The sequence below is a fragment of the Pseudomonas sp. GNP014 genome (assembly GCF_054344005.1).
The window spans coordinates 3,511,819-4,434,564 of the sequence record NZ_JBTGUS010000001.1 but is presented as its reverse complement, the minus strand read 5'-3'; the positions used below and the strand labels follow the sequence as shown (position 1 = coordinate 4,434,564).

Sequence of the window (922,746 nt, the reverse complement as noted above, 5' to 3'; positions counted from 1 at the left end):
CGAGCAGGGCTTTGGCCCCGGACTGTTCGCGCACGTACGCAATCTTCTGCATGTTGGTCAGCAGTTTCTGTTTGTCGATGAGGTAGTACGGCGTTTTGATCATTTCGAGGCCTCCGGCAAGGCCAGCCAAAAAAGGATGCGCATTGTGCCCGGACTGACCACATATCGAAAGAGCAGAGCGCATGGTGCACTGATTTAATCAGCCCGATTTTGCTCGGCACGCGCCGGGAAGTGAAATGCCACGGGTCGCTTTGGTCGTCTGGTCGTGGTATCTCGTCGGGCGTGCATGGGCGCAATGTTCAACATGAATCACGGGTGAAGCAGGGAGTGTCATGGACAAGTTGCTCGCATTGAAGATGTTCGTCCAGGCGGTGGATTCAAAGGGCTTTTCGTCTGCCGCTCGACAACTGGGGCTGGCGACATCGTCGGTGACGCGGATGATCGATGCACTCGAGGCGGAACTGGGTGCGGTCCTGCTGAATCGGTCCACGCGGCAAATCTCGTTGTCCGATGCCGGCGCCGCCTACTACTTGAAAGCGCGGGAGGTGCTCAACGCTGTCGCCGAGGCGGATGCGTCGGTCACTGATCGCGGGGAGCTGCCGGCAGGGCATCTGCGTATTTCCGTGCCCGTCGCGCTGGGCCGCCGTCTGATTGCACCTCATATCGCTTCGCTGTTGAAGCGTTACCCGCAACTCGTGCTGGACATGACGCTCTCCGATGACATCGTTGAATTGCTGGGGGAGCGCGTCGATCTGGCGATCCGGTTGGGATCGGCAGCCGCCATGGACGGTGTTGTCAGTCGTCCCGTCGGTCATTTTCGACGCCGGGTGGTGGCCAGCGCCGAGTACCTGAATACGCGGGGTTTTCCGAAGCATCCCATGGACCTCGTGCAGCACGAGTGCCTGCGCTTCAGTTATGGCCCAAAGCAACAGGTCTGGACGTTCTTGAAGGACGGTGAGGCGATGCGGGTACTGATTGACGGCCACTTTAAAAGCAACAATGCCGAGGTGTTGCGCGAGGTGGCGCTGGCAGGCGGCGGAGTGGCGTTGTTACCTGACTGGCTGGTCGACGACGATATCGGTCGTGGTGATCTGACGTCATTGTTCGAGTCATTTGTGATCAATCCGAACGATGCCAGTTCAGCGATTTCCGCCCTGTACCTTCCCAATCACCGTGGTTCCAAACGCGTTAATGCATTTATTGATTTCGTCAGCGAGTTGCTCGGGCCTGAAGGCCTGGTCGTGCGCTGATCGTCTCGTGGTCGCCGGGCGGTGCAAGTGATCCTTCACCGCCCGTTTTCCATTCGGATGGCCCATCGGTCATGATCCCAGCGCATCCTGCCAGCCACGCCGCGCCAGTGGCAGGTCCAGCAAGCGTTTGCCGGTTGCATCGCTGATGGCGTTGCCCAGTGCCGCAGCCATGGGACCCTGGACGATTTCCGCCGCCCCGAGAAAGGGTTGCCCCGGCTGATCAAGCATGTGCACCTCGACCTGTTGCGGCAAATCCGGAAAGCGCATGATCGGGTAGCCGCTCCAGTCGAAGCTGTGCAGGCCGCTGGCGTCATAGAGGATTCGTTCATAGAGCGTCCAGCTGGCGGATTGCACGATGCCGCCCTGGATCTGGTTGAGCAGTCCGTCCGGGCTGACAATTTGCCCCACGTCGACGGCGGCGACTACGCGATCAATCGTCACCTGCCCGGTCTGGCGCTGTATGTGCAACTGCACAGCGATCGCGCAATAGCCCATGATGTTTTTGTAACGGGCAAAGGCGAAGCCGATGCCGCTGCCCGGTCCTGTGGCTTTTTGCGGCCAGCGGAACTCAGCGGCCACACGCTCCACCACCGCCCGCGCGCGCGGATCGCTCAAGTGGTTCAGGCGAAACTGCACCGGGTCGACGCTGGCCCGCGCCGCCAGTTCGTCGACAGTGCTTTCGATCGCGAACACGTTGATATGGGCACCGAGCGAACGCATGGCCGAGGTCCTGAATGGCATGCTCAGCACAAAGTTCAGATCGACCTTGAGGTTGGGGATCTCATACAACGGAACGGCATTACGGTCGCCGTCCCCCTCGGGCTGGGCGATCGGCACGGAAGGTGCCGGCGTGAAGGGCTTGGCCAACAGCCACGCCGGCAGCAGGCGCCCGGCATTGACGATACGTTCGTTGTGCGGGGTACTCCAGAGTTCGTATTTCCAGTCACGCAGCTGCTTGCCCTCATCCAGTTCCGCCTGCACCTCGACCAGCATGGCGGAGCTGTAGGGTTCCCAGAGGTTTTCCTGCTCGCGCATCCATTGCAGCCGAATCGGTTTGCCCGGCAGCGCCATGGCGATCAGTGCCGCGTCGGCGGCGGCGTCATCGGCGCCATTGTGGCCATAGCAACCGGAACCTTCGGCGTGGATACAGCGGACTTGTGTCACCGGCAGTCCCAGCATTTCGGCGATACCCGCACGCAACGGGTAGACACCTTGAGAGTGGGTCCACACGGTCAGTGTGCCGTCCCTGAACCAGGCCACTGCGCAGGATGGCCCGATGGAACCGTGCATCAGGTATTGCTTGGTGACCCGCGCTTTGTAGGCGTGCGGCCCCGGTTGCGCGAGGCTGCCCTTGGCACTCACCGGGTAGCGACGGGCAGGCAATTGGGTGAGCAGTTGATGAATGTGCGCCGAGTCGGGCAGGGGATTACCCTCAGTCCAGCGGGCGGCGGCATAGCCTTCGCGCATCGCTTTGATCGCCAGCCACTCATCGCTGGCGACCACGGCGAGGTAGCTGCCGTTGCGGATCAGTTTCACCACGCCGGGAAGCTTCGTGAGGGCAGCTTCGTCAATGTCCAGCAACTGACTGCCGCGCCGGGGCGGTCGTATCACCCGCGCGTGCAACATGTCGGGCAGGCGCATGTCCTGCACATAGGCCGCACCGCCGCTGACCTTGGCTGGAATGTCCAGGCGCGGCAACGACTGGCCGATCAGAGTGAAGCGGTCGGCGGGCTTGAGCGGGGAACTGGCTGAAGCGAAACGATGCAGTTGTACCCCGGCCACTGCCTGCGCGTAAGTCATGCTGCGACCTTGCGCACCGTTGATCACCGCATCCCGCGTGGTCAGGCTGTCGACGCTGATCTGCCATTGCCGTGCTGCGGATTCGAGTAACAACTGCCGAACCTGAGCCGCGGCGTTGAACAGCGCAGTGCCGCTGTCGACGATCGTATGGCTGCCGGCGGTGTAGCCTTCGTTGGGCGTCAACGCGGTGTCGGCCGTGAGAAAACGGATGAGTGCCGGCGCCACTTCCAGGCGTTCGGCGGCGATCTGCAGGAGCGCCGTTTTAACACCGGTGCCCAGCTCCACTTTGCCGGTGTAGACGGTGATGCCATTTTTTTCGTCGATGCGGATCCAGGCGTCCAGATAGGGCGTGGCGCGCAGGCTGCCGGGCAGATCCGGCGCCAGGATTGCCGTGCCCAAAGTGTCCACTTCGGTGTCAGCGAAGGCGCGGGGAATACCCGGAAGTATCGCGAAGCCCAGCACCAGTGTGCCGTTTATCACGAAAGCGCGGCGGCTCAGATTGACGTTGTCTGCGCGCTGTTTCATACCTTGCCTCCCTGCGCGACGACCGCCTTGATCGCGGCGAAGATCCGCACATGCGTGCCGCAGCGGCACAAGTTGGGCGCCATGTGGCGGCGGATCGTGTCATCGTCTGGATGAGGGTTGCTTTCCAATAGCGCCTGCGCCCGAACGATCATTCCGGCGATGCAATAACCACACTGGGCGGCTTGTTCATTGATAAAGGCTTTCTGCAGTGGCCCCGGCTGGTCGATGCTGCCCAGGCTCTCGACGGTGCGTACCGATTTGCCCGCCAGCGCACCGCAAGGCGTCAGGCAGGAAAAGACCGGTTTGTCGTCGACCAGCACGGTGCAGGCGCCGCACTGACCCAGGCCACAGCCGTATTTCGCACCGTTGAGCCCTACCTGGTTGCGCAAGGCATAGAGGAGGGGCATGTCGTCTGCGATATCCAGTTGGTGCGTCTTGCCGTTGATGTCGAGTGTGATCACGGTTGCTGCTCCTGAGCCCGAATGCTTTTGATGGTCTTGTCGAGATCCGTCCAGGGGCGGTTGGCACAACTTTCGTTGCGCAAGTACTCGGCAAGTGCAGCCACATGGCTGTCGTCCAGGCTATGGGCGAAGGCAGGCATGTAGTGGCTGGAAGCGGCGCTGGACATCGGGATGCCCTGCAGGATGGTCTGAATCAAATTGCGTGGTGAATCAGCCAGCACCGCCGAGGTGGTCGCCAGTGCCGGCCGCGATTCGATGACGCGCATCGACGCGGCGCGGCCGTGGCAACCGGCGCAGGCGCCGTCGAACAACGCTGCGCCCGCAAGCGCCTTGGCGTTCGGTTTGACAGCAGAAGTGCAGGCCGCTGACGGGGCATCCGCCGAGGTCTTCTTCAGATCAAGAATGTACTGCGCGATGGCATGGGCGTCTTCCGCCGGCAAACGGGCGATGCTCAGGCTGACCGGCAACATCGGACCCGCTGCGGCGCCGTGCCCCTCAGCGACTTCCCCCGTGAGATAGGCGACCAGTTGTGCTTCATTCCAGGGGTGGTGCGCCTCGCTCATGCCGCGCAAGGCCGGGGCTGTCCAGCCGTCGACGACACCGCCGTTGAACAATTCGCTGCCTTTCTCCCCGCCAATCAGATTCAGGGGCGAATGGCAGGATGAACAGTGCCCCGGCCCCTCGACCAGATAGCGTCCGCGGTTCCATTGTGCTGAACGGTCGGGAACCGGCACCAGCGGTTGGCCATGCAGGAACAGCAAGTTCCAGAAAGACACCAGCGGCCGGAAGTTCATGGGGAACACCATGTGATTGTCCGGTGCGGTGTATTTGATCGGGTCCACGCTCATCAGATAGGCGTAGGCGCCGGCGATATCGGCATCGCTCATTTTCCGGTAATGCACGTAGGGGAAGGCCGGATAGAGAAAGTGGCCGTCACGCGCGATGCCTTCGCGCATGGCCCGCTCGAAGGCGTCGAGTGACCATTGGCCGATACCGGATTGCGGGTCCGGGGTAATGTTGGTGGTGAAGAGGGTTCCGAAGGGCGTGACCAGCGGCAAACCGCCAGCCATGTAGGCGCCACCAGGCCGTGTGTGACAGACCGCACAGTCGCCCGCTTCGACGACTCGGCGGCCTCTGTCGAGCGTCTCGCGATCGGCCTTCAGGGTTTGGCTGACAGGGGCAATTTCCGGCCTCCACATCATCCACAAGGCAAATCCCGCCCCCGCAACGGCGATTGCCAGAACGGCTCCGATGATCGTCTTGCGCTTCATCGCCTTACCTCTCGAGCTGAATAAACGACAGTGGTTTCAATCCGCGACGTGCCCTTGGTGTACAGCGGTTTTCATCGACTGAGCTTAGAGAGGACGGTTGTGACGGAGTACCCCAGCCAGGCGCAACGCTACATTGCGCCAGACACAACGGGCGCAATGTCAGCATCAGGGGTGATCGGCTCAGCGTTGCGTTTGGCGAAAAACAACGTTGTGCAACAGGTGGATTCTCTGACGGCGCCCGGACACCTACCTTGGGGGGGTGCAACATTCAACCACGGAGCCCCTCATGAGCATGCACTCATCCACGATTCAGGTGACTTACGACTTCATCTGCCCATGGTGCTGGATCGGTGAGGAAAATCTCGAACGCGCACTCGCCGCCACGGGGTTTTCAACCAGCCACTCCATTCGTTTCCTGCCTTATCAGTTGAACCCGGACATGCCTGTTCAAGGCATGGATCGCAAAGCCTATCGCTCTGGCAAGTTCGGCAGCTGGGCACGTAGCCAGGCGCTGGACGCTCAGGTCACCCACGCCGGTAAGGCTGTCGGCCTTGAGTTCGATTATGAACGCGTCGAAAGAACGCCCAACACTCTCGCCGCGCATCGCTTGGTATGGCGCGAGCAACAGGCGGGCAGGGACGCGTCCCCGCTGGTCAGGGCCATTTTCAAGGCGTATTTCGGCGCAGGGCGGGACATCGGCGACCTTTCGGTGCTGGCTGACATCTGTGCCGAAACCGGGCAGGACCGAGGCGCCATTGTCGATTTCCTCAAGGCCGATGAAGGCACGGCGCAAGTCTTGGCACTCGAAGCCCGATCCAAGGCGTCCGGTCTGCGCTCGGTGCCGACTGTGCAGATCGCCGATGACGTCATCAACGGCGCCCAACCCATCGAAATAATGATCCAGATACTGGAACGCAACCAGGCCGCCTGAGGCGTCTGTTCAGCCCCTCCCCATACAGGAAAAATCATCATGACTCAGCACTTGTTCAGCCCGATCAAGCTCGGCCAACTCAGCTTGAAGCACCGCGTCGCCATGGCACCACTGACTCGCTCGCGGGCGGGTCAACCGGGCAACGTCCCCACATCAATGAACGTCGAGTATTACCGTCAGCGTGCCAGTGCCGCCTTGATCATTACCGAGGCGACCCAGATTTCGCAGCAGGGCCAGGGTTACGCCTGGACGCCGGGCATCCATAGCGACGAGCAGATTGAAGGCTGGAAGGCTGTCAGCGAGGCCGTACACGCAGAAGGCGGGCGCATTTTCCTGCAACTGTGGCATGTGGGCCGAGTGTCGCACCCGGTGTTCCAGCCCAACGGCGGCTTGCCGGTGGCGCCGACCGCGCAGCCGGTGCCCGGCAAGACTTTCATCTTGAACGAACAGGGCAAGGGCGTCTGGGGCGATGTGCCTGTCCCTCAAGCGCTGGACATTCCAGGCATCGAAGCAATCATCGCCGACTTCCGCGCCGCCGCCCGTAACGCGATGCTCGCCGGTATGGATGGCGTGGAAATTCACGCGGGTAATGGCTACCTGCTCGACCAGTTCATTAACAGTGCCAGCAATCAGCGCAGTGACCGCTACGGTGGAAGCATCGAAAACCGTGCACGCTTGCTGCTTGAAGTCGTCGATGCCGTGACTGCGCAAATCGGTGCCGAGCGGGTTGCCGTTCGCCTGACACCGATGGGACGTTTCATGGGAATGGGCGATGACACCCCGGAGCAAACCTTTGGCTACATTGCATCCCGGCTCAATCACTGGAATCTGGCTTACCTGCACCTGGTTGAGCCGATGATGGTCGGCACCGTGCTCGATGAAAGTAACGATCCACGCTGGGATGCGATCATCAAGCAACTGCGCGCGCAGTTTCACGGCGTTCTGATGTTGGCCGGAGGCTACAGCGGCGAAACGGCCGAGCAGGCCATTGCGCAGGGCCGTGCGGACATCATCGCGTTTGGTCGTCCGTTTATTGCCAACCCTGACTTGCCCACGCGCTTGCGCGGTCGCAAGCCACTCAACGTTGCCGACGGCAACAGCTTTTTTGGCGGCGACGCCAAGGGCTACATCGACTATCCGGTGTTGGCATGAGCCATCGCTCAACGGAGTCTGGGGAATCACCCGGCAACGAGGAGAAAGCTATGAAGAGTTCAGGCGTTTCGAAGGCCTTGGTCATTGGTGGTTCTCTGGGAGGGCTGTTCGCCGCCACGGCATTGCGCGCGATCGGTTGGCAGGTCGATATTTACGAGCGATCTCCCGCCGCGCTGGATAGCCGCGGCGGAGGCATCGTTCTGCAAGCGGATGTCCTGCACCATTTTCGTTATGCGGGCATTCATCCTGCCGGGGCGCTCGGGGTCCGCTCCCATGATCGGCTTTATCTGGATCGGGCAGGCAGCGTCGTGCATAAAGAGCCGATGCCGCAAACCCAGACGTCCTGGAACGCCCTGTACAGCTCATTATTGTCTGCATTTCCTGCCGAGCATTATCACCGTGGCAAGACGTTGGTCGATCTGACGCAGAATGAGCACCGCGTCACGGCGATGTTTGCCGATGGCAGCGCTGCCGAGGGCGACTTGCTGATTGGCGCTGATGGCGCGGGGTCGAGCGTGCGCAGCGTGGTGTTGCCCGGCGCGGCGCCTGCCTACTCGGGGTATGTGGTGTGGCGTGGGCTGGTGGATGAACAGCAGCTGCCAGACTTCGCCAAGACACAACTTTACGAGGACTTTGTTTTTCAGCAAGACCCTGAATCGCTGATGCTCGAATACATGGTGCCGGGTGTGAGTGGTTCCGTTAAGCCTGGCGAGCGTCGGTTCAACTGGCTGTGGTATTTGAAAGCGGCACCAGGGCCGGAACTGGATGCCGTGCTCACTGACAACAACGGCCATCGGCGCAGCCACTCGATTCCACCCGGGACCTTGGCCGCTGGACAGGAGGCTTACATCCGGGAAATGGCTGAGAAGCTGGTGAACCCGGCTTTCCGCGAACTGATTCGCCAGACCCGGGACATTTTTGTGCAAGCGATCCTTGATTTCCAAATCCCGCAAATGGTGTTCGGTCGCGTGCTGTTGACGGGCGACGCCGCGTTTGTGCCGCGTCCTCATACCGCCGGCAGCACAGCCAAGGCTGCCCGCAATGCACTGTCCCTGGCGCAAACCATCGACGACTCCGGCGACCTCGATCATGCCCTGTTGGCCTGGCAGCAACAGCAACTTGCAGAAGGCCGGCGCATGGGGGATTGGGGCGTGAGCATGGGCAATCGGATCATGGGGATTGCCCAGGCCTGACAGCGCGGGCTGTGGGCGGTGATCCAACAGAGCACAGCCATGCAAGACTCGCGCTGCCGGGTCGTGCACAGTCGCTGTGTTTACCTTTCGATTCCGGAATCAGGACATGGATAAGTTGCTGGCGCTGAAGATGTTTGTCGAAACGGTGCGCTGTGGCGGTTACTCATCTGCAGCGCGCAAGCTTGGCATCTCGACTTCATCGGTGACGCGACAAGTCGCGGGGCTGGAGAGTGAGCTGGGCGCCAGCCTGCTCAACCGCACGACACGCAACACCAGCGTCACGGTGGCGGGGCAGCACTATTTCGATAAAGCTGTGGCGATTCTCGCGGCCATCGACGCCGCCGATGCCACCGTTGCCGACCGTGGCAGCGAAGCTCAAGGACGTTTACGGGTCAGCGTGCCGGTGGAGTTTGGCCGGCGAATCATCGCTCCGCACTTGGGGCGCTTGCTTGAGCGTCATCCGGGCCTGGAAATCAGTCTGTCGCTGAGCGACGAGGTCAGTGACCTGCTGAGCGAGCAAATCGATGTGTCAGTGCGCCTCGGTTCATCGGTCGTCAGCGATGACATCGTCAGCAAGCGGCTGGGTGGTTTCCAGCGCTGGATTGTGGCCAGTCCCGACTATCTGAGGCGAACCGGCCTGCCGCGACATCCACGTGATTTGCTTGAGCATCAATGCCTGCGTTTCGATTACCGCAAGGGCGAGAACAACTGGACATTCAAGGGCGCAGGGGATGTCACCCACGTGGATGTGCAAGGACGGCTGCAAAGCAACAATGCCGACATTCTGCGCGAGGCGGCGTTGGCCGGTGGAGGGATGACGCTATTGGCCGATTGGCTGGTGCACGAGGATGTCAGTGCAGGCCGGTTGACGCGGGTGCTGGAGCACTATGAGATCAACCCCGGTAGCGCAAGCACCTGCATCAACGCGCTGTATTTGCCCAACCACCGGGGTTCGAGTCGCATCAATGTGTTCATCGCGTTTCTTCAGGAAATACTCGCGGCCTGAGCACGGCCTGCGCCAGCCGTTGGTAAAGATTGTGCGTATTGTTAATTCTCTGTTGTTTGCGTTGCTGGCGAGGTGCCACAATTTAGCCTGTCGATTCATCATGTTCAGGCGGATTAAATGGATGATCTTGAGCTAGGAAGTGATCAGGGCTCACACATAGCCGAACAGGTTCGAACAGATCGCTTGCAGCAGTTATTTCGACAATCAGGTGCTGCCGTTTTCGGCAGTTATATGGCAGCCGTCATGCTTTGTTGGCTGTGTTGGGATCGGTTCGATCACACGGTGGTTGTTGGATGGATAGCGTTATTGACGGTGTCGACGTTACTGCGTATCTGGATGTTCATTGGCTATTTTCGTAGCCCTGTCACTGAACGCACGCCCAAGCGTTGGGAGCGAAAATACTGGTGCACACTTGTGTTGTCCGCCGGTATATGGGGCGCCGGGGCACTCGCGGTCATACCGGCCCATGACCTGTTGGCCCAGGCGATGGTGATGCTTTTTACGGTCGGGATGTCTGTCAGCGCGGTATCGTGTTATTCGGCCTATCGGAACATGACGATGTTATCCATCGGCCTGGTTTTATTGCCTTGTTCAACGTGGCTGTTGTTTCAACCCTCAACCTTGCAAGAAGGCATGGCGCTCGCCGTGTTTGTGTTTGCCTCATTTGTAGCCAGCGCCACCCGCAGAATGTCAGACGCCCTTGAAACCGCGTTTCGTCTGACCCGTGAAATGGAACGGGAAAACAGGCTTTCCATCAGAGCCGCTCGAACCGATGAACTGACTGGCCTGAAGAATCGCCGCGCTTTTTTCGATGACGCCCACCAGCTCTACAGTGAATGCAAAAGCAACGGTTCGGTACTTTGCGCCGTGATGCTCGATATGGATCACTTCAAGCACATCAACGATTCTTACGGTCACCAGGTAGGGGATCAGGTTCTGCGTCAGGTGGGTGCGGTCATCAGTGCGTCGATCCGTAAAAACGATGTACATGGCAGGCTAGGGGGCGAGGAGTTCGCTATTTTGCTTCCCGATACCAGCATTGAAGTGGCGACGAGTATCGCGCAGGAGCTGATGCAGGCTATCGCCGGACTGAAGGCAGAGCCTGCTGACCGCATAACGGCCAGCCTTGGCGTGGCGTCATCGGATTTCACCGACGATAGTCTCTACAGTTTGATGAACAATGCCGACAGAGCGCTATACAGAGCCAAGTCATATGGTCGTAATCAAGTGGCTGTTGCTCAATAGCGCTTTTCGCTCAGTTGGGCATCACGGCGGCTGCTGCTGATGACTTCGGCTGGAAGGTCGTCGCCATTGTTTCGCAGTCCTGGAGCTCGCCGACTCACTGCGTCTTTAAAAACCGCTCAATCTCCTCAACGGTGCTGCGCGCTGTGCGGGTGACGCCAATCAGTGTCGCTGAAGCGGCGCCGGTCCAGTCTCCATAACCGACCAACCACAAGCGCGGCTCCTTGAGCGAATGCGTGCCTTCAACGGCCACACGTCCGTCGGCGGTGCACACACCCAGTGATTGCAGATAGCCGAGGGCAGGGCGGAAGCCGGTGCACCAGATGACAACATCGACCGGCGTCTGCAAGCCATCGGCCCATGTCACGCCGGTTTCGGTGAAGCGCAGGAATGGCCGAACCGCGTGCAGTACGCCGCGTTCCCGGGCCTCGAGGACCGGCGGCACCATCACGATGTCACCCAAGCCACCGACCGGTTGCTCCACGACTTTGCCGGCGAGCTGGGCTTTCCAGCGTTCGGTGGCGCGTTCGAACAGCACCCGGCCATCTACGTCATCGGCGAGAAATTGCGGCGGTTGCGGAGTGACCCAAGTGACGTCGGCCACCTTTGAGACTTCCGCGAGGATCTGTGCACCGGAGTTGCCACCGCCCACCACCAGGACTTTTTTCCCGGCAAACGGCTTGGCGTCGACGTAGTGGGCCGAATGCAACTGTTGGCCATTAAAGGTTTCGCTGTCGGGGTAATGCGGCAGGTAGGGATGGCGCCAGGTGCCGGTCGCGCTGACTACTGCGCGGGCTAGCCAGCTGCGGTCTTGGGCCTTTACAAGAAGGCGATTACCCCGGCGCTCGATGGCATTCACCCAATAGGGACGTTCGATCGGGAATTGGTAGCGTTGCTCATACTGACGCAGATAATCCAGCACGTTGTCGCGGCTGGGGTAGCCGTCTGTGACCGGTGGCATCATCCAGCCGGCGATGGAACTCCACGTCGCGGGTGAAAACAGTCGTAGAGAATTCCAGCCATGTCGCCAGGCACCACCCGGTGCGTCTTCAGCGTCGATGATTACGAAGGAGCGCCCGGTTCGGCGCAGGAAGTAAGCCACCGCGAGTGCAGACTGGCCACCGCCAATAATCGCAACATCCACGTCAGTGCAGTTGGCAGGCATCGGGAATCCTCTGGTCAGCGAGCGTCAGGCTACATTACCCCATCCAAACCGAGTGTTTTCTGACGTTCCTCAAGTAGCTGCGATTTAAACCACTGCCCCGAACAACGCCCCCACCAGCGCCGTGATACCCATGGCCAACACACCCCACAACGTCACGCGCCAGGCACCGGTCAGGATGCTGGCACCCCCAGCCCTGGCTGCCACGGCCCCCAGGCTACCGAGAAAAACCAGCGACATGCCGCACATCCACGGCACGACACTGTTCGCTGGCGCGATGAAAGTCACCGCCAACGGCAGCGCTGCGCCGACCACGAAGCTGGCGGCCGAGGCGAGGGCGGCCTGCAGAGGTTTGGCAGTGAGTGTTTCGCTGATGCCCAGTTCGTCCCGCGCGTGAGAGCCGAGGGCGTCATGGGCCATCAATTGGTCGGCCACTTGATGAGCCAGTTCGGGCCAGACACCGCGCTGGATGTAAATGTTCGCCAGTTCGATGTGTTCCGCCTTTGGATCGCTGGCCAGTTCGGCCCGTTCGCGCGAAAGGTCGGCCCGTTCGGTGTCCGCCTGAGAGTGCACCGATACGTATTCCCCTGCCGCCATGGACATCGCGCCCGCTACCAGTCCGGCCATCCCGGTGACTAGCAGCGTGGCGTGACTGGCGTTGGCGGCGGCGACGCCGATCAACAGGCTGGCGGTGGAAACGATTCCGTCGTTGGCCCCCAAGACGGCCGCACGTAGCCAGCCGATACGATCACTGCGGTGTAACTCGGTGTGCCTGTGCATGAATTTCATGGTTTAGCGGGGCTCACTTTCGTGGGGCGAATCAATCGCACGGCTGTCAATGTGCGCCTGCAACTGGCCGCCGACTATAGAAATCTCTTTGAACTGTTGACCATCGTGCAGCACGAACAAGGCGTCCATCCCGCGTTCCTGCGCCAGGCGCGGGCCTTCGGTTTCGCCCAACACCATCAGCGCCGTGGCCCAGGCATCGGCGAGCATGCACGAGGCCGCTACCACGCTGACCGCCGCCAGCCGGTTGCGCAGTGGCGATCCGGTGGCCGGATTCATGGTGTGGGCGTAGGTTTTTCCGTTCACCTCGACCCACTGTCGATAGTCCCCCGATGTTGCGATGGCAGCATCGCCGAGCTCCATCACGCCCATCACTTCACGCACGCCCCGCCGGGGTTTTTCAATCGCCACGACCCAGGGTTGCGCATCCGGCTTGATCCCGCGGGCGCGCATCTCACCATCAATGCCGACCAGATAGCGCGTGATGCCAAACCCTTCCAGGCAGCGGGCCAGTTCATCTACGCCGAAGCCCTTGGCGATGCCATTCAAATCAAGGTGCAGCGGCGCTCGTTTGCGCACCTGATGGCGTTGCAGGTCAACCATCAACGCAGCGCAGGCGGACGGTCGCGTGTGCGCTGAGGTTGGCACCGGTGCCTGTTCAGTCACCGTCTGTTCGCCGGGGCCGAACCCCCAGGCGCCCACCAGATCACCCACGGCAATGTCAAAAGCACCGCTCGATTGCTGACTGACCCGTAGCGCGGCGGCCAGCACCGTGGCCAACTCCTTGGGCACTGACAACCATTGCTGCTCGGGGGCGGCGTTGAGACGGTTGAGGTCGGAGTCGGCTTTCCAGGTGGACATTTGTTGGTCAACCCGGCCCACGGCCTGGGCGAGACGGTGGCCGATTTCGTCGGTGTCGATGCCCGCATCGGCATAGAACAACGCCGTGTAGCGGGTGCCCATGGTCTCGCCGTTCAGGCTGTAGCGTTGCCCATCAGTAGACATCTTCACGGTAGCGTCCTTGTGTCTTGAGGGTCAGCACACTCAGGTTGAGCGGCGCCAAGACTTCGTCCAGGGCCTGCATCACGCCTTTGGCCATTTCGCGGCTGCCACATACCAACACCTGAGCGCCTTTTTCAATCAGCCGACGCAACGCCAGGGCATCACTGATCAGCCGGTCTTGCACGTAACTGTGATCCTGAACCTGGGAGAACGCTGCGCGCAATGCGGTCAGGCGCCGGTCCGCCAGGTAACGGTTGAGCTCCGGTTCGTAGAGGAAATCCGACGCTGGGTTGCGCCCGCCCCAATACAGATGCATCGGATGCCGGGCTTTGTTGTTGCGAATAAACCCGGCCAACGGACCAATGCCAGTGCCGGCGCCGATCAGGATCACCGGGTGGGCGCCCGATGCAGGTCGAAATTGTGGATTGGGCTGGATAAAGGCCTGGATCGATGCGCCAAGGCTCAAGCCATGCAGGAACGCCGAGCACAGACCGCCTTCGTGTTTACGGACGCAGATCTCCAGCACGCCGTCGTCGGAGCCGCTCGCCAGTGAGTAGTAGCGCGGGACGGGGCTGCCCGGCGGTAGAATCCCGACCAAGTCTCCAGCCTGGAAGGCTGGTAACTCACCCAGTGCCTTGAAGCGCAGAATGTGGGTCGGCGTATTCACCTGCTCGCCGTAGACAATGCATTCGTGCAACACCAGTTGATGAGTACGCGGCTGCTGCGGGGTGTGGACCAGGGGCAGATCATGTCCCAGTGCATCGCCTAACGCATGCCCCCATCGCGCGAACTCTTGAGGGGACTGGCGATTGATTTTTTCCAGCTCCACTAATGCTGTGCCACCAGCCTGCACCAACGCATCGTGAACTTGATGGGCGTATTGACAGAATTTCGGAAACTGTCGATCCCCCAAACCCAGCACCGCAAACGGCAGGCCTGGCTTGAGACCAATCCGAGTCAGCCGCGTCAGGAATTGCGACGCCGAGGCAGGGGCATCTCCGTCGCCATGGGTAGCGGTAAGAATGAACAGCCGTTGGGCGCTGCGGTAATCGCCGCTCCATTCATTCATCTGTGCGCTGTGCACGCGATGCCCGGCCTGGTGCAAGGCATCGTGCAGGGTTTTGGCAAAACCCCACGTGCTGTTATTTTCACTGCCCACCAGAATCACGCTATCGGCGGAGTGGACGGGGCTGTTGTGACGGATGTTCGGACCCGCCTTGCGGCGGCGCCACCAGAGCAGGATGCCGGTTACGCTCATCAACGGCACACAGAGCGCACAGAGACCGAGCGGCAGGCCCAGCCACCAGAGGCCTTGACCGGTGTGCAATTGGTAGATCAGCTCGTAAGCCTGGCGCATCGAGTCGTGGGCTTGCCAAGACAGCAAAGTGCCGCTGACCGGGTCCACATAACCGTCGCCTTGGGCGGTACGCAGCGAGAACACGTCTTGCGGGTTGCCGGGGCTGGGGTAGACCAGCTCGCGCAGGTCATTGACGTCGGTGGCCTGCAAGGCTTGCAGGTTCGCCACCGGCAACGCCGTGCCGACGCTGAGGTGAGTGGGGAAGGCGGGCTCGTACTGACTGCCGTCGGTGATCAAACCGAAGGTGGTGGCGGACATGTAAAGCCCGCTCAGGGCCGACAATAGTAAGCCGAGCAAAGCCAGGCGCCCGACTTCGGCATGCCAGCGCTGACTGAAGCTGCCGCGCAGCGGACGCAGCAGGTTGCGCCAGCCGCCCAGACGCCGGGCCAGCAGCAACGAGCCGGACACTGACAGGATCAACATGAACAGCGCGCCAATGCCTGACGCCCCGTGGCCGGGTGTCCCCATGAACAGTGAACGGTGCAGATCTTTCATCCAGCGTGAGAAGGCCGAAGGCTCATAAGGCGCGAGGCCCTGGCCGGTCAGTGGGTCAACTTTTTCGGCCCCGGCCTGACCGTCCTGGTTGTAATAAACGATGACGGTTCCCGATGCAGTGCGCTGGATTTGCTCCACCCCCGGAAAGTGGCTGGCTACGCGCGCGGCCAATTGACCGACATTGAGTTGGCCGGCCGTCGTGGATGTGCTGTGCAGGCGCTCAAGCGCTGGATCGACGGACAATACGGCGCCGCTGATGGCCAATAACATGACCAGCAGAGCCGCGATCAGGCCGGGCACAGAATGGAACTGGCGAAGCATATTCAGCCTCCAGAAATGACGAGAGCTACAGGTCGTAGGTAAAGGAGTCGACGTAAGTGCTGCCCATCACCGGGGAACCCGATCCTTTGGAGGTCAGGGGGACGCTGATATCGACGCGAGCTTCGCGTTTGCTCTCCACGGCACTGTCGATACGGATCTGATACCCGGCGTCAATCAAGGTGTCGGCCAGTTCGACGCTGACTTTGAGCGTTTGACCGCTGCCGACACTGGCGCCACTGACCCCGTCAAATTCACTCCGGTTCATACCGCTGCCACGGGCCCAGTCGGTCAAGTGCCGGTAATACTTGGCCTTCTTGCCGGCCACCCACAGGGTTTTCTGGTACTGGCCATTGGCGTCGGTGACGTAGATCGCCAGGTACGCATCATTTCCGCTGTAGTTCTTGAGTTGGGTCGTCAGGGTCACTTCACGGGCCTGGGCCAGCCCCGGCAGGGCAATGGCACCGATGAGACAGCTTGCAGCGATGATCTTTTTCATGAGGGTGTCCTGTTTGAGCATTGAGGCGAAAGCCTGGACTCTTTGGCTGACAACAACCTGAACAACCTGGAATCATCGGCCACGATCATTCGCGGACAGGGCTGGCGAGGTAGTCCCGCGCATCGCCGTTGTCGCCGAAATCGATCTGTAACGTGCGCAACCGCAGGGAGGCGGGGGCATAACGGGCCTCTATAGCGTTGCCCCTGCGATCAGCGCCGTTGAGTTGGTAGCAACCGTCGTCAACCTTTATGCGCTGCACGCTCCAGCCCCATTGCTGCTCCACTTGCAGACGCAGGGTTTCGCGTGGCTGCCAGTCGCTGACGGGGTCGCTGCACTCATCATCGGCCAAGGCATAAGCGCTGAGCAGCACACACAACAGCGTGGAACTGGCAATAAATGCTGATTTCATGATCTGTCTCCTGCCGGGTTGGCGTGTGTGGCATACCCTGACGGTTATTCCTGACAACCCGCTGAATCTTCAGATTCACGTCAGCTAAGGTCGTTAAGGTGTTACCCGACAACCATCGCAGGAGGTGCCAGATGCGGGTTTTATTGGTCGAGGACGCACCCGGCTTAGGGGAGGCGGTGCGCGAGCAGATTGCCGATGACGGCCACGCCGTGGACTGGGTGCAGCGTCTGGACCATGCGCGCAACAGTGTGCGCACGACGCCTTATGACCTGATCCTGCTGGATTTGATGTTGCCGGACGGTCGCGGGCTGGACTTCTTGCGTCAGCAGCGCGCAGCGGGGGACGTGACCCCGGTCATCATCCTCACCGCCCAGGACCAGATATCCGATCGCATTGCCGGCCTCAATGCCGGCGCCGATGACTACCTGGTCAAACCGTTCGATCTGTTCGAACTCTCGGCTCGGGTAGCGGCGGTGGCCCGGCGTTACAGCGGTAATCCCAATCCGCAAATCAGGTTCGGTGATTTGCAAGTCGACATGAACGCACGCACCGTTCAGCGCGCCGGCACGACTGTCGACCTTACGGCCCGTGAATGGGCGTTGTTCGAGGCCTTTGTCCAGCGCCCCAGCGCCTTGCTGTCGAAATCGCAACTCGAAGAGCGCTTGTACGCCTTTGGCGCCGAAATCGAGAGCAACACCATCGAGGTCTACATCAGCCGCTTGCGCAAAAAACTCGGGCGCGAGCTGATTGAAACCGTACGCGGCATGGGTTACCGGTTGATGAGCGCATGAAGTCGCCGTCAAGCCTGCAAAAACGTCTGGGCCTGGGGTTGACCCTGGGCATGACCTTACTCTGGCTCGGCGCAACGGTCGGCGCAGGGCTGGTGGTGCAGCATGAGCTGAACGAAGCGTTCGACAGTGCACTGGAAGAGACCGCGCAGCGCATCCTGCCTCTGGCCGTGCTGGAAATCAGCAATCGCGAAGCCCCTCGTGAGTCGCAACATGTCGCCACCCTGAAAATGCACAAGGAATACCTGACCTCACCTGGTGCGCGATGCCTCGGGGGAGATTCTCATGCAATCCCACGACGCAAACCCGAAGATCTTCAGCAAACAGCCGAGCGAAGGGTTTTCCACCACTGAAAAGTACCGTCTGTACAGTGCCTCGGCGCTGCGAGGAACGGTGTTTATCGAAATCGCCGAACCTCTGGGGCATCGCCGAGAAGCTGCGCGTGAAGCCCTGTTTGCCTTGTTATTGCCGTTGCTGGCACTGATCCCGATCAGCTTGTTGGGCACCTGGTTATTTGTGCGCATCAGCCTGCGTAGCGTGTTGGCCTATCGTCGCGCCGTGGAAGCGCGGGGCGTGGGCGATCTGTCGCCGATCAACGTGGCGCGTCTGCCGGCGGAAATTGACCCGTTGGCCGATGCGGTCAACCATTTGCTGGAGCGTTTGCGCAAGGCGCTGGAGGCCGAGCGCAGCTTCACGGCCAACAGCGCCCATGAATTGCGTACACCGTTAGCGGCGACGTTGGCGCAGATTCAACGCCTGCGCCACGAAGCCCCCGAAGGCCCGTTGCAGGTGCGTGCGGAGAAGATCGAGCACTCGTTACGGGAATTGGCGCGGCTCTCGGAAAAACTCATGCAACTGGCCAAGGCCGAGGGGGGCGGCCTGTTGTCCGAAGCGCCCCAAGACTTGATTCCGTTGTTGGCCCATGTCGTTGATGAGTGGAACCACAGCAGCGGGCAGCGCATCAAGCTGCAACTGCCAAGCCAGGCCAGCGTTTTCTCGGCCATTGATCCCGATGCTTTCGCCATCCTGTTGCGCAACCTGATCGAAAACGCGCTGAAATACGGCGCGACAGACCAACCGGTCGAGGTCAGCCTGACCGATCAAGCGCTGCTGCGGGTGGTGAACGGCGGCCCGGCGGTGCCGCGAGCGGTATTGCATCGCCTGACCGAGCGCTTTGTGCGAGGTAACAACGAAGCCAGTGGGACAGGATTGGGCTTGGCCATTGCTAAAACCATTGTGCAGGGTGTCGGCGCCCACATGACCTTGGTGTCACCGGCGACAGGAAGGGGGGACGGGTTTGAAGTGAACGTCCAGTTTGTGTAGAGGGTAAAAGTTGGATGCTGATCCGGGACGTCATATAGGACTGTCCTTCGTCGCGCACCGATCAATGTCCTCGGCACATGGAAAGGCAGCAGGCCGATTATTCGACTTGCCCAAGGGTAGCGTGCGCTTTGGCCGGCGTCAGGTCTGTTCACTGACGCACGTTGAAGGGACAGGAATCAGGTCGGTTTATTCACGGAGGAGGGGGCTGACGTAGCACGTTGTTTTTTTCGCTCCAGCCATTCAAACAGCCCCATGCCGACCAGCATGGCGATGACAAAAACGGCGCCTTTGCCGATGCCTGAACCTAGCAGGACCAAGGCCGGGCCCGGACAGACGCCTGCAAGGCCCCAGCCGATCCCAAACAGAAGGCTGCCAACGACCAGTCGCCGGTCGATGTGTCGAGCGGTGGGCAGGTTCATGGGCAGGCCGAGCAGTGACCGGGTTCGGGTTCTGGCGAATTTGAAGCCTACCGCCGCCACCGCAATGGCACCGGCCATGACGAAGGCCAGCGACGGATCCCAGTGCCCGGCCAAATCGAGGAAGCCGATGACTTTGGCGGGATTGGTCATGCCGGAAATCAGCAATCCGATACCGAAAATCAGCCCGGCAAGCCACGCGTAGAAGAGCGCCATGGTCAAAGACCTCCCAGAAGGTGCTTAACGACAAAAACGGTAACGAAACCCGCCCCCATGAACACCAGTGTCGCTATCACAGAGCGGGTCGATAACCGCGACAGTCCACACACACCGTGGCCGCTGGTGCAGCCAGCGCCATAACGGGTGCCGATGCCGACCAGCAGGCCCGCGACAATCAATAGCGGATATCCGGCATCAATCTGTATCGCGGGTAAAGAGGCGACCAGGCGAAAAGCCAGTGGCGCCATTAGCAGGCCCAAAATGAATGCCGCGCGCCACGCTATATCCCCGGTTATCGGGCGCAGCAGACCGCCGACAATGCCGCTAATGCCTGCGATGCGCCCGTTGAACAGTATCAACAGCACTGCTCCCGTGCCGATCAGCAAGCCTCCGAGCAAGGCGCTCAACGGCGTGAAGTGGTTCATGTCGATCATGACTCTCTCCTTACTGGGGCGTGTGTAGTGAAGGTTGATCGCGATGCAACCTTGATCATCTGATGGACGTCGCATTGACCGCAAGAGCGGTCAGCTGCATCGCTCGGGCGAAACCGATGGCAGCGCCCATTTCCAGAGAAAGCGCCTGTGCAAGTGGCTCTTTTCGTTCAAGGATCAGGTCGTAAATCTTTCCAAGGAAACCCGCACGCTCTGCAACTACGCTTTCAGTCGCCGGATTGACTACGGGCAAACTCAAGCGCATCAAAGCCGATAGCTAATGCCCGGACCCGCTGAAGAAGGCGCGTGGTTGAATGCGCCAGCTGTTGGTCGTAAGCCTGAAGGGTGACCATCGAGGCGTTCAGCAAAGCGTTGACATATAACTAAACTAAACAAGCATTTAGTTTAGTTATATTTATTTGTTATTAATGGAGCAGGGTAGCTCATCAGATGAGCGAGGGGTGGTTCATCCTTGTTCGTGATCTTCCAAGCATGTCCGTTATCTTTCAGGGTAGGTAAATCAGCTACCCTCTGGTAGCACGTGTAAACGGTAACAAGCCACGTAGTTCGTGGCGTGTAGCATTTTCCCCTCAAAGTTCGGGAGCAAGGAAGCCATGAATCCTGTACGTCTACCAAGTCATCAGGTCGTATCAGAAGCGCGTGTTTTTTTAAAGGCATCACGGCTCATAGAAAAGCACGCTCACAACGGCAATACAGACTTCTTTTGGCCAGCTGCAATGCATGCTGGATTAGCCTCAGAGCTATACCTCAAGTCATTTCTGGTCGATTACGATCTTGCCCATCCAGTAGAGATTGATGACCCGGAATGGTTTTTGACTAGTGCTTCCAAAGGACACAATCTCGTTGCTCTTTATAAAGCGATTCCTCCTGAATACGCTGATGCAATACGCCAGATATCAGAACGTATTTCATCTGGTTTTGAGTTGGAGCGCCGCCTTGATGATTGCTCAAAGTTTTTTGTTGGGACTCGCTACACCTATGAACATGGTTCCATTCAAGGCTTAGATACGGACGTGTTTGAACTGGCTCCGCACTTGGAGCGGATCATCGCGGAAATGACGCAGACATCAAACGGCGGCAGTGTTGCTACTAGCAACACCTGATCACTTGGTGAAAAGCATCGAGCAGAGCCCAACGAGGAGAATCTTTTATGTCGCATAATGACTCGGACGTTATGGTAGCGAAGCCGCCCGAATGGGCAGAATCCGATGCCGGGATAATCGCGCAGCCCCGGCGAGGATTTATCCATAACGTCTATTATGCGAGGCCATCGTTTACAATGGTGCCCCAATTTTTGCCAAAGAGCTTTTCCAATGGATTTGAAAAATGCTGCTGAATTTGATCGAGTTGTAGCGCGTCTGCTGGCTGTTCTCGCAGAATCGTTCCCCAAGCCGATGGATTTTGCTTTTCAAGCTATCGGCCTAGCTGATGGTCCTGCTGAAGTGGCGAAAGACTTCACCACTGTCGCTACGGAACACACACCTCAGCATGAGTTCGCTGCTCAGTGCGCCACCTTTCTTATCTCTGAAGGTTATATTTCAGGCACTCCATATCCCACCTGGGTCAGGCATGTTCTTTTAACTGCTAAGGGGCTTGAACTGATCAACGCGACGCCGGATTCTCTCCGTCGCGGTACACATTGATCTGGTGAATTGGCTATTTTCGCGGATGCGAAAAACCTGTCGGTCGAGTGACATTACTCCCCTGTACATCTTGGGGAGTAACTCGTGCCTGGATTGCTGATAACTGTAGTTATCGGAATTTTAGAAAGCTGAACTCAGTCCCTACGTTTTCCTACAACGACCGCCCCCCTAGTCAGCGAAAAACCTACATCACCGACATAGTTACCATTGCTTTGCTTGCAATGCTCGGACGTCCCCATCGCCACAGGAATGACGTTCACCACGTCGTAACCTTGGTCATCGAAAGCGTTGTAAGCCTCTTCCAGATTTTGCGCAAAAAGGTCAAAGTTCACAGAGCGATGGTCATAGACCTTCTTGGTTTTGTTCCCGAAAATCCCCGCAGCTTGATCTTCCGAATCTACTGGGCTGTAAAACCAGTGGGTGATAAATTTCTTCGACATCAATGACTCCGTTGCTCATGAGTAAATGTTCTTCATTGAACGCCTTAGATTCTGTCACAGCTTTTTCGCGTCCGCGAAAATCTTGCTGGCTTTGTGCCTTCAATCAGGGAAGGATTCCGGCTACGCCTTTCGACTTGAGTTTCCGAATCGGAAACTCTCTCTGACACCTCGCAGTTTCGCGCCCGCGAAACTTTTCGCCCTGCCTTGACTACGACCAATCAGGGAAGGATTCCGGCTAAGCCCCTCGGCGTAAGTTTCCGAATCGGAAACTGCCCCTGTAACCCCGCAGTTTCGCGTCCGCGAAACTTTTCGTCCGGCCTCGGTGACGACCAATCAGGGAAGGATTCCGGCTAGGTCTTCGGCGAGAGTTTCCGAATCGGAAACTTCACCTGGTAACCAGCATTTTCGCGCCCGCGAAAACTTTCGCTTGGCCTCGGTTGTGATCAATCAGGGAAGGATTCCGGCTGAGCCTCGGCATAAGTTTCCGAATCGGAAACTTCCCGCCTGAGCCTGAGGATGGTTTTTACCGTGGAGGCCATCGTTTTCGCGTACGCGAAAATCACCTTCGGCCTCGTTGATTACTCCCCTAAATGTACATTTTAGGGAGTAATTCTTTTGATCTGGCAGGGACACCGGCCTATGCTTTTTCAGCGTGTAAATCAGCCATTTTCGCGTACGCGAAAAAACATCCTTCAAGCTGAGCACTGTGAATCAGACGTTCCTCGACTGCCCGAAGGGCATTAGGCGCCATGGTTTTTCACAGTGAAAAGGAGCTCTTTCCGCGCCGATACCCGGCAACGCCGGCCGGTATTCAGGCAAAGAAAAACCCCCGGCGATCGTTAAGTCACTGAGGGTTTATTCGCGGACTAGTTTTACCAGGTCACGAGGAAGGCACTTCGCGCATTGTTAAACCAAGCTTTTATGCACGTAACCTACTGCGAAGCCTCCGCGGATCCATGACGGACAGCGCCGCATTTGGACAGGTCCCGGTAGGTCCGATTTTCTAGCGACTAGCTATTAAAAGTCGTGAGCGTCATGCCAAGCTTCGATTAGCTCTTCCCGGCCGAGCTTACGTGCAGCTTCTGCATAGGCATCTAGGAATCCAGCGTCTTCCATCCAATTTTCTGGTCGCCCCACGATCTTCCTTCCGTACGTCGTGAGAATGACGATCTGATTATCGATTTCGTCGTCCAATGTTTTTGCTTTAGACATGCCCGTTTCAATGATCAGGGTGGTGAGCATTTCGACCTGGCTAATGGCCTCTGCTTCTGCCAACCGCCAGAGTATGGCGACCAATCCTTCTGCGATGTCATCTAGCATTTCATCAGACAATCCTTGAGGCGTGTTATTACGGACTGCCCGTGCCTGCTTGGCTTTCGCTTTGGCGCGCTTAGCCCGTTTGGCCTGCTTTTTATCTGATGCCATGGTTACTTCCTTAGAGGGGCTTTCAGCGGCTTGAACGGCCGCTTAGCTTGGGATTCCGCGAGGTTAACGCATTGAAACTGCGTTAAAAACCCAATTTTCGCGGACGCGAAAAAAGCTGGATAACCAGCTCAGATCGAGGCGAAGGAGGGTAGGGAGTGGGCACTCCCTGCGCAGCAGGGTCCACTATCTCTAATGGTGGACTCTTGTCTAACGGTTAGACTTTTACTGGTGGCTTCCCATCATCCTGCTCGATGTAGATTTCTCCATCGGCATTCATTTTTACCTTGTCCAAAACCCTGTCCAACAAGATGTTAATGATCTCTGACTTTTTGGTCAGTTTCTTGCGTTTCAGGGTGAATTCTACTTCCTTCTTCTCCAGCCGCTCCCAGCGTTCCTGATCGATTCTGACGGTGCTCATCGCGTTTCCTGTATGCCGGTGCCAATCACGTAAGCGCTGATTCTTGCTCAACAGTTGCGTGTATACAAGTTGCGTATTGACACGTTACTTGTCACTCGCATACGATTGCCTGAATTGTGATTTGTTGCGTGTATACAAGTGCTAGATCGAATCCACCTCTTTGTGCCTTTCAAGCTTGAGCACATCACCTTACTGGGTGTTGATGGTCGAGTTGATCCTGTGCACCTGGTCGATATCGAGTCTTTAGGCATTCCTCTTCAAGCTCAAATCACCGTCGACGAGGAGGGCAACAAACACGCCGATTACCTGCGCCATGCTTGGGAATCTTTGGGGACTGGTTTCACCCCGATGGCCATGAAAGTTTTCCACGAAAGCATGGGGAAACGCCTGATGCCGGGTGTTGAACTGAAAGCTTCTCCCGCAAAGCTGATGCAAGGGCACAACGTTTTTGGCCCGACCTGCATTGAGAAGGGCGCTCTGACAATGCTCAAGTGGCTTGCAGGCACGTACCCCAAACTTTTTGAAATGCTCGCGGTAGATAGCTGCGAGGTCTACGACATCGATTGCACTTACTCCAGTCGATTGCCCGATGAGCGCACAGCGCGCCAAGCAATTCAGGCCATTCGTGGTGTTTCCAACGGCCAAATGAAGGGCAGGGGAGACGACTACGAAACAACGGCTTATTTCGGCGCCAAAGACTCTCGCTTGAGACGGTTGAAGATTTACCTCAAACATCCCGAGTTCATGAAGCAGTTGGAGGACGCAAAGAAAGCCGGTCGCGGCGATCTGTCCGCTGCAAGGACTGTAAAAGTCCTCAGCAATCCAGACCTACAGGCGTGGTCAGAAAACCTGCTTCGCCTTGAAGTAACAGTTGCAAAGCGATGGTTCAACCGTCGCGGAATTTCAAATTTACTTAATGACCTGATTCGTCATCAGCAAGCGCTGTCAGAGCAGGGCATTTGTTTTATTCAGTGGTGTTGGGAGCAAGTGACTAAAGACCTTTTTGCGGCCTTTGAGGGAATCCAGATGCGAGTTATTAACGATGAAAAAGTGCTGGCCGCACTTCTTGAAAAACACACTAAACAAGGCAAAGGCCGTTACACCAAGGAAAAAATGGTTGCTGGAATCTTGGTTCCGCCAATCTTTGTCCCTGGTAAAACCTCTGACGCATACGCTCGTAGCCTGTTTCGTACGTACCGTAGTTTGAAAGATTACGGCTGGGAAGAAACCCAGGCGTCGATGAATCGGGCCAGTTTTTACAACCACATCAGAGACATCTGTGAATGTGGGATTTCAAAGGCCGCTTTGCAGAAACTCAAAGTGTCGGACCAGCAAAATAACGTTGTCCCGATTCTTCGGTTTGTGCAGGTCGACTTCAATGGCCAGCGCCCGGGCTGGTACGTAGAACCTACTGTCGAGGCAGCATGATGGAACGGTCAAAGTATCTAATCCTGCGTAGTACTGTTGAACTTGAAGTGATTGATCAGCTCGGCGTCACCGCCGAGTCTAACGCCTTGATCAATTCGATCATGCGCCACTTCCTTTCGTTTTCATGCGCCGAAGTCGTCCAGAGAAATAAAGGACGCCTTGCTCTGCGTAGTTTTCGTCGAGATCCAAACGCCCAAATTCCTGGCTGGGCATATCGTGAACCGGGCACTCGCCCAAAATATAATCCTGTGAGGTAAACCATGTTGACTCTAACCGGCCTGTGCCACGGTTTTCATACTGACAACCGTACTGTCGGCCAAAACACTTTCACCGAGAACCTCATTCTGCTTGAGGTTCAGGACGTCAACCAGTATGGCCTTCCAGAAGTAAAGACTCTCAAAGTGAAACTCTCCAAGAAAAACATGGAGCTGGGACTCAACAACGTCTGGAACCAATATAAAGGCAAGGCTGTATCTGTTCCTGTTTTCGTAGCTGCATGGGCATCTAAAGCCGGTAATGCGGGTTTTGATTTCTACCTCTCCGGCGACGGCAAACCGCAGAACTTTGAAATTACTCCATCCAAGGCTTCATAGCGGTAAACCAAATGTCCGATTTTGTTCGCTGCACTGGCGAGCTAAGAACTGAGGGTGGTTACCCTCAGTGTTCGGGATCTTGGGAGACTGTTCAAGTTCAGCCTCCTTTTGATCCATCCCAGCTTGACCCCATCGTCTTAGGGCAAGCATTCGGTGCCGGATTCACCTTGATTGCAACCTTCATGGTTATGGCAATGGGCATTCGCGCATTTTTAAGTTTCATCAAACAAAGTTGAGGTTTCATCATGTTCAAAAAGGCAAGCAATAAAGTTCTCGCTGTTGTAGCACTCACTTCGGTTGTCTCGGCAAATGCTTTCGCAGCCGAAGGTGCTGTAGCTTGGGATTACACCAAATTGACCTCTGGTATCGACTTCTCGCAAATCGGTGTCGGTGTTCTTGCTGTCGCCGCTTTGTTGGCTGCTGTTTATGCCGGTATCAAAGGTGCAAAAATCGTTCTGGCCTTCCTGCGCTAAGAACAAAAACCACAGACACAAAGGGCTCTTCATTGAGCCCTTTTTCATATGGGCAGCCCTCATGGATCAGTTATATACATTTTCCTTTTTTATAATAGGTGCATCCTGCGCATATGCCGTCTTCTGGGGTTGGTAACATGCGGGAAATTATTTTCAAGCTTGTTGTGTGTGCCTACTTAGTCGCTATTGTGTGTTTTTCAACTTTCAGCAAGGCTGCTGATGCGGACAAATACAGCTGTGAAAATTATGTAGCCCAAGGATGGTGCTCAAACTCAAACTACATCTATTCCAGCGCTCAAGCCGCAGCTGATGTAGTGATCAAAGCCTATATTGCCCAGCAAATGAAAGACTACTCTGATATCACATACACCTTCGGCGCTTGTGAGGTCTACGCCGGAATGGATATGTATCGGCAGTGCATCGCACAGCTTGTGTTCTACAAGCTAGATAAGGAGGGCAAGTCGTCTATTTTCCTGAAGCAGCCTTTACCGATCCTCATCAACAAGCAGCAGGTTGAAGAAGTAGTTTGCAATGACACCGCAGAACTAAAAGGAAGTCTCGGCAGCGTTATAGTCTCGGGCACAAAGAAATACGTATTATCCAGAAACCCCGGCGATAATATCTGCACCAATAACTGCAAGTACAACTCGCCAAAATCTGTGGACTGCTACTTGGTAACAAGAAAGACAAACGAAGGATTTTGCAACTTTGAGTACAAAGCTGAGCTTGATTCAAGTGGCAAAAAGCAATCTTGCGAATCAGACCCCGCACTTGAAGAGGGAGATGAAGGCGACCCCCTCGATGGTAAAGAGGAACCCCCGCAAACGCCTGATCCAGGTGGAGAGGAGGGTGGTGAAGGAGATGGTTCAGGAACTGGTAACGGCACTGGTAACGGCACTGGTGACGACTCAGGCACGGGCACTGGTGATGGCTCCGGAAGTGGCTCAGGTAGCGGCTCCGGCGATGGCTCGGGCACAGGTAGCGGCACTGGCTCTGGAAGTGGAGGAACAGGCGGCACAGGTGGAGAAACAGGATCTGGCGGTAACACAGGCGGTGGTACAAGCCCTGGAGGATCTACCGGTGGGGATGGATCGTCAGGTGGTCCTGACGGCAATGGTTCCGATGGCGGTACCGAGGAAAGCTTTAAATCACCAGGTGATTTAGACCTCAATGGTAAGAATGACCAGCGAGGCGCAGAAGTTAAGAAGCAGTTCTCTGATTTTAAAAGTGACATCGACTCCAGTAGGGCTTTTGAATCCCTCAACAAAGCCTTTAGCGGAAGTAGTCACTCTAGTGCGGCTTGTCCGACCGGCTCTGTATTTCTATTCGGCCAGAATATAGTTTTCGATTCGCACTGTGACTTGTTTGCAATGATCGCGCCCATCTTAAGGATGGTTTTTATAGCCGTGTGGATGCTGTTCGCTGCACGCATTGTATTGTCTGCTTGAGGAATGGGAATGCTCTCTAGTTTTGCTACATGGCTAAAAGGTATCTTTGAGCAGTTGGCACAATTTGCCATCGACACTGTATTTCTAGTCTTGGGTTGGATTTGGTCCGCCTTCATCGCTTTACTTGATACGCTAGGTATCGCAGAACAAGTTGAGGGGGCCGCTCATGCCTTCGACTCTATACCGGATTCTGTCTGGTACTTTATGAATATGTTTGAGATTCAATTCGGCCTAGGCCTGATTATGTCTGCCTATGGCGTGCGCTTCTTTATTCGTCGCCTTCCAGTGGTGGGTTAATGGCCATTCATGCTTATGTAGGCAAACCGGGTCATGGCAAAAGCTACGGTGTTGTTGAACGTGTCGTTATCCCATCTTTAAAGCAGGGTAGACATGTAGTCACTAATATCCCTCTTAACTCGGATGACTTGCTGGCTGATTTTGGCGGCACCATTAAACAGCTTCCAGAGGATTGGTTTGAGATAGATGATCTATCCGAGTACGTGACTAGCGGCTGCGTTCTTATTCTCGATGAGTGCTGGAGACGTTGGCCATGTGGTGAGAAAGCCAATGCCGCAAATCCTCATGATAAATCTTTGCTAGCTGAGCACCGGCACAGGGTAGACGCGAACAACAACTCAATGCGCATTGTGATGGTTACGCAAGACCTTTCACAAATTGCGAGTTGGGCTAGAACGCTGATTGAAACAACGTTTAGAGTGGTAAAAATCTCTAAAAAAGTTTACCGCGTAGATGCTTACACGGGTGTTGTTACAGGCGATAAGCCGCCGCGCAGTAAAATCATCCGGCAAATCCCGGGTGTATTCAGCAGTAAGATTCAAGGCTATTACCGTTCAGCCACACTATCTGCTACCGGAGAAGTTGGTGATGAATCTGTGGCAGATAAGAGTGGATCATTTATTAGGTCGTATGGTCTTTGGTCATTGATTGCACTTGTCGTGATATGTCTTGTTGTCGGTATTCTTGGATTGAAGACGTTCTTTAAAACCACTCAAGCACCTCCGCCGTTACCACTGCCACAAGTGGACAAGTTTGCGAAAAAGGCGATCCCAAATAAAATCCCGGTTCCTCCGCCAATACAATATTCACAAACATGGAGGCTCAGCGGATTTGTTCACATGTATGCCCCTGACCCTCAAGCTAAAACTGACCCTTCAACCGCCATCTTAGTAGACAAGGCTGGGCGCACTCGGTATGTCGCATTCTCGGAGTGTCGTTATTTTTCTGATTTCAATGAGGTTTACTGTGACATTGAAGGTGAGCGAATAACAACCTGGACATCTCAAAGTTCCAGCCTAGTCATGCCTCCAATCATAGGAGGCTTTGGCGGTGGAACTGCTCAGCGTAGCGCAAGCAGTCCATCCGGCTAAGTCTCCTTAATTTATTGACGGTATCTATATGCAATATTTTCGTACCTTTGTTATGTTTATTTCGCTGTCCTTTTCCCTGTCTGCATTTGCGCAAACGGACAACAAAATGACGTTTGATTTTGACGCAATTAATACCAGTGCAGCCCTACAGCTCATCGCTGATTTTGCTGGGTTGAATCTGGTGAGTGCCGATGATATTACCGGCACTGTTACCATGCGGATGAAAGGGGTTTCTTGGCAGGACGCATTAGAGTACGTCGCCAAAACAAAGAGCCTCAACTACCACATTGATAGTGGTGTTCTGTATGTGTCACACGGTGCCGATTATTTCCAAAGCGCTGAAGAACCTGTAGTACCTGAATATAAAAACTCTATTTTTAAAGTCAGGCACATACTTGCCTCAGAAGCCATCAAGGGCTTTCCGGTGCTCTCTGAGTCAGGAAAACAAGAATCCCTCACGTCAAATGATGCATCCTCTATTGTCGTGGCTCGTATGTCCGCTGAGAGACTTGAAGAGCTTGGTCTATATCTCAGTGCTGTTGATTTCCCTCGTGCCCAAGTGATGATCGAAGCTCGCATCGTTGAGGTGGATCGGTCTTTCTCTCAGGAGCTTGGTGTTAATTGGTCGGGAACCGCTCGCCCTGGTAATTTCACAGCAACTGGCTCAACCAATTTTGTTGATATGGGTAGCCAGATTTCTAATGCAGGCATTGGTTTTGTTTCAAGCGCGCTGATTCTGGATTTGGAGTTGGCAGCGATGGAGAAGGGTGGTTACGGCAAAGTTATCTCACGTCCTCGAGTATTTGCCTCTGACAGGCAGCAAGCTCGCATCGTTAAAGGATCTGAGGTTCCTTACCAGCAAGCCGCCGGTGATGGAGCAACCTCTGTGTCCTTTAAAGAGGCCGCGCTTTCCCTTGATGTAACACCTTCGATTGATGAAACCGGCGTCTTACTGGACGTAAAATTAGCCAAGGATGAGCCTGATTTTTCCAATGCCATCAATGGTGTTCCGCCGATCAAAACAGCGTCGCTGACTTCTAAGGTTCGCGTTCGTTTAGGTTCAACGATTGCTCTCGGTGGGGTATTTTCAAATACCGAGCACGTCCAAGAGCATCGAGTGCCGGGGCTGGCTTCGATTCCTTACCTGGGTCGAATTTTCCGTTACAGCACGAAATCGAGCGGCACATCCGAGCTGATTCTGTTCATCACACCGACGTTGATTCCTGCTATTGACGTGGCCCAGGTACAGGACTTAAGAAGTAGACAACCCCAATAGGCCGACGCCAATGACCAGCAAAAAGCCGCTTAAACCGTTCGATCCAGCTATGCACCTGGACAACGAAAACGTCATTCGTGAGTACCTGCAGCTAGCCCGCAATGATCCAGATCCGCAGGTTTATCAGCAGGCTTTGGAAAACGTCGCAAAGGCAGAAGAAGCCGCGTGGTTGAATGCGCCGGCTGTTGGACGTGAGCTTGAAGGGTGCCCATCAAAGGATTCAGGAAAGCTTTGACTTATAACTAAACTAAAGCATCATTTAGTTCAGTTATAATTTTACCCTATATAAAGGGCAGGGTAGTTTGCCCTTTTCAATCTGCTGAGGCACACAAATGACGGACGATTTACCGGCATGGATGGTAGAAGCCGCATACCGTTATTTACGGGCGGCAGAACATCTTCTTCGAGGATATGACCTGCTGGACATCGCGCAAATTAACGCGGCCATCGGTGTCGAAATCCTCCTAAAAAGCTTCATTTCCGTGCCAAATAGCAATCACGGAAAGGCCAATCAGACCTATGAAGTGGATACTCAACTTCTCAAACCTGCTCATCAGTTATTGCAGGGATTAGGCAAAATCTCAGTAAAAAAGACCTCTCCGGACAGACATGATTTGCTGACTCTTTATCACGCGATACCTGAACAGATTCGTTCTAGCATTGGACTTGACCGACAAGCTGAAAAGCTTGAACGGTGCCGTCATATTTTTACCGGCAGTCGTTACCAGTATGAAAAGAACACTCCGAAGGGATATGACTCAACCCTCATCGAGGTTCTCCGAGATCTGCTTCCTCGAGTGGTTGAGTATCATCGACAGCTTGGCTCTCAGGATCTTTTCATTCGGTGTTATGGAATGCCGCCGATGACTCTGGATCAGGCTCATCAGCAGCCGGATTGAAGATAGAAACAGGTACTCGTTTTCGTAGCCGCTAAAACGCCGTCAGGAGGCAGTGCCAGGCTTGAAATCTGATCACCAGAGCCCCTCAGACCTCTATAGGACGCTTCGCATAATGTATATTATGTTAAATGATATATTGCGCTAGGCACCACTGACCGTGGCCAAGCCCGGCAACAGATTGGCGGGTTACCCAGGGAACTTGCGTTCCAGCAACTGGGCAAATTGATCATGCTGCATGTCTGCCAATCCGGCCATCCATTGGCACAACTCGATACCGTCACTTTCGACGACCAGCACGCTCATCGCCGCCTGGCCTTCAGCGCCCACGCGAGTAAATTGCCGCGCAGCGAATACCTGCGCTCGACCCAGTTGTGGCAAGCGGAAAGCTATCTGGCGTTATTCGAAATGGTTCGTGCCGTGCTCGACTGGACCACCCTGCCCCGGCAACTGATCAAGCGTGAATTGGCCAAGGGTGAACTGGTGGAGTTTATGAAAGAAGTGCTCTCAACTGAGCGGGAATGGGTATAACTTCCTTGCTTTCTGGTGAGACGCATACGTGGGTGATATTCGCCGTAAAAGCCAATACGTCCTTACCTAAAAAACCCTCAACCAAAAAGGTAAACGAGTGCGCGCCCAACTTGGCCACACCGACTTTTATAATCATTTCATCATCCCACGTTACAGGGCTCAGCAACTCTATCGACATCGCGCGCACCGGCGGCAGAATATTAAAACCCATTAAAGTTCTAAGCCCTGGAGCGCCCAGCCACCGGTCAAGCGCTACATAAATAGCTTCTACAGCAAAATATGAGAACCGCGGAGTGTAAACCACTCCTGCCGGGTCACAATCTCCGAACAAAATGGTTCGACTTACAAAAACTGCATCCGGCATTAAATCATCCCTGTCGTTATTGGTTAGCCATGCCGCCGGCATCTTGCCTATTAACGCACTTGCATGTAGCACTGCTGGCTTGGTGCAGTGCGACCAAGCCGCACTGCACTTGTCTCTCGGCCTTTAAAACCAGGTCTCCATCTGAATGCCGTACTGCCAGACACCTCCCGCATGGAAGTCGGTCATGCCAAAGGCATCTGTGGTGCTGAATCTGTCCAGATCCGAAGACCAGTTCATGAAGCTTGCGAACACTCGCAGTTCAGGACGCGTAAGAATATCTGCAACGTCAAGTTTGAATGTCGGGGCAACCGTGAATTTCAAGAAATTACCGTCGACCGCATTACGTTGCAGATAGCCCTTGGGGTCGAGGTTCATGGTTTGCCAGCTCAGTTCGTAGGCCATTTCGAAGTTACTGTTGATTTTGTTAGCCAGTCGCACGTTCAGAGTCAGCCAGCGGTAGTCGTCACCCTTGACGTATCGGTCCTTGCTTTGCTCGGCCAGCAAGCTGGGCCCGATACGCCAGTCGGGCGCAAGCGGGGTCTCCCCGTAAAGTGCCAGACGCAGCGCGCGGGCCTCGTCGATCAACTCCCCGTCCGAGCCAACGTTCTTGACCTCTGCACCCAGGCCTTGCCCATAGAGCAGCGCCGTTTTGAAGAAGCCTTCTCTGCCGAAAAAAGTTTTCTGGTGATTGGCCAACATGCTGTGCAAGCCGGAATCCGCAGGCGTCAAACCGGCTTTATTGGTGCGGGTAGAGAAATCGTTTTTCTTCGCACCGATGGCGTTGTACATCCATTGCCACTGGCCATCCGCGAAAAACTGGTTGGAGGTCAGAATGTAGCTTTCCACATCGGCATTGATACCCCCTTGACTGAAATCCCCGTAGCTACGCCCAATCAAGGAGTAATTCGAGCGCCAGTTCTTGTTCATCTGCACATCGTAAATGCCACCGCCGGTGCCAGCCAGGTAGACGACGTCCGAGTCCAGCCAGTGGATATCGAAGTTGTCTCTGTCGAAGCGCTTGCCTGCCCACAGCGTGGCGTTCTCGAACACTGAATTGCCTTTGAACGCGGCGACATGGTCGAGCGTGGCGAATACCTGGCGTACGTTGAGTTTGCTTTCGTCGGCCGTCCAGTCGTTGGAGCTTTCCACCCCGTCGGCGATGGAAACCGTGAACTTGGAGCGGGTGCCGTTTTGCGCATGGATCTCTTTCGACAGGTCGATACGCATGTAGGTGTCGTCTTCGTTGCCGAGTCGCCCCACTGCACCGCCCACCGAGCCGGCCGGCGTTGTATAAGGACCGCCACGGCCACCACCGAGTCCCTCGTCGACCAACAATCCGGAGCGCGCATAGCCGTTGAAGCTGAACCCATCAGTGAGGTGTCCGGTACTGCCCTCTTTCTCCGGGCTTTGCTGACGGGCTTCGAGTTTTGCCAGTCGGGTATCCAGGTCAGGCGCCGAAATGGCTGTTGCGTTAGACGCGGCGGGCTGCAAGGGAGGGGACGCAAGTTTGATCTGCTGCAATTCGCGGGCAAGTATTTGGGTCTGCTGTTCGGCCGTGGCTGCGCGCGTTTCGGCTGCGCTGGCACGGGCTTCAAGTGCGGCCATGCGCTGTTCCAGTGTCGCTGCCTGAGAGGTCGCCGCGGATGTGCCGAGCACACCTGCCAGGAGCCAGCCTGTTGCTTTCTGCATGTGAAATCCCTGTTTGTTTTTATTGTTGGTTGACGCTATTGACGTTTTTTTGCCGGAGTAGCGCGTTGTCGCAATCGACGAAAAAAAGGGTGCCTCATCGCAAATACGCTGCTACATTTGGTGATGTTAACGTTAACTTTTCTAAAAACAAAAATAAAGGACGCTCGATGAAACACCTGAAATCGCTCCTGCCCGCCACATTGATCACCCTGTTTGCCGCACTTCCATCCGTCTCGAGCGCAGCCGATCTGACGATCTCGTGCGGCGCTGTGGGTGCGGAGTTGCAGCTGTGCAAGGAGGCCGTCGAGAGATGGTCGAAACAGACTGGCAACAACGTCGAGGTGGTCTCCACGCCTAACTCGGCGACCGAGAGGTTATCGTTCTATCAACAGATCCTCAGTGCGCAGTCCGCCGACATCGACATCATTCAAATCGACATGGTCTGGCCGGGGATGCTGGCCAAACACCTGATGGATCTGCGTGAGGTGCTTCCAGCCAACGCGACCCAAGGCTACTTCCAGGCACAGGTCGATAACGCCACCGTAAACGGACGTTTGGTGACGATGCCCTGGTTCACCGACTCGGGCCTTCTGTATTACCGCAAAGACTTGCTTGAGAAATACAACCGGCAGGTCCCCCAGACCTGGGAAGAAATGACTGCTACCGCGAGGGATGTTCAACAGGCCGAGCGCACCGCCGGGAACGCCAATGTCTGGGGTTACATCTTTCAGGGCCGCGCCTACGAGGGGCTGACGTGTAATGCGCTGGAGTGGATCAGCAGCCAGCCGCAAGGCGGGCTGATCAATCAACGCGGCGACATCGTGGTCAACAGTCAGGCTTCAAGAGCAGCTTTGACGTTGGCGAAAAGCTGGGTCGGCGACATCTCCCCGCGTGGCGTGCTCAATTACACCGAGGAAGAAGGCCGTGGCGTTTTCCAGTCGGGCAATGCGCTGTTCATGCGTAACTGGCCCTATGTCTGGGCCCTGGTGCAAAGCCAGGACAGTGCCGTAAAAGACAAAGTCGGGGTCGCTCCCCTGCCCCGCGGCGGCGAGGCCGGCGACCATGCCTCCACCCTCGGTGGCTGGGGCCTGGCGATATCGCGCTACAGCGCCCATCCCGAACTTGCCGCCGAGCTGGTGAGCTACCTGACCAGCGCCCAGGAGCAAAAACGTCGAGCCCTGGCAGGCGCCTATAACCCGGTGATCGAGTCGCTGTATCAAGATCCCGAGTTACTCGCGGCCATGCCTTATTACGCTCAGTTGCACAGCATTCTCAACGATGGGGTCATGCGCCCCGCGTCAATCACCGCCGATCGCTATCCGCGGGTCTCCAATGCGTTCTTCGATCGCGTGCATGGCGTGCTCGCGGGCGAGTTGCCCGTCGATCAGGCGCTGGCCGAACTGGAAAGCGAACTCACGCGCATCAAACGCCAGAACTGGTAAGCCACAAGGAAGGAAATCACCATGTCTGTCTCTACTGCCCATGCCCCCTTCGACGAGCTGCTGCTCACGAGGGAAACGCCCGTACAACGCCGTCGGGTACGCGCCGCCTGGCTGTTCCTGACACCGATGCTGTTGTGTCTGGCCCTGGTCGCAGCCTGGCCGCTGCTGCGCACATTCTGGTTCAGCCTGACCGACGCCAGCCTGGCGGACAGCGGTGGCGCAACCTTCATCGGCTTGAGCAATTATCTGGTCCGCAACGGTTCCGCCTGGTCGGGCATCCTCGTCGATCCACAATGGTGGAATGCGGTGCGCAACACGCTGTATTTCACTGTGGTGTCAGTGGGCCTGGAAGTCGTACTGGGGTTGTTGGTGGCGTTGCTGTTGAACATCAAGTTCACCGGCCGTTCTCTGGTGCGTGCGTTGATTCTGATTCCATGGGCGATTCCGACCATTGTCTCGGCAAAGATCTGGGCATGGATGCTGAACGACCAGTTCGGCATCATCAATCACTTGATGCTGAGCCTCGGCCTGATTGACGCGCCCCTGGCCTGGACGGCAGATGCAGACCTGTCGATGTGGGCGGTGATCATCGTCGACGTCTGGAAGACCGTGCCTTTTGTCACGCTGCTGATGCTGGCGGCCTTGCAGATGTTGCCAAGCGATTGCTACGAAGCGGCCCGGGTCGATGGCATCCACCCGCTGAAAGTGTTCTGGCGTGTCACCCTTCCCCTGTTGATGCCTGCACTGCTGGTGGCAGCGATCTTTCGCATTCTCGACTCGCTGCGGGTATTCGACGTGATCTATGTGCTGACCTCGAACTCGTCGAGCACCATGAGCATGTCGGTGTATGCCCGTCAACACCTGGTGGAATTCCAGGACGTCGGTTACGGCAGCGCGGCTTCGACCCTGTTGTTTCTGGTGGTGGCGGTCATCGCCATGCTTTATCTCTACCTCGGCCGCCGTCAACTGGAGGCCCGTTCATGAGCCCGCGCCTGCTGAAAAAAGCGTTGTTGCGCCTCGGCTTCTGGTGCCTGATCGGGGTGTTGCTGCTGTATGCGGTTTTCCCCTTCTACTACGCCATCCTCACGTCGCTGAAGCCGTCCAGCGCCTTGTTCGAGATCAGCTACTGGATCGCAAACCCGGACTTCTCCAATTACGCGGCGATCCTCCATCAAGCCTCATTCCTGCGGGCGATCGGTAATTCGCTGGTGGTTGCGCTGTGCGTGGTGACACTGGCGCTGTTCCTCAGCCTGACCGCCGCCTATGCCTTGGGCCGGGTGAAATTCCGCGGGCGTGGCACGGTGTTGATGATGGTGCTTGGCGTGTCGATGTTTCCCCAGGTTGCGGTGTTGTCGGGGCTGTTCGAAGTGATCCGCGCCTTGGGTCTGTACAACACGTCCTGGGCGTTGATCCTGAGCTACACGATTTTCACCCTGCCCTTCACCGTCTGGGTGCTGACCACATTCATGGGGCAATTGCCCCATGAATTGGAGGAAGCGGCAATCATGGATGGCGCCTCGCCTTGGGTCACGCTGACCCGAGTGCTGTTGCCGTTGCTATGGCCCGCGCTGGTGACCACTGGTTTATTGGCCTTCATCGCCGCGTGGAACGAGTTCCTGTTTGCCCTGACCTTCACCCTCACTGACACCCAACGCACGGTGCCGGTCGCCATCGCCTTGATTTCCGGCGGCAGCCCCCATGAGTTGCCTTGGGGCTTGTTGATGGCGGCATCGGTGCTGGTCACCGTCCCACTGGTGATTCTGGTGCTGATCTTCCAGCGCCGAATCGTTTCCGGTCTCACTGCCGGCGCGTTAAAGGGTTGATGCCCAACAAAGACAAGGAACAGCATCGTGATCAAATTAAAACTGGACAACGTGAACAAACAATTGGGCGGCGTGCGGATTCTTCGCGACATCAACCTGGAGATCGCGGCGGGTGAATTCGTGGTGTTCGTCGGCCCTTCGGGCTGCGGAAAGTCGACCCTGCTGCGGCTGATCGCCGGACTGGATTCGATCTGCGCCGGCGACCTGCTGATCGACGGGCGACGGGTCAACGACCTGGAGCCGCGCGAGCGTGGCGTCGGCATGGTGTTTCAGTCTTATGCGCTATACCCGCACATGAGCGTCTACGACAACATCAGTTTTGGTCTCAAGCTTGCGAAGACGGAAAAGAGCAGCCTGCGCGAGCGGGTGCTGAAAACTGCGCAAATCCTGCAATTGGACAAGCTGCTGCAACGCAAGCCAAAAGAGCTGTCCGGTGGGCAGCGTCAGCGTGTGGCCATGGGCAGAGCCATGGCGCGAGAACCGGACATTTTGTTGTTCGATGAGCCGCTTTCCAACCTGGACGCGTCCTTGCGGGTGCAGATGCGCAACGAAATCGCCCGGCTGCATGCCCGACTGCGCTCGACCATGATCTACGTTACCCACGATCAGGTAGAAGCGATGACCCTGGCCGACAAAATTGTCGTGCTCAATGGCGGCCATGTAGAGCAGGTCGGCGCACCGCGCGAACTCTATGAGCGCCCGGCCAGCCGCTTTGTCGCCGGTTTTCTCGGCTCGCCCAGAATGAATTTTCTGCCGGTGCGCCTGCAGACGCCAGGCGAAACCAGCCTGGTCGATACCCTTGTATGGGGAATCATGCCCCTGCCCTTCGACAGCTCGAACCTGGCGACGGGCACGCAGCTGAGCCTGGGGATTCGTCCGGAGCATGTGTCGCTGAAGGCGGCGGATAAAGCCGCTGGCGTCATCGTTACTGCGGTCGAATACCTGGGCAGCGAAACCTATGTGCACCTCGAGACAGGTCAAGACGATCCACTGATCTGTCGTTGCGAAGTCAGCGCCGGATGGCAAGCCGGCGATCGGGTTGAGCTGCATCTGGACATCGACAACCTGCACCTGTTCGACGTCGACGGCGCGGCCTTGAAGCGCTACCCGCAAGCCATTGAAACCCTTCCGGATGGCGTCTTTCTGCGCTCGGCACGAGCAAGCGCCCTATGACTGAGTATTTGAATCGTATGAACGACCCAATGTCTTGCGCCCTTGACCTTGCGCAGCATGCGCTGAGTGATGGTCTGACTCGCGTCATCCAGGATTATCGTCCCGGTTATCATCTTGCCCCGCCGGCAGGCTGGATGAACGACCCTAACGGCGTCGTGTACTTTCGTGGCGAATATCACGTTTTCTATCAGCATCACCCCTTCGATGCGCAGTGGGGACGGATCTATTGGGGCCACGCCAAGAGTGCCGATCTGGCTCATTGGCAGCACCTGCCCATTGCGCTGGCTCCCGGCGATGACGTTGACCGTGACGGTTGTTTTTCCGGTAGCGCCGTGGTGTGTGGCGATACCTTGGCCCTGATCTACACCGGGCACACTTGGCTGGGGGATGTGGGAGACGAGCGTTTCATCCGTCAAGTGCAGTGCCTGGCAACCAGTACCGATGGCATCCACTTCGTCAAACATGGCGCCGTGATCGACCGCGCGCCGCAAGACACCATCATGCACTTCCGTGACCCCAAGGTCTGGCAGGAGGATGACTGTTGGTACCTGATTGCCGGCGCGCGTCTAGGCGACAGGCCGCTGCTGCCGTTGTTCCGCTCCACGGATCTGCACACCTGGGAGTTCCTCGACTATGTGTCCGCCGGCAGCGAGGGCGATGGCTATATGTGGGAGTGCCCGGACCTGTTTCGCCTGAATGGACGCGACGTGCTGCTGTACTCGCCCCAAGGCATGCAAGCCGACGGTTACGACCGGCTCAACAAATACCAGACGGGTTACCGAGTGGGCCAACTCGATAGCGCATGGCATTTCACCGGTGGGCCTTTTATCGAGCTGGATAACGGCCACGATTTCTATGCAGCGCAAACGCTACTGGCCGCCGATGGTCGGCGCCTGGTGTGGGCGTGGCTCGACATGTGGGAAAGCCCGATGCCGAGCCAGGCCCATCACTGGTGCGGCATGCTCGGTGTGCCGCGTGAACTGGAACTGCGCGGCGATCGCCTTTGCGTTTATCCGGCACGGGAGCTCAGCGCTCTGCGCCTGGCGCCATTGCCGGATACGCCTGGCTGGGAAGATACGGGATCGCGGTGGGTGCCGGAAGTGCGCGGCGATATGCTCGAAATCCATGTGCAACTGGATCTGCTCGACTGCACCGACGGCCACTTGGGGATCGCCTTGCGTTGCAGCGACGATGGCCGTGAAGAAACCCTGCTCTACTACGATGCAGCACTGCAGCGCCTGGTGCTTGACCGCAGTCGCTCGGGTGCGCAAGTCACAGGCCAGCGCAGCGTATGGATAGACCCGACACAACAGCGACTCGAACTGCGCGTGTTCCTCGATCGTTCGTCCGTCGAGGTGTTCGACGAAAACGGGCGCTTCAGCCTCAGCAGTCGCGTCTATCCGCGGCCCGACAGCCTGGGCGTGAAGCTTCTGGCAAGCGGGACTGGCGGACGTGTGTCGATTTGCAGGGCATGGCCTCTCGGTTCTGGATGGCTATGAACGGCGTCATTCGGGTCGCGAGAAGCGCGGGCCCTGTGTCATGATCCGGCGTCAACCTGACCGATTTTGCCTCACATGACTTCAGTGAAAGACGTTGCACAGCTGGCCGGCGTGTCCCTGATGACGGTTTCTCGTGCGCTCAACAGTCCGGAAAAACTGAGCGCCGAAACCCTTCAGCGGGTGCGTCGGGCCATTGATGAATTGCAGTTCGTACCGAGCCTGTCAGCGCGCAAGATGCGCGGCGATAACCTGCAGTCGCGGACCATCGGTGTGTTCGCGCTGGACACGGCAACCACGCCGTTCGCGGTCGAGTTGCTGCTGTCCATTGAGCAGACCGCACAGCAGGCAGGCTGGAATGTCTTTATCCTCAACCTGCTCAGCAACCCGCCCACCGACCAGAACATCGACCTGATGCTGTCGCACCGTCCGGACGGCTTGATCTTCAGCGCGATGGGATTTCGCCAGGTTTGCATTCCCGAACGATTGAAGAGCAAACCGTTGGTCCTCGCCAATTGCCTGGCCGATGACCGCCGTCTCGTCAGCTATGTACCCGACGATGAAGCGGGCCAATACCGGGCCGTACACCATGCGTTGAACCTCGGCTACAAGCGCCCGTTGTGTATCAATCTGCCCAAACAGAGTCTGGCCTGGGGGCTGCGCCAAAAAGGCCTGCAACGTGCCTGTCAGGCATTCGGACTGGCGCCGGAGGCACTCCTGCAATACGACCTTTCCGACCATGATGCCTATAGCGAAACGGCCGCTATCCTCGATCGGCACATCAACGATGGTCGCCCCCAATTCGATATCCTGATCTGTGGCAACGACCGCATTGCCTTTTGTGCCTATCAGCTGCTATTGGGCCGAGGCCTGAAAATTCCCGAAGATGTCGCGGTGCTTGGCTATGACAACATGGTCGGTATTGCGGAGCTGTTCATCCCCCCGCTGACCACGGTGCAACTGCCGTACTACGAGATCGGGCGCAAGGCTGTCCGGCACCTGATCGAGACCCTCGACGTATCGGGCGCCCAGCCGGTTGATTGTCCATTGGTGGTCAGAACATCGCTATGAGCCTGGAAGGGCCCGCGCAGGGCCCTTTTCGGACTTCAAGCAAAATGGTCCGGCCATTGAGCCAAACCTTCAACGTCTGATCGAAACCTGTCCCGACAACCTCACACACTGCGATGTGAGGTTTTCGCATCTGCACAAAAAAGATTGCCGATTCATTGTCAGGTGATTTTTTTCAGCCTATCTTGAATAAAACCTATACAGAACGCTTTGTCGCGTACAACTCTTTCGCTATGGATCGGCCTTAACGTACAGCACCGCCGCGAGAACCTTGAATGAACCCACTACTAGCCAGCCATTACCGTGAAATCCTCGTCGGCGTCGGTGAAAACCCCGAACGCGAGGGATTGTTGGACACGCCCAAGCGTGCCGCCAAAGCAATGCAGTATCTGTGCAATGGCTACACGATGAGCCTGGAAGACGTCACCAACGGCGCGCTGTTCGAATCGCAGAGCGATGAAATGGTGATCGTCAGCGACATCGAGCTTTATTCCTTGTGCGAGCACCACATGCTGCCCTTTATCGGCAAGGCGCACGTGGCCTATATCCCCACCGGCAGAGTCCTCGGGCTGTCGAAGGTCGCGCGCGTGGTGGACATGTTCGCGCGTCGCCTGCAGATCCAGGAAAACCTCACCCGGCAGATTGCTGAAGCCATCCAGCAGATCACCGACGCTGCCGGTGTGGCAGTGGTCATTGAAGCCCGGCACATGTGCATGATGATGCGCGGCGTGGAGAAGCAGAATTCGGTCATGACTTCCTCCGTGATGCTCGGCGCGTTCCGTGACAGTTCAACGACGCGCCAGGAATTCCTGCAACTGATCGGACGGCGATAAACCTATACAGGGCCAAGGCACTGTACAAGCCGATCGTTCGACACTTCACCCTCTTCGCTCGAGTACTTCAGGGAGTAAGGCAATGACCCGATTTCTGCTGTTACTGACATTGGTCCTCAGCGTCGCGAGCTGCGGCAGTGTGGATGTCACCCGCTATGCGGATCAGCAACCGGCGTTGGATCTGGAGCAGTTTTTCAGTCAGCCCGTCAAAGCCTGGGGGATGTTTCAGAAGCGCAGCGGTGAGGTGGCCAAGCGGTTCGAGGTCAACATCGTCAGCCGTCGTGAGGGCAACAACCTGATTCTCGACGAGCATTTCCTGTACAGCGACGGCACCCGCCAGCGCCGCGTCTGGACCCTCACGCCCGAGGGCCAAGGGCGCTGGAGCGGGCGCGCGGATGACGTGGTGGGCGTCGCCAAGGGCCAGGTCGCTGGCAATACCTTGCACTGGCGCTATCGCCTGAACCTGCCGGTCGACGACTCGACGTACGAAATGAGCATGGACGACTGGATGTACCTGATGGACGAGGACACGCTGATCAACCGCACCGCCATGTCCAAGTTCGGGGTAGAGGTCGGCCAGGTGACGTTGTTCTTCCGTCGCCAGGGTGCCGGAGCAAGCCAATGAACCGCGCACTGACCATGGCCTCGCTCGGCGACGGTTACCGTGCGCTGGTGATCGGCGCCAGTGGAGCCCTCGGCACAGCTTTTTGCGAACAACTTGAACAGGATCCGCGCTGTGCCGGGGTTCGTGCGCTGGGGCGCCGGACCGTTCCCGCACTGGACCTGGAACGCCCCGAAACGATTGCCGGTGCTGCCACGGAGCTGGCAGCCGAAGCACCGTATCAGTTGATCATCCACGCGGCCGGCCTGCTCCATCGCGACGCGATCAAGCCGGAAAAAAGCTTCAGCGCGATCGAGCCGGAGGCGCTGCAAGCCGTGTTTCAAGTGAACACGCTGGGACCGGCATTGGTGCTGCGCCACTTTCTGCCGCTGCTCGATCCTCAGGGAGCGATGGCGATGCTTTCGGCCAAGGTCGGGAGCATTGGCGACAACCGTTTGGGCGGCTGGTACGCCTATCGTGCATCCAAGGCTGCACTGAACATGCTGATCAAGACCGCAGCCATCGAACTGGCGCGCACTCGCCCGCAGAGCCGCTTGCTCAGCCTGCATCCGGGCACTGTCGTATCGGCGCTATCGCAACCTTTTCGCGGGGCGTCCAGCGCCCGGCCGGCAGACGTCGCCGCTGACCAGCTACTGACCTTGATTGACCAGTTGACGCCGGCCGACAGCGGCCATTTCTTTGCCTACGATGGAGAACGCCTACCCTGGTAGGCAAGGAGTGAAGCATGAACCTGCAAACCCTCACCGAACGTGCGGCCAACAGCGAAATCCGCGAGCTGGAGCTGCTGTCACTCGAAGGCGGTTTTTACCTGGCACGGATCCGCCTCGATCACGGCCAGTTCACCCTGCTTGATGATGCAGCCAAGCCGATGCACCTGCGTTCGATCACTCACCTGCGGGACCTGCTGCAAACCGTGCCGGCCTTTCCCTGCGTGCTGGTGCAGCAATGCGTACATGACGAAATGTGTGGCCGGGATACAGGGCCTGTCGAAGAGCTGCGTATTCCGTTTTCGCTCACCACGCCGTTATGAGGCGGACAATCACTCGTCATCCAGATGATGCGTGTGAGCCAGCAACGAATCGGGTATCCCGTCACGGATCAAACCACCCTCGCCTATCCAGGCCTGGGTGGATTGATATGCGCGTTGCAGCAGTTGATCGGTCTGATTGAAATCGGTGACTGTTTCAGGCTTCTTACAAGTCATGGTGCGAAAACCACCAGGCCCAATACCATTGGGCGGTTGCGCATAAAATCTTCTTGCACGCATGACAACCCCGACTATGCTGGCAAAACCCTCTCTACTGGCCATTGGCCTTGGGTGGACAACCTCCGGTTCCGCTGTCCGGGCATCGCATTGCTGATTGGCGCAACGCTATACACCTGACGACGCCAGTGCGTTCGCCGCGGTGTTCCCAAGGAGGGAGTCATGCCTGCACCAGGACACTACCTGATCGCAATTGCCATCTACGATGGTGTGGACTTGCTCGACATCAGCGCCCCTTACGAACTGTTCAACTGGATGAAGCTGGTTGAACCGCAGACAAACACCAGCGCCCCTCGCCGCTCCGTCCGGCTGATTTCACTCGATGGGCCATCCATCACCACGCGTGATGGCATGACCATCGGTGGCGATCTACCGGTGTTCGATCAACATTCCGATGACATCGACCTGCTGTGGATTCCCGGCGGTGAACCCACCGATTTGCAACGTCTGATGAAAGATCCCCGGCGTATGACCTGGCTGTTTCAGCAAGGCAGTGCTGCGCAATATTGCGCCTCGGTCTGCGAAGGTGCCTTGCTCGCGGCCGCAGCAGGTTTGCTGGACGGTTATAACGCCACCACGCATTGGGCCTTCATCGCCTGTCTGAAACTGTTCAATCGGGTCAATGTGGTAGACGGCTATCCCCGTTACATCGTCGACAGGCAACGTATCACCGGCGGTGGCATTTCATCGGGGCTCGACGAAGCCTTGGCAATCATCGCCTTGATTGCCGGTGAGCTGGTCGCCCAAAAGGTGCAGTTGAACATCCAGTACAACCCCCGTCCTCCCTTCACCAGCGGCGACCCTTCCGTCGCCAAACCACCGGTCTACACCCCGGGCGCCGGGCGCACCTGCGATTCGGCTCTCGCTGAAACCATCGCCCTTGTGCTCAAGCGCACCGGTTCTTCCTAGGAGGCGCAAAGCTACCGGCGTTCACATTGCCCGGTCGAACTATCTCAACGGACACCCGGCTGTCATGGCTGTGGGACATTTGCGCAATGCGCAGGGAGCAGGAAATGAATTCGCGTTACAGGATCTTCGCAGGGCTGATCGTGTGTGCAACCACCTCCACGGCGCTCGCCGAACTCACGGCTCAACCGTTCCTTTCACCGCCAAGGCTCCTTGAAAAAAACCAGGCAGGCACGCTGAAGGCCATTGAACTGGCCCAACCATCAACAGGGTGCGATCCGGCAGGTGACATCACGCGTGACGGGCAAACGGTCGAACTCAACCTGCAAGTGCAGAAACGCGAAAACTACATCTACAACCCGGGGAGTCCCGACGGTGCCAAAGACAAGGTCATGTTGCGCTCATACGGCGGCTGTCTGACGGGGCCGCTCATTGATGTGCAGCCGGGCAACACCCTGCGGGTGCATCTGGACAATCAACTGGAGAAAAACGATCCCAGTTGTCCGGGGGGGCTTGATCCGGCGAATGGCGATCCCGGCTGTTTCAACACGATCAATCTGCACTACCACGGGATGCACGTCTCACCGTCCGGCAACAGCGATAACGTGCTGCTGAACATCGCGCCGCAAACAAAGTTTGAGTACGAGGTCAATATTCCCACCGATCACCCTTCAGGTACGTTCTGGTATCACGCACACCGACATGGCTCCACGGCGCTTCAGGTCGCCAGCGGCGCAGCGGGCGCGCTGATCGTGCGCGGCAATCGCGCCTACACCGGTGACAAGCCGGGAGACATCGACACCATCCTCAAGGACGCGGCGGGCAAGCCCCTCACCGAGCAAGTCTTTCTGTTCCAGCAAATTCCTTATGCGTGTTTCGACGACAAGGGCAACATCATCACGCAGAAGGACGGCACCTGGTCGTGCCCCGGCGATAAAACCGGTGTGGTGGAGAACTTCGACGCGCAACTCTCCTCCCCTACGGTCTGGGACAACAGCGGCCGGTTCACCAGTATCAACGGTGCGGTCCAGCCGACTTTGCGCGGCATAGCCGCAGGAGAAATTCAACGCTGGCGCTTCATTCACGGCGGCATCCATGACACCGTGAATTTGCAAATCGTGCCCATGAACACCAGTGGTGCCAAAGCCAGTCTTGCGCTGCAGGGCATACTCGGCGGCACGCCAAAGGAACAAGCAGCGCTGATCGCCGACCTGTGCCCGGTGACAGTGCCTGACTCCAGCAAACCGGTCGAACTTGTTCCGCAATTCGAGATCGCCGCCGACGGACTGACGCGCACTGCCATCCGCCCGATCGGGGTGAACAAAAAAAGTGTCAGTGGTGGCATCGGCAGTAACTTTCTGCAACCAGGCTATCGCAGTGATGTGTTGCTGATGTTCCCCCGTGATGGCACCTATTGCGTGCTGAACCAGGCGGCAACGCCGGCAGAGCGTGCGAATGCCGGACCCAATGGCGGCCCCGGCGGACAAGGTCCGAATGAAACCCAATTGCTGGCAACGGTCATCGTCTCCGGCGGTAAAGTGGTGACCGACGATCCGCAAAGCTATATCCAGCAGGCGCTCTATGACGCCAACAAAGGCTCATCGTTGCCGGTGGCAGCCCTCGAAGGACTGCGTAGCGGCAACCTGAAGCCGTGGCGCGCAATGCCCGACCTCAAGGATGCAACCGTCAACGACGACATCCAGAAAGCTGACTTTTTCATCGGATATCCGCCATTTCCGCCGGCAGCTCCGGCCACGGCGCCGAAAAAACCGGGGGATCCGTGGTCTGGCGCTTTCGGCTTTTTCATCAACTACAAATCCTATGACCCGGACCGTATCGACTTCACCCGTCAGGTCAACACCACCGATGACTGGGTGCTGACGTCGCAGGGCGAACCTCACATCTTTCACATCCACGTCAACCCGTTCCAGGTGATGGACGTGCTCTACGCCAAACCCGGCGAAAAGCCCAAAAGCATCTTCGGCCCCAATGGCGAATGCCTGGTTCCGGCCGACGAGCTGGGATTGCAAAACCAGTACTGCGGCATGTGGCACGAGTTCAAAGACACGATCTTTGTCCAGAACGACTATCAGGTATTGGTGCGCACGCACTACGACCGCTACATCGGTGAATTCGTCATTCACTGCCACATCCTCGATCACGAAGACGGCGGGATGATGACCAATATCCAGATCGTGCCAGACCTCAATGCCGTCGGCGGCGGCATTGGCATGGCAGGGATGAAGCACACGTCGCATCAACATTCGGACGTCAAAAAACAGTGATAAGGAGATGTCAGTCATGAGCAATCCCTTTGCAGGAAAATGGACGTATAGAAGTTTCCTCAATAACCCCGCATTAACTGGAGGAGCGCCGGACAAACTCGCGGCACTGTTATTCGCCGAAGGCGTGTGGACCGTGGAGGACACTGCCGACGGGACATTTGCAGGTGAACTCGGTTTCGGCTCGAACGCGGTCATGGACTTGAAGGGCGTTATCACGCGCGCCCACGACGGACTACCCGACCACGTACACATCGTGGGCAGCGGGCGGCCCGGGACCTCCACTCAAGATTACTTCTACGACTATGACGGGGTGCTGACGGAGCACTGGCCAAACGGCGTGAATCAGGTGCCGGCCATCACTGGATCAGTCATCCGTGTGAAGCCTCACGACGGCGCGTCTGCCGGACTGGTCGCTTCGTTCATCGCCGTCAAGGCCAGTTAGCTATCGCTTGCAGGTCGCTCGCGGGTCGTCTGGGTAGTTCCTCCGGCGAGCCACACTCGATCCACTGAAACTTCGATTGTTACCGACGACAAGGAGTCAGACATGACCGCAACCCCCGTCACCAACCCCACCTGGTATGCGCAGATTCGCGACATGTTCACGGCCGTGGACCGCGCGCACATGGCCAGACAAGGTCTCGACCTGGCCAGCTACGACGCGGTGATGAACCACGCCGGCGACATCTATCAACAAGTCGCAGCAGGCAACATGCCGCCGGGTAATCCCTGGCCTGCCGACTGGGTGGGTACCTTCCTCAACTGGATGAACAATGGCTACCCCAAAGGCGTGCCCGTGACTCAAGCGAGCCAGGCCGACTTCGCGGCACGCTCATTGTTCAGCACCGCGGCCCCGGCCGGCAGGATGCGCAAGGACATCACCACCTTGTCGAGCAACGAACTCGACCAGCTCAAAAAAGCTTTTTCCGCCATTAAGGCCCTCGATCCCGCTGACCCGAACAGCTATTTCGTCCAGGCGGGCTATCACTGGTTTCCGGCACCCAATACCTATTGCATGCACCACGTACCGGGCTACAACCCCTGGCACCGGGCCTATCTGGTCAGTTTCGAAAATGCCCTGAGATCGGTGCCTGGTTGCGAGAACGTGACCCTGCCTTATTGGGATATCACCACGCCCTTCCCCGACGTGCTTAAAAGCCCACCCTTCGACCAATACGTGCTACCGAAAACCATTGGCGCGGATTTCCCCGAAGGGTACGTCACCACACGTTTTGACTACGACACGATTGCCCAGAACCTGATTGATAACGGCGTGACCGATGACGTCAACCGGGCAATGAGCAAAACCGACTGGGAAGACTTTCATGGCTACTGGTCCGGTGCCAGTCACAACACCATCATTACCGCCCACGACAGTGGCCATGACTCCATTGGTCCGACGATGCAACAACAGGAAGTTGCGGCGTTCGACCCGGTGTTCTGGTTCTTCCACTGCAATTGGGACCGACTGTTCTGGGAATGGCAGAAGAAAATGCTGGCCACCGACCTGCAAGGGCTGTTGACCACTATCAACGAGGCTACCGACCCGATCAGTTTTCAGATATTCAGCGATCCAGCGCTCGAGGTTCTGAATCCATTCACCCACAGCGCACTGGAACTGAACACGCTGGCAATCATCGACTCGGCAGGTCAGCTTGATATTGATTACGAACCGCCGGCCGAAGCCTCGAACGTCGATTTTCTGCCCAAGACCCAGCGTACGCTCGCCGCGAACAAACAATTCACGGTCGAGACCGATCGAGTCAACGTACGCGTCAGCGGCATCAATCGTCTGAAAATCCCCGGCAGCTTCCGGGTGCACCTGCAAAAGGACGGAAGGACGATCGCCTCCAGAGCGTTATTCCAGCCGGTTGAGGTGCAAAGCTGTGCCAATTGCGTGAGCAACGCGATGGCGCAGTTCGATTTCGAACTGCCAATGGCGGATATAGCGGGCGGCAAACTGAGTGTCTGGGTAGAACCGGTCGACAAGACCTTTGTAGGGGATCGCTTCCCGCAGAAGCTGATGGGCAACCCGGTCATCGATGTCCATCTATTGCTGCAGACAGAGTAGCGCTGTGGCTGCTTGAAAAGTGCCGGATCTGACGTGATGAAGACCGGCACTGAAGTTGGGGGAGACATCACCTAACCGCAACGGAGCACCTATCATGACCGCTTCTCGCCAGGATGTTGCAACACTGGGTTCAGGATGGAACAAGACATTGCTGAACTACGCCAAGGCAATGCAGGCGCTGGACGCGCAACCGATACAGGACCGCACGAGCTGGAAATTCCTCGGCGCCATGCATGGATTCCATCCTCAGTTGTGGCTCAACGAAAATCTGATCAAGGCGAATACCCCGATTCCAGCAGACTTGACCAACAAGACGTACGGCAATCAGTGTCAGCACGGCAGTTGGTATTTCCTCTCCTGGCACCGGGCGTACCTGTTTTCGTTCGAAGCAATCGTCGCCGCGAAAGTGAAAGAGTTGACGGGGGACGACTGGACCCTTCCCTACTGGAACTACCTCAACAGCAGCGATCCGAAAGCCCTGTATCTGCCTGAGGCCTTTGTAGAAAAAACCTTACCCGACGGCAGCCCGAACCCGCTGTGCAAATACCCTCGGCGCCCCGGAATCAAGGCGATCAAGCCCGGGGGCGGATTCAGCCTTGAGGCGATGGAAGAGAATGATTTTATCGTCGGTAACGGAAACCTGGGATTCGGTGGCGGAATCACTGGCGATTTCGTCCAGTTCGCGGATATCACCGGAGAACTGGAGAGCAACCCGCACAACACGGTTCACGGTCTCGTCGGTGGTTATATGGGCAATGCCTATCTGGCAGGTCTTGACCCTATATTCTGGCTGCACCATTGCAACATTGATCGCCTCTGGGAAGCCTGGATGAACACGCCGGGCAAGACCATGGTCCACGACCCACTCTGGCTCAATGGTCCGGCCAACCGCAGCTTTATCATGCCGGTCCCCGGCGACAACGCACCTGGCGTAACCTTTACTAGCAAAGACACGTTGAAGGGCGGCAAATTTTATCGGCCCTATGATGATTTGAGCATCGGTACGGGTGTAAAGCCGGGAGTGAATGCAGTGGCACGGGTCAATATGGGTTCGCCCAGCAAGCAAACGGTACAGCCCATCGGCGCCAATGCCGCTGCCGTCACGATCGGCAGTGCGCCGGTAGACAGTCATATCGACCTCGAACCCACGGCGGCCTCCAGTAGCATCGCGACCATGGGCGCGACATCGCCGGGTAAGGCGGTGGCCCGACTCTACCTGGCCCTGGAATCCGTGCGTGGCTCCGCACCGTCACCGCTGCTGGATGTGTACGTCAATCTGCCTGACGGCGCCAACCCGGCGCTCGACCCTGACCGGTACGCCGGCAGCCTGACGCTTTTCGGTCTCAACGTTGCTTCGGAAAAAGACGGCGAACACAACGGGTTGGGTTATACGATTGATATTACCGACCTGGCTCAACGGCTCACGGCCGCCGGGGACTTCGATCCGAATCATCTGCGCGTGACGCTGGTACCTGTCGAGCAGATTTCCGATGAAGCACCGATAACGGTTGAGCGCATCAGCGTTCTCAAGCGCAGTGGCGTCGTGACTTGAGGGCAGACTGATGCGGCCAGGTCTGGTTCTACGCAGTTTTACTTACGCACCGTGGCCAATTCTGCTGGCCACGGCAGGCGTGGGCCTGGCCCTTTCCCTCTACAACGATGTAAGCAGTGAAGGTCCCGCATTTTGCGTAGCGGTGAACGGGCTGTCGATCGTCACTCGCTGGCCGGCGGCGTTACAGGCGGAGCTCGCGCTGAACCCGCTGCACCGCATCCTCGCCGGCTGGTTCCTGATGCTTTTGGCCATGATGCCGCCCCTGTTGGCAATGCCGCTCATGCATGTCTGGCACTCCAGCCTGGCACGTCGGCGAATGCGTGCATCCGCGCTGTTTGTGTTCGGCTATTGTGCGTTGTGGATGGCCGCCGGCCCTGTTCTATGGGTCTTGGCGTTGTTGCTCCAGTTCACGCTGGGCCAAAACGTGTTCATCGTGACATTGCTGATCGCGCTGGTCTGGAGCGCAAGCCCATGCCATCGCGCAGCACTCAATCGAGCGCATCAACCTCAGCGGATCGACTTGTTTGGCTGGCCAGCCGACAAGGACTGCCTGACCTTCGGCATGCGCCATGGCCTGTTTTGTATTGTTTCGTGCTGGGCGTGGATGCTGGTGCCGCTGGTGAGCGGAACCTGGCATATCCCGGTGATGCTATTGGCAGGTCTCATCGTGCTGGCCGAACGGCTCACGCCTCCTCGTCCACCAGGCTGGCACTGGCTTGTGTCACCCATGCACTTTTATACATTCGTCACCAAACATCTTTCGGAGCGTCCCCATGGTTAGGCGAGTGTGTCTGGCAATCGGCGTAAGCACCGTGACACCTGTTGCTAAAAAAGCCCTGGATTTCGCCTATCTGGATGGCGCCGTTTTAGCCGCGCGCTCCATGGGGGAATGGGCACTGCGCTCTGGTTTCGGCGTCGACAACGTCAAAGTCGTCGACGACGGCTGGGTCAATAACAAGCCAAACCCGGTCACACGGGTGCGCGTACAACAAGCCGTCGACGAACTGTTTCCAGCGGGGGCCGACGTCGTTGACCAATTGATCCTGTCATTTTGCGGACACGGGCTGACGGGGTCGAATTTTGGCGAGATCTTCTGGCTGTTCAGCGACTCGCTGCAGATGAAGTACCGCATTGTGGTCGACAGGTTTTACGAGGAAATGTTTCTGCTCGGCGTCAAGCGCATAACGCTGATCACCGACGCGTGCCGCGAAGCCCCCCAAAGCCTGGAGCTAATGCGCCTCGATGGTTCGCGCGGGATCCTTGTGCAAGGCACCCGGGCCGACGAAACAAATTTCGATAGCCTCGCTTGCTGCCATGACGGCCAACTGGGCTACATGGTTCGAGACCCTGCTGGCGCCGCACCGGGCAAATGCATCTTCTCGGGTGTCATCGCGGATATTCTCTGGGGACTGGAGCCCACTGCCATTGAAAATGGGCTCATAACCACGAATGCGCTGGGTAAATTCGCTCGTTCGCGCACGGCCGAACGCGCTCGCGGGTACCACCTCAAGCTCGACCCTCAATGCCAGGTCGATCCCGACGCCGTGGTGCTTTACGACACTGCGACCCCACTCAAGCCCCCTGACGACATGCAACCGTGGCCATCCGGAAGCACGGTAGCGGTGCTGGGCACTGAAAAAAAAGACGAGGCTCTGGATTCTGCTGGGTTCACCGCCGAGGAAATAACAACCCAGCGTTCAGTTCAGCAGCGCACCTTGCGCTATCGCCTTTTCAACAAACTCTCATGGTTCAGGCGATCTAAATCAAAAGATCCAGACAGTCGCGAAGTGGTCTCCGGAATCACACATCTGCGAGAGGACATGGATGAACTGCACAACATCGACATGGATACGCCTCGCCATAGGCAAATGATAAAGGAGTTGTCCGAACAGCTCAGAGCAGAGTCGATGACCTGGGTGGTTCAACGTCGATTCCTGGATATCGACCGTGCCGGTGACGCAAATCTCATTGTCTGGGGTGAACAGGCGACGCTGTTGTCCAACCGTGCGACTCACGCCCTCAGATCCGAGCCCCCCGTCAACGAGTTTTACGTTGAACCCCGCACTCAAGGGGCGCCTGTTCTGGTGCACATGGGCAAGGAGCAAGTTACGCCTGTCGTACCTTACGCAGGTCTGTATACCGCCGTCGTCCCCAGCCCCAACGGAGATGTTTTCCAGGTGTACGGAGCGCACAGTTCGCCGCAAAGGTACCTGGCGGGCATGCGGACCCTTCGTGAATTCTCTGACGGGCACTTGCGAGCTGATAGCGTTGATCGACTGGCTGCAGACCTGCGGCATGAAAAGCATGCCGACCCGATGTTGGGCGTCATCTGCGCCTACCTTTACCGGGCGCTCGCCGACTACGACAACATCCGGCGCATGGCCTACTTTTATGCGACCCGTGATCAGGCTGTGCCCTTCGACATCGCGCTGCTCGGAGGTATGGAGGTAACACGCAACACGCATGGCGCCCTGCAACTGCATGTGCCAGCAGTGAAGGCCCGGGAATCGCGACCAAACGCGCCAGCACTCCCCGACTATGCCACCCAAGCTACCCCTGCCATCTTCGCCAGCGTCGGCGGACGATGCCCATGGCTCGGACTTGGCTGGGACTATGTCGTTGAGCCTCGATTGGAGTCGGCTCTACTTGTCGAAGGTCTTGGCGAGCATGCGTCACTGATTCGGCGCAGCGGTTCGACCGTGTTGCCTGCGGCCTCAGCAAGGCAACTTGCAAAGGCCTGGGGTCTGCCGCCAGGTTAATTCGTTTTTCTGCGTTGGCCGAGGTGTTCTCAGGGAGGAAAAGATGCTTGCAGAGTCGTTCTACGAACGCATTCTCGCTGCGGGCCGACAGCGAGAGAGCGCATCATAAGACGGATCAACACACCCCAACCCCACCAGCGTCGCCTCTACAGCTTCATCCAGCGGCGTATGCGGCTCGCGACCCAAGGTCGATTGCAACTGCGCGCCGTTCAGCCTTACCGGTTGTTGCCACAGGTAACGCATCTCCTGCATTTCGCGAAACGTTTCGACAAAGGGCGACAACACGTTGATCAACCACCAGGGAAACGCTTTGATCCTTGGCGTTTTACCGCCATGTCTTGCCACAACGCGGCGTATGGCTTCGGCCATTTGCCTGCCATCCGCATCCCAATGACCGTCCATATGAAACGCGGCGAACGGTGCAAGCGTTTCTCTGCGCTCCAGCAGTTGCGTCATGGTGTTGGCGACATCCGGCAAATAGGCCCACTGATTGCCGATGCCCTTGGCACTGGGTACCAGTACACGGGTGACTGCCCGCCCCGGCTTGACCAGCCCTTGGGAAAACCAGTTGTTGCCCGGCACCGGCCCGAAGAAGTTGCCGGCACGCACGATAATTACCCGGCATCCCTGAGTGCTGGCTTCGCGCAGATGTCGTTCAAGCTCGACCCGCAGCGCGCCTTTGCGGGTCACGGGGTGTTGTGGTGAGTCTTCGTGCAGCAACGGGAATGCGTCTGGCCCGTAGTTATAAACAGTGCCCGGCAGGACGATGGTCGCCCCTTGTGCAATGGCGGCCGCAATGGTGTTGTCGATCATGGGCAAGACCCGCTTGTCCCAGTCACGATAACCGGGTGGATTGACCGCATGGACAATGACCGAGCAGCCCTGTGCCGCCGCCATGACCTGTTGGCGATTCATCGCATCCCCGTCAAACCAGGTAAAGCCTTCAGCCCCTTCGTGAGGTGGACGACCACCGCGTCGCAGCGCACACACCTGCCAGCCGGATTCGCGCAGCTTGCGCGCCACTTCACCGCCGATACCTCCCGTTGCACCCAGTACCAAAACGCGTCGACTCAAGATCATGTTGATCGTCCTCTCGATGGAATGAGAAGAGTCTGAATGCGCCGTCGACTCAATGAAATTGCTTAAAATCGGCTACCAGCTATACATTTATGCATGGACAACAACATCAGCTGGGAACTGTACCGCTCGTACCTGAGCGTGCTGCAGGAAGGATCATTGTCGGGTGCCGCTCGAGCACTGGGGGTTGCGCAACCTACGGTCGGGCGCCATATCGACACGCTCGAGCAGCAACTGGGCGTGAGTTTGTTCACTCGCTCCCAACAAGGGTTGCTGGCGACCGAAGCCGCGCAGGCCCTCAAGCCCTTCGCGCAATCCATGCAGGCCAACGCCGCCGCACTGTTGCGCGCAGCCGAGGCGCAAGGAAGCGGCGTCAGAGGCACGGTGCGCATCAGTGCAAGCGAAGTCGTGGGCGCCGAAGTGCTGCCTCCGGTTATTGCCGGCTTACAAGGACAGTACCCGGAACTGAACGTTGAGCTGGTCCTGACCAATCGCGTTCAGGACCTGTTGCACCGCGAGGCTGATATCGCCGTGCGCATGGTTGCGCCCGAGCAAGGTTCGCTGATTGCCCGGCGCATCGGCGATATCGAACTGGGCCTGCATGCTCACCGCCGCTACCTCGATGCGCGAGGCACACCGCAGACACTGGAACAGCTCACTGAACACGCGCTGATCGGCTTTGACCAGGAGACGCGCTTCCTGCGCAGCGCCAGGCACTGGTTGCCGCAATGGCGTCGTGAACACTTCACCTTGCGTACCGACAGCGATCTGGCGCAACTGGCGATGATTCGTGCCGGGGTGGGCATCGGCGTGTGCCAGGTGCGAGTGGCGCAACGTGACCCTGCGCTGGTGCGCGTACTCGCACACCCCTTCAAACCCAGACTCACTAGTTGGCTGACCATGCATGAAGATTTACGCAACAGTCCGCGCTGCAAAGTGACCTTCGAGGCGCTGCTGTCAGGACTCGAGCAATACGTGGGCTAAGCTGTTTTTATCGCCGTGCGTCGGCTGAGCACTGACGGTGGTTGAGTGCGGCATAACGGCAACACTGTCATAACCCGTATTTTTCCTGACAGAAAAACCACTTTTAAAGTCATTCACAAGCGCTCTTCAACCCTCTGAGAACGGCCGTTTCGGCTCAGGCGCGTTATTCGATAACCGACAACGCTTTATTACTGAATTTATGATTTAACTAGGTAGTTACCTAACTATATAATCCCCTTCTCATTTCAACGGGACATTCAACGTGAAGCAGAGTCAAGGCCTCTCTGGCCTTTCTAAATTCATTCTGGTCGGGCTGGGCGTGATCATCGCCCTGCTCGGCTTGGCGCTCGCTGCTGGCGGCGTGAAGTTGGTCAGCCTGGGAGGGTCGTGGTACTTCCTGATGGGCGGTCTGGTGATGGCGGTTTCCGGATGGCTGATCGCACGCTTCAAACCGGCGGGTGCGTGGTTGTTCGCAGCGTTCCTGCTCGGGACCGCGATCTGGGCCGTGAGCGATGCCGGGCTGGTGTTCTGGCCGGTGTTCTCGCGCCTGTTCATGTTCAGTGCGGTGGGTCTGGCGGTCGCACTGGTTTATCCATTGCTCAAGCGTGCCAGCGGTGGCGTTCCAGGGCGCGGTGCTTATGCGCTGGCCGCTGTACTCGCGGTCGGCCTGGCCGTCGCGGCCGGCAACATGTTTGTCGCGCACCCAACGGTAGCAGCTACCGGCACGGGCCCGGGGCTCACGCCAGTGGAGCCGGACAAGGCGCAGAAAGACTGGGCGCACTACGGCAACACCGAAGGTGGCAGCCGTTTCGCCGCGCTGGATCAGATCAACCGCACCAACGTCGACAAACTGAAAGTCGCGTGGACCTACCACACCGGTGACATCGCCGAGAGCGATGGCAACGGCGCCGAAGATCAGCTCACCCCGCTGCAGATCGGCAACAAGGTGTTCATCTGCACTCCGCACAACAACCTGATCGCGCTGGATGCCGACACCGGCAAGGAACTGTGGAAAAACGCGATCAACGCCAAGTCGAAAGTCTGGCAGCGTTGCCGTGGCATGGCCTATTTCGATGCCACCAAGGCCATCGCTCAGCCGGGCAATTCGAGCATCGTCGAAGCCAAACCTGCGCCGGCCGCCAACTGCCAGCGTCGCCTGCTGACCAACACCATCGACGCACGTCTGATCGCGGTCGATGCCGACACCGGCGAGTTCTGCCAGGGTTTCGGCAACAACGGTCAGGTTGATCTGAAGGCCGGTCTGGGTGATGTGCCGGACAGCTACTATCAGCTCTCCTCCGCGCCATTGATGGCCGGCACCACAGTCGTGGTCGGCGGGCGCGTGGCCGACAACGTGCAAACCGACATGCCGGGCGGCGTGATCCGTGGTTTCGACGTGATCACCGGCGCCATGCGTTGGGCCTTTGACCCGGGCAACCCACAGGATAAAAAGGCTCCGGCCGACGGCAGCACCTATGTGCGCAGCACGCCGAACAGCTGGGCGCCGATGTCCTACGACCCGGCGACCAACACCGTGTTCCTGCCGATGGGCAGTTCGTCCACCGACATCTACGGTGTCGAGCGCAGCAAACTCGATCACACCTACGGCGCCTCGATCCTCGCGCTGGACGCCAGCACTGGCGATGAACGCTGGGTGTTCCAGACCGTGCACAACGACCTCTGGGACTTCGACCTGCCGATGCAGCCGAGCCTGATCGACTTTGACAAGGACGGCAAAACCGTGCCGGCGCTGGTCATCGGCACCAAGGCCGGGCAGATTTATGTCCTGGATCGTGCCACCGGCAAGCCGCTGACCGATGTCAAGGAAGTCCCGGTCAAAGCCGCGAACATCCCGAACGAACCGTACTCGCCAACCCAGCCGAAATCGGTGGGCATGCCGCAGATCGGCGCGCAGCACCTGACCGAATCCGACATGTGGGGTGCCACGCCGTACGATCAGCTGTTGTGCCGGATCGACTTCAAGTCGATGCGTTATGACGGCCTGTACACCGCGCCGGGTACTGACAAATCCCTGAGCTTCCCGGGTTCGCTGGGTGGCATGAACTGGGGCAGCATCTCCACTGACCCGGTGCACGGTTTCATCTTCGTCAACGACATGCGCCTGGGTCTGTGGATTCAGATGATCCCGTCGCAGAACAAGGCGCAGGCCTCGTCCGGTGGCGAAGCGCTGAACACCGGCATGGGCGCCGTACCGCTCAAGGGCACGCCGTATGCGGTGAACAAGAACCGCTTCCTGTCGGTGGCCGGCATCCCTTGCCAGGCTCCGCCGTTCGGTACGCTGACGGCGATCGACATGAAGACGCAGAAAGTCGCCTGGCAGGTTCCAGTCGGCACCGTTGAAGACACCGGTCCCCTGGGCATCCGCATGCACCTGCCGATCAAGATCGGTCTGCCAACCCTCGGCGGCACCCTGTCGACCCAAGGTGGCTTGATCTTCATCGCCGGCACCCAGGACTTCTACCTGCGCGCCTTCAACAGCGGCAACGGTGAAGAAATCTGGAAAGCGCGTCTGCCCGTCGGCAGTCAGGGCGGCCCGATGACCTACGTTTCGCCGAAGACCGGCAAGCAGTACATCGTCGTCACCGCCGGTGGTGCACGCCAGTCGACCGATCGCGGCGACTACGTGATGGCCTACGCCTTGCCGTAAGCCGAAGTGCCCGTGTTGACCACGGGCACTTACTTTTGCGCGCGGCACCTGAGGGTGCCGCGCTGCTTCGCGCTATCGCCCTCGATTTGAGCAGGAAGATCTCCATGTTTCGTTTTTCTCATACCGGCTGGCTCAACGGCGTGCTGTTGGGCCTGACCTGCAGCGCCACCCTGCCCGCCTTTGCCGACACCGATGCCAACCTCCTCAGCCGCAATACCCTGACCGGCGACTGGGGTGGCTTGCGCCACCAGATGGACGAAGACGGCATCAAGTTCACCGGTGACTACACCGGTGAAATGGCCTACAACGCCGACGGCGGCCTGCATCGCTCGGGCCGTTACTCGCAGAACATCAAGCTCGGCGCACAGTTCGACCTAAGCAAGCTGTATGGCGTGGAGAACGCCGGCAAGGTCCAGTTGACCATCAACGACCGGCGCGGCAACAGCGCCTCGGAAGACCTGGTCGGCAACCGTCTGCCGATTCAGGAAAACTACGGCGGCCTCTACACCCGCCTGACCGAGCTCAGCTACGAGCGCAGCCTGTTCACCCCGGCGCTCAACGTGAAGCTGGGTTACATGGCCATGGGCAACGACCTTGGTGGCCTCGACAGCGGCATTCTCTGCAACTTCATGAACGCCGGCTTCTGCGGCCATCCGTTGAACATGTCCGGTGGCAGCGGCTGGACCAATTACCCCAATGCCCATCTGGGCGTGCGGGTGAAGTACGACCTGTCGTCGGCGTGGCAGCTGCGCGTCGCCGCGTTCAATGTCGATCCGCAAAGCAACGGCAATTCCAGTCGTGCCTGGCACCTGGGACCGAAACACACCACGGGCACCGTGGTGCCGATCGAACTGGTCTACAAGCGCGCGGGGCAGTTGCCCGGCGAATACAAGCTTGGCTACTACTACGACAGCTCCGACGTGAAACGCATCGGCAGCGATAAAGAGGTGTCCGGCCGCGGCGGTCATTACCTGCTGATCGACCAGGCCGTGTGGCGTTCGGCATCGTCCGAGGGCCGCAGTCTGCACGCCTTCGGTCAATACTCGGCCGCCAGCGAAGCGGCTTCGCCGTTCAGCAAGTGGTACGGCACCGGCGTGGTGCTATACAAACCGTTCGAAGGGCGCCCGCGTGACACCCTCGCGCTCGGTTATGGCCGGGCCGTGCCGAACCCGCGCAGTCGTGACGCGCAGCAAGACGCGGCGCTGGCCAACGGCGTGGCATTCCCGAACCTGGACAGTGCCGAACAGTTGATCGAACTCGGTTACGGTTACCAGGCCACCCCTTGGCTGACCTTGCGCCCCAATGTGCAATACATCATCGAGCCGGGCGCGTTTTCCGGGCAGGACATCGACAATGCACTGGTGTTTGGCTTACAGGTAAAAGCGGCGCTCTAAGGCATTCGCAGCATAAAAAAACCGGCGCAAGGCCGGTTTTTTTGTGCTCGACGATAAACCGAGGTCTGACGACGTTACCCGGATGCGCTCTCACTGCTACCCCGCACGAAACGGTTACGACCCTGCGCCTTCGCGCTGTACAACGCCTGATCTGCCATCTCGATCAACCCCTGCACATTGTCCAGTCGAGAACCGCTAGCGGTCGCCATGCCGATGCTCACACTGAGCCGGCCGAACGGACTGGTGTCGTGCGCAATATGCTCTTGCTGCAAACGGTCGAGGATCAGTTGCGCCACCACGGCGGCACCGTCACTGTCGGTGTCAGGCATGATGATGCCCATCTCTTCGCCGCCATAGCGCGCCACCAGATCCGACGGCCGCCTGACACACGCTTCGAGAATGCGGCCCACCCTCTGCAGGCAGGCGTCGCCAGCCACATGCCCGAAGGCATCGTTAAAGCGCTTGAAGTAGTCGATATCAATCATCAGCAAGGCCAGCGTCGTGCCGTCACGCTGTGCTCGTCGGGCTTCCATCGCCAGGCTCTCATCAAACCAGCGCCGGTTGGCCAGACCGGTCAGGGCGTCTTTCATCGCCAGCAACTCAAGTTGTCGGTTTGACGACAGCAACTGCTGCTGAGCCCCGCGCAATTGATCCTCGGCCGCCGTGCGCCGGCGGATATCGAGGATCAGAAACCAGCCGATCAGCCCCGTCAGGCCGAGCAATCCGGTGACCACCACCGCCGACAGCAACGCCTCCATTCGCCACGCGGCGAGGGCTTCGCGCTTGCCGAGGGCGACGGTCGTGATCAGCGGCAGCCGGTCGCTCTTGCGAAAAGCGTAGAGCCTTTCCACGCCGTCCAGGCTGGAGGTGAACGACGCAGTGCCGACGGATCGATCAACCAGGTATTTGGCGTAGATGGGCGATTTGGAAAAGTTGCGGCCCATGTCCTGTTCGCGGAAAGGATAGCGAACCAGCAACGTGCCATCGGTATAAGACAAACCGATCGCGCCCTCCTGGCCTACATCAATTTTTCCAAACAGTCGCAGGAAGTTTTCCACCCCAAGGGTCACCGCCACCACACCGGCGAACTCGCCATCGGGACCATTGAAGCGACGGCTGACGGTGATCACCCATTCCTGATTGGAGCGGCTCTGGATTGGCGGACCGATAAAGGTCTCGCGGGACGGATCGTCACGGTGATGGATGAAATAGACCCGATCACTGCTATTGGCCCCGGCTGGAATCGGCCGGTTGGAGGACATCAGCCAGCGGCCCTGAGTGTCGTAGATCGTGATGCCACTGAGCTGTGGCATCAGCGGTTCCTGGCGCTCGACCAGTGCAGTCAGTCGCTGAATCTGCGCAGGACCGCTGCCTTCGGTCTCCAGGCGCTCGACCAGCCCGAGCAAAAGCAGCGAACTCTGGCGGACAATGCCCTCGGAGTAAGTCGCCAGCGCCTGAGTCAGGTTCAAGCCATGGACATTCACCTCCTCCAGTGCCCGCTCACGGGAGGCCAATACCTTCCACACCGTCAATGACGCGAGAGAGCAGCCAATGACCAACAGCAAAAGCACCACCAGGTGGGAATCACGCTTCACGTTACTACCTTAAGGAAAGTCCGGTTTTCCATTCCAGCAACATTGGGTCAGGGCAATAGCGGCAGCCATCCATCCTTCTTCTGGCCAAGAATACAAGCAGCGCTGAAACGATGCAGTAACTGATAGGTACATTTTGCAAAGAAATCAGCTGAATTCACCCGCCGCGCTCCGCATTCACGCCGGGTCCACCGCCTCGATCACGCCCTTGTCCTCGCCCAGGAAGCCACCGCTTTGATGCGCCCACAGCCGCGCATACACGCCGTTTTTCTCGAGCAGTTCGCTGTGCGTGCCCTGTTCGATGATGCGCCCGTCGTCCATGACGATCAGCCGATCCATCGCTGCAATCGTCGACAGTCGGTGGGCAATCGCGATCACGGTCTTGCCTTGCATCATCTCATCGAGGCTTTCCTGAATCGCCACTTCGACTTCCGAGTCCAGCGCGCTGGTGGCTTCGTCAAGCAACAGGATCGGCGCGTTTTTCAGCATGACCCGGGCAATCGCAACGCGTTGCCGCTGACCGCCGGAGAGCTTGATGCCCCGCTCGCCCACCAGAGTGTCGTAACCAGTATGCCCCTGACGATCGCTCAACTGGCTGATGAACTCATCGGCCTGCGCATTGGCCGCAGCGCGGCGCACTTGCGCGTCGGTCGCATCCGGTCGGCCGTAGGCAATGTTATCGCGAATGGAACGGTGCAGCAGCGAAGTGTCCTGGGTCACCATGCCGATGGCACTGCGCAGACTGTCCTGGGTCACGTGCGCGATGTTCTGGCCGTCGATGCGAATTTCCCCGCTGTCGACATCGTAGAAACGCAGCAGCAGGTTGATCAGCGTGGATTTGCCGGCGCCGGAGCGACCGACCAGACCGATTTTTTCCCCGGGCCGGATGCTCAGGCTGAGGCCGTCGAACACCTGACGCTCGCCGTTGTAGTTGAAACGCACCTTATCGAACGTGACCGCGCCGCCAGTGGTCACCAGCACACCGGCATCCGGTGCGTCCTGGACTTTGGCGCCTTGGGTCAGCGTCGCCATGCCATCCTGAACAGTGCCGATGCTTTCGAACAGCGAAGTCATTTGCCACATGATCCAGTTCGACATGCCATTGATGCGCAACGCCATCGCGGTGATTGCCGCCACGGCACCTGCGCCGACGTCACCCTGGTGCCACAGCCACAACGCGTAACCGCCGGCGGACATGATCAACGCCACCACCAGAGCCTGGTTGACGATCTCGAACAGACTCACCAGACGCATCTGGCGAAAACCGGTCAACTTGAAATCTTCCATCGCCGCCCTGGCGAAGTGCGCCTCACGGTTGGAGTGCGAGAACAGTTTCACCGTGGTGATGTTGGTGTAGGCGTCGGAGATCCGCCCGGTCATCATCGACCGCGCATTGGCTTGCTCCTGCCCCACTTTGCCCAGACGCGGCACGAAGTACCACATGGCCAGCCCGAAAAACACGACCCACGCCAGGAACGGCAGCATCAGCTTCAGTGCAAAGCCGCCGGCCAGCGCGATGATCGCAATGAAATACACACCGATGCCGGGCAGGATCTCGATCAGGGTAAACAGCACATCACGCACCGCCAGCGCGGTCTGCATCACCTTGGTGGTAACCCGGCCGGAAAACTCATCGGAAAAAAACGAAAGGCTCTGCCGCAGCATCAGCCGATGGAAGTCCCAGCGCAGGCGCAACGGCAGGTTAATCGCCAGAATCTGGTGCTGCACCATCGTGCGCAACGCCACCAGCCCGACACTGAACACCATGACGATGCCCATGCCCCACAACACTCGACTCTCCTGCACAGCGGCTTCACCGCCGGCCTGCCAGGTCGACAACAGATCCACGACCTGTCCGAGGAAGGAAAACAGCCACGCTTCATAAATCGACACGGCCGCACTGAGCAATGCCAGCGCCAGGACATAACCGCGCGCGCCGCGCGTGCAGGCCCAGAGAAAGCGGGCCAGTCCGTTGGGGGGTGGTGGGACCTCGTCAGGAGGAAAAGGGTCGAGTCTTCGTTCGAACACACGAAGCATGGTGGTCTCCAAAACTTTCAAGTTAAGGGGATTCTGCCATCGAATGGTTGCCGGGAGGTCTTTGTGAAAAAGTGTGAGTTTGCCAAGGGCCGGTGTCGGCGCACAGATCAATAGTCGTCGGCCACGGCCTGAGCAAGCCAGGGCGCAATGCCCTGGCAGATCAAAGTGGTCACTTTTTCTTTTTCGCGGTCTTTTCGGCCTTCTTCGGTTCCTTGGCCTTATCGGGTTTGCTATCGGCTTTTTTGGCAGATTTTTTCGGTTCGACGTCTTTTTTCTTGTCTTTCTTTTCGGAAGATTTTGAAAGCGCCGCAGCCGCCGCAGATTTCTTCGCCGGCGAGGCCTTTTTGTCTTTCAAGTCCTTGCTGGCTTTCGAAGCTTCACCTTTGCTTTTTTTTTCGTCTTTAGCCACGTTGACCACCTCTCGGAGTGTGCCGGTATTGGCACGGTGCCTGCGCGATTGACCACAAGCTGATCATTAGGCGAGCACGTCCCTGAAGCGGTTCAAATTATTTTTCTACACCGCCGTCTCGTCATCCACGGGCAATGAAGCCAGCATCTCGGCGCGGCACACCTGAAGAATCTCATCCGCCAGCGCGGAATCATCCGGACAGGCGCGCGACAGGATAATCGCACCGGCAGCTCGCGACAGCAGGTCGATCATTTTCCGCCGCCCCTGACCCGGCGCGGTATCCGGGCCTGTCGGGTATTTGTCGCCGAGGGTTTGCAGGGTGCGTTCGATGCCTTCGGCAAACGTCGCTTTCACAGCGTCCGGTTGCCGCGCCGCGTCGCCACACAACGCGGCCATGGTGCAGCCGCTGCTGCGTCCATCCCGATGTGCGCGGGTCACATAAACATCAATGAAACCCGCGACATCGAGCGCTTCCGCGCCGGCCAGCGATTTGGCCAGACCGCAGGCCGAGGCTTCGGCCATCAGATCGGCCTTCGATCCGAAATTTTTGTAGAAGCCTCCGTGGGTGAAACCGGCCGCCGCCATGAGATCGGCCACACCGACACCGTCAAAACCGCGCTCGCGGAACAGTTCTGAAGCCGTTTCAACGATGTGCTCTCGATTGGCTTGCGCCTGGGCCTTGGTCACTCTCACGTGCAATACCTCGTGTCCGCTGGGAAATCCTGCGCCGATGATACATAGATGCCGGTCATAATCAAAACCGTTGACAGTTTAGATTTCGATCGTCATCCTAATTGCACGCACCACCGATCTTCATTAACGGACACGGAAGAAACACCAGATGACCGACCCGAAACTGTTCACCCCTTACACCCTCGGTGCGCTCACGCTGTCGAACCGCGTCATGCTTGCGCCGCTGACACGCAACCGCGCCGGCCACGGCTTTGTACGCAGCGAGTTCGCGGCCCTGCGCCAGCCCTTCAAAAACACCTACATCGGCAACAACGGCTACGACCTCGACCTGGCGACAGCGCGGCGGGCTACATCGACTACCCGACGCAGGCTGAATCGAGCACTACCGCGCGCTGAGCAATCCCTGATCGCGTTTTCTGTTTCTCCCATCCTGAAAGAGAGATGAACCCATGAACACTCGCCCTACTGTTTTGATCACTGGCGCCTCCACCGGCATTGGTGCCGTCTACGCCGATCGCTTCGCGCAACGCGGCCACGATCTGGTCCTGGTCGCCCGTGATTTGGCGCGCCTGGAGGCCCTTGCCACCCGGTTGCGCCGTGAGCACGACGTCGCCGTCGATATGATTGCGGCGGACCTGACCCAAGCCAGCGATCTGGCCACGATTGAGTCCCGTCTGCGTGATGACGCCCGGATCGGCATCCTCGTCAATAACGCCGGCGCCGCGCTGTCCGGTCAGTTCATTGACCAAAGCACCGACAAGGTTGCGCAATTGGTCGCCCTCAACACCACTGCGCTGGTGCGACTGGCCAGCGCCATCGCTCCACGCCTGGTAAAAGCCGGCGACGGCGCGATCATCAACATCGGTTCGGTGGTGGGTCTGGCGCCGGAGTTCGGCATGACGGTCTACGGTGCGACCAAGGCCTTTGTGCTGTTCCTTTCCCAAGGCCTGAGCCTGGAACTCTCGCCACAGGGCGTCTACGTGCAGGCCGTGCTGCCGGCCGCCACCCGCACGGAAATCTGGGATCGCTCCGGCGTCGACATCAACACCTTGACCGAAATCATGGAAGTGGGCGACCTGGTGGATGCCGCGCTGGCCGGTTTCGATCGTCGCGAACCGGTGACCATTCCGCCCCTGCACGAAGCAGAACGCTGGGATGACCTGCAGACCGCACGGCAGGCCCTGCTGGGGCAGATCCGCCAGTCTGCAGTTGCCCAGCGCTACCAGACGCCACAGTGACCCCCAAGTAGCGAACACCCGTACCGGATTCGATGCAGGCGCCCGCAGCACTGCATTGAATCCGGCTCTCTGTTCGGAGAAGACATGTCGCCCATAAACACTCATAACCCCGCCGCTGCGCAGACGTCGTTCATCAACGCGGCAAACCTGTCGATCAGCGTCAATGGCGTTCCTTTCGCCTATCGCGACGTCGGTCCCAGGACAGGTGTGCCGCTGGTGTTGTTCAACCATTGGGGCGCAGTGCTGGATAACTTCGATCCCGCGATCATTGATGGCCTGGCTCAGACACGACGCCTGATTGCCACCGACTATCGCGGCATCGGCGGCTCAGGCGGAATCGCGCCAGTCACGGTCGGCGAAATGGCTGACGATGCCCTTCAACTGATCCGTGCGCTGGGGTTCGAGACGGTTGATGTGCTCGGTTTCTCCCTCGGAGGCTTCGTCGCCCAGGACATCGCCTTAAAGGCACCGGAGCGGGTGCGCCGCTTGATCCTCACCGGCACCAGACCGGCCGGCGGCAGCGGTATCGACGAAGTTGGCCCGGTGTCGTGGCCATTGATCCTCAAAGGCTTGCTGACGCTGCGCGATCCCAAGTTCTACCTGTTCTTCACTTCGACGCCCAACGGCCGCCGAGCCGCCGCGCAGTACCTGCAACGCCTGAAATCGCGCAAAACCAATCGTGACAAAGGCCCGACACCCGGCGCTTTCCTGCGGCAATTGAAAGCCATTACCGCGTGGGGCAAACAGGCGCCGCAAGACCTCGGACGTTTGCAAACGCCGACGCTGATCGTCAACGGCGACACCGACATCATGGTGCCCAGCGTTAACTCCCATGCGCTGGCCCAGCGTATCCCCAACTCACAACTGGTGATTTATGAGGATGCCGGCCACGGCGGGATTTTCCAGCAGCACCTTGATTTTGTGACCAAGGCGTCGGCGTTCCTCGATGCCTGACAACGCGGCGCCACGACATCGCAACTACGCTCCCTGCAACCGACAAGAGCCACACCGCAATGAAAGCATTTCTGATTGATCGCTATGGCCAGAACGGCGGGCGTATTGGCGAAGCACCGGCCCCTGTGGTGGGCGCCCATGACGTCCTGATCGAGGTGCACGCCAGCAGCATTAACGTGCTGGATTCGAAGATCCGCAAAGGCGAATTCAAGCTGATCCTGCCCTACTCGTTTCCGTTGATACTGGGCAACGATCTGGCCGGCATCGTCGTTGACGTGGGTTCAGCGGTGACCCGCTTCAAGCCGGGAGACGAAGTTTACGCACGCCCACCAGAAACGCGGATCGGCACGTTCGCCGAATTAATCGCCGTGAACGAAGAAGCGATTGCACTGAAACCTGCCAATACTCACATGGCACAAGCCGCGTCCATCCCTTTGGTGGCACTGACCGCCTGGCAAGTGCTGGTTGAAACCGCCCGACTGAAAAAGGGCCAGAAAGTGCTTATCCATGCCGGATCCGGCGGCGTCGGCACCGTGGCCATCCAGCTCGCCAAACACCTTGGGGCCTTTGTCGCCACCACCACCAGCACCGCGAATGTCGAATGGGTGAAAGCGCTGGGGGCCGATCAGGTGATCGACTACACACAGCAGAACTTCGAAAGCGTCCTGCACGACTTCGACGTGGTATTGAACAGCCTTGGTGCCGATGTGTTGGAGAAATCCCTCAAGGTGCTCAAACCGGGAGGCCAGCTAATTTCCATCTCCGGGCCACCCACTGCGCAGTTCGCCCGGGAGCAAGGGTTGTCCTGGCCTTTGCAACAAGTCATGCGCCTGCTGAGTTTCAGTATCCGGCGCAAGGCACGCCAGCGGGACGTCAGCTACGCATTCGTCTTCATGCGGGCCAATGGCGCGCAACTGCAGCACATCACCGCGCTCATTGAGGCCGGCATCATCAAACCGGTGATTGACCGCACCTTCCCGTTCGAATCAACAGCTGAGGCGTTGCAATACGTCGAGCAGGGCCGCGCCCAGGGCAAGGTGGTGGTGACGATGAAATGACCAGGCCGTGTGTTGATGAGCCAAGCGCAGAGGCCGCACAACGATTGCCGCTTCGGCCTTCGTCATCCGAAGCTACTTTGCCAGCGTTGAGTAAAAAGGATGAGCAGCTACCGGAGGCGGTATCGGTTGAAGCACCAGTGATTCTCTGGCGCAGTCTGATGCTTGAACAATAGGTTCTGACCGTTCCCGAGTCGCTGTGAGACCTACACGTCGCGACGAGCAAACCTGCCGTGCCTTCGCATGAGTGGTCTGCGGGGCTGGATTCGCTCTGAGGCATCATTGACTATAGCCATCGCTGGCGCTGCCGTACCGACCGTTTAGAAGAGCTCGGTTTCACCCTGTACCAAGGCGCGTAAACGAACCAAGGGCGAACTCAATGAATCGTACCGACCATGTCTGCCTGATGGCGACTTATAACGAATGGATGAACGCAAATATTTATGAAGCGGCCAAGCGCTTGTCAGATGAAGAGCTTTCACTGAATAGAAACGCATACTTCGGTTCTATTATCGGGACGCTGAACCACTTGGTGGCGGGAGAACGTTATCTGGCTGCAGCGATTCGCCGGGCACCCAGCGAACTACTCGGTTCTGGAGCCGATTCAGCAACTTCCTGCCCCGAAAAGTCTCAACCAGCTGACGTTCTCAAACATCCGCGATTTGTCGGCTCATCGGATATGGCTCGATAGAGTAATTGTGGAGTGGTCTCGCTCCATTACAGAGGCACATTTAGATGACACCCTGATTTACACAAACATGGCAGGGACACCCGCAGACAAAAGTTTCTTTGGTTTGCTCATGCACTTCTTCAACCACCAGACTCATCATCGCGGGCAAGTCTCTACCTTGCTTTCACAAGCGGGTGTCGACATCGGTAATACAGATCTGGTTCTCCTCATTCCATCCAAACCCTGAATACAGTAGAGAGTCCAGGTGCTGGATCGGGTTTCGTCCCATTTGATTGGAACTGCCAAGCAGAGCGGCCATGCAAGATGGTGCCGAGTGCCGAGTGACGGCAATCGGCCAAAAGCGAACGTTGGCGAGTGACCGCTTTCGACCCGAAGCGGACATTACTAAAGCGTGTTGAGTCGTGCCTCAGCCGTTCCGGTTTCGAGCTATTGCGTTACTTGCGACAAAGCATGAATGACATCCGCAACCATCTTTTCGGCACTGTTCATCCCGTCAATCCGTAAGACCGGAGCGGTCTGCTCTGATAGCCACGCCTCGTGCCACGCCCGGTTGTGTCCTGAAAAGTTCGGATCGTCATACTGCGAAGCCCATTCCCGAAAGGCTACATGTATCTCATGCATGTCACCGCCCGGTGCTATCCGATCTCCAAAACGCTCCTTTTCACGGGCGGCCAGCCGTTCAAGGCGAGTGAGTGTTGGAGTTACAACGAAAACAATCAGATCGACATCGGTAATCAGCGCTTCTCCCCAGACCATACAAGAACCGGTCAGCACCCAATCGTCATCACCGAGCTTTTGCTTCATCAATGACACGCGCTCACTGGGAGTTCGTTTGGTCGTAAAAGGAGGGTCAGTGGGCATCCAGAAGTAATCATCGACATCGACCTGGCGTACACCGAGCAGAGTTGCGACGTTTTGACCCAAAGTAGTCACGCCCGCACACGAAGCACCTGTAATGTAAATCCGCAATTTTTCCTCCATGAATACAAGTCTGTTTCGAGGCAGGCAATATATCCCTTACTCGATTGGGTCTCACTCTTTTCTGGGCTGCAAATGACTGCTTCTGGCCGAAAACAGTCTGTCGTGGCAGGCAGAGATCGGCTCAGAGTGTGTAAAAACACTTTCGTATCTGGGATGCCTAAGCCCAGCGCTCTCGGGCGAGGCGGTTTCGGCTGGAATGACGCCATCAAAACCCAGCTTTGCCAGGTTGAGTTCATCGACGAAAACGTCAACCACGGGCAGCGGATCGGTGCCGCTTGAACAACTACCACAAGACACGCCAAGGCATATCTTGTGATTTCCGTTGGGTCGTGGGGTTTGGACAGGACCGTCAGCGGGCGCTGTCGATGATTTGGCCTCCGTCCGGCGTGAGACTGTATCCCGTCAAAAACTGCGCATCCTTGCTAGCGAGAAACAACACCACCGGCGCAATATCCTCTTCCGGTGATCCATAACGGCCAAGTACGTTAGTGGGTGCAGGCACATCGACCGCTGCTTCCCAAGTGTCAGCGACCGGCATGACATTGTTGACAGTGATCTTGTCAGCGCCCCACTCCCTGGCCGCCGAGCGAGTCAAGGCACGTACCGCCTCCTTTGCCATGTTGTAAGGCGCGTAGCCCTGCATGCCAACGACACCAGCCAGAGAAGCGAAATTGATAACCCTGCCCTCACCACTGGCTTTGAGATGGGGATAGCACGCCTGCATCGTTCGCAGATAAGCAATGGGCCCCATTTCGAAATTGCGCTGCAACTGCTCGGCTGACAGCTCGACCACCGATGAAAACACCACCGAGGGATCGAAAGCATTATTCACCAGTATGTCGATCCGCCCATAGGCAGTCATCACCTTGTCGACAGCGGCAGTAATTTGATCAGGGTCAGCGATATCGCAAACGATTCCGAGGGCGGCGCCGCCAGCGGCCTGGATATCGGCAACCACCTGATCGACATTTTCAGCCGTGCGCGAAACGACCGCGACTTTCGCACCCTGCATCGCGAAAAGTCTGGCGGTAGCTCGGCCGATACCACGACCGGCGCCGACGATAATCGCAACTTTTCCACTGAGTCGAGTCATGGCGATCTCCATTATTTGAGAGTTGTCTGGACGACCGCTGACGGCGGTGCGTACGGCGACGGATATTCGCGAACAGCGTTTTGTGTCACGAAGGAGGTGGCCAGGAGAATGAGTCCCAAGGCTGCCGGGATAGAACCTTTGGGCTTGTGAACACCCAGGTGCGCTGAAGCTGAAAGCAGCAGGTGATAAAACATGCCGGCATAAGCGAGATCACTGAGTGCGGCATTGAAGCGCCACAAAATCGCGGCGGGCCCCAGTATCTTGACCACGATCATCAAAGGCACAAGGTGGGAGGCTGAATAGCCCAACTCCGCTTGTGCGCTTCGCACATAGTCTCCTTTGGCGATGTACATCAAGGCCGAGGCCAGATAGAGCAGCGAAAGCAGGATCGTGCTAATCCAGTAAATATAATGTTCGATCATTTGGTTTTCCCAAGCAGGTATTGTTACGTCGACTTAGGGCAAATATCTCGTCTAACATGAAAACCCACAAGTAGGATGAAAAACCGGTACTTAGTATGGAAAACCAGACTAATGATGAAGAGCAGATCAATATGCACGAGGAAATGCGGCGTGCATTTTCGCTACTTTCAGGCAAGTGGAAGCTGGAGATAATGTGGCTGCTAAACCAGCGGATTTATCGTTTTGGGGAACTGCGAAAGGCGATTAACGGCGTCACCCAACACATGCTGACAGCACAACTTCGGGAGCTTGAGAACGATGGCCTGATCTCGCGAACAGTCTTCGCAGAAGTGCCCCCGCGTGTTGAATATGAAATGACAGCAAAAGCACGTGCACTCGGGCCGACGATGGAGGCGCTCGCTAAATGGTGGAGCGAGTACGGCAAAAGCGTGCCGGTGAAGCCTGTCTCACGCGGCCGCAAAGTAAAAAAAACCTAGGCGGGTCAGAGACGTATTTGAGTCGATCTTTGCTCAGCCTGAAAGGCTGCAATGGGTCCAGGCTGAGCATCTCTTCGGGACGCTCAAGCAATGTGAGCTGTTTTAACTGTTATTCAAAGCGTCCTGACGTGGATTCAGCCCCCTGCCCTGATCAGCGCCCGGGACACTTCAAGACTTCACCACGGGCAGCGCCGCAACGGATAATGTCGCGCACGTCCGGGTTTTTAAAGTAGTCGACGTGCGCATGCTCGGGGCTCTCCATGATCAGGAGCTTGGGTGCATTTTGCACAAATACGTCCGTTACATCGATTCGCGGCCGTCCTCCCGGTGTAGCCACGGCGTTAGCGTACCAGCGCGGAATGTGCCAGGTGAGCAGATCATTTGTGTCGTTGAATGAGACGATCTGAAGGCGGTAGGATGGTTTTGCGCTGCGCTTTTCTGCGTTTTCCTTCAAATTCGCGAGTTGCAGAAAAACGTTGCCGTAGACTTGCGGCCCTGATGTCGCTTGCGACGAATTCGATTGGCTATCGAGGTCGTCCAGGGGAAACAACTGCCAGAAAAAAGGACGTGCAACGCCATCATTGGAACGTGCTTGCGGCGGTACGTTGGCCAGACCCAGTAATGAAAGCTGATTCGCCATCATGTAAAAAGCAGGCGTGTTGGCGAGCATGTTTTCGATGAAGCCCTGTGCGATTTTGCGCTCTTCCCAAGGTATAGGGTTGGTCATGCTGTCTTTTGTCTGGTCGAGAAGATGAAGGAACATGTCATACGTCATGCGACTGCCCAGGCTGTGGGTTACGAATAAATTCTTGTGTGGGTTGTTTTCAATTGCCTGCGCAGAAGGCCATATACATTTTTCATTGTTGGCCGTAGGGGTGATGGCATGGCAAATCCCCTCTGCAAGCCCGCGCACCATTGTCTCGCCATAGGTGCCTGTATAGACAATCGCATCGGACAAGTTGCGGTCAAAAACCTGTTCTTTGATTGTTTTATCAAGCCAGAGCCTTGGGGGCGCCTGTACCGTTGAAGGAATTCTCGGATCGGGAAGTTCAATGCACGGTTCGCGATGTTTATCTTCGAAAACAGAGGGCGAGTCATATCCAAGCTGATTGCTTTTCAACCAGCGGGTCAGCGGGGACCAGGTAATTTCTATCGCCTCTACGCTCACTGTATTTGCCCTGTCGGGCAATGTCAGTGAGTAACGTCTTTTGAGGACGTTCACCCCTGAGTGCGGGTCTTCATTTCCTCCCATATAGACGTTTACATTGATGAAATCAGCCGCTGCGATTTTGTCGGATACGGGTTTCAACCCCATCGCTTCAGCATTTTTGTCATTCAACCAGCCTTCAGGACCAAGCGCGTAACCAGGACAGTGATCACCTACACCATGAACAAAAAACAGCCTCACGGGGGTGTTGTCAGGCAGCAGTTCCTGTAACGGTTTTATCTGGCCCGGAGAGTTATCGCTAGCATTGTAGATAACAGGGGCGGACGAGCATGCGCTCAAACTCAATAGGATAATTACACAGAGCACGCGGGGAATATTCATCTTCGGACTCCTTGCCTATGGATGTCGCTATCCACTCAGGGCATAGAAATCCTGCAGCTTTGAAGCTGGCAGAGCGCGCACCGATGCCCATGTTGAGGTTAGGTGTAAATGGCCTGGCTGCAACCCGCGTTCTGACAATCGACGACTTGATCAGTCCGCAGCACGGACACCATCGTGCACATGGGCGGTGACGAATTTATCGTTCTACTGCCGGACCAGTTGTGTGACGAGGACGCTGTACCGGTGGCCGAACGCTTGATGGCCAGCATTACCGGCCCCAACTGCGTCGTTCGATGGCGGTGCTCTACAAATTTCCGTTGTTTGAGTTGCATCGCCCTCGGCATGTCAATTCGTGCGCAGGGTTTACCGTCGAAGCAAAGGCAGGATATTGGTTGCGATAGGTATATTTTCTGTTTCCATACATTCTCGACAGAATATTAAAACCTTCGCTACCGGTATCTACTCTTACGGAATTCCTCAGTAAATGCCTGATCGTCGCGTCATAGGCACTCGCGTGCCACTCGGCAAGCCAGGCGGCGCGATGAGTGGCACTGCAGCCAAGATCGTCGAATAACAACTGCGCCATTTCACCTGCCGGTTGTGTTTGTTCCACACCATGTCGCGCTTCAATCAAAGAAGGCAGGCTCCAGTACCTCACTGCTGTCACCTGGTCGCTGCCCGCGACATCCCATGAGTAATAGAACGTTGAAAGTTGCGACTTCAATCTGACGATATAGTACTGGCCATCTTGCGCCGCAACCGTTGTAGCCAGGGGCTGGATGCTCAGAATGTCGATCGGTTGCATGAGTTCTTCCCGGGCCTCTCGCTCGATGACTTGTTGATCCGTCTCCCGGACATAACCCAAGGCCGTTATTCGCAGATCTCTTGCTCCGCCGACGCAGATAGGAACAGGCAGTATATAAGCGCCAGCGTTGTACTGACGCCCGACAGGAACATAGATTCCGCATCCGTTGTTGGCTTCTATCACCCCATATACCCGGGGTGAGTTGCCCCCTTCGTAGGCTGCATCGAAGACAATTTCGCCGTTGACGTCATGGGCCTTGAACAGGCCCCATTTATTTCGGGAAAAGACGTTGGTGGGAACAGCGACCAGTGGGCACAGTCGTTGTTTCAATGCGCTGACATTGCAGAAATTCATGAGCATTTCCCGTCCTCCCTGACATGGCCGGTACAAACAGGGTAGTCAGCTTTTTCTCTATTTCAACTCCAGGTCAAAGGGCGGACAGGCTGCACAGCCATGTAAAGTCTGCTCCTGAAATCCAGTCAGGCTGTGGGAATGTGCGGTCTTGAAGCTATGACCGCAGACTCCCCCTGCATCGGCGCCACAACTTACAGATACCAGCGATACTCCCGCGCACTGATCTCTTGCATAAATGCCAGATGATCCTGCCGTTTGTTCTCGCAATACACATCGACAAACTCAGCGCCCAGCCCTTCGCGCAACTGCGCCTGAGACTGCATCGCCCTCACCGCTTCAAACATTTCCGTTGGAAAGCCGATCCCGCTGTTGCGATCTTCATTCAACGGTGCAATTGGCTCCTTGCCCGACTCCAGCCCATGCTCCAGTCCCAGCAGAATCGCCGCCAACACCAGATACGGATTGGCATCTGCTCCCGCCAGTCGATACTCGATGCGCAGGTTCTTCTCGTCCGACTCGGGAATGCGCAAGCACGCATCACGGTCCTCGAACCCCCAACTCGCTTTGGTCGCCGTGTTCACCGTACCGCCCAGACGCCGCATCGCATTCTGGTTCGGCGCGAAGATCGGCATGCTGTGCGGCAACAGTTCCAGGCATCCGGCCACCGCATGGCGTAGCGGTTGTTGTTGATTGGCCGCCAACAGATTGTTGCCCTCGGCGTCGTACAGGCTGACATGCACATGCATGCCACTGCCCGGATGCTGCAAGTACGGCTTGGCCATGAAACTGGCGCGGTAGCCGTGTTTGAGCGCGACGCCACGGGTGCTGCGGCAGAACAACGCGGCCCAGTCGGCGGCACGCAAGCCGTCGTCGAGGTGGCCGAAGTTGATTTCGAACTGACCAGGGCCGAGTTCGGCGGTGATGACCGTGGCGTCGATACCTTGGGCGCGCGTCGCTTCGACCATTTCATCGAGCACCGGGGCGAAGCGTGACAGGCGTTCGATGTGCATGTTCGGCTGGTCATCGGCGTCGTCGGTCAGGTCGTCGCGGGGGAATTGCGGCAGGCCGTTGCGCAAGGTCTTGTCGAACAGGTAGAACTCCAGTTCGAACGCCACCACCGGATGAATGCCTTTACGCGCCAGGCGATTGAGCACTTGCGCGAGGACTTCGCGGGGTTCGAATTCGATTGGCTTTTCGGTGCCGTCCGAGGTGATCAGCATCTGCCCCAGCGGCTGCGCCTCCCAGGTCACCGGTTTCAGTGTGCCCGGCACCAGGCGGCGCACGGCGTCCGGGTCGCCGTCGTTGAAGCAGTAGTCGCCAATCTTGAACAGGCCGCCCTGGACGCCGAGCAAAACGCAATTTTGTGGCAGTTTGAGGGCACTGCCCGCAGCAACCTTTGCGAGCATGTCCACGGGGTAACGCTTGCCGTAAAAATGCCCGGGAATGTCCAGCGAGATCAAGTCGACATAACGGACCTCGGGGTAGCGTTGGCGAAACGCCCGAACTTCGGCGAGCAGGTCAGCGCAGACAGCGTCCATCGTGTTCATCCTTTGTGGTTATCAGGTGTAGACCCAGAGCACGCGGGTCAGGTGCTCGGTGAGGTTGCCGTAACGGCAACGGGTGTGACTGTCGAATTGAAAGCTGTCGCCGGCCTTGAGTGTGACCGGGTCTTGATCGTCGCCCAGCCACAACGTCAGTTCGCCTTCGAGGACGTAACCGCCCTGCTCCGAGCTGTCGGTCAGATGGCGGTCGCCGCTGCTGGCGCCGGCCTCAAGGTGACTTTCGAGCATGGAGAATGATGCGCGGATCTGCGGCGACACCAGAATGTCGGTGATGCCGTTGGCGAAATACAACGTGCGCCGCTCATCCGGCCGGGTGACCCACGGCAGTTCCTTGGGCTTGGGCAGACTGTAGAAATAGGTGGTCGGCACGCCGAAGGTTTCGCTGATCGCCGTCAGGTCCGCCACCGTCGGCCGTGACAGGCCGCGCTCCACTTGCGAAAGGAAACCCACGGAGCGGCCGATCTTGTCGGCCAGCTCCTTGAGGGTCCATTTCTTGTGCTTGCGCAGGTCGTGAATCAGGATCGCCAGCGCCGCGATTTCTTCTTGCTTGTCCATCACAGGGATTCCAGGTCAGAGGCTGTCGCGCAGTCGGTACCAGGCCTTGCCGATCGCTTCGAGCGGCGCCGCGAGGTATTTGCCGCCGGGAAAGCTGCCATTACTCAAGCCTTGATACAACGCCAATTCATCCGCGTTGCCGAGGATCGCGTCGGACACTGCACGAGCGGCAGCCAGTGTCGGCAGCACACCGTGGCCTGAATAGCCTTGCAGCCAGTAACGATTGCGCTCGCCGCCGACATCCGGTGTGCGTTTGATCGTCAAGTCGATATGACCGCCCCAGGCGAACTCGATATCGACACCCGTGAGTTGCGGGAACACCCGTTGCAGGAACGGTCGGGTGGCTGCCGCGATGTCTTTGGGCATGCCGCCGAGATAGGTGCAGCCACCACCGAACAGCAAACGGTTATCCGGGGTGCGGCGGAAGTAGTCGAGGACGAACTGGTTGTCGGTCACGCAGACATTGCCTGGCAGCAACGCCGTCGCTTGCTCCGGCGTGAGCGGTGCAGTGGCGACTTGATAGGTGCCCACCGGCAGGATGCAGCTCGACAGTTGTGGATCGAGTTGATCAAGGTAGGCGTTACACGCGAGGACCAGCACATCGGCGCGAACCGATCCGTGCTCGGTGTTGACCCGCCAGCCTGTGCCCTCCTCCTGATAACTCAAGGCTTTGCTTTGCTCGTAGAGGCGGCCACCGGCGCGCTCGATCGCCATCGCCAGACCCGACGCCAGTTTCAGAGGATTGCGGTGCGCGCCTTCGGGGTCATACAGCCCCGCCTGATAACGCTCGCTGGCCACCCATTCCGGCAACTGTTCACGCGGGATGAACTGCAGCGCATCGTGGCCCCACTTTTGGCTGGCCTCCTCCTGCCATTCAGTGAGCAGACTGACCCGACGCGGCATCACCGATGTCCACAAATGCCCGGGTCGATAATCGCAGTCGAAACCATGTCGCCCAGGCAACTCGCGTAATTCCCGAGCCGCCCAGCGCATGCCGTCCCACAGCCGTCTGGCCCGCTCACGCCCCAGCGCGGCTTCCAGCGGCGGCATGTCGCACGACCAGCCAAGAATCGCCTGTCCGCCGTTACGCCCCGAGGCCGCCCACGCGACGCGACTGGCTTCCAGCAGCGTCACGCGCTTGCCGGCCAGCGCCAGACGCAATGCGGTGTGCAGGCCGCTGAAACCAGCGCCGACGATCACGATGTCGGTGTTTTGATCGCCCTGCAGCATCGGCCGATCGCGCAGGAGATCGGCGCAACTGTGGGCGTAATAGCTGTCGACGTGCTGGCTGGATTGCAGAAACATGCGCGGCCTCATGAAATTTATTTCTTATAATTTCATGAAAATCTACAGAATAAATTTCACGCCAGCAACTCAAAAAGTGCAGCGGCAGATCCGGGATCGGGCCATTTTCAGGTTGCTAAGTTGCGAGAGCGGACCAAGGCGTGCGGATGGCCGAGGTGTTTTCAGGGACGCTTCTTATCGGGACAGGAGACCTGTTAACCGCCCGCAACGCGCAAATGCTTCAAGGCATTACAAAGGCAGTTCGACCCGCGCGATCAGACCGCCGCCGCTGCGGTTGCTCAACGTCAACGTCCCCCCCTGCTCCCACACGATCGCCCGCGCGGCGGACAGCCCCAGCCCGACGCCGCCGGTGTTACGGTTGCGCGAGGTTTCGAGGCGAAAAAAAGGATCGAAGACCTTTTCCAACGACTCTTCAGCAATGCCAGGCCCCGTGTCACTGACTTCGATACTGACCAGGCGCTCGTTCGCGCGAAGTTCGATGCGCGGTTGTTGCGCATATTTTTCGGCGTTTTCCAGAAGATTGACAATCACTCGCTTGATACCCAGCGGCCGCCCCTCATAAACCAGATGCGCGGGCCCCTCAAAGTCAACGCTGATGTGTTGATCGCGGTAGTCATCGACGATCGTTTGCAAGAGTTCCGACAGATCGAATGCAGTGGTCTCCTCGCGGTGCGTGTCTTCACGGAAGAACGCCAGCGCCGCGTTGATCATCGACTGCATTTCTTCGATATCGCGGATCAGCTTGCCCTGGTGATCGAGGTCTTCCATGAATTCGCTGCGCAGGCGCATACGGGTCAGCGGTGCGCGCAAGTCATGGGAAATCGACGCCAGCATGTGCGTGCGTTCGCTGATGTAGTGCTGAATCTGCGCCTGCATGGTGTTGAAGGCGATGATCACCTGGCGGATTTCGTTCGGGCCTTCGATCTTGATCGGCGGCGCGCGCAGATCACCGCCGAAACGGCGCGCGGCGCTGGCGAAACGCTGCAGCGGTTGGGCCAGTTGGCGGGTGGCAAGCCAGGCCACCAATACCGTGGCAATCAGGCCCAGGGCGATGATGATCGCGATGCGTGTGCCGATGTCCAGTCCCCAGGAGCGCTCGCGTGAAGCGAACAGCAACCAACTGGCATCCGGCAGTTGAATCAGCGCCGCGTAGCGGGCCAGCGGACTGCCGCTCGGCCAGTCCGCTGGATTGAACACCTGAATGTGTCGATTATCGCCCAACAACTGATGCAGCACCGACGCCTTGTTCGCGATGAGTGGCGTACCACCCGCCGGCAATCCGAGTTCGGCGCGTTGCGCACTCCACGTCACTTCCTGGGTCGGGCCACTTGCCGCTTGGGCCAGTTGCCGGCGTAAAGGTGCCGGTGCGGCTTCGATCACTTTGACGGTGGCGGCAATCTGCTCCAGCAACCCGGTGCGTTCAATGGGCGGTCGCGCCCAGGTCCCCGCCACCTCGACGAACAGGAAATTCAGCGCCAGCGAAGCGAGCATGGCCGCGACAATGGTCAGGGCAATCCGCCGACTCAGCGGGTCGCGCTGCAGCCACCGGCGGATCATGAGCGCGTGACCTTGGCGGTGAACATATAACCGCCGTTGCGCACCGTGCGGATCAGGTCCGGGCGTTTGCTGTCCGGCTCGATCTTGCGCCGCAAACGGCTGACCTGCACGTCGATGCTGCGATCGAACGCGTCATGGCCCTGGCCACGGGACAGGTCGATCAGTTGCTCTCGGGTGAGGATGCGCTGCGGGTGATCGAGAAACACCACCAGCAGATCGAACTCGCCACCGGACAGCGGAATCATCACGTTTTCCGGCGAGCGCAGCTCGCGGCAAGTGATGTCCAGATGCCAACCGGCGAAGGCGATAACCGGGCGTGAAGATTCCAGCGCCGTCCGCTGTTCTCCGGCCCGACGCTGCAAGGCGCGCACGCGGGCCAGCAGTTCTTGCGGGGCAAAGGGCTTGGTCAGGTAATCGTCGGCGCCGAGTTCCAGCCCGACAATGCGGTCGCTCAACTCGGCCATCGCCGTGAGCATGATGATCGGAATGCCCATCTGCGCGCGTATTTTCTGGCACAGACTCAAACCACCTTCGCCGGGCAGCATCAGGTCGAGAATGATCGTGTCAGGCCGCTGCAGCGCAATCGCCGCCCACATCGCAACGCCGTCGGCGGCGACATCGACTTCGTAGGCGTGCTGGACGAAGAACTTCTTCAGCAAGGCGAGAATTTCCACGTCATCGTCGACGATCAGCAGTCTGCTCACGTTCACAGGATCCTCAGGCCAGAAAAAGAACGCATCTAAAACTATTCCGGCGCCCGGGTCATTTATTTCAATCGGGCAACATTCCTTCGCCCCGGACATCAAGCGGACATCCTGCGGCAAAAACCCTCGGGCACCCTGCAGGCCATCGAAAACAGGGGGGCATTTCATGAAGGCTTTGCACAGCAGGTATACCGCCGAGGGACACGACGCCCGCTATCCGTTGATCCTCAGCCAGCGCACCACCGCACCCGAACCCGATCAGCCGCTGCTGTTTCAGGAGTTCTGCCTGGGCCTGGCGAATGATCAGAGCCGGATTGTCCTGCGCCGCTATTTCGAGCAGTTCGGCCCCACCAGCGCCCAATGGGTCGAGTACGTCCACTCGATTCCGGCCGCCGATCTCATCCACTGGATCATGACCCACGGAACGCTGCACATCGAGTGTTCGGACAACACCGCGCCACTCGCCTCCTCGACCACCGCCCACGACTGAACCTGCGGGCAATAGACGTAAAACAAGGAACTCCATGATCAGAAGCCATTGCTTGATGACGCTGCTGTGTACCGCGTCCCTGAGCCTGTCGGCCTGCAGCAGCAAAACCGTCGAGCCTGAAAAATACAGCGGCTTTCTCCACGATTACAGCGTACTGAGCGAGCACCAGTCGCCATCGGGCCTGCCGGTTCTGGGTTGGGTCAGCCCGGCCCTGGCCCGTGGCCGTTATACGCAGGCCTATCTGGCGCCGAGTCAGTTTTACCCGAGCGCCGAGCCGACTGAACGCATCCCGCTGAGCACGCTCGCCGGCGTAACCGATTACTACGACGCGGCCCTGCGGCTCGAACTGGGCAAGGTACTGAAACTGGTTCCGCACCCCGGCCCGGACACGCTGACGGTCAGACCGGCGATCACCCGTGTGGCCGCCAGCACCCAGGGTTTGCGGTTTTATGAGTGGCTGCCGGTCACCTTGATCGCCGCCGGTGTGAGCAGCGCCACCGGCATCCGCGATCAGGACAGCGAAATCGCCACCGAAGTGTCGTTCGAGGACGGTTCGACCGGTGAAGTGGTCGCCGAAGTCGTACGCAAGGGCACTGGCGTGGCGCTGGAAAACGACCGGCAAGTGCTGACCGCCGATGACGTCAAAGGCGTGCTCGACGGTTGGGCCAATGACCTGGGCAAATCGTACGCGGCGATTCGCAAATAGTGGCGACGGGACTTATCCCGTTCGGCTGCGCCCTCATCACGCTCTGCACTCACAGGGCAATTAATTCGGCGACACCCGGAAAAAATTCAGCGAGCGCTGAATTTTTTCGTGTCTTCTTGTATCAGAGCCAATAAGTCCATGCCATCAAACAGATAGCACCGATACAGCTCAGGTACAGGGAATACGCCACATGACATCCAGCAAACCCGCGGTCAGTCCGATCAGACTGAAAGACATCACCATTGTCGACGACGCCAAGATGCGCAAGGCCATCACCGCCGCCGCGCTCGGCAATGCGATGGAATGGTTCGACTTTGGCGTCTATGGCTTTGTCGCCTACGTGCTCGGCAAAGTGTTCTTTCCGGGCGCCGATCCGGGCATTCAAATGATCGCCGCATTGGCGACCTTCTCCGTGCCGTTTCTCATTCGGCCACTGGGTGGCCTGTTTTTCGGCGCCCTGGGCGACAAATATGGACGCCAGAAAGTCCTCGCGGCCACCATCGTGATCATGTCGCTCAGCACCTTTGCCATCGGCCTGATCCCGTCCTATGCCTCGATCGGCATCTGGGCGCCGATCCTGCTGTTACTGGCGAAAATGGCTCAGGGTTTCTCGGTCGGTGGCGAATACACCGGCGCCTCAATCTTCGTCGCCGAATATGCACCGGACCGCAAACGCGGGTTTCTCGGCAGTTGGCTGGACTTTGGCTCGATTGCCGGTTTCGTCCTCGGCGCCGGCGTGGTGGTGTTGATTTCCACCACGCTCGGCGAAGCGAAGTTCGAGGAATGGGGCTGGCGTCTGCCGTTCTTCCTCGCGTTGCCGCTGGGCATGATCGGCCTCTATCTGCGTCACGCCCTGGAAGAAACCCCGGCCTTCCAGCAGCACGTCGAAAAGCTTGAGCAAGGTGACCGCGAAGGCCTCGCCGGCGGCCCGAAAGTCTCGTTCAAGGAAGTGGCGACCAAGCACTGGCGCAGCCTGATGACCTGCATCGGCGTAGTGGCAGTGACCAACGTCACCTACTACATGTTGTTGACGTACATGCCGAGCTACCTGTCGCACAACCTGCACTACAGCGAAAACCGTGGCGTGCTGATCATCATCGCGATCATGGTCGGCATGCTGTTCGTGCAGCCGGCGATTGGCTTCATCAGCGACAAGATCGGCCGCAAGCCTTTCATCGTCGTCGGCAGCATCGGTCTGTTCATCCTGGCAATTCCGGCGTTCATGCTGATCAATAGCGGCAAGATCGGCCTGATCTTCGCCGGCCTGCTGATGCTGGCCGTGTTGCTGAACTTCTTCATCGGCGTCATGGCCTCGACCCTGCCGGCGATGTTCCCCACGCATATTCGCTATAGCGCCCTGGCCAGTGCATTCAACGTCTCGGTGCTGATCGCCGGTCTGACCCCGACCGCTGTCGCCTGGCTGGTAGAAAGCACCAATAACCTGTACATGCCGGCGTATTACCTGATGGTCATTGCCGTGATCGGCCTGATCACTGGCGTCACCATGAAGGAAACCGCCAACCAGCCGTTGCGTGGTGCTGCGCCGGCGGCTTCCGATCTTGAGGAAGCCAAAGAGCTGCTGCAGGAGCATCACGATAATATCGAGCAGAAAATTGAAGATATCGACGCGCAAATTGCGGAGCTGGAGGACAAGCGCAAGTTGCTGGTGCAGCAGCATCCGCGTATCAACGAATGAGTTGAATTAATTCCCCTTGTGGCGAGGGAGCTTGTCGAATTGTCGTCCGTCCCGCTGGGGGGGGAGCGGCCTTTCTTTCAAAAGCAAGGGTTCGCTGCGCAGTGCAGCGGACGTAAGCGCCCTCGCCACAGGGTTGAGCTATTCAGTTCACTAACATGCCGTGACACATCAAACTCAAAACGCTGCGCATATGCCGCGCATGCGCATCTCTGTCCGGCGTCGCCTCGGTCGCCAGGCGAATAAACGCCACATTCGCATACTGGTTAAACAGCGTCGCCGCGACATTTATGTCGATGGATTCGCGGATTTTACCGACGCGCTGAAAATGCATCAGCAATGCCTTGGTCTCTTCGATCACCGCGGCGTTCCATGGGTCCAGCGCGCGGGCCAGTTCGCCGGTGAACAGGAACGGCGCCAGTTCTCGCCATAGCGAAGCCGGCATCGCTTGCAGCTGGTAGTGAGTCATCAGGCCCTCGAACTCGCACAGCGCCTCCAGTGGATCACTGTCGTCATCCAGATTGGCCCGCGCCTCGCGCATGGCCTGCTCGTCCGGTTGCTTGAGCAGCGCCAGCAGAATCTCCTGCTTACCGCCGAAATAGTTGACCACGGTCGGCGCGGACACGCCGGCCTGCACGGCGATCTGGTCGAGGGTGGTGGCGGCGAAACCATTGCTTTTGAACAGTTCCAGCGCCGCCGTTGCGATGACTTCCCTGCGCTGTTCCTTTTGCCGCTCTCTCGAGTCCGCTCATGTTGCCTCTGTTGATCCTTGCCAATGGCCCTCAGCCTACGGATATCTTTTTTCACCGACAAATATTTTCTTTACAAAAATATTTTTAAGTGACAAAACTTTACCCGTACACCGCTGGAATGAACGCACCCACTCGTCCCGTTTATCTGGAGATCCGCCATGTCCGCCGAATTCGATCCTGCCCGCAGCACCCGCGATTACCAGGCCGCCGACGCCGCTCACCACATTCACGCGTTCGTCGATCAGAAAGCCCTCAACGAAGAAGGTCCGCGGGTGATGGTCAGCGGTGATCGCCTGGCGTTGTGGGACAACGACGGCAAGCGTTATCTGGACGGCATGTCCGGCCTGTGGTGCACCAACCTCGGTTACGGACGCAAGGATCTGGCCGCCGCCGCGACCGCGCAGCTGGAGCAACTGCCCTACTACAACATGTTCTTCCACACGACCCACCCGAAGGTGATCGAGCTGTCCGAGTTGCTGTTCAGCCTATTGCCGAAACACTACAGCCACGCGATCTACACCAACTCCGGCTCCGAGGCCAACGAAGTGCTGATCCGCACCGTGCGCAAGTTCTGGCAGGTGCTGGGCAAGCCCGAGAAGAAAATCATGATCGGCCGCTGGAACGGCTATCACGGCTCGACCCTGGCCGCGACGGCGCTGGGCGGCATGAAGTTCATGCACGAAATGGGCGGCACCATCCCCGATGTTGCGCACATTGATGAGCCTTACTGGTTCGCCCATGAAGGCGACCTCAGCCCGGAGGAGTTCGGCCTGCAAGCGGCGCGGCAACTGGAAGACAAGATTCTCGAACTGGGTGCCGACAAGGTTGCCGCGTTCGTCGCCGAGCCGTTCCAGGGCGCGGGCGGCATGATCATTCCGCCGGCAACGTACTGGCCGGAAATTCAGCGCATCTGCCGTAAATACGATGTTTTGTTGTGTGCTGACGAAGTGATTGGTGGTTTTGGTCGCACGGGCGAATGGTTCGCCCATCAGACATTCGGTTTTGAACCCGACACGCTGTCGATCGCCAAAGGCCTGACCTCGGGTTACATCCCCATGGGCGGTTTGATTCTGTCGCGGCGTATGGCCGAGGCGCTGGTGGAAAAAGGTGGCGTGTTCGCTCACGGCCTGACCTATTCCGGGCACCCAGTGGCGGCCGCCGTGGCGATTGCCAACCTCAAGGCATTGCGTGATGAAGGCGTGGTCGCGCAGGTCAAATCCGACACCGGGCCTTATTTGCAGAACTGCCTGCGCGAGGTGTTCGGCAACCACCCGTTGGTGGGTGAGATTCAGGGTGTGGGCCTGGTCGCGGCGTTGCAATTCGCTGAAGACAAGGCCAGTCGCAAGCGCTTTGCCAATGAAAACGACATCGCCTGGCGCTGCCGCACGATTGGCTTTGAAGAGGGGTTGATCATTCGTTCGACACTGGGACGGATGATCATGGCCCCAGCGTTGATCGCCACGCGCACGGAGCTGGATGAGTTGATCGACAAGACGCGGATTGCGCTGGATCGTACGGCGCGGGAGTACGGCGTGCTGTGATCGACTGAGGACATATCTGCCTTCTGTGGGCGCAATAAACTCGTGTGGCAAGTCAGCTCCCGCAGGGAATGATGAGCGCCTGAAAGGATTAAATCGGTGGGAGCACCATCCCGCCGATTACTCCGCGCGCCGCTTGGTGTTAAATAGGCGCCAGTCTTAACCTTGTCGCTTATAGCTGTGCCACGAGAGCCGATATGAACACCCATTCCAGGAAAAGAACCCCAATTCAAACGGCGGTGACCGCATGATCGAAGTCACTGAAGTTTCCATTGCCCAACTGCGCGCCGCGCTGGAATCCGGTCAGACCACTTCGGTGGAGCTGGTACAAGCCTATCTGGCGCGCATTGATGCCTACGACGGCGCCGACACCCCGACGGCGCTGAATGCCGTGGTGGTGCGCAACCCGGAAGCGCTCAACGAAGCGCGAGCGTCCGATGCCCGTCGCGCCAAAGGTGAAATCCTTGGCCCACTCGACGGCATTCCCTACACCGCCAAAGACAGTTACCTGGTCAAGGGCCTGACCGCTGCGTCCGGCAGCCCGGCCTTCGCCGACCTGATCGCCTACCGCGATGCGTTCACCATCGAACGCCTGCGTGCCGCCGGGGCGATCTGCCTGGGCAAGACCAATATGCCGCCGATGGCCAATGGCGGCATGCAGCGCGGTGTCTACGGTCGCGCCGAAAGTCCTTACAACGCCAATTACCTGACCGCGCCATTTGCTTCAGGCTCGTCGAACGGTGCCGGCACTGCCACTGCCGCGAGTTTCGCCGCGTTCGGTCTGGCTGAAGAAACCTGGTCGAGCGGGCGCGGCCCGGCTTCGAACAACGGTTTGTGCGCCTACACCCCGTCACGCGGGGTGATCTCGGTGCGCGGCAACTGGCCGTTGACGCCGACTATGGACGTCGTTGTGCCTTACGCGCGCACCATGGCCGACCTGCTCGAAGTCCTCGACATCGTTGTCGCTGAAGACCCGGACACCCGTGGCGACCTCTGGCGTCTGCAACCGTGGGTGCCGATCCCGAGCGTCAACGAAGTGCGCCCCGCCGCTTACGCCGAGCTCGCCGTCGATGCCAAGGCGCTGGCGGGCAAGCGTTTCGCCGTGCCGCGCATGTTCATCAATGCCGATCCTGAAGCCGGCACCAGCGAAGCCCCGGGCATCGGTGGCCCGACCGGCCAGCGCATCAACACCCGCGCCTCGGTGATCGACTTGTGGAAGCAGGCGCGTCAGGCCCTCGAAGCCGCAGGTGCCGAAGTCATCGAAACCGACTTCCCACTGGTCTCCAACTGCGAAGGTGACCGTCCCGGCGCACCGACGGTGTTCACCCGCGGGCTGGTCTCGAAAGAATTCCTCCACCATGAGCTGTGGGACCTGACCGCGTGGGCGTTCGACGATTTCCTGCAAGCCAACGGTGACCCGAAACTCAATCGACTGGTCGACGTCGACGGGCCGAAGATCTTCCCGCACGATCCGGGCACCCTGCCCAACCGTGAAGGCGATCTGGCCGCCGGCATGGATGAATACGTGCGCATGGCCGAACGCGGCATCACGCCGTGGAACGAGATCTCCACCGTGCCTGATGGCCTGCGAGGTCTGGAACAAACCCGGCGGATCGACCTGGAAGACTGGATGGACGCACTCGGCCTCGACGCCGTGCTGTTCCCGACCGTCGCCGACGTTGGGCCGGCAGACGCGGACGTCAACCCGGAATCGGCGGACATCGCCTGGAGCAACGGCATCTGGGTGGCCAACGGCAACCTCGCGATCCGCCACCTCGGCGTACCGACCGTCACCGTGCCGATGGGCGTGATGGCCGACATCGGCATGCCGGTGGGGCTGACCTTCGCTGGCCGGGCGTATGACGATTCGAACCTGCTGCGATTCGCGGCGGCCTATGAATCGACCGGCAGCAAACGCCAGATCCCGCCGCGCACGCCGCCACTGTCTTAAATGCTGGGAGTGCGGTGTGTCTGTCAGCAGAAATGTTGCCTGACACACCGCCATCGCTGGCAAGCCAGCTCCCACAGGTTTCTGCTCCAGTCACAAAACCCGTGTTGAACGCAAATCCCTGTAGGAGTGTGTGTGGTCATCATCGGTGAGCACACCCTGAATCCCTGTGGGAGCTGGCTTGCCAGCTCCCACAGGTTTCTGCTGCAGTCACAAAACCCGTGTTGAACGCAAATCCCTGTAGGAGTGTGTGTGGTCATCATCGGTGAGCGCACCCTGAATCCCTGTGGGAGCTGGCTTGCCAGCTCCCACAGGTTTCTGCTGCAGTCACAAAACCCGTGTTGAACGCAAAGCCTGTAGGAGTGTGTGTGGTCATCATCGGTGAGCACACCCTGAATCCCTGTGGAAGCTGGCTTGCCAGCTCCCACAGGGTTCTGCTGCAGTCACAAAACCCGTGTTGAACGCAAAACCTGTAGGAGTGTGTGTGGTCACCATCGGTGAGCGCACCCTGAATCCCTGTGGGAGCTGGCTTGCCAGCTCCCACAGGGTTCTGCTCCAGTCACAAAACCCGTGTTGAACGCAAAACCTGTAGGAGTGTGTGTGGTCATCATCGGTGAGCGCACCCTGAATCCCTGTGGGAGCTGGCTTGCCAGCTCCCACAGGTTTCTGCTCCAGTCACAAAACCCGTGCTGAACGCAAAACCTGTAGGAGTGTGTATGGTCATCATCGGTGAGCACACCCTGAATCCCTGTGGGAGCTGGCTTGCCAGCTCCCACAGGTTTCTGCTGCAGTCACAAAACCCGTGTTGAACGCAAAACCTGTAGGAGTGTGTGTGGTCATCATCGGTGAGCGCACCCTGAATCCCTGTGGGAGCTGGCTTGCCAGCGATGGCGTCAGCGCCTTCACCACCTCATGACCTGACAGCCACAGCAATTCAGCACACCCGCTCAATCGCCCTTCCTGCATTCCCGCGATCATCCCGGTCACCTTAATTGCCGCTGGCCACTGACCATGATCGACTGCGTCCCCTCGCGCCTCACTCTGCTCGCGCTGCTCTGCGGTCTCGCTACAACCGCCCACGCCAGCGGTTTTTTCGACGATGCCAAAACCGAAGTGCTCAGCCGCAATTTCTTCCTGAGCAACGATTACCGCTCGCCCTCAGCGTCCGGTAAAAACTACAAACAGGAATGGGCTCAAGGGTTTATCGGCACCTTCTCATCCGGTTTCACCCCCGGCACAGTCGGGTTCGGCATCGACACCCACGCCTTCGCCGGGCTGAAACTGGATGGCGGCAAGGGCCATTCCGGCACCGGCTTGCTGCCGGTCGACAGCGATGGCCGCAGCGAAAACGACTACTCCAGCGCGGGCGGTGCGCTCAAGTTGAAAGCGTCGCGCACCACCCTCGCCTTCGGTGAAATGACCGTGGAAACCCCGGTGTTCGACACCTCCGACAAACGCCTGCAACCGGAATACGCCACCGGTTTCCTGCTCAACAGCGCCGAGTTCGACCACGTCAATCTGGTGGCCGGGCATTTCACCGCGTTCAAGAATCAGGACAGCTCATCGGGCAAGGGCGATTTCTACGGCTATGGCGCCAATACCGAGGCCGTCGGGATCAGTTTTCTCGGCGCCGATCTGTTCAGCGACAGCCCGATAGGCGGCGCGTTGTATGCCTCGGACCTGAGCGACACCTGGCATCAGTACTACGGCAACCTGCACCTCAAGCAGTCCGGCGTGCTGCTCGACGCCAACCTTTATCACACCCGCGACAGCGGCCGGGCACTGGCCGGCGCCATCGACAACACCGCGTTCAGCCTTTCCGGCAAATACACCTTCGGCCCGCACGCGGTGCTGCTCGGCTGGCAAAAGATCAATGGCGACACACCGTTCGACTTCGTCGGCGGCGACTCGATCTACCTCGCCAACTCGATCAAATACGCCGATTTCAATGGCGCCAACGAGCGCTCATGGCAGGCGCGCTATGACCTCGACCTGGGCGCCTTCGGCATCCCCGGCCTGAAGTTCATGACCCGCTACGTCAGCGGTAGCCACATCGACGGCACCCACGCGCCCAAGGGCGGCGCCTACAACCCGTTCGATCCTGACAGCGGCAGTTACCAGCCGCAGCAGGGTGACGGCGGCAAACACTGGGAGCGGGATATTGATTTGAAGTACATCGTTCAGTCGGGCGCGGCGAAGGATCTGTCGGTGCAGGTCTCACATGTATCGCACCGGGCCAATGAGGCGCAGGCCGGCGATGACATTGACCGGATCTATGTGGTGATCCAGTACCCACTTGGTTTCTAACCCACCGCCCATCCCGATTTGAAACGCTATCCCCTGTAGGAGTGAGCCTGCTCGCGATAGCGTCTTTTCAGCAACATTCATGCTCACTGATACACCGTTATCGCGAGCAGGCTCACTCCCACAGGTTTGGGTTTCAGTCAAACATCCGTGTACGCAACACACCTTTCACGGCCAGCCATGTAGGTGCTGTTGATTGAAATGGCGGAAGGCAGCCGGAGTCGAACCTGCCCGGGAACGGATGCCGTCCCCAACCGGGTTTGAAGCCCGGCCGCGCCACCGGGCGCGATTGCCTTCCTTGAACTCATTGGGCGTCGGCGTCGGCCAGCGCGTTGTCGGGGCGGATCTGGCGGGATTCGCCGAGGCGTCGGGTCAGGCCGACGCGGTCGAAATATTCGAGGTACTGAATACAGCGTTTGCGTCCCAAGCCTAGCGCATCGCGGAAGGTTGTCACTTGGATCTGCGGATTTTCCCTGGCCAGTTTGAGCAACACTTCCGCCATTTGGCGCAGTTGCACGTCGCTCAAAAACAGGTCGCGCACTATTTGATGCATCAAACCCAAACGCGCCAGTTTACGCAGCAACAAGCGCACAACCGCGTCGTCCTGCCCCAGCACTGTCGCCACGTCACGCACCCACGGCGGATCGAAACCGGCCAGTTCGAACAATGGCTGCAACCCTAGCCAGAGGCTTTCGTCCTCGGCATTCAGGCGCACCTGATGATCCGGCAGGTGCAGCCACGGACCGCTCGCCTGGATCGATCCGGCCGTCAGCAATTCATCGAGCAAGCTCGCGAATGTCGAACGTTCGAGTGCCAGCCCGCTGAAGCGACGCAAGCGATCGCGATCCGGGCCCATCTGGTCAGGTTCCCGTTCATGGAACTGCGCGAGGTGCTCCAGCAGCGTGAACTTCAGCTGCGCCCAACGCTGCACATTGAACAGCACCGGGCCTTGGCGCGTGTCGATCAGGCGCACGTTGTCGGCTAACGACCAGGTTGAGCGCGGGCGATTGAATTGACGCTCCAGTTGTTGCGGGTCGAGGCCCCCAGCGCTGTGATTGAGCAGCAACGACAAGGCTCGTTCAAGGCTATCGCTGGCAGCCAGGGCTTGCAGTTGCGCCAGACGTTCGGGGCTGCGGCGTTGTCGTGCCGGTGCAAACGGGTCGAGGACCTGACCGCCACCCAAGGTCCGTTGCGCGCTCTGGTCACGCAGAATCAGCCGATCGCCCTTCAACGCCTGCACCGGCACATTGATCAGCAATTGCGCGAACATCCGCTCGCCGGGACTCAAGCGTGGCCCTTCGAGCAAGGCCACCCGGGCGATGACATCCTGCGTGCCGAGATGCACATGCACCGGGTGAAAATGTTCGAAGGTGCGTTCGCCGGGCAATAGGTGAAAGTCGATGTCGACCCGTTGTGTCGGGGCGTGCAACCACTCGTTCAGCAACCATTGGCCGCGATGGATCTGCGCCAGTTCGAGGCGTTCACCGCTCAGATTCAACGCCACCCGTTGCCCGGCGAAGGCCTGTTCGGCGGCTTGGTTCTGCGCGTGCAAGCCGCGCACCCGCACGGTTTTCCCGGATGGCCCGAGGGTCAGTTTGTCGCCGACCGTAACTGCGCCCGACAACGCCGTGCCGGTCACCACAATCCCCGCGCCCGCCACGCTGAACGCGCGGTCGATGGCCAGGCGAAATCCCCCTTCACGGCTACGCTCATGTACCTCGCTTTGCGTCTGCACCAGCAGCTCGCGCAGTGCTTCAATGCCCTGCCCGCTCAAGCTCGACACAGTCATTATCGGCGCCTCGGCAAACGGCCCCGGCGCGAGTAGATCCAGCACTTGACGCTGCACTTCTTCCACCCTGCCCGCCTCGACCCGGTCGCACTTGGTGATCGCCACCACGGCCCGCGAAATGCCGAGCAATTCAACAATCGCCAAGTGTTCGCGGGTTTGCGGCATCACACCGTCATCCGCCGCCACCACCAGCAACACCAGATCAATGCCTTGCGCACCGGCGAGCATGTTATGGGTGAATTTTTCGTGGCCGGGGACGTCGATAAACCCGGTCAGCCCCGTGCCAGGTTCAAGTTCGGCGTAGAGATAACCCAGGTCGATGGTCATGCCGCGCTCGCGTTCCTGCGGGCGGCGGTCGCCGGTTTGCCCGGTCAAGGCTTGCAGCAGCGACGTCTTGCCGTGGTCGATGTGCCCCGCCGTGCCGACAATCACGAATCGACCTGCAGGTGCGGCAATTGCGCGAGCCACGCCGGTTCATCGTCGAGCTGACGCAAATCCAGCCACAGCGCATCGTCGTCAATGCGTCCAAGCACCGGGATCGGCAAAGCGCGCAGCGCCGCTTCCAGAGTCAGCAGGCAACGCCCGCGCAAGCGCTTGGACACTTGCGGGCGCAGGCACAACGCCGCGCTCGGCAAGCGCGCCACCGGTTGGCTACCGCTGCCGATCATGCCCAAGGCGTGGACTGCGCTGACATTCCAGGTCTCGCCCAATACGTCGGCCAGCGCCGGCTGCAGCCGTGATGCCTGGGCGAAGATGTCGGCTTGCGGGCGCGTCAACAGGCGCAGGCTCGGCAGACGTTCAGCGAGGCGGTCCGGGTCGCGGTACAACCCCAGCACCGCTTCCAGCGCGGCCAAGGTCAGTTTGTCCACCCGCAGCGCGCGTTTCAGCGGGTTCTTCTTGATCTTCGCGATCAGTTCTTTGCGGCCGACAATCAACCCGGCCTGCGGCCCTCCCAGTAATTTGTCGCCACTGAAGGTGACGATATCTGCACCGTCGAGCAACGCCTGGCGCACCGTCGGTTCCGCCGGCAAGCCCCAGCGCGTCAAGTCCAACAAACTGCCGCTACCGAGATCTTCCAGCAACGGCAAGCCATGTCGGTGGGCCAACTCGGCCAGTTCCGCTGTCGGTACGCGGGCGGTAAAACCTTCGATGCTGTAGTTGCTGGCATGCACGCGCATGATCAAGCCGCTGCGCGGGCTGATCGCCGCCTCATAGTCGCGGGCATGGGTGCGATTGGTCGTGCCGACTTCGTGCAGACGCACGCCGGCGCGGGCCATGATGTCGGGGATGCGGAACGCACCGCCGATTTCGATCAGCTCGCCACGGGAAATGATGCCTTCCTTGCGTGCGCCGAGACTGTTCAGGGTCAAGAGCACGGCGGCGGCATTGTTGTTGACCACGGTAACGGCTTCGGCGCCGGTCAGTTCGCGGATCAGGCCTTCGATCAAATCATCGCGATCACCGCGCTTGCCGCTGGCCAGATCGAACTCCAGATTGAGCGGATAACGCGCGGCCATGTGCACGGCCTCAATGGCTTCGTCCGGGAGCAAGGCGCGGCCGAGGTTGGTGTGCAACACCGTGCCGGTCAGGTTGAACACCCGCCGCACGTTGCTGCGCTGTTGCCGGGCCAGGCGTTCACCGACGCGGCCAGCGAGCACTTCGGGGCTGATTTCGACGGCGGACAATTGCCCGCTCAAGACAGCGGAACGCAACTCATCGAGCAACTGGCGTAAACCCGCCAGCAGCGACTCACGTCCATGACGCTCGGCCAACGGCAGGCAGGCCGGGTGACGCAACAACCCATCAATGGAAGGTAACCGCAGGGACATCAGCCACTCCTGGAGATAGATCACTGGGCCAGAGTGTAGACCCTGCGTTCACTCATCTCCCGGAGCCAGCAAGAGATTCGGTGCCAGCCGCTGATAACCGTCCTGAGCCAGACGCATATCCAGCAGCAAACTGCCGAGATCTGCCGACAACGCCTCGGCATCGGCATCGTTCTCCAGATAAACCAGTTTCAGGTAGCTATTGCAGCCCGGACAGACCTCCGCCCTTAACGGCGCCTGATTGGCCGCATGCCGATCATCCTCAAAGCTCAGATAGTCGAGCCCTTTGCTCGACTCGCAATACACGCACTTGACCCGCACCACATGCCATTCGCAGGCACACAGCGAACACACCAGATAACGCAGACCGTTGTGTTTGCCGCGATGGCGGATCACCCCGGCCATCGCCGGTGACCCGCAGGCCGGGCATTGGCTGAGGCTGTCGCCGGGTTTCAGTTGCAGGTCGTGCACGCTGAGCAGCCAGTGGCTCCACGCCACTTGCAGTGCGGCGCCGAGGAACGGCACCAGCTGCGCCGGCACCAACGAATACTGGCCACTGACCAGAGCCACGGCCCACGCACGCAACTGACCGGAACTGGCGGCGCGCAGCGTGTCGAGCGCATCCACAACCGCAGGTTGATGCGCCGGCTCATAACGCTGCAGCAACGCGTCGAGCCAAGCCTGCCAGCCCTCTTCGCGCACCAACGTGTCGGCGGCGAACGGCGGTAAACCATGTTGCTGACAGGCAGCAATCCTTTGCTGATCGATCCGCGCCGTCTGCGGTGGGTCGTCGAACACCTGTTGCTGAACACGGCACAACCCGGCAATCAACCGCAGGTACTCAGCCAGTGGATGCCCCTCGGCCAGTTTTTCCAGTCGATCGGCGCGGAGCGCAAACAGGTCAGGCGGCGGCAGATGCAGAAACGGCGGCGAACTGGCCGCCGCCTCGATGTCCCCGGGTTCAAGAATGGTTGCCAAAGGTCAGCCCTTTTTGGTGATCGGTCGTTCCGGCACGTCCGGACGGCGTTCGTCGCGAGTGATTTCGCGATACCAGAGTTCATGGTGTTTCTTCGCCCAGGCGCGACTGACCCAGCCGTGCAGCATCGCGTCCACCGAGCCCTTGATCCACAGCCCGGCGTAGATGTGAATGATGATGCTCAGGATCAGCACAAACCCGGCCAGTGCATGCAGGAGCATCGCCCAGCGGATCACGGTGATGCCGAAATACGCACTGAACCAGGCCCGCCAGATCACCAGCCCGGTGAACAGCAACGCGAACATGCACAGGAGTAAAGTCCAGAACAGCAGCTTCTGCCCGGCGTTGTACTTGCCCACCGGCGGCACGCTTTCTTCGTCGTTGACCATCACCCGATTGATCCGCCGTAGCCACCGCCGGTCATTGGCGATGAAGAAATTGCTGCGCCAGAAGCTGAACACCAGGCCAAGGAACAACACGAACATGGCGATGCCCATGTACGGATGCAGAATCCGTGTCCACGGCCCGCCGCCGAACAGATTGGTCAGCCAGAACATCGACGGATGAAACAACGCCAGCCCCGACAGCCCGGCCATGAAAAACAGAATCGCCACCAGCCAGTGATTGGTGCGCTGGTTGGCGGTGTAACGCAGGATCGTCTTGTTGCTCATGGCCGGTCCTCCCCACGTGGATCGAAGGTGTGCACCGCCGGATCGACGGTATGCACCGAGGTGTCGGGTGGCGTTGGATGGTCATCCTCCTCGACCCGGTTCGGCCCGATGCGCACATAGTGGAAGAACCCGGCCAGCACCGCCGCGCCCATTGCCAGCAGGCCCAGGGGCTTGCTGATGCCTTTCCACAGGCCCACCAACGGACTGATGGCCGGCGCATCCGGCAACCCGGCGTAGATCTTCGGTGTGTCGGCATGGTGCAGCACGTACATCACATGGGTGCCGCCGACGCATTCCGGGTCGTACAGGCCGGCATTGTCGAAGCCACGGCTTTTCAGGTCGACGATGCGTTCGGCTGCGTGCTCCTTCATGTCGTCCTTGCTGCCGAAGACAATCGCGCCGGTCGGGCAGGTTTTCACGCAGGCCGGTTCCAGCCCCACCGCCACCCGATCCGAACACAACGTGCATTTGTAGGCCTTGTGATCCTTCTGCGAAATCCGCGGAATGTTGAACGGGCAACCGGTGATGCAATAGCCGCAGCCGATGCAGCGGTCCTGATCGAAATCGACGATGCCGTTGGCGTGCTTGATAATCGCCCCCGGACTTGGGCAGGCCGCCAGGCAACCGGGCTCGGCACAGTGCATGCAGCCGTCCTTGCGGATCAACCATTCGAGGTTGCCCGCGTCGGTTTCGTGCTCGGTGAAGCGCATCAACGTCCAGGTTTCGGCGCTCAGGTCTTGCGGATTGTCGTAGGTGCCGTGGTTGTGGCCCACCTCGTCGCGCAGCTCGTTCCATTCCGAGCACGCGACTTGGCAGGCCTTGCAGCCAATGCATTTGGTGGTGTCGATCAGCTTCGCCACCTCCTGCTGATTCCTCACCGAGGGTGGCACCGTGGTGGTGGCCGAGCGGGCAATGATGTCTTGGCTGGCCATTTAAAGATTCTCCATCAGAGCTTCTCCACGTTGACCAGGAATGACTTGGATTCCGGGGTCTGGGTGTTGCCATCGCCGAGGAACGGCACCAAGGTGTTGGTCAGGTAACCGTGACGCGTCAGGCCGGTGAATCCCCAGTGCAGCGGGATGCCGATCTGATGCACGACCTGGCCGTTGACCTGCAACGGCCGGATCCTTTTGGTCACCACCGCCACCGCTTCGATGAACCCGCGTTTACAGCTGACGCGCACGCGATCACCGGCGGCAATGCCCTTCTCTTTCGCCAGCACTTCGCCGATCTCGACGAACTGCTCGGGCTGGGAAATCGCATTCAATTTGCAATGCTTGCTCCAGAAGTGGAAATGCTCGGTGAGCCGGTAACTGGTGCCGGCGTACGGGAAGTCCTTGGCTTCGCCGAGGCTTTCCCAGACCGAATCGAAGATCCGCGCCGCCGGGTTACTGGTGGCCTTCTTGTTTTGCGGGTGCAGCGGGTTGATGCCGATCGGCGTTTCGAACGGCTCGTAGTGCTCGGGGAATGGCCCCTCGTTCATCTTGTCGACGGCAAAGAACCGCGCCACGCCTTCGGGGTTCATGATGAACGGGTTCATCCCGGCTTCCGGCGGCACATCGGCCTTGTAGTCCGGCACATCGGTACCGCCCCAGGCCTTGCCGTTCCACCACACCAGACGCTTTTTCGGGTCCCACGGTTTGCCGGCGACATCCGCCGAAGCACGGTTGTAGAGAATCCGCCGGTTGGCCGGCCACGCCCATGCCCAACCCAGATGCTGATGCATGCCATAGGGATCGGCGTTATCACGCCGGGCCATCTGATTACCGGCTTCGGTCCAGCTGCCGGCGAAAATCCAGCAGCCGGATGCGGTACTGCCGTCATCCTTGAGCAAGCCGAAACCCGCCAGTTGCGTGCCGGCCTTGACCGCGACGCCGGTGGCATCGGTGAAGTCGGCGACGGCGCTGCCGTTGATCTCCTTGGCCAGTTCTTCCGGCGAAGGCTCGTCGGGGATCTTGTACGGCCACGACAGCTTCAGCAGTGGATCGGGGAACTTGCCGCCCTCGGCCTGATAGCGCTTGCGCAGGCGCAGGAACAGCTCGCTCATGATGCGAATGTCGGTCTGCGCTTCGCCCGGGCCATCGGCACCCTTCCAGTGCCATTGCAGCCAGCGGCTGCTGTTGACCAGCGAACCGTCCTCTTCGGCAAAACAGGTGGTGGGCAGGCGAATGACTTCGGTCTGGATCTCGGCGCTTTTCACGTCGTTGTACGGCCCGACGTTGTGCCAGAACTCCGAGGTTTCTGTGGCCAGCGGGTCCATCACCACCAGCCATTTCAGTTTGGCCAGTGCGCCCATCACCCGGTTCTTGTCGGGCAGCGCAGCGATCGGGTTGAAACCCTGGCAGAAGTAGCCGTTGACCTTGCCCTGGCTCATCAGGTCGAACATCTTCAGGACGTCGTAGTTGGGGATGTCCAGTTTCGGCAGATGGTCGTAGCACCAATTGTTCTCGACGGTGGCATTGGCGCCGTACCACGCCTTCATCAGGCTGACGTGGAATTTGCTGTAGTTCTGCCAGTACGACAATTGCCCAGGACGCAGCGGCACTTGCGTGCGTTTGTGGATGAAGGCGTTGTAATCCTGCTCGGTGTCGGTGCCCAGCGTCAGGTAGCCCGGCAGCGCATTGGAAAGCAAACCAAGGTCGGTCAGGCCCTGAATGTTCGAGTGCCCGCGCAACGCGTTGACCCCGCCGCCCGGCATGCCGACGTTGCCCAGCAACAGCTGGACCATCGCCGCACTGCGAATGATCTGCGCGCCGATCGAGTGTTGCGTCCAGCCGAGCGCATAGAGAATGGTCATGGTCTTGCCGGGCGTGGCGCACGTGGCAATCTCATCCCAGATTTTCTGCATGGCATCGACCGGCATCCCGCAGATCTGGCTGGCGAGGTCGATGTTGTAGCGGCTGTAATGCTGTTTCATCAGTTGATAGACACAGCGCGGGTCCTGCAGGGTCGGGTCGACTTTGACAAAGCCGTCCTCGCCCAGCTCGTAGCCCCAGCCGGATTTGTCGGTATAGCTGCGCTTGGCCACGTCGTAGCCGCTGAAGATGCCATCTTCAAAGCCGTAACCGGCCCTGACGATAAACGACATGTCGGTGTAGTTGCGCACGTATTCGTGCTGGATCTTGTCCGTGGTCAGCAGGTAATTGATCAGGCCGCCCATGAAGGCGATGTCGGTGCCGGTACGGATCGGCGCGTAATAGTCGGCCACGGACGCGGTCCGGGTAAAACGCGGATCGACCACGATCAGCCGCGCGGCGTTGTGCGCTTTGGCCTCGGTCACCCATTTGAAGCCGCACGGATGCGCTTCTGCTGCGTTGCCACCCATCACCAGGATCAGATTCGCGTTGGCGATATCGGTCCAGGTGTTGGTCATGGCTCCACGGCCGTACGTCGGGGCAAGACTTGCCACCGTCGGGCCGTGTCAGACACGCGCCTGGTTATCGAACCCCAGCATGCCGAGACTGCGAATCACCTTCTGGGTGATGTAGCCGGCTTCGTTGGACGCCGCCGATGCCGCGAGGAACCCGGTGCTCAGCCAGCGATTCACTGTTTGCCCGTTGGCATTTTTCTCGATGAAGTTAGCGTCGCGGTCGGCTTTCATCAGGTCGACGATGCGGTCGAGCGCTTCGTCCCAACTGATTCGCGTCCATTCGCTGCTGCCCGGTTTGCGCGTTTGCGGGTAGAGCAAACGGCCGGGGCTGTGAATGAAGTCGAGAAGACCTGCGCCTTTCGGGCAGAGGGTACCGCGGTTGACCGGGTGGTCGGCGTCGCCCTCGATGTGAATGATATTTTGCGCGACGTTCTTCGCGGCATCGCCCTGGCTGTACATGATCAAGCCGCAACCGACCGAGCAATACGGGCAGGTGTTGCGGGTTTCATGGGTGTGGGCAAGCTTGAAGTGGCGCACCTGCTCGGCGAAGGCTGGCGTCGGGGCCATGCCCAACGCGCCCAGGCTAGAGCCTGCAAGGCCGATACCGGCGACCTTGAAGAACTGACGACGGCTGAGATCCATCGTGCACTCCTGATCAGGTGGAACCCGGTACTGATGCCGGGCTTTTTCTGGACAAACACGGTTACGGCAAACGTGTGCCGACGTTTTCACTGTAGACAATGACCACACGGTTTGTGTGAAAACCGACCGTCGGCCGTTTGTCGGTTCTTAACTGAAGACCACCAAACCCTGTGGGAGCGAGCTTGCTCGCGAAAGCGGTGTGTCATTCGACAACGATGCTGACTGACACGACGCCTTCGCGAGCAAGCTCGCTCCCACAGGTATTGTGTGAACCTTATAAGCAGCAAACTCGCCCCCACAGGGGATGGAGGCTTAGAATGGCCGGCAGGACCATTCCCGCCTTCACGAGACCGCGCATGACTTTCGATTTTGATCAGGTATTCGACCGCCACAACACCGGCAGCACCAAGTGGAGCCGCTACCCGGCCGACGTGTTGCCGATGTGGGTCGCTGATATGGATTTCGCCGCACCGCCGGTGGTGATCGAGGCACTGCAGCAGCGTCTGCTGCACCCGCTGTTGGGTTACAGCGTGGCGCAGGACAACCTGCGCGAGGCCATCGTTGCCGACCTCTGGAACAAGTTCGCGTGGCAGGTCAAACCTCAGGAGCTGATCTTTCTGCCGGGCGTTGAGTCCGGTTTCAACATGGCCTTGAAAGCGCTGGTGCAGCCGCAACAGAACGTCGTGGTGCAAGTGCCCAACTACCCGCCGCTGCGCCATGCGCCGGGCCACTGGGGCTTGAACAAGGTCGAGCTAAAATTCGTCGCACAGGCTGACGGCACTTACTTGACGCCCTTGGAGGGCTTGCGTGAATCACTGATCGGTGGCGGCGCGCTGCTGCTAAGCAACCCGCACAACCCGATCGGCAAGGTGTTCGGCCGTGAAGAACTGCAAGCGGTGGCGGATATCTGTGTTGCCCGGGACGCGTGGATCATCTCCGACGAAATCCACGCCGAGCTGTGCTTCGACGGTCGCGTGCACATCCCGACCGCTTCCCTGAGCCCGGAAATCGCCCGCCGCACCATCACCCTGATGTCGGCGAGCAAGGCCTACAACATCGCCGGTCTCAAGACCTCGTTCATGATCATCCAGGACGCCGCCCTGCGCGAACGCGTCAACCACGCCCGCTGCGGCATGGTCGACAGTGTCAACCCGCTGGGCATGGAAGCCACCCGCGTCGCCTACAGCGAAGCCGGGCCGTGGCTGGCCGAGTTGAAAACCTACCTGCAGGCCAACCGTGACTGGCTGGTGGACGCCGTGCGCCGCCGGTTGCCCGGCGTGACCCTCAACGTGCCGCAGGGCACGTATCTGGCGTGGCTCGATTGCTCGGCGCTGGATCTGGCCAATCCTCAGCAGTTCTTTCTGGAAGAGGCCAAAGTCGGCTTGAGCGCCGGTCTGGACTTCGGCGACCAGCACCAACAGTTCGTGCGCCTGAACTTCGGCTGCCCGCGTTCAATGCTCGAAGACGGTATTGCCCGGATGGAGCGAGCCCTGGCTGACCGCAATACCTGAAAACACTTTGATTGATGTGGGAGCTGGCTTGCCAGCTCCCCAAATCTGATCGAACTCACGGCAAACCGCCCGGGTCAACCTCTCATACCTGCCATGAGACCCGGAGATTTGCGATGACCGACTATCCAAAACCCCCCTTCCCCAAACAGGCCCAGGCGGTGCCCGGCGAGCAAGGCAAAATGCAGCCTTATCCCGACTGCGGCGAACAAAGCTATGTCGGTTCCGGCAGGCTGGCCGGCAAGATTGCGCTGATCACCGGCGCCGACAGCGGCATCGGTCGCGCCGTGGCGATTGCCTTTGCCCGTGAAGGCGCAGACGTCGTCGTGGCTTATCTCGATGAGCATGACGACGCCAAAGAGACCGCGCGCTGGGTCGAGCAGGCCGGTCGCCAGTGCCTGTTGTTGCCCGGTGACCTCGCGCAAAAGGCCCACTGCCAGGCGCTGGTCGACCAGACCATCGAACGCTTTGGCCGCATCGACGTGCTGGTCAACAACGCCGCGTTCCAGATGACCCACGAAACCTTTGAAGAAATCCCCGACGAAGAATGGGTGATGACCTTTGACGTCAACATCACCGCGATTTTCCGCTTGTGTCAGGCGGCGATCAAACACATGCGCCCCGGCGCGTCGATCATCAACACCAGCTCGATCAACTCCGATTTGCCCAACCCGACCCTGCTCGCCTACGCCACCACCAAAGGCGCGATCGCCAACTTCACCGGTGGCCTGGCCCAGATGCTCGGGCCGAAAGAGATCCGCGTGAACTGCGTGGCACCGGGGCCGATCTGGACCCCGCTGATCGTCTCGACCATGCCGGATGAAGAAGTCCAGAATTTCGGCAGCGAAACCCCGCTCGGGCGCCCCGGGCAACCAGTGGAAGTGGCGCCGATCTATGTATTGCTGGCGTCGGACGAAGCCAGCTACATCACCGGCCAGCGCTACGGCGTGACAGGTGGCAAACCGATGCTCTGATTCCGCGCTATTCACACAGCAACACGACCCTGCAGGCGCTGCCGAAGGCTGCGCCTGCTCACAACGGCAGTCACACCCAATATCCAAGGCGGCATCTTATGAGCTTTACCGTGTGGGTCGCCGTGCTGGGCGCTGTGCTGTTGACCCTGGCGCTGACCTCGTCGTACCTGCGCTGGATGCCGGTGACCACATCGGCGGTCTGCCTGCTGCTGGGGATCGGCATCGGTCCCAGCGGCCTTGATCTGTTGAAACTGTCGCTGGACGACGCCTCGTTATGGATGGAGCACCTGACGGAAGTCGCGGTGCTGTTTTCGCTGTTCGTCTGCGGCCTCAAGTTGCGCTTGCCGCTGCGCGACAAACGCTGGCGGATAGCCTTCGGCCTCGCGGGCCCGGTGATGGTGCTGACCATCGCCGGGGTATGCCTGCTGTTGCATTGGGGCTTGCAGCTACCGTGGGGCCCGTCGCTGCTGATCGGTGCGATTCTGGCGCCAACCGACCCCGTGCTCGCCGCCCTGGTGCAGGTCAATGATGCGCGGGACGTCGACAGTGTGCGGTTTGGCCTGTCCGGTGAGGCCGGGCTCAATGACGGGATCGCCTTCCCTTTTGTGATTCTCGGGCTGTTGCTGATTCACGGTGACGGCACAGCTGCCGACTGGCAGGGTTGGGTCTTGCGCAATCTGCTGTGGGCCGTGCCCGCCGGTCTGTTGACCGGTTACTGGATGGGCCGCGGCATCGGCCGTGTGACCCTGTCGCTGCGCATCCGCAATGACGACAGCACCCTGAGCCCCAACGACTATCTGGCGTTGTCGCTGATAGCCCTGGCTTACGTCGTTGCCGAAGCCATCGGCGGCTACGGCTTTCTGTCGGTCTTTGCGGCCGGCCTGGGCTTGCGTCAGGTTGAAGTGAAATCCACCGGCGCCAGCCAGCCGCCGGCCGAACACCTGGTGCAACCGGTGGTCGGCCACCAGAACGTCGAGCCGCAACACGCGATGCACGGCGATACCGAACGGCTGGAAAGCAGTCAGGTCGCGGCCGGCATCATGATGGGCGATATGCTGTCGTTCGGCAGTCTGGTGGAACGGGCCATGGAAGTGTTTCTGGTCACCCTGCTGGGCGTGGTGCTGATCGCGCACTGGGATTGGCGCGCGTTGCTGGTCGGCGGTGTGTTGTTCTGCCTGATCCGTCCGGTCTGCGTTGCACTGATGCCGTGGGGTGGCCTGTTGCTGGGGCGGCAACGGCTGTTGATTGGCTGGTTCGGCATCCGCGGTATCGGCAGCCTGTTCTACCTGTTTTATGCCTTGAATCATGGCCTGACCGACGCTGTCGCCACGCTGTGTACCGACCTCACGCTGTCTGTGGTGGCCCTGAGCATTTTGCTGCACGGGGTCAGCACCCAGCCGATTCTTGCCCGCTACGAACGACGCCAGAAAGCCCTTTTATAGGAGCAGCCTGGGGCAGCTTCTACAGGGGAATGACAAGGTTAAAAATCCTGCGAAAAAAAATGGATCTCTGCGCAACGCTTGGCGGTCACAACGTTAACCCCTCGCCGAGCACCTCGGCGGGGCCTGGCAGGTTCGGTTCCCCTGCGGCGAAACGCCTATGAAAAGGAATCCCGAAAAATAAGGTTACGGTCATGAAAGAATGCTCGACTCCTGCGCAAATCAAGGCTTGCAGAGCGCTGGCTCTGGAACGCAATCGCCAATTGTTCGAAGAGGCGCAGGCGCTGAACCTCGCGGCTCACGAACTGCTGGAAAGCCGAGAGATGGATCTGGAACAGTTTGAACACTATCGCGCGTTACGGCGTAAAGCCGACCTGAAGTTTGCCGATGCGATCGAGCATTTGTGCGTGCTCAACGAAGACTTCCCGCCGATCCCCATGTCGCCGCACAACTCGCAGGGATTGCGTCGCCAGCTTGAAATTGCCGAGTGATCCCTCGCCCCAAAAAGCAGCCCGGCAATCAGTGCCGGACTGCTTTTTGCCTGCTGATCAACCGCCCGGATTGGTCACCTGAATAAACACCGCATAACTGCCCAGCAATACCCAGAACGTGGCAAAGATCCACGGGGTGCGCACCGAGAACAGCAGCGACTTGCGGTACCCCTTGTGGCTCGACTCCATTTCGCTGAACAGCGGCGACTCGTCATATGCCAGTCCCATCAAGGGCTCGCTGTGCAACAGATGGCTCTGCTTGAAGTGCCAGTGATCAATGATGTCATACGCGGCGCGAATGCCCGGCCAGGCATTGAGCGAACTGAGCAGCCCGAGCAGCGCCAGAAACGGCGGCACCACCAGGGTGAACAACTTGCCCCATTCCGGGTTGAGGTTGGCCATGCACGAGGCAAAGGCAATCACCAGAAACGACTGCGCCGCCAGGTAGGCGTCGGTGCGGTTGGCGAGGATGCTGGTTTCGTACTGGATCTCCCGGCGATAGAAATCCAGCCGCTCCTTGGGCGAACCGAACATCTTGGCATTATGTTCGGTCAGGGTTTCTTCAGCGGTCGGCTGGGTCAATATGCGAGGCAAGAGACGCACGCTCCGGGGTGGGGAAAACGCTTAGAAGCGCGCGTTTGCAGACAAGTTCAGCCGGATTGCCCGCCGGGTCATTTCATTGCCTGGGCAATCACTTCCACCAGATTCAACTGGGTAAACGGCTTGGGCAGACGCGGCAGTTGCGCGGCGAAGCCTTCGAGCCGTTCGGCGTAACCGGTGGCGAGGATGATCGGCAGGTCGGGTTTGAGCAGGCGCACGGCGTGGGCCAGTTGTGCGCCGCTCATGGTCGGCATGGCCATGTCGGTGATCATCAGGTCGATGACTTCGCCCTCATCGAACAGCGCCAGCGCCCTGGCGGCGGACGTGGCATTGATCACCCGGTGCCCCAGGTCCTCGAGTAACAGGCTGGTGCTGGTCAAGACCAGCGAATCGTCGTCCACCACCAGTACGCTGAGCCGTGGTACTGCAATCGGTTCGACCGGCAGCCGCGAGGGTTTGGCCGTCACGCCCTCGCCGATCACCGGCAACCAGAGTTCGGCCGCTGTGCCGTGGCCTTTTTCGCTCTTGAGGACAAAGCGCCCACCGAGTTGCTCGATGAAGCCGTGCACCATCGACAAGCCCAGGCCGGTGCCCTTGCCCAGGCCCTTGGTGGTGAAAAACGGATCCCTGGCCTGGGCCAGGGTTTCTGTGTCCATGCCCTCGCCGCTGTCGATCAGGCTCAGGCACACATAATGCCCCGGTGTCAGCGCCGAATAACTCTGTTCAAGCACGACTTCCGGCTGCGCACTGATCACCACTGTGCCACCGTCGGGCATGGCGTCGCGGGCGTTGGTGGCCAGGTTGAGCACGGCCAGCTCCAGTTGGTTGCTGTCTGCCAGCACCGGCGAAAGGTCCGGCGCAAAGCGTGTCTCGATGTGAATTCCTGGCCCCAGCGAACTGCGTAACAGCCCGGTGATGCCTTGCACCAGTTGCGGAATATCGACCGGTTCGGTCTTGAGCTCCTGCCGGCGTGCGAACGCCAGCATGCGCTGGGTCAGCGACACACCGCGCAAGGCGCCCTGGGTGGCGTTCTCCAGCAAGCGGCTGATTTTCGGTTCGTCACCGATGCGTTTCTGCAGAATTTCCAGATTGCCCAGGATCACCGTCAGCAGGTTGTTGAAGTCATGGGCAATACCGCCGCTGAGCTGACCGATGGCCTGCATCTTCTGCGCCTGGAACAACGCCTCGCGGGTCTTTTCCAGGGCCAGTTGCGCCTCATGGGCTTGCGTCACGTCACGCGTGATCTTGGCAAACCCCAGCAGCGTCCCGGTTTCCCCGCGAATCGCATCGACTACCACGTGCGCGAGAAAACGCGTGCCATCCTTGCGTACGCGCCAGCTCCTGTTCTCAAAGCGGCCTTCGCGGGTGGCGATGTCCAGGGCCCGCGCCGGCTCGCCGAGTTCACGGTCTTCGGGGGTGTAGAAAACCGAAAAATGCTCACCGATGATTTCTTCCGGCGTATAGCCCTTGATGCGTTGTGCACCCTGATTCCAGTTACTGACGCGGCCTTCCGGGCTGAGCATATAAATCGCGTAGTCGGTAACGCCTTGCACCAGCAGGCGGAACTGCTGCTCACTTCGCTTGAGGGTTTCCTCGGCCATTTTGCGATCAGTCAGGTCGCGGGTGATCTTGGCGAAACCGAGCAAGCGGCCATCCGGCGCGATGATCGGGTCGATCACCACGTGGCACCAGAAATTCGTGCCGTCCTTGCGCACCCGCCAGCCTTCACCTTCATACCGTCCTTCGCGGACCGCCGTATCCAACGCCCGCTGCGGCAATCCGGCAGCGCGATCGTCCGTGGTGTAGAACCTTGAAAAGTGCTCGCCGAGAATTTCCGCCTCTTCATAGCCCTTGAAGCGTTTCGCGCCGGAGTTCCAGCTGGTGATGATGCCGTCGGGGTCGATCATGTAAATCGCGTAATCGACCACCGCATCGATCAGGAGCCGAAATCGCATCTCCTCCATCGCCCCGGTCTTGCTGTTATCGCTCATTCCACTCACCGCACACTGATATGAGCAGGAGTATGCGTGAATCCGTCGATTTGGGAAGCGGCGGGCTCGTTATCGATCGCCCACCAGCGCGGCAGCAGTTGCTGAATGCGATGCTCGGCAAAGCGATCGTCGATCAGCATCACCACGCCGCGATCCTCGCGGGTGCGGATCACGCGACCGGCGGCCTGCACCACTTTCTGTACGCCGGGAAACAGGTAGGTGTAGTCGTAGCCGGCGCCGAAAATCGCCGCCATGCGCTGCTTCATCTGTTCATTGACCGGGTTGAGCTGCGCCAGCCCCAGGGTGGCGATGAACGCACCGATCAGGCGGGCGCCGGGCAAGTCGATGCCTTCCCCGAAGGCGCCGCCCAGCACCGCAAACCCGACGCCCTGGCTGTCGGCGGTGAACTGATCGAGGAACGCCTGACGCTGCCCTTCGGCCATGCCCCGTGATTGCTGCCACAAGGTGATGTGGGGGTGCCGTTCGGCCAGCAACTGCGCGACCTGTTGCAAGTAGTCAAAGCTGCTGAAGAACGCCAGATAGTTGCCCGGCCGCTCGCTGAACTGGCGAGCGATCAGTTCGACGATGGGCGCCAGCGAAGCCTGGCGATGGTTGAAGCGCGTCGAGATGCGGCTGACGATGTGCACCTGCAACTGCTCGGCGCTGAACGGCGACTCTACGTCGATGCACACGGTATCGGCGGGTGTCCCGAGCAGGTCGGCGTAATAGCGGCGCGGGCTGAGGGTGGCGGAAAACAATACGCTGCTGCGCGCCGCTTTCAGGCGCGGGCCGATGAACGCGGCCGGCACCACATTGCGCAGGCACAGTTGCGACAGCGGTCGCTTGCGATCGAGGTCGCGCTTGCTGATGTCGAACAGATAATGCTCGTCGTACAGCTCCGCGACCCGGCCAAATTGCAGCAGGTCGAAGTAGACATTCTGCAAACCGCTGTCGAGCCCTTGCGGGTGATCGTTGAGGTAATCGCCGATGGCCGCGCAGCACAGCGAGATCGCTTGCAGCAGTTTTTCCGGCGCCTTGTCGTAGGCCTGATACGGCGCCAGTTGCGGCGCATGCAACGCGTTCCACTCGCGGTTGACCCGTTGCAGGACGTTTTTCAGCGCCTGCGGGGCGGTTTTGCGCACGCTGCCGAAGGTGCCCTGATCCAGACTGGCGCTGTACATCTGCCGGCCGCGCTCCACCAGGTTGTGCGCCTCGTCTGCCAGGACGGCGACTTTCCACTGATTGAGCTGGGCCAGCCCGAACAGCAAAGCACTGAAGTCGAAATAATAGTTGTAGTCGGCTACCACCACGTCGGCCCAGCGGGCCATTTCCTGGCTCAGGTAATACGGACAGACCGAGTGTTGCGCGGCGACGTCGCGCATGGCCGCCTGATCAAGCAGGTTGATGCGACTGGCCGCTTCGCGGGCGGCGGGCAAACGATCGTAGAAGCCTTGCGCCAGGGGACAGGATTCACCGTGACAGGCCTTGTCCGGGTGTTCGCAGGCCTTGTCCCGGGCGACCATTTCCAGGACCCGCAAGGGCAATGCCGGCGTCTGATCGAACAACACCTGACTGGCGTCCAGCGCCAGTTTGCGCCCGGGGGTCTTGGCGGTCAGGAAGAACACCTTGTCCAGTTGCTGCGGCGCCAGCGCCTTGAGCATCGGGAACAGGGTGCCGAGGGTCTTGCCGATCCCGGTCGGCGCCTGGGCCATCAGACAACGACCGGTGCTGACGGCCTTGAACACCGATTCGGCCAGGTGCCGCTGGCCGGGGCGAAAACCGGCATGGGGAAAGCTAAGGTGCTGCGCCGCTCGATTACGCGCATCGCGGTGCGCCATTTCCTGTTCGGCCCAATGCAGAAACAAGCGGCATTGGTGCTCGAAGAAGTCCTGCAGGGTCTTGGCGTCGAAGGCTTCGACCAGGCAGGTTTCCTTCTCGCTGACGATGTCGAAATACACCAGCGCCAGGTTGATCTGCTGCACATCGAGCTTGCGGCACATCAACCAGCCGTAAACCTTGGCCTGCGCCCAGTGCAATTGCCGATGATTGGCCGGTTGCTTGCTCAGGTCGCCACGGTAGGTTTTGACCTCTTCCAGGCAGTTTTGCGCCGGGTCGTAGCCATCCGCCCTGCCCTTGACCTTCAGTTGCAGGTACTCGCCTTCCAGCGCGACTTCACTTTGATACTGCTCGCTACGCCGCGAAGCCACGGTGCGATGCCCGGCAATGCCTTCCAGCGCTGTGGGGGACGGTGTGAAACGCAGGTCGAGGTCACCGCATTTCGCGGTGAACTCGCACAGTGCGCGCACGGCAATGCTGTAGCTCAAGCGCTCTGCTCCGCCCATTGCACGTAACACACGGCAACCGGCATCTGGTGTTGATGGCAGAACTCCAGCCAGCGCAGCTGGTTATCCTGCAAGCGGTCGCCGGGGCCTTTGACTTCGATCATCCGGTAAGTTTTGTGCTGCGGCCAGAACTGGATCAGGTCGGGCATGCCGGCGCGGTTGGCCTTGATGTCGAGCAGCAGCCGGTTGAACCAGTGTTTCAGGTGTTCGGCCGGCAGACAGGCCAGTGCCTGCTCCAGCAAGGCTTCATTCAAGGCGCCCCAAAACACGAATGGCGACTGGATGCCCCACTTGGCGACAAATCGTTCGCGAATGGTCTGCGCATAGCGACCATCGTCGAGCTCAGCCAGACAGGCCTGGAACAGTTCGGCGCGGCGTTGCTGAAAGTCTTCATTCAGCAAATCCACCGGCCCGCGCTGGAACGGGTGAAAGAACGCGCCCGGCAGCGGCGCAAAAATCGCCGGCCAGCACAACAGGCCGAACAGCGAATTGATCAGACTGTTTTCCACGTAATGCACCGGGCCATCGTCGTCGTGCAGATGGGCCTGCACGTAGTACTCGACCGACAACCCTGGATCGCTGCGCAGCAGCTGCAGATCCAGGCGCTCCACCGGTCTGGCCGCCACGCGTTTCAATGGCGGACCACCGAGTTTGCGCCGCAGCCGTGGCACGATGCGTTGCAGGCCTTGTTGTTCGGCAGCACTCTCCACGGCCTGCTCCGCCACAGTGGCGAGTTCCAGCGCCAAGGCGTATTCACCGCAGCGCTCCAGCACCCGGATCATGCGCAATCGCGCGCCCGGGTAGGCACAGTCGCGGTAGATGTTCAGGGCCAGGGCAAACTCGGTGGTGCGCTCGCAATACTGGGCGATCTGGAACAGCACCTTGCCACGCCGCCGTTGCAGCCACGGGTTATCGAAATGCATGGCGCTGACCTGCTCGACAATGATCTCCAACGGTTCGCCGGCCTCGAAGCGCAGCTGGCAGGTGTGCAGAAACAGGCAGGCGTCAACGTCTTCGCGGCTGCGCAGGCCCCGGGAGTCGGCGCAGAACTCGACTTTTTCGTAGGTGAAGATCCCGAGGTCGGCGAGGACGAACTCCGACCAGTCCTGGTACAGGTTGCCGAAGAACATCAGGCGCAAGCGGTCGCACAGGTCCATGATGGTCAGGCTGAACAGACGCTCGGCGAGCAACGGTGCCCAGTCGCACAGGCGGCGGGTTTCCGGGAACAGCCCGGCGAGTGCGAGCAGCCAGTCGTCCTTGCGGCCCTTGGGTTGCTCGATGAACGCGGCGAACGCTTGCAGGATTTCGGCCTTGAGCAACACCTCGAACACCTCGGCCAGCGCCAAGGGGGCGTGTTCATCCAGCCAGCCATGGGCCAGCAACGGTTGTGCAGCCTCGGCGATGTCACCGATCTCGGCATAAGCGAGTTTGCCGGCACGAAAATGCACGCCCTTGCGCATCACCATGCGCACCAGCAAACCTTGCGACGGTTTGGGCAATGCCTTGAAGTCGCGAATGAAGGCGTGCTCGGTTGCGCTCATCACATCGGCATAGCGCAGCTCAAGCCAGTCAAGCACTTGCCGGAAGTTGTTGAGGTAATAGAACGGATCGTCGAGGGGATGGGCAGTCACGGAAATTCAGGGCCATGGCGAGCGAGTACTGGTTATGCGTACAGATACCAGCTCTGCCCCGTCCGGTGCAAACAGAAAAGGATCAGTGGCATTTTTTGACCGGCGCATCGAACTTTTTCCCGTGTGATGGCACCAACCGCGTTAGAAGACCGACATTGCTCGGTATCACATGGAACGAGGATCTAGAAGTGGGTATGAAAATCAAGACGCTGGGCATTCCTCTGGCAGTTGCGGCTTTGCTGGCTTTGGGCGGTTGCTCGACCCAGACCGTGGTCACCCTGCAGAACGGCACTCAGTATTTGACCAAGGACATGCCGAAGACCAAAACCAAGGACGGTTTCTATGAATTCGAGGATATTTCCGGGGCCAAGGTGAAAGTGCGCGCCGATGAAGTCGCCACTGTTCGCGAAGAAGACTGACACCCTGCTGCCGTTCGTTCCCACGCTGTGCGTGGGAACGATCAAGATCGCCGCCTCGGCAGCTCCTGCACAGGCGTCTCGGGTTATTCGAACGCGGGCATGCCCGGGATGCTGTTGTCGCAACTGAAGTAGCTGCGGCCACGTCGTACCAATTCGCCTTGCAGGCGCTGGCAACGCTCCAGGTCCTGCTGGGCCATGCGGTCAATGCTCGGATTGCCGGTGGTTTGCGGCGGTGGTTTGCCGTCACCCAGGCGAATGGTCACGAAGGGCTGTTCGGGCTGGATCTGAAAACGGCTTTTCTCCTCGACCGGCTCGACCGCTTTGGTCTTGGCCGGGCTCGGCAGTTGCTCGATGCTGGTGCCGTAACGGCTCAGAATCGAGGTTTGAGGCAGATCGGCCCAGACATTGGCGGAACACAGCGCCAGTCCGACGAAACCGGATAGACCCCTTGAAACTTCTCACGTGTGAATCTCCTGTACTCTAATGGCGGCTAGCTATAGAACGTGTGTGCACGTGCTGGCTTTAGGCCGCTTTTCCTGTTTGCACAGGGTTTGAGTCAGAGAATGGCCATCGAGTCACTTCCAGCACCCGATTGTGGCGAGGGCGCCAGCGCCCTCGCCACAGGTTGTGGGTTGCCAATCAATATCAGGCGATCACGATACCGTCGGCACTCAAGCTATTGAGCGCAACCCCGACCAGCGTCACCGAATCATTGCCAAACGTCAGCACCGTGTCCTGCCCCACTGTCGCGGCATGGGCACGCAAGTCATCGGTCGGCAACACCCCCTGCACGCCCAGGAACACCAGTTTGTCGTTGGACGTAAACCCGACCACCCGGTCCTGGCCGAACGCCCCGTTGAACAGGAACGTGTCCGCCCCGCCACCCGACTCCATCAGGTCGTTGCCGGCGCCACCGACGAAGACGTCATTACCGGCGCCACCCACCAGATGATCGTTGCCATCGAGCCCGAACAGCCAGTCACCGCCAGCATGCGCCTTGAGTGTGTCGGCACCGCTGCTGCCTTTGACGCTCGACTCATACGCGGTGAGGTTGTTGCCGACCTTCAAGCCGCTGCTGGTGACGCTGTGGGTCACGTCGTCCTTGAACAGCCCCCAGAGGAAGCCCGGCTCCTTGGTGACGATGCTACCGATATCGCGGGTGATGCTGATCCCGCCTTTTGCATCGCGGATGTACAGGTTGCCGGCGCCGTCGTTGGCAAAGTCGAAGGTGTTCACCGATTTCTGCAAGTCGAGGGTGTTGTTGCCGGCGCCGCCGAGGATGACGTTGTAGCCGCCACTGTCGCGGAAGGTGTCGTTGCCGGCGCGCCCCTCCAGATAGTCGTTGCCACTGCCGCCCTGGATCAGGTCGTTGGCGTCGCTGCCGATGATAAAGGTGCTGCCCTTGTGGGTTTCGGCATTGCGATTGAGGTCCTGCACCCAGGTATTGGCGCGCGCCGGGTCCGACAGGTTGGCGACGATGATCGTCGAGTCCTTGCTGGTCAGGTCGTAGAACTTCGACTCGATGATCCGGTTCATGCCGTCGCCGTAAGCAGTCGGCAGGTGTGAGATCCAGGTCGGGATGTTGAGGATCGAGAACGGCAGCAGATTCCACGCGGTCGAGGCGTAGTGATCGTTGAAGCTGACGATGTTGTCGGTGGCTGATTCCTTCGGCGCGTCGTGCACGCCGATCGAGGCGCCGGTGAAGCTCGAGCCGTCGAGGGCGCGGAATACCGGATCGTTTTCGTAACCGACGTTGAGCACCTTGTCGGTGCTGCTCTGGGTCGGCGAGGCGTAGGCGATGTAGTTGGAATCGGCGAAAAACCCGCCCCATTTGCCGCCGCTCAGGTCGGCCATGCTGTTGACTGCCAGCCCGCCGAGGCTGTGGCCGCTGACCAGCACGTCCTTGCCGGTCAGGCCGTTGGCCTTGGCGAACGCCACGACATCACTGAGCAGGTTGCCGAAGGCTTCACCGACGTAGTTCCTGGCGTAGTCCTTGGGACCGAACGCCGCCAGCAGGTCGTTGATCACATCGCCGATGGAGTCGAGGATCAGGTTTTCCCGCGGGCCGCTGGTGCCGCGAAAGGCGATGCCGATTTCCGTCAGATGGCCCTGGGCGTCGTACTTGCCGAGGATTTCGACCTGAGCGGTAGCGTAACCGGCCTTCTCGCCGAAGAAGGTGCCGCGTGCGTCGGTCTTGCCTTCATACCCCAGTTGCGACGCGGTGATCGGCGTCCAGCCGGCCTTCTTCACGGCGTCGAGGGCGAGTTTTTCCGAGTCGGGGTTCCACGGAATGCCGGGGATAACCCCCTGGGAATCCGTGCCGCCCAGCAACGCCGTGACCAGCGTGGCCGGCAGGCCAAGGCCGAAGCCGTTGTGCTGATAGCCCGTGGCAAAGCCGTTATCGAGGTTGTGGTAGGAATACAGCGTGATCGCCATGGCGTCGCTGAACAGCGCCTTGGAATCGGCTGTGCCGAAGTTTTTGTAGTCAAACACACCCATTGCTATTGCCTCTCTTTTGTTGGAATTGTCAGAGATAGCTCACAGCCAGGGCGCCCCTTGGGGGACGCCCCGGAGCATTTCAGAAACTACGTTTAGCGTTTAACTGCAGGAGTGAGGCTGCTGGCGATAGCGATGTGTCTGATTAATAAATGCAAACTGACACACCGCTATCGCGAGCAGGCTCGCTCCTGCAGGAAGTACTAGGCAAAAACGAATGCCGAGTCCGACAGGTTAGCCACTCCCACCCCGATCAGGGTCACGGCATAGTCGCCAATCTTCAGCACGGTGTCGGCCCCGGACTGCGAGGCGTGCTGCTTGTAGTCGTAGCCCTGCCCCGCGCCTTCGACGCCCATGAACACCAGTTTGTCGCTGCCCTGGTAGCCATTGATGGCATCGAAGCCGAACGCGCCGCTGAACAGGAAGGTGTTGTTGCCACCCACCGCCGTCATCACGTCGTTTCCGGCGCCGCCGACGAAGGTCACGTGGCCCTTGTCGCTGACCAGTTGGTCGTCGCCACCGAGGCCGAACAGCCAGTCACCGTCGGCGGTCGCGTGCAACGCATTGCCGTACGCATCGCCGTTGAGCGAATGGGTGTACTGGGTCAGTTGGTTGCCATTGCTCAAGCCCTTGGCCGTGACGCCCCAGGTGATGTCCTTGCTGCCCCACCACGACCCCGCCTCCTTGCTCACCAGCGCACCGATGTCGCGAGTCATGCTGATGCCGCCGTAGGCGTCGCGCACGTACAGCGTGCCGTCTCCGTCGTTGGCGAAGCTGAAGTTCTGCAACGGTTTCTGCAATTCGAAGGTGTTGTGGCCCTCGCCACCGAGCAGGATGTTGAAGCCACCGTCGTCACGGAACCGGTCATCGCCGGCACGGCCTTCAAGGAAGTCGTTGCCCGCCCCGCCCTTGAGCCAGTCGTTGCTGTCGGTGCCGATGATGAAGGTGCTGCCGGTGTGCGGCTCGCCGCTGCGCCCGAGGTCCTCGACCCAGGTTTTGCCCCGGGATGCTTGCTCCAGGTTGGAGACGATGATCGTCGAGTCCTTATCGGTGAGGTTGTAGAACTTCGAGTCGATCACCCGATTCAAGCCATCGGCATACCCCAGCGAACTGTGCGCCGACCAGCTCAGCGGATTGATGATGCTGAACGGCACCAGGTTCTGTGCGGTGGACGCATAGTGGTCGTTGAAGTTGACGATGTTATCGGTGGTCGAATCATGCGGCTTGTCGTGCTTGCCCATCGAGGCGCTGCTGAACGTGGTGCCATCAAGCACGCGGAACACCGGGTCGTTCTCATAGCCGATGTTCAATACATTGTTGCCGGTGCTGCTCTGGGTCGGCGAGGCAAACGCAATGTAGTTGGCGTCCTTGAAGAACCCGCCCCAATTGTTCGCACTCAACTCGGCCACGCTGTTGACCCCGAGCCCACCGAGGCTGTGGCCGCTGATCAAGACGTCCTTGGCAGCGATGCCATTGGCGATGGCAAACGCAGCGACGGCCTTGAGCAGGTTGTCGAAGGCGTTTTTGGCGTAGTTGCTCGCATAATCCGCTGGCCCGAACGCCGCCAGCAGGTTGTTTTTCATGTCGCCGAAGGTGTCGCTGTAGTCCAGCCCGCCGGTACCACGGAAGGCCACACCGATACCGATCAGTTTGCCGGAGGCGTCGTATTTGCCGAGCACTTCGGCTTCGGCGCTGGTAAAGCCGTCCTTCTCGCCGAAGAACGTGCCCTTGTCGCCAACCTTGCCCTGATAGCCCAGCGCCGTCGCGGTCACCGGGGCCCAGGCCGTCGCGGGCAACGGTTTGCCGGTCGGTGTGTAGGCGTACAACGTCAGCGCGATGGCGTCGCTGTACAACGCTTTGCCATCAGCATTCTTGTAATCGAACAGTCCCATGCTGTGCCCTCTCTTCCTTCAAGACCGGCAGTTCTCGCAAGAACTGCCGGCATGCCTTAGAACTGCCAGTCGAGGGTCAGACCCACGCCGTGGTTCTTCTCGTTGCTACCGATCAGCCCGTTGTAATCCAGGTTCACCCGCACATCGCGATTGAGCGCCAGACCGGCGCGTACGCCCACCACCGCAGCATCACGATCCATCGACACGCTCTGCACGGTGAACGCGCTGTTGCCATTGGCGAAGGCCAGGTGGCTGTCCGCATCGACGCTGCTCAGGTTGTGCTGCCAGCCAAGGCTCGCCCCCAGTTCCAGCTGATGCTGGTCCGACACGGCAAAAGTGCGCTTGGCACGCACACCCAGGGTCGAGAGCACCACGTCGCGGTTGTCTTCGCCGCCTTTGAGCGCCGCCGCGTCACCCTTTTCGGTGAAGCTTTCGGTGTTCAGGTGCACGTACGACAGATTGGCGAACGGCTCCAGGTTCATCGGTTGCAGGCCCAGGTCGTAAGCCGCTTCAGTGAACACCTGAGTCGTGGCGGCGTCGTGCTTGGTTTTCTGTCTGCCGCTGACACCACCGAACTGCAGTTCACGCTTCACGTCCACGCGATGCCAGCTGTAGGCCGCACCGGCGGTCAGGCGCAGTGCGTCGATCTGATGTCCCAGGTACGCACCCAGGTGGTAGCTGTCGACCGACGCCGACGAATGCGTGCCACTGCCCATGTTCAACGAGCTGTCGCTGTAACCGGTAACGAAACCCAAGCGAGTATCTTCAGCAATCAAGCCGTCGACACCGGCCAGCAAGCCACTGATCGAGCTGTTGGAGTCGGCATTGTCATGCCCGCCATCGCTCTTGCCCCACGAACCCAGGACCTTGACCCAGGCGTTGCTGCGGTCATCGGTCGGTGCACCGGCGTTGAACAGGTCACGTTCGCGCAGACGCTCGCCCACTGCCTCACGCAGGTAACGGCTGTCGTTGATCAACAGCGTGCCGATAGCCGGGTGGATTTCGCCGGACAGTTGCTGGAAGGCCTGTTGCGCCGAGGCCGCGTTCGGCGACAACAGCAGGGTTTCGAACAGCGCATTGCCCGCGCCCAGCCGTTCGGCAGCAGCACCGACCGCACGCTGGTTCGGCGTCAGGCCGACGCTGGCGAAGGAGGCTTCGTTGCGCCCGACCGCCAGCTGGATACCGCCCGCCGAGTAATCGAGAATGCCACCGAGGAACGCGTAATCCGGCAATACCTGACCGAAGCGGCCTTCGATGCCGCCCGCTGCTTGCAGGATGTTGTAGCGGGTGCCGAGCAGGCTTTGCACTTCGCTGGTGGTCAGCAAGGTCGGGCTGTTTTCCAGGGACATGCTCACCGTCGCGCCTTCAATCACCGCTTTGCCAGTGGCGATGATCTGGTCGCTGCTGGTCGGCGACAGTTCAACGGCATAGGTCGAGCCCGGGGCGAAGGTCACGTCGCCGGCCACGTTCAAGGTGCCGATGGAGTTGCCGGGTGCCACGGTACCGCCGCTTTTCACCGACAGCGCGCCAATATGGCCGTTACCGCCGAGGACGCCGCCGTCATTCACGGTCACCGCCGATTGCAGCGAACCGTTGATCGCCAGTCGTCCCTGATTGACCAGGGTCGGGCCGCTGTAGGTGTTGTTGCCGGTCAACACCAGAGTGCCGAGGCCCTGCTTGGTCAAACCGCCATGACCGGAAATATCGTTGCGCCAGGTGTCGAGGCCGCAGGTGATGTCGTTGCAGACACGCTCGGTGGGCTTGCCCTTGTCGATGATCGCGCCGATACCCGGCAAATCAGCGACGAACTGACCGGAGCCGTAAGCCCCCTGAATGCGGAACTCTTCGGGGATGTCCTGCTCGTTGACGAACATCGCCGGGCCGTCGATGCCCTTGCGCAAGTTGATCATGCCCCAGCCGTACAGGGCGTCGATGCCCGGTGCGCCGAGGTCGGTGGCGGTGGTGCGCAGCACCGTGGCGACCTGGTCGCCGGACATGTACGGGAAGCGCTCCATCAGCACCGCCATCGAGCCGGCCACGTGTGGCGCGGCCATCGAGGTGCCATTGTAATTTTTGTAACCGGTGGTCAGGTTGTCGGCGTTGGTGCCTTCGATGATCGCGCTGTAGATTTTCGTGCCCGGCGCCGAGACGCAGAAACTCGCGGTGTAGCCGCAACGCGAAGAGAACGTGCTCATGATGTACGGGTTGGCGCTGGCCAGGTCCGGGTTCTTCTGCAACGCAGCGACGGTGATCCAGTTGGGCGCGATGTCCGGGACGAAATAGCCGAGGCCGGCGATGGCGTCCGGGTTGTTGAGGTTGTAGTCGTTACCGGCGGCGAAGATCGTCACGATACCGCTGCGGGCCGCCGCAATTGCACCGTCGTAGGCGCCGCCGGGTTTGGTGCCGAGCAGTGTGCGGATTTCGTTGAACTGCAATTGCGCGTCGTTGACGGTGAAGTGCGGGTACGCCGGATCGCGGCCACCGAGGTCGAAACGGTCGGTGATGCCGATGCCCCAGCTATTGTTGATGATCCGTGCGCCGCTGGCGATCAGCGCATCCCAACCGGCCTTGTACACCGCGCCGTCGTTACCGCGGACGATACCGTCTTCCGGGCCGGGATCGCCGTTGTCGGCGCTGATGATCTGTGCGCCGAATGCTGCGCCGTGCATCGGCCCGCCGTCACGACTGCCAGCGGCGATACCGCCGACGTGGGTGCCGTGGGCACCGAGCTTGCCGTCGGAGCCGACCGAGGGCGAGCCGTCGTACAGGAACGCATCACCCGCCTTCACCGGAATGTACGGGTCGGTGTATTCGCGGATCCCGCGCGTGACCAGGGTGATCACCTTGTTGCTGCCGGAGAACTCCGGATGCGCGGCGTACACCGGCTGGTCGAAAATGCCCAGCTTCACGCCTTTGCCGGTATAGCCGGCGGCATAGGCGTAATCGGCACCGATCGCACCCAGGCCCCAGTCGGCCTGGAATTCGGCGCTGCGCCAACTCGAGGGATCGCCCTTGCGACCGTTTTCCACGTAGGGCGCCGCGTGCGCGGTGCCCCAACTGGTCAGTGCGCACAACACGGCGCACGTGAGGGTTTTCAGGGCAAAGCGGCCACCCGTTTGCGCGGGGGTATTGTTGTTATTCATCCAGCGACCTTCCTTAGTGATGTTGCGAAAAATCCGTTTATCTCGAATGCATGCACTGCCTTGTGGCGAGGGGATTTAAGCGGCCCCCTGCAACCTTTCAGGCAAACCGAGTCGTATGGGGCTGCGACTGCTGCGCAGCCGAACGGGGATAAATCCCCTCGCCACAGGTCTGTGTTTGCGCAGCCTGCGGCAGCTCTCGCAGGGATTGGCGTCCCTCCCCTCGGTCAGAACCGCCAGTTCAAACTCAAGCCAACGCCATGACTCTTCTCGCGGCTGGCCAGTTGTCCGGTGTAATCGATGTTCACCCGCACGTCCTTGCTCAACGCCAGGCCGGCCTGCACGCCCACCAATGCGGCATCGCGCAGCAGTGCCGAGCTCTCCACCGAATACGGCGTGCCGCCGCTGGCAAAACGCAGGTGCTGCCCGGAGTCGATAGCGCTCAGGCTGTGCTGCCAGCCGAGGTGGCCGCTGACGTCCAGCGATTGCTGCGCCGACAGGTTGAAGGTCTTCAGCACGCGCACACCGAGGGTGCTCAGTACCGCATCACGCTGGTCGCCAGCGCTTTTCAATGCCGCCGCATTGCCCTTTTCCCTGAAGCCTTCGGTGTCCAGGTGCACATACGCGAGGTTGGCGAACGGCTCCAGTGCCAACGGTTGCAGGTGCAGTCGATACGCCGCTTCACCGAACACTTGCGTGGTGCTCGCATCGACCTTGGCCTTCTGTTTGCCGCTGACGTTGCCGTACTGCAAGTCGCGCTTCACATCCGCACGGTGCCAGCTGTACGCCGCTCCGGTGCTCAAGCGCCAGGCGCCGGTTTCATGGCCGGCGTACGCGCCGAGGTGATAGCTGTCGACCTTGGCGGATGAATGCGTGCCCGAGCCCATGCTCAATGAGCTGTCGCTGTAGCCGGTGACCAGACCGATGCGGGTCTGCTCGTCGAGGGCGCCGTCGACACCGGCCAGCAGTCCGCCAATCGAGGTGCTGTAACCCGCCATGTCATGGCTCGAATCGGTGGTGCCCCAGGCGCCGAGGGCCTTGATCCAGCCGTTGCTGTGCGCCGCTGAGGCATCGTGCAGACGTTCACCCAACGCGTCGCGCAACTGGCGGCTGTCATTGATCAGCATCGAGCCGAGCGCCGGATAGATCTCGCCGCTCAACTGCTGGAAGGCGTGTTGCGCGGCCGGCGCGTCGGCCGCCAGCAACAGGCTTTCGTACACCGAATTGCCAGCGCCGAGACCTTCCACCGCCGCCGCCACCGCACGTTGGTTCGGGGTCTGGCCGATGCTGGCGAACGCGGTTGCATTACGTTCTATGTCGAGCTGAATGCCGTTGCCGGAATAGTCGAGGCTGCCACCGATAAACAGGTAATTCGGCAGCACCGCACCGAACCGGCCCTGTATGCCGCCCGCCGCTTGCAGGATGTCGTACTGGCGCCCTAGCAGGCTTTGCGTCTCGGCGCTGCTGAGCAGTGTCGGGCTGTTTTCCAGCGACAGGCTGACCGTGGCGCCGCTAACGGTTGCCGTGCCGCCGGCAACGATCCGATCGCTGCTGGTCGGCGAGAGTTCTACCGCGTAAGTCGAACCCGGCGCGAAGGTCACGTCACCGGCCACGTTCAAGGTGCCGATGGAATTGCCCGGCGCCACGCGGCTGCCGCTGTTGGCGGTCAACGCGCCGATGCGCCCGGAACCGCCGAGCGTACCGTTGTCGTTCACGATCACGGCAGACGTCAGCGCACCGTTCACCGTCAACAAGCCGCCATTGACCGTGGTCGGGCCGCGATAGGTATTGTTGCCGGTGAGAATCAACTGCCCGGCGCCGGACTTGATCAGGCTGCCCTGATAAATCCGCTGCGCCGCCGCTGCGTCGCGGGCGCTGCCGATGGCATAGTCGGTCTGATCCTGCTGACTGCCACCGTCCGGGACACCGGTCTGCCAGCCCTTGTCCTGCAGGGTTTGCTGCCAGGCATTGTGCTCGGCGAGGTCCTCGCTCTGACGCTGGATCAGTGCCTTGTCGGAGATGTCATTGCTCCAGATATCGCGCTGCCCCGCCCCCAGACTGGCATCGAACGCGCCGAGCAACTGGCCCGGCCCGCGCATGGCCCGGTTCAGGTTGGCCACGCCCCAGCCGACCTGAGCGGTCGGTGCGTCGGTAGCCGAGCCATCGAGCTGCGTGGCGGTGGTCAGCAGTACTTCAAGCGCCTGCTGATTGTTCATGTACGGGTAACGTTCCATCACCAGCGCCAGGGCGCCAGTGGCGTGCGGCGCCGCCATCGAGGTGCCGGACTTGATCGCGTAACCGCCACCGGGGATGGTGCTGTCGATCTTCGCCCCCGGGGTGGTGATGCACCAGTACTTGGCGAGGCCGCATTGGTTGTACTTCTGCTGATTGCCCTGGTCGAGCCCAGAGACCGCCAGCCAGTGACCTTCAAGGTCCGGCTGAAAGTACGGCAGCGCCGAACGCACGCTGGCATTCGGGTAACCGCTGTTGCCGGCACTGAACACGTTGATCACACCACGGCGCGACACGTCGCCTGCGGCGTCGAGCCAGGTGCCTTGGTTGTAGTGTTGGGCGTAGGCGGCGTGCAGATCGGCCAGGGAGCGATAGCTGACATCCGGCGGCTGACTGCCCCAGCTGTTGTTGATCGCGCGCACGCCGGCATCGGCCAGGGCGTCATACACCGCTTTGAAATAACGCGGGTCGGGGTTGGGGCCGAACAGGAAGCTGTCGTTCTTGTTGGTGTTGCCGACGTAAAGCTGCGCGTTATACGCCACCCCGTGCATGCCGCTGCCGTCGCGGGACGCCCCCATGGTGCCGACCACGTGGGTGCCGTGGGAGTCGTTGTTGGAGTTGAGGGTGCCGTCGACGTTGAACAGCGAGCCGTCAACGTAGCTGCCGCTGGCCAGTACCGGGTGATAGCGGTCGCTGGCGAACTCGGGATGGGCGGCATCGAAACCGGAATCGAGCGCGCCGATTTTCACCCCTTTGCCGGTGATGCCGGCGGCATAGGCTTGGTCGGCCTGCATGCGTTCCAGGCCCCAGTCACGCAGAAACTCGGTGCTGCGCCAACTGGCGGGATCGCCGGGTTTGCCGGTTTCCAGGTACTGCGCCTGGGCCTGCGCAACAGAAACTGCAAGCAACAGGGTGCCGACCGATGCCGGCTTGAAGCGTACGTCCATGTTCACCACTCACTTTTATTGTTTTATGCAGGTTTGTCTGCGGTGCAGCCTGTTCCCCTCACCCCAGCCCTCTCCCCGAGGGAGAGGGAGCAGACCGGGCTGTCTTGCGTCATTCAACGACCTGAAGAATCGGGTCGAATGTACCTCCGAAATTTATTGTTTTATGCAGGTTTTTCTGCGCTGCTGCCTGTTCCCCTCACCCTAGCCCTCTCCCCGAGGGAGAGGGAGCAGACCGGGCTGTCCCGCGTCATTCACCGAACTGAAGAACCGGGTCGAATGCACCTCCGAAATTTATTGTTTTATGCAGGTTTTTCTGCGCTGCTGCCTGTTCCCCTCACCCCAGCCCTCTCCCCGAGGGAGAGGGAGCAGACCGGGCTGTCTTGCGTCATTCACCGACCTGAAGAACCGGGTCGAATGTGGATTCAGCACCGCTCGATCAGGTCGGTGTACCTCTGAAATATCCCCCAATCGGTCCCCTCTCCCTCCGGGTGAAGCTGCCGACCGAGCTGTCTTGCGTCATTCACCGACCTGAAGAACCGGGTCGAATGTGGATTCAGCGCCGCTCCATCAGGTCGGTGTACCTCTGAAATATCCCCCAATCGGTCCCCTCTCCCTCTGGGAGAGGGTTAGGGTGAGGGCTGTTGAGCTACCACAAAAGCTTCATCCACCCGCGCCAGATCCTGTTCGTTCAAGGTCCCGGCGTAGTAATGCAATTTGGTCCAGGCCATCAAATAGTCGTACCGCGCCTGCGCCAGATCGCGGCGGGTGGTGAACAGTTGCTGTTCGGCATTCAAGGCGTCGAGGTTGGTCCGTTCGCCGCCGAGAATGCTCTGTTTGGTTGACACTACCAGCGCTTCCGCCGAGGTCAGCGCTTTCTGGTAAGCACGCAATTTGCTCACCCCGGACAGGCACGCACTGAACTGACGCCGCAGCTCGATCAGTGTCTCGCGCGTCTTGCCATCCAGTTCGTACTCCGCCTGTTCCATGGTGCGACTGGCCTGGCGCGTCGATGCCGACACCCCGCCACCGGCATACAACGGCACGCTGACTTCAAAACCGATGGTGTTGGTCTCGTACCGCTGGTTGTAGGTATTGCCGCTTTCCGATTCGTTCTGGCGCATCGACGCGTAGGCGCTGACTTTCGGCAAGTGCCCGGCGCGGTTGCGCTCCACTTCGTAGCGTGCCACTTCCACCGCCTGGCGTTGCGACGCCAGGTTGGGGTTATTGCTGATCGCCATTTCGTGCCAGGTGTCGTAGTTGGCCGGCATCAGCGCGAAGGTCTGGAAGTTCTGATTCAGCGGCACCAGATCACCGATATCCACCGCCGGCACACCGACCAGAGCGCCCAGTTCACGCAGCGCGGCATCCTGCTCATTGCGCGCCTCGATCTCTTCGGCGGTCGCCAGTTCGTAACGCGACTCGGCTTCGAGAATGTCGGTGCGGGTGCCCTCGCCCTGTTTGAACATGTGCTCGTTTTGCTGGAACTGCTGCTCGTAGGCCTTCTTCTTCGCCTGGGCGATATCAATCTGATCCTGGGCAAACAAGGCCTTGGTGTAGTTGTCCAGCACCCGCACCAGCAGTTCCTGACTCTTGCCACGGAAGTTCTCGTCGGCGAACAGCGACTGCGCCACGCCTTTGCGATACGCGGCATAAGCCTCGTAGTCGAGCAACGGTTGTTGCAGGGTCAGGGCCGAGCCGTAACTGCTGTAGTTGCGGTCATCGGTACGATTGCGCGCACGTTCGTCGAGGGACGTCGCCTTCGACGAGTTACGGCCCTTGTTGTAGGTGTAACCGATTTTCGGCAACAGCCCGGCGCGGCCAATGGCGCGGTTCTCCAGGCCGGCATCACGCTCCTTGATCGCGCCGAGGAACACCGGGTCGTTGCGCAACGCTTGTTCGTAAATCTCGAACGGCCCCATCGCCGCCACTGCCGTGTGACTCGCCAGCAGCATCATTGCCGCCGCGAGCATGGAAAGCTTATTCATACAGCCGAACATCCTTATTCCTCGGTCAACGCGGAGCCTGCCCGGTCGAGCAGCGGTTTGAACAGATAGTTGAGGAGTGAACGTTCACCGGTACGCACGAACATCTCTGCCGGCATGCCGGGCTTGATCACCAGACCGTTGAGTTTTTCCATGGCCTGATCGCTGACACTGCTGCGCAACACGTAGTACGGCACGCCGGTTTTCTCGTCGATCATCTGGTCGGCAGAAATCAGGCTGACTTCACCCGGTACCCGCGGGGTTTTGCTCTGGTTGAACGCAGTGAACAGGATGTCCACCGGCAAATGCGTGCCGACCTTGTCGATCAGGTTGATCGGCAAGTGCCCTTCCACTTCCAGGCTGGTGCCTTGGGGTACGATCTCCAGCAGGGTTTCGCCCTGCCGGACCACGGCGCCTTCGGTGTGCACACCGAGGTTGACCGCCACGCCATCGGCGGTGGCGACAATCTCGCTGTGTTGCAGGTCGAAACCGGCGGAGGTCAGTTGCTCGGACAGCGTGACGCTTTTCAACTGGGCATCGGCCAGTTGCGTGCGAACTTCCTTCTGATATTCCTCGCCGTGCTGTTGCAGTTTCAGCCGCGATTCGAGGATGCCCTGCTCCACACGGCCGCTTTCCCCGGTGTTCTCTGCCAGTTGCTGCTGCACTTGCGACAATTGACGCTGATATTCCATCAAACGGTTGCGCGGGATGTAGCCGTTGTCTGCCAGCGGCTGCAGGTTGCTCAGTTGTTGCTGCAGCGAATCGGCCTGGGCATTGAGATCAGTGCGCGCACGGCGCATGCCGGCCAGTTGCGCGGTGGCGCCTTCGATGCTGGCGCGCAACCCGGCCTGCTCGCGGTAGAACGCTTCGCGACGGCTGCTGAACAGTTGACGCTGGCCTTCGAGCACCAGGGCCAGACGCGGGTCCGGATCACTGCTCAGTTCGGCCGGAAAGGTCACCTGCTTGAGGTTGTCACGCTCGGCCTGCCAACGCGCCAGGCTGGCCCAGGCCATGCGGTATTGCGCTTGCAGCGATTGCACGTCAGCCGCAACCTGGGTCTGGTCGAGACGAAACAGCGGTTGCCCCTGTTTCACGATCTCGCCTTCGCGCACCAGAATGCGGCTGACCACACCGCTGCTCATTGACTGCACGGCTTTGCGTTTGCCTGTCACCACCACGGTGCCCTGCACCGGAATCCCCTGATCCAGCGGCGCCAATGCCGCCCAGGTGAAGAAGCTGCCGGCGCCGACGATGGCCAGAATCCAGCCCATGCGGGCGAAGAACTTCGCGTCGCGCTCCGGGCGTTCAGTGATGTAGGCGTGTTCCATGTTCGCTTCGTTTTCAGTGTTCATGCTGGCGCTGCTCATACACCCGAATTCCTTGTCGAGGGCTGGTACTGCCGGCTCATGCTGAGCCCGCCCGGTGCTTGTGCAGCTTTCTCACGTTGTTGCTCCTGCTGGCCGGACAGCGCCTTGAGCACTTCCTGACTCTGACCGAAGGCCTGCAAACGACCCTCGTTGAGTACCAGCAACTTGTCGGCCTGGGCCAGCACCGAAGAACGGTGCGTCACCAGCACCACCGTGGTGCCCTGGGCCTTGAGCTGGGCGATGGCGCTGGCCAGGGCGGCTTCGCCGACGGTGTCGAGGTTGGAGTTCGGCTCGTCCAGCACCACCAGGCTCGGCGTGCCGTACATCGCGCGGGCCAGGGCCACGCGCTGCTTCTGGCCGCCGGACAGACCGCTGCCGTCCTCGCCCAGTTGTGTGTCGTAGCCCTGCGGCAGACGCAGGATCATCTCGTGGACGCCGGCCTGTTGTGCGGCCGCCACCACTTTCTGCGGGTCGGCCTCGCTGAACCGCGCAATGTTCTCGGCGATACTGCCGCTGAACAGTTCGATGTCCTGCGGCAGGTAGCCGATGTACGGACCGAGTTGGTCGCGGTTCCAGCGATGGATGTCGGCGCCGTCCAGACGCACGATGCCGCCGAGGGTCGGCCACACGCCGACGAGGACTCGGGCCAGCGTCGACTTGCCGGAGCCGGAAGCCCCAAGCACACCCAGCACTTCACCGGCACCCAGATGGAAATTGACCATGTGCAAGGTCGCTGCACGTTGCCCCGGTGGGCCCGCGCTGACTTGCTCGAAGGTGATCTGCCCTTTCGGCGCCGGCAACGCCATCGCTTCGTCGCTCGGTGGAAACGCTTGCAGCAAGGCGTCAAGACGACGATACGCCAGCTTCGCCCCGCTCCACTGTTTCCACACGGCGATCAACTGGTCGATCGGGCTCAGAACGCGGCCCATCAGAATGGAACCGGCGATCATCATCCCGGCGGTCATGTCGCCCTTGATCACCAGCAACGCACCCAGCCCCAGCACCAGCGATTGCAGGCACAGGCGCAGGGTTTTACTCATCGAGCTGATCACTGCCCCGGTGTCACTGGCCTGATTCTGCAGGCCGAGGAAACGCGAGTGCACCTGGAACCAGCGCTTGCGCAGCGAGCCAAGCATGCCCATCGCCTGAATGGTTTCGGCGTTATGCAAATGACTGGTCGCCAGTTGACTGGATTTCTGCGAAAAACCGGCGGCATCGCCCAACGGCTTTTTGGTCATGTATTCGTTGAGGCACGCCAGCGCGATCAGCAGCAGCGCGCCCGCCGTGGCGAGGACGCCGAGCCAGACGTTGAACAGGTAAATCACGAACAGATAGACCGGGAACCACGGCGCGTCGAAAAACGCAAACAGCGCCGGCCCGGTGACGAACTGGCGGATGTGGGTCAGGTCGCCCAGCGACTGCCCGGCATTGCCCTCGCCCTTGAACAGGTTGCGCTCGAACGCGGCCTGATAGACCCGCAGGTTGAAACGGCGCTCCAGTTGGCTACCGATGCGGATGACGATGAAGCTGCGGATTACCTCGAGCAGGCCGATGAAGGCAAAGAAACCAACGACCATCAGCGACAGCATCGCCAGGGTGGTTTCGTTCTGCGATGACAGTACCCGGTCATACACCTGAAGCATATAAATGGAGGGCACCAGCATCAGCACGTTAATCAGTGCGGTAAAGCAACCGACGCTGATCAGAATGCTTTTATAGTCACCCAATGCCTTGATGAGGGGAGCGGTGGCTGGGGCCTTCGCCATCTTCATTGATTATTCCTGAGAGATATCTCTCGCCAGTCTTTGACGAGACTTCAAATTAATTAACCGCACACAGTCGGCGCTTTCTTTGCCGGTGGCCGCTTACACTTTCATAACAACTAGCGCTATTTAATGCGGCGCAGTTGCCATGAACATCGCGGCTTATAACCTTTCATTGACGCTTTATATTAAAACCCTTTCATGCGCTGCCTGATCAAGACTATTGCGCCGAGCGCTCAAGTGTAATCACCAAGCCTGATTTCAAAGTCGTCAGATAAAGCCCATCACGTTGTCGGCTGAAAAACTGGATTCTTGAGCCTTCCTTACCGGTGACCGACAGGCCATCGGTCTCGGGAAACCAGCCGATGGGTGTTTGCTCAAGCCATGCGCCCAGGCAGTCGGCACCTTTGCCCAGGGTCTGATTGGCCTCCAGCTCGATGACGCACGTGTTCGAGGGTTTGTCCTGCAGGGTCTGCGCCTGCGGCGCATCTTCGCGCGCCGTCAGCGTCGCCTGCCATTGCCCGGCAAATACCGAGGGATCTTCGAGTCTGAGGCTGCTTGCCATACTTGTTTCTCCAGAAATCATGATGAACGCCGCGGAAAGCCACGCCACTGCCTTGTAGGTAAAAGCTTTACTGATCATGGGAATATTCGCTCCAGCGCGTAGCCTTGCCTACAGATCCAACCGATGCAAGTAAAGAAAGCGGCGCATGACGCGCCGCTTTCCCTGTTACATCACGCCACGATGTCGCTGGTCGCTGCCTGGCCCACGGTGCTGACCTGGAAGTCGGCCACGCCGTGCCCGGAGAAGTCCACCGACAGCAGGCTGTTGCCGCCCGACGAGGTCAACACGGCATCGCCTGCCGCACCGGTGAAGGCGCTGACGAAGTGCAGGCCGGCGCCGTTGGTGATGCCGGTCAGGTCGATTTTGTCCAGACCGCTGACGAAGTCGAGGATCTGATCAATCGCACCCGGCTTGGAGTCGGAGCTGGCCGCGAACACGAAGGTGTCCGAACCCGCGCCGCCCCACAGCTTGTCGGCACCGCCAGCCCCGTAGAGGATGTCGTTGCCGGCACCGCCCTTGAGCTCGTTGGCCACGCTGTTGCCGATCAGCAGGTCGTTGCCCGAACCGCCGATGGCGTTCTCGATGATCGCGCCCTTGGCGATGGACACGTTACCCACCATGCCGCCAACGTCGGAGAACGAGGCATCATTGAGGTTGATCTTCTGGTTCTGGGTGAACCCGGAGAAGTCCAGGGTGTCCTTGCCGCCCGCGTCCCATACCGAGAACACGAGTTTGTCGCTCGACGACGAAGCACTGAGGAAGTCGCGACCGGTGTTGGAGTTGAAACCGTAGGTGGTGTCACCGGTACGGGTGGTGGTGTTGGCACCGTAGAGCTTCTGAATCGCCGCGATGTCGTCCATCAGCGGGCCGGACGCGTAGGCTTCTACCCCGCCCTTGCTGAAGTTCTGATTGGTGTTGCTTTCACTCCAGTAACTCATAAGGCTGTAACCGCGGGTGTCTTGCCCGTAGGAAGCATCCTTGTAAGTCGGGTTGCCTTCGCCGGCGTTGTAGTCGCCAGGGTGAGACAGGCCCAGGGTGTGGCCGATTTCGTGCGTCAGGGTCTGACGCCCGTAATTGTTCAGGCCCGGTGTCTTGTTAACGTCGTAGCCACTGCCGGTCAGGTACCAGGACTGACCGTCATAGCCTGGCTCCGTGCCTGGCAGGAAGGCAAACGCTGCTGCACCGTCCTGGCCGCCGCTGTAGTTACCGAAGGTCATGTGACCGTCGCCACCACGGGCAGCTTCGGTGAATGTCACGTTGGCAACATCCGCCCAGGATTGCATGGCGAGCACGGCCTGGGCTTTCTGCAGGGCGCTGAACTGACTGAAACCGGTGACGCCCAGGCCGCTGAAGTTGGCGGTTTTGGCCGTCAGAAAGGTGTAGGTCAGTTCGATCTTGCCGCTGTTGTTGAGGTCGTGCCAGGAAGCACCGTCCCGCAACAGTTGGGTAGCGGCTTGATCCACCGAGAAGGAGGGTTTGCCATTGACCGTGAGATTACCGCCACGGTCGTACTGATGGCTGAAGCTATTGATCTGGTTCCAGGCGGAGCTGGTGGCAGCCAGAGACTGCACGGCGCCGACAGGCACAAATGTGTCTGCGGTGATATCAATAGCGTTAGCTTTTACTTTCGACATAAACACACTTCCTTGTTTAGCAATGGAACAGTTTTTGTCCGATAGCGACAATCTCTGGCGAGATCGTCCTATCACTCGCCCAATGAAGGCGTAAGAAACCTGACACAATTTGAAATCTGTCGTAAAGCATTTTTTTGAGATCAAATTAAGCTGTTTCGAAAAACTGCCGTAAACAAAGCGTGCGGGGTCGAAAGAATGTTTTAAGCGATGTGCTTTCGCCTAATTGTCAGACGATTTTCTATTTAAATATTAAATATCGGTAAGTTGTTTTTTGTTAGCCGCGTCTCACTTTCCTGCACTTTATTAGTGCGTGCCAGCGCATTGATATCAATCGTTCAAATACTGGAAATCCCTGTGGAAGCGGGCTTGCTCGCGAAGGCATCGGATCAGTCAACATTGCCGTCGAATGACACACCGCTTTCGCGAGCAAGCCCGCCCCCACAGGGATTTGTAGACGCAAGAATATCAGCTGCCGGTGCGGATTTTGTTCCAGACACGGGTGCGGATTCGGTCGATGTTGAGCGGCATCGCTTCGAGTGCGAACAGCTTGCCCATCATCTCCGGGCTCGGATAGACCTTGGTGTCATTTTTGATCGCCGGGTCGATCAGGCTGTCGGCCTGTTCGTTGCCGTTGGCGTAATGCACGTAATTGCTGATGCCGGCCATGACGTCCGGGCGCAGCAGGTAGTTCATGAACGCATAGCCGGCCTTCTCGTCCGGCGCGTCGGCAGGCATGGCAACCATGTCGAACCAGATTGCCGCGCCTTCCTTGGGAATCGCGTAGCCGATCTCGATGCCGTTTTTCGCTTCCCTGGCGCGGTTTTCCGCTTGCAGGATGTCGCCGGAGAAACCCACCGCGACACAAATGTCGCCGTTGGCCAGGTCGCTGGTGTACTTCGAGGAATGGAAGTAACTGACATACGGTCGCACTTTCATCAGCAGCGCTTCGGCCTTTTTGTAGTCTTCGGGGTTCTTGCTGTGTGGCGGCAACCCGAGGTAATTGAGCGCCGCCGGCAGTAGCTCCGGGCCGTTGTCGAGGATGGCTACCCCGCATTTCTGCAGTTTTTCCATGTATTCGGGCTTGAAGATCAGATCCCAGGAATCCACCGGCGCGTTGTCGCCCAGTACCGCTTTGACCTTGGCGACGTTGTAGCCGATGCCGGTGCTGCCCCACAGATACGGGAAGCCGTGCTCATTGTTCGGGTCGTTGGTCTGCAACGCTTTGAGCAGCACCGGATTGAGGTTCTTCCAGTTCGGCAACTGGCTCTTGTCGAGTTTTTTCAGCGCCCCGCCCTGAATCTGCCGCGCCATGAAGTGGTTGGAGGGAAACACCACGTCGTAACCGGATTTACCGGTCATCAGTTTGCCGTCGAGGGTTTCGTTGCTGTCGTAGACGTCATAGGTGACGCCGACACCGGTTTCCTTCTCGAAATGCTTGGTGGTGTCCGGCGCGATGTAGTCGGACCAGTTGTACACCTTGACCGTTTCGGCCGCGTGACTGATGGAGGCGACCAGCAACAGCGGCGCCAGTGCGAGGGTTTTCTGGATCATGGGTCGATTCCTGTAGGGGCTTTTTTTGTTGGCAGGCAATCAAAGGATCAAACAATCAGAAAATCAGGACATAGGTCTTGCGCACGGTCTCCTGGATATCCCAGACACCGAGCGTGTTGGCCGGCAACATCAGTGCGTCGCCACCTTGTATGTGCAGGGTTTCGCCGCCACCGTCCGGGGTGAACGTGCAACGGCCGGAAATGAAATGGCAAAACTCCTGAGCGGTGATCTGCCGGCGCCAGCGCCCGGGGGTGCACGCCCAGACGCCGGTTTCGACGCCATCGTCGCGCTCGACACTGGTGGTCGACGCAATGGCGACCGGCTCGCCCAGCGGCACGGCCACCGGGTTGGATTCGTCCAGCTGCAATGTGGCGGTGTTCTTGAACTGCGTAATGCTCATGGTCTGACCTGCTGTTGAATAGAACGGCGTTTAGTGCATGAAACCTTCCATGAAGCCAGCCACCCGACTGGCGAGTTTGCGCCGCCAGGGCGCGGTCGCCGGGTTGGCCAGGGTCTGGTCCTCATGGACAAAGCTTTTGATGATGGCGTTGTAACCGAGCCAGCGGCACGGCTCCGGTTCCCAGGCGCGCAGGGCGTGAATGCCGCCGTCCGGCAACACCCAGGGTTGCTGCGTCAATTCGGTGTCGCGCTCGAGAATCAGGTCCGCCAGCGTACGGCCACCGAGATTGCTGGCGCCGACGCCCTCGCCGCCGTAACCGCCCGACAGCGCGATCCCGTTGGCGCGGTCGCAGAGCATGTGCGGCTTGAAATGCCGGGACATGCCGAGATTGCCGCCCCAGGCGTGAGTGATCTGCACGTTCTTCAACTGCGGGAACAGTTCACCGAACAGATAGCGGCGCAGTTCGACTTCATCGCGGGTCAGATCGAAGTTGTGGCGCAACTTGCCGGCGAACTGATAGCCGCCACGGGCGCCGAAGATCAGGCGATTGTCGGCACTGCGCTGGCCGTAGGTGACCTGACGGCTGAATTCACTGAAGGCCTGGCCGCGATTGAGCCCGATCTCGTCCCAGGTGGCCGCAGACAATGGTTCGGTGGCGACGATCAGGCTTTGCACCGGTAACTGGTAGCGCCCCAAGGGCGGCAAGGTCACCGAATACCCCTCCACAGCCGGCACGATCCAGCGACTGCGCACACTGGCCTTGGCCGTGCGCAAGCTGCCCGACTGCCAATGGGTGACCGGACTGTTTTCGTAGATCTTCACGCCCATGCCCTGAACCGTCCGCGCCAGGCCACGCACCAGCTTCGCCGGGTGGATGGTCGCTACGTGCGGCGCAAAGATGCCGCCGTACGGTTTGGCCACGCGAATCTGTTGTGCCAGTTGTTCAGGGCTAAGCCAGCGGTAGTCGTCGTCTGTCAGGCCCTGGCTGTGCAGTTTGGCCAGGTAGTCGCGCAGAGTGGCTTCCTGCTCGGGGTAGCGTGCCGCGCAATACAACACGCCGCCCTTGCGATAATCGCAGTGAATACCTTCGCGTTCGAGGACGATCTCCACTTCATCGGGGATGCAGTGCAGCAGATCGAACGAGGCGCGACGCTGTTGCGGCGACAAACCGGCAAGCAAGCGATCCTCGCCCAGCATATTGCCCATCAGCCAGCCGCCATTGCGCCCGGACGCGCCGAAACCGGCGGTTTGTGCCTCGATAATGGCGATGTCCAGGCCGGGGGCGAGTTTCTTCAGGTAGTACGCCGTCCATAACCCGGTGTACCCGGCGCCAATGATCGCCACGTCGACATCCAGATCCTGCTCCAGCGCTGGCCGCGCCATGAGCGGCTCGTCGAGTTGATCCATCCACAAACTGATAGTGCGCCACGCCGGCATGCAAGACTCCGCCACTGAAAACCTTCGATGGCGTCGATCCTAGTGCGTGGGCTCAGGAGAAGTCTTGCGCGCGTGTCCGCAAAGAAATTTGTTTGGCGTACGCCTTCGGCGACTGGCCGGTGTGCTGGCGAAAACAGCTGTAGAACGCCGACAACGAGTTGAAGCCGGCGGCGAACGCCAGTTCATCAATACGCAACGGTGGCGCGGCAGTGTCCAGCGCGCGCAGCAAATGCTGCAGGCGCGCCTGATTGACGTAGCGATAGAAGCTCTGCCCCAGCACCTGATTCAACAGGTAGGAGATCTGATTGCGACTGTAGCCACACTCCTTCGCCACCCGTTGCAGGTCCAGTTCGGGATCGAGATAGGGTTGCTGGCGCTCGAAGTACTGCTGCAGATCGTCAGCCATAAAGCTCAGTTGGCGCGGCGACAGGCCGAGGCGACTGACCGCTGGACGCTGGCTCGGTGCCTTGCTGCTTTGATTCTGCGTGCGCACCAGCGAGGCGTATTCGTTGACGCGCCAGATCAAGCCGTCTTTGACCGTGAGCGCCTCACTGGAACGGAACGACACCAGCCCTTCACCACCGCGCAATGTCACTTCGTACTGGATGAAGGCGGTATTGCCGTCGACACGGATGCGATCGCAATGCTCGAGCAATTCGTCGGATTCTCGCGGCATGCTGACGCGCACGTACTCGCGCAATTCGTCGAGGCCGAGCACGCGGTTCTGGAAGAAATCGTTGTACTGAATGTCCGGGTGATACAACGCCATGACGCTGTCCAGGTCGCGATGCTTCCAGCTCAAGTGATAGCGCATGACCGTGGCGGCCGTGGCCTGGGTCTGTTCCGGGCCGTCATTATCGGCGTGCATAAGGGGCTCGGCGAAAAAGAACCGAGCTTGCCCAAGTTCGGCATCTGCATCAATGCCTAATCGCTAGTGGCCTTTTGGCGATGATTGTGTAGGCCGTGACTTACATCAAAAAATGCGAAGCAATCGCAAAATGAACTGAAAAATCTCACAGGAATTTCACATCCGGATGCTACTTTTAATGTCAGTCACCGGTTGAGCCAATGAAGGCTCTTCCCTCCTAACATGGGCAAAAGGAAGCGCTCGATGAAGAAGGCGGGCAACATATGAATAAAGGGTCAAGCAAAGTTACGTTCCCCAATGCCTGCCAACTGATGCGCTGGCATTTTCATCCCATGGGTTTCGAAGCCACGATGGATGCGCCGGGCAGCATGATTGCCCGCCTGTTTGATCGCGCCAGCGGTGAAACCATGATCGCCATCGCCGGCATCCCTTGCGCCACCGTGATGAATGCCGCCGATGTCGAGCGCATCATTGAGGCGGTGGAAGATGAGCTGGAATCCTTCGTACCTCCAGAATCCATTAAAAATTACGCCTAAGCTTTTGATAGAAAACAAAAAAGCCCGCACTGATGCGGGCTTTTTCATGGTTAGGCACTTTGTTTGTCGGGGCGATGGTCGACAAAGAACGGTTTGCCCTTGGCGACCCGGTCGGATGCTCGGGGCATGTTCACCGCCTGCGCGTCCTGCGGTTCGACGTACCAGTAGCAATGGCTGACCGCGCGGGTGATGCCGACGTAAGCCAGGCGCAGGATTTCGTCTTTTTGCGCCGTGTCGTAGGGTTCACTGTCGCCGCTTTTGCCCAATCCGGCCATGCGATACACCTGATTCTTGTAAGGCGAACTGGTCAGGTGCTGGCAATCGCCGAGCAAAAACACCGCATCGGCCTGCAAGCCTTTGGCACTGTGATACGTCAGCTGCTTCAGGCGCCGGGCTTCGTAGGGCAAGCTCGAATCCACATTAACTACCGACTGAATATGCTCTTCAATCAATGACTTATCGCTGCTTTTTCGATAAAGCATCAAGATCGAATGACCCTGGCGATAGTGTTCGGCAAGCCGTTGCGCCAATCCCTGATCATCACGTTCCAGCACATTGACCGGTTGCACCGGCTTGGGCTCGCCACTGGCCCTGGCTTTCTTGCCGGGAATCGCCGGCGCTGCGCGGACGATGTGTTCAGCCGCATCAATGATGTGTTGGTGACTGCGGTAGTTGTCGCTCAGCATCACCCGCGTGGTACTCGGTGACGGGAATTCCTTGTTGAATTCCATGAAGTAACTCGGCGAACTGCCGCGCCAGCCGTAAATCGACTGCCAGTCATCCCCGACACACAGCAACGATGAGCGTTGCGCGCCTCGCCCGACATGCATGGCCGGGCCCCGGCTGCGGATTTCCGTGAGACTGGCGCGAATCCAGGAGACGATTTGCGGCGACACGTCCTGGAATTCATCGATCATCAGGTGCGCCATCGGCCGGAGCAATTCGTCACCGAGCAGTTTCAGATTTTCCGGCGAGTGTTCACTGAACAGCGCAAACATTCGGTTGTAGGTCATCACCGGCGGTTTCTGATCGAGCAAGTGATCTTCGAAAGCGCGCCAGAACAGACTCAGCGCCTCGAAGAAGAACCGGTCCGGGTCATCCTTGGCGAAACTCATGCGGCCCACCGCGTCGGGCACGTCCAGACCCAGGTTTTCGATGAAACCGGCGGCGGCGACAAAACAGTCGAGCAACGGCGCCGATGCCAGCTCGCCCTTGACCTTGTAATCGAAGCCCGGACCGGCCGTCGCGTCGCCTGCCAACGTGGCCAGAACGCGCTTTGATGATTCGTAACTTTCCAGCCAGATCAATGGCTTACGACAGAAAGCTTGAAACAGGGTGCGCTTGACCGCCCATTCCGCACGTACCGTCAGCTTGGCGTTGGGCCGGCAGACTTGCGGGTTTTCCCTTGGATCGAAGCCGAGCACGACCCAGGCGTCCAGACTCGGAATGTAGCCATGGCAGTGGAATGTCGAGCCGTTGATGTCGAACGTCTGGCGATTGGGCTCAATGCCCTTGATCGGCCAGGCACCCGCACGAAACCACAGATCCTCGACGACATCGCACAGCTCTTCATCGCGTCGGGACGCAAGCTCGGTCACCGCCATGCGCTTTTGCACATCCGGGTGATCGCGCTCCAGCTCCTTGAGCTGCAAGCCCGCCCGGGACAGCGGCTGGATCAGTTGCCGAAAACGCTCGTCTTCGTTGAACAAGCGGTGATAGCAGGCATTGAGTTGCTGGCGCTGGGCGTCGTTGATCCGCAGGTCGAACGGATTGCTGTCCACCTCGTCTTCAGCGCCCTGAACCCGGTGACTGAGGTTCTCGAACGCCTGCAAGCGCTCGAAACCCGGCAAGCTGCGCACCATCGGCAGAATGCGCGAATGGAAGGTGCGCACCAGCTCCCGCGCCTGCTTCAGGTTCAGCGGCTGGCCCCAAAGGGCGAACAGTTCGAGCAGTTTGTTGATGAAATCCTTGCGCGATTCACGGGTGAAGGTCACCACGGTCATCGAGTCGAGCTCAAAGCCCAGATAATGCGTGAGCAACAGAATGCGCAGCACCAGCGTGGTGGATTTGCCGGCGCCGGCGCCCGCGACAACGGATGTCGACGGTGTATCGCTGAAAATCATCTTCCACTGTGCTGCGCTCGGTTGCGCGGACTCGGGCAGTAACCGCGCAACATCAGCCTTCATACGCTTCTTCAGCTCGGCGGTGAGCGGCAGGCGCCAGTCATCGAATAAATGGTTGTCGACATTCGGCGGACGATGTTCAGTGCTGCGACTGTCACGGATCAGCAGCACCTGCCGCCCTTCTTCCAACCCTTCGAGCTTGCCCTCTTTGAAGCCGTATTCGACACCGGCGGTATGACCGCTGCGGAAACCATCAGCCTGGCCGTGCAACCACGACGCTCGGTGTTGCGCGCGCAGGCGGGTCAAGCCATGACCAAAGAAACGCGCGGCCAGACGCTTGAACCAGGGCATCTCGGCCAAAGGACGAAGTTCAGGGGGAAGATCGGGTGTGTGTTGCGCCACGCTGACGGACTCCGGGGTGAGGCTGTTGCGGCTATGGTGTCTGTATTCGCCGCCGAGTTCTAGCGAAATGCTTACAGGTCATCGGCTTAGCGGATGAACTGAAGGTACGATGCGACGATTTTTCAGCTGTTCCCATCAATTTATTCGATGCTCATGCCGCACTTTTTACGCTTTTTATCGATGCTTTCCTGATAGATGATCGCCGTCATATACCACTGGGTGCAGTCCGCACGCCCGTGGCGAACCTTCAAAGGAGACGATCATGCTTGAACTAAGACCCTTCAGCTCGCTGGGCGGCGCCCATCACGGCTGGCTGGATGCCCATCATCACTTCTCGTTCGCCGAATACTATGACCCTCAGCGCATGAGCTGGGGCAACCTGCGCGTATGGAACGACGACGTGATTGCCGCGGGCACCGGTTTCCCGCAACACCCGCATCGCGACATGGAAATCATTACCTATGTGCGTGAAGGCGCGATCACCCACCAGGACAACCTCGGCAACAAGGGCCGTACCGAAGCGGGCGACGTGCAAGTCATGAGCGCCGGCACCGGCATCGCGCACAGCGAGTACAACCTGGAAGCGAAAGACACCAAGATCTTTCAGATCTGGATTCTGCCGACCGAAACCGGTGCACCACCGTCGTGGGGCGCGAAACCGTTCCCCAAAGGTCAACGCGAAGGCTTTGTAACCCTGGCCAGCGGCAAGGCTGGCGACGACCAGAGCTTGCGGATCCGCGCCGATGCGCGCCTGGTGGCCGCCAACATCAAGGCCGGGGAAACGGCGGAATATCGCCTCGATGAAGGGCGCCGGGCGTATCTGGTGCCGGCGACCGGCGTGATTGAGGTCAACGGTTTGCGCGCTCAGGCGCGGGACGGCGTGGCCGTGGCGCATGAACGGGTGCTGACCGTGACCGCGATTGAAGACAGTGAAATCGTGCTGGTGGATCTGGCGTAAATGGCAGGCAAAAAAACGGGCGACCATGACGGTCGCCCCTTTTTTCTATCTACCGCCAACACGGTTCTTATGGCGAGAGATTATCCCCACTGGGTCGCGAAACGGCCCTGCTTTTCCATTGAAGGGGACTGCTGCGCAGTCCAGCGGGGATAAATCCCCTCGCCACAGATAGCCCCCTCCAAAAGCAGATAAGCCCTCACATCGCATACGCGTGGCGTTACTTGGCGGAAATGGCGCCATCCACCAAGGTCTGCGCTTCAGCCACCAGTTGCTTGAGGTGGTCGTCGCTGATGAAGCTTTCGGCGTAGATTTTGTAGATGTCTTCGGTGCCCGAAGGACGCGCAGCGAACCAGCCGTTTTCAGTCATTACCTTCAGACCGCCAATGGCCTGGTCGTTGCCCGGTGCATGACTGAGGATGCTCTGGATCTTTTCGCCGGCCAGTTCGGTCGAGGTCACTTGCGCTGGCGACAGCTTGCTCAGCAGCGCTTTCTGCTCCGGATTGGCCTTGGCATCGACACGTACCGCGAACGGCTCGCCCAGCTCATCGGTCAATGCGCGATAGGCCTGGCTCGGGTCGCGACCGGTTCGGGCGGTCATTTCAGCGGCCAGCAGCGCTGGAATCAGACCGTCCTTGTCGGTACTCCACACGCCACCGTCCTTGCGCAGGAACGACGCACCGGCGCTCTCCTCCCCGCCAAACCCCAGAGAACCGTCGAACAGACCGTCGGCAAACCATTTGAACCCGACCGGCACTTCGTACAAACGACGACCCAGACGCTTGGCCACGCGATCAATCAAACCGCTGCTGACCACGGTTTTACCCACGGCGGCATCCGCACGCCACTGCGGACGGTTCTGGAATAGATAGTCGATCGACACCGCCAGATAGTTGTTCGGAGCGAGCAAGCCACCGGACGGCGTGACGATGCCGTGACGATCGTGATCCGGATCGCAGGCGAAGGCGACGTCGAAACGCTCCTTGAGGCCGATCAAGCCCTGCATGGCATGGCTGGACGACGGATCCATACGAATCTGGCCGTCCCAGTCGACGGTCATGAAACGGAACGTCGCATCGACTTCCTTGTTGACCACCTCGAGATCCAGTCGGTAATGCTCGGCGATGGCCGACCAGTAGCGCACTCCGGCGCCGCCCAGCGGATCAACGCCCAGACGCAGCTTGGCGTCACGAATGGCATCGAAGTCGATCACGTTGATCAGGTCGGCCACGTAGGTGTTCACGTAGTCGTGACGGTGAGTTGTGGCAGCCTTGAGCGCTTGCTCGTAGCTGATGCGCTTCACACCAACGAGTTTGTTGGCCAGCAACTCGTTGGCCTTGGCCTCGATCCACTTGGTGATATGGGTATCGGCCGGGCCACCATTGGTCGGGTTGTATTTGTAACCGCCGCTTTGTGGCGGGTTGTGCGAAGGCGTTATGACCACACCGTCAGCCAGGCCCGACGTGCGCCCGCGGTTGTAGCAGAGAATGGCGTGGGAAATGGCAGGCGTCGGCGTGTACTCATCGCCCTCGGCGATCATGACCGTCACGCCGTTGGCTGCCAGGACTTCCAGCGCGCTCGCGCCGGCCGGGGTCGACAGTGCGTGCGTGTCGATGCCGACAAACAGCGGGCCAGTGATCCCTTGCGCTTCACGGTACAGGCAGATTGCCTGGCTGATGGCCAGAACGTGCCATTCGTTGAAACTCAAATCAAAGGAGCTGCCCCGGTGTCCGGATGTACCGAACGCCACACGCTGCGTGGAAATCGAAGCGTCCGGTTGGCCGGTGTAATAAGCCGTTACCAGTCGCGGGATGTCGACCAACAATTCTGCCGGTGCCGGTTTGCCCGCAAAAGGACTGAGAGTCATGCAAAACCTCTGAAATAGAGTGGTTCAGGAATACAGCGCAGTTTACTGGCAGTTTGACCGCAGTGCGATCAGATGTATCCGGAACGCTCCCGATGTTTTTTAACGTTATTCGCCGGGCGCCAGTCGCAAGGCGTCGCTCAAAAGTCCGACGACACTGGTCAGGTCGGGGTCGCCATGGCTCAGCGGGCTCAGACGCAGATGGTGCGCATGCAAGCCCCGCAGGCTGAACAGCTCGCCCGGGGCGATGATGATCTGCTGCTTGAGCAGCCGTTGAAACACATCCCCCATGTCGACCGGCCTTAGCGAGCGGACCCACACCGTCGCCCCGCCTTGCGGCTCGACGATCTGCAACACATCGCTGCGCTCGCGCAATAACTGGATCAAGTGGGTTCGACGTTCCTTGAGCAGTCGCCGCAGTACGGTCAAATGCTGATCCAGTCGCCCTCCACTCAAGAGCCGGGCAATCGCCTTCTGGCGGATCGGCGACAGGCGGAACGCACGCAACAGGAAATAGCGCTGTAGCTCGCTACGCCAGTGTCGTGACAGGACAAACCCGTATGGCGCCTCCGCGCCGATGAACTTCTCGAACGAGGAAAACACTAGCAGGCGATCGGGATCCAGATAATCACGCAAGCGAGGGGTGTCGCCGCTGTCATCGAGTTCGCTATAGCAGTCGTTTTCCAGAACCCAGCTGCCGTGTTCGCCCAGCAAGCGGGCAATGGCCTGTCGATGAACGTCCGGCATCAGGCTGCCCCGGGGCATGCTCAACACCGACGACAAAATCACCAGGCGCACCGGTTCGCTGTTGAGCAACGACTCCAGTTGTTGCAGGTCAATCACGCCTTCGGCCAGCATCGGCAGCTCGATAACGTGAACTTCAGCAGCTTCCAGCAGGCGCAGGATCACCCAGTCGCACGGCGACTCAATCACCACGGTGGTTCGTCGCAACCCGAGCACCGCGATCAGAATTTCCAGTACGCCGCGCAAATCAGCGCCGATATAGACGTCATCCGCCTGCCAGCAATGCACCGTTGATGAGGTGTAGCGCGCAGCCAGGACGGTACGCAGCTCCAGTTCGCCACAGGGTTGAACCTGCCATTGCGGCTGGCGCGGATACTGTCGCAACAGCTCCCGCTCCAGCATCAGCAATGGGCTGTCCAGTGGCTGCAACGATGCCGGATCGTCGGCACTCAACACGCACATCCCCGGACGCCGGGCGTTGACGTAGACGGTCTCGAGCAAATCGCTGCCGCTGCCCGGTGACTCAGGTGTGATCGACGCTTGTGCGTAATACCCGGACTTGGCGATCGAATAGACTCGACCTTCCTTCTCCAGCAGCGAATAGGCGTACTGAACGGTGGAGATCGAAACATTCAGGCGGTCCGCCAGTTGCCGCAAGGAAGGCAAGCGCAACGTCGCACTCCTGCCCGCTTCGCTGATCAGCAATGTCAGGTAGCGATACACCGCCTGATAAACGAAGTGATCTTTTCCCGTCGTTTTCACGACCCCGTATCCGAGGGCAACGATTGATAACCTGAGAAATGGCTCACGTTCAGCCTTCCGCTTTCCGATCGACAATTGTCACAGCGTCGTTCACGCCCGCACCCTCTTCGCGGCTTGCCGCCTCACTGGGCGCTGGCAGACTGATCGCCCCCATGGCGTAGAGCCGGATGATCAGCCTGACCGGCAATCCGCTGACATCGGTCATCCACTTCAGCACCTGCTCCGGCGCATGCAGGCCCTGCATGGCCCGATGCAAATCCGGCAACGCCACCAGCATGCCGGGATGGCAATGGCGCAAGAACCGCTCGAGTCCGGCCCCGCTATCAATGAAAGGCGCAAACATCAGGCACGTCAGCTGGATCTGATTCAGATCGAAATTCGTCGACAGCCACGCTTGCGCCTGCATGCGCAGATGTTCGGACTCCTGCAAACTGTCGAACATCGAGAGCCATTGCTCGCAGACCGGTTCGGGGACCTGCTTGCGACGCATCTCCATCAGCCTGTTCTGCAGGTGCTCGCTGATTCCGGCTTCATAGGTTCGCGCCTCAATGAATTGCGCCTGCAGACCGCGTAAATGAGCCGCCACCACTGGCTCGGCGTATTCGTCGTCCCCGTGATACAGCGCCAGGTCATCAGCCTGGTAGCCCAGAAACTCACTGAGCAACGGCCAACGCTCTTCGAGCTTGCTGACGAACATGTCGTTGATATTGACGAAACTGGTACGTCGACAGGCTTCGAACTGACCTTCAGGACGCCAGGCCGTTCGCTCCTCTTCGGTGTAGAACTCCCGGTAATAATCGCCGCCCAACCCGTCGAGCAACGGAAACAGCGTCTCGAATCCGGCGGTATTCACCAAAGGCCCGGCGATCGCGGCCTTTTGCACCGCACGACTCAATCCATCGAGGAAGTATTGCTGTCGGCGTGGCGATTCCCCACCGATCATCGCGTCGACGCCGTTGTTCCAGCGGGCGATCTGGCCGTAGTACTCGGCAGTGGCCAGGTAGGCGTCATCCCACATTTCGAGTTCTTCACTGAAACTTCGACGATGGCCGATCAGCAGCAGGTTGAGACGGTGGGCTTCACGCCCACCGTCGCTGACCGATGCCTGATGATCGAACGGCAGGACCTCGCGGTGATCCACCATCAACAGTTCAACCCTGGGATCGTCGTAGAGGAACAGCGCGCCGTAGCTGCGGTGCATGTTTTGCAAGGCCGTGGGGCCGAAGCCATTCCAGCGCAAAGTCGCGACCCGCAACTGGAAGGTCGCGGGCGCTCAGGCCGGCGATACTCAACTGCGCCGCCCGCAGAAGCGCCAGTGTGTAGCAGCAATCACGGGAACCGGACTGGTTCACCAGCACCTTGAAATGACCGATGTTATCCATGCCGCCGGCGGCCACCACCAGGCGCTGAATCAGCAGTTGCAATGCCGTGCGCTCTGCGCGGGAGAAAAAGCTCAGCAAACGTTGCAATACTTGCTGGTAGACATAATTCATTGCCTGATCATGGATCGTGCTCATCGGTATTTACCCGGTATCAAAAAGATTCCTGTCGCAACGACTGAAACATCAGTCTCGCGACAATTCATCAATAAGTAATAGACGTTCAGATGCTAACACTTACAAATTCGTAGTTATTTGAAACACTTGAACAGCGAAATGCCCAATGCAAACTTTTGACATTCATTAACTACCTGTATTTAAAGGGTTTTTATCAGAGTCAAACATTCCTAGGAAACTTCCCACAAGGTCCCACGGAAAATGAGTACAAGAAAATACGAAGCAGTTTCCGAATAGGCCTACAGCACTTAAACAGAAATCGGCGCAAGCACAATCACTTGCTGATTGATGTTGCACAGGACAAATTGAATGCACAGACATGACTCATTCCTTGAGATGAAAGTAATCATTCAATTATCAGGGCTTATATCGGGATTAGAAGATACAGATGGCGGACAAAAACCGGTTCAGATGCCGATCCGTCCCCGATACGCTACCGGGGATATCTGTTCTTTTCAGGGAGAAGTACACGCAGAAGAGTCCGTGGGGCCACGGACTCTGAGGGTTGGCTTTACGCCGGTTCGACTTGCAGTGCGACGCGCTCGCGGCATGGGCATTCGTCCATGTAGCGGTGTGCTTCTACGAACTCATTGAACGGGAATACACGGGTCTTGAGCGGCACCAACACGCGATCAGCGGTCAATTGGTTGATGTCACGCAAGGCACGCTGCAAGGCGACGTGATCCTGGGTGATACCCAATTCCGGCTTGCCGGTGAAATTGCCGATGCAGTGCACGAAGAACTGGATGTTCTTCTGGAACGCCGCACACGCCGGAAACGGTGTCTGGTTACCGCCCTGCAGGCCGTACAACACCAGGCTGCCACGCGGTGCAAGTACATCGCCAAGCAGCGACATCTGTGGCCCGCCCAGGCCATCGAAAACCACATCGACGCCACGGTTGTCAGTGATCTTGTTGATGCGCATCAACAGATCTTCTTCCTCGGTCACGATCACCTTCTCCGCACCAAGGGACAGCAGATACTCGCGCTCTTCCGCCTCTTTGGTGGCGGCAATGACCCGCACCCCCATCGCCTTGCCCAACTGGACAAAGGACGGTCCCGCACAATGGCTGGCGTCAGTCACCAAGGCAAACTGCCCGGGTTTGACCCGTGCCAGATCGGCGTAGGCAAAATAAGCGATCAACAGCGGCGTGTAATGCACACTGGCTTCGATCGGGCTGAGCACATCGGGATAACGGGTCAGCGCGGTGCGCGGCAGCACGATCGACTCGCCGTAGACCGGATAATCGTTCGGGCTTTCGGCCGGGAAGCTGGCTACCTTGTCGCCGACGGACAGGTCTTCGACATCGACGCCGACTGCAGTCACCACGCCGGCCATTTCATGGCCAAGGCCTGAGGGCAGGCGTGCCTGGGACGAGGCCAGATTCTGACGCCAGAGTGTGTCGTACCAGCTGATGCCGATCGCCTCGACACGCACCTGCACTTCGCCAGGACCTGGCTGAGCGGCCGCATGCTCTTCGCATTTGAGCACCTCGGCCGGACCAAACTTGTGAAAACGGATCGTGCGGGACATCGCAAACCTCGTCAAATTAACCTCTAATGCCACGAACTCTATCTGGGCTTTCGACCCAAGACTATCAGTGGCTATTAATAGTCGACATGCCTGTCATTGATTCCGCAGTATGGACGGCATCGGCGAAATCCATGAAAAAACTGCTGCCATCGCCTGAGTAAAGCTGAATTTTCCGGTGCAGAGTACCAGCCTTTCCCCGTAAGATTCATGCCGGCCATTGTTCTCATATGGCTGCCCTCGTCAAGCTTGATGACTCTGCCAGGACTCCAGATGAATCGTAATGACCTGCGTCGTGTCGACCTGAACCTGTTGATCGTATTCGAAACATTGATGCACGAACGCAGTGTGACCCGTGCTGCCGAGAAATTGTTCCTCGGCCAGCCGGCGATCAGTGCGGCGCTTTCGCGCCTGCGCAGCCTGTTCGATGATCCATTGTTCGTGCGCACCGGCCGAAGCATGGAGCCGTCCGCCCGTGCGGTGGAAATCTTCGCCCTGCTCTCGCCCGCCCTCGACTCGATTTCCACTGCCGTCAGCCGCGCGGCGGAATTCGACCCGGCCACCAGTACCTCGGTGTTTCGCATCGGTTTGTCCGACGATGTCGAGTTCGCCCTGCTGCCGATGCTGCTCAAGCGCCTGCGCGCCGAAGCACCCGGCATCGTGCTGGTGGTGCGTCGGGTCAACTACATCCTGATGCCCGGCCTGCTGGCCTCCGGCGAAATCTCCATCGGCGTCAGCTACACCACCGACCTGCCGGCCAACGCCAAGCGCAAGGTCCTGCGTCGCAGCCAGCCGAAGCTGTTGCGTGCCGACACCGTGCCGGGCCCGCTAAGCCTCGACGACTACTGCGCGCGGCCCCATGCGCTGGTGTCGTTCGCCGGTGACCTCAGTGGCTTTATTGATGAAGAACTGGAGAAACTCGGCCGCAAACGCCATGTGGTACTGGCTGTGCCGCAGTTCAACGGGCTAAGTACGTTGCTGGCGGGAACCGACATCGTCGCCACCGTGCCGGACTACACCGCTGAAGCGCTGACGGCGGCGGGTGGCGTGCGAGCGGAAGATCCGCCGTTGCCGACGCGCACGTTCGAGCTGCACATGGCGTGGCGCGGGTCGCAGGATAATGATCCGGGTGAGCGTTGGCTGCGGTCGCGGATTCAGATGTTTTTTGGCGATCCGGATAGTCTTTGATGCAAGGCCCTGTACCTCGGAAACGCTTCCAGCGGGCCACTGAGTTATCCATGAGTCTTACACCCGCTCCCTCGAAGTGAGCGGGACGCGGTGAACCGTCGACCAACCGGAAGACGGCAGTTAATTTCTGCAACTGTTGTTCTCCTCTGAACTGGCATACATCAAACACATTCGTCTGAACGGTCACGGATTGCTACGCCGAATTGATCTGGGTCAATCCGCAGAGCCGCAAATCAGATCGAAATAGCCCTGTGCATTGCACCCTGTGTCGAGCCTTTTTTATCTCATGTGAGGAGCATCCCGACATGCCCGACTCATCGGTAAATCAGTGAGACGCATGCAGACCGGCGACGCGATCCATCCGCCGACCATCATTCGTGTTTTTTGCTTTGTGAAGGCTAACGACCATGGTCACCAATGACTCAATCAAATCGAGTGCCACTGGCACGAACGCAATCAGCCACAGTTGCGCACTGTTTGAAGAAGCCGATCGGCTCAACGATCAGGCCTATGCCGTACTTGAAGAGCCGTTTTCCACGCAGACCATGCACAAGTTCTCAGAAGCCAGAAAACGTGCCAACGAGGTGTACCGTCAGGCCTGGCAGGAATGGCAGTACTCCCACGGCGGGACCGCTCACTGAGCCATTCCGGGGCCGAGCTCGACTCGATCGCGATGATTTGATCCGCATCGGCGCGAATCGGTACGTCTTGCCCGTGAGTCCGCACGGGCGGCGCGCCAGCGATCACTCTTTTGGGTCTTGGGCCAGTTGATTTTTATCAACGGCGGATGCCAGAACGGTCAGACGGCGGAAGGCTTGACCATCATCAAGCTGCAAGGCGCCCGGTTGACCAGGCTTTCCGCCGTGCCGCCAATAAAGCCGTCGAGCCCGTGATGGTAAGACGTGCCCAGCACCACCAGGTCGAATGCATTTTGCCGGGCGAATAACTCGATCACCCGATACGGGACACCGGTCAGCAGATGTCGGTGACTTTCATCAAGACCATAGCGCTCGGCCAGCGCTTCGAAGGCTTCTTCCTGAGTGTCGTTGATCGCCTCGCGCAAACTGTGATCCAGACTCAGGTTCGGCACACTCATTGCGGCATCGCCCACCACCGACCAGTTACTCACGTTCAATAGGTGCAGCGAGGCACCGCAGGCCCTGGCCAATCTCGAGGCCAGACCGAGAATGCGGTCGTTCAGGCCTTGAGTCAGGTCCTCGAGATGGGACAGGTCCACCGCCGCCAGGATCTTCAACGGTTTCGGGTTTACGGCGTCGGTCACCAGGTGCAAACAGGCGGGGCAATCTCGCAGCAACAACCAGTCCAGTGGTTGATGAAACGCCCGATCAAGCGCCGGGACATGGTGGGCATCCTTGATCACCAGATCGGCGTGGAAGTCATTGACGTACTCAAGCACATGCGCCGGTGTCGACTTTGCCCAAACCACTTCGGTCGTCACTTGCACGCCGCTGCCGCGCTCAAACCGGGCTTGCTGTTCCAGCCACTGCCGATGCACCTGCAAGTAACCCTCGCGCGCCTGCGCCATGGCTTTGTGGTCGAACAAACCGGCTACCGCCAGAGCCTGGACGTAATCGAACGCAACAATGTGCAACAACGCTCCGCTGGCCTGGGCCAATGCCTGGGCTCGATCAAACGCCGGGGTGCGGGTCATCTCGGTGGGGGCAATCAACAGAATCCGCTTCAGTTTGAACATCACGTACCTCTGCTGGCAGTGCTATGCCGGCCTGGTTGCCAGCCCGACGTCCGTGTCCGGTTTGAAGCAATCGCCAACTATTTACGCGCTGCCTTTTCAGCCATCCGCTTGGCGCGCTCATTGGCGTCATCGGCTGTACGCTGTGCCTGTTCAGCCTTCAATATCGCTTCATCGGCCCGCAAACGTGCCGTTGCCGCATTGTCTTCGGCAGACTCAAGTCGTGCATCGGTTTCCTGAGCATGGCGGTTACTGCATCCGGTGGTTGTAGCCAACAGGATACTCAGCACGATGATGGACAAGCGCATGTTCATGGTTTCCCCTTGATTGGTTGCGACATTGCTAAGTCGATAGTCTGAGTATCTGGCGATGTCCGCTACCGACTCTGATTTTTGTCAACTAATGACGGCATCGGTGGATGGCCGTGCAAACGGGCGTTGTTGATCTATCTCAATGAAGCTCCGCCGCTCAGGCGTAGAAAAAGACTGACCGGCATTCGCCGAACATGAACAACCTTTCAGAAGAGAGAGCGCCGTCATGAGCGATTTGAATCTGCGCAAAAGCATTTTGGAAGAGCTCGGATTCAGCCAGACATCAACGCCGCCGACATCGGAGTCAGTGTGGAGAACGTGGTCACGCTCGAAGGCCGGGGCCACCTGTGGCGTGAGCGCCAGAACGTTGAACCAGCGGCTTGGTCAGTGCGAGGCGTGACGAGAGTCGAAGATCATTTGTGCTGGCGTGAGTTCAATTCTCCGAGCACCCCGGCTTCGATTACCACTTGATGCTGGAGAGTCACGATGCTGGTCGTCACTTTGATCAACACCTTGGTGGTGATCACTGCCGTGTTGATTCATTACGAGTGTTTGTTACGCCTGAACGACTGGCTGCCGAAACTGAAAAACTGGAGCCGTTTTCGCATCGTTGCCGGGGTGTTTGGCGGGCTGCTGGCCCATGCCATCGAGGTCTGGTGCTTCGCCGTGGTTTACTTTCTGATGTCGCGCTCCGGTGAATGGGGGCGCCTGACGGGCAGTTTCGACGGTTCTTACATGGATTGCGTGTATTTCTCCTTCACTACCTACACCACCATTGGTTTTGGTGACATCTCCCCGGTTGGCGATCTCAAGTATCTCACTGGCCTGGAGGCCTTGACGGGACTGGTGCTGATCACCTGGACCGCGTCATTCCTGTTCCTCGAAATGCAAAAATACTGGAAGAGCAAATAGCCGTTCAATACGCACAAGACCTGATCTACATCAAACCTTGCGACCAGTCCTCAAGCTCAATAGAGACGAAGTTGCCCACGCCCCCCTGAAACCGGGTGGCCCCGTTCGTCCGTAATCACGGTGGAAGGCCAAATGAAAAGCACGTGCGAAGCTAAGAGACCTATGCTTACCACACCCCCTCGTGGCGTCTTCCTCATGCACGAAACATCTCCCCCGCCGGCGTTATGTCTCAAGGCAGCGTGCTCCAACTGCAGCGTACTTGAGTTGTGTCTGCCGATCGGCCTGGACGGGGCGGAGGTCGAGCGGCTCGACACCCTGATTGTCCAGCGTTTAAAGGTCAGGAAAGGCGCCGCCCTGTACCGTGCCGGGGACCCATTGCGCTCGCTGTACGCCGTGCGCGTAGGCTCCTTCAAGACCAGCGTGTTGTCCGTCGATGGCCGCGAGCAAGTGACCGGTTTTCACATCCCTGGCGAAATGCTCGGTCTGGACGCCATCAGTGCCGATGAGCATGCATGCACTGCATACGCCCTGGAAGACAGCGAAGTCTGCCCGATCCACTTCGCGCAGCTGGAAAAACTGGCGCAGAGCCTCCCTTCCCTGCAACACAACCTCAATAAACTGCTGAGCCGGGAAATCGTCCGCGACCACAGCATGTTGATGCTGATGGGTAACATGAACTCCGATGAGCGCCTGGCGGCATTCCTGCTCAACCTCTCGCAACGCCTGAGCTCTCGTGGCTATTCCTCCAAAGAGTTCGTGCTGAAAATGCGCCGCGAAGAAATCGGCTCCTACCTTGGGCTGCGTCTGGAGACGATCTGTCGTGGCATCGCCCACTTGCGCGACCAGGGGCTGGTGGAGATCGCCGGGCGCAACGTAAAAATCCAAAACCTGGACGGCCTCAAGCAGATGGTGTCCGGCTGTAATCGCCAGACTCACTGACCCCGTCTGCAACGGAGGTTGATCATGCGCGCCATGGTGCTGCACGCCCCCGGCCAACCCTTGCAACGCGAAGAGCGACCTGTCCCGATACCCGCCTCCGATCAGATCCTGCTCAAAGTGCTGGCCTGCGGCGTCTGTCGCACCGACCTGCACTTGCTCGACGGTGAGTTACCGCAAGCCGTATTCCCACGGGTGCCGGGCCACGAAATAGTCGGTGAGGTCACGGCGGTGGGCCAGGATGTAAGGCCTGACTGGATCGGCCGACGGGTCGGCGTGCCCTGGCTGGGCTGGACATGCGGCGAGTGCGGGTTCTGTCGTTCGGGTCGGGAGAACCTGTGCGATCAGGCGCGGTTCACCGGTTGTCAGCTGGACGGCGGCTACGCGGAGTACACGGTTGCCGATCCGCGTTTTTGCTTTGCCCTTCCCGAGACGCTCTCAGACCAGCAAGCTGCGCCCCTGCTGTGTGCCGGACTGATCGGCTTTCGTGCGCTGCAAATGGCTCGTGGCGCGAAGCATCTGGGACTTTACGGGTTCGGCGCTGCGGCACACCTGGCGATTCAGGTGGCGCTCGGACGCGGCCAGAAGGTCTACGCGTTTACCCGTCCCGAGGACGACATCGGACAAGCCTATGCCCGCTCCCTGGGCGCAGAATGGGCCGGACCATCCGATCAGCCGCCACCACACCTGCTCGATGCCAGCCTGATCTTTGCGCCGGTGGGCGCACTGGTGCCGGCGGCGCTGGCGGTGACGGACAAGGGCGGCTGCGTGGTGTGTGCCGGGATTCACATGAGCGACATCCCGACGTTCCCGTATCGTTTGTTATGGGGTGAGCGCAGTGTCCGCTCGGTGGCCAACCTGACCCGCGAAGACGGTATTGCGTTTTTCCAGGAGCTTCAACACACGCCCGTGCACTGTGACGTCACCCGGTTTGCTTTGGAGGACGCCAACCAGGCCTTGGCATTTTTACGAGCGGGGCAATTCAACGGGGCGATTGTGCTCACACCGTGACCACGTGCCTGACTGCCAGAATGCTCCCCGGCACCGAATACAAGGCGCGTTCGGTGGTGCTGCCGATCAAGCGATCGACGCCCACCCGATGCACCGTCCCCATGACCACCACGTCGGCCAGATACTCTTCGACAAACTCACTGATCACCTGCACCGGATGGCCCATGACGAAGTGCCGGCGCTCTGGCGGCACGCCATACCGCTCTGCCAGCGTGACGAAGGCAAGATGCAGGGATTCGCGTAACTCGCTGGCAAAATCGCCACTCCAGCCGCCAGTGACCATCGGCGCATCGCCATTGAACGCCGCTGACAAGTCGTAGGCATACAACAGGTGCAGCGGGACGTCGCATTGCAATGCCAGCGCATTCGCGGTCTGGATGATCGTGTCGTTCAAACCGCTGATTTGTGTCGCTGGATCAAACGGATCCACCGCGGCTACCACGCGATGCGGCAATGCGTACCGGATGTGATTGACCAAGTGCAAGGGAACCGGGCACTCACGCAGCAAGTGACAATCGAGCGGCGTGATGAAGACGCGTTTGAGCGCCGGTTCCAGCGTCACATCCTTGATCACCAGTTCGGACTTCAGTGCCTTGACGGCTTTCAGGATTTCCAGCAGCGGATGGCTGGTGAAGATCACGTCCACCGTCACATTCAGTCCATGGGCGTTGAGTTGCTCGAGCTCCTCGGCTACCCAGCGACGATAGCGGTGCTGATAGCGCTGTGCATCCACCCCATCGATTTTGTCCTCCCATAAGTGCGTAAACGGTACCGGCTCGACGAAGGCCCGCACATCCAGCGCCGCTCCGTTCGCCTTGGCCAGCGCGATAGCACGCAGCATCGCCGGAGATTGATGCAGCGTCTGGTCAGCGACCAGCAACAGACGTTGATATTGACCCATTACACACCTCGGCTCGGCACCGGCGCTTTGGGCCGGTAGGTTCAAGACTGCGCCTGCCTCCCTGCCTGACGTTGATTTACATCAAACCGTTGCCAATGAAGAACACCATGGAAAAGGACGACCGCCAATTGATCCGCCCTCTCACAGAAAAGGATCAGTCAGCGCGAATACAACTTCATCAAGCGCCTGCCCCGCGAATCCAGGCACATGCGCGTTCTCGCCCTGCCCGACCAGTAGATGGCCACTGACAATAAACAGCGCACGGCATTCATCGCCGTAATACTTGGAGCGATCTCGTTTCAGGACTGTAGGGTTTGCTGCGGCTTGATGGCCAACACACTGCACGGTGCTCGATGCAGCAACTGTTCGGCGGTGGTGCCGAGCAATTTGCTCAAACCGTGGTGCTGCACCGTTCCCATGACAATCACGTCAACCTGATGCTCGAGGGCGAACCCGCAGATACTCGGCACCGGCGCACCCTCGATGAAATGCCGGCACGCGTCCGGTACGCCGTGACGTTCGGCCAAGGCCGCAAACGCCTCATGCTGCGCACTGCCCAGCGCCTCATAGATCCCGGTAGCCAACGGCAAGGCGCCGAACCCGATGTCCGTGGCGTAAACCGCCGCCCAGTCATACACATGCAACAGTTCAAGGCTGGCATCACATTGCTCAGCCAGCCGGGTGGCTGCATCAATGATCTGATCATTGAACAGGCAATCCTGTTCTTCGCTACGCAAGACATCGACGATGGCCAGTACATTGCGCGGGCGTGGATGGGTGTCACTGGTCACCAGGTGCACCGGCACGGGGCAATCGCGCAACAATTGCCAATCCAGCGGTGTATAGAACACCCGCTCCAGCGCGGATTCGTGCCGGGCATCCTTGATGATCAATATCACCGGCATCTCGTTGATGAACTGCAGGATCTCGGCAAAGGGATCCTGAACCCAGACCACTTCGGTGGTGACCGTGATGTGATGCCTTGCCAGCAACGACGCCTGTTCTATGAGCCACTGCCGATGAGTGCGCAGATAACCATCGCGGGCCAGGCGGATTTGCTCAGGAGCAAACAGTCCGGCCACCGCCAGCGCCTGCACATAATCGAAGGCCACGATGTGCAGCGGCACTTGCATGGCCTGCGCCAGCGCGGCGGCGCGCTCGAACGCCGGCGTGCGTTCCATGGCGGGCGGAGCAATCAACAGTAAACGCTGAGTTTGCGACATGGGATACCTCGGCACGTGGCCAGCCAGAAGGAAACAGACCTTCAGCGTGAACGCTACGGCCGCTGGCAAATTGATCTTTGTCAGCAACTGCACGGATCGGTGGACATCACCCGAGCAAAAGACCACTTCGATCAATTAGAGCAACAAGGTGCCTGCCCACATCGCCAGCGTCAGCAATAGCTGGCCGGGAATCACATAAGCGGCAAAGCGTTTGCCGCCGCTGACCCAGGCCACTACGCATTTGCTCACCGAGTTACTGCTGACGGCGATCAGCGCAGGCGCAGCGATCGCGTCGTAAGGCAACAGCCCGGCCTTGGCCAGGCTGGCAACCGAGGCCGTGGCGGAATGCGCGTCGGCGAAGCCGGTCAATGTCGCCGTGAGCATCACGCCCACCTGGCCAAAGTGGCTGAGCATCGCCGACGACACCAGCGTGATACCGGTCATGGTCAGTGTCACGACCAAGGCGAGCTTGAGATTAAATGCCCCTGCGGACTTGATCGGCTCGCTGCTCGCTCCCCTCCCCGGGTCGGGAAACATCAGGCAGACGCCGTACAACGCCGTGGCTAGCAACCCGCAACACAACGGCGCCCACACGCTGCGCAGTAGACTGGGATCAACGGTGGCGAGGATCAGCCCGACCTGAATCACCGTGGCAAGATTAGAGAAGATTGCGGCCGCGCCGAGGGTCCTGATGTTGGCCGGCTCAAGGCTTGCCCGTTGGCCCATGGTGGCAATCGTCACCGTACTGGAGGCGAATCCGGAGGCAATTGCGCTGACCACATAACCATAGCGAGTGCCCAAGGTGCGCACGGCGACATGGCCGATCGCCCCCACCAGCATCAGCAAAACCGTCAGGGTACAAATCGTGCGCAGATTGATCGCCGCGTAAGGGCCGATGTAACGGCCTGGTGCCAATGGCAGCACCACCAGCGCCGCGATCAGCAAAACCAGGCCGTCGCGCATCTCGACTTCGCTCAACTGGCTGTTGGCAAAGTGATGCAGCTTGTCGCGATAGGCCAGCAACCCCGCGATGACCACGCCAATGGCTATTGCCAGCGCGGGTGCGGTGCCACACAACGCGCCGAGCACCAACACCGTAAGCAAGGCTATTTCGCTGGTCACCCCCGGGTCGTCGCTCAGGCTGCGCCAATAGGCGACGGTGATCAGCAAGGTCACGCAGGTCGCCATGATCCCCAGCAGCAGAGCCGCGCCGACCTGCAGCGAGACATATCCCAGCAACGCGGTAATGGCGAACGTGCGCAATCCGGCGCTGTCACGTGTAGCGCCGCTGCCTTTGTGCCGCTCACGCTCAAGACCAATGAGCAGGCCGATCCCCAGCGCTGCCGCTGCACCAGAGAGATCGAAGAGTTCATTCATGGTCTGTAGCACCCGGCAGAGGTTTTAAGCGCAGCCCTGCGGTCACCTCAGCGCGATCATTCAACGCACTCGCCCAAGCGCTGAGTGACAACCGGCTCTGCGGGCAACGTCTGACCGAAGGCGTTGGGCCAGACGTGGGGCGCGTCGATGCGTGCCTGAAGCAGGCCTGCGAAGTCTTGCGCCGCGTCCAGATGCTTGAAGTTTACGTCCCAGTCATCCAGATGCACGACCCAGCCATGGGGTGCTTGTCTTTCTGTGATCCTGATGTTCATGGAAACCTCGATCAAACGGCAGGTCGACCGCATTCTCGGCACTGGGCAGAGCTTGCGCCGGGACTGCAGACCGGAAGTTGATAATGGTCAACAATCCGTGGATGCCTTGGCTTTTTCATTTGTGCGTCCCTTTTGCATTTCTGTGCGACAGATCCCGTTTCAGGGCTCCCGCAAGGCTCTGGCACGGTGTTAGTTTGTAAGTGTATGTGTCTCAGCGTTGAGACACTCTCCCTTTACTGCCCTGCAAAGGAATGCCCTTCGTATGAATTTCCCTTTCAAACAACTGGCTGCCACCACCTTGATGCTGGCCGGGCTTGCGGCTTTCACTGCACCGGCCCAGGCCAACATTACTCCGCAGCAAAGTGCTGAAATCCTCAAGGCCTACAGCGCCGAAACGACTACAGATTTCCGCCAGTTCCTGACCAGCCTGGCCAAGAGCGATCTGGCCAGGACTGCCGCCATTGGCCCGGCCATTGGCGCCTTTCTGGATAACAAAACGCTGACGGCTGAGCAGCAGAACGAAATCTATCGCCTGCTCGGCCTCTATGCCCGCGTGAAATACAGCGCAGCCGCCACCGAGACGCTGCGTGAGCTGGTGGAGATCCCGACCTATCGCAAGGACGGCGTTGCCCAGCACGACAACCCGGAATTCATCAAGATCGGCGAGAAGATCAAGAGCCTGGCAGAGTCCTTCCATCTGAATTTCCGCAACATCGACAACCGCGTGTATGAGATCTCGCTCAACGGCGCTGGCGATGAAGTCGTCGGCATTCACGCGCATGCCGACGTGGTGCCGGTAACGCCGGAAAACTGGGTGCTCAAGGATGGCACCCGCCTCGATCCGTTCAAGATCACGCTGATCGGCGACCGCATGTATGGTCGCGGCACCGAGGATGACAAGAACGGTATCGTGGTCACGCTCTACGCGATGAAAGTCATCAAGGACGAAAAACTGCCACTGGCCCGCAACTTCAAGTTGCTGGTGGACACCACCGAAGAAACCACCGGCGACGCGATCCCGTACTATTTCGAGCGCAACCCGACGCCCAACTACAACCTGGCGCTGGATGGCGGATACCCGGTGGTGATTGCCGAGAAAGGCTACGGCACGGTGATGGCCGAATTTGCCAAGCGCAAAGGTGAAGGCAAAGGTGCGGAAATCATCTCGATGACCGGCGGTCTGGCGACTAACCAGATCCCTTCCGCATCCGTCGCCACGATTGTCAGCGATAAACCGGCCGCACTGGCCGCCAGCCTGCAAAAGGCCGGTACCGAATTCGCCAAACGCAACGGCGGCAATTTCCAGGTGAACGCCAAGGTTGACGGCAACAATGTCTTGCTGACGGTGACCGGGGTGTCGGCCCACTCCTCCGAGCCGGAATCCGGGGTCAATCCGGTGGCGCGGATGCTGGTCTTCATCAATAGCCTTGATGGCAAAGTCGCGTTCAAGCACAACCACATCACCGATGCCGCGCGGTACGCCGCCGACAACTGGGGCCTGGATTACCTCGGCAACACACTGGGCGTCGGTTTCTCCGATTCCTTCATGGGGCCGCTGACCACTTCGCTGACTTACGTCGCAATGGACGACAACGCCTTCAAACTCGCGGTCAACCTGCGCGTTCCGAAGGGCAAATCGCCGGAGAAGCTCAAGGCTGAAATCGCCGACAAACTGGCAGCGTGGAGCAAGAAGAATCACGTTGCCGTCGCCTTCGACTATTCGATTGCCGAACCGATGTATCGCAATCCTGAGGGCGAATGGGTCAAGGCGCTGCTGGCGGTCTCGACGGAAAACCTCGGTATGAAACACGAGTTCGGCACGTCCGCTGGGGCGACGTCGGTGCATGAGTTGCCAAATGGCGTGCAATTCGGTCTGGCGCGCCCGGAGGTCAAGTACACCGGCCACACCGACGGTGAATTCAAGACCGTCGATCAATTCCAGCTCGATCTGCAGATCGTCACGGAAATGATGGGCCGGATCGGCCAGTTACCGAAGCTTTAACAGCATTTGTGGCGAGGAAGCTGACTCCCTCGCCACAGTTTTTTAATCGCCGGATAATCCTCGCCGCTCATCGTTGCGCAGCAGGCAACACAGAATGACCATCAAACCGATTGATAGCCACCTAACGAAAGGTGCATGCTAGAGGGCTCGCTCGAGCCTTATATCATTCCGAATGATAGTTACCTTTGCTTCATTCGATTCGTGCCATCACACCTCGCCGAGCATCATCCGCCCATCTTCAATACATTGGCGGATGCATCCATGGAACAGTCACTCAAACATTTGCGCTTCCCGTTGGCCCTGTTGGCCGTGCTGGTGATGAGCGCTTGCGGCAAGACTCCGGAGACTGCCGCCACCATGCCCGCAGCGAAAGTCAGCGTGGCCAAGGTGCTGGAACAACCGGTCAACGAGTGGGACGAATTCACCGGGCGCCTCGAGGCACCGGAAACCGTTGAAATCCGTCCACGGGTCTCCGGCCAGATCGACGACGTCGCCTTCACCGAAGGTGCGCTGGTCAAGAAAGGCGATTTGCTGTTCCAGATCGACCCACGTCCGTTCCAGGCCGAGGTCCGCCGCCTCGAAGCCCTGGTCGCCCAGGCCCGCGCCAACGCCACCCGCAGTGAAAACGAAGCCGGCCGCGGCGAACGCCTGCGTGCCAGCAACGCCATCTCTGCCGAACTGGCCGACTCGCGCACCAGCGCTGCGCAAGAGGCCCGCGCCGCCGTCGGCGCCCTGCAAGCGCAACTGGACCTGGCCAAACTGAACCTGAGTTTTACCCGCGTGACCGCGCCAATCAGTGGCCGCGTCAGCCGTGCCGAGATCACCGCCGGCAACCTGGTGACCGCCGACACCACAGCGCTGACCAGTGTCGTGTCCACCGACAAGGTCTACGCCTACTTCGACGCCGACGAGCGCGTGTTCCTCAAATACACCCAGTTAGCCCGTAACGGTCAACGCGGCGCCACTACCCCGGTGTACATGGGCTTGTCCAATGAAGACGGCAACCCGCACCTCGGCCAGATGAACTTCGTCGACAACCAGGTCAACCCGAAAACCGGCACCATCCGTGGTCGTGCGGTGTTCGACAACAGCGACGGCACCTACACCCCGGGCCTGTACGCACGCTTGAAACTGGTCGGCAGCGGCACCTACAACGCCATGCTGATCAATGACGAAGCGGTCGGTACTGACCTGGGCAAGAAGTTCGTGCTGGTGATGGATGCGGACAACAAGACCGCCTACCGCGCTGTTGAACTGGGTCCGAAGATCGAAGGCCTGCGCATCGTCCGTACTGGCCTGAACAAAGACGACACGATCATCGTCAAGGGTCTGCAGCGAGTACGTCCGGGTTCTCCGGTCACCCCTGAAGTAATCCCGATGGCCAGCGAGCAAACCATTGCCGCCCTGGCTCAACAACGTCAAGCGCTGGAAGCCAGCAACCTGCCCAAAGTCGCCCCTGCCAAAGGCGCGTCCGGTTCGGTTGTGAAGCTGGCTGCTACGACCCCACGCGGTTAAGGGACGACAACTCCGATGAATTTTTCCCAATTCTTCATTTCACGGCCGATCTTCGCAGCGGTGCTGTCGCTGCTGATCCTGATCGCCGGTGCGATCTCGCTGTTCCAGTTACCGATCAGCGAATACCCGGAAGTCGTGCCGCCAACCGTGGTGGTACGTGCCAACTTCCCGGGCGCCAACCCTAAAGTCATCGGTGAAACCGTGGCCGCTCCGCTGGAGCAGGCCATCACCGGCGTCGAGAACATGCTGTATATGTCCTCGCAGTCGACCGCCGACGGCAAGATCACCCTGACCATCACCTTCGCCCTGGGCACTGACCTGGACAACGCGCAGGTGCAGGTACAAAACCGGGTGACCCGGACCGAGCCGAAGCTTCCAGAAGAAGTGACGCGCATCGGTATCACCGTCGACAAGGCATCGCCCGACCTGACCATGGTTGTGCACTTGACCTCCCCGGACAAGCGCTACGACATGCTCTATCTGTCCAACTACGCGATCCTCAACATCAAGGATGAGCTCGCTCGCCTGGGTGGTGTCGGTGACGTGCAACTGTTCGGCATGGGCGACTACTCGCTGCGCGTCTGGCTCGATCCGAACAAGACTGCTTCGCGCAATCTGACTGCGACCGATGTGGTCACGGCGATCCGTGAACAGAACCGCCAGGTCGCGGCCGGTCAATTGGGTGCGCCCCCTGCCCCGAATGCCCAAAGCTTCCAGCTGTCGGTCAACACTCAGGGCCGTCTGGTCTCCGAGGAAGAGTTCGAGAACATCATCATTCGCGCAGGCGACAATGGTGAAATCACCCGCCTCAAGGACATCGCTCGCGTTGAACTGGGCTCCAGCCAATACGCCCTGCGTTCGTTGCTGAACAACCAGCCGGCGGTCGCAATCCCGATCTTCCAGCGCCCTGGCTCCAACGCCATCGACATCTCGAACGAAGTTCGCGGCAAGATGGAAGAGCTGAAAAAAGGCTTCCCGCAAGGCATGGACTACAGCATCGTCTATGACCCGACGATCTTCGTGCGCGGCTCGATCGAGGCGGTGGTTCACACCCTCTTCGAAGCACTGATCCTCGTGGTACTGGTGGTGATCCTGTTCCTGCAGACCTGGCGCGCCTCGATCATTCCACTGGTGGCGGTGCCGGTATCGTTGATCGGTACGTTTGCGGTCATGCACCTGTTCGGTTTCTCGCTCAACGCGCTGTCACTGTTCGGCCTGGTACTGGCGATCGGTATCGTGGTGGACGACGCCATCGTGGTGGTGGAAAACGTCGAGCGGAACATCGAACTCGGACTGACACCCGTCGAGGCCACCAAACGCGCCATGCGTGAAGTGACCGGCCCGATCATCGCGACGGCGCTGGTGCTGTGTGCGGTGTTTGTGCCGGCAGCATTCATCTCCGGTCTCACCGGGCAGTTCTATAAGCAGTTCGCACTGACCATTGCCATCTCGACCGTGATCTCGGCGTTCAACTCGCTGACCCTGTCGCCGGCATTGGCCGCTGTGTTGCTGAAAAGCCATGACGCACCGAAAGACCGCTTCTCCAAGGTGCTCGACAAGATCTTCGGTGGCTGGCTGTTCCGTCCGTTCAACCGTTTCTTCGACCGTGCCAGCCATGGCTACGTCGGCACCGTGCGCCGGGTTATCCGTGGCAGCGGCATCGCTCTGCTGCTGTACGCTGGCCTGATGGTGCTGACCTTCTTCGGTTTCTCCAGTACGCCGACCGGTTTCGTACCCGGCCAGGACAAGCAATACCTGGTGGCCTTCGCGCAACTGCCGGACGCCGCGAGCCTGGATCGCACCGAAGACGTGATCAAGCGCATGTCCGACCTGGCCCTGAAACAACCAGGCGTGGAAAGTGCCGTAGCGTTCCCCGGCCTGTCGATCAACGGCTTCACCAACAGCCCGAATGCCGGCATCGTGTTCGTGACCCTGAAACCGTTCGACGAACGTAAAGACCCGAGCATGTCCGCCGGTGCCATCGCCGGCGCCCTGAACGGTCAATATGCGAACATTCAAGAAGCGTACATGGCGATCTTCCCGCCTCCGCCGGTACAAGGTCTGGGCACCATTGGTGGTTTCCGCCTGCAAATCGAAGACCGGGGCAACCTGGGCTACGACGAGCTGTACAAAGAAACCATGAACATCATCACCAAGAGCCACAGCGTGCCGGAACTGGCCGGCCTGTTCACCAGTTACACCGTGAACGTGCCGCAGGTCGATGCCGCCATCGACCGCGAGAAAGCCAAGACCCACGGCGTGGCCGTCAGCGACATCTTCGACACCCTGCAGATCTACCTGGGTTCGCTGTATGCCAACGACTTCAACCGCTTCGGGCGCACCTATCAGGTCAACGTTCAGGCCGAGCAACAGTTCCGTCTCGAATCCGACCAGATCGGCCAGCTGAAAGTGCGTAACAACAAGGGCGAAATGATCCCGCTGGCGACCTTCATCAAGGTCAGCGACACCTCGGGCCCGGATCGCGTGATGCACTACAACGGCTTCATCACCGCTGAAATCAACGGTGCGGCAGCCCCCGGCTACAGCTCTGGCCAGGCCGAAAAAGCCATCGAGAAACTGCTCAAGGATGAACTTCCGAACGGCATGACCTACGAGTGGACCGACCTGACCTACCAGCAGATTCTGTCCGGCAACACCGCGCTGTTCGTGTTCCCGCTCTGCGTACTGCTGGCGTTCCTGGTGCTCGCCGCACAATACGAAAGCTGGAGCCTGCCACTGGCGGTGATCCTGATCGTACCGATGACCCTGCTGTCGGCCATCACCGGCGTGATCATCTCCGGCGGCGACAACAACATCTTCACTCAGATCGGCTTGATCGTACTGGTGGGACTTGCCTGTAAGAACGCGATTCTGATCGTCGAGTTCGCCAAGGATAAACAGCTGGAAGGTCTCGACCCGCTGGCTGCGGTACTGGAAGCCTGCCGTCTGCGTCTGCGGCCGATCCTGATGACCTCCTTCGCGTTCATCATGGGTGTGGTGCCACTGGTGTTCTCCAGCGGTGCCGGTGCCGAGATGCGTCATGCCATGGGTGTGGCGGTGTTCTCCGGGATGCTCGGGGTGACCTTCTTCGGTCTGTTGCTGACGCCAGTGTTCTACGTACTGATCCGTAACTTCGTCGAACGCGGCGAAGCCCGCAAAGCGGCCAAGGCCATGAAACTGGAGGCGCAACAATGAGTCTGAAAGTCTTCCTGCCGAGTCTGCTGGTGCTGGCCCTCAGTGCCTGCGCCGTCGGCCCCGACTACAAGACCCCAGCCACGGAGGCGGCCAACATCACGGCCGTCACCGATGGCGCCGCCGGGCAAAAGAACTTCGACCGTTCTAAATTCGAAGGCATCTGGTGGCAGCAATTCGACGATCCGACCCTCAACCAGTTGGTGACTCAATCGCTGCAAGGCAACCGTCAACTGCGCGTGGCGTTCGCTCGCTGGAAAGCCGCTCGGGCGATTCGCGACGACGTCAGCAACGATGCGATGCCGACCATCACCAGCCGCGCCAGCAGTGATCTGGCCAAGGGGCAAATCCCCGGCCAGACCACTAAACGGGTCAACAGTGAACGCTACGACCTGGGCCTGGACATGGCCTGGGAACTGGACCTGTTCGGACGCATCCAGCGCAACCTCGAGGCCAGCGACGCTGACCAGCAAGCGGCTGAAGCCGATCTGTATCAGTTGCAAGTCACCATGATTGCCGAACTGGTGGACGCTTACGGTCAACTGCGCGGTGCGCAACTGCGCGAAAAAATCGCCGTGGCCAACCTGGAAAACCAGCAAGAGTCGCGCAAGATCACTATCAGCCTGCGTGACGCCGGTGTGGGCGATCAACTCGACGTCGAACGTGCCGATGCGCGTCTGGCCTCGGTCGAAGCCAGCGTGCCGCAATTGCAGGCCGAACAGGTTCGACAGAAGAACCGTATCGCCACCCTGCTGGGTGAGCGCCCGGACAAACTGACCGTCGACCTGAGCCCGAAAGAGCTGCCAGCCATTGCCAAGGCGCTGCCGATCGGTGACCCGGGTGAGCTGCTGCAACGGCGTCCGGACATCCTCAGTGCCGAACGCAAACTGGCGTCGGCGACTGCCCGGATTGGCGTGGCAAAAGCGGACCTGTTCCCACGGGTCAGCCTCAGCGGTTTCCTCGGCTGGACGGCCGGGCGCGGTTCGCAAATCGGCTCCTCGGCGGCCAACGCCTGGGCGCTCGGCCCGAGCATCACCTGGGCGGCGTTCGACCTTGGCAGCGTGCGTGCCCGTTTGCGCGGCGCCGATGCCGATGCCGAAGGCGCACTGGCAACCTACGAGCAGCAAGTGCTGCTGGCCCTGGAAGAGTCGGAAAATGCTTTCAGCGATTACGGCAAACGTCAGCAACGCCTGATTTCGCTGATCCGCCAGAGTGAATCGAGCCGCAAGGCTGCCGGACTGGCCGAGATTCGTTACCGCGAAGGCACCACGGACTTCCTCGTCCTGCTCGATGCACAGCGTGAGCGTCTGAACGCCGAAGACAGCCAGGCCCAGGCCGAAGTCGATCTGTATCGCGGCATCGTTGCGATCTACAAGGCCCTCGGTGGCGGCTGGCAACCGGAGACGGTAGCCAGCAAGTAAACGATTGTTAAAGAGCTCCTTTGGTTGGCCGCAACCAACCAATTTTTTGCCCCGCGTATCATTCGGTCGCGGGGCTTTTTTGTGCCTGTTTTTCAGTCAGTGAAACTTTGTGGGAGCAAGCCTGTTCGCTCCCACAAGGGTCAGTGGTTTTCTTGAGGCTTTGGGTTTTCCAGGACGGTAACGGTGGCCGTAGTGCCCGCGCGAAGCCGGTTCTTGCCGGCATAGTCGCCGTCAATGTCGATCCGTACCGGTACTCGTTGCGCCAGTTTCACCCAGGTGTAACTCGGGTTGATGTTGGCCAGCAGCCGGCTGCCCGGGGCGTTCTCCCGGTCGGCAATGGCGAAGGCGATGCTTTGCACCGTGCCACCGAAGGTTTCTCCGCTCATCAACTGAATGCGCACCCGGTCACCTTCGCCGATACGCGGCAGCTTGGTTTCTTCGAAGTAACCGCTGACATAGAAGCTATCGCTGTCAACCAGGGCCAACAGCGCTCCGCCGGCCACCGCGTAGTCGCCTTGTCGGGTCAGCAGATTGGTGACATAGCCGCTGACCGGAGACTCGACGCGAGTGCGCTGCAAGTCCAGCTCCGCCTGGGTCTGTGCAGCAATCGCCAACTGCACATTGGCTTGCGCCAGCCCGAGGTTGGCCTGGTTACGCAACAGGTCGGCCTGCGCCACCGCTACATCAGTGCTGGATTTCTCCCACTCCTCACCAGAGATCGCAAACCCCTGTTTCAGCATACGCCGCCGACGTTCTTCGCTCTGGCGCTGCTTTAGCAGCGCTTCACTGGCGACGATCGTGGCCTGGGATTGCCCCAGCGTTGCCTTCGCCACTTCAACGGAGCGCCGCGCATGCTCGACTGCCAGGCGGTAACGCGCGGGGTCGATTTCCATCAGCAACTGGCCTTTGTCGACATGCTGGTTGTCCTGCACTGCCAGACTGACGATGCGCCCCGATACATCCGCCGACAAGGTCACCACATCCGCCCTCACCCGGGCGTCCCGGGTCCACGGCGCACGGGTGTAATGCTCCCAGGCAAACCAGCCGAGCACAATCGCCAGCATGACGACCGCCAAGGTCATCAATCGCGTCACTAACACTTTCAAAGCATCAGGCTCCCATCAACAGAATCAGCGTGGCACAGACGCAGGCATACAAAGCGCCTTCGAACAGCGCCTCATGCCAGACCAGTCGCAAGACCCCCAGCCGTCGCAGGCCCCAGTCCAGCACCATGAAGACCGGAATGGCCAGCAACAGGGCCTGGGCAATGGGCGGCAGGTAAACGCCGCCAATTTCGAAATCAATGGGCAAGGGCCGGCTCTCCTTCCGGGACGGTGCGCTGCAGCTGATCGCCGTGGCGCTTAAGGAATGAAACAACAATCAACAGGGCCACGCGCATGCGAAACACCGACCACAGGTGTTCATGACTGGCAATGTGCAGATCATCCAGCTCATCGCCCAGCGCATGCAATTCGGTGAGCGGCGCTTGCCGGACATCCGGGCGACCGGCAACAAAGCGCCCGGTATGGCGCAACGCCGAGGACAGGCGCTGATTGAAGGCATCGGAGAGCAACCCATTGTTCTGCGCTTGCTGGCGCAGTTGATGCATCGCCACTCCCAGCGCGATGCACGCCAGGCTGATTTCATACCGTTGCTGCATGTCACGGTCGTTCACGGCCGGCAACAGGCCCAGCATGCTGGTCAAACGGTCGACCATGCGACTTTCGAAAGCAAACTGCTCCGCATCCGTGGGGGGCACTTTCGTCAACTGGTACACCTGCTCACTCGCTTCGTTGTACAAACGGCGAAGACGCCAGGCCGGACGGAACGGAAAAATCCACGCGTAGACGAGCAGCGCAAGCATGGCCGCGCTGACATAGGCGCCCGCGAATTCGAACCATTGAATCGCCGTATTCTGCCCGGTGCCGACATTCTGCGGGCCAAGCATCAGAAAACTCGACAGCCCCAGCCCCATGCCGATGCCCGCCGTCGCCGGGCTCGAGAGGCCGACCGCGATTACATACAGCAGCGGTGCCAGCAACAACGCCAACAGCTCGAAATCACTGATCGCCGGTACCAGCATGAATTGATAGAGCGCGGAAACCAGCAGCGCCAGGCCCAGGCCACGGGCATAGCTTTGCGCCGCCATCAGCGGGCGTGGAAACGTGGCCATCAGCGAACACAGGATGCCCACCAGAATCATTCCGCCCCGCGCACCATCCCAGGCGGTTTCGATCCAGATCAGCCCGGCGACCAGCAACGCGGTAAAGGCGCGGACAGCGTTCATCGTCGCCAGGGTGAAATCCAGATGCAGCGGGCTGGCCTGACCGCGATGAAGGCAACTGGCCTCGCGCCCGTCCTGAATCGCATCGCTCAACTCAAGTATCTGCTCCAGTTGCTGCAACAGCCGCGCCTGTTCCCAGCGCAAGGCCCATGCCAGGGAACGCAGGGTCGCGCTCATGTCTTCGGTGAGTTGTTCGGCCTCGTAGGCCAGCGCTTCGAACTGTTGCTGTAGCGTCACGAAGGCATGCCGCCGTTCAGCGGGCAGCGATCGGCCCTGCTCCGCCAACTGATCGAACAGCGCCAGTTCTTCACCACGCAGGCGCTGGACCTCAAGCGGCAACTCACCCTCCCAGCGCTCGGTCAGCAGTTCTCGCTGATGGCGCAACGCGGTCAACCGGGATGTCAGCAACATCAGCTGATTGCCCAACAGCAGCACCAGATTGTTGGCACTGCGCAACCGTGGCGCGTCGAAATACAGGTGCCGACGCAAGCCCTCGAGGGCGCTGATTTCACCAAGCAACTGCATTTGTCGGCGCTGGAACTCGGCGTCGCTTTCTTCGGTACGCAACACGGCAGCGGCGTGGCTGGCAGCGAGCTTGATGACCTGATCGACTTTGGCAAAATACCCCTTGGCCACCGCCTCCGGCCGCGCGGTCAACAAACTCACCACGCACACACACGCCACAGCCAGCAGGGTTTCGGTGACGCGTGTGACGGCCAGCAAGAAGGTGCCGTCCTGATCCGGAATCGCCAGCAATGCCACCACCACAGCGGTGTAGCCACTGAGTACAAACGCCTGAGAGCTGGTGTAACGCAACAGCGTACCGCCAGCCGTGCACAGCGCCAGCCATAGTGCCAGTGTGGCAATGAACGGCAATGGCGCCTGCGGAAAAATCGCCATGATCAGCACCGCCACCGCAGCGCCCAGCGTTGTCCCGATCACTTGGCCAAAGCTGCGCGCCAGCGCCATTCCGGCCAGGGGCTGACTGACGATCACTACCGCCATGATCGACCACTTCGGTTGGTCCAGATCAAACAGAAACGCCAGGTAGAGCGTCAGCAGGCCGGCGGCGATGGTGCGCAACGCGAACAGCAAAACTGCCTGGCTGGGGTGAATGACCGCTTTGAAGTAAGTGAACAGCACTTGCATGGGCACACTCGTAAAGTAACTCCTGCTAGCGTAGACACTGCCATGAAAGCGTGACGGTTCACAGAGTCGACGCAACGTGTAGGGCGATTCGCAGGTATGGGTTTGACTCATGGCGCTCGCTGACCGAAGCTTGCCGTTCTGCCAAAAAAACGCCAGTTCACGGAAACCTGCATGTCTTCATCGCGCCGCTATCTGTTAATCAGCCTTGCCCTTGTGCTTGTTGTCGTCGTGGCGTGGCTGTCTTTGCGCAGCACGGCCCCGGTCGTTCCGGAAGCCATCCGGCGTGGCTACAGCGAAGCGCTGAGCGCTGCCCGCACCGGTCAGCCGGGGGCTGCACGTCAGCTGTACCAGCAATTGGGTCGACCGGATCTGTCGATCAAACGCCGCGTCTGGCTGCACGCCGAATTGCCTAACTATCCGAGCCCGCAGGCTTTGAAACTGGCTGACGCCGACCTGCAAAACGAAGCGCCGGAGGTGCGGCTGGCGGCGATCCACAGCGTGGTCGGTCTGGTGCCTGGCGGGCAGCGCAGCCTGTTGCTGGGGCCGATGCTCGACGATCAAGACCAGACCGTTCGCTTTGCCGCCATCAATGCCCTGCTCGGCCTGACGCCGGATGAACTGGGGTTGTATTTCGCGCCGTTGCAGCAGGCGATTGACGGTTGGGAGCAGGCGCTCAAGGTGCAACCGGAAAGCGCCGCCACCTACGCTCAACTGGCGCGTCTCTACCTGCATAACGCTGAACTCAAAGAAGCCCAGGTCGCACTGGACAATACTCTGCGTCTGGAGCCCGGCAACCTGCAGGCTCTGGTCATGCAGATCGACGTGCTCGACCGCCAGGGTCAGAGCGACGCCGCCCGGCAACTGCTCGCGCAGCAACTGAAAGCCCAGCCCGACTCCGCGTATCTGCAACATGCCCTCGGGCTGTGGCTGTTGCACCACGGCCAACGCGAATATGCCCTGCTCGGCCTGTCCAAAGCGGTCGAGCTCGAACCCGACAACAAGGATTATCGCTATGACCTCGCTACCACGCTGCACAGCGCGGAGGAGCTGGAAGCGGCGCAGAAGCAGTTGCAGGAAATCGTCCAGCGGCACCCGGCCGATCGCAAAGCGCGAGTGCTGCTGATCAGTTACTGGAAAGAAAGCGGGCAACTGCAGAATGTGCAGATTCTGCAGGCGCAGCTGGAACAGTTGAATCCGGATGATCCGGCGTTGCAACAAGGGCTCTGAACACGATCGACAGAGCGCAGCCTGCGGGGATTTCAGCACACATCCTCAAGGCTCTCGAAATAAAAATCGGAACTGCCATCCCTGACGAGGGTCAAGTATTTCAGGCGACCGCTTTCAAGAAAGCGCCTCACCTCCCCTAGTCATGAGAGGGCATTTTTTGTCTACATCTAACGCGTTGATCAGTGCAAAAGCCGCTACCGGCATCGAAGGTCTGGATGACATCCTGGCCGGTGGCCTGTCTCGCGGACATGTGTTTTTGCTCGAAGGTGAACCCGGAACCGGCAAAACCACCGTCGCTTTGCATTTTCTCCTGGCCGGCGCCAGCGCTGGCGAACGCTGTTTGTACATCACGCTGTCGGAAACCGAGCGTGAGTTGCGCCAAGGTGCGCTGTCCCACGGCTGGGAGCTCAATGAGAACATCGAAATCTTCGAGCTGACGCCACCGGAAAGCCTGCTCAATGCCGAGCATCAACAAAGCCTGCTGTACTCTTCCGACCTGGAACTGGGCGAAGCGACCAAGCAGATTTTCGAAGTGGTCGAGCGCTTCAAACCGACTCGCGTGGTGCTCGACAGTCTGTCGGAAATTCGCCTGCTGGCGCAAAGCTCCTTGCGCTACCGCCGACAGATTCTGGCGATCAAGCACTACTTCGTGCGCTACGACGCCACCGTTCTGTTGCTCGACGACCTGACCACCGAATCCCTCGACAAAACCGTGCACAGCGTGGCCCACGGTGTGATTCGCCTTGAAGAACTGACACCCAACTACGGCGCCGAACGTCGACGCATCCGGGTGATCAAGTATCGCGGGCAAAAATACCGTGGGGGCTTCCATGACTTCACCATCATGGGCGACGGCGTGCATGTCTTCCCGCGCCTGGTGGCCGCTGAACATCGAAGTGAGTACCCGCGCCTGCAATTGACCAGCGGCATCAAGGAGATGGATTCCTTGCTGGGAGGTGGTATCGAAGCCGGCTCCAGCACCTTGATCCTCGGCCCGGCCGGTACCGGTAAATCGCTGATCTCGATGATCTTCGCCGCAGCGGCCGTGGGCCGGGGCGAGAAAGCAGCCCTGTTCATTTTTGATGAAGAGCTGGGCCTGCTGTTCGAGCGCATGCGCAATATCGGCATCGACCTCAAGGCGCTGCAGGCCACCGGTAATCTGCTGATCGAGCAAGTCGATGCCGCCGAGCTGTCGCCGGGCGAGTTTTCGCACCGGGTGCGGCGTTGCGTCGATGAGCGCGACATCAAAACCGTGGTGATCGACAGTATCAACGGCTATCAGGCCGCCATGCCCGAAGAGAACGCGCTGGTGCTGCACATGCACGAGTTGTTGCTGTACCTGAACCGCAAGGGTGCTGCGACCTTCATGACCGTTGCCCAGCATGGCCTGGTGGGCGACATGCAGGCCCCGGTCGACATCACTTACCTGGCCGACACGGTGATCCTGCTGCGCTACTTCGAAGCCATCGGCAAAGTCCGCCGGGCGATTTCCATCATCAAGAAACGTACCGGCAGCCATGAGTCGACCATTCGCGAATACCGGATTTCCTCTCAGGGCATGACCATCGGCGAACCGCTTGATGCCTTCCAGGGCGTGCTGCGCGGAGTGCCCACCTATCTTGGCGCGAGCAACCCGCTGCTGCAGGAAGAAATATTGTGACGGTGTCGGTACCGCTGGCCGAACGCGCGCTAATCCTAGCGCCCATGGGTCGCGACAGCCAGGTTGCCCTGATGATCCTCAACGAAGCGGGCTTCGGCGGCCATATCACACCGGATCTGGGCGCGTTATGCGAGCAACTGGAGCCCGGCGCCGGGCTGCTGTTGATCGCCGCCGAAGCGTTGCGTGGTCCGGATCTTGAGGCGTTATTTGATTACCTTGAACAGCAACCGGCATGGTCGGACATGCCGATCGTGCTGCTGACCCATCATGGCGGCCAGGAACAGGGCCCGTCTTCGCGCCTGAGTGATCAACTGGGTAACGTGACGTTCCTTGAACGGCCGTTTCATCCGGCGACGCTGGTCAGTATGGTCTCGGCCGCCCTGCGCGGACGCCGACGACAGTACGAGGCACGTGACCGCCTGATCGACCTGAGTGAAAGTGAACGGCGCCTGCAATCGACGCTGGAGACTCTCGAACAACAAGTCGAGGAACGCACCGCGCAACTGCGGCACAACGAAGAAGCCTTGCGGCAGTCGCAGAAAATGGAAGCGGTCGGCCAGCTCACCGGCGGTATCGCCCACGACTTCAACAATATGCTCACCGGGATCATCGGCAGTCTCGAACTGCTGCGTCGGCGTCTGGCCCGTGGGCGCACGGATGACCTCGACAGCCTGATCGACCTGGGCGTCACCTCGGCCAACCGCGCGGCGGGCCTGACCCACCGTCTGTTGGCATTTTCCCGCCGGCAATCGCTCGACTCCAAAGCCGTGCAAATGAACGCACTGGTAGAGTCGATGGGCGAACTGCTGCAACGCAGCCTCAACGAAAGCATCCAGCTGGACATGCGTCTGAATGACCGGCTGTGGGTAGCCGAGGCGGATCCGAATCAACTGGAAAGCGCTCTGCTCAACCTTGTGCTCAATGCCCGCGACGCGATGCCCGAGGGCGGCAAACTGGTGGTCGAGACCAGCAATCAGGTCCTGGACCGCGAACTCACCGAGGCCTACGACAACCTGGAACCCGGCGATTACGTGATGCTCAGCGTTACCGACAATGGCAGCGGCATGCCACAGAGTGTGATCAGTCGGGCGTTCGACCCGTTTTTCACCACCAAGCCCATCGGTCAGGGCACCGGCCTGGGTCTGTCGATGATCTACGGTTTCAGCAAGCAATCGCGTGGTCACGTCTCGATCGACAGCGAAATTGATCAGGGCACCACCGTCAAACTCTATCTGCCGCGCTTTCGCGGTGAAGAACTCTCGCGCTCCGAAGACATCGCTCATCAGGCGCCCGAGGCACTGCATGGTGAAACCGTGCTGATCGTCGAAGACGACCCGGCCGTGCGCTTGCTGGTCAGCGCGGTGCTCAGTGAACTGGGTTATGCCTTCGTCGAGGCCAGCGATGCCGATGGCGCGGTACCGATCCTCAACTCAACCCAGCGCATCGACCTGCTGATCAGTGATGTCGGCCTGCCGGGCATGAATGGCCGGCAACTGGCAGAGGTCGGACGGCAGTACCGTCCGGGCCTCAAGGTCTTGTTCATTACCGGGTATGCCGAGCATGCGGCCGTGCGCGGCGGGTTCCTCGACTCCGGGATGCAGATGATCACCAAGCCTTTCACCTTCGATCTGCTCACCGCCAAGGTGCGCGAGATGATCAATACCTGAACAGCGCCTGTAGAGGGGCGCTGATGAGGTCAGGCGAGCAGTTCCTGGATTTTTTCCTGCAATACGTCCAGATCGAAGGGCTTTTCCAGAATCGGCGCCTTGCGCGTGATCGGGCTGCCGGTCTCGCGGATTTCCTGCGGGTAACCGCTGATAAAGATCACTTTGAGATCGGGTCGCAGCTTCACGGCGGGTTCGGCGATCTGCACGCCGGAAATGCCGCCTGGCAGGCGAAAATCGGTGATCAACATGTCCAGATGCGGTTTGCTCGCAAGAATTTCGAACGCCTGCTCGCCGTTTTCGGCCTGCAATACGCGATACCCCTGCCCCGACAAGTAATCCGTCAGGATCATCAAGATAACCGGTTCGTCCTCGACGACGAGTACTACATCTTGTGCATCTACGCTCATGGGAAGCCTTTGTTCGGTCAATAGCTGCTGATACGACCGTGCGGTCACTCAGAGGTTGCGTCGGATTTGCCGTTTTCCTGGATTGGCAGACAAACGCGAAACAGGGCGCCTTCGTTGATTTCACTCTCGACGACGATGGAACCGCCATGGGCGGCGACGATCTGCTCGGAAATGAACAGACCCAGCCCGAGCCCGGCCACTACCGTCTTGGCGGAGACCCGTTCGAACTGTTGGAAAATACGTTTCTGATTCTCGGCACTGATGCCGATGCCGCGGTCCTGAACCTCGACCCGCGCCTCATCGCCTTCACGGTAAACGCGCACCTGGATCGGGCTTCGGCCGCCGTAACGCAGGGCATTGGTCAGCAGGTTGGACACCACCTGCTCGATACGGAACTCGTCCCAGTGACCTTCCACCGGCGCCGGCGCGGTGAAAATCACTTCGGTTTCCGCCGCCTCCATTTGTTGGGCAAAGTTCTGCAGCAGGTTGGCCACCAACTGCGACAGATCGAAATGGTTCGGCCGGATCGACAGTTTGCCGGTACGGATGCGCGAGACATCGAGCATGTCTTCGATCAGGCGAATCAGGCTTTTGATCTGGCGCTCGTCGCGGTCGACCATCGCGTGCATCTTGTCCAGGGTGAACGCGGCGGCGTTGTCCCGCGCCAGGTGCATCTTGCGCAACTGGGTTTCCAGGATCAGGCCGTTGAGTGGCGTGCGTACTTCGTGGGCGACGATGGACATGAAGTCGTCGCGCATGCGCACCGCCTGCTCCAGTTCCAGCTGAGTGCTCTGCAGTTGTTGCAGCAGCGCTTCCTGCTCACGGCGCGCCTGCTCCAAGGCTTCGACCTGTTGCTTCATGGCCTTGCTCTGGCGGTAGAGGTCGACGAAGACGTTGACCTTGCTCTTTACCGCGTGGATATCCAGCGGTTTGTGCAAGAAGTCCACCGCCCCGCTCTCGTAGCCCTTGAACGCGTAGTTCAGTTCACGGCCGGCAGCGCTGACGAAGATGATCGGAATGTTTTTGGTTTTCTCGGTGCCGCGCATCAACTCGGCGAGTTCAAAGCCGTTCATGCCCGGCATTTGCACGTCGAGGATGGCCATGGCGAATTCGTGCTGCAACAACAGCGACAATGCCTCGTCCGCTGACAGCGCCTTGTACACGCTGCGGTCTTCGCGCTTGATCAGCGCTTCGAGCGCCAGAAGGTTTTCCGGCAGATCGTCGACGATCAGCAGTTTGGCTTGGATATTACTCAGCATGCGATTCGTTCCAGCTCGACAAGCAGACGGCCGATGCCGTGAATGGGTAGGACATGGTCCGGCTGCTGCAGTTTCAGCGCAGCCCGGGGCATGGTGGCGACTTGCGCCTCTTCGGGATCCTGGACAATGGTCAGACCGCCCCGATGTTTGACTTGCGCCAGGCCTCGCGCGCCATCGTGATTGGCGCCGGTCAGCAGAACGGCGGCCAGCGCGGGACCGTAGACGTCGGCGGCCGATTCGAAAAGGTAGTCAATCGACGGCCGCGAATGATGCACGCGATCTTCAAGGCTCAACGACAGGCTGCGATCTTCCTCCACCGACAGGTGATAGCCCGGCGTCGCGAAATAAACGGTGCCGGCGGCAATGTCCTGTTTGTCGACGGCCTCGTGCACCGGCATCTCCAACCGCCGGGAGAAAACTTCGGCCAACAGGCTGCGACGTTCTTCCGGCAAGTGCAGGACGACAATGATCGGCAGCACGTAGCCCCGGCGCAGCGGCCCGAGCAGCGACAGCAACGCTTCGACGCCACCGGCGGAAGCCCCGACCACAATCGCCTCGACGCGAGGCAAATCCACGGTCTCGTTCATGATTTGCGGTAGATCCGTTCTTGCTTCACCAGTGGCTCGAACTGATTGGCATAGCTGGAAAAATCCAGCGTCTCTTTGCTGCCCAGCACCAGGAAACCGCGATGGCAAAGCGATTCATGGAACAGCCCGAAAGCGCGGTCCTGCAGTTTCTTGTTGAAATAGATCAGCACGTTACGGCAGGAAATCAATTGGGTTTCCGAGAACACGCTGTCGGTCGCCAGACTGTGGTCGGCAAACGTCACGTTTTCGCACAGGCTTTTGTCGAAAATCGCATAGCCATAAGCAGCCGTGTAGTAGTCGGAAAACGAGCTCTGGCCGCCGGCTTGCTGGTAGTTGGCGGTGTACGCCCGGACGTTCTCCATCGAGAAAATCCCCTGCTTGGCCTTTTCCAGCGAGCGCGGATTGATGTCGGTGGCATAAATGATCGTGCGATCGAGTAAGCCTTCCTCGCGCAGCAGGATCGCCATCGAATAGACCTCCTCGCCCGTGCTGCACCCGGCGATCCAGATCTTGATCGACGGATAGGTGCGCAGCAACGGCACCACTTCCTTGCGAATGGCGAGGAAGTGCGACGGATCGCGGAACATCTCGCTGACCGGAATCGTCAGCAACTGCAACAACTGCATGAACGCGGTCGGATCGTGCAGGACCTTTTCCTGCAGCGCCGAAATGGTTGCGCATTCGAACTGGGTCAACGCGTGTTGTACCCGGCGCTTGATCGAGGCGCCGGAGTAATCGCGAAAATCGTAGCTGTACTTGAGGTAGATAGCCTCGATCAGCAAGCGCAATTCAATTTCGCTGTTTCGTTCAACGGAGCTACTGCGTTCCACTAAATGCGTTCCATTTTCGGTAACCACACGCGAATCAGCGAGAACAGGCGATCCAGGTCGATCGGCTTGGCCAGGTAATCATTGGCGCCCGCCTGCAGGCAGCGCTCCTGATCATCCTTCATGGCCTTGGCCGTTACCGCGATGATCGGCAGTTTGCGCCAGCGCGGATCCTTGCGGATTTCCGTGGTGGCTTCAAAACCATCCATTTCCGGCATCATCACGTCCATCAGCACCAGGTCGATGTCCTCGACTTCATTGAGTTTTTCAATCGCCTCACGGCCGTTACGACCGATCACCACGACTGCGCCCTTGTGTTCCAGCGCACTGGTCAGGGCGAAAATGTTGCGCACATCGTCGTCCACCAGCAGCACCTTGCGACCTTCGAAGACCTTGTCGCGGCTGCGCGCAGTCTTGAGCATCTTCTGCCTTTCATGGGACAACTGCGATTCGACTTTGTGCAGAAAGAGTGTGACCTCATCCAGCAAACGCTCAGGCGAGCGTGCGCCCTTGATGATGATCGAGCGCGAATACTTGCGCAGATCGGCTTCTTCATCGCGCGTCAGGTTGCGCCCGGTGTAGACAATCACCGGCGGGAACGAGCAGATATCTTCGGTGGACATACGCTTGAGCAACTCGTTGCCGAGCATGTCCGGCAACTTCAGGTCGATGACCATGCAGTCGTAGATCGTTGTGCGCAACAGCTCGAGAGCGTCCTGGGCCAGGCCCACGGCGGTGATTTCGATGTCTTCATCGCCTATCAGGCGCGCAATGCTTTCGCGCTGCAGGTCGTCATCCTCGACCAGCAGCACGCGCTTGACCTTCTGCGTGAGCTTGGCTTCGAGACGGGCAAACACGTCCTTGAGTTCTTCGCGAGTGGTCGGTTTGACCGCATAACCGATGGCGCCCATGTGCATCGCCGCTTCGACGCGGTCCTCGACCGAGATCACGTGCACCGGAATGTGCCGGGTGCCGGGATGCTCTTTCAGGCGCTGCAAAACGGTCAGGCCGGAATGGTCCGGCAGACGCATGTCGAGCAGGATTGCATCCGGGACGAACTCGCTCGCCAGGTTATAACCCTCGTCCGCACCGTGGGCGACCAGGCACTGATAACCCAGTTCATGCGCCAGGTCGTAGAGGATATGGGCGAAATTCGGCTCGTCCTCCACCACCAGAATGCAGCGGGTGGTGAACGGCGCCTTATCGCGATCATCGGCAAACCGTGGAATGTGCACCGGAGCCATCGGCGATGCCGCAGGTACGACCGGCGCGCTGACCACCGGGGTCGGCAACGGCGGCGGTGAATAGGCCATCGGTGTACTCGGGATTCTGGCTGACTCGCTGTACTGCTGCGGCAGCACCAGGGTGAACACACTGCCCTGCCCCGGGGCACTGCTGACACTGATCGAGCCGCCCAGCAGCGTGGCCAGATCCCGCGAGATCGACAGCCCCAGGCCGGTGCCGCCGTATTTGCGGTTGGTCGTGCCATCGGCCTGCCGGAACGCTTCGAAAATGCTTTCCTGCTGATCGGCGGCAATGCCGATACCCGAATCGCGCACGATGAATGCGACACGATTATCGGGCTGGCCAGTGATGGTCAGGCTGACCGCGCCCGCTTCGGTGAACTTCACGGCGTTGGACAGCAGATTTTTGATCACTTGCTCCAGACGCTGGCGGTCAGTGAACAGGGTCACCGGTGCGTCCGGTTGCAAGTCAACGCTGAAGGTCAGGCGCTTGTCCGCCGCCAGCGGTTCGAACACGTTGCGCAGGCTGTCTGCCAGACGCGCGACACTGGTGTTCTCCGGAATCACTTCCAGTTTCCCCGCCTCGACCTTGGAAATGTCGAGAATGTCGTTGATCAGGTTCAGCAGATCGTTACCGGCCGAGTAAATCGATTCGGCAAATTTCACCTGCTCGGCAGTGAGGTTGTCCTGCGGGTTTTCCGCCAGCAGCTTGGCCAGAATCAGCGAACTGTTCAGCGGTGTGCGCAGTTCGTGGGACATGTTGGCGAGGAACTCGGACTTGTACTTGCTCGAGCGCTGCAGTTCTTCGGCGCGCTCTTCGAGCTGCACCTGGGCCTGATTGAGTTCGGTGTTCTTCAGATCCATCGCGTCGCGCTGTTCGGACAGGGTTTGCGCCTGCTCGGCCAGCTGTTCGTTGGTCTGCTCCAGCTCGATCTGCTGGGTTTCCAGATGCGCCTGGGATTCCTTGAGAATCCGCGACTGTTCTTCGAGTTCTTCGTTGGCGGTTTTCAGTTCTTCCTGCTGCACCTGCAACTCTTCGTTGAGCTGCTGGGTTTCGGCGAGGACTTCCTGCAAGCGCTGGCGATAGCGTGCCGCTTCGATGGACGTGCCAATGTTGCCGGCGATCAGTTCCAGCAGTTCGATATCGCGATCGTTCAGCGGGCGCAGGAAGCCCAGTTCGATCACGCCGTTGACCCGGTCATCATCGCTGGTCGGCACGACCAGTACGCTGTGCGGCAGGCCTTCACCCAGACCGGAGCTGACCTTGAAGTAATCGGACGGCACCGAATCAAGGCGAATCAACCGCGCATGGCGGGCCACCTGACCAACGATGCCTTCGTCATTGTTGATCGACTGGTCCTTCTCCTCTTGCTCGCGGGAGAAACCGTAAGTCGCCACGCGCTTGAGGCCGCCGTGTTCTTCACGCACATACAGCGCGGCCACGGCCGTACCGAGGTATTGCGCGCAGAATTGCAGAATATTGCGGCCCAACAGATTGAGCGTGAGTTGGCCCAGCACTTGCTCGGCGAGTTCAGTCTGACCGTTACGCAGCCAGGCCTGTTGCTCCAGGCGTGCGGCACTGGCTTGCTGGGCAGCCAGGTTGGCGCTGTAGTTGGTCGACAGATTGACCAGATCGCGGCGGCCGATGTAGGCCAGCAAGCCACTGATACCGGCGATAAACAACAGGTACAGGCTGATGCTCCAGATCGTGGTCCGGCGCACGTCCTCATTGCGCGTGGTGCGCAGCGTCTGCTCGGTGTCAATCACGTCTTCGAATTGCTTGCGAATCTCGTCCGTCAGCCGCTTGCCCCGCCCCGCCTTGACCGCGCCGCGGTAATCGCCGCTGGAACGCTGCAGATCGATCATCGTTTGCGCGTAGTTGGCCCACTCGACCTGCAACGCCTGCAGACGGCGCAGACGATCGGTTTGCACCGGATTATCGGCGGTCAGCTCAAGCAAGGTGTTGAGCGCCACATTGATTCGCGGCTTGGCGGTCTCGTACGGATCGAGGAAATGCTCGTCGCCGCTGAGCAGGAATCCGCGCATGCCGGTTTCCAGATCCACGGTGAGTTTCACCGCTTCGTTGGCGTTATTGATCACCCGATCGGTGTGCTCGACCCACTGGATGACCGACAGCAGATAAGTGATCAGCGAGACGAAGAACACGGCACTGACCAGGCCGACGCCCAAGGGCAGGCTGATGTTGCGACTCAGGAGTTTACGAAACCGTTGTTCATCAACCGAAGACGGAGAGGACATGGGGCAGCCTTGTCGAACTGTTGAAAACCAGAGAGTTTGCCCCAAAACGGCACAGTGGTTCCATTTTTCTCATCGTTTTAGCAGTGATTTCCCGCTTTTGCCCGCGCTGACCCGGCGGTCAACGGTTATCCTTGCCGTCAGGTGTCTCGCGATTCTTTTTTGTATCCGTGCGGGAACTTGTGGCCATGCGCCACTTACTCATGCAAGAGCCCGGTACTTTTGATCGACCGGCGCCCCTGAATTTTACCTTTGAGAGCCCTGATTATGTCCGACACCCAGTCCATCATCCTTGTTGTAGAAGATGACAACATCGTGCGCATGTTGATCGTTGATGTGCTGGAGGAGTTGGGATTCAAAGTACTTGAGGCCGATGGCAGCGAGCAGGCCCTCGAGACGCTCAAGGATCCGGCCCTGCGCATTGATCTGATGATGACGGATGTCGGCCTGCCGGTGATGGATGGCCGCGAGCTGGCGACTCACGCCCGTCTCCTGCGCCCTGACCTGCCTATCCTGTTTGCCAGCGGCTACGCCGAAAGCATCGACGTGCCCGCCGACATGCACGTGATTGGCAAGCCCTTTTCGATTGACCAGTTGCGGGACAAGGTCACCAGCATTCTGAAACGATGAAACCCGCCGGCCATTGCAGTCATGCACAGTGCCCCGGAATAACCAGAGGGAACCCGCCCTCCGGTTATTTCAGCCTCTATTGATTCGCTCGATCGCGCTTCGCTTTTTGCCGCTCTCTGAACGCAGTGATGTCATCGCTGGTGACTTTGCCTGCTTCAGGTCGAGCTGGTGCGGAATCAGGCTGCACCGCCGGCACAATGGCCTCCTCAGCGCTGACCGCTTCGTTGCCAAAGTCGAGATCGGAGAACAGGTCATCTGCCCCCAGCGGCTGGCGGAGCTTGTTACCGACCTCGCGCCCGCCCCCCTTCAACGGATTGATGTCACTTGCCGCGATGGCACGATTGATCGCTTTCGGGTTGGGTATGAACCTTCCGCGTGAGTCGTAGGCTCCCAGAATCAAGGCGGGAGGCAGATCGACGCCATAATTGATCTCCAGCGGTGGCAGGGTCTTCAAGCCGGAATCGGGACGAAAGGCCAATTCGGTATTGGCATACAGATGAAAACCTTCCAGCTGCCGTGCATCAATGAAATAGGTATGGCCGCCCTTTTGCCCGCCATAGACGAAGGCGCCAGCCCCATCCTTCTTATAGAACGCGGAGGTGGAGATACCTGCGCCATCGGGACTGAGCGCGTCATGTGCACCACCGTAACCGCCCTTTAAACCGTTGATTTCATCGAGGTGCCTGATCGGCGCGCGCTGAGTGAAACCCTTCTCGAAAATGATCGCCGGGTCGCGCATGTCTCCCCGGAACACGAAGCCCTGATAGACATAGCCTTTTTCCGGGCCGGAAAGACGCACAAGTTGGGTATTCGTCGCTAGCGTCTGTGCCACGTTCGGTCCGCCGGCCAGCTCCTGCAAATACCCGGCAACCAGCAAACCTTTGCCTGCCTCGGGTATTTGCTTGCCGGTGGTGCTCGCCAGTTGCTGGCGAAGCCGGGTTGCCGATCGGCGCAACACTGAAGGTCGATTACTGTTCTTGAGCGCCTGAAGCACCCGCCGGCTGATGTCTTTTTTGGCCAGGGCTGACAGGGCTTTGCCGAGTATTTTCTCAGCGATGGGGCCGGCCAGTTCAGCCAGCACGCCAATGGCTGCGTTGATTCTCAACCGCTCGGCCTCGGACGGGTCATCCGATATCCCGGCACGCACCAGATCCGTTGCAGAGGCCCCAAGCCCCAACAGAAAGGGAATCAGCATACGAATCGGCGCGGAAGCCAGCGCGCCTGTTCCGCCGTACGGCAAAGAAGCCGCAAACGCGATGCACTGCAGAAGATACCCTGCGGCTTCCAGGGCGATATCGGTGAGACGCTCAGCCTGAGTTGAAACCAGCGTGTCGATGTCTGCCAGCGCCCTGTCGACCTGACGATCGAACAACGCCTGGCCGATATCCGGGCGGGATTGAAAGACCAGTTCCCGATAATTGGGTCGGGTGACAAAAACAGGAAGCTCCAGGCCTCGATATTTGAAATCACGTACATGGGGCTTTTGCTGATCGCGCAAGGGAATCCGTTTCAACAGGTGTTTCTGAAAGTCGCTGTTGTTTTCTACAAACTCTCCGCGGGCGTCGTGGCCGGCGGGAAATTCGTAGGCAGCACTGTCTTCGCCCAGGAAGAACACCACACCGCGCCCAAGATTGCTGTGGCCAATAAATACGGCATTGTCGACCTTCAGATCAGGATCGCTGTGCAGATTGATGACGCGTGGCGCAATCAAGCCTTTGAGGTAATGGAAAGCAATAAGTTGATCGTCAGCAGAGCGCTTGTCGCTTTTGATGAACTCCACGACCAACTTGTTCAACTCGGCTTTTTTCAGCAGGCGAGCGAAGGCCGCCACTGCAGGGTTACTCAGGTTATCGCTGACGTAGTGTTTGAAGTCAGTCTGGTAGTCCGCGTCACTGAAACTGTCAACCAGCGCTTGCGGATACTCGGCGGGCCATTGAACCTCGACCCCGTAAAAGGGTTTCAACTGACGCAAGTGATAGTCCGTGCAGATTTCTGCCAGGGTAAACGTCTTCTCTTTCCAGACAATCGGTTTTTTCTCCCCTTTGAGCGAATCACTGCGTTGGGGCGAGTCAAGATCGTAATATTTAACCGCTAACTCGGAGTCAAACTGAATTGTTTCGCGCAGCTTCTCGTCTTGCACAATCTTCAGCACTGTTTCATCAATGCAATCCCGAATAAAGCTGGCCGGATCAAAACCCACGGGATCCGTGATGATCGCGCAGCCTTTCCAGACACTTTCCGCCAATTCCCTGGTATTTACACCGTCAAAAACATCATCTTGAGGCGCCGTCAGGCGGGCTGTTCGGGGATTCAGGGATAGTGCAACTTCTTCCAGTTCCGCCAATGGGTCCAGCAGCCACGACAACGAATCTTCGAAATCCTCATGAATTCCTGGCAAATACTTACTCATCATTAATCTCATGCGCACAGTATTAAAATGCAGGATGCATTTTTTTCACTACTGTCGGCAAACACAAAACTAACAACCCTTCTTCGCTTTCATAAAGACAATAGTTATTAGCATTCTTTACTTCAGCCACAACCCATCAACTATGGACTTTTATTAATTCGCTTGGCGAATCGCTGCATCCAGCCTTCGCGCCTGTGGTTTAATTGCGCCCGTTTATATGCCCCCTACTGCTGCGAAGGAACATGTTTCATGACTCACCCCACTGCCACCAAAGTCCTGGTCATCGGTTACGTCTGGCCGGAACCGCGCTCTTCGGCGGCCAGCGGGCACGTCATGCAGATCCTCGAAACGTTCTTGCAACAAGGCTGGGAAGTCACCTTCAGCAGTCCGGCAAGCCCCGGCGAGCACATGGCGGATCTGGCAGCGCTGGGCATTCGCGAAGTGCCGATCGAGCTCAACAACAGCAGCTTCGATACCTTCATCAGCGAACTGGCGCCGGATATCGTGTTGTTCGACCAGTTCATGATGGAGGAACAGTTCGGCTGGCGTGTTGAACAACACTGCCCGAACGCCCTGCGCGTGCTGGAGACGTCCGATCTGCAAAGCCTGCGTCAGGCTCGCCATCAGCGTCTCAAGGATCGTCTGAAAAACAACAGTGATCAGGATGACTTCAGCGACCTGTTTGCACCGGCACTGCACGAAGAATTCCTGTCCATGGCCGACAGCGATCTGGCCAGACGCGAAATCGCCGCGCTGTACCGCTGCGACCTGAACCTGATGATCTCCGCCGTGGAAATCGCCTTGCTGGTCGAGCAATTCGGCTTGCCACGGCATTTGCTGCATGAGTGCCCGCTGATGGTTGATTCGCCGAGCGCCCCGCCGCGGGCATTTGCCGATCGCGCGCACTTTCTGAGCATTGGCAACTTCCGGCACGCCCCCAACTGGGACGCAGTGCTCTGGATGAAATCCACAGTCTGGCCGCTGATTCGTCAGCAATTGCCGGATGCACAGTTACACATTTACGGCGCTTACACGCCGCCCAAAGCCACAGCCCTGCATAACGCCGCGCAGGGTTTTCATGTGCTGAACCGGGCCGATGATGCGTTGCAGGTGATGGCAGCGGCGCGGGTGTGTCTGGCCCCTCTGCGTTTTGGCGCGGGTATCAAAGGCAAATTGCTCGACGCCATGATGTGCGGTACGCCCAGCGTGACCACGCCGATTGGCGCTGAAGGCATGCACGGCGATGCGCCCTGGCCCGGTGCGATCACACACAGTGCCCGCGAGTTCGCCACCCGGGCTGTTGCGCTGTATACCGACGAGGCGCTTTGGCAGGCAGCCCAACAGACAGGCAACACCTTGCTCGGTGAGCGCTACCAACGCGCCATCCATGGTCCGGCGCTGATTGAAAAACTGCGTTATTGCCAACAGAATCTGCAAACTCTGCGAGCACAGAACTTCATCGGCAGTATGCTGCGGCATCACTCGCACAAAAGCACACAATATATGTCGCAATGGATTGAAGCGAAGAACAAAAATAAATAAAGCGCAAAAAACATACTTGGCATCAAACACAATATAGCCAAGCTGCAAACTTTACTTTAGAACTTCCTGCCTGCGCCATGCACAACTTCAGCATTGGCGCAAAATCACTAAAACATGCAGGAAGCAAACAATTGAACAATCAAGTATTCAACTTTTCGCCGAATAACTGGATGGCGGCGACACCGCATATCGACTCTTTATCGCTGCTGGAACTAACACTTCCCGGCACTCACAATGCCGGGAGTGACTGGCAGGCCTCGTACCCTTTTTTCGGACCACCCCGCCACTGGCTGGCGTGTCAGCACGATTCTTTTTATGCCCAGTTGCATAACGGTGCACGTGCGCTTGATATCCGCTTGAGTTGGGATCCCAAGGGTGTGGGGATTGGGAAGTTCCGAGCCCAACACAACGGTTTTCTCAATTCAAGAACATTGGGCGACCTGCTGACCGACACCAGAAATTTCCTCGATCGCAACCCGGACGAGTTCATTCTCATCGACTTTCATCAACTGGAAGGCGAAGGGTTCAACTTAGTCTACTTTCACGACATGGTCATTCACCTACTGGGCGATCGCATTATTCCTGCGCATAACCAACACCTCAGTCTGGGGCAACTTAAACGCATCAGTACGCAGCAACGGGTACTGGTCGCTGCGCCGTTGCCCAGAGAAGTGAATCGGAGCGTGTTTCTCGAACAGGTCATGCACAAGTGGAGCGGCAATGGCATCACCCATAGCGATGAGCTGCAGCACTACATCAGCGAAGTGATGAAAAGCCCGCCCGGGACCTGGAGACCGTGGTCGCTGTCCGCCACCAGTTACAGTGCTCTGGGTGGACCGGTGGACATTCACCGTGAACTCGACCGCTGGTTTGATCCGCAAACCAGCGATTGGGCCATTAATTGCAACATCATCAATGTCGACTTCATCGAGGAAAGCCGGATTGTCGCGTACTGCCGGGCAGTGAACCTGAAAAAGGCCTTGGGCAGGCCCGCGTCCTATATGAGTCTGATGGCGGGGTAAGGCAACCGGACCAGCGCGTCTCAACGCTGGCAACCCACACGCCAAACGAGGCATGATCAAGGGGCGATAACAAAAAAAGTGCCTTGCCATGACCCGAACCGCCCGCGTGACCGACCCCTCCTACGAGTTGATGGATGACCACAACGGGTTGTCCATCATCTACCGTCAGCATGGTTTTCCTTGCCCGTTAGTGCGCTGGCACTTTCACAAGGAGTATGAACTTCACTTGATCGTCGCCAGTTCCGGCAAGGTGTTCATCGGCGACTACATCGGCAACTTTTTTCCTGAAACGCTGTTTCTCACCGGCCCCAACCTGCCGCACAACTGGATCAGCCAGGTGGAGGAAGGCGAAGTGGTCGAGAAGCGCGACATGCTGGTCAACTTCACCGATGAGCTGTTCGACAGCGGACACCACGTGTTCGCCGAGCTCAAGACACTGGCTCCGCTACTGGAGCGCGCGCAGTACGGCATCGAATTTCGCAACAAACGCACGATTCGCCAGGCCATGACGTTGATGCAGCGGATCGCCGACTCTAGGGGCATCACCCGCCTTGGGCACTTCTTCATCCTGATGGAATTGCTGGCGGCCAGTGACGACTATCAACTGCTGTCCGGCGCCACCACTCCGCAACTGGCCGACGAACACAATATCGACCGCACCAACCGCGCGGTGGATTACATCTTCGCCCACTACGCCCGGGAACTGCCGCTGGAAGAAGTGGCCGAGCACCTGGGCATGAAACCCACTTACTTCAGTCGCGTGTTCAAACAAGCCACCGGCCGCAACTTCATCGAGTTCGTCAATCGCCTGCGCATCAGCAAGTCCTGCGAATTACTGGCCGACGGCGACAAACCGGTGACCGAAGTGTGTTTCGAGTCGGGGTTTAACAACATCTCCAACTTCAACCGGCGTTTTCAGCAGCTCAAGGGCATGACGCCCTCGCATTATCGGCGCCTCGCGGTGCAGCGTCTGACTGAACAAAACCACGGCTGACAACACAATTCTCCCGCAGGTCTTGATCTGTTCAGAGTCGAAGACCTGTACTGACTGGATAACCCTTCCCTGGGTTCTCGCCCGCAATCGCGAGTGCAAAAAAGTATCGGTTCAAGTGCTACGGATGATTTGTCAGCCCGACGAATGAACGCTGTAATCAGTGCACATTCTTCCTGCATTCGGAAGACACAAAAACAATAACTGTCCTTCTGCCGTCTCCGGGCGCAGAAAAGGAGTGCACGATGCAACCCACTGCAAAAGCTCTGCTTGCCCTCACTTGCATGACCCTAAGCAGCGTCAGCCTTGGCGCCCAGACCCTGACCATCGCCACCGTCAACAACAGCGACATGATTCGCATGCAGAAGCTCTCGAAAAACTTCGAGACCGAGCATCCGGACATCAAGCTCAATTGGGTGGTGCTGGAAGAAAACGTCCTGCGCCAACGCCTGACCACCGACATCGCTACCCAGGGCGGACAGTTCGATGTATTGACCATCGGCATGTACGAAGCTGCACTGTGGGGCGCCAAAGGCTGGCTGGAACCGATGAAAGATCTGCCGGCCAGTTATGCCCTCGACGATGTGTTCCCGTCGGTGCGCGAAGGCCTCTCGGTCAAAGGCTCGCTGTACGCCCTGCCGTTCTACGCCGAAAGCTCGATCACCTATTACCGTACCGACCTGTTCAAGGAGGCCGGCCTGACCATGCCCGAGCGTCCGACCTGGGAACAGATCGCCGGTTTCGCCGAAAAACTCACCCACAAAGATAAAGAGCAGTACGGCATCTGCCTGCGCGGCAAGGCCGGCTGGGGCGAGAACATGGCGTTGATCACCACGGTGGCCAACGCCTATGGCGCGCGCTGGTTCGATGAGAAATGGCAACCCGAATTCACCGGTCCGGAATGGAAAAACGCGCTGAACTTCTACGTGAACACCATGAAAAAATCCGGCCCGCCGGGCGCTTCGAGCAACGGTTTCAACGAAAACCTGGCGCTGTTCAACAGCGGTAAATGCGCGATCTGGGTCGACGCCAGCGTCGCCGGCTCGTTCGTCACCGACAAGACCCAGAGCAAGGTCGCCGACCACGTCGGCTTCACCTTTGCGCCCCATCAAGTCACCGACAAAGGTTCGGCGTGGCTGTACTCGTGGGCGCTGGCGATTCCGACCAGCTCCAAGGCCAAGGACGCCGCGAAAGCGTTCAGCGCCTGGGCCACATCCAAAGAGTACGGTGAACTGGTGGCCAAGACCGACGGCATCGCCAACGTACCGCCGGGCACCCGGGCCTCGACGTACAGCGACGCCTACATGAGCGCGGCGCCGTTCGCCAAGGTCACGCTGGAATCGCTGAAAGCGGCGGATCCGAGCAAACCGACGCTGAAACCGGTGCCTTACATCGGAATTCAACTGGTGACCATTCCTGAATTCCAGGGCGTGGGCACTCAAGTCGGCAAGCTGTTCTCGGCGGCGCTGATCGGCCAGACCACGGTGGACCAGGCCCTGGCCGCCGCACAGCAAACCACCGAACGCGAGATGAAGCGCGCCGGTTATCCCAAGTAACCGCCACTTAACCTGTGGGAGCTGGCTTGCCAGCGATGGGGCCGGCACCTTCAACATTGATGTCGACTGTTCAATCGCCATCGCGGGCAAGCCCGCTCCCACAGGGTTCGCGTCGATGTCAGGAAGGTTGTCTTTCCTGAACATGTATCTGCACCCAAACGGTTGTGATCACCATGAATACTTCAACTGCCAAAGCCCACCTCGACCTGTCGCAACCCCAGCGTAAAAACCGTGTGGCCAACCCCGGCTGGTTTCTGGTCAGCCCGTCGGTGGCCCTGTTGCTGCTGTGGATGATCGTGCCGCTGGGCATGACCCTTTACTTCTCGGTGATTCGCTACAACCTGCTCGATCCGGGGGTGAATGAATTCATCGGGCTGGAGAACTTCAGCTACTTCCTCACCGACTCGGGCTTCCTGCCCGGCGCCACCAACACTTTGTTGCTGGTGGGCAGCGTGCTGCTGATCAGCGTGGTGTTCGGTGTATTGATCAGTGCCCTGCTGGAGGCCAGCGAATTTCTCGGCCGCGGCATCGTGCGGGTCATGCTGATCTCACCGTTCTTCATCATGCCCACCGTAGGTGCGCTGATCTGGAAGAACCTGATTTTCCATCCGGTCTCGGGAATCCTCGCGTACGTCTGGCGGCTGTTCGGCGCCGAGCCGGTGGACTGGCTGGCGCACTATCCGCTGCTGTCGATCATCATCATTGTCTCGTGGCAATGGCTGCCCTTCGCGATCCTGATCCTGATGACCGCCATGCAGTCCCTCGACCAGGAACAGAAGGAAGCCGCACGCCTCGACGGCGCCGGCCCTGTCGCGATCTTCTGGCACCTGACTCTGCCGCACCTGGCGCGGCCGATTGCCGTGGTGGTGATGATCGAAACGATCTTCCTGCTGTCGGTGTTCGCCGAGATTTTCACCACCACCAACGGCGGCCCCGGCTACGCCTCGACCAACCTCGCCTACCTGATCTACAACCAGGCGCTGGTGCAGTTCGACGTCGGCATGGCGTCGGCGGGCGGTTTGATTGCCGTGGTCATCGCCAACATCGCCGCGATCATTCTGGTGCGGATGATCGGCAAAAACCTGACTGACAAAGCCTGAGGCCCGCCATGACTCTTCAACAATCCCGCCGGCTGCAAAGCCTGCTGCTCGGCACCCTGGCCTGGGCCATCGCGATCGTGATCTTCTTCCCGATCTTCTGGATGGTAATGACCAGTTTCAAGACCGAAATCGACGCGTTCGCCACGCCGCCGCAGTTCATCTTCACGCCGACGCTGGAAAACTACCTGCACATCAATGAGCGCAGCGATTACTTCAGTTTCGCCTGGAACTCGGTGGTGATCTCCTTCAGCGCCACGGCCCTGTGCCTGCTGATCGCGGTGCCGGCGGCGTACTCGATGGCGTTCTACGAAACCCAGCGCACCAAAGGCACACTGCTGTGGATGCTCTCAACGAAAATGCTGCCGCCGGTGGGCGTGCTGATGCCGATCTATCTGCTGGCCAAGAGTTTCGGCCTGCTCGACACGCGCATCGCGCTGATCGTGATCTACACCCTGATCAACCTGCCGATCGTGGTCTGGATGGTTTACACCTACTTCAAAGACATTCCCAAGGACATCCTCGAAGCCGCGCGCCTTGACGGCGCCACGCTGTGGCAGGAGATGGTCCGCGTGCTGCTGCCGATCGCCAAGGGCGGCCTCGCGTCGACCGTGCTGCTGTCACTGATCCTGTGCTGGAACGAGGCCTTCTGGTCGCTGAACCTGACCTCGTCGAAAGCCGCGCCACTGACCGCGCTGATCGCCTCGTACTCAAGTCCTGAAGGCTTGTTCTGGGCCAAGTTGTCGGCGGTGTCGACTCTGGCGTGTGCGCCGATCCTGATCTTCGGCTGGATCAGCCAGAAACAACTGGTGCGCGGCCTGTCGTTCGGCGCCGTGAAATGAATCTCACCAACTCAACACAATCCCCTGTAGGCCCTCGCCAGCTCGCGATAGCGGAGTGTCATTCAGCGGCGCTGTCGGCTGACATGGCCCCATCGCGAGCACGCGAAGGCCTACAAAAAAGCCTGCAAGGCTCATACGAATAACAACATTGCGGAGGCCCACCATCATGGCCAACCTGAAAATCAAGAATCTGCAAAAAGGCTTCGAAGGTTTCTCCATCATCAAGGGCATCGACCTGGAAGTGAACGACAAGGAATTCGTGGTCTTCGTCGGCCCGTCCGGTTGCGGTAAATCCACCTTGCTGCGGCTGATCGCCGGCCTTGAAGAGGTCAGCGGCGGCACCATCGAACTCGATGGCCGCGACATCACCGAAGTCAGCCCGGCCAAGCGCGACCTGGCGATGGTGTTCCAGACCTACGCGCTCTACCCGCACATGACCGTGAAGAAAAACATGTCGTTCGCCCTCGATCTGGCCGGTGTGCCGAAGGCCGAAGTCGAGAAGAAAGTCGGCGAGGCAGCGCGGATTCTCGAACTCGGGCCGATGCTGGAACGCAAGCCGAAACAGCTCTCGGGCGGCCAGCGGCAACGTGTCGCGATCGGCCGCGCCATCGTGCGCAATCCGAAAATCTTCCTGTTCGACGAACCGCTGTCCAACCTCGACGCCGCCCTGCGGGTGCAGATGCGTCTGGAACTGCTGCGCCTGCACAAGGACCTGCAGGCGACCATGATCTACGTGACCCACGACCAGGTCGAAGCGATGACCATGGCCGACAAAGTCGTGGTGCTCAATGGCGGCAGGATCGAACAGGTCGGCTCGCCGCTGGATCTCTATCACAACCCGGCCAACCTGTTCGTCGCCGGTTTTCTCGGCACGCCGAAAATGGGCTTCCTCAAGGGCAAGATCGCCCGCGTCGACAGCCAGACCTGCGAGGTCTCACTGGATGCCGGTACGCGCATCACCTTGCCATTCAACGCCGCCAGCCTGAGCGTCGGCAGCGCGGTGACCCTGGGCATTCGCCCGGAACATCTGGAGCCCGCACAACCGGGCGACTGCACCTTGCAAGTCACCGCCGACGTCAGCGAACGCCTGGGCAGCGACACCTTCTGCCACGTCACCACACAGGCCGGCGAAGCGCTGACCATGCGGGTACGCGGGGATCTGGCCAGCCGCTACGGCGAACAACTGAGCCTGCACCTGGACCCGGCCCACTGCCATTTATTCGATGCCGAAGGCGTGGCGTTGACCCGTCCGCTGCGCGCTGCAGCCTGATTTCGAGACTTGTCCGATGAAACTGAATAAACACAACCTGCACCGCCTCGCGGCCGAAGTGAAGCTGCCCGCCTACCGCCTCAGCGACACTCGCCAGGGCATCGCGCACATTGGCGTCGGCGGCTTCCACCGCGCGCATCAGGCGTATTACACCGATGCACTGATGAACACTGGCGAAGCGCTGGACTGGGCCATTTGCGGAGTCGGCCTGCGCGCCGACGACCGCCGCGCCCGCGACGATCTCAAAGAGCAGGACTACCTGTTCACCCTGTTCGAACTCGGCGACAACGACGACACCGAAGTGCGAGTGATCGGCGCGATCCGCGACATGCTGCTGGCCGAAGACGGAGCCCAGGCGCTGATCGACAAACTTGCCGACCCGCAGATTCGCATCGTCTCGCTGACCATCACCGAGGGCGGCTACTGCATCGACGACAGCAACGGCGAATTCATGGCGCACCTGCCGCAGATTCAGCACGATCTGGCGCACCCGAGCGCACCGACCACCGTGTTCGGCTTCCTCTGCGCAGCGCTGGAAAAACGCCGTGGCGCAGGCACGCCGGCGTTCACGATCATGTCCTGCGATAACCTGCCGCACAACGGCGCGGTGACCCGTAAGGCGCTACTGGCTTTCGCCACCCTGCGTGACACAGGGCTGCGCGACTGGATCGAACAGAACGTCAGTTTCCCCAACGCCATGGTCGACCGCATCACGCCGATGACCAGCACCGCGCACCGCCTGCAACTGGCCGACAGACACGGGGTGGATGATGCCTGGCCGGTGGTCTGCGAGCCGTTTGTGCAGTGGGTGCTGGAGGACAAATTCGTCAACGGTCGCCCGGCGTGGGAAAAGGTCGGTGTGCAGTTCACCGACGATGTTTCGCCTTACGAAGAGATGAAAATCAAGTTGCTCAACGGCAGCCACTTGGCGCTGACGTATCTGGGCTTTTTGAAGGGTTATCGGTTTGTGCACGAGACCATGAACGACCCGCTGTTCGTGCGTTATATGCGCGCCTACATGGACCTGGACGTGACCCCGCAACTGGCGCCGGTGCCGGGCATTGATTTGACGGATTACAAGGACACGCTGGTGGCGCGGTTTTCCAATCAGGCGATTGCCGATCAGTTGGAGCGAGTGTGTTCGGACGGCTCGTCCAAGTTTCCCAAGTTCACCATTCCGACCATCAACCGGTTGATTGCCGATGGGCAGGAGACCAAGCGTGCGGCGTTGGTGGTGGCGGCGTGGGCGTTGTATTTGAAGGGTGTGGATGAGAATGGTGATACCTATTCGATCCCGGATCCGCGCGCGGCGTTTTGTCAGGCGTTGGTGGCGGACGATGCTTTAATGACTCAGCGGTTGTTGGCGGTTGAGGAAATTTTCGGCACGGCGATACCGCGTTCGGCGGAGTTTGTCGCGGCGTTTGAGTGGTGCTGCAACAGTTTGCGCGAGGACGGTGTGACGCGGACGCTGGAACGGATACTCGCCTGAAAAGCCCCTCACCCTAGCCCTCTCCCGGAGGGAGAGGGAACTGACCGAGTGGTTTGTGCAAGTTACATCGACCTGAACGTCCGGAGTCGAACTCAGGTTTTGAACAGCCACTGATTGACAGAACCGGAATCGAACTCAGGTTTTGAACAGCCCCCGATCGGCTCCCTTCCCCCTCGCCCCCTTGGGGGAGAGGGTTGGGGTGAGGGGGTAAGCTCTTGATCTTCACCACACCCGAGTGGTTCACACATGACAACACAACAACTGTTCCTGGGCATCGACTGCGGCACCCAAGGCACCAAAGCCATCATCCTCGACGCCGCCAGCGGTCAAGTCCTCGGCCAGGGCGCCGCCGCCCACACGATGATCAGCGGCGCCAACGGCCGCCGCGAGCAAGACACCCAGCAATGGCTGGAAGCCTTCACCCTCGCCACCCGCCAGGCCTTGTTGGCAGCAAATGTCGATGGCCAGTCGATCCTCGGCATCGGCGTCTCCGGCCAGCAACACGGCCTGGTCTTGCTCGACGATCAGGGCCAGGTACTGCGCCCGGCCAAGCTTTGGTGCGATACCGAAACCAGCGCCGAAAACGACCGCTTGCTCAAGCACCTGGGCGGCGAAAAGGGATCACTGGAACGCCTTGGCGTGGTCATCGCGCCGGGCTACACCGTGTCGAAACTGCTCTGGACCCAGGAACAACATCCGGCGGTTTTCTCGCGCATCGCCCACATCCTGCTGCCCCATGACTACCTCAACTTCTGGCTCACCGGCCGCGCCTGCAGCGAATACGGCGATGCCTCGGGCACTGGTTACTTCAATGTGCGCAGCCGTCAGTGGGACTTGCAATTACTGCGCGACATCGACGCCAGCGGTCGCCTGCAAGCCGCCCTTCCGGAGCTGATCGACGCCCACCAGCCGGTCGGCACGATCCTGCCGGCCATTGCCGATCAGCTCGGCCTCAACCCCGCCGCACGGGTATCCAGTGGCGGCGGCGACAACATGATGGGCGCCATTGGCACCGGCAACATTCAGCCCGGTGCAATCACCATGAGCCTTGGCTCGTCGGGCACGGTGTACGCCTATGCCGACGCGCCCACCGTCAGCCCGGATGCCTCGGTCGCGACGTTTTGTTCTTCCAGCGGCGGCTGGTTGCCGCTGATCTGCACCATGAACCTGACCAATGCCACCGGCGCGATTCGCCAGTTGTTCGACCTCGACCTGGAACAGTTCAACACGCAGGTGGCCCAGGCGCCGATCGGTGCCGAGGGCGTGACGCTACTGCCGTTTTTCAATGGCGAACGCGTCCCCGCCCTGCCCCACGCCAGCGGCAGCCTGCACGGGCTGACGCTGGACAACCTGACCCAGGCCAATCTGTGTCGCGCCGCCGTCGAAGGCACCACCTTCGGTCTGCGCTACGGGCTGGATTTACTGCGCCACAATGGTTTACAAAGCCGCAGCATTTGCCTGATCGGCGGTGGCTCGAAAAGCGCGGTGTGGCGGCAGATCGTCGCCGACATCATGAACACCCCGGTCATCTGCACCGAACAAAGCGAAGCCGCCGCCCTTGGCGCGGCGATACAAGCGGCGTGGTGCGAATCCTGGTCGAACGGCCACGAAGACACGCTCGCCGCCCTGTGCGAACGCTGCGTGAAGCTTGACCTGAACAGTGAAACCCTGCCGGTCGCCGCGAATGTCGCGGCGTTCCAGCAGGTCTATGAACGCTATCAACAGCATGTCGCAACCCTATAAGAGCGAACAATTATGTATCTGGTGTGTGGCGAAGCCCTGTTTGATTTCTTCAGCGAAGACGATGCCAGCGGGCAGGCGTCGAAAGTCAATTTCAAGGCGATTGCCGGCGGCTCGCCGTTCAACGTCGCCGTGGGTCTGCGCCGTCTTGGCGTGGACTCGGCGCTGTTTGCCGGGCTGTCTACGGACTACCTCGGCCGGCGCTTGCAACAGGTGTTGCAAGAGGAAGGCGTGCGCCCGGACTATCTGGTGGATTTCGCCGCGCCGACCACCCTGGCAATGGTCGCCGTAGGTGCCAACGGGTCGCCGCATTACAGCTTTCGCGGTGAAGGTTGCGCGGATCGGCAACTGAGCCTCGCCCATCTGCCGTCACTGGATTCGCAAGTACGCGGTTTGCACATCGGCTCGTTTTCGCTGGTGGTGCAGCCCGTCGCCGATACCCTGCTCGCTCTCGTCCAGCGCGAAAGCGGCAAACGCCTGATCACCCTCGACCCGAACGTGCGCCTCAATCCGCAGCCGGACATCGCGCTGTGGCGCGAGCGCGTGGCGACGCTGGTGCAACTGGCCGACATGATCAAAGTCAGCGACGAAGATCTGAGCCTGCTCTACCCCGAGCAGGATCCCCAGCGCGTGATCGAAAGCTGGCTCGAACATCGCTGCCAACTGGTGTTCCTCACCCGTGGCGGCGAAGGCGCGAGCGTGTTCAGTCGTGCGCACGGCTCGTGGTCGGTGCCAGCCTGCTCGGTGAAGATCGCCGATACCGTCGGCGCCGGCGACACCTTCCAGGCAGCGCTCATCACCTGGCTGACCGAGCACCGGCTGGATTCGGTTGAAGGCGCACAACAACTGAGCCGCGAACAGATCGACGCCATGCTCGGCTTTGCCGTGCGGGCGGCCGCCCTGACCTGCAGCAAGACCGGTCCGGATCTCCCCTATCGTCACCAATTGTCCTGAGCGCGTAGACTGTCGCCCTTTTTCACGCGCATGACGGGATGACGGCTTTTGAATTCAGGGCAGACGGTTGGACTTCTGGTACTCGCGACACTGTTGACCGGGTGCGGCACCTCGCCGCCCCGTTCCCCTGAAAACATCTGCGAGATCTTTCGCGAAAAGAGCGACTGGTACGACGCCGCACAAGTCACGCAACGGCGCTGGGGCGTGCCGATTCAGGTGCCTTTCGCGATCATGTATCAGGAGTCCGGTTACCGCTACGACGCCAAGACCCCGCGCAAATACCTGCTCTGGGTGATCCCGTGGGGCCGCGTATCGACCGCCTCCGGTTATGCGCAGGCCAAGGACGAAGTGTGGTCCGACTATCAGAAAAGCACCGGGCGCAATTGGGCCGACCGCGAGGACTTCGACGACGCAATCGACTTTGTCGGCTGGTACATGGACAAGACCACCTCGATCAACGGCGTGTACAAATACGACGCCTATAACCAGTACCTCAACTACCACGAAGGCTGGGGCGGATTCCGCAACAAGACCTACGCCAGCAAAGCCTGGCTGATGCCGACGGCGCGCAAGGTGCAGAGCCGTTCAGACCTGTATGCGCAGCAATATGCCGGATGCAAGGAGGATCTGAATCGCGGCTTCTGGAGCCGGTTCTGGCATTGGCTGTAACAGCCATTTCAAGGACTCCATCGCGAGCAGGCTCACGCCCACAGGGGATCTGCGCTGAACACTAATCTCGTGAACACCAAAGAAACCTGTGGGAGCGGGCTTGCCCGCGATAGCGCTCGATCAGACGCTACAGATCGAAGCCTTACAACAGCGAAAAGTTGTAACTCACAATCAACCGGGTCTCATCCACATCCCGGGCGAACTGCTCGTAGTTGGTGCGGTAAGTCGCATTACGCAGGCGCAGGCTTACATCCTTGAACGTGCCGGTCTGAATCACGTACTTCAATTCGCTGTCACGTTCCCACTCTTTGCCTTCCTGATCACTGCCCGGCACCTTGACATGGTCACCGTTCACATAACGGGTGAGGAAACTCAGGCCATTGATGCCGATTGCCTTGAAGTCATAGTCATAACGCAACTGCCAGGAACGCTCCTGCGCGGCGGCGAAATCGTTGACCTGGACGTAGTTGACCAGATACGGATTGCTGCCATCGAGGTACGGCATCGAGTTGTCGCCGTTCATGCGCTGCCAGCCGGCGCTGAAAGTGTGGCCGCTCAACGCGTAAGACAGCATGCCGCTCAACGCTCGGTTGTCGATGGACCCGGCCTTGGCATCGCCGCTGTCAGCGCTCTTCAGCAAACGCAGATCCGCCTTTAACACACCATCGCCCAGCGGCTGATTGCCCAACAGCCCGACGAAGTGCTGGCGATAGATATCTTCCAGTTCCGCGTAGTGATACTGCGCGGTCAGGCGATCATTGATCTTGTAGTCGACGCCGTACATGTCGAAATGATCGGCGGTGGTGTTGCACGCGTAGCGCTTGTTCTTGCAATGCACGCGGATGTCTTGCGAATCGCTGGAATCGCGCGCGGTGTACTTGTCCAGGCGCGCAGCCATGAAGGTCAGATCCTGCAGTTCCCTGGAAGTGAGCATTGCACCGTTGAACATCGTCGGCAGCAGGCGACCGTCGTTGTACTTGAGCAACGGCAGATCGGGCAGCAGCGCGCCGTATTTCAGCACCGTGTCCGAGACCTTGACCTTGGCGGTCAGGCCCATTTTTGCGTACTGACCTTTCGAGCCGCGCGGGTTGTCACCGCTCGATGGCAACAAGCCGCTGTTGCTGCGATCAAGGGCCTGGAATCGAGTTGCAAACCGAGCATGCCCAGCGCATCGAGACCGAAGCCGACCGTGCCGTCGGTGTACCCCGATTGCAGATTGAGAATGAAACCCTGAGCCGACTCTTCACGCTTGGAGGCGCCCTGATCGTTCGAGGTGTGCCCATCACGGAAATCGCGGTTGAAGTACACCGTGCGCGATTCGATTTTCGCCGTGGTGTCTTCAAAAAATCCGCTGGCCTGAGCCTGCGCGGCAAAACCGGCGCACAGCACAACAGCTCCGAAGCCAAACGACTGGCGCGGGGTGATCAGGGGGAATGGGGGACGCATGAAAAACTCCAACAATGCAGCGTTTGCGCAGAGGCGCAATAAGCCAGAAAAATAGCTCCCGTCCCGGGTCAGGCTGAGCCGGGAGAAAGTGAACACGCAGGGGTGAGTCGCAATGATGGCAGATGGCTTTGACGTGCCACAGGCGACTTTAGTCTGAAACTGACTGATGATTCTTCAGTGCCGGTTCGGACAGAACCGTGTTAATTGCGCACGCACGCTCGCCTGAAGCACGTGTATTCATTAGGCCAAAGGCTTTATGTAAGGGTTTTCCCTATGCCATGAACACCCCGCCCCTACGGCATTTGCGCCTTGAATGAGGCGATTTAATCCTGCACCATCTGTCCCCTGCTTATTCAACGGACGGAATTCAAGGCATGCTGGACGCCAACGCAACCCACATTACCCTCACGCTTGAAGGCGCCAACACCGACCTGCAAGTCCTCAGCTTCACCGGTCGCGAAGCCCTCAACGAACCGTTCCGTTTCGACCTCGAACTCGTCAGCGCCCGCCCCGACCTCAAACTCGAAGAACTGCTGCACAAGCCCGGCGTCCTGACCTTCGGCCCTACCGGCGAAGGCAAGATCCACGGTCTGGTCTATCGCATCGAGCAAGGCGACTCCGGCAAGACCCTGACCCGCTACAGCATCAGCCTGGTGCCGCAACTGGCCTACCTGCAGCACAACCATGATCAGCAGATTTTCCAGAACCTCACCGTTCCGAAGATCATCGGCCAGGTGCTGGAAGATCGCGGCATTCTCGCCGACGCCTACAGCTTCCAGCTCGGCGCCGAGTACCCGGAACGCGAGTACTGCGTGCAGTACGACGAATCCGACCTGCATTTCATCCAGCGTTTGTGTGAAGAGGAAGGCATTCACTTCCACTTCCAGCACAGCAGCAGCGGGCACAAGCTGGTGTTCGGCGACGATCAGACCGTGTTCCGCAAACTCAAACCAGTGAGCTACCAGCAAGACTCCGGCATGGCTGCCGACAAACCCGTGATCAAGCGCTTCAACCTGCGCCTGGAAACCCGCACCACCCGCGTCAGCCGCCGCGATTACGACTTCGAAAAACCGAAGATCCTGCCCGAAGGCGCGGTCAAGTCCGAGTTCGCCCCGGACTTGGAGGACTACGACTACCCCGGCCGCTTCACCACCCGCGAGCGCGGCAAGTTCCTTTCCACCCGCTGCACTGGAACGCCATCGCAGCGACTACAAACTCGCCGAAGGCAAAGGTGACGAACCGACCCTGACCAGCGGCCATTTCCTCACCCTCGCCGAACACCCGCGTGCCGAATGGAACGACCTGTGGCTGCTGCTGGAAGTCTTCCATGAAGGCAAAACAGCCGCAGGTGCTGGGCGAAAACGTCACCAGCGACGTCACCGACAACAAAAGCGATTTCCATCAGGGCTACCGCAACAGCTTCGTCGCCACCCCGTGGGATGCGCACTACCGCCCTGCCCTTGAACACCCCAAACCAAAAGTCCTCGGCAGCCAGACCGCCGTCGTCACCGGCCCGGCAGGCGAAGAGATTCACTGCGACCAATACGGCCGCATCAAGGTGCAATTCCACTGGGACCGCGACGGCCAGGCCAACGACAAAACCACCTGCTGGATGCGCGTCGCCAGCGGCTGGGCCGGCGCAGCCTATGGCGGCATCGCTATTCCGCGTATCGGCATGGAAGTCCTCGTCACCTTCCTCGAAGGCGACCCCGATCAACCGCTGGTGACCGGCTGCCTGTACCACAAGGAAAACGTCGTCCCCTACGACCTGCCGGCAAACAAGACCCGCAGCACCTTCAAGACCCTGAGCTCACCGGGCGGCAAGGGCTACAACGAGTTCCGCATCGAAGACAAAAAAGGCGTCGAGCAGATCTACATCCACGCCCAGCGCGATTGGGACGAGAACATCGAGCACGATCAGAAGATCCGGGTGGGCAACGAACGGCATGACACCGTTGAAGCCAACACGCTGGAGCGAGTTCAAGGTTGAAGAGCACCGGATTACCCATCTGGATCGAATCAGCGAAATGCGTGCGGATGATCACCTGACGGTTGCGGTGACTCAGCATGTGAAGGTGGGGACTGCGCAGTTTGTTGAGGCTGGGAACGGAAATCCATTACTACGCTGGCGACAAGGTTGTGGTTGAGGGTGGCATGGAACTCACGGCCAAGGCTGGTGGGAGTTTCGTTAAGGTCGACGCAGGTGGCGTGACCATCAGCGGCGCGGAAGTGAAGATCAATACCGGCGGCTCGCCTGGGGTTGGGACGCCTGCTGCGCCGTTACTGCCGGGGATACTAAAAATAGCTGATGCAGACAAACCCGGGTTACCGCTTCTGGCATTGATAAAACAAAATATCTTGTTCCGCCGCACCCGATCCGGGGTATGCGAAGTCTGTGAGGCAGCTAAAGCAGCCAAAGGAGCGAAGCAATGACCACGCTTCCGAATTCTCAAGGATTCCTTTTGATAGATGGCGCAAGGTTTGATGACGCGTTGAAATGGTTGCCTAAAAAGTATCCTGGTCATCGCTTCATGCCACTACTGCAAGCCACTCCTTACGCCCCGATAGCTGAAGCAGGCCCCATCTTGCTCGACGCTCTTAGCGACAGCGCAGCTCGGAACGACTGGTTGCAAGGCGATGCAAACTTAAATGACGCTGTATGGCTACAAACTCAGAAGCCAATGGTTGAAATTTTTAAGCTCCTTCAGCGCCGCACCCGGATCTACTCTCCTGACCGCCAAGAATATTGGTTACGGCTGGCCGACGGTCTACCACTGCGTCAGGCATGGCTATCAGGAGCAAGCTGGCCGGCCGGTTTTTGGTTCGGAGTTGAAAGCGTCTGGTTACGTCATGAAGGAAAAGTGCAGCTCGCATGGACCAACAACTTCCCTGATCTAGATAGCGCTCCAGCTGATACCGGCATTGATGCGCAGATCGTGCTCGACTGGCCTTTGTTACAAGCGCTGGCAACAGATACAGACACTCCGCAGGAGGCGGTGTAATGACTGACAAACCGACTATCAAACCCGCTGCGTGTCCGTTGATTACCGCAGTCGTACCGTTGCGTTATGCTATTGGGCCTTCTCACGCCATTGATGTCAGCGCGTTCGACTTGCCACCTGTAAATGGAACGTTTCCAGAGTTGGGAGATGACAACGATTCCACCCGCGATAAGGCACTGAACTACACAGCGCGATTACTACGTAATGGTTGGTTGTACGTTTGGCAATCATCTCCTGAAAAGCTGATTGAGTTCAGTGTTGAAGCTGCGATGCTGAAGGAGACCTCTCGCGGCGGCAAAGTACTCGACGCATCCTCCAAACCTTACTTGATGTTGCCCGCAGGGACACCCGCGATGATCTCGTGGTCTCCCGCCAAGTGGAGCGACAAACAATTCTCCGCAGCGAAAGATCAAGCTAAAGTCCGCACGAGAGTCATGCGAAACTTCACTCCCGGTGCTGCACCCGCTAGCGGCAAGGCAGCCAGCATCCATGAGCGCATCGGCGATTATATGGAGCCTATTGGCTTCAAATGGAGTTGCGTGCCGGAAACCAAAAATAAACCTAATTGGTCATCAATGTTGGATGACATGAAGCGGTGCGAGCAGCAAGCTTATGTTATTGCTGATGATCCATGGGGGGTTTGGATTGACTTGGCAGGTTTGATTCGAATTCAACACTTAGAATACGAAAAACGTCGTACAACACGCGCGCACGACTGGTCCGTGGCAGGAGTTCTCAAATCACTTTCTGATAATGACCCACAGATTAAAAGTCTTCTGCCCACGATCACGCGATACAACGATTTGAAAACAGCTTGGGCAGAACTAGACAGCGAAGAAGAAGAATACTCCAAGTCTCGCCGTCTCCTTTCGATTCTATGGAACGATTGGATGACAACATTTCAACGAAAGGGCCCCTCTACGCTGGATACGGCAGCAGGCCATTTTGATATTGAAGAGCGAATCGCTCGCGGCGATCTCGAAGCGCATTTTGCAGCCGCCTGCCTGGGGCCGTCTAGTTGCAGCCTTAGTGCTAAAGCTCTCGCAAACGCACTCGCACCCGGACAAACAGGAAGCTGGTCAGCCTTGGCTCCTTTGGGCACTGCTAGGGCTCGGAAAGCGTATGGCTCCAGCAGATATCAAATCACTGATCGACCTCTGGTGACGGCATTAAAGATAACGCCGGACCTCTTAGCAAGGAAGCTGCGAAACTAGGTCGAGCACTCACGTTGGCTGCAATAATAAATCAAACTGCAGATAAATTGACCGCATTAAGTCCAGAAAAAGCAAGGGAGGCACTCTTTTTAGCATTGTCTCCAGCTATCGCCCCACATTTACACATAAGTGCTAATGAAGGAGATAATGTCTAGCAGAGTATTTGGAGGCGCCGGCACTGGGACGCAGTGGCCCAGCGTTTGTTAGTCACGGAGGCGAGCAATCGCCCTAAAATAGGGGAATGGCTAACTGACGCAATGGATAGCGACTCTACAGCTGCCAAACAAAGTCAGTTGGCAAGCTCGCCAAGTTCCGCATTAAAAAGAGCTACCTTTCTTTTCTCTATCGCCAGCACCGGCAGTGGCAAAACCAACGGAAAAACTAGGCTCCATCTCCCACTTGGTAAGTTTGGATAGAGATCCAAAAATACTATTGAATATTAGCAAGACCGCGCTGAAAACAGCCCCGATAGAGTGTCTTGTGACTCTAACTGCCGCACTAAATTTTGGCTGGGCTGTAAAAGACTTCATCAGTACGCCTAGTGCTAAATCTGGACTAAACGCAATTGGCGGCGGGACGGGCGTAATTTCAGCGGCTAATGCTGTAACACAAAAAGTCGCCGAATTGAATTGGGAAGCCGTCTTAAAGGAGGCCGCGCCAAACTCGAACAACTCCCGCCTCCTCCTTACTGAGGCTGTCGGCCAAGCGGCAAAAACAACGCTCCTGCAAGCTATAGTTTCAGCATTTGACATCGCCGTTTATGGCATAGAAGCATTTGAAGCATTTAACTCTACTGATTATGATACTGCAGCCATAAACGCAGGACTCAGCGTCGCTTCTGCTGCCAACCTTTCCATCTATGTAAAAACATTTAGAGTGCTTAGAGCGGCCCGCGCTGCCGTCATCGCAGGAGATGCTGCAACAATTGGACGCGGGGTTAGTCAAGCACCACATTTAGCATTCAAAGCCTTAGGCGTAACAATACTAATCGTTGGCGGCATAATTGCACGTTTATACACCCAAGACACTCCATTAGAAAAATGGGTCAAAGGAACTAGCTTCGGACTCAACCCAGACAGCTGGGCCTCCACTTATAAAGATACAATGATCCAACTATATAAAATACTATTTCCAATAACCTTCGATGCTTATCGTTTGAGCGAAATGAACCCGTACAAAGGCATGATTGAAAGTACCTACCTCATCTTGAGGATGCCTGGAAAAACCGCCATCGAAGACTCAACCATTAGATTCGAAGGCGAAGAAGTTTGGGGTGGTATTTTTGGTTTTGGAAGCAAGCGCGAAAAAGTTTCTTGGACTGGCAATAGCTTTGACAAACACGCAGGCACAAGAGTCAACACTGAGACAGGAGTTGCAACATATAGACGCGTATATCACGTCGATCGTGAAGGTAGAGCGATTAACAATATATATGGACAGCTCTTTTATTCCCCACTTGAAGGCATGACATTACCGCCGATCGAAATCAAGGAATTGGCATGGTTTTAAGAACAGCAATGGAGAAAATCATGGCGAAATATGGTGATGCACCTACCGCAGTTCTTAGTGACGACGAGTCGACGGGGGAGCAACCACTTGAGCTTTTTATAACTGATGAACACACAGAACACTATCTTTCACTAAAAGTTGGCAGTGATCGAAACCGCGGCTTGCTTAGCGGACTTCTCGGGGGAGTTTCAGCTCTGATCGCACTCATCATTGGCATTTGGATGGCTTTACTGGGCAAGTGGGACGGAGTGGGCTGGATGTTACTTTTCGGGATACCGTTGTTCATTGTTCCAATCTTCATCGAAACAAGACGCGCTTTACCACTTCCCATAATTTTCAATCGACGAACACAGGAAGTCTATTTCGACAACGAAGGAGAGCTCTATCACACTCCTTGGAAGGGAATAGAGGCTGTAGCTTGCGAGTTCGACATGGTTGGCCTTTATTCTGGGAGCATCCGAAACGCCTCGCTTGAAGTATTAGTGAAGCGCCTGGGAGAACCTGAAAACGAAATTATGGTCAGCATTGGTACGCCGGCGGGAAAGTCTTTAGAAATGCAGAAAGGATTTTGGGAATACATTCGCTCTTATATGAACAACGGCCCATGGTTCGACCACACTGGAGCTCATAGCGAATCGAATGACTTTGTAAAAAGCCAGTTAGATCTAAACTTAAAACAATCTGAATACTTAGGCGCATGGAGAAAAATCATTCGTGAAAAAAAAAGAAGCTGGAGGTGGAAGCAATTACTTAACTGGCACTGATTTTTTAATGCTACTAAACAATATAGTCTTCTATCCATCAAACAAGATTCAAGACTTTGTTTATGAAAGAGCAAAGCGTCGCTCGCGCAACCGTTGGCCCACTGTCGTGACTGAACGACTGGAAGCGGATGGTCCAACGACAAGATTAATTGATTTGGAACGCGAGCGTGGTCTCACTGTTTGATTAAATGTTGGAGATCCTCAGCTTGGTAGCGGCATGTGCAGCCTCCTCACAAGCTTACTGAATCCAAGTTAAAGCAACCCTCTTGATTCTAATCCAGGAAAAATTGAAGTGTGACTCATCGGTTCGCGAGCAGTGAAGTCCTCTCCAGGCATAAAGCAGGAATGTAACCTCTTACCTTGGATTTAGTCATTTGATAGATATTGCCGCGAACACACGTCGAAAACGAACATGGCGACGAAGACGATTAGCCCTAGCTGTACTGGCATTGCTGCTTAGCTACGCCACCCCAAAAATTATTGATCTATTCGTACGCCCGGCGCCATGCTGACGTCAGAAAATTACACAGACCGTCCAATTTTCAGCTTTTGGATAAATGATCACTGGGGCGGTAACGGAGGCGTGACCTGCTATTGGAGCATCGCTGGCAACACCGCTAAAGTTGCGTGGATTCTGAGCATGTCTAAAGCTCAAGAGGATCAGGGGATGAAGATCGAAAGACACGAAGTGCAAGTACACTTGCCTTCACGCAACCGTGGCGATGTCACGTTGCATGTCTATTTTCTGCCGAGCACTCGTATCGAGTTGCTGTGGGCATCGACGGTGCTGGATCCGCGTCATCACTCAACGGAATCCTTGCCACGCTGAAACACGGGTAGTTTCTCACGCCTTCCCGTGGCTGAGTCCTATCAATTTTTCATCAAACCGGCGCCTTCCAACTCAACATCTGCTGCTGCGCCACCTGCAGTAAATCATTGCCATCCTGCGTCAGCAGGTAAAGCGCATGAGTAATGTGTGGAATGTCCTGCACGTCAGCATGCTTGAAGCACAGGCAATGCAGGGTTTCGAGCAGGTCGGCGGAAGCGCGGATGCGCTGGACGGCGGCTTCGAGGATGTCTTTCGGGTTGGCTTGGGTGTCGATGAGGATTGGCGCACTTTCGGTGACGCTGCTGTTGAGGGGGGAATAGCGATTGGGAAGCGGATTAATTATTGGCATTTTGATTACTCGATCGGGTTCGGTAACCCGCCGCCACCGTGACCAACAGTGGGGAGGCGGACTGTATGCAAGCTTGGTCAACTGAAAACCCGATCAGCTCGCTCGAAAGCGATCCTGCACACAGCCGCCACAGCAATGCACTACGAAGACATAGATGTCCGCGGTGCGAATGATGGCACACAAGTTTCGAGTTATCAGGTGACCAAACCTGAATCGCTGATTTTGCAGCGACGCCAAACCATAACCGCCCCGCTCCCACCGCCGAAAGCAGACAAGGCAACCACCGCTGTAGGAATCCGCCCTGCGTCCCGCAGAAAACCACCCCATTCCCTGACAGCCGGCGTTCAGCCCGGTTAACCATCCCTTAACGCCGAGGTCAAAAACTCTACTGAACCGCACGCCTTCAGCCGTTTTGGCTGTTGCCCGGTGCGGCAGGTTCGGGTGAGTCACGCCGAACGCTAGAACCGCCACTCGGGAGTCCTTTCATGAACATTCGTCCTTTATTGCTCACCGCCGCCCTCGCCTGCACCGCGTTTGCCGGGCTGGCCCAGGCCAATGACACCTCTGCCACTTCCAAAGCCGTGCCGTATCAGTACGGCATGCCGCTGCAGGTGGCCAAAGTGGTGTCCTTGACCGAGTCGCCAACACAAACGTGCAAGGTGATCACGGCCGATATGAAGTACATCGACAACGCCGGTAAGCCCGAGGAGATCAGCTACCGGAAATTATCCGACGCGTGCAACTTCCAGAACTGACAGAAACGTCTGATTTGCCGGTTTGCGGTAGGCGTGGGGCGTTTCGAAGGTTATGCTCGGGGCCTCCTCACTGCCGCAAGGATTGGCCATGCAGTTGTCGTTTCGCACGTTGTCGAGCATCACCTCCTCTTTCGTGTTTTCTGCTGGCGCTGGTCTGGGGCTTTTTCCCGGATAATTCTGCTGGCGACCTGGAGTATTGAATATTCCGAAGGCGCCGGGTTTGTCGCGCGGCGTGGTGCGGTGTTGTTTGCGGCGCTGGGAGTGATGTTTTATCTGGTGCGCACGGCACCGCCGTCGTTGGGGCGCAATGCGCTGAGCAACGGGTTCATCGTTGGGTGTTTGGGTTTGGCGGTGCTGGGGTTTACTGAATGGCTCAACGGCCATGCCGGCCCCGGGATTCTGCTCGCGGTGCTGGTCGAGTTCGCGCTGGGCCTTGGTTTCGTGCAGGCCCGGCGCGTGACGGTCGAACTGGGTGAAACGGTGCGTTAGATGGCTCTGGATCGAGGACTGTAGTGATGTGGTGCAATTTGCTTGCTCAGATCCGAACGCAGCCCGGCGATCAGTTCGTTGATTTCGCGACAGCCATTGAGGTGACTGGCATCAATGCCGCTCACCAACAAATCGACCTGATCGGTCTGGTGATCGCCGAACACCTTGACGGTCATCGACAAGTCCGGCGACAGCGTGCACTGGCAGCGTTTCGGCAGAAAACTGCTTTCAATGATGTTGCGTAGTTCCAAGGCAGACAGAAACATGGCGAAACCCTCTCCTTACTGTGAGATGCCAATCAAGTATTCACGCTGACCGTTGCTGACCCTGCACGGGTGTGTCCCCGCTGTTTCCCTGGGTATGGCACGCGGCGGTACTGCGAAATGCCCATTGGAGTGTAGGCGCCCAAATCCGGTGCGCCGCACTGTAAAGACGCATAAAACGTGCCTTCCATCAGATCGTTTCGACCCTTGTAGAATCAAGCACTTGGCGACGTGGCCAGTATTTTGCCAATTGCAAAATGCAAGAAATGCCTCTACGGGTACCGCAATTTGCACGTCGACGCCGGTTTGCATTCATCGCCGATGACAGTGAGAATGCCCGCTATCTACCCTACACCCGCATGGAGGCTTCTATGGGTTCTTTACGCACTTACGCGACCGCCGGCCTGATCATCGCCAGCTTTTCCACCTCCGCCCAAGCAGCGAAACTCGAAGACGTCGCGCCGTACCCCAAGGCCGAGGCCGGGTTCACCCGTCAGGTCATTTACCTGCCGAAGCAGGATCAGGAAGAAAACTTCCAGGTCGAGATCCTTGCCGGCAAAACCCTGGAAGTCGACTGCAACCGCCAGCGCCTGGGCGGGGTTCTGGATGAGAAGAATCTTGAAGGCTGGGGTTATCCCTTCTATCGTCTGGAAAAAGTCATCGGTCCGATGAGCACGATGATGGCCTGCCCGCCCGGCAACCAGAAGAAACGTGCGTTCGTGCCGGTCGTCGGCGATGGTTTCATGCTGCGCTACAACAGCAAACTGCCCGTGGTGGTTTACGCGCCGGCGGACGTCGAAGTGCGTTATCGCGTCTGGTCGGCGTCGGATAAAGTCGGCACAGCTCTTCGGGAATAACCGGAACAAGGAGCGTCCTGCGTGATTACCTGCCATGTCAGATATGTCATCGATCCTTACCAGTTGGCCGAGTTCGAAGCGTACGCAAAAGCCTGGCTCGGCATTGTCGAGCGATTGGGCGGCACGCACCACGGCTACTTCCTGCCCTCCGAGGGCGCGAGCAATATCGCCTATTGCCTGTTCAGTTTTCCGTCGCTGGCGGATTACGAAAGCTATCGGCATATCGCATTGACCGACGCGGAAAGCACCGCGCTGGTGGCCAATCTGGTCGAGAAAAAATTCATCGTCAGTTACGAGCGCAGCTTTCTGCGCCCGTTGCTACCGTAACCCCCCTTATGCCGGGACGCTGCATGCAGCAGCGCGCTCGGCGACGTGGCGCAGGCTGTCGAAATCGATATCGGCCGCCGAGTCGATCGCAACGAAGGTCTGATCACGAGCGCCGGTGCGCGCCACGTAGCGCTTGATCCCGGCAACCGCCAACGCGCCGGAAGGTTCGGTGATCGAGCGGGTATCGTCGTAGATATTCTTGATTGCGGCACACAGGTCGTCGTTGCTGACAGTGATCACCTCGTCCACGCAGAAACGGCACAGTTCATAACCGTATTCGCCAATCTGCGCCACGGCCACGCCGTCGGCGAAGGTTCCGACGCTGGGCAGCACCACACGGTGATCGGCTTCCAGCGCAGCCTTGAGGCATGCTGAGTGTTCAGATTCGACGCCGATGATGCGCACTGACGGGCGCAGGTATTTGACGTATGCCGCGATCCCGGCGATCAAACCGCCGCCGCCGACCGGCACGAAGATCGCGTCCAGCTCGCCTTGATGCTGACGAAGGATTTCCATTGCCACGGTGCCTTGTCCGGCGATCACGTCCGGATCATCGAACGGCGAAACGAAGGTACGCCCGGTCTGCTCGGCCAGTTGCAACGCGTGGGCCAGGGCAAAGGGGAAACTCTCGCCGTGCAGCAGCGCTTCGGCACCGCGACTGCGCACGCCCAGCACCTTGAGTTCAGGTGTTGTCGAGGGCATGACGATGGTGGCGGCGATACCCAGCTCACGCGCCGCCAGCGCCACGCCTTGGGCGTGATTGCCCGCCGACGCGGTGATCACCCCGCGCGCCTTCTGCTCATCACTTAACTGCACCAGTTTGTTGTAGGCGCCGCGGATCTTGAAAGAGAACGTCGGTTGCAGGTCTTCACGCTTGAGCAGGATGCGGTTGCCCAGCGCTTCGGACAAAGCCGGCGCCGCCTGCAACGGTGTGCGCACGGCAATGTCGTACACCGGTGCGGCGAGGATCTTTTTCACGTAGTGCTCTAGCAGGGCTTGCTGGTCGCTCATTATCGTCTCCTGACTCATCCGGCTTGTGCAGGAGCTACCGCCGGCAGCTCCTGCATGAGCCTTGTTGAAACCCTGGAGACAGAAAGTAAAAACCCGCCTCTAGGGCGGGTTGGGTGCTGCAGCCGTGCGCTAGCCCGCCAAATAAGGAATGGCGGTAATAATGCTTGGCTGGCAGCGCAGTACGGTCGAAGTCATGGGCTGGAAATTAGCCCGGGCGCTGCTGGCAAGTCAATGGCCATTTTTGCGCAGCGGCGATAGTCTGGCGATTGAGCTCATCACTTCAAGGAACGAATACATGCTGTCTATCGCCCTGCCCCTCACGGCATTGCTCGCATTTGCCGGTTACACCGTTTCGGTGATGCTCCAGGCTGAACAATCGCTGATCGATTTCGGCATCAGCCTGATGTCACGGCCTGACACCGCTCAGGTGGTGATTGATTTGTATCTGCTGGCGACATTGGCCGGGATCTGGATGATCAAGGATGCCCGTACTCGCGGACAGTCTGCCTGGTCGGTGCTGCCGTACTTGCTGTTGACGGCGATTTTTGTGTCGGTCGGGCCGTTGTTGTATCTGGTAGTGCGCGGGATTAGGGAGCGCAGACAATCGGTTGGGCAGGCCCGAGCAAGTTGATCTGGACTTCTCAGCGCTGATTCGATGGCCTTCGCGAGCAGGCTCGCTCTTACAGAGAGCGATGCCTTTTCTCTAGTACAGTTTCTCGTCAACCGTTTTGTACCTGTCAACTCTGACAGTTATGTACTACGTCTTGATGCAGTAGTTTGACCACTCACCGGGAATTCATTCCCACAGTGTTCATGCATCAGGAGCAATTACGATGACCAGTCAAAAATCCGAGAATAAGTTTTCTGCGGATGTGAGCGGCGGTGCGCGCCCTCTGTACAACGCGGATACCGATACCATGGACCTCGTCGAACGAGGTGACGAGTCGAGGTATTATTGGCAAGGTTTTAGTACCCAGCTCGTCAAATCAGATGTGGACCCGCAATTAAAAAGCATAAATCTGAGTGTGTTCGTCAATAAGGGCGTGGAAGCCGGAACTTATCCGATGATCGCAGATGGCAAGGTTCGAGCAGTTTATAGCCTCGTTCGTGAGGGCAACCAGGTTGAGGCTTATGTATCTGTTTCAGGCCAGATGACGCTTACAGTTGTGCCATCGACTGGCGATAAACGATTGGAAGGAACCGTATTGTTCGAGGGCAAAGGTAACGCTAAGTCAGTCAATATCACCAAGGGCGTCTTCAGTTTTAACTGACTCAGTCTTCACCGCTGTAAAGAGACTCTGTGGCGGTCCCCGCTTGAGGCCAGGAGACGATAATTGTCTCCTGGCTCGCCAAAGGCCAATCAAAGGCTTCGATTATTTGCAGTCTTGATTAAAGTGTTAATCCTGTGGATGCCCCCACCTTCCCGAGCAATTGCCACTGCAGGAGATCGGGCGCACTTATTTTTGTTTTACCGCCACGAACGCCGCGGTTTCGTAGGGCACCGTCACCACATCCTTGTTGCGCAGTTGCGGTTCCGAAGCGATCAACGCGCGGACCTGCTCATCGACTTTTGCCCGTTGGGCGTCCGGCAGCGCAGCAATGAAACTGGTCGAGCGCACGCGATTGACAATCACGTCTTCCGGCGATCCGGTATGACCATGGTGAAACTGCTGCAGTTGCAGCGCCCCGAACACCGGATGTGGAAACGCCTTGCGCCAGGCGCCGGTGTAATAGCGTGGCGTATCGCCTTCGAGGGCGTTGACGATCGCATCAAGCTTGGGCACCCAACTGACTTGCGTGTCGCGCAGGTTCCAGATCAGCCCTAACTTGCCGCCAGGTTTGAGAACCCGAGCGATTTCCGTCAGCGCCTCGGCACTGGCGAACCAGTGAAACGCCTGCGCGCAGACCACCACATCCACGCAAGCGTCTGGCAACGGCAAATCGGTCGCTGTGCCACTCACCGCCAATACCTGTGGCCAGGCTTCCGAGAGTTTTTCCAGCATCTGCGCCACCGGTTCTACCGCAATCACTTGCGCGCCCGTCGCCACCAGCCGACCGGTAAACTTGCCGGTGCCAGCGCCCAGGTCGATCACCGTTTGGTACCGGTCCAGGCCCAGCGTCTCGCTCAACCATTGACTGACTTGCGGCGGATAATCCGGCCGTCCTTTGACGTAGGTCTCGGCAGCGGTTTTATAGCCGGCAGCGGCTGAGTGATGGACCTGATCGTTCATGGCAATTCTCCTGACGGTCAAACTTCGGATCGACGGCAGACGCGGACGAGCATAGCGCTTGAATTTGTGCCTACCTTGAACAGTCACTGACAAAGCAATGAATAAAATTTCACCCTGTGGTGTTCATAGTGAAACATAACCCTCTGTGGAGCCTTGCCCATGACTATCCGTTCCGTTATGTTCGCCGCCCCGTTGCTGCTGGTCGCCGCGATGTCGAGCCAGTTGACCTTCGCCAGCGGTGATGAAGCAGCGCCGGTGAAGAAACCCGAATGCCCCAAAGGCCAGGTCCGGGACAGCAAATCGCAGAAGTGCGTGCTGCAAACCAGCAGCCTGTTGCCGGACGCCGACCGCACCGATTATGCCTACCGCCTGGCCAAGGCCGGTCGCTACGAAGAAGCGCTGGCGCTGCTCGACACGCTGAAACAGCCGAACACGGCCAAGGCGCTGAACTACCGCGGTTATGCCACGCGCAAACTGGGACGCACCGACGAAGGCATCGGTTATTACCTGCAATCGGTAAAACTCGATCCGCAGTATGCGCAAGTGCGCGAATACCTTGGCGAGGCCTATGTGATCAAAGGCCGCGTCGACCTGGCGCAAGAGCAGTTGCAGCAGATCAAGTCGATTTGCGGCACCGCCTGCGAGGAATACCAGGACCTGGCTGAGGCCATCAACGATTCATCGAAAACCTGAGTATTTATAAGGACCGCCATCATCGTCAGCGATCAGGCCTTCAGAGCAGAACTCGGACAGCACCTGGCGCGCCTGTGGCGCTACGGTTTGCTGCTGTCGCGCAATCGGCATGTGGCCGAGGATCTGGTGCAAGCGACGTGCGTGCGGGCACTGGAGCGCTCGGCTCAGTACGTGGCCGGCACGCGCATGGATCGCTGGCTGCTGAGCATTCTGCATTCGATCTGGCTCAATGAAGTGCGCGCCCGTCGCGTGCGTCAAGGCGCGGGCCAGGTCGATGCCGACGGTCAACTGGCATTCGACGGTGAGTACGCCGCGCAGACCCACGTGATGGCGGCGCAAGTGATTCGTCGTGTCGACGCGTTGCCCGAAACCCAACGCGAGACGGTGTACCTGGCCTATGTCGAAGGCCTGTCTTACCGCGAAGTTGCCGAAATTCTGCAGGTGCCGATAGGCACGGTGATGAGCCGACTGGCCACCGCCCGCCTGAAACTCGCCGAATACCCGCCCTTGCAAGCGGTGCCGAAATCCACCGAAGGAGACCGCTGATGAACACACCTTCGGATGAGCAACTGGTCGCTTACCTGGACGACGAACTCGACCGCGACCATCGCCAGCAACTCGACAACGCCATCGCCGAAGACCCATTGCTCAGTCTGCGTGTGCAGTGGCTCCAGCGCAGTAACCTGCCCTACAAAAAAGCCTATGACGAACTGGCGCAACAAGCGCCGCTGGATCGTCTGCAAGCCCGACTGGATGCCATTCCTGCGCCGGAGCGTCCGGGCTTGAGCCGGCGTTGGTTTATCGGTGGCGCCGCGGCTGCGCTGGTGGCCGGCGGCGTGCTGGCTGACCGGTTGTTTCTCGGTTGGCATGCCGCGCAATCAAACAACTGGCGTGCGTTGGTGGGCGATTACATGGCGCTGTATGTGCCGCAGACGCTCGATCATCTAGCGACGAATGACGCCACTCAACGGGCGCAATTGCGCGAGGTCGATGCGCGTCTTGGCCTGAACCTGTCACCCGCTGCGTTGAAGCTGCCGGCGGCCGAATTCAAACGGGCGCAAATGCTTGAGTATGACGGCGTGCCCATCGCGCAGATCGTTTACCTCGACGCGAAACATGGCCCGCTGGCCCTGTGCGTGACCCGTTCGAACAGCGGCAGTCAGCCGTTGGCGCATGAGCGTCGGCATGAAATGAATGTGGTGTATTGGACCGAGCGTGAGCATGCGTGGATGTTGATCGGGCGTAATCCAGCTGACGAGTTGGAACAACGCGCCATGTTGTTACGCTCGCACGCCTTGCAGGCGTAAATCCCTTGTGGGAGCGGGCTTGCCCGCGAAGGCGGCAGGTCAGGCGATAAAGATGTCGACCTTGCCGGCCGCTGCGCGGGCAATCGCGCGGCCTCAGGCGGCGGTGGGCAGCCACAGTCTGAAGCGCGCACCGCCCAGTGGCGAACCTTCAACCGTCAAGGTACCGCCCTGCGCTTCCAGCGCCCGGCGGCTGATCGCCAAGCCCAGGCCAAACCCGCCGGTAGCCCGATCACGGCTGCGATCCAGGCGATAGAATGGCTCGAAAATTCTTTCGCGCTCATCGTCGGGAATGCCGATGCCGTCGTCATCCACCCAGATTTCACACCCTTCGGCATTGACCTGCACGCCAACCTGAATGCGCTTCTCGCAGTACCGCATGGCATTGCGCAGCAGGTTCTGAATGGCCCGGGCAGTCAGGCGCGGATCCAGCGCGAAACGTTCCAGTTGCCCGTGCAACAACACGTCGATGACGATTTCCGGCGACTCCAGTTCTTCGTCGACACTGCCCAGAATGCTGTCGATGAACTCGTCCAGCGACACGTCGACCTGCTCCGGCAACTGCGCCGGGTTCTGCAAGCGGCTGTAGGAGAGCAATTCGAGCACCAGCTCATCGAGCTCGCGAATGTGCGCAACCAGGCCCTGCAAGCGCTCGCGACTGGTCGCCGGCAAGTCATCCGACAACGCCAGCGCCAGGCCGAAATCCAGACGGGTCAGCGGCGTGCGCAGTTCGTGGGACACCGCGTTGAGCAAGTCGCGCTGCTGGTTGAGCAGGTTTTCGATGTCGCCGGCCATGGTGTCGAACACATTGGCGAGGCTGCCGATGTTGGAGCTCGGAGCGATTTTCGTGCGCTCGCTCAGATGGCCCTTACCGAAGCGTTCGGCGGTGCCTTTGAGACGTTCCAGATCACGCCAGTGCGGGCGCAGCCACATCAACAGGCAAGCCAGCAAGGTCGCGCCAATCAAGACGTTGATGCTCCAGTACAACAGATTGACGTCCATCGGGTCGGGCGGCACGATCATTTGCACGGCGGTGGTGTCATCCAGCGGCGCGACGGCCAGCGTGCGCCAGCCCCAATCGCCAATGCGCACCACGTTTTCGCCGCGACGCAGGCGCTGCTGTTCGATGGCGGTAAACCCGGCGTCGTCGATCCGGGCCAGGACGATGTGCAACGGCTGGAAGTCCTTGTCCATCGACGCCGCCAGCGCCGACCACTGATCGTGTGGCACCGCGTGAAACTGTCGGGTGATCAGCGATTGCAGCCCGCGCGAATAGTCGAGGTTGTAGGTGACGAAGCGCTCGCGGAAGGCCATGACCACCAGATCCGGCACCAGATAGATCGCGGCGCTGTAGGAGACGATTGTCACCATATACAGGCGAAAGAGGATGCGAAACATCAGCTCAGCATTCCCATTCGGAACGGCTGAACAGGTAGCCCTTGCCCCACACAGTCTTGATCTTGCGCGCTTCGCCGGCGTGATCGTCGAACTTGCGCCGCAGTTTGGAAATCGCCACGTCGACCGAACGGTCAGTGCCGTTGAATTCGATCCCGCGCAGACGTTGCAGGATCTGGTCGCGACTCAGCACCTCACCGGCATGCCGCGCCAGCACCACCAGCAAATTGTATTCGCCACTCGACAGCTCGACCGGCTGATCGCGCCAGGTCACGGTGCGCTCGGACAGGTCGATGCACAGATTGCCCATCAGAATGCGGTCGTTGGCGGTCAGCGGTTCGCCAAGGCTGCTGCGGCGCAGCAGGGTGCGCACCCGCGCCAGCAACACCCGGGGTTCGCATGGCTTGGTGACGTAATCGTCGGCGCCCATTTCCAGGCCCAGCACTTGATCGTGACTGTCATCGCGGGCGGTGAGCATGAGGATCGGCAGCGTCGCCGAATCGGCACGCAACAGGCGGCAGACTTGCAGGCCGTCGAGGCCCGGCAGCATCAGGTCGAGAATCACCAGATCCGGCGGGTTGACCCGCGCCCGCTCGCGCACATGGTCGCCACGGCCGATCACGCTGACGGAGTAGCCGTTGCGCTCCAGGTAGCTGGAAATCAGTTCGGCGAGGGCGGTGTCGTCTTCGACCAGGAGGATGTTGGGCATGGGGTGTTCCAGAAAAGTGCTGTGGCGACCGGAAGGGCCACTTCACGGGCAATCCCGCTCCCACAGTGTTATCGGGGTGCTCACAAAATCTGTGTCCACAACCAATCCCTGTGGGAACGCGCTTGTCCGCGATGGCGATTCAACTGTCGCAATAAATTTCAAGGCGTAAAGGATATACGCCCTCACCCGTCCCTGAGCAAAACCCTTACACAATTTCACACAGCGCCTACAAAGCTTCACCGCTAACCTCGGCGTCTGCCCGTAGGATGCGGACTTCAATATTGGGGGTTGTACATGTCGAAAAATCTGCTGGCCGGGCTCGGCCTGATCGCAATGGCGCTGACGCTGAGCGCCTGTGATTCATCCTCGAACGCCGAAGAACAGGCGCCGCCAGCGACCGTGCGCATCGAAACCATTGCAGCGCACCCCCTGTCGATCAGCAGCGAACTCAGCGGGCGGATTGCCGCGCCACGGATTGCCGAAGTGCGCGCCCGGGTCCCCGGTGTGGTGCTGCAACGCACATTCCGCGAAGGCAGCGATGTGAAAAAGGGCGATGTGCTGTTCCGTATCGACCCGGCCCCCTTCAAGGCTGACCTCGACAGCGCCGAAGCCGTACTGCGCAAGGCCGAGGCCAATGCATTCCAGGCGAAATTGCAGGAGCAGCGTTACGCCCAGTTGATCGACGACAAGGCCATCAGCGGTCAGGACTACGACAATGCCCGCGCCAATGCTCGGCAAACTGCCGCCGATGTTGCGGCCAACAAGGCCGCAGTGGAACGCGCGAAGCTGAACCTCGGTTATGCCACCGTCACCGCGCCGATTTCCGGGCGGGTCGGTCGGGCGCTGGTTACCGAAGGCGCGCTGGTCGGGCAGAACGAAACAACGCCCCTGGCGCTGATTCAGCAACTGAACCCGATTCATGCCGACGTTACCCAGTCGACTCGCGAGCTCAATGAACTGCGCCGGGCCTTCCGCTCCGGTCAGTTGCAGCAGGTCGGTCAGGACCAAGTCAAAGCCACATTGATTCAGGACGACGGCAGCCTGTATCCGTTGCCGGGCAAACTGTTGTTCGCCGACATCACGGTCGACCCGGGCACCGGCCAGATCATCCTGCGCAGCGAGTTCCCCAATCCGGACCTTGATCTGCTGCCCGGCAGTTTCGTCCGTGTGCGCCTGGAACAGGCAACGATCCAGCAGGGCATCACCGTGCCGCAACGTGCGGTGCAGCGTGACAGCGCCGGGATCGCGCAAGTGCTGACCGTCGACGAGCAAATGCGCGTGGCCCAGCAACCGGTGCAACTGGGTGCTGTGCAGAACGATCGCTGGATCGTCACCGGCGGCCTGAAGCCCGGTGACCGCATTGTCATCGAAGGCCTGCAGCACGCCCGCCCCGGCGAAAAAGTGCAGATCGACGACACCCCTCTTCCACTTGCCCAGACCTCTGGTCAGTAAGCAGGACGCTTTTATATGCCGCAGTTCTTTATCGACCGCCCGGTATTCGCCTGGGTGGTCGCCCTGTTCATCCTGTTGGCCGGTGCGCTGGCCATTCCGCAATTGCCGGTGGCGCAATACCCCGACGTCGCGCCGCCACAGATCGAAATCTACGCCGTGTACCCTGGCGCTTCGGCGCAGACCGTCGACGAGAGCGTGGTCAGCCTGATCGAAGAGGAACTCAACGGTGCCGATCACCTGTTGTATTTCGAATCGCAGAGCAGCCTCGGCAGCGCAACGATCAAAGCCACCTTCCAGCCGGGCACCAACCCTGAACTGGCGCAGGTCGATGTGCAGAACCGCCTCAAGGTGGTGGAGTCGCGCCTGCCGCAAGCGGTGAACCAGCAGGGCTTGCAGGTGGAAAAAGTTTCCGCCGGTTTTCTCCTGCTAATCACCCTGACCTCCAGCGACGGCAAACTCGATGACGTGGCGCTCAGTGATTATCTGGCGCGCAACGTGATGAACGAGATCAAGCGTCTGGACGGCGTCGGCAAGGCCCAGTTGTATGGCGCCGAGCGGGCGATGCGTATCTGGATCGATCCGCAGAAACTCATCGGTTTCAATCTGACCCCGGCTGACGTCAACGCCGCCATCGTCGCGCAGAATGCACAGGTCTCGGCGGGCAGCATCGGCGACTTGCCCAATCCGTCCACTCAGGAAATCACCGCCACTATCCTGGTCAAGGGCCAGCTGTCGACGCCGGAAGAATTTGCCGACATCGTGCTCAAGGCCAACCCGGACGGCTCTACGGTGCGAGTCGGTGACGTCGCGCGAGTCGAGATCGGCAGTCAGGAATACCAGTTCGGTACGCGCCTCAATGGCAAGCCGTCCACGGCGGTGGGCGTGCAGCTGTCGCCGGGGGCCAACGCGCTGAACACCGCGACGCTGGTGCGGGCGAAGATGGACGAGCTGTCGCGCTACTTCCCAGCCGGTGTCGACTACAAGATTCCGTACGACACCTCACCGTTCGTCAAAGTCTCGACCACCAAAGTGGTTTACACCCTCGGCGAAGCGATGCTGCTGGTGTTTGCGGTGATGTTCCTGTTCCTGCAGAACATTCGCTACACGCTGATCCCGACGCTGGTGGTACCGGTTGCGCTGATGGGCACGTTCGCGACCATGCTGGCGCTGGGCTTCTCGATCAACGTGCTGACGATGTTCGGCATGGTCCTGGCCATCGGCATTCTCGTCGACGACGCCATCGTGGTGGTGGAGAACGTCGAACGGATCATGGCCACCGAGGGCCTGTCGCCCAAGGAAGCCACGCGCAAGGCGATGACACAAATCACCGGCGCGATCATCGGCATCACCCTCGTTCTGGTGGCGGTATTCATTCCGATGGCGTTCATGCAGGGCTCGGTCGGGGTCATTTACCAGCAGTTCTCGCTGTCGATGGCGACCTCGATCCTGTTCTCGGCGTTCCTCGCGCTGACCCTGACACCGGCACTGTGCGCGACACTGCTCAAACCGGTTGCCAAGGGCGAGCATCACGAGAAGTCCGGATTCTTCGGCTGGTTCAACCGCCGCTTCGAACGCCTGACTGACCGCTATCAAAGCTGGGTTGGTTATGCGTTGAAGCGCAGCGGGCGTTTTCTGCTGATCTATGTCGTGCTGCTGGTGGGACTGGGCCTGTGCTTCATGCGTCTACCCTCCTCGTTCCTGCCGGTGGAAGATCAGGGTTACACCATCACCGACATTCAACTGCCACCGGGTGCGAGCAAGAACCGCACGGTGCAGGTGGTCGAACAGATCGAGGCGCACAACGCCGGGGAACCGGGCGTGGGTGACAGCACGGTGATTCTCGGCTTCAGCTTCTCCGGTAGCGGGCAGAACGCCGCACTGGCGTTCACCACCCTCAAGGACTGGTCGGAGCGTGGCCACGATGATTCGGCGGCCTCGATTGCCGATCGCGCCAACATCGCGCTGAGCCAGATCAAGGACGCCGTCTCGTTCGCTGTTCTTCCGCCACCGGTGGATGGTCTGGGTACATCGAGCGGTTTCGAGTTCCGCCTGCAGGATCGCGCCGGCCTTGGCCACGCAACGTTGATGCAGGCGCGCACTGAATTGCTCGCGGCCGCCGAGAAAAGTCCGGTACTGATGAACGTGCGCGAGAGTGCGCTGGCCGAAGCGCCGCAAGTCCAGCTGGAAGTGGATCGCCGCCAGGCCAATGCGTTGGGTGTGTCGTTCGCCGACATCGGCAACGTACTGTCGACGGCGGTGGGTTCCTCCTACGTCAATGACTTCCCCAACCAGGGCAGGATGCAACGGGTTGTGGTGCAGGCTGAAGGTGACCGCCGCAGCCAGGTCGACGACTTGCTGAAAATGCACGTGCGCAACAACGACGGCAAGATGGTGCCGCTGTCGGCGTTCGTGCAGGCGAAATGGACCCAGGGGCCGGCGCAGTTGACTCGTTACAACGGCTATCCGGCGATTGCGATTTCCGGCGAACCGGCCCCGGGGCACAGCACCGGTGAAGCCATGGCGGAAATCGAACGGCTGGTGGCCCAAGGGCCGAAAGGTCTGGGGCAGGAATGGACGGGATTGTCGTTGCAGGAGCGGTTATCCGGCAGTCAGGCGCCGATCCTGTTGGGGCTGTCGTTGCTGATCGTGTTCCTGTGCCTGGCGGCGTTGTATGAGAGCTGGTCGATTCCGACTTCGGTGTTGCTGGTGGTGCCGCTGGGTGTGCTCGGCGCGGTCTTGGCGGTGACCTTGCGCGGGATGCCTAACGATGTGTTCTTCAAGGTCGGGCTGATCACCATCATCGGTCTGTCGGCGAAAAACGCGATCCTGATCATTGAGTTCGCCAAGAGCCTTTATGACGAAGGCCACGACCTGATCGATGCAACGTTGCAGGCGGCTCGCTTGCGCCTGCGGCCGATTGTGATGACTTCGCTGGCGTTCATTCTCGGTGTGGTGCCACTGGCCATCGCCACGGGTGCCAGCTCGGCGAGCCAGCAAGCGATCGGCACCGGAGTGATCGGCGGGATGATCACCGCGACGCTGGCGGTGATCTTTGTGCCGGTGTTCTTCGTCGTTGTCATGAAGCTCGTGCAACGCTTTACCAAGCCCCACTGATCTTAATTGTGGGAGCGAGCTTGCTCGCGAAAGCGTCGTTACATTCAACGTTGATGTTGGATGACCGGACGCCTTCGCGACCAAGCTCGCTCCCACAGGGATCTTCATAAACTCGAGCCGGTGGTCATATCCTCCATCGCTGGGCTAAGGTGTCTGAACCACCCTGGCCCATCGAGTCCCCATGCGCTTCCTCGCCCGCACCCACCCTCGCCTGTCTGCCGCCGCCCTGTTCGGCCTCGCCACCGGCCTGCTGGCCCCCGCCGACTCCATCGTCAGCAAAATCCTCATTGGCTGGAACGCCGGCGTCTGGACTTACCTGATCCTGATGCTGTGGCTCACCGCGCGCGCCAAGGCACCGGACGTCAAACGCATCGCCGACGTCGAAGACGAAAACGCCGGACTGGTGCTGTTGGTGGTGTGCATCGCCGCACTGGCGAGCCTTGCCACCATCACGTTCGAACTGGCGGGCAGCAAGGATCTGGAAACCAACCGCAAGCTCCTGCATTACGCCTTCACCGCCGTGACGGTGATCGGCTCATGGCTGCTGATCGGCGTGATCTTCTGCGTGCATTACGCAAGGTTGTATTACACCTGGGACGGCAAGGAGCCCGCCCTGCGTTTCGCCGAAGGGCTGACCACGCCCAACTATTGGGACTTCCTGTACTTCTCGTTCACCATTGGCGTGGCCGTGCAGACTGCGGACGTCGGGGTGGCATCGCGGGAGATGCGCAAGATCGTGCTGGCACAATCGCTGATCGGGTTTGTGTTCAACACAGCGATACTGGGATTCTCCATCAACATCGCCGCAGGACTGTTTGGCTGAACAACCTTCAAAAAAAATGCCCTGACACTGTCAGGGCATTTTCATTTCATCGAACCGATCAGAAGAAGTAGCTGACTCGCAGGCTACCACTCCAGTCCTGGCTCACGGTTGTGCCTTTGCTGCCGCCTACCTGACCGGAAACCTGCCAGGTACGCTGCGCCGGTGTCCACTTAAGACCGGCGCCATACTCCACAGAGCTGCTGGCACGATCATCATCGAAGCTGTCGTCGTTGATTTTGACGCGGTTGGCTTTGACAAACTCATGGTTAAACGCGGTCGACAGACTTGGCTCCAGCAGACTGCCGTTATCCAGCGTGATGACACGCCCGCCACGGGCACCGACTTTGCCCTGAACAGATCGCATGGTGTCGGCTTTGACTTGCAGGCCGTTGTCGAGCCTGTATTCCTCGCTTTGCGCAACGCCCGTCGAGATCTGCACCACCGGCTCGACAAAATAATCATCCTTGAGGCGAATATGTTTGCCGATTGCTGCAGAACCGCTCAGCCCCAGAGTTTTGTAGTCACCCTTGGTCCGGGTGCCGTCGCTCATCGTCACTTTGGCTTTGTTATCGAACTGATTGACTTTGGCCATGAGATTGACGAACACACCGCTGTCGACATCGAACGTGCTGCCGTAAACACCCGCGTTCACGCTGTCGACAATGGCGCTGGAGCCGTATTTCAGATCGATGTCCGTTCGACTCGTGCCGACAAACCCACCGAGCACCCATGCGCGCCCTGCAATATCGACGACCGTATCGGCGCCACCGGTGATACCGGTCTGGTTCTGGGTGTAACCGTCGCCATAAGCGTTGTCGACGTTGTACTGGTTACCGTAAGTGCGGACCCAGACGCTGTTGCTCAGTTTCACCGAGCTGTCATCCATGGCACGCAACGAGGCCTCTGGGCGGATACTGAGACTGCGGTCACCCAACTGATCACTGAGCATGGCGGCCTCGGCATTCAGGACGCTGCGAGCACTGCCCGCCAAGGCCAGAGCGGTGTTACTTGAAGTGCTCACGGTTTCCTTGTCCGGGTTCAGGTACAGACCCTGACCTTCTTTGGCCAACCGGTACACGAACGTACCCGCGTCCACGGTTTCACGTCCTCCCAGCGAAAAACTCGCATCGCCTGCGGCGATATTGCCAACCTTCACGGCCTCGGCCGTGACAGGCGTTGTGCCGGTAGCAGCGATTAGCAGTTGATGCTGCCCACTGGCATTGCCGGTGACATTCAGGAAGTCCGTGTTGCCATTGCCCAGATCCGTGCCCATCACAAACGTACCGCGACCGGAGAGATTGCCGACATTCAATTGCTGGAACTGCTCGTTCGTGCCCATTTGCACGACACCGTCGCTCATGCCCAGTTGCTGCACGGTGCTGTCGCCGGTCATCACCCACCGCGCAGCATTGTTGATGGTCAGGTTGCCCGAGTTATTGATCTGACCGGTGAGCAGCGAACCATTGTCCAGCAATACACTCCCGTTGGCAGCCGAGATGACGTCGCCAGTGAGGTTGCTGCCGTTGTTCAATACAAGGCTTGAGACGTTTTCGACGTTGCCCTTGATTGCCGAACGATTGTCCAGCTCTATACGGCCATTGGTGTCCGCCAACACATTGCCGGTCATTTGACTGCCATTGTTCAGCGACAGACCGACTATGTTTTCAACGTTGCCATTGAGAACGGCGTTATTGTTCAGGCTGACCTTTGAGGCTGTACCTGCAACGGACAGGACATCGCCATTGAGCGTGCTGCGGGAGTCCAGATTGACTTGGGTCACGTTCTGTAAATCACCTTCCAGCGCGGCGCCGTTCTGCATCAGTAGAGAAACCGAGCTGCCCGTATCGGCCACTACGTTGCCACTCAACTGGCTTGCATCAACGGTGAGATTTGCGGTGGAACGGTTGGTTGCTTGCAACAGGTTACCGTTGCCACCGATCAGCTCGCTGGTGCCAGAAACATTGATACTTGCAACTGTACCGGCGGCACCCGAAGAGCCAAGTACAATGGCTGATCCTGTTCCCCCCGACACGCGGGTGCTGTTCAACGTTACAGAGTTGGCATTGACACCGGTTAAATCCGTGTTGATTTGCAGGCCGTTCTTCTCCCCGGCCAGAACGCTGCCGTTGGCCGAAAGCGTTGCCCCACCAAGCCTCACACCATAACTGTCCGAACCGGTGCCTCGAACGGTTGAGTTCTCGACGTTCAATACGGCAAAACCCACTGCATCCGCACCATTCAGGCCGATGATCGTACTTCCGCCCTTGACCGTCGCGCTCGAAGACGCCGGGGTAGTGGTATTGCGCCCCAGGAGAAGACCGAAACTATTGGTACTGACGATGGTGCTGTTGTCGATGATGGCGCTGCTGTCGATCAGTTGTATCGCCCCCCTGCCAGCCGAGCTGTTTACAGACGCTCCAGAGAGGTTTACCACTGAAGTATTGGCATCGATTCGGGCGCTTTGACCACCATTGAAAACGACGTTGGCATTTGATGACGAGATGGTCAGTGCCTGGGCATTATCAACAGTCAGGGTGCCCCCTTGGGACACCGCCCAAGCCTCCGGTACGGATGGGTTCGTGACGACTGCGCTCTCTCCTGGATTGAGCGTTCGACTGAAGGCCTCGCTGGAGGATAGAAATGCCACAGCAACCACTAATTTCTGGAACGTCACAGAGGACGTAGACTTAAAACAAAGGAACATGGGAAACCCCTTAAACTGCGCAACTACTGACATTGCTTTTTGGCAGTACTGAAAGCTCCCACCAAAAAAATGTTCCACACCTTAATAAGAAATTCGAGACTTTTATGTAGGAAAAGTCCGTAACGAAAGAGGAATCATCCTTGTCGGCTGTAGTATCCTTACCGTGCCCTTACTGTTAATGCGGATAATCGCGAAAGAAACGTCCATGTTTCTCTCGCAACACCGATCAGCTAATACAGCAATTAAGGAGCAGGCGCAGCCGGAGCAGGTGTCAAATCGCAATAGTTAAAACTGTTACTGATATTGTCGATCCGTTTGATGACTGGTACAGACGATTGCTGTCCATTGATATCGGTCGTGTACCAATATTTGCCATAGGCTATTGCGCCCCTGACAGGTTGCGCCAATTTGAAAATCTCAGGACTGGCCACTGGCGCGACATCAGGAATACCCGCGGCTTTGATGACATAGTCTCTAGAGTCCTCAGTATCATCAATCAGAGTATTACCTAACGGGTCCGAGTAAGCCGCGAAATGGGCTGTAATCGTTTTGCCTGGGGGTAAAAGCGGGTCTTTTGGAATCTGCAAACCTAGAACCATACTACTGGTTGGACTGATCATGCCGTAACATTCAATGTAATCACGCACTGCCGGATTGCGGATCCGGATTGTAGGTAAAGGTAAAGGTATGGCCGCACCGGCAACTGCCACCGGTTGGTTACGGGAATTAATTACGTTTTTATCAACACCCGCTTTTTGAATAGTCCAGTAAGCATTTACCGACCCAATGGGCAGCCTGGATATAATATCTGCAGAAATATTAACTTCGAATTCATCCACATCTACAAATGGATTGAACTCATCTATAAGCTGACCATTAATATAACACTTCGCCACCTCGGCCGAAGTGATAGGAGGCTGACCTAGCGCAAGGGTAACTTTAAATTTACCCGGACTGTTTCTGTCACCAGGTCGCAAGTCGTTAGGCGTATTCGAAGCACCTGTGACTACAGGCAACACCATGTCTTTGTTTGTAAGGTCCGGTAGATCCGGATTTGTTGGTCCCGCATGGTCGAATGCCAACGTGATGAGTTGAACCGGAGATTCAGCGTTTGGAATACCAGTTCGAACGATCTCATACCAGATATTGGCCATTTTAGGCTCAACGGCATCGTTAAATATTGTGGAGAGATCTGTGTATGTCAGGTTAAACGTTAAATTGGTATTAGCCACCCACGGCTGGGCGGTAAGACTTACAGAGTTAGTTGCATCAGTGGCATCTTCAAGGGTAATGAAAATATTATCTCCCGGCTCTGCGTTAGTGATGAATGCGCTTTCAACGATAGCGGTTATACCGCCAGCAAAATCGTCCAGATAAAGTGCCGTGGTATAGTTCGGATCGGTTTTCGGTACCAGAGGACCTTTTGTTGAAACTGGAGGTTGTGCCAATGCCAGTGTCAGCACGTCACTTGCGGCAGACTCCCGACTGTCGTTGCCAGGTAAATCTGTCCATTGATACTGAATTTTGACGCGGCCATTTGGAAATTGGCGTAACACGGTGTTGGCGATAGTAAATGCGCCGTTGACCGGCACTGCAGCATTCCACACCTCAACCCGCTGAGTGCCAGAAATCAACCAGGCGCGCAGATTATCGTCCAGCCGACGTAGCGGATAACCTACGTTCACGGTGAAATTCAGGTTGGCGTTAGCCGGGGCCGCCAACCAGGCTTCGTTAATTGTGCGTTGTGCATCCGAGGGTGTATTAACGAATACGGGGGTTGGCGTTGGTACGGCGAGCGTGACAACGGTATTCCCATTCGAGTCTGATCTTTTTGAACCAAACGGTGCAGTCTGGTCGATAACAAACTCCAGTACATTAGAGGGCTCATTAACACCACCTGCCTCTTTGTAAAGTTGAAACATGATTTCATAAGTGGTCGGCTCTGCCGGTGTTGGGCGCTCTGGAAACAAGCTAGCTGGCAACCGAATTGGTATAGTCCCTGACTGGCCGGGAAGAAACGTCGCCCAGTAAAATTTTTTCATCCCACAATGTCAGTGCCCTGGCCCTTTACACCGTATTCCAGTTCCAGTTCATCCTTGTCGAACTCTTCTGCAGTGCGGGTAAAGTCTATCGTCACAAATCCGGTATCTAGCATGCTTTTAGCGATCAAACCATCTGCAAGTGTATCTATCGCAATATCAGCCAATGGATCAATATTCTTGATCCCTGTTGGAGTCAGGTCTTGGAGTCCTTGGTACGATTTTTATAGCCATTTTTCCATCTCCTTGTGTATTCAGGCCGAAAGGGCCGCTTTCGCCAGGTGTTACCCTGTCTATTTTCACCAAACCTTTTTGTGACTCACCGACCAGCCGCCCACCTTTGAACAACTGCCAGTAGGTAATGGCCGAATTATCATTAATAAGCGGCCGGACATTAGGCTCAAACGGAACGACATGTCGCCAATGTCCAGTCATGTGCTTTTGCTCCAACTCTATTTCCCAAACACCGTAAGTGCCCTGCACTGGTGGACCGCTTCCATTCAAACTTGAATGCCCTTGCCAATGTACTTTGGCTGTATCACCAACTTCCGCAGGGCCATTAGCTGTAGGTACCAAGACAGTCGCTCCCGAGGACAACGGCGGTACTGTCTTGTTACTCAAATAACCCCAAATCGTTGCATGGGGAAACGTCGGCTCATTCAGAACAAGAAGGGGCGTGTGATCTATCGTCAGTTTTCTTTCAGGTGATGGATCAGAAATGCCCCCGCTCGCCTTCCAAACCTGGTAGGACAAAAACGCAACGCCATCAGTTGCCAGGGCTGCGGGCGTCAAAGCGACATACAGGTAAGTTGATTGTGGTGGACTATAGAAATCCTCGTGGAGCCTTGTAACAGTGCCACCCTGATTCAGATCAACCCAAAGCTCGTCCATTGGCTGCGGGTCGGGCCAGTAAGGAATAATGATTCGAGTACCATTAAGTAAAATGTTGCGCGGCACATATCCGTCGAGATCACTATCATCAATACCCTCCACCGATAGCGGGCTCGCTAGAATCCCTATACTTCGTGCAGTAGCCTTCTTCGCCGTCATAATGTACTCGCCAGATCACTTGAGTTACGCGCAAGGTTGGTCTTGCTTATGGGGGAATTAAGCGCCGAGATACGGGACTTGCCTACTGTCAGATCTGACAGGTAAAGATACCGTTCGTCGGTTTTAAGCGGGCCATTGCCCATCGCCAAGTCAAATGGTCCTTGACGAAGACAGGCCGATTGATGTTTCCTGAAACCGGTTTCAGAAACTTACGCTGTAGCATCCAACAATAAGAAATCCACGCCATGAACGACTTCTCCACCGCCCAGCGCAGCCGCGTGACCATGCTCGACGTCGCCGAACGCGCCGGGGTCTCCAAGGCCAGCGTCTCGCGCTTCATCGGCGATGATCGCGCCCTGCTCTCCGATGCCATTGCCTTGCGCATCGAACAGGCCATCAGCGAACTCGGCTACCGCCCCAACCAAATGGCACGCGGCCTGAAACGCGGGCGCACGCGCCTGATCGGCATGCTGGTCGCCGATATCCGTAACCCTTATTCGATTGCCGTGATGCACGGGGTGGAAACCGCTTGCCGGGCGCACGGCTATAGCCTGGTGGTGTGCAACACCGACCGCGATGACGAACAGGAACGCCAGCACCTGGCGCTGTTGCGCTCGTACAACATCGAAGGGCTGATCGTGAACACGCTGGGCCATCACCGTGACGAGTTGCATGAACTGCGTCGTGAGATGCCGCTGGTGCTGGTGGATCGCAAGGTCGACGGGCTCGACAGCGACATGGTCGGGCTGAATAACCCGCAAGCCGTGGAGATGGCGATCAGGCATTTGGAGCAGCGTGGATATCGGAATCTGGTACTGGTGACTGAACCGTATGACGGCACCAGTTCGCGGATCGAGCGGGTCAGCAGTTTTCAGGCACAGATTGCCCAGCGCTCGGCGCTGACCGGGGCGGTGCTGGAAACCGGCGATGATCTGAGCGCACAACTTCAAATCTTCTTGAATACCCCCGGCAATGGCCCGAAAGCGCTGTTTTGCGCCAATGGCGTGGCGGCGTTGGCGACCACGACGGCGTTGCGGGCGATGGGGGCGCGGTTGTTCGAGGATGTCGGGCTGATCGCCCTCGATGACCTTGATTGGTATCCATTGGTGGGCAGCGGGATTACTGCGCTGGCTCAGCCGACGGCAGAGATTGGCGCGCGGGCGTTTGAGTGTCTGCTCAAGCGCTTGCGTGGGGATGATGAAATAGCGCGGGTGGTGGATTTTGCGCCGGTGCTGGTGGAGCGTGGGTCGACCCGTGAGGTTGCTGGTGTTTGATCTGACGCTATCGCTGGCAAGCCAGCTCCCACAGTGTTCGAGTCGTACACAAAGGCTTGGTACACCTCTAAACCTGTGGGAGCTGGCTTGCCAGCGATGAGGCCCAGAAGGACACCACAGAAACACCTGATATTTTTTTGAACAAAAATGAAACCGGTTTCAGAGGTCAATAACAATGAATAAACCCGCCGTTTCCATCAGTCTGTCTAGCTACGGTGCCGAGCTCGTGCGCCAGCGCGGGCAGGATTTTTTCATCGACGTGCTCGCCGCCGCCGGTGCCGATCGCATCGAATGGCGCGAAGAATTACTGACCCGCGAAGTGCCCGCGCAACTGAGCGCCGCCACTCAAGCGCAGGGCCTGCAAAGTATTTATTCCTCGCCAACCGAACTGTGGCTTGCCGGGCAGGCGCAGCCCAATCCCGAGTTGATCACCGCACTGCAACAAGCCGAAGCGTTCGGCTCGAAATGGCTGAAAGTCTCCCTCGGCTACTTCACCGACACCAACGATCTGCAAGCCCTGGCCGAACGCTTGAAGCTCAGCCCGGTGCAGTTGCTGGTGGAAAACGACCAGACCCTGCACGGCGGACGCATCGAACCGTTTCAGCGCTTCTTCGCCGCCGTCGAGCAGCACAACTTGCCGATCAAAATGACCTTCGACATCGGCAACTGGCAGTGGCAGGACCAGTCCGCCGCGAATGCTGCGCGCCTGTTGGGCCGGCACGTCGGTTACGTGCATTGCAAAGCCGTTGCCCGCCGCCCGGACGGCAAACTGGTGGCGGTGCCGCCGGCCGTCAGTGACCTGCATCTGTGGGAACAACTGCTGCGGCACATGGCCCAAGGCGTTATGCGCGCCGCCGAATACCCGTTGCAGGGAGACGACCTGGTGGCGTTGACCCGTGAACACGTCGCCGCCCTCGCCCACCTTGGCCAGTCCCGCCTGGAGCCTGCTCATGTCTGAGATCGATATTCTGTCGTTTGGCGAAACCATGGCGATGCTGGTCGCCGAGCAGACCGGTGATCTGGCGGCGGTCGAGCACTTTCACAAGCGTATCGCCGGGGCCGACAGCAATGTCGCGATCGGGCTGTCGCGCCTGGGTTTCAACGTCGCGTGGCTGAGCCGGGTCGGCAATGATTCGCTCGGGCGTTTTGTGGTCGAGACCTTGATCAAGGAGGGTCTGGACTGCAGTCACGTCGACGTCGACAAACAGCACCCGACCGGTTTCCAGTTCAAATCGCGCAATGACGATGGCAGCGACCCGCAGGTCGAGTATTTCCGGCGCGGTTCAGCGGCCAGTCATCTGTCCCCCCAGTCGATCACGGCCAGCCTGTTGAGCGCCCGCCATCTGCATGCGACTGGCATCCCGCCGGCGCTATCGGCCTCGACGCGGGAGATGTCCTTTGAACTGATGACACGCATGCGCAATGCCGGGCGCAGCGTGTCGTTCGATCCCAATCTGCGTCCGAGCCTGTGGGCCAGCGAGCGCGAGATGATCGGCGAGATCAACCGCCTCGCCGCCCTCGCCCATTGGGTGCTGCCGGGTTTGAGTGAAGGCCGTTTGCTCACTGGTTTCGAAGACCCGGCGGACATTGCTGCGTTTTATCTCGATCAAGGTGCCGAAGCGGTGGCGATCAAGCTTGGGCCACAAGGCGCTTATTACCGCACGCATCTGGCATCGGGGTTTGTCGCCGGTGTGCCGGTGGCGCATGTCGTCGACACGGTCGGTGCCGGTGATGGTTTTGCGGTGGGGATGATCAGTGCCCTGCTTGAGCACCAGAGTTTTGCCGAGGCGGTGCAGCGTGCGAACTGGATTGGCAGTCGGGCGGTGCAGAGTCGCGGGGATATGGAGGGCCTTCCAACCCGGGCTGAACTCTTCAGCGAATTTGAGGCCGTCATCGCAGGCAAGCCAGCTCCCACAAGGGTTGGTGGTGGCAATGCAATCTTTGACATACCCGAGATCCCTGTGGGAGCTGGCTTGCCAGCGATGAGGCCCTGACAGGCAACCGATTCATTGAACCTGCTGCGACAAAAACAACAAGCTCAGGAGCAAGACCATGAAAACCGCAACCCTCGCCGCCCGCCGCTGGTGGTACATCATGCCGATTGTGTTCATCACCTACAGCCTGGCGTATCTGGATCGCGCCAACTACGGCTTCGCCGCCGCATCGGGCATGGCCGAAGACCTGATGATCACACCGGGCCTGTCATCGCTGCTCGGTGCGCTGTTCTTCCTCGGCTACTTTTTCTTCCAGGTGCCCGGTGCAATCTATGCGCAAAAGCACAGCGTGAAGAAACTGATTTTCGTCAGTCTGATCCTTTGGGGCGGCCTCGCCACCCTGACCGGCGTGGTCTCCAACGCCTATTGGCTGATCGTCATCCGCTTCATGCTCGGCGTGGTCGAAGCGGCGGTGATGCCGGCGATGCTGGTGTATCTGTGCCATTGGTTTACCCGTGCCGAACGCTCACGGGCCAACACCTTCCTGATCCTCGGCAACCCGGTGACGATGCTGTGGATGTCGGTGGTTTCGGGCTATCTGGTGCAGCATTTCAGTTGGCGCTGGATGTTCATCATCGAAGGCCTGCCGGCGGTGCTCTGGGCGTTTATCTGGTGGCGCCTGGCCGATGATCGCCCGGCCCAGGCCAAGTGGCTCAACGACCAGGAAAAGCACGATCTGGAGAGTGCGCTGGCGGCTGAACAGGTCGGGATCAAAGCGGTGAAGAATTACGCCGAGGCGTTCCGCTCGCCGAAGGTGATCGTCCTTGCGCTGCAGTTTTTCTGCTGGAGCATCGGCGTTTACGGCTTTGTGCTGTGGCTGCCGTCGATCCTCAAGGCTGGCGCACAAATGGACATGATCGAGGCCGGCTGGCTGTCGGCGCTGCCGTACCTGGCGGCAGTGATCGGCATGCTCGCGGTGTCGTGGGGCTCGGACAAACTGCAAAAACGCAAACGCTTTGTCTGGCCGCCGCTGCTGATCGCGTCCATCGCTTTCTACGGCTCTTACGCCTTGGGCACCGAGCATTTCTGGTGGTCGTACACGCTGCTAGTGATTGCTGGTGCCTGCATGTACGCGCCGTACGGACCGTTTTTCGCCATCGTTCCGGAGATTCTACCGGCCAACGTGGCGGGCGGCGCGATGGCGTTGATCAACAGCATGGGCGCGCTCGGTTCGTTCGGCGGCTCGTATCTGGTCGGCTACCTCAATAGCTCCACCGGTTCGCCCGGTGCGTCGTACCTGCTGATGAGCGGCGCGCTGATGTTATCGGTGGTGCTGACGATTTTTCTCAAGCCCGGCGCAAGCGATCGCGTCGTGGCCAAAGCCGCTGCCACGCGTCCCGTGCCGGCTCATTCCTGAAGAGATGCTTGCCATGAAAAAACACGTTGTGTTGTACAAGAAACTCTCGCCAGTGCTGATGGCGCGACTGCACGAACGGCTCGACGTGACGCTGATCGACAGCCTCGACAGCGACGGCCTGATGAAACTGCGCGACGCCCTGCCCGGCGCCCACGGTTTGCTTGGCGCCAGTCTGAAGCTGGATGCGGCACTACTCGATCTGGCACCGAAGCTGGAGGCGATTGCCAGCGTCTCGGTGGGCGTCGACAACTACGACATCGACTACCTGACGCGGCGCAAGATCCTGCTCAGCAACACGCCTGATGTGCTCACCGAAACCACCGCCGACACCGGTTTCGCGCTGATCCTCGCCGCTGCCCGGCGTGTGGTGGAACTGGCGAACATGGTGCGCAGCGGCCAGTGGCATCGCAATATCGGCCCGGCGCATTTCGGCACCGATGTGCATGGCAAGACCCTGGGCATCATCGGCATGGGCCGCATCGGCGAGGCGCTGGCCCAGCGCGGATATTTTGGGTTTGGCATGCCGGTGATCTATCACAGCCAGTCGCGCAAACCGGCAGTCGAAGCGCGGTTTGATGCGCAATATCGCAGCCTTGAAGAGCTGCTCCAGCAGGCCGATTTCATTTGCCTGACCTTGCCGCTGACCGCGCAGACCGAAGGCTTGATTGGTGCTGAGGAGTTTGCGCTGATGCGTCCGCAAAGCATCTTCATCAACATTTCGCGGGGCAAAGTGGTGGATGAGGCGGCGATGATTGAAGCGCTGCGTCATCAGCGCATTCGTGCGGCGGGATTGGATGTGTTCGAGCGTGAGCCGTTGCAGCATGACTCGCCGTTGTTGCAACTGAATAATGTGGTGGCGACGCCGCACATGGGCTCGGCAACGCATGAGACGCGCGAAGCGATGGCGCGCTGTGCGGTGGAGAATCTGTTGGCGGCGCTGGCTGGGGAAAAACCTGCGAATCTGGTGAATCCATCGGCTTGGCAGGGCTGAATTAATCCGTGGCTGTCATGCCGCCTTCGCGAGCAAGCTCGCTCCCACATTTGAAACGCATTCCCCTGTGGGAGCGAGCTTGCTCGCGAAGAGGCCGGTACAGGCAACACAAAACCATCAGGCACTGCGCGCCTGTAACAGCTGCGCCGCACACAGTGTAATCCGCGAGCAGGCGTCCGCCAGTTTGACCCGATCGACCACCAGTCCAATGCGAATATGCCCCGCCGCACTCGGCCCGAACGCTTCACCGGCCAGCACCGAAACGCCGTAATTTTCCAGCAAGCGCTCGGCAAACGCTTGAGCGCCTAACCCGGTCTGGCGCACATCGACCATCACGAACATGCCGCCATCCGGGCGGATCGGTTGCAAACCCGGGCAGCCCTGCAGCCGCTCGCAGACCAGATCCCGGCGCAAGCGATACTCCTCGCGCATCTGCGCCACTTCCGGCAGGTCCGTTTCCAGCGCAACCTGCGCGGCTTTCTGCACGAATTCCGGCAAACCGAACAGCATGCTCAACGACAGATTCACCAAGTGTTCGGCCAACGCTTTTGGCCCGATCGACCAACCGATCCGCCAGCCAGTCATGGCGTGGGATTTCGACAGGCTGTTGATGGTCGCCGTGCGCTCCGCCATGCCCGGCAGACTCGCCGGGCTGATGTGCTCGCCTTCGTAGAGCAAATCGCTGTAGACCTCATCGCTGATCAGCCATAAGTCATGACGAATGCACAGCGCCGCCAGTTCCTGCCAGATCAGCAGTGACAGGCTCGCGCCGCAGGGGTTGTTGGGACTGTTGAGCAGCATCGCCCGGGTCTTGCCGGTGATGCGTGCAGCGACATCGGCGGGGTCAACGCGAAAGCCGTTTTCCGGACGCACCGGCACCGGCACCACGGTCGCCCCACAGGCGCCGAACACGCCTTCGTAGGTGACGTACATCGGCTCGGCGACAATCACCTCGTCCCCCGGATCCAGCAGGCATTGCGCCACTGAATACACCGCGCATTGCGCCCCCGGCAGCACGATCACGTGGTCGGCATCGACCGCCTGACCGCAGCGTCGCTGATGCCGCCGGGCAATCAGTTTGCGCAAAGCCAAGCGGCCGCGCACTTCCGCATAATGCGTATCGCCGGCCAGCAGACTGTCGATGGCACCGTGGACGATCGGCAGCGGTGTATCGAAATCCGGATCGCCCACACTCAGCAGCAGGACATCGACGCCCTCAGCGCGCAACTCCAGCGCTCGGTCGTGAATCTGCCAGGCCGCTGCGCCCTCCCCGGCGATTCGTTGAGTCAAGGCTGAATAGCGCATGCACGTCTCCTGTTTGCGCAATCTCCAGCCTTCACCCTATCTCAAATCACAAAACGCGCCACCATGGCGTTCAAATCCACCGCCAGTCGCGACAGCTCATGGGTGGCGGCGCTGGTCTGGTTGGCCCCGGCAGCCGATTGCGTAGCCAGATCGCGGATATTGACCAGATTCCGGTCAACTTCGCGGGACACTTGCGCCTGTTCTTCGGAGGCGCTGGCGATCACCAGGTTGCGCTCGTTGATCTGATGAATCGACTGGGTGATCTGCTCAAGGGCGACGCCGGCGGCGCGGGCCATTTCCAGGGTGGTCTGGGTGCGCTGGTTGCTCTGCTGCATCGACGAAACCGCTTCACCGGTGCCGTTCTGGATGCCGGCGACCATTTTTTCGATTTCCTGAGTCGATTGCGCGGTGCGATGGGCCAGTGCGCGCACTTCGTCTGCCACCACCGCAAAACCACGACCCGCCTCACCGGCACGCGCCGCTTCGATGGCTGCGTTGAGCGCCAGCAGGTTGGTCTGTTCGGCGATGGCGCGGATCACGTCGAGCACTTTGCCGATGTCCCGACCCTGCGCCGCCAGGCCTTCGATCATTTGCGCGGTGCTCTGCACGTCGTGGGTCATGGTCTGAATCGCGTCGACGGTTTTCACCACTTGATCGCGGCCTTCACGGGCGGCCTGGGTCGACTGGTTCGAGGCCTCGGAGGTTGAGACGGCGTTACGTGCAACCTCTTCCACGGCGGCGGTCATCTCGTTGACGGCAGTGGCGGCCTGTTCGATTTCGTTGTTCTGCTGTTGCAGGCCACGGGAGGCTTCTTCGGTGACCGCGCTGAGCTCTTCGGCTGCGGCGCCCAGTTGGGTGGCGGAGCCGGCAATCTGTTCGATGGTCTTGCGCAGGTTGGTCTGCATCGTGGCCAGGGCCTGCAGCAGTTGCGTGGCTTCGTCCTTGCCGTCGACTTCGATGGCTTTGCTCAGATTGCCATCGGCAATGGTTTGCGCCACCAGCACCGCCCGGTTCAACGGCGTGACGATGCTGCGCGTCAGCAGCAATGCCAGCAATACCGTCGCCAACGCGGCAATCACCGCGACAATGATGATGCCGGTAATGGCGCTGTCGTAATGCTCACCTGCCTGAGTGGAGGCGACTTTGGCACCCGCTGCGTTGATCGCGATCAGCTTGTTGAGCTGCTCGCCCATCTGGTCGGTGCCTTCCTTGATCTTTGTGTTAATCAGGGTACGCATTTCCTCGACCTTGCCCTGACGCGACAAGTCCATCATCTGGTTTTGTGCTTGCAGGTAATTGTCGAGCGTCGTCGCGAACGCCTGGTACAGGGCACGCTCCTCGGCTTCCGCAGGCAATGCCGCGTAGCTGGCCTGAGCACTGCGTACCTTGTCCACCAACACGCCAATCCGCGTCTGCGCCTCTTGCAAGCCGGCCGGCTCGCGGTTGACCAGAATCCGGAACGACAGAATCCGCAGGCGCAACACGTTTTCCGTCACCACGCCAAGGTAGGTGACACTGGGCAGTTGATTGGTATCCATGTCGATGGAGGCCTGGCGAATGATCGACATGCGATTGACGGCGAACACGCCAAGGACAATCACCAGCAAGGCGATAAAGGCAAAACCGAGGAAGGCACGGGGCGCGATTTTCAGATTACGCAAAGACATGGTTGGACTCTCGGATAGAGGTAGCTGCGAGCGTCCTTGCCGTCATCACCAGTCCTTGGAGCGGGACCGGTCTGGCGTCACGGTTCGAGGGAATCTGTGTGCGCCTGATCTTTGTATCGGCCAGGCTTTAGGAAGGTTTCGTGTAAAACGGAAATATTTTTCAAGGTGTTACAGCGATGAAACACCGTAAACATTTAAGCAAAATCGGTGGTGAGAGAACTTGCTCAGGCTCGTCTGTGCAGCAGTCTTGGAACCATCGAACACGGTGGATCCGAAGGATTGACACCAAGAGGGTTGGAGCTGCTTCGCAGCCCGGCGCGAGCAAGCTCCCTCGCCACAGGTTAATCAATGCTGATCAGGCTGATTCTTGGCCATCTGCCAGACACGGGCGATGTCGGCCGCACGTTCACGCAGCAATCGCGGCGCTTCGGCGCAGGCCTGCTCAAGGGGCATCGGCCCGCTGGTAACGGCGAATGCGGCATCAATGCCGTGGCCGTAGAGTTCCTGATAGCCCTCGCCAAGAGTGCCGGCAATGACGATCACCGGAACCTGCTGCTGTTTGGCAATCCGCGCCACGCCAAACGGGGTTTTGCCGCGCAGGGTCTGGGCATCGAAACGGCCTTCGCCGGTGATCACCAGATCCGCGCCTTTCACCGCTTCGGCGAGGCCCACCAGTTCGGCGACCACTTCCACGCCGGCTCGAAATTGCGCGCCCAAAAACGCCTTGGCAGCAAATCCCAGCCCCCCGGCTGCACCACTGCCCGGTTCATCACGCACGTCTTTGCCCAAGGCGTGTGCACAGTGTTCGGCAAAATGGCCCAGCGCCTGATCCAGTTGCTGCACTTGGGCGGGCGACGCACCTTTTTGCGGGCCGAAAATGGCGGAAGCACCGTGCGGACCGCAGAGTGGATTGTTGACGTCTGCGGCGATGTCGAAGCGCACGTGGGCCAGACGCGGGTCCAGGTCGCTCAGTTCCAGACGCGCCAATTGCGCCAGTGCCAGACCGCCCGGCACCAGCGACTGGCCTTGCGCATCCAGCAGTTTCACGCCCAGCGCCTGCATCGCGCCGGCGCCGCCGTCGTTGGTCGCACTGCCGCCAATCGCCAGAATCACCCGTTGCGCGCCAGCGTCCAGCGCCGCACGGATCAACTCACCAGTGCCGAAGGTGCTGCTGATGCAGGCGTCACGTTGCCCCGGCGGCACCAATTGCAAACCGCTGGCCTCGGCCATCTCGATGATCGCGGTGTGGTTGTGCGGCAACCAGCCCCACGCCGCGTCCACCGGCACGCCCAGCGGGCCACGCACGCGGCTGCGGCGCCGTTCACCTTCGCACGCGGCGAGAATCGAATCGACCGTGCCTTCACCGCCATCGGCCATCGGGCATTTGACCAGCGTGGCTTGTGGCCAGACTTGCGCCAGGCCCAAAGCAATGGCCTCGGCGACGCCCTGGGCACTCAGGCTGTCCTTGAACGAATCGGGGGCGATGACGATCTTCATGCGAATTCTCCAGTTCCAATGCTCCTCATGCTGCCAGTCAGCCCGCGCATTGACGCCTGTCCGCTGCACAAGCGCTGTGGGCGTTTATTGTTCATTTTCACAAAGGCCCTGGAATCGAGGCTGAATGTTCCGGCCCTATCGCTGGCAAGCCAGCTCCCACAGGGAACTTCAGTGACCATGAATTTTGTAACCACCGCAGAGACTGTGGGAGCTGGCTTGCCAACGATGGCGGCAGCAAGAACAACTCATGCCGCAGGATCAGTCTGGGGCAGGAGTTGCACGCCGAGATACAACGCCAGCATCCCGTCCAGCCTTAACGGATCAACCCCACTCAACTCGGCAATCCGCTCCATCCGGTAACGCAAACTGTTGCGATGAATCCCCAGCGCATCCGCACACGCCTGGCTCTGCCCGTCGTGCTCGCACCAACTGCGCAACGTCGCCAGCAACTGGCCGTTGCCGTCCTTGGCGATGACCTTGCGCAACGGCTTGAGCAATTCATCCAGCGCATCGTCATTGCGATGCCGCCACAGCATCACCGGCAGCCGATAACGATTGAGCGTCAGCAAACGCGAGTGCGGCAGCACCTCTCGGCCATACGCCAGAAGATCGCCGACCCGCCGATAGCAACGGCGCAACCCGACCAGCCCATCCGCCTGCCCGCCCACGGCGATGCGCAAAATATTCCAGCCCAGGCCGTCGAGCTTTTCCAGCAAGCGGTCAGATTCGACGTTGTGGCTCGCTGGTCGACACCACAACAGCGACGACTTTGCCGAACTCACGCACCAGCTATCGGGATAACGTGAGGTCAGCCAGGCACTCAGGGCCTCGACGGTCTGCCCCGGGCCGTGCTCCAGACCCAATTCGAACAGATACGGCACCCGGGTCAATTGCGGTTTGAGACCGAGTTGCTGCGCCTCGTCGATCAGGCGTGGCGAATCCCCCGCCTCGCTGAGCAACAGCGCCAGCAAGTCATCGCAACGCTGACGGCGCCATTGCTGTTCGGCCTGTTGATTGCGCTGGCCAACGAGCATTTCCGCGGTCATGCGCACCAGTTCGGCGTAAGTGCGCAACTGCTCCGGCTCGCCGGTGATGCCGAGCACGCCGATCAAGCGCTGATCGAGCAACAGCGGCAAATTGATGCCCGGCTGCACGCCTTTCAAATGCACGGCGGTCTGCGCGTCAATCTCTACCACCCGACCGTTGGCCAGCACCAATTGCGCACCTTCGTGACGGGTGTTGATCCGCTCCGGCTCGCCACTGCCAAGGATCAAGCCCTGGCTGTCCATGACGTTGACGTTGTAGGGCAAAATGGCCATGGCACGGTCGACGATGTCTTGGGCGAGGTCGTGATCGAGTTCGAACATAAGCGCTGGAATCCTTGAAAACAGGCCCGGACAGGTTGTTCACCCGCACAGGGTCTGACGGCAAACCCTGTGCTCAGGCACAAAGACAATCCGGCCACCGGTGGCCGAGACTCTCAGGGCGATCAACGTTACCCTTTGCATCGCCAAAAATCATAATAAAGAGAGAGCCGCTATGTCGCACAGCGCCGCAGCTACCCAGACCATCGCAGACGATAAAAACGCCGTCTACAAACGCATCACCCTGCGTTTGATCCCCTTCATCTTCATCTGCTACCTGTTCAACTACCTCGACCGGGTCAACGTTGGATTTGCCAAACTGCAGATGCTCGACGCCCTGAAATTCAGTGAAACCGTCTACGGCCTCGGTGCCGGGATTTTCTTCATCGGCTACGTGCTGTGCGGCGTGCCAAGCAACCTGGCCCTGACCCGATTCGGTCCGCGGCGCTGGATTGCCTTGATGATGATTACCTGGGGCACGTTGTCGACCTGCCTGCTGTTCGTCACCACGCCGACCGAGTTTTACACCCTGCGCCTGTTCACCGGTGCGGCCGAAGCCGGGTTCTTTCCAGGCGTCGTGCTGTACCTCTCGCAGTGGTTCCCGACCTTCCGCCGGGGGCGGATCATGGCGCTGTTCATGTCGGCAATTCCAGTGTCCGGCCTGCTCGGCAGCCCGTTCTCTGGCTGGATTCTCAATCACTTCGCGGCGGGCCAGGGTGGTCTGGCCGGCTGGCAGTGGATGTTCCTGCTGCAAGGCATCCCGACGGTGATCCTCGGCGCCCTCGCCTATTTCCTGTTGAGCGACAGCTTCGCCAACGCCAAATGGCTGAGCCCGCACGAGCGTGCAGTGCTGGAGGCCGATCAGGCCGAAGACCTCGCGAACAAACCGAAAACCACCTCCGATTCGTTGATCGCGGTGTTCAAGAACCCGGCAATCTGGGCCTTCGGCCTGATCTATTTCTGCATCCAGAGTGGCGTGTACGCGATCAACTTCTGGCTGCCGTCGATCATCAAGAACCTCGGCTTCAGCGACAACCTGGTGATCGGCTGGCTGAGCGCGATTCCGTACCTGCTGGCAGCGGTGTTCATGCTGGCGGTCGGGCGATCGGCGGATTTGCGCAAAGAGCGTCGCTGGCATTTGGTGGTGCCGATGCTGATGGGCGCGATCGGTCTGGTGATCGCGGTTAATTTCGCCGCCAACCCGGCGATTGCGATTCTCGGCCTGACCATTGCGACCATGGGCGCGCTGACCGGCCTGCCGATGTTCTGGCCAGTGCCGACGGCGATGTTGAGTGCCGGTGCTGCCGCCGGAGGCCTGGCGTTGATCAACTCCATGGGACAAATGGCCGGATTTCTCAGCCCTTATCTGGTGGGTTGGGTCAAGGACAGCACCGGCTCCACCGATGCGGCGTTGTACCTGCTGGCGGCGGTGATTGTCGGCGGCAGTCTGCTGGCGTTGCGCATGACCCGCACATTGCGCGCCTGATCACGTTGTAAAACGCAAAAGATCGCAGCCTGCGATCTTTTGCACTCAAGCCAATGCATCCAATTCGATCACCACGCCACCCGGCATCTGCACAAAAATCTGCCAGATCCCGTCCTCCGGCACCTGCGCCACCTGATACGGCAAACCGCTGTCGCGCACCCGTTGCAGCACGGCTTCTGCCGGCTCATCCGTGCGAAAGGCAATGTGGCTCAACGCCGTATCGTCGAACGTCGGCTGCTCGATCACGTGCACCACGGCGTGCGCATCCTGATACAGCCATCGCCCGGGAAACGGAAACGGTGGTCGGCGCCCCGGCGTCAGGCCGAGCAAGCTGGCGAAACTGTCCTGCAAGCTCTGGCCATCGGCGGTGTTGAAGGCCAGGTGATCGAATGTCCAGGTCATGCTCATCTCCTGCGGTTGTTGATTGATTGCAGTATCACGGCTTGCCAATCACGGAAAAATCCCGTTAAAACGCAAAGATCTTTAAAGGATTTTTAGCAATGAGCTCGATTCTCGATCTGGAGATTTTCGTCCGCGTGGCCGATTCCGGCAGTATTTCTGCCGCTGCACGGGCGCTGGAACTGACCCCGGCCGCCGCCAGCATTGCCCTGAAACGCCTGGAAACCCGTCTCGGTATCCGTTTGCTCGCACGCTCCACCCGCAGCATGCGCCTGACCGAGGAAGGCCGGCGTTATCTGGACAGTGTGCGCCTGGCCCTGGCGACACTGGCCGACGGCGAACAAGCGCTGAAACAATCAGGTGAAGGCCTGAACGGCGTGTTGCAACTGGCGGCGCCCTCGGACTTCGGCCGCAACGTGTTACTGCCGTGGCTGGACGATTTCAAGCGCGCGCACCCGAATATCCGCCTGCAATTGCTGCTCAACGACCGCCACGCCGATCTGTTTCGCGAAACCGTGGACATCGCGCTGCGCTTCGGCGTGCCGAGCGACTCGACGCTGGTGGCGTTGCCGATTTTGCCGACGCATCGCCGCGTTGCCTGCGCCAGCCCCGATTATCTGGCCCGTCATGGCACGCCACAGCACCCGACGGAACTGGGCGATCACAGTGCCCTGCTCTACCTGCGCAACGGCCGCCCCTACAACAGTTGGCGTTTCAACCGTGACGATGAAGCCGTCGAAGTCGAAGCCCACGGCGACTACCTCAGCGACGACGGTGAAGTCGCCCGGCGCTGGGCACTGGCCGGGCATGGCATCGCCTACAAGGCCTGGCTGGATGTCGCCGAAGACGTGCGCGCCGGACGCCTGCGCACGTTATTCGACGACTGGCACGGCGAAAGCGTGCCATTCAATCTGCTCTGTCCACACCGGGTTCAGGTGTCCGAGCGGGTCAAGGTCTTGCAGGCATTTTTGCGCGAGCGATGTGCGGCATTGAGTCGATAATTCACTTTGCCCTGTCGCACGCATCTGGTATTTGATGAACGCTTTCCCACCGACAGAAAGGATTTCGGCATGAGCTATCGCACACTGGGTCACTCGGGCTTGCAGGTGTCTACCCTCACCCTCGGCACGATGATGTTCGGCGAGCAGACCAGCCACGAAGAGTCGTTGCGCATCATCGACAAGGCCTGGGATCAGGGCATCAATTTCATCGACACCGCTGACGTCTACACCAATGGCCGTTCGGAAGAGATCGTCGGCGAAGCGATTGCCGGCAACCGGCATGAGTGGGTGTTGGCGACCAAAGTCGGCTTTGGTCCGGTGGACGGCGTGCCGAACCGCAGCGGCCTGAGCCGCAAACATATCTTCAATGGTCTGGATGCCAGCCTGACACGACTGGGCACCGACTACCTCGACATCTATTACCTGCACCGCGAAGACCACAACACGCCGCTGGACGTGACGATCTCGGCCATTGGCGACCTGATCCGTCAGGGCAAGATCCGTTACTGGGGGCTGTCCAACTATCGCGGCTGGCGGATTGCCGAAGTGATTCGTGTCGCCGACCAACTGGGTGTCGACCGCCCGGTCATCAGCCAGCCGCTGTACAACATCGTCAACCGCCAGGCCGAAACCGAGCAGATCACCGCCGCGCAAACCTATGGCCTCGGTGTGGTGCCTTATAGCCCGCTGGCCCGTGGCGTGCTCAGCGGCAAGTACGCACCCGATGCAGCCCCGGACATCAACAGCCGCGCCGGGCGTCAGGACAAACGCATTCTGGAAACCGAATGGCGGGTCGAGTCGCTGCGCATTGCCCAGCAGATTCAGCAATACACCGAGGGGCGTGGGGTGGGCATCGTCGAATTCGCCATTGCCTGGGTGCTCAATAACAGCGCGGTGGCCTCAGCGATTGTCGGCCCGCGCACAGAAGCCCAGTGGGACGCCTACACCAAGGCGCAAGCGGTGAAGATCACGGCGGAAGATGAGGCGTTTATCGACTCGCTGGTGACGCCGGGGCACGCCTCGACACCGGGGTTCAATGATGTGAGCCATTTCGTGTCGGGCCGTAAACCGCATTCGGCTTGAGATCCTCGCCCTCTGCTGCCCTCTCCCTCTGGGAGAGGGAACCGATTGGCGGATATTGAGACTACGCTTTGGCGTGGGACCTGCGTGGTGAATCCATGATCGACTCGGCCTTTCGCGTCGCGCACTATCGCAAGACATCCCGATTCAGTCCCCTCTCCCTCTGGGAGAGGGTCACGGTGAGGGGCTTCTGAGGTCGTGTGTGAAATATTGATCGCTCGGCCAATATTCAGCACGAAAACCACGTATCCTTCGCGCCCCGTTTGATCACCCACCCGCGAGGACAGTTTGTCTAAAGGTATCGCTCTATCGGTTTCAGCCTCGGTGCTGTTTGCCGTCATGTATTACTACACCTCGCTGCTCACCCCATTGAGCGGCGTAGAAATCTTTGGCTGGCGGATGCTGCTGACCGTGCCGTGCATGACCGTGTTCATGCTGGTCTCCGGCGAATGGCGACGAGTACTGGAACTGATCCGCCTGATGGTCGCGAAGCCGAAACTGATTGGCGGGCTGATTGTTTCGGCCGCCCTGCTGGGCGTGCAACTGTGGCTGTTCATGTGGGCGCCGCTCAATGGATACAGCCTGGATGTGTCGCTGGGCTACTTCCTGCTGCCACTGGCGATGGTGCTGACCGGGCGCATTGCCTACGGCGAAAGCCTGTCGTACCTGCAGAAAATTGCGGTGTTTTTCGCCAGCCTCGGCGTGTTGAACGAGTTGTATCAGGTCGGCGGTTTTTCCTGGGCGACTCTGGTGGTCGTGGTCGGCTATCCGCTGTATTTCGTGCTACGCAAATACCTGAAAACCGACAACCTTGGCGGACTGTGGGTCGACATGACGCTGATGCTGCCAGTGGCGTGGTGGTTTGTGCAGGGTGGCGAGCAAGGTTTGGGCGTGTTCGATCAATACCCGGGGCTGATGTGGCTGATTCCGCTGCTCGGCCTGATCAGTGCGTCAGCGCTGGTGGTGTACATCATCGCCAGTCGCTTGTTGCCGTTCAGCCTGTTCGGTTTGCTCAGTTATGTCGAGCCGGTGCTGTTGCTCGGTGTCGCGCTGTTGTTGGGTGAAAGCATCAAGGCCGGTGAATGGCTGACCTACATTCCGATCTGGCTCGCCGTTGTGGTGCTGGTGTTTGAAGGCTTCAAGCACCTGATGCGGCAGCGCCGTCCTTAATCGCACGACAAAACAAATGTGGGAGCCAGCCTGCTGGCGATTGCAATCTGTCAGTCAACATCAACGTTGAATCTGAAGACGCTATCGCCAGCAGGCGGGCTCCCACAGTTTTTAGCGGTGTTACGGATTACTCGGTAGCGAGCACACCGCGACGCACCTGATCCCGCTCGATCGACTCGAACAGCGCCTTGAAGTTGCCCTCACCGAAACCATCGTCGCCTTTACGCTGGATGAATTCGAAGAACACCGGGCCCATCAGGGTTTCCGAGAATATCTGCAGCAGCAAGCGCTTGTCGCCCTGCTCAGAAGCACCATCGAGCAGAATACCGCGCGATTGCAGTTGATCGACCGGCTCGCCGTGGTTCGGCAGACGGCCTTCGAGCATTTCGTAGTAGGTGTCCGGCGGCGCGGTCATGAAGCGCATGCCGATCTTCTTCAGCGCGTCCCAGGTCTTGATCAGGTCGTCAGTGAGGAACGCGACGTGCTGAATGCCCTCGCCGTTGAACTGCATCAGGAACTCTTCGATCTGCCCGGCCCCCTTGGACGATTCCTCGTTGAGCGGGATACGGATCATGCCGTCCGGTGCGGTCATCGCTTTCGAAGTCAGGCCGGTGTATTCGCCCTTGATGTCGAAGTAGCGGATCTCGCGGAAGTTGAACAGCTTCTCGTAGAAGTTGGCCCAGTAAGCCATGCGGCCGCGATACACGTTGTGGGTCAGGTGGTCGATGATTTTCAGGCCGGCGCCGACCGGGTTGCGGTCCACACCTTCGATGAACACGAAGTCGATGTCATAGATCGAGCTGCCCTCGCCGAAACGGTCGATCAGGTACAGCGGCGCGCCGCCAATGCCTTTGATCGCCGGCAGGTTCAGTTCCATCGGACCGGTTTCGATGTGGATCGGCTGGGCGCCGAGTTCCAGTGCGCGGCTATAGGCTTTTTGCGAATCCTTGACGCGGAACGCCATGCCGCAAACGGACGGACCGTGTTCGGCGGCGAAGTAGGAAGCGACGCTGTGCGGTTCGTTATTGAGGATCAGGTTGATCGCGCCCTGACGGTACAGGTGCACGTTCTTGGAACGGTGGGTCGCGACTTTGGTGAAACCCATGATCTCGAAGATCGGCTCCAGGGTGCCAGGGGTCGGCGATGCGAACTCGATGAACTCAAAGCCCATCAGGCCCATTGGGTTTTCGTATAAATCGGTCATGGTGACGCCTCATCATTCTTATCAATTAACCAGGGTTATTTGTCAGTAATGCTGAGACCGCCGGGAGGTGCACAGGAGATGCCTCGCACGCTGCGGGCGAGGAAGTCACCGTAGATCAGTTGAAACCCGAATATCTTCATTGTCGACCCAAGGCTCTTGCGGGCGAGGCTTCTGCTGCCAGAAGACGATTATTATTGTATGCGTAAACCGATTCTACACAGCGTAAATAGGGTTGTCTGCCCTCCCTATAAAATCCGCCTTTTTGCGCCCGGTGCAAGCGGTTTGTTGCACAGGTAAATGCCCGCCAGAATCAGCACTGCGCCCACGTACATTGGCGGCGTCAGTTGCTCGCCGAGCAGCAGCGCCCCCAGTATTACCGCCGTCAGCGGGTTCAGAGCAATGAACACGCCGGAGCGAGTCGCGCCGATCTTGCGGATGCCGTCGTAATAACCGATGTAGGCCAGCGCCGAACCAAACACCCCCAGATAGATCAGGCTGAGCCACTGTGACGTACCGAGATCGCTCAACGCCGCCCAGCTCAACTCTCCACGCACGGCGGCCAACGTCCACAACATGAACGTGCCGATCAGGATCGAATACGTCACGGTCTGCAGCGGTCCGAGGCTTTGATTGAGGCGGCGCGAGAACAGCGAATACACGCCCCAGCCCACGACACAGCCGAAAATCAGCAGATCGCCCTTCCACGCATCGGGCGTCGCCATCAGTAACGCCGGGTTACGGCTGACGATCACCACGCCGGCACCGACAATGCAGATCGAGATACCCAACACCTTTGATCGCCCCAGCCGCTCCTTGAACAAGAGCCAGGAAGCGACGCCGATGACCGCCGGATTCAACGCAACGATCAATGACGCCCGCGACGCGTTGATGTACTGCAGGCCATAAAAGAAGCACAGGTTGTAGAAGAAAATCCCGAACAACCCCAGGAGCGTCAGTTGCAACCATTGCGCAGGAGTCGGCCGCGCCAGAGGAACACGCGCCAGGCAGAGCAATCCCAGCAGTGCAGCGCTGGCCAACAGGAACCGCAGACTTGCGGCGAATATCGGGCTGAGCCCGCCCGCCAGAAAACGCCCGGCGACAAACGTGCCGCCCCAGACCATCGTGACCGCCGCCAACGTCAGGTAGACCGGTATTTCAGAAGATTGCGAATGAGTCGGCGCGAGATTGGCCATGACACTTCCAAAGCAAAACCAGGAGATGGCGTATCATTCACCTCATTCCTGATCATCGTAAAATGAGTAATCACTCATGACCCTCACACAACTGGAGATTTTCTCGCTGGTGGCCGAGCTGCGCGGTTTCACCCTCGCCGCGCATCGTCTGGGGATTTCCCAGTCTGCGGTGTCCCACGCGATCAAATCCCTGGAGCAGGAACTCGGTGTTGAGCTGCTGCGCCGGCATCAATCGCAGGTGGAACTCAGCGACATCGGCGAGCATCTGTTGCTACGGGCACGGGCGATGCTCGGGCTGGCCAATACGCTGCGTCAGGAGGCCGCCGATGCCCGCGGCATGAAGCGCGGCACATTGCGCATCGGCTCATTCGGGCCGACGTCTTCGATCAAGTTACTGCCGGAAATTCTCCGCCACTATCGACAGGCGCATCCGGGTATCGAGGTGCACATTGATGAAGGGCCCGACCGGCAAGTGATTCAATGGCTCGAAGAGCGGCGCATCGACCTCGGCTTTGTGGTGCTGCCGCAGGAGCGCTTCGATACCTTCGCCTTGATCGAAGATCAAATGGTCGCCCTGCTGCCTCGTGATCATCCGTTGGGCAAGCGCTCGGCGCTGAGCCTGAAAGCGCTGTGTGACGATCCGTTTGTGCTGACGGAGGCCGGTTCTTCGGAACTGGTTTCGCGGCTGTTCAACGCGGCGCGACTGCAGCCGAATATTCGCTACCGTTGCTCGCAGTTGCTCAGCACCCTCGACACGGTCAGCCGTGGTGACGCGATCACCGTCGTCGCCGAAAGCTCCTTGCCGGATACGCCTGAGCCTGGCTACGTGAAGATCGCGCTGACGCCCAGGGTTCAGCGCCAGGTGGGGCTCGCCGTACTTGACCAACGCCAGGCGTCACCGGCAGCGCTGGCGTTTATCGAACTGGCCACGCATCTACATCCTCGATGAGCGGCACAAGCGCCACCGGCCATCTATCATCCCTTCTGGCTGACGTGTTTTTCAGCGTCGCGCCCCTGCCCGGCCAGCGTTCGAGAGCCCTACTTTTTCGCGACAGGATGCGCCCATGCCGTTAACCGTCAGACCCCGCCGCAAACGCAGCATCCGTATTATCGTGACGCTGCTCAGCGGTCTGCTCCCCGTCGTGCTGGGCAGTGCGATTCTTTACATCCAGGCTGAACGCACCTTGCAGCAGAGCGCGCTGCAAACGGCCGAGGAAGCACTGCGCCAGTTCGAACTGATGCTCGACAACACCGCGCAAGCCGCCCGGGAATTACTGCCACTGGCCGGCAAAACCTGCGAAGAGGTCAAGCTCGCCTTGCGCGAACAGGTCACCCGCCGCCCGTTCGTACGCTCGACCAACCTGGTGTGGGACGACAATCTCTATTGCAGCTCGTTGTTCGGCGATTTCAAGGAAGCCGTCAATGCCGGTGATTACACTCAGGGCAAGCTGTGGTTGATGAACGGCAATCCGGTAACGCCCAACACCGCGTTGCTGGTGTATCGCCTCAGTGACGGACGCGGTGGTGCGCTGACGACACTGGATGGTTATCACCTGAGCAACATCCTGCGTCTGATTGGCCGAGACACACTGTTGCTCCTGCAAGTGGGCAACAACTGGCTGTCCGCCGACGGCACCGTGCATCAAGGCCGGTTGCCGACGCTCCCGGTGGCGCAAAGCAAGCTGGATTCTTCGCATTATGCGTTCAGTGTCGCTGCCGGTTTTGCCCAAGGCGAAACCTGGCGGTACATGGCCGATGAATACCCGCCATTGTTCAGTCTGTTGATGTTTTTTGGTGTGGTGTCAGCGGCGATCGGGCATGTCCTGCAAAAACGCTCGACGTCGCCGAGCCATGAAATGCTCCGCGCGCTGGAGGCTGGCGAATTCATTCCCTATTTTCAACCCGTGGTGCATGGCGACAGCAAAAGGTGGTCAGGCGCTGAGGTGCTGATGCGCTGGAACCACCCGAAAGAGGGGCTGGTCCGTCCGGACCTGTTCATTCCGTTCGCCGAGCACTCCGGCCTGATCGTGCCAATGACCCGCGCCCTGATGCAGCAAACCGCCACCCTCCTCGGGCCTCTGTCGGCGACATTCGTCACCCCCTTCCACCTCGGCATCAATATCACCGCCAGCCACTGTCAGGATCTTGCACTGGTGGACGATTGCCGCGAACTGCTGGCGGCATTCACGCCGGGCAGTATCAATCTGGTGCTGGAGTTGACCGAGCGCCAGCTGATCGAGCCGACCGACATCACCCGACAGTTGTTCGCGCAACTGCATGAGCTGGGTGTAATGATTGCCATCGACGATTTCGGCACCGGGCATTCCAGCCTCGGTTACCTGCGCAAGTTCAATGTCGATTTCCTGAAGATCGACCAGAGTTTCGTCGCCATGATCGGTGTTGACGCACTGTCCCGGCACATTCTGGACACCATTATCGAACTCTCGGCCAAGCTGGACTTGGGTATTGTTGCCGAAGGTGTCGAAACCCAGGCACAGGCCGATTATCTGACCGCCCATAACGTCAACTTCCTGCAAGGTTATCTGTTCGGCAAGCCGATGGCTGCGGCAGACTTCATCAGTGCATTAAGTCACCATTAACTAAATGAAATTTTTCAGAGCGCATCACCACGACGCACCAAATTGATACAAAAGACTGTGATTGTTACATGAGGAAAAAGTCAGGATTTACTCTTGGCTCATTAACTACTACAATTTTTCATGCCTGTTGCAAGACTGGCAGGTGAGCCAATTATCACCGAGTCGCTTCAAGGCTCTTGGCTTATAGCTTTGTTTGCGGTTGGTATCAGCCAAACACACTATTGGAGTAAAGATATTGTCCAGACTCGCTGAATTTCGTGCAGCTGAAAAGGCCCTTCAGGAACAGCTCAAGCAGCTGGAATCGCTGAAGAACGATGCCGGGCTCAAGAAAGAAATCGAATTCGAAGAAAAGCTCCAGGGGCTGATGAAAACCTATGGCAAAGGCCTGAAAGACATCATCGCCATCCTCGATCCGAATCCGGCAAAATCCGGTCTGCAAGTGTCTGCGGCCCCTAAAACCCGACGCGCTCGCGTGGTCAAGGTTTATCAGAACCCGCACACTGGCGAACTGATCGAAACCAAAGGTGGCAACCACCGTGGCCTGAAAGCCTGGAAGGAACAATACGGTGCAGCTACCGTTGATTCCTGGTTGCGCGGTTAATCGCGCTTCAACAAAAAGCCCCGCATCGTGCGGGGCTTTTTTTATTGACAATATCTAACAAATGAAATGAATTTCATCGAGCAAGTTGTGATTTTCGTGTAACACCCGTGAGCCAGTACGCTAAAAAATTTGCTGCGCAATGTTGCTACCGAGACTGGCGTACAAACTTTGTGCTTAATCCGTTCGGGTATCTAATCGAGCCCGCCACTAGAACAGACGCTTAAAGTTTCAAGCTGTTTCGCACCGCGACTATTTCGTCTGCGCTGTCCTTATAAACCTGCGCCTGCCCCGCGTAGGAAAGAACATAAGCCTTATCAGCATCGAGCGCCGCCACCAGCGTTTGCGACAACACATGCCGACCGTTTTCGGTGACCGTGCAAGTCGTTTCCAGCGCCGATAAAGAGCCAAGCATCGCGGCGTGCACCTTGTTGCAGACACTTTGGTAGCCGCTTTGGAAAAAGTCCTTTTGAATCGACTTGCGCATCTCCAGCAATACCCCCTGCAGATTCACCTGATGCCCCGCTTCCACCTGCGTCATGGTCAACTCCATCACCATCACCTGATTGCCATCGGCATCGTTTTTCACCGCCCGCTGACGAGAAACCTGAGGGGCGCTGTCCGGTAGCGCTTCGACTTCCCAGCCTGCTGGCCAGGTGACACTCGGCTCGTCCGCCAACGCGCAAACCGCCTGCAGCGAGAACACAGAAAAAACAAACAGGGTTTTGAACAGTCGGATCATTGCCGGGCGCACTCGCAGATTGAGCGGCAAAGTCTGAGCCCCGCCCGCGCGCAGGGCAAGCCTGCCCTTTCATTTGGCGATGCCGCAAGGCATGCGTATCATTGCGCCCATCACTCGCCCATAGTTATTGGAGGGCCCATGAGCCTGCACGAACTGAACACTTTCCCCGGCGTTACCGCCACGCCAGACAGCGCAACCCGCAACTTCGTGTTCAACCACACCATGCTGCGTGTGAAAGACATCACGAAGTCCCTGGATTTTTACACCCGCGTGCTGGGTTTCTCGCTGGTCGAAAAGCGTGATTTCCCGGAAGCCGAGTTCAGCCTGTACTTCCTCGCACTGGTCGACAAGGCGCAGATCCCGGCCGACGCCGCTGCGCGCACCGAGTGGATGAAGTCGATTCCGGGGATTCTGGAACTGACCCACAACCACGGCACCGAAAACGATGCTGACTTCGCCTATCACAACGGCAATACCGACCCGCGCGGCTTTGGCCACATCTGCATCTCGGTGCCGGACATCGTAGCCGCGTGCGCGCGCTTCGAAGAACTGGGCTGCGACTTCCAGAAGCGCCTGACCGATGGCCGCATGAAGAGCCTGGCGTTCATCAAGGACCCGGACGGCTACTGGGTCGAGATCATTCAGCCTGCGCCGCTGTAAAAGCTGAAAAGCCCCTCACCCTAACCCTCTCCCGGAGGGAGAGGGAACTGATTGGGGGATATTGGAGAGTTACGCCGACTTGAAAGACTGGCGTGAATCCATAATCGACTTGAAAGACTGGCGCTGAATCCATAATCGACTGGATCGTTCAGGTCGACGGACAACGCCAGATACCTCGGTCAGCTCCCTCTCCTTCGGGAGAGGGCTGGGGTGAGGGGCAAGATTTCACGCCCAATAAAAAACCCGTGATCTCTCACGGGTTTTTTCATTTATGGCCTGGCAGTTACGCCGGAGCCGAAGTGCGGATCAAGTGATCGAAAGCACTCAACGAAGCCTTCGCGCCCTCGCCCACCGCAATCACGATCTGCTTGTACGGCACAGTCGTTACGTCGCCGGCAGCGAAGATGCCCGGGATCGACGTCTCACCACGGTTGTCGACAATGATCTCGCCACGTGGCGACAGCTCGATGGTGCCTTTGAGCCAGTCAGTATTGGGCAACAGACCGATCTGGACAAAGATCCCTTCCAGCTCGACGGTACGCAGTTCATCGCTGTTGCGATCCTTGTAACGCAGACCGTTGACCTTCTCGCCATTACCGGTGACTTCAGTGGTTTGTGCGCTGGTGATCACGGTGACGTTCGGCAGACTGTGCAGCTTGCGTTGCAGCACAGCGTCGGCCCGCAGTTTTACATCAAACTCCAGCAAGGTGACGTGGGCCACGATACCGGCCAGGTCGATCGCCGCTTCGACGCCGGAGTTACCGCCACCAATCACCGCAACACGCTTGCCTTTGAACAGCGGGCCATCGCAGTGCGGGCAGTACGCCACGCCTTTGTTGCGGTATTCCTGCTCACCCGGCACGTTCATTTCGCGCCAGCGTGCACCGGTCGCCAGAATCACACTCTTGGCTTTGAGCGTCGCGCCACTGGCGAAGTGAACTTCATGCAGCTCGCCGTTCTTGCCGGGAATCAGCTTGTCGGCGCGTTGCAGGTTCATGATGTCGACGTCGTATTGCTTGACGTGTTCTTCCAGCGCAGTCGCCAGTTTCGGGCCTTCGGTTTCCTGTACGGAAATGAAGTTCTCGATGGCCATCGTGTCCAGCACCTGGCCGCCAAAGCGCTCGGCCGCGACACCGGTGCGGATGCCTTTGCGCGCAGCGTAGATCGCCGCCGAAGCACCGGCCGGGCCACCGCCGACTACCAGCACGTCAAAGGCTTCTTTGGCACTGATTTTCTCGGCCTGACGCTCGATGGCGCCGGTGTCGAGCTTGGCGAGGATTTCTTCCAGACCCATGCGGCCCTGACCGAAGTTCTCACCATTGAGGTAGATGCTCGGCACCGCCATGATCTTGCGATCATTGACTTCGTCCTGGAACAGCGCGCCGTCGATGGCGACGTGGCGAATGTTCGGGTTGAGCACGGCCATCAGGTTCAGTGCCTGGACCACGTCCGGGCAGTTCTGGCAGGACAGCGAGAAATAGGTCTCAAAGCTGAACTCGCCTTTGAGCGAGCGGATCTGCTCGATCACTTCAACGCTGGCTTTCGATGGGTGACCACCGACTTGCAGCAGAGCCAGCACCAGGGAAGTAAATTCGTGGCCCATCGGGATACCGGCGAAACGCAGACTGATGTCGGCGCCCGGACGGTTGATCGAGAACGATGGCTTGCGGGCATCATCACCGTTGTCGATCAGGGTAATCTGGCTCGACAGACTGACAACGTCTTTGAGCAGGTCATGCATTTCCCGGGATTTCGCACCGTCGTCGAGGGAAGCAACGATCTCGATCGGCTGGGTGACCCGTTCCAGGTACGATTTCAACTGGGCTTTAAGATTGGCGTCCAACATACGGGCGATCTCCTGTGTCTTTATTCGAGGCGAAAAAAAGCCCGAGCGAATCTCGCCCGGGCTTTTTTATTGGGCGGTGCAGCTTACTGAAGTAGGTGCGGAGTTCCGCCCTGTGTTGCGTGTCTCACAGACTTAGATCTTGCCGACCAGGTCCAGGGACGGAGCCAGAGTGGCCTCGCCTTCTTTCCACTTGGCTGGGCAAACTTCGCCTGGGTGAGCAGCAACGTATTGAGCAGCCTTGATCTTGCGCAGCAGCTCGGAAGCGTCACGGCCTACGCCGCCATCGTTCAGTTCAACGATTTTGATCTGGCCTTCAGGGTTGATCACGAAGGTGCCACGGTCAGCCAGGCCAGCTTCTTCGATCAGCACGTCGAAGTTGCGGGAGATGGCGTGAGTCGGGTCGCCGATCATGGTGTATTCGATTTTGCCGATGGCTGGCGAAGTGTTGTGCCAGGCAGCGTGGGCAAAGTGGGTGTCGGTGGAAACGCTGTAGATCTCTACGCCCAGTTTCTGGAAGGCAGCGTAGTTGTCAGCCAGGTCTTCCAGCTCGGTAGGGCAAACGAAGGTGAAGTCGGCTGGGGTAGAAGAATACGACCGACCACTTGCCTTTCAGGTCAGCGTCCGAGACTTGAACGAAGTCGCCGTTTTTGAACGCGGTAGCTTTGAACGGTTTTACTTGGCTGTTGATGATAGGCATTGATGACTCTCCGTCAGGGTTGTGAAGTTGATGGGGTGAATCCTACCCACTCACTCGACGGATGGCTCATTGGCAAACCTGATGCTGCTGATTTGTTTTCGCTATTAGCTGACTGTATTAATAGAAGAAAACGATATCTACGACGAAGCCGGCTTTTCCGTAATCCGAGCCATCCCCTGGAATGGGCTTGCTTCAACATAGCGCATCGCGGACTTCATATCCTTCCAGCCGACGTAACTCATCAGCGACTTCAAGTCCCAGCCGCTTTGATGGGCCCACGTGGCAAAGCCTCGACGCAGCGAATGGCTAGTGTAGTTTTCTGCCGCAATACCGGCACGCTCCAGCGCCTGACGCAGCAGCGGAATGATGCTGTTGGCGTGCAAGCCCTCCTCGCTCAGGTTGCCCCAGCGGTCAATGCTGCGGAAAACCGGGCCACGTACCAGAGCGGCTTCGGTCAGCCAGTCGATATAGGCCTGAACCGGACACAGTTTCAGCAGTGCCGGCGCTTGATACGTCTGTCCAAGGTTTTCCCGATCACCCTTGCTGCGCGGCAGATACAAGGTGATGCCAGTGCCGGCGTTGGCCTGCACATGCTCGATCTGCAAGCGGCATAGCTCATCACTACGAAAGCCGCGCCAGAAGCCGAGCAGAATCAGCGCCCGATCGCGGTAGGCCTTGAGCAGCGCTGGACGATCCTGTTGCTGCTTCGCCGTCAGCGCCTCTTGCTCCAGCCAGGCGACGACGCGTTCCAGATCGCGCAATTGCAAGGGTTCGGCTTGCTTTTCCTGCGCCGGATGCAATGCCCGAATACCCTTGAACACCTTGCGCACCACCGGCGCTTTGGTCGGATCGGCAAACCCCTGACTGTTGTGCCACTGCGCCAGCGCCGACAGACGCAGCTTGAGCGTGTTGATCGACAGCACGCCTGCATGTTCGACGAGATAACGCGCCACGCTGTCTGCCGTGGCTGGCAGGAAACCTCCCCACGTCACTTCGAAATGCTCGATGGCCGCGCGATAGCTGCGTCGGGTGTTGTCGCGGGTAGCGGCTTGCAGATAGCGATCCATATCGCTCATGGGCAGTTTTCTCGCAGGCGTACTGATTCAGGGATCAAAAAACGGATTTAATCACCTGACACTGGGTAATACTAGTATATCCCGTGTCTTTAATATCAAAGGTTTAACTTTATTTTTTGAATGGTACACTGCGTACTTTAGTGGCATGTACCACAGTACACAACCGTAGGAGTTCTCATGGCCCGTGGCGGCATTACCAAAGCGCTGGTTCAGATTGCGCGCACCGCGATTCTGGCCCGCGGCGAACACCCGAGCATTGATGCAGTACGCATCGAAATGGGTAATACCGGCTCGAAAACCACGATCCATCGATACTTGAAGGAGCTGGATGACGGCGCCCAGCCAATCGAAGCCTCGGCCGAACCGATTGATGACGAGCTGACTGCACTGGTCTCGCGCCTCGCTCAACGCCTGAAAGAACAGGCGCAAGAGCCGATCGAGCAGGCACGCGAGCAGTTCGAAGCGCAACGCGAAGCCCTGGAGTCGGAACTGAAGCAAACCCGCCAGGCCCTGGAAAAGCTCGAGCACGAGCACGACATTCAAGGCGCCGCGCTGGAGCGTGAGTCCGAAGCACTGAGCAACACCCGCTCCATGTTGCAAACCGAACAAACCCGTAATGCCGGTCTGAATCAGGCACTGGCCGATTTCGAATTGCGCCTGCAGGACAAGGACGAGCAGATCCGCTCGCTGGAAGAAAAGCACCTGCACGCCCGTGACGCACTGGAGCACTACCGCAACGCCACCAAAGAGCAGCGCGAGCAGGAACAAAGTCGCCACGAAGCGCAAGTGCAGCAGATTCAGGCCGAACTACGTCAGGCACAGCAAAGTGCGCTGGTCCGCCAGGATGAAATCACTCAACTGCATCGCGACAACGAACGCCTGCTCACGGAAAATCGTGGCACTCAACGCGAATTGAATTTGTTGCAGGATCAGCTCAAGCAGAGCAATCAGCGCCAGGATCAATTGCTTGAGCAAGCGACCCGCGTCGACAGCGAACGCACCCTCCTCCAGGAACGTTTGCGCGTAGCGACGCTGGAAAGCCAGACACTCAAACAGAGCGTCGAGGAGCAGGCACTGCTCAACCAGTCACTGGAAAAGGAATTGAGTAAAGTGCAGGCAAGCCTGGAAGAAAGCCAACGTCTGGCAGCCACCGTTGCGGCAGCGCCAGACCCGGCCAAACCGAAAAACGCTTAAGCGCCGACCGGCGTACGCATTGTGACGAACTCTTCGGCGGCCGTCGGGTGAACCCCGATCGTGTCGTCGAAGTCGCGCTTGGTGGCACCAGCCTTCAATGCAATCGCCAGTCCCTGCACGATCTCTCCGGCGTCAGGGCCGACCATATGGCAACCGAGGACTTTATCGGTTTTGCCGTCGACCACCAGCTTCATCAGCGTCTTCTCCTGACACTCGGTCAGCGTCAGCTTCATCGGACGGAAACGGCTTTCGTAAATGACCACGTCGTGACCCGCCTCGCGCGCCTCTTCTTCGGTCAAGCCGACTGTGCCGATGTTCGGCAGGCTGAACACGGCCGTCGGGATCATCTTGTAATCGACCGGACGGTATTGCTCAGGCTTGAACAGACGTCGCGCCACCGCCATGCCCTCAGCCAATGCCACCGGGGTCAACTGTACACGACCGATCACATCGCCCAGCGCCAGGATTGACGGCTCGCTGGTCTGGTATTGCTCGTCGACCTCAATGAAGCCTTTGTCGTTGAGCTGCACATCGGTGTTTTCCAGGCCCAGGTTATCCAGCATCGGACGCCGGCCAGTGGCGTAGAACACGCAGTCCGCCTCCAGCACTCGACCATCCTTGAGGGTAGCTTTCAAGCTGCCATCGGCCTGCTTGTCAATGCGCGCGATGTCGGCATTGAACTGCAGATCCATGCCGCGCTTGGTCAGCTCTTCCTGCAGATGCTTGCGCACCGAACCGTCGAAGCCGCGCAGGAACAGATCACCGCGATACAGCAAGGTGGTGTTCTCCCCAAGTCCGTGGAAGATCCCGGCAAACTCGACCGCGATGTAACCGCCACCGACCACCAGCACGCGTTTCGGAAGCTCCTTGAGGAAGAATGCCTGGTTGGAGCTGATGGCGTGCTCATGCCCCGGAATCTGTGGAATCTGCGGCCAGCCGCCGGTGGCGATCAGAATGTTTTTTGCAGTGAAACGCTTACCGTTGACCTCGACCTCATGCGGGCCGACGATCTTCGCGTGCGCTTCATGCAGGGTCACGCCACTGTTCACCAGCAGATTGCGGTAAATGCCATTGAGGCGGTTGATCTCGCGATCCTTGTTGGCAATCAGCGTCGCCCAATCGAAATTCGCTTCGCCCAGGCTCCAGCCGAACCCGGACGACTGCTCGAAGTCTTCGGCGAAATGCGCGCCGTACACCAAGAGTTTTTTCGGCACGCAGCCGACGTTGACGCAGGTGCCGCCCAGATAACGGCTCTCGGCCACCGCCACTTTTGCACCGAAACCGGCAGCAAAACGGGCAGCCCGCACACCGCCGGAACCGGCACCAATCACATAAAGGTCAAAATCGTAGGCCATTTCTATCTCCTCGGCAGGCGATCAGCATACCCGCAGCCACCCGTTGGGCAAGTCCTGGCAAGTAAATGGGGGCGGAAAATGAAAAAAGCCACTCGAAGGTGGCTTTTTTCTTACAAACGAAGCAGGCGTACTCAGTAAGCCTTGCCAGTCTTGTAGAAGTTCTCGAAGCAGAAGTTGGTCGCCTCGATGTAGCCTTCAGCGCCACCGCAGTCGAAACGCTTGCCTTTGAACTTATAGGCCATCACGCAACCGTTCTGGGCCTGCTTCATCAGGGCGTCGGTGATCTGGATTTCGCCACCCTTGCCTGGCTCGGTCTGCTCGATCAGGTCAAAGATGTCCGGCGTCAGGATGTAACGACCGATGATTGCCAGGTTCGACGGTGCGTCTTCCGGCTTTGGCTTCTCGACCATGCTGTGAACGCGGTAGATGTCGTCGCGGATCATCTCGCCGGCGATCACGCCGTACTTGCTGGTTTCCTGCGGATCGACTTCCTGAATGGCGATGATCGAGCAGCGGAACTGCTTGTACAGCTTGACCATCTGGGTCAGCACGCCGTCGCCTTCGAGGTTGACGCACAGGTCGTCCGCCAGCACCACAGCGAACGGTTCGTCACCGATCAGCGGGCGACCGGTCAGGATCGCGTGGCCCAGACCTTTCATTTCGGTCTGACGGGTGTAGGAGAACGAGCACTCATCCAGCAGCTTGCGGATGCCGACCAGGTATTTCTCTTTGTCGGTGCCTTTGATCTGGTTTTCCAACTCGTAGCTGATGTCGAAGTGGTCTTCCAGAGCGCGTTTGCCACGACCCGTAACAATGGAGATTTCCGTCAGGCCAGCGTCCAGAGCTTCTTCAACGCCGTACTGGATCAGTGGCTTGTTTACCACCGGCAGCATTTCTTTAGGCATGGCTTTAGTCGCTGGCAGGAAGCGAGTACCGTAACCGGCTGCTGGGAACAAGCATTTCTTGATCATATAAGTCCTTGAAAGGGCTGTGTGTACGAGTTTCGGCGCAGTCTAATCAGGCGGCGTGCACCTTACAATGCCCCGCACTGGCTAACCGATGCCAACATAGAGAAATATTCTCGCCGATAGTTCCATCGGCAACTTCGGACCGCGAAATCAGCGTAGCTCAAAGTCACCGATAAACCGCTCCACCATACGCTCATCGTCACCCAATGCGAGCATTTGCCGGTATCATGGCGGCTTTGAACCAGCGAACGAGACAGATAGATGGCCGCAGCAAAAATCATCAATGGGTACACGGTCGACAAGGGCAAAGATGGCCAGTGGCACATCACTGCCGCCAATGGCGAAGATGTGTCCGGGCCGTTACCTACTGAAGCCATGGCGATCGAAGTCGCGTCGGTACTCGATTACACGCCGCCCGCGCCGAAGCGACGCGGCAAGAGCGAGGACTGAGCCCTCGCAGCGAATGCCGAGCCCTGCCATTGCGCAGGGCTTTTTTCTGTTCGAACGCAAACAAGTGGCCAATCGCTATAACCTTTTCACGCCGGCGCTGTCAGAGCGTCTAGTCCCCCCTCGCTGAAGATCACACTCATGAATATGAACAAATGGCTGCCCCTCGTTGCGGTATTGGCATTAAGCGGCTGCGCCACCTCTGAAACCACGTACCTGAACAATGGCGAACAGGGCCTGAGCATCGATTGCTCCGGCGAAGCCAACTCCTGGGCCACCTGCTACGAAAAGGCTGACGCGTCCTGCGCCGGGACCGGTTACCGCATCGTCGGTACCGACGGCACGCCAGCGTCGAAGGAAAGCGACAAGACGCTCGGCGTCGATGTCGGCAACTACAAGAACCGCAGCGTGGTGGTGGTCTGCAAATAAACCCTACATGTGTATTTCAGCGAACTTGATCCCGAGTCCGCGCACGACTTCGATCAGGTCGTCGAGTCGGCTGAACGACTCGACCTCATCGTTCTCGTCCACCAGAAAGTAACTGCGCCCGGCGCTCTTCTTGAAAAACACGATCCACTCCCCCGGATTCGCCGGGTTCTGAATCACATGGGTGGCAGAGATAAGGCCCTCTACGTGGCGCTCCCGTACTTGCTCTCGCTTCATCGCGACTCCAGAAATGAAAATGCCGTCACAGCATGACTGTGACGGCATCGATGCTGATGACAGACAGTCTATCAGCCGGAAATGCACGCATTGGCAGCGTTGCGCACATCCCGAGGGCGAATGGGAACGTTGGACATACGCTCATGCAGCTTGATACTGCTGCCGCCGGAGCGGTCTTCGATATCAAACACAGCGGCCGGACCCGAGGACAATTTGCCCGGAACGATCACCCGAACCCCGTCCTTGTGCGGTTGCGTTTGCAGCGCGCCGCGGCTGTCAGCCAGTTTGTCGGACAGGCACTGCGCATATTCCTGGGGCTTCTTGCCAGAGATCACGCTCATGGTCGGCAGCGTTTCGTTTATTTCAGAAACGCTCGCACAACCACTCACCAACAGAACCAATGGCAGACACACCACACCCCACTTCATATAAAACCTCCATTAAAGACCGTCCGACAGCACAAATGCCGTTTTTATCCGAGGCCTTCTGCAATTAACCCGCATCCAATCGCGAATATCTGTTCAAAATTGTCAAAGCGACGCCCGACGGCCGGATAATAACCCGTGCGGGCTGATAAACTGCGCTCATCGACAAGCTATCGTTTTGATTTAGTAGAAAAAGCCCTTCTGGAGGCGCCCATGAAATTTATTCACCAGCGCGAGCACCTCAACGAAGACGACATCGTCGTCATCCAATGCTCGCAAATGTGCAACATCCGTCTGATGAACGACGCCAACTTCCGCAGCTTCAAGAACGGCGGCCGCCACACCTATCACGGTGGCGCTTTCGACACGTTCCCGGCCCGTATCACCGCGCCGAGCACCGGGTTCTGGAACATCACCATCGACACCGTCAACCGCCGGGCGATCAGCGTGACCCGTAAACCGACGCTGACCCATTCGATCAAGATCATTCGCCGCTCCAGCTCCAAACTCAGCTGAGACGCTCCGCCCATTCAGAAAGGTAGGCATGACCGTGGCTCAAACGACCAAATACGTCATCAAGTACAAACTCAACGGCGAACGCCGCTTCGAGTTCGCACAACTGCAGAACGGCACAGCGGAAGAGGCCAAGGCAGCCCTGGACGCTATCCACGGCCAGAGCGACGATGTGATCACTGACATCGCCGTGAGCAAAGCGCTGTAGTACGGCGCCGGGAATTCGACCGCAAGCGGCGGAGTGCTCTGCCGCCCGCACCTGACCAGACTGACGGCTTCGACCTTGGGTCAAGGAGTCAGCATGTCGATGTCACCCACCCGTTTAGCCGAACTCGACTGGGCCGGTCTTGAACAGCAACTGGACCGCGACGGATGCGCCATCATCCGCTCACTGCTGTCGGCCGCAAGCTGTGAGCACCTGAGCGCGCTCTATCCGCAGACCGGGCCGTTCCGCTCCCAGGTCATCATGGCTCGCCATGGTTTCGGTCGCGGCGAATACAAGTACTTCCGTTATCCGCTGCCCGCGCCCATACAACGCCTGCGCACGGCGCTGTATCCGTGCCTGGTGCCGGTGGCGAATCGCTGGTACGCGCGAATGAACCTGCCGGAACGTTTTCCGCCAGGCCACGACGAATTTCTTCAGCACTGCCATGCCGCCGGCCAGTTGCGCCCTACTCCGCTCTTATTGCAGTACGGTGCGCAGGACTACAACTGCCTGCACCAGGATGTGTACGGTGAATGGGTGTTTCCGTTGCAAGTGGCGATTCTGCTGTCAGAACCCGGCGAGGATTTTACCGGTGGCGAATTCGTCCTCACCGAACAACGCCCGCGCATGCAGTCGCGTCCGCTGGTGCTGGATCTGAAAAAAGGCGATGCCGTGATCTTTGCCGTCAATCAACGCCCGGTCAAAGGCGTGCGCGGCGATTACCGGGTGACCCTGCGTCATGGCGTCAGTCGCCTGCACAGTGGAAAAAGGCATACCCTAGGCATCATCTTTCACGACGCCACGTGACGACCATGTCATCCCGTACATTCGATCTGTTCGCAGGCCACGAACCCGAACAACAGCCACGAGCCGAGCAGATCGGCGAACAATCATGGGTGTTGCGCGGTTTCGCCTTGCCGGTGGTCGACCACCTGCTGCCGGCGCTGGACGCCATTCTCGTCGCCGCGCCCTTGCGTCACATGGTCACGCCGGGCGGCTTCAGCATGTCAGTCGGCACCATCAGTTGCGGTGCGTGGGGCTGGATCACCGATCGCAGCGGCTATCGTTACTCGCCCGTCGACCCGCTCAGCGGTTTACCCTGGCCGCCGATGCCGAAATCGTTCGCCATGCTGGCGCACTCGGCCGCCGAACGCGGCGGATTCTCTGACTTCAACGCCGATTCCTGCCTGATCAACCGCTATATCCCCGGTGCCAAGATGTCATTACATCAGGATAAAGACGAAAAGGACTACGCCGCACCGATCGTTTCCCTGTCCCTCGGGTTGCCGGCGATGTTTCTGTTCGGCGGTTTTTCCCGCAGCGACAAAACTCAGCGCATTCCTCTGCTGCACGGTGACATGGTGGTCTGGGGTGGCGTCGACCGCTTGCGGTATCACGGCGTATTGCCGATCAGGCACGGTCAGCATCCGCGCCTTGGCGAACAGCGGATCAACCTGACATTCCGGGTCGCCCGATAAGCAGAAAATTCGACCGCAAGGCCCGGAGTGTCGTGCGCGCCGAGGCTGATTAACCTGAGTCAAACAGGTCAACGGATTACTCATCATGAAAACGCTTTCGACCCCGCTCAACATCCAGGACGATCCACGCTGGGCCGCCGTGGTCGCTCGCGATCCACGAGCGGACGGGCAGTTTGTCTATGCGGTAAAAACCACCGGCATCTACTGCCGTCCCAGCAGCCTGGCACGGTTGCCGAAACCGCAGAACGTCGAGTTCTTCGACAATGCGCAACAGGCTGAAGCGGCAGGCTACCGGCCGAGCAAACGGGCCAGCAAGGATCACAGCGATGTCGCAGCGCAACACGCTGTGACCGTGGCGAAAGCCTGTCGACAGATCGAAACGGCAGAAAACCCGCCGCGGCTCAATGAGCTCGCGCAGACGGCAGGCTTGAGCCCGTTCCATTTTCATCGGGTGTTCAAGGCTGCCACCGGCCTGACGCCCAAAGGTTACGCCGCCGCCCACCGTTCGCGCAGGGTCCGCGAACGGCTGGCAGACGGCGACTCCGTGACGGACGCGCTCTATGACGCCGGTTTCAACTCCAACAGCCGCTTCTACGAAGCCGCCGATCATCTGTTAGGCATGAAGCCCGGCGACTACCGTGCAGCCGGCCAGAACAACGACATTCGTTTCGCGGTGGGCCAATGCTCGCTCGGCGCGATCCTGGTCGCGCAAAGCGAACGCGGGGTTTGTGCGATTCTGCTGGGCGACGACCCGCATCAACTGGTGTGCGATCTGCAGGATCAATTCAAGAAAGCCAACCTGATCGGCGCCGACCGTGGATTTGAACAACTGATCGCCAAGGTCGTGGGCTTTATCGAAGCGCCGGCCATTGGCCTGGACTTGCCGCTGGACGTGCGCGGGACCGCGTTTCAAGAGCGCGTCTGGCAAGCGTTGCGCGAGATTCCGCCCGGCAGCACGGCCAGCTACGCCGACATTGCCCAGCGCATCGGCGCGCCGACATCCATGCGCGCCGTGGCCCAGGCCTGCGGGGCCAACCGTCTGGCGGTAGCGATCCCCTGCCACCGCGTGGTGCGCAGCGATGGCAATCTGTCAGGTTATCGCTGGGGCGTGGAGCGCAAGCGCCAGTTGCTGGAGCGTGAGACGCAGTCTTAGCGAACGCCGATATGGATCGACACTGATTCGGGGCCGGTATAGGCCTCGAAGTCCGTGGCGTAGCGACGCTGGATCTGCGGATTGTCATTAAAGAACGTCCACACTTTGCCCCAGGTAGAGATCACCGCGTCGGGCATTTGACCGTGCGCCTCGAACACCAGATAGTCGCCCGCTTCGATCTCGACCGATTCGTACCCGCCCGCAGGCTTGTCGACAGCCACGCCCGCAGTCACGTCGAACGCCCCGGAGGCGTCCGATTCGTAGGCCGAATACACGCCATACACGGGCGATCCGGCTTGCTGGTCGGGAATGCTTTCAGCCAGTGCGCTGGCGAAAAACTGCCGCCACATCGGGCCGATCTTCGCCGACTCGGTGCTGTGCTCTGCTGCATTGTCCGTGCGTACACGCAAGCCCGAGACCGTGAAGGCGTCTATCTGCTGCCGTTTCAAGTCCATCGAAAACCTCACTCCCTGATTGGTTGAAGCACGGTCCGCAAGCGCCGCGATGGCGTTAACTCTGTCAGCGATTGACGTCAACGACAACCCTGCCGCGCAACTGTCCGGCGAGCAATGTCGGCGCCGCATCGACCGCTTCGCTCAGGCTGATTTCATGACTGATCAGCGACAGCAACGCGAAGTCCAGATCCTTCGCCAGACGATCCCAGGCTTCCAGGCGGCGCGCCTTGGGCTGAGTCACGCTATTGATGCCGGCCAGCGTCACGCCGCGCAGGATGAAAGGCGCTACCGACGCCGGAAAATCCATACCTTGCGCCAAGCCGCAGGCAGCGACTGTTCCTTCGGCACGGGTGCTGGCGCAGGCGTTGGCCAGGGTGTGGCTGCCAACCGAATCAATGACGCCCGCCCAACGCTCCTTGGCCAGCGGTTTGCCGGGTTCGGACAAGGTTGCGCGCTCAATGATCTCGCTAGCGCCCAGCTGTTTCAGGTACTCATGCTCGGAGACCCGACCGGTGGATGCCACCACCTGGTAGCCGAGTTTGCTGAGCAGAGCGATGGCAAAACTGCCCACGCCGCCATTGGCGCCCGTCACCAGAATCTCGCCCTGATCGGGCGTGACGCCATTGCGCTCCAGCGCGAGGATGCACAGCATCGCCGTGTAGCCAGCGGTGCCAATGGCCATCGCCTGTGCCGGGGTAAAAGCCTTGGGCAACGGAATCAGCCAGTCACCCTGCAACCGGGCTTTTTGCGCAAGACCGCCCCAATGACTTTCACCGACGCCCCAGCCGTTGAGCAGCACTGCATCGCCGACCTCGTAATCGGCGTGAGCACTGGCCTCAACCGTACCGGCCAGATCGATTCCCGGCACCATCGGAAATTTGCGCACCACCGGACTGCTGCCGGTAATCGCCAGGCCATCCTTGAAGTTGAGTGTGCTGTAGGCGACACGTACGGTGACATCGCCTTCGGGTAACTGGTCCTCGTTGATCGCTTGCACGCTGGCGCGATAACCGCGGTCGTCTTTGTCGATCAGAATGGCGTTGAACATGGCGACCTCTCGCGAACAGGGTTAAGGATTGCGTGCCTTGAAATACCACATCGCAATACATTGCCACACTCGACTTTCTGCTTGTCCGCAAATCGACCGGGTATTTGCATCGCGGGCGACTATGCTTTTTCGACGGTTGTGCTTTCGCGTTGATTCCTTTGGAAATCGCCCTGTCGATGGAGCTGACAATGCCTTATCCGCGCCCGTTTCTTGTGATGTTGATGCTGTGGCTGCTGACCTTCGGCAATGCTTTGGCAGCCCCCGCGACAACAACCGCTGACGCAGCGCCGGACGCGCCGACATGGCCGCAAGTCATCACCAGCGGCAAGGCGAAACTGACCGTGTACCAGCCGCAACTCGACAGCTGGGATGGCTATACCCTCAATGCCCGCGCGGCGGTCGAAGCCACAGGTGGCGACGGCAAGTCCACCTACGGCATCGTCCAGTTCAGCGCGCATACACTGGTCGACAAAGCGACCCGCTGGGTGGCGCTCGATCAGTACAAGCTGATCAAGGCCGACTTCCCGCCCGATGCCAGCCAGGCCGACATCTGGGTCGCGGCATTGCAAAAGGACGCCGAAAACCGCAAGAAGACCATTTCGCTGGATCAGCTCGAAGCCGCCGTAGGCGTGCTGTCGGCCGAGCAGAAAGCCGACAGCGCGCCACTGGAAAATACGCCGCCAGCCATCGTCACGTCCGACGCCCCCGCTCTGCTTGTCTATATTGATGGCGAGGCCGCCTATCGAGCGGTGGACGGCACTGCGCTGCAACGGGTGATCAACACTCGGCCGCTGCTGCTGAAAGATGCCCAGGGCAAACATTACCTGCATGTGTTCGATGGCTGGATGGTTGCCGACCAGTTGAGCGGCGAGTACATGCGCCTGGCCGCACCACCTGCCGATCTGGAAAAAGCCCGACTGGCGGCGATTAAGAGTCGGCAGGTCGATCTGTTGACGGGACAAAGTGATCCCAAAGACAAGGTGCCGAGTCTGGCCAAACCGCCGCAGCCGAAGATCTTCATCGCCACCACGCCCACCGAACTGCTGGTGACCGACGGCGCGCCACAATGGCTGCCCATCCAAGGCACAAGCCTGCTTTATGTGAGCAACACCACCGGGCATATTTTCAAGGAAATCGGTGACCAGAACAGTTACGTGCTGATCTCCGGGCGCTGGTTTCGCGCCAGCGACATGAAGGGGCCGTGGACATTTACCCCGGCCGACAAATTGCCCGCCGACTTCGCCAGCATCCCCGACGACAGCCCGAAAGAGAACGTCAAGGCCTCCGTCGCCGGCACGCCACAGGCCAAGGAAGCGGCGATTGCCGCGACCATTCCCCAGACCTCGGCGATCAAGAAAAACGCGGTGTACATGACAGCGCCGCAGTTCGATGGCGAGCCGCAACTCAAAGCCATCAACAGCACACCGTTGCAGTATGTGGTCAACAGTGCGACACCGATCATTCGCGTCGACAACGACAGCTGGTTTGCGGTGGAGAACGGGATCTGGTTCACCTCGAAGTCCTTGAACGGACCGTGGATCGTGGCCAGTTCCGTACCGGCGGTGATCTATTCGATCCCGCCGAGTTCGCCCATGCACTACCTCACCTACGTCAAGGTCTATGAGTCCAGCGGCGATACCGTGGTGGTCGGTTACACGCCGGGGTATCAGGGATCGAATCTGGACCCGGCGACCGGCGTCGTGGTTTATGGCACCGGTTATCCGTACACGCCGTGGGTCGGCAGTGTCTGGTACGGGCCGCCGGTGACTTACGGTTTCGGCGTCGCCATTCGCTACACACCCTGGACCGGCTGGACGTTCGGCTTCGGTTTCGGCTGGAGCTGGGGCGGCAGCACCGTGGCAATGGGCTGGGGCTGGGGCGCCTATCCGTGGTGGGGCAATTACGGCTGGGGTTACGCCTGGGGCCCGCACCTGTATCCAGCGCCGCTGGCCTGGGGTGGCGCCGCCTACGGTTATCGTGGCGGCGCGGTAGCCTGGGGGCCCGGCGGCTGGGCCGGAACCACGGGCAACATTTACCATCAGTGGGGCGATCGAGCGACCGTCAGCCGCTACGGTGCGGGCTACAACGCCTGGACCGGCAATCGCTGGGCGGGTCAGGTAGGTGCTTCGTATAACTCACGCACCGGCGTCGCAGCGGCGGGTCAACGGGGCGCCGTGCATAACGTCTATAACGGCAACTATGCAGCCGGACGCAGCGGCGTGGCGACCGGGCCGAACGGCGGCGCCATTGCCGGCGAACGGGTCACTGTCGGCAATGCGCGCAACGGCACGCAAGTCACCGCCAACCGTGGTGCGGTGTACAACCCCAACTCCGGCAACACCACCCAATATGGCGCGGTTCGCGGACGCAACAGTGGTGTGGCCCATGTCGGCGACAACGTTTATGCGGGGCATGACGGTAACGTCTACAAGAAAACCGATAATGGCTGGCAGTCGATGGTGGGCGGCGGTACACGGCCGGCGCCGGTAAACAACAATGCACAACTGCAGAACCTCAATCGCGAATCCGCTGCGCGCAATGTCGGCAACCAGCGCACCAACAACTTTCATAACTCCTCGCAAAACATGAATCGTTCGTTTGGCGGCGGCGGCGGATTACACCGACGCTGAAAAACTGCACGGCATATTCAGTATTTCGAACTGGCTGTGTAGACGGCTTTGCTGTTAAAAAACGACCCTGCCGTCCCTGCCCGTTTTGTCGTTCGGAGAACCGCTGTCATGAGCCAATGGCCAGATAACCGCCTGCTTGACCTACTCGGTATTGAGGTACCAATCATTCAGGGCCCGATGGCCGGTGCCACGAATTCGTCCATGGTGATCGCCGTGTGTAATGCCGGGGGGCTGGGTTCGATGCCGGCGGCGATGCTCAGCATCGAGCAGTTGCGTGACGAGCTGAAAACCATTCGTGCAAACACTGACAAACCTTTCAACGTGAACTTCTTCTGCCATCAGCCACCGGCGCCGGATGAACAACGCGCCCGCGACTGGAAGAACCTGCTGGAACCTTACTACCGCGAACTGGGCGTGGATTTCGACGCACCGACGCCGGTGTCCAATCGCGCGCCCTTCGATGCCGCAGCCTGCGAAGTACTGGAGGAGTTTCGACCGTCGGTGGTGAGCTTTCACTTCGGTCTGCCGGAAAAATCCCTGCTGGATCGGGTCAAGGCCACCGGCGCGAAAATTCTCTCCTCGGCCACCACCGTCGAGGAAGCCGTGTGGCTGGAGCAGAACGGTTGCGATGCGATCATTGCCATGGGTTACGAAGCTGGCGGCCATCGCGGAATGTTCCTGAGTGAGGACTTGAGCAGTCAGGTTGGTACATTTGCCCTGGTACCGCAGGTGGTCGATGCGGTGAACATTCCAGTGATCGCTGCGGGCGCCATTGCCGACGCTCGCGGTGTCGCGGCAGCGCTCATGCTCGGCGCGTCGGCGGCGCAGGTGGGTACTGCGTACCTGTTCACCCCGGAAGCGAAAGTCAGCGCTGCTCATCACCAGGCGCTGCGCACGGCCAAGGAAAGCGAAACCGCGATCACCAATATTTTCACCGGCCGCCCGGCCCGGGGTATTCTGAACCGTGCCATGCGCGAGCTGGGCCCGATGTCGCCGATGGCTCCCGCATTTCCGCTGGCGGGGGGTGCGTTGATGCCGTTGCGAGCGAAGCGTGAGGCTGAGTTCGCCAACCTCTGGGCGGGTCAGGCCTTTACGTTGGGCAGAGACGTCAGCAGTGCCGAACTGACGCGACAGTTGGCCGACGGTGCTTTGGCAAAACTGCAACAGCGTTGAGTCCGGACCGCGTGAGGAATCGAAGCCCTCACACTGGTTTCAAGCAACACTTTCCGTTTGCCGGCGTTTCGCTATATATTTCGCTATATAGCGATCTCACCCCTCGCATCGGCGCAGTCCACCTCCAACAATAGCTGCCCTGTGCTGACGCCAACCACGGAGCTGTTACATGACCATTTGTGCCTCCCGTTTTGCCCCTTCCTGCCTGGTTTCCCTGCTCGCGGTGTTCGCCATTGGCACTGTCCAGGCTGATGAAGTGCAAGTGGCTGTAGCTGCCAACTTCACCGCGCCGATCCAGGCGATTGCCGCCGATTTCGAAAAAGACACCGGGCACAAACTGGTCGCCGCTTACGGCGCCACTGGCCAGTTCTATACCCAGATCAAAAACGGCGCGCCGTTCGAAGTGTTCCTCTCGGCGGACGACACCACTGCGGAAAAACTCGAAAAAGAAGGCGATAGCGTCAAGGGCTCGCGATTCACCTACGCCATCGGCACCCTGGCGCTGTGGTCGGCCAAAGAAGGCTACGTCGATGCCAAAGGCGATGTGCTGAAGAAAAACGAGTATCAGCATCTGTCCCTCGCCAACCCGAAAGCCGCACCTTACGGGCTCGCCGCCACGCAGGTGCTGGAGAAGCTGAAACTGACCGAGGCCACCAAAGCCAAGATCGTTGAAGGCCAGAACATCACCCAGGCGTATCAATTCGTCTCCACCGGCAACGCCGAACTGGGCTTCGTTGCTCTCTCGCAGATCTACAAGGACGGTAAAGTCAGCAGCGGCTCGGCCTGGATCGTTCCGGCCAGCCTGCACGACCCGATCAAACAGGACGCGGTCATCCTCAACAAAGGCAAGGACAGCGCCGCCGCCAAAGCCTTGGTTGAATACCTCAAGGGCCCAAAAGCCGCTGCGGTGATCAAGTCTTACGGTTATCAACTCTAAATGGCACTGACGAGTGCCGATTTTGCGGCGATCTGGCTGACCCTGAAACTGGCGTCCCTGACCACCGTGATTCTGTTGCTGGTCGGCACACCAATCGCCCTGTGGCTGTCGCGTACCCGCTCGTGGTTGCGCGGCCCGATCGGGGCGATTGTCGCCCTGCCCCTCGTGCTGCCGCCGACCGTCATCGGTTTCTATCTGTTGCTGATGATGGGGCCGCACGGCTTTCTCGGCCAATTCACCCAATGGCTGGGACTCGGCACGCTGACCTTCAGTTTTACCGGGCTGGTGATCGGCTCGGTGATCTACTCCATGCCGTTTGTGGTGCAACCGCTACAGAACGCCTTTTCGGCGATCGGCACCCGTCCTCTGGAAGTGGCCGCGACTTTGCGCGCCAATCCTTGGGACACTTTTTTCAGCGTGATGCTGCCCCTGGCGCGCCCGGGTTTTATCACGGCAGCGATCCTCGGATTCGCCCATACCGTCGGTGAATTCGGTGTGGTGCTGATGATTGGCGGCAACATTCCCGACAAGACCCGCGTGGTGTCCGTGCAGATTTACGACCACGTCGAAGCCATGGAATACGCCCAGGCTCACTGGTTGGCCGGGGCGATGCTGGTGTTTTCCTTTCTGGTGTTGCTGGCGCTGTACACCAGCCGCAAAACCCGTGCGGGCTGGAGCTGACCGATGATTGATGCACGTTTGAAAATCGGCTATTCCGGCTTCAGCCTGGACGTTGACCTGCACTTGCCGGGCCGTGGCGTCACCGCGTTGTACGGTCATTCCGGCTCCGGCAAAACCACCTGCCTGCGCTGCATTGCCGGGCTGGAACGTGCCGAACAGGCATTTATCCGCATCAACGGTGAAGTCTGGCAGGACAGCGACCATGGCACTTTCGTCCCGCCACACAAACGCGCAGTCGGCTACGTGTTTCAAGAGGCCAGCCTGTTCGCGCACCTGTCGGTGCTGGGCAATCTGCAATTCGGCCTCAAGCGCATCGCCAAGGCCCAGCGTCGGGTGGATCTCGCGCAGGCCACTGAACTCCTGGGTATCGGTCATCTGCTCGAGCGCCATCCGCAGCACCTCTCTGGTGGCGAACGTCAACGAGTGGGCATTGCCCGAGCCCTGCTGACCAGCCCGAAGTTGTTATTGATGGACGAGCCCCTGGCCGCTCTCGACAGCCAGCGCAAACGCGAAATTCTGCCTTACCTGCAGCGTCTGCATGACGAGCTGGACATTCCACTGCTGTACGTCAGCCACGCGCAAGACGAAGTGGCGCGACTGGCCGATCACCTCGTGCTGCTCAGCGATGGCAAGGCCTTGGCCAGCGGCCCGATCGGCGAAACCCTCGCCCGTCTGGATTTGCCGATGGCAATGGGCGACGACGCCGGAGTGATCATCGAGGGTCAGGTCAGTGCCTACGACGCCGATTATCAGTTGCTCAGCCTGCAATTGCCGGCCACCCATTTGCACATTCGCGTCACCCACGCGCCGATGGCATTGGGTCAGGCCTTACGGTGCAAGGTACACGCGCGCGACATCAGTCTCACCCTGCAGAACACCGAGTTCAGCAGCATCCTCAATCGTCTGCCGGTCACCGTGGTCAGTGAACTGGCAGCGGACAACGCTGCCCATGTCCTGATTCGTCTCGATGCCGGCGGCACGCCCTTGGTGGCGCGTATCACGCGCTTCTCGCGGGATCAACTCGGCGTGCATCCGGGCCAGCAACTCTGGGCGCAGATCAAGGCGGTCGCAGTGCTGGCGTAAATCATTCGGCACGACGGCTACAGCGTGCGGTCAATCGTTTACAGACCACGACGCCCCCAAGGAAGCCGCCATGCCCGACACCGTGCTGACCGACGCACTGCCCCCAGACCTGCACTATGTCGATGACACCCAGCCCGGTATCACGCGCAAGAAACTGCGCGGCAAGTTCAGCTACTTCGAACCCTCGGGCCAGCGCATCACTGACCCGGACGAAATCAAACGCATCAACGCCCTCGCGGTGCCGCCGGCCTATATCGACGTGTGGATCTGCGTCGACCCGCGTGGCCACCTGCAAGCCACTGGGCGCGATGCCCGTGGCCGCAAACAATACCGCTATCACGCGCGCTGGCGAGAAGTGCGCGATGCCGACAAGTATTCACGCCTGCGCGAATTTGGCCTGGCGCTGCCAAAATTGCGCAAACAGCTGGAAGCGCTGCTGGCCGCGCCCGGTTTCAGTCGTGACAAAGTCATGGCCACGGTGATCACCCTGCTCGATGCCACGCTGATTCGTGTCGGCAACACGCAGTATGCGCGGGATAACCGTTCCTACGGCCTGACGACCTTGCGCAGCCGACATGTCGAGGTCAACGGCAGTGCGATCCTGTTCCAGTTTCGCGGCAAGAGCGGGATCGAACATCAAATCACCGTCAAGGATCGCCGTCTGGCGCGAATCATCAAGCGCTGCCTGGAAATCCCCGGGCAGAACCTGTTTCAGTATCTGGATGAAAATGGTGACCGCCACACAGTCAGCTCTTCCGACGTCAATGCGTATCTGCAAACCCTGACCGGCGCCGACTTTACCGCCAAGGACTACCGCACCTGGGCCGGCAGCGCCCTGGCATTGGCGGTGTTGCGTGGGCTGACTCACGAATCGGAGATCGAAGCCAAACGCCACGTCGTCGAGATGGTCAAGGGCGTAGCCAAACAGCTGGGCAATACGCCAGCGGTGTGCCGCAAGTGCTATATCCATCCCGCTGTGGTGGAAAAATTCATGCTCGGCGCACTGGCGCAACTCCCCCGTCCGCGAGTACGCAAAGGGCTGCGCGCCGAAGAAGTGGCGCTGGCAATGTTTCTCGAGCAGATGAGCGAAATGACTGACTCGCCTTGATCCCCGCCTGGCAGTGCCAGCCGACGAGTTGATCTGCCTATTTTTTGCACGATCGCCGCAGCCTTCTATAGTTGATCTGACACGAATCAGCTGCGGTGACGCCATGGAAGACATTTTCGTCGTGAAGCGCTGCAACAAGATCATCATTCACGGTCGACGCGCCGGAGAAAGCCAGCATGATCCCGCCGAAGCCATTGGCTGGTTTCGTATCTGCGACACGCGCACGGGTGGCTTCATCGGCGATGGCTACGACAGGGAGCAAGACGCCAGGTTCGAATGCGAGCGCCTTAACGCAGCGAGTTCTCCACTACCGGTCCGCCAGTCTTCCGGCTGATGCCGATCACCGGCGGGTCTATACTGAAACCAGCTGAAGGAGCAGCACCCCAACGGCAGAAGGCTCGCGACTTGCGGGCTTTTTGCTGCCGCTCAGCGGTTTCATTGAACGGAGGTGTTCCATGTCCGAAAAAGAGTCCATCACCACCCTCCTCACCCTGCTCGACGCCCGGCAGGCCCGCCTCGCGGCCGCTTGCAAGGAGATCGCCGACTGGGTCGATCATCAAGGCGGACACCCCACCGCCCTGCGTATCCGCGATCGGCTGAACGACATCGAAAAGGATGCGCCGCTGATTCGCAATACACTGTCGGCCCTGAAGCCGGTTGATCGGCCGCTGCCACGGTTCAGATAACGACAAATCAGGTCATCGCGAGGGATGGTCATTGTTGCCGGGCGGCCTTCTGCCCGGCGATTGCTTGTGTGAGCCGAAAAGTTTCTTTTCACGAAGCCATCACATCGACCCGCTTAAAGTGAAATCACTCCATTAGAGATCACCTTCAACGCCCGCCCGCATGCGGGTGTTTTTTTGTCTGCGATTTGTCTCGCCGAACGCGCATGGCTGCCAGTTGTCAAACCATTACACGTCACTCAGGAGACGGTTCATGGTCATTCATTTCAGCGTCGACGGTCATCTGGCCTGCGGTCACAAAGGTCAGCAACTCTCAGCGAGCAAAGAACTCAATCGCGTGAAGTGCCGTAGCTGCCGCAATACCGATGCGTTCAAGCAGGCAAGAAAAGACCAACGCAATGCAGCACGACGCACTGCCCGACAGGCAAAGAACACTCATGGCGCGGTTGATTGGCGCACACAATGGATTGAGCGGCTGACAGCAATGGCCGGACTTCAGCGCCTGCCGCGAGGTTTCAGTGGGCAGGCATTTGTTTAAAGCTACAAAAAAGCCCAGCTAAATAGCTGGGCTTTTGCTTAAAAAAAATGACGGCTGTCAGGCCAGTGAGCGTACGCAACGCCAATAGGCACAATGAAAATTGCGAACGATCAGAAGTATCCATTAGCGGTAATCCAGGGGCATCCGATCAAAATACCGCCCCGGAAACAAACAAGGGCTTGCATCAGCTTTCGCCCGCAAACCCTTGATTAGAGATGGTGCCCGAAGCCGGAATCGAACCGGCACGCCCTTACGAGCGGGGGATTTTAAGTCCGAGTTTTTCCATATATAAATCATATACTTAGGATCATAAATTTTCCGCACTTTTCAAATTTATCCTCCGTTTTGAGCCAACAAAATCAGCACCAAAACAAAAATTGCGGAAAAATCCGCACTGCCGGAATACCCGCTTTGGGCCTCTGGAATGCAGACGTAGGCCGGTCTGACGAATTGGCTTCTGCTAGGGCTGTTCAGCTAGCCTTCTCATCCCGCCGCGAGACGAAATCACGATTTCGCCGTCCGTGGCGCGAAAGCTTGAAAGCTTCTGGGTGCACGAGGCGCTTCAGATTGGAACTAGCTGCCAACTGGCATAGTTTGTTCGAGCACCTTTTTTAGAATGCCCATGAATGTTTTAACGCTCATCAGGCTATCGGAATCGCCGCCGGGAATCTCGTAGTCATCAGCTAAATCGCCGTTACGATCAACATTGAATCGGGATATCTCGCTATCTGTTTCGGCAAGATTGGGAATAGTGACCACGACCTCCAGTCGTCCCCTGCCTTCGATTACAAGAGGGCTTACAATCAACGAGAAAGGCTTACCCAACACCGATCCAATGAAGCCTCGCTGCTCTGGTAGATGCTCAATAGTTACCAGTTGGCCGTATTTACGTTCCGCGAGCCCCTTCCAATGGTCTAACCGATCAAGGAAGTTAACTCTTGCGTGAGTTATATCTCTGGCAGCTTGTCCAAGGTAACTGCCGAAACTGTCCGGGTCTTGCTGAAAATCCATTTGAAATCTCCCGTTTTATTGCCTCGCTCGACTTAGCAAGAAAGTAATACACCAACCCAAACCAAATTGCCACCACCGGTCATGGAGTGCGTCGTCCTAGCCAATGTCTCGGTCTACCCAGTGCTTGGCGAGCCAGCTTGGAATCAACAGCGTTCGGGATGCATTAGTTTTCTTGTCGACATCTGGCAACTGAGCAACTTCAACACCGAAGTAAACAATCCAGCTTCCATCTGCCTGCATTTCGACAGCCGTTACGTACGTCCCGACCTCTGCTTCGGTCAGACCGCTTTGCTCTGCGATCAATTTGTTGGAAGGTTTTCCGTCCATCTCAGGCTCCTTGGTCCGGCTCAATGCCGGACAAACACAAAGACCGCAACGAACGGCGCTACGCCAGCTCAGACAAAGCTCGGCGACTCAACCATCTGATGTTCCGACTCCATGTAGCTGGCCAGGTCGATCACCTCCCGAAGGAACACGGCCATCTCCAGCTTCACTGCGTCGTCCGGCAGCCCTATTCGTTTAAGCATTGTTTTAGGCGTCTTCTTCGGTAGCCGCTAGTGCATCCACCTCCTGCCGGTGTGAGATTGTAGATAAATACCCCACTTCTACAAATCACGCTAGCCGATGAGTTAGGCGCTCACCTTGGAGAAAGCCATGAGCACATTTACAGTGTCTGGTATGGCCCGCGACGTCGCCATGGTCGAGACCAAGAAGACAGTCAAAACCAGTCGGCCTGACCCAAAGCGAAACGGCGACACTATAGAGCTGACCGTTGATGAGTGGATGCATAAGATCGGTGTGCGCACAGACCAGATTATGACCGGTACGAAGGTGAAGCAACTCAGCCCGTTGCTCGATGCTCCCCAGTATGCCGTGAAGTTCATCGAGTTGGCCCCTAAGCCCGGTAAGTGTCGCGTTTGTAGACGCCGACGGAAATCCAACTATTAATCCGAAGGCCAAAGCGCCAAAGGTTGGCTTTGATAAGGGCCCACAAGGCAAGAAGCCCAAGCAGCAGCCTGAGCTTCAGACGCTCTTGTTATTTTGAGTGAAAACCTGTAATCCAACTAGCCACATCCCAGTCAACGCCCGGAATCCTAATCGTGCAAATCAAAAGGACAAACCAAACCAGCGACAAGCAAATCCCAACGTAAATTGGTATTCGACTTGCCGAAAAGCGCCTCATTATAAGCCAGTTCACAAATCGCCTCTTAACTCGCCCTCCTTGAATGCTCTCCTGTATGGCCTCTCTATTGTAATCCTCTTGAAACAGATGGATTAGAAGCTTCCTTGATTCAAGCTGAGAGTAGAGATGGCTTTCAATTTCAACATTATTGTCATCAATTTTTTGTTGCAAGCGATCATGTACCGTCCAAACCTTCATCATTACCTGTTCAGACTTTTGGGTATTAAGCTCCCAGTGGACCTGCCAATACTTTGCTCCTGCCGCCATACCAGCTTGAAGAACTGAAACAGCTAGACCCGCAAGACATATCATAAAGCTTACAATCGGGATCTGGCCTGCCGACTGGCACACTCCTGCAAGAAGAACCCCTTGAAAAATCATAAAAAAGTTATTGCGTTGTACCAACTGGGAAATTTCAAAGTTTCTCAGCTCGACACAGAGTTCATAAATCCCCTTCCAGCCTCGCAAATCGCTCACAGCGGACTTTACATGTCCTTCCGCAATCTTGGTCTGAGTAGGGCCAGGTAAGGCTCCAAAGTCAGGCCCCATTATTTCGTTTTTTTCGCCGCTCATCCCTGCACTCGCCCGAAGTAAAAGCGGCGATTATCGCTGCTTTTCTTAAATACAGGTATCCCAATGGACTTTACTTACGCCTCGATCTGCTCCAGCATCCAGGCGGCAACGCTTGCATGGAACCCACTCGGCATGCGGGCGACCTGGTTCGCCGAGTTCGAAGCCTTTGCCAGCGCAGTGCTGGTTCACCACTACCCGAACACGCCTAACCTCGACGACATGACCAAACTTGGCGCCCAGGTGCTGACGGGCAAGATCGCCGCACCGGACATCCTCGTCGGCTGCACGCCATGTCAGGCGTTCAGCGTGGCCGGTATGCGCGAAGGTCTCACTGACCCGCCCGGCCCCTCATCATCAAGTACGTGGATCTTGCAGATGCAGTTGACTGTGTTCGCGCCGGCCAGCTAAAAGCCCCGACGACCCGCACTACAAAGCGATCGTCAACAGTAAGGCCGTCACCGTCGTTCGCTGGATAGGCCGTCGAATACTGTAGCAGGTCAGTCTGGATCGTTGAGCAAATCCTGATCATCAGAATCGAGCATTGGCTCATCGGTGGGCGCTTTGCGCCGCCGAAATCTGAGCACTACACGAGTGCGTTCAATATCAAAAACCTTCTCACCGATCATGGCATCAAGAGTTGTTGAGATTCGGTAGTCACCGCAGTCGGAACACGAATACCTAAGAGCAAGGCCCATCGGGAGCCTTGGTTCTGTTTCCGCCCTACAAATAGCGCAAGTCATCACTTTCTCCTTTTGCTGATCGCACAACTGTAGCTGATCCTTCCCTCCCACCGCCGCATGCACCGGCATAGGACGCCCAATGTCCACAGACAACAAATTCGCTCCGAAGAATCAACGCCTCGAGTACGTAAAACAAGTGATCCGGATCATCGTTGATCATGGCCGCCTGCTCTTCTCGAGTCAGGCCGTGAATCGCTTAACCTGCATGGAGGTCGACAAGTGGGGAAATGTCCGGCTCATCGATAACCACAGCGGGGTGGTTACCTTCATACATGACAACGTGTTGGGCGTCGGTGGCGCGGAGTTAGCCAAATCAACATCGCTGAAAGATTTGGTAAGGGAATTCCAGGCTACATCTGCACGGTAAAAAACTCGTCCCACGATATGTCATGCCTAAGCGATCCAAAAAAAGCAACATCCGGGGCTATGACGAGACAGACATGAGGGCCGTACGTGACCGCGTCGGTACACTTGTTTTTACACAGCCCCCCCAAAAGAACCTAACATCCGACTTTAGGAAAACTTTCACCTGGCAATGGTTGCTTAATAACTTGCACACCTACACCATCCCGAGATTCATACTTAAACAAAGTAAATCGTTGCACCCCTTCTTTTCCGCTTGTTTTTTTATAATGAATTTGAATTTCAGAATCCTCATTAATATTAATCGTATCCACCACATCGAGAGTTTGCTTTGAATCTTTATTGAAGGGCAGCAAACGGAAAGTTACAACCTCCTCTCCTTTGACTAATACCATCGCGAACACGTGCTCACAGTAATTCCCTCGATTCACGATAGAAAATGAATCGATTGAAAGCGCCTCCCCCTCGTCAAAATGGGTAGTATTTCCCTCAAATGATATTTCGAGCAGCGGCTCCAGAAGTCGCTCTTGATGCAAAAGACTAGAGTTTTGAGCTTTCACCATTTCGGTCTGCTGCATCACAGATGCCCGTAACTCCTCAGCCTGCATCTTCAAAGCATCAGCGCTGAGACGTAACTCCGCCCCTTGCTGCATGAAGCCCAATATCAGCCAGAAGAAGGCTATAGGTCCAAAGGCTCCCGCAAAAAAATCCCCCACACTATTCAGTTCCATGGTTTGAAGCTGAGGTAGCCGATCAAAAATAAACCAAATAAATCCAACTAAATAAATTGCGGTAAATATCGTACCAATCCAAGCAAGCCCATTACGCATACATCCCTCACGCAATAACTAAAAATGCTTCGATCATAGTCGATGCCTTCACAACCAGCTATCACCTTCCCTTCAAAGTCAGCCGCTATAGCGACAAGGAATCCCTATGCTTGATGCAAACATCCATTACTCACTCAACACGCTCACTGCTAGTCAGACACGGCCGATTAGCGTACTGGCTGTCAACTGACTCGGACTTACATCAGTGAGGCTCTGGCTGGATGCATGAACGAGGAGCTCATTAGACTGGAGCTTAGGCACGTTGAAGCTGGAGTCAGCTCAGCCGGTGAGGCCGGGGCAGTTCGCCTGGGAATTCAGCTGTTGGACTGCCAGCTTGCCCCGACCAAGTATTGAGCGAAGCAGAGCAGCGTATGTGAGCGCTTGCCACTTCTTCGCTGAGCTTCACCAGTCGGGATCCACTTCCGGAATCGTTTCGACGACCCATTCTCCGGTGAACTGTTTACGCTCTGCCACGATGCGGGTCTTGCACCTGACGTGTGGTCGATCAGCTACCGGGCGGAAGGCCTTGGCTACGTCGATGCCGGTTTGCCGTATGACATCCGCCGGCACCGCGAGCGCATCGCGCAACACCGTCGTGAACAACAGCAGATTGCAGCAACCTTCAACACCCCTCCCGGAGACACTGGGCGGTATGCGATCCGTAATGCATACAGTGATCTTCGCGTGAAGATCGAAATCGGTATCGAGTACACGATACTCAACGAAACCGTTGTCCGGGATCGCGACGGAGTTTCAGTAGGCCGGCTTAACGGCGTGATGGCTGTGCAGGAACATGAATTCCGTGAACTGCAACGCCTGCACAACCGATGTTGTCGAAATGTGAGCGCACGCTCATATGCAGCCGGCCAACAGCATCCCGCAACGCATCCTGATGAGTTGCTTTGGGATATTGAGGCCGTGAAAACGTGTTTACGCGTATCCGAAGTCGAAGAGGCTGAGTTGGCCGTTAGCGGCCGTTCTGAGGGACGCTTGCGCACAATCAAAGCGGAATACCTCAGGTAACAACCCATTGAAATTACTGCTTTAGTCGGACTTGAAAACCGTCGACTGTAACAGGTCCATGAGTTCGAATCCCATCGCCTCCGCCATCTTAAGTACGACAAAGCCCTGATTATTCAGGGCCTTGTTGTTTCTGGCATTCCGGAATTTTCCTACTTCGTCTCTGGATCGTTTCCGCATCTCTTCGGTTATTTCCGCGACCCTACCTTCAAATCGCCCTTCTCCCTTCAATTTCAACTGACAGATTTGATGCAACGGAAATGCTTGCAGTGGAGCAATAGGCTGCTTTCGGCCCAGAGTGTGTAAAAACGCTTCGCCAAAATTGGAGTGTGCGCGTTTACGTCGAATCTGAAATTTATCGGCACGTCAGCAGGTGCGGATTTTACGTAGAAGCGCGATTCTCAGTCCGGGCTTGAGTACCTGTCGCGCTGAAAAACGTTTTTACACAGCCTCGGCCAGAAGCAGTCGCTCAACATTATTTTTTTAAACCAGGGGCGATTCAGCCAGTCAGAATGGCAGCGACTTTTCTTTCTTGACCTCCCTATTCGCCAGTGCCTAGACACCCGCACGAATTTCCTCTACCAGGTCGCCTAATACAAAATTCAAATAATCGTTGCGACAGGCTTCTAACTCTTTGGGGAAGTTCGTTTGGATGAATGGCATCACCATCCATCCCTTCTGGTTTTCGCTCGCCCTTTTGCTAAAGAACTCTTTTACCCCTACCTGTGTGATTACTTGAAAGGCTGTTTCGTATTCCTCTACCGACATGATGGTGTATGGATACAAGTCCACAATGTCGCGAGAAATTTTGGCCTTGTTTAACAGACTGAGCACGGACTCTTCGAGCCTTTCATAGGCTTTTGGCCCAAAAAGGTTCCAACTGACAAGAGTCACGACCACGGGAAACAGAGATCGGTTCCCAGGTTGCCACCCTGTGTATCCATTGGTAATGTCCTCGAGGTTCTTGTAATTTTGAACGACATATCGAGCCAAAACATCTATCTCGCGATACAAGGCTTGACTGTCCAATTGGTAGCGAGCTTTGAGGCTTAGTCGTTTGGACTTGCACTCGACGAGAATTGCTCCAGTCGTGTCATAAACGAGTAAATCAATCCCATGCTTTACGTTTTTCCCGATGTTGTACGGCTCAGGCTTGGCGATATTGACTGAAAATCCAGATTTACATCCCGCATTCAAAATGTTGCTGACGTCATATACGTAATCCTCAAAAGCATCGCCGTACGCTTGCTCGTAACCTTGGATTTTAGCGATATCAAAAAAGAGCCCCTCCGAAAACCTATACATCAAGTAAAAAGGAATGGGGCAAATTACGGTATTAGGAGAAGCTTGATCGATGACAATCAGCGGAGTGCTTATAAGGGGATTAATAGTGTAGGACCAGTTTTCATTGTACTCCTGCGTGCTGAGTGTCCGAGCCTTTAGGTCCTCAAAGTTAAGCACCACCTTTTCTAGAAAAACATCACGCTGCTCATCGCTTATTCCAAACTCTGTGTAATCCTGCTTTAGGTTGTACGCATACTTAGTGAGGAAGTGACCGGATATCGACACCCCTAGTAGATAAAACTGCTTTATAGAAAGAGTAGTGCCTTTCATAAGAACAGCCGCGAGATCCGGCGTGTTGTAAATTTTCAAATGACGAGCAAGCATCAGGTGCATATTAGTACGCCATAGCACTTGTTGCTGGTAGCCGCGCTGTAACTCTTGGTAAATTGTTCTTTGAAGATCTGCACTGTTCTGACTATCTGATATTCGCCGAATTATATTGATGGCCGCTGCCAAGTGGCCTGTATTGTAGAGGTCCTTCGAGTTACTACCGTCGGCGTGCAGAATAATCTCACGCGTTAGAATATCTAGCTCCCAAGGATGCACTATGTCCTTTAGGGAGGCCTTACCGAGCTTATTCATTCGAGCGAACTGCAAAGGTAAGGGTTTGTCATGCTCGATGTTTCCGAAAAAACTCCAGATTTTTATGAGGGACTCGATACGATTCAATTTGGCGGCAAAATTCCGCATGGGTTTGTACGCGCTATACATTTGGTCGTCCCTGAAAATTGATGCACCATCATAAGCTCAGTGCTATTGGGCTTGCTATATCAGGTCCGCGATACTCCCACGCTCTTGGGCGACTCATGTCTGACCGCCATCGGCAGCTATGGGTTGATAACAGCCGGTCATGACTGACCGCTTCTGGCCCAGAGTGTGTAAAAACGCCTTCGCGAACACTTGCTATGATTTCTGAGGATTTCATCGCAGGGATCGCCCATGAAGCGCTTTATCCAAGGTGAACATCGAGGCCAAGGCACCTTACTTCCCGAGAGCCTCGACGACTACGTCAGCGATACCAATCCGGTGCGCGTAGTCGACGTCTTCGTCGACGAACTCGACCTGGTCAAACTGGGTTTTGACGGTGCCATTCCAGCCGACACTGGCCGACCTGCTTACCATCCCTCGGTCTTGTTGAAGATCTACATCTACGGTTATCTCAACCGCATCCAGTCGAGCCGACGCCTGGAGCGAGAAGCCCAACGCAACGTCGAACTGATGTGGTTGACCGGGCGTTTGATGCCGGACTTCAAGACCATCGCCAACTTCCGAAAAGACAACAGCAAAGCCATCCGAGGCGTCTGCCGCCAGTTCGTCGTGTTGTGTCAGCAGTTGGGACTGTTCGGAGAACATCTGGTCGCCATTGATGGCAGCAAATTTAAAGCCGTCAACAATCGCGACCGCAATTTCACCAGCGCCAAACTGAAGCGGCGAATGGAAGAAATTGAATCGAGCATCAACCGTTACCTGACGGCACTCGATGCTGCTGATCGGCAAGAACCAACAGCTACCGAGCCCAGCGCCGTGCGGCTGGAAGAGAAAATCGCCAAGCTCAAAATTCAAATGAAAGAGCTTCAGGCGATCGAAATTCAGCTCAATGAATCACCGGATAAACAGGTCTCACTGACCGATCCAGACAGCCGATCAATGATGACGCGCGGCACGGGAATTGTTGGCTATAACGTGCAGACAGCGGTCGATACGCAGCACCATTTGATCGTTGCACATGAGGTTACCAACGTCGGTTCCGATCGCGATCAACTCAGCTCGATGGCCAAGCAGGCCCGCGAGGCTATGGCGTCAGAAACGCTGTCGGTAGTGGCTGATCGAGGTTACTTCAAAAGCGAAGAGATCCTGGGTTGTCACGATGCCGGGATCACCGCCTATGTGCCCAAGCCGATGACCTCTGGAGCCAAAGCGGACGGGCGTTTCAATAACGATGCTTTCATCTACGACGCGGCAAAAAACGAATACATTTGCCCGGCGGGAGAAGCACTGATCTGGCGCTATACCAACGTTGAAAAAGGCCTGACGCTGCAACGTTACTGGAGTTCGAAATGCAGGGGCTGCGCGCTGAAAGCGCAGTGCACACCGAGCACGGAACGACGAGTTCGACGCTGGGAGCATGAAGCCATACTGGAGGAAATGCAGAACAGACTGAGCAACGCGCCGGACATGATGCGAGTCCGCAAGCGTACGGTCGAGCATCCCTTCGGGACGCTCAAACAATGGATGGGTGCGACGCACTTCCTGACGCGAAAGCTGGCCGGGGTGGGCGCGGAGATGAGTTTAAATGTGCTCGCCTACAACATGAAACGGGTCATGAAAATCATCGGTGCTCACGGTTTAATGAAGGCGCTGTCGGCATAAAAAGCTGATTTTGGCCCATCCCAGAGACTGTAAAAACAGCGTTGACGTGTTCCAGGTCGCGACTGATGCAATACGCAGCATTTGCCATGCGATCGTTCAGCCACGAACGTCAATGATCCAAGACGATGAAGCCTTGAGCGTTTTTACACACTCTGGGCCGTTTCCTGCCATTCCAGAACGACTGCTTGCCGTTAGCGGTCGGTTGCGAACGTCAGCTTCTGGCCAATAGCTGTCCCTGAGGAACCCCTGCAAATGACCGAAGCTGTATAAAATTGTTTTTGAGCGCGACAGGTACTCAAAACCGAACTAAATTCTCGCTTCTACGCGAAATCCACATCTTCTGACGTACCGTTAAATATCAGATTTAACGTAGATGCCCATACTTCAGTTTTGGCAAAGCGTTTTTACACACTCTGGGTCGTAAGCAGCCTTGATTGAAGTATCGGCTAAATGCGGCCGATCAGAGACTTCGAAATCAGTGCGATTCAAAATGGATAGTTCACACCCACAAGACTCAGCCGACAACCGCCCCTATAGGACCACTAGCAATCAATGCGGCCCCACAAACGATTTTCATGCCGTGCAAGGCGATTGGCGTGCCATCGACTGTATAGGTGCTGCTGCCCTCGGCGATTGGAAAAATCCCTTTACACAGAGGGCAACTCACCTTGTGACCCACCCCAGCTATAGGTTTGCCGTTGAGGTCGGTTTGGGAGAATGCTTCAAGAACTTTGCCACCGTGAGTTGTGGAGTCGCCCAGTCGGATAACGTCTTTCATAGAGCAACTCTCCTAAACCGGTGTCTTAGTAATCAATTGCATTCAATGACCGCGATAACTTTAGTATTTCTGCGAGCCATTAGGAACCAATGTACTTGTAATAAACCCCCAGCCCCCCATTAACTCCGGAAATCTCGAGGTGAAGGATCGCTTCACCGGGTGCACCATCAGCAAAAAGAACACATTCTAACCCGAGCGTTTTTTCATTAGTTTCATATACATCAATGTAAGGCCGGCCTTGCTTGCTTGAATCAAAAGCCTTTTCTTCAGGCGCGATGGATATCTTGGTGCCTTTAGCGAAATAATCATCAATACACTCATAAATCTCATCAGCAACCGCGCTGGATATTCCAAAATCTTGCTCAAGTGTAGACGTGTCACGTCGATCGATGGCCTCTACGAGCAATTGGGTCTTGGCATAAGCTTCGTGATTGGTGGGTGTACTCATTTATCGACTCCGTCTCTTGGAAGGTGTTGCGGTGCTGGTACCCGCGTTGGCTTTAATACCGGTGAAGTAGCCACGAGCCTGGAGTGTCGCGCACTTCGCTGCCTTCGGACTCAGTCCCGCAGCACGTAGCGACTTGAAGGCTACGACAGTCTCACTTCCTAGCAGGCCGGCAGTTGATGCCTTATCTTGGGCTCGATTAGCATTATAGTGCGGAGTTCCTCGTGTGGTTCCGTCTGGGTTTCTTCCTTGAAGGCTTATCGCTGGCGCATCATTGTATTTATAACCTGAAATTCCATTCATCGACGCATCCTGATAGATGTGGTGGGAGTCTTGGAGCCCCCCTATTTTTCGAAGGTCGCCATGGCGACCTGTCACTACACCTTCAGCTTCAAGTACTTTATTACATTCACATGGGCATGTTGCACTCAAACCAAGGCTATCGACCCAGCCTGTCGGATTTGGTGCATATGCATAAAGATTTAGCCCTCCCATGTAACCGATCGGGTCTTTGCTAATGAAACGGCCAACACTTGGGTCATAGTACCTGTGTCGATTGTAATGCAGCCCTGTCTCATGATCGTGATACTGCCCTTGGAACCGTATCGGGTTCATCACGCCATGCTGACGCGCCCACTCCGAGCGCTGTTCCGTCACCTGTCCCCACGCCTTGTACTGCGCGGTCCAGGCAAGGTTGCCTTGCGAGTCCGTCAGCTCCTGCGGCGTGCCCAGGTGATCACATTGGTACCAGGCCAACGCATCAAACGGTAATGCCGTTGCCTTGTGATTCCACACTGGATCTTCATCAAGGCTGTATTCACCGCTGTAACCCGGCAAACCGATCAGCTCGATTGGCGCATGCCGTACAGCCTGCGCCACAGGGACAAAAGTGCCCGGTTCGAAGACGTAGTGCACTGTGCGCCCCGGTTCGCCATCGCTCTGCGCCGGGCTGCTTTCCCACGCAAGGTTGTCGCCATCCCAGCCGTACAAAGTGAAGCCGCAGCCGAGTTCGCGTTGTTTGCGCGCGTGTTCATTTCTGTTCCAGAGGGAACCGGCTTCCGGGCGCTGTTTGCAGTGGGCGCGGGAGTTTTTGTGCAGGCGGCGTCCCAGTGCGTCGTAAGCGAAATCCACGCTCAGGCGCGGGTCTTCGAAATGCACCAGTCGATCAAAAAGGTCCCAACGCAGATCACCGCGTTGGCCGTTGTGCCAGCGCTGGATCTGATTACCGCGTTCGTCGTAGTCGTAGTGAGTGCCGGCGTATTCGCGCAACAGATTGTCGACCAGTTTGCTACGTGGTGGCGTCAGATCCAGTGGACGACGGATTTCGGCAGTCTTGTCATCCAGCAGGTTACCGGCCGGGTCGAAGGCAAACGTTTCCACGCCTTGACGCGTCACCGCGCTGAGCAGTCGACCCACGGGATCGTAACGATAGGCGAGCGGGCCGCGACGACTGTCGTTGATGTCAGTCAGTTGGCCGGCAGCGTCATATTTGTATTCGCGCTTGAGCAGAGTGCTTTTGTCATCGCTGCGCCCCAGCAGTTGTTCCTGCAAGCGACCGGCCGGGTCCCAGCTTTGAGTTTGCAGCAGGTGATTGCCTTGATGGCGGGCGATTTCGCGGTGCAGATCGTCGCGTTCGTAGCCGATCAGTTCGTGTTCATCGAGGCGCAGGCCGAGCAGGTGGCCACTGCCGTACGTCAGCCAACTGACACGGTGGCCGTCGGGGCGCACGGTGGCGACTCGTTGGTTGAGCACGTCGTACTCGTGCTGCCAGATCGCGACGGTGGGTTTTTCCAGGCCGAGGTAGTGCTGGTGTTCGCGCAGCAGATTGCCGGCTTGGTCGTGGAACCATTGCAGGCGGCTGTCGGCATTGTCAGCCAGCACCAGGTTGCCGTTGCCATCGTAGGCAAAGGTTTCGCTTTGCGACTGATCGCCAAAGGTCGCGCGCCGTTCAGTTACACGGCCCATCGGGTCGAAGCTCAACGAGATGACGCGTTGGCCATTGATCGACTGGGCGAGGCGGCCGGTGAGTGGGTCGTACTGATAGCGCGTGCTGCGTCCGTCGAAACCGCGTTCTTCCAGCAGGCGTCCGACCGGATCGTAGTGAAAGTGCGCGCGTTGTTCGTTTTCGTTTTCCAGGGCCGTCAGCCGTCCGAGACGGTCCCAGCGGTAGCGCAGGGTTTGCTCGGCGGCGTCGACACGCTCGGTGATCAAACCGGCAGCGCTGTAGCTCCACGTGGTGCAGCGATCGAGACCGTCGGCATACGCCAATAACCGGCCTTCGGCGTCGCGTTCAAAGCGCTCTTCGGTCTTGTCCGGGTGCTTGATCAGCACCAGTTGGCCAGCCTTGTATTCGTATTCGGTGGCGTTACCGGCGGCGTCAGTGAAGCAGATCATCTGCCCCAGTTCGTTGTATTCCCAGGCGCTGGTCTTGCCCGAGCAGTCGACGTACTCGACCATCTGCCCGGCATCGTTGTAGTCCAGGGTCTTTTCGTTGCCGTTGGCGTCCTTGATCGCGGTGGGCTGGCCGGATTTGTTGTAGGCGTATTCGGTTTTGTTGCCCAGCGGATCCAGCGCTTCAACCAGATTGCCTTGGTCGTCATAGGCGCGTTGCCACTGACCGCCCTCGGCGTCGCTGATCTTGATCAGCAGGTCCTGGTCGTCGTACGCGTAGTGCATCACCGTGTGATCGGCGCGGATGTGTTCGAGCAGGTTGCTGCGTTCATCGTAGCTGTAGCGATCGGTGCTGCCGTCGGCGTTGACGCGGCGCACGATGTTCTTGGCCTCGTCGCGGAAGAACCATTCCGAACGCTCGTCCGCGTAGCGAATGCGATAGGTGTAGCCAAGGATGTCGTAGTAGTGCCAGGTCTCGTTGCCGAGCGCGTCGGTGACGTAGGTCAGACGGATGTTTTCGTCCCACTCCAGGCGCGTGTCGAAGCTGCCGTCGTCCGCCCATTCGCGGATGGCTTTGGCCTTGGCGCTTGAACCGTCCCACTGCAGGTTCATGCCGCGCCCGGTGCGGTCGGTGTAGCGGGTGATCAGATGATGCTGGAACTGATACGACCAGACTGCGCCGTTCTCGTCCTGCGCCTGAACCAGGTCGCCATAGGCGTCGTATTGGTACGCACAAAGTTGTCGCAACGGCTCGCCGTCAACGATCTGCCAGAGGCCGATAAACCGGCCGTGATCGTCGATCATCGTGCCGAGGTGCAGGTGCACCTTGCTGATGTCGTTTTCCTGGTAGGTGATCAGGTCGGAGAGCAGCGAGTGTTCGCCGTGACGATGCTCGTAATGCAGCATGACCCCGGCGCCGTTGCGCAGCGAGATATTGCTCAGCACAAAGCGCTGGCCACGGCGGACGTAGGTTTCCTTGCGTTCGAAGCCACGGCACAACAGCAACTGGTCTTCGCCACTGCGAACCAGGGTGATGTTTTCAATGGCGTCGTAGTGGAACAGACCGACCTTTGGCAGCGGGTAGCTGTGGTCGCGGCCGTCAGCGTCGCAGAACGTCAGGCCATCGTCCACGCAGTCGAAGCGCGTGGTGAATTCGCTGATCCAGCGAGCGCCGAGTTCGCTCTGATCGAAGGCGCCGAGGCGTGAGTTGTAGGTGCGTGTCCATTCGATCGGGAAGGGGCCGGGCAGGCTGAAATCGGTATGGCTGAGGCTTTCAGAGCCTATGGCAAAATTGATGCTGTATGGCGTGGCGCATTCACAGGGGCCTTTCTTTGGATTGGGCGCGCCTTTCGCCGGTGCCTGTTGGCCGTGGGCGGCCAACTGTCCCTCAGATGCCGTACGCTTCGCCTGTCCGATCTTCTCCGGGTGGACGGCGGCGTTCTGGCCATGGGCATTGCGCTTGCGCCACAACGTCACGGCGCTGGAAAGGATCAGCAGCAACCAACCGATGGAGTTCTGAACGGACTCGTCGTCCAGCTTGCTCAATTGGGTGCGTAGTTCCGGGCCCATCGCCCGCAGTTTTTTGGTTTCGGCGGAAACGTTTTTTTTGAGGTCATCAGGAACGAGATTTTGCGCCACGCTGTTGGCCAGGCCTTTGCCTGCTGACTTCAGCGCACTGTTGGCAGCCCCAAAAATATTGCTGAAAGACGCCAGCGGATCATTCTTGAATTGGTCGGCCGCAGCGCTTGCCTGGATGCTGGCTGCATTCAGATCACCTTTGGCATCCAGATTGCCAAACGCCACCGCTTCGATGCCTTTGGCAATTTCGTTAACGACTTCTTCTCCGAGCTTGCCAGCGTCCGCCAAAATACCGGGCAACTTGCCTTTGGCCTGTTCAACAAAATCATCCAGTGTGCCGATAATCGAGGCGTTCAGGTGACCAACCAGCACCTCGATCACGGAAGTGCTGAGCAACAACTTGCTGCTGGCCCTCATCTCCTGACGCACCAGAAACAGTGTCGGGCGCAGTGTCATGCGCGCCGCTGCCATTGCCGGTGGTAAAGGCAATACGCCGATCAGGTTGATGCCAAGGCTGGCCCACGCGAGCAAGTCGCGCTGCTTGGCGTTCGACAGGGTGACGATGTCACCCAGCGCATCGACCAGCGCCATGATGTTGCCCACCACGGGTAAGGCGCCGGCGACGTTCTTGATCCGGTCGAGAGTGACCACCCCACCACTGGCGGATTGAAGCCAGGCATCGAACGTTGCCGCACCGCTGGCAACGTCCTGAATGTCGATGGCATTCAGGGGAACGATAGCAACCTGAGGTTCACGTTTTACGATTTCAGTGGTCATGACAACATCTCACCCGCCAACAGGCCCGGGGTTTTCAAGGAAGGTTTTGGAAGCGTTGGCGCGGGAAGCGTCGGTAGCTGTCCGCCCTTGCTTGCTGCGCCGAGGATCCCCGACGCACTCGGCATGGCGGCACTCGCCAGTTTCGGCAATCTGGCCACCCCACCTTTCACTTGCTGCGCCGCTTGCATCGCACCTTGCGCCGTCTGCATCGCACTCATCCCTGTTTGCGCCATGTCCTTGCCCTTCTCCAACATGTCCCAACTCTTGCTAGGCAAGACCTGCGCGACCATGGCTTGCACCTGACTCGGCACATCCTCGGCCCCCGGCGGATTCAATGGCCACTCCGGCTTGCCGATGTAACTGCCATCGCTCCAGGTGTCCGCCGGGTCCTTGCCGAACAGCACCCGCGCCGGCCCCGGCGCGGCGCCGGCGACACTGGCAAAACCTTTGGCGTCGAGCTTGCCCTTGATGCTTTTGCCCAAGGCATCAATGACTTCGTAATCGCCTTCCTTGATGCCCTGACGCCCGGCGTACTGGTTGAACAGTTCCAGCGCGCCTTTGCCCGGTTTCGGTGGTTCCGGGAACACCCCGGCGAGACTTTTCGCCCCGGTGTAGGCGAAGTTCGCCGCGTGCGCGGTGTACGGGCCGCTGGTGGCGTGGGTGATGCCGCCGGCGTTGTAGGTCGTGGCGCTGCCGCCGCCCTGGATCACCAGTTCGGTTTTCGCGGTGATGGTGATGCGGTCGGCATTGGCGGTGATGTTGAGTTTGGCCAGCAGGTTGATGCTGTCCTTCAGTGCGCGGACGTCGATGTCGCCGGACGCTGCGACCAGACGCCATCCCATGCTTTGCACGAACAGGCGCATGCCGCGACTGGCACTGGCCAGCAGGCGTTTGCCGATCGACAGGCTGGTGTGCCCGGTGCTGCTCAACGCCAGGTGTTCGCCGGTGGCGATGTGGCTGGAGCGCGGCGTAGTCAGGGCGATGCCCGCTGGGCTGGCGAGCACCAGATGCGGCTCGGTGAATTCCGGGAACTCATTGGCGGTCATGTTCGCCGGACCACTGCCGAGCACGCCTTGATGCTGGGCGTGCAACGCTTTGGCGACGTCGTCCTGATCACCGGCCTCTTGGGCTTGAAGCTCTTTGGCCTGAACGGCGAAACCATCCTGCTGATCGCTGGCCGTCGCGAGACGTTCGGCGGTTTCCGGCAGATCCTTGTGGTGCTTGGATTCGTTCGGGCGCGGCTCGGTGGTGATGAGCAGACCGGCACCGGCACGCACCGCACCGTGGCGATCGGTTCTTAACTCAAAACCCTCTCCTCGTGGCTGCCCACCTGAAGGACGCGGATGGGTCAGGTAGCCGAGGTTGATCGCACTCGCACCATGATCACTGCGCAGCGCGATGCTGATCTCGCTGGTGGTGTCGTCGATGCGCAGTTCGTTGGCGCGGCTGCCCTTGTATTCCTTGCTCTTGACCGTGGCCAGGGTTTTGAAATCCGGGAGCTTGTACGGCGGCAGGTTCGCGCCGTGGTACAGGCAACCGGTGATCAGCGGCTGATCGGGATCGCCTTCGAGGAAGGTGATCAACACCTCCATGCCGACCCGTGGAATATTGATCGAACCAAAGGTTTCCGCTGCCCAGCTCGATGCAACGCGCATCCAGCAACTGGTCATGTCGTCGTGCTTGCCTTCGCGGTCCCAGAAGAACTGCACCTTCACCCGGCCATACTGGTCGCAGTAGATCTCTTCGCCTTCAGGGCCGCAGACCACGGCACTTTGGGTGCCGAGGACTTTCGGTTTCGGGTGATCGAGCGGCGGACGGTACGGCACGTCCCAAGGAATCGCGCTAAAGCGGTTGCGGTAGCCCTGGTGGAAATCGTCTTTGTTGTCGGTGGTGTCGCTGGTGACCGACTCCTCCAGCACCTGCGGTTGTTTACCTTCGTGCAGAATTTCGGTGAGCAGCCACAAGTCATTCCACGTCGGGTTGGCGTGGTCGGTCAGGGCCAGAAAATGCCCAGTGACGAGGATCGGCTGATCGCTGTTGCCCTCGGCCAGACGATAGTCGCTGCGATGGCGTTCCAGCGCGCGGTTGGCCAAGTGTTTGCCACGCTCGCGGTCAACGAAACGGCCGGGGTAATCGTAGTCTTCGAGGTCCGGTTGGGCGCTGCTTTTGGCATCACTTTCCAGCTCGATCTTCGGTTTGACGAAGTCGTAATCACGCCGCGTGGTGCGACTGGTGCGGGTGGCCAGGCGCAGGCCGAAGCGCTTGACCACCGGTTTGTCGGCGACCAGTCCGGAGTCCTGCTGATAGGCCACGGGCGCCAGTTTCGGGAACACCGTCTGGTCATCGCCGAAGGTCAGTTTGTGGCCGCTGGCGGTGTGCTGGAAGTGGTAGTGAATCCCCTCTTCTTCGCACAGGCGCTGGATGAAATCCAGGTCCGATTCGTCGTACTGCACGCAGTAAATGCGCTCGGGGTAAATCGCGCTGAGCTGGAAGTGGTAATCGCTGGCGAGGATGCCGTGTTCTTCCAGGACTTTGCTGATGATCTGCTGCACGGTCATCTGCTGGAAGATGCGCTGGTTGACCCGATGCGCAAGGTACGCCAGTTGCGGGCGCAGGGAGATCTTGTAGCGGGTCAGGCGCTTGCCCGCCTCGCCCTGGGCGATGCTGTAGACCAACCCGTGGATGCCGGTGCCGCTCGGCGACAGCTGCAGAAACGCCAGTTTGTGCAGCACGCTTTCGAGGTTGATCGAGGCCTTTTCGCTGACCAGTTCCAGCTCGAATTCGAACGGCGTGTTGAGGGCTTCACGACCGGTGAACGACAGCACCTGGAAGTCGCTGTCGATGCCATCGACGGTCAGATTGAAATGAGGCTGGTTGGCCGGTGAGAACATTCCCTTGTCCCTCGCGCAGTGCTGCGACGCGCAACAGCCCTCAAGGGGCTATTGGCAAAAAATTCTTTAGAAGTGAGTGCGCCCCGACCAGCGATGCCGGCCGGGGCGGTACAACCATCAGCCGTAATTAAACGACTGGAGCACGCCAGTCATCGGAACCCGAAGTACCGGATACTTCGTGGGTCCAGGTGATTTTGCGGTAGGTGAACTGCACTTCTTCCAGGTGGGTGAAGTGCGCGTTGCCTGGATCCTGGCAGTTGTGCATTTTGTTGTTGATGGCGACGATGATCGCGTCTTCCAGTTTGGTGGTGTAGTAGTGCTCTTGGGTGCCTTGAGCAGAAGTACGGTACCACTGGATAACGATTTCGCTCATGCGCTCGCCGGAGGTCAGAGCGGCTTGCAGCAGAGGCGAAGCCTTGTCGTAGACCTTGGTGATCACCACTGGCTTGTGCACGCGCTGACCGGTTGGCTGACCGGATTGTGGGTCACGCGGGATGATCACGTCGTGGGTGAAAGCCTGAACCATAACCTGGTCTTCGTGACCTTCCTGATAGGTGTTGCCAACGGAGTCGGCGGTGAAGGCGCCGGCAGTGATCAGGCCTTGTTTTTCGCCGGTAACCGACATGTACGCTGGTGTTGCCATGGGGTGTGCTCCTTGCTGAATCATTGGGTGCGCCCATAGGTGATATCACCCAAGAGGCGGCCAATGGCCATCAATTAGCATGCCAACTTTTTCATACCCTTATAAACCGTGGCTTGCGAGCGCTTTCCTCGCGGATTCTGGGATAACTCCGCAAAAAATAAGGAGAAAGTGCGCAAGAAGTTGCGCAGTGGTGTGCAAGAAGTTGCGCACTTGGCTGGAGACCACAATCTACTTGGGCTGTAGCGATTTATCGAGCCCAATATGCGAAACAAGTGCGCAAGAAGTTGCGCACTTTTAAAAAAGGCCGCCCCAACACATCAACGGCTGAAATTTTGATGGTGCCAGGTCATGACTGCATTTCAAGTTGGCCAAACATCAGAAGCACTCCTTTCCACAAACCATAACTAAACCTAAGCTAGGGATACCCTCAGCACTCGCTCAATAGGACGCCAAAATCGTCGCAGGACACTTGAGCCGCCTCGTTGAGCCGTTGACGTAGCGCAGCAGTCAGCTGTCGTTCCACTTCCCACGGGTCCGATAGCGCGGCGAGTTGTGGCGCCAACTGCGGCGAGAGGCTCATCAACGAGTGATTGAGCGAACGTGCTGTTTCAAAAGCGGCTTTCTGCACAAAGCTGATTTCCACCAGTTCGCCTTGTGCCTTACGGAACTCCATCTCCGCCATCCGCGCCAGGTAATGCTCGCGATGCACTCTTGCTTTCTGAAAGTCAGGAGTCTGTCCTTGCGCAGGATCAGCGGATGGCGGCGCAGCCATGTTAGTCGACTCGGATTTGGCTGCGACGCGCCTGTATACATCACGCTGAAGCCGATCCTGTTGGTGGCGAGCAGCGACGGCAGCCTTGCTCGGGTCGGCGGTTTCGCGGATCAATGCTTCGGTGACCAGCACGTCGACTTGCTTGCCATTGGGCGACAGCACCAGTCGACCGTTCTCCTTGAGCCAGGAGATATAACTCGGTGACCGGCCGATGTGCGCGGCGCAGGCGCTCTTGGACAGGTACGTGACTGCGGTCATAAGCCCTCCTTTTCAGCGGCTTTTCAATGAATCCTTTCAAGATTTCAGTGGATTGAAATTTCAGTAAGCTGGCGGGTCTCCCACTAACGCGATCCCGCGGGTTTCCGACCCCGTGCCCTTTGAAAGTCCCCAGGGTCCCCGGCGGTTTTCTGCCCGGTCCGGCTGTCGAGCCGGCATCCGAGTGCCATGCCCTGCCCCCACTCCCTTGGAAAGACGGACATCCCTGCAAAGGTTTCAGCTAGAAAGATTCCGCGAGTTCGATAACCCGTGTAGGGGGCAGGCCTCGGGGAGGACCCGTAAAAAGCGGCGCCCTACCCGGCCAGCCCGGCTCATGCCTTCGGCTCGGCTTCGCTCAGGTCCAGCCGCTTGGCGACCCAGCGTTCGTACAAGCCGATTGCGACATCCGCGCCGGCCATCGCGGTCAGGCAACCCAAGGCGCCCGCTGTCCAAATCGACAGGCCCGCGCCGAACAGCAACATCATCGCTGACACGCCGCACACGATACAGACACCGGAGCGAAGTGCGAGGCGGCGCAGTAAGGCCCACCCCCGTGCTCCATCCTTGAGCATGATGATCAGCCCTTGAGAGACGCTTTAGACCTCCTCTATCTAACAGATCAGAGGGTCGCAGACACGTTGAAGATGGTTGAGCGAGACATAAAAGAAGGAAAGCTCTCCGTTCAGCAAGGCAAGACTGGGGCTAAACGAAGGATCGAGATCATTGGTGAGCTCAAAGTCGTAATCGATCGAATCATGGCACGAAAGGCTGGACAGAAAATCAGATCAACACGTCTCGTAGTAATCGACTCTGGGCAGCCGATGACAACCAGCATGCTCAGAAAACGGTTCGATGACGCCAGGGAAGCAGCCGGGATTCCAAAAGCAGAATTTCAGATGCGCGACCTACGAGCAAAAGCGGCCACGGATAAAGAGGAGTCAACAGGGAGCATCAGAGAAGCTCGGGACCAACTTGGACACACCACCGTAGGGATGACAGAACAGTACATCCGTATGCGAAAGGGTATGAAGGTCACCCCTACGAGGTGACTAACGGTCACGAATTGCGGAAAAGATTTTTTGATTGCGGAAAAAAGAACTAAGGGCTTGCATGAGGTATGTCATGCAAGCCCTTGATATTCATGGTGCCCGAAGCCGGAATCGAACCGGCACGCCCTTACGAGCGGGGGATTTTAAGTCCCATGCGTCTACCAGTTTCGCCATTCGGGCGGTAGCGCGGTGTTGCTCTCTCCTACTTCGCAGTGGCAATCCTGACAGAGTGCACATGCAAGCAGCAGAGCGGGAAATATATACATCACTTCCCGGTGAAGCAAGTTCGCAATGGCCGTTTTCAAGACTAAATCTTGCTGCGCACTGCAAATAAAAAAGCTCCGTAAATCATGGATCTACGGAGCTTGTTTATAGTGGAGGCCGAGGTCGGAATCGAACCGGCGTAGGTGGATTTGCAATCCATCTATAAAGCTACGTATTTCAATAGGTTAGCACTATTTACGTTCCGCAAGCTACTGATTTTTAACATGCTGCATCCCTTGTTTTACAAAGGCCCGATTTTACGTTGCGGAACGGAATCCTGCTGTTCGTCGCATCACGCTCGCCCGTTCGCCACGCTTAGATTACTGTATGTACATACAGATATTGTACAGTGAATCTGTTCCCATGAACTTTGACCAAGCTAAAGTACTCCGGCTACAGCGATGGCGCGCAACTCTCGACGACCGAAATTTCCGCATGCAGAATCCCGAAGGGCACAGGGCAACGCTCTACGAGATGACGTCGGCACTACTCGACGAGGGATTGATCGATCACCTTGAGCAATTCGATATGAACGAAATGGCTGATGCTGCCTATTGGCACGCCGCCGAGGAGCTGCAAAACACGCCCGAACATTACCGCGGTGCTTCAACTTATGACGTCGTGCAAATCGGCAATGGAAAACTGCTGGGCACAATCAGCCGGTCTATTTTCAACTTCGTAGATAACGAACCTAGAGGTGCTTCCTTCGCCTATGACGGCAAGGTCTACGCAGATCAGGACGGGGCACGGTTGACGCTTGGCCTCTCCAGGGAGATCGGAAGGATCATCGGTCTGGTGCTGGAGATGAATGGGCGCCGTTACCAGTTGATTGAGACAGCGCGAATGATCGCTGGACTCACCCATCACCCTCTCTACGATTCTGACACTTACCGCGCTCTGATAGACGCAGCGCAGGTAGCGAAAGAGGAGCGGCATCTGCGCGCTTTTGGACAGTTGCGGCCCCACATCGAATTAGCCGCCTTCTGTATTTGCCCTTCCTGCCTCGATAGCTTCGGCGTGCGTGATGATTGCCAAACCTGCGCTGGAGTAGGTTTTGTGACAAAACCAACGATAGAAGCTGCGTTCACACGCGGAGCGAATTAATAAACGAGCAAAGTTTCCCGTCCCTTCCATGTGAAGCAAGCATAAAGATTTTTTAATATTACCCCTAGCTTATCCATGCTTTCATCGGATATATCAATACAACCTTGCTGCCCATTCGCCAACAGTGTCATGTATCTTGTGCCGTCAATATTTTCTATAAAGATCCCAGCAGATTCCGATATAAACAAAGATGTTTCCACTTTTATTGGCAGCACTATGGGCTTACCGCCAGTCTTTTCCCCAAGTATTCGATCTTCGATGTGGTGAGCAGTATTTCGCACATCGTAAACAGTAGGAAATTCCGCAAGCATTTCATTATAAACTTCTTTCAATCCTGCCCAATTAGGGAGCTCATTTTCGACCAGTTTTTTCAGACACTTTTCAAACTCATCCAATGCAAAAATAAAGGCCCGCGAAGATATCGCGACTTTCCGCAGGCGCAGTGAACTTGGTACCGCCCCTTTCTTCCACTGCTCGATCAAGAAGAGGCGCGCAACTTCGTTATCTTGTTTATGCCTACTATCCAAGTCTAATTCATCACCTATTGACCTTGCTTCGACTTCTTTACGTAGCTCTTGAGAACGAGCTCTTCGGTGTTGAAATTCCTCATGAGCTTTATCATTTAACATGCTCTCAGCCGAAGCCGTTTTGAACATTTCTAAGGCGACAGCAGCAGTTTCAAATGCACGAGTGATAGCAGATACCAACGCCTCAACTCTTGCTCGTCCGCTTTCAGAAAGAACCTGAAGGTCCATGCTGCTTCCTGGCTTAATGATATCGAATACTTTCACACTCACCTCTCACTGCTTTTTTGTTCCAATATAGCTTTAAATTAGAATCAGATGTCTACTCAAAAAGATCAATAGGTTTGAAAAATCGCTTTTACGTAAGCCTGACAAGCAGCCAAAGCTATCAGTCCCCGATCACCGGTGTCGGTGATGGCGATAATTCTTTGAGCATGCGCTGGGTCAAGTCGGACGCGTACGGCTGCATGATCCACGCCGCCGGCGCCGGCGGCGGTTGGCATACCGCAGTCTTTGGCAACGTCGGCTGCGTCGAGGAGGACTGACAGCCGGACATCAGCAGTGGCAAGGCGATCGCGCAGCAGAGCCTGGTCTTTTTGTGCATCGGTCATTTTCTCGAAGTGGGTTTTCTCACTGGCCGCCATCCGCTGCTCAAGGGCCAGGCGCTTGTCCTGTTCAGCCTGTTGCGCGGTTGCCGCAGCCTGGGTCAATTGATTGAGCGTTTCGGCATTCAGACGGGCCTGCTCGGCCAACTGCTGCCCGTAACGCCAATCCTGAAACTGCCAGGCACTGCCGAAGCCAGCGAGAATCAACGCCAGCAATCCCAAGGCTTTCCACGGAACGACCATCACGGCACATCTCGAAAGAAGACGTGTCCACCCAACTTTAGCGTCTGCTTCGCCTGCGCCGACCAGGCCGGCGCCTTAATGCTGGTGGCGTAGTAGTGCGTGGCGCCGCCAGTGGGATCAGTGACCTTGCCGTCGATCACCTGGTCAGCAGCAATTCGTGCCTGAGCCAGCTCGCGAAACGAAATCTCTTTCACACCGATCAGGAACTGATAGTTAGGATCGGTTTTGTTCCAGCAACTGAACTGATACGGCTTCTGGCAAACACCGGCATAGCCTTCGCCCCACCACGACTTCTCCTTGCCATCAAACACACGGTTGCGGATCGTCCACGCCACGGCGATCTGCCCGGCAGGACCTTCGCCGCGTGCCTCACCCCAGAGTGTGCGCGCCAGAATATCGCGCTCTTTTTCCGATACGGTCATCACTTTTCTCCAGACAAAAAAAACCGCCAATGAAGGCGGTACGTTTTGGACTGCTGCTGTTCACGGGGCCGGTGGCCAGGTCGGACTGGGAGCGGTCAGATCAACACGATTTACTGCGATCATGTATTTTTTCCAAGCCGTCAACCGGGCTTCTTCATCGGCGGTCGCCTCACCAAAGTCCACCGCGTACTGAAGTGGGGCGATGGACAGGGTCGCTTGCGATAGATAGGCGTCCCGCTGCCCGGTGTTATCAAGCAGGATCTCTTGTGGGGACGGCTGGTAGGGAACTGGCGCAGAGAAGTACTTTCCATTGAAAGTCCAGCCATACTCTGGCTGCGGATCAATATCAGTCAGATCCACCATGTCCCGTACCATCTCAGGCACGAAGCGCAGTTCAATCGGGATCTCTTGACCAATTCTACTTGGCTCACCGTCCTGCCATTCCGGGGCCTCCGCATCATAGGCACAGGGCCGGATAATCTCGCAGACAACGCCGCCGTTCACATATGCATACGTCTTCATCGCGAATATTCCTCTAGGATCAGCAATCCGCCTGCACCTCGACCACCAAGAATGTTTGCTGGCACGGCAGAACCGTTTGCTGCGCCCGACCCTCCTGAGCCAGGGCTTTCCGCATCATTGCCAACGGTTCCCGTCGACGGTGCTCCACCAACAATGTATGCCCCCATCCCAAATAAAGAGGCACCACCGTAACCACCCAGAATGGTTGATCCATAAAAAGCGCCAGTCCCGGCACCGCCACGCCCATTGATGTCTCCACCGATCCCAATGCCGCCGGCAACCCCGCCTAAAAAGTTTGAACTGGCAGGGCCTGACGAACCAACCCCGCCAACGCCTCCCCCAGATGCTGACAGGCTTGGCCCAAAGGACGTCGAACCACCGGGCATACTAGGTGAAACGCCACCCGCCCCCACAGTGATTGCCAGCCCATCGAATCCGCCGAGGAACATCTTTTCGCACCAGCCACCCGCCGCCCCACCGCTACCCGCACTGACGTGCCCAGTCGCCGTACTCGCCGCCATACCACCCGGACCGCCACCGCCTTGCAGAATCGCCCTGCACCGACCGTTCGGGTTTAACGCTGAGTATGTAGAACTCGCGTTAACGAATGGCCCTCCGTCAACAGACACCTGCAAAGTTCCGGCATTATTGCGGTAGATTGATCGACGCAAGAGCCGGCCAACGGCTTGCCCCAGCTGCATTGCATGAGAGCTTTTGGTTGCAGCCGCTACCGGAAGTGAGCCGCCCGCGCTGCTGAGCAACACCCATTGATCCAAGGTTGCCGAGTACGCAACAGCACACATTCCGTTGGCAACGATTTCTCCCCCTTGCAATGCAGCAAGGCCCAGCCCAACCAGAGGCTTTGCCAGCATTCCGTTCGGACTGAAGGTACTAGCGCCTGTATTCGCCGTCTTGGCCTTGAATCGGAGCACCGCCCCATCGTTCAGCGCGGTGATCACCGGCGTGTACGCCACCGTGTAAATGTTTGCAGATCCAGTATCTGTTCCACTGTTACCAGATCCCACCTGCCCAATTTTACGAATGGCCTGTAACAACTGGGTCAGGTCGGCTTCGCTTGGGCCTAACCCTGCCGCCTGAATCACACTCAGCACTTCGATCGTGATTGCGTTGCCCCAAGCCGAGGGGATGAGCGACCCGGGTGTTCCCGCTGTCGGATCTTCATCAACAAACTTGCCATCTACCAGGCCTACGCTGGGCACACTTCTTGGAAAATCCACGTTCTCATTCCTCAGTCGTAATTGATGTACACAAGGGTGTGCGCCGGCGCTGGACGGCGAATAAGACATTCGATTGCGTTACCGGGATTCGCACCGAATCGCTCCCCCCAGTAACTGACGCCAAAGCGCCTGCCCTGCTTCTGCCGCCCACCGGTATGAAGCGTCCACATAAACTGCGCTTTCCAAGTACCAAAATGCGCAGACCCAAAACGCGAACGCCCCATTCGGGGCGCTCTGTGCTCGGTGATTGAGGCGTCTGGATAACCCTGACTCACGGCAATCTCAATGAAGTAAGCCTTGCTCTGGCCACCGACCTCTACCAAACGGCGCCGCACTGCCAGTCGACGATCTTCAAACGCAGGGTTTGGCCCAAGACAGGGATCTGGAAGGTTCATCACGTACTCCCAATCAGGCACCAGTTCGCTGACACCCGACGGGTCCATCTCGTTGAGCAAGTGGACGGCGCGAGCATCGAGCCGTGAGAACTCCATGGCGACACCACTCAGCACCAATTCAATCTCGGGCACCAGTTCCGGATCCCACGCTGGGCCGGCGGGCAAAAGACCGCGCAGCTGGTGATGGTATTGCTCAGCGGTTCGCGCTATAGCCATGTAATGCCTCCGAAAGTAAGCAACTCATTAGTAGCTGCAGAGACATTTGCGTTAGGCACAGTCAACGAGTGGTCAGTTTCACCGGCGGCACCACTGATGGCCTCTCGAATGTGGCTGATCAGCAGTTTGTCGCCCAAGCCGGCCTCTCGACCGTGCAGGTCTTTCAGGCTGGCCGTAATGGCGGCGCGTACAGCGGAGGTATCAGGCACTGGGTGAATGCTGTAAAGAACCGGTTTCTCTACGGGAGCAAGCACGTACAGCTCAGCAGTGACGGGACGAAGCGGCTCAATGTAATCCTTCACTTCCTGCAATTGAGCCGCATTCGGTACCGAATCTGGATCATTGTCGCGCATCACAAAAAGCCCGACGGTGCCAGGCCCTACGTAATTACCACGACACCAAGCGCGAGTTACCCCGGGGAACTCAAGCGCCCACGTCTCGTAATCAGCCGCAGCGCCGCCGTGAGGGATGACCCGGTAAGAGCGAATCACCCGAGCGCGCAAGGACTCGATACTTTCCTTGGCGATGCCGCCGGTCAGGCCTGGGGCAACTACGGTGAATGCGTTGGTCACACCTTCAACTGGCTGAACCAATGTAAGCACAAGCCCCGCGTCTGCGTTACCCAGAGCACCGGCGTCGACTGCTTCAATGGTCGTGGTGTTGGGTCCCGCGACGGTGGTCACACCAGCGGTCACACGAAACATGCGACCGTCGCCGGATTGAAGCACGACATTGATATCCAGCACAGCGCCGGCGGCGGCAACGAAATTCACAACACCTTCGGCTGGCTGGGCAGGCTTGCGGGGCCTGTTCAGGCGTAGCGCCGCAATGCGTTCAAGTGTTTCCTCATCGGCCTTATCTGGCAGGATCTGCTCCGCGATCCAATTGAGATAACCGTACAAGCCGTAAGCGGTGCCGCCGATTGTTCTCGCAAGTACCTGTGCGTCGGAGCGACGGAGCGCGTCACTGGCCAGGTCGCCTTGGGTGCGGCTGATGAGCACCGGCAGTGAAGGTGTTTCAAACGGCATAGATCACCTGCCAGGAAGAGTTGGGTTTGATTTCAACGCGGTCGCCGCCGGAAATGGTCAGGATGACGATCAGGTTCAGGCGATTGATATCGTGCTTCTCGCTGATGATCTCGATCGCAATGACGTGACCGTCATCGAGCAACCACTGAAGCGCTTCATTGGCATAAAACTCGGCGTCACGCTGGGTGGCGTCGGTGAGCTTGACCCGGCGCAGCAGCCACAATCGCGAACCAATGCGGTCGTCGGCTATGGTTGGGTAACTGTCTCCCCACCAGCCAAACAATTCTTCGTCGTCTACCGGGTCGTCGGTCATAGCGCGACGCCAGGTGAACAGACTGATCAGCACGGCGCGGGTCAGCGTGTCTTCGCGGTTGTCAGAAATAATCATCAAGCCTCCGCTGCGGGTGGCCCGCTGTTGCCGCTGCCAGCCTGGACGGAGGTGTGGACGTGACCAATCTGGCTGACACCGCCTGCGATCTGGTCACCCGTGGAAACGACCTTGCCAGTCTGATTGATCACTGGTGTGTCGAAATTCACCGCCGTAGTGGCTTTGATGTTCAGCGTATTGGTTTCAATGTCGATGACCCGGCCGCGCTTGAAATGCACCTTGTCACCTTCATCGGTGTAGATAGCCACCTCTCCTGGCGCCAGTTCCTTGATCCGGTACCGGCGATCGGCTGCGACCACCACCACAGCGTGGGAGCGATCACCATTGAGAAACATGGTCAGCACCTCGGCGCCGGCCAGCGGGTTGCTGGTGAACCCATAGGGTTCGAAATGCTCGACCGTGTCCTTCACTTCACCGGCGGTCAACCTGACCTGCAGCGTCTGCATCATTTTTCCAGCAGCCGTCAGCAGCACGGTGCCGCGCGCCATAATGCTTTTCAGGCTCATTTTTTGGGCTCGTAGTCTGCGGGGATGAGGTATTCGAAGTTGTCGCCTTTGCCGCCCTTCTTCAGCTTGCGGTTCTTGTGCGGGTCGTAGGGCTCCGGCTCGAATCCGTCCGGCGGGCCGATTTCCATTTTCGTAATCATCCCGCTCTCAGTGAGGGTGTAGGTCACGCGTGCGATGAGCATAATCCGATCGAAGCCAATGATTGGGTCGATGACGCGCACCAGTGCGTTGTGCTTCCACAGCGCACCATTGGATTGACGCCAGCCCTGCACGGTGTAGGTCGTGGTGAGCGCTTTGCCCATTCGGCTCCCGCGTTCCCAGTTCGCCCGCGCCTGCGCCAGTTCGTTGGTCATCTGACCGGACTCTTGGATGATCATCACGCGCTTACGCGTCATGCGCAGGTCGGCGACCACGGCCGAGATCTCAGCCGCCTGTTCGCCGAATTCTTCATCGGTACCGCTTTTCTGCCCGAGGACCCGGTATTCGGAAAACACCGCCGAGAAGTCCAAAGACGCGTCACCGGCCAAAATGTTCTTCCCTACCTCCAACGTGTCGAAGGCACGGACTTCACTACCGGGCTTCGCGAGCACAGCCATGCCCTTGGCGTCGTCCGTAGAAAACACCCGGAAGATCGTCAGCAGCCGGTCGATGGATTCGAACGCCGTTTCGCCAGGCTCTATCGTGTGGTCCGACAGCTTGGCCCCTTCAGGAATCTCGCTACGCACCCTGATGCCATAGGGCGAAGCCAGCGCTTTGACGATTGCCAGCACGCTCTGGTTGTTCCACTGCCCCGGCTTGTTGATCGCCGCGCAATCCACCAAGTCAGCGGTGAGCGAGCGACCACTGATGCTGGTGGTTATTTGCTGGTGGTCATAGCTGATCGGTGTGGCGAACACCCAGCCGGTCAGCACCAGGTCATCACCAATGCGCACTTGGCACCTCGCCCCCTGCTTGAGCGGCAACGGCAAGACTTGTCCGGGCCACTTCCAGGTGATGCTGAGATTGAACGAACGCGCTTGATCTTCCAGACCGGCTGTAATTTCTACGGATTTCCAGCCGGCGTAATCCAGACCGTCAACCGTGAGGCTGACAGCATTCATGTCTTCCATCGGTTACCTCTGGGCGATTTTGATCGGACGTGCCGGCACGAATCCCGGGTGCGGCAAGCGGTTGCGCTGGACTACTTCGCTTTCGCGGGTGGCATCACCGAAACGGCGGTAAGCAAGCACCAAGGCCGACAGGGTTTCGGACGGAGTGATCTCCACTAGGCGCACGCCAGACTCCGCCACGGCTGTCAGGTGCTTGACGATGGTTTGCCTTAGGGTATTGAGCACAATGAAGTGCTCGGGATCAGCCTTCAGTGCAGCCTGAAAAATCGCCTCATTCAGGTTGTCGCGAAGCTCGATCACGTCGTCGGCCACGGGGACCTCCGGCCGCACTATGGGCTGAATGGCCTGCTGATCCACCGAAGGCGCGACGGCAGTGGATACGGGTTGTGACGCGACAGGCATTTCACTGATGATCAGGGCCACCTGTACCAACAAAGCATCCTGCACAAGATCGGCGGCGGCCTGTGAAGCCGCCGCCGCATCTACGCCACCTACTTGGCTGACGGTATTGATGTTGGCCACCGCCTCGGTTTGCTGCGTTGCGGCGGCCACCGTATTGCGGTAGCTCGAACCCGACTCATCGCCGAAGTAGTCATCCACCGAGAACTCACTGAAGTAGCTGGAGAACAGCGACGACAGGGAGTCCGGCGCATTAATCACGGACCGGACGAACTCGGTCAGGTTGGTAAAAGCCCCGACGATGGTTGAAAACTGCTGTTGGATCACTGTGTACACGCTCGACAGGCTGTTGCGCAGGCGAGCCAAGCCGAGCCGCGCCTGGTCTACCTTCGCCATCGCCGACTTGTATCGGGCCAGCGCCGAGTCCAGCAGGGTGTCTGAAGCCTTGACCACTTGTTGCTGACTGTTGACCTTGGCCGCTGGAAATTTCAGCGGGGTATCGGGATAGAACGTCACTTCAAACGCAGCCATGCCGCCGGACTTGAAGTCGTGCGTCAGTTCACCCTCACCCGCCTTGACCTGCATTCGTCCCAACCAAGGGTGTAACAACTCGCCAGCGCCTGGTGTCTGAAGCGCCTCCATGAACTTGTCGCGGCGCTCAAAACAATCATCGCCAATAATCCAGCACACCAGTCGATGCACCTGGGACTGTTTGCCCAACTGCTCGAAGTACGGCTCATCACGCTGAGGGAATTCGTGAAGCTGCCCCTTCATGCCAATCGGCACCGACGCTTGCGGGACCAAAAAGCTGATCCCCCGGAACGACGCCGGCAACATCCGATCACGCCATGTCTGATCCATTCGCTACTCCTTCACGACACCCACGGTTCGCGTACCCACCTTCGGTTTTATTTTCAGACCGGGCTGGTTGGTTTTTGGCTGATCGACGGTGGTGCCTGGTGGTGCACCGTTGAGGTTGATCGTCAGCTCACCGTTGACCTTCTGAGAGTTTGCCGCAGCTGTTTGCTGAAGCAGACTGCCTGACGGCGGCAATTGCCCGGGCGCCCGAAGTAGCTGGTTATTGTCGATCCCAAACGCTTGGTTGTTGAGCGACTGGCGCCCCTTGGCAACCTGAGTGGCGTCCGCTTGTAGTAATGCCCCGGTACCACCTCCGACACCCGCATTGCGCTTCGTCTGCTCTTCGGCGAAGTTATTGGCGACATTGGTCGCCTTCTTGACGAGCCCTTCCCCATCGGCATCCATGCCGAGCATTTTCATCATTGGCGCAAGAATTGGCCGCACTCGGTCCCAGAGCTTTTGAAAGAATCCGACGATGGGCTCCCAGTTGTTGATGATCATGCCCAAAGGCGTCCAGTCGAAAAGATCACTGAGGAATTTCATTACCGGCGTAGACACGGCGTACAGCACGTCCCAGATGGCCGAAAACAGACCGGTCAACGGCTCCCAGTTCTTGATGACCCAATCCATCGGCGTGAACTGCCAGGCGAGCTTAATCCACTCCCAAAACACCATGGCTGGACGACGCACGCGCTCCCACAGCCGTTCGAAAAACGGTGCGACTGTTTTCCAGTTGGCTATCAGCAACCCTGCCGCTAATGCGATCACCCGGACAATGATCCCGACCGGCGACATGGCCATCACGGCACTGAGAACTTTGGTCGCCATCACTGCCCCCATCACCGCAACGCGCAGGACGCCGAACGCAATACCTGCGCCCAGCACACTACGGATAACACCAGGATGCTCTGCTGCAAGCTCGGACATTCTGGAAACGAGCGGGCCAAGTGTTTCCATAATTTCGTTTAGCGGTGGCAGCAGAGCGGCACCGACTTCAATACCGAGACGGGTGACTCGGTTCTGCAGCAGTTGCATCGCGTTGGCCGTGGTTTTCGACCGGGCCTCATATTCCTTTTCCATGGAACCGGCGAACTTACCTTCCTTACCCACTGCTGCGAAGCTGGTTTTGAGAAGATCAAGATTGGTCAGCATCGGCGCAATTGCTGTCACAGATTCGGTACCAAACAACTCGGTCAACAACCCAGCCTGCTTCGCCGGATCCACCTTGGCGATGCGGTTAAGCACATCCTCAATCGTGCCCTGTGCGTCCTTTTGCATGCTCTTGGCGACCTGCTTCACATCGAGTCGCAGCGATTTGAAAGCCTGAGACTGTTGCTTCGTTGCAGCGCTTCCTTTGGTCAAAGCCAACATGAAGTTCTTCATGCCTGTGGCAGCTACCTCACTCGGGACACCAACGCCCGCAAGAGTTGCGCCCATAGCGGCCAGTTGCCCAGCGCTCAAGCCGGCTACTCCACCCAAAGCGCCGACCCTGGTAACGATGTCGGCGACCTGGGCTGCTGAGGAAGGTCCGGTGTTGCTGAGATAATTGATTTTGTCGGCCAGCGTAACAACTTCAACCTGGCTCAACTTGAAGGATGTCCGCCACTTGGCCATCATGTCGCCAGATTGGTCGGCTGTTTGATCGAACGCGATGCCCATCTTTACGGCATCTTCGGCGAACTGTTTGAGTTCCCCGCGAGCGAAGCCGGCCTGCCCTCCCGCCGCAACGATGGATGCGATGCCGCTTGCTGCCATCGGCATTTTCTCGGACATGTCCAGCACGTCCTTGCCCATCTGTTTGAACTGCTCTGGCGTATCGAAATCAACGACCTTCTTCACGTCAGCCATCGACGACTCAAAGGCCATTGCTGCCTTGGCCCCCGCAACGAATGGAGCCGCGAACGCGCCTCCCTGCACGATATCGCTGAAGCCTATTTTGCCGAGCCCCGAGCTATTCATTTGTTTGCGAAAACCGGCAACGTTCTTTGCAGCGCCCTTCAATGTCGGCGACAGCTTATCGACGCCGGTGATCAACGCCTTGAGCTGGAACTTGTCCGCCATCACTGCACCTGCTGGGTTTTGTTGATGCGCTGGGCGTGCTCCAAGGACTCAAGGAGAACGTCCAGCGGACGAGCCATTACAAGCTCCGGATCGGTTTTCCAGAACCACGCAAGGTCATAGGCGACCTCGATCAGTTGCTCGATGGTTCCGATGCCGGACTCATGAAAAAACTGGCTACCGCCCAGCTCAACGCATTGAGGTCGGACAGATCCAACTGGTTGACGGAAGACGGTGGGATGGCAGCGCACACGGCGATGTACTTGGCCGCTACGTCCATATCCAGACTGACGTCTTCGTTCTTGTCGATCTTGTAGGGAAGCGCCTTGATGGCTCGTACTTCCTGAACTGTCGGGCGTCGCAGCTTCAGTTCGGTGACTGACTCGCCATGTGCCTCGATCGCTACCTGCAACTTCACTGGCTCACTCATTGCCAACTCCCATTCACACCGTTAAATTGCAGTTCAACCGTACCGTCTTCACCCTTGGCGGCAGGTTCGTCGACGAGATAGCCGCCCGACAGCACGTAGACTTTCCCGTTGGCAAACTCGCAGGTCACGGTCTGGTCGTAGCCTTTGGTCAACTTTTTAATCGGAAAGCCTTGTGGCATGAGTGCGGTCATCTTGATATACGGCGCCAGTTTTTCTTCCTTAAAAAAGCCCGGCCAAACCGTCTCGCGTTTCACATCCATCAGCGGTGCTTCCGCGCCTCCAGTGATGGTCAGCTGCTCACCGTCTACTTTCACGTAAACAGTACCGGCTACTTTTTCGCCCATGGTCTTGGTCTCCAGAATGAAAAAGCCCGCACAGGGCGGGCTGGGTGTTCGGGGTGAACGTTACGCCGCGTCGTCGTACTGGAGGCGGAACTGATTGAGCAGCGCGAAGATGCGCAGGCCGTTGATGTAGTCAGGCGGGAACAGCACATTGACGCGGCTCGGATCGTTGCTGTCGCGCTCGACAACCAGGTGCTCGGCGAACAGCTCGGCGTTTTCGACGTGGCCTTCCATTTCGAGCTTGGCGTACTGCGCAATCAGCTCGCCGCGAATCACTGCCGGGGTGACGATCGGCTGACCGGCTCCGAACTGCGTGCCGTCGGACGCTAGCTTGTGGCGACCGTATTTGCTGGTGATCACGCTCTGCATGCGGCGGACGATGAACGCCGACTGATGCATGGTCTCGCTGTCCAGGTACGAGTTATCGGCCTGGCCGTAGGCGTTCTTCTGGTAGGTGGTGATTGAGCGCTGGATGCGCACGTAACCGCCTTCGTAGTACGCGGTGGCGATGCCATAGTTGAGCAGCGACTGACGCTCAGTCAGTGTGAAACGATCACTCGCCGGCGCCGGATCCAGTCCTGGCAGACTGCCGCTTTGGGTGGGCCGGCTGGCATCGGCAGAAATGAACACCGCCGTGCGAGCCCCCAACGCGGCCGCCTGCACCCACACCGGTTGCGGCACGCCTGGCTCAACACCTTGAATAGTCATGTGCTGGTCATTGCGTGCCTGACCGGCCGCGACCAAGGTACCGATGGTGCCGCGCTTGGCGGTGTAGACATGCCCGAACAGCTGCTTGGCCCAGCTCCAGCGACCAGTGCTGTCATCCATCGCATCTTTCCAGGCATTCAACGTAGTCGTGTCCGACCATGGCTGACACAAGAACTCGAAGGGTTCATCGCCGAGAGCGGCGATCGCGTCAACGGCATCGGGTGCACCTACGCCGGCGGACATCGCCGTGGCAACGACCGTGAGTCCAGCAGGTGTCGATTCGCCGTTGGACTTGCCCAGACGGTTCATCGCAAGGCTGATGTCGTTACCGCTTTCGCCAGTCCACTTGCAGTTAAGGGTGACAACGCCGGCAGCGGCTGCAGCAGTGACCGGGAGATCGGGTGTAGCATTGATCTTTACTGCCAACGCGGCGGCGACAACGGCTGGTGTCGCCGCCGACGCAACCACCGACTGGACGCGAACACCGCCGATGTAAAGGTTCAGAAAGCCCGCTTCGGTGGCAGTGCCCGTGATGGTCACGGTCGCCTTAGCCGATTCGCCAGTTTCGATTTGCAGGGGCAGGCACCAGATTTCCCCGATCGGATCGGCTTTGCGCCAGGTTTCGTACATCGCGGCGAGCATCGAGCCTTGCCCACCAATACTCTTGGCGATGGCGATGCTCGAAACGAGCACCAGCTTACCGAGGCTTTCGCCGATCGCGTCGTCGTTGACTTGTCCGACGATCAACCGACGCATGGCCGACGACGCCGAATTTGCGGCCGAGTTATCCATCTCTGCGTAGAACAGCGGCACGCGGATATCGGCAGGAATGTTACTGAATCCAATGGCCATTATTTGCCTTCCTCGGGTTTCGCCGCTGGGGCTTTGGTGGTTGGCGGCTTGTCGGCTTTGACCTCGATGTCACCATCGGCCATGCGACGGCGCCACCAGGCGCTGTCGGCAACCTCCCGTCCCTCAACTGGCAACAGGTCGCCAATCTCCGGGTCGGGTACAGCGCGGCCCAAGGCCGGCACCACATTGATGCGCTTGGTCATGGTGTTACGTCTCCAGTGAATTTCACTTCGATGCGCCCGTCCGGGCCTGGGCGTTTCAGATTTGGGTCTGCCGGGTCGATGCAGTCCATGTTGATGGTGGCGCCGGTGTACGGCGTCAAACCGTCCAGCTCGAGCTCGTGCCAGGTCTCGGCTGGTTCGGTGGTGTTGTTGCGACCGATCTGGAACTCAGCGGTGAAGAGGTACTGGTAAATGACTCGGGCGCGACTGACGAACACCAGTGCGCCTTTGTCGTATTCGATACGTGTGTACTCCGGACCAGGCCTCCAGCCGACCAACGAGCGCCACAGTTCCGAACGAATATCGTGCAACTGATCGTTGGCCTCCTGCCCTCGCTCGTCCCCGGCATCTAACACAACGACAACCGCAAATTGATCAGTAACCGCCTGTATCACCGTGTTCTGCGCCTTGCTTGGCTCCGCGGCATCAGCCGCCGAAATAACGTAAGCAGCAGGCATCGGAAGCTTGGCGCTCTCAGCAACAGCTTCCCAATCAATACCGGCCGCCACCCGACCCCCATAGGTCGGACATGTTGCCTTGAGGTGAGCAACAATCGGATTCAGCTTCATTGTTCAAATCTCAGGCATAAAAAAACCCCGCATAAGCGAGGTTCTTTCTGAGTTCAAGTTCAGCCTTTAGTGAACGTTTCCAGTGCCGAGCCAACATTGATATCGCTCGGCAAAGGCAGCTTCACAACAGTAACATCAGGCTCCGAGGAGAATTTCCCTTCGGCGAGTTGGCGCGCACTTCCGTTGACCGATTTGAACTTGTCAGCTTCGTACAGCCAGATATGCGGTGCGCTTTTGCCATTCAACGTCAGGTTCCAACATCCAATCATGGAACGGTTTCCAATCACTTTCGAATCACACTCAACAGAACCGTTGGGATAGATCTTGTGATTCAGATAAATAAGTGTGATTCGGTCAATGGCAGCACTTGGGGCCTCACTTACCGCATCCGCTGCATGTGTGGTCATCGCTGAAACAGACATAGCGACAGAGGCAAGCAAACTCATAACTTTCATAGGCAACTCCCTGTTATCAGAAAGACAAGCCTATCCCAATGTGTTTTGAAATGCCTCTACCCGCGCGCCATTGCTCACGAAAGCGCCGATGCGAAAGCCGTGAACAGAATCGACCGAACCTGTTCGGATGTGTCCTCAAGCGCGTCAGCCATGTAGTTATCGTGCGGTTTGATCCGCCATTCGCCGGCTGCCCGTTCGGCAATGAGCCGGAAACGAACGCCAGCTTGTCGTCGGTTTTTGCGGCCAATGCCTTTGCCGGGCGCAAGCTTTTGAGGCCTGCGCCCCTGCTTCACACCGTAGTACAGATAGGCTGGGTAGAATTCACCCATAGCAGGGGTGAGTGTCGGGGAAATCTTCACCATGAACCCCGAACGCGACACCTTGAACTTGATGGAATTTACTGTCTCACCGGTTCTATTGGCCGGATAGCCTTGCCGCCCATTGCCCAGTACCAGGTTCATCTGGGCATGCTGTGTGACCAGCAAGCCAGCCTTGCGCATCCCTGCGCGGATCTTCTTCTTATCGAAGGCGTCGCGCTCAAAATCGTCGAAACCCTCAACGTGTAGGTAACTTTCAACCGATGCAGAGTTAGCCATAGATGCCACCTCCGGGCTTCTGCGGCCCGAGTTCTTCGACTTCGAGAATGGTGTAACGGCGAGTGCCATTCATGTCGGCGACACGCCGTACCCGATAGATGGTGCCGCCGTGCACGACCTCATGAGCATCACTAACGCCCTTGAGGAAATAGAACGTCACCCGGTGAGTGATCTTCACATCAGTTTGAACACCTGCCGTGTAAACCACAGTGCCGACTGGCTTGATCTGGGCCCACCGCTTTTTCTCATCGGTGAAGATTGAATCGAGTCCCTGATCTGGCGCGGGAACATCTGTGCGCAGTCTCAACGTAATTCGCCGATCCAGCTCACCGGCACTCGGTTCGCGATAGGCCATGCTCAAAACCTCGGCGGTAAAGTGATCTCGGCCACCAGGTGATCAAGAAAATCAGAAGGCAGATCCGACAGGGACTGGCCTACCAGGAACATTTCCGGGTGCCGATGAATAGTCGCAGCTGCCATCAGCAGCCAGCTCCGCACGCCGGGGTGAAGATCCAGATCAGTCCCTGCCTTGTAGCGGATACGCAAGGTGCCAGTAGGCCGCCCCGAGGGAAACGACACGAAGCTTTCGCGCTGGCCCTGTTCGAGATCTACCGGGCCAGCGTAATCGCTCCACGTGCCATCAGCCTGCCGAAGCTTGACCGACACAACCTCGGTCGCCTGACCGATATCCAGTGCGTGGCCGGAAGGGAATGCAGCGGGCCAGTCCTCTTCGTAGATCGCGCCACGAATACCCGCCCCGGTCTTGGACTCGCACTGAGTCGTGACACCGGGAATGATGATGTCCCTGATAAGCCCCGGCTCCATGTCCTCCGGTTCCAGCCGACACTGGAAGGCCACTTGTTCCAGTGTCAGAACTGGGTCGCCGAAGTATTCGATTCGACGGGCCATGGCTTAGGGTTTCTCTTCGTCGGGTCCGTCACCGGTTTCGGTTGTACCGCCTGGCTCGGTGGTTGCTTCGGAAGTACCACCCCCAGCAGCCGGGCCGCTCTCAGGTTTTACAGCACCGGCCCTCGCGGTTTTGCCTTTGCCCCCCTTCGATTTTGCCGACGTCTCACCGCTGGGTTCATAGATTTCCGCGAATCCTTTCGCCTGCAGCCCCTCGACTACAGTTTGATCAAAGCCGGCCAACTCGTCCGCAGAGTAACCACGCCAGGCCTTCAGAAAACGTACCGCTACTTTGTCTGTCATTACCCATCCCTCAGTTATGCAAAACCCCGCCGAAGCGGGGTCGCGGAATTACATGCCAGCGCCCCACTTGACGTTGATGGCGACAACAATGCACTCGACGTGACGCGGGCCAAAGTCGTGTTTGGCAATCACTTTGACCAGCGTCTGATCACGCTGGAACGCGCTGACCATGTTGCCTTCGGCGTCCTTGTAGGAGGCTTCGTTACTGAAGGAGATCGTCAGGTCCATGTCTTCGCCGATCATCATGTCTGCGAAGTTGACGAAGTAGAATTCGGTCTCATCGCCACCGGCGCCGAGGTTGACCGGGATCTGGTTGCTCAAGCCAACCGGATAACCTTTAAACAACCCTTGTTCGATTTCCGGGTAAGCCTTGTTGCCATTGCCATCACGCAGTGATTGCAGCCAACGGAGAACACGCGGGTGCATCAACCAGCCGCAGGCCTTCATCATGACGTTCGCTGTTTCCAGACGGAGCATCATGCCACCGCAGAACAGGTCGATCTTTTCCAGGGTGAGGGTGTCAACTGCCGGTGCCGGCAAAATATTGAACGGCTGCGCCCAGTAACGCATGCCCTTTGGAAGCGAGCCGCTGCCGTCAGCTCGGATGAAGTGCAGATCTTCCGACAGGCCCATCGAGACCGCCAAGTCTTCAACGACGATATCGTCAGTGCGTGGGCTGACGCCGGCATTAGCAATCAGGTCATTGGAAATTGGCACGATCGCCGCCGCCTTTTTTGCGGACAGCTTCGTATCTGCAAACGTCATCCCAGTGATCGGGATATCGGTTTCGGTACCGATGTAAGTGACGACAGTGTTCCCGGTGATACGGGGCTGGGTCAGGTTGCCATTGTTGAGCGGCAGACTGCGTGCGCCCATTTTGCGCACAACCGACATTGGGCGAAGCGCTTCGATAATCTCGGTAGCGAAGTTCTGTGGAACTAACACCCCACCTGCACCTGGCGTCACGGTGCTAAGGGCCATGGCAACATCGGTGGAAAAGCCACCCTGCTGTGCCATTTGCGCGGCCTGATGCTGGTTGCCACCGGCGGCGGCAAGCAGCCGAACCATTTGGGCCATTCGCACACCTGGTGCTTCAGCCGGCCCACCACCGTGAATATGGCCGTGAGCCCGACTTTGCGGCGGCCCGGTGCGACCTTGAGCAGACTCGTTAACCGGTACCGCGCTGGCGGCGGCAATACGCTCGGCCTGTTCTGCTCGACTGATCTTGTCAGTCAGTGCATTGAACTCCGCCTCTAGAGTCGCGAACTGGGCCAACTGTTCAGCCGACAAGGCCTCGCCTGCCGTTTCGAGTTTGGCCAGTGCCTGAATCGAATCGTTGATCTTCGCGCGTTCGCTACGCAACTGAAGTACTTGGGACATGTTGCCTCCTGGGCATAAAAAAACCCGCACAGGGCGGGTTTCGGTGACTGCCGCGAACGCGGTCAGATCTGGGTTTGAAGATTCAGTGCGGATGCACGAACGGACAAGCGGCCGGACTGGCGGACAGTGCGACTCATGGCGACAGAGTGAGAAAGGTCATCGACCGCCTGTTGCGGGCTCTGCATCCGATCAGCCAGCCCGGCATTGATACCGGCCTGCCCACGGTACAGCCCTGCTTCGGTGGCAATTACCTGCTGCACGGAAAGACCCCGGTAGTCCGCCACGGCGTTGACGAACAGCTGGTAGCTCTCTTGAACAACATCGTTCAGGTACTTCAGCGACTGCTCACTCAAGGGTTCGTGAGGGCTGAGGTCATTCTTGTGCGCGCCTGCATAAACCGTGGTCACTTTTACGCCCATGCCCTCTTCCTGCTTGGACCGGTCCATGTGACTGGCGATGACGCCAATTGAACCAACGCCGCTGGTCTGGCTCACCACCAGCTCGCTACAGGCCGAGCCGAGCAAGTAGCCGCCGCTGTAGGCCATGAAGTTGACGATGCCGGTGATGGGCTTCTGCTGGGCCATGGCACGGATATCGGCGGCCAGTTCGAAAGCGCCGACAGCGGAACCGCCGGGGCTATCAATGTCCAGTACGATCCGCTCTACCATCGGATCGGCTACCGCGTTGCGCAGCTGCGACCGCAGTGATTCGTAGCTGGTCATCGTTTCGCACATGCTGATGTGACTACCACGACTGACTAAAACACCGCTGACCGGTATCACCTCGATCCCGGTTCGAGCGATAGCTGTGCGACGCTCTTCCTCTTGCTGGGCGATACGGTCAATGCCATCGTCATCCCAAATACCCGGACCGGTTTGGGCGCCGATGTTGACGATGTTCAGACTCATTGCCTGGTTGGCCCAGCGCACACCAAGGTCCAGCATGTCAGGGGTCACCAGCAGCGGCTGATTGAACAGCAGGCTGGAGGCTCGCAGGTAGTTTTTCATTGGGCAAGAATCCTTCCGATTTCAGCTTGCTGGAGTTCGAGCTGGGCTCGCACCTTGGGGTTGGTCAAATCACCGCCGGGTTTTCCTGCATCGACCATGTTCAGCGGTTGAAGGTAGATGTCGCCACCGGGTACTGGCGGCATGTTCTCAAGACGCCGGATGTCATTGACGCTGAGCCAACCCCACTGTCTGCCGATGGCGTATGCTTCGTAGCGGCTCTTCTGATCGCCGCGCAGCAGGCCGGACAGATTGAACTCAATGAAGTATTCGCGCCGATCCTTGGGCAGCAGGAAGTCACGCATCATTGATTGTTCGTGGCGTTTGACCCACGGCAACAACGCGAACACCACGAACTGGATCATCAGCTGTTCGAGGGTGTTGTAGTTGGACTTCTCCAGGTCGTTGACCATCGGCAGCGGGATTTTGTAGATCCGGGCAATATCGGTGCCGGTGGTCTTGAGGATGCCCAGTACCTCAGCATCAACGTTGTTCATCGACACCGGTTTGAAGGTCATGCCTTCCTGCAGCAGCGCGACCTTTTTGGCGTTGTCCATGCCGCCGAACTTCTGGCCCCACTGATCAACAATCTTGTCGATGCTGCCTTGATCCTTAATCGACGGCGCCTCACGGGGTCGCTCGATCACGCCGGACACCGTCACGCCGTTTGCGAAGCTCTTGCCAGTGTATTGCCGCACGGCCTGGGCGAGCCCGAGTGAATCCGCGTGCACTTCAATCGGGGACAGTCCCACGTAGTGATTAGTGCTGACCCAACGAACGTGATGGATCATGCGCATAGGCAGCGATTCGCTCGCACCGATGCGGTAGTACGGCAACAAGTCGGCACCTTTCAGCACCTGGACCTTATTGTTGCAAAGCGGCCACAAGCCAATGACATTGCCGTCGTCGCGACGGTCGATGAAGCTGTAGCTGTTGCCCCGCAGTCCTGCCGCGAGCTGACTGCATTCGCGGTATTCGTATGGTGTCTGAAAACCATTGGGCTGGTACCGCAGAACATCGTAGGCCGGATGATTGATCGCGGCTTCCCGCTGCCCCTTGTCTTGGCGCCGGTACATCTCGCAGGGCAACTGCCCCATGGTTTCCGCCAACAGGGTGACGCAGTTCTGCAGGATGGGAAGGCCCAGCGCTGACTCCGGCGTGACAGTGACACCCGAGCTATTCCGGCCGCTACCAATGAGTCCGCGCCAGAACCCACCGTCCGGGTTTGTGAGAGTGCCGCGCTCACCGCCGAGCACGCTTGAGAAAAACATGCTCAACCTCCTTGGGGCTTGGATTGGGATTTCAGTGCGGCCGCTGCGCGATCGGCAAGGTAGGACCAGGCCAGCAGGCCGACACCCGCGACGATGCAACCGGCGGGAACGCTGATCAGCGCCACGCCCCCGACCAGCAGCCCGAAGCCCAACAGGCCGGCCAGCCAGGCCGCGATGGCTAATTTCATATACCCGCCCCTTCGTCGTAGATGGATTTACCGCTCGGGCCACCAGACTTCATGCTGGTACCGACAGCGATGATGGATGCCACGATGCCGTCGATCCGCCCGGTTGCTTTGGCTTTATCGGCTTTTCGATTGTTCGCAGGATCGGAAACGATCACCGCGTTGCCGGCGCACCAGGTCATGACCGGGTTGCCATCGTGGCGCAACGTCTCAACCGTTTCTGACTGCACCAGTTCGTATTCCGACGGGTCCAGATCAATGACATCGCTTTCGGATTCACGCCCAAGCAGGCGGCGTTCGAACTCGTCCACCGCCGGCGCCATGTCCTTGAAGCCCTGACCGAAGGGCACCACTTCGGGCAGGGTAATGTCCTCATCGGTCATCAGTTGCAGAAGGTCTTCAGCGCGCCACCGGTCATAGCCGATTCGCTCGACGTCGAAGTACGCGCAAATTTTCACCAGGCGCATCAGCACATGTTTCTTGCTGATAGCGCGTCCCGGCGTGGTTTCGAGGTGGCCATCCTTCAGCCACATGGAATAAGGGACCTTGTCGCGGTCCTCGCGCCCTTGCAGATCGTCGTCCGGTATCCAGAAGTACGGCAGCAGCCGCCAGTGCGGGTCATGCAGGGTTGGCCAAAAGACGAGAACAAATGCCGTCAAGTCAGTGGTGCTGGACAGGTCAAGCCCGCCCACACAACGACGATTGCGCAGCACGCGCATCGGCACCCGTTCTTCGGCCTGTTTCCAAACGTCCCAAGAGATCCACGGGGCATCTGCCGAGGTCCATTCGCAGAAATTCAGACGGCGCACCACCGACTCTTGAGCCGGCAACCCGCGTGCTGACTGGACCTGTTCGCGCAAATACTTGCGTCCGGGGATACCGTCGCTTTGCCCTTCGGCGATGTGGTCCAGCGAAGGGTTGACCTTTGGCCAGCAGGCTTCGTCCTTGAAAGGATCATCGCCTTCATCCAAGGAACAGATGAAAGCGAAGAAGCTGTCGTTGTCTTCGATCTGCGCGCAGATCCGCACGCCCAGATCGTGGTACTGGCCGCACACCGTCTTCTTGTCGGAACCGCTGTTGGTGATCATCACCACCATGGCTTTGCGTCGGTTTTTGGTACCGGCGCGCATCATGTTCACAGTGGCCGCAGTCTTGTGTTCGTGCAGTTCATCCAGCAAACCAATGTGCGGACGCGGGCCGGACTTGCCTTCGTCCGCACTGATCGGGCGGAAAAAGGAGTTGGTGTTCGCGTAGAACAGGTTCCAGACCTTGTCGTCTCGACCAGACTGCACCAGGCGCGAGCGAAGTTTCGCGGACATGTCCACCATCGACACGGCGTCGCGAAACAGGATCATCGCCTGGTCACGTTTGGTGGCTGCGGCATAGATCTCGGCCCGTTGTTCACCGTCTGCGACCAGACCATAGAGGCCAATGCCGGCCACCAGCGGGCTTTTGCCGGAGCCTTTTCCGGTTTCGATGTAGCCGAGACGGAAGCGGCGGAAGCCATCAACAGTCATCCAGCCGAACAAACTGCCCACCACAAAGGCTTGCCAGGGCGCCAGCAGGAAAGGCATGCCCTCATAGTCGCCGCCATTGAGGCACAACACATCTTCGAAAAAGCCGATGGCGCGGTTTGCAGACTCCAGATCCCAGATCAAACCGCGTGACGATCCATACTCCAGATCGCGGAAGTGACGTTTGCAAGCGTTGCGTACGTTTGGGCCAGCGACGATATCGCCAGCCAGAACAGCGTGAGCGAATGCGGAAACACGATCGTCAACTGAAGTATCTGTCTGCGGCGTCTCGTTGGTCATTTGGGAATAGCTCACCTTGCGGTGCCGGCGCGGTTTTCAGGTTGCGCCGCGACATCGGCGATAGGCCGAACTGGGTGCCAGCAGCGTTGGCACGCTTCTCGGCGTCGTTGGCGAGCTGCCGTAGGACGTGCATCTGCTGGGCACCAGTCTTGAAGGTTTGGATATCGCCGCCCAATTCATCTTCGGAGGCGGCGTTGCGCTGCGCGATCAGCCGCTGGTACCGGCGCCAATCGGCTACCGCCTGGCAGTAGGTGGCCAGTGCCATCGCGTCGAGTTGTGAAACGATACCCAATGAAATGAGCGCGGGTACCAGTTCCTCCCATTCCTTCACAGCCTCGAGAGAAAGGACATCCGGCATCGGCGGAGCGCCGACCGGCACTAATGGCTTGGCGACTTCGGCCAGCAGGCTGGCGACATTCTCGCGACCACGGTTTCCCTGCAAAAGTTTGAGTGCCGCTGGCACTCCGGGGCGACCCGAATTTCCATTTCCCGCCATGAATTCAACCCCTTACTGGTGGATACCCCCCCTCCCTCATTTTTCCCGACTTTGTGTAAAGAGGGGGGCGATCGGTCTAGAAGGAAGTCCAAATGAAGTTTTTCACCCCCCCTACCCTCGGGGTTGTGCCATTTTTCGGTGCGTCAGCGATGCTCGGTCACCGGTTCCAGTGATGCCCCGGATCGACCGGACGGCCGTCGGCATGGCACCCGGGCACGCGCCCGCTCTTCTCGATCCGCTGCTTTGTCGAGTCGTGGCAGAACTTGCACAGGCTCGCCCAGTTCTCCGGGTCCCAGAACAGCTTCCACGCTGCCTTGATTCGGGCGGGATCGCCGCTGTCCTTGGCGTCCTTCAGCTTGGGCGCGACCTTGTGGTCAACGATCGTTGCCGCGACCGGACGCTGATCTGTCGAACACATCGAGCAGTACGGATGTTCGCGAAGGTGTCCATCGCGAGACTTCTGCCACCTGTATCCGTAACCCCGCGCGGAACTGCTACCTCGACGGTCATCCGATACCTTACTCATCAGCCCATCTTCCAGACGCGCGCCAGGTTGCCACTGCTCTTGCACACCGATCCCACGAATACACCCAGCACAATCACCAGCGGCCAAGAGTTCGGCGGCATGACCAACTGTCCTTTACCGATGTACACCACGGCAGATCCAGCAGCGACCATCACCACCCAGGCAAGACAACTCATGCTGCGGCGGAACCTGGCACCACGACGACGGAACGTGAACAATCGAACGAACAGCGCCACGCACAGCCAGAACGTGGCCTGAGTGAGAACTTGCGGCATCAGTTGACTATCCATCCTGCCTCCCTTGCGGTTCAGCAATGAGGCCGCGTCTCTTGATGACGGCGAGCGCGACGGTAACGACCACAACCGATGCGCCAAACGCAGCCGGCCCGGTGTACTTGAATGGCCTGGTACCGAACAACTCTACCTCGGCCATGCCAGGGGCGAACATGTAACCCATCACGAAAGACACCAGCAGGAACACAACCCGCTTCCAGACCGGCAATTCCTCAGTAGTGGTGAAGAACACCAGAGAGCCGGCCAGCGCACCGATCACCGCGAGCATATCCACGCCCGCCAGCAGACCAGTAGCTGCCAGTCCTACACCACCGGCCACGACAACAGTTGCCGGCTCGCTCATGCTGATTCTCCTTGCAGACACCCCAATGGGCCGAAAATAAAAAACCCGCCGAAGCGGGTTTAGGTGACCGGCTCTGGGGAAGCCGGGTAAAGCTGCACAGCACGTGCGAGGTCAGCGCCGAGGCGCAAATTCCATATCGTGGTGACTTTTTACCTGCCTCCGGAAAAACCGAAAAGAGGTGATTTTCGGTAGGTCAGCAAACGACACGAATGTGACCGCAATCAGACCACAACGCGACAAAGCACCCCGACAAGCGGTCAGCGCGGTCTAACCCGCGCAACTGTAGACGCCCGCACAAGATCGGTCTCCGGAGACTTCACACGTCGATTCCGCGCACGGCCTGGCGCAGTACGCACGGTCAATATGACCAACACCTGCTGATGCAGAGCATGAACCCAGTTCCGATATGTCCGATCTGCATTGTCACCCAGACCAAGGATCGGCAATTGCGACCGGACCGACAAAGCAGGTCGAGGCAAGTACCGATTACGGGCCAGCTTCGCCAGCAGCGCGCCCTTCTCGGACTGCCGCTCAAGCTGTGCCAACGCCGCGGCGACTTCCTGCGCGGCGTGATCCATGCCGCCACCAGCCGCCATCATCAGGTCGCGGGATCCCGGCGTACCGCGAGGGGCCGAGCCACCCCACTCCATGATCGTGGCCATCGGGCTACCCAAACCACCACCGTCACCCACCTGGTTGAACTGATTGCCCCAATGCTGCATGAGTTCTTCAATCTCTTCGATCATCGCCCTTCCCCCCGAAAAATCGAACCCGACACAAAAAACCAGCAACCCAACACAAACCCAACACAAATAAATCCCTTTAAATTCAGGCAAATAATCAAAACTGAGTTGAGTGTGTTGGGTTGGTTGGGTTTTTCGGCCCTCGCATAGAGCTTTTTCAGTTGGCGATTCAACCAGTCGAAAAACATCACGCAGGCGCGTGCGCGAAGCAAAACCCAACACACCCCGCACAAAGCCCGGAAAGCCGCGAAAATCAAGACTCCAGACTGTGTCGGGTAGCCAAAACCAACCCAACACGCACCCCGCACACCCAACACACTTTTATGTGCACTCATGCTGCAGCCGCCTTAATGTGGTCCCAGTTGTCGACGTTCCATCCAGCCAGCCGCGCCTTGGCCCGCCAGTCGCTGACGACAGCCCCGAGGTCGGCCGCTTTCAAGGATGGGGCGCGGGAAGGCTCAAGATCAGCGGGAAAGAAAAACGCCCCGAATCGCCGGTTATTGCCATCCGTCCACGGGATCGAACGCGACTTGTCCAACTCCGAACTGAGGAACAGCGCGAACTTCGTGTGACTCATGGCGTGCTCTTTGTTGCGCTGACACCACTCCAGGAACAACGCGAACACGTCGCTGGACAGACAGACACCCCAGAGATCTCGACCCAACTCGCCGTACTTCCACAGATGAAGGAACGTCTGCCACCCTGCCCGGCTCAACGCCACCAATCGCTCCCGCGCCTCTGTCTTGGGCGGCCGCGTTCGCTGGTCGAAGTCTCCGAGATCCAGCGATAGCAACCATGCGTGCAGCGCCGCAACACCTCCATTCTTGAGTTCGTGACCGATCGCCTTCTGCCGATCCGGCGGCAGCGTCTCGTTGGGCCACATCACCAACATCCGGCGATCGCTCTCACTGATGGGCCACGGCAAGATCTCGTTGCTCAGGAACACCGCGTTCATGTGGTTGGATTCCTCCCAGCCATTGATGAACTTGGATTCCATCCGCACGGTTTTGCCCGTGATCAAGTGCTTGATCTTGCCCACCTGGTTGTACCGCTGGTCACGACTCACGACCTCTTCAAACACCGCCCAAAGCTTGCGGCTTTGCCACGCGTTGAAGTTGCTTTCCAACTGGGTCTGACCCACCGTCGCCGCGTACTGACCGTAAAGCATGCCCAGCGCATCGGCGAACAACAGGCTTTTACCCGAGCCTTCCATGATCGAGTGCATCAACACCGCCGTGTCCATCTTCGCGCCAAGGTGCTGCAGCGGGAAAGCCAGCCAGCGGGTCAACCACCACGCCGCATCGTCATCACCATTGCAAAGGAACTTGATCAACCACCGCAGATTCGCGCACGCGTCATCGTCGCGAACCGGTTCCAGCGGCAAGCCATCAAACGTGTTGATGTACACGCTCGGGTCTTTGGTCATGGTCGGATCGAAGACAATGTGGTCAACGTCCACCACGCGCCGCTCGGCACTGTTCAACCACAACGGATAGGTATCGCCCAACGCCATCTTAACGGCACCTTCGGCGATGCGGCGCTTCTTCTCCCTGTCCCACACGTCCTTCGTGCCATCGATGTACACATAGCGCTCAGTCGGTGACATGCCGAACGCGCCACCCTTCTTGCCAGCCATTCGCCGCGCTTGCTCAATCTCACTGACGTGATCGCTCGAAATCAATTTGCGCTGATCGGTATTCTCCAGCCATTGCTTGGCCATGGGTTTACCGACACGCGCCTCAAACGCAGACTTTTTCATGACCTTGGATTGATCGAAGTCCCATACGTGAGTTGTCCCATCGACGAGCGCATAACGCCGCAACACCTGGTCGATAGTCAGCGCCGCAGGCACATCCGTGCCCCCCGCGCCCCCTTCAGGATCCGGAGCAGCCTCCCTTGGCACCGTTTCGCCGGGGCTCGGCTCGCTCGGATTAGTCGATGGGGTCGGGGGAAGATCGCGCGGGTCTGGCCGTGAAGCATGCTGCATACCCAACATCTGGGCAGCAGCCTTCACCGCCCGCGACTGGTCGCCGGAATGCTCAAGCAGGCAAAACACCTCAAAGGCGTCGTTCTGATGACCGTTGGCCAGAGGATCGGCGCCGTGGTGTGAATAAACCTTGCCTTCGCTGACCGTGACACCCGGCAAGCCCGTGCTGCTCTGCGGGTACAACCATTTGCTGCCGCGCTTGATGTAGCCGTGAGTGCGTAACAGCTCCTCGACATCATGGCACCGGTTGAACTCATCAATCACCGAGGGCGGTTTGCCCGTAGCGGGTGTCGGTCGCTTGATGACTTTCGCCGGTGGCTTTTTTGGCTTCGGCGCCCACGGGCAAGCCGCTTCGGCGTCACGCTTGAAGATGTCCCAATTTTGCCAGATGGCCAACAACTCATTGGTCAGGGTCGGCAGACCATCGGCGGCGCTCGGCGGCGTACGCCAGGTGTAGGGCTTTCCAGTACCGGGATGGATCGACGGAGGGAAAACATCCTGCACCAGGCCTGCACGCAATTCGAACACGGTAAAGCGCTTGTAGTCTTCCGCCTCGGCTTTGGCTTCGGCCTCACCGGCTACATCCCCCTGCTCTTTCGCCGCCTTGGCCTTCGCCATCAGCCCCTTCCAGATCGAGCCATCCGGGTCTTTTTCATTCGGCCACGAAAGTGAATGCCGGGCCAGCTCAACGCCGTCCGGCAAATTGAACAACACGCGAAACCGCAACGGGTTGCCAACGATGGTCGGGTAAACCACGGCCATGGCATCGAGGTCGAGCCCAAGTAGCTCATACAGGACGTGGCGGGTCCACTGGACATCATCCACGTCGAGCGAGCAAACACGACTTGGCCCGAGCACTACGCCCAGGTTGTGGTTGGGGTTACGTTGCCAGAATGCTTCGGCGGCAGTGGCGTCAGTGATGTAGCCGCCCGGCTTGTTCCAGCCCATCCCCTTCGGGGCTTTTTCACCGGGTTCAATTGAAACAAGGGCAAGACCGAATGTGTCGATGTAGCGTTTTGCCCAGTTGGAAATGGCAATTCCCTTGGCCTGCTCGGTCATCGCCGCGCCTCCCGCAACTCCTGACAGTGCACGCAGGTTTCGCAACCCTCGCTCGCCTGCTGTCGAAGTAACGGGATGGGTTCGTCGCAATCCTCGCAGAACTGCGCGCTGACGCGGCTTGATGCCACACGGCGGTTACGATGAAGTGCAACGTCGAGCAGGTATTGCGCCTGGTCGTTGGCGCGATCGATATCGTCAGCCATTGTCCTGCCCCTCCATGGCCTGCCGTGCGCCGGCCATGATGCCCAACACCGCTTGGATAACATCGACACCGTATTTGTCCAGGGTCGCGACTTCGTGCGGTTCCCAGACGTTGTCGGCAGCACCGGCGTGCATGCTCGAAACAAACTCGCCGGTTCTTTCCAACAGCTTACCGACAGACTTCAGCGCCTCGGACGTGGCCGGTACTGGCGTCGGTTTGTACCAGACCGCGCCTGCAGGACGCCCCAACGCGTCGAGCAATGCAGCGTTTTGCGTCAGCCGAATGACATCTTCCAGTTCATCCGGAGTCAGCCAACGGCGCTCTTCATTGAGTTTGAGTTTCTTCTGCAGCTCGTCGTAGTCCATGAGCATGTCATGTGCCAACGTAGTGATGCCGCCTCGGTAATCGCGCCCGGCACGGTAAAGCGCCTCACGCAAAGAAAGAACCGGGCCAGCGCCCGGAAGGAGATCTGTGCGACTCATAACCGTAAATACCCCGTTTACGGCCTAGCCTTCGGATGGGACACGCCCTATCCTAAGACCACGACCGATGTGCATGTGCTGTGTATCGTCGTAGCCGGGCTGGGGGATTCTTTGGTGAGAGGCCCCAGCCCGGCCCCCCTTTCAGGCAGCCTGCAAGTCAGCAGGCAATAAAAAAACATCAGGACGGAGCACCTCACGTGCGATCCCCGTCTTCAACTCAACGCGCAGCACCAGTTCGGCAGGCAATTCACCTTTTCTGAACCAATAGGAAACAAGCTGTTGCGATACCGGCCGATCTTCGGTCGACACCAGCACCGCGAACGCGGCCTGACCACCGGCAAGGCTAATGGCCTCTGCTAGCGCCTCTCGCTTGGAATTCGAAATGCTCATCTCAACCTCTGGATCTGAAGTACCAACCAAAAATACAACTAAATTTGTAAACGAACAACATGTTTTTATGTTGGAACAAATACAAATCTTTTTGTAGCCTTCTTTGATGACCGAATCGACGCCCAAGCCAAGCCGCATAGCTGTCCTCTTCAAGACCCGCCGCGAAGAGCTAGACCTCACCCAAGAGGAAGTAGCCAGCAGGGTCAACGCGCTTCTTTCGCCCCCGAAAAGGCTCACGCAGCAGGTCTATGCTGCGTTTGAAAAGGGGAAGTCTCAGACCACCAAACACGCAATTACCATTGCCCAGGTTCTGGACATTCCCCTAGACGCACTAGATGAAAACTTCACGACTTCCCAGCTCAAAACCGGGGCTACGGCAGGCGCAAGGATAATTGCTGGCCCTACAGAGCTATGGGATGAGGAATCTCCACTCCATGATGAAGTAGAGGTTCCCTTGCTCAAGGAAATAGAACTGAACGATGGTTCGGGACACACGACAGTTAGAGCACAAGGCACATTTAGGCTTGGGGTCACCAAGAAATCCTTGGAAGAAATGGGCATCAAAATCGAAGATGTTGTATGCATCGAGGTATCCGGCAACAGCATGGAACCAGTCATTCCCGATGGCGGCAAAGCCGGGGTTGATCGAGGCCGCACGACGATTAAGGATGGCGATATGTTCGCCGTGCTCCACAACGGACAGATCCGCGTGAAGATGCTTTATCGAATGGCGCGCGGCGGCCTTCGCATGCGAAGCTTCAATCGCGAAGAGCACCCCGATGAGGAGTATCCGGCAGACCAAGTACGCGAAGAAGAGATAGAAATACTGGGTCGCATTTTCTGGTACTCAGTTCTTCGATAGCTCTCCCTCTTCCTAAAAAAAACCCGCCTAACGCGGGTTTTTTTATACCCCTCACAAAATTAACAAAAAACACCGTTGACCAAAATACAAATAAACGCGTAATGTTTGTTTCGTACACCTCTCACCAAGAGTACGAGCCATGCATACGACACAGCACAGCACCACCCGCTGCCCGGTGTACCTACACCCCGCAGCATGCACGAGCCCAGCGGCCGTCGAAGCGATCCAAAAGCACACCGGCCTGCTGGTAATCGTCACCCCCGGCGCTCGACTGGTATCCGCGAAAGCATCTACTACCGCGCCTGAATTGGGGCCATTCGGGGGTGACGCGGCATGAGTGCCTATTCCCTTCCTCTCGCCAGACAAGAGCTCTTGCATCACATGCTGCAGGTCGGCGGTGATGCTACCTGCGATCTGATCCGCCCCGAGCAGACCATGCGCGCTGATTTTTCGGTCGAGCAGACTCCGACCTTCACGATCGTCGAGGTCAACGTTGCAGGCCGCAAGGACAGCATCAAGCTGCGCCGCAATGATCGAGCAAATCACCTGCACCTGCGTGACTTCATCCATGAAGTCGCCAATCGCCAAGCTCAGGGCTGAGGGAGCCGCCATGACGAACCGCACCCTGGACGAAACCGCCGCACTGCTCGGACTCAAGCCCCGCGCCTTCCGCACCAGGTTGCGCGAGCTGGGCATTCTGAACAGCAGCGGCGACCTTGCCAGCCGGCACCGCGACCGCGGCTATCTGTTCTCCGATCCGCGCATCACGTTGATTCCACCTCACAACAAGCCACGGCATTACTCGGTGGTGATGGTGAAAGAGGACGGCGTCGATTGGCTGGCCAAAAAACTGGGAATCACCATCACCAAAAAGGACGCCGCCGCATGAGCATCAACTACATCAATGCCCATATGCAGGCGCTCGGCAGCCTTCGCTTGATCCCGATCTATCTGAACAGCCCCGGCATCGTCAGCCGAGCGCAGTTAGTTGGCGCAGCGAGCGAAGCTGAGCAGTTGCTCTGCAGCGTCCCCATGCGCGTGCTCGAACTGGCCGACGCATTCCGCTGCGTGAACAACGTGATCCTTGAAGGCCAGACCGCCTACGTCACCCCAACCAACTCGCCGGAGTATCCATTCGGCGCAGTTGTGGCGGATGAAAACGGCAACGTCTGCGCCGCCGCCATGGGCAAAAGCAAAGAAGGTCTAGCCGAAATGATCCGCCTAAAGCTGCTGCCCCCAACAGAGGGGCACGGGGAGAAAAGAGCGTGAGCACCACCATTGACCAACTGCGAAAGGAATGGCCGACGCCCTGCCCGACTTTGTCCGCCGTCAGGCAGCGCTACTTCTCGCACATCACCAGCGACCGCTACCTGCTGCGCCGTATCAGTGCCGGCCGCATTGCACTGAAGGTGACCCGCCTCGGCGGATCCGCCAAAGGCACCGCCGTCGTTTACCTGCACGACCTGGCTGCGTACCTCGACGCTCAAGCGACGAAGCAAGCAGCCTGACTCAACGGTGGCGCCTGCCGTACAGGCGCACACAACACACACTCAAATGAGGCACAGCACATGAGCAAAGCACGCCCCTTCATCGACACGCTACGGGACATCGAGGCCGGTGGCCTGCTCGATGAACTGAGCGAGGCCCAATTCCAATTGATCGACGCCATTCGCCTCTCCGGCAAAGCCGGCAAGTTGGTCATTGAGCTGAACTACAAGCCCGACGGTCGCGGACAGATGAACATCAAGGCCGACGTAAAAGTGAAAGAGCCAGCGCTTTCGCGCGGCACTTCCCTGTTCTTCCTCACACCAGAAGGCAACCTCACCCGCCGCGATCCACGACAGCAGGATCTGCCGCTTCGTCCAGTCGAGGAAGACAGCAGCGCACCACTGCGCCACGTCGCGCCTTAACGATCACTCACCGAAGAAACTGGAGCACATCCAATGCAAGAAGCCATCAACCACCTGGTCATGCTCGCCCAATCGCTGGGCAAGCCACAGGACCACCCCTCACTACCCGCGCCGTTCGCGCTCGTTCCTGACGGCACGCAGATCAAAGACCTTGAAGGTTTGCTGGCAGCGCCGAGTCGGATTCGCCAGGCCGTGAAAGTGCTCGATGCCGACACCTTCATCGCCTACATCAACCGCTACGCCACTCCGGCCTCAGTCGTGTTCTGCGACGGGCCTGAAGGTCGAACCTTCAAGGGCGTTCTCGACTACCACCAGCCTGAAAAACCATCGTGGGGTCAGCACGTGGCTATCTATCAGTGCCCGATCAGCATTGAGTGGGGCCGATGGAAAACTTCTGATCGGAAGAAGATGGATCAAGCGACGTTCGCCGAGTTCTTCGAGGACAACATCCGCGACATCACCGCCCCCGAAGGCATACCCAACGCACCATCTGCTGCGGACATGCTCGAAATCAGCAGGACCCTCGAAGCCAAGAAGAACATCAGCTTTCGCCAGGGCACCCGCCTCGATAACGGACAGGTTCAACTGACCTACAACGAGCAGATCGACGGACAGGCCGGCGAGACCGGTCAGCTCAAGATTCCGGAACAGTTCTACATCGGCGTCAAACCATTCCTCGGCGGTGATGCGTTCTGCGTTCCAGTTCGGTTCCGCTACCGCATTCAGGAAAGCCGGCTGGTGATGTGGTTCGAACTGGTGCGCCCAGACAAGGTGCTGGAAGAGGCCTACACAACAGTTCGCGCCAAGATCCAAGAGTCGATCAACGCCGTACCGATGTACGAAGCGACCATCTAACCATCGCAACACCCCGCCGCCGGCCTCTCACCAAGAATCCCGGCGGCGGGCTCTACCGGAGCACAGCACATGCACGCACAAGACCTGATCATCATCGTAAGCGGCACCCTCACAGCACTGCTGTTGTTGGGCTATTACGTCCGCAAAATCATCCTAAAAGCATTCGACAGGCACTACGCCGCAGGTGTCCGCGATAACAAAATGGAACACGGCGCCCGTATCCTCGCGCTGAACACCGACATTGCCACCCTCACCCAACTGAGAACCCGCGAGGCCCAGCAACTGGCTGACCTGCGTTCACAGATGCAAAGCATCAAGGCCACACCCTTCACAGCGGCCGACTACCGAGACCTGACGGAGATCACCCAGTTTCTGGCGCTGGCACTCCAAACATGGAAGGCACTGAAAGGCACCGAGGCCAGCCAGGCAAGAGCCGAACAACTGATCAAGGTTTCCCGGGCCATGGCCTACCGCGTATTCCACGTTGTCGAGACAGCCGGCAACCTCAACGCGCAGCCGCTCGACACCCAACTTATCGAATGGCTGGACAAGCGCGGCACCTTCAACGCCGAGCCAGAACTTAGCTCGATCAGCTTTCCCCACGACGCTGATACCGAAGGCTACCCACATTTGCGTGATGCCCTGCGCGAAGCCTTTGAATTGGACATGAAACTTCAGGCTATCGAACTTGGCCAGGTGTCAGCGGAGGACGCAGCATGAGCTGGATACTCACCCACAGCGGCCGCCAGTTCGACCTGGTAAACCCAACCGCCGCGATGATCTCGCCGGTCGACATCGCCCAAGCACTGTCGAACCTGTGCCGCTTCAACGGCCACACCCGCACGCACTACAGCGTGGCCCAGCACAGCCTGCTGGTGTCCAGCCTCGTTCCGGCCCAGCACAAACTGGTGGCCCTGCTGCACGACGCGACCGAAGCCTACATCGGCGACATGACCAGACCGTTGAAAGCAATCATGCCCGGTTTCCGCATCGCAGAAGAAATCATCTGGCACACCATCTGCGACCGATTCAACCTCGATCCAGTGCTTCCGGAATGCGTCGTGCGCGCCGACCTAATCGCGCTGGCGACCGAACGCCGCGACCTGATGCCCAACCATCCCGCCGAATGGGAATGCCTGCGGGGTGTCCCACCGATGCCTGAAACCATCATCCCGCAATCCGCACAAGAGGCGCACTTGCAGTACTTCAGCCGCCTGATGGAACTCATGCAGGGCGATCATCGGAGGGCTTGCGCGTGACGACTCAAAATATTGTCAGCGTCAGTGGGGGAAAAGATTCCACCGCGACACTGCTTGTGGCGATCGCACTAGAAGTCGAGAACCGGGAGGCAGCATGACGAAACACCTCACTGCTGCGATATCCACGATCGGGAGTCAGACAATGGAATTCTTGAGTGAAACCCTCACAGACGAAGAGCTGGCGACCATCACCGGTTACAAGATCCCATCCTTCCAACGCCAGTGGCTGACGAACAACCACTGGGAGTTCGTTGTAACCGCCGCCCAGCGTCCAGTTGTAGGCCGGGTATATGCTCGGCTTAAGCTTGCCGGGGTCAAGCCTACGGCAAACAACGCCGTCGCTGAGACCTGGACTCTTGACTTGGCAAGCGTGGGCTGACGATGCGAAAGAAGAAAACAGCCAACCGGGATCTGCCACCACGGATGATCCGGCGTATCCGCAAGAGAAAAGGCGGTACGATCTGGACCGGTTACTACTACAACGGCAGGGACGCCGATGGTAACCGCGTCGAGATACCACTCGGCGGCGACCTAGACGAAGCCAAGATCGAATGGGCTCGGCTCGACCGCAAAGCGACACCCAAACCGGCCCACTTAATGGGCCGGCTTTTCGACGATTACGAAAAAAAGGTGATCCCTACCCTCAAGCCTGGCACCCAGCGCGATTATCAGAAGGGACTGAAACAGCTTCGGAAAGTTTTCGAACAGGCCCCGATCGACGCCATCACTCCGCAAGTGATCGCCCAGTATCGAGACGCCCGCTCCGCAAAGGTGCGTGCCAATCGGGAAATTGCACTCCTTTCAACCATGTTCACCTTTGCCCGCGAGTGGGGGCTAACTGAAAAGGCCAACCCGTGCTTCGGCCTTCGTCGGAACAAGGAGACGCCTCGGGACTTCTACGCCGCCGATATCATCTGGAATGCGGTTTACGAACAAGCCCAGCAAGATCTCAGAGACGCCATGGACCTTGCATATCTGACCGGGCAACGCCCAGCTGACGTGCTCAAGGCATCCACCACCGATCTCAATCATGGCTTTCTGATGGTTGGCCAGGGCAAGACGGAAAAGCGCCTGAAGATCCGCCTATACGACGGCAACAATGAAACCGATCTTTGCGTCTTCATCAACGGCCTACTTGATCGGCGGGCACAGGCTGGCACCAGGACATCCATCCTAATCACCAACCAGACCGGTCTCCGTATGAGCTATAACATGTTGCGCAACCGTTGGGACGAAGCCCGGGACAAGGCTGCCACGAAGGCCGCAGCCGCCGGGGACACTGAACTGGCAACCACAATTCGGAAGTTTCAATTCAGAGATATTCGCCCGAAGGCCGGTAGCGAAATCGAGGATATAAAGGACGCAAGCCGCTTACTTGGCCACTCAACGGAGGAAATGACAAAGAAAGTTTATCGACGTGTAGGAGAGATAGTGAAACCGACTAAATAGCGTCGGACACTCGGGCTAGCTCAGTGCCGCCATCCATAACAAGGATGGCGGTGGAAACTAAGCGCTCTGAGGATCATCACTGCCTGGATCATCAACTGGCACGGAGTGACTAACAAAAAAGCCACCAGAAGTATCAATATATTTTTGGCTAATCGCACGTCCTACACCAGGTAGCACCTGCCCAATGCCTGGGCCCATAGTGCCAAGCAGCCCGCCACCTACGACCCCCCTACTTGGTATGTGTCGCGGCTCAAACGCCGACTCAGTGCCTTTCGCAACTAGATGCTCAATTTCACGCACCCGACCAGACAGAGCCCTGGTGTTAGCTAAGATCTCAGCGAGGATACTGTCTTCTGACCGCGCCGGTGCTGGCGTTTGTTGTTCAGTGCTTGCCAACACCGCCTTGAAGTCCGATTCGAATTTCGGCCAGTATGTGTCAAAGACCTGACTCAAAATCCGCTCGTCCAGCCTCCCATTCTCTAGGCAAGAATTCAATGTTTTCACAAGCCTTAGAACGGAGGCTCTTTCTGGCGTAGTGTGATTGAACTGCGCCAAGGGGTCTTCGATATCTGTAGAAGACAGATCTACTAGAAATGTGCAGACCCGACTCGCGCTTAACCCCTTTGCAAGAGCACCAGTTTCAAAAAGTATCCATGGCTTATTCTTGTTCTCCTGAGTCAGACAGACGATACCAGCCGCAGTATCTCGAAGCTGATCTGATATCTCTGAGAACCAGACGGCCCCCTTGTCGATGTGCTGCGTTGAGATCCAAGGCTCTGATGCTTGCAACACGCACTTGATCCACTCGCTCAACATCTCAGCAACGGCCATGCTCCTGCCGCCCGACCAACTCACAAAAATCTTCATCCCTCAATCCTTCCCTAGTGGACAGCTGGACACAATATGTCATAGCAGAGTAGCGTTGCGCCACCACGTCGAGCGGCTGTAGTTGCGGAACTACTGCCAAAAATTGCGGAACCACCCCCTTTTTTCGCAGGCAAGAAAAAACCCCGTAGATCATTGATCTACGGGGTTTTCTATAGTGGAGGCCGAGGTCGGAATCGAACCGGCGTAGGTGGATTTGCAATCCACTGCATAACCATTTTGCTACTCGGCCTCAAAGCATTTGCTGTCAGTAGCACAACAACAAACACGTACAAATTGGAGCGGGAAACGAGACTCGAACTCGCGACCCCGACCTTGGCAAGGTCGTGCTCTACCAACTGAGCTATTCCCGCTTGGTGATGCGCATTCTATAGAATTAAGAAGCTCCGTCAACCCCTTGATTCAAAAAACTTTTATTTCTTTTCGACGTCGGTCTTCAGATGCGGCCAGGCGGCGCGAAGGTATTGAACCATCGACCACAACGTCAGGCCCGCCGATACCATAAGCAAGGCGTAACCCAGAACAACCCAGAAGCTGAAGTCCTTAGGGTTGGCCAGCAGGATGACCAGCGCAAGCATCTGTGCTGCGGTTTTCCATTTACCGAGATTGGAGACTGCAACATGGGCACGGGCGCCGAGTTCCGCCATCCATTCGCGCAATGCCGAAACGACGATTTCGCGACCGATGATGACGGCAGCCGGCAGTGTAAGCCAGAAGTTACCGTGTTCTTGCACTAACAACACCAGCGCCACGGCAACCATGAGCTTGTCGGCCACCGGATCCAGGAACGCGCCAAACGGCGTGCTTTGTTCCAGTCGACGAGCCAGGTAACCATCCAGCCAATCCGTTGCAGCGGCAAAGGCGAACACCGAAGCGGAGGCCATATAGCTCCACTGGTAAGGCAAATAGAACAGCAATATGAAGATCGGGATGAGCAGGACGCGTAGAACGGTAATCAGATTAGGGATATTCATCGGCACAACTGGCTACGAGGTGAGGGGGCATTCTACTCGCTATGCAGGTTTGCATAAATCGACTCTGCGAGCTTTTTACTGATCCCCGGGGCTTTGGCGATCTCTTCGATGCTTGCACGAGACAGCTCCTGCAATCCACCAAAATGTTTCAACAAGTCGCGACGACGGGTTGGCCCGACGCCCGCAACGCCTTCCAGCGTTGACGTTCGGCGGGTTTTGCCACGACGTGCACGGTGGCCGGTAATCGCGAAACGGTGGGCTTCGTCGCGAATCTGCTGGATCAGGTGCAGCGCTGGCGAGTCACCACGCAACGTGAACTCGTGCGCCGCATCATTCAGATACAACGTTTCGAAACCAGCCTTGCGCGTGGCGCCCTTGGCGACCCCGAGAAGGATGAGATCCGGCACTGCCAGTTCGTTGAGCACATCGCGGGCCATCGACAGCTGCCCCTTGCCACCGTCCACCAACAGGATGTCCGGCAACTTACCCTCGCCTTCCTTCAGCTTGCTGAACCGGCGCGTCAGTGCCTGGTGCATGGCGGCATAGTCGTCCCCCGCCGTGACACCTTCGATGTTGTAGCGGCGGTAATCCGACTTGATCGCGCCTTCCGGGCCGAAGACCACGCAAGAAGCGACCGTCGCCTCACCGCTGGAATGACTGATGTCATAGCATTCCAGCCGCTGCGGCGGCTCATCCAGATTCAACACTTCAGCCAGGGCTTCGAAGCGCGCAGCAGTGTGCTGACGATTGGCCAGTCGCGCACCCAGCGCCTGCTCGGCATTGGTGACGGCCAGTTGCTGCCAACGCGCTCGCGTACCGCGAACCCGATGACTGATGGCCAACTCCCGGCCACGCAACTCATGAATGGCTTCGATCAATGTCGGAAAGTCTTCGTGCACGACGTTGACGATCAGTTCGCTGGGCAAGTCGCGTTCGGGACTGCTGATGAAATACTGCCCCAGGAACGCCGCCATGACTTCGGAAACGTCTTCTTCGATCCCGACCTGAGGGAAGAAATTCTTGCTGCCCAATACACGCCCGCCACGAACACTGATCAGGTGCACACAGGCGCCACCCGGGTTGACGAATGCGGCGATGACGTCGATATCCCCGGTGCCCCCCTCCATGCTTTGTTGATCCTGAACCCGACGCAACAGCGCGATCTGATCACGCAACTCGGCAGCGCGCTCGAACTCGAGATTGATCGCCGCCTCTTCCATCGCCGTGGACAATTCATTGGTCAAGGCATGACTGCGCCCCTCAAGGAACATCACCGAGTGACGCACATCTTCGGCGTAGATCTCAGGCTCGACCAGTCCGACACAAGGCGCCTTGCAGCGTTTGATCTGATACTGCAGGCACGGCCGGGTACGGTTCTTGTAGTAGCTGTCTTCGCATTGACGGACGAAAAAAGTCTTTTGCAACAAGCTGAGACTTTCACGGATGGCACCGGCACTCGGATACGGACCGAAATACTTGCCCTTGGCCTTTTTCGCGCCTCGGTGGATGCTCAGCCGCGGGAACTGTCCATCGGACAAAAACACATAGGGGTAAGACTTATCGTCGCGCAGCAGGATGTTGTACGGCGGCCGCCACTCCTTGATCAGCGTCTGCTCAAGCAGCAACGCCTCGGTTTCGTTGGCCGTGATGGTCGTTTCGACTTGAGCGATGCGCCCGACCAGCGCCGCAGTTTTCGGTGCCAGGCCGGTCTTGCGAAAGTAGCTGGCCAGGCGCTTCTTGAGGTTTTTCGCCTTGCCGACATAGAGCAGGCGCGCGTCGCTGTCGAACATGCGATACACGCCCGGACGCCCACTGACCGTCGACAGAAAGGCGCCGGAATCGAAAGTTTCAGTCATGGTCAGGCGCTGGCATCGACCATGCCGTGACGCACCGCCAACAATGTCAGTTCGACGTCGCTGCTGATCGAGAGCTTCTCGAAGATGCGGTAGCGGTAAGTGTTCACGGTTTTCGGCGACAAACACAATTTGTCGGAAATGATCTGCACCTTCTGACAGCCAACGATCATCAACGCGATCTGGATTTCGCGTTCGGACAGGGCGTCAAACGGCGAATCATTGGTGGGCTGGAAGGATTTGATCGCCAACTGTTGAGCGATCTGCGGGCTGATATAGCGCTGACCGGCAAAGACCAGACGAATCGCCTGGACCATTTCCGGCAACCCGGCGCCCTTGGTGAGATAACCGGCAGCACCTGCCTGCAGCAGCCGCGTCGGAAAAGGATCCTCTTCACACACGGTGACGGCCACCACTTTGATGTCGGGGTGACTGCGCAAGAGTTTTCGCGTGGCTTCCAGGCCACCGATGCCAGGCATCTTGACGTCCATCAGGACCACGTCAGGTTTCAACTCACGGGCCTTGATCAGGGATTCTTCACCTGATTCGGCCTGACCCACCACCTGCAAGCCATCGATATCGGCCAGCATGCGTGTAATGCCTGTACGAACGAGATCATGGTCGTCGACCACTAGCACCCTAATCAAGCAGACACCTCGCGATATGGTCTTATTGGGATGCGGGACACCTTAGCAAAAAGTGCCGGGCAGACCTAGCGGAAAGCCGTATTTAAAAAGTTTCATTTCATCTTTCAGGGCTTGCCAGCCAAGGGTTTCAGCGCACAGGTGTACTGATATCAAGCTGCATCCGCAAGAAACACTCGTCTTCACCCTGGACCCGTAGTCCTTTTCTTTCATACAAATATTTTGCCGGGTTGTTTTCGAACACCGTGAGGCGCATCGCCGGTCGTCTTTCCTTGCGGGCCATCCCGATAACCTGATCAATCGCCCAGGATCCCGCGCCCTGCCCCTGAAACGTTTCTGCAATTTGCAGTTCACGGATATACAGCGCTCGCGCATCACGACTCAGGCTGAAAAATCCCACCACCACATCAGCGCGCACGATCAGCCAGCTTTCGCGTCCCGACCAGGCCACATCGAACGCTTCGTCCAGCCACAACAAATCATGTTGAATGTAGTACCGCAGCATATTCTGACAGGTGAGATTGCGCGAAAACGCCAGATCATCAGGCGTGGCAATCCGTAACCGGTAGGTCATTGTGCCTCCGTCACGGCAATGACTTGCCCCTGCCAGGTCCCGCCCTCTTGCCGGGCAACGACCAACACGTCACCAGTGCCCGGCGCAGCGACGATCAGCGAACCGTCGGCGGACCAGATCGCGCTACGCCCGGCTGACACCCATCCGCCAGTAGAACCACCGTGGTTAGCCATTAACACGACCATCGAATGTTGACGAGCGTATCCCTGCAGCAGAGCGGTATCGGGGGCATAGCCTTTTTCGCTGATCAACACGCCAGCCGCGTAAATATCGGCTCCCTGTTCAGCGGCGGCAGCGGCATGACTGGCGTAGCTGAAGTCGGCGCAGACCGCCAGTGCTACGGTATTACCGGCAATATCCAGGATCGGCCCGCCTTGCCCTTCGGCATAGATCACCTCCTCTCCTGAATGCAAATGCTGTTTGGTGTACACACCCAGCGAACCGTCAGCCCCCAGTATCAAAGCACCTATCAACACGACGGGCTTCTCCGGCAATCGAACCGGCATGCCCACGACCGTCGTGACACTCAACTCACGAGCCAGATCGCGCAAGGGTCGCAATACCGGGTCTTGCGGATGGATGGCCAACGATGCGGCCACCGCACCTTCGTACCCGGTCAGGGACAATTCCGGAAACACCAGCAACTCGACACCCTGTGCCGCCGCGACCGTCATGAAGCGCTTGTGACGGGCAATATTGGCGGCAAGATCGCCAGCAATCGAGATGGCCTGGGCAGCGGCGATAATCAGCGTCGACATGGATCTTCCTTGCTGGTTCAGATGAGTCATGGAGTGTGTCACAACTTTTGAGGCGCTCGATCAATAGGCATTGAACGGCCTACGCAATAGCATTTTCTGATTGCTCCGGCCCATTGGCCTCTAGTAAGCTCGGCGCAACCATCGGAGACAACCCATGTTCAACGCCCTCTCTCAGCTACGTACCGCCAGCGCCTTGCGCTCGGTTTCGGCTGCGCGGGCGACTGACATTTGCGCTCCGGTCAGCTTTTATTTTGGGTATTGGTTTAGCCACTGGCGCGCCTGATACCCACACGGCGCCCATAAAAACGGGTCGCCACCAGAGAATTCTCAACCCCCGGTCGGCCTCCCGACCGGGGGTTTTGTTTTTTCAGGCCCGAACCTTTTTCAGCGACACACCAGACACTTTGAGGAATTACCTAATGAACTACGCCACTTATTACCGTTACGACAGCTTTAGCGCCTGGCGATTTACCAGCTTCCGCTCGGGACAGCCTGCCGCCTCCGATCGGTCACCTACAGGTGGCAAGCACACACACGTAGCCAATACGGCCAATTGTCGAACACCCCAGTAGGGCCGAGTGCGCGGGAAGAACCCGCCGCCTGCCCAGGAAGACCGAATATGAACTCGTCCGTTTCTGCTCTGCCACTGTCCACACTCGATTCCGCCAACGAAGCGCTGACACTGCGTCTGCCCAGCTCGTTGCAACTCAAACAGCAACTGCCTTTAAGCACCGTCCTGAGCCAGCAAGTCGCCGCTCAACGTCAGGCAGTTCGCGCGATCCTCAACGGTGAAGACCAGCGACTGCTGATCATCGTTGGCCCCTGCTCCATCCACGACCCACAGTCCGCCCTCGAATACGCCGGCAAACTCGCCCGACTGGCTGACGACGTTCGTGACGACATGCTGCTGGTGATGCGTGCCTACGTCGAAAAACCACGCACCACGGTCGGCTGGAAAGGCCTGGCCTATGACCCGCACCTGGATGGCAGCGATGACATGGCCGCAGGGCTGACGCTTTCCCGCGAACTGATGCTGGAAATGATCAGGCTGGGGTTGCCGGTGGCGACCGAACTGCTGCAACCCATGGCTGCCGGTTACTTCGATGACCTGCTCAGTTGGGTGGCCATTGGCGCCCGCACCACCGAATCGCAGATCCACCGCGAAATGGCCAGTGGTCTCGGTATGCCAGTGGGCTTCAAGAATGGCACCGATGGCGGCGCGGCCATCGCCGTCGATGCCATGCGCTCGGCAGCCCACCCACACCGGCATTTCGGTGTTGACAGCCAGGGTCATCCGGCGATTATTCAGACCCCGGGCAACCCTGATACACATCTGGTACTGCGTGGCGGCCACAAGGGCCCGAACCATGATCGCGAGAGCGTGGCCAAAATCCATGCCGATCTGGATCGACTGAAAATCCCGAGCCGAATCATGGTCGATTGCAGTCACGCCAACAGCGGCAAGGACCCATTGCGTCAACCCGCTGTTTTCAATGATGTACTCGAGCAACGCCTGCAGGGTGATCGTTCACTGATCGGCATGATGCTGGAGTCCCATCTGTTCGAAGGCTGCCAACCCCTGAGCACGTCACTACGCTATGGCGTATCGATCACCGACGGATGCCTCGGCTTCAACGCCACGGAACGCTTGCTACTGAATGCCGCTCAGCGCTTGGCCGCGCATTCCGCAGACTGACCAGAAGGCCTGCCCTCCGGCATCATTGAGAACCGGAGGGCTGACGCCGCTGCCCTCAAGCCTCTATCCGCACCTGTGTCACCGCAGATTCCTGACTGACCTCGTCCAGACGTTCCACGGTATAGGCAACCCGCACGGTTCCTCCGTGATGTTCGCGCCAGAAGCGATGGGGCACGATAAAGATCAGCGGCTTCCCTGCGGTTTCCAGAGTAATTTCCCGGTCATCCCGGTGATTGAAAAAGTCACCGTCACACTTCAGGTAGACCAACTCGCCTTCTTGCGTCTGTGGGTTGCCGATCACAACGGTCACCCCATCTATCGAGTTTTCCGTACTGAGCACGCCATCCTCGGCTTCCAGCACATCGGGAGCGTGCAGTTCGCCACGATGGAACGGAGTAATGCGAAGCCTGGTCGGCTCCGATTCGCGCACTGCCCCACCGACCTGCTCCACGCGGTAACTTACCGTCACCTCACCTCCAAGCTGCGCGGCGATGTGCTCGGGAGCGACCCAGAACGACAAGGGCTGCGCAACGGCAAAGGCTTCGATCTTCAAAGCATCATTGAACGACGCCGGCGACATGTCGCCACACCATGTCAGCGAGACCTGATCGCCTGAAGACATTCGGGCGTAAGGCTGAAACATGACGAGCACACCATCCCTCACCCGGGCCGGATCGAGCGTACCGCCGATGACACCTTCGACATGCGGCGCCAGCAGCTGCGGCTGTGCATCCCCCACTGACAGCTGCAACCGTGCAGACATTGCGGGTTCGGGCAGGTTCGCGCTGACCAGTGTCCAGTAAACCTCAAGCGAACCACCGTCCAGTGCCGCAATGTGCATGCCCTTGATAACAAAGATCACGTCTTTGCCAACCTGGGATTCGCTGACGAAGCGAACCATTTCATGCTGATAGGCAAAGCCTTCGATATCCAGGCCGTCCCAGCTCAACAGCAATTGATCGCCACACGCCATGTTTGCATAGGGAGCGATCCTGACGATGACCTTGTTCAGGGAAGGATCCAGCGCTGCGCCTTCGAGGGTATCGAGCGTCGCCGCCGGCAACGGCACCTCGGACTGACACATGCTGACGGGATGGCGCATCCGATAGCAAAACTCGATTTCGTGGGTGTTCATTCGTGGCTCCATTCCTTGGATAAGACGCCAGCTACATCAATGGCGTCGACGACAAATATTGAACGCCATTGTGGTGGTCTTCGCTGTCAGCAAAATGCGCCACAACCCTCGGGCAAAAGCCACGGACCAAGTAGGCCGGCAGGCAATAAATCCGCTTGATCCGTCAGAGGACGTCCACAACTTCCGATTCGGGCCTCACAAAAAACAGAAAACACCTACGTCATCTAGTCCAGATTCATCCGCGAACCTGGGTTTCTTCGTACTTCTCCAACCGTATGAGTGTTTTAGAGTGACCCACAGATTTTCCCGATGAACTTCTGTGATAAAGGTAAGAACATGCGACGGAATGCTACAACTCGCTATCCCATACTGTTGATACACGGCCTGTTCGGATTTGAACGCATTGGCCATTTCGAGCTCTTCCACGAGGTCAAGGAAGCACTTAAGACAACAGGCAACCGCGTGTTCATTCCGCATCTGTCGGCCACGCACAACAACGAGGTGCGGGGCGAACAACTCCTCAGGCAAATCGATCGTGTCCTCGCAGGCACCGGCGCTGCAAAAGTCAATCTCATCGGTCACAGCCAGGGCGCACTCACTGCCCGGTACGCTGCTGCGCACATGCCACACGTCGTAGGCTCGGTCACGTCGGTCAGCGGGCCGAACCACGGCTCGGAGCTGGCTGACTTCCTGCGCAAGGCGCTGGTACCGGATCAACTGCCGGATTCCGTGGCCCTGAATGTGGTCACACTGTTTTCCGAGTTTTTGACCCTTATGAGCGGCAGCACAACGCTGCCACAAAGCGCACTCGCCGCGCTCAACGCCCTGACCACGGAGGGTGTCAGTCGCTTCAATGACAAATACCCGCAGGGCCTGCCACACACCTGGGGCGGGCATGGCGCGGAGTTGGTTGACGGTGTTCGCTATTATTCCTGGAGCGGCACCTTGCCCACGACCAAAGCCGCCATGCTCGACCCGGTACACGCCCTCTGCCGTGGATTGTCGGAATATTTCATTACCGAGGCCGGACAAAACGACGGATTCGTTGGCCGCTACAGCTCGCACCTGGGCACCGTGATCCGCTCCGACTATCCGCTGGATCATTTGAGCAGTCTGCGCCGGCCTGTTATCGGCGCATCCGCGCTGCCGGACCCGATCCTGCTGTACATCGAGCATGCCCTGCGCTTGCAAGCCGCAAATCTGTAAAAGCCAACAGCGATCACCGAACGGAACTTTGCCGAGAATTCGCCCACTGAATCCGGTAGGCTCCACACTTTACTGAATTAGATTGGAGAGTTTCCCCATGGCTAAAGCCACTGCCCGCCACATCCTGGTTGCCACCGAAGACAAGTGCAACGAACTCAAGACCCAGATCGAAGCTGGCGCTGATTTCGCTGAAGTTGCCAAAAACAACTCCACCTGCCCTTCCAGCCGTCAGGGCGGTGACCTGGGTTCCTTCGGTCCTGGCCAGATGGTCAAGGAATTCGATACCGTGGTCTTCAGCGCACCGATCAACGTCGTGCAAGGCCCGGTCAAGACCCAGTTCGGTTTCCACCTGCTCGAAGTCACCAGCCGTCAGGACTGATTCGTCGCCTGATTGCTCTGCAACGGCCCGCCTTTTGGTGGGCCGTTGTGTTTCAGTTACATATACGGCTGGCGACTGACGCGCCTCTCGCGTACAAATTGCGCTTATCGATTTCCCGGTTCCAAGGCTGACAATGCGACTGGTTTTCCCCACATTGATGCTCACCGCCCTCGCCCTGTTGTCGGGCGCCGCCGGTGTGGACGCTGCACCGCAACACGCGTTGACCGTTTATGGCGAGCCGGCCAAATATCCTGCCGGTTTCAGTCACTTCGACTACACCAACCCGCAGGCGCCCAAGGGCGGCACGATGCGCCGCTCGGCGATCGAGATCGGTCACTTCGACCATGTATTGCCGTATATCGACAAAGGCATCGGCGTCACGCAAATCGACGGACTGCTGTACTCGCCGCTGGCTCAGCGCTCGATGGATGAACCCTATACCGTTTACGGGCTGGTGGCAGAAAAGATGGAGCGCTCGGAGGACGGACTCGCGCTGCGCTTTTTCATCAATCCCAAGGCTCGCTTCGCCGACGGCAAGCCGATCACCGCCGAAGACGTGCGCTACACCTATGAACTGCTGATGACCCAGGGCAGCCTGCGTTATCGCACGCAGTTCGCCGATGTCAAAGGCGTCGAAGTGGAAGCACCGCTGATCGTGCGCTTCGATTTCAAGAACAACGAAAACCGCACGCTGCCTCTGGATATCGCGACCCTGCCGGTGTTTCCCGAACACTGGTGGAAGAGCCGCGACTTTGCCGGCGGTGGCGGTTACAAACCGCCACTGGGCAGTGGCCCCTATCGCGTCGGCAAGGTCGACTCGGGGCGCAGCATTACCTTCGAACGCAATGCCGACTGGTGGGGCAAGGACCTGCCGGTCAGTCGCGGCCTCTATAACTTCGACCATTTCAGCATCGAGTACTTTGGCGACACCGACGTCGCCCGTCAGGTGCTGCGCGGCGGCGCGTATGACTACAACCGCGAGTTTTCCGCCACCGGTTATTCGATCGGCTACGACAGCCCCGCCCTGAGCGACGGGCGCCTGCAAAAGGCTCATCTGGCCACCGAAGCGCCGCAATCGGCCCAAGGGTTTGTGTTCAATCTGCAAAAACCGATGTTCAAGGATCGCCGTGTGCGCCAGGCACTGGCGATGCTGTGGGACTTCGAGTGGAGCAACCGGCAGATGATGCGCAACCTGTACATCCGCCAGCAAAGTTACTTTTCCAATACCGATCTGGCCGCTCGCGAGTTACCGGACGCAGCGGAGTTGAAGATTCTCGAACCGCTGCGCGGACAGATTCCCGACGAAGTCTTCACCACGGTCTTCGAGGCACCGAAGACCGACGGCAGTGGCCTGATCCGCGATAAACAACTGCAAGCCCTGGAACTGCTCGAGCAGGCCGGCTGGAAACCGGACGGCGATCAACTGGTGAATGCCGACGGCGAACCGCTCAGCTTCACGTTCCTGGTCAGCCAGAACGGCATGGACCGCCTGCTGCTGCCTTACAAGCGCACACTGAAACAGATCGGCATCAACCTGGATATTCGCCGCATCGACTCTTCGCAATACGTCAATCGCCTGATGAGCCGGGACTACGACATGATCGTCACCGGCTATCCGGTGACCACCTCACCGGGTGGCGAACTGCTCAACTACTTCGGCTCGGCGTCGGCCAACGACCCGGGGGCCAACAACTACATGGTGCTGAAAAACCCGGCGGTCGACACCTTGATCAACGGACTGATCCGCGCCTCCACGCAATCGGACATGCTGCACTATGCCCACGCCCTGGATCGGGTGCTGCAATGGAATTACTACTGGATTCCCAATTACTACCCGCCGGGCACTTCGACCGTGTGGTGGAACCGCTTTGGCATCCCTACGATTCAAGCCAGTAATGATGAAGCGATCGAGAGCTGGTGGGAAATCAGCCGCACGCCGCTGACCAACCAACAGATGACCGCCGAAAAAATCGGTCGTGGCAGACCCGGAGGGCCGCACTGATGTGGGGTTACATACTGCGGCGCCTGCTGCTGATCATTCCGACGCTGGTGATCATTCTGCTGGTCAATTTCGTCATCATTCAGGCCGCGCCCGGCGGTCCGGTGGAACAGGCGATCGCCCATCTGCAAGGCATCGGTGGTGGCGGCAACGTCGGCGGCGGTTCGGGTGAAACCATGAGCGGCACCTCGCGCGCGAGCCGGGGCCTGGACCCGCAACTGATCAAAGACATCGAAAAACAGTACGGCTTCGACAAACCAGCCCATGAACGCCTGTGGCTGATGCTCAAGAATTACGCCCGACTGGATTTCGGCAAGAGCTTCTTTCGCGGTGCCACGGTGACTGACCTGATCCTGGAAAAAATGCCGGTCACCATTTCTCTCGGATTATGGGCGACGCTGATTACCTACCTGGTCTCGATCCCGCTGGGCATTCGCAAAGCCGTGCATCACGGCAGCCATTTCGATATCTGGAGCAGCACCGCGATCATCGTCGGCTACGCAATGCCGGCGTTCCTGTTTGCAATGTTCCTGATCGTGGTGTTTGCCGGCGGCACTTCGCTGAACTGGTTCCCGGTACGCGGCCTGGTCTCGGACAACTTCGAATCACTGTCGACCTTGGGCAAGATCGCCGATTACTTCTGGCACCTGGTGTTGCCGGTCACGGCGCTGGTGATCGGCGGCTTCGCCACCCTGACGATTCTGACGAAAAACTCGTTTCTCAATGAAATCACCCGCCAATACGTGGTGACCGCACGGGCCAAGGGCTTGAGCGAACGTCGGGTGCTCTACGGCCACGTGTTCCGCAATGCGATGTTGCTGGTGGTATCGGGCATTCCCCAGGCCTTTATCAGCGTGTTTTTCGCCGGCTCGTTGCTGATTGAAGTGATTTTCTCCCTCGATGGCCTCGGTCGCATGAGCTACGAAGCGGCCGTTTCGCGGGACTATCCAGTGGTGTTCGGCTCGCTGTTCATCTTCACCCTGTTCGGCCTGCTGATAAAACTGATCGGCGACTTGTGCTACACCCTTGTCGATCCGCGCATCGACTTCGCCGCGAGGAACGCCTGATGCTCAAGCTCTCGCCATTGGGCCGTCGCCGTTTCGAGCGATTCAAGAAAAACCGCCGGGGCTGGTGGTCGTTATGGCTGTTCATCGGTTTGTTCCTGCTGACCCTCGGCGGCGAGCTGATCGCCAACGACAAGCCGCTGGTGGTCAGTTATCAGGGCCAGTGGTACTTCCCGGTATTCAAACGCCACACCGAACAGGAGTTCGGCGGGCAACTGCCGTTTCAGGCCGACTATCGCAGCGACTATGTGCAGAACCTGATTCGCAAGGACGATGGCTGGTTGCTGTTCCCGCCGATTCCGTTCAGCGACGACACGCCGAACTATGACCTCAATAAACCGGCGCCGAGTCCGCCGACATCGGTCAACTGGCTGGGCACCGACGATCAGGCGCGGGATGTCCTCGCGCGGGTGATTTTCGGCGCCCGGGTGTCGATTCTCTTCGCATTGATGCTGACCTTTGTCAGCGCCCTGATCGGCATCGCTGCCGGTGCCTTGCAAGGTTATTACGGCGGCTGGGTCGACCTGCTCGGGCAGCGCTTGCTTGAAGTCTGGTCGGGGTTACCGGTGCTATACCTGCTGATCATCCTCTCCGGGTTTGTCGAACCGAACTTCTGGTGGTTGCTGGGGATCATGGCGCTGTTTTCGTGGCTGGCACTGGTGGACGTGGTTCGTGCGGAGTTCCTGCGCGGGCGCAACCTGGAATACGTCAAGGCTGCGCGGGCGCTGGGCCTGACCGATCGCAAGGTGATCGTCCGGCACATCCTGCCCAACGCCATGAACGCGACGTTGAGTTACTTGCCGTTCATTCTGACCGGGGCAATTTCCACCCTCACCGCACTGGACTTTCTCGGCTTCGGCATGCCCGCCGGCAGCGCCTCGCTGGGCGAACTGATCGGTCAGGGCAAACAGAACCTGCAGGCACCGTGGCTCGGGCTGACAGCGTTCTTCACCCTGGCGCTGATCCTTTCTTTATTGGTGTTCATCGGCGAAGCGTTACGCGACGCGTTCGACCCTCGATCCTGAAGCGTGGCCATGACTGACAATCTGATTGAAATCCGTAACCTCAATGTCGCTTTCCATGGCCAGAACGTGGTGCGCGACCTGTGCCTGGACATTCGCCCCGGTGAGTGTCTGGCGCTGGTTGGCGAGTCCGGTTCGGGCAAGTCGGTGACGGCCCACTCGATTCTGCAATTATTGGCAGACAGCGAAGCGCAAACCACTGGCAGCATTCGCTATCGCGGTCAGGAGCTGGTCAGTGCGGACCCCAAGGTCTTGCGTGAGCTGCGCGGTAACCGCATCGCGATGATCTTTCAGGAGCCGATGACCTCGCTCAATCCGCTGCACACCATCGAAAAGCAGATCGGCGAAACCTTGCTGCTGCACCGCGGCCTCGGTGGAAAAGCGGCGCAACAGCGCATCCTCGAACTGCTCGAACTGGTCGGCATCCAGAAACCCAAAGAGCGGCTCAAGGCCTACCCGCACCAATTGTCCGGAGGACAACGACAGCGGGTCATGATCGCCATGGCCCTGGCTTGCGAACCGGAATTGCTGATTGCCGATGAGCCGACCACTGCCCTCGATGTCACCGTACAGCGCAAGATTCTGCTGCTGCTCAAGTCCCTGCAACAACGCCTCGGCATGTCGCTGCTGCTGATCAGTCACGATCTCAATCTGGTGCGCAGCATTGCCCAGCGTGTCTGTGTGATGAAGGCCGGAGAAATCGTCGAACAGGCGCCCTGTGAAACGCTGTTCAGCGAACCGAAGCATCCTTACAGCTGCGTGCTGCTCAACGCTGAACCCGAAGGTGAAGCCCTGCCCCGGGATGAGCGCGAGAATGTGCTGGAGGTCGATGATCTGCGGGTTGAGTTTGTCGTCGGTGGCGGTCTGTTTCAGCGCAAGCAATACCTGCGCGCCGTGGATGGCATCAGCCTGAATATCCAGCGCGGCAAGACCCTGGGTATCGTTGGCGAATCCGGTTCGGGCAAGTCGACGCTGGGACAAGCGATCCTGCGTCTGCTCGATTCCGAAGGCAGCATCCGCTTTCAGGGCGAAGCGCTCGACGGCCTCAATCAGAAACAGCTGCGTCCCTGGCGTCGGCAGATGCAGGTGGTGTTTCAGGATCCGTTCGGCAGCCTCAGTCCGCGCATGTCGGTGGCGCAGATCATCAGCGAAGGCCTGGAAGTACACTGCGAATCGAACGCCCAGGAGTGCGATGAGCAAGTGATTCGCGTGCTCAAGGAGGTCGGCCTCGACCCCGCCAGTCGTCATCGTTACCCCCACGAGTTTTCCGGCGGCCAGCGTCAACGCATTGCAATCGCACGGGCACTGGTGCTCAAACCGGCGCTGATTCTGCTTGATGAGCCGACTTCGGCGCTGGATCGCACGGTGCAGAAACAAGTGGTTGCCCTGCTGCGTCAGCTTCAGGAAAAGCACGGCCTGACCTACCTGTTCATCAGCCACGACCTGGCGGTGGTGCGGGCACTGGCCCACGACATGATCGTGATCAAGGACGGCAAGGTGGTCGAGCGCGGCGCCAGTCACGATGTGTTCGATTCGCCGCAGCATCCTTACACCAAGGAGCTGTTGGCGGCGGCGCATCCGGGGTAGGCATAATCGGCGCTCGTCTTGAAACCGGGTCGCGGCCTTCGCGAGCAAGCCTGCTCGCGAAAAGACCAGCACACACCACCCAAAATCTGGATCAAACCACCCATGAACACCACCGAAAGCCTCAAGGACTACCAACGGGTTCGCACCCTGGCAATCCGCTCGCTGTTCGAGATCATCGAGCAGTCGAGCGAAGGCACGGTGATTGTCGATCGCGACGCCAACATTGTCTGGATGAACGAGCGCTACGCGCGCCGCTTCGGGCTCGAGTCGGCCGCAGGTGCAATTGGCAAACCCTGCGAAAGCGTGATTCCCGGCAGTCTGTTGCGTGAGGTGGTGCGTACCGGGCGGCCGATTCTGCTAGACATGCAAGACACCCCGAAAGAGCCGCTGGTGGTGATGCGCCTGCCGATCCACGACGATGTCGGCACGGTAATCGGCGCGATCGGTTTTGCCCTGTTCGATGAACTGCGCACGCTGTCGCCGATGCTCAAACGCTACTTGAGCATGCAGGAGGAACTGGCTTCGACCCGCTCGCTGCTGCGCGCGCGGCAGACCAAATACAACTTCGCACATTTCATCGGCACCAGCGCCGCCAGCCTCGAAGTCAAACGCCGCGCCCGCCGCAGTGCCAGCACCGAGTCGCCGGTGTTGCTGCTGGGCGAAACCGGCACCGGCAAGGAATTGCTGGCGCAGGCGATTCACAGTGCTTCGCCGCGAGCGCACAAAGCCTTTGTCAGCATCAACAGCGCGGCGATTCCCGAAACATTGCTGGAGGCCGAGTTCTTCGGCACGGCTCCGGGCGCCTTCACTGGCGCTGACCGCAAGGGCCGCACCGGCAAGTTGCAGATCGCCCAGGGCGGCACATTGTTTCTCGACGAGATCGGCGACATGCCATTGCCGCTGCAAAGCAAACTGCTGCGGGTGCTGCAGGAAAAGGAATTCGAGCCCGTAGGCTCCAACGAAGTCATCCAGAGTGACGTGCGGGTGATCGCCGCGACCTCGACCGACCTGCAAACGGCGATCAAGCGCGGTGAATTCCGCGCTGACTTGTACTACCGGCTCAATGTGCTGCCGATCATCGTGCCGCCGTTGCGCGAACGCCTCGACGATCTGCCGGCACTCAGCGAAGCGATTCTCGAAGAGCTGCGCAGTCAGCATGAACTGAGCCGCACGGCGCTGGATCTGCTGAGCCAGCATGCGTGGCCGGGGAACATTCGAGAGTTGCGGAATGTGCTGGAGCGGGCGGCACTGCTCAGTGATGACCTGATCCTCAGCGAAGCAGATATTCGCGGCTCCATAGGCACGTTTACCCCGGTTGAACGCCCCGCGGCGCCCGCGCTGGAGTCCTTGGCCGACGAGACATTCGCCCAGGCGCGGCAGCGGTTTGACCGGCAACTGATTGAGTCCGCCCTCGCGCAATGTGCGGGTAATGTGCCAGAGGCGGCAGCTCGTCTGGGGCTGGGGCGGTCGACGTTGTACAAGAAAATGCTGGCATTGGGCATCGTCCAGTCTCAATAAAGAGACTTCAATCTCTATTAATAGAAATTGGCAGAAGCTTCGCGAGCAGGCTCGCTCCCACAGTGGAATACATTGCAAATGTAGGCGCGGACTTGCTCGCGAAGGCGTCATCACTTCCAGCATAAATCTCGAAAAAGAGACAAACCTGCGATTCTTTACAAACTAAAAACCATAAAATCCTTAAATTTCAACGACTTGTGCATGTGGCACAAATCTCGCTAACGCCTCTCCCACACCGGTTTCACCCACAAAAATAACAATTCTGGAGAGACACACCATGAGTGTGATCATTGCCTTGGCCGCCCTCGCGCTGCTGATGCTAGCCGCCTACCGTGGCTACAGCGTTATCCTGTTTGCTCCGATCGCCGCCCTCGGCGCTGTCCTGCTCACCGACCCTTCTGCCGTCGCCCCTGCATTCACCGGGGTGTTCATGGAGAAAATGGTCGGGTTCATCAAACTCTACTTCCCGGTCTTCCTGCTCGGTGCCGTGTTCGGCAAGCTGATCGAACTGTCGGGCTTTTCGCGCTCGATTGTCGCCGCGGCGATTCGTCTGCTCGGCACCCGCCAGGCCATGCTGGTGATCGTGCTGGTCTGCGCCCTGCTCACCTACGGCGGTGTGTCGCTGTTCGTGGTGGTGTTTGCGGTGTATCCGTTTGCCGCCGAGATGTTCCGCCAGAGCAACATTCCCAAACGGCTGATCCCGGCGACCATCGCCCTCGGTGCGTTTTCGTTCACCATGGACGCCCTGCCCGGCACCCCGCAGATCCAGAACATCATCCCCAGCACCTTCTTCAACACCACTGCGTGGGCGGCGCCGTGGCTGGGCGTGATTGGCACGATTTTCGTGTTCTGCGCCGGCATGCTGTTCCTCCAGCGTCAGCGCAACAAGGCCCAGCGCGCCGGCGAAGGCTATGGCACCGAGCTGCGCAATGAGCCAGAAACTGCCGAAGACCTCAAACTGCCGAACCCGTGGATCGCGCTGTCGCCGCTGCTGGCGGTGGGCATCATGAACCTGTTGTTCACTCAGTGGATTCCCCAGTGGTACGGCAAGACCCACAGCCTCGCGCTGCCGGGCATGGCTACGCCAGTGACCACCGAAATCGCCAAACTGACGGCGATCTGGGCGGTACAGGCGGCGTTGCTGGTCGGCATCCTCATGGTGCTGGCGTTCGGCTTCAAAGCCATTCGCAGCAAACTGGCCGAGGGCAGCAAAAGCGCGGTCAGCGGTGCGCTGCTGGCAGCGATGAACACCGCTTCCGAGTACGGTTTTGGCGCGGTGATCGCCTCGCTGCCGGGGTTTCTGGTGCTGGCCGACTGGCTCAAGCAAATCCCCAATCCGCTGGTCAACGAGGCGATCACCGTCACGCTGCTGGCGGGCATCACCGGTTCGGCGTCGGGTGGGATGAGCATTGCCCTGGCGGCGATGTCCGAGCAATTCATCGCCGCGGCCCATGCGGCGAATATTCCGCTGGAAGTGCTGCACCGCGTGGCCGCCATGGCCAGTGGCGGCATGGACACGCTGCCGCACAACGGTGCCGTCATCACCTTGCTGGCGGTGACCGGCCTGACTCACCGCGAAGCCTATAAAGACATTTTCTGTATTACGCTGATCAAGACCCTGGCGGTTTTCGTAGTGATCGGTACTTTCTACGCCACTGGCATTGTGTGAGGTATTCATGACGACTCTTTCCGGCAAGACCGCACTGGTAACCGGTTCCACCAGCGGCATTGGCCTGGGCATCGCGATGAGCCTGGCCAAAGCCGGCGCCAATCTGATTCTCAACGGTTTCGGTGATGCCTCGACGGTGATCGCCGAAGTCGGCCAGTTTGGCGCCAAGGTCGGCCATCACCCCGCTGACGTCAGTGACCCGGCACAGATTGCCGACATGATCGCCTATGCCGAACGCGAATTCGGTGGCGTCGACATTCTGGTCAATAACGCCGGAATCCAGCATGTGGCGGCGGTCGAGGAGTTTCCGGTGGAACGCTGGGATTCGATCATTGCGATCAACCTGTCTTCGGTGTTCCACAGCACCCGCCTGAGCCTGCCGGGCATGCGTGCCAAAGGATGGGGACGGATCATCAATATTGCCTCCGTGCACGGTCAGGTCGGTTCGACCGGCAAGGCGGCTTACGTCGCCGCCAAGCACGGGGTGATCGGCCTGACCAAAGTGGTCGGCCTGGAAACCGCGACCAGCAACGTCACCTGTAACGCGATCTGCCCGGGCTGGGTGTTGACGCCGCTGGTGCAGAAGCAGATCGACGACCGTGCGGCCAAAGGCGTCGATCCGCAGCAGGCGCAGCATGATTTGCTGGCCGAGAAGCAACCGTCGCTGGAGTTCGTCACGCCGCAGCATCTGGGCGAGCTGGTGTTGTTTTTGTGCAGTGAGGCCGGTAGCCAGGTGCGCGGGGCGGCGTGGAATATTGATGGTGGGTGGTTGGCGCAATAACCTCCACAGAACGATGTGGCCAGGGCGCTTGCTTCCTGGCCACAGGTTACCCACGGTCACAACTGCGTGTATGAACCCGATAAAAAGAGGCAAACAATGTCCGACATCCTCTGGCAAGCCGATGCCAAGCGTATCGCCGAGTCCCGCATGGATAAATTCCGGCGGGCACTGAATCAGCGTCACCACCTGCACCTCGACGACTACCCTGCCCTGCACCAGTGGAGCATCGAGCAGCGTGCCGACTTCTGGCAGGCCATCGTCGACTTCTTCGATATTCGTTTCCACACCCAGCCTGATGCGGTTTTACGTGAAGGCCGGCAAATGCCCAGCGCCGAATGGTTTCCCGGTGCCACCCTGAACTTCGCCGAACACCTGCTGCGCCGCCGCGACGATGCCGTCGCCGTGGTGGCCGTGGCAGAGCACGGCCAGCGCGAACAACTGACCTGGGCGCAACTGGCCGAGCATGTCAGTGGTTTTCAGGCCAGCCTGCAGGCGGCCGGCGTCGGCCTCGGTGATCGGGTTGCGGCGTGCATGCCCAATACCTGGCAAACCCTCGTGGCGATGCTGGCGACCACCAGCCTCGGTGCGATCTGGTCATGTTCTTCGCCAGACTTCGGCACCCACGGGGTGATCGACCGGTTCGGCCAGATCGAACCGAAGGTGCTGATCACCTGCGGCGGTTATCGTTACGCCGGCAAGACGATCGAGCAGACCGGCAAGCTCAATGAAATTCTCCTGCAACTGCCATCGCTCAAGCAGTTGATCATCGTGCCCTACGCGCACCCGCACGCACGCATCGAGGATTACCGGACCCGCGCCGAGGTCAGCCTGTGGGATGACTTTTACGAGCCCGGTGGCGAACCGGATTTTATTCCGGTGCCCTTCAACCATCCGCTCTACGTGCTGTATTCCAGTGGTACCACCGGTGTCCCGAAATGCATCGTGCACAGCACCGGCGGCGTACTGTTGCAGCACGTCAAGGAACACGGCCTGCATTGCGATCTCGGGCCCGGCGACCGGTTGTTCTACTACACCACGTGCGGCTGGATGATGTGGAACTGGCTGGTGTCGGCGCTGGCCGTCGGCAGCGCGGTGGTGCTGTATGACGGATCGCCGTTCCACCCCGCCCCCGAGCGGTTGCTGGATTTGATCGACGACGAGCGCATCAGCGTGTTCGGCACCAGCCCGAAGTTCCTCGCCACCCTGGAGAGCAGCGGCGTCAAACCGCGCGCCAGTCATGATCTGGGCAGCCTGAAAACCCTGCTCTGCACCGGTTCGGCACTGTCGCCGCACAGCTACGACTTCGTGTATCGAGACTTCAAGGCCGACGTGTGCCTGGCCTCGATGTCCGGCGGTACGGACATCGTCTCGTGCTTCGTCAACGGCAATCCGTTGTCAGCCGTGCGCCGCGGCGAAATCATGGGCAAGAGCCTGGGCATGGCAGTCGAAGTCTGGAATGACGCCGGCCAGCCCGTGATTGGCGAGAAAGGTGAGCTGGTCTGTACCCGGCATTTCCCGGCAATGCCGATTGGCCTGTGGAATGACCCGGACGGAACAAAACTGCGGAAATCCTATTTCAGCCTGTTTCCCGGCGTTTGGGCCCAGGGCGATTACGCCGAAGAGCTGCCGCACGGCGCGATGATGATCCATGGCCGCTCGGACGCCGTACTCAACCCCGGCGGTGTGCGCATTGGCACGGCGGAGATTTATCGCCAGGTGGAGAAAGTCCCGCAAGTGCTCGACAGCGTCGCCGTCGGCCAGCAATGGCAGGATGACGTACGGGTGGTGCTGTTTGTGCGTTTGCAGGACGCGGTTGAACTGGATGAAGCCCTGCAAGCGCAGATCCGCCAGGTGATCCGCGCCAACACCACGCCTCGGCATGTGCCGGCGAAAATCCTCAGCGTGACCGACATTCCGCGCACCATCAGCGGCAAAGTGGTGGAGCTGGCTGTGCGCAATGTGATCCACGGCGAGACGGTCAAGAACACCGACGCCCTGGCCAATCCCGAAGCGCTGGAGCAGTTTCGCAATCGCGCTGAACTCGAGACTTGAACCCAGAGGCTGAACCGTTCAGTCCATCAGGCCCCACTCCCCCGTCGTGGGTGGGGCCGGTGTGAAATCGCCCTGCAACTTCAAGCGCAGGCGCAGATTGTTCACCGAATCGGCATGTTTGAGTGCTTCTTCCTCGCTGATCGCCCCCTCCACCACCAGGCCGTGCAACGCCCCGTCGAACGTCTGCATGCCCAGTTCGGTGGACTTTTCCATGATGCCTTTGAGCTCACCCAACTCATTACGCCGGATCAGGTCCCCGATGGTCGGCGTGCCCAGCATCACTTCCACGGCTGCCCGCCGCTGCCCCTTGAGCGTGCGCACCAGGCGCTGGGAAACAAAGGCTTTAAGGTTGTTGCCCAGTGCATGCAGCAACTGTGGCCGACGCTCTTCGGCAAACAGGTTGATGATCCGGTCGAGCGCCTGATTGGCGTTGTTGGCGTGCAGCGTCGATAAAACCAGATGACCGGTTTCGGCGAACGCCAGCGCGTGCTCCATGGTCTCGCGGTCGCGGATTTCGCCGATCAGCACCACATCGGGTGCCTGGCGCAGAGTGTTTTTCAAAGCCGCGTGAAAACTGCGGGTGTCGACACCGACTTCACGCTGGTTGATGATCGACAGCCGATGCCGGTGGATGTACTCGATCGGGTCTTCAATCGTGATGATGTGGCCACTGCTATGGCGATTGCGATGATCGATCAGCGCCGCCAGCGAGGTCGATTTGCCCGAATCGGTGGCGCCGACAAACAGAATCAGGCCTTGTTTGAGCATCACGGTTTCCAGCAGCACGCGGGGCAACTTGAGGTCTTCAAAGCGCGGGATGTCCAGTTTGACGTTGCGGATCACGATCGACACGTCATTGCGTTGCTTGAACAGATTGACCCGAAAGCGGCCGATGCCGGTGCGCGAGATGGCCAGGTTCATTTCCAGATCCCGGTCGAACTCCCGGCGCTGTTCGGCGTCCATCAGGGAATTGGCGATGACCGCGACTTCACCCGGCTTGAACGGCTGCTCGGCCAACGGCGTCAATACGCCTTGAAAGCGCGCGCTGGGTGGCGCCCCGGTCGACAGGAACAGGTCCGAGCCATGCTGGCTGGCCAAGCGTGTTAACAGTGCATCGATTTCCATGGTCAAATTCACCGACGAAGCATTCAATATTCAGACATGGCCCGCTGTCGTGACGCAGCGGTGCATTGAGCGTCTACCCTCTCGAAGGATAGTAGACGCCGCCTTACCGAATGACGCCCAGGACTAACGCAATGAACGCTGTACCCGGCAACGACGATGCGCAGGCGCTGATCACCCGCACTGACTGGAGTAACAGCGCACTGGGCGACGCTGGTCAATGGCCGCAGAGCCTGCGCACCGCGGTGGACATCGTGCTGCACTCGCCAATGCCGATGTTGCTGCTGTGGGGGCCGCAGCTCACCCAGATCTATAACAACGGCTTCGCCATGCTGGCCGGCAGCAAGCATCCGCACGCTTTCGGACAACCGGCGCACCTGATATGGCCAGAACTTCGCGACTTTACCGACCCGATTTACCGCGCCGTCCTGCAAGGTCAGGTGCGGACCTACAGCGAACGACGCTTTACCCTGCAACGTGACGGCAAGGATTCCGACTTCTGGCTGGATTTGACCTACAGCCCGATTCGCGACGAAACCGCGCAAGTGGCGGGGATCCTGGTCACGGCCATCGAAACCAATGAGCGCCGACGCATCGCGCTGGAACTGCAACAGCGCTCCGAAGACAGCCTCAAGGCGCAACAGCAAACCGAAGAGCGCCTGCAACTGGCCCTGGCAGCCACCGATGCCGTCGGCACCTGGGATTGGGATATCGGCGAAGACCGCTTCATCGCCGACGCTCATTTCGCGCAGTTGCACGGGGTCGATCCGGCGCAGGCGAGCCAGTTGCCGATCAGCGACTATTTGCAGGGTGTGCACCCGGAAGACCGCGCCCTGATCGCGCGCAGCATCAAGCACTGCATCACCCACGGCACCGAGTACGCCGAGGAATATCGTCTGCTGCAAGGCGATGGCGACATACGCTGGGTGTTTGCCCGTGGCCGCTGCTACAAGGATCACCATGGCCGGCCGGTGCGCTTTCTCGGCGCGGCGCTGGACCTGACCGAGCGCAAACACACCGAACAGGCGCTGCGCCAGAGCCAGACAGAACTGCAGCTGATCATCAATGCCATGCCGATCCTCATCAGCTACGTCGACCATGAGGAGCGCTTCCGCCTCAACAACGCCGCGTATCTCGACTGGTATGGCCTGACCCCGCAGGAGCTCTACGGGCGCACCATCCGCGAAGTGATCGGCGAAGAAGCCTATTTTCTGCGCGCGCCGTATATCGCCGAAGCGCTGGCGGGCAGGCCTTGTTCATTCAGCCTGTACACCCCTCACCGCGATGGCAGCATCCGTCACGCGTTGATGAATTACCTGCCGCGACACGGGGCCGACGGTGCGGTCAACGGTTTCTACATCTTTGTGATCGACGAAACCGAACGCAAGAAAACCGAAGAAGCGCTGCGCAACCTCAACGAAACCCTCGAAGAGCGCGTCAGCGCCCGTACCGAACAACTGGCCCAGGCCAACCAGCGCTTGCAGAACGAGATGTTCGAGCGCGAGCGGGCCGAAGATGCCTTGCGCCATGCGCAGAAGATGGAAGCGGTCGGCCAGCTCACCGGCGGTATCGCCCACGACTTCAACAACATGCTCACCGGCATCATCGGCAGCCTCGATCTGATGCAGCGCTATATTGCCGACGGCCGCGCCAACGAGATCGGCCGGTTTACCGAAGCGGCCGTGTCCTCGGCCAATCGGGCGGCGGCGCTGACCCATCGTCTGCTGGCGTTTTCGCGGCGCCAGTCGCTAGACCGCAAACAGCTGAACGTCAACGAACTGATCCATTCGCTGGAAGACCTGATCCGCCGCACCAAAGGTGATCAGATCGAGCTCAAACTGCAGCTGGCCGACGACCTGTGGCCGGTGAGCACCGATGTGAGCCAGTTGGAAAACGCCCTGCTCAATCTGGTGATCAATGCGCGTGATGCCATGCCCGAGGGCGGCGAACTGCTGATCGAAACAGTCAACGTCTACCTCGACGGCAGCGACATCACCACGCTGGAACCAGTGAAGGCCGGCGATTACCTGATGCTGGCGGTCAGCGATAACGGGACGGGCATGACGCCTTCCGTGCGGTCCAAGGCGTTCGACCCGTTTTTCACCACCAAACCCATCGGTCAGGGCACCGGGTTGGGCCTGTCGATGATTTATGGCTTCGCCCAGCAGTCGGGCGGCCATGTCAGTCTCGACAGCCTGCCCGGACAGGGCACCTGTGTGCGGCTGTATTTGCCGCGTCTGTATGCACTGGAGCCGGAACACCCGCCAACCAACCCGGTCGAGCCGCCCGCCCACCTGCCGAGCGGAGAAACCGTGGTCGTCGTCGAAGACGATCCCGCCGTGCGCATGCTGGTGCTCGATCTGCTCAAGGAACTGGGTTACCGCGCATTCGAAGCCGAGGACGCGAAATCCGCGCTGCCCCTGCTGGAATCGGACCTGCGGGTGGACCTGCTGGTGACGGATGTCGGCCTGCCCGGCATGAACGGCCGTCAGTTGGCGGAAGTCGCCCGCCAGCATCGTCCGGGCCTGAAAGTGTTGTTCATGACCGGTTACGCGCAGAAAGCCGCCGAACGTCAGGGTTTTCTCGAGGACGGCATGGACATGGTCGCCAAACCGTTTGCCATTGAGCTGCTGGCGAGCAAGATCCGCACGATGATCAGTCAAACCCGGTGACTTGAGGCATAATCCGCGCCCCGCCGTCACCCCGTTATCAGGTATCGCACGATGAAAGCCCAAGCCCGCCACATTCTGGTGAAAACCGCCGAAGAGGCCGAACAGCTCAAACAACGCATCGCCAAGGGCGAAGCGTTCGATGTGCTGGCCAAGAAATTTTCGACCTGCCCGTCCGGCAAGCGCGGTGGCGATCTGGGTGAAGTCCGTCCGGGGCAGATGGTTGGCGCGATTGACGCGGTGATCTTCAAAAAGCCGTTGCGTACCGTGCACGGGCCGATCAAGAGCAAGTTCGGCTATCACTTGGTGCAGGTGTTTTACCGCGATTGACGGGTTGGCTTCAGGGCCCTTTCGCGAGCAGGCTCGCTCCCACGTTGAGAATGCAATCCCCTGTGGGAGCGAGCCTGCTCGCGAACCGATTGCGCCGCAAGCGGCCATTCAAATCTATTTCGGGATCAGTGCTCCTGGCACCTGAATCACCCGACTTGCCAGCAGATGCCCGGCTTCGGCAGCCTCCGCCGGACTCCCGCCGAGCAATCGACTGGCCAGATACGCCGCACTGAACGAATCCCCGGCCGCCGTGGTGTCGACGACTTTCTCGACGGTCTGCGCCGGCACCTCGAACGCTTCGCCATCGCAGCGAATCAGGCATGCGTCGGCACCGCGCTTGAGCACCACTTCCGGCGTATCGAACTGCGCGTAAGCCGCGAACACTGCATAGCAGTCGGCAAATCCGAACAGCGCCTGCTCGTCATCCACTGTCAGCAACGCCAGATCAACGTAGGGCAACACGCTGCGATACGCCGAACGCGCCTCTTCGACTGAGGCCCACAAACGCGGCCGGTAGTTGTTGTCGAACACGATGCGTGCATCCCGCTGGCGGGCCTCGATCAGCGTCTGGATCAGCTTTTCCCGGCCCAGCGCACCAAGCACAGCGAGGGTGATACCGCTGAAATACAACACGTCGTAATCGGCCAGCGCCGCCAGAATCGGCTCGGCCGCCGGGGTGGTGAAACAGTCGCGGACGGCCGCTTCGTTGCGCCAGTAAAGGAAGCGGCGTTCGCCGTTGGCGTCGGTCTGGATGCAGTAGAGGCCCGGCAGACGCCCGGGCAGACGTTGCACCAGGTCGAGGCCAATGCCTTCGCTGCTCCAGATTTCACACATCGCGTCGCTGAAGCTGTCATCGCCCAGCGCGGTGACGTAATCGACTTGCGCTTTATCGCCAAGGGCGCGGGACAGGTAAACCGCCGTGTTAAGCGTGTCGCCGCCGAAGCTTTGCTGCAGGCTGCCGTCGGCGCGCTGTTGCAGTTCGATCATGCATTCGCCGATCAGCGCGATGCGCGGGATGTTCGGGCCCAGAGGGCTGAGGGTGGTCATCGGGTGTGTCCCTGCTGATTCGGTGGTGTTTGATCCGGCCGCATCGCTGGCAAGCCAGCGCCCACATGATCTTCACAGTCCATGAGATCCCTGCGGGAGCTGGCTTGCCTGCGATTGGCCGCAACTCGGTCTCAAGCCCTAGAAGCAAGTCTCCATGCTCTCAACCACCGCCAACTGCTCATCCACCAGCAACCCCACACGCCACTTGTCGAACGTCAGGCACGGGTGCGAGGTACCAAAGGAAATAATGTCCCCCACCCGCAGCTCAACCCCCGGCGCCACACTCATGAACGCGTGTTGGTCCATCACCGCCGTGACTTTGCACGCGCCCACGTCATCGCCCACCGCCGGCACAATGCCGGCCTTGTAACGCCGCAACGGCACCGGCAAACCGGCATCGAACGCCACGTCGCGCTTGCCCAGGGCAATCACCGCGAACCCTGGCTCCGGCAACGACTGCACATGCGCCCAGACCTCCAGCGCCGGACGCAAACCCTCGTGCAAGTCACTGCGACGGTCGAGCACGCAGCACTGCGCCTCTTTGTAGATGCCGTGGTCATGGGCCACGTAACTGCCCGGACGCAGCACGCTGAGAAAGCGTCCGCTTGCGTTCTGCGTTTCGAACGATTCGGCGATCAGGTCGTACCAGGCCGAACCCGACGCGGTGATGATCGGCTTGGGAATGGCGAATGCGCCGCTGTCCTGCAGTTGCACCGCCAGGCGCACCAACGACGCGGCGAATTGGCGAATGCCGCTGACCGCGTGGTCGCCGTGAATCACGCCTTCGTAACCTTCGATGCCGGTCAGGGCCAACGCCGGTTGGGCGTTAATCGCCTTGGCCAGCGCGATAACTTGCGCCTCACTGCGGCAACCGCAACGACCGCCGACCACGCCGTACTCGATCATCACGTTCAGCTTCACCCCGCGCGAGGCGAAGTAGGCGCCGAGATCGGCGACGTTGTCCGGGTGATCGACCATGCAGTAGAAATCGAACGTCGGATCGGCCAGCAGATCGGCGATCAGCGCCATGTTCGGCGTACCGACCAACTGGTTGGCCATCAACACCCGACGTACGCCGTGGGCATAAGCCGCGCGGGTCTGGGTCGCACTGGCCAGGGTGATGCCCCAGGCACCCGCGTCAAGCTGACGTTTGAACAGCGCTGGAGTCATGCTGGTCTTGCCGTGGGGCGCCAGCTGCGCCCCGCTGTCGCTGACGAATGTCTGCATCCAGCGAATGTTGTGCTCCAGCGCCTCGCGGTGCAGCACCAGGGCCGGCAGGCTGACGTCACGCACCAGATGCGCGCCGATCGCGGCATCGCCCTTTTCCACAGCAGAATTGATGGCAGTCGTCATGGTCGAACTCCTCACTGTCGCGGCCGCAGGCAGCCGCGCTTATTCGTTGATTCGTCGGGCGAGGCTGTTGGCGCTCTCGATCAACACCCGGCGATAGTCGTTGTAATTGTTCTTCGCATCGGCCCGAGGGGCGACGATGCACAGGGTGCAAATGGCCACGCCGTTGGCGTCTTTGACCGGGGCGGCGAAGCAATGGGTAAAGGTGTCGGCGACGCTGTCGAACGAGAAGAAGCCATCGAGGCCGGCCTGACGGATTTCCGCCAGAAAACGTTCCAGCGGCAGACGCTCGCCGTCGGGCAGGATGAAATCGTCTTCGTCGATCAAGTCGATGATCTGTTGGTCGCTCAAATGGGCGAGCAGCAGGCGCCCGGACGCGGTCCACGGGATCGGCGCGTTTTCACCGATATCGGAAGAGATGCGGAAATGCCGCTCGCCCTCCTTCATCAGCGCCACCGTGTATTTGCGCCCGTTAAGCAAGCACATCTGCGCGGTTTCCCGGGTCTGGCTGACGATCTCCTGCAAGGCGTGATCGGCCTCGCGACTGAGGTCGAAATGACGCAGGTGCGCCTGCCCGAGAAAATACAACTGCCGGCCGAGATAAACGTGACCGTCCTTGCCCACCGGCTCCAGAATCCGTCGCTCCAGCAGTGACGCCACCAGTTCGTAGACCGTGGATTTCGGGCTGCCGATGCCGTTGGCGATGTCGTTCGGACGCAGCGGCTGGCCGATTTCCTTGAGGAAATCGAGGATATCGAACGCCCGGTCCAGACCACGGGCCCGGCGTTTGATGGTGTCTTCGGTCATGTCTTCAATTCCCAATGAAAGTGCCGGGAGTTTACCGAGAGTGCGCTGTCGACGGTTAGATCGCTTTCGCGAGCAGGCTCGCCCCTACACGACAACGTATTCCAACGGTAGGAGTGAGCCTGCTCGCGATAGGGTCACCTCGGTTCAGGCCTTCTTCTTGTAAGCGATACAGTCGATCTCGACCTTGCAATCGACCATCATGCTCGCCTGCACACAGGCTCGCGCCGGGGCGTGCTCAGGTTTGAAATACTCGCCGAAGACCTTGTTGAAACTGCTGAAATCCCGTGGATCGTCCAGCCACACGCCGGCACGCACCACGTCTTCGAGGCCATAACCGGCCTCTTCGAGAATCGCGATCAGGTTCTTCATGGTCTGGTGGGTCTGCTCGACGATGCCACCAACGATGATCTCGCCATCCACCGCCGGCACCTGGCCGGACACATGCAGCCAGCCATCCGCCTCAACAGCGCGAGCGAAGGGACGTGGCTGACCGCCGGCGGCGGTGCTGCCGGTGCCGTAACGCGTAATGCTCATGGGTATTTCTCCTGATTACAAAACAACAGATTAAAACCGCGTGCTTTTGAGAAACTCCGCCAGACGCGGCGATTGCGGGCGTTCGAACAGTTCCTTGGGAGGCCCCTGCTCTTCGATCCGCCCCTGATTCATGAACACGATCTTGTCCGAGACCTCGAAGGCGAAACGCATTTCGTGGGTCACCAGCAACATGGTCATGCCGTCTTCGGCCAGGCCCTTGATCACGTTCAGCACTTCGCCGACCAACTCCGGGTCCAGCGCCGAGGTGACTTCGTCGAACAGCATCAGGCTCGGGTTCATCGCGATCGCCCGGGCAATCGCCACGCGCTGTTGCTGACCGCCGGACAACTGCCCGGGAAAGTGATTGCGCCGCTCCAGCAGGCCGACGCGTTCCAGCCATTTTTCGGCGAGCACCACGGCTTCGTCCTTGTGCATTTTCTTCACCTTGAGCAGACCCAGGGTGACGTTCTGCAACGCCGTCAAATGCGGGAACAGGTTGAATTGCTGGAACGCCATGCCAGTCATTGCGCGATGGCGGGCGATGACTTTCTCGGCATGCCGCACGCGTTTGCCGTTGACCTCGTCGTAGCCGATGGATTCGCCGTCAAGCAGGATCTGCCCGCCCTGGAACTCTTCGAGCATGTTCACGCAACGCAACAGTGTGGTCTTGCCCGACCCGCTGGAACCGATCAACGTCACGACGTTGCCGCGCTGCATGCTCAGATCGACACCCTTGAGCACTTCCACCGCACCGTATTGTTTGTGCAGGCCGCGAATGTCCAGCAACGCCTGATTCTGTGAGGAAACTTGAGCTTGAGTCATGGCAGGGCCACCCGCTTTTCAATGTACCGGCCGAGTAATTCGATGCCGTAGTTGATGACGAAGAACAGAAAACCGGCGAACAGGTAGAACTCCAGGGTCATGAAGTTCCGGGCGATGATCTGTTGAGTACTGAGCAACAATTCGGCCACGCCGATCACCGAGAGCAAGGTCGAGGCCTTGACGATTTCGGTGGACGAGTTGACCCAGGTCGGCAGGATCTGCCGCAGCGCCTGAGGCAACAGCACGTAGCCGAGGGATTGGTAGAACGTCAGGCCGATCGCCTTGCTCGCTTCCATCTGCCCACGGGGCAACGCTTGCAACGCGCCACGAACGATCTCGGCCACGTGCGAGCCGCAGAACAGAGTCAGGCCCAGGGCGCCGGCCTGAAACGCGCTGATCTGCCAGCCCAGTGCCGGCGCCATGTAGAAGCACGCCAGCACCAGCACAAACACCGGCGTGCCGCGAATCAGGTCGACGTAAAAACGAAACGGCGCGCGCATCCAGAATTTGCCGTAGGTCAGCACCAGACCGGCAACCACACCGACCATCGTGCCGAGCAGAATCGCCAGTGCCGACACCTGCACACTGGTCAAAAAGCCTTGCCACAACGGCTCGCGCGCCACCCACAACTCATGCAACCAACTCGGGGATTCGTACATCGCGGCCTCCTATCGGCGAATCGCCAGACGCTGCTCGAGGTAACGCAGCAGCATGGCAATGAGGTAACAGGCCGCGACATACAACGCCGTGGTCACCAGCCAGGTTTCGATCACCCGGTAGCTTTCGACATTGATCTTGCGCGCGTAATAGGTCAGCTCCGGCACTGCAATCGCAGCGGCCAGCGAGGTGTCCTTGAACAGCGAGATGAAGTTGTTCGACAGCGCCGGCAACACGTTGCGCAGCATCACCGGCACCGTCACGTAAGCCTTGACCTGCCATTCACCGAGACCGATGGCCAGCCCCGCTTCGCGCTGCCCTTTGGGAATGCTCAGCAAACCGCCACGGAACACTTCGGTCAGGTACGCCCCGGCATACAGCGACAGGGTGATGATGAACGACGGGATCTTGTCCAGACGGATGCCCAGGCTCGGCAGTGCAAAGTAGATCAACAGAATCAACACCAGAATCGGCGTGTTACGCACCACCGTGACGTACACCGAGGCCAGTACCCGCAAGGCGCGATGCTTCGACAGCAAGGCAAACGCCATCAGCAGGCCGATCACGCAGCCGATGGCGATCGACACCAGCGCCAGTTCAAGGCCCAGACCGAGCCCCGCCAGCAAGGTGTCGAAATCGCGCCACACGGCGGCAAAGTTCAACTGATAGTTCATGGTCAGCAGTACCTTGAGCGGGGCGATTCAGGCGCCCCGCTCTCACGGGATCATTTGAATTCGACGGGAAAACCGATGGCCGGCGACGGTAGATCGACACCGAACCATTGTTTGAACGACGCCGCGTAAGTCGGGAATTCGACACCGGTCATGGCTTCATGCAACGCCGTGTTGACGAAGTTCAGCCAGTCCTGATCGCCGCGTTTGACTGCGCATGCGTAAGTCTGCGGGCTCCAGGCGTAGGTCGGGCTGCGGTAGCGACCCGGGTTCTGCACCATCAGGTATTTGACCGAAGACTGGTCGGTGGCGGCCGCATCGGCGCGACCGGAGTTCACCGCCTGATACATCAGGTCAACGCTGTCGTACTGATCGACCTTGGCTTTGGGCAGCGCCTGATGCACCAGTTCTTCGGCATAGACGTTTTGCAACACGGCCACGGTGACGCTGTCGCCGGCGGCCTGCAGGTCTTCGATTTCCTTGTACTTGCTGTTGGCCGGCAGCAGCAGGCCGACACCCTCGCGGTAATACGGCAGAGTGAACGCCACCTGTTGAGCGCGGCTGGCGGTCACGGTGATGAACTGGCAGCTCATGTCGACCTTGTCGGTCAGCAGATTGGGAATCCGCGCATCCGACGACTGCACCACGAATTCGACCTTGCCCGGATCATTGAACAGCCCCTTGGCCACAATCCGGGCGATGTCGATATCAAAGCCCTGCAACTTGCCGTCTGCACCTTGAAAGTGCCACGGCGCATTCGTGCTGCCAGTACCGACAATCAGTTTTCCACGGGCCAGCACACTGTCGAGCTTGCTGTCGGCTGCCTGGGCCAGGCCCATGACAGCGGACGAAGCCGCGAGAACAAAAACACACGCTTTGAACAAGGAAGGTCGGCGATGCATGGCAAGCACTCCAGAGGTTGTTTATTCCGCTATACCGGAACTCGGTTTGTTACTACGGAATAAACAGCAGAAAGTGTGCCACAGGATCGGCGGGGAATCTGTAATGGTTTGAAATATCTGCAAAATCAAAGGGATGCAGATAAGGCCCGGTGCAGTGTTACGCGCGGGGTCATGAGGACACGCTACCGTTGGCCACACATAGAGGGTATTCGGGCCACATTTCGGGGCGGCCTGCACAAAAAAACACAATGTGCACCTGTCAGCTCTGACAGTAGCCGGACGGGTCAGTCTGGCTTACGGTCGACAGAACACGCAGCACCCGACAAGGAGACCGTCATGAGTGTGAACATCCCTTTCGCCGAACTACCGCCCACTTACCGCAAAGCCCTGAAAACCTGGCGCCCGGTGATTCTGTATTTCGCCAATGAACACTGCCCCGCCTGCGAGTGGGCCGGGCCGGTGTTTCGTGAGGTAGCCGAACCGTATCGGCTCCGGGCAAACATTTACATGCTCAACACCAGTCAATCGCCGCGCCATCCACTGGTTACCGGCACGCCTACGGTGCTGTTCTACAAGGACGGCAAACTGCTGAAACGGCTCAAAGGCATCGGCACCGAAGAAACGCTGGCACAGGACTTCGCCCAGCACATCGGCAAGATCAAGGCTCCTGCCCCTGCGCGCAAACGCCCGCATGACCTGGCCTGGTTGCGCCAGACGCTGCGCACACTGCGCACGATCACGCGTGCACCACGGTGGAACTTTTCCTGAAGGTGCCGTGAAGCGTTAACGATGGAAGGCTGGAGCGCTGGGTATTTCATCCCGCAGCGTTGTTGCGGCGGACGAATCGCTTTCGCGGGCGAGCCCGCTCCCACAGGGGCGGCGTGATGCAGCGGATTTCACTCACACCGTCATCGGTGCAGGAGCTGCCACGGGCTGCGGCAGCTCCTGCACTTACAACGATGGTTCAGATCGGGTGACGCGTCAGCAACACCCGCGTCACCCGCCGCTCTTCAACCGCTTCCACGGTCATTTGCCAGGCGTCGTATTCCAGTCGATCACCAATGATCGGCAACCGATCCAGCAGGCTCATCACCAACCCCGCCAGTGTCTGGTAATCCTCGGTGGGCGCAGCGCAGAAACCAGTGAGCTGGCGCACGCGCGCCAGATTCAACGCACCGCTGACCACAAACCCGCCCCGCTCTTCGATCACGTCCGGTCCCTCGACTTCGCTGGCATCAGGCAACTCGCCGGCAATCGACTCAAGGATGTCGGTCATGGTCAGCACACCGACAAAGTCGCCGAACTCGTTGACCACAAAGGCGATGTGGGTCGAAGCCGCACGCATTTGTTCCAGCGCATTGAGGATCGAATAACTGTCGAGCAGGTTGATGGACTTGCGCACCAGATGTTCCAGGTTCGGCTCGTTGCCGGCCAGGTACTCCTTGAGCAGTTCCTTCTTGTGCACGAAGCCCAGCGGTTCATCCACCGCACCGTTGCGAATCAACGGCAGGCGCGAATAGGACGAATGCATCAACTTTGTTCGAATCGCCTCAGCGTCATCGGCAAGGTCGATGGTGTCGACGTCGGCACGCACGGTCATCAAGCCACGGATCGGCCGCTCGGCCAGTTGCAAGACGCCGCTGATCATCACCCGTTCGCGACGGTCGAACAGCTCCGCGCTTGGCACATCACCGTTATCCAGCAGGTCGGAAATCTCTTCGCCGACCTCCTCGACCGCCAGCTTGCGCCCGCCGAGCAAGCGCATCACCGCGTGTGCCGTACGCTCACGCATGGGGCGCAGGCCCTGCATCGAACGCTTGCGCCGGGCGCGGGCAACCTGGTTGAACACCTCGATCAAGATCGAGAAACCAATAGCGGCGTACAAGTAACCTTTCGGGATGTGGAAACCCAGACCCTCAGCGGTCAGGGCGAAGCCGATCATCATCAGGAAGCCCAGACACAGCATGATCACCGTCGGGTGGGCGTTGACGAAGCGTGTCAGCGGTTTGCTCGCGACGATCATCAGGCCGATCGAAATGATCACCGCAATCATCATCACGGCCAGTTCATCGACCATGCCCACGGCGGTAATCACCGCATCCAGCGAGAACACCGCATCCAGCACCACGATCTGCGCGACGATGGGCCAGAACAACGCATACGCCGTGTTGGTCGAGCGCTCGCCGACATGGCCTTCCAGCCGTTCATGCAACTCCATCGTCGCCTTGAACAACAGGAACACGCCGCCGAACAACATGATCAGGTCACGGCCGGAGAAGCTCTTGCCGAACACTTCGAACAAAGGCTGCGTCAGGGTCACCAACCAGGAAATACTCGCCAGCAGGCCCAGGCGCATGATCAGCGCCAGGGACAAACCGATGATCCGCGCGCGGTCACGCTGATGCGGCGGCAACTTGTCCGCAAGAATTGCGATGAACACCAGGTTGTCGATACCCAGTACCAGTTCCAGCACGATCAGAGTCAACAAGCCTAACCAGGCCGTGGGATCCGCTAACCATTCCATAAAATGTCTCGATCTCTCTTCAGTGAATTCAGGCTGCCGGACACGGCAAAGCGCAACGCGAAGGCTCTGCAGCCGCGTTGTCAACAATAGTCGGGAGTCGGAAAACCGGGTGCTGCGAGTGCGTCAAGACCGCGCCACGGCGCGAGGAGAAGGTACGACTGGGAGGCTCCGAGAGGGTGTTCATGCAAATCCTGAATGAAAAATGGCCTTGGAGCGTACAGTCTCTGGCGACAATTCCTACAGCGCAAAATCATTTCAAAATCTGTATCAGCCGGGGAGATGCATTGTTCTCGCTACCCTCATCGCCAACAGGCTGGCTCCTGCAAGGAATCGTGCGAATAACACGGAGCACTGTGGGAGCCAGCCTGCTGGCGATGAGGGTCTAACGAACAACGCATCAACGTCCGGCAAAACGCAACCGCGACAACTGCCGCAAATCCCCCTCCACGTAATAATCGTTGGTCCAACGGTCATCCACCGCCAACGGACTCACCTGCTTCAGCTCCAGTTTTTTCGCGAAATAACGAAACCGGTAATGCTCGTAGAACCGCAGCAGTTCCAGGCCGTAGTGGTCGGCCAGGTCAGTGTCGCCGCGAATGATCAGAAAGTTCTCGTCATTGCCGTTACTCGCCGAAGCGCTGAAGTTATGGCTACCGCTGATGATGGTCGGTGCATCCGTCGTGAAATCGGTGACCACCGCTTTGGTGTGCACCAGCAGGTTGCCTTTCTGGCCTTTCATGTTTTCCTTCAGCCAGCCTTCCAGGCCAGTGTTGAGCAAGGCAGTGGCGGCGAATTCGGCGGTACGGTCGGCATGAAATCCGGTGATGCTGCTGGCGGTGTTTTGCAAGCCGTAACGGAGGATGTCGTCATGGGGCTTGCCGAGCAGTGCATTGAGAATCGCTTCCGGCAAGGTAAACGCCGTAACGAACAGCACATCCTTTTTGGCCGCCCCGATGATCTCGACGAACTCACGCAGATCGGCACCGCCGCTGCGTGGCGAGAACCCGGCGAACAGCGGCTGCGCAGGGTCCATCGGGTTGCGTTCAGTGATCCAGGTGCGTGTTGCGCCGACATTGGCGGGGTTCGCCCAGACCTCTTCGAAAGTTTGCAGATACCGCGTGGCAATCGTCACGTCGTCGAGCGTGTGCACCACGTTGGCCTGGCGATACACGCCATTGGCGGTGAAGTTGGTGCTGCCACACAGCACGGCTTGCGGTTGACGCTGCCCGGCATCATCGACACGACTGAGGACAATGAACTTGTTATGAAAGATATCGTGAGTGACCCGGCCGCGCTTGCTCGACGCCGGTAACTGCGCGAGGCTGGTTTCGTTCAGGGTCGTATCGGGGTCGTCCGCGCGGGCGTGATACAGCACGCGCACTTGAACGCCTCGGGCGAACGCCGCATTCACCGCTTCGACTATCGCCTGCAACTGATACTCGTAGATCGCGATATCCAGCGCCCACCGGGCGTCCACTGCGCGCTCGATGTACCCGAGCAATCGCTCCAGCAGGCCGTTCTCCAGCCACAGACGCGCCGCGTCGGGCCACGCTTCGATCGGCAGGTTCCTATTGGCGCTGATCTGCGCATCCAGATCGGGAAACTTGCGCTGAAAGGCCTGACTGGCGGCTACGGCGCGGTTGAAGATCACGCTCTGGCTGGCCGGGTGGCCGTCATCGCTGGTGATGCTCAACTCCAGCGCTTCGCCCAGTTGTGGCGCGTCCGCCGTACCGTAAGCCAGATGCACCCGATAATGCATCGTCGTGCCCGGATTGACCGCGTAATCGGCCCAGCGGAATTTCTGCAGGGGCGCTTTATCGCTGGGCGAGGCGTGATATTGCGCGAAGGTGTGAGCCTTGCCGGGAAACGTCAGGCTGTTGAACAGGAATTGCCAGGGCTTGTCGACCTGCTGCTTTTCAATGGCGAAACCGAGCAGGCCTTTGCGCCGTGGCTCGGCCAGGTCCATGGCGAGCAGAACGCCGTTGGTGCCGGCGTAGGCTTTGACGCGAAAATCGTCCTGAGGATTGGCGACCAATACCCGCATGATTCACTCCTTGTGATTGGGGCTGAGGTGCAGCATAGAGCAGCGATGCGGGGTTTGTGAGGCAGATTTGAGACCGAGGCGATGCCTTCGCGGGCAAGCCCGCTCCCAGAGCTTTCTCACTGTTCGACACAAATTCAGTGTGAGCGGGCTTGCTCGCGAAGAGCCCCACCCAGGCATCACACATCGTCGATATGCCGATAATCCAGTTCCAGCGCCGCTGCCAACTGCCTGGACCGGCCCAAGCGAATCGGCCCACGTTCAATGTCGATCAACAAGCCCGGACACTCCAGCGACGGTATCGGTGGCAAGGCTTTCAAGCGCCCGTCCGTTACCACCAGCAATCGCTGCTGCTCGGCAGCAAAACGCTTTTTGCGCTGCACCAGCCACTGCTGCGCCTGCATCAGTGCGGCCAGCAACGGTGTCCCGCCGCCCGCGCCCAGCGCCTCCAGCCAGGATCGCAGGCCACTCGATGCCTTCAGGCCCTGCACCTGCCAAGTCGGCGCGCTGCCACTGGCGGTCAGCAACGCCAGACGCGCGCGCTGTCGATAGGCATCATCGAACAGTTGCGCGAGCAAGCCCTTGGCATCGCTCAAGGCCTGATGCCGACGCGTCGAGGCCGAGGCATCGACGATCACCAGCCACAATTCATGGGCGCAGCGAGTGCGCAACTGGAACTGCAGATCTTCCCGTATCTGCGGCCGGCCGTTGAGCAGCGTGCCCGGCCAGTTCACCAGGCCGCCGCGTGCGACGTGGCGCTTGCCCTGGCGTCCGTGGTCGAGTTGTCCGGCGCGGGGTCTGGCATTCGCCCCCGCGTCGGATCGGGGACGAATGCCGGTTACTTTTTTGGCCAGCTCGGCACTTCGCGGCGGGCACCAGTGGCCAGTGCCGGAGCCGGCATGTCACCCCACTGGCCCTGCCCTTCGCTGAGGTCGGCGGCAGAATGCGCCGGCGGTTGCGCGGGTTGCTGAGGGCTGGACGATGAGGGCTCACGACGCCGATGGCGCAGGGCAAATTCAGCGACGGCGTCGATGTCTTGCACGGCGATTGCCGTCGCGCCACGCCAGGCCGCATGGGCGCGGGCCGCACGCAGCCAGACCAGATCGGCGCGCAGACCGTCGACAGCGGCAGCGAAACAACGCTCGGTGATGTGCGCCAGCGCAGCGTCGTCCAGCGGAATCTCGCTCAAGCGGCTTCGAGCGTTTTCGCAGCGTTCACGCAGCTGTTGTTGTTCGGCTTCCCACTGCGCGCAGAACCCGTGGGGATCGCTGTCGAAATCCAGACGCCGACGAATGATCTGCCCGCGCTCGGTCGGTGCCGTGTGGCCGCTGAGGGCAACGTTCAAACCAAAGCGGTCAAGCAATTGTGGACGCAGTTCGCCCTCTTCGGGGTTCATGGTGCCGATCAGTACGAATTTCGCCGAATGCCGATGGGAGATGCCATCGCGCTCGATCAGGTTGGTGCCGCTGGCCGCGACGTCGAGCAGCAGGTCGACCAGATGATCCGGCAGCAGGTTGACCTCATCGACGTAGAGCACGCCGCCATCCGCCTTGGCCAGCACACCGGGCGAAAACTGCGCCCGGCCCTCGCTCAGGGCCGCGTCGAGGTCGAGGGTGCCGACCAGACGTTCTTCGGTAGCGCCCAGCGGCAAGGTGACGAACTGGCCGCTGGCAAGCAGATCTGCCAGACCGCGCGCCAGGGTGGATTTGGCCATGCCGCGCGGGCCTTCGATCAGCACCCCGCCGATTTTCGGGTCGATGGCGGTCAGGCACAGGGCGAGTTTCAGGTCATCGGCGCCGACCACGGCGGAGAGCGGAAAATGGGGGGTGTCGGTCATTTGGGTTTCTCTGTCGTGGTCTTTGGTGTTGTGGTGTGTCAGTGGGGAGGCCCTCACCCTGGCCCTCTCCCAGGGGGAGAGGGAACTGACCCAGGTGTTCTTTCGAATTCCGTCGACCTGATACGTCGGGCCGAACTCAGACTTCGACAGCAACGCAAATCGGCTCCCTCTCCCTCCGGGAGAGGACTGGGCTGAGGGTAGCTTTTGGCCGGTTACATATCTTCCTCAATATCCAGCAGCAGATTCTCCAGCGCTTCTTTATAAGCCCCAGGCTCCTGCCACATCCCGCGCTGCTGCGCTTCCAGCATCCGCTCGGTCATGTCGCGCAACGCATGCGGGTTATGCTCGCGAACAAAATCCCGGGTGGCCGGGTCCAGCAGGTAGGCATCGGCCAGCAATGCGTACTGGTGATCATCAATCAATTGCGTGGTGGCGTCGAACGCGAACAGGTTATCGACCGTCGCCGCCAGTTCAAACGCGCCTTTATAGCCGTGGCGCTTGACCCCGTCGATCCACTTCGGATTCGCCGCACGCGAGCGGATCACCCGGTTCAGCTCTTCTTTCAGGGTACGAATCTTTGGCAAGTCCGGCTGACTGTGATCACCGTGGTAACTGACCGCCGCTTCGCCACGCAAGGTTTCCACCGCCGCGAGCATGCCACCCTGGAACTGGTAATAATCGTTGGAATCGAGCAGGTCGTGCTCGCGATTGTCTTGATTCTGCAACACTGCCTGCACCTGACTCAGGCGCTGGACGAGTTGCTCGCGGGCGGCGGTGCCTTCGTCGGCACCGCCATAGGCGTAGGCGCCCCAATTCAAGTAGACCTCGGCGAGATCCTCGCGGGTTTGCCACAGACGTCCATCAATCGCGCCTTGCACACCGGCCCCGTAGGCACCGGGTTTGGCGCCGAAAATCCGCCATCCGGCCTGACGCCGCGCCGTGTCTTCGTCGAGGCCCGATTGCAGCAAGGCTTCGCGTTCGGCACGCACCCTGGCGGCCAGCGGATTGAGATCGTCCGGTTCGTCCAGCGCCGCCACGGCTTGCACGGCGGCGTCGAACAGGCGGATCAGGTTGGCAAAGGCATCGCGGAAGAAACCCGATACCCGCAGCGTCACATCGACTCGCGGACGATCAAGCAGGCTCAGCGGCAGAATCTCGAAATCATCCACCCGTTGACTGCCGGTGGCCCACACCGGACGCACGCCCATCAGGGCCATGGCCTGAGCAATGTCATCACCGCCGGTGCGCATGGTCGCGGTGCCCCACACCGACAGGCCGAGCTGACGCAGGTGATCACCGTGATCCTGCAGGTGCCGCTCGAGAATCAATGTGGCCGACTGGAAACCGATACGCCACGCGGTGGTGGTCGGCAGGTTGCGCACGTCCACCGAATAGAAGTTGCGTCCGGTGGGCAACACGTCGAGACGGCCACGGCTGGGCGCGCCGCTCGGGCCAGCGGGGACGAAGCGACCGCTGAGGGCGTCGAGCAGACCGCGCATTTCTGCCGGGCCGCAGGCATCGAGGCGTGGCGCGACGACTTCGCGCAGATGGTCGATGATTGCACTGACCTCCGCCCAACGCGGTCCTTGCAGGCGTGAGCCTGCTTGCGATAGCAGTGTGTCAGTGGACTCAATGTTGGCTGACACACCGCCATCGCGAGCAGGCTCACTCCTACAGGGGATTTGTAGTGTTTGGGAGATCAGGTCCGAAGCAAACAGTTCGAGGCGTTCGCGGGTGTCGCCGGCAGTGCGCCAGACTTCGTCGCTTTGCGATTGCAGCGCCTCGGGACGCGGGCCTGTCCATGGATCGGCCAGCGCACAATCGAGTGGATCGAATCCGAGTTCGAACGCTTTGGCGAGTGCTCGCAACAGGCTTGATTGCGCGCCTTTGCCGTCGCCTCGTGGAATCCGTAGCAGCGCGAGCAACGTATCGTTCCGCAAACGCCCGGTCGGCGATTCGCCAAAAATGTGCAGACCGTCGCGGATCTGCGATTCCTTCAGATCACACAGATACGTATCGAGGCGCGGCAACCAGATCGCTGCGTCGGCATCGCTGTCCAGCGCGGCATCGAGTTGCAGTTCGCGGTCGATCTGCGTATCGCGCACCAGTTGCAGAATGTCGCGCTGTAACTCGCGGGCGCGGCGCGGATCGAGCAGTTGCGCTTCGTAATACTCGTCGGCCAGCAGCTCCAGATTACGCAGCGGGCCGTAGGTTTCGGCGCGGGTCAGCGGCGGCATCAGGTGGTCGATGATCACCGCTTGCGTGCGCCGTTTGGCCTGGGCGCCCTCGCCCGGATCGTTGACGATAAACGGATATATGTTCGGCAGCGGCCCGAGCAGTGCGTCCGGCCAGCAGTTTTCCGAGAGGCCGACGCCCTTGCCCGGCAGCCATTCGAGGTTCCCGTGCTTGCCGACGTGGATCACCGCGTGGGCGCCGTAGGTCTTGCGCAACCAGAAATAGAACGCCAGATAGCCGTGGGGCGGCACCAGATCCGGGTCGTGATACACCGCGCTCGGATCGACCTGATAGCCGCGCGCTGGTTGAATGCCGACAAAAGTCAGACCGAAGCGCAGGCCGGCGATCATCATGCGTGCGTCGCGGCACATCGGATCGTTTTGCGGCGCTCCCCAGCGCTCGGCCACGGCCGTGCGATTGGCCTCGGGCAGTGCGTTGAACTGGGCCAGGTAATCATCCATCGCCAGACTTTGCTGGCACGGGCGCAGATCAATCGTCTCGAGGTCGTTGCTGACGCCACCGAGCAATTGCTGAATCAACTCGGTGCCGCTGCCCGGCAGCTCTGCCGCGACCGGATATCCCTCAGCCTGCAACGCACGCAGGATGTTCAGCGCCGCCGCCGGCGTGTCGAGACCGACACCGTTGCCGATGCGGCCGTCACGGGTCGGGTAATTGGCGAGAACCAGTGCGATGCGCTTACCGGCATTCGGCACCCGCGCGAGGTCGATCCAGCGCCGCGCCAGTTCAGCGACGAAATCCATGCGTTCGGGCTGCGCGCGGTAACAGACCACATCGGACTGGCTGCGCTCGCTGCGCCAGGCCAGATCCTTGAAGCTGATCGGCCGACTGATGATGCGTCCGTCGAGTTCCGGCAAGGCAATGTGCATCGCCAGATCGCGCGGGCCCAGCCCCTGCTCGCTGTCGCGCCAGCCGGGCTCGTTGTCCTGGGCGCAGATGGCCTGAATCACCGCAATGTTGCGGCGAAACGGCCGCAGGTGCGGGGCTTCCGGGCTGGACTGGGCGAAACCGGTGGTATTGAGAATGACCCCTGCCTCGACTTCATCCAGCCAATCCTCGACCACGCTCAGGCAGCCCGGCTCTTTCAGACTGGCGACGGCGATCGGCAGCGGATTGAGCCCCGCTGCCTGCAAGCGCTGGCAGAACACGTCGATGAACGCGGTGTTGGCCGCCTGCAAATGCGAGCGATAAAACAACACCGCCGCCACCGGGCATTCCGGCAGCCAGTCGGCTTGCCAGTCAGCCAGTGCGGCGCTGGTTTTGTCCGGGTGATAAATCGCCGTGCGCGGCAAGGCTTGCGGCTCGCCCCACGGGTAATCACGGGCGAGCCAGCGGTTGGCCAGGCAATGAAAGAAATCCAGCGCATTGCCCAGGCCACCCTGACGCAGGAATTGCCAGAGGCGGTCGCGATCTTCGGCGGGCACGGTGCTCAGGTCACTGAGCTCCGGGTCGGGGCGATCATCGCCCGGTACCAGAATCACCTGCACGCCGCGCTCCGACAGCTCGACCAGCCGCTCGACGCCGTAGCGCCAATAAGCGATGCCGCCGTGCAGCGAGATCAGAATCACCTTGGCGTGGCGTAACACCTCGTCGACGTACAGATCGACCGACGCGTGATTCTGCACCTGCATCGGGTTGGCCAGACGCAGGCTCGGGTAATCCTCGGGCAATTGCTGCGCGGCTTCGGCGAGCAGCGCCAGGCTGGAATCGCCGCTGCACAGGATCACCAGCTCGGCGGGGGTTTGGCCAAGGTCGGCAATGTTGTCATCCGACACGAAACCGCCGGGCTGGGTCCTGAGCAGGTGCATGGTTTAAACGCTGAGCGCGGCGCGCAGTTGCGCTTCGAGTTGTGCGGCGTCGAGTTCCTGACCGATCAACACCAGACGGGTGACGCGCGCTTCATCGGCGCCCCACTGACGGTCGAAATGCTTGTCGAAACGCGTGCCCACGCCTTGAATCAGCAGGCGCATTGGCTTGTTCGGAATGGCGGCGAAACCTTTGACACGCAGGATGCCGTGCTTGACCACCAGCTGCGTCAGGGCGTCGAGCAGCAGGCTTTCGTCGGCTTGCGGCAGTTCGATGGAGATCGAATCGAAGGCGTCGTGATCATGGTCATCGTGGTCGTCATCGCCTTCACCATGGTGGTGATCATGATGGCTGTGGCGGCTGTCGATGTGTTCTTCGGAACCGGCGCCGAGGCCGATCAGCACGTCCAGCGGCAGACGACCGTTGCTCGCTTCGATGATTTTCACCGCCGGCGGCAGTTCTTCGGCGACTTCAGCGCGTACACGCGCCAGATCTTCAGGGCTGGTCTGGTCGGCTTTGTTCAGAATGACGAGGTCAGCGCTGGCCAGTTGATCGGCGAACAGTTCGTGCAGCGGCGATTCATGATCGAGGTTCGGATCGAGTTTGCGCTGGGCATCGACCTGATCCGGGAACGCAGCGAAAGTGCCGGCGGCCACGGCCGGGCTGTCGACCACGGTGATCACCGCATCAACAGTGCAGGCGCTGCGGATTTCCGGCCACTGGAAAGCCTGCACCAGCGGTTTTGGCAGGGCCAGCCCGGAAGTTTCGATGAGGATATGGTCGAGATCGCCGCGACGGGCCACCAGTTCGCGCATCACCGGGAAGAACTCTTCCTGAACGGTGCAGCACAGGCAGCCATTGGCCAGTTCGTAGACCCGGCCGGTGGCTTCTTCTTCGGTGCAACCGATGGTGCATTGCTTGAGGATTTCGCCGTCGATGCCCAACTCGCCGAACTCGTTGACGATCACCGCGATACGACGGCCCTGGGCGTTGTCGAGCATGTGCCGCAGCAGCGTGGTTTTGCCCGAACCGAGGAAGCCGGTAACGATGGTGACGGGGAGTTTGGCCAGTGTTTTCATCGGTATGCCCTTTGGCAAATCGGCGGGCATACGGGACGAGAACCGGCAACGCGCATGCGCGCCGGAAGCGTTCGCCACCGGATCACCCCGCCCGGTTGTAGTGAGAATCTGTGACGAGGCAGGTCTCCTGGCTGACGGCGTTCAGGCTTGGCCTGGCATTCGCTGCGCCTTCCCGCTGGCTCTTTGATCGAGCTGGCAGTGGCGTGGCAGCGAACTTCACCGTTCACAGTTGCGGGGGCAGCCGCGGCTTTGACCGCGTTCCCTTCTTAGCTTCGGCATGTGCCGAAGAACCTCGAAAGCGCAAGGCTACGCATGGTGTGGGGATGGGTCAATGTTTGGATTGGGGGTGTATCCGTTTCTGCGGGTGTTGCTGATTAGGGTTCCGCCCTTACGGCGGGTCACTTTTTCCAGACGCCGAAAAAGTAACCAAAAAGGCTTTACCCTGACGTTCGGCCCTCGCCTAGGCTCGGGTCCCTTCGCTCCGGGATCTATCCGGGGGGCATCGCCTCCGGTTTGCTGCGCTGCACCTCCTCTCGATGTGTTTGGCTGCGCCAAACGGTCGCTACGCTCCCACCCCCGGCTAAATCCCTCCACTCAGCCTGCCGACGGGCGCTGAGATCAAAAGCGGTACTCGAGCTAACGCTCATTGTGTTGAGTGGTGAGAAGCAAGGGCTGTGTGCTGTGTGCTGTGGGCTGCCTTTGCTTTTCTGTGGGAGCTGGCTTGCCAGCGATAGCGGCCTGACAGCCGACCAAGCTCTCGCAGACTGCTCGCGATCCACCTGTAGGAGTAAGCCTGCTCGCGATGACGACCAGCCAGACGACCAACGTCTACCCGTTGACCTCAATCCCTGTGGGAGCTGGCTTGCCAGCGATGGCGGCCTGAAAGCCGACCAGGCTCTTGCAGACTGACGCCGGGGGCAGCCTTTTTGGTTATTTTTCGCTGGGCCGGCATTCCGGCGTCTGGAAAAAGTGACCCACCGTAAGGGCGGGAGCCCAATCAACAACACCCGCAGCAACGGATATGCCCATTCAATTGACTAAATTCCCCCCCACATGCTCTCCTACACAACTTGTTACGGGTGCCCTTCACAGGGTGAAACGGGAAACCGGTGAATCATGTGCTTTACTCAAAGCCATGTCAGTCCGGTGCTGCCCCCGCAACGGTAAGCGAGCGAAGTGTCAGATCCACTGTGTCCCTGCGGCATGGGAAGGTGACGCTTGCAAGTCGGCCTGACGCCAACCCCTCGTGAGCCCGGAGACCGGCCCGCAACACACAGCGCGCATTTGCGTCGCTGAACCTGACAACCCGCGGTGGGCGGGCGCTGTTCGAACCTCTGCGTGCCTGACTCGCAGGGGTTTTCATGCGCTCTATTCACCCGCTGACACTCCAGAGGGAAGCGCCATGTCGATCATCAGCAGCACCGCCAGCAACACAGACAAAATCGCCAGCACCGCCACACTGAGCCAACGCCTGATCGCGGCGTTCTTCACCTCGATCCTCGGTGCCGGCCTCGTCTACTTCGCCGGTTTTTCGCACATCGAAGCGGTGCACAACGCCGCTCACGATACCCGCCACAGCGCCGCGTTCCCGTGCCACTGAGACCTGCCGACATGATCAAGCGTATTGCGCAAACCGCAGGTTTTACCGGGCTGCTGGCCGCCCTGCTCCTGACGCTGCTGCAGAGCTTCTGGGTTTCACCACTGATTCTGCAGGCTGAAACCTTTGAAAAAGCCGAACCGGTTGTTGCGGTCCACGAACACGCTGCCGGCACCGCGGCGCACACCCACGACGCCGAAGCCTGGGAGCCGGAAGACGGCTGGCAGCGTGTGGCCTCGACCACCGGCGGCAATCTGGTGGTGGCGGTCGGTTTCGCGCTGATGCTCGCCGGTCTGTACACCCTGCGTGCACCGACCAAAACCTCGCAAGGCCTGCTCTGGGGCCTGGCCGGTTACGCCACCTTCGTCCTCGCTCCGACGCTGGGCCTGCCGCCTGAACTGCCCGGCACCGCTGCCGCCGATCTGGCCTCGCGGCAGCTGTGGTGGATCGGTACCGCCGCGTCCACGGCCGTCGGCCTCGCGCTGATCGCCTTCAGCCGTCCATGGGTGATGAAGATCCTCGGGGTAGCGATCCTTGCGGTGCCCCATGTGATTGGCGCGCCACAACCGGAAGTGCACTCCATGCTCGCCCCTGAAGCACTTGAAGCCCAGTTCAAAATCGCTTCGCAGTTGACCAACGTGGCGTTCTGGCTGGCCCTGGGCCTGATCAGCGCGTGGTTGTTCCGCCGCAAAAGCGATGGTCACTACCACTTATGATGAATGACCGCGCAGCGTCGACCTTTGTGGTCGGCCTGGGCTGCCAGCGTGGCTGCCCGGCCAGCACGCTGCGCGCGTTACTCGATCAGGCCTTGCAGGCCCATCGCATTGAACTTGAGGCAGTCAAGGCCCTGGCCAGTATCGACCTCAAGCGTGATGAACCGGGTTTGCAGGAACTTGCCGCACAACTGGCTCTGCCGTTGCTGTACTTCAGCAGCGCAGAACTGGCCGGTTATCAGCAACGGCTCAGTCACCACTCGCAAATCGCCTACGAGCGAACCGGTTGTTACGGCGTGGCGGAAAGTGCCGCCCTGGCCCTGGCCGAACAACTGATTCAGGCCCCGGCAAAGCTGCTGATTTCCCGTCAAAAATACGCCCAGGCGACGTTGGCCTTGGCCGGCGCTGCGTAAACCCCCGATAATCCCCGCCCTCGATCATGAGCAATCTTCATCTGAAGGGTTGCTGCGGCTGTTTTCAAAGGATTCCACGATGACCGTCTACTTCATCGGCGCCGGCCCCGGCGACCCGGAATTGATCACCGTCAAAGGCCAGCGGCTGATCCGTCGCTGCCCGGTGATCATCTATGCAGGCTCGCTGGTCCCGGCGGCGGTGCTGGAGGGGCATCAGGCGGAGACCGTGGTCAACAGCGCCGAATTGCATCTGGAGCAGATCATTGAGTTGATCAAGGTCGCCCATGCCAACGGTCAGGATGTGGCGCGCGTGCATTCGGGCGATCCGAGCCTGTACGGCGCGATCGGCGAGCAAATTCGCCATCTGCGCGAGCTGAACATTCCGTTCGAGATCATCCCCGGCGTGACGGCAACAGCGGCGTGTGCGGCGTTGTTAGGCGCCGAACTCACCCTGCCGGATGTGTCGCAGAGCGTGATTCTGACCCGTTATGCCGACAAAACCGCGATGCCGGCGGGCGAAGAACTCGCCAGTCTGGCGCAGCATGGCGCGACCATGGCGATTCATCTGGGGGTCAATCATCTGGAGAAAATCCTCGTGGAGCTGCGGCCGCACTACGGCGCGGATTGCCCGATTGCGGTGATTCACCGGGCGACGTGGCCGGATCAGGACTGGGTGGTGGGGACGCTGGCGGATATTGCCGGGAAGGTTGCAGCCAAAGGATTTCGGCGTACGGCGCTGATTCTGGTTGGACGGGTGTTAGGCAGTGAGGTGTTTAGCGAGTCATCGTTGTATCGCGCGGGGCATGCGCACCTGTACAGGCCCTGAATCATATGGGATTGGGTACAACCTGTGGCGAGGGGATTTATCCCCGATGAACTGCGCAGCAGTTCCTTTTCTGGGGCTGCTTCGCAACCCATCGGGGATAAATCCCCTCACCACACAATAAACAGGCACTCATTAATCAAGTGCATAAAAAAACGGCGCTCACGGGGCGCCGTTTTTCATGTCCGCAGTGAACACCTTAATTAGTAGTAGGCGTTTTCTTTCTGCGTGTGGTCGGTCACGTCGCGAACACCTTTCAGCTCGGGAATGCGCTCAAGCAAGGTGCGCTCGATGCCTTCCTTGAGGGTGACGTCCGCCTGGCCACAGCCCTGGCAACCGCCGCCAAACTGCAGCACGGCAATGCCATCCTCAACCACATCGATCAGGCTGACCTGACCGCCGTGGCTGGCCAGCCCCGGGTTGATTTCGGTCTGCAGGTAGTAGTTGATCCGCTCGTTGACCGGACTGTCGGCGTTGACCATCGGCACTTTGGCGTTCGGCGCCTTGATGGTCAGCTGGCCGCCCATGCGGTCGGTGGCGTAGTCGACAACGGCGTCGTCGAGAAACGCTTCGCTGAACGAATCAATGTAAGCGGTGAAGCTTTTCAGCCCCAGCGCGGTGTCTTCGGGTTTTTCTTCGCCCGGCTTGCAATAGGCAATGCAGGTTTCGGCGTACTGGGTGCCAGGCTGGGTGATGAAGACGCGGATGCCGATGCCCGGGGTGTTCTGCTTGGACAGCAGATCAGCCAGGTAATCGTGGGCGGCGTCGGTAATGGTAATAGCGGTCATGGAAACTCCTCGCAGGCTTGGGCGCAGTTTACGCCAATCGTTGCGCCGGACAAAGTCCTAGTATTTTTGTCGGGAAAGATTCTCGACCGGCTCGTCGTCCACTCGCGCCTTGAGCCAGCGATAACTGCGTTTTTCCACCCATTCGTAGCTCAGCCACGAACCGACGCCGATGGCCAGTACACAGACGCCAAACATCAAATACGGGTTGATACCGTAGCGCTGCGCGAGGAAACCACCGGCCGACAGCACCAGCACATGCATCAGGTACACCGAATAGGAGCAGTCGCCGAGCAGCTTGAGCACTCGGCTGCGCTCGACATAACGCTCCAGCGCCATGCACGACAGCACCAGCACCGCGCTCGGCACGCCCCAGTTCAATAGCCTTGGCGCCGGCGCGAGGTGATAAATGGCCAGCAACGCCGCGCCGATTCCCAGCAACGGCAGCCACAGGCCGGCACCGATCCAGCCACGGCGGTAGAGCATGCCGATGGCGATCCCCAGCAAAAACTCATAGACGATATCCGAGCGATAGAACGCGCTGATCCAGCCAAACCCGGTCCACGCCTGACTGACCGCGAACAGCAACGCCGCGACCACCAGCAGCCGCACTTCCAGGCGAAACAGCAGAGCCCAGGCGAACAGCACGTAGAAGAGCATTTCGTAATTGAGCGTCCAGCCGACATTGAGCGTTGGATAAATGCCGTAGCCACCGGGATTTTCGGTCGGGATGAAGAGCAGCGACAGGAGCAGATGGTTTCAGTCCAGCGACTGATCCGGCAACAGCGGTTGAGCGAACACCACCAGCAACGCCATCAGCAACGTGTACAGCCAATACGCCGGGACGATGCGAAACAGCCGGTACAGCAGAAACCGCGTCGGCGGCAGCGACTTACCCTCAGTGGAGAGGAAAATCACCAGGCCGCTGATGACGAAGAAGATATCGACCCCCACCGCGCCTTTGTCGATGAACAACTGCCCCAGCGGCCCACGTGCCTTGAAGTCGAAGAAAATCTGCATGAAGTGGTGGCAAACCACCGTCCAGGCGGCAAGTGCACGCAGGGCTTGCACTGAAATCAACATTGACCGCTCCTGACCAGATCGCTCGAAACCACCGCCGATACCTTGTAGGAGTGAGCCTGCTCGCGATGGCGTCAGCCCGATCAACATGTGATGCGCCTGACACACCGCGATCGCGAGCAGGCTCACTCCTACAATAGTTTCGCGGTGTCGCCAGGTATTGGGACAGCAGGTCCCCCTCAAACGATCAAAGATTCTCGTAGCGGTTCATGTCCAGTACGCCCTCTTCCACCGGCTCGGTTTCGTGCATGTACTGACTCAGGTCGTGAAAATAGAACCAGAATTGCGGATGACTGCGACGAATACCCCAGCGTTCGACGATTTTCTCGAAGCGGTCGGCGTCCTTGGCATGCTCCATGGCGTCAACAAACGCGGGTACCTGATCGGCCGGAATATTGAACATGAAGTTCGGATAACTGCTGAGTACCCCAGGATAAATGGTCAAGGTGTCGAGCCCCGGCTGATAGCGCAGCGACTCGCCCAACAGGAACGCCACGTTGCTGTGCGCGCGATTGCGCAGCAAGCTGTAGACCTCGCGCTTGCCGCTGGCGGTCTCGATGCGCAACATCGTTGCTTCCGGCAGTTGTTCGATCACCTTCAAGCCGGCAGCCGGGCGCGATGTCAGGCGACTGAGGGCCTGTTCGGCATTCTGCAGCGCCGGGTCGATATTCGGCCGCGAGCAATACGCGCCGTCGCACCGGTTGATCGGATCAGGCCGCGCATTGAGATCGCCGTAACGCGCCAGCAACTGCATGGCGAAGTCATATTTGGGGTCTTTCCCTGCGAGTTTCAGCCCGGTCGGCTTGTCGTCGTCGATCGCCTCATAATCGAGCCACATCTTGAACTGACCGCTGCTCTGGTACCAATCGTCGAGGTAGTCCTCACGGGAATCGGCCGGCATCAGACGCAGGAAATTCTGCTCGGCGCCGTTGCGGATCAGGTCGAAATACAGGCGGGTCTGCGCCTGATGGGAGACGTTGCCGAACACATCGAAGTTGACCGCCAACTGGTAATAGGTGCGCTCCAGCAGCGGATAATCGAACAGCCACATAGTCTGTGGCACTTCGCCGATCAGGCCTTTGGTCACCGAGGCGCTGTCGAAGTGGCGGAAGATGCTCAGCAGCGCATTGTCGTTGCCGGCCCACAGGGTCGACCAGCTCGGCGGCGGTTGGTCGGCGTAGCTGTCGCGGCGCAGGGCCTCGTACTCGTTACGCTTGTCGCGGTAGTTGCGCCACAGGCTGAGGACACTGCCGACGTCATCGTTCTGCCCCGGCATCGCCAGCAACGGTGTGGCATGGCCGCGATAGTTCGGGTCGGTGATATACAGGTCGTGCTCCGGCGCCTGGAACAGCGCCCAGAAGTTGTCGCGGATCACGTCGGTCGCGATCTGCCCCCGGCACACCGGCCCGCGAATGAAGGTGCGAACGAAGTACTCGGCGTTATCGAGCATGAACTGATAACGCGCCTGTGCCGGGATCGCCTCGAACGTGGCAAACGGGTTGGCCCGGCTCTGCGGTCCATACCCCGGCAAAGCGTTGACCTGCCAGTTGCCGCTGTAGAACAGGCTTTTGACCCGCGCCATCTTCGCCGCGCTCAGCGGATAGGTGATGTGGGTCTTGTGCACGATCACCCCTTGCACGGGCCACAAGCGGTAGTACACCTGAGTACCCGGATCATCGTTCGGACGGCGGGTGGCAATCAGGTCGATCGGCTGGCCGGTCGGTGTGCGCGAACGCACCCACTGGAAGTAATGCCCTGGCTCGCCGTCCTTGAAATACAGGTGCGCGAGAAACCAGTGCTCGTACAGCCAGCGTCCGACCAGACTCTGACGGGCACCGGGGGTGTTGAGCAGGTTTTCCCACTGCACGATCTGCAGTGCCTCTTTGGCGCTGGGCGCCAGGCCTTGCTCGTCAATTGGCGCACCGGACGCCAGCCAGCGTTGCAGCGTCTGGTATTGCTGATCGGTCAGACCGGTCACCGCCAGTGGCATGCCTTCTTTCGGATGAGCGCCGGCATAGCCTTCGAACTCGGCGGGCATCGCGCACATGTTTTCCCGTTGCAGGCCGAGGACGATGTCTTCAGGGAGTTTGGCATTCGGGGTCAACGGGGTTTTGTGCCCCAACTCCAGCATGCGCGCCATCAGCGCCGCCTGACTGCCTTGGGCATCGAGCACCGAATAGAAGTCTTTCTGCTGCCAGGCACGCTTGCCAAAAGCGTCGTAGAACAGTCGGGTGGTCGGCGCGGCCTGAGTCCGCTCGCCGTCATACACCGGCATCTTGCTCGCGCCACGGGCGGCGCCTTCACCACTGCCCAGGTTCAGCTGACAGGCGGAGTCGTAGCACGCATGGCAGGCCACGCACTTTTCGGTGAAGATCGGCTGAATATCACGGGTATAGGAAATAGTGGGATCTTGCGCAGCAGCGCCCCAGCTTAAAAACAGCAAAAATATGCTGATGACGCGGTACGACATGCCCTTGATCCCGATCCTGAAAAAAACGTCGCGATTCTACAGGATGACGCCCGCACCAACATGAGCGATATTCATGCAAAACCGCCGCATGCTCCAAAACCGCACAGGTTTGTTATGATCCCGGCCCTTCGTCATGGTCTTTTCGAGTAGTCCCAATGTCCGATCGCAGCGTTCGCCTTCAAGCTCTCAAGCAAGCTCTCAAAGAGCGCATCCTGATTCTCGATGGCGGTATGGGCACGATGATCCAGAGCTACAAGCTCGAAGAACAGGATTATCGCGGCAAACGCTTCGCAGACTGGCCGAGTGACGTCAAGGGCAACAACGACCTGTTGGTGATCACCCGTCCGGATGTGATCGGCGGCATTGAGAAAGCCTATCTGGATGCCGGCGCCGACATCCTCGAAACCAACACCTTCAACGCCACACGGATTTCCATGGCCGACTACGGCATGGAAGAACTGGCGTACGAACTAAACGTAGAAGGCGCACGCCTGGCGCGCAAGGTGGCTGACGCCAAGACCGCCGAGAACCCGGCCAAGCCACGCTTCGTCGCCGGGGTACTCGGCCCGACCAGCCGTACCTGTTCGCTGTCGCCTGACGTCAACAACCCCGGTTACCGCAACGTCACCTTCGATGAACTGGTGGAGAACTACACCGAGGCCACCAAAGGCCTGATCGAGGGCGGCGTCGACCTGATCCTGATCGAAACCATTTTCGACACCCTCAACGCCAAAGCGGCGATCTTCGCCGTACAAGGGGTGTTCGAAGAGCTGCACATCGAACTGCCGATCATGATTTCCGGAACCATCACCGACGCTTCCGGCCGCACCCTGTCGGGCCAGACCACCGAAGCGTTCTGGAACTCCGTGGCCCACGCCAAACCGATTTCCGTGGGTCTCAACTGCGCCCTCGGCGCCAGTGAACTGCGCCCCTACCTGGAAGAGCTGTCGAACAAGGCCAGCACCCACGTTTCGGCGCACCCGAACGCGGGTCTGCCGAACGAATTCGGCGAGTACGACGAACTGCCATCGCAAACCGCCAAGGTCATCGAAGAATTCGCCCAGAGCGGTTTCCTCAACATCGTCGGCGGTTGCTGCGGCACCACCCCGGGCCATATCGAAGCGATCGCCAAAGCCGTGGCCGGTTACGCACCGCGACAGATTCCAGACATTCCCAAGGCCTGCCGCCTGTCCGGTCTGGAGCCGTTCACCATTGATCGCAGCTCGTTGTTCGTCAACGTCGGCGAGCGCACCAACATCACCGGTTCCGCCAAGTTCGCCCGTCTGATCCGTGAAGACAACTACACCGAAGCCCTGGAGGTCGCCCTGCAGCAGGTCGAGGCCGGTGCGCAGGTGATCGACATCAACATGGACGAAGGCATGCTCGATTCGAAGAAGGCCATGGTGACCTTCCTCAATCTGATCGCCGGTGAACCAGATATCTCTCGCGTGCCGATCATGATCGACTCGTCGAAATGGGAAGTGATCGAAGCCGGCCTCAAGTGCATTCAAGGCAAGGGCATCGTCAACTCGATCAGCATGAAAGAAGGCGTCGAGCAGTTCATCCATCACGCCAAGCTGTGCAAGCGCTACGGTGCCGCCGTGGTGGTGATGGCGTTCGACGAAGCCGGCCAGGCCGACACCGAAGCGCGCAAGAAAGAGATCTGCAAACGCTCCTACGACATTCTGGTCAACGAAGTCGGCTTCCCGCCGGAAGACATCATCTTCGACCCGAACATCTTCGCCGTGGCCACCGGTATCGAGGAACACAACAACTACGCCGTGGACTTCATCAACGCCTGCGCCTACATCCGCGATGAGCTGCCGTATGCCCTGAGCTCCGGCGGCGTGTCCAACGTGTCGTTCTCGTTCCGTGGCAACAACCCGGTGCGCGAGGCGATCCACTCGGTGTTCCTGCTCTACGCGATCCGCGCCGGCCTGACCATGGGCATCGTCAACGCCGGTCAGCTGGAGATCTACGACCAGATCCCGCAGGAGCTGCGCGACGCCGTTGAAGACGTGATCCTCAACCGCACGCCGGAAGGCACCGACGCCCTCCTCGCCATCGCCGACAAATACAAGGGCGACGGCAGCGTCAAGGAAGCGGAAACCGAAGAGTGGCGCAGCTGGGACGTCAACAAGCGTCTGGAGCATGCGCTGGTCAAGGGCATCACCACCCACATCGTCGAAGACACCGAAGAATCGCGCCAGTCGTTCGCCCGTCCGATCGAAGTGATCGAAGGCCCGCTGATGTCCGGCATGAACATCGTCGGTGACCTGTTCGGCGCCGGCAAAATGTTCCTGCCGCAAGTGGTGAAATCCGCCCGCGTGATGAAGCAGGCGGTGGCCCACCTGATCCCGTTCATCGAACTGGAAAAAGGCGACAAGCCCGAAGCCAAGGGCAAGATCCTCATGGCTACGGTGAAGGGAGACGTGCACGACATCGGCAAGAACATCGTCGGCGTGGTGCTGGGCTGTAACGGCTATGACATCGTCGACCTTGGCGTGATGGTGCCGGCCGAGAAGATTCTGCAGGTGGCCAAGGAAGAAAAGTGCGACATCATCGGCCTCTCCGGCCTGATCACACCGTCGCTGGACGAAATGGTTCATGTCGCTCGGGAAATGCAGCGCCAGGATTTCCACCTGCCGCTGATGATCGGTGGCGCGACCACCTCCAAGGCGCACACCGCGGTGAAAATCGAGCCGAAGTACAGCAACGATGCCGTGGTCTACGTGACCGACGCCTCCCGTGCGGTAGGTGTGGCAACGCAATTGCTGTCCAAGGAGTTGAAGGCCGGTTTCGTCGAGAAGACGCGCCTGGAATACGTCGATGTGCGTGAGCGCACCTCCAACCGCAGCGCCCGTACCGAGCGTCTGAGCTACGCCGCTGCCATTGCCAAGAAACCGCAGTTCGACTGGGCGAATTACCAGCCGGTCAAACCGACCTTTACCGGCAGCAAGGTGCTGGACAATATCGACCTCAAGGTCCTCGCCGAGTACATCGACTGGACACCGTTCTTCATTTCCTGGGACCTGGCCGGCAAGTTCCCGCGCATCCTCGAAGACGAAGTGGTCGGTGAAGCCGCCACCGCGCTGTACAAGGACGCCCAGGAAATGCTCGCCAAGCTGATCGACGAAAAGTTGATCAGCGCCCGCGCGGTGTTCGGCTTCTGGCCGGCCAATCAGGTGCATGACGACGACATCGAGCTGTACGGCGATGACGGCAAGCCGTTGGCCAGACTGCATCATCTGCGTCAGCAGATCATCAAGACCGACGGCAAGCCGAACTTCTCGCTGGCCGACTTTGTGGCCCCGAAAGACAGCGACGTCACCGACTACGTCGGTGGTTTCATCACCACGGCCGGTATCGGCGCCGAAGAAGTGGCCAAGGCTTATCAGGACGCCGGCGACGATTACAACTCGATCATGGTCAAGGCCCTCGCCGACCGTCTGGCCGAGGCATGTGCCGAGTGGCTGCACCAGCAGGTGCGTAAAGAGCACTGGGGTTATGCCAAGGACGAGACCCTCGACAACGAGGCGCTGATCAAAGAGCAATACAGCGGCATCCGCCCTGCTCCGGGTTATCCGGCGTGCCCGGACCACACGGAGAAGGCCGCGCTGTTTGCCCTGCTCGACCCTGAGGCCGCCGAAATGCGCGCCGGTCGCAGCGGTGTGTTTCTCACCGAACACTACGCGATGTTCCCGGCGGCAGCGGTCAGCGGCTGGTACTTCGCCCATCCGCAGGCGCAATATTTTGCGGTGGGCAAGGTCGACAAGGACCAGGTGCAGAGCTACACCTCGCGCAAGGGACAGGAACTGAGCGTAACCGAACGCTGGCTCGCACCGAACCTGGGCTACGACAACTGAGACTTGCCAGGGCATGGACGCCTGTTGCCGCCCATGCCCTGCCGGTCACTCAGTTCACGGGCGCCATGAAGGGCCCGGCTGCGGTGAAGCCGGTCGCGCCTGCTGCGGTGGCCCGTCAAGGGTTGTCAGCCTCGTGATTTCCCCACGCGACAACTCGATCAGTTTCTCGTTGCGCGCAGTGGTCAGTTCGATCTCCAGCAGGTTCATCGCCGTCTGGTACTGCTCTTTGGACAGCGCATCGCTTTGCCAGTCCGGATACGAGTCCTCGACCTCAGTCTGTCGTCGCGTGGCATTTTGCTCAAGGGTGGCGAAGGTTTCAGGGTTGCGTTCTACCAGGTAGCGGACCCAGTAATCGCGCAAGACCAGATTCCGCAGAAACTCGTCGGACGCTTCGGTCTCCAGCACGGTGCGACGTGCATCGAGCAGTGCCTGTCCATGAATGGGTGTGCCATACAACATCCGTTGCGGTTGTCCGGGCAATTCCAGCCCATCCGGCCAGCCAGCGGTCATGCCGATCCGGTATTGCAGGCGAATTTCCGCTCGATCTTCACCGAGAGCGGCGCGCTCGGCCAGGCGATCGACCTGCTCCAGCCGAAACATTTGCCGCGACAGGTCCAGCAAGGCCCGGCCGCGCCGATCCGAAGACCACCGGGGCACATCGCGCAGGGCGTTGTATATGAACACCCGGGTTTCCATCTCGCTGAAAGACAGGCTACGGCCATCGGCACACGTCGCATGGGTCTGCGCATCGACAAACAGCTTTTCGCGCAACTCGCTGTTTTCCGCGGCGGCCCGGATCACCTCCCACACGCGAAAACTCAGATGGGCATGCGACAGCTTGAAATCGCTGGTGTCGCGCAGCGTCCAGAGCAGATGAAAGAACGGTCCGTAGCCGTCTGCCTCGGCCAGTTGCCGCCACAGTGCCGCATGCTCGTCACGCAAGGTGCCAGTCGTATTGGCCAGCCAGGGTTCAAGGGCATCCTGCGCGACATAAGTGGCCGGGTTGTCGATGGACTCCAGTTCCTCCACATTGGCCTGTGGGTCGACCTGCTCAAGGTCTTCTTCGCTGTCGGAGTCCCATTCCGAGTTCGAGTTCGAGCCAGACTCTGAGGAGCTGTCCGGATGACGGTTAGCCGCGGCGATGCGCAGATCCAGTTCATTGCGGGAAATCCCCATGACATCGCCATCGCCGTGGGCAATGCTGTAATCGCGCAGGCGCTCCAGACTGTCGCGCGACAACTGACTGTTTTCTTCCAGGCGGGTGCCGCGCGCCAGCATCTCATGACCACCGTCGAACAGACCGGCCGGAATCATTTGCAGGTGATTGCCCCGCACATCCAAAGTGTGCAGATACTCTGACTCAAGGGCGCCGACGGGCCAGGCATGAAGGCCGTTGTACGCCAGGTTCAGGGTTTCGAGGCGACCGAATGCACTGACATCGAAAGTATCCAGCTGATTGTTGCTCACATTCAGCGAGCGCAACCGCTCCCCTCGCAACGTTTCATACAACGTTCGCGGGTCCGTGAAACGGTTGCTATTTAGCTCCAGCCGTTCGAGCCGCGACATGCCTCGCACGGCATCCGGTATCGCCTCTAGGTCATTACCATCGAGCACCAGTGTGTCGACGGCGGGAAATGCCCTCAAAAACCCGTTCGAGCCTTGCTCAGTGATCCGTACACCGGTGAGCAAAAGGCGTGTCACCGCGGGAAACTGCACGGGCAAAGCCGGTAAGTCGCCTGTTTGCGCCTTCATGAGATCCAGCACTTGCCCATTCTCTTGGGTTGGCGCGATCAGCCCGTCCAGCCAGCAGCGGTAAATCTGTTTCGCCGCCAGGCTGCGACTTTGCGCCGACACAAACCTTCTCGACGTTTGGAACTCGCGGATATAGAGCCAGCCGTTCAACTGGACAGCCAGTGTTTCACCCGTCTGCTTCCAGTCATTGAGCCGGCCTTCGATCTGCAGATCACTGAGGCCGGCATTGCGCAGGTGCGCAATGTGCTGCAGCGCCCGTTGCGGACTCAACAGTGGATCGAGCGCCTGCAAACGCGCAGCGAACCCGACGGTATCTGCAGGCGCGGACGTGTGCCGGGGCAGCGGCAACAGGCCTTGCTTCACGCTCCAGCCGGTTTCCGACGGCGGAAACACCTCGGGCACCGATTCCTGCGCAAAGCGTTGCAGCGTACCTGCAGGCAAACCTTGCGCCGTTTCAATCCGATGCAGCGCCGCCGTCAGGTCAGACGCGCTATCCGCCGTGAACGGATTACCCGTCAGATTGACTTTGATCAGCGTGTCCGGGTGCGCAAGCACCTGCTTCGGCAGACGTGCAAGCGCATTGTCACGCAGGTCGATCCAGGTCAACCCGGCCATGTTTTCTGCGTCCCTTGGCCATGCCTTGAGCCGAGTGGCCCGCAGATTCACGGTCTTGAGCCGGGTCAAGGCACCCAGGTCGAGCTGGCCCAATGGGTTATGGCTGAGGTCGAGGTCTTCGATGTTCGTCAGAGCGTTCAACTGTTGCTGTACCACCGGCGTCACAGAGAGGCTGTTGCCGGCCAGATTCAACCGGGTCAATTGCGGCAAGTCTGCGGAGGAGATCGGCACTTCGGTCAGTTCGGTGTCAGCGATTTCTAGACTTTGCGCTTCACTGAATGCCTGAACGAAACCGCGAATATGCTCGGCAGGTACATCCAGTTCACGCAAGCGCACTGTCTTCACATGGTCAAACGCTCCGGCGGGCAACACGGGCAGCGTTTTGAACCGGGGACTACCGTGCAGGATCAGATAAGCGTCCGCCGGCGGCAGCTCGAACAGTGCCTGCTTGACGGGCACACCGTACCGCTGGCTCACGCCATTGCGCCAGGTACTCTGCAGCGCTTTGAGCAAACTGGAATTCGGCACTTCGTTCCAAAGCGGCAGCAGTCTGGCCGTGCGCAATCCCGAGGACTGGATGGGCTCATGAAACGGCCGGAATATCTCGGCGTACTCGACACTCAGCGCCTGAATGGCCTCAAGGTCGAGGTTGAGCAATCGCTCAGGGAGCGGATCGAGGTAGCCGCGTATGCCCATCAGAAATTGCAGTTCGCCCTGGACGTAACTGCGCACCATCTGCTCCACGTCCATCAAGTGGCCCAGTGCCGCCTCGTGGCTTTTGACGTACTCGCAGGCACGCGTGAAGTCCTCGTAAGCGACCTTTCGCCAATTCAGCGACAACCCCGCCCATTGCTTCTCATGCCCGGTGTAAAACGCCTCAGGGATCGAGCTGATCGCCGTGTTGCTCAGATCAAATCGTTCCAGTGCGGGCAGATCGAGTGTTTCGACCGGCCACTGCGTCATGTGAGGTGCGTGGAGGGTCAGGGTTTTCAGATTCACCAACGATGCCAGACAGCGCTCCGGGAACACCGTGTCTGTGCCGTAAATCTTTATTTCCAGCGCCTCAAGGGCCGTGAGTGGTGCCAGTCGCGGGGCAAAATCGGCAGGAAGGCTCATGTGGGACGCGTAACTCAGGCTTTTGAGCGTGGTCATCCTGCTGACTGAACGTGGCAGGTTGGTCAATTCCTGAATACGTATACGTATGAACCTGAACAGCTCGCTACGCGAGCCTATCCTGAGCTTTTCCAGGCCCTGGAATCGTGCGAGAAAGCCATCGGCATTGGCATCGGTCAGGCCGCTGCCGCTTACCGACAATTCACGGACGTGGCTGAAATCCGCCGTGAGTGTCGGCAACAGGTCTTCGCTGTCGATCTCCAGGCGCGCAGCACGCGGCTCTTGCGCGGCCAACGGTGCCGCACGCCAGCTTGTTTCAAATGCTTGTGCGGTATTCCTGCGGCGTTGTTGCGCGGTTTCCGGCATCGGTCGACCAAAGGGATCGCGCGGCACCACCTCCGGCGTCCCGATCCACGCCTCAAGCGTGGCCTTCTGCGCGGCCCATTCTTGCTCACGGCGCAACAACTCGCTGTAGATTTGCCCTTCGGACAGACCTGCCTGCGATTGCTGACGTATAAATTCGTTGGCCTGCGCATCGCTCAGCCCCGGATAGACATCGCGCACCTTCGCTGTGAGTGGCGGGTTGAATGCCTGGCCGCGACCACTGGCGTAATACCCGACCAGGGTCTCATTGACCCGCACGGGGGGCTTGAACAACTTCGCCTGTGGCTCCAGGGCCTGCAGGACATCTGCGCGATTGCGCCCGGCCTGCTCGATGATACGGCTTTGCAAGTCAGCGCCTTGACCGACATGGGGGATGCCCAGGCTACGGCGAGCGTCATCGGGCAGCGCGTGCAGGATCGACGCATAGAAATTGTCACCCTCCCTGGACAGGCTGTTGAGCGCCTCGCCCCGCTCATCGAACGCCTGAAACTGCGGGCCGTTTTTGATCAGGAATTTCCTGTGCAGGGCTGGCACGTCACCGATGCTGTCGAGCAATGCACCGGTCGTACTGCCATCGCGAACTTCCAGACGCACGTTGTCGGGCCAGCCCGGCATCCGCTGCAACATCTGCAAGGCCAGGCGTCGACTGTCGGCCGATGCCTGATTGTCGCTGCGCAGCCCCGCATAGGCCCGGGTCTGCCGCCCCTGTCGCGCATACCAGCGCGCCTCCTCCAGCATGCGCAACGGCACACGACGGGTCTGCGCGAGCCGCTCGAGATCATCCGCCGCGGCATGATGGAGCACTTCCTGAGCGGCAGACTCGCTGAGACCGGGACAGGTTCGCTGCAGCAGTGTGACCTGCCGGTCCCAGGATGGCGTGCCGGCATAAAGGCTGTCGAAAATCGCCGACTGGCGGCCGCTGGCGTATTCCGCCAGCAATTCACCGAGCGCTGGCGCCCGGGCGTCGGGCGCCAGCGGGCCGCGTCCGCGCAACAGCTGCCCCAGTTCAGCCTGATCGAGGCTGGCCACAATCCGGCGGTTCAGTTCTCCGCCCAGGACCTGCGAACGCGTCAAGCGAATCGCCGGTCTGGCGTCGACACCGGGCACCCGCCAGCGCTCACCGTATTTGACCGACGCGCCGCTCAACTGCGGCCCTTCGAACACCTCCAGCACCCGTCCCGACGGCCAAGTGGGCAGGTCAGTCATCAATGGCAAGGCGTAGAGATATTTCTCGTTGATCGGCCTGGTTCCGCGCAGTTGCTCGATGACCTCGTCGACGCCCGCATCAGCCCTGAACAGACGCAGAGCGTCGGTCAACGCCGGCGGCGGCACCGCGTGATCGACGTGCATCTTGCGCAACGCGTTGTCACTGACGCCGCTGACGTCGGCAATCCTGATCAGCTCGGCATCGGAGAACCCGTCGGTTTCGTGCCCCAGGCGCCGTAACAGCGTCAGACGGTCCCATTCCAGGGGGCGCTCCAGCGTATGCCGCCAGGCGCCGCGGCCATTGCTGCCAAGAATCGGCTGATAGGCCGTGGTATCGCTCGGGTGGCGGATTCGCCATTTGCCCAGTGACTCATCGAGAAACTGTTCAAACACGCGGTCGCCCTGACGAATGAAGGTCTGCGTACCGACCTCATACTGCCCCGCTTCGTTCGGCATAGCGTTGGCATCCAGCACGACACTGGACTCATAAGCGCTGAGGTCCGGCTTCCAGAGGCGGGTTTCGCCATTGGGCAAGGTTACCGGATGCAATTGCTCGATCACCGGTTCAGGCCTGGCTGCCGAGAACCTGCGCACACCGACACCCACCCCGGCCATCACCGCAATCTGCGCGAGGTTTTCAGCTACATCGAGCAAATGATCCTTGGCCGCCCTACGGTCGCCCTCGCCCCACTCCACTGCGCCCTCAAGGGTTTCGTACAGCAACTGACCGGCCATCACCACCATCATGACCTCCCCCAGCACCGGCACGAACATCGACACCATGTTCAGACCGAGCATGCCGATTTGCAGCAGATGCGCCAGTTTGGCATCGCGCGCCCTGACATCGACATCAGCGCTGGGCACGGCGTGGCTGCGAGCATCGGCCAGCACCTTGGCGCAACTCTCGGTGTAGAGGTATTCCCAGAGGCTCTGGTTTTCCTCCCAAAGGCCTCTGCGCCGCTGTGTCCAGATCGACGGCGCAATGTAAGGGTCAGGTTCCGGTTCCAGTTTCGCCGCTGGCGGCGGCGGTAACTCCCTGATCCGGGTGAATGCTGCGCCGGCGCCCAGATCGAGAATCGTGCGCCAGGGTGAACGCCAGTAATCGCTCGGAGAGTCGGCGGCCTTGCGGGTGAACTGACTGAAATAATACCCACGCGCCTCGTAAGGCAGGAACTGACTAAGGAACCGCTGGTAATCAGTCGGTTCGGCGCTCGTGGCGTTGCCAGCGTGTCGCGCTGTGAGCAAGCGCTTGAACTCCGCCGTGGCCTGATCGCCGCGATAGCATTTGAAGGGATGCTCCGGGTCATGGGGGATATAAAAAACCCACTCATCGCTGTAGCGGTACTTTTCACAGATCGAAAACACCACACATCCGGTCAGCCTTTTGTCCATGACCGCCAGATCGCGGAACCAGACCGGTTTATGGCCGACCGACGGATTCAGCTCATCGTTGATGACCGACACAATCATGGCGTAGTGCGCCGGCTCGATATCCTCTTTCAAGAGGGCCAGCTCGGCAGCCGCGCGCATCGCGGCTTTCTGACTGGCGATGAACTGCTGACGGAACGCCGTTGCCGCCACCGCATCCGTCGGATGGAAGAAGCCGCGCAAGTAAGTCTGGTATTGCTTGCCGATGTCGAGGTGACGGCACAGGCTCAGAAACTGGCTGACCGACACGTTGACGGTCACCGCATGGAAGGTGTCCGGCGAAGTGCCCACCACAACGAAACCGGAGGTTTCATGGTAGGCCCCGGGTCGGCATTCGTCGGCCTCGAAGTTATGCAGGGCGGCGTCCAGCATCGAGAGTTTCAGAACCTCGAACGACGACAGCTCAATGGCCAAAATACCCACCTGCAGTGGGCGCCGCAGGCACAACAGGGTGTTGTCGACATCCACCTGCACTTGATACTGCTCGCGCAGCGCCTTGAGCAGCAGCGGCCGGGCGAAGGCCTCGATGTCCTGAAACGAGGACAGGGTTTTATCCAGGCGGTTTTGCGCGATGAGACTGGCCGTTGAGCTGTCGTCCAGCGCCTTACGCCGGGCGGGCGAAGCGTTCCGATACCACGATGGCAGGACGGTGTGGCTGCCCTTCAGCGCCCGACGGCGTTGCGTCGAGGCGTCGGTCAGCCAGCGGGGTATCGATTTTTCAAGAAAGTCGGCGTGCAGGCTGCGGGTGGCGAGCGGTTTCACCGGAACGGACGGCGCAGGCCCGCTCAAGCCTGGAGGCGAAGAATTACTGATCATATTCACTCCTTTTAATGGAGTGAAAAGAAGACCATCTCAGTGGCGAGCACTTGCGGTACATAGGTATCGCTTGCACAGAAATTGGTAACCGACTGTGTAAACTGCCGGACCGCGTCAGGTTGTCTATGCTCTACAGGTCAATGTGCGCGACGAGGGATATATGGACGATCCAATCGACAACAAACCACCGACCTTCTGGCAGATGCTGCACAGCGTCATGGCTGCGGCATTCGGGGTGCAGAGCGGGAAAAACCGGGCCAGGGATTTCACCCATGGCAAACCCAGTCATTTCGTGATCCTGGGCATTCTGTTCACGGCCGTGTTCGCGCTGACCCTGTTCGCCATCGTCAAACTGGTGCTGCACTTCGCCGGCCTCTGAGCGGCTTCAGTGCATCAGGGTTTGCAGAGTGAACGGGTAGCGATAGGAAGACGGTCGGCCCTTGGCCGAGAGTTTGCGGAAGCTCACGCCATAGTTCGGCGTGTTGCCCATCGCCAGCATTTGCCGGGCGTGGTGCTTGTCGATCAGCTGCAACAGAGGGATTTGCCGGTCACGCCCACCGTACTGATTCAGATCGACGCCCTGCTGATAATCATGCAACTCGACCAGTGCCCACCCGCCCAGCGTGAAATGCCCACCGACCAGCGCGCTCAGGCGCCCGTCGATCACGGCCTGCAAGGCTGCGGGTGATGTGTTGACGGCGCTGAACAGCGCGTCTTTGCCCGGCGTCTTCCCGGTTTCGGCAAACGCGCGCATCGCACCGAAGGCCATTTCATCGTTCGCCGACCACACCAGCGACACCTTCGGATAACGACTGAACAATTGCCGGGCCTGTTCGTAGGCCCGCTGCTGCATCCAGCCGCTGTAGACCATCTGCCGCAAGCGCACTTGCGGGTGTTCGGCCAGTGCGCGCTGCATGCCGTGTTCGCGCAGTTGCGCCGACGGCGTGATTTTCAGACCGGAGAACGCCAGCAGCTCGATCTCTTCATTGGCCGCGACCGGCGGATGCAGGCGAATCAACTCCTTCATCATCAGGTAACCGCCCTCCTCGTCGTTCGGCACCAGGCTACCGATTCGATCGGGTCGCTCCCCCACCAGCGCTTGCTGGTTGGGCGTCAGCGCGGCGTTAACCATGAACAGCTTCACCCCGCTGTTTTCCGCCAGACGCAGAATCTGCGGGGCAACGTATTGCTCATTGACGAACATCAGGTAGTCGGGGCGATTCGGCCCTTGCAGCGCCAGCCGGGCCTGGGCGATGGTCAATTCGGGTTGACGCTGGGCATAGAGAATCTGCAGCTCGATACCCAGATCCCGGGCGGCCGCCTGCATGAATTGCGAATAGCTGAGCCAGAAGGCTTCCTGTGTCGAGCCCGGATTAAGGAACAGCACCGATTCCGCTCTGGCAGCGGTCGCGAACAGCGCCCCTAACAGCAGCAGGCTGAGGTGGAAAATTTTCAACATGAACATCCGGGCCCAGGGAAAAATGGCCGCGCATTATAGCCACCGATCAACCGGCTATTGGCACGTAATCCCGCCTTTTGTCCGACAATCGTCGAAAACGGGCCCGGATGGGTCGTTTATTGATGACTGACCCAGAATACCGCCGTTCCCACCACCAGAATGATCAGGAACAGAATGGCCCACGCATCAACGCTGCTGTCGCTTTTCCTTGCCTTGGTCGGATTGCTCATTGCATCGCCTCTTGTCGGTTTTATCGGTGATTGCAGAAAGACTCGACCACAGTTAAGACGAGGATTGCCCGCACGACAAATGTGGGTTAGTTGACACCCGTTCTCGTTAGGCGATTTGGTTCTTTACATATACTCAAACATCACTTTTGCGCATAACTGCAAACGGGTATATTGCCCCGGCTCCGTTAGGGAGTGCGCGGCCGTGCGCGCGTAATTGCCGAGGCACCATCGGACTCCAGCAAGCGAAAACGCAGCGTTTTCCGAGTAGCCCAAAGCCTGAGAACAGGACTTATATGTACGTATACGACGAGTACGATCAGCGGATCATCGAGGACCGCGTCAAGCAGTTCCGTGATCAGACCCGACGCTATCTGGCAGGTGAGCTGAGCGAAGAAGAATTCCGCCCCCTGCGCCTGCAAAATGGCCTGTACATCCAGCGTTTTGCACCGATGTTGCGGGTGGCGGTGCCTTACGGCCAACTGACCTCGCGTCAGGTGCGCATGATGGCCAAAATTGCCCGTGACTACGACAAGGGCTACGCCCACATCAGTACGCGGCAGAACGTGCAGTTCAACTGGCCGGCGGTGGAAGACATCCCGGACATCCTTGCCGAACTGGCCACCGTGCAGATGCACGCGATCCAGACCAGCGGCAACTGCCTGCGCAACGTCACCACCGACCAGTTCGCCGGTGTCGCTGCCGATGAGCTGATCGACCCGCGCCCGTGGTGCGAGATCGTCCGCCAGTGGACCACGTTCCACCCGGAATTCGCCTACCTGCCGCGCAAATTCAAGATCGCCGTCAACGGTTCGACCGCTGACCGTGCCGCCATCGAAGTTCACGACATCGGCCTCGAGCCGGTGCACAACGCCGCCGGCGAGCTCGGCTTCCGCGTGCTGGTCGGTGGCGGCCTCGGTCGTACCCCGGTGGTTGGCGCGTTCATCAACGAGTTCCTGCCGTGGCAGGACCTGTTGAGTTACCTCGACGCCATCCTGCGGGTCTACAACCGCTACGGTCGTCGCGACAACAAATACAAGGCGCGGATCAAGATCCTCGTCAAGGCGCTGACCCCTGAAGTCTTCGCGCAGAAAGTCGATGCGGAAATGCAACACCTGCGCGGCGGCCAGACCACCCTGACCGAAGCCGAACTGCATCGCGTCGCCAAGCACTTCGTCGACCCGGACTACAAGGCGCTGGACAACCAGACCGCGCAACTGGCCGAGCTGGACAAAGAGCACCCGGGTTTTGCCCGCTGGCGCGCCCGCAACACCCTGGCACACAAGAAGCCGGGTTATGTTGCCGTGACTCTGTCGCTGAAGCCGACCGGTGTTGCTCCGGGCGACATCACCGACAAACAGCTTGATGCCGTCGCCGATCTGGCCGAGCGCTACAGCTTCGGTCAACTGCGCACCTCCCACGAGCAGAACATCATTCTCGCCGACGTCGAGCAAAGCCAGTTGTTCACCCTGTGGGGCGAACTGCGTGAAAGCGGTTTTGCCACGCCGAACATCGGCTTGCTGACCGATATCATCTGCTGCCCGGGCGGTGACTTCTGCTCGCTGGCCAACGCCAAGTCGATCCCGATTGCCGAATCGATCCAGCGCCGTTTCGACGACCTGGACTACCTGTTCGACATCGGTGAGCTGGACCTGAACATCTCCGGCTGCATGAACGCCTGCGGTCACCACCACGTCGGCCACATCGGCATTCTCGGCGTGGACAAGAAAGGTGAGGAGTTCTACCAGGTCTCCCTCGGCGGTAGCGCCAGCCGCGATGCGAGCCTGGGCAAGATCCTCGGCCCGTCTTTCGCCCAGGAAGCCATGCCAGACGTGATCTCGAAGCTGATCGACGTGTACGTCGAACAACGTACCGAAGACGAGCGCTTCATCGACACCTATCAGCGTATTGGCATCGACCTCTTCAAGGAACGCGTCTATGCAGCGAATCATTAAGAACAACGAGGTCGTCGACGAAACCTGGCACCTGTTGCCCAAGGATTTCAACATCGACGAAATCAGCAACTGCGACGATCTGATCGTGCCTCTGCAGCTGTGGCGCGAACACAGCCGCATGCTCAAGGCCCGCGACGGTGGTCTGGGTGTGTGGCTGGACGCCGACGAAGAAGCCGAGGAAATCGGTGACGACGTGGCTGAATTTCAGGTGATTGCCCTGAACTTCCCGGCGTTCACTGACGGGCGCAACTACTCCAACGCCCGTCTGCTGCGTGACCGTTACGGTTTCAAAGGCGAACTGCGGGCGATTGGTGACGTGCTGCGCGATCAGCTGTTCTACATGCGCCGCTGTGGTTTCGACGCCTTTGCCGTGCGTGCGGACAAAGACCCGTACGAAGCGTTGGAAGGTCTCAAGGACTTCTCGGTAACCTATCAGGCCGCCACCGACGAACCGCTGCCGCTGTTCCGTCGCCGCTGAACCTACCAGGTTTGAAGCGGACAAAAAAAACGCCGGTCATTTGACCGGCGTTTTTTATGCCTGAAGGCCTTACCAGAAACGCTGCTGCGTCAGGCGACTCCACCAGTTCAGCAGTACGCGATCGACCGAACCGCTGGCGGCCATGCCGATACGTTCCTGCAGGCTTTTGCGCTCGGCGTAGTGCAAGTGGTAGACCTCGGCTTTTTTCGCCCGGTCGGCGAGGTATTCATCACTGGTCTTGAGTTCATCCACCAGTTGTTTGTCCAGCGCCGCGACACCAAGCCAGACTTCACCGGTGGCCACATCGTCAATCGCCAGTTGCGGGCGGTAGCGCGCGACGAAGTTCTTGAACAGTTGATGGGTGATGTCGAGGTCTTCCTGAAACTTTTCGCGGCCCTTCTCGGTGTTTTCGCCAAACACGGTGAGGGTACGCTTGTACTCGCCGGCGGTAAGGACCTCGAAGTCGATGTCGTGCTTCTTCAGCAAACGGTTGACGTTGGGCAGCTGTGCAACCACGCCGATCGAGCCAAGAATCGCAAACGGCGCGCTGATGATCTTCTCGCCGATGCACGCCATCATGTAGCCGCCGCTGGCCGCGACCTTGTCGATGCACACGGTCAACGGCACGCCGGCTTCACGGATACGCGCCAGTTGCGAGGACGCCAGACCGTAGCTGTGGACCATGCCGCCACCGCTTTCCAGACGCAGGACAACTTCATCTTTTGGCGTGGCCAGAGTCAGCAATGCGGTGATTTCATGGCGCAGGCTTTCGGTGGCCGAGGCCTTGATGTCGCCGTCGAAATCCAGGACGAATACGCGAGGTTTGGCCTCGGGTTGGTTCTTCTGCTTTTTCGCGCTTTTCTCGGATTTGGCCTCGCCCTTGCGCAGAGCCTTGAGCTGATCCTTGTCGAGCAAAGTCTGCTCAAGGCGCTCGCGCAGGCCCTTGTAGAAATCATTGAGCTTGCTGACCTGCAACTGCCCCGCCGACTTGCGCCGGCCCTTGCTGCGCAACGCGGCAAAACTGGCGAGAACCACCAGAATGGCGATCACCAGAGTGACGGTCTTGGCCAGGAAACTGGCGTATTCGGTGAAAAACTCCACAGAGACTCCTTAAAACAATGCGTGGATGCAAAAACACACGCGGGATGGCTCCAGCATACCCATGCGTCGGCCCGGCGACCAGCCGGGAAACCTTTGGCAACAGGCCTGTAACGGGCATTTCAAACAAGCGTATGTTTTTTCATTGACAGCTACCCGTCATCCTCATAACCTCGCCACAACCTTCAACGTACCGGGATGACGCGGACGTGGGCAGCATCTACTTGATTCGACATGGCCAGGCCTCCTTTGGTGCAGACGACTATGACGTCCTGTCGCCCATCGGTGTGCGCCAGGCAGAAATCCTCGGTCAGCACCTCGCTGAACTGGGGGTCCGCTTCGATCGCTGCCTGGCGGGTGACCTGCGTCGCCAGCAACACACCGCCACCAGCGCGCTGGAACAGTTCGCTGCCAACGGCCTGCCGGTGCCGACGCTGGAAACCGATTCGGCGTTCAATGAATTCGATGCCGACGCGGTCATCCGCGCCCTGCTCCCGGCGATGCTGCCGGACGAACCGGAAGCCCTCGACATCCTGCGCAACGCCGCACAAAACCGTGGCGAGTTCCAGCGCATCTTCGCCCTGATCATCGAGCGCTGGCTGGCCGGCACCTACGACACGCCGGGGCTGGAAAGCTGGCTGGGGTTCGTCGAGCGGGTCAAGGCCGGGCTGCAGCGGATCCTCGAACAGGCGGAGTCGCATCAGAAAATCGCCGTGTTCACCTCCGGCGGCACCATCACCGCCCTGCTCCACCTGATTACGCAAATGCCTGCCCGACAGGCCTTTGAATTGAACTGGCAAATCGTCAACACCTCGCTCAACCAGCTGAAGTTCCGCGGTCGCGAGGTGGCCTTGGCTTCCTTTAACAGTCATGCACACCTGCAACTGTTGAAGACACCGGAACTCATCACTTTCCGCTGAGTCCGGTTAACGTGTGAACCTTGCTGTAATCAACCAGCGCTTATTATCCAAGAAAGGATCGAACCATGACCTCCGTAGCTGATGCCGTAAAAGCAATGCAAGCCAAGTTCAACCCAGCCGCTGCTGCCGGTCTGGATCTGGTCTTCGGTTTCAACATCACCGACGAAAACAAGCAGTACTCGCTGATCATCAAAGACGGTACCTGCAATATCGAGGAAGGCGAAAACCCTGCCGCCAACTGCACGCTGGTGCTCGACAGCGAAACCCTGAAAGGCATCGTCAGCGGTGAAACCGACGGCATGCAGGCTTTCATGGGCGGCAAGCTGCGCGTTGAAGGCGACATGATGCTGTCGATGAAACTGTCCGAGCTGTTCCCTTCGTAACAGCGCCGCGCAGTACTCCGAAGAACCCGCCCCTGTGGCGGGTTTTTTGCGTTTGGTCGTCCGGCGTTTCGTCGCCGCAGAAATATTGGCTCACCGAACATTGACCTCGGTCACTGGCGGGCCAGCCGCCACTCATTACTCTCCCGGCTCCATCGAAGGCCAAGGACGGCTCACCGGGAGCCTGCGGCTGATCCCACTCAAGGAAGACCATTCATGCGATCACTCAAGATCATTCTGCTGTCGTCAGCGTTCAACGGCCTGACCCAACGCGCCTGGCTGGAGCTGCGCCAGGCCGGGCATTCGCCCAGCGTCGTGGTATTCACCGACGAAGCGTCGGTCTGCGAACAGATCGAATACAGCGGCGCCGACCTGGTGATCTGCCCGTTCCTCAAGGACCGCGTGCCCCAGGCACTGTGGAGCAACCGCGCGCGGCCGGTGGTGATTATCCATCCGGGCATCGTTGGCGATCGTGGCGCCAGTGCGCTGGACTGGGCGATCACCCAGGAGTTGTCGAGCTGGGGCGTGACCGCCCTGCAAGCCGTGGAGGAAATGGACGCCGGCCCGGTCTGGGCCACGTGTGAATTCAACCTGCCATCCGGGCTGCGCAAGTCCGAGCTGTACAACGGCCGGGTCAGCGATGCGGCAATGTGTTGCATCCGTGAAGTGGTGGAGAAGTTCGTCAACGGTTTTATACCGGTCGAACTGGATTACGCCGACCCCAAGGTGCGCGGGCGTTTGCAGCCGAACATGAAACAGGTCGATCGTAGCTTCACCTGGCACGATTGCGCGCGGTTCATCAAACGCTGCATCGACGCAGCGGATGGCCAGCCCGGCGTACTGGCGAGCCTGGCCGGTGGACAGTATTACGTTTACGACGCACACCTCGATTCGCGCTCGGGCATGCCCGGCGAGATTCTGGCGGTGCACGACGATGCCGTGCTGGTGGCCGCGGGCGATCAGAGCGTATGGATCGGATCGCTGCGACGCAAGCCGCAACCGGGCGAGGAAACCTTCAAGCAACCGGCCCGGCACGTGCTGATCGAGCAACTGGCCGAGGTGGCGGTGCTGGACTGGACGATTGCCAGCCAGCCGTTCAGCGATGAAGCGTATCAGCCGCTGCGTTATCGCGAGTCCGGGGTGGTCGGTGAGCTGACCTTCGAGTTCTACAACGGCGCCATGAGCACCGAACAATGCCGGCGCATGGTCGAGGCGCTGCGCTGGGCCAAGTCCCGCGACACGAAAGTGCTGCTGATCCGCGGCGGTCGTGGCAGCTTTTCCAATGGTGTGCACCTGAATGTGATTCAGGCGGCGCAGGATCCCGGCGCTGAAGCCTGGGCGAATATTCAGGCCATCGACGATGTCTGCGCCGAGCTGTTGAGTGCGCGGCAACTGGTCGTCAGCGGCGTGACCGGCAATGCCGGGGCCGGCGGCGTGATGCTCGCGCTGGCGGCGGATATCGTGTTTGCGCGGGCCGACATCGTGCTCAATCCGCACTACAAGAGCATGGGCTTGTACGGCTCGGAATACTGGACATACAGCCTGCCGCGCGCGGTGGGCCCGGCCATCGCCGAGCAACTGACCCAAGCCTGTCTGCCGGTGAGCGCCAGCCAGGCATTGCAACTGGGCATGGTCCAGGAAATCGGCCCGCGCTGCCCGGATGAGTTTTCGTTGTGGCTGCTGCAACGGGCCAATGCCGTGCTGAGCGACCCGGCCTACGCCGCCGTACGCGAGCGCAAGTTGCGGGTCGACCAGGTGCTGATCGACCAATGCCGCGAAACCGAGTTGCAGGAAATGCAGGAAGACATGCTCTACAACCGCAATCAGTTCGCCGAGAAGTGCCGGCATTTCGTCTACAAGCGCAAGGCCTGCGGCACGCCCACACGGCTGGTGGCGGATTGGGCACGGGTGCAGGAGGTCGAGTGGGCGGGTTGATTCTGCGGTAACTGGTTTTGCCCTCACCCCGACCCTCTCCTTTGGGAGAGGATCAGGGTGAGGGGCCACTCCAAACGATGACGCGGTCCCGAGGCTGCACTTACAATGCCCGCCACCTCAACCACCGGCCCGCCCATGGACATCGACCTCGCCCGCACCTTTCTGGAAATCGTCCGCCACGGCAGCCTGGCGGCGGCTGCGCAAAAGCTGTTCGTCACGCAAACGGCGATCACCGCCCGGGTGCAGAAACTCGAAAGCCAGTTGGGCAGTACGCTGTTCGTGCGTAACCGTGCCGGCGCGAAACTGACGCCCAACGGCGAGGCGTTCGTGGTCTACGCCAATCAACTGGTGCAGACCTGGGAGGCTGCGCGCCGCGACCTGCCGCTGCCCGAGGGCTATCACAACGTGCTGCACATCGGTGGCGAGGTCAGCCTGTGCAATCCACTGATGCTCAGTTGGGCCGCCGAACTGCGCGAAAAAATCCCCGGCCATGCCCTGCGCATGGAAATCCGCGACGGCGAAAACCTGCTCCGTCAGCTCGAACTTGGCGTGCTCGACGCCGCGCTGGTCTATCAGCCAGAGTACTGGCCGGGCTTGCAGGTCGAGCAAGTGCTGGAAGAGAAACTGATTTTGGTCCGCGCTCCCGACCGGCCCGACCCTTACGTCTACATCGACTGGGGCCCGGACTTCCGCTGCCAGCACGACGCCGCCCTGCCGGAAAAGGCCAAGGCCGCACTGAGCTTCAACCTTGGCCCGCTGGCCTTGCAATACATCCTCGAAAACGGTGGCAGCGGCTATTTCCGCACCCGGGTCGTGCGCAGTTATCTGGAAAGCGGCGCCCTGGAACCGGTCACCAAAGCCCCGGAATTCAGCTACCCGACCTATCTGGTGTATTCGCGTGATCGCGACTCCGCCACCCTGCAACACGCCTTCGATCTGCTGCGCGAAGTGATCCACGCTGATGACGACTGGTCGCAGCGCTGGAACCCGTTGAGCTGAATCGGCCGCTTTACCCCGGAGCATGGCGCAAGTGGCCTCAAGCGCCGGCCTGCACAAACCGCCGGATCGGCTACGCTGCCGGGTAGAACAACAATACCCGCAGGTGACCGCAGTTGAGGCAGACCACCGAGGCATTTCGCAGCCGTTATCGGGCCGCCATTCATCCGTTCTACAACCCGTGGCTGCACGGCGCCTTCGTGCTGCTGTTCGGCGTGCTGGCCATCGGCGCCTTCTGGCACCCGGTGCAGCAGGTCAGTTGGCGGGAATGGCTGACGGTGCCGCTGACCCTGCTGTTCTTCAACTTCGGCGTGTACATGGTCCATCGCCATCTCGGCCATCACAAAAAGACCTTCGCCAGGCTGTTCTACGCTCGCCATGCCGGCGACCATCACAGCTTCTTCACCCCCGGCCACATGACCTACGACAGCGCTCGCGACTGGCGGGTGATTCTGTTTCCGGCGTGGCTGATCGTCCTGCATACCCTGGTTATCAGCCTGCCGCTGTGGTGGCTGTTTGCACAGTTCAACAGCAATGTCGCCGGACTGTTCGGTGGCTGCATGGTGCTGGGTTACTTGATCTACGAAGTGTTTCACGCTTGCGAACATCTGCCGCCGGACAATCCGCTGACACACCTGCCATGGATCCGCCAGATGCGCCGTCTGCATGAACTGCACCATCGCCGCGAACGCATGCAGGAGCGCAATTTCAACATCGTCTTTCCCTTGATGGATTACCTGTTCGGCACCCTCTATTGGGAACCGGAACCCGTCCCCTTGAGCCATTCGAGACCGTCCATGACCCGCATGCAGCACCACATCGAAATCGTCGGCGAGCCAGTCACCGTGCTCGCCTACGCCGCCAGCGCCAGTCGCTGGCCGGAATGGCATCCGTCGTCGCTGAAGATCGACGGCCCGCAAGGCCCGCTGCATGCCGGCGCGCACTTCGAAGAGGACATTCACGCCGGGGGTCGCGCCGGTCATCTGCACTGGGAAGTCAGCGAATACCTGCCCGGCCGACGCTGGTGCGCCCGGGCTCAGGGCGATCATGGCTTGTCGCTGCTGCTGACGTACGAATGCACGGCCGAACAGGGCGGCACACGTTTTGTGCGCACGCTGGATTATCGCTTCGCCGGTTTGGGCATGCGCATTGCCAACCGGTTGCTGCTCAGACGCCGCATCGAGCGTGAATCGGCGGCGTCGATGCTGGCGCTGCGCGACCGGGCAGCGCAGTACATCAGCGCGACGAGGGCCAGCGCATGAGGCTGCGGCATGGGGTGTTGTTGATCATCATCGTCGTCATCGCGTTCTTGCTGCTGATGCCAACCAAGGTTGAACCGGTGGCGTGGCAACCTTCGCCGGCACCGTCGTTGACCGAAGGTGTCTTCGCCGACAACCAGCGCCTCAAAGCCGCGGTGCCGGTCGGGCCGAGCGACATCGAGGGACCGGAAGCCTTGCTGCTGGAAGAGGATGTCCTGATCACCGGGCTGCATGACGGTCGACTGATCAGTACCAGCCTCGATGGCCAGGCACGCAAGGTCCTCGCCGACACTGGTGGCCGACCGTTGGGGCTGGCGCGGCATCCGAACGGTTTGCTGGTGATTGCCGACGCCATCAAGGGTTTGCTCTCACTCGATGCCCAGGGCCGCCTGATTCCCTTGTCCACCGCCGCCAACGGCGTCGCCTTCGGTTTCACCGATGATGTAGCGATCGACAAATCCGGGCACTACGCCTATTTCAGCGATGCCTCCAGCCATTGGGGTTACGGCCATGATGGCGAGGCGATCATCGAGCACGGTGGTGACGGACGTCTGCTGCGCTATGACTTCCAGACCGGCAAGACTTCGGTGCTGCTCGACAAACTGGAATTCGCCAACGGCGTCACCCTCGGCCCGGATGAGGCTTATGTGCTGGTCAATGAAACCGGCGCGTACCGCATCAGTCGCTATTGGCTCAGCGGCCCCAAGGCCGGCACGCATGATGTGTTTATCGACAACCTGCCGGGCCTGCCGGACAACCTCGCGTTCAATGGCAGTAACCGTTTCTGGGTGGCGCTGTATGCGCCGCGCAATGCTCTGCTCGATGGCACCGCCGGGTATCCGTTCCTGCGCAAGATGATCGTGCGGGCGCTGACGGTGTTACCGAAACCGGTGGAAAAGCGCGGCTTTGTGCTGGGCCTGGATCTGGACGGCAAGGTGATTGCCAATTTGCAGGACGCGAGCAGTGACAATTACTCGCCAATCACCACGGCACGCGAGTATGGCCAGTGGTTGTATCTGGGCTCGTTGAAGGCGACGCATATGGCGCGATTGCCGTTGGAGGCAGCCTTGAAGTAAATCCGTTCAATCCTCTGTTGAACGAGCCGGCGCCTTCGCCAGCCGGCTCGCTCACACAGGCGATGTGGGTCGTTCACGGATTCATGGTGCGAGCCAGCCTGCTGGCGATGACGGTCTGTCAATTGGAAGACTTGTCGAACTTATCGGGATCTTCGTCTGTGGGCAGGTCTTCGTCCGGCTCATCGGGGTTGGCCGTGGTGTGCGCCGGGCTGTTCGGTTCGGGGTGCGTCGGCACCGGGTCGAATGCGCCCTGCTCTTCACTGGGGAATTTGGGATCGTTCATAAGGCACCTCGCAAAGCGTCGATGAATGGAGACGCTGTACATTCGAGGTGCCGGTCGTGCCGGTCGTTCCTTTCCATTCACCACCGGCGGTCGGTGGCGCCACTGGCGGTCAGGATCGAGCCTGTAACTGCTCGACAATCCTGTCCTTGACCTGCAAGCGTTTCTCCTTGAGCTTTTTCAGCGTGTCATCACTGGGCGCATCCGAGGTGGCAGTCTCGGCCTTGACTACCTCGGCATCCGCCTCGGAATACTTGTTGATCAGTGCATCCAGATGTGGGTCCTCGGTGCGTCGTTGCTGGATCTCTTCCTTCGTAAGCTTCAAGTCCTGATACAGGTCATGGGTCACCGGCATGGAACACCTCCGTGAGTTGATCGGCAGCCAACGCGACCGATTGCGCTGGCTCGTTATCAGAATGGCCTTGGTTACCCGGTTCTGTCGACCACCTGTCAGACCAGCGGTGTCCGTTCGTCGCCCTGTCGCAAATGCGATAAAACCTTTATTCGCGGCTTTCCCTCCATTGAGTAACACCAACAAAAAACCTGCGTGGAGATACATCAATGGACGGATTCAACCTGCGGCACCTCGTTCTGGCTGTCACTTTGAGCGCTGGCATGGGTAGTGCCTTCGCCGCCACCGACAATGACTTTGTCGACAACGCCGCAGCGGGCGGCATTGCCGAAATCGAAACCAGTCGCCTGGCCCTGGAAAAAAGCCAGTCGGCCGACATCAAGGCATTCGCCAACATGATGATCACCGATCATGGCAAGGCCAACGATGAACTGGCGAGCATCGCCAAAGCCCACGACATCGAAGTGCCGGACACCACCACCCTGGTCAAGCAAGCCAAGGAAAAAATCCTCGATATGCGTGATGAGTCCTTCGATGCGGCCTACGCCAACAATCAGGTCAAGGCCCACGAAGAGACCATTGAGCTGTTCAAGAAACAAGCCAACACCGTGACCGACGACAAGGTCAAAGGAGCACCGGAACTGAAGGCCTTTGCGCAGAAAATGCTCCCGGCGCTGGAAAAACACCTGGCGGCGGCGAAAGAGCTGCAAGCCAAGCATCCGAGCAAATAACCGCGCACAAAAAAGGCCGCATTCAGAGAATGCGGCCTTGTCGTATCTACCGTGACTAGCCCCCGTCCGTGTCAATATCGGCATCGGTTTCTTCACCCGGTTTCGCACGATCAGGTTGCGGTTTGAAGCCCGGACTGAATTCGTTGTCGTTATCGGTGTGTTTATGCTTCTGATCCACCGCCGGATCGGCGCTCTGTGCCTGATCGTTCTCGCCCTGCTGTTGCGTCGGCGCCGGTTGCCCCGGCAGCTGCGGGTCGATTGCCGGGTCGTTGCGGTTGATCGGCTCTGCCGATTGATTCTGCTGCTGCGTTGATTGCTCGTTCATGGCCACCTCGCTCATCAAACCCGTCCGACTGAAACGCGTCGGGTCTTGAAGATTCGAAGCCTGAAGCCGGGCAATCGTTCAAAACATCGCAGCAAAAATCGGCGCCTGCAGGCACCGATCCCGGCCATCAGCGCAAGGCGCGAGCGAGGAACGGCGCCGTCCGGCTCTTCTTGCTCGCCGCGACTTTCTGCGGTGTACCCGCCACCACGATTTTGCCGCCCTGATCCCCCGCGCCCGGGCCGATGTCGATCACCCAGTCGCTCTGCGCGACCACGCGCATTTCGTGCTCGACCACGATCACCGTATGCCCCGCCGTCACCAGCGTATCGAGTTGTTCCAGCAGGCGATCGACGTCGCGCGGGTGCAGGCCGGTGGTCGGTTCATCCAGCACGTACAGGGTGGCGCCGCGTTGATTGCGCTGTAACTCGGTGGCCAGTTTGATCCGCTGCGCCTCACCGCCGGACAGTTCCGTGGCCGGTTGCCCGAGACGCAGATAACCGAGGCCGATATCGCGCAGCACTTCCAGCGAACGACGAATTCCCGGTTGCCCGGCAAACACCGTCACCGCTTCATCGACGGTCAATTGCAAGACCTGGGCGATGCTCAGGCCCTCCCAGAGAATCGCCAGCGTCTGCGGGTTGTAGCGCGCGCCATGACAGGTCGGGCATGGCGCATACACGCTGGGCATGAACAACAATTCGACACTGACAAATCCCTCGCCCTCGCACGTGGCGCAACGCCCCTTGGCGACGTTGAAGGAAAACTGTCCGGCGTCATAACCGGCCGCCCGAGCCTCGGTTGTTGCGGCGAACAACTTGCGCACGTTGTCGAACAGCCCGGTGTAGGTCGCCAGATTCGAGCGCGGCGTGCGCCCGATCGGTTTTTGATCGACCTGCACCAGACGCTTGATCGACTCCAGCCCTGAAGTGACCTGGCCGCTGCTGGCCTGCGGCGCATCGTCTTCGAGGCTGAGCTCATCCGGTTCGCTGTCCGCTGGCGGACGCCCCAACTGCGCGCCGACCAGTTCCAGCAGCGCCTGACTGACCAGGCTCGACTTGCCCGAGCCGGACACGCCGGTCACCGAGGTGAAACAGCCCAACGGAAACTCGGCGCTGAGGTGGTTGAGGTTATTGCGTGAGATGCCATCGAGTTTCAGCCACCCGCCGGGCTTGCGCGCAACCCGGGGCTGGCGTGGCGCGTCGGCGAACAGGTAGGCGCGAGTCTGCGACTGTTCGATCTCGGCCAGCCCCGCTGGCGGGCCACTGTAAAGGATCTGACCACCCTTCTCGCCCGCCGCCGGGCCGACGTCGATCAGCCAGTCGGCGCGGCGCATGGTTTCCACATCATGCTCGACCACAAACAGCGTGTTGCCGTCGGCCTTGAGGCGCTGCAGGGCCTCGAACAACGCTTCGCCATCGGCCGGGTGCAGCCCGGCGGACGGCTCGTCGAGCACGTAGATCACGCCGAACAACTGCGAGCCCAATTGCGTCGCCAGGCGCAACCGCTGCAACTCTCCCGAGGACAACGTCGGCGTGCTGCGCTCCAGGGCCAGATAGCCAAGCCCCAGATCGGTCAGGGTGCTGACCCGCTCCAGCAGATCCTCGGCGATCCGCTGTGCCGCCAGGCGCTTTTCCAGCGACAGGTTCGGCGTGTGCCGCACATCCGGCGCGCTGGCGTGAGCGCTGGCGCCGTGGGCCGCCCGCTGTTGACGGGCCTCGCGGGTTTGCGCATGGCTCAGGGTGTCGCCGGTTTCATCGGCGTGTTCGAGATAGCTGGCCTCGGCCACCGGTCGCAACACTTCAGCCACTTGCAGCAGCGGCATCTGCGACAGTTCGCCGATGTCATACCCGGCGAACGTCACCGACAAGGCCTCGCGCTTCAGGCGTTTACCGTCACACAGCGGGCACGGGCTGCCGAGCATGAACTGTGCAACACGCTTCTTCATCAGCGCACTTTGCGAATGGGTGAAGGTGTGCAGGATGTAACGTCGCGCACCGGTGAACGTACCCTGGTAGCTCGGCTCCATCTTGCGCTTGAGGGCGACGCGGGTTTCTTCCGGCGTCAGCCCGGCGTACACCGGCACGGTCGGGGTTTCTTCGGTGAAGAGAATCCAGTCGCGCTGTTTTTTCGGCAGTTTCTTCCAGGGAATGTCGACGTCGATGCCCAGGGTCACGAGGATGTCGCGCAGGTTCTGCCCTTGCCAGGCCAGCGGCCAGGACGCCACCGCGCGTTGGCGGATGGTCAGGTTCGGATCAGGCACCATCAGTGCTTCGGTGACCTCATACACCCGGCCCAGGCCATGACATTGCGGGCACGCGCCCTGCGGAGTGTTCGGTGAAAAATCTTCGGCATACAGCATCGGCTGCCCCGGCGGATAACTGCCGGCGCGGGAATACAGCATGCGGATCAGGCTCGACAAGGTGGTGACACTGCCCACCGATGAACGCGTGCTCGGTGTGCCACGCTGCTGTTGCAGGGCCACGGCGGGCGGCAAGCCTTCGATGGAATCGACATCCGGCACGCCGACCTGGTCGATCAGCCGCCGTGCATAGGGCGCGACCGATTCGAAGTAACGGCGCTGGGCTTCGGCATACAGCGTGGAAAACGCCAGCGACGACTTGCCCGAACCGGATACGCCGGTGAAGACCACCAGCGCATCGCGGGGGATATCGACGTCAACGTTCTTCAGGTTGTGCTCACGGGCGCCACGCACCCGGACCGTACCGGCGGGCGCTTTGGCATTTCGCTTGGAAGTCATCGGCAGGCCTTATCACGAATGTCTGTTGAGAGCCCGGTGGTGAGGGGATTTATCCCCGTTGGAGTGCGAAGCACTCCGCTGCATTGCACCGGGTATGACGCGAGCTCATGTTGACGACTGCTGCGTAGCCGAACGGGGATAAATCCCCTCGCCACAGATTCCCACGCCACCACTTTATCCATACCGCCCCAAGTGCCTCGCTTGCACCCGATCAGGCACCGAGCACCGCGCGAATCATTTGCAGCATGGCCTCGGGGCTATAGGGTTTGCCCAGCAAATGGGTATCGGGGCTGAGTTGGTGGTTGCGCGAGATGATGTCGCGGGTGTGCCCGGAGGTGAACAGCACCGCCACCGGTGGCGTCTGCACCTTGGCCCAGGCGAACAGGTCGGAGCTTTTGATCAGCCCCGGCATGACCACGTCGGTGAAGATCAAATCGACCTCGACACCTTCGAGCAGCATCTGCATGGCCGCATCGCCATGGCCGGCGGTGAGCACGCGATAGCCCTCTTCGCGCAGCAATTCAACCGCCGAGGCGCGCACCGCCTCGTTGTCCTCGACCACCAGAATCGTCTCGTGGCCACCGCCCTGCTGCGCGTCAAGGCTCGGCATTTCAGCGCGGACCGGCCGCAAGCTGCGCGGGAAGTACAACTGCACTCGCGTGCCTTCACCGACGCGGCTGTCGATTTCGACATGGCCGCCGCTTTGTTTGACGAACCCGAAGACCATACTCAAGCCCAGACCGGTGCCCTGACCGTCGGCCTTGGTGGTGAAAAACGGTTCGAAGACTTGTTCGAGGATCTGCGCCGGGATGCCCGCACCGGTATCGCTGACCGCCACCCGCACGTACTCCCCGGGCAGGATGCCTTTACCGACACAAAACTCGCGCTCCAGACGGGTGTTGGAGGCGCTCAGCACGATGGTGCCCTCGCCTTTCATTGCATCCCGGGCATTGATGGCCAGATTGAGAATGGCGTTTTCCAGTTGGTTGCGATCAACGTTGATGTGCCACGGCGCTTGCGGCAGCTGCACGTCGATCTGAATGGTTTCACCCAGCGCCCGTTGCAGCAACTCCCCCACGCCGTCGAAGATCTGTTGCGGGTTGCACACCGCAGGCGACAACGGCTGACGCCGGGCAAACGCCAGCAGTTGCGAAGACAGTTTGGCGCCACGCTCGACCGCCGCCAACGAGGCGCTGACCCGGCGCTGGACATTGGCATTGTGCGGTTCATGCCGGGCTAGCAAATGCAGATTGCCAGCGATCACTTGCAGCAGGTTATTGAAGTCGTGGGCAACGCCGCCGGTAAGCCCGCCAATCGCTTCAAGCTTCTGCGACTGGCGCAATTGCTCTTCGGCCGCCAGTCGCGCCTCGACTTCATCGGCCACGCGTTGTTCGAGGTTGCGGGTGAACTTGAGCAGGGATTCTTCAGCGGTCTTGCGCTCATGAATGTCGATCAACACGCCGGGGAAACGCCGTGCCTCACCGTGTTCATCGAACTCGCACGCGCCACTGGCCAGGACCCACAGATAACTGCCATCGCTGCGGCGCACGCGGTACTCCGCGTTGAACGGCGCGCCGGTCCGCACCGAATGGGTGACGCGCTCGTGCACCCAGGCGATGTCATCGGGATGGATGCGGGACTGGGCGATGTCCTGGGCCAGATTGCTCAGGTCCTGATCCGGCGGATAAGAGAACGTGCGGGCGAAACGCTCATCCGCCGACAACGTATTGTTTTTCACGTCCCAGACAAACGAACCCAACAGCGCGCCGGCATTCAGCGCTAGTCGCACGCGCTCGTTATCGGCGCGGTAGGCGTCTTCGGCGGCCTGGCGCAAGCGCTCGGAATGCATGAATTCGGTGGTTTCCACCACCATCGCCATGACCCCGGCCGGTTGCCCGTCATCGTTGGCCACAGGGCTGTAATACAGATCCATCCAGACGTCTTCGGGCACCCCGTCGCGCAGCAGCACCAGTTCCTTGTTGCGGTAAGACAGGGTGCCGCCGGCCAGACAGGTATCGACCACGTGCCGATTGAAGTCGGCCACTTCCGGCCAGCCCAGCTCCACCGGCGAGCCGAGCAGATACGGATGGCGGCCACCGGCAAATTTCGAGTAGGCGTCGTTATAGATCATGTAGCCGGCGTGGCCCCAGAGCATGACCATCGGCAGAGGCGACGCCAGCATCAATTGCACCGTGCTGCACAGACTGGCAGGCCAGGTGTCCAGCGGACCCAGCTCGGTAGGGCTCCAGTCGAACGCGCAAATGCGTTCGGCCATTTCGCCTTTCCAGCCGTCACAACCGTGACTATCGGATAAAAACTGCATCGACTGACTCGGTGTCCTGTGGTGGTTGTCCGGTAAATCACGACGACCAAACGACGCGACGCTCGTCTGTTTCGAGCATCTTGCGGCGTATTGGTTTCATAAGAGGTATAGCCGATTTCCCCAGTGCCCGGAACTCATACGCCGATCAAGTGTTTGAGCGGATGGTAGCCAGTTTTCATCTTCGCAGCGACGTCGAGAATGGCCTGTTCGATGCCGTTCAGGTGCAGGCAAGTCAATTCGATCGCCGCGCTTTGATCCCCGGCTTCGATGTACTCGAGCAGGCGCAGGTGCTCGTCATCGCGGCAGGCTTCGTGACTGTCATCATCCAGCGCGGCGACGTACAGCGAGGCGCGGGAGATGAGTTTCTGGAACCAGTCGAGCAGCACCGGGTTGTTCAGGCTGCGCGCCAGTTTGATGTGGAACTCGCCGAGCAGATGAATCAGCCGCTCGTGGTCGCCGGCAGCGTGGGCTTGATCTTCCAGCAGCAGATGCGCGCGCAAGTCCTGCATCGCGGCGGGGTCCTTGCGCCGGCACAGTTCGGTGACGATACCGATCTCGATCAGGCGCCGGGTTTCGAACAGCGAGCGGATCTCTTCGTTGCTGGGCAGCGACACCGAAGCCCCCTTGTTCGGTTCGGTGGTAACCAGTCCGTCAGCCTCCAGTTGCTTGAGCGCGGCGCGCACCGACGTGCGGCTGACATTGAATAACTCGGCCAGTGAGGCCTCGCCCAGTTTCATGCCAGGGCGCAACGAACGCTTGCAGATCGCCTCGTAAACCCCTTGGTAGACGCGGTCGACCGTGGTTTCCGGTTTCTTGTCGGTCATACGAACACTCCTTTGGCATCGGGCAACCCTCCCCTGGCGATCGCTGGCCAAGAAATAAGAGGGAGGGTGCACACGCCTATTGTCTTTATTTGCGTCTGTGAGCGTCGCGCAGAATATCGCCTTCGGCGGCAAGATGCAGGGTCTTGATTGCACGTTGAGTACGGATCGTTGATCGGGGCTGCGTCGATTTGCCAGTCTGCTCGTTGCAAGCAGGAACGCAAGCGCCAGGGGGGATGAGCGGGTCGGGACTGCCGCACGATGAACGACAGAGGAGCACATTCCCCTTGCAGGAGCGGGCTTGCTCGCGAAAGCGCTGTGTCAGTCAGGCCAAATGCCTCTGACAGACCGCCTTCGCGAGCAAGCCCGCGCCCACAAAAGTTTCAGGTCGTCAGTCAGTGCCGTACTTCGGCGAACGCGGCCCATACAGCAGACCTGCCGGGTGGCCGGCCGACAACAGACGATTACTCGCCACACCGGCAATCGGGTAACCGGCATCGGTGGAGCTGTTGATCACCTGCTTCACTGCGGCCGTGATCAGCATGCCGATCAAACCACCGGCGTTGCCGTTGTTACCCTCTTCACTCGACGCCCGGGCCGTGCCGGTCCACAGCGTGGTACCGGACTTCAGGTCGACCAGTTTCGCCGTCGCGGTCACGGCGGTTTCACTGCTGATCACCCGGTAACGCGTGCCGTATTCGGTCACGTTGATGTACAGCGCCGCGTCCGCACCGAAGATTTCCTTCAGCTTGTTCGGCGGTGCCTGATGGATGTCATCCGGCGTGGTCAGGCCGTTCTGGCGGAAGGTTTCGTCCACCAGCGTGATCGGCAGCACGTAGTAACCGGCCTCGGCCAGCGGAAACGTCACTTGCGACAACAGGCTGTACGACGCTTTCACGTCGGGCGAGGTGTTCAGCGGCGGCAGCACCAGAATGGTCTTGGGACGTGCCTGTTTATACGCCGAATAGTCGACGGTTTTCGGCGCGACACAGCCACCGAGTACGGTCAGGGCCAGGCCGGCGGCCAGCAGCTTCAGAGCACGCTTGATCATTGGGCGTCTCCGGTCTTGGCGTTTTTAAGCAGAAAATCCATGTAGGTGCCCGACTCCGGGAACAAGGCTTTCTCGGTGCGCAACTGCTGCACCATCTGATCGTCCTTGCCCATGCTCAGGTACAACAGGCCCAGATGCGCGTGGTAACCCGGCGGTACGGCTTTGCCACTGGCGCGGATCTTTTGCAGATCGGCTTCCAGCGCTTCGGCCTGCGCTTCTTTTGGTGTTTCGCTTTTGAAGTATTCGTAAACCTGCGGCTGGTAGCCTTCCCACTGGTACAGGGTTTGCGGACTGCTGCAACCGGCCAGCAAGGCGCTGGCGGCCAGCGTCAGGACCAGACGCGGTCGAGACAGAAAAACATTCATTGTTGATGCTCCTTGCAATGGGTTGCGATCAGTTGGCCGGTTTCCAGGCACCAGCGTTCATGCCATCGACCAGACGATTGATCGCCTCGCGCATGGCCAGATCAAGGACTTTGCCGTTGAGGGTGGAGTCGTACGCAGCGGTGCCGCCGAAACCGATGATTTCACGGTTGGACAAGGCGTATTCGCCGGCGCCCTGAGTCGAATACACCACTTCGGAAGTGCTGATGTTGACGATGTTCAGGTTGACCTTGGCGTAAGCGACCTGGGTCTTGCCACGGCCGAGAATGCCGAACAACTGGTGATCACCCGTCTCTTTACGACCGAACTCGGTGACATCACCGGTGACCACGTAATCGGCACCCTTCAGACGCTGGGCCTGGCCCTTGATCGCCGCTTCCTGCTGGATCTCGCCCATGTTGTCGCGATCCAGCACGCTGAAGCGGTTGGTCTGCTGCAAGTGCGTGATCAGGATGGTCTTGGCCTGGCCGCCGAGACGGTCGACGCCATCGGAGAAGATGCCGCGCATGTAGCTCGAGCGGTTGTCGAACTTGCCCACGGCCATCGGTACGCGGACGCCGGTCCAGACCTGAGTGGCGCTTTCGACCTTGGCCACCGGCAGTGCACGGGAGCTTTCGGTAGCACAACCGGCAAGGGTGCCGGCCAGGGTGCCCAGCACGGCAATCGCAACGCCTGAGACCAACATCCGGGAGATCATTCTCACTGAGTATTCCTTCTTGAAAAACGGTGTGTCCCGGCACGGCAACGCGCTGGGCAGCGGAAAAGGGGCGGCATTATGACAAAGTGCCATCATTGAAGACAGGTTTTTTTGACGCCAATGAATTGGCCGCCCGGGATCAGTGGAAATCGCGGCTCTGCACGCGGATGCCGTTGAGTAGCGGGCTGAGGTCGCTCAGGCGGCCGGCGATCAGGTGGCGCACTTCGCCTTCGCGCTCCCAGCGGCCATCGACCCTGAGCAATTGCGAGCCCACCAGCACCTGGCGCTGGCGCTCGGCGAGGTCGCGCCAGACCACCACGTTGACGTTGCCGAACTCGTCTTCCAGGGTGACGAAGGTCACGCCGCTGGCGGTACCCGGTCGTTGACGACCGGTGACCAGGCCCGCAACGCTGACCGGGCGACCATGCTCGATGTCCAGCAACTCCCGTGAACTGCGGCAGCGCCGGGCCTTGAGTTCGCCACGTAACAGCGCCAGTGGATGCGGGCCCAGCGTGGTGCCGACCGTGGCGTAATCGGCATGAAGGTCCTCGCCCACACTCGGCTTGGGCAACACCACATCGGACTCCTCCTGACTCGGCAAACCGGCAAACAAGCCGAGCTGTTTCTGCACTCCGGCCACTTCCCAGCGGGCGCGATGACGATGCCCCGCCAATCCGCGCAATGCCCCCGAATCGGCCAGCAACGCCTGCGCCCGGCTGTCGAGCGCGGCACGCTCGCCCAGGTCGGCGACATCGGCAAACGCCCCGCGCGTGCGCGCCACCTCGATGCGCCGGGCATCGTCCTCGCGAAAGCCCTTGATCATGCGCAGGCCCATGCGGATCGCCGGCTGGGCTGCCGTGGTCGATTCCAGGCTGCAATCCCAGTCACTGGCGCGCACGTCCACCGGGCGGATCTGCAACTGATGGCGACGCGCATCCTGAAGGATCTGGTCCGGGCTATAGAAACCCATCGGCCAACTGTTGATCAGGGCACAGGCGAACGCCGCCGGTTCATGGCACTTGAGCCAGCAACTGGCGTAGGTCAGCAGGGCGAAACTGGCGGCGTGGGATTCGGGAAAGCCGTAGCTGCCAAAACCCTTGATCTGCTCGAAAATCTGCGCGGCGAATTCCGGCGTGTAACCGTTTTTCTGCATGCCGGCGGCGAGACGTTCCTTGTGCGGTTCCAGTCCGCCGTGGCGCTTCCACGCCGCCATCGAGCGGCGCAACTGGTCGGCCTCGCCGGGGCTGTAATCGGCGGCCACGATGGCGATCTGCATGACCTGTTCCTGAAACAGTGGCACGCCGAGGGTGCGCTCCAGCACCACTTTGAGCTCCGGTGATGGATAGGTTTCCGCTTCTTCCTTGTTCCGCCGACGCAGGTACGGATGGACCATCCCGCCCTGAATCGGTCCCGGACGGACGATCGCCACCTCAATCACCAGATCGTAGAACCTGGCCGGTTTCAGCCGCGGCAGCATCGACATCTGCGCCCGGGACTCGATCTGGAACACGCCGATGGTGTCGGCACGGCTGATCATGTCGTAGGTCGGTTTGTCTTCGGCCGGGATCGTCGCCAGGCTCAGGTCCAGGTGGCGATGACGACGCAGCAGGTCGAAACAGCGACGGATTGCACTGAGCATGCCAAGGGCGAGGATATCGACCTTGAGCAACCCGACGGCATCGAGGTCGTCCTTGTCCCACTGAATGATCGTGCGCTCGGCCATTGCCGCATTCTCCACCGGCACCAGCGTGTCCAGCGGCTGCTCGGAAATCACGAAGCCGCCGGGGTGCTGCGACAGGTGCCGGGGGAAGCCGATCAGTTGCCCGGTCAGGCTCAGCACCCGACGCAGCACCGGGCTGTCCGGATCAAAGCCACCTTCGAGCAAACGCGCCACTGGCGGCGTTTCATCGCTCCAGTGACCGCAGCAATCAGCCAGCGCGTTGATCTGATCCGGCGGCAGGCCGAGGGCCTTGGCCACATCGCGCACCGCTCCCGCCGCGTGATAGGTACTGACCACCGCCGTCAACGCCGCACGACGGCGGCCATACCGACGGAACACGTATTGCAGCACTTCTTCACGGCGCTCGTGCTCGAAATCGACGTCGATGTCCGGCGGCTCGTTGCGCTCCTTCGACATGAAGCGTTCGAACAGCAGCGTGGTACGGTCCGGGTCGATTTCGGTGATGCCCAAGGCAAAACACACCGCCGAGTTGGCTGCCGAACCCCGGCCCTGACAGAGGATCTTTTGCTTGCGGGCGAAACGCACCACGTCGTGCACGGTGAGGAAGTAGCTTTCGTAGCCGAGTTCGGCGATCAGTTTCAGCTCGTCATTGATCTGCTTCAGCACTTTGGCTTGCGGCCCTTGCGGCCAGCGCCAGGCGATGCCTTCTTCGGTCAGTTGCCGAAGCCAGGAACTGGCGCTGTGCCCCTCCGGCACCAGCTCTTTCGGGTACTGATAGCGCAATTCGCCCAGATCGAACGTGCAGCGCCGGGCCAGTTGCACTGAGGCGTCCAGCAATGCCTGCGGATACAGCTCACGCAGCACATCGAGGCTGCGCAGATGGCGCTCGCCGTTGGGATGCAGGCGCAACCCGGCCTCGGCCACGGGGACGTGATGGCGAATCGCGGTCATGGTGTCCTGCAAGGCCCGCCGGCCACGGGCGTGCATGTGCACATCGCCGCTGGCCACGGCGGCAATCTGCAGTTGATCGGCCAGACTCAGCAGTGCCGCCAGCCGACGCGGGTCGTCCTGCCCGCGATGCAACTGCACCGCCAGAAACAGACGCTCGCCAAAGGTCTGTTTCAACCAGCGCCCCTCGTCCAGGTCATCCACGGTGTCCGGCACCCACACCGTGAGCAACCCCGGCAACGGCTCGCTGAAATCCTCGCGCAGCACCTGGTACTGGCCCTTCTGCGTACGCCGCCGCGCCTGGGTGATCAAGCCGCACAGGGCCTGATACCCCGCAAGGCTCTCCACCAGCAGCACCAGTTTCGGGCCGTTGTCGATGCGGATTTCGCTGCCGATGATCAGCGGCAGTTCGACCGACTTCGCTGCCTGCCAGGCGCGGACGATGCCGGCCAGGGTGCACTCGTCGGTGATCGCCAGCGCCTGATAACCGTGTTTTTTTGCCCGCTGAAACAGCTCAAGCGCACTGGAGGCACCGCGCTGGAAACTGAAGTTCGACAGGCAGTGCAACTCGGCATAGCCGTGGCTCATGCAAACCAGCCCTGCAGCCACAACGGACCGCCCTCACCCACCGCCCGGTAGGCCCAGCCCTGCTGACCGGCGCGGTTCTGGATCAAGTAGTAATCGCGGCGCACGTCGTCGCCGTCCCACCAGCCGGATTCGATGCGCTCCGGCCCCATGAGAATCCGCGCCGAACCTTCGGGCACGCTTTGCGGCTCGCCGAGCAACCAGCCCGGACGATGAACCTTCGGCAAGCCGGTGCAACGTTGTTTGTCGACAGCGTTCTGCCAGGCACATTCGGGCCGGTGATCGGCCTGAAAGCGCAGCCCCTGCACCGCGTCATCGCCCAGCCGTGCGCGCAGGCGTTCGCGCAATTGCTCCCAGGGCAAGGTCTGCTGCGGGCGATCGTCGAACAGCTCCTGAAACTGCGGCACGAAACTCGGCAGATCCTCGGCGCGCAAGCGGAAACCGCGTACCGGCGCCTCGACCTGCACGTGTTCCAGCCGGCCTCGGGCCAGCTCGAAGAGCATCGCCGGATCGCGCTCGGCACTGAGCAGACCGACCTTGATCACGGTGTCCGGCAGCCCGGCGTGTTCCAGGTGCAGGTCGAAGCGCTGCACGCCGCTGTCACGTCCGCAGAGGAACGCCGAGAGGTCGCCGGTCAGACGACGCAACGGGAACAGCAGCGCCTGATGGGACTGCACGTCGAAATTCAGCTCGATGCGCACATCGAAACGATCCGGCGGCAGGTAGAACGCCAGCGCCAGCGGACGCGCGCCGAACAGGGTGTCGAGGTGTTTGAGCATCGACGCTTCGAAGCGCCGGGCCAGGGCCTGACGTGGCAGGCTCTGCACCTGACTGAGCGTGCGCAAGCCCATGCGCGACAACGCCGTGGCCACGCCCGGCTCCAGGCCCACGCGGTCAATGGGTAACTGCCCGAGGTGATGCTGCAAGGCCTCGCCGTCCGGCACCACCAATCCGTCGTAGGCATTGGCCAGCACCCGCGCCGCCACCGGGTTGGGCGCGGCCACGATGCGGTGGCGAAAACCCAAGTCGCTCAGTTCCTTGCGCAGCCGCGCCTCGAATTGCGTCCAGGTGCCAAACAAGCCCAGGCTCGATTCGATCTCGAACACCACCGTGCGCGGGTAATGCACGCTGACCTGCGCGCTGAAGCGGTAGGCCCACGCGGCGAGAAACTGCTGCCAGTGCTCGACCTCGGCGACATCGTAATCCGCCGAGGCAAAACCCTTGCTCAGGGCTTGGGCGGCGGTCATCGACTGGCCAGGACGCAAACCGAGTTTACGTGCCGCCGGATTGACCGCCTGCAGCACCCGGCGCTGGGCCGGGCCGCTGAGCAACACCAACGGTTCATCGGGCTCGGGACGCTGACGCAGCACCGCGTCGAGGGCCAATTGTGGAAACAGAATACAGACCCAGCGCATGGCGACCTCAATGCCCCACGGCAAAGGCAATCGGCGCCGAACGCGCCAGCCCGCCGCGGCATTTGAGCACGCGCAACTGGGCCGGTCTGGCGTCGATGGCAATGCGCAACGCCGCCGGCGACGGGTTGACCGCTTCGCTCAACGGGCGCCAGGCAAAGGCCAGGGTCTGGCCGGTTTCCGCCGCCACCTGCAAACGCCGCAACGCGCGGTCATCGGCCTTGTGCGGCCAGCACAGCACCGCACCGCAACTGCCTGAACGCAGGCATTGTTCCGCCGCCCACAAGGCATCGCGCTCGCTGGCCTGGATCACCGACAACTGGCGCAGATCCACCCCCGCGCTTTCCCACGCCTGCGGGTACGGCACGAACGGCGGTGCCACCAGCACGATGCGCTCGCCCGCCGCCGAAAGCCGCGCCAGTGTTGGCCAGACCAGTTGCAACTCGCCAACCCCCGGGCCGGCCAGGAGGATTTCGCTCAGCGCCGCTTCCGGCCAGCCGCCGCTGGGCAAGGCCGCGTCCAGCGCGGCATGCCCGGTGGGTTGCGGGCTGGCAGCCGGGGGCGCAGGCCGGCCCTTCCAGACCTGGCCGCCATTGAACAGCGTATCCAGCGCAACGACGGCGCCCATCAGCCTTGCCTCACCAGACCGCAGAACACCCCTTCGATGGCCAGGTCCTGATCGTCGCGCACGACAATCGGCTGATACGCCGGGTTGCGCGGCAGCAACCGCACCACCGCGCCGACCCGTTCGAAGCGTTTGATCGTGACTTCACCGTCGAGCCGCGCCACCACAATCTGGCCGTTGAGCGCCTCGGGATTGCGCCGCACGCCAACCAGATCACCATCGAGGATGCCGTCCTCGATCATCGAGTCGCCCTGCACCCGCAGCATGTAGTCGGGAGTGCGGGAGAACAGCGCCGGGTCGAGCAGCAAACGGCTGTGGACCTCGGCATCGGCACCGATCGGCGCACCGGCAGCGACCCGGCCGAGCACGGGAATCTCGAGCAGTTCCGGGCGCGCCGGTTGCCCGAGCAGGCGAATGCCCCGGGCCTGATGCGGATTGACCTCGATAAACCCGGCGTCGGTGAGCGCCAGCACATGCTTGCGCGCCACGCTGCGCGAGGCAAAACCAAAAGCCTCGCTGATTTCAGCGAGGCTTGGGGACTGACCGTGTTCGGCGATGCGTTCGCGGATAAAGGTCAGGATGGCGGTACGGCGAGGCGTCAGTGTCTTCATGGAGTACATTTGTACTCCTGTAGGATTTTACTGACAAGCACCGCCAGTCGGCCTGCGGCAGTTCCTGTGTGTCGTGGAGAGCAACCCGCCCGTGCCCGGTCAGCAAATCCCTCTGAAAAAAACCTGCTCCCAGCCTTTGATTGGGGTGAACCCACTCGGTAGTTGTTACAGGATGTTTACAATTTTTTTACTAATGTTCTTCTACAGTTACACGCGCAACCGCGTGGCGGTCTTTTTTGTAGAGGAATGTTTGACATGGCTTTGGGCAACGGACTGCGTTTACCGTCCATCACTCCTACCCGACTGGTGCTGTTGTTTTCCCTGGCGCTGGTGGCGCTGTATAACCTGGCGACCTGGAAGGCGCTGGGCACGCTGATTACCCTGCAAGGCGCGCACAAACTGGCGTTTTTCGCCTCCTTTGGGCTGTTTTTGTGGGCGGCCATCACCCTGCTGCTGACCCTGGTGTCGTTTCGCTGGACGCTGAAACCGGCGCTGACCGTGGTCGCCCTGCTCTCGGCCTGCGCGGCGTATTTCATGAACGAATACGGGATCACCATCGACACGGTGATGATCCAGAACGTGTTCGAAACCAACCCCGACGAAGCCACCGCGCTGTTCAACGGCAAGCTGCTGACTTACGTGCTGTTGCTCGGCGTGCTGCCGGCCGTGCTGATCTGGCGCTGGCCGGTGAGCTATCGGCCGTTTTTTCGCGGCCTGCTCAACAAGGTGCTGGTGATCATCGCCTGCGTGCTGGTGATCGCGGCTTCCGTAGGCACGTTTTATTCGACCTACGCACCGATCTTTCGCCAGGAAGACAAGCTCACCCACTTCATCAACCCGACCAACTACATCTACGCCATCAGCAAATACACCCAACAACGCCTGGGCATCAAAAAGCACTTCGTGGTGCAGGCAATCGGCGAAGACGCGGTGATGGGCGCCAAGGTTGCGGCCCGCGAGAAGAAATCACTGATGGTGTTTGTGGTCGGGGAAACGGCGCGTGCCGACCATTTCTCGCTCAACGGTTATGCGCGAGAGACCAACCCCGAACTGAGCAAACTGGACATCCTCAACTTCACCCAGGTGCATTCCTGCGGCACCTCGACGGCAGTGTCGGTGCCGTGCATGTTCTCGAAGTTCCCCCGTGAGGATTACAGCGACAAGAAAGGCAAAACCTACGAAGGCCTGCTCGATATCCTGCAGCGGGCCGGCGTGCAGGTGCTGTGGCTGGACAACAACAGCGACTGCAAGGGCACCTGCCTGCGCGTCCCCCATCGCGATATTTCGAAGCATCAGCCGGGACCGTTCTGCGATGGCAATAATTGCCTCGACGAAGCGCTGCTGGCGGATCTGCAAAGCTACATCGACAGCCTCAAGGGCCACGCGATCATCGTTCTGCATGCCGACGGCAGCCACGGCCCCGAGTACTACGAGCGCTATCCGAAGGAAATGGAACGCTTCAAACCGATCTGCCACACCAACCAGCTAGGCAGTTGCAGCCGCGATGAACTGGTGAACGTGTACGACAACACCATCCTCTACACCGACCATTTCCTCGCCCAGGTCATCGAGTTGCTCAAGCGCAATCAGGACACGCTGGAGACCTCGATGCTGTACGTTTCCGACCACGGTGAATCGCTGGGTGAAAACGGCCTGTACCTGCACGCCGCGCCATATGCACTGGCGCCCGAAGCGCAGACCCATGTGCCGATGGTGATGTGGTTTGGCAAGGGTACGCTCGCCAGCGAAGGAATTGATCGCGGCTGCCTGCAAGGCAAGACCGGGCAGGCGGATCTGAGCCATGACAACCTGTTCCATTCGGTGCTGGGGTTGTTTGACGTGAAGACCTCGCTGTATCAGCCAGGGCTGGATGTTTTCCATGGCTGCCGGCCGGCGATGACGGCTGCGCAGTAACCCGAACACCGAAGTCTCTGTGGCAGCTGGCTTGCCAGCTCCCACAGGCAACGCAGTGTTCTCAAGGGGTGAGCTGTGCCAGGTAGTCCCACGGATAGATTCCGCGCTGGTGCCCATCGCTGAACACCAGTTGCACGCCGTAGCCCTGCGGGTTGATCTCGATCAGGCGAACCCGGTCATCGACCCGCGGGGTCATCCCTTTCAGGCGAAACGCACGGCACTGCGAGCACGGGCACTGGCGGCGCAGTTCGGCATGGCTGAGCACCGATTCACGCCCGTCCGGCCAACTCAGGCGCAAGGTCTGCGCGCTTTGCGAATTGCCCACCGACAGCGGCTTCATTGCAACTGACTCAAGGCAATCCGCACCGCTTTGCGCACTTCCGGGTCACCGTCATCCTGCGCTGCCTGCAACGCCGCCACGGCCCCGCGATCATTCAACTCACCGAGGGCCAGCGCGGCTTCCTTGCGCAGGTTGCTGATGCGGTGGCCGAGGGTCTCGATCAAGGTGTCCAGAGCCGGTGCAAAACGCAGGCGACCGAGGCTGCGGGTGGCGCGCAGGCGTACTTGCCAGTAGTCATCGTTCAAGGCTTCGATCAACGCCGGACCGGCATCGCTGTGGCCGACCTTGCCCAGGGTGGTGGCCGCCTCTTCTCGCACTTGCCAGGCGTGGTCCTGCAAGGCCTGGCGCAAGGCCGGCAGCACCTCGGCGCCAGAGGCCAGACCGAGGGCACCAGTGGCGGCGCGGCGCACTTCGGTGTCCGGGTCGGCGCTGGCCAGGCGTGCCAGCGCCGGCAGCGCGTCGAGTTGCTTGAGCCAGCCGAGCACGCCGACCGCTTCGCGGCGCACATTGGCGTCGGCGTCGTCGAGTGCCACAACCGCAGCAGGCGCGGCGGCGGCGAAACGCAATTCGCGCAGGGCGCGGAACGCGGCAATCCGTACACTGACTTGCGCATGACCGGTCCACGGCAGAATCACCCGCCCCGCCGCTTCGCTCTTGAGCAGGCTCAGGCTTTGCGCTGCCGCTGTTTGTACGGCCGGCGACGGATCGGTCAGGGCCTGACACAACGCCGCCACCACAGGCTCATCTTCCCAGGCTTCCAGCAGTCGCGCGGCTTCAGCGCGGACTTCTTCAGCCGGATCATCGGTCAGCCTTTCGACCAACCACAGCAAGCCGTCCGGCTCTTCCAGATCAGCCAGATCAATCAGCGCAATGCGCCGCACACCGGCATCGTCAGCGGTCAGGCGCGGTTGCAGGGCGAGAATGTCCGGGTTATCGGTCACAGCAAAAAATGAGGTCATAGGGCAAATCGCGGCAAGGGGTTTTCGGGAGGCAGGCCGAGCGGATTAAGGCGCGGCAGCGGGCGGTCGTTGTCGTGGCGCAACAGATCAAGGCAGTGGCGCTTGAGGCGTGAAAACTCGGCGCTGGTCACCAGCTCAGTGGTACGCGGTCGCGGGAAGTCCAGACGCAGGTCTTCGATGATTCGTCCCGGTCGCGCACTCATCACCAGCAAACGGTCGGCGAGGAACAGTGCCTCGTCGATGTCGTGAGTGACGAACACCACGGTGGTGCGGATGCGCGTCCAGATGTCCAGCAACAGTTCCTGCATATTCAGGCGGGTCAAGGCATCCAATGCACCGAAGGGTTCGTCCATCAGCAACAGACGCGGGCGATTGACCAGCACCCGGGCGATTTCCACCCGTTGCTGCATGCCGCCGGAGAGCTGATCGGGCCAACGTTCGGCAAACCCGTCGAGGCCCACCAGTTTGAGAATGTCGTCAGCGGCGCGGTGGCGTTCAGCCTTGCCGATGCCGCGCATCTTCAGGCCGAAGGCAACGTTGTCGCGCACCGTGCGCCACGGAAACAGCGTGTGATGCTGGAACACCATGCCGCGTTGCGGCGACGGCCCGGACACCTCGCTGCCATCGACTTTGAGACTGCCGGCATGTGCACTCAAGTGCCCGGCGAGTGCGCCGAGCAAGGTCGACTTGCCACAACCGGACGGGCCAAGAATGCACACGAACTGGCCGGGCTCGATCTGGCAATCCAGCCCTTGCACGGCTTCGAACGCGTGTTGGCCTTCGCCAAGAACGATCGACAACTGACGAATATCGATCCGCCCTTCCGGGGTTTGCATTGCGCTCATCAGGCTTTTCCTCGTGGTCGGTGCCAGGGCGTGAACAGCCCGCCGAGGCGTTTGATCAGCAGGCTGCTGCCCATGCCCAGCACGCCGATCAGCAGCATGCCGACGACGATGTCGGCGTAGTTCTGAATGGTGTAGGACTCCCAGGTGTAGTAACCGATGCCGAACTGGCCGGAGATCATTTCCGCCGTTACCAGACAAAACCACGAGGTGCCCATGCCGATCGCCAGGCCGGTGATGATGCTCGGCGCGGCCCCCGGCAGAACCACTTCGCGCAAGATCGCCCGGCGCCCTGCCCCGAGGCTTTTCGCCGAGGCGATCAACCGTGGATCGACGCCTTCGACACCGTGCACGGTGTTGAGCAGGATCGGGAACAGTGCGCCGGTGAAGGTGATGAACACCATCGACAGTTCCGACGACGGAAACATCAGGATCGCCAGCGGAATCCACGCCACCGCCGGGATCGGCCGCAGCACTTCCAGCGGTGGCAGCAACAGGTCCTCAGCCCATTTCGAGCAGCCGATGGCCAGGCCCAGCGCGATGCCGATGAGCAATGCCGCGAGGTAGCCGGCGAACACGCGGCTCAGGCTGGCAGTCAGGTGCTGGAGCAACTTGCCGGAGTCGCCCAGGCCCAGCGCCGCGTCGATCACCGCCAGCGGGGTTGGCACGTTGGCGAAAGTGACCAGGCCAAGGTTCCAGTGGTGGCTGGCGGCGAGTTGCCAGAACAGCAGGCAGAGCAGCAGGGAGGCGGCTCTTGATATCCAGCATAGAGTCGATGATTTCATGGCGCGGGTTTCCAGTTCCGGGTCTGCTTGATGGCTGAGATTTAGCCCCCCTCACCCCAGCCCTCTCCCCCAAGGGGGCGAGGGGGAAAGGGAGCCGACTTCATGCTTTTTCAAACCTGGGTTCGGCTCAATAGGGAGTCGATGTTTGCGCTTTTCAAAACCTGGGGTCGGCTCGATAACGAACCCATCCTCAGGCTTTTCAAACCTGAGTTCGGCTCGGTATTTCAGGTCGGTGTACCTTGCCCAAACACCTCGGTCAGTCCCCTCTCCCTCTGGGAGAGGGCTAGGGTGAGGGGCTTTTGATCTTCAACTAACGGGCAGCGACTGCTTGGGTGGTGGCGTCAGTGAAATCGAGTACCTTGCCACCCTGCGCTGTCGCATATTGCTGCGCCTGGCCCTTGAGCAGAAACGCACTCAACCGCCCTTTGGCATCACTGGCAAACCACGCCTGATCGGCCAACAGCTTGATCCCGCTGTCACTGGCCTGGGCATACACCGCCCGGATGTTTTTGCCTTCCTGTTTCAAAGCGGCCAACGCGGTGAAGGCTGACTCGGCGGAGGCGTACTGGCGCACCTTGTCTTCACCGCGCACCCAGATTTCGGCGACGTGACTGAAGTCGGAGATGGCTTTGCCGGTCGTGGCGTCCACGGCTTTCAACGGGGTCTGCGCGTAGTTGGCAAGTTGCGCGGCGTAGTCCAGATTCGCCGCCTTGAACGCGGCACGGATGTATTGATCGTCGATAAAGGTATTCAGATCGAGGCCGCGATCAGCCTTCTTCAGTAGCTTGAGGGTGTCGATGGCCGTACCCACCGCCTGACGGTATTCCGGTTTCCAGCTCAGATCGCGGGTCTGCACACCCAGAGGGCCGTGGAACAGGTAATTGACCTCGGCATCGACGCCCGTGACCTTGGCAATCAGTTCGCTGTACTTCTCCGGCTCGGCGGCAAGCAACCGATTGGCCTCGATACTCGCGCGCAGGTAAGCGATGACGATCTCCGGGTACTTTTTCGCGTAGGCCTGATCCACCAGCGCACCGTGGAAGGTCGGCGCATTGGCCTGGGCACCGTCGTAGATCTTGCGGGCAAAACCACGGCTGGGGAACAGTTCGGCGAACGGCACGAAATCGGCGTGAGCGTCGATCTTGCCGGCCTGCAACGCGGAGCCCGCGACTTCCGGTGGCTGGGCGATGATGTTCACGTCCTTGAGCGGGTCCCAGCCCTGCTCCGCCACCGCGCGCAGCAACATGCCGTGGGCCGTCGAGGCGAATGGCACCGAAATGGTCTTGCCCTTGAGTTCACTCAGCGACTGCACCCCGGACGCGCTCGGCACGACGATGCCGTTGCCGCTGCCCTTGATGCTGCCCGACAACACGCTGATGAACAGGCTGTGCTTACCGGCGGTTTCGAAAGCCACGCCGTTGAACGCCCCGGGGAAATCGGCCATGGCGCCAAAGTCGAGCTTGCCGGCGACCATCTCGTTGGTCAGCGGCGCACCGCTGGTGAAGTTCTTCCACTGCACGTCATATTTCGCGTCTTTGTAGGCGCCGTCGTGGGGCAGGTATTTGTCGAGCAGGCCGAGCTCACGAATCAACAGTCCGCCGGCGGCGCAGTTGATGGTGGTGTCCTGGGTGCCGATGGCGATGCGGATGGTTTCGGCCGAGGCCGCCAAGCTGAACGAAGCCAGTACCAGACCGGCGATTGCTGCACGCAACATGGTTGTTTCCCCTCGAATCATTGATTGGCTGTTCGTCTCCGCCGCGATCAGGGCGCGGTGGGAAACGAGGGGGTTTCGGTGATTCCAGCGTCCGGGTGTTCCGGGTAGCTTTTATGTAGTCCAGGCGGGCCTCATCGCTGGCAAGCCAGCTCCCACAGGTTTCTCGGGCGTTTGCAAAACTGATGTCCCACTGCAAATCCCTGTGGGAGCTGGCTTGCCAGCGATGAGGCCCTATCAGTCAACGCAATAAATAGGGAATGTCGACTTTCACCGCACCGGTCGGGCAGTCCTTTTCACAGGGCATGCAGTACCAGCATTCATCGAACGCCATGTAGGCCTTTTGCGTGGCCGGGTTGATCGCCAGCAGGTCCATCGGGCAGACGTCGACGCACACCGTGCAGCCCTTTTCGGCGATGCATTTGTCCTCGTCCACAGTGACCGGGGCGTTGGAGCGGAAGAAGATTTCCTGGGCTTGATAGGCCATGGTTCGGACTCTCTCTAGTGGTGTATCAAGCGGCAAAAGCGCCCACCCGCAAGCGGTCATAGGCCTGCATTTCTTCGGCATCGAGCGGGATGATGTACGGCTCGACGGGTTTCTTGAAACTGGTCATGCGGCCGTCGTCACCCTTCTTCAGATGGCAGTGGCAGAACCATTCACTGTCGTTGCGTTGTGGGTGATCGACCCGGTAGTGGTAGAGCCCCCAACGGCTTTCGGCGCGAAACAACGAGGCGCGCGCAGCCATTTCGGCGCAGTCGCGGATCACGCTGGTTTCCATCGCACGCATCAGTTCGTGGGCGTTGTTGGCCTTCATCTGCTCGAGGTCGCGTTCGATGTCGCTGAAGCGTTGCAGGCCGATCTGCATCTTCTTCGTCACTTTCGGCGGTTGCAGGTAGTCGTTGACGAAGCGCCGAAGCTTGTACTCGACCTGGGCCGGCGGCAGGCCATGCTCGCGGTCCAGCGGCGCGTAGACTCGCGCCTGCTCTTTTTCGATCTGCTGCAGGTCCAGTGCAGAGAACTCACGTCCGGCGACAAAATCCGCCGCGTTGTGCCCGGCAAACCAGCCATAGGTGAACGCGCCGAGCATGTAGTTGTGCGGCACCGCTGCCATGTCACCCGCGGAGTACAAGCCTTTCACCGACGTCTCGGCCCGCTCGTTGACCCACACCCCGGACGCCGAATGGCCGCTGCAAAAACCGATCTCGGAGATGTGCATCTCGACCATTTGCGTGCGGTAGTCAGTGCCGCGATTGGCGTGGAACTGGCCACGGCTCGGGCGCTCGTTGCTGTGCAGGATCTCCTCGATGTTCTGGATGGTTTCCTCGGCCAGGTGATCGAGCTTGAGGAACACCGGGCCGTTGCCGCTTTCCAGTTCCTGGTGAAACTCCCACATCATCTGCCCGCTCCAGTAGTCGCACTCGATGAAGCGTTCGCCCTTGTTGTTGGCGGTGTAGCCGCCCAGCGGGCCGGTGACGTAGGCGCAGGCCGGACCGTTGTAGTCCTTGATCAACGGGTTGATCTGGAAGCATTCGAGATTGGCCAGCTCGGCCCCGGCGTGATACGCCATCGCGTAGCCGTCGCCGGCATTGGTCGGGTTTTCATAGGTGCCCATCAGGTAACCCGAGGACGGCAGCCCCAGGCGGCCGGCGGCACCGCAGGCAAGGATCACAGCCTTGGCCTTGATCACATGGAAGTCGGCGGTGCGGCAATCAAAGCCCATCACCCCGTTGACCGCGCCCTGCGCGTCGGTCAGCAAACGCGTGCAGACCAGCCGATTGGTGATGCTCACCCGCACGCGTTTCAACTGGCGATACAAGACCTTTTTGATGTCATGCCCTTCCGGCATCGGCAACACATAGGCGCCCATGTGGTGGACTTTTTTCACCGCGTAATCGCCGGTTTCGTCCTTCTCGAACTTCACACCCCAGCGGTCGAGCTGTTCGATGGTTTCAAAACTGTGGGTGGCGTAGGCGTAAACGGCGGCCTGATTGACGATGCCGTCGTTGGCGATGGTGATTTCCTTGGTGTACTGCTCCGGCGTCGAGTGGCCGGGAATGATTGCGTTGTTCAGGCCGTCCATGCCCATGCTGATCGCGCCGCTGCGTTTGACGTTGGCCTTGTCGACCAGCAGCACGCGCAAATCACGGTTCTTTTCTTTGGCCTTGATCGCGGCCATCGGGCCGGCCGTGCCGCCGCCGATGACAACGATGTCGTATTCCTGCTCGAGAACGTTGCGGGTCATGCCTGCTCCCCTTTTTGCCGGTCGATCCGCAGGCGGTACTGGAACGCATCGCCACGGTAGTAAAGGTGTTCGAAGTCCAGCGGCTGGCCGTTGGCGTCGTGGGTCAAGCGTTCAATGCGCATGATCGGCGAGCCGGCCTCGACGTTCAGCGCCTGGGTCAGGTCGCTGTCAGCCAGCACCGCGTCGATGGCCAGATCGGCATGGCCGAGGGCGATGCCGCAGTCGTTCTCCAGAATCAGGAAGATGTCACGCGTCACCAGATCCGCCTTCTCCAGGCGTTCGCCAAGGGCTTTGGGCAAGTAGGTGATTTCCAGGGAAATCGGCTCGCGGTTGATCAGACGCACGCGTTTGATCTGCGCCACGGTTTCGCCTTCGGCGACTTGCAGGCGCTCGGCCACACGCTTGTCGGCGGGGATGAATTTAAAGCTGCGCAGACGGTTGATCACCTCATAGCCGCGCCCGGTCATGGACTCGGCCAAGCCTTGCAGGCTGCTGACGTTCTGGAAGGTTTTCGGCTTGGCGACGAAGGTGCCCTTGCCGTGAATCTTGAAGATCAGTCCTTCTTTCTGCAGATCGCCCAAGGCCTGGCGCACGGTGATGCGGCTGACTTTGAACAGCGTGCCGAGTTCGCTTTCGGAAGGCATCTGGCTGTCTTGCGGGTATTCGCCGTCGAGAATCCGCGCACGGAGGACGTCGCGCAGTTGGGTGTGCAGCGGGACACTGCTGAGGGACAGAACGTTATCGGTCATCACGGGATCACTTGTTATAACGAGTTATGACGTGATCTTAGAGACGTTATGACAAGCTTGAGAAATACCGAATGGGCATAACCTTAGATGCTTCACACGATCGCTTTTTGCAGGAGTGAGCCTGTTCGCGATAGCGGCATATCAGATACGAGCCCGGTGTCTGACACTCCCCTATCGCGAGCAGGCTCACTCTTACAGGAGAATTGCGTACTACTGGCGTTTGAGAATCTGGTCCATGACCCAATCGGTCTTGAGCGCTTGTTCGGCGACTGCCGGATGGAGCGAATCCCCGCGAATATGCGCATTCATTCCCAGCACGTGATGCCACTGGATGTGCTCGTGGTGGGGAATTTCCAGACTGATGGCTTCATCGGCCTGCAGCTGCACCGGATGCTCATCAAACACGGAAAACGCGATCCGTCCCTGACTGCCGATGATCTCGACCCGATCCTCGCGCCGATCCGCAACGAAGCTCCAGCAGCCCATGCCGAGTGCCCCGCAGGCGAACCGCCAACTGGCGCTGACGGCATCTTCGGCGGGATACAAACCGGCCTGTCGTGCGGTGAAACCGGCGACTTCGACGATATCGCCGAGCAGGTACTGGAACAGGTCAAAACCATGGCTGGCCAGGTCGGCAAAGTAACCGCCACCGGCCACACTCGGGTCGGTGCGCCAGTTGGCGCGGCCGTCCAGATCGGCCGGCGACGGCGCCTTGGTCAGCGTCCAGCTCAAATGCCGCACCTCGCCGATGCGCCCCTGTTCCAGCCATTGCCGCACCTGCTGGAAACGCGGCAACGAACGGCGGTAATAGGACACGAACAGGTACAGCCCCGCATCGGCAAAGACCTGCTGCATCTCGCGGCTTTGCGCGGCGTTGAGCGCCATCGGTTTTTCCACGCAGCAATGCTTGCCGGCGGCGGCGACTTTGAGGCTGTAGGCGTAGTGGCTGTCGGGGGGCGTGGCGATGTACACCGCGTCCACCTCGGGATCGTTGATCAGCGCGTCAACTTCGGTGTAGACCCGGGCGATGGCATGACGCGCGGCGTAATCGGCCACCGCCTCAAGGCGTCGGCCCATCACCGCCACCAGTGCCGAACCGGGCGCCTTGTAGAAGGCCGGCCCGCTCTTGCGCTCGGCAACGCTGCCACAGCCGATCATGCCCCAGCGCACCTGGTTCATCGCCCCACTCCGTTTGGTTGAAACCTTAGCCGATGCGCAAGGCGCGCAGATCGAGGTGACCGTCCTTGAGCGGTGGGCACCAGTAGTAGCCGCCAGTGATCGGCCGACTGATGCGGTACAGACCGTCGGTAATGCCGTCTTCCAGCCCGCTCATGCGCCGCAGTTGGGCTTCGAAAGCGTCCAGCGAGAAACCGAACGCGAGGAACATCAGCCCGGCGCGATCGCCTTCGATCCACGGCATCGAACGGCGCACCATAAACGCCTCCGGCGCAAAGCTTTCCTGCGCAGTGCGTTTGACGTGGGCGGAGACCGGCGCGTCGTCGATCTCTTCGTTGTCGCTGAGGCGACGGCCCATGATGTTGTCCTTGTCTTCGGCGGACAACTGATGGAAACCCTTGAGGTCGTGCTGCCACTGCTGGATCGCGGCGAAGCTGCCGCCGACCAGGCCTTCGGCGCCCTCGCCCAGCAACGCGGCAGCGATGGCGGCTTCGTCATGCGGGTTTTCGGTGCCATCTTCGTAACCGGTCAGGTCGTGGCCGTCCTTGTGGCGGAAGGCTTCCTGCCTCTCGACCAGGCGCAGGGCCGGGGCCAGTGCGGCTTCGAGGGCATTGCTGCGGTTGAGCAGTTCGCCACGGTCGACACCGTGCAGCCAGACCCACAGCGCGTGCTGGGTCGACGGATTGTCGACGCCGACGCCGCTCATGGCCGGGAAGCTGCGCAGGCCGTCGATCTGCACATTCAGGGCCTGGGCCAGGGATTCACCGAAACCGACCACCGCCGACTTGCCGTCCACCAAATGCATCAGGTTGTCGATCGCCTGCGGCAGGGCTGCTGCCGATTCAAGGGCAAAAAACAGATGACGTGCTTGTGACGGAACTGGGGTGGCGAGAATGCCCGGCTGGTAGTAACTCATGTGAACTCCTTGGGAAAGTGCGCGGGAGTTTACCTGTAGCCGGAGGCTTTGTGTGGGTTTGGAGAATGCTAAAAGCCCCTCACCCTAGCCCTCTCCCGGAGGGAGAGGGAACTGAATGGGGGATGCTGTAGAGATACGTCGACTTGAAAGTGCTGTACCGAATCCTTAATCGACAAAAATCTTTCAGGTCGATGGATGACGCAAAACACCTCGATCAGCCCGCTCTCCCTCTGGGAGAGGGAACTGAATGGGGATGCTGTGGAGATACGCCGACTTGAAAGTGCTGTACCGAATCCATAATCGACAAAAATCTTTCAGGTCGATGTATGACGCAAAACACCTCGATCAGCCCGCTCTCCCTCTGGGAGAGGGAACTGAATGGGGGATGCTGTGGAGATACGCCGACTTGAAAGTGCTGTACCGAATCCTTAATCGACAAAAATCTTTCAGGTCGATGTATGACGTCGATCGGCCCTCACGCTCTCAAGTCCGTAATCGACACAATCTTTCAGGTCGATGGATGACGCAAAACACCTCGGTCGGCCCCCTCTCCCTCTGGGAGAGGGCTGGGGTGAGGGTTTGCGTCATGCCGCCAGGCGCTCGGGCTCATCCCCGTCCAGCGCTTGAAGGCCCGGCGAAAACTGCGCACATCGCTATAGCCCACTTCTTCGGTGATGCGTTCGATCGGCATGTCCGGATTGGCCAGCAGGCTCAGGGTCCGCGCCTGCCGCACTTGTTCCAGCAGCGCTTCAAAGGTCAACGCATGCTCGGTCAGACGCCGGCGCAGGGTACGGCTGCTCATGTTCAAATCACCGGCAATCTTTTCAATGTGACTGCCACGGCTCAAGTCCCGGGCGATCGCCCGCTCCACCGCCTGAATCAGATCCAGCTTCTGATGCACCTGCGCCGCTTCCAGCTCAAGCAGCGCGACGGCCTGGCGCAACGCCAGCGAGTGATGATTGGGCAAGTGCACATCGAGCCATTGCGCGTCGATCAGCATCCGGTTGTGCAGGCAACCGAAGCGCACCTGCGGCCCCAGCAACCGATGGTATTCGCTCAGGTAATCCGGCGCGGCATGCACGAACTCCACGGCAATCGCCTTGAACTCAGCCCCCACCAGTGCGCGGCCATACACCAGCAAACTGGCGAAAAACTCTTCGACTGCAAACACCTGCACGTCGGCGAATGGCAAGCGGCATTCGGCGTCCAGATGCACCTGCTCACCGACCACATCGACACTGGACACCACAATCCCGCCCGAGGTGTGCTGATGACGAATGCCCAGCGCAAAGGCATCGCGCAAAGTCTTGCACAGCGACAGCACATGCCCGAGCAAGCCCAGCGTTCCCAGCACATTCTGCGCGCCGACCCACAGACCGAGGCCCTGATTGGGCAGCACTTTGAGCCCGCGCTGAATCATCGCCACGGCCTGGCGATAGGAAATCCGCTGCGCCGGATCCTGCAGATCCTCGAGCGTCAAGCCCAGGCCACGGCACAGGTTTTCCGGGTCGAGGCCCTTGTTGTGCACGACTTCGGCGAGGGTTTGCAGGAGAAACGGCGACACCAACGCCAGTTCAAAGGTCGGGTCTTGGACTTTTACGTTCATGGAGGCTGACATTCCGGATCACGCTTGATTGTTATTTTTGTAACCGGTCATGTCGAAGGAAGTTAGCACAGGGTCAACGGACTGTCCGCAGATGCCCCCCTAGTTGTCCGCCAATACCCTGCCCGAATGTACGCCAAACGCTTATTTCTAACGTACCGGCGCCCCGTGCGACCGGTGCCAGGTCCCAATCACAATAATAATGAGGACAGTTATGAGCCCGAACCGTGCACCCTCCTGCTTGCCGCTCGCCTTTTTCATGGCGGGTTGCACCCTGACGTTGCCCGCCCTTGCCACCGAAGCCGGGGTCGACAATATCGGCACTGGCACCGACGGTTTCTTCATGCTGCCGCTGGAGGTCGACAGCCTTCCTGAGAACATGGTCGCGTTCAACCTCTACTACAACCATTACAAATCGACCAAGCTCAACATCAGCTCGCTGGGCGGCAAGGTGCCGAGGGTTGAAATCGAATCCACTGCGGTGATTCCGCGCCTCGACTACCTGAGCCCGGTACGAATATTCGGCGGACGCCTGGCCGGCTACATCGCCCAGCCGTGGCTGAAGCAAGAGGTCGCGGTGTTCGGTTTGAGCGACACCCGCGAAGGCATGGGCGATACCACCTTCGCGCCGATCATTCTGTGGGACATGGGCAAAAACCTGACCCTTGGCGCCGCCGTGGAAGTCACCATACCCACCGGCGAATACAGCGTCGATCGACTGGCCAATACCAGCAACAATTTCTACACCTACAAGCCGCTGTTCTCGTTCACCTGGCTGCCGACCGACAACACCGAAATCTCGATGAAGACCACCTACAGCTTCAACGAGAAGAACAAGGACACCGACTACAAGTCCGGGCAGATCTTCCACTTCGACTATTCGGCCAGCTACAAGATCACCGACGACCTGATGCTCGGGGTCAACGGCTATTTCCTCAAGCAGACCACCGATGACAAACAGTACGGCCACACCGTGCAGTTCGCCGGGCAGGACGTGGATGACGGCGTACGTGGCAAAGTGTTCGCCATCGGCCCGGCGCTGCACTTCACCTTTCTCAAGTACGCCAGCGCGGAGATTCGCTGGGCCAAGGAATTTGATGTGGAGAACCGGCCGGAGGGGGAAATGTTGTGGGCGAAGGTGAGTATTCCCTATGCGTTCTGAGTGCATTTGTAGGAAAGAACACCCGGTTTTGTAGCCTGAAAACCTGAAAAACGGAGGGGAGGAATACGCCTACAGCGGCGGTCGAGATTACCGGATAACAGGGGGAAACGTCTGGCAGATTTAAAGGGTGCGCTTGCAGATACTGGGCTCCGTTATCCCATGGTTCCTCAAGGCTGATGGGATGCATCGTCAGCCAGTGACGACAATGGGCTATTCCCCCCTTAGACTGCTTGAAATTGATCACGGAGGTCATATGAGCATTTTGCTTGCCCCGTTTTATTCTGAGTTCGAATCCGAAGAAGAGGCAGAGAGCTACGATCGCTGGTTTCGTGCCAAGGTGCAGGCTGCACTGGATGATCCTCGCCCGGGCATTCCCCATGAGGAAGCCATGGTGCGGCTCGACCAATTATTAGAAGAGAAACGCAAGAATCGACGCGCTGCCGCTTGAATGGAGCAATCAGGCTCTGGACGATCTGGCTGACATTATCGACTACGTTGAACAATACAATTCCAACGCTTCAGCGGCTTTGCAGCGCAAGGTGGGCGCAGCAACGCAAAGGCTTTCATCAATTCCCTATGGTTACAGACCCGGTCGAGCACCAGGCACCCGGGAAATGGTGGTCAATCCAAACTATGTAATGGTCTATCGAGTGAACGGGCGCATCAAAATACTGACGTTTGTCCACACTCGACAACAATACCCACGAACCTCATCAACATAAAAAAAGGGCGACCCAAAGGCCGCCCAAACGTACTACACGAGAGTCTTTTACAACGTCAGTTGCCCACGTTCCTCCTCGGTCAACTGCTGTTTCGCCTGATCATCCAGCGCTCCGGCGCCCAGCACCTGCACCGGGCTGTTCGGGTTGTAGCCCGGGGCCGGGGTGCGGCTGGCGCCATCGCGGGTTGGGGCGAGTTGTTCGTTGCCGAAACTCAGCACCTGCACGGTAAACACCGAGGCCTGATTCTGCCGCGAGGCCGCTTGCTGCTGACGCGCCACGTCTTCCGCCGCTTGCGTGGCCGAAGATGCCGCCGAACTGGCCGAGGTGATCGCGCCAGTGTTGACCGCCGATACCACCGGCACCCCGGTCGATTTACCCTGCACCGAAATGTTGGCAGCGTTGACCACCGTCAGGGCGGCGATGTTGACGTTGCCCGACACACGAATCCCCGCCTCGCCGGCATCGATGGTGCCCAGCGGCGCGATCAGGTCGATGTCCCCCGGGGCCACTTCGGCAATCGGGTTGAGCGTGGCGATACCGGCGCCGGTGCTCGGCACCGATGGCGACAGGGTCACGTTGCCCCAGGTGTCGTACACGCGTTTCGGCGGGGTGTAGACCACGGTGGTTTTCGAACCCCGACCGGCGTTGATGTCGCCTTCGGCGGACCAGCCGAGGATCGAGCCACCAAACGTGGTCATGATCCGGCTCTGTCCCAGCAGAATGCTGCCCTGGGAGTAGAGCTGAATATTGCCCGAGCCCTGGGTAATGATCCCCGCCGTCGAGGGCGGCGCCGCGCCCTCGATGCCGAACACCTGACCACCGCCTGGCGTGAGCATCTGGATATCGCCACCGAACAAAGTCTTGACCCCGGCACCGCCATAAAGCGTGATGTCGCCGTCGTAGCGGATCGGATTGCCGGCCACATCGGTGGTCGGGAACAGCGAAGCAATGGCGTTGCGACCACGCAGGTAACTGCCTTTGCGCGGGCCATCGACATCGTTGTATTCCAGGCCACCAGCACGCAGTTCGGCGAAGTACACCTGACGGGCGAAGATCGCCTGCTCCGCACGTGGCAACGCAGCGAAGAAGGCTTGCGCCTGTTCGGTGTTGCCGCTGAATCCATAGCCGAGGGTCAGCCAGCTTTGCAATTCGTCGAGGTAAGTCTTGACCACTTTGCCTGGCTGCCCGTTGAGCGATGCGTTCGGGTCGGCAAGGTTCTGCGGGTTCAGATAGCGGGCAATGAACCGCGAATAATCCGGCCCCTGCGCGCCCACACCGGCCTGCAATACCACGCTGGCACCCGGTTGTTTATCGCCTGCCACCAACGAGCCGAGGCTGGTGATGCTGGCGCGGTTTTCCATAAGGATATTGCGCCCGGCGTTGATATCCAGCGTTCCCGGCCCGGCGATATCAAAGTTGCTGTAGAGAATGTCGCGACCTGCTGACACTCGCGATACGTCTCGCGGATCATTGTGGACAAACAGGTTGCCGGTGGAAGAAATGCCATCCTTGCCGTTGCTTATTTCTGAACTCGGTACTGCCGTAGGCTGCCCCAGGGTGGTGCCGGAGGCGACGATGTCACGACCGGCGATCATCCACACAGGACCGGCCGCTTCGTACCAGGTGCGTTTGGAAGTGGAAAAGCTCAACGTTTCACCACTGCGAACGCCCACCAGGTCCCCCGTCAGTGCGTAGATTCGCGCCGGCCCCTGTACGTCGTTCAAACCCGAATAGCTATCGGGACCAAAGGCAAACAGCGGATATCGCACGTTACTCTCTGGTGCCACGCCATCGTCGCTGTAGTTGGTGCGCACCGGCTTGCTTGTGTTGCTGTTGGTGGTAAAGGTGTTGAACGCCGGGTTGAACGGCGTGGTAATGGCCATCGGGCTCGCCCCCGACTGGTTGATCGCATAGCCACCGGCGTAGATAGAGTCACCTGCCAGCAGTTCAAGCTGTCCCGACTTCGACGGAGCCAGGAGCAGTGAGTAACCTTGCAGCGGGTAGTTGTCTACGCCAGTGAACGTCGCGGATGGTCCTGCATAGATGGATCCCTGGCCCGCCACCGCACGAAGTATCGATGGATAGACAAACCGGCCATCGGTAGGAGAGGTATTGCGGCCCGTGATCAGACCGTTGGATGAGTTGACCTCGGATATCTGTGTGCCCGGCGTCAGGTTCCCGCCAGCCGAGAACAGATCGATTGCGGTGTGGTCGGTCCACAATGAGAAGCCGCTCAGAGTACCGCCCTGCTGAACGCTACCGTTGGCGGCCATGATCGGGCTGGCGTTCATCAGACTCACTCGCCCAGGATCCGCTGCACCACCCAATACCAGATCCCCACGGCTGCTCAGGCTCATGCCCGAGTCTCCCGGAATCAGCACCACGCCTCCGGAAGCGCTACCGGTGGTCGAGGTAAATGGATCAAGTGCCCGGGTTTCCCGAAGATCATTGACCACGGTGCTGGCGCCGTACCTCAGGTTGATGCCACCCAGTGCTCCACCCGTCATTTGTGCCGCACCGCGCAGGTTGATCAGCGCACCTTGCAGATCATGGACCGGTTTGCCGATACCGGTTTCTCCTGCCCGCGCTTGCAGCGACGGGTTGAACGTACCGCCGATTCGAATATCCATGTCACCCCCCCCGGTCATCTGCACGCTGCCATCGCTGGCGACTCGACCGGTGCTGCCGACTGCGACGATCAGACCTTGGCTTCGAGGATTGTTCACGGCATCCCCCAACGGCTTGAGCATGCCGGCATCACCACCGGCCCGCAGGCTGATATTACCGCCGCCCAAAGTGCCGAAACCGGTGAACCCGACCAGGTACGGTTCGGTATTGGTGTTCGTATCTGGCATCAGTTGGGTGGCATAGCTGCCGAAGTTGATCCACCAGGCCGTGGGCATATCCGGGTTGTCCGTGCCTTGGCGCCACAGCCAGTTGCCCACCGCGACACTTGCGATCTGCTCCCGGGTTCCACCTGAAGTCGATCGAGTTTTCTGCCCTACCGAATCGCCCGAAACAGACCCGCCCGCGTTGATCGTCAGATTGCCGCCCATCTGCGGATACCAGGCCTGGTAAAGACTGTCGGTGCCGCCGTTGACCCATTTTTCATAATCGGCACCGGCGCTGCCCAATACCGAATTACTGTTCGAGAGATACCCGCGTTTCTGGTTGTACAACGAATCGACGTTCGCTGATTGAGTGCCGGCGGTATAAACCCCAAACGGTGAATCCATGCTCAAGTTGCCGGCAGCCATCAGATCAAGATCGCCAGTACCGGTGCGCAGCACACTGAACATCTGGCTGTGGGCCTTGGCGGTTGTGCCGGGATTATTGCCGATGCAGAACTCCGGATAGATTTCACAAAGGACCTGATACTCCTCGGGAACGGGTTCGTAGTCAGGTCCTTGACCACTGCCCGGCGCCCATACCCAGCGTGCCATCGGCACACAGAGCCCTTCTATCTGCGCACAGATCTCCAATTGGTCATCGGGCACAGGGTAATACCCCGGAAGGTCATACGGATTGCCCGGTGCCCACACGAGTATCCCGGTTGCCTGGGTAAGCGTGACACCGTAATGAGTGTCCGCCAGCCGCAGATTGCCATCGGTGGTGACAGGCTTCACGGCACGGCTGTCCGCCGCCTCAAGATCGGCACCCGCCACCGCGCGCATCGACCATGACGCACTGCCCGAAGGCAACATACTGGCCAACGCCCAGTTCTTGCCTTGCTGCGTGCCGTTGAACGGACGCAGTTCGATCAGCGAAGTGCCGTCGGCAAGCTTTACATCAGTCATCGAAGGAATCAGCGAACCGCGCAGCAAGGCCAGCGAGCTGCTCAGTTTCACACCGGAAACCGTTAAAAGATCGAGGTCGAAAACCCCTGGCAACGGCACGCCCTTGGGCCAGGTCATGGCCTTTAGGCTCGTGGCCTTGTTCAGACGGATACCGGAACCCAGGCGAGAGTTCGCCGGCAACGTCACACTTTCGCTGAGCAACGTTCCCGCCGCGTACAACAGATGACCACCGGCATCATGGATAGCTCCCGCCAGCACTGTGCCGGCGCTGAACGTATAAGCCTCGCCCAAAACCGCCTGGGTCGGCAGCAACGTGCCGCTGGCCAGTCGCGCACCCTGAATCGTCACGTCGTAATTGAGCGTCGCGCCCACCGGAAACTGCGTGCCCTCGGCCAGCGTAACCCCGCTGCCCGGCACGATCAGATCGCCGCCGAACGGTTGCACACCGGCGATCAGTTTCCAGCCGGCGTCATCCTTGGTTTCCGGTGGTGGCGCGAAACCGTCGTTGATGCTGCCGTAAATGTCGAGGTTGCCACCGGCACGAATCACCAGGCTGCCGGCCTCCCCTGACCCGTACACCAACGGATTCAGTCGCGTGTGCGGATTGAGACTGGCATAACGATAGCCAGACAAATCCAGATCACCCTCCACCACCAGATCTCCGTCGGCAGTCTTGCTGGCAATTTCCACGCCTGGGCGCAGATGGAACGCGTCTGCGTAAGTGGTGTTGTTCAGCCCGGCGAGTTTGCGTTGCAGCAGATCGTTATTACCCAGCGCGGCGTTGATAAAGTCTTTGCTGTCACCGTGAATGCGTTCGAGCATGACCTTGTCAATCACCTGATACGGCCGACCACTGACCGCCTGATCGACACCATCACGGGCATCGGTATAACGGCGCGTGCCATTGAGCCCGATAGAACGCGCGCCCTGAATGGTCAGCACACCACTGGCGTCGATGGCAATGTCATTGCTGCCCAGACGTGGCGCGTTCAGCTCCAGCGTGCCGCGCAGCATTCCATCGTGTTGCCCCGCAAGGAAACCGGGCACGGCATCGGTGCCGTGGCGCAGGTCGATGCGCGCGCCGCTGCCTAGCGTGAGTAAACCATCGCCGGAACCGAGTTCGACCGTGGCACGGTTCGGCGCATCGATGATCTTGCCGTAGCTGTCGACCCGCAGCACACGGCCATGGGCATCGAGCACACTGTTGCCCGCAAGAGTCAGACCGTTTTTCGCCGACAGACGAATGCTGCCGACACGTTCGCCGCTGGCGTCGATCAGACCGGCAACCGTCAGGCTGCCATTGTCCACCGACACATTGATCTCACCAGCCTTGAGACCGTCGCCGATCACAAGATTGCCTTGTTTGAGTTGCAGGCTGCGGCTGCCGTAAACCTGTCCGGCACTCAAGCGCTGATTGAGTGCAGCGAACTGCTCGGTGGCGTCACCACCCAGACGCTGCGCGCGAATGTCCACGCCACTGGCCTTGTACGGCACCAGCGTGCCACCGGCGTCGTAATAACCACTGCTGCCGCCGACAATCTGGCCTTGCAGATCGACCATCCCGGCCGCATCGGCCAGAGCGACGACGCTAAGGTTACCGGCCTGATTGTTCTTCGCCGACAGATCGATCCGCGAGCCCGCGGCCTGACGGATATTGCCATTTGCGCTGTACAGCGAAACATCGCCCCCCCAGCTGTACTTGCTGACATCGTTGAACGGCAAGGTACGTCCGGCCATATCCAGTACGGCTCCACTGCCCAGGGTCAGATCGCCTTCGGACTTCACCGTCAGCTTGCCGCTGGCCAATGCGATACGGCTGTCGAGCACGATATCGCGGGCTTCAAGGTTCAACTCCGCACCCAGGGCATTGGCCACGCCGGCAGCCCCGGCGCCGCTCAAGGTCAGGCTATTGCCGGCCTTGAGCAGGCTGACTGATGCCGCCTCGCCAGTGAGCAACGGCGTACGCAGATTCAGATTGCCGCCGCTGTAGCTGTAACCCTTGACCGGATCGTAAGCGCCTTGCTCCTGATACACCGCTAGGCTGCCCTTGTGATTGGCGGTGATGCGCTCGCTGGCGCTCAGGTTGACGTTGGCGAATCCCAGCGCCAGACGATTGTTCTGATCCAGCCCGCTGGCCTGAGGCATCGGGCCATAACCCAGCTCGATCCGCTGGGCCTGAATGTCCAGCGTGCCACTGCCGGTGCCCGCACCACCCGTGATGACTGCGCCAGGACTCTGGGTCGCACCGTTCCAGATCAGGTTGGCGGTACGGATACTCGCCACGTCGCCGGCGTTGCCCAGACCGTAAATCGCCGGAGTGACCAGCACCAGGTTCTGCAATTTGCTCTGGCCGGTCTGTGGGTCGATCGTGTCGAGGCTGACGCTGCCGTAGAAATTGAAGGCGTCGCGAGTGGTCAGGCTCAGGGTTTCCAGGGCCGGCGCGCCAAACTGCGTATCACCGCGCAGCAAACGGTCGAGTACGTTCTGGTTGAGCGTGAGGCCGGCAGGCACGCGGCTGCCTGCCGCCGCCAGCGCCTCGGCGCTGCCGGCATTGACCGAGCCGACCGACAGTGCCAGATGACGGGTGCCGAAACGCACCGCTTCACCGAGTTCGAACTGGTTATCCGTGACGGCAGTGATACTGCCGTTCGAATACAGCAGGGCCGGATTGCTGCACACACTCGTTGCGCAAGTGCCGATCCGGATACTGCCCGCTCCGGTGATGCCACTGGCCAGCTCCGGCGCGAGGACCTGGGTCCAACCGTTGGAAACGAGCAACACGCTGGAGGCTCTCGGCTCATAAATGAAACCGGCCATTGAGTCGTAGGCCACGTTGCCACGCCCCAGCGTATTGATCCCGCCCCCCGCTTCGACCGTGATGCCGCCAAGCATTGACGTGGTGCGCAGCAAGACTTCAGGTGCAGACAGAATCGCCCCTTCACGCAAGACAATGTTTGCGCTGGTGCCCAGGAAACCGATGATGTTGGCGGCTGTGTTGTACAGGACATTCGGCATCGCACCGATAGTCAGACGCCCGGCATTGAGGCTATTAAGCGTGTCGGCGTATAACGACACGCCATTGAAGCCAGGGGTCGGTGCATGGCCCGCGCCCAGGATCTCGAAGCTGCTACCGGCGTTGCCGCCGCGCACCACCGCCGTGCCGGCCATGCCACCCTCGGCAGCGTCGAACAACGCACGCCCGTTGAACTGCAAATCGATGCCTTGCTTGCCGCCGGGCGCCAGGCGCAGATCCAGTGTCTTGCCGTCCATCGGTGCCATCGCGCGTGGCACACCACGCCGGGCGGCATCGCTCTGGATGAAGGAAGTGAATCCGGTTTCGTTGTACTGCGAGTAACGACGCAACACGTCGGCAGACGTGAGGATCACCTGACTGGCCAGGCTGGCACGCACGTCAGTATTGGCAATCGACATCTGCCCGCTGCTGGTCCATGAACCGTTACGCAATGGCAGCGCCCCGGTTGTCACGCCGGGTGTCGCCTGACCGTTCACTTCAACCCGGAACGCACCGGGCATCAAGGCAAACGTTGACGGCAACAATGTGTAAGTGCCCGCTGCCAACCCCGGAACGCCGGCACCAATGGTGATCTGCTGCCCGATACGCGGATCGACCGCACCGGCCTCGGCCAGCATCGGCGCATAGCTGCTCTGGTTGCCGGGCACGATGGCATAGACCGGGTTGCTCGCCAGCCCCGGCAGGCTGAAGGTGCCGTCAGGCGCATTGTGCACCAGCGGGTTGAAACGCGCATCGGTGGAGCCGCCACGACCGGACACGAAACCGGCGCCGCGCAGATCCCCGCCGCCGGACAGGTCGATGACCGCGTCGCTCTGCACATCGGCAAATTGCGTGCCGATCGACACGCCTGATGTTTCGCCGGTGATGCCATCGAGCACCACGGATTTGCCGTTGTAGCGATAGTCGATACCGTCCGTGGTGCCGCCGTACGGCATGACCAGACCGGCACCGCTGACCGAAGTCAGACTGCCCGGCAGCAGATGAACCTCGCGAGTCGTGCTGAGCAAATCGTCACCCAATACGATCTTGCCCAGCGGTGCACGCAAGACACCGCCCTGCTCGATGTACGCGGCGGAAAAAGTCAGCTTTCCGAATGCCGAGTACGGCACTGCAGCCGGTGCAGCCCCGTGACCGCTGATCCGCAAGGTGTGTTGAGAAACCGGAACCTCGCCCTGATAACCGACGCGCACCTCAGCCTGAACACCGGTGGCGGGATAGATCTGCGCCGCACCGAGATTCAAGTCGCCCGGTGTCCACAGCCTGGTTTTCTCCGCGCCATCATTCGGCGCGAGGAAACGCAGATCGCCGCTGCTGTCGAGGTTCACCAGACCGAAAGCCCGACGGCTGTATGCAACGGCCGGAGCCTGCCGTTGCAGGATCGAACCCTGAGTCCCGAAGGACAGGCCATTGCCCACGTCCAACAGGTTCGCAGAGGCATTCAACGTCGCGTCGGACAACCGGGTCGTCGGGCCGGGAAGCAATCGTGGGCGCATCATGCTGAAGCCGGCAAAGTAGGTGCCCACCCCTGACAGACGCAGGTACGGCGCACTCAAATCAACCCGCGCCGTGCCTTTGGAGTTCTCGGCAAGCGACAGCGCTCCGGCGAACAGGCTGAGGCTCTGATTCATGCGCAGATTGACGTCACCGTCGAACGACAAAAGACCGTTGCTCAGCAGGCTGAGATTGTCGAAACCGCCCGTCATCAAGCCATCGGCACTCAAACGGGCTTGACCGTAACGCAAGCCATCGGCGCCTTCGCCGGGTCGCAGATTCGCGGGCAGCAGCCCGTTCCCTGCCGCTTGGCCGATGATCATTTCCCTCGGAGCCCGCACCACGTTGCTCGCCGAGTCGGAATACAGCGGCGTCTCCAGCGCCAGTTCCAGACGACCACCGGCCGCCCCGACGCCACCCGCCGCCGCACGCAAGTTGCCTTCGACGAACAGGCCGGTGTAGGAGCTCAAACCGATTCGCCCGCCATCCGTTGCGACGCGGGTCGGGCCCTGGCCGGCGATATCCAGAACGGCCTCGGTACCCGAGGCATCCAGCCGCGCGCCCGGACGCACAATCACGTAGGCATCGGCGGCCGTGGCGGTTGCCAGTTTCGAGTCGATCTCGCCGCCGATGATGATGCTGCCGCCCTTGCCGACCTGCCCGTAAGTGCGGCCCAAGGTGTCGGTCGCTGTATTGGCGCGCGCGGCGACATCCAGCACCGCCTGTTCGCCGATCCAGATCGAGCGGTCATGTGCGTTCGGATCCCCCACTTGAATCGAAGTGGCCGGCTGGATCGAGCCGAACTGTTGTTGACGAATATCGATCGTGCCACCCCAGGCATCCAGTTCACCGTCAACGGTGATCTGCCCGGCGCCACGCAATTTGATGCTCTGCCCCGGATCGACGCTGATGCGCGAGCCTCGGCCCAGGGTCAAGGTGCTGTTGGCGGCGTCAATCAGCTCGACCAGCGTCGCGCCGCCTTGCAGTGTCAGGCTGGCGCCGGCGCGCTGGGTCAGTACGCCCTTGGTCGGGTTTTCCTGGAACAGCGTCGGGGTCCACAGCTCCAGCGCCGTTCGCGGATCGACGCCGCTGACCTCGTTGGGGGCCGCATCGCCAAAACGGTAGACCGGCATGTTCACGTCAATTGCGGTGCCTTCGGCCACTTCAAGTCCGCTCAGGCCGATCAGGTTGTAGGCGGAGAACCCCTTGCCGAACAGGTCGGCGGACAGTTGCAAGGTGTTGTCCGCCAGGGCTTTATCCGTTTGCCCGACCAGTATTTTGTTGGCCTGCACCGTCAGGGTGCCGCCGCCCGTGACGCCGTACCCACGCAGTTCGCCATCGAGGTCCAGACGGGTTTTGCCTGGTGCGGAAATGGCGCTCGATTCCAGCGTCAGATCCCCGCCCTTGCCACCCCGGGTCTTGCCATTGGCGAGCACGGCGCCACCGGAAGAAACGTCGAGCAGGCTGCCGGCAGCGACGTCGATATCGCCGCTGTTGCGGATCGATATCAGACCACCGTTCAGATACGCCAGGCTGGCGTTATCGTCCGGATTGGTGCGCAGGTTGCTCCAGAGGCCGCGGGTGTCGAGCCGTACGCCCTCGGCGATGCGGGTTTGCGTCGCCTTGTCGGCTTTCGCCGCCAGACGAGTGTCAGTGTTTGCACCGCCAGTGAACTGATTGAGTACGTTGCCCAGACGCAGGCTGCCCCCGCGAGCGATCAGGTCGGCGCCGACCTGCACATCCGGGGCGTACAGGGTGATGTCGCCACCGCTGTCGAGCGTAAGCCCACCGTCAACGGCGATCTGATCCTTGGCCGAAACCTTGAGCGCACCGAGACGGAATCCGTTGAGCTGATCGTTATCGAGATACAGCTTGCCCTTGCGGGCATCGGACACCGCGCCGGTCAGATCAAAATCGTTGCCGGCGACCGGGCGCGAGCCACCGATCTGTATCTGATCGAGCAACGGATTGAGGGTGTAGAGCAGCCCACTCGACGCCGCGACAAAGGTCGGATCGTAACTGCCGACGATCAGTTGCGCACGCCGGGCCAGCGCGGTCTGACTCTGCTGATAGCCGTCGAGCACCGGTTTCGAAGCCTGATTCTGCCGTTCACCCTGATGCACATCGCCGATCATCTGCCCGTCGAGCACGGCGTTCGCTGTGGAAATCACCAGTTGCCCGGCATCGCGGCCCACGGTGTAACCCGATTCGAAACGTGAACGCGGGGCGATCAGCGGGTTGTAGAAATAGCTGGTCTGGCCCCAGCGTTCGCTGCTGTCTTCATAACCTTTGTACAGCCCGGTGTAGAGCAGATCCCCCGGGGCGCGGGAGACTTCATACAAGCGTCCATCGGCGCCGCGCAGCCAGCTCTGGCGAATCTGCCCGCTCTGCACATCCAGGGTGCCGCCGGACAGGTTGATCAGCGAGCCTTTTTCCGTCACCACGTCGTTGCCGGCGAAACTCACCGTGCCACCCTGGGCCATCCATTCGCCGACGCTGTGGCCCTGAGTGCCGAGATAACCCCCGACTTCCAACAGGCCACCGGCGGTGTACCAGCGATCCGTGGCGTAGCCGTTGGTGCCGGCCGGCACGTATACCAGCTCGCGCACATCGACCCAGATGTCATTGCTGTTGAGCGCGCCTTTCTCGCGGTTGACCGACGCATCGCGCTGCTCGTTGCCCTGCACGTTGATCTTGATGCTGTTGTTTTCCATCGCCACTTTGACGCCGATGGCACCCGAGACATCGATCATCGCGCCGTCACGCACCAGACTGCGACGCTGTGCGCTGACCGCGACCTGGCCGCCGGTGGCCAGGGTGATCGAGCCGCTCTGGAACTCGACACTGCCACCGCTCTGAATCTCGATGCGCGACTGGTCGCCACGGATCCGATTGTTGGCCGTGACGCCCGCCAGCGCGGCCTGATGCTGGCTGTCGAGGGCGGTCATGTCGCTGCTGTCGAGCATGATTGCCGTGGCGCTGCTCTGCCCCAGGGTCACGCTGCCCGTGGCGTCGTTGATCGGGTTGGATAGGTGAATCGTGCCTCGTGTTGCAACTGAAGTGCTGGCGAGCAATACGCCGTTTTGCACGACCTCGTGGCCGGTAAGGGTGATGTCGCCGGTCGACGACTGGATCAGTCCGTTGTTAGTGACTTTGCCCGCAACGGCACCGGCCTTGAAGCCCGGAATGACTTCGCTGCCAAAGGTGGTGGACAGCGCATTGCCTTCGGTGCCCGAGCCCTTGCGGATGTAGAATCGGTCACCGGCTGCCAGCACGGTCTGGCCCTTGGCGGTGTTGATGTTGCCGTCGTTCTGCACTTCGTTGCCCAGCAGCAACGCGTAGCCGCCGGCATCGATAGAAGCCGCCGGTTTGTGGGTTTCAATCGAGGCACCGCGCTCCACCAACACTTTGCCAGCGGCATCGGTGAAGGTCGGCTGAGTGCCGGTGCTGTCGAAAAACAGACCTCGATCGCGGAACTGTATGTCGGTGATATTCGCCGCTGCCGCAACCAGGTTGCGCACGTTGACCTGGCTACTGCCGCTGAACACGATGCCGTTGCGGTTGATCAGCATCACCGTGCCGTTGCCCTTGATCTGGCCTTGAATCTGGCTGGCCCGGGCGTTTGGATCGTTGACCCGGTTGAGCACTGCCCAGTTCGACTGCTGGGCGAAATCAACCGTGGTGTTGCGACCGACGTTGAAGGTCTCCCAATTAAGGATCGCCTTGTCGGCAGTCTGCTCGATCGTCACCGTGGTCTTGCCATCGACTTGAGTCTGCTGCGGGCCCTTCGCGTTCTGCCAGCCCTGGGTCAGGCTGTTGTCGACCTTCAAACCACCCTCGCCCAGACCGTCCGGCACAAACTGCACCGTGCCCAACGCCGCAGTGCGCCCGGCGGCCTGCGCCGCTTGTTGCGCGGCAATCGCGGCAACGGTGTTGTTCAAGGTCTGGATAGAGCGCTGCAATTGCTGATTGGCTTTTTGCTGTTGGGCCAGTGGCGGCGTCATCCCCGGTAATCCGCCCACGCTCGGCCGTGCCGCTGCCGCTTGCTGCGCGGCGCCCTTGGCGGCAAACCAGCTCGAACTGAACGCCGTCTGCGCCTGCGCACTGCCCGCCACCAGACACAACGCCACCGCGTGCGCCAACGGCTTGAGCAGCCACAGCGCCGGCTCCACGGCATCACGCGGAAAGGACTGAACGTGGGTACGACGACGGGACGGGCGAGCGAGCATCACTACGAGATCCTTTTTTGATTGCCACACATGGCCGCAGGCGAACAAAAACCTGCTGTTACGACATAGGCAGTTGGCGAGGGGCGCGACCGAACGGATGTCACACAAACTTCATGTTGGGGGAGTATTCGCGGGTCCGGGGCGGCGGACCTTCAACGCAGAGACAGCCCGCACAGGGCTGCCTCTGATGCACAGGTGCACGTGTTCACAGCGGCCGGCCGATGCCGTTACAAACCGAAGGGTTGTTGATGTCGAGGTTTCTGCCCGTGGTGTTGGTAATGAAGTTGGCCGTCACAGCGTTTTTCCAGTGTGTAGGCAGGGGTGCAAAACCGTGCGCCACACTGGCGAGGACATTGCCGGGAACACTGTAGTGTTTGGTCAAAAAGGCACGAACGTCGTTCGCCACAGCCGAATCCCGGTAGCACTGGCCGAAGATGAAGTTGGTATAGGCGGCCAGCCTGTAACCCGACGTCGGATTAGCTACCACCGGGGCCCATTGCGCGGGATTTTCAGGGGTGACCGGCAACGATACTGATGACAGCGCAAGGGTGACATTGGCCAACGTCGGCAGAACCCCGTTGACCCGGGCAACCACCGTATTGTTCGACACGCTGATGCCATCGGGGCCGGAATAGCCGATGGACCCGTCTACCGCATTCACTGCTGTGACAACATCAAGGTTACTGGCTACACCCACCCAGTTCGGAGGTAGCGGCGATCCGAATGGATAACGAGCATTGGTGAACATCGCATTGGTGGCGAACCTGGTCGGGCAAATCGAGTTCAGATGACGGCTCAGAATCTCCGTCGAGCCACTGGAAATATTGCGATAGACGACACGGATCGGTGTGTAGTCTGTCGTGCCCAACAAGTCGCCCCACGTGGTTTTGTAGCCAGAGAACACATCGCATAACTGCGCGCTGGTCAGATTCAGTGCAGTCTGACCGGCTTTTTTGTAAGGAATGGCAACCGCAGTAGCCACCGAAGGAATCTGGATCAACGGACCGTAGGCAGCACCGAAGTTGGCGTTGTAAGTGCTGATTTCGCTAGCGCTGAGGATCGAGTCGCTAGCGGCGAAGTGTACGGTGCCGGTGGTGTAGAAGACGGCTGGATTGTTGGTCAGGAACGCCAACTTGCCACTGCCGCTACCCACAGACGCGTAGCTGAAGTTGGCGGGCAGGATGCTGTTGGCAGCCCCCGAATACAGCAACGCCGGCAAGGTGGAACCGCCACCCGTTACCGCCATCGCCTGAGCCGACGCCATTAGCACGGCGGCTGACATCACAACCCTTTCAATACGCTTGAACATGCTCAATCTCCTTATCGAATGCTCCCTCTAACGGGAGCAAAAAAAATGGCAGCCCCGAAGGGCCGCCATCTATACATCCGAGTGCATCAACCGACTTACAAAGGACGACCGATAGCGTTGCAGACGCTGGCGTTGTTGATGTCCAGGTTGTTGCCCGAGGTGTTGGTGATGAAGTTGGCGGTTACAGCGGTTTTCCAGGCGTTAGGCACGGCGACAAACTTGTGGGCCTGAGTCGCAGTGTTGTTGCCCGGGTTGCTGTAGTGAGTGGTCAGGAAGGCTTTGACGTCCGCGGCCACGGCTGCATCCTTGTAGCACTGACCGAAGATGAAGTTGGTGTAGGCAGCCAGTTTGTAACCCGAAGTCGGGTTAGCGACCACTGGCGACCACTTGGATGGATCGGCAGCATCGACAGCAGACGATGGAGGGGTCACCGACGACAGCGCCAGCGTCACGTTGAGCGAAGTAGGCTGAACACCGTTCACGCGGGCAACAACAGCGTTGCTGGTAGCGTCAACACCGTCCGGACCGACATAACCGATGGAGCCGTCAACCGCATTCACGGTAGTGGCAACATCGGAAGTGTTGGCTACACCGACCCAGTTCGAAGGCAAGGCGATGCCACCGATACGAGCGGCGGTGAAGGTGGTGTTGGTCGCGAACTGAGTCGGGCAAATCGTGCTCAGGTGGCGGGTGAGGATTTCCGAAGTGCCGCTGGAAACGTTGCGGTAAACCACGCGGATAGCGGTGGTGTCAGCAGTGCCCAGCAGCGCTCCCCAAGTGGTTTTCTGGCCGGAGAACACTTCGCACAGCTGAGCGCTGGTCAGGTTCAGAGCAGTCTGACCGGCTTTTTTGTAAGGGATGGCAACCGAAGTGGCAACCGAAGGCAGCTGAATCAGCGGACCGAACGAAGCATTGTAGGTGTCTTTGTAGGTCTTGAGTTCCGAAGCGCTGAGGATCGAGTCGCTACCGGCGAAGTGCACAGTGCCAGTGGTGCTGAAACCAGCCGGGTTGTTGGTCAGGAAAGCAGTCTTGCCACCGCCGCTACCGATGGCAGCGTAGGAGAAGTTGGCTGGCAGGATGCTGTCGGCAGAGCCTTTGTACAGAGCGGCAGGCAGCGTTGCACCACCACCGGTAACGGCCATGGCTTGAGCGGAAGCCAGAGCGGCGACGGTCAGGGAAGCTGCGATCAGAGTGCGCTTGAACATGAAGAATCTCCTTTTCAACTAGGTTTGGGAACACAGGTTTTCGGGTGACTTGCATGACACTGGGAGGACTCACCGGGGCCCTCGCTAGCGTTGGCCTTGGTTAAGTCGCACTGAGAAATTCGCAGTTTCCGGTGACAGATAAAGGAAAAAACCTCGGGAGCTGCGAGCTGTTTCTGAAGGGATTTTCTCGGGTGTTTGTCGGATGCTGCGCAGCGTCTGGATCGCGGGTTTGGCTGAATCGGGCTGGAGGCGTTGACGGGTGGTTGCAGATGACAGAACGGAGAACCCGAGGATCGGGAAAACATCGCTCGGGTGATGGAGAATCTTTTGCAAAAACGTTGAACTATTTATTGGCCTGGCGGGCCTCATCGCTGGCAAGCCAGCTCCCACAGGTTTTTGTGTTTTGCTGCAAATCGCATTAACAACACTGTTCCCTGTGGGAGCTGGCTTGCCAGCGATGAGGCCAGTGCCACCACCACCAAGGCATCAGACACACCCCTACTGCACCAACTGGTTGATCTCAATAATCGGCAACAACACCGCCATCACAATCACCAGCACCACCCCGCCCATCACCACAATCATCAGCGGCTCAAGCAATGCGGTCATGCCCATCGCCCGCCGCTCGATATCCCGCGACAGCGTCTGCGCCGCACGCTCAAGCATCGGTGGCAACGACCCGGTCTTCTCGCCGCTGGCGATCAGGTGAATCAGCACCGGTGGAAATACGTTCTCCACCCGCAACGCCGCCGCGAGGTTCACACCCTCGCGCACCTTGGCCGTGGCCTCGCTGACACTCAGACTCAAGCGGTCGTTGGACAAGGTCTGCCGCGCCGCTTCCAATGCGCGCAACAACGGCACCCCGGCGCCGCCGAGAATCGCCAGGGTCGAAGCAAAACGTGCGGTGTTCAGGCCCAGAATGAAACGCCCGATCAGCGGCAGTTTCAGCACCCGATGATGCCACCTCAAACGCGCCGCCGGATTGCGCAGATACAAGCGCCAGCTCCAGAAGCTTGCGGCCATGATCCCTGCACACAGCCAACCCCAACTGCGGATGAAATCACTCGCGTTGAGCATCGCCAGGGTCAGCCCCGGCAAATCCTGCCGCGCCTGGGAAAACGCGCTGACCACCTGCGGCACCACGTAGCTGAGCAAGAAAATCACGATGCCGATCGACACCAGCCCGACCACACCCGGATAAATGAATGCGGTGAGAATCTTGCCGCGCAGGTTGTTGCGCTCCTCGATGTAATCCGCGAGCCGCTCCATGACCTGCGCCAGATCTCCGGATTCCTCCCCCGCCGCAATCAGCGCACGGTAAATCTCCGGAAAATCCCGTGGCCGCGCAGCCAATGACTCGGCCAGGCGCATGCCGCTGCGCACGTCGGCACGCACCGCGCTGAGAGTGTGGGCGATGTGTTTTTTTTCGGCCTGCTCCACCGTGGCGCTGAGCGCTGCCTCCAGTGGCAGGCTGGCACCCAACAGACTCGCCAATTGCCGCGTGGCCCAGGCCAGATCATTGTCGGAGAGCCTGGCGCTGAACAATCCGCCGCCGCCCTGCTGGGCGACATTGCTTTCCTTGTGCACCGACAGTGCGGTCAATCCGCGCCCGCGTAAAACACTGAACGCGGAGCCCTGGCTGTCCGCTTCCAGATGCCCGGACTCGATCTTGCCAGTGGCGTCGGCGGCTTCAAAACGATAGCGATTCATCAGGCGTCCCGAGTCACACGGAGGATTTCTTCAGGGGCGGTGGCGCCGCTGCGAATCCAGCGTTCACCGTCCTCACGCAGGCTGAACATGCCGGCCTTTGACGCCGCCGCACGCAAGGCTTGCTCCCCTGCCCCTTGGTGAATCAGGGTGCGGATGTCGTCGTCGATGCAGAACAATTCGTGAATGCCGGTGCGACCGCTGTAGCCGGTGTGATTACACGCCGGGCAACCGACCGGGCGCCACGTCCCCGGCGCCGCCGGGTCTTCTTGTTTGCATTCTTTACACAGTCGTCGCACCAGCCGCTGGGCCAAGACCCCGAGCATCGACGAGGCCAGCAGAAACGGTTCGACGCCCATGTCGATCAAGCGGTTGACCGCCGACACCGCGTCGTTGGTGTGCAGGGTCGCCAGCACCAGGTGACCGGTCAGCGAGGCTTGCACCGCGATTTGCGCGGTTTCCAGGTCGCGGATCTCACCGATCATGATGATGTCCGGGTCTTGCCGCAAAATCGCCCGCAGTGCCAGGGCGAAGGTCATGTCGATCTTCGCGTTGACCTGAATCTGGCTGATCCCCGGCAGGTCGTATTCCACCGGGTCCTCCACGGTGAGGATGTTGCTGGTGCTGGCATCCAGTCGCGCCAGCGCGGCGTAGAGGCTGGTGGTCTTGCCGCTACCGGTGGGGCCGGTGACCAGCACGATGCCGTGGGGCTGGCGGATCAAGTGGTCGAGTTTGGCCAGCACTTGCGCGTCCATGCCCAGGGTTTCCAGATGCAGCCGCCCGGCCTGTTTGTCCAGCAGACGCATCACCACGCGCTCGCCATGACCGGTGGGCACGGTAGAGACGCGAATGTCGATTGGCCGCCCGGCCACGCGCAACGCGATGCGACCGTCCTGTGGCAGGCGTTTTTCAGCGATGTCGAGCTGGGCCATGATCTTGATCCGCGACACCAGCGCACCGTGCAGTGCCTTGCGCGGCGAAACCACATCACGCAAGGTGCCGTCGACCCGGTAGCGCACCACTGAATGGGTTTCGAACGGTTCAATGTGGATGTCACTGGCCTCATCGCGCGCGGCCTGGGTGAGCAGCGCGTTGATCATGCGAATCACTGGCGCGCCGTCCTGAGTGTCGAGCAGGTCGGTGATTTCCGGCATGTCCTGCATCAGGCGGTCGAGATCGACTTCGTTTTCCGCCGCACCGACCACCGCCGCCGCGCTGCCAGTATCGGCATAAGCGCTGGCGAGCAAGCCATCGAGTTCGTCATCGCGCACGCGCTGTATCGTGGTCGCGCCAAACTGCCGCCGCGCCTCACTGATCGACCAGCCGGGCGTCGACGGGCACACCGTCAACACCCCATCACACAACAAAATCCGCTGCGCCTTGGCCCAGGCGTAAGGCAACGCACTCATCTCCTGAACTCCTCCAAATCCACTGTGGTGAGTTGCAGATTGCGGGCAGGTTTCAAAAGCGTCTGCTCCCGTCAATCGGCACCGCTTTGATCCATGTGCAAGGCAACGCACTCATCTCCTGAACTCCCACAATTTCACTGTGGCGAGGGGATTTATCCCCGCTGGGTTGCGCAGCAACCCCAAAACCTGCAACCGAATTTCGCCAGACATACCGAGTGTTTCGGGTTTACGCCTGCTACGCAGCCGAACGGGGATAAATCCCCTCACCACAGGGGTGAGTTGCAGATTGCGGGCAGGTTTCAAAAGCGTCTGCTCCCGTCAATCGGCACCGCTTTGGTCCATGTGCAAGGCAACGCACTCATCTCCTGAACTCCCAAAATTCCACTGTGGCGAGGGGATTTATCCCCGCTGGGTTGCGCAGCAACCCCAAATCCTGCAACCGAATTTCGCCAGACATACCGAGTGTTTCGGGTTTACGCCTGCTGCGCAGCCGAACGGGGATAAATCCCCTCACCACAGGGGTGGGATGCAGATTGAAGACAGGGTTCAAAAGCGTGTGCTCCCCTCAATCGGTACCGCTTGGGTCCATGTGCAAGGCAACGCACTCATCTCTTGAACTCCCCCAAACCCACTGTGGCGAGGGGATTTATCCCCGCTGGGTTGCGCAGCAACCCCAAATCCTGCAACCGAATTTCGCCAGACATACCGAGTGTTTCGGGTTTACGCCTGCTGCGCAGCCGAACGGGGATAAACCCCCTCACCACAGGGGTGGGTTGCACATTGCGAGCTGGTTTCAAAAGCGTCTGCTCCCCTCAATCGGCACCGCTTTGGTCGATGTGCAAGGCAACGCACTCATCTCCTGAACTCCCACAATTCCACTGTGGCGAGGGGATTTATCCCCGCTGGGTTGCGCAGCAACCCCAAATCCTGCAACCGAATTTCGCCAGACATACCGAGTGTTTCGGGTTTACGACTGCTACGCAGCCGAACGGGGATGAATCCCCTCACCACAGGGGTGAGTTGCAAATTGCGGGCTGGTTTCAAAAGCGTGTGCTCCCATGAATCGGCACCGCTTGGGTCCATGTGCAAGGCAACGCACTCATCTCCTGAACTCCCCCAACTCCACTGTGGCGAGGGGATTTATCCCCGTTGGGTTGCGCAGCAACCCCAAATCCTGCAACCGAATTTCGCCAGACATACCGAGTGTTTCGGGTTTACGACTGCTGCGCAGCCGAACGGGGATAAATCCCTTCACCACAGGAGTGGGATGCAGATTGCGGGCAGGTTTCAAAAGCGTGTTCTCCCCTCAATCGGAACGGCTTTGGTCGATGTGCAAGGCAACGCACTCATCTCCTGAACTCCCCCAAACCCACTGTGGCGAGGGGATTTATCCCCGCTGGGTTGCGCAGCAACCCCAAAACCTGCAATCGGTTTTTTCCAGACATACCGCGCCCGCAATGTTTACGACTGCTGCGCAGCCGAACAGGGATAAATCCCCTCACCACAGAGGTGAGTTGCACATTGCGAGCTGGTTTCAAAAGCGTCTGCTCCCGTCAATCGGCACGGCTTTGATGGTTGCGCGAGGGCCTGAGGTGGGCGCCACTGCCGGCACGCCTTGCGCTGCTGTCGGCAATTGCGGCGCCTGCATGTCCGGCATCGCCCAGCTGCGTTCCGGTTGCAAGCCACCCTGGGCGCGGCGCATGAAATCGTAGCGGTTGAGGGTGATGCTGCGCCCCGCTTCGCTGTCGCGGATGATGTACGGGCGCAGGAACACCATCAGGTTGGTCTTGGTGATCGCCCGGCGCTCGTTGCGAAACAGCGCACCAATCCCCGGCAGACTGCCCAGCCACGGCACCGCGTCGTTGCTCTGGCTGTAGCCGTCCTGCAGCAAGCCGCCAAGCACCATGATCTGGCCGTCATCCAGCAAGATGCTGGTGTCGATCGCCCGTTTGTTGGTGACAATCCCCGCCGATTTGGCGCTGGCCGAAGCGCGTTCGTCGATGCTGCTGACTTCCTGATAAATGTCGAGCTTGACCGTACCGCCCTCGGAAATCTGCGGCCGCACATTGAGCTTCAAACCAACCTCTTCACGGGTCACGGTCTGGAACGGATTGTTGCTGGTGCCACCACCGCCAGTGACGTAACTGCCGCTGACAAACGGAATGGTCTGGCCAACGAAAATGCTCGCCGCTTCGTTGTCCAGGGTCAGCAGGTTCGGCGTCGACAGCACGTTGGTGCCGCCCTTGCTCTTCAGCGCTCGGGCCAGCACTTTCAGGTCGAGGATCTTGCCGATGCCGGGGATGTCGACGGTGCCGTTGACGTAGCCCAGGTTCAAACCCTGCGGCAGTACGTCGATGCTGGTCTTGCCGCTGACGTTGATGCCCGAGCCACCCAGATTGGCCCCGCCGATCACACCGTTGCCTCCGAGGTTGCCGGTCTGCCATTGCACACCGAACTCACTGGCATCGTCTTCGCCGACCTCGACGATCAGGCTTTCGATCACCACTTGTGCGCGACGCTGATCGAGCAAGTCGATGACTTCGCGCAGGTTGCGGTACAGCGGTTCCGGCGCGGAAATCAGCAAGGTGTTGGTGGTGGCGTCCGCCTGAATGGTCACGCCGCCAGCGCTGAAGGCAACGTTCTGTTCACTGCTTTGCGCGCCGCCACTGCTGCCGCTGCCACTGCTGCCCTGGGCGTAACTGCCGCCGGTGCTGCCCGTGCTGCCGTTGCTGCTGGTCGATGGGGTGCCGCTGGTTTGCGCACCGCTCTGGCCATTCTGGTCGCCATTGCTGCCGGTGCCGCCCATCGCGCTGAGCACCGACCGCGCACTGTCGCTGGTGCCGCTGTCGCTTTCGCCGGTGAGCAGGCCGCGCAGGGCCTGCGCCAGTTTCGCGGCCTGGGCGTTGCGCAGATAAACCACGTGCAGGTTGCTCGGATTGCTCTGCGCATTGTCGAGTTTGTAGATCAGGTTGCGCGCCAGCTCGGTACGCTCGGGGCTACCGGCGCGAATGATGATGGTGTTGGAACGCGGGTCGCCGATCACCGCGATTTTCTGCGTCGGATCGTTGCCCGGCGCATCCAGCAAATCAGCGACCATCGGCGCGATGTCAGCGGCGATGCCGTTCTGGATCTGCACCACATCGGTGTCGATCGCACTCGGCGAGTCGATGCTGGCAATCAACTGCGCGACGCGGGTGAGGTTCTCGGCGTAATCGGTGACGACGATGGTGTTGTTGCCCGGATAGGCGTTGATCGGGTTGTTCGGCGACACAATCGGGCGCAGCACCGGAATCAGGTTCACCGCGTTCTCGTATTGCAGGCGGAACGTGCGGGTGAGCATGCCGTTGCCGGCCGGTTTGTCGGCGCTGTAGATCGGCCCGCCGAGCAGCTTCGCATCGGCCTCTGGCACCACCTGCGCGACACCGCCGACATCGACCACGCTGAAGCCCTGCATGCGCAGCACCGCCAGCAGCATGTCGTAGGCCTGGCGCGCCGGCACCTGGCCTTCCGAAACCAGCGTCAGGTTGCCCTTGACCCGTGGATCGACGAGAAACTGCTGACCGGTCGAACGCGACAATGCCCGTACCACCGCTTGAATATCGGCGTCGACAAAATTCAGCGTCACCGGTTGATCGCCCAGCGGATTGCTCGGCAACGTGGTACTCGATGGCGCCGCACCGCTGCGCGCACTCTTGGTGATGTTGTGCAATTGCTTCGGCGCAGGTCGCGCCTGCGCCTGTGCGCGCTCGCGGTCCAGCACCGCGTCGCCGCTGCGCTGGGTGTTGGCCAGCGGCCGACCGAGTTCGCTGTCGACCAGCAACGGCGGCTGATTCTGTGGCGTGGTGGTGGTGGTGTTGCTGCACGCGCTCAATGCCATCAGCAGCATCGGCAAAGCCAAGCGTGCCGGTTTGGATCCTGACCCCTTCATGAAGCTTCCTTAGCGCCAAGCGCCTGATCCATGCGAACGGTGCCTGACAAAGTGCCGGCGGTAACATCGGTCGAAGCGTTGTCTGCCCGTTGCAAACGGGCCTCGACCACCTGCAAAGAAAGTTGTGACGGCGTGCTCAGCAACCAGTCGAGCACCGCATCGGCCGGGGCGGCGTCGAAGATCAACTGCCACGCACCGGCATCCGCCGCCTGTAATTGGTAATGCCCGGCCAGGCCGCTGGCCTGCAGCGTCTGCTCCAGCGCCTGGGCCACGCCTTGCCCGGCCGGGCGCACGCTGACTTCGCGCAGCAACACCTCCAGCGCTTCGGTCTGCGCGCGCAGTTTTGGCGTCTCGGCTTGCCAATAGGTGATTTTCTTCAGCGGTGGCTGAATCAACGCCACCCAGATCAACAGGCCGACCAGCGCCAGAGCCATGCCGCCGACCATGCGTTTCTCCCGCAGCGCCAACGGCTGCCAGCGCGCCTGCACCTGACTGTTGAAGCGCTGCCAGCGGGCGCGGTACTCCGCGAGCGAGGCCTTATTCATCTTCTGCTCCGCTGTCGTCGTCGGTGCTACTTGAAGGGGATTCTCCTGCCGGGCGCAGCGTCCAGCCGTCATCCTCGGCGGTGACGCTGATGCCGGCCTGAGCGAGTGTGCTTTGCCAGTCTTTGTCGGTACCGGAGCGCCGCGCATCGCTGAGCAGGCGCAATTGCAACGCGCCCTCGGCGAACGTCAGTTGCTCGACACTGCCAGCCATGAACGGCATGCCGCTGCCGGCCTGCAGCACCAGCCGATTGAAGGTTTGCGCCGGATCGTCCGCCGCGCCCTTCTGCCGCGCCGCCAATTGCTGACGGGCCTGTTGCAACGGATTGAGGATCACCGGCAACTCGGGGAAGGCCTGTTTCACCCGCTGATTCATGTGCGCCTTCAACTGCTGGCCCTGACTGGCTTCGCGGGCGGCATACAGGTTCAAACCGACCACCCACACCGCCACGGCCAATGCCAACAAAGCCAATGCCCGGCCCCAGCCGCGATGCTCGGTGTTCTGTTGTTGCACGGCGCCGTGCAGGCCCCAGCCCGGCAACGGCCCGGTCCAGCGCTGGGCCTCGGCCATCGGCAGTTCAGCGTTGGGCGGTGCACCGTCGCCAATCCAGTGCAAGGCACTGCCGGACGCCAGCAACCCGTCGCCCGGGTCTTCATCGAACAACGGCTGCACCCGCGCTGTTTGCACGCTGTCGCGCAGCAACAGATGACCGTCCAGGCGACAGGCCACCGTGCCCGGCAACACCGGCAAACTGTAAGCCGCCGGGTACACGCCGCGCAGGTTAAGGCCGCTGTGCTTGAGCAATTGCCCGAGGCGCAGCAAGCGTTCGCGGGGCGCCCAGGCGATCTGCACTTGCCCGGTTTCATCACGGGGACTGTGAGCGATGTGCATCGCGTTGCCGTCACCGAGCATCAACGCCTGCGCGGCGCATTGCACCGCGGCCGCCGTCTTGTTCGCAGGCAGCGGCGGCACGTCGATGCTCGCCAGCAGACTGTCCGCGGGGTGCAGAAAACACACCAGCGGCGGCTGTTTCGGCGACTGGCTCAACTGGTTCAGGCTGAGGCATTCCTCACGACTGACCTGCCCCTGACGATCCAGCCACGCGCAGCACAGCGGACTGTCCAGCTCAAGTTCGGCCAACGGCGCCAGAGCAATCCGTAGCTGACTCATACGCCCACCCGCGACCAGATCACCTGCGGCAGGCGATCCTGCGAGCGATGCAATAACGCTTCGAGGCTGACCCGGCGCTGATCACGCCGCGCCTCGCCGCGCAGGCGAAACCAGTCACTGGTGATGCCGACCTTGACGCTGCTGATCTCCAGTTGCGGCATGCGCAAACGGTTGACGAAATCACCGCGATTGATGAACCAGCGCCCGGCGTCACGTTCATTGATCAACGCCTGCGCCCGCTCCAGCGACAACCCCGGCACATTCGCGGCCAGCACCGGCGCGGTAGCGGTGTTGCCGTTGACCCAAGTCGTCGCTGGAATCACCGTCAGGTACGGCGCGAGTTTGCTGATCAGCGCGTCATTGATGCCATCGACACCGCGCAGATCCTCGATGCTGCGCAGCATCGGCAGCTTTGGATTTTCGGGTTTTCGCGAAGCGTTGGGCGACGTTAACCGGCCACTGTCGAAGCCGGTTTTGGTGGTCGCGGCGATCTGCGGATTCAACAGTCGCGGGTAAGAGGCAATCACCCGCTGACTGATGCGCTGGCTCAACCCGGCGCTGACACCAATCAACTCGCACAGGCGCGCGAACGCCTCGACCTGTGCCTCATCCACACGCTCATTGGCCACCAGATTGCGCAGGTTGAACTTGCCCTGCTCGTCTTCCAGCCGGCCTTCAAAACCTGAGGCGCTGAGGCGCTGTGCCCACGGCTGATCGAGGCGGGTCAGCGGATCACGCTGGCGCGCCTCCCACAACCGCTGACGGCTGATCTCCAGACCGCCCTGCACCACCCAGCGGCCCTGCACCCGCTGCTGATCCGCTTCCAGCGCACGGGTCGAAACGCTTTGGCGGGTCAGCATGCCCGCCGCAATCACCGCCACCACGGCCGCGATCAGCAACGCGCTGATAATCGCCATCCCTTGCTGCTTCGCCCGGTTCGGCGAACGGCTGTCCATGGCCGGCCTTACAGCTGCCACGAACCGATGTCGGCATTCACGCCGTCGCCGTCAGGCTGACCGTCGGCGCCGAGGGAAAAGATGTCGATCTCGCCGTTGGCGCCGGGGTTGAGGTACTGATAAGGCCGCCCCCACGGATCGCTCGGCAGGCGTTCCAGGTACGAGCGCCAATTGCTGTTCTTCGCATCCGCCGGCCGCTCCACCAACACCTTCAGCCCCTGGTTCATGCTCGGGTAAGTGCCGTGGTCGAGGCGATACAGCTTCAGGGCCTGCATCAACCCGCCAATGTCCTGCTTCGCCGCCGTGGCCCGTGCCTGATCCGGACGATCGAGCACCTTGGGCACCACCATCGCCGCGAGAATCCCCAGAATCACCACCACCACCATGATCTCGATCAGGGTAAAACCCTGCTGACCACGCGGCGTGCGCATCGGTTGCTGAAGCGATTTGAAAGGTGCGATATCCATCTCGACATTCCCTGGCTTGATTCGATTCGACGCGCAGTGTTGCAAGAAGATATGTCAGGGATGTTGAAAATCCTCGGGAGTTTTCGTCGTCAAGCCGTCAAGCACGCGGGTTAGCGTCGAGGGCTGTGTTTTGGCTCTGGGCCATGTATGCGTGCGCGTTCGCGAGAAGACGGTTTCACCCTGATTGAAGTGCTGGTGGCGCTGGCGATTATTGCCGTGGCGATGTCGGCGGCTGTGCGCGTGGCGGGATTGATGACGCAGAGCAGCGGGGTTCTAAGGGATCGTTCGGTCGCGCTGATTGCGGCGCAGAGTCGGATGGCGGAGTTACGGTTGGAGGGGCGATTGCCGGTGGGAATGAAGGCTGTTGATTGCGATCAGGGGCGGTTGTTGTTGCGGTGTGAGCAATTGATCAGCGCAGCCGAAAATGGGCGGTTGCTCAAAATTGGCATCCAGGTATTCGACCGCAACCAGGATGCGCCGCCATTGGCCAGGCTGGAGACCTTGTTGTCCCGAACGGAAAGCCCCTCACCCTAGCCCTCTCCCAGAGGGAGAGGGAACCGATTCGGGGATATTCGAGAGCTACACCGACTTGAAAGCCTTTCATTGAATCCACAATTGCCAAGCTCACAAAGCCAAATCGAAGGTTCTTCCCTGAAGCCATAATCACCAGGGTCTTTCACCAAAGCGATAATCGCCAAGATCCTTCACCGAACCATAATCACCAAGATCCTCCAGGTCGATGCACCCCGCAAGACAACACGGTCGGCCCCCTCTCCCTCCGGGAGAGGGCCGGGGTGAGGGCCGCTTCCACTCGCGAAGCCCCAGAATCACCAAAGCGATAATCGCGAAGATCCTTCACCGAACCATAATCACCAAGATCTTCCAGGTCGATGCACCCCGCAAGACAACTCGGTCGGCCCCCTCTCCCTCCGGGAGAGGGCTGGGGTGAGGGTAGCTTTTGCCCTTCATCCCAGAAGAATCAATCCAGACACCGAGACCGGCCAGCAGCCATCATTGCCATGACAACGCCGACCCTGATTTTCCAAACGCAATACCGAAAGCGGCAACAAACTTACTCGAAGGACCTGGCAAGAAGTTCACCCTCCCCCCGCAACCCAGCCCCGCCAGCCTAACGCTCACTTGGCCGGGACGCTCTCAAGTGCCGCCCCCTCAGCCACTCCCCATTTGTTGAAGCCATAGCCGAGTACCGTTGCGATCAAAATGAAGGCGGCCAGGCTCTCCTGCGGAGGAAAGGGTGCGACGGCGAGCAGCACGCTGACGACCCCAGCCGTGACAAACATCAGAGTGCCGCCCGCCGCCGACGAGGCCCCCGCCTTCTCGCTGAACATCTCCATGGCCCTGGACGCGGCGGCGGGTCTGACCAGCGTGGTGCCTACGGTGCAGATGATCATCGGTATCGCCACCGTAGCGATGGAGAGCTGAAACTGAATCAACCCCACCATAATCAGACCGGACAGCCCCGAGATCGCCAATCCCAGCTTGATTTGCGTGTCGATTGTCAGTGTTTTGGATAACCGCGTGGCCAATAACCCGCCCACCACATAGGCGCCTCCATAGGCCAGAAGCACCCATGAATAAGTCAACGAGGACACCCGCAGCGTTTCGAGGAAGATGATTGGAGAAATCGCAATGAAGCCAAAATGGCAAGAAAACGCCATTGCCGATGTCATCCACGAATACACGAAAGGTTTAAAGCTGAAGATATCCGCATAACGCTTCAATATTTCCAGCTTTTGCGATCGCGACGTCAGCGACTGATCCTGCAATTTGGGGAAAAACCACAACGTTTGCCCCAGCAAGATCACCGCCAGGCCAGCAAACACGTAGAAACTCCCTTGCCAATTCAGGGCGTACTGCAAATAGGTCCCAAACAACGGCGAGAACGAAATACACAGTCCGCTTAACGACAGCATGTAAATACGAATCCGCTGTCGATCTTCAGCCGTGAAAACATCCTGAACAATCGCTTGAGCCAACACAAAGCATCCGCACCCTACGCCCTGCACCACTCGCGCCAAGGCAAACTGCACTTGAGTACTGGAGAGCAGGCAACCCGTAATCCCCAGCAGCGACACCACCAACCCAAGCTTAAGCATTACAGGTCGGCCATATTTGTCGGACAGCGGCCCTACCACGATTTGAGAGAGGGAGAACCCGACCGCAAAGGTCGCCACAAAGAATGTGACCTCATTGACTTGCATCCCGAACGCATCCGCCAACGCCGGATAAGACGGAAGTAATACATCGAGCGGGAACACGCCGAGTACAACCATGACCGACAGCAAGAACAGTGCAGAGGCCTTCGCAGGCGATTTGAGCTTAACGTTCACCGTATTCTCCCTTTGGCTGTCATTCGATAAGCCCTGCCTCGGCAAAGCGCTTCACGTTCATGGGGTCTTTGAAAAAACCACTGCGTTTCATCGCCGTTATCGTTGCGGTGCACCCGGCTCGGGCCCTGGCACGATGGGGCGCATGGCCTTGTTGCCTCTCATGGATAAGCCACGCACTGGCGGCATCAACGCCCACACACTTCAAGTTCTCGAACAACCAGGTTTCATGCAGCCTGAAAAACTCGTAAATGGCTTGAACGATAAAACCCGACATGAAGGTTTTCTGAGCGTCGGAAGCGCCCTGCCAAACAATCGTAAAAAGGTGCGAAAAATAAAGTGAGTGCTTGAGTTCGTCCTCAAGGTGGTCACGCAGCATCCGGTAGACGGGGGCATAAACGGTTGCCTTGGAGATCTTCAGAAATTCCTTGGTAATCACCGTTTCAGAAACAAATCCAACAACGAACCAGGCCAATTCGGTATGGGCAGGCTCAACCGTGTTCACCAGCGCCCGGATGTTCCGGACGCGCTCTGAGGCAACTTCCCGATTGGCAATTCCATAAATAGCGCTGACTTGATTGGCGACCTCCGCCGATATCACCGCATGGTAGGCCTCGTCGGCATATAACTTGAGGCCTGTGAGTTTCAACGCCGGAGACAAACCCAAGCCAATCCGATCATGCGCAATGGTTGTGATCGCGCGATTGACAATGCGCGTCTCCAGTTCAGTCGTGTAGTCGAGGAACATCACCAGATACCTGGCCAATATCGCCTGCCTCACGGCGTCGCCATGGCAATGAACCGCCTCGTCGGCGAGCCAGGGAGTTGCCGCCGGCACAAACCAGTCCTTGTCCTGTTCGCCCCCCTGCGTCCAGCCGGACAGGTCATAGGCGTTAGGCCGCGTCCGCACGGTGGCGGCGTCGTTCCAGTCTGAAAAGACTTGCAGCGCATCGGTGTCGATCGAACTCATTTCCTCAATCATCTTCCCGCGCTCCCTCGCTGGCATGCAGCGCTTCCAAAGCAGCCGGCATGTCCCGGCCGGTGCTGACACCGGCCCCGACAAACAACAAGGGCGCTGACGAGTGGAGATCGCCCAACAATGGCTCCAGACACGATTCATCAATAGCGGCAGAGACCCAAGTCCCAAGGCCCAGCGCAGTTGAAACAAGCTGCACGGTCTGGGAGATATGGCCGGCGTCCAGCAACGCGACGCGATAGGCTCTCGAGTGCGGATACTTCCACCAAAGCCGGTCAAACTGGCACGTCAGGAAAATACCGAACGGAATATCTTGCGCAAAGAATTGCCCGTTGAGTGCCTGACCCAAACTGAAACCGAGATCGTTACTTATGACTTCCAACTGGTGCTCGACAGGGTTGTAGTAATAAAACCCGGGCGGGATCTGCGCGACATTCCTGATATAAACATATCCTTCAATCGCATTAAGTCCGCCGCCTGAAGGGCTAGTTCTGCGATGCCGTAGTTCATCAGGACACAACAGACTAGTTTCAAGAGCGCGAAAAGGAAGATACGCCAGCGAATAATAAAGTATTGATGCTACCTGTTGTTTGGTGACCGCCACAGGAAGGAACTCCCTGACACTGCGTCGTTTTAACAACGTGCTGTGCAAGTCATGATGCTGAATAATATCCGGTCGTGTTAGAGCAATACATCGCCTTTCATCCTTATCCTGAGCCTCATGCCTTAACTTGGGCACCGGAACAGTGAAGGCTTCTTCACACGCCGATTGATAGGCCATTGCCCATTCATGGACGCTTTCGGGTCGCGCCGCATAGTCGATCTTGCTGGTGCCAACGTGAAAGATGCGGGATAGATCATCCCAGCCCCATTGCATTGCGGGAAATTCAGTCTCTGACAGTACATCGGCTGCCAGCAATTCCTGGTCGATTGCGTCTTGTGAATCCGGCTCTTCGTCTGGATTCTGACTCAGATGCAGTAACCGACAAAGATACTGCGGAGCGATGGAATATTGCTTGTGTGCTTGATAGTCCCATAGCACCAACTGCTTATTCTTGATCAGAAAAAAAATATTATCACTGATATAGGAAGGCACTGCTCTCGTCCTTGAGACTGGAAAAAATAAAAAGCCCGGAAGAACTTCTTCCGGGCCTGAACATCACTTGACGGTGGTTTTAACCGGACCTGCCGCTTGAGTCCAGTTAGCCAAGGTTTTCGATTCGAGATTAATAACGATCATGACACTCTCCTTATCTTCAATGAAGCCGAACCATTCGGCGAAGTGAGATTTAAACAAATAAAATCAGGTGTCAATAATGAAAATCAAAAAAACCTTTTGCGCTTAACTTGGTGCGTAACTGTTATACAACCGCACCGAGATAGTGCTACGAAAGTCTCCGAATCCGGCCAGTTCGATCATTGTCTGACAATTTAAGTGCGCCATTGCAGCGCACACTTTCAAAACATATGAATCGCCCTGAATTTCATAAACGCCGCTTTGCCTGAACTGATACCAACCAAATGACAGAATGGCGTGCGGCTGGATTGCGTCTTTATCAATCGGTCGCCTAGGTAACTGTCATGACAACGCCCGATGCACGGACAGGGGCCACAGACTACTGCCTGCCGAATGCTCGACCATTTCCAGAGACACGTATCCGCCACAAGCGGTCAGCGCATGACAATGGTATCGTCCACTCCTTTTCAATGTTTCTGACAGATTATGAATAGAGCCAAATCCTCAATCCGGACCATTGCTCCCGCACCAGGCATCCCTGAATCCGATGTGAGGCCAGGACGCCATCGCTATGCTTTTGTGAGTCTTCGACCTTGCTCTCGTTGAAGGATGTCTACATGCCCAACGCATCGCAGAACGCGCGACTCACTGAGTTGCTGACGGTGAGCGAAGCCAGTATTGACAGGGCTGAATCCAACGCCGACCTCCTGAACGTGATCCATGAGTTTGCCTTGTACAACGGCCCGCTCGAATTCGATCGCACACGTGCATGGTGGTTTTTCGGCACCGGCCTGTTATTGCTTGCGAGCGCTGTGGCCCTTTATTGGATTGGAAACATCCATAGCGTCGCTCTGTTCTTTTACCGGTTGGAAATTGATCCCGACTCGTTCGGCATGGGTACTGGTTTTTTTGGCATCGTGATTGCCGTTTGGAGTCTGGCATGGATGAAATCCAAATCTGATCGGTTGCCGTCGCTCAGTAAAAGAATTGCTCGACTGTCATCCTACTTCCACAACGGACTGACTTTCCTGAGAGAAGACTCGGCCGCAACCCTCAAAGAGCTGGACACGGAATTTGGTGATTACCGTCGCGGCGACTACAGCCGCAAGTTGGTCGAGTCGATACAGGGTGAGTTTACCGGCACGTTGCGCAACCTCCCTTTCACGTACCGCCAGCTGCACTATGTCAACCGACGCGAGGTGCATACCACGGTTACCGACGAAAAGGGCAATACCAAAACCGAGACTCGAGTGGTTTATGACCACTACGATCGCTACAGTTTGGTCATCGACTTTCCATGGGTCACCGGAATATCGGTCAGATCTGATCACCAGTCCCAGAACGACTATTCGCATCCCATGGACACGGCTTCTCCGGATTTCAATAAAGCGTTCCGTTTGACCGGTCGCAGCGAGATGCTCTGCGCGAAATTCATCAAGCCTTCGACGGTGCTCCACTTGCTGAAGCTGTTCGACATCCTCCATCGTCCAAACCTGGAGTTCTCCGACAGTGGAGAGCTCTGCCTCAGTTTTGAGAGCAACGACCTGTTCGCGTTCGGTGCCCAGTATTCGCTGGCTTCGCCCAACAATTTTTACGAAGAAATTTCTGCCGGTATCGAACTGCCACGTCTGATGTCTGCGCTCCAATGGAGCCATGCACTCAGTGAGCTGCACGATGACAACTTTACCTTTACCGCCACTCCCCCAAAACAACGCCAAGAGAAGTAAGCCATGGACATTGCACTCATCCTCTCCGCTGTTATCGCTGTCGTCATAATCGTAGCGGGCTTCAGCATTTATAACGGCATTATCGGGGGACACAACCGAGTACAACGTGCATGGTCGGACGTCCTCGTTTACGAACGCCAGAAGACCAAAGTTCTCGACCAACTGCAAAAAGTGCTCGCAGATTTCATGGTCTACGAGGCCAGCCTCCTGGAGAAGATCACCGGCCTGCGCAGCGCTGTCAACGCCCTGCCTGCGGGCGCCAATGGCAATGCCCTAACGACCGTTGAAACCGCCACCCGGGAGCTGATGGGTGGCTTACGCATCGCTTTCGAGGCCTACCCTGACCTGAAAGCATCAGAAGCGGCGAACAACATGATGCGTGAAATTTCCGAACAACAAGAGAACGTCGGCGCAGCCATCACCATCTACAACCGCAACGTCGAACTGTTCAACAACGCCATCGAGATGTTCCCCGGCTCGGTCATCAATGGCCTGTTCAACAAGAAAACTCGCGTCACGCCATTCACCGATACCGAAGCTTCGCAGAGTTTCTCTTACACCCCGAATATATAATCCGCGTGATGCATCGAACCCATCACCCGCAAGGGTGATGGTCGATCACCTCCCTCCTTGAACAGATCCGCCGCTGATTTTTCCAGGCGCAATGCCGAAAGCAGCAACAAACCACATGAAAACGACGCAGAAAAGCAATCGCCCCGCTCCCACAGATTTCAACGCCAAACAAAACATCTGCAATCAGTACAAAACCCTGTGGGAGCGAGCCTGCTCGCGAAGACGCCCGAACGGACACCCGATCAATCACCAGGTGATCCCGACACCTACATCACCCCGGCATCTGCAAATTATCCAACGCCCGATTCACCGCCAGCTCCCCGAGCATGATCAACTGCGCAATCCCCAACAACGTCCGCCGCTGTGCCACGGGCAACAGGCTCGCAGCGTCATGAGCAATGGCCTTGGCCGAAGCCAGTGTTTCATCAGCAGTTCTTCGTTTTTGTTGTCCGCAGTCACGGCATACATCCCACGGGTTTTACGAGGGAGCGGCGTGGAACCGGGCGGACAGAGGTAATGGTCGAGGGCGCGGTCGGCGGCTTCGTGGAGTTTTTTGGAATCGAGGGATTCGTAGGGGGAAACCGATTCGGTTTCGGGTGGGTTGGGTGTTGGTTTGATCATGGTGAAGCTCCATTTTTATACCTAGTGGAACCACCAACACCTGTCGCTAAACAAGTAAGGGTGGCAGCTGTACGCGGGTTAGCGAACCGAGAGGTATAAGACCCGGCAGACCCGAAGGTCTCCCACGCACAGCCACCATATAGTCATCGCGAACGGCTGCGACAAACTGGAGCGTCGTTGTACTTATACCTAGTCAGGTCGCTAAACCCGGTCGCTGGGTTGCCAGCGACACGTAGACAATAAAGACCAGGTACAAAGCGCACAAGCCGGCGGATTCTGGCGTAGCTGTAGGCAAAGGCGCAAGGATGTGTAGCCTGCGAGAGTGTTTGGAGATGTCTTTTTAAACGTTAGCGTTTATCGAGACCTCATTCCGTCACGTACCCACAACAGATCCGTCCCCTTATTCCAACAGACGTAAGAAAATGGCCGAGATTGCTAGCCTGGTGTTCACTCGAACAGTCCTAAATATTCCGCCCAACCATACAAAGCCAGAATTCCCAGCAGAGAAAATGCATTCAATCGATATGGAATTTCGACCCACCGCCGCAAATTCAGCGGAAGGGTCCGGACATCTTCGAGGGCGCCCGGATTATCCAGCAACAGGCGCGAAGCACGTTTACGCAGCAAAGCAGTGATCAGAGTGAGCCTGTACCTGCGCGCCCAAAAACCGGAACGTCCCTTCTGCGGGCAGTTGTGGAGCAGATAGCAATTTTCAAGGTGCAATTCAATTTCGGAAAGCTTGAAATACCCGACATAGATCATCACCAGAACGTTGGAGATGATCAGCACCAGTAACGCAATGCCAGTGGCGGCGAACAGACGTTTGATTTCAGTCATGGGGAGTCTTCGTAAACGACCTCACCGAAGGACTGATTTTCTTTTTGCCCCATTACAAAAAACCTCTGTATTTCCCATACAGCCAAAGCAGTGAAGTCCCGCCGCACACGAAATAGCCGACATGAAATGGACTCGTCGCCCAGAACCTGAGTCCTCTGGGAAGGCGTTGAACGGCGTCGATCAGCAGGGGTTCCTGCCGTTGGATACTCTTGGATGTAATCAACCGGCTGACAGCGGTCATCCGCTGAGTTCTCGAGTAAAAACTTCCCCCTGATGAACCACAGTCCATGGATAAGTACAGCCACTCATCAAAGTGTTTTTCCAGAGCATCGAGTTTTGTATAAACGGCGTAGAAAATCATTGCGCAGTTGATCACGCCTAATAGGATCAGCGCCCCACATGCCCAGGCAAATACTATTTCGGTGACTTCCATTATTCGGAATACTCATGAATTTCGTGACCCAAAAACTCACCTAGCTCCGACATCTGAGTTCCTGTCTCCACGGACGCTGCCGCACCAACCACAAGCACACATACGAGTTTCCCCATTCCTTTCAATTTCGCGCATACCGCCAGATCTGCTTTCCCTCCGAGATATCCACCAGCGAGAGCTCCAGCCGTACCGCCGATCATCTTCCCTCCTTCTACAAACCTCACTTGCCTGCATTCCGCATCGCGGCCGGACGCGCAGACCTCGTGGATTTTTGAGCTGGATGCGCCCAGTTGCAGACCTATGCCGAGATAACCACCTCCCTTCATGAACTTCGCTGCTCTGGCAACACCCGCAATGTGGGTTGCATATCCGGGCAGTTGTGCCGGTGCGCCTGCTTTGCCCCATCGGTGAACAATTCGGCGGCTGGACAATCCCAGTGCACGTTTGAGTTTTGGATGATCTGGCAAACCCGTGCCTTTGCGTACCAGCGGCCCAAGGCTGGCATCCAGTTTCGCCATCAGACGTTTGCGTTTGGCAAAGAACTCTGGGGAATGTAGATGACGATGTTGGGTGTATTGCTGCTGATGCAGTTGCTCCAACTCTTTGAGAGTATTTTTCAATCCTTCCAGATGCTGCCCGATCATGAATGACGCAACGCCCAATGTGCCTGCCGACACCTCCAGAAACGGCTCAATGACCTCATGATGCTCAACCATGAACGAAGCTTCTTCATCCGAAAGGTCTTTCAATGCCTCGTTTACCTTTTCCGCAGCGGCCATCATCTGTGCTTCTTCGCGCCGGCACATGTAGTTACGTGAGTCGCTGAACAAGACCATTTGCCCAGGCTTGACCCGCTCACCGAGATGTCGATTGAGTGAACGGAATTCGCGACGCAGTGAGTCGCCGGGACTGATTTCGTACAACTCACGTTCAAGCGCCTCAAGCGTCATGGGTTTCTGAACGATGTGGAAACCCGATTCAGCCGGTTGCGGCAAGGTGTAGGCGTGCTCCTCCACCAAGTGTTGTGCAGGAGGTGGCTCGGGTTTGGGGTTGAAGGCATTCCAGGAGGCGCCGCCGTTGTCTGTAGCCAAGCGTGGCTTGACCAGTGCCCACTCACCGCTACGCACAGCATCGATGAGTTTTCGCTCATTCGCGCCTTGCATGTAGTTGTTACGATGCAGGCCCATGCTGTTTAACAAGTCGTCGAATCCGGGCAAGTCGTCCGGGCGATTCAATGCCTGTCGGAAATGTTCCATGGCTTCGTAGGCATCGAGGATCTGCTCTCGCTGGCCATGTAACTCGCTTAGCGGGATGAGTCTGATCACATCCGTGCCCCGTTCTGAAAAAACAGGACTTTGGCGAACGGACTCAGGTTTGAATGCAGGACGGATCGGTGTTCGTTGTAGGGAAAATCCGGCTTTCTGACTTGCAGACGCCGCGCTCAAAACATCAATGTTTTATGGCCGGACTGGGTGGAGCAGAAAATAGATCCGTCCGTAATGTTTGCTCCCACAGGTTTCAGCGTCGTACACACCATCTGCAATCAGCATAAAACCCTGTGGGAGCGAGCTTGCTCGCGAAGGCGCCAGAATGACCACCCGATCAATCACCAGGTGATCCCGCCCCTCGCGTCACCCCGGCATCTGCAAATTATCCAACGCCCTATTCACCGCCAGCTCACCAAGCATGATCAACTGCGCAATCCCCAACAACGTCCGCCGCTGTGCCACGGGCAACAGACTCGCAGCGTCATGAGCAATGGCCTTCGCCGAAGCCAGTGTTTCACTGGCATCAATCAGCAGTTCTTCATTTTTGTTGTCTGCGGTCACCGCATACATCCCGCGGGTTTTACGTGGGAGCGGCGTGGAACCGGGCGGACAGAGGTAGTGGTCGAGAGCGCGGTCGGCGGCTTCGTGGAGTTTTTTGGAATCGAGGGATTCGTAGGGGGAAACCGAGTCGGTTTCGGGTGGGTTGGGTGTTGGTTTGATCATGGTGAAGCTCCTATTAGAGTGGAGCCGCCATAACTGTCGCTAAACAGAAAGGTGGCGGCTGTACGCAGGTTAGCGAACCGGTTATAGGCACCCGGCAGACCCAAGGGTCTCCCGCATACAGCCACCATAGCGGAGGCACAGACATTGAATCTGCGACAAAGCATGGAACGCTGATGCACCTATTTATAAGTCGAGTCGCTAAACCCGGTCGCTGATTCGTCAGCGACCGCACCACAATAGAACCCGCCCCAAAGGCGCACAAGCCGGCGGATTCTGGCGTAGCTGTAGGCAAAGGCGCAAGGATATGTAGCCTGAGAGAGTGTTTGGAAATGTCTTTTTAAACGTTGGCGTTTATCGAGACCTTACTGCGGCACCTCCCGACTTAAAAAAATCTGCCCCATCACTGGCAATTTTCCCGCGCACAAAGCGTAAACCCAGCCGGGGCGTAAAGGCATTGCGAGCGACTCGACAGAAGCCACTCACCAACAGTCAATCAAAGATCTGTAAGAAATGTTGAGCGCAACTTTTGCCTCAGGCATTCTGTGCGACGCAAATGTACATGGGCGGTAGATTTTTCGCGTCCCTCCCCTAGGACGCACTTTCTAACGCCCCCAAACGCTTGCCCTACGTACTCTCTCAGTGGCCGGAATGTCGATTTCTATTCCAACCAGGCCAAGGACATCTGAATCTTTGAAAAGGAACTTCCCGTGAGTGGCAAACCTGCAGCCCTAGTCACAGATCGCACCAAATATCAATGGAAAGCCTTCCGGCCAACCTTATGCTGAGTACGACGAAGTAGAAAAACATATAAAGGCTTTGGCGGTACTTTTAAATGAAACTAAAAATATTAGCCATCAGCTTTTTATGTTGCGTCAGTTTATTTTCTAGCGCAGCAGACGTTCCTATCAAAGAGGGAATGCCATTTTCGAAAGCCCGAAAAGCTTTGATCAAAAATGGCTGGAAGCCGAATCCGTCCTACTCAGGTGAGCTCGGGGTTGAAAACGCCATCCAAAGAAAAGGTTTCAATGAAATCGAGTCTTGCACGGAGGGAGTCCGTTTCTGCAGCTTCAACTACATCAAGAACGGAGATTGTTTAGGTGTAGGAACTGTCGGCGAAGAAGTCAAAGACATGAAAGTTTATTCCTGGAACTTCAAATGCCCTGAAAAGGATTGAAACCAGAAATTGACAACAACGTGATAACAAAGGGGACTGATTTATTTATGGAAATAAATCAGTCTCCTTTTTTTGCTAGGCGTGATCGACAAGATCAAGGCCTGTGACATTCCGGGCGCGATGCCTAAAGCAGCGATAAGGTGGGCAGCGCTTCCCGAAGGTCCAAGCAAGAAAAATCACTATCCTCCACAACCTTACGCCGAGTATCCGGGCTTTTTATCGACCTACAAATCTGCGGAGGAACTGTCCAATGAAGGCTTCAACCCTCGTACTTGTCGCAGTTTATTGCATGGGTATCAGCGCAGCGTTTGCCGGTAGCTCAAAGGCGCCAAACGACAAGCGCGGGCCAGCAGGCATCGTCGTCGGTGAGCGTTTGGTGGCGGCCAAGTCCAAGCTAATCAAACAAGGCTGGAAGCCAACGCCGATGCATACCACCGACGGTTATGAATACAGCGGCGTGGAGCGTGAGTTGGCTGCACGCAAGTTCATCGAACTGGATACCTGTTCTTTCGATAGCTCGCGCTGCATCTTGTACTACTCAAAGAAAGGCACCTGCCTGCGCGTCGATACCATCGGTGAACAGTTCAAGGACATGACGGTTACGCGATGGACCGATGAATGTCCTGAAATGCCTCAATAACCCGCCCCCACAGGTTTCAGCCTCGCACACACTATCTGTGACCAGCCTAAAACCCTGTGGGAGCGAGCTTGCTCGCGAAAGCGCCAGAACGGACACCTGATCAATCACCAGGTGATCCCGCCCCTCGCTTCACCCCGGCATCTGCAAATTATCCAACGCCCGATTCACCGCCAGCTCACCGAGCATGATCAACTGCGCAATCCCCAACAACGTCCGCCGCTGTGCCACGGGCAACAGGCTCGCAGCGTCATGAGCAATGGCCTTGGCCGAAGCCAGTGTTTCACTGGCATCAATCAGCAGTTCTTCATTTTTGTTGTCCGCAGTCACGGCATACATCCCGCGGGTTTTACGTGGGAGCGGCGTGGAACCGGGCGGACAGAGGTAATGGTCAAGGGCGCGGTCGGCGGCTTCGTGGAGTTTTTTGGAATCGAGGGATTCGTAGGGGGAAACCGATTCGGTTTCGGGCGGGTTGGGTGTTGGTTTGATCATGGTGAAGCTCCTTGATGACTGGAGCCGCCACCGTTCGCGGTCAAACAAACAGGGTGGCAGCTGTACGCGGGTTGACCGACCGGACATCAAGGAATCCGGCACACCCGAAGGTGTCCCACGCACAGCTACCGCGACATGGTTTCAGACAGTACCTGAACACGTGCAGAGCGCTGGCGCGCCTTGATATTGGGCGGACGGTCAAATCCGATCGCTGATTCGTCAGCGACCGCACCACAATAGAACCCACCCCCAAGACGCACAAGCCGGCGGATTCTGGCGTAGCTGTAGGCAAAGGCGCAAGGATGTGTAGCCTGTGAGAGTGTTTGGAGATGTCTTTTTAACATTGGCGTGACCGGTTCTGGCCGAAAGATGCAGTGCTGACAGTCTGCTTTCGGCCAATAGCGGTCGTTTGAGACAGACAGCTTTCGGCCAGAAGCGGCCTGTCACGATCGTCAAGGTTTGACGACAACGAGTGGCTCTAGCACTCTGTTTAGTTCCCATTCATTCACTAGGCTCCCCCATGACATTAGCGACCGTAGTGCTGCTCGACTCCTGGCCACAGCCAAGTACGTCGCCCGAACCCGTGGTGTTCGCCACGGATACGCAGCTATGTTTACGGTATTGCACCGCTGGGGAAGAAGTAGCGGTGGTTCATTTTCCGTTAGTAAAGAAAATCCAGTTCGGTTCGCCTAACGACGAGGCTTTGGGCGGCCATCCGCTTATTGGGCTAGGCCTTAAGCATTACCAAATTCATCGAATAGATAATTCGCCTTGGCTAGCAGAGCTTGAGCAGAGAAGCGCCGTTCACCCTCGACACGATAAACAGCGGTTCATGAAAGATGCTATCCATTACGTCTTTACGTTTCAGGACTCTACCTTGGAGTGCATCGTAATCGAGGGGCAGTTCTGGCCCCCAAAAGTACAAGTCTTTACCTCGGAGCAAGAAGCAAAGGATGGCTGGCGCAAACTGGTAAATGACGTGGGTGCATGAACTTAATCGTCAGCAGAGGATGGCTGCTTTGGGTCGAAAACAGTCGCTTTTGGCTGATAGCCGACGTTCACGACTGACCGCCTTCGGCCAAAAGCGGTCGGTGAGGCACTGCGCGAGTCCAATCCGCTGCAACTGCCGCGCCTGATCGACGGCCAATAAGGGGTTTCACAGATGGCGGCGTCCTGATTTGACGCCGCCTCAGGTCATTACACGACCACGTTCAACAGCAACACCACAATCAAACCGACCACGGCGACAATCGATTGCACCACCGAAATAGTCTTGGTGGCTTCGCCCATCGTCATGCCGAAGGATTCCTTCACCATCCAGAAACCTGCATGGTTGGCGTAGTTGAAGAACAACGAGCCGCAGCCAATGGACAAGGCCAGCAGCGGCAGGTTGAGGCTGGGATCAGCACCGGCAAGCGGCGCCAGCAAGCCGGCAGCCCCCACGATACCTACCGTGGCGGAACCGGTAGATACCGAAAGCAACATGGCGATCAACCAACCGAGGATCAGCGGAGGGAACGCCGACTGCTGAGTCAGGTGCACAATCGCATCGCCCACCTTAGCGCTGGTTAGCAGTTCCTGAAAGGCACCTCCGCCGGCGATGATCATGATGATCGAGGCGATTGGCTTGAGGCTCTTGCCCAGCGAGTCGCGCAATTGCCCCGCATCGCCGCCGCGCGCGAGTACCAGACTGGCCCCAGCGAACAGCACGCCCAGCAGCATCGCTATCAGCGGATTGCCGAGGAAACCGGCCATTTTCAGCAGCGCATTGTCCTTGGACAATACCATCTCGGCGACGGCATGGATCAGCATCAGGATCGCCGGCAGCAAGGCTGCCAGCACGCCAAGGTATACGCTGGGGCTTGATTTATCGTCGGCTTTTTCAGCCAGGGTGAACTGATCCAGCAACACCTGATCGGGCCGAGTGCTCATGCGCGGGGAAATGAATGCGCCATACAGTGGGCCGCCTAAAATCATGGCCGGGATAGCCGCCAGGAAACCATAGAGCATGGTCGGCCCGACCGAGGTTTTCAGTGCGGCGATGGCCGTCAACGGGCCAGGGTGCGGCGGGACCATGCCGTGCATGGCGGCCAGTGCGGCAATCACCGGAACGCCCACATAGACATACGCTGAACCCTTGAAGCGCGCCTGACTTTCCAGCTTGCGCGCCACGCTGAAGATCAGCGGCAGCATGATCACCAGGCCGACCTCGAAAAACATCGGAATGCCAATTACAAACGCGACCATCATCATCGCCCACGGAATCATCCGATCCGTTGTGCGCTTGAGGATGACCGCAGCAATCAGCTCGGTGACGCCGGCGTCAGCAAGAATTTTGCCGAGCATCGCCCCCAGCGCGATGACCACCCCCACTGCCCCCAGTGTCTTGCCGGCGCCGGTGACCAAGTGGGAGACAATGCCATCTGGCTCCATACCGGTTGCAAAGCCTACGCCGACGGAAACTACCAGCAAAGCCAGCAGCGGGTGCATTTTGAGGCGCGAGACGATCAGCGCTACCAGCACCAGGACGCTGATCAATGCGGTCAGTAACAGATCTATATCTAAGGGAGTCATGAAAGGTTCTCGGTTGGGCTGGTGCCCAAACTCTTGTAAGTGAGTGAGATGAATGGCAACTGCAACGGCTAAGTTTCAGCGTTAGTCTTTATAAAAACCGAATAACCTTCGAGGCGCTTGCACCAGCAGCGAGTCGCTGGCTTGCGCCGAAAGTTCCAAAGCTTGCAACTGGTCGACGACGGCGGCGAAACCGATGTTTTGCTCATGCTGCGTATGCGGCCAGTCACTGCCCCATACCAACTGATGCAGGCCGAAGCTCTGTTCCAGCAACGCTAATGCCCTTCGAGCGAAATCAATGTTCTGTTGTGGCGTACCTCCCAAACGATAGATTCCCGATACCTTGATCCAGATCGGACCTTTCGATCCGGCCTCAAGCAACTCGCCAAACCCTGGCTGATCGAGACCCGCATTCGCGTCCGGCCGCCCAAAGTGATCGATCACCAACTTCACGCCGAACGGCGTCAATTGCTGGATCAGGCCCGGCAGATCCTTGACTTCCCGGTGCAACTCGACATGCCAGTCGAGATCAACGATATTGCTGAAAAAACCTTGCCAGGCACTGTCACGAAAATCAGGTAACGCCTTGCCGATCAGGTTCAAGCGCACGCCGACCACGCCCAGTCGAGCCATGTCATTCAAGGTAGAACGACTGACGCTTGGCTCCAGCACTACCACACCGCGCAACTGCTGCGGCGCTTGCTTCAACGCCGCCAACAGGTAGCTATTGTCGGTGCCAAGGAAACTTGGTTGCACCAATACACCGTGACTCAGACTATGCGTTTGCAAATGCTCAAGGTACTGGTCAAGCGTGGCGTCGTACTGAGGGGTGTAGCGCCGTGCACCGATCAGATGCAGATCACGGCTGAACACATGGGCATGGGAGTCGATGCCGGTGATCGACTTGGGGCGGGTATCTGACATAGGTTTTATCTACTGAAGGTTAGGATCATCACGCCCGAGCGCGTTGATTGCCGTTGATACCGGCCGAAACGGAGGTGGCATTGGCTTCAAGGTCCCTGCCCCGGGTTTCAGGCAGGCAAAGTGCGGCAAGCACCGCCACGCCGTAGGCGATCCCGGCATCGATACCAATCGCCGAACCCAGCGACATGGAATCACTCATGTGCCCGACCAGGAATGGAAATACAGCGGACAGCACGCGGCCAAAGTTGTAGCAAAAGCCAACGCCGGCACCGCGTACATCGGCAGGGTAAAGTTCGTTGAAGAGCGCTCCCAGACTGGCCGGAATACCGGCAGCGAAGAACCCCAACGGGAACCCCAGGAACAGCATCTGCGTATTAGTCAGCGGCAAAAATACGTAGCACTGCACCGTGACCACGCAGCACAAGGCAAACAGCACAATGTTTTTACGACGGCCAATGCGATCGATCAAATAGCCGCTGGCCACACAACCACACCAGAAGGCGAAGATGATCACCGCCAGATACCCGCCCGAGTTCAGCACAGAGAGATTGCGCTCGGTCTTGAGGAAGGTCGGCAACCAGGTCATTACCGCGTGATAGCCACCGTGCGCGCCCAGTCCCAGCAGCCCGCCAAACAGGGTCACGCGAATCAGTTCCGGGCGAAAAATGCCGGCGAGCGACTTGAAGAAACTCTGCGGGATGGCGTTGTCTTTTTGCAGACGCTGGAAGCTGTCCGGCTCCTCAACGTTACGACGTACCCAGATGATCAGGAACGACGGCAGCAACCCGACAAGGAACATCACACGCCAGGCCATGTCCTGTGGCACCGAGATATAGATCAGCGTGAACACCCCGACCGCCAGGCCCCAACCCACCGCCCAGGCACTTTGCACAGTGCCCATGACCTTGCCGCGATAGTGCGGATTGATCGTCTCGGCCATCAGCACCGCGCCGGCCGCCCACTCCCCGCCAATTCCGAGACCCTGCAGCGCTTTGACCACCAACAGCTGATTGAAGCCCGTGACGAAGGCCGAGAGAAAGGTGAAGAACGAGAACCACAAAATCATCAACTGCAACGTGCGCACACGGCCATAGCGGTCAGACAACGCCCCACCCACCCAGCCACCGAGTGCCGAGGTGACGAGGGTAACGCCGCTGATCAATCCGGCATCGCCCTTTGTCAGCGCGAAAGCGGCGATCAGCGCCGGAATCGCCAGACCGAACATTTGTACTTCCAACGCGTCGAGCGACCATCCGCCGAAGCAGGCCCAAAACGTTTTGCGCTCCCGAGGAGTAACTTGGCGATACCAGCTGAACATGATTCTTATCCTTATAGGTGTTACGCAAGGCAGCCGACAGCCAACCGCACCGCGTCAGGGTCAGCTTTGGCAAACAAACAGAAATCGGGCCGCGATCTAGCCGCCGCAGAACGCTCCGCTACGCAGGCAGACGTCAGCGAATATCCACGCTGTAGCGGAAGTGCTCCGCGTGGCCGCGCGAGCGACGCCATTCCAGCGGGCTACCCGCGTAATCGCGGGCCAGACGCTCGATCACGATCACCGGACTGTTGACCGCTACCTGGAGCAATCGGGCATGCACGTCATTCACCGATTCAGCGGTCAGCGTTTCTTCGGCCGATGCAACAACCTGTCCGCACACTTCTTCGTAGATCGGATACAGCAGCGGCCCTTCGCGACTGAGGTCGATCTCCAGCAGCGCCTGAAACCGCTGGCGGGGCAACCAGATTTCTTCGGCGAGCACCGGCTTAACATAGAGCAGACGCACACGGACAATACGAATGACCGGCGCATCGGCGGGCAACCCCAGTGCTTGCGCTACGGCCGAAGGTGCGGCAACGGGCTCGATCGAGAGGATGCGACTCTCCGGGACCTGGCGCTCACCGGAAACAGTCTGGAATCGGAAGAAACGGAACAATGAGGATTGAAACTGCGCCCGGCGAATAAACGTCCCTCGCCCTTGCTGACGCTCCAGAATGCCCTCAATGACCAACGCATCAATCGCTTTGCGCACCGTGCCGGTGGACAGTTGGTATTCCGCAGACAGCGCCGCTTCAGTAGGGATCGCCTCCCCCGGACGCCAGCGATTATTGGCGATCTGCTCAGCCAATTGGTCACGCAGGCGTTGGTACAGCGGGAGTCGGGCATCACTGGATAAAGAATTCATCGACTTTATTCACCTTGTTATCTAGTCATCTATATGAATCTTGCGGCGAGTATTTGCCCAGATAACTTGCCTGTCAAGGAGGGGCTTTTCGTACTGCTGACGAATGGCTGCCCCACTGCCCTTCTCATAGACATGCGGGTTTTCGCCGGCAATGTCAGATTCTGGCCGATGACTGCCGCTCAGGAACGACCGCTTTCGGCCAAAAGCGGACGTTCTGGCGACCGCTGTTGGCAATTGGAGCCCTTCGCGTCTTTCGCTATCGGTCGGAGTCGTTTATGCAGCAGCTTGGTATTTTGACCCTCGGTTAGTCTAGACTCCATGAACCATGTGTATGCGCAGCCTAGGGATCTAAAAATGCACGAGCCTACACAAAAACTTCTGGTTGCAGTCGAGCTGCTGGAGCGTGCTTTAGCAACTTATTTCGAAGGTAAATATTTTTTTGCAGCGCTGCACTTAGCCGGCGGTGCAGATGAGATTCTTGGCATTTATGTCAACCGCTTGGGTGAAGAGTCATCCTTCGAGTCCCTGAGGGATGGTGCGGTAAAATTTTCTAGATTAATAAATGAGGGAAGGGAATCGTCTGCGAGGGACATGGCGACGATCATAAACCACGCAAAAAATAGAACTAAACACCTGGATAAGTCGGGCGATGACGATATCTGTTTTGACCCTGCTACTGAAGCAGTAAATTTGCTTGATCGGGCAGTATCAAACTATTATAGATTGATGAATCATTTTAACTTGTCCGAAACAGAGCTTATCAATAGATTCAACAAGAAACTTGTAGGGCGCAATGCACCCCTTCGATAGAAATGCCAACATGTTCAACTAAATATCTAGCAAAAATGAAGCTCGCACTGGATTGGCACTCTACAATGCTTATCTCCTTTAAAATTCCACTTATCAACCCTGCAGTTGCACTCAACAAAAAAGGAGTGATCATGTGTTAAATCGCGCAATGGATTTTATAGTTCGACAACTTATTAGGCTGTTCTTTTTTTTGATTTGGTCACTGGGTGCGACAATATTTTTCGCATCCATACACCACTATCTTATGCGTAGCGAGTTTCTATATCTTGCAACGCTATGCTTTCCTACTCTTGCAATTTTGTTTGGCTTTTCCGCTCTATTGTACAACAGGTCAAGGGCGCTTCAGCCAGGCCCCGCCCAGCGCCGATCTTTATATGCTGCTGAAAGGGCGCTTCAGGCAACGATTTTGTTCGCGCTGGGGTTAGCAAGTGGTGCCATTATCGCAACTATAACTTCACAGCTAAGAATAAACTTGCAAACAAATGACTCCACAACCTATCTGTTGCTAGTTTACCTTATACCTATCTTGCTAATACTAAATTCTTTCAGCGCTTTTTTCTTTTCTTTCCGGGCTGTATCGCACGGCATGGTAAGGCTAGTAACCACTCGAGAATTAGCAAGAAAGATCAGATAACTGGTAAGTAAAAAACATTAACTGCTTCGGCGCTTTTCTCAATTGCGCCGAGGTAAATTTCCCCTAAACCTTAACCTGCGATGCTCCCTAAACCTTTATACGTCGAATTGCCACGAATTACAGTAGTTACCGCTCCATTCTCTTTTCCACGGATAAAATCATGCGAAGGATGGGGAGTGAATGCGTTTCCTTGTTGTGCAGGAAGCGGGTCGTGCAAGATATTTTGCTGCCAGTCTGGTACTGACTGGGTTGGCCGAAATCAGCCGCTCATGAGAGACCCCTTTCGGCCGGTTAGCGACGGCCACGCCTGGACCGTCGCTATGCAAACTCAAACCTCAGTTTTTTCCGCTATCTCCAAGGCATCATCGAGTTCAATTCCCAGATATCGAACGGTGCTCTCCAGTTTCGTATGACCAAGCAGCAGTTGAACAGCTCGCAGATTCTTCGTTCTGCGATAGATCAACGATGCCTTCGTCCGCCTCATTGTGTGCGTGCCATACAATGCTGGATCAAGGCCAATGGCTTCGACCCAGCCTTTGACGATACGAGCGTACTGACGCGTGGATAGATGATCTGAGGTATGCAGCTTGCTTGGAAAAAGGCAGTCTTCGCTGTGTAGTTGTGCCTGATGTATCCACGCCGCGATAGCAAACCGTGTTTGTTCGGTGATCTCGAATTGCACGGGCCGCAGCGTCTTCTGCTGCATCACCATAGCTCTTGGTGATACACGCTCGCCATGGGCGACGTCGCGCACGCGAAGCTTGATTAAGTCGCAAGCCCGAAGCTTGCTGTCGATGGACAAATTGAAGAGCGCTAGATCACGGGTTCGTTCTGCAATTTGCAGCCTTACCCGAATGGCCCAGATATCTCTAAGTCTGAGTGGAGCTTTCTGACCGACCAGTTTTCCTTTGTTCCAAGGCTGATCGCTGCGGGTAGCGATGATGTTCATGACATGACCTCCACGTATGGAATGACAATGATGGCTAACCAGAGTGAAGGTCGTTAGTCGGCGAGAAGAGAAGGCAGGAACTCGACCTCAGTTCCCTGTTCAGAGGAAATTTTCCAATACCCTCAAAAAACAATGGCTATTTATTGACATAAGAAATAATGATGCTTAGCTGTGAGTAATGCGTGACTAACCCGAGGGAGCGCCATGGCCGAACAGGGAGTTGAAATCGCACAAATATCTTTTTTTCTCGCAAGAGAAAATAAAACAGCCGACTCACTACTTGATCAAAAAAAAGACGTTCTAAAAAATCTATCAGCAAAAGAGTTTAGGTTCTCAATCAATGACACAGATTGTCAATTTATATATTTTGAAACCTCGACGACAAAATCAAACCCGCCATGGCTAAATTTCATCAACGAAAAACTTCCTTCCGGCGAGGGACCACTCTTTAGTGCAAAAAGCAAAAGTCCAAATGGGATTTTATTTTTAACCGTGAATAGTAGAGTTTTTGCTGCAACCTTTGGGCGGAGTGCCGTAAGCTATCTTGATCGCGATGCTTTTGAACCAGACTTTGGTATAAAAACCGCAATGAATATGTGTGGTAACGAAGAAATACGTCAGACAAAAAGTGAGAGCCACGCGATAACACCAACACATATTGACAGGCAGGTAAACAAGCCGGTTGACTCTTTTGCTTTTGGACTCAGCGAAGCAGAAGACCTCCGATATATTTCAGCTCACATGAAAGATCACAAAAACATAACCCTTCAAGGTCGGAATAATCTAACAATAAAAATTATCGGAAAAGATAAACTAAACTGGCAAATACTAGTCGAATATTGTGAGGGTTTTTTACTGGCTTATGCTAGTAAGGAGTACGCTAAGTTATTCCCAAACTACAAGCATTTTGACGAGGCAACGGAGGCAGAAAGTAACGCACTAGACGATCTTTTAGTCACTCAGTTGCGCTTAAAAAATACGAGCAACATTAGTCTTGGCATTCCAGAGGTCCTGATTGACCCGGATTATGGCTTTACCTATTCGAACCATAAAAAAATCTCTGATAGGACATATGCATACTTAGATATATGTCAAGTTTTTGAACATGTGGCATTTGATAAAATAACACCCTCGAAACTTAAATCAAAATTTATTTATGCATACTCATACGAAGAAGATCAGGTGCTAGGGTACAAAAAATGGCCCTTATACAACTGTCTATCATTCGAGCAGAGTCTAGGGAGTAAATATTTTGTATTAAGTGACGGAAAATGGCTTGAGGTAGATAACGACTTCTATACTGAAATAACTAATTTTACAAAAAATACGCTCCATGAAGAGATAAGCGAGGAAATTTACAGAGGGATAGATATCAGTGATGACAAAAAAATGCAGAATAGAGAGAGCATATTTAATAAAAAAATATGTGAAATACGCCCATCATGCGTACTGTTTGATCAAGCAAAGCTTCAAATCGGTTCAGGTCGTAAAGACAAAGAATTTTGCGACATTCTAGATCTTACCAGCGATAGTGTTATTCGAATCATCCATTGCAAGCCATATAAAAACTCCTCCTCAACAAATTACCTATTTTCACAGGCTCAATTCTATTGCCATGCATTTATTAACGATCAAATTTTCCTGAGCGAGATTCGGGCCCACATAGACTTGTCCAGGAGCACAAGAAAGGCAGAATACTTAGAATATATAAAAACAGATATAGCGGATATACATGGCAAGGACTATGTTGTTTGCCTTTGGTTGCTATATGATCAGCGCTTGACCGCTCCCACTAAAACTGAAATACCACTAATGGCACAATATGAGTTAAAGCTGATGCATGAGCATTTGCGCAATACGTGTAAGTTTCAGGATGTCATAATAAGATTTATTCCAGTTGTTAAGAAAAATTATGTCAGGGACATTTCCCATCAGTAATAGAACGAAGCATTCGATCATTAGAAGTGATCGGATGGTCGCTATTTGCCGAATGCGGAGCCGCTATGAACGTTTGCTAGCCCGTTAGCGGTCGCTTCCGAGCGTCCGCTTTTGGCCGTCAACGGCCTTCTTGAGCTGGGGGGGTATCCGATCTGTTCAGTTTCCGTTTAGTCCGCTGTCGCGCGTCAGAAGGCGGCGCTTCCAATGGATTTCTTTCTGAATCATTTCGTCCTTCCCTGTATGTTTATCCGCAATTTCGAGAATGCTGAACCTGAAATTCTCTGCGAAATTTTTGCCACGCTTGGTTTGCAGATCTCGTATGCGGATATTTCCACCATGTCCGTTATTAGAGTAGTTAACCCAGCGATCCCACAAACCGCCCGTCCCAGTCGCGGAGCCTACGTATAGCTGATGCTCGCCTTCAGTACGGTCAGATATGAGATACACACCTGCTACGCTGGAAAGCGCTGTCTGCCAGGATTCGAGGCCCTGTTGGACGATAATATTCAATTCCCTCTGAGATATATCTACTTCCTTGAAGCCGGGGAATTTTCCGACGGTCATAGGCTTTTCCAGCATAGATGATACAACCATGCTTTTCAGGCACGTTTCCAGCCAGAGATAGTTACCTCGTGGTTTTGTGTAGTCGAGTATCAGGCGGCCTTCCAGCTCGGCAAATTCAGGCACACGGCGGTAGTCGTACACGAAGTCACGATTCTCTTTTCTACCCTTCGATTCGTTGACTTTGAGTGAATCATACACACCAGCCAGTAACCATTTTTTGGTGCCAGGTAGTTCGATCAGACCAATCACGTACTCGCATTCGAAGTTCCTTCGGGACTGCCATGACTGCCAATCGTCGAAATCGCCTGCAAGGTATACATCCATCGGGTGTTCAAACCCATTGTGTTGTGCGAGATGAACCTTTGTATTTTGGATTGTAAGTGACGGCAGGATGCTGCTCAGGAGTTGCATAAGCATGAACGGTTGACTCTGCTGGAAGGGACTGTGTACCCCAAGGATTCCATGGCAGCGCTTAATCCGTCCAGATCGTATTTCAGGTAGTTTTGATTGGTATAGACGGTCATGGCTAGGCACAACAGCGTTTGGCCGGAGGCAGCCGGATATGACTGACCGCTTCTGGCCGGAAGCTGACGGTCGGCTTGGCTCCGTTTCAAATTGAGCAAGCCGGTCTCTCACCCAACCGCTCTACCAACCTTACGAGATAACCGTCGGGATCCTGGACGATGAATTCTCGCTGGCCTACTTCTACATTTTCAGCCCGATACCAAGTGTCTTTGCATTCTTGATAGAGTGAAAATCCAGTCTGAGCAAGTTTTTGGATGATGGGTGCGACAGCCTCAACATCAATTTGTAGGTTGATGCCTCTTCCAAACGGCTTAGTCAACGGCGCAGTCAGCCATTGACCCGCGTCCGAATCAACCTGCTCAAGCATCACTTGAGCACAATTCAAATCAAGGTACGCAAATCCATCTTCCGGGCGTTGATAAGCTATTTTGAACCCCAAGCAAGAAACCCAAAAAGCCAGACTGCTATCTAGGTTGGTGACCATTAACTCCGGAACCAGTTTGTTACGTTCTAACATGAGATGACTTCCATTTCAAAAGGCTAATTATTGCAGGCGAGCAGGTTCTGCACTTTTCGCTTCGATGCCACAACAGGATCGTGGCGAGCCTGATGATGCATGGTCGGGTGGGAATTATCGAGTCGGGTTGAATGGCCGTTATTGACCCAGAGTGCGTAAAAACGCTTCGCCAAAATTGGAGTGTGCGCGTTTACTTCGAATCTGAAATTTATCGGCACGTCAGCAGGTGCGGATTTTACGTAGAAGCGCGATTCTCAGTCCGGGCTTGAGTACCTGTCGCGCTGAAAAACGTTTTTACACAGCCTCGGCCGATAGCGGCCATTCATAACGACCTACTTCTGGTCGAAGGCAACACCAAATACTCTGCTTCTCAGTCCATTTTTTTGCTGAGACAGTTGAACTGCCCCCCCAACCAAACGACCAAAATAAATGAGCTCAACTCCCCAAATCACGGCCTCACCAACCTAGGCAACACCACCCCCTCCGGCAACCTCTCCACCTCCAACCTTACCCGCTCCCCCCCCTGCTCAATCACCACCCCATCCCCCTCCACCGCCAGCAACTTCACCCCAGGCCCAACCTTCTCCCCCTGCAAAAAACTACGCGGCGGCCCATCGTTCAGGCTCAGTATCGCCACCGCCCCCCGACTCCCCGCCATCACCCCGCTCACCTTGATGTCCACTGGCGCTGTTTGATTGGAAAACCACTGCAACGCCGGGTTGTCGCTGCGCGCAGCGATCAATTGTGGGGCGGCGGTCGGGGTGTGGGATTCGGCGGTGGTCAGCAGCAGTGACGACCAGGTCGCCACGCCGACCAGTGCGGCAAGCACGGCCAGGGCCTGGATCATTTGTGGTGGGGAAAAGCGTGTGGCGAATGTCATGGGCTGAATCTCCTTTTAGTCCCACCTGACAGACTACGCGGCAATTCTCACGGTTTTATTTCACACGCCTTACATGTTGGCCGTGCAGGATGAACGTCGACGCAAAGGAGCGCGCAACCGATGAACGTGGGCAAGCAACAGGGCTTTACCCTGATCGAGCTGATGGTGGTGCTGGTGATCATCGGCATCGCCAGTGCGGCGATCAGCTTGAGTATCAAGCCCGATCCGCTGCAATTGCTGCGCAAGGACGCCGAGCGTGTGGCGCAACTGCTGCAGGTGGCGCAGGCCGAGGCGCGGGCGGATGGCCGGCCGATTGTGTGGGTCAGCGATGCCAAGGGTTTTCGCTTCAGCCGGCGTAGTGACAGCGGCAAGGGTTTCGAGCATTTCAATGACGATGCGCAACTGCGCCCGCGGCCGTGGCAGAGCCCGAAGGTGCAGGTGCGGGTCGAGCCGAAACAGAAAGTCGTGCTCAACGCTGAGTGGATCAATCCGCCGCTGCAACTGACGTTGTCCGATGGCGCCAATCAGTTGAGTGTCCTGCGCGATGGCGCTGGCCGGATTCGTGTGCAATGAAGGGCCAACAGGGTTTTACGCTGATCGAGGTGATGGTCGCGATTCTGCTGATGGCGGTGGTGAGTTTGATTGCCTGGCGTGGGCTGGACAGTGTGACGCGGGCGGACAGTCATTTGCAGGCCAGTGGTGAACAGAGTGACGCCTTGCTGCGGACGTTGAATCAGTTGCAGCGGGATGTGGACATGCGTGCGGGCATTGAATTGAGTGAGCCGAAGAAAGTCGGCGCGGACGATGAGCCGGTGACGGCGCCGCCGGCGATGACTGTGCGTAGCAGTGATAGCAAGGGGTTTCGGCTGGATATCATTCGCACGGCGGCTGACCAGCCTGGGGCTTTGCAGCGGGTGCGATGGTGGCTTAAGGACGACACGTTGTACCGTGCGGTGGCGGCGGCGCGGAGTCGTTATCCGCTGCCGGCGCCGACCGATGGCGTGGCGGTGTTGAGCGAGGTCAGCGATGCGCAGGTGCGGGTTTGGGAACCGGACAAGGGGTGGCGGCAGTTGAGTGGCAATCGGCGGGAGAATCCGTTGGGGCTGGAGATTCGGCTGACCCGGCAGACGGCGCAGGGGGTTGAGAGGTATCGGCAGGTGATTGGGCCGTTGGAGTGAGACTGGCTGTGATGTGGGCAGGTCCTGGGTTGGGATTGGGTTAGGTCAGTTGGGGATTGGTTGGCTGGTAGGTTGTCATCGCTGGCAAGCCAGCTCCCACAGGGATTGGGGGCGGTCAGTTGGGGATTGGTTGGCTGTCAGGACGTCTTCGCGAGCAAGCTCGCTCCCACAGTGGGATTGGGTTGATCTGGCTTAATGATTCTGGACACCCTTAAAGGGCGGTAATCTACGCCCAGCGAAGAGGTGGCATTTGACTAGACGATATTTTTCGACAGATTTCAAACGGGATGCGGCTTGCCTGGTTTTGGATAAAGACTATTCGGTGAGTGAAGCCTGCGAAGCAATGGGCGTCGGACCTACAGCACTGCGTCGCTGGGTTGAGCAGTTGCGAGCTGAGCGCAACGGTAAGACGCCTGAGAAGTCCAAGGCCATGACTCCTGACCAACAACGCATCCAAGAACTGGAAGCAAAAATCCGACGGATTGAGCGAGAGAAGGAAATCTTAAAAAAGGCTACGGCTCTCTTGATGTCGGATTCCCTCGATCAGTAAGGCTGGTCGAGGAGTTAAGCGAGCAATATCCAAGATCCGAGTTGTGTGGCGTGTTTGGTATCAACCGCAGCAGTTATTACGAGCGTCTGAAACAGCGGACAAAAGTGGATGCCGAGCGCGAGCGCCTCAAGATCAAGGCTGCTGAATTACATAAGCAAAGTCGCGGTTCAATGGGCGCGCGCAGCCTGTCAAAGGCGTTGTGTAACGAAAAGGAGTCGGTAGGTCGTTACATGGCTCGTAGCCTGATGCTCGAGATCGGATTGAAGAGCCAGCAACGACGCAGACATCGTTACAAACCTAGCGGCGCAGAGGCTCAATACGCCCCCAATCATTTGGAGCGTAAATTCAACGTTGAGGCGCCCAATCAAGTGTGGTGTGGCGATGTGACTTACATTTGGGCCGGTACTTACTGGGTTTATCTGGCTGCGGTACTAGACTTGCATGCCCGACGCATCGTCGGTTGGGCGATATCAAGAAGTCCCGATTCGGCTCTGACCTGTAAAGCGTTGAGGATGGCTTTCGAGTCGCGAGGACGCCCTGAAAACTTGATGTTCCATTCGGATCAGGGTTGTCATTACAGCAGCAAAATGTTCCGAGAAACGCTGTCGGAGATGCGAATAAAACAAAGCATGAGTCGACGAGGAAACTGCTGGGATAACGCCCCGATGGAACGTTTCTTTGGCAGTTTGAAATCTGAATGGATACCCAAGGTCGGTTATCGAAACGAAGATGAAGCCAGTAGCGATGTGCTGCGCTACCTGACCCACTATTACAATCGGATCAGGCTACACAGTCACAACGGCTATCGAACTCCGGTAGACATGGAAACCCTGGCGGCATGAAAAGGGATAAAACCCTATAACTGTGTCCAGGATCGTTTGACCAGATCAGGTGGCGTCAGTTGGGGATTGGTTGACTGGCAGGGCGTCATCGCTGGCAAGCCAGCTCCCACAGGGGTTGGGTGGAGTCAGTTGGGGATTGGTCGGCTGGCAGGCCGCCTTCGCGAGCAAGCTCGCTCCCACCGTTTTAATGTGCGTACAACCCAAGCGGCAAAGCCGCCCCACTCAACAGGATGAGCGTTAGCTCGGCTGCAGCTTTTGATCTTGATCCACGGGCGACTTCGGAAGGCTGAGTGGAGGGATTCGTCCGGGGGTGGGAGCGCAGCGACCGTTTGGCGAAGCCAAATGCATCGAGAGGAGGTGCAGCGAAGCAAACCGGTGGCGATGCGCCCGGATGGATCCCGGAGCGAAAGAACCCCGAGCCTCAGCGAGCGGGCCGCACGTAGGAGCAAGCCTTTTGGGTTACCTTTTCGGCGTTTGGAAAAGGTGACCCGCCGTAAGGGCGGAACCCTAAGCGGCCGTTACCGCGGCAACGGATATGTACACGTTCAAACCAACTAACTCAAAACAACGACGCCGATTGGGTGAGGTCAGTTGGGGATTGGTTGGCTGTCAGGGCGTCATCGCGAGCAGGCTCACTCCTACAGGTGGATCGGGTACATCAGCAAGAGGTTGGTCGGCTGGCAGGCCGCCTTCGCGAGCAAGCTCGCTCCCACCGTTTTAATGTGCGTACAACCCAAGCGGCAAAGCCGCCCCACTCAACAGGATGAGCGCAAGCTCGGCTGCAGCTTTTGATCTTGATCCACGGGCGACTTCGGAAGGCTGAGTGGAGGGATTCGTCCGGGGGTGGGAGCGTAGCGACCGTTTGGCGCAGCCAAATGCATCGAGAGGAGGTGCAGCGAAGCAAACCGGAGGCGATGCGCCCGGATGGATCCCGGAGCGAAGGAACCCCGAGCCCCAGCGAGCGGGCCGCACGTAGGAGCAAGCCTTTTGGGTTACCTTTTCGGCGTTTGGAAAAGGTGACCCGCCGTAAGGGCGGAACCCTAAGTGGCCGTTACCGCAGCAATGGATATGTCCACCACCACCCCACTAGCTAAGAACGACCACACCACCGGGCAACTCAGTGCATTTGACGCCATAAGCATCGCGAATCAACAGCGCAACCCCGGCAAGTTGATCAAGACTGAACCGCGCCTGCACCCGACGCTGCCCCAGCTCCCGGTTAAGCAGCAACAACATCCCAGGCCGATAGCGGTTGATCTCATCAATCATCTGGCTCAGCGTCGCACCGTTGAACACCAACACCTGCTGACGCCAGTTCATCACCGCCGCCGTGTCGACACTCTGCACACTGCCAACATGCCGCGCATCGTAGGTCACTTGCTGCCCTGGTTCGAGGCGCAGGCTGCGGCCTTCTACGTCGACTTCAACCGCACCATCAAGGCAAGTCACGCAAACTTGCTGATCAGTGTTACGCAAGTTGAAACGCGCCTGACTCGCCCGCAACCACCCTCCTCCAGCCTGCATCGCCAGCGGCAACCGCGCGGTCTGCACTTCAACCTCACCACTGACCAGCTCAAAACCCTGCACACCCTCAGACACTGCACGTTGATTGATCCGCGTCTGGGTGTTCAGCTCCAGGCTCACACCCTGCGCCGGTTCGAAACGACGCTGCTGACCGACTTCGGTTATGTAGTCAGCGCCCAGCCCTTCAAACCCGCCAGGAATCGTCCCGCGCACCAACAGAAACGCCGCCGACGCAGCAATCGCGCCACCGAGAAACGCCCGGCGACCGAAGCGCCGGGGCGCCTGCATCTGCTCCATGGCCGGTTGCAACTGATGCCACACAACCTTGGCCTGCTCGAACGCCTGCGCATGCTCGGCACTTTGTGCGCACCAGTCGCGCAAGGCGCGGGCATCGGCCACGGTGGCGCGGCCGGAGGTCAGCAGGACCAGCCAGTCGCGGGCTTCGCTGTGCAGATTGTCGGCCGCCGATGGCTCGGCAGGTGTCAGTCGAAAGATGTTCAAACGCGCAGATTCTCAACGAATTGATCGGGCACTATTCAGAAGACGGTTTTCCGGCCCCGCGACCGAACCGCTGAAACACTTTTCTTTCCAGTTTCGCTGCACAAAAGCCCAACGCGGCTTTGATTTCCTTCTCGACCATGCGCGTGGAAATGCCAAAACGCTGGGAAATCTCCAGGTGCGGCGCCTCTTCCAGCCGCGCAGCGATGAAAATTCTGCGACGGCGTGCGGGCAGCTCGTAGAGGGCACTGAGCAGGGACTGGATTTCCTTTTGCCCGCCCACCACCCGCGCCGGATCGAGGGCTTCGTCACCGATTTGCAGCAGTTCCTCGACTTCCTCGCCGGTGAGCAGGCGTGCATCGGCCTGGCGGCGGTCGGCAGCGATGTTCAGGGCCATGCGATAGAGGTAGGCGTTGGGCCGCAGGACGTTCGGCGGCGTCTCCATGCGGTCGACCCGCAGGTAGGTTTCGTGCAGCACGTCGTTGGCCAGGTCTTCCGAACCGAGACGCCTGCGCAGGCGCACCCGAAAGTCCTCGTAGGACGTCAGGAACAGTTGGACCATCGAACCTTGTCCGGTGTCTTTCATCCCCCGGAAACTCCTTCCCATGTGGTGCATTCCATGCGTTTCCCTGACGACTCCGGTAACAACAGCAACGTGACCGGCTGACGCAAGGCGCTGGGCGTCGGCCGGTCGATCCTGAGATTGCGAAAGCTCTCTACCAGCGCATTGTCGCGCCGTACATCGCCGGTCGAGGTGACCAACCGGTTGTGCTGCACCACGCCGTCACGCCCGACCCACACCTGCAACACCGCGCGATAACTGCCCGGACGGGTCAGCGGCGAACGGCACAGGTTGCGCTCGATGGCCGCTTGCACGGCCGTGGCGTAACTGCGGTTGACGGCAACGCTTTCGGGCGTCTGTTTTTGTGGCGGCGCCGGCACGTCTTCGACCTGCGCCACTTGCAACGTAAACGCATCGTCCCGGGCATAACGCGCCATCAAACCACTGCCGCCGAGCAATCGACGCAAGGCATCGGCGGCGGTGTACTCACCGTCCACTGCCAGCGAGCGACGACCGCGACTCAACTGACTGTCGACCAGCACCGCTACGCCGGTGGCGTGGCTGTACTGGTCCAGCGCGTGCGCCAGATCCTGTGCCGGAATGTGCAGCGTCATGCGCAAGTCCGCCGGCACCGCGTCGGCCATGGCGTGGCCCACCGCACAGCCAAGCAGCCACCCCAGACACATCCGGCGCACAAGTCTCGTTGAACGCTGAAAACCGTCCCTGGAACTGCCTCGCTGCACGGCTGACGAATCCTTGGAAATCGTCATCCTGAGGGCTGTTTATGAATCTGGTGTGACGGACGGTGCAAAAAAACCATCACGGGATTTGCGCAAGGCTTGCACTAGACTCAAGCCATAGCGCGGCCCCTCCGGGCCGGCCAGGAGGCGAGCATGAACACACTGTGGCGATTCAGCCTTGGCGGGCTGTTGTTGACGGCGCTGTCGAGCGCTTTTGCCGAAGAACCCTTGGGCTGTGTCGAGGTGACGGTCGGCGGGTACAAGGCGCCGAACTACGATTGCCTGAGCCAGCAGATGGGCAACAACCCGCAAGGCGCAGCGGCGGCGGAGAAAAATCAGCAAGCGCTGAATGTGCCCATCAACAAGCGGCCACCGAATCAGGTGGGCCTCGCGACCCCGGCCGCGACCAGCACGCGAATGGGCAATACTTTCGGCACCTCGGTAAAACCGCAACGCCCACCAGCCAATGCCGGCACCTCTCCACTCATCAATAAATGACACATCCACCTGGGGGCAAGGAACTCACACACCTGTAAGGAGGCAACTCACTAACCTGTAAGGAGCGAACTCACACACCTGTAGGGAAGCTCACTAACCTGTAGGAAGGCTCACTAACCTGTGGCAGGCTCACAACCTGTAGGGAAGCTCACCAACCTGCAGGGAGGCTCAGAACCTGTAGGCAGGCTCACCAACCTGTAGGCAGGCTCCCAACCTGTGGCGAGGGGATTTATCCCCGTTCGGCTGCGCAGCAGTCGCAAACCCGCTGCGCAGGGTGAGCCTGATGTACCGAGTTGTAAGGTTCGGGGGCTGCTTCGCAACCCAACGGGGATAAATCCCCTCGCCACAGGTGAATGTGTACGTCAGTCACTGGGGGTTTGGCGGAAGCTGACGGCCAGGCGATTCCAGCTGTTGATCGTGGTCACGGCGATCGTCAGGTCCACCAGTTCCGCTTCGCTCATCTGCGCCTTGGCCTGCTGGTACACCTCATCGGGCACATGACTTTCAGCCAACAACGTCACCGCCTCGGTCCAGGCCAGCGCCGCACGCTCACGCGGGTTGAAGAAGCCGCTGTCACGCCACACCGCGATCGCATACAAACGCCGATCACTCTCCCCCGCGCGCCGCGCATCCACCGAGTGCATGTCGGTACAGAACGCGCAGCCATTGAGCTGCGAGGCACGGATCCTGATCAGTTGCAGCAACGGCTGTTCGATGCTCAGGTGGCTGGTCAGCGCCTCCATCGCGATCATCGCTTTCATCGCCTTGGGCGACGCATTGTAGTAATCCAGGCGCGGGCTCATGGGCAGGTCTCGGCAGACGGAATAATGACTTCACCGTAAACGCCGACACCCCCCTCGTTACAGCCCCAATTGCACGGAAAACCGCTACACCACTGACAGGAAAAATACGATTTCTTGCGGGCACTGCAAAACACTGCGGGAGCGGGCTTGCCCGCGATGACGTCGGCACATCCAAAGAATATTTCGCCTGATACACCGCTATCGCGAGCAGGCTCACTCCTACAGGGGATTGGGGCCAATTTCGGGTTTTTGTGGTGCGCAACTATTGCCGACCACGCAACAGCGGTAATCTGGCGGGCACACCAATAGCCCCCCGGAGCCTCGTCGGTATGGAACTTCACGTGGTGATCAACGGCCGCAAGGACCTCGCCGGCCAGTTGTACCAACAGCTGCGCGGGGCCATCGAATCCGGGCGTCTCGCGGCGGGTACGCAGTTGCCGCCCAGCCGCCTGTTGGCCGAACAACTGGGCATCTCGCGCAAGACCATTTCCGACACCTACGCCCAGTTGACCTACGAAAACTTCCTCACCGGAGTGATCGGCAAAGGCACCTACGTCAATGCGCGCCCGGCGCAGATTCAGCGCAAGCAAAGCCACACTGAACTGGCCAGCGCCGAGGTGATCGAGCGCTGGCGCACCCTGCCGATGTTCCTGCAGCACCCGACGCTGCAAGGCTCGCTGCGCTACGACTTCATCGGCGGCGCCACCAGCAAGGGCCAGTTTCCCCATGACGACTGGCGCCGCTGCGTCGCGCACGCCATGCGCCAGATGGCCGCATCCAAGGGTTTCTACAGCGTGCCCGAAGGCCTTCCGGCGCTGCGCCACGCGATTGCCGGGCACATCGCGTTCTCACGCGGGATCAACTGCCAGGACGAAGACATCGTGGTGTGCAACGGTGCACAGCAGGCGCTGGACTTGATCTCCCGCGTGCTGATCAGCCCCGGCAGCCGGGTGGCAATGGAAGACCCGGGCTACCCGCCAGCGCGTCTGCTGTTCGGCACCCACGGCGCGCAAGTGGTCGGTGTGCCGGTGGATGCCGAAGGCATTGTGGCCGAGCAGATTCCCGAGGGCACGCGGCTGATTTACGTCACCCCGTCACACCAGTTCCCGCTGGGCATGTCGATGAGCCAGGCGCGCCGTGAAGCCTTGCTGGCCCGGGCCTATGAGCTGGGGGCGATCATCATCGAGGACGACTATGACAGCGAATTCCGCTACGAAGGTCGCCCCACTGACTCACTGCACGACCTCGATCAGCGCGGCATCGTCGCCTATGTCGGCACGTTCTCCAAAACCCTGCTGCCAGAGCTGCGCCTGGGCTACGCGATCCTGCCGCCGGCGATCCTCGAAGCGGTGATTCGCGCCAAAAAACTCACCGACCAGCATGCCCCGACCCTGCCGCAATGGGCGCTGGCCAAGTTCATCGCCGAGGGTTGTCTGCTCAAGCACATCCGCCGCTGCCACGCGATTTACGCCCAGCGCCGCGAACGGATTCTGGCGCGCATGGCGACCGATCTGTCGCCCTGGCTCGACGCGGTGCCAGCCAGTGCGGGCTTTCATATGGCGGTGCTCTGCAAGGTGCCGATCGATCTGCCGCTGGTGATCGAACTGGCGAAAAGGGTCGAGGTCGGCCTGTACTCCATCGACATTTTCTATGACCAGCAACCGGCGAAAAACGGCTTGTACTTCGGTTTCGGCGCCATTGAAACGCTGGACATTGATATCGCTCTGGATCGCCTGCGCGACATCCTGCAACAAGTTGCGTGAATGATTGGACTGGGTGATTAACCGCCGATTGGTTATTGGTGATCCGGGGGTGCAGGCCTATTCTGCATCAGCGTTATCCCTCAATGAGCAGGACTCGTCCGGCCTGATTAAGGAGTGTGAGCAATGTCCAACGAAGTGATCAACACCGTTCAGGTGCAGGCCGCCGCCGGCCGCTCGGAGGAGCTGGGCAGGCAACTGCAGAGGATCGTCGACACCTTGCGCGAGACACCCGGCTGCGATTCCTACCTGGTCGACCGCTGCCCCGAGGACAGCCACCGCTGGACGGTCAGCGCCCACTGGCAGTCGGAGGCGGCGATGCAGGCGCACTTCAACCGGCCCGAGGCGCAGGGGTTTATTGACCTGATTGATAGCCGGCTGGCCAATAGCGTCGATTTCAACTCGTTTCCTATCGTTTGACCTTATTGACGCCATCGCTGGCAAGCCAGCTCCCACGGTTTTTTGTGTCGTACATTAATTATCGAACGACGCTGAATCCTGTGGGAGCTGGCTTGCCAGCGATGGCTTATTTGCAAGCGCTGAAAATCCACAGATTGGTCACCCGATCTTCCCGAATATTGGCCGTTTGCATGCCCCGCCCTGCGGACTACTGTGATCAGCACCACCCCGATCATCACAGGTAACCCGCCATGAAAGCCCTGCCCCTCTTCGCTGCCGCCCTCGCCCTGAGCCTTTGCACCACGGCTGCCTTTGCTCACGATCCGTCAGAAAAAGTCACCGTGCTGCAAGACCAGATGCTGAAAAACGCCCCCGGCAAAAAAGCCATGATGATCGAAGTGGACTACAAACCCGGCCAGTCCTCTATCGCCCACAGGCACGACGGCACGGCGATGGCTTACGTGCTGGAAGGTGAGGTGATTTCCCAGGTCAAGGGTGAATCACCAATCACTTACAAGAAGGGCCAGTTCTGGTACGAACCCGCCGGCTCCGAGCATCTGGTGTCGAAAAACGCCAGCCAGAGCAAACCGGCGAAGTTGCTGGTATTCATGGTGCTGGCCCCGGATGAGCAAGTGTTGATCCCGCTGAAAAACTGATGGCTGTTTAACCAGCCATAAATAATCAGGCGCAAATTGCGGATTTGCGCTTTTTTATTTCCCGGCGTCATTAACCGCTGCGAGTTACAGCAAATGAAACTATTCAACGGCGGTTCGCTCAGCAAATTGTCAGGTTGGCGGGTTTAGTCTGAGTTAACGGTCGTGATTAACGACTTTTAAACTGTCCGACTGATGTTGTTTCACGGGAGAAACACCATGAAACTTGCCTTTGCCAGTACCTTGGCGATATCGGTTCTAGCCTTGTCCGCCTGTTCAGTGCCCACCGCGCCGAAAGCCGTCTCGTCCCTCGACACCCTCTTCACCCAACCGGTCGGCCGCAGCAGCGCCACGCAGGTGAAAAGCGGCCCCGGCGTGTCGCTCGGCGTGGTCTACAGCCCAGGCACCCAGACCAACCGCGAATACCTGCGCGACTATCAAGCCAACGCCGGCACCGGTTTCGGCCAGAGTTTGCTGGTGCAACCGATCCATGACGCCTACATCGCCACGTCGAAACCGGACATGGCGGTGGACTGGGTCAAGGCATCGCTGCAACGCCAGTTCGGCTCGGTGACGGTGTATCCGGACATGCACAGCCTGCGCGCAGCCAGACCGGATGTGGTGGCGATTGTAGACACCCACAGCCAGTTGATCACTTCGCGCAGTTCCGACATCAAGGCAGACGTGAGCGCGGACTTCTATGATGCGCAGTTGAATTACATCGGTACGGCGAAAGGCTCCGAGGCGAGAGAATTGACACCCGTGTGGGCGGACTTCAAACGTTCGGAGGAGATCGTGGCCGATATCAATCAGCAGCAGGATGTTCAAACTCGGGCGTTGCAGAAGTTTGACCAATCGCTCAACAATCTAGTCGCTAGACCTGCGGACAAAGTGTCGATGCTTGATAGCAAACAGTCATCTAAGTTGTATTGATGACAAGGGCCCCTTCGCGAGCAAGCTCGCTCCCACAGGGGGAATGCATTTCAAATGTGGGAGCGAGCTTGCTCGCGAAGGGGCCAGACTAGGCACCACAAAAATCTCAGGCATAAAAAAGCCCCTGCATCTCACAATGCAGGGGCTTTTTCATTCAACCACCACTTACGCCAGTTCAAGCTCGGCATTCGCAGCAGCCGGGGCCACCACGGCTTGCCCGCTCAAGGCGAGGTCCAGCAGTTCACGGTTGGCCACCGCATACATGGCGTAGTCCGTGCCGCTCGCTGCACGGATTTCCACCAGCATGGCGCGCCAGCGCGAGATCATGCTTTCGTGCTGCTCCATCCACAGCGCCAGGCGTGCTTCCACGTCCTGAGTGCCGTCGCCCTGTTGCAGGACGGAGATGGTGATTGCCCGTTGCTGCCAATCGACATCGTCACGGAACGCTTCACGGGCCAGGGCCTGCCAGTTGTTTTCAACCGGCAGTGCGCTGATCTGTTGCAGGTACCAGGTGATGTCCAGCGCACTGCCCACGGCGAAGTACGCCTTGGCCACTTCGGCCGGGTTCTGGCCAGTCACGTCGGACGCTTCGATGATCGGCAGCAGCGTGTACAGGTGCGAGGTGCCCGCGACCATACGCGCCAGCAACTCCGGCACACCGGCTTCGACGTAAGCCTGATAACGCGCCTGCCAGTTTTCGCGGATTTCGCCGCTCAGCAGTTCGTCGAGCTTCAGACCCAGTTCTTTCAGGTGCGGACCGAAGTGCGCGACGTCACGGGCAGCGTTCTGCTCGTTGCGACGGGCACGCAGGAACCAGCGGGTAGCGCGGCGGCCCAGACGCATCAGCTCGTCCATCAGCTCCAACTGCACGTCAGCGGAAACCTGATAGTCCAGCGCCTCGATCTGACGGAACCAGTGCGGGAGGTGGAAGATGTCACGCACGATCACGTAAGCACCGGCCACGTTCGCCGGGCTCATGCCGGTCGACTCTTTGAGTCGTTGAACGAAGGTGATGCCCATGTGGTTGACCAGGTCGTTGGCGATCTGGGTGCTGACGATCTCGCGCTTCAGACGGTGACGACGCATGGCCTCGGAGAACTTGCTGACCAGGGTCGGCGGGAACGCCGTTTCCATGTCGCGGGTCAGGTAATCGTCATCCGGCACCAGCGAGTTCAGCAGCTGTTCCTTGAGGTCGATCTTGCTGTACGAGATCAGTACCGACAGCTCAGGACGGGTCAGGCCATGGCCTGCCGCAACGCGCTCGTTGATCTGCTCTTCGGTCGGCAGGAACTCGATGGCACGGTCCAGCTTGCCACGGCCTTCCAGATCGCTCATCAGACGCTTGTACTCGGCAATGCGCTCGTAGGCACGACGCGCCGCCAGGGACAGGGCCTGGGTCTGCTTGTAGTTGTTGCCCAACACCAGACCACCGACTTCGTCGGTCATGCTCGCCAGCAACTGGTTGCGTTGCTTGTCGGTCATGTCGCCAGCCTGAACCACTTCGTTCAGCAGGATCTTGATGTTCACTTCATGGTCGGAGCAGTCCACGCCACCGGCGTTGTCGATGAAGTCGGTGTTGGAACCGCCGCCATTGAGGCCGAACTCCACACGACCCAGTTGGGTCATGCCGAGGTTACCGCCCTCGCCCACTACTTTGCAGCGCAGTTCGTTGCCGTTCACGCGCAGAGCATCGTTGGCCTTGTCGCCGACATCGGCGTGGCTTTCGGTGCTGGCTTTGACGTAAGTACCGATACCGCCGTTCCACAGCAGATCCACTGGCGCCTTGAGCAAGGCGTTCAGCAGTTCGGTCGGGGTCAGCTTGTCCGCCTTGATGTCGAAGCGTTCCTGCATCTGCGGGGAGATCGCGATGCTCTTCGCGCTGCGCGAGAAGATACCGCCACCTTCGGACATGATGCTGGTGTCGTAGTCGGTCCAGGCCGAACGCGGCAGGTCGAACATGCGCTGACGCTCGGCGAAGCTGGTCGCCGGGTTCGGGTTCGGGTCGATGAAGATGTGCATGTGGTTGAAAGCCGCGACCAGTTGCAGCTTGTCGGACATCAACAGGCCGTTACCGAACACGTCACCGGCCATGTCACCCACGCCGACCACAGTGATGCTGTCTTCCTGAACATTGATGCCGCGCTCGCGGAAGTGACGTTGTACGCCAACCCACGCGCCCTTGGCGGTGATGCCCATTTTCTTGTGGTCGTAACCGGCCGAACCACCGGAAGCAAACGCGTCTCCCAGCCAGAAGCCGTAGTCGATGGCGATACCGTTGGCGATGTCGGAGAAGGTTGCAGTGCCCTTGTCCGCGGCTACTACCAGGTACGGGTCATCATCGTCATGCCGCACGACGTTGGCCGGCGGTACCAGCGCGCCGTCTTTCAGGTTGTCGGTGATGTCCAGCAGACCCGAAATGAAGATGCGGTAGCAGGCAATGCCCTCGGCCGCGATCTCGTCACGGCTGCCGCCCAGTGGCAGGCGACGCGGCAGGAAGCCGCCCTTCGCGCCGACTGGCACGATGACCGAGTTCTTCACTTGCTGGGCTTTTACCAGGCCGAGGACTTCAGTACGGAAGTCTTCTTCACGGTCGGACCAGCGCAGACCACCGCGAGCAACGTTACCGAAGCGCAGGTGCACGCCTTCAACGCGTGGCGAGTAAACGAAGATTTCGAACTTCGGTACCGGCTTCGGCAGTTCAGGGATCGCGTGCGGGTTGAACTTGAAGCTGAAGTACGACTTGTTCTGGCCGTTGGCGTCAGTCTGGTAGAAGTTGGTGCGCAGGGTGGCTTTGATCAGGTCGAGGTAACGACGCAGGATGCGGTCTTCGTTGAGCACCTGGACATCGTCCAGTGCGGTCAGAATCGCCTGTTCCAGACGCTGCTGCTTGTCTTCCAGATCTTCATCGCTGAGTTTGCGCGCCAGATAGAAGCGGGTCTTGAACAACCGGGTCAGCTCGCGAGCGATGTCGGTGTGGTTGTTCAGGGTGCTGGCGATGTAACCCAGGTCGAAGCCCAGACGAATCTGCTTCAGGTAACGCGCGTAGGCGCGCAGCAGCGCCACGTCACGCCACGGCAGGCCGGCGGTCAGCACCAGACGGTTGAACGCATCGTTCTCGGCATCGCCACGGACGATGTGCACGAACGCGTCCTGCAGGGTGTCGTTGAGTTGCTGGATGTCGAGGTCCAGGCCTTCGGCAGCGGTGAACGCGAAGTCGTGAATCCAGAACTCGCGGCCGTTGGTGTGACGCAGGCGGTACGGGAATTCACCCAGCACGCGCAGGCCGAGGTTTTCCAGAATCGGAAGCACGTCGGACAACGCCAGCGGCGTATCGGCGTGATACAGCTTGCAATGCAGCTCGCGCTGGCCGGACACCTGGCCCAGCGGCTGATAGAAGCTCATCACCAGCGGATTTTTTTCGTTGAGGCTCAGCAGGTGCTGCATGTCGACCACGGCCGAATGCGCAGCGAAACGCTCGCGGTAGCCGGCCGGGAAGCCTTTCGGGAAGTCGGCCAGCACGTTGGTGCCGTGGGCTTCGCCGAAGCTTTCGACGGTCAGGGCGGCGTAGTCGTCCTGCCAGCTGCGGCAGGCTTGTACGACTTCTTTTTCCAGCAGCACCGGGTCGATGTCGATGCGGTTCTTCGGATCGACACGCAAGATCAGCTGCACGCGGGCCAGCACGGACTCGGAGAAGAACGTCCAGAATTCGCAGTCGGAGGCCTTCAGGCGCTCCATCAGCACTTGCTGGATCTTCTGGCGCACTTCGGTGGAATAGATGTCGCGCGGCACGTAGGCCAGGCAGTAGCAGAAACGACCGTACGGGTCTTTGCGCAGGAACACGCGGATCTTGTTGCGTTCCTGGATCTGCACGATCGACATCACGGTGGTGAACAGTTCGTCGACCGGAGTCTGGAACAGGTCGTCACGCGGCAGCACTTCGAGGACCTGCGCCAGTTCCTTGCCCAGGTGAGCCTTGGACTGGAAGCCGGAACGGCGTTCGATTTCTTCGACCTTGCGGCGGATGAACGGGATGACCCGCACGCTCTCGCCATACACCGACGAGGTGTACAGGCCCATGAAACGGTGTTCCTTGATGACGTTGCCGTCCGCGTCGATTTCGCGGATCGACACATAATCCGGGTACGCCGGACGGTGCACGCGGCTCGGGTGCGCGGCCTTGGCGAACGACAGCAGGGTCGGTTCGCGCAGGTATTTCACTGCGTAGTCTTCGATGCGCAGGTCTTCGTAGGTCAGGCCGGTGCGCAGCAGTTTGGTCAGGCCAAGGAAGGAATTCTGGTCGTATTCGATGTGGCCGCCATCGGCCTGATCGGTAACCACGAACTCTTCGTAGCCGAGGAAGGTGAAGTGGTTGCCCACCAGCCATTCCAGGAAGCTCTTGATTTCGTTCTTTTCGTCGGCATCGACGGCGAAGGCGCTGTGATCGAGCTTGGTGAGGATTTCCTGCACCTTGGCCTTCATCGGCTCGAAATCGGCGACCGCGACGCGGACTTCACCGAGCACCTGTTCCAGCTCTTTGCTCAGCACACTCAGTTCGGCCGCGTTGGCGCAGCGGTCGATTTCCAGGTACATCAGCGACTCGTGCAGCACGCCTTCGCCGGTGCTGCCTTTTGGCAGGATTTCCAGCAGCTCGCCCTTGCTGCCACGGCGTACGCTGAGCACGGTGGTTTGCAGGGTGTGGATGCTGTAGCCGCGGCGGTTCAGTTCGGTGCGGACCGAGTCGACCAGGAATGGCAGGTCGTGGTGCAGCACTTCGACCGCGGTGTGGGTCGACTGCCAGCCGTGGCGTTCGTAATCGGGGTTGTAGACGCGCACTTGCGGTTGCGCGTGATCGAAGCGCTCAAGCAGGCGCCACGCGGAAAGAGTACAGCCAGCGAGGTCGGAGAGGCGACGTTGAGTCAGCTCGTCCAGGGAAATGATGCCGAAGAATTGTTCAGCGAACAGCGCCACTTGTGGCAGTGCCTGTTCACTGATGTGCTGCGCCAGTGCCGCTTGCAGTTGGTGCTGGAAGTCGGCTTTGCTGGCTGCGGTGAAGAACGCCATCTGTGGTACTCCGCTTAAGCTTGTTATTGATGGAAAGCGTCGCGTGCAACACCCCTTTCGGGGCCTGTGTCGCCCTGTTCCTGATTCTCGGGCAGAGGAAACAGGGTGACAGGTGGGTGAAGCTGGACGAGACACTCAGGTCACATTCACCTTCCATTGAATGGGCATCTGCAAAAACGACTGTCCGCACTGCCGACAATGCCTTTACAGGTGCTCATCCGTTGCGCAGCTTAATGGGTGCGACAATGTGTCTGCTTGCGGTGCTGCGACATATTCGGTCATTGGCACGTAAACAAAGGATTTGGCACCGATAAACACTAGCAGTCATGGCGGAAAACGGCGGCCTGAATGCCCGCTTTTACGGTACAGGCGTGCCAGAAGTGACCATTGACCTGTGCCGTGCTCGCGACACATCCTCTGACACTCTCACATGCAGAAATTCCCGAGGGCTGGCAGAATCGCGCCCTATTGCGACCGACACGCCCCTCAAGGCAGGAATTGACCATGCAAATGAACACCGCCCTACTGATCGTCAACCCGTGCGACGACGAAGAAGACAACATGGCCATGATTGGCTGCCACACCGACAAGGGCGAGATGTTCGTAATGAGCCGCTATCCGGACGAGGATGAGCTGGAGATCACCCTGGATGGCGAGCCGTCGACGCTGGACGGGGTGAAAGTCACCCTGAGCAAGACGCTGCTGAAGATCGAGATCGCGGCGGCGGATGCCGATGCGTTGAACGGGGATGATGTGCTGGAAATCACCTTCAACCCCGATATGGTTGATCTGGATGAGGTTGTCGAGACCTTGAAGAATATCCTTGATGGGACGGGCACCTTCATTAACGAAGTTTGATAGCGTCTGAACCGGCCTCTTCGCGAGCAAGCTCGCTCCCACATTTGATAGGTGCACGCCGCTCAAATGTGGGAGCGAGCTTGCTCGCGAAGGGGCCCTGAAGAACACTGCACCTCTCTGCACTACAAAAATCCAACAATTGCCCCAGTCATTTCCCGCACTTTGCGCAAAATGCCGTTAGTCGCCACCCCCCTCGATGGATTAAAGTAACGCCCCCAGCCCCGGCGTTATCCGAACGCCTGTGGCCACCCCTTTCCAGGAACAGTCACCGATGGAACATCGTGAAGCGCTGCTGGCGCTGCGAACCTTTCTTTCAACGCAGATTCTCGGCCAGGAAAAACTCATCGAGCGCTTGCTCATCGCCCTGCTCGCCGACGGTCACATGCTGGTCGAGGGCGCGCCGGGTCTGGCCAAGACCAAAGCGATCAAAGAACTCGCCGAGGGCATCGAAGCCCAGTTCCATCGCATTCAGTTCACCCCGGACCTTTTGCCCGCCGACATCACCGGCACCGAGATCTATCGCCCGGAAACCGGCAGTTTCGTGTTCCAGCAAGGGCCGATCTTCCACAACCTGGTGCTGGCGGACGAAATCAACCGCGCCCCGGCCAAGGTGCAATCGGCGCTGCTCGAAGCCATGGCCGAACGTCAGGTCAGTGTCGGGCGCAGCACCTATGAGCTGTCGCCGCTGTTTCTGGTGATGGCCACGCAGAACCCGATCGAGCAGGAAGGCACCTATCCGCTGCCGGAAGCGCAGCTCGACCGTTTCCTCATGCACGTGAAAATCGGTTTCCCGGATGCCGCCGTCGAACGCCGCATCCTGCAGCAGGCCCGTGGCGAAGCGCTGAACGGCGAAACCAAACCGGAACGCCGCGTCAGCCAGCAGGCGATTTTCGCTGCGCGCAAGGAAATCCTCGGTCTGTACATGGCCGACGCCGTGGAGGAATACCTGGTGCAACTGGTCATGGCCACGCGCAACCCGGCCAAGTTCGATCCGGAAATGGCCGAGTGGATCGCCTACGGTGCGAGCCCGCGTGGCTCGATCGCCCTCGACCGTTGCGCACGTGCCCACGCCTGGCTGGCCGGTCGCGACTTCGTCAGCCCCGAAGACATCCAGGCGGTGCTGTTCGATGTGTTGCGTCATCGCATCATTCTGTCGTTTGAAGCCGAAGCCGCCGGCATTGATCAGGATCGGGTGGTGCAGCGGATTCTCGACGTCGTAGCCGTCGCTTGACCCCCATGAACGCCCCCCTGCCATCCGAACCGGGCATCCGCGTCAGCCTCGCCGAGCTGATCGAGATGCGCCACCGTGTGCGCGAGGTGCAGCTGTTTTCCACGCCGAGTCAGCGCAGCCCGCTGATCGGTCTGCACCACTCGAAATTCCGTGGTCGCGGCGTCGACTTCGATCAGGTGCGGGTCTACCAGGCTGGCGACGACGTGCGCACCATCGACTGGCGCGTGACGGCGCGCACGCAGGAGCCGCACACCAAGCTGTTCCATGAAGAACGCGAACGGCCGATTTTCATCATGGTCGAGCAAAGCACGCGGCTGTTTTTCGGTTCCGGGCTGATGTTCAAGTCGGTGCTCGCGGCGCAAGCGGCGGCGCTGATCGGCTGGGCCGCGCTGGGCCACAACGACCGGGTTGGCGGGCTGGTGTTCGGCGACAACGAGCACTACGAAATCAAACCGCGCCGCAGCAAGCAGAGCCTGCTGCAATTGCTCAACCGCCTGGTGAAGGTCAATCAGTCGCTGCATTCGGAGCGTGAGGCGGATCGTGATGCACTCGGCGTGGCCCTGCGGCGGGCACGGGAAGTGTTGCGTCCGGGCAGTCTGGTGATCGTGATCTGCGACGAGCGTGCGTTGTCCGACAGTGCCGAACAGCAACTGAGCCTGCTGTCGCGCCATTGCGACCTGCTGATGCTGCCGCTGTCCGATCCGCTGGATCACGCCCTGCCCGCTGCCGGCCTGTTACGCTTCGCCGAGCGCGGTGCCCAGTTGGAACTCGACACCCTCAATTTCGACCTGCGCCAGACCTACCGCGCCCAGGCCGAAGCGCGCATTGCCCGCTGGGAATTGCTCGCGCAGAAACTGCGGGTGCTGCTGATGCCGCTGAGCACGCAAAGTGAAATGGTCGAGCAGATGCGCGAGTTCCTTAATCCGCAGCGACCGGGGACCGGGCGATGAACGGCCTCGAACAACTGCAACCGCTGATTTCGCCGCCACCGATTGCCTTCTGGCCGCCGGCGCCGGGCTGGTGGCTGCTGCTGTTGCTGCTGCCATTGCTCGGCTACGGCGCGTGGCGTTTGCGCCGCTTCATCCCGCTCAAGAAGCGCCCGATCGTGCGCGCCGAACAGCCGCTGGACCCGGTGCGCATCGCCGCCCTCGCCGAACTCGCCCAAATGCCCAAGCCCTATGACGGCGCACCGGCGGGGGCCTGGCTGCAACAGCTCAACGGCCTGCTCAAGCGCTTGTGCCGCAACCATTACCCTTACAGCCAGAGCCACACACTCAACGGCCGCAAATGGCTGGCGTTCCTCGATAACCGTTGCCCGGCGGCCGGCCTGACACGCTGGATGGTCTTGGTCGAAGGCGCCTACAAACCGGAATGCAAACTCGACGACAAAGCCATCGCCGGCCTGACCCAGGCCGTCGACACCTGGATTCGCAAGCATGTTTGAGTTCGCCTGGCCGTGGATCTTTGCCCTGTTGCCGCTGCCGTGGCTGATGCGCCTTGTGCTGCCGGTGGCCGACAGTGGCGAGCCGGCATTGAAAGTCAGCTTTCTCTCGGACCTTGAAGGCCTCGCCCGCCGTCGCGCCCGCGCCAATCTGCCGGCGTGGCGTCAGCAAGCGCCATTCATGTTGCTGTGGTTATTGCTGTTGACCGCGGCCGCGCGCCCGCAATGGCTCGGCGAGCCGCTGCCGATTGCCGCCAGTGGCCGTGATCTGCTGGTGGCGGTGGACGTGTCCGGTTCGATGGACTTCCCCGACATGCAGTGGCAGGACGAAGACGTCAGTCGCTTGTCGCTGGTGCAGCACCTGCTCGGCGACTTTCTGGAAAGCCGCGATGGCGACCGCGTTGGCTTGATCCTGTTCGGCAGTAAGGCCTATTTGCAGGCGCCGCTGACCTTCGACCGTCACACCGTGCGGGTCTGGCTCGACGAAGCGCGGATCGGCATCGCCGGCAAGAACACCGCCATCGGCGACGCCATTGGTCTGGCCCTGAAACGCCTGCGCCTGCGTCCGGCACAAAGCCGTGTGCTGATTCTGGTCACTGACGGCGCCAACAATGGTGGCGAGATTGATCCGCTGACGGCGGCGAAACTGGCGGCCAGCGAAGGCGTGAAGATTTACCCGATCGGCATTGGCGCTAATCCTGAAGACAGCGGTTCGACCGGTTTGCTTGGGGTCAATCCGAGCCTGGACCTCGACGAGCCGGCACTCAGAGCCATCGCCGAGGCCACCGGCGGCCAGTATTTCCGCGCCCATGACGGCAAGGAACTGCAAGCGATCAAGGACACCCTCGATCAGCTCGAGCCGGTGACCCAGCAACCGACCGAGGCGCGTCCGGCGCAAGCCCTGTATCAGTGGCCGCTGGCCCTCGCCCTGTGGCTGAGCCTGTTGCTGGTCGCTCGCGAGTTGTGGCCGGACAATCCGCTGCAACGCCTGTTCACCAAGGAGCTGTATCTGCAAAGTCCGTTGCCTGACTGGCGCGAGCGCCTCAAGCGTCTGCGTCTGCGGAGGCGCCGATGATCGCGCTCTGGCCGCACTGGTTCCGTCCGTGGTGGTTGCTGCTGTTGCCGCTGCTCGGCTGGCTGCTCTGGCAACTCTGGCACCGGCAGAAACGTGCCGGGCGCTGGCAGATGATTCTGCCGCCGGCGTTTCATGCCACCCTGCTCAGCGGCGGTAACGGCCGCGACAGCAAGTTGCCGTGGGTCGCCCTCGGTGCGGCGTGGTTGCTGACCGTGCTGGCGTTGCTCGGGCCGAGTTGGGAGCGGGTCGAACAAACCAGCCAGAAACCCGCCGACCCGCTGGTGGTGATCCTCGAACTGACCCCGGAGATGCTCGCCACCGACTCACCACCGACTCGCCTGGAACAGGCGCGGCGCAAGCTGTTCGACCTGTTGCAGGCGCGCAGCGATGCGCAGACCGCCATCGTCGTCTACGCCGGCAGCGCGCACACGCTGGTGCCGCTGTCGGATGACCTGGCGACCAGTCGCAATCTGCTCGACGCACTCAAGCCGTCGTTGATGCCGGAAAGCGGCCATCGCGCTGATCTGGCCGTGAGTAAAGCGCTGGCCCTGCTGAAACAGGGCGCGCTTGGTCAGGGGCGGATTCTGTTGATCGGCTCGTCGCTGGATGAAGAAGAACGCCAAGGCATTCGCCGGGCACTGAGCGGGCAATCGCCACAATTGCTGATGCTCGGCATCGGCACCGCCGAAGGTGCGCCGATCGCCCAGGAGGACGGCAGTTTCCTCAAGGACGAACAAGGCGCGATCCGCGTCCCGCAACTCGACAGCCCGGGGCTTGCAGCCTTCCTCAACAGCGTTGGCGGCGAATACCACGCCGCGCGTCTGGACGAAAGCGACCTGGGCAGCCTCGGCCTGCTCAACGGCCCGCGCAGCTTGCGTGACGATGGCCAGACCGTGCGTCTCGACACGTGGGCCGATCAGGGTTACTGGCTGCTGTTGCCGCTGTTGTTGCTCGCCGCTTGCGCCGGGCGCCGTGGGTGGTTGTTCTGCCTGCCGCTGCTGTTTTGCTTGCCGCAGCCCAGCTACGCTTTTGAATTCGAAGACTTGTGGCTGCGCCCCGACCAACAAGGCCTGCACTTGCTCAAACAGAAGCGCCCGGCCGAAGCCGCGCAACATTTCGCAGATCACCAGTGGCAAGGGGTAGCGTTGTACGAGGCCGGCGACTACAGTGGCGCCGCCCAGCGCTTTGCCGAAGGCAGCGATGCCCGCGCCCACTACAATCGTGGCAACGCCCTGGCAAAAAGCGGTGAGCTGGAAGCGGCCATCGACGCCTATGAACAGGCGCTGGAGCTGCAACCGGATCTGCGTCCGGCGCAGACCAACAAGGCGCTGGTGGAAAACCTGCTGAAGCAGAAGCGCACCCCGCCGCCGCCCGAGCCGGAAAAATCCCCGGCGCAGCAGAATCTGCCCGGCGACGAACCACCGCCGGCGACCGCACCGCCCCCGGGGGTGAACAGCGAGACCCAGAGCGAGGCGCATCCCGCCGAGTCGGCCAGCGAACCGCCCGCGACCACACCGCCGCAGCCAGGCCCCAACGAAGTGCCAGGCAGCGATGAGGAAGAACAAACGGACACCGTGCCGACGCTGCGCCCGAGCGAGAACAACCTCGAAGGCGAGCAACGTCAGGCCCTGGAACAATGGCTGGGCAAGATCCCGGACGATCCGGGGGAATTGCTGCGACGCAAATTCTGGTACGAACAGCAACAACATCAGGATCAGGAAAACACTCGATGACCCGCTTCACCGCTCTCTTGCTGCCCCTGCTGATCTGCACGGCCACCGCCCAGGCGGCCGAGCTGACGGCCAGCGTGGATCGCAGTCGCCTGAACTCCGGCGAGACGGTCGAGCTCACCCTCGAAACCAACGATGTCACCCAGTTCGGCAAACCTGACCTGACGCCGCTGGAAGCGCTGTTCGAAGTGCGTGGCACGCGCCAGGTCAACCAGTTGAACACGCTCAATGGCGACAACCGCGCAACCACCCGCTGGATCATCACGCTGCTGCCGAAAGAGAACGGCAGCGTGGTGATTCCGCCGCTGCAACTGGGTGATGTGCAGAGCCAGCCGATCACCGTGCAAGTGGTCGAGAGCGACACCCGCGAAGAGAAAAACAACCTCGACCCGGTGTTCATCGAGGCCAGCCTCGATCAGTCCAGCGTCTATGTGCAGGCCCAGGCGATTCTGACCCTGCGCATCTACCATTCGGTGTCGCTGTACGACGACAGCAGCCTGACCCCGCTGCAAATCGCCGATGCGCGAATCGAGCAGCTCGGCGACACCCGCACCTATGAGAAAGACATCAACGGCGTGCGCCACGGTGTGATCGAAATGCGCTATGCAATCTACCCGCAGCACAGCGGCTTGCTGACCATCGCGCCGCAGATTTTCAGCGCCACGCTGGTCGACACGCAGCCCGCGCAGGACACGACCGCACAAGGCCCGAAACCGGGCAAGCTGATGCGCGTCAGCTCTTCGCAAATCCCGCTGACGGTCAAACCCAAGCCCCTGACCTACCCGGTCGACGCACCATGGTTACCGGCGCGCAGCCTGAGCCTGAGCGAGAGCTGGAACCCGGAGCCGGAACACACGCAAGTCGGCGACTCCCTGACCCGCAGCCTGACGCTGCGGGTCGAGGGGCTGGCCAGTTCGCAACTGCCGACCCTGCCCGGCACCGACGTCAATGGCCTGCGCCGCTACCCCGATCAACCGGTATTGAGCAACCAGAGCACTGACCGCGGCCTGGTCGGCAGCCGCGAAGAGCGCGAAGCCTTGGTGCCGAGCCGCAGCGGTTCGATCGAATTGCCGACCGTGGACGTGGTGTGGTGGAACACCTTCGAAGACCATCTGGAACACAGCAGTCTGCCCGCGCGCACCCTGCAAGTGGCGAACAATCCGAGCCTGCAGGTCGATACGCCGACCGGCAACCTGCAACCGGGCGTCGTCGATAACGATGTGTTGTGGTGGTGGAAACTCAGCACGCTGATTCTGGCCTGCACCACCCTGCTCGGCTTCGGCCTGTGGTGGCGCGCACGCTGGCAACCGGCGGTGCATCGTGCCGCGCAAACCGGGCCGAGCCCGCGCACCTTGATGGACGACATCAAACGGGCGTGCCAGGCCAATGATCCGCAAGCGACGCGGCAGGCGCTGGATGCGTGGGCGCGGCAGCAACCGGAGACGCTGGCCGATATGGCGGCGCGGTTTGTGCCGCTGTCCGACGCCCTCGACGGCCTCAACGGTGCGCTCTACAGCGAGACCGGACAGCATTGGCAGGGTGAGGATCTGTGGCGGGCGATACGCACGATTCCAGCGGCGGAGCGGGTGCAAGACCCGGTGGCTGACAGCGGCTTGCCGCCGCTTTATCCGAAATAAACCGTCCCCGGAATGCAGGGAATTCCGGGGCGAGGGCGCTTGCTCCCTCGCCACAACCTCCACGACCCAGCACCGCTGTCGCCACAACAGCCCTCCTGCCGCAATAATCTGTAAACTCTCCCCTCTTTCGCCGCCGTCATTTTCCAGCGGCCATTACCTCTTTTACTGTTGCGGAGTCCACCTTGCGTCTGTTCCACACCTCCGACTGGCACCTTGGGCAAAACCTGCACGGCCAGGAGCGCGATTTCGAACATGCGTGCTTCCTCGAATGGCTGCTGCGTCAATTGCAACTGGCGCAGCCGGACGTGCTGCTGATCGCCGGTGACATCTTCGACACGGTCAATCCACCGGTCAAAGCCCAGGAACGCCTCTACGATTTCATCGTCAGCGCCCACGAACAGCAGCCGTTGCTGACCATCGTGATGATTGCCGGCAACCACGATTCCGGCTCGCGGATCGAGCTGCCTGCGCCGTTGATGCGCCGCTTGCGCACGCATGCGCTGGGTCGGGTGTTGTGGCTGGATGACGGGCAACTGGATGCCGATCGTTTGTTGCTGCCATTGCCGGATAAAACCGGTGAAGTCGCCGCGTGGTGCCTGGCGCTGCCGTTCCTGCGTCCGGCGGAGGTGACTGGCGCGCATCTGGGCGACAACTATTTGCGTGGCATCGGTCAGGTACATGAGTGGCTGATCGAGGCGGCCAACGCCAAACGCCAAACCGGTCAGGCGCTGGTCGCCATCAGCCATGCGCACATGGCCGGCGGTTCGGTGTCGGAAGACTCCGAGCGCAGCCTGATCATCGGCAATGCCGAAGCCCTGCCCGCCAGCCTGTTCGGGCCGAGCATCAGTTATGTCGCCCTCGGCCATTTGCACAAGCCGCAGAAGGTCAACGGTGAAGAACGCATTCGCTACAGCGGCTCGCCGATCCCGTTGTCGTTTTCGGAGATTGGCTATCAACACCAGATCCTCGACGTCATCCTCGACGGCGAAACCCTGGTCAGCGTCGAGCCGAAACTGATTCCGCGCTCGGTCAACCTGCAACGCATTGGCCCGGCACCGCTGGCCGAGATCCTCCTGCAACTGGCGGACCTGCCAAACATCGACCTGCTCGCCGAAACCCAGCGCCAGCCGTGGCTGGAAGTGCGTGTGCGCCTCGACGAGCCGCAGCCGGACTTGCGCCATCAAGTCGAAACCGCGTTGCAAGGCAAAGCCGTGCGGCTGGTGCGCATCGCCGCTGAATACGCCGGTAACCGTGGCACGAACGGCGAGGAGGATGGCACCGCGCTGATCGAACTCGACCAACTCACCCCGCAGGAACTGTTCAGCCGCGCCTGGCTCGACAACTACGGCAACGAGGTCGATGAGCAGACGCTGAAGGACTTCGCCGAACTGCTGCAAGACGTACAACTGGAGGGCGAGCAGCCATGAAGATTCTCGCCATTCGCTTGAAAAACCTTGCCTCGCTGGCCGGGCCGTTCGAGATTGATTTCACCGCTGAGCCATTGGCCAGCGCCGGTTTGTTCGCGATCACCGGCCCGACGGGCGCGGGTAAAAGTACCCTGCTCGACGCCCTGTGCCTGGCGCTGTTCGGCGCCGTGCCGCGCCTGAACAACACCGGCCGTGACGCCAAAGTCCCGGATGCCGACGGCGAAATCGCCACCGGCGACCCGCGCACCTTGCTGCGACGTGGCACGGGTGAAGGTTATGCAGAAGTGGATTTCGTCGGCGTCGATGGCCGTCGTTACCGTGCGCGCTGGGAAGCCAACCGTGCCCGCGAGAAGGCCGGCGGCAAGTTGCAGGCCAGCCGGCAGAGCCTGCGCGACATCGACCAGGATCAACTGCTCGCCAGCCAGAAAGGCGAATACAAAACTCAACTGGAAGCTGCCCTCGGCCTGAACTTCGAACAGTTCACCCGCGCCGTGCTGCTGGCGCAGAGCGAGTTCAGCGCGTTCCTCAAGGCCGACGACAACGATCGCAGCGAGCTGCTGGAAAAACTCACCGACACCGCGCTGTACACCCGCCTCGGCCGCCGCGCCTTCGACAAGACCAAAGAGGCCCGCGAAGCGCACAAGCTATTGCAGGATCAGGCCACCGGCGTGACCCCGTTGGCGCCCGAAGCCCGGGCTGAACTGGATCAGCGTTTCAACGCCGCGCAACAGCAATTGAAACTGCAACAGGCGCAGCTCAAGCAACTTGAGCAGCAGCACAGCTGGCTCAAGGACTTGCGGGTGCTGCAAGACGCGCAGCAAGCTGCATCCGAGCAACTGCACAGTGCCCAACAACACTCGGAAAGTCTGGCTGGCGAGCGGGTGAAACTGACGCGCCTGGAGCAGCTCGGCCCACAACGACACCAGTTCGCGCGCAAAACCGAACTCGATGCCCTACTGACGCCACTGGCCGCGCAAATCGCCGCGCACACCCGGCAACACGCCGAACTGACTGAGCGCCAGACGCAGCTGGAGCACAACCTCGAAGCGGCGAAAATCGCCCTGAGCGAAGCACAACAACGACAAAGCGAAAACGCGCCGCTGTTGCGTCAGGCCTTTGAAGAGCAAAGCACCCTCGCCCGTCTGGCCAAGGAAGTCGCCCAAAGCGCCGAAGCCAGGCTCAATGCGCAGCAGGCCTGCACTGAGGGACACAACGCCATTCAAGGCTTGCTGGAAAACCAGCGTCAGGTCGCCGAACGCCTGCAACGCATCGCCGCCGAGCTTGAGCAAAGCGCTCATCTGGCGCCGCTGAGCGACGCCTGGAATGCCTACCGCGATCGCCTGCAACAGTTGATGTTGATCGGCAATCGTTTGAACAAAGGTCAGACGGAACTGGCGAGCCTCGAAGAAAACGCCACGCGCAGCGCCGCAGAGCTGACCACGCAGAAACAGCAACTTGAAGTGCTGTTCAAAGAGGCCGGCGCCGAACCCGATGCCGTCGCCGAACAGATCGGCATTCTCGGCACGCTGCTGCAGGACAACCGCAAGCAACTGCGTGCGATTGAAGACCTGTCGCGGTTGTGGGTCAGCCAGCAGGAGCTGGACAAGCGCAGCGCCGAACTGCAACAACGCCAGCTCAGCGCCCAGCAGGAACGCGAACGCCTGACCCAGGACGGGGTAAAAACCAAAGCCGAGCTGACGGTCGCCGAACAAACCCTGAACGTCACCCGCGAACTGCTCGAACGCCAGCGTCTGGCGCGCAGTGCCAGCGTCGAAGAGTTACGTGCGCAGTTGCAGGACGACCAGCCGTGCCCGGTCTGTGGCAGCAACGAGCACCCCTATCATCAGCCCGAAGCCTTGCTGCAAAGCCTCGGCCGCCATGATGAAAGCGAACAGGCCAACGCTCAGCAGGTGGTCGATCAGCTCAAGGAAAAACTCATCGAGCTGCGCGCCGAAGTCGGTGGCGTGATCGCTCAGCAAAAGGAACTGCTGCAACAGCAGGAACAACTGGCCGCGCAGCAACAGGCGCTTGCGCCGAGCCTCGACGCGCATCCGCTGACTGCTCAGTTACTGAATCAGGACACCGACAAACGCGATGCCTGGCTGACCCGGCAAAACGAGCAGTTGAACCAGAGCATCAGCCAGGACGAACAGCGCCAGAGCGCCCTGCTCACCCTGCAACAGGACGCGGCGCGTCTGACTCAGCAATTGCGCCAGGCCGAAACCGCGCACCAGCAAGCGGCGCAGCACCTGAGCAATCAGCAGCGCGAGTTGAGCAGCGATCGTCAGCGTCTCGACGAAGAACTCGCGGCGTTCGGCAACTTGCTTGCAGCGGACACGCTTGAGGCCTTGCGCCTCGAGCCGGCGGCGACGTTCATGCAGCTGGACCGGCAGATTGCCGAGCGTCTGGCGCAGGTCGAGCAGCAAAAGGAAGAACTGGCCGAACAGCAGCAACGTCAACAGACGCTGGAGAAGGAACAGGACCGCCAACTGAGCCGCGTCCAGCAGCAGCAAAACGCCGAGCAGCAGTTCAGCACATTGGCCGCGCAGCAACAGGCCTGTCAGACCCAACTCGCGCAACTGCTCGGCGAACACAGCAGCGCCGAGCACTGGCAGCAACAACTGGAACAGGCTGTGGAGCAGGCGCGCAACGCCGAGACCAGCACGACTCAGGAACTACAGGATGTGCGCACGCAACGCGTGCAGACCGGCGCCGAACTCAAGGCTCAGCAAGAACGCTTGCAAGCACTGCAAAGCGAAGACAGCGAGCTGACGCAAAAGATTGCCGACTGGCGCGCCCGACATCCGGAGCTTGATGACGGTGGCCTCGAAGATCTGCTGCGGGTCGATGACGGTCAAGTCGCCGAACTGCGCCAGCGCTTGCAGCACACTGAAAAAGCCATCGAGCAGGCCAGGGTCTTGCTGCAAGAGCGCGACCAGCGCCTGTTCGATCATCAGGCGCAGCACAACGGCGACCTTGATGCCGAGCAACTGGCCAGCGCCCTCGCCGACCTGCAAAACCAGTTCAACATCAGTGAACAGCAATGCGCCGAACTCCGCGCCGAACAGGCAGAAGATCAGCGCCGGCAAAACGCCAATCAGGCGCTGGCGCAGCAGATCGCCGAGGCCTACGCCGAATATCAGCGTTGGGCACGGCTCAGCGCGCTGATCGGGTCCGCCACCGGTGACACATTCCGCAAAATCGCCCAGGCCTACAACCTCGACCTGCTGGTGCATCACGCCAACGTGCAGTTGCGCCAACTGGTCAAACGCTATCGCCTCAAGCGCGGCGGCAGCATGCTCGGCCTGCTGGTGATGGACACGGAAATGGGCGATGAACTGCGCTCGGTGCATTCGTTGTCCGGCGGCGAAACGTTCCTGGTGTCGCTGGCCCTCGCATTGGGGCTGGCGTCGATGGCGTCGAGCACACTGAAAATCGAATCGCTGTTTATCGACGAAGGCTTTGGCAGCCTCGATCCGGAGTCGCTGCAACTGGCGATGGATGCGCTCGACGGGTTGCAGGCCCAGGGCCGCAAGGTGGCGGTGATTTCCCACGTACAGGAAATGCACGAGCGGATTCCGGTGCAGATTCAGGTGCAGCGTCAGGGCAATGGTTTGAGCACCCTGGAGGTGAAATGAATACGCTGTATTCATTCCGCCGCTGCCCCTATGCGATGCGTGCGCGGATGGCCCTGCGTTATTGCGCAGTGCCGGTGGAGATCGTCGAAGTCAGCCTCAAGGCCAAGCCCGCCGAGATGCTGGCGATCTCGCCCAAGGGCACGGTGCCGGTGCTGGATGCCGGTGGACAGGTGATTGACGAGAGTCTGGAGATCATGCGCTGGGCCTTGGCGCAGCATGATCCGCAGGGCTGGTTACTGGGGGGTGATCCACGGATTGCCGAGTTGATCGAGGCTAATGATCAGGTGTTCAAGGTGCATCTGAATCGCTACAAGTACGCCGAACGCTATCCCGAGCAGCCGATGGAAGTTTATCGGGCTGAGGGCGCGTTGTTTTTGCAGCGTCTGGATGAGCTGCTGACCGATCGTGAGTACTTGCTGGCCGATCACTTGAGTCTGGCGGATGTGGCGTTGCTGCCGTTCGTGCGGCAGTTTGCGCATGTGGATCGCGAGTGGTTTGCGCAGACGCCTTATGTGCGGTTGCAGGCGTGGTTGCAGCGCTTCCTCGAATCCGAGCTGTTTACGGCGATCATGAAGAAGTAACCCTGAATTTCTGCTACCGAACACCTTGTGGCGAGGGGATTCATCCCCGATGGGCGGCGAAGCTGCCCTGAAATCAGAAACCTCGGCGTATCAGAACAATCCGGTTTGCCGGGTCTGGGGCCGCTTCGCGACCCATCGGGGGATGAATCCCCTCGCCACAGTGGTTCGCGTTGTCTAGGCGAGTGCGTTGCACATGCCGAGTGCCATGCAATCCACTTCAAAGGGGCCGAGAAAATCGGCAGAGACTTTCATCGGTGGATTGCCGGCCATCAGCCCCAGGGTATTTGCCCGTTCGATGTTGTGCGCGATGGTGTGATTGGCCTCTATGGCCCGTGCCAGTGCGCCGACCGAACCCTGACCGAAGCCGAGTAACGCAGCGCCGTTGGTCATCAGTGCCAGACCGGCGATGACCCAAAGTCTGTAGCCTTTCATGCTCCGCCTACCCCTGCGAGTTCCGCCCGATCGACCAGCACGCTGTCTGCGCGGTGTTCGAACTGGATGCCGGGGTGTGCGACCTGGATCGGTGCGTCAAACGTGTGTTGCGTCTGGGCGGCGACGCTGACGAACAACACCAGGACCAGGTAAAGACCAATGGCCATATAGGCGCCGCGCCTGGCTGAGGTGATGATTGCACTGGCCATGATGTTTCTCCGTGGGCATGTTTCAGTGCCGTCAGGATCAATCAAAAAAACCGTGCTAACCACTCAGGGTTTGCCATAGTAAACATCAACCTGGTTGATTATTTAGCCGGTCTATCTCTGCGATGGAGAAAACCTGTCGAGAGAAGATTTTTCGATCACGCAAACGTGCAGGCGCTGCCGAAGGCTGCGATCTTTTGACATTCAAGATGCAAAGATCGCAGCCTTCGGCAGCGCCTGCTGGGCGTTGTTCGAAGCGGGCATTTCAGTGTTGGGCTTTGTGATCCAGGGCGGCGTAGAAGTTGGCGCTCTGTTGCAGGTATTTCTGGGTGTAGCTCTGGGTGTGGGATTTTTTGCTGGCGATTTCAACGTTGGCGCTGGCTGGCAGGGCCACGGTGGCAGAGATGGCGGAAGCGGCGATGACGGAGAAGAGATTGAAGTTCATGGCGGTAACCCTCGTATTCGTTTGGCTGGCTTGCCCGGTTGGGCCGTGAAGCAAACTTAACGCTCGAGGGTTGATCGCTTGAAATGCTTTGTAGCATTACCGGATATCAGCGCGATTAATACAAAGAGACAGGCCCCGTAATCCGGGGCCTGTGGCTTATTGTCGCAGCAAAAACTTCAGGTCACTCGGGGCGTCCATCGGCAGTTTTTGCACGGTTTTGCCGAGCAGGCCGGTCTTGGCATCACGCTCGACAACAACAATGTCGTTGCTCTTCTGGTTGGCGATCAGCAGAAACTTGCCGCTCGGATCGAGGCTGAACTCCCGTGGGTGATCGCCCTCCACCGAACGTTTTTGCAGCTCTTTGAGCTGGCCGTTCGCCGGATCAATGCTGAACACCAGCAGCTGATTGGCAGTGCCACGGTTGCTGACGTAAAGAAACTTGCCATCGGCCGATGCATGCAGCGCGGCAGCGGCTTTGTCAGAGGTTGGCTGCCCAGCGGCCAGATCGACCAGTTGCGTCTGGGTCAGTACACCGTCGTTGTAATCGAACACCGCGACTTGCGCGCTCATTTCCATGGTCAGCCAGGCATGTTTGCCGTCTGCGCTGAACAGCAAATGACGTGGGCCGCTGCCGGCAGGCAACGCCACAGAAGCGGTTTTCGCCGGGGTCAGCGGCAGCTCCGGATTGGCCTTCGGGTCGAATTGATAAATGAAGACTTTGTCCGCGCCCAGATCATTGGAGAACACGTAGCGGCCGTCCGGCGAAGAAACCGTCGAGTGCACGTGGTTCGAGGCCTGGCGCTCAGGATTGACCCGGCTCGCCGGGTGCGCACTCATCTGCACCACCGGTTTGAGTTTGCCATCCGCACCGACCGGCAATACCGCCAGCGTTCCACCCGGATCTTCCACCACCGAATAGTTGCTGACGAACAGATGGCCGGCATCGCCGCTGAGGCTGGAATGAGTCGGCTCGTTGCCCAGGCTCTGCACTTGATTGATCAGGCTCAAGGCGTGGGTCTTGGGGTCGATCGAATAGCTGCTGACACGGCCAACCGGGTCTTTCTGGCCCGGGCCGTTTTCGTTGACCACGAACAGACGTTTCTGGTCTTTGGACAGGGTCAGCCACGACGGGTTTTCGCTCTTCACCACTTGCAACGGCTTGGCGTCGATCTGGCCGGTGGTGCTGTCGAATTTCATGCGATAGATGCCCTGGCTGCTGCCGGCGGTGTAGGAGCCGACCAGCAACTGGAAGGTCTCGGCGCTGGCCGTGGACAGGCCCATCGCGCCAACGCTGCCGGCCATCAACAACGGCCATAATTTACGCATGTTCATTAATTGTCATCCTCGTCATCACTGCTGCTGACTACATCGCCAAGGCAGACCAGGCGGTGTTCGCCAGTGGTTTTGGTGTCGCTGGCATAGCCAACGATCAACCAGCTCTGCAGGTCTTCGTCAAACGTCGCCGCTGCAACCTGCGCCGGCGTGAACTCCCAATGCTTGGCCGCGCGGCCGTCGATGCATTCGATGTGCAGGTTGTCGTCTTCGTCGAGGGCGAATTCGAAGGCATGCAGGCCGTCGATTTCCACCATACCGCAGTGTTCGAGGGCGTTGAGAAGGGTTTGGGCAGTCATGGCAATCAAGTCTTTCAGGGGGAAAACCGGCAATGATAGCTCATTGTGGGCGCAGAACCCTGTGGGAGCTGGCTTGCCAGCGATAGCAATGTGTCAGACACATCAATGTTGAAGGTGCCGTCCTCATCGCTGGCAAGCCAGCTCCCACAGGGATATCCGCTTTCAGTTACAACGCATCGCGCGAAGGCTTGCCATCCACCAAGCGCTGAATGCGCAGCGGGTTAGCGTTTTTCAGTGGCTCCGGCAGCAAGCTGTCGGGGTAGTTCTGGAAACACACCGGGCGCAGGAAACGGTCGATCGCCAGCGTGCCGACTGAGGTGCCGCGGGCATCGGACGTCGCCGGGTATGGGCCGCCATGCACCATCGCATCGCACACCTCGACACCGGTCGGATAACCATTGAGCAGGATCCGCCCGACCTTTTGCTCGAGCAACGGCGTCAGCTCCGGGAAGCGTTCGAAATCCGCCTGTTCGCCGATAATCGTCGCCGTCAGTTGCCCGTGCAAGCCGTTCAACGCGGCACTGAGTTGCGCTTTGTCCGCGACCTCGACGATCACCGTGGTCGGGCCGAACACTTCTTCCTGCAGCACTTCGTCGCCGTCGATCAACAGGCTGACATCAGCCTTGAACAACTGCGGTTGCGCCTGATTGCCCTGCTGCGGATTACCCGCCAGATGCTCGATGCCCGGATGCGCGGCCAGCTTCTGCAAGCCTTTGCCGTAGCTGCCAAGGGTGCCGGCGTTGAGCATGGTTTGCGCTGGTTGATCGCCGATCAAGGCGCCGACCTGCTGCACGAAAGCCGTGAACTGCGGCGAACGAATACCAATGACCAGACCGGGATTGGTACAGAACTGACCGCAGCCCTGCACCACCGAAGCGGTCAGGTCACGGGCGACCGTTTCCGAGCGTTCGGCCAGTGCCTGCGGCAGGACGATCACCGGGTTGATGCTCGACATCTCAGCGAACACTGGAATCGGTTGCGCACGCGCAGCGGCCATGTCGCACAGCGCACGTCCGCCCTTGAGCGAACCGGTGAAGCCTACCGCCTGAATCGCCGGGTGCTTGACCAGCCACTCACCCACGCCGCCACCGTAGATCATGTTGAATACGCCGGCCGGCATCGCGGTTTTTTCCGCGGCACGGATCAACGCATCGGCCACCCGCTCAGCTGTGGCCATGTGGCCGCTGTGGGCCTTGAATACCACCGGGCAACCGGCGGCCAGTGCCGCCGCGGTGTCGCCGCCGGCGGTGGAAAACGCCAGAGGGAAGTTGCTTGCGCCAAACACCGCTACCGGGCCGAGACCAATACGGTATTGGCGCAGATCCGGACGCGGCAGTGGCTGGCGATCCGGCAACGGCCGGTCAATGCGCGCACCGTAAAAATCACCCCGGCGCAGGACTTTGGCGAACAGACGCATCTGCCCGCTGGTGCGTCCGCGCTCGCCTTGAATGCGTCCGGCGGGCAATGCGGTTTCCCGGCAGACCAGCGCGACGAAATCATCACCGAGCGCATCCAGTTCATCGGCGATCGCGTCGAGAAACTGTGCACGCCGTTCAGCACTAAGGCTGCGGTACGCCGGGTACGCCGCCGCAGCGGCCTGGGCGGCGGCAGCGACTTCCTGCTCGGTGGCCTGGATGAATGCGTAGGGCAGGTTTTCACCGGTCGTGGCGTCAACGCTGTGCAGTTTGATGTCGCCAGCCGCGCTGCGCTGACCGCCGATGTAGTTGTGACCGAGAATCTGCGTCATGGGATCTCCTTAAAGGGTGCCGATGCTGTTCGGTTGAAATGCCGCTGCAACCGGTGCGATACCGTTGACCAGCGGAGCGCCGAAGTCGGCCTGGCTGATTTCAAATACATCGCCCGGCCGGCTGCGAATGCCATCGGCGAACGACAGGGTCGCGGTGCCGAAAAAATGAATGTGCACGTCGCCCGGCCGCAGGAACTGGCTGTATTTGAAGTGGTGGTACTCGAGGTTGGCGAGGCTGTGGCACATATTGGCCTCGCCACTGAGAAATTCGCTCTGCCACAGCACTTCGCCGTCGCGCAGGATGCGACTGGTGCCTGCCAGATGTTGAGGCAATTCACCCGTGCGAAGTTCCGGACCGTAGCTGCAGCTGCGCAATTTCGAATGCGCGAGGTACAGGTAATTCTTGCGTTCCATGACGTGGTCGGAGAATTCGTTGCCGACCGCGAAACCCACGCGATAAGGCTTGCCATCGTGGCCGATGACGTAGAGGCCAGCCATCTCCGGTTCTTCGCCGGCGTCCTCGGCAAATGGCGGCAGCGGGAATGGCTGGCCCGGACGCACGACGATGCTGCCATCGCCTTTATAGAACCATTCCGGCTGCACGCCGGCCTGCCCTGTTTGCGGTTTACCGCCCTCCACGCCCCATTTGAAGATGCGCATGGTGTCGGTCATCGCCGCTTCGTCGCCGGCCTGCTGGTGCATCTTGTCCCGCGCCGAGGCGCTGCCCAGGTGCGTCAGGCCGGTGCCGCTGACCAGCAGGTGCGCCGGGTCCGGGTGATCGAGCGGAGGCAGGATGCGCAGGTCCTTGAGTAACTGCGCATAGTCATGGCTGCCACCGAGGCCGAGCGTGTGCACATGCTGCTCAAGGGTCGCGCCGGCTTCGATCGCGGCCAGCGCCAGATCGCGCACGCTGCGGGCGTCCCGCACTTCGCGGACCAGACCGTTGTCGACCACGCCGACGCGGCGTTCGCCGTTGGTTAATTCGAATTGAACCAGATGCATGATTTTCTCCTATTCCCTCTAAAAAACACCGCAGATCCCCTGTGGGAGCGAGCTTGCTCGCGAAAGCGGTGTCTCAGTCACTCACAATGTTGAATGTGATGGCCTCTTCGCGAGCAAGCTCGCTCCCACAAGGGATTTGCGTCGCTTCCAGCATTCAGGTTCGGGTGGCGCCGCGTGCACTGGCGGCAAATTGGTCGGCTGGCAGCACATGCTTGCGTTCAAGCACGCGATAAACCACACCGGTCAACATCAAGCCGAACACCATCACCCCGCTGAGGAAATACAACCCCGAACCCAGATTGCCGGTGTACTCCTTCAACGCCCCGATCACGAACGGCCCGATATAGCCGCCGAGGTTGCCCACCGAATTGATCAACGCGATCCCTGCCGCCGCACTGGCGCCAGCGAAGAACCGCCCTGGCAAGGTCCAGAACACCGCCGTGCAGGAAAACAGCGCAAATGCCACCAGGCACAGCGCCGCCAGTTGCGCCAATGGCACCGACAGCCAGGCACTGAGGAACAGGCCGATCGCGCCCAACACATAGAGCACCGCCAAGTGGCCGTAGCGATCGTTCATCCGATCAGAACTGCGCGGCACGATCAGCAGGCCGACGATGCCGAAGATGTACGGCACCGACGAGACGAAACCGGTCACCAGGTCGCTGCCGCCAAACTGTTTGATCAGCGTCGGCAACCACAGACCGAGGCCATAAATGCTCAGGGTCACCGGCAGATAAAACAGCGCCAGCAGCAACACGCGTTTGTCTTTCAAGGCATGCAGCGGGTTGCCGTGACGGGTCTGGCCGTATGCCTGCAAATCCTTTTTCAGCTCGCCGGTCAGCCAGTCTTTCTCGCTTTGATCCATCCATTGCACCTGCTGCGGGCCGTCCGGCAGCCAGCGCAGCACCGGCCAGGTCAGCAGGATCGCCGGCGTACCGATGACGATGAACAGCCACTGCCAGCCGTGCAGCCCGAGGATGCCATCCATGCCCAGCAAGCCGCCGGACACCGGGCCGGTGATCATCATCGCGATCGGTTGGGAGAGGATGAACAGGCCGAGGATCTTGCCGCGATGGCGCACCGGGAACCATTGGGTGATGTAGTAGAGAACGCCGGGAAAGAAGCCCGCCTCCGCCGCGCCGAGCAGAAAACGCATGACGTAGAAACTGTGCGGGCCCTGAACGAAGGCCATGCCGATGGTGATCGCACCCCAGGTGATCATGATCCGCGCAAACCAGCGCCGTGCGCCGAAGCGTTCAAGCATCAGGTTGCTGGGGATTTCCAGCAGGAAGTAACCAATGAAAAACAGCCCGGCACCCAGGCCATAGGCCGCATCGCCAATGCCGATATCGGCGCCCATGTGCAGCTTGGCGAAGCCGACGGCGGAGCGATCCACGTAGGCAATCAGGTACAGCAGGATCAGGAAGGGAATCAGTTTCAGCGTGATGCGGCGAATAAGCCGCAATTCCTGGCTCATGGGGTCGGTCTCCGATTGTTGTTTTTATAGAACCTCAGGGGACGCCTCTCACTGAAAACCGCCAGGGCCATCCCTCTGTCGAAAACGACTATATAGTATTACTAATTACCCAACAACACTTCCAAATGGCCGATTTTGCGCTTATTTTAAGCCGAAGCTGGAACACTATAGTCATACAATAAGAGAATCGATCATGTCTGATAAGAAACCCACCCTGCGCTCGGCCCAATGGTTTGGCACTGCCGACAAGAACGGCTTCATGTACCGCAGCTGGATGAAGAATCAGGGCATCGCCGACCACCAGTTCCACGGCAAGCCGATCATCGGCATCTGCAACACCTGGTCGGAACTGACCCCGTGCAACGCGCATTTCCGCCAGATCGCGGAGCACGTCAAACGCGGGGTGATCGAGGCCGGCGGGTTCCCGGTGGAATTTCCGGTGTTCTCCAATGGCGAATCGAACCTGCGCCCCACCGCCATGCTCACTCGTAACCTGGCGAGCATGGACGTTGAAGAAGCAATTCGCGGTAACCCGATTGACGGGGTGGTGTTGCTGACCGGTTGCGACAAAACCACCCCGGCGCTGCTGATGGGCGCGGCCAGCTGCGACGTGCCGGCCATCGTCGTCACTGGCGGGCCGATGCTCAACGGCAAGCACAAGGGCAAGGACATCGGTTCCGGCACGGTGGTCTGGCAGCTGAGCGAACAGGTCAAGGCCGGCACCATCACCATCGACGATTTCCTTGCGGCCGAGGGCGGCATGTCACGCTCGGCGGGCACCTGCAACACCATGGGCACGGCATCGACCATGGCTTGCATGGCCGAAGCACTCGGCACGTCCTTGCCGCACAACGCGGCGATTCCGGCGGTGGATGCGCGGCGTTATGTGTTGGCGCACATGTCCGGCATGCGCGCGGTGGAGATGGTTCGTGAGGATTTGAAACTGTCGAAGATCCTCACCAAGGAGGCCTTCGAAAACGCCATTCGGGTCAACGCGGCGATCGGCGGCTCGACCAACGCGGTGATCCACTTGAAAGCCATCGCCGGCCGCATCGGCGTCGAACTGGATCTGGACGACTGGACGCGTATCGGGCGCGGCACGCCGACTATCGTCGACCTGCAACCGTCCGGGCGTTTCCTGATGGAGGAGTTTTATTACGCCGGTGGTTTGCCGGCGGTGCTGCGCCGTCTCGGCGAAGCCAATCTGATTCCCAATCCGAACGCGCTGACCGTCAATGGCAAGACACTGGGCGAAAACACCAAGGACGCGCCGATTTACGGTGAAGACGAAGTGATCCGTCTCCTCGACAACCCGATCCGCGCCGACGGCGGCATCTGCGTGTTGCGCGGCAACCTGGCGCCACTCGGTGCCGTGCTCAAGCCGTCCGCCGCCACCCCGGAACTGATGCAACATCGCGGCCGCGCCGTGGTGTTCGAGAACTTCGACATGTACAAGGCGCGGATCAACGATCCAGAGCTGGACGTGGATGCCAACTCGATTCTGGTGATGAAGAACTGCGGGCCGAAGGGTTATCCGGGCATGGCCGAAGTCGGCAACATGGGCTTGCCGGCCAAGCTGCTGGCGCAGGGCGTGACCGACATGGTGCGCATTTCCGACGCACGCATGAGTGGCACGGCGTACGGCACGGTGGTTTTGCACGTGGCCCCGGAAGCGGCGGCCGGCGGGCCTCTGGCGGCGGTGCAGGAAGGCGACTGGATCGAACTCGATTGCGCCACCGGGCGTTTGCATCTGGACATTCCGGATGCCGAACTGGCGGCGCGCATGGCCGATCTGCAGCCACCGCAGCAACTGCTGGTGGGCGGCTACCGTCAGCTGTACATCGACCATGTGCTGCAGGCGGATCAGGGCTGCGACTTTGACTTCCTGGTCGGTTGCCGAGGGGCTGAAGTGCCGCGCCATTCTCACTGATCACACAAATCCCTGTGGGAGCGAGCTTGCTCGCGAAGACGGCGGTACATTCAACTGTAATGTTGTTTGATCCATCGCTTTCGCGAGCAAGCTCGCTCCCACAGTTGTTCTTTACCCGCCTCAAGATTGTGCCGTGCCTGCTATGATGCGCGGCATCTCCATCGCTCAGGATTGCCCCGCTCCCCATGGATTACCGCAAACCTTCCGACCGTAAAAGCATGCACTCGCGCATCGTCCAGGAACTGGGCATGCAGATCGTCTCCGGACGCTTTTTGCCCGACGACAAACTGCCCGCCGAAGCCTTGCTCTGCGAGGAATACGCGGTCAGCCGGCCGGTGTTGCGCGAAGCCACACGGGTGCTAGTGGCCAAGGGTCTGGTGTATTCCAAACCACGGGTCGGAACCGTCGTCAAAGCGCGCCGCGAATGGCACATGCTCGACCCGGACGTGCTGCACTGGCTGATGCAGAGCAGCCCGCAGAACGAATTCTTCAATGTGCTGACCAGCGTGCGCAGCATCATCGAACCGGCCGCTGCCGCCCTCGCCGCCCAGCATGCGACCGAGGCCGACATTGCGGCGATTGGTGAGGCTTACCAGCGCATGGAAGCGGCGCCGACACCGGAAGCCTTGCTGCAACCGGACCTGGATTTCCACAGCCGGATCGCCGATGCGACGCACAATGATCTGTTGGCGAACCTGTGCAACATGTTGTCGGTGGCGATTGCCGAGGCGTTGAAGCACTCGAATCAGCGGCCGAATCTGCATGAATTGGCGTTGCCTCGGCACAAGGCGATTTTGACGGCGATTGAGAATCGTGATGCCCTTGGTGCTCGGCATGCGACGTTGGTGCAACTGGATGATGCCCGCAGCGCATTGAGTGCTGTGCTTGGCGCTGAACTTACTTAAGACTTGAGATCTTCTGCCCTCACCCTAGCCCTCTCCCAGAGGTAGAGGGGACCGATTGGGGGATATTTAAGAACTACGCCGACTTGAACGATCTGCTGTGAATCCATAATCGACTCGACATCTCAAGTCGAACGATTTGCTGTGAATCCATAATCGACTCGGTGCTTCAGGTCGATGTATCAAGCCGCACACCTCGGTCAGTCCCCTCTCCCTCCGGGAGAGGGCCAGGGTGAGGGGCTGTTGATCTTGAGCCACAAAAAAAGCCGCAACCCTAAGGTTGCGGCTTTGTCGTTTGAGCCCTTCAGATCAATGCGCAAACAGCGAATTGCCTTTCTGCCCCGCCAGTTTCTCCGGCTTGATCAGGAACTTCGCCAGTGCCGGCAGCAGCCACAGCGCGCCGAACATGTTCCAGAGCAGCATGAAGGTCAGCATCAGCCCCATGTCGGCCTGGAACTTGATCGCCGAGAAGATCCAGGTGCACACGCCGATGGCCAGGCACAAACCGGTGAACAGCACGGCTTTACCGGTGGATTTCAGGGTCTGGTAATAGGCTTCCTGCAACGGCAACCCCGCGCGCAGGAAACTTTCCAGGCGGCTGTAGATGTAGATGCCGTAGTCCACGCCAATCCCCACACCCAGCGCCACCACCGGCAAGGTCGCGACCTTCACGCCAATGCCCATGAACGCCATCAGCGCGTTGCCGAGTACCGAGGTCAGCACCAGCGGCAGGACGATGCACAGCGTCGCCGCCCACGAACGGAAGGTGATCATGCACATCACCGCCACGCAGATGTACACCAGGATCAGGATGGTCAGCTCGGCCTGCTTGATGACTTCGTTGGTGGCCGCTTCGATCCCGGCGTTACCGGCCGCGAGAATGAATTCCAGACCGTCCTTGTTGTTGGCCTTGGCGAATTCCTGCACCGCATGCACCGCGCGATCCAGGGTTTCAGCCTTGTGATCGTTGAGGAACACCAGCACTGGCGCCAGCGAGCAACTGTTGTTGTACAGGCCATCGGCGCGGGCAATCGAGTTGTTCAGCACGTCCGGGTTGCGTGACAGGGTTTCCCATTTCAGGTTGCCCTCGTTCATGCCCTTGATCATCTGCTTGGACACCGTCACCAGCGAGATCGCCGACTGCACGCCCTCGGTGTTCTGCATCTTCCACATCAGCTCATCAATCGGCGCCATGGCCTCAAAGCGCGAGCAACCTTCAGCCTTGGTCTTGACCATCACCACCAGCACGTCGGAACTGGTCGAATAGTTGTTGATGATGAAGTTGTTGTCCTTGTTGTAGCGCGAGTCCGGCCGCAGTTCCGGCGCGCCTTGGTCGAGGTCGCCGATTTTCAGGTTCTGGCTGTACCAGAGGCCGCCGCCGAAGGCGATCAGTGCCAGCACCACCGAAATACGTGCGACTTTCGGGTTGGCGAAGTTCGAACAGCAGGCGCCAGAACGGGTGTTCGCGGTTCGCGTCTTTCTTGCTCTTGGCGATGGCGCGTTTGCTGATGCCGACATAGGAAATGGCGACCGGCAGCAGGATCAGGTTGGTGAACACGATCACCGCCACGCCGATTGACGCGCCGATGGCCAGTTCGCGAATCACGCCGATGTCGATGATCAGCAGCGTGATGAAGCCCACCGCGTCGGCGAGAATCGCGATCATCCCCGGCAGGAACAGTTGCCGGAAGGTGCGCTCGCGCGGCGGTCAGGGCGTTGTCGGCCTCACTCGATTGCAGGGCGATACCGGTTGATCTTCTGCACGCCGTGGGAAATGCCGATGGCGAAGATCAGGAACGGCACCAGCATCGAATACGGGTCGAGTCCGAAGCCGAAGAAGTGCATCAAGCCAAGCTGCCAGACCACCGCGACCAGCGTCGTACTCAACACCGCAATGGTGCTGCGCAGGCAGTTGGTGAACCACAGCAGCAGGATCAGGGTGATGACGAAGGCGATGCCGAAGAACAGCACCACCATCACCAGACCGTCGATCAGGTCGCCGACCTTCTTGGCGAAACCGACGATGGCTGTGGATCTTGACGTTGGGGTTCTGCGCTTCGAACTTGTTGCGGATTTTGTCTTCGAGCTCATGGGAGAACTTGCGATAGTCCAGGGCCAGCAACTTGCCCTGGTCTTCCGGATCCGGATAGGACTCCAGCAGCGGGATATCGACGATGCTCGACTTGAAGTCGTTGGCCACCAGGCGCCCGACTTGCCCGGACTTGAGCACGTTGTTGCGCAGCAGGTCGAGGCTGTCCTGAGAGCCGTTGTAGCTCTGTGGGATCGACTTCGCCGCCGGCAAAACCTTCTTCGGTCACTTCGGTCCAGCGTACGCTCGGGCTCCACAGCGACTTGAGGCCAGAGCGGTCGACGCCGGAGATGTAGAACACCTCGTCGTTGATCTGCCGCAGGGTCTCCATGTACTCCTTGGAGAAGATGTCGCCGTCCTTGGCCTCCACCGAAATGCGCACGGTGTTGCCCAGGTTCGCCAGATCGTTGCGGTGCTCCATCATCTTCTCGATGAACGGATGCTTGAGCGGGATCATTTTTTCGAAACTGGTGGACGGCCGGATCAGCGTGGCCTGCCAGAACAGGAAAATACTCACCACCAGGCAGATCAGAATCACCGCCGGGCGGTTGTTGAAAATCAGGCGCTCGAGAAAAGTCGCCTTGTCCTGGCTGAGGAGTGATCAAGGAAGTCATAGCCCCGCCTTCTTATTATTGATCTCGGCACCGTTCGGCAGCGTGGTGTGGACACCGCCCTGCCCGGTCAGAATCAGGTTGCCGTCACCGGCAGCGGTGACCGATGACAGCGAAATACGATCCGGGCGGTTGAACACGCTGAAGGTTTCGCCGTTGTCGGAACGTGCTGCTCGATCACCGAACCGCCGTTACCGACGATCACGATCGAGCCGTTCTTCGAGCAGGGTCGCGCCGGACAGGCCGAATTCCAGCGCACCGCGTGCGGCTTTCAGCTCGACCTGCTCCCAGGTGCTGCCGAAGTCGGTGGAGCAGATAGAGGTTGCCGGCGCAAGCCATAAGCCAACAGGGTCTGCGGTGTCCGCGCCGTGCCGATCGCGCCGAACAGCGAACCTTCGTACGGGCCTTCGAGTTTTTCCCAGGTCTGGCCCCAGTCGGCGGAGCGAAACATGCTGCCCGACTCGCCGACGATGAACAGCCCGGCATCCTTAACCGCCGCAATGGCGTTGAGGTGGAACTGGTCTTCGTTGTCGAGGCGGTCACTGACGTCTTCCCAGTGGCTTGCCGCCGTCGGTGGTTTCCAGCAGCGCGCCGTAAGCGCCCACGGCCATGCCGCTGTTGACGTCCTTGAACCAGACGTCGAGCAGCGGCGATTCACGTTTGAGGTCTTCGAATTGTTTGCTCCAGGTCAGACCGCCGTCTTCGCTGGCAAGGATCTGCGCGTCATGGCCGTACGGCCCAGCCGTGTTTGTCATCGACAAAGTACACCGCCGTCAGCAGTTGCCGGGTCGGCACCTTGGCCTGGGTCCAGGTCTTGCCCTGATCGTCGGAATAGAGAACGTGCCCGCGATCACCCACCGCCACCAACCGGGTGCCGGCGTGGACGACGTCGAGTATCAGGCTTTTCGCCGGGCTTTGGCTGATGCTGGTGGCGTAAACCACGTCGGCCGGCGCTTCGGCAGCGCTCACAGGTGCCGACAAGGTGGCAAAGCCCAGCAGCGAGAGTGCTGTGGCCAGCAACGCGGTGTTGCGTAACGCCGGCGGGCGGCAACGACTCATAAACCTTCCCCTATTTTCATTATTGTTAGGCCATGTGGCCTTCAAGGGCGCCGCAAGTGTGCTCCCCGCTGACGGCTGGTCAGAAGCATAGTCCTGAAACCCGCAATCCAGAGCCACTTCGGAAGCTGGCTCATCCTATCGGGCTTTCGAAACGTCTGACAATCGGCGCCACGTTATCTTTTGTTAACCGAAAGCGGCCCTCTGTAACGAATATGAATTTCCCTGTGCGAGCGAGCTTGCTCGCGAAAGCGGTGGATCAGCCAATAAAGAGGGTGACCGTTAGCTGCCGCCTTCTGCAGAGCAAGCTCGCTCCCACAGGGGTTGGTGGTGGTTGTGGGAGTTGAATACATGACCATTCGCCGGGGTGATGCGGCAAAAGTCATCGAGGGGACTTGCACGATCGGTATTATGGTATACCATCAGACGCACAGACACTCTCAATCCCCCACGGAGCAGCTCATGAGTTTCGAAATTCGCAAGATCGTCAGCTATGTCGAAGAAACCTTTATCGAAGGCGGCAAGGCAGCTGACAAGCCAGTGACCATGGTCGGCCTGGCGGTGGTGATGAAGAACCCTTGGGTGGGCAACGGTTTCGTTGAAGACCTCAAGCCGCAGATCCGCGCCAACTGCTCCGACCTCGGCGCACTGATGGTCGAGCGTCTGGTCGGCATCATTGGCGGTGCGGAAAAAATCGAGGCCTACGGCAAAGCGGCTGTGGTCGGTGCCGACGGCGAGATCGAACACGCCTCCGCGGTGATCCGACACCCTGCGCTTCGGCAACCACTACCGCGAAGCGGTCAAGGCCAAGAGCTACCTGAAAGTTCTTCACGCAACAAGCGCGGCGGTCCGGGCACCTCGATTCAGATCCCGATGATGCACAAGGACGACGAAGGCCAGCGTTCGCACTACATCACCCTGGAAATGCAGATCGAAGACGCGCCGCGTGCCGACGAAATCGTCGTGGTGCTCGGTTGCGCCGACGGTGGTCGCCTGCACCCGCGCATCGGCAACCGCTACATCGACCTGGAAGAACTGGCTGCCGAAAAAGCCCAGTAATCACAATAAAAAGGCATTGCAGGAGCGCTCCATGATTCGGCTCACCGCTGAACTCACCCCGGCGGGCACCAGTTACCTGGCGACCGGCCAAGGCCAGCCCGTGGTTTTGATCCACGGCGTGGGCCTGAACAAAGAAATGGTGGTGGCGGCCAGATTGTCGGCCTGTCCAGCCAATACCGGGTGATCGCCTACGACATGCTCGTGCCGATGGCGCCAGCCCGCGCCCGGCCAGCGGCACCGCGCTGCTGGGGTTACGCCGATCAGTTGCTGGAGTTGCTCGATCACTTCGAATCTGCCCCAGGCAGCGGTGATCGGTTTCTCCATGGGCGGTCTGGTGGCGCGGGCCTTTGCCCTGCATTACCCGGAGCGCCTGCAAAGTCTGGTGGTGTTGAACAGCGTGTTCAACCGCAGCGAAGAACAGCGTGCCGGCGTAATCGCGCGCACCGCGCAAGCGGCCGAACATGGTCCCGACGCCAACGCCGAAGCGGCGCTGTCGCGTTGGTTCAGCCGCGAATATCAAGCGGCCAACCCGGCGCAGATCGCAGCGATCCGCCAGACCCTGGCCGGCAATGATCCGCAAGGCTACCTGACCACCTACGAACTGTTCGCCACCCAAGACATGTACCGCGCCGACGACCTGGGCAGCATTCAGGCGCCGACGCTGATCGCCACTGGCGAGCTCGATCCGGGTTCGACCCCGGAAATGGCCGAGCAACTGGCCCGACGCATCCCCGGTGCGAAGGTTGCGGTGCTGGCCGAGCAACGGCATATGATGCCGGTAGAGTCGCCGCGCCTGGTCAACCAGACGCTGCTGGAATTTCTCGAATACGCACACGCCCGACAAAACCATATAAAGGGGATCGTTGCATGACACTCGCACGCTTCCAGATGTGCATCGGCGGAGAATGGGTCGACGCCCTCTCCGGCAAGACTTTCGAAAGCCTTAACCCTGCTTGCGCGCAAGCCTGGGCCGAACTGCCCGACGCTGATGAAGCGGACGTCGAACGCGCCGTGCAAGCAGCGCAGACGGCCTTCGACAGCCCGGCCTGGCGCGGCCTCACCGCCACCGCACGCGGCAAGCTGCTACGGCGTCTCGGTGATTTGATCGCCGAGAACAAGGAACAACTGGCGCAGCTGGAAAGCCGCGACAACGGCAAGCTGATCCGCGAAACCCGTGGCCAGGTCGGCTACCTGCCGGAGTTCTTCCACTACACCGCCGGTCTGGCCGACAAGCTCGAAGGCGGCACCCTGCCGCTGGATAAGCCGGATCTGTTCGCCTACACCGTGCACGAAGCCATGGGCGTAGTCGCGGCGATCATTCCATGGAACAGCCCGCTGTACCTGACCGCGATCAAACTGGCCCCGGCCCTCGCCGCCGGCAACACCATCGTGATCAAGCCGTCCGAACATGCTCTCGGCGACCATCCTCGAGCTGGCACGCCTGGCCCTCGAAGCCGGAATTCCGCCGGGCGTGGTCAACGTCGTCACCGGTTACGGCCCGAGCACCGGCGCCGCCCTCACCCGCCATCCGCTGATCCGCAAAATCGCCTTCACCGGCGGCGCGGCGACAGCGCGGCATGTGGTGCGCAGCAGCGCCGAAAACTTTGCCAAGCTGTCGCTGGAACTGGGCGGCAAGTCACCGAACATCGATCTTCGGCCGACGCCGATCTGGACAGCGCGATCAACGGCGCGATTGCCGGGATCTACGCGGCGTCCGGACAAGAGTTGCGTGATCCGGTTCGCGGCGGCTGTTGGTGCAGGACGAAATCTATGACGAGTTCAGTCAACCAGACTCGGTCGAACAGCGCCCAGCGACATTTGCCGCATCGGCAACCCGCAAGAGGACAACAGTGAGATGGGCCCGATGGCCACCGCGCAGCAACTGGCAGTGGTCGAAGGGCTCGTCGCCGATGCCATCGCCGAGGGCGCGCGGTCTGCGTACCGGCGGCAAGCGCGCCGACCGATCTCCTTGGTGAAGCGCTGGTTCGACGAGCCGACGCTGTTCGAGTGCGACCGCAATTCGATGGAAATTCATGCAGGAAGAAGTCTTCGGCCCGGTGGCTTCGGTGATTCGCTTCAAAGATGAAGCCGAAGCACTGGCGATCGCCAACGACTCGCAGTTTGGCCTTGCCGCCGGCATCCTGGACCCGCGACCTGGGCCGCGCCCATCGCCTAGCCCGGCGACGTGCGCTCGGGGATCATCTGGGTCAACACCTACCGCGCGGTGTCGGCGATGGCGCCGATCGGCGGCTTCAAGAACAGTGGCTATGGACGCGGAAAGCGGCATCGACTCGGTGCTGGCGCTACACCGAACTGAAAACGGTGTGGATCAACCTCTCTCAGGCGCCGATGCCTGATCCGTTTGTGATGCGCGTAGGAGGTACCGCGACATGATCGAACCCGGCATTTACAAAGACGTGATGAGCTCGTTCCCGTCCGGGGTCACGGTGGTCACCACCCTCGACCCGGACGGCGGCATCGTCGGCATCACCGCCAGCGCCTTCAGTGCGCTGTCGATTGATCCGGCACTGGTGCTGTTCTGCCCCAACTACGCCTCCGACACCTACCCGGTGCTGCGCGACAGCAAGAAATTCGCGATCCACTTGCTGTCCGCCGACCAGACCGCCGAGGCCTACGCCTTCGCCGGAAAAGGCAAGGACAAGGCCAAGAACATAGAGTGGCACCTGAGCGAACTCGGTAACCCGATCCTCGCCAAGGCAACGGCGATCATCGAGTGCGAATTGGTGGCGCGAGTACGACGGTGGTGACCACGCGATCATCGTTGGCGCGGTGAAGAACCTGATCCTGCCGGCGCAACCGGTGACGCCGATGATCTACCACAAAGGCAAGCTCGGCCCCCTGCCGACCCTGGCCTGAGACAACAATGCACAACCCTGTGGTGGAGCGAGCTTGCTCGCGAAGGCGTAGTGTCAGTCGACATCAATGTTGAACGTAATGACGCTTTCGCGAGCAAGCTCGCTCCCACAGGGGATGGTGTGGTGAGGAGGAATGATGAATAACAAAAAGTACGAACAAGGCCTGAAAATCCGCACTGAGGTGCTCGGCGAAGCTTATGTACGGCGTTCAATAGAGAACGCCGACGACTTCACCCGTCCGTTGCAGGAAATGGTCACTGAATACTGCTGGGGCCATGTCTGGGGTCGCGAGGGCTTGTCGCTCAAGGAGCGCAGCATGATCAACCTGGCGATGATCTCGGCGCTGAACCGTCCGCATGAACTCAAGCTGCATGTGCGCGGCGCCTTGCGTAACGGCCTGAGTCGTGAGCAAATACGCGAAATTCTGCTTCAGGTCGGTATTTATTGCGGCGTCCCGGCAGCCGTGGACAGTTTCCGGCTCGCCCGTGAAGCCTTCGCCGAAGCCGACGCCGAGGCCTCCAGTTAACCCCTCGGCTGTTTAGATGCCCGTCTGGCATGGACAGCCAACTTAAAGAGCGGACCCCATGAAACGCCAGCCACTCGACCGACAGCTTCAAGGTCAATCGCAACCCCGTTACCCTGCGCGAAATCGTGCTGGATAAACTACGTAGCGCGATCATGAATTTCCAGCTCATGCCAGGGGATCGTCTGGTGGAGCGCGATCTGTGCGACCGCCTCGGTGTCAGCCGCACGTCGGTGCGTGAAGCCTTGCGTCACCTCGAATCCGAAGGACTGGTGGAGTTCGCCGATGCCAAGGGCCCACGGGTGGCGATCATCACTTCTGGCCGATGCGGTCGACATCTATGAGCTGCGCTGTGTGCTTGAAGGCCTGATCGTCCAGCTGTTCACCCTGCGCGCCAAGGCCAAGGACATCAAGGCCCTGGAAAAAGCCCTCGACGACAACCGCAAGGCGCTCAAGGACGGCGAACTGCAACAGGTGATCGACTCGGTGCAGGGCTTCTACGACGTGCTGCTCGAAGGCTCGGGCAACCATGTTGCAGCCACGCAGCTGCGCCAGTTGCAGGCGCGTATCAGCTACCTGCGCGCGACGTCGGTGTCCCAGGAAAACCGGCGCGGCGCGAGTAACCACGAAATGGAAAAAATGGTCGAAGCGATCAAGAGCGGCGATCCGCTGGCGGCGCACCAGGCTTGTGTCGATCACGTACGTGCCGCCGCCGCCGTGGCCCTCGACTACCTCAAGCGCAAACAGGAAGAAACCGGCGCCACGCCGAACATCACCCTGCCGATCGCGCTGAAAGAACCGCGTATAGGTCACTGATATGTTCAGCCCGAGCTTTTGCCCGAAATGCGGTGGCCCTGACCTCGGTCAGCAGGTGCCGCCGGGCGATACGCACGAGCGCCTGATGTGCCGCGCCTGCGGCTACATCCACTACGTCAATCCGAAGATCATCGCCGGCTGCATCATCGAGCAGGACGGCAAATACCTCTTGTGCCAACGGGCGATCCCGCCGCGCCCGGGCACCTGGACGCTGCCCGCAGGTTTCATGGAAAGCGGCGAAACCACCGAACAGGCGGCGCTGCGCGAAGTCTGGGAAGAAAGCGGCGTGCGTGCGGAAATCATCTCGCCGTACTCGATTTTCAGCGTGCCGACGATCAGCGAGGTGTACATCATCTTCCGCGCCATCGCGCTGGAGATCACCGGGCAGTACGGGCCGGAAACCCTTGACTACAAATTCTTCGCCCCCGAAGACATCCCGTGGGAGCAGATCTACTACCCGGCGATCCGGCAGATCCTCGAGCGTTATATCGAGGAGCGTCAGGCTGGGGTGTATGGGATTTACATGGGCAATGATGACAGTGGGAAGATCCACTTTATCCGCTGAATCCCCCTGACATTGCCTGCCTGATCGTTCCCACCCTCCGCGTGGGAACGAGAGCGTAGGAACGATCACTGCTGTGAGCTTCAGGGTGGGGCGATGCCTTCGACGATGATGATTTCTGCCCTCGCCCATTCCTCGCGATAACGTTTGGCCTCCTGATACGCCGCCGAGTGGTAGCACGCCAGCGCCTGCTCGTAGCTCTCGAATTCGATCACCACGCTACGCTGAGGAGTAGCTCTGCCCTCCAGCGCTTCGCTGCGCCCGCCCCGGGCTAAAAACTTTGCACCAAACTCGGCGAACGCCTGCGGCGCACGCTGGGTGTATTGGCTGTAGTGCTCGGCATCGGCGACATCCACGTGGGCAATCCAGTACGCCTTCATAGTGACCTCTTTGTTGATTTTGTATTATGGTATACCAATATATTTCCAACGAACCCTGAGAGTCCAGCATGGCCTTCAACAGCATCGAAGAAATCATCGAAGAGTATCGTCTCGGCAAAATGGTCTTGCTGGTCGATGACGAAGATCGGGAAAACGAAGGCGACCTGCTGCTGGCCGCCGACTGCTGCACGCCCGAAGCGATCAGCTTCATGGCCCGCGAAGCGCGCGGGCTGATCTGCCTGACGCTGACCGACGAGCATTGCCAACGCCTGGGCCTGGAACAAATGGTGCCTGCCAACGGCAGCGTGTTCAGCACTGCGTTCACCGTGTCGATTGAAGCGGCGATTGGCGTCACCACCGGCATCTCCGCCGCTGATCGCGCGCGTACGGTCGCGGCCGCCGTGGCCAAAGACGCCCGTGCCGAAGACCTGGTGCAACCCGGCCACATCTTCCCGCTGCGCGCCAAGGAAGGTGGCGTGCTGACCCGCGCCGGCCACACCGAAGCCGGTTGCGACCTGGCGCGCCTCGCCGGTTTCACCCCGGCCTCGGTGATCGTCGAAGTGATGAACGACGACGGCACCATGGCCCGCCGCCCGGACCTGGAAGTGTTCGCGCGCAAGCACGGGATCAAGATCGGCACCATCGCCGACCTGATCCACTACCGCCTGAGCACCGAGCACACCATCGAACGCATCGGCGAACGTGAGTTGCCCACCGTGCATGGCACCTTCCGCCTGATCACCTTTGAGGATCGCATTGAGGGTGGCGTGCACATGGCGATGGTCATGGGCGATCTGCGCCGTGAAGAACCGACGCTGGTGCGCGTGCATGTGATCGACCCACTGCGCGATCTGGTCGGCGCCGAATACAGCGGGCCGAGCAACTGGACGCTGTGGGCGGCACTGCAACGGGTCGCGGCTGAAGGTCATGGGGTTGTGGTGGTGCTGGCCAATCACGAATCGTCGCAGGCGTTGCTCGAGCGCGTGCCACAACTGACTCAGCCGCCGCGACAGTTCAGTCGTTCGCAATCGCGGATCTATTCGGAGGTGGGCACCGGGGCGCAGATTCTGCAGAACCTTGGGGTTGGCAAGCTGCGGCATCTTGGGCCGCCGCTGAAGTATGCGGGGTTGACGGGGTATGACCTGGAAGTGGTCGAGAGTATTCCGTTCACTGAGTGAAGCGGCACTCACCCCAGCCCTCTCCCCGAGGGAGAGGGAGCCGACCGAGTTGTTGGCCCGTTATCCATCGACCTGAGATACCGAGCCGAACTCAGGTTTTGAACAACACAAAGATCGGCCCCCTTTCCCCCTCTCCCATTGGGAGAGGGCTGGGGTGAGGGGCTGGATCTGCAGTGCACCCTTCATCTCATGCCGAGCACATCCAAAAACCCATAATCAACAGATAACCGGTAAGGCAAAGTGCTTGCACAAAGTTTGGAATACCATAATATGATATTCCATAGACCGGACGACCTGAAAAACCGCCCGTCTACTGCTCCCGACAGGCGGGCAACAACGCAAGCCCGCTCAAAAACACAACAATGAGGGCGTAAAAATGGTGTTGAACAAAGCTGCAACCGCAATCCTTTTTGCGGGACTGCTGAGCGTGACCGGCCAGGCCGCGATGGCCGCCGAGAGTGTGAACTTTGTCAGCTGGGGCGGTAGCACCCAGGATGCGCAGAAACAGGCGTGGGCCGATCCGTTCAGCAAGGCCAGCGGCATCACCGTGGTGCAGGACGGTCCGACCGACTACGGCAAACTCAAGGCCATGGTCGAAAGCGGCAACGTGCAGTGGGATGTGGTCGATGTCGAAGCCGACTTCGCCCTGCGCGCAGCGGCTGAAGGCCTGCTCGAACCCCTCGATTTCAAAGTCATCCAGCGCGACAAGATCGACCCGCGTTTCGTCAGCGATTACGGCGTCGGCTCGTTCTTCTTCTCCTTCGTCCTCGGCTACAACGAGGGCAAACTCGGCGCCAACAAGCCGCAGGACTGGAGCGCCCTGTTCGACACCAAGACCTACCCCGGCAAACGCGCCCTGTACAAATGGCCAAGCCCCGGCGTGCTCGAACTGGCGCTGCTGGCCGACGGGGTGCCGGCTGACAAGCTCTACCCACTGGATCTGGATCGCGCCTTCAAGAAACTCGACACCATCAAGAAAGACATCGTCTGGTGGGGCGGCGGCGCGCAGTCGCAGCAACTGCTGGCCTCCGGTGAAGCGAGCATGGGCCAGTTCTGGAACGGTCGGATCCACGCCCTGCAGGAAGACGGCGCGCCAGTCGGCGTGAGCTGGAAGCAGAACCTGGTCATGGCCGACATTCTGGTGATTCCAAAGGGCTCGAAAAACAAGGACGCGGCGATGAAGTTCCTGGCCACCGCCAGCAGTGCCAAAGGCCAGGCTGACTTCTCCAACCTGACCGCCTACGCCCCGGTCAACGTCGACAGCGTGGCGCGCCTGGACTCGGTGCTGGCCCCGAACCTGCCGACTGCCTACGCTAAGGATCAGATCACTCTTGATTTCGCGTACTGGGCCAAGAACGGTCAAGCCATCGCGACACGGTGGAACGAATGGCTGGTCAAATGAAAATGGCGGCCACTGCGTCCCGTCCCTCCACTGCCACCGGGAGCGCCGCGAGCGCTGCCGGTCCGGCCACAGGCAAGGCGAGTGCAATGGCGCAAGCCCCGTCCCTCAAACAACGCTGGCGCGGCGCCGGCAACCTCGTACCGGCACTGCTGTTCCTCGGCCTGTTCTTTCTTGCGCCGCTGATTGGCCTGCTGTTGCGCGGCGTGCTCGAACCGACCCCGGGCCTTGGCAACTATGAACAACTGTTCGCCAACTCGGCGTACGCCCGGGTGCTGCTCAACACCTTCTCGGTGGCCGGACTGGTGACGATTTTCAGCCTGTTGCTGGGCTTTCCGCTGGCCTGGGCGATCACTTTGGTGCCACGCGGTTGGGGGCGCTGGATCCTCAACATCGTGCTGCTGTCGATGTGGACCAGCCTGCTCGCCCGCACCTATTCGTGGCTGGTGCTGCTGCAAGCCTCAGGGGTAATCAACAAGGCCTTGATGGCGCTGGGCATCATCGATCAGCCGTTGGAAATGGTGCACAACCTGACCGGCGTGGTGATCGGCATGAGCTACATCATGATCCCGTTCATCGTCCTGCCGTTGCAGGCAACCATGCAGGCCATCGACCCGATGATCCTGCAGGCCGGCTCGATCTGCGGCGCCAGCCCGTGGACCAACTTCTTCCGGGTGTTCCTGCCGCTGTGCCGGCCGGGCCTGGCGTCTGGCGGGTTGATGGTGTTCGTGATGTCGCTCGGTTACTACGTCACCCCGGCGCTGCTCGGCGGGGCGCAGAACATGATGCTGCCGGAGTTCATCATTCAGCAGGTGCAATCGTTCCTCAACTGGGGCCTGGCCAGTGCCGGCGCCGCATTGCTGATCGCGATCACCCTGGTGCTGTTCTACTTCTACCTGAAGCTTCAGCCGGAGTCCCCGGTTGGCGCCAGCAACGCGAGGTAAGCCGAGATGCTCCTGACTCCCAATGCCATGAGCCGGCGGATGCGTTTCGGCTTGTACGCAACCACCGGACTGATCGGTCTGTTCCTGCTGTTGCCGATCGTGTTCATTGTCCTGCTGTCGTTTGGTTCCTCGCAGTGGCTGGTGTTCCCACCGCCGGGCTGGACGCTGAAATGGTACGGCCAGTTCTTCTCCAACGCCGACTGGATGAACGCCGCGGCGGCCAGCCTCAAGGTGGCCGTGCTGACCACGATCTGCGCGGTGGCCCTCGGTTTGCCGACCGCGTTTGCGCTGGTACGCGGGCGTTTTCCTGGCCGGGAAATGCTCTACGGCCTGTTCACCCTGCCGATGATCGTGCCGCTGGTGATCATCGCCGTGGCGGTATACGCGCTGTTTCTCAAGCTCGGTTACACAGGGACGATGTTCGCTTTCGTCGTCAGCCATGTGATCGTCGCGCTGCCATTTACCATCATCTCGATCATCAACTCGCTGAAGCTGTTCGATCAGTCGATTGAAGACGCGGCGGTGATCTGCGGTGCCTCGCGCCTGCAAGCAGTGTTCAAGGTGACGTTCCCGGCGATCCGTCCGGGAATGGTCGCCGGCGCCCTCTTCGCCTTCCTCGTTTCGTGGGACGAAGTGGTGCTCAGCGTGATGATGGCCAGCCCCACCCTGCAAACCCTTCCCGTGAAAATGTGGACCACTTTGCGCCAGGACCTGACCCCGGTGATCGCCGTCGCTTCGACGCTGCTGATCGGCCTGTCGGTGTTGGTCATGGTGATCGCCGCCGCCCTGCGCCGGCGCAACGAAATCAGCGCCTGAGCGCCCAGGAGTACGACATGAGTGCCGTGATCAAAGACGCATCCCAGCAGAACGACAAACCCCTGGTCAGCCTGCGTAACCTGAACAAGCACTACGGTGACTTTGCTGCCGTGGACAACATCTCGCTGGACATCAAGGACGGCGAGTTCCTGACCTTTCTCGGCTCCAGCGGCTCGGGCAAAAGCACCACGCTGTCGATGCTCGCCGGTTTCGAAACACCGAGCAGCGGCGAGATCCTGGTCAACGGTCAGTCGCTGGTCAACGTGCCGCCGCACAAGCGCGACATCGGCATGGTGTTCCAGCGCTATTCGCTGTTCCCGCATCTGTCGGTGCGCGACAACATCGCCTTCCCGCTGGCGATCCGCAAACTCGCCGCCGCCGAACGTGACAAGCGTGTCGACGCGATGCTGAAACTGGTGCAACTGGAACAGTTCGCCCATCGCCGCCCTTCGCAACTGTCTGGCGGCCAGCAGCAACGGGTCGCGATTGCCCGGGCGCTGGTTTACGAGCCACGCATCCTGTTGATGGACGAACCGCTCGGTGCACTGGACAAAAAGCTGCGTGAGGATTTGCAGGATGAACTGCGTCAGCTGCATCGGCGCCTGGGCATCACCATCGTCTACGTGACCCACGATCAGGAAGAAGCCATGCGTTTGTCGCAACGCATCGCGATTTTCAGTCACGGCAAGATTGTCGGGCTGGGCAGCGGTTATGACCTGTATCAGAACCCGCCGAATGCGTTTGTCGCGTCGTTTCTCGGTAATTCGAACTTCCTCAAGCTCAAGGCGCAAGGCAATGCAGCAGCGAGTTTTGAGGGGCAATCGTTGTCGATTCGACTGACAACCGGGTTGCACACGGATCAGGATGTGTTGCTGATGGTGCGGCCGGAGAAAGCCTTGGCACTGAGCGTGCAGCAGGCGAGCGATGAGCCGCTGCCGGCGGGCTGGAACGAAGTGTCAGCGAAGGTCGTGGAAGTGCTGTTCCTCGGGGAGAGCCAGACTTGCAGCGTGGTCACTTCGGGCGGGACGTCGATGACGGTGAAAGCGCTATCGGCGGCGGGCATGCCGCTCAAGACTGGCGACCCGGTGCGGGTGCGCTGGGCCACCGCTGATGCCTGCGTCTACACCGAATGGACCGAAAGTGACCTGAACAAAGCGGCCGGCGCCCACTGATAGCGTGTTGTCTGTGGGATTTACCCCCTCACCCCAGCCCTCTCCCCCAGGGGGGGGCGAGGGGGAAAGGGAGCCGATCTCCGTGCTGCCCAAAATCCGGGGTCGACTCGGTATCCCAAGTCGGCGTCCCTCGAAAGAACACCTCAATCAGTCCCTCTCCCTCAGGGAGAGGGAGCCAATCTTCATGCTGTTCAAACCTGAGTTCGACGCAGCACTCTCAGGTCGGCGTAACTCGTCCAAACAACCCGGTCAGTCCCCTCTCCCTCCGGGAGAGGGCCAGGCTGAGGGAAACAGACGACGCGGTATCAGACGATGGCGCGGTAGCCTTCAATCTCATCCGGCCACGCCGTGAGGATTTCAAACCCCGTCTCCGTCACCGCCACCATGTGCTCCCACTGCGCCGACAACGAGCCATCCTTGGTCAGTACGGTCCAGCCATCCGCCATGTTCTTCACATGGCGCTTGCCGGCATTGAGCATCGGTTCAACAGTGAAAATCATCCCTGCCTTGAGCTTCATGCCCTGATTGGGAAAACCGTAATGCAGAATCTGCGGCTCATCGTGATAGACCTTGCCGATCCCGTGCCCGCAGTACTCGCGCACCACGCTGAAGCCTTCCCTCTCCGCCAGACTCTGAATCGCATGGCCGATATCGCCCAATGTGGCGCCCGGCTTGACCACCCGAATACCCGCGCACATGGCCTCATAGGTGGTGTTGATCAGGTGCTGCGCCTCAGGCGTCGCCTCGCCGACCACGTACATGCGGCTGGTATCACCGAACCAGCCGTCCTTGATCACCGCGATGTCGAGGTTGACGATGTCGCCATCCTGCAACGGCGTACCCGAGGGAATACCGTGGCACACCACGTCGTTGACCGAAGCGCAGACGGTTTTCGGGAAACCGTGATAACCGACGTTGGCCGGAACCGCTTTCTGCACATTGACGATGTAGTCGTTGCACAGCCGATCCAGTTCGTCGGTGGTCACACCGGCCTTTACATGCGGCACCAGCATCGCCAGTACTTCAGCGGCGAGTTGACCGGCGGCGCGTGATTGCGCGATCTCGGCGGGCGTGTTGATCTTGATCTGGTTTCTCATGCGCTGACGGCTTCCTGAGTCAGTTGTTGCAGATCCAGCCCGCCGTTCTGTTCGGCGCGAATCAGCAAGCGGCAAATGGCGCTGTGGTCGAGGTTGGGGTGCAGCTCGGCGAGCATGCCGATGCGCATCCAGTGCTCGGCCTGCGCGTTGATCGAGCGGCTGAGTGCATTGCTGGAGATGCGCAGGTTCTCGTGCATGTCCTCAGAAATCTTTACGATGCCCATATATGAATCCGATACGATGTGTATATGGATCGTATATTAGCCAAGCCTTACGCCAAATTGCAAACGCACACAATCTGCAGGACGTAGCGCGGCAAATCGCAGGCAAAAAAAAGCTGCCAAAAGAGGCAGCAAAAACTTTAAGAACACGCGATGTATTGGGCTCAGCATAGACGCCGGATAATGACAGTGTCATGACAGGCGCACATTCATCGAACCGCCTCGCTGCCGTCATCAGGATGTCATCAACTTCACGGCAGAATCCTCGCAAACCGTCTTGAGCCTTGAGACGGACGTTTTGCAAGGACTCCCATGAAAGAAGACGCCTCGCTGTTTGCCGCCATCGACCTGGGTTCGAATGCATTTCGCATGATGATCGGCCAGTCGGTCCGCAGCCGCAAAGGCTTCATGATTCAGGAGGTGAAAACCTTGCGCGAACCGGTGCGCCTGGCCGAGGGGTTTGACGGTGGCGCGCTGGACACCCTGGCGCTGGATCGCGGCTGGCAGGCGTTGGCGCGGTTCGGCAAAAAGCTGCGGGGGTTCGAAGCGGGTCGGGTGCGTGCGGTGGCCACCAGCGCCGTGCGCGAAGCCGACAATGCACAACTGTTTCTCGCCAGCGCGGAGCGGCATCTGGGCTTTGACATCGACGTCATTTCCGGACATGAAGAGGCTCGGCTGGTGTATGCCGGCGTGGCGCATGCACTGCCGACTGCCGACGACATGCGTCTGGTGGTCGATATTGGTGGCGGTTCCACCGAACTGATCCTCGGCCAAGGCTCGCAACCGTTGCTGACTGAAAGCATTGCCATCGGCAGCGGCACGCTGGGCGCGCGCTATTTTCCCGATGGGCGCATTACCCCCGGTGCCTTGCAAGAAGCCGAGCGCGTCGCCATCCTGCAATTTGAAAAAGTCGCCCGCCGCTATCGCGCGCAAGGCTGGCAGCAAACCATTGGCTCCTCCGGCACCGCGCGCATGCTCGCCAAGGTGCTCAAGGCCAATCGCCTGAACGACTTCGGCCACGACGGCATTACCTACGGTGGGCTGTTGCGCCTGTCGTTACTGCTGCTGAAAGTGAAGAACGTCCAGCAACTGAAACTCGCCGGCCTGCAAGCGCACCGCCAGAGCATTCTACCCGGTGGCCTGGTGTTGATGCTGGCGGCGTTCAAGGTGTTCGGCATTTCGCAGATGGTGCCCTCCGAACCGGGCCTGCGCCTGGGCGTACTGCACGGTTTGATGAGCAAGCATTAATCCCCCTCCGGCAGATTCGTCTCCCCTAAAGCGGCTCGATCGACTACCATGCCGCCGCCGGTTTCCATACGGAATTAATAGGGAATCCGAGGTGCGTCAGCGCATCGTTCGGAACTGCCCCCGCAACTGTAGGTGCTGAGCCTGCTCCACGACTGCCACTGGGTGAACCCGGGAAGGCCGGAGCACAGGCGATGACGCATCAGTCAGGAGACCTGCCGGCACAGTGACTACTAACCGGCGGGGTGTCCGGGAAGGACATCGTGCCGTGCGCGTCTTCGTTTGATCAGCAGCCTTGCGCTGTTGCCATGACTGCGTTCGCTGGTGTGTTTCCAGACCGTACTCTCCCCGCCTTGCGTACGGTTCCCCTGGAGACTGCCCATGCTGCTGCCCCGCGTTGCCATCCTGCTCACCGGCCTGAGTCTTTGCACGCTCGCCCATGCAGCGCCGACGACCTATCCACTGACCGTCGAGAACTGCGGCAGCACCCTGACCTTCCAGCACGCCCCCACGCGCACCGTCACCATCGGCCAGGCTGGCACCGAAATGCTTTACGCCCTGGGCCTGGGCGACAAGGTGGTCGGCACCTCGCTGTGGTTCAACGACGTGCTGGTCACGTACAAGGCGCAGAACGACAAGATCGAACGCCTGGCCGATAACGAGCCGAGTTTCGAAGCGGTGATCGGCAAGCGCCCGGAACTGGTCGCCGTGGAGCTGGAATGGATGGTCGGCCCACAAGGTGCAGTGGGCACACGCGAGCAGTTTCATGAGCTGAAAATTCCGACGTACCTGCTGCCCTCCGATTGCGAAGCCAAGGACAACCTCGTCGGCGCCGACGGTACCCGGCTGGCGCCGTTTCGCATCGACACGATTTACAAGAGCGTGAGCCAACTGGCGCAAATCTTCGATGTGCAGGACCGCGGCCAGCAGCTCAATGAACAACTCAAGGCCAGCCTCGCCCGATCAGTCGCCACGGTTCAGGGCAAACAATTGAAAGACGCAAGTGCCGTGGTCTGGTTCTCCAGTGCGCAGATGGACATCGAGCCCTTCGTGGCCGGACACAAAGGCATTCCCGATTTCATGCTGAGTACCCTCGGCGTACGCAACGTAGTGCAATCCGATGAAGAGTGGCCGACGGTCGGCTGGGAAACCATCGCCAAGGCCAACCCGACCTTCATCGTCATCGCACGCATGGATCGCCGGCGCTTCCCCGCTGACGACTATCAGAAGAAACTCGCCTTCCTGCGCAGCGACCCGGTGACCCGCAACATGGACGCGGTGAAAAACAACCGCATCATCATTCTCGACGCCCTGGCCATGCAGGCCAGCCTGCGCACGTTCGATGGCATCGAGCAACTGGCCACGGCCCTCAACGGCTATGACCTGTCGCAATGAATAAAAGCCTGATCCGCGCACTACTGGCCCTGACGACACTGTTGATCGCCGTGCTCGCGGGAGTCGCCATCGGAGAGACGTCGATTGCTCCGGACGTGGTGCTAAAAGTGCTGGCCAACAAGCTGTGGACCGCCGGGCATGCGCTCGACCCGATCGACGAAGGCATTGTCTGGAACTACCGCCTGACCCGCGCCCTGGTCGCCGCCGCGTGCGGTGCCGGTCTGGCGACGTGCGGGGTGATTTTGCAGTCGCTGCTGCGCAATCCGCTGGCCGATCCCTATTTGCTCGGCATCTCCGCCGGGGCCTCGACCGGCGCGGTGATGGTGGCGCTGCTCGGGATTGGGGCCGGGGCGATTTCGCTGTCCGCCGGAGCTTTTGCCGGCGCGGTAACGGCGTTCGTGCTGGTCATTCTGCTGGCCCGTGTCAGCGGTTCGGCCAACGGCACCGGGCAGATCATTCTCGCGGGGATCGCCGGCTCGCAGCTGTTCAATGCGCTCACCGCGTTTCTGATTACCCGTTCGGCGAGTTCCGAGCAGGCGCGCGGCATCATGTTCTGGCTGCTCGGTAATCTCGGCGGCGTGCGCTGGCCGTCGGTGTGGCTGGCGGTGCCGGTGGCCCTGTTCGGCTTGCTGGTGTGCCTGTGGCATCGGCGCGCGCTGGATGCATTTACCTTTGGCGCGGATTCGGCGGCGTCCCTCGGCATACCGGTGCGGCGGGTGCAGATTGTGCTGATCGGTTGCGCGGCGCTGGTAACGGCGGTGATGGTGTCGATTGTCGGCTCGATCGGTTTTGTCGGTCTGGTGATTCCCCATGCGGCGCGTCTGTTGCTCGGCACCGGGCATGCCCGTCTGCTGCCGGCCAGCGCATTGGGGGGCGCGGTGTTTCTGATTGCCGCCGACGTGCTGTCGCGCACCCTGATCAAGGGTCAGGTGATTCCGGTCGGTGTGATTACCGCGCTGGTCGGCGCGCCGGTGTTTGCGCTCATCCTGGTTGGCCGGAGATCGGCTCGATGAACCCGGTGTTGAGTTGTTCCGGGCTGACGTTCAAGGTGCGCGGTGCCGAGTTGCTTAACGGTGTCTGCCTGGAGGTCCAGCGCAGCGAGACCCTCGGCATCGTCGGGCCCAATGGCTCGGGCAAATCCACTTTGTTGAAACTGCTTGCCGGATTGCGCGAGCCGAGCGCTGGCGAGGTTCTGCTCGAAGGCCAGCCCCTCGGAAAAATGCCCCGGCGCAGCATTGCGCAAAAACTGGCGGTGGTCGAACAACAGGCCGACACCGACGACGGCATCCGCGTATTCGACGCCGTTGCACTGGGGCGCACACCGTGGCTGTCAGCGCTGCAGCCGTGGTCGCAGGTGGACGACGCCATCGTTGAACAGGCGTTGATCGACGTCGATGCGCTGCACCTGCGCACGCGTGTCTGGCGTCACTTGTCAGGCGGTGAACGCCAGCGCGTGCACATTGCCCGAGCGTTGGCCCAGCGCCCGCAAATCCTGCTGCTGGACGAACCGGCCAACCACCTCGACATCCAGCATCAATTGACCATCCTCAACGTGGTGCAGGCGTTGCCGGTGACCACACTGATTGCATTGCATGACCTCAATCAGGCGTTGAAATGCGATCGGCTGGCGGTGCTGGAACGCGGCCGGCTGGTGGCTCTGGGCAAGCCGCTGGAAGTGCTGACGCCGCAGCGGCTACAGGAAACGTTCGGGGTCAAGGCGCACTACCTGACAGACCCGTTCGATGGTGCGCAGATCCTGCGATTTCATTCATAAGACACAGCCCGCTCCACAACGGCTGTGTTTCATGCGGCCCAAGCGTTACGCCAGCTCTTTGCGCAACTGCCGCGCCGCCGCGACCATGTGCACCAGCGCCGCTTCGGTCTCCGGCCAGCCGCGGGTTTTCAGGCCGCAGTCCGGGTTGACCCACAGGCGCTCGGCCGGGATGCGCCGGGCCGCCTTGCGCAGCAGACCGGCCATTTCCGCGACCTGCGGAATCCGTGGCGAGTGGATATCGTAGACGCCCGGGCCGATGTCGTTCGGGTAGGCGAAGGCTTCGAAGGCGTCGAGCAGTTCCATGTCCGAACGTGACGTCTCGATGGTGATCACATCCGCATCCATCGCCGCGATGGACTCGATCACATCGTTGAACTCGCTGTAGCACATGTGCGTGTGAATCTGGGTTTCGTCGTGCACCCCGCCAGCGCACAGGCGGAACACCTCGCTCGCCCAGTCCAGATACTGCTGCCACTGAGCCTGACGCAACGGCAAGCCTTCGCGGAATGCCGCTTCGTCGATCTGCACGATCCTGATCCCGGCCGCTTGCAGATCGACCACTTCGTCACGGATCGCCAGCGCCAGTTGCCGGGCCTGCACTTCGCGGCTGACATCTTCACGAGGGAACGACCACATCAACATGGTCACAGGCCCGGTCAGCATGCCCTTCATCACTTTGTCGGTCAGACCCTGCGCATAGCGGATCCATTCGACAGTCATGGCGTGCGGACGGCTGAGGTCGCCGAAGATCACCGCCGGCTTCACGCAACGCGAGCCGTAACTCTGCACCCAGCCAAAACGGGTGAACACGTAGCCATCCAGTTGCTCGGCAAAGTACTCGACCATGTCATTGCGCTCGGCTTCACCGTGTACCAGCACGTCGAGGCCCAGCCGTTCCTGGATGTCCACCGCATGGCGGATTTCGCTGTGCATGGCTTCGGTGTATTCGGCCGCGCTCAGCTTGCCTTGCTTGAACGACTGCCGCGCCAGACGGATCGACGCAGTCTGCGGGAACGAACCGATGGTGGTAGTCGGGAACAGCGGCAGGTCCAGCCGGGCACGTTGCTTGGCGATACGCTGGGCGAACGGCGACTGACGCTGGCTGTCCTTGGCGGTGATCGCCGCCACCCGGGCCTGCACAGCCGGTTTGTGAATGCGCGGAGACGCGGCGCGACTGGTCTGCACCGAACGGCTTTGCGTCAATGCGCGCAGCACTTTTGGCGCTTCCGGCGCCTTGACCGCGTGCGCCAGTACCGCGACTTCTTCGCACTTTTGCACTGCGAATGCCAGCCAGCTCTTCAGCTCGGCATCAAGACTGTCTTCGCGGCTCAGATCCACCGGGCTGTGCAGCAGCGAGCAGGACGGCGCGACCCATAGACGTTCACCCAGGCGCTCATGGGCGTGTTGCAGGGTCGCCAGGGCGTTTTCCAGATCGCAGCGCCAGACATTGCGGCCATTGACCATCCCCAGCGACAGCACTTTGTAGGCCGGCAGGCGATCGAGAATGGTCGGGTACTGTTCCGGCGCGCGCACCAGGTCAATGTGCAGTCCATCGACCGGCAGGTTGGCGGCCAGACCGAGGTTTTCTTCCAGCCCACCGAAATAGGTAGCAACCAGCTTTTTCAGGGGATCGCGCTGAATCTGGTTGTAGGCACGCTCGAACGCGTTCTTCCACGCTTGCGGCAAGTCGAGCACCAGAATCGGTTCGTCGATCTGCACCCATTCGACACCGAGCGCGGCGAGCCGTGCGAAGATCTGTCCGTACAGCGGCAGCAGGCGATCAAGCAGTTCAAGCTTGTCGAACTCGCTACCCTTGGCCTTGCCCAGCCACAGGTACGTCAACGGGCCGATCACCACAGGCTTGACGTTGTGCCCCAGCGCGCGGGCTTCTTCGACTTCTTCGAACAACTGCTCCCAGCCCAGTTGGAATTGCTGATCGACACTGAATTCCGGGACCAGGTAGTGGTAATTGGTGTCGAACCACTTGGTCATTTCCTCGGCGTGAGCCCCGCCGCAGCACGTGTCGCTGACGCCACGGGCCATGCCGAACAGGGTTTGCAACGTTGCCTTGCCGTCGTGCGGGCGGAAACGCTCAGGGATCACACCGAACATCAACGAGTGAGTCAGGACCTGGTCGTACCAGGCGAAATCGCCGACCGGCAGCAGCTCGATGCCGGCGTTCTTCTGAATCTCCCAATGCGCCTTGCGCAGCTCACGACCAACGTCGCGCAGGCCCGTCTCGTCCAGCTCTCCTTTCCAGAACGCCTCTTGTGCTTTCTTCAGTTCGCGGTCGCGGCCGATGCGCGGAAATCCAAGGGAATGGGCCAGTGCCATAACAAACAACTCCAGAATCGTGTCAATGGCGGCTATTGTCGAGGTCAGGCCTTGGTGAGACAAACTCATTCTAATCGTGATCATCACAAGTTTTACTCATGCAGCTGCGGCAGCGCTTACAGGGAAATGTCGTGCGGATCGCGGATTTTTTGGGTTGCGAGCGTGGGCATCCGGGCCTATGTTGCTTGCGAGATGAGCTGTTTGCCTGCGCATGAAGCGCGATGACTCACCGAAGGAATACGAGATGTCAAAAGACTCCCGCCCTGCCGTGCTGGGGCTGATCGGCAATACCCCTCTGGTGCGCGTGACCCGCTTTGATACCGGGCCGTGTACGCTGTTTCTCAAACTCGAATCGCAGAACCCCGGTGGCTCGATCAAGGACCGTATCGGTCTGGCAATGATTGATGCGGCTGAACGTGATGGCCGCCTGCAACCGGGTGGCACCATCGTCGAAGCCACCGCCGGCAACACTGGCCTGGGCCTGGCGCTGGTCGGCCGCGCCAAGGGTTATCGGGTGGTGCTGGTGGTACCCGACAAGATGTCCACCGAGAAAGTCCTGCACTTGAAGGCCATGGGCGCCGAGGTGCACATCACCCGCTCCGATGTCGGCAAGGGCCATCCCGAGTATTACCAGGACGTGGCGGCCCGTTTGGCGAAAGACATCCCCGGCGCGTTCTTCGCCGACCAGTTCAACAACCCGGCCAACCCGCTGGCCCACGAATGCAGTACCGCACCGGAGATATGGGCGCAGACCGAACATGATCTGGACGCCATCGTGGTCGGCGTCGGCTCGGCCGGCACGCTCACCGGGCTGAGCCGCTTTTTCAAGCGTGTGCAGCCTGATCTGGAAATGGTCCTCGCCGACCCGGTGGGTTCGGTGATGGCTCAATACAGCCGCGATGGCACCCTGCCGAAGCCCGGTTCCTGGGCGGTGGAAGGCATCGGTGAAGACTTCATCCCGTCGATCACCGACCTCTCCAGCGTGCGCCACGCCTATTCAATCAGCGATGAAGAAAGCTTCGATCACGCCCGCCAGTTGCTCAAGGCCGAAGGCATTCTCGGAGGTTCCTCGACCGGCACCCTCTTCGCGGCCGCATTGCGTTATTGCCGCGAACAGACTGAGCCCAAACGCGTGGTCAGTTTCGTCTGCGACACCGGCACGCGCTACCTGTCGAAGGTCTACAACGACCAGTGGATGACCGATCAGGGCCTGTTGCAACGCAAGGGTTATGGCGACCTGCGCGATCTGATCGCGCGGCGTTTCGAGGACGGCCGCGTGATCAGCGTCGGCCCCGGCGACACGCTGCTGACCGCGTTCCAGCGCATGCGTCTGGCGGACGTCTCGCAACTGCCGGTGTTGGTGGAAGGCAAGCAACTGGTCGGCGTCATCGACGAATCGGACATTTTGCTCGGCGTGCACGAAGACGCTGCACGCTTCAGCCAGTCGGTCTCCAGCGTGATGACCGACAAACTGCAAACCCTCGCTCCCGGCGCCACCCTGGCCGAGCTGGAAGCGGTGCTCAGCCGTGGCCTCGTCGCGATCATCGCCGACGCCTCAGGCTTCCACGGCCTGATCACCCGCACCGACATGCTCAACCAATTACGGAGATCCCTCGCATGAGTCAGCACGACGACAAATCCCAAGGCTTCGCGACCCGGGTGATTCACGCCGGGCAGGCGCCGGACCCGACCACCGGCGCGTTGATGCCGCCGATCTACGCCAACTCCACGTACCTGCAAGACAGCCCCGGTGTGCACAAGGGGTTTGACTACGGGCGCTCGCACAACCCGACACGCTTTGCCCTTGAGCGCTGTGTCGCGGATCTGGAAGGTGGCACCCGGGCGTTTGCCTTCGCGTCCGGGCTGGCGACGATTTCCACGGTGCTGGAATTGCTGGAGGCCGGTTCGCACATCATTTCCGGCAATGACTTGTATGGCGGCACCTTCCGTCTGTTCGACAAGGTGCGCCAGCGCAGCGCCGGACATCGTTTCAGCTATGTCGATCTGGCCGATCTGTCGGCGTTCGAAGCCGCACTGCAGGACGACACCCGCATGGTCATGGTCGAGACCCCGACCAATCCGCTGCTGAGCCTGTCGGACCTGGCTGCCATTGCCCGTATCTGCCGCGCACGCGGGATCATCTGCGTGGCCGACAACACCTTTGCCAGCCCGTATATCCAGCGGCCGCTGGAGCTGGGGTTCGACATCGTGCTGCACTCGACCACCAAGTACCTCAATGGTCACTCGGACGTGATCGGGGGCATTGCGGTGGTTGGGCAGAATGCCGAACTTGCGGAAAAACTCGGCTTTCTGCAGAACGCCGTGGGCGCGATTGCCGGGCCATTCGACGCGTTCCTGACCCTGCGCGGGGTGAAGACCCTGGCGTTGCGCATGGAACGCCATTGCAGCAATGCCTTGGCGTTGGCGCAGTGGCTGGAACAGCAGCCGCAGGTCAAACGTGTCTACTACCCGGGGCTGGCTTCGCACCCGCAGCATGAACTGGCCAAGCGACAGATGCGCGGTTTCGGCGGGATGATTTCCGTGGATCTGAACAGCGATCTGGCCGGTGCGCGGCGCTTCCTCGAGAACGTAAAGATCTTCGCCCTGGCCGAGAGCCTGGGCGGCGTCGAGAGCCTGATCGAGCATCCGGCGATCATGACCCACGCAACCATTCCGCCTGAAACCCGGGCCAGACTCGGCATCGGCGATGGACTGGTGCGTTTGTCGGTGGGCGTCGAAGACCTTGAAGACCTGCGCGCCGACCTGGCGTACGCCCTGACGAAAATCTAGTCCTGCCACAACGACAAAGCCCGCGCGATGCGGGCTTTGGTGTTCGAGTAGGTGGCCAGTGCTGGTCTCTGGCTTACAAGGTTTATCGGGCCTCTCACAGTACAAAAGCAACCATGGAAAAAGAGCGGTGCTTTGCTGCCTCACACGGCGTAAGGGCTGGATCTCAGCGCGGAGATCTTTCTAACCGTGTACCCTTCGGAACGCGCCCCACGTCCCCTTGCTATCCGATTGCGCATCAGTCTGCGTCTTCACCTACACCTTTGAGCCTAGCAAAGGCGAGACGCGCCTTCCGGGTGTTTTTAGACTGATTTCAACCGTGCCGAAGCTGCACAGAAAGCGAAACGCCTAACGCCCGTCGAGCGCCCCGCCGCGCCGGCTCTGAATGGCGATCCCTGCCAAACCCGGTCGATCCTGCGCAGCCTTGTTGCGCGAGCCCGTTGCCACAGGCTGTCGAGGCCTTTACCAAAACTGCGCCGGAGTCATAACCCTCCAACTGCGCCTGAAAAGATTCCCGCGACCTTCGGCGCGCCTTACCGTGTCACTCAAAATCCGTCTTTGGCATCTGGCAGTCCGGGCACAGCCAATCGTCATGAACGTCTTGCCAGGCAGTGCCGGGGGCAATCCCGTTTTCCGGATCACCGATCGTCGGATCATATTCATAACCGCATACCGTGCAGGTTTTGGTCTGCTCTTGAGTCAACATCAACAATCTCCTTTTGCTTAAAGTGCCACGGTTGAAATCAATCCGGCGGCGCCGAGGATGAAGCCGATCAATGCGCCGCGCTCCGGCAACTCGCGAAGCATGGCGTAGATCACAATGGGTTCCAGCACCAGCAGCAGGGTCAACGAGGCGACGGTCACCACCCAGATATTCCCGGTCCCCTGATAACCCAGCCAATACGCCATTACCAGGCTGATACCGGCGATGCAGATCAAGAACATCGGCTTGATAAACATGCCCGGAGTCTCCATGACCCTGCCCGGCAGTTTCGAGGCATAGACCTCACTGTAAATGGTCAGAATCTCGCCAAAGACCATCAGCAAAAGAGCCACGACTATGTAATGTTCTTTTTTCACAAAGACCTCTTTTGCAAGATTGAAAGAATTTCGTCAATGACGACGCTGCCCACTTCGTCACTGTCCAGCTGAAAATGCGGGCCGTCGTGATCGAACAGAAACGTATTCTTGTATTCCCCTCCTTCAAAACCACCGATCCGGCGCAACACGCTTTGCGCCTGATCGAGTTTATCGGCGTGAAAGGTCTTCAGAATCTTCACGGCATTGCCAAAGTGAATGGCTTCATCGGCAATCAGGTTCTTGATCCACACATTGAAACCAGGATGGCCAAAGTCCTGATAGAACGTGTCTTTCTTGTAGGTTTTCACCGAAACGTACTCGTCATAGGCAAACAACAGCAGAAGATTGAACTCGCAGGAGAGAATGTCTTCCAGGCCTGAAAAATCGCCAACGCGGTCCTTCAGGTCATTGATGAGGTCACTTTCGGGCGCGCCAAAAACCAGGCGGTTCAGCTCAAAGAATCCGTCGGCATGGTTACGCTCGTCGGCGTACCAGAAATCCAGGTACTGAACAAAATAAGGGGAGAACTCTTTGCGCCGGGCGTACAGAAAATTATAAAGATTGACCGAATCGTACTCAGACACGAGGTCGGCCATAAAGAACGCTTTAAAGGAAGGATCAATGCCTGGATTGGTCCATCCACTGGCCGCGATATCCTCAAAAATCGCCCTGGAACTCCAATTACGCTTTTTTAAGAAAGCCGCTTCCATGCCATTTTCCTCCCTTTCTCACGGTATTCATTCACTGAATTTTTTTATGATTGCCGGAATAATCATGTCCTTGATTTCCTGCTTGGAAATCGGAAAGTCCGGTGCGTTGTGATCCAGAACAAATGTTCCTGTGTAACTGGGCTTCTCGAAGTCCACACGGAAAATGTCCTCCAGTATCCCCGGCACCTCCTGCAGTCTATGCGGGAACAACTCTCTGGCTTTTTTCACGAAGGCAAAGAAGTGCGTCACTTCATCCTTCTTGGTTTTGCGTATCCACGCCGACAGTTGTTGCGAATTGAAGCGGTCGTAACTTTCTATGCTGCGGTGGTAAACATGGGTGGTGATGATTTCGTCATAGGCCAGAGTCACCAGAAGCTTTAACGGATCGGCGGCGATGGCATCGACAATGCTGAAATCCGGTTTCCTCAATTCGACACTGAGTGACACTTCATCAAAAGGAATAGCGGAATACGACGCGTAAATCAGCGCGAAACCATAGGCGTGATCAATTTCATCTTTCAGCCAGGGGTTGAGCACGTCTTCCATGCAGTTGAAGACTTCCGGGTAATTGCCCTCGAGGTACCAGTACAACCGCCGCGCGTCATATTCGGTGATCACCGAATCGAAAAATATCTCCTTCCATTCCTGACGATCCGACGCCGTCAGATCCACGGCAGGAAAACTGAATCCGGACAAGACCGCAGAAGCATCGGGTGTGGTGCGCGTGATCGCGCCGATTGCCATCGACATACATTCTTCCTTGATAGATTGAACGAGAACCAGAAAACAGTCAGATCAGAAAGCTGCCAAACGACAGCGTGCTATCGCCAGCAACGGGTCGCCAGTCGATCTGATGAAAAACCATCGGCTGCCAGTATTTCTCAACGATGCCGTAGACGAATTCCCAGTCCAGGCTTTCACTCTCCAGAATCCCGGCGTGAGGATTGGCCTGTGCCCAAGCCATACCGGCGACAATGCTGGACACCACCTGCAAACTGGTAGCGCTGTTGTACTTGGCCATTTTCCGTGCCTTGCCAATGGACAGGTTCGAGCCCATCCACACAGACGGATACTGGTCACTGATGAGAAACACACCCAGTTCGTCGATGCCGGAAACAATACCGTCCTTCAAGACTTCCTTGGTCAATACCCGGTCTTCATTGCCCTCGTTCAGCAGGGCCATGGAAGCCACGGCCTGATCACAAGGGTGATAGGCGTAATAAACCGTGGGGCGATAGCTGGGGTTGCGGCTGTCGCCGAGGGTCAAGTATTCGGCGATCGACAGCGACTCGTTGTGAGTCAACAAGTAACCGGCGAAGTCGAGGTAATTGGGTGACCAGCTTTTGACTTTGACTTCGCGCCCTTGTTCTCGCATGGCAATCGCATAGTCATTGCGAATCGCGCCCTGAGGGAGCCGGGTCTCATGGCTGCCCCAGCCCATTTCCGCCGGTTGCAGGCATTCGGTGATCAGGCCGTCCACCGACCAGGTGCACATGAAGTGCTGTTCGGAGCGCTCCTTGCCGGCGACTTGCGTATCGCGTTCGGAAATCTGGATCACCCTGACACCCAGGCGTTCGGCCAGTCTGGCCCAGTCTTGAGGGTGCGAGATTTCAAAGGCGACGCCATTGACCGCAGCCATTTGCGTCAATGCCTTTTTCAACAGCACCGAGATAAAGCCGGGATTGGCACCATGGGCGACGACGGCCGTTGCGCGGTCAACCGCTCGCTGTTTGGCAAAGCGCTTGAGTCCTTCGCGCAGGGAAAAGTTGCTCGCCAGATTCGAATCGACATCAGCGCTATATTCCCAAGGCTCAATGCAAGTATCCAGATAGAGCGAGTCGTGGCGCTGAGCAAGGTCGATCAATGCTTCACTGGAAACCGAAACAGCCAGATTCAGCAAAAACACCTGTTCGCCGAGATAAGGACTTATCACGCTTACAAAGTTATGCGGCGTAATCAACTTCTTAATCAATGACGCCGAATACTCTTGCGCAATGGCTTGCCTTGAGACATCCACTTCTTTGTCAAAGATAACAATGTCGCCCTGATATCGCTCAACCAACAGAGGCAACAAGGCCTGAGCGATACTTCCAAATCCGACTATCACGATTCGATTTATTGTTTTCATACGTAGAATCCTTTACGTAAGTTTGTATCCAATGCAGGCGCAACCCTTCGCAAGTGCGAAACGCTATCCATCGTAAAGAGGTATTGGCAGAGCGCAGTCAATCTTCGCGGTGTTCGCGAATGACCACTAAGAGAATAGAAAGTTGGGGGCGATAATATCCATATAAATCCCATGCGGCTGAGCTTCCTGCCCAGACTTGTTATATTTGCGAAGATTGGATCCTAAACAGCCACCCGAGTCGTGGCAACCCCTTTCCCCAATTATTTTTTCATAATATTTCAGAAACAAAATGTCTCATATCAACCCAAACAAGTGATAACTCATTGATTAATTTTGAGTTATTTGGAGATCTTCAGCAGAGCAACCTGCTCGCGAGGGGACGCTATTTCATAGCAATCCCCTGCTGCAACGCTTTGACACAATGCCTTAGACAAGCGGAGTGGCGAACTAGGGGTCCACCTGCGCCATCAACTCCGGCACCGATTCCGGCCGTTTCGCATAGCGCTGCGCCAGCACCGCACAGACCATCAGCTGAATCTGATGGAACAGCATCAGCGGCAGAATCAGCACGCCGATGGTGCTCCCGGCAAACAGCACCTGAGCCATTGGCACGCCGGTCGCCAGACTCTTTTTCGAACCGCAGAACAGTATGGTGATGCGATCTTCCTGGCTGAAGCCGAACACTCTGCCCAGCAGGGTCGAGGCCAGCAGCACCAACGCCAGCAGGATGCAGCAGACCACCACCAGTCCCAACAGATCGACCAGCGGAATCTGATGCCAGATGCCTTCATTGACCGCTTCGCTGAATGCACCGTAGACCACCAGCAGAATCGAACCCTGATCGACGAATTTCAGCCAGTTCTTGTTGCGGCCGACCCACGCGCCGATCCAGCGCCGGGCGATCTGCCCGGCGATGAATGGCAACAGCAGTTGCACGCTGATTTTCAGGATCGCATCGAGGGTCGAACCGCCGTCGCCGTGGACGTCAAGCAACAGCGTCACCAGCAACGGCGTGAGGAAAATCCCGAACAGGCTGGATGCCGCCGCACTGCAAATCGCCGCCGGAATGTTGCCCCTCGCCAGCGATGTGAAAGCGATCGCCGACTGCACTGTGGCGGGCAACGCGCACAGGTAAAGCATGCCCATGTACAGCTTGTCGCCAATCAACGGCGACAACAGCGGTTTTAACGCCAGACCGAGAATCGGGAACAACACAAACGTCAGGCCGAATACCAGCAGATGCAGGCGCCAGTGCCCGGCACCGGCGATGATCGATTCGCGCGAGAGTTTGGCGCCGTGCAGAAAAAACAGCAGGGCGATGGCGATGTTGGTCAGCCAGCCGAAGCCGACCGCGACCTGACCGCTGGCGGGCAGGAAACTGGCGAGCAGAACTACGCCGATCAATGTCAGGGTGAAGTTGTCGGGCAGGAATCTTGGGCGAGTCATGGTCTGTCTATCCGGGGGTTGCCAGGGCGTGTCGACGACTCTAACGTGACAGCCAATTACCGACTAACGCCGAAGGGCCACAAGATGCCGCCTAAAGGACATGAAAAAAGCGTCCGGCGCAGCATTCCCGGGCTGCCCAGCCTGCCGCGCCCACTCTACGGGCGCACCGAATCGCTGCCCAATCGTGCCCTGACCCGGCGCCACAGCCACCCATGGGTGCAGTTGTCGTACGCGATTCAGGGGGTGCTGGAAATACAGACCAGCGCCGGCCGCTTCGTCGCCCCGCCCGAGCGTGCAGTATGGATTCCGGCGGGTGTGCCGCATCGGGTGTTCAGCTCGCCGCATACGGAAATGCGCAGCCTCTACATCGATTGCAGCGTCACCGGATGGGCGCTTGAGCGCTGCCATGTGCTGGGCGTCAGCGATCTGCTCAGGGAATTGATTCGTGCGTTCAGCGAAGTCCCGGTGGAATACGAGCAGAGTGGCCCGCATGGACGTCTGGCCCAAGTGATCCTCGATCAACTGGCCGAGGCGCCGCAGATCGACCTGATGCTGCCGTTGCCGCAAGACGCCCGCTTGAAGCAGATCTACCAGAGCCTGGAGCAACACCCGGAACAGCAGACCACGCTGAGCCATTGGAGCGAGAAGTTCGGTGTCACCGAGAAGACCCTCACCCGGCTGTTCCTGCGCGACACCGGCCTGACCTTTCGCGCCTGGCGCCAGCGCCTGCGGTTGCTCGGCGCACTGACACCACTGGAAAAAGGCGAGCGCGTCACCGACGTCGCGCTGGCCTGTGGTTACGACTCGACGTCAGCGTTTATCGCCGCATTTCGCCAACAGTTCGGCGAAACACCGGGGGAATTCTTTCGCTGATCAACGCTCGGCCAGTTCCTCCAGCAAGTCAGCAGACGGTACGAAATACAAACTGCCAGTCACGGCCGTGCTGAAATCCAGCAACTTGTCGTAGTTGCCCGGTGGCTTGCCGACAAACATGTTCCCCAGCATCTGCTCGATCGGCTCGGGCGAACGTGCGTAACCAATGAAGAACGTGCCGAACTCCCCTGCCCCAGGCCGGCCGAACGGCATGTTGTCGCGCAGGATTTTCACTTCCTCGCCGTCTGCCGTGGTGAGGGTGGTCAGCGCACTGTGGGAGTTGCTCGGTTTGACCGAGCCGTCCAGTTCGATGTCCGAGAGCTTCTTGCGTCCGATCACCCGTTCCTGCGCCTCGACGCTCAGCGCATTCCAGGCCGTCATGTTGTGCAGGTACGTTTGCACCAGCACGTAACTGCCGCCGCTGAAGCCTCGATACTTCGTTATTAACGAACTGTTGCGCAGAAATAAACGATTTTTCTTTGGCACAAACCCGTCGTTAGCATGGCCACGTCTGACCCCAATCCAAGAATAGACAGGGAGCGCGACATGCCAGCCACAAACATCAATATCGGCGAACCATGGATGTGGGGCGCCTTCATCGTCTTCGTGCTTGCCATGCTGGCATTGGACCTGTTTGTCTTCGGTGGGCGCAAGGCGCATCGGGTGTCGGTTCGCGAAGCCTTGTCCTGGGTCATCGCCTGGTGCCTGCTGGCACTGAGTTTCGCGGCGCTGCTCTGGTGGTACCTGCACGGCGCGTTCGGCGCTGACATCGCCCGACAGAAAACCCTCGAATTCCTCACCGGTTATCTGATCGAGCAATCGCTGTCGATCGACAACATGTTCGTCTTCGTGATGATCTTCAGCTACTTCGCCGTGCCACCCGAGCTACAGCGGCGGGTGCTGCTGTACGGCGTGCTTGGCGCCATTGTGATGCGGGCGGTAATGATTTTTGCCGGGGTGTGGCTGGTGTCGCAGTTCGAATGGCTGCTGTATGCCTTCGGCGTGTTCCTGATCATTACCGGGATCAAGATGCTGGTGTTTGCCGACCATCAACCCGATCTGGAAAAAAATCCGTTGCTGCGCTGGGTGCGCGGGCATATGCGCATCACCAGCGGCTTTCATGGCGAACGGTTTTTCATCCTGCAGAACGGCGTGCGCTGGGCTACTCCGATGTTCCTGGTGCTGGTGCTGATCGAGGCCAGTGACCTGATGTTCGCGGTCGACAGCATCCCGGCGATCTTCGCGGTCACCACCGATCCATTCATTGTCTTCACTTCGAACATCTTCGCGATCATGGGTCTGCGGGCGCTGTACTTCCTGCTGGCAGACATGGCCGACCGCTTCCATCTGCTCAAGTACGGACTGGCGATGGTGCTGGTGTTCATCGGCGGCAAGATGGTCTTGATGCCGTGGCTGCACATGCCGGTGGAGTGGTCGCTGGCGGTGGTGGGCGGGGTCATTCTGAGTTCGGTTCTGTTGAGCCTGGTGGTCACCAGAGAAACCGAACGCAGCACGGAATGACACGCCATAAAAACCTGTGGGAGCGAGCTTGCTCGCGAAAGCGGTGTGTCATTCAACGATGATGCTGGATGATCCGACGCCTTCGCGAGCAAGCTCGCTCCCACAGGGATTTCGTTCAGTCCATATCTATTTGTCAGACTTGATACTGGTCCATACGCGGGTGCGCACACGCTCGATTTTCTGCGGCAACGGTTGCACGACGTAGAGGTTTTTCAGCGCTTCAGGGGTGGGTGTCAGGTTCGGGTTGCCGGTGATTTCCTTGTTGATCAGCGGCATCGAATCCTTGTTCGCATTCGGGTAACCGAGGAAGTCGCTGATCGGTGCAATTACTTTCGGATCGAGCAGGTTATTGAGGAATTCATGGGCCTCGGCGACGTTCTTCGCGCTCTTCGGAATGGCGAAAGTGTCGAACCAGATCGGCGCACCTTCTTTCGGCAAGCGCCAGTCGACCACCACACCGTTACCGGCTTCTTTGGCGCGGTTGCCGAACTGGTAGAAGCTGCCGGAATAACCGATGGCCACGCAGATGTCGCCGTTGGCAATGTCGGTCATGTACTTGGCCGAGTTGAAATAGGTTACGTAGGGGCGAACCTTGAGCATCAGCTCCTTGGCTTTTTCATAGTCGGCCGGGTTCTGGCTGTTCGGGTCGAGGCCCAGGTAATGCAGGGCCAGCGGCAGGATTTCTGTCGGCGAATCAAGCATCGCCACGCCGCAGGATTTGAGTTTTTCCATGTTCTCCGGTTTGAACACCAGATCCCAACTGTCTACCGGCGCATTGTCGCCCAGTGCCGCTTTGACCTTGGCCGGGTTGAAGCCGATCAGCACGGTGCCGACCATGTAAGGCACGCCGTACTGGTTGCCCGGATCGTTCTTGCCCAGCAGTTTCAACAACTCCGGATCCTGGTGGCTCCAGTTCGGCAGTTTCGATTTATCCAGTTTCTGAAACACGCCAGCCTTGATCTGCGTTTCAAGGAACTGGTTCGACGGCACCACCAGGTCATAACCGGAGTTGCCGGTGAGCAGTTTGGCTTCCAGCGATTCGTTGGTGTCGAAGGTGTCCCAGGTCACTTTGATACCGCTTTTTGCGGCGAAATCCTTGGGCACCGACGGCAGGATGTAATCCGCCCAGTTGTACACCCGCAGTTCGCGCTGCTCAGCCTGCACGGAACTGGCCAGCAGTGTCAGCCCACACACGGTAGCGCCCAGAATACGTTTCATCGTGACCATGGTTGTTCCCCAAAAGGCAGCGTGAGTTCGATGGTTTTTATGTTCTGTACACGGCAGCGGCTGTAAAGGCAGCCAAGGAATTAAGGTTCAGCGTCTGGTTGTGGCTTTGATTCTTGCTGACAGCGTAGCCGGAGCACAGTGGGGGATGGGCCAAAAGGGGATCGTTGTGGCCAATTTGAATGACCACCGGGATGCGGAAACAACAATGCCCGGCAAATGACCGGGCATTGCGGTGAAGCAGATCAGGTCAGTCGGTGTAACCCAACCTCGCCGCCCTGCTCTGCTGAGTCTGGCCGCGTGTTGCCAGGCAGTAATACAGCGGAACGGTGACCACCAGGCCAACCAGCCAGGACAAGTCCGCGCCCTCGACAAGATTGGCGTACGGCCCGACGTACAGCGAGGTGTTGGCGAACGGTAACTGCACGAGGATGCCGATAAAGTACGCAATGATCGCGTGCAGATTGAAGTGCCCATAAACCCCGCCATCGGCGCGGAAGATCGAGGCGATGTCGTAGCAGCCGCGCTTGATCAGGTAGAAGTCGATCAGGTTGATCGACGCCCACGGCACCAGCACCAGCAGCAACGCCAGAATCAGCCCGATGAACTGGGAGATGAAATCCGCCGAGGCACCGAGCGCGACCACACAGCAGCCCGCCAGCACCACGCTCGACAGCACCACACGCACCTTGATGCTCGGCGTCCACTGGCTGGCGAAGGTCTGGATCGAGGTGATGATCGACAGCACCGCGCCATACAGATTAAGGGCGTTGTGGCTGATGATATTGAGCAGGAACAGCACCATCAGCATTGGCCCCAGCCACCCGGTGGACTGCTTGACCGCCGTCATCGCCTCGGTGCCTTCGGGCGTCGCCAGCACGGCTACTGCGCCAAAGGTGAACGACAGAATCGTACCCAGCGTCGCCCCGAGGTACGTTGCCCAGAACGGTTTGGCGATACCGATATCCGCTGGCAGATAACGCGAATAGTCGGACACGTACGGCGAGAAACTGATCTGCCAGATGATCCCCAGCGACACCGTCGCCAGCCAGCCCGACAGGTTGAAACTGCCGCGAGTCAGGAAGTCTGACGGCAAGTCGTGGGCAAAGATGTAGATGAAACCGGCGAGCAGCGCACTGCCCATCACCCAAGTGCCGATGCGGTTCAGCGTGTGAATGAAGTTGTAGCCGATCACGCCGATCGCCGTAGCCGCCAGTGCACCGATGAGAATGCTCAACGGCGCCGACACCGACGGCGCGATGCCGACGATGGATTTGCCGGCGAGCACGATGTTGGAAATGAAGAAACCGATGTAGATGATCGCTGCAAAAAACACGATCAACAGCGCACCGTAGCGTCCGAACTGGCCACGACTCTGCACCATCTGCGGAATGCCCATGCGCGGCCCCTGCGCCGAGGCCAGTGCGATCACCACGCCGCCGATCAGGTGCCCCAGCGCAATCGCCAGCAACCCCCAGAGCAAATCGAGATGGAACACCTGAACCACCATGGCGCCGGTGACGATGGGCAGTGGCGCAATGTTGGTGCTGAACCAAAGGGTGAAAAGGTCGCGGGCCTTCCCGTGGCGTTCCGCGAGTGGGACGTAGTCGACCGTGTGATTCTCGATCAACGGATCTTGCCGGGACATCTGGGACATATGCATGAACTCGAGTTTGTCTGTTCTTATCGTTGTATGAAGCCAAACCGGGGGGCTTTCTGGCCACCTCTCAGATGCTGACCATATTATGGTATTCCAAACAATTCACAAGACTGATCCGTAGTTTGCGACGCTATCTGATGCGCCATCCTCCCTGATATCACGGCTTTGCGACCAGGCGAAAGCCCCGTAAATGCTGAGTTTCCGACGAACGCCGCACGTTTATCGGTTCAGCTTAAAAGCCCTTGCAAAGATTAAATACTGGTATACCATCAGACCAACAAATACATAAAAACAGCGTCACAACACCCGAGGATCGTCCAATGATCGATGCCGCCATCTACAAACAAGTCATGGGCTCGTTCCCGTCCGGCGTAACCGTTATCACCACCCTGGACGATGACGGTCAGATCGTCGGCCTGACGGCCAGCGCCTTCAGCTCGCTGTCGATGGACCCGGCGCTGGTGCTGTTCTGCCCCAACTACAGTTCTGATTCCTATCCGGTGCTGATCAAAAACAAACGCTTTGCCATCCACGTTCTGTCCGGCGGCCAGCAAAGCGAAGCCTACGCCTTCGCCCGCAAAGGCAAAGACAAGGCGCAAGGCATCGAATGGACCTTGAGCGAACTGGGTAACCCGATCCTCGCCAACGCGACAGCTATCATCGAATGTGAACTGTGGCGCGAATACGAAGGCGGCGACCACGCGATCATGGTCGGCGCGGTGAAGAATCTGATAGTGCCCGAGCAGCACACCGGGCCGCTGGTGTATTGCCACGGCAAGATGGGTGCCCTGCCCGTCCTGGCCTGATAAAAGAACAACGCATAACAACTGTGGGAGCGAGCTTGCTCGCTCCCACATGTAGCCTCAACAACAAAAAATCCGAGGAAGCGTCATGAAATTTTCCCTGTTCATCCACATGGAACGCTGGGACGAAAGCGTCAGCCACCGCCAACTGTTCGAAGACCTCACCGAACTGACCCTGATGGCCGAGGCAGGTGGTTTCAGCACCGTGTGGATCGGCGAACACCACGCGATGGAATACACCATCTCGCCAAGCCCGATGCCATTGCTCGCCTACCTCGCCGCCAAAACCACCACCATCCACCTCGGCGCCGGCACCATCATCGCGCCGTTCTGGCACCCGCTGCGCGTTGCCGGTGAATGCGCGTTGCTCGACGTGATCAGCAACGGCCGCATGGAAGTCGGCCTGGCCCGCGGCGCCTACCAAGTTGAATTCGATCGCATGGCCGGCGGCATGCCCGCCTCCGCCGGTGGCCAGGCCCTGCGCGAGATGGTCCCGGTGGTCCGCGCCCTGTGGCAAGGCGACTACGCCCACGATGGTGACATCTGGAAATTCCCCACCTCCACCAGCGTGCCGAAACCGATCCAGAAGCCCAACCCGCCAATGTGGATCGCCGCCCGCGACCCGGATTCGCACAACTTCGCCGTGGCCAACGGCTGCAACGTGATGGTCACGCCGCTGATGAAAGGTGACGAAGAAGTCGTCGACCTGAAGAACAAATTCCAGGCCGCCCTGGATAACAATCCAGACGTACCGCGTCCGCAACTGATGGTGCTGCGCCACACCCACGTGCACACCGCCGATAATCCTGATGGCTGGAAAGTCGGCGCGAAAGCGATCTCACGGTTCTATCGCACCTTCGATGCGTGGTTCGGCAACAAGCAAACGCCGGTCAATGGCTTTCTGGCGCCGAGCCCGGAAGAGAAGTTTGCCGGGCGTCCTGAGTTTGAGCTGGAGAGTTTGCACAAGACGGCGATGATTGGTACGCCGGAAGAGATCATTCCGCGGATCAAGTACTATCAGGAACTGGGGGTGGATGAGTTCAGTTTCTGGTGTGATAACAGCTTGCCGCATGACGAAAAGAAGAAATCGTTGGAGTTGTTTATCAAGCATGTGGTGCCGGCGTTTCGCTGAGAACCGCGTAATTGAGCGGAAATAAAAAGGGGAGAATTCATCGATTTGAATTCGCCCCTTTTTTGCGTTTGTCGGCGAGTGAACGTTACCCCTGAACGGCGGCTTTCCGACTCCGGCGCGATTGCTTCAGATTGAAACGCAGCTTGCGCCGCGGATCAGGGCTCAAATCTATTTCTTCTTTCGTCTTTTGATCTCCTCCATTTTTGCGAAGATCCATAGACCGCTTCCGGTAAAGAAGCCATAGATGAGTGAAAACCTCAACGCAACAAACAGAGCGTCACTTTGGAAGTACCAAACCCCATCTTTACCAAAAATAATAAGCGCGCCTATCAAATTCCCTAGCAATCCGAGGAGGTAAAAAAACACCACCGCCCTCGACACCACAGCTAGATATAAACGAAACGTGGCCTTCATGGGATTCATTTACTTTCCCCGTAATCGGTAAGGGGAAAACGGGGGGGAAAACGGGGACAGACCACGTTTTCGGAGTACTTTTTAAACGTGGTCTGTCCCCATTTACCTCCGTCCCATTTACCTTTCATTTTCAGAGTGCTTTCTAAACGTGGTCTGTCCCCATTTGTTCCCCACCCCGTCTCATGCACCATACGCCTTCAACGCACGGACGATCCTCCGGATCGAATGTGTCCTGCAACTTCTTGAGCCAAAGTCTCTACGATGGGGCCAGTTCCTTCAATCTTCAGCCCTATATAAGTCTCAGACTCAATGGTGATGACCGCATCTCTCAGCTTGACCGTTGCTGTATCAAGCTCTTGGGTTCCACCAACGCCCCATGAACTTCCTACTCCTATTGCGCCATGGGACGTGAGCACTGCTACTAGAGCAGCCCTCAAAACATCATCGTATTCGTCCCCAAGCCGGATGCTCTTGTTTTCTATATTCATCATTAGAATCCCAGGTCCTTACCGCCTGCGCGGCTTGCTGATTCAGTAATTTGCTCCCAACTCTTTCCTTTTGCTCTGAGCCATTCGTTCGAAGGAACCGGGGACAAGGAAACGGGGACAGACCACGTTTTCACTAGATGGTCGATTTTTTTGGCCGTCCCGGGCTCCCTCGCTGCACGCGACGACCGATCATTGCCTCGACATCAACAGCAAACTTTGAACCGCCAAAAACATTATTTCCATTGGTCGCGTCACGAACCTGGTCAACCAACTCTGATTCTAAGTCATTTTTGAACAGTTCGCGGTAAGCGGGAAAACGGGGACAGGCCATGTTTTCGGAGTACTTTCTAAACGTCGTCTGCCCCCATTTATCCTTCTACATTTAATCTTTAGTGAAGTCGTCGCAACGTATCCAGTCAGTGAGCTCCAATGGTAGCTTACAAATAGAAGACTGCATCAACTTCGGGAGATCCACTAACTTTAGCGCCGATTTTGGTTTGGCAATTGATTTATAACCACCCTGCTCGGAAGCGTCATGACTGAACAACCCTCTGCCGGCCATTTCAACAAAAGATTTCAAATAGCGCGCACGCTGAGCTTCATCGGCAAACTCAACCAAATTGGCTTCTACTATCTCAACGTCCACGCCTCCAGGCCTTGAATAGAAGTAGTCATAAATTTCCTCATATCTGGAAATTGACTGACGGACATCGTCAGGCACAACCCCAGGTCCACCTGTAGCGAAATGAGCGATGACCCCACCTCGACATGAGGTAAACCAATCAAGATCATTGATTTCCAGAAATTCGTCGTGCATTTCCATTATTCGACTCCGGAAATATTAGTGCAGTTATCACACCTAGGAACTACCTGCCCGTCCTTGGGCGGATCGAGGGAGTGAATTTTAGAGAAAACGGGGACATACCACGTTTTTTGAATAAATTGCAAAGCCGTGGTCCGCCCCTTATCTAAACGTGGTCTGTCCCCATTTATCATGTCCCCATTTATCAACGTGGTCTGTCCCCATTTATCCCGCCAACAGACGCGCTTCAAGGGTAGTTAGCTCCGCCCAGTCACTTCTCGACGTCAAGCATGTGTCCCTTTCTCGAGAATTCCGCCTCAATTTCGTCAATAACCATCTGAACTTCTTCTTCAGTTAAAACTTGATTTTCATGGGGTGAATCCCAGTGCTTTAACGAGTTCCTATACAACACGAAACCAAGCTTATCCCCTCCCGGAAAGAACATTTCGCCTTGAATGGTCGCTACTTTATTAGCCACCTGTATTTTCAGATATCCTCGAGATATTTCAAGAATCACAAATCACCTCTTACAAATATAGTTTTCTCGAGTCTGATTACTGGATCAATAGTAACTATTTTATCCACTTTAGGATTTTTCAGAAGTGCGGGCAACTCTGCGGTTTCCCAGACGTTTCCTGGACGCAAATTCTGTCCAATCACAGCACGTACCGTTCCGCGGGAAAACGGGGACAGACCATGTTTTCGGAGTACTTTCTAAACGTGGTCTGTCCCCATTTACCCCATTTGTTCCCCCTTCTTCAAATCCCACACAAACTTCTGAACTCATCCAGTGACATTACTGAACCCGGGTCAGTTTCTGGTAGCAGTACATCTTGAACAACTACACCCCGCGTCTCAAAATCAATCAAAACATCAAACAAATTGAAGTTGAACTCACGGATGCACGTAACAGCACCGGGCTCTTGCGCACTTAAAACCCCAGTGCGTAATAACTCACGAGCACCTTCATTAAGCTCCTCACTTAAAAAACGCTGAAACAACTCATTCATGACCACAACCTCACAGTGGAAACGCGGTATGAATCACACCATCGCGAACATTAACCTTCAAAATATTAGTCGGATTACCTAATGTATTAGTACCAATTATTTTTCCGACATTGTATTCAACAACGTAGCCCGTTGACCCATTTTGAGAGACTTTCCCGTATCTCAGCGCATTGTCAACATAAGCAGAAATATCCTTCATCGAAGTTCCTTTGGAAAATTTGCTAACGGGAAATCCTGAATCAGGCCCATGGCGGTGGAAAACGGGGACAGACCACGTTTTCGTAGTTCTTTCTAAACGTGGTCTGTCCCCATTTATCCCAGTTCAAACGTGACCACTTCAAATCACATACCATTATACGGATCAGCGATATTATCACCCAGCTCAGCAATTGACTCTCTAATCTCTGCAGCCACCTCAGGCGAAAGCTCACTGGCTTTTCGGCTCGATATAAAGTCGAAAAGCTCAACTAATCCAAGGTGTGCAGCAACGACAATCGAGCCCTCGGCAAAACTGAAATCACGCGCATCCCACCAATTGATCAGGATTTTTTCAATCTGAGCTTTTAGTGGCTGACGCAACTGTTTGTAGGTATGCCACTGACGATCACTTAGTTCGAGCAAAGCCTCTAAAAAATCATGCTTCAATTTTTCAGAGTCAGGCGCCTCTTTTAAAAGTTCATAAAATTCTTTTGCCACATCCTCTTCAGGCATCGAGTCGGGAAGCAAGCGGTAATAAGAAATGGGCGTCATCATTTAAAATCCACTTGGGAAAACGTGTATAGACCACGTTTTTTGAATAAATTGCAAAACCGTGGTCCGCCCCCTTGTCTAACCGTGGGTACCATAAGAAACGGCCCCCCTTTTCCCCTTCAAATGATCGCCTTTATAGTTTTTATCAACCTAGATGTGTCGCTTAGACAATCAACATCCTCAGTGACATCAGATACTCGCACCAAAGCATCAATCGTATCTCTGGCCGCTTGAACATTTACAACCCAATAATCTGCCTTGATATCTGCGAGTGCGGAAATCAATTCACCATCATACCGATCCCCTGTCAGAACATCTTCTGACAAAAAACGCGTAGCGATAGTTAATAGATCAGCAATAAACAAATCCTGCCTCAAAGCTCGACATACATCACCGACCTCAAGATTATCAAAATCCGTATCACGAACAGACAGATACCACTCACTCAAAGAGGACATCGGGTCTTCTGGTGACCAAGCAACCGAATATTTATTTTCCACCTCTCGAAATGTCATATTCCTGCACCATTCAGGGCCGATTCGATTCGGCTAATAGTATCCAACGCTCGTTGACGGGGGAAAACGGGGACAGACCACGTTTTCGAAGTGCTTTCTAAACGTGGTCTGTCCCCATTTATCACGCATGATTCAGCCATCTACGTACGGGCAAGATTTTAGCACTGCATCAACTTCCTGCCTTGCAAGCTCCGCCCATTCAGGTTTTATTTCACCAAATAGCTGTACCAATCGTGAAAAATAAACTCTTCTCGTATCGCATTTATCCACTCTGTTATCAAGCTCATACTTGACAGCCATCTGGCGCACGGCTCTGTTCACAATCCAATAAAGCAACTCATTCAAGGATTCGGTCGATTTATTATATATTTCAAAACCTCTCTCAGAAGACACGTAGCTATAACCATCGTCGTGAACTTCGACGTAAGGCGCCCCATCATCTGCGGGAGCAGACAAGACGATCAGCGACGACTTCGGCGCATTAATCCTTCCTCCAAGCTCATAAACTATAGATTGTATTTCATGAATAGAGGCAACCATTTTTACCGTACCTCTCTTATAAAGTGATGGAGAAAACGGAGAAAGCGGGGACAGACCACGTTTTCGAAGTGCTTTCTAAACTTGGTCTGTCCCCATTTATCCTCCATTTATCCCTATCTAAACGTGGTCTGCCCCCCATTTACCCTCGAGCCCTCCTAACTGATTGAAACGGGACAGATTCCATGCCGAGTTGTGAGAACATAAGATTCAAGACCATTTTCCTCAGGAATTATCTCAAGCAACTTACGATCATCAAACATTATTACCAACTTCTCTCCTTTTTCTAAACCCGCTTCTTTCACACGACGATTCAATAGTTCAAAAATGACGACAGCACTATGAAGATGTTCGCCGTGCCCATATTTCAACGCCCCCTCATCACCGCAGGCGAAGGGGCACTGAATCAGCACTGACACACTATTATCAAAAATCAGAACAAGCGATCCTATTCCGACAATCACGCCTGTAAGAATTGCTGATTTAAACTCAGCCAAATCTCTCTGTTCAATCATTATTACCACCTCATCTTTTTGGCGGAAAGGTATCAGGTGCCAAAGGCACATATGTATGTCCTCTCGTGCCGGTTCCGCCTGTCGCCGGGTTAATCGGTTGCCCATTTTTCACCGAGATCCAATAACCATTTTCCAACCCTGGAACAGGAGTGGAGCCAGCAGGCATTAATCGGATATACGTACTTCCCGGTGCTGATGGATCCGTACCAAGCGGAAAATAAATAGAGATAAAAAGGGGACAGACCACGTTTTCAGAGTGTTTTCTAAACGTGGTCTGCCCCCATTTATCCCTTTTATTTAAGACTAATAGCGAATCCACTTTCCTGTAGAGATTAATTCCGGACTATCTGGATCAACCAAATAAAGCCACTCTGGATCATGCCCTACGGTTCCAACCAAAACACCTAGTGAATTTGGATGCTCGGGCATCGCACCTGAATGTATGGCGCCTATATAACTGCCTTCCCCATAAGGATTGTGCAACTGAAAACGTAATGCACCATCAACATTGTAGATCGCAGCGTTGTGAGGACACCCGAAGAACCAAGGTGCTTCAGAAGAGTTAAACCTGGATGGCTCTTCATTAAAAACGACCAGCACTCCAGTCCTATCTGGCAATATGCATGGGATGCCCGCAGCAGAAAACAAAACTTCCGAACCGGCATCAGAAACTATGTATTTTCTTATTTCTACAACCTTACTCACACGCACATACTTAACTTGCGTCATTTCAACTTCAAAATCAGTTCTACGCCCCTGCCAATCGTAAAAACTTTCAAAGATCGTTCCATCAGCATGCACCACCTCACTCCTTATACGAGAAACAAGATCAATCATTTCAACAACCTCAAACTATCAATATTAGCATCATAGAACTCAGGATTCGTACGAGGGGTTTTATCCATAAGATTTCTCAGGAAGGAAAAAGGGGACAGACCACGTTTTCACTAAATGATCGATTTTTTTGGCCGTCCCGGGCTCCCTCGCTGCACGCGACGACCGATCATTTCCTCGACATCAACAGCAAACTTTGAACCGCCAAAAACATTATTTCCATTGGTCGCGTCACGAAGCTGGTCAACCAATTCCGACTCTAAGTCATTTTTGAACAGTTCGCGGTAAGCTTCTGCCGGCTGCCCGCCCTGCCCTCCAAGCGCCAAATACTGAGCATGAGGGGTAACAATGTGTGATCGCTCTGATTGTGTGTTAATACGGTAACTTGACCAGCGATATTCTGCCGGATGATTTACCATTTTCGCTCTGACGGGATTCATTTCGATGTATCGATAACAGCACAACAAATATCGTTCACTCTCAACAAGGCATGAACGATACCGGCCTTCCCACAAACTTCCGCTGCGACTATAAGCACGTTTTATGTATTGGACGTATCTCTGGCCGACACCTTTCATCAGCAGGCTTGCGCTGTTGGCATAATGAGGACTGACTAACAAGTGAACATGATTGGTCATTAGGCACCACGCATGAATATCACATTCATTTTTAGAAGCCTGTTCGACTAAAAGCTCCAGATAAAAAAGATAGTCTTCGTCGGTAAAAAAACACACAGACCTATTGTTTCCTCGCTGAATCAAGTGCAACGGTACGCCTGGTATCAAAATTCTTGGTCTACGCGGCATCGATGAATCCTTTCAATTGGTCGAACTGAAAGCTTAGCGGGCCGCAAGGCACAAATGACGGCAAATTTTTACGTATTGTTGCAGTCAACTACATTAAACGTGGTCTGACCCCATTTATCTTGTCAGGACATTCTGACCAGCCATGCCGCTGCCAACTCTACAACTCTTCAATACCTTCAATTACGCCACCCACTGCCCCCCGAGGCAGCAACGCCTCATGGACAATGTTGCCAAAGTCCTTACTCCAGACCAGCCTGTCCGCATGCTCTGTTTTTTGAAAATAAATAAACAGACCGGCGTCCCCCAAGAAGGTGCACGTCATATCTTGCACGCCTTCTAGAATGGCGGACTCCCCTTTGAAAAAATAACGATGCGCGGAAGCGAATAATTCTTTTGCAGAAATCGCTGAATCGCCCTCCTCTATATTTTCAAATTCCATTTTTGCGTAGAAGTTCACGGCAGTTTTAAGCTCGGCGACATCCACGACATCAAGGAGCCTTTCCCCACCAACAAACAACGAAAACAAGCCGTTTACCCAGAAACAACTTGAATCAGTCCAATCTCTCACTACATCAAACTGAATCGAGAATATAAACGGATCGCCGTAAATCATTTCAATCTTACTCCTAGCGCCTTTTGCACTGCCGCCGGTATATAACTAGCCAACATGGGTTTCCGGCGTCACCAAATAAAAAGGGGACAGACCATAAAAAGGGCATAAAAAGCATAAAAAGGGGACAGACCACGTTTTCGGAGTACTTTTTAAACGTGGTCTGTCCCCATTTATCACTTTATTAGCTGTTTAGCAAAATCAATATCCCGCTGACTGTAAGGATATTTTCCGGGCGGTTGATTATCGGCATTACGAACTAGATCACTCAGTCTATTGCTAACCTCGATGGCTTTTTGCTCAGGGTAAAAAGGGGCCAAGGGTAAAAAGGGGTCAGACCACGTTTTCAGAGTGCTTTCTAAACGTGGTCTTTCCCCATTTATCCTCAGAGCCTAGAGTAGATTTGAGGGGATCCCTCAGGGTCTGTCCCCATTTACCAATACCCCCAAGACTTGCTTCTTTGACTGGATCGTCATCCTGCACATCAAAGTCATTACTTCTTTTGCGGATAAAACAGACCAAATCTTGTATAAACCTGATCCATTCTCACTCATTCTCTGTCAGTCCAGACTGAATTTAACCTGAGTACCGTCTGGTAAATTTTTAATCTTATCGGCTATATCCGCTCTGAGCCGCATGCCTTCTACAGCATCGGCAACATATAAATTATCCAAGGAAAAATCACCGCCCATTACAAAAGGCACCTTGGGCAGCAAACGCATCCCTGCACGAACTGGACCATTGCGCTTTTGCCACTGATGAGCCAACGGATAGCCTGTCAATACTTCATAGTCGTGCAGAACTACTTCAGCCCAGCTTTCAACATCCGCAGCCAAGTACTCTAAAGAGCCAGTTTCCGGATCAAAAATGTAGATATTGCCATCCTTGATACAGAACTGCCCACCAAAGATATCTTCAGCAAAAAAGACAACGTTATCGGCTAGGCCTTTGTAGCTACTGCGCCACAGGTCAGCGTGATTCCAATCAGATATGCCCATTTCACTTTGACTGGAATCGCTTGGAAAAACATGCAGCGCGCCTTCAAAAGCATAGAAGCCATTGCGCTGACGCAGTACATCAAAAAGTTGTTCCGTCGAAGTCCCTGCCATGTTGCGTATTGGCCCAGACAGTTCTGGTTCACACTCACTCAAGGATGAACTTGCAATCGATAACAACTTATCCAAATTATTCATAATCTAATCTATCACCTCTATTCTAACCTTCGTCCCGTTAGGCAACTCTATGCATTGAGCGCCAATACAAGCGCCTGCCCCACGGTTATCACCAGCGGTGATATGCCTTACCGAGGCTCCCTGCCCCCCTTCCTGGAACATGGCGGGCGGATATTCATCACGGTCGAGGCCCGGTTTTGTTTCAATTCCGCGCAAAGAATCACGCCTGCGCGTTGCCGCATTATCTCGATCTATGGTCAACGTGTCAGGCTTTCCTGCGCCGATGGCATCTTCAATATGTTGCGCCGACTCGGGGTAGCGATCTTTGCTGATCGTGACGACTTTTTCAGTACCGCCTGCGCCGCCAGCGGCCCCTTTTACATCAACAACCTTTTCATCTGCTACATGTATAGCCGTCGTGCCTTTTCCGATAGCCCGCCCCGGAAAAATTCCGGCGCCCATCTCGAAAACCACAGCGCCCAATTTTGCAAAGAAACCACCCTCCTGTGCTTTCACAACGGAAGCCATTGATCCAGCAGAATGTAAATTCCCCCATTGAACAGAGCCTACCCAATAGGCCTCTGCTCCCTTGCCTTCACTTCTCAGTTTCTTTATGAGCTCTGAAAATTTTTCATCATCGTCGGCCAAATCGCGTGAGATCTGACGGCAAGTATCAGCTGCTCCTTTACAAAACTCGTCACGCTCCAACTCTCGTTGCTTGTCGAGCGCTTCGTATTTGTCCCTAACCGCCAGCTTTTCCTCCTCAGTGGATTTGCTGTCCATTTCGGCCAGCATCTCTTTCACCTCACGGTGATAAAGGTAGTTATAGGTCGTAGCACTCCCTGCGATGGCTGCCCCTAACTGGGTGTTTCCATCCACTGCGGCGGCCGCTAACACGCCCGTCAGTTGCGACAGCATCACCTGCATCTGATCGTTGCCGCCCGCGAACTTCACAAGAACATTCATCGCGGCTTCGTTCAGACCAGCGGCAGCTGCACCTGTCGCAAAGTCCCCACCCAGCACCTGGGAAATCAAACCACCCATCAACGCATGCGCTACGACTTTTTCTGCGCTGCCTTCTGGGAACTTGAGTGTATTGTCACCGACAAAGTCAAAGCCGGTCGCCATAGCGACACTGCTCGCCTCACCCAGCAACGCCGCTCCGAAATTGTCACCAAAGCTGCCTCCACCAATAGTGGTAGAGATACCGCTGGAAATGATCGCCCGGCCGGTCGTGCGGATGGCGACATCAGTAATGTTGCTGCTGGTCAGGATATTTGCAGTTTTGCTGCCACCAGCCGCAAACCAGTTGGTGTCTGCATAGTCGAGCATGCCCGCCGTAAACCCTGCAATAGCCGCATTTTTCAAGCTCCCGGCACTGAAGGTCTCCTTGAAAGCGGCCCCGAGATCACCCTTGTTATTAATGGTGCTGGTAACGCCCGTGGTTGCCAGACTTGTGGCGACTGCCCCACCGAAGCCACCGCCGACCAAGCCCAGCCCTGCCGGCCCCATCACGAAGGACATCATGATGGCGATTGCGATTTGTGCTGCCGGGCCCAGTCCCGAGTTCTCGTATTTGAAAGACTCGTGAATCTCCTTCACCCGCTGCCAATCCACGTCCCCCCGGGCCTCGGCATCTTTCAACCAGGCCAGCTGCGGATCCGCCTTGACCATAGCGTCGATGGTCTGGCTGACGGACTGCTGATTCACATCCTTGATATCGATTTTCAGGCCGTCGACTGCCTTGATAACGATATTGCCCTTGGCGATCATCTGGGTTTGGCGCAAGGTCTCGTCGGTATTGCCGCGACCTTTGGAGGACACCCAGCCAGCGCTGTTGTTGGTCTTGGTATGGTTTTCGTCATGGAGGTCCTTGACCCCCTGAAAAGTAATCGACCCGCCACTGTCCAGTGTGATGTTGTTACCGCTGTCCAGCTTGGCAACCTGATACAGCTGATCACCTTTGCTCGACAGCGTCAGATTGCCACCGGCCTTGATTTCGGAGCCGACGTGCTTAATGTCGGTCACTTCGTCGTGTTGCATCTTCAGCTTGCCGAAGCTGCCTTTTTTCTTCATGTCATACAGCGAGTAATCCGTATCTTGCGCGGCCAGGAGTTCTAGGCGGTCTCCCGCAACCAGGTAGGCTTCATCACCCGCAGTAACGCGGCTGGAAATCACACTGAGGTCTTTGCCCGCCTCGAGTTTGACGTCGCCACCCGCGGTAATACCGGACATAACCTGAGTGACATGATCCTCCTGACGCTTCTCTTTCTTATTCTTGGAGTTCGAATGTTCTTCATCCGCCGCCGAGCTGATCACCAGATTCTCGGTAGCCTTCATCGACACATCGCGCTTGGCATCGATCTCTCTGGCAATCACATTGATGTCGCGCTTGGCCTCGGCCTTGAAGTCACGTCCGGCATCGATATCGGCGGCCAGTTGAGTGATATCGCTGCTACTTGCCCTTGAACCCAACGAAACACTGTTATTGACCTGCACGGACGAAACATTAACGTCGCGCCCGGCATTCAATGCCATGTCCTGACCGCTGCGCATCACACCACCGACAATATTGATGTCGTTGGCCGCTTTGACAGTCAGGTCATTGGCCGCCTCAATCCGCGCTGCGTTATCGGCAAAGTCCTGATGCCGGGTGACGGTGCCGTACTGGTCGTCCATCGAGGTGATGGTTCGTTCGTTGATCACATCGCCGGTGCGAGTGGTCAGGCTGACGTCCTTGCCGGCAATGATGCCGCCGGCCTTGTTGACGATGCTGTTGGTGGCCAGCAGGTCCAGACGATTGCCCGCCTCGATCGAACCGCTGTTGACCAGGTCCTTGCCCGCTGTGGCGGACAGGTTGTTGGTGGCCTTGAGCGTGCCGACGTTGTCGAGGTTTTCACCGGCGATCAGCGTCACATCCTTACCGGCAATCAGCGCACCGGTTGGGCCGAGGCGGCCATTGGCTTGCGCCAGATACACCACCGGCACCAGGACTTTTTCGCCATTCACTTCATGCTCTTCGAGCCAGACGATGTCGTGCGTCAGCGCCGCGACTTGCTGCGAGGTGAGGCCGACGCCGACCGACAGGTTGAGCGCGTCCTTGCTGGCGATGGCGTTGTTCATCAGGTACTTGAACATGCCCTCGTTGGAGGTCTGGCCATCAAGGAAAGCCTGGCCGGTGCGGGCGGTGACGGCTTGCTGGATCAGGCGTTGTTCGTAGAGTCCATCGCCCAGGCGTTTGGCGCTCTGATCGGGGTTGTAGCCGAGTTTGTCGAGCAGGTAGTCGGAACTCATGAACGACTTGAGGTTGGTGAGTACCGGATTTTTAGTTTTTGGACGTCACAGCAATTCGTTGATCCGGCCGGCTAACATCGTAAACATGCTGCTCGCAACCCTGCCCGACAAACTGAAACTCCACCAGGTAGAGCTTGCTTCGTTCCGGCGTAAAAGTACTGTTCAGCGGCCCGCAGCTATAAGTGTTGCCGGTACCCATTCCATGGGAACGCCCCGACACCTCGAAGGGTTCGTCGGCATTGGCTTGCGTTTCCAGCTGAGGGAAATGCTTGAAGGTGGCGCTGTTGGCCGCTTCGTTGAGTTTGGCGATCCAGGCGAACACCTTGCCTCGCCCGGAATCCACCACAGTACCCAACACTTCCATTCGCCGATCGGGATCTGAAGCACGGCGGACGGAGAACTCGACAGGGTATGTGTAGCCTGTGGCTTTCATGATGACTTTGGCGTGTTGTTCATCCGTGGTGACTTTTTTTGCTGAAGTTGGATGCCATCCTTTAAAAGACTGGGGGAAGAGTCTCTGACGTTCGAATGGCAGCCTGCAATCAGGAAAATAAAAAGCAGCAAAAGTCCGGCTTTAATCAATTTTTATTACCCTTTCAATGAGTAGCGGCCAGATTTTTCGAGTTCAAAAAACCTGCCCAGCTACAACAATATTAAATATCTACAATTCTTCAATACCTTCAATTACGCTACCCACTGCCCCACGAGGCAGCAACGCCTCATGGACAAGGTTGCCAAAGTCCTTACTCCAGACCAATCTGTCTGCATGCTCTGTTTTTTGAAAATAAATAAACAGACCCGCGTCTCCTAGGAAGGTGCAAGTCAGATCTTGAACACCTTCTAAAATGGCGGATTCCCCTTTGAAGAAATAACGATGCGCGGAAGCAAATAATTCTTTTGCAGAAATCGCCGAATCGCCCTCCTCCATATTTTCAAATTCCATTTTTGCGTAGAAGTTCACGGCCGTTTTAAGCTCGACAACATCCACGACATCAAGGAGCCTTTCCCCACCAACAAACAACGAAAACAAGCCGTTTACCCAGAAACAACTTGAATCAGTCCATTCCCTCACCACATCAAACTGAATTGAGAATATAAACGGATCACCGTAAATCATTTCAACCTTACTCCTAGCGCCTTTTGCACCGCCGCCGGTATATAACTGGCCGACAATGGGTTGCCGGCGTCACCCGTACTACCATTCCAGTGAAACACACCATTCGTCCCTTCAAATCGGTGGACGTTGCCATTTTCGTCCTTAGCATAGGTCACAACTTTGTTTGGAAACGTCTGCGGGCTGGGAATAGACTGCCCAAAGAGCTCTATTGAGTTTTTCGGTTCAATGCCCGCAGTAGGCCTGTTCCCTATCTGACCTGGAGTATGCTTGGGGTTCGATTGATAGGTAAGTCCATTTGAGGCAACTGTTGGCTCAAGAGTCGGAATCGGACTCCCTCTGTTTTTCCCTACCACTGATGCAACGGAGGTCTTGCTTCTGGATGCTAAACCACCGGCGCCCAACGCCTCGGCAGTGTCCTTAGCCACCAAGGCGACCTTTTCCCACGTTGGCAAGGACTTGTACAACAACGCCATGTCATTCTGGTTTTCCTTGGTGACAAACTGACGTATCCGTTTTACATCTTCCGCCGACAGGTCAAAAAGCCACGCAAGACTACTGATGCCATCCGCAATGGCAATGCCACCTTCCATTTCAGCCTGGTAATAGATCGCACAAGGCGCAGAACAATCTGAAGCCAACATCTCGGCACGTTGTTTCGCACTGAGTGCTTTATATTTCTCCCAAACTGGCTCGGTAGATTCTCCTTTTTTATTCGCCTGAGCGAGTTCCTTGATCAGATTTTCTGCATCTTTGGAGCTCAACTGGTTATTTTCCACTGCGTTCTTACCGGACAACGCAGCAGCAACGGCATCCAGTGCGCCGGTTCCAACAGAAGCACCACCAATTCCTGCAGCCAACGTTGCCAAACTGGAAATAGTTTGTTTCTGCTCCGAAGTCAGTTGCTCGTTACTGACCCCACCGTACACCGCCTCCTTGATGATCCGAGCGATTTCTTCTGCCGCGACCGCTCCCACCGCTCCCGCAAGGGCCGAGTTCCCACTGGCTTTAGCAACCAGTGCACCCAATACCGCATGAGCCATGAGGTTCGCTGTCGGATCTCCCTCGGTAGCGTCTCTGATTTCTTGGGCGACATAGGGAGCGGCTGCGCCACTCAAGGCTCCAACAATATTCCCACCGAGCACCCCTTGAACAATAGAGGCAATGGCTTGAGACGCTTTCTGGAAGCTGCTGCCCATGCCGTAGTCACGCTGAACTTGCTGGCTGATCTGTTCGCCCGAAGGATTGACGATTCCTTGGTCTTTCAACTTCTGGATAGCAACCTGTGCCGCCTCACTGTTCGGATCTTGAGCCTCCTTGATCTTCGCAGCAGCAATCGCATCTCCCACACCCTTCACCAACTCGATCGAACTCTTCACCAATTCGATTCGCTCTTTCATCGCATCCTGATCAGGCTTGTCGAGTCTTTCGTTGGCATTCGCCGTGTCGCGATTGAGGCCGTCCAGATCCCGGGCGCCTTCAGGGTTGCGAACAATTATCGTACCGTCGCTCACTGCGCTGCGAGTGTGACTTTTGTCAGACTCATTGAGAGAGATGCCGTACAAACCACCGACTGAGGCGTACGCCCCCGCACCACCAAGACCGCCCGAAACACTGCCGCCTGCCGACTGGGCGTCGATTTCACTTATGTTTTTGATGTCATGAGTGATCAGTCGATCCGTTGTCAGCACGTTCTTGTCCGGCGTGGCATCACTGGCAATCACACCACCCTCTAGAGTTGTGGTTTTGCCGACCTCAACGTTGTAGCCACCCGCACCCGCAAATAACCCGGTCTGATCGTTAACGGCTTTGTACTCACTGTTCATGTTGCCTGCAGCGAAGTTGGCCGAAGCGGTAACAGTTGTGCCGTAGCAGAAGGGTGGAATGCAAATGCTGGCACCAAAACCGCCGCTGCCTTGTTTGCTTTTCTGGTCTTCCGTGTCCTGACGAGAAATGATGTTTAGGTTACCGTCGATCAGCGCTTTGATGCTATCGGCATGAACTTGAGCACCTGCCAGAGTCGTATCGCCACCGCTATGAATTACCAACGAACCGCTGTCGATCGTGCTGTTGATCTGGGTAACGGAACTGCCATTACCCATACCCTTTGCGACTTGAGCGCCTAGATCAAGGGTAAAGCCATTTTGCTGGCCAATATTGAAACTTGCGCCGATTGCAGTTTTGTTATTGCTATTGTGATTGGACCAGCTTGCGGTGTTCTGAGCGCTTTCCACGATGATGTTGTTGTTGGCAAGTAACGAAGTAGAAGTCGCTTTGAGGCTGCTGCCAACGATATGAATATCACCCTCATTTTGCGCTGCGCTGCCATTGGCAACGATGGAGAGGGTTCCACCCGCATTGAGTGTGCTTTGTTTCGCCGTTTGACTGGTATAGTCGCTGGTGCTTTTATTATGGGTGTTAGCGAGTTCGGTGCCAATTTTGATCAGAGACCCGTTGCTGGCCGTGCCACCTTGCTTGTCGGCGAATCCGGTTTTTTGATCATTTGCATCCGACGCCATACCGCCGAGGTTGTAGGCGGCCAAAGCCGCCTGCGCCAGTTTCACGGCCTTGAGTCGAGGATCATCCGCGCTTTCGGCAGCCTCCACCGCAGAGCGAATGGTATTGACAGTGTCAATAATTGCACCACCAATAACGCGTCCTACAGCAAGGCTATTGGATTTATCAACGGTGCTTTGCTGCGAGGTTTCCATACCTGCCGTGACGGTGACGTTCGAACCTCGAAGACTCATGTCCTTGGTACTGACAAGATCACTGGCAATAACACTGAGGTCGCCGCCCGCTACCAGACTGACGTTCCCTTTGCTGGATCCTATCGTGCTTCCAGTCAAGGTCGTTTGTGACATCGTGCCATTGTGTTTTTGGCCGCTGATTGACAGATGTTGGTTGCCGGTGATGTCATCGATACCCAGATTGTTAGCAGTCAAGACGCCCGTCAGGTCGTGATTCTTTTCCTTGTGCATTTCGGTTCGAGAAAACGTGTTCTCTGCAGCACCAATAGTCAGATCGCGACCGGCATGAACAGCCAAATCGTTAGTACTGACAAGCGCCGAGCCGATAATAGCGGCGTCCCGCTTAGCGCTGACGGCAATCGTATCGCCCGAGATCAAACTACCCACTGCCATTGTCTGGGTTTCAGTTAGTTGATCGTCAACTTTGCTCGACTTCAAACCGCCCCAACTACTTTTGCTTTGGCTGCGTTCGTGGCGACCGCTACTCGAATCGGTAACTGCCACGATATTCACGTCGTTGCCTGCCCCAAGTCCCACACTGCCGTTCTCAGAAATGACATTGCTGCCTTTAATCAACAAATCGTTACCCGCGGTCAGCACGCTTTTGCCACCCGAGGTGACCGAACTGGCAACGTTGGTAACCGAACTGGTCTCATCAAGTTGAAATTTCTTCTTGGAGGACGTCTTCTTGGTCTTACTGTAAAAGCTGTAATCGCTGTCTTCCGCCGACTCAAGTGCCAAGTTTGCGCCCGCAGTCAGATAGGCCTCCTCACCAGCGCTTACCCGGCTGGCGAGGAGACTCAAGTCTTTACCAGCGTTCAGCGAAACAGTGCCACCGGCCGTCAGCGTCGTGGACACTTGGCTTACATGATCCTCCTGACTCGTGACTTTCTTGGTCTTGGTATACGAGTGCTCTTCATCTGCTGCTGACGCTAGAGTCAGATCACCCACGGCACTTATGCTTACATTGCGCTTGGCGTCGATCTGGCTAGCAATCGCTGTAATGTCACGGCCTGCGTTGACCGTCAGGTTTTGGCCAGCATCGAGAACCGAGCCATATTGAGTAATGGTCTGATCCGTATGTAGTCCACGCTGCCCACCCGTAACTTTTTCAGCCGAGACAAGATTGACGTCGCGACCGGCATTTATCAGGGTGTCCGTGCCACTCTTCAATATCCCCCCCGTGTTATTGAAGTCCCGCCCGGCACCGATGGTCAGACCGTTGGCTGCCTCGATACGCGCAGCGCTATCAACAAAGTCGCTGCGCTCACTGCGGTAGCCGCTGTCGCTTTCGTGGGTGGTGACGGTGCGTTCGTTGATGATGTCCCCACGAGTGGCCGTCAACGACACTTCTTTACCCGCGATAACGCCGCCGGATTTGTTGATCAGGTTGTTGCCGGCCAGCAGGTCGAGGCGATTGCCCGCTTCGATCAGGCCACTGTTGACCAGATCGTTGGTGGCGGTGGCCGACAGGTTGTTGTTGGCCTTCAAGGTACCGGCGTTGTTCAGGTCCTTGCCGGCGATCAGGGTCACGTCGCTGCCCTGGATCAAGGCGCCGTTCGGGGCCAGGCGGTTGTTGGCGTTGGCCAGGTACAGCACTGGCACCAGCACTTGCTCGCCGTTGACTTCGGCGGTTTCCATCCAGACGATGTCGTGGGTCAGCGCCGCGACTTGTTCGGAGGTCAGGCTGACGCCCACCGCAAGGTTGAGCTCGTTTTTGCTGGCGAGTGCGTTGTCCATCAGGTACTTGAACAGGCCGTCGTTGGACGTCTGCCCGTCGATGAACCGCTGACCGGTACGAGCGACCACGGCTTGCTGGATCAGGGTCTGCTCGTAGAAGCCGTCACCCAGGCGCTTGGCGCTTTGATCAGGGTCGTAACCGAGGTTGGACAGCAGGTAGTCCGAGCTCATGAACTGCTTGAGGTCGGTCAGTACCGGGTTGGTTTCGACCAGGTATTTCTGCGGACTGGAATGGCCAGTACTGGCCGGAACACCCTGCACCCGGTTGATGGTGAACGCAGTGGTGCGCCCCGGCAGGGTCGCGCCGCTGGCGTCAGTTGCCGGCGTGCTGACGTCAATCGCACTGGCACCGCCACCCTGTTGCTGGGTCTGGTGATCGACGGTGCTCAGGTTGACGTTGCTGGCTGAGGCCGAGGCATTGTTCGTCAGAAGAATGTTGCGCGTCTGCACGCCTGGCAACGTTTGATCGCGCTGGCTCGGGTTGACGCTGGCGCCGCCCATGGTCCAGCTCTGCGGGCCGGTCGCGACCGGGGCGGTGCTTTCCTGACCGCTCAGGCGGAACAGGCCGTTCTGCCCGGTCGGCAGCGCGAAGCCCGGCAACACCACTGGGTTGACCTGCTGCTGGGCGAGGTTCGGCGGCAGTTGCTGATTGACAGTGACGCGCGTGGAGAACTGGCTGCCACCCGCTCCGGTGCCGGTGCGCGGACCGCTACCGATATAGGTGTAGCCCGGACGTACGACACTGTTATCAATGTTGTTCTGGGCGGTGATGTTGACCGCGCCTGCGGCTTGAATGACGGCGGAATAGCTCTGGTCGCTGCCGGCGATTTTACGGGTGCTGCCCAGCCCCGGCAGTTCCCGTTCGGTCATGCCGATGAAGTTGGCGATACCGCCCTGCAGACCACCCAGATTATTGGCGTCGTAGCCGCTGCTTTCATACCAGTACTGGTTGGTGAAGGCACTTGCTGCGCTGTACCAGCCACCCGCGTTACGGGTGCGCTCGGACATGTAGATGCGGGTGGTTTCGGTCTCACCGGTTTCCACGCCACTGTTGGTCAGGTTCGCCACGTTGGCCGTGAAGTTGCCCGCCGTGGCGATGGTGCTGCTCTGGTTGAGCAGGTCACCGCCATTGATGGTCAGGTTGCTACCTGCGGTGATGCTGGACGCAGCGCTGGCCGCAGTGACCTCGAGTTTTTCGCGCTGCACGATCTCCCAGGCGTGGTTCTGCTTGCCGCTGCAGTCACCGGCGTTGACCCCTTCGATACAGGTGACCTCACCGATGCGCGCGGTGTAGATACCCGCGTTGTTGACCGTGAGCACGTCGCGGATGTTCTGGATCGAGCTCGCCGCCAGCGTCATGCTGCCGTCGCTTTGCAGCGATGCAGAGCGGTTGACGATGGAGTTCGCCAGCCCGCCCTGGCCATTGCGGTCAATCATCAGATTGCCGAGGCTGTAGACGTTACCGTAGTAGTTATTGAAATCGGCAACCCGCAGCGACATGTTCCTGCCGCTGAAAATCAGGCCGCTGGCGTTGACCAGAGTACCGGTGGTCAGAGTCAGGTCAGTGCCGGCGGCCGTGGTGCCGTAGTTGCGCACGCCGCCAGCATTGATGGTCATGCCCGCGCCGGAAGTCAGGCGACCGGCATTATCCAGTTGGCCACTGACATTGAGCGTGGTCTGGCCACCCCCGGCGATGCTGGAGGTGGCTTCCGTAAGGCTGACTTGTGCAGCGTTCAGGGTCAGGTCGCCCTGACTGGTGAGGCGCCCCGGGCCCCAATAAGCGGCACTCAGGCCGACGTTCATGCTGCCGTCACTGGCCAGCAGGCCTTCGTTGAACCAGTTGACGCCGTTACCGGTGAAGCTGTTGGAGGCGAGCAATTGGCCGCTGGCGGTCTGGGTCAGGTTGTTGACGTTGACGGTCAGGCGCCCGGCCTGAATCGAACTGCTGTTGGTCCAGGTGTCGGTGCTGATGGTCAGGCCACCGCGGGTCACGAGGGTGCCGCCGGCGTTGATGACGTTGTTGGTGGAGATGTCAAACGTGCCGGTGCCGACGTGCAACAGGCTGCCAGCGGTATTGAGGAAGCTGCCGGCGCCGAGCGTCAGGTCGGTGTTGGCGGTTTCCAGCGTGCCGTTGCGGTTGTCGAACAGGCCGCCAATCTGGAAGTTGGTTTTGCCGCTGGTGCCAAGGGCACGCAATTGGCCGGTCTGGTTGTCGAGGCTGGCGGCCTTGATCGCCAGGGTGCTGTCGCTCTCGATGATGCCCAGGCGGTTGTTCAGCGCACCAGTCAGGTTGAGGTCGATCTGCTGGCCGGCGATCTGGCCGTCGTTGTCGCCGCTGTTGTCGAAGTTGTTGCCGGTGACGTCGATTTTGCCTTTGGCGTAGAGCCCGCCATTGCGGTTATCGAAGTTGCCGGTCACGACGATGGCGTCGCCGCTTTGTGCGGAAATACGGCCGCCATAGTTGTCGAGGCCCATCGCCGCATTGAGGTTCAAGCGCTGGCCCTGGATCACCCCGCCCTGACGATTGTTGTTCAGGTCATAGCCGTTTTTCAGCACACCGGTCAGGCGCGCGGTGAACGCCGCTTGCAGGCTGGCGAGGACACCGCCACGGCTATCGAGCTGGCCGGCATTGATGGACAGATCACCGGTGGTGGCGAGGATTCGGCCGCTCTGGTTGTCGATATCGCCGGTGCTGACAACGGTGACGGCGCCTTGCGCCTGTACGGTGCCCTTGGCGTTGGCGAGGCTGGCGGCCTGGACTTGCAGGTCGCCGTTCTGGCTGTAGATCAAGCCATCGGCGCTGTTCTGGATGGCGCCCGCTGTGGTGATGGTCAACAGGCCGCTGGCGGCGACGGTGCCACGGTTGCGGTTGTCCAGACCACCGCTCAACAGGGTCATCAGGCCCTGGCTGGCCAGTTGACCGCCCTGGTTGTTGATCTGCGTGGCGCGTTGCAGCAACAACGTGCCGCCACTGGCGATTTTGCCGTTGGTGTTGGTCAGGGCACCGAGCAGGTCGAGGGTCACGGCGCCATTGCCGACCAGACTGCCACCGGTGTTATCCAGGGTGGTACCGGTGAAGCTCAGGTCCTGTGTGGCGTTGACGGTACCGCCGGCGTTGCCCAGCGTCATGGCTTGCAGCGCCAGGGTCGCATCGGTGGCGATCAGACCACCCGCCGCATTGTTCAGCAAACCGCTGACAGTCAGGGTTTGCGCCCCGGTGCTGGAGACCACGCCGTTGTTGCTGTTATCCAGATTGGCTGCGGTGACGCTGAGGTTTTTCTGGGTGACCAGTGCCCCGGCGCCGCTGTTGAGCAAATCCCCACTCAACGTCACGCTGAGGTTGCCATCACTGGCAGAGAGCGTGCCCTTGTTGCGGTTATCGAGGCTGGCAGCGTTGACCGTCAGGCCTTGCACCCCCGAGATCACCCCGTTCTGGTTGACCAATGCACCGGTGTTGAGATTCAGCCGATTGTTGCTGACCAGCTTGCCGTTGCTGTTATCGAGGCTGCGGGCAACAAGGTCGATACTTTGGCTGCTGGCGATCTTGCCGCTGCGGTTGGTCAAGTCACGCAGGTGCTGAATGCTCAGTTGGCCTTCGGTGGTGATCAAGCCACCGTCGTTGTTCAGGTCTGCGGTGGCTGCAGCGAAATCAATGGCAATTGCACTGCCCAGCAGCAAGCCGTTCTGGTTGTTCAGACCGTTGCTGTTGATAGTCAGGCCCGTGGTGGCATTGATCAGCCCCAGGTTCTGGTTGGTGAGCAGGCCGTCGAGGTTCAGGTCCAGATTCGCGCGGCTGGTCAGTGTGCCGCCGCTGTTGTCGAGGCTGGCGGCTTTGATGTCCAGCGCGGCGGCGGCAATCAGGCCTTTGAGGTTGGTCAGCGCCTGGTCGATGCGCAGCGTCACGGCCTGATTGCTGAGCAATTTGCCGTTGCTGTTATCGAGGCTGCGCGCCGTCACAGTAAACGCCTGGGTGCTGGAGATCTCACCGCCGTCGTTGTTGACGTCCTGAAGGTTCTTGAGCATCAGCAACGGCGCGCCGATCAGGCCGTTCTGGTTGTTCAGTTGACCGTGATTGAGGTCCAGATCCAGCGACGTATTGCTGAACAGCTGACCGCCCTGCTGATCCAGACCGGTAACGTTCGCGGTCAGGGCGGCATTACTGGCGATGCGGCCGCCGTCCTGGTTGGTCAGTTGGGTCGCCTTCAGGTCCAGCGTATCGCCACTGTTCAACTTGCCGTTGTGGCTGTTGTCGAGCGTACCGGTCTGCACCACCATCGCGCCTTTGGCGCTGAGGCTGCCGCCGTTGCTGTTGTCGAGGCTGGCACTGGTGAGGTTGAGGCTGGCGTCGGTGACGATCTGACCACCGCGGTTGAGCACCACGCCGGTGGTGGTCAATGTCAACGGCCCGGCAACGGACAGGCTGCCGAGGTTGTTGGTCAGACTCGCCGCCGTCACGCCAAGGCTGCCCTCGGCGCTGATCAGGCCCTGGCTGTTATTCAGATCGCCGCTCAGGTCGAGCTTCAGATTGTTCTGGCTCAGGAGCGCACCCGCAGTGCTGTCGAGGCTGCGTCCGGTCAGGGTCAGGTCGGTCTTGCCCGACAGCAGGCCCTTGGCGCGGTTGAATACTTCGTCGACGGTCAGGGTCAACGCACCTTGCGCAATCAGCTTGCCGCCGTCGCTGTTGTCCAGACGACTGCCGAGCAGCGTCACGTCAGCCTGGCTGGACAGCTCGCCGCCACGGTTGTCGACCGCATCGACCGTCAGTTGCAGCGCGTCATTCGCGCCGACGAGGCCGCCGTTACGGTTATCGAGGCTGTTGCCGGTGAGCTTCAGCCCGGCGGTTGCCACCAGTTCACCGTGCTGGTTATTGAGCGTCGCGACGTTGGCGATAACGTCGGCTTTACCGGCAATGTGCCCTTCGCTGTTGTCGACGCTGTCGGCTTTCAGGTTCAGCTCATCGTCAGCGATCAGCGTACCGCCCTGGTTGACCAGTTGACCGTCCACCGTCACCCCGAGGGTGCCACGGCTGGTGATCAGGCCGCCGCTGTTGTCCAGTCGAGCGCTTTTGACATCCACGCTCTGCGCGGAAATCAGGCCTTTGACGCTGGCCAGCAGTTGCTCGATGCGCAGGGTCAGGCCCTGATTGCTGATCAACTTGCCGTTGTTGCTGTTATCGAGGTTTTGCGCGGTCAGGGTGAACGCCTGGGCGCTGGAGATTTCACCGCCCTGGTTATCGACATCCTTGAGGTTTTTCAGCACCAGCAGTGGTGCATTAATCAGGCCGTTGCGGTTGTTCAACTGGCCGTGATTGAGGTCGAGGCTCAGGGAGGTTTTGCTGAACAGTTGACCGCCCTGCTGATCGAAGCCGGTGACCGTTGCGGTCAGCGCTTTTTCGCTGGCGATCCGGCTACCGGTGCCGTTGCTCACCTCAGTTGCGTTGAGGTCCAGGGTGTCGCCGCTGATCAAACTGCCGCCGGAGGCGTTGTTGAAGACGCCAGTGGTCAGCGCGGTCGCTTTCTTGCCGCTGATCAAACCGCCCTGACTGTTATCCAGACTTTGTGAAGCGAGGCTCAGCCCGTTGTCGGTGGCGATCGAACCCGCCTGGTTGTTCAGGCTGCCCGTGATAGTCAGTGCCAGGGCGCCGGCGCTCGACAGGTGACTGCGGGTGTTGTCGAGACTGCCGGCGTGTACGGTCAACGTTCCTTCGCTGCTGATCAGACCTTCGATATTGCTCAAGGCATTATCGAGACGTATGTCCAGATTGCCCTGTCGGGTCACGAAGCTGCCGCCGCTGTTGTCCAGGCTTTGCCCGACCAGCGTCGAGTTGCCCACACTGAACAGTTGTCCGAGGGTCTGATTGATGACCCGGGCCACAGTCAAGCCAAGGGTAGTTCCGGCCAGGACCTTGCCGCTGTCACTGTTGTTCAGGCTTTGACCGATGACGCTCACATCGACGGTGCTGGAGATTTCACCGCCGCGGTTGTCGATGTCATCGACCGTCAGTTTCAGCGCGTTTGTGGTAGATACCAGACCGCCGTTACGGTTATCCAGCGACTGGCCGGTGAGCAACAAGGCGCCTGGAGCGACCAGCTTGCCGCCCTGGTTGATGAACTGCGCCACGTTGGCGGTAAGATCGGATTGGCTGGAAATGCGTCCGACGCTGTTGTCAATGCGCGTCACGCCGATAATCATCGGCCCGGTTGCGCTGAGCAAACCGCCACGGTTATCCAGTTGCGTGCCGGTGTAGTTGACGGCGGCCTGGCTATCGAGCAGACCTTTGTCGCGGTTGTCGAGTGTGCCAACGCTGAGTTGCAGGTCTTTGGTCGCGCGAACTTTACCGCCGCGGTTGTCCACGGAATCGCTGCGCAAGGTCAGGCGATCCTTGCCGACCACGCTGCCACCACGGTTGTCGAGACTGCCACTCTGGACATCGACCAGCCCTTTGGCGCTCAGGTCGCCGCTCTGGTTGTCGAACAGGCCAGTGATGCGTGCAGTCAGACTGCCGTCGCTGACGAGGCTGCCTTCATGGCTGTTGTCGAGGCTGGCGGCGGTGATGCTGACGCTCGCACCGGAACCCAGCACGCCGTTGCGGTTGTTCAGCGCGCCGATCAAGCCGATGTTCAGCGCGACGTCGCCAGTGACCTGGCCGTCGCTGTTGTCCAGCGTGATCGCGTTGATACGGGTGGTGCCGGCGCTGGAGATCTCGCCGTCGTGGTTATTCAGATCGCCGAGATCGGCGCCGAGGTTGCCGCTGCTGCTGATCACGCCCTGCGTGTTGAGCACCTTGCTGGCGTTCAACTGCACCGTCGAGTTGCCGAGAACGTTGCCCTTGTTCTGGTTGTCCAGGGTGGTGGCCGTGAGGCGCGTGGCCTGCTGGGCGCTCAAGGTGCCGCCCTGGTTGTTCAGGGTTTGCCCGACGTTCGCCGTCAGGTTGCGACTGGCGATGATGCTTTTGCCGTTGTTGTTGAGGTTCTGCGCACTCAGGTTCACGTCGCCGGCGTTGTTGCGGCTATTGTCGGCGTTGACCCCGGCTTCGATGACGCCGTTGTTGCTCAGGCTGCCGCCGGCGCTGAGGCTGATGCTGTCGCGCGCGGCGAGACTTTGCTGGTTGCTCAGATCACCCTGGGTTTGCACGTTCAGAGCGGTGCCGGCGTAGACCGGACCTTGGGCATCAAAGCTGTTGGCCTTGACGTTCACAGCAGTGGCCGCCGAGGTCTGCGCCAGGGTCAATTGACCGTTGGCATCAATCTGGATATCGCCACCACTGGCGGCCAGATTGCCCGCCAGTTTCACCCCGACCCCGGCCTCGGTGCCCACCAGTTTGATTGTCCCGGCGTACATCCCGCCCAGCGCCGAGGAGTCGATGGCCAGCTGCGGTTTGCTGCTGCCATCATCGGCGCGGGCCGTGGCATTGAGGGTTTGCGCGTTGACGTCGTTGCGCCCGGCGACGATGGTCAGGTTCTGCGCTTGAATCTCGGCGTTGATCTTCGCACTGCGGGTGATGATTTCGAAGCGGTCGACGTTGTTGGCATTGAGGCCGGCGCCTTCGATGGCAACGCTGCCCTGATCGACCTGAAAACGATCCAGACGACCGTTGTCGAGCACCGGCTTACCGGTGGACAAGGTCACCCGTGGGGCGTTGATGAAGCCGCAGCCATTACAGGTAATGCCATACGGGTTGGCGACGATAACGCGTGCCGACTGCCCCGCCACTTCGGTGTAGCCGCGCAACTGGCTTGGATTGCCGCTGACGACTTCGTTGAGAATCGTCGACGCCGAACCACTGTTTTTCAGGTTCGGGTTGCCGATGATGTGCCCGCCCAACTGAGTGTTCGACGTTTGCGTCGCACCGTTGTTGAGGATGACGCCCTGAGCACCGACGTTGTAATCGTTGAACTGGTTGTGCGACAGACCGCTGCCGTTGGGCGTGGCGATATTGATGATCGGCACACCGTTACCGGCACGGTCCAGCGAGGTGTTCGGGTTGGCCACGACGATGCCGTCGGCCTGCGCCCACATCGGTTGCCAGAACATGACGTTGGCCAGCAGAAACGCCAGTCCGCGCTTGGGCATACCGAGGAACAAATCACGGTTTTTCAAGGCGGCGGATGGCTGGGCTGCAAAAAAGGCGAACTGGCGAACGTCCATGTCGATGATCCCGAAAGGCTGTAATTAGATGAAGAAATCCAGGCGGAAATAGATCGGTGCTTCGCGCTCGGTGAGCACATCCGGTCGTTCCAGGGAATGGGCGAATGTCACGCTGGCGGCGACGTGCTGGCCGCGGGCGAACAGTTCCAGCGAGTTGCTCGACATGCGCCCGTGCTGATCACCGTTGTAGCGACCGTTCTGGATCACGCCCTGGTCATAGCCGATGCTGGTGCCGTATTCGCTGAACACCGGTTGCAGCCATTGGGCCGTGACCGGACGCGCCCAGCGCAGATCGTTGCGCCAGTAACCGCCGCTGTCGCCGGACAACGACTGATCCTTGTAACCGCGAATCGACGACGAGCCCCCAAGGCTGGTGCGCTGCGGGCTGAACAGCACATCTTCGCTGCGCTGGCCGGTCATCAGGCTGCTGAAACTGAGCGACTCCCCCCACAGCTTGAACGGCTGCAGGTAGCTCACGGTCGCGGTGTATTTGCGGTAGCGCGCATCCGGTTCGCCCGGACCCGGATCGTGACTGCCCTGGGCGTCGAACGCACCGATGCCTTCCTGCATGCCCGCATCGAAGTTGACGAAAGCATTGCCGATGCGACGGCCATGGTTGATGCCGAACTGCGCTTCACTGATGCGATTGCTGCTGAGCTTGAGCTTGCTGTCTTCGATGAAGTTGTTGGTGCGCAGGTACGACAGGCCGGTGCTGAGCGAGGTCTTGCTGACGGCATCGCGATAAATCACCCGCTCGGCGCGTACCTGGTGGTTTTCGCTGTCGCCGGTCTGTTTGAAGTTGTAACCGTTGGCGGCGATCTGCGAGCGGTAGTCGCTCTGGCTGTAGGTGTAGGTGAAGTTCCACCAGCCCCACGGCAGGTTGTAGTTGAGCATGGCGTTGCTGGAAGTGTGCTGGTGATCGGTCATCGCATCGTGACCGCCACGCAGGCTCAACTGATCGGCCAGGCCCAGCGGGCTGTCCCAATCGAACGTCGTGCCCCACTGCTGCTCGCCGGTGCTGCGCTGGCCATCGTTGCTGCGCGACAGGCCGGCACGCCAGGGTTTTTGCGGGGTATTGGTCACCAGCACCGTGCTGCCACCCACATTCTCGCCCGGTGACAGCTCCATCTTGGCCTGATTGGACGGCAGGCGATTGAGCTGATCGACCATCTGCTCGATTTCGCGCAGATTGACCAGCTCACCGGTCTTGCCAGGAAATGCCATCGCCAGTTCGCGGTCCGACAGCTTGCTGTTCTCGGCGCCCTTGAGGCCTTCGAGTTTGCCTTCGACCACCAGCACTTTCAGGTGGCCGGCGGACAGGTCCTGCTGTGGCAGGTAGGCGCGACTGGTGACCAGCCCCTTCTCGATGTAGTAGTCGGTGATGACTTTCAGCAACGCGTTGAGTTGCGGCACACCGAGACATTCACCGATGTAGGGTTTGAGCAGGCTGTCCCTGTCGCGCTCGGAGAGGCTGTCGGCGCCCTTGAGTTCGATGTCCTTGATCAGAAAGCAACGGCTATCCGTGGGCGCCGTCGGTGGCGCAGGTTTGACGTCTTTACCCGGCAGGTCCTTGAGTTCTTCCAGTCGCCGTTGCTGCTCTTCGAGCAAACGGTTCTGGCGATCGCGAATCAGATCGGTTTCCCCGGGGGTGGGGGCGGCAAACGCAATTTGAAGCGGAGACAGGCACAGCAAAACTGCACACAGCCGCGCCGCGAGGGCGGGTGAGGACATGTTCGATCCCTCGATACGAAAGTGATATCAAAATAATGGCGCGATGTTAGATGGCCATCATTTTGACGTCAAACTTAAGTTTCTACCGTCTGTCGGGGATTCGTGCGGGTTTTCCTCAGTGTTCTATAGCAAGCCGGGTGGCCACCTCATCGGGCGCCAATAAGCGACCCTCTGCAGACCTGAGTTCCCGTTTGCGAATCGGCTGTCGATGTTATGCATCGACCATCACCGAACCCGGCTCACCCGGCGCGTACATGAACCCCGCCCCATTGCGACAACGCGACGATCACGGTTTGCAGGGCCCGGCCAGCGGACAGGCATTGCCCTGCAGGCTTTTGCGTTTCACGCCTTCATACTCCCTCGAATAATCGCTCGAAGTTGCACCATAGAACCTGGCGATCAATCAGACGTCATTGCAACCCAGCACCTGCATACAAGTCGCCCGCCTGCTTTGCGCAGATAGTGAAGGCTGCCATTCCGGCATCTGCACGCCCATCAGCGAACCCTGACGCAAGGAGTTTTCATGAGCACGTTCTTCACTCACGACGGCATCGAAATCTATTACAAGGACTGGGGCAGCGGTAAGCCCGTGTTGTTCAGCCACGGCTGGCCGCTGGATGCGGACATGTGGGAATACCAGATGGAATACCTGAGCAGCCGCGGTTACCGCACCATTGCCTTCGACCGTCGCGGCTTCGGCCGTTCCGAACAGCCTTGGCACGGTTACGACTACGACACCTTCGCCGATGACATCGCGCAGCTGATCAAGCATCTGGACCTGCGCGAAGTCACCCTGGTGGGCTTCTCCATGGGCGGCGGCGACGTCAGCCGCTACATCGCCCGGCACGGCAGCGAGCGAGTTGCTGGCCTGGTGCTGCTGGGCGCGGTGACGCCGTTGTTCGGCCAGAAAGCCGACTTCCCGCAAGGCGTCGACAAGTCGGTGTTCGATGGCATCAAGGCTGGCCTGCTGAAAGATCGCGCACAGTTCATTGCTGATTTTGCCGCACCGTTCTATGGCACCAACCAAGGCCAGAAAGTCTCCGATGGCGTGCTCACGCAAACCCTGAACATCGCGCTGATGGCCTCGCTCAAAGGCACAGTGGATTGCGTCACCGCGTTCTCGGAAACCGACTTCCGCCCGGACATGAGCAAAATCGACGTGCCGACCCTGGTGATCCACGGCGACGGCGACCAGATCGTCCCGTTCGAAACCACCGGCAAACAGGCGGCGGCACAGATCAAGGGCGCTGAACTGAAGGTCTACGCCGGTGCGCCGCACGGGTTTGCAGTGACGCATGCGCAGGCGTTGAATGAGGATCTGCTGGCGTTCCTCAACCGCTGAGAGGCTTCGCGTGAGGATTTGATTCAGCCGGTGCCGAACTCAATTCCTTGACCGCCAAGTGCCGCTCACGAAAAAGGCGCCCCTTCCCTGAGGTGGGCGCCTTTTTTACCGGTTGCCGATTCAAACCACGCCAACAAAATCACTCGCTGTCAGCGCAACATGCCCAACCAGATCTATTTGAATATCCGCTCCAGATCCCGAATTTACATTGCCCTCCACATAGGTGTGATCCACGCCGCCAACGTTCACGAAGTGGTACTTCAGTTGTGACTGATTGCTGAACTCGGTACCCACGCCATTCCATTCGCCGAGGAACGTGAAATCCTGATTACCGGCCGAACCGGCGCCGGAAGTTCGCGAGTCAATCAGCGACAGATCAATATGGTCCTGCCCCTGAGTGAAATCATTGATGACATCGCGCGTGAGAACCGTCGTTCCCGAGTCGCCTGTGGCAGAGAAAACGAACACATCATTGCCTGTGCCGCCGGACAAGGTGTCGCGATTGCCGCCGCCCTCGAGCGTGTCACTGCCACCTCCGCCAGCGAGTGTGTCGCTGCTGCCCTGCCCCGTCAGGACGTTGTTGCCAGCATCACCGGTCAAGGTGTTGGCGCCGCTGCTGCCGATCACGTTTTCAACGTTGATCAGCGTGTCGTTGCCAGTCTGCGAGCTGCTCGCCAGACCGGTCGCCAGGTTGACCGTGGCACTGGCCGACGTACCCGACAAGTCGTATGTGTCATTGTCACCACCACCGTCGTAGCTGTCGTTGCCGTCGTTGACCGAGGCGCGCAAAGCGTCATTCCCCAGGCCGCCAAACACGCTGTCCAGGCCTTGCCCACCCACCAGCGTGTCGTTGCCGCTGCCACCGTCCAGCCAGTCATTGCCGCCCTGACCTTGCAGCACGTTGCTGGTGCTGTCGCCCAGGATATGATCGTTGCCAGAGCCACCGTTGACGTTTTCAATGCCGGTCAGGGTGTCACTGCCGGTCTGAGTGCTGGTTGAGGTGCCTGCCTGCAAATCCACCGTGGCCGCCGCCGAGGTGGCGGAGAGGTCATAGGTGTCGGTCCCGGCGCCGCCGTCATAATGGTCGTTACCATCGTTGAGCGACGCCAGCATCGTGTCGTTGCCACCGCCCCCCGACAGCGTGTCATTGCCGGCCAGCCCGGTGAGCTGGTTGTTGCCACTGTTGCCGGTGATGACGTTGTCCAGAGCGTTACCCGTGCCATTGATATTGGCCGAGCCGAGCAAGGTCAGGTTTTCGACGTTGGCCCCCAGGGTGTAACTGATCGACGACATCACAGTGTCGGTGCCCTCATTGAGGTTTTCCTGCACCACATCGCCATTGGCGTCGACCATATAGATGTCGTTACCGGCATTGCCACGCATCGTGTCGTTGCCACTACCGCCATCCAGCAGATCCGAGCCGAGACCGCCATTGAGCACGTCGTTACCTGAATAGCCCATCAGGATGTCCTGATAGTTGGTGCCGTTGAGGGTATTGCTGAAGAAGTTGGTGCCCTCGATGAAGCGTCCGACCGCTTCCGTCGGATCTGAAGTCAATTGCTCCACGGTGCCGTTATTGTCGGTGTAGGTGGTCAGCACTCGCACCTGCTGACCAAACTGCGCCGAGGTCGGGGCAAAGGTCGAAGCATTGGCGCCTGCGATGTTCAGCCACGCGGCGCCCACCAGTGCTTGCCATTGATAGGAGAAGCCGCTTGGGCCCGGCAAGCCGTCGGCATCTTGAATCGCCGACGTGTTGGCGGTCAGCCGATACTGCGTTGGCACTGGCCGGCTCGGCGTGGCGGGCGCGGTGGCAAATCCCGACACTGCAACATTGCCGGTGGGCAAATGGTTGGTGATGCTCAGATTGACCGTGCGATCGGCGAAGCGCAGTTTCTCGACACCGATCACGATGTCGGTGCCGTCGACATTCGCAGCCCCCACGCGCAGATCCACCACCTTGAACGCGGTGATCAACTCGCCCCCCGGACGGGTGTCGGTGAACTTGGTGATGCTGTAGTCGGCGAAGTTGCCACTGAGGATCGCGGTATCGGCTGCGCCATCGGCCGTACCGGGCGCAGCATGGTTATCACCCAGGATGAAATCCGGACGACTGGCTTGCAGGCCGGTGAAATGCTCGGCAAAGCCCTGACTGGCGAGCAAGTGATTGAGGTCGGCAAGTTTGATCGAGTCGCCGACGATTACATCATTACCGCCGTTGCCTTGGGCGACGTCGTCGCCGCTGCCGCCAATCAGCCAGTTCTCGGTGGCGCTGCCGATCAGGCCGGCCGTCGGATTGGCCGGCACGGCACTGTTGGGCCGACTGTCACTGAAGCGCGAACCGATCAGCCCTTCAATGTCGGTGAGCAAGGCGTTGAACGGCTGGAACAGCACGCCAGTGCCCGGGGCGGCGACGATATTCTGGTTGTTCAGATCCGCCGCCGCATCCAGCGCAATGTTCACATCGCTGAATGCGGCAATGTCGAAGCCGACATCGCCAATGGCCTCATCGCCGTCACCTTGGCCGGGAGCACCACCGAGCCCCGGCAGCAAAATGTCGTCGCCGGCACCGCCGAACTCCTGGTCGCCGGTGGAACCGCCGGAAATGATGTCGTCGCCGTCTTCGCCGAACAGGATGTCCGGGCCGTCACCACCATAGATTTCATCGTTGCCGTCGCCGCCATGCACCAGGTCGGTGTCGCCACCGGCATCGATGTAATCGTTACCGGCACCGCCGTACAGTTCGTCGATCCCGGCTTCACCGTAAAGGTGGTCATTGCCGTTGCCGCCGATCACCACATCCAGGACGCCGGCACTGGTCCCGGCATAAATGGTGTCGTCGCCATCCCCGCCATCGAGGAAGTCTTCGATGTCGCCACCGTAGATCACGTCGTTACCGGCGCCACCGTAGATATGGTCGGCACCCGACTTGCCATCGAGGATGTCGTCGCCACCCTCGCCATAGATCGTATCGTCGCCGTCGCCGGCATCCAGCCAGTCGTTATAGTCGGTACCGACCAGCACCTCGTGGGAGTTGTAGCCTACGGCTGCGGTGCCGTCAGGGTTCTGGCCCTGATCCGGCCGGTAGTCACGGATATAGGTTTGCGAGGTATGGGTTTCCGGATTGCTCAGGCTCACCAGCAAGCCGTTGCCACCGATCCCGCCAACGCCACCGGTGGAATAGACGCCCAAGTGGTTGGCTTCGATCAGCGTGCCGTACTTGTGCTCGCTCTTGTACGCGGTCGGACTGGCGCCCGAGTCGGTGTAACTCAACTCGATGTAGCTGTCGGCATAGCCAAACACATCCCCGGCCAGGTGCCGTGCGTCGGTGGTGCGTTCGATGATGTCCTTGAACTGCTCGGTGACCACCTGCTCGTTGAGGTTGGTCATCGCCGGCAAACCGAGGTCGAGGCGGAACAGGTAGTAGAAACGGTCACCGTCCATCAACCGTTCCATCTGATCCTCGAAGATCGCATTGAAGGTGGTCCCCAGTTGCCCGGTATAGACGTGCTTTTCCGCCAGGCCGCCGATCCATAGATCGATCGCGTTGTAACCGTCATAACCGGCCACGTGATTGCCGGCAGGATCGGCTGCGCCGGAGAGGAAATAGGCCGCTTGCTCTGCCGTCACACTGCCACCGGCGTAGTTGGTGGTCACGCCCGTCGCATCGGCATCGATGATCGCCTGGGCGTGCGCCACATCACCGTCGAACGAATAGGCCGCGATGAAGTTCACCAGCGACTCGGGGTGAATCATGTTGTTGGCGAAGTCGCTCCAGCTGGTATAGGGCGTGAGGCCATCGACGATCAGGTTAGTGTGGTGCTGCGCACCGGCCGGCGAGGCCCGTTCTGCGATCAACGCATCGTGGATCTGCTGCCGCGCCTGGTTCAGGGTAGGCAGCCCCAGATCTCGACCGCGCGCCAGGTTGATGGTCGCCAGGTCCAGTGGCTGGCCGAGCAAGCCCTGCTGCAATGCCGGGGTGACGAACTCATCGATTTCGTTGCTGATCTGCCGGGTCATGCCCAGCGCAATTGCGGTGGGTCCCACTTCGGCAAAACCGCCCGGATTGAGAAACGCCTGCTCCAGCGCATAGTGGGTGATCGCGCCGGTCAGGTCGTAGCCACCACTGGCGTTTTTCTCCAGCGCATCAATGGTCTCGCGCAGTTGCGAGTGGCCGAAGCGGAATGCGGCCTGACCGTACTCCAGCGAGATATTGGTGTTGATCCCCGAGTCATAGGTGACGAATTCGGGCAGATCCGGCGTGATCAGCCGGGCGTACTGGTCGATCGCCACGTGCTGGTATTCCATCTCCACGGTGAGTTTGGCGGCGTAGAACAATTTGTCCTGATCCCAAGACACCGTGACGCCGTCGGCCAGGGTGAAGTTGCCATTGGCGTCGCTGTAAAAACCGCCGCTGCCATTGCTGATCTGCACTTGCCAGTTGTGCCGGACATTGACGTCAGCCTGGCTCAGCACTTCGTTCTGCAGGTTGATCAGCTGCACGTTGTGATCTTCGTGGAACACGTGATGGATCGCCGTGAGACCGAAGTTTTCGTTCACCCGTCCGTCGCCGGCAATGTAGTGATCGCCCACCGATTGCAGCAACAGTTCGTTGGCCACTGCGTAATCGGCACTGCCCGCTGCCGCGCTGATGGTGAAATCAGCAAAGTTGACGAAGCTGAACAGATTCTTCGGCCCGGCATTATCGTAATTGACGACCATGCCGTAAGGGTTGTTGGCATCGAAGGTGATGCTGGTGATGTGCGCGTCCAGCGACATCAGTCGGGCCTGGTCGATGTGCGCATCATCGAAGTGCGGGTTCATGTCCAGCAACAACGCCTCACGGGTGTACACCGCCTGCACGCCAGCGGTGTTGGGATCGGCATCGAGCACATGCCCATGGGCATCGCGCACGCGGAAGTTGGCGATGTCGTCCCAGGTCAGATCGTCACGACCGGTGGCCAGCACATGGGCGCGCAATTCGCTCAAGGTCGGCAGGGTCTGGTGGGTCAGTACGCCGTTGAGTGTCCAGGCGGCTTCATCGCTCAGGGTCGTGCCATCGAACAGCGCCGCGCCGGCAATGAATTGCCCCGGGTGATTGGGATCGGCCACCCACTGGCGCAACAACTGCGTGACCGCGTCATTGGAGCCGTAGGTCTGGTTCTGATCGATGTAGGGCGAGTCGAGGTTGACGTACTGTGCCTGCCCCTGCCCGTCCACTTCAGCCACGGAGGCCCGGTGGACCTTGATCGAATAAACCGGCTGCCCATCCGGACCGATCGTGCCGTAGAGCGGATCGTCCGGCGCCAGCGGAATGGTGATCGTCGCGTTCTGGTTGGGCTTGTTGATGAAGTCCAGGCCGTGGTCGAAGAATTGCCCGAACAGGGTGAACCAGCCGGTGGTCGACGGATCGCCTGACACGGTGTTCTGGTTGCGGATGTAGTACTGGCCGGAGTCCGGCGCACTGGTGTCGACTTCACCGATGGTGCCGAGAATGCCCGGATCGGTGACGATCGCCACGCCCGTGGCGGTGTGCTGGATATGGCCATTGGCGTCGGTGGCGAAGGTGACCCCGCCGCTGACGATGGTCTGGCTGATCATCCGCGGGGTGTAGTCCACCAGCGATGCTGTCGGATCGCTATAGAGTGAACTACTGTCAGTCATGGGCGTGGCGCCTGCCGGAACGCCGGCGCCGGCCAAGGCGTCGTTACTCAGATTTTGCTGGACGTAGTGGTTGTAGTCCGAATGGGTCAAACGGATGAAGTTCTGCCCGAAACTGCCCCAGCTTTGCCCGTCCTGAGTCAGGTTGTTGAAATGGCCGGAGACGTTGCGCAGACCGATCGGATCGCGGGCGCCGTTGTACCAGACGGTTTCACCGGGCGGTGTGTCGAGTGGGTTGAAGCTACCCAGCAAGCCGAGCACATGGACATTGCCATCGGAACCGTCATAGCCGTATAGCGGCTGACCGGCGCTGTCGTAGCCAACGATATGGATGGTCGGAAACGTCACCTGTTGCTCGAGGAACGAAATATCGTTGCTGTTGAGGGTGAAGCGCTTTAGCTGGTACATGGCAAACTCCGGATATCCGTTGGCTCGCAAGGTTTTTCAACCGACTTACCACGATCATCAGGAAATCGACGCGATGGCAAAAGATGCAAAAGTCCAATCAAAAATCGAGACTTTTGTCGCCGATGAGTCTGAGACTTTGGTCGAACCCAGACCTGTCCACGGAAGACTCTGGCGCTGGCGCTTCAAGCAGCGCACCCGCCATCTGAGCCGCTCCACCCAGTTTGTGCTGGCCGCTGCACTGATCCTCGGGCTGACGATGTTTTTCGTCGGCAAACTGGTGAGTGCACGCATCGAGCGTGCAGCCGTGCAGAGCGCTGCCGAAGCGGGCGCGCATTACATGGAAGCGTTTCTGGAGCCGTACGTGCAGGAGATGAGTCGCGATAACGGCCTGTCCCCGACCAGCGTCAAATCCCTGGATCGGCTCATGGATAGCCGCTCGCTGAAGCGACACATCGTCTCGATCAAAATCTGGCGTGGCGATGGCACGGTGGTCTACAGCACAGACAAATCCATCACCAACCGCCAGTTCCCGATGGATGAAATTGCCGAGGCGCTCAAAGGCAATGTGGTCACCGACCTTGAAGACCTGGATCAGGAAGAGAACGAATTCGAGCGCAAGCTCAACGTACCGCTGTACGAAATCTACGCGCCACTGCGCGAATTCAGCACCCGGAAAATCATCGCCGTGGGCGAGTTCTACGAAAAAGCCGAAAGCCTGGAACAGGAAATCAACCGCGTCCGTCAACAAGTGTGGATGGTGGTCGGCACGGCCACGCTGGCGATGTTGACGCTGCTGTTTTTCATTGTCCGGCGTGGCGACCAGATCATCCAGCGTCAACAGGTGACCCTGCGAATGCGGCTGTTGGAGCAGACCCGCCTGCACATCAGCAACGCCGCCCTGCATCGCAAAATCAACACCGCGACCCAGGAGTTCTCGCGCATCAACGAATTGACCCTGCGCCGCATTGGTGCCGATCTGCATGACGGGCCGGCCCAACTGCTGACACTGATTCTGATCCGCCTGGATGACTTGGCCGAGCACTGCACAACACTGGATCAGGAGTCGCTGGAAACCATCCGCGGCGCCGCTACCGACGCCTTGCGTGAGGTGCGCGACCTTTCGCGAGGCCTGGCCCTTCCGGAAATCAACGACCTGACCCTGACGCAGGAACTGCAGCTGGTGGCCCAGCGGCATGAACAACGCACCGGCAGCAAAGTGCAGTTGAATATCGAAAATTTGCCAGACGCGGCACCACTACCGGTGAAGCTGTGCCTTTACCGGTTTGTGCAAGAGGCACTGAACAATGCCTACCGACATGCGCAGGGCAAAGGCCAGAGGATCATCGCGCATCACCAGGAAGGAACACTGACCATCACCGTCAAAGACGACGGGCCGGGCATGGCGGCCGACGCTTTAGTGGTCGATGGCCACGGACGAAACCGGCTGGGGCTGGCCGGTTTGCGCTATCGCGTGGAGTCACTGGGCGGCGTGTTCAGTATCGAGTCCTCACCGGGCGTCGGCACCGCCATCAGTGCACAGTTGCAGTGGTAATCAGGACCCCCCGTGAACATCCAGAGGCGTTGGCGCCGGGCTGATGTGCAATCGCCCGACAGCCTCGCGCTCCCAGTGGCGCCTGAGCGCCGTGACCGCTTCCACCCGGTTGCGTGCATGCAACTTTTGCATCACGCAGGTCATGTAGTACTTGACGGTTTTTTCGCTGATGAACAGCTTGGAGGCCACCTCTTTGTTGGTCAGGCCCTTCGAGACTTCGCGGATAATCTGCTCTTCCCGATGAGTGAGGTCGATCTTGCGGACTTCGGCTTCATGTTTCTTGAAATTGCTCAACAGTTTGTTGGCGAACTCTGGGGTGATAAAGGTTTCGCCCCTGGCAATCGAACGGATCGCCAGCACCAGATCCGGTCCGCTGACGCCCTTCAACACATATCCGCGCGCACCCGCTTCCAGGGCTGAATAGGCGTCATCCTCAGACTCTGACACCGTCAGCATCAGCACTTTCACCTGCGGTAATTGCGTGGAGATGAACTTCACTGCGGCAAATACGTCGCCCGGCATATTGACGTCCATCAGCATCACGTCCGGTCTCATCCGCTGAGCAATATCCCGTGCCTCGTCGGCATTGCCGCCTTGTTCCACGACTTGCAGATCTGCCCTTTTTCTCAACGTGTTGGCAACACCTTCACGCAGTAGAGGGTGATCATCGGCAATACCGATGCGGATAAACGGATTCATAACGCGCTCCTGAAAAGGCCATGCGTATTGACGCCCATTGATTAATAGCAGCTAACCCGCCCGGCCGCAGGGCTCCGAGCCATTGCAGACCGGGTCACCAGCGCAAAAATTAGACTTAGGTCGGGCGATTTTTCGCCGTCAACAAGTCATCCACTTAACAAGCGGCGACAAAATAGACGGACAAGCCATTGTTTTTGAATAAACAAAAAACCGTCAGAAATATAACGCCAGTGAAAACCCGGACCTGAAGGTCATCCGACCAACAGTCGCTCTCCTACGCTGAGGTACATCAGGCCACGGCACTGGAACCTTGCGATGAACACGAAAAAACACCCGCGATCCGAGTTTGCCGACGTGTTTTTTCGGCTGCGCCACACGCTTTATTCGCTGGCCGGATTCAGTGGCGTGATCAACGTGCTGATGCTCTCTCCTGCCATCTACATGTTGCAGGTGTACGACCGGGCGCTGGTCAGCAGCAACCTCACCACCCTGATGATGCTGACCTTGCTGATGATCGGCCTCTACACCCTGCTGGCAATGCTCGAAGTCGTGCGCACCCGTGTGATGATCCGGGTCGGCAACCGGCTCGACATGGCCCTCAACCGTCGAGTGTTCACCGCCGCGTTCGAGCGCAACCTGCAACATGCCGGCGGCAACCCCGCCCAGGCGCTGCAAGACCTTGCCCAGGTGCGCCAGTTTCTGACCGGCAACGGGCTGTTCGCCTTTTTCGATGCGCCGTGGACGCCAATCTACCTGTTCGTCGCCTATCTGATTCATCCGTTGCTGGGTATCGTCACCTTGTGCGGCTCGCTGATTCTGGTGGCACTGACCTGGCTCACCGAAATCGCCACGAAAAAGCCCCTGGCCGAAGCCAACATGGCCGCCCAGGTTTCAGGCACATTCGCCAACAACAATCTGCGCAACGCCGAAGTCATTGAAGCGATGGGCATGCTGCCGGCGATCACCGGGCGCTGGTTCGGCAGCCACCTGCGGATTCTGCAGATGCAGACTATGGCCTCGGATCGAGCGGCCTACATCAGCGGCCTCGGGCGTTTCGTGCGTATCACCCTGCAATCACTGATCCTCGGCACCGGTGCGTTGCTGGCCATCGAGGGCTCGATCACCCCGGGCATGATGATCGCCTGTTCGATCCTCAGTGGCCGGGCACTGGCACCCGTGGAGCAATTGATAGGAGCCTGGAAACAACTGCTGACCAGTCGCCGTGCGTGGTCGCGCCTGCGCGACCTGCTGCAGGATTTCCCGGCCCGCGCCGATGCGATGAAACTGCAAAAACCGTTGGGCATGATCTCGGTGGAACACCTGCACGCCGGTGCACCGGGCATGACGCAAGCCATCCTTCACGGGCCCAACTTCAACCTGTCACCCGGGGAATCACTGGGCATCATCGGTCCTTCTGCGTCGGGAAAATCGACACTGGCGCGTTTGCTGGTGGGCATCTGGCCCGCACTCAGCGGCAAGGTGCGACTCGACGGTGCCGACGTCTACCTGTGGAACAAACAGGAACTGGGCCCGTGGATCGGCTATCTGCCGCAGGACGTGGAATTGTTCGAAGGGACCATCGCCGACAACATCGCGCGCTTCGGCAATGTCGACAGTGAAGCGGTGATCATCGCCGCCAGGCGCGCCGGCGTACACGACATGATCCTGCGCTTTGCCCGAGGTTACGACACCACGCTGGACGTCGATGGCAACCCGTTGTCCGGTGGCCAGCGCCAACGCATCGGCCTGGCTCGCGCGCTGTATGGCGAACCTTCGCTGATTGTGCTCGACGAACCCAACGCCAACCTCGACGACGCCGGCGAGAAAGCACTGATCGAAGTGCTGGAGGATCTGAAGCAGCGGCGCTGCACCACGGTGTTGATCAGCCATCGGCCGAGCATCCTCGGCACTGTCGATAAAGTCCTGATGCTGCGCGAAGGCAGCACCCAGTTGTTCGGCCCACGGGAAGAGGTGTTCGCGGCGTTGCGTCAAACCAGCGTGCTACCGACCGTGGGCTCACCCACCCTGTCAGCCGTGCGCGGGAGAGAGTAAATGGGGGCCTTGAGTGTTGACCCGCATGGCCAGGAACTGCTGCGTGCAGTGGCCGAGATCGACGTCGACGACCGACGCCCGGCGCGTTGGGGTGTGCTGTTGGTGATCGTCGGCTTCGGCAGTTTTTTACTCTGGTCATGGCTCGCGCCGCTGGACGCGGGGATCGTTGCCACCGCCACGGTCAAGGTCACCAGTAACCGCAAGGCCATTCAACACCAGACCGGCGGCACCATCGACGCGATTCTGGTGCGTGAAGGCGACAACGTCAGAAAGGATCAGGAACTGGTCAGGCTCGATGCCACTCAGGCGCTCTCCGAGCAAGGGGTGGTCAACGCCCAATTCATCGCCACGAAAACCATGGAAAATCGTCTGCAAGCCGAGCGCGACGGTTTATCGGAGGTGGTCTTCGACCCGCTCATGCTGCAGCGCTATGCCGACAATGAGCACCTGAGCGAGGCGATCCGCCTGCAGCGTCATCTGTTCGAAACGCGCCGCGCCAGTCTGGCCGGCGAGCTCGACATCCTGCGCGAATCGCTCAACTCGGCGGACGCGCAAATCAAGGGGCTGCAGCGCGTCTACAACGCCCGCTCATCACAGATTGGCTTCCTCAATCAGGAACTGACCGGCGTGCGCCAACTCGCCGCCGAAGGCTACGTGCCGCGCAACCGCATGCTGGAACTGGAGCGCACCGGTTCCGACCTGAATGCCTCTCAGGCCGATAACCTGAACAACATCGCCCGCGCCCGGGGGCAGGCGGCCGACATCAAGTTGCGCATCATCCAGCGCGAATACGACTACCGCAAGGAAGTGCAGTCGCTGCTGGCCGATGTACAAAAGGAAAACAGCGCCCTCACCGATCGCTTGCAGGCGCTGGACTATCAGGTGCGGCACACGGTAATCCGCTCGCCCATCGACGGCATGGTGCAGGGCTTGAGCGTGTCGACGGTCGGCGGGGTCATCGCCCCCGGTTTCAAGATCATGGAAATCGTCCCCGCCCATGAGCCTTTGCAAATCGACGCGATGATTCCGGTGCAGGCCATCGACCGTATGAACCCCGGGCTGCCGGTAATGATTTCGTTCCCCGCGTTCAACCATGTACAGACGCCCAACATTCCCGGCAAGGTGCTGACCATCTCTGCCGACCGACTGATGAGTGAGGACAACAAGCAGCCCTATTACCTGGCCCAGATCGAAGTGACCCGGGCCGGCATGGCCATGCTCGGCGACAATCACATACGTGCCGGCATGCCCGCCTCGGTCACCATCAAGACCGGGGAGCGCAACCTGCTCAGCTACCTGTTGAAACCTCTGCTTGACCGCGTCAACAGCGCGTTCAAGGAGCAATGAAGTGCATGGCCTGCGACGGGTGATCGGGGTTGCCACGCTGTTGGGGCTGGCACAATCGGCCGCAGCACTGGACCTGCGCGAGTCGTGGAACCTGATGCAATTTCAGGGTCCCTCCTTGCTGTCAGCCGGGCACGAGCGTGATGCCGCTCTGGAAAACCGCGCCATCGGCAAATCCGGCCTGCTGCCGAAAATCGGGATCACCGCGTTCGACAACCACATCAACGGCACGCAGCAACAGCCGGACTTCTACGGTAACAATCACACCAACGACCTGAACTACGCCTCGCGCGGTGCCACCCTGCAACTGCGCCAGCCATTATTCAACAAGCAGAAAATGGCCGAGTATCGGCAAGGCCAGTATCAGGCCGAGTACGGTAACGCGGTGTACGACGGCAAGGCCCAGGACTCGGCGGTGCGCCTGGCCGGGCGTTACTTCGACGTGCTGCTGGCCCATGAAACGGTCAAGCTTTCAACGGCCAAACTCAACGCACTGAATGAACAGGTGGCCTCAACTCAGCGCCGTCGGGAGCTGGGCGACGGCACCGTCACCGATGTCGACGAAGCCGTGGCGAGACGCGATCTCGCTCAGGCTGAACTGATCGAGGCACAAGACAGCCTTGTTGTCGCCAGACGCCAGTTGCAAGAGTACGTCGGTGAAGCACCCGAGCAGATTGCGACGTTGCAGGAAGCCTTCCCTACCCCGCCGTTGCGACCCGATAACCTGCAGGAATGGATCATCCGCGCGGGCGCCGATAATCCGTCGGTCCGCGCCCGTCGCTTGAATGTCAACACCGCCGATGAAGAAGTGGCCAAAGCCAAGGCAGGCCACTGGCCGACGCTTGATCTGGTGTTGGGCTACACCGCCGCCGACAGCGAGACCCTGTCGACGCAGAATCAACGCAACCGTTACACCTCGGCGGGAGTGGAGCTGAACATTCCGCTGTACAGCGGTGGCTACGTGAGTGCCCGCGCCCGGCAAAGCGTGGCCACCCGGGACCAGGCTGAAGAAGATCTGAATGCCACTCGCGAAGAAATCATCTCGGGGACCACTCGCGAGTTTCGCGCCGTACAAAGTGGTGAAGCGCGCATTCATGCGCTGGAAAAAGCCGTCAGTTCCAGCGAGCGCTCGCTGTTGTCGTCCAGAAAAGGCTTTCTGGCAGGCAGCAGCACCAATATCGACATCCTCAACGCCCAGGAACAGATCTTCAACGCGCGCCGCGACCTGTTCGAAGCCAAACTCCGCTACCTGCTGGCGAGGCTGCGGCTGGCGGCCGACGTCGGCGCACTGGGCGACGACGACATCGAAAGCGCCAATGCCTATCTGGGGCCCCGGCTGTCGTTCTGAGCCTGGCCGGGCAGCCGTGCAGCCCTTGATATACGCGGACTCTGGGCCTCTGCATCAGAATTTTATCTTCACATCCCAGCTTAATAATATTTTACCGATCCCCCCCTCCTCCCTAGTCTGACCGCAAGCAAAACGGACAAGCCAACAGCGCCCGAATCCCACTGCCTTGCTAGGAAGGATGTAGAGATGACCACTGAAATAATAAAAACAGACACGCTGATCGTGGGTGCCGGCCAGGCGGGCGTAGCCATGAGCGAGCACCTGAGCAAACTCGGTGTGCCGCACCTGGTGCTGGAGCGCAATCGCATTGCCGAACGCTGGCGCACCGGGCGTTGGGATTCGCTGGTGGCCAACGGTCCGGCGTGGCACGACCGCTTCCCGGGGCTGGAATTCGATGACGTCGATCCCGACGGTTTCGCCCCCAAAGAGCGTGTGGCCGATTACTTCGAAGCCTACGCGAAGAAATTCAACGCGCCGATCCGCACCGGTGTGGAGGTAAAAAGCGTGGTGCGCAATGTCGGTCGTCCGGGTTTCACCGTCCAGACCTCTGAAGGCGTCATCGAAGCCAGCCGTGTTGTCGCCGCAACCGGCCCGTTTCAGACGCCAGTGATCCCGGCGATTGCGCCCAAAGACGCGCGTCTGCTGCAGATTCACTCTGCGGATTACCGCAATCCAGAGCAATTGCCGGCAGGCGCCGTGCTGGTGGTCGGCGCCGGTTCGTCGGGCGTGCAGATCGCCGATGAACTGCAACGCGCCGGCAAGCAGGTGTACCTCTCGGTCGGCGCCCACGACCGCCCGCCTCGCGCCTACCGCAACCGTGATTTTTGCTGGTGGCTGGGCGTGCTCGGCGAGTGGGATCAGGCGGCAATGAAACCGGGGCGCGAGCACGTGACCATCGCGGTCAGTGGTGCTCATGGCGGGCGCACCATCGACTTCCGTGGCCTGGCCCATCGCGGCATGACGCTGGTCGGCGTCACCGAGTCGTTCAACAACGGCGTGGTGAGCTTCAAGCAGGACCTGATCGACAACCTCAAGCGCGGCGACGAAAACTATCTGGCGCTGCTCGACGCGGCCGACGCCTACATCGAGCGCAATGGCCTGGACCTGCCGGAAGAACCCGAGGCGCGGGAAACCTTTGCGGACCCCGAGTGCGTGAAACACCCACTGGCCGATCTGGACCTGGTCAAGGCCGGGGTCACGTCGATCATCTGGGCCACCGGGTTCGCCGTGGATTATTCATGGCTGCAAGTCGCGGCGTTCGATGACAAAGGCAAGCCCGTGCATCAGCGCGGTGTGTCCAGCGAGCCGGGGGTGTATTTCCTTGGTCTGCCGTGGCAGTCACGGCGCGGTTCCTCGTTCATCTGGGGCGTGTGGCACGACGCCAAACACGTCGCCGATCACATCGCCACCCAGCGCAAGTACCTGGACTATCGCGATGCCGAGCAGCGTGAAGCCGCCCTGCATTCGAACGCACACAGCAAAGCCGCCGACACCGTCGACGCCTGATTCCCCTTTTCCACCGGCGCCGGTGCGCCGGGCCTTTATTCGTCAGGAGCCTTACATGAGCCAGCCCACTCACACCCGCATTCGCATGTTCAACACCAAAGACACCTACCCCAACCAGACGCTCGACAACGACCTGTGTCAGGCCGTGCGTGCCGGCAACACCGTGTATGTGCGCGGTCAGGTCGGTACTGATTTCGATGGCAACCTGGTCGGTCTGGGTGATCCCCGTGCGCAGGCCGAACAAGCCATGTGCAACGTCAAGCAACTGCTGGAAGAAGCCGGCAGCGACATGAGCCATATCGTCAAGACCACCACCTACCTGATCGACCCGCGTTATCGCGAGCCGGTGTATCAGGAGGTCGGCAAGTGGCTCAAAGGTGTGTTCCCGATTTCCACCGGGCTGGTGGTGTCGGCGCTGGGTCAACCGCAGTGGTTGATGGAGATTGATGTGGTTGCAGTGATTCCTGAGTAAGGCATCACACCGAGTCGCGGCTATCGCTGGCAAGCCAGCTCCCACAGGGTTTGGGGTTGTTTGAAAGCCTCCTGATCGACCCGGTACCTGTGGGCGCTGGCAAGCCCGCGATGAGGCCTTCAAGGACAACATCTTCCTGGAAAGGAGCAAGCAAATGACCTTCTCTATTGCCGCCCGCTGCCCCGAAACCGGCCAGTTCGGCGTCGCCATCAGTTCCTCCAGCATCGCCGTCGGCGCGCGCTGCCCGTGGCTGTTGCCCGGCGTGGGCGCGGTGTCGAGCCAGAACATCACCCTGCCCTCCCTCGGTCCGGAGGTGCTCGCACTGATGGAGCAAGGCCTGGCTCCCGACGCGGCACTGGACCAGGTGCTCACGCGCAACGGCTACAGCCAGTACCGCCAGATCACCGCCATCAACCACCTCGGCCAGACCGCGCATTTCAGCGGTTCGCAGACCCTTGGTGTACATAACGCAGTGGTCGGCGAGCAATGCGTGGCCGCCGGCAACATGCTCGCCGGGCGCTCGGTGATCGAAGCGATGGTCAGCGCCTTCGAAGACAGCGAAGGCCAACTGGCCGACCGCTTGCTCAGAGCCCTGCACGCCGCCCAGGCCCTCGGTGGCGAAGCCGGTCCCGTGCACTCCGCCGCCGTGGTAGTGGTCGGCGAACAGACCTGGCCGATCGTCAACCTGCGCGTCGACTGGGCCGATCAAAACCCGATCGGTCAGTTGCAAACGCTGTGGGACGCCTACCGCCCGCAGTTGCAGGACTACATCGACCGCGCCCTCGATCCGGCCAAGGCACCGGGCTACGGCGTTGCCGGTGACGACCGATGAACAGCGTCGAGTTGCTGAAAGTGCTGGTGGGGTTCGACACCACCAGCCGTGAATCCAACTTGCAACTGATCGAGTTCGTGCGCGATTACCTCGCCCGATTCGATGTGCCCTGCGCGCTGATCTACAACGACGAACGCAGCAAGGCCAATCTGTTCGCCACGATCGGCCCGGTGGATCAACCGGGCATCGTGCTGTCCGGGCATACCGATGTGGTGCCGGTCGATGGCCAGCCATGGACACTGCCACCGTTCGAACTCACTGAGCGCGACGGCAAGCTGTTCGGGCGCGGCACCGCCGACATGAAGGGCTACATTGCCTGCGTACTGGCCCTGGTGCCGGCGCTGGTGAACGCGTCATTGCGCAGGCCGGTGCACATCGCCCTGTCCTACGATGAAGAAGTCGGCTGCCTCGGCGTGCGTTCGCTGCTCAAGGTGCTGCAACAGCGCCCGATCAAACCGCTGCTGTGCATCATCGGCGAACCCACCGAACTGAAACCGGTGCTTGGCCACAAGGGCAAACTGGCGATGCGTTGCGAGGTGCACGGCCATCCGTGCCATTCGGCCTATGCGCCGCTCGGGGTCAACGCCATCGAATACGCCGCCGAACTGATCGGCGAACTGGGTCGCCTCGGCCAGCAATTGAAAGCGCCGGCGCATCACGACCCGCGTTTCGACCCGCCCTACAGCACCGTGCAAACCGGGGTGATCAGCGGCGGCAAGGCCCTGAACATCGTGCCCGCCGATTGCCGCTTCGATTTCGAGATCCGCGCCCTGCCCTCACAGGATCCGGCCTTGGTCGCCGCGGCACTGAAAACCTACGCCGAACGCGAAGTGCTGCCGCGCATGCGGGCGGTCAGCGCGCAGAGTGATATCCGCTTCAGCGAGTTGTCGGCATATCCGGGCCTGGCCACCGCTGCGCAGAGCCAGGCAGCCGAGTTGATTGCGTCATTCTGCGGCTCTGCGGCATTCGGCACCGTGGCGTTTGGCACCGAAGGGGGCTTGTTCGATGCGGTGGGGATACCCACGGTGGTCTGCGGCCCCGGCAGCATGGATCAGGGCCATAAACCGGACGAGTTCGTCAGCCTCGATCAGTTGCAGGCTTGCGATGACATGCTGCAACGGATGCTTGCCTCGATCAGCGTCTGAAAACCGGCTCGGCGGCCCTCACGGGTACAGCCGGGCCAACTCTTCGCGGCAATGATCGACAAACAACTGCACCGGTTTGGTCAGTTGCACCCGCCGCAGCCACGCGGCCGACAGCCCCGAGCCGGTCACGGTTTCCGCCAGCGGCACACACACCACTTGCTGGCCGTCATAGGTGTAGTCGCTGAACGGCTTGGTCACCAGAATCGAGAAGCCGAATCCATTGCCGACCATGCCGCGCACCATCTCGATCGACGGTGAGCTGAAGACGATATTCGGCGTCAGTCCGCGTTCTTCGAAAATGCTCACGAAGTAGGTTCGGCTCGGCACCACATCGAGCAAAATCATCGGTTCCAGCACCAGATCGTGCAACGAGACTTTCGCCTGTTGCGCAAAGCGATGGCTGGCCGGCAACAAGGCGTAAGGCTGTTGCGGCGGCATCAGCGGCGTGGTGTCGATGGTGCTGTCGAGATCGTGTTCGAACATCATCGCCACGTCGATACTGCCGGCGGTCAATGCCTGCACCAGTTCCTGCTGCTCGCCATCGCGTATGCGGATTTCCACTCCCGGCCAGCGTGCCTTGAAACCGGCGATCAGGCGCGGCAGGTAGAGCGGTGCGACGGTTTCGAAACAGCCGATATCAATCTGCCCCGCCACCACATCGTTATCGGCCAGGGCGTTCTGCTCGAACTCATGGGCCACCCGCAACAGCTCCAGCGCCTTGCGATAGAACCGTGAGCCGCTGGGCGTCAGGGAAACACCCTGAGCGTGATGGCGGATGAACAGCTGCACACCGAAACTTTCTTCCAGGTGTTTGATCGCGGTCGAGACCGACGGTTGCGCGATGTAGAGCTTGCGCGAAGCTTCGGCAACGCTGCCGCAATCGGCGGTGGTGACGAAGTATTTGAGCTGGCGCAGGTTGTAGGCAGCCATGAGCACCTCCGGTGAAATAAGTCTGGCAGTACTTTTGTGGCGTGGGCTTCATCCCCCTTTGAAGGCGCAGCAGTCCCCTGCTTTTTTAGATCAAAAGAGGGGCCGCTTCGCAGCCCGACGGGGATGAATCCCTCGCCACGGGCCCCGGCAAATCCTGATATGAAAACAGGGTTGACCATACCGGAGCCCCCACCAGCCGAAGCATATTTTTTTTAAGGTCTGTAGCAACAAACTTACTAATTTATCTATTCCGGGGCTTTGCACATGATCGCTTCAACAAGAATTGCGCCGCCCGTGCCGGCGCTTACCGAAGTACGTCCACGTACTCATCCTTGCCTTGGAGTCCGTCATGGCTACCGTTGCATCCACCTCCGCTCCGCTGATTGAAAAACACACGATAGGATACGTGCCCCCGGAAGATCGCCACGGAAAGGTCAGGGATTTGTTCACGCTCTGGTTCGGCGGCAATATCGCGCCGTTACCCATCGTCACCGGGGCGCTGGGCGTGCAGTTGTTTCACTTGAATCTGGTCTGGGGCATCGTTGCCATCCTCGTCGGCCATCTGGTCGGCGGCGTGCTGATGGCGCTGCACTCGGCGCAGGGCCCGCAAATGGGCATTCCACAGATGATCCAGAGTCGCGCGCAGTTCGGCTCGCTCGGCGCCTTGCTGGTGGTGTTGATCGCCGGCGTGATGTACATCGGTTTCTTCGCCTCCAACATCGTGCTGGCCGGCAAGTCATTACACGGTGTGGTGGAAAGCGTGCCGGTGCCGGTCGGCATCGTCATCGGCGCGTTCGGTTCGGGGATCATCGGCATCATCGGCTACCGCTTCATTCACGTGCTCAACCGCATCGGCACCTGGGTGCTGGGGATCGGCATCGTCGTCGGTTTCGGCTACATCTTCACCCATATCCAGACCGATGACTTCCTGACCCGTGGCAGCTTCAACCTCTCCGGCTGGCTGGCCACCGTGTCGCTGGCGGCGCTGTGGCAGATCGCGTTTGCGCCGTACGTGTCCGACTATTCGCGGTACTTGCCGGCCGACGTGAAAGTCTCGTCGACGTTCTGGACGACCTATCTGGGTTCGGCGCTGGGCTCGAGCCTGGCGTTCATCTTCGGTGCCGTTGCCGTACTGGCCACACCGGTAGGCATGGACACCATGGATGCGGTCAAACTCGCCACCGGCTCGATTGGCCCGCTGATGCTGGTGCTGTTCCTGCTCAGCGTGATCAGCCATAACGCGCTCAACCTGTATGGCGCGGTGCTGTCGCTGATTACCCTGGTGCAAACCTTCGCCTACCGCTGGATCCCGACCGCCAAGAGCCGGGCAGTGATTTCGATCATCGTGTTGCTGGCCTGCTGCTTCGCCGCCGTCGGCGCGTCGAAGGACTTTATCGGGCACTTCGTCGACATGGTCCTGGTGTTGCTGGTGGTGTTGGTGCCGTGGACGGCGATCAACCTGATCGACTTCTACGCGATCCACAAAGGCCAGTACGACATTCAGTCGATCTTCCAGGTCGATGGCGGCATCTACGGCCGCTACAACCCGCAGGCATTGCTGGCATACGCGATCGGCATCGCCGTGCAGATCCCGTTCATGAACACGCCGCTGTACGTCGGCCCGGTGTCGGCGCATATCAACGGAGCAGACCTGTCATGGCTGGTGGGCTTGCTGGTGACGTCACCGCTGTATTTCTGGCTGGCCAATCGCGACACGGCCTACCGTCGGCGCATGACCAGCGGCAAATTGGCGAGCAGTCTGTGAGATTGTCCCGATAGCCTAAAAAAAGGCCCGCCTCGTGCGGGCCTTCTGCATGGCGCTGTGGTATTTCTTTGAGTCCGACGATGACGGAACAAGGACCGCCAATGCTGCGAATACTCGGCAAAGCCTCATCAATCAACGTGCGCAAAGTGCTGTGGACCTGTGCTGAACTGCAACTGCCGTTCGATCGTGAAGACTGGGGTTCGGGATTCCAGGCGACCCACACACCTGAGTTTCTCGCGCTGAATCCATGCGCCATGGTGCCGGTGATTCAGGACGGTGATTTCACGTTGTGGGAATCGAACACGATCATTCGTTATCTGGTGGCCAATTACCCCGGCGCAGACCTCTACCCCACCGAGCCACGCGCCCGCGCGCGCGTCGATCAGTGGATCGACTGGCAGGCCTCGGAGCTGAACCGCTCATGGTCGTACGCCTTCACTTCCCTGGTGCGCCGCTCGCCGGATTATCAGGACAGCGCCGCACTGGCCCGCGGAATCGAACAGTGGTCGAAGAACATGGACATCCTCAACCGGCAACTGGAGAAAACCGGCGCGTATGTCAGCGGCGAGCGTTTCTCGCTGGCGGATATTCCCATCGGGCTGTCGGTGAATCGCTGGTTTGAAACGCCACTCGGACACCCGGACTATCCTGCCGTCAGGACGTATTACGAACGTCTGAGCCAACGCGAAGGCTTCCGTCTCTACGGCAGAAACGGCACGCCGTGACACCATGACACAAAGTGTCAATTACCCTTCTGCGCGTACCACCCCACGCTCTTCCAGCAAGCGCACAAACATGCTCAAGCTACGCGACACCGTGCCCCGGCGCCACACCAGCCACGTCGTCAAGTAACGAAAATCCGCCGCCAGCGGCCAGACACTGACCGTGGCGCTGCCGGGCATGCTCTGCAACATTTTGCGTGGCATCAGCGCCAGCCCGGCACCGGCGCTGACACAGGCGAGCATGCCGTGGTAGGACTCCATCTCGAAAATCTTGCCTGGCACGGCAGCGTCGGTGCTGAACCATTTTTCGAAGTGGTGCCGATAAGAGCAGTTGGAACGGAAGGCATAGATATTCTCGCCGTTCACATCTGCCGCACGCTGCACCGGTGCGTGATTGAGCGGTGCAATGACGACCATTTCTTCCTCGAACGCCGGCACGCCTTCCAGCGCCGGGTGCAGCACCGGGCCATCGACGAACGCGGCCGCCAGGCGCCCGGAGAGCACGCCGTCAATCATCGTCCCGGACGGGCCGGTCGACAGGTCCAGATCAACCTTGGGATGCAACTGGTTGTACGCTGCCAGCAGCTGCGGGATGCGCACCGCCGCCGTGCTTTCCAGCGACCCCAGCGGAAACGCGCCCTGCGGTTCTTCACCCGCAACGGTGGCCCGCGCTTCCTGCACCAGGTCGAGTATGCGCCGCGCGTACTCGAGAAAACTCCAGCCGGCCGGTGACAGGCGCAATCGGCTTTTCTCGCGAATAAACAGATCGACGCCCAGATCCTGCTCCAGCTGTTTGATTCGTGTGGTCAGGTTCGACGGCACGCGATGAATCTGCGCCGCGGCGGCGCTGATGCTGCCGTGCTCGGCAACGGCCTTGAAGATTTCCAGCTGCACCAGATCCACAGTCATTCTCCAATCGTGAAAGAAACGATCTTTATTATTCAGTTTCCAGAAAACAAACACCAGCCTACTCTTGGCCCATCCACTGAACTCGCAGGAGCCAGCCATGAGCCAGATTTCCAGCCAGACCCACGCCATCTCGATCAACCCCGCCACCGGCGAGCAGATCGGTCACTACGCCTTTGAATCAGCCGAGGCCCTCGACGCTGCGCTGACCCGCGCCGCGTTCGGTTTCTCGAAGTGGAAACGCAAGCCGCTGCAAGACCGCTCCCGCGCCCTGAGCGCATTGGCCGGCGCCCTGCGTGACAGCGCCGAAGCCATGGCCATCATGATCACCCTGGAAATGGGCAAGCCCATTGCCCAGGCCCGTGGCGAAATCGAAAAATGCGCCAGGCTCTGCGAGTGGTACGCCGAACACGGCCCGGCCATGCTCGACGCCGAGCCGACCCAGGTGGAAGGCGGCAAAGCGCGAATCGAGTACCGCCCGCTCGGCCCGATTCTCGCCGTGATGCCGTGGAACTTCCCGATCTGGCAAGTGCTGCGCGGCGCAGTACCGGCGCTGATCGCCGGCAACACCTACGTGCTCAAGCATGCGCCGAACGTGATGGGCAGCGCTTACCTGCTGCGCGATGCTTTCAAGAACGCCGGCTTCGCTGAGGGCGTATTCGAAGTGCTCAACGTCACCCCGGAAGGCGTTTCGACCGCCATCGCCGACCCGCGCATCGCCGCCGTGACCCTGACCGGCAGCGTCCGCGCCGGCATGGCCATCGGTGCTCAGGCCGGTGCCGCGCTGAAGAAATGCGTGCTGGAGCTGGGCGGTTCCGACCCGTTCATCGTGCTCAATGACGCCGATCTCGACGAAGCCGTTCAAGCAGCCGTCATCGGTCGTTACCAGAACTCCGGCCAAGTGTGCGCTGCGGCCAAGCGCCTGATCATCGAAGAAGGTGTGGTCGAGGAATTCACCCGCAAATTCGTCGAAGCGACGCGCAAGCTGAAGGTCGGCGATCCGTTGTCCGCCGACACCTACATCGGCCCGATGGCGCGTTTCGACCTGCGTGACGAACTTGATCAGCAAGTGCGCGACACCCTCGAAGAAGGCGCCACCCTCCTGCTCGGCGGCAGCAAGGCCGAAGGTCCGGGCAACTATTACGAGCCGACCGTGCTGGCCGATGTCACCGACCGCATGACCTCGTTCAAACAGGAACTGTTCGGCCCGGTGGCGTCGATCATCACCGCCCGCGATTGCGCGCATGCGGTGGCCCTGGCCAACGACAGCGAGTTCGGCCTGACCGCGACGATCTACACCGCTAACGTACAACTGGCCCAGCAACTGACCAGCGAGCTGGAGACCGGCGGCGTGTTCATCAACGGCTACTCCGCCAGCGACCCGCGCGTGACCTTCGGCGGCGTGAAAAAAAGCGGTTTCGGCCGCGAACTGTCGCACTTCGGCGTACGCGAATTCTGCAACGCGCAAACCGTGTGGCTGGATCGCAAATAATCGCTGATCCCAGGCGTTACCCATCTCCCTGCAGGCCTGCGCCTGCACGGGTTTTGCGGGAGCGACCGCTGCCACAAGCGTTGGCTGTCATGTCGCGAGCTGCTGGGATTCCGTGACAGTCTGCCCCTTGCTCAACAACCCCAGCACCACCGCCGCCGAGACCAGAGTAATCAACGTGAGGATGTGCAACAGCATCCGGCCGGCTGATTGAAGTGCTGGCTGACTGGTGCCCCTATTACCCGGGGCTGCACCTGTATTACCCAAGCCGCCGGCACGTACCGGCGCCGCTCAAGGCCTTTATCGACTTCGTCCGCGACACCCCGCTCCTGCAGGGGCATGGGGCAAGCGTTCGATGACCGGGGGATCAGCGTCTATAGTCAACGGGTTCCTGCCCTGAAGGCCCGTTGTCCATGGTCAACACCGAACAGCTGATCATCTGCGAGCACTGCGACTGCGTGTACGAGAAAGTCGCCCTCGCCAAACACCAGAAAACCCTGTGCGTGCGCTGCGGTGGCGTGTTGCAGCGCTATAACGGTCTGACCGTCGAACAGCGTCTGGCGCTGTCGTTCACCGCGTCGATGCTGTGGCTGTTCGCCAATTTCTATCCGGTGATGAGCATCAGCATGAAGGGCCTGAAAAACAGCGCAACGTTGTGGGACTCGGTCCTGGCGTTGAGTCAGGGGCCGATCACGTTCATGGCGATGGTGGCGGCGATTTCGATCATCATTGCCCCGGCGTTTCAACTGGTGCTGTTGATCTGGGTGTTGAGTTTCGCCCTGTCCTCCCGGCGCGCGCCGGGGTTCAAGGTGTGCATGCGCTGGCTGGAAACGCTGCGCCCGTGGAGCATGCTTGAAGTGTGTCTGCTGGGGGCAATGGTCGCGGTGTTCAAACTGGCCGGGCTGCTCGATGTGCTGCCCGGCATCGGTCTGTTCGCGCTGGCCGTGCTGAGCCTGATGATGATCCGCATCGCCGGCCGCGACATTCGTGATCTATGGGACATCCTGTGAAGCGACCACCGACCGCCAGCGAACTCAACCTGTGTCTGTGCCACAGCTGCGGCCTGGCCTGCGACATGACCGACGAGCCGCACGAATGCCCGCGCTGCCAGGCGCCCCTGCATCGACGCAAGAGCAACTCGCTGAACCGCACCTGGGCGTACATGTTCGCCGCGCTGGCGTTTTACGTACCGGCCAACCTGCTGCCGGTGATGAACACAGTGATGCTCGGCAACGGCGCCGACAGCACGATCATGAGTGGCGTGCTGGAGTTCTGGGAGGGGGGCGCGTGGGACATCGCCCTGATCATCTTTATCGCCAGTATCGCAGTGCCGGGGATCAAGTTCGTCGCCCTGACGCTGCTGCTGATCACCGTGCAACGCGACAGTGGCTGGGCGCGCCGTGAGCGCTCGAAGCTGTTCCGTTTCGTCGAGCTGATCGGCTATTGGTCGATGCTCGACGTGCTGGTGGTCGCCCTGGTCGCGGCGCTGGTGAAGTTTCAGGCGCTGGGTGATATCGAGCCACGACCGGGCATCCTGTTTTTCGGCCTGGTCGTGGTGTTCACCATGCTCTCGGCAATGAGCTTCGATCCACGGCTGATCTGGGACAACACCCCGGACGACGAGCCGCTCAGCGACGCAGCACCTCCAGCAACACCTGCAACGGATGGCGCAGCGCCTGATCCGACTGGCGCTTGACCTGGCTGCGGCATGAGTAACCTGTGGCCAGCGCTTCGCCCTTTTGCGCCGGCTCAGCGATCTGCCGTGCCCACGACTGTTCATAAATCACTGCCGACGTTTGCCGGTTGCGCGCCTCATGTCCGTACGTCCCGGACATGCCGCAGCAACCGGTGGCCTGGGTCGCCAGGCTCAAACCCACGCGCTCGAAAACCTGCTCCCACTGCCGGGTCGCCGCCGGCGCATTGGTCTTTTCCGTGCAATGGGCCAACAAACGGAAGGCACCGGCGTTGGCCTGAGGCGTTTGCTGCGGCATGACCTTGAGCAGCCACTCCTGCACCAGCGCCACTTCGGGACAGTGCTTCATGCCCGGCACCTTGAGGTATTCCTGACGATAGACCAGGGTCATCGCCGGATCGAGGCCCAGCAACGGCACGCCGATATCCGTCAGTTCACGCAATTGGCGAGCATTGCGCAGCGCGGCCCGATTGAACGCCGAGAGGAACCCCTGCACATGCAGCGGCTTGCCATTGGCGCTGAACGGCGCCAGGTAAACCTGATAGCCGAGGCGTGATATCAGCTCGACCAGATCCGCCAGCAACGGTGCCTCGAAGTAACGGGTGAAGGCATCCTGCACCAACACCACGCTGCGTTCGCGTTGTGCCGGCGTCAGCGCCGACAACGTCGCCGCCGTCGCCGGCTGCACCTGCCAGCGACGCATCGCCGCATGGAAATCGAAGCGGCTGAGCAACGGCACATCGACCATTCCCCCCAGGCGTTCGAGCAGGCCGCGAACCAGCGCGGCGCCCATCACACCGTTGTACAGCGCCGGAATCCGCGCCATGTAAGGGATGCTGTATTCCAGCGAGGCGATCAGATAGTCCCGTGCCGGGCGCAGATAACGGCTGTGGTACAGCTCCAGAAACCGCGAACGAAACTCCGGCACATTGACCTTCACCGGGCACTGGCCCGCGCAGGACTTGCACGCCAGGCAACCGGCCATGGCGTCGTACACCTCATGGGAAAAATCGGCATCCTGGCTGCGGCTGTTGCGCCAACGTGTCCACAGACTGCTGAAAAATGCCGGACGACGGATCGTATCGCAAAGCACATCCACTCCCGCCTCGCCCTGCAAACGCAGCCATTCGCGAATCAGCGATGCACGCCCCTTGGGCGACTGCGCACGTTCACGAGTGGCCTTCCACGACGGGCACATGGCGTCGTCGGGGTCGAAGTTGTAGCAGGCGCCGTTGCCGTTGCAGTGCATCGCCGCACCGTAGTCCTGCCAGACTTTTTCGTCGATCTGCCGATCGAGCTCGCCACGCAACGTGACTTCATCGATTTTCAACAACGCCGCGTCGGTGTTGGCCGGGGTAGCGATCTTGCCCGGGTTGAACTGGTTGAACGGGTCGAATGCCGCCTTCAGCGCCTGCAGGGCCGGATACAGTTCACCGAAAAACGCCGGTGCGTACTCCGAACGCAGGCCCTTGCCGTGCTCGCCCCAAAGCAAGCCGCCATAACGCTGGGTCAGCGCGGCGACGCCATCGGACACCGGGCGCACCCGCGCCGCTTGCTGCGGATCCTTCATGTCGAGGATCGGCCGCACGTGCAGCACGCCGGCATCGACATGGCCGAACATGCCGTACTGCAAACCGTGACTGTCGAGCAGCTCGCGCAGCTCGGCGATGTACTCGGCCAGGTGCTGCGGCGGCACGGCGGTGTCTTCGACAAAGGGTTGCGGGCGTGCCTCACCGGCCACGTTGCCCAGCAGGCCGACCGCACGTTTGCGCATGCCGTAAACCTTGTTCACCGCGGCATGACCGACGGCCAGCGTGTGCCCCAGACGTTCGACGGTGCGGTCGCTGCCCAAGTGTGCGACAAACGCCTCGACTCGGCCCTGCAACTCATCGGCATCATCGCCGCAAAACTCGACGAGGTTGATCCCCAGCGTCGGCCGCGCGGCACTTTCCGGGAAGTATTCGGCGACGCCGTGCCAGACGATGTCCTGCATCGCCAGCAGCAGCACTTTCGAGTCGACGGTTTCGATCGACAGCGGCTTGAGCGCCATCAGTGCCCGTGCATCGCGCAGGGCATCCATGAAACCGGCGTAGCGAATGTTCACCAGCATGGTGTGTTTGGGGATCGGCAACACATTGAGCCTGGCCTCGACCACAAACCCCAGCGAGCCTTCAGCGCCGCACAGCACACTGTTAAGGTTGAAGCGGTTGTCCGCCTCACGCAGGTGCGCCAGGTCGTAACCGGTGAGGCAGCGATTGAGATCGGGGAAGCGTTCCTTGATCAGCGCGCCCTGTTCATCAATGATCTGCCGCGCGCAGCGATAGACTTCACCGACGCGATCTTCGCGGGCGCACTGGGCGAGCAACTCGCGCTCGTCAAGCGGCTGACCGTGTAAATGCTCGCCACCGCGCAGGATCATGTCGAGCTCGAGCACGTGGTCGCGGGTTTTGCCGTAAGTGCAACTGCCCTGGCCGCTGGCGTCGGTGTTAATCATGCCGCCGACGGTGGCGCGGTTGGAGGTCGACAGTTCCGGAGCGAAAAACAGCCCGGCGGACTTCAGCGCCGCGTTGAGCTGATCCTTGACCACCCCGGCCTGTACGCGCACCCAGCGCTCTTCAACGTTGATTTCCAGAATGCGGTTCATATGCCGCGACAGGTCGACGACAATGCCGTCAGTCAGTGACTGACCGTTGGTGCCGGTGCCGCCGCCACGCGGGGTGATCACCACTTTCCGATAAGCCGGTTCGGCGATCAGTCGCGCGACCCGCGTCACATCCTCGGCGTCCATCGGAAACACCGCCGCTTGCGGCAGGCGCTGATAGATCGAGTTATCAGTGGCGAGCACCACGCGGCTGGCGTAATCGGCGCTGATTTCACCGCGAAAGCCGCTGGCTTTCAGGGCGTTGAGGAACTGCTGGTAATCGGCGGTCAATGCAGTGGCGGGCGACAGCTGGGCAATCATCGGTCAGGAATCTCGGTCAAAATCGGGCCGTGTGGCGGTGAACAGTTGTGCGCAATGAATGATTGCGTCACGCTCCCGCCATCTCATGGTGCTCATGTTCATTGCTTGGCGCCATCGGGACAAACGTAAAATCGACCCACAATCCATGACTAAAACGAATGAATCCGCGAACACTCACGCCTTCCATGTCGTTGTTGCTGGCCTTCGAGGCCGCCGCACGGCATGAAAGCTACACCCGCGCCGCCCATGAACTGTCGCTGACGCAAAGCGCGGTCAGCCGTCAGGTGCAGATTCTCGAGAAGATGCTCGGCATGCGCCTGTTCAGCCGCGAAGGCCGGCAAGTGGTGCTGACCGATGTCGGCCGCATGTATCAGCGCGAGCTGGCCGAAGCGCTCGGGCAGATCCGCAGTGCGACGCTTCAAGCCATGGCGTTTGGTTCCGGCATTCACAGCCTGCGTCTGGCGACGCTGCCCACCTTCGGTTCGAAATGGCTGCTGCCACGGCTCAAGGACTTCTACACCGCACACCCCGGGATGACCGTGCACTTGCATTCGCGCATCGAAGCGATCGACTTCGATACCAGCGAGATCGACGCGGCGATCTGCGTCGGTGGCGGTGAATGGCCGGGGCTGAGCGCCCTGCCCCTGCACACCGAAGAACTGGTGGTGATCGCCAGCGCGCAATTAACAGCAGCCGAACGTCAGGACGCCGAACAGCAGATTGCCGGACAACTGCTGCTCAACGTCAGCAGCAATGCCCAGGCCTGGGCGGAATGGTTCACTCATCACGGCTTGCCGCACCGCAGCATGCGTATCGGACCGAGCTTTGAAATGACCTCGCACCTGATTCAGGCCGTGCGAGCGAATATCGGCGTGGGGCTGGTGCCGCGGATTCTGGTTGACGATGAATTGCTTAACGGCGAGCTGCTGCAACTGGGGGAACCGATCACCAGTCGGCGCAGCTATTACCTGGTGTATCCGCCGCGTAATGAGGCGTTGCCGTCGTTGAAGGCGTTTCGGGACTGGCTGGTGCGATCGCTATGAATTATCGCCTCACCCGAGTGAGCAATCACCGTTTTGGCGGAGGCGGAGCACTAGGACCACGAGCAGTTTGTGGCGAGTTTCTGTCGTTCGAACCAAGGTAGCGGGCCACTTCTGGCGGCATGGGTCTCGGTGCTTCGGCGGTCATGACTGGCCCTCTTTTATGGTGGTGAATTCAACCCACTGAACTTTCGACGAATCTATCACCAACAGATCTGCTTCAAAAGGCTGGGCAATGCCATCGTCGCCCAACCATTTCGGACTCTGCATCACAAACTGTCCATTCGCAGGTTCGGAAGGCCATTCACAAGGCCAGCCGAACAGGCGCCGTTCGTCGTTCAAATGCAGCGTAATGAGCCGATCATGTCGCGCAAAGGTGCTGTACCACTGACTGGGATACGAGGTTTTTCTGGTTACATTTCGAAATCGTAACCAAACATGCAGCTTGTCATTTGACGCAAGATTGCAGGATAGAAACCCGAGCATCACTGAAACAACAAATGCCCAGATTGCCTGCGCTTTGCCATCCCATATTCCTACAGAAACCCCCTTCGTCCCCACCCATAAACAGATTGCCTCGCCCCCCAACACCAGCCCATGAATCACAAACGTAAAAATCAACGCCTGCACAATCTGCCCAAACGTGTCAGGTCGCTTGAATGCGGTGAGCGTGTAAAAAATCCAGGTCGAAACAAACCCGGGGATGAGGTACTGCAACAACGGAATAACTTCTTTGACCAGATCGTCCATGATCCGTGGCTCCTTGAAAGACTTGCCGGCCCGATAAGTGACCGGCAATCAAAGCCTAGTGCACGCTGAAAAAGTCCCTCGCCGCGATCTGTCACAGCGCATTACGCCAGCCGCTAAACCTGCGCATCCTGCAGAATCAGATCCGCGCCCTTCTCCGCGACCATCAGCACCGCCGCATGGGTATTGCCCGATGTCACATTCGGGAAAATTGACGCATCGACGACCCGCAACCCTGCGAAACCATGCACTTTCAGGCGCTTGTCGACCACCGACGTCTGCTCGTCCGTCCCCATCGCACAGGACCCGCACAGGTGATAGATCGAGCCACAGTTGTCGCGAAAGTACTGCAACATCTGCTCATCGGTTTCCACCGCTGGCCCCGGCAAGACTTCATCGACGGTGATGCTCCTAAGCGCCGGGGCGTTCATGATCTTGCGCATCAGGCGACTGCCCTGGATCACCTCATCAATGTCCTTTTGTGTGCTCAGGTAGTTCGGGTCGATCAACGCCGCATCCCGTGGATTTTTCGAGGCGATTTCGACGTGCCCGCGACTGGTAGGCCGGCACGGATTGAAGCACAGCAGGAAGCCTGAATACGGCTCCGGCTTGAGGCTGGCCTTGTTGTTTTTCGGGATCTGGTACGACAGCGGGTTGAAGTACAACTGCAGGTTGGGATGTGCCTGCTGCTGGTCGCCACGGAAAAATCCGCCGGCCTGATTGACGCTCATCGCCAGCGCGCCCTTGCGGGTGAGCAGGTATTTGAGGCCGAGCTTTAGCTGGCCGAACAGCGAACTCAGTTCATCGTTCAACGTCGGGATATTGGCCTTGTAGTAGTAGCTGACGCACAGGTGATCCTGCAGGTTGCGGCCCACCGCTGGCAGGTGTTTGACCAGCGGAATCTGGTGCCTGGCGAGCAGCTCGCGATCGGCCACGCCGGACAACTGCAGGATCTTCGGCGTATCGACCGCGCCCGCACAGAGGATCACTTCCTTGCGCGCAGTAAACGTGCGCACCACCCCGTGCTGGGTAATCGAGATACCGCTGGCGCGCTGCTGTGCTGCGTCAAACAGCACACGATCCACCAGAGCGTAATGCTCGACAGTCAGGTTCGGCCGGCTCAGTGCCGGATGCAGATGAGCGAAGCTGCTGGAACAGCGCTGGCCGTTTTTGGTGTTGACGTCGTAAAGACCTGCACCCTCGAATTTCGCCCCGTTGAAATCGTCGCTGCGCGGATAGCCGAGCTGCGAGCAGCCTTCAAGAAACACATCGCAGATCGGGTGGGTCTGGCCCTTCATCGGGGTGATGCTGATCGGACCGCTGCCGCCGTGGTATTCGCTATCGCCCAGCGGGTGATTTTCCAGTTTGCGAAAGTACGGCAGCACGTCCTTGAAGCCCCAGCCGTCGTTGCCGCTGGCCGCCCAATCGTCGAAATCGTGGGCCTGGCCACGCACGTAAATCATCGCGTTGATCGAGCCGGAACCACCCTGCACCTTGCCGCGCGGGGCGTAGATTTCGCGATTGCCCAGTTGCTTCTGCGGCTGGCTGTAGTACATCCAGTTGAAGGTCGGGTTGTAATACATTTTGGCGAAGCCGACCGGGATCCTGAACCACAGCGAGCTGTCTTTGCCGCCCGCTTCCAGCAGCAGCACCGTGTATTGCCCGGAGGCCGAGAGCCGATTGGCCAACACGCAGCCAGCGGCGCCTGCGCCAGCGATGATGTAGTCGTATGTCATGCACGGTTACCGCGTAAGTCGTTGTACAAAAATCGGAATAGACACTGCGATCGCCAGTAGGCGCGAGCCTGCTCGCGATGGCGTCGTATCAGTCACCACTTTCAGAGGATGACCCACCGCTATCGCGAGCAGGCCCACGCCTAAAGGGACGGTGTCAGCCACGCGCAGGCGATGTGTCTTTCACGTCAACTGGCACAGGTGCCATTTGCAGGTGCAGGCGCTCGCCGGTGTACGGCGAGTGCTTGCGTACCACCTCCATGTTCAGCTCGACGCCCAGGCCCGGCTCGGTGGACGGAATGATGTAGCCGTCCTCCCACTGCAACGGCTTGGTCAGTACCTCGGCGTGGAAGCCGCCCCAGGTCTCGATGCTTTCCTGAATCAGGAAGTTCGGGGTGCAGGTCGCCAGCTGGAAACTCGCCGCTGCGCCAATCGGCCCGTTGTACAAATGCGGGGCGATCTGCGCGTAGTAGGCCTCGGCCATGCTGGCGATTTTCTTGGCTTCGAGCAGACCACCGCAGCGCGCCACGTTCATCTGCAGAATCGACGCACCGCCGGCCTGCAACAGCTTGAAGAATTCGTACTTGGTGGTCAGGCGCTCACCGGTCGCAATCGGGATGCTGGTCTTCGCCGCGACTTGCGCCATGGCTTCTTCCTGGCCTGGAGGCACCGGTTCTTCGAACCACAGCGGATCGTACTTCTCCAGGCGCTTGGCCAGACGAATCGCCGACGACGGCACCATCTGCCCGTGAGTCCCGAACAGCAGGTCGCACTTATTGCCCACTGCTTCGCGGATCTTGCGGCAGAAGGTTTCGCAGCGCTCCAGCACTTCCAGCGAAATCTGATGCCCGGAGTACGCGGTGTACGGGCCGGCCGGATCGAACTTCAGCGCGGTGAAGCCTTTGTTCATGTTCTCGACGGCGCACTCGGCCGCCAGGTCCGGGTCGTCGTAGTCGTATTCGCCACGGCTGTTGACCGGGTACAGGTAGGTGTAGGAGCGCAGACGCTCGTTGACCTTGCCGCCGAGCAATTCGTAAACCGGTTTGTTCGCCGCTTTGCCGATGATGTCCCAGCAGGCCATTTCCAGACCACTGACCACCCCCATCATGGTCAAGTCGGGACGCTGGGTGAAACCGCTGGAATAGGCCTGACGGAAGAAGCGTTCGATATGGTGCGGATCCTGGTTGAGCAGATAGCGTTCGAACACGTCTTCGATGATCGGCAGCATGGCTTTCGGGCCGAAGGTCGCGGCGTAGATCTCGCCCACGCCTTCGATGCCGCAGTCGGTCTTGAGCTTGACGAACAGCCAGTACATGCCGCCAACGTGCGGTGGCGGTACGGCGACGATATGGGTTTCAAGGGCGATGATTTTCATGTCAGGCACCTGCATTATTTGAAGTTTTGCGATTGATTCGGGCGCGCAGGGCCACGGCAGCCAGGGTGCCGATCAGACCGATGGCGGCGATGTAGCCGAAGTACAGCTGGTAGCCGAGGGCGCCGGGGAAGTGCTCGGTGAGGTAGCCGTTGATCAACGGAATGAAGGCATCCGGCATGTAGCCGACCACCGAGACAATGCCGATGGCCAGGCCGGTGATGCGCAGCGGAATGTTGCAGCTGTCAAGGATCGCCCAGTACAGACCGCGAATCGCGTAGGTCATCAGGCCGATGAAAATCACCGTGGCGATCAGCAGCCCCATGCTGTTGAGTGCCGGAAAAACGATCAGGCCGACGATCGCCAGACTCGCCAGTAACAGCGCGACGATCAGCACCGAGATGTTCGAGAACTTGTCCCCCAGCCAGCCGCCACCGATGCCGCCGATGGGCCGCATCCACAGCTTGATGGTGGTGATGGTGCCAGCCATGACAGCGGTCAGGCCGCTGCCTTGCAGGTAGTCCGAGAAACTGTAGGTGGCCCAGAAGATGTGATAGCCGCAGAACACAATTGCAGTGACCAGCCACAGCTCGGGAATCTTCACCAGCGTCGCCAGATCCGTGAGCAGATTGAACTTGCCCTTCTCCACCGGCGGCGTGTCCGCCATCGACTTCGGATCCTTGATCAGCACCAGCACACAGCCGATGGCGATACAGGTGAAGGCGTAGAGATAGACCACGTGCCTGAAGCCTTCGGCAGTCGACTCACCGCGGGTTTCGGTGGCGAAGGCGAACAGCGCCAGCGCAACCGTCGCCAGCAGCGCCTCGACCAGACCGCGCCCACCATCAAGGATGCCGAAGAAGCGCCCTTGCTCGGTATGGTGCGCAATCATCTTCACCCGTTTGAGGACCGAGGCCCAGAAGGTCAAACCGGTGGTCAGGCCCCAGCAACCGAAGATGATCATCAGCCCGGTCAACGAAGGCGCCGTCGAATACCACAGGCCCAGCGCCCCGGTCGCCACCAGCGAGAAGAAAATCAGAAAGCGCGGTGCAATGCGATCCGCCAGCCAGCCGCTGGGCAAATAACTGAGGAGAAAAATCGTGCCGAGCATCGAGTACAGATAGCCCAGTTCACTGTGGCTGATCTGGAACACTTCGAGCATCGTGGTCTGGTAGACCTGACGCAGGTACAGAATCGGGTAGATCGCGCCGGCGGCCAGCACCAGCAACATCAATTGGAAATAGCGACTTCCCTTGTCGCTCTGGCTTTTCACAGCCGAGTTGGAACCCTGAACAGCGGCAGCAGAGGATGCATGCTTGGACATTGAAGTGACCTCGGGCAACCCGTGCTCCGGGCGCCCCTGATAATTGTTTTTATTAGATAAAATCAGCTGCGAGTTTCAAGCTACACGCGGCAAGCCAAAGCCCGTCACCGTTTGCCCTTACTGGCAGCTTGAAGCTCGCAGCTAGCAGCTGCTTTTCTAGTACTTCATGACCACGAGTCGGGTCTGGGTGAATTCGAGCATCCCGTGCTTGCCGTCATCGCCGCCCAGGCCCGAGCGTTTCCAGCCGGCGTGATAGCCCTGATACGGGTCAGCCGGGGTGCGGTTGACGTACAACTCGCCCGCCTCGATGGCGTTGGCGACTTTCTGCGCGGTGCGGTAGTTCTCGGTGTAGAGCACCGACGCCAGGCCGAACTGGTGGTCGTTGGCCAGGGCCAGCGCTTCGTCGATGTCGCGGTATTTGAGCACTGGCAGCACCGGGCCAAAGATTTCTTCCTGAACGATTTCCATGTCCTGGCGGCACCCGCTGAGCAGGGTCGGCGGATAGAAATGTCCGGGACCTTGCGGCAGCACGCCGCCGCTTTCGAGCACGGCGCCGGCGGTGATGGCGCGCTCAACCATGGCGTGGATGTTCTGCTGCGAACTGGCGTTGACCAGCGGCCCCATCAGGCTGGCATCCGTGGCGCGGTCGCCGAACTTGACCTCGGCGATTTTGGCCTTGAGCAGCGCGAGGAATCGGTCGTGGACACTTTCCTGCACGTAGACCCGCTCCACCGCCGTGCATAACTGCCCGCAGTGGGTGGTCTTGGAGGCGATGATCGCGCTGGCGGCGGCTTCGAGGTCAGCATCGGCTTCGATGATGGCCGGGGTCTTTCCGCCCAATTCCAGCGACGGCTTGGCGATGTTGGCCTTGCAGTAGTCGAGGACAATGCGCCCGGCGTTGACGCTGCCGGTCAAGGTGATCAGGCCAACAGCTTTATGCGTGCACACCGTGGCAGCGGTGGCGTGATCCATGGTCAGGATATTGATCACACCGGCCGGCATGCCCGACTGCTGCACGGCTCGGGCGATTTCGAATGCCGAGGTCGGGGTGTTGTTGCTCGGGCGCACCACCACCGTGTTGCCGGCAATCAGCGCCGGGGCAATCTTGCGTAGCAAGGTGTAGACCGGGTAGTTGAACGGAATCAGGCACGCGACGACGCCGATCGGCTCGCGGTGCAGAAACAGGTTTTCGTCGGGGCTGTCACTGGGAATGATCTCGCCTTCGATGCGCCGGGCCCACTCGGCGTGGTAACGGGTGATTTGCGCGGCATAGCGCGCTTCGTTGCTCGCGTCGCTGAGACTTTTACCGGATTCAGCGGCCAGGGCGGCGCCGATGGATTCGGCACGCTCCTCAAGCGCGGCGGCGAAGGCGCGCAAGTGTTCGGCGCGCTCGATACTGGTCAGTTTGCCCCAGACTTTTTGTGCGGTCGCCGCAGCATCGACGGCTGCGGTGGCTTCTTCGGTGGTTGCCGCCGACACATGGCCGAGCAACGCTTCGGTGGCCGGGTTGTAGACCGCGATCAACGCCGCGCTGGCAGGTTCGACAAACTGGCCGTTAACAAAATTTCGCTCGATTCGCATGTGCATCGCCCATCGTTTGTTTTTATCAGTGCCACCAGTCTTGTCATCGGTGGCGGGTTGAACAAACGATTTAAAGGGCGGGCAAACATTCGAAAAATGCAGGTTACCCTCGCATCAGCACAAATCCCTGCAGGCTCACGCCTACAAAAGGCCTGTGGTGTGTCAGGAAGCTGCGGTCGAAGGCTCTAATTGGCGCTGCGCCAGCCAGATTTCCGCTTGCAGCCATTGCGCAAACACCTGCAACTGCGGCATCTCGGTCTGCTCCGGCCGGGTCACCAACCAGTAGGACTGATGCCCTTCCACGTGCACATTCAGCACCTGGGTCAACTGCCCGCTGGCCAGTTCCGCCGCGACCATGTGCCAGTCGGCAATGGTGATGCCCAGCCCGTCGGTGGCAGCCTGAATCGCCAGGTCCAGCAGGTCGAACTCGTAGCCGCCCTGGGTATCGACGCCACTGATGCGCGCCGCGTCCAGCCAATGCTTCCAGGTCAGGTAACGCTGATCTTCCTTGGCCAGCACATGCAGCAGCGTCAGGCGATTGAGGTCGATGCCCTGCTCGCCGCCCTCGCGGGCATACAGCGACGGTGCGCACACCGCGATGTGCCGCTCCTGAATCAGCAGCGAACTGTCGAGGCCGTCCCACTCACCGTCGCCAAAACGGATCGCGCAATCGAGGGTGCTGGTTTCCGCCAGGCTGTCCTGCAAACGCGTGGTGATGCTCAGTTCCAGCTCCGGGTGCTGCTCGCGCAAGCGTCCCAGGCGCGGCATCAGCCAGCGACTGGTGAAGGTCGGAGGTGCGTTGATGTGCAGCCGGTTGGAATGGGTTTTCTGCTGAATGCTGCGCACCGTCAGTTCGATCTTGTCGAACGACTGGTGCAACGCCCGCAGCAGGACCTTGCCGGCGGCCGTCAGCTCCAGATGATGGTGGCGGCGTTCCAGCAGGCTTTCGCCGAGCTGTTCCTCCAGCTGCCGCACCTGACGGCTGACCGCACTCTGGGTGACGTTAAGCAACTCGGCGGCGCGGGTGAAGCTGCCGGTGCTGCCGGCCACTTCGAACGCCTTTAGCGCGTTCAGACCGGGCATTTTGCGTTTCATATCAAGGCACTCGAAAACCACTGACAAGGCGCAAAGCATCCCACGACTGTGCCGGACTGTCCTACAGGATTTTCTGAGTAACATGCATTCGATGCAGGTTTGCGCATCGTTTTTATCGTTTGTTCAACCTCCGGCGGAGGGCAAAACTGCGCGACATCTCTAATAAAAACAATCGAGAGCCGCTCCATGCCCTTCCCTGTCTCTTTGCGCCTGCGCACCACCTCCATCGTTCTGTTCTGCAGCGTTGCCGCTCCGGCGATGGCGGTACAAGTCACCGACAACCTTGATCTTGGCGGCGCCGTTCGCGCGCGCTGGGACGTGGACCCGGATCGCGACATTCAGAAGTTCGGCCTAGACACCGTATTCCTCAGCGCCAAATACAATTCCGACAGCTGGATCGGTGAGGCGCAGTACCGCTTCTACGGTCGCTCCTACCCTTACCAGTACACGAAAAACTACGGTGATATTCAGTTCGCCAAGTTCGCCTGGGCTGGCTACAAGTTCAACCCGGACCAACAAGTGCAGGTCGGCCTGAACACCGTGCCGTTCGGCTTGCAGCCGTACTTCGGCAGCACCTTCTACGAAACCCTGGGCAACGTCATCGGCCTGGAAGACGTGCAACAGATCGGCGCCAAATACATCCAGCAAAGCGGTGACTGGAACATCCAGGGCGGTTACTACCTGCGCCCGGCGTGGCAAGGCAAAGGCACCAGCAAGGGCGTCACCTATTCCAGCGTGGTGTCCGGGGCCGACAGCTACGTCGCCGACGGCAGCGACAACCAGGAACGCAACACGGTGGTGCTGCGCGTGGCAAAAGCACTGGATCTGGGCCCATGGAAATCAGAAGTGGGGATTTCCGGCCTGACCTCGACCCTGGAAAACAAGGACACCGACAACGATGGCCGGCGCAACGCCGTGGCCATTCACTATCTGGGCAAGAACGGCCCGTGGGGCGTGCAGTTGCAGGCGGCGCGCCAGCAGATGTCGCCGCGCAATCCCGGCAGCGATGAAGTGGTGACCCTCGGCGGCTACGACGGCACCTACAACGTGGCTAGTCGCGGCAATCTGTACGTCGCCGATCTGAGCTATGACGTGGGTGGTAAATACCTGTTCGATCAGGTCAGCGGGATCAAGCTCTACGCCAACTACAGCGCCTTCGACAAATCTGCCAGCGGCTTCAAGACCTCTGAGCGGATGATCCTCGGCAGCTCGTTTTCAGTGAGCAAATTGTGGGTGGCGACCGAGTGGTTGTTCGGCCGAAACGATCCGTACATCGGTGGCAGCAGTTACACCCAAAGCCTGGGCGCGGGGGGGCTGGATCAGTGGGAAAACCAGTTGTATGTGAACGTCGGTTACTACTTCTGATCCTGATGCGTTGGTGTTCATGACATAGCTGTCGCGAGCAGGCTCACGCCTACAGTGGTCCGTGCACGGATCCAGATGCAGGCGTGAGCCTGCTCGCGATGGCGTGCGTGTAAACAACACTTGCATCCGCCCTCCACCAATAGTCAGATACGCCCAAAGGAAAAACCTGCAAAACAACAATAAACCGGGCCACCGGATCGGAGTTCCATCTCCATGCGTCAACTGCCCTCGCTCAACACTCTGCGCGTGTTCGAAGAAGTCGCGCGGCATCGCAGTTTCAGTCAGGCCGCGCTGAGCCTGAACGTCACCCAAGGCGCCGTCAGCCGCCAAATCAAACAGCTTGAAGACTATCTCGGCGTCGCGCTGTTCGTGCGCACCCCGCAAGGCCTGTCGCTGACCGAAGCCGGCAGCAACCTCAAACCTCATCTGGCCGAAGCCTTCGACCACATCGAACGTTCTCTGCAAGCGGTGCGCGTGCCGAATCTGCGCCAACGCTTGAAAGTGCTCGCGCCGCCGACCTGGGCCACCCGCTGGCTGTCGCCGCACCTGCGCGCGTTCTGTCAGCGCTACCCGGACATCAACCTCAGCGTGACCAACCAGATCGGCCACGACAGCCTCACGGAAGTCGATTGCCACATCCGCTTCGGCCTCGCGGCAGCGCCTCACTGCGTCAGTCAGTTGCTGGTGATGGAGCGGCATATTGCCGTGGCCAGCCCGGAGTTGTTCACGGCCGAGCAGCCACCGGATCTGCAAGCGTTCCCGCTGCTGCACATCCTCCACGACGGCAAACGCTTGAAGGTCTGGGAAAACTGGCTGGCAGCCATGGGCCGCGATGACATTGATGCCGCACAGGGACTGGAATTCAGCACTCTGGACCAGGTGATTCACACCGCACTGGCCGGCGGTGGACTGGCGGTGATCGACCGCCAGATGATCGAAAAGGAACTGGCCAACGGCAGCCTGTTGCCGATCACCCCGATTGAAGTGATCGGCCCTTATGGTTATTGGCTGGATGTGGCGAATGACAAGCAAGGCCTGTCGAAAGTGAAGCTGTTTACCGATTGGTTGAGTATGGTCAGTAACCCCTGACCCACCAAAGATCCAACGTGGGAGCGGGCCTGCTCGCGAAGGCAGTGGGTCAGTCGACATTGCGTTCGACTGACCTGACGCTTTCGCGAGCAAGCCCGCTCCCACAGCTTTTTGTGGCAGACCGTCAGATCGGGGTGGCCACTTTGGCCACCGCGATGGCACTCCCCTCCACCGGACTCTGCGCCTTGCACGCCTGACTCAGCGTCAGCGACTTGGTCTCCGGTGCCCACGCCCATGACAGCCACGCGCCAAGCGCCAGGATCGCCGCAAGAATACCCATGGTCGGGCTCAGGCCGATCCCCGCCACGCTCACCGGTAGCAGAAAGGTGCTGACCGCCGAGCCCAGGCGACTGACCGCCGTCGCCAGGCCAATGCCACTGGCGCGTACTTCGGTCGGGAAGCTTTCTGCCGGGAACACCCCGACCAGATTACTCACCGCCGACAGCACCAGGGTGAACACGCCGAACACCAGCACCATCAGCCATGCCGCACTGCCCGGCAGCACCGCCAGCAGAAACAGCGCCACCGCGAGGATGATGAACGAATTGATCAGGAAGCCGCGCCGGCTGAATTTGATCGTGCACCAGATGCCGATCAGCGCGCCGAGGATCAGCAGCATGTTCAACATCAGCTCAGTACCGAAGCCTTCGGCCAGGCCCATCTTCTGCAGGATCGACGGCAGAAAGGTGTAGATCGCGAAGTACGGCATCACGATGCAGACGAAGAACAGGCAGTTGAACGCCGTGCGTTTGCGGTACTCACGGCTGAACAGCACCGCGTAGCCGGAACGGGTTTGCGTGGTGCGCGTTTCGTCCAGTTCGACATTGTCGCCCAGATGCTTTTTGACAATCGCCCGCGCCTCGGCAATGCGCCCCTGATTGACCAGCCAGCGCGGCGATTCCGGCGTGCCGATGCGCGCAATCAGAATCAGTGCCGCCGGGATCGCTGACGACGCGAGCATCCAGCGCCAGGCGTCATCGCCAAGGCTGAGCATCGCCGTGCCAACGAACGTGGCGGCGACATAACCGAAGGTCCAGATCACGCTGAACGAGCCAAGCAACACACCGCGATGTTTCTTCGGCGAGAACTCGGCGAGCATGGCGTGGCCGACGCTGAAATCACCGCCCAGACCAATGCCGATCAACACCCGGCAAAGGAACAGACTCATGGCGGATTCGACGTAGAACTGCATCACCGAAGCGAGGGTAATGAGCACGAAGCTGACGAGAAAAATCTTCTGCCGGCCGACCTTGTCCGAAATCCAGCCGAAAAACAGACTGCCGAGAAACAGCCCGATCAACGCCGACGCGCCGATCAGGCCCTGCCAGAACGCATCCAGCTGCATCTGCGGGCTGAGCAAGGTGAACGCGATGCCGATCAGGCCAAGGATGTAGCCGTCGGTGAAGTGCGCGCCGAAGGTCAGCCCGGCGATCTTGATATGAAACCGGCCGATGGGCAGGTCGTCGATTTTTACCGATTGAGCGGACATGTTCGTCTCCAATTGTTGTTATTGACGGAGAAACGGATTGCGCTTGCTTTATCTGTAGGAGTGAGCCTGCTCGCGATGTTGGCGGGTCACTGACCCACCGCTATCGTCGGAACAGGCTCACTCCTACAGAGGTTTTGCGTTGGGTCAGAGGCCACCCATCAACAGGTATTTGATCTCCAGATAGTCATCCAGACCGTACTTCGAACCCTCGCGTCCAAGGCCCGATTCCTTGATGCCGCCGAATGGCGCGACTTCCGTGGAAATGATCCCTTCGTTGATTCCGACCATCCCGGCCTCCAGGCCTTCGGCCATGCGCCAGACCCGGCCGATATCGCGGCTGTAGAAGTACGCCGACAAACCGAATGGCGTGTCGTTGGCCCGCGCCAGCACCTCGGCCTCATCCTTGAAGCGGAAGCACGCAGCCACCGGGCCGAAGGTTTCGTCCTGGGCGATCAGCATGTCGCCGCTGACCTCAGTGAGGATGGTCGGCTCATAGAAGGTCCCGCCGAGTGCATGACGACGACCGCCGCACAGCAGTGTGGCGCCCTTCTCCAGCGCATCGCTGACATGGCTTTCGACCTTGGCCAGCGCGGCGCTGTTGATCAGCGGGCCTTGCTCGGTTTCACCATCCAGCGCACTGCCGACGCGCATCGCCGCAACCGCTTCGGCAAGCTTGCCGGTGAAGGCTTCGTAGACGCTGTCCTGAATGAAGAAGCGATTCACGCACACACAAGTCTGCCCGGTGTTGCGGAATTTCGAGGCCATCGCGCCTTTGACCGCGGCGTCCAGATCGGCATCGTCGAAGACAATGAACGGCGCGTTGCCACCCAGCTCCAGCGAGACTTTTTTCAGGGTGTCGGCAGCCTGACGCATCAGCAGCTTGCCGGTGCGTGTCGAGCCAGTGAACGACAGTTTGCGCACGATGCTTGAGGCTTGCAGCGCACCGCCAATCGCCACCGCATCGCCGGACACGATGTTGAACACGCCCGCCGGAATCCCCGCCTGTTCGGCCAGCACCGCGAGGGCAAACGCCGACAGCGGCGTCTCTTCCGACGGTTTGAGAATCATCGTGCAACCCGCCGCCAACGCCGGGCCGACCTTGCGGGTGACCATCGCCAGGGGGAAATTCCACGGGGTGATCGCGGCGACCACACCGATGGCTTCCTTGACCACGATGATCCGCGCATCCGCCTTGTGGCTCGGGATCACGTCGCCGTAGGCACGCTTGGCTTCCTCGCCGAACCACTCGAGAAAACTCGCCGCGTAGACCACTTCGCCCATCGCCTCGGCCAGCGGCTTGCCTTGTTCGCGACTGAGCAGCGTGGCCAGGTCCTTCTGGTGGGCGAGCATCAGATCGCTCCAGCGTTTGAGTCGTTGACTGCGTTCCTTGGCAGTAAGTCCGCGCCACATCGGCAATGCACGGTTGGCGGCTTCGATGGCCAGACCGGTCTCCTCGGCGCCAGCTTTCTGCACGTCGGCAATCAGCTCGCCGTTGGCCGGGTTACGCACCGCATAGGTCTCCCCGCCCTGCCCCCACTGGCCAGCGATGAAGTTGCCGTGACGAATCAACGCGCTCATGCCACCGCCCCCTGCAAAGTGAAACGCTCAAGGCCCGGACGCGCCGTGCGCAGGATACGTTTACCGGCGGTGTAATCGTTGATCACGTCGCACGGGGTGTAATTGCGCTCCAGTTCGTGCAGCTCATCGGCATCCAGTCTGGTCTCCAGCGCAGCCAAAGCACTGTCGAATTGCGCCGTGGTGTCGGCACCGACCAGCATGCAATCGACCCCCGGATGACTGGCCACCCATGCCTGGGCGATCTGCGCATTCGACACGCCACGGGCGCGTGCCACGCGCTGTACCGAATGGGCGATTTCGAACGAGGCTTCATCGCTGTACATCTGCTGAGTGAAGAAGTCGGTCTGGTTGCGGGTCGATTGCACGTCGCCGGTCAGCAGGCCACGGGCCAACGGGCTGAACACCGAGACACCGATGCCCTGGTCGCGACAGAACGGAATCATCTCGCGCTCTTCTTCGCGGTAGGCGCAGTTCAGCTGCAACTGCATGTTGATCGGCTTGACCCAGCCATTGCGTTCGCAAGCCATGAGGATCTTCGCCAGTTGCCCGGTGAGCATGGTCGACACGCCGATGTAACGCGCCTTGCCGGAACGCACGATGTCGTTCAGTGCGCCCATGGTCTCTTCGACCGGGGTGTTGACATCGAAGTAATGCAGCATGAACACGTCGACGTAATCCATGTCCAGACGCTTCAGCGAGGCGTCGATGCTGTCCATGATGTGTTTGCGCGAATGGCCGCTGGCGTTGATCCCGCTGCGGGTGCCGTAGCCGACCTTGGTGGTGATTACCAGGTCCTCGCGGCGGGCCAGGCGCTTGACGATGCGCCCGACCACTTCTTCGCCGACCCCGGCAGAATAGAAGTCCGCCAGATCAATGAAATTCACCCCGTTATCCAGTGCATGAGCGACGATCGGTTCGCTCTGTTTTTCATTGAAGATCCACGGCTTCCAGTCTGGCGTGCCCATGTTCATCGTGCCCAGGCACAGGCGGGAAACTTGCAGGCCGGAGTTGCCCAAACGAATGTATTGCATGGCGCGGACCTCAGGCTTTTGGCGTGTAGAAAGGATTGCTGATGTGGTTGACCACATCGGCCAGTTGCGCGGTTTCCGGCTTGCCGGTCAGGGCGGCGCGGATCGCGGTGCGGCAGGCGTTGTAGTTGTTCAAATAGACCGCATCGAGGTCGTCGCAGGCCGGATTGACCCAGTTGGCGGTAACGATCGCCCACTCGTCTTCGGCTTCCGGCGGCAAGGTGCCGTCGAGCAGCGCTTCAAGCACGGCTTTGGCAATCCCGGCCTGCGACGCGCCCCAGGTGGCGTTGCCGTGCAAGTCGCTGCTGATTGCAGCCTTGTTCACATACAGAGTCATCGGCTTGACCGGGATGTTCGGCTGGGCGATCACCATGAACGGGCAATGGCCCTGGCTCGGCGACGCGAGGCTGTTGGCAAACGCCTGCCCGGCCGGGCCGTTGCGCGGGCCGATCAGGATATTGATGTGCGCGGCGTTCACGCCCGGGCCTTCGAAACCTTCACCGATGTACAGGTCGAGTTCTTTCATCAGTCATTACTCTTTTGCGCTACGAGGGATGGTCGATCGCTCACACGGGCCGAATGGCCGGTGCGCTCAATAACAGGCGTGGGGAGGTGCGGCGGGAGAAAAGGGGCATGGCTGCAAACGCTCTCTGGTTGTTATTGATGAGCTGTGTTTGCGATTTTTTAACACCGGGGCTGGCGGTGCCTGTAACCATTAAAAATCATGGGGCCATGAGTTTTGGTCATAGCCCTGGATGCGCATTCCGACAGGCGAAAAAAAAGCAGAAACCGTTGATACGGTTTCTGCTTTTTTTGCACCCGAAATGCCCTTAAAGGCAATCGCGCACCGATTTGCGCAACGATCCGGACTTGGCCCACGGCGGCCCCTGATACAACGAAACCCGGCTGCCGTCCTTGTACTTGACGATATCGAGAATCTCGTCGGCCGTGATCACGCTGGGCGCGGTGATGCGATAACCATTGGATATCGAAGTCTGCGCGGTCTTGGCGACATCCTGTTGCCACAACGGTAATACGCACGCGGCATAGTCCTTGGGGGGCTTGGCACTGGTCTTGCTGATATTCGGCTCTCCCGGCACCAGCGATGCCGGCAACGAACAACCCGCCAACATGGCCAACGCCAACCCCCCGATCCATATCCGCATGGTGTATCCCTGTTCTGAAAAAAAGTGAATGTAACGTGTAACCGGGTACACATCCATCGTGGCACTGCGCCCGCGATGGCGTTTGGACAATTTTTTACATCCATCAGTCCAATGGCAGGCGGGCCTTGCCCCACAGACAAGAAATGCGACTACTCTGTTTTACCGAGAATGTTCTGGAGGTGATCATGCGGCTCAATGAATACGAACACGAACTTCAGCGCGACCTGCAAAGCGTTGCATCGGATCTGCGCTGGTCGGCAGTTGACCTCAAGCGCATCGCTGAACTGTTGCGCAAATCCGGCAACGAGGCGGACGCGCAAACGGTACTGAGATCCTGCGAGGTCCTGCAAAGCGATGAGGAGCGGTTGCAACTGTATGCCAAGGAAGTGAAGGCCCGCGCCATCAGCCGAACCAAAGTGCACTGACACCGCTCGTCTGCCCCCGCAAACAAAAGCCCCGGCAAACCGGGGCTCTTTCATTACTCACGCTTCAACTGGCCGTGTGACTCTGCACACGCACCGCGCGTTTTTTGTAGCCGGGCAGTGCAGCGGCATACGCCAGCGCTTCCTCTTTGCTGCCAAATGACGCCAGCCGATCGCCTTGCGTGCACACCCGCCACGGACCGTTGTTCACGCTGAGCACGTCGTAACCGTTCATGTGCATCCTGTTCAACATTGGAGTGCTCATGGGGTACCTCCCTTTTCGCTAACAGTGGATCCAGCTTCACCGGCTCACCTTACACCCTGATCCGTACGAGAGGCCGACCGGGCGTCGCGACATTTGCCTGTCAAGGTACAGGCACTTTTCGCGCAAAACGTGTATCCAACGTCCGACGGAACCTTTAAAACCGGGCCCGGCTCAAATATTGCAGTTTAGTTTCATTTTTATTTCAGCCCCAAAACAGGTAACAGATGAAAGTACGCGCCACCGTCATTTGCGAACAGGACCGCCATGTGCTCCTGGTACGCAAGCCCCGCTGCCGCTGGACATTGCCCGGGGGCAAAGTCGAGCCAGGGGAAACCCGGGCAGAAGCTGCCACGCGCGAATTGCAGGAAGAAACCGGACTGGATGCTGACGACATGTTGTATGTCATGGAACTGCACAGCGGCAGCACCCAGCATCACGTCTACGAAGCGTCAGTGACGAATATCGAACGGTTGCGCCCGCAAAACGAAATCATCGATTGCATCTGGCATCCGCTGGACGCCGTGCAGAACCTCAGCACCAGTGACGCGACGCTGCGCATCGTGCAGGCATTTCAACGGCGTTTATGAAGGTTTAACCGGCGAACGCCCGGCGCCCGGCGCTCATTTCCGTGCGCAACTCGCCGATGAAGTTGGACAGGTCGCGGATCGTCACGAGATGTTCCGGGGACACACCATTGAGTAGCAGTTCGACACGGCCGCTGTCCGGTTCATACACCTTGATCTGCAGCAGGCCCTGCGCAGTGGGAACGCAATCGCACTTCAACGCAGGAAAGCCGGATTCGACAATCCGGCAAATATCGGCGATGGCCAGCATGGGAGGACGCCTCGCAGGCGATGAGTCGGTCGACCCGTTCAGCATAGATGAGCCCTGTGTGTCGCGCCCGATACAAAATGCCAACCGGGTCACATCTTCCAGTCACATCCTCAGTGGGCGTCATGATCCCCGATCCAGCCCCAAATGCCCGGCAGTGCGAGCCGGGTTTGGTCGCGCGGCTCGTTTCAATGCGTCAGCGCCTGCTGAAAGGATGTGTCGATGATCCCGGCAGTGGCCAGCGGTGCCGGCAGCGCCTTGACCTTGAACAGAAAGTCCGCGGTGCTTTGCAGATCGGCGGCTGCCTGCTGATCGACCGGACCGACGCTCATGTGCGCCTGACGCAACCAGTGCCGTGAAACCGCCTGATCGAGATTGGCTTTCTTCGCCCACAGATCGGCGTACTCATCGGTGTGGCTGTCGACCCAGGCCCGCGCCTGCTTCAAACGCCCGAGAAAATCGGCGATCGCTTCGCGCTTGCTGTCGATTGAAGGGGCAGACGCGGCGATGGCACTCAAGCCCGGCATCAGGTTTTTCGCGGTCAGAATCGGCCGCGCACCGGAAAATACAATCTGTTGCGAAATGTACGGTTCCCACACCGGGAAGGCGTCGATGCTGCCCTGTGGCAAAGCGGCAGCGGCATCAATGGGCATCAGTTTGACGAAATCGACGTAGTTTTCCGGCAAGCCGCCCTGCTCCAGCGCACGCAGGGTCAATTGCTGGCTCCAGGCGCCAGGCCAATAGGCGACCTTCTTGCCTTTTAGATCAGCGATGGTGTGTACCGGTGAATCCTTTGGCACGAGCAGCGCGATGGTGTCGGGGTTCTGCCGCGAAACGCCGATCAGCTTCACCGGCGCCTGTTTCGCGGCCAGAAACAGAAAGCCCGAATCCCCCAGAAACCCGAGGTCCAGCGACCCGGTCTGCAAGGCCTCGGCGAGCGGCGCGGCGGCCTGGAAATGTTTCCAGTCAACGCTGTAAGGCGCACCTTTCAACACGCCGGACGCTTCTATCGAGGCGCGGATGTTGTAGTAATTCTGGTCGCCGACATGCAGGACCAGAGGTTCGGCAGCGTAAGACAGTGGCGAGACGAACAGCGCAGCAGTCAGCGCGGTGCGTAGGAAACGGGAAAGCTTCATGACGAGTCCTGCAAAGGGGATTTGCATAGACCATAACGCTCTTAACAAAAGCTTTTAAAATTCGATTAATGCATAAGCTCATCACCGTTGATCTGGACTGTTGGCCGCGCAACAGTGCCGCGCCACACTGTTCTTCAGGCAACACTTCCAACCTTGCAAAGCGCCGAAAAACCCTTGTAATCCGGGCAGTCCGCACACATGGCACAGAGCCTGCAATATTCCATTGATGCAGGAAGCATTCGATAAAAATATCTTTTTGGACATAAGCAACTTGTGCCTTTGCCGGAGCGCTCCCATGAAATCGTTGTTGCCGTTTCCCCGCCTTAAAACGTTGCTCGCCGCCGGCGCCCTGGTTCTGGGCCTGCAACCGCTGGCTCACGCCGAAACCGCGCCGGCGCAAGTCCATCTCGACTACGCCTACTACTCGCCCGTCAGCCTGGTGCTGAAACACTTCGGCTTCCTCGAAAAAGCCCTGCCGGACACCCAAGTCAGCTGGGTGCTGAGCCAGGGCAGCAACCGCTCGCTGGAATACCTCAATAGCGGTGGCGTCGATTTCGCGTCCAGCGCCAGCCTCGCCGCCGTGCTGAGTCGCGCCAACGGCAGCCCGATCAAATCGGTGTACGTTTACAGCCGTGCGGAATGGACCGCGCTGGTGGTGCGCAAAGACTCGCCTTACCAATCCATCGCCGACCTCAAAGGCAAGAAAATTGCCGCGACCAAAGGCACCGACCCGTACCTGTTTACCCTGCGCAGCCTGCAACAGGCCGGGCTGAACAAGGACGATGTGGAACTGGTGCATCTGCAACATCCGGACGGTCGGACCGCCCTGGAAAAAGGCGACGTCGATGCCTGGGCCGGCCTCGATCCGCACATGGCCGCCAGTCAGGTGCAGGCCGGTTCGCGCCTGCTGTACCGCAACCCGGCGTTCAACAGCTATGGCGTGGTCAGTGTCACTGAGGCATACGCCAAGGACCATCCGCAGACCATCGCCACGGTGATCAAGGCTTACGAGCAGGCGCGCGACTGGGCGCTGAAAAATCCTGACCAGTTCGCCGCCCTCCTCGCCAAAGAGTCCGGTCTATCGCTGGATGTGGCCAGACTGCAGCTGTCGCGCACTGACCTGAGCAGCCCGCAACTGACCGCCAACGATGTGCTCGCCTCCAAGTCCGCCGCACCGATTCTGGTGTCCGAAGAACTGGTGCGACGTGGCGTCAACGTCGATCAGGTCATCGACCAGTTGCTCGACAGTGGTGTGCAGCAAGCCGTCGCCCGCCAGTAATCGACCAGACTCACGGCCAATCCGCGCGCGTCGCGGATTGGCCGTGTGCGGAGCCAAATCATGTCCCGTTACAGCAAAGCGTTGTCCGCGCCACTCACCGTGGCGCGCAAACGCACGCCTGCCATTCATCCTGCATGGCAACGCCGACTCAAAGGCCTGACCTTGCCGCTGTTGATCATCGTCGCCCTGGAAATCATCGTGCGTAGCGGCTGGTTGCCGTCCCACCAGATGCCAGCGCCGAGCGAGATCGCCCTGACCCTCACCGACCTCGCCGAGGGCGCCTTGTGGAAACACATCGCTGCGAGCCTGATTCGCGTGCTGCTGGGTTTCGCCATCGGCGCCAGCCTGGCGCTGGTGTTTGCCGCGTGGGTCGGTTTGAGCCGCGAGGCCGAGGCGTATCTGGAACCGACCTTCGCCGCGCTCCGCGCCATTCCAAGCCTGGCCTGGGTGCCGTTGTTGCTGCTGTGGCTGGGCATCGACGAGACGTCGAAAATTGTCTTGATCGCCATCGGCGCGTTCTTTCCGGTATACGCCAATGGCGTCGCGGCCATCCGCAACATTGATCGTAAATGGGTCGAGGTCGGGCGCATCTATGGTTTCAGCCGCTGGCAACTGGTGCGACGGATTCTGCTGCCCGCCGCCCTGCCCGGGCTGTTCACCGGGTTGCGCAGCGGCATGAGTCTGGCGTGGATGTTTCTGGTCGCCGCCGAATTGATTGCGGCGACCAAAGGCCTGGGTTATCTGCTCAGTGACGGGCGCGAAACCTCGCGCCCGGACATCGTGCTGGCGGCCATCATCGTCCTGGCGTCGCTCGGTAAACTCAGCGATGGCGTGCTCGCCGTCATCGAACGACGCTGGCTGATCTGGCGCGACACGTTCACCGGTCAGGACGCAAGGGATTGAGTCCGCAACAGCGACTAAGCTGACAGCTCCAGCCGGAGATTCAGCCGATGTGCGGACGACTCTCGCAGTACCGCGGTATCCACGATTTCGTGGCGGTGTTGAGCATTCCCGATGCGCTGCTCAATCATGTTGGCGACGCACCATTGAATCGCTACAACGCCGCGCCGACCACGTCGCTGGCCGTGCTGCATCAGCATGAACGACGGTTATATGCCGACAATCTGCGCTGGGGCTGGCGCCCGCACTGGGCCAGGGATCGCGCCGCGCCGATCAATGCGCGGGTGGAGAAAGTCGCGCACGGCCCGTTCTTCCGGGCGATCTGGCGCCATCGGCTGATCGTACCGGTGGACAACTGGTTTGAATGGGTCGACGCAGCGGACAACACCCGACAACCATGGCTGATCCGTCGGGCAGACCGCTCAGCGGTATTCTGCGCGGCCATCGGTCAGTTTCCGACAGCGGATCGCGAGCCGCGAGACGACGATGGTTTCGTGATCATCACCGCCGACAGCAAGGGCGGTATGCTCGATATCCACGATCGTCGCCCGGTGGTATTCAGCGCAGCACTGGCAAACGAATGGCTCGACCCTGCCACACCTGGCGAACGCGCCGAACAGATGCTGCTGTTCGAAGGCGAAGGCAGCGAAATGTTCGAATGGCACAAGGTCGACAAGGCCGTCGGCAACGCGCGCAACCAGGGCGCCAGCCTCATCACCGCAATCCCGTAAACATCCCCCGCCTCCACCCGTTATCTATGACGCTGCCGAAGGCTGCGCCTTCGGGTGACGCAGGATCGTTACAGAGGGTGTTTCATCGCTGAAACAGAGCGAAAAACAGACGTTTGAGCGAACTAACCGCCTGTCTGACATTTCACTCGTCATACATACATTTAGAGGCACTACGGATAGCATGCGCGCCGCATTTCCGATTGGCATACCAGTTGACTAAATAGTCAACAAATCAGGAATTCCCTACAACTTTTACAAACCTTGCAGAGAAATAAGTTGCGCGACGATTTTGCAATCAAACAGGTCAGCGGCCTGGAGTGTATTTATCTGTCGATGACAGAACGCTTTGAACTCGACTGTTTTATCGGCCACTACATCAAGACCCGAAACCTGCGTGCCGTGCCCGACATCGAACGCCTCCTGCGCACCACCCTCGAAAGGTATCCCGGCCATCCGCCGGTGATGGTCAACGAGCTCAATGCGTGGATCGACCGAACCTTGGGCTATCGGGCTTCACACCCCGATTTCACGCAGGTGGACGATCTCTGAAACAACGAAAAAGCCCCGCTTGTATGCTTGTGCGGGGCTTTTTCAGGGCAAACGATCAGAACTTGCGGTCGGGGTCCGACAGCTCTCTGCCATCGTCGTGTTTCCAGGTTTGTTCCTTGTGTTTTTCCCGCTCGATTTCTTCTTGCGTGGGCTCGTCGGTTTCTTCTTCATCCGCTTCCGGATGCTTTTGCTCAGTCGCCATGCGCACCTCCTGTCACAAGTAAAAGGTCATCCTGAAAGCGTAGAACAGTTTTCATCCGGCAACTTACAGCCACCAACGCAACAGAAAAAAGAACGCCATGCTCAATAGCATGCTCAGTAAAGTATTGCGGGTGTAGATGACCAAGGCGATCGCCACCAGCGAACTAAGCAAATACGGATTATCCCACTGCAGATTCAGCTGTTTTTCCGGCATGAACACGATCGGCCCGCAGATCGCCGTGAGCATCCCCGGCACCGCAAAACCGAGAAACTGCCGGGCATTGCTGCTCAAGCGCAAGGGCAACCGCGGCTCAAGAAACACATAGCGATTGAGAAACACCAGAATCCCCATGCCGACAATCACTGCCCAAACCATCATGTGCGCCCCCGATACAGTTTGTTGCAGATAAACCCCGCGGTCATGCCCGCCAACCCCGACAACACCAGCGCCGAGCCCCATTGCCAGTAGCTGAACAACACCGAGCAGAACAACGAGACCGCCACACACACCACTGTCGGGACATTGCGCACCACCGGGGTGATCAAGGCGATGAAGGTCGCAGCAATCGAGAAGTCCAGGCCCAGATGTTCAAGGCCTGGAATGCTGCTGCCCAGAACGATACCGGCCAGCGTGAACAGGTTCCACGCAAGGTAAAACGTCAGGCCGACACCGAGTGCATACCAGCGATTGAACTGCTGCCGGTCATGCTGACTGGTCAGGGCAAAGAGTTCGTCGGTGAGCAAGAAGCCCAGGCCGATGCGCCAGCGCCCCGGCAGCGGCGCAATCACCGAACGCATGCTCATGCCGTACAACAAATGTTGCGACGTGAGCAGCAGCGTGGTCAGCAGAATCGAGAACATCCCGGCACCGCCCTTGAGCATGCCGATCGCCACCAATTGCGCGGCACCGGCGAACACGATGCTCGACAGGCCCTGCCCTTGCAGCGGCGTGAGATTGGCTTCGATCGCCATGGAGCCGGCCAGCAGCCCCCACGGTGCGGTCGCCAGCGATAACGGCATGATCGCCACCGCGCCGCGAAGAAAGGCACTGCGCGGCATGAGTGAGTCAGACATAACGCTCTTCATCCGGAAAACAGCCGCTGACTCTGCCAGCGAAGCGGTGTTAATGGCTTGAACAATCTTGCGCACTTACCGCCGATTTTCACCCTGAGCGGCGTAACATACGGCCATTCGCAAACGCGTCAGGGAGACGACATGCTGTATCGAATCGCAGCCGACGGGCTGGTGCTGTTTCATTTGTCCTTCATTCTGTTCGTGCTGTTCGGCGGGCTGCTGGTGCTCAAGTGGCCACGCTTGATGTGGCTGCACCTGCCGGCCGCGGCCTGGGGCGTGGCGGTCGAAGTGTTGCACCTGACCTGTCCGCTGACCTACTGGGAAAACCTGATGCGCCACGCCGCCGGGCAAACCGAATACGCCGGCGGCTTCATCGAGCATTACATCTGGCCGATCATTTACCCGGCCGGGCTGACGCCGCAGATCCAGCTGGCACTCGGCAGCGTGGTGCTGGTGGTCAATCTGTTGGTTTACGGACGCGCGATCCGTCAGTGGAAACTGCGCCGCACCAGCCGGATACCGTTTTAGCGGGAGGCGGGTTTCAACGCTTCGAGCCAGGCCGGATCCAGGCGCTTCTGGTCAAGCTCCAGACCCAGCGCCTGCATCCGTTCCTTGTGTGCTTCGACTTCCCGCTGCAACTGCGCATGATCGCTGGAGTTACCGTCCAGTTCGTGCATCTGGGTCAACCCCAGATGATAGAAACGCAGCACCTTCATCGCCGCCGGATCATTCTGCGCCACCGCCGCCGTCACCTGGTGCATCACGTTGGTCACGCTCATCAGACTGCGCTTGAGCCGCCAGCTATAGACCGCCGGCGCCATCCACGCCTGATGCCAGAACTGCCCGCGCAACAACGCCGCCGTCAGCAGAAACGCGACGAACACCCCGCCGACATTAAAGCGCAGATTATCTCCGCCAGCTTCGCCGAACAGCGCCACCGCCGCCGTGGAAAACCCCATCGCCAGCACCAGGAACAGCGCGGCGATGATGATCGTGCTGCGGCGGGTCTGCTGGCGAAACGTTGCTGCATCCATCGGCTGAATCTCGAACATCAGGCATGACTTCCTTGAGCGATAAAAAGGGCAACGGAAAAAACTCGCTGCGCATTATCGCCTCTACGCGCGATTTAGCTATGCTGGGGGCCCTTTTCATCTTTTCAGCGTCCAACGGGGACATGGCGGTACCGCGCAGATCGTGCCATCTTCATTCATGGATACACACTATTCGGATGCCATCCGCCTGGTTCGGGATGACATCGTTTTAAGGATCATTGCATGACCCAACGACACGTAATCAATGCCTCGGTCAGCCCGAAAGGCAGCCTGGAAACCCTTTCTCAACGTGAAGTTCAACAACTGAGCGAAGCCGGATCCGGCAGCACCTACACCCTCTTCCGCCAGTGCGCCCTGGCCATTCTCAACACCGGCGCCCATGTCGATAACGCCAAGACCATCCTTGAAGCCTACAAGGACTTCGAAATCCGCATTCACCAGCAGGATCGTGGCGTGCGCCTCGAATTGCTGAACGCTCCGGCCGACGCCTTCGTCGACGGCGAAATGATCGCCAGCACCCGCGAGATGCTGTTCAGCGCCCTGCGTGACATCGTCTACACCGAGAACGAACTCGACAGCCAACGCATCGACCTCAGCACCTCGCAAGGCATCAGCGACTACGTCTTCCACCTGCTGCGCAATGCGCGCACCCTGCGCCCAGGCGTGGAGCCGAAAATCGTCGTCTGCTGGGGCGGGCACTCGATCAACACCGAAGAATACAAGTACACCAAGAAAGTCGGCCACGAACTGGGCCTGCGCAGCCTTGACATCTGCACCGGTTGCGGCCCCGGCGTGATGAAAGGCCCAATGAAAGGCGCGACCATCGCCCATGCCAAACAGCGCATCCACGGCGGGCGCTACCTCGGTCTGACCGAGCCGGGCATCATCGCCGCCGAAGCGCCGAACCCGATCGTCAACGAACTGGTGATCCTGCCGGACATCGAGAAACGTCTGGAAGCGTTCGTCCGTGTCGGCCACGGCATCATCATCTTCCCGGGCGGCGCCGGGACCGCCGAAGAGTTCCTCTATCTGCTGGGCATCCTGATGCACCCGGACAACGCCGGTTTGCCATTCCCGGTGATCCTGACCGGGCCGAAACATGCCGCACCGTATCTGGAGCAACTCGACGCCTTCGTCATCGCAACCCTGGGCGAAGCGGCGAAACAGCACTACGAAATCATCATCGACGACCCGGCTGAAGTGGCGCGGCAGATGACTCAGGGCCTGAAAGCCGTGAAGCAGTTCCGCCGCGAGCGCAACGACGCGTTCCACTTCAACTGGCTGCTGAAAATCGACGAAGGCTTCCAGCGCCCGTTCGATCCAACCCACGAAAACATGGCCAACCTGAAACTGCACCGCGACCAGCCACCGCACGAACTGGCAGCCAACCTGCGCCGGGCGTTCTCCGGCATCGTCGCCGGCAACGTCAAGGACAAGGGCATTCGCCTGATCGAAGAACACGGGCCGTACCAGATCCGCGGTGACGCGGCGATCATGCAACCGCTCGATCTGCTGCTCAAAGCCTTCGTCGCTCAGCACCGGATGAAACTGCCGGGCGGCGCGGCGTATGTGCCGTGCTATCGCGTGGTGGCGTAACCCTCACCGCTGATGCGACTCCCTGTGGGAGCCCGCCTGCTGGCGATAGGGTCATCAGATTCAACATCATTGTTGACTGATAATCCGCTATCGCCAGCAGGCGGGCTCCCACAGTTGTTTCAGGGTGAACCCGACGCTGCCAATCCGCCTTTATTTCTGACACAAAAGCCCCGTACTTTCCTCACGACAGCCAGCCTCGGCCCGTACTAAGCTTCGCGATCAATTTTTCAGGGACGAGTCATGAAACGGATTGCCGCATATTTGCTTTCAATGTTGGCTCAGACGGCCAATGCGGCGGATCTGCAATTGCTCACCGACTACCACCCGCCTCTGCATTTTCAACAAGGCGAGCAGTTAGTCGGCTTTGGCGTAGATATCGTGCGCGCACTGGCTAAAACAACCGGTGATCAGATCCATCTCCAACAAGTCCCGCTGCTCCGCGCGCTGCGTATGGCTAGCGACACCCCGGACACCGGCGTCTTCACCGTATTGCGCACCGACGAACGCGACAATCGCTACCAGTGGGTCGGGCCGCTGATCGAAGTGGAGACTGCGCTCTATGCGCAGGACACTCGCCAACCACGTGTACGCAGCCTGCACGAGGCCGACCGGGCGGGCCGCATCACCGTGCCGCGCAAGTGGCTGGTCTACAGCTATTTGCAGAGGCAGGACCTGAACAATCTTTATGGCGTGGAAACCCCGGAGCAAATGATGCGGCTGTTCAGTCTGGGGCGGACTGACTTCGTGGTGACTGACACGCTGTCCTTTGCGTCCCTTGCCCGCGAACAGGGCATGGAGCCCGGGCGCTTGCAGTACCAGATCCCGTTGATGAAAAAAGACACTTACATCGCCTTCTCGCTGCAAACCGACCCGCGTCAGGTTGCGCGTTGGCAGCGGGCGCTGGACAGCTTGCGCGCCGATGGCCGCCTTGAGCAGATTCGCCAGCGCTGGCTGGTGGGGGCATTGCCGAGATGATCATCGGTTGAGCGGGCCCCATCGCTGGCAAGCCAGGCTCCCACAGATTGCGCAGTGCCAGCAAAATTGTCGCCCTACCTCGGCCCCTATAGCAGTTGGCTTGCCAGCGATGGGGCCGTAAGCGAACAAGCTCAAATCACCAGACGCGCCGCCAACGCCTTGGCCTGCGACGCCACATCCGTCACCGCCGTGCTCTCCCACCACATCCCGCGCAACGGCGGCCCCATGGCGAACAGACGACGCGCCTTGCCCCCCTCTGCGTCCAGCACCGCACCATCTGTTGCCGCCGCAATCCCCAACGCCAACGGCCCCGGCTGCACCAGCCCACGTGCCAGCAGTTGCTGCGGCAGCGGTCGCGCCACCCGCCGCCAGTCATACTCGATGCCACTGGAGTTGATCAGCGCCGCCCCCTGCACCGCACAGGTTTCAGTTTCGCCACGACGCCGGATACGAATACTCACCCCGGCGTTCGCAGTCGGCTCAAGCCCCTTGAACGATGCGGCATGAATCCGTAAACGCCCTTCATCACGCAACCGCTCAACCAACTCGGCACTCAGCGGCGGCGAACGATGGTGATGACTTTCCCACCACGGCCGCACATGCCGTACGAATTGTCGACGTTGCACGTCAGTCGCCTGACTCCACAAACGTGCAATGTGAGCGCGAACCGTGTCCAGTGGTGCCTGCCAGTCAACGCCTTGGGCGATGGCATCCCGACAATGCCGACGCAGTTCGCGCAGCAGCTGTCGCGGGGTACGAATGCTGTAATCCGCAGCCAGGAAATCCATCCACGCTGGCGGTTGCCGCCGCACATGGGGCAGTAGCCCGTGACGGGAGAACACTTCGATCGGCCCACGATGCCCGGCCTGTTCCAGCGACACCACGGCATCGACCATGGTCAGGCCAGAGCCGATGATCAGCACGGTCGAGTGTGGATCGAGCAAGCGCATGGCATTCACGTCCCACGGATCGAGCGCGGCGGCATTGAGGCCGCTGGAGTGCTTTTGCGGCGTGCGCGCAGCCGGGAACATGCCGGTCGCCAGAACCGCAAAGGCGCCGCTCACCTGTCGACCGTCGTGCAACGTCAGTTGCACCGAGTCGGCGTCCGCCTGCAAATCGACGACCTCCGCGCACAGGTGCACGACGCTCGAGCCATGTTGCGCACCGATACTCCGGGCCTCGGCCAGACGCTGTTGCACATACACGCCAAACAACCCGCGCGGCGGGAACAGCTCGCTGACCGGCACGGCCTGCGCGGCAGACTCCGGCCAGCCACCGCCGGCAATATGTGCGCTGAGCCACTGGGTCAAGTCATCGGGATTGTCCGGGTCAACGCTCATTCGCGCCGCGTTACCGTTGAGCGTATGGCCCGGTTCGACCGCGCTGTACGCTTCACCCCGGCCAAGCTCGGCACGCGGCTCGACGATCAGGATGCTGCGCGGCCCAGGCAAGCGCAGCAGTTGCACCGCCAGCATCGTGCCACTGAGGCCGCCGCCGATGATCAGGATATCCGCGCTCTGCGTCATTCAAATCACCACATTGCGTACAAACCACGCCGCTACGTCGCCGTCATTGCGATAGCTGTGCGGCTGGTTGCTGGCAAACATGAAAAACTCACCCTTGTTGATCTGCTGCCGTTGCTCACCGAGCATCAGTGTCAGGCAGCCTTCGAACACATAAATCTGCTCGCTCCAGCCATCGGCGTCCGGTTGCGAGGGGTAGACCTCGCCGGGTTGCAGGCACCATTCCCATTGCTCGACTTCACGGGTCGCGGTGGCTTTGGACAGCAGCACGGCCTTGCTTCCCGGCATCACGCCGGCCCAAGCCACTTCATTGATGCGGCTCGGATCGCGGGCGTCGGGCGCCTGAATCAAGTCACTGAAGGCGACGTCGAGGGCTTCGGCCACCCGGTCGAGAGTGGTCAGACTGACATTCTTCTCGCCGGCCTCGATCGCCACCAGCATCCGCCGACTGACGCCGGACTTTTCCGCCAACGCCGTCTGACTCATGTCCGCCGCGTGACGCAGACGCCGAACGTTCTGGCTGACGTGTTGAAGGACGGACGTTCTTTGGCTGGAATCTTTGTGCACTATATTGCTCACTCGGTGGGGTTGGGCAGTATACTGCGCAACGTTAGGCGCATTGTGCGTCCTCTTTTTTACAGTGCGCAAGGTCATGACGACAGTGAACGGTTCTTCCCCCCCTCTTCGCTTCTCCCGCTTCAGCAAGGCCGAGTGCGTGCTGGTGCTGATCACCATGGTCTGGGGCGGCACTTTCCTGCTGGTGCAGCACGCCATGACCGTCAGCGGCCCGATGTTTTTCGTCGGCCTGCGCTTTGCGGCGGCCGCGTGCATTGTCGCCGCGTTTTCCTGGCGGCATCTGCGTGCACTGACTCTGTTCGAACTCCGGGCCGGCGCCTTCATCGGCGTGGCGATCATGCTCGGTTATGGTTTGCAGACGGTCGGTTTGCAAACCATCCCGAGCAGTCAGTCGGCGTTCATCACCGCGTTGTACGTGCCGTTCGTGCCGCTGTTGCAATGGCTGGTCCTCGGGCGGCGGCCGGGGCTGATGCCGAGCATCGGCATCATGCTGGCGTTTACCGGGTTGATGCTGCTGTCGGGGCCGTCCGGCGCCTCGTTGAATTTCAGTTCCGGTGAAATCGTCACGCTGATCAGCGCCATCGCCATTGCGGCCGAAATCATTCTGATCAGCACCTATGCCGGTCAGGTTGATGTGCGTCGCGTGACCGTGGTGCAACTGGCGACGACGTCGGTGCTGTCGTTCCTGATGGTGGTGCCGACCGGCGAGATGCTTCCGGATTTCTCCTGGACCCTACTGGTCACCGCGCTGGGACTGGGCGCCGCCAGTGCGGCGATTCAGGTGGCGATGAACTGGGCGCAGAAGAGTGTTTCGCCGACTCGGGCCACGTTGATCTATGCCGGTGAACCCGTGTGGGCCGGTATCGTCGGGCGGATTGCCGGGGAGCGGTTGCCGGCAATTGCGCTGGTGGGCGCAGGATTGATTGTCGCGGCGGTGATTGTCAGTGAGTTGAAGACTAAGGGTAAGGCCGCAGAAACCGATGTTGAGCTGCAGCGAGAAACGCAGGGCTGATCGGCAATACCTTCAGCGCCTGCGCCAACGCTTTCGCGAGCAAGCTCGCTCCCACACTGGAATGTATTTCAAATGTGGGAGCGAGCTTGCTCGCGAAAAGGCCATCTGCCACACCTTCCCTTGGCTTGAAATAACGCCAAACACAAATTTTGAGTCTACTTTGTAGGATTCTGAGACATCCTGGCGTTTGGTGATCAGGGAGCTGGCACGTATGATGCTTCACAAACTTCCGCAGATTAGAAGCCTATGTCCCTGATAGTTCTACTGCTTCTGCCATTCATTGGCAGCTGTCTGGCAGCGGTGCTGCCACACAACGCGCGTAATACCGAATCCCTCCTGGCAGGCCTGGTCGCTTTGATCGGCACTGTCCAGGTCGCGATGTTGTACCCGCAAATTGCCCACGGCGGGGTGATCCGCGAAGAGTTCATGTGGCTGCCGAGCCTGGGCCTGAACTTCGTGCTGCGCATGGACGGCTTCGCCTGGCTGTTCTCGATACTGGTCCTGGGCATCGGCACCCTCGTCTCTTTATATGCCCGTTACTACATGTCACCGGATGACCCGGTGCCGCGTTTCTTCGCGTTTTTTCTGGCGTTCATGGGCGCCATGCTCGGCCTGGTGATTTCCGGCAACCTGATCCAGATCGTGTTTTTCTGGGAGTTGACCAGCCTTTTCTCGTTCCTGCTGATCGGTTACTGGCACCACCGCGCCGACGCCCGTCGCGGCGCCTACATGGCGCTGATGGTCACCGGGGCTGGCGGATTGTGCCTGCTGGCGGGGGTCATGATCCTCGGCCATGTCGTCGGCAGCTATGACCTGGACAAGGTCCTGGCCGCCGGCGATCAGATTCGCGCACATGCCCTCTACCCCATTCTGCTACCCCTCATCCTCATCGGCGCCCTCAGCAAAAGCGCGCAGTTTCCTTTCCACTTCTGGCTACCGCACGCCATGGCGGCGCCCACGCCGGTTTCGGCTTACCTGCACTCGGCGACCATGGTCAAGGCCGGGGTCTTTCTCCTCGCACGTCTGTGGCCGTCGCTGTCCGGCAGTGAGGAATGGTTCTACATCGTCAGCGGCGCCGGTGCGTGCACGCTGTTGCTCGGCGCGTATTGCGCGATGTTCCAGAACGACCTCAAAGGCCTGCTGGCCTACTCGACCATCAGCCACCTCGGCCTGATCACCCTGCTACTGGGCCTCAATAGCCCGCTGGCAGCGGTCGCGGCGGTGTTCCACATCCTCAACCACGCCACGTTCAAGGCCTCGCTGTTCATGGCCGCCGGCATCATCGACCACGAAAGCGGCACCCGCGATATCCGCAAACTCAGTGGCCTGATCAAACTGATTCCGTTCACCGCGACACTGGCGATGGTCGCCAGCGCCTCGATGGCCGGCGTGCCCTTGCTCAACGGCTTCCTGTCGAAAGAAATGTTCTTCGCCGAAACCGTGTTCATCAACGCCACGGCGTGGGTCGAGGCGGCGCTGCCGATTGTCGCGACCATCGCCGGTACGTTCAGCGTCGCCTACTCGCTGCGCTTTACGGTTGATGTGTTTTTCGGCCCGACCGCCACCGACCTGCCGCACACCCCGCACGAACCGCCGCGCTGGATGCGCGCGCCAGTAGAGTTGCTGGTCTTTACCTGCCTCGTCGTCGGCATCTTTCCCGCGCAAGTGGTCGGCCCGCTGCTCGCAGCGGCCGCCCTGCCGGTGGTTGGCGGCACGCTGCCGGAATACAGCCTGGCGATCTGGCACGGTCTGAATGCGCCGATGATCATGAGCCTAATCGCCATGTCCGGCGGCATCGTCGTCTACCTGTTGCTGCGCAACCAGCTCAAGCGCGGTCGCTTCAAATACCCGCCACTGATCGGTCGCTTCAACGGCAAGCGCCTGTTCGAACGCAGTCTGGTGGTGATGATGCGCATGGCTCGGCGCGTCGAACGTCGACTTGGCACCCGCCGCCTGCAAATGCAACTGTTCCTGATGGTATTGGCCGCGGTGCTCGCCGGCCTGATTCCGATGCTGCACAGCAGCCTGAGCTGGGGCGACCGGCCGAAGATTCCCGGCTCGATCGTCTTCGTGACCCTGTGGCTGCTGGCAATCGCCTGCGCCCTCGGCGCCGCGTGGCAGGCCAAGTACCACCGTCTCGCCGCCCTGACCATGGTCAGCGTCTGCGGCCTGATGACCTGCGTAACCTTCGTCTGGTTCTCGGCACCGGATCTGGCGCTGACACAACTGGCGGTCGAGGTCGTCACCACCGTATTGATCCTGCTGGGGCTGCGCTGGCTGCCACGCCGGATCGAAGAAGTCTCGCCACTGCCAAGCAGCCTGCGCAAAGCGCGCATTCGCCGCCTGCGCGACTTGCTGCTGTCGATTGCCGTGGGTGGCGGCATGGCGTTGCTCTCCTACGCCATGCTGACGCGCCAGACGCCGAACGACATCTCCTCGTTCTACCTCAGTCGTGCCATGCCCGAGGGCGGCGGCAGCAACGTGGTCAACGTGATGCTGGTGGACTTCCGTGGCTTCGACACCCTGGGCGAAATCACCGTGCTGGTCGCCGTGGCGCTGACCGTGTTCGCCCTGCTACGCCGCTTCCGCCCACCGAAAGAAAGCCTGCAGTTGCCGGCCCAGCAACGCCTGCTGGCGCCGGACGTGGTCACCGATCTGGTCAACCCGCGTTCGGCCAGCGACACCGCGCTCGGCTTCATGATGGTGCCGGCGGTGCTGGTGCGCCTGTTGCTGCCGATTGCGCTGGTGGTGTCGTGCTACCTGTTCATGCGCGGGCACAACCAGCCGGGCGGCGGATTTGTCGCCGGCCTGGTGATGTCGGTGGCGTTCATCCTGCAATACATGGTCGCCGGTACGCAGTGGGTCGAAGCGCAAATGAGCCTGCGCCCGTTGCGCTGGATGGGCACCGGCTTGTTGTTCGCCACCGCCACCGGGCTCGGTGCGATGGCCGTCGGTTATCCGTTCCTGACCACCCACACCTGGCATTTCACCTTGCCGTTGCTGGGCGATATCCATATCGCCAGTGCGCTGTTCTTTGATATCGGCGTGTATGCCGTGGTTGTCGGTTCGACGCTGTTGATCCTTACCGCCCTCGCCCACCAATCGGTACGCGGTCACAAGACTGCATCGCTGCCCAAGTCCGTCGCCAGCAAAGGAGCCGTCTGATGGAAGAAGTCATCGCAATCGCCATCGGCGTACTCGCCGCGTCTGGCGTCTGGCTGATCCTGCGGCCACGGACATTCCAGGTGGTGATGGGCCTGTGCCTGCTGTCGTACGCGGTCAACCTGTTCATCTTCAGCATGGGCAGCCTGTTCATCGGCAAGGAGCCGGTGATCAAGGACGGCGTCACCCAGGACTTGCTGCACTACACCGACCCGCTACCGCAAGCACTGGTCCTCACCGCGATCGTCATCAGCTTCGCCATGACCGCGCTGTTCCTCGTCGTGCTGTTGGCCTCGCGCGGCCTGACCGGTACCGACCACGTCGACGGCCGGGAGCCTAAAGAATGATGGCGATGACTCACCTGATCGCCGCGCCGATCCTGCTGCCGCTGCTGACCGCCGCCATCATGCTGATGCTTGGCGAGAAACACCGACCGCTGAAGGCGAAAATCAACCTGTTCTCCAGCCTCGTCGGGCTGTTCATTTCGGTGATGCTGCTGCAATGGACACAGACCACCGGCGTGCCCGGCTCCATCGGCGTGTACCTGCCGGGCAACTGGCAGGCACCGTTCGGCATTGTGCTGGTAGTCGATCGCCTGTCGGCACTGATGCTGGTGCTGACCGGGATCATCGGCATCAGCGCGCTGCTGTTTGCCATGGCCCGTTGGGACGGCGCCGGTTCGAGTTTCCACGCACTGTTCCAGATTCAATTGATGGGCCTGTACGGCGCATTCCTGACGGCGGATCTGTTCAACCTTTTCGTGTTCTTCGAAGTGTTGCTCGCCGCGTCTTATGGCCTGTTGCTACACGGCTCGGGCCGGGCTCGGGTGTCGTCGGGGCTGCATTACATCTCGATCAACCTGCTCGCCTCGTCGTTGTTCCTGATTGGCGCGGCGCTGATCTACGGCGTCACCGGCACATTGAACATGGCCGATCTGGCGCTGAAAATTCCGCTGGTATCGGAAGCCGACCGTGGCTTGCTGCACGCTGGCGCGGGGATTCTCGCGGTGGCGTTTCTGGCCAAGGCGGGCATGTGGCCGTTGAACTTCTGGCTGGTGCCGGCCTACTCCTCGGCCAGTGCGCCGGTGGCTGCCATGTTCGCGATCATGACCAAGGTCGGCGTCTACACCCTGCTACGCCTGTGGACACTGCTTTTCTCCGGCCAGGCCGGGGCCTCGGCCTTCTTCGGCGGCGACTGGCTGATCTACGGCGGCATGGCGACCATGGCTTGCGCGGGGCTGGCGATTCTTGCCGCGCAACGCCTGGAGCGCATGGCCAGCCTGAGCATTCTGGTGTCGGCGGGGATTCTGCTGTCGGCGGTGGGTTTCGCCCAGCCGAACCTGATCGGCGCCGCGCTGTTCTATCTGGTCAGCTCGACCCTGGCGCTGAGCGCGTTGTTCCTGCTCGCCGAGTTGATCGAGCGCTCGCGTTCGGCCAACGAAATTCCGCTGGAAGACGAAAGCGAACTGCTGCCACGTCCGCAGGAGTCCTTGCAGCCGCCCAAGGGCATCAACCTCGATGACGAGCAGAAAGCCGTGGTCGGTCAGGTCATCCCGTGGACCATGGCGTTCCTCGGCCTGAGCTTCATTGCCTGCGCGCTGCTGATCATCGGTATGCCACCGTTGTCCGGTTTCATTGGCAAACTCAATCTGATCGGCGCCTTGCTCAATCCGCTGGGGCTGGGCACGGACGCACCGATTTCCAATGCGGCGTGGGCGTTGCTGACGTTGTTGATCCTGTCCGGGCTGGCCTCGTTGATGGCGTTCTCGCGCCTTGGCATCCAGCGCTTCTGGACACCCGAGGAGCGCCCGTCGCCGCTGCTGCGCAAACTCGAATGCGCACCGATTTTCCTGCTGCTGGGGTTGAGCATCGCCCTGACTTTCAAGGCCGAACCGCTGCTGCGTTACACCCAGGCCACCGCCGACGCGCTGAACAATCCGCAGCAATACGTGATGGCCGTGCTCGGCACCCGCGCCGTGCCAAGCCCGGAAGCCAAAGCCGCGATGCTGGAGGTGCAGCCATGAAGCGCATTTTCCCGGCACCGTTGCTGTCACTGGCCCTGTGGGTGTTATGGCTGACGCTGAACCTGTCGGTCAGCCCGGGCAATCTGTTGCTTGGCGCAATACTGGGGTTCGCCGCGCCATTGATGATGCGCAAGTTGCGCCCGAAACCAGTACGCGTTCGCCGTCCGGGGACAATTCTGCGCCTGTTCCTGCTGGTCGGGCGTGACGTGATCATGTCCAACCTGATCGTTGCTTGGGGCGTACTCAACGCCGGTCGCCGCCCGCCCCGTTCACGTTTTATCAAGGTGCCGCTGGACTTGCGCGATGCCCATGGCCTGGCGGCGCTGGCAATGATCTGCACCGTGGTGCCCGGCACCGTGTGGTCAGAACTGGCGCTGGATCGCAGCATTCTGTTGCTGCACGTATGGGATCTGGATGACGAAGCGCAGTTCATCGAGCACTTCAAGCGCACTTACGAGCGGCCGCTGATGGAGATTTTCGAATGAGCCCGTTACTGTCGAACGCGATTCTGCTGACGTTGTTCCTGTTCTCGCTGGCCATGGTTTTGACCCTGGTGCGCCTGTTCAAGGGGCCGTCGGCGCAGGATCGAGTACTGGCCCTGGACTACTTGTACATCATCGCCATGCTGATGATGCTGACCCTCGGCATTCGTTATTCCAGTGACACTTACTTCGAAGCGGCGCTGCTGATTGCGCTGTTCGGCTTCGTCGGCTCGTTTGCCCTGGCGAAATTCCTGCTACGTGGCGAGGTGATCGAATGAATGCCGATTTGTCTTTATGGGTCGAGATCCCCGTGGCGATCCTGCTGGTGCTCAGCGGCGTGTTCGCGCTGATCGGTGCGACCGGATTATTGCGCATGAAGGATTACTTTCAGCGCATGCACCCGCCAGCCCTGGCCTCGACGCTGGGAGCGTGGTGCGTGGCATTGGCGTCGATCATTTGTTTTTCGGCATTGAAATCGGGGCCGGTGCTGCACGCCTGGCTGATTCCGGTGCTGTTGGCGATCACCGTACCGGTCACCACGTTGCTGCTGGCGCGGGCGGCGTTGTTCCGCAAGCGCATGGCCGGGGATGATGTGCCGGCCGAGGTCAGTAGCCGGCGCACCGAAAGCGGCAACTGAAGCTTTGTATTGTCTGCAATGACGCTATCGCGAGCAGGCTCACCACTACACTTGGAATGCGTTCCTCTGTAGGAGTGAACCTGCTCGCGATAGCGCTTTCCAGATCACCTAAAACCTCAAACCTCAAACCCAGGCCACCGCCAACAACCCCGCCCCTAGCGCCAGACACAACGGCGAATACACCCACGTATCCAGTCGCGCAAACCGTGAATCCTTCACCTCTTTGAAGAAGCCCACCAGATTCGAATCGCCAATTGCCCGGGCAAACATCAACAGCGCAATTGCACTGATTACCCATTGCAGCCAGCCGTCATGCACCGCCGGCATTCCCCAGCCGACGCGCATGCAGATGAGGCCGGCAATCGCCAATAACGCTGCCGCCACCAGCAGCGTGATCCAGCCTGAAGGCTCGAAGGCCGGTCGTACTGTCGCCACCAGCCCCTGCACGGGAATCTGTGGCACTGCGGCTACCGCCGCCCACTGCCCACCCAACGCCCAATACACATGCACCAGGCTGATGATTGCAAAAATCGTCACCAGCCACTGAGCCAATACGAAGGTCATGCTTGAGAGTCCTTTCAAAAGACTTGAACAAATCATCCTAGTCAGCATTTTTTCAAGTGCACGACCGATCAGCGGTACGGTAAAGTGCCGCCCCATGAAATTCTCCCGTTCCGATCGCTCACTGCTGGCCTGGATGCTCTATTGCTGCGTCCTGTTCAATGTGTTCGCCTGCAGCATCGGTCACGGGCAAATGGTCGGCATGCAACTCAACGGCATCGGCGGCCAGTTCTGTACGGTCGACCCGGCCACTCAAGCACCGCTCTCGCCAAATCCCGTCGAAGAAAAACTGCCGACCCTGAGCAAGGCGTTCGGTTGCCCGCTGTGCTCTGTCGGCGGGGGCATGGGCCCGGCGTTCAACTCCAGCCTGACCCTTGCGGTGCTGCCCGAACAACACAGTCCGCCGTTGGCGCCTGTCGTCAGCGCCGACCTCCCTGCCCGCTTCACCTGGCCCTCGGCCAACCCTCGCGCCCCACCGCTCGCCTGAGTGTCTTCGCCCTATTGATTTGTCAGCCCACTGCGCCAACGCGCGGCGTTTGCCTGTGCGCTGACACCTAGCCAAGCATTCAGGATTCAATGATGAAACAACTCACTTTGCTGGCGAGCCTGTGCGGCTGCCTGTCCGTTAACGCCTGGGCGCAATCCGCCGTGGATCTGGCGCCGATCACCATCAATGGCGAGTCCGGCGCCGAACCGGGCTTGAGCCTCGACCAATCCAGTGGCATGGCCTCGCGCCTCGGTCTGAGCGTGCGCGACACACCCGCGTCGGTGGCCATTGCCAACCGCAACGACATCGAACGCCACGGCGCACAAAATTTCCAGGACGCCGCCAACACCCTGCCCGGGGTCAATGCCAGCGCACCGCCGGGTTTCGGCGGCTTCGTCTCCTATCGCGGCTTCACCAGCAGCCAGATTACCCAGATGTTCAACGGCATCAACGTATCCGGCGGCCTCGCCCGGCCGGTGGATGCGTGGATTTACGACCGGGTGGAATTGCTCGGTGGTCCGTCATCGCTGGTCAATGGCGCAGGTTCCGTCGGCGGTTCGTTGAACTACGTGACCAAACTGGCCAGCCGCGATGAACAGGCGACTGAAGGTCGGGTCAGCTACGGCACCTACGACACCACCGAAACCGCCTTCGGCCTCAACCACGCCCTGACCGCGCCGAATGCCGATGTGCAGCACTACGCGCGTCTGGATGTCAGTCACAACACCAGCAACGGCTACATCGACCGCCAGGAACGCGATGCCTGGAGCGTGGCGTTCTCGCTGCTCAGCGACCTCACGCCGGACCTGTCGCACACCCTCGCCCTCGAATATCAGGACGAGCACGAAGACAGCCCGTACTGGGGCACGCCGGTGCTCAACCCCAAGGCCGGTGAGTTGAAAATCGACAGACACAACCGCTTCAACAATTACAACGTCGAAGACGGGCGCTACGAACAACGGACGATCTGGCTGCGCTCGATCATTGATTACCGGATCAACGACAGCACCACTCTGCGCAACACGCTGTATCACCTCGACAGCCAGCGCGACTACCGCAACCTCGAAACCTATCAGTACAACGCCGACAACACAGCGCTGAATCGCTCCACCGCGTATCAGGTGCGCCATCAGGGCGAGCAGAACGGCAACCAGTTCGAACTGCGTCACGACAATACGTTCTTCGGTCTCGATACAACGTGGTCCGGGGGTTTCGAATACAAGGTCAACCAGACCACCAACTCACCGCTCAACGTTAAAGGCGCGAGTACGGTGGACCCGAACAACTACCGGCCGGGGCATTTCTACGACATTCCCGGCACCAACCCGAAGTTGATCAGCGACAAGACCAATGAAGTCACGACCAAGGCACTGTTCGTGGAAAACCGTCTGGCGCTGACCGACAAACTGTCGCTGCTCACAGGCCTGCGTTACGACGATATCGACCTCGACGTCACCAACCATCGCACAGTGACCGCCACCAACCCCAAGCACCTCAAGCGCGGTTGGGAGCCGGTGACTGGTCGCGTCGGCCTGACCTGGCAATTCATCCCGTCGGCCAACGTCTACGTGCAATACAGCACCGCCGCCGAGCAACCGAACGGTACTCAGGACTTTGATGTTTCGACGGGTAAACAATGGGAGATTGGCAGCAAGTTCGACTACCTGAACGGGCGAGGCTCGGCGACCGTCGCCGCCTACACCATCGAGCGCAAGGACTTCGCCGTTACCGATCCACTGGACCCGACCAGCAGCATTCCAGTCGGCCAGCAGACCTCGAAAGGCATCGAGATTGCGAGTTCGTTGCGTATCACCGACAAGCTGTTGGCCGAAGGCAACTTCGCCTGGGTCGATGCGCAGTACGACGACTTCACTGAAAAGAATGCCGCCGGTGTCGTGGTGTCGCGCAAGGGCAATACCCCGACTAACGTGCCGGATCGCGTCGGCAATGTGTGGCTGACCTATGACTTTTCGCCGCAATGGCAAGGTGGGGTCGATGCGCGTTACGTAGCATCGGTGTATGCCGACACCGCCAACACCATGACGGTGCCGTCGTACACGCTGTTCGGCAGCTTCCTCAGCTACAAGGTTGATTCACACACCACCGTCACCGGGCGGGTGCGCAACCTGACCAACGAGGTGTACGCCGAGTTTGCGCATGTGTCGCCGGCTTACTATCTGGGCACGCCGCGCACCTTTGAATTGGCGGTGCAGACTCGATTCTAAAAGCTTGAAAGCATCGCGAGCAGGTTCACTCTCACAGGGAAACGCATTCCAAATGCAGGAGTGAGCCTGCTCGCGATGGCGTCAGCCGCAACCCCTCTATTTCAGATCAGCCGCCACCTTATCCGCCACATCCTTCGGCAACCATGCCTGCCACACATCCGGATGCGCTTTCATGAAGGCTTCAGCCGCTTGGCGTGGCGCGGTGTGTTTTTCACTCATGTCTGCCAGCGCCTTGTTCAGCGACTCGATCGGAAAATCGACCTTGCTGAAGAATTCGGCAATCTGCGGGTACTGCTTTTGAAACGGCGTAGACACGCCAATCGACAGCTTCGAGGCCAGCGACCGGGTCGGTTTCGGATTCGGATTGTCGGCGTCGGTCAGGGTCTTCCATGCCTCGGCATCAAACGGCGGCTCTTCCAGTTGCACCAGTTTGAATTTGCCCAGCAGCGGTGTCGGTGACCAGTAGTAGAACAACACCGGTTTGCCGCGACGAATCGAAGAACTGATCTCGGCGTCCAGTGCCGCTCCCGAGCCACTGCGGAAATTGGTGAAGTCATCCTGCAGGCCGTATGCCGTCAGCTTCTGCTTGTTGACCACTTCCGAGGTCCAGCCAATGGGGCTGTTGAGGAACCGGCCCTTGCTCGGGCTCTCCGGGTCCTTGAACACATCCTTGTACTTTTTCAGGTCACTGACGCTGCGCAGGTCCGGCGCCAGCGGCTTGATGCCTTTGGCCGGGTCACCCTTGATCACGTATTCCGGCACCCACCAGCCTTCGGTCGCGCCCTTGACCGTATCACCGAGACTGACCACCTTGCCCTCGGCTTCTGCCTTGACCCACACCGGACTACGCCCGGCCCACTCCTCGCCAATGACCTGAATGTCATTGTTGGCCAGCGCGGTTTCCAGGGTGATGGTGGTGCCGGGCAGCGTGTCCGTCGGCAATCCGTAGCCCTTCTCGACGATGATCCGCAGGACATCGGTGATCAGGCTGCCGCTTTCCCAATTCAGGTCGGCAAAATGAATCGGCGCCTGCGCGGCCATCAGCGGTGGTGCCGACGCCAGCAAAGCGAATGCGGCCGCGCTGGCGGCCAACAACCGTCGAAATCCGTTCATGCTTTTTGCACCTCGTGCTGTTCACAGCAATAGCAGGATGGCCTGATGGAAGACCGCAAGCCTCTGAATACTCAGTCAACTGACTGTAGCCGAGGTTCCTGCTTTTTCCGGGGCGTATCCCGGACGAGGTCAGGTTTCAGACTTTTCCTGCAAGCTTTGCAGCTCGCGTCTGACCATGCTGGCGTATTCCGCCGGGCGCAACGTGTAGATCTGCGATGCCACCCACCCCAGCCACGCGCCCTGCAATCGGGCTTTCGCATCGAACAGACGCCGAGCCTCTTCACGCGCATTATCGAGGTGGTGCACATGAAAATCAGCGCGACTCACAGCATTCACTCGCTGGCCTTGAAGGTCACCAGTTCGCCCTTGCGCCATTTGGCGGCCTTGGCGGTGACGGCTTTCAGGGTTTTGGTCAGGCCTTCCTGCAGTTGCTCATTGGCGGCGAACACGGTCACCACACTGTGGCCTTCCTTGAACAGGATCGCGTGACCATCGGCGGTGTCGACAAAGGCGTAATCGCCCAGGCCGTAGACCGTCAGTTTGATTTCACGAAAACGGATATCCATCTTGCCGCCTTCGCGGCTGGGCAGGACCGACGCGCTGAAATGATCGCCAACCTTGAGCTTGAGCCCCGGTTTGTCATCGACCACCAAGGCACTTTCGGTGTCGATCTCGGCCACGTAAATGCCTTCGGCGTTTTGCTCGGTGATGTAAACAAAACGCGACTGGAACAGCTTGACCAGCTTTGCACGCAAATCACCGAGCACGAACAAAGCATGCATATCGAGGTTACTGACTGCCAAAGAAACATCCCCACATCTGAAAAAACCGTGCACGGAAAACGCGCGCGGCAAAAAACGGCCAGGCCGACAGAACTGCCAAGTGACTCAAATAAAAGTCCGAGTGAGCGGAGCGCTCATTTATCGCGAGGTGCGTAAGACTACTGGAATGTCACTCGCGAAACTTGCTCCGATGTCGCCAAAGTTCGAAGGAAGATTCCTTACTGACGCTCAGAGAAAGCTGACTACGAACTTTAGGGAAAATTCTCACGAAAAAAAGCATTTTTCCGACATATCGCCCGTGAAAAATTGCTTTAGATAAGCCCTGTCGTCAACAGGTACTGGCGATTCTAGAGCAGCAACGCTCATTACGACTACCCGCAACGGCCAGTAAATGCCGGCCGACCGATGAAAAGGACTTCATATGTGCACCCTGACTCACTTTGCCACTCCCGTAGAGGCCAGGCACAAATCGACGCTGATCTTCCATGTCAGTGAAACGCCCGACCAGACCCCACGCTTTCAAGTCGTGCCGGCGGGCATTGCCTTCTTTCACATCAAGGAAAAATCCACCGGTCGCGTCAGAGGTTTCCGCGAAGACCATAACGAAGCCTGTGCCTTGGCTCGTTCACTTGAAGCGCAAATCGAACTCCTGGCCGGCGACTGCCTCAGATAAAGGGAGTGATCGACTGCGCCATGTCGGCGCAAACCAAGGAGTAAACGATGGAACTGCCAGCATACGACCTGAAAACCCTGTTCGACCAGCTGGGCCTGCCCTCGGAAGGCAGCGCTATCGACGACTTCATCGAAGCGCATCCACTGCCCGCCGATGTCAAATTGATCGAGGCCGACTTCTGGTCGCCGCAACAGGCGCAATTGCTCAAGGAATGGTTACGCGCCGACGGCGAAGAAGCCGTCATGGTCGATGAATTGAACGTGCGCCTGCACCCCGGCAAGTAAGCCTGATCAGTGCAGACTGTCAGCGGGCTCGGCCTGCAATTGCGCGAGCCACGCAGCCTTGCACTCTTCGGCCTCGTCGCGGCTGGCAAATGCGGTGCCGCGTTGCTCCCCGTTGAGCAGCACCACCCAGCAAACGCTTTGCCCCCTTGCGCGCAAACCGGCGGGTACACCACTGCCGATCATCACGGCGACATCAACCCGGCATTGCATGCCGACCTCCTGAATTAATTAGCTACCTAACTAAGCCGGCAGACTAATGCTTTCATTCGGAAGGAAAAAGCAACGCCGCTGCACAGAACCCTTGCCTCAACGGTAACAATCAGCGCGGGGTCTCCGGTTTGTAGCCCAGCCGCAATCCACCCCAGTGACGTCCCTTGATCATGATCGGCACCGACAAATCGTGCATCAATTCGCCGGTGTCGCGGGTGTAGGTTTGCAACAGCACCGGTTGCTGATGACTGCCACAGCGTATCCCGGTGCGGTCGGCGAACTTGCGTTTGGTGCGATTGTTGACCGCATCAACCTGCACATCCCCGGTCAACGGCTGGCTGAACACCTGGTTATGCGTCGGCACATAACCCTGCTGCGTGCAGGCGATGGCGAACACCAGACCTTCATGGCGCGGCAACAAGGGCTCCTGAATCGCCGGCAGCACCTGATCGGTGTAACGGTCGAAACGGGTCTGGTACTTGGCCGGTTGAGTATTGGGAATCGCCTGATACTGGCGATCGAACAGATCCTCCAGACTGATCCGCCCCTGTTCGACATCCGCCTCGAAACGCGCCGCGATCTGACTCGCCCCCTCACGCGCCAGGTCATAGATACGCTGGTGATAGTCATCCAGGCCAACCTCAGCCAGACGTTCGCTGATGGTTTCGGCCTGCCCTTCCATCTGCACCGCCGCTTCGGCGAGACGACGGGTCTGTTGATCGCTGATCGCCAGATCGCTGCGCATCTGCTCGATGGCCTTAAACAGGCTGTCGAGTTGCTCGCGATTGGTTTCCGCGCCCCGGGCGATTTCACCGACCTGAGTTTCCACGCCGGCCGCCAGGCGTGCGATGTTTTCCAGGTGCTGCCCGGTGTTTTCAACCTGTTCGACGCCGGTGTGCAGGTCGCTGGACAACTCGCGGATCTGTTCCACGACCTGTGCAGTCCGTTGCTGAATGTCGGCAACCATCTCGCCGACTTCCCCCGTCGCCGACGCCGTTCTGGCCGCCAACCCGCGCACCTCATCCGCCACTACGGCAAAACCGCGGCCATGCTCTCCGGCCCGAGCCGCTTCAATCGCCGCGTTCAACGCCAACAGGTTGGTCTGACTGGCAATCGACTGAATCACCAGCGTCACCCGCTGAATATCGTCGCTGCGCAGGCTCAACGCCTCGATCAGTTCGCGGCTGGCATTGGCGCGCTGGCTGAGTTGATGCATGCGCGAGATGGAATCGACCAGCTCGGCACGTCCCGCGGCACTGCTGTGATGGGCCTCACTGGCGGCTTCCAGGGCTTGGCGACTGAGCTGCGAAGTGGCGTGCTCGGTCGCAATCATCACCTCGGCATTGCTGACAATCCGCGCCGCCGCGTCGAGTTGCGATTCGAGTTTGTTCGCCAGTTCCTTGACCGAAAACGCCACCCCCGCCGCCGACAACGCGTTGTGGCTGGTGGTGTAGGAAAGATCGCGGGTCAGTTCGGAAATGGCACTGCCGGTGTCGGCAGGCGGTGCATCTAGGACGGTTCGCGAGCGCAGGCGCGGCAGCCAGACAATCAGCACCGCCAGTGGCATGCCAATGTACAACGACCCTTCACCCAGGGTCATGCCGGCCAACAACAGCATCAGGGCGATGCTTTGCAGGGTCGGTGCGATCCAGCGGTTCTTCGGCAAAAGCACTGGTGCAGGCAAAGCCCCAACCAGAGATCCATCTCTCGTCATATCAACACCCCACGCTTGTTCTCATTGTTGTGACTGCATTAAACGCCACTACAACGCCATTATCTATGGTCCGTTAGTCGCGGGGTCTGCAGCAGGTCAATGGAACGGCTTGGAAATAGTGCAGACGAGCAAAAGCAAAGATCGCAGCCCCGGCCTCCCTTTTGGAGCTGCCGAAGGCTGCGATCTTTTGCAGGCGCCCCCCCTTTCAGGGGGCCGCCATGGAATCAGGCCTGACGCTGGTGCTTGTCGATCTGCTCGTGACGCTCTTGAGCTTCGATGCAGTACTTGGTGGTCGGGCTGATCAGCAGGCGTTTCAGGCCAATGGCCTCGCCGCTGTCGTCGCACCAGCCAAAACTGTCTTCCTTGATGCGCTCAAGGGCTTGTTCCAGTTGCGGCAGCATGCGCTGGTCGCGATCAATCGCGTTCACCAGCCAGGTGCGCTCTTCTTCAACCGAAGCTGCATCCGCCGGGTCGGCCGGGGTGTCCAGGCTTTCGATGGCGATACGGTTTTGCTCAATGCGCTCGTGGGTTTCGACTTTCATGTTCTGCAACAGCTCAGTGAAGAAAGCGTGTTGCTCTGCATTCATGTAGTCATCTGCCGGCATGGCCAGCAACTTGTCCTTTGTCATTGATATCTCTATAAAAAAACGTGCATTAAGGCGAATTAGGGAGCGTTCCGGCGAACCGTGTCCGGTCGACGAAAAGGCATCGTTTATTGCAAACGCCACCCGGCACTCAATTTACGAAGGGGCGGCAGTCTAAGGCCCGATTGAGGCCTCAGCAACTGTAAATACTGGGAATTTGTCCGACAACACCCGTTAACAGCTCTGACACAGGCGTCGTGGCGGTCATCGGAGTGCGTTTATAGCAAGAAATTCAGTCGAGCGGCTGTATATAGAAGACAAACGGCTAAACCAGCGGCAACCGGTCGCATTTTTTTTCAGCCATGCCGCCCGCGCAGTGCATCGTTTCAGCTGCGCAGACGCCGAAAAACTCCCCAGCCAACTGCTCGCACCCCGCCTATTATCAGGCACACCGCCATCGTGTGATTTGATCAGCCCTAAGGACACCTTATGCCCCGCCCCGATCTGCCGGCCACCGACGAGCCCACTCTCGCCAGCCCCCCGATCAATGCCGAGCGTCTGCTGCAACTGATCACCGACGAATACGACACCCTGCCGCGCCAGCTAAAACGCATCGCCAGCTACATGAGCCAGCAAAGCGACCGGATCATGGTCGATCGCATCAGCGACATCGCCCGGGAATGCGAAGTCCACCCCTCCGCCATCGTCCGCTTCTCGCAGCGCTTCGGCTTCAGCGGTTTCAGCGAAATGCAGGCACTGTTCCGCACCGCCTACACCCACAAAGCCTCGCCGGCACAGAACTACCAGCAACGCATCCGCAGCCTGATCGCCAACCCGTCGCAGCAAACCAGCGACGGCGACCTCGCCCGCGAATGCATTGACGCCACCCGCTCCGGCATCGAACGCCTGGGCCGTGAACTTGACGACGTCGCCTTCGAAAAAGCCGTCGACCTGATCGTCAACGCCGACAACATCTATGTGGTCGGCGTGCGCCGTTCCTTCGCCGTCGCCGACTACCTCGTTTACAACTTGCAACACACTCACAAGCGAATTCAGTTGGTGTCGGGGCTGGGTGGCAGTTATCGCGAGCAGATGCGCAGCGTCCGCGAAAATGATCTGGTCATCGCCATCAGCTTCACCCCCTACGCCAAGGAAACCCAACATTGCCTGCGCTACGCCCGCCAGCAAAAGGCCAACACCCTGATCCTCACCGACAGCCACCTCTCGCCACTGGCCAGGCACGCCAACAGCCTGTTGCTGGTGAATGAAGGCAGCGCATTGGCGTTTCGTTCGCTGAGCGCGACGCTGTGTTTGTGTCAGGCGTTGTTTGTGGCGGTGGCCTATCGGCTGGAATTGAATGTCGACGAGATTCACGAACAACCCGGCTTCGACGACTGACAATTGCCTCAGCCTCGGCTAGGTTATGCCTTCCCACTCGGTTCGACTTGAAGGAACGCGTCATGAAACTGATCGGCATGCTGGACTCCCCATACGTGCGCCGCGTGGCGATCTCCGCCAAACGCCTCGGCATCGACCTCGAACACGAGTCAGTCTCGGTGTTCCGCCACTTCGAGCAATTCCAGCAGATCAACCCGGTGGTCAAAGCGCCCACGCTGATCCTCGACGACGGCGTCGTCCTCATGGACTCGACCCTCATCCTCGATTACCTCGAAGCCAGTTCCGGCAAAAGCCTGCTGCCTGCCGACCTCAAACAGCGCGCCCACGCCCTGCGCCTGATCGGCCTGAGTCTCGCCGCCTGCGAAAAAGCCGTGCAGCTCTACTACGAACGCAACCTGCGCCCGGCCGACATCCAATACCAGCCATGGGTCGAACGCGTCGAAGGCCAACTCGCCGCCGCGTTCACCGCCCTCGAACAGGAACTGGAAAAAACCGGCCTGCCCACCGACGGCACCCTCACCCAGGCCGGCATCAGCCTCGCCGTCGCCTGGAGCTTCACCGGCCTCGTCGTCCCCGACCAGATCGACACCCGCCGCTACCCACACATCGCCCAATACACCGCCTACGCCGAAACCCTCGAAGCGTTCGTCAGCACCCCGATGACCTGACCATGAGCACCACCGACACCGCCGCCCCGGCGTTAAAGGAAATCTTCAACGCCGAGCGCTTGCAGCACATCGCCACCGAAATGAGCGCCGTGTACCCGGCGTTCAAGGCCAAGGCATTTCTCAAACATGCCCAGGACGGACTCGCTGAATTATCAGTGATGCAACGCATGGCCCGCGTCAGCGAAAGCCTGCACGCCGTGTTGCCGCTGGATTACGAAGATTCCCTCGAAGTGCTTTTCGAACTTGCGCCAAGGCTGAACAGCGGATTCGTCAGCATGTGCCTGCCGCACTACGTCGCGAGCTACGGCGGCCACGCATTCGACACCTCCATGGACGCCCTGAAATACTTCACCACCTTCGGCTCCTCCGAATTCGCCATCCGCCACTTTCTACGCAGCGACCTGGAACGCTCGCTGGAGCTGATGCACGACTGGACCCACGACGAAAACCACCACGTTCGGCGCCTCGCCAGCGAAGGCAGCCGCCCTCGCCTGCCTTGGTCGTTTCGGTTGGAAGCAGTTCAGGCCGATCCGCAGTTAGCGGCCGGGATACTGGATCGGTTGAAAGCGGATGAGAGTTTGTACGTGCGCAAGTCCGTGGCGAATCATCTGAATGACGTGACCAAAGAGCACCCGGAGTGGGTGTTGGACACGATTGAAGGTTGGTCGTTGGAGAACAAGCACACGGCGTGGATTGCCAAGCATGCGTTGCGGAGTTTGATTAAGCAGGGGGATGTGCGGGCGCTGACGGTGATTGGCGCGGGGGCGAAGGCTGAGGTTGAGTTGTTGGATGTGCGGGTTGAGCCGGCGGTGGTCAGGTTGGGCGAAGCGATTACGTTGTCGTTTGTGGTGAAGTCGACCGTGGCGCATGAGCAGCGGTTGGTGATTGATTATGCGATTGACTATGTGAAGGCGAATGGCGGGGTTTCGGGGAAGGTTTTTAAGTTGAAGACGGTGGAGTTGGCGGGGTTTGGGGAGTTGGTTGTGGGGCGGCGGCAGGTGATTAGGGATTTCACGACGCGGAAGCATTTTGTGGGGCGGCATGGGGTAAGGGTTATGGTTAATGGGGAGGTTTTGGCTAGCACGGTATTCGAAATAGTCGCCGGATTACGTCACGTATAGGATCCGTTGATCTGGCAGTAATACTGATTGATATGGAATTACGGATAGGGCAACTTTCGGTCATTAGCCGACGCGCACAAGCGACCGCTACCGGCCAAAAGCGGACATCGGCACGCTACCGCTGTCGGCCAGAAGCGAACGCTAAAGACGGCCCCCTTTCGACCAAATTTGAACGGTGATCAAAAGTTGGATTCCGGCCAGAGACAGCCCTAAAGTGAGTAAAATACAAAAGCAATTTAACCCAACCATGCTATATGATTACTGCACACGCTTAGCGGCACGCTCAAAACGTTCCGCCTAGACAAGAATATCAAGAGGAACAATATATGCTGCCAGCTTAAACCGTTAAGTTGGTTATGCAAAATTTATTGTGTACTTACAGTTATATTGCAGCAGGAAAACTCAGCAAATATGGACGCCCTTACATTCGTTTCCGAAGTTATCAAATCACTAGCTTGGCCTGCCGCAGTAGTTTCTCTAGTGATCATGCTAAAAAAGCCAATTGCACAGTTAATTCCGCTTCTTCGAAAGCTAAAGTATAAAGAGCTAGAGATGGAGTTTTCAAAAGAAATTGCAGAACTAAGAGCTGAAGCCAGCGCGCCAGTCTCATCTGGTGGTCAGCCAACGATTAATCAACCCAACCCTCCTAATCGCCTCCTGCAGCTAATAAGTTTTTCTACACGTGCAGCAATCATGGAGGCATGGCTGGAGGTCGAAGCTGCAGCATCAGAAGTCGCCAGTTCTTTTTGGAACGAACCGACAAGTGATACGTTCAGAAATTACCCAAAGCTCGGAGAGTATTTACTTCAGTGCAAGGTTATAGATAAAAAGCAACTGGAAACATTCAATAAGCTTAAGCAGCTTCGTAATAAAGCTGCACATGCGAGCGAGCTAGAACTCAGTGAAAGTGATGCAAAGTCTTATGTTGAGCTGGCATCTGCATTAGCAGCTCATATAAAAAATTCTTAACCTTAATGTAATGATGCGCTGGGGTTGTGAGCCCTCACTATTAACGGCGGAGACTGCCCCCTATTCATAATTAGAAATTACAAAAAATCGCTTGAAATTCTGGCTATTGCTGGCACAGTGATGGCCAAACAATGGGGATCTATGATCCAATCGGGGTAAGGGGCTCGCTAAATTAGGGACGTGATATGGCTACCACTGTAATCTCGGCTTTCAACGAATTTTTGAGAGAAACGGTTAATCTAGATCTACAGGATACGCGAGCAGCGCGTCAGGATAGGGATAACCTACGTGCACGTATTCAAGGGCTTCAGACGTCAGTCAGCCACTTTCCAGCCCTCTACACCGAAGCCGACATAAATTATGGGTCATTCTCTCGTCGGACGAAAAAAAGACCACTAGATGACGTGGATATGTTTTTTTGCTTGATGGCTCATGGAGCAACTTACAATGATTATGACCCTAACAATATTACGATTACGCTTTCAAATACAGCCAGCAATCTTTATCAATACACAAAAGATGATAACGAAACTATAAGCTCTATCAAAATACTTAACAAGTTCAAAAGCAGCCTGGAAAATATTTATCAATATCGAAACGCAGAAGTCAACAGAAGGCAAGAAGTAGTTGTCTTAAATTTGATTGGCAAGGATTGGTCTTTTGATATTGCGCCATGCTTCAAAACTGTAGAGCAATATGGTACAAACTTTTATCTAATTCCTAATGGAACAGGTGATTGGAAAAAAGCTGACCCGCGGATTGATAAAGACCGAACTAGTGCTATCAATCAGCAGAACAGCGGGAATGTATTGAATGTAATTAGAGCTATTAAATACTGGAATAGTCGTGCAACTATGCACACGATGAGTTCCTATCTGTTGGAGAATATTATTCTAAACTACTATGCATACCGTACAGATTGCTCTAAATTTGTTGATCTTCATCTGGCTGATATTTTCAATCATATTTCTTCAGCGGTTTACCACATGATTCCTGACCCTAAAGGGTTTCAAGGTGATCTAAACACTCTAACACACGATCAAAAGATAAGCATCAGCGCACGAGCTAATCAAGACTATTTGAGAGCACTCGATGCACGTCGCTTTGAGCAAGACAAAGATGAAAAGTCCTCGATCAATAAGTGGCGTGAAGTGTTTGGTTTAGAATTTCCGGCTTATGGGTGACATGATGAGTATTAGAATACGGCAGAATGACCTCATCTACATTCAGAAGATCGCTGCATTTCGTCGATTGTATTCAATAGCTAAAAAATACAACAATGCATATGTAATGCTTAATGTTGTTATGATGACTACGCTGACATTTTTATCCATCGGACTGAATAGTGAGGCACTTGCCAAGCAGTTTAATTTTACTCAAGCAGATTATTCTAGTTGGCTGGCGGTTTCATCAATAATTGTTCTTTCTTTCGACAAGCTTTTAATCGGGGATAGGATAGACGTAAATAGGGAGAAAGCGGCAAAAATCCAGGATTCTTTTGATAGGGGTCTATTTCACTTGGATTGGAATAGTACGCTAGCTGGGTCTCCCCCAAGGGTCGAAGACATTGTCAGGCATGGCGAATGGTACTTACAAAGAAACACGAACACTAACCTTCGGGATTGGTATGCCTTAAAGTCCGACGACGTTCCACATTATCTTCAAGTTTTAATCTGTCAGAACTCCTCGCTGTATTGGGATACAAGCCTTAGAGAAAAAATCAACTACGTTGTAATTCTCGGAGGCGTAGCCATACTGACAGGCGCGCTTTCCCTTTGTTTATATTTAGATCTTTCGACATCAGCAATACTTACTAATATCACAGCATTGCTTGGGCCAGTTCTTGATTATGGCTACAACACTTTGAAAGAAAACAAAGCCTCTATTGAACACTCTCAGAGACTATTAGACTGCATTGAGCAGTCCATAGCTAATGCAGAGGAGCATTCGCCTGAGGATTCCATGCGTCGTTCGGTAGAATCCATACAAGATCAGCTTTTTATTAAGCGAAAATCCGACTGGCTCATTCCAGATTTATTTTATAAGGTTTTACGTAGTACAGACGAATCCGTAATGCGTCAATCCACCAAGCAACTTGAGGAACGATTCGCAGTTCGCAATAGTAGTGTGGGAAAGTAGTCGACCTATAGCAGTCGCTGCACCCTATTTCTTGAAATTGACCACCCTCTTGCCAAGCGTAGCTAATGGGCCACAGCTGCAACGGTATGGACGCCATTCAAGATGTTGATGAACGTCATCGATCCGCCATCAGGTTGGAAACATAATTTCCGGACAATAACCACCGACTCGCTAATCGCGCGCGGACAAATCTGGTATTATCTACGTTGTGCTCGACTTAGCACCTGACTGGAACCAATGCGCGCTCTGGTAATAAAGTCTGAAGGATCACTCACGCCTAATCCTATTAAGGAGCTAACGTGCAGAACGCAGAACACCGAGAGCCTTTAAAAAACAGCTTCTTGTTATCTAATATCGAAGATACAGAAAAACAGAGGCTGTTTTTAGAGTACCTTGACTCCGCAATTGGTTCTTATCGCGAGTCCTCCAGCGGATGCAGCTACTACGATACGAATGGCGACTACATTGATGAGTCTGTCATCTCTCTAAATAAAGATAACATCTCAGGAAGTCTCTTAATCCGAGTTGTCGCAAGTGAAAACGATGAGTTGAAGAGTATTGAGTTCGAGAGCCAGGGCTCCGATCTAATAGACAAACTCTTCAATAAGTTAATAATCGAGTCACTTGGGAATGCTTTGGGAGCAAAGAGGAAAAAGTTCTTTCGGCGCGTTTGGTTCTGCTACATTGGAGAAAGGCTAGACGGGGAGTACTGGTTCGGACGCAATCTGCGAATTGCTCCAGTAGACCCAGCTGATCCAAATCCTTATTTCATGAACGTCGAACGCTACATAACTATAGATCTAAATGTCGAAGCGATTGATGCATTTAGTGCTTCAGCTATTGCTAAGAATATTGGAAGCAGATGGGCAGCTCGGCTCTCACTGATCCTCGATCTTGGAATATATGCCCCCAGCTCCGAGCACCGGTGGACGCTATCTGAATCCAACACATCTTCCTGCGAGCTCCGTCAACTGGGTTACTGGTATAACGGGCCGCGAATAGAGGAGATGCCACGCAAAGGAAAAGCTTGCCAGCCCGGAAAGTACGAGCATTCTCTACATCATCGTATTAAATTTGTAGGTGAGAGCATAAAACTCCCGTCCGAAGCAAGAAAACTCATTGCTGCGTTAGACCTTTGCGATAGCAAGACCCAATCTTCATTTGATAACTGTGCTTTCCTCTATCAACTAGCATTAAACGCAGGGAAAACTCTTCCTACAGTAAAGCTTTCCTATCTCGTTGCTGCGATCGATGCACTTTGCAAATCAGATACAACGTATACAGATCCAAGCTCGTTTATTCGTCACTACGCAAATCCGACGCATGACATTGATCACCTTCTAAATTACATGCACGGCTCTGTTCGTTCCGCGCATTTTCATGCAGGTGAGTTTGCATTTGGTGAGTTCGACCAAAAACCGCGCATCAGCATCTATAGCGGAAGTTTAAACAGGCAATCCAACCACCGCTACGCTGAGTGCATAAAGCTGATTCGCTGCGCTATTGCAAACTGGTCAGCTATAAAAATCACAGAGTTTTCAGCTGGGTCATGGGCTTGAAGTTTTTATTTTAAAGTTGCCACAATACTACATTGATATAAAATCTTGAATCGGACTTCAGCACTCTGAAGGCTTATAAACCTCATCAGGCAGGTTTCGGTCGAACTGAACGAATGCAGATGTCCGCTTCTGGCCCAGAGTGTGTAAAAACGCCTTCGCGAACACTTGCTATGATTTCTGAGGATTTCATCGCAGGGATCGCCCATGAAGCGCTTTATCCAAGGTGAACATCGAGGCCAAGGCACCTTACTTCCCGAGAGCCTCGACGACTACGTCAGCGATACCAATCCGGTGCGCGTAGTCGACGTCTTCGTCGACGTCTTCGTCGACGAACTCGACCTGGTCAAACTGGGTTTTGACGGTGCCATTCCAGCCGACACTGGCCGACCTGCTTACCATCCCTCGGTCTTGTTGAAGATCTACATCTACGGTTATCTCAACCGCATCCAGTCGAGCCGACGCCTGGAGCGAGAAGCCCAACGCAACGTCGAACTGATGTGGTTGACCGGGCGTTTGATGCCGGACTTCAAGACCATCGCCAACTTCCGAAAAGACAACAGCAAAGCCATCCGAGGCGTCTGCCGCCAGTTCGTCGTGCTGTGTCAGCAGTTGGGACTGTTCGGAGAACATCTGGTCGCCATCGATGGCAGCAAATTTAAAGCCGTCAACAATCGCGACCGCAATTTCACCAGCGCCAAACTGAAGCGGCGAATGGAAGAAATTGAATCGAGCATCAACCGTTACCTGACGGCACTCGATGCTGCTGATCGGCGAGAACCAACAGCTACCGAGCCCAGCGCCGTGAGGCTGGAAGAGAAAATCGCCAAGCTCAAAACTCAAATGAAGGAGCTTCAGGCGATCGAAATTCAGCTCAATGAATCACCGGATAAACAGGTCTCACTGACCGATCCAGACAGCCGATCCATGATGACGCGCGGCACGGGAATTGTTGGCTATAACGTGCAGACAGCGGTCGATACGCAGCACCATTTGATCGTTGCGCATGAGGTGACCAACGTTGGTTCAGATCGCGATCAACTCAGCTCGATGGCTAAACAAGCCCGAGAGGCGATGGCGTCAGATGCGTTGTCGATAGTGGCTGACCGAGGTTACTTCAAAAGCGAACAAATCCTGGCTTGTCACGATGCCGGCATCACCGCCTATGTGCCCAAGCCGATGACCTCTGGAGCCAAGGCTGACGGGCGTTTCAATAACGATGCCTTCATCTATGACGCGGCAAAAAATGAATACATTTGCCCGGCTGGAGAGGCGCTGATCTGGCACTACTCCTACGTTGAAAAAGGCCTGAAGCTGCATCGTTACTGGAGTTCGAAATGCCAGGGCTGCGCGCTGAAAGCGCAGTGCACACCGAGCACGGAACGACGAGTTCGACGCTGGGAGCATGAAGCCGTATTGGAGGAGATGTAGCTTCGGCTGAGCAAAGCACCGGAGATGATGCGAGTCCGAAAGCGGACGGTTGAGCATCCCTTCGGGACGCTCAAACAATGGATGGGTGCGACGCACTTCCTGACGCGAAAGCTGGCCGGGGTGGGCGCGGAGATGAGTTTAAATGTGCTCGCCTACAACATGAAACGGGTCATGAAAATCATCGGTGCTCACGGTTTAATGAAGGCGCTGTCGGCATAAAAAAGCTGATTTTGGCCCATCCCAGAGACTGTAAAAACAGCGTTGACGTGTTCCAGGTCGCGACTGATGCAATACGCAGCATTTGCCATGCGATCGTTCAGCCACGAACGTCAATGATCCAAGACGATGAGGCCTTGAGCGTTTTTACACACTCTGGGCCGAAAGCGGACCTTCGTTGAAACCAGCATTGACGCGGTAGCTGTCAAAGATGATCACTAAAAACAACACCAGTGAAAGACGGGCAGGAGAAGCGTCTCATGCCCCGGCGCAATCGGATGCTGCGTCCCACACAGCAATCCAGCCGCCGTGCTATTCGCATTGTTCCCAGTGCCATCAAAGAACACCCCAATCCTCAACGCGATCCCGATTTTCTCAGGTTCGCGCGCAGGTTCTTTTCCGTGCTTCTCATACTCCGCCCAACGCTGGGCGTGGATGTCGACGGGTTTGGCTTCTTCGTAGCGGTGGTTTTTCGGGGGGTTTGGGACGTAGCCGCTCAATCCTTGATTCCTTGTTCTGATCCTTGAGAACGGGTCGATGGGTGACAGCGGAGGCTTTGAGGTGCAAGGCGTGGCCCTGTGCCAGCGCGGGTGCGGTTTTTGGTGTGACGAGGGTTTCCCCTCGTCGTGTTGGGGGGGTTATCGGGGGACTTCGACGTTATCCAGCGCTTGGTTGACGGCGATCTCACCGAGCATCACGACTTGGGCGATGCCCAGTGCGGTTTTGCGGTGGGCGGTGTCGAGGACGGCGGCGAAGTTGTTGAGCATTTCGCTGGCGGAGCCGAGGGTTTCGCTGGCGTTGGCCAGGAGGGATTCGGTGTCGTACTTCGGGTTGGCGAGGTACATGCGTTCCGGCTCCTGAGCGTTGGCCATGATGTGGCTGGCCGGGAGCAGGTAGTGGTCGAGGGCGCGTTCGGCGGCTTCGTGGAGTTTTTTGGAATTAAGGGATTCGTAGGGGGATGCGGGGTCGGTTTCTGGCGGGTTGGGTGTTGGTTTGATCATGGTGAAACTCCTGGTTGTTCATTAGGAGCTACCACCATCACTTGCAGATGATGGGTGGCAGCTATGCGCGGGTCTGCAAGACCGGGAAACCAGGCACCCGGCAGACCCGAAGGTCTCCCGCACAAAGCTGCCATTGAGCGGACACGAACGAGTGTCCTTTGGCTGGCTGTGCGACTGGTTTTTCCGGCGGGCTTGCAGACCCGATCACTGATGAGCAGTGACAGGAATCAAGGTACGGAGGACGTGCCAGGCGCACAAGCCGGCGGATTCTGGCGCACTCGTAGGCAATGGCGCAAGGCGCTGTAGGGCATGGATGATAACGACAGGCTTATTTAAACATTTCGATTGTTTTCTGTTTATCCGCCGATTGAACTGGCTACCAATCCAACACCACCTCCGCAATGATCGGAATGTACTGTTCAGGCCAAAAAAGTCATTTACGCACCTACCTCACCGACGTCCGGGTCGCTAGAGTGCAGCGCCCCTCTCAAATGGCTGACGTACTTATGAATTTGTGGTTTCGACTGCTCTGCATGCTTTTTCACCGACCGTGGCGCAACCCGGTCAATGCGCTGGAATCCACCATTATCCGCATGCGCGTGTGGCCGCTGGATCTCGATTTCAATCGGCATGTCACCAATGGCCGCTATTTCACAATGGCAGACGTCGGACGCATGGATTTTGTGTTGCGCAGTGGCGCGTTTCGGGTGGCGGTGCGCACCAAGGCGCTCCCGATCGTTGGCGACACCTGGGGTAAATTTCGGCGCGAACTCAAGCTGTTTGAAGCGTTTGAAATCCACAGCCGGATGCTCGGCTGGGATGATAAATGGAGCTTCATGGAACATCGCTTCGTGAGTAAAGGCCGGGTGATCGGCGTGGTGGTCATGCGTGGGCTGTTTCGTTCGGCGAAAGGAACGATTGCGCCGGGTGAGTTCGTCAGGGAGTTGGGGTTGCCTGAGCGGTCGCCCGAGATGCCGGAGTGGCTGACGTCGTGGTCTGCGAATTGCGATGTGATGAGTTGTCAGCTTAGGGGTGAGGAGGCTTGAGTAATGTGGTTTCTGGATGATCGCATTTATGGATAGGGTGCGGTGGTGGTTGGTCGTGTGCCATCGCTAGCAAGCTAGCTCTCACAGGTTGTTTGGCTGACTTGGGAATGGGGGTGGTTGGGCTGGCGTCTTCGCGAGCAAGCTCGCTCCCACAGCTTGCGCACAAGTCTTGGGAGCATGTCCGGCCGGGCGAACGCCATTGCGAGCAAGCCAGTTTCCCTCAGGTTTTGGGGATGGCTATGGTCGGTGGCGCGTCATGTTGATGAGGGCAGAACGTCCACCATTTGGCGCCGGGCGTTCTTCGATAGAGAACGGCACGAAGCCAAGTTTCGGGTAGAGCAACAGTCCTGCAGTGTTTTCGTTAAAGCAGGACAGTTGCACTTCTTTGGCTTGGTATTTTTCGAAACCCACTGCGGTCATGGTTTCGACGATGTACCGCGCCACACCTTGACCACGGGCGTATGGCGCGACGATGACGTTGCCGATGTAGCAGATGCCATCGTGCTCAGCGCGGTAGAAATTGGCGAAGCCGACGAACTCGCCGTTGGCCAGAAAAGCCGTGGAGTCGAAGCGCTGGCTGATCGCGCTGTGCATTTGTTCTTCCGTCAGCGGGAAGTCTGCTTTCGGGAACATGAAGAACAGCTCTTGTTCGCCCTGGGGAAAGCTGCACAGGGTGTTGACGTCGTCGGCCGTCACTGGCCGGTGGGTGAAATTCATCGCTGCCCTGCCCTCACTGTTTACCTGCCAGATGATGCGCAACCACGGCGTTGGCATGGCCATGGCCCATGCCGTGTTCATCCTTGAGCCACGCCACCAGTTCCATGTGTTTCTTGTCGGTGATACCGGCGAGCAGGTTTAGCCAGTGATCAATGGGCTGGCCGTATTTTTTCTCGATGGAGGGGAAGTACGACGCCGGGCCTTTTACCTTGTTGTCTTCGCTCATGCTGCAAGCTCCCTGTGATCACGACGGAGGGTCGGCGGACGCTCCTTGTCGGCAGGTCATAGAGTGGACGCGAAGTGCGATTCCGGCAACTGCCCCGTTCTGCCAGACACCACAAAATCCTGTGGGAGCGAGCTTGCTCGCGAAGGCGCCGTGTCAGCCGACATCATCAGAGGCTGACACACCGCTTTCGCGAGCAAGCTCGCTCCCACAGGGGTTGTAGTGGATCAGGGTTATTCGGTGCGCCCCGGCAGCATCCGCACCAGCGTGTTATCCCGCACCCAATAATGGTGAAACAGCCCCGCCGCGGCGTGCAGGCCGATCAGCCAGTAGCCAGTGCTGCCCAGCAGTTCGTGCCAGTACTTCAGTTGTTTGGCAAAGTCCGGGTCGATGGCCACGGGTGCCGGGACGTGGAAGCCGAAGTACGGGAAAGGTTTGTCGGCGGCGGCGAGCATCAGCCAGGCGAGGATCGGCGTGGCGATCATCAGCACGTACAGCGCCAGGTGCATCAGGTGCGAAATGCCGGTCTGCCATGCCGGTGGCTTGGGCGTGATTGGCGGACGCGGCGTGAGACGGCCGAGCAGGCGGATCCATACGAGGGCGAAGATGCTCGCGCCGAACAGGCCGTGGAAACCCATCAGCAAGCCGCGCGCTTCGCTGCCCTTGGGCATGTAGCCCTTGATTTCGACGCACGCGTAGACGCCGACAAACAGCGCCAGCATCAGCCAGTGCAGGGTGATTGAGAGTTTTCCGTAACGGGTTACGGCGATGTCGCGGGACATAAGCTGCGCCTCTTGATTGTCATGAGTGACGGCCAATTCGTTCGACCGCCTCGCTCCGGTTGTTGGGCGAACCGACGGCGTTACCCTGCCCGCCCAGTCTTAAGAGAGTCTGAAGAAAGACCCTCAGGTTAACCTTTTTTTACCTTCAGACTTCGTTAAGAAATGGCTTGGATACTTCGCTCAAATCTATTGAGGGAGGCGTTCTGCCCATGCCCGAATTTGACTGGAACATCCCCCTGCCCCTGCGCTTCGGTCAAGCCGAAACACCGCAGATGACACTGACCGGCGCGCTGCCCGAGGACACTCTGCGAGCGACGTTTGAAAGCTTTATCCAACAACGCTTTCGCAAGGCCCACGGTGCCGATATCCGCCACTTCATGCCCGAGCTGTTCGGCATGCACAACGGCGACGGTGAGTTGTGCGCGGTGGCCGGGGTGCGTCGTGCCCATCAGGAGCCGCTGTTTCTCGAGCGCTATCTGGATGAGCCGATCGAACCGTTGATCAGTGCTGCGGCAGATCGTCCGGTCGAGCGCAGCGCCATTGTCGAAGTCGGCAACCTCGCCGCCAGCGACACCGGTAGTGCGCGGCTGAGCATCATCGCCATCACCTACCTGCTGGCGATGGGCGGCCTGGAATGGGTGACGTTCACCGGCAACATCGGGCTGGTCAACAGCTTCCATCGCCTGGGTTTGAAGCCAGTGACATTGTGCGCCGCTGATCCGGAACGATTGGGTGACGAGCGTCAACACTGGGGCAGTTATTACGAAAGCAAGCCTTGGGTGCATGTCGGCAACATCCGCGCCGGCTTCATCCATCTGCGCAATATCGGTCTGTTTACCCGCCTGGGTTTGCCGAGTTCGATTGAAGGAGCCTGTCATGTCGCTTGAATTGCAACGTTTCCAGGAAACCCTGCGCGACCATGCCCGGCGCAATGACCACGCGACCGCCCTGTGGGGCGACACGCTGAAACTCGATTACGCCACGCTGTACGCCGAGGTGCTGTATCGCCAGGAGCGTTTGCGCGATGAGCAGGCGCAGGTGATTGCGCTGGCGTTGGACAATGGCGTCGACGCGATGCTGTGGGATCTGGCCGTGTTGTTTGAAGGCCTGACCTGCGTGACCTTGCCGCCGTTTTTCAGCCCGGCACAGCGCGCCCATTGTCTGGAACAGAGCCAGGCCGAACGGGTGATCGCCGAGCCGGAACTGGGCGCCGAACTGCTCGCAGCTGGCTATGAACAACGTGGCGAGTTCTGGTGCCGCGCGTTCAGTGGCCCCAGTCGCATGCCGGCCGGCACTGCGAAACTCACCTTCACTTCCGGCACCACCGGTACCCCGAAAGGTGTATGCCTGAGCGCCGACAGCCTGCTGCGGGTTGCACGGGAGCTGCATCAGGCCAGCGACGCGACCGGCCCGCAGCATCATCTGGCGCTGTTGCCGTTGGCGATTCTGCTGGAGAACCTCGGCTGTTATGCCGCGCTGTATGCCGGTGCGACGCTCAGTTTGCCGAGCCAGAAAACCCTCGGCATTCAGGGCGCCAGTGGCGTCGACATTCCGCGCTTGCTCGGTTATCTGGCCAGCCGTGCGCCGGAGAGTCTGATCCTGGTGCCGCAGTTGCTGTTGTTACTGGTCAGCGCCGCCGAACAGAAAGCCTTCGACCCGCAAACCCTGCGCTTTGCCGCTGTCGGCGGTGCGCGAGTGTCGGAGGATCTGCTGCACCGCGCGCAACGGCTCGGGCTGCCGGTTTACGAAGGCTATGGCTTGTCCGAATGCGCCTCGGTGGTGTGCCTCAATCGCCCCGGCGCACGGCGTCCGGGCAGCGTCGGCCGACCGCTGCCGCACGTTGAAGTGCGCCTGGCCGAGGACGGTGAAGTGCTGATCAAGGGCTCGACGTTGCTCGGTTATCTGGGCGATGCGCCGTACGCCGATGAGTGGTGGCCCAGTGGTGATCTGGGCGAGTTCGACCCGGAAGGGTTTCTGTACCTCAAGGGCCGCAAGAAGCACCAGTTCGTCACCAGCTTCGGGCGCAACGTCAACCCGGAATGGGTCGAGTCGGAACTGACCCAGCGCCGCCACATCGCCCAGGCCTTCGTCTACGGCGAAGCAATGCCGCACAACCACGCCCTGCTCTGGCCGCACCGGGCCGACTGCAGCGACGCGGAACTGGCCGCTGCTGTCGCCGAAGCCAACGAAGCCTTGCCCGATTACGCCCAGGTGCATCAGTGGACGCGCCTGCCGCAACCCTTTACCGCCGCCAATGGCTTGCTCACCGCCAATGGCCGCCCGCGCCGCGACGCCATCGTCGCGCAGTATCACGCCCAATTGACTGAATCCGCTGTTTCCGAGGAGTCCGCATCATGAGTTTTTTCGACACCCTGCAAGAAGCCACGCAACAGGAACGCCACGAACTGTTTAACCTGCCGATCATCGTCGATGCCCTGCAAGGCAAGGTCAGCCTCGACAGCTATCGGGCCTTCCTCGCGCAGGCGTATTACCACGTGCGCCACACCGTGCCGTTGATGATGGCTTGCGGTGCGCGCCTGCCAACGCGCCTGGAATGGCTGCGCAAAGCGGTGGCCGAATACATCGAAGACGAATACGGCCATGAACACTGGGTGCTCAATGATATTGCCGCGTGTGGCGGCGACCGCGATGCGGTGCGCGACGGCCAGCCGTCGTTGCCAATCGAACTGATGGTGAGTTTTCTCTACGACCTGATCGCCCGCGGCAATCCGGTGGGCCTGTTCGGCATGGTCAATGTGCTCGAAGGCACCAGCATTGCCTTGGCGACCCACGCGGCGGGCAGCATTCGCGAGCGTCTGGCGCTGCCGGACAGCGCATTCAGCTATCTGAACTCGCACGGTTCGCTGGACATCGAGCACATGCAGACCTATCGCCGTTTGATGAATCAGCTGGAAGATCCGCAGGATCAGGCGGCGGTGATTCACGCCTCGAAAGTCGTCTATCGCTTGTACACCGACATGTTCCGTGGCCTGCCGCGTGACGCGGAGGCTCAACATGCAGCTGCGTGATGCACGTGTGGTCTTGACCGGCGCCAGCGGTGGCATCGGCCTCGCGATTACCGAGGCTCTGTGCGCCGCCGGTGCCAGGGTGCTGGCCGTAGCGCGACATCAGGAGGCGCTGGCGCCGTTGCTGGCGCGCTATCCCGACACGCTGTGCTGGGTCGCCGCCGACCTGACCTTCCTCAGCGACCGGCGCAAAGTGCTGGCCGCCGCCGAAGCCATCGGCGGCATCAACCTGCTGATCAACGCGGCCGGGGTCAATCACTTCGCCATGCTCGAACAGCTCGATGACAGCGAGATCAACGCGATGCTCGCGGTGAATATCAGCGCGCCGATCTGCCTGACCAAGTTGCTGCTGCCACTGCTCAAAGAGGCCGACAGCGCCATGGTAGTCAATGTCGGCTCCACCTACGGCTCGATCGGCTACGCCGGTTATGCCAGTTACTGCGCGACCAAGTTCGCCCTGCGCGGTTTCTCCGAAGCGCTGCGCCGGGAGCTGGCCGACACCCGGGTCAACGTGCTGTATGTCGCGCCCCGCGCCACCCGCACGTCGATGAACAGCGCGGCGGCGCAGGCCTTGAACGATGCGCTCAAGTCCAACGTCGATGACCCGCAAACCGTGGCTTCGGCGGTGGTCCACGCGATTGCCGGCGACCGCCGCGACCTGTATCTGGGCTGGCCGGAACGCTTCTTCGTGCGCCTCAACAACTTGCTGCCGCATCTGGTGGATCGCGGCTTGCGCAAGCAATTGCCGCTGATCCGCCGCCTCAGTGAAAAACCTGACAATGAGTCCCTCAAACCATGAAAAAACTTAGCGCATGCCTGTTGTTCGCCGCCCTCAGCCAAAGCGTCTGGGCGCTGGAACCGGCCGATCAGCAACGCCTCAACGGTATCCAGCAAAGTTGGGCGCATATCCAGTACGAAGTGGCAGAGAAACAGCGCGCTGCCGCGTTCGAGCAACTGTCGTCCGACGCCAGCGCCTTCGCCACCCAGCGTCCGTCGGTGGCCGAAGCGTGGATCTGGAAAGGCATCGTCACCAGCAGTTGGGCCGGTGCCCAGGGCGGGCTCGGCGCCTTGGGCAAGGCCAAGGACGCCAAGGCCGATCTGGAAAAAGCCCTGAGCCTCGACCCCAAGGCCCTGCAAGGTTCGGCCTACACTAGCCTCGCCGCTCTGTATGATCGCGTTCCGGGCTGGCCGATCGGTTTCGGCGACAGCGACAAGGCCGAGCAACTGCTCAAACAGGCCCTGCAACTGAACCCCGATGGCATCGACAGTCTGTACTTCTGGGGCGATCACCTCTACCGTCAGAAGCGCTACGCTGAAGCCAAGGCTGCCCTGCTCAAAGCCCAGCAAGCCGCGCCACGTGCGGGCCGTGAAAGCGCCGACGCCGGGCGTCGCAAAGAGATCGCCGCCCTGCTGGTGGACGTGAACAAGAAACTCGACTGACAGGAGTGCGTGTGCGTTTATTACTGATCGAGGATGATGTGGCGCTGGGTGAAGGCATTCATCAGGCGCTGGGGCGCGAGGGCTACACCGTCGACTGGCTCAAGGACGGCAGTAGTGCCTTGCATGCGCTGCTCAGCGAAACCTTCGATGTCGCCGTGCTGGATCTCGGTCTGCCGCGCATGGACGGCCTCGAAGTCCTGCGCCGTCTGCGTGACAGCGGTTCGAACCTGCCGGTGCTGATTCTCACGGCCCGCGATGCCACCGAAGACCGCATCGCCGGGCTCGACGCCGGGGCCGATGATTATCTGATCAAGCCGTTCGACCTCGCCGAACTCAAGGCGCGCCTGCGGGCCTTGTTGCGCCGCAGCGCCGGGCGCGCCCAGGCGCTGATCGAACACGCCGGCATCAGCCTCAACCCCGGCACCCAGCAGGTCAGTTATCAGGGCCAGCCCGTGGCCCTGACACCCAAGGAATATCAGCTGCTGCACGAACTGCTGTCGCCGCCGGGCCGGGTGATGACCCGCGATCAACTGATCCAGCTGCTGTATGGCTGGAACGAAGAAGCGGAAAGCAACACCCTCGAAGTGCACATCCATCACCTGCGCAAGAAATTCTCCACCGACCTGATCCGCACCATCCGTGGTGTGGGTTATCTGGTGGAGGAGCGCCGATGACCTCGATCCGCCGCCGCACGTTGACCCTGATCATTGGCCTGTTGCTGGCCGGGCTGGCGGTGCTCAGCACCTTCAACCTGCACGACAGCAACCACGAAATCGCCGAGGTCTACGACGCGCAACTGGCGCAGAACGCACGCCTGTTGCAGGGGGTGATGCGCATGCCGTTGGCCGGTAACGATCACTCGCAGTTGTATCAGGCGTTCAATCAGGCCTTGAGTGAAGCGGCACCGCGAGTCGACGGTCACCCTTACGAAGGCAAGATCGCCTTTCAGGTGTGGAACCCCAAAGGTGAGGTGCTGGTGCACACCACCAGCGCGCCCTCCTTCACTGTACCGCCGACCCAGCCCGGTTTCAGCGATGTGGTGGATTTGAAAAATCGCCAGTGGCGCGCGTTCCTGCTTGAAGACAAACAGAACGGCCTGCGCATCTGGGTCGGTGAGCGAAATGACGTGCGCGCTGATCTGGTCGACCGCATCGTCCGCCACACCCTGTGGCCCAACGTGATGGGCAGCCTGATCCTCGCCGGCATGGTCTGGCTGGCCATCGGCTGGGGCCTCAAGCCACTGGCGAACATGGCCGCCACCCTGCGCGCCCGGCACAGTGGTTCACTGGAGCCGCTGCAACTGACCCCGCTGCCCAGCGAACTGGAACCGATGCAAGCGGCGCTCAACCGCATGCTCGCGCAGATTCAGGAGGTGCTCGGCCGCGAACGCCGCTTCATCGCCGACGCCGCCCACGAAATGCGCACGCCGCTGGCGGTGCTGCGGGTGCATGCGCAAAACCTCCTGGAGGCCGGCACCGAACAGGAACGCCGCGACTCTCTGGAGTTCCTGATGGCCGGCGTCGACCGCACCAGCCGTCTGGTCAACCAGTTGCTGACCATGGCGCGCCTGGAGCCCAGACCCGACCCGCCGCCCCTGCAACGCATCGACCTCAGCGAAACCGTGCGCAACAGCCTCGTGCAACTGACACCGTGGCTGTTGAGTAAACAGCTGGAGCTGGCTTTCGACGACAGCGCGCAACCGTTCAACGTCATGGCCAGTGCCGCCGCGATCGACATTGCCCTGAACAACCTGATCACCAATGCCGCCAACTTCTCTCCGGAACACGGAGTAATCACTGTCAAGCTGAGTCAGGCCGAAGGTTTCTACCAACTGAGCGTCGAGGATCAGGGACCGGGCATTGATGAAGCGGACCAGGCGCGGTTGTTCGAACGTTTCTACAGCCGAGGCAATGCGCAAGGAGCAGGTCTGGGGCTGACCATCGTCAACACCATCGCCACACGCCTGGGCGGACGAATCACCTTGGCCAACCGGGCCGAGGGTGGCCTGCGCGCGACGTTGTCGATCCCCGAGAGGTCATCGCCCCCCGCTTCGCCACTCAGCACCGGTGAGCCGCCGGGCCGAGCATGACAGCGGCGCGAGGAGCGCCATCATCGCGTCAGATCAGTGGCCGCGTGCCGATCTGATCCAGATCAGATCGCGGCGTTGCCATCGGCGTAGAACAGACCTCAGCGCACTCCCCCGCGCGTTGCTCGTTCAGCCGATGGAGGCTCACCTCATGCTCACTGTCAAAGACCACAACGACCGCGCAGCGGCGGCTTATGCCGCGCACAACGGTGAATACTGGATCGAATCGCTCAAGGATGGCCGACACGTCTTGATCCGCGCGTTGGCCGCCAAGGACCGCGAGCGCGAGTACGCGTTCATCAAGCGCTTGTCGCCCGAATCCCGGCACATGCGCTTTCTCGCGCAAATCAGCGAACCGGGCACGGCGCTGCTCGATCAGTTGATGGACATCGACTACAAGCAACGCGCGGCCTTCATCGCGCTGGTGCACGAAAACGGCGAGTTGATCGAAATCGGCATCAGTCGCTACGCCGCCACGGGCGAAGAGGATTGTGAATGCGCGGTGACGGTCGCCGATGAATGGACCCAACTGGGCCTGGCCACGCTGCTGATGGAACACCTGATCAAGGCCGCCCGCCGCAACGGTTTCAAGCGTATGTACTCGGTGGACTCGGCCAGCAACACGGCCATGCGCGACCTGGCCAGATCCCTGGGCTTCGAAACCCACGGCGACCCTGATGACACCCGTCAGGTCATTCATCGCCTGAGCCTGTAGCGAATCCTGCGCCCCGCCGTCTTCAACGCTGCGGGGCGCAGCACCGGTCAGGGTGTAATCGCCACTTTCATCACGCCATCGCGCTGATGACCGAACAACTCATACGCGGCCTCGATATCGTCGAGTTTGAAATGGTGGGTCACCAGGGGCGACAGATCGACGCCGCCGCTTTGCACCACCGCCATCAATCGCCGCATGCGTTCCTTGCCGCCGGGGCACAGGGTACTGACGATGCTGTAATCGCCCAGTCCCGCCGCAAAAGCATCATAGGGAATGCGCAAATCCGAAGCGTAGACCCCCAGGCTCGACAACCGTCCGCCCGGACGTAACACCCGCAGCGCTGACTCGAATGTGCCCTGGGTGCCCAAGGCTTCGATGGACACATCGACGCCACGCCCGTCGGTCAACGCCATGATCTGCTTGACCACGTCACCGTTCTTGAAATTGACCACATGGGTCGCGCCCAACTGACGAGCGACAGTCATGCGCTCGGCCACCGTATCGACGCCGATAATGACGCTCGCGCCCTTGAGTCGCGCCCCGGCCACCGCGCAGAGCCCGATCGGGCCCAGTGCAAAAACCGCCACCGTGTCGCCGATACTGACCTCGCCACGCTCGGCACCGGAAAACCCGGTGGACATGATGTCCGGGCACATCAGCACTTGCTCGTCGCTCAATCCGTCGGGGATCGGGCACAGGTTGGCCAATGCATCAGGGACCAACACGTACTCGGCCTGGCAGCCGTCGATGATGTTGCCGAATTTCCAGCCGCCGGTGGCGCGAAAGCCGTGGCGGGTGTCCGGGCCGTCCTGGGAGCCGCAGCCGCACAGGCAGGCGTAGCTTTGGCCACTGGGGGTGATGGCGCCGGCGATCACTCGCTGGCCTTCGGTAAACCCGCGAACCTGTGAACCGAGCTTTTCGATCACCCCCACCGGCTCGTGACCGATGGTCAAGCCTTTGGCCACCGGATACTCGCCGCGCAGGATGTGTACGTCGGTGCCGCAGATCGTGGTGGTGGTGATCCGCACCAGTGCGTCCAGCGGACCGACGTCGGGGATCGGCTTGTCATCCAGTACGATGCGATTCTTTTCGACGAATATCGCCGCTTTCATCATGGCCATGAGCGAGGCTCCTGCGCAGGTCGGTTCAGTGAGTTCAGCACCTTTCACAGGCTGCGCCGTGCTCACCGGTGCAAGGTTGATAACAATCAACAATTGCGCAATTGCGCCGGTCACTGCCATCCGTCGGGCGCGCGCATGGCGCTGTCGCGTCATTGACAAAGATCAAGCTGCGCCCGGCTACCCGGAGCAGCATGACCCTACGCCTCTGTCGCCGTTGCGCCCACGCATCCCGGCCATCCCCACAGGAGATTCGTCATGTCCGAGCAAGCACGTTTCATGCTGGTGGCTTCACCCCTGATGAAAACCAGCCCCGCATTCGACCGGGCGGGCGCGCTGGCCAAGGCCTCGGGCGCGGCGCTGCATATCGTCGCGTTCGATTACCTGGAAGGCCTGGCAACCGCCGGACTGGTCAATGAACAGGCGCTCGAACAGATGCGCCTGGGCTATGTCGAACGCCATCGTCAATGGCTGGAAGACCAGGCCCGGCCGATGCGCCACCTCGGCGTCACGGTGACGACGGAAGTGGTGTGGGTCGACAATCCGTTGCGCGAGATCCAGATTCACCTCAAGGAACAACCCATGGCCCTGCTGATCAAGGATCTGCAGCACGCCTCGTTCATGTCGCGGCTGATGTTCACGCCGCTGGATATCCATTTGCTGCGTGAGTGCCGGGTGCCGCTGCACTTTGTCAGCCATGTGCAACATGCCAGGCCGCGGCGGATCGTGGCGGCGGTCGATCCGTTTCATCGTGACGATCAGTACGCCGATTTCAACGACCGCATCCTGCGCGAGGCCGTCAAACTGGCCAGCCTCTGCGACGCCGAGCTGGATGTGGTCTATGCCTATGACTTGTCCTCGATCAGCGCCGACGAGTTCGGCTTTGGCAATCCCTCGGCGTTTTTCAAGGTGGGCAACGCGAAAGCGCTGTTCGATGCACAAGGCGATGCATTCCGTGAGCTGGCCGAGCGCAACGGCATCCCGCCGGAACGCCAGCACATGGTCATGGGCAACCCGGCCAAAGTGCTGTGCAGCTATGCCGATGCCTATGACATCGACGTGATCGTCATGGGCCGCATCGGCCATCGTGGCCTGGGCCGGTTGATTGGCAGCACGGTGGAGCAGTTGCTGTACAAAATGCCGTGCAGTGTCTGGGTGGTGTCGCCGCAACTGATAGAGCAAACCAGTTAAGCCCTGCCCACATTCAGGCAGGCGCTGCGGCACGCTGCGATCTTTTGATCCTGCTTGAAAGATCGGGATCAACAGACCGCAGCGCCTACAGGGAATGTCATCCGGACTGACCGCGCAGCAAACCCTGCTCCGCCTCGCACAGGCCCACCACATAATCCCAGACCACCCGCAACCGCACCGATTTGTGCAACTCGCGCCGTGTGCTGATCCAGTAACTGCGCTCGATGCCCTCGTCCGGCAGCAGCGGCACCAGGCCGGGATCGGCTGCTGCCATGTAGCACGGCAGCACGGCGATCCCCAGTCCCGAACGCGCCGCTTCCTGCTGGGCGATGACACTGGTGCTGTGAAACACCACGCGCGGACTGCGGCAGAAGCTGTTGAGGAACATCAGTTCCTGGCTGAACAGCAAATCATCGACGTAACCGATCCACGCCTGTTTCCCCAGGTCTTCACGGCTGTGCAGCGGCGGCGCGTTGTCGAGATAGGCCTGGCTGGCATACAGCGCCAAACGGTAGTCGGTGAGCTTGCGCGTCACCAGCATGTCCGCTGCCGGGCGCTCCAGATGAATACTGATCTCCGCCTCGCGGTTGAGGATGCTGACGAAGCGCGGCACGGCGACCAGCTCCACTTCCAGCCCCGGATAGCGCTCGAACAGGCCGATCATGCGACTGGCGAGAAACTTTACCCCGAGGCCCTCGGTGACGCCGACGCGGATCTTGCCCAGTGGCGCGGTGGATTGGGTGATTTCTTCCTGGGCCAGCAGCGCGACGTTTTCCATGGCTTCGGCGTGCTTGAGCAGCGCCTCCCCCGCCGGGGTCATCTCATAGCCTTGGGCGTGCTGCACGAACAGCGCGGTGCCGAGGCTTTTTTCAATGGCCTCGATGTGCCGGGCGACGGTGGCGTGGGTGGTGTTCAAGCGCCTGGCGGCGGTGAGCAGGCGACCGCTGCGTTGCAGTTCAAGAAAAAACCGCAGGTCGTTCCAGTCGAACATGGCAGGTCCTTGTCAGCGATGGTCAGGTGAGGCTGTTTGAAAACGCACAGCGGCTGCGCAAAAACTAACATTCTTTTGACGAAAGCTAACAACTAGAGTGTCCGACAATAAAAACAAAAAGCGAGGTCAGGGAATGCAGACTTCCCTTGAGGAATACGATTACATCGTGGTCGGCGCCGGCCCTGCCGGGTGCCTGCTGGCCAATCGACTGTCGGCGGATAAACAGCAGCAGGTGTTACTGCTCGAAGCCGGCGGACGCGACAACTATGCGTGGATTCACATCCCGGTCGGCTACCTGTTCTGCATCGGTAACCCGCGCACCGACTGGTGCTTCAAGACCGAAGCGGAACCCGGCCTGCAGGGCCGCAGCTTGAGCTACCCGCGCGGCAAAGTGCTGGGCGGCTGTTCCTCCATCAACGGCATGATCTACATGCGCGGCCAGGCCAACGACTATGACGGCTGGGCGGCCGAGGGCAATCCGGGCTGGGCCTGGAACGATGTGCTGCCGCTGTTCAAACAAAGCGAAAACCACTTTGCCGGCGCCGCCGAATTTCACGGCGCCAAGGGCGAATGGCGCGTGGAGCAACAGCGCCTGTCGTGGCCGATTCTCGATGCGTTTCGCAGCGCCGCCGAGCAGAGCGGCATCGCCAGCATCGACGACTTCAATCAGGGCGACAACGAGGGTTGCGGCTACTTTCAGGTCAACCAGAAGGCCGGGGTGCGCTGGAACGCGGCGAAGGCCTTCCTCAAACCGGTTCGCGACCGGGCCAATCTGACGGTGCTGACGGGGGTGGAGGTGGATCGGGTGCTGCTGGAGGGCGGTCGCGCCTCAACCGTCAGTGCGCGGCATGCAGGTCAGGTCAAACAGTTCAAGGCCCGCAAGGAGATCGTGTTGTGCGCCGGCTCGGTGGGTTCGCCGAGCATTCTGCAACGCTCCGGGATTGGCCCGCGTCCGTTGCTGGAGCGCCTCGGGATCGGGGTGATTCATGAGCTGTCGGGCGTCGGCGGCAATCTGCAGGATCACCTGCAACTGCGCCTGATCTACAAACTGCAGAACGCCCGCACCCTGAATCAGATCGCCGGCAGTGTCTGGGGCAAGATGGGCATGGGCCTGCGCTATCTGTATGACCGCAGCGGGCCGTTGTCGATGGCGCCGAGTCAGCTCGGGGCGTTTGCCCGATCCGGGCCGGAGCAGACCTCGGCCAACCTCGAATACCACGTGCAACCCTTGTCGCTGGAGCGCTTTGGTGAGCCGTTGCACAGTTTTCCGGCGTTCACTGCGTCGGTGTGTGATTTGCGGCCGCAGAGCCGTGGGCGCATCGAGATTCGTTCGGCGGACCCATCGCAGGCGCCGCTGATCCAGCCCAACTACCTCAGCCATGCCGAGGACCTGCGCGTGGCGGCGGATGCGATTCGTCTGACCCGACGCATCGTCAGCGCGCCGGCCCTGCAAGGATTCAAACCGGTCGAGTACCTGCCGGGCGCCAGCCTGCAAAGTGAAGAAGAATTGCAGCAAGCGGCGGCGAAGATCGGCACGACGATTTTCCACCCGGTCGGCACCTGCCGCATGGGCCAGGACGCGGACTCGGTCGTCGACGCGCAACTGCGGGTACACGGCGTGCCGGGCCTGCGTGTTGCCGACGCGTCGATCATGCCGCGCATCACCTCGGGCAACACCTGTTCGCCGACGCTGATGATTGCTGAAAAAGCGGCGCAACTGATCCTGAAACCTACAGTACACATAACCCCTGTGGGAGCGGGCTTGCCCGCGATGACGGTATGACATTCAACATTGAAGTTGGCTGACCCAGCGCAACCGCGGGCAAGCCCGCTCCCACAGGTTTTGGCAGCAGATTCAAGGCATCGCGCATCACCCGGACACGCAACACCAGTGGAACAACAAAAACAATCACTGTGAGGGATACCGATATGTCAGAACACGCTCAGACGCTGGACGCCGCGAGCGGCGCCAGCACCAGCAATGCCACGCAGAAAGTCATCTTCGCCTCGTCCCTGGGGACCGTGTTCGAATGGTATGACTTCTTCCTCTATGGCGCCCTCGCGGCGGTGATCAGCAAGCAGTTCTTCGCCGGGGTCAACGACACCACGGCGTTCATCTTCGCGCTGATGGCCTTCGCGGCCGGGTTTATCGTGCGGCCTTTCGGCGCGCTGGTGTTCGGGCGGCTGGGGGACATGATCGGGCGCAAGTACACCTTCCTTGCGACCATCATCCTGATGGGCGTCGCGACCTTCTGCGTCGGCCTGCTGCCGACCTACGCCAGCATCGGCATCGCCGCACCGATCATTCTGGTGGTGCTGCGCATGCTGCAGGGCCTTGCGCTCGGCGGTGAGTATGGCGGCGCCGCCACCTACGTGGCCGAGCACGCGCCGATTGGCAAACGCGGTTTCCACACCAGCTGGATTCAGTCCACCGCGACCCTCGGCCTGCTGCTGTCGCTGCTGGTGGTGCTCGGTTGCCGCTACTTCACCGGCGATCAGTTCGAAGTCTGGGGCTGGCGCATTCCGTTCCTGCTGTCGATTGTGCTGCTGGGCATTTCCACCTGGATTCGCCTGAGCCTGCACGAGTCGCCGGCGTATCTGAAAATGAAAGAGGAAGGCAAAACCTCGAAAGCGCCGATCCGCGAATCCTTCGGCAAATGGGAAAACCTCAAAGTCGTGCTGATCGCCCTGTTCAGCATCAACGCCGGGCAAGCGGTGACCTTCTACGCGGCGCAGTTCTACGTGCTGTTTTTCCTCACCCAGTTCCTGAAAATGGACCCGGCGGTGGCCAACAGCCTGCTGATTATCAGTGTGGTGATCGGTGCACCGTTCTTTATCATTTTTGGCTGGCTGTCGGACAAGGTCGGGCGCAAACCAGTGCTGATGCTCGGCCTGCTGCTGGCCACGGTGCTGTACTTCCCGATCTTCAAATCCCTGGCCCACTACGCCAACCCGGCGATCGACCAGGCCAGCCGTCAGGCACCGATCACCGTGCTGGCGGACCCGGCGACCTGCACCTTCCAGTTCGATCCGGTGGGCAAGGCGAAATTCGACAGCCCGTGCGATAAGGTCAAAACCTTCCTGGTCAAACAGGGCCTGCCCTACTCCAGCGCCGCCGCTCCGGCCGGCAGTGGCGTGCAGGTGAGCATCGGCGACATGAAGATCGACGGCTACGACGAAGCCGCACTGCGCGGCGCGGTGACACTCGCTGGTTACCCGCAACAGGCGGATCTGCAGCAGATCAACAAACCGATGATCGTGGCGCTGATCGTCGCGCTGATCATCATCTCGGCCATGTGCTACGGGCCGCTGGCGGCGCTGATGGTCGAACTGTTCCCGACGCGCATCCGCTATACCTCGATGTCCCTGCCGTACCACATCGGCAATGGCTGGTTTGGCGGGTTCCTGCCGACCGTGTCGTTTGCGCTGGTGGTGTACACCGGGGATATTTTCTATGGGCTGTGGTACCCGGTGCTGATTACCGGGGTGAGTTTGGTGGTGGGCATGTTCTGTTTGCGTGAGACGAAGAATATAGATCTCGACAAGAACTGAAACTCACCCAGACAACTCAATCGGCGAGGGCTTTTACCCTCGCCGTTTTTTTTGCTCAGGCATCAGCCTTGATCACTTCGAACTTCACCTGATCCGGATAAAACGCCACGTAGTTTTTGATCTGCTCGACCGAGATTTTCGGTTTCTCATAAGTCCACACCGCATTCGCCCCTTCATGCCCCGGCACTTGCAGACTGAAGTAATTGGCATCGCCCTTGTACGGGCAATAACTGGTGTGATCGGTGCGGGCGAAATACTGTTCGTCGATGTCTTCGCGGGGGACGTAATAAACCGGCGGGTAGTTGGCTTCGTTGAGGATCAGCACGCGGGAGGACGCAGCGACCTGGATGCCGTGGAATTTCACCACCAGGCACCCGACAAGTTGTTCGAGGTTTATAACGGGACTGAGGCCGGAACTTTTCATGGGGTTCCCCTGAATACGGCGAAGAGACCGGTTCAGGTATAGCCCATCGGTTCTGGTTGGGGTGGTTTTACAGCCGAACGGCCCATCAACTTCAAAAGCTCCCTCACCCTGGCCCTCTCCCAGAGGAAGAGGGGACTGACCGAGTTGTCTGACGAAATCCATCGACCTGAAAAATCGAGTCGATTATGGATTCAAAACCAATCGTTCAAGTCGGTGAATTTCGCCAATATCCCCCAATCAGTCCCCTCTCCCTCGGGGCGGTCCGACGTTTCGGGAGGGTTAGGGTGAGGGCCGATCTTCAGGCATCACGCCAGAATATCAGTCGCCACCGCCTGCCCCACCACGCCGACGGCAAAGTCCACCGAGCCCTGCCCCGTCAGATCAACCATCAGGCTGGTCTGATTGGTCTGCGCAAAGTAGGTCAGGATCGCGTCGCCGGCATGTCCGGTGAAGCCGCTGACGAAGTTCAGCGAGGCTGCGCCCGTGGCAAAACCGGCGATCCCCGACAAGTCGATCTTGTCCAGACCGCTAGTGAAATCCATGATCCAGTCCGGCGCGGTCATGGTCGAATCGCTGGCCGCGCCAAACACAAAGGTGTCTGCGCCTGCACCGCCCCACAAGGTATCGCCACCGCCACCACCGTAGAGGATGTCATTACCGGCACCACCGAACAGATCGTTGGCCGCCGCATTGCCGATCAGCAGATCATTGCCTGAACCACCCAAAGCATTTTCCACGGTCACGCCGTAAGCGATGGACACGTTACCGACCAACCCGCCGACGTCGGAGAACGAACCCTCATTGAGGTTGATTTTCTGGTTCTGGCTGAAGCCTGAGAAATCCAGCGTGTCGTTGCCGCCGCCATCCCACACCGAAAACACCACTTTCGACGATGCCGAAGTGGCGCTGTAGAAATCGCGCTCGGCGTTGGAGTTGAAACCGTACGTAGTGTCTTCGGCACGGGTCGCGTAGTTGGCGCCATAGAGTTTTTGCACAGCAACGATATCGTCCAGCAACGGCGCCGAGGCATATGCGCCGCTGCCGTCCTTGCTGAAGTTCTGGTCGGTGTTGGCTTCGCTCCAGTAGCTCATCAGGCTATAGCCACGGGTATCTTCAGCGTATTTGGCATCGTTGTAGGTCGGGTTGCCGTTGCCGGCGTTGTAGGCGCCCGGGTGCGACAGACCGAGGGTGTGGCCGATCTCGTGGGTCAGAGTCTGGCGCCCGTAGTTGTTGGTGTCCGGGGTCTTGTTGACCTGATATTGATTGTTGATCAGGTACCACGACTGGCCGTCATAGCTGCCGCCGCTTGGCAGGTAGGCAAACGCCGCGCCACCGGTGCTGACGTCGTAGTTGCCGAACGTCATGTGCCCGTCGCCGCCCTTGCCCTCGGTGAACGTGACCCTGGCGACATCGGCCCAGGATTGCATGGCCAGCACGGCCTGCGCCTTCTGCTGGGCGCTGAATTCGCTGAAGTTGCCCAGTTGCGGATTGTAGTTCGCCGGTTTTTCCGTGAGGAAGCTGTAGCTCAGGTCGATTTTGCCGTCAGCGTTCTTATCGCTCCACGACAGGCCTTTGCGCAGAATTTCGTCAGCGGCCTGGTCGGCGGTGAACGACGGTTTGCCGTTGACCAGACCGACGCCACGGTCGTACAGGTGGCTGAACGTATTGACGTCGTCGTAGGCGCTGCTGGTGCTGGAGGTGGCTTGAGCCATGATGGACTTCCTTGTTTCTGAGTAGTCAGTGTCCGACAGACCACGGCGATCCCGTGCCGGGATCGTCCTGTCACGTGCTTGTCATAAAAACGCACTGAACCTGACACGGCGGGCAACACGAGGCTAATCAATTTCTCGATAGCCGGGGTGACGTCCCCGGATTGCCCGTCACGTGCTGCAATCGTTTTTATCTGTATATCCATACAGATAAACGTTGCCCCTGAGGCGAAGTCCGGCCATTCTGTGCACCTGTTCCGACCTTGATCGACGATGGTGGTTATGCGGCTGTACCTCTGTGAAAAACCTTCCCAGGCCAAAGACATTGCGGCCGTGCTCGGTGCCCGGCGCCGGGGCGACGGGTGCTGGCTGGGAACGGATGTCACGGTGACCTGGTGCATTGGCCACTTGCTCGAAACCGCGCCGCCGGATGCCTACGACGCCCGCTACAAACGCTGGGTGCTGGCGGATCTGCCGATCATTCCGGACAAATGGAAAATGACCGTCAAACCGCGCACCGCCAGCCAGTACAAGGCAGTCAAGCGCCTGCTTGGCGAGGCCAGCGAACTGATCATCGCCACCGACGCCGACCGCGAGGGCGAGATGATTGCCCGGGAACTGGTCGAGCACTGTCGCTATCGCGGGCCGATTCGGCGCTTGTGGCTGTCGGCGCTGGACGAGGCATCCATCCGCAAGGCGCTGGCCGCACTGAAGCCGGGGGCAGAGACGTTCAGCCTCTATCACTCGGCGCTGGGTCGCTCGCGGGCGGACTGGCTGATCGGGATGAACATGAGCCGGTTGTTCACGCTGCTGGGTCGTCAATCCGGTTATCAAGGCGTGCTGCCGGTGGGCCGGGTGCAGACGCCGACCCTGCGCCTGGTGGTCGATCGCGACCGCAGCATTGCCGATTTCGTCCCGGTGCCGTACTGGGCCGTCGATGTGCAACTGCTGCACAACGGCACAGCATTCACCGCGCAATGGCGGGCGCCGGGCGACGCCTGTGACGATCAGGATCGCTGCCTGAATCAGGCGCTGGCTCAAACAGCGGCAGCCGCTATGAGTAGTGCTGCCAGCGCCCGGGTGGTGAAGCTGCGCACGGAGCGCATGCGCGAAGTGGCGCCCCTGCCCTTCGACCTCGGCACCCTGCAAGAAGTCTGCTCGAAGAAACTCGGCCTCGGCGCACAGGAAACCCTCGACATCGCCCAGGCCCTCTACGAAACCTACAAGGTCATCACCTACCCGCGCAGCGACTGCGGCTATCTGCCCCTGAGCCAGCACAGCGAGGCGCCGCAGATTCTGGCGGCATTGCGTCAGGCCGACCCGAGCCTTGAGGTGCTCAACGGCTTTCTGCAGCCCCAGCGCAAATCCCGGGCATGGAACGACGCCAAGGTCAGCGCGCACCATGGCATCATCCCCACGGCTGCAGCGAAGAACCTCGAACGCCTGAGCGGCAAGCACCGCGCGGTCTACACACTGATTCGCGCGCGCTATCTGGCGCAGTTTCTGCCCAATCATGAATACGATCGCACCCAGGCCGACTTCGATTGCGCCGGTGAAGCGTTGCGCGCAGTCGGCAAGCAGATCATCGAACCGGGCTGGAAACGTGCCTTGCCCGAAGCACTCGCACCGGCCAAGGGTCGTGAAGCGCCCGCACCGCAGACCTTGCCGGTATTGCGCGAGGGCATCGACTGCGCGGTGGCTGACGTCAGGCTCAAGGACCTGTGGACGCAACCGCCCAAGCCCTACACCGAAGGCGATCTGATCAAGGCGATGAAGAACGTCGCCAGACTGGTGGAGGATCCGCTGCTCAAACAGAAACTCAAGGACACTACCGGCATCGGCACCGAAGCGACCCGGGCGTCGATCATTCAGGGCTTGCTGGATCGCGGCTATCTGGTGAAGAACGGCAAGGCACTGGCCGCGACACCGGCGGCGTTCAGCCTGATCGATGCCGTGCCCCGCGCCATCGCCGACCCCGGCACTACCGCGATCTGGGAACAGGCGCTGGACATGGTGCAGAGCGGCGAAATGAGTCTGGAAGAGTTCGTCACCAAACAAGCGGCATGGATGAGCAAACAGGTCACCCGCTGTTCCGGCCTGAGCCTGACCATCAGCGGCCCGCCGCCGTCAGGCAAGGCTGCCGCGCCGTGGAAGAAAAAGCGCAAGTCGACACGCAGTAAAACCACGGGTACCAAGCGCAAAACTCAATGACCACAGCCTCTGTGCCGAGGGGATTTATCCCTGTCAGGTCGCGAAGCGGCTCCTCTTTTGTTACAACCATCAGGGGGACTGCTGCGCAGTCCAACGGGGATAAATCCCCTCGCCACAAGGTATGTGCATTCGCAATACCTGGGCTTACTACAAAGTGTTGGGGCCACAATACTGGCTCATCACTGCCGGGAGTTCAGCCACTATGCCCACCATCGCACTGCACCCCGCCCACCGCGACGAATGGGACACCCTGGAAAATCTGATGCAGTTCTACATGCACGACTTCAGCGAATGGCTGCCGCTGAAACTGGCCGGGCACGGTTTGTTCAGCATTCACCCGAAAGACGACTACTGGCGCAATCCCGCCACCCAGCCCTTTCTGATCCGCGTCGACGGCGAACTCGCCGGTTTCGTCACCGTGGACAACGACACCTACATCGCCGGTGCCGAATTCAACATCGGCTACTTCTTCATCGCCCGGCGCTTTCGTGGCCAAGGCGTCGCGCAATTTGTCGTCTCTGCCCTATTGAGCCGTATCCCCGGTCAGTGGCAAATTTTCCATATCGACGCCAACCTGCCGGCACAGCGCTTCTGGGCCCGACTGATCCCCGAGTTGAGTGGCGGCGAATTCACCTGCCAACCGCGCGAAGTGGACGGTTACCCGTGCACCTTCTACGCGTTGTACGCGCCTTTTTCCGTTGCCTGAACGGATCCTTTCTCATTCCAAAACAGCTTTGTCCGACAATATGTAGTGAGAAAAAATAATCACTACAAAACCGTTGACGGCATCGTTTTGCTTTTGCATGATGAAGACGTTCCCCGATCGGGAGCACTGGCAACACGCTTGAGCAAACTCGTCTGACCGCCGAGTTGTTTTTTCCGGATACACGCTGCCCACAAGGCAGATTGAAGAAGCTGACCTGGCCTGAACGTCCAGTACAAGGACGAGAAGCGCTGGCGAAAATTCTCAAGACGCTTGTGGTCGACACTGTAAAGGTCGTCAAGGAGCCTCCCGGTTTTCGCTGCTTCTCCTCGTTGTGACGCTATTGCGTAGCAGTTATTCAACACGACTACATGCAACAGATGCACGACCCCGTACTTGTCACGGGCGAGCGCTGACGTCCTGGTTTCGGTGCCAGGGATCAACTAACCGATGGGCTACCTGTATTAGCGAATCAACTTTGAAAGATCACCAAACTGGTCAAGGGGCAACATCATGAATCTGAACAATCAACCGACTATTGAAGAACTGGCTCGTATGTTCGCTGCGCAAAAAGACAGCCACGACAGCCATATTCTGTGGATCAGCAAGACGGGCCAGGTGCATATCGACTGCCTGTCGCCCCATGCTGGTGAAGAAGAGTTCGACCAGAACAACCAGAACCTGCTGGCCCGCCTGAAGATGTATCGCCGTGGCCACGGTTATGTCGGCAAGAAAGCTGCGGCCGACAAGGACTTCATCGGTAATGTTCTGCAAACGCTGAAACAGGCGTGGGACTCGATGCAGAACAACAATGAAGTTCGGGTGATTGACCGGTTCTGCTGAGTTAGTAATTAGATAATTGAAAGGCCTGCTTCCTTAAAGGAAGCAGGCCTTTTTTTGTTCGCTTGCATTGATATGGCGTGACTGGAATTGTAGCCCCTCACCCCAGCCCTCTCCCGAGGGAGAGGGAGCCGATTTGTGCTGCGCTGAAAATTTTAGTTCGGCTCAAAACTTTCAGGTCGGCGTAAATCGCACAAACACCTCAGTCAGTCCCCTCTCCCGAGGGAGAGGGAGCCGATTTATGGTGCTTTCAGAACCTGAGTTCGACTCAGGTTTCTCAGGTCGGCGTAAATCGCACAAACACCTCAGTCAGTCCCCTCTCCCGAGGGAGAGGGAGCCGATTTATGGTGCTTTCAGAACCTGTGTTCGACTCAGGTTTCTCAGCTCGGCGTAAATCGCACAAACACCTCAGTCAGTCCCCTCTCCCTAGGGAGAGGGAGCCGATTTATGGTGCTTTCAGAACCTGAGTTCGACTCAGGTTTCTCAGGTCGGCGTAGATCGCACAAACACCTCAGTCAGTCCCCTCTCCCGAGGGAGAGGGAGCCGATTTATGGTGCTTTCAGAACCTGTGTTCGACTCAGGTTTCTCAGGTCGGCGTATGATCTGGCTTAATGATTCTGGACACCCTTAAAGGGCGGTAATCTACGCCCAGCGAAGAGGTGGCATTTGACTAGACGATATTTTTCGACAGATTTCAAACGGGATGCAGCTTGCCTGGTTTTGGATAAAGACTATTCGGTGAGTGAAGCCTGCGAAGCAATGGGCGTCGGACCTACAGCACTGCGTCGCTGGGTTGAGCAGTTGCGAGCTGAGCGCAACGGTAAGACGCCTGAGAAGTCCAAGGCCATGACTCCTGACCAACAACGCATCCAAGAACTGGAAGCAAAAATCCGACGGATTGAGCGAGAGAAGGAAATCTTAAAAAAGGCTACGGCTCTCTTGATGTCGGATTCCCTCGATCAGTAAGGCTGGTCGAGGAATTAAGCGAGCAATATCCAAGATCCGAGTTGTGTGGCGTGTTTGGTATCAACCGCAGCAGTTATTACGAGCGTCTGAAACAGCGGACAAAAGTGGATGCCGAGCGCGAGCGCCTCAAGATCAAGGCTGCTGAATTACATAAGCAAAGTCGCGGTTCAATGGGCGCGCGCAGCCTGTCAAAGGCGTTGTGTAACGAAAAGGAGTCGGTAGGTCGTTACATGGCTCGTAGCCTGATGCTCGAGATCGGATTGAAGAGCCAGCAACGACGCAGACATCGTTACAAACCTAGCGGCGCAGAGGCTCAATACGCCCCCAATCATTTGGAGCGTAAATTCAACGTTGAGGTGCCCAATCAAGTGTGGTGTGGCGATGTGACTTACATTTGGGCCGGTACTTACTGGGTTTATCTGGCTGCGGTACTAGACCTGCATGCCCGACGCGTCGTCGGTTGGGCGATATCCAGAAGTCCCGATTCGGCTCTGACCTGTAAAGCGTTGAGGATGGCTTTCGAGTCGCGAGGACGCCCTGAAAACTTGATGTTCCATTCGGATCAGGGTTGTCATTACAGCAGCAAAATGTTCCGAGAAACGCTGTCGGAGATGCGAATAAAACAAAGCATGAGTCGACGAGGAAACTGCTGGGATAACGCCCCGATGGAACGTTTCTTTGGCAGTTTGAAATCTGAATGGATACCCAAGGTCGGTTATCGAAACGAAGATGAAGCCAGTAGCGATGTGCTGCGCTACCTGACCCACTATTACAATCGGATCAGGCTACACAGTCACAACGGCTATCGAACTCCGGTAGACATGGAAACCCTGGCGGCATGAAAAGGGATAAAACCCTATAACTGTGTCCAGGATCGTTTGACCAGATCAGTAGACCGCACAAACACCTCGGTCAGTCCCCTCTCCCTCCGGGAGAGGGTTAGGGTGAGGGGCTTCCCATGCCCAACACCAATTCCACAAACGCCACCGACGCCGCACTGTGATAATTATTGCGCCGCCGCAACAACGCCGCCCCACGCTGCGGCGCCTCGCTCTCTACGCGCAACCGGCGCAACGCCCGATCCTCCGTCGCGATCGCCTGCGGCAACATCGTCGCCATCGGCGAATGACGCACCACCTCCAGCAACGTACTCACCGAATTCACCTCAATCCGCACCTGCGGCGTAATTTCGTGCTGACGGAAATATTCATCCACCGATAGCCGGGTGATGAAGTCTGACGCCAGTAACGCGAAATCCAGTTGGGCGATGTCCTCCGGGGTCAGCACCGAAGTGCTTTCGTACAGCGGATGCTCGCGCCCGACCATGATCCCCAGGGTTTCGGCAAACGCCGGAATGCACTCGATATCCGGGTGGCGCACCGGGGTGAAGGCAATGGCGATGTCCAGCGAGTCATCCGCCAGGCCCGCCTCGATGTCGTCCATCGACAACTCGAAGATCTGCAGGTGAATCCCCGGATACCGCACCGCATAGTCACGCACCAAGGGCCCAACCAGATACGCCATGAACGTCGGCGTCATCGCCAGGCGCAAGGTGCCACGGGACAGGTCCTTCACGTCATGCAACGCACGCCTGCCCGCCTCCAGCTCCACCAGCACCCGCCGTGCAGATTCCAGATACGCCATGCCGGCATCCGTCGGTTTCACCGTGCGTGAGGTGCGATCGAACAATTCCACCCCGAGGCTTTCCTCCAGTTGGCGAATCTGTTGCGACAGGGTTGGCTGCGACACGTGCAGCGCCTCCGCCGCGCGAGTGAAGCCACCGTGATCGGCAACGGCGAGCAGATAACGCAAATGACGCAGCAGCATGGGGGCACACCATCTATAGGCAGGACTTATGCAAAGCATTGTATATCGGTCTTGGACGCTATGGGTCAATCGGCAGAAGATGAATCCCACACAGCAAGCCAACCCCTGAAAGGAGTGACACCATGCAACAGTCCCATGCCTACAACGACACCAGCCTGGCCCTGACCACCCGCATTCTGGACATCAAGGCACGCAAGAACCTGTCGTGGCAGGATCTTGCCGACGGCACCGGCCTGAGCCTGGCCTTCGTCACCGCCGCTCTGCTCGGTCAGCATCCGCTGCCGGAAAACGCCGCCCAAGTAGTCGGCGACAAACTCGAACTGGACGCTGATGCCGTCGCCGCCCTGCAAATCATCCCGCTGCGTGGCAGCCTCAGTGGCGTGCCGACCGACCCGACCATCTACCGCTTCCACGAAATGATCCAGATCTACGGCACCACGCTCAAAGCCCTGGTTCACGAACAGTTCGGCGACGGCATCATCAGCGCGATCAACTTCAAACTCGACATCAAGAAAGTCGAAGACCCGGAAGGCGGCTCCCGCGCCGTGGTCACCCTCGACGGCAAGTTCCTGCCCCTGCGTCCGTTCTGATCCAGCCCGGCCCGCACCCTGCGTGCGGGCCGACTCCCCCGAATGACTCACTGTCACCACCTGCGTCTGGAGGTTGCCCCATGCAAAAAATTCTGTTGACCCTGGCCCTGATCGGCGGCCTGTCCGCCCAGGCATTTGCCGCTGACGAAGTTGTCGCCTACCGCTACGGCATGCCACTGGACATCGCCCAGGTGCTGAGCATTACCCCGGTTGCCGACGTTTGTGGTGTGGTGCCGGTAGAGATGACGTATCTGGACAGCAACGGCGGCAAACACATTCTTCAATACAGCGAATTCGGCAGCGGTTGCTCGAACTAAGAGGACAACACCATGAAAAACCTGATTGATGGTTTCCTGAAATTCCAGAACGAAGCGTTCCCGCAACGTACCGAACTGTTCAAACACCTGGCGACCACGCAACAGCCGGGCACATTGTTCATCACTTGTTCCGACAGTCGTGTCGTGCCGGAGCTGCTGACCCAACAAGAACCTGGCGAGCTGTTCGTGATCCGCAATGCCGGCAATATCGTACCGTCCTACAGCCCGCATCCGGGCGGGGTGTCGGCGACGGTGGAGTATGCGGTGGCGGTGCTGGGTGTGACGGACATTGTGATCTGCGGACATTCGGACTGCGGTGCAATGACCGCGATTGCCCAGTGCAAATGCATGGATCACCTGCCCGCTGTGAGCGGCTGGCTGCAGCATGCCGAGTCGGCCAAAGTGGTCAACGAAGCACGGCCCCATGCCAACGACGCGGCGAAGTTGAGCTCGATGGTGCGCGAGAACGTGATCGCGCAACTGGCGAATATCCAGACCCACCCGAGCGTGCGTCTGGCCCAGGAGAAAGGCCTGTTGAATCTGCATGGCTGGGTGTACGACATCGAGACAGGCTCGATTGATGCGCTGTCCTCGGATCGTCGCACCTTCGTGCCGCTGGACGAGCAACCAGCAACTTGCGCGGTGCACGCTCAAACCACCCACGCTGCCTGAAAAAACCCCCACTGTGGCGAGGGAGATCCCTCGCCACAAGTGTTTTTAGCGCTTCACATCGAGGTCGGTCTGGCTCATGCGGCTACGCACGGTGAACACACCATCGCCAGACAAAATCGCACTGCGGGCAAACAACCGGCCGCTCTCCCAGTTCGAAAGGCCCAGCTCCGGCTTGTTCAACGCGTACTGCCCATCCACCCAACGGGTAATGCCGTTGCCTACGAAAGGCGCGTTGACCGCGTTGTAAAACCGCTCTTGAGCCAGCGCATCCTCACTGATCAGCGACACGGTGAACTGCGGACTGTAGCGGTTGAACAGATCAATCGCCTGATCCAGATCGTCGACGATCATCAAGCTGACTTCCGGGGTTTCTTCCCACTCCCACTCGCGGCCCAACCCGGCTTCCGCCAGCGGTTCGGCCAGTGCTTCGGTCTGCAAACCTTCGGCGCGATAGACCTCGACCGTCGCGTTCTGCCATTCGCCTGGCAAGCAAGCTTCGCTGCCTTCGACGATGTGCAATTTGCAGCCCTGCCCGCGCGCGGTGCCCGCCTGCTTCAGTGCATCGAGGAACAGCGGCACCAGTTCAGCGGCACGTTCACGTTGAATCAGGCACACGTTCAGGGTGTTACACACTTTGCGATCCAGCGAGTTGCGCACCACCGCCGCAAAACGCCCGGCATCAGCTTCACGGTCGGCCACCAGCCACGCGCCACCGGTGCCGTGCAGGCTGACGGCGGTGCCGGCCTGCTGGGCGATGCTGCCCAGTTGACTGACCGCACGACCCGAACCACGCGCGACGGCCAGCGACAAACGCCGGTCAGCGAACATCGCCCAACCGGCGGCATGATTGACACTTTCCACCAACGACACCGCACCAGCCGGCAGACCGGCATCGGACAGTGCCGGGTTCAACGCATGAGTGACGATGGCTTGCGCGGTGCCCAACGCATCGCTGCCAATGCGCAGCACGGCGGTGTTGCCAGTGCGCAAGACACCGGCGGCGTCGGCGAATACGTTCGGCCGGCCTTCAAAGACAAACGCGACGATGCCCAACGGCGAAACCACTTGCTCGACCTTCCAGCCGTCGTGTTCAACGCTGCTGATGACTTTGCCCCGGGTAGGTGCGGCATCGCGCCAGGCACGCAGGCCAGCGATCATGTCGCGACGCATGCGCTCATCGGCCAGCAAGCGTGTGGTGGAACGTCCGCGCGCCTTGGCCCGTTCGATGTCGGCACGGTTGGCGGATTCGATCTGCGCCCAGCATTGCGGGGTTTCCAGACGCTGCGCGAACAGATCGAAAAACTGACTGATCGCTTCGTCGGACACCGCCGACAGCGCGGTAAACGCCGCAGCAGCACGTTCGATCGCCACCGCGGCGGCTTGTTGGTCGGCCACGGGAATCAGTAACAGCTCGCCACTCACCTGCTCCACCAACAGGTGATCGCCGGGTCGAAAGCGCTCCGCCAGTTCGGGGCTGACCATGGTGACGCGGTTACCAGCGAAAGGAATCGGGGTGCCAGCGACCAGACGTTCGAGCGCGAGAGACATGAAGCGGATTCACCATGCAGAGAGCGGCCGGAAAATGTAGCGGATTATTCGATGAAATACATCTCTTCACACACTAAAGAAACCTGAGGGAGCTGGCTTGTCGGGGCGCCGCATCGCCGCGATGGCGGTGGTTCAGGCGACATTGATTCTGGATCTACCGGCCTCATCGCTGACAAGCAGCTCCCACAGGTTTTGTGGTGTTTGTGTGATCGGATCAGAACACCGACCAGCCAATTCTTGAGCTGAGCATCTCCAGTGCCGCCATCCCTGCCAGCGAGTTGCCGGCTGCATTCAACTCCGGTGACCACACGCACACCGTGAACTGCCCCGGCACCACCGCGACGATCCCGCCGCCCACCCCGCTCTTGCCCGGCAAACCGACGCGATAGGCGAAGTTGCCGGCTTCGTCGTACAAACCGCTGGTGGCCATGATCGAGTTGACCTGCTGGGTCTGGCGCCGACTGAGGATCTGTTCGCCGCTGTGCTTGCAGAACCCGTCGTTGGCCAGGAAGCAGAACGCCCGGGCCAGATCAATGCAGCTCATACGCAGCGCGCAATGGCTGAAGTAGCTGCGCAGCACCGCTTCGACGTCGTTGTGGAAGTTGCCGAACGATTGCATCAAATACGCCATCGCCGCGTTGCGCGCACGGTGCTGGTATTCGGAATCGGCGACTTTGCCGTCGATCATGATTTGCGGATTGCCCGACAGGCGCCGGACAAAATCGCGCATCGACAGGGTCGGCGCAGCGAAGCGCGACTGATTGATGTCGCAGATCACCAGCGCACCGGCGTTGATGAACGGGTTACGCGGCCGACCGCGTTCGAACTCCAGTTGCACCAGGGAATTGAACGGCTGGCCGGACGGTTCGTGACCCAGCCGCTCCCAGATCGCCTCGCCGGAATGCTCGATCGCCTGCACCAGGCTGAACACCTTGGAAATACTCTGCACCGAGAACGGCGTCTCGGCGTCGCCGGCGTAATACATCTCGCCGTCGTTGCCATACACGGCAATGCCCAGTTGATTGGCCGGCACGGTGCCGAGGGCAGGAATATAGTCAGCCACCTTGCCCTGCCCGATCAGGGGCCGGACAGCGTCAAGGATCTCGTTCAACAGCGCTTGCATGCCGGGTTCCGAAGTCTCGCCCCATGGGATTGCGGGGACACTGGGGCTAGACGCTGCGCCCGCCCGTCGAATCACACCGACCGCCATCGCACTGAGTGTTCTAGGCTCAACCGCACATTCAAAAACGGGAGAGCAACCATGCAACTCGAAGGCTCCTGCCATTGTGGCGAGGTCACGTTCAGTCTCACCAGCGCCCATCCCTACCCTTATCAACGCTGCTACTGCTCGATCTGTCGCAAGACTCAGGGCGGTGGCGGTTATGCGATCAACCTTGGCGGCGACGCGACCAGCCTCAAGGTACGCGGGCGCAAACACATCAGCATTTACCACGCGAAGATGAAAGACGAAGGCGACCAGCGCGCCCATCGCAGCAGCGCCGAACGACATTTCTGTTCACTGTGCGGCAGCGGCTTGTGGCTGTTCAGCCCGGAATGGCCGGAACTGATCCACCCGTTTGCCTCGGCCATCGACACGCCGTTGCCAGTGCCCCCGGAACATACGCATCTGATGCTCGGCTCGAAAGCACCGTGGGTGGAAATCGACGTTACAGCGCAAGACAAACAGTTCGACGTCTACCCCGAAGAATCCATCGCCCAATGGCATGAACGCCTCGGTTTGACCCGCTGACCGCGTAACTCCAGACTCCCCCCTGTAGGAGTGAGCCTGCTCGCGATGGCGGTGGGTCAGTAGCAAAAATGCCGATTGGACTGACCCCTTCGCGAGCAAGCTCGCTCCCACAATGATCTCCGGCGCTCACAAATCCAATGTGGGAGCGAGCTTGCTCGCGAACGGGCGGCACAGGGCAACGCATTCAATCCAGATGCGCCCAGGTCATGCGAAACGACGCCCCGCCCCAGGCGGAATCCCCGACCTCAACCTGCCCGCCATGGGACTGCGAGACCCGTCGCACCAACGCCAGGCCCAGACCGAAACCGCCGGTACGGCGATCCCGGCTCGCGTCCAGCCGCGAGAACGGTTCAAAGATCTTCTCCCGGCCGTCCACCGGCACGCCCGGCCCGTCGTCGTTGACCCGCACTTCGTAGTAGTCGCCATGGCGCACCAGCGACACCTCCACCCGCTGCTCGGCATAGCGAATCGCGTTGCGCAGCAGATTGATCACCGCCCGCGCCATGAAGCGAGGTTCGATACGCACCGTGTCGAGCCGGCAATCGCCAATCAGCAATTGCACGCCCGCCGCTTCGGCCTCCAGCGCCACACTGCCGACCACACTATCGAGCCAGTTGGCCGCCTGGATGTTCTCGCGCTTGATCACCGTGGCACCACGCTCGAGACTGGCGTAGGTGAGCAATTCGGAGACCATTTCTTCCAGTTCGCCCAGGTCGGCGTACATATCGGCAATCAGCTCGCGGTTCTGGCTGGCGTCCGGTTGCTGCTTGAGTTGATCGAGTTCAAATGACAGCCGCGCGATGGGCGTGCGCAGCTCATGGGAAACGGCGTTGGTCAGTTCGCGCTGATTGGCGATCAGCCCTTCGATGCGCGCGGCCATCAGGTTGAAGTGCTCGGCCAGATCACGAATGTTCGAACGCTTCGAGAGCTGAATGCGCACCGACAGATCGTTGTCGCCAAAGCGTTCGGCGGCCAGGCGCAATTTCTCCAGATCTCGCCAGTGCGGGCGCACCCAGAAGAACAGGACGATGCCGATCAGCACCGCGAGCATCGCGTAAGCCACCGCGATATAGAACGGCATCAGACTCGGCTCCGGCGGCAGTTTGATACTGAGCACCTGCGCGCCGCCGTCGATGTTGCTGATGAACTGGGTGTAGTTGTCGCGAATCACCAACAGGTTCTGCGCCAGCTCGGCCCTTTCTTCAGGGCTAAGGGCCAGTTGCCCGACCTCGACCAGACTCAGCGACAGCCCGTAATGCGGGCGCAGACTGTCCAGTTGTTGCTCACGTTCGGCGCCCTGGCGTCCGCGCAAATGGTCCACCAGCGACCATGCCTGACCGCGCACGGCCTCGCGGTTGTAAGCCTGCATCTGATTGTCGAGCAACGCATTGAAGGTGTGTTCGACGGTTTGCAGGGCCAGCACCAGACCGACCGTCATCACCAGAAACAGCCCGAGAAATAACCGCAGCATCTACAGCTCCCACGCAAACGGATTGAACAGATAGCCCTTGCCCCACACGGTCTTGATACACACCGGCTCGCGGGGGTTGTCCTTGAGTTTGTTGCGCAACTTGCTGATGTACACGTCGACGCTGCGGTTCAGGCCATCGAAGGCGATGCCGCGCATACGGTTGAGAATGTCATCGCGCGAAAGGATCTTGCCCGCCGCGCTGGCCAGCAACCACAGCAGCTCGAACTCCATCGTGGTCATTTCGATGACCTCGGCGGCCAGACGCACTTCGCGGCAACTGCGGTCGATGCTCAACTGGCCGAACTCCATGAAGCTGACCACGTTGCTGTCCGGCACTTGTCGCCGTTGCAATGCGCGCAGGCGGGCCAGCAACACCGGTGGCTTGATCGGTTTGATCACATAATCGTCGGCACCGGATTCGAGACCGAGAATATGGTCGAGGTCATCCTCCTTGGCCGTCAGGATGACGATCGGCGTGTCCGACACACTGCGGATCTCGCGGCATACGTGCAGACCGCTCTGCCCCGGCAGCATCAGGTCGAGCACCACCACCTTCGGTTTGAATTCGAGAAAGGCCGCCACCGCCAGGTCGCCGCGATGCACCGCGCGCACCTCGTAACCGTGTTGTTCGAGGAAGTGTGCGATCAGCGTGGCCAGACGCTCATCGTCTTCCACCAGCAGGACTTTGCCAAAACCCAGGTTATCCATAACGCCCGTCTGCCACCCTTGTGTGAAGTGGGCGACATTATGGCGGCAATCGCGGGCAGGACGTTTGTTTCAGGCAGCAAAAACCGGCCATGAGGGCCGGTTTTCGGTGATGTTTCATACTCTTAAGAGTTTTTTACAATCAAGAGCAAGGATCGCAGCCTTCGGCAGCTCCTGACGTTGACATGCTATGCCCTGTAAGCGCTGCCGCAGGCTGCGATCTTTTGATCTTAGGCCGCGGCCGGTACGCCACTGTGGAAACGGAATTCTTCATCGGGCGACTCGATCAGTTCCTGCTCGGCAGCGCGAACCTTCTCGATCACCTGGGCGATGTCCTTCGCGTCGCCATACTGGTAAGCCAGTTTCAGATAACCCTGAAAGTGACGCGCCTCGCTTTTCAGCAGGCCAAAGTAAAACTTGCCGAGTTCTTCGTCCAAATGTGGTACCAGTGCTTCGAACCGCTCGCAACTGCGCGCTTCGATAAAGGCCCCGACCACCAGTGTGTCGACCAGTTTCACCGGTTCGTGGCTGCGCACCACTTTGCGCAGGCCCGAAGCGTAACGCCCGGCATGCAGTTGACGCAGTTCGATCTTGCGGCGCTTCATGATGCGCATGACTTGTTCGTGGTGCACCAGTTCTTCCCGGGCCAGGCGCGACATCATGTTGATCAGGTCGACGTGGGAATGGTACTTGGCAATCAGGCTCAGCGCGGTGCTGGCAGCCTTGAACTCGCAGTTCTTGTGGTCGATCAGCAGGGTTTCCTGATCGGCCAGTGCGGCCTGAACCCAGGCGTCGGGCGTGCGGCAGCCAAGGAATTCGTGGATTTCGGGAAGGATCATGGGGCTCACGGTAAAAGGTGTTCGAGCGAAGGCCGCCGATTATACCGGCCTGTCCGCAGACCACCAGTGGCGGGTGTTGATATGCATCAAGTCACGGACGCTCGGGCAGCAACTATAGTTGTGCAACGCCGTGCCTTTTCTTTGCTGGAGACTCCGCTCATGCAAGCCATTCGCAGCATTCTGGTGGTCATCGAACCCGAACATTCGGAAAGCCTGGCGCTCAAGCGCGCCAAGTTGATCGCTGGCGTGACCCAGGCTCATCTGCACCTGCTGGTGTGCGACAAGAAGCACGACCACGCCGGCATGCTCAGCGTGCTCAAGGCCGCGCTGTTGGCGGACGGCTACAGCGTCACCACCGAACAGGCATGGAACGAGAGCCTGCACGAAACCATCATCGACGTGCAGCAGGCCGAAGGCTGCGGTCTGGTGATCAAGCAGCATTTCCCCGACAGCTCGCTGAAAAAAGCCCTGCTGACCCCGGCGGACTGGAAACTGTTGCGCCACTGCCCGACCCCGGTGTTGCTGGTGAAAACCTCCACCTCCTGGAAAGACCGGGTGATCCTCGCGGCAGTCGATGTCGGCAATGCCGATGGCGAGCACCGGCATCTGCACACCACCATCATTGATCACGGCTACGACATTGCCAGCCTGGCCAAGGGGTATTTGCATGTGATCAGCGCCCACCCATCGCCGATGCTGTCGGCGGCCGATACGACCATGCAGTTGAGTGAAACCATCGAGGCGCGCTATCGCGAGCAATGCCGGGCGTTTCAGGCGGAGTTCGATGTCGATGATGCGCATCTGCACATCGAAGAAGGTCCGGCGGACGTGTTGATCCCGTTCATGGCGCACAAGCTGAAGGCGGCGGTGACGGTCATCGGCACCGTGGCGCGCACCGGGTTGTCAGGGGCGCTGATCGGCAATACCGCCGAAGTGGTGCTGGATGCCCTGGAAAGCGATGTGCTGGTGCTCAAGCCGCAGGAGGTTGAGGATCATCTGGTGGAGCTGACGGTGAAGCACTAAGGATTGCGGTGCCTGAACCTGCCCCTTCGCGAGCAAGCTCGCTCCCACATTGAATTGATGTCGTTCACAAAACCATTGTGGGAGCGAGCTTGCTCGCGAAGCTTCTAGGCGCCGAAGGCGTCCTTGAGGAAGCCGGGCGCGATGTAGCGCTGGTAGTGCGCTTCCGACAGCAGGAAGAATTCCCGATCAATGGCATCGCGCAGTTCCGGCAGGTTCCAGTCGCGGAACTCCGGCAGCAGCACCATCCCGTAGGCTTCCAGATTAATGATCACCCGGGCCCCTCGGGCAATCAGCTGATACGCCCAGCAGTACTCCGACTGATGCGGCACGAAGCGGATCTTGCGCTGTTCCAGCTGCTGGCGCAGGCGCGCCGGATCAAAGATCTCGACCTTGCTCGCCATCACTTGTGACAGCAACTGCTCCAGACGCAACCACACCGCGCGTTTTTCCTCCTCCCCGTAACCATTCCAGTTGATCACTTCGTGGTGGAAACGCTTGCAGCCACGGCACACCAGATCACCGTAAACAGTGGAGCAGAGGCCGACGCAGGGGGTCTTGATGGTCTGATTGGGCATAAATTAGCAAAACACTGAAACGCGGAACAGGCCGGCATGTTAGCCCTTTGTCGGGCATTGATCACCCCTCAAACGTCAGGGGCAAGGCCTCGATCGCCGTTTGCCCCGGGCACGCACAACGCCACCAAAGTCCAATAGAGCCCGACTTACCTTTAAATTTTTTTTGCCGTAGAATCAGCCAGCCTTTTAAGGCGCCAATGTCCGTTAGAAGCTGTTTTCAAAGCGTCACGAGCACAGTCGTTCCTTCAGAGCGGTGTTGGCGAAGGGTTTTTCCAGCGGGGAAAAGCCTGTCGCCAACCCTCATCAGCTCCCCGTTCTGCAGGCGTAAAACTTTGAAAGCAGCTTCTGTAAGGAATTGCCGGTAATTCTGACCGAGCGACCCACAACGTCGTGAGGTGCATGAGTACGGCCATTTCGGGATGAGCGTCCCGGACACCCATTTGGGACCACTGATGAGGGTAATAACTGTGCTTGAAGCCTACCGCAAACATATCGAAGAGCGTGCAGCCCTGGGTATCGTTCCCCAGCCGCTTAACGCCGAACAAACTGCAGGCCTGGTCGAGCTGCTGAAGAATCCTCCGGCTGGCGAAGAAGCTTTCCTCGTTGACCTGATCACCAATCGCGTACCACCAGGAGTGGACGAAGCCGCTTACGTCAAAGCCGGTTTCCTGTCGGCCCTGGCCAAAGGCGAAGTCACCTCCCCTCTGCTGGACAAGAAGCGCGCTGTAGAACTGCTCGGCACCATGCAGGGCGGCTACAACATCGTGACCCTGGTTGAACTGCTGGACGACGCCGAACTGGCGCCAGTGGCTGCCGAAGAACTCAAGCACACCCTGCTGATGTTCGATGCCTTCCACGACGTGGCTGAAAAAGCCAAGAACGGCAACGTTCACGCCAAAGCCGTGCTGCAATCCTGGGCTGACGGCGAGTGGTTCAAGAAGCGCCCTGTGCTGGAAGACAAAATCAGCCTGCGCGTATTCAAAGTAACCGGCGAAACCAACACCGACGACCTGTCCCCGGCGCCAGACGCCTGGTCGCGTCCGGACATCCCGCTGCACGCCCTGGCCATGCTGAAAATGGCCCGTGACGGCATCGTTCCGGACGAGCAAGGCAAGACCGGCCCGATGAAGCAGATCGAAGAAATGCGCGGTCAAGGCTTCCCGATCGCCTACGTCGGTGACGTGGTCGGTACCGGTTCTTCGCGTAAATCGGCAACCAACTCGGTACTGTGGTTCTTCGGCGACGACATCCCTTACGTGCCGAACAAGCGCGCTGGCGGTTTCTGCTTCGGCAGCAAAATCGCTCCGATCTTCTACAACACCATGGAAGATGCCGGCGCACTGCCAATCGAGTTCGACGTATCGAACATGAACATGGGCGACGTGATCGACCTGTACCCGCACGCTGGCAAAGTCTGCAAGCACGGTACCGACGAAGTCATCACCACCTTCGAAATGAAGACCCCTGTGCTGCTGGACGAAGTCCGTGCCGGCGGTCGTATCCCGCTGATCATCGGCCGTGGCCTGACCGAGAAGGCTCGCGCCGAACTGGGTCTGCCAGCATTCGACCTGTTCAAGAAGCCGGAAGCACCGGCTGAAAGCACCAAGGGCTTCACCCTGGCGCAGAAAATGGTCGGCAAGGCGTGCGGTCTGGCAGAAGGCCAAGGCGTTCGTCCTGGCACCTACTGCGAACCGAAGATGACCACCGTAGGCTCTCAGGACACCACCGGTCCAATGACCCGTGACGAACTGAAAGACCTGGCGTGCCTGGGCTTCTCCGCTGACCTGGTAATGCAGTCGTTCTGCCACACCGCGGCGTATCCAAAGCCGATCGACGTGACCACCCACCACACCCTGCCTGACTTCATCATGACCCGCGGCGGCGTTTCCCTGCGTCCGGGCGACGGCATCATCCACTCGTGGCTGAACCGCATGCTGCTGCCGGACACCGTGGGTACCGGTGGTGACTCGCACACCCGTTTCCCGATGGGCATCTCGTTCCCGGCCGGTTCCGGTCTGGTCGCGTTCGCCGCTGCCACCGGCGTCATGCCGCTGGACATGCCGGAATCGATCCTGGTGCGCTTCAAAGGCAAAATGAAACCTGGCATCACCCTGCGTGACCTGGTTCATGCGATTCCTTACTTCGCCATCCAGAACGGTCTGCTGACCGTCGAGAAGAAAGGCAAGAAAAACGCCTTCTCCGGCCGTATCCTGGAAATCGAAGGCCTGGAAGGTCTGACCCTGGAACAGGCGTTCGAACTGTCCGACGCCTCGGCCGAGCGTTCGGCTGCCGGTTGCACCATCAAGCTGTCGAAAGAGTCGATCACCGAGTACCTGAACTCCAACATCACCCTGCTGCGCTGGATGATCGGCGAAGGCTACGGCGATGCGCGTACCCTGGAACGTCGCGCGCAAGCGATGGAAGCCTGGGTTGCCAACCCGGAACTGATGGAAGCCGATGCCGACGCCGAATACGCCGAAGTCATCGAAATCGACCTGGCCGACATCAGCGAGCCTGTACTGTGCGCGCCGAACGACCCGGACGACGCCCGTCTGCTGTCCAGCGTTGCTGGCGAGAAGATCGACGAAGTGTTCATCGGTTCGTGCATGACCAACATCGGTCACTTCCGCGCTGCCGGTAAGCTGCTGGATCAGGTCAAGGGTCAGCTGCCAACCCGTCTGTGGCTGTCGCCGCCGACCAAGATGGACGCTCACCAACTGACCGAAGAAGGCTACTACGGCATCTACGGCAAGGCCGGCGCACGCATGGAAATGCCAGGCTGCTCGCTGTGCATGGGTAACCAGGCACGCGTTGAGCCGAACAGCACCGTGGTGTCGACTTCGACCCGTAACTTCCCGAACCGTCTGGGCGACGGCGCGAACGTCTACCTGGCTTCGGCTGAGCTGGCGTCCGTAGCCTCGATTCTGGGTCGCCTGCCGACCGTCGAGGAGTACATGGAATACGCTGGCAAGATCGACAGCATGGCGGCCGATGTTTACCGCTACCTGTCCTTCGACCAGATCGCCGAGTTCCGTGAAGCTGCTGCGAACGCCAAGATCCCGGTCGTTCAAGCCTAACGTTACAAAGCAATGAAAAACGCCGCCCATCGTGAGATGAGCGGCGTTTTTTTATCCTTTGAAAATAGCGAAGGCCTACAAGGGGCCAGTGTTGAGCTTGAGGGCATGCTGCACCGCGCCATCGACGCTCAGACCGCTGAGGATCACCCCGTTAGCCGTCACCTCCGGCAACGCTTCAAGCGCAGCCAGCGCCTCATGCTTGAGCCGCGCCAGAATCAACCGCTTGCCTTCCTGATGCACGCGCAGGAAGAACTCCTGCATCGCCTCGATACTGGTACCGTCCAGGTCCGGGCTTTCCTCCAGACTGATGATCACCGTATGCAGCGGCGCGTCCGAATGACGTATCAAGTGCAGCGCCGCACCGAGAATTCGCTCCACATTGGCGAAAAACAGCGCCTCGCTGGGTCGCAAGATCAACACGCCCGGCTCAACCGTCGCCGTTGGATGGCGCTGCAAATCGACAAAATCGTGCCCGCCGTCGATCCGCCCGAGCACCTGAATATCCGCCGCTGACATCTGCTTGAGCATCAGCAACACGCTGATCGCCACCGACACCAGCAAGCCGTCGAGAATACCCAGCACCAGCACCGCCGCCACCGCGCACAACACCAGCACTCGGTCCCGACGCCAGATGAAATAGCGCCCCAGCGGCTGCAGACTCAAGCCGCGGCCCAGGGCATGCATGACGATCGCCGCCAGAATCGGCTCCGGCGTCAGGGCGATCCATGGCAGCACCGTCAGTACGATCACCAGCACCACCAGCGCCGCTACCCCGCCCGCCCAGCGTGACGTTGCCCCCGCTGCCTCGTTCGCCGAAGTCGCCGAATAGCCCGCCCCTGCCGGCATGCCGTGGAACAATCCAGACAGCAGATTCGAGGCGCCGAGTGCCAGCAGATCGCGGTTGGAGGTGACGCGGTCGCCATGCTTGAGCGCAAACGAGCTGATCGAACCGTAGGACTCGGCATACAGAATCATCACCATCGCGAACGCCACTTCACCCAACCGGAGCCAGTCAGCGAACGGCAACACCGGCAGATTCGGCACCTCCAGACTCAGGTCAATCAACCCGATCATCTTCACGCCATACGCCGGCAGGTCCAGCCACTGCCCGGCGGCGATGCCGATGCCGACCACCAGCAAGCCACCGGGCACTCGGGGGAATCGCGAAAACAGCCCCAACAACACCAGCGCGACGCCAGCGACAGCGGCCGCCGGCCAGTTCCATTGCGGCAGTTGTTCGAGTAATTGCGGGGCGAAGCGCACCAGATTCGCGTCGGTCAAGTGCACGCCGACGACGCTGGCGACCTGCTTGATTATGATGGTCAGCGCCAGTCCGAAGGCAAATCCGCGCAACACCGGTTTGGCGATAAACGCAGTAACGCTACCAAAACGAAAGATTCCCGCCAGCAGAAACAACCCACCCGTGACCAGCACCAGACCGATCGCCAGGCTCGCGCGCAGTTGCGGATCACCATTGGCCAGCGACGCCGTGGCCGCCGCCAGCACGGCAGCTGACGATGACGTCGCGGAGACGATGGCGAAACGGCTGGTGCCGAACAGCCCATAGCAGAGCAAACCCGCAAACAAGGCAATTACCCCGGCCTGGGGCGCCAATGCGGCGATGGTCGAATAGGCGACGGCTTCGGGCAGCAACAGGCCGGCAATCGACAGTCCGGCGAGAATGTCCTGCCAGCGATTGGGTGGTTCTACAGCTTGGGGCGCGCTCGACAATCCACTGTCTCCAGACGAAAAAAAGCCGCTGCGCATCAGGGATGCGCAGCGGCCTACTGTAGCTGAAAAGCAAAAGATCGCCGCCCTCGGCAGCGCCTGCGAGTGTAGATAAAACCCCGCAGGCGGCGATCTCTCGATCTCGCCTTAAGCGCTCAGCGAATAAACCAGCGCCGAAATCGCCACCAGCCCCACTGCGGTGACAAATACGTTCGACGCCTGACCACGATAACGGGCCATCGCCGGCACCTTGCGAATCGCATACATCGGCATCAGGAACAGGATGGCTGCGATCACCGGACCACCGATGGTCTCGATCATGCCGAGGATGCTCGGGTTCAGCGTTGCGACGATCCAGCAGATGACCAGCATGAACGCCGCGACAATGCGATCCAGCGCCTTGGCACCCGGACGCTTGCCGCTTTTGACGATCAGGCCTTTCAAGCCTTCACTGGCACCGATGTAGTGACCGAGGAACGACTTGGAAATCGCCACAAACGCAATCAGCGGCGCGGCAAACGCGATGGTCGGGTTGCTGAAGTGGTTGGCCAGGTACGACAGGATCGACAGGTTCTGCGCCTTGGCTTCGGCCAGTTGTTCCGGCGACAGGGTCAGCACGCAACTGAACACGAAGAACAGCACCATCGCCACCATCAACAGGTGCGCACGGGACAGGATCTGCGAGCTGCGTTCTTCGGCGTGAACCCCGTAACGACGCTTCTGATCCACCGCGAAGGCCGAGATGATCGGCGAGTGGTTGAACGAGAACACCATCACCGGAATCGCCAGCCACAGGGTGTGCAGCAGCGCCGACGGTGCGGGCACCTGCGAAGCGGTGGTCAGGATGCCGCCGTTCCAGTGCGGAATCAGATACACCGCCAGAAACAGCAGCGCGACGATAAACGGATACACCATCAGGCTCATCGCCTTGACGATCGCCTGCTCACCGCAACGCACCACGGCCAGCAGGCCGAGGATCAGCACGAACGACAGCAACGCGCGCGGTGGTGGCGTGATGTGCAGTTGGTGTTCAAGGAAACTCGCGACCGTGTTGGTCAGGCCAACGCTGTAAATCAGCAGGATCGGGAAGATGGCGAAGAAATACAGCAAGGTGATCAGCGCCCCGGCCTTGATGCCGAAATGCTCCTCGACCACGTCAGTGATGTCGGCGCCTTCACGACCGGAGAGCACGAAGCGGGTCAGGCCACGGTGTGCGTAGAACGTCATCGGGAAAGCCAGCAGCGCAAGGATCACCAGCGGCCAGAAGCCACCCAGCCCTGCGTTGATCGGCAAAAACAGGGTGCCGGCGCCGATGGCCGTCCCAAACAGTCCCAACATCCAGGTGGTGTCCTGGCGATTCCAGCTCGAAAGTTCAGCGGGTGCTGCTGCATCAAAGCGTTGATCGACGCTTTTGGCCTGATCATTCATCCGGTCGGATCTCCGCATTCCGGTCACTTGCCACTCGGTCAGGACGCGTCGGAAAAAACCGACAGACATGCTCCGGCCGAAACAGGGGCGCGATTCTCCGCGATAAATGAGCAGAAGCAAAGACTTAGCTGAGGAATGGTTGTGCGGTGCAGATCAGCGGGGTGTCGTTTTCAGGAACAAAGCTGTCGCTGATAGACACCTGAAATGTCGTTTTTGATACATCTTTTCGAGTTCAAGCACGCGTTTCATGTCGAACCTGAATCATTCAGAGCGAATCTGCACGCAGGACAGACCGCTGGCCTCTTCAGCGAACACAGGGACCTTTGAGAAATTGCCTCGTGTTCAAGCACCCAAGCCTTTCAATTTAGGCCACATGATCTAGCGTGAGATGAGTCCCCTGCCCTGCGGAGCCCTCCCATGCCTTTGGTTCGCGTTGACATCAAACAAAACCCCGACCCCCACTTCGCCAAACACATCGGTGAACAGATCTACGCTGCCATGCGCAGCACCATCAATGTGCCGGAGCACGACAACTTCCAGATCCTTGCCGAGCACGATGGCGAGCACTTCATCTTCGACCCGCAGTACCTGGGCATCCAGCGCACAGACCAATTGGTAATCATCCAGATAACGCTCAACGAAGGCCGCACTCTGGAGCAGAAAAAAGCGCTCTATCAGACCATCGCCCAAAGCCTCAACACCCAACTGGGCATCCGTCTCGAAGACGTGTTCATCAATCTGGTGGAAGTGAAAAAAGAGAACTGGTCGTTCGGCAATGGCATCGCGCAATACGCCAGTTGACCGCCCTTCACCTCCCGCCACGCGGCGTTCGCAGGGCTGCTCACCAGTGTCGATGTGACGTTCTGAGCCGGGGCTGCGCCGTTGCACCAAAGTGCGGCGGCGTCAATGCCCTGTTTTTATTGGCGCTCACTTTCCTACAACTTTGTTTAAGTATTTATTGTGACTGGCAATAACGCGCACCTATATCGCGCGAAAAGAATATTACCCACCGTATAAGCCATCAAAGAACTCAGATATTTCCTACAACTAAAAACACCTTATAAAACCATAACAAAACGTGACTAAAAGTTTATTTGTTACAAGCAACTTCCCCGCCATTGAACAGACTTTCAATCCGGGCCTATATTTTCCCGCGACGAATATGGCAATGAATACCGGCCCGATGAAACCCCGGCCGGCCATCAAACAATAAAACGGGATGCCCACCATGCAAAAACTTAAAACACTGCTGATGTCGACAGCGCTGGTCGCTTCGGTCTGCTGCACCGCTGTCCATGCACAAGCCGTCACTCCAGCGGCAAACCATGCGGCTGCCACTCCGGACAACGCGATGATGCTCACCGTGTTTCTGAAACACGATCAATCGCGACCGTTAAGCGAAATCAAGGCTCAGCTCGCCCGCCAGGGGTTCTATGAAACCTTCCCCCCGGCCGGCGTCGAAGTGGTGAGCTGGAACATCATGATGGGCATCGGCCAGGTGGTCACCGTGCGCTTCCCGGCTTCGCGTCTGGCGGAAGTCAACCTCGCCCTGGAGAACACCGCGTGGGGCAGTTACCGGACCGAGTTCTATCCCACTTATGATTTCAAACCGATTGCCCTCGCCGAACAAACCAGGGCCCGGGCAGCCCAGTGATCATGCCGGCACACTGGATGGCCGGTATTGCGGTGCGCTTGCTTCTTGCGCGAAGGCGTCCAGAATCAATCACAGCGCGAATGACAAAGATTGCCAGGCCGCTCCGCAATCAGCACTCTGCTACGACTTTCGCGAACCAACCCCGCCGACGATCTCAGGAGCCGCGCAATGCCCGCCACCGTTCTGGTACTGGTTGAAACCATCAATGACTATCTGCCGATTCTCGAACATCAGGGCTTTCACCTGATTCTCGCGCCGACGCCGGCCGAACGCGCGCAGGCCATCGCCAGCCAGGGTAGCCGCATCGACGCCGTATTGACCCGCGGGCCACTGGGCCTGACCGCCGAAGAAATCGCCGCCCTGCCCGCGCTGAAGATCATCACGGTGATCGGCGCCGGTTACGAGCAGGTCGATCTGCAAGCCGCCAGTGACCGCGGGATTACCGTCACCAATGGCGCCGGGGTCAACGCCTCGTCGGTGGCCGACCACGCCATGGCCATGCTGCTGGCGCTGGTGCGGGATATTCCGCGCTGCGATGCGGCGGTGCGCCGGGGCGAGTGGCCGAAGATCATGCGCCCGTCGCTGGCGGGCAAACGCCTGGGGGTTCTCGGCCTCGGCGCGGTGGGCATGGCGATTGCCAAACGCGCCCACCTGGGCTTCGACATGGCAATCAGTTACCACAGCCGCCAGGTGCGCACTGACGTGCCCTACGCCTTTTGCTCGACCCCGACCGATCTGGCAAGAGCCTCGGATTTTCTCGTCGTCGCCACTCCCGGCGGCATCGGCACGCAATCGCTGGTCACGCGCGCGGTGCTCGATGCCCTCGGGCCGAAAGGCTTTATCGTCAATATCGCCCGCGCCAGTGTGATTGCCACGGCAGATCTGATCGCCGCCCTCGAGCAACGGCGCATTGCCGGCGCCGCACTGGACGTGTTCGATCATGAGCCACAAGTGCCCGACGCGCTGAAAACCCTCAGCAACGTGTTGCTCACGCCACATGTCGCCGGGTTGTCACCGGAAGCCACCCAAGGCACGGTGGAACTGGTGGGGAAAAACCTCGTGGCGTTTTTCTCCGGGCAACCGGTGCTGACCCCCATCGCCCTGCCGCCGCGAATCTCCAACCAGCGCGTGCACTAGAGCACGCCAAGCAAGGTCCACAGGCGTCGCGATTCGGCATCGGCGGAGATCAACTCACCGAGCAGTTCACTCAGCGGCTTGTTGCCCCACTCGACCCCGCGCCGGATCAGATACGGCACCGGGCTGTGGGGTTCGGTGCGGGCCAGGTATTCGGCAATCAGCAGCAATTGCCGGTAAGCCTCCTCACGGCTGGCCGGTTCGCGGAATACCTGCGCAACCGGCGCCTGCGCTTCAGGCTGTGCCACAGCGGGCGGTGCTTCGGCGAGCGGCGGTGACGGCGCCGGTTGTTGTGGGTGCATGGCGATAAACTCCTGAACCAGCGTCAGCAGCGCTTGAATGGTTTCCTGCAACGGCCGCAACCCTGGGCCCTGTTCGCCCAGATAGGCATCGCTCCAGGTGTCGAGCCGTTGCAGATGTTGCAGGCTCAGCAGCAGATTGCCCTGGGTGTGCAGCCAAAAGGCCAACGGCGTGGTGCGGATCTGTTCGTTGAGTTTCTTCTGTTCGTTGCGCGCGGTTTCCGCCGAGCTCTTCGCATTTTTACTGTCGTTGACCTGTACCTGCTGCAGCTGCAAGCGCCGCCATACCTCAAGGGTGCAGCTCTCGAAATCACTGTTACGGGTGCCGAACAATGGCACCCGCGTCAGCAGGATTTCACTGTAACGCCGCACCAGCCATTCCAGCGGGATGACCCGCCAGGACTGATCGCCGTCCTCGGCCTGCGGGTGCAGATGCTCGGGAAAGCGTTCGCACAACCCGGCGATCAACGCCAGGCTGCCGGGCAGTCCATCCAGCGCTTGCAGGTGCAGCCACGCCTCGCCCAGCCAGGCGCTGAGCATCAGGTCCTTGCTGCGTTCCAGCAATAACGTTGTCGTGAGTTTCTCCACTTCCGGCCAGTTCGCCCGCTTCAGCGTCGACTGCCAGACCCCGGTCGGCAAGCTCGCATCATCTTCGCGACGCAGATCACGCAACTGATCAAACTCGCGTTCATAACGCAAATCGACGCCACACGGCGCTTCGGCGCTGATCGGTGCGAGCAACTGATCAATCAAGTCCGGCAATTGGGTTAATGGCAGGCTCACAGGCCCTCCTTCTGCGTTTCAATGGCGGCCGTGGTGCCGGTGAACTGGAACGGTGAACGCGGTGCGCGGGTCGGCAGCGGCGCAATCGCCAGCGGCAGTTTCGAGCCCTGACTCATCAGCGACAGCCGCACGTACATCCGCGTGAATTCGCTGGTGACGCTGTCTGTCGAGGCCGTCACCGGCAGGCGCAAGGTCAATGGAAAATCGGTGTAATCCATGCTCGGCTGACGCTGCACAGAGAAGTGCGCACGCATCATGCGCAGCAACGACCACGGCCCGCCGTATTCCCAACCGGCTTCCAGATCGCGCACCACCAGGTTCGGTTGCAGCGGATCGTTGACTGGACGTTCCTTGCCATTGCGCGCCCAACGCAGGGTCAGGCGAACAGGCTGGCCGACCATCCAGCGCAGGTTCGGTTGCTCGGCGGCGGGATAGTTGATCTGCTGACTGCCAGCGAGCAGACCCCAGGCAATCACCTGATCGGCGCCCTTTTCGTCCTCGCGATCGGTACGCCAGCGCACATCAAGTTCAACACCGAGAATGCCACTCTTGTCGCGCACGAACAGCGGCGTCAGCCACGTGCCGGCCTGCTTCAAGCGGTTGAGGAAGTCTTCTGCCGCCTGGCGTTCGGGAGTCTGGCTCAGCACCAGCCCGGCCTGGGCCACCGGCAGGCGTTTGTCGATGATCTCGAGAAAATGCTGGACCCGCGCCGGGTCGGCATCCTGCGCCTGCACGCCGTTGGCGAAGGGGAAGCGATCGGCCAGGTACTGATTGAAGTAATTGGCCAGTTCATTCCACGCCGCCGCAGCCTGCTGTTGTTGCAGGTACTGGCAACGCTGCATGGCCGACTGCTGCAATTCCACCGCACGCATCGCCAGGGTCCCGCGGCCACCAGCAAGGTTGGCGGTCTGCAGGATCTGCACGCAGGAGGCGGTGTCCATCTCGATGAAATCGCGGCTGACCAGTTGCTCGATCTGCGCCGGTGAACTCGCCGGGTTCGCCTCCTTGTACTTGAGCAATTCGTCATTGAGTGCGCTGAACTGGGTGACCCGCTCGTAATCCAGCGCCGACAGATTGCCCTGTTGGGCCATCAGCCACTGCAATGCCGACGTGCGCCGTTCGGTGATGCCGAGCATGGTGTTGAACTGCTGCTTGAGGCTCAGCTTCAAGTCCTGCACATCGTTGGCGCCATAGAGTTGCAGGCCGAGGTTTTTCGAGCCGTCCCACTGGCTGATTTCGGTGCGTCCGGCGAACAGTGGTTGCGCGGTGATTTCATCCAGACCGCCAACGATTTGCGCCAGTGCCCGACGATTGAGGGCGCTTTGCAGCCGCGCAGCAAGATCGTTGCGATGCACTTCGACAAAGGCCTTTTGCAACGCCATCGCCTGCTCGGCCTGTACATTGAACACCGCATAAGGATGCATTTGATCGTCGTGATCCTTGAGGCTCAGCCACATCGCCTGCGCGGCAGCACTTTCGGCGGTTTGCAGCAAGGCTTCGCGATAAGCCGGCGGAATGCGCGGCAGTTCTTCGGCGATGTAACTCTTGTAACTGGAGAAGTAGTTCAACGAGGTGTTGAGGTCATCGCCATCCACGGTCTGACCTCGCAGATTGGCGCTGTCCTGACTGGCGCGCAGAGCGACCGAAACGAAGTCACGTTTGAACAGCGCCTGCACCGCGTTGTCGAGTTTGACCACATGTTCCTGCAATGCCAGTTGCCCACTGCCCTGCTGGATCAGCAAGTTGCCGCGCGAGCCGACCTGGGCGATCCACTGATCGCGGAAACTCTGCTGCAACTTGCTCGCCTGGGCCTCCAGTTGCTGCTCGACGGCAGGGCCAAGCAAGATGCTTTTGTGCACCTTGTCGAGAAACTCTCGATAACCCGGCACCAGTTCCTGGCCTTTGCCGCGGCTCCAGGTGGAATTGGTCAGGGCGATCGCCGCTTGCAGGTCGTCGATCAGTGCCCGCAGGTCTTCCAGTTCGGTCAGGCTGTTGCCGCTGCCGGCCTCCAGTTGCTCCAGGTGCAGCTTGAGATATCCGGCCTTGCTGACGAAGTTGTCGGCGAGGAAGTACTGATCGAGCCAACGCTCCATCAGCCCGGTAAAGTGGCTGGTGATCAAGGGCCGCTCGACGCTCAGATCCAGCGCTTGCAAATCGCCGCCATCCCCCGCTGCCAGCAGGCGGTTGTAGTACGCCGCATGGGGCAAGGTCGCCGCGTTGAGATTGAGCGACAGCGCGCTGTTGCTCAGTTTCACCAGATCATCCAGCGGCGCCCGTTGATTGTTCTGGACCTCCCCGAACAATTGGTTTTGCAACTCGAGGCGCAGCGCGCGGTCGACCAGATCGCTCGCCTTCTGATAGTTCTGCCACTGCGCCGGGTCTTCGCTTTCGAGGCTGCTGCGTCGGTCGGTGGCGCGGATCGCCTTGATCCTGTCCAGTTCGTCGACCAGCCATTCGTGCAGAGGCACGAGCATGTGGCGTTGCGTTGACTTGAACACCTCTTGTTCGAGCTGAGTGTCGAGGGAGGAAAACCACGAGGTCGGAAACGCCAGCGACACATAGTGCCAGTGCGGCGCACGCTCCAGCACCCGCCAGAAACTCTGCACGTTGCGCCGGGTCGGCTCGAGCCGATGTGCGTCATCGGTGACCGCCACGTAGCTCTTCTGCGCACCCTGCATCAGCCGCGCCAGCTCGTGGGCATCCTTGACCGACTGGTGCCAGACCCACAGCATCGCCACCGCCCAGATCACCCCGACCACCAGCGCCACCCCGGCGGTCAGCCGTTGCCAGCGCTGACGCAGGCGCAACAGGCGCGGCACCCCTTGCGCCAGGCCCCGTTCGCCGACCAGACGCTGACGCCACAACTGGCGCACGAACACGCTTTGCTGCAAGCCGCTGTCATCGGCGGAAAAACCGTCCCTGGCGTCCTCGCTCGCCTGACTCGCACTGAAGTACACCCCGCGAAAGCACGGCGCCTCACCCTGCGCATTGCCCTGAAAAACCGGCTCCAGCACACTCTGCAAACCACGGCGCAGGGTTTCCAGACGCTCGGGCAACGCATACAGATCGGCGCTCAGATGCCCGGACAAGGTGCCGATTTCGATCACTGCTTCAGCTACGGCACGATGAATACGATCCAGCGCCTGATCGCTCCACTGCCCTTGCCACACGGCATCGCGCGCGTAGGGCGACGACCAGCCCAAGGTGCGTTCACGAGCCTCATCGGGCAAGGCATCAATCAGCTCCTGAAACCCCGGCAACTCTTCAAGTCCCGTAACGATCACGTACACCGGCACGCTCAAGCCAAAGCGTTGCAGCAGATCAATGAAGCGGCGGCGCGCGGCCAGACCGAGGCTCGCTGCCTGCTCCAGATTGCTCAGGTGGCTGACCGGCACGGTCCAGATCACGCCGTCCAGTGGCCGTTTACTGCGCAGGCGCAGGATCAACCCGAGCAGCCGCCACCAGCCACCGCGTTGCAGATGCATGCCGTCGTCCGGCAAGAACAGCGCCTGCGGCACCACCAGCACCGCGCCCTCGGGGTCCGACCACCAACGACCGAACCACGCCGGTTTGTCGGTGGGTTGCAAATGCCATTCAGTGACCAGCTGCGTACCTTGAGTTTCATCGCCGAGCATCAGCAGCCACGGCATCTCATACCGGTCGCGACTGCCCTGCTCCTGTTCCATATGGCGTACGGCCGCATAGAAACTGCGGATCGCCGCACCACTCTGGGTGCGCAGCCACCACACCGCCACAGCGATGATCACCAGCAGCAACAGCAACCCGACGACCCACGCGACAATCGTCAGGGTGCTCATGAGTCTTGCTCCGGCGTGGCCACGGAATCGGGCATTTGCAGCACCGGTTCCAGCTCGGAGCGAATGTCACGCCAGAGCAACTGGCCGAACCCGGTCAACAGCAACACCATTGCCAGAATGCCCAGCGCCAGACGAAAGCCGTCCGGCAGCGCCGTGCGGACCGGCAACTGCAACGGCGCGGCCAGCGACGGTTGCACCAGTCGCTGACTGACATCGTCGTAAGTGGCGTCGTCCTGCCAGGCAAAGTTGAACAGCGCCAGCCGCCATTTCGCCAGCTGCGCCTGGCTGTGTTCGCCGCGCAGACGCCCGTGAAAGCCGAGAATCAGGCATTGCAAATACACGTTGGCGAGGTCGCGGGTGGTCGGTTGTTGTTCATCGAGCAGGGTTTGAATGGCCGCCGGCACTTGCTCGCCAGCCTGGCGACTGGAATACAGCCGCGACTCCAGTGGTTTGTCCTGCCACGCCGCTTGTCCCGGCCACGGGCTGAACAGCAGGGTTTCATCGACCAGTGCGACGAACGCGTACACCAGCGCCTTGACCTGCTCGGTCGCCGAGTCGCCGACCCGCGAATACGCCGTGCGCCACAGTCGCTGCGAAGCCTGGGTCGACAGCTCGACCACGGTCTCCACCAGCGCCGCTTCGTCCTCGCTGTCCTTGGGCAATTGTGCCCAATCCTGTTGCCATTGCTGCCACGTCTGGCGGAACGCGCTGCTCAACGGTGCGTCCTGCAACCCCAGGCTTGCGGCACTTCCTTGCGACATACGGCGTTCCTTGTGTGATCAGGCACTTTCACTGTTCTGGGCGACAAACAGCACCACCTGCCAGGGGCTGCTGGTCAGCTTCGCGGCAGGCGCGGCGATGGTCAGCGGCAGTTGGGCGTCGAACCAGGCGCCTTCGGCCGTGACCACAAACAGGCGCGTGTCATCGCCGACGCTGTAGGCCACTTGTTCGCTGCGACTCATCGCCTGATGGGGCAAACCGCTCATGCGCTGACGGCTGAGCAAGGCGATATGCGGCGCCGAAGCGATGATCGCGCCACGCAGCCAGTCGCCGGCAGCCTGCTCGCTGGCGCCGTTGGGCATGCGCAGGCCGATGACCAGACGCTGGCTCGGCTGCTCGTCGGGCAACTGGATCGAAAAGTGTTGTTCACTGCGTTCGAATGGCAGGCTGCGATAACCGGCACGGATCAGTTCCAGGGTGGTTTCCAGCCACTGCAACACGGCGTCGTAACCGCGCTGCAACTCAAGAAAATCCAGCGGCGCGAACGCCGGCACGCCGGCCAGCGGATCAAGCGCCGACCACGCGCCAGCCAGACCGAGCAAGTGCACGTAGAGACTTTGCGGGTGGGCGATGCGGCTGTTGAGTGCACCTTCGACTTCCGGCAGACGCGCCCACAGTGCGGTCAACTGGCGACGGATTTCCAGGGCATCGTCCTGATTGCCGGCCTGTTGCGCCTGACGCAAGCGGCCACCAAGAAACAGGCACTTCTCCCGCGCCCGCGCGCAGAGTCCGGCGATGCGGCGGCCCAGTGGCGACTCCGGCAACAGCAACGGCGTCGGTGCGGTGTAGGTCAGCGGCAAAAAACCACCACCCTCCTTGCGGATCTTCAACAGCGGCAGGCAGATCGAATCCGCCTTGTTCAGTTGCGTGCACAGCCGTGGGTTGGGTCGCCAGACCGTGATCGACTCAGGGAATTCACCGCTGGTGAGGTCCGGCAAGGCCTCGCCGACCACCGACTGCAAACGGCCCTTGAGCGGCAGCAATTGCCCGGCGCGCCACATCGGGCTGATCGCCAGATACACGGTGACGGTGGCATCGTCGGTGGCGTCGATCGCGGTGCTGACGTCCAGCTCCAGGGTCGGGCCGATCCCGGCCTGCAAGTCCACCGGCAAACCGTCGGGCAGAGTGCCTTGCAGCGACACCACCCGCACCACGCCTGCGCTCAGCGCCGACGGGTCGAATTCCATATGGCTGACGCCCCAGAACCACGGGTTGCACGCCTGCGCCAGATACGCCCCGAGCGCTTCGGCCCGCAGCCCTTGCAACTGAAAATGCTGCGGCAGCAATTGCATGCCTTCGTGCCAGCAAACCGCGTCAGGTAGCAGACTCATACGACTCCCTTCGACTACGCCGCGATCCGGCGGCAGCGGTGGTTTTTCAGTGCTCGGTGGGATTGACCAGCGTCATCTCGCGACTGTCGAATTTCAGCCACGCTTCGCTCTGGTCATCGAGGCGCAATCGGTGCGCTCCGGGTGTGTTATAGCTGGCGAAGACTAAAAGTCCAGCGGCCTTCTTGCCCCCCAGCGGGAAGGGTTGGCGGTCGATGAATTGCCCCGGCACCAGCTCCAGTCCCCACACACTCATCAACTGACGATAGTCGCGCTGGTACTGCTCGCGTCCGGCAAACCACTGGCTGGCGCTGATGCCCGAGAGTTGCTTGAGCAGATCCGGGTCGGCGACCGCAATGAAATCCACGGCAATCGGCGTGTCGTCATTGGCCTTCGGTGCGACGTCGAGGGTCAGGCTGTCGAGGTCCACCTTCGGGCTGAAGAAGGAACAGCCGGCCATGAGCGCAAACACCATCGCTACAAAAAAACGTCCGTACAAAATGAATTTTCCTTTTCCCGACCCTGTCCAAAAATGTTTTTGCTTGCATTTTTATAGACCTGTTCTAGCGTCTTGGGTAGTTCGGCCGCTACCGCCGAATGAGGAAGGTTTGTCAAAGGAACGACAGGTCATCTGCTCCCCTTTCTAACCTACGGTCCAGTAAGGGAAAGCGATGAACGGGCCTCCCGATGCATTGCGCCCGCCCAACGCATCGGAGTCCGCCGTCATGGCAGAAAGTACTCAGCACAAGCTCGACCGGGTGCGCCCGCCCCGGGTGCAAATCACCTACGACGTCGAAATCGGCAACGCCATCGAGAAAAAGGAATTGCCCCTGGTAGTCGGGATCCTCGCCGACCTCTCGGGCAAACCGCTTGAGCCATTGGCAAAACTGAATGAACGGCGTTTTACCGAAATCGACCGCGACAACTTCAACGAAGTGCTCGCCTCGATCGGCCCGCGCGCCACGCTGCAAGTCAACAACACCCTGAGCGGCGACGACAGCAAGCTCAACATCGAACTCAACTTCAAGCACATCGACGACTTCGATCCGGTCAAGGTGGTCGAGCAAGTCACGCCGCTGCGGCGCCTGTTCGAGGCTCGCCAGCGTCTGCGCGATCTGCTGACCAAACTCGACGGCAACGATGATCTGGACAAGCTGTTGCGCGACGTGATCGCCAACACCGAAGGCCTGCAAGAGATCAAGTCGGCCCGCCCGGACACCGCTACCCCGGCAGCTGATGCCGAGGCGCCGGCCGAACCGCAAGCCTGATCATCCACTTAACCGAGGGAGCATCCGTCATGCCCGCCGCCGCCCAGAATCAAGCCAGCGACAATGCTGCAGCCGAGACTTTATCCCTGCTCGACCGGATCATCGCCGAAGGCCGCATGGCCCACGATGACAGTCAGCAGGATTACGCCCGCGACATGCTCGCGGAATTCGCCACCCAGGTGCTCGACGAAGGCATGGCCATCGACAAGGACACCGTGGCGATGATCAACGACCGCATCAGCCAGATCGACGAACTCATCAGCGCTCAGCTCAACGAGGTACTACACCACCCCGACCTGCAAAAACTCGAAGCCTCGTGGCGCGGTTTGCACATGTTGGTGCAGAACACCGAAACCAGCACCCGCCTCAAGTTGCGCCTGCTGAACGTCACGCAGAAAGAGCTGCAGAACGATCTGGAGAAAGCCGTCGAATTCGACCAGAGCGCGCTGTTCAAGAAGATCTACGAAGAGGAATACGGCACCTTCGGAGGGCATCCGTTCAGCCTGCTGGTGGGTGACTACACCTTTGGTCGTCACCCGCAGGACATCGGCCTGCTGGAAAAACTGTCGAACGTCGCCGCCGCCGCGCACGCACCGTTCATTGCCGCCGCCAGTCCTCGGCTGTTCGACATGAACAGCTTCACCGAACTGGCGGTGCCGCGCGATCTGTCGAAAGTTTTCGAGAGTCAGGAACTGATCAAGTGGCGCTCGTTCCGCGAGAGCGAAGACTCGCGTTATGTGTCGCTGGTGCTGCCGCACTTCCTCCTGCGCCTGCCCTATGGCCCGGACACTTCACCGGTGGAAGGCATCAATTACGTCGAAGACGTCAACGGCACCGACCACAGCAAATACCTGTGGGGCAATGCCGCGTGGGCACTGTCGCAACGCATCACCGAAGCGTTTGCCAAGTATGGCTGGTGCGCGGCGATTCGCGGCGCTGAAGGCGGTGGTGCGGTGGAAGGCCTGCCGGCGCACACCTTCCGGACCAGCTCCGGCGACCTGTCGCTGAAATGCCCGACCGAAGTGGCCATTACCGACCGCCGAGAGAAGGAACTCAACGACCTCGGTTTCATCGCCCTGTGCCACAAGAAAAACAGCGACATCGCGGTGTTCTTCGGCGGCCAGACCACCAATAAATCCAAGGTCTACAACACCAACGAGGCCAATGCCAACGCGCGGATCTCGGCGATGTTGCCGTACGTGCTCGCAGCCTCGCGCTTCGCCCATTACCTGAAGGTGATCATGCGCGACAAGGTCGGCAGTTTCATGACCCGCGACAACGTGCAGACCTACCTCAATAACTGGATCGCCGACTACGTGCTGATCAACGACAACGCGCCGCAGGAAATCAAGGCGCAGTACCCGTTACGCGAAGCGCGGGTGGATGTCACCGAGGTGGCCGGCAAGCCGGGGGCCTACCGCGCGACGGTGTTCCTGCGGCCGCACTTTCAGCTGGAGGAGCTGACGGCGTCGATTCGCCTGGTGGCGACCTTGCCGCCACCGGTTGCTGCCTGACCTGCTGCCCCCGCCGCCCGTGCGGCGGGGGCCTGCCCTATATCTAGCGTGATACCTTTCAGGAGTTTCAAGCGATGGATGCAATCATTCTCGACCTCGGTGGCGACATCAAAGGCGACAGCCTGCTCGAGGGTTACAAGGACAAGATCGAAGTCATGTCCTACAGCCACAACGTGGCCATGCAGGTCACCAATGACGTCAGCAACTCGGAGCGCACGTCGGGCCGGCCACACATTGGTGAATTCACCCTGACCAAATTCGTCGACAGCTCAACGCCGTCGCTCAACGAATACTGCTGCGCAGGCAAACCGATTCCCGAAGCGAAGATCACCATCGGCCGCAATGCCGCCGAGGGCAGCGGGCAGTTGATGCCATTCATCATCTACACCCTGACCAATGTCGTGCTGTCCAACGTCAGTGTCAGCGGTGGCACCGGTGGCAAACCGGTGGAAACCCTGTCGCTGAACTTCACCAAGATCAAATGGGAACTCACCGCGCAGAAAGACGACGGCACCAAGGAAGGCACCGCCGGTACGGTCTGGGATCTGGCGGCCAACAAGGCCAGCAAGTAACCGGTCGCCCTGGCATGGCTGGCACCGGGATCCGCGCGCCGCTGTTCGAACGCCTCGCGTCCAGCGAGGCCGAGGGCGCACGGGAGTTTGATCGGCAGGCGTTGCTCGACTCGGTGCATGCCGAGCTCGGGCGCCTGTTCAAAACCCGTCGCGGCTCACGCCCACTGACCCGGCCGCCCAGCGTGATCGACTACGGCATCGCCGACTGGAGCGCCTTGCAACAACAGCGCAGCGATGACCGCCGGCAACTGGCGCGGGACATCCGCGAAGCCATCACCCATTTCGAACCGCGCCTGAAACTCGGCGAGGTGCAGGTCAATCCGGTGCCCGAACACCCGCAACAATTGAGCATTCGCCTGCTCGGCGAGTTGCGCAGTGGCCAGCAACACTGGCCGGTGGCATTTGTCATCGAGCCCGGCGGCCAGGGCCTGGAGGTGCGCCATGAGCGACTCGATTGACGCGCAACTGCTCGATTACTACCAACGCGAACTGACCTGGCTGCGACACGCCGGCAGCCAGTTTGCCGAACGCTATCCGAAAGTCGCGCGGCGCCTGGAGTTGTCACCCGGTGAATGCCCCGACCCGCATGTCGAACGCTTGCTGGAAGGCTTTGCCCTGCTTGCAGCCCGTCTACAACGACGCCTGGATGACGATTACGCCGAATTCAGCGACGCGCTGCTCGAACAGCTTTACCCCTTGGCCATGCGCCCGCTGCCCTCCTGCGCCATCGTCCAGTTCGAGCCGGACCCGAGCAAAGGCAATCTCGACGAGGGCTATCCCCTGCCCCGCGACACGCCATTATTCGTCACCACCGACAAGGGCCAGAGCATTCACTTTCGCAGCACGGCTGCCGTGCACTTGTGGCCTGTCGAAGTGACTGAAGCCTTGATCCTCGGCAGTGACGAAGCCCAGGCGCTGACGGGTGTTGCACAGTCGCGCTCGGCCTTGCGCCTGAGCCTGCGCTGCCTGGGCGAAAGCCAATGGGCGGGGCTCGGCATCGAACAGTTGCGCATTCACCTGGCAGCGTCGCCGGTGATCAATGCCTGCCTCTATGACTTGCTCGGAGCCCATGCGATGCAGGTTCTGGCCGGCTCACCGGGCAGCGTTCCGACGCCGTTGAAAGGTCTGCCGCAGATTGTCGGATTTGCCGACGACGAAGCGCTGTTACCCGACGAAGACGGTGTGCATCCGGGCATGCGCCTGCTGGCCGAATACTTTGCCTTTGCGGACAAATTCCACTTCTTCGACCTGCCCTTGCACGGCGTGACCAGCGACAGCCAGACACTGTATCTGTACATCGTCTTCGACCGCGCTCCGGGCAGTCGCCTGCATTTGCAGGCCAGTGATATCGCCCTCGGTTGCGCGCCGGTGATCAACCTGTTTCCGCGGACCTCCGAGCCACTGCGTCCCGATGGGACCCACAGCGAATACCGCCTGATTGCCGACAGCCATCGCGAGAACAGCGTCGAAATCCACAGCATTCGCGGCATGCGCGCCAGCTCCAGCGCGGGGGTGCAACGCTTGCCGGCCTACTACGGCAGTCAGCACAGCGGTGGCGATCAGCAGCGTTACTGGCATGCACGACGGGTCAGCGGCATGACGCCGAACCGCCTCGGCAGCGACCTGTTGGTCAGCGTGGTCGACACCCGCTTCGAGCCGCAGACGGACTTGCCCGATTACAGCCTCACCGCCGAACTGCTCTGCACCAATCGCCACCTGGCGCAAAGCCTGCCGGCCGGCACACCGTTGGGTTTCGAGCGCCCGGGACCGGTGGCTTGGGCACGTCTGCGCAACCCGCCCAGTCCACAAAGTCTGCCACGGCTGGACGGTGATTCACGCTGGCGGCTGGTGTCGCAACTGACCCTCAATCACCTGTCACTGGTCGAAGGCCCACAGGCGCTCGATGCGCTGAAAGAAATTCTGCAGTTGCACAACCTGCGCGATGAAGCCAGTGCCCTGCGCCAGATCGAAGGCCTGTTGAGCCTGCATGCCGAGCGGATCATCGGTCACGTCGGGGCTGACGCCTGGCGCGGTTGGCGCAATGGTCTGGAGGTGCAAGTGCAGCTCGATCCGCAGCACTTTGTCGGCAGTAGCGCGGTGCTGTTTTGCGCCGTGCTGGCGCAGTTCTTTTCGCTGTACGCCACGGCCAATCGCTTTGTGCGCACGGTATTGATACAGGACGACAAGGAGGTCAAGGCATGGCAACCCCAAGCCGGCATGCCCCTGTCGCTCTGACCCTGAGCCAGCGTCTGCGCCGCGATCCGCAGGCGTTCGAGTTGTTGCAGGCGCTGTTGCTGCTGGAACGCGAACAGCCGCAGGCCGAATCCCTCGGCAGCGGCACTTCGCCCCAGGCCGAAGCGGTGAAACTGCGTGGGCCGTTGACGCCGATGTTCGCCGCCAGCCAGATCGAAAGCCTGCGCGAAGCGCCGGGCGAGCCGCTGACCCTCGACACGCCGGTGTTCGGCCTCGGCGGTCCCGACGGCCCCCTGCCCTACGCCTATCAGGAATGGCTGCAACAACGCGCCCGGGCCAAGGATCATGCGCCGGCCGAGTTCCTCGATCTGTTCCAGCATCGCCTGCTCAGCCTGCTGTACAAGGTGATGCGCAAACACCGGATAGCCTTGGGTTTCGTCACGCCGGGAGCGTCGCCGGTGCAGGCGCAATTGCGCGCACTGACCGGGTTATTACCCAAGTCGTTGCAGGAGCGCCAGGCCGTGCCGGATTGCGCGGTGCTGGCCTGCACCGCGTTGTTCGCCGATGGCCGCCGTTCGCTGGCCGGGTTCGCGGCGATTGTCCGCGAACAGTTTGCCGTGCCGGTCGCGCTGAGTGCCTACGAAGGTGCCTGGCGCGAAATTCCAGTGGCCAGCCGCAGCCTGATGCAGGCCGGCGGCCGCAACCTGCAATTGGGCCGTACAGCGGTGGCCGGCACGCGGGTCTGGGATGAGCACGCCGGCATTCGCCTGACACTGGGGCCATTGCCGTCGGCGCAGGCCGCACGGTTCCTGCCCGATGGCGAAGTGCATCCGGCGCTGGCCAGCCTTGCCGCGTTGTATTTCGGCCCGGATCTGGACGTGAAACTGGTGTTGCTGGTGCGCGGTGCCGGGCCGCTGAAACTCGGCCGGCAGTTGCCGACGCTGCTGAGCTGGAACGGCGGTCTGCAACGCCAGGCCAGCCTTGCCGTGCAACGCATCGAAACCCGTCTGCGTCAGCTGGAGATCACCTGAAAATGGAACTGGCCAGCCTGATCGGACGCCTCAACCCGGACAACCGCCGCGCCCTCGAACGCGCCGCGCAACGCTGTCTGCAGCGCGGCCATCACTTTGTCGAGATCGAACACCTGTTGCTGGAATTGCTCGACATCGAGGGTGGCGACTTTGCTTTTCTGCTGCCGCGTTTCGGGCTGGAACGGGATGCGCTGAGTGCGGAAATCAACAAGGCACTCGACCTGTTCAAGGCCGGCAGCACGCGCACGCCAGCGCTGTCTTCGCACACCTTGGGCCTGCTCGAAGATGCGGTGGTGCAGGCCAGTGTGCTGGGGCTCGACAGCATTCGTTCCGGGTTGTTGTTGCTGGCACTGATTGACCGTGATGAGAGCCGCAGTCTGCTGCTCAACAGCGCCTCGTCGTTACTGCGAATTCCCAAAGAAGCGCTGCGGGCGAACTTGCTGGAGTGGACCGAAAACTCCCGTGAACATGTCGGCCCGCGTTCAGCAGCTTCCTCTGGAAATCCTGCGCCACGCCAGGATTCGGTGCTGGATCAATACACCCAGGATCTGACCGCCGATGCCCATGCCGGGCGCATCGACCCGATCGTGGGTCGCGATGGCGAAATCCGTCAATGCATCGACATCCTGCTACGCCGCCGGCAGAACAACCCGATTCTGGTCGGCGCACCGGGCGTGGGCAAAACCGCCGTGGTCGAAGGCCTGGCCTTGCGCATCGCCGCCGGTGACGTGCCGCCGTCGTTGCAGGAGGTCAGCCTGCGTGTGCTCGACCTAGGCCTGTTGCAGGCCGGCGCCGGGGTCAAAGGCGAGTTCGAACAACGGCTCAAAGGCGTGATCGACGCGGTCCGCAGTGCCGACAAACCGATCATCCTGTTCATCGACGAAGCCCACACCCTGATCGGTGCCGGCGGTGCCGAGGGTGGCAGCGATGCGGCCAACCTGCTGAAGCCGGCGCTGGCCCGTGGCGAGTTGCGCACGCTCGCGGCCACAACGTGGATGGAGTACAAAAAATATTTCGAGAAAGACCCGGCCCTCGCCCGTCGTTTTCAACTGGTGCAGGTGGAAGAGCCGGACGAAATCACCGCCGTGGAAATGCTCCGTGGCGTTGCCGCCAAACTTGAACAGCACCACGGCGTGCAAGTGCTCGATGCGGCGATCCACGAAGCGGTGAAACTCTCGCACCGCTACATCTCCGGTCGCCAGTTACCGGACAAGGCCATCAGCGTGCTCGACACCGCGTGTGCCCGAGTCGCCCTCGGCCAGCACGATGTGCCGCCGCCGCTGGAAAGCCTGCGTCATCGGCAAAACAGCCTCAAGGACGAAGTCGAACGCCTGCGCCGCGAGCAAGCCACAGGCCTCGATCACCGCGAACGCATCACCCTGCTGGAAAGCGAATCGCAGGGCAACGTGCAGGCGATCCGCGAACTGGAAACCCGCTGGAGCGAAGAGCGCGTGGCCGTGCGCGAACTGCTCGACACCCGCCGCGAATTGCTCGACTTGAGCGAACGCGCCGACAGCGACAAACCCGATGAAGCCACCGACAGCCGCATCGACCACCTGGCCGCCGAACTGCTGCGCCTCGAGGCGGGACTGGACGCGATTCGCCAGGACGATCCGCTGGTGCCCGAACAGGTCGACGCAAAAACCGTCGCTGCGGTGATCGCCGGCTGGACCGGCATCCCCGTTGGCAAAATGCTCGCCGACGAAGCCCACGCGGTACGCACCCTCGGCACCCGCATGGGTCAACGGGTGATGGGCCAGAGCACCGCGCTCAACACCATCGCCCAGCGCTTGCAGGCGTATCGCGCGGGCCTGACCGATCCACAGAAACCGGTCGGTGTGTTCCTGCTGGTCGGCCCCACAGGCGTAGGCAAAACCGAAACTGCGTATGCACTCGCCGACGCCTTGTATGGCGGCGAACGCAACCTGATCAGCATCAACCTTTCCGAATATCAGGAAGCCCACACCGTCAGCCAACTCAAAGGCGCGCCGCCCGGTTATGTCGGTTATGGCAGCGGTGGCGTACTGACTGAAGCGGTGCGACGCAAACCGTATTCGGTGGTGCTGCTGGACGAAATCGAGAAGGCCCATCCGGATGTGCTCGAAGCGTTCTACAACGTTTTCGACAAGGGCTTGATGGAGGATGGCACCGGCTTGGTGGTGGACTTCAAAAACACTGTGATGCTCGCCACCAGCAACGTCGGCGCGGAGCTTTTGCTGGATACACCCGCCGCGCAACTCGGCTCGGATGCCTTCAACGAGGCACTGCACAAAGTCCTCTTGCAAGCCTTCCGCCCGGCGTTTCTGGCGCGCATGACCGTGGTCGCCTATCGACCGCTGGATGAAGCGACGCTGGAGGGGATTGTGTTGGCGAAACTGGAAAAACTGCGGGGCCGTTACAAGGCGGCAACGGGCAAACAATTCGAGTTTGATTCGGGAATCGTTAAAGCCGTACTCGCCAAGTGCAGCGCGGCGGGTGCGCGGGATGTCGAGAACGTGTTGATGACGCAGGTGACAGGGAAACTGGCGGAGTGGGTTTTAGAGTGAACGACACAGGAAAAGCTGCGTCGCGCCCTTTCTCGTAAGTGTTCGACTTCTTTGCAGGTATTCGCGATGCCCTACAAAATTCTTATATGGAATACGCAGCACTTCCATAACCAGAGCAAAAAAGAATCAGAGGCATACCAGGCAAAGGCCGCTTACCTGAGCAAAGTATTGCTGCTCAAGCGGCCCGATATTCTTGCACTCTTTGAAACGGGCACGACCGGGGCCCCCAATGTCAGCGCAGAGAAGTTGCTGGAATCGCGCGGATACCGGTTGGTGCATGCGCTGGACAACGAGGGCGGCGCGCGAATCGACACGACTTTAGGTTCGATGGTGTTCGTGCGCAATGAACTGGCAGGAGCCTTCGAGATGCTCTCCGACTACATACTGGGCGCTTCCGAGCGGCGCGCACCGATCGTCATACGACATAAATACAATGGCGACGCCCTGGCCTTCTATCATGCCAACTCATCTTATAAGGCGGCCGAAATCACGGCCGAAACCATCAACTTCATCGTTGCCAACAAGCGTGAAAAATTTCGCGAACTGATTTTCTTCGGCGGCGACCTGAATGCCGAGCCTCACGAGAATCACAAGGAAATCAGGCCTCCCGAGCACAGACCGCTGAAGCCCGTCCCACCCGCTACAGCCGGCACCCATATTCAGATCACCAACAAGACGCTCAAGGAGGCCAGACTGGATTGGCGCAACAATGTCGAGTATGTGTTCGACGACGAACAAGGCATTGATGTGCCCGTGCGTTCCCAGGAAAGCTGGAATACAAGCTATCGGTGGGATGAGGGCATCTGCGAGGACGAGTATGTTGCCACCCCTCGGGTTCTCGACTACGCCTACGTCACCGATACCTATCGCTGGAATTGCGAATGCGACGGCCGAGCGCAGTGCATCCCGAACGGTACCGGCGGTTATAAAGCCATCAGACGTATCAGTTATGGCGACGTAATTCGGAGCGACCACTTCCCGGTGTTTTACTTCGGCAAACGACATGATGAAGAAGCGACCTTTCTCGTGCATATCGCAGAAGATCCCTATCTGAGTGCCGCATTGAAAAACCGGCTCGGCGCCGGTGAGCAGCGGATAACCCTGCGTTTTGGCTCCTTCAAGTCTTCACCGGTAGAGATGGAAGCTCCGCTTGACGCTACGTATTGGGCCTGGACGAGCGCAAAGACTTTGCGGGTGACATCAACGAGCAATCTGACAGGGCATTTTCGCTTCAAGAAACAGATTGGCGTGACATGGCCGGCCATCATCGAATTTCCCGCCGTGTCCGGAGCAATCGGCAGCAGCGCAAAGCTCACGCTGTATGTAACGGGTATCGACTATGAATAGTTTTTCCCCCCTCGAGATTGCTCATGACTCGCTCGACTGACAGCAACACCACCCTCTCCCTCACCGCCCCCTCGCTGTCGGCGCTTTATCCTGAATCACTGTCCGGTGAAGAAGCGCTCAACTCACTCGGATCGCAAACCCTCAACGGCGTGAATGACGGCGCCTCTCTGACGCTGACCAGTGCCATTGCCACCCACGTCACCACCACCCTGCACAATGACGCGCAACTGCGCCCGTTCGATGCGCTGGTTGCCGAGATCCGCCAATTGCCCGCCGATGCCACGGCCGAGCGCTACCAGTTGTTGTTAAGGCCGTGGCTGTGGTGGCTGACCCTGGCGAGCAATAACCGGGTGTTCCAGAACCTCGCCACTTCGGACATTGTCACGACGATTTTCAAGGCCCACGGCTTTACCGATTTCAAGCTGTCGCTGAGCGGCAGTTACACACCGCGCGAATACTGCGTGCAGTACGGCGAAACCGATTTCGCATTTGTTTCGCGGTTGCTGGAAGAAGACGGCATTTTCTGGTTTTTCACCCACGACAGCGGCAAACACACGCTGGTGCTCGGTGACAGCAACGACGCCTTCGTAGCGATCCCCAACGGGCCGAAGGTCAAGTATCTGGGTCAGGGAATGGGTGAGCGTGAGTTACACGGAATTCGCGCCGGGCAGGTGTGCCTGCAAGCGGTAGCCGGGGTGTATCGGGCCACGGATTACGAATTCACCACGCCAACTACATCGCTGTATGGCCAGGCGGAAGCGGTGGCCGGGCCGCGTTCGATCTACGAGCATCCGGGCGGTTACAACGCCAAGGCCCGGGGCGATGCGCTGACCAAGCAACGGGTTGAGGGTTTGCGCAGCGAAGAGAAACGTTTTGTCGGTGAAAGCGACTGTCGCTGGCTGGTGCCGGGGCACTGGTTCACCCTCGACGGGCATGAAGACGCGAGCCTGAATATCGACTGGGTGGTGACGCGGGTCACCCATGACGTCAGCCACGAACGCTATCGCAACCGTTTTGAAGCGATCCCCAAAGCCACGCCGTTCCGCGCGCAACGCACCACGCCGAAACCGCGCATGCATCCGCAGACCGCCATTGTCGTGGGCAAGTCTGGCGAAGAAATCTGGACCGACGAGTACGGCCGGATCAAGTTGCAGTTCCCTTGGGATCGCGACGGCAAGAACGATGAAACCAGTTCCTGCTGGGTGCGCGTGGTGTTGCCGTGGAGCGGCAAAGGCTTCGGCATGCAGTTCATTCCGCGCATCGGTCAGGAAGTCATCGTGACCTTTATCGACGGCGATCCCGACCGGCCGCTGGTCACCGGTTGCGTGTACAACGGCGACAACGCCCTGCCCTACGCCTTGCCGGCCAATCAGACCCAGTCGGGGATCAAGACGCAGTCATCCAAGGGTGGCGGTGGTTTCAACGAGCTGCGTTTTGAGGACAAGAAGGATGCCGAAGAGGTGTTTTTGCAGGCGCAGAAAGACCTGAAGATCAATGTCCTCAACGACACCACCGCCACCGTCGGCCACGACGAAACCCTCACCGTACAGAATGCACGCACCCGCACGGTCAAGGACGGCGACGAGACCGTAACCCTGGAGAAAGGCAAACGCAGCGTCACGATTCAAACCGGCAGCGACACCCTGGACGTCAAGGACAGCCGCACGGTGAAAGTCGGTGCCGATCAGAATCACAGCACCGGCGGCAACTACACCGACAAAGTCACCGGCGATTACAGCCTGACCGTCGACGGCAACCTGACGATCAAGGTCAGCGGCACCCTGACCCTGCAAAGTGGCGGCAGCTTCACCATCAAAAGTGGCGCCGATCTGGCCACGTCGGCCAGTACCTCGATCACCCACAAGGCCGGAACTGCCTTGACCAATCAGGCCGGTACATCGCTGGACAACAAGGCCGGTACCACACTGACCAACGATGCCGGGATAAGCCTGACCAACAAGGGCGCGGCTTCGCAGACTGTCGATGGTGGCGGCATGCTGACCATCAAGGGCGGGCTGGTGCAAGTCAACTGACAGGGAGCACTCATGGCGATCACACCGCTGGATCTGCAGCAGGATGACAAGCAGCTCAAGGGGCGTCTGCAGGACGGCCAGCTCGACGGGCCGCTGCAGATCAAGGATGACGGGCGCAAGCAGGCAGACCTCAACTACAGCGCCGGGGTGCTGCAAGGGACCTCCCTGCTCTATCACCCCAATGGCAAGGTCTCGGCGCAGATGCCATTTGTGCGCGACAAGGTGCAAGGCGTCGCGAGTTTCTATTCCGCAGAGGGCTGGTTGCAACGCAAGGCGACCTACCGCCGTGGGTTGCTGCATGGCGAGGCGTTCAATTACTTTCCTGACGGACAAGTGGCTGAGGCGGAGTTTTATCGCGATGGTGTGCGTGAGGGGCGTTATCAGCGCTTTCATCCCAATGGCAAACCGGCGGCCGAGGCGCGGTATGTGAACGGGCAGTTGCTGGAGCCGGAGCAAGGCTTTGCCGAGGACGGCCGGCCGCTGGGAGCGGATGGCAAGCCGATTTCGCGGGTGCGTTGGTGGTATCGGCAGTGGGCGGATCCGCAGCAGACCTGAGAACCTCGAAGAGCCCCTCACCCTAGCCCTCTCCCCGAGGGAGAGGGAACTGATTGGGGGAGATTGGCGAGTTACGCCGACGTGAAAGGTATGCAGTGAATCCATAATCGACTCGGTCGTTCAGGTCGATGTATCGCGACAGACACCTTGGTCGGCTCACTCTCCCCGAGGGAGAGGGAACTGATCGGGGGAGATTGGCGAGTTACGCCGGCGTGAAAGGTATGCAGTGAATCCATCATCGACTCGGTCGTTCAGGTCGAATGTTATCGCGACAGACATCTTGGTCGGCTCACTCTCCCCGAGGGAGAGGGAACTGATCGGGGGAGATTGGCGAGTTACGCCGGCGTGAAAGGTATGCAGTGAATCCATTATCGGCTCGGTCGTTCAGGTCGATGTATCGCGACAGACATCTTGGTCGGCCCCCTCTCCGCGAGAGAGAGAGGGAACTGATCGGGGGAGATTGGCGGAGTTATGCCGGCGTGAAAGGTATGCAGTGAATCCATCATCGGCTCGGTCGTTCAGGTCGATGTATCGCGGCAAACACCTTGGTCGGCTCACTCTGCCTCTCCCCGACGAAGAGGGAACTGATCGGGGGAGATTGGCGAGTTACGCCGACGTGAAGGGTATGCAGTGAATCCATCATCGACTCGGTCGTTCAGGTCGATGTATTGCGATAAACACCTTGGTCGGCTCACTCACCCTCTCCCCGAGGGAGAGGGAACTGATCGGGGGAGATTGGCGAGTTATGCCGACGTGAAAGGTATGCAGTGAATCCATCATCGACTCGGTCGTTCAGGTCGGTGTATCGCGACAGACACCTTGGTCGGCTCACTCTGCCTCTCCCCGACGAAGAGGGAACTGATCGGGGGAGATTGGCGAGTTACGCCGACGTGAAAGGTATGCAGTGAATCCATTATCGACTCGGTCGTTCAGGTCGATGTATTGCGACAGACATCTTGGTCGGCCCCCTCTCCGCGAGAGAGAGAGGGGAACTGATCGGGGGAGATTGGCGAGTTATGCCGGCGTGAAAGGTATGCAGTGAATCCATCATCGACTCGGTCGTTCAGGTCGATGTATCGCGACAGACATCTTGGTCGGCTCACTCTCCCCGAGGGAGAGGGAACTGATCGGGGGAGATTGGCGAGTTACGCCGGCGTGAAAGGTATGCAGTGAATCCATCATCGGCTCGGTCGTTCAGGTCGATGTATTGCGATAGACACCTTGGTTGGCTCACTCACCCTCTCCCCGACGGAGAGGGAACTGATCGGCGCAGATTGGCGAGTTATGCCGGCGTGAAAGGTATGCAGTGAATCCATCATCGACTCGGTCGTTCAGGTCGATGTATCGCGCCAGACACCTTGGTCGGCCCCCTCTCCCTCTGGGAGAGGGCTGGGGTGAGGGTTAGCGGTTCAGGGGATGAGCATCTGCATCTGCCCCGGCATGGCGATTTTGATCACCCCCGCCCAGTTGCACATCAAAGTGCTGTTGGCATCAATCGCCGGCATGCCGCCCAATAACAACGTCGGCGCGCCACCGGGGTACTCCGACCGGCGTGGCCGTCGCCGGAATGCACGGCATCGGCGTCAACACCCCAAGCGCCGCAGCGGTTGCCGCTGCCACCATCGGGTTGGCCATGCTCATGCACACTCCGAACGGCAGGATATTGACCAGCGGGATGTGATCCATGATGTTCGCCGCCGGCATACCGCCGGTCAGCGTGCGGTTCACTGGCAGCACATTGAGCATCGACGGCGCGGCGCCAAAGCTGCATTGCAATGTGGCGGTGTGCACAGACTTGCGGACAGCCCATTTCCCGACTCCTTCGTGGACACGGCATACCCGCTAAACCTTAGTCTGCTGCGGCTCCTCGCGCACATTCCCAAAGGTGATTATCCGGCAACACGCTAACCTATAAGACCGACCCGCGCTTGTGACCGCCCGAGCGCGCCATTAGATTAGCCAATGATGTCTGGCCTCCAAAATAAGCAGAAGGGATAAGCATGGCGCTTACTGACCAGTCCACCCGTATCCGCTCTGGCGAAGAACTCGATGCCAGCCTGATTGATCCGTACCTCAAGGCGCATATTCCGGGCCTGAGCGGCTTACCTGCGATCAGCCAGTTTCCCGGCGGCGCGTCGAACCTGACCTACCTGCTGGAATACCCGGAGCAGGAGTTCGTCCTGCGCCGTCCGCCGTTCGGCCACAAGGCCAAATCCGCCCACGACATGGGCCGCGAATTTCGTATCCTCAATCAATTGCGCGACGGTTTTCCGTACTGCCCGAAAGCCTACGTGCACTGCACCGACGAAGCGGTGATCGGCGCCGAGTTCTACGTGATGGAACGGGTCAAGGGCATCATCCTGCGCTCGGAACTGCCGCCGGAGCTGGGCCTCGATGCGGCGAAAACCGAAGCACTGTGCAAAAGCTTCATTGACCGCTTCGTCGAACTGCACCGCGTCGACTACAACGCTTGCGGCCTCGGCGATCTGGGCAAGCCGGAAGGCTACGTTGCCCGTCAGATCAAGGGCTGGAGCGAACGCTACGAAAAAGCCCTGACCCCGGACGCACCGCACTGGGAAGCCGTCAAAGCCTGGCTCAACGACAAGATGCCGGCCGATCACCCGACCTCGAGCATCGTCCACAACGACTACCGCTTCGACAACGTCATCCTCGACCCGGACAACCCGATGCAAATCATCGGCGTGCTCGACTGGGAACTGACCACCCTCGGCGATCCGCTGATGGACCTGGGCAACACCCTCGCCTACTGGATCGAAGCCGGCGACCCGGCACCGGTGCAACTGATGCGCCGTCAGCCGAGCCACGCGCCAGGCATGCTCACCCGCCGCGAGTTCGTAGACTACTACGCCGAACGCTCGGGCATCCAGATCGACAATTTCGACTTCTACTACACCTACGGTCTGTTCCGCCTGGCCGGCATCGTGCAGCAGATCTACTACCGCTTCTACCATGGCCAGACCCAGGACAAACGCTTCGCGCAGTTCATTCACATGAACAAACTGCTGGAGCAGATGAGCCTGCAGGTCATTGCGAAATCGAGCCTCTGACGGCCCACACCAAGGAACCCCTATGTCCAAGACTCAGTTGTTCGACCTCGACGGCAAGATCGCTTTTGTTTCCGGCGCCAGCCGTGGCATCGGTGAAGCCATCGCCAAACTGCTGGCCCAGCAAGGCGCCCACGTGATCGTTTCGAGCCGCAAGCTCGAAGGCTGCCAGCACGTCGCCGATGCGATCATCGCCGCCGGCGGCAAAGCCACCGCAGTGGCCTGCCATATCGGTGAAATGGAACAGATCAGCCAGGTGTTCGCCGGGATCAAGGAACAGTTCGGCCGCCTGGATATTCTGGTGAACAACGCTGCGACCAACCCGCAGTTCTGCAACGTGCTCGACACCGATCTGGGTGCGTTCCAGAAGACTGTCGATGTAAACATCCGCGGCTATTTCTTCATGTCGGTCGAAGCCGGCAAGCTGATGCGCGAGAACGGTGGTGGCAGCATCATCAACGTCGCGTCGATCAACGGCATTTCGCCGGGGATCTTCCAGGGCATCTACTCGGTGACCAAGGCTGCTGTGATCAACATGACCAAGGTCTTCGCCAAGGAATGCGCGCAATTCGGCATCCGCTGCAACGCCCTGCTGCCGGGCCTGACCGACACCAAATTCGCCTCGGCGCTGGTGAAGAACGATGCAATCCTCAAGCAGGCGCTGACGCAAATTCCGCTCAAGCGTGTGGCTGATCCGAGTGAAATGGCCGGGGCGGTGCTGTACCTGGCGAGTGATGCGTCGAGCTACACCACCGGGGTTGCGCTGAATGTGGACGGTGGGTTTCTGTCCTGATTTAAACGGCAAATGATTAACCCTGTGGGAGCGAGCTTGCTCGCGAAGGCGTAGTGTCAATCGACAATGATTGGGTTGACACACCGCATTCGCGAGCAAGCTCGCTCCCACAGGTCGTTGCTTGAATCAGGCATCGAGGACTTTCGGTAACTGCCAGCCGAAATGCACCGAGAGCAACCGCAGCGTCAGACACGCCGCTCCCGCCAGCAACGCCGCCGCTACCGGCGAAACGCCCAGCCTGCGGCCCATGATCAACACCGCTGCACCGACAAACGCCGAACTGGCATACAAATCCGCCTGCAACACCACGGGTATCCGCGCCAGCACAATGTCGCGAATCACCCCGCCACCGACGCCGGTGATCGTGCCCATCAGCATCGCCACAAACGGCGTGATCCCGAAATTCAACGCCTTCTGCGCCCCGGCCACGGCAAACAGCGCCAGCCCCGCCGCGTCCAGTACGATCAGGGTTGAACCGGACCAGCCCAACACCTGCTCATGACAGACAAACGCCAGCCCGCCCATGAAAAACGCCAGCGCCGGATAACGCCAGTCGGCCACGGCGTTCGGCGGCGTGGCACCGATCAGCACGTCACGGGTCACCCCGCCGCCAAGCGCGACAATAAACGCAATCACCATCACCCCGAGCAAATCGAGCCGACTGTGCATTGCCGCAATCGCACCCTCGACAGCAAACACCGCCGTACCGGCCAGGTCGGCCACCAGCACAATTTGCTCAACCCGAGACTTGCGCCCCGCCGGCGCTATTGAGTGACGCAACGGGTCGTGGTGATGTGACGAGTGATCTGCCCGTCGACATACATGTCGCCGGCCACTTGAGTGTCCTCAAGCACCTGACAGGTGCGTACCGGCGGCGGAGGCGGCGCGGCCGGTGGAGGTGGCGGCGGACTGGCGCAACCGGCCAGCAACGCTACGGAAAAAACCAGCGACAACGGCGAACACACGCGTTTCCCAAGATTGTTCATAGGACGACCCGCGATAAAGGGAGACCCACTCCCGCGCACAACCCAACACGGAAGACCTGACCACTCATTCTTTATAGCCGAGCCCCCTGTAACCGCCAGTAAACCCGCCGCCGAAGACATGCCTGGCTGTCGATTTTGCTTTTCGGCACAGCCGAACCCTGGTCGGCTGTCAGGCCGCCATCGCCAGCAGGCTGGCTCCTACAGTTGGATTGGGTGCGTTCCGTTAGAGCATGGTCGGTTATCAGGCCGCCTTCGCTGGCAAGCCAGCTCCCACAGTTGGTTTGGGTGCGTTCCGTTAGAGCATGGTCGGCTGTCAGGCCGCCTTCGCTGGCAAGCCAGCTCCCACAGTTGGTTTGAGTGCATTCAGTTAGAGGATGGTCGGCTGTCAGGCCGCCATCGCTGGCAAGCCAGCTCCCACAGTTGGTTTGAGTGCATTCAGTTAGAGCATGGTCGGCTGTCAGGCCGCCTTCGCTGGCCAGCCAGCTCCCACAGTTGGTTTGAGTGCATTCAGTTAGAGCATGGTCGGCTGTCAGGCCGCCATCGCTGGCAAGCCAGCTCCCACAGTTGGATTGGGTGCGTTCCGTTAGAGCATGGTCGGCTGTCAGGCCGCCTTCGCTGGCAAGCCAGCTCCCACAGTTGGTTTGAGTGCATTCAGTTAGAGCATGGTCGGCTGTCAGGCCGCCTTCGCTGGCCAGCCAGCTCCCACAGTTGGTTTGAGTGCATTCAGTTAGAGGATGATCGGCTGTCAGGCCGCCTTCGCTGGCAAGCCAGCTCCCACAGATGGTTTGAGTGCATTCAGTTAGAGGATGGTCGGCTGTCAGGCCGCCATCGCCAGCAAGCTGGCTCCTACAGTTGGATTGGGTGCATTCAGTTAGAGAAAGGTCGGCTGTCAGGCCGCCTTCGCTGGCAAGCCAGCTCCCACAGTTGGTTTGAGTGCATTCAGTTAGAGGATGGTCGGCTGTCAGGCCGCCTTCGCTGGCAAGCCAGCTCCCACAGTTGGTTTGAGTGCATTCAGTTAGAGCATGGTCGGCTGTCAGGCCGCCTTCGCTGGCCAGCCAGCTCCCACAGTTGGTTTGAGTGCATTCAGTTAGAGCATGGTCGGCTGTCAGGCCGCCATCGCTGGCAAGCCAGCTCCCACAGTTGGTTTGGGTGCGTTCCGTTAGAGCATGGTCGGCTGTCAGGCCGCCGCTGTCTCCCACAATAACCGAGCCAACCAATAGGCCGAGTGTCAGCTCGCCTGCTTTTGATCTTGATCTTGATCTTCAGGCCCCTTCGGCAGGCTGAGTGGAGGGATTCATCCGGGGGGCAGGCGCGGAGCGCCGTGCGGCGAAGCCGCATACATCGAGAGGAGGTGCAGCGAAGCAAACCGGAGGCGATGCCCCCGGATGAAACCCGCAACGAAGGAACCCCGAGCCCCAGCGAGCGGGCCGAACGCTGGGGCAAGCCTTTTTTTGCTTACTTTTTTGAGGCGTTTGTCAAAAAAGTGAGTCGCCGTAAGGGCGAAACCGCCCGCCGCCACACCCCAAAAAACGGATATACACCCAAACCCCAAGAACATGGTCGGCCCAAAGGCCGCCAAGTCTCATACCCCCAACCCTAGGCCAAATCAGGATCCCGAGAAGAGCGCAAAGAAAAACTCTCAAGCTCATACCGCAACTCGTCAATCAACCCCTGCACCGCCTCAGGCGTACGCAGAGAATCCAGCTTCAACCCACTGATCACCAGATCGACCTGCCCCGACCCCGGGTGATAAAGCTTCACCGTCAAGGAATGGTCACCATCCACCAGACATTCGCACGCCAGCGGTGAAAAGCTGTGTTCCAGCCGCGCGCGCAACTGCGCAATATTCATCATGGGGCTGTTCCTATAGTTACTTCGAAGGGACGCGATCCCGAACCGAATGGCTCGTATCGCACCCCACCAGACTAAGAACAGCCCCCTTGAGCCAACACCTCCATTTGCACTGATTCAACTAGTGCATTTGCACCTACCGCTGATTCTTGCTGCTCCACTCACCGGAAAACAGCCCACGCTCCCGCGCCCAGACAATCGCCTCGCTGCGGCTATGCACATCGAGTTTGGAATACACCGTCGCCACATGATTGCGCACCGTGTTCGGCGCCAGTTTCAGTCGCGCTGCAATCTCCTTGTCAGCCAGCCCTTCACAGATCAACCCCAGCACATCGCGTTCACGCGCCGTGAGATCGGTGAACGAAACACTCGGCAGTTGTGGCGCGTTGATCTTCTTCACATTGGCCAGCTTCTCAATCAGCGTGCGGCTGAACCAGGAGGCATCTTTCATCACCTCTTCAATTGCCGCGACCAGTTCAAGCTCGGTGCGTTTGCGCTCGGTGATGTCCATCAGCACCAGCAAATAACAGCGCGTGTCCTGAATGTTGACGGTATCGGCGGACACCGCGCACTCAAGCAACTCCACATCCTTCTTGCGGACCCGCACATCGACCCGATCAATCCGGCCGTTCTGCTCCAGCGCCGTCAACAACCGCGACCGGGTGCTGCTGTCGTCGATGAAACCCAGCTGCGTCACGGTTTTGCCCAGCACCTCTGCGCTGTCATACGCCAGCGTGTCGAGGAACGCCTGGTTGACATCAATCACCTGTTGCTCGTCGGCGCTGCAAATCAGAATCGGCACCGGGCTCAGCCGAAATGCCTTGGCGAAGCGCTCCTCGCTCTGGCGCAGCGCCACTTCGGCCTTGCGTCGCAACTCCATATCGACGAAGGAAAACAGCATGCAATCCTCATCGTTGAGCGTCAGCGGCTGCCCGGCCACGATCACTTGCTTGTTGCTGCCATCAGGCAAGCGCAGTTCGGCTTGCATCTGCGGGATGGTCGCGACATCACGCAAGCGCTGGATCGCCAGGTCTCGGTGTTCGGCCTGCTCGAAAATGTCGATTTCGTAGGAGGAAGTGCCAATCACCTGATCGCGGGTGTAGCCGGTCATCTCCAGAAACCCCGGATTGACCTTGATGTAGCGCAAGTCGCTGAGACGACAGATCACCGCCGGTGCCGGGTTGGCGTTGAAGGTCCTTTCGAAACGCTGCTCGGCGTTAGCCCAGTCGGTGACGTCGCTCATGATCAGCACCAGCGACTCGGGCTGACCTTCGCGGTTGGTGAGCACCATGCTGCGCACGTTGTGCACCCAGACGCGCTCCGGGTCATCGACGGCGGACACTTCGATCAGCACATCACTGAACACCTCGCAGCGAGCGACGCGGCTGATCGGATAGTTCTCCGGTGGCAGGGTGTGGTTATTGCGATAGCGCAGGCTGAAGCGCTTGGCGTATTCGCCGGCACTCGTGCCCAGCTCACCAATCCGGCTGACCCCGTGCATGGCCAGCGCCGCTTCGTTGGCCCAGAGAATGCTCTGATCCAGCTCCAGCAGAATCACCCCGTCCGACAAACCGGCGATGATCTGTTGCAACTGGCGACGATTGGTTTCGGTGGTCAAGACTTCCTGGCTCATTGGATCTCCACAGGTAATACGCGTGTGAAGATTACGACCGCAGCCGCCCGCGATCGTGCCACCCTCTTCACCCCCACCCCACTCCTACAGGAGATCGCAGCGCATTCGCGACTTCAGGGTTTGTCATCTAGAGTTACTACCTCATCGGATAGAGCCCCTGCCCGCAACACCGGGCTCTTTTTCAAGGAGAGACTGATGACGTCGCGTCGCAACATCGAACAGACCTACCGCACCTGGTCCAGCCCGATCCTGCTGGAGCTGAAAAAGCGTGAGCACCAAATGGCGCCAATCGAGCGCCAGGCCCTTGAAAATGTATTGGTGGAAAGAAGGTTGCTGGACGTTGGCAACCCGGACGGTATTGAACGTCGCCGAAACAGCGGTGACTGACAGATCGCTATCGCGAGCAAGTTCGCGATAGCGTCACCCCTCAACTGGGCTCAGCGGAGCAAGCCGGCGTTCTTCAGCAGTTCGTGCAAGCCTTTCGGCACCAACGGCGCGTGCTCGCTGAAGCTTGAGCTGTCATGCCAGCGCGCGGTGAAGGGCGCGCCGTCGCTTTCATGGCCATCGATCTGTGCGTGGTGGTATACGCCCGGATCGATAAACGTCGCGTCGTATACCTGGACAATTTCGTGCCCCGGTTTGCCGTTGTAGACGAACAGGCTTTCGAGTGTGCCGAGCAGGCGCATATCCGTCATGGACAGCCGCAACTCCTCCTGCACTTCGCGCACGATGGTTTCGGCGCTCGTCTCGCCGAATTCGATACCGCCACCGACAGGCCGAAAGCAGGTTTGCTCGCTCACCGGGTCGCGAAATTCGTTAACCAGAATTTTGCCGTTGTGATGAAAAACACAAAGTGCGAGTGCGCGGATGCGGTGTTCGGCCATGGCTGAAGTCCATTTACAGGTGTGGGGCGCGGCATTTAAACATGCTTTGCGCGACACTCCTGTGGCCGTCATTTGAAAAGGGTCGCCTCAGACCGGCGAAATCGTCGCGAGCAGGCCGATCAGAATGGTCAGTGTCAGGAATCCACCCAGAAAAATCGCCATCTTGTTCATGTTGCTCTCCTCAATGCTGAGCTTGCGGTGCACTGGGCGCTTCGGGATGAAGAACTGCCGCGAGTGACCGAACTGCCGGGGCATTTTGAGCGTATGACTGCGCCGGTTACAGAGGCAGATCCAGTGAAAAAATACGGATCAGATGCTCATCTGATCCGCTTGGGCCATGGGCGGATATTCAGATTGCGGCACGAGGGTTCAATTTCGGCGTGGTTGATCTAGAGTCATTGCCGTCGCAAGAACAAAAAGAAAAACTCTGGAGTGAAGATGACCGACCTGAACCTGCAACCCAATGTCGCCGTATCGCTAGGCAAATGGCACGAAATGATCCGCACCGGCAACCTCAGCGCCCTGCCCGGTTTACTCGATCCGCAAGCCGTGTTCCGCTCGCCGATGGCCCACACGCCCTACCCCGGCGCGCCGGTGGTGTCGATGATCCTCAACACCGTCTTCGAGGTGTTTGAGGATTTCCACTATCACCGGGAACTGGCGACTGCCGATGGCTTGAATGTGATTCTGGAGTTCAGTGCGAAAGTCGGGACGAAAGAACTGAAAGGCATCGACATGATTCGCTTTGACGAAAGCGGCAAGATTGTCGAGTTTGAAGTGATGGTACGGCCCCTGAGCGGATTACAGGCCTTGGGCGAAGAGATGGGACGGCGCCTGGGTGTCTATCTGGCCAAGGCCAAATCCTGAGCACGGTGGGAGCAGCCTCGTTTCACTCGACAGCACCTGCAAAACGCTTAGCCACAAAAAAGCCCACTGACCGTCGCCGGTTCAGTGGGCTTTGTGTGTCAGGCGTCTGGTTACAGCGCCATGTCACGTGCAGCGTTTTCCTTCGGAGCCTTGGCCTTGTCAGCCGCAGCATCGACTGCCGGAGCAGCGACCTGACCGATCACCGGAGGCGTCGGCAGTTCGAGGATCTTGGCAGTGTAAGCCCACTCTGCAGCCACTTTGGCTGGATCGCTGTTCAGCTGAGTACCGTAGCTTGGAACGATCTGGTGCAGCTTGGTTTGCCACTCAGGGGTCGCGACTTTGTCCTTGAAGACTTTCTGCAGCACGCTCAGCATGATCGGTGCAGCGGTCGACGCGCCTGGCGATGCGCCCAGCAGACCAGCGATGGTGCCGTCTTGTGCAGCAACGATTTCGGTGCCCAGTTTCAGCACGCCGCCCGCGGCTTCATCACGCTTGATGATTTGCACGCGCTGGCCGGCTTGCCACAGGCGCCAGTCTTCGGCTTTGGCGTTCGGGAAGTATTCCTTCAGCGCGTTCAGACGGTCTTCATCCGACAGCATCAGTTGGCCAGCAAGGTACTCGACCAGCGGGTATTCCTTGATGCCGACCTTGGTCATAGGCCAGATGTTGTGGGTGGTGGTGCTGGTCAGCAGGTCCAGGTACGAGCCTTCTTTGAGGAACTTGGTGCTGAAGGTCGCGAATGGGCCAAACAGGATGACACGCTTGCCGTCCAGGACACGGGTGTCCAGGTGCGGAACGGACATCGGTGGGGCGCCAACCGACGCTTTACCGTAGGCCTTGGCCAGGTGCTGTTCAGCGATGGCCGGGTTATCGGTCACCAGGAACGAACCACCAACCGGGAAGCCCGCGTATTCCTTGGCTTCAGGAATGCCCGACTTCTGCAGCAGGTGCAGCGCGCCGCCGCCAGCGCCGATGAACACGAACTTGGCGTCGGTTTCGGTTTTGCTGCCGTCTTTCAGGTTTTTGTAGCTGACGCGCCAAGTGCCATCGGCATTCTTGGTGATGTCCTGGACTTCGCTCGACAGTTTCAGGTCGAAGTTAGGCTTGGTCTGCAGGTAAGCGGCGAACTGGCGGGTGATTTCGCCGAAGTTCATGTCGGTACCCAGCGGGCTCCAGGTGGCCGCGATTTTCTGGTTCGGGTCACGCCCTTCCATCATCAGCGGAACCCACTTCTTGATCACAGCCGGGTCTTCGGAGTACTGCATACCGGCGAACAGCGGGCTCGCCTGCAGGGCTTCGTAGCGCTTTTTCAGGAACTTGATGTTGTCATCACCCCACACGAAGCTCATGTGCGGCGTGGTGTTGATGAACGAGCGAGGGTTCTTCAGAACGCCTTGCTGAACCTGCCAGGCCCAGAACTGACGGGAGACCTGGAACGCTTCGTTGATCTCGACAGCTTTCGGGATCGTGACGTTGCCTTTGTCGTCTTCCGGGGTGTAGTTCAGCTCGGCGAGCGCCGAGTGACCGGTACCGGCGTTGTTCCAGCCGTTGGAGCTTTCCAGGGCGACGCCGTCGAGACGCTCGACCATTTCCATCGACCAGCTCGGCTCCAGCTCATTGATCCACACACCCAGGGTGGTGCTCATGATGCCGCCGCCAATCAGCAGTACATCGACTTTCTTCGGGTCTTGAGCATTGGCGGAAGACATCCCCATCGCCAAAGCCAGCCCCAGCAGGGCTGTGTTCACTTTTTTAAACATCTGTTGCACCTATGATAAAACGCCTTCCGCCCGCCGCTGTTATCAGTATGCGATCCGCTTTGATGACGCTCAGGCTCGCGTCGCAGATTCCGGCACACTTCAATTTTGACGGGTGGGCACACAAGGCCGACATGCCGCATCGACCTCAGTTAATGTCCCTTCTGAACTGACTTCTTATCATTATTGGCTCAGCTACTTGAGCGACAGGGATTCCGTCAGCCCGCCCGAAGGCAAGCAAACTGAATAAGGTCAAACCAAGTTGGCGCGAAGAATATCACGTCAGGGCAAACCCGCGCGTCTGTTCCCGACTTGATGGTCTTTTTCCGCTGTGGGAATTATCGGCCGGCAAACGCTGAACATGAACCCGACGCTGGCTCTGGCTGAAGCCTTCAAACGATCCACGGGGTCGATATTCACACGACAAAACCCCGTGGGAGCGGGCTTTCCCGCTAAGGGGCCCATTCCGGCAGCGCAGGCTGACTTGACTCACGGCAGCCTTACAGACGAAACCGATCCACCGACTGCGCCAACTGCCCTGCCAGGCTCGACAACTCATCGGTGGTATTCGCCGTTTGCCCGATCACCCGGCTATTGCCCTCGGACATCCCCGCAATCATCTCCACCTGATGAGCGATTTCATTGCTCGCCTGGCTCTGTTCGCCAATGGTGCGGGTGATGTCGTTGACCAGCTGTGTCGTGCTCAGCGTGGCCTGCAGAATTTCCCGAATCGCCCGTTCGACGTCCGCCGTCACTGCCATGCCCTTGTCGACCTGCGCCACACCGGCCTCCATGCTGCTGACCGCCTCGCGGGTGCTGTGCTGGATGCGCGCGACCATCGCGGCAATTTCCTGGGTCGAGGCGCTGGTTCGCGCCGCCAGACTGCGCACTTCATCCGCCACAACCGCGAAGCCCCGGCCCTGTTCGCCGGCCCGGGCTGCCTCGATCGCGGCATTGAGCGCCAGCAGGTTGGTCTGATCGGCAATGCCTTTGATCACCTGAATAATGTTGAAGATGCCTTCGGATTCCTGATCCAGCGTACGAATTACCTGCGCCGACTGTTGCGCCGAGCGGGCAATGTCGTCCATGTCGCTGACCACTTGATGGATGACCTGCCCGCCATTCTTTGCCAGTGATTCAGCCTGATTGGCCATGCTCAGGGCGCGTTCGGCATGGCGGGTGATTTCCTCGATGCTCGCGGTCATCTGGCTGGCAGCCGCGGCCATGGTGCCGGCGGCGACGCTTTGTTGCTGGCTGCTGTCGGCGACCTGATGGCAACCGTGGCTCAGTTGTTCGCTCATACCGCTGACGCCGTGGGCGTTGCGTCGCACCACGTCGATCATGTTGCGCAAATCGCGCTGCATGGTCGCCAGTGTGCGGATCAGCGCACTGGCTTCATCCTTGCCGGTCGGTTCGATGATCGGCTCGCCGAGGTTGCCATGGGCGATGCTTTCGGCAATGTGACTGGCGGACTTCAGCGGGCCCATGATGCTCAGGATGACCCAGCGCCCTTGCGCCAACAGCAGTAACAGGCTGGCGATCAGCACCACGCCGAGGGCGATGTTGGCATTGCGGATCGCCGCTTCAGTCGCCGCACTGGTCTGCTGCGTGTTGGATTCGATCAATTCACTCAACGCAGCCATCTGCTCTTCCAGCTGGCCGAAGGCGGTGTTGAAGGTGCCCAGTTCCTGCTGCGCGGCGTCCGGGTTGTCCAACGCCAGCCCGACGATGCGCTCACCAGCATTGATGTAGGTATCGAGATTCGGCTTGATCTGTTCCAGCGCCGTGCGCAGCGTCGGGTTGATCGGCAACTTGAGGTTGTCATCGAGCACTTCCCGGAAGTGCCCGGCATGCTCATTGATCGAGTCACGCACCTCGGTCGCTGTACTGGTGCTCTTGCCCAACCCGACCAACATCGCCGAGTAGACATCGGCGCGCAGGGCGTCGTGCATCATGTCGGCTTCCATGTGGTTGCGCAGTGCGCTCATGCTCACCGCATTGTCGCTGACCGCCGAAGCCATTCGCACGTTGCCGACATAACTGACCAGACTCACGATCAACGCCGTCAGCAGGCTGGTAACAATCAGCAACACTAAACGCAGTTTGATCGACACCGTAATGTTCTCCCCCTTCGCCACGCCCGCAAGCGCCTGTCAGATCTTCAGTTAAGCCTATTTACGCGGGTCTGCCGTGCCAGAACGTGACAGCAGGTGTCTGCGCGCGGGAGAAACGCGGTAAAACTTTCGGATTGCGCGGCAAGTCTCACTTTGCACACCTTCATCGCGGGTTAATACCGCCGGGCTATTGAGTCCGGCGTTCAAAACACTCAGGCAGCAAAAGGAAACGCTTATGAAACGCGCACTGTGGTTGGGATTGCTAGGCACCTTCGCCATTGGTACGGCTCAGGCAGCCACCGAAAAAGTCGCCATCAATCTGGTCAGTGCCAATGGCGCGCCGCAGGCCATCGGCTCGATTACGGTCAGTGAGACGCCGTATGGCCTGTTGTTCACCCCGGACCTGAAATCCCTGCCGGCCGGCGTACATGGCTTCCATGTCCATGAAAACGGCAGTTGCGAAGCCGGCATGAAGGATGGCGTGAAAGGCGCCGCACTGGCCGCCGGAGGGCACTTCGACCCGCAGAAAACCGGCAAACACCTCGGCCCTTATGCCGATGGCCATCTGGGTGACCTGCCGGCGGTTTACGTGACCGCCGACGGCATGGCCAACTATCCGGTGCTGGCACCGCGCCTGAAGACAATCTCCCAGATCAAGGGTCACGCGCTGATGATCCACGCCGGCGGCGACAATCACTCCGACCAGCCGAAACCTTTGGGCGGTGGCGGCGATCGCATGGCCTGCGGGGTGATCTGAGCGCGCGTGAACCCGGGCAACCCTTAACGGTGTTGCCCGAGTCTTTTTTGCATTCACACAGACTTTAGCGCCCTACGGAACTCCGCCCCACCGCGCCCCTCTCACACTATGCAGTATTTCCTTTTTGCTTCGCGCTTGTGGAGGAACACCGTCATGCGCAAGTTAGTGCTCGTTTCTTCTTTACTCTTATGCCTGCCGGTCGGTTCGGCGCTGGCCCGCGTCGATGCGGGTGATGTTGCCACCTCGGCGGGTGTCTCCGCGTCGCTGTACTCGACCTTCAAGGATCACAAGATGGTGATCCCGGCCCGTGACGACTTGTCTGCATTTGTCGCCAGCGGCGGGGCCATCCGTGGGGTTTATCTTGAGTCGGTCTTGCAACAGGTGCGTCACGACAACCCCGGTCTCAACGCCAGCGATGAAGACCTCGCCAATGCGATTCTGGTGCATTACGAAGGTCTGAATCAGTAGCCGTCAGGGATGACGCGGCCGATGGATGGCCGCTGACGGCGCATAGGCAAAACTGTCCGACGGCCTCTATGATGGAGGCCATGACGACTTCTGTGCCCCTGCGCTCACCCTGCCCGCCCGGCGCCTGCAATTGCGGGCGCGATCCGTTGCTGGAAACGCCCGGCGCGGATGTGCGCATCCTGCGCCTGACCCGCGAGGAAGAAAAACGCCTGCTGGCGCGTCTGGAGAGGCTCAAGGATCTTGCCGATCTGCGACACCTGCAACAGCGCATGTTCGAGCAACTGGGGATTCGCGTCGATGTCGCGCCCGGTTTCAACGAAGTGCGCACCATGCGCGGCATCGCCATTCAAATTGATGAGTTGCCGGGACTCTGTCGCAAGACACGTGCGGCAATCCCGGCAGCGATTCGTCGCGGCCTGGAAAATCATCCGCAAATCGCCTTCGAACTGCTCAACGCCCACGACTTGCTGCGTGATACCTGATCACGGGTGCATGCCGACCCGTTTGCGCATCTGTACGGTGATGCTCTGACGGGTTTTCTTCATGTCTGCCCAAGGTTCGTCGCCGACCTCAGCCAGGCGCTCGTGAACATTGTGGATGTTCCACTGGTTGCCGCCCTTGATCTCGGCGACCTCCTCACGAAACAGCGGCACCGACACCGGCAAGCCCTCACGGGTACGCGCCGCGTAGGCGCAAATGGTGGTGGCCCCCAGACCGTTGCGCAGGTAGTCGATGAAGATCCGTCCGACGCGGTTTTTCGGCCCTGACACCGCCGAAAAACGATCCGGCAACAGCTTGGCGATGTGGCTGACGATCGCGTGGCTGAAGTCCTTGACCTCGTCCCAGCCGAGCTTACGGGTCAGCGGTACGACCAGATGGATACCCTTGCCGCCACTGGTTTTCAGAAAGGCCTTGAGGCCCAGCTCATCGAGCACTGTTAGCGTCAGCGCAGTGGCTTCGACCATGCTTTTCCACGGCAGCGCCGGGTCTGGGTCGAGGTCGAGGACGAAGCGATCGGGCTTGTCCAGATCGACTGTGGTGGCATTCCAGGTGTGCAGTTCGACCGTGCTCATCTGCACCGCGCCGATCAACGCTTCAGCATTGTTGATCAACATCACGGGCTGACCGGTGACATCCTTGTCCAGCGTTGTGATGCCAGGAATCGCCAGCCGCTCGGCATTTTTCTGGAAGAACAGTTCGCCGGCGATACCCTCCGGAGCACGCACCAACGCCACCGGGCGATCCTTGAGTTGCGGCAGAATCCATTCGGCGACGCTGGCGTAGTACTCGGCCAGTTGCATCTTGGTGGTGCCGCTGACGGCGTCGATCACCCGGTCCGGGTGAGTGATGCGCACCTTGCCATTGGCCAGGTCCCGTTGTGACGGCACGGTTTTCGCTTTGCTCGCAGCGGCTTCTGTTGCCGGTTTTTTTGCGCCTTTTTTGCTGGTGGAAGGCTTGCTGGCGGAAGGCTTGCTGGCGGAAGCCTTGCTGTCGGAGGCCTTGGTTCTGGATGTCTTCACGGGCGTCGCTCGCTCTTCGGTAATGTCCTTGGCCGGCTTGTCATCGCGCAGGCCATGGAACACTGCGTGGCGCACCGAACCGTCCTGGGTCATTTCGGCGAACGCGACTTCGGCGAGCAATTTCGGTTTCAACCAATGCACGCCCTTGGCTTCGAAACCGCTCGGTGGATTGACCACGGCGGCTTTCTTTACCTGCAAGGGTTTGAGCTGGCCCAGGAGGGTTTTCAACGTGGTCTCGTTGAAACCGGTGCCGACCTTGCCGGCATAGCGCAGTTCACCCCTGTCGCGGTCATGCAGGCCCAGCAACAAGGCGCCGAAAGCACTGCGCGAGCCTTTCGGATCGGTGTAGCCGACGATCACGAATTCCTGCCGGTGTTTGCATTTGAGTTTGATCCAGTCGCCACTGCGGCGGGACACATAAGGCGAGCCGAGGCGTTTGCCGATCACGCCCTCCATCTGCATCTGGCAGGCGCTGTTGAGCAGTGCCTCCGGGGTTTCATCGAACGCCTCGGAGAACCGCAGCAACGGTTGTTCATGGGCACCGAGCACTGTGGACAGGGCCGCGCGGCGCTCCTCGACCGGCACTTCGCGCAGGTCGACGCCGTTGAGATACGGCAGATCGAACAGGTAATAAAGAATGTTGCCGCTGCGTCCGCTCTCGAAGGCGTTTTGCAGCGCCTGGAAATCCGGCACGCCGTGTTCATCGGCAACGACCATTTCGCCATCGAGCCACGCCGATTCGAGACCCAGCGCGGCCAGCGCCGCGGCTTGTTGCGCCAGTTTGTGCGTCCAGTCATGGCCATTGCGTGTGAACAGTTGCACCTGGTCACCGTCGATCCGCGCCATGATCCGGTAACCGTCGAACTTGATCTCGTAACTCCACTGGCCCTGCGGCGCACTGTCGACCAGCGTCGCCAGTTGCGGTTTGAGCGAGGCAGGCATTTTCGCCTTATGCGCCCCGCCGAGCGTGGCGCTGGTCGGCTTGCGTGATGGGGTCTTAGTCTTTTTCGCCGTTTTGCTGGTTTCGGCCGCCAGTTTGGGTTTGCCGACAATTGTCCGCTCACTCAATACGCTGTCCGGCTCGGCGACCAGTACGTCGTAATCCTCCTGCGGGCGGGCGGCACTGTCCTGATGCTTGATCAGAAACCAGTTCTCTTTCTTGCCCGGCATGTGCGTGCGCACCAGATTCCAGATCCCGGCGAGTTTCTCGCCTTGCAGTTCGAACTTGAGCTTGCCTTTGGCGTAGGCTTTTTGCGGGTCTTCCAGCGGGATCCACACGCCACGATCCCAGACAATCACATCCCCGGCGCCGTAGTGCCCCTCGGGAATGCTGCCCTCGAAGGTGGCGTAATCAAGCGGGTGATCCTCGACATGCACCGCCAGGCGCTTGACCTTGGGGTCGAGTGACGGGCCCTTGGGCACCGCCCAGCTTTTCAGCGCACCGTCGAGTTCCAGGCGAAAGTCATAATGCAGGTGCGACGCGTCGTGCTTCTGGATGCAGAACTGCAAGGCGTGGTTGCCGGCGGTTTTGCGTCCCGGGCGCTTGACGGCGGCAGGCTCCGAGGTCGCCGAGAAATCGCGCATGCGGTTGTAGTCGTCGAGGTTCCTGGTCATCGCACACCTGCCTTGTTTCAGCCAATTCGGGTCACGGTCAGCGCCACCACGGCAATCCGGTCAACCCGCTGATAGCCGGGGTTGAGCAACTCCTCGCCGAAGACATCGGGATCGAGTTCGCGGTAGGTCCAGCCAAAGCGCTTTTGATCCAGGCGCGGCAGCACCGTGTCGAGAAACGGATCGTGGCCATCGACCATTGCCACGCCGGTGTAGAGCAACAGCGAACCTCCGGGTGTGAGGCGATTCAGTGATTGCTCGACGATGCGCAGCGACAGCCCGGCGCCCAGGGTACCGCCGCCATGTCGATAGGCGCGTGCCGCCGGATCGGCCATATACGGTGGGTTGGCGACGATCAGGTCGAACTCCCCCTCGACCCCCTGCAACAGATCGCTGGCGCAGGCTTCGACGTTGGCCACCTCGGCCAGCGCCGCGTTGATCGTGGTCAGGCGCAGCGCGGCGGGATTGATGTCCAGCGCCAGCACTTGCGCTTCACGCCGCGCCCGGCCGATAAGGATCGCGCCGACCCCGGCGCCGCAGCCGATATCGACGGCGCGTTTGACCGGGGCAAAATTCTGCTGCAGGTGAGCGTGAATCAGTTGCGCAAACCGATAGGTGTCGGGGCCGAAAAACACCGCGTCGGCGGCGTCGGTGGGGAACGCCGAATGCACAAACAGCAAGTCATCCAGACTCGACCAGCGCACCCGGCTCTTGAAGCAACCGGCGTAATTGTCGATGACCTGAGCGTCCTGCAGTTGCTGCAGTTCATCGGCGGACAACAGCCCTGCTTCAAATGGCCGCGACCAGCCGAATACATCGCGCAGGGAATCGACCGCCTGGCCTTCGTTGCGCTGGTTGACCCGTTGGTGGGTCAGCGGGGTGGGCGTGATAAAACGATAACCGTCGGCTTGCAGGCGGCGGCCCAGTTGCAACAGTGCAAGATCATCGGCGCACAGTGAATCTTCCTGAATCATTGGGTCGCTCCTTAAGGCAGGCGGGATTTGAGTTCGATAAAGCGGCGAGTGGCGAGCAATCCGGCCGGATGCGCATGCCGCGCCGGCGCCAGCCACGGGATCAACAGCGCCATTTGCGCGTGATCGTCCTGGCCTTGCAGCGCTGCGTTCAATTGCTGGAGATCGGGATCCTGCTTGGGAATGACCGCGGGTGCCAAAGTCTGGCCATGGCGTCGAGCGGGTTTCACCGCTTTCGGGGATGTCCAGCTGCCGGCAATCCAGTCGTGCAACAGTTGTTTTTCATAGGCGTTGAACACGCCGAACATCGCGGCGCCATCGCCGCAGATCAGTTGCCAGAAGCGACTGGCTTGCGGGTCTTGATTGCGCTTGATCCAGCCTTTGTCTTGCATGGCCTGAAGGAAACCGGGCAACTGCTCCGGCGTCGCCAGCCACTGATTGACGGTCTGGCCTTCAAAACGGCAATAGTCCGAATGCAGGTGCTGGCCGAACGGCCGCTTGCGCTCGAGCATCGCCAGCAACTCGCGCTCAAGATCGAAGCCTTCAATGATCGCGCGACTGCCCTGGCCCAGATCGTTGAGGCGATAGCCCAAAGAAACCCGCCGCAGAAACTCGCTGCGATCGGCTTCCAGCGGCAGCAGGTCGAGCACAGCCTGCACGGCTTTTTGCGCATGCCCGGTGCTGGCGTTATCAATGGTCACGTGCAGAGTGAAATAGTACGGATTGATGCCCAGTTCGCTGAGTTCGTAACTGCTGATCAGCAGGTGCAGCGGCAATTGTTCGTAGCCGAGGTTGTAGCCAATCACCTCCGGCAGACAGTCCATGCCGCCAAGCCCCAGCGCCAGTTGCAGCGCGCCTTGCAGGTAGTGTTCATCGGCGATGGCGGCGCTTTCCTGCAGGTCGTGATCGGCCAACAGTTTGCGGTAAATCACCACATGATTCTGCGCCGGATTGCCCTCGCCAAGTTCTTCCAGATAGGTGCTCAACAGTCCCGCGAAACGCGGGTCGTGCCACTGCGGCAAAAGGCCGGACAGCCAGGCACCATCGACCAGTTTGGTCGGTGCGACGGCTTGCAGAAAGTACAGCGCCTGAGCCTTGTTGCTGAAGTACTGCCGTGGGCCGCCTGCCTGGCGTTGTTGCAGGTAATCGGCGTATCGCCGGGCGACCTCGTTACAGTGCGCGGTCATCCACTCATGCCAGCGCCCAGGATCGCGTGGCAAGGTTTCAGCGATATCTGCGGCCTGTTGCAACTGCTCCTGCAAAAAAGCGTGAGCACGTTCCCGGGGATTTTCATCGCGCAGCAGCGCTTCATACAGCTGCCGCAGATTGCCGGCAGGATGGAGCGCTTGCGATTGTGCCGGCGCAGAAGGCAGGCGAGTCAGGACAGTCATGGCTAAATTCTCGGTCGATTGGCAGGACGCTGATTCACACGCCTCTACAGCAGCAGAGAGGTGACGCCTGCGAAAAATTCAATCGACGTGAAAATTGCCCGGACGGACGGAGCCCCCGCCCCCCTGCTCTCCCCTGTGCAGGAGCTGCCGAAGGTTCGGACCGCGATCGGACGATCCTTGGCTTTCAGGCCGTGCCCTTGACCTGTTCCTCCAGATGCACCTGCAACTGCGGATCGATCTGCAAGGCCGCCGCCAGTTCATCCAGATAATTACGCTCGGCCGCTTGCTGGTCATCCACCAGCATTACGCTGGCCAGGTACATTTCGGCGGCAACCGCCGGATCACCTTGTGCCGATTGGGCAACTTCCGCCGGATCCAGCGGTTTGGCGAACTCGGCGTCGAGCCATTGCTGCAACTGCGGGTCCTCGGCGTGTTTGCCGATTTCGCAGCTGATCCGGTCTCTTTCCGCTTGATCAATGCGTCCGTCAGCCTTGGCCGCCGCGATCAAGGCGCGCAGCACCGCATGGCTGTGTTCTTCAATGTCGGGGCCGGCCAGCAGGTTGGCTGTTTGCGGGGTTTGCTGCGGTGCCGCGCTGGCCTGGCTGCGTTGCCAGGCCTGATACGCCTGGAACGCCATCATCCCCAGCGACGCCAACGCAGCGTAATTGGTAGCGCCGGAACGGCTTTGCGTACCACCACCCCCGAGCATGCCCCCCAGCCCACCGCCACCGCCAAGCAGCCCGCCGAGCAAACCACCCAATCCGCCCAGCCCGCCGGGCACCGCCGAACCGCCGCCACTGGCCGAACCGCCACCCAACAGACCGCCCAGCAATCCACCCAGACCGCCACCGGCCGAAGCGCTTTCCTGTTGTCCCGCCGAGGCCTGGCCTCGCAGCAGTTGTTCGAGCAAATCGCTGGTGTTCATGACGTCATCCTCCGGCGTTGGTATTGGCCGCGTCTGGCAACGATAGACCGGTGCGGCTATTGCGCCAGCACCGTTTGGCCGACGCACCATCCGCTGAATCATTTCGCCCAACGCATTTTTTGGCGGCCAGCTAAGATTCATGGCAGGTGAACCTTATCCCGGCCAGACCGGTCGATAGCTGCAACCCCGACCCGGTTTGCCGGCGCCCTTCTGAACGAGGGTGATAACCGGCTTGCTTCACTTTCTGGAGAACGCCCCCGTGATATCGACTCTACACATCGCCAGGCTCAAAGCATGGGGCGCCCATGGTTTTACCGCGACCGGCGTGGTCACCGCCTTCCTCGCCACCCTCGCCCTGCTGGAAAACCAGCCGACCCACTGCCTGATGTGGCTGGGCGTGGCGCTGATCGTCGACGGCCTCGACGGTGCGCTGGCACGCAAGGTCAACGTGCAATCGGTACTGCCGAGTTTCGACGGCTCGATCCTCGACCTGGTGATCGACTACCTGACGTACGTTTTCATCCCTGCCCTGTTCATCTATCGCTACATTCCGTTGCCGGACTACACATTGCTGCTGACCGTGTCGCTGATTCTGGTGTCGTCACTGTTTTGTTTCTGCAACGTCAACATGAAGAGCAAGGACAACTATTTCGTCGGTTTCCCCGCAGCGTGGAACGTGGTGGCGCTGTGTCTGTACATCATCGGCCCGGGGCCGTGGATCACGTTCCTCACCGTGATCGGCCTGGCGCTGTTGACGGTGACGCGAATGAAGTTCCTGCACCCGTTCCGCGTGCGCCGGTTCATGCCGATCAACATTGCGGTGACGGCGATCTGGCTGCTGTGCAGCCTGTCGCTGGTGCTCAACCATCCGCTGATCAACCCGCTGGTGATGGGGTTGTGGTTGCTGATGTCGGCGTACTTCCTGGGCATCTGCATCTGGCGCACGGCGCTGGAGTGGTTTGATCGGGCCCAGTTGAAATAGGCCATCCGCCGCAACACATCTCCTCTGCAGGCTCGCGCCTGCAGAGGACGTTCGCTTTTGCGTGATCAGCGTTTGGTGATCACCACCTCCAGATACTCGCTCGGCACCACCAGCGATGCCTCCCCCGCTCGATTCGAGCGGTTGAGCAAATCCGCCAGATCACTCTCCAGTGCCTGACCGCTCTCTGGCGGCAGCGCCGCGAAGGCCTTGTGCACCGGCCCGTACCAATGACGAAAGATGTCGATGAAATGCAGCGCCGAGCGATAACGGAAATTGAAGGTGCGCCGGGTCACTTGCACGACAAAATCGTGATCGTTGAAATGCGTATGCAGCCAGGCTTCGGTGCCCCAGTTTGCCGGCGGCTGGGCTACGGGCGGCGGTGGCAGATGGCGGCTGAGGGTCTTGAACATCTGGCCGACAAAACCTTCTGGGGTCCAGTTGGCCAGACCGATCCGTCCGCCCCGACGACAGACCCGCGCCAGTTCGGCGGCGGCCTGGGCCTGATCGGGTGCGAACATCACGCCGAAGGTCGACAGCACCGCGGCAAAACTGTCGTCGGCAAACGGCAAGGCTTCGGCATCGGCCACCTGAAAGGTCACGTCCAGATGTTCGGCCCGGGCGCGATCCTGGCCGCGTTCGAGCAAGGCCGCGACATAATCGGTCGAGGTCACCAGACAGCCGCGCCGCGCCGCCGCCAGTGTGGCGTTGCCGTTGCCGGCGGCAACGTCCAGCACCTCCTCGTCGCAACGCAGGTCGCAGGCCTCGGCGAGGTTTTCGCCGACGATTTGCAAGGTGGTACCGATCACGGCGTAATCGCCGCTGGCCCAGGCGACTTTCTGGCGTTCTTTCAGGGCTGTCAGATCAATCGGGGTACTCATGGCGTCGAGCTCCGCGGCAGGTTGAAGCCGACATCATTCGGCGGTCGTCGGATCGATGACCGTCATCACCCGCGCCACGCTGTTGGCCGGGAAACCACCCAGCCGGGCATGCTCGCGCACTTGCGCTTCATCGGGAGCGATGTACACGCAATAGACTTTGTCGGCGGTGACGTAGCTCTGCAGCCACTGCACTTGCGGCCCGAGTTCACGTAGCGCCTGGCAGGATGTTTGCGACACGGCCTTGAGTTCTTCTTCCGACAGCTTTCCGGCTCCTGGAATCTCGCGTTCAATCACGAATTTCGGCATGGCAACCTCGCGTTCTTGTTATGTGGCAGGACCGGCAGTAGCCCTGTTCAATCACTATCGCGCCGAGTCCCGCCGGCGTCCCTGCCGGTCGTCCGGCGAAGCGGAATTAACCGGGCTTTGCCGATGAGTGGCGTGAATCTGTTAAGCCGTTGTAACAGCTCCTGCCTCAGGCTGCGGGGGCTTTGGCCTCTTCCAGCAACTGGCGGATCATCTGCTCCTGCGCCTCGTAGCGGCCTTCGCCGAAATGGCTGTAACGCACCTGCCCCTTGGCATCGATCAGGTAGTGCGCGGGCCAGTACTGATTATCGAAGTGACGCCAGATCGCGTAATCATTGTCGATTGCCACCGGGTAGCTGATGCCGAGCTTGCGCACCTGCGCCTTGACGTTGTCGATGATGCGCTCATAGCCGTATTCCGGGGTGTGCACACCGATCACCACCAGGCCGTCCTTCTGGTACTTCTGCGCCCAGTCTTTGACGTAAGGCAAGGTGTGCTGACAGTTGATGCAGTCGTAGGTCCAGAAATCCACCAGCACCACTTTGCCGCGCAGGGATTCGGCGCTCGGCTCCGGGGAGTTGAGCCACTGCACGGCGCCGGACAACGACGGCATCGCGCCCTTGCTGTCGTTCTGCATCGAGTCGGCGCGGACTTTGCTGACCAGGTAATCGACCACTTTCGGCACGTTTTCCAGCACGCTGTTTTCGACGCTGGCGACACCTTCGGAAGACGTTCCGGCCAGTAACGTCTTGTCTGCCCCGGTGGCAATCACCGCCGCCGCAGCCAACACGGCAACACCTGCCCCGCGACGAAACCAGCCCGTGAACGGGATCGACGGTTTCAGCCGGTTGACCAGCCCGCGCCCGGCGAAAATCAAAGTGCCCAACGCCAACGCACTGCCTGCGCCATACGCCAGCAACAACAGACTGGTGTGAGCGTTAGCGCCTTGCAGCATCGCCCCGGTGAGGATCACGCCAAGGATCGGACCGGCACACGGCGCCCACAGCAGTCCGGTGGCAACACCGAGCAGGATCGAGCCCGTCGACCCGGCCGTCTTGCGGTTGTCGGCATCAAGGCGATTGCCGAGCAGGACCAACGGCCGGGTCAGCCAGTCGCCGATGCGTGCCGAGATCAGCGCCAGGGCGAACGCGATCATCACGAGCAACGCCACCTGCCGCCCGGTGTTACTGGCCTGAATCACCCATTCGCTGCTGACCACAGCCAGGCTGGAGATCAGCGCAAAAGTCAGGGCCATGCCACCGAGGGTCAGCAGGATCGACGAGCGCCGGCGGTTGGCGCCGGCGAACAGGAACGGCACCACCGGCAAAATGCAGGGACTGAGGACGGTCAGCAGACCGCCGAGGAATGCAATGAGATACATGATGATCACCCTGTGTAAATGTGCGCCCTTGTGGAGGGCTCAGGCGCTCTGGCTTTGCAGCCACTGGCCCTGCGGTGTGCGGCTTGCGCCGTTCTCGGCAAACATCTGGCCCTGCGGCGTGCGGCTGGCACCGTCGGCGGCGAGCGAGCTATCAATGCTCTGTCTGGCCATCGGCGTCAGCTGCAAGCAACTGCCGCCGTGGCAGCTATTCTGTTCAACCGACGCATCGGCATGGGCAGCGAAGCCGCTGAGGGAAAAGGCGATGGCGGTCAAAAAACGCGAGACGTTGTGCATGGTGATTCTCCAGAGAATTGAAATGACTCAGTTGTCGTTGTTGCAGCCGTCGGCGAACTTGCGGTAATCCAGCACCTGCGTGGCGCCGGTCGAGTCGAGATACGTCATGCGCGCATCGACGATGCCGCAGGTCACCGAGTCGTCCTGGGTCAGCAAGATCACCTGGCGGATGTCCAGAGGCGTGCCGTAGGTGTAGGTTCGCGGGGTAACATCGGCTTCGGCACGGGCTGCAAAGGTGCAGATGTTGAGGGCGGCAAACAGGCCGGCGGCCATCGCGGTTTTACTGATCATGGGAGTTTCCTCAAGGCGTCAATGGGTTTGAGCCGAGGCCATCTGTGTGTGCCTCGATGGAGCCTATTTGAGGCTCGCGAGGTATCGCGGGTGTGTCGGAAAACCGCGCGGATAAATCGTTACGTATCCCTGCCGGTCGGGGATACACAACGATACAAAACCCGGGGAGGCGGCCGTTTTTGCCTCGCCGTGTATCCGTGCTCACGCTGGATACACTGCAATACAAAGGCCTGCAGGCGGGTCGTCGATGGCGCTATAAACTGCACGGCATTCCCCTTTGCTGGAGGTTTGAACCGATGGACCATGTCGATCACATTCTCATCGTCGACGACGACCGCGAGATCCGCGAACTGGTGGGCAACTACCTGAAAAAAAACGGCCTGCGCACCACCGTGGTCGCCGATGGCCGGCAGATGCGCAGCTTTCTCGAAGCGAACACGGTCGACCTGATCGTGCTCGACATCATGATGCCCGGCGACGATGGCCTGCAGTTGTGCCGCGAACTGCGGGTGGGCAAACACAAGGCCACGCCGGTGCTGATGCTGACCGCGCGCAATGATGAAACCGACCGCATCATCGGCCTGGAAATGGGCGCGGACGATTACCTGACCAAACCCTTCGCCGCCCGTGAGTTGCTCGCGCGGATCAACGCCGTGCTGCGGCGCACACGGATGCTGCCGCCCAACCTGGTGGTGACCGAGGCCGGCCGCCTGCTGGCCTTCGGGCGCTGGCAACTGGACACGTCGGCGCGGCACCTGCTGGACAAGGACGGCACCATGGTCGCCCTCAGCGGCGCCGAATACCGCTTGCTGCGGGTATTTCTCGATCACCCGCAACGGGTACTCAGCCGTGATCAACTGCTCAACCTGACCCAGGGCCGTGACGCCGACCTGTTCGACCGTTCCATCGACTTGCTGGTCAGCCGTTTGCGTCAACGGCTGCTGGATGACGCGCGCGAACCGGCGTACATCAAGACCGTGCGCAGCGAAGGTTATGTATTCTCGCTGCCGGTCGAAATCCTCGGGGCGCCGGCATGAGCCTCAACCTGCATTGGCCGCGCACGCTGACTTCGCGAGTGTGGCTGATTTTTCTGATCGGCATGATCCTGGCCCAGGCGTTGTCATTCGGCGCGCAGTATTACGAGCGCTACCAGATGGCCAGGAACACCATGCTCGGCAATCTGCAGACCGACGTGTCAACCTCGATTGCGATCCTCGACCGCTTGCCCGCCGAGGAACGCCCGGCGTGGCTGTCGCGTCTGGCCCGGACCAATTACGCCTATCTGCTCAATGCAGGTGAAGCGGGCGTGCCGATCAAGGCCGGCGACGTGCCGATTGCCGTCACCTCGATCACCGACGCCATCGGCGAACACTATCCATTGACCTTCACCGACATTCCCGGACCGAAAAAACACTTTCAGGGGCATCTGCGCCTGAGCGATGGCAGCCCGGTAACCATAGATGTGCGGCCGTCGATGGTGCCGCTGTCGCCGTGGCTGCCGGCGGTGTTGCTCGGCCAACTGGCGCTGATGATCGCCTGCACCTGGCTGGCAGTGCGGATTGCAATCAGCCCCCTCACCCGCCTCGCCAACGCCGTGGAAACCCTCGACCCCAATGCCCATCCGATCAACCTCGACGAGCAAGGCCCTACCGAAGTGGTCTACGCGGCCCGCGCCTTCAACACGATGCAAGCCCGTATCGCCGCCTACCTGAGAGAGCGCATGCAATTGCTTGCCGCCATTTCCCACGACCTGCAAACGCCGATCACCCGGATGAAGCTGCGCGCCGAGTTCATGGACGACTCGGCGGAAAAGGACAAGCTGTGGAACGACCTTGGCGAGATGGAACATCTGGTGCGCGAAGGCGTGGCGTATGCGCGCAGCATCCATGGCTCAACTGAAGAAAGCCGCCGCACCAACATGGATTCGTTTCTCGAAAGCCTGGTGTTCGACTATCAGGACATGGGCAAGGACGTGCAACTGATCGGCAAGAGTGAAGTGGTCATCGACACCCGCCCACATGCGTTGCGCCGGGTATTGGTGAACCTGACCGACAACGCCCTGAAGTTCGCCGGCGCGGCTGAGGTGTGGGTCGAAGCAAACAACGGCAGCCTGAGGCTGACCGTCATGGATCGCGGCCCGGGCATTGCCGAGGCCGAACTGCAGCAGGTGATGGAACCGTTCTACCGCGTGGAAAACTCGCGCAACCGCGAAACCGGCGGCACCGGGCTGGGGCTGGCGATCGCGCACCAACTGGCGATGGCACTGGGGGGCTCGCTGAGCCTGAGCAACCGCGAGGGCGGCGGGCTGTGCGCGGAACTGAAGCTGCCGCTCTGACCTGTGGGAGCAGGCAAGCCCGCTCCCACAGGGCTTACGGAGTCTCTGGAATCACGATGTCGGCCCCAACTACGCGGTCTTCGTGCAACTGCTGCAACAATGCCAAACCACTGTCCATGAATGACGCATTGCCCAACTCGCCGGCCTCTTGCGCCAGACCGTGCAACTGCTCGCGCCCGGTCAAAACAGGGTACTCACCGATCCGCTGCAACAACCGCCAGGCCAAGGGGCTCAACTCAGCAAACCTGACGCTGAAATCCGCAGTGCGGCGTACCAGCAACAGGGTCGGTTGGGCCGGGGCTACGGCGGGTTGAAGGTCCGGCGACAGCCGTTGCACCGGCCACACATACGCCAACGGCCAGGCCAGCGCCGATACCCGTAGTGGACGTTCCAGCAGCAAGCCTTGGTCTGTTGGTGGTAACGGCTCGGCGTCTGATTGCTGCAGTACCATCTCTACCCATTCGTAGTGCGCCAGTTCCAGCAGAAAGGGTGGCCACTCACCTTCACTCGTGACCTCGAGCTCGGCCGCGAGAAACCCGACAAACGCCTCGGCGATCTCAGCAAACTTCGGCGTTTGCGCGCGGCACTCGCGCAGAAAGCCGCGCACCAGTGCCCGCCAGCGGGTTTCGCCAATGATCCGGATCAGCACCGGAAACGTCGGGCTCAGCAGCGCCGAGACGTTGTTGAACACCAGATTCCGGTACACCGTGACCCGCGCCGGGTTCATGTTGGCCGGCAACGGCTGATGGTCGGGGTCACGTAAGTACGCGGTGAGCGCCTGCTGTTGCTGCATCAGGTTATCCATGACGAATCTCCCGATTCTGCAAGTGGCGAATAGTCTGCAACTCGGCCACCAGTTCGGAAAACACCGGGAAATTGAAATCCCGCTCAAGCAACGTTGGCTGGACACCGAACCGAGCATAGGCGTCGCCCAGCAACGCCCAGACCACCGGTTTCACCGAGGCACCATGGGTGTCGATTTTCAACGTGTCCGACTCATCGAAATGCCCGGCCACGTGCATGCCGACCACCCTGCCCGGCTCGACCCCGGCGAGAAACCGGTGTGGGTCGAAGCCGTGGTTGATCGAATTGACGTAGACGTTATTCACGTCCAGCAGCAGGTCGCAATCGGCCTCGCGCAGCACCGCGTTGGTGAACGTCACCTCGTCCATGCCCTGACGTGGCGCGGCATAGTAAGAGACATTTTCCACCGCCAGACGCCGCCCCAGAATGTCCTGAGACTGGCGGATCCGCGCGGCGACGTGATGCACCGCCTCTTCGGTGAATGGCAACGGCAGCAGATCGTAGAGATGACCGTCGTCGCTGCAGTAGCTCAGGTGTTCGCTGTACAACGGCACTTGATGGTGGTCAAGAAACGCCCGGACTTCTTCGAGAAAACCGACGTCGAGCGGCGCCGATCCGCCAAGCGACAACGACAAGCCGTGGCAAGCCAATGGATAACGCTCGGCCAGTTCGTGCAACGCCGCGCCGTGGGCACCGCCAACGCCAATCCAGTTTTCCGGGGCGACTTCGAGAAAGTCGAAAACACCGCTATGGGCAGCTCGCAGGTCTTTCAACAAGCCTCGTCGCAGGCCGAGTCCGACTCGGGCAAGTGCAGATGGATGAACAATATGCATGGGGCTGTCCCTCTGTTGGCGCATCAGCGTGATGGCGATCAAAAGGTCAACCTAAACAGTGTATGTATCGCGGTTGTTTCGACGACGAAGTCGAATGCACAGGTTATGTATCTGTGATCGCGCTGTATTCATTGAGATACAGATCATCGGTTTATCGAAGGCAATCCCGCGTCAAAATTAACAAAACAGAATAAAAATTTATTTTTTATACCTGTCAACTTTGACAGTTATGCGTAGCAGGCACCGCCACTACACTGGCGCCTCATTCTTTCGTAATGCCCTCGAGAAAGGAATCCAGAACATGAATAGCAAAATGTCCATCACGCAAGGAACAGTAGCCGCCACGGGCACGCTTACCGCCAAAAGCGCCGGCGAGCCGGATTTCCAGGCCAATAGCGGACTTTCAATTGAAAAACTGCCAACCCATTGGGAAATAAACGCCACTCATATCAGCGGCAACAGCTATCGCTACATGACTTTTGTTATCCCTCTGAACCTCGGAGGCAATGGCGTACCCATGAATTATTCGCTTGTTTCTGGCAGCGATAAAAATCTGGCGCACGCTCATTACTTTTCCCAAGACATCTTAGTGGTCTCGACCGAAGGATTATTGTCCATTCAATACTTCGAATCCGAGCAGCGAATGGTCGGTACGTTTAACTTCAAGGGCAATATTGGAGGCCAGGAATATATCTTGAGTGAGGGCAAGTTCGATCTGCAGGACATTACCCGCACTTCGGCGGCAGACAAGCTTCAGCAGCATGAGTTTTTCGCTAAACTTGAAGGAGGTATTTATCATGAGTTCAAGTCCGACGAGGTTGAAATCTCCTTTCAAGAAAACACGCAAACATTTGCAGTGGTCGCCAATCAGAGAGTCTGGGAATTAGACCCACCAAAACCGCACCGCGTAACGCTGTTCATTGCAGCAGGGCTAAAAAAAGGAAAGTACACGTTTGAAACAGGTGATCTAAACATTCGGGCGGCCTATCTGGATTTGCTGGGGAGCGCTTACCTGGCGGTCGAAGGGACACTGGAGCTTAAGGAAGATCCATCCGTGGAGCGAATCGAAGCCACGCTGGAGTTCACCGGAAAAACGCTCTCGCTTCCTGAAAGAGTGGCCAAGCTATCCAATGGCGTGTTGAGCCAGACGCCTGCCTCCAAGAAGCGTACAAAAGCCTGAAAAACGATCGCTTCATGGCATTGGAGGGCTAGACTTGTTGCATAGCCCTCAAGAGTAAAATCTGGGCGATGAATCCAGCAGTGGTTCATCGCTCAAACCCAAGACGACCACTGCCCGATGGCGCACGCCTCGACCCTCGATCCTTGACGCCGCCGGACTGTGATCCTGTTTCAGGAGCACACGTGATGGACGAGGCCCGACTCAACGAATTCATGGGAAAACTGATCAACGACATGGGCGGCGCGGCGATGCTGGCTAATGTCATCGTCGGCGAAGAACTCGGGTTGTACCGGGCCATGGCCGACAGTCAGCCGATCAGCCCCGAAGCACTCGCTGCGAAAACCACCTGTAACCCGCGTCTGGTTCGCGAATGGCTCAGCGCCCATGCCGCTTCAGGCTACATGGAGCATCACGACGGGCAATTCCGCCTGCCGGAAGAACATGCCCTGGCATTGGCCCTGGAAGACTCACCGGTGTACGTCGCCGGCGGTCTGGGCGTGGTGGCGTCGTTTTTCCATGACAAGGATAAACTGGTGAAAGCCATGCGCGGCAACGGCGCCTTGCCCTGGGGCGATCACCATCCGTGCATGTTCACCGGCACCGAACGGTTCTTTCGCCCCGGTTACAAGGGGCATTTGATCGCCGAATGGCTGCCGGCACTGGACGGTGTGGTGGCCAGGCTTGAGGCAGGCGCCAAGGTCGCCGACGTCGGCTGCGGCCACGGCGCCTCGACAGTGATCATGGCTCAGGCGTTTCCCAACTCGCGTTTCGTCGGTTTCGACAACCACACGCCCTCGATCACCGTGGCTACCCAGCGCGCCGAAGAAGGCGGTGTCAGCAGCCGGGCGAAGTTCTTTCAGGGCACGGCAAAAAATTACCCCGGCGACGACTATGACCTGATCTGCTATTTCGACTGTCTGCATGACATGGGCGACCCGGTCGGCGCCGCACGCCATGCCTACGACTCGCTGAAGGACGACGGCACGGTGCTGCTGGTCGAACCGTTCGCCAACGATACGCTGGATGACAACATCAACCCGGTCGGCCGACTGTTCTACGCGGCGTCGACCTTCATCTGCACACCGAATTCCCTGTCGCAAGAGGTCGGCCTCGGGCTCGGCGCACAAGCCGGGGAAATGCGCCTGCGCAAAGTGTTTGCCGAAGCCGGCTTCAAGCAGTTCCGGCGGGCCACGCAGACACCGTTCAATCTGATTCTGGAGGCGCGCAAATAGCCCGGAGACAAGCTATTGACCGTGTGGGAGAAATCTGTGGCGAGGGCGCTTGCTTGCGCTCGGCGGCGAAGCCGTCGGCGGTTTTGGGGCCGCTGCGCGCCCCGGCGGGAGCAAGCCCCCGCGCCATGGAAAACCGCTCCCCCCAGCCAGACTCCCTCGCTATGGAAGGTCAGTGCTAACCTGCAAGGCATTCATCTGCCCGGAGTGCTGACCATGCTCGACAGCCCGATCCGCGACCACCTCGACACCTTGCAACAAGCGATGGCTGACGGCGACTTTCTGGTGCTGACCGGCGCCGGCATCAGCACGCCGTCGGGGATTCCGGATTATCGCGACAGCGACGGCGTGCGCCGGGGGCGCCAGCCGATGATGTATCAGGAATTCCTCGCGGCCCCGGAATCACGCCGGCGCTATTGGGCGCGGGCCATGCTCGGCTGGCCACGGGTGCGGCAGGCGCGGCCGAATGCAGCGCATGAGGCTCTGGCCCGTTTGCAGACGCATGGGCGGATCGGCGGATTGATCACGCAGAACGTCGACACCCTGCACGATCAGGCCGGCAGTCAGGACGTGATCGAACTGCACGGCAGCCTGCACCGGGTGCTGTGCCTGGATTGTGGCCAGCGCAGTGAGCGCGATGCCATTCAGCGCTTGATGGAGATGCACAACCCGTATCTGGCCGGCGTCGATGCCGTGCAGGCGCCGGACGGCGATACCCTGCTCGACCCCGCGTTCGAAGCCCGGTTTCAGGTGCCGCACTGTCCACATTGCGCGGGCGAGCGAATGAAGCCGGATGTGGTGTTTTTTGGCGAGAACGTCGCGCAGCAAACCGCCGCGCGGGCGCTGGCGGCGGCGGAACGCGCGGCCGGGATGTTGGTGGTGGGCTCGTCGTTGATGGCCTATTCGGCCTTTCGCCTGTGTCGGGTGATTGCCGATCGGGGCAAGCCGCTGATTGCGATCAACCTGGGCAAGACTCGCGCAGATGACCTGCTGTCATTGAAAATCGAAGCCTCATGCGAACAACTCCTGCCCCTGCTGACACAACGCCTGCTCACCTGACACACAAAATCCCGCGGCTTCAGTGCTCAGCCTTGAGGATATCGAACAGCGCCTGTGCCGCCGCCGACAGTTCATTTCCGGGTTCGGTCAACACGCCGATCGCCCGCTCCACCGAGTCATCCAGGGTCAGGCAACGGGCACCCAGTTCTTGCATCTGCTCGGCACACAACGCCGGTACGGCACTGACACCAAGGCCACTGGCGACCATGCGCCCGACCGTCGCCAACTGATGGCTTTCGAACTCCACCGGCAATTTCAGGCCGCGCGCCTGCAAGTGTTCTTCGAGCATCACTCGTACTGTCGATGGCCGCTGCAAGGTGATGAACGGCTGCTGCAGCAAGGTTTGCCAGTCGATAGCGGTGCGCGCCGCCAATGGCGAATCCTGCGCCACCACGGCCACGAAGCGATCCCTGTACAACGGCGTGAAGGTCATCGAGGTGCTTTGCATCGGCTCGAACGCCACGCCCAGCTCCACTTGCCGATCGCGGACCATCTCCAGCACCTGCTCGTTGATCACGTCGTTGACCGTCACGTTGACGTTCGGATAGCGCGCACGAAACGTCTTGAGGATCGGCGGCAGCAGGTTGCCGGCGAACGACGGCATCGCCGCCAGCGTCACCCGTCCGCGTTGCAGGCTGAAGCGCTGACGCATTTCGTCTTCGGCGTTGTCCCAGTCGGCAATCAGCCGCCGGGCCAGCGGCAACAGGGATTCACCTTCCGCCGTCAGCGCCACGTTGCGCGTATTGCGGCTGAACAGGCGCCCGCCGAGGCCCTCCTCCAGCGCCTTGATGGTCAGGCTCAACGCCGATTGCGACAGGTGCAGGCGCTCGCAGGCCACCGCAAAACTCAGGCTCTGGGCCACGGCGAGAAAGGCACGGATCTGCTTGATGGTCATGTCGCTTCGCTCCAGTTGTAAGCTCCAGGCGTCAAGCTGCAAGCTATAACGCGACGAATTATTGAGTTTTATCTATCAATCAACCTTAAAAATCAACTTAACAAATATATCCACCAGCGAGACACTCCAGTCATTCGGCTAGCCAGCCGCCCGCAAATAATAAAAGAGGTGCATATGGCAGGTTTCGACAAGCGCGTGAGTTCCTACGAGGAAGCCCTCGCCGGGCTGGAAGATGGCATGACCGTTATCGCCGGCGGCTTCGGTCTGTGCGGCATTCCGGAAAACCTGATCGCCGAGATCAAGCGCAAAGGCACCCGCGACCTGACTGTGGTTTCCAACAACTGCGGCGTCGACGGTTTCGGCCTCGGCGTGCTGTTGACCGATCGCCAGATCAGCAAAGTCATCGCCTCCTACGTCGGCGAAAACAAGCTGTTCGAAGAGCAACTGCTCAAGGGCGAGATCGAAGTCATCCTGACCCCGCAAGGCACCCTCGCCGAGAAAATGCGCGCCGGCGGCGCCGGCATTCCGGCCTTCTTCACCGCCACCGGCGTCGGCACCCCAGTGGCCGAAGGCAAGGAAGTGCGTGAGTTCAAAGGGCGCAAGTACCTGATGGAAGAGTCCATCACCGGCGACTTCGCCATCGTCAAAGGCTGGAAAGCCGACCATTTCGGCAACGTCATCTACCGTCACACCGCGCAGAACTTCAACCCGCTGGCTGCCACCGCCGGCAAGATCACCGTGGTTGAAGTCGAAGAAATCGTTGAACCCGGCGAGCTGGATCCGTCGCAGATCCACACCCCCGGCATCTACGTCGACCGGGTCATTTGCGGCACGTTCGAAAAACGCATCGAACAGCGCACCATCCGCAAATAACTGAAGCCCAGACGGAGAACAACAACATGGCACTTTCCCGCGAACAAATGGCTCAGCGCGTCGCCCGCGAAATGCAGGACGGCTACTACGTGAACCTTGGCATCGGCATTCCGACCCTGGTCGCCAACTACATTCCCGAAGGCATGGAAGTCATGCTGCAATCGGAAAACGGTCTGCTCGGCATGGGGCCTTTTCCAACCGAAGAAACCATTGATGCCGACATGATCAACGCCGGCAAACAGACCGTGACCGCACGTATCGGGGCGTCGATTTTCAACTCCGCCGAATCCTTCGCGATGATCCGCGGCGGGCATGTCGACCTGACCGTGCTGGGGGCGTTCGAAGTCGACGTCGAAGGCAACATCGCCTCGTGGATGATTCCCGGCAAGCTGGTCAAGGGCATGGGCGGCGCCATGGACCTGGTGGCCGGGGCCGACAACATCATCGTGATCATGACCCACGCGTCCAAGGACGGTGAATCCAAACTGCTGTCCAAATGCAGCCTGCCACTGACCGGTGCCGGTTGCATCAAGCGCGTGCTGACCGACCTCGCTTATCTGGAAATCGAAAATGGCGCTTTTGTCCTCAAGGAACGCGCACCTGGCGTCAGCGTCGAGGAAATCGTCGCCAAAACCGCTGGTAAACTGATCGTCCCGGATCACGTACCGGAAATGCAGTTCGCTGCCCAGTGAGGAATTCGAAAATGCAAGACGTCGTAATTGTTGCCGCCACGCGCACCGCGATCGGCAGTTTCCAGGGCTCCCTGGCCAGCGTGTCCGCGGTGGATCTGGGCGCGGCGGTGATCCGCCAGTTGCTCGAACAAACCGGTCTGGACGGTGCCCAGGTCGATGAAGTGATCATGGGCCAGGTGCTGACTGCCGGCGCCGGCCAGAACCCGGCGCGTCAGGCCGCGATCAAGGCCGGCCTGCCCCACGCCGTACCGGCCATGACCCTGAACAAGGTCTGTGGTTCGGGCCTGAAGGCCCTGCACCTGGGCGCGCAAGCGATCCGTTGCGGTGACGCCGAGGTGATCATCGCCGGCGGTCAGGAGAACATGAGCCTGTCCAACTACGTACTGCCGGGCGCACGCACCGGTCTGCGCATGGGCCATGCGCAAATGGTCGACACCATGATCAGCGATGGTCTGTGGGATGCGTTCAACGATTACCACATGGGCATCACCGCGGAAAACCTGGTCGATAAATACCAGATCAGCCGCGAGCAACAGGACGCTTTCGCCGCAGCCTCGCAGCAGAAAGCCGCTGCCGCCATCGAGGCCGGCCGCTTTGTCGATGAAATCACCCCGATCCTGATTCCGCAGCGCAAAGGCGATCCTGTCGCGTTCAAGGTTGACGAACAACCACGTGGCGACACCACCGCTGAATCGCTGGCGAAACTGCGCCCGGCCTTCAAAAAGGACGGCAGCGTGACGGCCGGCAACGCCTCGTCGCTGAACGACGGCGCCGCTGCGGTGATCCTGATGAGCGCCGAGAAAGCCAAGGCCCTGGGCCTGCCGGTGCTGGCGAAAATTGCCGCCTATGCCAACGCAGGCGTTGATCCGGCGATCATGGGCATCGGCCCGGTCTCGGCTACCCGCCGCTGCCTCGACAAGGCGGGCTGGAACATCGGCCAGCTCGACCTGATCGAAGCCAACGAAGCCTTCGCTGCGCAATCGCTGGCGGTGGCCAAGGATCTGCAATGGGATCTGGACAAGGTCAACGTCAACGGCGGCGCCATCGCCCTCGGTCACCCGATCGGTGCGTCGGGCTGCCGGGTGCTGGTAACCCTGCTGCACGAGATGATCAAGCGTGATGCGAAAAAGGGTCTGGCGACCTTGTGCATCGGCGGTGGTCAGGGCGTGGCGCTGGCGCTGGAACGCGCTTAAACATCGAGTTCAACGGCGGGCGGTGGATCCACGACATCCGCTGCTCGCTGGCAACAAAAACCCGGTGCGACTGGCGTTGCACCGGGTCTTTTTTTGCCTGGATTTTATGTAGGTTTTCATGGCCCCATCGCTGGCAAGCCAGCTCCCACGGTGATTGAGGGTGGATTCAAATTCTTTGTTCACCCCCAAACCCTGTGGGAGCTGGCTTGCCAGCGATGGGGCCATTTCAGTCACCACAAAAACATCTGTTCACACCGCCATCTGCAGAATCAACCACGCGTTCGCCCCACTGATCACCGCAAACAAGCCCCACGCCAGTATCCGGGTCGGCAGGCGATTCACAAACGGCCCCATCAGCTGTCGGTCGTTGGTCATGCGAATCAGCGGATACAGCGCAAACGGCAGTTGCAGGCTCAATACCACCTGACTCAACACCAGCAACTTGCCCACCGCGTTGTCCCCCATCAGCCACACGCCGATGAACGCCGGAATCAGTGCCAGCCCGCGGGTGATCAAACGGCGCTGCCAGCACGGAATTCGCAGGTTCAGGTAGCCTTCCATGATCACCTGCCCGGCGATGGTGCCGGTGAAGGTCGAACTCTGCCCCGAAGCGAGCAGTGCGACACCGAACAGCACGCTGGCCAACGCCCCGCCCACCAGCGGATCGAGCAAGTGATAGGCGTCCTGAATATCCACCACATCGGTATGTCCGGACTGGTGAAATGCCGCTGCCGCGAGAATCAGGATCGCCGCGTTGACCAACAGCGCCAGCGCCAGCGAGCCGATGGTGTCGATGCGTGCCAGCTTCACCGCGTCCTGCTTGCTCGCCAGGTCTTGGCCGATCATGCGTGTCTGTACGATCGAGGTGTGCAGGTAGAGGTTATGCGGCATCACCGTCGCGCCGAGAATGCCGATGGCCAGGTACAACGGTGCCGCATCGCTGATCGCCGCCAGTGACGGTTTGAAGCCTTGAAAGACGTCCGGCCAGTAAGGTTTGATCAGCACCAGTTCGACGAAAAAACACACGCCGATGGTGGCCACCAGCACCAGCATGATCGCTTCCAGGCGGCGAAAGCCCCGGTTTTGCAGGGCCAGCACCAGCAGCGTGTCGAACGCGGTCAGGGCAATGCCGAAGGTCAGCGAACAGCCCAGCAGCAAGTGAAACGCCAGGGCGCAGCCGAGCACTTCGGCCAGGTCGGTGGCAATGATCGAGATCTCCGCCAGCACCCATTGCAAGCGCGCGGTCGGCGTGCTGTAGCGCTCACGAGAAAGTTGCGCCAGGTCGCGGCCGGTGGCGATGCCGAGCCGCGAACACAGGCATTGCACGACCATGCCCGCCAGGCTCGCCAGCAACACCACAAACAACAGGCTATAGCCAAAGCGCGAACCGGCCTCGATGGCGGTTGCCCAGTTGCCCGGGTCCATGTAGCCGATCGACACCAGCAAACCGGGACCGGCGAAACGCAGCACGCGTTTGAAGAACGCGGCATTGGGATCCACCGCCACACTGCCGGCCACTTCCGGCGGGCAAAACGGCGCGGTGGCGATTTTGGGCAAACTGAATTTCACGCACACATCCAGAAACAAGTCGGAAAGACGCAGCTTAGACGTTTCAGCCGAAGCCTTGAAGGGCTGCGATCTTTTGCTCTTAACGACTCACACCGAGTAACTGTTGACGCAACTCGGGGCTGCGGGTTCGCGGATCCAGCCAGATATCGAAAAACGCCCGGGCAAACTGCGGATCATCAATCTCATGCTGCAACTGTTGCCCGACAAAAAACCGTGCGCCCTGTCCCGGCAGGTACACCCCGGTAATTCGTGTGCCGGCCTGCACATCGACGAACGACTGCTGCATCTGAATCTGCCAGCCGGCCAATTGCGCGGGACTGACGCTGCTGCCTGCCAGACGTTTGATTTCATCGACGCTGGCCTTGACCAGGTCATCGCGGGAGATGGTGCGGCGATAGATCAGCTCCAGCGCGAAGGGCTGGCCGTCCGCCAGCGGCCGCGCGGCGCTCCACAAACGCGCGTTGTACACGTCGAAGCCCCACACGCTGAAATCGCCGGTGCCGATGATCTGCGCGCCGGGCACTGCGTCCTGCCAGTTGGCCCAGGTGGGCGTCAGCAATAACGCCCATAAACCGATGCCACAACATCCACGCAGCACCTTGGGTGTTCTGTTCATTGCAATATCGACTCCGGCAAGCCCTGATAGACAGAGCATAGCCGGGGATCGTGCCTCGTACCCTGTATACATATTTTGCGTACATATTCAGCAATCAATTGTCGACAATGCTAACGTAACGCCACTCACCCGGACGGAGACACCTGCGTGCTGATCCTCAAACTGCTGCTGATTCCCGGTTTTCTGCTGCTGATTTCTCTCGCAGGCAAACGCTGGGGGCCGAGCGTGGCCGGGTGGCTGTCGGGGTTGCCGGTGGTGGTCGGGCCGATCCTGTTTTTCCTCGCGATCGAACAAGGCCCGGCGTTTGCCGCGCAGTCAGCGGTGGCCGCGTTGTCGGCGATGTTTGCGATGATTGCGTTCTGCATCACCTACGCTCAGGTCGCGCAACGGGCGAACTGGCCTTCGGCGCTGATGACTTCATTGGCGGTGTGGACCGTGATCGCGTGGGGGTTATCGCTGATTCCGGCGTCGCTGCCGTTCTCCGTGGCCGCCGCGGCGGTCGCATTGCTGTCCTCGCCCTACCTGTTTCCCAAGGTGCAACCGGTACTCAATGGCCCGGCGCCGAAGTCGGACAAATTGATCTGGCGGATGATCGCCGGTGCGGCGCTGACCTTGCTGGTGACGATGCTCGCCAGCACGGTCGGCGAACGCTGGAGCGGCCTGCTCGCGGTGTTCCCGGTGCTCGGCAGCGTGATGGCGGTGTTTTCCCAACAGACCCGCGGGCCGGCATTCACCGCCGCATTGTTGCGGGCGACGGCAACCGGCATGTATTCGTTTTCGGCGTTTTGCCTGGTGTCGGCGCTGACCTTGCCGAGCCTGGGCCTGAGTGGGTTTGCCGTGGGTGTCGCGGTGGCGGTGGCGATGCTCGGCGTGACCCGCAAGCTACTGGCTAAACCGGCCCCGCCCAGACAAGCGCACCCTCAAGCCTGAACCCGTCCCCTGTGGCGAGGACGCGGGTGTTCAGACGGGCCGGGCTGGAGTGATAAGGCGCTGCGTGGGATGATCGCCCGCCTAGCGCGACCATCCACCGGAGATTCGAATGTCATTGCTCAGCAAGAAAGCCGTCGTCCTGTTGCTGGCGGCCGTCGCCGGCCTCGGCGCCATCAACGCTCAGGCAGCCAAGGCCAAGGAAAAAGCCGCCACCGAGAAAGTCTCGATGCTCGGCGGCAAGTTCACGTTCGTGTTGCCCAAGGGCTTCGTCGCCGATCCGCTGCCGGCCAGTCCGAGCGGGGCCGTCGGCACGATGTACACCAACGAAGCCACAAAAACCGTGGTCATCACCGCGGAAAACCGCATTCCCGAAGGCGTTAACGTCAAGGACAACGACGGTGAGTTCCTCGACGCCAGCGTGTCACGGTTCATTGAAGACCAAAGCAAGGCGCTGCCGGACTTCAACAAGCTCAGCGAAAAAAGCCTGACCCGCAAAGGCACCGGCCTTGGTGTGCGGCAGGTCGACAGCACCGCCACCCAGGGCGGCGGGCAGACGCTCAATACCACGTTGCTGGCCGGCTCCGGCACCAGAATGGCACTGGTGCAGGTGATCTCCCGTGCCAGTGACAAGAAAGGTCACGACGCCCTGGTCACCACCCTCCTCAAGGATTGAGCTGCTGCAACCAGCCATTCAGATCCCGCAGTTCGGCCGCACTGATACTGTGGCCGACGCCGGGATAGGCGTGAAATTGCGGTTTGTAGTCGAGCTTCTGCAGCAGCGCATTGGCCTCGGTGCCATCGCGATACGGCACACGATCATCGGCGGTGCCGTGGCCAATGAAGATGTTCAGGGCCAGAGGGGGTTGCCCGGCCTTCAGTTCGCCCTTCAACACCGGCAATAAACGACCGCTCAACGCCGCAATACCACCGACCGCCAGCGGCGACCGCAACCCCACTTCGTAAGTCATCATCGCGCCCTGGCTGAAGCCGATCAGGTACACCTTGTCCGGGCTGGCGTGATATTTCTTCGCGGCCTGGGCGATAAAGTCGCGCAGTTTCCGGCCGCTGACCTTCAGATCATCGGTCTCGCCGTTGTAGGCACCTTCGCCCTTCTTGCGAAACCACTGGTAGCGACCTTCACCCAGCGCCATCGGCGCCTGCACCGACAGGTAGTTGTATTGCGCCGGCAACTGGAACTTCATGCCGATCAGGTCAGCTTCGTTACTGCCGTAACCGTGCAGGAAAATCACCAGCGGCCGCGACTCGGCGTCAGGGTGAACCTGTTCGAGGTAGTTGAGCGGCAGATCGGATTGCAGCGTGACTTGAGCCTGGACGGCGGAAGACGCCAGCAGGGTCAACAGGGCAAATACTTTCAACATAAAGCCTTCCTCACAACGTGTCGGTTCGGGGGGAGCCTGACACCCTGCGGTCAGGATCCAGATTTGGCGATGTTGCTGATGGCCCCTTCGCGAACAAGCCCGCTCCCACAGAGAAACGCATTTCAAGGTGGCGGCGCGCCTGCTCGCGAATGCATTCGCCGCAGATCTGTCAGTCGTTGGACAGCTTGCCCGTCCGGAACGGCACCCGACCCGCGACTTTCGCCTGCCAGATCCCCGGTTGGGTGTAACGCCCACGGTCGATGGCAAACAACACGCCGCTGGTACCGGCGCACACGGTGGTCACGCGATCCTGCAGCGGATCGACCACTTCAAACAGTGCATCGCCCTGCTCGACCCACTCGCCCGCATTGCGCAGAAAACTCACCACACCATGGTGTGGCGCGAACAGATATTCAGTGCCCTCGAACGGCAGGCCCTCGCAGCACGCGTCCGGCGCGGTCGGCCATTCGCCGCTGATAAAGCCCTGCTCGGCGAGAAAACCGAGAATCGCTTCGCAATTGGCCTGGGCCTGATCGACCCGGGTGTCGCCCATGCTGCCCAGCTCCAGGGTGGTGGCGAGGTTGGCCAGTGGAATCGCGGCCTGGGGAAATGCCCGCGCCAGGCGCAGCCACGGCGTCGAGCAGGACTCATCGAACGAACTGCCGCCGGAATCTTCACACAACAGCGCCACGCCAGCCTTCAGCCGTGCCGCCAGCGATTGCCATCGCGGCCAGTGCTGCGGCAGCGCGTAAAGGTGGATCGCGGCGTCGAAATCGCAATGCAGATCAAGGGTGATGTCGGCATCGCAGGCGTGGCGCAGCAACAAGCGATGCAGGGCTTCCAGTTGCGAAGCCGGAGCCGGCAGCTCATCGAACAGCTGAAGCATGGTCTGGCGGATCAAGGCGATGTTGGCCTCGGCATCGCGGCCCAGACGCTCGCCGATCCGCGCCGCCACCGGTGCGCTGAGTTCGACGAAGGCGCGGTTGAAGTTCTTGCCGCTGCCCAGTTCGAAACGGCCCATGTGCGCACCTTGCAGATGCTGGTCCAGCCCGATCGGGTTGGCCACCGGCACCAGTTCGATCACGCCCTGCAAACGGCCTTGCTGTTCGAGCGCGTTCAGACGCTGCTTGAGTTCCCAGGCGGTGCGCATACCCGGCAGTTCATCGGCGTGCAGGCTGGCCTGGATGTAGGCCTTGCGCGGGCCCGCGCCGTAACGGAACACACTGAGGGAGCGTTCGCTGCCCAGGTGGCTCCAGGGTAGAACATGGTCGATGCGTTGCATGGGATATCTCCTGAAAACCGGATCTCACAGATCCCCTGTAGGAGTGAGCCTGCTCGCGATAGCGGTATATCAGACAACAGTGATGTTGAATGCTAAACCGCTATCGCGAGCAGGCTCACTCCTACAAGGTTCTCGCCACCATTAGAGCGTAAAAAAAGTGGCCGGCGCAGTGCGCGGGCCACTTTTTTCTACGGCGTATTAATGGCCGTACACGTCAAAGTCAAAGTACTTGTCCTGCACTTGCTTGTACTTGCCATTGGCGCGGATTTCGGTGATGGCCTTGTTGAACTGCTCGGCCAGGGCGGTATCGCCCTTGCGTACGGCAATGCCGGCGCCACCGCCGAAGTACTTGGCATCTTCGTAGGTCGGGCCGACGAATTCGAAGCCTTTGCCGGCGTCGGTTTTCAGGAAGCCGTCACTCAGGTTGACCGAGTCGGCCAGCATCGCGTCGATACGGCCGGAGACCATGTCGAGGTTGGCTTCCTGTTGCGAGCCGTAACGCACCAGCTCGATGCCGGCCGGAACCAGCACTTCGGTGGCGTAGCGGTCGTGGGTACTGGCACGCAGCACGCCGACTTTCTTGCCCTTGAGCTCGGTCAGCGGGTCCTTGACGCCGGAACCTTCCTTCATCACGAAGCGCGCCGGGGTGTGGTAGTACTTGATGGTGAAATCAACGTTTTTCTTGCGGTCGTCGGTGATGGTCATCGAGGACAGGATCGCGTCGATTTTCTTCACTTTCAGCGCCGGGATCAGGCCATCGAACTCTTGCTCGACCCAGGTGCATTTGACTTTCATCTGTTCACACAGCGCATCACCGATGTCCACGTCGAAACCGGTGAGTTTGCCGTCAGGGGTTTTCATCGAGAATGGCGGGTAACCGGCTTCGATACCGATGCGGATCGGCTTGGCGTCTTCGGCCACGGCGGTCAGGGACAACATCGACAGTGCCAGGGCACCGAACATCACTAGCTTCTTCATTTATAACTCCTGTGTGCGGAGGCTTTTATTGGCAGCTTCGATTCAGCGTTCGGTCATGGCCAATGGGCGGCAAAAACCGAAGTGGCCGGCAGTCTATGGCGCCGCGCACAGGGCAAATTGTTTTTAAGCGACAAATACTTACAGGAATTCGGCAAGGCGATTGACCGGGGTCAACCGCTGCGCCGTCGTGGTGCAAAGGCTGTAGGACAAGCCCTCGATCGGCCCACAAATCAACTGCAGGAGACGCCGAAGGCTGCGATCTTTTAACGCTGGTTCGGGCGGCAGAACACTTTCGGCTGCATACCCACGCAGAGCGTGGGAACGCTTGGCCCGTTCAACAGATCGCCGTCTTCGGCAACAGTTGCATGTGCTTTCAGCAGGCGCAGCTGACGGGACTCCCGGCGGCGTGCGGCAGGCTCAGTTCGAACCCTTCGTCCAGCCAGCCGGTGACGCCGCCGAGCATTTCCTTGACCGAGTAACCCAGCGCCGCCAGTTTCACCGCTGCCTTGTTGGCGCCGTTGCAGTGCGGGCCGGCGCAATACACCACGAACAAGGTGGTTTTCGCGTAGCCCTGCAACCCTTGTTCCGTCAGCAGACGTGTCGGGATGTTGATCGCACCCGGCACATGGCCGCGCTCGAACGCCAGCGGCCCACGCACATCAACCAGCACGAAGTCGATTTCCCCGGCTTCCTGGCTGCTGTACACGTCGGAGCAATCGGTTTCGAAAGTCAGACGGTTGCTGAAATGCATCAGGGCAATGGCCGAGGGGGCGGCAGGAATGTCGCGAACCAGGCTGGTCATAGGTGTTGCTCCTTTATCTGAACGGGTGTGAACAGACTTTATCGAGCCGGCGCTCGGCGCTACAGTGGCGCACAAGACACCCACCGGGAATTTTCCGCCAAATGCACACCTCACCAGGACTGGTCGCGATTCTGGCCTACGATGGCCTCTGTACCTTCGAATTCGGCATCGCCGTGGAGATCTTCGGCCTGGCCCGACCGGAGTTCGATTTCCCGTGGTACACGCATGCGATTGCCGCGGTCGATCAAGGCCCGATGCGCGCCATGGGCGGGATTCAGGTGTTGGCAGATGGTGGCCTGGAACTGCTGGCCGACGCGCGTACCATCATCATTCCCGGTTGGCGCGACCGTAACGCCGCCGTGCCGCCGGCGTTGATCGACGCGTTGCATCAGGCCCACGCGCGGGGCGCCCGATTACTGTCGATCTGCTCCGGGGTGTTTGTGCTGGCGGCCAGCGGCCTGCTCGACGGTCACGGCGCCACGACTCACTGGCGCTACACCACGGAACTGGCTGAGCGGTTTCCGGCCATTGCAGTCGATCCGGACGTGCTGTACGTCGACGCCGGCCAGTTGATTACCTCGGCTGGCAGCGCTGCGGGCATCGACGCCTGCCTGCACCTGGTGGCGCGGGACTTCGGCACTCAGGTCGCCAACACGGTGGCGCGGCGTCTGGTAATGTCGCCGCAACGCACCGGCGGTCAGGCGCAGTTCATTCCGGCCCCCGTCAGCGCGACGCCGCGCAACGATTTGTCACGGGTGATGCAGTGGGCCCGCGAGCGCTTGCACCAACCGCTGGAGGTGCGCGATCTGGCCAATGAGGCGGCGATGAGCGAGCGGACCTTTTTGCGGCGGTTCACCGAGGCCAGTGGTCAGTCGCCCAAGGCGTGGTTGCAGCATGAGCGGCTGGCGCGGGCGCGAGAGTTGCTGGAGAGCACACCGCAGCACACCGAACAGATTGCCCAGCGCTGCGGGTATCGCTCGGTGGAAAGTTTTCGCGTGGCGTTTCGCAGCGTGGTGGGGGTGCCGCCGTCGGTGTATCGGGAGCGGTTCGGGCGTGGGGACAACGCAATTTCCTGAGGTGATCCCAGGGGCTCCTTTGCGGGCAAACCCGCTCCCACAGGCTTTAGCGGTGATTGACTCCCCGTGGGATCGGGCTTGCTCGCCAAAAGGCCGGCAGAGGCGCCAATGGACTATGGCCGGCGCAGCAAATAGGTATCCATTATCCACCCATGCTCAGCCCGCGCCGCCTTGCGCACCCGCTCAATCTCATCCGCCACGTCTCCCAACTTGCCACTGATCAGAATCTCGTCCGGCGTGCCCAGGTACGCGCCCCAGTAAATCGACGTCGCGGGATCCGCCACCCGCCGATAGGCCTCTTCGCCATCGAGCATCACCACCAGACTCTCGGCCTCACTCACCTGCCCCGCCGCCAACCGCCGACCGGTGGTGATCTCCACGGAGCAACCGATCGAGTTCAACGGCACTTTGTGCTGCGCCGCCAGTGCCTGCACGCTGGTGATGCCGGGGATCACTTCGAACTCGAACGCACAGCGGCCCGAGGCCAGAATGGCTTGCAGGATGCGGATCGTGCTGTCGTACAACGCCGGATCGCCCCACACCAGGAAACCGCCACACTGGCCGTCGGACAATTCATCATTGATCAGCCGTTCGAAGGTCTGCTGCTTCAGCCGATTCAACTCATCGACACTGGCGATATAGTCGACCTCGCCGCGCTCGCGCTCCGGACTGTGGGCTTCGGCAAAGCGATAGGCACGATCGGTGATGTAGCGCGCACAGATCTCCCGGCGCAGGTCGATCAGTTTGTCCTTGCTCTGGCCCTTGTCCATGAGGAAGAACACATCGACGCGGTTCAGCGCCTTCACCGCCTGCATCGTGATGTAGTCCGGATGACCGGCGCCGATGCCAATCACCAGTAGTCGTTTCATCAGAGCACTCCCTCAGGGTCTATGCCGGGCAAGCGTAGCCGCCATCGACCGTTGAACTGCAATTCGATCGACGCCAGCGGCTCGACATCAATTGCGTTGAACGCCGCGCCCTGCACAACCTGCATCAATGCCGCACGGACCACGAACGGATGGGTGACGGCGACCACATGGCCCGGCGCCGACTGTACTTGCATCAGCCATGCCGCTACCCGGGCGCCGAGTTGCGTAACGGATTCCCCCCCAGGCGGCACAGCCTGTGGATCGCTGAGCCACGCGTGCAACGCTTCGCCCTCCTCGCGCTGCACATCCTTGATCGACTGGCCATGCCAGCGGCCCCAATCGCAGTCACGCAACGCGTCCTCCACGTCGGCATCGGCACCAAACCACGCGGCCGTCTGGCGCGTGCGCAACTCGGGGCCGCAAAGCAAGCGGCGCGGCCGGGGGTAGCGGGCGGCCAGCGCGTCGGGCGCCAGCGCGATATTTTCAACGGGCTCGTTCGTAGGAAAACGCGCCAGTTTTTGTGCGACGGTTCGCGCATGGCAAATCAAAGTCAAACGGGTGGTCAGCACGGTGCATCGCTCGCTCAGGAGGCATGAAAAACAACGGCGCAACGCCGACGGGTCGGTAATTGTGCCGTAAACCGCGGGCTGCGGGACAACACAAAACGCGCCGGAGCGTGCTCGTAATGTTACAAAAGCGGCAATCTCTGACACCACCATGGGCAACGGACTACAAAGCCGGTCGACTTTCATGTAGGCCTTGTTACACGGGCATTTCGCACCCTTTTGGAGCCTGTTCAACATGGCGAAAAATTCACTAGACATGTAGCGTCAGTTACATAAATACTGTTTTAACGGATTGTGAAGCGAATTCGACACCCCCCATCCAGCAGGAGCCCGGATGCCCCCTCTCAGAGACCTGATCACTGACCCTGGCCTCGAACTGACGCCATCAGAGCGCAAAGTCGTGCGCGCCTTGCTCGATCAGTATCCGCGCAATGGCCTGGGGCCAATGGCACGCCTGGCCGAACACGCCGGTGTCAGCGATCCGACTATCGTGCGTCTGGTCAAAAAACTCGGTTTTGGTGGTTACGCCGAATTCCAGGACGCGTTGCTCAGCGACATGGATCATCGCCTGCGCTCGCCGCGCACTCTGTTGCAGCCACGTGCGCAACAGCACAAGGACGATGCCTGGAGCCATTACCTGGGCGACAGCCATCGCCTGCTGGTCGAAACCCAATCGCTGACCCAGCCCGAAGACGTGCGCATCCTCAGCGACTGGCTGCTGGATACCCGTCATCAGGTGTACTGCTTTGGCGGGCGTTTCAGCAGCCTGATGGCCACCTACCTGCTCAATCACCTGCGCTTGCTGCGTCCCGGCTGTTTTGCCCTGGAAGACAACGCGCAATTGCCCGACCGACTGTTCGACCTGCAGCGTCAGGACGTGGTGCTGGTGTTCGACTATCGCCGCTATCAGACCCAGGCCCTGCGTGTCGCCAGCGCGGCGAAACACAATAACGCGCGGGTGGTGCTGTTCACCGATATCTACGCCTCGCCCCTGCGCGAACTGGCCGACCTGATCATCAGCGCCCCGGTGGAGTCGGCCTCGCCGTTCGACACCATGGTTCCGGCACTGGCGCAGGTCGAGGCGCTGATTGCCTGCCTGACTCTGCGCAGCCCGGATCTGGCCGATCGCCTGGAAGGCATCGACGCCCTGCGCAACGACTTCAACACCCACCTGCTGGAGGATAAATAAGGATGTTCAGCCTTCCCCATCGCTCGCCGCGGGATCTGCCGTTTGTCACCGATCACAGCGCATTGCTGCTGGTGGACATGCAGCGTGCCTGGCTCGAGCCGCAGTACGACCCGCACCTGAACGGACCGGATGCCGAATACTTCCTGACCCGCACCCACATGCAGGTGGTGCCCAACCAGCGCCGGTTGCTCAGCGCCTTTCGCGAAGCGCGGCAGAACGTGCTGCACACCATCATCGAGAGCCTGACCGCCGACGGCCGCGACCGCTCGCTGGACCACAAGCTGTCGGACATGCACCTGCCCAAGGGCAGTGAGCAGGCGCGGATCATCGACGACCTGACCCCGGTGGAAAACGAGATCGTCTTGCCGAAAACTTCGTCTGGGGTGTTCAACTCGACCAACATCGACTACGTGCTGCGCAACCTCGAAACCCGTCACTTGATCATCGCCGGCATTGTCACCGACCAGTGCGTCGACATGGCCGTGCGCGACGCCGCCGACCGTGGCTATCTGGTGACCCTGGTCGAAGACGCCTGCGCCACCTACACCCCGGCGCGGCATGACGCCTGCCTGAATGCGATCAAGGGCTACTGCTGGATCACCGACACGCAAACCGTGCTCGGCCGGTTGCAGGAGATGCGCCCATGAGTGCACGCCTGACGCCGCTGCCGATGACCACCATCGTCACCACCGACCTGATCGGCATTACCCGGGGCCGCTCGTTTCCCACCGATGAGCTGGAGCATTATCAAGCCGCCGGCTGCGGCTGGGTACCGGCCAACAGTGCGCTGACGCCGCAGGATGTCATCGCCTCGACCAACCCGTGGGGCGCCTATGGCGATCTGCGGCTGATTCCGGACCTGAGCAGCCGCGTCACTGTCGGCAACGGCCCGGACGCCGATGCGCCAGCGCTGGACTTTATCCACGGTGATATCCGCGAAACCGATGGCCGCCCGTGGGGCGCCTGCCCGCGCACGTTGCTGCGTGACGAAATCGAACGATATCGCGACGTACTGGGCCTGCAGGTCAACGCCGCGTTCGAACACGAATTCAACCTGCACGCCGGGTTTGCCGAACACCTGGCGTTTTCCCTCGAAGCCCAGCGTCAGGGCGCCGAATTCGGCGGCTGGCTGCTCAGCGCCTTGCGCGCCGGTGGCGTCGAGCCAGAAATGTTCCTGCCCGAATACGGCAAGCATCAATACGAAATCACCTGCCGCCCGACCCTTGGCGTGGCGGCGGCAGACCGTGCGGTGAACGTGCGCGAAATCACCCGTGAGATCGCCCGGCAAATGGGCCTGGATCTGAGTTTCGCACCGAAAACTGCCGCCGATGCCGTGTGCAACGGCGTGCACCTGCACGTCAGCCTGCTCGATCTGGCGGGGCAGCCGCAGCTCTACGACGCGGGCACCAGCAACGGTTTGTCGAGCCTTGGCCAGCATTGGGCGGCGGGGATTCTGCATTATCTGCCGGCGCTGTGTGCGTTCACCGCTCCGACGCCGGTGTCCTACGAGCGCCTGCAGCCGCATCACTGGAGTGCGTCTTATGCCTGTCTGGGCCAGCAAAATCGTGAAGCGGCGCTGCGCATCTGCCCGACCGTGACACTCGGCGGCAAACCCGTGGCCAACCAGTTCAACCTGGAGTTCCGCGCCATGGACGCCACCGCCTCGCCGCACCTGGCGATGGCCGCGCTGCTGATCGCCGGACGGCTGGGCATCGAACAGCGCCTGGCGCTGAACGCCATCACCGATGAAATTCCCGATTCACTCAACGACGAGCAACGCAAGGCCCGGGGCATCGTTGCCCTGCCCGCCTCGCTGGCCCAGGCGCTGGATTGCCTGCGTGACAGTGCAGCCTTCAATGAATGGTTGCCCAAGCCTTTGCTCGACACCTACCACGCCCTTAAAACCGAGGAACTGGCGCTGACGGAACAGCTCTCGCCCGCTGACCTGTGTGAGCACTATGCACGCCTGTACTGAATCCACCGAGTCGGGGTTGTACACCCGCCCGGTCTACAACCTGAGCCGCGAAGATTCATCGCATCCGTTGATCCTGGTGTGCGAGCACGCCAGCCGCTACATCCCCGAGGCCCTGAACAATCTGGGCCTGGACGATGCCGCCGCCCGCGAGCACATCGCCTGGGACATCGGCGCACTGCAACTGGCAGAAGCACTGTCGGAAACACTCGGGGCGACACTGTTGAGCGCCAATTATTCACGGCTGCTGATTGATCTGAATCGTCCGCGCCATGCGCCGGACAGCATTCCGGCGCAGAGCGAGATTTACCAGGTGCCGGGCAACCGCGAGCTGGACGAAGCCAGCCGCGAATACCGCCGCCAGACGCTGTTCAAACCGTTTCACGCGCGCTTGCAGACGTTGATCGACGCCCGCATCGCCAAAGGCCAGCCGGTACGGGTGGTGGGGATTCACAGTTTTACCCCGGTGTATTACGGCCAGCCACGACCGCTGGAAATCGGCGTGTTGTTCGGGCAGGCGAAAGCCTATGCGCAACGTGTGCTCGACGGCCTCGACGAACTTGCGCTGAAGGTCGCCGGCAATCAGCCGTACAAGATCGACCCGCTGGGCGACATGACTGTGCCGGTGCATGGCGATGCCCGCGGCCTGGATTCGGTGCTGATCGAGGTGCGCAACGATCTGCTGCGCAGCCCGCAAGCCGTGGCCTTGTGGGCCGAGCGCCTGGCGCCACTGCTGTAACGAATGTTGTAGAAACTGCAGATGCTGTAAATGACGGACCGACATAACAACTAAAAACGCTCGATAAGCTGACAAGGAGTTGCGCTTCATGGAAATAGAAGAGTTCGGCTACAAACAGGAGTTGAAACGTAGCCTGACACTGACCGACCTGGTGGTGTACGGGATGATCTTCATGATCCCCATCGCCCCGTTCGGCGTGTATGGCTACGTCAATGCCGAGGCGCCCGGGATGGTGCCTCTGGCCTACATCATCGGCATGGTGGCAATGCTGTTCACCGCGTTGAGCTACGGCAGCATGGCCAAGGCTTTTCCGATCGCCGGCTCGGTATATTCCTACGCACAGCGCGGCCTCAATCAACACGTCGGGTTCATTGCCGGCTGGCTGATGCTGCTCGATTACCTGCTGATTCCGCCACTGCTCTACGTCTATGCAGCAATGGCGCTCAATCACCTGTACCCGGACATTCCGAAAGTCGGCTTCATTCTGGCGTTCCTGGTCAGCGCCACCTTCGTCAACCTGCGCGGCATCACCTTCACCGCACGGATGAACATCATCTTCCTGCTGGCGCAACTGGTGGTGCTGGGGATTTTCTTGTTCTACGCCTGGAACGCCCTGCACCACGGCGGCGGCAACGGCGAGCTGACCCTGGCGCCGCTGTATCACCCGGAAACGTTCAACTTCGCCCTGCTGATGCAAGCGGTGTCGATTGCGGTGCTGTCGTTCCTCGGCTTCGATGCGATTTCCACCCTCGCGGAAGAAATCAAGGGCGATCCGGGCAAAAGCGTCGGCAAAGCGGCGCTGATCACATTGCTGGTGATGGGGGTGATTTTCGTCGCACAGACCTGGATCGCCACCGATCTGGCAGCAGGCATGGGCTTCAAGTCCGCCGACACTGCGTTCTATGAAATCGCCGAAATCGCCGCCGGCAGCTGGCTGGCGACCCTGACCGGGGTGGCGACCGCGCTGGCCTGGGGCGTCGCGGTGGCAATCACCTCGCAAGCCGCGGTCTCGCGCCTGCTGTTCGGCATGGCCCGCGACGGCAAGTTGCCGAAAGTGCTGGCCAAGGTGCACCCGACACACAACACGCCGTACCTGAGCATTTATCTGGTGGCGGTGCTGTCGCTGGTGATTTGCTACCTGTTCATCAACTCGGTCGACACCCTGACCTCGCTGGTCAACTTCGGCGCGCTCAGCGGCTTCATGCTGCTGCACCTGACGGTGATCAACTACTACTGGCGTCGGCAAAAGTCCGGTCAGGTCGTGCGTCACCTGATCTGCCCGGTGATCGGCTTCATCATCGTCGCGGCCATCATGTACAACATGGGCGTCGATGCGCAGAAACTCGGCCTGATCTGGATCGCTTTGGGCCTGGTGTACCTGTTCTTCCTCAACAAGCTCGGCGCCAGTACCGCGCTGCCTGACCCGAGCAACGGCTGACAAGAAAAAGAGCGGCGTCTGACAACAGATCAGGCGACCGCCGATTTAACGCGTGGACACCGACAGTGATAGTCAGGTTCGGCGAATTCGCCGGACCTTTTGATACAGGAGTACATCCATGCTGGTCTTACGCCCAGTGGAACCCGGCGACCTGCCGCAATTGCAACAATTGGCGCGCGATAGCCTGGTCGGCGTCACGTCGCTGCCGGACGACAGTGAACGCCTGCGCGATAAAATCGCCGCGTCCTGCGCCTCGTTTGCCAGCGAGGCCACGGCACCGGGGCCGGAAAACTACTTCTTCGTGCTCGAAGACCTCGACAGTCAACGCCTGCTCGGCTGCTCGGAGATCCTCGCCACCGCCGGTTTCAAGGAACCGTTCTACAGTCTGCGCAACCGCCACTTCACCAGTGCCTCGCGGGAGTTGAACATCGAGCACGGTGTACCGGCGCTGTCGCTGTGCCACGACCTCAACGATCACACCCTGTTGCGCGGTTTTCATATCGACGCGGAACTGGTGCGCACGCCGTTTTCCGAGTTGCTGTCGCGGGCACGCCTGCTGTTCATCGCCGCCCACGCGCCGCGCTTCGCCGAAGCGGTGATCACCGAAATCGTCGGCTACAGCGACGAGAACGGCCACTCGCCGTTCTGGGATGCGCTGGGCAAACATTTTTTCGACCTGCCCTACGTCGAAGCCGAGCGCCTGTGCGGATTGCAAAGCCGCACGTTCCTCGCCGAACTGATGCCGCAATATCCGATCTACGTGCCGATGCTGCCGCCCGCCGCACAGCAATGCATTGGCCGCATTCACCCGGACGGCCAGGAAGCGTTCGACATTCTTGAGCGCGAAGGTTTTGAAACCAACAGCTACATCGACCTGTTCGATGCCGGCCCGACCCTGTATGCACGCACGGCGAACATCCAGTCGATCGCCCGCAGCCAGACGCTTGAAGTGCAGCAACAGGCGCACATTGATGCGCGCGGCGGTTACCTGCTGAGCAACGACTCGCTGCACGGCTACCGGGCGATTGTCGCCGAACTGGATTACCGCCCCGATCAACCGCTGGCCCTCACCCCGGCAATGTGTGCGGCGCTGAATGTGACCGACGGCAGCCTGATCCGCCTGATTGCCCTGTGAACCGCGCCCGGTCTCGCACCCAACGACAGTGCCCGAGCAGGCGCGCAGAAGGAGTTACAGCATGATTGTCCGCCCGGTTAAAGTCAGCGACTTGCCAGCCTTGATGACACTGGTGCAACAGGCCGGCCCAGGGTTTACCACCCTGCCGGCCAACGAAGAGCGTCTGGCCCACCGGGTACGCTGGGCGCAACGGGCGTTTGCCGAACAGGTGGAACGTGCCGACGCCGACTACCTGTTCGTGCTCGAAGACGACGACCTGCGCGTGGTCGGTGTCAGCGCCTTGACCGGGGCCGTGGGCCTGCGCGAACCCTGGTACAACTATCGGGTCGGGCTGACAGTCAGTTCGGCCCCGGACCTGGGCATTCAGCGGCAGATTCCGACGCTGTTCCTCAACAACGAACTGACCGGCCAGTCGGAGCTGTGCTCCTTGTTTCTGGGGCATGACCACCGTCAGGGCAGCAATGGTCGCCTGCTGTCGTTGGGGCGTTTGTTGTTCGTTGCCGAGTTCCCGCACCTGTTCGGCGAAAAAATGATTGCCGAACTGCGCGGCAGCGCCGATGAACAGGGCTGTTCGCCGTTCTGGGACAGTCTGGGCCGGCACTTCTTCCAGATGGACTTCAGCCATGCCGACCACTTGTCGGGGCTGGGCAACAAGTCGTTCATTGCCGAACTGATGCCACGTCAGCCGTTGTACACCTGCCTGCTCACCGAACAGGCGCAAGCGGCCATCGGTCAGGCGCACCCCAACACCGAACCGGCACTGAAAATCCTCCAGGCCGAGGGGTTCGCCCATAAGGGCTATATCGACATTTTCGACGGTGGCCCGGTGATCGAAGCGCCAGTGCGCAGCATTCGCACCGTGCGCGACAGCCTGGAGCTGACCCTGAGCCTCGGCACCCCGGACGAGCAGGCGCCGCTGTGGCTGATCCACAACCGTCGTCTGGAAAACTGCCGCATCACCGTCGCGCGGGCCCGTCGGGTCGGCAGCAGCCTGGTGATCGACCGCCTCACAGCCAAACGCCTGCAACTGCAACCGGGCAATTCAGTGCGCGCAGTGATGCTGCCCAATCAACAGCAGCAGGCGGTCGCGGCCTGAATCGTCATCTGCCAGGAGATTCCCTGTGGCGAGGGAATTGATCCCGGTTCCACTGCACAACAGTCGCAGAATCGGTAAATGCGACGGAGCTGAAGAAGGCAGGTGATTGGCTCAGGGGCCGCTTCGCAGCCCATCGGGGATAAATCCCCTCGCCACCGATCAATCAGGTATCCACAGGTAAATCCCCTCCTATAGCGTTGATCGCTGATGAATCCTTTCAGCGCAGAATCCCCCCTCCCAGGTCACCCTCGCAAATTCGTCATGATCCTTGACCCATTCGCGTGATAGCCTTTTCATCCTTCGGCGTTGACACATTTGCTCAAGCCTTCCATTCCTTTGTATTGGTGGAACTCGTATGACCCGGCTTTCCCATCAAGATTTGCGCCGTAGTTTCCGTCAGCTGCTGGCTTCCGACACCTGCTACCACACGGCTTCGGTGTTCGACCCGATGTCCGCCCGCATCGCCGCTGACCTGGGTTTTGAAGTGGGGATTCTTGGCGGTTCCGTGGCCTCGTTGCAGGTGCTGGGCGCTCCGGACTTTGCCCTGATCACCCTCAGCGAGTTCGCCGAACAGGCCACTCGTATCGGTCGCGTCGCCCAATTGCCGGTGATCGCCGACGCCGACCACGGCTACGGCAACGCCCTCAACGTGATGCGCACCATCGTCGAACTGGAACGCGCCGGCGTCGCCGCCCTGACCATCGAAGACACCCTGCTGCCCGCGCAATTCGGGCGCAAATCCACCGACCTGATCACGGTCGCCGAAGGCGTCGGCAAAATCCGTGCGGCGCTGGAAGCCCGGGTCGATTCGGAAATGGCGATCATCGCCCGCACCAATGCCGGCATTCTGCCCAACCAGGAAATCATCAGCCGCACCAAGCAGTATCAGGCGGCGGGCGCCGACGGGATTTGCATGAGTCGGGGTTCAGGATTTCGATCAGCTCGAGCAAATCGCCGAACACCTGACCGTGCCGCTGATGCTGGTCACCTATGGCAACCCGGCGCTGCGCGACGACAAACGTCTGGCCGAACTCGGTGTGCGCGTGACCATTGATGGGCATGGCGCTTACTTTGCGGCGATCAAAGCGACGTATGACAGCTTGCGTGAACAGCGGCAGATCTTTACTCAGGCGTCCGATTTGAGCGCGACCGAGTTGACGCATACCTATACCCAGCCTGAGGAATACATTCTCTGGGCCAAGGAATACATGAGCGTGAAGGAGTGATGCACACGATTTACCGGCCCTTTCGCGAGTAGGCTCGCTCCCACATTTGATCGGTGTCGAACACGAATATTGTGTTCACCCAAGATCCGCTGTGGGAGCGAGCCCGCTCGCGATAGCAACAGCCGCTACACCGCTAAACCGGCGTCTTGTAAGCCTCCTCCCGCTGCACCGCCCGCGCCTGAATCACATCCAGAATCGCACAGCCCTCGCGCATCAACAGATGCACCGCGCTGGTCACCCGCGTCAGATCACAATCGGAAATACCCTTGAGGTTGAGACTGGCAAAGGTGTCGGCCAGATCGCGCACGACCACAAACCGGTGCATCGCACAGGCGGCCATGTCGCTGAGTTCTGAGTGGGTGTTGAGGAAGAGCACCGGGGATTCGGCGTCGTAGGTGTCGATGGGGAGGAAGCGGGGCATTACTTGGTCGGTCATAGAGTTCACTCCAAAAGGGTCAGGTTCTGTATTCGACCGGCCAAGATCGTTGCAGAGTTTTCTGCGAGCCGGGACTATAAGAGCCGCGCTCAACGGCCGCAATGAGCGCTTCTTTCGGACTTTTCGGTATTTTTTGTACGCCGTTCGCGACTTCCATTTTTCCCACAAAAGCCCCTCACCCTAGCCCTCTCCCAGAGGGAGAGGGGACTGATTGGGGGATGCTCGGGAGCTACGCCGACTTGTGACACCGCGCTGAATCCGATTTTCAATTCAAATGGATCTTTCAGGTCGCCGTATTCATCACAAACAACGCGGTCAGTCCTCTCTCCCTCCAGGAAAGAGAACTATTGGGGGATGCTCGAGAGCTACGCCGACTTGTGACACTGCGCTGAATCCGATTTTGAATTCAAATGGATCTTTCAGGCGGCCGTATTCATCACAAACAACGCGATCAGTCCCCTCTCCCTTCAGGAAAGAGAACTATTGGGGGATGCTCGGGAGCTACGCCGACTTGTGACACCGCGCTGAATCCGATTTTGAATTCAAATGGATCTTTCAGGTCGCCGTATTCATCACAAACAACGCGGTCAGTCCCCTCTCCCTCTGGGAGAGGGTTAGGGTTAGGGTGAGGGCAAATGCACCTGACACCCCACCCGCATCAGTCACACCACAAACCCAATCACCGCGGCTTGGAGAGCTCCATGATCATCCGCGACAACAGATAAATCCGCGGCGCCACGCTCGCCACTTCGGCGTACTCCTCCGGCGTGTGAATATTGCCGCCGACAATCCCGAAACCATCCAGCGTCGGCGTACCCACTCCGGCCGACAGGCTGGCATCCGCCGCGCCACCGCTGCCCTCCTCGGTCAGTTTGCGGCCGATCTCGCCGTAAATCCTCTGGGCCATCGCCATCAGGCGATCCGACTCGGGCGTCTGCGGCATTGGCGGCAAACCACGCTGGAGTGAAGTCTTCACTTCGGTGTCAGCAATCAACTTGTCCTGCGACACCCGAGCCAGATCCTTCTCGATCCGGTCGAACTCTTCCGGAACCGCCGCGCGCACGTCAGCCTTGGCCGTGGCCTGATCCGGGATCACGTTGGTGCGGTCACCGGCCTTGAGCACGGTGAAGTTGATGGTGGTTTTCTTCGCCTCATCGCCGAGTTTGCCCAGTTGCAGAATCTGGTGCGCGGCTTCCATCGCCGCGTTGCGCCCCAGTTCCGGGGCGACGCCGGCGTGCGCGGCTTTGCCCTTGACCTCGACCAGCGCCGTCGCGCTGCCCTTGCGCCATACCACCAGGCCATCCGCCGGACGCCCCGGCTCTAGATTGAGGGTCACGTCGTGTTCTTTGGCAGTTTTTTTGATCAGGTCGGTGGCGACGTCCGAGCCGGTTTCTTCGCTGGCATCGAGCAGAAAGGTGATTTGCGCGTAATCCTTGAAGTCGAGGTTTTTCAGCACCTTCAGCGCATAAATCCCGGCGACAATGCCGCCCTTGTCGTCCATCACCCCCGGCCCGTAGGCGCGACCGTCCTTGATGTGGAACGACCGTTCGGCGGCGGAGCCTTCCTTGAACACCGTGTCCATGTGCGCCATCAGCAGGATTTTTGCCTTGCCGGTGCCCTTCAGGGTAGCGAGCACGTGACTGGATTTTTCCGGGGTGTTCGGCACCCGTTCGATCGTGGCGCCAAGTTTTTTCAGCTCATCGACGGCAATGTCGCTGACTTGCTTGAGCCCCGGCTCGTAACCGGAGCCGGAGTCGATATTGACCAGACGTTCCAACAGCTTCAGGGCTTCGGGCTGGTATTGCTCGGCGTCGGCGAGCACCTGTTTGTGCGGTTCGGCGGACGCCACGGCGGCCGAGAGCGTGAGAGACAGGCCGAGGCTGGCAGCCAGCAGAGAGCGGGAAAATGAGCACGTCATGAATCAATCCTTGTTTCGCGTCGGGGGTGGATTGAAACCGTACCCGACATTGACGCAAGGCTCTACACCCAATACGACGCTGACCTGGCCGACCGCACCCGAAACCTGTGGCCGCTAGCTGGCCTGCCAGCGCGTACAGGATCAGTCGCAAGCGGCTCAGACCGAGTCGAGCTGCGGCTGCTTCGGCAGGCTCTCGCAATTGCAGATCACCCGATTGCGGCCACTGGCCTTGGCTTCATACAAGGCCTGATCGGCATCATTGAGCCACCGCGTCGCGTCGGCATGCGCGGGATCGTAAGCCGCCAGGCCGATACTCAAACTGACCTTCAACGCCGGGTTCTGCTCATAGCCAAGAACGGCAAAGCGCTCGCGCAGCGCCTCCATGGCTTGCGCCGCGTTGAACAGCGGCAGCTCCGGAAGAATCACGCAGAACTCGTCCCCGCCGTAGCGCCCGGCGACATCGGTGGCGCGCAGGTTCTGCTTGAGCATCTTGCTCAACTGGCGCAGCACGATGTCACCGGCGACATGCCCGTAGGTGTCGTTGATCGCCTTGAAATGGTCGATGTCGATCAGCGCGATCGCCGCGCCCTGTTTCTGCCGTTTGCAACGCTGAAAAGCGATCTCCAGTTGATCCTTCCAGGCGCCGTGATTGAGCAGTCCGGTGAGGCTGTCAGTACGACTCAGCGCGAGCAACTCACGTTTATGCAGGCCGAGGGTGTAGGCCTGGCGAAAACAGATCCAGCCCAGTGCCAACGGGTACAGCAGCAATAACGGGAAACACGCGTACATCTGCGCGGGTGAGGTTTGCGGAATGAATGCCGGCGCGAAAACCACCAGGCCGACGGCGACCCCGAGCAACTGCGCCGCGGAGCCCGCCAATAGAAAGCGTGAACCTCCGATAGCGACGTTGTTCATCGCCATCATCGAAATGGTCGTTGCCGTGGGCAGCGGATTGAAATGCATGGCAGCGACCCAGAAGCCGCCAAGAAAGGCGTCGATCAACAGGTTGCGGTGTTCGGCGTGGAAAGGCACCTCGGCGCGGCGCGCCCATTGAAAGGCCAGATGCGGCCAGATCAGGCCATTGAACAGCATCAACGCCCAGACCCATAGCGGCGGATCGAGGGCTTGCATCGCCACGGACACGCAGAGAAGCCCAAGCAACAGCCCGAGGATTCGCGACGTGTAAAGCCTCCTGGCCAATGAAAGTCCCTTTCCTCCCGTTTTTCCCATAAGGGCCTCGACCACTCGACGGAACCTGCACACCGTAGGACGGATGTGTTGGGAGTCTATCAGGGCAACGTTAAATAGCCATCACCGGCCAGCGGGCTGAATAGAGCGACATTACCGCTGCGCACAGTGCAAATATTTGGCTATACATGAAAGGAGGAAAACGAAAAAACAACTATAAGAAGGAGCCCCATGCACACCTACCACGTGTTGATCATCGGCAGCGGTTTCGGCGGCCAGTGCGCGGCGGTCAACCTGCTCAAGGCCGGGATCGACGATTTTCGCCTGCTGGAGCGCCGGGACTTCTTCGGCGGCACCTGGTGTCAGAACACCTACCCCGGCGCTGCGGTGGACGTGCCATCGCCGCTGTATTCGCTGTCGTTCGCCTCTTACCGCTGGTCGCAGATGTTCGCCGAACAGGCCGAGCTGCACCGCTACACCGAGCACGTGATCGAGCGGTTCGGCCTGCGCGAGCGGGTGGAGTTGCAAGCCAATGTCGAGCGTGTCGAATGGGACGACGAGCAAAAACGCTGGGCCGTTCATACCGGCGCCAAAGGCACGTTCCATGCGCAATTCCTCATCAATGCGACCGGCCCGCTGAGCCAACCGGTGATCCCACAGATCCCCGGCCAGGAGCGCTTTCAGGGCAAGACCTTTCACACCAATAATTGGGATCATGACTACGACTATCGCGGTAAACGCGTGGCCATCGTCGGCAGCGGCGCCAGCGCGGTACAGGTGATTCCGGCGATTGCCCCCGACGTCGCGCAACTGCACGTGTTCCAGCGCACGCCGCATTGGGTACTGCCTCGCGCCGATCGCCTGTTCGGGCCGCTGCAACGCTGGCTGCTGGGTGTGAAACCGGCCTACAAGCTGTTGCGCTGGTTGATCTACTGGCAGTTCGAAACGCGGGTGATCGCCTTCAAATATTCGAGACCGGCCATCCGCATGGTCCAGCGTCAGGCCTTGCGTCTGCTGGAACGCCAGGTGCGCGACCCGGCGCTGCGGAAAAAGCTCACACCGGACTTCACCATCGGCTGCAAACGCGTGCTGCTGTCCAACACCTATTACCCGGCGTTGACCCGGCCCAACGTGACGCTGCACACCCGCGAACAAGGCATCACTTCGCTCGACGAGCGCGGCATCAACACGCAGGACGGCCAGCACATCGAGGTCGATCTGATCATCTGGTCGACCGGTTACGACGCCACCGACGGGGTGATTTCCTACCCGGTCAGCGGAAAAAACGCCGTGCAACTCAGAGATGTCTGGGCCCAGTACCCACGCGCCTACCTCGGCACCAGCCTGCCCGACTTCCCCAACCTGTTTATCGTCACCGGGCCGAACACCGGCATCGGCCACACCTCGGCGCTGTTCATCATCGAGTCGCAGATGAACTACATCCTCGACTGCATCCGCACCGTGCAAGCCAAAGGCCTGCGCAGCATCGAAGTGCGCCCGGAAGCAGAACGTACCTACACTGAGATGATCCACCGGGAAATGGAACGCACGGTGTGGAAGTCCGGTGGCTGCCACAGTTGGTATCAAAGCAAGAGCGGTCATGTGATCGCAATGTTTCCCGGCTTCAGTTTCAGCTATCACCGCTTGACCCGGGCGCTGAAACCGGCCGACCACATTCTGTCCTGAACACGTAAAAGGAAGACGTCGATGCTTTTGCTGTTTGTCGCCCTAGCGGTTTTCGTGGCCTGGAGCTGGTTGAGTTATCCGGCGGTCGGTCATTGGCTGTATGACCTGAACATGGCCGTCGAGGCCAAACTGTACAAGCTGCACAAGATCGAAGTGCCGATCGCCGAGATGACCGTTTCGACCTGGCAAGGCGGGCCCTATGAAGCGGCCAGCACGATCCTAATGCTGCACGGCTATAGCGCCGACAAGAATCTGTGGCTGCGCTTCTCCCGGCACTTCGTGCGCCAGTATCGGGTGATCATTCCGGATCTGGCCGGCCACGGTGAAACCGGCTTCAAGGCTGGCGGCGGCTATGACATCGCGGTGCAAGCCAAGCGCATGATCCAACTGCTCGATGTCTGCGGCGTGGAGAAAGTCCATGTAATCGGCAACTCGATGGGCGGTTACATCGCGGCGTGGCTGGCGGCAACTTACCCGGACCGGATCGCCTCGCTGGCGTTGATCGACCCGGCCGGCGTCACGGCCCCGGAGGCCAGCGACATGGAGCGCCACCTGGCCCGTGGGCACAACCCGTTCCTGATCAACTCCCGGGAGGACTTCCAGCGTTTCTACGCGATGACCATGGCGTCGCCGCCGTGGGTGCCGAAGCTGGTGCTGGATGCCATTGCTCAGCGCTACGAACAGCAACGCGATGAACTGGAGGAGATCTTCCGCGATTTCCGCGCCAGTGAACCGATGGAGCCGAAACTGGCTGACATCAAATGTCCGTCTCTGCTGCTCTGGGGGCGCAAGGACCGGCTGATCGACGTCAGCAGTGTGCCGGTGTGGAGCAAGGGCATCGCCAATCTGCGCGTGGAGGTGTGGGATCACGTCGGGCATATGCCGATGGTCGAACAACCGGGGAACACCGCGCGGTTGTATCGGGAATTCCTCGGCAACCAACGATGATCAGCAGGCCCACAGCTGACGGCGGGTTGCACCCGACAGTCTGTGCTGGCTGGATCAGGCCCGTTTTGCGCCCGAGCGCGAGCAAACGACTTCGCCACAGGGGTGCCCCTCTCTTACAAAAGTTGCGGGACTGAGATGAACATTCTGTATGACGAGCGCCTCGACGGGCCCTTGCCCGAGGTGAACAAGGCCAGGATTCTCGAAGCCTTGCAACGCGCCGTGCCCGATCTCGACATTCTCTGGCGCGACGACGAACTCAAGCCCTACGAATGCGATGGCCTCTCGGCTTACCGCACCACGCCGATGCTGGTCGCCCTGCCCCGGCGTCTCGATCAGGTGCAGAGCCTGCTCAAACTCTGTCATCAGCACCAGGTCCCGGTGGTCGCTCGCGGCGCCGGCACCGGATTGTCCGGCGGCGCCCTGCCGCTGGAAAAAGGCCTGTTGCTGGTGATGGCACGCTTCAACAACATCCTGCACATCGACCCCGCCGCACGTACCGCGCGGGTTCAGCCCGGTGTGCGCAATCTGGCGATCTCCCAGGCAGCGGCGCCGTTCGGCCTGTATTACGCGCCGGACCCGTCTTCGCAAATCGCCTGTTCCATCGGTGGCAACGTCGCTGAAAACGCCGGCGGCGTGCATTGCCTGAAATACGGTCTGACCGTGCACAACCTGCTGAAAATGGAAGTGCTGACCATCGAAGGCGAGCGCCTGACACTGGGCAGCGACGCCCTCGATTCAGCGGGTTTCGATTTGCTGGCGCTGTTCACCGGCTCTGAAGGTTTACTGGGCATCATCACCGAAGTCACGGTCAAATTGCTGCCAAAGCCTCAGGTTGCCAAGGTGCTGCTGGCCAGTTTCGACTCGGTCGAAAAGGCCGGCCGTGCGGTGGCCGACATCATCGCGGCGGGGATCATTCCTGGCGGTCTGGAGATGATGGACAACCTGGCGATTCGTGCCGCCGAGGACTTCATCCACGCCGGTTATCCGGTCGATGCCGAAGCCATTCTGTTGTGCGAACTCGACGGCGTCGAAGCCGATGTCCACGACGATTGTCAGCGGGTGCGCGACGTCATGACCGAGGCCGGCGCCATCGAAGTGCGCCAGGCCCGTGACGAGGCCGAGCGCGTGCGCTTCTGGGCCGGGCGCAAGAACGCCTTCCCCGCCATCGGTCGCCTGTCACCGGACTATTACTGTATGGACGGCACCATTCCGCGCCGCGAATTGCCCGGCGTTCTGCAAGGGATCGCGCGCCTCGGCGAAGAATATGGCTTGCGCGTGGCCAACGTGTTCCATGCCGGCGACGGCAACATGCATCCGCTGATTCTGTTCGATGCCAACCAGCCGGGGGAACTGCACCGCGCCGAAGCCCTGGGCGGGAAAATTCTCGAACTGTGCGTGCAGGTCGGCGGCAGCATCACGGGCGAACACGGCGTCGGCCGCGAAAAAATCAATCAGATGTGCGCACAGTTCAACAGCGACGAACTGAGCCTGTTCCACGCCGTAAAAGCCGCGTTCGATCCACAAGGCCTGCTCAATCCCGGCAAGAACATTCCGACCCTGCATCGCTGTGCCGAATTCGGAGCGATGCATATTCACGCCGGGCAACTGCCCTTCCCCGAGCTGGAGCGCTTCTGATGGCTGACTTCGATGCCGCCAATGCGTTGCTCGAGCAGGTCAACGAGGCCCGGGCCAACGCCACGCCGCTGAGAATTCAGGGTGCTAACAGCAAAGCCTTTCTCGGGCGCGAGGTGGCCGGTGAAGTGCTCGACACCCGCGCCCATCGCGGCATCGTGCGCTATGAGCCGACCGAACTGGTGGTCAGCGTGCGCGCCGGTACGCCGTTGTCGGAACTGCTCGCAGCACTGGAAGCGGCCGGGCAGATGTTGCCTTGCGAACCTCCGGCGTTCGGCGAAGGCGCGACGGTCGGCGGCATGATCGCCACCGGGTTGTCCGGGCCGCGACGCCCCTGGTCCGGCTCGGTGCGGGATTTTGTCCTCGGCACCCGGGTGATCACCGGCCTCGGCCAGCACCTGCGCTTTGGCGGCGAAGTGATGAAAAACGTCGCCGGTTATGACCTGTCACGCCTGATGGCCGGCAGTTTCGGTTGCCTTGGCGTGCTCACCGAAGTCTCGCTGAAAGTCCTGCCCAAACCGCGCCAGTGCTTGAGCATCCGCCTCGATATCGACTGCGCGCGGGCGCTGGCCAATCTGGCCGAATGGGGCCAGCAACCGCTGCCGATCAGCGCCGCCTGCCACGATGGCGAGAGTCTTTATCTGCGTCTTGAAGGCGGCGAAGGTTCGGTGACGGCGGCGCATCAACGCCTCGGTGGCGAGCCACTGGATTCGGTGTTCTGGTGCGATCTGAATGAACAACGCCTGGCGTTTTTCAACGAAGGCCTGCCGCTGTGGCGCGTGTCCTTGCCGAACAATCTCGGCCCGCTGGAGCTGCCCGGCGAGCAACTGATCGACTGGGCCGGGGCGCAACGCTGGCTGAAATCCGACGTCGAGCACATTCATATCCTCGCCCAGGCACTCGGCGGCCACGCCACGTGCTTCAGCCACGGCGCCAGCGAGTCGCCCTTCCAGCCATTGGCCCCGACACTGCTGCGCTATCACCGGCAACTCAAGGCGCAACTCGACCCGCAAGGGCTGTTCAACCCTGGCCGGATGTACGCGGAGTTCTAGCCATGCAAACCACCCTCAGCGAACAATCCCGACAGCTGCCCCGCGCCGCCGAGGCGGAAAAAATCCTCCGCACCTGCGTGCATTGTGGCTTTTGCAACGCCACATGCCCGACGTATCAATTGCTTGGCGATGAACTCGACGGCCCGCGCGGGCGCATCTACCTGATCAAGCAGGTACTCGAAGGCGCATCGGCCACCGCACAGACGCAACTGCATCTGGACCGCTGCCTGTCGTGCCGCAATTGCGAAACCACCTGTCCGTCCGGTGTCGACTACCACAACCTGCTCGACATCGGTCGCGCGGTGGTCGATCAGGCGGTGCCACGCCCGGCTGCACAGCGGCTGCTGCGCGAGGGCCTGCGCGCACTGGCACCGAATCCGCGACTGTTCAAAGGCCTGCTACAGGTTGGCAGCACTTTTCGGCCGCTGCTGCCGCAGATCTTTGAAAGCAAGCTGCCGCAGCATCTGCCGACGTCCGGGGTGCGCCCCGCCCCACGGCATGCACGCCGGGTGTTGTTGCTCGAGGGTTGCGTGCAGCCGGGGCTGTCGCCAAACACCAATGACGCCACCGCGCGGGTGCTCGACCGGCTCGGCATCAGCGTCACCCCTGTGGTCGAGGCAGGCTGTTGCGGCGCCCTCGACTATCACCTCGACGCCCAGGCCAAAGGCCTCGACCGCGCCCGGCAGAACATCGACGCCTGGTGGCCGCACCTGCAACACGGCGTCGAAGCCATCGTGCAGACCGCCAGCGGTTGCGGCGCCTTCATCAAGGATTACGGGCATTTGCTGGAAAACGATCCGGCGTACGCGGACAAGGCGCGACTGGTCAGCGAACGCACCCTGGATCTGGTGCAGATCCTTGCCGGTGAACCGCTGGAACAGGCCTGTGCCGCCAGCGAACGACGGATCGCCGTGCATTGTCCGTGCACCTTGCAGCACGCGCTGAAACTCGGCGGCGCGGTGGAAGCACTGCTGACGCGCCTCGGGTTCAACCTCACCGCCGTGCCCGACGGTCATTTGTGCTGCGGTTCGGCAGGCACCTATTCGCTGACGCAACCGGCAATCGCCCGACAACTGCGCGACAACCGGCTCAACGCATTGGAAAGCGGCCGCCCGCAGTTGATCGTCACCTCCAACATCGGTTGCCAGAGCCATCTGGCCAGCGCCGGTCGTACACCGGTAATGCACTGGATCGAACTGGTGGATCAGTCGTTGGCAGAATGAAGTTCGTAGGATTCTTCGTTTGCCCGCGTGCGAGAAGGCTGCGATCTTTTCCCTCATCCATTCCGTGACCGTGGCAGGAATTTTTTTCATGACCGTGCAGCCGTTCATCAGCCCCGACCTGATCCGCCAACGCTTCTCCAAAGCGATGTCCGACATGTACCGCAAAGAAGTGCCGCTGTACGGCGCGCTGATGGAACTGGTGGAGCAGACCAATCGCGATGTGCTTGCACGTCAGCCGGACATCGCCCGGCAGCTCAACAGTAGCGGTGAAATCATGCGGCTAGACATGGAGCGCCATGGCGCCATTCGCGTTGGCACCGCCAGCGAACTGGCCACCCTCGCCCGCCTGTTTGCGGTGATGGGCATGCAACCGGTGGGTTATTACGACCTGACGCCAGCGGGGGTGCCCGTGCATTCCACGGCGTTTCGTGCGGTGCATGAAGAGGCGCTGCAGGTCAGTCCGTTTCGGGTATTTACCTCGTTGTTGCGCCTGGAGTTGATTGAGGATCCTGCGTTGCGCGCCTTCGCAGAATCGGTGCTGGCCAAGCGTTCGATCTTCACGGCGGCGGCCTTGCAGTTGATCGAGCTTGCGGAAACCGCCGGTGGCTTGAACGCAACGCAGGCCGAGGAATTTGTCCTGCAGGCTTTGGAGACTTTTCGCTGGCACCACAGTGCCACCGTCAGCGCCGCGCAGTACCAGACGCTGAGCGCCCAGCACCGCTTGATCGCCGATGTGGTGGCGTTCAAAGGTCCGCACATCAATCACCTGACGCCGCGCACCCTGGACATCGACATCGTCCAGGCACAAATGCCAGCGCATGGCATCACGCCCAAAGCGGTGATCGAAGGTCCGCCACGGCGGCAGTGCCCGATCCTGCTGCGCCAGACCAGTTTCAAGGCGCTGGATGAGCAGATCGCCTTCACCGACCAGCCTGAAACCCGTGGCAGCCACAGCGCGCGCTTCGGCGAAATCGAACAGCGTGGCGCGGCGCTGACACCCAAGGGGCGCGCACTGTACGACCGCTTGTTGAATACCGCCCGCGATGAACTGGGTGACTTCCCCAACGAAGGCAATGCCGCACGCTACAACGCGCTGATGACCCGGCACTTTGCCGAATTTCCTGACAGCGTCACGGGCATGCGTGAACAGGGGCTGGCGTACTTTCGTTATTTCCCGACGGCAAAAGGCCTGGCGGCGAGCGGGCTGGGCGAGGTTTCACTGGAGGATTTGCTGCGCGAGGACTATGTGAAAGCGGAGCCGCTGGTGTACGAAGATTTCTTGCCGGTGAGCGCGGCGGGGATTTTTCAGTCGAACCTCGGTGATGCCGCGCAGGCACACTACGGCGAACACTCCAATCGCCAGGCTTTCGAACAGGCGCTGGGGCGTTCGACCCTTGATGAGTTGGGGTTGTATGCCGAGACGCAGCAGCGTTCGCTCGAGGATTGCGAGAAAGCGCTGGCTGTGAAGCTGATCTGAGTACCCGGAAAAACTTGTGGTGAGAGGGTTTATCCCTTCGCGCCAGAGCGATTCAGCGTAACCCTAACTGCGCAAGAAGTTGCGCACTGACGGGGGATTTTTCGCGGTCGATCTCGCTACAGCCCTTGATCTACAAGGGCTGTGGACGAGTGCGCAAGAAGTTGCGCAGTACTGCGCAACTTCTTGCGCACTTTTGCGCCCCTCCGCTCGTAGAACGCCTCCAAAATCGCCGACCAAAGCGTTTTCACCCCGAGCCTCCGGGGGTCTCGCAAAACCTGGCACGCTCCTTGATAACACTCAGGCACCCACCGGGCGATTTCGCCTCCCGGGCACCTTAAATTATTCCGCAAGGAGAGCACCCCATGGCAACACCAGCGTACATGTCGGTTACCGGCGAAAAACAAGGCCTGATCACTGCCGGCGCTTTCACCGCCGACTCCGTTGGCAACACCTACCAGGAAGGCCACGAAGACCAGGTTATGGTTCAGGCTTTCACCCACGACGTGATCATCCCGCGTGACCCACAATCCGGTCAGCCAACCGGTCAGCGCGTGCACAAGCCAGTGGTGATCACCAAGGTCTACGACAAGGCTTCGCCTCTGCTGCAAGCCGCGCTGACTTCCGGCGAGCGCATGAGCGAAATCGTTATCCAGTGGTACCGCACTTCGGCTCAAGGTACTCAAGAGCACTACTACACCACCAAACTGGAAGACGCGATCATCGTCGCCATCAACAACAAAATGCACAACTGCCAGGATCCAGGCAACGCGCACTTCACCCACCTGGAAGAAGTGCAGTTCACCTACCGCAAAATCACCTGGACCCACGAAGTATCCGGTACTTCGGGTTCCGATGACTGGCGTGCTCCAGTCGTTTAATTACGGCTGATCGTTACAAGCATCGACCAGCCCTGCTGGTCGATGTTGTTTACGCCCCTCCAGAATTTCGCGTACGTTGAGCCGCTTTGCGGTCGTCGACGAGCGCCGCTGTACAGCACGAGGAACAAGGGATGTTCGCGCCGGCCAATGAAACCCACTTTGCCCTGACCATCGAAGGGCTCTCTGCCGATTTTCAGGTATTTACCCTGACCGGCCGGGAAGCCATCAGCCAGCCTTTTGTGTTCGAGGTGGAACTGGTCAGTGAGCAGCCGTCGCTGGACCTCGAAACCCTGCTGCACAAACCGGCCTTCCTGCAACTGTCGCCCGATGGCAGCGGCATCCACGGCCAGATCTATCGCGCCGCCCAGGGCGATTCCGGCAAACGCCTGACCCGTTATTCGGTGACCCTGCGCCCGCAACTGTCGTACCTGGCGCATCGCGTCAACCAGCGCATCTTCCAGAACCTCAGCGTGCCGAAAATCATCGGCATGGTCCTCGAAGAGCACGGCATTCAAAGCAACGCCTACGAATTCAAGACCGGTTCAATCTATCCCGAGCGCATCTACTGCGTGCAATACGATGAATCGGACCTGCATTTCATCCAGCGCCTGTGCGAGGAAGAAGGTATTCACTACCACTTCCAGCACAGCGCCACGGCGCACAAGCTCGTCTTCGGCGATGACCAGACGGTGTTCCCGAAACTCAAGCCTGTGGCCTACCAGCAAGACTCCGGCATGGTCGCCAGCAACCCGGTGATCAAGCGTTTCGACCTGCGCCTGGAAACCCGCACCAGCCGCACCACCCGCCGCGACTACGACTTCGAAAAACCACGCCTGACGCTGGAAAGCGAAAACCGCGGCGACGCCCTGCCCGACCTCGAAGACTACGACTATCCCGGTCGTTTCATCGACCGCGAGCGCGGCAAGCACTTGGCCAAACGCGCCCTAGAACGTCACCGCAGCGACTTTCAGCTCGCCGAAGGCAAGAGCGATCAGCCACTGCTGGTCAGCGGCCATTTCCTCGCCCTGACCGAGCACCCGAAGGCCAAGTGGAACGACCTGTGGCTGCTCACCGAAGTCTTGCATGAAGGTAAGCAACCGCAAGTGCTCGAAGAGTCGGTGACCAGCGACACCACGGCATTGAAAGACGATTTCCATCAGGGCTATCGCAACCGTTTTCAGGCCACCCCGTGGGACGTGCCCAACCGCCCACCGCTGCGCCACCCGAAACCGCGCATCCTCGGCAGCCAGAGCGCAGTGGTCACCGGCCCGAAAGGCGAAGAGATCCACTGCGACCAGTACGGCCGCGTCAAAGTGCAATTCCACTGGGACCGCGAAGGCCAGGCCGACGACAAGACCAGTTGCTGGCTGCGCGTCTCCAGCGCCTGGGCCGGCGCCCAGTACGGCGGCATCGCCATCCCGCGCATCGGCATGGAAGTGCTGGTCACCTTCCTTGAAGGCGACCCCGATCAACCGCTGATCAGCGGCTGCCTGTACCACAAGGAAAACACCGTCCCGTACGCCCTGCCGGCGAACAAGACCCGCAGCACCTTCAAGACCCTCAGCTCGATGGGCGGTGGCGGCTACAACGAACTGCGCATCGAAGACAAAAAAGGTCAGGAGCAGATCTACCTGCACGCCCAGCGCGACTGGGACGAGAACATCGAGCACGACCAGAAAATCCGCGTCGGCAACGAACGCCACGACACCGTCGAAAAAAACAGCTACACGGAATTCAAGGCCGAAGAACACCACACCGTCTACGCCGACCGCAAAGTCGAAGCCCGCGCCAACGACCACCTCACCGTAGGCGTGAACCAGCACATCAAGATCGGCACCGGCCAGTTCATCGACGCGGGGCAGGAAATCCACCTCAGCAGCGGCATGAAAGTGGTGATGGAAGCCGGCAGCGAACTGACCCTGATTGGCGGCGGCAGCTTCATCAAGATCGACGCCGGCGGCGTGACCATGAGCGGCCCGGTGATCAACATGAACTCCGGCGGCAGCCCCGGCAGCGGCACCGGCGCCGCCCCGCTGATGCCCGGCATCCTCAAACAAGCCGACGCCGACAAGGCCGGCCAGGTCCTGACCCCGGCCCAGATCAACACCCTCAAACGCAACGCGCCGTTCTGCGAAGAATGCGAAAAATGCAAGGCAGGTGCCTGTGCCATCTGATCGAATTACGCCCAAGGACTGGCTGGCACAACAGCCGCTGCAGACTGGCGAGCGCCTGTATTTGGTCATCAGTGCGGCGAGCGATGCCGAGCCGCTCAAGCCCTTCTATCAGCAAGATGCCGCACCACAACTGCAGCCTATTTGGAGTGGAACGCCTTACGCCGATTGGCTTCCCGTAATGCCGTATCTCGCCGAGATCAGCCCCAATGCCAGTTTTTTGCAATGGATTACTGAAACCGATGCACTGGATTGGGGTTGGCTAGCGGTATCCACCAGCGCGCCGGAAACGGTGCTGGAGCATTTGCGCAGCCTGACCCAGGTAAAAATGCCAGACGCTACTGAAGTGTTTTTCAGGTTCTGGGATGGTCGACATTTTCATCCGATCATCGAAGGGTTAGGTGCTACGGCAGGTGAATTACTGCCGGTTTTCCAACGCTACCTGATTAACGGACAGACGCTCGAAGTCGGCAGAAGAGCAGTACCTCCCGCAAAAGAGTGGCCCTGGTGGGATATTCCCCAAACGCTATTGGATGCTCTCGCGAAGAAGGACCACACCACCGTCGTCGAGAACCTGATGCAGTGGCTATCAGAAGATTGCCCAGAATTGTACTTCGAATTCCCCGAAGCCAACTTGCGCAGAAAGGTTGAGCGCTTCGTGCGCCAGAACCCAAACACAGAAGATATGGCAGAGCGTCTCGCCGCAGAGCTGACAAAGGAAGTCACGTCATGAATACCCCGATTGGTACCCTGGTCCTGCGTGTGCTGGACGCCAAAGCGCCTGACGTGAACCTGATCCTCAAAGACTTCAAAAACTGCCTGAGTGATTACAAGGAATGGGCGGACGGTTTCTGGACTGGCTGGGCGCTGGACGTCGACCAGACCTTCAAGGTCGGCAACGAAGTCAGCATCACCGAACGGAAAACCGAAACAGGTGCGGTAAAGACCTATGCCACTTGCCCGTTGGTAGGTGACTTCACGCTGATTCATATGTTCGAGTCGGCGCGCTTCGTGCCGATTGGCAATACGCCGGTAAAACTGGAGCCAGTCACCAAAGGTACCTTTTACGACGACGTTACCGGCCCGGTCATCGAAACCATGATCGGCCCGAGCGGTATCAAAGTGATCGAGGGGGCCAAGAAGGGCCAGACCTATCGCATTACGTTTTTCCCCAACGTATCCCAGAATGACGTCAAAGCGCTCTATAACTCCTATCAAGGCGTTATCAGCAAGCTTGATGGCTGGTTGCAGAGCGAATGGTCGAGCAAGTTTAAGCCGCAATGGGCCAGTTACTCTGCAGCGGATCGTGCCGGGCGTTCGGTAATTTTGCTCAAACGCGCCCTTGAGGGGTTTGAAAAGGCTCTGTTGCAGCTGTGGGATGACATCAAAAGCTTGTTCGAGCTACTCGCCAATCCGAGGAAAAATTACGAAAAGCTGAAAAAGTACCTGTCGGACGTCGAGATCGACAAACTCTATGCAGCCTCCAAGGAGTCGATTGCTTCAGGGCTGTTGATCCTCAGCGACGAGCCGCTGATGTTCATCTACGTCTCCGCCATTGTTGCTTGGGTCGGCATGCTACCGCCGCAGGTTGTTGTCGACGTGATGACTGCCATCGCCTCGGAATTCCTGATCAACGTACTGGTGGGCATCTGCCTGACAGGTGGCGCCGGACTGGCCGTGAGAGCGGGCACCAAAGTCCTCTCCACCGTCAAATCCGGAGAAGCCATCAAGTATCTTGAAGACCTCGCGTCTACCTTGATGACACTCAGCAACAAACATGCCCTGCCCGCCCATGCGGAAGTGTCGAAACCAATCATCGCTAGCGCCAAGAATGTGCCGATGAAGCCTGCCAAAACCGCAGCGCTGAAAATCGATGAAGCTACCACTGAAGCGCCAAAAGCTGGCTCGCGCAAGGCTGAACCCAAGAGCCAACTAGAGGGACTGTCTCCCACAAAACAACTGCCTAAAACTGCAGATACTCCGAAACAGGAAGTCAAAGACGCCTCTTCGTTCCCAAGGGACAAGAAAAAGAACCAGTCCACTCTGCAACCCAAAGAAAAAGTCGACGACGTTCCTGATCAGTCCAAGACACCCGATGACAAAAGCGCCACTTGCGCGAAGAAGACCTGCACCAACGGCTGCCCGGTCTCGATGGTCACCGGTGAAGAGCTGCTAACCATTACCGACGGTGAACTCGGTGGCCTGCTGCCATTCAGTTGGACTCGACTCTACCGAACCAGCGCGGCTGAAATCGACTGCGGTCTAGGCTATGGCTGGAGCCACGCCCTCGCTCAACGGGTGGCCATCAATGGCGACGAGGTCGTGTGGACCGATCACGAAAACCGGGTCACCACATTTCCCCTGCCCAGCGTACAACGCCCGGCAATCACCAATAGCCTTTCGGAAGCCGCTATCTTCATTGGCGAAGATCCCTCCGAACTCATACTGACTCAGGCCGGCGAAAAGCCGCTGTTCTATCACTTCCGTTTCAACAGTAAAGGCGCGACGCTGATCGCCATCAGCGACAACTACGATAATCGCCTGCAGATCACCCGTGACATCCATGGTCGAATCAAGCGCGTGGATAACGGTGCTGGTCGTGCGCTGCTTGTCCGGTACGACCGCAAGCACATTGTCGCCATCGACTATCAGCAATTCATTCCGGCGGACAATCTCGAAGACGCCTGGAACACCGTTCAGACGCTGACCACCTATGAATACGATGGTCACCATCGGTTGATCAAAGCCACAAACGCTCTGGGAGAGTCCGAGCGTTATGCCTACAACGAGCAGAACGTCATTCTTGAGCGGCAACTCGCCGGGGGCGCAAGCTTTTACTGGGAGTGGGAAAAGGAAGGCAAGTCTGCACGTTGCATCCATCACTGGGCCAGTTTCTCTCAGATGGATGCGCACTATGCGTGGGATGACAAAGGCAGCGTCACCGTTACCAACGCCGATGGCAGCGAAGAGGTTTATACCCACGATGACAAGGCTCGACTCGTCGCCAAAGTTGATCCGGACGGTGCAGAACATCTAAAGGCCTATGACGACAAAGGCCGACTGATCGCCGAAAAAGACCCGATGGGGGCGGTCACGGAATATCAGTACAACGAAGCGGGTCGATTGGTCGCGGTGATCCCACCGGAAGACGCACCGACCACCTACGAGTACTACAACGGGTTTGTCCGTGTGGTAAATCGTGGTGACGCCAAATGGATCTACTGGCGTAACGACCAGGGTGACATCACTGAACAAGTCGACCCGGATGGCAACTCTACGCATTACGCCTATGATCGCCAAGGACGCCTGCTGGAGATCCGCCATCCCGACGGCAGCCGCCACCAACTGGGGTGGAACAACCTCGGCCAATTGCTGGAGGAGCGCCTGCCGGACGGCGGTCAGCGCAAGTACCGCTACGATGCGCTCGGTCGCCAGATCACACGTCAGGCTGAAACGGGTGCAATCACCCACTACCAGTGGGATGCGGCTAACCGTCTGGCACAGATCACCCTGCCCGGCGGCGCTACCCGTGCGTTCACCTACAACCCATACGGCCGCGTCACTGCAGAACGCGACGAACTGGGCCGCGTAACCCGTTACGAGTATGCCGATAACCTGCATCTAGTCAGCCGTCGCATCAACCCGGACGGCAGCCAACTGCGCTATCGCTACGATAATTCGCGTCTATTGCTCACCGACATCGAAAACGAACGCGGCGAACACTATCAGCTGGATTACTACTCGAACGGGCTGATCCAACAGGAAACCGGTTTCGACGGACGCCGTACCGCCTACGAGTACGACCTCAACGGCAAACTGCTGAAGAAAACCGAATACGGTGACGACGACAGTGAGCTGGTGACCGAGTATCAGCGCGATGCCTCTGGCCGCCTGCTGGTCAAAACCCTGCCCGACGGCGAGGAAATTCACTACAGCTACGATGCACTTGGCCGTCTGGTCAACGTGGACGATGGTCATTGGCCGCTTGCTTATGAATATGATGTGCAGGATCGGCTGATCAACGAGCATCAGGGCTGGGGCACCACGCGTTACGAATACGACAGCGTCGGTCAGCTCAATCACTGCCGCCTGCCGGATGGCAGCACACTCGATTATCGCCACCAACCCGGCGGGCATCTGAGCAACATCGACCTCAACGGCACACGCCTGACTTCCCACCAATTCAGTGCCGGTCGTGAACAGCAACGCCAGCAAGGCCTGTTGCTCAGCCAATACCAGTACGACGAACAAGGCCGCCTGCAAGCACACACAGTCGGTCAGCGTGATAAAAACCTGTTCCAGCGTCGCTACAACTACGACGCCGCCGGCAACCTCGCCGGTATCGATGACAGCCGCAAAGGCAACCGCAGCTACCACTACGACCCGCTCGACCGTCTGATCAGCGTGCGCGGCGCCACACCGGAAAGCTTCGCCCACGACCCTGCTGGCAACCTGCTCGGCCAGAGCAACGAAGGCACGGCCAACCTCGCCAACGTCAAAGGTAACCGCCTGCTGATGCAGGGTGACCGGCACTACGACTACGACGCCTATGGCAATCTAATTCGCGAGCGGCGCGGCGCTAACCAGAAACTCGTCACTGAATACCGTTATGACTGCCAACATCGTCTGATTGGCGTAAGTCTGCCGGGGGGCAGTACGGCGTCGTACAAATACGATGCCTTCGGCCGCCGTATCGAAAAAACCGTTGACGGCCAAACCACTGAATTCCTGTGGCAAGGCGAACGTCTGATCGCCGAAAGCGGTGACAACCGCTATCGCACCTACATCTACGAACCCGGCAGCTTCCGACCTTTGGCGATGCTCGAAGGCGAGGGCCCACTAAAGGCCACTCCGTTCTACTACCAACTCGACCACCTAGGCACACCGCAGGAACTCACCGACTACAGCGGCGAGATAATGTGGTCGGCGAAATACCGTGCCTATGGCAACCTTGCGGCACTGGATGTCAGCGAAATCGACAACCCCCTGCGCTTCCAGGGTCAGTACTTCGACGCCGAGACAGGGTTACATTACAACCGGCATCGCTACTACAATCCAAACACAGCACGGTATCTGACGCCGGATCCGATCAAGCTTGCGGGCGGGTTGAATAACTACAGGTATGTACCCAACCCTACAGGCTGGGTTGACCCATTAGGCTTGGACACTACCCCTGTAATATGTCCAGGGGGTCCAAACTGCACTCCTCCTGTCAAAACATTGGATGAATTGGTACCTGGAGGCAGCGTACCCAGTGTTAAAGATGGAGCTTTCAACAAGTGGTTCAACGAGCTAACACCGGATGAATTCGACACAGTTTGGTCCAATGAATCTTACAAGAACGCCATTAAAGATCGACTGAGGTACCCGGGAGGAATGCATGAATGGCACATGGTTTCGAGAGCTGACACATTCAAGCGTTGGGGCGTAAGTGCTGAGCAGATCTATGAGCTACGGACCGCGATTGCTGAAGTGAAATTTGTGAACCCTACTGGCCATCATGGGGGCAAAGGGTCCACAAAAGCACATAATGAAATACTTAAAATAATTGACAATTCGAAAGATTACGGCGAGTTCCGACAGGGCCTCAATGAGTGGGCGGGTCGGAGGTTAGAAGGTGGAGTTGACTCTCTCCCATCCGGCCTTAAAAATTGAGGAGAAAAAGATGAGTAATAAAAAAACAGTATCAATTTGGACTGCAAACGCCGACTGGCAGCAATCCACTCTTCGGGAAATAGTGACGCCTGCCTATTCTGACGATGGAGAATCTCTAGGATCGGAATTCAGCAATGCATTTTCTCTGGGCTTTATTGACGACGACTTTATTGAAGCTGATATCGTAGAGCCAACTAAAAATTTGGAAAAAGCAATCGAAGATTTTTCTTATGACTCCGATATCATCGCTGAGATAAAAAAGAAAAACCTCTCTACGTTATCTGAAAAAATAAACAGTGTTATTGCAGTTTATGATTGTGCTTATAAAGGAAAAACCACAGCTTCGACATTACGAGGCATCGAATTTACATATCGAGGTCAGTTTAAATATCAAGATTAGGACACATGAGACGTAACCGATAAAGATTGAAATTTTTACTTCCCTAAGTGCCCATCGGATGACATTTACCCGTCAACCCTAAATGCTCGCGACTAGCCTCGTCGATGTCAAAGACGAGCACCTGACGACACCTTACTATATGGGTAATTGCACTGATCAGCCATTTGCACAAGACCTAACCTAACTACAACGTGCAGAGAATGGATATTCAAAGCCATTCTCTGGCTACTTACGATCAATAGGAGTCCTTCCCGGAGTCCAGTTCCGGGTCTGCATGAGAAACCCGCCGCGCTTACCAATTGGATTCTTGGTATCTCGCACTTTCTCAACTTACTCACCGAGAGCAGCTGACTCTTGAACAAAAGGTGACAGATTGATTTTCCCGTTCAATTCAAATACGCGTAAAAATAAATCTATCCCTTTTTGCTGTCTCGGATGATCCAAATGATTTGACTAAGGCGTTGGGAGTACAACCTAAGGTCTCGCAGACGGAACACGGAACACGGAACACGGAACACAACGCATGGTCTGGAAACCAAATGCCACTACTCGCATGAGTATGAAAGCCATCCGGGAGACCCCGGCACCTTCAACGCCAGACACCACGGCGAGCATTATCACATTGAGTTAAAGCCTCCTAACCTGACTTGAAATCAAACTAAAAAGCAAGGTTTAATATCAAAGACAAAACCAGATAATTACCTTGACGAGAAAAACAAGAAAAATACAGGTAGATTACTTCGCCTCCTTAGACAGCAGCACGACATAAAAAACGAAGATTTGCCACAATACAAATTTGATGATGAGATAAAGCGATTAAAACTCAAAGGGTGTCTAATCGAGCTCGAACACCTTTGAGCAAGATATGCATAAACGGGCATAAGCGGAGGCAGACCACGTTTTTTTGCATCTATAATTGCCCTGCGAAGACCTCCGCTTTCTCACTATTTAACGTGGTCTGTCCCTGAATAACACAACCCCGAAACTGGAAATGCTCATCGAACCAAAACATTCCACCTAAGAAGTGTGGCCAATCATTACGTATTTTGAGTGATCTAAAATGTGGACATCATCAATATCGAACAAAAAACAGTGGACATCTGTTTTCGGAGAAACATATTCCCCCTCAAGCATGCGTACGTCATACGTCATACGTCATACGTCATGCTGGATGGAAACTCTATATGCTTAAAATTATCCAGCAAAATAGAGCAAACAGCTCCTAAAAAGTGGTTGGAAAAGAATTACAATGAATATGAATTTCAGCTCCACATAATTGACATAGAAAATTTTAACGTAGAAAATTTCAACTTCAGCGGCACCACCACCCTAACAATCGAGAAAGAAAACTCAAACTATAAAGTCACAATTAAATTTGAAAATAACTGCATAGCCACATGTCAAGCAAAAAACATTACTGTAGCCAATATTACGGCATACAATAATGACGGCGCAGTGTAGCGCAATGCGCTCACTGACACCTTTTATAGGAAGTAGTGCATTCAAGCACTACCGACGATATCGAAAAAAATAACAGCCTCCTATTATATAAATGTGATTTTCTTATAATCTAGGCACTAACATCAATCTAGCTTGTGAGTTCCTTGGTTCTAGACAGAAATTAATCACCGTACATCGGCAGCCGCTATCAACTGGGCAGGAATAATCTCGGCCAATTGCTGGAGGAGCGCCTTCTGGACGGTGGTCAACGCAAGTATCGCTACGATGCGCTTGGCCGGCAAATTACCCGTAAAGACGAATTCGGTGCCATTACTCAATATCAGTGGGACGCCGTAGATCGCATGACCCAAGTCACCCTCCCCGGTGGCGCCACCCGTGTCTTCACCTACAACCCGTATGGACGCGTCAATGCCGAACGCGACGAACTCGGGTGTATCACCCGCTACGAATATGCCGACAACCTGCATCTGGTCAGCCGCCGCATCAATCCCGACGGCTGTCAGTTGCGCTATCGCTACGACAACGTGGGTCTGCTCCTCACTGAAATCGAAACCGAACGCGGCGAACGCTATCAGCTCGACTACTACTCAAATGGCCTGATCCAACAAGAAACCGGCTTTGACGGTCGCCGCACTGCCTACGAGTACGACCTCAACGGTCAATTGCTGAAGAAAACCGAATTCGGCGACGACGGCAGCGAACTCGTTACCGAATACCAGCGCGATGCCGCCGGCCGTCTGTTGGTTAAGACCCTTCCTGATGGCGAAGAGGTTCACTATAGCTACGACGGACTGGGTCGCCTCGTAAACGTAGACGACGGCCATTGGCCGCTTGCCTATGAATACGACGTGCAGGACCGCCTGATCACTGAACACCAGGGCTGGGGCACCACACGTTACGAATACGACAGCGTCGGCCAGCTTCAGCCACTGCCGCCTCCCGGATGGCAGCAAACTCGACTACCGTCACCTTCCCGGCGGACGCCTGAGCAGCATCGACCTCAACGGCTCACGTCTGACCGCTCACCAGTTCAGCGCCGGCCGCGAACAACAGCGCCAGCAAGGCCTGTTGCTCAGCCAATACCAGTACGACGAACAAGGCCGCCTGCAAGCACACACAGTCGGTCAGCGTGATAAAAACCTGTTCCAGCGTCGCTACAACTACGACGCCAACGGCAACCTCGCCGGTATCGATGACAGCCGCAAAGGCAACCGCAGCTACCACTACGACCCGCTCGACCGTCTGATCAGCGTGCGCGGCGCCACACCGGAAAGCTTCGCCCACGATCCGGCGGGCAACCTACTGGGTCAAAACAACGAAGGCACAGCGAACCTCGCCAACGTCAAAGGTAACCGCCTGCTGATGCAGGGTGACCGGCACTACGACTACGACGCCTATGGCAATCTAATTCGCGAGCGGCGCGGCGCTAACCAGAAACTCGTCACTGAATACCGTTATGACTGCCAACATCGTCTGATTGGCGTAAGTCTGCCGGGGGGCAGTACGGCGTCGTACAAATACGATGCCTTCGGCCGCCGTATCGAAAAAACCGTTGACGGCCAAACCACCGAGTTCTTGTGGCAAGGCGAACAGCTGATCGCAGAAAGCGCCGACAACCATTATCGCAGCTACATCTACGAACCAGGCAGCTTCCGCCCATTAGCAATGCTAGACGGCGAAGGCCCGCGTAAAGCCACGCCGTTCTACTACCAACTCGACCACCTCGGCACACCCCAAGAACTCACTGATTACAGTGGAGAAATCATGTGGTCGGCGAAGTATCGTGCGTACGGTAACCTCGCCGCGCTGGACGTCAGCGAGATTGATAACCCTCTGCGCTTCCAAGGTCAGTATTTCGATGCCGAGACGGGGTTACATTACAACCGACACCGCTACTACAATCCAGGCACTGGACGGTTTTTGACGCCGGATCCGATTAAGCTTGCGGGTGGCTTGAACAGCTACCAGTACGTGCCTAACCCTACAGGGTGGGTGGATCCGTTGGGATTGAGCACAAACTGTCCCGGAAAATCGAAAAATGGAATTAGAAAAAAAGCAGACGACGCAAGTGACTCGAAAGTAGAAACAGGTGAGGTTGAGCCGCCCAAAGGCCATGACAGCACTATTACCAGAAGGGCAGCTTTCAGAGAGGCTAAAAGGGTTGGAGGAGTTCCTCTCTCGCAGCAGCCATCCAGGTCATATAAAGAAGTACTTACTGACCAACCCGGCCGTGTTATGAGTCGCGTGTATGAATTTCGTTTAAACGATGGTCAGATTGTGACGATCAGAGAGCATTCATTGGGGCACGTAAAAGGAAACGAGGGACCTCATTTCAACACAGAGGTAACGAAAACTACTGGTACCAAGGGATCCCTAAAAGAGGGTGAAAATTCACACACATACTTTAGAAAAGAATAATCATGAGAACATTTTACATTTACGACTCAGGAATTAAGCTATGCGAGCAACCCGAGCTCACGCCTTCTCCTGATTTTGTGAGTTTCACACTTATCTCGGCGTCTTTGCAGGACATATGGTCAACTTGGAAAAAAATCAGCCATTCTCTTTCGCTGGAATGGCCTACAACAATAAAGTGGCGGACTGTTGGCTACTCGCTGGAAGATCAAAAAATCCAAGAAATTCGTCTACGTAAGGATATTGAATCGACTCTAGGCGGCAATGGAATGCTCAAGAAAAATGCAGAAACAAAAATATATTCTTACTTGGACCCTACTGACACTCATGAAAACAGATTCAAACCAGACGAACTAACACAATACAGAAATACTTTTCTAATTCTAAAAAAAAGCACCCCAGACTCACTTTTACTTTGGGAGCAACTAAGCAAATACGACAAAGCCGTCACTTCAAAAAGCATTTTTAACTTTATGACTTTTGATAAGGAAACACTTATCGCTCGCTTTTTAGAAAGTGACACTCATTCAACCTTACAGCTTATTGCGCCAGCAGAAAACCTAAAAAAAATTACATCTATACTTGAAAGTCTAGAAATCAGAAAAATTAAAAACACCGAACTCCCCGAAATTATAAACAACCTCTAACATTAGTATCCGTCACAAAAATGCAGTTTATTTTCTAGAAGCCAATCTCAATTAACAGAGTAAGCAATGGTCGGGGAGCAAACCACGTTTCTTTTCGTTTCTTCTGGATGAATACAACAACGTCGGCCAATTGAGCCATCGTCGCCTGCCCGATGGCAGCAAACTCGACTACCGCCACCTTCGCGGTGGGCGCCTGAGCACCATCGACCTCAACGGCTCACGTCTGACCGCTCACCAGTTCAGCGCCGGCCGCGAACAACAGCGCCAGCAAGAACTATTGCTCAGCCAATACCAGTAAGACGAACAGGGTCGCCTGCAAGCCCATAGCGTCAGCCAACGCGACAAAAACCTGTTCCAGCGTCGCTACAACTACGACGCCAACGGCCGCCGCATCGAAAAAACCGTCGACGGCCACATCACCGAATTCCTGTGGCAAGGCGAACGCCTGATTGCCGAAAGCGCCGAAAACCGTTACCGCAGCTACATCTACGAACCGGGCAGCTTCCGCCCATTGGCGATGCTCGATGGCGAAGGCCCACGTAAAGCAACGCCGTTCTATTACCAACTCGACCACCTCGGCACACCGCAGGAACTCACCGATTACAGCGGTGAAATCATGTAGTCGGCGAAGTACCGAGCCTACGGTAACCTCGCTGCGCTGGACGTCAGTGAGATCGATAACCCGTTGCGGTTCCAGGGTCAGTATTTCGATGCGGAGACAGGGTTACATTACAACCGCCACCGCTACTACAATCCGGGGACTGGACGGTTTTTGACGCCAGATCCAATCAAGCTTGTGGGAGGATTGAACAACTACCAATACGTTACCAACCCAACTGGGTGGATTGACCCCTTAGGGCTAAACAACTGCCCTGGCGTCACCATGCATAAAGGCGTGCCCATCAGTAATGATGCTCGAGGTCACCTCGAAAGAGCCGATGGCTATAGCTCCAAGTCTGGCGTTAAAGGAGCTCATAACCGAGATAAATTCCTCCAAGCAGCCACTGACAATAAATTACATATCCTTTCAGAGACGCAAAGTCCCAGCACCCCTGGTCTTTCGGAAATTACCTATGGGCGAGACTCTCTGGACAGAACGGGTAAGGTTGATGGTATTAAGGAGTTTGGTAATCCGAAAACAGTCTACGACCCGAGTGTAATATCTACTGACCAGATGTTCGAGGCGGGAAAAGAGGCCGCTGCCTCAGGTTACAGCGAAGCAAAAGCCAGTGGAAAGCGGGTATATAGTGCGTACCATAATGGTATAAAATTTCGAATTTATCTGGACGAGACGCTAACAACCGTCACAAATTTCCACCCTTCTATGAAGTGATGACAAGAATATGACTACGCTGACTACAAGCCAAAAAAACACAATCCATAATTGCTTATTAGATCTTTTGGAGTCCTCGTCGCTGCACAACCCCAGCTTTCTTCCAAAAGCGCTGGAAAGCCTTCTCGAATCACAAGGATTCGGAATTGAAATGTCAGGAGTTTATATCAGCACTGATGCTGACCCAGATAACATTCCCGAATACCTAATAGAAGGTATTGCATTCGAATTCATGGAGAGCCATGTTTCCCTACCTTTCAATGAAGCCATTGAGTGCATAACAGAGTGGTGTCAGTCGGAAAAACTGCCGAAAACTATGCATATCGAGCCAACTCTGAAAAAACTGCAAGATAAATACAAATAATCCGATCCACTTCAAATTATCGTAAACGGGGAATAAAACGAGGCAAAACGGGGACAGACCACGATTCCTTATTTCAAAACGGAGCAGAGCACAGTTTTTTGAATCTATATAAAAAGGTGACAAATTTATTTACTATAAACTGAAAATAAATCTGCCCCCTTTTCTGCTTATAATCGAGAGAGCGAAATGAATTTTTTAATTGACATTACAGAATCCTTTGGCGCCATCGATTTCGACAATGCCGGCGGAGTTATATCCTATATAAACATCCCTCCAACTGAAAACATTCATAATAGCTTTCAACTCGAAATTTTTAATGTCGTTCTTAACCTAATAGACGAACCAGTAGTTTCTTCAATAAAACTTCAGAATTCGAAATTCTTGGAAAACATGGACGAGGACGGCTTCCTAATACTCAAGAAAGCAATCATTACATTTGAGAAAATAAAGGGCCATGAAAAACTAATACGTCTATTAAACCAAGATGAAGGCTACTTGACGCACGAATCTTACGGCCCCAAATTAGCGAACGAAGATAAAATCTACGACGTCGGAGGAAGATCATTCTCAACACCACAGTTATTGATCAATCTTGCCATTATCTCACCAAAAAAAGTAACTATCGAGTTCACCCCTTCGAACCATACTTATATAGCAACATACGAAGAACTCCAGAACTCAGTAGAACTCTTAAATTTACAAGCAAATCGTGTCCAACCTCCAATCCAGGGAATATTCGACACAACCTACAGCAATATACACACCGTTAGCGATTTTGATGCGGGTTATCGAGTATACAAATAATAGAACAATGGTAAGTGGGGACAGTCCATATCTACCCTGAACAGCCGAAAAGATTTTTCACTTCCCCCAAAAAATATTTAAAAGTAGAAGCCCTAGCGCGTAAACGTGACCAGGGACATTACGTTTCTTTTCCATAAAAAAAGACTAAAAAAAGGGACAGATTTATTTTCTATGGGGTAACGATCCAAGCGTTCCACCCGGAGACAAAAAGTGAAAGTCACATGCAAAACAAACAAGATAGGCGAAAACTTCTCGACAGAAACAGCATCAAGACTAAAGCGCTACATTTCAATTGGCGACGATGAACTGAAAATCGAAATTGGAAAAGAATATGTAGTTTATGGCATTGAGCTTTGGGATAACTGCCCTTGGCTTTACATTTGCACAGAACCCTATGACGAATATCCGAAACCGTTTGCCCTAGATTTTTTTGAGATTTCCGACAAGAAACTTTCATCTCACTGGATTTTGAAATCCAAGGAGACTCACAACAACAAAAACAAAACTCAATTTGTTTTTCAAGAGTGGGCTGAAAACGACAGCTTTTATGAAAACCTAGTTAACGAAGATCAAACCTGCAAAACTATATTCAACCGATACAAAAAACTCATTGATACAGAATAAGATCAAAAACGATACATGAGCAACCTTTTCACTTGCGAGCTCCGCGCAATAGAAGGACAGGCTATATTTTTCCGTTTCGCACTTTAAACGCGGTCTGTCCCTGATTAATTCTCAAGTTCAATAACGCTTAAAGAGGATGGTACGATTACGCCAATACCACCTGGAGAATTTCCATGATATTTAAATCAGCCGGCACAGAAGTCAATCTAAACACGATCACTTACAGGAGCCTAGGCTTCGGTGAGAAATCAATTCTCGAAACAAAAAAATACGAAATGACGATAAACAACGACGAGTTCCCGGAAAAGTTCATCAACCATGCAAACTCATTTATTGCCGAATGCAAAATTGATGACTCTGAGCAAGGCTACGCTGACATTCCCGAACTAAAAAAAATAGGTTACCCAACCTTTAATGAAATTTTAAACGACCATCACAATTTCGCTGCCAGCCTTATAAAAGATCATCTTTACTTCGAGCTTTTTTACTTCCTATTCCCCAACTCAAGAGAACTTAAGGTGGTTATTAACAGCATCGAAGACATAAAATCAGATGGAAGATCAATTACAATCACGGGCGACACGTATCCAGTTCAGAAAATTTAGAAAATCAAATCTACAACTCAAAGGAGCAAAAAAGGGGACAGATTTATTTTGTCTGAAGGTAGTCTACCCCGAACGGCCATCAATCTTTCCGCGCTCTAAACGTGGTTTTCTCCTGATTAATTACTTATGCAAATCCATCTCAACATCGATGACCTACCCGCCTACCCATACCCTACAAACTTCCTGCATTTTGCATCCATTGAACCAGAAACAGATATCGAGCCTTGGTGGCTGCTGGTATACAACGAAGGTACAATCAACAACTGGTACAAAACACTCAAACAGCTTTATCCAGAACGCACATTGATCCCATTTGCCAAATTCAACGCGAATGATGACATCGCATGTTTTGATGGGGATGATTTTTCTGGGCAGCCCCATGTGTTGATAATTCATGCTTATGCGTCAGAGGGCTGGGAACTTCACGCCACCTACGCTAGCTTCGATAAGTGGCTAGAAGAAGCCATGGTGCAAAATGCCGAGTGGCTCAACGAGGACTAAAAACTTTAATCCCGACAAGCCTGGTATTTGCTTTAGAAAAAACGAGAGAACCGCAGGCAGCCCCTGAGAAGTCTCGTTGTTTAACCTCTACTCCCCCGGACTGAACAATCAAAGGACTGTAGCCTTGAAACGCTTGAATCGCCCATTTTCCATCCTCCTCGCCCTCACCTTCTCCCTTAATGCGACTGCACTGTCCCTTCGCTCCGAACAACGCCCCGACGGCACCACTGCCCTGTTACTTTCAAATGAACCCACCGCAGAACGCGCGCCAAAGCTCAACCAGGATCCAGCGGTGCGCTCAGCACTGGTCGATTTTTTTGGCTATCAAACCGGTAGCTACACCAACGACAACACAATGATTGTGCAGCAAGTTCTGGAAGCGCTTGATTCGGAAATGTCGACGTTTGCGGACGGTGTGCCTGCCGGCAGCAAAATGATTACTGCCATGGATGATGGCAACAATGGGTTTGAGCGCGGCGCATTGTTGCTTAACGACAAGGGCCAGTTGGTCGCTGTCGGGCTGGTCAATGGCCACTGCACGGTCAAGTCGCGTGAGGAGGCTTTGACCTGTAATGATGCCCCGCAAACCGTGCTGACCATTTTCCAACCGCAAGGCGCTAAACAAGCTGATGCCGAATCTTTGATCGGCTGGAGTAAACAACTGCCTCCGATGATGGCGATATGGGCGGAAAGTGATGACCCGGAACGCCGAGCCAACGCGCAGAAAATTGCCAGCGTTGAATACGCTGCAACCAAACCGGAAGAGGGAGCGTGGACAGCGGCACAGTTACCTTCCGACTTTCCCAAAGCCATGCTGGCGATGCTTCCGCAGCGGGCTCACCTGATAGGTGCTGGCGCCCACGGTGTTTTCACGACGCCGGGGATGGAGGGCACGCCGATTGATGGTGATTGGGACAAAATAGCCGGCCGTCCACAACATGAGTTCGAGGTCATTCTCCGGACTTTTACAGAGTACGCGGACGTCATCGACTTCTATCAGCAGCATGCGAAGGACGCCGAAATCAGCGGCAACCAGCGCAAGGCGCTGGTGGAAGGCTATCTCGGTGGTGGGACTTACAAGATCGAAATCAGCAACAGAGAAGACGAAGGCACCGTGATCACTTTCTCTGCCTGGCGGCAAGAAGTCTGATTTATCCGTATAAAAAGTGGGCGACCCCATGATCGCCCTCTTTTAAATCAATATATTCTCCCCGTTTAAATCAAAGCTTTTGCAGCTCTTCTTTAGCTCCCGGAGCACTGCGTTCAATTGCTTTGAGCATCCAGTACTCGGCCTTGGATTTGCTTTTTGGCAAACCGCCACGTCCTTGCGCGTACATTTTCCCAAGCGCCAACTGCGCGTTGCCAAAATCTGCATCCGCAGACTTGCGGTAAAGCTTGGCCGCTTCACGTTGGTTTTTTACGGTGCCTCGCCCCTGTTCAAGCATTTGCGCCATTTCATACTGCGCATACTTATTGCCGAGCGCAGCCGACTTGCCAAACCAGGAAAATGCCAGAGCTTCATCCTTGTCCACACCTCGTCCAGCGGCGATCATTTCCGCGAGGTGAAGCTGTCCGTAATCGTCACCGGTTTCAGCCAGTTTGCGATACCACTGAGCGGCAACAACATCGTCCTGTGTAACTCCGTCACCCTTCTCATAGAGGCTTGCCAGCAGCATGTAGGCTGAGGGATATCCGCCTTCGGCGGATTGGTGGTAGTACGCTAATGCTTTGTCCATGTCCTTGAGATTTTTGATCGATCGGCCACCGCGATGGTAGATCTGCGCCAAACTGAACTGCGCTTTGGCGTTCCCCTGCTCCGCAGCTTTCAAATCCCAGTAAACACTTGCGTCTTCACCCTCAACGCTTCGATCCCAACGAAGTTCCTCAGCCAATCCGACTTGCGCTTCAGCATTACCTTGCTCTGCAGCTTTGCGAAACCACGCTTCCGGCATGCCCGGTGACCACTGCTCAACCACCCCGCAGAGGTTCTCTTGAATGGCTTTGCCAAACTGCGTCTGCGCGTCAAGATCACCTGCGACCGCTTGTTCATGCAGCCGCTCAGAATTTCGGCGCGCACTTCCCTGCCTTCATGCCGTCGTAGTAATCACGCGGCGCTTGTGCCCACGTATTACAGGCGATGAACATTGAAAAAAGTGCCGTGCCCGCCGTACCGACAGTTTTGAAACGCTTGATCATTTGTTACTTCCTTGTGGCTTAAAAAATCCAACGAAAACCTTGCGCAAAATACTAGCTCGCTTCGAACATCTGCTCGTCCACGTCGTACTTAACCACCACCCGATTCCGATACAACCTCACCCTCTCCACCAACTCCCCAACCTGCCCCTTCTCCCGCACCTCCCGCCAAATCTCATTCTCCCGATACACCCGCGCCCCCTCCCGCACAAACCGATGCGCCTCTTGAAACACGTGATAGCGATATTCCCTCACCCGATCACACAACAACTCCCCTTCGAGTTGTGTCTCGCCGACGTTCAACTTCAGCTGAAAGCTCCGATCCGTCGGGTTGTGCAGCACCAGATCAACGTAGTTGTAGAAAATCGCCGCCCCGGATCCAAACGGCAGCACCCGCCCCTCATCCGGAAACGGATCGAAGCTGTGGTTGGAGCGTTCAACCACTACCAGCGGTGAGTGAGATCGCCATCCAGTGAATCAGGTTGCTCAGTTGGCAAATGCCACCGCCCACCCCGCGTCGAGCTTCGCCGAAGGACAGTTCCATGCCTTCCACATACCCGCGTTCGCGTGTCGGGCGGCCGACGAGGCGGCAGAAGGAGAAGTGTTCGCCGGGGGCGATGATGACGCCGTCGATGGCGGCGACAGCCAGTTTGAGGTTGATGACTTTGTTGTGTTGCAGGACAAGGTCGGAGTCGCCGAGTTTGCGGATGAGTTTCGAGGTGTGTTTGAGGTAGCGAAATGGCAGGCGCTCGACCTGTGCGCGAAGGCTTGCGTAGCGTTTGCCGGAGCAGCGCCAGGCGATCTGGCGGAACAGTCTTTTTTGCCACACGCGCAGCCAGTACAGGGCCGGGTGGTAGAGGGAAAGTGGTTTCATCCGTGATACGTCGGCGCTTGCCGTTGCTTCCTTGAGCCGTTGGGCGCGCATTTTAGCGTGTAACGATCTCCGGCACCCGTGGCATTTCCAGGCAAATCGAACGCTTTCAGACACTCGCCGCGCTCAGGAAATCTGCAAATTAAGGTTCGACTAAGGTTGCGTCGCTACCAGTACGCGTCTCATGAACCCCCTGTCGCCCCATGAACCGCGGATGAGTCCTTCTGATATGAGAGCGTTCGATTTACCAGCCCGGCCACAAGCGAATTTCAGTCTTGTCTTGGTAAATTACAAAACCCCTGACATCACCAGGATGTGTCTTGAGTTATTGCACCCACATGTCAAGGAGCTGCATATTCCGGTGTGGGTCGTGGACAATGATTCGGCCGATGCCAGTCTTGATTACTTGCGTTCGCTTGACTGGATCAATCTGATCGAACGTCCTTCGCCGGGTAAAGAACCCGGCCACATTGCGCACGGCAAAGCGCTGGATCTGGCGCTGGACAAAGTCGACACCGATTATCTGTTTCTGCTGCACACCGACACCTTTGTCTACGACAAAGAAGTGTTTGCCATGATGATGCGTGAGTGCACAAAAACACCGGACATGGCCGCAGTCGGTTGTGTAGAGCAACTCAATCGCGGAATTGTTCGTGACACCTGGCGTTTAACTTCGCGCTTCTGCAAGCACTATGTTCGTAAAGCGAAAGTGCGTATGGGCCTGCGTTCGAAACAGCCAAGACCTTACAAAGAAACGCATCTGAAAAGTTTCTGCACGTTGTGGAATGTCCGCTTGATGAAGTCTCAAGGCCTGCACTTTTGTATGGATGATCGAGTGCCCGGTTATACCCTGCAGGACCGGATGGTCAACTTGGGTTACGGCATCAAATTCCTCTCGCCGCGCAAGATTTTCAGCTATCTGGATCACATTCAGGCAGGAACCGTTGCAGCGGCGGGTACCTACGGGGAAAACCACCGGCGCACGAAGATGTATCAGGCCACCCTCAAGCGTCTTCAGAGGGCATAAACCAGAAGACGATGCAAGTGAAGGTTAATTTAAGTCCAATAAAAAAGGGCGACTGCAAAGTCGCCCTTTTTGCTTGCAGAAATTGTATACATCCGCTCCGAAGAGGTGTTCGCCCAGTGTAATGGCCTGGCAATCCATGCACCGGTAAAGAGCCCTGACACTGGGCGAACGGGTTGGATTTTAATAGAAGTTGGCGCTTATGTCCTCATACTTCAATGTAAAAATTATGTACGAACAAGTTAACAGATATTTATCGACGATTTCTTGCGTGAAACTTTCGGGATCGCTAAACCCTATTAATAGTATGACTACTCTAATACAAAAACTGTACAAGAGCAGTCATGCCGTAGAGTTAATACTCAACTTTCGTGTTGACTGGTCACTTTTAATATATCGGTGTAAGTGACGATGACGTTCAGCTCTGCCCTTCTTTCAAATCTTTCAGCTTGGCTTGAATTTCAGGCTTTTTCACGTCGAGGATTTTCGATTGACCTTGCGGGTTTTGCAGGGTCACCTGATTTTTCTTCAAATCAATTTTGGTGATTTTCAGTTGCACCTGAACCTGACGGAACGCTTCACCGCCCGGATTATCGCTGCCCGGGGAGTTACGCAACTCGCCGGTATGCTCGACGGTGCCAGGCAGACCTTTATCCACATCGGTGTCGAGGTACGCGGCGACGGAGCGCTGGACTTCAACCTTGACCAGATCGCCGACCTTGAGATTGGCGAGGTTTTTCGCCTTGTCGCTGAGCTGGACATGCACTTGACGACCTTCGGCGCCCTCGAGCACGACCTGGTGCTTGGCAGCGTCAACGGAGATCACTTTAGTCGTGACCTGATCCGCTTCGAGGGTGGCAGACAACGGAATATCGGCGGCCAATGCGCCGAAGCTGGTGGCGGACAGTACGGTGGCGAGGGTGATGGCCTTGGCCAGTGTATGAAGTTTCATAGACGATCCTTTCCCTGTGATGAATGGCAGCACCCGGCGTCGAACCGCGTTCGGCGCCGAATGTGCCCCTGAGCATAGACGCTGTTCAGGGCTTGGCCGTCGTCTGTTGCTTTGCCGTGTCCTGCGCGGTGGACTCGCCGCTCGGTGTGCCTTTGCCGCTGTTCTGGCGCTGTTTGGGATCGGTTGGCCGCAACGCGTCGTTGTCGCGCTCGGTTTCTCCTGGTGGCCGGGGCTCGTCGGGGTGTTCGCTGGAGTTGACGGGGTTCATGGCGGTTGTCCTCAGGCTTCGGGGTCGTCGAGTTCGCGGGTGACGTTGGCCGCGGGGGAATCCTTGTGCAGGTCATCGGCCTTGGCGCGCAGGATCTGCCATTGCTCCAGATCGATCGCGCCTTGGCCCAGCAGGTCGTCGGCGATGCGTTGCAGATCGAAGTAGTGAGCGTCGGGGGATTGCTGCCAGTAGGTCGAGTCGTCGAAAAGGCGCTGCCAAATGCTGAGGTCCGGGGGTTGCAAGTCGTCGCTCATGGCCAATCCTCCACAGGTATTACGGTGTAGAGGCGGCGAAATGAAACGGAGTTCAATCCAATGCAGGCGCGCCGGTCAGTACCCGGTCATTTCCAGATAGCCGCGCCCGCCATGGCTGCCGCTGACCCGCACCGGCCCTTCCCAATAGGGAATGCGCAGGTTCATCCAGGCGTTGGGGTTCAACGCGGACAGGCTGATGTCCAGTTGCTTGTCGGGAATGCGAATGGTCCAGCGCACCGGCATCGAACGTCCAGCGACTTTGGCGGTGTCTTGCGGGACGAGTTCGATTTGTTCACTGCGCAAGGTTTGCGCCTGGCCGTCGGCGGTGATCCAGGTGCCGGTGAGGTATGGCGCGCCGTCCTTCTGGCGCATGCGGTAGAGCATGACGTGTTCACCGCTGTCGAGGTGCAGGGAGAACCAGTCCCAGCCGGTCTGATTGGCGGTCAGCGGCTGACTGCTCCATTCGCGATCGAGCCAGGCCGGGCCGCTGACAGTGTGGATCTGGCCGTCGATCTGCAAGGTGCCACTGGCCTGGAAAAACGGCTGGCTGTAGTAATACGAGGCCTGGCCCTGCTCGGATTTCTGGCTGAAGCCATTATCGCCCTGCAACACCAGCGGCCGACTGGACGTGAGGTGCAGTTGATAGGCGAATGATTGAGCGCGTGCACTGAGTTGCATATCGCTCAGGGGATCCTGCGCCTGACTGGCAAACCGCCAGTCATCGATCCACGCCTCGAATGGCGCCACGTTCACCCCGGCCTGCCCCACGCCGCCCCGAGCATAACGCTCGGCAGCATGGTGCGCGGTGGCCGAGGTCACCGCCGCATGGCCGAGCCAGACCGTCTGATTGCCCCAGCCCGGTTGCTGCGACACGGCCTTCAAGGCGCTGCGAAACAGCGTCCACTGCACACCGAAATCGTTGCCCTGCGGGTCCTTGAGATTGGCGGTGACGTACCACCACTCGATACGAAAACCGTCATGGGCACCGTGATCGGCCGGGAAGCTGAACACCCGCCCGGGTACTACGGGGGTGAACTGCGCCGCCTGGTCGCCGAGCCCGGCAAAGCCCTTTTGTTCAGGCGCCGATTGATCACAGCCGGCCAGCAGCAATGCCAGGCACAACGACGCCACCCGGTTAATCCTCATGGGCAAACGTCCTCAGCAGGTCCGCCGGTTGCGTGCGGTACAACGAATACAGCGGCCAGGCTGAGGCGAGCAAGGTCGCCAGCAGCGCCAACCCCATCAGTTGCAGGAGTTGCAGCGGAAAGATCCGCAACGGCAACCGCCAGCCGAACGCCTGCACATTGATCACCGCATCCAGGCACCATGCCAGCGCGATTCCCAGCGGCAGCGCCAGTATCAGCGTCAGCACCGCCAGCAGCCAGGTCTGGCCGAGGTTGAGCAGCATCAACTGCCGGCGCGTCACACCCAACGCCCACAGCGGCGCCAGTTGTCCGAGGCGGCTCTGGCTCTGGGTCAGCAAGCTGATGAACAGCGCCACACCCGCCACCGCCAGCGTCAGGCTGTTGAGCGCCGCCGTAGCCGCGAACGTGCGCTCGAACACTTGCACCGACCAGCCCTTGAGCCGCGCCTGATCGACGACACGACTGTCATCAATCTGGAAGCGCGTTTGCAGCGCCGACAAAAATGACGGGATGTCGGGCGGCGCGATGCGCAGGTTGAAACGGTTCGGCGTCAGTGTCGGCCACAGCCGCAACAGATGGTTGCTGTTGACCAGCAGGTGCCCCCTGGGATTGCCATAGTCGGCGTAGATCCCGACGATGCGCGGTGACCTGGTTCCGCCCGGGAACGGCAGGCTCAGATGCTCACCCGCACGCACCCTCAGGCGCCGCGCCAGTTGCTCGCTGAGCATCACCGCGTCGTCGTTCGCCAGGTGCGCCCACGGATCCCCGGCAATCGCGTCGAGCAGCGGCCAGTGCTGCCGGTAATACGGATGATCAATCGTCCCGAACACATCCGCCGGCCAGCCTTGCAGGGTCACCGCCACTTGCCAGTTGGGCAGTACGGCGCTGACGCTCGGCTGCTGCTTGAGCCAGCTATACAGTTCGCGGGACTGCGCCGGATTGACCGGGTTGATATAAAGCTCGGCGCTCAGGCGCTGTTCGAGCCAGTCGTTGAAAGTCTGACGAAAACCGGCGGTCATGCTGCCAGCGCCGATGTTCGCTGCGAGCGCCAGCAGCAGCGCCATCAGCGCCAGACTCAGCGCTGGCAGTTGCTGGCGACAGTCGGCCACAAACCACTGACCGAGCACCGAACGACTGCGCCCGAGCAGTTGATTGAGCACCGAGCTCAGCACCACCGGCAGCGCCAGCGCGGCGCCAAGCAGCAGCCCGGCCATCAACGCAAAACCACTGCCGAGGCTGTCGCCCCAGACCAGCGCCAGCAACGCCATCGCGCCCAATAGCGCCGCCAGCCACCCCTGACGCCGCAACCAGCGCGCATGCTGCTGATGCCAGGCCTGCGGTTCCGCCACCGCCAACAGCGGCAAGCGAGCCGCGCGCAGCAGACTGTTGGCACCGGCCAGCAATGCGCCGAACAGGCTCAGGCCGATACCGCTGAACCACCACCACGGACTCAGGCGCAGCTGCCCCGCCACTTCCGCACCGTAGAGACCGCGCAGGCTGGCGGCGACGTCCGGAAGCAACACACTCGCCAGCCAGTATCCGCTGATGACCCCGAACACCCCGCCGACCAGGGCCAGCACACCCAGTTCGACGATCAGGCTACCGATCAGCATCCGCGCACTCACCCCGCAGGCGCGCAGGGTACGCAGCAGTCCACGCCGTTGTTCCAGCGCCAGGCCAATGGCCGCGTGAACGATGAACAGCCCGACCACGAACGAGAGAAACCCCAAGGCATCGAGATTCAAATGAAAACTCTCGGTCAGGCGCGCCAGATTGTTTTCCTCGGCACTGCTTTTAAGCTGCAACTGACCGTTGAACGCCGCCGGCAGCTCGGCGTGAAAATCCTTCGGCAATAACAGCCGCGACAGTTGCCCGGGTTGTTCGAGCAGGGTTTGCGCAACGCCGATGTCCACCAGCAACACACCCGGGGCCATGTCCTGTTGCGCGTGCAACGGCGGCAGGGTCTGGCCGTTGACGGTCTGCGGCGTGGCGCCCTCGCTGAGGTTCAAGGCCTGCAGCGTCTCCGGTGAAATCCACGTACTACCCGGCGGCGAGAAGAACGCTACGATACGCTCGATCGGCATCGCCTGCCCGGCCACGGCGGAATCCGCCGGCAGTGACACCGGTTCGATGCCGATCAGTTGCAGACGCTGGTTATCGTGATCCTTGAGCACCAGTCGCCCCTGCAACAGCGGCGAAACCGGCCAGCCGACGCGGCGCAGATCGACAAACCATTGCTGCGTAAAGGTCGCACCGTTCGGTGTCGCGAGACTGGCCTGGGGTTCGCCACCGATCATCTGGCTGGCCCGGGCGTAACTGTCGCGGGCCTGACTGTTCAGCGCCTCGACCCCGGTCAGCAGACTGGTCGCGAGCCACAACCCGGTCAGCACACTGAAAAACTGCACGGGATGCCGCCGCCAATGGCTGAGCAGCGCGCGCAGGGTTTGCCAGAAAACGTTCACGTCAGCCGGCCATTGGACAACACCACCCGCTGCGCCAGGCGTGCGGCAACCCGCGGACTGTGGGTGACCATCAGCAGCGTGGTCGGCGTGTCGTCGAGCAGCTCCAGCAACAGACGCAGCACTTCATCGCTGGTGGCTTCGTCGAGGCTGCCGGTGGGCTCGTCGGCCAACAGCAATTTCGGCCGCGACGCCAGGGCCCGGGCCAGCGCGACCCGCTGCTGCTGGCCGCCCGACAACTGTTCGGGATAGCGCTTGAGCAACTCGCCCAGCCCCAGGCGCTGCACCAGATGCGCCTGCCAGTGCGGATCATGGCGGCCGGCTAGGCGCGCCTGAAACGCCAGATTGTCCTCGACCCGCAGGCTGCCGATCAGGTTGAACTGCTGGAACACCAGACCGATCTCGGTGCGGCGCCAGTCGGCCAGTTGCGCTTCGTTCAGGGTTTCCAGCCGATGCGCGCCGCTGCGGATGCTGCCGCGATCAACCTTGTCGAGGCCGGCGATCAGGTGCAGCAAGGTGCTTTTGCCACTGCCGGACTCACCCATCAGCGCCAGACTGCTGCCGGGCTCCAGGGTCAGGTCGATGCCTTGCAGCACCGGGAGCGGGCCTTGTGGGGTGAGGTAACTTTTGAAGACGCCTTGAACCTGAAGCATGCCGCCATCCGTTGGGTCAGTGTGGGGCAAGGATAGCGGATAGCAGCCTCTTCAGATCAGTGGTGTTTGCACGGGCCTCATCGCTGGCAAGCCAGCTCCCACAGTGTTTTTGGGTGTATTCAGTATTTGTGAACAACCTCAATCCCTGTGGGAGCTGGCTTGCCAGCGATGAGGCCCGCTGGCCCAACACAAATCTCACTGCCCGGTTGCCACACGGGTCGCCGCCTCCCCCGGTGTGACAATGGTGTTCAGATCAATATGCTTCCACTCAGGCTTGGCCCCCAGCCGCGCATTGAAGCGGTAGTTGAAGGTGAAATCGTCCGCCGTCGGCACCGTCAACGGCTTGCCATACACCGCCTCGATCCCCGTCAGGTCGTACCCCATCAACTGCAGCAGGGTCGGGAAAATGTTGTAGTGGCTGGAGCGGTCCTTGTTCACCGTCAGTGATTGCGCCCAGTCGGGCCCCTGCAACTGATCACCCTGAATCACCACCAGCGGCACCAGCCCCTCCTCCTCCACCGGGTCGCCGCCGCAGTGCGTATTGAGCCCGGGGTTACCGCGTTCATGCAGGTCCTGGCCGTGATCGGAGGTGTAGATCAGCAGCGCATTATTCAAGTTGGCCTGGGCAAACACCCGCGCGAAGAACTCGCCAACGTTCCAGAGAACCGTGTTCTTGTAGGCATTGCGGTACAGCGCCCAATCGTCCGGCTGGCCGTTGAAACCGTCGCGCTTGCCGGTGTCGGCCACTTCGGTGAACTGCCCGCGCGGCAGCGTCGGGCGATACGCCATGAAAGCGTCGGGGTACTTGTCGTGCACCGGGAAATGCGCGCCGACCTTGTTGATCACCACCAACTCCGGCTGGTCATCGTTGAGCAACTCGATCAGCTTCGCGGCGGCGGCCATGTCGCGGTCACGCACGCTGGTCTGGTCAAACTGGACGAATTGGTCGATGTCCTTTTTCTCGCTGTCGGTCATCAGGTTCTGCAAGTTGCCGCTGGTGCGCTGGGCGTCGATGTACACCGTGCGCAGCCCGGCTTTTTTCGCGTACTGCCAGATCGACGGCAGGGTGCTGTTGATCCGCGTGTAATCGTCGCGAGTGCCGCCGTAGCGCAGGGTGACGTTGGTGTCGGCGCTGCAGTTGGCAATGGACGCGGCATAGCCGTAATTGAAGATGTCGACACCTGGATGCGCCTGCTTGAGGTTGCTGTGCACCCCGAACGGCGCGTTGATGTCCAGGTAATTGCCAGAGATGCTTTCGTCGATGATCAGCACGATGTCGTGATTGACCGCCGTTGCGTTGCGCGCCAGCGTCACTGGTTCACGCGGGCCGACGGTGTTGTGCAGCGCTTCGTAGGCGAACAGGTTCAGATAGGCCAGCGGCGTGTACATGATCGGCAAGCCCCGCGCGCCCTCGCCCGCCCGCAGGAACAACACCGTACTCAACAGCAACACGCCACACAACGGCGCCGCCACGCGCAGCGCATTGGGCACCCTCAGCGCATGACGCGGCTTGAGCCCGATGCCGAACAACAACAGCAGGCCACTGAGCGCGCCATGAATGATCGCGTCGCGGTACTGGTAGGCGGCTTCCTGGATGAAGCCGCCGGAGTACACCAGGGAGACAAAGCTGCTGTAGCTCAGGTAATCCGCAGTGACCCGGGTATAGACATCAAAAAACACCGCCGAGACAAACAGTGTTATTGCGAATAAGTGGCGAATGAGCGCCTGACGAATATAAGCCGTTAGATATAACGCTAAAGTCAGCGCCAAAAACATCGCGCCAAAAAGAAGCACAGCAAAACCGACACCGATAGCATTTAACCGATCAATGTAATATTCGGAATAAAGCAGCAGATAAATAATTAAAAGCAATTCTTTGGCATATCTGGACATGGCGATACCGGACGTGCAATACGGCAGAGAGTCAAAGGCTTGTCGGTCAAAATCTGACACTAGCACCCGGCCATCAAAGCGCAAGAATTGACTGTTTTTTTTAGAAAGCGTCAAAAAAACGATGACTCAAATCTGACACACACGAAACGCTACAAGCCTTTAAATTAGCGACTTACAACCGTCCATCGCTTATTTTGAATCTGAACAAATCTGCAAGAAATCAACAAATTCAATCGCAGCAATGACTTGATGGCCAATCGCCAAAAAACGCTCAAGTGTTATACACGTGCAACATGTCATTTTGCTGACACGCTTTCCAAACCCTGCGCTATACCCCTTTTACAGTCTTCTTCCGAACTTCTTCTTTTCGCTCTATCGAGGGTGCGCAGATGGACGTGAGCGTATTTGGCACGGGCTATGTTGGACTTATTCAAGCCGCCGCACTTGCAGATGTCGGTCATCGGGTTTTATGCGTAGATATTGACCCAAACAAGATTAAACAACTGCAACAAGCCGTGCCGCCCATCAGCGAACCGGGACTGTCGGGCACACTTGAAGAAAACATCAAGGCCGGCCGTCTGCTGTTCAGCACCCAGGCCAGCGATGCGGTCGAGCATGCCGAGCTGATTTTCATCGCCGTCGGCACGCCGGCCGATGAAGACGGTTCCGCCGACCTCAGCCACGTGCTCAACGTCGCCCGGCAGATCGCTTCGCACATGGAGGCCGATCGCACCCTGATCATCAAGTCCACGGTGCCGGTCGGTACGGCCGATCAGGTGCTGGCCACCGCCAACAGCGAACTGCTGCGTCGCGGCAAAAGCAATCTGGCCGTGCGCGTTGTCTCCAACCCCGAGTTTCTCAAGGAAGGCAGCGCCCTTGCCGACTGCATGCGCCCCGACCGGATCATCGTCGGTACTCGCGATGACGTGGCTCGCGAGCAGATGAGCGAGCTGTACGCGCCGTTCTGCCGCAATCACGAAAAACTCATGTTCATGGACAACCGCAGCGCCGAACTGACCAAGTACGCCGCCAACGCCATGCTCGCCACGCGCATCAGTTTCATGAACGAACTGGCCAACCTCACCGAACTGCTGGGCGCCGACATCGAAGCCGTGCGCAAAGGCATCGGCTCTGATCCACGCATCGGTTACCACTTCATCTATCCGGGCTGCGGCTTCGGTGGCTCATGCTTTCCCAAGGACCTGCGTGCCCTGCTGCATACCGCCGAACACAACGGCATGCCGCTGAAACTGCTGCGCAGCGTCACCGACGTCAACGACAGCCAGCGCCACATCCTCTTCAGCAAACTCAAGGCGCAGTTTCCGCAAGGCCTGGCCGGCAAGTCCATCGCGATCTGGGGCCTGGCGTTCAAACCGAACACCGACGACATGCGCGAAGCGCCCAGTCGTTACCTGATGGACGCGCTGTGGGCCGAAGGCGCCAGTGTGCAAGCCTATGATCCGGAAGCCATGTCCGAATGCCGGCGCCTTTACGGCTATCGCAACGACCTGCACCTGTGCGCCACCCGCGACGACACTCTGGAAGACGCCGATGCCTTGGTGATCTGCACCGAATGGAAAAACTTTCGCGTAGTGGACTTCGACCTGCTCGCGGAAAAACTGCGTTCGAAAGTCATCATCGACGGCCGCAACCTCTACAACCCGGAACACGTGGCCGCCGCCGGCCTGCATTACAGCGGCATCGGCCTGCGTCACATCGCACCGCAAGGGCTACGCCCATGAAAATCCTGGTCACCGGCGCAGCCGGCTTCATTGGCGCCCATTGCGTGTTGCGGCTGATGCGCGACGGGCATGCGGTGGTCGGCCTGGATAACTTCAACGGCTATTACGATCCGCAACTCAAACACGATCGCGTGCGATGGGTACGCGATCAGGTCGGGCATTTCCCGCTCGCGCGGATTGACCTGGCCGACGCCGCCGCGATTGAAGCGCTGTTTGTCCGCGAGCAACCGCAAGTGGTGATCCACCTCGCGGCGCAGGCCGGGGTGCGCTACTCGCTGGAAAACCCGAAGGCCTATCTGGACAGCAACCTCAGCGGCTTTTTGAACATTCTCGAAGGTTGCCGGCATCATCCGGTCGAGCACTTGATCTATGCCTCGTCGAGTTCGGTGTACGGCGCCAACCAGCACACCCCGTATTCGGTGCACGACGGCGTCAATCACCCGCTGTCGCTGTACGCCGCGACCAAAAAAGCCAACGAGCTGATGGCCCACAGCTACAGCCACCTGTTCGGTATTCCCAGCACCGGCCTGCGCTTTTTCACCGTGTACGGCCCCTGGGGTCGGCCCGACATGTCGCCGATCCAGTTCGCCCGCGCGATCACCGAAGGCACGCCGCTGAAACTGTTCAACTACGGCGAGCACCAACGGGATTTCACCTACATCGACGACATCATCGAAAGCATCGCGCGCCTCACCGACCATCCGCCGCACAACCACCCCGAGTGGGATCGCGAACATCCCGACGCGGGCAGCAGCATGGCGCCGTGGTGCCTGTTCAACATCGGCGGCCACCACCCGGTGGAGCTGAAAACCTACCTGGCGTTGATGGAAAAACACCTCGGTCAGAAAGCCATTGTCGAGCTCTTGCCCCTGCAACCGGGCGATGTGCTCAACACCTGTGCCGAGACCGACGATCTGGCCCAGGCCACCGGGTTCCAGCCCCGGATCGAGCTGGATGAGGGGCTGGGGCGTTTCATCGCCTGGTTCCGCGACTACTACCCCACTGCCTGTCGCCCACGCGCCGCTCGCGGCTGAACATCAGCGGAGGACCCCATGACTGGACATGAGCAAGGTGTACCGATCCAACAAATGCGCCGCGACAAGCGCATTGACCCCGAGCACCGGATGCGCCTCGATGCGGCGATTCATCGCCAGGGACGCGGCTGGTTCACGGGCCGCGAAGGCGGTCGTCCATGGCAACTGTCGCGCACCAATCGAGTGATGGCCTGCTTCGGCGCCCTGGCGATTCTGCTATTGATTTCGCCGCTGTTGGTCGCCCTGGCGCTGATCATCAAGTTCACCAGTCCGGGGCCGGTGATGTTCGTGCAGAAGCGCACCGGCTACCGCGGCCGCAAGTTCGGCATGTACAAGTTCCGCACCATGGTCGCCAACGCCGAAGAATTGAAAGAGTCGCTGCGTCACCTCAACAAGCACGGGGTCGACGCGATTGATTTCAAGATCGACAAGGACCCACGCATCACCCGGATTGGCGGTTTCCTGCGGCGCACCAGCCTCGACGAACTGCCCAACCTGATCAACGTGGTGACCGGTGACATGCGCCTGGTCGGCCCCCGTCCGACCTCGTTCAACGCCTACCGCTACAAGGACAACCACCTTGCCCGTCTGGCGATCTACCCCGGCATGACCGGCCTGTGGCAGATCTCCGGACGCAGCAACATCGACTTCGACCAGCGCGTTGAGTTGGACCTCAGCTATATCGCCGAGCAGAGCCTTTTGCTTGATTTGAAGATTCTGTTGAAAACCCCCTTCAAAGTATTCAGCGGCCACGGAGCAAGCTAATGGACGGTTCAACCAACAAAAGCCTGAGCATCGCCAACCCCAGCGAATCGAACCTGACCTCGACCGTGCTGGACCTGGATCTGCGGATCCTGTTCCTGACCGCCGCCAACCCCGGGGCCGGCACCACCACCAGCGCCCTCGCGTTGGCCAGCCAACTGGCGCAAATGAGCAGCGGCCAGGTACTGCTGGTAGACGCCAGCCAGTCGGCAAGCAACCTGACCCGGCAATTGAACCTGAGCAAGGAGCGCGGCCTGCGTGACTTGCTGTTCAACCCGGACAACCCGCCGCTGTTGCAGGACTGCGTGGTGCAGGTGTCGAGCCTGCCGTTTCACGTACTGCCCAACGGCCGGCCGATCCGCACCCTGGAACACCTCACCGCCGAGCGCCTGAGCCCATTGCTCGACCAGTTGGGCAGCCAGTATCGCTTTGTGGTGATCGACGGCGATGCGGTGTATTCCGCCGCCGACACGCTGGTGATCAGCACGCAGGTCGATGGTGTGGTGTTTGTCGTTCGCGCCGAAGACACCCGCTGGGAAGTCGCCCAGGCCGCCGTGCAACGCCTGACTCAGGCCGGGGCAAAAGTGGTCGGCAGCGTGTTCAACCGACGCAAGTACTACATGCCCAAATGGCTTTACAAAAACCTGTAAGCGAACGCGAAGGATGACGCCATGAACGCCAAGATACTTGTTCTGCTGATGCTGCCGCTTGCAGGCTGCTCAAGCACCTCCGAAACCCAGAACATGCCGGTGAATATCCTCACCGCGACGCCGGCCAACGCCCAGGCCACCGACATGCCGAAGGTCGAGCAGACCCTGCGCCCGCAGGATGTGCTGGACGTGATCTTCCACATCAGCACCAGCGGCTCGGATGCCTACCGCGTGCAGTCAGGTGATCAGATCGGCCTGAACTTCACCGCAGCGAGCCAGCTCAACGGCAACCAACTGGTGCTGCCCGACGGCACCATCAACCTGCCGGGGGCCAACACCTCGGTGAAAATCGCCGGGCTGACCAGCGATGAGGCCCGTGAAGAAATTCAGCGTGCCTATCAGCGCAAACAGTTGTTTCAGCCCAACCGCAATCAATTGACCGTGCAGATCATCAGTCCGTTGACCAACGAGCAGAACCTGAAAAGCGCGCTGAACCACCCGGCCACCGGCATGAGCCGTGAGATCACCGTGGGCACCGACGGCTACGCGAGCTTCCCGGAAATCGGCGCCGTGCCGCTGCAAGGCATGACCGTCAATCAACTGGAAACCTTCCTCAACCAGAAGTACGCGCAATTGCCCGGACGGATGAGCGTCGATGTGCTGCTCAAGTCCACCGCCGGCAATGAAATCTACGTGCTCGGCGAAGTCGGCCAGCCGGGGTCCTACCCGATCCGCCGTCCGGTGTCGGTGCTTGAGGCGCTGACCCTGGCCCGGGGCACCAACGTCAAGGCCCGTCTGGATTCGGTGGTGATCATGCGCCGCAACGGCAACCAGGTGCAGGCCGTGCACTACGACGTGGAAAAAGCCCTGTCGGGCGACGCGTCGCAGATCGCCTACCTGCAACCGGACGACATGCTGTTCGTACCAAAAACCAAACTGGCGAGTGCCGGCGATCTCGCCCGGCAACTGGCCGATGTGGTGTTGTTCCAGGGCGTGGGTTTCAGCTTCGGCTACCGCGTCGACAACAAAAGCAGCAGCAGTAACTGACTCTCAGGTGAACGATCATGAATCCAAAGGAAAACTACCTGCATGAGTTCTTCAGGATCTTCTTCGCCAACAAGCAACTGGTGAAACGGGTCTTCCTGATCTTTGCAGTCATCGCGTTGTTACTGCCGCTGGTGCTCAAACAGAGCTTCGATATCACCGCCCAGGTGATCGTGCAGTCGAAAAAACTCTCCCAGGGTGACGCCACCACGTCACTCACCGTGGATAACGCCACCTTCATTCCGCCGTCACTGGCGGACATGGAAACCGAGAGCAACATTCTGCGGTCACCGGCGCTGATTCGTCAGACCATCAGCGAACTGCGCGACAAGGGCGAATACACGCCACCGGTCGGCATGTTCGCCAGACTGGTCGTGGAACCGTTCAAACGCTATGTCACCTCGCCGCTGCGCCAGTACCTGATTAATCCGCTGCGCAACATGCTCGGCCTGGAAACCGATCCGGTGCGTGACACCGCGCTCGACGCATTGACCCAGCAAGCCATCGACAGCCTGAAAATCGAGACCCTGCCCGGCTCCAATGTGATCTCGATCGTCTACAGCTTCCGGATCCGCATCAGGGCACGACGTTTGTCAGCGCCCTGCTGCAGAACTATCTGGTCAGCCGTCAGGCCCTGCAGTCGATCGACTTGCCGCAGTCTTTCTACGAGTCGAAGAAGCATCTCTATCAAGTGCGCCTCGATGGTCTGGAAGGTAACCGCCAGGCCTTGCTGGAAAGCGTCGGCTCGTCGGATCCGAAGGAAGAAATCACCTTCCGCCTGAACGCGATCAACACCGAGGAGCAAGCGCTGAACCTGTATCAGGATCGTCTGTTGCAGAGCCAGCGCTGGCTCGAATACCTGAAAACCGCGCTGGCCGCCGCGAGCAATAACAAGCTCAATGACTACACGTTTCCCTACACCTTCACCACTACGGTGGACAACGTGGCGTTCGAGGATCGCGAGATCAAGCAAATGGGTGAGCAACTGACCACCCAGGTCAGCCGCTACATGAACGATCTGGCAGTGTTCCAGCCCGGCAGCGAACCCATGCTGTTGACCCGCGAGCAAATCGCCCGCACCCGTCAGCAATTTCTCAAAGTGGTGAGCAACCGCATTCAGGAACGCACCAACGACCTGGCTGTGGTGCAACAGGTGATCAATCAGAAAACCGCACGCATTGCCGAGTTCAAGAACCGCATCCACACCTTGCAGCAGACCCAAAGCAAGTTGCGGCAGATGGACACGGAAATCGACGCGCTGCACACGGCGTTCTCGACCTACGCGCAACGCTTCGCCGAAAGCAGTACCGCCGGCTCGCTCAACGATGACCTGTCGAACGCCAAGGTGCTCAGCCCGCCGTTCGAACCGACGGAGCCGGCATTTCCGAAACCGTTCCTGATCATTCCATTCGGCCTGCTCACCGGTTTGCTGCTGGCGATTGCCCTGGTCTACGTGCGTGAGTTCTTCGATCATCGCTTCAAACATCCGGCGCAAATCAGCCACGAGCTGGGCCTGCCAGTGTTGCTGGTGATCAACGACGAGAACGCACTGCCGAGCAATCCGCACAAGAACTGGACGGTGCCTAGCTTCGTGCACTGGGTGCGCAATTGAACACCGCGTCCGCCCCGAACCCCGCGCTGCCGATCATTCATTTGCTCAGCAGCGGCGGTTTCTATGGCGCCGAGCGGATGTTGCTGGATCATTGCCTGGCGACGCCGGGACAGCATCAGGTGCTGTTTCTCGACGCGCCAGCGGAACTGATCGCGCGCTTCCGTGAGGCCGGGGTGGACTGTCGCGGGTGTGCCGGCCTGGGCGAATTGCTCAAGCACTTGCGGCAGCGGCGCAGCGAACAGCCGCTGATCAACACGCACAATTTCAAGGGCCTGCTATTCGGCTGGGTCGGGGCGACGCTGTTGCGCCTGCCGCTGGTGATTACCCAGCACGGCTTCACCCCGCGCAGTCGCAAGCAGAAGTTCTACACCTGGCTGAGCCTGCAACTGTGCCGCACCGCGTCGGTGGATCGGGTGGTCTGCGTGGCGGAAAGCATCGCCGCGCTGCACCGTCAGGCCAGTGTCCGGGCGGAGAAGTTGCAGGTGATTCCCAACGGTTTGCCCGCCGCCGCGGCGCTGGTTCCGGACGGCGACCGGCAGCGTTGGCTGAGCGGTTACGTCGGACGTTTGAGCAGTGAAAAAGGCCCGGATCTGTTTCTCGATGTGCTGATCCCGCTGTGTCACCAGCATCCGCAACTGGATGCGGTGATGCTCGGCGATGGCCCGGAACGCGAGGCGTTGCAGGCACGGATCGACAACGCCGGTCTGCAGCAACGGATACGTCTGCCGGGGTATCAGACCCACATGCAACCGTGGTGGCGACAGCTCGATGCGCTGGTGATCAGCTCGCGCACCGAGGGCACGCCGATGATTTTGCTGGAGGCGATGCAGGCTGGCGTGCCGGTGGTGGCGTTCGCGGTGGGCGGGATTCCCGATGTGCTCGAACATCGGCATAACGGCCTGCTCGCCTCCCCCGTCGACACCGCCGCCCTCGCCCGTCAGCTCGACACCCTGCTGAGCGAGCCGAAACTGGCGCGCCAGTTGCGCGACAACGCAAAACGTACGCAACAGGATCGCTACGACCTCAAGGCCCTGGCCGAACGCTGGTCGCAGCTGTACATCCGCACGGCACGGGAGGCACGCGCATGATTTTCCCGCTCTCGATCGTCACTCTGCTTGGCCTGGTGTGCATCGGTTTGCTCGCCAGCCCTTATCCGTTTCTGGCACCCGGCGCCGTCATTGGTCTGGTGGGTTTTTCGGTGTTGTACCGCAAGCCGACCTGGGGCCTGCTGGGGATTGCCGCGCTGGTGCCGTTCGAAGGGTTCTTCAAGGACAGCGCGTTCTCCGGGAGCAAACTGCTCGGCGCCTCGCTGGCGGTGATCCTGATGCTGCAACTGGCCCTGCATCAGATTCCCGGTGAGCGCCTGCGCAGCAACCTTTGGCGTTTTTTGCTGTGGTTTCTGGTCCTGTATTTCCTCAGCCTGCTCAATACCGATGACCTGGGCATGTCGCTGGGGCACCTGCGCGAGTTGAGCGTCGGGCTGATCCTGTTTGTCATCACCTTGCTGATTGGTCGCGAACTGAACCTCGACCTGTTTGCCAGACTGGTAACCCTGAGCGTCAGCGCCACCTGCGCCATGGCCATGTTCTCGGCCAAATTTCAGGACCAGGGTCGTGCGGCCGGGCTGCTCGAAGACCCCAACGCCTTCGCCCTGCTGATCGCCTTCGCCATTCCGTTGGCGCTGCTGTTGGTGATTCGCGGCCCCAACCTGCTGCACCGGTTGTTCTGGGGCGCCTGCTGCCTGTTGCTGCTCGGCGGCATGACCAAGACCGAGTCGCGCTCCGGGTTGGTGGTGGTGGCGCTGAGTCTGTTGATCGGCTGCTGGCACTACCGCGCCCAACTGACCCGGATCCGCCCACGGCACCTGGGTTTCGCCATGCTCGGCGCAGCCATCGTGATTCCGCTGGCGATCTACGCGATGCCCGCCGGATACGTCGCACGCATTCAGTCGCTGAGTATTCTCAGCGCCGGCTCCAAAGCACAGGATGAATCCCTCGGCCGTCGCGCCTCGTACATCGTGGTCGGCAGCCAGATGATCCGCGAAAACCCGCTGCTCGGCTCCGGCCCCGGCACTTTCCCGCTGCACTATGCAACCACCGGTTACGCCAAGGCGTTTTCCGCCAACCGCAAGATCGGCGACCTCTATCGCCGTGCCCACAACACCTACCTGGAAATCTTCAGTGAACTGGGGATTCCCGCCGGGCTGCTGTTCGTCGGCATGCTTGGCCTGGGCCTGTACAACCTGATCCGCGCACGCGCCGCGTGGCTGCTGCGCCGTGACGGGCAACAGGCAGACCTGATGACCCACCTGGGCGTGAGCTTTCTGTCGCTGACCCTGTTCCTGATGTTCCTCAGCGCGCCGAACCAGAAATACGTGTGGATCATGCTCGCGCTGACCAGCGTGCTGCGCCTGAAAGCCGAACAAGCCCCCCTGACCGAGGCCCGCGCATGAGCCGGATCAGCATCATTATCCCGATGTACAACGAGGCCCGGCACATCGGGCGCACGCTGCTGGCTGCACAAAAAGCCGCGCATGCGGCCAATGTGGAGTGTGAGTTGATTGTGGTCGACAACGGATCGAGCGACGACGGCCCGCACATCGCCCGCCAGTTCGGCGCGCAGGTGCTGGTGCTGCCGGGCCTGCTGATCGGCGCCCTGCGTAATCGCGGCGTGCTGCTGGCGAGCGGCGAGTGGCTCGCGTTCATCGACGCCGATGTCGAGATGCCCGAAGACTGGCTCAAGCCATTGTTCGAGCTGCAAGCCGAGGGACAGGCCGACGTGTTCGGTCTCGACCTGCACACCCCCGCCGCCGCGCCGTGGTACGCCGCCGCCTGGCAACGGCGCACACTGCGCCCGTCGACTCAGGCGTCGCACCCGGTGGAGTGGCTGCCCAGTTCCAACCTGCTGATGCGCCGCAGCTGTTTCGACAAGGTTGGCGGGTTCAACGAGCACCTGCGCACCGGCGAAGACAAGGAGTTCACCCTGCGCCTGCACAAACAAGGTGCGCGGCTGCTGTCGGTGAACAGCAGCGTGGCCCTGCACTGGGGCTACGAGATGAACTGGCGTGAATGGATGGGCAAGGAAATGTGGCGTCAGGGCAGCCATCTGCAACTGCTGCGCACCCATGGTTTCAGCCTGCGCCTGCTGCGTTTTCCGCTGCTGTCGCTGGCGGTGTGGATTCTGGATTTCCTCGCGATCTCGGCTCTGCTCGACGGTTTTCCGCATCACGCGGCGATCATGGTGCTGTTGACCCTGTTGCCCGGACTGGTCCTGAGCATTCGTCAGAGTGCACGCCATCACGACCTCGGACTGACCCTGCAACTGTGGGGCCTGCACTGGGTGCGCCTGCACCTCGCCGGGGCGGCGTTCATTCTCAATCTGTGTCATTGGAACGCCAGGAGGCCTGCCCGTGGCTGAATTCATTTTCTGGCTGTGCCTGTTGCTGCCGGTGTATGCCTACGTGGGTTACCCGTTGCTGCTGACACTTCTGTCGCCGCTGTTTCCGGCATGGCGTCACGCCCCGGCACCGCCGCTGAACGTGAGCATCGTGATCGCCGCACACAACGAGGCGCGGCATATCGAGCACAAGCTGCGCACGTTGCTGGCGCAGGATTATCAACCGGCCAGCTTGCAGATCATTCTCGCCAGCGACGGCTCCAGCGACGACACCGTGGCCTGCGCGCGCAAGGTGGTTGATGCGCGCATCAGCGTGCTCGACCTGCCGCGTCAGGGCAAAGCGGCAACGCTGAACGCCGGAGTGGCCCTGACCACCGGCGACATTCTGGTGTTCACCGATGCCGACAACCAGTGGTCGCGGGAAACCCTCGGCCACTTGCTCGCGCCGTTGAGCGATCCCGCTGTCGGTGCCTGCGCCGGGCACATGGTGATCCCGGTGACCGGCGGCGGCCTCAGCGTCGGCGACAGCCTGTATCGGCACTACGAGGGCTGGTTGCGCCGGATGGAGAACCGCACCGGCTGCATGGTCTCCGCCGATGGCGCTCTGCTCGCCCTGCGCCGCGAGCTGTTCCAGAACGTACCGGCGGAGGTCAACGACGATTTTTTCATCAGTACCTGCGCACCGGTCGCTTTCAAACGCATTGTGTACGTCCCCGAGGCGCAAGTGATCGACCACGGCGTCGACGAAGCGGACAAACAGTTCCGCCGTCGTCAACGCGTGACTGTCGGTGGCTTGCAAAGCCTGGCCCAGCGCAGTGAGCTGCTCAACCCCCTCAAACATGGCCTGTATTCGGTCGCACTGATCAGCCACAAACTGATCCGCCGCCTGGCGCCGATCCTCCTGCTGCCGTTGCTGCTGAGCAACTTCTGGCTGTGGGACGACCACGGTTTCTATCGCCTGGCCCTGATCGCCCAGCTGTTCGGCTATGGCGTGGCGATCGCCGGTTTACTCGACTCGCAACACCGCTTGCCGAAACCGTTTCGTCTGGCCGCGTTTCTGCTGGTCACGCTCGCCGGGATGAGCCTCGGCCTGTGGCAGTTCCTGCGCGGCCAGCGGTATGCCCAGTGGAATCCTGAACAGAACCGTTAAGAGGACCGAAGCCATGGCGATCAAACAACTGATAAAACGCACCAGTGGCTGGCTCTATCTCAACTCTTCCGTGGGCCGCAACCAGTTGCACGGTGCCGGGGTGATTCTGATGCTGCACCGGGTGCTGGCCAACGACCGCGCCGCCAACCTGCCGCACCGCAATGAACTGTGCGTCGGGCCCAAGGCCTTCGAGCACTTGCTGGTGTGGCTGCGTCGCCACTTCGACTGCGTGCCGCTGATGGAAATCCTCCAGCCCAACTCGCTGCGCACCGAGCGCCCGCGGGTGGCGCTGACGTTCGATGACGGCTGGCGCGACAACGCGGTCAACGCCTGGCCGCTGCTGCAGAAATATCAGATACCGGCGAGTATTTTCCTCTCCACCGATTTCATCGGCAGCCGTCAGCGCTTCTGGTGGGAGGCCCTCGGCGAAACCCTGTGGGGCAGCCACGGCGAGAAGCCGCGAATGCATTTGATCGAATGCCTGCAAGCGTGCGGTCATCCGCTGCCGGTGCTGCTCGACGACATCGACGTCGACCGGCGCAGTCTGGCGCTGCTGCATTACCTGCAAGGGCTCAAGGGCCTGGAGCCGCGCGAACTGGAACGCCTGACCGATGAATGTCCGCAAGAGTCGCAGCCGCAAGCGCTGGACTGGCATCAGGTGCGGGCGCTGGAGGCGTCCGGGCTGGTGCGTTTCGGCCCGCACGGTGCCAGTCACGCGATCCTCACCGGTCTGGATGATGTGCGCCTGAGCGAGGAAATCAGCCGCAGCCGCGATGCCCTGAACAATGGCTGCAACCGGCCGTTGCCGGTGTATTGCTACCCCAACGGTGACAACGACCAACGCGTGCGCGAACAGCTTGCCCGCCACGATTATCCGTTCGCCCTGGGCACCGCCACCGGCATCTATCGCGGCGAAGGCGATCCGCTGAACCTGCCGCGTTTCGGCGTCAGTCAGCGCACTGCACGCAATCCGGAACTGCTGTCGTGGCGAATCTTTCGCGGGGCACGGCCATGAGTCGAGGCCACTACCTCAAGCATCTGGCGCTGAGCATGGGCACCAAACTGGCGATGATCGCCCTGCGCTTGCTGCGCAACGTGCTGCTGGCGCGGATCCTCGGGCCAAGTGAGCGCGGGCTGTTTGCCCTGCTCAGCACCTTGCCGGACCTGATCAGTGCGGCCACCAGTGGCGGGCTGAACTCGGCGGTCGGCTATCAGGCCGCCAAGCAACGGCCGATGGGCCTGCTGCTCAGTCAGGTGTTGGTGTTCGGCTGTTTGCTGGCCGGGCTGTTGACCTTGCTGGTGGTGGCGCTGGTACGTGAATTCGGCAGTGAACTGGATGTCACCGTGCAACTCGGTCTGCTCGCCTGGCTGTTGCTGCTGGCGGTGCCGCTGACGGTATTGAAAAGCGGTCTGCTGACCTTGCACAACGCCTCGGGCGGGGTGGTGGCGTTCAACGCCTTGCGCCTGGTCGAGTCACTGGCGCCGCTGCTGCTGTTTCTCGCCCTGTTCTGGATGTGGAAAAGTGCCGCCCTCGAGGCGGCGCTGATCAGTTGGCTGGCCGGCATCAGCCTGGTCGTGCTCGCCGGCTGGGTCTGGCTCAAACGTGCGCAACCGTTGCAGCTGCAGTGGGATCGCGCCAGCCAGAACGAACTGCTGCGCTACAGCGCCCGCAGCCATCCGGACCTGCTGTTCCAGCAAGTGATCCTGCGCTCGGACTATCTGTTTATCGGCGCCTTGCTCGGCAGTACCGCGCTGGGCCATTACGCAATGGCCAGCGCCGCCGCCGAACTGCTGCTGATCGTTCCGGAGGCGGTGACCACGCCCTTGATGAAACGCCTGCTGCAACAGGACGAAGGCATGGACAAGGTCACGCCACTGGCCCTGCGCCTGACCGCCACGGTGATGCTCGGCGCTTGCCTGAGCATGGCGGTGATTGGCCAATGGCTGATCGTCACGCTGTTCGGGGTCGCTTACCAACCGGCGTACCCGGCGTTGCTCGCGTTGCTGCCGGGGCTGCTGGGCCTGTGCTACGCAAGCATTCTGCGCCTCGATCTGCTGGGCAAAAACCGCCCCGGTACGGTGTCGTTGTTGATGGGCCTGGGCGCCCTGCTCAATCTGGCGCTGAACCTGGTGCTGATTCCGGCCTACGGCATCGTCGGCGCGGCGGCGGCTTCGTCGATTGCCTATCTGGCCGTGACCGTGGCGATGCTGGTGTTGTACTGCCGCTTGAGCGGCGTGCCGTTCTGGCAAACCCTGATCATTCTGCCCCGCGACGTCACACCGATGTGGCTGATGCTGCAACGGCGGAAAACCGCATGAAAGGCCTGGCCCTGCTGCTCGGTCTCGGCCTGTCGCTGGACGCCTTTGCCGCGTCCATGCGTTGGGGCGAGATCCGTGACGGCAGTCTGTATCTGCAAGCGGATCGCCCGGATACGGTGACGGTGCGCTGGACGCCGGCGTGGCAGGCCGAGGCCAATGAAGAGCATTTGTATCTGCTCGATGGCCAGGGCAGGTTGCAGGACGACCGGTTCATTCAGGCCAGTGAAACCCGTGGCAGCCAGAGTTGGCCGCTGTTGCCCGGCGCGGCCAGTTATCGACTGGAGATTCCCGGCTACAGTTTCCGCCATTATCGCGTTGAGCATGACGAGCGCACCGTCGCGTTGTTCGCCCCGGCCAAGGTGCATTTCAGTGCCGAAACGCAAAACGGCGATGAATTGTATTTCAAGGTCGCCGCCGGCGAACACGCCGTGCTGGCCGGCAAGTTTCATGGCGGTGTCAGCGCGTTGCAGGCGCAACGGGTCGGCGATGATCAAGCGCTGACGCTCGCGCTGAAACCCTATCGCGCCTACTGGCAATTCGATCAGGTCGCACTGCCGGTCAGCGAGCGCGAGCAAGTCTGGCGCCTGCGCCTGCAAGGCAGCGGCAAGGCGGCGTTCTGGCTCGATGGCACGGCCAATCTGTTTGCGCAGAACCCGCAGCAACTCAAACCCTTGCGCGAAGACGCCGGCCAGATCCATCTGGTCGTGCATGACAAAGTCCTGGGGCGCACGCCGGATCTGGGCATCGCTCTGCCCTACGTGATGCCGCCAGCGGCCAGTCATGCCGCGCTCGATGCGCTGAAACCGACAGCGGCGAGTTACTACAGCTTTGTTGATGTGACGGCGAAGAATCCGCATTTCGAAGATGCGTTCCGTCAGGTGTATCAGGCGCGTTTCGGCATCAAGCAGGACATCACGCTGCTCGCTGGCAGCCAACGGCAGGCCGATCTGCGCGCCGATGTGCAAAGCAACGGCGGCCTCGCGGCATGGCTCGCCGGCACCCGTGCGCTGGGCGGCCAAGGCACGCACTACATCGGCTTTGCCGACGAGCCGAACCTCAACTATTCCAGCTATGCGCAATATCAGGCGATCTTCACCAGCATGGCCCGGCAGGTGCGCAGCGATCCGGCCAATGCCAGGGCCGGTGTGCGCATTGCCATGCCGGCCAGTTCGCGGCTGGTCAACGGGCCGTTCGCCGAGAACGCGGCAGACAAGCGCGGCATCGACTGGGCGCGGCGTCTGCTCAGTGAATCAGGTGATCAGGTCGATGCACTGGCGTGGCACGAATGGATGATCCGCGACCTGCTCGCCACTCGCGTCTACCGCGACAGCGTGCGGCGCGCCGCCGAACTGGTTGGCCTCGACAGCAAGGGGCAGCCGCGTAAAGCCTTGCTGCTCGACCAGACCAATCTGTCCAGCGGTTCCAGCCTCAGCCCCTACGATCAGGAAACCCACTACACCTCGCTGTGGTGGGCGTCGGTGGTGATCAACGCTTCGCAGGATGGCTTGCTGAGTATGCTCAACTGGTTCCAGGCCGCCGATGAGCCGCAATACCCCAAAGGCATGCTGCGCGTCTCGGACGATGAACGCCGCTTCGAGCTGAAACCGGTGGGGCTGGCCCAGCAGTTCATTGCGCAGCACTGGCTGCATCAGGTGCTGTGGCTGGAGAACGATGGATTTGAGGTGGATGTACTGGCGATGGCAGGCGACGAGCAGCGTGGTTTGCTCGGCGTGAATAAAGGCACACGCCTGCAGCGCATTGATCTGAGCGGGGCGAAATGCCCGTTGAACAATGGCGCCTTGCGCTACTTCGGCGCCGACAATCGCAGTCGCGACGCGCCGTTTGCCTGCCAGGACGGACGCGTGCGTTTCGAGCTTCCGGGGCAGACCCTCTTCTCCCTTAGCTGGAGCGCGTCATGAACCGTCCGTTGATGTTCAGCTGCGCAGGCCTGTGGCCGCGCGATGCCTCGTCATCCGGAGTGAACACCATGAACATGCTCAACAAACTGACTGAACACCTGCGGCAGAAAGGACTTACTGCCACCGTCAAGAAAGCGTGGAAACACTACATTTTTTCCCATCAGGAACTGCTATGGATGGAACGCGATCTGGTCAGCCCGGTGCCGCCGCACAGCCTCAAACCCTACCCGCCGCTGCGGGTGGTGAAGATCACGGCGGACAACGCCAGTGCCTTTGCGCGCTATTTCGGCGACCGCGTCGCCACCATGGCCGAGCTGGCCAACGAAGGTCACACCGGGCATATGCACCTCGACGATCAGGGCGACGCGGTAGCGTTTATCTGGGGCAGCGCGCGGGACTATTTCGACCGGCACTATTACGGCTGCATGTTCCCGGTGAAACCCGGCGAATTCTTCGAGTTCGGCGGTGAACTGACCCGCGCCTACTGGGGCACCGAGCTGTCGGTAGATCTGCAACTGGAGTTGTGGAAAGCCATGGCCGCACAAGGTTGCGACAAGGTTGTCGACGTCTGCGAATTCCACAACATCCCGGCGCTCAAGCTGCACTTGCGTATGGGCTACACCGAGCAAAACCGCATCATGAATGTGTACACCCTGTTCGGTCGCTGGCACTTCTACCGCGAAACCCGCTACAGCGGCTCGCGTCTGGATGCGCTGCGCAAACCGTCCCGTCCACCCGTAACAGCCACGGCGGCCTGAGCCTATGGTGACGCGATTCGAATGGCGCACCTCGCTGTGCGCCGCCGACTTCCCGGCAATAGCGTATGAAGCGCTGTGCCTGCGGGTGACGGATCACACGCCGTTCAACCACCTCGGTTGGTTGTGCGCGGCCGAGCAGGCCCTTGGCGAGGGTGAGCGTTTGCACATTCTGCTGGGGTGGGAAGCGGACGAATTGCGTCTGTGCCTGCCATTGGTGGCGAGTCGCGAGCGTTTCGCCGGCGTGCCGTTCCGGGTCGTGCATCACTTGGGGTATCCACTGGCCGATCGCTTGGCGCTGTTGTCTTTGCTCGGCTGTGAGGACATGCGCAAAGCGTTGCTATTGATTCGCCAACGGGTGCCGCACGCGTTGCTGCAACTCAATGAATTGTCCGAACCTGCGGGTGAGGAAAGCGCGCTGACCGAATGGATGGCGCGCAGCTCGACCGCTGAACGGCGCCTGAGTTGTCGGGTGCCGGTGCATCTGATCAGCGCGGCCGATCATCAGGAAGTGTCTGGCGACCCGCGCTACAAACTGCGTCGGGCACGCAAGCGGATTGCCGCGTGCGGTGCCGAGGTGCGGCGCATCGTGCCCGATGCGATGAGCATGGGCCCACTGCTGCAGGTCATCAGCGACGTCGAAGCGGTGAGCTGGAAAGGTGACGAAGGCGTGGGGATTTTCGCCAGCGAACGTAGCCGTCAACTGATCGAACGCGCCTTCACCGCCCTCGCCGGCCAAGGCCTGGTGCGGGTGGTGACACTGGAGTTGAACGGCCGCTGCATCAGCTACCGGCTCGGCCTGCTCGAACAGGGTCGGCTCTACGATTACAACCTCGCCTTCCTGCCGCAATACGCCGACCTGGGCAGCGGCCGGGTGTTGCTGGAGGAATGGATTCGCTGGGGGCTGGACGACAACTGGCGCTGGATCGACGCCTCGCGGGTCAGCCTGGAAAACTCCAGCCATCAACTGCACGAACGCATGACCGGGCAACTGGAGCATTGGCGCTGGAGTTTCTACTCATGGCGCCCGAGTGGTCTGATGCTCGGCCTCGGCCTGCGCCTGTGGCATCGACTCAAACCGACGCTGCAACAGTGGCGCGCCAAACGCGCAGATAAACCTGCACCTGTCGTCAAACCTGTCGCAATCACCACGGAGGGCGAACATGCCTCGCCAAGTCATAGTCAACGCTGACGATTTCGGCCTCAGCCCGAACGAAAACGCGGTGATCTTCGCCGCGTTTCAGTCAGGGCTCATCAGTTCTGCCACGGCGATGGCCAACATGCCGGCGTTCGAAGCGGCGTGTGCCATGGCGCGGCATGCAACCCTGCAAGGGCGGGTCGGGCTGCACTTCAACCTGACTTATGGACGACCGCTGAGCCAGGCGATTCTGACACGCCGCACCTTCTGCGATGACTTCGGCGTGTTCGACCTCAGCCTGCCGCGCCACAGTTTCTGGCTGGGCCGCGAGGATCGCGAGGCAGTGCGTGAAGAATTGCAGGCGCAGTGGCAGCGCTGTATCGAGCACGGTGTAAGGCCAAGCCATATCGACTCGCACCAGCACGTGCACAACATCTGGCCGATCGGCGAGATCGTCGCACGGTTTGCCGCGCATCAAGGTGTACCGATTCGGCTGGCGCGCAACCTGGGACAGAACCTCAATCTGCCCAAGCGTGTATTCAAGGGATTGCTCAATTGGCGTTTGCAGAGTCTGGCCGGTGTCACCGCCGATTACGTGTGCACGCCGATCGACCTGCGCAACGACAACGCGCCGACCGACGGCGTGCTGGAAATCGTTGCGCATCCGACGCAACTCGGCGCCGACTTTGGCGATGCCTATCTCCACCCCGACGAGTCTTTGAGCTGTGTTCTAGAGCAGCGGCTGATGGGCGTTCCTCGGGTTTCCTATACCGATCTGAACAAGGATTTTCTACGCGGGGCGACGGCACTCGATTGAGCTACACAAGTTGAAATACTTTCCAAAGTGGCCCTTTGAAATTAACTGGCCAGCGTGATCTATACCCACAACAGCACCATCCACCACACCCGGGCTACGGCCACGGAGGGCATCATGAGCGTGATCGAAAAACTACAAGAACGCATCCGACAAAAGGGCCTCGGCCGCACGTTCGGCACGTTGTGGAAACGCTACGTGTTCTTCCATTGGGAACTGTTGTGGATGGAGCGTGATCTGGTCAGCCCAGTACCGCCACACAAGCTGCGGCCTTACGACGGACTGCGCAGAGTCGACATCACGCCGGAAAACGCCATCGCCTTCGCCAAACATTTTGGGGACCGCGTGGGCACCATGGCGGAGCTCGCCGCCGAGGGGCACACCGGGCACATGTACCTCGATGCTGACGGCCACGCCGTCGCTTTTATTTGGGGCAGCATTCGCGACTATCACGACCGTCACTATTACGGCTGCACCTTCCCGGTGAAGCCGGGTGAATTCTTCGAGTTTGGCGGTGAAATGACCCGCGCCTATTTCGGCAGCAGCCTGTCGGTGGACGTGCAAGTGGCGCTGTGGCAAGCGATGGCGGCGCAGGGTTGCGACAAGGTGGTGGACGTGTGCGAGACGCACAATATTCCGGCGCTGAAGCTGCATATCCGCATGGGATACCACGAGCAGGGGCGGGTCACGCACGTTTACGGCCTGTTCGGCCGCTGGAGGTTTTTCCGTGAAACGCGGTATGAGGGATCACGGCTGGAACCGCTGCGCAAACCGGGACGGCCGGTGGTGAGCTCGGCGGCGCAGGCTTGATTCAATCTGAGGATCTGTGGCGTCTTTAGGCCGCCATCGCTGGCAAGCCAGCTCCCACAGGGTTTTGAGTTGTACCGGTTATTTATGTACGACACAAAATCCTGTGGGAGCTGGCTTGCCAGCGATGAGGCCAGTGGCAACGACGATGAATTTCAAATCCTGGTGGCGACCAAGGTAAAACACATCGGCATCTGCGCCTCTTGATTCAAATACCGGTCATACAGCTCTTCCCGGTTCGAATGCGCGTACTCCCTGAAGTGCGCAATATTCAGCCCTGCCGCAATGGCAGCGCTGAAGATGGCGCCAAGGTTATGCACAAACCAATACGACTTCGCCGCCGGCTGCTCAACCTTGCCGACATAGACAATCGGCTCTTCCTGCACAAACGGCTCGGCACGAAAGTACGAGCTGGCGAGGCGGTACGGATCCTCAGCGTCGGGATCAACCATTTCCAGGAACGGATGGGTTTCGTAGATCACCAGTTTGCCACCCGGCTTCAGCGTTGAAGCGACATGGCGGAAAAACTCGCCGATGTCGGGCATCCAGTTGAGAACGCCGATGGTGATCAGCGCCACGTCGAAACGATTGTGCAGGGACGCTGGCAGATGATGGATATCGCTTTCGATGAACTCGGCATTGTGCGGTGAACGCTTGTTCAGCTCACGCGCCTGTTCGAGAAACGCAGCCGATTGATCGACACCGACCACGCTTCTGGCACCGAGGGCAAACAGGGAGAGACTCTCGCGGCCATTGTTGCAGCCCAGTTGAATCACATCCTTGGCGTCGACCTCCAGTAACCCGCTCAGGGTCTCATCGAGGCAGGAGAAATCCGCCTGCGCGACGTCGCTCAGCAACGCCTGCCAGTCAGGCGAATCCTGATGGTGACGGGCGGAATCGTTCCACGCCTGTCGATTGCTCTCGATGGCGGTTTTATTATTGGGCACTTCCATGGCGCACTCCGGACGAGGCTCGTGATTGAGCGGATCCGAGTCTAGATCAGCCCGGCATTTGCGGTTGTTGCAAACTTGTAAGCCAATTCCTGTAGGCGCTGCCGAACGCGGCCCGAGCCTGCGGCAGCTCCTACATTGGTTTCGTATGGGGCAGCTATAGTTAATAGCCTTGGGGAAAACCGCACTCGCAGGTGCCGCCATGCTAATGCTCGAACGGCTGTTGTTGACCGGCTGTCTGCTCGCTGCCACTCAGGCGCAAGCGCTGGACAGCAATTTCAATTATTACGGGCCGAACCAGCCCTTCGCCCACCCTGCCCCGTATTCACTGCAGGCCACGCCGCCAAGGCCTTACGAGGATACGGCGCCGCGGGATTTTGTGGTGATTCCGGGTGACCATGAATTCTACGATTCACAATTACCGACGGTGGCGGATGCGACGGTGCGGGTGTTTATCCGCACGTACGATGCCGAGCGCGGGATTTATGTGAATGACGAGGTGCTGGATCCGGGTTGTTTGCTGGAGTGTTTGAGCCGACAGCAGCATTGATCCGGGTTGCCCAAACATTTTGCACACACCAGATAACCCTGTGGGAGCGAGCTTGCTCGCGAAAGCGGTGGATCAGTCACTTTTATGCTGACTGACACACTGCATTCGCGAGCAAGCTCGCTCCCACAAGGTTTTGTGCTGGCTCGGACCTCTGCATTTTTTACCACTGCCGTTTATCCGGCCGAACCAGCCCTTCGCCCACCCTGCCCCGTATTCACTGCAGGCCACGCCGCCAAGGCCTTACGAGGATACGGCGCCGCAGGATTTTGTGGTGATTCCGGGCGACCATGAATTCTACGATTCACAATTACCGACCGTGGCGGATGCGACGGTGCGGGTGTTTATCCGCACGTACGATGCCGAGCGCGGGATTTATGTGAATGACGAGGTGCTGGATCCGGGTTGTTTGCTGGAGTGTTTGAGCCGACAGCAGCAGTGATCCGGGTTGCCCAAACATTCTGCACATACCAGATAACCCTGTGGGAGCGAGCTTGCTCGCGAAAGCGGTGGATCAGTCACGTTTATGCTGACTGACACACTGCATTCGCGAGCAAGCTCGCTCCCACAAGGTTTTGTGCTGGCTCGGACCTCTGCATTTTTTACCACTGCCGTTTGTCGGGCCGAACCAGCCCTTCGCCCACCCTGCCCCGTATTCACTGCAGGCCACGCCGCCAAGGCCTTACGAGGATACGGCGCCGCAGGATTTTGTGGTGATTCCGGGTGACCATGAATTCTACGATTCACAATTACCGACCGTGGCGGATGCGACGGTGCGGGTGTTTATCCGCACGTACGATGCAGAGCGCGGGATTTATGTGAATGACGAGGTGCTGGATCCGGGTTGTTTGCTGGAGTGTTTGAGCCGACAGCAGCATTGATCCGGGTTGCCCAAACATTCTGCACACGCCAGATAACCCTGTGGGAGCGAGCTTGCTCGCGAAAGCGGTGGATCAGTCACTTTTATGCTGACTGACACACTGCATTCGCGAGCAAGCTCGCTCCCACAAGGTTTTGTGCTGGCTCGGACATCTGCATTTTTACCACTGCCGTTTATCCGGCCGGGCGAGGCCGAGTTTTTCGATGCGGTAGCGCAGCATGTCGCGGCTCAGGCCCAGCAGGCGCGCGGACTTGGTGACATTCCAGTCGGTCTTGTCGAGCATCTTGCGCACCATGTCGCGCTCGACTTCCGGCAAGTTCATCGACTCGGTATTGCTCGCCGGACGGGATTCGTAGTGCGTCGGCACTTCGTGCAGGTGCAGCGGCGGTTCGTCGACCAGGCTCATGCACACGTTCAACTGATGCGCGGCGATGGTGTCGCTCGGCGCCAGCAGCACGGTTTGCTCAAGCATGTTGCGCAACTCACGCACGTTGCCCGGCCAGGTGTAACTGAGCAGCAGCTCTTCGGCCTGATCGCTGAAATGCAGGTTCGGCTTGCCGTAGCGTTTGCCGTGGCTGGCGAGGAAGTGCCGGGCCAGCATCAAAATGTCTTCACCTCGGGCATACAGGCGCGGCACCTTGATCGAAATGATCCGCAAGCGGAAGAACAGATCGCGACGGAATTTGCCCTGCTGGACCATTTGCTCAAGGTTGCAGTTGGTGGCGCTGATCACCCGCAGATTGACCTTGCGCTCCTTCACCGAACCAACCCGGCGAATCGTCCGGTCCTCCAGCAACTTCAACAGCTTGGCCTGCAACAGCAGATCCATTTCCCCGACTTCATCGAGAAACAGTGTGCCGCCGTCCGCGGCTTCCACTAAACCTACGCGACGATCCTTGGCGTCGGTGAACGCGCCTTTCTCGTGACCGAACAGTTCCGACTCGACCAGATTCGACGGGATCGACGCACAGTTGAACTCAATGAACGGGCCTTTGCTGCGCGGGCCGTCGAAGTGCAGCGCGCGGGCCACCAGTTCTTTGCCGGTGCCGGTTTCGCCCTCGACAAGCACCGGCGGTAGATCGGTGTTGGCCATGCGCCGCTCGGCGTCGAGCAACTGGCCGATGGTGTTCTTCAGAAACTGCATCGGCGCCGAGTCGCCGATCAGCGCCTGCACCCCGGATTTCTGCGCCTCGCGGTCCTGATAGAACGACAGCGTGCGCTCCATCCGCTCGGTGGCCAGGGCCTTGTCGAGCAGCAGTTTGAGTTCCGGCAACGCCACTGGTTTGGTGACGTAATGAAAGGCGCCCTCCTTCATCGCCACCACGGCATCTTCGACGTTGCCGTAGCCGGTCATCATGATCACTTTGAGATCCGGCGCGCTGATGCGCAGCTTCTGGATCAGGTCGTGACCACTCATGCCCGGCAGCGAGTTGTCGGTCAGCACAATGTCGGGCATGAAGGTTTCCAGTTGCCCCAGCGCGTCTTCGGCCGAATGGCAGACCGTCACCTCGAAGTCCTTGCGCTCCAGGTAGGTCTGAATATTCTCGGCCAGCAGTTCGTCATCCTCGACCAGCAGAATGCTGTGTTCCATATTCCCCTCCCGATGCCACTTTGAAGTTGAGACTGACGCGGGTTCCCTCCTGCTCGCGGCTGGTCAGCACGACCGAACCTTCGAAACGCTCCATGATGCGTTTGACCAACGCCAGGCCAACCCCGAGGCCGCCCTGTTTGGTGGTGAAAAACGGTTTGAACACCAACAGTTGCTGCTGCGCGCTCATGCCCTTGCCGGTGTCGCTCACGGTCAGGCGCACGCTGTCAGGCTGCGGCGATTCGAATTCGACGCTGAGCACACCGCCCTTGGGCATGGCTTCGAGGGCGTTGGCAAACAGGCTATTGAGGATTTGCGTGAGCAACACCTTCTGGCTGACCACCAGCGCGCAATTTTGTGGTGTGAAGCGCACTTCGACGTTGCAGCGTTTGATCAATGCTTCGAAGGCGCCAACGGTGTCTTCGACCGCCATCACCAGGTCCACCGCTTCGCCGTCGTCATTCATCGGCCGCAGCGACACCAGCAATTCGCGGACCCAGCGCGACATGCGATCGACCTGGCTGATGATGTCGCCGATATTGCGTTGCGCGCCGGGGCTGGCGATTTCCTGAGCCAGTTCGGCGCTGGAACGAATGGTCGCCAGCGGATTGCGCAGGCTGTGCGCCACCGCCGAGGACATTTCGCCGAGAGCGACAAAGGTTTCATTACTGATCAACTGTTGCTGTTGGCTCTGCAGCAGTTTCGCCGCGCGGCGGACGATCCAGAACAACGCCAGAAAGATCACCGCACCGCCGAAACACGTGGCGGCCCAGATCGAGGCAAATCCACGGTCGATGCGGTCGACCAGATCCGCCGGCTCCTTGTAGACCTCGACCATGGCAACGACTTTGCTTTTGTCGGCGTTGAACATCGGGATGTAGTTCTCGATGAACAAATACTTCGGTTCGCGCAGTAACTGCTGCTCGGGTTTCTCATCGTCGATCTTGTGATAACTGGAGGACACCGCGACTTTCATCTCGAACGACTCGTCGAGTTCGTCGTCATCCTCGAATTTGACCCCGATCAGTTCGGGATTGGTCGACCAGATCACCGTGCGATCGAGCGCATACACCGTGGCCAGGAGAATGTCGGGCAGGTTTTGGACATGGTCGAGGAACTCGGCGCGGGCGGCTGCATGGGCAACGGGATCGACATCGGGAAAGTTGTCGTCCTGGCGCGGGTCGAGCATTTCGCCCATGGTGCGCGCCGGGGTGATGCCGGCGTGGCGTATTTCCGCCGCGCCAATCGCCTGAACGAATTGTGCAGTCAGCAAGGCGTCGCGCTCGACACTTTCGGTGACGACAAAGCGCGTCGAGATGTACCCCAGCCCCACTGCCACGGAGGCGATGATGAAAAAGCTCGCGAGCGAGAACCAACGCAGCAGATTGAACTGTTCGCGCCAACTTTTGCCCATTGCCGCCGACGTGTCCGGCGCAGATGTTTTTTGTGCTTCCAGTCGCTGCATGGGAGTGCCCTGGAGGTTTTGTATCGAGCCAGTTACAGCCATCAGTGTAGGTGGCTCTGACCGCGACACACGGTTCAATGATGCTATTTCGCCGCTACCGCATCTGACTCACCGTCGCGGCTGGATCGCCCGGTTTTACTGGCGTCAAAGCACCGTCGGCTACGGCACTGCTGGACGGTTGCTGACGCTCGGTTTCGTCGCTGAGGAAGTCGATAATCGACTGCGCGGACTGTTCGTCGAGGCGCAGATTGGGCATCGGGATTCGCTCGAATTGTTCGTAGAGTTGCAAGGCAATCGGGTCTTTTTCCGCGAGCAGGCGATCCGGTTCGCGGATCCAGCGATTCAGCCACTGCGGATCACGGTGGCGGGTTACGCCGATCAGATCTGGGCCGATGCTGCGCATGCCAAGGCCCTGGCCATCCTGCGGGCCGAGGCTATGGCACGAGGCACAGCGCGTGCGGAACAGTTCTTCGCCATTGCTCGGCGGGCGAATGTCCGGGGCGTTGGCGTAACTTTCTTCGATGCTCGGCTGTTTCCAGTTTTGCAAAGTGTTGGCCAGTTGATCGGCGAGGATCCACGGATTCTCGAATGGCGAGGCTTTCATCCAGCGCCCGGTGGTCTGGTTGCCGACGATCAGGCTGAGGTTGTGATCTTTGCTGCGGCCGTTGTCGACGCCTTCGATAAACAGCCCGAGTTTTTTGCGCAGGTCGGTGACGTCTTCGAACTCGCCGGTGAGAAACCTCCAGCCGGGGCCGACTTTGAAGCGCTGCGAATAGGCCTTGAGCACTTCGGGCGTATCACTGAGCGGATCGATGCTGATCGAGTAGAAAAAGATGTCCTGGCCGACCCGATCACCGAGCAGTTTTTGCACCTGGCGCAGGCGCGCGGTTTCCAAGGGGCAGGAATCGCTGCACGAAGTGAAGATGAAGTTGATCACCACCACTTTGTCTTTGATCAGGTCATCGAAAAAATGCACCTGCCGACCGTCCTGATCGGTCAGCAAGGTGTTGGGGAAATAGTCGCCACCCCACGGGGTGGCGGATTCGCTGGGCACGGCCGCTGTGTCGACGCTGGCCTGATGCGCCAGCAACACGCGGCCACCGAGCACGCAGACCACCAGCACCAGCACCAGGTGCATGCCCAGCGCCCGGGAGCGCGGGGTATGCAGCGGTTGGCTGTCACCGTGGCGGCGGTTCATGGCTTGACCACCACTTGTGGGCCCATGCCGTCACCGTTGCGGAAGGTTGGCAGCGCGGCGGAGTTGACGTAGCGCACACCGTCCCAGCTTGGCAATGGGGTGGGCATCAGTTGCAGCTGACCGGGTTTCTCCAGGTCCCAACGCAGCAGCATCGAATTGTCCTCATGCTGAGTGTTGTGACAGTGCTCCATGTAGGTCCCGGCGAACTCGCGGAAGTTGATCGCCATCTCGACGCTGTCCAGGCCATCGGCTTCGGAACCGATCCGATAGACGTCCTTGCGCGCCCATTTTTCCCATTCTGGCGGAGCCTTGCCGCCGCGACTGAGGATGATCCCCTCCTCGAAGTGCACGTGCACCGGATGGCTCCAGCCCTTGCCGCCGGCCTTGATATTCCACACCTCGAGGGTGCCGAACCCGGTGACACCGGCATCGGTCGGGCCGCTGGACAGCTGGGTCGAGGCGTTCAGGCGCCGTGGGTCCATGTGGTAGCCAAAACCACCATCGGTCTTGACCGTCCACGGCGCTTCATCGGTGCCATCGGCGCGGCCAAAGGTGAAGGTGCGGTGACGGGCCTTGGCCAGCAGCGCCTTGTCGGCTGCGTTGTCGCGGTGAATTTTCAGCGGGATCATCACCAGCCCTTCAGCCTTGCCCGGTTTGGCCGGTTCGTAGGCCGCCGGGTTCATCGCCAGATCCTGGCCGGTGTAGGCCTTGACGTTGAGCTGCAAGACCTTGCCCACCACCGGATCGCCCTTGTCCCACTGCGGGCCTTTGCTGGTTTGCTTGATCACCGGCAGGTATTTTTCCGAGAGCACGTCGGCCAGGGGGATCACTTCTTTCGGGCCTTTGCCGTCGTCCTGCGCCTGCAGGTTGAGGAAGAACAGCTTGTCGCCAGGCTTGATACCGTTTTTCGAAAAGTTGACGATGATGTCGAAGCGCTCGGCGATGCCTTGGGTCGGCAGGATCGCGTTGTGGTTCTGTTTATCGCCGTCGGCGTCGAGGTCCATGCTGCCGTCGAACGGCACGCTGTGTTCCATGATGTTGCCGTCGTTGGCGATCATGTGGAACGGCACGCGGCTGTAGGTCACGCCCGAGTTTTTCGGCCCCTGGAACTCTCCGCCACTGCCTTTGATTTCCCGCACCAGCGCCAGTTTGAAGTAGCGCGACACCGAACCGTTGAGAATGCGGAAACGATAACTGCGTGCGCGCACATCGAGGGTCGGTTTCCACTGCCAGTTGACCAGCACCTGGTCGCCAATGAAGCCGTCGGTGTTGAACGGGTTAAACCACAACTGACCTTCCTGATCCCAGGCTTTGTCGGCGAACACCAGGTTGATGTCGTAATCACGGTTGCCCCAAGGCAAGGCGCTACCGCTGGGGAAGCGCAGGTTGACGCCGTCGTTGACCGACTCGTTGCCGCGATCCAGCGCGCTGTAGTAGTTCATCATCGCCGCGTTGCCCTTGTAGACATTCTGCGCGGTGAAATCGAGCATGTGGTCGTGGAACCAGTGGGTGCTCATGGTTTCGCGCCAGTCGCCGCGGATCTTGATGGTGCCGTTATTGCAGGTCTTCTTCGCCGGGGCCAGATCGTTGACCCATAGGGTCTCGCCCGGCGCGCACGGGAACGCCGCGCGCGGGTCTTCAGCCTTGGTGTTGATGCTGTCGTAACCGGCGAGCTGGATCGGCCAGCGATAGTCATAGAACTGCCCCGGGAAGAAGAACGCGTTGGCATAACCGTCGCTTTCTGCCGGCGCGTGACCGTTGTGCTCGTGGGTGCTGATGGTGTGCAGGCCAAAACCACGGTTGGCTGACGGGTCGATCGGCAAGCCGTTGTAGTGGCGCATCATCACCGGTTGGCCGTAGCGCACCATCAACAGTTTCGGCGGCAGTGTGCCGTCGAAGGTCCACACCGAGTTGTGGTTCTGCACGGGCATATTCGGGTGGAAGCGCGGGTCGACGCCTTTGGCGGTACCATCGGTCACCGGTAAACCGGCGACGTTGTGGTACAGACCGCCGAGGCCGAACTCGCCCATGGCGTAGCCGTGCATTTGCCGACTGTCGCGCAGGCCACCGTTGAGGCGCGCGCCGGTCTGTACGGTTTTATAGGCGACTTGCGGGTAGAACTCGTTCCAGCGTTGGTGCGACCAGCCTTTTCCAGGTGGCCGTCCTTCCGCGGAGGAGCCGATGTGGCGGTTGAGGAACACTTCGATCTGCGCCTGCCACGGGTTGCGGTCGACGACGTTGGCGAACTGGCTGGGGAATGGCGTCAGCCCCGGTTGGCGCAAAAACGCATCAAGGGCGCTGCCGGGTGGCGCGCTGCGGGCGACGTTGTTCGGATCCTGGGCCGGGGCCGGGCCAATCGCGGCCGGTGGAAACGGCAACGGCGCGGCCGGAGTGGTCGGGTCGAGTTTTTCCGGGCCGAACTCTTCGAACAGGGTCAACTGCTGGGTGAACGGCTGCGCACCATAGAGCGGGCTCGGCTTGCCGTTGGTGGGGTAGTTGAAACTGGTCTGCACGGTGGGCGGCAGCACGTTTTCCGTGCGGGTCGAGTTCCGCGTGCCTTTGACCCCGTCGGGCAAATCGAAGGAATCTTCGTTGGCCTCGGGCATGGTCAGGATGGCATTGAGTGCGGTCGGTTCGTCTGCCGGCTCGTCGTAGTACGCCGACGGGTCTGAGGTTTCTGGCTGTCGTTCGTCATCAATGGGGCTGGCGCGAACGCCGACCATGGTGCCGAGGGTCAACATCAGAAAGACGCTCAGCGGCGTCAGCAGAAAGGTGTTGCTTGGGTCACGCGTTGCTCTGTCCATCACCAGCCGCCTCATCAAGGAAGGGGTGATGGTGTTTTGCAACTAGTGCGCCAAGAAATTATTTCCAGTTGTAACAGGGACTTGGAAGGTCTGTGGGTTTCCCCACTCCCCGGTGACCGGGGCTTGACACCCATTGGTGGGGGAAGTTCATAAATTTTTATGGCGATGCACAACTGATTCAGGAGCTGCCGCAGCGCCTACAGAGGGAATGTGTGTTTCAGGGGACCAGTTGAAAGGCCAGGCGAACGGTGGTGCCCTCGCCTTCGCGGCTGTCGAGGGTAACGCCGCCGCCGAAGCGTTCCATGATGCGTTTGACCAGCACCAGGCCGACGCCCAAGCCACCCGACTTGGTGGTGAAAAACGGCCGAAATGCCATGGTCCGTTGTTCTTCGTTCATGCCTTTGCCGGTGTCGCTGAGCACCACACACACGCCGCGGTCGTCGCTCGGTTCCAGGCTGACGGTCAGCGTGCCGCCCCTGTCCATCGCCTCCAGTGCATTGGCCAGCAGGCTGTTGAGGATCTGCGTCAGTTGCACCGGTTGGCTGAGCACCATCGGCGTCTGCTGCGGATGAAACACCACTGTTACCCCGGCCCGGGCGATCTGCTGTTCGAAGGCGACGAGGCTTTCGTGCAGTGCGGCCACAAGGTTCACCGGCTCCGGGTCATCGTTGAGCGGACGCAACGACTGCAGCAGTTCACGCACCCATTTCGACATGCGGTCGACCTGGCCGATGATGTCCTTGATGTTCTTCTCGGCCGGGCCGGCATCGAACTCCAGCGCCAGTTCGGCGCTGGAACGGATGGTCGCCAGCGGGTTGCGCAGGCTATGCGCGACAGCTGAGGACATCTCGCCCAGCGCAACAAAGGTTTCATTGGCGATCAGTTGTTTTTGCTGGGCGGCGAGCAGGATCGCGGCACGCCGGACAATCCAGTACAGGCCCAGGTAAATCAGCCCGCCGCCGAGCGCGGTGGCCAGCCAGATCAGGGTCAAACCGCGCTCCATGCGCGCGATCAGGTCTTTGGGTTCCTTGTAGATCTCGACCATCGCCGTGACATTCTTGCCCTCGGCGTCGAACAGCGGAATGTAATTTTCGATAAAGATGTAATCCGGCGGGACGACGAATTTCTGCTCTTCCCGGGCCTTGTCGACGTCGTGGTAGCTGGCGGATACCGGAATCTTTTCGTTGAAGGAACGATCGAGGTCTTCGTCGGCATGAATGCTGGTGCCGATAAGCGCGGGATTGGTCGACCAGATCACTTGGCGGTCCGGCGCGTAAATGTTGGCAAGGATTACGTCCGGCAAGTGTTCGATGTGATCGAGAAATTCGCCCCGTGCCCCTGCCCGAGCCTGTGGGTCGACATCGGGGAAATCCTTGTCCTGACGCGGGTCGAGCAGTTCGCCCATGGTGCGGATGTTGGGAATCGACACGTGGCGCACTTCGGCAGACGCGATGGCCTGAATGAACTGTGCGGTGAGCAAGGCATCGCGCTGCACGCTTTCATCGATCACGAAACGCGTCGAAACCGCGCCAAGCGCGATGGCCACGGTGCCGATCACCGCCATGCTGATCAGCGAAAACCAGCGCAGCAGGTTGAACGGCTGCTTGTGCGAGCCCAACCGTAGATGGCCCTCCTCAACCGGAAGCGATTTCGACTGCATGTTCATGGCGGCGACTTCTCGATACGTCCTATAGGGTTATAGCCCACGGGTGGGGGTTTGCCCGGATGCGGGGATATCGCCCCGATACACGCCTCCCCAACCACCACAAATCCCTGTGGGAGCGAGCTTGCTCGCGAAGGCGGCAGGTCAATCGACATTTTCGTCACAGGAAGTCCGCATTCGCGAACAGGCTCGCCCCCACAGGTTCTTCATCTGACAGACGTTCAATGTCATCCCCACCGTCCCCGATTCTGGGGAATGACGCCCTTTCCCCGCTGGCAAAAAACCTGACCCTTCTGCGCGTCAAGCCCTCTATCCCGGCCCTCTCCCGCCCATCCACGACACCTTGGCATGGAAGGTGTACAGGCCCTGTGCAACTGACCCATCTCCAAGGGGCAGGTACTTTGATAGAGGGATTAACTCATGCACCCTTTACTGTCCAAAACCGCGACTGTCCTGGTCGTGAGCGCGTTGGCCCAGGGCATTGCCCAGGCCGCTTTGTTCGCTGTTGATCCGGGGCCTTACGTACCGGCCAATGGCGGTTTCGCCAGTTGGTATCAGGACACCCACGGCCGCACCCTGGACCTGTGCCTGTCCAAAGCGCTCAGTTCGCGAGTGCCCAGCACACCGGGCGCGCCTTCGTATATGTGCTCGCTGTTGCCGGCGCCCGGCATATTCGATGACGCCCAACCGCTGGCTTTCCCCAGCAACTTCCCCGACGAGGCATTCTGGTTTACCGCCGACGGCACGATTGTCGACGCCGCGCGCGGCATCAACCTTTCCTACGGCTCGGCGATCGAAGCCGCGTTCAGTGGCGGTGACCCGGCGGAAGGCGATCAGATCAGCTTCGCGCGGATCCGCATCCGGGTCGATATTCCTACAGCCGGCACCTACGTCATCACCCACCCGTATGGCGTCGAAGTGTTCAACATCGACACTCCCGGCCGCCGCGCAATCAACATGACCCGCGACATCGGCATCGGCACACCGAAAACCTACGACGGCGCGCTCAAGGGGGACGTCGGACCGTTCCTGCGCAGTCTCAACGGGCCCTACACCGAAACCAATCCGGTGACTGGCTCGGCAGAACAATTTGTCGGTGATCCGAACCTTGAAGAAGCCGTGACCGGCAGCCCGTTCAACACCAACTTCATTCGTATCGAAGGCCCCAATGGTCTGGATCTGCGGACCACGACATTCGCCGTCTCCGGCAAGTTGTCGACGGTAGTTCGACCCACACCAATGATTACCCAGCGCAGCACCTACTCGCGCAAAGCGGGGACCAGTGCACCGGTCGCCCAACAGGACGTCTTCGTCCTCGCACCACCCGCGCCCGGCACGGTCGCCGTGACCAGTTTCACCCCGGTGCTGAACATGACCGAAGCCAACTCCACCGGTGCCTGGTATGCGCAATCGTCGGCCAACCCGACCGTGCCGAGCGTCCTGCAAGTGACCGCCGACAACCACCTGGCCATCGCCAGCAGCACGCCGACCACCCTGCCCATGACCCTGACCGACCTGGTGGTGATCCAAAGCGCGCAATACAGCCTGAGCTCCGGACAACTCACCGTGGTGGCCTCGACCAGTGACGAAACCTCGCCCCCCGTACTTACCGCCACCTCCGGCAGCGGCGCCGCCATCGGTGCCCTGAGCGGCGACGGCGCGGTGAAAACCCTCGCCACCGGGATCTCGCCGATACCGCCGGCCAAAGTACGCGTGACGTCGTCCAACGGCGGCAGCGACACCGAAGAAGTGGTCATCGTGCAATGAACGCTCACATGCCCAGATCCGTATCAGGAGGCATCATGAACAAGTGGCCACGCTTTGCGCTCAACGCGCTCGGGCTCGCTCTCTCGCTGACCGGCAGTGCCTATGCGCAACTCGCCGCCGTCGACCCCGGTCCCTACACCTTCGCCACCGGGAAATTCCCGATGTGGTACCAGGACAACAATCTGCTGTCGATGGAGCTCTGTCAGTCGCGCGCCGCCAGCTCGCGGGTAGCGGTCAGCACGCCACCGGCCTACATGTGCACCCTGCTGCCGGAGCCGGGCATCTTCGACGACAGCCTGCCGATGGTGTTCCCCGACAACTGGCCGCCAGAAGCCTTCTGGTTTCTCGCCGAAACCACTATTCCGAACAACGGCGCCGGCTATGGCATGGACGCTTATGTGGCCGGGATAGAAGCCGCGTTTGCCTCGGGAAACCCGGCTGACGGCGATCAACAAAGCTTCGCGCGCATTCGTATCCGGGTGAACGTTCCCGTGGCCGGTACCTACACCATCACTCACCCGTATGGTGTGGAAACGGTCAACGTCACCACCCCCGGACGCCGCGCGATCAACATCACCAAAGACATCGGCATCGGTGCGCCGGGCGATTTCAGCGGCACACTCAACGGCGCCATCGGGCCATTCCTGCGCAGCATCAACGGCCCGTACACCGAAGTAAACCCGGACACCGGCAGCGTCGAAACCTTCGTTGGCGACCCGAACCTCACCGAAGCAGTAACCGGCAGCCCGTTCAACACCAACTTCGTGCGCATCGTCGGGCCGTCCGGCGCCGGCACCATTCAGACAGCCCTGTTCACCGTCGCCGGCAAGGTGCTCGACAGCCGTCAGCAAACCCATGTCGACATCGACCGCGCCACTTATCGCCGAACCTCGGCCGGTGTGCGTGCCGAGGTGTTCGCCAAGGCTGACAGCAGCTCGACCCTGTGCTTCCGTGAAACCGTCGCGTTGCTTCCTGGCCCACCGCCTACGCCATGCGAGACCAGCCTGACCGGTGACAATACCGGTTTGTTCTTCGGCCAGCGCCTGGGCAACGGCACCCTGCCGTCAGTCGTCGTGGTGACCGCGACCAACCCGGCCGGGACCACGCGACCAACATCGGTGTCGAGCAAGCTCACCGACGTGGTGAAAGTGCAAACAGCACGCTACAGCTGGGCCAACAAAACCTTGCTGATCGAAGCGACATCGACCGATGAAGTGGCGATCCCCGACATGGTTGCGCAAGGCTACGGACGTCTGTCGAAAACCGGCACCCTGCAACGCATCACCGTCGCCGACCTGACTCAGCCACCGGCCACCGTGACGGTTAAATCCGCCGCTGGCGGCAGTGACACCGAGCCCGTTGTCGTGGTCGGCACCGCACCGGACACCGGCGAAAACCAGGCACCGATCGCTAACGCCGACAGCGGCAGCACCAGTTTCGGCGTGCCGATCACCCTCAGCTTGTTGACCAACGACAGCGATCCCGATGGTAATAATCCGCTGAGCATTACCGCGTTGACCCAACCTGCTGCGAACCAAGGCACCGTGGCCCTCAGCGGCACCGCCGCCGTGGTCTACACCCCGCCAGCCGTGGTCAACACGCCACTGACCACGACCTTCACCTACAAGGCGCAAGACGCCAAAGGCCTGACCTCGGCCAATCCGGCCACTGTGACGATTACCGTCGCGCCCAACCGGGCACCGACCGCCGTCGCCGACAGCGTCGCCACCTTGGGTGTGGCGATCCCGATCAACGTACTGGCCAACGACACCGATCCGGAAGGCAACGTGCCGCTGGGCGTCGCCAGCCTGACCCAACCGGCCGTCGGTCGTGGCACGGTCAGCACTGACGGCAGCGTGATCACCTACACGCCACCGGCCACCGTCACCACGGCGTTCACCACAACCTTCACCTACATCGCCCGGGACAGCTTCGGCGCCCTGTCGACGCCGGCCACGGTCACGGTGCAAGTGTCGCCACGGCCAGCAGCGGAAACCTTCACCGTCACCGCGTCCACGGTGCAGGCACGCTCCGGCGGTCGCTTCAACTGGGACTTCACCGGCACCTCGTCGGTGACCACCGGCAACACCATCACCGTGCAGGTCACCACCCCGACCGGACTGGTCACTCTCGGCACCACCACCGTACCGGTGACCGGACGCTGGCGGCTGACGCTGAACAACACAACGGTGGTGCCATCGGCCAACCCGACCGCGACGATCCGCTCGTCCCAGGGCACCGTGCGCACAGTCTCGGTGACCACGCTGTAAGCCAGATCCCCAGCCACTCTCGGGTGGCTGGGGTCGATTTCGAACCGGTTAACGCCTGACAGGATGTGAGCCATGAACACGCCGACCGCCGCCCTGCTTTGCCTGCTTGTGCTGTGCAGCAGTGCGGGCGTGCGTGCCGACGACCTGATGGAAAACGATGACTTGGCCCCGACCAGCAGCGACCTCGGCGAACTGCCCCCACCGGTGGGTCAGCAAGCCCTGATCGACCAGCTCGGCCAGGCCAACGTCGCCCTGCTGCAACAGAACGGTCAGTCGCTGCTCGGGCAGATCGTGCAGTCGGGCAGCAATCAGGAAGCGTACATCCTGCAGCAGGGCAGCGACCTGATGGCGCTGATCAACCAGAACGGTTCCGGCAACGCCGCTTCGATCACCCAGAACGGCAGCCATAACCGCGCGCAGATCTCGCAAAACGGCAACAACAACGACGCCAGCATCGAGCAGGCCGGCGCGGGGCTGCAAAGCGCCGTGACCCAGTCGGGCAACGGCATGAGCGTTTCGGTCAAACAATACCGCTAAGCACTGCAAATCATCGGAGAGTTCAATCATGTTCAAACTGACGCCCCTCACCGCCGCCCTCCTGGTCATGATCAGTGCCCAGGCCATGGCCGACGACAGCCTGTCCAACCAAAGCCAGGTCGGTACCGCCAACATCGCGGATGTGAAACAGACCCAGGCACCGTTCAGCACCGCCACCCAGACCCAACTGGGCCAGGGCAACGACGCCGCCGCCGTGCAAGACCACGCCAGCAGCGTGATCACCCAGGACGCGGTCGGCGACTACAACGCCGGCTACGCCGAACAACTTTACGAAGACAACGCCACCATCACCCAACAACAGGTCGGCGCCTTCAACACCGCCCACGCCAGCCAGTCGCTGGGCTTCGGCTCACCAAACAGCGCGCTGCAACAACAGCAAGGCACTGGCAACTTCTCGTTCGTCTATCAAGACTCGCAAAACGGCAGCGAAGGTAAAACCTTCCAGTTCGGCGACAGCAACGAAGCCAACATCGAACAACTCTATGAAGGCAGCGGCAACAGTTCAGTGATCACCCAATACGGCACCGCCAACTACGGCACCGCCGAACAGGTCACCCACAACGGCGGCCAGATCGGCATCAACCAGGCTGGCGAAAGTAACTACGCCTACGGCGACCAACGCAACGGCACCGGCGGCACCATCACCATCAACCAGTTCGGCAACCTCAACGGCAGCGAAATCTGGCAGGACGCGCAACTCGCCAGCCAGGCCACCGTCAACCAATACGGCGACAGCAACGAAACCGTGGTCGACCAAAGCTTCGGCGAAAACAACAGCGCCGCCGTCACCCAGGTCGGCAACACCAACGCGATCTACGCCGACCAGTTCGAGTCAGTCAACTCGACGCTGGCGCTGTACCAGGTTGGCAACGGCAACGTGCACTACACCTATCAGAGCGGCGACGGCCACACACTCAGCGCCACCTCCGTGGGCAACGACAACAAGGTCTACGCCAGCAACTGGAAAGGCCCGCAATCGGGTGGACAGTTCGGCAGTAACCAGCGTGCGACGGTGACTCAGGCGGGGAATGGCAACATCGCCAGCTTCACTCAGGATGGCGTCGGGCATGTGATGACCACGCACCAGACCGGGACTGGCAACAAAACCACGGTCAGTCAGGCTGAGTCGTATAACGAGCTGTATTTTGATCAGAACGGTAGCGACAACATTTTGATCTCGGATCAGCGCGGCACTGGAAACCTGGTGCAGGGTTCTTCGAATGGCACAGGTAACAGCGCCGAGTTCGATCAGTCCGGGTCGGGCAACCAGGCGTATACCGCGCAGTTGTATGGCAGTGACAACATGATCACTGTTAAACAGGCGGATACGATGAACGTGGCGTACGTGACCCAGGGCGGCATGGGGAACATTGCCAATGTTGATCAGAGTGGGGTTACGCAGACGGCGAATATTCAGCAGTTCGGGTCGGCTAACCAGGCGACGGTGTTGCAGCAGTAGGGGTTGGGTGTTGATGGGCCGCGATTCTCTGGTGAGGGGGGTCGCGGTTTTTTTGTGTCCGTAGGACCGATCAACGACACGCGTTGTTTAAAGCCCAGACGCGCCACGTCCTACAGAAAAATGAATGATTTATGGAAAAACTGCACGTTTTCCTACCACGTCTGGCGGTTGGCCGTCGGAAGCGCAGGGACTAGGATTTTTCGGGACAACCTGAACCCTACGGAGCTCGACCGACATGCAACTCATCCAGACAACCACGACAACATTCCCCTTACCGAATAGACTTCCAGGCATAGATCCCGGAGGTGCCATGATCGACCCAAAGATGATTGACCCGCTGTGCCCAGTCGTCTCGGATCTTGATCCTGAAGAACAGGCTGCGAGCTATGACCGCTGGTTCAGGGCGGAAGTACAAGCGTCTCTCGATGATCCGCGCCCGAATCTTTCGCATGAACAAGTAATGGCCGAGATACATGCCTTGATCAAGGCAAAAGACAATGGTTTCGAGGCCGATTGAGTGGAGGCCCGAAGCGCGGGCGAAACTGGTAACAGTGCTCGAATACATAGTCGAAAGGAATGTTGTAGCAGCCAAGGAGATCTTGAAGGCAGTTGGAAAAGCCATAGCTTATCTTCCTGATCATCCCTATCTCTATCGATCAGGCCGGATCACCGGCACTCGGGAGATCGTTGTCAATTCCAGCTATCTGATCATCTACCGAGTGACGGATCGGATCGAGATCGTTAACGTTCTGCATGCGCGTCAGGAGTATCCGCGACGCGATTCTTTCTGAGCCATTCATCAACAAAAAAACCGCGCTGCCTTCAGGAGCGCGGTTTTTATTGGGAACGATCAACCTTTAGGAATCGGATCTTCCTAGCGCTACGCCTCACGAGCCTCATGCTTGATTCGCCGTTCCGCCATCAATGCCTTCATCTCTGCCATTACCACCTCATTCGAAATGCTGGGGCGCGGATCTTCGAGCGACTTCTGGACTTTGGCACGGAGCCAGCGGTCGTAGCTGGCGGCCTGCTCTTCGTTTTCGAACTCTGCAATGGTTGTGGAAAACAGGGGATCCATGGTGCTTCCGGATTGAGGGTAAAAACGCGGTTTCTGTTCTTGATCGTTCCCACGCTCTGCATGGGAATGCCTCTCGGGACGCTCCGCGTTCCAAATTGCGAATTTGACGCAGAGCGTCAAGGGCTGCATTTCCACGCAGAGCGTGGGAACGATCAATCAGCCATCCTTCAGCTCGACGTGATCGAGGGCTTGATTCACCGCCAGTTCGCCCAGCATGACGACTTGTGCGATACCCAGTGCAGTCTTGCGGTGCGAGGTTTCCAGCGAGGCGGCGAAGTTGATGAGCATTTCGCTGGCCGAGCCTAGGGTTTCGCTGGCATTGGCCAGCAGGGATTCGGTGTTGTACCTGGGGTTGGCGAGGTACATGGGTTCCGGCTCGTTGGTGCTGGACATGATGTGGGCGGTGGGGTTGAGGTAGAAATCGAGGGCGCGGTCGGCGGCTTCGTGGAGTTTTTTGCTGTCGACTGAGGCGTAGGGGGATGTGGTGTTGGTGTCTGATTCTGGGGGGTTGGGTGTTGGTTTTTTCATGATTATTTACCCTGTATGACGGTTATAGCTGGTCTCCCATTCGGTTTCCAAGCGAATAGGTGGCAGCTGTACGCAGGTTGGAAACCCGGGACAGAGGCAACCCGGCAGACACAAGGTCTCCCACGCACAGCCGCCATAACAGAGTGCACACAGTGAAGGTGCGCAAGGATACGTTATGAATGGCGCTTGTGCGCTCTGTAGTTACTCGGGTTTCCACGCCCGGTCACTGAATTGGCAGCGACGAACACAGGCTAGAGACCGGACGTCCGACGGACAACCTGAAAACCTTGTGGGAAGGTTCCGCCGATTCAGACATTTTTTTAAACACACTTCAGATCGCAGCCCTCACCCTAGCCCTCTCCCGGAGGGAGAGGGAACTGACCGAGTGGTTTGGTAGAAGTACGCCGACGTGCAGTACCGAGCCGAACTTGGATTTTGAAGCTTTGAAGCAAGAGCCCCTCACCCTAGCCCTCCCGAAACGTCGGACCGCCCGTAGGGAGAGGGGACTGACCGAGTGGTTTGGGAGAGGTACGCCGACGTGCGATACCCCGTTGAACTCAGATTTTGAAAGGCCCAACAATCGGCACCCTCTCCCTCGGGAGAGGGCTGGGGTGAGGGGAAAATCCACCACAAATCCAAAGCCGACTAAGCCCCGCTCTTCACCACTCAATAGGCCGAGTGTCAGCTCGCCTGCTCTTGATCTTGATCCACGGGCGACGTCGGAAGGCTGAGTGGAGGGATTGATCCGGGCGTGGGAGCGCAGCGACCGTTTGGCGCAGCCAAACACAGCGCGAGGAGGTGCAGCGAAGCAAACCGGAGGCGCTGCGCCCGGATCGTTCCCGCAGCGAAGGAACCCCGAGCTTTAGCGAGCGGGCCGCACGTAGGAGCAAGCGTTTTTTTGCTTACTTTTTTTAGGCGTTTGTAAAAAAAGTGAGTCGCCGTAAGGGCGAAACCCTAAGTGGCCGTTACCGCAGGAATGGATATGTACTCAATCAGAAAGAACCCTACCGCCTGACAGAAAGCCTTCGCGAGCAAGCTCGCTCCCACAATTGGAACTGGGTACATCTGCCAGAGCCTGGTCGGCTGTAAGGCCGCCATCGCTGGCAAGCCAGCTCCCACAAGTTTCTGGTACATCCGCAAAAGCATCAGCGTTTCATAGATAGCTATCGCCAGCAGGGCTAGCTCCTACAGTGGGAACCGAGTACATCGGCAAGAACCTGGTCGGCCCGAAGGCCGCCACGTTCACTCCGCTTCAGGATCAATCTTGTTCTGGCTCAAATACCGATTCAAAACATCATCCTGCCCAGGCACAGAAGCGTCCCCCGCCACCTGCCACAACCGCCGCTCAATCCCCTGCGCCACCATATGCCCCACCGCCGCCTCGATCGCCGACAACACACACAACTGCGCCGGTTCGTTAGTCGTATACCCGACCTCAGCCTCAAGCAACTTCTTGAACTCGATAAACTTGAAAATCCCCGCACTGCGCGCCACCGAGTAAATCGTCTTGCTGGTCATCACATTCGCCAACACCTGCCCACTGCGCACATCCACCGCACGCAAATTCACGGTCACCTGATCCACCCGATACTCACGCTGCAAATCAATCCCCAGATACCGCGCCCCTTCCCCACCGCTACGCACGTTAGTGTCATAAGCGATGATCCCGCCCTCGAGCATCATGTTCGCCGCCTGCAACGGCGGCAGCTCACCCTGAATATTCACCGGCGTATTCGGCTTCTTCTGCGATGCGCGAATGATCTTGCGCTCGGTCAACAGGTTCTGCAGCCCTTCCCGTTCCAGCACCACAAACCAGCCACTGGCCTGCATCGCGTCCATCAACATCGACGCTGCGCCTTGGGTCACGCTGGTGGAAAACGAACTCGCCGGCGTCGGCTTGTACTGCCCGGTCTGATCACGGAAGCCGTACACCACCGCCATCAACCGCCCCTTGGGGCGCGGCATCTTCAGCAAGTCGTAATAAGTCGAGGCCCTTGGAGTCAGGGTCGGGGTTTCGGTGTCCTGCTCGGCCGGCATCGGCTCACGCAGACTGCACCCTTGTAATGTCGCCAACATCAGCCCTAGCGCGATTATTTTTTTCATGTCCATCACTCCCCGGAACCGTCAGCCCGTCATGGGTTGAGGCCGTTCACCTGAATTTCCGAAACCTCACCGGTCGCTCGATCGGTCACTTCAATGCTCAGTGCCCCGGAGTCGTCGATGACGTTGACGATAAAAGAGTCAGTGGACAGGCTCCCCGTGTTGCCAGTGGAGATGTTGTCCAGCAACTGCCCTAGCAGCCGCGATTGCAATTGACTGGTGAAGCGCTCCAGCGCCGAGGTGCCGGCCACGCTCGAACGGCTCTTGAGGTCCGGGTCGTCGTAATCGTTTTGCGCCTGGGCGTTATTGAGTAGCCAAGTGCCGTTCAGCGGGTTGCCGCCGAACGATGGATTGACCGGCGTGTAGACCAGTTCGGTGGCCTGGACAGCCGCGGCGCTGGCGAGCCCGATCAACAACCCCGAGGTCCAGAATCCGCTGCGCCGTGAGAACGTTGTGCTGTTCATAGTTCGTCCTTCTCAAGGTCGGTGGTGTCCTGCAACAGAGCCTCCAGCTTGCGCTGGACTACCTGACGTCGAACCCAGTCGGCGGCCGCGTAGGCCTCGTCCTTCAGTTCCACGGTGTTCGGCGGCAGGAAGCGCCGATAAACCAGGCGTTGCTGATATTCCACGGTCACCAGGCTGCCCCAGCGCGCGTCGGGGCGCTCGCGCACCACCAGGTTGAAATCCATCGGGCTGGTGTCACGCAGGCGTTCACTGAACGAGTAGTAAAAGTCGTGGCCGATGTGCGAGATTGTGTCGTCGACGATGAAGCCCATCATTTCGTCTTCTTCGCCGGCGTGGGCGCAGCACGCCACAGCGGTGAGGATCAGCGCGCACCACCATTGGCGAGTCATGGCTGCAACGCCTGTGGAAGATTCGACTGGCCTTTGGCCGGGCCATTGGTGCCGTCGAGGAAGGCTTTTTCGGCAACAAACTGCCAGTCCGAATAACGCTGCATGCCTTCGAAGTCCGACCACTGCGTCGGGAAATCCGCCTGCTTCAACGGCAGCTCCGTCGACGGGCTGTTGAGGCCGGTGATGCGTCCGTCGAAGCCGCGTTGCAGCGCCCATTCACCCTGACCGATCGGGTCCGGATAGAGCTGACGCAGGTGATGCCTGGCCTCGGGAAAACGCTGGTCGTCGAGCAGGTCAGCAAGCTCTTTCGGGTACTGCGCCAGCCCCGGCGAACTGCGGTAGTAGCTGCGCAGTGCCTGAGCGTATTGGCTGCCGACCCAGAGCAATTGCTTCTCGCGATCGCGGCGCGAAGCGGTCGACCACAATTCGCCGGCACTGGCCAGGCCCATGCCCATCACGACAATCAGGAACAGCACCCCCAGGTAAGTGAAGCCACCCTGCTGCGCGCGGTTACCACTCGGCATACTGGCTGCCATCACGCGCCCTCCCGGTAGCACCGCTTTTGATATCGGCCACGCCGCCGGCAACGCCGTCCGGTGGCGCGATCAACACCCACTGGTCTTTGCGTTCGGTGATCGGATCGAGGGGCGCGCTGCGCAGGTAACGTTGTTCGATCAGTTGCTCGATGGAATCCGGGTAGCGGCCGGTGTCGCCGTAGAAGTGATCCAGCGCCTCACGCATCGCCGACAGGCTTTGGCGCAGCGTGGTTTCCTTCGACGCTTCGAGGCTGTTGAAGTAGCGCGGCAGCGCGATGGTCATCAGCGTGGCGATGATCGCCATCACCACCATCAACTCCAGCAAGGTAAAACCTTTTTCCCGGCGCATGAGGTTCACCACTCGCGGTAAGCGACACCGTTGAGGCCCTTGCCCCGGGCGTGGGAGTAGACGTCGAACACGTCTTCGCCATCGCGCGGGTTCTGAGCCGAACTGTTGTAGGCACGTATGCCCCAACCCCCTTCGTCATCACGTTTGGCCGGCACCAGCGGATCGCGCGGGATGCGGCGTAAAAAGTAGAACTTGGCGCCTTTGGCGCTGCGCACATCGCGCACGCCCTCGACCAGCACTTTCAGGTTCGGCGGGTAGCCGCTGCTGTTCAGCGACTTCTCGATGTAGCCGGCATCGAAGGCGCGTTTGTAGGCGTCGATGCCATCGCGAATCTGGTACAGCGCATTGCGCAATTCCTGCTCCTTGCCACGCCGCACCAGGGTCTCGGTCAGTGGCGCGGCCATGCTCGCCAACAGGCCGATCAGGGCCAGCGTCACCACGACTTCGATCAAGGTAAAACCGCGCTGGGAGGCGTTCATGATCAAGGCTTCTCGACAGTGACGCGGGTGGTGGCCACGGCCGACTCACCGACGGCACGCGGCTGCGCGGCAGGCGACGGCATCACGTAGCTCTGTGAACGATCCGGCGCCTGGATGTGCATGCTGGTTTCGGTGCCGGTGGAGAACTCCATGTCCGACGGGCTCTGGTACGGCAGGTTGCGCACGATCCGCGGGGTGATCGACAGCACCAGTTCCGATTTGCCGATGGTGTCTTTGTTGCTGCCGAACAAGCGGCCCAGCCCGGGAATATCGCCGAGGCCGGGAATCTTGTTGCCGGTGGCGCCGTGGTCGTTGCGCACCAGCCCGGCAAGGATCTGCGTTTCGCCGTCGTGCAGACGCAGCGAGGTTTGCGCATTGCGGGTGTCGACCTGCACCGGGATCGTGCCCTGGCGGGTCGGCTCCAGCGGCGTGGCGTTACTCACTTCCAGGGCAATTTTGATCGCCACTTCGTTGTTCAGGTGCACGGTGGGGGTCACTTCGAGCTTCAGACCGACATCCAGATAGGTCACGCTTTCGGTGATCACCGGCCCCTGTGTCGACGGCACCGAGGTCGCGCTGATGATCGGCACGCGCTGACCAATGTGAATGCGCGCCTGTTCGCGGTTGCTGACGCGAATCACCGGACTGGCGAGGGTGTTGATGTCGTTGTCCTGCGCGTTGATCTTGGCCTGCGGCGATGGGCCGATGGAGATGCGGTCGGAGTTGATGCCCTTGAGCTGGCCCAACAGCGTGACAGGTGAACCATCACTGTTGACCACGCCGAAGGTGCTCGGCCATTGCAGGCCAAGGTCGAGAATGCGCTGAGTGGCCACTTCCATGACCTCGACTTCGAGCACCACTTCGGGGTTGGACTGGTCTTGCGATTGCAGGAGCTTTTCCGCCATGCGGATCGCGTCTTCGGTGTCGCGCATGGTCAGGGTGTTGAGGCGCTCATCGACGAACACGTCGCGGGTCTTGAGCATGGTTTTCACCATGTTCAGCGCGGTGTTGGCGTCGATGCTGGTCAGATAGAAGGTGCGCATCACCAGTTCCTGGTAATCCTTCACTTTCTGTGGCGAATCCGGGTAGATCAGCAAGGTGTTTTCGTTCACCACTTTCTGGTGCAACTGGTTCTGTTGCAGCAGCAAGGTCACGGCGTCTTCGATGCGCACGTCACGCACGAAAATCGTCGCTTTCATGTCCGGGCGCAGGTCTTTGTCGAAGATAAAATTCAGCCCGGCGACCTGTGACAGCACTTCGAAAATGGTCTTCAGGTTGGCGTCGCGAAATTCGAGGGTGACCGGGCGATCGAGCTTGGTGCGCAGTTGCGGGTAGGCAATCACGTTGCGGCTCTGCACCAGGCGAATGTTGCCTTGCAGCTCCAGCGCGCCAGCGTTGGCCGGGTCGAGTTCGAGGATCTGTTTGACCTGACGATCCGCGCCGTAGATGTCGCCGCGACGCAGGTCACCACGGGCCAGCTCGAGTTTTTCGTCCATGGTGCGCAAATATTCCAGCTGCTTGAGGGCATCCTGAGCGCGGCGGTTGTTCGGTTCGATGGTCAGCACGCGCATGTAAGCGGTGCGCGCCGAAGCAAAGTCGCGGCGCGAGCGGTCGGTGTCGCCGGCGCTCAGCAATGCCGTGATCGCTTTGGCGCGGCCGCTGTTAAGCAGCAGGTGCAATTCGGTGTCGCGAGGGTTCTCGCGCAAGCCTTCCTCAATTCGGGCCAGCCCCGCCTCGTACTGCCCCTGATCAATCAGGTCGGCGGCTTCCTTGTTGGCCACCTGCGCAGAGCTGCACGCGGCCAGCCCGGCACACAGGCCCAGGCTCATCAGCAAACGGGAACGGTTCATTGCGTACTCCCCACAGACAAGGTCTGCGACAAATGCAAAGGCAGGTAAACCAGGCTCAATTCCAGATCGGAAATGCCGGTGATCTTCCAGGTGTCGTCGATCACATCCCCGTTGCGCACGACGTAGATCTTTTCGCCGTTCTGCAAAAACACTTGCAGGTCGCTGCGGTCATGCAGCCTGCCGACGAACTGAAACGGCACCGGTGGCAGGCTCGGGGCTTGCACCACTGTGGCCGGGTTGATCGCTTGTTCGGTGACCGTGGCCAGGATTGGCGCGGCCTTCCAGGACTTGGCGGCAAACAGGTCGCCGGCCGGGCTCAGGTCCTTGATCGGCGCATCCTTGGCCTTGGCTGTGCTCGCCGGCAGCGCGCCACGGGTTTTCCCCGGCGTGGCGACGGCCACTTCGTTGGAATCGGCGTCTTCGCTCGGCGAGAAATATTCCGGCAACCATGCCAGCGCCGCCGCCACGCCGAAGAACGCCAGCCACCCTGTCACGCGCTTGGTATTCATCACGACCTCGACAGGTAAAGGGTCATACGGATCCGGCCGTTGAGGTCGGTGTCGCCAATCTTCTTGCGTTGCAACTCAAGGTCTTCCACCACCACCGCCGGCAACTGGCCGAGCAAGGCATGGAGGAAACGGCGCAGTTGCGGGTAGCTGCCGCGCACTGGCAACAGGATCTGGTAGCGCGCCAGGTGGGTTTTCGGGTCGACGCCGAGGGCGTATTCACCGCGCGCGAGGGTGATGTGTTCCTGGGCTGCGAGGGCGTAGATGCGGTCGATGGCGACGGTGGCTTGCGGCTGTGCCGGCAGTTTGTTGCGGAAGTCGTCGAGCTGCCGTTGCGGCACCACCGGCGGCGCGATGCTGCCGTCTTCAACCTTGGCCAGGTACTCGCTGGCTTCCTGAGTCTGCTGGCTCAAGTGCTGCAACGATTGCCAGCCCGGCAGCAAGCCGCCGAGTGCCCAGGCCACGGCAACCAGCAGCAGCGCCAGCCCGGCCAGGCCCGGAACGCCGAGACCTTGCAGGTATTCGTGGACGATCAGTCTAGGGATTCGCATCGCCTATCTCCCAGGTCGCCGACAGGTTGAATTGCACCGGTTGCTCCGGCGATTTGACGACGATTTCGTGGCTCAGCAGCGACACGTCGGACAGCTCGTCGCTGGCTTCCAGACGCTTGTGAAAGTCGAGCATCGCTTGCAGATCCCGTGCTTCGGCGCTGATCCGCACCTGGCCTTTGCGCGCATCCGGGGTCAGGGTCAGCAGCGCGACGTCATCGCGCGGCATCGCTTCGAGCATGGCGAACAGGCGTTCCCACGGCCGGCGCAGTTGCTGCGAGACCTTGCGCATTTCGGCGAGGTTCTGTGCTTGCTCGCGGGTTTCCGCCGGGCTCAGGGTGGACTTCGCACCACTGTCACCGGTGAGCTGGCGCTGGGTGGTTTGCAGGTGGCCTTGTTGCTGTTCGGTGTGCGTGTCGAGGTGCTGTTGCACGCCGAAACACAGCAGCGCCAGCAGCACACCGCCGCCGAGCAGGCTCCAGCCCAATGGGCCGGAACGTGGACGTGGCTGAAAATCGAGATTGAGCGCGCGCATGTCAGGCCACCGCCCGGGACATGACGTACAAGCCGTCACGCACAGTCATCGAGTCGTCTTCGAGGGTGCGCAGTTGCACACCCGCCACGTCCGGATGCGCATCGAGGCGCGCCGGAGCATGCAGATAAACGTTGAAGGCGCGTTCGCTGGTCGAGGCTTGCAGCTGCCGTTCGCGACCGATCAGGGCATTCAACGCGGCATCGCTGTCGCTGCCGCCCACCGAACGCACGCCAGCCCAGCGCCCTTCCCTCGCCAGCAACAACACGCTGCGTTGCGGCTCGGCGACGACGAACAGGAAGTCGCCGGCGTCGAGGCTTTTGTCAAAGCGGTTGAACGCCGTCATCAGGTACGGCTGCACCGAGCGCAGGCGCAAACCGCGAGCGCTGACCAGCGTGCGCAGGCGTTCAAGCAAGTCTTGCGGCAAGGCGCTGGCGATGCGGTCGTAACCGGCCGGCTCGGCGGACAACACCAGACTCCAGGCTTGCGTCGGCGCGCCAAACAGGTCTTCGAAACACAGTTGGGCGAAGCCGCGCAGTTCTTCCTGGCTGCTGATCTGCGCGCTCCATGGCACCAGGCAGAAGCGGCTGAAGTGCCCGGAGATGACCACGCTCAATTCGGCACCGGCACGGGCATGTTCACCGAGCAGGCGATCGAGGGTATCCAGCGCCACCGCGTAGCTCTGGAAGCCTTCGTCGATGTAACCGACGCTGCCCAGCCACAGGGTGTCGCTGCCACGCCGCTGACCAAGGCCAACACCGCTGGCGCCGAGCACGGCGATAAAATGCTCACGCGATAAAAGTGACACGATTGATCTCCTCCAGCGTGGTGCGACCTTGTTCCACCAGCTCCAGCGCCGATTCGCGCAGCAGGCGCAAACCACGAGCGCAGGCCAGGGCTTTGATCTGGGTGATCGGTTGGCGCTCGACGATCATCTGGCGCAGCTCGTCATCGAGGTGCAGCAGTTCGGCAATCGCCGTGCGCCCGCGGTAGCCGCTGCCCCGGCAGTGGCCGCAGCCCTTGCCGTGGACGAAGTGGTAGTGATCGACTTTCTGTGGATCGAGGCCCGAGGCGCGCAGTTCTTCATCGCTCGGATTGACCGGCGCGCTGCAACTGGCGCAGACCAGACGGATCAGGCGCTGGGCAAGAATCGCGTTGAGCGCCGAGACCAGGCTGTAGGGGTCGATTTCCATTTGCGTGAAGCGGCCGATCACGTCGAAGACGTTGTTGGCGTGGATGGTGGTGAACACCAGGTGACCGGTGAGCGCCGACTGCACGGCGATCTGCGCGGTGTCCGGGTCACGGATTTCGCCGACCATGATCTTGTCCGGGTCGTGGCGCAGGATCGAGCGCAGGCCGCGGGCGAAGGTCAGGCCTTTTTTCTCATTGACCGGGATCTGCAGCACCCCCGGCAGTTGATATTCGACCGGGTCTTCGATGGTGATGATCTTGTCCACGCCGTGGTTGATCTCGGTGATCATCGCGTACAGCGTGGTGGTCTTGCCGCTGCCGGTCGGGCCGGTGACCAGCACCATGCCGTAGGGTTCGGCGGCGAGGCGGCGCAACTGGCGCAGGGTTTCGTCTTCAAAGCCCAGCGCCTGCAATTGCACGCCGCAGACCTTGTCGGCCAGATCCTGTTTGTCGAGCACCCGCAGCACTGCGTCTTCACCGAAGATGCTCGGCATGATCGACACGCGAAAGTCGATCTGGCGGCCGCTGATGCCAATTTTGAAGCGACCGTCCTGCGGCACGCGTTTCTCGCCGATGTCCAGTTCGGCCATGACCTTGACTCGCGAAATCACCTGCTCGGCGAACTCGTTGCCCTGGACTTTGCTGATGTTGTTGAGCACGCCGTCGATGCGGTACTTGATCACCAGACCGTGGCCGGTGGTGCCGAGGTGGATGTCGCTGGCGTGCATTTTCAGCGCGTCGTAGAGGGTCGAGTTGACCAGTTTCACCACGCTGCTGGCGTCTTCGCTGATGCTGGTCAGCGACAGGCTTTGCAGGGTGTCGATTTCGTTATGCGTGTCGCCTTGGGCGTTCAGCGATTCGACGGCGTGGAAGCTTTCTTCGTGACGGGCCAGATAGGCCTTGAGGTCATCGGCGTGGACCAGATGCAGCGGTGCGCCGTGCAGGCAATCGTCGATCCAGGCCAGGCGCGCCGGGTCGAAGGGGTCGGCGAATACACCGATGACTTCGTCATTGTGGCGCAGCAGGATGAATTCACGTTTCAGGCATTGTGCGAGGGTGACCCGGTCGAATACCGGCGTCGCTTGAAACAGGCTGTCGGTGTCGAGCACCGGGTAATGCAGGGTGGCGCCGAGGGTGTGAATGAACGGCATCGGCGCCAGTTCACAGAGCACGCCGAGGGCTTCAAGCACGCGTTCGCCAGAAGTGGCGGCCCGCGCCCGGGCCTGGGCCAGCTGCTCACTGGAAAAGCGCTCGGGGGCGCTTGCGGCCGGCAGCGGTTCGACGACAACGGACAGACGTTCCATGGCTTGCTCTCCAACCGGGGCTCAGAGCCCTGTCGGCGCGGCAAACCTTGGCGGCAAGTGCCGCAACGTCTGATCGCGCCATTACTCCCCGGTGAGCATTTGATCTTCGTCGGGTGCCATGGCGCGCGACTGTCGTCGCCGATCCGCCAACACCCAACTGCCATCGTACAACTGCAACGGGAAGCTCTCGGTCCTGCTCTGGCGTCGTTCGACAAAGCCCTCGGAGGGGCTCGCACCGGGTTTCGCTTCGCGCTTGATGCCCAGAAGGTCGCAGACCGCCCGCGCCAGTTCCGCCAAGGGAAACGGTTTGAACAGGATGTGGCTGACCCCCAGTTGCCGCGCCCGCTCACAGACTTCGGCGGTCGGGTGACCCGTTATCAGCACAAAATGGCACGTCCTGTTCTGGCGGACCGCGTCGAGCACCTCAAAGCCTTCCATATCGGGCAAGCGGTAATCGAACACCAGCACGTCGGGGGCAAAGGTTTCGGCCAAACCGATAGCCGTCGCTCCGTCATGTGCAATCGCGACTTCCAGCCCTTGCGCCGACAGATAATCCTGAAGGTTTTGTGCAAGCAACTGTTCGTCTTCGACAACCAGTACTTTGTTAACCAAGGTCGACTCCTTGAAACAGCAGGTCCGATGACCCCGCCCTGAGAGTGCGCCTTACCAGGGGTAACGCACACTTCATGCCAGGCTGAGTTCCGGTAATTTTATCTCTTCATGTCCTTGAATTTAATGACAATGCCCGCTCGTCCCGGCACCCCGTTCCCCAGAAACGGGGAAGCACCTGAATGGGCATCGAAGCCATTCCCCACTATTGGGGGGGAACCTTCAGTCGTCGTCAATTCGTTCGATCCTGTTCTGCACCCGTAATTGCGCGAGCACCTGACGACGAGCCTGGGTCTGTTGCTGTCGGGCGAGCTCTGCCCTGACTGTATCCAGCCCCTGTAAATCTGGGACATCGGCGGCCTCCAAGTGGTTCTGCAAATAAATCACATGCCAGCCGAACGGTGAACGCAGCGGTTGGCTGGCAAACGTCGCGGCCTCGGCAATCGGCGCGCGCATTTGCATCAAGCGTAGACGCGCTGCGGCGACTGTGGCTGCATCCGCTTGCGCGGGCACGCGGATCAGCAGGTGGCGGGGTTGCAAGGTATTGGCGCGGATCAGTTCGGCGAACATCTGCTGCGCCGCCAGTTCGCGGCGGGTGTACTCGGTGAAGGACGCCTCATCGAAACCGGCATCCTGCAAGCGCCGGACAAATTTATCCGCGCCGCCGATGGCGATGCGGGTTTGCTCAATCTGCTGACGCACCGCTTGCTCGTCGATCTGCCGCCCGCGTTTCTGCGATTCCTGCCACAGCAATTCTTTGTCGATCAGCATTTGCAACGCCGCCTGACGCAGTTCCTTGTAGGCCTTGGGACTGCGAATGCTCGTCACCGCACGGCCCTGATCTTCCAGGTATTCAGCGAAGAAGCGCTCGAAGCGAAACCCGGATATTTCCTCGCCATTGACCCGCGCCACGGCCGGCTCGTTATTCGCCCACGCCAGCGGCAGCCAGCAAGTCAGCAACAAGATCAGCGTTGAGAGTTTCATGATCGGGGCCTCCGTTCAGGGGCTGGCAACAATCGGTTTATAGGGCGCGACCAGATAGAAACGCTGATCGGGCAAATCCACAGTGACCACATGCGCGCCGCTCAAACCCAGGCGTCGACCGGGGCCGAAGCTCAGGCGCGGGGTCAGGCCGGTGTCGAAGTCGTGCAGGCCTTCCAGCGCCGCCACCAGTTTTTCCCGGCTGGCGTCGCGGCCGGCCTGTTTCATGCCTTCGCTGAGCAGCAACATCGAGGTGTAAGCGCCGACTTGCAGCACCGCGTGCTGGGCGCCGAGGCCCTGGCCTTCACGCAGTAACGTCAGGGCCATGCGCCCGGCCTGGGTCCAGTCGCTGGGCACAAACGGATAGGCGAGGAACACCCGTCGGGTGAAGCCGTCGGGAACTTGCAGCAGATCGCCGGCCACCTGGCTGGAGGCGGCAAACAGATAAGGCACTTGCCCGGCGCTTTGCAGCCGCGTCGCCAGACGACTGAAACCGCCGCCATTGCCCAGATAGAACACCGAGCGCGACCCCAGCGGTAGCGCATCTGCCGCTTGGTCGTAGGCTTGCAGACGGACTTTTTGCCAGCCGTGATCCTGCAAATACTGGCCAAGGTTTTGCGCGGCCAGCGTTTGTGCAGGGTCATCGGGATAAGCAATCAGCGTCGGCCCTTGCAGCACACGCAGGCTTGCCGTGGCGTAGTCGGCCAGCGCGATCAACTGTTCAGGCAATCCCGGCAAGGGTTCGAAAATCTGCGGACTGGCCTGCAGGGTGCCGAGGATCGACATCGGCCCGATCAGCGGCACGCCGGCCTGTTCCAGGCGCAGCCCCAAGTCACTGTCGAGGGCCGGCGCCAGCGGCGCGATCAACGCGAACACCTGTTCCTGCTCGATCAACTGTTGCAGAGCCTGCTCGGCACTGGCGCGGTCCGGGCCGGGATCGATCACCGTCAGGCGCAGTTGCCGCCCATGTATGCCGCCGGCTTGATTGATCTGCGCCACACTACCGTTGAGTACCGCCGCCACCGTCGCGCCCTCCTCGGCCAGCGGCCCTTGGCTGGGCAGCAAGGTGCCCAGATGCAAGGTCTCGGCATCGAGGCCGGGATCGCGCTCATCGGCGAGGCGTTTGAGATAGGCGGTGAGGTTGCGCTGATCCTTCATCGACAGCAGAAAGCGCGGCATGCTCGGGTCGAGACGATTGTGGCCGGGGTCGCGGCCCTGCTCGATAGCCGTGACAAGACTGCTCTCGCTGTAGGCCGGATAACTGCGGCCGTTGACCTGTTGCTGGCCATACGTGCTGGTCAGTCGCGCCCAGTTCAACTCGGGGGGACGCACGCCGCCTTCAGGCCGACCGAGGCCATCGGCGCCGTGGCAATTGGCGCACGGCAGGCTGGTCGCCGGCAGCAGCACGTCCGCCGCGCCAACCCGTGCCATGATCGCTTCGCCACTGGCCGACAGGCCTTGACGATAAAGACGCTTGCCCGCCGCCTCTTCCGGTGTCAACGGCGCAGCGCTCGCGCCAAGGCTGAGGCCAGCGAGCAGGATGAGGGCGAGGACGCGGCTCAGGTTCATGGCGCGGACTCAGCGGCCAGCCACGGGCATTGTCAGCAACTGCAAGCGCTGGGCAATGGCGGCGGCCGGGGCGTCGGGACGGATTTTGCTCCAGCGTTTATTGGCGACATCGCCGACGATCAGCTGCGTGGAGTGTTGCTCGGGCGTCGGCACGATCTGGCCGATGCGGCTCAATACCAGGTCCATCTGCGCTTTGTCGCCAGTAAGAAAAAGCCAATGAGGGTCATCGGAACCCTGCTTCAAGGTGTAAGCCTTGAGCACCGCCGGCGTGTCGCGCAGCGGGTCACTGGTAAGGGAAATGAAGGTGATGTCCTGCGCCTTGTCACCGAGCAGCTCGCGGACCTCTTTGAGCTTTTGGGTGATCAGCGGGCAGGCATCGTTGCAACTGGTGAAGATCACGTTGAGCAGCACTATGCGGTTTTGCAGCGCGTCGCTGTAGAAGCGCAGGGTTTCGCCGTTCTGATCCTGCAACGGCGTGTCGGTGAACCAGGTTTTCGCGTCGTGGGTGCCTGTCGCCGGCGCGGCGGCAACCGCCGCTGGTGCCTCAGGGGCATGGCCTTCGTGGGCAAACGCCACGGTGCTGAAGATCCAGAAGCACACGGTCAGGGAGATCCAGTCGAGCAGTCTCATGGCTGTTGCTCCATGGCGATGGCGGTGTGTTTGGCGTGGGTGCGCAAGCCGCTGAGTTTTTCGACTTCCTTGGCCAGCAGCGCCGGATCGGTGAAGCCGTAGTAGCGCATCCAGTGGCGGCTGTTGCCGTCGCCGACGAGGATCAGCGGTTGATGACTCTTCAGGTCGCCGCTGAAACTGCCGAGGCCCTTGAGGGTTTCATTGATCGACTGCGGCGAGCCGGTCAGCCAGCTCCAGCCCGGCCCGCGCTGGAAGGTGCGCGCATAATCCTGCAGGCGTTTCGGGTCGTCGCGCTGCGGGTCGATGCTGATCGACACCAGTTGCACTTCTTCGCCGACCCGCGCACCGAGTTGTTTCTGCACCTTGCCCATGATCGACGAGACCACCGGGCACACCGTGGTGCAACTGGTGTAGATGAAGCTCATGACGACGATTTTGCCCTGCACCAGGTCTTGTTCAAGGCGCACGGTTTTGCCGTTCTGGTCGAGCAGCGGCACGTTGGCGAACTTCACCTGCGCGTGTTCCTGAGTATTGCTGGCCGGGACCTTGTGCCCGGCGTGTTCGTCCGCAGAATGGGCTTGAACTTGTTGGAGGCCGAGGCTCAACAGGCACAAGGTCAGCAGGCCACTGGATGCAAATCGGTTCATGTCGAAACTCCTCTTCAACGGGCCAGGCCGGGAGCTACCCGAACACTGGCAAAGGTCTTGTCATCGAAACCGGCGCCCAGCGACTCCGCACGCACATGCAGGTACCAGGCGCCGCTGCGGTCGAGGGTGATCGGCGCTTCGTACACGCCGTCGGCGACTTCCAGCGCCGCCACTTCACGCGGATGCGAGGTGGGCGCGAGGTAGTAGCGCAATTGCACGTCTTTCACACCGCTGCGCTGGGTCTTGTCTTTGCCCTGAACGATGCGGAAACGCACGACGTAGGGGTCGTTGAGCGCCACGGCAGTCTTGTCGAGGAGGAACTCGACTTTCGGCTGGCCGAGGTGTTTTTTTGCTTTGCCATCGGCGTCGATCTGCGCGGTGAAACAGTGAATGATGTTCGGCTGGTTGAGCAGGAATGCCACATCGAAGCGCCCTGCCGCCGGCAATTTCACCCGCGCGCTGTAGAGCCCCGGCGAGACTTCGCGCAGGCTGCGGTCGATGACCATGGCCGCGCGGGCGATCTGGCCACGGTTGGGGTAACCGGACATCGGCGCGTTCATGCCTTCGGCGTAAAAGTAGGTGGTGTTGTCGACCGGGTTGACCACGAACACCGCGTTGTCGTCGCGTGACACCGCCAGGCTTGAGGCCAGCGGCAAATCCCCGGCCATACGCGGTGGTTGCGGGCCGGCTTCGAAGCTTTGGCTGATCGGCTGGCGGCCTTCGCCGAGGGACGACAGGTTGATCATGGTGACTTTCGGTGAAGCGAGCCCGCGGATGTAGGCGTATGCCTGGGTGAACACCACTTGGTAGGGCTCGGCGGAAACGTCCAGATCATGGATAGCGCTGTTGGTCGCGGCGTCGATGACCGTGGCGCGGTTTTCCACGGTGTTGAGCACCACGCCGAAGCGGCCGTCAGCGCTGAAGCCCATGGGGCCGAGGCCTTGTTGCAGTTTTATCACCCGGCGGATGGCGTGGGTGCTGGCGTCGATCACGGTCACGGTGCCGTCCTTGCCGTCGGCCACATACACCGCGCCGGACAGCGCTGAATAGGCGACTGACAGCGGATGCGAGCCGGTTTTGATCTGCTGGACGATGTTCAGGCTGGCGATGTCGACCACGCTGACGGTGCCGTCGTCGCGGTTACTGACGAAGGCGAAACGGCTGTCCTTGCTGAAGCTGATTTCGTGGTGGCCGCGCCCGGTCTGCAAGTGTTTGAGGGGTTTGAGGCTTTGGCTGTCGATCACCGTGACGCCGGAGTCTGCGGCTTTGCTGGCGTTGTTGCCGACCCACAGCAGGCGTTCATCCGGTTGCAGTGCCACGCGTACCGGTTGGCTGCCAGCGGCGATTGAGTCGAGGACTTTGAATTGCTCGCTGTCGATGACGGCCACTTCGCCGGCCATCGGCATCGAGACGAATACGCGTTTGTTGTCTTTGGGGGTGACCCAGTCCATCGGCGGTTGCTTGAGTTCGATCCGCGCCAGGGTGCTGGTGATGCCGCCGACCGACACCGACGGATCGACCACGGCGATGCTGGCGTCGCGGTTCATCACCAGCAGGAAATAGCTGTTGAGGTCGAGCAACGGCCGCGCACCAATGTTGGATTTGAGAAACACCCCGACCCGGGCTTTGCAGCTTTGGTCGCGGCCCTGGGCTTGATCGGCGGCGAGGGTTTGCGGATCGACCCAGGCTCCCGGTGCCACGCCAGACAACGGCTGGCCGGAAGCGCTGTCGGTTACGCGGAACTGCACATCGGCGAATTCGCCTTCGCGCAGCTTGCCGTCGGCGGCCAGTGGCTTGAGGTTGAAATCCACCGCCACGCCGTCACGGTTCAGCGTCTGACCCGCCCCGGTTTGCGCCAGCGCAATCTCACTCAGCGTCAGCAACGCCCCGGCCATGGCCAGCGTGCAAATACCGATGATGTTGATGATCCTGTTCATACCACCCTCCCCTCATTTGCAAACCTATTCCCTGTAGGCCTTCGCCTGCTCGCGATGGCGTCATCCGCCTTACCATCCGAGACCGAGTTGCCCCAATCGCGAGCAGGCGAAGGCCTACATGGGATTTGCATTCATCCCGCAACCTCACTGCCCACCGCAGACCCTGTGGGAGCTGGCTTGCCAGCGATGGCGTCCTTTCCGTCACATCAATGGCGCCTGTGCCGCCGTCATCGCTGGCAAGCCAGCTCCCACAAGGATTTGCATCCACAGGCATGTTGTCGTTGCACCTGCTTCTACTGCCCCTGCGGCGCCGGTTCCGGTTCGTTGGTCACCCGCAGCAAGCCCCACAACCCGGAGGTGTTGCCGTAAGCGGCGTAGTCGCGGAACAGGTAATCCCCCGGTATCGCATTGCTGCCACCAGCGCTCGGAATCATGAAGCTGAAGTGCGCGGCCGGCAGGATGCTCTCGTGGGCGCCGATGTACATCGACATCGGGTTGTAGCCGAAGCGCACCGAGCCCACGCCCGGCGAGCCCATCGGATACCCCCCGGTGTCGCTCTTCTCGGCCTGGAACGGGTTCACCGACCAGACATGCCCGTCGAGCTGGAACGTGGTGCCGCGACTGCCACCGCTTGGCATCAGAATGTGCGTACGGAATGGCTGTCCGGGTTTGGCATACAGCACCGGCGTCTGCGGATCGCCACCGATCAGCGCATTGCTGTAAGCCATGTGCGCATTGCTCATGTCGCCGTAACCCGCGCCATCGGCATGCCCGAACGGTGCATCCGGAGCGAGGCCGAAGCGATACCACAGCGGCTCGGTCTTGTAGTTGATCGCCATGCTCGAGTTGTCCTGCGGATCGGTCGGCACGCCGAAGCCCTCAGCGGCAATCCCTTCCACCGGCCGGCCATTGGCCCAACGGGTGTTCAACGCCTTGTGCCAGACCATCGCAAAATCGCGGTAGCTGGTTTGCCCAGGCGCCGTAACTGTGGCGTTGACCTTGCGCGCATCGTCGACCCAGGTTGCGCCAATCGGCAGGATGCTCATTGCTCCACCAAGGCCTTTTTGCGGCTGCTTGATCACGTCCGCCGGGGTGAAATTCAAGCCGCCGAACTCCACCGCTGTGGCGTTGATGTTGTCGACGCTGCGGCCCAGTTGCGTCACCGGTTTGCCCTCACGCTCCAGATGCCCGGCGTAGTACTGATAGGTCCGGGTCGGGTACGCGCCGCTGTTGCCGACACGCGGTGGCACGGTCTGGATCGGATTGGCGCCGACGTTGGCGCCGTCGGATTTGGTGATGTCGTAGGCCAGCAACTGCGCGTGCAGACCGACGTGGCTGGACGGCCGCATCAGGTTGTTGCTGAAGGTGGTCGAACCCAGGCCACTGTTGCGATCACGCTTGACCATGCCTTGCATCACTGCGGTTTGAGTCAGATCCGGCATCACGCTCGGCAGACGGTTTTCCAGGGTGATGTTGATGCAATCCCCCGCCGCTGCGCGCAGCACCAGCGGTTCGACCGGGATGCCGGGTTTGAGCTTGCCGCTCACCGGATCCAGATCGGATTTGCGCACGTACAGGATCGCGGTCGGATCATGCAGCGGCCCGCTCTGTCCGCCGATGGTGATGGTTTCGCCATCCTCCGGATCGGTCACGGTGACTTGTGGAATGCTCACCGTGCGCGAGTTCAGCACCAGGGTACCGCCCGCCGGATTCAACGGCCCACCGACATGCTGGCCAAGCCCTTCGGGATCGCCGATGGCCAGGCCCAGCGTATTGCCGAGGATGTCGTTGGCCAGCGCCGCGACCACCTCATAGTTGCGCTGCACCGTTGGCCGGGTGCCAATGCCGTTAGGGTTGGCGCCATAGCGCGGGCAACTGCCCTCGAATGCGACGGTGTTACGCATGCCTGCCGGATTCGGGTTGTTGGGGATGGCGAACAAGTCGCTGCGTTTGGCGGTGTAGTTGCGCATCACGCCCCAGATACCGCTCCAGTAGCCTTCGATCGAAGCGTCCATCGAGTACAGATAGTCGCCCGTGGTCGCCGCCGAACTGGACAGCATCGACACCGGCGCAATGAAGCCCATCTGCTCGGAGATGCCGATCATCTGCGACGCACGCCAGCCGGAGTTGGAGCTGTTGCCGAACCCGGAACCGCTCTGCAGCCATTTCACCCCGTGCAAGGTGACGTTGTGCTCTTCCTCATGGCCACCGGCATGCACCCGCAGCCGCACGTTGTCGCCGGTGTAAGTACGCAGCATTGGCGTGAACGGATCGCCCGGCTCGGTGCCGCCCTTGTTGATGTGCGGCGGAAAAAGCGTGGTGCCACCGGTGGGGCCGGTCGCCGAGGTGAGCAGATTCGGCGCCAGGTTCATCGCCGGAATCGCCCGGTCGGTACGGCTTTGCATGGCGAACGCCAGATCACCGCCAAGGCCGTCGGCCTGCATGCCGCGCTTGCCGTCCGGGCCGACCTTGTTCGGGTCGTACACGCGCAGGGCCAGCGGTTCGTTGCGATAGTTGACGACGAACATGCCCGGGTCATCCACCGAAATCGCCTGCGGGCATGGCCGGCTCGGGCAGCCCGGGACCTGACCGCCCTGCACCTCCAGCACCCCTTCAAGCAAGTTGCTGGCGTTGTTGCGCACTGGCGGATTGATCGCGTAGCGGAAGCTGTCGGCGGTGGCCGGGAACGCCTGCGCATTCGGCACGCCGTTGGGACCGGCGCCCACATAGACGCCGGCCTCATAGGCGTGCTGGAAGTCGCTGTATTCGAGGAAGAACTCGCGGAAGCTGTCGTTCTTGCCATCGCCGTCGAGGTCGCCGGTGTTGATCACCGCTTGCCACGACGTCGGCCCGCCGTCTTGGCGCGCGCCGCTATAGAGAGGCTCGCCGGTTTCGGCGTGGAACCAGGTGGAACCGGCCGGCTCTGCAAGAACGGTGGCGTACAGACCAATCTGCTGGTGCGTCGATGGGCCTAAGTGGTCGTGGGTGAAGATCGTGCCGAGGCCGCGGTCGACGCCTTTGGCGTTGACCACCGGATCGACGAACCAGCGCTGCATCGCCGTGCGCGCACCCAGCCAGTCGGCGCGGCCGTACTGGCCGAAGAACGGATGGTTCCTGGCTTTCGGGCAGGCCTGAGTGCCGTCACGCGGATCAGTACCGGCGCACTGGTTGAACTCGCGGATCGCCTGAATGCGCTCCTGCACAGCGCCGGGCGAGAGCACGCCGTCCTCGTAATTCCAGCCGTTGGAAGAGCCGTCCGCCGAGGTCAGATCCCACTTCGGCAGGTGAATGTGCTGGCCGATCACGTCGGTCGGCGTGCGCACCTGATAATCGTCCATCTCGTAAGTGGCCGGCACCAGGTTGGTTTGCTGGTATTGCACGCAATCGAAGGTGTTCATGCGCATCACCAGCGGCTCTGGCGGACGCTGCTTGGTGATTACCGGCCAGGCGTCTTCCCACAGCGCCAGAATGCGCGCCTGCGGGAAGTGATAACCGACTTTGTTGTACACCGCATCAAACTGGATGTTGGCGGCTTTGTAGATCCGTGGGCGGTCGGCGGTGAAGGTCGAGGCGCCGACAAAGGACATGCCGTCGATGCGCTCACCGCTGGCGAACTCGCCGCTGCCGGCATTGCTGGTCAGGCGTTTTTGCCGATCGTCCATGCACGGTTCGTAGTACGGCGCGCCGGCCATCGGCAAGGCACCGTTGGTGCGGAACGCCTTGGCCACCACTTGATTGCCGGGCAGCAGGGCGTAGCTTGGGTGATCTTTTTTCGCGTGGAAGGCCATCGCCGCCTGTTCGACTTCGGTGCCTTCTTCGGGCAGATAAATCGGTTTGGCGCGGGTGACTTCCTTGGAGAAGTCCAGCGAAGTGGTCACGGTGTGTGCCTCGCCACCGGCCGCGACGCCATCGAGTGCGTGCCGCTGCAAACCGCCATCCCAACCACCGGACTGCGCTGGGTCGAGGTTGGCCCACAGCGCCTTGCCGCTGGCCTTGAGCGATTGCGCGGTGGCGGCGTCGAGCATGTCCAGCGGCGGGGTTGGCGGACGTTGGCCGACCGAGCTTTCCATGCCGCCGATCCAGAACGGGTAGCCAGGGTTTTTCAGGCTGCCGTCGGCATTGCGGTTGGCTTCGCTGCGATCGACCAGCGCCAGTGAGCCGATGGCCTGACCACCCGCGTTGCCGCCATGGTGTTCACCGTCATCATCGCCCTCTTCTTCGTCATCCTCGTCATCATGGCCGGCGACCAGGGTTTCACCGATTTTCGGCACCACCACGACTTTGCCAGGCATCGGCGCCATGGCTTTGCCCGGAAGCGGCACAATGGCCGGAATCGGCGTACCGGCGACGATTTCACCATCGGGCAAAGCCCGTGCGCCGGCCGCCGGTTTGCCGCTGCGCAAGGCAAACGGTTCGCTGTGGTAGCCGTCGGCGCCCTGCTGCGAAACATCAAGTCGAGTGCCCTCTTCGAACACATCGTGCACCCGCCACATGGCCCACATGCCTTGGGCGAAGTGCGGATAGAAATGGCAGTGATAGATTGCGTCGCCGGCCACGCGGTTGCGGTTGCCCGAACCACCGTTGGCGATTTCATAGGTGTAGCCGGCGCCCGGACCGATGCCTTGGGCGTCGACGTAATCGGAGTTGTCGTCGTTGGGGTTGAACAGCCACTGATGGCCGTGCAGGTGGAAGATGTGCTGCTCGTGGCCATTGTGGGTGTTGCGGAATTTGACGAAGTCACCGATGTAGCTGTGGTTGACGTTCGACGGCTCCGACGGATACAGGGCCATGGTCGCTTTCACCCCGATCTGATCGGCGCGCGGTGTCTGGCCCGGGGCGATGTTCTCCAGCCCGGTGTTGGCCGGCACATCCACCAACATCGCCACATCGCCAACCGTGTGCGAGCTGAGGAAGAACTCTTCATAGGCGCACGACAGGCAGTCGTGCATCGGCCCGACGCCCAAGCGGTTGGCGACCACTTCGGCGCCCATGCCGCCGGAGCCGTAGTTGATCATGAACGAGTCGCGGGTCGGCTCCAGCACATGGGCCATCACCGGATCGGCCCAATATGCAGGGAACGCTTGAGTCGCGGCGGTTTCGTCCTGGAACTGCGAGGCAAAATCGCGGAACGGTTCCAAGCGGTTGGGGATCGCCGGGTTGCGTTTGCCCATCGTTTCCAGCGGATAGGTGCTGGACGGGAAACTGCCATCGGCGTTGCTGCCCATGACAATCGCATCGCTTTCGCTGGAAATGATTTCATTGCCGTCGACCATGCCGATGATCGGCGTGCCGGCCTTGCCTTCGCGTAACCAAGGTTCGCGCTGCGGGTAGCGCGCCTGGTAATCGACAATGGGTTGGCCGGTGGGTGCGCGGCCAGTCGTGGCCAGGCGCATTTCTTCTTCGGTGAGGGTATTGCGATAAGTGCGACCGCCCTTGGGTAGCACGACGACCTGGCCGAACAGACCGTTGGCAACGTTGCCGGCCGCGCCCTCGCCGCCAAACGTCGCGCCACGGCTGCTGACGGCAAACGCGCCTTCACGTTCGGCGAACAAGGTGTAACTGCGGCTCGCGCCCGGAGGCACCAGGCTGTTGGCGTTACGCCCGGTGAACGAAGAAATGTCATCGATGCTGTTCACCGCTTGCAGGCCGTTGACCTGGAAACCGACGTGACGATCGGCGACCTGCTCGTCGACTTTGAAGTCTTCGGCGCCGTTGGCGTTTTCGACGCCCTCTGCTTCGCCCTCGTTTTCAAAGTGCTTGTTCGGGTTGGCCTGATAGTCGAGCAGGTTCTGCAGATTGATCGTCAGGCAATCGCCGGCGGCCACGCGCAACACCAACGGCCGCGGACGCTTGTCCGGGCGTAGCGAAACTTTACCCGGCACCGCAGCGCCACCGTAAGCCAGCGACTGCTCATGTTCATCGACCACATCGCGGCGCAGGGCGAACATCATGCCGTTGATGTTCTGCGCACCGAGGCGGTTGAACATCAGCGGTTGATCGAAGGCGACGACGTTGGCCACCAGATTGCGCTCGCAACGCACGGCCGCGCCGGCCAGTTCGACGCTGAGCATCGAGGCCAGGATCAGCAGCCAGTTGAACAGAGACGGAGCGTGATGAATGCCAACCATGATCAGTAACCTCGTAGTGGGTGCTCTCGCGAACACTTCTCGACAAATGCCCTGGAGCAATCCGCGTGCCACAAAAAATCTCATTACCGTTCAATCAGTTACCGCGACCACTTGAGAATCCGGGGGATATTCCCCACCGCTTTCCCCCACTTTTCGGGTCTATCCGGTTTGCCCCGAAAGTGGGGAAAACCGGGTTGGGCTCACAACGGCGCATCCATGGCCAGGCCCTGCAAACGCCGGTATTGGCGCAACACGTTCGGCACGTAGCGCTGGGTTTCGGCGAACGGCGGAATCACCCGGCCACGGCTGAGCACCGCGTCCGGTCCGGCGTTGTAAGCCGCCACGGCAAGGGCGATGTCGTTGTCGAACAGGGTCATCAGACGCTTGAGGTATCTGGCCCCGCCCTGGATGTTGGCCTTGGGGTCGTAGACGTCAGTGACGCCCAGCTCGCGCGCGGTGTCGGGCATCAACTGCATCAGCCCGCCGGCGCCTTTGGCTGAGGTGGCGCCGGGGTTGTAGTGGGATTCTGCGTTGATCACCGCGTGCAACAGCGCTTCGGGTAATTGATTGACCTTGGCCGCCGCCGACACCAGTTCCGCGTAAGGCTGGTTGGCGATCATTTGCGGCTGCTGATCAAGGCTGGCCACTGCGGCGTCAGCCTCGTGAATCACCCGTTCGTAGGTGCGTCCGGGCCGGTGCACGTTGGACAGCACGTAGCTGCCCTTGGCGTCCACCGAGATGAACACATCGGCTTGCGCGGCGCCGCTGAGCAGCACACAGCCGAGCAATCCGCTGGCAAGAAATTTCATGTCGGGCCTCCCCGGATCGACCCCGATAAATTGGGGGAAATGCCCCAATGGCCGATCACGTTTGAGCCATACGCAAGCACTGTGCCGACTCTTGAAATGCCCGGTTTACAAGGGTTTCAGCCAATCAGGTGGTTTTCAGTGGGGGCTGAGCATGGCAATTGCATAAGCCGTTCAGGCGACACGGCTGCCACTCACGGGAGGTCATCATGAAGCTGCAATATCGTCCGCGTGGCCAACGCGGTTTTACCCTGCTCGAATTGCTCGTGGTGCTGGTGGTGCTCGGCCTGTTGGCCGGGATCGTCGCGCCGAAATACTTCGCCCAACTCGGTCGCTCGGAAGTGAAAGTGGCCAAGGCGCAGATCGAAGGGCTGAGCAAAGCGCTGGATATCTATCGACTGGAAGTCGGCCACTACCCGTCCACCGAACAGGGCTTGCAGGCCTTGGTCACCGCACCGAGTGACGAGGCGAAATGGACCGGCCCGTATTTGCAGAAAAAACTGCCGCAGGACCCGTGGGGACGTAATTACACCTACCGCTATCCCGGCGAAAACAGCGAGTATGACCTGCTCTCGATGGGCAAGGACGGCCAGCCCGGCGGCGAAGGTGAAAACGCCGAAGTGACCAATTGGCAGTGAACGGAGCGCGGCCCATGCGATTTCATGTGAAAGCGGTTGGCAAGGCGGGCGTGGTGTCGTTGAGCGTCGAAGCGCCGGGTGACAGCGAGGCGCGACGGATCGCCGAGGACCAGGGTTTGCGTGTGCTCAGCTCGCACGCCGACAAGCATTGGCGCTCGCTGAAACTGCGTCAGCGCGAGACCTTCAACCTGGTGCTGTTCAGCCAGGAGCTGACCACCCTGCTCAATGCCGGCCTACCGCTGATCGATGCGCTGGAAAGCCTCGCCGAAAAAGAAACCGCCCCCGCCGCCCGCAAAACCTTGAGTGAGCTGGTGCGCCTGCTGTACGAGGGCAAATCCTTCTCGCAGGCGTTGGGCCAGTTGTCGGCGGTGTTCCCGCCGCTGTACGTGGCGCTGGTACAGTCCAGCGAGAAAACCGGCGCGGTCGGCGATGCGCTGGGTCGTTACGTCAGTTACCGCCAGCGCATGGACGAGGTGCGCCAGAAGATCATCAGCGCCTCGATCTACCCGATGCTGTTGCTGATAGTCGGCGGTGGCGTGGTGCTGTTCTTGATGGGTTATGTGGTGCCGCGTTTCAGTCTGGTGTTTGAAGGGCTGGGGAATAACCTGCCGTGGCTGTCGCAGGTGCTGATGAGCAGCGGCATGTTTTTGCATGCGCATCAGGCCGAGTTCTTCGGCGGGCTGGCGGCGCTGGTCATCGCCCTTGCCGTGCTGCAAAAACAACCGGCGTTTCGCCGCGGGCTGGACCGGCTTGTGGAGAAACTGCCGGCCGTGCATCAACGGATTTTCATGTATGAACTGGCGCGCTTTTATCGTTCGCTGGGGATTCTGCTGCAGGGCGGGATTCCGCTGGTGACCGCCATGAGCATGGTGCGCGGCTTGCTCACCGTGGCGTCGCGGGTGCGCCTGGATCAGGCCTGCGAACGGGTCCGCGAGGGGCAATCGCTGTCCACCGCGCTGGAACTCAATCACCTGGTGACACCGGTGTCCCTGCGCCTGCTGCGCGCCGGCGAACAGTCCGGCAACCTCGGGCAGATGATGGAGCGCAGCGCCGATTTCTACGACGAGGAAATCAGCCGCTGGCTGGAGTGGTTCGTGAAGTTGTTCGAACCGCTGCTGATGACCTTCATCGGCCTGCTGATCGGGGTCATCGTGATCCTGATGTACATCCCGATTTTCGAACTGGCTTCGAGTATTCACTGACCATGGGAACGGGTCGGATCTCGGTACCCACGCACTACCACGTTCCCAAACAAGACCACAAAGACGGAGAACGATATGCACATTAAAAAGCTCGTGCTCGCAATGGCCATCGGCGCAGTTCTGTCAGCGTCTACGGTGCTGATTCCGGAGGGTTTGTCGGGAGTTTCCACGGCTCATGCCAAGGATGGGGGTAGCGGTGGTGGTGGAGGTAGTGGAGGTGGAGGTAGTGGCGGCGGTGGCGGAAGTGGTGGAGGTGGTGGTGGTCATGGCGGCAACGGCGGCGGTAGCGGTGGTGGAAGCGGCGGCGGTGGCAGTCACGGCGGTGGCAACAGCGGCAGCGGTGGCGGCGGCAACAGTGGCCACAGCGGCAGCGACCACGGCTCAGGACACTCGGGCAGCAGCGCCTCTTCGGGCCGCAGCGGCACTCACGCCGAAGCGGGGGATGATCATGGCGTCCACCGCGCCGGTGAAGTCGGTGATGATCGTGGCGTGCATGCTGCGGGCGAAGTCGGCGATGATCGTGGCGTACATGTCGGCGGCGAGCCGGGCGATGACAAGCGCGCCAACTGATTTTTAGAAACACCACAAAACCTGTGGGAGCTGGCTCGCCAGCGATGAGGCCCGGTCAGACAAAGCTGTATTGCCTGACACACCGCCATCGCTGGCAAGCCAGCTCCCACAGAATTTTGCAGTGTTTGAAAAATCCACTACAGGGCTCAGAGGGCGACGTGGCTCTCGTTCAACCGTTCGCGCAAAAACTCCACCAATGCCTGCACCGGCCGCGAAGCCTGACGATGCTGCGGATACACCGCCGATAACGTCAGCGGCTCTGGGCGCAAGTCATCCAGCACCGGCACCAACCGGCCATCCTTCAGCGCCGCACCCACGATGAACGTCGGCAGATAGGTAATGCCCAACCCCTGCACCGCCGCATCACGCAGCAACTCGCCGTTGTTCACGCGCATACGCCCGGTGACATTCACCAGCAACGGTTTGCCCTGCCCTGCGTTGAATCGCCACTGCACCGAACGACCGTGACCATAAGGCAGGCAGTCGTGGCTGTGCAGCTCTTCCGGCTTGAGCGGCGTGCCGCGTTCTGCAAGGTAGGCCGGGCTGGCGCAATACACGCGCTCGATGGAGGCGATGCGCCGGGCGATCAGCGTCGAGTCTTCCAGCACGCCGATGCGCAGCGCCAGGTCATAGCCTTCGCCGAGCAGGTCCACTGGCCGATCGCTCAGATCCACCTCCACCGTGACCTCGCGATAGCGCTGCAGAAACATCGGCAGCAGGCACCCCAAATGCGCCACGGCAAACGACAGCGGCGCACTCAGGCGAATCGTTCCGCGTGGCTCGGCGGTCTGCCCGGCAATGCCCTGCTCCACTTGTTCAACTTCGCTCAACAGCCGTAGCGCCGATTCGTAATAGCTCTGGCCCAGCGGCGTCACGTCCAGGCGCCGGGTCGAGCGGTTCAACAGCCGCACCCCGAGGCGCTCTTCCAGTTGCATCAAGCGGCGGCTGACGAACTGCTTGGACAGCCCCAACTGATCGGCTGCTGCGGTGAAGCTGCCGGAGTCCATGACCTGGCAAAAAATACGCATGTCTTCGAACGGGTTCATTGTCACTTCCTGGTGGACAGTTAAACGCTTTATAGCCGCTTTTTCACTTTTCGACAGCTCATTAATCTGTGCTCACGGTGTTGCTGAGGCCTGAACCCCAGCGCCACAGCAGCCCGCAACCCAGGCAAACAACTCAAAACATCGTCAAAAGGATTTCCACCATGAACATCGTCAAGAAAACCCTGACCGCTTCCCTCCTCGCCCTGTCCATCGGCAACGCATTCGCCGCCGAAAGCAGCGGTGTCGAACACAACACCCAAGCGTTCCTCAACGCCCTCGCCGCCGGCGGTGGCAAACCGCTGGAGCAACTGAGCCCGAAAGACGCCCGTGCGGTGCTGACCGGTGCCCAGGCGTCGGTGAAGGTGGACCTCTCCGGGGTTGAGGTCAGCGACAAGGCGATCAAGGTCGATGGCCAGACCATCAACCTGAAAGTGGTACGCCCGGCCAAGGTCAAAGGCGAGTTGCCGGTGTTCATGTTCTTCCACGGTGGCGGCTGGGTACTGGGCGATTTCCCGACCCACCAGCGCCTGATCCGTGATCTGGTGGTGGGTTCCGGTGCCGTGGCGGTGTATGTCGATTACACGCCGTCGCCGGAAGCGCAGTACCCGACTGCGATCAACCAGGCTTACGCCGCGACGAAATGGGTCGCCGAGCATGGCAAGGACATCGGTGTCGACGGCAAGCGCCTGGCAGTGGCCGGCAACAGCGTCGGCGGCAACATGGCGGCGGTCGTGGCCTTGATGGCCAAGGAACAGAAAACCCCGGCGTTGCGCTTCCAGTTGCTGATGTGGCCGGTGACCAACGCACAGTTCGACGACGGCTCGTACCAGCAGTTCGCCGAAGGCCACTTCCTCACCAAAGGCATGATGCAGTGGTTCTGGGACAACTACACCACCAACCCGGCCGAGCGTGCGCAGATCCACGCCTCGCCGCTGAACGCCAGCGCCGAACAACTCAAAGGCCTGCCCGCCGCGCTGGTGCAGACCGCCGAGTTCGACGTGTTGCGCGATGAAGGCGAAGGCTATGCACGGCACCTGGATGCGGCCGGTGTACCGGTGACCTCGGTGCGCTACAACGGGATGATTCATGACTTTGGCTTGCTCAACCCGCTGAGTCAGATTCCGGAAGTGAAGGCGGCCGTGCGGCAGGCGGCGGCTGAGCTGAAGACTCATTTGAACTGAACCCGATCTCTCGCCACACCCAAAACTGTGGCGAGGGGATTTATCCCCGATGGACTGCGCAGCAGTCCCCTGCTTCTTCTGGATAAGAGCGGGGTCGCTTCGCAACCCATCGGGGATAAATCCCCTCGCCACAAAAACCTCTTCAACACCCAAAAAATCTTCACTGAATTCGTGCAGCTCCGGAGATTGCCATGTCCTTCCTCCTCACTCACCTGCTGTCTCTGAGTGCCCTCCTGCTGGTGCTCGACGCGCTGCTCTGGCACTTCTCGCCCTTCACTCATCGCGCCCCGAGAGTCGGTGTGCGGCTGGTGCTGTTTCTGGCGTTCACGGCGCTGGTGATCAACGCCGGCGTGAGTCCGTTGCAGGCACCGCTGTTGGCCGATGATCGCGTGGCGCAACTGGGCGCGACGGCGCTGGGGATTGTCTGGTGGCTGTACGCTGCGCGGGTGCTGACCGAAGTGATCGGTCTGGTGTTGATGCGGCGCATCGGCCACAGCGGTCGGCTGTTGCAGGACGTGATCGGCGCACTGGTGTTCCTGGCGGCGATCGTCGCGGCCGCCGGTTATGTGCTGGAGTTGCCAGTCAAAGGTTTGCTGGCGACCTCCGGGGTGGTGGCGATCGTCGTCGGTCTGGCGCTGCAAAGCACCTTGAGCGACGTGTTCTCGGGGATCGTGCTCAACACCACCAAACCCTATCAGGTGGACGATTTCGTGGTGATCGACGGCGTCGAGGGCAAGGTGCTCGACATCGACTGGCGCGCCACGCACCTGCTGACCAGCACCGGCACCCTGGCCGTGGTGCCGAACTCGGTGGCGGCCAAGGCGAAGATCGTCAATCTCAGTCGCCCGACCAACCTGCACGGTGTCTCGATCAGCATCAAGGTGCCGAACCATATTCGCCCCCGGCGCGTGCTCGACGCCCTCGACCGCACCCTGCAAGGCAGCAGCAGCCTGCTGTTGAATCCACCGCCCAAAGCCGTGTTGAAAGAAGCCGGTGAAGAGATGTCGGAGTACGTCGCCAGCGGTTTCATCAGTGAGTTGGGCAAGAAAAGCGAGGTACGCAATCAACTGTTCGACCTCGCCCACCGTCATCTCGAAGCCGCAGGTATTTCCCGGCACCCCGATGGCGTGATCGAGCCCTCGACCCGCGCCCGGGCACTGCTCGATGAAGTGAAAGTCTTCCGCTCGTTGAGCCATGAGGAACGCGATCGCCTCGCCGAGTCGATGGTCGCGCAACAGTACGCAGCCGGTCAGGTGGTGCTGGGGCTGGATGAAGTGCCCGACAGTCTGTTTGTCATCGCCACCGGCGTGGTCAGTGCGACCGTGCCCGATGGCACCGGCCAGACCGAAGCCGGACGCATGGGGCCGAGCGAGGTCATGGGTGAACAGAGCATCCTCGCCGATACGCCTTCGCAAGCCACGTTCACGGCGTTGACGTCGAGCATCATCTATCGCCTCGACAAGAACCTCACCCGTCAGTGCATGGAACAGCGCACAGAGGTGAGTCGGGCGTTGAATAAATTGCAGGCGGTGCGGCAGCAGAACAGTCGCCTCGCGTTGATGGCCAAACCGGTAGCGGTGAGGAAAGGTGGTTTTTTGGGATGGTTGCAGAAGCGCTGATGAGGGGATTTTAAGATCAAAAGTCTCCCCCCTCCCCCCAACCCTCTCCCCCAAGGGGACATGGGGGAAAGGGAGCCGATCGCCGGGCATTTCAAGACCGGAGTTCGGCTCGGTATTGCAGGTCGGCGTAGCTCGAACACGGCCCTCTCCCTTTGGGAGAGGGCCAGGGGCTTTTATTTGGCAGTGAACTTGGTGTAGCTGTTGATCAGGTTGCGATAGTTCGGCAGGCGTTCCGACAGCAGATGCGCCAGGCCTTCCATGTCGTTGCGCCAGTCGCCCTGCAGCTCGCACGCCACCGAGAACCAGTTCAGCAGGTGGGCACCGGCGGCCGACATCCGCGCCCAGGCCGCTTGTTGCACGGTGGTGTTGAAGGTGCCGGACGAGTCGGTGACCACGAACACTTCATAACCTTCAGCGATGGCCGACAGGGTCGGGAACGCTACGCAGACGTCAGTCACTACACCGGCGATGATCAGTTGCTTGCGGCCGGTGGCCTTGATCGCCTTGACGAAATCTTCGTTATCCCAGGCATTGATCTGGCCAGGACGCTGAATGAACGGCGCGTCCGGGAACTGCTCGCGCAATTCCGGTACGAGCGGGCCGTTCGGACCGGCATCGAAACTGGTGGTGAGGATGGTCGGCAGCTTGAAGAACTTGGCGATATCGCCCAGCGCCAAGACGTTGTTCTTGAATTCGTTCGGCGAGAAATCCTGCACCAGCGAGATCAGACCGGTCTGGTGATCGACCAACAGCACAACCGCATCATCTTTGTTCAGACGTGTGTAAGGAACGCTCATGGGAAAACTCCTGGGTGGGTGGATATTGCGTAAAGCGCCGTACCGCGTGGCCGGCGCTTTTGTTGTCGGGATCAGAAGGCGAAACAGGAACAGCCGAAGGCGCCCCAGAAACCGGCAAAGTCGCTGACCGGCGCGTTCGACAGCCGCGCCTTTTCATGGCTGTGCGAGTGCACTGCACAGGCGCCAACGCACTGATGCACTTGCGCCTGCAGCGGCGAATTCGGCCGCCAGTGGCCCGGGACTTTCACCACTGGCGACCAGTCCGGCAGAACCGGAATCGAGCGTGGGCCGAGGTCTTCGAAGTCACCGGCGGCATAGACGATCTTGCCGCCGACCACGGTCAGTACCGACTCGATCCACTTGATCGCTTCTTCTTCGACGTGGAAGAAATCCGCGCTCAGTGCCGCGAGATCCGCCAGTTGCCCGACCTTGATCTGGCCCTTCTTGCCTTGCTCGGACGAGAACCAGGCGCTGCCGTGGGTGAACAGTTCCAGCGCGGTGGTGCGTGGCAAACCCTCTTCGTACAACGCCAGACCACCGACGGTACGACCGCTGACCATCCAGTACAGCGAGGTCCACGGGTTGTAGCTCGACACCCGCGTGGCGTCGGTGCCAGCGCCCACCGGCACGCCTTCGGCGAGCATGCGCTTGATCGGCGGCGTGGCCTCGGCCGCCTGTTTACCGTAACGATCGACGAAGTATTCGCCCTGGAACGCCATGCGATCCTGAATCGCAATGCCGCCGCCCAGCGCCCTCACCCGCTCGATGTTTTGCGGGGTGATGGTTTCGGCGTGGTCGAAGAACCACGGCAGACCGTTGAACGGAATGTCGCGATTGACCTTCTCGAACACGTCGAGCATGCGGCTGATCGATTCGTTGTAAGTGGCGTGCAGACGGAACGGCCAGCGCTGTTCGACCAGGTGGCGCACCACCGGCTCCAGTTCCTGCTCCATGGTCTGCGGCAAATCCGGGCGCGGTTCGAGGAAGTCCTCGAAGTCCGCCGCCGAGAACACCAGCATTTCACCGGCACCGTTGTGACGCAGGTAATCGTCGCCCTGATGCAGGGTGACGCTGCCGGTCCAGTTCTGGAAATCGCTCAGTTCTTCTTTGGGTTTCTGGGTAAACAGGTTGTAGGCGATGCGTACGGTCAACTGGTCCTCCTTGGCCAGTTGCTCGATCACCTGATAGTCGTCCGGATAGTTCTGGAAACCACCGCCGGCATCAATCGCGCTGGTCAGACCAAGGCGATTGAGTTCGCGCATGAACTGACGGGTCGAGTTGACCTGATACTCCAGCGGCAGCTTCGGCCCCTTGGCCAGCGTCGAGTACAGGATCATCGCGTTCGGCCGTGCGACCAGCATGCCGGTCGGGTTGCCGTTGGCATCCCGGACGATCTCGCCACCCGGCGGGTTCGGCGTGTCACGGGTGTAACCGGCCACCCGCAGTGCGGCACGGTTAAGCAGCGCGCGGTCGTACAGGTGCAGCACGAACACCGGGGTGTCCGGCGCCGCCTGATTGAGCTCTTCGAGGGTCGGCATGCGTTTTTCGGCGAACTGGAATTCGTTCCAGCCACCGACCACACGCACCCATTGCGGGGTCGGCGTGCGGTCGGCCTGTTCCTTGAGCATGCGCAGTGCATCGGCCAGCGACGGCACGCCTTCCCAGCGCAGTTCGAGGTTGTAGTTCAGACCGCCACGGATCAGGTGCAGGTGCGAGTCATTGAGGCCGGGAATGACGCAGCGGCCGTGCATGTCGATCACTTGCGTGGCCGAACCGCGCAGGGCCATGGCCTGGGCGTCGTTGCCGACGACAACAAAACGGCCGTCCTTGATCGCCACGGCGCTGGCCAGTGGTTTGGTACGGTCTACGGTATGAAATTGGCCATTGAACAGAATCAGATCGGCGTTCATCGCAGTTCCTCAGACAAAGTGAAAGGGAGCGAAACCTCGGCGTTTCAGCGCGCCTGAGGTTTTTGAGAATCAAGGTGCTCATGGGCCTGGCTCGCTTCGAGCCAAGGCGCAAACAATCGCGTGACGCGAGGCATGAATACGTACACCACCGACAGCACGATGGTCAGGGTGATCAGGAACGTGGCGACCACGTAGTTGGAAAGAATGGGATGCAGCGCCAGCAACGGCCCCCAGATCAGCGGCACCAGCAAGGTGTGCGGCAGAATCACCAGCAGCGTGATCACTGCCTGCTTCCAGCGCGGCGGTGGCGAGGCGGCGTCGGCCAGTGGCGCGAACCAGAATTCGTTGATCGGCGCCACTTCGGTCTGGTCGCCATCGGCGAGCATCGGCGCGGCTTCGGCGACCAGTGCCTGACGCTGCGGCGACTCCAGCCACCCTTGCATCGCTTCGGTGGATCTGAAACGCAGCACGCAGGTGTAGAAGTCGAGACGGCCGCGCTTGCCACGCACCACGTCCACGCCCAGATGGCCTTCACGCTGCCCCGCCACGCGCACGATATTGCGCAGCCAGGCTTCATAGGCCGACTCGAAACCGGCCTTGACCTGATGCTTGATGATCAAGGTGACCGTTTCGTCTGCCCCCGGTGCTTTTTGACTAAGAACTTCAGGCATAACGCAGTACTCCGGGCAAGCGAACATTGAGCGCCAGCCGTCCCGGCCCGGCGATAAACACAGTGGCAAACAGGATCAACAGCAACCAGCCGAACTGCCCCTCGGCCACACTCCATTGCGGGTGCACGAGCAACAACGCCACCAGCAGCACAAACAGAATAGGCAAGCAGGCCAAACGCGCCAGCACCCCGGCGACGATCAGTAGCGGACAGAGCACTTCGGCGAAGATCGCCAGCATCAGGGTGAGGTGGGCGCCGAGGTGGAACGGGTCTTCGATCAGTTGCAGTTGTGCCGTGAAGTCCAGCAGCTTGGGCAAACCGTGCACCCACAGCAGAAACAACCCGCCACTGACCCGCAGAAACAGCAAACCGACGTCCTGCGCCCGTTCATCGCGTTGTGAAACATTCATGACCCGACCCTTGAAATGTCATTGGCTGGAATCATGCCAATGATGGTCGGGGGGAAATTGGATAGGTGTGCTCTCTTCTGCGATCAACCTGGTTGCCGAGAACGCCGAAGAACTCTATGGGCGCTGGCTTACCAGCGATAGCGGAGTGTCATTCAACAGAAATATCGACTGACCTGACGCCTTCGCGGGCAGGCTCACTCCCACAGGGGCTGTGTGGCAGTGAGATCTGCGCGGGGATTTAAATCGCTGGAATGTTCAACGGCGCGGCCATGAACTGGCTGATCCGCGAGCGCAACCAACGCTCTGCCGGATCGTTGTCATGCACCCCGCTCCAGGCCATCGACAATTGCGCGGCATCAATCGGGAACGGTGGGTCTTCAGCGCGCAAGGCACAGCCCTCAACCAACGCACACGCCGCGTAATCCGGCACGGTGGCGATCATTTCGGTGCCGGCGAGCAACGCCCGCAAGCCGCTGAATTGCGGCACGCCAAGGACCACCCGGCGGGTGCGGCCGAGCTTGGCAAGATCCAGATCGATATTGCCGCTCAGGTCGCCGGAAAACGACACCATCGCATGCGGCCGCTCGCAGTATTCGTCCAGCGTCAGTGGCCCGGGCCGGTTATCGCCACGCAGCACCTTGCAGGGAATGTCGCGCAGCTTTTTGCGTTTGGCGTTGGCCGGCAGATCGGTGGTGTAACTGACGCCAACGGAAATTTCCCCGGAGGCCAGTAACGCCGGCATCAACAGGTAATTGGCACGGCGCACCACCACGACGATGCCCGGTGCCTCTTCCTGCAACTGGCGCAGCAAGGGCGGAAACAGACCGAACTCGGCGTCGTCCGACAGGCCGATGCGAAACACCTCGCAACTGCTCGCCGGGTCGAACTCCTTGGCCCGGCTGACCGCGCCGGAGATCACGTCCATCGCCGGTTGCAACTCCTTGAGAATCGCCAGTGCGCGGGCGGTCGGCTCCATTGCGCGGCCGTTGCGCAACAGCAACGGATCATCGAACAGATCGCGCAAGCGGCCCAGCGCCGCGCTCACGGCGGGCTGGCCCATGAACAGTTTTTCGGCGACGCGGGTCAGGTTCTTTTCGAACATCAACGCTTCGAAAATCACCAATAGGTTCATGTCGACGCGGCGCAGATCATTACGGTTCATGGGCGCTTTCCTTCTATGGCCAATCAGACGCAAGTGCAGCGCACTTTACGCGATCAACGGTGGTTTGAGCCCGAAGTTGTTCAGCAAATTAACAACGATTAACTCGTCAGTCCCAAGGCTCGGCCCAACAATGAATGCCTCTGCGCAGCGTTGTTTTTTGACTTGAGGGAACGCCGTCGTGCCTTCCCCACCGACACGGACATTGGCCATGGCTCACTCGCAACCCACCGTCGCCCTCGCCCCTGCCAGTCAATCGCGCAAAAGCGGGATTGGCGGACTCAGCCCGCAACGTGAACGACACGTCAAACAACTGATTCTCGAGCGTCTGGGCGAAAGCCTGGAAGTCGCCGAACTGGCCCGTGCCTGTGCGCTGTCGCGCAGCCACTTCTCCCGCGCCTTCAAATGCAGCACGGGGTTTTCGCCACAAGACTGGATCCGTAGCCAGCGCCTGGCCCGGGCCAAGCTGCTGATCCAGCACACCGACCTGAGCCTGACGCAAATCAGCCTGGAATGCGGCTTCTGTGACCAGGCACACTTCTGTCACATGTTCACCCGCAGCGAAGGGATCAATCCGTTTGCCTGGCGCTGTCAGGTCATGCGGGACGTGCAAAACAGCCGAACAAAACCCGGTCGATTTTGAGCGTTGCAACACCCACCGTTGCGCGATCGCTCAAACCTGAGGATTATGCCCGGACACCCCGGAATAGAAGCCTGTGCGCTGCTGTCCCGACCGTCCGCCGCAACCCCGCAGGAGTCAGCTGTTGAATCGTTCCCCGAATCAGGCCTTCGGTTTCGGCCCCTATCGGATTTATCCAGAACAACGGCTGGTGCTCGAGGGCGACCAGCCATTGCGGCTGGGGCGGCGGGCGATGGATATTCTGCTGATCCTGCTGGCCCAGGCCGGCGAGGTGGTCAGCAAGCAACAATTGATGGCCGGCGTCTGGCCGGACAACGTCGTCGAAGAGATCAATCTGCGCGTGCACATGGCGGCCTTGCGCAAGGCACTCGGTGACGGCCAGAACGGGCAGCGCTATATCGTCACCGTGGCGCACCGCGGCTACAGTTTTGTCGCGCCGATCCTGCTCGAACCCATTCGGCAACGCCCTGCCGGCGACGCCGTCGGCCGCCACAACTTGCCGCTACGGCGCACACGCATGATCGGCCGCCAGACGCTGGTCGACAGCTTGATGACGCAGTTGCCGCGCCAGCGTTGCATCACCCTCGTCGGCCCCGGCGGGATCGGCAAGACCACTGTGGCCCTGCGGGTGGCCGAGCAGTTGATCGGGCGCTATCGCGACGGTATCCGCTTGCTCGATCTGGCGCCGTTGAGCGACCCGCGCATGATCTATTCGCACCTCGCCGCCCTGCTCGACATCCTGCTGCAAGACAGCGAACCGCTGACCAGCCTGATCAACGGCTTGCGCGAACGGCAGATGTTGCTGGTGATCGATAACTGCGAACACTTGATCGACGCCGTGGCCCAGCTCAGCGAAAGCCTTTTGCGCGGCGCACCGCAGGTGCACATCCTGGCCACCAGCCGCGAGAGCCTGCGGGCCGAGGGCGAATATGTGCAGCGCCTGGAGACCCTCGATTGTCCGCCGCTGTCGGCCGTGACGGATCATGCGCAAGCGCTGGCTTTTGCCGCGCTGCAATTGTTCGCCGAGCGCGCCATGGCTGCCCATGAACACTTTGAACTCAATGATGCCAACCTGGCGCAGGCCATCGAAATCTGCCAGCGGCTAGATGGCATTCCACTGGCGCTGGAGCTGGCCGCCGCGCAAATCGACGGCACGGACCTGAAGGGCTTGCTGAGTCAGCTACATGGGCGGTTACCGCCTCTGCTGCCGGGTCATCCGGAACGCCATGTAACGCTCCGTGCCACCCTGGACTGGAGTTTCAATCTGCTCAGCCAGTGCGAGCAGACCTGCCTGCGCCGGTTGAGCGTATTTTGCGGCGGCTTCACCCTGGAATCCGCTGCAGCGGTGATTGGCGGTCAACACATTTTGCCCGGTGAGGTATTTGGCTCGATTACGCAACTGGTGGCCAAATCACTGCTCAATGTCGAAGTCGGCGATGAAGAGGTGTTCTACCGCCTGCTCGATACGACCCGACGCTATGCCCTGGAAAAACTCGATCACGTCGCCGAACTCGACGAAACCCGCCAGCGTCACGCCGAACGGTGTCTGGTGTTGATGCAACAGGCGCAGAGCGCGTGGGAACACACCCCGACGCTGGTGTGGATCGAACGCTATGCCCGGGGTCTGGAAGATTTGCGCGCGGCGCTGGACTGGAGCCTGAACGGAGCCGGCCCGACACTTCTGGCAATTGAACTGGCGGCGATCTCCGCACCGATATGGCAGGAATTGTCGTTGCTCAAGGAGTACGGCGGCTACGTGCGTCAGGCCCTGGCGTTGCTGGAACAGGCCGACAAGCCCTGCCCGCGCCTGCAGATCGCCCTGAAACTGGCGCTCGGCAGCGCCTGTTATCACACCTGGGGCGGCACCCCGGAAACCATCGAGGCCTTTGCAAGCGCCCACGCACTGGCGCAGCAACACGGCGATGTCGCCGGACAACTGCGCGCCGTATCCGGGCACATGGCAGTCAACCTCAGTTGCGGGCAGTACCGGGCGGCTCTGGCGCAAAGCGAACAGTTCGATCGTCTGGGCCCGCACGGTGACCCTCTGTTGTCACTGAGTGCGCACCGATTGCGTGTGCTGGCGTTGCATTACGCCGGCGATCAGCCGCAAGCACGCATCCATGCCGAACAGGTGATCCAGAGCATGACGCAAAGCGGTCACCTCAATCGGTTTACCCACGGTTTTGGTGTGCAATACGATCAAAGCGTCGCCTCGCTGACAGTGCTCGCGCGGGTCCTGTGGATGCAGGGCTTCCCCGTGCAGGCCTGGCACACGGCGCGGCAGGCCCTGAACATCGCCGTACAAATCGATCACGGCACTTCGATTTGCTACACCCTGGCGCTGGCCAGTTGCCTGATCGCCCATTACAACGGCGACCGGCAGAACGCGCAGGCGCTGTTGCAGATGTTGCTTGAACAGTCACAGAAACATTCGGTGCTGTTGTTTCATACCTGGGCACGGCACTACGCGCAGGTGATCGAACCGGACAGCGCGACGCCACTGCCGGCGGATGACAGCGGCTTGATCAAGGAAATCATGGTGACGCTGGACGGCCGGTTCGTCGACGACGCGCTGCTGGAACGGGCCCGCAGCGGTGATGCCGGATGGAGCACGGCGGAGATCTTGCGGGTACGGGCGCAGCGGTTGCTTGACGAGCAGTGCTGTCCGGTCGACCACCCTGGCGAGCCTGCTCGCGCAGGCGTACAGGCAAACACCGACAATACCGCCGAAGCAGAAAAAATCCTGCACCAGGCCCTGTCCGTCGCCCGGGCCCAAGGCGCCCTGGCCTGGGAATTGCGCAGCGCCACCTCGCTGGCGCAGTTATGGCAGCGTCAGAACCGCTGCCACGACGCGCTGGGTCTGCTGAATCCGGTCTACCAACGCTTCACGGAAGGCTATGCGACGCCGGACTTGCGCAAGGTCCGCCTGCTACTCAACGAGTTGCGCGGCCAGTTGTGCGCTTGATTCTTTGCGCATACGCCTGATGTACCGCGTGTGTCGCCGCTCGACGTCGAGCCTTTCACCACTGCCTTCAAGCTGCTCACGGGCGTATCGCCGCGTGGTGTTGAGCATTCGATAACGCAGCGCACCGTTGCTCCGCTCCACCATCAGCAGCGACTTGCGGACCAACCCTTCGATAACGGTGATCAGCATGGAGCTGCTCAACGCCGGGCGCATGATTACCGCCAGCGCGGCCTCCAGGGTGAATGCGATCTTGAACACCGATAACTGCTGCAGCACCCGTTGCTCCTGCTCGCTCAAGCGTTGGTAGCTCCAGTCGAGCGCGGCCGCCATCGACTGGTGGCGCGCCACCGCCGTGCGTCTGCCGAGGCTGAGCAGTTGCAGCCCGTTATCGACTTGCGCCTGCAAGCCCACCAGCGCCAGCGCGTCGATCTGCGCCGCGGCCAACTCGATGGCCAACGGCAAGCCGTCGAGCTGGAGACAGATCTCGCGCACGGTTTTCAAATCCTGCTCGCGCAACCGGAAATCATGCTGGCGAACCCGCGCCCGACTGACGAGTAATTGCACCGCCGAGTACCCCATGAACTGGTCCGCCGTTTCGCCTGCCGCACGCTTGGGAATGGCCAGCGGCGGGATGTGCTGGACGGTTTCCAGAACGACTTGCAAGGGTTCGCGACTGGTCACGAGAATCGACAGTTGCGGCGCGGCGTTCTGCAGGTTTTCCACCAGCCCGGCACAGGCTTCGCGCACGTGGTCGCAGTTATCCAGCACCAGCAGCGCATGGCGACGACAGAGCGTGGAAAAGTCGCAATCGAGGGTCTGCAACAGATAGGCAAGCAGCGCCGTATCAGTGTCGACCAAGGCCAGGTCAACCTGCCACACGCCATCGCGATAATGTTGCAGCAGCAGTTCGGCGACACGCAGCGCTACGGTGGATTTGCCGATCCCCGGTGCGCCGGTCACCGTCAGCAGCCGACACAGGGGCAGCTGTCGTACCAGACCGCCGACCAGCGAATCACGCCCGGTGACCGGGGTCAGCCGTGCGGGAAGATTGTGCTGGGGCGCTTGCAGGGTTTCGAAGACCACTTGCGTGACACTGTCGTAAAGCACCGGGGCAATAAAGCTGTAACCGCATTGCGGCACGTTGACGATGTAGCGCTGGCCGTTCTGACCATCACCCAGCGCCCGTCTCAGGGCGGCGATGTGCACGCGCAGATTGATCTCTTCGACGACCGAAGTCGGCCAGACCATGGCAATCAACTGTTCTTTTTTGACCACGCGCCCGGCGCGCTCGAGCAGCACCTGCAAAATGTCCATGGCGCGCCCGCCCATGCGCAACTGCCGATCACCTTCAAGGATCAGACGTTGCCGCAAATGAAACGCATACGGGCCGAAACGCAGCACCGACGCCGAGTTCGAATCGTTGTGATTGTCCATGCCAGTTATCTTGGCAGCGTCACGTGACGGCACAAGCACGATACGGGGCGCAACACGGACATCGGGGTGCCCCAGACGGACAGAACGGCTCTAGCTGAACTGTTCGCGGTACTGCGCCGGGGTCAGCCCGAGCCTTTCGGCGAATAGAAACCGCATGTGCCGCACACTGCCAAAACCGCTTTTGTAAGCTACGGTTTTCAGTGGCAGTTCACTGGTTTCCAGCAAGTTGCGCGCGCAATCAATGCGCGCACTTTGCAGAAACTCCATCGGTGTCATGTTGACGTCGCGGGCAAACAACCGGGCGAAATGCCTCGCGCTCATGTTGGCCAGCCCGGCCATGCGCTCGACCGTGAAGGCTTCATCAATGTGTTCAAGTACGTAATTCTGTACGCGGGTGATCGGCGTTTCATGCGGAGCGACCGCCGCCATCAATGGACTGAACTGGGCCTGGCCGCCCTGACGTTTCATCACCACCAGCAAGACTTTGGCCACGTCCTGGGCGAGCTTCTTGCCATGATCCCGGGCGACCACGGCCAGGGCCAGGTCAATCCCCGCCGTAACGCCGCCCGAGGTAATCAGATTGCGGTCTTCGACGTAGATCTGATCGGTCGTCACGTCAGCCTTGGGGAAACCTTTGACCAGACGCTCGACGTAGTTCCAGTGAGTGGTCACGCGATAGCCGTCAAGCAATCCGGCATGTCCCAGCACAAAGGCGCCGGTACAGATGGAGCCGTAGCGTTCGGCGCGCTGCACCGCTCCCGGTAGCCAGGCAAACAAAGCCGGAAACCTCTGGTTGTAAGCACCCGGGCCGCCCGGTACCAGCAGCAAGTCGTAGTGTTGGGCGGCATCCGCGATAGTTCGGTCAGCGTGCACCAGCACGCCATTGGACGCGCGTAACGGCCCGTGTTCGGTCCCCAGGGTGGTCAACTGGTAGTGGGATTGTGGTTGCAGATAACGATTGGCCACTGAAAACACTTCCAGCGGCCCGGCCATGTCGAGCAGAAGAAAGTCGGGGAACAGCACCATTGCCACGGTTTTCATGGGGATGACATCACAAGAATCGAAGAGAAATAAATGCCTGGGTCAGGCTGTGCATTATGGCCAAATACATGACAGCCGTTGGAAAAGAATATGGCGCCTGCGTCACAAAAACTGTCAACTTGAAAAGGACAGTCTTACAATTTTCAGCTACTTATTGATCAACAGAATAACCATTAACCTTCTTCTCACTCGGACGAATTCACGTCCTGACAGGAGATTTCATCATGCTGACCCTTCGCAAAGCCTCCGATCGTGGCCTCGCCAATCATGGCTGGTTGAAGTCGTTCCACACCTTTTCCTTCGCCAGCTACCGCAACCCGCGTGAACAGGGGTTCTCTGACCTGCTGGTGATCAATGATGACCGCGTCGCTGCCGGCAAAGGTTTTGGCCAGCACCCGCATCGCGACATGGAAATTTTTTCCTACGTGCTTGAGGGTGCGCTGGAACACAAAGATACCTTGGGCACCGGTTCCGTGATCCGCCCCGGCGATGTGCAATTGATGAGCGCGGGTAACGGCGTTGCCCACAGCGAGTACAACCATTCAGCCACCAAGCCCGTGCACTTCTTGCAGATCTGGATCGTGCCGGACGTGGCTGGCGCCAAACCGCGCTATCAGCAGGAGCACTTCGCTGCACAGAAAAAACGCGGTCGCCTGCAATTGATCATTTCGCCGGACGGCAGTGATGGCTCGTTGAAAGTGCGTCAGGATGCAAGGGTCTTCGCCGGGCTGTTCGATGGCAAGGAAAGCGCCACTCTGCAATTGCCGGCCAATCGCTACGCTTACGTACATGTGGCGCGCGGCAGCGTTGAGCTCAACGGCCTGCAGTTGCAGGAAGGTGACGGCGTGCGGATTCGCGAAGAGCAGGCGTTGACCTTGAGCAACGGCGTGGATGCCGAAGTGCTGGTGTTTGACTTACGGCCGCAGGAGCTGCCGCAAATGCCATGAGGCGGTGCTTTGATGCCCATAAAAACGGCCTCCCGATGGAGGCCGTTTTTATGGCGGCGTCAGTGAGGGAAATGCCGAGGGTGTCGGTACGCTGATGTCCCTGCCCGCTTGAACGGCGGCCAGCGTTGTTTGCATCGCGACATACATATTGGCCTGATTCGCGTAATAGCCGCCGACGACGATGGCGACGATCCCGAGTAACTGGACCGCGGTGGCTGCCCAGACATTGGCCTTGACGGTCGATCCCTGCCTGGCAGCGTCCTCAACCCTCTTGGCAATTTCTCGCATCTCCTGCGAAATCATGTCGTAACGCTTGTCTCGCTCGGTTTGTGTTTTTTCTCGCTCGGTTTGCGTGTGGTCTCGCTCAGCCTGTACCTGATCACGCGTGTTGTCTCGCTCGGCTTGTACCTGATCACGCCTCTTGTCCCGTTCGGCCTGAACCGCCAGAAACTCTCGAAAGTCTGCCCGTATCCCCTCGACCCGAGCATCCATCCTTGTTTCGATGGTCTCGATCCTGGCGTTGAACTCGTCACGGCTTACGGCATTCATGGCTTGAGCGTTCTGACCTTTGCTGGATGGATCACTGACTGGATATTGACTGAATTCCCTGGCTTTCAATTCGACACCTTTTTGGGGTTACCGAGAACCTTCCCTGGCCCATTGCCTCAGTGCGAGCCCGACGTCTCTCACCGAACTGCGGAAACAATAGAACTCCTTCCCACAGCCTACAAGCCGGCACATTCTGACTCGACCGTAGGCCGTTTCGTCAGGTGATGTAGCCGGGGCAATACCGCCACTGCAGCTACTCATTCTCCAACGCAAACACATCGACAATCTGCTCGATCACCGCCCGCACCCGCGCGGTGTGGCGCAAATCCGCATGGGTCACCAGCCAGACTTCATACGGCAGTGGTCGCGTGCGCTCCGGCCATAACCTGACAAGACCGTCGCGCTCGCCCATGTAGACGGGCATTTCGCCTATCCCCAGGCCGGCGGCAATTGATCGGCGCACCAACAGGCTGGAACTCAGGCTGGCAACGATGCGCCCGCGATGCAGCGGCTCGGAGACCAGCGTCATGTCCTTGTTGCCTTGCAGATACGGGTGGTAGACCACCAGATCATGTCCCTCGAACGCCGAGCCCTGCCGAGGAACCCCGTTGGCGTCGATATACGCCTGTGAAGCGAACAGGCCCACCGGCCATCGAGCGATTCGTCGGGCAATCAGGTCGGGGTTGTCAGGCCGCGTATTGCGCACTGCGATATCGGCTTCGCGCTTCGCCAGGCTGAGAATCTGCGTCGAGGCGTCCAGTTGCACGCGCACATCCGGATGCCGTTCGTGCAGTCGGGCAATGGCCGGAATGAGGAAGTCGATGGCCAGCGAATCCGTGGTGCTGACGCGCACGTTGCCGGTCAGACGATCGTCCAGGCCCTGGATTCGGCGCTCCAGTTCAAGCGCCGAATGCTCCATTTTTTCCACACTTTTGAGTGCCGCCTCACCGACTGCCGTCAAGGCATAACCGTCCGGGGTGCGCAGGAACAATGTCGCACTCAGGGACTTCTCCAGGGCGGTGATGCGCCGCCCCACTGTTGCCTGATCCACGCCCAGGACGCGTGCGGCGCCGCGCAACGTCGATTCGCGGCAAACAGCCAGAAACACCCGTGCGTCATCCCAATTCATAGCTGTCTCCTTGCGATGCATATTTGCATCATTGCGCCGCCAAATCGCTGCGTTAACGCAGCAACGATAGCCGATATGCTGAGCGCCATACACCTTCCTCGGAATCGCTATCATGCGTACATCATCACCCACCGGTTTCTGGCTGCCGATCTTCGCCGGACTCTGTGCCAGCCTCGTCGGCATTGGCCTGGCACGCTTTGCTTACACACCGCTGATACCCGAGCTGATTCAGGCCCGCTGGTTTTCCGCCAACGACGTGGTGTATCTCGGCGCAGCCAATCTGGTCGGCTACCTGGTGGGCGCCCTGCTCGGCCGGCCGCTGGCGCGGCATGTGGGCAACACATCCGCGCTGCGGTTTATGATGCTGGCCGTGACTGCGGCGTTTTTTGCCTGTGCGTTTCCGCTGTCCGTGAGCTGGTTCTTTGGCTGGCGGCTGCTGTCGGGCATTGCCGGGGGCGCGATCATGGTGCTGGTCGCCGCCACGGTGTTGCCGCATGTGCCGGCGTCACGCAAGGGACTGGCCAGCGGCGCGATCTTTCTCGGTATCGGGCTGGGCATTGCCGGCTCCGGCACCCTTGTACCGCCGCTGTTGAGCCTGGGTTTGCAGGACACCTGGCTGGGGCTGGGTGCGTTGGCGCTGATGCTGACGGCGCTGAGCTGGTTCGGCTGGCCTGACGATCCTGTGCACGCGCCTGCTTCACACGCCGTTGTCGAGCCTGAGTCGACACCTCCCGCCGTTTACGTCTTGTTCGCGCAATATGCATTCATGGCCGCAGGCCTGGTTCCGGCGATGGTCTTTCTGGTTGATTACGTGGCGCGTGGGCTCGGCGCCGGAGCGCATGTCGGTGCGCTGGTGTGGGTGATGTATGGCCTGGGCGCGATTGTCGGGCCGGTGAGTTACGGCTTTCTCGCCGACCGGTTTGGCGCGCGCGCGAGTATTCGAGCGGTGCTGGTGGTGCAAGCGATTGCCCTTGGATTGCTGGCGGTTACCCAGTCCTTCCTGGGGTTGGCGTTGTTGGCGGTGATCATCGGCTCATTCCCGCCAGGCATCGTGCCACTGGCGCTGGCGCGGGTGCATGAACTGGTGCCGGAACATCACCGCCAGCAGGTCGCCTGGAGTCGCGCCACGGTCTCGTTTGCCACCTTTCAGGCGCTGGCCGGTTTTGCCTATTCGGCGCTGTTCAATGCCACCGGTGGTCAACACGCATTGCTGTTCCTGATCGCTGGCGGCGCGATTGTCGTCGCGATATTGCTGGAGTTCGCGACCCATATCGGGCGCCGCACACACCCGCTGGCACACGTCTGCTGCGACTGACGGGAATCTTTGCGGCCCTGGCGCCTCCCATCTACACACCCTTTGCGAAGAGGTCTCACCATGTCTTCACCCAATGAAATGACGCGCATCGAAATCACCGAACCCGGTGGTCCCGACGTGCTGCAACCCAAACGTGTACCGTTACCGGTGGCCGCCGAGGGCGAGGTGCTGATCCGCGTGCATGCCGCCGGCATCAATCGTCCGGACGCCCTGCAGCGTGCCGGCAAATATCCGATGCGACCGGGCATGAACCCGATCCCCGGCCTGGAAGTGGCCGGTGAAGTGGTCGCACTCGGTGCCGGCGTGACCGCGTTCGCCGTGGGCGACCGAGTCTGCGCGCTGACCAATGGTGGCGGTTACGCCGAATACTGCACGGTTGCGGCCGGCCAGACGCTACCCATCCCCGACGGACTCGACTGGGTCCAGGCCGCCGCGATCCCGGAAACCTTCTTTACTGTGTGGGCCAACCTGTTTGGCCTCGGCGGCGCAAGCCGTGGGCAACGCGCGCTGATTCACGGGGGCACCAGCGGCATCGGCACCACCGCATTGATGCTGTGCCGCGAATTCGGCATCGAAGCCTTCGCCACCGCCGGCAGCCCAGACAAATGCGCAGCGATCCGCGAGCTCGGCGGCCAGCCGATCAACTACCGCGAAGAGCATTTCGCCACGGTCATTGCCGAGAAAACCGCTGGTCAGGGGGTGAATGTCATTCTGGATATCATGGGCGGCTCGTACCTCAACGATAATGTCAGCGCGCTGGCGATGGACGGCCACTTGGTGATGCTCGGTTTCCTCGGCGGCGCCCGGGCCAATGACGTCGATCTACTGGCGATCCTCGGCAAACGCGCGGTGGTTACCGGCTCGCTGTTGCGCCCGCGGACCTCGGCGGAAAAAGCCGCGATTGCCGCGCAACTGCGTGAACACGTATGGCCGGCGTTGTCTGCCGGGCGCTGCCTGCCGATCATCGACAAGGTCTATTGGCTGAACGAAGCGGCTCAGGCCCATGCACACATGGAAGCCGGCGACCATATCGGCAAAATCGTCCTGCGGGTGACCTGAGCCGTCGCAGAATTTTGTAATCGTTGCCCGTGGACAGTGGTCGAAAAATATCCCGCACGGGCCGAGGCATCTGGTAAAAAGCGTTCTTTGTCTGCACCCGGGTGAAACGTTTAATGTGGCTCTCGTTAATGACTCGTCTGCGTCGCCGCCGTTTGGCGTTCGCCTGCATGGCCGCGTTGGTTATCGGCGTGCCGACGAGTTGTGCCGTACTGGAACATACCGAGCGCAAACTGCTGTTTCGCATAGAACCGGGCACCGCTGGCTGGTATCACGGGTTACCCGATAGCGTGCAGGAGCTGGACCTGCAACCCAAGCGCTTCAAGGCCGGGCAGAACATCCATGCCTGGTGGTGGCCGGCGGAAAAAGCCAATGCGCCGGCCATTCTCTATTTGCACGGCGTACGCTGGAACCTGACGGGCCAACTGTTTCGCATCGAGCAATTGCGCGCAGCAGGCTATTCGGTGCTGGCCATCGACTACCGTGGCTTCGGCCAGAGCAAGGGCGACCTCCCATCGGAAACCAGCGTTTACGAAGATGCACGCGTGGCGTGGGAGCGCTTCAAACTGTTGCAACCGGATCCGGAGAAACGCCTGATCTACGGCCACTCCCTGGGTGGCGCCGTGGCCATCGACCTGGCGGCCGAACTTGGCCAGGACGCCGCGCGTCATCAAACGCCCCTGCCAGTGCGCGGACTGGTGATCGAATCCACCTTCACCTCGCTGGCAGATGTCGCAGCCGCCGTGGCCAACACCTCGTTGCCCGTGCGCTGGCTGCTGTCGCAGAAGTTCGACTCCATCGACAAGATCGCCGACATTCATATGCCGCTGCTGGTGGTGCATGGCCTGGCCGACGCGTTCGTGCCGTCGCGCTTCAGTGAGCAACTCTTCAACGCCGCGCAACAACCGAAACGGCTGTTGCTGGTACCGGGAGCCACGCATAACAACAGCATGGCGTTGGGTGGGCAAAATTATCGCAAGGCCATCAATGCGCTGATGCAGTCCCGGCCTTTACCGCGTGTGGCAGGCCCGGCGCTGGTGAAAGGCTCCCGCGACTCCTGACCTGCCATCAGTCGCTTGAATCAAAAAAATTGCAGCATCGGCTGGCAATTCAGCGCTCCAGGGCTTTGCTGGATGGAGTCACTCCATGGCGCTAGCTTCGGCACACCCCGGCCGCGCTTCGCCCTACTGCCTATTCGGGAGCCCATCATGAGAATCAACCCGTACCTGATCTTCAACGGCGACTGCCGCGCCGCCTTCACGTTCTACGAACAAGCCTTGCAAGGAAAACTCGAGGCAATGATGACCTTCGGCGAAACTCCTGCCGCCGAGCATGTCCCCAAAGAACACCACCACCTGATCATCCATACGTGCCTGAAGGTTGGCGACCAGATGATCATGGCCTCCGACACCACACCCGATCGCCCGACCCAGGGCATGAGTGGTTGCTCGATCTCGCTGAACGTCGACAGCATTGCCGAGGCCGAACGCGTGTTCAACGCACTGGCCAGCGATGGTCGCGTCGACATGCCGCTGGAAGCCACCTTCTGGGCTGTGCGCTTTGGCATGTTGGTCGATCGCTTTGGTGTGCCGTGGATGGTCAATTGCGAAAGCGAAAAATAACGCCCACGGTCCGTCAGGCATAAAAAAGCCCAACCGGTTCAGGTTGGGCTTTCGGTTTTAGCGCTGCGCCAATTCATGCCGCACGCATTGTTCGTAATAGGTCTGTTTGACCGCCGCAGGCTTGAGCTTCGAAGTGCTGTTGTACGTCTGCTCGGTAATCCCCATCGCGGTCATGCGCATCCACGGTTGCTGGAATTTGCGCACCTGCAGTTGCTTGCGCGCGCCATACAACGAAATACCTGACAACTTGGACTGCTGCGCTCCTGCGGCAATTTCAGAACCCCAGGTGCAGGCGAAACGGTGACTCTTGCTTAATTCCTTCGCCTGGACTCCCGAGGCGAGGACAGCCAGGGAAAGCGTTGCAACGGTTATGACAATCGTCCGCATATAGCCAACCTAACCTTTTGAAAAAAGGCGAGTTTGACGAGAGCCGAGCAACTCGGGGGCCAGCAAATTGCCGCCTCGCTGACGACTGTCGCTCCGCAGCCCAAGGATCCCTGGAAGAGATCCTCGAAACTGCGCGTCTGCAAAAGCCTCAGGACAGCTGCGCTTCCCGCGTCTGTACGCTGGCCTTAGCACTGGCCAGCAGCTGACGGGCGACGTCAAAATAGGGTCGATCGCCCCAAAGTGCCTGATCCCCCACGATGTACAGGTGTTTTTTGGCCCGCGTCACAGCGACGTTCAGCAAGTTCGGACTTGAAGCAGCCCAGTCAATCGCCCCCAAGCGACTGGAATCGCAGCCCAGCACAAAGAACACGATATCGGCTTCCTTGCCCTGGAACGTGTGCACCGTGCCAATACAGGTACTGACCCACGAAACGAGATTGGTCGGGACCTGGACATCCGCCGGCAATGCCGCCCTCCATACCTGCTTATCCTGCAGCAGACTGACCAGGCCGGCCTTGACCTCGCGGAACGGGGTGATAATGAACACCGGCGGCAGTTCGGTTGCGCCTTCACTGGTAACGGATAAGTACAGTGTGATCAACTCAGCCAGCAACCGTTGCCCCTGAGCCTGGATGTACTTGGTGCCGTCCTGCGATTCGCCGCTTACATTCCACCAGGCGCTGACCCCCAGTATCGGGTGGGCGGTAATGGTCGAGTCCTTGGCATGTTGCATACGCTTGGCGTAGGCAATGCGGTTGGAGATCTCGAACATGGGATTGTCACACCGGCGATGCATGACCAGTGGAATGCCAATGTACTTCTCGGGATCCAGCGGGTGCGTGACGCCCTGCCCGTAGCCTCGATCAGCAAAGGTTTGTACCGAATGACTGTCAATGGCGTAGCGTGAGCGCGAATCGCCGAGCCAGAATGTCCCCAGTTGCTCCAGCAGCCGGGTGGACTGCGTCACAACCGGTTCAATCTGCAACGGGTCGCCGACCACCACCACGTGCCTGGCCCGCATGATTGCTCCCACGGCGGCTTGTGGCGGAGCCTGACCGGCTTCATCAATGATCAACCACCCGAGGTCTTCCGCACCCAGTCCGGCAAACTGTGCGCGAATCGAGGCGAACGTGCTCGACACCACGGGTGTCAGCATGAAGAACCATTGCCACAGGGCACGGCGAGCAGGCGTCAAAGGCTGGCGCTCGAGCATCGCGGTCAGCGCGAAAATCAGGCTAGGGCTCGCCACTTCCAGAAAAAATGCTTCGTGCAACGTCATCGCCGCAACAAACAAATCGCTGCGGGCTTCGTTGAACCGGCTGCCCTGCCAGAACGCATGAGTCTGGTTGGCCTTGCTGTCCAGCGGTGTGCCGTCCCACAGATGAACGTCACACTCCGCGATCAATCGGGGCAGGTCCAGCAACTCACGCTCGAACTCCCGTACTGAATCAAGTTTCGTGCAGGCGTCCAACCATTGTTTATAGAGCCCTTTGCGAAACCACTGTGCCAGCCAGCGAAAGAACGACGGCCCCAGCTTTCGCTCGATCGCCTGCTGCTGACTTTTCAGGCGTTCGATCTGACGCGCAACGCCTTCAATCAGTACAGTCAGATTCTGCGGGCACAGGTCCGGTGCCGACGGCCACGTCGCCTTGATGGCAGGAAACGCCTTTTGCAACCGCTCATACAATTCGGCAAGCACCAGCAAACGATCACGCTGCTTATCGTGTACCTCGCGCGCCTTGAGGTAGCTTGCCTTGGCACTTTTGAAATCCGCTCGGCCTTTACCGGAACGATAGCGCCAATAGGTCATCGCACCGACGTCATCCCAACTGGCAAAGTCAACCTTGTCCTTATTCAGAAACTGCTCGCCAGGCTTGTCCGCTGGCGTGGCGGCACGGTTGACAAAAATATCGCGGAATCGTCGACGATTGCTTTTCTTGCCCAGTGCCGCCGACACCAAACCCCAGACAGGTTCGGGCGTGACCCACGGTTTACTGTTTCGAGTACCCGCATAGCGGGTCGCCACTTCCTTGAAGTAACCCCAGTCGGCAAGCTTGGCACCATCGACGCCTTTGAGTTGCGGCAACTCCAAGGACAGGTTCTCCACCGCACCATTGTTCGTGGACGCGACCACCATTTCAAAACCGGTCAACGCTTCAGACAAGAGCGGAATCGAAAAACTCTTATTGCCGAACACCGCAGTCACGCACGTTTTACTGACACCATCTTCAGCCTTCTCCAATCGAGCCAAGGCATCCGCCCGCTCGACCACCAGATGTGCGATCAGGTCCCGTAGCAATGTCGTCTTGCCGGTGCCCGGTGGTCCATTGACTGCCAGTACTGCGCCCGTGGCCATTTCGCGCATGCTGTTCAGCGCAAACTGCTGCATCAACGATTGGATGTGCCTGCTTTGCGCTGGCCAGCGGCCGGTGATGCCTTTTTTCGGGTGCAGTGTCGCTTGAATCGTCTGCTGGCCAATCGCGGTATCCAGATCAGTTTTCTGCTGGTCGACCATCGACAGATAAGCCTGCAAGGCCCGTGGCGGCTGCTCACTTTTCAGCAAATGTTTTGCCTGAGCAAGATCATGCACATAGAAGCTGTTGAGGATCGCCAAATCATCGACTGACGCCACTTCCGGCGTACTCTCAGCGTCTGCCTCCGATGTTGAGGTTTCGGTTGGCGTATCGCCAGGCTTGGGTAGCGGCCAGATATCCAGATAAGCCAGCTCCGCCTCTGGCGAGGCGAAGCCAGCCCATTCAACCACGCGCTGGGCAACTTCCGTCACCCATTGCGCTCCCGGCAGCTCTCCTTTATGACGCGACCAGTCATCGGCAAGCGTACGTTTGAGCGTTCGCACACTGTCGTCAAAACTCACTGCACACAGGGCACCGATATCCTGCTTGCACAACCGGCCAAGAGCCCAGGGCAGCGCAGAAACACTGAGGCCTTCGAAGTCAGGTTTACCGTTCGGATCAAGCGTCAGCCTGGCGTAACACGTCAGACCGACCGGCGCCATTTCGCCGTCCCGTACACGATTTATTTCACTGGTCAGAGGGCCGTCGACGTATTCCTCTATCAGCCGCGTGGCGTGGGATACATCGAACGGCAGCAGGTAGAGAACGCGACGACGATCAAGGTACTGCTCCCACACGCCGTTTGCCAGGGACCGTTCACTGACCCGTTCGACGCTGCGTGAAGTCCTGGATTTTTCGAGGACCTTGTCCAAGTCATAGGCATTGAAAAACTCAACGCTGTGCCAAAAATCCAGCACGCGTTCGTGGTCGGCCATCGTCATGATGAATAAAAAATCCCTTACAAATTCCAACCTGAAGACACAGCGACCGCAGTTACCACACGAGGATAAAAGCAGGTCAGCCCGATAAGATGGCGAACAAGGTATCAGTAACCGTCCAGCACGCAAGTGCGGCGCCGCCGCTTTTCACACTCAGCGTTGCAGCATGAAGACTGTGTGTTCGAACCATGCCCCCCCACACCGCTCTTTAATGCCACTCGTCAGCCACGCTGCACCTTCACCAGAGATCCCCCATCAAACCAGTACATTCCTCGTGTTGGGAGCATCATCATGAACAAGACAATCGTAGCGCTCGGCTTGGCAGGTCTGCTTTCTACTTGCCCGCTACTGGCCTTCTCCGCAGACAAAAGTGCTGGATCAGCCGCCCCGCCTTCCGGTATTCCCGGTATCAACCAAGGTGGCTCTGAATCCAATACGGACAAGGCGGACAAGAAGGGAGAGGAGTCATCTGGCTCCAACTCAGGGGCGGAGAACCATGAAACAGAGAAAGATGCAGCGACTTCGAGTGATTCGCAGGACATCAAGAAAGCGCCTAAACCCTAACGTTGCGGGATCTGGCAGCTTGACGTGAACTGCAGCCTTCTCAGGCAAAAAAATAGCCCGGCCAAATGCGGGGATTTTTTGTTCGCCTCGAACTTGATCCTTCTTGGCGTCGATCTACACTCTCTCGCACCGGCAGTAGCTCGTAACGGTGTTTTCCTGGGCCTCGTCTCACAGATATAAGGCTCGTGGAAAACTTTAGGAATGGATTCCGGAAACCATCGAATAAACGGGGCGTACTCCGAAAAGCCAAATGAGTAGGAATTTTAAATAGGGAGATTTAATTCATGACAGCTCAAGAACATCTTGTAGGTGGATGGACCCCTTATCACAAACTGACACCAAAGGATCAGGAGGTCTTCAAAGCAGCTTTGGAGGGCTTCGTCGGTGTTAGCTACACGCCTGAAGAAGTTTCTACTCAGGTCGTAAATGGCACCAACTACCGTTACCAGACAAAAGCTACGCTCCCAGGCTCACAAGACAGCTGGCAGTCGATCGTAGAGATTTACGCGCCTATCACCGGTAAGCCTCACATCACTCACATCCAAAAAATCTAACACTGTAATAAACTTCGGGTCCTTACATTCATGGGGCCCGAAGTCTGAATTGCTCCCTCACGCCAACCCTCCTTTGCGTTAACGAATATCGTGTTGACTTCTCGACTCGATCTCCGTGATTCCCCTGCTCCGTGGTGGCGGGCGTCGATGGTTCACGCTGCGCGCAGCGTGCCGGACCGAAGCCTCCGCCCTTCTCCGCAAACACCGTGGTTGCGACTACTGCAAAGACGACATGGGGCGGTACGAACTGCCTTGCCGCCTCAATCACCCTGATATGTCGAGGCAGTTCAGAAAGCGCTGCGGCAGGAACAGCTGCAGGTGGCTGTATCAATCATTTCTGATCGGAAGATCTGCCAATCTCCTCACGCGTAGGCATTG

The 922,746-nt window shown here is 59.4% G+C and carries 789 protein-coding genes, 4 tRNA genes, 36 pseudogenes and 3 riboswitches (2 of these 832 cut by a window edge); of the genes and pseudogenes, 404 read left to right on the top strand and 425 right to left on the bottom strand.

All coding sequences use genetic code 11. From position 1 onward, the window contains the following. A protein-coding gene (locus ACXX9E_RS19935) for a carboxynorspermidine decarboxylase (protein WP_123468812.1) crosses the window boundary here: on the bottom strand, positions 1-103 show its 5' portion. 995 nt of this gene lie to the left of the window's left edge; 103 of the gene's 1,098 nt are visible here — the first part of the coding sequence; it begins with the start codon at positions 101-103; its stop codon lies beyond the left edge, outside the window. Positions 104-332: 229 nt separating this feature from the next. Here ACXX9E_RS19935 and ACXX9E_RS19930 point away from each other — a divergent pair, with 229 nt between their 5' ends. Beyond that, on the top strand, positions 333-1,250 hold the full coding sequence (locus tag ACXX9E_RS19930; protein WP_123468810.1) for a LysR family transcriptional regulator: 918 nt from the start codon (positions 333-335) through the stop codon (positions 1,248-1,250). 69 nt (positions 1,251-1,319) lie between these two features. Here ACXX9E_RS19930 and ACXX9E_RS19925 read toward each other — a convergent pair whose 3' ends face one another. From ACXX9E_RS19925 to ACXX9E_RS19915, 3 genes are read right to left on the bottom strand one after another with little or no spacing between them, the layout of a single operon-like run. After that, positions 1,320-3,575 (bottom strand): xanthine dehydrogenase family protein molybdopterin-binding subunit, encoded by a 2,256-nt coding sequence (locus ACXX9E_RS19925; protein WP_458556035.1) that lies wholly within the window; start codon positions 3,573-3,575, stop codon positions 1,320-1,322. After that, positions 3,572-4,036: a (2Fe-2S)-binding protein gene (locus ACXX9E_RS19920; RefSeq protein WP_447807490.1), complete on the bottom strand. Its 465-nt coding sequence runs from the start codon at positions 4,034-4,036 to the stop codon at positions 3,572-3,574. Before ACXX9E_RS19920 ends, ACXX9E_RS19925 begins: the two co-directional genes overlap by 4 nt. Beyond that, positions 4,033-5,307, bottom strand: a complete 1,275-nt coding sequence (locus tag ACXX9E_RS19915; RefSeq protein WP_458556034.1) for a c-type cytochrome — start codon at positions 5,305-5,307, stop codon at positions 4,033-4,035. Before ACXX9E_RS19915 ends, ACXX9E_RS19920 begins: the two co-directional genes overlap by 4 nt. Before the next feature lie 286 nt (positions 5,308-5,593). Between ACXX9E_RS19915 and ACXX9E_RS19910 the strand changes: the two genes are divergently transcribed. The 5 genes from ACXX9E_RS19910 (at position 5,594) to ACXX9E_RS19890 (ending at position 10,834) form a co-directional block, all read left to right on the top strand. Then, the gene (locus tag ACXX9E_RS19910; RefSeq protein WP_458556033.1) at positions 5,594-6,238 is read left to right on the top strand and encodes a DsbA family oxidoreductase; all 645 of its coding nucleotides are present in this window, start codon (positions 5,594-5,596) and stop codon (positions 6,236-6,238) included. A 39-nt stretch (positions 6,239-6,277) separates the two neighbouring features. Then, complete coding sequence (locus tag ACXX9E_RS19905) at positions 6,278-7,390, top strand: alkene reductase (RefSeq protein WP_458556032.1); 1,113 nt, start codon at positions 6,278-6,280, stop codon at positions 7,388-7,390. A gap of 50 nt (positions 7,391-7,440) precedes the next feature. Beyond that, positions 7,441-8,583, top strand: coding sequence for an FAD binding domain-containing protein (locus ACXX9E_RS19900; RefSeq protein WP_267794689.1), 1,143 nt, complete (start codon positions 7,441-7,443; stop codon positions 8,581-8,583). Between the two features lie 106 nt (positions 8,584-8,689). After that, complete coding sequence (locus ACXX9E_RS19895; protein WP_186745377.1) at positions 8,690-9,589, top strand: LysR family transcriptional regulator; 900 nt, start codon at positions 8,690-8,692, stop codon at positions 9,587-9,589. A 117-nt stretch (positions 9,590-9,706) separates the two neighbouring features. Continuing rightward, complete coding sequence (locus ACXX9E_RS19890) at positions 9,707-10,834, top strand: GGDEF domain-containing protein (protein ID WP_186745375.1); 1,128 nt, start codon at positions 9,707-9,709, stop codon at positions 10,832-10,834. A gap of 94 nt (positions 10,835-10,928) precedes the next feature. On the opposite strand, the gene ACXX9E_RS19885 is transcribed toward ACXX9E_RS19890, so the two are convergent. From ACXX9E_RS19885 to ACXX9E_RS19860, 6 genes are all read right to left on the bottom strand, one after another. Further along, the gene (locus tag ACXX9E_RS19885) at positions 10,929-11,996 is read right to left on the bottom strand and encodes an ArsO family NAD(P)H-dependent flavin-containing monooxygenase (protein WP_458556031.1); all 1,068 of its coding nucleotides are present in this window, start codon (positions 11,994-11,996) and stop codon (positions 10,929-10,931) included. 84 nt (positions 11,997-12,080) lie between these two features. Then, positions 12,081-12,782: a VIT1/CCC1 transporter family protein gene (locus tag ACXX9E_RS19880; RefSeq protein ID WP_458556030.1), complete on the bottom strand. Its 702-nt coding sequence runs from the start codon at positions 12,780-12,782 to the stop codon at positions 12,081-12,083. 3 nt (positions 12,783-12,785) lie between these two features. Next, the gene (locus ACXX9E_RS19875) at positions 12,786-13,784 is read right to left on the bottom strand and encodes an FAD:protein FMN transferase (protein WP_458556603.1); all 999 of its coding nucleotides are present in this window, start codon (positions 13,782-13,784) and stop codon (positions 12,786-12,788) included. Beyond that, positions 13,774-15,954 carry a PepSY domain-containing protein gene (locus tag ACXX9E_RS19870; RefSeq protein WP_458556029.1) on the bottom strand — a complete coding sequence of 727 codons (2,181 nt, stop codon included), beginning with the start codon at positions 15,952-15,954 and terminating at the stop codon, positions 13,774-13,776. The genes ACXX9E_RS19875 and ACXX9E_RS19870 overlap by 11 nt, the downstream gene beginning before the upstream one ends. A gap of 25 nt (positions 15,955-15,979) precedes the next feature. Continuing rightward, positions 15,980-16,450 carry a DUF2271 domain-containing protein gene (locus tag ACXX9E_RS19865; protein WP_458556028.1) on the bottom strand — a complete coding sequence of 157 codons (471 nt, stop codon included), beginning with the start codon at positions 16,448-16,450 and terminating at the stop codon, positions 15,980-15,982. A gap of 85 nt (positions 16,451-16,535) precedes the next feature. Continuing rightward, positions 16,536-16,859: a PepSY domain-containing protein gene (locus tag ACXX9E_RS19860; RefSeq protein WP_123468786.1), complete on the bottom strand. Its 324-nt coding sequence runs from the start codon at positions 16,857-16,859 to the stop codon at positions 16,536-16,538. Between the two features lie 131 nt (positions 16,860-16,990). On the opposite strand from ACXX9E_RS19860, the gene ACXX9E_RS19855 reads away from it, so the two are divergent. Then, positions 16,991-17,650 carry a response regulator transcription factor gene (locus ACXX9E_RS19855; RefSeq protein ID WP_123468784.1) on the top strand — a complete coding sequence of 220 codons (660 nt, stop codon included), beginning with the start codon at positions 16,991-16,993 and terminating at the stop codon, positions 17,648-17,650. Next, a pseudogene (locus tag ACXX9E_RS19850) lies at positions 17,647-18,970 on the top strand (sensor histidine kinase). The gene ACXX9E_RS19855 and the pseudogene ACXX9E_RS19850 overlap by 4 nt, the downstream one beginning before the upstream one ends. Positions 18,971-19,146: 176 nt before the next feature. On the opposite strand, the gene ACXX9E_RS19845 reads toward ACXX9E_RS19850, so the two are convergent. The 3 genes and pseudogenes from ACXX9E_RS19845 to ACXX9E_RS19835 all read right to left on the bottom strand — a co-directional run. Beyond that, entirely contained in the window at positions 19,147-19,602 is a 456-nt protein-coding gene (locus ACXX9E_RS19845) for a DUF6691 family protein (protein WP_340132924.1), read from the bottom strand. 2 nt (positions 19,603-19,604) lie between these two features. Continuing rightward, positions 19,605-20,039 carry a YeeE/YedE family protein gene (locus ACXX9E_RS19840; protein WP_458556027.1) on the bottom strand — a complete coding sequence of 145 codons (435 nt, stop codon included), beginning with the start codon at positions 20,037-20,039 and terminating at the stop codon, positions 19,605-19,607. A 79-nt stretch (positions 20,040-20,118) separates the two neighbouring features. After that, positions 20,119-20,292: pseudogene (locus ACXX9E_RS19835) on the bottom strand (aldehyde dehydrogenase family protein); the annotation flags it as partial. 358 nt (positions 20,293-20,650) lie between these two features. Between ACXX9E_RS19835 and ACXX9E_RS19830 the strand changes: the two are divergent. Beyond that, positions 20,651-21,160, top strand: a complete 510-nt coding sequence (locus ACXX9E_RS19830; RefSeq protein ID WP_458556026.1) for a HEPN domain-containing protein — start codon at positions 20,651-20,653, stop codon at positions 21,158-21,160. A 210-nt stretch (positions 21,161-21,370) separates the two neighbouring features. Continuing rightward, positions 21,371-21,700, top strand: a complete 330-nt coding sequence (locus ACXX9E_RS19825) for a hypothetical protein (RefSeq protein WP_458556025.1) — start codon at positions 21,371-21,373, stop codon at positions 21,698-21,700. 134 nt (positions 21,701-21,834) lie between these two features. Here ACXX9E_RS19825 and ACXX9E_RS19820 read toward each other — a convergent pair whose 3' ends face one another. From ACXX9E_RS19820 to ACXX9E_RS19810, 3 genes are all read right to left on the bottom strand, one after another. Further along, the gene (locus tag ACXX9E_RS19820; protein WP_458556024.1) at positions 21,835-22,140 is read right to left on the bottom strand and encodes a hypothetical protein; all 306 of its coding nucleotides are present in this window, start codon (positions 22,138-22,140) and stop codon (positions 21,835-21,837) included. A gap of 1,017 nt (positions 22,141-23,157) precedes the next feature. Beyond that, positions 23,158-23,565: a hypothetical protein gene (locus tag ACXX9E_RS19815; RefSeq protein WP_458556023.1), complete on the bottom strand. Its 408-nt coding sequence runs from the start codon at positions 23,563-23,565 to the stop codon at positions 23,158-23,160. 214 nt (positions 23,566-23,779) lie between these two features. Next, positions 23,780-23,983 carry a hypothetical protein gene (locus ACXX9E_RS19810; protein ID WP_080520536.1) on the bottom strand — a complete coding sequence of 68 codons (204 nt, stop codon included), beginning with the start codon at positions 23,981-23,983 and terminating at the stop codon, positions 23,780-23,782. 138 nt (positions 23,984-24,121) lie between these two features. Between ACXX9E_RS19810 and ACXX9E_RS19805 the strand changes: the two genes are divergently transcribed. The 11 genes from ACXX9E_RS19805 to ACXX9E_RS19755 all read left to right on the top strand — a co-directional run bounded on the left by ACXX9E_RS19805 (position 24,122) and on the right by ACXX9E_RS19755 (position 32,016). After that, positions 24,122-25,411, top strand: a complete 1,290-nt coding sequence (locus ACXX9E_RS19805) for a phage/plasmid replication protein, II/X family (RefSeq protein WP_458556022.1) — start codon at positions 24,122-24,124, stop codon at positions 25,409-25,411. 260 nt (positions 25,412-25,671) lie between these two features. Next, positions 25,672-26,004, top strand: coding sequence for a DNA-binding protein (locus tag ACXX9E_RS19800; protein ID WP_458556021.1), 333 nt, complete (start codon positions 25,672-25,674; stop codon positions 26,002-26,004). 11 nt (positions 26,005-26,015) lie between these two features. After that, positions 26,016-26,240, top strand: coding sequence for a hypothetical protein (locus ACXX9E_RS19795; RefSeq protein ID WP_458556020.1), 225 nt, complete (start codon positions 26,016-26,018; stop codon positions 26,238-26,240). Positions 26,241-26,249: 9 nt separating this feature from the next. Beyond that, a complete protein-coding gene (locus ACXX9E_RS19790) occupies positions 26,250-26,477 on the top strand; it encodes a hypothetical protein (RefSeq protein ID WP_458556019.1) in 228 nt (75 codons plus the stop codon). A gap of 137 nt (positions 26,478-26,614) precedes the next feature. Next, a complete protein-coding gene (locus tag ACXX9E_RS19785; RefSeq protein WP_458556018.1) occupies positions 26,615-27,925 on the top strand; it encodes a hypothetical protein in 1,311 nt (436 codons plus the stop codon). A gap of 9 nt (positions 27,926-27,934) precedes the next feature. Then, on the top strand, positions 27,935-28,222 hold the full coding sequence (locus ACXX9E_RS19780) for a DUF2523 family protein (protein WP_458556017.1): 288 nt from the start codon (positions 27,935-27,937) through the stop codon (positions 28,220-28,222). After that, positions 28,222-29,313, top strand: a complete 1,092-nt coding sequence (locus ACXX9E_RS19775; protein ID WP_458556016.1) for a zonular occludens toxin domain-containing protein — start codon at positions 28,222-28,224, stop codon at positions 29,311-29,313. Before ACXX9E_RS19780 ends, ACXX9E_RS19775 begins: the two co-directional genes overlap by 1 nt. A gap of 28 nt (positions 29,314-29,341) precedes the next feature. Further along, positions 29,342-30,589 (top strand): secretin GspD/PilQ domain-containing protein, encoded by a 1,248-nt coding sequence (locus tag ACXX9E_RS19770; RefSeq protein ID WP_458556015.1) that lies wholly within the window; start codon positions 29,342-29,344, stop codon positions 30,587-30,589. A 10-nt stretch (positions 30,590-30,599) separates the two neighbouring features. Further along, positions 30,600-30,824 carry a hypothetical protein gene (locus tag ACXX9E_RS19765; RefSeq protein ID WP_458556014.1) on the top strand — a complete coding sequence of 75 codons (225 nt, stop codon included), beginning with the start codon at positions 30,600-30,602 and terminating at the stop codon, positions 30,822-30,824. Between the two features lie 97 nt (positions 30,825-30,921). Further along, positions 30,922-31,488 carry a hypothetical protein gene (locus ACXX9E_RS19760; RefSeq protein ID WP_458556013.1) on the top strand — a complete coding sequence of 189 codons (567 nt, stop codon included), beginning with the start codon at positions 30,922-30,924 and terminating at the stop codon, positions 31,486-31,488. 135 nt (positions 31,489-31,623) lie between these two features. Continuing rightward, positions 31,624-32,016: a LysR substrate-binding domain-containing protein gene (locus tag ACXX9E_RS19755; protein ID WP_458556602.1), complete on the top strand. Its 393-nt coding sequence runs from the start codon at positions 31,624-31,626 to the stop codon at positions 32,014-32,016. Here ACXX9E_RS19755 and ACXX9E_RS19750 read toward each other — a convergent pair. Together ACXX9E_RS19750 and ACXX9E_RS19745 are read right to left on the bottom strand one after the other, a co-directional pair. Beyond that, positions 31,976-32,380, bottom strand: a complete 405-nt coding sequence (locus tag ACXX9E_RS19750) for an acyl-CoA thioesterase (RefSeq protein ID WP_186745353.1) — start codon at positions 32,378-32,380, stop codon at positions 31,976-31,978. The genes ACXX9E_RS19755 and ACXX9E_RS19750 overlap by 41 nt on opposite strands. A gap of 123 nt (positions 32,381-32,503) precedes the next feature. Further along, on the bottom strand, positions 32,504-34,069 hold the full coding sequence (locus ACXX9E_RS19745) for a carbohydrate porin (protein WP_458556012.1): 1,566 nt from the start codon (positions 34,067-34,069) through the stop codon (positions 32,504-32,506). A gap of 167 nt (positions 34,070-34,236) precedes the next feature. Between ACXX9E_RS19745 and ACXX9E_RS19740 the strand changes: the two genes are divergently transcribed. The 10 genes from ACXX9E_RS19740 to ACXX9E_RS19695 all read left to right on the top strand — a co-directional run bounded on the left by ACXX9E_RS19740 (position 34,237) and on the right by ACXX9E_RS19695 (position 43,556). Next, positions 34,237-35,511: an ABC transporter substrate-binding protein gene (locus ACXX9E_RS19740; RefSeq protein ID WP_457236609.1), complete on the top strand. Its 1,275-nt coding sequence runs from the start codon at positions 34,237-34,239 to the stop codon at positions 35,509-35,511. 21 nt (positions 35,512-35,532) lie between these two features. Beyond that, positions 35,533-36,495, top strand: coding sequence for a carbohydrate ABC transporter permease (locus ACXX9E_RS19735; RefSeq protein WP_186745347.1), 963 nt, complete (start codon positions 35,533-35,535; stop codon positions 36,493-36,495). Then, positions 36,492-37,334, top strand: a complete 843-nt coding sequence (locus tag ACXX9E_RS19730) for a carbohydrate ABC transporter permease (protein WP_458556011.1) — start codon at positions 36,492-36,494, stop codon at positions 37,332-37,334. Before ACXX9E_RS19735 ends, ACXX9E_RS19730 begins: the two co-directional genes overlap by 4 nt. Positions 37,335-37,361: 27 nt before the next feature. Further along, positions 37,362-38,507, top strand: coding sequence for an ABC transporter ATP-binding protein (locus tag ACXX9E_RS19725; RefSeq protein ID WP_128614729.1), 1,146 nt, complete (start codon positions 37,362-37,364; stop codon positions 38,505-38,507). Beyond that, the gene (locus ACXX9E_RS19720) at positions 38,504-40,006 is read left to right on the top strand and encodes a glycoside hydrolase family 32 protein (RefSeq protein ID WP_458556010.1); all 1,503 of its coding nucleotides are present in this window, start codon (positions 38,504-38,506) and stop codon (positions 40,004-40,006) included. Before ACXX9E_RS19725 ends, ACXX9E_RS19720 begins: the two co-directional genes overlap by 4 nt. 75 nt (positions 40,007-40,081) lie before the next feature. Further along, positions 40,082-41,074, top strand: a complete 993-nt coding sequence (locus tag ACXX9E_RS19715; protein ID WP_458556009.1) for a LacI family DNA-binding transcriptional regulator — start codon at positions 40,082-40,084, stop codon at positions 41,072-41,074. 272 nt (positions 41,075-41,346) lie between these two features. Beyond that, positions 41,347-41,904 carry a GTP cyclohydrolase I FolE gene (gene folE / locus ACXX9E_RS19710; RefSeq protein ID WP_123468712.1) on the top strand — a complete coding sequence of 186 codons (558 nt, stop codon included), beginning with the start codon at positions 41,347-41,349 and terminating at the stop codon, positions 41,902-41,904. Positions 41,905-41,986: 82 nt separating this feature from the next. Continuing rightward, a complete protein-coding gene (locus ACXX9E_RS19705; RefSeq protein ID WP_128614731.1) occupies positions 41,987-42,529 on the top strand; it encodes a DUF3833 domain-containing protein in 543 nt (180 codons plus the stop codon). Beyond that, the gene (locus ACXX9E_RS19700) at positions 42,526-43,236 is read left to right on the top strand and encodes an SDR family NAD(P)-dependent oxidoreductase (protein WP_123468708.1); all 711 of its coding nucleotides are present in this window, start codon (positions 42,526-42,528) and stop codon (positions 43,234-43,236) included. Before ACXX9E_RS19705 ends, ACXX9E_RS19700 begins: the two co-directional genes overlap by 4 nt. A gap of 14 nt (positions 43,237-43,250) precedes the next feature. After that, on the top strand, positions 43,251-43,556 hold the full coding sequence (locus tag ACXX9E_RS19695) for a DUF6482 family protein (RefSeq protein ID WP_064587549.1): 306 nt from the start codon (positions 43,251-43,253) through the stop codon (positions 43,554-43,556). A gap of 9 nt (positions 43,557-43,565) precedes the next feature. Here ACXX9E_RS19695 and ACXX9E_RS19690 read toward each other — a convergent pair whose 3' ends face one another. After that, positions 43,566-43,730: a hypothetical protein gene (locus ACXX9E_RS19690; RefSeq protein ID WP_429540947.1), complete on the bottom strand. Its 165-nt coding sequence runs from the start codon at positions 43,728-43,730 to the stop codon at positions 43,566-43,568. A 222-nt stretch (positions 43,731-43,952) separates the two neighbouring features. Here ACXX9E_RS19690 and ACXX9E_RS19685 point away from each other — a divergent pair, with 222 nt between their 5' ends. From ACXX9E_RS19685 to ACXX9E_RS19655, 7 genes are all read left to right on the top strand, one after another. Next, positions 43,953-44,699 carry a DJ-1/PfpI family protein gene (locus tag ACXX9E_RS19685; RefSeq protein WP_458556008.1) on the top strand — a complete coding sequence of 249 codons (747 nt, stop codon included), beginning with the start codon at positions 43,953-43,955 and terminating at the stop codon, positions 44,697-44,699. Positions 44,700-44,803: 104 nt separating this feature from the next. Then, positions 44,804-46,981 carry a multicopper oxidase family protein gene (locus ACXX9E_RS19680; RefSeq protein WP_458556007.1) on the top strand — a complete coding sequence of 726 codons (2,178 nt, stop codon included), beginning with the start codon at positions 44,804-44,806 and terminating at the stop codon, positions 46,979-46,981. A 16-nt stretch (positions 46,982-46,997) separates the two neighbouring features. After that, positions 46,998-47,423, top strand: coding sequence for a hypothetical protein (locus tag ACXX9E_RS19675; protein WP_123468693.1), 426 nt, complete (start codon positions 46,998-47,000; stop codon positions 47,421-47,423). Between the two features lie 102 nt (positions 47,424-47,525). After that, positions 47,526-49,049: a tyrosinase family protein gene (locus tag ACXX9E_RS19670; RefSeq protein ID WP_458556006.1), complete on the top strand. Its 1,524-nt coding sequence runs from the start codon at positions 47,526-47,528 to the stop codon at positions 49,047-49,049. 94 nt (positions 49,050-49,143) lie between these two features. Next, complete coding sequence (locus tag ACXX9E_RS19665) at positions 49,144-50,601, top strand: DUF7868 domain-containing protein (protein WP_458556005.1); 1,458 nt, start codon at positions 49,144-49,146, stop codon at positions 50,599-50,601. A gap of 10 nt (positions 50,602-50,611) precedes the next feature. Beyond that, positions 50,612-51,382 carry a copper chaperone gene (locus ACXX9E_RS19660; RefSeq protein WP_458556004.1) on the top strand — a complete coding sequence of 257 codons (771 nt, stop codon included), beginning with the start codon at positions 50,612-50,614 and terminating at the stop codon, positions 51,380-51,382. Positions 51,383-51,386: 4 nt separating this feature from the next. Then, positions 51,387-53,360 (top strand): hypothetical protein, encoded by a 1,974-nt coding sequence (locus ACXX9E_RS19655; protein WP_458556003.1) that lies wholly within the window; start codon positions 51,387-51,389, stop codon positions 53,358-53,360. 60 nt (positions 53,361-53,420) lie between these two features. Here ACXX9E_RS19655 and ACXX9E_RS19650 read toward each other — a convergent pair whose 3' ends face one another. After that, positions 53,421-54,440 carry an NAD-dependent epimerase/dehydratase family protein gene (locus ACXX9E_RS19650; RefSeq protein WP_458556002.1) on the bottom strand — a complete coding sequence of 340 codons (1,020 nt, stop codon included), beginning with the start codon at positions 54,438-54,440 and terminating at the stop codon, positions 53,421-53,423. Positions 54,441-54,533: 93 nt separating this feature from the next. Between ACXX9E_RS19650 and ACXX9E_RS19645 the strand changes: the two genes are divergently transcribed. The 3 genes from ACXX9E_RS19645 (at position 54,534) to ACXX9E_RS19635 (ending at position 59,483) form a co-directional block, all read left to right on the top strand. Next, a complete protein-coding gene (locus ACXX9E_RS19645) occupies positions 54,534-55,421 on the top strand; it encodes a LysR family transcriptional regulator (protein ID WP_458556001.1) in 888 nt (295 codons plus the stop codon). A gap of 262 nt (positions 55,422-55,683) precedes the next feature. Beyond that, entirely contained in the window at positions 55,684-58,089 is a 2,406-nt protein-coding gene (locus tag ACXX9E_RS19640; protein WP_123468677.1) for a glucose/quinate/shikimate family membrane-bound PQQ-dependent dehydrogenase, read from the top strand. Positions 58,090-58,193: 104 nt separating this feature from the next. Next, the gene (locus ACXX9E_RS19635; RefSeq protein ID WP_458556000.1) at positions 58,194-59,483 is read left to right on the top strand and encodes a carbohydrate porin; all 1,290 of its coding nucleotides are present in this window, start codon (positions 58,194-58,196) and stop codon (positions 59,481-59,483) included. Between the two features lie 74 nt (positions 59,484-59,557). Here the strand turns inward: ACXX9E_RS19635 and ACXX9E_RS19630 are convergent, their stop codons facing one another. The 4 genes from ACXX9E_RS19630 to ACXX9E_RS19615 all read right to left on the bottom strand — a co-directional run bounded on the left by ACXX9E_RS19630 (position 59,558) and on the right by ACXX9E_RS19615 (position 64,214). Beyond that, positions 59,558-61,078: a sensor domain-containing diguanylate cyclase gene (locus tag ACXX9E_RS19630; protein ID WP_458555999.1), complete on the bottom strand. Its 1,521-nt coding sequence runs from the start codon at positions 61,076-61,078 to the stop codon at positions 59,558-59,560. A 174-nt stretch (positions 61,079-61,252) separates the two neighbouring features. Then, positions 61,253-63,112 (bottom strand): ABC transporter ATP-binding protein, encoded by a 1,860-nt coding sequence (locus tag ACXX9E_RS19625; RefSeq protein WP_340132962.1) that lies wholly within the window; start codon positions 63,110-63,112, stop codon positions 61,253-61,255. 169 nt (positions 63,113-63,281) lie between these two features. Further along, a complete protein-coding gene (locus tag ACXX9E_RS19620; protein ID WP_123468670.1) occupies positions 63,282-63,530 on the bottom strand; it encodes a hypothetical protein in 249 nt (82 codons plus the stop codon). Positions 63,531-63,626: 96 nt separating this feature from the next. Next, positions 63,627-64,214 carry a TetR/AcrR family transcriptional regulator gene (locus tag ACXX9E_RS19615; RefSeq protein WP_458555998.1) on the bottom strand — a complete coding sequence of 196 codons (588 nt, stop codon included), beginning with the start codon at positions 64,212-64,214 and terminating at the stop codon, positions 63,627-63,629. A 148-nt stretch (positions 64,215-64,362) separates the two neighbouring features. Here ACXX9E_RS19615 and ACXX9E_RS19610 point away from each other — a divergent pair. The 5 genes and pseudogenes from ACXX9E_RS19610 to ACXX9E_RS19590 form a co-directional block, all read left to right on the top strand. Then, positions 64,363-64,488, top strand: a pseudogene (locus ACXX9E_RS19610) (alkene reductase); the annotation flags it as partial. A gap of 175 nt (positions 64,489-64,663) precedes the next feature. Next, the gene (locus ACXX9E_RS19605) at positions 64,664-65,452 is read left to right on the top strand and encodes an SDR family NAD(P)-dependent oxidoreductase (protein WP_458555997.1); all 789 of its coding nucleotides are present in this window, start codon (positions 64,664-64,666) and stop codon (positions 65,450-65,452) included. Positions 65,453-65,536: 84 nt separating this feature from the next. Beyond that, positions 65,537-66,406, top strand: coding sequence for an alpha/beta fold hydrolase (locus ACXX9E_RS19600; RefSeq protein WP_458555996.1), 870 nt, complete (start codon positions 65,537-65,539; stop codon positions 66,404-66,406). A gap of 59 nt (positions 66,407-66,465) precedes the next feature. After that, positions 66,466-67,464 carry an NADP-dependent oxidoreductase gene (locus tag ACXX9E_RS19595; RefSeq protein WP_458555995.1) on the top strand — a complete coding sequence of 333 codons (999 nt, stop codon included), beginning with the start codon at positions 66,466-66,468 and terminating at the stop codon, positions 67,462-67,464. A gap of 376 nt (positions 67,465-67,840) precedes the next feature. After that, positions 67,841-68,378: pseudogene (locus tag ACXX9E_RS19590) on the top strand (DinB family protein). A 200-nt stretch (positions 68,379-68,578) separates the two neighbouring features. Here the strand turns inward: ACXX9E_RS19590 and ACXX9E_RS19585 are convergent. The 4 genes and pseudogenes from ACXX9E_RS19585 to ACXX9E_RS19570 form a co-directional block, all read right to left on the bottom strand. Beyond that, a complete protein-coding gene (locus ACXX9E_RS19585; RefSeq protein ID WP_458556601.1) occupies positions 68,579-69,121 on the bottom strand; it encodes a P-loop NTPase family protein in 543 nt (180 codons plus the stop codon). Between the two features lie 186 nt (positions 69,122-69,307). Beyond that, positions 69,308-69,409, bottom strand: a pseudogene (locus tag ACXX9E_RS19580) (hypothetical protein); the annotation flags it as partial. A gap of 73 nt (positions 69,410-69,482) precedes the next feature. After that, the gene (locus ACXX9E_RS19575; RefSeq protein ID WP_222832928.1) at positions 69,483-70,226 is read right to left on the bottom strand and encodes an SDR family NAD(P)-dependent oxidoreductase; all 744 of its coding nucleotides are present in this window, start codon (positions 70,224-70,226) and stop codon (positions 69,483-69,485) included. Positions 70,227-70,237: 11 nt separating this feature from the next. Then, positions 70,238-70,648, bottom strand: coding sequence for a DoxX family protein (locus tag ACXX9E_RS19570; RefSeq protein ID WP_447807910.1), 411 nt, complete (start codon positions 70,646-70,648; stop codon positions 70,238-70,240). A 95-nt stretch (positions 70,649-70,743) separates the two neighbouring features. Here ACXX9E_RS19570 and ACXX9E_RS19565 point away from each other — a divergent pair, with 95 nt between their 5' ends. Continuing rightward, complete coding sequence (locus ACXX9E_RS19565) at positions 70,744-71,124, top strand: winged helix-turn-helix transcriptional regulator (RefSeq protein ID WP_458555994.1); 381 nt, start codon at positions 70,744-70,746, stop codon at positions 71,122-71,124. A 151-nt stretch (positions 71,125-71,275) separates the two neighbouring features. Here the strand turns inward: ACXX9E_RS19565 and ACXX9E_RS19560 are convergent, their stop codons facing one another. From ACXX9E_RS19560 to ACXX9E_RS19530, 7 genes are all read right to left on the bottom strand, one after another. Next, positions 71,276-72,673, bottom strand: coding sequence for a hypothetical protein (locus ACXX9E_RS19560; protein ID WP_458555993.1), 1,398 nt, complete (start codon positions 72,671-72,673; stop codon positions 71,276-71,278). 304 nt (positions 72,674-72,977) lie between these two features. Continuing rightward, positions 72,978-73,838 carry a hypothetical protein gene (locus tag ACXX9E_RS19555; RefSeq protein WP_458555992.1) on the bottom strand — a complete coding sequence of 287 codons (861 nt, stop codon included), beginning with the start codon at positions 73,836-73,838 and terminating at the stop codon, positions 72,978-72,980. Between the two features lie 185 nt (positions 73,839-74,023). Next, complete coding sequence (locus ACXX9E_RS19550; RefSeq protein ID WP_458555991.1) at positions 74,024-75,370, bottom strand: glutamine synthetase family protein; 1,347 nt, start codon at positions 75,368-75,370, stop codon at positions 74,024-74,026. 21 nt (positions 75,371-75,391) lie between these two features. Next, complete coding sequence (locus ACXX9E_RS19545) at positions 75,392-75,949, bottom strand: helix-turn-helix domain-containing protein (RefSeq protein ID WP_123468651.1); 558 nt, start codon at positions 75,947-75,949, stop codon at positions 75,392-75,394. 15 nt (positions 75,950-75,964) lie between these two features. Further along, positions 75,965-77,254, bottom strand: a complete 1,290-nt coding sequence (locus tag ACXX9E_RS19540) for an NAD(P)/FAD-dependent oxidoreductase (protein WP_458555990.1) — start codon at positions 77,252-77,254, stop codon at positions 75,965-75,967. A 228-nt stretch (positions 77,255-77,482) separates the two neighbouring features. Next, the gene (locus tag ACXX9E_RS19535; protein WP_458555989.1) at positions 77,483-78,811 is read right to left on the bottom strand and encodes an ATP-binding protein; all 1,329 of its coding nucleotides are present in this window, start codon (positions 78,809-78,811) and stop codon (positions 77,483-77,485) included. Then, positions 78,808-79,515, bottom strand: coding sequence for a response regulator (locus tag ACXX9E_RS19530; protein WP_458555988.1), 708 nt, complete (start codon positions 79,513-79,515; stop codon positions 78,808-78,810). The genes ACXX9E_RS19535 and ACXX9E_RS19530 overlap by 4 nt, the downstream gene beginning before the upstream one ends. Positions 79,516-79,681: 166 nt before the next feature. On the opposite strand from ACXX9E_RS19530, the gene ACXX9E_RS19525 reads away from it, so the two are divergent. The 3 genes from ACXX9E_RS19525 (at position 79,682) to proP (ending at position 82,407) form a co-directional block, all read left to right on the top strand. Continuing rightward, positions 79,682-80,005, top strand: a complete 324-nt coding sequence (locus ACXX9E_RS19525; protein ID WP_123468646.1) for a hypothetical protein — start codon at positions 79,682-79,684, stop codon at positions 80,003-80,005. Between the two features lie 55 nt (positions 80,006-80,060). Next, a complete protein-coding gene (locus ACXX9E_RS19520; RefSeq protein WP_411353387.1) occupies positions 80,061-80,711 on the top strand; it encodes a DUF3313 domain-containing protein in 651 nt (216 codons plus the stop codon). A 190-nt stretch (positions 80,712-80,901) separates the two neighbouring features. Further along, positions 80,902-82,407, top strand: coding sequence for a glycine betaine/L-proline transporter ProP (gene proP, locus ACXX9E_RS19515; protein WP_123468643.1), 1,506 nt, complete (start codon positions 80,902-80,904; stop codon positions 82,405-82,407). Positions 82,408-82,549: 142 nt separating this feature from the next. On the opposite strand, the gene ACXX9E_RS19510 is transcribed toward proP, so the two are convergent. After that, positions 82,550-83,089, bottom strand: a complete 540-nt coding sequence (locus tag ACXX9E_RS19510; RefSeq protein ID WP_458556600.1) for a TetR/AcrR family transcriptional regulator — start codon at positions 83,087-83,089, stop codon at positions 82,550-82,552. 225 nt (positions 83,090-83,314) lie between these two features. On the opposite strand from ACXX9E_RS19510, the gene ACXX9E_RS19505 reads away from it, so the two are divergent. From ACXX9E_RS19505 to ACXX9E_RS19495, 3 genes are all read left to right on the top strand, one after another. Further along, the gene (locus ACXX9E_RS19505) at positions 83,315-84,697 is read left to right on the top strand and encodes an aspartate aminotransferase family protein (protein ID WP_322374509.1); all 1,383 of its coding nucleotides are present in this window, start codon (positions 83,315-83,317) and stop codon (positions 84,695-84,697) included. 244 nt (positions 84,698-84,941) lie between these two features. After that, complete coding sequence (locus tag ACXX9E_RS19500) at positions 84,942-86,645, top strand: amidase (protein WP_422495744.1); 1,704 nt, start codon at positions 84,942-84,944, stop codon at positions 86,643-86,645. A gap of 1,008 nt (positions 86,646-87,653) precedes the next feature. Then, positions 87,654-88,949, top strand: a complete 1,296-nt coding sequence (locus ACXX9E_RS19495; RefSeq protein ID WP_458555987.1) for an OprD family porin — start codon at positions 87,654-87,656, stop codon at positions 88,947-88,949. Between the two features lie 199 nt (positions 88,950-89,148). On the opposite strand, the gene ACXX9E_RS19490 is transcribed toward ACXX9E_RS19495, so the two are convergent. The 7 genes from ACXX9E_RS19490 to fdnG form a co-directional block, all read right to left on the bottom strand. Then, positions 89,149-89,244, bottom strand: a tRNA-Sec gene (locus tag ACXX9E_RS19490). A gap of 6 nt (positions 89,245-89,250) precedes the next feature. Then, complete coding sequence (gene selB / locus ACXX9E_RS19485) at positions 89,251-91,167, bottom strand: selenocysteine-specific translation elongation factor (RefSeq protein ID WP_458556599.1); 1,917 nt, start codon at positions 91,165-91,167, stop codon at positions 89,251-89,253. Then, on the bottom strand, positions 91,164-92,567 hold the full coding sequence (gene selA, locus ACXX9E_RS19480; RefSeq protein WP_185015834.1) for an L-seryl-tRNA(Sec) selenium transferase: 1,404 nt from the start codon (positions 92,565-92,567) through the stop codon (positions 91,164-91,166). Before selA ends, selB begins: the two co-directional genes overlap by 4 nt. Positions 92,568-92,612: 45 nt before the next feature. Continuing rightward, positions 92,613-93,539 (bottom strand): formate dehydrogenase accessory protein FdhE, encoded by a 927-nt coding sequence (gene fdhE, locus ACXX9E_RS19475; RefSeq protein WP_458555986.1) that lies wholly within the window; start codon positions 93,537-93,539, stop codon positions 92,613-92,615. Between the two features lie 3 nt (positions 93,540-93,542). Continuing rightward, the gene (locus tag ACXX9E_RS19470; RefSeq protein ID WP_123468631.1) at positions 93,543-94,208 is read right to left on the bottom strand and encodes a formate dehydrogenase subunit gamma; all 666 of its coding nucleotides are present in this window, start codon (positions 94,206-94,208) and stop codon (positions 93,543-93,545) included. Continuing rightward, a complete protein-coding gene (gene fdxH / locus ACXX9E_RS19465) occupies positions 94,205-95,140 on the bottom strand; it encodes a formate dehydrogenase subunit beta (RefSeq protein ID WP_458555985.1) in 936 nt (311 codons plus the stop codon). The genes ACXX9E_RS19470 and fdxH overlap by 4 nt, the downstream gene beginning before the upstream one ends. 14 nt (positions 95,141-95,154) lie before the next feature. Then, positions 95,155-98,220: a formate dehydrogenase-N subunit alpha gene (gene fdnG, locus ACXX9E_RS19460; protein WP_458555984.1), complete on the bottom strand. Its 3,066-nt coding sequence runs from the start codon at positions 98,218-98,220 to the stop codon at positions 95,155-95,157. Positions 98,221-98,576: 356 nt separating this feature from the next. Between fdnG and ACXX9E_RS19455 the strand changes: the two genes are divergently transcribed. From ACXX9E_RS19455 to ACXX9E_RS19440, 4 genes are all read left to right on the top strand, one after another. Next, the gene (locus ACXX9E_RS19455) at positions 98,577-99,731 is read left to right on the top strand and encodes a MalY/PatB family protein (RefSeq protein ID WP_458555983.1); all 1,155 of its coding nucleotides are present in this window, start codon (positions 98,577-98,579) and stop codon (positions 99,729-99,731) included. A gap of 113 nt (positions 99,732-99,844) precedes the next feature. Beyond that, positions 99,845-100,702: a glucose 1-dehydrogenase gene (locus tag ACXX9E_RS19450; RefSeq protein ID WP_458555982.1), complete on the top strand. Its 858-nt coding sequence runs from the start codon at positions 99,845-99,847 to the stop codon at positions 100,700-100,702. A 98-nt stretch (positions 100,703-100,800) separates the two neighbouring features. Next, positions 100,801-102,144 (top strand): cation:proton antiporter, encoded by a 1,344-nt coding sequence (locus ACXX9E_RS19445; RefSeq protein ID WP_458555981.1) that lies wholly within the window; start codon positions 100,801-100,803, stop codon positions 102,142-102,144. A 191-nt stretch (positions 102,145-102,335) separates the two neighbouring features. Further along, positions 102,336-102,632 (top strand): hypothetical protein, encoded by a 297-nt coding sequence (locus ACXX9E_RS19440; protein WP_322374503.1) that lies wholly within the window; start codon positions 102,336-102,338, stop codon positions 102,630-102,632. 57 nt (positions 102,633-102,689) lie between these two features. On the opposite strand, the gene ACXX9E_RS19435 is transcribed toward ACXX9E_RS19440, so the two are convergent. From ACXX9E_RS19435 to ACXX9E_RS19420, 4 genes are all read right to left on the bottom strand, one after another. Continuing rightward, positions 102,690-103,226 (bottom strand): hypothetical protein, encoded by a 537-nt coding sequence (locus tag ACXX9E_RS19435; RefSeq protein ID WP_064118033.1) that lies wholly within the window; start codon positions 103,224-103,226, stop codon positions 102,690-102,692. A 77-nt stretch (positions 103,227-103,303) separates the two neighbouring features. Continuing rightward, positions 103,304-105,223 (bottom strand): hybrid sensor histidine kinase/response regulator, encoded by a 1,920-nt coding sequence (locus tag ACXX9E_RS19430; RefSeq protein WP_422495595.1) that lies wholly within the window; start codon positions 105,221-105,223, stop codon positions 103,304-103,306. 5 nt (positions 105,224-105,228) lie between these two features. Beyond that, complete coding sequence (locus ACXX9E_RS19425; protein WP_458555980.1) at positions 105,229-107,547, bottom strand: ATP-dependent DNA helicase; 2,319 nt, start codon at positions 107,545-107,547, stop codon at positions 105,229-105,231. Next, positions 107,544-109,196 (bottom strand): VRR-NUC domain-containing protein, encoded by a 1,653-nt coding sequence (locus ACXX9E_RS19420; RefSeq protein ID WP_458555979.1) that lies wholly within the window; start codon positions 109,194-109,196, stop codon positions 107,544-107,546. The genes ACXX9E_RS19425 and ACXX9E_RS19420 overlap by 4 nt, the downstream gene beginning before the upstream one ends. Positions 109,197-109,390: 194 nt before the next feature. On the opposite strand from ACXX9E_RS19420, the gene ACXX9E_RS19415 reads away from it, so the two are divergent. Further along, positions 109,391-109,615: a YgdI/YgdR family lipoprotein gene (locus tag ACXX9E_RS19415; protein ID WP_123468612.1), complete on the top strand. Its 225-nt coding sequence runs from the start codon at positions 109,391-109,393 to the stop codon at positions 109,613-109,615. Between the two features lie 83 nt (positions 109,616-109,698). On the opposite strand, the gene ACXX9E_RS19410 is transcribed toward ACXX9E_RS19415, so the two are convergent. The 14 genes from ACXX9E_RS19410 to ACXX9E_RS19345 form a co-directional block, all read right to left on the bottom strand. Next, positions 109,699-110,040 carry a hypothetical protein gene (locus ACXX9E_RS19410; RefSeq protein ID WP_458556598.1) on the bottom strand — a complete coding sequence of 114 codons (342 nt, stop codon included), beginning with the start codon at positions 110,038-110,040 and terminating at the stop codon, positions 109,699-109,701. A 220-nt stretch (positions 110,041-110,260) separates the two neighbouring features. Then, a complete protein-coding gene (locus ACXX9E_RS19405) occupies positions 110,261-112,114 on the bottom strand; it encodes a polyurethane esterase (protein WP_458555978.1) in 1,854 nt (617 codons plus the stop codon). Between the two features lie 200 nt (positions 112,115-112,314). Further along, the gene (locus tag ACXX9E_RS19400; RefSeq protein WP_458555977.1) at positions 112,315-114,003 is read right to left on the bottom strand and encodes a polyurethane esterase; all 1,689 of its coding nucleotides are present in this window, start codon (positions 114,001-114,003) and stop codon (positions 112,315-112,317) included. A gap of 56 nt (positions 114,004-114,059) precedes the next feature. After that, the gene (locus ACXX9E_RS19395; RefSeq protein WP_458555976.1) at positions 114,060-117,146 is read right to left on the bottom strand and encodes an autotransporter domain-containing protein; all 3,087 of its coding nucleotides are present in this window, start codon (positions 117,144-117,146) and stop codon (positions 114,060-114,062) included. A gap of 224 nt (positions 117,147-117,370) precedes the next feature. Continuing rightward, a complete protein-coding gene (eprS, locus tag ACXX9E_RS19390) occupies positions 117,371-120,322 on the bottom strand; it encodes an autotransporter serine peptidase EprS (protein ID WP_458555975.1) in 2,952 nt (983 codons plus the stop codon). Positions 120,323-120,948: 626 nt separating this feature from the next. Continuing rightward, positions 120,949-122,319, bottom strand: coding sequence for a TolC family outer membrane protein (locus ACXX9E_RS19385; protein ID WP_222832951.1), 1,371 nt, complete (start codon positions 122,317-122,319; stop codon positions 120,949-120,951). Positions 122,320-122,321: 2 nt separating this feature from the next. Further along, the gene (locus tag ACXX9E_RS19380; protein ID WP_186745231.1) at positions 122,322-123,671 is read right to left on the bottom strand and encodes an HlyD family type I secretion periplasmic adaptor subunit; all 1,350 of its coding nucleotides are present in this window, start codon (positions 123,669-123,671) and stop codon (positions 122,322-122,324) included. After that, positions 123,668-125,443 (bottom strand): type I secretion system permease/ATPase, encoded by a 1,776-nt coding sequence (locus ACXX9E_RS19375; RefSeq protein ID WP_123468597.1) that lies wholly within the window; start codon positions 125,441-125,443, stop codon positions 123,668-123,670. The genes ACXX9E_RS19380 and ACXX9E_RS19375 overlap by 4 nt, the downstream gene beginning before the upstream one ends. Before the next feature lie 211 nt (positions 125,444-125,654). Continuing rightward, complete coding sequence (locus ACXX9E_RS19370; protein WP_458555974.1) at positions 125,655-126,077, bottom strand: AprI/Inh family metalloprotease inhibitor; 423 nt, start codon at positions 126,075-126,077, stop codon at positions 125,655-125,657. Positions 126,078-126,169: 92 nt separating this feature from the next. Next, entirely contained in the window at positions 126,170-127,633 is a 1,464-nt protein-coding gene (locus ACXX9E_RS19365) for a serralysin family metalloprotease (RefSeq protein ID WP_422495585.1), read from the bottom strand. Positions 127,634-128,098: 465 nt separating this feature from the next. After that, positions 128,099-129,184: a polyamine ABC transporter substrate-binding protein gene (locus ACXX9E_RS19360; protein WP_336346782.1), complete on the bottom strand. Its 1,086-nt coding sequence runs from the start codon at positions 129,182-129,184 to the stop codon at positions 128,099-128,101. A gap of 55 nt (positions 129,185-129,239) precedes the next feature. Then, positions 129,240-129,584, bottom strand: coding sequence for a cupin domain-containing protein (locus ACXX9E_RS19355; protein ID WP_123468586.1), 345 nt, complete (start codon positions 129,582-129,584; stop codon positions 129,240-129,242). Between the two features lie 30 nt (positions 129,585-129,614). Continuing rightward, positions 129,615-131,021: an NAD(P)/FAD-dependent oxidoreductase gene (locus ACXX9E_RS19350; protein WP_222832953.1), complete on the bottom strand. Its 1,407-nt coding sequence runs from the start codon at positions 131,019-131,021 to the stop codon at positions 129,615-129,617. A gap of 52 nt (positions 131,022-131,073) precedes the next feature. After that, positions 131,074-131,889, bottom strand: coding sequence for a helix-turn-helix domain-containing protein (locus ACXX9E_RS19345; protein WP_458555973.1), 816 nt, complete (start codon positions 131,887-131,889; stop codon positions 131,074-131,076). Positions 131,890-132,152: 263 nt separating this feature from the next. Between ACXX9E_RS19345 and ACXX9E_RS19340 the strand changes: the two genes are divergently transcribed. Beyond that, positions 132,153-132,425, top strand: a complete 273-nt coding sequence (locus ACXX9E_RS19340) for a DUF1652 domain-containing protein (RefSeq protein ID WP_123468581.1) — start codon at positions 132,153-132,155, stop codon at positions 132,423-132,425. A 50-nt stretch (positions 132,426-132,475) separates the two neighbouring features. On the opposite strand, the gene ACXX9E_RS19335 is transcribed toward ACXX9E_RS19340, so the two are convergent. Then, on the bottom strand, positions 132,476-134,950 hold the full coding sequence (locus tag ACXX9E_RS19335; RefSeq protein WP_458555972.1) for a UvrD-helicase domain-containing protein: 2,475 nt from the start codon (positions 134,948-134,950) through the stop codon (positions 132,476-132,478). 262 nt (positions 134,951-135,212) lie between these two features. On the opposite strand from ACXX9E_RS19335, the gene ACXX9E_RS19330 reads away from it, so the two are divergent. Then, positions 135,213-135,908, top strand: coding sequence for a pirin family protein (locus ACXX9E_RS19330; protein WP_128616375.1), 696 nt, complete (start codon positions 135,213-135,215; stop codon positions 135,906-135,908). Between the two features lie 217 nt (positions 135,909-136,125). Here the strand turns inward: ACXX9E_RS19330 and pgm are convergent, their stop codons facing one another. The 4 genes and pseudogenes from pgm to ACXX9E_RS19310 form a co-directional block, all read right to left on the bottom strand. Then, a complete protein-coding gene (pgm, locus tag ACXX9E_RS19325; protein WP_322374491.1) occupies positions 136,126-137,772 on the bottom strand; it encodes a phosphoglucomutase (alpha-D-glucose-1,6-bisphosphate-dependent) in 1,647 nt (548 codons plus the stop codon). 105 nt (positions 137,773-137,877) lie between these two features. Continuing rightward, positions 137,878-139,275 (bottom strand): aminotransferase-like domain-containing protein, encoded by a 1,398-nt coding sequence (locus ACXX9E_RS19320; RefSeq protein ID WP_458555971.1) that lies wholly within the window; start codon positions 139,273-139,275, stop codon positions 137,878-137,880. A gap of 49 nt (positions 139,276-139,324) precedes the next feature. After that, positions 139,325-140,792: pseudogene (locus ACXX9E_RS19315) on the bottom strand (hypothetical protein). Between the two features lie 550 nt (positions 140,793-141,342). After that, on the bottom strand, positions 141,343-142,365 hold the full coding sequence (locus ACXX9E_RS19310) for a zinc-dependent alcohol dehydrogenase family protein (RefSeq protein WP_458555970.1): 1,023 nt from the start codon (positions 142,363-142,365) through the stop codon (positions 141,343-141,345). A gap of 270 nt (positions 142,366-142,635) precedes the next feature. On the opposite strand from ACXX9E_RS19310, the gene ACXX9E_RS19305 reads away from it, so the two are divergent. Both ACXX9E_RS19305 and ACXX9E_RS19300 read left to right on the top strand, forming a co-directional pair. Next, a complete protein-coding gene (locus ACXX9E_RS19305; RefSeq protein ID WP_123468563.1) occupies positions 142,636-143,550 on the top strand; it encodes a LysR family transcriptional regulator in 915 nt (304 codons plus the stop codon). Positions 143,551-143,957: 407 nt separating this feature from the next. Further along, complete coding sequence (locus ACXX9E_RS19300) at positions 143,958-144,191, top strand: hypothetical protein (protein ID WP_458555969.1); 234 nt, start codon at positions 143,958-143,960, stop codon at positions 144,189-144,191. A gap of 158 nt (positions 144,192-144,349) precedes the next feature. Here the strand turns inward: ACXX9E_RS19300 and ACXX9E_RS19295 are convergent, their stop codons facing one another. Both ACXX9E_RS19295 and ACXX9E_RS19290 read right to left on the bottom strand, forming a co-directional pair. After that, positions 144,350-145,264 (bottom strand): universal stress protein, encoded by a 915-nt coding sequence (locus ACXX9E_RS19295; protein WP_123468560.1) that lies wholly within the window; start codon positions 145,262-145,264, stop codon positions 144,350-144,352. A 77-nt stretch (positions 145,265-145,341) separates the two neighbouring features. Further along, a complete protein-coding gene (locus ACXX9E_RS19290; RefSeq protein WP_186746028.1) occupies positions 145,342-145,575 on the bottom strand; it encodes an Lpp/OprI family alanine-zipper lipoprotein in 234 nt (77 codons plus the stop codon). Between the two features lie 306 nt (positions 145,576-145,881). Between ACXX9E_RS19290 and ACXX9E_RS19285 the strand changes: the two genes are divergently transcribed. The 4 genes from ACXX9E_RS19285 to ACXX9E_RS19270 all read left to right on the top strand — a co-directional run bounded on the left by ACXX9E_RS19285 (position 145,882) and on the right by ACXX9E_RS19270 (position 148,431). Further along, positions 145,882-146,043, top strand: a complete 162-nt coding sequence (locus tag ACXX9E_RS19285; RefSeq protein ID WP_458555968.1) for a BON domain-containing protein — start codon at positions 145,882-145,884, stop codon at positions 146,041-146,043. Positions 146,044-146,058: 15 nt separating this feature from the next. Continuing rightward, positions 146,059-146,484 (top strand): potassium channel family protein, encoded by a 426-nt coding sequence (locus ACXX9E_RS19280; protein ID WP_458555967.1) that lies wholly within the window; start codon positions 146,059-146,061, stop codon positions 146,482-146,484. A 195-nt stretch (positions 146,485-146,679) separates the two neighbouring features. Then, on the top strand, positions 146,680-147,423 hold the full coding sequence (fnr, locus tag ACXX9E_RS19275) for a fumarate/nitrate reduction transcriptional regulator Fnr (protein ID WP_186746026.1): 744 nt from the start codon (positions 146,680-146,682) through the stop codon (positions 147,421-147,423). A 24-nt stretch (positions 147,424-147,447) separates the two neighbouring features. After that, positions 147,448-148,431, top strand: coding sequence for a zinc-dependent alcohol dehydrogenase family protein (locus ACXX9E_RS19270; RefSeq protein WP_123468550.1), 984 nt, complete (start codon positions 147,448-147,450; stop codon positions 148,429-148,431). Here the strand turns inward: ACXX9E_RS19270 and ACXX9E_RS19265 are convergent. The 4 genes from ACXX9E_RS19265 to ACXX9E_RS19250 all read right to left on the bottom strand — a co-directional run bounded on the left by ACXX9E_RS19265 (position 148,421) and on the right by ACXX9E_RS19250 (position 152,204). Then, the gene (locus ACXX9E_RS19265) at positions 148,421-149,332 is read right to left on the bottom strand and encodes a universal stress protein (protein ID WP_123468548.1); all 912 of its coding nucleotides are present in this window, start codon (positions 149,330-149,332) and stop codon (positions 148,421-148,423) included. The genes ACXX9E_RS19270 and ACXX9E_RS19265 overlap by 11 nt on opposite strands. A 299-nt stretch (positions 149,333-149,631) precedes the next feature. After that, a complete protein-coding gene (locus tag ACXX9E_RS19260; RefSeq protein ID WP_123468546.1) occupies positions 149,632-150,555 on the bottom strand; it encodes a universal stress protein in 924 nt (307 codons plus the stop codon). A 135-nt stretch (positions 150,556-150,690) separates the two neighbouring features. Then, complete coding sequence (locus ACXX9E_RS19255) at positions 150,691-151,932, bottom strand: MgtC/SapB family protein (protein WP_458555966.1); 1,242 nt, start codon at positions 151,930-151,932, stop codon at positions 150,691-150,693. A 56-nt stretch (positions 151,933-151,988) separates the two neighbouring features. Then, positions 151,989-152,204: a hypothetical protein gene (locus ACXX9E_RS19250; protein ID WP_422495576.1), complete on the bottom strand. Its 216-nt coding sequence runs from the start codon at positions 152,202-152,204 to the stop codon at positions 151,989-151,991. Between the two features lie 262 nt (positions 152,205-152,466). Here ACXX9E_RS19250 and ACXX9E_RS19245 point away from each other — a divergent pair, with 262 nt between their 5' ends. The 4 genes from ACXX9E_RS19245 to ACXX9E_RS19230 all read left to right on the top strand — a co-directional run bounded on the left by ACXX9E_RS19245 (position 152,467) and on the right by ACXX9E_RS19230 (position 160,334). Beyond that, positions 152,467-154,206 (top strand): dipeptidase, encoded by a 1,740-nt coding sequence (locus tag ACXX9E_RS19245; RefSeq protein ID WP_458555965.1) that lies wholly within the window; start codon positions 152,467-152,469, stop codon positions 154,204-154,206. A 261-nt stretch (positions 154,207-154,467) separates the two neighbouring features. After that, positions 154,468-155,721, top strand: coding sequence for a multidrug efflux RND transporter periplasmic adaptor subunit MexE (mexE, locus tag ACXX9E_RS19240; RefSeq protein ID WP_128616485.1), 1,254 nt, complete (start codon positions 154,468-154,470; stop codon positions 155,719-155,721). 15 nt (positions 155,722-155,736) lie between these two features. Further along, positions 155,737-158,916 (top strand): efflux RND transporter permease subunit, encoded by a 3,180-nt coding sequence (locus ACXX9E_RS19235; RefSeq protein ID WP_123468537.1) that lies wholly within the window; start codon positions 155,737-155,739, stop codon positions 158,914-158,916. Next, entirely contained in the window at positions 158,913-160,334 is a 1,422-nt protein-coding gene (locus tag ACXX9E_RS19230) for an efflux transporter outer membrane subunit (protein WP_340132995.1), read from the top strand. The genes ACXX9E_RS19235 and ACXX9E_RS19230 overlap by 4 nt, the downstream gene beginning before the upstream one ends. Positions 160,335-160,474: 140 nt before the next feature. Here the strand turns inward: ACXX9E_RS19230 and ACXX9E_RS19225 are convergent, their stop codons facing one another. From ACXX9E_RS19225 to ACXX9E_RS19215, 3 genes are read right to left on the bottom strand one after another with little or no spacing between them, the layout of a single operon-like run. Continuing rightward, positions 160,475-161,416: an HlyD family secretion protein gene (locus ACXX9E_RS19225; protein WP_371921382.1), complete on the bottom strand. Its 942-nt coding sequence runs from the start codon at positions 161,414-161,416 to the stop codon at positions 160,475-160,477. Between the two features lie 28 nt (positions 161,417-161,444). Further along, on the bottom strand, positions 161,445-161,645 hold the full coding sequence (locus ACXX9E_RS19220) for a DUF1656 domain-containing protein (RefSeq protein WP_123468531.1): 201 nt from the start codon (positions 161,643-161,645) through the stop codon (positions 161,445-161,447). Beyond that, complete coding sequence (locus ACXX9E_RS19215; protein WP_458555964.1) at positions 161,635-163,767, bottom strand: FUSC family protein; 2,133 nt, start codon at positions 163,765-163,767, stop codon at positions 161,635-161,637. The genes ACXX9E_RS19220 and ACXX9E_RS19215 overlap by 11 nt, the downstream gene beginning before the upstream one ends. A 171-nt stretch (positions 163,768-163,938) precedes the next feature. Here ACXX9E_RS19215 and ACXX9E_RS19210 point away from each other — a divergent pair, with 171 nt between their 5' ends. The 3 genes from ACXX9E_RS19210 to ACXX9E_RS19200 all read left to right on the top strand — a co-directional run bounded on the left by ACXX9E_RS19210 (position 163,939) and on the right by ACXX9E_RS19200 (position 168,321). Beyond that, positions 163,939-164,994: a tetratricopeptide repeat protein gene (locus ACXX9E_RS19210; protein WP_458555963.1), complete on the top strand. Its 1,056-nt coding sequence runs from the start codon at positions 163,939-163,941 to the stop codon at positions 164,992-164,994. A gap of 157 nt (positions 164,995-165,151) precedes the next feature. Further along, complete coding sequence (locus tag ACXX9E_RS19205) at positions 165,152-166,654, top strand: ATPase domain-containing protein (RefSeq protein ID WP_336346800.1); 1,503 nt, start codon at positions 165,152-165,154, stop codon at positions 166,652-166,654. Further along, the gene (locus tag ACXX9E_RS19200; RefSeq protein ID WP_267794857.1) at positions 166,651-168,321 is read left to right on the top strand and encodes a response regulator; all 1,671 of its coding nucleotides are present in this window, start codon (positions 166,651-166,653) and stop codon (positions 168,319-168,321) included. Before ACXX9E_RS19205 ends, ACXX9E_RS19200 begins: the two co-directional genes overlap by 4 nt. Before the next feature lie 29 nt (positions 168,322-168,350). Here ACXX9E_RS19200 and ACXX9E_RS19195 read toward each other — a convergent pair whose 3' ends face one another. The 5 genes from ACXX9E_RS19195 to ACXX9E_RS19175 are packed head-to-tail and all read right to left on the bottom strand — an operon-like array spanning position 168,351 to position 174,904. Beyond that, on the bottom strand, positions 168,351-168,728 hold the full coding sequence (locus ACXX9E_RS19195) for a response regulator (protein ID WP_103304982.1): 378 nt from the start codon (positions 168,726-168,728) through the stop codon (positions 168,351-168,353). Between the two features lie 44 nt (positions 168,729-168,772). Beyond that, complete coding sequence (locus tag ACXX9E_RS19190; protein WP_222832968.1) at positions 168,773-169,987, bottom strand: hybrid sensor histidine kinase/response regulator; 1,215 nt, start codon at positions 169,985-169,987, stop codon at positions 168,773-168,775. Beyond that, complete coding sequence (locus tag ACXX9E_RS19185) at positions 169,981-170,574, bottom strand: chemotaxis protein CheB (RefSeq protein ID WP_123468517.1); 594 nt, start codon at positions 170,572-170,574, stop codon at positions 169,981-169,983. The genes ACXX9E_RS19190 and ACXX9E_RS19185 overlap by 7 nt, the downstream gene beginning before the upstream one ends. Next, positions 170,571-171,404 (bottom strand): CheR family methyltransferase, encoded by an 834-nt coding sequence (locus ACXX9E_RS19180; protein WP_123468515.1) that lies wholly within the window; start codon positions 171,402-171,404, stop codon positions 170,571-170,573. The genes ACXX9E_RS19185 and ACXX9E_RS19180 overlap by 4 nt, the downstream gene beginning before the upstream one ends. Then, positions 171,404-174,904, bottom strand: coding sequence for a response regulator (locus ACXX9E_RS19175; RefSeq protein ID WP_458555962.1), 3,501 nt, complete (start codon positions 174,902-174,904; stop codon positions 171,404-171,406). The genes ACXX9E_RS19180 and ACXX9E_RS19175 overlap by 1 nt, the downstream gene beginning before the upstream one ends. Positions 174,905-175,168: 264 nt before the next feature. Here ACXX9E_RS19175 and ACXX9E_RS19170 point away from each other — a divergent pair, with 264 nt between their 5' ends. Then, positions 175,169-175,531, top strand: a complete 363-nt coding sequence (locus tag ACXX9E_RS19170) for a response regulator (RefSeq protein WP_128614085.1) — start codon at positions 175,169-175,171, stop codon at positions 175,529-175,531. A gap of 76 nt (positions 175,532-175,607) precedes the next feature. Here the strand turns inward: ACXX9E_RS19170 and ACXX9E_RS19165 are convergent, their stop codons facing one another. After that, positions 175,608-177,941: a hypothetical protein gene (locus ACXX9E_RS19165; protein ID WP_458555961.1), complete on the bottom strand. Its 2,334-nt coding sequence runs from the start codon at positions 177,939-177,941 to the stop codon at positions 175,608-175,610. Positions 177,942-178,190: 249 nt separating this feature from the next. On the opposite strand from ACXX9E_RS19165, the gene ACXX9E_RS19160 reads away from it, so the two are divergent. The 11 genes from ACXX9E_RS19160 to ACXX9E_RS19110 all read left to right on the top strand — a co-directional run bounded on the left by ACXX9E_RS19160 (position 178,191) and on the right by ACXX9E_RS19110 (position 191,113). Further along, a complete protein-coding gene (locus tag ACXX9E_RS19160; protein WP_458555960.1) occupies positions 178,191-179,483 on the top strand; it encodes a glycosyltransferase in 1,293 nt (430 codons plus the stop codon). 170 nt (positions 179,484-179,653) lie between these two features. Continuing rightward, positions 179,654-180,505 (top strand): phosphatidylinositol-specific phospholipase C domain-containing protein, encoded by an 852-nt coding sequence (locus ACXX9E_RS19155; RefSeq protein WP_458556597.1) that lies wholly within the window; start codon positions 179,654-179,656, stop codon positions 180,503-180,505. Positions 180,506-180,593: 88 nt separating this feature from the next. Further along, the gene (locus ACXX9E_RS19150; RefSeq protein ID WP_222832974.1) at positions 180,594-181,499 is read left to right on the top strand and encodes an AraC family transcriptional regulator; all 906 of its coding nucleotides are present in this window, start codon (positions 180,594-180,596) and stop codon (positions 181,497-181,499) included. A 242-nt stretch (positions 181,500-181,741) separates the two neighbouring features. Further along, entirely contained in the window at positions 181,742-183,052 is a 1,311-nt protein-coding gene (locus ACXX9E_RS19145) for an ABC transporter substrate-binding protein (RefSeq protein WP_458555959.1), read from the top strand. Positions 183,053-183,225: 173 nt separating this feature from the next. Beyond that, positions 183,226-184,152, top strand: a complete 927-nt coding sequence (locus ACXX9E_RS19140) for a carbohydrate ABC transporter permease (RefSeq protein ID WP_123468499.1) — start codon at positions 183,226-183,228, stop codon at positions 184,150-184,152. 8 nt (positions 184,153-184,160) lie between these two features. Then, positions 184,161-184,991 (top strand): carbohydrate ABC transporter permease, encoded by an 831-nt coding sequence (locus tag ACXX9E_RS19135; protein ID WP_034154211.1) that lies wholly within the window; start codon positions 184,161-184,163, stop codon positions 184,989-184,991. Positions 184,992-185,157: 166 nt separating this feature from the next. Beyond that, on the top strand, positions 185,158-186,261 hold the full coding sequence (locus tag ACXX9E_RS19130; protein ID WP_123468495.1) for an ABC transporter ATP-binding protein: 1,104 nt from the start codon (positions 185,158-185,160) through the stop codon (positions 186,259-186,261). Between the two features lie 16 nt (positions 186,262-186,277). Next, entirely contained in the window at positions 186,278-187,750 is a 1,473-nt protein-coding gene (locus tag ACXX9E_RS19125) for a mannitol dehydrogenase family protein (protein WP_458555958.1), read from the top strand. 246 nt (positions 187,751-187,996) lie between these two features. Continuing rightward, complete coding sequence (gene xylB, locus ACXX9E_RS19120) at positions 187,997-189,493, top strand: xylulokinase (RefSeq protein WP_458555957.1); 1,497 nt, start codon at positions 187,997-187,999, stop codon at positions 189,491-189,493. Between the two features lie 12 nt (positions 189,494-189,505). Beyond that, positions 189,506-190,444 (top strand): carbohydrate kinase family protein, encoded by a 939-nt coding sequence (locus ACXX9E_RS19115; RefSeq protein WP_458555956.1) that lies wholly within the window; start codon positions 189,506-189,508, stop codon positions 190,442-190,444. Positions 190,445-190,492: 48 nt separating this feature from the next. Continuing rightward, positions 190,493-191,113, top strand: coding sequence for a transglycosylase SLT domain-containing protein (locus tag ACXX9E_RS19110; RefSeq protein WP_458555955.1), 621 nt, complete (start codon positions 190,493-190,495; stop codon positions 191,111-191,113). A 142-nt stretch (positions 191,114-191,255) separates the two neighbouring features. On the opposite strand, the pseudogene ACXX9E_RS19105 reads toward ACXX9E_RS19110, so the two are convergent. After that, positions 191,256-192,559: pseudogene (locus ACXX9E_RS19105) on the bottom strand (OprD family porin). A 374-nt stretch (positions 192,560-192,933) separates the two neighbouring features. On the opposite strand from ACXX9E_RS19105, the pseudogene ACXX9E_RS19100 reads away from it, so the two are divergent. From ACXX9E_RS19100 to ACXX9E_RS19075, 6 genes and pseudogenes are all read left to right on the top strand, one after another. Beyond that, positions 192,934-194,992: pseudogene (locus ACXX9E_RS19100) on the top strand (type VI secretion system Vgr family protein). After that, positions 194,989-195,561 (top strand): DUF4123 domain-containing protein, encoded by a 573-nt coding sequence (locus tag ACXX9E_RS19095; protein ID WP_340133009.1) that lies wholly within the window; start codon positions 194,989-194,991, stop codon positions 195,559-195,561. The pseudogene ACXX9E_RS19100 and the gene ACXX9E_RS19095 overlap by 4 nt, the downstream one beginning before the upstream one ends. Continuing rightward, positions 195,561-196,775: a toxin VasX gene (locus ACXX9E_RS19090; protein ID WP_458555954.1), complete on the top strand. Its 1,215-nt coding sequence runs from the start codon at positions 195,561-195,563 to the stop codon at positions 196,773-196,775. Before ACXX9E_RS19095 ends, ACXX9E_RS19090 begins: the two co-directional genes overlap by 1 nt. Before the next feature lie 480 nt (positions 196,776-197,255). Further along, positions 197,256-198,284, top strand: a complete 1,029-nt coding sequence (locus tag ACXX9E_RS19085) for a hypothetical protein (protein WP_458555953.1) — start codon at positions 197,256-197,258, stop codon at positions 198,282-198,284. Continuing rightward, complete coding sequence (locus ACXX9E_RS19080) at positions 198,275-199,048, top strand: hypothetical protein (RefSeq protein ID WP_458555952.1); 774 nt, start codon at positions 198,275-198,277, stop codon at positions 199,046-199,048. Before ACXX9E_RS19085 ends, ACXX9E_RS19080 begins: the two co-directional genes overlap by 10 nt. Before the next feature lie 640 nt (positions 199,049-199,688). Further along, on the top strand, positions 199,689-199,877 hold the full coding sequence (locus ACXX9E_RS19075) for a hypothetical protein (RefSeq protein ID WP_458555951.1): 189 nt from the start codon (positions 199,689-199,691) through the stop codon (positions 199,875-199,877). Between the two features lie 52 nt (positions 199,878-199,929). Here the strand turns inward: ACXX9E_RS19075 and ACXX9E_RS19070 are convergent, their stop codons facing one another. After that, positions 199,930-200,226: a hypothetical protein gene (locus ACXX9E_RS19070; protein ID WP_458555950.1), complete on the bottom strand. Its 297-nt coding sequence runs from the start codon at positions 200,224-200,226 to the stop codon at positions 199,930-199,932. A gap of 485 nt (positions 200,227-200,711) precedes the next feature. Here ACXX9E_RS19070 and ACXX9E_RS19065 point away from each other — a divergent pair, with 485 nt between their 5' ends. Together ACXX9E_RS19065 and ACXX9E_RS19060 are read left to right on the top strand one after the other, a co-directional pair. Then, positions 200,712-200,981: a DUF2790 domain-containing protein gene (locus tag ACXX9E_RS19065; RefSeq protein ID WP_458555949.1), complete on the top strand. Its 270-nt coding sequence runs from the start codon at positions 200,712-200,714 to the stop codon at positions 200,979-200,981. An 88-nt stretch (positions 200,982-201,069) separates the two neighbouring features. Further along, a pseudogene (locus ACXX9E_RS19060) lies at positions 201,070-201,470 on the top strand (hypothetical protein). On the opposite strand, the gene ACXX9E_RS19055 reads toward ACXX9E_RS19060, so the two are convergent. After that, entirely contained in the window at positions 201,467-201,736 is a 270-nt protein-coding gene (locus ACXX9E_RS19055; protein ID WP_123468469.1) for a DUF1652 domain-containing protein, read from the bottom strand. The pseudogene ACXX9E_RS19060 and the gene ACXX9E_RS19055 sit on opposite strands and share 4 nt — an antisense overlap. A gap of 368 nt (positions 201,737-202,104) precedes the next feature. Here ACXX9E_RS19055 and eco point away from each other — a divergent pair, with 368 nt between their 5' ends. Together eco and ACXX9E_RS19045 are read left to right on the top strand one after the other, a co-directional pair. Next, complete coding sequence (gene eco / locus ACXX9E_RS19050) at positions 202,105-202,590, top strand: serine protease inhibitor ecotin (protein ID WP_458555948.1); 486 nt, start codon at positions 202,105-202,107, stop codon at positions 202,588-202,590. A 21-nt stretch (positions 202,591-202,611) separates the two neighbouring features. Then, the gene (locus ACXX9E_RS19045) at positions 202,612-202,917 is read left to right on the top strand and encodes an NIPSNAP family protein (protein WP_123468465.1); all 306 of its coding nucleotides are present in this window, start codon (positions 202,612-202,614) and stop codon (positions 202,915-202,917) included. A 30-nt stretch (positions 202,918-202,947) separates the two neighbouring features. Here ACXX9E_RS19045 and ilvA read toward each other — a convergent pair. After that, positions 202,948-203,928 (bottom strand): annotated as a pseudogene (ilvA, locus tag ACXX9E_RS19040) (threonine ammonia-lyase, biosynthetic); the annotation flags it as partial. 295 nt (positions 203,929-204,223) lie between these two features. Here ilvA and ACXX9E_RS19035 point away from each other — a divergent pair. Both ACXX9E_RS19035 and ACXX9E_RS19030 read left to right on the top strand, forming a co-directional pair. Next, positions 204,224-204,559 (top strand): DUF2834 domain-containing protein, encoded by a 336-nt coding sequence (locus tag ACXX9E_RS19035; protein ID WP_336346815.1) that lies wholly within the window; start codon positions 204,224-204,226, stop codon positions 204,557-204,559. Between the two features lie 202 nt (positions 204,560-204,761). Continuing rightward, complete coding sequence (locus ACXX9E_RS19030) at positions 204,762-205,199, top strand: hypothetical protein (RefSeq protein ID WP_422495558.1); 438 nt, start codon at positions 204,762-204,764, stop codon at positions 205,197-205,199. Positions 205,200-205,385: 186 nt separating this feature from the next. Here the strand turns inward: ACXX9E_RS19030 and ACXX9E_RS19025 are convergent, their stop codons facing one another. Continuing rightward, on the bottom strand, positions 205,386-206,159 hold the full coding sequence (locus ACXX9E_RS19025; protein WP_123468458.1) for a class I SAM-dependent methyltransferase: 774 nt from the start codon (positions 206,157-206,159) through the stop codon (positions 205,386-205,388). A gap of 159 nt (positions 206,160-206,318) precedes the next feature. Here ACXX9E_RS19025 and ACXX9E_RS19020 point away from each other — a divergent pair, with 159 nt between their 5' ends. The 3 genes from ACXX9E_RS19020 (at position 206,319) to ACXX9E_RS19010 (ending at position 208,159) form a co-directional block, all read left to right on the top strand. Further along, positions 206,319-206,852: a tetratricopeptide repeat protein gene (locus tag ACXX9E_RS19020; protein ID WP_336346816.1), complete on the top strand. Its 534-nt coding sequence runs from the start codon at positions 206,319-206,321 to the stop codon at positions 206,850-206,852. A 63-nt stretch (positions 206,853-206,915) separates the two neighbouring features. Next, positions 206,916-207,398 carry a sigma-70 family RNA polymerase sigma factor gene (locus ACXX9E_RS19015; RefSeq protein ID WP_409202023.1) on the top strand — a complete coding sequence of 161 codons (483 nt, stop codon included), beginning with the start codon at positions 206,916-206,918 and terminating at the stop codon, positions 207,396-207,398. Beyond that, entirely contained in the window at positions 207,398-208,159 is a 762-nt protein-coding gene (locus tag ACXX9E_RS19010; RefSeq protein WP_458555947.1) for an anti-sigma factor family protein, read from the top strand. Before ACXX9E_RS19015 ends, ACXX9E_RS19010 begins: the two co-directional genes overlap by 1 nt. A 93-nt stretch (positions 208,160-208,252) precedes the next feature. On the opposite strand, the gene ACXX9E_RS19005 is transcribed toward ACXX9E_RS19010, so the two are convergent. Together ACXX9E_RS19005 and ACXX9E_RS19000 are read right to left on the bottom strand one after the other, a co-directional pair. Continuing rightward, complete coding sequence (locus ACXX9E_RS19005; RefSeq protein WP_458555946.1) at positions 208,253-209,554, bottom strand: ATP-binding protein; 1,302 nt, start codon at positions 209,552-209,554, stop codon at positions 208,253-208,255. A 4-nt stretch (positions 209,555-209,558) separates the two neighbouring features. Beyond that, entirely contained in the window at positions 209,559-210,260 is a 702-nt protein-coding gene (locus tag ACXX9E_RS19000) for a response regulator (protein WP_007912171.1), read from the bottom strand. A gap of 294 nt (positions 210,261-210,554) precedes the next feature. On the opposite strand from ACXX9E_RS19000, the gene ACXX9E_RS18995 reads away from it, so the two are divergent. The 3 genes from ACXX9E_RS18995 to ACXX9E_RS18985 all read left to right on the top strand — a co-directional run bounded on the left by ACXX9E_RS18995 (position 210,555) and on the right by ACXX9E_RS18985 (position 215,649). Next, a complete protein-coding gene (locus ACXX9E_RS18995) occupies positions 210,555-211,712 on the top strand; it encodes an efflux RND transporter periplasmic adaptor subunit (RefSeq protein ID WP_458555945.1) in 1,158 nt (385 codons plus the stop codon). A gap of 15 nt (positions 211,713-211,727) precedes the next feature. After that, positions 211,728-214,826 (top strand): multidrug efflux RND transporter permease subunit, encoded by a 3,099-nt coding sequence (locus ACXX9E_RS18990; RefSeq protein ID WP_458555944.1) that lies wholly within the window; start codon positions 211,728-211,730, stop codon positions 214,824-214,826. A gap of 181 nt (positions 214,827-215,007) precedes the next feature. After that, positions 215,008-215,649, top strand: a complete 642-nt coding sequence (locus ACXX9E_RS18985) for a DUF1345 domain-containing protein (protein ID WP_123468443.1) — start codon at positions 215,008-215,010, stop codon at positions 215,647-215,649. A 58-nt stretch (positions 215,650-215,707) separates the two neighbouring features. Here ACXX9E_RS18985 and ACXX9E_RS18980 read toward each other — a convergent pair whose 3' ends face one another. From ACXX9E_RS18980 to ACXX9E_RS18965, 4 genes are all read right to left on the bottom strand, one after another. Continuing rightward, positions 215,708-218,353 (bottom strand): autotransporter outer membrane beta-barrel domain-containing protein, encoded by a 2,646-nt coding sequence (locus ACXX9E_RS18980; protein ID WP_458555943.1) that lies wholly within the window; start codon positions 218,351-218,353, stop codon positions 215,708-215,710. Positions 218,354-218,595: 242 nt separating this feature from the next. After that, entirely contained in the window at positions 218,596-220,395 is a 1,800-nt protein-coding gene (locus ACXX9E_RS18975; protein WP_458555942.1) for a hypothetical protein, read from the bottom strand. Further along, positions 220,392-220,559: a hypothetical protein gene (locus ACXX9E_RS18970; protein WP_458555941.1), complete on the bottom strand. Its 168-nt coding sequence runs from the start codon at positions 220,557-220,559 to the stop codon at positions 220,392-220,394. The genes ACXX9E_RS18975 and ACXX9E_RS18970 overlap by 4 nt, the downstream gene beginning before the upstream one ends. Before the next feature lie 4 nt (positions 220,560-220,563). Next, positions 220,564-221,385 (bottom strand): hypothetical protein, encoded by an 822-nt coding sequence (locus ACXX9E_RS18965; protein WP_458555940.1) that lies wholly within the window; start codon positions 221,383-221,385, stop codon positions 220,564-220,566. Between the two features lie 302 nt (positions 221,386-221,687). On the opposite strand from ACXX9E_RS18965, the gene ACXX9E_RS18960 reads away from it, so the two are divergent. The 5 genes from ACXX9E_RS18960 to ACXX9E_RS18940 all read left to right on the top strand — a co-directional run bounded on the left by ACXX9E_RS18960 (position 221,688) and on the right by ACXX9E_RS18940 (position 227,058). Then, entirely contained in the window at positions 221,688-222,716 is a 1,029-nt protein-coding gene (locus tag ACXX9E_RS18960; protein ID WP_458555939.1) for a LacI family DNA-binding transcriptional regulator, read from the top strand. Positions 222,717-222,891: 175 nt separating this feature from the next. Then, positions 222,892-223,674: a sugar phosphate isomerase/epimerase family protein gene (locus ACXX9E_RS18955; protein WP_458555938.1), complete on the top strand. Its 783-nt coding sequence runs from the start codon at positions 222,892-222,894 to the stop codon at positions 223,672-223,674. Next, complete coding sequence (locus ACXX9E_RS18950; protein ID WP_458555937.1) at positions 223,667-224,710, top strand: sugar kinase; 1,044 nt, start codon at positions 223,667-223,669, stop codon at positions 224,708-224,710. Before ACXX9E_RS18955 ends, ACXX9E_RS18950 begins: the two co-directional genes overlap by 8 nt. A gap of 58 nt (positions 224,711-224,768) precedes the next feature. Then, positions 224,769-226,067: an MFS transporter gene (locus tag ACXX9E_RS18945; protein ID WP_123468427.1), complete on the top strand. Its 1,299-nt coding sequence runs from the start codon at positions 224,769-224,771 to the stop codon at positions 226,065-226,067. Between the two features lie 13 nt (positions 226,068-226,080). Continuing rightward, positions 226,081-227,058, top strand: coding sequence for a 2-hydroxyacid dehydrogenase (locus ACXX9E_RS18940; RefSeq protein ID WP_458555936.1), 978 nt, complete (start codon positions 226,081-226,083; stop codon positions 227,056-227,058). A 117-nt stretch (positions 227,059-227,175) separates the two neighbouring features. Here the strand turns inward: ACXX9E_RS18940 and ACXX9E_RS18935 are convergent, their stop codons facing one another. The 4 genes from ACXX9E_RS18935 to ACXX9E_RS18920 all read right to left on the bottom strand — a co-directional run bounded on the left by ACXX9E_RS18935 (position 227,176) and on the right by ACXX9E_RS18920 (position 232,894). Continuing rightward, entirely contained in the window at positions 227,176-228,363 is a 1,188-nt protein-coding gene (locus ACXX9E_RS18935) for a pyridoxal phosphate-dependent aminotransferase (RefSeq protein WP_123468424.1), read from the bottom strand. A gap of 41 nt (positions 228,364-228,404) precedes the next feature. Continuing rightward, positions 228,405-230,030, bottom strand: a complete 1,626-nt coding sequence (locus ACXX9E_RS18930) for a methyl-accepting chemotaxis protein (protein ID WP_186745944.1) — start codon at positions 230,028-230,030, stop codon at positions 228,405-228,407. A gap of 345 nt (positions 230,031-230,375) precedes the next feature. Next, positions 230,376-231,527, bottom strand: coding sequence for a glycerate kinase (locus tag ACXX9E_RS18925; protein ID WP_128616145.1), 1,152 nt, complete (start codon positions 231,525-231,527; stop codon positions 230,376-230,378). Positions 231,528-231,772: 245 nt separating this feature from the next. Then, the gene (locus ACXX9E_RS18920) at positions 231,773-232,894 is read right to left on the bottom strand and encodes a sugar diacid recognition domain-containing protein (protein WP_123468418.1); all 1,122 of its coding nucleotides are present in this window, start codon (positions 232,892-232,894) and stop codon (positions 231,773-231,775) included. Positions 232,895-233,066: 172 nt separating this feature from the next. On the opposite strand from ACXX9E_RS18920, the gene ACXX9E_RS18915 reads away from it, so the two are divergent. Next, a complete protein-coding gene (locus ACXX9E_RS18915; protein WP_186745940.1) occupies positions 233,067-234,377 on the top strand; it encodes an MFS transporter in 1,311 nt (436 codons plus the stop codon). A gap of 45 nt (positions 234,378-234,422) precedes the next feature. Here the strand turns inward: ACXX9E_RS18915 and ACXX9E_RS18910 are convergent, their stop codons facing one another. After that, entirely contained in the window at positions 234,423-234,779 is a 357-nt protein-coding gene (locus ACXX9E_RS18910; protein WP_123468414.1) for a VOC family protein, read from the bottom strand. A gap of 98 nt (positions 234,780-234,877) precedes the next feature. On the opposite strand from ACXX9E_RS18910, the gene ACXX9E_RS18905 reads away from it, so the two are divergent. The 3 genes from ACXX9E_RS18905 (at position 234,878) to rarD (ending at position 238,027) form a co-directional block, all read left to right on the top strand. Further along, on the top strand, positions 234,878-235,777 hold the full coding sequence (locus ACXX9E_RS18905; protein WP_458555935.1) for a LysR family transcriptional regulator: 900 nt from the start codon (positions 234,878-234,880) through the stop codon (positions 235,775-235,777). 69 nt (positions 235,778-235,846) lie between these two features. Beyond that, a complete protein-coding gene (locus tag ACXX9E_RS18900) occupies positions 235,847-236,860 on the top strand; it encodes an aldo/keto reductase (protein WP_123468410.1) in 1,014 nt (337 codons plus the stop codon). A gap of 285 nt (positions 236,861-237,145) precedes the next feature. Then, the gene (gene rarD, locus ACXX9E_RS18895) at positions 237,146-238,027 is read left to right on the top strand and encodes an EamA family transporter RarD (RefSeq protein WP_123468408.1); all 882 of its coding nucleotides are present in this window, start codon (positions 237,146-237,148) and stop codon (positions 238,025-238,027) included. A 127-nt stretch (positions 238,028-238,154) separates the two neighbouring features. On the opposite strand, the gene hppD is transcribed toward rarD, so the two are convergent. Both hppD and ACXX9E_RS18885 read right to left on the bottom strand, forming a co-directional pair. After that, positions 238,155-239,231: a 4-hydroxyphenylpyruvate dioxygenase gene (hppD, locus tag ACXX9E_RS18890; protein WP_123468406.1), complete on the bottom strand. Its 1,077-nt coding sequence runs from the start codon at positions 239,229-239,231 to the stop codon at positions 238,155-238,157. Between the two features lie 245 nt (positions 239,232-239,476). Further along, entirely contained in the window at positions 239,477-240,424 is a 948-nt protein-coding gene (locus ACXX9E_RS18885) for a DMT family transporter (protein WP_458555934.1), read from the bottom strand. A gap of 76 nt (positions 240,425-240,500) precedes the next feature. On the opposite strand from ACXX9E_RS18885, the gene ACXX9E_RS18880 reads away from it, so the two are divergent. The 3 genes from ACXX9E_RS18880 to ACXX9E_RS18870 all read left to right on the top strand — a co-directional run bounded on the left by ACXX9E_RS18880 (position 240,501) and on the right by ACXX9E_RS18870 (position 243,625). Further along, on the top strand, positions 240,501-241,373 hold the full coding sequence (locus ACXX9E_RS18880; RefSeq protein ID WP_458555933.1) for a LysR family transcriptional regulator: 873 nt from the start codon (positions 240,501-240,503) through the stop codon (positions 241,371-241,373). Between the two features lie 115 nt (positions 241,374-241,488). After that, positions 241,489-243,024: an EAL domain-containing protein gene (locus ACXX9E_RS18875; RefSeq protein ID WP_458555932.1), complete on the top strand. Its 1,536-nt coding sequence runs from the start codon at positions 241,489-241,491 to the stop codon at positions 243,022-243,024. A 235-nt stretch (positions 243,025-243,259) separates the two neighbouring features. Continuing rightward, positions 243,260-243,625, top strand: a complete 366-nt coding sequence (locus ACXX9E_RS18870; protein ID WP_123468398.1) for a histone-like nucleoid-structuring protein, MvaT/MvaU family — start codon at positions 243,260-243,262, stop codon at positions 243,623-243,625. 220 nt (positions 243,626-243,845) lie between these two features. Here ACXX9E_RS18870 and ACXX9E_RS18865 read toward each other — a convergent pair whose 3' ends face one another. Further along, positions 243,846-244,364 carry a DUF4946 domain-containing protein gene (locus ACXX9E_RS18865; RefSeq protein ID WP_128614538.1) on the bottom strand — a complete coding sequence of 173 codons (519 nt, stop codon included), beginning with the start codon at positions 244,362-244,364 and terminating at the stop codon, positions 243,846-243,848. Between the two features lie 138 nt (positions 244,365-244,502). Between ACXX9E_RS18865 and gloA the strand changes: the two genes are divergently transcribed. Further along, positions 244,503-245,024: a lactoylglutathione lyase gene (gene gloA, locus ACXX9E_RS18860; RefSeq protein ID WP_007963339.1), complete on the top strand. Its 522-nt coding sequence runs from the start codon at positions 244,503-244,505 to the stop codon at positions 245,022-245,024. Positions 245,025-245,307: 283 nt separating this feature from the next. On the opposite strand, the gene ahpF is transcribed toward gloA, so the two are convergent. The 3 genes and pseudogenes from ahpF to ACXX9E_RS18845 form a co-directional block, all read right to left on the bottom strand. Next, the gene (gene ahpF / locus ACXX9E_RS18855; protein ID WP_123468394.1) at positions 245,308-246,870 is read right to left on the bottom strand and encodes an alkyl hydroperoxide reductase subunit F; all 1,563 of its coding nucleotides are present in this window, start codon (positions 246,868-246,870) and stop codon (positions 245,308-245,310) included. 132 nt (positions 246,871-247,002) lie between these two features. Further along, positions 247,003-247,567: pseudogene (gene ahpC / locus ACXX9E_RS18850) on the bottom strand (alkyl hydroperoxide reductase subunit C). A 137-nt stretch (positions 247,568-247,704) separates the two neighbouring features. Beyond that, entirely contained in the window at positions 247,705-248,643 is a 939-nt protein-coding gene (locus tag ACXX9E_RS18845) for a site-specific integrase (RefSeq protein ID WP_222833010.1), read from the bottom strand. A 177-nt stretch (positions 248,644-248,820) separates the two neighbouring features. Between ACXX9E_RS18845 and ACXX9E_RS18840 the strand changes: the two genes are divergently transcribed. Then, positions 248,821-249,837 (top strand): DNA-binding protein, encoded by a 1,017-nt coding sequence (locus ACXX9E_RS18840; RefSeq protein ID WP_123468390.1) that lies wholly within the window; start codon positions 248,821-248,823, stop codon positions 249,835-249,837. On the opposite strand, the gene gorA is transcribed toward ACXX9E_RS18840, so the two are convergent. Both gorA and galU read right to left on the bottom strand, forming a co-directional pair. Continuing rightward, positions 249,834-251,192, bottom strand: a complete 1,359-nt coding sequence (gene gorA, locus ACXX9E_RS18835) for a glutathione-disulfide reductase (protein ID WP_458555931.1) — start codon at positions 251,190-251,192, stop codon at positions 249,834-249,836. The two genes, ACXX9E_RS18840 and gorA, sit on opposite strands and share 4 nt — an antisense overlap. A gap of 131 nt (positions 251,193-251,323) precedes the next feature. Then, positions 251,324-252,163 (bottom strand): UTP--glucose-1-phosphate uridylyltransferase GalU, encoded by an 840-nt coding sequence (gene galU / locus ACXX9E_RS18830; RefSeq protein WP_007912230.1) that lies wholly within the window; start codon positions 252,161-252,163, stop codon positions 251,324-251,326. Between the two features lie 258 nt (positions 252,164-252,421). Between galU and ACXX9E_RS18825 the strand changes: the two genes are divergently transcribed. Beyond that, complete coding sequence (locus ACXX9E_RS18825) at positions 252,422-252,610, top strand: hypothetical protein (protein ID WP_267794972.1); 189 nt, start codon at positions 252,422-252,424, stop codon at positions 252,608-252,610. Between the two features lie 144 nt (positions 252,611-252,754). Continuing rightward, positions 252,755-253,036, top strand: a complete 282-nt coding sequence (locus ACXX9E_RS18820; protein WP_177490493.1) for a hypothetical protein — start codon at positions 252,755-252,757, stop codon at positions 253,034-253,036. A gap of 3 nt (positions 253,037-253,039) precedes the next feature. Here the strand turns inward: ACXX9E_RS18820 and ACXX9E_RS18815 are convergent, their stop codons facing one another. Beyond that, entirely contained in the window at positions 253,040-253,270 is a 231-nt protein-coding gene (locus ACXX9E_RS18815; protein WP_095187256.1) for a hypothetical protein, read from the bottom strand. 71 nt (positions 253,271-253,341) lie between these two features. After that, on the bottom strand, positions 253,342-253,698 hold the full coding sequence (locus ACXX9E_RS18810; RefSeq protein ID WP_222833012.1) for a hypothetical protein: 357 nt from the start codon (positions 253,696-253,698) through the stop codon (positions 253,342-253,344). Positions 253,699-253,908: 210 nt separating this feature from the next. Here ACXX9E_RS18810 and ACXX9E_RS18805 point away from each other — a divergent pair, with 210 nt between their 5' ends. From ACXX9E_RS18805 to ada, 5 genes are all read left to right on the top strand, one after another. Beyond that, positions 253,909-254,211: a DUF1883 domain-containing protein gene (locus tag ACXX9E_RS18805; RefSeq protein WP_057400164.1), complete on the top strand. Its 303-nt coding sequence runs from the start codon at positions 253,909-253,911 to the stop codon at positions 254,209-254,211. Between the two features lie 28 nt (positions 254,212-254,239). Further along, entirely contained in the window at positions 254,240-254,416 is a 177-nt protein-coding gene (locus ACXX9E_RS18800; protein WP_177490491.1) for a hypothetical protein, read from the top strand. A 93-nt stretch (positions 254,417-254,509) separates the two neighbouring features. Next, a complete protein-coding gene (locus ACXX9E_RS18795) occupies positions 254,510-255,220 on the top strand; it encodes a 2OG-Fe(II) oxygenase (protein ID WP_267794984.1) in 711 nt (236 codons plus the stop codon). Positions 255,221-255,225: 5 nt separating this feature from the next. Then, positions 255,226-255,891, top strand: coding sequence for a DNA oxidative demethylase AlkB (alkB, locus tag ACXX9E_RS18790; protein ID WP_458555930.1), 666 nt, complete (start codon positions 255,226-255,228; stop codon positions 255,889-255,891). A gap of 85 nt (positions 255,892-255,976) precedes the next feature. Further along, a complete protein-coding gene (gene ada, locus ACXX9E_RS18785) occupies positions 255,977-257,044 on the top strand; it encodes a bifunctional DNA-binding transcriptional regulator/O6-methylguanine-DNA methyltransferase Ada (protein ID WP_186745912.1) in 1,068 nt (355 codons plus the stop codon). On the opposite strand, the gene ACXX9E_RS18780 is transcribed toward ada, so the two are convergent. Beyond that, positions 257,041-257,499 (bottom strand): GyrI-like domain-containing protein, encoded by a 459-nt coding sequence (locus ACXX9E_RS18780; protein ID WP_458555929.1) that lies wholly within the window; start codon positions 257,497-257,499, stop codon positions 257,041-257,043. The genes ada and ACXX9E_RS18780 overlap by 4 nt on opposite strands. A gap of 64 nt (positions 257,500-257,563) precedes the next feature. After that, positions 257,564-258,547: an acrylyl-CoA reductase (NADPH) gene (gene acuI / locus ACXX9E_RS18775; protein ID WP_422495539.1), complete on the bottom strand. Its 984-nt coding sequence runs from the start codon at positions 258,545-258,547 to the stop codon at positions 257,564-257,566. A 188-nt stretch (positions 258,548-258,735) separates the two neighbouring features. Here acuI and ACXX9E_RS18770 point away from each other — a divergent pair, with 188 nt between their 5' ends. From ACXX9E_RS18770 to ACXX9E_RS18730, 9 genes are all read left to right on the top strand, one after another. Beyond that, on the top strand, positions 258,736-261,177 hold the full coding sequence (locus ACXX9E_RS18770; RefSeq protein ID WP_458555928.1) for an autotransporter: 2,442 nt from the start codon (positions 258,736-258,738) through the stop codon (positions 261,175-261,177). Between the two features lie 108 nt (positions 261,178-261,285). After that, entirely contained in the window at positions 261,286-262,350 is a 1,065-nt protein-coding gene (locus ACXX9E_RS18765) for an NAD(P)H-dependent flavin oxidoreductase (protein WP_458555927.1), read from the top strand. Positions 262,351-262,519: 169 nt separating this feature from the next. Further along, on the top strand, positions 262,520-263,287 hold the full coding sequence (modA, locus tag ACXX9E_RS18760; protein WP_458555926.1) for a molybdate ABC transporter substrate-binding protein: 768 nt from the start codon (positions 262,520-262,522) through the stop codon (positions 263,285-263,287). Then, positions 263,288-263,968, top strand: a complete 681-nt coding sequence (modB, locus tag ACXX9E_RS18755) for a molybdate ABC transporter permease subunit (RefSeq protein WP_186745899.1) — start codon at positions 263,288-263,290, stop codon at positions 263,966-263,968. Between the two features lie 3 nt (positions 263,969-263,971). Continuing rightward, the gene (gene modC / locus ACXX9E_RS18750) at positions 263,972-265,051 is read left to right on the top strand and encodes a molybdenum ABC transporter ATP-binding protein (RefSeq protein WP_123468359.1); all 1,080 of its coding nucleotides are present in this window, start codon (positions 263,972-263,974) and stop codon (positions 265,049-265,051) included. 70 nt (positions 265,052-265,121) lie between these two features. Continuing rightward, the gene (locus tag ACXX9E_RS18745) at positions 265,122-266,159 is read left to right on the top strand and encodes a DNA topoisomerase IB (protein WP_458555925.1); all 1,038 of its coding nucleotides are present in this window, start codon (positions 265,122-265,124) and stop codon (positions 266,157-266,159) included. 103 nt (positions 266,160-266,262) lie between these two features. Beyond that, positions 266,263-266,493: a hypothetical protein gene (locus tag ACXX9E_RS18740; RefSeq protein ID WP_336346842.1), complete on the top strand. Its 231-nt coding sequence runs from the start codon at positions 266,263-266,265 to the stop codon at positions 266,491-266,493. Between the two features lie 121 nt (positions 266,494-266,614). Further along, the gene (locus ACXX9E_RS18735; protein WP_008082703.1) at positions 266,615-266,845 is read left to right on the top strand and encodes a hypothetical protein; all 231 of its coding nucleotides are present in this window, start codon (positions 266,615-266,617) and stop codon (positions 266,843-266,845) included. A gap of 250 nt (positions 266,846-267,095) precedes the next feature. After that, positions 267,096-267,380: a hypothetical protein gene (locus ACXX9E_RS18730; protein ID WP_128615308.1), complete on the top strand. Its 285-nt coding sequence runs from the start codon at positions 267,096-267,098 to the stop codon at positions 267,378-267,380. A gap of 573 nt (positions 267,381-267,953) precedes the next feature. Here ACXX9E_RS18730 and ACXX9E_RS18725 read toward each other — a convergent pair. From ACXX9E_RS18725 to ACXX9E_RS18715, 3 genes are all read right to left on the bottom strand, one after another. Further along, positions 267,954-268,391: a hypothetical protein gene (locus ACXX9E_RS18725; protein WP_458555924.1), complete on the bottom strand. Its 438-nt coding sequence runs from the start codon at positions 268,389-268,391 to the stop codon at positions 267,954-267,956. Positions 268,392-268,487: 96 nt separating this feature from the next. Then, positions 268,488-268,718, bottom strand: coding sequence for a hypothetical protein (locus ACXX9E_RS18720; protein ID WP_458555923.1), 231 nt, complete (start codon positions 268,716-268,718; stop codon positions 268,488-268,490). Positions 268,719-268,786: 68 nt separating this feature from the next. Further along, positions 268,787-268,918 carry a hypothetical protein gene (locus ACXX9E_RS18715; protein ID WP_458555922.1) on the bottom strand — a complete coding sequence of 44 codons (132 nt, stop codon included), beginning with the start codon at positions 268,916-268,918 and terminating at the stop codon, positions 268,787-268,789. 127 nt (positions 268,919-269,045) lie between these two features. Between ACXX9E_RS18715 and ACXX9E_RS18710 the strand changes: the two genes are divergently transcribed. Further along, a complete protein-coding gene (locus tag ACXX9E_RS18710; RefSeq protein ID WP_458555921.1) occupies positions 269,046-269,339 on the top strand; it encodes a hypothetical protein in 294 nt (97 codons plus the stop codon). An 88-nt stretch (positions 269,340-269,427) separates the two neighbouring features. Here the strand turns inward: ACXX9E_RS18710 and ACXX9E_RS18705 are convergent, their stop codons facing one another. Next, positions 269,428-270,147: a RipA family octameric membrane protein gene (locus tag ACXX9E_RS18705; protein ID WP_458555920.1), complete on the bottom strand. Its 720-nt coding sequence runs from the start codon at positions 270,145-270,147 to the stop codon at positions 269,428-269,430. Between the two features lie 63 nt (positions 270,148-270,210). Between ACXX9E_RS18705 and ACXX9E_RS18700 the strand changes: the two are divergent. Both ACXX9E_RS18700 and ACXX9E_RS18695 read left to right on the top strand, forming a co-directional pair. Continuing rightward, positions 270,211-270,551: pseudogene (locus tag ACXX9E_RS18700) on the top strand (DNA cytosine methyltransferase); the annotation flags it as partial. Positions 270,552-270,966: 415 nt separating this feature from the next. After that, on the top strand, positions 270,967-271,254 hold the full coding sequence (locus ACXX9E_RS18695; protein ID WP_458555919.1) for a hypothetical protein: 288 nt from the start codon (positions 270,967-270,969) through the stop codon (positions 271,252-271,254). Positions 271,255-271,387: 133 nt separating this feature from the next. Here the strand turns inward: ACXX9E_RS18695 and ACXX9E_RS18690 are convergent, their stop codons facing one another. Next, on the bottom strand, positions 271,388-272,080 hold the full coding sequence (locus tag ACXX9E_RS18690; RefSeq protein WP_458555918.1) for a hypothetical protein: 693 nt from the start codon (positions 272,078-272,080) through the stop codon (positions 271,388-271,390). Between the two features lie 495 nt (positions 272,081-272,575). Between ACXX9E_RS18690 and ACXX9E_RS18685 the strand changes: the two genes are divergently transcribed. After that, complete coding sequence (locus ACXX9E_RS18685; RefSeq protein WP_458555917.1) at positions 272,576-273,103, top strand: hypothetical protein; 528 nt, start codon at positions 272,576-272,578, stop codon at positions 273,101-273,103. A 552-nt stretch (positions 273,104-273,655) separates the two neighbouring features. On the opposite strand, the gene ACXX9E_RS18680 is transcribed toward ACXX9E_RS18685, so the two are convergent. After that, complete coding sequence (locus ACXX9E_RS18680; protein ID WP_458555916.1) at positions 273,656-275,155, bottom strand: hypothetical protein; 1,500 nt, start codon at positions 275,153-275,155, stop codon at positions 273,656-273,658. Between the two features lie 228 nt (positions 275,156-275,383). Between ACXX9E_RS18680 and ACXX9E_RS18675 the strand changes: the two genes are divergently transcribed. After that, positions 275,384-276,814 (top strand): IS1182 family transposase, encoded by a 1,431-nt coding sequence (locus ACXX9E_RS18675; RefSeq protein ID WP_458555581.1) that lies wholly within the window; start codon positions 275,384-275,386, stop codon positions 276,812-276,814. Between the two features lie 514 nt (positions 276,815-277,328). Here the strand turns inward: ACXX9E_RS18675 and ACXX9E_RS18670 are convergent. The 7 genes and pseudogenes from ACXX9E_RS18670 to ACXX9E_RS18640 all read right to left on the bottom strand — a co-directional run. Further along, entirely contained in the window at positions 277,329-277,592 is a 264-nt protein-coding gene (locus tag ACXX9E_RS18670; protein ID WP_222833022.1) for a PAAR domain-containing protein, read from the bottom strand. A 79-nt stretch (positions 277,593-277,671) separates the two neighbouring features. After that, positions 277,672-278,040, bottom strand: a complete 369-nt coding sequence (locus ACXX9E_RS18665) for a hypothetical protein (protein WP_222833023.1) — start codon at positions 278,038-278,040, stop codon at positions 277,672-277,674. Beyond that, a complete protein-coding gene (locus ACXX9E_RS18660) occupies positions 278,041-282,783 on the bottom strand; it encodes an RHS repeat-associated core domain-containing protein (protein WP_458555915.1) in 4,743 nt (1,580 codons plus the stop codon). Continuing rightward, the gene (locus tag ACXX9E_RS18655) at positions 282,780-285,674 is read right to left on the bottom strand and encodes a type VI secretion system Vgr family protein (RefSeq protein WP_458555914.1); all 2,895 of its coding nucleotides are present in this window, start codon (positions 285,672-285,674) and stop codon (positions 282,780-282,782) included. Before ACXX9E_RS18655 ends, ACXX9E_RS18660 begins: the two co-directional genes overlap by 4 nt. 127 nt (positions 285,675-285,801) lie before the next feature. Then, positions 285,802-286,317, bottom strand: a complete 516-nt coding sequence (locus ACXX9E_RS18650) for an Hcp family type VI secretion system effector (protein WP_007949952.1) — start codon at positions 286,315-286,317, stop codon at positions 285,802-285,804. A 427-nt stretch (positions 286,318-286,744) separates the two neighbouring features. Further along, positions 286,745-287,347 carry a terminase small subunit gene (locus ACXX9E_RS18645; protein WP_458555913.1) on the bottom strand — a complete coding sequence of 201 codons (603 nt, stop codon included), beginning with the start codon at positions 287,345-287,347 and terminating at the stop codon, positions 286,745-286,747. Between the two features lie 329 nt (positions 287,348-287,676). Further along, positions 287,677-287,910: pseudogene (locus ACXX9E_RS18640) on the bottom strand (phage holin family protein); the annotation flags it as partial. 3 nt (positions 287,911-287,913) lie between these two features. Here ACXX9E_RS18640 and ACXX9E_RS18635 point away from each other — a divergent pair. Then, positions 287,914-288,393: pseudogene (locus ACXX9E_RS18635) on the top strand (tyrosine-type recombinase/integrase); the annotation flags it as partial. A gap of 93 nt (positions 288,394-288,486) precedes the next feature. Here ACXX9E_RS18635 and ACXX9E_RS18630 read toward each other — a convergent pair. Beyond that, a tRNA-Leu gene (locus ACXX9E_RS18630) sits at positions 288,487-288,573 on the bottom strand. Positions 288,574-289,020: 447 nt separating this feature from the next. On the opposite strand from ACXX9E_RS18630, the gene ACXX9E_RS18625 reads away from it, so the two are divergent. After that, a complete protein-coding gene (locus ACXX9E_RS18625) occupies positions 289,021-289,761 on the top strand; it encodes a hypothetical protein (RefSeq protein ID WP_458555912.1) in 741 nt (246 codons plus the stop codon). Here the strand turns inward: ACXX9E_RS18625 and ACXX9E_RS18620 are convergent. The 36 genes from ACXX9E_RS18620 to ACXX9E_RS18445 all read right to left on the bottom strand — a co-directional run bounded on the left by ACXX9E_RS18620 (position 289,758) and on the right by ACXX9E_RS18445 (position 317,828). Continuing rightward, positions 289,758-290,516 (bottom strand): hypothetical protein, encoded by a 759-nt coding sequence (locus ACXX9E_RS18620; RefSeq protein WP_458555911.1) that lies wholly within the window; start codon positions 290,514-290,516, stop codon positions 289,758-289,760. The two genes, ACXX9E_RS18625 and ACXX9E_RS18620, sit on opposite strands and share 4 nt — an antisense overlap. A 104-nt stretch (positions 290,517-290,620) precedes the next feature. Then, complete coding sequence (locus tag ACXX9E_RS18615; RefSeq protein WP_458555910.1) at positions 290,621-291,133, bottom strand: lysis system spanin subunit; 513 nt, start codon at positions 291,131-291,133, stop codon at positions 290,621-290,623. After that, a complete protein-coding gene (locus ACXX9E_RS18610) occupies positions 291,133-291,555 on the bottom strand; it encodes a cell wall hydrolase (RefSeq protein WP_458555909.1) in 423 nt (140 codons plus the stop codon). Before ACXX9E_RS18610 ends, ACXX9E_RS18615 begins: the two co-directional genes overlap by 1 nt. Positions 291,556-291,615: 60 nt before the next feature. Further along, positions 291,616-292,077, bottom strand: a complete 462-nt coding sequence (locus tag ACXX9E_RS18605; RefSeq protein WP_458555908.1) for a tail fiber assembly protein — start codon at positions 292,075-292,077, stop codon at positions 291,616-291,618. After that, positions 292,074-293,315, bottom strand: a complete 1,242-nt coding sequence (locus ACXX9E_RS18600) for a hypothetical protein (protein ID WP_458555907.1) — start codon at positions 293,313-293,315, stop codon at positions 292,074-292,076. The genes ACXX9E_RS18605 and ACXX9E_RS18600 overlap by 4 nt, the downstream gene beginning before the upstream one ends. Before the next feature lie 11 nt (positions 293,316-293,326). Further along, a complete protein-coding gene (locus ACXX9E_RS18595; protein WP_458555906.1) occupies positions 293,327-293,926 on the bottom strand; it encodes a YmfQ family protein in 600 nt (199 codons plus the stop codon). After that, positions 293,917-294,954 carry a baseplate J/gp47 family protein gene (locus ACXX9E_RS18590; protein WP_458555905.1) on the bottom strand — a complete coding sequence of 346 codons (1,038 nt, stop codon included), beginning with the start codon at positions 294,952-294,954 and terminating at the stop codon, positions 293,917-293,919. Before ACXX9E_RS18590 ends, ACXX9E_RS18595 begins: the two co-directional genes overlap by 10 nt. Beyond that, a complete protein-coding gene (locus tag ACXX9E_RS18585; protein WP_458555904.1) occupies positions 294,944-295,342 on the bottom strand; it encodes a phage GP46 family protein in 399 nt (132 codons plus the stop codon). Before ACXX9E_RS18585 ends, ACXX9E_RS18590 begins: the two co-directional genes overlap by 11 nt. Beyond that, positions 295,342-295,848 (bottom strand): phage baseplate assembly protein V, encoded by a 507-nt coding sequence (locus ACXX9E_RS18580; RefSeq protein WP_458555903.1) that lies wholly within the window; start codon positions 295,846-295,848, stop codon positions 295,342-295,344. Before ACXX9E_RS18580 ends, ACXX9E_RS18585 begins: the two co-directional genes overlap by 1 nt. Continuing rightward, the gene (locus ACXX9E_RS18575) at positions 295,845-296,957 is read right to left on the bottom strand and encodes a phage baseplate assembly protein (protein ID WP_458555902.1); all 1,113 of its coding nucleotides are present in this window, start codon (positions 296,955-296,957) and stop codon (positions 295,845-295,847) included. Before ACXX9E_RS18575 ends, ACXX9E_RS18580 begins: the two co-directional genes overlap by 4 nt. Before the next feature lie 3 nt (positions 296,958-296,960). After that, positions 296,961-298,217 (bottom strand): DNA circularization protein, encoded by a 1,257-nt coding sequence (locus ACXX9E_RS18570; RefSeq protein ID WP_458555901.1) that lies wholly within the window; start codon positions 298,215-298,217, stop codon positions 296,961-296,963. Between the two features lie 3 nt (positions 298,218-298,220). Beyond that, positions 298,221-300,275 (bottom strand): phage tail tape measure protein, encoded by a 2,055-nt coding sequence (locus tag ACXX9E_RS18565; RefSeq protein WP_458555900.1) that lies wholly within the window; start codon positions 300,273-300,275, stop codon positions 298,221-298,223. A 130-nt stretch (positions 300,276-300,405) separates the two neighbouring features. Continuing rightward, on the bottom strand, positions 300,406-300,702 hold the full coding sequence (locus ACXX9E_RS18560) for a phage tail assembly protein (protein ID WP_458555899.1): 297 nt from the start codon (positions 300,700-300,702) through the stop codon (positions 300,406-300,408). Next, positions 300,699-301,046: a phage tail tube protein gene (locus ACXX9E_RS18555; protein WP_458555898.1), complete on the bottom strand. Its 348-nt coding sequence runs from the start codon at positions 301,044-301,046 to the stop codon at positions 300,699-300,701. Before ACXX9E_RS18555 ends, ACXX9E_RS18560 begins: the two co-directional genes overlap by 4 nt. A 60-nt stretch (positions 301,047-301,106) precedes the next feature. Further along, entirely contained in the window at positions 301,107-302,603 is a 1,497-nt protein-coding gene (locus tag ACXX9E_RS18550; RefSeq protein WP_458555897.1) for a phage tail sheath subtilisin-like domain-containing protein, read from the bottom strand. Next, positions 302,603-302,806, bottom strand: coding sequence for a DUF2635 domain-containing protein (locus tag ACXX9E_RS18545; protein ID WP_458555896.1), 204 nt, complete (start codon positions 302,804-302,806; stop codon positions 302,603-302,605). The genes ACXX9E_RS18550 and ACXX9E_RS18545 overlap by 1 nt, the downstream gene beginning before the upstream one ends. Then, a complete protein-coding gene (locus ACXX9E_RS18540; protein ID WP_458555895.1) occupies positions 302,803-303,393 on the bottom strand; it encodes a phage tail terminator protein in 591 nt (196 codons plus the stop codon). The genes ACXX9E_RS18545 and ACXX9E_RS18540 overlap by 4 nt, the downstream gene beginning before the upstream one ends. Before the next feature lie 59 nt (positions 303,394-303,452). Beyond that, entirely contained in the window at positions 303,453-303,848 is a 396-nt protein-coding gene (locus ACXX9E_RS18535; protein WP_458555894.1) for a hypothetical protein, read from the bottom strand. A 74-nt stretch (positions 303,849-303,922) separates the two neighbouring features. After that, positions 303,923-304,444, bottom strand: a complete 522-nt coding sequence (locus ACXX9E_RS18530; RefSeq protein WP_458555893.1) for a hypothetical protein — start codon at positions 304,442-304,444, stop codon at positions 303,923-303,925. Continuing rightward, positions 304,437-304,799: a phage head closure protein gene (locus ACXX9E_RS18525; RefSeq protein ID WP_458555892.1), complete on the bottom strand. Its 363-nt coding sequence runs from the start codon at positions 304,797-304,799 to the stop codon at positions 304,437-304,439. The genes ACXX9E_RS18530 and ACXX9E_RS18525 overlap by 8 nt, the downstream gene beginning before the upstream one ends. 2 nt (positions 304,800-304,801) lie before the next feature. Next, positions 304,802-305,353: a hypothetical protein gene (locus ACXX9E_RS18520; protein ID WP_458555891.1), complete on the bottom strand. Its 552-nt coding sequence runs from the start codon at positions 305,351-305,353 to the stop codon at positions 304,802-304,804. A gap of 3 nt (positions 305,354-305,356) precedes the next feature. Next, the gene (locus tag ACXX9E_RS18515; protein ID WP_458555890.1) at positions 305,357-305,653 is read right to left on the bottom strand and encodes a hypothetical protein; all 297 of its coding nucleotides are present in this window, start codon (positions 305,651-305,653) and stop codon (positions 305,357-305,359) included. 48 nt (positions 305,654-305,701) lie between these two features. After that, positions 305,702-307,033: a phage major capsid protein gene (locus ACXX9E_RS18510; RefSeq protein ID WP_458555889.1), complete on the bottom strand. Its 1,332-nt coding sequence runs from the start codon at positions 307,031-307,033 to the stop codon at positions 305,702-305,704. A 62-nt stretch (positions 307,034-307,095) separates the two neighbouring features. Further along, positions 307,096-308,040, bottom strand: coding sequence for a S49 family peptidase (locus tag ACXX9E_RS18505; RefSeq protein WP_458555888.1), 945 nt, complete (start codon positions 308,038-308,040; stop codon positions 307,096-307,098). Then, positions 308,037-309,308, bottom strand: a complete 1,272-nt coding sequence (locus tag ACXX9E_RS18500; RefSeq protein WP_458556596.1) for a phage portal protein — start codon at positions 309,306-309,308, stop codon at positions 308,037-308,039. The genes ACXX9E_RS18505 and ACXX9E_RS18500 overlap by 4 nt, the downstream gene beginning before the upstream one ends. Positions 309,309-309,310: 2 nt before the next feature. Continuing rightward, positions 309,311-309,496, bottom strand: a complete 186-nt coding sequence (locus tag ACXX9E_RS18495; RefSeq protein WP_458555887.1) for a hypothetical protein — start codon at positions 309,494-309,496, stop codon at positions 309,311-309,313. Continuing rightward, complete coding sequence (locus ACXX9E_RS18490) at positions 309,493-311,307, bottom strand: terminase large subunit (RefSeq protein ID WP_458555886.1); 1,815 nt, start codon at positions 311,305-311,307, stop codon at positions 309,493-309,495. Before ACXX9E_RS18490 ends, ACXX9E_RS18495 begins: the two co-directional genes overlap by 4 nt. Then, positions 311,270-311,770 (bottom strand): phage terminase small subunit P27 family, encoded by a 501-nt coding sequence (locus ACXX9E_RS18485; RefSeq protein ID WP_458555885.1) that lies wholly within the window; start codon positions 311,768-311,770, stop codon positions 311,270-311,272. Before ACXX9E_RS18485 ends, ACXX9E_RS18490 begins: the two co-directional genes overlap by 38 nt. Before the next feature lie 190 nt (positions 311,771-311,960). Next, positions 311,961-312,221, bottom strand: a complete 261-nt coding sequence (locus tag ACXX9E_RS18480; protein ID WP_458555884.1) for a hypothetical protein — start codon at positions 312,219-312,221, stop codon at positions 311,961-311,963. Between the two features lie 107 nt (positions 312,222-312,328). Beyond that, positions 312,329-312,604, bottom strand: a complete 276-nt coding sequence (locus tag ACXX9E_RS18475; protein WP_458555883.1) for a phage holin family protein — start codon at positions 312,602-312,604, stop codon at positions 312,329-312,331. 7 nt (positions 312,605-312,611) lie between these two features. Further along, on the bottom strand, positions 312,612-312,965 hold the full coding sequence (locus ACXX9E_RS18470) for a putative holin (protein WP_458555882.1): 354 nt from the start codon (positions 312,963-312,965) through the stop codon (positions 312,612-312,614). A gap of 257 nt (positions 312,966-313,222) precedes the next feature. Continuing rightward, the gene (locus ACXX9E_RS18465) at positions 313,223-313,711 is read right to left on the bottom strand and encodes a hypothetical protein (protein ID WP_458556595.1); all 489 of its coding nucleotides are present in this window, start codon (positions 313,709-313,711) and stop codon (positions 313,223-313,225) included. Between the two features lie 328 nt (positions 313,712-314,039). Further along, entirely contained in the window at positions 314,040-316,754 is a 2,715-nt protein-coding gene (locus ACXX9E_RS18460) for a bifunctional DNA primase/polymerase (RefSeq protein WP_458555881.1), read from the bottom strand. Continuing rightward, positions 316,751-316,957, bottom strand: coding sequence for a TraR/DksA C4-type zinc finger protein (locus ACXX9E_RS18455; protein WP_458555880.1), 207 nt, complete (start codon positions 316,955-316,957; stop codon positions 316,751-316,753). The genes ACXX9E_RS18460 and ACXX9E_RS18455 overlap by 4 nt, the downstream gene beginning before the upstream one ends. Further along, positions 316,950-317,438: a phage regulatory CII family protein gene (locus ACXX9E_RS18450; protein WP_458555879.1), complete on the bottom strand. Its 489-nt coding sequence runs from the start codon at positions 317,436-317,438 to the stop codon at positions 316,950-316,952. Before ACXX9E_RS18450 ends, ACXX9E_RS18455 begins: the two co-directional genes overlap by 8 nt. Before the next feature lie 141 nt (positions 317,439-317,579). Next, complete coding sequence (locus ACXX9E_RS18445) at positions 317,580-317,828, bottom strand: YdaS family helix-turn-helix protein (protein WP_458555878.1); 249 nt, start codon at positions 317,826-317,828, stop codon at positions 317,580-317,582. A 106-nt stretch (positions 317,829-317,934) separates the two neighbouring features. On the opposite strand from ACXX9E_RS18445, the gene ACXX9E_RS18440 reads away from it, so the two are divergent. From ACXX9E_RS18440 to ACXX9E_RS18390, 11 genes are all read left to right on the top strand, one after another. Next, the gene (locus ACXX9E_RS18440) at positions 317,935-318,690 is read left to right on the top strand and encodes a S24 family peptidase (protein ID WP_458555877.1); all 756 of its coding nucleotides are present in this window, start codon (positions 317,935-317,937) and stop codon (positions 318,688-318,690) included. A 333-nt stretch (positions 318,691-319,023) separates the two neighbouring features. Then, positions 319,024-319,290, top strand: a complete 267-nt coding sequence (locus ACXX9E_RS18435; protein ID WP_458555876.1) for a hypothetical protein — start codon at positions 319,024-319,026, stop codon at positions 319,288-319,290. Positions 319,291-319,300: 10 nt separating this feature from the next. Beyond that, positions 319,301-319,579 carry a hypothetical protein gene (locus ACXX9E_RS18430; RefSeq protein WP_458555875.1) on the top strand — a complete coding sequence of 93 codons (279 nt, stop codon included), beginning with the start codon at positions 319,301-319,303 and terminating at the stop codon, positions 319,577-319,579. Further along, positions 319,576-319,959 carry a hypothetical protein gene (locus ACXX9E_RS18425; protein ID WP_458555874.1) on the top strand — a complete coding sequence of 128 codons (384 nt, stop codon included), beginning with the start codon at positions 319,576-319,578 and terminating at the stop codon, positions 319,957-319,959. Before ACXX9E_RS18430 ends, ACXX9E_RS18425 begins: the two co-directional genes overlap by 4 nt. Further along, positions 319,956-320,198, top strand: a complete 243-nt coding sequence (locus ACXX9E_RS18420) for a pyocin activator PrtN family protein (protein ID WP_108589632.1) — start codon at positions 319,956-319,958, stop codon at positions 320,196-320,198. Before ACXX9E_RS18425 ends, ACXX9E_RS18420 begins: the two co-directional genes overlap by 4 nt. Positions 320,199-320,258: 60 nt before the next feature. Then, positions 320,259-320,600, top strand: a complete 342-nt coding sequence (locus ACXX9E_RS18415; protein ID WP_458555873.1) for a YfdP family phage-associated protein — start codon at positions 320,259-320,261, stop codon at positions 320,598-320,600. Positions 320,601-320,633: 33 nt separating this feature from the next. Next, positions 320,634-321,455 (top strand): YfdQ family protein, encoded by an 822-nt coding sequence (locus ACXX9E_RS18410; protein WP_458555872.1) that lies wholly within the window; start codon positions 320,634-320,636, stop codon positions 321,453-321,455. Between the two features lie 69 nt (positions 321,456-321,524). Beyond that, positions 321,525-322,175 (top strand): hypothetical protein, encoded by a 651-nt coding sequence (locus ACXX9E_RS18405; RefSeq protein WP_458555871.1) that lies wholly within the window; start codon positions 321,525-321,527, stop codon positions 322,173-322,175. Next, positions 322,172-322,714, top strand: coding sequence for a phosphohydrolase (locus ACXX9E_RS18400; protein ID WP_458555870.1), 543 nt, complete (start codon positions 322,172-322,174; stop codon positions 322,712-322,714). The genes ACXX9E_RS18405 and ACXX9E_RS18400 overlap by 4 nt, the downstream gene beginning before the upstream one ends. A 142-nt stretch (positions 322,715-322,856) precedes the next feature. Continuing rightward, on the top strand, positions 322,857-323,093 hold the full coding sequence (locus ACXX9E_RS18395; RefSeq protein ID WP_458556594.1) for a DUF4224 domain-containing protein: 237 nt from the start codon (positions 322,857-322,859) through the stop codon (positions 323,091-323,093). A 2-nt stretch (positions 323,094-323,095) separates the two neighbouring features. Further along, on the top strand, positions 323,096-324,163 hold the full coding sequence (locus ACXX9E_RS18390) for a tyrosine-type recombinase/integrase (RefSeq protein ID WP_458555869.1): 1,068 nt from the start codon (positions 323,096-323,098) through the stop codon (positions 324,161-324,163). A gap of 57 nt (positions 324,164-324,220) precedes the next feature. Here ACXX9E_RS18390 and ACXX9E_RS18385 read toward each other — a convergent pair whose 3' ends face one another. The 8 genes from ACXX9E_RS18385 to ACXX9E_RS18350 form a co-directional block, all read right to left on the bottom strand. Continuing rightward, on the bottom strand, positions 324,221-325,030 hold the full coding sequence (locus ACXX9E_RS18385; protein WP_458555868.1) for a toll/interleukin-1 receptor domain-containing protein: 810 nt from the start codon (positions 325,028-325,030) through the stop codon (positions 324,221-324,223). A gap of 176 nt (positions 325,031-325,206) precedes the next feature. Next, positions 325,207-325,280: transfer RNA gene (locus ACXX9E_RS18380), tRNA-Cys, on the bottom strand. A gap of 45 nt (positions 325,281-325,325) precedes the next feature. Then, positions 325,326-325,401, bottom strand: a tRNA-Gly gene (locus ACXX9E_RS18375). A 60-nt stretch (positions 325,402-325,461) separates the two neighbouring features. Further along, complete coding sequence (gene pgsA, locus ACXX9E_RS18370; protein WP_123468275.1) at positions 325,462-326,022, bottom strand: CDP-diacylglycerol--glycerol-3-phosphate 3-phosphatidyltransferase; 561 nt, start codon at positions 326,020-326,022, stop codon at positions 325,462-325,464. Between the two features lie 32 nt (positions 326,023-326,054). Continuing rightward, complete coding sequence (gene uvrC / locus ACXX9E_RS18365) at positions 326,055-327,878, bottom strand: excinuclease ABC subunit UvrC (RefSeq protein ID WP_160058208.1); 1,824 nt, start codon at positions 327,876-327,878, stop codon at positions 326,055-326,057. 2 nt (positions 327,879-327,880) lie between these two features. Next, positions 327,881-328,522: a response regulator transcription factor GacA gene (gacA, locus tag ACXX9E_RS18360; protein WP_024012761.1), complete on the bottom strand. Its 642-nt coding sequence runs from the start codon at positions 328,520-328,522 to the stop codon at positions 327,881-327,883. A 127-nt stretch (positions 328,523-328,649) separates the two neighbouring features. Beyond that, a complete protein-coding gene (locus tag ACXX9E_RS18355; RefSeq protein ID WP_128613942.1) occupies positions 328,650-329,093 on the bottom strand; it encodes a GNAT family N-acetyltransferase in 444 nt (147 codons plus the stop codon). Beyond that, positions 329,090-329,851 carry a carbon-nitrogen hydrolase family protein gene (locus tag ACXX9E_RS18350; protein ID WP_458555867.1) on the bottom strand — a complete coding sequence of 254 codons (762 nt, stop codon included), beginning with the start codon at positions 329,849-329,851 and terminating at the stop codon, positions 329,090-329,092. Before ACXX9E_RS18350 ends, ACXX9E_RS18355 begins: the two co-directional genes overlap by 4 nt. Before the next feature lie 619 nt (positions 329,852-330,470). On the opposite strand from ACXX9E_RS18350, the gene ACXX9E_RS18345 reads away from it, so the two are divergent. Then, positions 330,471-331,547, top strand: a complete 1,077-nt coding sequence (locus ACXX9E_RS18345) for a 3-deoxy-7-phosphoheptulonate synthase (RefSeq protein WP_458555866.1) — start codon at positions 330,471-330,473, stop codon at positions 331,545-331,547. A 55-nt stretch (positions 331,548-331,602) separates the two neighbouring features. On the opposite strand, the gene ACXX9E_RS18340 is transcribed toward ACXX9E_RS18345, so the two are convergent. After that, positions 331,603-332,682 (bottom strand): RNA-binding protein, encoded by a 1,080-nt coding sequence (locus ACXX9E_RS18340; protein WP_458555865.1) that lies wholly within the window; start codon positions 332,680-332,682, stop codon positions 331,603-331,605. A gap of 336 nt (positions 332,683-333,018) precedes the next feature. Here ACXX9E_RS18340 and ACXX9E_RS18335 point away from each other — a divergent pair, with 336 nt between their 5' ends. The 10 genes from ACXX9E_RS18335 to ACXX9E_RS18290 all read left to right on the top strand — a co-directional run bounded on the left by ACXX9E_RS18335 (position 333,019) and on the right by ACXX9E_RS18290 (position 345,959). Next, on the top strand, positions 333,019-333,888 hold the full coding sequence (locus tag ACXX9E_RS18335) for a lipase family alpha/beta hydrolase (protein ID WP_186745873.1): 870 nt from the start codon (positions 333,019-333,021) through the stop codon (positions 333,886-333,888). Between the two features lie 97 nt (positions 333,889-333,985). Beyond that, positions 333,986-334,267 (top strand): peptidylprolyl isomerase, encoded by a 282-nt coding sequence (locus ACXX9E_RS18330; protein ID WP_123468263.1) that lies wholly within the window; start codon positions 333,986-333,988, stop codon positions 334,265-334,267. Positions 334,268-334,400: 133 nt separating this feature from the next. Beyond that, positions 334,401-336,269 (top strand): extracellular solute-binding protein, encoded by a 1,869-nt coding sequence (locus ACXX9E_RS18325; protein WP_458555864.1) that lies wholly within the window; start codon positions 334,401-334,403, stop codon positions 336,267-336,269. Continuing rightward, on the top strand, positions 336,269-337,333 hold the full coding sequence (locus ACXX9E_RS18320) for a microcin C ABC transporter permease YejB (RefSeq protein ID WP_222833032.1): 1,065 nt from the start codon (positions 336,269-336,271) through the stop codon (positions 337,331-337,333). Before ACXX9E_RS18325 ends, ACXX9E_RS18320 begins: the two co-directional genes overlap by 1 nt. Beyond that, complete coding sequence (locus tag ACXX9E_RS18315) at positions 337,333-338,355, top strand: ABC transporter permease (protein WP_458555863.1); 1,023 nt, start codon at positions 337,333-337,335, stop codon at positions 338,353-338,355. The genes ACXX9E_RS18320 and ACXX9E_RS18315 overlap by 1 nt, the downstream gene beginning before the upstream one ends. Before the next feature lie 9 nt (positions 338,356-338,364). Continuing rightward, positions 338,365-339,939 carry an ABC transporter ATP-binding protein gene (locus ACXX9E_RS18310; RefSeq protein WP_458555862.1) on the top strand — a complete coding sequence of 525 codons (1,575 nt, stop codon included), beginning with the start codon at positions 338,365-338,367 and terminating at the stop codon, positions 339,937-339,939. Between the two features lie 102 nt (positions 339,940-340,041). Then, positions 340,042-341,457: a sigma-54 interaction domain-containing protein gene (locus tag ACXX9E_RS18305; RefSeq protein ID WP_458555861.1), complete on the top strand. Its 1,416-nt coding sequence runs from the start codon at positions 340,042-340,044 to the stop codon at positions 341,455-341,457. Positions 341,458-341,734: 277 nt separating this feature from the next. Then, the gene (locus tag ACXX9E_RS18300; RefSeq protein WP_123468250.1) at positions 341,735-343,126 is read left to right on the top strand and encodes a GntP family permease; all 1,392 of its coding nucleotides are present in this window, start codon (positions 341,735-341,737) and stop codon (positions 343,124-343,126) included. A 7-nt stretch (positions 343,127-343,133) separates the two neighbouring features. Continuing rightward, positions 343,134-343,907, top strand: a complete 774-nt coding sequence (hbdH, locus tag ACXX9E_RS18295; protein ID WP_458555860.1) for a 3-hydroxybutyrate dehydrogenase — start codon at positions 343,134-343,136, stop codon at positions 343,905-343,907. A 96-nt stretch (positions 343,908-344,003) separates the two neighbouring features. Next, entirely contained in the window at positions 344,004-345,959 is a 1,956-nt protein-coding gene (locus ACXX9E_RS18290) for an acetoacetate--CoA ligase (protein ID WP_458555859.1), read from the top strand. An 18-nt stretch (positions 345,960-345,977) separates the two neighbouring features. On the opposite strand, the gene ACXX9E_RS18285 is transcribed toward ACXX9E_RS18290, so the two are convergent. Beyond that, the gene (locus ACXX9E_RS18285) at positions 345,978-347,084 is read right to left on the bottom strand and encodes a PilT/PilU family type 4a pilus ATPase (RefSeq protein WP_458555858.1); all 1,107 of its coding nucleotides are present in this window, start codon (positions 347,082-347,084) and stop codon (positions 345,978-345,980) included. Between the two features lie 131 nt (positions 347,085-347,215). Here ACXX9E_RS18285 and ACXX9E_RS18280 point away from each other — a divergent pair, with 131 nt between their 5' ends. Together ACXX9E_RS18280 and ACXX9E_RS18275 are read left to right on the top strand one after the other, a co-directional pair. After that, on the top strand, positions 347,216-349,753 hold the full coding sequence (locus ACXX9E_RS18280) for a PAS domain-containing hybrid sensor histidine kinase/response regulator (RefSeq protein WP_458555857.1): 2,538 nt from the start codon (positions 347,216-347,218) through the stop codon (positions 349,751-349,753). 51 nt (positions 349,754-349,804) lie between these two features. Then, the gene (locus ACXX9E_RS18275; protein WP_007912322.1) at positions 349,805-350,080 is read left to right on the top strand and encodes a peptidylprolyl isomerase; all 276 of its coding nucleotides are present in this window, start codon (positions 349,805-349,807) and stop codon (positions 350,078-350,080) included. Between the two features lie 114 nt (positions 350,081-350,194). Here ACXX9E_RS18275 and ACXX9E_RS18270 read toward each other — a convergent pair whose 3' ends face one another. The 8 genes from ACXX9E_RS18270 to ACXX9E_RS18235 form a co-directional block, all read right to left on the bottom strand. Continuing rightward, positions 350,195-351,127 (bottom strand): sugar kinase, encoded by a 933-nt coding sequence (locus tag ACXX9E_RS18270; RefSeq protein WP_458555856.1) that lies wholly within the window; start codon positions 351,125-351,127, stop codon positions 350,195-350,197. Between the two features lie 138 nt (positions 351,128-351,265). Continuing rightward, a complete protein-coding gene (locus ACXX9E_RS18265; RefSeq protein WP_458555855.1) occupies positions 351,266-352,480 on the bottom strand; it encodes an amino acid deaminase in 1,215 nt (404 codons plus the stop codon). 39 nt (positions 352,481-352,519) lie between these two features. Beyond that, positions 352,520-353,284, bottom strand: coding sequence for an IclR family transcriptional regulator (locus ACXX9E_RS18260; RefSeq protein ID WP_123468235.1), 765 nt, complete (start codon positions 353,282-353,284; stop codon positions 352,520-352,522). Between the two features lie 144 nt (positions 353,285-353,428). Continuing rightward, positions 353,429-353,818, bottom strand: a complete 390-nt coding sequence (locus ACXX9E_RS18255; protein WP_007912330.1) for a RidA family protein — start codon at positions 353,816-353,818, stop codon at positions 353,429-353,431. 30 nt (positions 353,819-353,848) lie between these two features. Further along, positions 353,849-354,640 carry an amino acid ABC transporter ATP-binding protein gene (locus ACXX9E_RS18250; RefSeq protein WP_123468231.1) on the bottom strand — a complete coding sequence of 264 codons (792 nt, stop codon included), beginning with the start codon at positions 354,638-354,640 and terminating at the stop codon, positions 353,849-353,851. Then, positions 354,637-355,299: an amino acid ABC transporter permease gene (locus ACXX9E_RS18245; protein ID WP_123468229.1), complete on the bottom strand. Its 663-nt coding sequence runs from the start codon at positions 355,297-355,299 to the stop codon at positions 354,637-354,639. The genes ACXX9E_RS18250 and ACXX9E_RS18245 overlap by 4 nt, the downstream gene beginning before the upstream one ends. A 9-nt stretch (positions 355,300-355,308) precedes the next feature. After that, positions 355,309-355,971: an amino acid ABC transporter permease gene (locus ACXX9E_RS18240; protein ID WP_003225455.1), complete on the bottom strand. Its 663-nt coding sequence runs from the start codon at positions 355,969-355,971 to the stop codon at positions 355,309-355,311. 50 nt (positions 355,972-356,021) lie between these two features. Next, positions 356,022-356,870: a transporter substrate-binding protein gene (locus ACXX9E_RS18235; protein WP_458555854.1), complete on the bottom strand. Its 849-nt coding sequence runs from the start codon at positions 356,868-356,870 to the stop codon at positions 356,022-356,024. A 336-nt stretch (positions 356,871-357,206) separates the two neighbouring features. Here ACXX9E_RS18235 and ACXX9E_RS18230 point away from each other — a divergent pair, with 336 nt between their 5' ends. After that, entirely contained in the window at positions 357,207-357,638 is a 432-nt protein-coding gene (locus ACXX9E_RS18230; protein ID WP_123468224.1) for a thioredoxin family protein, read from the top strand. Positions 357,639-357,834: 196 nt separating this feature from the next. On the opposite strand, the gene ACXX9E_RS18225 is transcribed toward ACXX9E_RS18230, so the two are convergent. The 6 genes from ACXX9E_RS18225 to cobW form a co-directional block, all read right to left on the bottom strand. Further along, on the bottom strand, positions 357,835-359,394 hold the full coding sequence (locus tag ACXX9E_RS18225; protein ID WP_123468222.1) for a TerC family protein: 1,560 nt from the start codon (positions 359,392-359,394) through the stop codon (positions 357,835-357,837). A 397-nt stretch (positions 359,395-359,791) separates the two neighbouring features. Beyond that, positions 359,792-361,438, bottom strand: a complete 1,647-nt coding sequence (locus ACXX9E_RS18220) for a phospholipase D-like domain-containing protein (RefSeq protein ID WP_458555853.1) — start codon at positions 361,436-361,438, stop codon at positions 359,792-359,794. 176 nt (positions 361,439-361,614) lie between these two features. Next, the gene (locus ACXX9E_RS18215; protein ID WP_458556593.1) at positions 361,615-362,289 is read right to left on the bottom strand and encodes a vWA domain-containing protein; all 675 of its coding nucleotides are present in this window, start codon (positions 362,287-362,289) and stop codon (positions 361,615-361,617) included. Continuing rightward, on the bottom strand, positions 362,274-363,272 hold the full coding sequence (locus ACXX9E_RS18210; RefSeq protein WP_458555852.1) for a magnesium chelatase ATPase subunit I: 999 nt from the start codon (positions 363,270-363,272) through the stop codon (positions 362,274-362,276). Before ACXX9E_RS18210 ends, ACXX9E_RS18215 begins: the two co-directional genes overlap by 16 nt. 212 nt (positions 363,273-363,484) lie before the next feature. Then, entirely contained in the window at positions 363,485-367,333 is a 3,849-nt protein-coding gene (gene cobN, locus ACXX9E_RS18205) for a cobaltochelatase subunit CobN (RefSeq protein ID WP_458555851.1), read from the bottom strand. 3 nt (positions 367,334-367,336) lie between these two features. After that, the gene (gene cobW, locus ACXX9E_RS18200) at positions 367,337-368,410 is read right to left on the bottom strand and encodes a cobalamin biosynthesis protein CobW (protein WP_034154301.1); all 1,074 of its coding nucleotides are present in this window, start codon (positions 368,408-368,410) and stop codon (positions 367,337-367,339) included. A 100-nt stretch (positions 368,411-368,510) separates the two neighbouring features. Further along, a riboswitch (cobalamin riboswitch) is annotated at positions 368,511-368,720 on the bottom strand. Positions 368,721-369,470: 750 nt separating this feature from the next. Then, a riboswitch (cobalamin riboswitch) is annotated at positions 369,471-369,692 on the top strand. Between the two features lie 120 nt (positions 369,693-369,812). Between cobW and ACXX9E_RS18195 the strand changes: the two genes are divergently transcribed. The 4 genes from ACXX9E_RS18195 to cobM all read left to right on the top strand — a co-directional run bounded on the left by ACXX9E_RS18195 (position 369,813) and on the right by cobM (position 371,959). After that, complete coding sequence (locus tag ACXX9E_RS18195) at positions 369,813-370,010, top strand: CbtB domain-containing protein (protein WP_458555850.1); 198 nt, start codon at positions 369,813-369,815, stop codon at positions 370,008-370,010. Positions 370,011-370,021: 11 nt separating this feature from the next. Further along, entirely contained in the window at positions 370,022-370,723 is a 702-nt protein-coding gene (locus ACXX9E_RS18190; protein WP_458555849.1) for a CbtA family protein, read from the top strand. Beyond that, entirely contained in the window at positions 370,720-371,133 is a 414-nt protein-coding gene (locus ACXX9E_RS18185) for a cobalamin biosynthesis protein (protein WP_123468208.1), read from the top strand. The genes ACXX9E_RS18190 and ACXX9E_RS18185 overlap by 4 nt, the downstream gene beginning before the upstream one ends. Positions 371,134-371,212: 79 nt before the next feature. Then, the gene (gene cobM, locus ACXX9E_RS18180; RefSeq protein WP_458555848.1) at positions 371,213-371,959 is read left to right on the top strand and encodes a precorrin-4 C(11)-methyltransferase; all 747 of its coding nucleotides are present in this window, start codon (positions 371,213-371,215) and stop codon (positions 371,957-371,959) included. 200 nt (positions 371,960-372,159) lie between these two features. Here the strand turns inward: cobM and nfuA are convergent, their stop codons facing one another. From nfuA to ACXX9E_RS18165, 3 genes and pseudogenes are all read right to left on the bottom strand, one after another. Next, positions 372,160-372,744, bottom strand: a complete 585-nt coding sequence (gene nfuA, locus ACXX9E_RS18175; protein ID WP_003225494.1) for a Fe-S biogenesis protein NfuA — start codon at positions 372,742-372,744, stop codon at positions 372,160-372,162. Positions 372,745-372,801: 57 nt separating this feature from the next. Next, a pseudogene (locus ACXX9E_RS18170) lies at positions 372,802-373,824 on the bottom strand (acyltransferase family protein). A gap of 184 nt (positions 373,825-374,008) precedes the next feature. After that, positions 374,009-376,291 carry a fatty acid cis/trans isomerase gene (locus ACXX9E_RS18165; RefSeq protein ID WP_128614769.1) on the bottom strand — a complete coding sequence of 761 codons (2,283 nt, stop codon included), beginning with the start codon at positions 376,289-376,291 and terminating at the stop codon, positions 374,009-374,011. Positions 376,292-376,446: 155 nt separating this feature from the next. Here ACXX9E_RS18165 and metH point away from each other — a divergent pair, with 155 nt between their 5' ends. Next, a complete protein-coding gene (metH, locus tag ACXX9E_RS18160) occupies positions 376,447-380,157 on the top strand; it encodes a methionine synthase (protein ID WP_123468200.1) in 3,711 nt (1,236 codons plus the stop codon). A gap of 54 nt (positions 380,158-380,211) precedes the next feature. On the opposite strand, the gene ACXX9E_RS18155 is transcribed toward metH, so the two are convergent. Continuing rightward, positions 380,212-387,471, bottom strand: coding sequence for an NEL-type E3 ubiquitin ligase domain-containing protein (locus ACXX9E_RS18155; protein WP_458555847.1), 7,260 nt, complete (start codon positions 387,469-387,471; stop codon positions 380,212-380,214). A 160-nt stretch (positions 387,472-387,631) separates the two neighbouring features. On the opposite strand from ACXX9E_RS18155, the gene ACXX9E_RS18150 reads away from it, so the two are divergent. After that, positions 387,632-387,850, top strand: a complete 219-nt coding sequence (locus tag ACXX9E_RS18150; RefSeq protein WP_123468196.1) for a DUF2970 domain-containing protein — start codon at positions 387,632-387,634, stop codon at positions 387,848-387,850. 6 nt (positions 387,851-387,856) lie between these two features. On the opposite strand, the gene ACXX9E_RS18145 is transcribed toward ACXX9E_RS18150, so the two are convergent. Next, a complete protein-coding gene (locus tag ACXX9E_RS18145) occupies positions 387,857-388,930 on the bottom strand; it encodes an ABC transporter substrate-binding protein (protein ID WP_186745810.1) in 1,074 nt (357 codons plus the stop codon). Between the two features lie 523 nt (positions 388,931-389,453). On the opposite strand from ACXX9E_RS18145, the gene ACXX9E_RS18140 reads away from it, so the two are divergent. Continuing rightward, a complete protein-coding gene (locus ACXX9E_RS18140) occupies positions 389,454-391,112 on the top strand; it encodes a nitrite/sulfite reductase (protein WP_123468194.1) in 1,659 nt (552 codons plus the stop codon). Further along, the gene (locus ACXX9E_RS18135) at positions 391,096-391,590 is read left to right on the top strand and encodes a DUF934 domain-containing protein (RefSeq protein ID WP_123468192.1); all 495 of its coding nucleotides are present in this window, start codon (positions 391,096-391,098) and stop codon (positions 391,588-391,590) included. The genes ACXX9E_RS18140 and ACXX9E_RS18135 overlap by 17 nt, the downstream gene beginning before the upstream one ends. A gap of 69 nt (positions 391,591-391,659) precedes the next feature. On the opposite strand, the gene sohB is transcribed toward ACXX9E_RS18135, so the two are convergent. After that, the gene (gene sohB, locus ACXX9E_RS18130; protein ID WP_123468188.1) at positions 391,660-392,691 is read right to left on the bottom strand and encodes a protease SohB; all 1,032 of its coding nucleotides are present in this window, start codon (positions 392,689-392,691) and stop codon (positions 391,660-391,662) included. Positions 392,692-392,897: 206 nt separating this feature from the next. Between sohB and ACXX9E_RS18125 the strand changes: the two genes are divergently transcribed. The 6 genes from ACXX9E_RS18125 (at position 392,898) to ACXX9E_RS18100 (ending at position 399,254) form a co-directional block, all read left to right on the top strand. Then, a complete protein-coding gene (locus ACXX9E_RS18125; RefSeq protein ID WP_222833049.1) occupies positions 392,898-393,608 on the top strand; it encodes a histidine phosphatase family protein in 711 nt (236 codons plus the stop codon). A 65-nt stretch (positions 393,609-393,673) separates the two neighbouring features. Further along, on the top strand, positions 393,674-393,991 hold the full coding sequence (locus tag ACXX9E_RS18120; RefSeq protein WP_128614292.1) for an SCP2 sterol-binding domain-containing protein: 318 nt from the start codon (positions 393,674-393,676) through the stop codon (positions 393,989-393,991). Positions 393,992-394,204: 213 nt separating this feature from the next. Next, the gene (locus ACXX9E_RS18115) at positions 394,205-395,923 is read left to right on the top strand and encodes a hydrogenase maturation protein (RefSeq protein ID WP_458555846.1); all 1,719 of its coding nucleotides are present in this window, start codon (positions 394,205-394,207) and stop codon (positions 395,921-395,923) included. 135 nt (positions 395,924-396,058) lie between these two features. Next, on the top strand, positions 396,059-396,922 hold the full coding sequence (locus ACXX9E_RS18110; RefSeq protein WP_123469167.1) for a LysR family transcriptional regulator: 864 nt from the start codon (positions 396,059-396,061) through the stop codon (positions 396,920-396,922). Between the two features lie 113 nt (positions 396,923-397,035). Further along, on the top strand, positions 397,036-398,181 hold the full coding sequence (locus ACXX9E_RS18105; protein ID WP_458555845.1) for a sterol desaturase/SRPBCC family protein: 1,146 nt from the start codon (positions 397,036-397,038) through the stop codon (positions 398,179-398,181). After that, complete coding sequence (locus ACXX9E_RS18100; protein WP_186745818.1) at positions 398,178-399,254, top strand: SMP-30/gluconolactonase/LRE family protein; 1,077 nt, start codon at positions 398,178-398,180, stop codon at positions 399,252-399,254. Before ACXX9E_RS18105 ends, ACXX9E_RS18100 begins: the two co-directional genes overlap by 4 nt. 118 nt (positions 399,255-399,372) lie before the next feature. Here the strand turns inward: ACXX9E_RS18100 and ACXX9E_RS18095 are convergent, their stop codons facing one another. Together ACXX9E_RS18095 and ACXX9E_RS18090 are read right to left on the bottom strand one after the other, a co-directional pair. Beyond that, on the bottom strand, positions 399,373-399,537 hold the full coding sequence (locus ACXX9E_RS18095) for a hypothetical protein (protein ID WP_177490381.1): 165 nt from the start codon (positions 399,535-399,537) through the stop codon (positions 399,373-399,375). 109 nt (positions 399,538-399,646) lie between these two features. Further along, positions 399,647-399,889 (bottom strand): HP1242/YdcH family protein, encoded by a 243-nt coding sequence (locus ACXX9E_RS18090; RefSeq protein WP_123468176.1) that lies wholly within the window; start codon positions 399,887-399,889, stop codon positions 399,647-399,649. A gap of 206 nt (positions 399,890-400,095) precedes the next feature. Between ACXX9E_RS18090 and ACXX9E_RS18085 the strand changes: the two genes are divergently transcribed. Next, complete coding sequence (locus ACXX9E_RS18085; protein WP_222833051.1) at positions 400,096-400,617, top strand: DUF4142 domain-containing protein; 522 nt, start codon at positions 400,096-400,098, stop codon at positions 400,615-400,617. Between the two features lie 55 nt (positions 400,618-400,672). Here ACXX9E_RS18085 and ACXX9E_RS18080 read toward each other — a convergent pair whose 3' ends face one another. The 11 genes from ACXX9E_RS18080 to lexA form a co-directional block, all read right to left on the bottom strand. After that, positions 400,673-400,942: a hypothetical protein gene (locus ACXX9E_RS18080; RefSeq protein WP_123469165.1), complete on the bottom strand. Its 270-nt coding sequence runs from the start codon at positions 400,940-400,942 to the stop codon at positions 400,673-400,675. Positions 400,943-401,069: 127 nt separating this feature from the next. Then, positions 401,070-403,700, bottom strand: a complete 2,631-nt coding sequence (locus ACXX9E_RS18075) for an excinuclease ABC subunit UvrA (protein ID WP_458555844.1) — start codon at positions 403,698-403,700, stop codon at positions 401,070-401,072. Positions 403,701-403,911: 211 nt separating this feature from the next. Beyond that, complete coding sequence (locus ACXX9E_RS18070; protein ID WP_458555843.1) at positions 403,912-406,023, bottom strand: hybrid sensor histidine kinase/response regulator; 2,112 nt, start codon at positions 406,021-406,023, stop codon at positions 403,912-403,914. A gap of 134 nt (positions 406,024-406,157) precedes the next feature. Beyond that, complete coding sequence (locus ACXX9E_RS18065) at positions 406,158-406,847, bottom strand: GntR family transcriptional regulator (protein ID WP_123468168.1); 690 nt, start codon at positions 406,845-406,847, stop codon at positions 406,158-406,160. A 388-nt stretch (positions 406,848-407,235) separates the two neighbouring features. Next, complete coding sequence (locus ACXX9E_RS18060) at positions 407,236-407,895, bottom strand: DUF799 domain-containing protein (RefSeq protein WP_186745834.1); 660 nt, start codon at positions 407,893-407,895, stop codon at positions 407,236-407,238. Further along, positions 407,892-408,260: a DUF4810 domain-containing protein gene (locus ACXX9E_RS18055; RefSeq protein ID WP_123468164.1), complete on the bottom strand. Its 369-nt coding sequence runs from the start codon at positions 408,258-408,260 to the stop codon at positions 407,892-407,894. Before ACXX9E_RS18055 ends, ACXX9E_RS18060 begins: the two co-directional genes overlap by 4 nt. Positions 408,261-408,288: 28 nt before the next feature. Continuing rightward, positions 408,289-408,975, bottom strand: a complete 687-nt coding sequence (locus ACXX9E_RS18050; RefSeq protein WP_177490383.1) for a CsgG/HfaB family protein — start codon at positions 408,973-408,975, stop codon at positions 408,289-408,291. A gap of 139 nt (positions 408,976-409,114) precedes the next feature. Further along, entirely contained in the window at positions 409,115-412,213 is a 3,099-nt protein-coding gene (locus ACXX9E_RS18045) for an error-prone DNA polymerase (RefSeq protein ID WP_458555842.1), read from the bottom strand. Beyond that, on the bottom strand, positions 412,189-413,604 hold the full coding sequence (locus ACXX9E_RS18040; RefSeq protein WP_222833055.1) for a Y-family DNA polymerase: 1,416 nt from the start codon (positions 413,602-413,604) through the stop codon (positions 412,189-412,191). Before ACXX9E_RS18040 ends, ACXX9E_RS18045 begins: the two co-directional genes overlap by 25 nt. A 7-nt stretch (positions 413,605-413,611) precedes the next feature. Then, complete coding sequence (imuA, locus tag ACXX9E_RS18035; protein WP_123468156.1) at positions 413,612-414,229, bottom strand: translesion DNA synthesis-associated protein ImuA; 618 nt, start codon at positions 414,227-414,229, stop codon at positions 413,612-413,614. Further along, positions 414,229-414,846: a transcriptional repressor LexA gene (gene lexA / locus ACXX9E_RS18030; RefSeq protein ID WP_123468154.1), complete on the bottom strand. Its 618-nt coding sequence runs from the start codon at positions 414,844-414,846 to the stop codon at positions 414,229-414,231. Before lexA ends, imuA begins: the two co-directional genes overlap by 1 nt. Positions 414,847-415,092: 246 nt before the next feature. Between lexA and ACXX9E_RS18025 the strand changes: the two genes are divergently transcribed. Then, the gene (locus ACXX9E_RS18025; RefSeq protein WP_458555841.1) at positions 415,093-416,751 is read left to right on the top strand and encodes a phosphoethanolamine transferase; all 1,659 of its coding nucleotides are present in this window, start codon (positions 415,093-415,095) and stop codon (positions 416,749-416,751) included. Positions 416,752-416,812: 61 nt separating this feature from the next. Here ACXX9E_RS18025 and ACXX9E_RS18020 read toward each other — a convergent pair whose 3' ends face one another. From ACXX9E_RS18020 to ACXX9E_RS17970, 11 genes are all read right to left on the bottom strand, one after another. After that, positions 416,813-417,091, bottom strand: coding sequence for a DUF971 domain-containing protein (locus ACXX9E_RS18020; RefSeq protein ID WP_123468149.1), 279 nt, complete (start codon positions 417,089-417,091; stop codon positions 416,813-416,815). Then, positions 417,088-418,050: a HEAT repeat domain-containing protein gene (locus ACXX9E_RS18015; protein ID WP_429541017.1), complete on the bottom strand. Its 963-nt coding sequence runs from the start codon at positions 418,048-418,050 to the stop codon at positions 417,088-417,090. The genes ACXX9E_RS18020 and ACXX9E_RS18015 overlap by 4 nt, the downstream gene beginning before the upstream one ends. Then, on the bottom strand, positions 418,047-418,895 hold the full coding sequence (locus tag ACXX9E_RS18010; protein WP_458555840.1) for an ABC transporter ATP-binding protein: 849 nt from the start codon (positions 418,893-418,895) through the stop codon (positions 418,047-418,049). Before ACXX9E_RS18010 ends, ACXX9E_RS18015 begins: the two co-directional genes overlap by 4 nt. Continuing rightward, positions 418,895-419,677 (bottom strand): ABC transporter permease, encoded by a 783-nt coding sequence (locus tag ACXX9E_RS18005; RefSeq protein WP_458555839.1) that lies wholly within the window; start codon positions 419,675-419,677, stop codon positions 418,895-418,897. Before ACXX9E_RS18005 ends, ACXX9E_RS18010 begins: the two co-directional genes overlap by 1 nt. Positions 419,678-419,987: 310 nt before the next feature. Then, the gene (locus tag ACXX9E_RS18000) at positions 419,988-421,391 is read right to left on the bottom strand and encodes an ABC transporter substrate-binding protein (RefSeq protein ID WP_429541018.1); all 1,404 of its coding nucleotides are present in this window, start codon (positions 421,389-421,391) and stop codon (positions 419,988-419,990) included. Positions 421,392-421,629: 238 nt separating this feature from the next. Beyond that, a complete protein-coding gene (locus ACXX9E_RS17995) occupies positions 421,630-421,875 on the bottom strand; it encodes a 4Fe-4S dicluster domain-containing protein (RefSeq protein WP_003225615.1) in 246 nt (81 codons plus the stop codon). A gap of 25 nt (positions 421,876-421,900) precedes the next feature. After that, positions 421,901-423,631 carry a fumarate reductase/succinate dehydrogenase flavoprotein subunit gene (locus ACXX9E_RS17990; protein ID WP_458555838.1) on the bottom strand — a complete coding sequence of 577 codons (1,731 nt, stop codon included), beginning with the start codon at positions 423,629-423,631 and terminating at the stop codon, positions 421,901-421,903. Beyond that, positions 423,628-424,380 carry a GntR family transcriptional regulator gene (locus ACXX9E_RS17985; protein ID WP_123468132.1) on the bottom strand — a complete coding sequence of 251 codons (753 nt, stop codon included), beginning with the start codon at positions 424,378-424,380 and terminating at the stop codon, positions 423,628-423,630. Before ACXX9E_RS17985 ends, ACXX9E_RS17990 begins: the two co-directional genes overlap by 4 nt. Positions 424,381-424,590: 210 nt before the next feature. Continuing rightward, the gene (locus tag ACXX9E_RS17980) at positions 424,591-425,559 is read right to left on the bottom strand and encodes a Gfo/Idh/MocA family protein (RefSeq protein ID WP_458555837.1); all 969 of its coding nucleotides are present in this window, start codon (positions 425,557-425,559) and stop codon (positions 424,591-424,593) included. A gap of 25 nt (positions 425,560-425,584) precedes the next feature. Next, positions 425,585-426,472: a Dyp-type peroxidase gene (locus ACXX9E_RS17975; RefSeq protein ID WP_458555836.1), complete on the bottom strand. Its 888-nt coding sequence runs from the start codon at positions 426,470-426,472 to the stop codon at positions 425,585-425,587. Positions 426,473-426,980: 508 nt separating this feature from the next. After that, the gene (locus tag ACXX9E_RS17970) at positions 426,981-428,078 is read right to left on the bottom strand and encodes an AraC family transcriptional regulator (protein WP_222833059.1); all 1,098 of its coding nucleotides are present in this window, start codon (positions 428,076-428,078) and stop codon (positions 426,981-426,983) included. Positions 428,079-428,289: 211 nt separating this feature from the next. Between ACXX9E_RS17970 and ACXX9E_RS17965 the strand changes: the two genes are divergently transcribed. From ACXX9E_RS17965 to ACXX9E_RS17955, 3 genes are all read left to right on the top strand, one after another. Continuing rightward, positions 428,290-429,237, top strand: a complete 948-nt coding sequence (locus tag ACXX9E_RS17965) for a SphA family protein (protein WP_458555835.1) — start codon at positions 428,290-428,292, stop codon at positions 429,235-429,237. 253 nt (positions 429,238-429,490) lie between these two features. Beyond that, the gene (gene relB / locus ACXX9E_RS17960; RefSeq protein ID WP_458555834.1) at positions 429,491-429,685 is read left to right on the top strand and encodes a type II toxin-antitoxin system RelB family antitoxin; all 195 of its coding nucleotides are present in this window, start codon (positions 429,491-429,493) and stop codon (positions 429,683-429,685) included. Next, entirely contained in the window at positions 429,666-429,959 is a 294-nt protein-coding gene (locus tag ACXX9E_RS17955) for a type II toxin-antitoxin system RelE/ParE family toxin (protein WP_458556592.1), read from the top strand. The genes relB (ACXX9E_RS17960) and ACXX9E_RS17955 overlap by 20 nt, the downstream gene beginning before the upstream one ends. 47 nt (positions 429,960-430,006) lie before the next feature. Here ACXX9E_RS17955 and ACXX9E_RS17950 read toward each other — a convergent pair whose 3' ends face one another. The 10 genes from ACXX9E_RS17950 to gspG (ACXX9E_RS17905) all read right to left on the bottom strand — a co-directional run bounded on the left by ACXX9E_RS17950 (position 430,007) and on the right by gspG (ACXX9E_RS17905) (position 455,204). Next, positions 430,007-442,510 (bottom strand): filamentous hemagglutinin family protein, encoded by a 12,504-nt coding sequence (locus ACXX9E_RS17950; protein ID WP_458555833.1) that lies wholly within the window; start codon positions 442,508-442,510, stop codon positions 430,007-430,009. A gap of 205 nt (positions 442,511-442,715) precedes the next feature. Beyond that, a complete protein-coding gene (locus ACXX9E_RS17945; RefSeq protein ID WP_458555832.1) occupies positions 442,716-443,819 on the bottom strand; it encodes a substrate-binding domain-containing protein in 1,104 nt (367 codons plus the stop codon). Positions 443,820-443,914: 95 nt separating this feature from the next. Continuing rightward, positions 443,915-445,024: a substrate-binding domain-containing protein gene (locus ACXX9E_RS17940; RefSeq protein WP_123468118.1), complete on the bottom strand. Its 1,110-nt coding sequence runs from the start codon at positions 445,022-445,024 to the stop codon at positions 443,915-443,917. 498 nt (positions 445,025-445,522) lie between these two features. Then, positions 445,523-446,734, bottom strand: a complete 1,212-nt coding sequence (gspF, locus tag ACXX9E_RS17935) for a type II secretion system inner membrane protein GspF (protein WP_458555831.1) — start codon at positions 446,732-446,734, stop codon at positions 445,523-445,525. Next, on the bottom strand, positions 446,734-448,140 hold the full coding sequence (gene gspE / locus ACXX9E_RS17930; RefSeq protein WP_123468114.1) for a type II secretion system ATPase GspE: 1,407 nt from the start codon (positions 448,138-448,140) through the stop codon (positions 446,734-446,736). Before gspE ends, gspF begins: the two co-directional genes overlap by 1 nt. A gap of 1,534 nt (positions 448,141-449,674) precedes the next feature. Then, positions 449,675-452,068, bottom strand: coding sequence for a type II secretion system secretin GspD (gene gspD, locus ACXX9E_RS17925; RefSeq protein WP_458555830.1), 2,394 nt, complete (start codon positions 452,066-452,068; stop codon positions 449,675-449,677). Then, positions 452,065-452,613: a type II secretion system protein GspM gene (gspM, locus tag ACXX9E_RS17920; RefSeq protein WP_123468110.1), complete on the bottom strand. Its 549-nt coding sequence runs from the start codon at positions 452,611-452,613 to the stop codon at positions 452,065-452,067. The genes gspD and gspM overlap by 4 nt, the downstream gene beginning before the upstream one ends. Continuing rightward, positions 452,606-453,781: a type II secretion system protein GspL gene (gene gspL, locus ACXX9E_RS17915; protein WP_458555829.1), complete on the bottom strand. Its 1,176-nt coding sequence runs from the start codon at positions 453,779-453,781 to the stop codon at positions 452,606-452,608. Before gspL ends, gspM begins: the two co-directional genes overlap by 8 nt. Further along, entirely contained in the window at positions 453,778-454,737 is a 960-nt protein-coding gene (gene gspK / locus ACXX9E_RS17910; RefSeq protein WP_458555828.1) for a type II secretion system minor pseudopilin GspK, read from the bottom strand. Before gspK ends, gspL begins: the two co-directional genes overlap by 4 nt. Before the next feature lie 8 nt (positions 454,738-454,745). Beyond that, positions 454,746-455,204, bottom strand: coding sequence for a type II secretion system major pseudopilin GspG (gspG, locus tag ACXX9E_RS17905; RefSeq protein WP_458555827.1), 459 nt, complete (start codon positions 455,202-455,204; stop codon positions 454,746-454,748). A gap of 147 nt (positions 455,205-455,351) precedes the next feature. Here gspG (ACXX9E_RS17905) and gspI point away from each other — a divergent pair, with 147 nt between their 5' ends. Then, complete coding sequence (gene gspI / locus ACXX9E_RS17900; RefSeq protein ID WP_123468102.1) at positions 455,352-455,738, top strand: type II secretion system minor pseudopilin GspI; 387 nt, start codon at positions 455,352-455,354, stop codon at positions 455,736-455,738. A 602-nt stretch (positions 455,739-456,340) separates the two neighbouring features. On the opposite strand, the gene ACXX9E_RS17895 is transcribed toward gspI, so the two are convergent. Genes ACXX9E_RS17895 through ACXX9E_RS17885 form a run of 3 tightly spaced genes read right to left on the bottom strand, consistent with a single transcriptional unit; the run spans position 456,341 to position 459,624 of the window. After that, entirely contained in the window at positions 456,341-457,555 is a 1,215-nt protein-coding gene (locus tag ACXX9E_RS17895; protein ID WP_458555826.1) for an MFS transporter, read from the bottom strand. A gap of 19 nt (positions 457,556-457,574) precedes the next feature. Then, positions 457,575-458,534 (bottom strand): diiron oxygenase, encoded by a 960-nt coding sequence (locus ACXX9E_RS17890; RefSeq protein WP_458555825.1) that lies wholly within the window; start codon positions 458,532-458,534, stop codon positions 457,575-457,577. Next, on the bottom strand, positions 458,527-459,624 hold the full coding sequence (locus ACXX9E_RS17885; protein WP_458555824.1) for a SagB/ThcOx family dehydrogenase: 1,098 nt from the start codon (positions 459,622-459,624) through the stop codon (positions 458,527-458,529). The genes ACXX9E_RS17890 and ACXX9E_RS17885 overlap by 8 nt, the downstream gene beginning before the upstream one ends. A 758-nt stretch (positions 459,625-460,382) precedes the next feature. Here ACXX9E_RS17885 and ACXX9E_RS17880 point away from each other — a divergent pair. Together ACXX9E_RS17880 and ACXX9E_RS17875 are read left to right on the top strand one after the other, a co-directional pair. Next, positions 460,383-461,492 (top strand): hypothetical protein, encoded by a 1,110-nt coding sequence (locus ACXX9E_RS17880; protein ID WP_123468095.1) that lies wholly within the window; start codon positions 460,383-460,385, stop codon positions 461,490-461,492. A 3-nt stretch (positions 461,493-461,495) separates the two neighbouring features. Next, the gene (locus ACXX9E_RS17875; protein ID WP_123468093.1) at positions 461,496-462,065 is read left to right on the top strand and encodes a LemA family protein; all 570 of its coding nucleotides are present in this window, start codon (positions 461,496-461,498) and stop codon (positions 462,063-462,065) included. Positions 462,066-462,336: 271 nt separating this feature from the next. On the opposite strand, the pseudogene ACXX9E_RS17870 reads toward ACXX9E_RS17875, so the two are convergent. The 5 genes and pseudogenes from ACXX9E_RS17870 to ACXX9E_RS17850 all read right to left on the bottom strand — a co-directional run bounded on the left by ACXX9E_RS17870 (position 462,337) and on the right by ACXX9E_RS17850 (position 465,947). Then, positions 462,337-462,686: pseudogene (locus ACXX9E_RS17870) on the bottom strand (DUF6124 family protein). 447 nt (positions 462,687-463,133) lie between these two features. Then, positions 463,134-463,523: a hypothetical protein gene (locus ACXX9E_RS17865; RefSeq protein ID WP_458555823.1), complete on the bottom strand. Its 390-nt coding sequence runs from the start codon at positions 463,521-463,523 to the stop codon at positions 463,134-463,136. 52 nt (positions 463,524-463,575) lie between these two features. Next, entirely contained in the window at positions 463,576-463,956 is a 381-nt protein-coding gene (locus tag ACXX9E_RS17860) for a hypothetical protein (RefSeq protein WP_128615179.1), read from the bottom strand. Next, on the bottom strand, positions 463,956-465,281 hold the full coding sequence (locus ACXX9E_RS17855) for a hypothetical protein (protein WP_458555822.1): 1,326 nt from the start codon (positions 465,279-465,281) through the stop codon (positions 463,956-463,958). The genes ACXX9E_RS17860 and ACXX9E_RS17855 overlap by 1 nt, the downstream gene beginning before the upstream one ends. A 306-nt stretch (positions 465,282-465,587) precedes the next feature. Continuing rightward, entirely contained in the window at positions 465,588-465,947 is a 360-nt protein-coding gene (locus tag ACXX9E_RS17850) for a DUF6124 family protein (RefSeq protein ID WP_123468074.1), read from the bottom strand. Between the two features lie 832 nt (positions 465,948-466,779). Here ACXX9E_RS17850 and ACXX9E_RS17845 point away from each other — a divergent pair. Both ACXX9E_RS17845 and ACXX9E_RS17840 read left to right on the top strand, forming a co-directional pair. Next, the gene (locus ACXX9E_RS17845) at positions 466,780-467,121 is read left to right on the top strand and encodes a hypothetical protein (RefSeq protein ID WP_458555821.1); all 342 of its coding nucleotides are present in this window, start codon (positions 466,780-466,782) and stop codon (positions 467,119-467,121) included. Between the two features lie 250 nt (positions 467,122-467,371). Next, positions 467,372-467,761, top strand: coding sequence for a hypothetical protein (locus ACXX9E_RS17840; protein ID WP_458555820.1), 390 nt, complete (start codon positions 467,372-467,374; stop codon positions 467,759-467,761). A 129-nt stretch (positions 467,762-467,890) separates the two neighbouring features. Here the strand turns inward: ACXX9E_RS17840 and ACXX9E_RS17835 are convergent, their stop codons facing one another. Continuing rightward, the gene (locus ACXX9E_RS17835; RefSeq protein WP_222833072.1) at positions 467,891-468,250 is read right to left on the bottom strand and encodes a DUF6124 family protein; all 360 of its coding nucleotides are present in this window, start codon (positions 468,248-468,250) and stop codon (positions 467,891-467,893) included. A 520-nt stretch (positions 468,251-468,770) separates the two neighbouring features. Here ACXX9E_RS17835 and ACXX9E_RS17830 point away from each other — a divergent pair. Further along, positions 468,771-469,241: a hypothetical protein gene (locus tag ACXX9E_RS17830; RefSeq protein ID WP_458555819.1), complete on the top strand. Its 471-nt coding sequence runs from the start codon at positions 468,771-468,773 to the stop codon at positions 469,239-469,241. Positions 469,242-469,447: 206 nt separating this feature from the next. Here ACXX9E_RS17830 and ACXX9E_RS17825 read toward each other — a convergent pair whose 3' ends face one another. The 4 genes from ACXX9E_RS17825 to ACXX9E_RS17810 all read right to left on the bottom strand — a co-directional run bounded on the left by ACXX9E_RS17825 (position 469,448) and on the right by ACXX9E_RS17810 (position 473,928). Then, on the bottom strand, positions 469,448-470,824 hold the full coding sequence (locus ACXX9E_RS17825; RefSeq protein WP_096820456.1) for a GntP family permease: 1,377 nt from the start codon (positions 470,822-470,824) through the stop codon (positions 469,448-469,450). Between the two features lie 81 nt (positions 470,825-470,905). Next, positions 470,906-471,745: an amidohydrolase family protein gene (locus tag ACXX9E_RS17820; protein WP_458555818.1), complete on the bottom strand. Its 840-nt coding sequence runs from the start codon at positions 471,743-471,745 to the stop codon at positions 470,906-470,908. Positions 471,746-471,773: 28 nt separating this feature from the next. Beyond that, the gene (locus ACXX9E_RS17815; RefSeq protein ID WP_458555817.1) at positions 471,774-473,063 is read right to left on the bottom strand and encodes an MFS transporter; all 1,290 of its coding nucleotides are present in this window, start codon (positions 473,061-473,063) and stop codon (positions 471,774-471,776) included. A 133-nt stretch (positions 473,064-473,196) separates the two neighbouring features. Then, positions 473,197-473,928: a GntR family transcriptional regulator gene (locus ACXX9E_RS17810; RefSeq protein ID WP_458555816.1), complete on the bottom strand. Its 732-nt coding sequence runs from the start codon at positions 473,926-473,928 to the stop codon at positions 473,197-473,199. A 354-nt stretch (positions 473,929-474,282) separates the two neighbouring features. On the opposite strand from ACXX9E_RS17810, the gene ACXX9E_RS17805 reads away from it, so the two are divergent. Next, on the top strand, positions 474,283-474,738 hold the full coding sequence (locus ACXX9E_RS17805) for a hypothetical protein (protein ID WP_458555815.1): 456 nt from the start codon (positions 474,283-474,285) through the stop codon (positions 474,736-474,738). Positions 474,739-475,700: 962 nt separating this feature from the next. On the opposite strand, the gene ACXX9E_RS17800 is transcribed toward ACXX9E_RS17805, so the two are convergent. Then, positions 475,701-476,321: a tyrosine-type recombinase/integrase gene (locus tag ACXX9E_RS17800; protein WP_458555814.1), complete on the bottom strand. Its 621-nt coding sequence runs from the start codon at positions 476,319-476,321 to the stop codon at positions 475,701-475,703. Between the two features lie 204 nt (positions 476,322-476,525). On the opposite strand from ACXX9E_RS17800, the gene ACXX9E_RS17795 reads away from it, so the two are divergent. After that, entirely contained in the window at positions 476,526-478,259 is a 1,734-nt protein-coding gene (locus tag ACXX9E_RS17795; RefSeq protein ID WP_458555813.1) for a DUF6119 family protein, read from the top strand. Between the two features lie 156 nt (positions 478,260-478,415). On the opposite strand, the gene ACXX9E_RS17790 is transcribed toward ACXX9E_RS17795, so the two are convergent. The 3 genes from ACXX9E_RS17790 to ACXX9E_RS17780 all read right to left on the bottom strand — a co-directional run bounded on the left by ACXX9E_RS17790 (position 478,416) and on the right by ACXX9E_RS17780 (position 480,745). Then, the gene (locus ACXX9E_RS17790; RefSeq protein ID WP_458555812.1) at positions 478,416-479,240 is read right to left on the bottom strand and encodes a GIY-YIG nuclease family protein; all 825 of its coding nucleotides are present in this window, start codon (positions 479,238-479,240) and stop codon (positions 478,416-478,418) included. 193 nt (positions 479,241-479,433) lie between these two features. Further along, positions 479,434-479,865, bottom strand: a complete 432-nt coding sequence (locus ACXX9E_RS17785; RefSeq protein ID WP_128616164.1) for a bleomycin resistance protein — start codon at positions 479,863-479,865, stop codon at positions 479,434-479,436. A 448-nt stretch (positions 479,866-480,313) separates the two neighbouring features. Continuing rightward, entirely contained in the window at positions 480,314-480,745 is a 432-nt protein-coding gene (locus ACXX9E_RS17780; protein WP_458555811.1) for a type II secretion system protein N, read from the bottom strand. 120 nt (positions 480,746-480,865) lie between these two features. Here ACXX9E_RS17780 and gspH point away from each other — a divergent pair, with 120 nt between their 5' ends. The 3 genes from gspH (at position 480,866) to ACXX9E_RS17765 (ending at position 483,315) form a co-directional block, all read left to right on the top strand. Further along, positions 480,866-481,318, top strand: a complete 453-nt coding sequence (gene gspH, locus ACXX9E_RS17775; RefSeq protein ID WP_186748785.1) for a type II secretion system minor pseudopilin GspH — start codon at positions 480,866-480,868, stop codon at positions 481,316-481,318. Continuing rightward, positions 481,315-481,923, top strand: coding sequence for a type II secretion system protein GspJ (locus ACXX9E_RS17770; protein WP_458555810.1), 609 nt, complete (start codon positions 481,315-481,317; stop codon positions 481,921-481,923). The genes gspH and ACXX9E_RS17770 overlap by 4 nt, the downstream gene beginning before the upstream one ends. A 250-nt stretch (positions 481,924-482,173) precedes the next feature. Further along, a protein-coding gene (locus ACXX9E_RS17765) for an IS3 family transposase (RefSeq protein ID WP_225931040.1) occupies positions 482,174-483,315 on the top strand; the annotation gives its coding sequence in 2 pieces (ribosomal slippage) (positions 482,174-482,435 and positions 482,435-483,315; 1,143 coding nt in all). A 1,086-nt stretch (positions 483,316-484,401) separates the two neighbouring features. On the opposite strand, the gene ACXX9E_RS17760 is transcribed toward ACXX9E_RS17765, so the two are convergent. Genes ACXX9E_RS17760 through ACXX9E_RS17750 form a run of 3 tightly spaced genes read right to left on the bottom strand, consistent with a single transcriptional unit; the run spans position 484,402 to position 486,585 of the window. Continuing rightward, positions 484,402-485,340 (bottom strand): FecR family protein, encoded by a 939-nt coding sequence (locus tag ACXX9E_RS17760; RefSeq protein ID WP_458555809.1) that lies wholly within the window; start codon positions 485,338-485,340, stop codon positions 484,402-484,404. A gap of 31 nt (positions 485,341-485,371) precedes the next feature. Then, positions 485,372-485,923 (bottom strand): RNA polymerase sigma factor, encoded by a 552-nt coding sequence (locus ACXX9E_RS17755; RefSeq protein ID WP_064119825.1) that lies wholly within the window; start codon positions 485,921-485,923, stop codon positions 485,372-485,374. Next, a complete protein-coding gene (locus ACXX9E_RS17750) occupies positions 485,920-486,585 on the bottom strand; it encodes a secretin and TonB N-terminal domain-containing protein (RefSeq protein ID WP_458556591.1) in 666 nt (221 codons plus the stop codon). The genes ACXX9E_RS17755 and ACXX9E_RS17750 overlap by 4 nt, the downstream gene beginning before the upstream one ends. A 207-nt stretch (positions 486,586-486,792) precedes the next feature. On the opposite strand from ACXX9E_RS17750, the gene ACXX9E_RS17745 reads away from it, so the two are divergent. Continuing rightward, complete coding sequence (locus tag ACXX9E_RS17745) at positions 486,793-487,137, top strand: hypothetical protein (RefSeq protein ID WP_322374383.1); 345 nt, start codon at positions 486,793-486,795, stop codon at positions 487,135-487,137. A gap of 362 nt (positions 487,138-487,499) precedes the next feature. On the opposite strand, the gene ACXX9E_RS17740 is transcribed toward ACXX9E_RS17745, so the two are convergent. Next, positions 487,500-487,940, bottom strand: coding sequence for a carboxymuconolactone decarboxylase family protein (locus ACXX9E_RS17740; protein ID WP_186748461.1), 441 nt, complete (start codon positions 487,938-487,940; stop codon positions 487,500-487,502). A gap of 329 nt (positions 487,941-488,269) precedes the next feature. Here ACXX9E_RS17740 and pdxR point away from each other — a divergent pair, with 329 nt between their 5' ends. The 4 genes from pdxR (at position 488,270) to ACXX9E_RS17720 (ending at position 491,685) form a co-directional block, all read left to right on the top strand. Continuing rightward, positions 488,270-489,703 carry a MocR-like pyridoxine biosynthesis transcription factor PdxR gene (gene pdxR, locus ACXX9E_RS17735; RefSeq protein ID WP_123468042.1) on the top strand — a complete coding sequence of 478 codons (1,434 nt, stop codon included), beginning with the start codon at positions 488,270-488,272 and terminating at the stop codon, positions 489,701-489,703. A gap of 123 nt (positions 489,704-489,826) precedes the next feature. Further along, positions 489,827-490,120: a putative quinol monooxygenase gene (locus tag ACXX9E_RS17730; RefSeq protein ID WP_123468040.1), complete on the top strand. Its 294-nt coding sequence runs from the start codon at positions 489,827-489,829 to the stop codon at positions 490,118-490,120. Between the two features lie 230 nt (positions 490,121-490,350). Beyond that, positions 490,351-490,755, top strand: coding sequence for a cupin domain-containing protein (locus ACXX9E_RS17725; RefSeq protein ID WP_447808622.1), 405 nt, complete (start codon positions 490,351-490,353; stop codon positions 490,753-490,755). Positions 490,756-490,971: 216 nt separating this feature from the next. Beyond that, positions 490,972-491,685, top strand: a complete 714-nt coding sequence (locus tag ACXX9E_RS17720; RefSeq protein ID WP_128616536.1) for an ATPase — start codon at positions 490,972-490,974, stop codon at positions 491,683-491,685. Positions 491,686-491,850: 165 nt separating this feature from the next. On the opposite strand, the gene ACXX9E_RS17715 is transcribed toward ACXX9E_RS17720, so the two are convergent. Then, the gene (locus tag ACXX9E_RS17715; RefSeq protein ID WP_457238174.1) at positions 491,851-496,746 is read right to left on the bottom strand and encodes an NAD-glutamate dehydrogenase; all 4,896 of its coding nucleotides are present in this window, start codon (positions 496,744-496,746) and stop codon (positions 491,851-491,853) included. A 504-nt stretch (positions 496,747-497,250) separates the two neighbouring features. On the opposite strand from ACXX9E_RS17715, the gene ACXX9E_RS17710 reads away from it, so the two are divergent. The 10 genes from ACXX9E_RS17710 (at position 497,251) to ACXX9E_RS17665 (ending at position 510,364) form a co-directional block, all read left to right on the top strand. Then, entirely contained in the window at positions 497,251-497,604 is a 354-nt protein-coding gene (locus tag ACXX9E_RS17710; protein ID WP_128616535.1) for a hypothetical protein, read from the top strand. 271 nt (positions 497,605-497,875) lie between these two features. Next, complete coding sequence (locus tag ACXX9E_RS17705) at positions 497,876-498,835, top strand: AAA family ATPase (protein ID WP_007913915.1); 960 nt, start codon at positions 497,876-497,878, stop codon at positions 498,833-498,835. Positions 498,836-498,840: 5 nt separating this feature from the next. Further along, a complete protein-coding gene (locus ACXX9E_RS17700) occupies positions 498,841-499,785 on the top strand; it encodes a DUF58 domain-containing protein (RefSeq protein WP_222833083.1) in 945 nt (314 codons plus the stop codon). Further along, positions 499,782-500,279, top strand: coding sequence for a DUF4381 domain-containing protein (locus ACXX9E_RS17695; protein WP_123468028.1), 498 nt, complete (start codon positions 499,782-499,784; stop codon positions 500,277-500,279). Before ACXX9E_RS17700 ends, ACXX9E_RS17695 begins: the two co-directional genes overlap by 4 nt. Continuing rightward, entirely contained in the window at positions 500,272-501,351 is a 1,080-nt protein-coding gene (locus ACXX9E_RS17690; protein ID WP_123468026.1) for a vWA domain-containing protein, read from the top strand. The genes ACXX9E_RS17695 and ACXX9E_RS17690 overlap by 8 nt, the downstream gene beginning before the upstream one ends. Then, the gene (locus ACXX9E_RS17685; protein WP_340133106.1) at positions 501,348-503,084 is read left to right on the top strand and encodes a vWA domain-containing protein; all 1,737 of its coding nucleotides are present in this window, start codon (positions 501,348-501,350) and stop codon (positions 503,082-503,084) included. Before ACXX9E_RS17690 ends, ACXX9E_RS17685 begins: the two co-directional genes overlap by 4 nt. Continuing rightward, entirely contained in the window at positions 503,081-504,718 is a 1,638-nt protein-coding gene (locus ACXX9E_RS17680) for a BatD family protein (protein ID WP_222833087.1), read from the top strand. The genes ACXX9E_RS17685 and ACXX9E_RS17680 overlap by 4 nt, the downstream gene beginning before the upstream one ends. 182 nt (positions 504,719-504,900) lie before the next feature. Continuing rightward, positions 504,901-506,145 carry an exonuclease SbcCD subunit D C-terminal domain-containing protein gene (locus tag ACXX9E_RS17675; RefSeq protein WP_267795209.1) on the top strand — a complete coding sequence of 415 codons (1,245 nt, stop codon included), beginning with the start codon at positions 504,901-504,903 and terminating at the stop codon, positions 506,143-506,145. Next, positions 506,142-509,783: an AAA family ATPase gene (locus tag ACXX9E_RS17670; RefSeq protein ID WP_458555808.1), complete on the top strand. Its 3,642-nt coding sequence runs from the start codon at positions 506,142-506,144 to the stop codon at positions 509,781-509,783. Before ACXX9E_RS17675 ends, ACXX9E_RS17670 begins: the two co-directional genes overlap by 4 nt. Next, positions 509,780-510,364: a glutathione S-transferase gene (locus tag ACXX9E_RS17665; protein ID WP_447808627.1), complete on the top strand. Its 585-nt coding sequence runs from the start codon at positions 509,780-509,782 to the stop codon at positions 510,362-510,364. The genes ACXX9E_RS17670 and ACXX9E_RS17665 overlap by 4 nt, the downstream gene beginning before the upstream one ends. A 174-nt stretch (positions 510,365-510,538) precedes the next feature. On the opposite strand, the gene ACXX9E_RS17660 is transcribed toward ACXX9E_RS17665, so the two are convergent. The 8 genes from ACXX9E_RS17660 to ACXX9E_RS17625 all read right to left on the bottom strand — a co-directional run bounded on the left by ACXX9E_RS17660 (position 510,539) and on the right by ACXX9E_RS17625 (position 517,304). Continuing rightward, positions 510,539-510,796, bottom strand: coding sequence for a hypothetical protein (locus ACXX9E_RS17660; protein ID WP_123468014.1), 258 nt, complete (start codon positions 510,794-510,796; stop codon positions 510,539-510,541). Continuing rightward, the gene (locus ACXX9E_RS17655) at positions 510,793-511,005 is read right to left on the bottom strand and encodes a hypothetical protein (RefSeq protein ID WP_128613760.1); all 213 of its coding nucleotides are present in this window, start codon (positions 511,003-511,005) and stop codon (positions 510,793-510,795) included. Before ACXX9E_RS17655 ends, ACXX9E_RS17660 begins: the two co-directional genes overlap by 4 nt. Positions 511,006-511,267: 262 nt before the next feature. Continuing rightward, entirely contained in the window at positions 511,268-511,447 is a 180-nt protein-coding gene (locus ACXX9E_RS17650) for a hypothetical protein (protein ID WP_041062495.1), read from the bottom strand. Positions 511,448-511,603: 156 nt separating this feature from the next. Next, a complete protein-coding gene (locus ACXX9E_RS17645; protein ID WP_128613761.1) occupies positions 511,604-512,779 on the bottom strand; it encodes a lactonase family protein in 1,176 nt (391 codons plus the stop codon). Then, positions 512,779-513,078: a DUF5629 family protein gene (locus ACXX9E_RS17640; RefSeq protein WP_123469157.1), complete on the bottom strand. Its 300-nt coding sequence runs from the start codon at positions 513,076-513,078 to the stop codon at positions 512,779-512,781. The genes ACXX9E_RS17645 and ACXX9E_RS17640 overlap by 1 nt, the downstream gene beginning before the upstream one ends. Before the next feature lie 166 nt (positions 513,079-513,244). Continuing rightward, complete coding sequence (locus tag ACXX9E_RS17635; RefSeq protein WP_322374372.1) at positions 513,245-514,825, bottom strand: aldehyde dehydrogenase (NADP(+)); 1,581 nt, start codon at positions 514,823-514,825, stop codon at positions 513,245-513,247. A 9-nt stretch (positions 514,826-514,834) separates the two neighbouring features. Next, the gene (araD1, locus tag ACXX9E_RS17630; protein WP_128613763.1) at positions 514,835-515,827 is read right to left on the bottom strand and encodes an AraD1 family protein; all 993 of its coding nucleotides are present in this window, start codon (positions 515,825-515,827) and stop codon (positions 514,835-514,837) included. 154 nt (positions 515,828-515,981) lie between these two features. Further along, positions 515,982-517,304 carry an MFS transporter gene (locus ACXX9E_RS17625; RefSeq protein ID WP_128613765.1) on the bottom strand — a complete coding sequence of 441 codons (1,323 nt, stop codon included), beginning with the start codon at positions 517,302-517,304 and terminating at the stop codon, positions 515,982-515,984. Positions 517,305-517,497: 193 nt separating this feature from the next. Between ACXX9E_RS17625 and ACXX9E_RS17620 the strand changes: the two genes are divergently transcribed. Next, on the top strand, positions 517,498-519,234 hold the full coding sequence (locus ACXX9E_RS17620; RefSeq protein WP_123467999.1) for an IlvD/Edd family dehydratase: 1,737 nt from the start codon (positions 517,498-517,500) through the stop codon (positions 519,232-519,234). 185 nt (positions 519,235-519,419) lie between these two features. Continuing rightward, entirely contained in the window at positions 519,420-520,139 is a 720-nt protein-coding gene (locus ACXX9E_RS17615; RefSeq protein WP_123467997.1) for a FadR/GntR family transcriptional regulator, read from the top strand. A gap of 306 nt (positions 520,140-520,445) precedes the next feature. Here the strand turns inward: ACXX9E_RS17615 and ACXX9E_RS17610 are convergent. Further along, positions 520,446-522,839, bottom strand: a pseudogene (locus tag ACXX9E_RS17610) (efflux RND transporter permease subunit). Continuing rightward, positions 522,836-523,895 (bottom strand): annotated as a pseudogene (locus tag ACXX9E_RS17605) (YCF48-related protein). The pseudogenes ACXX9E_RS17610 and ACXX9E_RS17605 overlap by 4 nt, the downstream one beginning before the upstream one ends. A 459-nt stretch (positions 523,896-524,354) precedes the next feature. Between ACXX9E_RS17605 and ACXX9E_RS17600 the strand changes: the two are divergent. From ACXX9E_RS17600 to ACXX9E_RS17570, 7 genes and pseudogenes are all read left to right on the top strand, one after another. Continuing rightward, entirely contained in the window at positions 524,355-524,951 is a 597-nt protein-coding gene (locus ACXX9E_RS17600; protein ID WP_458555807.1) for an amino acid synthesis family protein, read from the top strand. A 31-nt stretch (positions 524,952-524,982) separates the two neighbouring features. Further along, positions 524,983-525,822, top strand: a pseudogene (locus tag ACXX9E_RS17595) (alpha/beta fold hydrolase). Further along, positions 525,819-527,345 (top strand): annotated as a pseudogene (locus ACXX9E_RS17590) (aldehyde dehydrogenase). Before ACXX9E_RS17595 ends, ACXX9E_RS17590 begins: the two co-directional pseudogenes overlap by 4 nt. Beyond that, positions 527,342-527,828: pseudogene (locus ACXX9E_RS17585) on the top strand (flavin reductase family protein). The pseudogenes ACXX9E_RS17590 and ACXX9E_RS17585 overlap by 4 nt, the downstream one beginning before the upstream one ends. 135 nt (positions 527,829-527,963) lie before the next feature. After that, on the top strand, positions 527,964-528,353 hold the full coding sequence (locus ACXX9E_RS17580) for a carboxymuconolactone decarboxylase family protein (protein ID WP_458555806.1): 390 nt from the start codon (positions 527,964-527,966) through the stop codon (positions 528,351-528,353). A 58-nt stretch (positions 528,354-528,411) separates the two neighbouring features. Then, positions 528,412-529,166 (top strand): annotated as a pseudogene (locus ACXX9E_RS17575) (GntR family transcriptional regulator). Position 529,167: 1 nt separating this feature from the next. After that, the gene (locus tag ACXX9E_RS17570; RefSeq protein ID WP_123467979.1) at positions 529,168-529,731 is read left to right on the top strand and encodes an NUDIX hydrolase; all 564 of its coding nucleotides are present in this window, start codon (positions 529,168-529,170) and stop codon (positions 529,729-529,731) included. An 80-nt stretch (positions 529,732-529,811) separates the two neighbouring features. Here ACXX9E_RS17570 and ACXX9E_RS17565 read toward each other — a convergent pair whose 3' ends face one another. Then, entirely contained in the window at positions 529,812-530,108 is a 297-nt protein-coding gene (locus ACXX9E_RS17565; protein ID WP_458555805.1) for a DUF1330 domain-containing protein, read from the bottom strand. Between the two features lie 68 nt (positions 530,109-530,176). On the opposite strand from ACXX9E_RS17565, the gene ribBA reads away from it, so the two are divergent. The 5 genes from ribBA (at position 530,177) to ACXX9E_RS17540 (ending at position 535,617) form a co-directional block, all read left to right on the top strand. Next, on the top strand, positions 530,177-531,286 hold the full coding sequence (gene ribBA, locus ACXX9E_RS17560; protein WP_128613772.1) for a bifunctional 3,4-dihydroxy-2-butanone-4-phosphate synthase/GTP cyclohydrolase II: 1,110 nt from the start codon (positions 530,177-530,179) through the stop codon (positions 531,284-531,286). Positions 531,287-531,662: 376 nt separating this feature from the next. Then, positions 531,663-532,688: an ABC transporter substrate-binding protein gene (locus ACXX9E_RS17555; protein WP_123467973.1), complete on the top strand. Its 1,026-nt coding sequence runs from the start codon at positions 531,663-531,665 to the stop codon at positions 532,686-532,688. Then, positions 532,685-533,629: an ABC transporter permease gene (locus ACXX9E_RS17550; protein ID WP_336348125.1), complete on the top strand. Its 945-nt coding sequence runs from the start codon at positions 532,685-532,687 to the stop codon at positions 533,627-533,629. The genes ACXX9E_RS17555 and ACXX9E_RS17550 overlap by 4 nt, the downstream gene beginning before the upstream one ends. A 6-nt stretch (positions 533,630-533,635) precedes the next feature. Then, positions 533,636-534,445 carry an ABC transporter permease gene (locus ACXX9E_RS17545; RefSeq protein WP_025111627.1) on the top strand — a complete coding sequence of 270 codons (810 nt, stop codon included), beginning with the start codon at positions 533,636-533,638 and terminating at the stop codon, positions 534,443-534,445. A 17-nt stretch (positions 534,446-534,462) separates the two neighbouring features. Continuing rightward, the gene (locus ACXX9E_RS17540) at positions 534,463-535,617 is read left to right on the top strand and encodes an ABC transporter ATP-binding protein (RefSeq protein ID WP_267795241.1); all 1,155 of its coding nucleotides are present in this window, start codon (positions 534,463-534,465) and stop codon (positions 535,615-535,617) included. 305 nt (positions 535,618-535,922) lie between these two features. Here ACXX9E_RS17540 and map read toward each other — a convergent pair whose 3' ends face one another. Both map and ACXX9E_RS17530 read right to left on the bottom strand, forming a co-directional pair. Then, positions 535,923-536,714 (bottom strand): type I methionyl aminopeptidase, encoded by a 792-nt coding sequence (gene map, locus ACXX9E_RS17535; protein WP_218278152.1) that lies wholly within the window; start codon positions 536,712-536,714, stop codon positions 535,923-535,925. Then, positions 536,711-536,938, bottom strand: coding sequence for a ParD-like family protein (locus ACXX9E_RS17530; RefSeq protein ID WP_007918027.1), 228 nt, complete (start codon positions 536,936-536,938; stop codon positions 536,711-536,713). Before ACXX9E_RS17530 ends, map begins: the two co-directional genes overlap by 4 nt. Before the next feature lie 309 nt (positions 536,939-537,247). Between ACXX9E_RS17530 and ACXX9E_RS17525 the strand changes: the two genes are divergently transcribed. The 4 genes from ACXX9E_RS17525 to ACXX9E_RS17510 all read left to right on the top strand — a co-directional run bounded on the left by ACXX9E_RS17525 (position 537,248) and on the right by ACXX9E_RS17510 (position 541,349). Further along, positions 537,248-538,183, top strand: coding sequence for a Ppx/GppA family phosphatase (locus ACXX9E_RS17525; protein ID WP_186748652.1), 936 nt, complete (start codon positions 537,248-537,250; stop codon positions 538,181-538,183). A gap of 41 nt (positions 538,184-538,224) precedes the next feature. Further along, a riboswitch (cobalamin riboswitch) is annotated at positions 538,225-538,417 on the top strand. A gap of 144 nt (positions 538,418-538,561) precedes the next feature. After that, entirely contained in the window at positions 538,562-539,575 is a 1,014-nt protein-coding gene (locus tag ACXX9E_RS17520) for an ABC transporter substrate-binding protein (RefSeq protein ID WP_458555804.1), read from the top strand. Positions 539,576-539,583: 8 nt separating this feature from the next. Then, positions 539,584-540,588 carry a FecCD family ABC transporter permease gene (locus tag ACXX9E_RS17515; RefSeq protein WP_185015830.1) on the top strand — a complete coding sequence of 335 codons (1,005 nt, stop codon included), beginning with the start codon at positions 539,584-539,586 and terminating at the stop codon, positions 540,586-540,588. Then, positions 540,585-541,349 (top strand): ABC transporter ATP-binding protein, encoded by a 765-nt coding sequence (locus tag ACXX9E_RS17510; RefSeq protein ID WP_123467959.1) that lies wholly within the window; start codon positions 540,585-540,587, stop codon positions 541,347-541,349. The genes ACXX9E_RS17515 and ACXX9E_RS17510 overlap by 4 nt, the downstream gene beginning before the upstream one ends. A 45-nt stretch (positions 541,350-541,394) precedes the next feature. Here the strand turns inward: ACXX9E_RS17510 and metE are convergent, their stop codons facing one another. Continuing rightward, positions 541,395-543,683, bottom strand: a complete 2,289-nt coding sequence (gene metE / locus ACXX9E_RS17505; protein WP_123467957.1) for a 5-methyltetrahydropteroyltriglutamate--homocysteine S-methyltransferase — start codon at positions 543,681-543,683, stop codon at positions 541,395-541,397. A 244-nt stretch (positions 543,684-543,927) separates the two neighbouring features. Here metE and ACXX9E_RS17500 point away from each other — a divergent pair, with 244 nt between their 5' ends. Then, positions 543,928-545,304 (top strand): pyridoxal-phosphate dependent enzyme, encoded by a 1,377-nt coding sequence (locus ACXX9E_RS17500; RefSeq protein ID WP_123467955.1) that lies wholly within the window; start codon positions 543,928-543,930, stop codon positions 545,302-545,304. Continuing rightward, positions 545,301-546,473: a cystathionine gamma-synthase gene (locus ACXX9E_RS17495; RefSeq protein WP_128614939.1), complete on the top strand. Its 1,173-nt coding sequence runs from the start codon at positions 545,301-545,303 to the stop codon at positions 546,471-546,473. Before ACXX9E_RS17500 ends, ACXX9E_RS17495 begins: the two co-directional genes overlap by 4 nt. Positions 546,474-547,011: 538 nt before the next feature. Here the strand turns inward: ACXX9E_RS17495 and ACXX9E_RS17490 are convergent. The 6 genes from ACXX9E_RS17490 to ACXX9E_RS17465 all read right to left on the bottom strand — a co-directional run bounded on the left by ACXX9E_RS17490 (position 547,012) and on the right by ACXX9E_RS17465 (position 551,834). Beyond that, the gene (locus ACXX9E_RS17490; protein ID WP_458555803.1) at positions 547,012-547,176 is read right to left on the bottom strand and encodes a rubredoxin; all 165 of its coding nucleotides are present in this window, start codon (positions 547,174-547,176) and stop codon (positions 547,012-547,014) included. Positions 547,177-547,193: 17 nt separating this feature from the next. Further along, positions 547,194-547,532, bottom strand: a complete 339-nt coding sequence (locus tag ACXX9E_RS17485; RefSeq protein WP_123469155.1) for a rhodanese-like domain-containing protein — start codon at positions 547,530-547,532, stop codon at positions 547,194-547,196. A gap of 14 nt (positions 547,533-547,546) precedes the next feature. Then, a complete protein-coding gene (locus ACXX9E_RS17480; protein ID WP_322374361.1) occupies positions 547,547-548,260 on the bottom strand; it encodes a ferritin family protein in 714 nt (237 codons plus the stop codon). 27 nt (positions 548,261-548,287) lie between these two features. Continuing rightward, a complete protein-coding gene (locus ACXX9E_RS17475; protein ID WP_123467947.1) occupies positions 548,288-549,010 on the bottom strand; it encodes a hypothetical protein in 723 nt (240 codons plus the stop codon). A gap of 40 nt (positions 549,011-549,050) precedes the next feature. Then, positions 549,051-550,388 carry a saccharopine dehydrogenase C-terminal domain-containing protein gene (locus tag ACXX9E_RS17470; protein WP_458555802.1) on the bottom strand — a complete coding sequence of 446 codons (1,338 nt, stop codon included), beginning with the start codon at positions 550,386-550,388 and terminating at the stop codon, positions 549,051-549,053. Between the two features lie 447 nt (positions 550,389-550,835). Further along, a complete protein-coding gene (locus ACXX9E_RS17465; protein ID WP_128613933.1) occupies positions 550,836-551,834 on the bottom strand; it encodes a bile acid:sodium symporter family protein in 999 nt (332 codons plus the stop codon). Between the two features lie 84 nt (positions 551,835-551,918). Between ACXX9E_RS17465 and ACXX9E_RS17460 the strand changes: the two genes are divergently transcribed. After that, on the top strand, positions 551,919-552,707 hold the full coding sequence (locus ACXX9E_RS17460; RefSeq protein ID WP_458555801.1) for an AraC family transcriptional regulator: 789 nt from the start codon (positions 551,919-551,921) through the stop codon (positions 552,705-552,707). Here the strand turns inward: ACXX9E_RS17460 and ACXX9E_RS17455 are convergent. Continuing rightward, positions 552,708-553,133: pseudogene (locus ACXX9E_RS17455) on the bottom strand (Dyp-type peroxidase); the annotation flags it as partial. It lies immediately after the preceding gene. 120 nt (positions 553,134-553,253) lie between these two features. Between ACXX9E_RS17455 and ACXX9E_RS17450 the strand changes: the two are divergent. After that, positions 553,254-554,228 (top strand): TerC family protein, encoded by a 975-nt coding sequence (locus tag ACXX9E_RS17450; protein WP_458555800.1) that lies wholly within the window; start codon positions 553,254-553,256, stop codon positions 554,226-554,228. Positions 554,229-554,354: 126 nt separating this feature from the next. On the opposite strand, the gene ACXX9E_RS17445 is transcribed toward ACXX9E_RS17450, so the two are convergent. After that, entirely contained in the window at positions 554,355-555,455 is a 1,101-nt protein-coding gene (locus ACXX9E_RS17445; RefSeq protein ID WP_458555799.1) for a polyamine ABC transporter substrate-binding protein, read from the bottom strand. A 247-nt stretch (positions 555,456-555,702) separates the two neighbouring features. Next, a complete protein-coding gene (locus ACXX9E_RS17440; protein ID WP_458555798.1) occupies positions 555,703-557,109 on the bottom strand; it encodes a purine-cytosine permease family protein in 1,407 nt (468 codons plus the stop codon). 323 nt (positions 557,110-557,432) lie between these two features. Between ACXX9E_RS17440 and ACXX9E_RS17435 the strand changes: the two genes are divergently transcribed. Then, on the top strand, positions 557,433-557,918 hold the full coding sequence (locus tag ACXX9E_RS17435) for a flavin reductase family protein (RefSeq protein ID WP_003225754.1): 486 nt from the start codon (positions 557,433-557,435) through the stop codon (positions 557,916-557,918). An 85-nt stretch (positions 557,919-558,003) separates the two neighbouring features. After that, entirely contained in the window at positions 558,004-559,047 is a 1,044-nt protein-coding gene (locus ACXX9E_RS17430) for an LLM class flavin-dependent oxidoreductase (protein ID WP_458555797.1), read from the top strand. A 168-nt stretch (positions 559,048-559,215) separates the two neighbouring features. Here the strand turns inward: ACXX9E_RS17430 and ACXX9E_RS17425 are convergent, their stop codons facing one another. From ACXX9E_RS17425 to ACXX9E_RS17335, 19 genes and pseudogenes are all read right to left on the bottom strand, one after another. After that, a complete protein-coding gene (locus tag ACXX9E_RS17425) occupies positions 559,216-559,470 on the bottom strand; it encodes a hypothetical protein (protein WP_123467931.1) in 255 nt (84 codons plus the stop codon). Between the two features lie 188 nt (positions 559,471-559,658). Continuing rightward, complete coding sequence (locus ACXX9E_RS17420; RefSeq protein ID WP_458555796.1) at positions 559,659-559,949, bottom strand: hypothetical protein; 291 nt, start codon at positions 559,947-559,949, stop codon at positions 559,659-559,661. Between the two features lie 382 nt (positions 559,950-560,331). Beyond that, complete coding sequence (locus ACXX9E_RS17415) at positions 560,332-560,772, bottom strand: hypothetical protein (RefSeq protein WP_458555795.1); 441 nt, start codon at positions 560,770-560,772, stop codon at positions 560,332-560,334. A gap of 250 nt (positions 560,773-561,022) precedes the next feature. Further along, positions 561,023-561,268, bottom strand: a complete 246-nt coding sequence (locus ACXX9E_RS17410) for an Imm74 family immunity protein (RefSeq protein ID WP_110720914.1) — start codon at positions 561,266-561,268, stop codon at positions 561,023-561,025. 241 nt (positions 561,269-561,509) lie between these two features. Further along, positions 561,510-561,761, bottom strand: coding sequence for a hypothetical protein (locus ACXX9E_RS17405; protein WP_458555794.1), 252 nt, complete (start codon positions 561,759-561,761; stop codon positions 561,510-561,512). 10 nt (positions 561,762-561,771) lie between these two features. Beyond that, positions 561,772-561,960, bottom strand: a complete 189-nt coding sequence (locus ACXX9E_RS17400; RefSeq protein ID WP_458555793.1) for a hypothetical protein — start codon at positions 561,958-561,960, stop codon at positions 561,772-561,774. Positions 561,961-562,103: 143 nt separating this feature from the next. Further along, on the bottom strand, positions 562,104-562,514 hold the full coding sequence (locus ACXX9E_RS17395) for a hypothetical protein (RefSeq protein WP_458555792.1): 411 nt from the start codon (positions 562,512-562,514) through the stop codon (positions 562,104-562,106). A gap of 116 nt (positions 562,515-562,630) precedes the next feature. Next, entirely contained in the window at positions 562,631-563,026 is a 396-nt protein-coding gene (locus ACXX9E_RS17390) for a contact-dependent growth inhibition system immunity protein (protein WP_429541058.1), read from the bottom strand. Between the two features lie 132 nt (positions 563,027-563,158). After that, complete coding sequence (locus ACXX9E_RS17385; protein ID WP_457237054.1) at positions 563,159-563,566, bottom strand: Imm63 family immunity protein; 408 nt, start codon at positions 563,564-563,566, stop codon at positions 563,159-563,161. Between the two features lie 155 nt (positions 563,567-563,721). Beyond that, a complete protein-coding gene (locus ACXX9E_RS17380) occupies positions 563,722-564,078 on the bottom strand; it encodes a hypothetical protein (RefSeq protein ID WP_340133139.1) in 357 nt (118 codons plus the stop codon). Positions 564,079-564,381: 303 nt separating this feature from the next. Then, positions 564,382-564,915, bottom strand: a complete 534-nt coding sequence (locus ACXX9E_RS17375) for a hypothetical protein (RefSeq protein WP_340133140.1) — start codon at positions 564,913-564,915, stop codon at positions 564,382-564,384. Positions 564,916-565,025: 110 nt separating this feature from the next. After that, on the bottom strand, positions 565,026-565,718 hold the full coding sequence (locus tag ACXX9E_RS17370) for a transposase (RefSeq protein ID WP_458555791.1): 693 nt from the start codon (positions 565,716-565,718) through the stop codon (positions 565,026-565,028). 157 nt (positions 565,719-565,875) lie between these two features. Further along, positions 565,876-566,331, bottom strand: coding sequence for an Imm42 family immunity protein (locus ACXX9E_RS17365; protein ID WP_128615622.1), 456 nt, complete (start codon positions 566,329-566,331; stop codon positions 565,876-565,878). A gap of 557 nt (positions 566,332-566,888) precedes the next feature. Then, the gene (locus tag ACXX9E_RS17360) at positions 566,889-567,521 is read right to left on the bottom strand and encodes an SMI1/KNR4 family protein (RefSeq protein ID WP_340133142.1); all 633 of its coding nucleotides are present in this window, start codon (positions 567,519-567,521) and stop codon (positions 566,889-566,891) included. Positions 567,522-567,524: 3 nt separating this feature from the next. Then, a pseudogene (locus ACXX9E_RS17355) lies at positions 567,525-570,824 on the bottom strand (DUF637 domain-containing protein); the annotation flags it as partial. A gap of 1 nt (position 570,825) precedes the next feature. Then, a pseudogene (locus tag ACXX9E_RS17350) lies at positions 570,826-571,376 on the bottom strand (hypothetical protein). A gap of 79 nt (positions 571,377-571,455) precedes the next feature. After that, the gene (locus tag ACXX9E_RS17345; protein WP_222833120.1) at positions 571,456-571,911 is read right to left on the bottom strand and encodes an Imm42 family immunity protein; all 456 of its coding nucleotides are present in this window, start codon (positions 571,909-571,911) and stop codon (positions 571,456-571,458) included. Continuing rightward, the gene (locus tag ACXX9E_RS17340) at positions 571,908-584,546 is read right to left on the bottom strand and encodes a two-partner secretion domain-containing protein (protein ID WP_458555790.1); all 12,639 of its coding nucleotides are present in this window, start codon (positions 584,544-584,546) and stop codon (positions 571,908-571,910) included. The genes ACXX9E_RS17345 and ACXX9E_RS17340 overlap by 4 nt, the downstream gene beginning before the upstream one ends. A 24-nt stretch (positions 584,547-584,570) precedes the next feature. Further along, entirely contained in the window at positions 584,571-586,277 is a 1,707-nt protein-coding gene (locus tag ACXX9E_RS17335) for a ShlB/FhaC/HecB family hemolysin secretion/activation protein (protein WP_458555789.1), read from the bottom strand. A 523-nt stretch (positions 586,278-586,800) separates the two neighbouring features. On the opposite strand from ACXX9E_RS17335, the gene ACXX9E_RS17330 reads away from it, so the two are divergent. Further along, positions 586,801-587,619 (top strand): alpha/beta fold hydrolase, encoded by an 819-nt coding sequence (locus tag ACXX9E_RS17330; protein WP_123467908.1) that lies wholly within the window; start codon positions 586,801-586,803, stop codon positions 587,617-587,619. A gap of 120 nt (positions 587,620-587,739) precedes the next feature. Here the strand turns inward: ACXX9E_RS17330 and ACXX9E_RS17325 are convergent, their stop codons facing one another. After that, on the bottom strand, positions 587,740-593,685 hold the full coding sequence (locus tag ACXX9E_RS17325; RefSeq protein WP_458555788.1) for a peroxidase family protein: 5,946 nt from the start codon (positions 593,683-593,685) through the stop codon (positions 587,740-587,742). A gap of 73 nt (positions 593,686-593,758) precedes the next feature. On the opposite strand from ACXX9E_RS17325, the gene ACXX9E_RS17320 reads away from it, so the two are divergent. Continuing rightward, positions 593,759-595,237, top strand: coding sequence for a sensor histidine kinase (locus ACXX9E_RS17320; RefSeq protein ID WP_186747179.1), 1,479 nt, complete (start codon positions 593,759-593,761; stop codon positions 595,235-595,237). Here the strand turns inward: ACXX9E_RS17320 and ACXX9E_RS17315 are convergent, their stop codons facing one another. Then, on the bottom strand, positions 595,238-595,936 hold the full coding sequence (locus tag ACXX9E_RS17315) for a response regulator (RefSeq protein ID WP_128615413.1): 699 nt from the start codon (positions 595,934-595,936) through the stop codon (positions 595,238-595,240). It lies immediately after the preceding gene. A 315-nt stretch (positions 595,937-596,251) separates the two neighbouring features. Here ACXX9E_RS17315 and ACXX9E_RS17310 point away from each other — a divergent pair, with 315 nt between their 5' ends. The 7 genes from ACXX9E_RS17310 to argE all read left to right on the top strand — a co-directional run bounded on the left by ACXX9E_RS17310 (position 596,252) and on the right by argE (position 604,635). Beyond that, positions 596,252-597,988, top strand: a complete 1,737-nt coding sequence (locus tag ACXX9E_RS17310) for a type I secretion system permease/ATPase (protein WP_458555787.1) — start codon at positions 596,252-596,254, stop codon at positions 597,986-597,988. Further along, positions 597,989-599,335: an HlyD family type I secretion periplasmic adaptor subunit gene (locus tag ACXX9E_RS17305; protein ID WP_128615415.1), complete on the top strand. Its 1,347-nt coding sequence runs from the start codon at positions 597,989-597,991 to the stop codon at positions 599,333-599,335. It begins immediately after the preceding gene. A gap of 10 nt (positions 599,336-599,345) precedes the next feature. Then, positions 599,346-600,680, top strand: coding sequence for a TolC family outer membrane protein (locus tag ACXX9E_RS17300; RefSeq protein WP_458556590.1), 1,335 nt, complete (start codon positions 599,346-599,348; stop codon positions 600,678-600,680). Between the two features lie 186 nt (positions 600,681-600,866). Beyond that, positions 600,867-602,186 carry a flavin-containing monooxygenase gene (locus ACXX9E_RS17295; RefSeq protein ID WP_186747185.1) on the top strand — a complete coding sequence of 440 codons (1,320 nt, stop codon included), beginning with the start codon at positions 600,867-600,869 and terminating at the stop codon, positions 602,184-602,186. Positions 602,187-602,241: 55 nt separating this feature from the next. Then, a complete protein-coding gene (locus ACXX9E_RS17290) occupies positions 602,242-602,658 on the top strand; it encodes a RidA family protein (RefSeq protein ID WP_458555786.1) in 417 nt (138 codons plus the stop codon). Between the two features lie 154 nt (positions 602,659-602,812). Next, a complete protein-coding gene (locus ACXX9E_RS17285; RefSeq protein WP_458555785.1) occupies positions 602,813-603,490 on the top strand; it encodes a DUF1028 domain-containing protein in 678 nt (225 codons plus the stop codon). Further along, the gene (argE, locus tag ACXX9E_RS17280; RefSeq protein WP_123467898.1) at positions 603,487-604,635 is read left to right on the top strand and encodes an acetylornithine deacetylase; all 1,149 of its coding nucleotides are present in this window, start codon (positions 603,487-603,489) and stop codon (positions 604,633-604,635) included. The genes ACXX9E_RS17285 and argE overlap by 4 nt, the downstream gene beginning before the upstream one ends. A gap of 18 nt (positions 604,636-604,653) precedes the next feature. Here argE and ACXX9E_RS17275 read toward each other — a convergent pair whose 3' ends face one another. After that, entirely contained in the window at positions 604,654-605,565 is a 912-nt protein-coding gene (locus tag ACXX9E_RS17275) for a LysR family transcriptional regulator (RefSeq protein ID WP_222833126.1), read from the bottom strand. Between the two features lie 349 nt (positions 605,566-605,914). Here ACXX9E_RS17275 and ACXX9E_RS17270 point away from each other — a divergent pair, with 349 nt between their 5' ends. Beyond that, positions 605,915-607,330, top strand: a complete 1,416-nt coding sequence (locus tag ACXX9E_RS17270) for a purine-cytosine permease family protein (protein WP_458555784.1) — start codon at positions 605,915-605,917, stop codon at positions 607,328-607,330. 101 nt (positions 607,331-607,431) lie between these two features. After that, positions 607,432-608,055, top strand: coding sequence for a glutathione S-transferase family protein (locus tag ACXX9E_RS17265; RefSeq protein ID WP_186747191.1), 624 nt, complete (start codon positions 607,432-607,434; stop codon positions 608,053-608,055). A gap of 21 nt (positions 608,056-608,076) precedes the next feature. Here the strand turns inward: ACXX9E_RS17265 and ptrR are convergent, their stop codons facing one another. Beyond that, complete coding sequence (gene ptrR / locus ACXX9E_RS17260; protein ID WP_128614320.1) at positions 608,077-608,955, bottom strand: putrescine utilization regulator PtrR; 879 nt, start codon at positions 608,953-608,955, stop codon at positions 608,077-608,079. A gap of 103 nt (positions 608,956-609,058) precedes the next feature. Between ptrR and ACXX9E_RS17255 the strand changes: the two genes are divergently transcribed. The 3 genes from ACXX9E_RS17255 (at position 609,059) to ACXX9E_RS17245 (ending at position 612,143) form a co-directional block, all read left to right on the top strand. Then, positions 609,059-610,450, top strand: a complete 1,392-nt coding sequence (locus ACXX9E_RS17255; protein ID WP_458555783.1) for an aldehyde dehydrogenase family protein — start codon at positions 609,059-609,061, stop codon at positions 610,448-610,450. A 410-nt stretch (positions 610,451-610,860) separates the two neighbouring features. Beyond that, the gene (locus tag ACXX9E_RS17250; RefSeq protein WP_123467881.1) at positions 610,861-611,457 is read left to right on the top strand and encodes a paraquat-inducible protein A; all 597 of its coding nucleotides are present in this window, start codon (positions 610,861-610,863) and stop codon (positions 611,455-611,457) included. After that, positions 611,454-612,143 carry a paraquat-inducible protein A gene (locus ACXX9E_RS17245; protein ID WP_458555782.1) on the top strand — a complete coding sequence of 230 codons (690 nt, stop codon included), beginning with the start codon at positions 611,454-611,456 and terminating at the stop codon, positions 612,141-612,143. Before ACXX9E_RS17250 ends, ACXX9E_RS17245 begins: the two co-directional genes overlap by 4 nt. Here ACXX9E_RS17245 and ydiJ read toward each other — a convergent pair. Further along, positions 612,076-615,102: a D-2-hydroxyglutarate dehydrogenase YdiJ gene (ydiJ, locus tag ACXX9E_RS17240; protein ID WP_458555781.1), complete on the bottom strand. Its 3,027-nt coding sequence runs from the start codon at positions 615,100-615,102 to the stop codon at positions 612,076-612,078. The two genes, ACXX9E_RS17245 and ydiJ, sit on opposite strands and share 68 nt — an antisense overlap. Positions 615,103-615,260: 158 nt before the next feature. On the opposite strand from ydiJ, the gene ACXX9E_RS17235 reads away from it, so the two are divergent. After that, entirely contained in the window at positions 615,261-616,145 is an 885-nt protein-coding gene (locus tag ACXX9E_RS17235; RefSeq protein WP_123467875.1) for a LysR substrate-binding domain-containing protein, read from the top strand. A gap of 141 nt (positions 616,146-616,286) precedes the next feature. On the opposite strand, the gene ACXX9E_RS17230 is transcribed toward ACXX9E_RS17235, so the two are convergent. The 6 genes from ACXX9E_RS17230 to ACXX9E_RS17205 all read right to left on the bottom strand — a co-directional run bounded on the left by ACXX9E_RS17230 (position 616,287) and on the right by ACXX9E_RS17205 (position 623,994). Continuing rightward, on the bottom strand, positions 616,287-616,892 hold the full coding sequence (locus tag ACXX9E_RS17230) for a DUF6338 family protein (protein ID WP_336348071.1): 606 nt from the start codon (positions 616,890-616,892) through the stop codon (positions 616,287-616,289). Positions 616,893-617,005: 113 nt separating this feature from the next. Beyond that, positions 617,006-618,625, bottom strand: a complete 1,620-nt coding sequence (locus ACXX9E_RS17225) for a GMC family oxidoreductase (RefSeq protein WP_447807995.1) — start codon at positions 618,623-618,625, stop codon at positions 617,006-617,008. Positions 618,626-618,779: 154 nt separating this feature from the next. Continuing rightward, on the bottom strand, positions 618,780-619,997 hold the full coding sequence (locus ACXX9E_RS17220; RefSeq protein WP_222833132.1) for a mandelate racemase/muconate lactonizing enzyme family protein: 1,218 nt from the start codon (positions 619,995-619,997) through the stop codon (positions 618,780-618,782). A 1-nt stretch (position 619,998) separates the two neighbouring features. After that, positions 619,999-621,318 carry an MFS transporter gene (locus ACXX9E_RS17215; protein WP_458555780.1) on the bottom strand — a complete coding sequence of 440 codons (1,320 nt, stop codon included), beginning with the start codon at positions 621,316-621,318 and terminating at the stop codon, positions 619,999-620,001. Positions 621,319-621,474: 156 nt separating this feature from the next. Next, positions 621,475-622,899 (bottom strand): aldehyde dehydrogenase, encoded by a 1,425-nt coding sequence (aldA, locus tag ACXX9E_RS17210; protein ID WP_458556589.1) that lies wholly within the window; start codon positions 622,897-622,899, stop codon positions 621,475-621,477. A gap of 162 nt (positions 622,900-623,061) precedes the next feature. Next, entirely contained in the window at positions 623,062-623,994 is a 933-nt protein-coding gene (locus ACXX9E_RS17205) for a LysR substrate-binding domain-containing protein (protein WP_123467863.1), read from the bottom strand. Between the two features lie 186 nt (positions 623,995-624,180). Between ACXX9E_RS17205 and ACXX9E_RS17200 the strand changes: the two genes are divergently transcribed. After that, positions 624,181-625,359 carry a hypothetical protein gene (locus tag ACXX9E_RS17200; protein ID WP_186747209.1) on the top strand — a complete coding sequence of 393 codons (1,179 nt, stop codon included), beginning with the start codon at positions 624,181-624,183 and terminating at the stop codon, positions 625,357-625,359. A gap of 213 nt (positions 625,360-625,572) precedes the next feature. Then, on the top strand, positions 625,573-626,448 hold the full coding sequence (locus tag ACXX9E_RS17195) for a LysR substrate-binding domain-containing protein (protein WP_458555779.1): 876 nt from the start codon (positions 625,573-625,575) through the stop codon (positions 626,446-626,448). 124 nt (positions 626,449-626,572) lie between these two features. Here ACXX9E_RS17195 and ACXX9E_RS17190 read toward each other — a convergent pair whose 3' ends face one another. The 5 genes from ACXX9E_RS17190 to ACXX9E_RS17170 form a co-directional block, all read right to left on the bottom strand. Beyond that, positions 626,573-627,937, bottom strand: a complete 1,365-nt coding sequence (locus tag ACXX9E_RS17190) for an MFS transporter (RefSeq protein WP_222833136.1) — start codon at positions 627,935-627,937, stop codon at positions 626,573-626,575. Positions 627,938-628,081: 144 nt separating this feature from the next. Next, positions 628,082-629,515, bottom strand: a complete 1,434-nt coding sequence (locus ACXX9E_RS17185; RefSeq protein ID WP_458555778.1) for an NAD-dependent succinate-semialdehyde dehydrogenase — start codon at positions 629,513-629,515, stop codon at positions 628,082-628,084. Next, entirely contained in the window at positions 629,512-630,546 is a 1,035-nt protein-coding gene (locus ACXX9E_RS17180; RefSeq protein ID WP_128615807.1) for an aldo/keto reductase, read from the bottom strand. Before ACXX9E_RS17180 ends, ACXX9E_RS17185 begins: the two co-directional genes overlap by 4 nt. Positions 630,547-630,556: 10 nt before the next feature. Then, the gene (gene fae, locus ACXX9E_RS17175; protein ID WP_008043405.1) at positions 630,557-631,069 is read right to left on the bottom strand and encodes a formaldehyde-activating enzyme; all 513 of its coding nucleotides are present in this window, start codon (positions 631,067-631,069) and stop codon (positions 630,557-630,559) included. Between the two features lie 304 nt (positions 631,070-631,373). Next, positions 631,374-631,709 carry a hypothetical protein gene (locus ACXX9E_RS17170; protein WP_128615806.1) on the bottom strand — a complete coding sequence of 112 codons (336 nt, stop codon included), beginning with the start codon at positions 631,707-631,709 and terminating at the stop codon, positions 631,374-631,376. Between the two features lie 185 nt (positions 631,710-631,894). Between ACXX9E_RS17170 and ACXX9E_RS17165 the strand changes: the two genes are divergently transcribed. Continuing rightward, a complete protein-coding gene (locus ACXX9E_RS17165) occupies positions 631,895-632,134 on the top strand; it encodes a hypothetical protein (protein ID WP_123467847.1) in 240 nt (79 codons plus the stop codon). Between the two features lie 64 nt (positions 632,135-632,198). Here the strand turns inward: ACXX9E_RS17165 and ACXX9E_RS17160 are convergent, their stop codons facing one another. Next, positions 632,199-632,396, bottom strand: a complete 198-nt coding sequence (locus ACXX9E_RS17160; protein ID WP_123467845.1) for a DUF2188 domain-containing protein — start codon at positions 632,394-632,396, stop codon at positions 632,199-632,201. A gap of 224 nt (positions 632,397-632,620) precedes the next feature. Between ACXX9E_RS17160 and ACXX9E_RS17155 the strand changes: the two genes are divergently transcribed. Then, positions 632,621-632,983: an NUDIX hydrolase gene (locus ACXX9E_RS17155; protein WP_123467843.1), complete on the top strand. Its 363-nt coding sequence runs from the start codon at positions 632,621-632,623 to the stop codon at positions 632,981-632,983. A 4-nt stretch (positions 632,984-632,987) separates the two neighbouring features. Here ACXX9E_RS17155 and ACXX9E_RS17150 read toward each other — a convergent pair whose 3' ends face one another. Next, positions 632,988-633,230: a DUF1652 domain-containing protein gene (locus ACXX9E_RS17150; protein ID WP_123467841.1), complete on the bottom strand. Its 243-nt coding sequence runs from the start codon at positions 633,228-633,230 to the stop codon at positions 632,988-632,990. A gap of 185 nt (positions 633,231-633,415) precedes the next feature. Next, entirely contained in the window at positions 633,416-634,363 is a 948-nt protein-coding gene (locus ACXX9E_RS17145; protein ID WP_128615803.1) for an ABC transporter substrate-binding protein, read from the bottom strand. A 295-nt stretch (positions 634,364-634,658) separates the two neighbouring features. On the opposite strand from ACXX9E_RS17145, the gene ACXX9E_RS17140 reads away from it, so the two are divergent. The 4 genes from ACXX9E_RS17140 (at position 634,659) to ACXX9E_RS17125 (ending at position 637,822) form a co-directional block, all read left to right on the top strand. Then, a complete protein-coding gene (locus ACXX9E_RS17140) occupies positions 634,659-635,642 on the top strand; it encodes an aliphatic sulfonate ABC transporter substrate-binding protein (protein WP_458555777.1) in 984 nt (327 codons plus the stop codon). A 60-nt stretch (positions 635,643-635,702) separates the two neighbouring features. Continuing rightward, positions 635,703-636,545: an ABC transporter permease gene (locus ACXX9E_RS17135; RefSeq protein WP_123467835.1), complete on the top strand. Its 843-nt coding sequence runs from the start codon at positions 635,703-635,705 to the stop codon at positions 636,543-636,545. Positions 636,546-636,592: 47 nt separating this feature from the next. Beyond that, complete coding sequence (locus ACXX9E_RS17130; RefSeq protein ID WP_458555776.1) at positions 636,593-637,273, top strand: SOS response-associated peptidase family protein; 681 nt, start codon at positions 636,593-636,595, stop codon at positions 637,271-637,273. Positions 637,274-637,549: 276 nt separating this feature from the next. Next, positions 637,550-637,822 (top strand): hypothetical protein, encoded by a 273-nt coding sequence (locus tag ACXX9E_RS17125; protein ID WP_123467831.1) that lies wholly within the window; start codon positions 637,550-637,552, stop codon positions 637,820-637,822. Positions 637,823-637,877: 55 nt separating this feature from the next. Here ACXX9E_RS17125 and ACXX9E_RS17120 read toward each other — a convergent pair whose 3' ends face one another. The 3 genes from ACXX9E_RS17120 to ACXX9E_RS17110 all read right to left on the bottom strand — a co-directional run bounded on the left by ACXX9E_RS17120 (position 637,878) and on the right by ACXX9E_RS17110 (position 639,097). Beyond that, a complete protein-coding gene (locus tag ACXX9E_RS17120; protein WP_185015821.1) occupies positions 637,878-638,024 on the bottom strand; it encodes a hypothetical protein in 147 nt (48 codons plus the stop codon). 63 nt (positions 638,025-638,087) lie between these two features. After that, entirely contained in the window at positions 638,088-638,399 is a 312-nt protein-coding gene (locus ACXX9E_RS17115) for an AzlD domain-containing protein (RefSeq protein ID WP_177490661.1), read from the bottom strand. Then, positions 638,399-639,097: an AzlC family ABC transporter permease gene (locus ACXX9E_RS17110; RefSeq protein ID WP_458555775.1), complete on the bottom strand. Its 699-nt coding sequence runs from the start codon at positions 639,095-639,097 to the stop codon at positions 638,399-638,401. The genes ACXX9E_RS17115 and ACXX9E_RS17110 overlap by 1 nt, the downstream gene beginning before the upstream one ends. Positions 639,098-639,238: 141 nt before the next feature. Between ACXX9E_RS17110 and ACXX9E_RS17105 the strand changes: the two genes are divergently transcribed. Next, a complete protein-coding gene (locus ACXX9E_RS17105; RefSeq protein WP_123467825.1) occupies positions 639,239-639,625 on the top strand; it encodes a DUF2784 domain-containing protein in 387 nt (128 codons plus the stop codon). Here ACXX9E_RS17105 and ACXX9E_RS17100 read toward each other — a convergent pair. Next, positions 639,622-640,149, bottom strand: coding sequence for a DUF3087 domain-containing protein (locus tag ACXX9E_RS17100; protein ID WP_458555774.1), 528 nt, complete (start codon positions 640,147-640,149; stop codon positions 639,622-639,624). The genes ACXX9E_RS17105 and ACXX9E_RS17100 overlap by 4 nt on opposite strands. 222 nt (positions 640,150-640,371) lie before the next feature. Between ACXX9E_RS17100 and ppnN the strand changes: the two genes are divergently transcribed. Both ppnN and ACXX9E_RS17090 read left to right on the top strand, forming a co-directional pair. Beyond that, positions 640,372-641,745 (top strand): nucleotide 5'-monophosphate nucleosidase PpnN, encoded by a 1,374-nt coding sequence (gene ppnN, locus ACXX9E_RS17095; protein WP_267795360.1) that lies wholly within the window; start codon positions 640,372-640,374, stop codon positions 641,743-641,745. A 240-nt stretch (positions 641,746-641,985) separates the two neighbouring features. Beyond that, on the top strand, positions 641,986-642,720 hold the full coding sequence (locus tag ACXX9E_RS17090) for a substrate-binding periplasmic protein (RefSeq protein ID WP_458555773.1): 735 nt from the start codon (positions 641,986-641,988) through the stop codon (positions 642,718-642,720). A gap of 131 nt (positions 642,721-642,851) precedes the next feature. On the opposite strand, the gene ACXX9E_RS17085 is transcribed toward ACXX9E_RS17090, so the two are convergent. Continuing rightward, entirely contained in the window at positions 642,852-644,246 is a 1,395-nt protein-coding gene (locus ACXX9E_RS17085) for an FAD/NAD(P)-binding protein (RefSeq protein ID WP_458555772.1), read from the bottom strand. Continuing rightward, entirely contained in the window at positions 644,247-644,810 is a 564-nt protein-coding gene (locus tag ACXX9E_RS17080) for a helix-turn-helix domain-containing protein (protein WP_123467815.1), read from the bottom strand. 85 nt (positions 644,811-644,895) lie between these two features. Between ACXX9E_RS17080 and ACXX9E_RS17075 the strand changes: the two genes are divergently transcribed. From ACXX9E_RS17075 to ACXX9E_RS17045, 7 genes are all read left to right on the top strand, one after another. Beyond that, positions 644,896-645,831 (top strand): DMT family transporter, encoded by a 936-nt coding sequence (locus tag ACXX9E_RS17075; RefSeq protein WP_123467813.1) that lies wholly within the window; start codon positions 644,896-644,898, stop codon positions 645,829-645,831. Between the two features lie 246 nt (positions 645,832-646,077). Continuing rightward, positions 646,078-648,996, top strand: a complete 2,919-nt coding sequence (locus ACXX9E_RS17070) for a monovalent cation/H+ antiporter subunit A (protein ID WP_267795368.1) — start codon at positions 646,078-646,080, stop codon at positions 648,994-648,996. Next, positions 648,996-649,340, top strand: coding sequence for a Na+/H+ antiporter subunit C (locus ACXX9E_RS17065; protein WP_008085854.1), 345 nt, complete (start codon positions 648,996-648,998; stop codon positions 649,338-649,340). Before ACXX9E_RS17070 ends, ACXX9E_RS17065 begins: the two co-directional genes overlap by 1 nt. Next, positions 649,337-651,016, top strand: coding sequence for a monovalent cation/H+ antiporter subunit D (locus ACXX9E_RS17060; protein ID WP_458555771.1), 1,680 nt, complete (start codon positions 649,337-649,339; stop codon positions 651,014-651,016). The genes ACXX9E_RS17065 and ACXX9E_RS17060 overlap by 4 nt, the downstream gene beginning before the upstream one ends. Further along, positions 651,013-651,501 carry a Na+/H+ antiporter subunit E gene (locus ACXX9E_RS17055; protein WP_123467807.1) on the top strand — a complete coding sequence of 163 codons (489 nt, stop codon included), beginning with the start codon at positions 651,013-651,015 and terminating at the stop codon, positions 651,499-651,501. The genes ACXX9E_RS17060 and ACXX9E_RS17055 overlap by 4 nt, the downstream gene beginning before the upstream one ends. Continuing rightward, entirely contained in the window at positions 651,498-651,776 is a 279-nt protein-coding gene (locus tag ACXX9E_RS17050) for a K+/H+ antiporter subunit F (RefSeq protein ID WP_123467805.1), read from the top strand. Before ACXX9E_RS17055 ends, ACXX9E_RS17050 begins: the two co-directional genes overlap by 4 nt. Next, positions 651,773-652,135: a Na+/H+ antiporter subunit G gene (locus ACXX9E_RS17045; RefSeq protein WP_222833149.1), complete on the top strand. Its 363-nt coding sequence runs from the start codon at positions 651,773-651,775 to the stop codon at positions 652,133-652,135. The genes ACXX9E_RS17050 and ACXX9E_RS17045 overlap by 4 nt, the downstream gene beginning before the upstream one ends. Positions 652,136-652,258: 123 nt before the next feature. Here the strand turns inward: ACXX9E_RS17045 and ACXX9E_RS17040 are convergent, their stop codons facing one another. Next, positions 652,259-652,699, bottom strand: a complete 441-nt coding sequence (locus ACXX9E_RS17040; protein ID WP_186747234.1) for a DUF3995 domain-containing protein — start codon at positions 652,697-652,699, stop codon at positions 652,259-652,261. A 94-nt stretch (positions 652,700-652,793) separates the two neighbouring features. On the opposite strand from ACXX9E_RS17040, the gene ACXX9E_RS17035 reads away from it, so the two are divergent. Both ACXX9E_RS17035 and ACXX9E_RS17030 read left to right on the top strand, forming a co-directional pair. Then, entirely contained in the window at positions 652,794-653,183 is a 390-nt protein-coding gene (locus ACXX9E_RS17035; protein WP_186747237.1) for a DUF2946 domain-containing protein, read from the top strand. 92 nt (positions 653,184-653,275) lie between these two features. Next, positions 653,276-655,408, top strand: a complete 2,133-nt coding sequence (locus ACXX9E_RS17030) for a TonB-dependent receptor (protein ID WP_458555770.1) — start codon at positions 653,276-653,278, stop codon at positions 655,406-655,408. A 96-nt stretch (positions 655,409-655,504) separates the two neighbouring features. Here the strand turns inward: ACXX9E_RS17030 and ACXX9E_RS17025 are convergent, their stop codons facing one another. The 3 genes from ACXX9E_RS17025 to ACXX9E_RS17015 all read right to left on the bottom strand — a co-directional run bounded on the left by ACXX9E_RS17025 (position 655,505) and on the right by ACXX9E_RS17015 (position 657,303). Then, a complete protein-coding gene (locus ACXX9E_RS17025) occupies positions 655,505-656,521 on the bottom strand; it encodes an ABC transporter substrate-binding protein (protein WP_447808011.1) in 1,017 nt (338 codons plus the stop codon). Positions 656,522-656,650: 129 nt separating this feature from the next. Beyond that, positions 656,651-656,848 carry a hypothetical protein gene (locus tag ACXX9E_RS17020; protein ID WP_123469150.1) on the bottom strand — a complete coding sequence of 66 codons (198 nt, stop codon included), beginning with the start codon at positions 656,846-656,848 and terminating at the stop codon, positions 656,651-656,653. A gap of 5 nt (positions 656,849-656,853) precedes the next feature. After that, the gene (locus ACXX9E_RS17015; protein WP_163005233.1) at positions 656,854-657,303 is read right to left on the bottom strand and encodes a hypothetical protein; all 450 of its coding nucleotides are present in this window, start codon (positions 657,301-657,303) and stop codon (positions 656,854-656,856) included. Positions 657,304-657,724: 421 nt separating this feature from the next. Here ACXX9E_RS17015 and ACXX9E_RS17010 point away from each other — a divergent pair, with 421 nt between their 5' ends. Next, positions 657,725-657,976 (top strand): hypothetical protein, encoded by a 252-nt coding sequence (locus tag ACXX9E_RS17010; protein ID WP_458555769.1) that lies wholly within the window; start codon positions 657,725-657,727, stop codon positions 657,974-657,976. 47 nt (positions 657,977-658,023) lie between these two features. Then, entirely contained in the window at positions 658,024-658,260 is a 237-nt protein-coding gene (locus ACXX9E_RS17005; RefSeq protein WP_123467791.1) for a DUF2789 family protein, read from the top strand. Positions 658,261-658,266: 6 nt separating this feature from the next. Here the strand turns inward: ACXX9E_RS17005 and ACXX9E_RS17000 are convergent, their stop codons facing one another. The 3 genes from ACXX9E_RS17000 to ACXX9E_RS16990 form a co-directional block, all read right to left on the bottom strand. Next, on the bottom strand, positions 658,267-658,470 hold the full coding sequence (locus ACXX9E_RS17000) for a hypothetical protein (RefSeq protein ID WP_123467789.1): 204 nt from the start codon (positions 658,468-658,470) through the stop codon (positions 658,267-658,269). A 109-nt stretch (positions 658,471-658,579) separates the two neighbouring features. Further along, positions 658,580-659,803: a methyl-accepting chemotaxis protein gene (locus tag ACXX9E_RS16995; protein ID WP_458556588.1), complete on the bottom strand. Its 1,224-nt coding sequence runs from the start codon at positions 659,801-659,803 to the stop codon at positions 658,580-658,582. Positions 659,804-660,408: 605 nt separating this feature from the next. Further along, entirely contained in the window at positions 660,409-660,813 is a 405-nt protein-coding gene (locus tag ACXX9E_RS16990; protein WP_003225981.1) for a TraR/DksA family transcriptional regulator, read from the bottom strand. Positions 660,814-661,257: 444 nt separating this feature from the next. Here ACXX9E_RS16990 and ACXX9E_RS16985 point away from each other — a divergent pair, with 444 nt between their 5' ends. From ACXX9E_RS16985 to ACXX9E_RS16950, 8 genes and pseudogenes are all read left to right on the top strand, one after another. Then, the gene (locus tag ACXX9E_RS16985) at positions 661,258-662,166 is read left to right on the top strand and encodes a MurR/RpiR family transcriptional regulator (protein ID WP_123467785.1); all 909 of its coding nucleotides are present in this window, start codon (positions 661,258-661,260) and stop codon (positions 662,164-662,166) included. A 62-nt stretch (positions 662,167-662,228) separates the two neighbouring features. Beyond that, entirely contained in the window at positions 662,229-662,834 is a 606-nt protein-coding gene (locus ACXX9E_RS16980) for a glutathione S-transferase (protein ID WP_123467783.1), read from the top strand. A 2-nt stretch (positions 662,835-662,836) separates the two neighbouring features. After that, on the top strand, positions 662,837-663,955 hold the full coding sequence (locus tag ACXX9E_RS16975) for a DNA alkylation repair protein (RefSeq protein WP_458555768.1): 1,119 nt from the start codon (positions 662,837-662,839) through the stop codon (positions 663,953-663,955). Positions 663,956-664,366: 411 nt separating this feature from the next. Then, positions 664,367-664,924, top strand: a complete 558-nt coding sequence (locus ACXX9E_RS16970; RefSeq protein ID WP_458555767.1) for a hypothetical protein — start codon at positions 664,367-664,369, stop codon at positions 664,922-664,924. A 185-nt stretch (positions 664,925-665,109) separates the two neighbouring features. After that, positions 665,110-666,108 (top strand): hypothetical protein, encoded by a 999-nt coding sequence (locus ACXX9E_RS16965; RefSeq protein ID WP_458555766.1) that lies wholly within the window; start codon positions 665,110-665,112, stop codon positions 666,106-666,108. Further along, positions 666,101-667,063, top strand: coding sequence for an S-4TM family putative pore-forming effector (locus ACXX9E_RS16960; protein WP_458555765.1), 963 nt, complete (start codon positions 666,101-666,103; stop codon positions 667,061-667,063). Before ACXX9E_RS16965 ends, ACXX9E_RS16960 begins: the two co-directional genes overlap by 8 nt. Positions 667,064-667,362: 299 nt before the next feature. Next, on the top strand, positions 667,363-668,622 hold the full coding sequence (locus ACXX9E_RS16955; protein WP_458555764.1) for a hypothetical protein: 1,260 nt from the start codon (positions 667,363-667,365) through the stop codon (positions 668,620-668,622). Positions 668,623-668,826: 204 nt separating this feature from the next. Then, a pseudogene (locus ACXX9E_RS16950) lies at positions 668,827-670,269 on the top strand (IS1182 family transposase). Positions 670,270-670,532: 263 nt separating this feature from the next. Here the strand turns inward: ACXX9E_RS16950 and ACXX9E_RS16945 are convergent. Both ACXX9E_RS16945 and ACXX9E_RS16940 read right to left on the bottom strand, forming a co-directional pair. After that, positions 670,533-670,766: pseudogene (locus ACXX9E_RS16945) on the bottom strand (DUF2235 domain-containing protein); the annotation flags it as partial. Positions 670,767-670,904: 138 nt separating this feature from the next. Next, on the bottom strand, positions 670,905-671,267 hold the full coding sequence (locus ACXX9E_RS16940) for a DUF6124 family protein (RefSeq protein ID WP_458555763.1): 363 nt from the start codon (positions 671,265-671,267) through the stop codon (positions 670,905-670,907). Between the two features lie 506 nt (positions 671,268-671,773). Between ACXX9E_RS16940 and ACXX9E_RS16935 the strand changes: the two genes are divergently transcribed. After that, positions 671,774-672,313 carry a thioesterase family protein gene (locus tag ACXX9E_RS16935; protein ID WP_458555762.1) on the top strand — a complete coding sequence of 180 codons (540 nt, stop codon included), beginning with the start codon at positions 671,774-671,776 and terminating at the stop codon, positions 672,311-672,313. Positions 672,314-672,550: 237 nt separating this feature from the next. Here the strand turns inward: ACXX9E_RS16935 and ACXX9E_RS16930 are convergent, their stop codons facing one another. From ACXX9E_RS16930 to ACXX9E_RS16920, 3 genes are all read right to left on the bottom strand, one after another. After that, a complete protein-coding gene (locus tag ACXX9E_RS16930) occupies positions 672,551-673,030 on the bottom strand; it encodes a GNAT family N-acetyltransferase (RefSeq protein WP_458555761.1) in 480 nt (159 codons plus the stop codon). 13 nt (positions 673,031-673,043) lie between these two features. Further along, on the bottom strand, positions 673,044-673,256 hold the full coding sequence (locus tag ACXX9E_RS16925) for a DUF4287 domain-containing protein (protein ID WP_458555760.1): 213 nt from the start codon (positions 673,254-673,256) through the stop codon (positions 673,044-673,046). A 230-nt stretch (positions 673,257-673,486) separates the two neighbouring features. Continuing rightward, the gene (locus ACXX9E_RS16920; protein ID WP_458555759.1) at positions 673,487-674,035 is read right to left on the bottom strand and encodes a cytochrome b; all 549 of its coding nucleotides are present in this window, start codon (positions 674,033-674,035) and stop codon (positions 673,487-673,489) included. Between the two features lie 209 nt (positions 674,036-674,244). Between ACXX9E_RS16920 and ACXX9E_RS16915 the strand changes: the two genes are divergently transcribed. The 8 genes from ACXX9E_RS16915 to ACXX9E_RS16880 all read left to right on the top strand — a co-directional run bounded on the left by ACXX9E_RS16915 (position 674,245) and on the right by ACXX9E_RS16880 (position 681,302). After that, a complete protein-coding gene (locus ACXX9E_RS16915) occupies positions 674,245-674,922 on the top strand; it encodes a thermostable hemolysin (protein ID WP_128615605.1) in 678 nt (225 codons plus the stop codon). Further along, on the top strand, positions 674,912-676,393 hold the full coding sequence (locus ACXX9E_RS16910; RefSeq protein ID WP_128615604.1) for an AMP-binding protein: 1,482 nt from the start codon (positions 674,912-674,914) through the stop codon (positions 676,391-676,393). Before ACXX9E_RS16915 ends, ACXX9E_RS16910 begins: the two co-directional genes overlap by 11 nt. Continuing rightward, positions 676,390-677,064, top strand: coding sequence for an iron-containing redox enzyme family protein (locus ACXX9E_RS16905; RefSeq protein WP_128615603.1), 675 nt, complete (start codon positions 676,390-676,392; stop codon positions 677,062-677,064). Before ACXX9E_RS16910 ends, ACXX9E_RS16905 begins: the two co-directional genes overlap by 4 nt. After that, on the top strand, positions 677,051-677,860 hold the full coding sequence (locus tag ACXX9E_RS16900) for an SDR family oxidoreductase (protein WP_458555758.1): 810 nt from the start codon (positions 677,051-677,053) through the stop codon (positions 677,858-677,860). Before ACXX9E_RS16905 ends, ACXX9E_RS16900 begins: the two co-directional genes overlap by 14 nt. Next, positions 677,857-678,501 carry a tetratricopeptide repeat protein gene (locus tag ACXX9E_RS16895; RefSeq protein WP_123467755.1) on the top strand — a complete coding sequence of 215 codons (645 nt, stop codon included), beginning with the start codon at positions 677,857-677,859 and terminating at the stop codon, positions 678,499-678,501. Before ACXX9E_RS16900 ends, ACXX9E_RS16895 begins: the two co-directional genes overlap by 4 nt. 11 nt (positions 678,502-678,512) lie before the next feature. After that, positions 678,513-679,175 (top strand): response regulator, encoded by a 663-nt coding sequence (locus ACXX9E_RS16890; RefSeq protein ID WP_123467753.1) that lies wholly within the window; start codon positions 678,513-678,515, stop codon positions 679,173-679,175. Continuing rightward, a complete protein-coding gene (locus tag ACXX9E_RS16885; protein ID WP_458555757.1) occupies positions 679,172-680,590 on the top strand; it encodes an ATP-binding protein in 1,419 nt (472 codons plus the stop codon). The genes ACXX9E_RS16890 and ACXX9E_RS16885 overlap by 4 nt, the downstream gene beginning before the upstream one ends. A 148-nt stretch (positions 680,591-680,738) precedes the next feature. Then, positions 680,739-681,302, top strand: coding sequence for a GNAT family N-acetyltransferase (locus ACXX9E_RS16880; RefSeq protein ID WP_186747719.1), 564 nt, complete (start codon positions 680,739-680,741; stop codon positions 681,300-681,302). Positions 681,303-681,349: 47 nt separating this feature from the next. Here the strand turns inward: ACXX9E_RS16880 and ACXX9E_RS16875 are convergent, their stop codons facing one another. Next, positions 681,350-682,423, bottom strand: a complete 1,074-nt coding sequence (locus tag ACXX9E_RS16875) for an NAD(P)-dependent alcohol dehydrogenase (RefSeq protein WP_458555756.1) — start codon at positions 682,421-682,423, stop codon at positions 681,350-681,352. A gap of 255 nt (positions 682,424-682,678) precedes the next feature. On the opposite strand from ACXX9E_RS16875, the gene ACXX9E_RS16870 reads away from it, so the two are divergent. After that, positions 682,679-683,611 carry a universal stress protein gene (locus ACXX9E_RS16870; protein WP_429541102.1) on the top strand — a complete coding sequence of 311 codons (933 nt, stop codon included), beginning with the start codon at positions 682,679-682,681 and terminating at the stop codon, positions 683,609-683,611. Positions 683,612-683,708: 97 nt separating this feature from the next. On the opposite strand, the gene ACXX9E_RS16865 is transcribed toward ACXX9E_RS16870, so the two are convergent. Next, on the bottom strand, positions 683,709-684,602 hold the full coding sequence (locus tag ACXX9E_RS16865) for a LysR family transcriptional regulator (RefSeq protein ID WP_128615598.1): 894 nt from the start codon (positions 684,600-684,602) through the stop codon (positions 683,709-683,711). 133 nt (positions 684,603-684,735) lie between these two features. Here ACXX9E_RS16865 and ACXX9E_RS16860 point away from each other — a divergent pair, with 133 nt between their 5' ends. Continuing rightward, on the top strand, positions 684,736-686,385 hold the full coding sequence (locus ACXX9E_RS16860) for a GMC family oxidoreductase (RefSeq protein WP_458555755.1): 1,650 nt from the start codon (positions 684,736-684,738) through the stop codon (positions 686,383-686,385). 146 nt (positions 686,386-686,531) lie between these two features. Next, complete coding sequence (locus ACXX9E_RS16855) at positions 686,532-688,154, top strand: MFS transporter (RefSeq protein ID WP_123467741.1); 1,623 nt, start codon at positions 686,532-686,534, stop codon at positions 688,152-688,154. Between the two features lie 55 nt (positions 688,155-688,209). Here ACXX9E_RS16855 and ACXX9E_RS16850 read toward each other — a convergent pair whose 3' ends face one another. Together ACXX9E_RS16850 and ACXX9E_RS16845 are read right to left on the bottom strand one after the other, a co-directional pair. Then, on the bottom strand, positions 688,210-688,578 hold the full coding sequence (locus ACXX9E_RS16850; RefSeq protein ID WP_123467739.1) for a DUF427 domain-containing protein: 369 nt from the start codon (positions 688,576-688,578) through the stop codon (positions 688,210-688,212). A 305-nt stretch (positions 688,579-688,883) separates the two neighbouring features. Next, positions 688,884-690,290 carry a serralysin family metalloprotease gene (locus tag ACXX9E_RS16845; RefSeq protein ID WP_222833165.1) on the bottom strand — a complete coding sequence of 469 codons (1,407 nt, stop codon included), beginning with the start codon at positions 690,288-690,290 and terminating at the stop codon, positions 688,884-688,886. Between the two features lie 279 nt (positions 690,291-690,569). Between ACXX9E_RS16845 and ACXX9E_RS16840 the strand changes: the two genes are divergently transcribed. The 4 genes from ACXX9E_RS16840 (at position 690,570) to ACXX9E_RS16825 (ending at position 695,849) form a co-directional block, all read left to right on the top strand. Then, on the top strand, positions 690,570-692,498 hold the full coding sequence (locus tag ACXX9E_RS16840) for a DNA topoisomerase III (RefSeq protein ID WP_128615595.1): 1,929 nt from the start codon (positions 690,570-690,572) through the stop codon (positions 692,496-692,498). Between the two features lie 202 nt (positions 692,499-692,700). Beyond that, on the top strand, positions 692,701-693,204 hold the full coding sequence (locus ACXX9E_RS16835) for a GNAT family N-acetyltransferase (RefSeq protein ID WP_458555754.1): 504 nt from the start codon (positions 692,701-692,703) through the stop codon (positions 693,202-693,204). 510 nt (positions 693,205-693,714) lie between these two features. Beyond that, positions 693,715-694,044: a hypothetical protein gene (locus ACXX9E_RS16830; RefSeq protein WP_123467733.1), complete on the top strand. Its 330-nt coding sequence runs from the start codon at positions 693,715-693,717 to the stop codon at positions 694,042-694,044. Between the two features lie 663 nt (positions 694,045-694,707). Then, positions 694,708-695,849 (top strand): IS3 family transposase gene (locus tag ACXX9E_RS16825; protein WP_458555753.1). Its coding sequence is split into 2 segments (ribosomal slippage): positions 694,708-694,969 and positions 694,969-695,849, totalling 1,143 coding nucleotides; the frame shifts between segments, so codons are not numbered across the junction. A 97-nt stretch (positions 695,850-695,946) separates the two neighbouring features. On the opposite strand, the gene cynR is transcribed toward ACXX9E_RS16825, so the two are convergent. Then, positions 695,947-696,834 (bottom strand): transcriptional regulator CynR, encoded by an 888-nt coding sequence (cynR, locus tag ACXX9E_RS16820; protein WP_458555752.1) that lies wholly within the window; start codon positions 696,832-696,834, stop codon positions 695,947-695,949. A gap of 122 nt (positions 696,835-696,956) precedes the next feature. Between cynR and cynS the strand changes: the two genes are divergently transcribed. From cynS to ACXX9E_RS16805, 3 genes are all read left to right on the top strand, one after another. Beyond that, positions 696,957-697,424 (top strand): cyanase, encoded by a 468-nt coding sequence (gene cynS / locus ACXX9E_RS16815; protein WP_123467729.1) that lies wholly within the window; start codon positions 696,957-696,959, stop codon positions 697,422-697,424. Between the two features lie 80 nt (positions 697,425-697,504). Further along, entirely contained in the window at positions 697,505-697,741 is a 237-nt protein-coding gene (locus ACXX9E_RS16810) for a DUF2790 domain-containing protein (RefSeq protein WP_123467727.1), read from the top strand. 12 nt (positions 697,742-697,753) lie between these two features. Continuing rightward, positions 697,754-698,413 carry a carbonic anhydrase gene (locus ACXX9E_RS16805; RefSeq protein ID WP_458555751.1) on the top strand — a complete coding sequence of 220 codons (660 nt, stop codon included), beginning with the start codon at positions 697,754-697,756 and terminating at the stop codon, positions 698,411-698,413. A gap of 45 nt (positions 698,414-698,458) precedes the next feature. Here ACXX9E_RS16805 and ACXX9E_RS16800 read toward each other — a convergent pair whose 3' ends face one another. Next, positions 698,459-699,961 (bottom strand): aldehyde dehydrogenase family protein, encoded by a 1,503-nt coding sequence (locus tag ACXX9E_RS16800; protein WP_458555750.1) that lies wholly within the window; start codon positions 699,959-699,961, stop codon positions 698,459-698,461. Positions 699,962-700,175: 214 nt separating this feature from the next. Beyond that, positions 700,176-701,084: a glutaminase B gene (gene glsB, locus ACXX9E_RS16795; protein WP_186747698.1), complete on the bottom strand. Its 909-nt coding sequence runs from the start codon at positions 701,082-701,084 to the stop codon at positions 700,176-700,178. Between the two features lie 138 nt (positions 701,085-701,222). Here glsB and ACXX9E_RS16790 point away from each other — a divergent pair, with 138 nt between their 5' ends. Next, positions 701,223-701,711, top strand: a complete 489-nt coding sequence (locus ACXX9E_RS16790; RefSeq protein WP_458555749.1) for a GFA family protein — start codon at positions 701,223-701,225, stop codon at positions 701,709-701,711. A 184-nt stretch (positions 701,712-701,895) separates the two neighbouring features. Here the strand turns inward: ACXX9E_RS16790 and ACXX9E_RS16785 are convergent, their stop codons facing one another. From ACXX9E_RS16785 to ACXX9E_RS16775, 3 genes are all read right to left on the bottom strand, one after another. Beyond that, positions 701,896-703,182, bottom strand: a complete 1,287-nt coding sequence (locus ACXX9E_RS16785) for an ATP-binding protein (RefSeq protein ID WP_458555748.1) — start codon at positions 703,180-703,182, stop codon at positions 701,896-701,898. Continuing rightward, the gene (locus tag ACXX9E_RS16780) at positions 703,183-703,890 is read right to left on the bottom strand and encodes a response regulator (RefSeq protein WP_128615313.1); all 708 of its coding nucleotides are present in this window, start codon (positions 703,888-703,890) and stop codon (positions 703,183-703,185) included. Positions 703,891-704,117: 227 nt separating this feature from the next. After that, positions 704,118-704,726 (bottom strand): MiaE family protein, encoded by a 609-nt coding sequence (locus ACXX9E_RS16775; protein ID WP_025111469.1) that lies wholly within the window; start codon positions 704,724-704,726, stop codon positions 704,118-704,120. Between the two features lie 159 nt (positions 704,727-704,885). Here ACXX9E_RS16775 and uspL point away from each other — a divergent pair, with 159 nt between their 5' ends. Beyond that, positions 704,886-705,749 (top strand): universal stress protein UspL, encoded by an 864-nt coding sequence (gene uspL, locus ACXX9E_RS16770; RefSeq protein WP_123467713.1) that lies wholly within the window; start codon positions 704,886-704,888, stop codon positions 705,747-705,749. A 104-nt stretch (positions 705,750-705,853) separates the two neighbouring features. On the opposite strand, the gene ACXX9E_RS16765 is transcribed toward uspL, so the two are convergent. Continuing rightward, the gene (locus ACXX9E_RS16765) at positions 705,854-706,324 is read right to left on the bottom strand and encodes a DUF1289 domain-containing protein (protein WP_108590615.1); all 471 of its coding nucleotides are present in this window, start codon (positions 706,322-706,324) and stop codon (positions 705,854-705,856) included. A gap of 467 nt (positions 706,325-706,791) precedes the next feature. Here ACXX9E_RS16765 and acnB point away from each other — a divergent pair, with 467 nt between their 5' ends. Continuing rightward, entirely contained in the window at positions 706,792-709,401 is a 2,610-nt protein-coding gene (gene acnB / locus ACXX9E_RS16760) for a bifunctional aconitate hydratase 2/2-methylisocitrate dehydratase (RefSeq protein ID WP_123467711.1), read from the top strand. Between the two features lie 75 nt (positions 709,402-709,476). Here the strand turns inward: acnB and ACXX9E_RS16755 are convergent, their stop codons facing one another. Together ACXX9E_RS16755 and ACXX9E_RS16750 are read right to left on the bottom strand one after the other, a co-directional pair. Further along, positions 709,477-711,132: a SulP family inorganic anion transporter gene (locus ACXX9E_RS16755; protein WP_458555747.1), complete on the bottom strand. Its 1,656-nt coding sequence runs from the start codon at positions 711,130-711,132 to the stop codon at positions 709,477-709,479. Positions 711,133-711,276: 144 nt separating this feature from the next. Further along, positions 711,277-712,557 (bottom strand): HAAAP family serine/threonine permease, encoded by a 1,281-nt coding sequence (locus ACXX9E_RS16750; protein ID WP_128614397.1) that lies wholly within the window; start codon positions 712,555-712,557, stop codon positions 711,277-711,279. A gap of 417 nt (positions 712,558-712,974) precedes the next feature. On the opposite strand from ACXX9E_RS16750, the gene ACXX9E_RS16745 reads away from it, so the two are divergent. The 3 genes from ACXX9E_RS16745 (at position 712,975) to ACXX9E_RS16735 (ending at position 715,348) form a co-directional block, all read left to right on the top strand. Continuing rightward, the gene (locus ACXX9E_RS16745; RefSeq protein WP_458555746.1) at positions 712,975-713,358 is read left to right on the top strand and encodes a tautomerase family protein; all 384 of its coding nucleotides are present in this window, start codon (positions 712,975-712,977) and stop codon (positions 713,356-713,358) included. Between the two features lie 427 nt (positions 713,359-713,785). Beyond that, positions 713,786-714,211, top strand: coding sequence for a hypothetical protein (locus ACXX9E_RS16740; protein ID WP_123467703.1), 426 nt, complete (start codon positions 713,786-713,788; stop codon positions 714,209-714,211). 168 nt (positions 714,212-714,379) lie between these two features. Next, positions 714,380-715,348 carry a 2-hydroxyacid dehydrogenase gene (locus ACXX9E_RS16735; protein ID WP_128614400.1) on the top strand — a complete coding sequence of 323 codons (969 nt, stop codon included), beginning with the start codon at positions 714,380-714,382 and terminating at the stop codon, positions 715,346-715,348. On the opposite strand, the gene tssA is transcribed toward ACXX9E_RS16735, so the two are convergent. Genes tssA through ACXX9E_RS16710 form a run of 5 tightly spaced genes read right to left on the bottom strand, consistent with a single transcriptional unit; the run spans position 715,345 to position 722,828 of the window. Beyond that, positions 715,345-716,427 carry a type VI secretion system protein TssA gene (gene tssA / locus ACXX9E_RS16730; protein ID WP_458555745.1) on the bottom strand — a complete coding sequence of 361 codons (1,083 nt, stop codon included), beginning with the start codon at positions 716,425-716,427 and terminating at the stop codon, positions 715,345-715,347. The two genes, ACXX9E_RS16735 and tssA, sit on opposite strands and share 4 nt — an antisense overlap. Next, entirely contained in the window at positions 716,424-720,245 is a 3,822-nt protein-coding gene (locus tag ACXX9E_RS16725) for a type VI secretion system protein (RefSeq protein WP_458555744.1), read from the bottom strand. The genes tssA and ACXX9E_RS16725 overlap by 4 nt, the downstream gene beginning before the upstream one ends. Beyond that, a complete protein-coding gene (locus tag ACXX9E_RS16720; RefSeq protein WP_186747672.1) occupies positions 720,242-721,006 on the bottom strand; it encodes a DotU/TssL family secretion system protein in 765 nt (254 codons plus the stop codon). Before ACXX9E_RS16720 ends, ACXX9E_RS16725 begins: the two co-directional genes overlap by 4 nt. 18 nt (positions 721,007-721,024) lie before the next feature. Then, the gene (gene tssK, locus ACXX9E_RS16715; RefSeq protein WP_458555743.1) at positions 721,025-722,356 is read right to left on the bottom strand and encodes a type VI secretion system baseplate subunit TssK; all 1,332 of its coding nucleotides are present in this window, start codon (positions 722,354-722,356) and stop codon (positions 721,025-721,027) included. A gap of 46 nt (positions 722,357-722,402) precedes the next feature. Then, positions 722,403-722,828: a type VI secretion protein gene (locus tag ACXX9E_RS16710; protein WP_458556587.1), complete on the bottom strand. Its 426-nt coding sequence runs from the start codon at positions 722,826-722,828 to the stop codon at positions 722,403-722,405. 250 nt (positions 722,829-723,078) lie between these two features. Between ACXX9E_RS16710 and tssB the strand changes: the two genes are divergently transcribed. The 10 genes from tssB to ACXX9E_RS16660 all read left to right on the top strand — a co-directional run bounded on the left by tssB (position 723,079) and on the right by ACXX9E_RS16660 (position 735,412). Further along, positions 723,079-723,621, top strand: coding sequence for a type VI secretion system contractile sheath small subunit (gene tssB, locus ACXX9E_RS16705; RefSeq protein WP_123467685.1), 543 nt, complete (start codon positions 723,079-723,081; stop codon positions 723,619-723,621). 29 nt (positions 723,622-723,650) lie between these two features. Beyond that, positions 723,651-725,135 (top strand): type VI secretion system contractile sheath large subunit, encoded by a 1,485-nt coding sequence (gene tssC / locus ACXX9E_RS16700; RefSeq protein ID WP_123467683.1) that lies wholly within the window; start codon positions 723,651-723,653, stop codon positions 725,133-725,135. A gap of 74 nt (positions 725,136-725,209) precedes the next feature. After that, a complete protein-coding gene (locus tag ACXX9E_RS16695; protein ID WP_123467681.1) occupies positions 725,210-725,707 on the top strand; it encodes an Hcp family type VI secretion system effector in 498 nt (165 codons plus the stop codon). Positions 725,708-725,721: 14 nt separating this feature from the next. Further along, on the top strand, positions 725,722-726,165 hold the full coding sequence (gene tssE / locus ACXX9E_RS16690; protein ID WP_458555742.1) for a type VI secretion system baseplate subunit TssE: 444 nt from the start codon (positions 725,722-725,724) through the stop codon (positions 726,163-726,165). Then, the gene (tssF, locus tag ACXX9E_RS16685) at positions 726,149-727,942 is read left to right on the top strand and encodes a type VI secretion system baseplate subunit TssF (RefSeq protein ID WP_267795453.1); all 1,794 of its coding nucleotides are present in this window, start codon (positions 726,149-726,151) and stop codon (positions 727,940-727,942) included. The genes tssE and tssF overlap by 17 nt, the downstream gene beginning before the upstream one ends. Beyond that, complete coding sequence (tssG, locus tag ACXX9E_RS16680) at positions 727,906-728,931, top strand: type VI secretion system baseplate subunit TssG (protein WP_458555741.1); 1,026 nt, start codon at positions 727,906-727,908, stop codon at positions 728,929-728,931. Before tssF ends, tssG begins: the two co-directional genes overlap by 37 nt. 2 nt (positions 728,932-728,933) lie before the next feature. Continuing rightward, positions 728,934-731,477 (top strand): type VI secretion system ATPase TssH, encoded by a 2,544-nt coding sequence (tssH, locus tag ACXX9E_RS16675; protein ID WP_458555740.1) that lies wholly within the window; start codon positions 728,934-728,936, stop codon positions 731,475-731,477. Between the two features lie 66 nt (positions 731,478-731,543). Next, complete coding sequence (locus ACXX9E_RS16670) at positions 731,544-732,824, top strand: endonuclease/exonuclease/phosphatase family protein (protein ID WP_186747647.1); 1,281 nt, start codon at positions 731,544-731,546, stop codon at positions 732,822-732,824. A gap of 23 nt (positions 732,825-732,847) precedes the next feature. Beyond that, positions 732,848-734,857, top strand: a complete 2,010-nt coding sequence (locus ACXX9E_RS16665; RefSeq protein ID WP_222833181.1) for a type VI secretion system Vgr family protein — start codon at positions 732,848-732,850, stop codon at positions 734,855-734,857. Positions 734,858-734,869: 12 nt separating this feature from the next. Beyond that, the gene (locus ACXX9E_RS16660) at positions 734,870-735,412 is read left to right on the top strand and encodes a toxin-antitoxin system YwqK family antitoxin (protein WP_222833182.1); all 543 of its coding nucleotides are present in this window, start codon (positions 734,870-734,872) and stop codon (positions 735,410-735,412) included. Positions 735,413-736,821: 1,409 nt separating this feature from the next. On the opposite strand, the pseudogene ACXX9E_RS16655 reads toward ACXX9E_RS16660, so the two are convergent. After that, positions 736,822-737,222 (bottom strand): annotated as a pseudogene (locus ACXX9E_RS16655) (DUF4280 domain-containing protein). 190 nt (positions 737,223-737,412) lie between these two features. Between ACXX9E_RS16655 and ACXX9E_RS16650 the strand changes: the two are divergent. Together ACXX9E_RS16650 and ACXX9E_RS16645 are read left to right on the top strand one after the other, a co-directional pair. Then, positions 737,413-738,480: a phosphotransferase family protein gene (locus ACXX9E_RS16650; RefSeq protein WP_186747643.1), complete on the top strand. Its 1,068-nt coding sequence runs from the start codon at positions 737,413-737,415 to the stop codon at positions 738,478-738,480. 22 nt (positions 738,481-738,502) lie between these two features. Next, entirely contained in the window at positions 738,503-739,270 is a 768-nt protein-coding gene (locus ACXX9E_RS16645; RefSeq protein WP_041480848.1) for an SDR family oxidoreductase, read from the top strand. A 126-nt stretch (positions 739,271-739,396) separates the two neighbouring features. Here the strand turns inward: ACXX9E_RS16645 and ACXX9E_RS16640 are convergent, their stop codons facing one another. The 4 genes from ACXX9E_RS16640 to ACXX9E_RS16625 form a co-directional block, all read right to left on the bottom strand. Continuing rightward, on the bottom strand, positions 739,397-739,999 hold the full coding sequence (locus ACXX9E_RS16640) for a trimeric intracellular cation channel family protein (protein WP_123467662.1): 603 nt from the start codon (positions 739,997-739,999) through the stop codon (positions 739,397-739,399). A 35-nt stretch (positions 740,000-740,034) separates the two neighbouring features. Next, positions 740,035-740,256, bottom strand: coding sequence for a hypothetical protein (locus ACXX9E_RS16635; RefSeq protein ID WP_458555739.1), 222 nt, complete (start codon positions 740,254-740,256; stop codon positions 740,035-740,037). Between the two features lie 1,596 nt (positions 740,257-741,852). Then, a complete protein-coding gene (locus ACXX9E_RS16630) occupies positions 741,853-742,110 on the bottom strand; it encodes a DUF1652 domain-containing protein (RefSeq protein ID WP_123467658.1) in 258 nt (85 codons plus the stop codon). A 133-nt stretch (positions 742,111-742,243) separates the two neighbouring features. Beyond that, on the bottom strand, positions 742,244-743,740 hold the full coding sequence (locus tag ACXX9E_RS16625; protein WP_186747641.1) for a helix-turn-helix transcriptional regulator: 1,497 nt from the start codon (positions 743,738-743,740) through the stop codon (positions 742,244-742,246). Positions 743,741-743,935: 195 nt separating this feature from the next. On the opposite strand from ACXX9E_RS16625, the gene ACXX9E_RS16620 reads away from it, so the two are divergent. Then, complete coding sequence (locus ACXX9E_RS16620) at positions 743,936-744,127, top strand: hypothetical protein (protein WP_128615405.1); 192 nt, start codon at positions 743,936-743,938, stop codon at positions 744,125-744,127. A 50-nt stretch (positions 744,128-744,177) separates the two neighbouring features. On the opposite strand, the gene ACXX9E_RS16615 is transcribed toward ACXX9E_RS16620, so the two are convergent. Then, positions 744,178-744,624, bottom strand: coding sequence for an NUDIX hydrolase (locus tag ACXX9E_RS16615; RefSeq protein ID WP_458555738.1), 447 nt, complete (start codon positions 744,622-744,624; stop codon positions 744,178-744,180). Positions 744,625-745,062: 438 nt separating this feature from the next. On the opposite strand from ACXX9E_RS16615, the gene ACXX9E_RS16610 reads away from it, so the two are divergent. Further along, complete coding sequence (locus tag ACXX9E_RS16610) at positions 745,063-745,491, top strand: nuclear transport factor 2 family protein (protein WP_123467650.1); 429 nt, start codon at positions 745,063-745,065, stop codon at positions 745,489-745,491. A 110-nt stretch (positions 745,492-745,601) separates the two neighbouring features. Here the strand turns inward: ACXX9E_RS16610 and mqo are convergent, their stop codons facing one another. From mqo to ACXX9E_RS16595, 3 genes and pseudogenes are all read right to left on the bottom strand, one after another. Then, positions 745,602-747,251 (bottom strand): malate dehydrogenase (quinone), encoded by a 1,650-nt coding sequence (gene mqo, locus ACXX9E_RS16605; protein WP_128615404.1) that lies wholly within the window; start codon positions 747,249-747,251, stop codon positions 745,602-745,604. Between the two features lie 497 nt (positions 747,252-747,748). Continuing rightward, on the bottom strand, positions 747,749-748,474 hold the full coding sequence (locus ACXX9E_RS16600; RefSeq protein ID WP_371921311.1) for a methyl-accepting chemotaxis protein: 726 nt from the start codon (positions 748,472-748,474) through the stop codon (positions 747,749-747,751). A gap of 132 nt (positions 748,475-748,606) precedes the next feature. Then, positions 748,607-749,362 (bottom strand): annotated as a pseudogene (locus tag ACXX9E_RS16595) (MCP four helix bundle domain-containing protein); the annotation flags it as partial. A 235-nt stretch (positions 749,363-749,597) separates the two neighbouring features. Here ACXX9E_RS16595 and sodC point away from each other — a divergent pair. The 3 genes from sodC to ACXX9E_RS16580 all read left to right on the top strand — a co-directional run bounded on the left by sodC (position 749,598) and on the right by ACXX9E_RS16580 (position 751,069). Next, entirely contained in the window at positions 749,598-750,119 is a 522-nt protein-coding gene (gene sodC / locus ACXX9E_RS16590) for a superoxide dismutase family protein (protein WP_123467646.1), read from the top strand. Positions 750,120-750,272: 153 nt separating this feature from the next. Further along, the gene (locus ACXX9E_RS16585) at positions 750,273-750,587 is read left to right on the top strand and encodes a DUF2388 domain-containing protein (protein WP_025111286.1); all 315 of its coding nucleotides are present in this window, start codon (positions 750,273-750,275) and stop codon (positions 750,585-750,587) included. 80 nt (positions 750,588-750,667) lie between these two features. Further along, positions 750,668-751,069 (top strand): hypothetical protein, encoded by a 402-nt coding sequence (locus ACXX9E_RS16580; RefSeq protein ID WP_185015820.1) that lies wholly within the window; start codon positions 750,668-750,670, stop codon positions 751,067-751,069. On the opposite strand, the gene ligD is transcribed toward ACXX9E_RS16580, so the two are convergent. The 4 genes from ligD to ACXX9E_RS16560 form a co-directional block, all read right to left on the bottom strand. Next, positions 751,070-753,721 (bottom strand): DNA ligase D, encoded by a 2,652-nt coding sequence (ligD, locus tag ACXX9E_RS16575; RefSeq protein ID WP_458555737.1) that lies wholly within the window; start codon positions 753,719-753,721, stop codon positions 751,070-751,072. A gap of 17 nt (positions 753,722-753,738) precedes the next feature. Beyond that, entirely contained in the window at positions 753,739-754,692 is a 954-nt protein-coding gene (locus tag ACXX9E_RS16570; protein ID WP_458555736.1) for a methyltransferase, read from the bottom strand. A gap of 11 nt (positions 754,693-754,703) precedes the next feature. Beyond that, positions 754,704-756,080 carry an iron-containing redox enzyme family protein gene (locus ACXX9E_RS16565; RefSeq protein WP_458555735.1) on the bottom strand — a complete coding sequence of 459 codons (1,377 nt, stop codon included), beginning with the start codon at positions 756,078-756,080 and terminating at the stop codon, positions 754,704-754,706. A 184-nt stretch (positions 756,081-756,264) separates the two neighbouring features. Beyond that, positions 756,265-757,005 carry a tellurite resistance TerB family protein gene (locus ACXX9E_RS16560; protein WP_458555734.1) on the bottom strand — a complete coding sequence of 247 codons (741 nt, stop codon included), beginning with the start codon at positions 757,003-757,005 and terminating at the stop codon, positions 756,265-756,267. 259 nt (positions 757,006-757,264) lie between these two features. Here ACXX9E_RS16560 and pcsA point away from each other — a divergent pair, with 259 nt between their 5' ends. After that, on the top strand, positions 757,265-757,987 hold the full coding sequence (pcsA, locus tag ACXX9E_RS16555; RefSeq protein ID WP_123467635.1) for a phosphatidylcholine synthase: 723 nt from the start codon (positions 757,265-757,267) through the stop codon (positions 757,985-757,987). 65 nt (positions 757,988-758,052) lie between these two features. On the opposite strand, the gene ACXX9E_RS16550 is transcribed toward pcsA, so the two are convergent. From ACXX9E_RS16550 to ACXX9E_RS16530, 5 genes are all read right to left on the bottom strand, one after another. Next, positions 758,053-758,865: a class I SAM-dependent methyltransferase gene (locus ACXX9E_RS16550; RefSeq protein WP_123467633.1), complete on the bottom strand. Its 813-nt coding sequence runs from the start codon at positions 758,863-758,865 to the stop codon at positions 758,053-758,055. Between the two features lie 33 nt (positions 758,866-758,898). Further along, a complete protein-coding gene (locus tag ACXX9E_RS16545; protein WP_123467631.1) occupies positions 758,899-759,171 on the bottom strand; it encodes a DUF4242 domain-containing protein in 273 nt (90 codons plus the stop codon). Between the two features lie 166 nt (positions 759,172-759,337). Beyond that, a complete protein-coding gene (locus ACXX9E_RS16540) occupies positions 759,338-760,549 on the bottom strand; it encodes a cytochrome c biogenesis protein DipZ (protein WP_458555733.1) in 1,212 nt (403 codons plus the stop codon). A 39-nt stretch (positions 760,550-760,588) separates the two neighbouring features. After that, positions 760,589-760,843, bottom strand: coding sequence for a hypothetical protein (locus ACXX9E_RS16535; RefSeq protein ID WP_128614412.1), 255 nt, complete (start codon positions 760,841-760,843; stop codon positions 760,589-760,591). Between the two features lie 27 nt (positions 760,844-760,870). After that, complete coding sequence (locus tag ACXX9E_RS16530) at positions 760,871-761,134, bottom strand: DUF2790 domain-containing protein (protein WP_458555732.1); 264 nt, start codon at positions 761,132-761,134, stop codon at positions 760,871-760,873. 296 nt (positions 761,135-761,430) lie between these two features. Between ACXX9E_RS16530 and ACXX9E_RS16525 the strand changes: the two genes are divergently transcribed. Further along, positions 761,431-762,171 carry a response regulator gene (locus tag ACXX9E_RS16525; protein WP_007919579.1) on the top strand — a complete coding sequence of 247 codons (741 nt, stop codon included), beginning with the start codon at positions 761,431-761,433 and terminating at the stop codon, positions 762,169-762,171. Continuing rightward, positions 762,168-763,469 (top strand): sensor histidine kinase, encoded by a 1,302-nt coding sequence (locus tag ACXX9E_RS16520; RefSeq protein WP_336348180.1) that lies wholly within the window; start codon positions 762,168-762,170, stop codon positions 763,467-763,469. The genes ACXX9E_RS16525 and ACXX9E_RS16520 overlap by 4 nt, the downstream gene beginning before the upstream one ends. A gap of 34 nt (positions 763,470-763,503) precedes the next feature. Here ACXX9E_RS16520 and ACXX9E_RS16515 read toward each other — a convergent pair whose 3' ends face one another. Together ACXX9E_RS16515 and ACXX9E_RS16510 are read right to left on the bottom strand one after the other, a co-directional pair. After that, positions 763,504-764,274 carry an HvfC family RiPP maturation protein gene (locus ACXX9E_RS16515; protein ID WP_458555731.1) on the bottom strand — a complete coding sequence of 257 codons (771 nt, stop codon included), beginning with the start codon at positions 764,272-764,274 and terminating at the stop codon, positions 763,504-763,506. After that, the gene (locus ACXX9E_RS16510; RefSeq protein WP_458555730.1) at positions 764,267-765,106 is read right to left on the bottom strand and encodes an HvfB family MNIO-type RiPP peptide maturase; all 840 of its coding nucleotides are present in this window, start codon (positions 765,104-765,106) and stop codon (positions 764,267-764,269) included. The genes ACXX9E_RS16515 and ACXX9E_RS16510 overlap by 8 nt, the downstream gene beginning before the upstream one ends. Positions 765,107-765,407: 301 nt before the next feature. Here ACXX9E_RS16510 and ACXX9E_RS16505 point away from each other — a divergent pair, with 301 nt between their 5' ends. From ACXX9E_RS16505 to ACXX9E_RS16495, 3 genes are all read left to right on the top strand, one after another. Continuing rightward, a complete protein-coding gene (locus tag ACXX9E_RS16505; protein WP_458555729.1) occupies positions 765,408-766,286 on the top strand; it encodes a hypothetical protein in 879 nt (292 codons plus the stop codon). A 185-nt stretch (positions 766,287-766,471) separates the two neighbouring features. After that, complete coding sequence (locus ACXX9E_RS16500; protein WP_123467613.1) at positions 766,472-767,518, top strand: class I SAM-dependent methyltransferase; 1,047 nt, start codon at positions 766,472-766,474, stop codon at positions 767,516-767,518. A 213-nt stretch (positions 767,519-767,731) separates the two neighbouring features. Then, positions 767,732-768,574, top strand: a complete 843-nt coding sequence (locus ACXX9E_RS16495; protein WP_458555728.1) for an NAD-dependent protein deacetylase — start codon at positions 767,732-767,734, stop codon at positions 768,572-768,574. Positions 768,575-768,593: 19 nt separating this feature from the next. Here ACXX9E_RS16495 and ACXX9E_RS16490 read toward each other — a convergent pair whose 3' ends face one another. After that, positions 768,594-769,469: a LysR family transcriptional regulator gene (locus ACXX9E_RS16490; RefSeq protein ID WP_123467609.1), complete on the bottom strand. Its 876-nt coding sequence runs from the start codon at positions 769,467-769,469 to the stop codon at positions 768,594-768,596. A gap of 174 nt (positions 769,470-769,643) precedes the next feature. On the opposite strand from ACXX9E_RS16490, the gene ACXX9E_RS16485 reads away from it, so the two are divergent. The 3 genes from ACXX9E_RS16485 to ACXX9E_RS16475 are packed head-to-tail and all read left to right on the top strand — an operon-like array spanning position 769,644 to position 772,227. Then, the gene (locus ACXX9E_RS16485) at positions 769,644-770,342 is read left to right on the top strand and encodes a CoA transferase subunit A (RefSeq protein ID WP_103306907.1); all 699 of its coding nucleotides are present in this window, start codon (positions 769,644-769,646) and stop codon (positions 770,340-770,342) included. Between the two features lie 26 nt (positions 770,343-770,368). After that, on the top strand, positions 770,369-771,034 hold the full coding sequence (locus tag ACXX9E_RS16480; protein ID WP_025111273.1) for a CoA transferase subunit B: 666 nt from the start codon (positions 770,369-770,371) through the stop codon (positions 771,032-771,034). Between the two features lie 11 nt (positions 771,035-771,045). Continuing rightward, positions 771,046-772,227, top strand: coding sequence for an acetyl-CoA C-acetyltransferase (locus tag ACXX9E_RS16475; RefSeq protein ID WP_186747384.1), 1,182 nt, complete (start codon positions 771,046-771,048; stop codon positions 772,225-772,227). A 249-nt stretch (positions 772,228-772,476) separates the two neighbouring features. Here the strand turns inward: ACXX9E_RS16475 and ACXX9E_RS16470 are convergent, their stop codons facing one another. Continuing rightward, a complete protein-coding gene (locus ACXX9E_RS16470; protein WP_186747381.1) occupies positions 772,477-773,796 on the bottom strand; it encodes an Nramp family divalent metal transporter in 1,320 nt (439 codons plus the stop codon). 79 nt (positions 773,797-773,875) lie between these two features. Continuing rightward, entirely contained in the window at positions 773,876-774,412 is a 537-nt protein-coding gene (locus ACXX9E_RS16465) for a chalcone isomerase family protein (protein WP_186747379.1), read from the bottom strand. 147 nt (positions 774,413-774,559) lie between these two features. Here ACXX9E_RS16465 and ACXX9E_RS16460 point away from each other — a divergent pair, with 147 nt between their 5' ends. Both ACXX9E_RS16460 and ACXX9E_RS16455 read left to right on the top strand, forming a co-directional pair. After that, positions 774,560-775,342, top strand: coding sequence for a hypothetical protein (locus ACXX9E_RS16460; RefSeq protein WP_186747377.1), 783 nt, complete (start codon positions 774,560-774,562; stop codon positions 775,340-775,342). A 109-nt stretch (positions 775,343-775,451) separates the two neighbouring features. Continuing rightward, positions 775,452-776,015, top strand: a complete 564-nt coding sequence (locus ACXX9E_RS16455; protein WP_123467599.1) for a DcrB/PsbP domain-containing protein — start codon at positions 775,452-775,454, stop codon at positions 776,013-776,015. Here the strand turns inward: ACXX9E_RS16455 and ACXX9E_RS16450 are convergent. From ACXX9E_RS16450 to ACXX9E_RS16435, 4 genes are all read right to left on the bottom strand, one after another. Next, positions 776,005-776,721, bottom strand: coding sequence for an alpha/beta hydrolase (locus ACXX9E_RS16450; protein ID WP_322374275.1), 717 nt, complete (start codon positions 776,719-776,721; stop codon positions 776,005-776,007). The genes ACXX9E_RS16455 and ACXX9E_RS16450 overlap by 11 nt on opposite strands. Before the next feature lie 169 nt (positions 776,722-776,890). Further along, positions 776,891-778,003: a succinylglutamate desuccinylase/aspartoacylase family protein gene (locus ACXX9E_RS16445; protein ID WP_447808445.1), complete on the bottom strand. Its 1,113-nt coding sequence runs from the start codon at positions 778,001-778,003 to the stop codon at positions 776,891-776,893. A gap of 198 nt (positions 778,004-778,201) precedes the next feature. Beyond that, the gene (aotJ, locus tag ACXX9E_RS16440; protein WP_123467594.1) at positions 778,202-778,981 is read right to left on the bottom strand and encodes an L-arginine-binding protein AotJ; all 780 of its coding nucleotides are present in this window, start codon (positions 778,979-778,981) and stop codon (positions 778,202-778,204) included. 373 nt (positions 778,982-779,354) lie between these two features. Beyond that, the gene (locus tag ACXX9E_RS16435) at positions 779,355-779,783 is read right to left on the bottom strand and encodes a rhodanese-like domain-containing protein (protein ID WP_458555727.1); all 429 of its coding nucleotides are present in this window, start codon (positions 779,781-779,783) and stop codon (positions 779,355-779,357) included. Between the two features lie 101 nt (positions 779,784-779,884). On the opposite strand from ACXX9E_RS16435, the gene ftrA reads away from it, so the two are divergent. Further along, complete coding sequence (ftrA, locus tag ACXX9E_RS16430) at positions 779,885-780,859, top strand: transcriptional regulator FtrA (RefSeq protein WP_458555726.1); 975 nt, start codon at positions 779,885-779,887, stop codon at positions 780,857-780,859. Between the two features lie 113 nt (positions 780,860-780,972). On the opposite strand, the gene cobF is transcribed toward ftrA, so the two are convergent. Both cobF and ACXX9E_RS16420 read right to left on the bottom strand, forming a co-directional pair. Then, positions 780,973-781,728 carry a precorrin-6A synthase (deacetylating) gene (gene cobF, locus ACXX9E_RS16425; RefSeq protein WP_267795506.1) on the bottom strand — a complete coding sequence of 252 codons (756 nt, stop codon included), beginning with the start codon at positions 781,726-781,728 and terminating at the stop codon, positions 780,973-780,975. Then, positions 781,728-782,480, bottom strand: coding sequence for a histidine phosphatase family protein (locus tag ACXX9E_RS16420; RefSeq protein ID WP_458555725.1), 753 nt, complete (start codon positions 782,478-782,480; stop codon positions 781,728-781,730). The genes cobF and ACXX9E_RS16420 overlap by 1 nt, the downstream gene beginning before the upstream one ends. Positions 782,481-782,628: 148 nt before the next feature. Between ACXX9E_RS16420 and ACXX9E_RS16415 the strand changes: the two genes are divergently transcribed. From ACXX9E_RS16415 to ACXX9E_RS16380, 8 genes and pseudogenes are all read left to right on the top strand, one after another. Further along, positions 782,629-783,483, top strand: a complete 855-nt coding sequence (locus ACXX9E_RS16415) for a MurR/RpiR family transcriptional regulator (RefSeq protein ID WP_123467584.1) — start codon at positions 782,629-782,631, stop codon at positions 783,481-783,483. A 2-nt stretch (positions 783,484-783,485) separates the two neighbouring features. Then, positions 783,486-784,130, top strand: coding sequence for a cysteine hydrolase family protein (locus ACXX9E_RS16410; RefSeq protein WP_123467582.1), 645 nt, complete (start codon positions 783,486-783,488; stop codon positions 784,128-784,130). Further along, positions 784,127-785,458, top strand: coding sequence for a type I glutamate--ammonia ligase (locus tag ACXX9E_RS16405; RefSeq protein WP_123467580.1), 1,332 nt, complete (start codon positions 784,127-784,129; stop codon positions 785,456-785,458). Before ACXX9E_RS16410 ends, ACXX9E_RS16405 begins: the two co-directional genes overlap by 4 nt. Beyond that, positions 785,442-786,194 carry an N-formylglutamate amidohydrolase gene (locus ACXX9E_RS16400; RefSeq protein ID WP_222833207.1) on the top strand — a complete coding sequence of 251 codons (753 nt, stop codon included), beginning with the start codon at positions 785,442-785,444 and terminating at the stop codon, positions 786,192-786,194. The genes ACXX9E_RS16405 and ACXX9E_RS16400 overlap by 17 nt, the downstream gene beginning before the upstream one ends. 88 nt (positions 786,195-786,282) lie before the next feature. After that, positions 786,283-787,632, top strand: coding sequence for an APC family permease (locus ACXX9E_RS16395; RefSeq protein WP_128615882.1), 1,350 nt, complete (start codon positions 786,283-786,285; stop codon positions 787,630-787,632). Positions 787,633-787,750: 118 nt separating this feature from the next. Then, the gene (gene astA / locus ACXX9E_RS16390) at positions 787,751-788,767 is read left to right on the top strand and encodes an arginine N-succinyltransferase (protein WP_123467574.1); all 1,017 of its coding nucleotides are present in this window, start codon (positions 787,751-787,753) and stop codon (positions 788,765-788,767) included. 61 nt (positions 788,768-788,828) lie between these two features. Further along, entirely contained in the window at positions 788,829-789,863 is a 1,035-nt protein-coding gene (aruG, locus tag ACXX9E_RS16385; protein WP_123467572.1) for an arginine N-succinyltransferase, read from the top strand. A gap of 355 nt (positions 789,864-790,218) precedes the next feature. Beyond that, positions 790,219-791,089, top strand: a pseudogene (locus tag ACXX9E_RS16380) (oxaloacetate decarboxylase). Positions 791,090-791,222: 133 nt separating this feature from the next. Here the strand turns inward: ACXX9E_RS16380 and ACXX9E_RS16375 are convergent. The 3 genes from ACXX9E_RS16375 to ACXX9E_RS16365 form a co-directional block, all read right to left on the bottom strand. Continuing rightward, positions 791,223-791,525 (bottom strand): hypothetical protein, encoded by a 303-nt coding sequence (locus ACXX9E_RS16375; protein WP_123467568.1) that lies wholly within the window; start codon positions 791,523-791,525, stop codon positions 791,223-791,225. A 679-nt stretch (positions 791,526-792,204) separates the two neighbouring features. Further along, positions 792,205-793,443 carry a M20/M25/M40 family metallo-hydrolase gene (locus ACXX9E_RS16370; RefSeq protein ID WP_458555724.1) on the bottom strand — a complete coding sequence of 413 codons (1,239 nt, stop codon included), beginning with the start codon at positions 793,441-793,443 and terminating at the stop codon, positions 792,205-792,207. 156 nt (positions 793,444-793,599) lie between these two features. Continuing rightward, positions 793,600-794,673 (bottom strand): diguanylate cyclase, encoded by a 1,074-nt coding sequence (locus tag ACXX9E_RS16365; RefSeq protein WP_123467564.1) that lies wholly within the window; start codon positions 794,671-794,673, stop codon positions 793,600-793,602. 189 nt (positions 794,674-794,862) lie between these two features. Here ACXX9E_RS16365 and ACXX9E_RS16360 point away from each other — a divergent pair, with 189 nt between their 5' ends. The 22 genes and pseudogenes from ACXX9E_RS16360 (at position 794,863) to ACXX9E_RS16255 (ending at position 821,657) form a co-directional block, all read left to right on the top strand. After that, positions 794,863-796,317 carry a flavin-containing monooxygenase gene (locus tag ACXX9E_RS16360; protein ID WP_458555723.1) on the top strand — a complete coding sequence of 485 codons (1,455 nt, stop codon included), beginning with the start codon at positions 794,863-794,865 and terminating at the stop codon, positions 796,315-796,317. A gap of 21 nt (positions 796,318-796,338) precedes the next feature. Further along, positions 796,339-797,265 carry an alpha/beta fold hydrolase gene (locus tag ACXX9E_RS16355; protein WP_222833212.1) on the top strand — a complete coding sequence of 309 codons (927 nt, stop codon included), beginning with the start codon at positions 796,339-796,341 and terminating at the stop codon, positions 797,263-797,265. 135 nt (positions 797,266-797,400) lie between these two features. Further along, positions 797,401-798,900, top strand: a complete 1,500-nt coding sequence (glcD, locus tag ACXX9E_RS16350) for a glycolate oxidase subunit GlcD (protein ID WP_458555722.1) — start codon at positions 797,401-797,403, stop codon at positions 798,898-798,900. Continuing rightward, the gene (gene glcE, locus ACXX9E_RS16345) at positions 798,900-799,949 is read left to right on the top strand and encodes a glycolate oxidase subunit GlcE (protein WP_458555721.1); all 1,050 of its coding nucleotides are present in this window, start codon (positions 798,900-798,902) and stop codon (positions 799,947-799,949) included. Before glcD ends, glcE begins: the two co-directional genes overlap by 1 nt. Positions 799,950-799,951: 2 nt before the next feature. Further along, positions 799,952-801,172 carry a glycolate oxidase subunit GlcF gene (gene glcF, locus ACXX9E_RS16340; RefSeq protein ID WP_458555720.1) on the top strand — a complete coding sequence of 407 codons (1,221 nt, stop codon included), beginning with the start codon at positions 799,952-799,954 and terminating at the stop codon, positions 801,170-801,172. A gap of 88 nt (positions 801,173-801,260) precedes the next feature. Next, entirely contained in the window at positions 801,261-802,649 is a 1,389-nt protein-coding gene (hglS, locus tag ACXX9E_RS16335) for a 2-oxoadipate dioxygenase/decarboxylase HglS (protein WP_458555719.1), read from the top strand. Between the two features lie 362 nt (positions 802,650-803,011). Next, complete coding sequence (locus tag ACXX9E_RS16330) at positions 803,012-803,527, top strand: Hcp family type VI secretion system effector (RefSeq protein ID WP_007949952.1); 516 nt, start codon at positions 803,012-803,014, stop codon at positions 803,525-803,527. A gap of 131 nt (positions 803,528-803,658) precedes the next feature. Further along, positions 803,659-805,701: a type VI secretion system Vgr family protein gene (locus ACXX9E_RS16325; protein WP_458555718.1), complete on the top strand. Its 2,043-nt coding sequence runs from the start codon at positions 803,659-803,661 to the stop codon at positions 805,699-805,701. Further along, on the top strand, positions 805,691-806,431 hold the full coding sequence (locus tag ACXX9E_RS16320; RefSeq protein WP_128616077.1) for a DUF4123 domain-containing protein: 741 nt from the start codon (positions 805,691-805,693) through the stop codon (positions 806,429-806,431). The genes ACXX9E_RS16325 and ACXX9E_RS16320 overlap by 11 nt, the downstream gene beginning before the upstream one ends. Beyond that, the gene (locus tag ACXX9E_RS16315; RefSeq protein ID WP_458555717.1) at positions 806,428-811,353 is read left to right on the top strand and encodes an RHS repeat-associated core domain-containing protein; all 4,926 of its coding nucleotides are present in this window, start codon (positions 806,428-806,430) and stop codon (positions 811,351-811,353) included. The genes ACXX9E_RS16320 and ACXX9E_RS16315 overlap by 4 nt, the downstream gene beginning before the upstream one ends. Positions 811,354-811,363: 10 nt before the next feature. Further along, entirely contained in the window at positions 811,364-811,753 is a 390-nt protein-coding gene (locus tag ACXX9E_RS16310) for an immunity 22 family protein (RefSeq protein WP_458555716.1), read from the top strand. A gap of 1,164 nt (positions 811,754-812,917) precedes the next feature. Continuing rightward, on the top strand, positions 812,918-813,214 hold the full coding sequence (locus ACXX9E_RS16305) for an Imm50 family immunity protein (protein ID WP_458556586.1): 297 nt from the start codon (positions 812,918-812,920) through the stop codon (positions 813,212-813,214). 176 nt (positions 813,215-813,390) lie between these two features. Then, a pseudogene (locus ACXX9E_RS16300) lies at positions 813,391-815,246 on the top strand (RHS repeat-associated core domain-containing protein); the annotation flags it as partial. Continuing rightward, entirely contained in the window at positions 815,222-815,632 is a 411-nt protein-coding gene (locus tag ACXX9E_RS16295; protein ID WP_458556585.1) for an HNH/endonuclease VII fold putative polymorphic toxin, read from the top strand. The pseudogene ACXX9E_RS16300 and the gene ACXX9E_RS16295, both read left to right, overlap by 25 nt. A 2-nt stretch (positions 815,633-815,634) precedes the next feature. Next, complete coding sequence (locus ACXX9E_RS16290) at positions 815,635-816,276, top strand: hypothetical protein (RefSeq protein WP_458555715.1); 642 nt, start codon at positions 815,635-815,637, stop codon at positions 816,274-816,276. A 109-nt stretch (positions 816,277-816,385) separates the two neighbouring features. After that, positions 816,386-817,609 (top strand): annotated as a pseudogene (locus ACXX9E_RS16285) (RHS repeat-associated core domain-containing protein); the annotation flags it as partial. A gap of 10 nt (positions 817,610-817,619) precedes the next feature. Beyond that, positions 817,620-817,973: a hypothetical protein gene (locus ACXX9E_RS16280; protein ID WP_141232643.1), complete on the top strand. Its 354-nt coding sequence runs from the start codon at positions 817,620-817,622 to the stop codon at positions 817,971-817,973. A gap of 186 nt (positions 817,974-818,159) precedes the next feature. After that, complete coding sequence (locus tag ACXX9E_RS16275) at positions 818,160-818,777, top strand: hypothetical protein (protein ID WP_458555714.1); 618 nt, start codon at positions 818,160-818,162, stop codon at positions 818,775-818,777. 210 nt (positions 818,778-818,987) lie between these two features. Then, positions 818,988-819,401 carry a hypothetical protein gene (locus tag ACXX9E_RS16270; protein WP_458555713.1) on the top strand — a complete coding sequence of 138 codons (414 nt, stop codon included), beginning with the start codon at positions 818,988-818,990 and terminating at the stop codon, positions 819,399-819,401. Between the two features lie 173 nt (positions 819,402-819,574). Continuing rightward, positions 819,575-820,006, top strand: coding sequence for a hypothetical protein (locus ACXX9E_RS16265; RefSeq protein ID WP_458555712.1), 432 nt, complete (start codon positions 819,575-819,577; stop codon positions 820,004-820,006). A gap of 126 nt (positions 820,007-820,132) precedes the next feature. Continuing rightward, positions 820,133-820,507 carry an SMI1/KNR4 family protein gene (locus ACXX9E_RS16260; RefSeq protein WP_458555711.1) on the top strand — a complete coding sequence of 125 codons (375 nt, stop codon included), beginning with the start codon at positions 820,133-820,135 and terminating at the stop codon, positions 820,505-820,507. Positions 820,508-820,631: 124 nt separating this feature from the next. After that, positions 820,632-821,657, top strand: a complete 1,026-nt coding sequence (locus tag ACXX9E_RS16255; protein ID WP_458555710.1) for a hypothetical protein — start codon at positions 820,632-820,634, stop codon at positions 821,655-821,657. A 70-nt stretch (positions 821,658-821,727) separates the two neighbouring features. Here ACXX9E_RS16255 and ACXX9E_RS16250 read toward each other — a convergent pair whose 3' ends face one another. The 3 genes and pseudogenes from ACXX9E_RS16250 to ACXX9E_RS16240 form a co-directional block, all read right to left on the bottom strand. Next, positions 821,728-822,459 carry a tetratricopeptide repeat protein gene (locus tag ACXX9E_RS16250; RefSeq protein WP_458555709.1) on the bottom strand — a complete coding sequence of 244 codons (732 nt, stop codon included), beginning with the start codon at positions 822,457-822,459 and terminating at the stop codon, positions 821,728-821,730. A gap of 106 nt (positions 822,460-822,565) precedes the next feature. Beyond that, positions 822,566-822,703 carry a hypothetical protein gene (locus tag ACXX9E_RS16245; RefSeq protein WP_458555708.1) on the bottom strand — a complete coding sequence of 46 codons (138 nt, stop codon included), beginning with the start codon at positions 822,701-822,703 and terminating at the stop codon, positions 822,566-822,568. 51 nt (positions 822,704-822,754) lie between these two features. Further along, positions 822,755-823,574: pseudogene (locus tag ACXX9E_RS16240) on the bottom strand (VanW family protein). Between the two features lie 226 nt (positions 823,575-823,800). On the opposite strand from ACXX9E_RS16240, the gene ACXX9E_RS16235 reads away from it, so the two are divergent. After that, positions 823,801-824,598 (top strand): glycosyltransferase family 2 protein, encoded by a 798-nt coding sequence (locus tag ACXX9E_RS16235; RefSeq protein ID WP_458556584.1) that lies wholly within the window; start codon positions 823,801-823,803, stop codon positions 824,596-824,598. Positions 824,599-825,013: 415 nt separating this feature from the next. Here the strand turns inward: ACXX9E_RS16235 and ACXX9E_RS16230 are convergent, their stop codons facing one another. The 7 genes from ACXX9E_RS16230 to ACXX9E_RS16200 all read right to left on the bottom strand — a co-directional run bounded on the left by ACXX9E_RS16230 (position 825,014) and on the right by ACXX9E_RS16200 (position 832,219). After that, positions 825,014-825,547 carry a hypothetical protein gene (locus ACXX9E_RS16230; RefSeq protein ID WP_458555707.1) on the bottom strand — a complete coding sequence of 178 codons (534 nt, stop codon included), beginning with the start codon at positions 825,545-825,547 and terminating at the stop codon, positions 825,014-825,016. An 85-nt stretch (positions 825,548-825,632) separates the two neighbouring features. Beyond that, positions 825,633-825,815 (bottom strand): hypothetical protein, encoded by a 183-nt coding sequence (locus tag ACXX9E_RS16225; RefSeq protein ID WP_123467528.1) that lies wholly within the window; start codon positions 825,813-825,815, stop codon positions 825,633-825,635. Between the two features lie 11 nt (positions 825,816-825,826). Further along, positions 825,827-826,069 (bottom strand): hypothetical protein, encoded by a 243-nt coding sequence (locus ACXX9E_RS16220; protein ID WP_458555706.1) that lies wholly within the window; start codon positions 826,067-826,069, stop codon positions 825,827-825,829. Positions 826,070-826,144: 75 nt separating this feature from the next. Continuing rightward, positions 826,145-827,215, bottom strand: a complete 1,071-nt coding sequence (locus ACXX9E_RS16215) for a lipocalin-like domain-containing protein (protein WP_458555705.1) — start codon at positions 827,213-827,215, stop codon at positions 826,145-826,147. Further along, positions 827,205-829,676, bottom strand: a complete 2,472-nt coding sequence (locus ACXX9E_RS16210) for an ABC transporter permease (protein ID WP_458555704.1) — start codon at positions 829,674-829,676, stop codon at positions 827,205-827,207. Before ACXX9E_RS16210 ends, ACXX9E_RS16215 begins: the two co-directional genes overlap by 11 nt. Further along, positions 829,673-830,326, bottom strand: coding sequence for an ABC transporter ATP-binding protein (locus ACXX9E_RS16205; protein WP_186747305.1), 654 nt, complete (start codon positions 830,324-830,326; stop codon positions 829,673-829,675). The genes ACXX9E_RS16210 and ACXX9E_RS16205 overlap by 4 nt, the downstream gene beginning before the upstream one ends. A gap of 195 nt (positions 830,327-830,521) precedes the next feature. Continuing rightward, complete coding sequence (locus tag ACXX9E_RS16200) at positions 830,522-832,219, bottom strand: sulfatase-like hydrolase/transferase (protein ID WP_458555703.1); 1,698 nt, start codon at positions 832,217-832,219, stop codon at positions 830,522-830,524. Between the two features lie 389 nt (positions 832,220-832,608). On the opposite strand from ACXX9E_RS16200, the gene ACXX9E_RS16195 reads away from it, so the two are divergent. From ACXX9E_RS16195 to ACXX9E_RS16115, 17 genes and pseudogenes are all read left to right on the top strand, one after another. Then, a complete protein-coding gene (locus ACXX9E_RS16195; RefSeq protein ID WP_123467516.1) occupies positions 832,609-833,961 on the top strand; it encodes a UDP-glucose dehydrogenase family protein in 1,353 nt (450 codons plus the stop codon). Further along, positions 833,958-834,995: an NAD-dependent epimerase gene (locus ACXX9E_RS16190; protein WP_128614155.1), complete on the top strand. Its 1,038-nt coding sequence runs from the start codon at positions 833,958-833,960 to the stop codon at positions 834,993-834,995. The genes ACXX9E_RS16195 and ACXX9E_RS16190 overlap by 4 nt, the downstream gene beginning before the upstream one ends. Before the next feature lie 18 nt (positions 834,996-835,013). Continuing rightward, positions 835,014-835,760, top strand: a complete 747-nt coding sequence (locus ACXX9E_RS16185; RefSeq protein WP_447808776.1) for a sugar transferase — start codon at positions 835,014-835,016, stop codon at positions 835,758-835,760. Next, positions 835,760-836,407 carry a CpsD/CapB family tyrosine-protein kinase gene (locus ACXX9E_RS16180; protein ID WP_186747301.1) on the top strand — a complete coding sequence of 216 codons (648 nt, stop codon included), beginning with the start codon at positions 835,760-835,762 and terminating at the stop codon, positions 836,405-836,407. Before ACXX9E_RS16185 ends, ACXX9E_RS16180 begins: the two co-directional genes overlap by 1 nt. A 21-nt stretch (positions 836,408-836,428) precedes the next feature. Beyond that, on the top strand, positions 836,429-837,454 hold the full coding sequence (locus tag ACXX9E_RS16175) for a polysaccharide biosynthesis/export family protein (RefSeq protein WP_128613588.1): 1,026 nt from the start codon (positions 836,429-836,431) through the stop codon (positions 837,452-837,454). 17 nt (positions 837,455-837,471) lie between these two features. Next, positions 837,472-839,063, top strand: a pseudogene (locus ACXX9E_RS16170) (GumC family protein). Continuing rightward, entirely contained in the window at positions 839,060-840,151 is a 1,092-nt protein-coding gene (locus ACXX9E_RS16165) for a glycosyltransferase family 4 protein (RefSeq protein ID WP_123467504.1), read from the top strand. The pseudogene ACXX9E_RS16170 and the gene ACXX9E_RS16165 overlap by 4 nt, the downstream one beginning before the upstream one ends. Continuing rightward, the gene (locus tag ACXX9E_RS16160; protein ID WP_458555702.1) at positions 840,148-841,515 is read left to right on the top strand and encodes an O-antigen ligase family protein; all 1,368 of its coding nucleotides are present in this window, start codon (positions 840,148-840,150) and stop codon (positions 841,513-841,515) included. The genes ACXX9E_RS16165 and ACXX9E_RS16160 overlap by 4 nt, the downstream gene beginning before the upstream one ends. Beyond that, positions 841,512-842,480: a glycosyltransferase family 2 protein gene (locus ACXX9E_RS16155; RefSeq protein WP_267795569.1), complete on the top strand. Its 969-nt coding sequence runs from the start codon at positions 841,512-841,514 to the stop codon at positions 842,478-842,480. Before ACXX9E_RS16160 ends, ACXX9E_RS16155 begins: the two co-directional genes overlap by 4 nt. Continuing rightward, on the top strand, positions 842,473-843,609 hold the full coding sequence (locus ACXX9E_RS16150) for a glycosyltransferase (RefSeq protein WP_123467498.1): 1,137 nt from the start codon (positions 842,473-842,475) through the stop codon (positions 843,607-843,609). The genes ACXX9E_RS16155 and ACXX9E_RS16150 overlap by 8 nt, the downstream gene beginning before the upstream one ends. 13 nt (positions 843,610-843,622) lie before the next feature. Next, positions 843,623-844,624 (top strand): polysaccharide deacetylase family protein, encoded by a 1,002-nt coding sequence (locus ACXX9E_RS16145; protein ID WP_123467496.1) that lies wholly within the window; start codon positions 843,623-843,625, stop codon positions 844,622-844,624. After that, positions 844,621-845,928: a lipopolysaccharide biosynthesis protein gene (locus tag ACXX9E_RS16140; protein WP_123467494.1), complete on the top strand. Its 1,308-nt coding sequence runs from the start codon at positions 844,621-844,623 to the stop codon at positions 845,926-845,928. The genes ACXX9E_RS16145 and ACXX9E_RS16140 overlap by 4 nt, the downstream gene beginning before the upstream one ends. After that, a complete protein-coding gene (locus tag ACXX9E_RS16135) occupies positions 845,925-847,847 on the top strand; it encodes a hypothetical protein (RefSeq protein WP_458555701.1) in 1,923 nt (640 codons plus the stop codon). The genes ACXX9E_RS16140 and ACXX9E_RS16135 overlap by 4 nt, the downstream gene beginning before the upstream one ends. A gap of 68 nt (positions 847,848-847,915) precedes the next feature. Beyond that, a complete protein-coding gene (locus ACXX9E_RS16130; protein WP_267795642.1) occupies positions 847,916-848,605 on the top strand; it encodes a GNAT family N-acetyltransferase in 690 nt (229 codons plus the stop codon). Between the two features lie 4 nt (positions 848,606-848,609). Beyond that, the gene (locus tag ACXX9E_RS16125; RefSeq protein WP_458555700.1) at positions 848,610-849,794 is read left to right on the top strand and encodes a GNAT family N-acetyltransferase; all 1,185 of its coding nucleotides are present in this window, start codon (positions 848,610-848,612) and stop codon (positions 849,792-849,794) included. Next, positions 849,766-850,557: a ChbG/HpnK family deacetylase gene (locus tag ACXX9E_RS16120; protein ID WP_458555699.1), complete on the top strand. Its 792-nt coding sequence runs from the start codon at positions 849,766-849,768 to the stop codon at positions 850,555-850,557. Before ACXX9E_RS16125 ends, ACXX9E_RS16120 begins: the two co-directional genes overlap by 29 nt. A 114-nt stretch (positions 850,558-850,671) precedes the next feature. After that, on the top strand, positions 850,672-851,364 hold the full coding sequence (locus tag ACXX9E_RS16115) for a GNAT family N-acetyltransferase (RefSeq protein ID WP_123467486.1): 693 nt from the start codon (positions 850,672-850,674) through the stop codon (positions 851,362-851,364). A gap of 152 nt (positions 851,365-851,516) precedes the next feature. Here the strand turns inward: ACXX9E_RS16115 and ACXX9E_RS16110 are convergent, their stop codons facing one another. Further along, positions 851,517-852,314 carry a class I SAM-dependent methyltransferase gene (locus ACXX9E_RS16110; protein WP_267795579.1) on the bottom strand — a complete coding sequence of 266 codons (798 nt, stop codon included), beginning with the start codon at positions 852,312-852,314 and terminating at the stop codon, positions 851,517-851,519. A 199-nt stretch (positions 852,315-852,513) separates the two neighbouring features. Between ACXX9E_RS16110 and ACXX9E_RS16105 the strand changes: the two genes are divergently transcribed. The 3 genes and pseudogenes from ACXX9E_RS16105 to ACXX9E_RS16095 all read left to right on the top strand — a co-directional run. Further along, the gene (locus tag ACXX9E_RS16105) at positions 852,514-852,861 is read left to right on the top strand and encodes a hypothetical protein (protein WP_458555698.1); all 348 of its coding nucleotides are present in this window, start codon (positions 852,514-852,516) and stop codon (positions 852,859-852,861) included. 184 nt (positions 852,862-853,045) lie between these two features. After that, positions 853,046-853,300 (top strand): annotated as a pseudogene (locus tag ACXX9E_RS16100) (hypothetical protein); the annotation flags it as partial. Positions 853,301-853,472: 172 nt separating this feature from the next. Further along, positions 853,473-853,739, top strand: a pseudogene (locus ACXX9E_RS16095) (hypothetical protein); the annotation flags it as partial. A 159-nt stretch (positions 853,740-853,898) separates the two neighbouring features. Here the strand turns inward: ACXX9E_RS16095 and ACXX9E_RS16090 are convergent. The 5 genes from ACXX9E_RS16090 to ACXX9E_RS16070 all read right to left on the bottom strand — a co-directional run bounded on the left by ACXX9E_RS16090 (position 853,899) and on the right by ACXX9E_RS16070 (position 862,459). Beyond that, positions 853,899-855,329 (bottom strand): sigma-54-dependent transcriptional regulator, encoded by a 1,431-nt coding sequence (locus ACXX9E_RS16090; RefSeq protein WP_123467480.1) that lies wholly within the window; start codon positions 855,327-855,329, stop codon positions 853,899-853,901. After that, positions 855,298-856,791 carry a sensor histidine kinase gene (locus ACXX9E_RS16085; protein ID WP_458555697.1) on the bottom strand — a complete coding sequence of 498 codons (1,494 nt, stop codon included), beginning with the start codon at positions 856,789-856,791 and terminating at the stop codon, positions 855,298-855,300. Before ACXX9E_RS16085 ends, ACXX9E_RS16090 begins: the two co-directional genes overlap by 32 nt. A 94-nt stretch (positions 856,792-856,885) precedes the next feature. Continuing rightward, positions 856,886-857,989: an SCO family protein gene (locus ACXX9E_RS16080; protein ID WP_458555696.1), complete on the bottom strand. Its 1,104-nt coding sequence runs from the start codon at positions 857,987-857,989 to the stop codon at positions 856,886-856,888. Next, positions 857,986-860,793: a multicopper oxidase domain-containing protein gene (locus ACXX9E_RS16075; RefSeq protein ID WP_186747276.1), complete on the bottom strand. Its 2,808-nt coding sequence runs from the start codon at positions 860,791-860,793 to the stop codon at positions 857,986-857,988. Before ACXX9E_RS16075 ends, ACXX9E_RS16080 begins: the two co-directional genes overlap by 4 nt. Positions 860,794-861,010: 217 nt before the next feature. Next, a complete protein-coding gene (locus tag ACXX9E_RS16070) occupies positions 861,011-862,459 on the bottom strand; it encodes an ATP-binding protein (protein ID WP_458555695.1) in 1,449 nt (482 codons plus the stop codon). Between the two features lie 417 nt (positions 862,460-862,876). Here ACXX9E_RS16070 and ACXX9E_RS16065 point away from each other — a divergent pair, with 417 nt between their 5' ends. The 6 genes from ACXX9E_RS16065 to ACXX9E_RS16040 all read left to right on the top strand — a co-directional run bounded on the left by ACXX9E_RS16065 (position 862,877) and on the right by ACXX9E_RS16040 (position 869,301). Next, positions 862,877-864,223 (top strand): hypothetical protein, encoded by a 1,347-nt coding sequence (locus tag ACXX9E_RS16065; RefSeq protein ID WP_128616045.1) that lies wholly within the window; start codon positions 862,877-862,879, stop codon positions 864,221-864,223. Between the two features lie 35 nt (positions 864,224-864,258). Then, complete coding sequence (locus tag ACXX9E_RS16060) at positions 864,259-866,493, top strand: cadherin-like domain-containing protein (protein ID WP_186747853.1); 2,235 nt, start codon at positions 864,259-864,261, stop codon at positions 866,491-866,493. A gap of 72 nt (positions 866,494-866,565) precedes the next feature. Continuing rightward, positions 866,566-867,030 carry a curlin gene (locus ACXX9E_RS16055; RefSeq protein WP_128616044.1) on the top strand — a complete coding sequence of 155 codons (465 nt, stop codon included), beginning with the start codon at positions 866,566-866,568 and terminating at the stop codon, positions 867,028-867,030. Between the two features lie 28 nt (positions 867,031-867,058). After that, positions 867,059-868,510, top strand: a complete 1,452-nt coding sequence (locus ACXX9E_RS16050) for a curlin (RefSeq protein WP_458555694.1) — start codon at positions 867,059-867,061, stop codon at positions 868,508-868,510. A 310-nt stretch (positions 868,511-868,820) separates the two neighbouring features. Beyond that, positions 868,821-869,027 carry a type II toxin-antitoxin system RelB family antitoxin gene (gene relB, locus ACXX9E_RS16045; protein ID WP_159815041.1) on the top strand — a complete coding sequence of 69 codons (207 nt, stop codon included), beginning with the start codon at positions 868,821-868,823 and terminating at the stop codon, positions 869,025-869,027. Next, positions 869,008-869,301 (top strand): type II toxin-antitoxin system RelE/ParE family toxin, encoded by a 294-nt coding sequence (locus tag ACXX9E_RS16040; protein WP_222833239.1) that lies wholly within the window; start codon positions 869,008-869,010, stop codon positions 869,299-869,301. Before relB (ACXX9E_RS16045) ends, ACXX9E_RS16040 begins: the two co-directional genes overlap by 20 nt. Before the next feature lie 89 nt (positions 869,302-869,390). Here the strand turns inward: ACXX9E_RS16040 and relB (ACXX9E_RS16035) are convergent, their stop codons facing one another. From relB (ACXX9E_RS16035) to ACXX9E_RS15930, 22 genes are all read right to left on the bottom strand, one after another. Then, positions 869,391-869,588 carry a type II toxin-antitoxin system RelB family antitoxin gene (gene relB / locus ACXX9E_RS16035; RefSeq protein WP_267795600.1) on the bottom strand — a complete coding sequence of 66 codons (198 nt, stop codon included), beginning with the start codon at positions 869,586-869,588 and terminating at the stop codon, positions 869,391-869,393. A gap of 156 nt (positions 869,589-869,744) precedes the next feature. After that, positions 869,745-870,116 (bottom strand): DUF6124 family protein, encoded by a 372-nt coding sequence (locus tag ACXX9E_RS16030; RefSeq protein WP_267795602.1) that lies wholly within the window; start codon positions 870,114-870,116, stop codon positions 869,745-869,747. Positions 870,117-871,358: 1,242 nt separating this feature from the next. Continuing rightward, positions 871,359-872,219 carry a CsgG/HfaB family protein gene (locus tag ACXX9E_RS16025; protein ID WP_458555693.1) on the bottom strand — a complete coding sequence of 287 codons (861 nt, stop codon included), beginning with the start codon at positions 872,217-872,219 and terminating at the stop codon, positions 871,359-871,361. A gap of 29 nt (positions 872,220-872,248) precedes the next feature. Then, positions 872,249-872,680 carry a curli assembly protein CsgF gene (locus ACXX9E_RS16020; RefSeq protein WP_128615748.1) on the bottom strand — a complete coding sequence of 144 codons (432 nt, stop codon included), beginning with the start codon at positions 872,678-872,680 and terminating at the stop codon, positions 872,249-872,251. Then, positions 872,677-873,069 carry a curli production assembly/transport protein CsgE gene (gene csgE / locus ACXX9E_RS16015; protein ID WP_093439237.1) on the bottom strand — a complete coding sequence of 131 codons (393 nt, stop codon included), beginning with the start codon at positions 873,067-873,069 and terminating at the stop codon, positions 872,677-872,679. Before csgE ends, ACXX9E_RS16020 begins: the two co-directional genes overlap by 4 nt. Next, on the bottom strand, positions 873,066-873,605 hold the full coding sequence (locus ACXX9E_RS16010; RefSeq protein WP_458555692.1) for a type II secretion system protein: 540 nt from the start codon (positions 873,603-873,605) through the stop codon (positions 873,066-873,068). The genes csgE and ACXX9E_RS16010 overlap by 4 nt, the downstream gene beginning before the upstream one ends. After that, a complete protein-coding gene (locus ACXX9E_RS16005; protein ID WP_064588154.1) occupies positions 873,580-873,954 on the bottom strand; it encodes a type II secretion system protein in 375 nt (124 codons plus the stop codon). The genes ACXX9E_RS16010 and ACXX9E_RS16005 overlap by 26 nt, the downstream gene beginning before the upstream one ends. A 5-nt stretch (positions 873,955-873,959) precedes the next feature. Beyond that, positions 873,960-874,433: a type II secretion system protein gene (locus ACXX9E_RS16000; protein WP_123463232.1), complete on the bottom strand. Its 474-nt coding sequence runs from the start codon at positions 874,431-874,433 to the stop codon at positions 873,960-873,962. Positions 874,434-874,435: 2 nt separating this feature from the next. After that, positions 874,436-876,283: a secretin GspD/PilQ domain-containing protein gene (locus ACXX9E_RS15995; protein ID WP_458555691.1), complete on the bottom strand. Its 1,848-nt coding sequence runs from the start codon at positions 876,281-876,283 to the stop codon at positions 874,436-874,438. Then, complete coding sequence (locus ACXX9E_RS15990) at positions 876,280-876,792, bottom strand: hypothetical protein (RefSeq protein WP_458555690.1); 513 nt, start codon at positions 876,790-876,792, stop codon at positions 876,280-876,282. Before ACXX9E_RS15990 ends, ACXX9E_RS15995 begins: the two co-directional genes overlap by 4 nt. After that, entirely contained in the window at positions 876,792-877,340 is a 549-nt protein-coding gene (locus ACXX9E_RS15985) for a GspMb/PilO family protein (protein ID WP_128616014.1), read from the bottom strand. Before ACXX9E_RS15985 ends, ACXX9E_RS15990 begins: the two co-directional genes overlap by 1 nt. Then, on the bottom strand, positions 877,327-877,872 hold the full coding sequence (locus ACXX9E_RS15980) for a PilN domain-containing protein (RefSeq protein ID WP_123463240.1): 546 nt from the start codon (positions 877,870-877,872) through the stop codon (positions 877,327-877,329). The genes ACXX9E_RS15985 and ACXX9E_RS15980 overlap by 14 nt, the downstream gene beginning before the upstream one ends. 1 nt (position 877,873) lies before the next feature. Next, positions 877,874-878,677 carry a hypothetical protein gene (locus ACXX9E_RS15975; RefSeq protein ID WP_458555689.1) on the bottom strand — a complete coding sequence of 268 codons (804 nt, stop codon included), beginning with the start codon at positions 878,675-878,677 and terminating at the stop codon, positions 877,874-877,876. Then, entirely contained in the window at positions 878,658-880,364 is a 1,707-nt protein-coding gene (locus tag ACXX9E_RS15970; protein ID WP_123463244.1) for a GspE/PulE family protein, read from the bottom strand. The genes ACXX9E_RS15975 and ACXX9E_RS15970 overlap by 20 nt, the downstream gene beginning before the upstream one ends. Before the next feature lie 81 nt (positions 880,365-880,445). After that, entirely contained in the window at positions 880,446-880,976 is a 531-nt protein-coding gene (locus ACXX9E_RS15965; protein ID WP_128616012.1) for a response regulator, read from the bottom strand. 219 nt (positions 880,977-881,195) lie between these two features. Further along, the gene (locus tag ACXX9E_RS15960; RefSeq protein WP_128616011.1) at positions 881,196-881,957 is read right to left on the bottom strand and encodes a peptidylprolyl isomerase; all 762 of its coding nucleotides are present in this window, start codon (positions 881,955-881,957) and stop codon (positions 881,196-881,198) included. Positions 881,958-881,972: 15 nt separating this feature from the next. Then, complete coding sequence (locus ACXX9E_RS15955) at positions 881,973-883,523, bottom strand: ABC transporter substrate-binding protein (RefSeq protein ID WP_458555688.1); 1,551 nt, start codon at positions 883,521-883,523, stop codon at positions 881,973-881,975. Positions 883,524-883,532: 9 nt separating this feature from the next. After that, entirely contained in the window at positions 883,533-884,153 is a 621-nt protein-coding gene (locus ACXX9E_RS15950; RefSeq protein WP_458555687.1) for an SCO family protein, read from the bottom strand. Next, positions 884,150-884,800 (bottom strand): SCO family protein, encoded by a 651-nt coding sequence (locus ACXX9E_RS15945; RefSeq protein ID WP_186747827.1) that lies wholly within the window; start codon positions 884,798-884,800, stop codon positions 884,150-884,152. The genes ACXX9E_RS15950 and ACXX9E_RS15945 overlap by 4 nt, the downstream gene beginning before the upstream one ends. Before the next feature lie 14 nt (positions 884,801-884,814). After that, positions 884,815-886,737: a YncE family protein gene (locus ACXX9E_RS15940; protein ID WP_458555686.1), complete on the bottom strand. Its 1,923-nt coding sequence runs from the start codon at positions 886,735-886,737 to the stop codon at positions 884,815-884,817. 293 nt (positions 886,738-887,030) lie between these two features. Beyond that, positions 887,031-892,865: a manganese-oxidizing multicopper oxidase MnxG gene (mnxG, locus tag ACXX9E_RS15935; RefSeq protein WP_458555685.1), complete on the bottom strand. Its 5,835-nt coding sequence runs from the start codon at positions 892,863-892,865 to the stop codon at positions 887,031-887,033. Positions 892,866-893,065: 200 nt separating this feature from the next. Continuing rightward, positions 893,066-893,674: a lytic transglycosylase domain-containing protein gene (locus ACXX9E_RS15930; RefSeq protein ID WP_458555684.1), complete on the bottom strand. Its 609-nt coding sequence runs from the start codon at positions 893,672-893,674 to the stop codon at positions 893,066-893,068. A gap of 206 nt (positions 893,675-893,880) precedes the next feature. Between ACXX9E_RS15930 and gspG (ACXX9E_RS15925) the strand changes: the two genes are divergently transcribed. The 3 genes from gspG (ACXX9E_RS15925) (at position 893,881) to ACXX9E_RS15915 (ending at position 896,081) form a co-directional block, all read left to right on the top strand. After that, entirely contained in the window at positions 893,881-894,309 is a 429-nt protein-coding gene (gene gspG, locus ACXX9E_RS15925) for a type II secretion system major pseudopilin GspG (protein ID WP_123463262.1), read from the top strand. 14 nt (positions 894,310-894,323) lie between these two features. Continuing rightward, positions 894,324-895,511, top strand: coding sequence for a type II secretion system F family protein (locus ACXX9E_RS15920; protein WP_186747819.1), 1,188 nt, complete (start codon positions 894,324-894,326; stop codon positions 895,509-895,511). A gap of 75 nt (positions 895,512-895,586) precedes the next feature. Next, entirely contained in the window at positions 895,587-896,081 is a 495-nt protein-coding gene (locus tag ACXX9E_RS15915; RefSeq protein ID WP_458555683.1) for a hypothetical protein, read from the top strand. Between the two features lie 146 nt (positions 896,082-896,227). Here the strand turns inward: ACXX9E_RS15915 and ACXX9E_RS15910 are convergent, their stop codons facing one another. Further along, positions 896,228-897,127: a LysR family transcriptional regulator gene (locus tag ACXX9E_RS15910; protein WP_222833252.1), complete on the bottom strand. Its 900-nt coding sequence runs from the start codon at positions 897,125-897,127 to the stop codon at positions 896,228-896,230. Positions 897,128-897,288: 161 nt separating this feature from the next. Between ACXX9E_RS15910 and ACXX9E_RS15905 the strand changes: the two genes are divergently transcribed. Both ACXX9E_RS15905 and ACXX9E_RS15900 read left to right on the top strand, forming a co-directional pair. Continuing rightward, positions 897,289-898,308 (top strand): alpha/beta hydrolase, encoded by a 1,020-nt coding sequence (locus ACXX9E_RS15905; protein ID WP_222833253.1) that lies wholly within the window; start codon positions 897,289-897,291, stop codon positions 898,306-898,308. A 191-nt stretch (positions 898,309-898,499) separates the two neighbouring features. Beyond that, positions 898,500-899,927 (top strand): mechanosensitive ion channel family protein, encoded by a 1,428-nt coding sequence (locus ACXX9E_RS15900; protein ID WP_422495908.1) that lies wholly within the window; start codon positions 898,500-898,502, stop codon positions 899,925-899,927. Between the two features lie 173 nt (positions 899,928-900,100). On the opposite strand, the gene ycaC is transcribed toward ACXX9E_RS15900, so the two are convergent. The 5 genes from ycaC to ACXX9E_RS15875 form a co-directional block, all read right to left on the bottom strand. Beyond that, positions 900,101-900,724, bottom strand: a complete 624-nt coding sequence (gene ycaC, locus ACXX9E_RS15895; protein ID WP_123463276.1) for an isochorismate family cysteine hydrolase YcaC — start codon at positions 900,722-900,724, stop codon at positions 900,101-900,103. A 71-nt stretch (positions 900,725-900,795) separates the two neighbouring features. Next, positions 900,796-902,634, bottom strand: coding sequence for an amidohydrolase (locus tag ACXX9E_RS15890; protein WP_123463278.1), 1,839 nt, complete (start codon positions 902,632-902,634; stop codon positions 900,796-900,798). A 44-nt stretch (positions 902,635-902,678) separates the two neighbouring features. Continuing rightward, positions 902,679-903,305, bottom strand: a complete 627-nt coding sequence (locus tag ACXX9E_RS15885; RefSeq protein ID WP_123463280.1) for an antibiotic biosynthesis monooxygenase — start codon at positions 903,303-903,305, stop codon at positions 902,679-902,681. Next, a complete protein-coding gene (locus ACXX9E_RS15880; RefSeq protein WP_123463282.1) occupies positions 903,298-903,714 on the bottom strand; it encodes a DoxX family protein in 417 nt (138 codons plus the stop codon). Before ACXX9E_RS15880 ends, ACXX9E_RS15885 begins: the two co-directional genes overlap by 8 nt. Before the next feature lie 238 nt (positions 903,715-903,952). Beyond that, complete coding sequence (locus ACXX9E_RS15875; protein WP_123463284.1) at positions 903,953-904,876, bottom strand: LysR family transcriptional regulator; 924 nt, start codon at positions 904,874-904,876, stop codon at positions 903,953-903,955. A 208-nt stretch (positions 904,877-905,084) separates the two neighbouring features. On the opposite strand from ACXX9E_RS15875, the gene ACXX9E_RS15870 reads away from it, so the two are divergent. Continuing rightward, positions 905,085-905,516 carry a helix-turn-helix domain-containing protein gene (locus ACXX9E_RS15870; RefSeq protein ID WP_123463286.1) on the top strand — a complete coding sequence of 144 codons (432 nt, stop codon included), beginning with the start codon at positions 905,085-905,087 and terminating at the stop codon, positions 905,514-905,516. 121 nt (positions 905,517-905,637) lie between these two features. Continuing rightward, a complete protein-coding gene (locus ACXX9E_RS15865) occupies positions 905,638-908,478 on the top strand; it encodes an ATP-binding protein (protein WP_458555682.1) in 2,841 nt (946 codons plus the stop codon). On the opposite strand, the gene ACXX9E_RS15860 is transcribed toward ACXX9E_RS15865, so the two are convergent. Together ACXX9E_RS15860 and ACXX9E_RS15855 are read right to left on the bottom strand one after the other, a co-directional pair. Beyond that, positions 908,443-909,912 (bottom strand): ATP-binding protein, encoded by a 1,470-nt coding sequence (locus tag ACXX9E_RS15860; RefSeq protein WP_458555681.1) that lies wholly within the window; start codon positions 909,910-909,912, stop codon positions 908,443-908,445. The genes ACXX9E_RS15865 and ACXX9E_RS15860 overlap by 36 nt on opposite strands. Before the next feature lie 90 nt (positions 909,913-910,002). After that, a complete protein-coding gene (locus ACXX9E_RS15855; RefSeq protein WP_123463291.1) occupies positions 910,003-910,953 on the bottom strand; it encodes a GlxA family transcriptional regulator in 951 nt (316 codons plus the stop codon). A 224-nt stretch (positions 910,954-911,177) separates the two neighbouring features. On the opposite strand from ACXX9E_RS15855, the gene ACXX9E_RS15850 reads away from it, so the two are divergent. Continuing rightward, entirely contained in the window at positions 911,178-911,900 is a 723-nt protein-coding gene (locus ACXX9E_RS15850) for a pirin family protein (RefSeq protein ID WP_123463293.1), read from the top strand. A gap of 48 nt (positions 911,901-911,948) precedes the next feature. Here the strand turns inward: ACXX9E_RS15850 and ACXX9E_RS15845 are convergent, their stop codons facing one another. Further along, positions 911,949-912,518, bottom strand: coding sequence for a hypothetical protein (locus ACXX9E_RS15845; RefSeq protein ID WP_225931069.1), 570 nt, complete (start codon positions 912,516-912,518; stop codon positions 911,949-911,951). 184 nt (positions 912,519-912,702) lie between these two features. Continuing rightward, positions 912,703-913,578 carry a LysR family transcriptional regulator gene (locus tag ACXX9E_RS15840; protein ID WP_123463297.1) on the bottom strand — a complete coding sequence of 292 codons (876 nt, stop codon included), beginning with the start codon at positions 913,576-913,578 and terminating at the stop codon, positions 912,703-912,705. 112 nt (positions 913,579-913,690) lie between these two features. Between ACXX9E_RS15840 and ACXX9E_RS15835 the strand changes: the two genes are divergently transcribed. The 4 genes from ACXX9E_RS15835 to ACXX9E_RS15820 all read left to right on the top strand — a co-directional run bounded on the left by ACXX9E_RS15835 (position 913,691) and on the right by ACXX9E_RS15820 (position 917,571). After that, on the top strand, positions 913,691-914,893 hold the full coding sequence (locus ACXX9E_RS15835; RefSeq protein ID WP_458555680.1) for a YbfB/YjiJ family MFS transporter: 1,203 nt from the start codon (positions 913,691-913,693) through the stop codon (positions 914,891-914,893). A gap of 60 nt (positions 914,894-914,953) precedes the next feature. After that, positions 914,954-915,952 carry an NAD(P)H-quinone oxidoreductase gene (locus tag ACXX9E_RS15830; RefSeq protein WP_458555679.1) on the top strand — a complete coding sequence of 333 codons (999 nt, stop codon included), beginning with the start codon at positions 914,954-914,956 and terminating at the stop codon, positions 915,950-915,952. A 113-nt stretch (positions 915,953-916,065) separates the two neighbouring features. After that, positions 916,066-917,010: an alpha/beta hydrolase gene (locus tag ACXX9E_RS15825; protein WP_458555678.1), complete on the top strand. Its 945-nt coding sequence runs from the start codon at positions 916,066-916,068 to the stop codon at positions 917,008-917,010. Positions 917,011-917,157: 147 nt separating this feature from the next. Continuing rightward, on the top strand, positions 917,158-917,571 hold the full coding sequence (locus ACXX9E_RS15820) for a VOC family protein (protein WP_186747794.1): 414 nt from the start codon (positions 917,158-917,160) through the stop codon (positions 917,569-917,571). 57 nt (positions 917,572-917,628) lie between these two features. Here the strand turns inward: ACXX9E_RS15820 and ACXX9E_RS15815 are convergent, their stop codons facing one another. Further along, complete coding sequence (locus ACXX9E_RS15815) at positions 917,629-917,958, bottom strand: hypothetical protein (RefSeq protein ID WP_123463306.1); 330 nt, start codon at positions 917,956-917,958, stop codon at positions 917,629-917,631. Positions 917,959-918,106: 148 nt separating this feature from the next. Beyond that, positions 918,107-921,253: a DEAD/DEAH box helicase gene (locus ACXX9E_RS15810; RefSeq protein ID WP_458555677.1), complete on the bottom strand. Its 3,147-nt coding sequence runs from the start codon at positions 921,251-921,253 to the stop codon at positions 918,107-918,109. Between the two features lie 288 nt (positions 921,254-921,541). On the opposite strand from ACXX9E_RS15810, the gene ACXX9E_RS15805 reads away from it, so the two are divergent. Together ACXX9E_RS15805 and ACXX9E_RS15800 are read left to right on the top strand one after the other, a co-directional pair. Next, complete coding sequence (locus ACXX9E_RS15805; protein WP_123463308.1) at positions 921,542-921,814, top strand: hypothetical protein; 273 nt, start codon at positions 921,542-921,544, stop codon at positions 921,812-921,814. A gap of 284 nt (positions 921,815-922,098) precedes the next feature. Continuing rightward, a complete protein-coding gene (locus ACXX9E_RS15800; protein ID WP_123463310.1) occupies positions 922,099-922,368 on the top strand; it encodes a hypothetical protein in 270 nt (89 codons plus the stop codon). Between the two features lie 331 nt (positions 922,369-922,699). On the opposite strand, the gene ACXX9E_RS15795 is transcribed toward ACXX9E_RS15800, so the two are convergent. Next, a protein-coding gene (locus ACXX9E_RS15795) for a hypothetical protein (RefSeq protein WP_422495897.1) crosses the window boundary here: on the bottom strand, positions 922,700-922,746 show its 3' end. 346 nt of this gene lie beyond the right edge of the window; only the last 47 of its 393 coding nucleotides appear in the window; its start codon lies beyond the right edge, outside the window; it ends in the stop codon at positions 922,700-922,702.

Coding starts and splice junctions, on each gene's coding strand:
- ACXX9E_RS19925 (WP_458556035.1), bottom strand. CDS start 3,575: ATGAAACAGCGCGCAGACAACGTCAATCTGAGCCGCCGCGCTTTCGTG.
- ACXX9E_RS15890 (WP_123463278.1), bottom strand. CDS start 902,634: ATGAACGCCGATCTGATTCTGTTCAATGGCCAATTTCATACCGTAGAC.
- ACXX9E_RS16160 (WP_458555702.1), top strand. CDS start 840,148: ATGATTTTCCCGCTCTCGATCGTCACTCTGCTTGGCCTGGTGTGCATC.
- ACXX9E_RS17800 (WP_458555814.1), bottom strand. CDS start 476,321: ATGAACATCATCGCTACCCGCAGCGATCAGCCTTGGAACAAAGGAAAA.
- ACXX9E_RS19650 (WP_458556002.1), bottom strand. CDS start 54,440: ATGATCTTGAGTCGACGCGTTTTGGTACTGGGTGCAACGGGAGGTATC.
- ACXX9E_RS16485 (WP_103306907.1), top strand. CDS start 769,644: ATGGCAGGTTTCGACAAGCGCGTGAGTTCCTACGAGGAAGCCCTCGCC.
- ACXX9E_RS18445 (WP_458555878.1), bottom strand. CDS start 317,828: ATGAGCATTTCGAATTCCAAGCGAGAGGCGCTAGCAGAGGCCATTAGC.
- ACXX9E_RS16850 (WP_123467739.1), bottom strand. CDS start 688,578: ATGAAAAGTTCCGGCCTCAGTCCCGTTATAAACCTCGAACAACTTGTC.
- ACXX9E_RS17580 (WP_458555806.1), top strand. CDS start 527,964: ATGAATAACAAAAAGTACGAACAAGGCCTGAAAATCCGCACTGAGGTG.
- ACXX9E_RS16635 (WP_458555739.1), bottom strand. CDS start 740,256: ATGAACAATCTTGGGAAACGCGTGTGTTCGCCGTTGTCGCTGGTTTTT.
- ACXX9E_RS16245 (WP_458555708.1), bottom strand. CDS start 822,703: ATGATCAAGCGTTTCAAAACTGTCGGTACGGCGGGCACGGCACTTTTT.
- ACXX9E_RS17530 (WP_007918027.1), bottom strand. CDS start 536,938: ATGGGCATCGTAAAGATTTCTGAGGACATGCACGAGAACCTGCGCATC.
- ACXX9E_RS18920 (WP_123468418.1), bottom strand. CDS start 232,894: ATGTTCGAACTCGATCACGACCTCGCCCAAGACATCGTCGACCGTGCC.
- ACXX9E_RS16985 (WP_123467785.1), top strand. CDS start 661,258: ATGCCCCGCCCCGATCTGCCGGCCACCGACGAGCCCACTCTCGCCAGC.
- ACXX9E_RS18580 (WP_458555903.1), bottom strand. CDS start 295,848: ATGAGCCTGAAAAGCATTATGGCGCGCGGCACCGTGCTGCTGACGGCT.
- ACXX9E_RS17850 (WP_123468074.1), bottom strand. CDS start 465,947: ATGATCAAACCAACACCCAACCCACCCGAAACCGACTCGGTTTCCCCC.
- ACXX9E_RS19075 (WP_458555951.1), top strand. CDS start 199,689: ATGTCTAAAGCTCAAGAGGATCAGGGGATGAAGATCGAAAGACACGAA.
- ACXX9E_RS16330 (WP_007949952.1), top strand. CDS start 803,012: ATGGCAACACCAGCGTACATGTCGGTTACCGGCGAAAAACAAGGCCTG.
- ACXX9E_RS16105 (WP_458555698.1), top strand. CDS start 852,514: ATGCTAATGCTCGAACGGCTGTTGTTGACCGGCTGTCTGCTCGCTGCC.
- ACXX9E_RS17470 (WP_458555802.1), bottom strand. CDS start 550,388: ATGAAAACAATAAATCGAATCGTGATAGTCGGATTTGGAAGTATCGCT.
- ACXX9E_RS19625 (WP_340132962.1), bottom strand. CDS start 63,112: ATGCTTCGTGTGTTCGAACGAAGACTCGACCCTTTTCCTCCTGACGAG.
- ACXX9E_RS17390 (WP_429541058.1), bottom strand. CDS start 563,026: ATGACATTTCGAGAGGTGGAAAATAAATATTCGGTTGCTTGGTCACCA.
- ACXX9E_RS18995 (WP_458555945.1), top strand. CDS start 210,555: ATGTCGAAAAATCTGCTGGCCGGGCTCGGCCTGATCGCAATGGCGCTG.
- ACXX9E_RS18740 (WP_336346842.1), top strand. CDS start 266,263: ATGGAAGACATTTTCGTCGTGAAGCGCTGCAACAAGATCATCATTCAC.
- ACXX9E_RS18100 (WP_186745818.1), top strand. CDS start 398,178: ATGAGGCTGCGGCATGGGGTGTTGTTGATCATCATCGTCGTCATCGCG.
- ACXX9E_RS17155 (WP_123467843.1), top strand. CDS start 632,621: ATGAAAGTACGCGCCACCGTCATTTGCGAACAGGACCGCCATGTGCTC.
- ACXX9E_RS19195 (WP_103304982.1), bottom strand. CDS start 168,728: ATGAGCGTAGATGCACAAGATGTAGTACTCGTCGTCGAGGACGAACCG.
- mnxG (WP_458555685.1), bottom strand. CDS start 892,865: ATGGTTGGCATTCATCACGCTCCGTCTCTGTTCAACTGGCTGCTGATC.
- ACXX9E_RS16490 (WP_123467609.1), bottom strand. CDS start 769,469: ATGACCATCAAGCAGATCCGTGCCTTTCTCGCCGTGGCCCAGAGCCTG.
- ACXX9E_RS18665 (WP_222833023.1), bottom strand. CDS start 278,040: ATGAGTACACCCACCAATCACGAAGCTTATGCCAAGACCCAATTGCTC.
- ACXX9E_RS16840 (WP_128615595.1), top strand. CDS start 690,570: ATGCGGCTGTACCTCTGTGAAAAACCTTCCCAGGCCAAAGACATTGCG.
- ACXX9E_RS18355 (WP_128613942.1), bottom strand. CDS start 329,093: ATGACCTACCGGTTACGGATTGCCACGCCTGATGATCTGGCGTTTTCG.
- ACXX9E_RS16080 (WP_458555696.1), bottom strand. CDS start 857,989: ATGAACCGCCGCCACGGTGACAGCCAACCGCTGCATACCCCGCGCTCC.
- ACXX9E_RS19210 (WP_458555963.1), top strand. CDS start 163,939: ATGTCTTCATCGCGCCGCTATCTGTTAATCAGCCTTGCCCTTGTGCTT.
- ACXX9E_RS19550 (WP_458555991.1), bottom strand. CDS start 75,370: ATGGACGCTGTCTGCGCTGACCTGCTCGCCGAAGTTCGGGCGTTTCGC.
- sodC (WP_123467646.1), top strand. CDS start 749,598: ATGAAACGCGCACTGTGGTTGGGATTGCTAGGCACCTTCGCCATTGGT.
- ACXX9E_RS16600 (WP_371921311.1), bottom strand. CDS start 748,474: ATGGCCGCGGCTGCCAGCCAGATGACCGCGAGCATCGAGGAAATCACC.
- ACXX9E_RS17995 (WP_003225615.1), bottom strand. CDS start 421,875: ATGGCCTATCAAGCCCAGGAAATCTTCTTCCGCTCCAACGCCCCGGTC.
- ACXX9E_RS17845 (WP_458555821.1), top strand. CDS start 466,780: ATGAAACTAAAAATATTAGCCATCAGCTTTTTATGTTGCGTCAGTTTA.
- ACXX9E_RS19450 (WP_458555982.1), top strand. CDS start 99,845: ATGACCGACTATCCAAAACCCCCCTTCCCCAAACAGGCCCAGGCGGTG.
- ACXX9E_RS17010 (WP_458555769.1), top strand. CDS start 657,725: ATGTGCACCCTGACTCACTTTGCCACTCCCGTAGAGGCCAGGCACAAA.
- ACXX9E_RS17140 (WP_458555777.1), top strand. CDS start 634,659: ATGAAATCGTTGTTGCCGTTTCCCCGCCTTAAAACGTTGCTCGCCGCC.
- pdxR (WP_123468042.1), top strand. CDS start 488,270: ATGGAACTTCACGTGGTGATCAACGGCCGCAAGGACCTCGCCGGCCAG.
- ACXX9E_RS19340 (WP_123468581.1), top strand. CDS start 132,153: ATGAATAAAGGGTCAAGCAAAGTTACGTTCCCCAATGCCTGCCAACTG.
- ACXX9E_RS18505 (WP_458555888.1), bottom strand. CDS start 308,040: ATGAAAAACTACCTGCGAGCCTCCAGCCTGCTGTTCAATCAGCCGCTG.
- ACXX9E_RS16415 (WP_123467584.1), top strand. CDS start 782,629: ATGCCCCCTCTCAGAGACCTGATCACTGACCCTGGCCTCGAACTGACG.
- ACXX9E_RS19265 (WP_123468548.1), bottom strand. CDS start 149,332: ATGGGTCAATATCAACGTCTGTTGCTGGTCGCTGACCAGACGCTGCAT.
- ACXX9E_RS16580 (WP_185015820.1), top strand. CDS start 750,668: ATGACGACTTCTGTGCCCCTGCGCTCACCCTGCCCGCCCGGCGCCTGC.
- pgsA (WP_123468275.1), bottom strand. CDS start 326,022: ATGAATATCCCTAATCTGATTACCGTTCTACGCGTCCTGCTCATCCCG.
- ACXX9E_RS17030 (WP_458555770.1), top strand. CDS start 653,276: ATGAAACAACTCACTTTGCTGGCGAGCCTGTGCGGCTGCCTGTCCGTT.
- ACXX9E_RS17320 (WP_186747179.1), top strand. CDS start 593,759: ATGGCAAAAGATGCAAAAGTCCAATCAAAAATCGAGACTTTTGTCGCC.
- ACXX9E_RS19135 (WP_034154211.1), top strand. CDS start 184,161: ATGACTCTTCAACAATCCCGCCGGCTGCAAAGCCTGCTGCTCGGCACC.
- ACXX9E_RS17985 (WP_123468132.1), bottom strand. CDS start 424,380: ATGACCGATAACGTTCTGTCCCTCAGCAGTGTCCCGCTGCACACCCAA.
- ACXX9E_RS18905 (WP_458555935.1), top strand. CDS start 234,878: ATGAGCTCGATTCTCGATCTGGAGATTTTCGTCCGCGTGGCCGATTCC.
- ACXX9E_RS19280 (WP_458555967.1), top strand. CDS start 146,059: ATGCTGGTCGTCACTTTGATCAACACCTTGGTGGTGATCACTGCCGTG.
- ACXX9E_RS16310 (WP_458555716.1), top strand. CDS start 811,364: ATGAGTAATAAAAAAACAGTATCAATTTGGACTGCAAACGCCGACTGG.
- ACXX9E_RS19695 (WP_064587549.1), top strand. CDS start 43,251: ATGAACCTGCAAACCCTCACCGAACGTGCGGCCAACAGCGAAATCCGC.
- ACXX9E_RS19500 (WP_422495744.1), top strand. CDS start 84,942: ATGATCGAAGTCACTGAAGTTTCCATTGCCCAACTGCGCGCCGCGCTG.
- ACXX9E_RS18245 (WP_123468229.1), bottom strand. CDS start 355,299: ATGTACGAATCCCCGAGTTGGTTGCATGAGTTGTGGGTGGCGCGCGAG.
- acuI (WP_422495539.1), bottom strand. CDS start 258,547: ATGTTCAACGCCATTCTGATCGACAAAGACGACCGCGGTTATCGCGCC.
- ACXX9E_RS18810 (WP_222833012.1), bottom strand. CDS start 253,698: ATGAAGTGGGGTGTGGTGTGTCTGCCATTGGTTCTGTTGGTGAGTGGT.
- ACXX9E_RS18255 (WP_007912330.1), bottom strand. CDS start 353,818: ATGAGCATTACGCGTTACGGCACCGGCAGCACCGCCGCCGGCGGTCAG.
- ACXX9E_RS16720 (WP_186747672.1), bottom strand. CDS start 721,006: ATGTCGCAAGGAAGTGCCGCAAGCCTGGGGTTGCAGGACGCACCGTTG.
- ACXX9E_RS19915 (WP_458556034.1), bottom strand. CDS start 5,307: ATGAAGCGCAAGACGATCATCGGAGCCGTTCTGGCAATCGCCGTTGCG.
- ACXX9E_RS19520 (WP_411353387.1), top strand. CDS start 80,061: ATGACGCTGCTGTGTACCGCGTCCCTGAGCCTGTCGGCCTGCAGCAGC.
- ACXX9E_RS17650 (WP_041062495.1), bottom strand. CDS start 511,447: ATGAACTTCAATCTCTTCTCCGTCATCGCCGCTTCCGCCATCTCTGCC.
- ACXX9E_RS17405 (WP_458555794.1), bottom strand. CDS start 561,761: ATGAATGAGTTGTTTCAGCGTTTTTTAAGTGAGGAGCTTAATGAAGGT.
- ACXX9E_RS19145 (WP_458555959.1), top strand. CDS start 181,742: ATGCAACCCACTGCAAAAGCTCTGCTTGCCCTCACTTGCATGACCCTA.
- aotJ (WP_123467594.1), bottom strand. CDS start 778,981: ATGAAGAAGCTAGTGATGTTCGGTGCCCTGGCACTGTCGATGTTGTCC.
- ACXX9E_RS17730 (WP_123468040.1), top strand. CDS start 489,827: ATGTCCAACGAAGTGATCAACACCGTTCAGGTGCAGGCCGCCGCCGGC.
- ACXX9E_RS19380 (WP_186745231.1), bottom strand. CDS start 123,671: ATGAGCAGCGCCAGCATGAACACTGAAAACGAAGCGAACATGGAACAC.
- ACXX9E_RS18615 (WP_458555910.1), bottom strand. CDS start 291,133: ATGGTCGTTCCGTGGAAAGCCTTGGGATTGCTGGCGTTGATTCTCGCT.
- hbdH (WP_458555860.1), top strand. CDS start 343,134: ATGACGACTCTTTCCGGCAAGACCGCACTGGTAACCGGTTCCACCAGC.
- ACXX9E_RS17875 (WP_123468093.1), top strand. CDS start 461,496: ATGGACATTGCACTCATCCTCTCCGCTGTTATCGCTGTCGTCATAATC.
- ACXX9E_RS15830 (WP_458555679.1), top strand. CDS start 914,954: ATGTCTTCACCCAATGAAATGACGCGCATCGAAATCACCGAACCCGGT.
- ydiJ (WP_458555781.1), bottom strand. CDS start 615,102: ATGATTGCCCAGCTGTCGCCCGCCACTGCATTGACCGCCGATTACCAG.
- ACXX9E_RS17170 (WP_128615806.1), bottom strand. CDS start 631,709: ATGCGGATATGGATCGGGGGGTTGGCGTTGGCCATGTTGGCGGGTTGT.
- ACXX9E_RS16930 (WP_458555761.1), bottom strand. CDS start 673,030: ATGAATTTCACCCACCGGCCAGTGACGGCCGACGACGTCAACACCCTG.
- ACXX9E_RS18625 (WP_458555912.1), top strand. CDS start 289,021: ATGAACTTTGACCAAGCTAAAGTACTCCGGCTACAGCGATGGCGCGCA.
- ACXX9E_RS19495 (WP_458555987.1), top strand. CDS start 87,654: ATGATCGACTGCGTCCCCTCGCGCCTCACTCTGCTCGCGCTGCTCTGC.
- modB (WP_186745899.1), top strand. CDS start 263,288: ATGGCACTGACGAGTGCCGATTTTGCGGCGATCTGGCTGACCCTGAAA.
- ACXX9E_RS16880 (WP_186747719.1), top strand. CDS start 680,739: ATGCTCACTGTCAAAGACCACAACGACCGCGCAGCGGCGGCTTATGCC.
- ACXX9E_RS19545 (WP_123468651.1), bottom strand. CDS start 75,949: ATGGACAAGCAAGAAGAAATCGCGGCGCTGGCGATCCTGATTCACGAC.
- ACXX9E_RS16525 (WP_007919579.1), top strand. CDS start 761,431: ATGGACCATGTCGATCACATTCTCATCGTCGACGACGACCGCGAGATC.
- ACXX9E_RS18425 (WP_458555874.1), top strand. CDS start 319,576: ATGAGCATCAACTACATCAATGCCCATATGCAGGCGCTCGGCAGCCTT.
- ACXX9E_RS15945 (WP_186747827.1), bottom strand. CDS start 884,800: ATGAACCGATTTGCATCCAGTGGCCTGCTGACCTTGTGCCTGTTGAGC.
- ACXX9E_RS18805 (WP_057400164.1), top strand. CDS start 253,909: ATGAAATTTATTCACCAGCGCGAGCACCTCAACGAAGACGACATCGTC.
- ACXX9E_RS17780 (WP_458555811.1), bottom strand. CDS start 480,745: ATGACATTCGCCACACGCTTTTCCCCACCACAAATGATCCAGGCCCTG.
- ACXX9E_RS17975 (WP_458555836.1), bottom strand. CDS start 426,472: ATGAGTTACTACCAGCCGGGCATTCTCGCCACCCCAGTTCCGTCACAA.
- ACXX9E_RS16585 (WP_025111286.1), top strand. CDS start 750,273: ATGCGCAAGTTAGTGCTCGTTTCTTCTTTACTCTTATGCCTGCCGGTC.
- ACXX9E_RS17190 (WP_222833136.1), bottom strand. CDS start 627,937: ATGTCCGCTCAATCGGTAAAAATCGACGACCTGCCCATCGGCCGGTTT.
- ACXX9E_RS19355 (WP_123468586.1), bottom strand. CDS start 129,584: ATGAGCATTACGCAGTTCAAGAACACCGCCACATTGCAGCTGGACGAA.
- ACXX9E_RS16090 (WP_123467480.1), bottom strand. CDS start 855,329: ATGGAACACAGCATTCTGCTGGTCGAGGATGACGAACTGCTGGCCGAG.
- ACXX9E_RS18765 (WP_458555927.1), top strand. CDS start 261,286: ATGAGCCAATGGCCAGATAACCGCCTGCTTGACCTACTCGGTATTGAG.
- ACXX9E_RS17450 (WP_458555800.1), top strand. CDS start 553,254: ATGCCAGCCACAAACATCAATATCGGCGAACCATGGATGTGGGGCGCC.
- ACXX9E_RS18645 (WP_458555913.1), bottom strand. CDS start 287,347: ATGACCGCAGTCACGTACCTGTCCAAGAGCGCCTGCGCCGCGCACATC.
- ACXX9E_RS18455 (WP_458555880.1), bottom strand. CDS start 316,957: ATGGCTGACGATATCGATCGCGCCAACGACCAGGCGCAATACCTGCTC.
- ACXX9E_RS16250 (WP_458555709.1), bottom strand. CDS start 822,459: ATGCCGGAAGCGTGGTTTCGCAAAGCTGCAGAGCAAGGTAATGCTGAA.
- ACXX9E_RS16650 (WP_186747643.1), top strand. CDS start 737,413: ATGGCGCTTACTGACCAGTCCACCCGTATCCGCTCTGGCGAAGAACTC.
- ACXX9E_RS19160 (WP_458555960.1), top strand. CDS start 178,191: ATGACTCACCCCACTGCCACCAAAGTCCTGGTCATCGGTTACGTCTGG.
- ada (WP_186745912.1), top strand. CDS start 255,977: ATGAAAACGCTTTCGACCCCGCTCAACATCCAGGACGATCCACGCTGG.
- cynS (WP_123467729.1), top strand. CDS start 696,957: ATGCAACAGTCCCATGCCTACAACGACACCAGCCTGGCCCTGACCACC.
- ACXX9E_RS15815 (WP_123463306.1), bottom strand. CDS start 917,958: ATGCGGACGATTGTCATAACCGTTGCAACGCTTTCCCTGGCTGTCCTC.
- ACXX9E_RS18985 (WP_123468443.1), top strand. CDS start 215,008: ATGCGCTTCCTCGCCCGCACCCACCCTCGCCTGTCTGCCGCCGCCCTG.
- ACXX9E_RS15950 (WP_458555687.1), bottom strand. CDS start 884,153: ATGAGACTGCTCGACTGGATCTCCCTGACCGTGTGCTTCTGGATCTTC.
- ACXX9E_RS18165 (WP_128614769.1), bottom strand. CDS start 376,291: ATGTCGTACCGCGTCATCAGCATATTTTTGCTGTTTTTAAGCTGGGGC.
- ACXX9E_RS17215 (WP_458555780.1), bottom strand. CDS start 621,318: ATGTCCAAGCATGCATCCTCTGCTGCCGCTGTTCAGGGTTCCAACTCG.
- ACXX9E_RS19150 (WP_222832974.1), top strand. CDS start 180,594: ATGACCCGAACCGCCCGCGTGACCGACCCCTCCTACGAGTTGATGGAT.
- ACXX9E_RS19035 (WP_336346815.1), top strand. CDS start 204,224: ATGCTGTCTATCGCCCTGCCCCTCACGGCATTGCTCGCATTTGCCGGT.
- ACXX9E_RS15995 (WP_458555691.1), bottom strand. CDS start 876,283: ATGAACCGTTCCCGTTTGCTGATGAGCCTGGGCCTGTGTGCCGGGCTG.
- ACXX9E_RS16920 (WP_458555759.1), bottom strand. CDS start 674,035: ATGTCCCGCGACATCGCCGTAACCCGTTACGGAAAACTCTCAATCACC.
- ACXX9E_RS17265 (WP_186747191.1), top strand. CDS start 607,432: ATGCTGCGAATACTCGGCAAAGCCTCATCAATCAACGTGCGCAAAGTG.
- ACXX9E_RS16800 (WP_458555750.1), bottom strand. CDS start 699,961: ATGTCTCTCGCGCTCGAACGTCTGGTCGCTGGCACCCCGATTCCTTTC.
- ACXX9E_RS18960 (WP_458555939.1), top strand. CDS start 221,688: ATGAACGACTTCTCCACCGCCCAGCGCAGCCGCGTGACCATGCTCGAC.
- ACXX9E_RS17880 (WP_123468095.1), top strand. CDS start 460,383: ATGCCCAACGCATCGCAGAACGCGCGACTCACTGAGTTGCTGACGGTG.
- ACXX9E_RS18595 (WP_458555906.1), bottom strand. CDS start 293,926: ATGGCTATAGCGCGAACCGCTGAGCAATACCATCACCAGCTGCGCGGT.
- ACXX9E_RS18310 (WP_458555862.1), top strand. CDS start 338,365: ATGACTGACAATCTGATTGAAATCCGTAACCTCAATGTCGCTTTCCAT.
- gspI (WP_123468102.1), top strand. CDS start 455,352: ATGCGTGCGCGTTCGCGAGAAGACGGTTTCACCCTGATTGAAGTGCTG.
- xylB (WP_458555957.1), top strand. CDS start 187,997: ATGACAACACAACAACTGTTCCTGGGCATCGACTGCGGCACCCAAGGC.
- nfuA (WP_003225494.1), bottom strand. CDS start 372,744: ATGACCGCTATTACCATTACCGACGCCGCCCACGATTACCTGGCTGAT.
- cobF (WP_267795506.1), bottom strand. CDS start 781,728: ATGAAACGACTACTGGTGATTGGCATCGGCGCCGGTCATCCGGACTAC.
- ACXX9E_RS18605 (WP_458555908.1), bottom strand. CDS start 292,077: ATGAAGACGTATGCATATGTGAACGGCGGCGTTGTCTGCGAGATTATC.
- ACXX9E_RS18350 (WP_458555867.1), bottom strand. CDS start 329,851: ATGTCGACGCTGATTATCGCCGCTGCCCAGGCCATCTCGATTGCTGGC.
- ACXX9E_RS17860 (WP_128615179.1), bottom strand. CDS start 463,956: ATGGAAGTCACCGAAATAGTATTTGCCTGGGCATGTGGGGCGCTGATC.
- ACXX9E_RS16325 (WP_458555718.1), top strand. CDS start 803,659: ATGTTCGCGCCGGCCAATGAAACCCACTTTGCCCTGACCATCGAAGGG.
- ACXX9E_RS17330 (WP_123467908.1), top strand. CDS start 586,801: ATGAGCACGTTCTTCACTCACGACGGCATCGAAATCTATTACAAGGAC.
- ACXX9E_RS16725 (WP_458555744.1), bottom strand. CDS start 720,245: ATGAGCACCCTGACGATTGTCGCGTGGGTCGTCGGGTTGCTGTTGCTG.
- ACXX9E_RS19330 (WP_128616375.1), top strand. CDS start 135,213: ATGCTTGAACTAAGACCCTTCAGCTCGCTGGGCGGCGCCCATCACGGC.
- ACXX9E_RS18385 (WP_458555868.1), bottom strand. CDS start 325,030: ATGAAGATTTTTGTGAGTTGGTCGGGCGGCAGGAGCATGGCCGTTGCT.
- ACXX9E_RS18325 (WP_458555864.1), top strand. CDS start 334,401: ATGCGACTGGTTTTCCCCACATTGATGCTCACCGCCCTCGCCCTGTTG.
- ACXX9E_RS16260 (WP_458555711.1), top strand. CDS start 820,133: ATGCAAATCCATCTCAACATCGATGACCTACCCGCCTACCCATACCCT.
- ACXX9E_RS18135 (WP_123468192.1), top strand. CDS start 391,096: ATGCAGCGAATCATTAAGAACAACGAGGTCGTCGACGAAACCTGGCAC.
- gspG (WP_123463262.1), top strand. CDS start 893,881: ATGAAGCTGCAATATCGTCCGCGTGGCCAACGCGGTTTTACCCTGCTC.
- ACXX9E_RS17250 (WP_123467881.1), top strand. CDS start 610,861: ATGGTCAACACCGAACAGCTGATCATCTGCGAGCACTGCGACTGCGTG.
- ACXX9E_RS17270 (WP_458555784.1), top strand. CDS start 605,915: ATGGCTACCGTTGCATCCACCTCCGCTCCGCTGATTGAAAAACACACG.
- ACXX9E_RS17275 (WP_222833126.1), bottom strand. CDS start 605,565: ATGGCTGCCTACAACCTGCGCCAGCTCAAATACTTCGTCACCACCGCC.
- ACXX9E_RS18260 (WP_123468235.1), bottom strand. CDS start 353,284: ATGACCGAAGACACCATCAAACGCCGGGCCCGTGGTCTGGACCGGGCG.
- ACXX9E_RS19680 (WP_458556007.1), top strand. CDS start 44,804: ATGAATTCGCGTTACAGGATCTTCGCAGGGCTGATCGTGTGTGCAACC.
- ACXX9E_RS18620 (WP_458555911.1), bottom strand. CDS start 290,516: ATGGACCTTCAGGTTCTTTCTGAAAGCGGACGAGCAAGAGTTGAGGCG.
- ACXX9E_RS15905 (WP_222833253.1), top strand. CDS start 897,289: ATGAACATCGTCAAGAAAACCCTGACCGCTTCCCTCCTCGCCCTGTCC.
- ACXX9E_RS18710 (WP_458555921.1), top strand. CDS start 269,046: ATGAGCACATTTACAGTGTCTGGTATGGCCCGCGACGTCGCCATGGTC.
- ACXX9E_RS19415 (WP_123468612.1), top strand. CDS start 109,391: ATGAAAATCAAGACGCTGGGCATTCCTCTGGCAGTTGCGGCTTTGCTG.
- ACXX9E_RS17445 (WP_458555799.1), bottom strand. CDS start 555,455: ATGGTCACGATGAAACGTATTCTGGGCGCTACCGTGTGTGGGCTGACA.
- argE (WP_123467898.1), top strand. CDS start 603,487: ATGAACAGCGTCGAGTTGCTGAAAGTGCTGGTGGGGTTCGACACCACC.
- ACXX9E_RS18875 (WP_458555932.1), top strand. CDS start 241,489: ATGCCGTTAACCGTCAGACCCCGCCGCAAACGCAGCATCCGTATTATC.
- ACXX9E_RS19055 (WP_123468469.1), bottom strand. CDS start 201,736: ATGTTTCTGTCTGCCTTGGAACTACGCAACATCATTGAAAGCAGTTTT.
- ACXX9E_RS19660 (WP_458556004.1), top strand. CDS start 50,612: ATGCGGCCAGGTCTGGTTCTACGCAGTTTTACTTACGCACCGTGGCCA.
- ACXX9E_RS16665 (WP_222833181.1), top strand. CDS start 732,848: ATGACTCGCTCGACTGACAGCAACACCACCCTCTCCCTCACCGCCCCC.
- ACXX9E_RS17225 (WP_447807995.1), bottom strand. CDS start 618,625: ATGACATACGACTACATCATCGCTGGCGCAGGCGCCGCTGGCTGCGTG.
- ACXX9E_RS16125 (WP_458555700.1), top strand. CDS start 848,610: ATGGTGACGCGATTCGAATGGCGCACCTCGCTGTGCGCCGCCGACTTC.
- ACXX9E_RS19065 (WP_458555949.1), top strand. CDS start 200,712: ATGAACATTCGTCCTTTATTGCTCACCGCCGCCCTCGCCTGCACCGCG.
- ACXX9E_RS17145 (WP_128615803.1), bottom strand. CDS start 634,363: ATGAAGCTTTCCCGTTTCCTACGCACCGCGCTGACTGCTGCGCTGTTC.
- ACXX9E_RS17395 (WP_458555792.1), bottom strand. CDS start 562,514: ATGATGACGCCCATTTCTTATTACCGCTTGCTTCCCGACTCGATGCCT.
- ACXX9E_RS17110 (WP_458555775.1), bottom strand. CDS start 639,097: ATGTCTGACTCACTCATGCCGCGCAGTGCCTTTCTTCGCGGCGCGGTG.
- fnr (WP_186746026.1), top strand. CDS start 146,680: ATGCACGAAACATCTCCCCCGCCGGCGTTATGTCTCAAGGCAGCGTGC.
- eco (WP_458555948.1), top strand. CDS start 202,105: ATGGGTTCTTTACGCACTTACGCGACCGCCGGCCTGATCATCGCCAGC.
- ACXX9E_RS18070 (WP_458555843.1), bottom strand. CDS start 406,023: ATGCAGTTTTTATCCGATAGTCACGGTTGTGACGGCTGGAAAGGCGAA.
- ACXX9E_RS18715 (WP_458555922.1), bottom strand. CDS start 268,918: ATGCTTAAACGAATAGGGCTGCCGGACGACGCAGTGAAGCTGGAGATG.
- ACXX9E_RS17665 (WP_447808627.1), top strand. CDS start 509,780: ATGAATACGCTGTATTCATTCCGCCGCTGCCCCTATGCGATGCGTGCG.
- ACXX9E_RS16145 (WP_123467496.1), top strand. CDS start 843,623: ATGGCGATCAAACAACTGATAAAACGCACCAGTGGCTGGCTCTATCTC.
- ACXX9E_RS17045 (WP_222833149.1), top strand. CDS start 651,773: ATGAATGCCGATTTGTCTTTATGGGTCGAGATCCCCGTGGCGATCCTG.
- ACXX9E_RS17195 (WP_458555779.1), top strand. CDS start 625,573: ATGCGTCAACTGCCCTCGCTCAACACTCTGCGCGTGTTCGAAGAAGTC.
- ACXX9E_RS19700 (WP_123468708.1), top strand. CDS start 42,526: ATGAACCGCGCACTGACCATGGCCTCGCTCGGCGACGGTTACCGTGCG.
- ACXX9E_RS18330 (WP_123468263.1), top strand. CDS start 333,986: ATGGCTAAAGCCACTGCCCGCCACATCCTGGTTGCCACCGAAGACAAG.
- ACXX9E_RS16710 (WP_458556587.1), bottom strand. CDS start 722,828: ATGGTGTTTGCGCTCATGGCCGGCTGTTCCTTCTTCAGCCCGAAGGTG.
- ACXX9E_RS15960 (WP_128616011.1), bottom strand. CDS start 881,957: ATGAAACTCTCAACGCTGATCTTGTTGCTGACTTGCTGGCTGCCGCTG.
- ACXX9E_RS18340 (WP_458555865.1), bottom strand. CDS start 332,682: ATGAACACCCACGAAATCGAGTTTTGCTATCGGATGCGCCATCCCGTC.
- ACXX9E_RS18865 (WP_128614538.1), bottom strand. CDS start 244,364: ATGATCCGACTGTTCAAAACCCTGTTTGTTTTTTCTGTGTTCTCGCTG.
- ACXX9E_RS16280 (WP_141232643.1), top strand. CDS start 817,620: ATGACTACGCTGACTACAAGCCAAAAAAACACAATCCATAATTGCTTA.
- ACXX9E_RS17625 (WP_128613765.1), bottom strand. CDS start 517,304: ATGAGCCAGGAATTGCGGCTTATTCGCCGCATCACGCTGAAACTGATT.
- ACXX9E_RS16965 (WP_458555766.1), top strand. CDS start 665,110: ATGGCTACCACTGTAATCTCGGCTTTCAACGAATTTTTGAGAGAAACG.
- ACXX9E_RS19430 (WP_422495595.1), bottom strand. CDS start 105,223: ATGAGCGATAACAGCAAGACCGGGGCGATGGAGGAGATGCGATTTCGG.
- ACXX9E_RS16745 (WP_458555746.1), top strand. CDS start 712,975: ATGCCTTTGGTTCGCGTTGACATCAAACAAAACCCCGACCCCCACTTC.
- ACXX9E_RS17180 (WP_128615807.1), bottom strand. CDS start 630,546: ATGCAATACATTCGTTTGGGCAACTCCGGCCTGCAAGTTTCCCGCCTG.
- ACXX9E_RS18010 (WP_458555840.1), bottom strand. CDS start 418,895: ATGAGCGCAATGCAAACCCCGGAAGGGCGGATCGATATTCGTCAGTTG.
- cobN (WP_458555851.1), bottom strand. CDS start 367,333: ATGCACCTGCTCAGGACCCAGCCCGGCGGTTTCGTGTCGGATGACAAC.
- ACXX9E_RS19895 (WP_186745377.1), top strand. CDS start 8,690: ATGGATAAGTTGCTGGCGCTGAAGATGTTTGTCGAAACGGTGCGCTGT.
- ACXX9E_RS18540 (WP_458555895.1), bottom strand. CDS start 303,393: ATGAAGCTGAATCCGATTGTTGCTCACCTCAAGGCAACATGTCCGACC.
- ACXX9E_RS16900 (WP_458555758.1), top strand. CDS start 677,051: ATGCAGCTGCGTGATGCACGTGTGGTCTTGACCGGCGCCAGCGGTGGC.
- ACXX9E_RS16970 (WP_458555767.1), top strand. CDS start 664,367: ATGGACGCCCTTACATTCGTTTCCGAAGTTATCAAATCACTAGCTTGG.
- ACXX9E_RS18065 (WP_123468168.1), bottom strand. CDS start 406,847: ATGACCGACAAGAAACCGGAAACCACGGTCGACCGCGTCTACCAAGGG.
- ACXX9E_RS19875 (WP_458556603.1), bottom strand. CDS start 13,784: ATGTCTACTGATGGGCAACGCTACAGCCTGAACGGCGAGACCATGGGC.
- ACXX9E_RS16290 (WP_458555715.1), top strand. CDS start 815,635: ATGAGAACATTTTACATTTACGACTCAGGAATTAAGCTATGCGAGCAA.
- ACXX9E_RS17795 (WP_458555813.1), top strand. CDS start 476,526: ATGGCCGAACAGGGAGTTGAAATCGCACAAATATCTTTTTTTCTCGCA.
- ACXX9E_RS19115 (WP_458555956.1), top strand. CDS start 189,506: ATGTATCTGGTGTGTGGCGAAGCCCTGTTTGATTTCTTCAGCGAAGAC.
- ACXX9E_RS17790 (WP_458555812.1), bottom strand. CDS start 479,240: ATGCTTATGCAACTCCTGAGCAGCATCCTGCCGTCACTTACAATCCAA.
- ACXX9E_RS17565 (WP_458555805.1), bottom strand. CDS start 530,108: ATGAAGGCGTACTGGATTGCCCACGTGGATGTCGCCGATGCCGAGCAC.
- ycaC (WP_123463276.1), bottom strand. CDS start 900,724: ATGAGCGTTCCTTACACACGTCTGAACAAAGATGATGCGGTTGTGCTG.
- ACXX9E_RS16620 (WP_128615405.1), top strand. CDS start 743,936: ATGACGTCGCGTCGCAACATCGAACAGACCTACCGCACCTGGTCCAGC.
- ACXX9E_RS17150 (WP_123467841.1), bottom strand. CDS start 633,230: ATGCTGGCCATCGCCGATATTTGCCGGATTGTCGAATCCGGCTTTCCT.
- ACXX9E_RS18080 (WP_123469165.1), bottom strand. CDS start 400,942: ATGAACGAGCAATCAACGCAGCAGCAGAATCAATCGGCAGAGCCGATC.
- ACXX9E_RS19645 (WP_458556001.1), top strand. CDS start 54,534: ATGGACAACAACATCAGCTGGGAACTGTACCGCTCGTACCTGAGCGTG.
- ACXX9E_RS17380 (WP_340133139.1), bottom strand. CDS start 564,078: ATGATTGAACAGAGAGATTTGGCTGAGTTTAAATCAGCAATTCTTACA.
- ACXX9E_RS17160 (WP_123467845.1), bottom strand. CDS start 632,396: ATGAGCACTCCAATGTTGAACAGGATGCACATGAACGGTTACGACGTG.
- ACXX9E_RS18660 (WP_458555915.1), bottom strand. CDS start 282,783: ATGACCACTGAAATCGTAAAACGTGAACCTCAGGTTGCTATCGTTCCC.
- ACXX9E_RS18820 (WP_177490493.1), top strand. CDS start 252,755: ATGAACAAATGGCTGCCCCTCGTTGCGGTATTGGCATTAAGCGGCTGC.
- ACXX9E_RS17715 (WP_457238174.1), bottom strand. CDS start 496,746: ATGGCGTTCTTCACCGCAGCCAGCAAAGCCGACTTCCAGCACCAACTG.
- ACXX9E_RS16360 (WP_458555723.1), top strand. CDS start 794,863: ATGCACACCTACCACGTGTTGATCATCGGCAGCGGTTTCGGCGGCCAG.
- ACXX9E_RS17475 (WP_123467947.1), bottom strand. CDS start 549,010: ATGTCGATGGCAATCGGCGCGATCACGCGCACCACACCCGATGCTTCT.
- ACXX9E_RS17165 (WP_123467847.1), top strand. CDS start 631,895: ATGCGGCTCAATGAATACGAACACGAACTTCAGCGCGACCTGCAAAGC.
- ACXX9E_RS19360 (WP_336346782.1), bottom strand. CDS start 129,184: ATGATCCAGAAAACCCTCGCACTGGCGCCGCTGTTGCTGGTCGCCTCC.
- ACXX9E_RS19705 (WP_128614731.1), top strand. CDS start 41,987: ATGACCCGATTTCTGCTGTTACTGACATTGGTCCTCAGCGTCGCGAGC.
- ACXX9E_RS19840 (WP_458556027.1), bottom strand. CDS start 20,039: ATGATCGACATGAACCACTTCACGCCGTTGAGCGCCTTGCTCGGAGGC.
- ACXX9E_RS17385 (WP_457237054.1), bottom strand. CDS start 563,566: ATGGTTGCCTCTATTCATGAAATACAATCTATAGTTTATGAGCTTGGA.
- gspG (WP_458555827.1), bottom strand. CDS start 455,204: ATGGATATCGCACCTTTCAAATCGCTTCAGCAACCGATGCGCACGCCG.
- ACXX9E_RS19760 (WP_458556013.1), top strand. CDS start 30,922: ATGACGGACGATTTACCGGCATGGATGGTAGAAGCCGCATACCGTTAT.
- ACXX9E_RS16830 (WP_123467733.1), top strand. CDS start 693,715: ATGAATCTGAACAATCAACCGACTATTGAAGAACTGGCTCGTATGTTC.
- ACXX9E_RS18025 (WP_458555841.1), top strand. CDS start 415,093: ATGGCTTTGGGCAACGGACTGCGTTTACCGTCCATCACTCCTACCCGA.
- ACXX9E_RS19385 (WP_222832951.1), bottom strand. CDS start 122,319: ATGTTCGGCTGTATGAATAAGCTTTCCATGCTCGCGGCGGCAATGATG.
- ACXX9E_RS16765 (WP_108590615.1), bottom strand. CDS start 706,324: ATGCCCAATCAGACCATCAAGACCCCCTGCGTCGGCCTCTGCTCCACT.
- ACXX9E_RS19885 (WP_458556031.1), bottom strand. CDS start 11,996: ATGCCTGCCAACTGCACTGACGTGGATGTTGCGATTATTGGCGGTGGC.
- ACXX9E_RS19270 (WP_123468550.1), top strand. CDS start 147,448: ATGCGCGCCATGGTGCTGCACGCCCCCGGCCAACCCTTGCAACGCGAA.
- ACXX9E_RS18145 (WP_186745810.1), bottom strand. CDS start 388,930: ATGTTGAAAATTTTCCACCTCAGCCTGCTGCTGTTAGGGGCGCTGTTC.
- tssC (WP_123467683.1), top strand. CDS start 723,651: ATGCCCGCCGCCGCCCAGAATCAAGCCAGCGACAATGCTGCAGCCGAG.
- ACXX9E_RS16560 (WP_458555734.1), bottom strand. CDS start 757,005: ATGAACACCAGCGATTTGCTCGAACAACTGCTGCGAGGCCAGGCCTCG.
- ACXX9E_RS16435 (WP_458555727.1), bottom strand. CDS start 779,783: ATGACCAGCCTGGTTCGCGACATTCCTGCCGCCCCCTCGGCCATTGCC.
- ACXX9E_RS17460 (WP_458555801.1), top strand. CDS start 551,919: ATGCCGCCTAAAGGACATGAAAAAAGCGTCCGGCGCAGCATTCCCGGG.
- ACXX9E_RS18925 (WP_128616145.1), bottom strand. CDS start 231,527: ATGAAGATCGTCATCGCCCCCGATTCGTTCAAGGACAGCCTGAGTGCC.
- ACXX9E_RS19775 (WP_458556016.1), top strand. CDS start 28,222: ATGGCCATTCATGCTTATGTAGGCAAACCGGGTCATGGCAAAAGCTAC.
- ACXX9E_RS17480 (WP_322374361.1), bottom strand. CDS start 548,260: ATGGAAGCGGCTTTCTTAAAAAAGCGTAATTGGAGTTCCAGGGCGATT.
- glcF (WP_458555720.1), top strand. CDS start 799,952: ATGCAAACCACCCTCAGCGAACAATCCCGACAGCTGCCCCGCGCCGCC.
- ACXX9E_RS18450 (WP_458555879.1), bottom strand. CDS start 317,438: ATGAGTCGCACAGATCTCCTTCCGGGCGCTGGCCCGGTTCTTTCTTTG.
- ACXX9E_RS19130 (WP_123468495.1), top strand. CDS start 185,158: ATGGCCAACCTGAAAATCAAGAATCTGCAAAAAGGCTTCGAAGGTTTC.
- ACXX9E_RS16750 (WP_128614397.1), bottom strand. CDS start 712,557: ATGAATGATCAGGCCAAAAGCGTCGATCAACGCTTTGATGCAGCAGCA.
- map (WP_218278152.1), bottom strand. CDS start 536,714: ATGAGAAACCAGATCAAGATCAACACGCCCGCCGAGATCGCGCAATCA.
- tssH (WP_458555740.1), top strand. CDS start 728,934: ATGGAACTGGCCAGCCTGATCGGACGCCTCAACCCGGACAACCGCCGC.
- mqo (WP_128615404.1), bottom strand. CDS start 747,251: ATGTTTAAAAAAGTGAACACAGCCCTGCTGGGGCTGGCTTTGGCGATG.
- ACXX9E_RS18050 (WP_177490383.1), bottom strand. CDS start 408,975: ATGATCTCCCGGATGTTGGTCTCAGGCGTTGCGATTGCCGTGCTGGGC.
- ACXX9E_RS19930 (WP_123468810.1), top strand. CDS start 333: ATGGACAAGTTGCTCGCATTGAAGATGTTCGTCCAGGCGGTGGATTCA.
- ACXX9E_RS17035 (WP_186747237.1), top strand. CDS start 652,794: ATGAAATTCTCCCGTTCCGATCGCTCACTGCTGGCCTGGATGCTCTAT.
- ACXX9E_RS18480 (WP_458555884.1), bottom strand. CDS start 312,221: ATGTGTTCGACAGATCAGCGTCCGGTCGCGGCAACGATCGTTGACCAC.
- ACXX9E_RS19345 (WP_458555973.1), bottom strand. CDS start 131,889: ATGCACGCCGATAATGACGGCCCGGAACAGACCCAGGCCACGGCCGCC.
- ACXX9E_RS16550 (WP_123467633.1), bottom strand. CDS start 758,865: ATGAGTACCCCGATTGATCTGACAGCCCTGAAAGAACGCCAGAAAGTC.
- ACXX9E_RS16450 (WP_322374275.1), bottom strand. CDS start 776,721: ATGTTGAAAGTATTTGCCCTGTTGACCCTGCTGGCGTCTTCCGCCGTC.
- ACXX9E_RS17500 (WP_123467955.1), top strand. CDS start 543,928: ATGTCAAAAGACTCCCGCCCTGCCGTGCTGGGGCTGATCGGCAATACC.
- ACXX9E_RS18495 (WP_458555887.1), bottom strand. CDS start 309,496: ATGAAATTAGCCATCGCGGCCTGGCTGGCCGGCCTGTTGGGCTTCGGG.
- ACXX9E_RS17865 (WP_458555823.1), bottom strand. CDS start 463,523: ATGACTGAAATCAAACGTCTGTTCGCCGCCACTGGCATTGCGTTACTG.
- ACXX9E_RS16975 (WP_458555768.1), top strand. CDS start 662,837: ATGAGCACCACCGACACCGCCGCCCCGGCGTTAAAGGAAATCTTCAAC.
- cynR (WP_458555752.1), bottom strand. CDS start 696,834: ATGCTGCTGCGTCATTTGCGTTATCTGCTCGCCGTTGCCGATCACGGT.
- ACXX9E_RS15915 (WP_458555683.1), top strand. CDS start 895,587: ATGCACATTAAAAAGCTCGTGCTCGCAATGGCCATCGGCGCAGTTCTG.
- ACXX9E_RS17740 (WP_186748461.1), bottom strand. CDS start 487,940: ATGAGCCCGCGCCTGGATTACTACAATGCGTCGCCCAAGGCGATGAAA.
- ACXX9E_RS16940 (WP_458555763.1), bottom strand. CDS start 671,267: ATGATCAAACCAACACCCAACCCGCCAGAAACCGACCCCGCATCCCCC.
- glcD (WP_458555722.1), top strand. CDS start 797,401: ATGAACATTCTGTATGACGAGCGCCTCGACGGGCCCTTGCCCGAGGTG.
- ACXX9E_RS16570 (WP_458555736.1), bottom strand. CDS start 754,692: ATGATTCAGGAAGATTCACTGTGCGCCGATGATCTTGCACTGTTGCAA.
- ACXX9E_RS17835 (WP_222833072.1), bottom strand. CDS start 468,250: ATGATCAAACCAACACCCAACCCGCCCGAAACCGAATCGGTTTCCCCC.
- ACXX9E_RS19820 (WP_458556024.1), bottom strand. CDS start 22,140: ATGTCGAAGAAATTTATCACCCACTGGTTTTACAGCCCAGTAGATTCG.
- ACXX9E_RS18955 (WP_458555938.1), top strand. CDS start 222,892: ATGAATAAACCCGCCGTTTCCATCAGTCTGTCTAGCTACGGTGCCGAG.
- ACXX9E_RS18675 (WP_458555581.1), top strand. CDS start 275,384: ATGAAGCGCTTTATCCAAGGTGAACATCGAGGCCAAGGCACCTTACTT.
- ACXX9E_RS19025 (WP_123468458.1), bottom strand. CDS start 206,159: ATGAACGATCAGGTCCATCACTCAGCCGCTGCCGGCTATAAAACCGCT.
- ACXX9E_RS19405 (WP_458555978.1), bottom strand. CDS start 112,114: ATGGGTGTGTTTGACTACAAAAACTTCGGCACAGCCGATTCCAAGGCG.
- ACXX9E_RS16410 (WP_123467582.1), top strand. CDS start 783,486: ATGTTCAGCCTTCCCCATCGCTCGCCGCGGGATCTGCCGTTTGTCACC.
- ACXX9E_RS17130 (WP_458555776.1), top strand. CDS start 636,593: ATGTGCGGACGACTCTCGCAGTACCGCGGTATCCACGATTTCGTGGCG.
- ACXX9E_RS16565 (WP_458555735.1), bottom strand. CDS start 756,080: ATGACTGTCCTGACTCGCCTGCCTTCTGCGCCGGCACAATCGCAAGCG.
- ACXX9E_RS15885 (WP_123463280.1), bottom strand. CDS start 903,305: ATGCCTGAAGTTCTTAGTCAAAAAGCACCGGGGGCAGACGAAACGGTC.
- ACXX9E_RS17615 (WP_123467997.1), top strand. CDS start 519,420: ATGGATTACCGCAAACCTTCCGACCGTAAAAGCATGCACTCGCGCATC.
- ACXX9E_RS16855 (WP_123467741.1), top strand. CDS start 686,532: ATGTCAGAACACGCTCAGACGCTGGACGCCGCGAGCGGCGCCAGCACC.
- ACXX9E_RS16895 (WP_123467755.1), top strand. CDS start 677,857: ATGAAAAAACTTAGCGCATGCCTGTTGTTCGCCGCCCTCAGCCAAAGC.
- ACXX9E_RS17075 (WP_123467813.1), top strand. CDS start 644,896: ATGACGACAGTGAACGGTTCTTCCCCCCCTCTTCGCTTCTCCCGCTTC.
- ACXX9E_RS18770 (WP_458555928.1), top strand. CDS start 258,736: ATGCCTTATCCGCGCCCGTTTCTTGTGATGTTGATGCTGTGGCTGCTG.
- ACXX9E_RS18405 (WP_458555871.1), top strand. CDS start 321,525: ATGCACGCACAAGACCTGATCATCATCGTAAGCGGCACCCTCACAGCA.
- ACXX9E_RS17360 (WP_340133142.1), bottom strand. CDS start 567,521: ATGAATAATTTGGATAAGTTGTTATCGATTGCAAGTTCATCCTTGAGT.
- ACXX9E_RS15825 (WP_458555678.1), top strand. CDS start 916,066: ATGTGGCTCTCGTTAATGACTCGTCTGCGTCGCCGCCGTTTGGCGTTC.
- ACXX9E_RS17600 (WP_458555807.1), top strand. CDS start 524,355: ATGAGTTTCGAAATTCGCAAGATCGTCAGCTATGTCGAAGAAACCTTT.
- gorA (WP_458555931.1), bottom strand. CDS start 251,192: ATGGCCTACGATTTTGACCTTTATGTGATTGGTGCCGGTTCCGGCGGT.
- ACXX9E_RS15900 (WP_422495908.1), top strand. CDS start 898,500: ATGTCCTTCCTCCTCACTCACCTGCTGTCTCTGAGTGCCCTCCTGCTG.
- ACXX9E_RS19375 (WP_123468597.1), bottom strand. CDS start 125,443: ATGAAGATGGCGAAGGCCCCAGCCACCGCTCCCCTCATCAAGGCATTG.
- alkB (WP_458555930.1), top strand. CDS start 255,226: ATGTCATCCCGTACATTCGATCTGTTCGCAGGCCACGAACCCGAACAA.
- ACXX9E_RS16480 (WP_025111273.1), top strand. CDS start 770,369: ATGGCACTTTCCCGCGAACAAATGGCTCAGCGCGTCGCCCGCGAAATG.
- ACXX9E_RS17970 (WP_222833059.1), bottom strand. CDS start 428,078: ATGAACGTAAAAGTCCAAGACCCGACCTTTGAACTGGCGTTGGTGTCG.
- ACXX9E_RS17400 (WP_458555793.1), bottom strand. CDS start 561,960: ATGAAGGATATTTCTGCTTATGTTGACAATGCGCTGAGATACGGGAAA.
- ACXX9E_RS18885 (WP_458555934.1), bottom strand. CDS start 240,424: ATGGCCAATCTCGCGCCGACTCATTCGCAATCTTCTGAAATACCGGTC.
- ACXX9E_RS18975 (WP_458555942.1), bottom strand. CDS start 220,395: ATGAAAAAATTTTACTGGGCGACGTTTCTTCCCGGCCAGTCAGGGACT.
- ACXX9E_RS19215 (WP_458555964.1), bottom strand. CDS start 163,767: ATGCAAGTGCTGTTCACTTACTTCAAAGCGGTCATTCACCCCAGCCAG.
- ACXX9E_RS17120 (WP_185015821.1), bottom strand. CDS start 638,024: ATGGCGACTGAGCAAAAGCATCCGGAAGCGGATGAAGAAGAAACCGAC.
- ACXX9E_RS16420 (WP_458555725.1), bottom strand. CDS start 782,480: ATGAAAGTCGACCGGCTTTGTAGTCCGTTGCCCATGGTGGTGTCAGAG.
- uvrC (WP_160058208.1), bottom strand. CDS start 327,878: ATGACTGAAACTTTCGATTCCGGCGCCTTTCTGTCGACGGTCAGTGGG.
- ribBA (WP_128613772.1), top strand. CDS start 530,177: ATGGCCTTCAACAGCATCGAAGAAATCATCGAAGAGTATCGTCTCGGC.
- ACXX9E_RS18900 (WP_123468410.1), top strand. CDS start 235,847: ATGAGCTATCGCACACTGGGTCACTCGGGCTTGCAGGTGTCTACCCTC.
- ACXX9E_RS16875 (WP_458555756.1), bottom strand. CDS start 682,423: ATGGCCATGATGAAAGCGGCGATATTCGTCGAAAAGAATCGCATCGTA.
- ACXX9E_RS19260 (WP_123468546.1), bottom strand. CDS start 150,555: ATGTCGCAAACTCAGCGTTTACTGTTGATTGCTCCGCCCGCCATGGAA.
- aldA (WP_458556589.1), bottom strand. CDS start 622,899: ATGCGAATCGAGCGAAATTTTGTTAACGGCCAGTTTGTCGAACCTGCC.
- ACXX9E_RS18005 (WP_458555839.1), bottom strand. CDS start 419,677: ATGAAATCATCGACTCTATGCTGGATATCAAGAGCCGCCTCCCTGCTG.
- ACXX9E_RS18470 (WP_458555882.1), bottom strand. CDS start 312,965: ATGAGCGAGCCGGCAACTGTTGTCGTGGCCGGTGGTGTAGGACTGGCA.
- ACXX9E_RS17525 (WP_186748652.1), top strand. CDS start 537,248: ATGAAAGAAGACGCCTCGCTGTTTGCCGCCATCGACCTGGGTTCGAAT.
- ACXX9E_RS17520 (WP_458555804.1), top strand. CDS start 538,562: ATGCTGCTGCCCCGCGTTGCCATCCTGCTCACCGGCCTGAGTCTTTGC.
- ACXX9E_RS18395 (WP_458556594.1), top strand. CDS start 322,857: ATGGAATTCTTGAGTGAAACCCTCACAGACGAAGAGCTGGCGACCATC.
- ACXX9E_RS17115 (WP_177490661.1), bottom strand. CDS start 638,399: ATGGTTTGGGCAGTGATTGTCGGCATGGGGATTCTGGTGTTTCTCAAT.
- ACXX9E_RS15805 (WP_123463308.1), top strand. CDS start 921,542: ATGAACAAGACAATCGTAGCGCTCGGCTTGGCAGGTCTGCTTTCTACT.
- ACXX9E_RS19720 (WP_458556010.1), top strand. CDS start 38,504: ATGACTGAGTATTTGAATCGTATGAACGACCCAATGTCTTGCGCCCTT.
- ACXX9E_RS17230 (WP_336348071.1), bottom strand. CDS start 616,892: ATGGACGATCTGGTCAAAGAAGTTATTCCGTTGTTGCAGTACCTCATC.
- ACXX9E_RS17950 (WP_458555833.1), bottom strand. CDS start 442,510: ATGCTCGCTCGCCCGTCCCGTCGTCGTACCCACGTTCAGTCCTTTCCG.
- ACXX9E_RS16120 (WP_458555699.1), top strand. CDS start 849,766: ATGCCTCGCCAAGTCATAGTCAACGCTGACGATTTCGGCCTCAGCCCG.
- ACXX9E_RS17550 (WP_336348125.1), top strand. CDS start 532,685: ATGAAAATGGCGGCCACTGCGTCCCGTCCCTCCACTGCCACCGGGAGC.
- ACXX9E_RS17990 (WP_458555838.1), bottom strand. CDS start 423,631: ATGACCCGCAACGTTCTCGAGCAGGAATACGACATCGTTGTCATCGGC.
- csgE (WP_093439237.1), bottom strand. CDS start 873,069: ATGACTCGCCAATGGTGGTGCGCGCTGATCCTCACCGCTGTGGCGTGC.
- tssG (WP_458555741.1), top strand. CDS start 727,906: ATGGCAACCCCAAGCCGGCATGCCCCTGTCGCTCTGACCCTGAGCCAG.
- ACXX9E_RS17325 (WP_458555788.1), bottom strand. CDS start 593,685: ATGTACCAGCTAAAGCGCTTCACCCTCAACAGCAACGATATTTCGTTC.
- ACXX9E_RS19310 (WP_458555970.1), bottom strand. CDS start 142,365: ATGTCCCGCACGATCCGTTTTCACAAGTTTGGTCCGGCCGAGGTGCTC.
- ACXX9E_RS17725 (WP_447808622.1), top strand. CDS start 490,351: ATGAAAGCCCTGCCCCTCTTCGCTGCCGCCCTCGCCCTGAGCCTTTGC.
- ACXX9E_RS19790 (WP_458556019.1), top strand. CDS start 26,250: ATGTTCAAAAAGGCAAGCAATAAAGTTCTCGCTGTTGTAGCACTCACT.
- ACXX9E_RS18270 (WP_458555856.1), bottom strand. CDS start 351,127: ATGACCACCCTCAGCCCTCTGGGCCCGAACATCCCGCGCATCGCGCTG.
- ACXX9E_RS18650 (WP_007949952.1), bottom strand. CDS start 286,317: ATGGCAACACCAGCGTACATGTCGGTTACCGGCGAAAAACAAGGCCTG.
- ACXX9E_RS18190 (WP_458555849.1), top strand. CDS start 370,022: ATGATCAAGCGTATTGCGCAAACCGCAGGTTTTACCGGGCTGCTGGCC.
- gspD (WP_458555830.1), bottom strand. CDS start 452,068: ATGAAGGGGTCAGGATCCAAACCGGCACGCTTGGCTTTGCCGATGCTG.
- ACXX9E_RS19000 (WP_007912171.1), bottom strand. CDS start 210,260: ATGCCCAACATCCTCCTGGTCGAAGACGACACCGCCCTCGCCGAACTG.
- ACXX9E_RS19440 (WP_322374503.1), top strand. CDS start 102,336: ATGAAAGAATGCTCGACTCCTGCGCAAATCAAGGCTTGCAGAGCGCTG.
- ACXX9E_RS18935 (WP_123468424.1), bottom strand. CDS start 228,363: ATGCGCTATTCAGCCTTGACTCAACGAATCGCCGGGGAGGGCGCAGCG.
- ACXX9E_RS18090 (WP_123468176.1), bottom strand. CDS start 399,889: ATGCCGGTGACCCATGACCTGTATCAGGACTTGAAGCTTACGAAGGAA.
- ACXX9E_RS18085 (WP_222833051.1), top strand. CDS start 400,096: ATGGACGGATTCAACCTGCGGCACCTCGTTCTGGCTGTCACTTTGAGC.
- ACXX9E_RS17420 (WP_458555796.1), bottom strand. CDS start 559,949: ATGAATATAGAAAACAAGAGCATCCGGCTTGGGGACGAATACGATGAT.
- modA (WP_458555926.1), top strand. CDS start 262,520: ATGACCATTTGTGCCTCCCGTTTTGCCCCTTCCTGCCTGGTTTCCCTG.
- ACXX9E_RS17255 (WP_458555783.1), top strand. CDS start 609,059: ATGAGCCAGATTTCCAGCCAGACCCACGCCATCTCGATCAACCCCGCC.
- ACXX9E_RS18475 (WP_458555883.1), bottom strand. CDS start 312,604: ATGCCGCAAGTTCTCACTCAGGCCACGTTCTGGCTGTGCGTGGCGCTG.
- cobM (WP_458555848.1), top strand. CDS start 371,213: ATGACCGTCTACTTCATCGGCGCCGGCCCCGGCGACCCGGAATTGATC.
- ACXX9E_RS18075 (WP_458555844.1), bottom strand. CDS start 403,700: ATGACTTCCAAGCGAAATGCCAAAGCGCCCGCCGGTACGGTCCGGGTG.
- ACXX9E_RS18725 (WP_458555924.1), bottom strand. CDS start 268,391: ATGGATTTTCAGCAAGACCCGGACAGTTTCGGCAGTTACCTTGGACAA.
- ACXX9E_RS19125 (WP_458555958.1), top strand. CDS start 186,278: ATGAAACTGAATAAACACAACCTGCACCGCCTCGCGGCCGAAGTGAAG.
- ACXX9E_RS19605 (WP_458555997.1), top strand. CDS start 64,664: ATGAACACTCGCCCTACTGTTTTGATCACTGGCGCCTCCACCGGCATT.
- ACXX9E_RS17005 (WP_123467791.1), top strand. CDS start 658,024: ATGGAACTGCCAGCATACGACCTGAAAACCCTGTTCGACCAGCTGGGC.
- ACXX9E_RS18015 (WP_429541017.1), bottom strand. CDS start 418,050: ATGACCTCATTTTTTGCTGTGACCGATAACCCGGACATTCTCGCCCTG.
- hglS (WP_458555719.1), top strand. CDS start 801,261: ATGACCGTGCAGCCGTTCATCAGCCCCGACCTGATCCGCCAACGCTTC.
- ACXX9E_RS18735 (WP_008082703.1), top strand. CDS start 266,615: ATGTCCGAAAAAGAGTCCATCACCACCCTCCTCACCCTGCTCGACGCC.
- ACXX9E_RS16305 (WP_458556586.1), top strand. CDS start 812,918: ATGCTGGATGGAAACTCTATATGCTTAAAATTATCCAGCAAAATAGAG.
- ACXX9E_RS19810 (WP_080520536.1), bottom strand. CDS start 23,983: ATGAGCACCGTCAGAATCGATCAGGAACGCTGGGAGCGGCTGGAGAAG.
- ACXX9E_RS16645 (WP_041480848.1), top strand. CDS start 738,503: ATGTCCAAGACTCAGTTGTTCGACCTCGACGGCAAGATCGCTTTTGTT.
- ACXX9E_RS18000 (WP_429541018.1), bottom strand. CDS start 421,391: ATGTTGCGTGCAGCAATCGCCGGTCTGGTACTGGCTTCGTTCAGCTTG.
- ACXX9E_RS17965 (WP_458555835.1), top strand. CDS start 428,290: ATGAGCCCGAACCGTGCACCCTCCTGCTTGCCGCTCGCCTTTTTCATG.
- ACXX9E_RS16780 (WP_128615313.1), bottom strand. CDS start 703,890: ATGGATAACCTGGGTTTTGGCAAAGTCCTGCTGGTGGAAGACGATGAG.
- ACXX9E_RS18410 (WP_458555872.1), top strand. CDS start 320,634: ATGCAAGAAGCCATCAACCACCTGGTCATGCTCGCCCAATCGCTGGGC.
- metH (WP_123468200.1), top strand. CDS start 376,447: ATGTCCGATCGCAGCGTTCGCCTTCAAGCTCTCAAGCAAGCTCTCAAA.
- ACXX9E_RS17745 (WP_322374383.1), top strand. CDS start 486,793: ATGAACACACTGTGGCGATTCAGCCTTGGCGGGCTGTTGTTGACGGCG.
- relB (WP_159815041.1), top strand. CDS start 868,821: ATGATCGACCCAAAGATGATTGACCCGCTGTGCCCAGTCGTCTCGGAT.
- ACXX9E_RS17815 (WP_458555817.1), bottom strand. CDS start 473,063: ATGTTCAGCTGGTATCGCCAAGTTACTCCTCGGGAGCGCAAAACGTTT.
- ACXX9E_RS17000 (WP_123467789.1), bottom strand. CDS start 658,470: ATGCAATGCCGGGTTGATGTCGCCGTGATGATCGGCAGTGGTGTACCC.
- ACXX9E_RS17705 (WP_007913915.1), top strand. CDS start 497,876: ATGGAACATCGTGAAGCGCTGCTGGCGCTGCGAACCTTTCTTTCAACG.
- ACXX9E_RS18040 (WP_222833055.1), bottom strand. CDS start 413,604: ATGCGCTGGGTCTGTATTCTGTTTCCACAATTGGCCCTCGACGCGGTG.
- astA (WP_123467574.1), top strand. CDS start 787,751: ATGCTGGTCTTACGCCCAGTGGAACCCGGCGACCTGCCGCAATTGCAA.
- ACXX9E_RS15855 (WP_123463291.1), bottom strand. CDS start 910,953: ATGAAAACCGTGGCAATGGTGCTGTTCCCCGACTTTCTTCTGCTCGAC.
- ACXX9E_RS16355 (WP_222833212.1), top strand. CDS start 796,339: ATGCTTTTGCTGTTTGTCGCCCTAGCGGTTTTCGTGGCCTGGAGCTGG.
- ACXX9E_RS16110 (WP_267795579.1), bottom strand. CDS start 852,314: ATGGAAGTGCCCAATAATAAAACCGCCATCGAGAGCAATCGACAGGCG.
- metE (WP_123467957.1), bottom strand. CDS start 543,683: ATGGCACTGGCCCATTCCCTTGGATTTCCGCGCATCGGCCGCGACCGC.
- ACXX9E_RS16785 (WP_458555748.1), bottom strand. CDS start 703,182: ATGCTGCGGTTATTTCTCGGGCTGTTTCTGGTGATGACGGTCGGTCTG.
- ACXX9E_RS15910 (WP_222833252.1), bottom strand. CDS start 897,127: ATGAACCCGTTCGAAGACATGCGTATTTTTTGCCAGGTCATGGACTCC.
- ACXX9E_RS17655 (WP_128613760.1), bottom strand. CDS start 511,005: ATGGCCAGTGCAATCATCACCTCAGCCAGGCGCGGCGCCTATATGGCC.
- ACXX9E_RS18670 (WP_222833022.1), bottom strand. CDS start 277,592: ATGAAAGACGTTATCCGACTGGGCGACTCCACAACTCACGGTGGCAAA.
- proP (WP_123468643.1), top strand. CDS start 80,902: ATGACATCCAGCAAACCCGCGGTCAGTCCGATCAGACTGAAAGACATC.
- ACXX9E_RS19565 (WP_458555994.1), top strand. CDS start 70,744: ATGGAAAACCAGACTAATGATGAAGAGCAGATCAATATGCACGAGGAA.
- ACXX9E_RS18430 (WP_458555875.1), top strand. CDS start 319,301: ATGACGAACCGCACCCTGGACGAAACCGCCGCACTGCTCGGACTCAAG.
- ACXX9E_RS16845 (WP_222833165.1), bottom strand. CDS start 690,290: ATGGCTCAAGCCACCTCCAGCACCAGCAGCGCCTACGACGACGTCAAT.
- ACXX9E_RS19905 (WP_458556032.1), top strand. CDS start 6,278: ATGACTCAGCACTTGTTCAGCCCGATCAAGCTCGGCCAACTCAGCTTG.
- ACXX9E_RS16075 (WP_186747276.1), bottom strand. CDS start 860,793: ATGGACAGAGCAACGCGTGACCCAAGCAACACCTTTCTGCTGACGCCG.
- ACXX9E_RS19890 (WP_186745375.1), top strand. CDS start 9,707: ATGGATGATCTTGAGCTAGGAAGTGATCAGGGCTCACACATAGCCGAA.
- ACXX9E_RS17820 (WP_458555818.1), bottom strand. CDS start 471,745: ATGTCAGATACCCGCCCCAAGTCGATCACCGGCATCGACTCCCATGCC.
- ACXX9E_RS16040 (WP_222833239.1), top strand. CDS start 869,008: ATGGTTTCGAGGCCGATTGAGTGGAGGCCCGAAGCGCGGGCGAAACTG.
- ACXX9E_RS16085 (WP_458555697.1), bottom strand. CDS start 856,791: ATGCAGCGACTGGAAGCACAAAAAACATCTGCGCCGGACACGTCGGCG.
- ACXX9E_RS17695 (WP_123468028.1), top strand. CDS start 499,782: ATGAACGGCCTCGAACAACTGCAACCGCTGATTTCGCCGCCACCGATT.
- ACXX9E_RS19400 (WP_458555977.1), bottom strand. CDS start 114,003: ATGGGACTGTTCGATTACAAGAATGCTGATGGCAAAGCGTTGTACAGC.
- ACXX9E_RS17090 (WP_458555773.1), top strand. CDS start 641,986: ATGAAACGGATTGCCGCATATTTGCTTTCAATGTTGGCTCAGACGGCC.
- ACXX9E_RS17335 (WP_458555789.1), bottom strand. CDS start 586,277: ATGTCCTCACCCGCCCTCGCGGCGCGGCTGTGTGCAGTTTTGCTGTGC.
- ACXX9E_RS17185 (WP_458555778.1), bottom strand. CDS start 629,515: ATGAGCGCGTTGATTCGTCACGGCAACTTCATCGCTGGCCAGTGGGGG.
- ACXX9E_RS18990 (WP_458555944.1), top strand. CDS start 211,728: ATGCCGCAGTTCTTTATCGACCGCCCGGTATTCGCCTGGGTGGTCGCC.
- ACXX9E_RS18575 (WP_458555902.1), bottom strand. CDS start 296,957: ATGGAAGACATGAATGCTGTCAGCCTCACGGTTGACGGTCTGGATTAC.
- ACXX9E_RS16835 (WP_458555754.1), top strand. CDS start 692,701: ATGCCCACCATCGCACTGCACCCCGCCCACCGCGACGAATGGGACACC.
- ACXX9E_RS18315 (WP_458555863.1), top strand. CDS start 337,333: ATGCTCAAGCTCTCGCCATTGGGCCGTCGCCGTTTCGAGCGATTCAAG.
- ACXX9E_RS19225 (WP_371921382.1), bottom strand. CDS start 161,416: ATGACCTTGGCGGTCGTCATGCTGGCGATTGTGCTCGGCTGGTTTGCC.
- ACXX9E_RS17810 (WP_458555816.1), bottom strand. CDS start 473,928: ATGAATTCTTTATCCAGTGATGCCCGACTCCCGCTGTACCAACGCCTG.
- ACXX9E_RS17200 (WP_186747209.1), top strand. CDS start 624,181: ATGCCCTTCCCTGTCTCTTTGCGCCTGCGCACCACCTCCATCGTTCTG.
- ACXX9E_RS16130 (WP_267795642.1), top strand. CDS start 847,916: ATGAACATGCTCAACAAACTGACTGAACACCTGCGGCAGAAAGGACTT.
- ACXX9E_RS18490 (WP_458555886.1), bottom strand. CDS start 311,307: ATGACCAACGAGACGCCGCAGACAGATACTTCAGTTGACGATCGTGTT.
- ACXX9E_RS18110 (WP_123469167.1), top strand. CDS start 396,059: ATGGACATCGACCTCGCCCGCACCTTTCTGGAAATCGTCCGCCACGGC.
- ACXX9E_RS16790 (WP_458555749.1), top strand. CDS start 701,223: ATGCAACTCGAAGGCTCCTGCCATTGTGGCGAGGTCACGTTCAGTCTC.
- ACXX9E_RS18690 (WP_458555918.1), bottom strand. CDS start 272,080: ATGCGTAATGGGCTTGCTTGGATTGGTACGATATTTACCGCAATTTAT.
- ACXX9E_RS19675 (WP_123468693.1), top strand. CDS start 46,998: ATGAGCAATCCCTTTGCAGGAAAATGGACGTATAGAAGTTTCCTCAAT.
- ACXX9E_RS15990 (WP_458555690.1), bottom strand. CDS start 876,792: ATGAATACCAAGCGCGTGACAGGGTGGCTGGCGTTCTTCGGCGTGGCG.
- ACXX9E_RS18515 (WP_458555890.1), bottom strand. CDS start 305,653: ATGACAGACAAAGTAGCGGTACGTTTTCTGAAGGCCTGGCGTGGTTAC.
- ACXX9E_RS15955 (WP_458555688.1), bottom strand. CDS start 883,523: ATGAACCTGAGCCGCGTCCTCGCCCTCATCCTGCTCGCTGGCCTCAGC.
- ACXX9E_RS19070 (WP_458555950.1), bottom strand. CDS start 200,226: ATGCCAATAATTAATCCGCTTCCCAATCGCTATTCCCCCCTCAACAGC.
- ACXX9E_RS17440 (WP_458555798.1), bottom strand. CDS start 557,109: ATGTCCCAGATGTCCCGGCAAGATCCGTTGATCGAGAATCACACGGTC.
- ACXX9E_RS18555 (WP_458555898.1), bottom strand. CDS start 301,046: ATGGGCGAAAAAGTAGCCGGTACTGTTTACGTGAAAGTAGACGGTGAG.
- ACXX9E_RS16400 (WP_222833207.1), top strand. CDS start 785,442: ATGCACGCCTGTACTGAATCCACCGAGTCGGGGTTGTACACCCGCCCG.
- ACXX9E_RS19815 (WP_458556023.1), bottom strand. CDS start 23,565: ATGGCATCAGATAAAAAGCAGGCCAAACGGGCTAAGCGCGCCAAAGCG.
- ACXX9E_RS15850 (WP_123463293.1), top strand. CDS start 911,178: ATGCTGACCCTTCGCAAAGCCTCCGATCGTGGCCTCGCCAATCATGGC.
- gloA (WP_007963339.1), top strand. CDS start 244,503: ATGAGCCTGCACGAACTGAACACTTTCCCCGGCGTTACCGCCACGCCA.
- ACXX9E_RS16980 (WP_123467783.1), top strand. CDS start 662,229: ATGAAACTGATCGGCATGCTGGACTCCCCATACGTGCGCCGCGTGGCG.
- ACXX9E_RS16510 (WP_458555730.1), bottom strand. CDS start 765,106: ATGCATATTGTTCATCCATCTGCACTTGCCCGAGTCGGACTCGGCCTG.
- ACXX9E_RS19250 (WP_422495576.1), bottom strand. CDS start 152,204: ATGAACATCAGGATCACAGAAAGACAAGCACCCCATGGCTGGGTCGTG.
- ACXX9E_RS16235 (WP_458556584.1), top strand. CDS start 823,801: ATGAGAGCGTTCGATTTACCAGCCCGGCCACAAGCGAATTTCAGTCTT.
- ACXX9E_RS17750 (WP_458556591.1), bottom strand. CDS start 486,585: ATGTGTCTGGGGTGGCTGCTTGGCTGTGCGGTGGGCCACGCCATGGCC.
- ACXX9E_RS18530 (WP_458555893.1), bottom strand. CDS start 304,444: ATGGCTAACTCTGCATCGGTTGAAAGTTACCTACACGTTGAGGGTTTC.
- ACXX9E_RS19900 (WP_267794689.1), top strand. CDS start 7,441: ATGAAGAGTTCAGGCGTTTCGAAGGCCTTGGTCATTGGTGGTTCTCTG.
- ACXX9E_RS18565 (WP_458555900.1), bottom strand. CDS start 300,275: ATGGCGGACAAGTTCCAGCTCAAGGCGTTGATCACCGGCGTCGATAAG.
- ACXX9E_RS17425 (WP_123467931.1), bottom strand. CDS start 559,470: ATGAATCCCATGAAGGCCACGTTTCGTTTATATCTAGCTGTGGTGTCG.
- ACXX9E_RS16540 (WP_458555733.1), bottom strand. CDS start 760,549: ATGTATCTCATTGCATTCCTCGGCGGTCTGCTGACCGTCCTCAGTCCC.
- ACXX9E_RS18120 (WP_128614292.1), top strand. CDS start 393,674: ATGACCTCCGTAGCTGATGCCGTAAAAGCAATGCAAGCCAAGTTCAAC.
- ACXX9E_RS18155 (WP_458555847.1), bottom strand. CDS start 387,471: ATGATCAGTAATTCTTCGCCTCCAGGCTTGAGCGGGCCTGCGCCGTCC.
- ACXX9E_RS15860 (WP_458555681.1), bottom strand. CDS start 909,912: ATGGACAATCACAACGATTCGAACTCGGCGTCGGTGCTGCGTTTCGGC.
- ACXX9E_RS16050 (WP_458555694.1), top strand. CDS start 867,059: ATGTTCAAACTGACGCCCCTCACCGCCGCCCTCCTGGTCATGATCAGT.
- ACXX9E_RS19880 (WP_458556030.1), bottom strand. CDS start 12,782: ATGAAATTCATGCACAGGCACACCGAGTTACACCGCAGTGATCGTATC.
- ACXX9E_RS18585 (WP_458555904.1), bottom strand. CDS start 295,342: ATGATTATTTCTGACAACCGCGAAGACACGCTGACCCGCGCCGTGCTG.
- ACXX9E_RS18500 (WP_458556596.1), bottom strand. CDS start 309,308: ATGTTTTTCTCAAGCGTGCTCGGCGGTGAGCGCGGCACTCTCACAAAC.
- ACXX9E_RS16405 (WP_123467580.1), top strand. CDS start 784,127: ATGAGTGCACGCCTGACGCCGCTGCCGATGACCACCATCGTCACCACC.
- ACXX9E_RS17660 (WP_123468014.1), bottom strand. CDS start 510,796: ATGAAAGGCTACAGACTTTGGGTCATCGCCGGTCTGGCACTGATGACC.
- ACXX9E_RS19635 (WP_458556000.1), top strand. CDS start 58,194: ATGTTTCGTTTTTCTCATACCGGCTGGCTCAACGGCGTGCTGTTGGGC.
- ACXX9E_RS19825 (WP_458556025.1), top strand. CDS start 21,371: ATGGATTTGAAAAATGCTGCTGAATTTGATCGAGTTGTAGCGCGTCTG.
- ACXX9E_RS16740 (WP_123467703.1), top strand. CDS start 713,786: ATGCAAAAACTTAAAACACTGCTGATGTCGACAGCGCTGGTCGCTTCG.
- ACXX9E_RS17495 (WP_128614939.1), top strand. CDS start 545,301: ATGAGTCAGCACGACGACAAATCCCAAGGCTTCGCGACCCGGGTGATT.
- ACXX9E_RS17465 (WP_128613933.1), bottom strand. CDS start 551,834: ATGACTCGCCCAAGATTCCTGCCCGACAACTTCACCCTGACATTGATC.
- gspF (WP_458555831.1), bottom strand. CDS start 446,734: ATGAATCGCTATCGTTTTGAAGCCGCCGACGCCACTGGCAAGATCGAG.
- ACXX9E_RS16475 (WP_186747384.1), top strand. CDS start 771,046: ATGCAAGACGTCGTAATTGTTGCCGCCACGCGCACCGCGATCGGCAGT.
- ACXX9E_RS16915 (WP_128615605.1), top strand. CDS start 674,245: ATGCCCGAATTTGACTGGAACATCCCCCTGCCCCTGCGCTTCGGTCAA.
- ACXX9E_RS18590 (WP_458555905.1), bottom strand. CDS start 294,954: ATGCCGTTTGAAACACCTTCACTGCCGGTGCTCATCAGCCGCACCCAA.
- ACXX9E_RS19020 (WP_336346816.1), top strand. CDS start 206,319: ATGACTATCCGTTCCGTTATGTTCGCCGCCCCGTTGCTGCTGGTCGCC.
- galU (WP_007912230.1), bottom strand. CDS start 252,163: ATGATCAAGAAATGCTTGTTCCCAGCAGCCGGTTACGGTACTCGCTTC.
- ACXX9E_RS19600 (WP_458555996.1), top strand. CDS start 65,537: ATGTCGCCCATAAACACTCATAACCCCGCCGCTGCGCAGACGTCGTTC.
- ACXX9E_RS18220 (WP_458555853.1), bottom strand. CDS start 361,438: ATGCGGGTATTGGTCGCCAATCCTCAGGACGATTTTCGCGTCAAAGCC.
- ACXX9E_RS17670 (WP_458555808.1), top strand. CDS start 506,142: ATGAAGATTCTCGCCATTCGCTTGAAAAACCTTGCCTCGCTGGCCGGG.
- ACXX9E_RS19575 (WP_222832928.1), bottom strand. CDS start 70,226: ATGACTCGACTCAGTGGAAAAGTTGCGATTATCGTCGGCGCCGGTCGT.
- ACXX9E_RS18680 (WP_458555916.1), bottom strand. CDS start 275,155: ATGTATAGCGCGTACAAACCCATGCGGAATTTTGCCGCCAAATTGAAT.
- ACXX9E_RS15810 (WP_458555677.1), bottom strand. CDS start 921,253: ATGACGATGGCCGACCACGAACGCGTGCTGGATTTTTGGCACAGCGTT.
- ACXX9E_RS17025 (WP_447808011.1), bottom strand. CDS start 656,521: ATGAACGGATTTCGACGGTTGTTGGCCGCCAGCGCGGCCGCATTCGCT.
- ACXX9E_RS19455 (WP_458555983.1), top strand. CDS start 98,577: ATGACTTTCGATTTTGATCAGGTATTCGACCGCCACAACACCGGCAGC.
- ACXX9E_RS18520 (WP_458555891.1), bottom strand. CDS start 305,353: ATGGCCCGTCGAATCGAATACTTCGGCGACCCAGTTCTGACACTGGAA.
- ACXX9E_RS16630 (WP_123467658.1), bottom strand. CDS start 742,110: ATGATGAATATTGCGCAGTTGCGCGCGCGGCTGGAACACAGCTTTTCA.
- ACXX9E_RS19780 (WP_458556017.1), top strand. CDS start 27,935: ATGCTCTCTAGTTTTGCTACATGGCTAAAAGGTATCTTTGAGCAGTTG.
- ACXX9E_RS18845 (WP_222833010.1), bottom strand. CDS start 248,643: ATGAGCGATATGGATCGCTATCTGCAAGCCGCTACCCGCGACAACACC.
- ACXX9E_RS18730 (WP_128615308.1), top strand. CDS start 267,096: ATGGTCATTCATTTCAGCGTCGACGGTCATCTGGCCTGCGGTCACAAA.
- ACXX9E_RS18415 (WP_458555873.1), top strand. CDS start 320,259: ATGAGCAAAGCACGCCCCTTCATCGACACGCTACGGGACATCGAGGCC.
- ACXX9E_RS17040 (WP_186747234.1), bottom strand. CDS start 652,699: ATGACCTTCGTATTGGCTCAGTGGCTGGTGACGATTTTTGCAATCATC.
- ACXX9E_RS15880 (WP_123463282.1), bottom strand. CDS start 903,714: ATGAATGTTTCACAACGCGATGAACGGGCGCAGGACGTCGGTTTGCTG.
- ACXX9E_RS16535 (WP_128614412.1), bottom strand. CDS start 760,843: ATGCACAACGTCTCGCGTTTTTTGACCGCCATCGCCTTTTCCCTCAGC.
- ACXX9E_RS19785 (WP_458556018.1), top strand. CDS start 26,615: ATGCGGGAAATTATTTTCAAGCTTGTTGTGTGTGCCTACTTAGTCGCT.
- ACXX9E_RS19190 (WP_222832968.1), bottom strand. CDS start 169,987: ATGCTGAGTAATATCCAAGCCAAACTGCTGATCGTCGACGATCTGCCG.
- ACXX9E_RS16870 (WP_429541102.1), top strand. CDS start 682,679: ATGTCCGAGCAAGCACGTTTCATGCTGGTGGCTTCACCCCTGATGAAA.
- ACXX9E_RS15835 (WP_458555680.1), top strand. CDS start 913,691: ATGCGTACATCATCACCCACCGGTTTCTGGCTGCCGATCTTCGCCGGA.
- ACXX9E_RS16910 (WP_128615604.1), top strand. CDS start 674,912: ATGTCGCTTGAATTGCAACGTTTCCAGGAAACCCTGCGCGACCATGCC.
- ACXX9E_RS18655 (WP_458555914.1), bottom strand. CDS start 285,674: ATGTTCTCACCGGCCAACCAGCCTCATTTCAATCTGACCGTCGATGGC.
- ACXX9E_RS19665 (WP_458556005.1), top strand. CDS start 49,144: ATGACCGCTTCTCGCCAGGATGTTGCAACACTGGGTTCAGGATGGAAC.
- ACXX9E_RS18335 (WP_186745873.1), top strand. CDS start 333,019: ATGCGACGGAATGCTACAACTCGCTATCCCATACTGTTGATACACGGC.
- ACXX9E_RS17305 (WP_128615415.1), top strand. CDS start 597,989: ATGGGGGCCTTGAGTGTTGACCCGCATGGCCAGGAACTGCTGCGTGCA.
- ACXX9E_RS17555 (WP_123467973.1), top strand. CDS start 531,663: ATGGTGTTGAACAAAGCTGCAACCGCAATCCTTTTTGCGGGACTGCTG.
- ACXX9E_RS17830 (WP_458555819.1), top strand. CDS start 468,771: ATGACATTAGCGACCGTAGTGCTGCTCGACTCCTGGCCACAGCCAAGT.
- modC (WP_123468359.1), top strand. CDS start 263,972: ATGATTGATGCACGTTTGAAAATCGGCTATTCCGGCTTCAGCCTGGAC.
- ACXX9E_RS18195 (WP_458555850.1), top strand. CDS start 369,813: ATGTCGATCATCAGCAGCACCGCCAGCAACACAGACAAAATCGCCAGC.
- ACXX9E_RS18275 (WP_007912322.1), top strand. CDS start 349,805: ATGAAAGCCCAAGCCCGCCACATTCTGGTGAAAACCGCCGAAGAGGCC.
- ACXX9E_RS19740 (WP_457236609.1), top strand. CDS start 34,237: ATGAAACACCTGAAATCGCTCCTGCCCGCCACATTGATCACCCTGTTT.
- ACXX9E_RS17685 (WP_340133106.1), top strand. CDS start 501,348: ATGATCGCGCTCTGGCCGCACTGGTTCCGTCCGTGGTGGTTGCTGCTG.
- ACXX9E_RS18560 (WP_458555899.1), bottom strand. CDS start 300,702: ATGAGTGAGCCAGTGAAGTTGCAGGTAGCGATCGAGGCACATGGCGAG.
- ACXX9E_RS18285 (WP_458555858.1), bottom strand. CDS start 347,084: ATGGAAATCGATGCACTGTTAACACGCTTGGCCAGCCAGCATGGCTCG.
- ACXX9E_RS17490 (WP_458555803.1), bottom strand. CDS start 547,176: ATGTTGACTCAAGAGCAGACCAAAACCTGCACGGTATGCGGTTATGAA.
- folE (WP_123468712.1), top strand. CDS start 41,347: ATGAACCCACTACTAGCCAGCCATTACCGTGAAATCCTCGTCGGCGTC.
- ACXX9E_RS16865 (WP_128615598.1), bottom strand. CDS start 684,602: ATGTTCGACTGGAACGACCTGCGGTTTTTTCTTGAACTGCAACGCAGC.
- ACXX9E_RS18840 (WP_123468390.1), top strand. CDS start 248,821: ATGGCCCGTGGCGGCATTACCAAAGCGCTGGTTCAGATTGCGCGCACC.
- ACXX9E_RS16810 (WP_123467727.1), top strand. CDS start 697,505: ATGCAAAAAATTCTGTTGACCCTGGCCCTGATCGGCGGCCTGTCCGCC.
- ACXX9E_RS19525 (WP_123468646.1), top strand. CDS start 79,682: ATGAAGGCTTTGCACAGCAGGTATACCGCCGAGGGACACGACGCCCGC.
- ACXX9E_RS17290 (WP_458555786.1), top strand. CDS start 602,242: ATGAGCCAGCCCACTCACACCCGCATTCGCATGTTCAACACCAAAGAC.
- ACXX9E_RS16445 (WP_447808445.1), bottom strand. CDS start 778,003: ATGCAACGCATCGACCATGTTCTACCCTGGAGCCACCTGGGCAGCGAA.
- ACXX9E_RS16135 (WP_458555701.1), top strand. CDS start 845,925: ATGAAAGGCCTGGCCCTGCTGCTCGGTCTCGGCCTGTCGCTGGACGCC.
- ACXX9E_RS16175 (WP_128613588.1), top strand. CDS start 836,429: ATGAACGCCAAGATACTTGTTCTGCTGATGCTGCCGCTTGCAGGCTGC.
- ACXX9E_RS16185 (WP_447808776.1), top strand. CDS start 835,014: ATGACTGGACATGAGCAAGGTGTACCGATCCAACAAATGCGCCGCGAC.
- ahpF (WP_123468394.1), bottom strand. CDS start 246,870: ATGTTGGACGCCAATCTTAAAGCCCAGTTGAAATCGTACCTGGAACGG.
- ACXX9E_RS16365 (WP_123467564.1), bottom strand. CDS start 794,673: ATGGGAAAAACGGGAGGAAAGGGACTTTCATTGGCCAGGAGGCTTTAC.
- ACXX9E_RS17435 (WP_003225754.1), top strand. CDS start 557,433: ATGATCGATGCCGCCATCTACAAACAAGTCATGGGCTCGTTCCCGTCC.
- ACXX9E_RS17690 (WP_123468026.1), top strand. CDS start 500,272: ATGTTTGAGTTCGCCTGGCCGTGGATCTTTGCCCTGTTGCCGCTGCCG.
- ACXX9E_RS15800 (WP_123463310.1), top strand. CDS start 922,099: ATGACAGCTCAAGAACATCTTGTAGGTGGATGGACCCCTTATCACAAA.
- ACXX9E_RS18940 (WP_458555936.1), top strand. CDS start 226,081: ATGAAAAAACACGTTGTGTTGTACAAGAAACTCTCGCCAGTGCTGATG.
- ACXX9E_RS17805 (WP_458555815.1), top strand. CDS start 474,283: ATGCACGAGCCTACACAAAAACTTCTGGTTGCAGTCGAGCTGCTGGAG.
- ACXX9E_RS18780 (WP_458555929.1), bottom strand. CDS start 257,499: ATGGACTTGAAACGGCAGCAGATAGACGCCTTCACGGTCTCGGGCTTG.
- ftrA (WP_458555726.1), top strand. CDS start 779,885: ATGCACACCTCACCAGGACTGGTCGCGATTCTGGCCTACGATGGCCTC.
- ACXX9E_RS18440 (WP_458555877.1), top strand. CDS start 317,935: ATGACCGAATCGACGCCCAAGCCAAGCCGCATAGCTGTCCTCTTCAAG.
- ACXX9E_RS15970 (WP_123463244.1), bottom strand. CDS start 880,364: ATGGAACGTCTGTCCGTTGTCGTCGAACCGCTGCCGGCCGCAAGCGCC.
- ACXX9E_RS17640 (WP_123469157.1), bottom strand. CDS start 513,078: ATGACTGCCCAAACCCTTCTCAACGCCCTCGAACACTGCGGTATGGTG.
- ACXX9E_RS18720 (WP_458555923.1), bottom strand. CDS start 268,718: ATGGACGGAAAACCTTCCAACAAATTGATCGCAGAGCAAAGCGGTCTG.
- ACXX9E_RS17205 (WP_123467863.1), bottom strand. CDS start 623,994: ATGAAACGCAAAATGCCCGGTCTGAACGCGCTAAAGGCGTTCGAAGTG.
- ACXX9E_RS18950 (WP_458555937.1), top strand. CDS start 223,667: ATGTCTGAGATCGATATTCTGTCGTTTGGCGAAACCATGGCGATGCTG.
- ACXX9E_RS16735 (WP_128614400.1), top strand. CDS start 714,380: ATGCCCGCCACCGTTCTGGTACTGGTTGAAACCATCAATGACTATCTG.
- ACXX9E_RS17770 (WP_458555810.1), top strand. CDS start 481,315: ATGAAGGGCCAACAGGGTTTTACGCTGATCGAGGTGATGGTCGCGATT.
- ACXX9E_RS19745 (WP_458556012.1), bottom strand. CDS start 34,069: ATGCAGAAAGCAACAGGCTGGCTCCTGGCAGGTGTGCTCGGCACATCC.
- ACXX9E_RS16000 (WP_123463232.1), bottom strand. CDS start 874,433: ATGAACGCCTCCCAGCGCGGTTTTACCTTGATCGAAGTCGTGGTGACG.
- ACXX9E_RS19860 (WP_123468786.1), bottom strand. CDS start 16,859: ATGAAATCAGCATTTATTGCCAGTTCCACGCTGTTGTGTGTGCTGCTC.
- ACXX9E_RS19350 (WP_222832953.1), bottom strand. CDS start 131,021: ATGCCGGCGTGGCGCACTATCAGTTTGTGGATGGATCAACTCGACGAG.
- glcE (WP_458555721.1), top strand. CDS start 798,900: ATGGCTGACTTCGATGCCGCCAATGCGTTGCTCGAGCAGGTCAACGAG.
- ACXX9E_RS19670 (WP_458556006.1), top strand. CDS start 47,526: ATGACCGCAACCCCCGTCACCAACCCCACCTGGTATGCGCAGATTCGC.
- ACXX9E_RS18230 (WP_123468224.1), top strand. CDS start 357,207: ATGAGTGTGAACATCCCTTTCGCCGAACTACCGCCCACTTACCGCAAA.
- ACXX9E_RS19570 (WP_447807910.1), bottom strand. CDS start 70,648: ATGATCGAACATTATATTTACTGGATTAGCACGATCCTGCTTTCGCTG.
- ACXX9E_RS18705 (WP_458555920.1), bottom strand. CDS start 270,147: ATGAGCGGCGAAAAAAACGAAATAATGGGGCCTGACTTTGGAGCCTTA.
- ACXX9E_RS17100 (WP_458555774.1), bottom strand. CDS start 640,149: ATGTTCGAGATTCAGCCGATGGATGCAGCAACGTTTCGCCAGCAGACC.
- uspL (WP_123467713.1), top strand. CDS start 704,886: ATGCAAGCCATTCGCAGCATTCTGGTGGTCATCGAACCCGAACATTCG.
- ACXX9E_RS18390 (WP_458555869.1), top strand. CDS start 323,096: ATGCGAAAGAAGAAAACAGCCAACCGGGATCTGCCACCACGGATGATC.
- ACXX9E_RS17940 (WP_123468118.1), bottom strand. CDS start 445,024: ATGTTCAAGCGCACTCTGATCGCAGCTTCCCTGACCGTCGCCGCTCTG.
- ACXX9E_RS16055 (WP_128616044.1), top strand. CDS start 866,566: ATGAACACGCCGACCGCCGCCCTGCTTTGCCTGCTTGTGCTGTGCAGC.
- ACXX9E_RS17220 (WP_222833132.1), bottom strand. CDS start 619,997: ATGAAAATCATCGCCCTTGAAACCCATATCGTCGCCGTACCGCCACCG.
- ACXX9E_RS19505 (WP_322374509.1), top strand. CDS start 83,315: ATGTCCGCCGAATTCGATCCTGCCCGCAGCACCCGCGATTACCAGGCC.
- ACXX9E_RS18115 (WP_458555846.1), top strand. CDS start 394,205: ATGCGATCACTCAAGATCATTCTGCTGTCGTCAGCGTTCAACGGCCTG.
- ACXX9E_RS16375 (WP_123467568.1), bottom strand. CDS start 791,525: ATGACCGACCAAGTAATGCCCCGCTTCCTCCCCATCGACACCTACGAC.
- ACXX9E_RS19765 (WP_458556014.1), top strand. CDS start 30,600: ATGACCAGCAAAAAGCCGCTTAAACCGTTCGATCCAGCTATGCACCTG.
- ACXX9E_RS15870 (WP_123463286.1), top strand. CDS start 905,085: ATGGCTCACTCGCAACCCACCGTCGCCCTCGCCCCTGCCAGTCAATCG.
- ACXX9E_RS17945 (WP_458555832.1), bottom strand. CDS start 443,819: ATGTTCAAGCGTATTGAAAGGGTTGTGATGTCAGCCGCCGTGCTAATG.
- ACXX9E_RS17620 (WP_123467999.1), top strand. CDS start 517,498: ATGTCTGATAAGAAACCCACCCTGCGCTCGGCCCAATGGTTTGGCACT.
- ACXX9E_RS16885 (WP_458555757.1), top strand. CDS start 679,172: ATGACCTCGATCCGCCGCCGCACGTTGACCCTGATCATTGGCCTGTTG.
- ACXX9E_RS19080 (WP_458555952.1), top strand. CDS start 198,275: ATGGTTTTAAGAACAGCAATGGAGAAAATCATGGCGAAATATGGTGAT.
- ACXX9E_RS16065 (WP_128616045.1), top strand. CDS start 862,877: ATGCACCCTTTACTGTCCAAAACCGCGACTGTCCTGGTCGTGAGCGCG.
- gspE (WP_123468114.1), bottom strand. CDS start 448,140: ATGAGTGCGTTGCCTTACGCCTGGGCCAAGGCGCAGCGGATTTTGTTG.
- ACXX9E_RS19795 (WP_458556020.1), top strand. CDS start 26,016: ATGTCCGATTTTGTTCGCTGCACTGGCGAGCTAAGAACTGAGGGTGGT.
- ACXX9E_RS17070 (WP_267795368.1), top strand. CDS start 646,078: ATGTCCCTGATAGTTCTACTGCTTCTGCCATTCATTGGCAGCTGTCTG.
- tssK (WP_458555743.1), bottom strand. CDS start 722,356: ATGAGTCTGCTACCTGACGCGGTTTGCTGGCACGAAGGCATGCAATTG.
- ACXX9E_RS18910 (WP_123468414.1), bottom strand. CDS start 234,779: ATGACCTGGACATTCGATCACCTGGCCTTCAACACCGCCGATGGCCAG.
- ACXX9E_RS19830 (WP_458556026.1), top strand. CDS start 20,651: ATGAATCCTGTACGTCTACCAAGTCATCAGGTCGTATCAGAAGCGCGT.
- ACXX9E_RS16155 (WP_267795569.1), top strand. CDS start 841,512: ATGAGCCGGATCAGCATCATTATCCCGATGTACAACGAGGCCCGGCAC.
- ACXX9E_RS18265 (WP_458555855.1), bottom strand. CDS start 352,480: ATGACGACTGCCATCAATTCTGCTGTGGAAAAGGGCGATGCCGCGATC.
- ACXX9E_RS18240 (WP_003225455.1), bottom strand. CDS start 355,971: ATGAACTATCAGTTGAACTTTGCCGCCGTGTGGCGCGATTTCGACACC.
- ACXX9E_RS18695 (WP_458555919.1), top strand. CDS start 270,967: ATGTCCACAGACAACAAATTCGCTCCGAAGAATCAACGCCTCGAGTAC.
- ACXX9E_RS17105 (WP_123467825.1), top strand. CDS start 639,239: ATGCTGTATCGAATCGCAGCCGACGGGCTGGTGCTGTTTCATTTGTCC.
- ACXX9E_RS17315 (WP_128615413.1), bottom strand. CDS start 595,936: ATGAATCCGTTTATCCGCATCGGTATTGCCGATGATCACCCTCTACTG.
- ACXX9E_RS17545 (WP_025111627.1), top strand. CDS start 533,636: ATGCTCCTGACTCCCAATGCCATGAGCCGGCGGATGCGTTTCGGCTTG.
- ACXX9E_RS17015 (WP_163005233.1), bottom strand. CDS start 657,303: ATGCATGCTTTGTTCGTGCTCGGTGATTTGCGTGCAAAGCTGGTCAAG.
- ACXX9E_RS18825 (WP_267794972.1), top strand. CDS start 252,422: ATGGCCGCAGCAAAAATCATCAATGGGTACACGGTCGACAAGGGCAAA.
- ACXX9E_RS16200 (WP_458555703.1), bottom strand. CDS start 832,219: ATGTCCAGATATGCCAAAGAATTGCTTTTAATTATTTATCTGCTGCTT.
- ACXX9E_RS17295 (WP_186747185.1), top strand. CDS start 600,867: ATGACCACTGAAATAATAAAAACAGACACGCTGATCGTGGGTGCCGGC.
- ACXX9E_RS18140 (WP_123468194.1), top strand. CDS start 389,454: ATGTACGTATACGACGAGTACGATCAGCGGATCATCGAGGACCGCGTC.
- ACXX9E_RS17785 (WP_128616164.1), bottom strand. CDS start 479,865: ATGTTAGAACGTAACAAACTGGTTCCGGAGTTAATGGTCACCAACCTA.
- ACXX9E_RS16140 (WP_123467494.1), top strand. CDS start 844,621: ATGAGTCGAGGCCACTACCTCAAGCATCTGGCGCTGAGCATGGGCACC.
- gspM (WP_123468110.1), bottom strand. CDS start 452,613: ATGAATAAGGCCTCGCTCGCGGAGTACCGCGCCCGCTGGCAGCGCTTC.
- ACXX9E_RS17415 (WP_458555795.1), bottom strand. CDS start 560,772: ATGGAAATGCACGACGAATTTCTGGAAATCAATGATCTTGATTGGTTT.
- gspL (WP_458555829.1), bottom strand. CDS start 453,781: ATGAGTCAGCTACGGATTGCTCTGGCGCCGTTGGCCGAACTTGAGCTG.
- ACXX9E_RS16515 (WP_458555731.1), bottom strand. CDS start 764,274: ATGGATAACCTGATGCAGCAACAGCAGGCGCTCACCGCGTACTTACGT.
- ACXX9E_RS18020 (WP_123468149.1), bottom strand. CDS start 417,091: ATGAAGCCGCTGTCGGTGGGCAATTCGCAAAGCGCGCAGACCTTGCGC.
- pgm (WP_322374491.1), bottom strand. CDS start 137,772: ATGACTCTCAGTCCTTTTGCGGGCAAACCGGCACCGGCAGAATTGTTG.
- ACXX9E_RS16225 (WP_123467528.1), bottom strand. CDS start 825,815: ATGAACCCCGTCAACTCCAGCGAACACCCCGACGAGCCCCGGCCACCA.
- eprS (WP_458555975.1), bottom strand. CDS start 120,322: ATGGACGTACGCTTCAAGCCGGCATCGGTCGGCACCCTGTTGCTTGCA.
- ACXX9E_RS18550 (WP_458555897.1), bottom strand. CDS start 302,603: ATGGCCATTGGATTCAGTAACATTCCTGCCGATATCCGCGTGCCGCTG.
- ACXX9E_RS16315 (WP_458555717.1), top strand. CDS start 806,428: ATGAATACCCCGATTGGTACCCTGGTCCTGCGTGTGCTGGACGCCAAA.
- ACXX9E_RS19370 (WP_458555974.1), bottom strand. CDS start 126,077: ATGATCAGTAAAGCTTTTACCTACAAGGCAGTGGCGTGGCTTTCCGCG.
- ACXX9E_RS19910 (WP_458556033.1), top strand. CDS start 5,594: ATGAGCATGCACTCATCCACGATTCAGGTGACTTACGACTTCATCTGC.
- ACXX9E_RS19010 (WP_458555947.1), top strand. CDS start 207,398: ATGAACACACCTTCGGATGAGCAACTGGTCGCTTACCTGGACGACGAA.
- ACXX9E_RS17135 (WP_123467835.1), top strand. CDS start 635,703: ATGTCCCGTTACAGCAAAGCGTTGTCCGCGCCACTCACCGTGGCGCGC.
- ACXX9E_RS17375 (WP_340133140.1), bottom strand. CDS start 564,915: ATGATTGATCTTGTTTCTCGTATAAGGAGTGAGGTGGTGCATGCTGAT.
- ACXX9E_RS19540 (WP_458555990.1), bottom strand. CDS start 77,254: ATGTTTCTGCAATCCAGCCAGCACGTCGACAGCTATTACGCCCACAGT.
- ACXX9E_RS19290 (WP_186746028.1), bottom strand. CDS start 145,575: ATGAACATGCGCTTGTCCATCATCGTGCTGAGTATCCTGTTGGCTACA.
- ACXX9E_RS15840 (WP_123463297.1), bottom strand. CDS start 913,578: ATGAATTGGGATGACGCACGGGTGTTTCTGGCTGTTTGCCGCGAATCG.
- tssE (WP_458555742.1), top strand. CDS start 725,722: ATGGCTGGCACCGGGATCCGCGCGCCGCTGTTCGAACGCCTCGCGTCC.
- ACXX9E_RS18930 (WP_186745944.1), bottom strand. CDS start 230,030: ATGTCTTTGCGTAATCTGAAAATCGCGCCCCGTGCCTTCCTCGGTTTT.
- ACXX9E_RS18300 (WP_123468250.1), top strand. CDS start 341,735: ATGAGTGTGATCATTGCCTTGGCCGCCCTCGCGCTGCTGATGCTAGCC.
- ligD (WP_458555737.1), bottom strand. CDS start 753,721: ATGACCAGGAACCTCGACGACTACAACCGCATGCGCGATTTCTCGGCG.
- ACXX9E_RS17310 (WP_458555787.1), top strand. CDS start 596,252: ATGAACACGAAAAAACACCCGCGATCCGAGTTTGCCGACGTGTTTTTT.
- ACXX9E_RS19305 (WP_123468563.1), top strand. CDS start 142,636: ATGAATCGTAATGACCTGCGTCGTGTCGACCTGAACCTGTTGATCGTA.
- ACXX9E_RS16010 (WP_458555692.1), bottom strand. CDS start 873,605: ATGGCAGCCAGTATGCCGAGTGGTAACCGCGCGCAGCAGGGTGGCTTC.
- ACXX9E_RS18880 (WP_458555933.1), top strand. CDS start 240,501: ATGACCCTCACACAACTGGAGATTTTCTCGCTGGTGGCCGAGCTGCGC.
- ACXX9E_RS15820 (WP_186747794.1), top strand. CDS start 917,158: ATGAGAATCAACCCGTACCTGATCTTCAACGGCGACTGCCGCGCCGCC.
- ACXX9E_RS17235 (WP_123467875.1), top strand. CDS start 615,261: ATGAATCCGCGAACACTCACGCCTTCCATGTCGTTGTTGCTGGCCTTC.
- ACXX9E_RS17430 (WP_458555797.1), top strand. CDS start 558,004: ATGAAATTTTCCCTGTTCATCCACATGGAACGCTGGGACGAAAGCGTC.
- ACXX9E_RS16020 (WP_128615748.1), bottom strand. CDS start 872,680: ATGAACAGCACAACGTTCTCACGGCGCAGCGGATTCTGGACCTCGGGG.
- ACXX9E_RS18815 (WP_095187256.1), bottom strand. CDS start 253,270: ATGAAGCGAGAGCAAGTACGGGAGCGCCACGTAGAGGGCCTTATCTCT.
- ACXX9E_RS16205 (WP_186747305.1), bottom strand. CDS start 830,326: ATGCTTCAGGTTCAAGGCGTCTTCAAAAGTTACCTCACCCCACAAGGC.
- ACXX9E_RS19235 (WP_123468537.1), top strand. CDS start 155,737: ATGAATTTTTCCCAATTCTTCATTTCACGGCCGATCTTCGCAGCGGTG.
- ACXX9E_RS19555 (WP_458555992.1), bottom strand. CDS start 73,838: ATGCTCATGAATTTCTGCAATGTCAGCGCATTGAAACAACGACTGTGC.
- ACXX9E_RS16275 (WP_458555714.1), top strand. CDS start 818,160: ATGAATTTTTTAATTGACATTACAGAATCCTTTGGCGCCATCGATTTC.
- gspH (WP_186748785.1), top strand. CDS start 480,866: ATGAACGTGGGCAAGCAACAGGGCTTTACCCTGATCGAGCTGATGGTG.
- ACXX9E_RS18250 (WP_123468231.1), bottom strand. CDS start 354,640: ATGACTCAAGCTCAAGTTTCCTCACAGAATCAGGCGTTGCTGGACATT.
- ACXX9E_RS18545 (WP_458555896.1), bottom strand. CDS start 302,806: ATGACCAAGCGCATCAATGTGGTGCCGGCCTTGGGCCGCGCTGTACCC.
- ACXX9E_RS15940 (WP_458555686.1), bottom strand. CDS start 886,737: ATGAACAGGATCATCAACATCATCGGTATTTGCACGCTGGCCATGGCC.
- ACXX9E_RS18915 (WP_186745940.1), top strand. CDS start 233,067: ATGTCGCACAGCGCCGCAGCTACCCAGACCATCGCAGACGATAAAAAC.
- ACXX9E_RS19295 (WP_123468560.1), bottom strand. CDS start 145,264: ATGTTCAAACTGAAGCGGATTCTGTTGATTGCCCCCACCGAGATGACC.
- ACXX9E_RS19770 (WP_458556015.1), top strand. CDS start 29,342: ATGCAATATTTTCGTACCTTTGTTATGTTTATTTCGCTGTCCTTTTCC.
- ACXX9E_RS16370 (WP_458555724.1), bottom strand. CDS start 793,443: ATGACGTGCTCATTTTCCCGCTCTCTGCTGGCTGCCAGCCTCGGCCTG.
- lexA (WP_123468154.1), bottom strand. CDS start 414,846: ATGTACTCCATGAAGACACTGACGCCTCGCCGTACCGCCATCCTGACC.
- fdxH (WP_458555985.1), bottom strand. CDS start 95,140: ATGGCCAGCCAAGACATCATTGCCCGCTCGGCCACCACCACGGTGCCA.
- ACXX9E_RS19395 (WP_458555976.1), bottom strand. CDS start 117,146: ATGAATAACAACAATACCCCCGCGCAAACGGGTGGCCGCTTTGCCCTG.
- ACXX9E_RS16495 (WP_458555728.1), top strand. CDS start 767,732: ATGCTCGACAGCCCGATCCGCGACCACCTCGACACCTTGCAACAAGCG.
- ACXX9E_RS18465 (WP_458556595.1), bottom strand. CDS start 313,711: ATGATCGAAGAGATTGAAGAACTCATGCAGCATTGGGGCAATCAGTTC.
- ACXX9E_RS16995 (WP_458556588.1), bottom strand. CDS start 659,803: ATGATTGCGACCGAGCACGCCACTTCGCAGCTCAGTCGCCAAGCCCTG.
- ACXX9E_RS19005 (WP_458555946.1), bottom strand. CDS start 209,554: ATGTTTCGCATCCTCTTTCGCCTGTATATGGTGACAATCGTCTCCTAC.
- ACXX9E_RS16180 (WP_186747301.1), top strand. CDS start 835,760: ATGGACGGTTCAACCAACAAAAGCCTGAGCATCGCCAACCCCAGCGAA.
- ppnN (WP_267795360.1), top strand. CDS start 640,372: ATGACCCAACGACACGTAATCAATGCCTCGGTCAGCCCGAAAGGCAGC.
- ACXX9E_RS17570 (WP_123467979.1), top strand. CDS start 529,168: ATGTTCAGCCCGAGCTTTTGCCCGAAATGCGGTGGCCCTGACCTCGGT.
- ACXX9E_RS18320 (WP_222833032.1), top strand. CDS start 336,269: ATGTGGGGTTACATACTGCGGCGCCTGCTGCTGATCATTCCGACGCTG.
- ACXX9E_RS15985 (WP_128616014.1), bottom strand. CDS start 877,340: ATGCGAATCCCTAGACTGATCGTCCACGAATACCTGCAAGGTCTCGGC.
- ACXX9E_RS16220 (WP_458555706.1), bottom strand. CDS start 826,069: ATGAGCGACGACTTGCAACCCCCGGACCTCAGCATTTGGCAGCGCCTT.
- cobW (WP_034154301.1), bottom strand. CDS start 368,410: ATGAAAACACTGGCCAAACTCCCCGTCACCATCGTTACCGGCTTCCTC.
- ACXX9E_RS19165 (WP_458555961.1), bottom strand. CDS start 177,941: ATGAGTAAGTATTTGCCAGGAATTCATGAGGATTTCGAAGATTCGTTG.
- ACXX9E_RS19870 (WP_458556029.1), bottom strand. CDS start 15,954: ATGCTTCGCCAGTTCCATTCTGTGCCCGGCCTGATCGCGGCTCTGCTG.
- ACXX9E_RS19845 (WP_340132924.1), bottom strand. CDS start 19,602: ATGGCGCTCTTCTACGCGTGGCTTGCCGGGCTGATTTTCGGTATCGGA.
- ACXX9E_RS18525 (WP_458555892.1), bottom strand. CDS start 304,799: ATGGCCTATCGCGAACCGAGTGCCGGTGAGCTGGATCGGCGAATTACG.
- ACXX9E_RS16960 (WP_458555765.1), top strand. CDS start 666,101: ATGGGTGACATGATGAGTATTAGAATACGGCAGAATGACCTCATCTAC.
- ACXX9E_RS19175 (WP_458555962.1), bottom strand. CDS start 174,904: ATGTCCTCTCCGTCTTCGGTTGATGAACAACGGTTTCGTAAACTCCTG.
- ACXX9E_RS16625 (WP_186747641.1), bottom strand. CDS start 743,740: ATGAGCCAGGAAGTCTTGACCACCGAAACCAATCGTCGCCAGTTGCAA.
- ACXX9E_RS18150 (WP_123468196.1), top strand. CDS start 387,632: ATGGACGATCCAATCGACAACAAACCACCGACCTTCTGGCAGATGCTG.
- ACXX9E_RS18535 (WP_458555894.1), bottom strand. CDS start 303,848: ATGAAAGTTATGAGTTTGCTTGCCTCTGTCGCTATGTCTGTTTCAGCG.
- ACXX9E_RS19685 (WP_458556008.1), top strand. CDS start 43,953: ATGCCTGCACCAGGACACTACCTGATCGCAATTGCCATCTACGATGGT.
- ACXX9E_RS16030 (WP_267795602.1), bottom strand. CDS start 870,116: ATGAAAAAACCAACACCCAACCCCCCAGAATCAGACACCAACACCACA.
- tssB (WP_123467685.1), top strand. CDS start 723,079: ATGGCAGAAAGTACTCAGCACAAGCTCGACCGGGTGCGCCCGCCCCGG.
- ACXX9E_RS17050 (WP_123467805.1), top strand. CDS start 651,498: ATGAGCCCGTTACTGTCGAACGCGATTCTGCTGACGTTGTTCCTGTTC.
- ACXX9E_RS17285 (WP_458555785.1), top strand. CDS start 602,813: ATGACCTTCTCTATTGCCGCCCGCTGCCCCGAAACCGGCCAGTTCGGC.
- ACXX9E_RS18460 (WP_458555881.1), bottom strand. CDS start 316,754: ATGACCGAGCAGGCCAAGGGAATTGCCATTTCCAACTGGGCAAAACGC.
- ACXX9E_RS18400 (WP_458555870.1), top strand. CDS start 322,172: ATGAGCTGGATACTCACCCACAGCGGCCGCCAGTTCGACCTGGTAAAC.
- ACXX9E_RS16775 (WP_025111469.1), bottom strand. CDS start 704,726: ATGATCCTTCCCGAAATCCACGAATTCCTTGGCTGCCGCACGCCCGAC.
- ACXX9E_RS17055 (WP_123467807.1), top strand. CDS start 651,013: ATGAAGCGCATTTTCCCGGCACCGTTGCTGTCACTGGCCCTGTGGGTG.
- ACXX9E_RS16610 (WP_123467650.1), top strand. CDS start 745,063: ATGACCGACCTGAACCTGCAACCCAATGTCGCCGTATCGCTAGGCAAA.
- ACXX9E_RS19750 (WP_186745353.1), bottom strand. CDS start 32,380: ATGCCGGATGCAGTTTTTGTAAGTCGAACCATTTTGTTCGGAGATTGT.
- ACXX9E_RS18510 (WP_458555889.1), bottom strand. CDS start 307,033: ATGTCCCAAGTACTTCAGTTGCGTAGCGAACGCGCGAAGATCAACGAT.
- ACXX9E_RS17710 (WP_128616535.1), top strand. CDS start 497,251: ATGCAAATGAACACCGCCCTACTGATCGTCAACCCGTGCGACGACGAA.
- ACXX9E_RS15875 (WP_123463284.1), bottom strand. CDS start 904,876: ATGAACCGTAATGATCTGCGCCGCGTCGACATGAACCTATTGGTGATT.
- ACXX9E_RS17635 (WP_322374372.1), bottom strand. CDS start 514,825: ATGACGCAGATTCTCGGTCACAACTACATCGGCGGTCAGCGCAGCGCG.
- ACXX9E_RS19245 (WP_458555965.1), top strand. CDS start 152,467: ATGAATTTCCCTTTCAAACAACTGGCTGCCACCACCTTGATGCTGGCC.
- ACXX9E_RS19690 (WP_429540947.1), bottom strand. CDS start 43,730: ATGACTTGTAAGAAGCCTGAAACAGTCACCGATTTCAATCAGACCGAT.
- ACXX9E_RS17700 (WP_222833083.1), top strand. CDS start 498,841: ATGAACGCCCCCCTGCCATCCGAACCGGGCATCCGCGTCAGCCTCGCC.
- ACXX9E_RS16500 (WP_123467613.1), top strand. CDS start 766,472: ATGGACGAGGCCCGACTCAACGAATTCATGGGAAAACTGATCAACGAC.
- ACXX9E_RS19090 (WP_458555954.1), top strand. CDS start 195,561: ATGACTGACAAACCGACTATCAAACCCGCTGCGTGTCCGTTGATTACC.
- ACXX9E_RS16005 (WP_064588154.1), bottom strand. CDS start 873,954: ATGCGCCGGGAAAAAGGTTTTACCTTGCTGGAGTTGATGGTGGTGATG.
- ACXX9E_RS16265 (WP_458555712.1), top strand. CDS start 819,575: ATGATATTTAAATCAGCCGGCACAGAAGTCAATCTAAACACGATCACT.
- ACXX9E_RS18795 (WP_267794984.1), top strand. CDS start 254,510: ATGTCGATGTCACCCACCCGTTTAGCCGAACTCGACTGGGCCGGTCTT.
- ACXX9E_RS16190 (WP_128614155.1), top strand. CDS start 833,958: ATGAAAATCCTGGTCACCGGCGCAGCCGGCTTCATTGGCGCCCATTGC.
- ACXX9E_RS16115 (WP_123467486.1), top strand. CDS start 850,672: ATGAGCGTGATCGAAAAACTACAAGAACGCATCCGACAAAAGGGCCTC.
- ACXX9E_RS17370 (WP_458555791.1), bottom strand. CDS start 565,718: ATGCCGCGTAGACCAAGAATTTTGATACCAGGCGTACCGTTGCACTTG.
- ACXX9E_RS19855 (WP_123468784.1), top strand. CDS start 16,991: ATGCGGGTTTTATTGGTCGAGGACGCACCCGGCTTAGGGGAGGCGGTG.
- ACXX9E_RS16990 (WP_003225981.1), bottom strand. CDS start 660,813: ATGACAAAGGACAAGTTGCTGGCCATGCCGGCAGATGACTACATGAAT.
- ACXX9E_RS18280 (WP_458555857.1), top strand. CDS start 347,216: ATGAACGCTGTACCCGGCAACGACGATGCGCAGGCGCTGATCACCCGC.
- ACXX9E_RS17085 (WP_458555772.1), bottom strand. CDS start 644,246: ATGACGCAGAGCGCGGATATCCTGATCATCGGCGGCGGCCTCAGTGGC.
- ACXX9E_RS19445 (WP_458555981.1), top strand. CDS start 100,801: ATGAGCTTTACCGTGTGGGTCGCCGTGCTGGGCGCTGTGCTGTTGACC.
- ACXX9E_RS16230 (WP_458555707.1), bottom strand. CDS start 825,547: ATGAAACTTCATACACTGGCCAAGGCCATCACCCTCGCCACCGTACTG.
- mexE (WP_128616485.1), top strand. CDS start 154,468: ATGGAACAGTCACTCAAACATTTGCGCTTCCCGTTGGCCCTGTTGGCC.
- ACXX9E_RS17540 (WP_267795241.1), top strand. CDS start 534,463: ATGAGTGCCGTGATCAAAGACGCATCCCAGCAGAACGACAAACCCCTG.
- ACXX9E_RS19560 (WP_458555993.1), bottom strand. CDS start 72,673: ATGAATATTCCCCGCGTGCTCTGTGTAATTATCCTATTGAGTTTGAGC.
- ACXX9E_RS18800 (WP_177490491.1), top strand. CDS start 254,240: ATGACCGTGGCTCAAACGACCAAATACGTCATCAAGTACAAACTCAAC.
- ACXX9E_RS16545 (WP_123467631.1), bottom strand. CDS start 759,171: ATGCCGAAATTCGTGATTGAACGCGAGATTCCAGGAGCCGGAAAGCTG.
- ACXX9E_RS16660 (WP_222833182.1), top strand. CDS start 734,870: ATGGCGATCACACCGCTGGATCTGCAGCAGGATGACAAGCAGCTCAAG.
- ACXX9E_RS18745 (WP_458555925.1), top strand. CDS start 265,122: ATGCCCGACACCGTGCTGACCGACGCACTGCCCCCAGACCTGCACTAT.
- ACXX9E_RS15980 (WP_123463240.1), bottom strand. CDS start 877,872: ATGCGCGCGCTCAATCTCGATTTTCAGCCACGTCCACGTTCCGGCCCA.
- hppD (WP_123468406.1), bottom strand. CDS start 239,231: ATGACCGATTTATACGAAAACCCAATGGGCCTGATGGGCTTTGAGTTC.
- ACXX9E_RS17980 (WP_458555837.1), bottom strand. CDS start 425,559: ATGAACCAGGTGCGCTGGGGCATGATCGGCTGTGGCAGCGTTGCCGAG.
- ACXX9E_RS18060 (WP_186745834.1), bottom strand. CDS start 407,895: ATGATCAAGCGTGCTCTGAAGCTGCTGGCCGCCGGCCTGGCCCTGACC.
- ACXX9E_RS19095 (WP_340133009.1), top strand. CDS start 194,989: ATGACCACGCTTCCGAATTCTCAAGGATTCCTTTTGATAGATGGCGCA.
- ACXX9E_RS16195 (WP_123467516.1), top strand. CDS start 832,609: ATGGACGTGAGCGTATTTGGCACGGGCTATGTTGGACTTATTCAAGCC.
- ACXX9E_RS18305 (WP_458555861.1), top strand. CDS start 340,042: ATGAACACCACCGAAAGCCTCAAGGACTACCAACGGGTTCGCACCCTG.
- ACXX9E_RS18095 (WP_177490381.1), bottom strand. CDS start 399,537: ATGAACGATCCCAAATTCCCCAGTGAAGAGCAGGGCGCATTCGACCCG.
- ACXX9E_RS16805 (WP_458555751.1), top strand. CDS start 697,754: ATGAAAAACCTGATTGATGGTTTCCTGAAATTCCAGAACGAAGCGTTC.
- ACXX9E_RS16395 (WP_128615882.1), top strand. CDS start 786,283: ATGGAAATAGAAGAGTTCGGCTACAAACAGGAGTTGAAACGTAGCCTG.
- ACXX9E_RS18290 (WP_458555859.1), top strand. CDS start 344,004: ATGTCCGACATCCTCTGGCAAGCCGATGCCAAGCGTATCGCCGAGTCC.
- fae (WP_008043405.1), bottom strand. CDS start 631,069: ATGAAAGAACTCGACCTGTACATCGGTGAAGGTTTCGAAGGCCCGGGC.
- ACXX9E_RS16025 (WP_458555693.1), bottom strand. CDS start 872,219: ATGAAAAAAATAATCGCGCTAGGGCTGATGTTGGCGACATTACAAGGG.
- ACXX9E_RS16530 (WP_458555732.1), bottom strand. CDS start 761,134: ATGATCAGTAAAACCGCGATGGCCGCCGGCCTGTTTGCCGCCCTCAAC.
- ACXX9E_RS16935 (WP_458555762.1), top strand. CDS start 671,774: ATGAATTTGTGGTTTCGACTGCTCTGCATGCTTTTTCACCGACCGTGG.
- ACXX9E_RS15920 (WP_186747819.1), top strand. CDS start 894,324: ATGCGATTTCATGTGAAAGCGGTTGGCAAGGCGGGCGTGGTGTCGTTG.
- ACXX9E_RS16505 (WP_458555729.1), top strand. CDS start 765,408: ATGAATAGCAAAATGTCCATCACGCAAGGAACAGTAGCCGCCACGGGC.
- relB (WP_458555834.1), top strand. CDS start 429,491: ATGAGCATTTTGCTTGCCCCGTTTTATTCTGAGTTCGAATCCGAAGAA.
- ACXX9E_RS16860 (WP_458555755.1), top strand. CDS start 684,736: ATGCAGACTTCCCTTGAGGAATACGATTACATCGTGGTCGGCGCCGGC.
- relB (WP_267795600.1), bottom strand. CDS start 869,588: ATGGATCCCCTGTTTTCCACAACCATTGCAGAGTTCGAAAACGAAGAG.
- ACXX9E_RS17840 (WP_458555820.1), top strand. CDS start 467,372: ATGAAGGCTTCAACCCTCGTACTTGTCGCAGTTTATTGCATGGGTATC.
- ACXX9E_RS16455 (WP_123467599.1), top strand. CDS start 775,452: ATGTCATTGCTCAGCAAGAAAGCCGTCGTCCTGTTGCTGGCGGCCGTC.
- ACXX9E_RS17510 (WP_123467959.1), top strand. CDS start 540,585: ATGAACCCGGTGTTGAGTTGTTCCGGGCTGACGTTCAAGGTGCGCGGT.
- ACXX9E_RS19730 (WP_458556011.1), top strand. CDS start 36,492: ATGAGCCCGCGCCTGCTGAAAAAAGCGTTGTTGCGCCTCGGCTTCTGG.
- ACXX9E_RS17345 (WP_222833120.1), bottom strand. CDS start 571,911: ATGATTTACGGTGATCCGTTTATATTCTCAATTCAGTTTGATGTGGTG.
- ACXX9E_RS19595 (WP_458555995.1), top strand. CDS start 66,466: ATGAAAGCATTTCTGATTGATCGCTATGGCCAGAACGGCGGGCGTATT.
- ACXX9E_RS16695 (WP_123467681.1), top strand. CDS start 725,210: ATGGATGCAATCATTCTCGACCTCGGTGGCGACATCAAAGGCGACAGC.
- ACXX9E_RS18610 (WP_458555909.1), bottom strand. CDS start 291,555: ATGACCGTATCGGAAAAAGAGCGCGATATTCTGGCGCGCACACTCTGG.
- ACXX9E_RS17755 (WP_064119825.1), bottom strand. CDS start 485,923: ATGAAAGACACCGGACAAGGTTCGATGGTCCAACTGTTCCTGACGTCC.
- ACXX9E_RS18945 (WP_123468427.1), top strand. CDS start 224,769: ATGAAAACCGCAACCCTCGCCGCCCGCCGCTGGTGGTACATCATGCCG.
- ACXX9E_RS16520 (WP_336348180.1), top strand. CDS start 762,168: ATGAGCCTCAACCTGCATTGGCCGCGCACGCTGACTTCGCGAGTGTGG.
- tssF (WP_267795453.1), top strand. CDS start 726,149: ATGAGCGACTCGATTGACGCGCAACTGCTCGATTACTACCAACGCGAA.
- ACXX9E_RS15930 (WP_458555684.1), bottom strand. CDS start 893,674: ATGAAATTTCTTGCCAGCGGATTGCTCGGCTGTGTGCTGCTCAGCGGC.
- ACXX9E_RS16670 (WP_186747647.1), top strand. CDS start 731,544: ATGCCCTACAAAATTCTTATATGGAATACGCAGCACTTCCATAACCAG.
- ACXX9E_RS16060 (WP_186747853.1), top strand. CDS start 864,259: ATGAACAAGTGGCCACGCTTTGCGCTCAACGCGCTCGGGCTCGCTCTC.
- ACXX9E_RS18980 (WP_458555943.1), bottom strand. CDS start 218,353: ATGTTCCTTTGTTTTAAGTCTACGTCCTCTGTGACGTTCCAGAAATTA.
- ACXX9E_RS17825 (WP_096820456.1), bottom strand. CDS start 470,824: ATGACTCCCTTAGATATAGATCTGTTACTGACCGCATTGATCAGCGTC.
- glsB (WP_186747698.1), bottom strand. CDS start 701,084: ATGCAAGCGCTGTTGAACGAGATCCTTGACGCTGTCCGGCCCCTGATC.
- ACXX9E_RS16070 (WP_458555695.1), bottom strand. CDS start 862,459: ATGAACATGCAGTCGAAATCGCTTCCGGTTGAGGAGGGCCATCTACGG.
- gspK (WP_458555828.1), bottom strand. CDS start 454,737: ATGGACAGCCGTTCGCCGAACCGGGCGAAGCAGCAAGGGATGGCGATT.
- ACXX9E_RS18435 (WP_458555876.1), top strand. CDS start 319,024: ATGAGTGCCTATTCCCTTCCTCTCGCCAGACAAGAGCTCTTGCATCAC.
- ACXX9E_RS18210 (WP_458555852.1), bottom strand. CDS start 363,272: ATGACCGACACCCCCCATTTTCCGCTCTCCGCCGTGGTCGGCGCCGAT.
- ACXX9E_RS16925 (WP_458555760.1), bottom strand. CDS start 673,256: ATGAGCGAAGACAACAAGGTAAAAGGCCCGGCGTCGTACTTCCCCTCC.
- ACXX9E_RS18235 (WP_458555854.1), bottom strand. CDS start 356,870: ATGCATCGCCGACCTTCCTTGTTCAAAGCGTGTGTTTTTGTTCTCGCG.
- ACXX9E_RS17340 (WP_458555790.1), bottom strand. CDS start 584,546: ATGGACGTTCGCCAGTTCGCCTTTTTTGCAGCCCAGCCATCCGCCGCC.
- ACXX9E_RS16615 (WP_458555738.1), bottom strand. CDS start 744,624: ATGGCCGAACACCGCATCCGCGCACTCGCACTTTGTGTTTTTCATCAC.
- ACXX9E_RS19715 (WP_458556009.1), top strand. CDS start 40,082: ATGACTTCAGTGAAAGACGTTGCACAGCTGGCCGGCGTGTCCCTGATG.
- ACXX9E_RS17890 (WP_458555825.1), bottom strand. CDS start 458,534: ATGATTGAGGAAATGAGTTCGATCGACACCGATGCGCTGCAAGTCTTT.
- ACXX9E_RS17060 (WP_458555771.1), top strand. CDS start 649,337: ATGATGGCGATGACTCACCTGATCGCCGCGCCGATCCTGCTGCCGCTG.
- araD1 (WP_128613763.1), bottom strand. CDS start 515,827: ATGCATCTGGTTCAATTCGAATTAACCAACGGCGAACGCCGCGTCGGC.
- ACXX9E_RS19300 (WP_458555969.1), top strand. CDS start 143,958: ATGGTCACCAATGACTCAATCAAATCGAGTGCCACTGGCACGAACGCA.
- ACXX9E_RS17720 (WP_128616536.1), top strand. CDS start 490,972: ATGAAACTTGCCTTTGCCAGTACCTTGGCGATATCGGTTCTAGCCTTG.
- ACXX9E_RS19365 (WP_422495585.1), bottom strand. CDS start 127,633: ATGTCGAAAGTAAAAGCTAACGCTATTGATATCACCGCAGACACATTT.
- ACXX9E_RS16465 (WP_186747379.1), bottom strand. CDS start 774,412: ATGAACAGAACACCCAAGGTGCTGCGTGGATGTTGTGGCATCGGTTTA.
- ACXX9E_RS19185 (WP_123468517.1), bottom strand. CDS start 170,574: ATGAACGAGACCGTGGATTTGCCTCGCGTCGAGGCGATTGTGGTCGGG.
- ACXX9E_RS18185 (WP_123468208.1), top strand. CDS start 370,720: ATGATGAATGACCGCGCAGCGTCGACCTTTGTGGTCGGCCTGGGCTGC.
- ACXX9E_RS16905 (WP_128615603.1), top strand. CDS start 676,390: ATGAGTTTTTTCGACACCCTGCAAGAAGCCACGCAACAGGAACGCCAC.
- ACXX9E_RS17645 (WP_128613761.1), bottom strand. CDS start 512,779: ATGAACATGCGTAAATTATGGCCGTTGTTGATGGCCGGCAGCGTTGGC.
- ACXX9E_RS19800 (WP_458556021.1), top strand. CDS start 25,672: ATGTTGACTCTAACCGGCCTGTGCCACGGTTTTCATACTGACAACCGT.
- ACXX9E_RS17680 (WP_222833087.1), top strand. CDS start 503,081: ATGACCCGCTTCACCGCTCTCTTGCTGCCCCTGCTGATCTGCACGGCC.
- ACXX9E_RS19140 (WP_123468499.1), top strand. CDS start 183,226: ATGAATACTTCAACTGCCAAAGCCCACCTCGACCTGTCGCAACCCCAG.
- ACXX9E_RS19030 (WP_422495558.1), top strand. CDS start 204,762: ATGACCAGTCAAAAATCCGAGAATAAGTTTTCTGCGGATGTGAGCGGC.
- ACXX9E_RS19155 (WP_458556597.1), top strand. CDS start 179,654: ATGGCGGCGACACCGCATATCGACTCTTTATCGCTGCTGGAACTAACA.
- ACXX9E_RS19470 (WP_123468631.1), bottom strand. CDS start 94,208: ATGAGCAACAAGACGATCCTGCGTTACACCGCCAACCAGCGCACCAAT.
- ACXX9E_RS19170 (WP_128614085.1), top strand. CDS start 175,169: ATGTCCGACACCCAGTCCATCATCCTTGTTGTAGAAGATGACAACATC.
- ACXX9E_RS16215 (WP_458555705.1), bottom strand. CDS start 827,215: ATGAGGATTAACCGGGTGGCGTCGTTGTGCCTGGCATTGCTGCTGGCC.
- ACXX9E_RS19255 (WP_458555966.1), bottom strand. CDS start 151,932: ATGAATGAACTCTTCGATCTCTCTGGTGCAGCGGCAGCGCTGGGGATC.
- ACXX9E_RS17065 (WP_008085854.1), top strand. CDS start 648,996: ATGGAAGAAGTCATCGCAATCGCCATCGGCGTACTCGCCGCGTCTGGC.
- ACXX9E_RS19735 (WP_186745347.1), top strand. CDS start 35,533: ATGTCTGTCTCTACTGCCCATGCCCCCTTCGACGAGCTGCTGCTCACG.
- ACXX9E_RS17365 (WP_128615622.1), bottom strand. CDS start 566,331: ATGATTTACGGCGATCCGTTTATATTCTCGATTCAGTTTGATGTAGTG.
- ACXX9E_RS18225 (WP_123468222.1), bottom strand. CDS start 359,394: ATGGAATGGTTAGCGGATCCCACGGCCTGGTTAGGCTTGTTGACTCTG.
- ACXX9E_RS19865 (WP_458556028.1), bottom strand. CDS start 16,450: ATGAAAAAGATCATCGCTGCAAGCTGTCTCATCGGTGCCATTGCCCTG.
- ACXX9E_RS19230 (WP_340132995.1), top strand. CDS start 158,913: ATGAGTCTGAAAGTCTTCCTGCCGAGTCTGCTGGTGCTGGCCCTCAGT.
- aruG (WP_123467572.1), top strand. CDS start 788,829: ATGATTGTCCGCCCGGTTAAAGTCAGCGACTTGCCAGCCTTGATGACA.
- ACXX9E_RS19535 (WP_458555989.1), bottom strand. CDS start 78,811: ATGATCCGCCGGTGGCTGCAGCGCGACCCGCTGAGTCGGCGGATTGCC.
- ACXX9E_RS18570 (WP_458555901.1), bottom strand. CDS start 298,217: ATGGATCAGACATGGCGTGATCGGATGTTGCCGGCGTCGTTCCGGGGG.
- ACXX9E_RS18345 (WP_458555866.1), top strand. CDS start 330,471: ATGAACTCGTCCGTTTCTGCTCTGCCACTGTCCACACTCGATTCCGCC.
- ACXX9E_RS18055 (WP_123468164.1), bottom strand. CDS start 408,260: ATGAATGTTTTTCTGTCTCGACCGCGTCTGGTCCTGACGCTGGCCGCC.
- imuA (WP_123468156.1), bottom strand. CDS start 414,229: ATGGGCGCCGTCGTTGCGCTGGATACGCTGTTCAATGGCGGCCAGGTC.